829 protein-coding genes, 11 tRNA genes, 3 rRNA genes, 1 other RNA gene, 6 pseudogenes and 3 riboswitches (2 of these 853 running past the window's edge) are annotated in these 904,284 nt (G+C 72.9%); of the genes and pseudogenes, 507 read left to right on the top strand and 343 right to left on the bottom strand.

Features of this window, described 5'->3' with window-relative positions; all coding sequences use genetic code 11:
* The 4 genes from O7604_RS10425 to O7604_RS10440 form a co-directional block, all read right to left on the bottom strand.
* Nucleotides 1–130 carry the 5' end (the start) of an EcsC family protein gene (locus O7604_RS10425; RefSeq protein ID WP_269703528.1) on the bottom strand. The gene continues 614 nt to the left of window position 1, outside the view, so only the first 130 of its 744 coding nucleotides appear in the window; the start codon lies at nt 128–130; its stop codon lies beyond the left edge, outside the window.
* A gap of 86 nt (nt 131–216) precedes the next feature.
* The gene (locus tag O7604_RS10430; RefSeq protein ID WP_281579942.1) at nt 217–1,254 is read right to left on the bottom strand and encodes a P1 family peptidase; all 1,038 of its coding nucleotides are present in this window, start codon (nt 1,252–1,254) and stop codon (nt 217–219) included.
* Entirely contained in the window at nt 1,251–1,592 is a 342-nt protein-coding gene (locus tag O7604_RS10435; RefSeq protein WP_281579509.1) for a DUF1330 domain-containing protein, read from the bottom strand. Before O7604_RS10435 ends, O7604_RS10430 begins: the two co-directional genes overlap by 4 nt.
* A gap of 89 nt (nt 1,593–1,681) precedes the next feature.
* The gene (locus tag O7604_RS10440; protein WP_281579510.1) at nt 1,682–2,290 is read right to left on the bottom strand and encodes a class I SAM-dependent methyltransferase; all 609 of its coding nucleotides are present in this window, start codon (nt 2,288–2,290) and stop codon (nt 1,682–1,684) included.
* A gap of 780 nt (nt 2,291–3,070) precedes the next feature.
* Here O7604_RS10440 and O7604_RS10445 point away from each other — a divergent pair.
* Nucleotides 3,071–4,612, top strand: coding sequence for a non-reducing end alpha-L-arabinofuranosidase family hydrolase (locus tag O7604_RS10445; protein WP_281579511.1), 1,542 nt, complete (start codon nt 3,071–3,073; stop codon nt 4,610–4,612).
* 177 nt (nt 4,613–4,789) lie between these two features.
* Nucleotides 4,790–5,083 (top strand): DUF4287 domain-containing protein, encoded by a 294-nt coding sequence (locus O7604_RS10450; protein ID WP_281579512.1) that lies wholly within the window; start codon nt 4,790–4,792, stop codon nt 5,081–5,083.
* Between the two features lie 146 nt (nt 5,084–5,229).
* On the opposite strand, the gene O7604_RS10455 is transcribed toward O7604_RS10450, so the two are convergent.
* The 4 genes from O7604_RS10455 to O7604_RS10470 form a co-directional block, all read right to left on the bottom strand.
* Nucleotides 5,230–5,751, bottom strand: coding sequence for an alpha/beta hydrolase (locus O7604_RS10455; protein WP_281579513.1), 522 nt, complete (start codon nt 5,749–5,751; stop codon nt 5,230–5,232).
* A gap of 70 nt (nt 5,752–5,821) precedes the next feature.
* A complete protein-coding gene (gene argS / locus O7604_RS10460) occupies nt 5,822–7,540 on the bottom strand; it encodes an arginine--tRNA ligase (protein WP_281579514.1) in 1,719 nt (572 codons plus the stop codon).
* A gap of 271 nt (nt 7,541–7,811) precedes the next feature.
* The gene (trpS, locus tag O7604_RS10465; RefSeq protein WP_269703535.1) at nt 7,812–8,870 is read right to left on the bottom strand and encodes a tryptophan--tRNA ligase; all 1,059 of its coding nucleotides are present in this window, start codon (nt 8,868–8,870) and stop codon (nt 7,812–7,814) included.
* Nucleotides 8,871–9,140: 270 nt separating this feature from the next.
* Nucleotides 9,141–9,587, bottom strand: a complete 447-nt coding sequence (locus O7604_RS10470) for a PRC-barrel domain-containing protein (RefSeq protein ID WP_281579515.1) — start codon at nt 9,585–9,587, stop codon at nt 9,141–9,143.
* Nucleotides 9,588–9,709: 122 nt separating this feature from the next.
* Between O7604_RS10470 and O7604_RS10475 the strand changes: the two genes are divergently transcribed.
* From O7604_RS10475 to O7604_RS10495, 5 genes are all read left to right on the top strand, one after another.
* A complete protein-coding gene (locus O7604_RS10475) occupies nt 9,710–9,985 on the top strand; it encodes a hypothetical protein (protein WP_269703537.1) in 276 nt (91 codons plus the stop codon).
* A gap of 701 nt (nt 9,986–10,686) precedes the next feature.
* Nucleotides 10,687–12,201, top strand: a 16S ribosomal RNA gene (locus O7604_RS10480).
* Nucleotides 12,202–12,577: 376 nt separating this feature from the next.
* A 23S ribosomal RNA gene (locus O7604_RS10485) occupies nt 12,578–15,687 on the top strand.
* Nucleotides 15,688–15,762: 75 nt separating this feature from the next.
* A 5S ribosomal RNA gene (rrf, locus tag O7604_RS10490) occupies nt 15,763–15,879 on the top strand.
* Together the 16S, 23S and 5S rRNA genes form the textbook arrangement of a ribosomal RNA operon.
* 210 nt (nt 15,880–16,089) lie before the next feature.
* Complete coding sequence (locus O7604_RS10495) at nt 16,090–16,716, top strand: NAD(P)-binding domain-containing protein (protein ID WP_281579516.1); 627 nt, start codon at nt 16,090–16,092, stop codon at nt 16,714–16,716.
* Between the two features lie 58 nt (nt 16,717–16,774).
* On the opposite strand, the gene O7604_RS10500 is transcribed toward O7604_RS10495, so the two are convergent.
* Nucleotides 16,775–18,595 carry a VanW family protein gene (locus O7604_RS10500; RefSeq protein WP_281579943.1) on the bottom strand — a complete coding sequence of 607 codons (1,821 nt, stop codon included), beginning with the start codon at nt 18,593–18,595 and terminating at the stop codon, nt 16,775–16,777.
* A gap of 186 nt (nt 18,596–18,781) precedes the next feature.
* On the opposite strand from O7604_RS10500, the pseudogene nudC (O7604_RS10505) reads away from it, so the two are divergent.
* Nucleotides 18,782–19,696: pseudogene (gene nudC, locus O7604_RS10505) on the top strand (NAD(+) diphosphatase); the annotation flags it as partial.
* On the opposite strand, the gene O7604_RS10510 reads toward nudC (O7604_RS10505), so the two are convergent.
* A complete protein-coding gene (locus O7604_RS10510; RefSeq protein ID WP_281579517.1) occupies nt 19,596–20,885 on the bottom strand; it encodes a polysaccharide biosynthesis protein in 1,290 nt (429 codons plus the stop codon). The pseudogene nudC (O7604_RS10505) and the gene O7604_RS10510 overlap by 101 nt on opposite strands.
* A complete protein-coding gene (locus tag O7604_RS10515; RefSeq protein WP_281579518.1) occupies nt 20,882–25,531 on the bottom strand; it encodes an alpha-(1->3)-arabinofuranosyltransferase family protein in 4,650 nt (1,549 codons plus the stop codon). Before O7604_RS10515 ends, O7604_RS10510 begins: the two co-directional genes overlap by 4 nt.
* Before the next feature lie 163 nt (nt 25,532–25,694).
* Between O7604_RS10515 and O7604_RS10520 the strand changes: the two genes are divergently transcribed.
* The 3 genes from O7604_RS10520 to O7604_RS10530 are packed head-to-tail and all read left to right on the top strand — an operon-like array spanning nt 25,695 to nt 29,517.
* Nucleotides 25,695–27,578 carry a hypothetical protein gene (locus tag O7604_RS10520; protein WP_269703541.1) on the top strand — a complete coding sequence of 628 codons (1,884 nt, stop codon included), beginning with the start codon at nt 25,695–25,697 and terminating at the stop codon, nt 27,576–27,578.
* Nucleotides 27,578–29,287, top strand: coding sequence for a hypothetical protein (locus tag O7604_RS10525; protein ID WP_281579519.1), 1,710 nt, complete (start codon nt 27,578–27,580; stop codon nt 29,285–29,287). The genes O7604_RS10520 and O7604_RS10525 overlap by 1 nt, the downstream gene beginning before the upstream one ends.
* A 35-nt stretch (nt 29,288–29,322) precedes the next feature.
* A complete protein-coding gene (locus tag O7604_RS10530; RefSeq protein WP_091425994.1) occupies nt 29,323–29,517 on the top strand; it encodes a hypothetical protein in 195 nt (64 codons plus the stop codon).
* On the opposite strand, the gene O7604_RS10535 is transcribed toward O7604_RS10530, so the two are convergent.
* Both O7604_RS10535 and O7604_RS10540 read right to left on the bottom strand, forming a co-directional pair.
* Nucleotides 29,502–30,680: a glycosyltransferase family 4 protein gene (locus tag O7604_RS10535; protein WP_269706972.1), complete on the bottom strand. Its 1,179-nt coding sequence runs from the start codon at nt 30,678–30,680 to the stop codon at nt 29,502–29,504. The genes O7604_RS10530 and O7604_RS10535 overlap by 16 nt on opposite strands.
* Nucleotides 30,681–30,832: 152 nt before the next feature.
* Complete coding sequence (locus O7604_RS10540) at nt 30,833–32,059, bottom strand: acyltransferase (RefSeq protein WP_269703543.1); 1,227 nt, start codon at nt 32,057–32,059, stop codon at nt 30,833–30,835.
* Nucleotides 32,060–32,172: 113 nt separating this feature from the next.
* Between O7604_RS10540 and O7604_RS10545 the strand changes: the two genes are divergently transcribed.
* From O7604_RS10545 to O7604_RS10555, 3 genes are all read left to right on the top strand, one after another.
* Nucleotides 32,173–33,324 carry a DUF3068 domain-containing protein gene (locus O7604_RS10545; protein WP_281579520.1) on the top strand — a complete coding sequence of 384 codons (1,152 nt, stop codon included), beginning with the start codon at nt 32,173–32,175 and terminating at the stop codon, nt 33,322–33,324.
* A gap of 392 nt (nt 33,325–33,716) precedes the next feature.
* On the top strand, nt 33,717–34,340 hold the full coding sequence (locus O7604_RS10550; protein WP_269703545.1) for a DUF6230 family protein: 624 nt from the start codon (nt 33,717–33,719) through the stop codon (nt 34,338–34,340).
* Nucleotides 34,341–34,417: 77 nt separating this feature from the next.
* Nucleotides 34,418–35,959, top strand: coding sequence for a DUF6114 domain-containing protein (locus tag O7604_RS10555; RefSeq protein WP_281579521.1), 1,542 nt, complete (start codon nt 34,418–34,420; stop codon nt 35,957–35,959).
* Between the two features lie 46 nt (nt 35,960–36,005).
* Here the strand turns inward: O7604_RS10555 and O7604_RS10560 are convergent, their stop codons facing one another.
* Nucleotides 36,006–37,676 (bottom strand): DUF885 domain-containing protein, encoded by a 1,671-nt coding sequence (locus tag O7604_RS10560; RefSeq protein WP_269703547.1) that lies wholly within the window; start codon nt 37,674–37,676, stop codon nt 36,006–36,008.
* A gap of 73 nt (nt 37,677–37,749) precedes the next feature.
* On the opposite strand from O7604_RS10560, the gene O7604_RS10565 reads away from it, so the two are divergent.
* Nucleotides 37,750–38,724, top strand: coding sequence for a DMT family transporter (locus tag O7604_RS10565; protein WP_281579522.1), 975 nt, complete (start codon nt 37,750–37,752; stop codon nt 38,722–38,724).
* A gap of 4 nt (nt 38,725–38,728) precedes the next feature.
* Here O7604_RS10565 and O7604_RS10570 read toward each other — a convergent pair whose 3' ends face one another.
* Both O7604_RS10570 and O7604_RS10575 read right to left on the bottom strand, forming a co-directional pair.
* Nucleotides 38,729–39,799: a PHP domain-containing protein gene (locus tag O7604_RS10570; protein ID WP_269703549.1), complete on the bottom strand. Its 1,071-nt coding sequence runs from the start codon at nt 39,797–39,799 to the stop codon at nt 38,729–38,731.
* Between the two features lie 56 nt (nt 39,800–39,855).
* Nucleotides 39,856–40,599 (bottom strand): M23 family metallopeptidase, encoded by a 744-nt coding sequence (locus O7604_RS10575; RefSeq protein WP_281579523.1) that lies wholly within the window; start codon nt 40,597–40,599, stop codon nt 39,856–39,858.
* Nucleotides 40,600–40,767: 168 nt separating this feature from the next.
* On the opposite strand from O7604_RS10575, the gene O7604_RS10580 reads away from it, so the two are divergent.
* From O7604_RS10580 to O7604_RS10595, 4 genes are all read left to right on the top strand, one after another.
* Nucleotides 40,768–41,064 carry a hypothetical protein gene (locus tag O7604_RS10580; RefSeq protein ID WP_269703551.1) on the top strand — a complete coding sequence of 99 codons (297 nt, stop codon included), beginning with the start codon at nt 40,768–40,770 and terminating at the stop codon, nt 41,062–41,064.
* 72 nt (nt 41,065–41,136) lie between these two features.
* The gene (locus O7604_RS10585; protein WP_269703552.1) at nt 41,137–41,307 is read left to right on the top strand and encodes a hypothetical protein; all 171 of its coding nucleotides are present in this window, start codon (nt 41,137–41,139) and stop codon (nt 41,305–41,307) included.
* 122 nt (nt 41,308–41,429) lie between these two features.
* On the top strand, nt 41,430–41,954 hold the full coding sequence (locus O7604_RS10590) for a tRNA adenosine deaminase-associated protein (protein ID WP_269703553.1): 525 nt from the start codon (nt 41,430–41,432) through the stop codon (nt 41,952–41,954).
* A gap of 148 nt (nt 41,955–42,102) precedes the next feature.
* Nucleotides 42,103–42,570 carry a nucleoside deaminase gene (locus O7604_RS10595; protein WP_348651006.1) on the top strand — a complete coding sequence of 156 codons (468 nt, stop codon included), beginning with the start codon at nt 42,103–42,105 and terminating at the stop codon, nt 42,568–42,570.
* Nucleotides 42,571–42,587: 17 nt separating this feature from the next.
* Here the strand turns inward: O7604_RS10595 and O7604_RS10600 are convergent, their stop codons facing one another.
* From O7604_RS10600 to deoD, 3 genes are all read right to left on the bottom strand, one after another.
* On the bottom strand, nt 42,588–43,055 hold the full coding sequence (locus tag O7604_RS10600) for a thioesterase family protein (RefSeq protein ID WP_281579525.1): 468 nt from the start codon (nt 43,053–43,055) through the stop codon (nt 42,588–42,590).
* Nucleotides 43,052–43,690 (bottom strand): TetR/AcrR family transcriptional regulator, encoded by a 639-nt coding sequence (locus O7604_RS10605; protein ID WP_281579526.1) that lies wholly within the window; start codon nt 43,688–43,690, stop codon nt 43,052–43,054. Before O7604_RS10605 ends, O7604_RS10600 begins: the two co-directional genes overlap by 4 nt.
* Before the next feature lie 111 nt (nt 43,691–43,801).
* Nucleotides 43,802–44,509 (bottom strand): purine-nucleoside phosphorylase, encoded by a 708-nt coding sequence (gene deoD, locus O7604_RS10610; RefSeq protein ID WP_043327826.1) that lies wholly within the window; start codon nt 44,507–44,509, stop codon nt 43,802–43,804.
* 75 nt (nt 44,510–44,584) lie between these two features.
* On the opposite strand from deoD, the gene O7604_RS10615 reads away from it, so the two are divergent.
* Nucleotides 44,585–44,671, top strand: a tRNA-Ser gene (locus O7604_RS10615).
* 109 nt (nt 44,672–44,780) lie between these two features.
* Complete coding sequence (locus O7604_RS10620) at nt 44,781–45,860, top strand: hypothetical protein (protein WP_281579527.1); 1,080 nt, start codon at nt 44,781–44,783, stop codon at nt 45,858–45,860.
* A 39-nt stretch (nt 45,861–45,899) separates the two neighbouring features.
* On the opposite strand, the gene O7604_RS10625 is transcribed toward O7604_RS10620, so the two are convergent.
* Nucleotides 45,900–46,421 (bottom strand): hypothetical protein, encoded by a 522-nt coding sequence (locus O7604_RS10625; RefSeq protein WP_281579528.1) that lies wholly within the window; start codon nt 46,419–46,421, stop codon nt 45,900–45,902.
* Nucleotides 46,418–47,032, bottom strand: coding sequence for a hypothetical protein (locus O7604_RS10630; protein ID WP_269703561.1), 615 nt, complete (start codon nt 47,030–47,032; stop codon nt 46,418–46,420). The genes O7604_RS10625 and O7604_RS10630 overlap by 4 nt, the downstream gene beginning before the upstream one ends.
* 233 nt (nt 47,033–47,265) lie before the next feature.
* Here O7604_RS10630 and O7604_RS10635 point away from each other — a divergent pair, with 233 nt between their 5' ends.
* The gene (locus O7604_RS10635; protein WP_281579529.1) at nt 47,266–47,598 is read left to right on the top strand and encodes a YciI family protein; all 333 of its coding nucleotides are present in this window, start codon (nt 47,266–47,268) and stop codon (nt 47,596–47,598) included.
* A complete protein-coding gene (locus O7604_RS10640; protein ID WP_281579530.1) occupies nt 47,595–48,815 on the top strand; it encodes an RNA polymerase sigma factor in 1,221 nt (406 codons plus the stop codon). The genes O7604_RS10635 and O7604_RS10640 overlap by 4 nt, the downstream gene beginning before the upstream one ends.
* Nucleotides 48,816–48,835: 20 nt before the next feature.
* On the opposite strand, the gene O7604_RS10645 is transcribed toward O7604_RS10640, so the two are convergent.
* The 3 genes from O7604_RS10645 to O7604_RS10655 all read right to left on the bottom strand — a co-directional run bounded on the left by O7604_RS10645 (nt 48,836) and on the right by O7604_RS10655 (nt 50,399).
* Nucleotides 48,836–49,549 (bottom strand): hypothetical protein, encoded by a 714-nt coding sequence (locus O7604_RS10645; protein ID WP_281579531.1) that lies wholly within the window; start codon nt 49,547–49,549, stop codon nt 48,836–48,838.
* Between the two features lie 70 nt (nt 49,550–49,619).
* Nucleotides 49,620–50,189 (bottom strand): hypothetical protein, encoded by a 570-nt coding sequence (locus O7604_RS10650; protein ID WP_281579532.1) that lies wholly within the window; start codon nt 50,187–50,189, stop codon nt 49,620–49,622.
* A gap of 125 nt (nt 50,190–50,314) precedes the next feature.
* Nucleotides 50,315–50,399: transfer RNA gene (locus tag O7604_RS10655), tRNA-Ser, on the bottom strand.
* Nucleotides 50,400–50,480: 81 nt separating this feature from the next.
* On the opposite strand from O7604_RS10655, the gene ffs reads away from it, so the two are divergent.
* The 9 genes from ffs to O7604_RS10700 all read left to right on the top strand — a co-directional run bounded on the left by ffs (nt 50,481) and on the right by O7604_RS10700 (nt 61,001).
* An RNA gene (gene ffs / locus O7604_RS10660) (signal recognition particle sRNA small type) lies at nt 50,481–50,570 on the top strand.
* A gap of 107 nt (nt 50,571–50,677) precedes the next feature.
* Nucleotides 50,678–53,722, top strand: coding sequence for a DNA polymerase III subunit gamma and tau (locus tag O7604_RS10665; RefSeq protein ID WP_281579533.1), 3,045 nt, complete (start codon nt 50,678–50,680; stop codon nt 53,720–53,722).
* Between the two features lie 108 nt (nt 53,723–53,830).
* Nucleotides 53,831–54,139 (top strand): YbaB/EbfC family nucleoid-associated protein, encoded by a 309-nt coding sequence (locus O7604_RS10670; RefSeq protein ID WP_064446817.1) that lies wholly within the window; start codon nt 53,831–53,833, stop codon nt 54,137–54,139.
* Nucleotides 54,140–54,147: 8 nt separating this feature from the next.
* On the top strand, nt 54,148–54,741 hold the full coding sequence (recR, locus tag O7604_RS10675) for a recombination mediator RecR (protein WP_269703570.1): 594 nt from the start codon (nt 54,148–54,150) through the stop codon (nt 54,739–54,741).
* 323 nt (nt 54,742–55,064) lie between these two features.
* Entirely contained in the window at nt 55,065–56,726 is a 1,662-nt protein-coding gene (locus O7604_RS10680; RefSeq protein ID WP_281579534.1) for an ABC transporter substrate-binding protein, read from the top strand.
* A 78-nt stretch (nt 56,727–56,804) separates the two neighbouring features.
* Nucleotides 56,805–57,809, top strand: a complete 1,005-nt coding sequence (locus tag O7604_RS10685; protein WP_281579535.1) for an ABC transporter permease — start codon at nt 56,805–56,807, stop codon at nt 57,807–57,809.
* Nucleotides 57,806–58,774 (top strand): ABC transporter permease, encoded by a 969-nt coding sequence (locus O7604_RS10690; RefSeq protein ID WP_269703575.1) that lies wholly within the window; start codon nt 57,806–57,808, stop codon nt 58,772–58,774. Before O7604_RS10685 ends, O7604_RS10690 begins: the two co-directional genes overlap by 4 nt.
* 11 nt (nt 58,775–58,785) lie before the next feature.
* A complete protein-coding gene (locus O7604_RS10695; RefSeq protein WP_269703577.1) occupies nt 58,786–59,901 on the top strand; it encodes an ABC transporter ATP-binding protein in 1,116 nt (371 codons plus the stop codon).
* On the top strand, nt 59,898–61,001 hold the full coding sequence (locus O7604_RS10700) for an oligopeptide/dipeptide ABC transporter ATP-binding protein (protein WP_269703578.1): 1,104 nt from the start codon (nt 59,898–59,900) through the stop codon (nt 60,999–61,001). The genes O7604_RS10695 and O7604_RS10700 overlap by 4 nt, the downstream gene beginning before the upstream one ends.
* A gap of 52 nt (nt 61,002–61,053) precedes the next feature.
* On the opposite strand, the gene O7604_RS10705 is transcribed toward O7604_RS10700, so the two are convergent.
* Both O7604_RS10705 and O7604_RS10710 read right to left on the bottom strand, forming a co-directional pair.
* Nucleotides 61,054–61,506 carry a hypothetical protein gene (locus tag O7604_RS10705; protein WP_281579536.1) on the bottom strand — a complete coding sequence of 151 codons (453 nt, stop codon included), beginning with the start codon at nt 61,504–61,506 and terminating at the stop codon, nt 61,054–61,056.
* Nucleotides 61,488–62,147, bottom strand: coding sequence for an HNH endonuclease family protein (locus O7604_RS10710; RefSeq protein ID WP_281579537.1), 660 nt, complete (start codon nt 62,145–62,147; stop codon nt 61,488–61,490). The genes O7604_RS10705 and O7604_RS10710 overlap by 19 nt, the downstream gene beginning before the upstream one ends.
* 108 nt (nt 62,148–62,255) lie before the next feature.
* Between O7604_RS10710 and O7604_RS10715 the strand changes: the two genes are divergently transcribed.
* Entirely contained in the window at nt 62,256–63,680 is a 1,425-nt protein-coding gene (locus O7604_RS10715; protein ID WP_281579538.1) for an MFS transporter, read from the top strand.
* Between the two features lie 61 nt (nt 63,681–63,741).
* Here O7604_RS10715 and leuA read toward each other — a convergent pair whose 3' ends face one another.
* Both leuA and O7604_RS10725 read right to left on the bottom strand, forming a co-directional pair.
* Complete coding sequence (leuA, locus tag O7604_RS10720; RefSeq protein ID WP_269703582.1) at nt 63,742–65,487, bottom strand: 2-isopropylmalate synthase; 1,746 nt, start codon at nt 65,485–65,487, stop codon at nt 63,742–63,744.
* A 238-nt stretch (nt 65,488–65,725) separates the two neighbouring features.
* Nucleotides 65,726–67,000, bottom strand: coding sequence for an MFS transporter (locus tag O7604_RS10725; RefSeq protein WP_269703583.1), 1,275 nt, complete (start codon nt 66,998–67,000; stop codon nt 65,726–65,728).
* Between the two features lie 117 nt (nt 67,001–67,117).
* Between O7604_RS10725 and O7604_RS10730 the strand changes: the two are divergent.
* Nucleotides 67,118–67,393 (top strand): annotated as a pseudogene (locus O7604_RS10730) (DUF5937 family protein); the annotation flags it as partial.
* A gap of 683 nt (nt 67,394–68,076) precedes the next feature.
* On the opposite strand, the gene O7604_RS10735 reads toward O7604_RS10730, so the two are convergent.
* Nucleotides 68,077–68,832, bottom strand: coding sequence for a hypothetical protein (locus tag O7604_RS10735; protein ID WP_269703585.1), 756 nt, complete (start codon nt 68,830–68,832; stop codon nt 68,077–68,079).
* Between the two features lie 238 nt (nt 68,833–69,070).
* Between O7604_RS10735 and O7604_RS10740 the strand changes: the two genes are divergently transcribed.
* Nucleotides 69,071–70,336 (top strand): aspartate kinase, encoded by a 1,266-nt coding sequence (locus tag O7604_RS10740; RefSeq protein WP_269703586.1) that lies wholly within the window; start codon nt 69,071–69,073, stop codon nt 70,334–70,336.
* A gap of 6 nt (nt 70,337–70,342) precedes the next feature.
* On the top strand, nt 70,343–71,404 hold the full coding sequence (locus tag O7604_RS10745; protein ID WP_269703587.1) for an aspartate-semialdehyde dehydrogenase: 1,062 nt from the start codon (nt 70,343–70,345) through the stop codon (nt 71,402–71,404).
* Between the two features lie 150 nt (nt 71,405–71,554).
* Here O7604_RS10745 and O7604_RS10750 read toward each other — a convergent pair whose 3' ends face one another.
* Nucleotides 71,555–73,012: a diguanylate cyclase gene (locus tag O7604_RS10750; protein WP_281579539.1), complete on the bottom strand. Its 1,458-nt coding sequence runs from the start codon at nt 73,010–73,012 to the stop codon at nt 71,555–71,557.
* Between the two features lie 177 nt (nt 73,013–73,189).
* Between O7604_RS10750 and O7604_RS10755 the strand changes: the two genes are divergently transcribed.
* From O7604_RS10755 to O7604_RS10775, 5 genes are all read left to right on the top strand, one after another.
* Complete coding sequence (locus O7604_RS10755) at nt 73,190–73,969, top strand: phosphodiesterase (RefSeq protein WP_269703589.1); 780 nt, start codon at nt 73,190–73,192, stop codon at nt 73,967–73,969.
* A gap of 12 nt (nt 73,970–73,981) precedes the next feature.
* The gene (locus tag O7604_RS10760) at nt 73,982–74,596 is read left to right on the top strand and encodes a histone deacetylase (RefSeq protein WP_269703590.1); all 615 of its coding nucleotides are present in this window, start codon (nt 73,982–73,984) and stop codon (nt 74,594–74,596) included.
* Nucleotides 74,597–74,680: 84 nt separating this feature from the next.
* Nucleotides 74,681–75,193 carry a SigE family RNA polymerase sigma factor gene (locus tag O7604_RS10765; RefSeq protein ID WP_281579540.1) on the top strand — a complete coding sequence of 171 codons (513 nt, stop codon included), beginning with the start codon at nt 74,681–74,683 and terminating at the stop codon, nt 75,191–75,193.
* A gap of 1 nt (nt 75,194) precedes the next feature.
* Nucleotides 75,195–76,460 carry a hypothetical protein gene (locus tag O7604_RS10770; protein ID WP_281579541.1) on the top strand — a complete coding sequence of 422 codons (1,266 nt, stop codon included), beginning with the start codon at nt 75,195–75,197 and terminating at the stop codon, nt 76,458–76,460.
* A 466-nt stretch (nt 76,461–76,926) separates the two neighbouring features.
* Nucleotides 76,927–78,669 carry a bifunctional metallophosphatase/5'-nucleotidase gene (locus O7604_RS10775; protein WP_281579542.1) on the top strand — a complete coding sequence of 581 codons (1,743 nt, stop codon included), beginning with the start codon at nt 76,927–76,929 and terminating at the stop codon, nt 78,667–78,669.
* An 89-nt stretch (nt 78,670–78,758) separates the two neighbouring features.
* On the opposite strand, the gene O7604_RS10780 is transcribed toward O7604_RS10775, so the two are convergent.
* Complete coding sequence (locus tag O7604_RS10780; protein ID WP_281579543.1) at nt 78,759–80,048, bottom strand: MFS transporter; 1,290 nt, start codon at nt 80,046–80,048, stop codon at nt 78,759–78,761.
* Nucleotides 80,049–80,157: 109 nt separating this feature from the next.
* On the opposite strand from O7604_RS10780, the gene O7604_RS10785 reads away from it, so the two are divergent.
* Nucleotides 80,158–80,631 carry a hypothetical protein gene (locus O7604_RS10785; RefSeq protein ID WP_281579544.1) on the top strand — a complete coding sequence of 158 codons (474 nt, stop codon included), beginning with the start codon at nt 80,158–80,160 and terminating at the stop codon, nt 80,629–80,631.
* 120 nt (nt 80,632–80,751) lie between these two features.
* On the opposite strand, the gene O7604_RS10790 is transcribed toward O7604_RS10785, so the two are convergent.
* From O7604_RS10790 to O7604_RS10810, 5 genes are all read right to left on the bottom strand, one after another.
* On the bottom strand, nt 80,752–81,855 hold the full coding sequence (locus tag O7604_RS10790) for an ionic transporter y4hA (protein ID WP_281579545.1): 1,104 nt from the start codon (nt 81,853–81,855) through the stop codon (nt 80,752–80,754).
* Nucleotides 81,856–81,931: 76 nt separating this feature from the next.
* The gene (locus O7604_RS10795; protein WP_269703598.1) at nt 81,932–82,606 is read right to left on the bottom strand and encodes an HAD family hydrolase; all 675 of its coding nucleotides are present in this window, start codon (nt 82,604–82,606) and stop codon (nt 81,932–81,934) included.
* A gap of 52 nt (nt 82,607–82,658) precedes the next feature.
* Complete coding sequence (locus O7604_RS10800) at nt 82,659–83,234, bottom strand: hypothetical protein (RefSeq protein ID WP_281579546.1); 576 nt, start codon at nt 83,232–83,234, stop codon at nt 82,659–82,661.
* A gap of 41 nt (nt 83,235–83,275) precedes the next feature.
* Nucleotides 83,276–83,352: transfer RNA gene (locus O7604_RS10805), tRNA-Pro, on the bottom strand.
* 131 nt (nt 83,353–83,483) lie between these two features.
* Entirely contained in the window at nt 83,484–84,377 is an 894-nt protein-coding gene (locus O7604_RS10810) for a metallophosphoesterase (protein WP_281579547.1), read from the bottom strand.
* Nucleotides 84,378–84,402: 25 nt separating this feature from the next.
* Here O7604_RS10810 and O7604_RS10815 point away from each other — a divergent pair, with 25 nt between their 5' ends.
* Nucleotides 84,403–84,858 (top strand): GatB/YqeY domain-containing protein, encoded by a 456-nt coding sequence (locus tag O7604_RS10815; protein ID WP_269703601.1) that lies wholly within the window; start codon nt 84,403–84,405, stop codon nt 84,856–84,858.
* A 76-nt stretch (nt 84,859–84,934) separates the two neighbouring features.
* Here the strand turns inward: O7604_RS10815 and O7604_RS10820 are convergent, their stop codons facing one another.
* Nucleotides 84,935–87,370: a transglycosylase domain-containing protein gene (locus O7604_RS10820; protein WP_281579548.1), complete on the bottom strand. Its 2,436-nt coding sequence runs from the start codon at nt 87,368–87,370 to the stop codon at nt 84,935–84,937.
* 404 nt (nt 87,371–87,774) lie between these two features.
* Between O7604_RS10820 and O7604_RS10825 the strand changes: the two genes are divergently transcribed.
* Complete coding sequence (locus tag O7604_RS10825) at nt 87,775–88,095, top strand: WhiB family transcriptional regulator (protein WP_269703603.1); 321 nt, start codon at nt 87,775–87,777, stop codon at nt 88,093–88,095.
* Nucleotides 88,096–88,104: 9 nt separating this feature from the next.
* Here the strand turns inward: O7604_RS10825 and O7604_RS10830 are convergent, their stop codons facing one another.
* From O7604_RS10830 to O7604_RS10840, 3 genes are all read right to left on the bottom strand, one after another.
* Nucleotides 88,105–89,253 (bottom strand): ArsA-related P-loop ATPase, encoded by a 1,149-nt coding sequence (locus O7604_RS10830; protein ID WP_269703604.1) that lies wholly within the window; start codon nt 89,251–89,253, stop codon nt 88,105–88,107.
* A 54-nt stretch (nt 89,254–89,307) separates the two neighbouring features.
* Entirely contained in the window at nt 89,308–90,282 is a 975-nt protein-coding gene (locus O7604_RS10835) for an ArsA-related P-loop ATPase (protein WP_269703606.1), read from the bottom strand.
* Between the two features lie 72 nt (nt 90,283–90,354).
* Nucleotides 90,355–90,936: a hypothetical protein gene (locus tag O7604_RS10840; RefSeq protein WP_281579549.1), complete on the bottom strand. Its 582-nt coding sequence runs from the start codon at nt 90,934–90,936 to the stop codon at nt 90,355–90,357.
* A 335-nt stretch (nt 90,937–91,271) separates the two neighbouring features.
* Between O7604_RS10840 and O7604_RS10845 the strand changes: the two genes are divergently transcribed.
* The 7 genes from O7604_RS10845 (at nt 91,272) to O7604_RS10875 (ending at nt 98,997) form a co-directional block, all read left to right on the top strand.
* On the top strand, nt 91,272–91,712 hold the full coding sequence (locus tag O7604_RS10845) for a hypothetical protein (RefSeq protein WP_281579944.1): 441 nt from the start codon (nt 91,272–91,274) through the stop codon (nt 91,710–91,712).
* 62 nt (nt 91,713–91,774) lie between these two features.
* Nucleotides 91,775–91,930 carry a DUF4177 domain-containing protein gene (locus O7604_RS10850; RefSeq protein WP_013289021.1) on the top strand — a complete coding sequence of 52 codons (156 nt, stop codon included), beginning with the start codon at nt 91,775–91,777 and terminating at the stop codon, nt 91,928–91,930.
* 5 nt (nt 91,931–91,935) lie between these two features.
* Nucleotides 91,936–92,397, top strand: coding sequence for a RidA family protein (locus O7604_RS10855; protein ID WP_269703609.1), 462 nt, complete (start codon nt 91,936–91,938; stop codon nt 92,395–92,397).
* Between the two features lie 139 nt (nt 92,398–92,536).
* The gene (locus O7604_RS10860; RefSeq protein WP_269706974.1) at nt 92,537–93,319 is read left to right on the top strand and encodes an MBL fold metallo-hydrolase; all 783 of its coding nucleotides are present in this window, start codon (nt 92,537–92,539) and stop codon (nt 93,317–93,319) included.
* Nucleotides 93,316–96,897, top strand: a complete 3,582-nt coding sequence (locus O7604_RS10865; protein WP_281579550.1) for an adenylate/guanylate cyclase domain-containing protein — start codon at nt 93,316–93,318, stop codon at nt 96,895–96,897. Before O7604_RS10860 ends, O7604_RS10865 begins: the two co-directional genes overlap by 4 nt.
* A 135-nt stretch (nt 96,898–97,032) precedes the next feature.
* A complete protein-coding gene (locus O7604_RS10870) occupies nt 97,033–97,491 on the top strand; it encodes a hypothetical protein (protein WP_281579551.1) in 459 nt (152 codons plus the stop codon).
* Nucleotides 97,492–97,521: 30 nt separating this feature from the next.
* Complete coding sequence (locus O7604_RS10875) at nt 97,522–98,997, top strand: serine/threonine-protein kinase (protein ID WP_281579552.1); 1,476 nt, start codon at nt 97,522–97,524, stop codon at nt 98,995–98,997.
* On the opposite strand, the gene O7604_RS10880 is transcribed toward O7604_RS10875, so the two are convergent.
* Nucleotides 98,984–99,451: a hypothetical protein gene (locus tag O7604_RS10880; RefSeq protein ID WP_269703614.1), complete on the bottom strand. Its 468-nt coding sequence runs from the start codon at nt 99,449–99,451 to the stop codon at nt 98,984–98,986. The genes O7604_RS10875 and O7604_RS10880 overlap by 14 nt on opposite strands.
* Nucleotides 99,452–99,706: 255 nt before the next feature.
* Here O7604_RS10880 and O7604_RS10885 point away from each other — a divergent pair, with 255 nt between their 5' ends.
* On the top strand, nt 99,707–100,144 hold the full coding sequence (locus O7604_RS10885) for a transporter substrate-binding domain-containing protein (protein WP_281579553.1): 438 nt from the start codon (nt 99,707–99,709) through the stop codon (nt 100,142–100,144).
* A 24-nt stretch (nt 100,145–100,168) separates the two neighbouring features.
* Here the strand turns inward: O7604_RS10885 and O7604_RS10890 are convergent, their stop codons facing one another.
* The 9 genes from O7604_RS10890 to O7604_RS10930 all read right to left on the bottom strand — a co-directional run bounded on the left by O7604_RS10890 (nt 100,169) and on the right by O7604_RS10930 (nt 110,852).
* Entirely contained in the window at nt 100,169–101,332 is a 1,164-nt protein-coding gene (locus O7604_RS10890; protein WP_269703617.1) for an acyl-CoA dehydrogenase, read from the bottom strand.
* Nucleotides 101,329–103,344, bottom strand: a complete 2,016-nt coding sequence (locus O7604_RS10895) for a biotin carboxylase N-terminal domain-containing protein (RefSeq protein ID WP_281579554.1) — start codon at nt 103,342–103,344, stop codon at nt 101,329–101,331. The genes O7604_RS10890 and O7604_RS10895 overlap by 4 nt, the downstream gene beginning before the upstream one ends.
* A gap of 14 nt (nt 103,345–103,358) precedes the next feature.
* On the bottom strand, nt 103,359–104,966 hold the full coding sequence (locus O7604_RS10900; RefSeq protein WP_281579555.1) for a carboxyl transferase domain-containing protein: 1,608 nt from the start codon (nt 104,964–104,966) through the stop codon (nt 103,359–103,361).
* Entirely contained in the window at nt 104,963–106,102 is a 1,140-nt protein-coding gene (locus tag O7604_RS10905) for an acyl-CoA dehydrogenase family protein (protein ID WP_269703620.1), read from the bottom strand. Before O7604_RS10905 ends, O7604_RS10900 begins: the two co-directional genes overlap by 4 nt.
* On the bottom strand, nt 106,099–107,775 hold the full coding sequence (locus tag O7604_RS10910) for an acyclic terpene utilization AtuA family protein (RefSeq protein ID WP_281579556.1): 1,677 nt from the start codon (nt 107,773–107,775) through the stop codon (nt 106,099–106,101). Before O7604_RS10910 ends, O7604_RS10905 begins: the two co-directional genes overlap by 4 nt.
* A complete protein-coding gene (locus tag O7604_RS10915; RefSeq protein WP_281579557.1) occupies nt 107,772–108,569 on the bottom strand; it encodes a TIGR03084 family metal-binding protein in 798 nt (265 codons plus the stop codon). Before O7604_RS10915 ends, O7604_RS10910 begins: the two co-directional genes overlap by 4 nt.
* A 29-nt stretch (nt 108,570–108,598) precedes the next feature.
* Nucleotides 108,599–109,210 (bottom strand): TetR/AcrR family transcriptional regulator, encoded by a 612-nt coding sequence (locus O7604_RS10920; RefSeq protein ID WP_269703623.1) that lies wholly within the window; start codon nt 109,208–109,210, stop codon nt 108,599–108,601.
* 105 nt (nt 109,211–109,315) lie between these two features.
* Nucleotides 109,316–110,059 carry a metallophosphoesterase family protein gene (locus O7604_RS10925; protein WP_269703624.1) on the bottom strand — a complete coding sequence of 248 codons (744 nt, stop codon included), beginning with the start codon at nt 110,057–110,059 and terminating at the stop codon, nt 109,316–109,318.
* Between the two features lie 115 nt (nt 110,060–110,174).
* The gene (locus O7604_RS10930) at nt 110,175–110,852 is read right to left on the bottom strand and encodes a Crp/Fnr family transcriptional regulator (RefSeq protein WP_007466162.1); all 678 of its coding nucleotides are present in this window, start codon (nt 110,850–110,852) and stop codon (nt 110,175–110,177) included.
* Between the two features lie 219 nt (nt 110,853–111,071).
* Here O7604_RS10930 and O7604_RS10935 point away from each other — a divergent pair, with 219 nt between their 5' ends.
* The 6 genes from O7604_RS10935 (at nt 111,072) to O7604_RS10960 (ending at nt 116,497) form a co-directional block, all read left to right on the top strand.
* Nucleotides 111,072–111,791, top strand: a complete 720-nt coding sequence (locus tag O7604_RS10935; protein ID WP_269703625.1) for an adenosylcobinamide amidohydrolase — start codon at nt 111,072–111,074, stop codon at nt 111,789–111,791.
* Nucleotides 111,792–111,897: 106 nt separating this feature from the next.
* Nucleotides 111,898–113,109, top strand: a complete 1,212-nt coding sequence (locus O7604_RS10940; RefSeq protein ID WP_269703626.1) for a CapA family protein — start codon at nt 111,898–111,900, stop codon at nt 113,107–113,109.
* A 59-nt stretch (nt 113,110–113,168) separates the two neighbouring features.
* Nucleotides 113,169–113,948 (top strand): endonuclease III, encoded by a 780-nt coding sequence (gene nth, locus O7604_RS10945; protein ID WP_269703627.1) that lies wholly within the window; start codon nt 113,169–113,171, stop codon nt 113,946–113,948.
* On the top strand, nt 113,948–114,550 hold the full coding sequence (locus O7604_RS10950) for a TlpA disulfide reductase family protein (RefSeq protein WP_269703628.1): 603 nt from the start codon (nt 113,948–113,950) through the stop codon (nt 114,548–114,550). Before nth ends, O7604_RS10950 begins: the two co-directional genes overlap by 1 nt.
* A complete protein-coding gene (locus O7604_RS10955; RefSeq protein ID WP_269703629.1) occupies nt 114,547–115,242 on the top strand; it encodes a CoA pyrophosphatase in 696 nt (231 codons plus the stop codon). Before O7604_RS10950 ends, O7604_RS10955 begins: the two co-directional genes overlap by 4 nt.
* A gap of 76 nt (nt 115,243–115,318) precedes the next feature.
* Nucleotides 115,319–116,497 carry a MarP family serine protease gene (locus O7604_RS10960; RefSeq protein ID WP_269703630.1) on the top strand — a complete coding sequence of 393 codons (1,179 nt, stop codon included), beginning with the start codon at nt 115,319–115,321 and terminating at the stop codon, nt 116,495–116,497.
* Between the two features lie 15 nt (nt 116,498–116,512).
* Here the strand turns inward: O7604_RS10960 and O7604_RS10965 are convergent, their stop codons facing one another.
* The 4 genes from O7604_RS10965 to eccCa form a co-directional block, all read right to left on the bottom strand.
* Nucleotides 116,513–117,238, bottom strand: a complete 726-nt coding sequence (locus tag O7604_RS10965) for a phosphatase PAP2 family protein (protein ID WP_269703631.1) — start codon at nt 117,236–117,238, stop codon at nt 116,513–116,515.
* 30 nt (nt 117,239–117,268) lie between these two features.
* Nucleotides 117,269–118,063 carry a phosphatase PAP2 family protein gene (locus tag O7604_RS10970; protein ID WP_281579558.1) on the bottom strand — a complete coding sequence of 265 codons (795 nt, stop codon included), beginning with the start codon at nt 118,061–118,063 and terminating at the stop codon, nt 117,269–117,271.
* 40 nt (nt 118,064–118,103) lie between these two features.
* Nucleotides 118,104–119,417 (bottom strand): type VII secretion-associated serine protease mycosin, encoded by a 1,314-nt coding sequence (mycP, locus tag O7604_RS10975; protein ID WP_281579559.1) that lies wholly within the window; start codon nt 119,415–119,417, stop codon nt 118,104–118,106.
* Nucleotides 119,418–119,505: 88 nt separating this feature from the next.
* Nucleotides 119,506–123,444 carry a type VII secretion protein EccCa gene (gene eccCa / locus O7604_RS10980; protein ID WP_281579560.1) on the bottom strand — a complete coding sequence of 1,313 codons (3,939 nt, stop codon included), beginning with the start codon at nt 123,442–123,444 and terminating at the stop codon, nt 119,506–119,508.
* A gap of 106 nt (nt 123,445–123,550) precedes the next feature.
* Here eccCa and eccD point away from each other — a divergent pair, with 106 nt between their 5' ends.
* Entirely contained in the window at nt 123,551–124,933 is a 1,383-nt protein-coding gene (gene eccD / locus O7604_RS10985) for a type VII secretion integral membrane protein EccD (protein ID WP_281579561.1), read from the top strand.
* 55 nt (nt 124,934–124,988) lie between these two features.
* Here the strand turns inward: eccD and O7604_RS10990 are convergent, their stop codons facing one another.
* Nucleotides 124,989–125,495 (bottom strand): inorganic diphosphatase, encoded by a 507-nt coding sequence (locus O7604_RS10990; RefSeq protein ID WP_013288994.1) that lies wholly within the window; start codon nt 125,493–125,495, stop codon nt 124,989–124,991.
* Nucleotides 125,496–125,907: 412 nt separating this feature from the next.
* On the opposite strand from O7604_RS10990, the gene dacB reads away from it, so the two are divergent.
* The 3 genes from dacB (at nt 125,908) to tilS (ending at nt 129,568) form a co-directional block, all read left to right on the top strand.
* Complete coding sequence (gene dacB, locus O7604_RS10995; protein ID WP_281579945.1) at nt 125,908–127,386, top strand: D-alanyl-D-alanine carboxypeptidase/D-alanyl-D-alanine-endopeptidase; 1,479 nt, start codon at nt 125,908–125,910, stop codon at nt 127,384–127,386.
* Nucleotides 127,387–127,452: 66 nt separating this feature from the next.
* Nucleotides 127,453–128,520, top strand: coding sequence for a zinc-dependent metalloprotease (locus O7604_RS11000; protein WP_281579562.1), 1,068 nt, complete (start codon nt 127,453–127,455; stop codon nt 128,518–128,520).
* 118 nt (nt 128,521–128,638) lie between these two features.
* Complete coding sequence (gene tilS, locus O7604_RS11005; RefSeq protein WP_281579946.1) at nt 128,639–129,568, top strand: tRNA lysidine(34) synthetase TilS; 930 nt, start codon at nt 128,639–128,641, stop codon at nt 129,566–129,568.
* 279 nt (nt 129,569–129,847) lie between these two features.
* On the opposite strand, the pseudogene O7604_RS11010 reads toward tilS, so the two are convergent.
* Nucleotides 129,848–130,804: pseudogene (locus O7604_RS11010) on the bottom strand (helix-turn-helix domain-containing protein); the annotation flags it as partial.
* A gap of 150 nt (nt 130,805–130,954) precedes the next feature.
* On the opposite strand from O7604_RS11010, the gene O7604_RS11015 reads away from it, so the two are divergent.
* The 4 genes from O7604_RS11015 to folE all read left to right on the top strand — a co-directional run bounded on the left by O7604_RS11015 (nt 130,955) and on the right by folE (nt 134,915).
* The gene (locus tag O7604_RS11015) at nt 130,955–131,092 is read left to right on the top strand and encodes a hypothetical protein (RefSeq protein ID WP_281579563.1); all 138 of its coding nucleotides are present in this window, start codon (nt 130,955–130,957) and stop codon (nt 131,090–131,092) included.
* Nucleotides 131,093–131,191: 99 nt separating this feature from the next.
* Nucleotides 131,192–131,767, top strand: a complete 576-nt coding sequence (hpt, locus tag O7604_RS11020) for a hypoxanthine phosphoribosyltransferase (RefSeq protein WP_013288988.1) — start codon at nt 131,192–131,194, stop codon at nt 131,765–131,767.
* A 431-nt stretch (nt 131,768–132,198) separates the two neighbouring features.
* Nucleotides 132,199–134,211 (top strand): ATP-dependent zinc metalloprotease FtsH, encoded by a 2,013-nt coding sequence (gene ftsH / locus O7604_RS11025; protein WP_269703640.1) that lies wholly within the window; start codon nt 132,199–132,201, stop codon nt 134,209–134,211.
* 86 nt (nt 134,212–134,297) lie between these two features.
* On the top strand, nt 134,298–134,915 hold the full coding sequence (folE, locus tag O7604_RS11030; protein ID WP_121683718.1) for a GTP cyclohydrolase I FolE: 618 nt from the start codon (nt 134,298–134,300) through the stop codon (nt 134,913–134,915).
* Nucleotides 134,916–134,967: 52 nt separating this feature from the next.
* Here the strand turns inward: folE and O7604_RS11035 are convergent, their stop codons facing one another.
* Both O7604_RS11035 and O7604_RS11040 read right to left on the bottom strand, forming a co-directional pair.
* On the bottom strand, nt 134,968–135,669 hold the full coding sequence (locus O7604_RS11035; RefSeq protein ID WP_281579564.1) for a hypothetical protein: 702 nt from the start codon (nt 135,667–135,669) through the stop codon (nt 134,968–134,970).
* Complete coding sequence (locus O7604_RS11040) at nt 135,666–138,248, bottom strand: FtsK/SpoIIIE domain-containing protein (RefSeq protein ID WP_281579947.1); 2,583 nt, start codon at nt 138,246–138,248, stop codon at nt 135,666–135,668. Before O7604_RS11040 ends, O7604_RS11035 begins: the two co-directional genes overlap by 4 nt.
* Before the next feature lie 213 nt (nt 138,249–138,461).
* Between O7604_RS11040 and O7604_RS11045 the strand changes: the two genes are divergently transcribed.
* Nucleotides 138,462–139,019 carry a hypothetical protein gene (locus O7604_RS11045; RefSeq protein ID WP_281579948.1) on the top strand — a complete coding sequence of 186 codons (558 nt, stop codon included), beginning with the start codon at nt 138,462–138,464 and terminating at the stop codon, nt 139,017–139,019.
* Nucleotides 139,020–139,024: 5 nt separating this feature from the next.
* On the opposite strand, the gene O7604_RS11050 is transcribed toward O7604_RS11045, so the two are convergent.
* The 7 genes from O7604_RS11050 to O7604_RS11080 are packed head-to-tail and all read right to left on the bottom strand — an operon-like array spanning nt 139,025 to nt 147,415.
* Nucleotides 139,025–139,624, bottom strand: coding sequence for a hypothetical protein (locus O7604_RS11050; RefSeq protein WP_269703643.1), 600 nt, complete (start codon nt 139,622–139,624; stop codon nt 139,025–139,027).
* 10 nt (nt 139,625–139,634) lie between these two features.
* Complete coding sequence (locus O7604_RS11055) at nt 139,635–140,810, bottom strand: M23 family metallopeptidase (RefSeq protein ID WP_281579565.1); 1,176 nt, start codon at nt 140,808–140,810, stop codon at nt 139,635–139,637.
* Complete coding sequence (locus O7604_RS11060) at nt 140,807–141,367, bottom strand: hypothetical protein (RefSeq protein WP_281579566.1); 561 nt, start codon at nt 141,365–141,367, stop codon at nt 140,807–140,809. Before O7604_RS11060 ends, O7604_RS11055 begins: the two co-directional genes overlap by 4 nt.
* A complete protein-coding gene (locus tag O7604_RS11065) occupies nt 141,364–143,307 on the bottom strand; it encodes an MFS transporter (RefSeq protein WP_281579567.1) in 1,944 nt (647 codons plus the stop codon). The genes O7604_RS11060 and O7604_RS11065 overlap by 4 nt, the downstream gene beginning before the upstream one ends.
* A gap of 1 nt (nt 143,308) precedes the next feature.
* Nucleotides 143,309–146,674 (bottom strand): ATP-binding protein, encoded by a 3,366-nt coding sequence (locus O7604_RS11070; RefSeq protein ID WP_281579568.1) that lies wholly within the window; start codon nt 146,672–146,674, stop codon nt 143,309–143,311.
* A 49-nt stretch (nt 146,675–146,723) separates the two neighbouring features.
* Nucleotides 146,724–147,086 (bottom strand): hypothetical protein, encoded by a 363-nt coding sequence (locus O7604_RS11075; protein ID WP_013288977.1) that lies wholly within the window; start codon nt 147,084–147,086, stop codon nt 146,724–146,726.
* 14 nt (nt 147,087–147,100) lie between these two features.
* Nucleotides 147,101–147,415, bottom strand: a complete 315-nt coding sequence (locus O7604_RS11080; RefSeq protein ID WP_013288976.1) for a hypothetical protein — start codon at nt 147,413–147,415, stop codon at nt 147,101–147,103.
* Between the two features lie 358 nt (nt 147,416–147,773).
* Here O7604_RS11080 and folP point away from each other — a divergent pair, with 358 nt between their 5' ends.
* The 7 genes from folP (at nt 147,774) to O7604_RS11115 (ending at nt 152,453) form a co-directional block, all read left to right on the top strand.
* A complete protein-coding gene (folP, locus tag O7604_RS11085) occupies nt 147,774–148,715 on the top strand; it encodes a dihydropteroate synthase (RefSeq protein WP_281579569.1) in 942 nt (313 codons plus the stop codon).
* Nucleotides 148,712–149,071 carry a dihydroneopterin aldolase gene (gene folB / locus O7604_RS11090; RefSeq protein WP_281579570.1) on the top strand — a complete coding sequence of 120 codons (360 nt, stop codon included), beginning with the start codon at nt 148,712–148,714 and terminating at the stop codon, nt 149,069–149,071. Before folP ends, folB begins: the two co-directional genes overlap by 4 nt.
* Entirely contained in the window at nt 149,068–149,595 is a 528-nt protein-coding gene (gene folK / locus O7604_RS11095; protein ID WP_281579571.1) for a 2-amino-4-hydroxy-6-hydroxymethyldihydropteridine diphosphokinase, read from the top strand. Before folB ends, folK begins: the two co-directional genes overlap by 4 nt.
* Nucleotides 149,596–149,680: 85 nt before the next feature.
* Nucleotides 149,681–150,169: a DUF3180 domain-containing protein gene (locus O7604_RS11100; RefSeq protein ID WP_252448447.1), complete on the top strand. Its 489-nt coding sequence runs from the start codon at nt 149,681–149,683 to the stop codon at nt 150,167–150,169.
* 112 nt (nt 150,170–150,281) lie between these two features.
* On the top strand, nt 150,282–151,514 hold the full coding sequence (locus O7604_RS11105) for an ABC transporter permease (protein WP_281579572.1): 1,233 nt from the start codon (nt 150,282–150,284) through the stop codon (nt 151,512–151,514).
* A 61-nt stretch (nt 151,515–151,575) separates the two neighbouring features.
* The gene (locus tag O7604_RS11110; RefSeq protein WP_269703652.1) at nt 151,576–151,878 is read left to right on the top strand and encodes a hypothetical protein; all 303 of its coding nucleotides are present in this window, start codon (nt 151,576–151,578) and stop codon (nt 151,876–151,878) included.
* An 83-nt stretch (nt 151,879–151,961) separates the two neighbouring features.
* Nucleotides 151,962–152,453 carry a hypothetical protein gene (locus O7604_RS11115; RefSeq protein WP_269703653.1) on the top strand — a complete coding sequence of 164 codons (492 nt, stop codon included), beginning with the start codon at nt 151,962–151,964 and terminating at the stop codon, nt 152,451–152,453.
* A 2-nt stretch (nt 152,454–152,455) separates the two neighbouring features.
* Here the strand turns inward: O7604_RS11115 and O7604_RS11120 are convergent, their stop codons facing one another.
* Nucleotides 152,456–153,448, bottom strand: a complete 993-nt coding sequence (locus O7604_RS11120) for an ATP-binding cassette domain-containing protein (protein ID WP_281579573.1) — start codon at nt 153,446–153,448, stop codon at nt 152,456–152,458.
* A 2-nt stretch (nt 153,449–153,450) separates the two neighbouring features.
* Between O7604_RS11120 and O7604_RS11125 the strand changes: the two genes are divergently transcribed.
* From O7604_RS11125 to O7604_RS11140, 4 genes are all read left to right on the top strand, one after another.
* Nucleotides 153,451–154,140, top strand: coding sequence for an ABC transporter permease (locus O7604_RS11125; protein ID WP_281579574.1), 690 nt, complete (start codon nt 153,451–153,453; stop codon nt 154,138–154,140).
* Complete coding sequence (locus O7604_RS11130; protein WP_269703656.1) at nt 154,137–154,859, top strand: ABC transporter permease subunit; 723 nt, start codon at nt 154,137–154,139, stop codon at nt 154,857–154,859. Before O7604_RS11125 ends, O7604_RS11130 begins: the two co-directional genes overlap by 4 nt.
* Before the next feature lie 153 nt (nt 154,860–155,012).
* A complete protein-coding gene (locus O7604_RS11135) occupies nt 155,013–156,017 on the top strand; it encodes a glycine betaine ABC transporter substrate-binding protein (protein ID WP_091425701.1) in 1,005 nt (334 codons plus the stop codon).
* A gap of 124 nt (nt 156,018–156,141) precedes the next feature.
* Complete coding sequence (locus O7604_RS11140; RefSeq protein ID WP_281579575.1) at nt 156,142–158,103, top strand: hypothetical protein; 1,962 nt, start codon at nt 156,142–156,144, stop codon at nt 158,101–158,103.
* 46 nt (nt 158,104–158,149) lie between these two features.
* Here the strand turns inward: O7604_RS11140 and O7604_RS11145 are convergent, their stop codons facing one another.
* A complete protein-coding gene (locus O7604_RS11145; RefSeq protein WP_176722867.1) occupies nt 158,150–159,319 on the bottom strand; it encodes an NADH-quinone oxidoreductase subunit D in 1,170 nt (389 codons plus the stop codon).
* Nucleotides 159,316–160,383 (bottom strand): SAM-dependent methyltransferase, encoded by a 1,068-nt coding sequence (locus O7604_RS11150; RefSeq protein WP_281579949.1) that lies wholly within the window; start codon nt 160,381–160,383, stop codon nt 159,316–159,318. Before O7604_RS11150 ends, O7604_RS11145 begins: the two co-directional genes overlap by 4 nt.
* A gap of 193 nt (nt 160,384–160,576) precedes the next feature.
* On the opposite strand from O7604_RS11150, the gene O7604_RS11155 reads away from it, so the two are divergent.
* From O7604_RS11155 to O7604_RS11185, 7 genes are all read left to right on the top strand, one after another.
* The gene (locus O7604_RS11155) at nt 160,577–161,506 is read left to right on the top strand and encodes a DUF2520 domain-containing protein (RefSeq protein WP_269703658.1); all 930 of its coding nucleotides are present in this window, start codon (nt 160,577–160,579) and stop codon (nt 161,504–161,506) included.
* Nucleotides 161,506–162,348, top strand: a complete 843-nt coding sequence (panC, locus tag O7604_RS11160) for a pantoate--beta-alanine ligase (protein WP_269703659.1) — start codon at nt 161,506–161,508, stop codon at nt 162,346–162,348. The genes O7604_RS11155 and panC overlap by 1 nt, the downstream gene beginning before the upstream one ends.
* 30 nt (nt 162,349–162,378) lie before the next feature.
* Complete coding sequence (gene panD, locus O7604_RS11165; RefSeq protein ID WP_269703660.1) at nt 162,379–162,804, top strand: aspartate 1-decarboxylase; 426 nt, start codon at nt 162,379–162,381, stop codon at nt 162,802–162,804.
* 228 nt (nt 162,805–163,032) lie between these two features.
* On the top strand, nt 163,033–163,926 hold the full coding sequence (locus O7604_RS11170; RefSeq protein ID WP_281579576.1) for a septum formation family protein: 894 nt from the start codon (nt 163,033–163,035) through the stop codon (nt 163,924–163,926).
* Nucleotides 163,927–163,987: 61 nt separating this feature from the next.
* Nucleotides 163,988–165,679 (top strand): L-aspartate oxidase, encoded by a 1,692-nt coding sequence (locus O7604_RS11175; RefSeq protein WP_281579577.1) that lies wholly within the window; start codon nt 163,988–163,990, stop codon nt 165,677–165,679.
* A complete protein-coding gene (gene nadC, locus O7604_RS11180; RefSeq protein ID WP_281579578.1) occupies nt 165,676–166,572 on the top strand; it encodes a carboxylating nicotinate-nucleotide diphosphorylase in 897 nt (298 codons plus the stop codon). The genes O7604_RS11175 and nadC overlap by 4 nt, the downstream gene beginning before the upstream one ends.
* Before the next feature lie 9 nt (nt 166,573–166,581).
* Nucleotides 166,582–167,340: a type III pantothenate kinase gene (locus O7604_RS11185; RefSeq protein ID WP_013288955.1), complete on the top strand. Its 759-nt coding sequence runs from the start codon at nt 166,582–166,584 to the stop codon at nt 167,338–167,340.
* A gap of 52 nt (nt 167,341–167,392) precedes the next feature.
* Here O7604_RS11185 and O7604_RS11190 read toward each other — a convergent pair whose 3' ends face one another.
* Nucleotides 167,393–168,139 carry a class I SAM-dependent methyltransferase gene (locus tag O7604_RS11190; RefSeq protein ID WP_281579579.1) on the bottom strand — a complete coding sequence of 249 codons (747 nt, stop codon included), beginning with the start codon at nt 168,137–168,139 and terminating at the stop codon, nt 167,393–167,395.
* 93 nt (nt 168,140–168,232) lie between these two features.
* Here O7604_RS11190 and lysS point away from each other — a divergent pair, with 93 nt between their 5' ends.
* The 3 genes from lysS to O7604_RS11205 all read left to right on the top strand — a co-directional run bounded on the left by lysS (nt 168,233) and on the right by O7604_RS11205 (nt 173,245).
* The gene (gene lysS / locus O7604_RS11195) at nt 168,233–169,741 is read left to right on the top strand and encodes a lysine--tRNA ligase (RefSeq protein WP_281579580.1); all 1,509 of its coding nucleotides are present in this window, start codon (nt 168,233–168,235) and stop codon (nt 169,739–169,741) included.
* Between the two features lie 120 nt (nt 169,742–169,861).
* The gene (locus tag O7604_RS11200) at nt 169,862–170,212 is read left to right on the top strand and encodes an Lsr2 family protein (RefSeq protein ID WP_332367310.1); all 351 of its coding nucleotides are present in this window, start codon (nt 169,862–169,864) and stop codon (nt 170,210–170,212) included.
* A gap of 495 nt (nt 170,213–170,707) precedes the next feature.
* Entirely contained in the window at nt 170,708–173,245 is a 2,538-nt protein-coding gene (locus O7604_RS11205) for an ATP-dependent Clp protease ATP-binding subunit (protein WP_124779086.1), read from the top strand.
* 202 nt (nt 173,246–173,447) lie between these two features.
* On the opposite strand, the gene O7604_RS11210 is transcribed toward O7604_RS11205, so the two are convergent.
* Nucleotides 173,448–174,347, bottom strand: a complete 900-nt coding sequence (locus O7604_RS11210; RefSeq protein ID WP_281579581.1) for an A/G-specific adenine glycosylase — start codon at nt 174,345–174,347, stop codon at nt 173,448–173,450.
* A 96-nt stretch (nt 174,348–174,443) separates the two neighbouring features.
* Between O7604_RS11210 and O7604_RS11215 the strand changes: the two genes are divergently transcribed.
* The 3 genes from O7604_RS11215 (at nt 174,444) to O7604_RS11225 (ending at nt 176,395) form a co-directional block, all read left to right on the top strand.
* Nucleotides 174,444–174,956, top strand: coding sequence for an ACT domain-containing protein (locus O7604_RS11215; protein ID WP_013288949.1), 513 nt, complete (start codon nt 174,444–174,446; stop codon nt 174,954–174,956).
* Nucleotides 174,953–175,516 (top strand): peptide deformylase, encoded by a 564-nt coding sequence (locus O7604_RS11220; protein ID WP_269703668.1) that lies wholly within the window; start codon nt 174,953–174,955, stop codon nt 175,514–175,516. The genes O7604_RS11215 and O7604_RS11220 overlap by 4 nt, the downstream gene beginning before the upstream one ends.
* Nucleotides 175,517–175,621: 105 nt before the next feature.
* Nucleotides 175,622–176,395, top strand: a complete 774-nt coding sequence (locus tag O7604_RS11225; protein WP_269703669.1) for a hypothetical protein — start codon at nt 175,622–175,624, stop codon at nt 176,393–176,395.
* Nucleotides 176,396–176,403: 8 nt separating this feature from the next.
* Here the strand turns inward: O7604_RS11225 and disA are convergent, their stop codons facing one another.
* From disA to O7604_RS11245, 4 genes are all read right to left on the bottom strand, one after another.
* Complete coding sequence (gene disA, locus O7604_RS11230) at nt 176,404–177,594, bottom strand: DNA integrity scanning diadenylate cyclase DisA (RefSeq protein WP_013288946.1); 1,191 nt, start codon at nt 177,592–177,594, stop codon at nt 176,404–176,406.
* 129 nt (nt 177,595–177,723) lie between these two features.
* Entirely contained in the window at nt 177,724–179,172 is a 1,449-nt protein-coding gene (gene radA / locus O7604_RS11235) for a DNA repair protein RadA (protein WP_030272015.1), read from the bottom strand.
* A gap of 104 nt (nt 179,173–179,276) precedes the next feature.
* The gene (locus tag O7604_RS11240; RefSeq protein ID WP_269703671.1) at nt 179,277–180,017 is read right to left on the bottom strand and encodes a hypothetical protein; all 741 of its coding nucleotides are present in this window, start codon (nt 180,015–180,017) and stop codon (nt 179,277–179,279) included.
* A 141-nt stretch (nt 180,018–180,158) separates the two neighbouring features.
* Complete coding sequence (locus O7604_RS11245) at nt 180,159–180,989, bottom strand: UbiA family prenyltransferase (protein ID WP_269703672.1); 831 nt, start codon at nt 180,987–180,989, stop codon at nt 180,159–180,161.
* Between the two features lie 45 nt (nt 180,990–181,034).
* On the opposite strand from O7604_RS11245, the gene O7604_RS11250 reads away from it, so the two are divergent.
* The 4 genes from O7604_RS11250 (at nt 181,035) to O7604_RS11265 (ending at nt 184,855) form a co-directional block, all read left to right on the top strand.
* Nucleotides 181,035–181,793: a methyltransferase domain-containing protein gene (locus tag O7604_RS11250; RefSeq protein ID WP_269703673.1), complete on the top strand. Its 759-nt coding sequence runs from the start codon at nt 181,035–181,037 to the stop codon at nt 181,791–181,793.
* Between the two features lie 41 nt (nt 181,794–181,834).
* Nucleotides 181,835–183,001, top strand: a complete 1,167-nt coding sequence (locus O7604_RS11255; protein WP_281579582.1) for an acyl-CoA dehydrogenase family protein — start codon at nt 181,835–181,837, stop codon at nt 182,999–183,001.
* Nucleotides 183,002–183,148: 147 nt separating this feature from the next.
* Complete coding sequence (locus tag O7604_RS11260) at nt 183,149–184,210, top strand: type III polyketide synthase (protein WP_269703675.1); 1,062 nt, start codon at nt 183,149–183,151, stop codon at nt 184,208–184,210.
* A gap of 39 nt (nt 184,211–184,249) precedes the next feature.
* Nucleotides 184,250–184,855 carry a hypothetical protein gene (locus O7604_RS11265; protein WP_281579583.1) on the top strand — a complete coding sequence of 202 codons (606 nt, stop codon included), beginning with the start codon at nt 184,250–184,252 and terminating at the stop codon, nt 184,853–184,855.
* Nucleotides 184,856–184,897: 42 nt separating this feature from the next.
* On the opposite strand, the gene O7604_RS11270 is transcribed toward O7604_RS11265, so the two are convergent.
* A complete protein-coding gene (locus O7604_RS11270; RefSeq protein ID WP_281579584.1) occupies nt 184,898–185,590 on the bottom strand; it encodes a hypothetical protein in 693 nt (230 codons plus the stop codon).
* Nucleotides 185,591–185,918: 328 nt separating this feature from the next.
* Between O7604_RS11270 and O7604_RS11275 the strand changes: the two genes are divergently transcribed.
* From O7604_RS11275 to ispF, 3 genes are read left to right on the top strand one after another with little or no spacing between them, the layout of a single operon-like run.
* On the top strand, nt 185,919–186,404 hold the full coding sequence (locus O7604_RS11275) for a CarD family transcriptional regulator (protein WP_013288937.1): 486 nt from the start codon (nt 185,919–185,921) through the stop codon (nt 186,402–186,404).
* Between the two features lie 53 nt (nt 186,405–186,457).
* Nucleotides 186,458–187,153 carry a 2-C-methyl-D-erythritol 4-phosphate cytidylyltransferase gene (gene ispD, locus O7604_RS11280; protein WP_269703679.1) on the top strand — a complete coding sequence of 232 codons (696 nt, stop codon included), beginning with the start codon at nt 186,458–186,460 and terminating at the stop codon, nt 187,151–187,153.
* Between the two features lie 50 nt (nt 187,154–187,203).
* A complete protein-coding gene (gene ispF, locus O7604_RS11285; protein ID WP_269703681.1) occupies nt 187,204–187,686 on the top strand; it encodes a 2-C-methyl-D-erythritol 2,4-cyclodiphosphate synthase in 483 nt (160 codons plus the stop codon).
* 37 nt (nt 187,687–187,723) lie between these two features.
* Here ispF and O7604_RS11290 read toward each other — a convergent pair whose 3' ends face one another.
* Nucleotides 187,724–188,254: a hypothetical protein gene (locus O7604_RS11290; protein WP_269703683.1), complete on the bottom strand. Its 531-nt coding sequence runs from the start codon at nt 188,252–188,254 to the stop codon at nt 187,724–187,726.
* A 174-nt stretch (nt 188,255–188,428) separates the two neighbouring features.
* Between O7604_RS11290 and O7604_RS11295 the strand changes: the two genes are divergently transcribed.
* From O7604_RS11295 to O7604_RS11305, 3 genes are read left to right on the top strand one after another with little or no spacing between them, the layout of a single operon-like run.
* Complete coding sequence (locus O7604_RS11295) at nt 188,429–189,781, top strand: BTAD domain-containing putative transcriptional regulator (RefSeq protein ID WP_281579585.1); 1,353 nt, start codon at nt 188,429–188,431, stop codon at nt 189,779–189,781.
* Between the two features lie 50 nt (nt 189,782–189,831).
* The gene (locus O7604_RS11300; protein WP_281579586.1) at nt 189,832–190,839 is read left to right on the top strand and encodes a tetratricopeptide repeat protein; all 1,008 of its coding nucleotides are present in this window, start codon (nt 189,832–189,834) and stop codon (nt 190,837–190,839) included.
* Between the two features lie 45 nt (nt 190,840–190,884).
* On the top strand, nt 190,885–191,925 hold the full coding sequence (locus O7604_RS11305) for an NAD(P)-dependent alcohol dehydrogenase (RefSeq protein WP_281579587.1): 1,041 nt from the start codon (nt 190,885–190,887) through the stop codon (nt 191,923–191,925).
* 54 nt (nt 191,926–191,979) lie between these two features.
* Here the strand turns inward: O7604_RS11305 and O7604_RS11310 are convergent, their stop codons facing one another.
* Nucleotides 191,980–193,176, bottom strand: coding sequence for a homogentisate 1,2-dioxygenase domain-containing protein (locus O7604_RS11310; RefSeq protein WP_281579588.1), 1,197 nt, complete (start codon nt 193,174–193,176; stop codon nt 191,980–191,982).
* Between the two features lie 94 nt (nt 193,177–193,270).
* Here O7604_RS11310 and O7604_RS11315 point away from each other — a divergent pair, with 94 nt between their 5' ends.
* The 5 genes from O7604_RS11315 to O7604_RS11335 all read left to right on the top strand — a co-directional run bounded on the left by O7604_RS11315 (nt 193,271) and on the right by O7604_RS11335 (nt 197,629).
* Nucleotides 193,271–194,137: a hypothetical protein gene (locus tag O7604_RS11315; protein ID WP_281579589.1), complete on the top strand. Its 867-nt coding sequence runs from the start codon at nt 193,271–193,273 to the stop codon at nt 194,135–194,137.
* A complete protein-coding gene (fahA, locus tag O7604_RS11320) occupies nt 194,134–195,333 on the top strand; it encodes a fumarylacetoacetase (RefSeq protein WP_269703691.1) in 1,200 nt (399 codons plus the stop codon). Before O7604_RS11315 ends, fahA begins: the two co-directional genes overlap by 4 nt.
* 174 nt (nt 195,334–195,507) lie before the next feature.
* Nucleotides 195,508–195,717, top strand: a complete 210-nt coding sequence (locus tag O7604_RS11325) for a DUF397 domain-containing protein (protein ID WP_281579590.1) — start codon at nt 195,508–195,510, stop codon at nt 195,715–195,717.
* A gap of 111 nt (nt 195,718–195,828) precedes the next feature.
* Nucleotides 195,829–196,311 (top strand): SRPBCC family protein, encoded by a 483-nt coding sequence (locus O7604_RS11330; RefSeq protein WP_281579591.1) that lies wholly within the window; start codon nt 195,829–195,831, stop codon nt 196,309–196,311.
* A gap of 67 nt (nt 196,312–196,378) precedes the next feature.
* The gene (locus O7604_RS11335; protein ID WP_281579592.1) at nt 196,379–197,629 is read left to right on the top strand and encodes a PQQ-binding-like beta-propeller repeat protein; all 1,251 of its coding nucleotides are present in this window, start codon (nt 196,379–196,381) and stop codon (nt 197,627–197,629) included.
* Nucleotides 197,630–197,686: 57 nt separating this feature from the next.
* On the opposite strand, the gene hisC is transcribed toward O7604_RS11335, so the two are convergent.
* Genes hisC through hppD form a run of 4 tightly spaced genes read right to left on the bottom strand, consistent with a single transcriptional unit; the run spans nt 197,687 to nt 201,767 of the window.
* Entirely contained in the window at nt 197,687–198,790 is a 1,104-nt protein-coding gene (hisC, locus tag O7604_RS11340; RefSeq protein WP_269703698.1) for a histidinol-phosphate transaminase, read from the bottom strand.
* On the bottom strand, nt 198,787–199,791 hold the full coding sequence (locus O7604_RS11345) for an RDD family protein (RefSeq protein WP_281579593.1): 1,005 nt from the start codon (nt 199,789–199,791) through the stop codon (nt 198,787–198,789). Before O7604_RS11345 ends, hisC begins: the two co-directional genes overlap by 4 nt.
* Before the next feature lie 55 nt (nt 199,792–199,846).
* Nucleotides 199,847–200,551 carry an RDD family protein gene (locus O7604_RS11350; protein ID WP_281579594.1) on the bottom strand — a complete coding sequence of 235 codons (705 nt, stop codon included), beginning with the start codon at nt 200,549–200,551 and terminating at the stop codon, nt 199,847–199,849.
* 10 nt (nt 200,552–200,561) lie between these two features.
* Entirely contained in the window at nt 200,562–201,767 is a 1,206-nt protein-coding gene (gene hppD, locus O7604_RS11355; protein WP_013288921.1) for a 4-hydroxyphenylpyruvate dioxygenase, read from the bottom strand.
* 140 nt (nt 201,768–201,907) lie between these two features.
* Between hppD and O7604_RS11360 the strand changes: the two genes are divergently transcribed.
* From O7604_RS11360 to O7604_RS11385, 6 genes are all read left to right on the top strand, one after another.
* Nucleotides 201,908–202,396, top strand: coding sequence for an Lrp/AsnC family transcriptional regulator (locus tag O7604_RS11360; RefSeq protein WP_013288920.1), 489 nt, complete (start codon nt 201,908–201,910; stop codon nt 202,394–202,396).
* Between the two features lie 121 nt (nt 202,397–202,517).
* On the top strand, nt 202,518–203,954 hold the full coding sequence (locus tag O7604_RS11365; RefSeq protein WP_281579950.1) for a PQQ-binding-like beta-propeller repeat protein: 1,437 nt from the start codon (nt 202,518–202,520) through the stop codon (nt 203,952–203,954).
* Between the two features lie 76 nt (nt 203,955–204,030).
* Nucleotides 204,031–205,698 carry a fumarate hydratase gene (locus O7604_RS11370; RefSeq protein ID WP_269703707.1) on the top strand — a complete coding sequence of 556 codons (1,668 nt, stop codon included), beginning with the start codon at nt 204,031–204,033 and terminating at the stop codon, nt 205,696–205,698.
* Between the two features lie 247 nt (nt 205,699–205,945).
* Nucleotides 205,946–208,918, top strand: a complete 2,973-nt coding sequence (locus O7604_RS11375; protein WP_281579595.1) for an AfsR/SARP family transcriptional regulator — start codon at nt 205,946–205,948, stop codon at nt 208,916–208,918.
* Nucleotides 208,919–208,962: 44 nt separating this feature from the next.
* On the top strand, nt 208,963–210,372 hold the full coding sequence (locus tag O7604_RS11380; RefSeq protein ID WP_269703711.1) for a class II fumarate hydratase: 1,410 nt from the start codon (nt 208,963–208,965) through the stop codon (nt 210,370–210,372).
* Between the two features lie 55 nt (nt 210,373–210,427).
* The gene (locus tag O7604_RS11385; RefSeq protein ID WP_269703714.1) at nt 210,428–211,027 is read left to right on the top strand and encodes a GNAT family N-acetyltransferase; all 600 of its coding nucleotides are present in this window, start codon (nt 210,428–210,430) and stop codon (nt 211,025–211,027) included.
* Here O7604_RS11385 and O7604_RS11390 read toward each other — a convergent pair.
* Nucleotides 210,991–211,539 carry a CGNR zinc finger domain-containing protein gene (locus tag O7604_RS11390; RefSeq protein ID WP_269703716.1) on the bottom strand — a complete coding sequence of 183 codons (549 nt, stop codon included), beginning with the start codon at nt 211,537–211,539 and terminating at the stop codon, nt 210,991–210,993. The genes O7604_RS11385 and O7604_RS11390 overlap by 37 nt on opposite strands.
* A 72-nt stretch (nt 211,540–211,611) precedes the next feature.
* On the opposite strand from O7604_RS11390, the gene O7604_RS11395 reads away from it, so the two are divergent.
* The 3 genes from O7604_RS11395 to O7604_RS11405 all read left to right on the top strand — a co-directional run bounded on the left by O7604_RS11395 (nt 211,612) and on the right by O7604_RS11405 (nt 215,040).
* A complete protein-coding gene (locus O7604_RS11395; protein ID WP_281579596.1) occupies nt 211,612–212,568 on the top strand; it encodes an EamA family transporter in 957 nt (318 codons plus the stop codon).
* A complete protein-coding gene (locus O7604_RS11400) occupies nt 212,565–213,263 on the top strand; it encodes an HAD family hydrolase (RefSeq protein ID WP_269703720.1) in 699 nt (232 codons plus the stop codon). Before O7604_RS11395 ends, O7604_RS11400 begins: the two co-directional genes overlap by 4 nt.
* 88 nt (nt 213,264–213,351) lie before the next feature.
* Nucleotides 213,352–215,040: a S8 family serine peptidase gene (locus tag O7604_RS11405; RefSeq protein ID WP_281579597.1), complete on the top strand. Its 1,689-nt coding sequence runs from the start codon at nt 213,352–213,354 to the stop codon at nt 215,038–215,040.
* A gap of 67 nt (nt 215,041–215,107) precedes the next feature.
* On the opposite strand, the gene O7604_RS11410 is transcribed toward O7604_RS11405, so the two are convergent.
* Together O7604_RS11410 and O7604_RS11415 are read right to left on the bottom strand one after the other, a co-directional pair.
* Entirely contained in the window at nt 215,108–216,127 is a 1,020-nt protein-coding gene (locus tag O7604_RS11410) for a hypothetical protein (RefSeq protein WP_269703723.1), read from the bottom strand.
* A gap of 210 nt (nt 216,128–216,337) precedes the next feature.
* Complete coding sequence (locus O7604_RS11415; RefSeq protein ID WP_269703724.1) at nt 216,338–216,985, bottom strand: helix-turn-helix domain-containing protein; 648 nt, start codon at nt 216,983–216,985, stop codon at nt 216,338–216,340.
* A gap of 63 nt (nt 216,986–217,048) precedes the next feature.
* Here O7604_RS11415 and cysS point away from each other — a divergent pair, with 63 nt between their 5' ends.
* On the top strand, nt 217,049–218,464 hold the full coding sequence (cysS, locus tag O7604_RS11420; RefSeq protein WP_281579598.1) for a cysteine--tRNA ligase: 1,416 nt from the start codon (nt 217,049–217,051) through the stop codon (nt 218,462–218,464).
* On the top strand, nt 218,464–219,585 hold the full coding sequence (gene rlmB, locus O7604_RS11425) for a 23S rRNA (guanosine(2251)-2'-O)-methyltransferase RlmB (protein ID WP_281579599.1): 1,122 nt from the start codon (nt 218,464–218,466) through the stop codon (nt 219,583–219,585). The genes cysS and rlmB overlap by 1 nt, the downstream gene beginning before the upstream one ends.
* A 60-nt stretch (nt 219,586–219,645) precedes the next feature.
* Here rlmB and ugpC read toward each other — a convergent pair whose 3' ends face one another.
* The gene (ugpC, locus tag O7604_RS11430; protein WP_043327950.1) at nt 219,646–220,737 is read right to left on the bottom strand and encodes a sn-glycerol-3-phosphate ABC transporter ATP-binding protein UgpC; all 1,092 of its coding nucleotides are present in this window, start codon (nt 220,735–220,737) and stop codon (nt 219,646–219,648) included.
* 364 nt (nt 220,738–221,101) lie between these two features.
* Between ugpC and O7604_RS11435 the strand changes: the two genes are divergently transcribed.
* The 3 genes from O7604_RS11435 to O7604_RS11445 all read left to right on the top strand — a co-directional run bounded on the left by O7604_RS11435 (nt 221,102) and on the right by O7604_RS11445 (nt 223,230).
* Nucleotides 221,102–221,178: transfer RNA gene (locus O7604_RS11435), tRNA-Thr, on the top strand.
* 97 nt (nt 221,179–221,275) lie between these two features.
* On the top strand, nt 221,276–222,103 hold the full coding sequence (locus tag O7604_RS11440; RefSeq protein WP_281579600.1) for a hypothetical protein: 828 nt from the start codon (nt 221,276–221,278) through the stop codon (nt 222,101–222,103).
* A 455-nt stretch (nt 222,104–222,558) separates the two neighbouring features.
* Nucleotides 222,559–223,230 carry an HNH endonuclease family protein gene (locus O7604_RS11445; protein ID WP_281579601.1) on the top strand — a complete coding sequence of 224 codons (672 nt, stop codon included), beginning with the start codon at nt 222,559–222,561 and terminating at the stop codon, nt 223,228–223,230.
* A 110-nt stretch (nt 223,231–223,340) separates the two neighbouring features.
* Here O7604_RS11445 and O7604_RS11450 read toward each other — a convergent pair whose 3' ends face one another.
* Nucleotides 223,341–224,255 (bottom strand): hypothetical protein, encoded by a 915-nt coding sequence (locus O7604_RS11450; protein ID WP_281579602.1) that lies wholly within the window; start codon nt 224,253–224,255, stop codon nt 223,341–223,343.
* Between the two features lie 225 nt (nt 224,256–224,480).
* Here O7604_RS11450 and O7604_RS11455 point away from each other — a divergent pair, with 225 nt between their 5' ends.
* Genes O7604_RS11455 through O7604_RS11465 form a run of 3 tightly spaced genes read left to right on the top strand, consistent with a single transcriptional unit; the run spans nt 224,481 to nt 225,998 of the window.
* Nucleotides 224,481–224,882, top strand: coding sequence for an AraC family transcriptional regulator (locus tag O7604_RS11455; protein ID WP_187693841.1), 402 nt, complete (start codon nt 224,481–224,483; stop codon nt 224,880–224,882).
* 35 nt (nt 224,883–224,917) lie between these two features.
* A complete protein-coding gene (locus O7604_RS11460) occupies nt 224,918–225,337 on the top strand; it encodes a VOC family protein (protein WP_281579603.1) in 420 nt (139 codons plus the stop codon).
* 49 nt (nt 225,338–225,386) lie between these two features.
* Nucleotides 225,387–225,998, top strand: a complete 612-nt coding sequence (locus O7604_RS11465; RefSeq protein WP_281579604.1) for a histidine phosphatase family protein — start codon at nt 225,387–225,389, stop codon at nt 225,996–225,998.
* A 7-nt stretch (nt 225,999–226,005) separates the two neighbouring features.
* On the opposite strand, the gene O7604_RS11470 is transcribed toward O7604_RS11465, so the two are convergent.
* The gene (locus tag O7604_RS11470) at nt 226,006–226,662 is read right to left on the bottom strand and encodes a type 1 glutamine amidotransferase domain-containing protein (protein ID WP_281579605.1); all 657 of its coding nucleotides are present in this window, start codon (nt 226,660–226,662) and stop codon (nt 226,006–226,008) included.
* Between the two features lie 76 nt (nt 226,663–226,738).
* Entirely contained in the window at nt 226,739–227,191 is a 453-nt protein-coding gene (locus O7604_RS11475; protein ID WP_281579606.1) for a protealysin inhibitor emfourin, read from the bottom strand.
* A 171-nt stretch (nt 227,192–227,362) separates the two neighbouring features.
* Here O7604_RS11475 and O7604_RS11480 point away from each other — a divergent pair, with 171 nt between their 5' ends.
* Together O7604_RS11480 and O7604_RS11485 are read left to right on the top strand one after the other, a co-directional pair.
* Nucleotides 227,363–229,762, top strand: coding sequence for a M4 family metallopeptidase (locus tag O7604_RS11480; RefSeq protein ID WP_281579607.1), 2,400 nt, complete (start codon nt 227,363–227,365; stop codon nt 229,760–229,762).
* 75 nt (nt 229,763–229,837) lie between these two features.
* A complete protein-coding gene (locus O7604_RS11485; protein ID WP_281579608.1) occupies nt 229,838–230,602 on the top strand; it encodes an enoyl-CoA hydratase/isomerase family protein in 765 nt (254 codons plus the stop codon).
* Between the two features lie 34 nt (nt 230,603–230,636).
* Here the strand turns inward: O7604_RS11485 and O7604_RS11490 are convergent, their stop codons facing one another.
* Nucleotides 230,637–231,188 carry a peroxiredoxin-like family protein gene (locus O7604_RS11490; RefSeq protein ID WP_281579609.1) on the bottom strand — a complete coding sequence of 184 codons (552 nt, stop codon included), beginning with the start codon at nt 231,186–231,188 and terminating at the stop codon, nt 230,637–230,639.
* 69 nt (nt 231,189–231,257) lie between these two features.
* Here O7604_RS11490 and O7604_RS11495 point away from each other — a divergent pair, with 69 nt between their 5' ends.
* A complete protein-coding gene (locus O7604_RS11495; protein WP_281579610.1) occupies nt 231,258–231,881 on the top strand; it encodes a TetR/AcrR family transcriptional regulator C-terminal domain-containing protein in 624 nt (207 codons plus the stop codon).
* A 67-nt stretch (nt 231,882–231,948) separates the two neighbouring features.
* Here the strand turns inward: O7604_RS11495 and O7604_RS11500 are convergent, their stop codons facing one another.
* The 4 genes from O7604_RS11500 to O7604_RS11515 all read right to left on the bottom strand — a co-directional run bounded on the left by O7604_RS11500 (nt 231,949) and on the right by O7604_RS11515 (nt 236,014).
* On the bottom strand, nt 231,949–232,389 hold the full coding sequence (locus tag O7604_RS11500) for an HNH endonuclease (RefSeq protein ID WP_269703752.1): 441 nt from the start codon (nt 232,387–232,389) through the stop codon (nt 231,949–231,951).
* 215 nt (nt 232,390–232,604) lie between these two features.
* Complete coding sequence (locus O7604_RS11505) at nt 232,605–233,738, bottom strand: hypothetical protein (protein WP_281579611.1); 1,134 nt, start codon at nt 233,736–233,738, stop codon at nt 232,605–232,607.
* Between the two features lie 54 nt (nt 233,739–233,792).
* Complete coding sequence (locus O7604_RS11510; RefSeq protein WP_281579612.1) at nt 233,793–235,337, bottom strand: FAD-dependent oxidoreductase; 1,545 nt, start codon at nt 235,335–235,337, stop codon at nt 233,793–233,795.
* 197 nt (nt 235,338–235,534) lie between these two features.
* The gene (locus tag O7604_RS11515; RefSeq protein ID WP_269703755.1) at nt 235,535–236,014 is read right to left on the bottom strand and encodes an MSMEG_6728 family protein; all 480 of its coding nucleotides are present in this window, start codon (nt 236,012–236,014) and stop codon (nt 235,535–235,537) included.
* A 141-nt stretch (nt 236,015–236,155) separates the two neighbouring features.
* Here O7604_RS11515 and O7604_RS11520 point away from each other — a divergent pair, with 141 nt between their 5' ends.
* A complete protein-coding gene (locus O7604_RS11520; protein ID WP_281579951.1) occupies nt 236,156–237,874 on the top strand; it encodes a potassium channel protein in 1,719 nt (572 codons plus the stop codon).
* A 9-nt stretch (nt 237,875–237,883) separates the two neighbouring features.
* Here O7604_RS11520 and O7604_RS11525 read toward each other — a convergent pair whose 3' ends face one another.
* Together O7604_RS11525 and O7604_RS11530 are read right to left on the bottom strand one after the other, a co-directional pair.
* On the bottom strand, nt 237,884–239,125 hold the full coding sequence (locus O7604_RS11525; RefSeq protein WP_281579613.1) for an APC family permease: 1,242 nt from the start codon (nt 239,123–239,125) through the stop codon (nt 237,884–237,886).
* 47 nt (nt 239,126–239,172) lie between these two features.
* Entirely contained in the window at nt 239,173–239,916 is a 744-nt protein-coding gene (locus tag O7604_RS11530; protein WP_281579952.1) for a phosphatase PAP2 family protein, read from the bottom strand.
* 141 nt (nt 239,917–240,057) lie between these two features.
* Here O7604_RS11530 and O7604_RS11535 point away from each other — a divergent pair, with 141 nt between their 5' ends.
* Nucleotides 240,058–241,266 carry a DUF4032 domain-containing protein gene (locus O7604_RS11535; protein WP_281579614.1) on the top strand — a complete coding sequence of 403 codons (1,209 nt, stop codon included), beginning with the start codon at nt 240,058–240,060 and terminating at the stop codon, nt 241,264–241,266.
* Nucleotides 241,267–241,278: 12 nt separating this feature from the next.
* On the opposite strand, the gene nagA is transcribed toward O7604_RS11535, so the two are convergent.
* The 3 genes from nagA to O7604_RS11550 are packed head-to-tail and all read right to left on the bottom strand — an operon-like array spanning nt 241,279 to nt 244,243.
* Nucleotides 241,279–242,388 (bottom strand): N-acetylglucosamine-6-phosphate deacetylase, encoded by a 1,110-nt coding sequence (gene nagA, locus O7604_RS11540; protein WP_281579615.1) that lies wholly within the window; start codon nt 242,386–242,388, stop codon nt 241,279–241,281.
* Complete coding sequence (locus O7604_RS11545) at nt 242,385–243,317, bottom strand: ROK family protein (RefSeq protein WP_281579616.1); 933 nt, start codon at nt 243,315–243,317, stop codon at nt 242,385–242,387. The genes nagA and O7604_RS11545 overlap by 4 nt, the downstream gene beginning before the upstream one ends.
* A complete protein-coding gene (locus O7604_RS11550; protein WP_281579617.1) occupies nt 243,314–244,243 on the bottom strand; it encodes a sugar isomerase in 930 nt (309 codons plus the stop codon). The genes O7604_RS11545 and O7604_RS11550 overlap by 4 nt, the downstream gene beginning before the upstream one ends.
* Nucleotides 244,244–244,442: 199 nt before the next feature.
* Here O7604_RS11550 and O7604_RS11555 point away from each other — a divergent pair, with 199 nt between their 5' ends.
* The 4 genes from O7604_RS11555 to O7604_RS11570 all read left to right on the top strand — a co-directional run bounded on the left by O7604_RS11555 (nt 244,443) and on the right by O7604_RS11570 (nt 247,990).
* Complete coding sequence (locus O7604_RS11555; RefSeq protein ID WP_281579618.1) at nt 244,443–245,228, top strand: DeoR/GlpR family DNA-binding transcription regulator; 786 nt, start codon at nt 244,443–244,445, stop codon at nt 245,226–245,228.
* Between the two features lie 152 nt (nt 245,229–245,380).
* A complete protein-coding gene (locus tag O7604_RS11560; protein WP_281579619.1) occupies nt 245,381–246,379 on the top strand; it encodes an ATP-binding cassette domain-containing protein in 999 nt (332 codons plus the stop codon).
* Nucleotides 246,376–247,389 carry an ABC transporter permease subunit gene (locus O7604_RS11565; RefSeq protein ID WP_281579620.1) on the top strand — a complete coding sequence of 338 codons (1,014 nt, stop codon included), beginning with the start codon at nt 246,376–246,378 and terminating at the stop codon, nt 247,387–247,389. Before O7604_RS11560 ends, O7604_RS11565 begins: the two co-directional genes overlap by 4 nt.
* A 136-nt stretch (nt 247,390–247,525) precedes the next feature.
* Entirely contained in the window at nt 247,526–247,990 is a 465-nt protein-coding gene (locus O7604_RS11570; protein ID WP_281579621.1) for a DUF3263 domain-containing protein, read from the top strand.
* 6 nt (nt 247,991–247,996) lie between these two features.
* On the opposite strand, the gene O7604_RS11575 is transcribed toward O7604_RS11570, so the two are convergent.
* Nucleotides 247,997–248,209, bottom strand: coding sequence for a hypothetical protein (locus tag O7604_RS11575; RefSeq protein ID WP_013288875.1), 213 nt, complete (start codon nt 248,207–248,209; stop codon nt 247,997–247,999).
* Nucleotides 248,210–248,361: 152 nt separating this feature from the next.
* Between O7604_RS11575 and O7604_RS11580 the strand changes: the two genes are divergently transcribed.
* The 4 genes from O7604_RS11580 (at nt 248,362) to O7604_RS11595 (ending at nt 251,537) form a co-directional block, all read left to right on the top strand.
* Nucleotides 248,362–249,264 (top strand): hypothetical protein, encoded by a 903-nt coding sequence (locus O7604_RS11580; RefSeq protein WP_281579622.1) that lies wholly within the window; start codon nt 248,362–248,364, stop codon nt 249,262–249,264.
* Between the two features lie 150 nt (nt 249,265–249,414).
* Complete coding sequence (locus tag O7604_RS11585) at nt 249,415–249,924, top strand: GNAT family N-acetyltransferase (RefSeq protein ID WP_194801874.1); 510 nt, start codon at nt 249,415–249,417, stop codon at nt 249,922–249,924.
* A 164-nt stretch (nt 249,925–250,088) separates the two neighbouring features.
* The gene (locus O7604_RS11590; protein WP_269703766.1) at nt 250,089–250,502 is read left to right on the top strand and encodes a hypothetical protein; all 414 of its coding nucleotides are present in this window, start codon (nt 250,089–250,091) and stop codon (nt 250,500–250,502) included.
* A 3-nt stretch (nt 250,503–250,505) separates the two neighbouring features.
* Nucleotides 250,506–251,537, top strand: a complete 1,032-nt coding sequence (locus O7604_RS11595; RefSeq protein WP_281579623.1) for an SRPBCC family protein — start codon at nt 250,506–250,508, stop codon at nt 251,535–251,537.
* Between the two features lie 37 nt (nt 251,538–251,574).
* Here O7604_RS11595 and O7604_RS11600 read toward each other — a convergent pair whose 3' ends face one another.
* Genes O7604_RS11600 through O7604_RS11630 form a run of 7 tightly spaced genes read right to left on the bottom strand, consistent with a single transcriptional unit; the run spans nt 251,575 to nt 259,989 of the window.
* Nucleotides 251,575–253,818 carry an AAA family ATPase gene (locus O7604_RS11600; RefSeq protein WP_281579624.1) on the bottom strand — a complete coding sequence of 748 codons (2,244 nt, stop codon included), beginning with the start codon at nt 253,816–253,818 and terminating at the stop codon, nt 251,575–251,577.
* Between the two features lie 37 nt (nt 253,819–253,855).
* A complete protein-coding gene (locus tag O7604_RS11605) occupies nt 253,856–254,350 on the bottom strand; it encodes a hypothetical protein (RefSeq protein ID WP_281579625.1) in 495 nt (164 codons plus the stop codon).
* Between the two features lie 47 nt (nt 254,351–254,397).
* Nucleotides 254,398–255,159 carry an ATP/GTP-binding protein gene (locus O7604_RS11610; protein WP_269703771.1) on the bottom strand — a complete coding sequence of 254 codons (762 nt, stop codon included), beginning with the start codon at nt 255,157–255,159 and terminating at the stop codon, nt 254,398–254,400.
* Nucleotides 255,137–255,586, bottom strand: a complete 450-nt coding sequence (locus O7604_RS11615; protein ID WP_269703772.1) for a DUF742 domain-containing protein — start codon at nt 255,584–255,586, stop codon at nt 255,137–255,139. The genes O7604_RS11610 and O7604_RS11615 overlap by 23 nt, the downstream gene beginning before the upstream one ends.
* Nucleotides 255,583–256,047 carry a roadblock/LC7 domain-containing protein gene (locus O7604_RS11620; RefSeq protein ID WP_013288866.1) on the bottom strand — a complete coding sequence of 155 codons (465 nt, stop codon included), beginning with the start codon at nt 256,045–256,047 and terminating at the stop codon, nt 255,583–255,585. The genes O7604_RS11615 and O7604_RS11620 overlap by 4 nt, the downstream gene beginning before the upstream one ends.
* Nucleotides 256,044–258,821 (bottom strand): nitrate- and nitrite sensing domain-containing protein, encoded by a 2,778-nt coding sequence (locus tag O7604_RS11625; RefSeq protein WP_281579626.1) that lies wholly within the window; start codon nt 258,819–258,821, stop codon nt 256,044–256,046. The genes O7604_RS11620 and O7604_RS11625 overlap by 4 nt, the downstream gene beginning before the upstream one ends.
* Nucleotides 258,808–259,989, bottom strand: coding sequence for a hypothetical protein (locus O7604_RS11630; RefSeq protein ID WP_281579627.1), 1,182 nt, complete (start codon nt 259,987–259,989; stop codon nt 258,808–258,810). Before O7604_RS11630 ends, O7604_RS11625 begins: the two co-directional genes overlap by 14 nt.
* A gap of 372 nt (nt 259,990–260,361) precedes the next feature.
* Here O7604_RS11630 and O7604_RS11635 point away from each other — a divergent pair, with 372 nt between their 5' ends.
* From O7604_RS11635 to O7604_RS11645, 3 genes are all read left to right on the top strand, one after another.
* Nucleotides 260,362–263,226 carry an alpha/beta fold hydrolase gene (locus O7604_RS11635; protein WP_281579628.1) on the top strand — a complete coding sequence of 955 codons (2,865 nt, stop codon included), beginning with the start codon at nt 260,362–260,364 and terminating at the stop codon, nt 263,224–263,226.
* Nucleotides 263,226–264,143 carry an ABC transporter permease subunit gene (locus tag O7604_RS11640; protein ID WP_269703777.1) on the top strand — a complete coding sequence of 306 codons (918 nt, stop codon included), beginning with the start codon at nt 263,226–263,228 and terminating at the stop codon, nt 264,141–264,143. Before O7604_RS11635 ends, O7604_RS11640 begins: the two co-directional genes overlap by 1 nt.
* A gap of 152 nt (nt 264,144–264,295) precedes the next feature.
* Nucleotides 264,296–264,742 (top strand): DoxX family protein, encoded by a 447-nt coding sequence (locus O7604_RS11645; protein ID WP_281579629.1) that lies wholly within the window; start codon nt 264,296–264,298, stop codon nt 264,740–264,742.
* 57 nt (nt 264,743–264,799) lie between these two features.
* Here O7604_RS11645 and O7604_RS11650 read toward each other — a convergent pair whose 3' ends face one another.
* Together O7604_RS11650 and O7604_RS11655 are read right to left on the bottom strand one after the other, a co-directional pair.
* The gene (locus tag O7604_RS11650) at nt 264,800–265,450 is read right to left on the bottom strand and encodes a DUF4232 domain-containing protein (protein WP_281579630.1); all 651 of its coding nucleotides are present in this window, start codon (nt 265,448–265,450) and stop codon (nt 264,800–264,802) included.
* A gap of 7 nt (nt 265,451–265,457) precedes the next feature.
* Entirely contained in the window at nt 265,458–265,766 is a 309-nt protein-coding gene (locus tag O7604_RS11655) for a metalloregulator ArsR/SmtB family transcription factor (protein ID WP_269703783.1), read from the bottom strand.
* An 89-nt stretch (nt 265,767–265,855) separates the two neighbouring features.
* Between O7604_RS11655 and O7604_RS11660 the strand changes: the two genes are divergently transcribed.
* From O7604_RS11660 to paaN, 4 genes are all read left to right on the top strand, one after another.
* On the top strand, nt 265,856–266,875 hold the full coding sequence (locus O7604_RS11660) for a DMT family transporter (protein WP_281579631.1): 1,020 nt from the start codon (nt 265,856–265,858) through the stop codon (nt 266,873–266,875).
* A 20-nt stretch (nt 266,876–266,895) separates the two neighbouring features.
* Nucleotides 266,896–267,028, top strand: a riboswitch (SAM riboswitch).
* Nucleotides 267,029–267,040: 12 nt separating this feature from the next.
* Nucleotides 267,041–268,330, top strand: coding sequence for a threonine synthase (gene thrC / locus O7604_RS11665; RefSeq protein ID WP_269703787.1), 1,290 nt, complete (start codon nt 267,041–267,043; stop codon nt 268,328–268,330).
* A 297-nt stretch (nt 268,331–268,627) separates the two neighbouring features.
* Complete coding sequence (locus tag O7604_RS11670; protein WP_281579632.1) at nt 268,628–269,647, top strand: GNAT family N-acetyltransferase; 1,020 nt, start codon at nt 268,628–268,630, stop codon at nt 269,645–269,647.
* 52 nt (nt 269,648–269,699) lie between these two features.
* Nucleotides 269,700–271,373 (top strand): phenylacetic acid degradation protein PaaN, encoded by a 1,674-nt coding sequence (gene paaN, locus O7604_RS11675; RefSeq protein WP_281579633.1) that lies wholly within the window; start codon nt 269,700–269,702, stop codon nt 271,371–271,373.
* A gap of 73 nt (nt 271,374–271,446) precedes the next feature.
* Here the strand turns inward: paaN and O7604_RS11680 are convergent, their stop codons facing one another.
* Entirely contained in the window at nt 271,447–271,962 is a 516-nt protein-coding gene (locus O7604_RS11680) for a GNAT family N-acetyltransferase (RefSeq protein WP_281579634.1), read from the bottom strand.
* A gap of 218 nt (nt 271,963–272,180) precedes the next feature.
* Between O7604_RS11680 and O7604_RS11685 the strand changes: the two genes are divergently transcribed.
* From O7604_RS11685 to groL (O7604_RS11695), 3 genes are all read left to right on the top strand, one after another.
* Entirely contained in the window at nt 272,181–272,384 is a 204-nt protein-coding gene (locus O7604_RS11685) for a cold-shock protein (RefSeq protein ID WP_013288855.1), read from the top strand.
* Nucleotides 272,385–272,673: 289 nt separating this feature from the next.
* Nucleotides 272,674–273,915, top strand: a complete 1,242-nt coding sequence (locus O7604_RS11690) for a hypothetical protein (protein WP_281579635.1) — start codon at nt 272,674–272,676, stop codon at nt 273,913–273,915.
* 275 nt (nt 273,916–274,190) lie between these two features.
* Nucleotides 274,191–275,813, top strand: coding sequence for a chaperonin GroEL (gene groL / locus O7604_RS11695; RefSeq protein ID WP_018787968.1), 1,623 nt, complete (start codon nt 274,191–274,193; stop codon nt 275,811–275,813).
* Nucleotides 275,814–275,882: 69 nt separating this feature from the next.
* Here the strand turns inward: groL (O7604_RS11695) and O7604_RS11700 are convergent, their stop codons facing one another.
* The 3 genes from O7604_RS11700 to O7604_RS11710 all read right to left on the bottom strand — a co-directional run bounded on the left by O7604_RS11700 (nt 275,883) and on the right by O7604_RS11710 (nt 279,574).
* A complete protein-coding gene (locus O7604_RS11700; RefSeq protein WP_281579636.1) occupies nt 275,883–276,125 on the bottom strand; it encodes a hypothetical protein in 243 nt (80 codons plus the stop codon).
* Between the two features lie 70 nt (nt 276,126–276,195).
* Nucleotides 276,196–277,122 carry a GNAT family N-acetyltransferase gene (locus O7604_RS11705; RefSeq protein WP_281579637.1) on the bottom strand — a complete coding sequence of 309 codons (927 nt, stop codon included), beginning with the start codon at nt 277,120–277,122 and terminating at the stop codon, nt 276,196–276,198.
* 43 nt (nt 277,123–277,165) lie between these two features.
* Nucleotides 277,166–279,574 carry a S8 family serine peptidase gene (locus tag O7604_RS11710; protein ID WP_281579638.1) on the bottom strand — a complete coding sequence of 803 codons (2,409 nt, stop codon included), beginning with the start codon at nt 279,572–279,574 and terminating at the stop codon, nt 277,166–277,168.
* Nucleotides 279,575–279,642: 68 nt separating this feature from the next.
* Here O7604_RS11710 and O7604_RS11715 point away from each other — a divergent pair, with 68 nt between their 5' ends.
* Both O7604_RS11715 and O7604_RS11720 read left to right on the top strand, forming a co-directional pair.
* Nucleotides 279,643–281,460, top strand: a complete 1,818-nt coding sequence (locus O7604_RS11715) for a glycerol-3-phosphate dehydrogenase/oxidase (RefSeq protein WP_281579953.1) — start codon at nt 279,643–279,645, stop codon at nt 281,458–281,460.
* A gap of 66 nt (nt 281,461–281,526) precedes the next feature.
* Nucleotides 281,527–282,024 (top strand): hypothetical protein, encoded by a 498-nt coding sequence (locus O7604_RS11720; RefSeq protein ID WP_281579639.1) that lies wholly within the window; start codon nt 281,527–281,529, stop codon nt 282,022–282,024.
* On the opposite strand, the gene O7604_RS11725 is transcribed toward O7604_RS11720, so the two are convergent.
* The gene (locus O7604_RS11725) at nt 282,021–283,421 is read right to left on the bottom strand and encodes an FAD-linked oxidase C-terminal domain-containing protein (protein ID WP_281579640.1); all 1,401 of its coding nucleotides are present in this window, start codon (nt 283,419–283,421) and stop codon (nt 282,021–282,023) included. The two genes, O7604_RS11720 and O7604_RS11725, sit on opposite strands and share 4 nt — an antisense overlap.
* 33 nt (nt 283,422–283,454) lie before the next feature.
* Here O7604_RS11725 and O7604_RS11730 point away from each other — a divergent pair, with 33 nt between their 5' ends.
* The gene (locus O7604_RS11730) at nt 283,455–283,787 is read left to right on the top strand and encodes a DUF4031 domain-containing protein (protein WP_269703805.1); all 333 of its coding nucleotides are present in this window, start codon (nt 283,455–283,457) and stop codon (nt 283,785–283,787) included.
* Here O7604_RS11730 and O7604_RS11735 read toward each other — a convergent pair.
* Nucleotides 283,713–284,348 carry a metal-dependent phosphohydrolase gene (locus tag O7604_RS11735; RefSeq protein WP_281579641.1) on the bottom strand — a complete coding sequence of 212 codons (636 nt, stop codon included), beginning with the start codon at nt 284,346–284,348 and terminating at the stop codon, nt 283,713–283,715. The genes O7604_RS11730 and O7604_RS11735 overlap by 75 nt on opposite strands.
* 69 nt (nt 284,349–284,417) lie before the next feature.
* Here O7604_RS11735 and O7604_RS11740 point away from each other — a divergent pair, with 69 nt between their 5' ends.
* Nucleotides 284,418–285,671, top strand: a complete 1,254-nt coding sequence (locus tag O7604_RS11740) for an FUSC family protein (protein ID WP_281579954.1) — start codon at nt 284,418–284,420, stop codon at nt 285,669–285,671.
* A 136-nt stretch (nt 285,672–285,807) separates the two neighbouring features.
* On the opposite strand, the gene O7604_RS11745 is transcribed toward O7604_RS11740, so the two are convergent.
* A complete protein-coding gene (locus tag O7604_RS11745) occupies nt 285,808–287,070 on the bottom strand; it encodes an aminotransferase class V-fold PLP-dependent enzyme (protein ID WP_281579642.1) in 1,263 nt (420 codons plus the stop codon).
* A 45-nt stretch (nt 287,071–287,115) separates the two neighbouring features.
* Nucleotides 287,116–287,238, bottom strand: a riboswitch (SAM riboswitch).
* Nucleotides 287,239–287,261: 23 nt separating this feature from the next.
* Here O7604_RS11745 and O7604_RS11750 point away from each other — a divergent pair.
* Nucleotides 287,262–288,731 (top strand): PrsW family intramembrane metalloprotease, encoded by a 1,470-nt coding sequence (locus O7604_RS11750; protein WP_281579643.1) that lies wholly within the window; start codon nt 287,262–287,264, stop codon nt 288,729–288,731.
* Nucleotides 288,732–288,749: 18 nt separating this feature from the next.
* Here O7604_RS11750 and O7604_RS11755 read toward each other — a convergent pair whose 3' ends face one another.
* Together O7604_RS11755 and O7604_RS11760 are read right to left on the bottom strand one after the other, a co-directional pair.
* The gene (locus tag O7604_RS11755) at nt 288,750–288,917 is read right to left on the bottom strand and encodes a hypothetical protein (protein ID WP_013288841.1); all 168 of its coding nucleotides are present in this window, start codon (nt 288,915–288,917) and stop codon (nt 288,750–288,752) included.
* 95 nt (nt 288,918–289,012) lie between these two features.
* On the bottom strand, nt 289,013–289,360 hold the full coding sequence (locus O7604_RS11760) for a co-chaperone GroES (RefSeq protein WP_013288840.1): 348 nt from the start codon (nt 289,358–289,360) through the stop codon (nt 289,013–289,015).
* A 127-nt stretch (nt 289,361–289,487) separates the two neighbouring features.
* Here O7604_RS11760 and O7604_RS11765 point away from each other — a divergent pair, with 127 nt between their 5' ends.
* Nucleotides 289,488–290,816, top strand: a complete 1,329-nt coding sequence (locus tag O7604_RS11765; RefSeq protein WP_269703814.1) for an AI-2E family transporter — start codon at nt 289,488–289,490, stop codon at nt 290,814–290,816.
* 52 nt (nt 290,817–290,868) lie between these two features.
* Here the strand turns inward: O7604_RS11765 and O7604_RS11770 are convergent, their stop codons facing one another.
* Complete coding sequence (locus O7604_RS11770) at nt 290,869–293,013, bottom strand: ATP-dependent DNA helicase (RefSeq protein WP_281579644.1); 2,145 nt, start codon at nt 293,011–293,013, stop codon at nt 290,869–290,871.
* 124 nt (nt 293,014–293,137) lie between these two features.
* Here O7604_RS11770 and O7604_RS11775 point away from each other — a divergent pair, with 124 nt between their 5' ends.
* Nucleotides 293,138–293,644, top strand: coding sequence for a DUF402 domain-containing protein (locus O7604_RS11775; RefSeq protein WP_269703816.1), 507 nt, complete (start codon nt 293,138–293,140; stop codon nt 293,642–293,644).
* A 6-nt stretch (nt 293,645–293,650) separates the two neighbouring features.
* Here O7604_RS11775 and sigJ read toward each other — a convergent pair whose 3' ends face one another.
* A complete protein-coding gene (gene sigJ / locus O7604_RS11780; RefSeq protein ID WP_269703817.1) occupies nt 293,651–294,604 on the bottom strand; it encodes an RNA polymerase sigma factor SigJ in 954 nt (317 codons plus the stop codon).
* A gap of 189 nt (nt 294,605–294,793) precedes the next feature.
* Between sigJ and O7604_RS11785 the strand changes: the two genes are divergently transcribed.
* The 3 genes from O7604_RS11785 (at nt 294,794) to O7604_RS11795 (ending at nt 297,529) form a co-directional block, all read left to right on the top strand.
* Nucleotides 294,794–295,744: a PPK2 family polyphosphate kinase gene (locus tag O7604_RS11785; protein ID WP_281579645.1), complete on the top strand. Its 951-nt coding sequence runs from the start codon at nt 294,794–294,796 to the stop codon at nt 295,742–295,744.
* Nucleotides 295,745–295,893: 149 nt separating this feature from the next.
* Nucleotides 295,894–296,520 (top strand): DUF47 family protein, encoded by a 627-nt coding sequence (locus O7604_RS11790; RefSeq protein ID WP_030504473.1) that lies wholly within the window; start codon nt 295,894–295,896, stop codon nt 296,518–296,520.
* A gap of 4 nt (nt 296,521–296,524) precedes the next feature.
* Entirely contained in the window at nt 296,525–297,529 is a 1,005-nt protein-coding gene (locus O7604_RS11795; RefSeq protein WP_269703819.1) for an inorganic phosphate transporter, read from the top strand.
* A 60-nt stretch (nt 297,530–297,589) separates the two neighbouring features.
* Here the strand turns inward: O7604_RS11795 and O7604_RS11800 are convergent, their stop codons facing one another.
* From O7604_RS11800 to O7604_RS11810, 3 genes are all read right to left on the bottom strand, one after another.
* Nucleotides 297,590–298,558, bottom strand: a complete 969-nt coding sequence (locus tag O7604_RS11800) for a Gfo/Idh/MocA family oxidoreductase (protein ID WP_269703820.1) — start codon at nt 298,556–298,558, stop codon at nt 297,590–297,592.
* Nucleotides 298,559–298,619: 61 nt separating this feature from the next.
* Nucleotides 298,620–299,207 (bottom strand): DinB family protein, encoded by a 588-nt coding sequence (locus O7604_RS11805; RefSeq protein ID WP_269703821.1) that lies wholly within the window; start codon nt 299,205–299,207, stop codon nt 298,620–298,622.
* Between the two features lie 502 nt (nt 299,208–299,709).
* Nucleotides 299,710–300,399: a class I SAM-dependent methyltransferase gene (locus O7604_RS11810; RefSeq protein WP_281579646.1), complete on the bottom strand. Its 690-nt coding sequence runs from the start codon at nt 300,397–300,399 to the stop codon at nt 299,710–299,712.
* 82 nt (nt 300,400–300,481) lie between these two features.
* Here O7604_RS11810 and O7604_RS11815 point away from each other — a divergent pair, with 82 nt between their 5' ends.
* The gene (locus O7604_RS11815) at nt 300,482–301,321 is read left to right on the top strand and encodes an NUDIX domain-containing protein (RefSeq protein ID WP_281579647.1); all 840 of its coding nucleotides are present in this window, start codon (nt 300,482–300,484) and stop codon (nt 301,319–301,321) included.
* Here the strand turns inward: O7604_RS11815 and pstB are convergent.
* From pstB to O7604_RS11850, 7 genes are all read right to left on the bottom strand, one after another.
* Nucleotides 301,302–302,078 (bottom strand): phosphate ABC transporter ATP-binding protein PstB, encoded by a 777-nt coding sequence (pstB, locus tag O7604_RS11820; RefSeq protein WP_269703824.1) that lies wholly within the window; start codon nt 302,076–302,078, stop codon nt 301,302–301,304. The genes O7604_RS11815 and pstB overlap by 20 nt on opposite strands.
* 20 nt (nt 302,079–302,098) lie before the next feature.
* The gene (pstA, locus tag O7604_RS11825) at nt 302,099–303,187 is read right to left on the bottom strand and encodes a phosphate ABC transporter permease PstA (RefSeq protein ID WP_269703825.1); all 1,089 of its coding nucleotides are present in this window, start codon (nt 303,185–303,187) and stop codon (nt 302,099–302,101) included.
* Nucleotides 303,184–304,269 carry a phosphate ABC transporter permease subunit PstC gene (gene pstC / locus O7604_RS11830; protein ID WP_281579648.1) on the bottom strand — a complete coding sequence of 362 codons (1,086 nt, stop codon included), beginning with the start codon at nt 304,267–304,269 and terminating at the stop codon, nt 303,184–303,186. The genes pstA and pstC overlap by 4 nt, the downstream gene beginning before the upstream one ends.
* 41 nt (nt 304,270–304,310) lie before the next feature.
* The gene (pstS, locus tag O7604_RS11835; RefSeq protein ID WP_269703827.1) at nt 304,311–305,408 is read right to left on the bottom strand and encodes a phosphate ABC transporter substrate-binding protein PstS; all 1,098 of its coding nucleotides are present in this window, start codon (nt 305,406–305,408) and stop codon (nt 304,311–304,313) included.
* Between the two features lie 233 nt (nt 305,409–305,641).
* On the bottom strand, nt 305,642–306,574 hold the full coding sequence (gene mshD / locus O7604_RS11840) for a mycothiol synthase (protein WP_281579649.1): 933 nt from the start codon (nt 306,572–306,574) through the stop codon (nt 305,642–305,644).
* A gap of 67 nt (nt 306,575–306,641) precedes the next feature.
* Nucleotides 306,642–307,496, bottom strand: a complete 855-nt coding sequence (locus O7604_RS11845; RefSeq protein ID WP_281579955.1) for a polysaccharide deacetylase family protein — start codon at nt 307,494–307,496, stop codon at nt 306,642–306,644.
* Between the two features lie 150 nt (nt 307,497–307,646).
* The gene (locus tag O7604_RS11850) at nt 307,647–308,366 is read right to left on the bottom strand and encodes a response regulator transcription factor (protein WP_176722767.1); all 720 of its coding nucleotides are present in this window, start codon (nt 308,364–308,366) and stop codon (nt 307,647–307,649) included.
* 245 nt (nt 308,367–308,611) lie between these two features.
* Here O7604_RS11850 and O7604_RS11855 point away from each other — a divergent pair, with 245 nt between their 5' ends.
* The 6 genes from O7604_RS11855 to O7604_RS11875 all read left to right on the top strand — a co-directional run bounded on the left by O7604_RS11855 (nt 308,612) and on the right by O7604_RS11875 (nt 313,054).
* Nucleotides 308,612–309,661 (top strand): hypothetical protein, encoded by a 1,050-nt coding sequence (locus tag O7604_RS11855; protein ID WP_269703829.1) that lies wholly within the window; start codon nt 308,612–308,614, stop codon nt 309,659–309,661.
* 79 nt (nt 309,662–309,740) lie between these two features.
* Nucleotides 309,741–310,523 (top strand): DUF2993 domain-containing protein, encoded by a 783-nt coding sequence (locus O7604_RS11860; protein ID WP_269703830.1) that lies wholly within the window; start codon nt 309,741–309,743, stop codon nt 310,521–310,523.
* 95 nt (nt 310,524–310,618) lie between these two features.
* A complete protein-coding gene (locus O7604_RS29585) occupies nt 310,619–310,696 on the top strand; it encodes an Ms5788A family Cys-rich leader peptide (protein WP_311202345.1) in 78 nt (25 codons plus the stop codon).
* Between the two features lie 206 nt (nt 310,697–310,902).
* On the top strand, nt 310,903–311,751 hold the full coding sequence (locus O7604_RS11865) for a sulfurtransferase (RefSeq protein WP_269703831.1): 849 nt from the start codon (nt 310,903–310,905) through the stop codon (nt 311,749–311,751).
* Nucleotides 311,751–312,089: a DUF1416 domain-containing protein gene (locus O7604_RS11870; protein ID WP_269703832.1), complete on the top strand. Its 339-nt coding sequence runs from the start codon at nt 311,751–311,753 to the stop codon at nt 312,087–312,089. Before O7604_RS11865 ends, O7604_RS11870 begins: the two co-directional genes overlap by 1 nt.
* Nucleotides 312,090–312,202: 113 nt before the next feature.
* Nucleotides 312,203–313,054 (top strand): hypothetical protein, encoded by an 852-nt coding sequence (locus O7604_RS11875; RefSeq protein ID WP_281579650.1) that lies wholly within the window; start codon nt 312,203–312,205, stop codon nt 313,052–313,054.
* A 2-nt stretch (nt 313,055–313,056) separates the two neighbouring features.
* Here O7604_RS11875 and O7604_RS11880 read toward each other — a convergent pair whose 3' ends face one another.
* From O7604_RS11880 to O7604_RS11890, 3 genes are all read right to left on the bottom strand, one after another.
* Nucleotides 313,057–315,135, bottom strand: a complete 2,079-nt coding sequence (locus O7604_RS11880; protein ID WP_281579651.1) for a glycogen debranching N-terminal domain-containing protein — start codon at nt 315,133–315,135, stop codon at nt 313,057–313,059.
* Complete coding sequence (locus tag O7604_RS11885; protein WP_269703835.1) at nt 315,132–315,521, bottom strand: SCP2 sterol-binding domain-containing protein; 390 nt, start codon at nt 315,519–315,521, stop codon at nt 315,132–315,134. Before O7604_RS11885 ends, O7604_RS11880 begins: the two co-directional genes overlap by 4 nt.
* Nucleotides 315,522–315,594: 73 nt before the next feature.
* Complete coding sequence (locus O7604_RS11890; protein ID WP_121686554.1) at nt 315,595–315,957, bottom strand: DsrE family protein; 363 nt, start codon at nt 315,955–315,957, stop codon at nt 315,595–315,597.
* Between the two features lie 23 nt (nt 315,958–315,980).
* On the opposite strand from O7604_RS11890, the gene mtfM reads away from it, so the two are divergent.
* Both mtfM and O7604_RS11900 read left to right on the top strand, forming a co-directional pair.
* Complete coding sequence (gene mtfM, locus O7604_RS11895; protein ID WP_013288813.1) at nt 315,981–316,085, top strand: small membrane protein MtfM; 105 nt, start codon at nt 315,981–315,983, stop codon at nt 316,083–316,085.
* Between the two features lie 55 nt (nt 316,086–316,140).
* A complete protein-coding gene (locus tag O7604_RS11900) occupies nt 316,141–316,731 on the top strand; it encodes an FABP family protein (protein ID WP_281579652.1) in 591 nt (196 codons plus the stop codon).
* Nucleotides 316,732–316,807: 76 nt separating this feature from the next.
* Here O7604_RS11900 and O7604_RS11905 read toward each other — a convergent pair whose 3' ends face one another.
* Nucleotides 316,808–317,671 (bottom strand): aminotransferase class IV, encoded by an 864-nt coding sequence (locus O7604_RS11905; protein WP_281579653.1) that lies wholly within the window; start codon nt 317,669–317,671, stop codon nt 316,808–316,810.
* A gap of 91 nt (nt 317,672–317,762) precedes the next feature.
* Between O7604_RS11905 and O7604_RS11910 the strand changes: the two genes are divergently transcribed.
* The 4 genes from O7604_RS11910 to O7604_RS11925 all read left to right on the top strand — a co-directional run bounded on the left by O7604_RS11910 (nt 317,763) and on the right by O7604_RS11925 (nt 321,284).
* Nucleotides 317,763–318,170 (top strand): Fur family transcriptional regulator, encoded by a 408-nt coding sequence (locus O7604_RS11910; protein ID WP_269706987.1) that lies wholly within the window; start codon nt 317,763–317,765, stop codon nt 318,168–318,170.
* Complete coding sequence (locus tag O7604_RS11915) at nt 318,167–319,276, top strand: folate-binding protein (RefSeq protein ID WP_269703837.1); 1,110 nt, start codon at nt 318,167–318,169, stop codon at nt 319,274–319,276. The genes O7604_RS11910 and O7604_RS11915 overlap by 4 nt, the downstream gene beginning before the upstream one ends.
* Before the next feature lie 111 nt (nt 319,277–319,387).
* Nucleotides 319,388–320,230: a 3-keto-5-aminohexanoate cleavage protein gene (locus tag O7604_RS11920; protein WP_269703838.1), complete on the top strand. Its 843-nt coding sequence runs from the start codon at nt 319,388–319,390 to the stop codon at nt 320,228–320,230.
* Nucleotides 320,231–320,324: 94 nt separating this feature from the next.
* Complete coding sequence (locus O7604_RS11925) at nt 320,325–321,284, top strand: asparaginase (RefSeq protein ID WP_269703839.1); 960 nt, start codon at nt 320,325–320,327, stop codon at nt 321,282–321,284.
* A 155-nt stretch (nt 321,285–321,439) separates the two neighbouring features.
* Here O7604_RS11925 and O7604_RS11930 read toward each other — a convergent pair whose 3' ends face one another.
* On the bottom strand, nt 321,440–322,237 hold the full coding sequence (locus O7604_RS11930; RefSeq protein WP_269703840.1) for an alpha/beta hydrolase: 798 nt from the start codon (nt 322,235–322,237) through the stop codon (nt 321,440–321,442).
* A 114-nt stretch (nt 322,238–322,351) separates the two neighbouring features.
* Here O7604_RS11930 and O7604_RS11935 point away from each other — a divergent pair, with 114 nt between their 5' ends.
* From O7604_RS11935 to O7604_RS11955, 5 genes are all read left to right on the top strand, one after another.
* Entirely contained in the window at nt 322,352–322,960 is a 609-nt protein-coding gene (locus O7604_RS11935) for a helix-turn-helix transcriptional regulator (protein ID WP_269703841.1), read from the top strand.
* Complete coding sequence (locus tag O7604_RS11940) at nt 322,957–323,772, top strand: hypothetical protein (RefSeq protein ID WP_269703842.1); 816 nt, start codon at nt 322,957–322,959, stop codon at nt 323,770–323,772. Before O7604_RS11935 ends, O7604_RS11940 begins: the two co-directional genes overlap by 4 nt.
* A 72-nt stretch (nt 323,773–323,844) precedes the next feature.
* The gene (locus O7604_RS11945) at nt 323,845–324,159 is read left to right on the top strand and encodes a DUF2516 family protein (RefSeq protein ID WP_262013214.1); all 315 of its coding nucleotides are present in this window, start codon (nt 323,845–323,847) and stop codon (nt 324,157–324,159) included.
* On the top strand, nt 324,156–325,043 hold the full coding sequence (locus O7604_RS11950; RefSeq protein ID WP_281579654.1) for an alpha/beta hydrolase: 888 nt from the start codon (nt 324,156–324,158) through the stop codon (nt 325,041–325,043). Before O7604_RS11945 ends, O7604_RS11950 begins: the two co-directional genes overlap by 4 nt.
* A gap of 11 nt (nt 325,044–325,054) precedes the next feature.
* On the top strand, nt 325,055–325,792 hold the full coding sequence (locus tag O7604_RS11955; protein ID WP_281579655.1) for an alanyl-tRNA editing protein: 738 nt from the start codon (nt 325,055–325,057) through the stop codon (nt 325,790–325,792).
* 9 nt (nt 325,793–325,801) lie between these two features.
* Here the strand turns inward: O7604_RS11955 and O7604_RS11960 are convergent, their stop codons facing one another.
* The gene (locus O7604_RS11960; protein ID WP_281579656.1) at nt 325,802–326,473 is read right to left on the bottom strand and encodes a nucleotidyltransferase domain-containing protein; all 672 of its coding nucleotides are present in this window, start codon (nt 326,471–326,473) and stop codon (nt 325,802–325,804) included.
* 76 nt (nt 326,474–326,549) lie between these two features.
* On the opposite strand from O7604_RS11960, the gene O7604_RS11965 reads away from it, so the two are divergent.
* The gene (locus tag O7604_RS11965; protein ID WP_281579657.1) at nt 326,550–327,464 is read left to right on the top strand and encodes an SDR family oxidoreductase; all 915 of its coding nucleotides are present in this window, start codon (nt 326,550–326,552) and stop codon (nt 327,462–327,464) included.
* Here O7604_RS11965 and O7604_RS11970 read toward each other — a convergent pair.
* A complete protein-coding gene (locus O7604_RS11970; protein WP_281579658.1) occupies nt 327,455–328,447 on the bottom strand; it encodes a WYL domain-containing protein in 993 nt (330 codons plus the stop codon). The genes O7604_RS11965 and O7604_RS11970 overlap by 10 nt on opposite strands.
* Before the next feature lie 40 nt (nt 328,448–328,487).
* Between O7604_RS11970 and O7604_RS11975 the strand changes: the two genes are divergently transcribed.
* The gene (locus O7604_RS11975) at nt 328,488–329,279 is read left to right on the top strand and encodes an EI24 domain-containing protein (protein ID WP_281579659.1); all 792 of its coding nucleotides are present in this window, start codon (nt 328,488–328,490) and stop codon (nt 329,277–329,279) included.
* A 1-nt stretch (nt 329,280) separates the two neighbouring features.
* A complete protein-coding gene (locus O7604_RS11980; RefSeq protein ID WP_281579660.1) occupies nt 329,281–329,799 on the top strand; it encodes an O-acetyl-ADP-ribose deacetylase in 519 nt (172 codons plus the stop codon).
* Here O7604_RS11980 and O7604_RS11985 read toward each other — a convergent pair.
* The 7 genes from O7604_RS11985 to O7604_RS12015 all read right to left on the bottom strand — a co-directional run bounded on the left by O7604_RS11985 (nt 329,792) and on the right by O7604_RS12015 (nt 337,323).
* Nucleotides 329,792–330,697 (bottom strand): GNAT family N-acetyltransferase, encoded by a 906-nt coding sequence (locus O7604_RS11985; RefSeq protein WP_281579661.1) that lies wholly within the window; start codon nt 330,695–330,697, stop codon nt 329,792–329,794. The two genes, O7604_RS11980 and O7604_RS11985, sit on opposite strands and share 8 nt — an antisense overlap.
* A 108-nt stretch (nt 330,698–330,805) precedes the next feature.
* Nucleotides 330,806–331,813, bottom strand: coding sequence for a LacI family DNA-binding transcriptional regulator (locus O7604_RS11990; RefSeq protein WP_269703851.1), 1,008 nt, complete (start codon nt 331,811–331,813; stop codon nt 330,806–330,808).
* A gap of 19 nt (nt 331,814–331,832) precedes the next feature.
* Nucleotides 331,833–333,200, bottom strand: a complete 1,368-nt coding sequence (locus O7604_RS11995; RefSeq protein ID WP_281579662.1) for a GH1 family beta-glucosidase — start codon at nt 333,198–333,200, stop codon at nt 331,833–331,835.
* Complete coding sequence (locus tag O7604_RS12000) at nt 333,197–334,030, bottom strand: carbohydrate ABC transporter permease (protein WP_281579663.1); 834 nt, start codon at nt 334,028–334,030, stop codon at nt 333,197–333,199. Before O7604_RS12000 ends, O7604_RS11995 begins: the two co-directional genes overlap by 4 nt.
* A complete protein-coding gene (locus tag O7604_RS12005) occupies nt 334,027–335,016 on the bottom strand; it encodes a sugar ABC transporter permease (RefSeq protein WP_269703854.1) in 990 nt (329 codons plus the stop codon). Before O7604_RS12005 ends, O7604_RS12000 begins: the two co-directional genes overlap by 4 nt.
* Nucleotides 335,017–335,086: 70 nt before the next feature.
* Nucleotides 335,087–336,394, bottom strand: a complete 1,308-nt coding sequence (locus O7604_RS12010) for an extracellular solute-binding protein (protein ID WP_043328052.1) — start codon at nt 336,392–336,394, stop codon at nt 335,087–335,089.
* A 173-nt stretch (nt 336,395–336,567) separates the two neighbouring features.
* A complete protein-coding gene (locus O7604_RS12015; RefSeq protein WP_269703856.1) occupies nt 336,568–337,323 on the bottom strand; it encodes a maleylpyruvate isomerase family mycothiol-dependent enzyme in 756 nt (251 codons plus the stop codon).
* A gap of 70 nt (nt 337,324–337,393) precedes the next feature.
* Between O7604_RS12015 and O7604_RS12020 the strand changes: the two genes are divergently transcribed.
* On the top strand, nt 337,394–338,485 hold the full coding sequence (locus O7604_RS12020; RefSeq protein ID WP_269703857.1) for a UDP-N-acetylmuramate dehydrogenase: 1,092 nt from the start codon (nt 337,394–337,396) through the stop codon (nt 338,483–338,485).
* 241 nt (nt 338,486–338,726) lie between these two features.
* Here the strand turns inward: O7604_RS12020 and O7604_RS12025 are convergent, their stop codons facing one another.
* The gene (locus tag O7604_RS12025) at nt 338,727–339,509 is read right to left on the bottom strand and encodes a class I SAM-dependent methyltransferase (RefSeq protein ID WP_281579664.1); all 783 of its coding nucleotides are present in this window, start codon (nt 339,507–339,509) and stop codon (nt 338,727–338,729) included.
* Between the two features lie 56 nt (nt 339,510–339,565).
* Nucleotides 339,566–340,330 (bottom strand): SDR family oxidoreductase, encoded by a 765-nt coding sequence (locus O7604_RS12030; protein ID WP_269703859.1) that lies wholly within the window; start codon nt 340,328–340,330, stop codon nt 339,566–339,568.
* A gap of 171 nt (nt 340,331–340,501) precedes the next feature.
* Here O7604_RS12030 and mshA point away from each other — a divergent pair, with 171 nt between their 5' ends.
* The 3 genes from mshA (at nt 340,502) to O7604_RS29590 (ending at nt 343,575) form a co-directional block, all read left to right on the top strand.
* Complete coding sequence (gene mshA, locus O7604_RS12035) at nt 340,502–341,863, top strand: D-inositol-3-phosphate glycosyltransferase (RefSeq protein WP_281579665.1); 1,362 nt, start codon at nt 340,502–340,504, stop codon at nt 341,861–341,863.
* 51 nt (nt 341,864–341,914) lie between these two features.
* The gene (locus O7604_RS12040; protein WP_269703862.1) at nt 341,915–342,448 is read left to right on the top strand and encodes a YbjN domain-containing protein; all 534 of its coding nucleotides are present in this window, start codon (nt 341,915–341,917) and stop codon (nt 342,446–342,448) included.
* Between the two features lie 188 nt (nt 342,449–342,636).
* Nucleotides 342,637–343,575, top strand: coding sequence for a hypothetical protein (locus O7604_RS29590; protein WP_348651007.1), 939 nt, complete (start codon nt 342,637–342,639; stop codon nt 343,573–343,575).
* 394 nt (nt 343,576–343,969) lie between these two features.
* On the opposite strand, the gene O7604_RS12055 is transcribed toward O7604_RS29590, so the two are convergent.
* Both O7604_RS12055 and O7604_RS12060 read right to left on the bottom strand, forming a co-directional pair.
* Nucleotides 343,970–345,217: an MFS transporter gene (locus tag O7604_RS12055; protein WP_281579667.1), complete on the bottom strand. Its 1,248-nt coding sequence runs from the start codon at nt 345,215–345,217 to the stop codon at nt 343,970–343,972.
* A gap of 80 nt (nt 345,218–345,297) precedes the next feature.
* Nucleotides 345,298–346,623, bottom strand: coding sequence for an MFS transporter (locus O7604_RS12060; protein WP_281579668.1), 1,326 nt, complete (start codon nt 346,621–346,623; stop codon nt 345,298–345,300).
* A 150-nt stretch (nt 346,624–346,773) separates the two neighbouring features.
* On the opposite strand from O7604_RS12060, the gene O7604_RS12065 reads away from it, so the two are divergent.
* Entirely contained in the window at nt 346,774–347,541 is a 768-nt protein-coding gene (locus tag O7604_RS12065; protein WP_281579669.1) for a phosphoglyceromutase, read from the top strand.
* A gap of 46 nt (nt 347,542–347,587) precedes the next feature.
* Here the strand turns inward: O7604_RS12065 and phoU are convergent, their stop codons facing one another.
* Nucleotides 347,588–348,232 (bottom strand): phosphate signaling complex protein PhoU, encoded by a 645-nt coding sequence (phoU, locus tag O7604_RS12070; RefSeq protein WP_281579670.1) that lies wholly within the window; start codon nt 348,230–348,232, stop codon nt 347,588–347,590.
* A 201-nt stretch (nt 348,233–348,433) separates the two neighbouring features.
* On the opposite strand from phoU, the gene O7604_RS12075 reads away from it, so the two are divergent.
* The 3 genes from O7604_RS12075 to O7604_RS12085 all read left to right on the top strand — a co-directional run bounded on the left by O7604_RS12075 (nt 348,434) and on the right by O7604_RS12085 (nt 352,047).
* Complete coding sequence (locus tag O7604_RS12075; RefSeq protein ID WP_281579671.1) at nt 348,434–349,726, top strand: ATP-binding protein; 1,293 nt, start codon at nt 348,434–348,436, stop codon at nt 349,724–349,726.
* A 21-nt stretch (nt 349,727–349,747) separates the two neighbouring features.
* The gene (locus O7604_RS12080) at nt 349,748–350,431 is read left to right on the top strand and encodes a response regulator transcription factor (protein ID WP_269703870.1); all 684 of its coding nucleotides are present in this window, start codon (nt 349,748–349,750) and stop codon (nt 350,429–350,431) included.
* Between the two features lie 1,040 nt (nt 350,432–351,471).
* Nucleotides 351,472–352,047, top strand: a complete 576-nt coding sequence (locus tag O7604_RS12085) for a hypothetical protein (protein WP_281579672.1) — start codon at nt 351,472–351,474, stop codon at nt 352,045–352,047.
* Between the two features lie 45 nt (nt 352,048–352,092).
* On the opposite strand, the gene O7604_RS12090 is transcribed toward O7604_RS12085, so the two are convergent.
* Nucleotides 352,093–352,899, bottom strand: a complete 807-nt coding sequence (locus O7604_RS12090; protein WP_281579673.1) for a hypothetical protein — start codon at nt 352,897–352,899, stop codon at nt 352,093–352,095.
* Nucleotides 352,900–352,973: 74 nt separating this feature from the next.
* Between O7604_RS12090 and O7604_RS12095 the strand changes: the two genes are divergently transcribed.
* Nucleotides 352,974–353,918 carry a Ppx/GppA phosphatase family protein gene (locus tag O7604_RS12095; RefSeq protein ID WP_281579674.1) on the top strand — a complete coding sequence of 315 codons (945 nt, stop codon included), beginning with the start codon at nt 352,974–352,976 and terminating at the stop codon, nt 353,916–353,918.
* 75 nt (nt 353,919–353,993) lie between these two features.
* Complete coding sequence (locus O7604_RS12100; protein WP_013288771.1) at nt 353,994–354,800, top strand: sugar phosphate isomerase/epimerase; 807 nt, start codon at nt 353,994–353,996, stop codon at nt 354,798–354,800.
* A gap of 80 nt (nt 354,801–354,880) precedes the next feature.
* On the opposite strand, the gene O7604_RS12105 is transcribed toward O7604_RS12100, so the two are convergent.
* From O7604_RS12105 to O7604_RS12115, 3 genes are read right to left on the bottom strand one after another with little or no spacing between them, the layout of a single operon-like run.
* The gene (locus O7604_RS12105) at nt 354,881–355,447 is read right to left on the bottom strand and encodes a CGNR zinc finger domain-containing protein (RefSeq protein ID WP_018787720.1); all 567 of its coding nucleotides are present in this window, start codon (nt 355,445–355,447) and stop codon (nt 354,881–354,883) included.
* Between the two features lie 19 nt (nt 355,448–355,466).
* Nucleotides 355,467–356,633, bottom strand: coding sequence for a glutathionylspermidine synthase family protein (locus tag O7604_RS12110; RefSeq protein ID WP_269703875.1), 1,167 nt, complete (start codon nt 356,631–356,633; stop codon nt 355,467–355,469).
* Nucleotide 356,634: 1 nt separating this feature from the next.
* Complete coding sequence (locus tag O7604_RS12115) at nt 356,635–356,910, bottom strand: hypothetical protein (protein ID WP_269703876.1); 276 nt, start codon at nt 356,908–356,910, stop codon at nt 356,635–356,637.
* A 119-nt stretch (nt 356,911–357,029) separates the two neighbouring features.
* Here O7604_RS12115 and O7604_RS12120 point away from each other — a divergent pair, with 119 nt between their 5' ends.
* Entirely contained in the window at nt 357,030–357,950 is a 921-nt protein-coding gene (locus O7604_RS12120; protein WP_281579675.1) for a proline dehydrogenase family protein, read from the top strand.
* Nucleotide 357,951: 1 nt separating this feature from the next.
* On the opposite strand, the gene O7604_RS12125 is transcribed toward O7604_RS12120, so the two are convergent.
* On the bottom strand, nt 357,952–358,356 hold the full coding sequence (locus tag O7604_RS12125; RefSeq protein ID WP_269703878.1) for a VOC family protein: 405 nt from the start codon (nt 358,354–358,356) through the stop codon (nt 357,952–357,954).
* Between the two features lie 75 nt (nt 358,357–358,431).
* Here O7604_RS12125 and O7604_RS12130 point away from each other — a divergent pair, with 75 nt between their 5' ends.
* From O7604_RS12130 to O7604_RS12180, 11 genes are all read left to right on the top strand, one after another.
* Complete coding sequence (locus O7604_RS12130) at nt 358,432–359,226, top strand: alpha/beta hydrolase (protein WP_281579676.1); 795 nt, start codon at nt 358,432–358,434, stop codon at nt 359,224–359,226.
* Complete coding sequence (locus O7604_RS12135; RefSeq protein ID WP_269703880.1) at nt 359,219–359,788, top strand: TetR-like C-terminal domain-containing protein; 570 nt, start codon at nt 359,219–359,221, stop codon at nt 359,786–359,788. The genes O7604_RS12130 and O7604_RS12135 overlap by 8 nt, the downstream gene beginning before the upstream one ends.
* A gap of 99 nt (nt 359,789–359,887) precedes the next feature.
* Complete coding sequence (locus tag O7604_RS12140) at nt 359,888–360,121, top strand: YrdB family protein (protein ID WP_281579956.1); 234 nt, start codon at nt 359,888–359,890, stop codon at nt 360,119–360,121.
* Between the two features lie 115 nt (nt 360,122–360,236).
* A complete protein-coding gene (locus tag O7604_RS12145) occupies nt 360,237–361,832 on the top strand; it encodes a hypothetical protein (RefSeq protein WP_281579677.1) in 1,596 nt (531 codons plus the stop codon).
* Nucleotides 361,833–361,860: 28 nt separating this feature from the next.
* Nucleotides 361,861–363,258: an efflux RND transporter periplasmic adaptor subunit gene (locus O7604_RS12150; protein WP_281579678.1), complete on the top strand. Its 1,398-nt coding sequence runs from the start codon at nt 361,861–361,863 to the stop codon at nt 363,256–363,258.
* Nucleotides 363,255–364,133 (top strand): ABC transporter ATP-binding protein, encoded by an 879-nt coding sequence (locus tag O7604_RS12155; RefSeq protein WP_281579679.1) that lies wholly within the window; start codon nt 363,255–363,257, stop codon nt 364,131–364,133. Before O7604_RS12150 ends, O7604_RS12155 begins: the two co-directional genes overlap by 4 nt.
* On the top strand, nt 364,130–365,314 hold the full coding sequence (locus tag O7604_RS12160; RefSeq protein WP_269703885.1) for an ABC transporter permease: 1,185 nt from the start codon (nt 364,130–364,132) through the stop codon (nt 365,312–365,314). Before O7604_RS12155 ends, O7604_RS12160 begins: the two co-directional genes overlap by 4 nt.
* 250 nt (nt 365,315–365,564) lie before the next feature.
* A complete protein-coding gene (locus O7604_RS12165; protein ID WP_013288759.1) occupies nt 365,565–365,774 on the top strand; it encodes a helix-turn-helix domain-containing protein in 210 nt (69 codons plus the stop codon).
* Between the two features lie 221 nt (nt 365,775–365,995).
* Entirely contained in the window at nt 365,996–366,097 is a 102-nt protein-coding gene (locus O7604_RS12170) for an AURKAIP1/COX24 domain-containing protein (RefSeq protein ID WP_007465623.1), read from the top strand.
* Nucleotides 366,098–366,217: 120 nt separating this feature from the next.
* Entirely contained in the window at nt 366,218–367,291 is a 1,074-nt protein-coding gene (locus O7604_RS12175) for an NAD-dependent epimerase/dehydratase family protein (protein WP_281579680.1), read from the top strand.
* A gap of 308 nt (nt 367,292–367,599) precedes the next feature.
* On the top strand, nt 367,600–368,520 hold the full coding sequence (locus O7604_RS12180; protein WP_281579957.1) for a lysophospholipid acyltransferase family protein: 921 nt from the start codon (nt 367,600–367,602) through the stop codon (nt 368,518–368,520).
* Between the two features lie 6 nt (nt 368,521–368,526).
* Here the strand turns inward: O7604_RS12180 and O7604_RS12185 are convergent, their stop codons facing one another.
* The 3 genes from O7604_RS12185 to O7604_RS12195 all read right to left on the bottom strand — a co-directional run bounded on the left by O7604_RS12185 (nt 368,527) and on the right by O7604_RS12195 (nt 371,635).
* Complete coding sequence (locus tag O7604_RS12185) at nt 368,527–369,405, bottom strand: HAD-IB family hydrolase (protein ID WP_269703887.1); 879 nt, start codon at nt 369,403–369,405, stop codon at nt 368,527–368,529.
* A gap of 112 nt (nt 369,406–369,517) precedes the next feature.
* Nucleotides 369,518–370,378 (bottom strand): DUF5667 domain-containing protein, encoded by an 861-nt coding sequence (locus O7604_RS12190; protein WP_269703888.1) that lies wholly within the window; start codon nt 370,376–370,378, stop codon nt 369,518–369,520.
* Between the two features lie 285 nt (nt 370,379–370,663).
* On the bottom strand, nt 370,664–371,635 hold the full coding sequence (locus O7604_RS12195; protein WP_269703889.1) for an ECF subfamily RNA polymerase sigma factor, BldN family: 972 nt from the start codon (nt 371,633–371,635) through the stop codon (nt 370,664–370,666).
* Between the two features lie 513 nt (nt 371,636–372,148).
* Here O7604_RS12195 and O7604_RS12200 point away from each other — a divergent pair.
* From O7604_RS12200 to O7604_RS12210, 3 genes are read left to right on the top strand one after another with little or no spacing between them, the layout of a single operon-like run.
* Complete coding sequence (locus O7604_RS12200) at nt 372,149–373,822, top strand: AMP-binding protein (RefSeq protein ID WP_269703890.1); 1,674 nt, start codon at nt 372,149–372,151, stop codon at nt 373,820–373,822.
* A complete protein-coding gene (locus tag O7604_RS12205) occupies nt 373,812–374,066 on the top strand; it encodes a glutaredoxin family protein (protein WP_269703891.1) in 255 nt (84 codons plus the stop codon). The genes O7604_RS12200 and O7604_RS12205 overlap by 11 nt, the downstream gene beginning before the upstream one ends.
* Before the next feature lie 24 nt (nt 374,067–374,090).
* A complete protein-coding gene (locus O7604_RS12210) occupies nt 374,091–374,732 on the top strand; it encodes an HAD hydrolase-like protein (protein WP_174536489.1) in 642 nt (213 codons plus the stop codon).
* 9 nt (nt 374,733–374,741) lie between these two features.
* On the opposite strand, the gene O7604_RS12215 is transcribed toward O7604_RS12210, so the two are convergent.
* A complete protein-coding gene (locus tag O7604_RS12215) occupies nt 374,742–375,398 on the bottom strand; it encodes a response regulator transcription factor (protein ID WP_269703892.1) in 657 nt (218 codons plus the stop codon).
* 102 nt (nt 375,399–375,500) lie between these two features.
* The gene (locus tag O7604_RS12220; protein WP_281579681.1) at nt 375,501–376,805 is read right to left on the bottom strand and encodes a sensor histidine kinase; all 1,305 of its coding nucleotides are present in this window, start codon (nt 376,803–376,805) and stop codon (nt 375,501–375,503) included.
* 390 nt (nt 376,806–377,195) lie between these two features.
* Here O7604_RS12220 and O7604_RS12225 point away from each other — a divergent pair, with 390 nt between their 5' ends.
* The 6 genes from O7604_RS12225 (at nt 377,196) to O7604_RS12250 (ending at nt 383,959) form a co-directional block, all read left to right on the top strand.
* Nucleotides 377,196–377,966 (top strand): redox-sensing transcriptional repressor Rex, encoded by a 771-nt coding sequence (locus O7604_RS12225; protein ID WP_269703894.1) that lies wholly within the window; start codon nt 377,196–377,198, stop codon nt 377,964–377,966.
* Nucleotides 377,963–379,336, top strand: a complete 1,374-nt coding sequence (locus O7604_RS12230) for a glutamyl-tRNA reductase (RefSeq protein WP_269703895.1) — start codon at nt 377,963–377,965, stop codon at nt 379,334–379,336. Before O7604_RS12225 ends, O7604_RS12230 begins: the two co-directional genes overlap by 4 nt.
* On the top strand, nt 379,333–380,319 hold the full coding sequence (gene hemC / locus O7604_RS12235; protein WP_269703896.1) for a hydroxymethylbilane synthase: 987 nt from the start codon (nt 379,333–379,335) through the stop codon (nt 380,317–380,319). The genes O7604_RS12230 and hemC overlap by 4 nt, the downstream gene beginning before the upstream one ends.
* Complete coding sequence (locus tag O7604_RS12240; protein WP_281579682.1) at nt 380,316–381,896, top strand: uroporphyrinogen-III synthase; 1,581 nt, start codon at nt 380,316–380,318, stop codon at nt 381,894–381,896. Before hemC ends, O7604_RS12240 begins: the two co-directional genes overlap by 4 nt.
* A gap of 13 nt (nt 381,897–381,909) precedes the next feature.
* The gene (gene hemB, locus O7604_RS12245; RefSeq protein WP_269703898.1) at nt 381,910–382,893 is read left to right on the top strand and encodes a porphobilinogen synthase; all 984 of its coding nucleotides are present in this window, start codon (nt 381,910–381,912) and stop codon (nt 382,891–382,893) included.
* A 460-nt stretch (nt 382,894–383,353) separates the two neighbouring features.
* Nucleotides 383,354–383,959 (top strand): helix-turn-helix transcriptional regulator, encoded by a 606-nt coding sequence (locus O7604_RS12250; protein WP_281579683.1) that lies wholly within the window; start codon nt 383,354–383,356, stop codon nt 383,957–383,959.
* 32 nt (nt 383,960–383,991) lie between these two features.
* Here O7604_RS12250 and O7604_RS12255 read toward each other — a convergent pair whose 3' ends face one another.
* From O7604_RS12255 to O7604_RS12265, 3 genes are all read right to left on the bottom strand, one after another.
* The gene (locus O7604_RS12255) at nt 383,992–387,264 is read right to left on the bottom strand and encodes a lamin tail domain-containing protein (protein WP_281579684.1); all 3,273 of its coding nucleotides are present in this window, start codon (nt 387,262–387,264) and stop codon (nt 383,992–383,994) included.
* 91 nt (nt 387,265–387,355) lie between these two features.
* On the bottom strand, nt 387,356–388,372 hold the full coding sequence (locus O7604_RS12260; protein WP_269706989.1) for a GNAT family N-acetyltransferase: 1,017 nt from the start codon (nt 388,370–388,372) through the stop codon (nt 387,356–387,358).
* Between the two features lie 67 nt (nt 388,373–388,439).
* Nucleotides 388,440–389,636, bottom strand: a complete 1,197-nt coding sequence (locus O7604_RS12265) for a murein transglycosylase (protein WP_281579685.1) — start codon at nt 389,634–389,636, stop codon at nt 388,440–388,442.
* A 38-nt stretch (nt 389,637–389,674) separates the two neighbouring features.
* Between O7604_RS12265 and O7604_RS12270 the strand changes: the two genes are divergently transcribed.
* Together O7604_RS12270 and O7604_RS12275 are read left to right on the top strand one after the other, a co-directional pair.
* Nucleotides 389,675–389,890, top strand: a complete 216-nt coding sequence (locus tag O7604_RS12270) for a zinc ribbon domain-containing protein (protein ID WP_269703902.1) — start codon at nt 389,675–389,677, stop codon at nt 389,888–389,890.
* 154 nt (nt 389,891–390,044) lie between these two features.
* Nucleotides 390,045–392,804 (top strand): annotated as a pseudogene (locus O7604_RS12275) (adenylate/guanylate cyclase domain-containing protein); the annotation flags it as partial.
* Nucleotides 392,805–392,956: 152 nt separating this feature from the next.
* Here the strand turns inward: O7604_RS12275 and O7604_RS12280 are convergent.
* Both O7604_RS12280 and O7604_RS12285 read right to left on the bottom strand, forming a co-directional pair.
* Nucleotides 392,957–393,496, bottom strand: coding sequence for a phospholipase (locus O7604_RS12280; protein WP_281579686.1), 540 nt, complete (start codon nt 393,494–393,496; stop codon nt 392,957–392,959).
* Between the two features lie 163 nt (nt 393,497–393,659).
* A complete protein-coding gene (locus O7604_RS12285; protein WP_281579687.1) occupies nt 393,660–395,324 on the bottom strand; it encodes a family 10 glycosylhydrolase in 1,665 nt (554 codons plus the stop codon).
* 275 nt (nt 395,325–395,599) lie between these two features.
* Between O7604_RS12285 and O7604_RS12290 the strand changes: the two genes are divergently transcribed.
* The gene (locus O7604_RS12290) at nt 395,600–397,093 is read left to right on the top strand and encodes an amino acid permease (protein ID WP_269703906.1); all 1,494 of its coding nucleotides are present in this window, start codon (nt 395,600–395,602) and stop codon (nt 397,091–397,093) included.
* 96 nt (nt 397,094–397,189) lie between these two features.
* On the opposite strand, the gene O7604_RS12295 is transcribed toward O7604_RS12290, so the two are convergent.
* From O7604_RS12295 to O7604_RS12310, 4 genes are read right to left on the bottom strand one after another with little or no spacing between them, the layout of a single operon-like run.
* On the bottom strand, nt 397,190–398,014 hold the full coding sequence (locus O7604_RS12295; protein ID WP_269703907.1) for a carbohydrate ABC transporter permease: 825 nt from the start codon (nt 398,012–398,014) through the stop codon (nt 397,190–397,192).
* Between the two features lie 10 nt (nt 398,015–398,024).
* Nucleotides 398,025–398,987: a sugar ABC transporter permease gene (locus O7604_RS12300; protein WP_281579688.1), complete on the bottom strand. Its 963-nt coding sequence runs from the start codon at nt 398,985–398,987 to the stop codon at nt 398,025–398,027.
* Nucleotides 398,988–398,993: 6 nt separating this feature from the next.
* Complete coding sequence (locus O7604_RS12305; protein ID WP_269703909.1) at nt 398,994–400,325, bottom strand: ABC transporter substrate-binding protein; 1,332 nt, start codon at nt 400,323–400,325, stop codon at nt 398,994–398,996.
* A gap of 37 nt (nt 400,326–400,362) precedes the next feature.
* Nucleotides 400,363–401,874: an alpha-N-arabinofuranosidase gene (locus O7604_RS12310; RefSeq protein WP_281579689.1), complete on the bottom strand. Its 1,512-nt coding sequence runs from the start codon at nt 401,872–401,874 to the stop codon at nt 400,363–400,365.
* Nucleotides 401,875–402,024: 150 nt separating this feature from the next.
* Here O7604_RS12310 and O7604_RS12315 point away from each other — a divergent pair, with 150 nt between their 5' ends.
* Nucleotides 402,025–403,023: a LacI family DNA-binding transcriptional regulator gene (locus O7604_RS12315; RefSeq protein WP_269703911.1), complete on the top strand. Its 999-nt coding sequence runs from the start codon at nt 402,025–402,027 to the stop codon at nt 403,021–403,023.
* 154 nt (nt 403,024–403,177) lie between these two features.
* On the opposite strand, the gene O7604_RS12320 is transcribed toward O7604_RS12315, so the two are convergent.
* From O7604_RS12320 to O7604_RS12330, 3 genes are all read right to left on the bottom strand, one after another.
* Nucleotides 403,178–403,903, bottom strand: coding sequence for a methyltransferase domain-containing protein (locus tag O7604_RS12320; protein WP_281579690.1), 726 nt, complete (start codon nt 403,901–403,903; stop codon nt 403,178–403,180).
* A gap of 792 nt (nt 403,904–404,695) precedes the next feature.
* On the bottom strand, nt 404,696–405,013 hold the full coding sequence (locus O7604_RS12325) for a hypothetical protein (protein WP_281579691.1): 318 nt from the start codon (nt 405,011–405,013) through the stop codon (nt 404,696–404,698).
* A 38-nt stretch (nt 405,014–405,051) separates the two neighbouring features.
* Nucleotides 405,052–406,689, bottom strand: a complete 1,638-nt coding sequence (locus O7604_RS12330; RefSeq protein WP_281579692.1) for an ABC-F family ATP-binding cassette domain-containing protein — start codon at nt 406,687–406,689, stop codon at nt 405,052–405,054.
* A gap of 85 nt (nt 406,690–406,774) precedes the next feature.
* Between O7604_RS12330 and O7604_RS12335 the strand changes: the two genes are divergently transcribed.
* The 3 genes from O7604_RS12335 (at nt 406,775) to O7604_RS12345 (ending at nt 408,311) form a co-directional block, all read left to right on the top strand.
* Nucleotides 406,775–407,545 (top strand): ROK family protein, encoded by a 771-nt coding sequence (locus O7604_RS12335; protein WP_269703915.1) that lies wholly within the window; start codon nt 406,775–406,777, stop codon nt 407,543–407,545.
* Between the two features lie 89 nt (nt 407,546–407,634).
* The gene (locus tag O7604_RS12340) at nt 407,635–407,997 is read left to right on the top strand and encodes a tetratricopeptide repeat protein (RefSeq protein WP_018787684.1); all 363 of its coding nucleotides are present in this window, start codon (nt 407,635–407,637) and stop codon (nt 407,995–407,997) included.
* Nucleotides 407,998–408,056: 59 nt separating this feature from the next.
* Complete coding sequence (locus O7604_RS12345) at nt 408,057–408,311, top strand: Smr/MutS family protein (RefSeq protein ID WP_013288724.1); 255 nt, start codon at nt 408,057–408,059, stop codon at nt 408,309–408,311.
* Nucleotides 408,312–408,315: 4 nt separating this feature from the next.
* On the opposite strand, the gene O7604_RS12350 is transcribed toward O7604_RS12345, so the two are convergent.
* A complete protein-coding gene (locus O7604_RS12350; protein WP_281579693.1) occupies nt 408,316–408,864 on the bottom strand; it encodes a YciI family protein in 549 nt (182 codons plus the stop codon).
* Nucleotides 408,865–408,973: 109 nt separating this feature from the next.
* Entirely contained in the window at nt 408,974–409,324 is a 351-nt protein-coding gene (locus tag O7604_RS12355; RefSeq protein WP_013475175.1) for a helix-turn-helix domain-containing protein, read from the bottom strand.
* A gap of 29 nt (nt 409,325–409,353) precedes the next feature.
* Here O7604_RS12355 and O7604_RS12360 point away from each other — a divergent pair, with 29 nt between their 5' ends.
* Nucleotides 409,354–410,238: an NAD(P)-binding domain-containing protein gene (locus O7604_RS12360; protein WP_281579694.1), complete on the top strand. Its 885-nt coding sequence runs from the start codon at nt 409,354–409,356 to the stop codon at nt 410,236–410,238.
* Between the two features lie 99 nt (nt 410,239–410,337).
* Here the strand turns inward: O7604_RS12360 and O7604_RS12365 are convergent, their stop codons facing one another.
* Entirely contained in the window at nt 410,338–412,716 is a 2,379-nt protein-coding gene (locus tag O7604_RS12365; protein ID WP_281579695.1) for a M28 family peptidase, read from the bottom strand.
* A gap of 311 nt (nt 412,717–413,027) precedes the next feature.
* Here O7604_RS12365 and O7604_RS12370 point away from each other — a divergent pair, with 311 nt between their 5' ends.
* From O7604_RS12370 to O7604_RS12400, 7 genes are all read left to right on the top strand, one after another.
* On the top strand, nt 413,028–414,221 hold the full coding sequence (locus O7604_RS12370; protein WP_269703919.1) for a fused response regulator/phosphatase: 1,194 nt from the start codon (nt 413,028–413,030) through the stop codon (nt 414,219–414,221).
* A 32-nt stretch (nt 414,222–414,253) separates the two neighbouring features.
* Nucleotides 414,254–416,005, top strand: coding sequence for a sensor histidine kinase (locus tag O7604_RS12375; protein WP_281579696.1), 1,752 nt, complete (start codon nt 414,254–414,256; stop codon nt 416,003–416,005).
* Nucleotides 416,002–416,454 carry a response regulator gene (locus O7604_RS12380; protein ID WP_091569521.1) on the top strand — a complete coding sequence of 151 codons (453 nt, stop codon included), beginning with the start codon at nt 416,002–416,004 and terminating at the stop codon, nt 416,452–416,454. Before O7604_RS12375 ends, O7604_RS12380 begins: the two co-directional genes overlap by 4 nt.
* Complete coding sequence (locus tag O7604_RS12385; RefSeq protein ID WP_269703922.1) at nt 416,447–417,256, top strand: inositol monophosphatase family protein; 810 nt, start codon at nt 416,447–416,449, stop codon at nt 417,254–417,256. Before O7604_RS12380 ends, O7604_RS12385 begins: the two co-directional genes overlap by 8 nt.
* A gap of 184 nt (nt 417,257–417,440) precedes the next feature.
* Complete coding sequence (locus O7604_RS12390) at nt 417,441–418,478, top strand: hypothetical protein (protein WP_269703924.1); 1,038 nt, start codon at nt 417,441–417,443, stop codon at nt 418,476–418,478.
* A 60-nt stretch (nt 418,479–418,538) separates the two neighbouring features.
* Nucleotides 418,539–420,071 carry a fused MFS/spermidine synthase gene (locus O7604_RS12395; RefSeq protein WP_281579958.1) on the top strand — a complete coding sequence of 511 codons (1,533 nt, stop codon included), beginning with the start codon at nt 418,539–418,541 and terminating at the stop codon, nt 420,069–420,071.
* Between the two features lie 71 nt (nt 420,072–420,142).
* Nucleotides 420,143–421,762, top strand: coding sequence for a serine/threonine-protein kinase (locus O7604_RS12400; RefSeq protein WP_269703926.1), 1,620 nt, complete (start codon nt 420,143–420,145; stop codon nt 421,760–421,762).
* Between the two features lie 80 nt (nt 421,763–421,842).
* Here the strand turns inward: O7604_RS12400 and O7604_RS12405 are convergent, their stop codons facing one another.
* Together O7604_RS12405 and O7604_RS12410 are read right to left on the bottom strand one after the other, a co-directional pair.
* Complete coding sequence (locus O7604_RS12405; RefSeq protein ID WP_281579697.1) at nt 421,843–422,511, bottom strand: TrkA family potassium uptake protein; 669 nt, start codon at nt 422,509–422,511, stop codon at nt 421,843–421,845.
* Nucleotides 422,501–423,835 (bottom strand): potassium transporter TrkG, encoded by a 1,335-nt coding sequence (locus tag O7604_RS12410; protein WP_281579698.1) that lies wholly within the window; start codon nt 423,833–423,835, stop codon nt 422,501–422,503. The genes O7604_RS12405 and O7604_RS12410 overlap by 11 nt, the downstream gene beginning before the upstream one ends.
* Nucleotides 423,836–423,941: 106 nt before the next feature.
* Between O7604_RS12410 and O7604_RS12415 the strand changes: the two genes are divergently transcribed.
* Complete coding sequence (locus O7604_RS12415; RefSeq protein ID WP_281579699.1) at nt 423,942–425,063, top strand: glycerophosphodiester phosphodiesterase; 1,122 nt, start codon at nt 423,942–423,944, stop codon at nt 425,061–425,063.
* Nucleotides 425,064–425,520: 457 nt separating this feature from the next.
* Here the strand turns inward: O7604_RS12415 and O7604_RS12420 are convergent, their stop codons facing one another.
* Entirely contained in the window at nt 425,521–425,748 is a 228-nt protein-coding gene (locus O7604_RS12420) for a winged helix-turn-helix domain-containing protein (protein WP_064446847.1), read from the bottom strand.
* Nucleotides 425,749–426,025: 277 nt separating this feature from the next.
* Between O7604_RS12420 and O7604_RS12425 the strand changes: the two genes are divergently transcribed.
* The 8 genes from O7604_RS12425 to O7604_RS12460 all read left to right on the top strand — a co-directional run bounded on the left by O7604_RS12425 (nt 426,026) and on the right by O7604_RS12460 (nt 432,347).
* Nucleotides 426,026–426,328, top strand: a complete 303-nt coding sequence (locus tag O7604_RS12425) for a DivIVA domain-containing protein (protein ID WP_269703934.1) — start codon at nt 426,026–426,028, stop codon at nt 426,326–426,328.
* Nucleotides 426,325–426,570, top strand: a complete 246-nt coding sequence (locus O7604_RS12430) for a hypothetical protein (protein WP_047894639.1) — start codon at nt 426,325–426,327, stop codon at nt 426,568–426,570. Before O7604_RS12425 ends, O7604_RS12430 begins: the two co-directional genes overlap by 4 nt.
* A gap of 216 nt (nt 426,571–426,786) precedes the next feature.
* Complete coding sequence (locus tag O7604_RS12435) at nt 426,787–427,989, top strand: substrate-binding domain-containing protein (RefSeq protein ID WP_281579700.1); 1,203 nt, start codon at nt 426,787–426,789, stop codon at nt 427,987–427,989.
* A 3-nt stretch (nt 427,990–427,992) separates the two neighbouring features.
* Entirely contained in the window at nt 427,993–428,736 is a 744-nt protein-coding gene (locus tag O7604_RS12440) for an ABC transporter ATP-binding protein (protein ID WP_269703935.1), read from the top strand.
* A complete protein-coding gene (locus tag O7604_RS12445) occupies nt 428,737–429,468 on the top strand; it encodes an ABC transporter ATP-binding protein (RefSeq protein ID WP_269703937.1) in 732 nt (243 codons plus the stop codon). It abuts the gene before it with no gap.
* Entirely contained in the window at nt 429,465–430,355 is an 891-nt protein-coding gene (locus O7604_RS12450) for a branched-chain amino acid ABC transporter permease (RefSeq protein ID WP_091426567.1), read from the top strand. Before O7604_RS12445 ends, O7604_RS12450 begins: the two co-directional genes overlap by 4 nt.
* Complete coding sequence (locus tag O7604_RS12455; RefSeq protein ID WP_281579701.1) at nt 430,352–431,461, top strand: branched-chain amino acid ABC transporter permease; 1,110 nt, start codon at nt 430,352–430,354, stop codon at nt 431,459–431,461. Before O7604_RS12450 ends, O7604_RS12455 begins: the two co-directional genes overlap by 4 nt.
* Nucleotides 431,462–431,591: 130 nt before the next feature.
* A complete protein-coding gene (locus O7604_RS12460; protein ID WP_281579702.1) occupies nt 431,592–432,347 on the top strand; it encodes an SDR family oxidoreductase in 756 nt (251 codons plus the stop codon).
* Between the two features lie 57 nt (nt 432,348–432,404).
* Here O7604_RS12460 and O7604_RS12465 read toward each other — a convergent pair whose 3' ends face one another.
* On the bottom strand, nt 432,405–433,223 hold the full coding sequence (locus O7604_RS12465) for a hypothetical protein (RefSeq protein WP_269703941.1): 819 nt from the start codon (nt 433,221–433,223) through the stop codon (nt 432,405–432,407).
* Between the two features lie 141 nt (nt 433,224–433,364).
* Between O7604_RS12465 and O7604_RS12470 the strand changes: the two genes are divergently transcribed.
* The 4 genes from O7604_RS12470 to O7604_RS12485 all read left to right on the top strand — a co-directional run bounded on the left by O7604_RS12470 (nt 433,365) and on the right by O7604_RS12485 (nt 438,594).
* The gene (locus O7604_RS12470; RefSeq protein WP_281579703.1) at nt 433,365–435,095 is read left to right on the top strand and encodes a BTAD domain-containing putative transcriptional regulator; all 1,731 of its coding nucleotides are present in this window, start codon (nt 433,365–433,367) and stop codon (nt 435,093–435,095) included.
* The gene (locus tag O7604_RS12475; protein WP_281579704.1) at nt 435,092–437,212 is read left to right on the top strand and encodes a DEAD/DEAH box helicase; all 2,121 of its coding nucleotides are present in this window, start codon (nt 435,092–435,094) and stop codon (nt 437,210–437,212) included. Before O7604_RS12470 ends, O7604_RS12475 begins: the two co-directional genes overlap by 4 nt.
* Nucleotides 437,213–437,318: 106 nt before the next feature.
* Nucleotides 437,319–437,549 carry a heavy-metal-associated domain-containing protein gene (locus tag O7604_RS12480; protein ID WP_269703944.1) on the top strand — a complete coding sequence of 77 codons (231 nt, stop codon included), beginning with the start codon at nt 437,319–437,321 and terminating at the stop codon, nt 437,547–437,549.
* Nucleotides 437,542–438,594 carry a hypothetical protein gene (locus tag O7604_RS12485; protein ID WP_281579705.1) on the top strand — a complete coding sequence of 351 codons (1,053 nt, stop codon included), beginning with the start codon at nt 437,542–437,544 and terminating at the stop codon, nt 438,592–438,594. The genes O7604_RS12480 and O7604_RS12485 overlap by 8 nt, the downstream gene beginning before the upstream one ends.
* Before the next feature lie 20 nt (nt 438,595–438,614).
* Here the strand turns inward: O7604_RS12485 and O7604_RS12490 are convergent, their stop codons facing one another.
* Nucleotides 438,615–439,034, bottom strand: a complete 420-nt coding sequence (locus O7604_RS12490) for a helix-turn-helix transcriptional regulator (protein WP_026268433.1) — start codon at nt 439,032–439,034, stop codon at nt 438,615–438,617.
* 189 nt (nt 439,035–439,223) lie between these two features.
* On the opposite strand from O7604_RS12490, the gene O7604_RS12495 reads away from it, so the two are divergent.
* Nucleotides 439,224–439,655: a hypothetical protein gene (locus O7604_RS12495; protein ID WP_281579706.1), complete on the top strand. Its 432-nt coding sequence runs from the start codon at nt 439,224–439,226 to the stop codon at nt 439,653–439,655.
* Between the two features lie 20 nt (nt 439,656–439,675).
* Here the strand turns inward: O7604_RS12495 and O7604_RS12500 are convergent, their stop codons facing one another.
* Both O7604_RS12500 and O7604_RS12505 read right to left on the bottom strand, forming a co-directional pair.
* Nucleotides 439,676–440,824 carry an SAM-dependent methyltransferase gene (locus O7604_RS12500; RefSeq protein WP_281579707.1) on the bottom strand — a complete coding sequence of 383 codons (1,149 nt, stop codon included), beginning with the start codon at nt 440,822–440,824 and terminating at the stop codon, nt 439,676–439,678.
* Between the two features lie 183 nt (nt 440,825–441,007).
* The gene (locus tag O7604_RS12505; RefSeq protein WP_281579708.1) at nt 441,008–442,672 is read right to left on the bottom strand and encodes a DEAD/DEAH box helicase; all 1,665 of its coding nucleotides are present in this window, start codon (nt 442,670–442,672) and stop codon (nt 441,008–441,010) included.
* Nucleotides 442,673–442,954: 282 nt separating this feature from the next.
* Between O7604_RS12505 and O7604_RS12510 the strand changes: the two genes are divergently transcribed.
* The gene (locus tag O7604_RS12510) at nt 442,955–443,620 is read left to right on the top strand and encodes a ferritin-like fold-containing protein (protein ID WP_281579709.1); all 666 of its coding nucleotides are present in this window, start codon (nt 442,955–442,957) and stop codon (nt 443,618–443,620) included.
* Nucleotides 443,621–443,666: 46 nt separating this feature from the next.
* Here the strand turns inward: O7604_RS12510 and O7604_RS12515 are convergent, their stop codons facing one another.
* Nucleotides 443,667–443,894, bottom strand: a complete 228-nt coding sequence (locus tag O7604_RS12515; RefSeq protein WP_013288692.1) for a DUF3107 domain-containing protein — start codon at nt 443,892–443,894, stop codon at nt 443,667–443,669.
* A 65-nt stretch (nt 443,895–443,959) separates the two neighbouring features.
* On the bottom strand, nt 443,960–444,598 hold the full coding sequence (locus O7604_RS12520; protein ID WP_013288691.1) for a TetR/AcrR family transcriptional regulator: 639 nt from the start codon (nt 444,596–444,598) through the stop codon (nt 443,960–443,962).
* Nucleotides 444,599–444,747: 149 nt separating this feature from the next.
* Here O7604_RS12520 and O7604_RS12525 point away from each other — a divergent pair, with 149 nt between their 5' ends.
* The 6 genes and pseudogenes from O7604_RS12525 to O7604_RS12550 all read left to right on the top strand — a co-directional run.
* Entirely contained in the window at nt 444,748–447,648 is a 2,901-nt protein-coding gene (locus tag O7604_RS12525; protein ID WP_348651004.1) for a hypothetical protein, read from the top strand.
* A gap of 44 nt (nt 447,649–447,692) precedes the next feature.
* Nucleotides 447,693–448,691 carry an alpha/beta hydrolase gene (locus tag O7604_RS12530; RefSeq protein ID WP_281579710.1) on the top strand — a complete coding sequence of 333 codons (999 nt, stop codon included), beginning with the start codon at nt 447,693–447,695 and terminating at the stop codon, nt 448,689–448,691.
* A 5-nt stretch (nt 448,692–448,696) separates the two neighbouring features.
* Nucleotides 448,697–449,560, top strand: coding sequence for a DUF3152 domain-containing protein (locus O7604_RS12535; protein WP_281579711.1), 864 nt, complete (start codon nt 448,697–448,699; stop codon nt 449,558–449,560).
* A gap of 78 nt (nt 449,561–449,638) precedes the next feature.
* On the top strand, nt 449,639–450,463 hold the full coding sequence (locus O7604_RS12540; protein ID WP_281579712.1) for a DUF3152 domain-containing protein: 825 nt from the start codon (nt 449,639–449,641) through the stop codon (nt 450,461–450,463).
* Between the two features lie 41 nt (nt 450,464–450,504).
* Nucleotides 450,505–451,752 (top strand): adenylyltransferase/sulfurtransferase MoeZ, encoded by a 1,248-nt coding sequence (gene moeZ, locus O7604_RS12545; protein WP_269703954.1) that lies wholly within the window; start codon nt 450,505–450,507, stop codon nt 451,750–451,752.
* A gap of 91 nt (nt 451,753–451,843) precedes the next feature.
* A pseudogene (locus tag O7604_RS12550) lies at nt 451,844–452,728 on the top strand (hypothetical protein); the annotation flags it as partial.
* A gap of 310 nt (nt 452,729–453,038) precedes the next feature.
* On the opposite strand, the gene O7604_RS12555 reads toward O7604_RS12550, so the two are convergent.
* Together O7604_RS12555 and proB are read right to left on the bottom strand one after the other, a co-directional pair.
* The gene (locus tag O7604_RS12555) at nt 453,039–454,280 is read right to left on the bottom strand and encodes a glutamate-5-semialdehyde dehydrogenase (RefSeq protein WP_269703956.1); all 1,242 of its coding nucleotides are present in this window, start codon (nt 454,278–454,280) and stop codon (nt 453,039–453,041) included.
* Nucleotides 454,281–454,324: 44 nt separating this feature from the next.
* Nucleotides 454,325–455,434 carry a glutamate 5-kinase gene (gene proB, locus O7604_RS12560; RefSeq protein ID WP_269703957.1) on the bottom strand — a complete coding sequence of 370 codons (1,110 nt, stop codon included), beginning with the start codon at nt 455,432–455,434 and terminating at the stop codon, nt 454,325–454,327.
* Nucleotides 455,435–455,627: 193 nt separating this feature from the next.
* Here proB and O7604_RS12565 point away from each other — a divergent pair, with 193 nt between their 5' ends.
* Entirely contained in the window at nt 455,628–457,070 is a 1,443-nt protein-coding gene (locus O7604_RS12565) for a D-glucuronyl C5-epimerase family protein (protein ID WP_281579714.1), read from the top strand.
* A 21-nt stretch (nt 457,071–457,091) separates the two neighbouring features.
* Nucleotides 457,092–457,403: an MGMT family protein gene (locus O7604_RS12570; protein WP_269703959.1), complete on the top strand. Its 312-nt coding sequence runs from the start codon at nt 457,092–457,094 to the stop codon at nt 457,401–457,403.
* Nucleotides 457,404–457,460: 57 nt separating this feature from the next.
* Here the strand turns inward: O7604_RS12570 and O7604_RS12575 are convergent, their stop codons facing one another.
* Both O7604_RS12575 and O7604_RS12580 read right to left on the bottom strand, forming a co-directional pair.
* Entirely contained in the window at nt 457,461–458,117 is a 657-nt protein-coding gene (locus tag O7604_RS12575; protein WP_281579715.1) for a nucleotidyl transferase AbiEii/AbiGii toxin family protein, read from the bottom strand.
* Nucleotides 458,117–458,473: a hypothetical protein gene (locus tag O7604_RS12580; RefSeq protein ID WP_269703961.1), complete on the bottom strand. Its 357-nt coding sequence runs from the start codon at nt 458,471–458,473 to the stop codon at nt 458,117–458,119. Before O7604_RS12580 ends, O7604_RS12575 begins: the two co-directional genes overlap by 1 nt.
* A gap of 124 nt (nt 458,474–458,597) precedes the next feature.
* Between O7604_RS12580 and O7604_RS12585 the strand changes: the two genes are divergently transcribed.
* The 3 genes from O7604_RS12585 to O7604_RS12595 all read left to right on the top strand — a co-directional run bounded on the left by O7604_RS12585 (nt 458,598) and on the right by O7604_RS12595 (nt 463,158).
* A complete protein-coding gene (locus O7604_RS12585; RefSeq protein ID WP_281579716.1) occupies nt 458,598–459,965 on the top strand; it encodes an MFS transporter in 1,368 nt (455 codons plus the stop codon).
* A gap of 31 nt (nt 459,966–459,996) precedes the next feature.
* The gene (locus O7604_RS12590; protein WP_281579717.1) at nt 459,997–461,475 is read left to right on the top strand and encodes an aminotransferase class V-fold PLP-dependent enzyme; all 1,479 of its coding nucleotides are present in this window, start codon (nt 459,997–459,999) and stop codon (nt 461,473–461,475) included.
* Between the two features lie 105 nt (nt 461,476–461,580).
* Entirely contained in the window at nt 461,581–463,158 is a 1,578-nt protein-coding gene (locus O7604_RS12595) for a D-glucuronyl C5-epimerase family protein (protein ID WP_269703964.1), read from the top strand.
* Nucleotides 463,159–463,208: 50 nt separating this feature from the next.
* Here O7604_RS12595 and O7604_RS12600 read toward each other — a convergent pair whose 3' ends face one another.
* Nucleotides 463,209–464,129: a hypothetical protein gene (locus O7604_RS12600; protein WP_281579718.1), complete on the bottom strand. Its 921-nt coding sequence runs from the start codon at nt 464,127–464,129 to the stop codon at nt 463,209–463,211.
* A 165-nt stretch (nt 464,130–464,294) separates the two neighbouring features.
* On the opposite strand from O7604_RS12600, the gene O7604_RS12605 reads away from it, so the two are divergent.
* Nucleotides 464,295–464,855, top strand: coding sequence for an NADH-quinone oxidoreductase subunit B (locus O7604_RS12605; protein WP_269703966.1), 561 nt, complete (start codon nt 464,295–464,297; stop codon nt 464,853–464,855).
* Nucleotides 464,856–464,891: 36 nt separating this feature from the next.
* Nucleotides 464,892–466,208: a DUF2252 domain-containing protein gene (locus O7604_RS12610; RefSeq protein WP_269703967.1), complete on the top strand. Its 1,317-nt coding sequence runs from the start codon at nt 464,892–464,894 to the stop codon at nt 466,206–466,208.
* 30 nt (nt 466,209–466,238) lie between these two features.
* On the opposite strand, the gene O7604_RS12615 is transcribed toward O7604_RS12610, so the two are convergent.
* Nucleotides 466,239–467,285, bottom strand: coding sequence for a glucose 1-dehydrogenase (locus O7604_RS12615; protein ID WP_281579719.1), 1,047 nt, complete (start codon nt 467,283–467,285; stop codon nt 466,239–466,241).
* 103 nt (nt 467,286–467,388) lie between these two features.
* On the opposite strand from O7604_RS12615, the gene O7604_RS12620 reads away from it, so the two are divergent.
* The gene (locus O7604_RS12620) at nt 467,389–468,216 is read left to right on the top strand and encodes an NADH-quinone oxidoreductase subunit C (protein WP_281579720.1); all 828 of its coding nucleotides are present in this window, start codon (nt 467,389–467,391) and stop codon (nt 468,214–468,216) included.
* A complete protein-coding gene (gene nuoH / locus O7604_RS12625) occupies nt 468,216–469,178 on the top strand; it encodes an NADH-quinone oxidoreductase subunit NuoH (protein ID WP_281579721.1) in 963 nt (320 codons plus the stop codon). Before O7604_RS12620 ends, nuoH begins: the two co-directional genes overlap by 1 nt.
* Before the next feature lie 163 nt (nt 469,179–469,341).
* On the opposite strand, the gene O7604_RS12630 is transcribed toward nuoH, so the two are convergent.
* Complete coding sequence (locus O7604_RS12630; RefSeq protein ID WP_281579722.1) at nt 469,342–470,385, bottom strand: glutathione S-transferase C-terminal domain-containing protein; 1,044 nt, start codon at nt 470,383–470,385, stop codon at nt 469,342–469,344.
* Between the two features lie 118 nt (nt 470,386–470,503).
* Between O7604_RS12630 and O7604_RS12635 the strand changes: the two genes are divergently transcribed.
* From O7604_RS12635 to htpX, 8 genes are all read left to right on the top strand, one after another.
* Nucleotides 470,504–470,926, top strand: coding sequence for an ester cyclase (locus O7604_RS12635; RefSeq protein WP_281579723.1), 423 nt, complete (start codon nt 470,504–470,506; stop codon nt 470,924–470,926).
* A gap of 74 nt (nt 470,927–471,000) precedes the next feature.
* Nucleotides 471,001–471,591 (top strand): NADH-quinone oxidoreductase subunit I, encoded by a 591-nt coding sequence (locus tag O7604_RS12640; protein ID WP_269703973.1) that lies wholly within the window; start codon nt 471,001–471,003, stop codon nt 471,589–471,591.
* The gene (locus tag O7604_RS12645; protein ID WP_269703974.1) at nt 471,588–472,175 is read left to right on the top strand and encodes an NADH-quinone oxidoreductase subunit J; all 588 of its coding nucleotides are present in this window, start codon (nt 471,588–471,590) and stop codon (nt 472,173–472,175) included. Before O7604_RS12640 ends, O7604_RS12645 begins: the two co-directional genes overlap by 4 nt.
* Nucleotides 472,172–472,552 carry an NADH-quinone oxidoreductase subunit NuoK gene (nuoK, locus tag O7604_RS12650; RefSeq protein WP_269703975.1) on the top strand — a complete coding sequence of 127 codons (381 nt, stop codon included), beginning with the start codon at nt 472,172–472,174 and terminating at the stop codon, nt 472,550–472,552. The genes O7604_RS12645 and nuoK overlap by 4 nt, the downstream gene beginning before the upstream one ends.
* Entirely contained in the window at nt 472,549–474,474 is a 1,926-nt protein-coding gene (locus O7604_RS12655; protein ID WP_269703976.1) for an NADH-quinone oxidoreductase subunit L, read from the top strand. Before nuoK ends, O7604_RS12655 begins: the two co-directional genes overlap by 4 nt.
* Nucleotides 474,471–475,976, top strand: a complete 1,506-nt coding sequence (locus O7604_RS12660) for an NADH-quinone oxidoreductase subunit M (RefSeq protein ID WP_269703977.1) — start codon at nt 474,471–474,473, stop codon at nt 475,974–475,976. The genes O7604_RS12655 and O7604_RS12660 overlap by 4 nt, the downstream gene beginning before the upstream one ends.
* The gene (locus tag O7604_RS12665; RefSeq protein WP_281579724.1) at nt 475,973–477,439 is read left to right on the top strand and encodes an NADH-quinone oxidoreductase subunit N; all 1,467 of its coding nucleotides are present in this window, start codon (nt 475,973–475,975) and stop codon (nt 477,437–477,439) included. Before O7604_RS12660 ends, O7604_RS12665 begins: the two co-directional genes overlap by 4 nt.
* A gap of 149 nt (nt 477,440–477,588) precedes the next feature.
* Nucleotides 477,589–478,467 (top strand): zinc metalloprotease HtpX, encoded by an 879-nt coding sequence (gene htpX, locus O7604_RS12670; protein WP_269703979.1) that lies wholly within the window; start codon nt 477,589–477,591, stop codon nt 478,465–478,467.
* A 103-nt stretch (nt 478,468–478,570) separates the two neighbouring features.
* Here the strand turns inward: htpX and O7604_RS12675 are convergent, their stop codons facing one another.
* The gene (locus O7604_RS12675; protein WP_281579725.1) at nt 478,571–479,761 is read right to left on the bottom strand and encodes an MFS transporter; all 1,191 of its coding nucleotides are present in this window, start codon (nt 479,759–479,761) and stop codon (nt 478,571–478,573) included.
* Nucleotides 479,758–480,603: a DUF6065 family protein gene (locus tag O7604_RS12680; RefSeq protein WP_281579726.1), complete on the bottom strand. Its 846-nt coding sequence runs from the start codon at nt 480,601–480,603 to the stop codon at nt 479,758–479,760. Before O7604_RS12680 ends, O7604_RS12675 begins: the two co-directional genes overlap by 4 nt.
* 193 nt (nt 480,604–480,796) lie before the next feature.
* Here O7604_RS12680 and O7604_RS12685 point away from each other — a divergent pair, with 193 nt between their 5' ends.
* Nucleotides 480,797–482,056, top strand: a complete 1,260-nt coding sequence (locus O7604_RS12685; RefSeq protein ID WP_281579727.1) for an MFS transporter — start codon at nt 480,797–480,799, stop codon at nt 482,054–482,056.
* A 4-nt stretch (nt 482,057–482,060) separates the two neighbouring features.
* Here O7604_RS12685 and O7604_RS12690 read toward each other — a convergent pair whose 3' ends face one another.
* From O7604_RS12690 to O7604_RS12705, 4 genes are all read right to left on the bottom strand, one after another.
* On the bottom strand, nt 482,061–482,576 hold the full coding sequence (locus tag O7604_RS12690; protein ID WP_281579728.1) for a hypothetical protein: 516 nt from the start codon (nt 482,574–482,576) through the stop codon (nt 482,061–482,063).
* Entirely contained in the window at nt 482,557–483,063 is a 507-nt protein-coding gene (locus O7604_RS12695; RefSeq protein ID WP_269703984.1) for a SigE family RNA polymerase sigma factor, read from the bottom strand. The genes O7604_RS12690 and O7604_RS12695 overlap by 20 nt, the downstream gene beginning before the upstream one ends.
* Before the next feature lie 19 nt (nt 483,064–483,082).
* A complete protein-coding gene (locus O7604_RS12700) occupies nt 483,083–484,585 on the bottom strand; it encodes an MFS transporter (protein ID WP_281579729.1) in 1,503 nt (500 codons plus the stop codon).
* Between the two features lie 177 nt (nt 484,586–484,762).
* The gene (locus O7604_RS12705) at nt 484,763–485,257 is read right to left on the bottom strand and encodes a YajQ family cyclic di-GMP-binding protein (protein ID WP_013473720.1); all 495 of its coding nucleotides are present in this window, start codon (nt 485,255–485,257) and stop codon (nt 484,763–484,765) included.
* Between the two features lie 147 nt (nt 485,258–485,404).
* Here O7604_RS12705 and O7604_RS12710 point away from each other — a divergent pair.
* The 57 genes from O7604_RS12710 to truA all read left to right on the top strand — a co-directional run bounded on the left by O7604_RS12710 (nt 485,405) and on the right by truA (nt 529,101).
* Nucleotides 485,405–485,488 (top strand) — tRNA-Tyr (locus O7604_RS12710).
* 780 nt (nt 485,489–486,268) lie between these two features.
* Entirely contained in the window at nt 486,269–488,797 is a 2,529-nt protein-coding gene (locus tag O7604_RS12715; RefSeq protein WP_269703989.1) for a bifunctional diguanylate cyclase/phosphodiesterase, read from the top strand.
* A 96-nt stretch (nt 488,798–488,893) separates the two neighbouring features.
* Nucleotides 488,894–488,966 (top strand) — tRNA-Thr (locus tag O7604_RS12720).
* A gap of 25 nt (nt 488,967–488,991) precedes the next feature.
* Nucleotides 488,992–489,064 (top strand) — tRNA-Met (locus O7604_RS12725).
* 129 nt (nt 489,065–489,193) lie between these two features.
* Nucleotides 489,194–489,361 carry a 50S ribosomal protein L33 gene (gene rpmG, locus O7604_RS12730; RefSeq protein ID WP_013288652.1) on the top strand — a complete coding sequence of 56 codons (168 nt, stop codon included), beginning with the start codon at nt 489,194–489,196 and terminating at the stop codon, nt 489,359–489,361.
* Between the two features lie 119 nt (nt 489,362–489,480).
* Nucleotides 489,481–489,927 carry a MaoC family dehydratase N-terminal domain-containing protein gene (locus O7604_RS12735; protein WP_281579730.1) on the top strand — a complete coding sequence of 149 codons (447 nt, stop codon included), beginning with the start codon at nt 489,481–489,483 and terminating at the stop codon, nt 489,925–489,927.
* Between the two features lie 4 nt (nt 489,928–489,931).
* Entirely contained in the window at nt 489,932–490,324 is a 393-nt protein-coding gene (locus O7604_RS12740; RefSeq protein ID WP_269703991.1) for a MaoC family dehydratase, read from the top strand.
* Between the two features lie 127 nt (nt 490,325–490,451).
* A tRNA-Trp gene (locus O7604_RS12745) sits at nt 490,452–490,524 on the top strand.
* 214 nt (nt 490,525–490,738) lie between these two features.
* Nucleotides 490,739–491,146, top strand: coding sequence for a preprotein translocase subunit SecE (secE, locus tag O7604_RS12750; protein WP_269703992.1), 408 nt, complete (start codon nt 490,739–490,741; stop codon nt 491,144–491,146).
* A gap of 35 nt (nt 491,147–491,181) precedes the next feature.
* Nucleotides 491,182–491,904, top strand: coding sequence for a transcription termination/antitermination protein NusG (nusG, locus tag O7604_RS12755; RefSeq protein ID WP_194801430.1), 723 nt, complete (start codon nt 491,182–491,184; stop codon nt 491,902–491,904).
* Between the two features lie 185 nt (nt 491,905–492,089).
* Entirely contained in the window at nt 492,090–492,521 is a 432-nt protein-coding gene (rplK, locus tag O7604_RS12760) for a 50S ribosomal protein L11 (RefSeq protein WP_013288647.1), read from the top strand.
* A gap of 83 nt (nt 492,522–492,604) precedes the next feature.
* Nucleotides 492,605–493,321 carry a 50S ribosomal protein L1 gene (gene rplA, locus O7604_RS12765; protein ID WP_269703993.1) on the top strand — a complete coding sequence of 239 codons (717 nt, stop codon included), beginning with the start codon at nt 492,605–492,607 and terminating at the stop codon, nt 493,319–493,321.
* A gap of 82 nt (nt 493,322–493,403) precedes the next feature.
* On the top strand, nt 493,404–494,279 hold the full coding sequence (locus O7604_RS12770; protein WP_281579731.1) for an ATP-binding cassette domain-containing protein: 876 nt from the start codon (nt 493,404–493,406) through the stop codon (nt 494,277–494,279).
* Nucleotides 494,276–494,965, top strand: coding sequence for a hypothetical protein (locus tag O7604_RS12775; protein ID WP_281579732.1), 690 nt, complete (start codon nt 494,276–494,278; stop codon nt 494,963–494,965). The genes O7604_RS12770 and O7604_RS12775 overlap by 4 nt, the downstream gene beginning before the upstream one ends.
* 316 nt (nt 494,966–495,281) lie before the next feature.
* Nucleotides 495,282–495,830 carry a 50S ribosomal protein L10 gene (rplJ, locus tag O7604_RS12780; RefSeq protein ID WP_269703996.1) on the top strand — a complete coding sequence of 183 codons (549 nt, stop codon included), beginning with the start codon at nt 495,282–495,284 and terminating at the stop codon, nt 495,828–495,830.
* Between the two features lie 54 nt (nt 495,831–495,884).
* Nucleotides 495,885–496,274, top strand: a complete 390-nt coding sequence (gene rplL, locus O7604_RS12785) for a 50S ribosomal protein L7/L12 (protein WP_269703998.1) — start codon at nt 495,885–495,887, stop codon at nt 496,272–496,274.
* Nucleotides 496,275–496,847: 573 nt separating this feature from the next.
* Nucleotides 496,848–500,279, top strand: coding sequence for a DNA-directed RNA polymerase subunit beta (locus tag O7604_RS12790; RefSeq protein WP_073828954.1), 3,432 nt, complete (start codon nt 496,848–496,850; stop codon nt 500,277–500,279).
* A gap of 80 nt (nt 500,280–500,359) precedes the next feature.
* The gene (locus O7604_RS12795; RefSeq protein ID WP_269704000.1) at nt 500,360–504,247 is read left to right on the top strand and encodes a DNA-directed RNA polymerase subunit beta'; all 3,888 of its coding nucleotides are present in this window, start codon (nt 500,360–500,362) and stop codon (nt 504,245–504,247) included.
* Between the two features lie 96 nt (nt 504,248–504,343).
* Nucleotides 504,344–504,712, top strand: coding sequence for a hypothetical protein (locus O7604_RS12800; protein ID WP_269704001.1), 369 nt, complete (start codon nt 504,344–504,346; stop codon nt 504,710–504,712).
* Between the two features lie 347 nt (nt 504,713–505,059).
* Entirely contained in the window at nt 505,060–505,431 is a 372-nt protein-coding gene (locus tag O7604_RS12805) for a hypothetical protein (RefSeq protein ID WP_269706991.1), read from the top strand.
* A 502-nt stretch (nt 505,432–505,933) separates the two neighbouring features.
* A complete protein-coding gene (gene rpsL / locus O7604_RS12810) occupies nt 505,934–506,308 on the top strand; it encodes a 30S ribosomal protein S12 (RefSeq protein ID WP_007465318.1) in 375 nt (124 codons plus the stop codon).
* A 1-nt stretch (nt 506,309) separates the two neighbouring features.
* Nucleotides 506,310–506,780, top strand: a complete 471-nt coding sequence (gene rpsG, locus O7604_RS12815) for a 30S ribosomal protein S7 (protein ID WP_013288637.1) — start codon at nt 506,310–506,312, stop codon at nt 506,778–506,780.
* A 75-nt stretch (nt 506,781–506,855) separates the two neighbouring features.
* Nucleotides 506,856–508,952, top strand: coding sequence for an elongation factor G (fusA, locus tag O7604_RS12820; protein WP_269704002.1), 2,097 nt, complete (start codon nt 506,856–506,858; stop codon nt 508,950–508,952).
* Nucleotides 508,953–509,174: 222 nt separating this feature from the next.
* A complete protein-coding gene (tuf, locus tag O7604_RS12825; protein ID WP_269704003.1) occupies nt 509,175–510,368 on the top strand; it encodes an elongation factor Tu in 1,194 nt (397 codons plus the stop codon).
* Between the two features lie 356 nt (nt 510,369–510,724).
* Complete coding sequence (rpsJ, locus tag O7604_RS12830; RefSeq protein WP_007073037.1) at nt 510,725–511,033, top strand: 30S ribosomal protein S10; 309 nt, start codon at nt 510,725–510,727, stop codon at nt 511,031–511,033.
* A gap of 11 nt (nt 511,034–511,044) precedes the next feature.
* Nucleotides 511,045–511,710 carry a 50S ribosomal protein L3 gene (gene rplC / locus O7604_RS12835; RefSeq protein WP_073828947.1) on the top strand — a complete coding sequence of 222 codons (666 nt, stop codon included), beginning with the start codon at nt 511,045–511,047 and terminating at the stop codon, nt 511,708–511,710.
* Entirely contained in the window at nt 511,707–512,372 is a 666-nt protein-coding gene (gene rplD / locus O7604_RS12840; protein WP_174536579.1) for a 50S ribosomal protein L4, read from the top strand. Before rplC ends, rplD begins: the two co-directional genes overlap by 4 nt.
* A complete protein-coding gene (gene rplW / locus O7604_RS12845; protein ID WP_013288632.1) occupies nt 512,369–512,671 on the top strand; it encodes a 50S ribosomal protein L23 in 303 nt (100 codons plus the stop codon). Before rplD ends, rplW begins: the two co-directional genes overlap by 4 nt.
* 12 nt (nt 512,672–512,683) lie before the next feature.
* Nucleotides 512,684–513,523 carry a 50S ribosomal protein L2 gene (rplB, locus tag O7604_RS12850; protein ID WP_013288631.1) on the top strand — a complete coding sequence of 280 codons (840 nt, stop codon included), beginning with the start codon at nt 512,684–512,686 and terminating at the stop codon, nt 513,521–513,523.
* A 12-nt stretch (nt 513,524–513,535) separates the two neighbouring features.
* A complete protein-coding gene (rpsS, locus tag O7604_RS12855) occupies nt 513,536–513,817 on the top strand; it encodes a 30S ribosomal protein S19 (RefSeq protein ID WP_007073032.1) in 282 nt (93 codons plus the stop codon).
* 40 nt (nt 513,818–513,857) lie between these two features.
* A complete protein-coding gene (rplV, locus tag O7604_RS12860) occupies nt 513,858–514,307 on the top strand; it encodes a 50S ribosomal protein L22 (protein WP_018784552.1) in 450 nt (149 codons plus the stop codon).
* Nucleotides 514,307–515,179 (top strand): 30S ribosomal protein S3, encoded by an 873-nt coding sequence (rpsC, locus tag O7604_RS12865; protein ID WP_194801424.1) that lies wholly within the window; start codon nt 514,307–514,309, stop codon nt 515,177–515,179. Before rplV ends, rpsC begins: the two co-directional genes overlap by 1 nt.
* A 3-nt stretch (nt 515,180–515,182) precedes the next feature.
* The gene (gene rplP, locus O7604_RS12870) at nt 515,183–515,608 is read left to right on the top strand and encodes a 50S ribosomal protein L16 (protein ID WP_007465292.1); all 426 of its coding nucleotides are present in this window, start codon (nt 515,183–515,185) and stop codon (nt 515,606–515,608) included.
* Nucleotides 515,608–515,844 (top strand): 50S ribosomal protein L29, encoded by a 237-nt coding sequence (gene rpmC / locus O7604_RS12875; protein ID WP_013288628.1) that lies wholly within the window; start codon nt 515,608–515,610, stop codon nt 515,842–515,844. Before rplP ends, rpmC begins: the two co-directional genes overlap by 1 nt.
* On the top strand, nt 515,841–516,116 hold the full coding sequence (gene rpsQ / locus O7604_RS12880) for a 30S ribosomal protein S17 (RefSeq protein ID WP_013288627.1): 276 nt from the start codon (nt 515,841–515,843) through the stop codon (nt 516,114–516,116). The genes rpmC and rpsQ overlap by 4 nt, the downstream gene beginning before the upstream one ends.
* Before the next feature lie 98 nt (nt 516,117–516,214).
* The gene (rplN, locus tag O7604_RS12885) at nt 516,215–516,583 is read left to right on the top strand and encodes a 50S ribosomal protein L14 (RefSeq protein WP_007073026.1); all 369 of its coding nucleotides are present in this window, start codon (nt 516,215–516,217) and stop codon (nt 516,581–516,583) included.
* Complete coding sequence (gene rplX / locus O7604_RS12890; RefSeq protein ID WP_013288626.1) at nt 516,580–516,900, top strand: 50S ribosomal protein L24; 321 nt, start codon at nt 516,580–516,582, stop codon at nt 516,898–516,900. The genes rplN and rplX overlap by 4 nt, the downstream gene beginning before the upstream one ends.
* Nucleotides 516,900–517,469: a 50S ribosomal protein L5 gene (gene rplE / locus O7604_RS12895; protein WP_018784556.1), complete on the top strand. Its 570-nt coding sequence runs from the start codon at nt 516,900–516,902 to the stop codon at nt 517,467–517,469. The genes rplX and rplE overlap by 1 nt, the downstream gene beginning before the upstream one ends.
* A 1-nt stretch (nt 517,470) precedes the next feature.
* A complete protein-coding gene (locus tag O7604_RS12900; RefSeq protein WP_007073023.1) occupies nt 517,471–517,656 on the top strand; it encodes a type Z 30S ribosomal protein S14 in 186 nt (61 codons plus the stop codon).
* Between the two features lie 98 nt (nt 517,657–517,754).
* Nucleotides 517,755–518,162 (top strand): 30S ribosomal protein S8, encoded by a 408-nt coding sequence (gene rpsH, locus O7604_RS12905; RefSeq protein ID WP_013288624.1) that lies wholly within the window; start codon nt 517,755–517,757, stop codon nt 518,160–518,162.
* Between the two features lie 16 nt (nt 518,163–518,178).
* Nucleotides 518,179–518,721, top strand: a complete 543-nt coding sequence (gene rplF / locus O7604_RS12910; protein ID WP_018784558.1) for a 50S ribosomal protein L6 — start codon at nt 518,179–518,181, stop codon at nt 518,719–518,721.
* Entirely contained in the window at nt 518,718–519,107 is a 390-nt protein-coding gene (gene rplR, locus O7604_RS12915; RefSeq protein ID WP_030501605.1) for a 50S ribosomal protein L18, read from the top strand. The genes rplF and rplR overlap by 4 nt, the downstream gene beginning before the upstream one ends.
* 33 nt (nt 519,108–519,140) lie before the next feature.
* Nucleotides 519,141–519,755, top strand: a complete 615-nt coding sequence (rpsE, locus tag O7604_RS12920) for a 30S ribosomal protein S5 (RefSeq protein ID WP_013288621.1) — start codon at nt 519,141–519,143, stop codon at nt 519,753–519,755.
* Complete coding sequence (gene rpmD / locus O7604_RS12925; protein WP_013473693.1) at nt 519,755–519,937, top strand: 50S ribosomal protein L30; 183 nt, start codon at nt 519,755–519,757, stop codon at nt 519,935–519,937. Before rpsE ends, rpmD begins: the two co-directional genes overlap by 1 nt.
* Nucleotides 519,937–520,380, top strand: a complete 444-nt coding sequence (rplO, locus tag O7604_RS12930; RefSeq protein ID WP_018784561.1) for a 50S ribosomal protein L15 — start codon at nt 519,937–519,939, stop codon at nt 520,378–520,380. The genes rpmD and rplO overlap by 1 nt, the downstream gene beginning before the upstream one ends.
* Nucleotides 520,381–520,619: 239 nt before the next feature.
* Entirely contained in the window at nt 520,620–521,948 is a 1,329-nt protein-coding gene (gene secY / locus O7604_RS12935; RefSeq protein ID WP_073828939.1) for a preprotein translocase subunit SecY, read from the top strand.
* Nucleotides 521,949–522,602 carry an adenylate kinase gene (locus O7604_RS12940; protein WP_269704004.1) on the top strand — a complete coding sequence of 218 codons (654 nt, stop codon included), beginning with the start codon at nt 521,949–521,951 and terminating at the stop codon, nt 522,600–522,602. It begins immediately after the preceding gene.
* Between the two features lie 96 nt (nt 522,603–522,698).
* A complete protein-coding gene (gene map / locus O7604_RS12945) occupies nt 522,699–523,553 on the top strand; it encodes a type I methionyl aminopeptidase (protein ID WP_281579733.1) in 855 nt (284 codons plus the stop codon).
* 90 nt (nt 523,554–523,643) lie between these two features.
* The gene (locus O7604_RS12950; RefSeq protein WP_269706992.1) at nt 523,644–524,168 is read left to right on the top strand and encodes a DUF1707 domain-containing protein; all 525 of its coding nucleotides are present in this window, start codon (nt 523,644–523,646) and stop codon (nt 524,166–524,168) included.
* A gap of 232 nt (nt 524,169–524,400) precedes the next feature.
* The gene (gene infA / locus O7604_RS12955) at nt 524,401–524,622 is read left to right on the top strand and encodes a translation initiation factor IF-1 (protein ID WP_007073013.1); all 222 of its coding nucleotides are present in this window, start codon (nt 524,401–524,403) and stop codon (nt 524,620–524,622) included.
* A gap of 92 nt (nt 524,623–524,714) precedes the next feature.
* The gene (gene rpmJ, locus O7604_RS12960) at nt 524,715–524,828 is read left to right on the top strand and encodes a 50S ribosomal protein L36 (RefSeq protein WP_012184307.1); all 114 of its coding nucleotides are present in this window, start codon (nt 524,715–524,717) and stop codon (nt 524,826–524,828) included.
* 208 nt (nt 524,829–525,036) lie between these two features.
* On the top strand, nt 525,037–525,417 hold the full coding sequence (gene rpsM, locus O7604_RS12965; RefSeq protein ID WP_013288614.1) for a 30S ribosomal protein S13: 381 nt from the start codon (nt 525,037–525,039) through the stop codon (nt 525,415–525,417).
* 18 nt (nt 525,418–525,435) lie between these two features.
* Nucleotides 525,436–525,843: a 30S ribosomal protein S11 gene (gene rpsK / locus O7604_RS12970; RefSeq protein ID WP_013288613.1), complete on the top strand. Its 408-nt coding sequence runs from the start codon at nt 525,436–525,438 to the stop codon at nt 525,841–525,843.
* Between the two features lie 14 nt (nt 525,844–525,857).
* Nucleotides 525,858–526,484: a 30S ribosomal protein S4 gene (gene rpsD / locus O7604_RS12975; protein ID WP_018784565.1), complete on the top strand. Its 627-nt coding sequence runs from the start codon at nt 525,858–525,860 to the stop codon at nt 526,482–526,484.
* A gap of 95 nt (nt 526,485–526,579) precedes the next feature.
* A complete protein-coding gene (locus tag O7604_RS12980; protein ID WP_007073009.1) occupies nt 526,580–527,602 on the top strand; it encodes a DNA-directed RNA polymerase subunit alpha in 1,023 nt (340 codons plus the stop codon).
* Nucleotides 527,603–527,636: 34 nt separating this feature from the next.
* Nucleotides 527,637–528,197: a 50S ribosomal protein L17 gene (gene rplQ / locus O7604_RS12985; protein ID WP_269704006.1), complete on the top strand. Its 561-nt coding sequence runs from the start codon at nt 527,637–527,639 to the stop codon at nt 528,195–528,197.
* 70 nt (nt 528,198–528,267) lie between these two features.
* Entirely contained in the window at nt 528,268–529,101 is an 834-nt protein-coding gene (truA, locus tag O7604_RS12990; protein ID WP_281579734.1) for a tRNA pseudouridine(38-40) synthase TruA, read from the top strand.
* 7 nt (nt 529,102–529,108) lie between these two features.
* Here the strand turns inward: truA and O7604_RS12995 are convergent, their stop codons facing one another.
* Nucleotides 529,109–530,317 carry a hypothetical protein gene (locus O7604_RS12995; RefSeq protein ID WP_269704010.1) on the bottom strand — a complete coding sequence of 403 codons (1,209 nt, stop codon included), beginning with the start codon at nt 530,315–530,317 and terminating at the stop codon, nt 529,109–529,111.
* Nucleotides 530,318–530,442: 125 nt separating this feature from the next.
* On the opposite strand from O7604_RS12995, the gene O7604_RS13000 reads away from it, so the two are divergent.
* Genes O7604_RS13000 through O7604_RS13015 form a run of 4 tightly spaced genes read left to right on the top strand, consistent with a single transcriptional unit; the run spans nt 530,443 to nt 534,556 of the window.
* Nucleotides 530,443–531,048: a methyltransferase gene (locus O7604_RS13000; RefSeq protein WP_269704012.1), complete on the top strand. Its 606-nt coding sequence runs from the start codon at nt 530,443–530,445 to the stop codon at nt 531,046–531,048.
* Between the two features lie 41 nt (nt 531,049–531,089).
* Entirely contained in the window at nt 531,090–532,769 is a 1,680-nt protein-coding gene (locus O7604_RS13005; RefSeq protein WP_269704013.1) for an ATP-binding cassette domain-containing protein, read from the top strand.
* Nucleotides 532,766–533,572: a nucleotidyltransferase domain-containing protein gene (locus tag O7604_RS13010; protein ID WP_281579735.1), complete on the top strand. Its 807-nt coding sequence runs from the start codon at nt 532,766–532,768 to the stop codon at nt 533,570–533,572. The genes O7604_RS13005 and O7604_RS13010 overlap by 4 nt, the downstream gene beginning before the upstream one ends.
* 21 nt (nt 533,573–533,593) lie before the next feature.
* Complete coding sequence (locus O7604_RS13015) at nt 533,594–534,556, top strand: aldo/keto reductase (protein ID WP_281579736.1); 963 nt, start codon at nt 533,594–533,596, stop codon at nt 534,554–534,556.
* A gap of 991 nt (nt 534,557–535,547) precedes the next feature.
* Here the strand turns inward: O7604_RS13015 and O7604_RS13020 are convergent.
* Nucleotides 535,548–536,459 carry a DUF559 domain-containing protein gene (locus tag O7604_RS13020; protein WP_281579737.1) on the bottom strand — a complete coding sequence of 304 codons (912 nt, stop codon included), beginning with the start codon at nt 536,457–536,459 and terminating at the stop codon, nt 535,548–535,550.
* Between the two features lie 118 nt (nt 536,460–536,577).
* A riboswitch (TPP riboswitch) is annotated at nt 536,578–536,689 on the top strand.
* Here O7604_RS13020 and thiE point away from each other — a divergent pair.
* The 7 genes from thiE (at nt 536,684) to thiC (ending at nt 542,603) form a co-directional block, all read left to right on the top strand.
* Nucleotides 536,684–537,310, top strand: coding sequence for a thiamine phosphate synthase (gene thiE, locus O7604_RS13025; protein ID WP_281579738.1), 627 nt, complete (start codon nt 536,684–536,686; stop codon nt 537,308–537,310). Its footprint overlaps the riboswitch before it by 6 nt.
* Nucleotides 537,304–538,434, top strand: coding sequence for a glycine oxidase ThiO (thiO, locus tag O7604_RS13030; protein ID WP_281579739.1), 1,131 nt, complete (start codon nt 537,304–537,306; stop codon nt 538,432–538,434). Before thiE ends, thiO begins: the two co-directional genes overlap by 7 nt.
* Nucleotides 538,425–538,625 (top strand): sulfur carrier protein ThiS, encoded by a 201-nt coding sequence (gene thiS / locus O7604_RS13035; protein ID WP_281579740.1) that lies wholly within the window; start codon nt 538,425–538,427, stop codon nt 538,623–538,625. The genes thiO and thiS overlap by 10 nt, the downstream gene beginning before the upstream one ends.
* 4 nt (nt 538,626–538,629) lie before the next feature.
* On the top strand, nt 538,630–539,403 hold the full coding sequence (locus O7604_RS13040) for a thiazole synthase (RefSeq protein WP_281579741.1): 774 nt from the start codon (nt 538,630–538,632) through the stop codon (nt 539,401–539,403).
* A 107-nt stretch (nt 539,404–539,510) separates the two neighbouring features.
* Nucleotides 539,511–540,131: a thiamine phosphate synthase gene (locus O7604_RS13045; RefSeq protein ID WP_281579960.1), complete on the top strand. Its 621-nt coding sequence runs from the start codon at nt 539,511–539,513 to the stop codon at nt 540,129–540,131.
* An 82-nt stretch (nt 540,132–540,213) separates the two neighbouring features.
* Nucleotides 540,214–541,002 carry a bifunctional hydroxymethylpyrimidine kinase/phosphomethylpyrimidine kinase gene (gene thiD, locus O7604_RS13050; RefSeq protein WP_281579742.1) on the top strand — a complete coding sequence of 263 codons (789 nt, stop codon included), beginning with the start codon at nt 540,214–540,216 and terminating at the stop codon, nt 541,000–541,002.
* A 17-nt stretch (nt 541,003–541,019) separates the two neighbouring features.
* Nucleotides 541,020–542,603, top strand: coding sequence for a phosphomethylpyrimidine synthase ThiC (gene thiC / locus O7604_RS13055; protein ID WP_269704022.1), 1,584 nt, complete (start codon nt 541,020–541,022; stop codon nt 542,601–542,603).
* A gap of 42 nt (nt 542,604–542,645) precedes the next feature.
* Here thiC and O7604_RS13060 read toward each other — a convergent pair whose 3' ends face one another.
* The 4 genes from O7604_RS13060 to O7604_RS13075 form a co-directional block, all read right to left on the bottom strand.
* Entirely contained in the window at nt 542,646–545,294 is a 2,649-nt protein-coding gene (locus O7604_RS13060; protein WP_281579743.1) for a hypothetical protein, read from the bottom strand.
* A gap of 74 nt (nt 545,295–545,368) precedes the next feature.
* A complete protein-coding gene (locus O7604_RS13065; protein ID WP_269704024.1) occupies nt 545,369–545,677 on the bottom strand; it encodes a cupin in 309 nt (102 codons plus the stop codon).
* Nucleotides 545,674–546,624, bottom strand: coding sequence for an LLM class F420-dependent oxidoreductase (locus O7604_RS13070; protein ID WP_281579744.1), 951 nt, complete (start codon nt 546,622–546,624; stop codon nt 545,674–545,676). Before O7604_RS13070 ends, O7604_RS13065 begins: the two co-directional genes overlap by 4 nt.
* A 1-nt stretch (nt 546,625) precedes the next feature.
* Nucleotides 546,626–547,408: an ABC transporter ATP-binding protein gene (locus O7604_RS13075; protein ID WP_269704026.1), complete on the bottom strand. Its 783-nt coding sequence runs from the start codon at nt 547,406–547,408 to the stop codon at nt 546,626–546,628.
* 288 nt (nt 547,409–547,696) lie between these two features.
* On the opposite strand from O7604_RS13075, the gene O7604_RS13080 reads away from it, so the two are divergent.
* On the top strand, nt 547,697–548,725 hold the full coding sequence (locus O7604_RS13080; RefSeq protein ID WP_269704027.1) for an ABC transporter substrate-binding protein: 1,029 nt from the start codon (nt 547,697–547,699) through the stop codon (nt 548,723–548,725).
* Nucleotides 548,726–548,888: 163 nt separating this feature from the next.
* The gene (locus O7604_RS13085; RefSeq protein WP_269706994.1) at nt 548,889–549,659 is read left to right on the top strand and encodes an ABC transporter permease; all 771 of its coding nucleotides are present in this window, start codon (nt 548,889–548,891) and stop codon (nt 549,657–549,659) included.
* Nucleotides 549,660–549,819: 160 nt separating this feature from the next.
* Here O7604_RS13085 and O7604_RS13090 read toward each other — a convergent pair whose 3' ends face one another.
* Nucleotides 549,820–551,001 carry an ABC transporter substrate-binding protein gene (locus tag O7604_RS13090; RefSeq protein ID WP_269704028.1) on the bottom strand — a complete coding sequence of 394 codons (1,182 nt, stop codon included), beginning with the start codon at nt 550,999–551,001 and terminating at the stop codon, nt 549,820–549,822.
* Nucleotides 551,002–551,448: 447 nt separating this feature from the next.
* Between O7604_RS13090 and O7604_RS13095 the strand changes: the two genes are divergently transcribed.
* From O7604_RS13095 to O7604_RS13110, 4 genes are all read left to right on the top strand, one after another.
* The gene (locus O7604_RS13095) at nt 551,449–554,496 is read left to right on the top strand and encodes a sensor histidine kinase (RefSeq protein WP_281579745.1); all 3,048 of its coding nucleotides are present in this window, start codon (nt 551,449–551,451) and stop codon (nt 554,494–554,496) included.
* The gene (locus tag O7604_RS13100; RefSeq protein WP_013288588.1) at nt 554,493–554,900 is read left to right on the top strand and encodes a roadblock/LC7 domain-containing protein; all 408 of its coding nucleotides are present in this window, start codon (nt 554,493–554,495) and stop codon (nt 554,898–554,900) included. The genes O7604_RS13095 and O7604_RS13100 overlap by 4 nt, the downstream gene beginning before the upstream one ends.
* Before the next feature lie 62 nt (nt 554,901–554,962).
* Nucleotides 554,963–555,325, top strand: a complete 363-nt coding sequence (locus tag O7604_RS13105) for a DUF742 domain-containing protein (RefSeq protein ID WP_030501578.1) — start codon at nt 554,963–554,965, stop codon at nt 555,323–555,325.
* Nucleotides 555,306–555,923 carry an ATP/GTP-binding protein gene (locus O7604_RS13110; RefSeq protein ID WP_269704030.1) on the top strand — a complete coding sequence of 206 codons (618 nt, stop codon included), beginning with the start codon at nt 555,306–555,308 and terminating at the stop codon, nt 555,921–555,923. Before O7604_RS13105 ends, O7604_RS13110 begins: the two co-directional genes overlap by 20 nt.
* An 11-nt stretch (nt 555,924–555,934) precedes the next feature.
* Here O7604_RS13110 and O7604_RS13115 read toward each other — a convergent pair whose 3' ends face one another.
* The 5 genes from O7604_RS13115 to O7604_RS13135 are packed head-to-tail and all read right to left on the bottom strand — an operon-like array spanning nt 555,935 to nt 563,472.
* Nucleotides 555,935–557,023 carry a uroporphyrinogen-III synthase gene (locus tag O7604_RS13115; protein ID WP_269704031.1) on the bottom strand — a complete coding sequence of 363 codons (1,089 nt, stop codon included), beginning with the start codon at nt 557,021–557,023 and terminating at the stop codon, nt 555,935–555,937.
* Entirely contained in the window at nt 557,023–557,370 is a 348-nt protein-coding gene (nirD, locus tag O7604_RS13120) for a nitrite reductase small subunit NirD (protein WP_269704032.1), read from the bottom strand. Before nirD ends, O7604_RS13115 begins: the two co-directional genes overlap by 1 nt.
* Nucleotides 557,367–559,895 carry a nitrite reductase large subunit NirB gene (gene nirB, locus O7604_RS13125; RefSeq protein WP_281579746.1) on the bottom strand — a complete coding sequence of 843 codons (2,529 nt, stop codon included), beginning with the start codon at nt 559,893–559,895 and terminating at the stop codon, nt 557,367–557,369. Before nirB ends, nirD begins: the two co-directional genes overlap by 4 nt.
* Nucleotides 559,892–561,364, bottom strand: a complete 1,473-nt coding sequence (locus O7604_RS13130) for an FAD-dependent oxidoreductase (RefSeq protein ID WP_269704034.1) — start codon at nt 561,362–561,364, stop codon at nt 559,892–559,894. The genes nirB and O7604_RS13130 overlap by 4 nt, the downstream gene beginning before the upstream one ends.
* Nucleotides 561,361–563,472: a molybdopterin oxidoreductase family protein gene (locus O7604_RS13135; protein WP_281579747.1), complete on the bottom strand. Its 2,112-nt coding sequence runs from the start codon at nt 563,470–563,472 to the stop codon at nt 561,361–561,363. Before O7604_RS13135 ends, O7604_RS13130 begins: the two co-directional genes overlap by 4 nt.
* 146 nt (nt 563,473–563,618) lie before the next feature.
* On the opposite strand from O7604_RS13135, the gene O7604_RS13140 reads away from it, so the two are divergent.
* The 7 genes from O7604_RS13140 to glmM all read left to right on the top strand — a co-directional run bounded on the left by O7604_RS13140 (nt 563,619) and on the right by glmM (nt 569,028).
* Complete coding sequence (locus O7604_RS13140) at nt 563,619–564,314, top strand: class I SAM-dependent methyltransferase (RefSeq protein ID WP_281579748.1); 696 nt, start codon at nt 563,619–563,621, stop codon at nt 564,312–564,314.
* A gap of 72 nt (nt 564,315–564,386) precedes the next feature.
* Entirely contained in the window at nt 564,387–564,644 is a 258-nt protein-coding gene (locus O7604_RS13145; protein WP_181726592.1) for a DUF6364 family protein, read from the top strand.
* Nucleotides 564,634–564,927 carry a type II toxin-antitoxin system PemK/MazF family toxin gene (locus tag O7604_RS13150; RefSeq protein WP_187693959.1) on the top strand — a complete coding sequence of 98 codons (294 nt, stop codon included), beginning with the start codon at nt 564,634–564,636 and terminating at the stop codon, nt 564,925–564,927. Before O7604_RS13145 ends, O7604_RS13150 begins: the two co-directional genes overlap by 11 nt.
* Before the next feature lie 122 nt (nt 564,928–565,049).
* Nucleotides 565,050–566,417, top strand: coding sequence for a nitrate/nitrite transporter (locus O7604_RS13155; protein WP_269704037.1), 1,368 nt, complete (start codon nt 565,050–565,052; stop codon nt 566,415–566,417).
* 209 nt (nt 566,418–566,626) lie between these two features.
* Complete coding sequence (rplM, locus tag O7604_RS13160; protein ID WP_013288574.1) at nt 566,627–567,070, top strand: 50S ribosomal protein L13; 444 nt, start codon at nt 566,627–566,629, stop codon at nt 567,068–567,070.
* A 20-nt stretch (nt 567,071–567,090) separates the two neighbouring features.
* A complete protein-coding gene (gene rpsI / locus O7604_RS13165) occupies nt 567,091–567,555 on the top strand; it encodes a 30S ribosomal protein S9 (RefSeq protein WP_018784602.1) in 465 nt (154 codons plus the stop codon).
* A gap of 117 nt (nt 567,556–567,672) precedes the next feature.
* Nucleotides 567,673–569,028, top strand: a complete 1,356-nt coding sequence (gene glmM, locus O7604_RS13170; protein WP_073828911.1) for a phosphoglucosamine mutase — start codon at nt 567,673–567,675, stop codon at nt 569,026–569,028.
* 56 nt (nt 569,029–569,084) lie between these two features.
* On the opposite strand, the gene O7604_RS13175 is transcribed toward glmM, so the two are convergent.
* Genes O7604_RS13175 through O7604_RS13185 form a run of 3 tightly spaced genes read right to left on the bottom strand, consistent with a single transcriptional unit; the run spans nt 569,085 to nt 572,549 of the window.
* The gene (locus O7604_RS13175; RefSeq protein WP_281579749.1) at nt 569,085–570,362 is read right to left on the bottom strand and encodes a beta-eliminating lyase-related protein; all 1,278 of its coding nucleotides are present in this window, start codon (nt 570,360–570,362) and stop codon (nt 569,085–569,087) included.
* Complete coding sequence (locus O7604_RS13180) at nt 570,359–571,546, bottom strand: pyridoxal phosphate-dependent aminotransferase (protein ID WP_281579750.1); 1,188 nt, start codon at nt 571,544–571,546, stop codon at nt 570,359–570,361. Before O7604_RS13180 ends, O7604_RS13175 begins: the two co-directional genes overlap by 4 nt.
* A 31-nt stretch (nt 571,547–571,577) precedes the next feature.
* Nucleotides 571,578–572,549: an MmpS family transport accessory protein gene (locus O7604_RS13185; protein ID WP_281579751.1), complete on the bottom strand. Its 972-nt coding sequence runs from the start codon at nt 572,547–572,549 to the stop codon at nt 571,578–571,580.
* Between the two features lie 272 nt (nt 572,550–572,821).
* On the opposite strand from O7604_RS13185, the gene glmS reads away from it, so the two are divergent.
* Nucleotides 572,822–574,735: a glutamine--fructose-6-phosphate transaminase (isomerizing) gene (gene glmS, locus O7604_RS13190; RefSeq protein ID WP_269704041.1), complete on the top strand. Its 1,914-nt coding sequence runs from the start codon at nt 572,822–572,824 to the stop codon at nt 574,733–574,735.
* 65 nt (nt 574,736–574,800) lie between these two features.
* On the opposite strand, the gene O7604_RS13195 is transcribed toward glmS, so the two are convergent.
* A complete protein-coding gene (locus tag O7604_RS13195; protein WP_281579752.1) occupies nt 574,801–576,423 on the bottom strand; it encodes an alpha/beta hydrolase in 1,623 nt (540 codons plus the stop codon).
* Complete coding sequence (locus O7604_RS13200; RefSeq protein WP_281579753.1) at nt 576,420–576,722, bottom strand: type VII secretion target; 303 nt, start codon at nt 576,720–576,722, stop codon at nt 576,420–576,422. The genes O7604_RS13195 and O7604_RS13200 overlap by 4 nt, the downstream gene beginning before the upstream one ends.
* A 217-nt stretch (nt 576,723–576,939) precedes the next feature.
* Here O7604_RS13200 and O7604_RS13205 point away from each other — a divergent pair, with 217 nt between their 5' ends.
* From O7604_RS13205 to tsaE, 4 genes are all read left to right on the top strand, one after another.
* Complete coding sequence (locus O7604_RS13205) at nt 576,940–578,409, top strand: NAD(P)H-hydrate dehydratase (protein WP_281579754.1); 1,470 nt, start codon at nt 576,940–576,942, stop codon at nt 578,407–578,409.
* Nucleotides 578,410–578,493: 84 nt separating this feature from the next.
* Nucleotides 578,494–579,612: an alanine racemase gene (gene alr, locus O7604_RS13210; protein WP_281579755.1), complete on the top strand. Its 1,119-nt coding sequence runs from the start codon at nt 578,494–578,496 to the stop codon at nt 579,610–579,612.
* Complete coding sequence (locus tag O7604_RS13215) at nt 579,609–580,694, top strand: alpha/beta hydrolase (RefSeq protein WP_269704046.1); 1,086 nt, start codon at nt 579,609–579,611, stop codon at nt 580,692–580,694. Before alr ends, O7604_RS13215 begins: the two co-directional genes overlap by 4 nt.
* Nucleotides 580,691–581,173 (top strand): tRNA (adenosine(37)-N6)-threonylcarbamoyltransferase complex ATPase subunit type 1 TsaE, encoded by a 483-nt coding sequence (gene tsaE / locus O7604_RS13220; RefSeq protein ID WP_281579756.1) that lies wholly within the window; start codon nt 580,691–580,693, stop codon nt 581,171–581,173. Before O7604_RS13215 ends, tsaE begins: the two co-directional genes overlap by 4 nt.
* Before the next feature lies 1 nt (nt 581,174).
* Here the strand turns inward: tsaE and O7604_RS13225 are convergent, their stop codons facing one another.
* The gene (locus tag O7604_RS13225) at nt 581,175–582,557 is read right to left on the bottom strand and encodes a lipase family protein (protein WP_281579757.1); all 1,383 of its coding nucleotides are present in this window, start codon (nt 582,555–582,557) and stop codon (nt 581,175–581,177) included.
* Between the two features lie 182 nt (nt 582,558–582,739).
* Here O7604_RS13225 and ung point away from each other — a divergent pair, with 182 nt between their 5' ends.
* Nucleotides 582,740–583,438 carry a uracil-DNA glycosylase gene (gene ung, locus O7604_RS13230; RefSeq protein ID WP_194801536.1) on the top strand — a complete coding sequence of 233 codons (699 nt, stop codon included), beginning with the start codon at nt 582,740–582,742 and terminating at the stop codon, nt 583,436–583,438.
* On the opposite strand, the gene O7604_RS13235 is transcribed toward ung, so the two are convergent.
* Nucleotides 583,427–584,155: a helix-turn-helix transcriptional regulator gene (locus O7604_RS13235; protein WP_281579758.1), complete on the bottom strand. Its 729-nt coding sequence runs from the start codon at nt 584,153–584,155 to the stop codon at nt 583,427–583,429. The genes ung and O7604_RS13235 overlap by 12 nt on opposite strands.
* A 171-nt stretch (nt 584,156–584,326) precedes the next feature.
* On the opposite strand from O7604_RS13235, the gene tsaB reads away from it, so the two are divergent.
* The 6 genes from tsaB to O7604_RS13265 all read left to right on the top strand — a co-directional run bounded on the left by tsaB (nt 584,327) and on the right by O7604_RS13265 (nt 590,302).
* Nucleotides 584,327–585,004 (top strand): tRNA (adenosine(37)-N6)-threonylcarbamoyltransferase complex dimerization subunit type 1 TsaB, encoded by a 678-nt coding sequence (tsaB, locus tag O7604_RS13240; protein ID WP_281579759.1) that lies wholly within the window; start codon nt 584,327–584,329, stop codon nt 585,002–585,004.
* Complete coding sequence (gene rimI / locus O7604_RS13245; RefSeq protein ID WP_281579760.1) at nt 585,001–585,444, top strand: ribosomal protein S18-alanine N-acetyltransferase; 444 nt, start codon at nt 585,001–585,003, stop codon at nt 585,442–585,444. The genes tsaB and rimI overlap by 4 nt, the downstream gene beginning before the upstream one ends.
* A 5-nt stretch (nt 585,445–585,449) precedes the next feature.
* A complete protein-coding gene (gene tsaD, locus O7604_RS13250) occupies nt 585,450–586,496 on the top strand; it encodes a tRNA (adenosine(37)-N6)-threonylcarbamoyltransferase complex transferase subunit TsaD (protein WP_281579761.1) in 1,047 nt (348 codons plus the stop codon).
* A gap of 17 nt (nt 586,497–586,513) precedes the next feature.
* Nucleotides 586,514–586,768 carry a hypothetical protein gene (locus tag O7604_RS13255; protein ID WP_269704054.1) on the top strand — a complete coding sequence of 85 codons (255 nt, stop codon included), beginning with the start codon at nt 586,514–586,516 and terminating at the stop codon, nt 586,766–586,768.
* Nucleotides 586,769–586,838: 70 nt separating this feature from the next.
* On the top strand, nt 586,839–588,545 hold the full coding sequence (locus tag O7604_RS13260; protein ID WP_281579762.1) for an ABC transporter ATP-binding protein: 1,707 nt from the start codon (nt 586,839–586,841) through the stop codon (nt 588,543–588,545).
* Nucleotides 588,542–590,302 carry an ABC transporter ATP-binding protein gene (locus O7604_RS13265; RefSeq protein WP_281579763.1) on the top strand — a complete coding sequence of 587 codons (1,761 nt, stop codon included), beginning with the start codon at nt 588,542–588,544 and terminating at the stop codon, nt 590,300–590,302. Before O7604_RS13260 ends, O7604_RS13265 begins: the two co-directional genes overlap by 4 nt.
* Nucleotides 590,303–590,356: 54 nt before the next feature.
* Here the strand turns inward: O7604_RS13265 and O7604_RS13270 are convergent, their stop codons facing one another.
* The 7 genes from O7604_RS13270 to O7604_RS13300 form a co-directional block, all read right to left on the bottom strand.
* Nucleotides 590,357–591,094 carry a DUF4142 domain-containing protein gene (locus O7604_RS13270; RefSeq protein WP_269704057.1) on the bottom strand — a complete coding sequence of 246 codons (738 nt, stop codon included), beginning with the start codon at nt 591,092–591,094 and terminating at the stop codon, nt 590,357–590,359.
* Between the two features lie 100 nt (nt 591,095–591,194).
* Nucleotides 591,195–592,370 (bottom strand): ROK family protein, encoded by a 1,176-nt coding sequence (locus O7604_RS13275; protein ID WP_262013264.1) that lies wholly within the window; start codon nt 592,368–592,370, stop codon nt 591,195–591,197.
* Between the two features lie 29 nt (nt 592,371–592,399).
* Entirely contained in the window at nt 592,400–593,659 is a 1,260-nt protein-coding gene (locus tag O7604_RS13280; RefSeq protein ID WP_269704058.1) for an ABC transporter permease, read from the bottom strand.
* Complete coding sequence (locus O7604_RS13285; protein WP_269704059.1) at nt 593,656–594,465, bottom strand: ATP-binding cassette domain-containing protein; 810 nt, start codon at nt 594,463–594,465, stop codon at nt 593,656–593,658. Before O7604_RS13285 ends, O7604_RS13280 begins: the two co-directional genes overlap by 4 nt.
* Before the next feature lie 103 nt (nt 594,466–594,568).
* Nucleotides 594,569–595,672, bottom strand: coding sequence for a substrate-binding domain-containing protein (locus O7604_RS13290; protein ID WP_269704060.1), 1,104 nt, complete (start codon nt 595,670–595,672; stop codon nt 594,569–594,571).
* Between the two features lie 203 nt (nt 595,673–595,875).
* Nucleotides 595,876–596,355 (bottom strand): Cys-tRNA(Pro) deacylase, encoded by a 480-nt coding sequence (gene ybaK, locus O7604_RS13295; protein ID WP_281579764.1) that lies wholly within the window; start codon nt 596,353–596,355, stop codon nt 595,876–595,878.
* Between the two features lie 56 nt (nt 596,356–596,411).
* Entirely contained in the window at nt 596,412–597,644 is a 1,233-nt protein-coding gene (locus O7604_RS13300; protein ID WP_281579765.1) for a methyltransferase domain-containing protein, read from the bottom strand.
* A gap of 254 nt (nt 597,645–597,898) precedes the next feature.
* Between O7604_RS13300 and groES the strand changes: the two genes are divergently transcribed.
* From groES to O7604_RS13315, 3 genes are all read left to right on the top strand, one after another.
* Complete coding sequence (groES, locus tag O7604_RS13305) at nt 597,899–598,213, top strand: co-chaperone GroES (RefSeq protein WP_018222648.1); 315 nt, start codon at nt 597,899–597,901, stop codon at nt 598,211–598,213.
* A gap of 70 nt (nt 598,214–598,283) precedes the next feature.
* Complete coding sequence (gene groL / locus O7604_RS13310) at nt 598,284–599,927, top strand: chaperonin GroEL (protein WP_269704063.1); 1,644 nt, start codon at nt 598,284–598,286, stop codon at nt 599,925–599,927.
* 123 nt (nt 599,928–600,050) lie between these two features.
* Nucleotides 600,051–601,769, top strand: a complete 1,719-nt coding sequence (locus O7604_RS13315) for a sulfite oxidase (protein WP_281579766.1) — start codon at nt 600,051–600,053, stop codon at nt 601,767–601,769.
* A gap of 237 nt (nt 601,770–602,006) precedes the next feature.
* Here the strand turns inward: O7604_RS13315 and O7604_RS13320 are convergent, their stop codons facing one another.
* The gene (locus tag O7604_RS13320; RefSeq protein WP_269704065.1) at nt 602,007–602,390 is read right to left on the bottom strand and encodes a WhiB family transcriptional regulator; all 384 of its coding nucleotides are present in this window, start codon (nt 602,388–602,390) and stop codon (nt 602,007–602,009) included.
* Nucleotides 602,391–602,642: 252 nt separating this feature from the next.
* Between O7604_RS13320 and O7604_RS13325 the strand changes: the two genes are divergently transcribed.
* Nucleotides 602,643–603,455 carry a response regulator transcription factor gene (locus O7604_RS13325; RefSeq protein WP_269704066.1) on the top strand — a complete coding sequence of 271 codons (813 nt, stop codon included), beginning with the start codon at nt 602,643–602,645 and terminating at the stop codon, nt 603,453–603,455.
* Between the two features lie 12 nt (nt 603,456–603,467).
* Here O7604_RS13325 and O7604_RS13330 read toward each other — a convergent pair whose 3' ends face one another.
* Nucleotides 603,468–603,872 carry a DUF5319 domain-containing protein gene (locus O7604_RS13330; protein ID WP_269704067.1) on the bottom strand — a complete coding sequence of 135 codons (405 nt, stop codon included), beginning with the start codon at nt 603,870–603,872 and terminating at the stop codon, nt 603,468–603,470.
* A 197-nt stretch (nt 603,873–604,069) separates the two neighbouring features.
* Between O7604_RS13330 and guaB the strand changes: the two genes are divergently transcribed.
* The 4 genes from guaB to O7604_RS13350 all read left to right on the top strand — a co-directional run bounded on the left by guaB (nt 604,070) and on the right by O7604_RS13350 (nt 609,812).
* Nucleotides 604,070–605,632 carry an IMP dehydrogenase gene (gene guaB / locus O7604_RS13335; protein ID WP_269704068.1) on the top strand — a complete coding sequence of 521 codons (1,563 nt, stop codon included), beginning with the start codon at nt 604,070–604,072 and terminating at the stop codon, nt 605,630–605,632.
* Between the two features lie 30 nt (nt 605,633–605,662).
* Nucleotides 605,663–606,781, top strand: a complete 1,119-nt coding sequence (locus tag O7604_RS13340; protein WP_013288539.1) for a GuaB3 family IMP dehydrogenase-related protein — start codon at nt 605,663–605,665, stop codon at nt 606,779–606,781.
* A gap of 88 nt (nt 606,782–606,869) precedes the next feature.
* Nucleotides 606,870–608,267, top strand: a complete 1,398-nt coding sequence (locus O7604_RS13345; protein WP_281579767.1) for a M1 family metallopeptidase — start codon at nt 606,870–606,872, stop codon at nt 608,265–608,267.
* A gap of 87 nt (nt 608,268–608,354) precedes the next feature.
* A complete protein-coding gene (locus tag O7604_RS13350; RefSeq protein WP_281579768.1) occupies nt 608,355–609,812 on the top strand; it encodes a M1 family metallopeptidase in 1,458 nt (485 codons plus the stop codon).
* Nucleotides 609,813–609,815: 3 nt separating this feature from the next.
* Here the strand turns inward: O7604_RS13350 and O7604_RS13355 are convergent, their stop codons facing one another.
* Entirely contained in the window at nt 609,816–610,916 is a 1,101-nt protein-coding gene (locus O7604_RS13355; RefSeq protein WP_269704071.1) for an LCP family protein, read from the bottom strand.
* Between the two features lie 141 nt (nt 610,917–611,057).
* On the opposite strand from O7604_RS13355, the gene O7604_RS13360 reads away from it, so the two are divergent.
* Complete coding sequence (locus tag O7604_RS13360; protein ID WP_281579769.1) at nt 611,058–612,740, top strand: GMC family oxidoreductase; 1,683 nt, start codon at nt 611,058–611,060, stop codon at nt 612,738–612,740.
* A gap of 119 nt (nt 612,741–612,859) precedes the next feature.
* Nucleotides 612,860–614,416 carry a glutamine-hydrolyzing GMP synthase gene (guaA, locus tag O7604_RS13365; protein WP_281579770.1) on the top strand — a complete coding sequence of 519 codons (1,557 nt, stop codon included), beginning with the start codon at nt 612,860–612,862 and terminating at the stop codon, nt 614,414–614,416.
* Between the two features lie 6 nt (nt 614,417–614,422).
* Here guaA and O7604_RS13370 read toward each other — a convergent pair whose 3' ends face one another.
* Nucleotides 614,423–614,764 carry a PspC domain-containing protein gene (locus tag O7604_RS13370; RefSeq protein ID WP_269704074.1) on the bottom strand — a complete coding sequence of 114 codons (342 nt, stop codon included), beginning with the start codon at nt 614,762–614,764 and terminating at the stop codon, nt 614,423–614,425.
* A gap of 144 nt (nt 614,765–614,908) precedes the next feature.
* Here O7604_RS13370 and O7604_RS13375 point away from each other — a divergent pair, with 144 nt between their 5' ends.
* From O7604_RS13375 to O7604_RS13385, 3 genes are all read left to right on the top strand, one after another.
* A complete protein-coding gene (locus O7604_RS13375) occupies nt 614,909–615,856 on the top strand; it encodes an NUDIX domain-containing protein (RefSeq protein ID WP_281579771.1) in 948 nt (315 codons plus the stop codon).
* A 120-nt stretch (nt 615,857–615,976) separates the two neighbouring features.
* Nucleotides 615,977–616,888, top strand: a complete 912-nt coding sequence (locus tag O7604_RS13380) for an NUDIX domain-containing protein (RefSeq protein ID WP_281579772.1) — start codon at nt 615,977–615,979, stop codon at nt 616,886–616,888.
* Nucleotides 616,889–617,233: 345 nt separating this feature from the next.
* On the top strand, nt 617,234–618,148 hold the full coding sequence (locus O7604_RS13385) for a CDP-alcohol phosphatidyltransferase family protein (RefSeq protein ID WP_281579773.1): 915 nt from the start codon (nt 617,234–617,236) through the stop codon (nt 618,146–618,148).
* 60 nt (nt 618,149–618,208) lie between these two features.
* On the opposite strand, the gene O7604_RS13390 is transcribed toward O7604_RS13385, so the two are convergent.
* The 3 genes from O7604_RS13390 to O7604_RS13400 all read right to left on the bottom strand — a co-directional run bounded on the left by O7604_RS13390 (nt 618,209) and on the right by O7604_RS13400 (nt 621,879).
* A complete protein-coding gene (locus O7604_RS13390) occupies nt 618,209–619,456 on the bottom strand; it encodes a phosphatidylserine decarboxylase (protein WP_269704078.1) in 1,248 nt (415 codons plus the stop codon).
* A gap of 156 nt (nt 619,457–619,612) precedes the next feature.
* Nucleotides 619,613–620,038, bottom strand: coding sequence for a hypothetical protein (locus O7604_RS13395; protein WP_269704079.1), 426 nt, complete (start codon nt 620,036–620,038; stop codon nt 619,613–619,615).
* A complete protein-coding gene (locus O7604_RS13400) occupies nt 620,035–621,879 on the bottom strand; it encodes a PspC domain-containing protein (protein ID WP_281579774.1) in 1,845 nt (614 codons plus the stop codon). The genes O7604_RS13395 and O7604_RS13400 overlap by 4 nt, the downstream gene beginning before the upstream one ends.
* Nucleotides 621,880–622,055: 176 nt before the next feature.
* Between O7604_RS13400 and O7604_RS13405 the strand changes: the two genes are divergently transcribed.
* The 7 genes from O7604_RS13405 to O7604_RS13435 all read left to right on the top strand — a co-directional run bounded on the left by O7604_RS13405 (nt 622,056) and on the right by O7604_RS13435 (nt 630,410).
* Nucleotides 622,056–623,306, top strand: a complete 1,251-nt coding sequence (locus O7604_RS13405) for an ATP-binding protein (protein ID WP_269706995.1) — start codon at nt 622,056–622,058, stop codon at nt 623,304–623,306.
* A gap of 1 nt (nt 623,307) precedes the next feature.
* A complete protein-coding gene (locus O7604_RS13410) occupies nt 623,308–623,985 on the top strand; it encodes a response regulator transcription factor (protein WP_030501521.1) in 678 nt (225 codons plus the stop codon).
* A 586-nt stretch (nt 623,986–624,571) separates the two neighbouring features.
* Nucleotides 624,572–626,215, top strand: a complete 1,644-nt coding sequence (locus O7604_RS13415; protein ID WP_269704081.1) for an ABC transporter substrate-binding protein — start codon at nt 624,572–624,574, stop codon at nt 626,213–626,215.
* A gap of 146 nt (nt 626,216–626,361) precedes the next feature.
* Nucleotides 626,362–627,288 carry an ABC transporter permease gene (locus O7604_RS13420; protein WP_121685977.1) on the top strand — a complete coding sequence of 309 codons (927 nt, stop codon included), beginning with the start codon at nt 626,362–626,364 and terminating at the stop codon, nt 627,286–627,288.
* A 75-nt stretch (nt 627,289–627,363) separates the two neighbouring features.
* On the top strand, nt 627,364–628,347 hold the full coding sequence (locus tag O7604_RS13425) for an ABC transporter permease (RefSeq protein WP_281579775.1): 984 nt from the start codon (nt 627,364–627,366) through the stop codon (nt 628,345–628,347).
* Nucleotides 628,348–628,372: 25 nt separating this feature from the next.
* Complete coding sequence (locus tag O7604_RS13430) at nt 628,373–629,401, top strand: ABC transporter ATP-binding protein (RefSeq protein WP_269706996.1); 1,029 nt, start codon at nt 628,373–628,375, stop codon at nt 629,399–629,401.
* On the top strand, nt 629,394–630,410 hold the full coding sequence (locus O7604_RS13435) for a dipeptide ABC transporter ATP-binding protein (RefSeq protein ID WP_281579776.1): 1,017 nt from the start codon (nt 629,394–629,396) through the stop codon (nt 630,408–630,410). Before O7604_RS13430 ends, O7604_RS13435 begins: the two co-directional genes overlap by 8 nt.
* An 85-nt stretch (nt 630,411–630,495) precedes the next feature.
* Here the strand turns inward: O7604_RS13435 and O7604_RS13440 are convergent, their stop codons facing one another.
* A complete protein-coding gene (locus tag O7604_RS13440) occupies nt 630,496–630,849 on the bottom strand; it encodes a chorismate mutase (RefSeq protein WP_281579777.1) in 354 nt (117 codons plus the stop codon).
* A gap of 288 nt (nt 630,850–631,137) precedes the next feature.
* On the opposite strand from O7604_RS13440, the gene pcrA reads away from it, so the two are divergent.
* Nucleotides 631,138–633,585: a DNA helicase PcrA gene (gene pcrA / locus O7604_RS13445; protein ID WP_281579778.1), complete on the top strand. Its 2,448-nt coding sequence runs from the start codon at nt 631,138–631,140 to the stop codon at nt 633,583–633,585.
* Between the two features lie 61 nt (nt 633,586–633,646).
* Here the strand turns inward: pcrA and O7604_RS13450 are convergent, their stop codons facing one another.
* Together O7604_RS13450 and O7604_RS13455 are read right to left on the bottom strand one after the other, a co-directional pair.
* The gene (locus O7604_RS13450; RefSeq protein WP_269704085.1) at nt 633,647–634,420 is read right to left on the bottom strand and encodes a M23 family metallopeptidase; all 774 of its coding nucleotides are present in this window, start codon (nt 634,418–634,420) and stop codon (nt 633,647–633,649) included.
* A gap of 250 nt (nt 634,421–634,670) precedes the next feature.
* Nucleotides 634,671–635,381 (bottom strand): M23 family metallopeptidase, encoded by a 711-nt coding sequence (locus tag O7604_RS13455; protein ID WP_269704086.1) that lies wholly within the window; start codon nt 635,379–635,381, stop codon nt 634,671–634,673.
* 402 nt (nt 635,382–635,783) lie between these two features.
* Between O7604_RS13455 and O7604_RS13460 the strand changes: the two genes are divergently transcribed.
* The 3 genes from O7604_RS13460 to sucD all read left to right on the top strand — a co-directional run bounded on the left by O7604_RS13460 (nt 635,784) and on the right by sucD (nt 638,678).
* A complete protein-coding gene (locus tag O7604_RS13460) occupies nt 635,784–636,188 on the top strand; it encodes a cobalamin B12-binding domain-containing protein (protein ID WP_269704087.1) in 405 nt (134 codons plus the stop codon).
* 421 nt (nt 636,189–636,609) lie between these two features.
* Entirely contained in the window at nt 636,610–637,788 is a 1,179-nt protein-coding gene (gene sucC, locus O7604_RS13465) for an ADP-forming succinate--CoA ligase subunit beta (protein ID WP_281579779.1), read from the top strand.
* 2 nt (nt 637,789–637,790) lie between these two features.
* Nucleotides 637,791–638,678: a succinate--CoA ligase subunit alpha gene (sucD, locus tag O7604_RS13470; protein ID WP_269704089.1), complete on the top strand. Its 888-nt coding sequence runs from the start codon at nt 637,791–637,793 to the stop codon at nt 638,676–638,678.
* Between the two features lie 56 nt (nt 638,679–638,734).
* Here the strand turns inward: sucD and O7604_RS13475 are convergent, their stop codons facing one another.
* The gene (locus O7604_RS13475; RefSeq protein ID WP_269704090.1) at nt 638,735–639,004 is read right to left on the bottom strand and encodes a DUF4190 domain-containing protein; all 270 of its coding nucleotides are present in this window, start codon (nt 639,002–639,004) and stop codon (nt 638,735–638,737) included.
* 159 nt (nt 639,005–639,163) lie between these two features.
* Here O7604_RS13475 and O7604_RS13480 point away from each other — a divergent pair, with 159 nt between their 5' ends.
* Entirely contained in the window at nt 639,164–640,450 is a 1,287-nt protein-coding gene (locus tag O7604_RS13480) for a DUF6350 family protein (RefSeq protein WP_269704091.1), read from the top strand.
* A 73-nt stretch (nt 640,451–640,523) separates the two neighbouring features.
* Here O7604_RS13480 and O7604_RS13485 read toward each other — a convergent pair whose 3' ends face one another.
* Together O7604_RS13485 and O7604_RS13490 are read right to left on the bottom strand one after the other, a co-directional pair.
* Nucleotides 640,524–641,096 (bottom strand): DUF4190 domain-containing protein, encoded by a 573-nt coding sequence (locus O7604_RS13485; protein ID WP_269704092.1) that lies wholly within the window; start codon nt 641,094–641,096, stop codon nt 640,524–640,526.
* 35 nt (nt 641,097–641,131) lie between these two features.
* A complete protein-coding gene (locus O7604_RS13490) occupies nt 641,132–641,428 on the bottom strand; it encodes a CD225/dispanin family protein (RefSeq protein ID WP_269704093.1) in 297 nt (98 codons plus the stop codon).
* Between the two features lie 178 nt (nt 641,429–641,606).
* Between O7604_RS13490 and purN the strand changes: the two genes are divergently transcribed.
* The 3 genes from purN (at nt 641,607) to O7604_RS13505 (ending at nt 644,350) form a co-directional block, all read left to right on the top strand.
* Nucleotides 641,607–642,227: a phosphoribosylglycinamide formyltransferase gene (gene purN, locus O7604_RS13495; protein WP_269704094.1), complete on the top strand. Its 621-nt coding sequence runs from the start codon at nt 641,607–641,609 to the stop codon at nt 642,225–642,227.
* Nucleotides 642,224–643,798, top strand: a complete 1,575-nt coding sequence (purH, locus tag O7604_RS13500) for a bifunctional phosphoribosylaminoimidazolecarboxamide formyltransferase/IMP cyclohydrolase (protein WP_269704095.1) — start codon at nt 642,224–642,226, stop codon at nt 643,796–643,798. Before purN ends, purH begins: the two co-directional genes overlap by 4 nt.
* A gap of 156 nt (nt 643,799–643,954) precedes the next feature.
* On the top strand, nt 643,955–644,350 hold the full coding sequence (locus O7604_RS13505; protein WP_269704096.1) for a hypothetical protein: 396 nt from the start codon (nt 643,955–643,957) through the stop codon (nt 644,348–644,350).
* Nucleotides 644,351–644,547: 197 nt separating this feature from the next.
* On the opposite strand, the gene O7604_RS13510 is transcribed toward O7604_RS13505, so the two are convergent.
* From O7604_RS13510 to O7604_RS13530, 5 genes are all read right to left on the bottom strand, one after another.
* Entirely contained in the window at nt 644,548–645,576 is a 1,029-nt protein-coding gene (locus tag O7604_RS13510; RefSeq protein ID WP_269704097.1) for a dipeptide ABC transporter ATP-binding protein, read from the bottom strand.
* Nucleotides 645,560–646,597 carry an ABC transporter ATP-binding protein gene (locus tag O7604_RS13515; protein ID WP_269704098.1) on the bottom strand — a complete coding sequence of 346 codons (1,038 nt, stop codon included), beginning with the start codon at nt 646,595–646,597 and terminating at the stop codon, nt 645,560–645,562. The genes O7604_RS13510 and O7604_RS13515 overlap by 17 nt, the downstream gene beginning before the upstream one ends.
* A 6-nt stretch (nt 646,598–646,603) precedes the next feature.
* Nucleotides 646,604–647,560: an ABC transporter permease gene (locus O7604_RS13520; protein WP_269704099.1), complete on the bottom strand. Its 957-nt coding sequence runs from the start codon at nt 647,558–647,560 to the stop codon at nt 646,604–646,606.
* Between the two features lie 18 nt (nt 647,561–647,578).
* Entirely contained in the window at nt 647,579–648,517 is a 939-nt protein-coding gene (locus O7604_RS13525) for an ABC transporter permease (RefSeq protein ID WP_269704100.1), read from the bottom strand.
* Nucleotides 648,518–648,606: 89 nt separating this feature from the next.
* Nucleotides 648,607–650,205: an ABC transporter substrate-binding protein gene (locus tag O7604_RS13530; RefSeq protein WP_269704101.1), complete on the bottom strand. Its 1,599-nt coding sequence runs from the start codon at nt 650,203–650,205 to the stop codon at nt 648,607–648,609.
* A 391-nt stretch (nt 650,206–650,596) separates the two neighbouring features.
* On the opposite strand from O7604_RS13530, the gene O7604_RS13535 reads away from it, so the two are divergent.
* Together O7604_RS13535 and mdh are read left to right on the top strand one after the other, a co-directional pair.
* The gene (locus tag O7604_RS13535) at nt 650,597–651,460 is read left to right on the top strand and encodes a bifunctional methylenetetrahydrofolate dehydrogenase/methenyltetrahydrofolate cyclohydrolase (protein WP_269704102.1); all 864 of its coding nucleotides are present in this window, start codon (nt 650,597–650,599) and stop codon (nt 651,458–651,460) included.
* Nucleotides 651,461–651,558: 98 nt separating this feature from the next.
* Entirely contained in the window at nt 651,559–652,509 is a 951-nt protein-coding gene (mdh, locus tag O7604_RS13540) for a malate dehydrogenase (protein WP_120573187.1), read from the top strand.
* A 121-nt stretch (nt 652,510–652,630) separates the two neighbouring features.
* Here mdh and O7604_RS13545 read toward each other — a convergent pair whose 3' ends face one another.
* On the bottom strand, nt 652,631–653,464 hold the full coding sequence (locus O7604_RS13545) for an MBL fold metallo-hydrolase (protein WP_281579780.1): 834 nt from the start codon (nt 653,462–653,464) through the stop codon (nt 652,631–652,633).
* A 139-nt stretch (nt 653,465–653,603) separates the two neighbouring features.
* On the opposite strand from O7604_RS13545, the gene O7604_RS13550 reads away from it, so the two are divergent.
* The gene (locus O7604_RS13550; RefSeq protein WP_120573189.1) at nt 653,604–654,821 is read left to right on the top strand and encodes an NADP-dependent isocitrate dehydrogenase; all 1,218 of its coding nucleotides are present in this window, start codon (nt 653,604–653,606) and stop codon (nt 654,819–654,821) included.
* 313 nt (nt 654,822–655,134) lie between these two features.
* Here O7604_RS13550 and galT read toward each other — a convergent pair whose 3' ends face one another.
* The 4 genes from galT to O7604_RS13570 form a co-directional block, all read right to left on the bottom strand.
* Nucleotides 655,135–656,208: a galactose-1-phosphate uridylyltransferase gene (gene galT / locus O7604_RS13555; protein WP_281579781.1), complete on the bottom strand. Its 1,074-nt coding sequence runs from the start codon at nt 656,206–656,208 to the stop codon at nt 655,135–655,137.
* Complete coding sequence (locus O7604_RS13560) at nt 656,205–656,993, bottom strand: DeoR/GlpR family DNA-binding transcription regulator (RefSeq protein WP_281579782.1); 789 nt, start codon at nt 656,991–656,993, stop codon at nt 656,205–656,207. Before O7604_RS13560 ends, galT begins: the two co-directional genes overlap by 4 nt.
* Nucleotides 656,994–657,169: 176 nt before the next feature.
* Nucleotides 657,170–658,699, bottom strand: a complete 1,530-nt coding sequence (cysC, locus tag O7604_RS13565) for an adenylyl-sulfate kinase (RefSeq protein ID WP_281579783.1) — start codon at nt 658,697–658,699, stop codon at nt 657,170–657,172.
* A gap of 128 nt (nt 658,700–658,827) precedes the next feature.
* Nucleotides 658,828–660,375 carry a glycosyltransferase gene (locus tag O7604_RS13570; RefSeq protein WP_281579784.1) on the bottom strand — a complete coding sequence of 516 codons (1,548 nt, stop codon included), beginning with the start codon at nt 660,373–660,375 and terminating at the stop codon, nt 658,828–658,830.
* 197 nt (nt 660,376–660,572) lie between these two features.
* Here O7604_RS13570 and O7604_RS13575 point away from each other — a divergent pair, with 197 nt between their 5' ends.
* From O7604_RS13575 to O7604_RS13595, 5 genes are all read left to right on the top strand, one after another.
* Nucleotides 660,573–661,487, top strand: coding sequence for an ABC transporter ATP-binding protein (locus O7604_RS13575; RefSeq protein ID WP_013288493.1), 915 nt, complete (start codon nt 660,573–660,575; stop codon nt 661,485–661,487).
* On the top strand, nt 661,480–662,358 hold the full coding sequence (locus O7604_RS13580; protein WP_281579785.1) for an ABC transporter permease subunit: 879 nt from the start codon (nt 661,480–661,482) through the stop codon (nt 662,356–662,358). Before O7604_RS13575 ends, O7604_RS13580 begins: the two co-directional genes overlap by 8 nt.
* Nucleotides 662,355–663,314 (top strand): ABC transporter ATP-binding protein, encoded by a 960-nt coding sequence (locus O7604_RS13585; RefSeq protein WP_269704109.1) that lies wholly within the window; start codon nt 662,355–662,357, stop codon nt 663,312–663,314. The genes O7604_RS13580 and O7604_RS13585 overlap by 4 nt, the downstream gene beginning before the upstream one ends.
* On the top strand, nt 663,314–664,024 hold the full coding sequence (locus O7604_RS13590; protein ID WP_269704110.1) for an ABC transporter permease: 711 nt from the start codon (nt 663,314–663,316) through the stop codon (nt 664,022–664,024). The genes O7604_RS13585 and O7604_RS13590 overlap by 1 nt, the downstream gene beginning before the upstream one ends.
* 151 nt (nt 664,025–664,175) lie before the next feature.
* Nucleotides 664,176–664,613 (top strand): hypothetical protein, encoded by a 438-nt coding sequence (locus O7604_RS13595; RefSeq protein WP_332367330.1) that lies wholly within the window; start codon nt 664,176–664,178, stop codon nt 664,611–664,613.
* 89 nt (nt 664,614–664,702) lie between these two features.
* Here the strand turns inward: O7604_RS13595 and valS are convergent, their stop codons facing one another.
* The 5 genes from valS to O7604_RS13620 all read right to left on the bottom strand — a co-directional run bounded on the left by valS (nt 664,703) and on the right by O7604_RS13620 (nt 673,075).
* Nucleotides 664,703–667,267, bottom strand: coding sequence for a valine--tRNA ligase (gene valS, locus O7604_RS13600; RefSeq protein WP_281579786.1), 2,565 nt, complete (start codon nt 667,265–667,267; stop codon nt 664,703–664,705).
* 70 nt (nt 667,268–667,337) lie between these two features.
* Nucleotides 667,338–669,170 carry an ABC transporter ATP-binding protein gene (locus O7604_RS13605; protein ID WP_281579961.1) on the bottom strand — a complete coding sequence of 611 codons (1,833 nt, stop codon included), beginning with the start codon at nt 669,168–669,170 and terminating at the stop codon, nt 667,338–667,340.
* 86 nt (nt 669,171–669,256) lie between these two features.
* The gene (locus O7604_RS13610) at nt 669,257–671,077 is read right to left on the bottom strand and encodes an ABC transporter ATP-binding protein (protein ID WP_281579787.1); all 1,821 of its coding nucleotides are present in this window, start codon (nt 671,075–671,077) and stop codon (nt 669,257–669,259) included.
* 37 nt (nt 671,078–671,114) lie between these two features.
* Entirely contained in the window at nt 671,115–671,627 is a 513-nt protein-coding gene (locus tag O7604_RS13615) for a methylated-DNA--[protein]-cysteine S-methyltransferase (protein WP_281579788.1), read from the bottom strand.
* Nucleotides 671,624–673,075 carry an AlkA N-terminal domain-containing protein gene (locus O7604_RS13620; protein WP_269704115.1) on the bottom strand — a complete coding sequence of 484 codons (1,452 nt, stop codon included), beginning with the start codon at nt 673,073–673,075 and terminating at the stop codon, nt 671,624–671,626. The genes O7604_RS13615 and O7604_RS13620 overlap by 4 nt, the downstream gene beginning before the upstream one ends.
* A gap of 242 nt (nt 673,076–673,317) precedes the next feature.
* Between O7604_RS13620 and O7604_RS13625 the strand changes: the two genes are divergently transcribed.
* Complete coding sequence (locus O7604_RS13625; RefSeq protein WP_269704116.1) at nt 673,318–673,782, top strand: hypothetical protein; 465 nt, start codon at nt 673,318–673,320, stop codon at nt 673,780–673,782.
* 50 nt (nt 673,783–673,832) lie between these two features.
* Here the strand turns inward: O7604_RS13625 and O7604_RS13630 are convergent.
* Nucleotides 673,833–674,654, bottom strand: a pseudogene (locus O7604_RS13630) (EamA family transporter); the annotation flags it as partial.
* A 93-nt stretch (nt 674,655–674,747) separates the two neighbouring features.
* Here O7604_RS13630 and O7604_RS13635 point away from each other — a divergent pair.
* The 5 genes from O7604_RS13635 (at nt 674,748) to O7604_RS13655 (ending at nt 678,373) form a co-directional block, all read left to right on the top strand.
* Entirely contained in the window at nt 674,748–675,260 is a 513-nt protein-coding gene (locus O7604_RS13635) for a MarR family transcriptional regulator (protein WP_269704117.1), read from the top strand.
* Between the two features lie 30 nt (nt 675,261–675,290).
* On the top strand, nt 675,291–676,037 hold the full coding sequence (locus O7604_RS13640; protein WP_269704118.1) for a peptidase E: 747 nt from the start codon (nt 675,291–675,293) through the stop codon (nt 676,035–676,037).
* A 58-nt stretch (nt 676,038–676,095) separates the two neighbouring features.
* Nucleotides 676,096–677,181, top strand: a complete 1,086-nt coding sequence (ychF, locus tag O7604_RS13645; RefSeq protein WP_281579789.1) for a redox-regulated ATPase YchF — start codon at nt 676,096–676,098, stop codon at nt 677,179–677,181.
* Nucleotides 677,182–677,251: 70 nt separating this feature from the next.
* Complete coding sequence (locus O7604_RS13650; RefSeq protein ID WP_269704120.1) at nt 677,252–677,626, top strand: DUF6193 family natural product biosynthesis protein; 375 nt, start codon at nt 677,252–677,254, stop codon at nt 677,624–677,626.
* 183 nt (nt 677,627–677,809) lie between these two features.
* The gene (locus tag O7604_RS13655) at nt 677,810–678,373 is read left to right on the top strand and encodes a dihydrofolate reductase family protein (RefSeq protein WP_269704121.1); all 564 of its coding nucleotides are present in this window, start codon (nt 677,810–677,812) and stop codon (nt 678,371–678,373) included.
* A 27-nt stretch (nt 678,374–678,400) separates the two neighbouring features.
* Here O7604_RS13655 and O7604_RS13660 read toward each other — a convergent pair whose 3' ends face one another.
* From O7604_RS13660 to O7604_RS13700, 9 genes are all read right to left on the bottom strand, one after another.
* The gene (locus O7604_RS13660; RefSeq protein WP_281579790.1) at nt 678,401–679,120 is read right to left on the bottom strand and encodes a DinB family protein; all 720 of its coding nucleotides are present in this window, start codon (nt 679,118–679,120) and stop codon (nt 678,401–678,403) included.
* 154 nt (nt 679,121–679,274) lie between these two features.
* On the bottom strand, nt 679,275–679,970 hold the full coding sequence (locus O7604_RS13665; protein WP_281579791.1) for an ABC transporter permease: 696 nt from the start codon (nt 679,968–679,970) through the stop codon (nt 679,275–679,277).
* Nucleotides 679,967–680,845 (bottom strand): ABC transporter ATP-binding protein, encoded by an 879-nt coding sequence (locus tag O7604_RS13670; protein WP_281579792.1) that lies wholly within the window; start codon nt 680,843–680,845, stop codon nt 679,967–679,969. Before O7604_RS13670 ends, O7604_RS13665 begins: the two co-directional genes overlap by 4 nt.
* Nucleotides 680,842–681,201 (bottom strand): GntR family transcriptional regulator, encoded by a 360-nt coding sequence (locus tag O7604_RS13675; protein WP_128137275.1) that lies wholly within the window; start codon nt 681,199–681,201, stop codon nt 680,842–680,844. Before O7604_RS13675 ends, O7604_RS13670 begins: the two co-directional genes overlap by 4 nt.
* A gap of 177 nt (nt 681,202–681,378) precedes the next feature.
* On the bottom strand, nt 681,379–681,873 hold the full coding sequence (locus O7604_RS13680; protein ID WP_269704126.1) for a GNAT family N-acetyltransferase: 495 nt from the start codon (nt 681,871–681,873) through the stop codon (nt 681,379–681,381).
* Nucleotides 681,874–681,969: 96 nt separating this feature from the next.
* Complete coding sequence (locus tag O7604_RS13685; RefSeq protein WP_269704127.1) at nt 681,970–682,701, bottom strand: class I SAM-dependent methyltransferase; 732 nt, start codon at nt 682,699–682,701, stop codon at nt 681,970–681,972.
* 206 nt (nt 682,702–682,907) lie between these two features.
* Entirely contained in the window at nt 682,908–683,621 is a 714-nt protein-coding gene (locus O7604_RS13690; RefSeq protein ID WP_269704128.1) for an ElyC/SanA/YdcF family protein, read from the bottom strand.
* A 23-nt stretch (nt 683,622–683,644) separates the two neighbouring features.
* Nucleotides 683,645–684,007, bottom strand: a complete 363-nt coding sequence (locus O7604_RS13695; protein ID WP_013288454.1) for a PH domain-containing protein — start codon at nt 684,005–684,007, stop codon at nt 683,645–683,647.
* Between the two features lie 32 nt (nt 684,008–684,039).
* Nucleotides 684,040–684,348: a 4a-hydroxytetrahydrobiopterin dehydratase gene (locus O7604_RS13700; protein WP_018784696.1), complete on the bottom strand. Its 309-nt coding sequence runs from the start codon at nt 684,346–684,348 to the stop codon at nt 684,040–684,042.
* 184 nt (nt 684,349–684,532) lie between these two features.
* Here O7604_RS13700 and O7604_RS13705 point away from each other — a divergent pair, with 184 nt between their 5' ends.
* A complete protein-coding gene (locus O7604_RS13705; RefSeq protein ID WP_281579793.1) occupies nt 684,533–684,973 on the top strand; it encodes a (deoxy)nucleoside triphosphate pyrophosphohydrolase in 441 nt (146 codons plus the stop codon).
* A 104-nt stretch (nt 684,974–685,077) separates the two neighbouring features.
* Here O7604_RS13705 and O7604_RS13710 read toward each other — a convergent pair whose 3' ends face one another.
* The 6 genes from O7604_RS13710 to O7604_RS13735 form a co-directional block, all read right to left on the bottom strand.
* The gene (locus tag O7604_RS13710; RefSeq protein WP_281579794.1) at nt 685,078–686,184 is read right to left on the bottom strand and encodes a succinate dehydrogenase/fumarate reductase iron-sulfur subunit; all 1,107 of its coding nucleotides are present in this window, start codon (nt 686,182–686,184) and stop codon (nt 685,078–685,080) included.
* Nucleotides 686,184–688,097 (bottom strand): fumarate reductase/succinate dehydrogenase flavoprotein subunit, encoded by a 1,914-nt coding sequence (locus tag O7604_RS13715; protein ID WP_269704133.1) that lies wholly within the window; start codon nt 688,095–688,097, stop codon nt 686,184–686,186. The genes O7604_RS13710 and O7604_RS13715 overlap by 1 nt, the downstream gene beginning before the upstream one ends.
* 10 nt (nt 688,098–688,107) lie before the next feature.
* Nucleotides 688,108–688,929 carry a hypothetical protein gene (locus tag O7604_RS13720; protein ID WP_269704134.1) on the bottom strand — a complete coding sequence of 274 codons (822 nt, stop codon included), beginning with the start codon at nt 688,927–688,929 and terminating at the stop codon, nt 688,108–688,110.
* 227 nt (nt 688,930–689,156) lie between these two features.
* Nucleotides 689,157–690,575: a metallopeptidase TldD-related protein gene (locus tag O7604_RS13725; protein ID WP_281579795.1), complete on the bottom strand. Its 1,419-nt coding sequence runs from the start codon at nt 690,573–690,575 to the stop codon at nt 689,157–689,159.
* The gene (locus tag O7604_RS13730; protein ID WP_281579796.1) at nt 690,572–692,008 is read right to left on the bottom strand and encodes a TldD/PmbA family protein; all 1,437 of its coding nucleotides are present in this window, start codon (nt 692,006–692,008) and stop codon (nt 690,572–690,574) included. Before O7604_RS13730 ends, O7604_RS13725 begins: the two co-directional genes overlap by 4 nt.
* Nucleotides 692,009–692,075: 67 nt before the next feature.
* Nucleotides 692,076–692,624: a Uma2 family endonuclease gene (locus tag O7604_RS13735; RefSeq protein WP_281579797.1), complete on the bottom strand. Its 549-nt coding sequence runs from the start codon at nt 692,622–692,624 to the stop codon at nt 692,076–692,078.
* A gap of 240 nt (nt 692,625–692,864) precedes the next feature.
* On the opposite strand from O7604_RS13735, the gene O7604_RS13740 reads away from it, so the two are divergent.
* From O7604_RS13740 to O7604_RS13760, 5 genes are all read left to right on the top strand, one after another.
* The gene (locus tag O7604_RS13740) at nt 692,865–693,968 is read left to right on the top strand and encodes an ABC transporter ATP-binding protein (protein ID WP_281579798.1); all 1,104 of its coding nucleotides are present in this window, start codon (nt 692,865–692,867) and stop codon (nt 693,966–693,968) included.
* Nucleotides 693,965–694,987 (top strand): dipeptide ABC transporter ATP-binding protein, encoded by a 1,023-nt coding sequence (locus tag O7604_RS13745; RefSeq protein ID WP_281579799.1) that lies wholly within the window; start codon nt 693,965–693,967, stop codon nt 694,985–694,987. Before O7604_RS13740 ends, O7604_RS13745 begins: the two co-directional genes overlap by 4 nt.
* The gene (locus O7604_RS13750) at nt 694,984–695,991 is read left to right on the top strand and encodes an ABC transporter permease (protein WP_269704141.1); all 1,008 of its coding nucleotides are present in this window, start codon (nt 694,984–694,986) and stop codon (nt 695,989–695,991) included. The genes O7604_RS13745 and O7604_RS13750 overlap by 4 nt, the downstream gene beginning before the upstream one ends.
* Before the next feature lie 11 nt (nt 695,992–696,002).
* Nucleotides 696,003–696,989 carry an ABC transporter permease gene (locus tag O7604_RS13755; protein ID WP_269704143.1) on the top strand — a complete coding sequence of 329 codons (987 nt, stop codon included), beginning with the start codon at nt 696,003–696,005 and terminating at the stop codon, nt 696,987–696,989.
* Between the two features lie 108 nt (nt 696,990–697,097).
* On the top strand, nt 697,098–698,840 hold the full coding sequence (locus tag O7604_RS13760; RefSeq protein ID WP_269704144.1) for an ABC transporter substrate-binding protein: 1,743 nt from the start codon (nt 697,098–697,100) through the stop codon (nt 698,838–698,840).
* Nucleotides 698,841–698,927: 87 nt separating this feature from the next.
* Here O7604_RS13760 and O7604_RS13765 read toward each other — a convergent pair whose 3' ends face one another.
* On the bottom strand, nt 698,928–701,072 hold the full coding sequence (locus tag O7604_RS13765; protein ID WP_281579800.1) for a prolyl oligopeptidase family serine peptidase: 2,145 nt from the start codon (nt 701,070–701,072) through the stop codon (nt 698,928–698,930).
* Nucleotides 701,073–701,157: 85 nt separating this feature from the next.
* Between O7604_RS13765 and mshB the strand changes: the two genes are divergently transcribed.
* The 3 genes from mshB to O7604_RS13780 all read left to right on the top strand — a co-directional run bounded on the left by mshB (nt 701,158) and on the right by O7604_RS13780 (nt 703,122).
* Complete coding sequence (mshB, locus tag O7604_RS13770; protein WP_281579801.1) at nt 701,158–702,081, top strand: N-acetyl-1-D-myo-inositol-2-amino-2-deoxy-alpha-D-glucopyranoside deacetylase; 924 nt, start codon at nt 701,158–701,160, stop codon at nt 702,079–702,081.
* 17 nt (nt 702,082–702,098) lie between these two features.
* Nucleotides 702,099–702,572: a hypothetical protein gene (locus tag O7604_RS13775; RefSeq protein WP_281579802.1), complete on the top strand. Its 474-nt coding sequence runs from the start codon at nt 702,099–702,101 to the stop codon at nt 702,570–702,572.
* A gap of 85 nt (nt 702,573–702,657) precedes the next feature.
* Nucleotides 702,658–703,122 (top strand): hypothetical protein, encoded by a 465-nt coding sequence (locus O7604_RS13780; protein ID WP_281579803.1) that lies wholly within the window; start codon nt 702,658–702,660, stop codon nt 703,120–703,122.
* A 12-nt stretch (nt 703,123–703,134) separates the two neighbouring features.
* Here the strand turns inward: O7604_RS13780 and O7604_RS13785 are convergent, their stop codons facing one another.
* A complete protein-coding gene (locus O7604_RS13785; RefSeq protein ID WP_281579804.1) occupies nt 703,135–704,127 on the bottom strand; it encodes a GNAT family N-acetyltransferase in 993 nt (330 codons plus the stop codon).
* A gap of 78 nt (nt 704,128–704,205) precedes the next feature.
* Here O7604_RS13785 and fdxA point away from each other — a divergent pair, with 78 nt between their 5' ends.
* From fdxA to O7604_RS13810, 5 genes are read left to right on the top strand one after another with little or no spacing between them, the layout of a single operon-like run.
* Nucleotides 704,206–704,532 carry a ferredoxin gene (gene fdxA, locus O7604_RS13790; protein WP_007464872.1) on the top strand — a complete coding sequence of 109 codons (327 nt, stop codon included), beginning with the start codon at nt 704,206–704,208 and terminating at the stop codon, nt 704,530–704,532.
* Complete coding sequence (gene dapC / locus O7604_RS13795) at nt 704,529–705,638, top strand: succinyldiaminopimelate transaminase (protein ID WP_281579962.1); 1,110 nt, start codon at nt 704,529–704,531, stop codon at nt 705,636–705,638. The genes fdxA and dapC overlap by 4 nt, the downstream gene beginning before the upstream one ends.
* A gap of 1 nt (nt 705,639) precedes the next feature.
* On the top strand, nt 705,640–706,656 hold the full coding sequence (locus O7604_RS13800; protein ID WP_281579805.1) for a prephenate dehydrogenase/arogenate dehydrogenase family protein: 1,017 nt from the start codon (nt 705,640–705,642) through the stop codon (nt 706,654–706,656).
* 5 nt (nt 706,657–706,661) lie between these two features.
* Nucleotides 706,662–707,312, top strand: a complete 651-nt coding sequence (locus O7604_RS13805; protein ID WP_281579806.1) for an SIMPL domain-containing protein — start codon at nt 706,662–706,664, stop codon at nt 707,310–707,312.
* A complete protein-coding gene (locus O7604_RS13810; RefSeq protein WP_281579807.1) occupies nt 707,312–707,959 on the top strand; it encodes a nucleoside/nucleotide kinase family protein in 648 nt (215 codons plus the stop codon). Before O7604_RS13805 ends, O7604_RS13810 begins: the two co-directional genes overlap by 1 nt.
* 7 nt (nt 707,960–707,966) lie before the next feature.
* Here O7604_RS13810 and O7604_RS13815 read toward each other — a convergent pair whose 3' ends face one another.
* Both O7604_RS13815 and O7604_RS13820 read right to left on the bottom strand, forming a co-directional pair.
* Nucleotides 707,967–710,546 carry a hypothetical protein gene (locus tag O7604_RS13815; RefSeq protein WP_281579808.1) on the bottom strand — a complete coding sequence of 860 codons (2,580 nt, stop codon included), beginning with the start codon at nt 710,544–710,546 and terminating at the stop codon, nt 707,967–707,969.
* 83 nt (nt 710,547–710,629) lie between these two features.
* On the bottom strand, nt 710,630–711,196 hold the full coding sequence (locus O7604_RS13820; protein WP_281579809.1) for a sugar O-acetyltransferase: 567 nt from the start codon (nt 711,194–711,196) through the stop codon (nt 710,630–710,632).
* Nucleotides 711,197–711,336: 140 nt separating this feature from the next.
* Between O7604_RS13820 and O7604_RS13825 the strand changes: the two genes are divergently transcribed.
* Nucleotides 711,337–714,678 (top strand): S8 family serine peptidase, encoded by a 3,342-nt coding sequence (locus tag O7604_RS13825; protein WP_281579810.1) that lies wholly within the window; start codon nt 711,337–711,339, stop codon nt 714,676–714,678.
* A 51-nt stretch (nt 714,679–714,729) separates the two neighbouring features.
* On the opposite strand, the gene dapD is transcribed toward O7604_RS13825, so the two are convergent.
* The gene (gene dapD / locus O7604_RS13830) at nt 714,730–715,689 is read right to left on the bottom strand and encodes a 2,3,4,5-tetrahydropyridine-2,6-dicarboxylate N-succinyltransferase (protein ID WP_194800455.1); all 960 of its coding nucleotides are present in this window, start codon (nt 715,687–715,689) and stop codon (nt 714,730–714,732) included.
* A gap of 103 nt (nt 715,690–715,792) precedes the next feature.
* Here dapD and dapE point away from each other — a divergent pair, with 103 nt between their 5' ends.
* Nucleotides 715,793–716,866 carry a succinyl-diaminopimelate desuccinylase gene (gene dapE / locus O7604_RS13835; RefSeq protein WP_269704157.1) on the top strand — a complete coding sequence of 358 codons (1,074 nt, stop codon included), beginning with the start codon at nt 715,793–715,795 and terminating at the stop codon, nt 716,864–716,866.
* A gap of 48 nt (nt 716,867–716,914) precedes the next feature.
* Here the strand turns inward: dapE and O7604_RS13840 are convergent, their stop codons facing one another.
* Nucleotides 716,915–717,076: a hypothetical protein gene (locus O7604_RS13840; RefSeq protein WP_181726661.1), complete on the bottom strand. Its 162-nt coding sequence runs from the start codon at nt 717,074–717,076 to the stop codon at nt 716,915–716,917.
* A gap of 173 nt (nt 717,077–717,249) precedes the next feature.
* Here O7604_RS13840 and O7604_RS13845 point away from each other — a divergent pair, with 173 nt between their 5' ends.
* From O7604_RS13845 to O7604_RS13880, 8 genes are all read left to right on the top strand, one after another.
* Complete coding sequence (locus O7604_RS13845; protein WP_269706999.1) at nt 717,250–718,113, top strand: TIGR00730 family Rossman fold protein; 864 nt, start codon at nt 717,250–717,252, stop codon at nt 718,111–718,113.
* Nucleotides 718,114–718,116: 3 nt separating this feature from the next.
* Nucleotides 718,117–718,662 (top strand): TIGR00730 family Rossman fold protein, encoded by a 546-nt coding sequence (locus O7604_RS13850; protein ID WP_281579811.1) that lies wholly within the window; start codon nt 718,117–718,119, stop codon nt 718,660–718,662.
* A gap of 154 nt (nt 718,663–718,816) precedes the next feature.
* Nucleotides 718,817–722,422: an ATP-dependent DNA helicase gene (locus O7604_RS13855; protein ID WP_281579963.1), complete on the top strand. Its 3,606-nt coding sequence runs from the start codon at nt 718,817–718,819 to the stop codon at nt 722,420–722,422.
* Between the two features lie 55 nt (nt 722,423–722,477).
* Nucleotides 722,478–725,876 (top strand): UvrD-helicase domain-containing protein, encoded by a 3,399-nt coding sequence (locus tag O7604_RS13860; protein WP_281579812.1) that lies wholly within the window; start codon nt 722,478–722,480, stop codon nt 725,874–725,876.
* Between the two features lie 204 nt (nt 725,877–726,080).
* Nucleotides 726,081–726,284 carry a cold-shock protein gene (locus tag O7604_RS13865; protein WP_013288421.1) on the top strand — a complete coding sequence of 68 codons (204 nt, stop codon included), beginning with the start codon at nt 726,081–726,083 and terminating at the stop codon, nt 726,282–726,284.
* 178 nt (nt 726,285–726,462) lie between these two features.
* Nucleotides 726,463–727,716: a DEAD/DEAH box helicase gene (locus O7604_RS13870; RefSeq protein WP_269704160.1), complete on the top strand. Its 1,254-nt coding sequence runs from the start codon at nt 726,463–726,465 to the stop codon at nt 727,714–727,716.
* A 234-nt stretch (nt 727,717–727,950) separates the two neighbouring features.
* Nucleotides 727,951–728,136: a hypothetical protein gene (locus O7604_RS13875; RefSeq protein WP_281579813.1), complete on the top strand. Its 186-nt coding sequence runs from the start codon at nt 727,951–727,953 to the stop codon at nt 728,134–728,136.
* 52 nt (nt 728,137–728,188) lie between these two features.
* Nucleotides 728,189–728,701: a GNAT family N-acetyltransferase gene (locus tag O7604_RS13880; RefSeq protein ID WP_281579814.1), complete on the top strand. Its 513-nt coding sequence runs from the start codon at nt 728,189–728,191 to the stop codon at nt 728,699–728,701.
* A gap of 10 nt (nt 728,702–728,711) precedes the next feature.
* Here O7604_RS13880 and O7604_RS13885 read toward each other — a convergent pair whose 3' ends face one another.
* Genes O7604_RS13885 through O7604_RS13900 form a run of 4 tightly spaced genes read right to left on the bottom strand, consistent with a single transcriptional unit; the run spans nt 728,712 to nt 731,868 of the window.
* Entirely contained in the window at nt 728,712–729,152 is a 441-nt protein-coding gene (locus O7604_RS13885) for an Rrf2 family transcriptional regulator (protein ID WP_281579815.1), read from the bottom strand.
* Between the two features lie 4 nt (nt 729,153–729,156).
* Complete coding sequence (locus O7604_RS13890) at nt 729,157–730,041, bottom strand: ABC transporter permease (protein ID WP_281579816.1); 885 nt, start codon at nt 730,039–730,041, stop codon at nt 729,157–729,159.
* The gene (locus O7604_RS13895; protein ID WP_174533937.1) at nt 730,031–730,810 is read right to left on the bottom strand and encodes an ABC transporter ATP-binding protein; all 780 of its coding nucleotides are present in this window, start codon (nt 730,808–730,810) and stop codon (nt 730,031–730,033) included. Before O7604_RS13895 ends, O7604_RS13890 begins: the two co-directional genes overlap by 11 nt.
* On the bottom strand, nt 730,807–731,868 hold the full coding sequence (locus O7604_RS13900) for an ABC transporter substrate-binding protein (protein ID WP_269704165.1): 1,062 nt from the start codon (nt 731,866–731,868) through the stop codon (nt 730,807–730,809). Before O7604_RS13900 ends, O7604_RS13895 begins: the two co-directional genes overlap by 4 nt.
* A gap of 147 nt (nt 731,869–732,015) precedes the next feature.
* Here O7604_RS13900 and O7604_RS13905 point away from each other — a divergent pair, with 147 nt between their 5' ends.
* Genes O7604_RS13905 through nudC (O7604_RS13915) form a run of 3 tightly spaced genes read left to right on the top strand, consistent with a single transcriptional unit; the run spans nt 732,016 to nt 735,595 of the window.
* On the top strand, nt 732,016–733,326 hold the full coding sequence (locus O7604_RS13905) for a pitrilysin family protein (RefSeq protein WP_269704166.1): 1,311 nt from the start codon (nt 732,016–732,018) through the stop codon (nt 733,324–733,326).
* On the top strand, nt 733,323–734,651 hold the full coding sequence (locus O7604_RS13910) for a pitrilysin family protein (RefSeq protein ID WP_281579817.1): 1,329 nt from the start codon (nt 733,323–733,325) through the stop codon (nt 734,649–734,651). The genes O7604_RS13905 and O7604_RS13910 overlap by 4 nt, the downstream gene beginning before the upstream one ends.
* A complete protein-coding gene (nudC, locus tag O7604_RS13915; RefSeq protein WP_281579818.1) occupies nt 734,648–735,595 on the top strand; it encodes an NAD(+) diphosphatase in 948 nt (315 codons plus the stop codon). Before O7604_RS13910 ends, nudC (O7604_RS13915) begins: the two co-directional genes overlap by 4 nt.
* Nucleotides 735,596–735,752: 157 nt before the next feature.
* On the opposite strand, the gene O7604_RS13920 is transcribed toward nudC (O7604_RS13915), so the two are convergent.
* From O7604_RS13920 to O7604_RS13930, 3 genes are all read right to left on the bottom strand, one after another.
* A complete protein-coding gene (locus O7604_RS13920; RefSeq protein WP_269704169.1) occupies nt 735,753–736,022 on the bottom strand; it encodes a hypothetical protein in 270 nt (89 codons plus the stop codon).
* 197 nt (nt 736,023–736,219) lie between these two features.
* Nucleotides 736,220–736,459, bottom strand: a complete 240-nt coding sequence (locus O7604_RS13925) for a DUF397 domain-containing protein (RefSeq protein WP_269704170.1) — start codon at nt 736,457–736,459, stop codon at nt 736,220–736,222.
* 71 nt (nt 736,460–736,530) lie between these two features.
* Nucleotides 736,531–737,511, bottom strand: a complete 981-nt coding sequence (locus tag O7604_RS13930) for a helix-turn-helix transcriptional regulator (RefSeq protein ID WP_281579819.1) — start codon at nt 737,509–737,511, stop codon at nt 736,531–736,533.
* Nucleotides 737,512–737,715: 204 nt separating this feature from the next.
* Between O7604_RS13930 and O7604_RS13935 the strand changes: the two genes are divergently transcribed.
* The gene (locus tag O7604_RS13935) at nt 737,716–738,969 is read left to right on the top strand and encodes an MFS transporter (protein ID WP_281579820.1); all 1,254 of its coding nucleotides are present in this window, start codon (nt 737,716–737,718) and stop codon (nt 738,967–738,969) included.
* Between the two features lie 57 nt (nt 738,970–739,026).
* Here the strand turns inward: O7604_RS13935 and O7604_RS13940 are convergent, their stop codons facing one another.
* A complete protein-coding gene (locus tag O7604_RS13940) occupies nt 739,027–739,269 on the bottom strand; it encodes a mycoredoxin (RefSeq protein ID WP_018784736.1) in 243 nt (80 codons plus the stop codon).
* Between the two features lie 91 nt (nt 739,270–739,360).
* Between O7604_RS13940 and O7604_RS13945 the strand changes: the two genes are divergently transcribed.
* From O7604_RS13945 to O7604_RS13955, 3 genes are all read left to right on the top strand, one after another.
* Nucleotides 739,361–741,484 carry an ATP-dependent DNA helicase UvrD2 gene (locus tag O7604_RS13945; RefSeq protein ID WP_281579821.1) on the top strand — a complete coding sequence of 708 codons (2,124 nt, stop codon included), beginning with the start codon at nt 739,361–739,363 and terminating at the stop codon, nt 741,482–741,484.
* A 129-nt stretch (nt 741,485–741,613) separates the two neighbouring features.
* The gene (locus O7604_RS13950; RefSeq protein WP_082931090.1) at nt 741,614–741,868 is read left to right on the top strand and encodes a hypothetical protein; all 255 of its coding nucleotides are present in this window, start codon (nt 741,614–741,616) and stop codon (nt 741,866–741,868) included.
* Between the two features lie 130 nt (nt 741,869–741,998).
* Nucleotides 741,999–742,364 carry a WhiB family transcriptional regulator gene (locus tag O7604_RS13955; protein ID WP_091262418.1) on the top strand — a complete coding sequence of 122 codons (366 nt, stop codon included), beginning with the start codon at nt 741,999–742,001 and terminating at the stop codon, nt 742,362–742,364.
* Between the two features lie 339 nt (nt 742,365–742,703).
* Here the strand turns inward: O7604_RS13955 and O7604_RS13960 are convergent, their stop codons facing one another.
* The 3 genes from O7604_RS13960 to O7604_RS13970 all read right to left on the bottom strand — a co-directional run bounded on the left by O7604_RS13960 (nt 742,704) and on the right by O7604_RS13970 (nt 745,520).
* Nucleotides 742,704–744,050: an AarF/ABC1/UbiB kinase family protein gene (locus tag O7604_RS13960; protein WP_120573255.1), complete on the bottom strand. Its 1,347-nt coding sequence runs from the start codon at nt 744,048–744,050 to the stop codon at nt 742,704–742,706.
* Nucleotides 744,047–745,174 carry a TOMM precursor leader peptide-binding protein gene (locus tag O7604_RS13965; protein WP_281579822.1) on the bottom strand — a complete coding sequence of 376 codons (1,128 nt, stop codon included), beginning with the start codon at nt 745,172–745,174 and terminating at the stop codon, nt 744,047–744,049. The genes O7604_RS13960 and O7604_RS13965 overlap by 4 nt, the downstream gene beginning before the upstream one ends.
* Nucleotides 745,175–745,352: 178 nt before the next feature.
* Nucleotides 745,353–745,520, bottom strand: a complete 168-nt coding sequence (locus O7604_RS13970; RefSeq protein WP_007464795.1) for a DUF5679 domain-containing protein — start codon at nt 745,518–745,520, stop codon at nt 745,353–745,355.
* A 475-nt stretch (nt 745,521–745,995) separates the two neighbouring features.
* Here O7604_RS13970 and O7604_RS13975 point away from each other — a divergent pair, with 475 nt between their 5' ends.
* Both O7604_RS13975 and O7604_RS13980 read left to right on the top strand, forming a co-directional pair.
* Entirely contained in the window at nt 745,996–746,517 is a 522-nt protein-coding gene (locus O7604_RS13975) for a M48 family metallopeptidase (protein ID WP_269704175.1), read from the top strand.
* 159 nt (nt 746,518–746,676) lie between these two features.
* Nucleotides 746,677–747,348 carry a hypothetical protein gene (locus O7604_RS13980; RefSeq protein WP_281579823.1) on the top strand — a complete coding sequence of 224 codons (672 nt, stop codon included), beginning with the start codon at nt 746,677–746,679 and terminating at the stop codon, nt 747,346–747,348.
* Nucleotides 747,349–747,665: 317 nt separating this feature from the next.
* On the opposite strand, the gene O7604_RS13985 is transcribed toward O7604_RS13980, so the two are convergent.
* Nucleotides 747,666–748,937, bottom strand: coding sequence for a zinc-dependent metalloprotease (locus O7604_RS13985; RefSeq protein ID WP_281579824.1), 1,272 nt, complete (start codon nt 748,935–748,937; stop codon nt 747,666–747,668).
* Nucleotides 748,938–749,052: 115 nt separating this feature from the next.
* On the opposite strand from O7604_RS13985, the gene O7604_RS13990 reads away from it, so the two are divergent.
* From O7604_RS13990 to O7604_RS14015, 6 genes are all read left to right on the top strand, one after another.
* Nucleotides 749,053–750,066: a PDZ domain-containing protein gene (locus O7604_RS13990; RefSeq protein ID WP_269704178.1), complete on the top strand. Its 1,014-nt coding sequence runs from the start codon at nt 749,053–749,055 to the stop codon at nt 750,064–750,066.
* 127 nt (nt 750,067–750,193) lie between these two features.
* Nucleotides 750,194–753,193: a UPF0182 family protein gene (locus O7604_RS13995; protein ID WP_269704179.1), complete on the top strand. Its 3,000-nt coding sequence runs from the start codon at nt 750,194–750,196 to the stop codon at nt 753,191–753,193.
* A gap of 66 nt (nt 753,194–753,259) precedes the next feature.
* Nucleotides 753,260–753,502: a hypothetical protein gene (locus O7604_RS14000; RefSeq protein WP_269704180.1), complete on the top strand. Its 243-nt coding sequence runs from the start codon at nt 753,260–753,262 to the stop codon at nt 753,500–753,502.
* Nucleotides 753,503–753,595: 93 nt separating this feature from the next.
* A tRNA-Met gene (locus O7604_RS14005) sits at nt 753,596–753,669 on the top strand.
* A gap of 292 nt (nt 753,670–753,961) precedes the next feature.
* Nucleotides 753,962–754,035: transfer RNA gene (locus O7604_RS14010), tRNA-Met, on the top strand.
* A gap of 104 nt (nt 754,036–754,139) precedes the next feature.
* Nucleotides 754,140–754,388: a hypothetical protein gene (locus O7604_RS14015; RefSeq protein ID WP_269704182.1), complete on the top strand. Its 249-nt coding sequence runs from the start codon at nt 754,140–754,142 to the stop codon at nt 754,386–754,388.
* 36 nt (nt 754,389–754,424) lie between these two features.
* On the opposite strand, the gene O7604_RS14020 is transcribed toward O7604_RS14015, so the two are convergent.
* Nucleotides 754,425–755,750: an extracellular solute-binding protein gene (locus O7604_RS14020; protein WP_269704183.1), complete on the bottom strand. Its 1,326-nt coding sequence runs from the start codon at nt 755,748–755,750 to the stop codon at nt 754,425–754,427.
* Between the two features lie 122 nt (nt 755,751–755,872).
* On the opposite strand from O7604_RS14020, the gene O7604_RS14025 reads away from it, so the two are divergent.
* Nucleotides 755,873–756,706, top strand: coding sequence for a phosphoribosylaminoimidazolesuccinocarboxamide synthase (locus O7604_RS14025; RefSeq protein ID WP_269704184.1), 834 nt, complete (start codon nt 755,873–755,875; stop codon nt 756,704–756,706).
* Between the two features lie 3 nt (nt 756,707–756,709).
* On the opposite strand, the gene glpK is transcribed toward O7604_RS14025, so the two are convergent.
* Entirely contained in the window at nt 756,710–758,194 is a 1,485-nt protein-coding gene (gene glpK / locus O7604_RS14030) for a glycerol kinase GlpK (RefSeq protein WP_269704185.1), read from the bottom strand.
* A 64-nt stretch (nt 758,195–758,258) separates the two neighbouring features.
* On the opposite strand from glpK, the gene O7604_RS14035 reads away from it, so the two are divergent.
* Nucleotides 758,259–759,197 (top strand): ribose-phosphate pyrophosphokinase, encoded by a 939-nt coding sequence (locus O7604_RS14035; protein ID WP_269704186.1) that lies wholly within the window; start codon nt 758,259–758,261, stop codon nt 759,195–759,197.
* Between the two features lie 10 nt (nt 759,198–759,207).
* Here O7604_RS14035 and O7604_RS14040 read toward each other — a convergent pair whose 3' ends face one another.
* Nucleotides 759,208–759,675, bottom strand: a complete 468-nt coding sequence (locus O7604_RS14040) for an ATP-binding protein (RefSeq protein WP_269704187.1) — start codon at nt 759,673–759,675, stop codon at nt 759,208–759,210.
* Nucleotides 759,676–759,790: 115 nt separating this feature from the next.
* Between O7604_RS14040 and O7604_RS14045 the strand changes: the two genes are divergently transcribed.
* Together O7604_RS14045 and O7604_RS14050 are read left to right on the top strand one after the other, a co-directional pair.
* Entirely contained in the window at nt 759,791–760,912 is a 1,122-nt protein-coding gene (locus O7604_RS14045; RefSeq protein WP_269704188.1) for a DUF5931 domain-containing protein, read from the top strand.
* Nucleotides 760,909–761,556, top strand: a complete 648-nt coding sequence (locus O7604_RS14050) for a response regulator transcription factor (protein WP_269704189.1) — start codon at nt 760,909–760,911, stop codon at nt 761,554–761,556. Before O7604_RS14045 ends, O7604_RS14050 begins: the two co-directional genes overlap by 4 nt.
* 4 nt (nt 761,557–761,560) lie before the next feature.
* Here O7604_RS14050 and O7604_RS14055 read toward each other — a convergent pair whose 3' ends face one another.
* The 3 genes from O7604_RS14055 to O7604_RS14065 form a co-directional block, all read right to left on the bottom strand.
* Complete coding sequence (locus O7604_RS14055; protein ID WP_269704190.1) at nt 761,561–762,133, bottom strand: DUF5709 domain-containing protein; 573 nt, start codon at nt 762,131–762,133, stop codon at nt 761,561–761,563.
* Between the two features lie 80 nt (nt 762,134–762,213).
* Complete coding sequence (locus O7604_RS14060; protein ID WP_269704191.1) at nt 762,214–762,885, bottom strand: ATP-binding protein; 672 nt, start codon at nt 762,883–762,885, stop codon at nt 762,214–762,216.
* A gap of 56 nt (nt 762,886–762,941) precedes the next feature.
* Nucleotides 762,942–763,940, bottom strand: coding sequence for an SDR family oxidoreductase (locus O7604_RS14065; protein ID WP_269704193.1), 999 nt, complete (start codon nt 763,938–763,940; stop codon nt 762,942–762,944).
* 192 nt (nt 763,941–764,132) lie between these two features.
* Between O7604_RS14065 and O7604_RS14070 the strand changes: the two genes are divergently transcribed.
* A complete protein-coding gene (locus O7604_RS14070; protein ID WP_269704194.1) occupies nt 764,133–765,401 on the top strand; it encodes a glycosyltransferase in 1,269 nt (422 codons plus the stop codon).
* Here O7604_RS14070 and O7604_RS14075 read toward each other — a convergent pair.
* The 4 genes from O7604_RS14075 to aroA all read right to left on the bottom strand — a co-directional run bounded on the left by O7604_RS14075 (nt 765,284) and on the right by aroA (nt 769,594).
* Nucleotides 765,284–766,255: a hypothetical protein gene (locus O7604_RS14075; protein WP_269707001.1), complete on the bottom strand. Its 972-nt coding sequence runs from the start codon at nt 766,253–766,255 to the stop codon at nt 765,284–765,286. The two genes, O7604_RS14070 and O7604_RS14075, sit on opposite strands and share 118 nt — an antisense overlap.
* A gap of 60 nt (nt 766,256–766,315) precedes the next feature.
* A complete protein-coding gene (gene hisN / locus O7604_RS14080; RefSeq protein WP_269704195.1) occupies nt 766,316–767,134 on the bottom strand; it encodes a histidinol-phosphatase in 819 nt (272 codons plus the stop codon).
* Nucleotides 767,135–767,194: 60 nt separating this feature from the next.
* Nucleotides 767,195–768,130, bottom strand: coding sequence for a ribosome small subunit-dependent GTPase A (gene rsgA / locus O7604_RS14085; protein WP_269704196.1), 936 nt, complete (start codon nt 768,128–768,130; stop codon nt 767,195–767,197).
* A 162-nt stretch (nt 768,131–768,292) separates the two neighbouring features.
* The gene (gene aroA, locus O7604_RS14090; protein ID WP_269704197.1) at nt 768,293–769,594 is read right to left on the bottom strand and encodes a 3-phosphoshikimate 1-carboxyvinyltransferase; all 1,302 of its coding nucleotides are present in this window, start codon (nt 769,592–769,594) and stop codon (nt 768,293–768,295) included.
* A 102-nt stretch (nt 769,595–769,696) separates the two neighbouring features.
* On the opposite strand from aroA, the gene O7604_RS14095 reads away from it, so the two are divergent.
* The 7 genes from O7604_RS14095 to O7604_RS14125 all read left to right on the top strand — a co-directional run bounded on the left by O7604_RS14095 (nt 769,697) and on the right by O7604_RS14125 (nt 774,174).
* Entirely contained in the window at nt 769,697–770,404 is a 708-nt protein-coding gene (locus O7604_RS14095) for an SOS response-associated peptidase (protein WP_269704198.1), read from the top strand.
* Between the two features lie 213 nt (nt 770,405–770,617).
* Complete coding sequence (locus O7604_RS14100) at nt 770,618–771,010, top strand: WhiB family transcriptional regulator (RefSeq protein ID WP_013288375.1); 393 nt, start codon at nt 770,618–770,620, stop codon at nt 771,008–771,010.
* A 99-nt stretch (nt 771,011–771,109) separates the two neighbouring features.
* The gene (locus O7604_RS14105; protein WP_281579825.1) at nt 771,110–771,721 is read left to right on the top strand and encodes an alpha/beta family hydrolase; all 612 of its coding nucleotides are present in this window, start codon (nt 771,110–771,112) and stop codon (nt 771,719–771,721) included.
* Nucleotides 771,722–771,949: 228 nt separating this feature from the next.
* Nucleotides 771,950–772,759 (top strand): sigma-70 family RNA polymerase sigma factor, encoded by an 810-nt coding sequence (locus O7604_RS14110; protein WP_120573278.1) that lies wholly within the window; start codon nt 771,950–771,952, stop codon nt 772,757–772,759.
* 2 nt (nt 772,760–772,761) lie between these two features.
* Nucleotides 772,762–773,049, top strand: coding sequence for a mycothiol system anti-sigma-R factor (gene rsrA, locus O7604_RS14115; RefSeq protein WP_135241896.1), 288 nt, complete (start codon nt 772,762–772,764; stop codon nt 773,047–773,049).
* Nucleotides 773,050–773,449: 400 nt separating this feature from the next.
* On the top strand, nt 773,450–773,665 hold the full coding sequence (locus tag O7604_RS14120; protein ID WP_269704202.1) for a biotin/lipoyl-binding carrier protein: 216 nt from the start codon (nt 773,450–773,452) through the stop codon (nt 773,663–773,665).
* Nucleotides 773,662–774,174: a GNAT family N-acetyltransferase gene (locus O7604_RS14125; protein WP_269704203.1), complete on the top strand. Its 513-nt coding sequence runs from the start codon at nt 773,662–773,664 to the stop codon at nt 774,172–774,174. Before O7604_RS14120 ends, O7604_RS14125 begins: the two co-directional genes overlap by 4 nt.
* Before the next feature lie 6 nt (nt 774,175–774,180).
* On the opposite strand, the gene O7604_RS14130 is transcribed toward O7604_RS14125, so the two are convergent.
* The gene (locus O7604_RS14130) at nt 774,181–774,756 is read right to left on the bottom strand and encodes a TetR/AcrR family transcriptional regulator (protein ID WP_269704204.1); all 576 of its coding nucleotides are present in this window, start codon (nt 774,754–774,756) and stop codon (nt 774,181–774,183) included.
* Nucleotides 774,757–774,875: 119 nt separating this feature from the next.
* On the opposite strand from O7604_RS14130, the gene O7604_RS14135 reads away from it, so the two are divergent.
* The gene (locus O7604_RS14135; RefSeq protein ID WP_281579826.1) at nt 774,876–776,465 is read left to right on the top strand and encodes an MDR family MFS transporter; all 1,590 of its coding nucleotides are present in this window, start codon (nt 774,876–774,878) and stop codon (nt 776,463–776,465) included.
* Nucleotides 776,466–776,526: 61 nt separating this feature from the next.
* Here O7604_RS14135 and O7604_RS14140 read toward each other — a convergent pair whose 3' ends face one another.
* Nucleotides 776,527–778,128 carry a tetratricopeptide repeat protein gene (locus O7604_RS14140; RefSeq protein WP_281579827.1) on the bottom strand — a complete coding sequence of 534 codons (1,602 nt, stop codon included), beginning with the start codon at nt 778,126–778,128 and terminating at the stop codon, nt 776,527–776,529.
* A 188-nt stretch (nt 778,129–778,316) separates the two neighbouring features.
* Between O7604_RS14140 and O7604_RS14145 the strand changes: the two genes are divergently transcribed.
* Nucleotides 778,317–779,345: an SIS domain-containing protein gene (locus tag O7604_RS14145; protein WP_269707002.1), complete on the top strand. Its 1,029-nt coding sequence runs from the start codon at nt 778,317–778,319 to the stop codon at nt 779,343–779,345.
* A 25-nt stretch (nt 779,346–779,370) separates the two neighbouring features.
* On the top strand, nt 779,371–780,975 hold the full coding sequence (locus O7604_RS14150; protein ID WP_281579828.1) for a PAS domain-containing sensor histidine kinase: 1,605 nt from the start codon (nt 779,371–779,373) through the stop codon (nt 780,973–780,975).
* Here O7604_RS14150 and O7604_RS14155 read toward each other — a convergent pair.
* On the bottom strand, nt 780,950–782,680 hold the full coding sequence (locus O7604_RS14155; protein WP_348651005.1) for a glycosyltransferase family 39 protein: 1,731 nt from the start codon (nt 782,678–782,680) through the stop codon (nt 780,950–780,952). The two genes, O7604_RS14150 and O7604_RS14155, sit on opposite strands and share 26 nt — an antisense overlap.
* A 503-nt stretch (nt 782,681–783,183) precedes the next feature.
* Here O7604_RS14155 and O7604_RS14160 point away from each other — a divergent pair.
* Genes O7604_RS14160 through O7604_RS14175 form a run of 4 tightly spaced genes read left to right on the top strand, consistent with a single transcriptional unit; the run spans nt 783,184 to nt 786,525 of the window.
* Nucleotides 783,184–784,893, top strand: coding sequence for a nitrite/sulfite reductase (locus tag O7604_RS14160; RefSeq protein ID WP_281579830.1), 1,710 nt, complete (start codon nt 783,184–783,186; stop codon nt 784,891–784,893).
* A complete protein-coding gene (locus tag O7604_RS14165; RefSeq protein WP_013288361.1) occupies nt 784,890–785,048 on the top strand; it encodes a hypothetical protein in 159 nt (52 codons plus the stop codon). Before O7604_RS14160 ends, O7604_RS14165 begins: the two co-directional genes overlap by 4 nt.
* Nucleotides 785,045–785,794 (top strand): phosphoadenylyl-sulfate reductase, encoded by a 750-nt coding sequence (locus O7604_RS14170; protein WP_269704211.1) that lies wholly within the window; start codon nt 785,045–785,047, stop codon nt 785,792–785,794. Before O7604_RS14165 ends, O7604_RS14170 begins: the two co-directional genes overlap by 4 nt.
* On the top strand, nt 785,776–786,525 hold the full coding sequence (locus tag O7604_RS14175; protein WP_269704212.1) for a CbiX/SirB N-terminal domain-containing protein: 750 nt from the start codon (nt 785,776–785,778) through the stop codon (nt 786,523–786,525). The genes O7604_RS14170 and O7604_RS14175 overlap by 19 nt, the downstream gene beginning before the upstream one ends.
* A 63-nt stretch (nt 786,526–786,588) precedes the next feature.
* On the opposite strand, the gene O7604_RS14180 is transcribed toward O7604_RS14175, so the two are convergent.
* Entirely contained in the window at nt 786,589–786,846 is a 258-nt protein-coding gene (locus O7604_RS14180) for a WhiB family transcriptional regulator (RefSeq protein ID WP_013288358.1), read from the bottom strand.
* Nucleotides 786,847–787,292: 446 nt separating this feature from the next.
* Nucleotides 787,293–788,243 (bottom strand): diacylglycerol kinase family protein, encoded by a 951-nt coding sequence (locus tag O7604_RS14185; protein WP_281579831.1) that lies wholly within the window; start codon nt 788,241–788,243, stop codon nt 787,293–787,295.
* A 43-nt stretch (nt 788,244–788,286) separates the two neighbouring features.
* Between O7604_RS14185 and O7604_RS14190 the strand changes: the two genes are divergently transcribed.
* Complete coding sequence (locus O7604_RS14190) at nt 788,287–788,688, top strand: hypothetical protein (protein WP_269704214.1); 402 nt, start codon at nt 788,287–788,289, stop codon at nt 788,686–788,688.
* 38 nt (nt 788,689–788,726) lie between these two features.
* Here the strand turns inward: O7604_RS14190 and O7604_RS14195 are convergent, their stop codons facing one another.
* Genes O7604_RS14195 through sodN form a run of 3 tightly spaced genes read right to left on the bottom strand, consistent with a single transcriptional unit; the run spans nt 788,727 to nt 790,092 of the window.
* Complete coding sequence (locus tag O7604_RS14195) at nt 788,727–789,134, bottom strand: ATP-binding protein (protein ID WP_281579832.1); 408 nt, start codon at nt 789,132–789,134, stop codon at nt 788,727–788,729.
* A 32-nt stretch (nt 789,135–789,166) separates the two neighbouring features.
* Nucleotides 789,167–789,691, bottom strand: coding sequence for a GNAT family N-acetyltransferase (locus tag O7604_RS14200; RefSeq protein ID WP_269704216.1), 525 nt, complete (start codon nt 789,689–789,691; stop codon nt 789,167–789,169).
* A complete protein-coding gene (gene sodN, locus O7604_RS14205; RefSeq protein WP_013288353.1) occupies nt 789,688–790,092 on the bottom strand; it encodes a superoxide dismutase, Ni in 405 nt (134 codons plus the stop codon). Before sodN ends, O7604_RS14200 begins: the two co-directional genes overlap by 4 nt.
* Nucleotides 790,093–790,170: 78 nt before the next feature.
* Between sodN and O7604_RS14210 the strand changes: the two genes are divergently transcribed.
* From O7604_RS14210 to O7604_RS14220, 3 genes are all read left to right on the top strand, one after another.
* Nucleotides 790,171–790,509 (top strand): S24/S26 family peptidase, encoded by a 339-nt coding sequence (locus O7604_RS14210; protein WP_269704217.1) that lies wholly within the window; start codon nt 790,171–790,173, stop codon nt 790,507–790,509.
* Between the two features lie 157 nt (nt 790,510–790,666).
* Entirely contained in the window at nt 790,667–791,842 is a 1,176-nt protein-coding gene (locus tag O7604_RS14215) for an NADP-dependent malic enzyme (protein WP_281579833.1), read from the top strand.
* A gap of 76 nt (nt 791,843–791,918) precedes the next feature.
* Nucleotides 791,919–792,881, top strand: a complete 963-nt coding sequence (locus O7604_RS14220; RefSeq protein WP_269704220.1) for a zinc-binding dehydrogenase — start codon at nt 791,919–791,921, stop codon at nt 792,879–792,881.
* 69 nt (nt 792,882–792,950) lie between these two features.
* Here O7604_RS14220 and O7604_RS14225 read toward each other — a convergent pair whose 3' ends face one another.
* From O7604_RS14225 to O7604_RS14240, 4 genes are all read right to left on the bottom strand, one after another.
* Entirely contained in the window at nt 792,951–793,859 is a 909-nt protein-coding gene (locus tag O7604_RS14225; protein WP_281579359.1) for an IS5 family transposase, read from the bottom strand.
* 157 nt (nt 793,860–794,016) lie between these two features.
* On the bottom strand, nt 794,017–794,982 hold the full coding sequence (locus O7604_RS14230; protein WP_281579834.1) for a chlorophyllase: 966 nt from the start codon (nt 794,980–794,982) through the stop codon (nt 794,017–794,019).
* Between the two features lie 40 nt (nt 794,983–795,022).
* Complete coding sequence (locus O7604_RS14235) at nt 795,023–795,289, bottom strand: hypothetical protein (protein WP_269704222.1); 267 nt, start codon at nt 795,287–795,289, stop codon at nt 795,023–795,025.
* Between the two features lie 119 nt (nt 795,290–795,408).
* Complete coding sequence (locus O7604_RS14240) at nt 795,409–796,578, bottom strand: alpha/beta hydrolase (RefSeq protein ID WP_281579835.1); 1,170 nt, start codon at nt 796,576–796,578, stop codon at nt 795,409–795,411.
* A 181-nt stretch (nt 796,579–796,759) separates the two neighbouring features.
* Here O7604_RS14240 and O7604_RS14245 point away from each other — a divergent pair, with 181 nt between their 5' ends.
* Nucleotides 796,760–796,933, top strand: a complete 174-nt coding sequence (locus O7604_RS14245) for a hypothetical protein (RefSeq protein ID WP_281579836.1) — start codon at nt 796,760–796,762, stop codon at nt 796,931–796,933.
* Between the two features lie 81 nt (nt 796,934–797,014).
* On the opposite strand, the gene O7604_RS14250 is transcribed toward O7604_RS14245, so the two are convergent.
* Together O7604_RS14250 and pta are read right to left on the bottom strand one after the other, a co-directional pair.
* The gene (locus O7604_RS14250; RefSeq protein ID WP_281579837.1) at nt 797,015–798,127 is read right to left on the bottom strand and encodes an acetate kinase; all 1,113 of its coding nucleotides are present in this window, start codon (nt 798,125–798,127) and stop codon (nt 797,015–797,017) included.
* Nucleotides 798,124–800,199, bottom strand: a complete 2,076-nt coding sequence (gene pta, locus O7604_RS14255) for a phosphate acetyltransferase (protein WP_281579838.1) — start codon at nt 800,197–800,199, stop codon at nt 798,124–798,126. The genes O7604_RS14250 and pta overlap by 4 nt, the downstream gene beginning before the upstream one ends.
* A gap of 214 nt (nt 800,200–800,413) precedes the next feature.
* On the opposite strand from pta, the gene O7604_RS14260 reads away from it, so the two are divergent.
* Both O7604_RS14260 and O7604_RS14265 read left to right on the top strand, forming a co-directional pair.
* Nucleotides 800,414–800,818, top strand: a complete 405-nt coding sequence (locus O7604_RS14260; protein ID WP_281579839.1) for a hypothetical protein — start codon at nt 800,414–800,416, stop codon at nt 800,816–800,818.
* On the top strand, nt 800,811–803,147 hold the full coding sequence (locus O7604_RS14265; RefSeq protein ID WP_281579840.1) for a bifunctional polysaccharide deacetylase/glycosyltransferase family 2 protein: 2,337 nt from the start codon (nt 800,811–800,813) through the stop codon (nt 803,145–803,147). Before O7604_RS14260 ends, O7604_RS14265 begins: the two co-directional genes overlap by 8 nt.
* A 6-nt stretch (nt 803,148–803,153) precedes the next feature.
* On the opposite strand, the gene O7604_RS14270 is transcribed toward O7604_RS14265, so the two are convergent.
* From O7604_RS14270 to O7604_RS14290, 5 genes are all read right to left on the bottom strand, one after another.
* Nucleotides 803,154–803,333 (bottom strand): DUF6104 family protein, encoded by a 180-nt coding sequence (locus tag O7604_RS14270; RefSeq protein WP_194800518.1) that lies wholly within the window; start codon nt 803,331–803,333, stop codon nt 803,154–803,156.
* 66 nt (nt 803,334–803,399) lie between these two features.
* Complete coding sequence (locus O7604_RS14275) at nt 803,400–807,152, bottom strand: multifunctional oxoglutarate decarboxylase/oxoglutarate dehydrogenase thiamine pyrophosphate-binding subunit/dihydrolipoyllysine-residue succinyltransferase subunit (RefSeq protein ID WP_281579841.1); 3,753 nt, start codon at nt 807,150–807,152, stop codon at nt 803,400–803,402.
* Nucleotides 807,153–807,410: 258 nt separating this feature from the next.
* Nucleotides 807,411–808,238, bottom strand: coding sequence for an ABC transporter permease (locus O7604_RS14280; RefSeq protein WP_194800520.1), 828 nt, complete (start codon nt 808,236–808,238; stop codon nt 807,411–807,413).
* Nucleotides 808,235–809,173 (bottom strand): ABC transporter ATP-binding protein, encoded by a 939-nt coding sequence (locus O7604_RS14285; RefSeq protein WP_194800521.1) that lies wholly within the window; start codon nt 809,171–809,173, stop codon nt 808,235–808,237. Before O7604_RS14285 ends, O7604_RS14280 begins: the two co-directional genes overlap by 4 nt.
* 140 nt (nt 809,174–809,313) lie before the next feature.
* Nucleotides 809,314–809,970: a hypothetical protein gene (locus O7604_RS14290; protein WP_269698157.1), complete on the bottom strand. Its 657-nt coding sequence runs from the start codon at nt 809,968–809,970 to the stop codon at nt 809,314–809,316.
* Between the two features lie 172 nt (nt 809,971–810,142).
* On the opposite strand from O7604_RS14290, the gene O7604_RS14295 reads away from it, so the two are divergent.
* The 9 genes from O7604_RS14295 to O7604_RS14335 all read left to right on the top strand — a co-directional run bounded on the left by O7604_RS14295 (nt 810,143) and on the right by O7604_RS14335 (nt 819,211).
* Nucleotides 810,143–810,919 carry a GNAT family N-acyltransferase gene (locus O7604_RS14295; protein ID WP_269697601.1) on the top strand — a complete coding sequence of 259 codons (777 nt, stop codon included), beginning with the start codon at nt 810,143–810,145 and terminating at the stop codon, nt 810,917–810,919.
* The gene (locus O7604_RS14300) at nt 810,916–811,791 is read left to right on the top strand and encodes a lysophospholipid acyltransferase family protein (RefSeq protein WP_281579842.1); all 876 of its coding nucleotides are present in this window, start codon (nt 810,916–810,918) and stop codon (nt 811,789–811,791) included. Before O7604_RS14295 ends, O7604_RS14300 begins: the two co-directional genes overlap by 4 nt.
* 131 nt (nt 811,792–811,922) lie before the next feature.
* The gene (locus tag O7604_RS14305; protein ID WP_281579843.1) at nt 811,923–812,753 is read left to right on the top strand and encodes a DUF4097 family beta strand repeat-containing protein; all 831 of its coding nucleotides are present in this window, start codon (nt 811,923–811,925) and stop codon (nt 812,751–812,753) included.
* Nucleotides 812,750–813,367, top strand: a complete 618-nt coding sequence (locus O7604_RS14310; RefSeq protein WP_281579844.1) for a PadR family transcriptional regulator — start codon at nt 812,750–812,752, stop codon at nt 813,365–813,367. Before O7604_RS14305 ends, O7604_RS14310 begins: the two co-directional genes overlap by 4 nt.
* A 64-nt stretch (nt 813,368–813,431) precedes the next feature.
* Nucleotides 813,432–814,133, top strand: coding sequence for a response regulator transcription factor (locus O7604_RS14315; protein ID WP_043328553.1), 702 nt, complete (start codon nt 813,432–813,434; stop codon nt 814,131–814,133).
* Nucleotides 814,130–815,686: a HAMP domain-containing sensor histidine kinase gene (locus O7604_RS14320; protein WP_281579845.1), complete on the top strand. Its 1,557-nt coding sequence runs from the start codon at nt 814,130–814,132 to the stop codon at nt 815,684–815,686. The genes O7604_RS14315 and O7604_RS14320 overlap by 4 nt, the downstream gene beginning before the upstream one ends.
* A 62-nt stretch (nt 815,687–815,748) precedes the next feature.
* On the top strand, nt 815,749–817,209 hold the full coding sequence (locus O7604_RS14325) for a trypsin-like peptidase domain-containing protein (protein ID WP_281579846.1): 1,461 nt from the start codon (nt 815,749–815,751) through the stop codon (nt 817,207–817,209).
* Between the two features lie 136 nt (nt 817,210–817,345).
* A complete protein-coding gene (locus tag O7604_RS14330) occupies nt 817,346–818,017 on the top strand; it encodes a BON domain-containing protein (protein ID WP_281579847.1) in 672 nt (223 codons plus the stop codon).
* Nucleotides 818,018–818,149: 132 nt separating this feature from the next.
* Nucleotides 818,150–819,211 (top strand): glycosyltransferase family 4 protein, encoded by a 1,062-nt coding sequence (locus O7604_RS14335; protein ID WP_281579964.1) that lies wholly within the window; start codon nt 818,150–818,152, stop codon nt 819,209–819,211.
* A gap of 4 nt (nt 819,212–819,215) precedes the next feature.
* Here the strand turns inward: O7604_RS14335 and O7604_RS14340 are convergent, their stop codons facing one another.
* Nucleotides 819,216–820,703 (bottom strand): serine/threonine-protein kinase, encoded by a 1,488-nt coding sequence (locus O7604_RS14340; RefSeq protein WP_281579848.1) that lies wholly within the window; start codon nt 820,701–820,703, stop codon nt 819,216–819,218.
* A 176-nt stretch (nt 820,704–820,879) separates the two neighbouring features.
* Between O7604_RS14340 and O7604_RS14345 the strand changes: the two genes are divergently transcribed.
* The 5 genes from O7604_RS14345 (at nt 820,880) to O7604_RS14365 (ending at nt 835,475) form a co-directional block, all read left to right on the top strand.
* Nucleotides 820,880–821,713, top strand: coding sequence for a patatin-like phospholipase family protein (locus O7604_RS14345; RefSeq protein ID WP_269704252.1), 834 nt, complete (start codon nt 820,880–820,882; stop codon nt 821,711–821,713).
* Complete coding sequence (locus tag O7604_RS14350) at nt 821,714–822,739, top strand: 1-acyl-sn-glycerol-3-phosphate acyltransferase (protein WP_269704254.1); 1,026 nt, start codon at nt 821,714–821,716, stop codon at nt 822,737–822,739.
* A 56-nt stretch (nt 822,740–822,795) separates the two neighbouring features.
* Complete coding sequence (cutA, locus tag O7604_RS14355; RefSeq protein WP_269704256.1) at nt 822,796–823,116, top strand: divalent-cation tolerance protein CutA; 321 nt, start codon at nt 822,796–822,798, stop codon at nt 823,114–823,116.
* A gap of 47 nt (nt 823,117–823,163) precedes the next feature.
* Nucleotides 823,164–826,550 carry a hypothetical protein gene (locus O7604_RS14360; RefSeq protein ID WP_281579849.1) on the top strand — a complete coding sequence of 1,129 codons (3,387 nt, stop codon included), beginning with the start codon at nt 823,164–823,166 and terminating at the stop codon, nt 826,548–826,550.
* Nucleotides 826,551–826,820: 270 nt separating this feature from the next.
* Nucleotides 826,821–835,475 carry a DNRLRE domain-containing protein gene (locus O7604_RS14365; protein ID WP_281579850.1) on the top strand — a complete coding sequence of 2,885 codons (8,655 nt, stop codon included), beginning with the start codon at nt 826,821–826,823 and terminating at the stop codon, nt 835,473–835,475.
* Between the two features lie 476 nt (nt 835,476–835,951).
* On the opposite strand, the gene O7604_RS14370 is transcribed toward O7604_RS14365, so the two are convergent.
* Nucleotides 835,952–836,731: a glucose 1-dehydrogenase gene (locus O7604_RS14370; protein ID WP_281579851.1), complete on the bottom strand. Its 780-nt coding sequence runs from the start codon at nt 836,729–836,731 to the stop codon at nt 835,952–835,954.
* Nucleotides 836,732–837,016: 285 nt separating this feature from the next.
* Here O7604_RS14370 and O7604_RS14375 point away from each other — a divergent pair, with 285 nt between their 5' ends.
* Nucleotides 837,017–838,069: an acyl-CoA desaturase gene (locus O7604_RS14375; protein ID WP_281579852.1), complete on the top strand. Its 1,053-nt coding sequence runs from the start codon at nt 837,017–837,019 to the stop codon at nt 838,067–838,069.
* Nucleotides 838,070–838,120: 51 nt separating this feature from the next.
* Here the strand turns inward: O7604_RS14375 and O7604_RS14380 are convergent, their stop codons facing one another.
* Nucleotides 838,121–838,885, bottom strand: coding sequence for a hypothetical protein (locus O7604_RS14380; protein ID WP_281579853.1), 765 nt, complete (start codon nt 838,883–838,885; stop codon nt 838,121–838,123).
* Between the two features lie 227 nt (nt 838,886–839,112).
* On the opposite strand from O7604_RS14380, the gene O7604_RS14385 reads away from it, so the two are divergent.
* Nucleotides 839,113–840,255 (top strand): FHA domain-containing protein, encoded by a 1,143-nt coding sequence (locus tag O7604_RS14385; RefSeq protein ID WP_281579854.1) that lies wholly within the window; start codon nt 839,113–839,115, stop codon nt 840,253–840,255.
* A gap of 79 nt (nt 840,256–840,334) precedes the next feature.
* On the opposite strand, the gene rocD is transcribed toward O7604_RS14385, so the two are convergent.
* The 5 genes from rocD to O7604_RS14410 form a co-directional block, all read right to left on the bottom strand.
* Nucleotides 840,335–841,549 (bottom strand): ornithine--oxo-acid transaminase, encoded by a 1,215-nt coding sequence (gene rocD / locus O7604_RS14390; RefSeq protein ID WP_281579965.1) that lies wholly within the window; start codon nt 841,547–841,549, stop codon nt 840,335–840,337.
* Entirely contained in the window at nt 841,549–842,364 is an 816-nt protein-coding gene (ddaH, locus tag O7604_RS14395; RefSeq protein WP_281579966.1) for a dimethylargininase, read from the bottom strand. The genes rocD and ddaH overlap by 1 nt, the downstream gene beginning before the upstream one ends.
* A 286-nt stretch (nt 842,365–842,650) precedes the next feature.
* Nucleotides 842,651–843,547 (bottom strand): DMT family transporter, encoded by an 897-nt coding sequence (locus O7604_RS14400; RefSeq protein WP_281579855.1) that lies wholly within the window; start codon nt 843,545–843,547, stop codon nt 842,651–842,653.
* 113 nt (nt 843,548–843,660) lie between these two features.
* Nucleotides 843,661–845,115, bottom strand: coding sequence for an RICIN domain-containing protein (locus O7604_RS14405; RefSeq protein ID WP_269704273.1), 1,455 nt, complete (start codon nt 845,113–845,115; stop codon nt 843,661–843,663).
* A gap of 5 nt (nt 845,116–845,120) precedes the next feature.
* The gene (locus tag O7604_RS14410) at nt 845,121–845,870 is read right to left on the bottom strand and encodes a cellulose binding domain-containing protein (protein WP_281579856.1); all 750 of its coding nucleotides are present in this window, start codon (nt 845,868–845,870) and stop codon (nt 845,121–845,123) included.
* 276 nt (nt 845,871–846,146) lie between these two features.
* On the opposite strand from O7604_RS14410, the gene O7604_RS14415 reads away from it, so the two are divergent.
* On the top strand, nt 846,147–846,956 hold the full coding sequence (locus tag O7604_RS14415) for a DNA-formamidopyrimidine glycosylase family protein (protein WP_281579857.1): 810 nt from the start codon (nt 846,147–846,149) through the stop codon (nt 846,954–846,956).
* Nucleotide 846,957: 1 nt separating this feature from the next.
* Here O7604_RS14415 and O7604_RS14420 read toward each other — a convergent pair whose 3' ends face one another.
* From O7604_RS14420 to O7604_RS14435, 4 genes are all read right to left on the bottom strand, one after another.
* On the bottom strand, nt 846,958–847,830 hold the full coding sequence (locus O7604_RS14420; RefSeq protein ID WP_281579858.1) for an aminoglycoside phosphotransferase family protein: 873 nt from the start codon (nt 847,828–847,830) through the stop codon (nt 846,958–846,960).
* A gap of 124 nt (nt 847,831–847,954) precedes the next feature.
* Complete coding sequence (locus tag O7604_RS14425; protein WP_281579859.1) at nt 847,955–849,376, bottom strand: WGR domain-containing protein; 1,422 nt, start codon at nt 849,374–849,376, stop codon at nt 847,955–847,957.
* Nucleotides 849,377–849,507: 131 nt separating this feature from the next.
* Nucleotides 849,508–850,881 (bottom strand): FAD-dependent oxidoreductase, encoded by a 1,374-nt coding sequence (locus tag O7604_RS14430; protein WP_281579860.1) that lies wholly within the window; start codon nt 850,879–850,881, stop codon nt 849,508–849,510.
* A 41-nt stretch (nt 850,882–850,922) separates the two neighbouring features.
* Nucleotides 850,923–852,071: a glutamate--cysteine ligase gene (locus tag O7604_RS14435; RefSeq protein ID WP_281579967.1), complete on the bottom strand. Its 1,149-nt coding sequence runs from the start codon at nt 852,069–852,071 to the stop codon at nt 850,923–850,925.
* Nucleotides 852,072–852,277: 206 nt separating this feature from the next.
* On the opposite strand from O7604_RS14435, the gene O7604_RS14440 reads away from it, so the two are divergent.
* The 4 genes from O7604_RS14440 (at nt 852,278) to O7604_RS14455 (ending at nt 856,639) form a co-directional block, all read left to right on the top strand.
* On the top strand, nt 852,278–852,553 hold the full coding sequence (locus O7604_RS14440; protein ID WP_269707008.1) for a DUF6412 domain-containing protein: 276 nt from the start codon (nt 852,278–852,280) through the stop codon (nt 852,551–852,553).
* 132 nt (nt 852,554–852,685) lie between these two features.
* A complete protein-coding gene (gene yidC, locus O7604_RS14445; RefSeq protein WP_281579861.1) occupies nt 852,686–853,432 on the top strand; it encodes a membrane protein insertase YidC in 747 nt (248 codons plus the stop codon).
* Nucleotides 853,433–853,509: 77 nt separating this feature from the next.
* Nucleotides 853,510–854,934, top strand: coding sequence for a carbohydrate-binding protein (locus tag O7604_RS14450; protein ID WP_281579862.1), 1,425 nt, complete (start codon nt 853,510–853,512; stop codon nt 854,932–854,934).
* A 142-nt stretch (nt 854,935–855,076) separates the two neighbouring features.
* Nucleotides 855,077–856,639 carry a cellulose binding domain-containing protein gene (locus O7604_RS14455; protein WP_281579863.1) on the top strand — a complete coding sequence of 521 codons (1,563 nt, stop codon included), beginning with the start codon at nt 855,077–855,079 and terminating at the stop codon, nt 856,637–856,639.
* Between the two features lie 13 nt (nt 856,640–856,652).
* Here O7604_RS14455 and O7604_RS14460 read toward each other — a convergent pair whose 3' ends face one another.
* Together O7604_RS14460 and O7604_RS14465 are read right to left on the bottom strand one after the other, a co-directional pair.
* Nucleotides 856,653–857,315 carry a DedA family protein gene (locus O7604_RS14460; protein WP_269704294.1) on the bottom strand — a complete coding sequence of 221 codons (663 nt, stop codon included), beginning with the start codon at nt 857,313–857,315 and terminating at the stop codon, nt 856,653–856,655.
* Between the two features lie 70 nt (nt 857,316–857,385).
* Entirely contained in the window at nt 857,386–857,979 is a 594-nt protein-coding gene (locus O7604_RS14465; RefSeq protein WP_269704296.1) for a DUF1349 domain-containing protein, read from the bottom strand.
* 53 nt (nt 857,980–858,032) lie between these two features.
* Between O7604_RS14465 and O7604_RS14470 the strand changes: the two genes are divergently transcribed.
* Both O7604_RS14470 and fabG read left to right on the top strand, forming a co-directional pair.
* Nucleotides 858,033–859,685: an alpha-amylase family protein gene (locus tag O7604_RS14470; protein WP_269704298.1), complete on the top strand. Its 1,653-nt coding sequence runs from the start codon at nt 858,033–858,035 to the stop codon at nt 859,683–859,685.
* Nucleotides 859,686–859,746: 61 nt separating this feature from the next.
* The gene (gene fabG, locus O7604_RS14475) at nt 859,747–860,505 is read left to right on the top strand and encodes a 3-oxoacyl-ACP reductase FabG (RefSeq protein ID WP_013288301.1); all 759 of its coding nucleotides are present in this window, start codon (nt 859,747–859,749) and stop codon (nt 860,503–860,505) included.
* A gap of 25 nt (nt 860,506–860,530) precedes the next feature.
* Here fabG and O7604_RS14480 read toward each other — a convergent pair whose 3' ends face one another.
* Together O7604_RS14480 and O7604_RS14485 are read right to left on the bottom strand one after the other, a co-directional pair.
* Nucleotides 860,531–860,947 (bottom strand): hypothetical protein, encoded by a 417-nt coding sequence (locus tag O7604_RS14480; protein WP_269704300.1) that lies wholly within the window; start codon nt 860,945–860,947, stop codon nt 860,531–860,533.
* The gene (locus tag O7604_RS14485) at nt 860,940–861,356 is read right to left on the bottom strand and encodes a hypothetical protein (RefSeq protein ID WP_281579864.1); all 417 of its coding nucleotides are present in this window, start codon (nt 861,354–861,356) and stop codon (nt 860,940–860,942) included. The genes O7604_RS14480 and O7604_RS14485 overlap by 8 nt, the downstream gene beginning before the upstream one ends.
* A gap of 125 nt (nt 861,357–861,481) precedes the next feature.
* Here O7604_RS14485 and O7604_RS14490 point away from each other — a divergent pair, with 125 nt between their 5' ends.
* Nucleotides 861,482–862,378: a Gfo/Idh/MocA family oxidoreductase gene (locus O7604_RS14490; RefSeq protein ID WP_281579865.1), complete on the top strand. Its 897-nt coding sequence runs from the start codon at nt 861,482–861,484 to the stop codon at nt 862,376–862,378.
* Between the two features lie 70 nt (nt 862,379–862,448).
* Here O7604_RS14490 and O7604_RS14495 read toward each other — a convergent pair whose 3' ends face one another.
* On the bottom strand, nt 862,449–862,646 hold the full coding sequence (locus tag O7604_RS14495; RefSeq protein WP_043328589.1) for a DUF2795 domain-containing protein: 198 nt from the start codon (nt 862,644–862,646) through the stop codon (nt 862,449–862,451).
* 117 nt (nt 862,647–862,763) lie between these two features.
* Between O7604_RS14495 and O7604_RS14500 the strand changes: the two genes are divergently transcribed.
* Nucleotides 862,764–864,020, top strand: a complete 1,257-nt coding sequence (locus tag O7604_RS14500) for an erythromycin esterase family protein (RefSeq protein WP_269704304.1) — start codon at nt 862,764–862,766, stop codon at nt 864,018–864,020.
* Between the two features lie 35 nt (nt 864,021–864,055).
* Here O7604_RS14500 and O7604_RS14505 read toward each other — a convergent pair whose 3' ends face one another.
* From O7604_RS14505 to O7604_RS14515, 3 genes are all read right to left on the bottom strand, one after another.
* Nucleotides 864,056–866,236 carry an MMPL family transporter gene (locus tag O7604_RS14505; protein WP_269704306.1) on the bottom strand — a complete coding sequence of 727 codons (2,181 nt, stop codon included), beginning with the start codon at nt 866,234–866,236 and terminating at the stop codon, nt 864,056–864,058.
* 28 nt (nt 866,237–866,264) lie between these two features.
* Nucleotides 866,265–866,810, bottom strand: coding sequence for a TetR/AcrR family transcriptional regulator (locus tag O7604_RS14510; RefSeq protein WP_281579866.1), 546 nt, complete (start codon nt 866,808–866,810; stop codon nt 866,265–866,267).
* 91 nt (nt 866,811–866,901) lie between these two features.
* The gene (locus O7604_RS14515) at nt 866,902–867,492 is read right to left on the bottom strand and encodes a PadR family transcriptional regulator (protein WP_269704310.1); all 591 of its coding nucleotides are present in this window, start codon (nt 867,490–867,492) and stop codon (nt 866,902–866,904) included.
* 56 nt (nt 867,493–867,548) lie between these two features.
* On the opposite strand from O7604_RS14515, the gene O7604_RS14520 reads away from it, so the two are divergent.
* A complete protein-coding gene (locus tag O7604_RS14520) occupies nt 867,549–868,727 on the top strand; it encodes an NAD(P)/FAD-dependent oxidoreductase (RefSeq protein ID WP_281579867.1) in 1,179 nt (392 codons plus the stop codon).
* 1 nt (nt 868,728) lies between these two features.
* Here the strand turns inward: O7604_RS14520 and O7604_RS14525 are convergent, their stop codons facing one another.
* The gene (locus O7604_RS14525) at nt 868,729–869,130 is read right to left on the bottom strand and encodes a helix-turn-helix domain-containing protein (protein WP_281579868.1); all 402 of its coding nucleotides are present in this window, start codon (nt 869,128–869,130) and stop codon (nt 868,729–868,731) included.
* An 89-nt stretch (nt 869,131–869,219) separates the two neighbouring features.
* Between O7604_RS14525 and ligD the strand changes: the two genes are divergently transcribed.
* Nucleotides 869,220–870,179 (top strand): non-homologous end-joining DNA ligase, encoded by a 960-nt coding sequence (gene ligD / locus O7604_RS14530; protein ID WP_281579869.1) that lies wholly within the window; start codon nt 869,220–869,222, stop codon nt 870,177–870,179.
* A 12-nt stretch (nt 870,180–870,191) separates the two neighbouring features.
* On the opposite strand, the gene O7604_RS14535 is transcribed toward ligD, so the two are convergent.
* Nucleotides 870,192–870,923, bottom strand: coding sequence for a DUF1275 family protein (locus O7604_RS14535; protein ID WP_281579870.1), 732 nt, complete (start codon nt 870,921–870,923; stop codon nt 870,192–870,194).
* Between O7604_RS14535 and O7604_RS14540 the strand changes: the two genes are divergently transcribed.
* Nucleotides 870,916–871,356, top strand: coding sequence for a hypothetical protein (locus O7604_RS14540; RefSeq protein ID WP_269704318.1), 441 nt, complete (start codon nt 870,916–870,918; stop codon nt 871,354–871,356). The two genes, O7604_RS14535 and O7604_RS14540, sit on opposite strands and share 8 nt — an antisense overlap.
* Nucleotides 871,340–872,491 (top strand): cupin domain-containing protein, encoded by a 1,152-nt coding sequence (locus tag O7604_RS14545; RefSeq protein WP_269704320.1) that lies wholly within the window; start codon nt 871,340–871,342, stop codon nt 872,489–872,491. The genes O7604_RS14540 and O7604_RS14545 overlap by 17 nt, the downstream gene beginning before the upstream one ends.
* Nucleotides 872,492–872,531: 40 nt before the next feature.
* On the opposite strand, the gene O7604_RS14550 is transcribed toward O7604_RS14545, so the two are convergent.
* From O7604_RS14550 to O7604_RS14585, 8 genes are all read right to left on the bottom strand, one after another.
* Nucleotides 872,532–874,529 (bottom strand): helix-turn-helix transcriptional regulator, encoded by a 1,998-nt coding sequence (locus O7604_RS14550; RefSeq protein WP_281579871.1) that lies wholly within the window; start codon nt 874,527–874,529, stop codon nt 872,532–872,534.
* Nucleotides 874,530–874,629: 100 nt separating this feature from the next.
* Nucleotides 874,630–875,607 (bottom strand): ABC transporter permease subunit, encoded by a 978-nt coding sequence (locus O7604_RS14555; RefSeq protein WP_269704324.1) that lies wholly within the window; start codon nt 875,605–875,607, stop codon nt 874,630–874,632.
* On the bottom strand, nt 875,604–876,503 hold the full coding sequence (locus tag O7604_RS14560) for an ABC transporter ATP-binding protein (RefSeq protein WP_269704326.1): 900 nt from the start codon (nt 876,501–876,503) through the stop codon (nt 875,604–875,606). The genes O7604_RS14555 and O7604_RS14560 overlap by 4 nt, the downstream gene beginning before the upstream one ends.
* Nucleotides 876,500–876,895 carry a GntR family transcriptional regulator gene (locus tag O7604_RS14565; protein WP_269707009.1) on the bottom strand — a complete coding sequence of 132 codons (396 nt, stop codon included), beginning with the start codon at nt 876,893–876,895 and terminating at the stop codon, nt 876,500–876,502. Before O7604_RS14565 ends, O7604_RS14560 begins: the two co-directional genes overlap by 4 nt.
* Nucleotides 876,896–877,026: 131 nt before the next feature.
* Nucleotides 877,027–877,098 (bottom strand) — tRNA-Arg (locus O7604_RS14570).
* A gap of 76 nt (nt 877,099–877,174) precedes the next feature.
* Nucleotides 877,175–877,870 (bottom strand): winged helix-turn-helix domain-containing protein, encoded by a 696-nt coding sequence (locus tag O7604_RS14575; RefSeq protein WP_269704328.1) that lies wholly within the window; start codon nt 877,868–877,870, stop codon nt 877,175–877,177.
* Between the two features lie 386 nt (nt 877,871–878,256).
* Nucleotides 878,257–878,931, bottom strand: coding sequence for a DUF305 domain-containing protein (locus tag O7604_RS14580; protein WP_281579872.1), 675 nt, complete (start codon nt 878,929–878,931; stop codon nt 878,257–878,259).
* Between the two features lie 10 nt (nt 878,932–878,941).
* Nucleotides 878,942–879,778: a DUF3105 domain-containing protein gene (locus O7604_RS14585; RefSeq protein WP_269704332.1), complete on the bottom strand. Its 837-nt coding sequence runs from the start codon at nt 879,776–879,778 to the stop codon at nt 878,942–878,944.
* Between the two features lie 97 nt (nt 879,779–879,875).
* On the opposite strand from O7604_RS14585, the gene argS (O7604_RS14590) reads away from it, so the two are divergent.
* From argS (O7604_RS14590) to prfA, 12 genes are all read left to right on the top strand, one after another.
* Nucleotides 879,876–881,543 (top strand): arginine--tRNA ligase, encoded by a 1,668-nt coding sequence (gene argS / locus O7604_RS14590; protein ID WP_269704334.1) that lies wholly within the window; start codon nt 879,876–879,878, stop codon nt 881,541–881,543.
* A gap of 60 nt (nt 881,544–881,603) precedes the next feature.
* On the top strand, nt 881,604–882,989 hold the full coding sequence (gene lysA, locus O7604_RS14595) for a diaminopimelate decarboxylase (RefSeq protein ID WP_281579873.1): 1,386 nt from the start codon (nt 881,604–881,606) through the stop codon (nt 882,987–882,989).
* On the top strand, nt 882,986–884,290 hold the full coding sequence (locus tag O7604_RS14600; protein ID WP_128136665.1) for a homoserine dehydrogenase: 1,305 nt from the start codon (nt 882,986–882,988) through the stop codon (nt 884,288–884,290). The genes lysA and O7604_RS14600 overlap by 4 nt, the downstream gene beginning before the upstream one ends.
* A 112-nt stretch (nt 884,291–884,402) precedes the next feature.
* Nucleotides 884,403–885,452, top strand: a complete 1,050-nt coding sequence (thrC, locus tag O7604_RS14605) for a threonine synthase (protein ID WP_269704338.1) — start codon at nt 884,403–884,405, stop codon at nt 885,450–885,452.
* Nucleotides 885,453–885,567: 115 nt separating this feature from the next.
* Nucleotides 885,568–888,810 (top strand): efflux RND transporter permease subunit, encoded by a 3,243-nt coding sequence (locus tag O7604_RS14610; RefSeq protein ID WP_281579874.1) that lies wholly within the window; start codon nt 885,568–885,570, stop codon nt 888,808–888,810.
* A 117-nt stretch (nt 888,811–888,927) separates the two neighbouring features.
* A complete protein-coding gene (locus O7604_RS14615; protein WP_269704341.1) occupies nt 888,928–889,749 on the top strand; it encodes a polysaccharide deacetylase family protein in 822 nt (273 codons plus the stop codon).
* Between the two features lie 9 nt (nt 889,750–889,758).
* Nucleotides 889,759–891,003: an MFS transporter gene (locus tag O7604_RS14620; RefSeq protein WP_281579875.1), complete on the top strand. Its 1,245-nt coding sequence runs from the start codon at nt 889,759–889,761 to the stop codon at nt 891,001–891,003.
* A gap of 64 nt (nt 891,004–891,067) precedes the next feature.
* Nucleotides 891,068–891,970: a homoserine kinase gene (thrB, locus tag O7604_RS14625; protein ID WP_281579876.1), complete on the top strand. Its 903-nt coding sequence runs from the start codon at nt 891,068–891,070 to the stop codon at nt 891,968–891,970.
* Nucleotides 891,971–892,307: 337 nt separating this feature from the next.
* A complete protein-coding gene (gene rho, locus O7604_RS14630) occupies nt 892,308–894,392 on the top strand; it encodes a transcription termination factor Rho (protein WP_281579877.1) in 2,085 nt (694 codons plus the stop codon).
* Between the two features lie 144 nt (nt 894,393–894,536).
* On the top strand, nt 894,537–897,986 hold the full coding sequence (locus tag O7604_RS14635; RefSeq protein WP_281579878.1) for a phosphodiester glycosidase family protein: 3,450 nt from the start codon (nt 894,537–894,539) through the stop codon (nt 897,984–897,986).
* Between the two features lie 678 nt (nt 897,987–898,664).
* On the top strand, nt 898,665–898,889 hold the full coding sequence (rpmE, locus tag O7604_RS14640; protein ID WP_013288272.1) for a 50S ribosomal protein L31: 225 nt from the start codon (nt 898,665–898,667) through the stop codon (nt 898,887–898,889).
* 88 nt (nt 898,890–898,977) lie between these two features.
* Nucleotides 898,978–900,066 carry a peptide chain release factor 1 gene (prfA, locus tag O7604_RS14645; RefSeq protein ID WP_194800575.1) on the top strand — a complete coding sequence of 363 codons (1,089 nt, stop codon included), beginning with the start codon at nt 898,978–898,980 and terminating at the stop codon, nt 900,064–900,066.
* A 67-nt stretch (nt 900,067–900,133) separates the two neighbouring features.
* Here prfA and O7604_RS14650 read toward each other — a convergent pair whose 3' ends face one another.
* Nucleotides 900,134–901,687: a GGDEF domain-containing protein gene (locus O7604_RS14650; protein WP_269704349.1), complete on the bottom strand. Its 1,554-nt coding sequence runs from the start codon at nt 901,685–901,687 to the stop codon at nt 900,134–900,136.
* Nucleotides 901,688–901,760: 73 nt separating this feature from the next.
* Between O7604_RS14650 and prmC the strand changes: the two genes are divergently transcribed.
* The 4 genes from prmC to O7604_RS14670 form a co-directional block, all read left to right on the top strand.
* The gene (gene prmC / locus O7604_RS14655; RefSeq protein ID WP_281579879.1) at nt 901,761–902,708 is read left to right on the top strand and encodes a peptide chain release factor N(5)-glutamine methyltransferase; all 948 of its coding nucleotides are present in this window, start codon (nt 901,761–901,763) and stop codon (nt 902,706–902,708) included.
* Nucleotides 902,708–903,352, top strand: a complete 645-nt coding sequence (locus O7604_RS14660) for an L-threonylcarbamoyladenylate synthase (protein WP_116511660.1) — start codon at nt 902,708–902,710, stop codon at nt 903,350–903,352. Before prmC ends, O7604_RS14660 begins: the two co-directional genes overlap by 1 nt.
* On the top strand, nt 903,353–903,964 hold the full coding sequence (locus O7604_RS14665) for a phosphotyrosine protein phosphatase (protein WP_269704351.1): 612 nt from the start codon (nt 903,353–903,355) through the stop codon (nt 903,962–903,964).
* 116 nt (nt 903,965–904,080) lie between these two features.
* Nucleotides 904,081–904,284: the 5' portion of a transglycosylase domain-containing protein gene (locus O7604_RS14670; RefSeq protein WP_281579880.1), read on the top strand. The gene runs 1,905 nt beyond the window's last position; the window shows 204 of its 2,109 coding nt (coding positions 1–204); it begins with the start codon at nt 904,081–904,083; its stop codon lies off the right edge, out of view.

Consider the following 904,284-nt stretch of genomic DNA (forward strand, 5'->3'; position numbering starts at 1 on the left):
CGACGCCGTTGCGCACCACCTTGTTGACGGTGTTGACCAGCGCCAACGCGGTACGGCTCGTCTTCTCGTCGTCGTGGTCCCCGGGCGTGGGCTGCTCACTGTCGAGCCGCGATTCGGCGGTGTCGTCCATGGCGAACCACTCCAGTCGTATCGATCACCGCTGTCAACACGACTGTCGTCCGTCAGTCACGGCCGTACGTCGACTGTGGATCAGGCTTACGGCCGGATCGTCAGTCGTTCCGCCGCCGCCAGCCGCTCGACGGCGGCCCGGTGCGGAACCGCGTGACTGGTACGGCCGCCCACGCCGGTCGTGGTGACGGCGGTGAACAACGAGTTGAGCAGCGCCTCCTCCACCGCGTCCAGCACGCCGGCGAACACCGGGTCGATCGCGGCGTCCGGGATCGGCTGCTGATCCGACGTGGTGAACGCGATCGCGTAGTCCCCGCTCGTGGTGCTGAACGACGCGCCCACCCGGGCCATCGCGAACACGGCCCGCCGGGCGAGCCGCCGGAGCTGGCGCGCGTCCAGGGGTACGTCCGTCGCCACCACGATCATGCACGAGTTGCCGGGCGGCTCGGTCCGGTCGGCGGCCGGGACCAGCTCGTCGACGGGTAGCGGCACGCCGAGCGCGGTGAGGACGCCGCCGAAGTTGGACTGGACCAGCGCGCCGACCGTCCGTGTGCGGTCGGCGGCCTGCACCGTGCGGGACGAGGTGCCGATGCCCGCCTTGTAACCGAGGGCGGTGGTGCCGGTGCCGGCGCCGACGCAGCCTTCGGCGGGGAGCCCGCCGCTCGCCCCGGCGACAGCGGCCAGGACGTGGGCCTCGGTGATCGGGCGGCGGCGGATGTCCGACAGGTGCCCGTCGTTCGTCTCACCGACCAGCGGGTTGAACGACAGCCCGTCCGGTCGGCGCGCCATCAGGTGCCCGAGCAGCGCGTCCGCCGCCCGGAACACCGACAGCGTGGCGGTCAGGACCACCGGAGATTCGAGTACGCCGAGTTCGTCGACCTGGGTCGAGCCGACGAGCTTCCCGTGGCCGTTGCCGGCGTACACCGCGGCGGGCAGCGTCCACCGGCCGGGCCCGAGCCCGCTCGGCACGATCGCGGTGACGCCGGTGTGCAGGTCGGCGCCGTCGTCGACGGTGGTGTGACCGACCAGCACGTCGGGGACGTCGGTGATCGCGTTGTGCGGCCCGGTGGGCAGCGACCCGACGACGATCCCCAGGTCGCGGGCGCGCCGGCCGGACCGGCTCAGGACGCCGCCGACCGGATCGCCTGCACGATGCCGGTCGGGGAGTAGTCGTCGGGGACGCCCTCGACCAGGATGATGTCGCCCTCGATGTGCCGCGAGCGCAGCGGCGCGATCTCCTGGTAGGCGGGCGAGTCCCACCAGGCCCGCGCCTCGGCGATGCCGGGGAAGCCGAGCACCACGACGGCGCCGGGCCAGGCGCCCTCCTTCACCTCGTGCGGCGTGGCGTGGACGAGGAAACGGCCGCCGTACGGGGCGAGGGTGGCCGGGAGCCGCTCGATGTACTCGGCGACGTCCCGGTGCGGTGCGGCGTCCTGGAGGTGGGCGATGGCGTACGCGGGCATGGTGTCCTTCCGGCCGTCGAACTCCGAACGCCGATCCTGGCACAGCGGTCAGCAGTCGTTCTCGCCCATTTCCGTGAACTCGTCGGCGTTCAGGTTCCGGACGCGACGGCCGCGACGGCGGCGTGCGAGCGGTGGTTGTCGTCGTCGAGGCGTGGCAGGCGCTCGACCTCGGCGAACCCGGCTCGGCGCAGCCGCGCGGAGAACTCGTCCACCGGCCAGCGGTACGCGGTGGCGACCTTGTGGTCGAACGCGTCCACCTCGTCACCGATGAAGATGCCAACCACGAGCGGCCCGCCCGGCACGATCGCGCGCCGGAACCCGGCCAGCACGCGGTCGAGATCCGGTGGCGGGAGGTGGATCAGCGAGTACCAGGCGAGGATGCCCGCGACCGAGTGGTCGGCAACGGCGAGGTCGTCCAGCGACCCGAGCCGGTACGTGCCGTCCGGGTGGGTCGCCCGCGCGTGCGCGACGAACTCGGGAACCAAGTCGATCCCGGTGGCGTCGACGCCCAGCGCGCGGAGGTGGTCGGTGAGGTGACCCGGTCCGCACCCCAGGTCGAGCACCGGGCCGGTCCGCCCGGCCAGGTGGCGCTCGATCAGGGCGAGGTCGTCCGCGTGCACCGTAGCGGTGGTGCCGAACAGGTCGATGTAGAGCGTCGCGACCGCCCCGTACGCCTGTCGTATCCGATTGTCGTCCATGTGGCGACCATACGGAGGCGCCGGCGAAGCCGTAGCGAGTGAGCTGAGCATGTCACCGAGGCGGCCGACCGACCACTACCGACCGACGTCCTGGCGCTGCCGAACGGCCAGCACGACCAGCAGTGATGGCACCAGTACCCACAACTGCGCAGCCGTGTAGTGCCGCAGTTCGGCCGGAACGTCCATGCGCTCGACTTCCGATTCGAGCGCCCCTGGACGGATGAGTGTCATCGCGTGCCAGGCCGGCGCCGAACACCCCGACGAGGAACTCGGCCAGGATCACCCATCGCCGCCACCGGACACCGGCGGATCCCCACATGTCGATGGCGGCGAGCCTGCGCACGTCGAGTCCGAGGGGCATACCGGCATGGTGTCACTGACCATCGCGGCGGGCCAGCGGTTCCCATCGACACGGAAACCTACTGCTCCAAGCGGTCGTCCCACGCACTCGTCCGGCCATGCCCGATCGGAGAGCGGGCTATGTGTACGCGTCGATGTTAGCGCCACCATCATCCGTCCTCCGGGTGCTGACGAGCGTCGGCCCGGGGTGCGGCAACCCGCGCGAGCCTGACGCGACGTCGTCGTTGAATGATTCGGGGAGGTTACGCCTTGACGAACGCCGAGTTATCGCCCACATTCGATGTTCAAGGACGAGGCTGCAACTATCGGGCGGGGCTGCCTTGTCGAGACCAGACGCGTGCCTCGCGGTGCGCGCGCTCTTGTTAGCGCTAACACCTGGGCGGGTGTGCCGCTCGGGTATCCGGCCAGTCGAGGAGGATCATGTTCGCCTTTGGTAGGTCTCCGTCGATCTCCCCGCCGCGTCCGCGGCGAAGCTGGTTGCCGCGGGTCGTCGCGGCCGGGGCGGCAGCCCTGTTGGCAGGTGCCGGCGCGGTGGCTGTGACGTCGGCGCCCGCAGCCGCGGCCACCGTGGACACCAGCGCGTGGTACGTCCTGGTGAACCGCAACAGCGGCAAGGCGCTCGACGTCTACAACCTCGCCACGAACGACGGCGCGCGGATCGTGCAGTGGTCGCGCAACAACGGCAACCAGCAGCAGTGGCAGTTCGTCGACTCCGGTGGCGGTTACTACCGGCTGAAGTCCCGGCTGTCCGGCAAGGTGCTCGACGTCTACAACTGGTCGACCGCCAACGGCGGCAGCATCGTGCAGTGGTCCGACACGAACGGGACCAACCAGCAGTTCCGGCTGGCCGACTCCGACAGCGGTTACGTCCGGCTGATCAACCGCAACAGCAACAAGGTGGTGGAGGTGCAGGGCGCCTCGACCGCCGACGGCGGAAACATCGTCCAGTACGACGACTGGAACGGCGCCAACCAGCAGTGGCAGCTCGTCCGGGTGGACGGTGGCGGCGGCAACCCCACCACGCCGCCTCCCACCACGCCCCCGCCGGGTGGTACGTGCAATCTGCCGTCGTCGTACCGCTGGTCGTCGACCGGTGTGCTGGCGCAGCCGCGCTCGGGCTGGGTGTCGTTGAAGGACTTCACGGTGGTGCCCTACAACGGTCAGCACCTGGTGTACGCCACCACGCACGACACCGGGTCGTCGTGGGGGTCGATGAACTTCGGGCTGTTCTCGAACTGGTCGCAGATGGCCTCCGCCAGCCAGAACGCGATGTCGTCGGGGACCGTGGCGCCGACGTTGTTCTACTTCGCGCCGCGCAACATCTGGGTTCTGGCCTACCAGTGGGGCCCGACCGCGTTCTCGTACCGGACCTCGACTAATCCGACGAACCCGAACGGATGGTCGTCGGCGCAGCCGCTGTTCACCGGCAGCATCTCCGGTTCCGGCACCGGCCCGATCGACCAGACGCTGATCGCCGACGACCAGAACATGTACCTGTTCTTCGCCGGTGACAACGGCAAGATCTACCGCTCCAGCATGCCGATCGGGAACTTCCCCGGCAGCTTCGGCTCGAACTACACCACGATCATGTCGGACTCCACGAACAACCTGTTCGAGGCCGTGCAGGTCTACAAGCTGCAGGGCCAGACCCGCTACCTGATGATCGTCGAGGCCATCGGCTCCCAGGGCCGCTACTTCCGGTCCTTCACCGCCACCAGCCTCAACGGCTCGTGGACGCCGCAGGCCGCCACCGAGTCCAACCCGTTCGCCGGCAAGGTCAACAGCGGCGCGACCTGGACCAACGACATCAGCCACGGTGAACTGATCCGCACCACCGCCGACCAGACCTTCACCGTCGACCCCTGCAACCTCCAACTGCTCTACCAGGGCCGCTCCCCCAACTCCGGCGGCGACTACGGCCTCCTGCCCTACCGACCCGGACTGCTCACCCTCCAGCGCTGAGCGCGTACCCCGGATCCGGAGAGCCCGGCCCGCGTGATCGCGGGCCGGGCTCTCCGGCGTCTCGCCCGGCGATCGTTGACCCTGAGGCAACGACGGTGGCTCGGTCCGTCGTTGATCGGAACCACGCCGCCCGGGAGGGTGGAGTGGTCACCACCTCCCGGACGAAGGGTTGAGCAGATGTCCTTCCAGGCGTACCTCGACGCGATCGAGGACAAGACCGGCAAGACCCCGCGCGTCCTGGTCGACGAGGCCAGGGAGCGCGGCTACGACGCCGCCGACGTCAAGGCCGGCGTGATCGTGGGCTGGCTGAAGGACGAGTACGGCCTCGGCCGGGGACACGCGATGGCCCTGGTCCACGTGATCAGGAACGGGCCGAAGATCAGCGCCAAGCACGTCGGCTCCACCGGCACCCACCGCGACGACAGCGACACGCTGTGGCTGGACGGAAAGGCCGCCCGGGCCACCGGGTAGCGGGGCGTGGACAGCGACGCCTATCGTTCGCGGCATGGGAGCGATCAAGCCGTGGCACCTGTCCGTCCTGATGCTCTGCTGTCTCCTGCCGCTCGTCGCGGCGGGGGTGGCGGTGGTGTGGGCGCGGCGGGGCCGCCGCTGACCCGTCAGTGGCCGGCGACGAACTCCTCCACCGCCGTGCAGACCCGCCCCAGCGCCTCGGCCGAGGCCGCCAACGGTCCGGGCACCATCATCGAGTGGTCGGCGTCGGCGACCTCCACCACGTACGGGGTGAGCCGGCGCGCCACCGCACCGTCCCAGACCTGGTCGGCGGTGCCGCCGGCCAGCAGGAACGGCGCGGTGGCCCGGCCCAGCGGCTCCCGTACCGCGGGGTCGGTCAGCAGCGGCGTCAGCCAGACCGCCGGGATGCCCCGGTCGGCGGCGAGCGGCGCGGCGAAACTGCCGAGCGACTTGCCCACGAGCAGGTCAACCCCGGCGTCGAGGACCGGGTCCAGCTGCTCGGCGACCCACTCCGGCGCGTTGCCGGGACGCAGGTCGCCCAGCGACCGCCAGGTCACCTCGTGCACCTCGAAACCGAGCCGGCGCAACGCCTCGCCGATGTAGACGAAAAGCGGCCCCCGGGTGTCGTAGCCCCGTCCCGGAGCGAGTACCGCGCGTCGATCCGCCATGGCCGCCTCCCTCTCGTTCGGTCGATGCGTCACGCTAGCCGCTGCACGGTTTTCCGGTGACCCCTCGGCCTCAGAGCCGTTCCGGGGTACGGATGCCGAGCAGGTCCAGGCCCTGCCGCAGCACCCGCCCGGTCAGCCCGCACAGCACGAGCCGGCTCTCCCGCAGCGGTCCCTCCGCCCGCAGCACCGGGCACCGCTCGTAGAACGCGCTGAACGCGACCGCCAGCCGGTGCAGGTAGGCGGTCAGCCGGTGGAACTCCAGGGTGCCCGCCACCTCCCCGACCACCGCGGCGAAGCCGACCAGCTCGATGGCGAGCGCCCGCTCGGCCGGCTCGGCGAGCGAGACGTCCGCGTCCGGCCGCGCCGCCGCGCCGGCCCGCCGGAAGATCGACCGGACCCGGGAGTACGCGTACTGGAGGTACGGCGCGGTGTTCCCGTCCAGCGACAGCATCCGCTCCCAGTCCAGCACGTAGTCCTTGTGCCGGTCGCCGGACAGGTCGGCGTACTTGATCGCGCCGATGCCCACCGCGCGCCCCACAGCGGCGGCCTCCGCCTCGCCCAGCTCCGGATTCCGTTCCCGGGCCAGCGCGGTGGCCCGCTGGACCGCCTCGGTGAGCAGCCCGACCAGCTTCACCGACCCGCCGGCCCGGCTGCGCAGCATCCGCCCGTCCGGACCGAGGATCGAACCGAACCCGACGTGCTCGGCCCGCACCGGCGCGGCCAGCCAGCCGGCCTGCGCGCCGACCGCGAACACCATCTCGAAGTGCCGCCGCTGCGGCAGCCCCACCACGTAGAGCAGCCGGGTGGCGCCGAGCGCGCCGGTCCGGTGCCGCAGCGCGGCCAGATCGGTGGCCGGGTAGCCGTACCCGCCGTCGGACTTGCGCACGATCAGCGGCAACGGCTCGCCGTCACGGCCCACCGAACCGGGCGGGAACACGCAGTCCGCGCCGTCGCTGCGCCGCAGCAGCCTGAGCCGGTCCAGCTCGTCGACGGTCGGCGCGAGCTGGTCGTGGTAGCTGCTCTCGCCCCGGAAGTCCTCGCCGGTCAGCGTCACGTCGAGCAGGTCGTACACGGTCAGGAAGTAGCTCTCCGACTGCGTCACCAGCAGCCGCCACAGCCGCAGTGTCGCCGGGTCGCCGCCCTGCAACGCCACCACCCGCCGCCGCGACCGTTCCTGGAACGCCGGGTCGTCGTCGAACTTCGCCCGCGCCGCCTTGTAGAACCCGTCCAGGTCACCCATCGACAGCTCCTGCGCCGCCCCGGCCTCGCCCAGGTCGAGCAGGTGCTCGATCAGCATGCCGAACGGTGTGCCCCAGTCGCCGAGGTGGTTGGCGCGCAGCACCCGGTGCCCGAGCCACTCCAGCGTCCGCGCCGCCGCGTCCCCGATCACCGTCGACCGCAGGTGCCCGACGTGCATCTCCTTCGCCACGTTCGGCGCCGAGTAGTCGACCACCACCGTCTCCGGCTCGGCCACCGGCGGCACGCCGAGCCGCGGGTCGGCGGCCAGCGCGGACACCAGCCCGCCGAGCGCGTGGCCGGCCACCGTGAGGTTCAGGAAACCCGGACCGGACACCTCGACCGCCGAGCAGACGTCGGCCAGCGACGCGCGCTCCCGTACCTCCGCGGCGATCTCCCGCGGCGGACGGCCGAGCCGCCGGGCCAGCCCCAGCGCCGCGTCCGACTGGAAGTCCGCGTGCTGCGAGCGCCGCACGGCCGGGTCCACCGGCATGCCGGCCACCGCCGCGAACGCGGGCGCCAGCCGGTCGGCAAGCAACCTTTCAAGATCCATGAGTACGCCGATCTCGCTGTGGATCCGCCGCGCGGATCACCTGACGGGAACGCGACGGCGGAGCGAGGACGATCGATGACGACCGGCGGCTCGATCCGCCGGTCGCAGGAGGGGAAGGCTCAGCGCAGGCGGTCGCGGGACCGCCGGCGTCGCAGCGCGCCGAGCCGGACGTCGGAGGACGTCATCGGGTACGCGTGCGAGCTGGCCATGCCGTCAGCGTAACCGGCCGGTCCGGGGCCGGCGCAAGCGCGTACCCCGGACCGGCTCGGCGTCAGGCCGAGGTGGCGACGGCCTTGCGGTAGCGCTCGGCCCGGCGCCGCACCTGGGTGTACGCGCTGCTCAAACCCATCGCCCGGCGCACCTCGACGAGCGTGCGACGCACCTCGACGCGGGTCCGCTCGGTGCCGGTGACGATCAGCTCGTCGACCAGGCCGGGCTGCGCCTCGAAGCGGGCCCGGCGCTCCCGGACCGGGTCCAGGAACCGGTTGAGCGCCGTCACCAGCGCCTCCTTGACCTCGACGTCACCGACCCGGCCCGCCCGGTAGCGGTCCTTGAACTCCGCCACCTGTGCCCGGTCCGGGTTGAAGACGTCGTGGTACTCGAAGACCGGATTCCCCTCGACCGTGCCGGGCACGTCGGCGCGGACCCGGTTCGGGTCGGTGTACATCCCCATCACCTTGCGACGCACCGTCGCCGCGTCGTCGGAGAGCGCGATCGCGTTCCCCTTGCTCTTGCTCATCTTCCCGGCTCCGTCGGTGCCGACCAGCGTCGGTGTCTCCGACATCAGCATGTCGGGCACCGGGAAGACCTCGCCGTAGAGGTGGTTGAACCGCCGGGCGATCTCCCGGGTCACCTCGACGTGCGCCGCGTTGTCCTTCCCGACCGGCACCACCTGCCCCTTCACGCAGAGGATGTCGGCGGCCTGGAGGACCGGGTAGCCGAGCAGGCCGTACGGCATCTCGTCCTTGCCGGCGTCGCGGGTCATCTCCTTCAGCGACGGCACCCGTTCCAGCCGGGGCACCGTGATCAGGTTCTGGAACAGCGTGTTCAGGTCGCCGACCTCGGGGATCGCCGACTGGAGATAGAACGTGGCCCGCTCCGGCTCCACCCCGGCGGCCAGGATGTCGGTGACCATCTCGCGGGCGTTGTGCGCCACCTGCTCGATGTCCGCGCGGCTGTTGCGGGTGGTGAGCATGTGCAGGTCGGCGATGATGAAGAAGCTCTCGTAGCGCTGGTGCAGCCGTACCCGGTTGGCGATGCTGCCCACGTAGTGGCCGAGGTGCAGCCGCCCGGTCGGGCGGTCGCCGGTGAGCATGCGTGCAGAGGACATGGTCGTACGCCTTTCGTGCCGTTCGATGGCGGGGAGACGCGACCCGGGTGTCACCCGGGTCGGTAAAGCGGGCTCGTCAGAACGAGCGCCGCCATCGCCCGCCGGCGCGGAACCGAAGTCCGCCGGCACGGAGTACGTCGAGGATCTGCTCCCGGCCGTCCACAGCGTGGCCCCGGAGACCGTCACGGGTCTCCGGGAGGCAGCTGCGCGGCCGGACCATGCCTGACACGGTAGCCGCTCACCGGCCGGCGCCGCTGCCTCCTGCCGCGCTTACTGCTGTCGATAGCTTTCGGTGTAGTAGCTGCCGACCCGCTCCCGGTACTCCGGGTGCGCGAAGTGGTCGCTGTCGAACGCGGGCGACTCCTTCACCTGCTCCCGGGTGCGGTCCACGTGCACCACGCGCTCCAGGTGGTCGACCTGGGCCACCGTCCCGGCCGGCAGCAGCACCTTCTTGCCGAAGATCCACGGGCCGGTGTCCACCACCAGGTACCGCGCGTCGGCGTCGTCGCTAGCCTCGTCGATGGAGCCGATCCGGCCGTCAGTCGCCTCCACCCGGTAGCCGGTCAGGTCGATCGGCGTACCCGGACCGGGGGCGTCCAGCCGATCGTCGGCGTTTGAGGCGTCGCGCTGCTGCGGCACGTCTCCCGGCCGGGTCTGGTCGTACCCACCGGCCAGGGCGGACGGATCCCGCCAGGTCCACGGGTTGAACGGCTGCATCGGTGGCACCTCCGTCGAATCGGCTCGACAGAACAGTGCCCCGGGGGCGGAAACGGAAACGCGCGCCGCGTCGCCCGCCGGCCCGACCTGGGCGTACGGCCCCGCTGGCATACTGGCCGACCATGGTCCTGTCACGGGGTTGGTCGCTGTTCCTGGTCGCCGTCGGTGTCTGGACGTGGGCGATCTGGCCGAGGTTCGCCGTCGCCATCTGGAACGACGAGCGCGCCTGGTCGGCCGGGGTCGTGGGCGAAGGCAGCCCGACGAGCTTCCTGTGGGTGCACGCCCTGCTCATCGGCGCCTCCCTGGCGATCGGCACGACGGTGGGAGTCCTGGGCGTTCGCGCCTACCGGGCCTCTCGCCGCCCGTCCCCCTCCTCGCTCTCGGGCCAGCCCCGATGATCAAGGAGTTTGTGTCCGCCGGGACCGCGGATCAGGACGCGAACTCCTTGATCGTGAGTGCGGCGCACGGGTGTGACGCGCGCCGCTACCCCTGGATTTGACGTTCAAACCCGCAGACGCGTAACTTTCTCTCTGCCAGCGCGGAACGGGGCAAACGGGACGAAAGCCCGGGAGCGTCGAACCAGGCTGGTGCCGGGCTCGACCGAGGCTTAACGCCTTGCGAGGGCGCGGCCCGGGCGAGGCCCGCCGAAACGCCGCAGGGCGGATTTGGCGGAGCGGAACCGACCGGGTAAGGTTGTCGACCGGCAGGGAAACGGACGAGCTCGCGGGAAACCGCAGCGGCCGGCCTGCCAAATCCGATGATCATCGCAGCGGGTGACTGCTGCGCGTGCTCAGCGGCGCCGACCCGTACGAAGCATGACAGACCGGGACACACGGTTTGACACGGCAGAGACGGTGAGGTAACGTAGTAAAAGTGCCCGGCGCGAGCGCGCCGGGTGAACGAACGAAATACCCCGGTCGGGGTTCCGCTGGTGCGGTGCTTCTGGTTGGTGTGTGGTTGTTCTTTGAGAACTCAACAGGGTGCTTGTAAAGCCAGTGCCAATTGTTTTATACCCCGGACTGGTCAGGCTGTTGTCTGATTTGGTTGGGATTCCTTTGGCAACACTTTTGTTGCCAGGACATTGTGTCCGACAGAGTTTTTGTTGGAGAGTTTGATCCTGGCTCAGGACGAACGCTGGCGGCGTGCTTAACACATGCAAGTCGAGCGGAAAGGCCCTTCGGGGTACTCGAGCGGCGAACGGGTGAGTAACACGTGAGCAACCTGCCCCAGGCTTTGGGATAACCCCGGGAAACCGGGGCTAATACCGAATATGACCTCCGATCGCATGGTTGGTGGTGGAAAGTTTTTCGGCTTGGGATGGGCTCGCGGCCTATCAGCTTGTTGGTGGGGTGATGGCCTACCAAGGCGACGACGGGTAGCCGGCCTGAGAGGGCGACCGGCCACACTGGGACTGAGACACGGCCCAGACTCCTACGGGAGGCAGCAGTGGGGAATATTGCACAATGGGCGGAAGCCTGATGCAGCGACGCCGCGTGAGGGATGACGGCCTTCGGGTTGTAAACCTCTTTCAGCAGGGACGAAGCGTAAGTGACGGTACCTGCAGAAGAAGCGCCGGCCAACTACGTGCCAGCAGCCGCGGTAAGACGTAGGGCGCGAGCGTTGTCCGGATTTATTGGGCGTAAAGAGCTCGTAGGCGGCTTGTCGCGTCGACTGTGAAAACCCGCAGCTCAACTGCGGGCCTGCAGTCGATACGGGCAGGCTAGAGTTCGGTAGGGGAGACTGGAATTCCTGGTGTAGCGGTGAAATGCGCAGATATCAGGAGGAACACCGGTGGCGAAGGCGGGTCTCTGGGCCGATACTGACGCTGAGGAGCGAAAGCGTGGGGAGCGAACAGGATTAGATACCCTGGTAGTCCACGCTGTAAACGTTGGGCGCTAGGTGTGGGGGGCCTCTCCGGTTCCCTGTGCCGCAGCTAACGCATTAAGCGCCCCGCCTGGGGAGTACGGCCGCAAGGCTAAAACTCAAAGGAATTGACGGGGGCCCGCACAAGCGGCGGAGCATGCGGATTAATTCGATGCAACGCGAAGAACCTTACCTGGGTTTGACATGGCCGCAAAACTGTCAGAGATGGCAGGTCCTTCGGGGGCGGTCACAGGTGGTGCATGGCTGTCGTCAGCTCGTGTCGTGAGATGTTGGGTTAAGTCCCGCAACGAGCGCAACCCTCGTTCGATGTTGCCAGCGCGTTATGGCGGGGACTCATCGAAGACTGCCGGGGTCAACTCGGAGGAAGGTGGGGATGACGTCAAGTCATCATGCCCCTTATGTCCAGGGCTTCACGCATGCTACAATGGCCGGTACAATGGGCTGCGATACCGTGAGGTGGAGCGAATCCCAAAAAGCCGGTCTCAGTTCGGATCGGGGTCTGCAACTCGACCCCGTGAAGTCGGAGTCGCTAGTAATCGCAGATCAGCAACGCTGCGGTGAATACGTTCCCGGGCCTTGTACACACCGCCCGTCACGTCACGAAAGTCGGCAACACCCGAAGCCGGTGGCCCAACCCTTGTGGAGGGAGCCGTCGAAGGTGGGGCTGGCGATTGGGACGAAGTCGTAACAAGGTAGCCGTACCGGAAGGTGCGGCTGGATCACCTCCTTTCTAAGGAGCACCATCCACCGAAAGGTGGCATGGAGCCCGCGGCCCGCGGATGTCGGGTCGGGGTGCTCAGATGGCGGAGACACTGGCAAGTCTGCTGCCGGCAACGGCCAGAAATTTTCCTAGTACAGCTGCTCCTCGGAGCGGTGGGAACGGGGTTCTGGTGCGGCTGGTGGCGGATGTAAGCACCCTGTTGGGTCCTGAAAGAACAACCCGAGCGGTTGTCTTTCAGAGCCGAAGTCCGAGGTGATGCCTCGGGATGGCGCCAGGCGCGGCCTGGTCTCGCAAACCGTAACCATGTGGTGGTTGTAGGTGTGGGGCTGTGGGTTGTGGGTTGGTTGTTTGTTGAGAATTGCACAGTGGACGCGAGCATCTTTGTGGTCAAGTTGTCAAGGGCGAACGGTGGATGCCTTGGCACCAGGAGCCGATGAAGGACGTGGGAGGCCGCGATAGGCCTGGGGGAGCTGTCAACCAAGCTGTGATCCCAGGGTGTCCGAATGGGGAAACCCGGCATCAGTCATGTGATGTCACCCGCACCTGAACACATAGGGTGTGTGGGGGGAACGCGGGGAAGTGAAACATCTCAGTACCCGTAGGAAGAGAAAACAAATTAGTGATTCCGTGAGTAGTGGCGAGCGAAAGCGGATTGAGGCTAAACCGGCGGCGTGTGATACCTGTCAGGGGTTGCGTGGTCGGGGTTGTGGGACCCTGCTCAACAGACTGACATCTGTTGGAGAAGTTACAAAGCCAGTGGCTAGTCGAACAGTCTGGAATGGCTGACCGTAGACGGTGATAGTCCGGTAGGTGAAAGTTGCTGGTCTTCTGTGGGTGTTCCCGAGTAGCGGCGGACTCCTGAAATCTGCCGTGAATCTGCCAGGACCACCTGGTAAGCCTAAATACTTCCTGGTGACCGATAGCGGACGAGTACCGTGAGGGAATGGTGAAAAGTACCCCGGGAGGGGAGTGAAATAGTACCTGAAACCGTTCGCCTACAATCCGTCGGAGCCTTGCGGGGTGACGGCGTGCCTTTTGAAGAATGAGCCTGCGAGTTAGTGGCATGTGGCGAGGTTAACCCGTGTGGGGGAGCCGTAGCGAAAGCGAGTCTGAATAGGGCGTTTTTAGTCGCATGCTCTAGACCCGAAGCGGAGTGATCTAGCCATGGGCAGGCTGAAGCGCGGGTAAGACCGCGTGGAGGGCCGAACCCACCAACGTTGAAAAGTTGGGGGATGACCTGTGGTTAGGGGTGAAAGGCCAATCAAACTCCGTGATAGCTGGTTCTCCCCGAAATGCATTTAGGTGCAGCGTCGCGTGTTTCTTGCCGGAGGTAGAGCACTGGATGGTCTAGGGGGCCCACAAGCTTACCGAAATCAGCCAAACTCCGAATGCCGGTAAGTGAGAGCGCGGCAGTGAGACTGCGGGGGATAAGCTTCGTAGTCGAGAGGGAAACAGCCCAGATCACCAGCTAAGGCCCCTAAGCGTGTGCTAAGTGGAAAAGGATGTGGGGTCGCATAGACAACCAGGAGGTTGGCTTAGAAGCAGCCACCCTTTAAAGAGTGCGTAATAGCTCACTGGTCAAGTGGTTCCGCGCCGACAATGTAGCGGGGCTCAAGCACACCGCCGAAGCTGTGGCATTCACATTTCAACTTCGTGCCTCCTTGATGGGGTATGCAGGTGTGTGGATGGGTAGGGGAGCGTCGTGCCGGGGGTGAAGCAGCGGGGTGACCCAGTTGTGGACGCGGCACGAGTGAGAATGCAGGCATGAGTAGCGAAAGAAGGGTGAGAAACCCTTCCGCCGGATGACCAAGGGTTCCAGGGCCAGGCTAATCCGCCCTGGGTGAGTCGGGACCTAAGGCGAGGCCGAGAGGCGTAGTCGATGGACAACGGGTTGATATTCCCGTACCCGCGAAAGAGCGACCCTGACGAACCTCGTTGTGCTAACCACCCGAACCGCCGGTGGTCTTCGGACCAATGGTGGGGAGCGTGGGAACCTGGCGGGTAGTAGTCAAGCGATGGGGTGACGCAGGAAGGTAGCTGAGCCCGGCCGGTGGTTGTGCCGGGGTAAGCGTGTAGGCCGGTGTGTAGGCAAATCCGCACACCATCAGGGCTGAGACGTGATGCCGAGCCGATTCAGGTGAAGTCAGTGATCCTATGCTGCCGAGAAAAGCCTCTAGCGAGTTCTTAGCGGCCCGTACCCCAAACCGACACAGGTGGTCAGGTAGAGAATACCGAGGCGATCGGGCGAACTGTGGTTAAGGAACTCGGCAAATTGCCCCCGTAACTTAGGGAGAAGGGGGGCCGGAGACGTGAAGCCCCGCGCGGGTGGAGCGTTGTATGGCCGCAGAGAGCAGGGGGAAGCGACTGTTTACTAAAAACACAGGTCCATGCGAAGAAGTAATTCGATGTATATGGACTGACGCCTGCCCGGTGCTGGAACGTTAAGGGGACCTGTTAGCTCTTCGGGGCGAAGCGGAGAACTTAAGCGCCAGTAAACGGCGGTGGTAACTATAACCATCCTAAGGTAGCGAAATTCCTTGTCGGGTAAGTTCCGACCTGCACGAATGGCGTAACGACTTCCCCACTGTCTCAACCACAGGCCCGGCGAAATTGCATTACGAGTAAAGATGCTCGTTACGCGCGGCAGGACGGAAAGACCCCGGGACCTTTACTATAGCTTGACATTGGTATCTGAATTAGCTTGTGTAGGATAGGTGGGAGCCGGTGAAGTCCATACGCCAGTATGGGTGGAGGCAATCTTGAAATACCACTCTGGTTGATTTGGGTATCTAACTTCGGACCGTTATCCGGTTCAGGGACAGTGTCTGGTGGGTAGTTTAACTGGGGCGGTTGCCTCCTAAAGGGTAACGGAGGCGCCCAAAGGTTCCCTCAGCCTGGTTGGCAATCAGGTGTTGAGTGCAAGTGCACAAGGGAGCTTGACTGTGAGACTGACAGGTCGAGCAGGGACGAAAGTCGGGACTAGTGATCCGGCACTGGCATGTGGAAGCGGTGTCGCTCAACGGATAAAAGGTACCCCGGGGATAACAGGCTGATCTTCCCCAAGAGTCCATATCGACGGGATGGTTTGGCACCTCGATGTCGGCTCGTCGCATCCTGGGGCTGTAGCAGGTCCCAAGGGTTGGGCTGTTCGCCCATTAAAGCGGTACGCGAGCTGGGTTTAGAACGTCGTGAGACAGTTCGGTCCCTATCCGCCGTGCGCGTAGGATACTTGAGAAGGGCTGTCCCTAGTACGAGAGGACCGGGACGGACGAACCTCTGGTGTGCCAGTTGTCCCGCCAGGGGCACGGCTGGTTAGCTACGTTCGGAAGGGATAACCGCTGAAAGCATCTAAGCGGGAAGCTCGCTTCAAGATGAGGTATCCCACCCACATTGTGGGGTAAGGCCCCCAGCTAGACGACTGGGTTGATAGGCCGGAAATGTAAGCCCGGTAACGGGTTCAGTTGACCGGTACTAATAGGCCGAGGACTTGACTACCAAGCTGCTACGCGTCCACTGTGCAACTCTGAACAAACCACCACCCACCAGGGTTGGTTGACATGTTCATAGAGTTACGGCGGTCATGGCGGAGGGGAAACGCCCGGTAACATTCCGAACCCGGAAGCTAAGCCCTCCAGCGCCGATGGTACTGCACTCGGGAGGGTGTGGGAGAGTAGGACACCGCCGGACAATCTTTCAAATTCAGGGCCACCCCCAAACGGGGGTGGCCCTGAATTGCGTTTCCCACCGGAATTGCCACGACGGGCCGCCTCGGTCTCGTACCGTCGAGCCGGGACCCGTCGACACACGCGCGCCCGCCGGCCTCGGTGGCGCGAAAACGTGACGTGCCGTACGCCGGTTCCACGATCGGGGCCGACCACACGGGGTACAGGAGTGGGCATGGAGATCGGAATCATCGGATCAGGGCACATCGGGGGCACGCTCACCCGTCGTCTGCGTTCACTCGGTCACGACGTCGCGGTGGCCAACTCCCGCGGGCCGGAGAGCCTGTCCGACCTCGCCGCCGAGACCGGCGCCCGGGCGGTGTCGGTGGAGGAGGCCGTGCGGGGCGCCGAGCTGGTGGTCGTCGCGATCCCGCTGAAGGCGGTGCCGCAGCTGCCGGCGCCGCTGTTCGACGGCAAGCTCGTGGTGGACGCCAACAACTACTACCCCCAGCGGGACGGCGACATCGCCGAGCTGCTTGACCGCAGCCTCAGCTCCAGCCGCTGGACCGCCGATCACCTCAAGGGCGCGCGCGTGGTGAAGGTCTTCAACAACGTCCAGGCCGCGCACCTGATGGACGAGGGCAAGCCGGCGGGTACGGCCGGCCGGATCGCACTGCCGGTGGCCGGTGACGACGCCGACGCCAAGCGGATCGTCATGGGCCTGGTGGACGACCTGGGCTTCGACCCGGTCGACGCAGGCACCCTGGACGAGAGCTGGCGGCAGCAGCCGGACACGCCCGTCTACGGCACCGACCGGGACGCCGACGGCGTACGCGAAGGACTGGCTGCGGCGCGGCCGTGAGAAGCAGGAGAAAGGCTCCGCCGGACGCGTCCGGCGGGGCCTTTCGGCGTTTCGTGGATCAGTCGTCGCCGCCCGGCTTCGGGGCGCAGATGAAGCGCGGCTCGGCGTCGTAGCGCCAGCTGAACTTCTCCCGCTTGACCACCTTGCCGTCCTTCTTGATGACCCGGTACGCGTCCTGGGCGAACCCGATGCTGCCGGCTGCGGCGATGCAGGTCGGGCCGGGCGTCAGGTAGACCGTCTTCGGCTGGGTGATGTTGCGGCGAGGGCCGTACTCGGTCTTCACGCTGTCGTAGAGCTTGGTGCTCCAGATCGACACGGTGATCGAGCTGGAGGTGTACGACGTGTCGATCAGTACGCCGTAGGGCGTGTTGTTGCGGAACTTGAAGTCGAGCTGCGGCCAGTAGATGGTCGACTCGATCACCGCCGGGTAGCGGCTGAAGTAGAACGAGTGCGGCTTGTGCTCGACGTCCTCCAGCCCGGCGTAGTAGGTCGCGTTGAACAGCGTGGTGGTGAACTGGGAGACGCCACCGCCGACGCCCGGCACCAGCTTGCCGCCGACGATCGTCGGCGCGTCCTTGTATCCCTGGTCGTAGCCGCGTTCGCCGGTGTGCCCGTTGAGCGAGAACGTCTCGCCCGGCTTCACCAGTGCGCCGTCCACGTCCTTCGCGGCGCGGACGATGTTCTGGCTGCGCGGCGACGAGAGGCCGCCGGTGAAGTGGGTGGTGAAGCTCGACACCCGCTCCTTGATGCCGAGCTTCGCCAGCTCCGCCTCGGTCAGCTCGGGGGCGGCCGGCTTCAGCGCGGCGGTCACCGTACGGCCCTCGGTCTTCGGCAGCACCGCGAGCAGCGCCGGGCCGAGCGCGGCGGCGTCGACCTGGCGCCCGGGCTTGCTGGGCACCACCTTCGGCTTGCCGCCGCTGATGGTCAGCCCGGCGTCCCGCGGCTCGACCTCGAGCTTCGTGAGCCGGTCACCGAGCGCGGTACGCAGCCGCTTGACGTCGACCTTCGGAGTGAGCGTGCCCGCGTCGTCGGCGGAGAAGCGCAGCGACCGGGCGATGGCGGCGGGCGGGATGGTGACCGAGCCGCCGTCGGTGGTGAGCGTGACCGGTGCGGCCACCGCGGGCCGGGCCAGCTCGGAGACGAGGCGGTCCACCTCCTCGCGGGTGGTGGCCGGCCACTTCTCGACGAGCGGCACGGTGACCGGCTCGGCCGCCAGCCAGCCGGCCTTCACCACGGCGGTGGCGCCGTCCGTGTCGATCGTCAGCGCCGGCTTCGGGTAGACCGGCTTCGGTGTGGTGCCGGTCCAGACGATCGCCGGCATGGTCATCTCGCGTCCCTGCGCGCCCATCACCTTGCGCAGGGCCGCCCCCAGCTTGGCCTGGTCGACGGTGACCACCGGCTCGACCGTACGGGAGCCGACGAGCCGGCTCACCGCGTGCGCGTCGGCCTCGGCCGCAGCCGCCACCGTCGCTTCCACATCGATGGCGAGCCCCACCTCGGACGGCTTCAGCTCGGCCTTGTTCTCGCCGACGGCGACCGCGAGCGGGGCGTTCAGCGTGTCGGCCCGGCGTTCCAGCTCGGCGCGGAGCGCCTGGGCCGCCTCCGCGCGGCTCCGCCCGCCCAGCTCGGTGCCGAGCACCGTGGTGCCACGGGGTACGTCACCGGCGTACGCGTAGGCGCCCAGGCCGATACCACCGGCGAGCACGGCCGCGACGATCCCCCCGGCCAGCAGCAGCCGGGCCCGCCGCGAGCGGCTCGGCTCGGGCGCGTCGCCTCCGGGCGGTGTGGCGACCGGCTCCATCTCGACGCCGGGCCAGCTCACCGCCGCCACCTTGATGGTGGGACGGTCGTCGGCAGCCGGCATCTTCTCGCCGTACATCGTCACTGCAACCTCGATCGGAAGTACACGCGGGGACCGCTTCCCCCGCGGGAGACACCTACGGTAACCAACGCTCGGGCCCATCGGGAGGGTCCGGCCCGGCGCTCGTGTCGGGCGACCGCCGGTGTCGTACCGATCACCCGTTTCGGGGCCGTGCCACGGTGTGGATCGTGGCACGGTGAGCTGGTGCGGACACAGGATCGGGTGCCGGCGTACGGCGGTGGGTGGCTGGACCGGGCGGCGGCGCGGCGCGCCGACGCGGACTGGCTGGCCGAGCGGCTGGCCGATCCGGCGAGCGTCGTGCTGCCGCTGTGGCGGGACCGCTGCCTGGTCGACGACGACGGCCCGGTCCGGCTCACCGCGCAGCGCGCGTCGGCCGTCCGGGCCACCGCGGGCGAGACCGTCTTCCTCGGGCTCGACGGGGACGCCGCGGTGTTCGCCGTCGACCTGTCCGCGCTCGGCGAGCGGGCGGCCGTGGAGGCGACAGCCGCGACCGGCGTGGTCGACCTGCGGGCGCTCGCGGGCCGGCTCGACCCGGCCGGAGCGGCGATCCAGGCGTACGCCCGGGGGTTGTTGTTGTGGCACCGGCAGCAGCGATACTGCGGCGCGTGTGGCGCGGCGGCCGTGGCCGGTGGCGGTGGACACGTCCGGACCTGCGCCGACGCGGAGTGCGGGCGGCTGCTATTCCCCCGGATCGAGCCGGCCGTCATCATGCTCGTCGAGGCGCCCGGCCCGCCGGGGCGCTGTCTGCTGGCCCGGCACGCGGGCGCGGCCGAGGGGGCCTGGTCGACGCTCGCCGGCTTCGTCGAGGTCGGTGAGAGCCTGGAGGACGCGGTCCGCCGGGAGTTGGCGGAGGAGGCGGGGGTGACAGTCACCGACGTGACCTCCCAGGGGTCGCAGGCGTGGCCGTTCCCCGCCGGCCTGATGGTGGCTTTCCGGGCCGTCGCCACGTCCGAGCAGGTCCGCGTCGACGGGGAGGAACTGCTGGAGGCGCGCTGGTTCAGCCGGGCGGAGCTGCGGGAGCGGACCGCGTCCGGGCGGTCGCTGGGCCGGGTGGACTCGATCGATCACCTGCTGCTGGGTGACTGGCTGAGCGCCGACGCGCCGGCACGGCCATCAGCAGTGTCGTGACCACGGCCGTCGCGAGGGCCGCGGCGACGAGACCGCCGACGGTACGCGGGCGCAGAATCGCGGCCACCGTCACCAGTGCGCCGGTGCCCAGCCACAGCGGTGCCGCCGCCCACCTGACGCCCCCGGCGAGACGGTCGTTGAGCAGCACGAACGTCACCGCGTAGAGCGCGCCGACGGCGGCGAACAGCGGCGCGTACCGGCCGAGCGCCGTGTAGTCGGGTCCGCCGACGAGCCGGAAGGCCAGCCCGCCGGCGACCGCCGACGCGCCCACCAGGACCAGACCGCACGCGCCCGTCACCGCGAGCGCCACGGTACGGCTCCGGCGGTCGCCGCGAGCCAGGCGCGGCAGGGCGAGGACGGCGGCGACCTGCGGCGCCCAGAGCGCGCCCTTGGTCAGGACGGTCCCCACCGAGTACGCCCCGGAGCCCGACGGTGGCAGCAGTTGCCGGGCCAGGAGCAGGTCGGCGTAGGAGACGACGAGCATCGCCAGCGTCGCCCCGCATCCGGCGGTCACCTGGGCGACGGTCAGGCGCGGGGCGGCCGACGGACGCCGGGGCGTACCGGTGAGCCGGGCCAGCGCCGGGGGCGCCAGCGCGGCGGTGAGCGCCCCGATCCCCAGCGCGCCGGTCAGGCCCGCGCCGAGCAGCAGCCCCACGATCACCCCGCCGTAGCGGGCGGCGGCCAGCAGCGCCATCGCGGTGGCGAGCCGCAGGAAGCGCTGACCGCCCTGCAACTCGCCGAGCGAGCGCGACGAGAGCACCACCGAGGCGGTGGTGACCGCCAGCAGCGCGGGCACCACCGCGGGCAGGTCCAGCGCGGCGACCAGCACCGGCGTCGCCACCAGCAACGCCCCCGCGCACACGGCCGCGGTCAGCACGGTGAGCCGCCGGGTGTCGGACGGGCCGTGCCGGGCGTGGTGCACGGCGACTGCCAGTTGCAGGCCGAGCCCCGGCACACCGGCGATGGCCACCAGGCCGAGGGCGGTGGCGAGCGCGCCGAGGTCGTCCGCGTCCAGCTTCCGGGCGGCGAGCACCGGCACCAGGTAGGCCAGGCCGTTGACCAGGACACCGGCGAGCGTGACGGCAACGCCCGCCGCGCCCAGCCCGGTTCTCCGGCCGTCCGCCGCCTCCGGCTCGGGGCCCGGCCGTACCTCGCTCACGTGATCTCCGAGACGCGGGCCGCCGGGCCGCCGTCCGAGCCCGGCACGGCCTCCGGTGCCGGCCGCCCGTCCGGACCCGGCTCGGCGCGACCGTCCAGGTCCGGACCCGGCTCGGGGTCGCGGTCCGGGCCTCGGTCCGCGGCCGGCTCGACGTCGCGGTCCGCGGCCGGCTCGGCCTCCCGGTTCGCGGCCGGCTCGGCCTCATGGTCCGCAACCGGCCCGGTCTCGCGGTCCGGTCCGACGCCCGCAACGGGACCCGGACCGGCGAGTGCGGCTGGGACGGCAGGACCGGCGAGGGTGGCGGGAGCGGCGACGGCAGCGGCGGCGAGGGCGGGGACGGGCGTCGGCTGCCCGTCCGGCTCCGGCGCCCGGGGCGCCGGCACGGCCGGGGCCGCCGCCGGGGCCGGCCTGATCCGGCGTACGGGCCGTCGGCGGGCGGTCGTGGGAAGCCAGAGCGCGCCCAGGGCGGCGACCGTCAGAAGTTGCGGCAGCGCGTCGGTGTGCTGGTCGACCGATTCCAGGTAGACCCACCCGGCCAGCGCCACCAGCGCGCCGGGAAGCCACGTCTCGGCCGCCCGGGCGATCCGCCTGACCCGCCGGGGGTCACCGGTCCAGGGCAGGCGGCGCGGCCCGGGTACGGCGAGCATGAAGCCCGCCGCGACCAGCAGGGCGCCGAGCAGACCGCTGTGGAGCACGAGCGCGGCGGCGCCGACTGCGAGCAGCGGCAGCGAGCGGGTGAGCCGTCGCCGGGCCGCCGGTACGACGGCGACCGCGCGATCCCCGGCCGGCCGGCGGTCCGGCAGCACCGCGAGCAGGACCACCACCGCCAGCAGGACGCCGCCGAGCAGCAGACCCATCCGGTACGGAGTGTCCGGCGTGAAGCGCAGCACCACGTCCCCGGCGACACCGGCGGGCAGGATCCAGCCCTGCTGCCAGCCGTCCACCACGAGCGGGGTGAGCGTCTTCCCGCCGATGGTCGCCTGCCAGCCGGTGTTGGTGTTCTCCCGGACCGCGAGCACCCGGTCGACGGAGTGTTCGGACACCCGTACCCGACGCTCGGTGGCCGACCAGGAACCCACCTCGATATCGCCGGCGGCGGCCGCCGCGGCGGGCGTGGCGGTGCGCGGCGCCAGCGCGACCCGGGTGGCGACGGCGAGCGTGCCCGCCGTGGTGATGACGCGGTGCTCGCCGCTGGCCAGGTCGAGCTGCCGGGGTGTGTTCCGGCCGCAGGCGGTGACCGGCATCTCGCGCATCTCCAGCAGGTCGCGCACCGTGCCGGTGAGCGTGGTGGTGATGCGGGACGAGCCGACCTGGAGCGTCGGGCCCGATCCGCAGGCCAGCTTCAGCGGCGTCTCCGGGCGGGGTGCGACGGTGGTCCCGAGGGGCAGCACCGTCACCTCACCGACCGCGATGGGCAGCGGCTCGGGCAGGCGCAGGCCGTACGGGTCGATGCTCGTGACGGACGGCTTGTCGAGGAACTGGATGGTGATCGAGTCGGTTCGCATCGGCGGGTCGAGCGTGAGCACACCGTCGTTGGTGAGCAGGTTGCTGCGGAAACCGTCGTTGCCCACCACCCGGACGCTGCCGAGCCGGGTGGCGGCGGTCCCGTCCTCGACGGTGAACCGGATCCGGCTGATGACCTGCGGTTCGAGCCAGGTGAGGCGCAGGATCGGCGCCTCGTCGTTCAGCGCCGGTGACCAGCTCGTGGCCGGGTCGCCGTCGAGGACCGCGCCGGGCCGGCCGGCCGGGTCGGGCACCGCCGTCGAGGACGCGGTGACCTGCGGCGCGAGGCGTAACGGCTGGGCTTCGGCGACAAGCTTGTCCAGGGCGGCGTTCAGCTCCGGGCCGGGCGTCGGCCGCGCCCACATCCTCGTGTCGTACGTCCCGGCCACCGGCAGCGTGAAGGTGCGGTCGATGGTGGAGCCGTCCTCCGAGCCGCGGATCGCGTCGGTGGAGCAGCGCGGGCGGCCGTCGACGGTGAAGCAGGCAGGCGTGGACGGCGCCGCCGACACGACGACGCCGGCCGGCTGATCGGTGGCGGGGGCGGCGGGCAACTGGAGCGTCCGGCCGGTCTCGACGCCAGGAATCTTGATCTCGCTGATGCCGACCGACTTGTCGCCGAACGGGCGCAGGTCGAACGCGGCGTCGACGGCGACCTCGACCTTGCGGGTGGCGTGGACGCCGGCCAGCTCGAAGACCATGTGGTCACCGAACTGCTCGACGGTGCGGCTCTCGTACCCGGCGGTCACGGTGACTGTGGTGGGCAGGGCGTCGGCCTTCAGGTCGAACCACACCTCGACCCGGGTGACCCGGGTCGGGTTCGCCAGGTTCACCTCGATCCACTGCTTGTCGCTGTCCGAGTGCGGCGCCGACCGCCAGGACGTGGCGGTGTCGCCGTCCATCGCCGCGTACGGCTGGTACTCCGGCCGGGCGCCGCCGGTGGCGTCGATCTGGGAGCGGGCGGTCGAGGCACGGATGCCGCTGATGCCCTCGAAGCGGGCGACGGTCGACCACTCCGGCCCCCAGTCGGGCAGGTAGTCGTGCGCGGGCGCGGTCACCGCGAAGGTGTCGTCGGCGGTGAGCGTCTGGGAGGAGTTGTCGCGCAGCCGGCCGAACGAGACGTCGCGTCGTCGCAACCCGTCGGTCAGCACGACCGGCCCCGTGGTCTCGCCGGCCTTCGCGTCGCCGGCCAGGACCGTGGGCGCGGCGCCGAGCTGGCCCGAGGCGGCCAGGTCGAGCAGCGACTCGGGACCGCCGACGACAGTGGTCACGTCGTCGCGGTCGTACGCGACCACCGGCTGGACGGGCCGGTCCACCCGGTACACCTCGAGTGCCCGTCCGGGCACGTCGAGGCCCTGGTCGCGGAACTCGTCCGGGGAGTCGGAGCCGCCGCGTACCGGGCCGAAGGACACGACGCGGGTCAGCCCGGGTGAGCGTTCCAGCGCCTGCCGGACGACCGCCGGGCGGGCCGTGTCCGAGCGGCCGTGGTCGAGGTCGGCGCGGAACAGGACGTGGCTGATCCCGGAGCGGGCGAGCAGGTCGGCCAGGCCGGCCGAGCCGGCGCCGGTGGCGAGCGTCGACTCGATCGCGTCCAGCAGCCGGATCGTGGCGGGCGGGGTGAACGGGATGGCGTTGCGCACCGCCCACCGGCTGTCCAGCAGCGGCTGGGCGATCTCGTCGGTGGTGCTGCCCCAGTCGTACGCGGGGAAGCGCGCGCCGGGGACCACGAGCACGCGTCCGCGTCCGGTGTTGGCGTCCAGCCAGTCGGTGGCCTCGTGCCAGTAGCCGGGCACGTCCTTGACCGCGCCCGGCGTGGCGAGGCCACCGGCGAGCGCCGGTGAGGCGACGCCCGCGACCGCCACCATCGCGGTGCCGGCGGTGAGCCAGGCCCGGGCCGTGGCGCGGCCGCGGCGCTGCTCGGGTGCGGTCCGGGCGGCGCGTACGGCGAGGCTGACCAGGTGCGCCAGGCCGAGCGCCAGCGGCAGGCGGAGCAGCACGTCGAACTTGTGCACGTTGCGCAGCGGGGCGCCGATGCCGTCGAGGAACTGCTGCTGCGGCCCGGCGAGGATGTTGGGCAGATCGCCGGTGTGCCCGAGCCCGACGAGCGCGACGCCGAGCAGCAGACCGGTGATGAGGAACCGGCGGTGCGGCATCCCCCGCCGGGACAGGCCGAGCACGCCGAGCGCGGCGACCGCCAGGGTGGCCACGACGAGCAGCGTCTCGTTGGCCAGCCGCGCGCCGGCCGGGATGGTCGCGCCGAACGGGGAGGCCAGGTAGGCGACCCAGTAGGAGGCGCCGCGCAGCGTCGTCACCGCGTCGGTGACGCTCGTGGTGTTGCGGGCGGTCTCGATGTAGTCCAGGAACGGCGGGCTGTACCGGCCGAGGACCAGCAGCGGGATCAGCCACCACGCGGTGGCCAGGGCGACCGCCCCGCACCAGGCCGCGAGGGCGGTGACGCGGCGGCGCAGCGGCTGGAGCGTGACGAGCCAGAGCAGGGCGAGCGGCACCACGGCGGCGACGGCTGTGGCGTTGACGCCGCCCGCGCAGGCGACGGCGATCGCCGACCCGGCGACCGCGCGTCGCAGCCGGGCGCCCCGGGCGAGTCCCACGAGCGGGATGAGCACCCACGGCGCGACGGCGCTGGGCCAGGACTCCACCGACGACCAGCCGAGCTGGGTCAGGATGCGCGGGGACAGCGCGAACGCGACGCCGGCGATCATCCGGCCGGCGGGACTGCCGATGCCGAGCCGGCCCGCCAGCCGCACCACACCGAGGTACGCGACGCAGAACAGCAGCGCCCACCACAACCGCTGGACGATCCACGGCGCGATGCCGAGTTCCGTCCCGAGCAGGAAGAACGGGCCCATCGGCCACAGATATCCGTACGCCTGGTTCTGGAGCTGGCCGAACGTGCCGGTGGGGTCCCACAGGTGCAGCGAGCGCAGCAGCCACCCGGCCGGATTCACGTTCAGGTCGACCTTGGTGTCCGGTACGACCTGCCCGGGTGCCTGCTGGAAGGCGAGGGCGGTGAGCGCGAGACAGATCGTCAGGTGCCGGAACCGTCGCGCCGTCTGCCGGGCACGGCCGGTCTCCCGGGCGGGGAGATCCGTCCCCGTCGGCGACGTTGTCGTCCCGTCCGCACGCATTTTCGGCTCCCGTCTCCGCCGGCCGTACGCGTACCTGCAACATGACGCGTGTCGCGCGACGTTATCCGGAGCGGACGCGCAGCGGCGACCTGGGGGCGCTGCGCGGCTTTATCAGGAGAACGGCCGTCCCCACGGCGTGTAAGCGTGTGGCAGGCTGCCGACCATGTCAATGCCACAAGCAGCGGCCGAGACGCATCCGGCAGCCGTCGGCGCGGAGGACGACGGACCCGGACCCATCGGTCGCTGGATAGCCGCCGACCGCGTGCGCGCGGTCGCGATCGCCCTCATCGTCGTGTCCGTCGCGTCGCGCGCCGGGCTGGCCGCCCGTGGCTGGTTCTCGCAGGACGAGTTCGTCATCGCCGCGCAGGTGCTCGACACCCGGCTGGACCCGGACTACCTGCTGGGCACGTTCAACAACCACCTCATGCCGGCCGGGCTGGCGGTCGCGTGGCTGATGGTCCGGGCGGCCGGTTTCGCCGGCTGGCCGTGGATCCTGCTGCTGGCGGCCGGGCAGGCGGCGGTGGGCATCGCCCTCTACCGGCTGCTCCGTGACCTGCTGCGCCCCGGGTGGGGGCTGCTCGTCCCGCTGAGCCTGTTCCTGTTCAGCCCGCTGACGCTCGAGGTGTCGTCGCTGTGGCTGGTCGGGCTGCTCGTGCTGCCGCCGCAGCTCGCGCTGGTCCTGGCGGTGGCGGCCCAGGTCCGGTACGTGCGCACCGGCCGGAAGCGGCACCTCGTCCTGGTCGCGTTCTGGCTGGTGTTCGGCCTGCTCTTCGACACCAAGGCGCTGCTGATCGTGCCGCTGCTGTTCCTGCTGACCGCGTTCCTGTTCACCAAGGGCCGCGCGTGGCGCAGCCTGGTGACCACCGTCGTGCGGTTCTGGCCGGCGTGGCTGATGCTCACCGTGCTGTCCGGGGCGTACCTGGCGTACTACCTGACCCGCCCGGCCCGGGTGCTGGACGAGCCCACCGCGGTCGGGCAGGTCTTCACCTTCCTCGGCGACCTGATCGGCGACACGGTGGTGCCGGGCCTGCTCGGCGGGCCGTGGCGCTGGACGTACGCCGGTGACGGGCCGCCGCTGTCCGACCCGTACGACATCGCCAAGTGGCTGTCCTGGGCGGTGCTCGCGGCGCTGATCGTGGTCACCGTGCGGCGGCGGCCGTCCGCCGGGCGGGCCTGGCTGCTGCTCGCCTGCTACCTCGGCCTGGTCGCGGCGCTGTTCGCGGTGACCCGGCTCGGCGGACCGCTGGGGCCGCTGGTCGGCGTCGTGCCCCGCTACGTCGCGGACGTGGTGCTGGTGGCCGCGATCTGCGTCGGGGTGGCGCTGCTCGGAATGAAGGACCACGACGAGGACGACGTCTCCGCGTGGCCGCTGCCGACCGTGCTGCGGGAGCCGGGCGCCTTCGCGGTCGGTCTGGTCTCAATGGTGGTGCTGCTGGCGACCATCGGCGTGGGCACGCTGTGGAGCACCGCGCGGTTCGGCGACAACTGGAGCACCAAGCACGGGCGGGACTACCTGGCCACGACGCAGGCCGAGCTGGCCGCCGCGCCGCCGGGCACCGTCTTCTTCGACACGACCGTCCCGGACCGGGTCGTGGCCGGGTACTTCTGGCCGGACAACCTCCAGTCCCACTTCTTCCGTCCGGCCGAGCGCCGGCCGACGTTCGTGACGATGAGCGAGAAGCCGTCGACGTTCGACGAGAACGGCCGGATCCGGCCGGTCGTGGTCGAGGGGCGCAAGGTCGCGCCCGGCACCGTGGAGGGCTGCGGGCACCTGGCCGAGGGCGGCCGGACCGCCCGCATCCCGATGGACGGCTACCTGGTGGAGTGGCCGTACGTGGTGCACTTCGGCTATGTCAGCTCCGGTGAGTCGACGGCGGTGTTCACGCTCGGCGAGGCGACCCGCGAGATCACGCTGAAGGAAGGGCTGAACGACGTGTTCTTCATGCTCGAGGGCGCCGGGAGTGCCGTCGAGCTGACCGTGAACACGCCCGGAGTCAGGTTGTGCACCAACCTGATCACCATCGGCCGGGCGGTGCCGAAGCCGTAATGACCGGACGTCCCGCCGAGGGCGGCGGCCCCGCGGTCCGGCGGTGGCGGGAGACGCTGCCGCTGTACCTCGTGGCGGTCGTCGTCACCGCGTTGATCCTGGCGCCGCTCGTGGCGCCGGGCTACGCGCTGCGGTACGACATGGTGTTCGTCCCCCGGCAGCCGCTGAGCTGGGATCTGGTGGCCCCGGCGCAGAGCCTGCCCCGGGCGGTGCCGATGGACGCGCTGGTATCCCTGGTGACCCAGCTCGTGCCAGGCTGGGTGGTGCAGCGGGTGGCGCTGGCCGGGGCGGTCCTGTTCGCCGCGGTGGGCGCGGGACGGCTGGTGCCGACGCAGCGGCGTGCCGTGCAACTGGTCGCCGCGGTGGCGTACGCGTGGACGCCGTACCTGGCCGAGCGGCTGCTGATCGGGCAGTGGGGGCTGCTGCTGGCGTACGCCGCACTGCCCTGGCTGGTGCGGGCGGCGCTGGACCTGCGGGCGGGCCGCGACGGCGCGCTCGCCCGGGTGGTGCTGCTCGCCGCGCCCGCCGCGATCACCCCGACCGGCGGCCTGATCGCGCTGGCGACGGTGCTGGGGCTGGCGGCGGACCGGGCCCGGCTCCGGCTGTCCGCGGTCGCGGCGGGCGGTGTCGCGCTGCTCAACGCCCCGTGGATCGTGGCGGCCCTGGTCACGGGGGCGGGCGGCACATCCGACCCGGCCGGCGTGGCGGCGTTCGCGGCGCGCGCCGAGAACTGGGCGGGCCCGCTGGTGGCGCTCGCGGGCACCGGCGGCATCTGGAACGTGCAGGCCACTCCGGCCAGCCGGTCCGCCGCGCTGGCCCCGCTGGCGACACTGCTGCTCGTGGTGCTGGCCGCTGTCGGCGCCGGCCTGTTGCGGCGCCGGCTGCCGGCGGGCGCGGCGGTACGGCTGGGCGTGCTGGCCGGCGGCGCGTACCTGCTGGCCGCTCTCGCCGTGCTCCCCGGCGGGAACGCGGCGCTGAGCTGGGCGGTGGCGCACGTGCCGGGGGCGGGACTGCTCCGCGACGGGCAGAAGTTCCTCGCGCCGTACGCCCTCGTGCTGGTGGTGTGCGCGGCGCTGGGCGCCGAACGGCTGGTGGCCCGGATCGACCGCGAGGTCGGCGGGATCGTGCTGGCCGGGCTGCTGCTCCTGCCGGTGGCCGCGATGCCGGACCTGGCGTTCGGCGGAGCCGGGCGGATCAGCCCGGTGCGCTACCCGGCGGACTGGCGGGCGGTCGCCGAGCGCCTGCCCGACGACCCCGGTGAGATTCTCGCCCTGCCGCTGACCACCTACCGGGCCTATCCGTGGAACCCGGGCCGGGTGGTGCTGGACCCGGCTCCCCGCTATCTGCCGGGAACCGTGCTCACCGACGACACGCTCGTGGTCGACGACGTCGCGGTGGCCGGGGAGAATCCGCGCCTGCGCGAGGTGCGCCGGGTGCTCGCCGAGGGGCGGCCGGTCTCGGCCACCGGCGTGCCCTGGGTGGTGGTGCAGCACGGTACGCCGAGCACAGTGGACCCGGCCGTTCTGGCCGGTCTCGACCTCCGGTACGAGGGGGAGTCGCTGAGCCTCTACCGGAACCCGGCCGCCTCGGGTTCGCCGCCGCGGACCGGAGCGAGCCGCTGGCTGGTCGTGTTCGCGTGCGGAACTGCCGTTCTGGCGGTCATGGCTGCCGCCTTTTCGACCCTACGCCGGCGAGCTACTGCGTGGTAACGTCCGCTCGCACGTCTCACCATCGGAGGAATGGCATGCGTAGAGCTTTGACCCTTGTCGTGTCCGGCCTGGTGGCGGCGTTGCTCGGGGTCCTGGCCCTCGGCGGGCTCTCGGCCGCCGCGACCGCCACGGCCGAGGAGGCCGCGACCGAGGCGCGTAACGCCACGGAGGCGGCCAAGCGGGCCGGGAAGCAGGACCCGTACGCCCCCGAGGTCTACGGCAACAGGTAGGACGGGTCGCCCCGCCGCTGGACCGGGCGGGGCGAGTCCGCAGTCTCCAGCAGGGTCGCGAAGCGTTCCCCCGCCACCGGCCAGGTGAAGTTCGCCGCGTGCCGCCGGGCCTGGGTGCCCATCTCCTGACGCATCTCGTCGTCGTGCAGCAGTGCGCGCACCTTCGCCAGGTAGTCGTCGATGTCGTCGGCCAGCAGGCCGGTACGCCCGTCGACCACCGCCTCCGCGACGCCACCCGCCTCCCGGAACGCCACCGTCGGCGTACCCGCCGCGCCGGCCTCCACGATCGTCAGCCCCCAGCCCTCCTTGAGCGACGGCGTCAGGGCGACCCAGGCCGAGGCGAGCAGCGCGGCCTTCTCCTCCTCCGTCACGAAGCCCCGGAAGTCCACCCGGTCGGCGATGTCCAGCTCGTCGGCGACCTCGCGCAGGTGCGACTCCCACCAGCCCTGCCCGGCGACCACCAGCCGGAGCTGCGGCAGCTCGTCGGCGAGCGCCGCGACCGCGCGCAGCGCCACCTCCACCCGCTTGTGCGGCACCAGGCGGTTGAGCGTCACGAGCAGCGGGAACGGGGCGCGTTCGACGTCGGTGCGGGGCAGCTCCGGCGTGCCGTTGTAGACCACCGAGACCTGCTCCGGCGGTACGCCGAGGGTGGCGAGTTCGCGCCGCGTCGCCTCGGACACGGTGACGTACCGGCACCGCCGGTAGACGCGTACCGCCAGCGACGACTCGACCCACCAGCCGAACCGGGCGGCCCACTGCGGCAGGACCACCGGCCACTGCTCGCGGTGCACGTGGTGGATCAGCTTGACCACCGGGCGCCGGGCCCAGAGCGGGGAGAGGAACGGCAGGCCGTTGCAGACGTCGACGAGGATGTCCGGCCGGCCGCCCCGGCGCGCGGCGAGCGGGCCGAGGCCGAACGCCCCGGCGAGGTAGCAGAGCGCGGCCCAGAGGTAGACGGTGTGCCGGCCGCCGCGCCGGACGAATCGGATGCCCTCGGCGTTGACCTCGTCGGCGGGGGCCTCGCGGTGCGCGGCGCAGAACAGGGTGGCGCGGAATCCGCGCGCCACCAGCTCGGCGGCGATCCGTTCCACGTACACCTCGGAACCGCCGCCCTCGGGGTTGCGAGTGTCTCGCCAATTGAGGAACAGCACGTGTCCGGGCATGCCGAAGCGACGCTCCACGCGAACCCTACTCTCAAGTAATTTAGCGGTGCGCGTCACATTAAGGGCTGGGCCTGCGCCCCGGCAATGCCCCGACCGGCGGCGGTGGGCCGCGGGCCGTCGTCGGGTAACCGGAGGTGAGCGGTGCGTGACAGCTAGGCGGGCGCCGCGACGTCCGGTGTGGTGGCCGGGACGGCGGAGGTCCCGGATGCCGGTCCGCGGCCGGTCGGCCGACGGCTCTGCGTGCCGAGCGCCTGGAGGGGGCGCTCGACGCCGTAGTAGCTGACCGCGGCGTACGCCAGGCCGAAGACCATGGTCAGGGCGAAGACGTTGACGAAGTCGCCGGTGAACAGCGGCCGGTCCTCGAGCAGATAGATCAGCTCGATGACCAGCGGGTGCCACAGGAACAGTCCGTACGACACGTGGCCCATCCACCGTGCCCACCCGGTGCTGAAGGCCTCCTTGGCCCGGGTCCGCCCGCCGAACGCCACCGGGATCGTGATCAGGACGGCGATCAGGAGGTAGAGCGCCAGCTTGATGCCGAACTCGGTGGCGGTCGGGCTGGTCAGGTCGCGCGGGCCGGCGATCGGCGTCGTGGCGATCGCCATCACCGCGACCGCTGCCGCCCAGCAGGCGAGCGGCGCCGAGGCGAGGTCGTCGAGCACGCGGAAGGCGGCCGGCGCGGTGCCGGTACGCAGGGCCACGTGCGCCGCGGCGAGCGCCATGCCGCCGCCGAACCAGGCGCCGTACGAGGGGAACCACATCGTGTGCAGCGCGCCGTCGAGCCAGCCGGCGCCCATCATGGCGACCCACGCGAGGGTCAGCAGCGCCCCGGAGGAGGCGAGCAGCACGGTGCGGACGGGACGCCAGGTCCGTCCCACGGCGAGCACGGCGAGCAGCGGCAGGAGCAGATAGAAGACGACCTCGGTGGCGAGGCTCCAGGTCTGGCTGAGCCCGTGCCCGAGCTGGCCGGCTTCGTAGATCTGGGTGAGCGTGAGGTGGCGCAGCCAGTCACCTGCCGACGCCGGGTGGTTGCCGGGCAGGACGACGAAACAGACCACCACCGCCAGCCAGTACGCGGGCAGGATCCGCAGCGCCCGGCGCCAGAAGTACCGCTTGGTGCGGGGCCGCGGCCGTCCGGTCGCGATGCTGAGCGCCCACGGGCGGAACAGCAGGAAGCCGGACAGCACGAAGAAGATCGCCACGCCCACGTCCAGGCGCGCCAACCAGCCGCCCCACGTGGTGTTCATGGTGACGGCGGTCTGGAAGCCGACGTGGTGACCGACGACCGCCACCGCGCCGATCGCTCGCAGCGCGTCCAGGGCGGGAAGACGGCCCGTTACCGATGGCTCCGGGATTGTTGGCGTGGTGGCTGTGGACATCTGGACATCCAGGGGGTCGCTTTTGAAGGTGACTGGGGAGTAACCTCCCGCCAATGCTAAGGATCGGGTGCCCCGGACGACAGACCGTAGGGCGGCAGGTTACAGGAGGATGAGTGAAGCTTCGCGTGGGCGCCGCGCTCTTCGGGCTAGGTGTCTTGTTGCTGGTCTTCGCGGCCGGGCTGCCGTTCTACGTGGCCCCCGCCGTGACCAAGCTGCCCTATGACCTGGAACCAACGACGTCCGTCGCCGAGGCGAAGGGCGCGAAGTTCCTACAGATCAAGTCCGAAGGCGGCGCGGTCAGCATCGACGTGCCGCAGGCCGATCTCGTGTCGAGCGTCGAGGTCATCCCGCAGCCGGAGGACACCAAGGACCGCGTACCCAAGGAGCTGAAGGGTGACGCGGTCATCTGGAACGTCTTCCAGACGGTCAAGCGCAGCGACAACCAGGATGTGATCAGCCAGTACAGCACCGAGCTGGCGCTTTACCGGATCTCCGGCGCGGCGGCGCCGTGGGACGAGCAGTGGCTCAACGAGTCCGGCGCGGAGCAGACCCCGGTCGGCAACGTGCGCTACTCCGGCCAGATCTACAAGTTCCCGTTCGGCACCGGCAAGCGTGACTACCAGGTGTTCGACCGTGACCTGAAGAAGACGTTCCCGGCGCGGTTCACCGGCACCGAGAAGATCAAGGGCGTCGAGACGTACCGCTTCGAGCAGCGGATCGAGAACGAGGTGCTGAACACCCCGGCGGACAGCATCAAGACGCTGCTGGGCAAGTTCACGCCGACCGCGACCAGCGGCCAGGTCGTCTACAGCAACACCCGTACGCTCTGGGTGGACCCGGTGACCGGCGCCTACATCAAAGTGCGCGAGCAGCAGTACAAGGAGCTGCGTCCGGACACCGGCGCCCCGACGGTGGTGCTGGACGCGGACTTCAACTACAACGACGACACGATCAGCCGCAGCGTCGAGACGGTGAAGGAGAACCGTTTCAAGATCGGCATGATCAGTGTCTGGGGCCCGATCATCGCCGGTGTGCTCGGCCTGATCGCCCTGATCGCGGGCGTGTGGCTGGTGACCCGGCCCAAGGGTGACGGCAACGCCCGGCACCGGGCGGACGCGCCGACCTCCGACCCGACGTCGACCCGTGTCGACCAGGAGCCCGTCGGTGGCCCGCTCGACGACGAGATCCCGCCGGCGTCGACGAACTGGCGGTCCGACGAGGTGCCGGCGCAGCGCTCGGGCGCCGGCGAGGTGGAGCGCCGCTGACCGGTACGCCGGAAGCACGACGGAGGGGTGGCCGCACTGCGGTCCACCCCTCCGTCGTGCAGATCTTCCACGCGGGCGACCGTACTTTACATTCGTTACTCGATTGTAACGGCAAGATGTCCGGTGACTTTCCGTCGTGCTCATCACCATCAATGCCCGGTTTGGCCCGACATTTCGCCCTCCACGCCCTGGCCGGGCAGGGGTTTCGTGACGCGTGGTCACCTCCCCGTCCCGCCTCGGTGTTACCCCTGGGTAATCAGGGGGTTGTGAGCTGCACCTCATCGGGTGCACGATCAGGCTCGATCGTTACCCGTCGGTAACAGGGGACGGGCCCGGCGCGGGCCGCCGGTGCGGAATCCGGCCGCCGCGCACATTCGTTCGAGGAGGAACCCGTGCAGAATCGGCTCGACAACCAGGGTCGTACCCGGTGGCGGCGCTTCGCCGCCATGATCGTGCCCACCACGGCCGCCGCCGGTGCCATCCTGTTCGGCATGTCGACCGGCGCCATCGCCTCCGACATCACCGTGTCCGGGCAGACGTTCAAGATCGGGGCCGACCGCCTGGAGGGCGAGGGCTTCAAGCAGTACGGCGGCATCGTCCGGGAGAAGGGCGAGAACGGCAAGGCCGGCGCGACGCGCCCGGTCGCGATGGCCGAGATCAGCAGCGCCGACCTCTACAACCTGTGCCAGTCCGTCCGTGCCGACCTGCCCGGCCTGCCGGTGGTGCTCACCATCAACGCCGGAGAGGGCAAGGACCCCGCCCGGGCCAAGGACCTCGTGATCGCGATGGACTCGCTCGAGGGCAACGCGACCTTCACCAACATCCAGATCGGCCGCGACGCCAGCGACCTCAACCCCACGGCACAGCGGGGCTCGTTCGGCCAGAACTCCGACCGGGTGACCATCCGGGACCTGAAGCAGGTGTCCCGCTACACCACTTCCTCGACGTTCAACCTGGTCGGGCTCCGGCTCAAGGTCAACGTGGGTGACGACGCGAAGGGCAAGGAGTGCTTCTGAGCTGAGCACGGCCCGCGGTGGACGACCACCGCGGGCCGGCTCCACCGTCCCCGTCCCCGCTCCGCCAGGAGGAGTACGTGACAACCGTCGAACCGTCCCACGCCCGGCTCGGTACCGCGACCCGGGCATGGCGGAGCTTCCGCCGCTGGCAGCGGGGCCGGCCGTTCTGGGGCGGCCTGTTGATCATCCTGGCCGGGGTGGAGATGCTCGCCTCCACCCGGTTGACGCTCAACGGCCTGAGCTTCAGCAGCGGCGCCACCGGCCTGCTCGCCCTGCTGATCCCGGCCATCCTGGTGACCTGCGGGGTGCTGCTCTGGCTCAGTCCGCCGCAGCGGCTGTTCTACTCGATCGTCGCGGCGATCACCACCGTCTACTCCCTGATCGGGCTCAACCTCGGCGGCTTCTTCCTCGGCCTGCTGCTCGGCATCGTGGGCAGCGCGCTCGCGTTCGCCTGGGTGCCGACCCGCCCGGCCGATCCGGCCGACCCGGCCGATGACGAGCACGGCAGCGAGGCGGGCGACGAGCCCGACACCGTCGTGGACGGGCAGCCCGTGAGCGCGCAGCCCGTGGATGAGCAGGCCGTGGACGAGCAGCCCGTGGACGAGCGGCCGACCGTCGAGGTGCCCGCCGCGGTGCGGCCGGCCGTCGAGCAGCCGACTGCCGAGCGGCCGGGCGGGGAGCGGCCGGTCCCTCGGCAGTCGGTGAACGGGCAGCCGGCCGGATCCGACGGCGGTCCGCCGGAGTGGTCGGGCCGTTCGGCGGACCCGCGCGCCTTCGGCATCGTCCTGCTGGTGCTCGGCCTCGCCACCGCCGGCCTGGCCGTTCAGCCGGGAGCGGTGCAGGCCGCCTCGAGCAGGCCCACCGCGAGTGCCTGTCCGTCGAAGCCCGCCACGCCGTCGAAGGCGCCCTCCGCGACGCCCACCCCGACGCCGAGCGCGAGCCCGACGCGGGAAGGCAACATCATCACCGATTTCTTCGAGGGGATCGGTGACCTGTTCAAGGGCAGTAAGAAGAGCGCGACGCCCTCGCCCACACCGACCGCGAGCGGATCGGCGGCCCCGACGAGCAAGCCGACGACCCGCCCCGGCTCGACCGACTGCCCGGCGCCGGACAAGCCCGGCAAGGTGGACCCGGCGAAACCCGACAAGGTGGAACCCGGCAAGCCCCTGCCGCGTATCGCCGCCGACCCGAGCCTGCCGAAGGTGGCCAAGCAGCCGTCGAAGCTCACCGGCTCCAAGGTGACCATGACCGGGCTGCGGTTCGAGGGGATCACCGACCTCCAGACCGAGCAGGGCGCGCTCAAGGTGCTGAAGTTCAGCATGAAGGAGGCGGTGACCGACGACTTCCTGCTGGTCGCCGATGGTCCCCGGGGCCGCACCCAGCGGTACGCGACCGATCGCCTCACGGTCCGCGACGACGTCGCGTTCTACTGCACCCGGTTCGTCGGCAAGCTCGCCGGCATCAAGCTGACGCTGACCCCGGACCTGCCGTTCCCGGACGGTCTGCCGGTCACGCTGCCCATCCCGGTGACGTTCACCGACCCGGTCATCGACCTGGCGTACGTCACCAGCAACACGCTCACCGGCCGGCCGACGCTGCGGCTGACGCTCGGCGCCTGACCGGACGGGTGCCGGCGGTACGCACCGCCGGCACCCGGAAGCCGGCTCAGAGCCGGGCCAGCGCCTTGCGCAGCGGGTCCAGCCCGAGCGAGCCCAGGTCGAGCGCCTGGCGGTGGAACTCCTTGAGGTCGAAGTCGGCGCCCTTGCGGGCCTTCGCGTCCTCCCGGGCCTGCAACCAGATCCGCTCGCCCACCTTGTACGACGGGGCCTGCCCGGGCCAGCCCAGGTAACGGTTCAGCTCGAAGCGCAGGTTCTCGTCCGGCACCCGGCAGTGCGCCCGCATGAACTCCCAGCCCAGCTCCGGCGTCCACCGCTCGCCCGGGTGGAAGCCGAACGGGTTGTCCTTCGGGATCTCCAGCTCCAGGTGCATGCCGATGTCCACGATGACCCGGGCCGCGCGCAGCGCCTGCCCGTCGAGCATGCCGAGCCGGTCACCGGGGTCGCCGAGGTAGCCCAGCTCGTCCATCAGCCGCTCGGAGTAGAGCGCCCAGCCCTCGCCGTGCCCGGAGACCCAGCACAGCAGCCGCTGCCAGCGGTTGAGCAGGTCGGCCCGGACGGCGGTCTGGGCGACCTGGAGGTGGTGACCCGGCACGCCCTCGTGGTAGACGGTGGTCACCTCGCGCCAGGTGGAGAAGTCGGTGATGCCCTGCGGCACCGCCCACCACATCCGCCCCGGCCGGGAGAAGTCCTCGCTCGGGCCGGTGTAGTAGATGGCGCCGTCGCTCGTCGGCGCGAGGCAGCACTCGATCCGGCGTACCTGCTCGGGGATGTCGAAGTGGGTGCCGTTCAGCTCGGTGATCGCCTTGTCGGCGAGCGCCTGCATCCAGTCCCGGAACGCCTCCTTGCCGCGTACCGTCCGCGCCGGATCGGCGTCGAGCACGCGTACCGCGTCGTCGACCGAGGCGCCGCGCCCGGCGATCCGCGCGGCCACCGCCCGCATCTCGGCCTCCAGCCGGGCCAGCTCCGCGAAACCCCAGGCGTACGTCTCGTCCAGATCGACCTTGGCGCCGAGGAAGTACTGCGAGGCCAGTTCGTAGCGCTCCCGCCCGGCGGCCTGCTTCTCCCGCCCCACCGGCGCCAGTTCGGTGCGCAGGAACTGCCCGAACTCGGCGGTCGCGGCGGTGGCGGCGGCGGCTCCCTTGCGCAGCTCCGCGCCGAGCGTGCCGTCGGCGTCGATCCGCTCGACCAGCCCGTGGAAGAAGTTGTCGCCCTCCGGGTCGACCCAGATGTCGCACTGCTTGGCGACCTCGACGAGCTGCACCTGCGAGCTGACCCGTCCCGCGGCGGCGGCCTCGCGCAGCGTGCGCTTGTAGCCGTCCAGCGCGGACGCGAAGCGGTTGAGCCGGGCGGACACGTTCGCCCGGGCTTCCTCACCGTCGGTCGGCATGAGGTCGAAGACCATCCGGATCTCGTGCAGGCCGCTGGAGATGACGTTGACCTCGCTGCCGGTCTCGCCGGCGTCGTGGCGGGCCAGCTCCAGGCCGAGGCGCTCCTGCATGGCCTCCTTGGCGGTCCGCTCCGCCTCGGTCTCCGGCTCGGTCACGTCGAGTTCGCCGAGCGTGCGGCGGGCCAGGTCGGCGCGCGCCGCGTAGCCCTCGGGCGACAGGTCGTCGAGCTGGTCGTCGTAGCCGGCGATGCCGACGTAGGTGGCGCCGGTCGGGCTCAGCGGGGCCCACTCGGCCACGTACCGGTTGGCGAGGTCATCGATTCGTCCCACCAGGCGACCCTACGTGACCACGCATCCGGAATACCGCGCGACTTCGTCGTACCTCTGCGGCAGAGTGTCAGGGGTGAACGTCGAGATCACTCCTGACCGGGCGCCGGTACGCAGCTGGCTGCCCGGGTTCGTCGCGCTCGCCGCCATCTGGGGTTCCAGTTTCCTGTTCATCAAGGTCGGCGTCACCGAGCTGCACCCCGTGCACCTCACCCTCTACCGCGTGGCCACCGGCGCGCTGACGCTGCTCGTGGTGCTCGCGGTGCTGCGCGACCGGCTGCCCCGCGACCTGCGGGTCTGGGCGCACATGCTCGTCGTGGCCGCGCTCGGCGTCGCGGTGCCGTTCACCCTGTTCGGCTACGGCGAGCAGCGCGTCGAGTCGATGCTCGCCGGCATCTGGAACGCCACCACGCCGCTGATCGTGCTGCCCCTGGCGGTGCTGGTGTTCCGCACCGAGCGGCTGACCGCCCGGCGGGCGGTCGGGCTGGGGCTGGGCTTCGTCGGCGTCCTCGTGGTGCTCGGCGTCTGGGAGGGCGTCGGTGGCGCCCACTTCGTCGGCCAGCTCATGTGCTTCGGTGCGGCGGCCTGCTACGGCCTGGCCATTCCGTACCAGAAGAAGTTCGTCGCGGGCAGCGCGTACTCCGGCCTGTCGCTGTCGGCGGCCCAGCTGCTGGTGGCGACCGCGCAGCTCGCGGTGGTCGCGCCGTTCGTCGGCACGCCGCCGTCGCCGCTCGGCCTCTCCCCGCGCGTGGCGGCGAGCGTGCTGGCGCTCGGCGCGCTCGGCACCGGGCTCGCCTTCGTCATCAACATGCGCAACATCCGGCTGGCCGGGGCCAGCACGGCGTCCACAGTGACGTACCTGATCCCGGTGTTCGCGGTGCTCGTCGGCGCGGTGGTGCTGGGCGAGCGGATGAACTGGCACCAGCCCGTCGGCGCGTTCGTGGTGCTCGTCGGCGTGGCGGTCGCCCAGGGCCTGTTCGGGCGGCGCCGCCGGCGCCCGGACGCGGTGGCACCCACCTCCCGTCCGGTCGAAGCGGCCACCAGGGGCTGACCCGTCAGCCGCGCCCGGCCGTCCACTTCACCAGGCGGTCGGCCGTCCAGGTGTTCACCACACGCTTCGCCGGTACGCCGCACAGCGCGGCCCGCTCGCAGCCGAACCGCTGCCAGTCGAGCTGGCCGGGGGCGTGCGCGTCGGTGTCGATGGCGAACCGGCACCCGGCCTCCAGCGCGAGGCGGATCAGCCGCTTCGGCGGGTCCTGCCGCTCCGGCCGGGAGTTGATCTCGACGGCCACGTCGTGCTCCGCGCAGGCGGCGAAGACGGCGTCCGCGTCGAACTCGCTCTCCTTGCGGGTACGCGCCCGGTGCCCCTTGTCGCCCGGCCCGGTCACCCCGGCGGGCCGGGAGGAGACCATCCGGCCGGTGCAGTGACCGAGGATGTCCAGGTGCGGGTTCGCGATCGCGGTCAGCATCCGGCGCGTCATTTTGGCCCGGTCGTCGTTCAGGCCGCTGTGCACCGAGCCGACCACTACGTCCAGGCGGGCCAGCAGCTTCTCGTCCTGGTCGAGCGAGCCGTCGGCGAGGATGTCCACCTCGATGCCGGTGAGGATCCGGAAGCCCTTCGGCAGCGCCTCGTTGACGGCGGCGACGTGGTCGAGCTGCTTGCGCAGCCGCTCCGCGGTCAGGCCCCGGGCCACCGTGAGTCGCGGCGAGTGGTCGGTGAGCACCAGGTACTCGTGGCCCAGCTCGACCGCTGCCAGCGCCATCTCCTCGATCGGTGAGCCGCCGTCGGACCAGTCCGAGTGGGTGTGGCAGTCGCCGCGCAGCGCGTCCCGCAGCTTCGCCGCTGCCTCGTCCAGGTCGGTGCCCTCGGTGGCCAGCAGCCGGCGCAGGTAGACGGGTTCCTCGCCGGCCAGCGACTCGGCCACGCAGCGGGCGGTGACGTCACCGACGCCGGACAGCTCGGTCAGCTTGCCGGTGCGGGCCCGCTCGGCCACCTCGGCGGCGGGCAGCGCGCCGAGCGTCTTCGCCGCCGACCGGAACGCGCGCACCCGATAGGTGGCCTCGTTCGCCCGTTCCAGCAGGAACGCGATCCGGCGCAGGTCGGCGAGGGGATCCCGGGCACTCATGTCCTGGAACCTACGCGCTCACGCCGTCCGCCGCGTGGCCCCGCACCGCGCGTCGGTCAGCCGCTGCGGGTGGACCGGCCGGGCGCGGCCGGGCAGCCGTGCTTGCGCTGCCAGGCGGTGACCTCGGCGACCGGCGAGCGGTTGCCGCCCTTGCGCCAGGAGTTCAGGTACGGCGCCGGCCAGACCACGCCCCGGCGGATCCACCAGTCGTCGGCGCCGGTGCACTTCGGGGAGAGACCGAAGTGCAGGTGGCAGACGTTGTTGGCGTTGCCCGTACGGCCGACCTTGCCGAGCTGCTGCCCGGCACGCACCCGTACGCCCTCATCGACGCCGGCCGCGATCGCGCTCAGGTGCGAGCCGTAGTAGCGCACCCCGTCGTCGCCGAGCAGCGAGACGGAGAGCCCGCCGTTGTTCGGGCCCAGCTGCCCGCGCTTGTCGAACCGGTCGACGCGGCTCACCTCCAGCACCACGCCGTCGGTGACCGCCACCACCGGCTCGCCGCAGTCGGCGAACACGTCGGTGCCGGGGTAGCCGCCGTGCGTCGGGTGGTAGTCGACGTTGCCCGCCCGCACCGGGAAGACCCGCTTCACGTCCGTGCGGGCCGGCGACGGCGGGGAGGCGGTCGGCGGTGCCGGGCTCGCCGGGTCGGCGGGCTGCGCGGCCGTCGTCATCGGGCTCGGCTCCTGCCACCTGTCGGCGCGCCCGGTGGTGGCGCCGCAGCCGCCGGCGGCGAGTGCCGCGACGAGCAGCAGGATCGGGTACGCCGGCCGCGTGCGGCGTCCGATCGATGGCGAGCGCATCCGGTCATCCTGACAGACCACTACCGTAGGGACGAAAGCCGAACGCGGGACGGATGGTCGGGAGAGGGGGCGGCGGTGACGCACGGGTGGCACGGCGGACCCGAGGGGACCGGTCCGGGAACGTTCCCGCCGCGTACGCCCTCGGGGCTCTTCCCGTCGAGCACGTCGATGCGGCCCAGCTACCGCGAGCCGTACCCGGTCACCGGAGCCGGTGTCGCGGTCGGCGCGCTGGTCGCGTTCGCCTGGTTGCTGTTGTTCGGGCTGCTCGGCCGCGGCGTGGCCGGTTACGCCTGGTGGACGCTGCTGGCCGGCGGCCTGGCCTGGCTGGCCGCCGCGGTGCTGGTCCGCCACGGGGACCGGGGGGTCGCGACGGGGGTCGCGATCGTCACCGCGGGTGGCTGGAGCATCGCCGCGGCGATCGTCGCGACGCGCTGGGCGCAGACCGGGGACTGGCCGCTCTGGTGACCTTCGGTGCCGGTTTCGCTGCGTAGCGAAGGCCACCTTGACGTACGCGTGAGGACGGTCCACGCTCGCGGTATGGCCTGGACCACATCGCCGCGGCTCGACCCCGACCGGAGCCGCCGTCGCCTGCAACTCCTCGCCGAGTTGGCCGGTGCGCGTGCGGTACAGCAGCGCCAACGGCCGCAGCGGGCCCGCACCGAACGGCTGCGCCAACTCATCGCCACCCGCCGGCGCGTCGTCGGCTGACCGGCTTTCTCCCGAGGAACGGCCGGCCCATACGGGGCGTTGACCGCTCGCCTGCCGACCCGACCGGTTAACGTGCATCGCGTGACGTGTCGGCGTGCTGCCGAGGCCAATTTGGGGGGACCGTGTCGTACTTCGCTGCTGCCGTGGCGCGCGTCGACGGCGGCTGGACCGCCGGCGAGGTGAGCCTGCGAGGCGTCACCGACATCGAGGAGGTGGCCGACCGGCTGCGCGACGTCGAGCCGGACGCCGACCTCTCGCTGCTGTTCGTCGAGGCCGACGACACGTACCTGGTCGTCATGCGCCTGGACGAGGGGGAGGACCTGCGGGTCTTCGGCTCGGACTCGGCGTACGCGGAGGAGTCCCGGCTGGGTGCGCTGCTCGTCGGCGACCTGAAGACCTCGGTGACCGGGCTGGAGGATGTCGACGAGCCGCGTGCCTCCGCCGGCGACGACGACACCGAGCAGCCTGCTGTGGACCCGGAGGCAGACCCGGTCGGCGACGCGGACCTGCTGACCGACCTGGGGATCCCGGCGCAGAAGCTGCTGGCGCTCTGCGCGCACGAGGGCTCCATGCCGGCCGACGTGACAGCCGAGATCTGCCAGGTGCTGGGCTGCGTGGACGAGGTCGAGGAGCTGCGTGAGGTCTGAGTCCGGGGAGTCCCTGACGCCCGGCGCCGCCGAACCGGCCGACGCGACCGATCCGTCGCTGGAGACCGTACGCCCGGGGCAGCCCACCCCCGGGCGGGCCGCACGCGTCGGTCCCGGCGCGGACGAGGCACTCGCCGACTCGGGCGCGGTGGGCCGCCGGCAGCGGCACGAGCTGTGGATGCGCCGGGCCCTCGAGGTCGCGGCGACCGGCCCGGACGGTGCGACCCCCGACGCCGACGACGTGCCGGTCGGCGCGGTGCTCTACGGCCCCGACGGGACCGAACTGGCGATCGGCCGCAACGAGCGGGAGCTGACCGGCGACCCGACCGCGCACGCCGAGGTGCTGGCGTTGCGCCGGGCCGCGCAGCGGCTGGGCCGCTGGCGGCTGGACGACTGCACGCTCGTGGTGACGCTGGAACCGTGCACCATGTGCGCCGGGGCGATCGCGCTGGCGCGCGTCCCGACAGTGGTGTTCGGCGCGTGGGAACCGAAGACCGGCGCCGTCGGGTCACTCTGGGACGTGCTGCGCGACCGCCGCGTCACGCACCGCCCCGAGGTGTACGGCGGCGTGCTGGAACGCGAGAGCGCTGCGCTGTTGCGCGCGTTCTTCCGCTGAGGAGTTCTGGTCCTGTCTCAGGCTCCGGCCGGCGCGGGGCGCAGCAGCGTCGCGGCGATCGCGCGGCCGACCTCGGTCCAGGCGGTCGGACGCAGCGTGGCCGGGTCGAGCCGAACGATCGACCGGGTGCCGGTGGCGTGCACGGTGGCGCCGTCAACCGAGCGGAACTCGAAGGCGTACTGGGCGCTGCTGGTGCCGAAATGCTCCAGCCAGAAGTGCACCGCCACCGTGCCGACGCCGACGACCGGCGCCCGGTAGGTGATGGTGAACTCGCGGACCGCGTGGAACACGTCCGGTGCGGCGTGCACGTCGCCCCGGAAGGCGACGCCGCGTTCGGCCCAGTACGGCGTCAGGGCGCGTTCCAGCAGCACCGCGTAGCGGGCGTTGTGCAGGATGCCCATCGCGTCGAGGTCGTCGAAGTGCACCGGCACGTGCTCGACGTGCCCGAACTCGGCGACCGGCAGGTCGGTGGTGGCGTGGCTCATGACTGGCCTTCCGGTAGCAGGGTCGGATCCGGGCAGAGCGCCCGCAGCCGGGTCAGCAGACCCTGGCGGGCGTGCCGGTAGCTGGCGTCCGGGTCGAGCAGCCGGGACCGCATCACCGCGCTGATCCCCAGCGCGTCGATCTCGTACGCGAGCAGCGGCACGTCCAGATCGGCGGGCAGCTCGCCGAGGTCGACGGCCTCCTGGACGAGGCGTTCCAGCAGCGCGGTCCAGCGGGCGAACGCCTCGGCGAGCCGGTCCCGGACCGGGCCGGGACGGGCGTTGTACTCGAACTCGGTGTTGGCGAAGAAGCAGCCGCCGGGCAGCACCCGGGCGGCGTAGAAGTCGATCCGGGCGTCGTGCAGCGCACGCAGCCGGCGTACGCCCCGGGGGGCGAGCAGGGCGGGCGCGACGATCCGCTCCTGCCACTGCGCCACGGCCCGGTCGACGGTGGCGAGTTGCAGTGCCTCCTTGGAGCGCCAGTGCGCGAAGAGGCCGGACTTGCTGACCTCCAGCCGGTCGGCGAGCTGGGCCAGGGAGAGGCCGTGCAGGCCGACCTCGGTCGCCAGCGCCACCGCGGTGTCGAGCACCGCGGTGCGGGTGCGGTCGCCACGGGCGACGCGGCCGTCGGAGTTCATGCGATCAGCGTAGGGGAAACAAGCACGACCGGTCGTATTTATTTTTGTGACGACGGTAACGCGGAACCGCCCCGCCACCGAGCGGTGGCGGGGCGGTCCGGGTCGGTCCGGTCAGGCGATGATGGTGTCCAGCGCGATCTCGACCATCTGGCCGAACGTCTGCTCGCGCTCCTGCGACGTGGTCTTCTCGCCGGTCTTGATGTGATCGCTGACGGTCAGGATGGTCAGCGCGCGGGCCTTGAAGCGCGCCGCGATCGTGTAGAGCGCCGCCGACTCCATCTCCACCGCCAGCACGCCGTAGTCGGCGAGCGTGTCGTACAGGTCCGGCCGGTCCGTGTAGAAGGCGTCCGCCGCCAGGATCGGCCCGACCCGCATGCTGATGCCGCGCCGCTCGGCCACCTCGACCGAGGTACGCAGCAGCCCGAAGTCGGCCACCGGGGCGTAGTCGATCAGCCCGTCGAAGCGCATCCGGTTCATGTTCGAGTCGGTGGACGAACCGATGGCCGCCACCACGTCCCGCAGCTGCAGATCCTCGGTCAGCGCGCCGCAGGAGCCGACCCGGATCAGCGACTTCACGCCGTACTCGTTGACCAGCTCGTGCGCGTAGATCGAGGCGGACGGCATGCCCATGCCGGAGCCCTGGACGGACACGTCGACACCGTTCCACTTCCCGGTGAAGCCCAGCATGCCGCGCACCGTCGTGTAGCAGCGGGCCCCTTCCAGGTAGGTCTCCGCGATCCACTTGGCCCGCAGCGGGTCGCCCGGCATCAGGACCCGCTCGGCGATCTCTCCCGGCTCAGCGCCGATGTGCGTACTCATGGCAAAGATCCTGCCAGGCCGGGCCGAGGGATACCGGTTCGGCGTCCAAGCCGGCGGTCCTGTACCCTCGTCGGCGGTGGCGTGTCCGAGTGGCCTAAGGAGCACGCCTCGAAAGCGTGTGAGGGTTTACGCCCTCCGCGGGTTCAAATCCCGCCGCCACCGCTCGTGAACAGCGAGAACGCCCGGTCGATCCGCGAGGATCGCACCGGGCGTTCCGCTTGTGCCCCTCGGCAAGCCGGTTGTGTGACGAGGGTCGATGCGCCTATAACTGTTGTCGGCTCCCGCCGGCAGTCGGCGGGCTCTGCACGGGGGACAAATGAAGATCAGATCGGTCCTTGCTGCCGGCGTTCTCGCCGCTGTCCTGTTGGCCTTCGGCTCGCCGGCCCCGGCCCAGGCCGCCGACGTCCTGCAGGTCAACTCTGCCTACAACGACTCGTCGGACGACCTCGGAAGACTGTACGTCTCCGTCACCTCGTCCCAGCCGGTTGCCGAGATCCGCGCGGAACTCGTCGACGAGGAGACCGGGGCGCTGGTCGCGCGCGCCACGGACTTCGTGCTCCACTCGGAGGCTCCGGAGAAGACCGTCTTCCGCACTTCGGCGCCCCTGATTCTCGACGCGCTCGGCGACTACCTCGTGCACGTCGCGGTGACCGACGTTGCGGGCAACCACGTACGGCAGGAGCGTGCCGGGTGGATCCTCTACCGGGTCGTCACCTTCCTGGAGGATGTGACGATCAACCCCACCACCGTCGACTACGACAACCGCCAGGTGGCTGTCCGGGGGGTGCTCAAGGGCCGCTGGCCGGGCACCGGCGAGGTTCGGCCGCTCGCCGACTTCCCGGTCCAGGTCAACAGCAGCTTCGACCCGACTCCGGCCATCACTGCGTCCGACGGCTCATTCGGCAAGACGGTCACCATCTACGCCATCAGCCCGGAAGTCGACATCTCCTACTCCTACTCCCTGGGCCGGCCGTACTTCGAGTACATTCCCCAGCAGATTTTCCCGATCACGATCGATCCGCGGGAGACCCGGATCACGGCAAAGGTGAATCGCACCCGGGTGGCAGCGGGCCAGAGCGTCCGGCTCACCGGACAGCTGTCGTGGCTCACCGCCTCCGGGTGGGCCCCGCATGCCAACCAGGTCCACGACATCTACCTGGACCTGTGCGACGACAACCGCTGTTACGCCACCTACGGTCCGCTCGACACCGACGGCAAGGGCCAGTTCGCAGCAGACGTGGTCCCTCTTCACAGCGGATACTTCATCATCGGCTACTCACCGTCGGACCGGTTCGTGGCCGGCAGTTCGGGTCGGACGAAGGCTGTCACCGTAGTGGCGGCTCAGCGGTAGCGGAGCGCTGTTCGGCCCCTGCCGACTCCTGCCCTATGGTCAGCAGGGGCCGTAGCCCTCGTCGAAGAGGCGGCGGGCCCAGTCCGCGTACCCGGCGATGATCTCGCGGACGGTGACCCCGTCGTGCAGGAACAGGTACGCGCGGTCTCCGTCGCGGGCGAGCAGCCCGGCGAAGCGGTGACTGCCGGGCGGCGCCGGCAGGTCGACGGCGCCAGGGTACGCGGCGCGGACCTCGCCCACCGGCGTGCCGGCGCTGATGCCCTCCGGTGTGCTCATCGGGTCGTCGAGCCAGAGCAGGACGAGCCGGTCGTCGACGAAGATCGGGCTGACCGCACCGTGTCCGACCAGCGCGGGCCCGCATGCCTCCTCGTCGGCGCGCAGCACGCCGCGCCGGGTCAGGTCCGCCTCGGTGTCACCGAACTCCGCGTCGCGCAGGCCGTCCAGGCTGACCACCTGCGTGACGCCGACCGGTTCGGCCGGCCACTGTGGATGAACGCCGCTGCCGGCTGCGGACGCGGCAGCAAGCAGTGCGGCAATAAAGCCGAATTGTCGTAGTTTCATGCAATCCCCCAGTCACCAACGGGACCGGGGCGATGAGGTTGCTGCTGCGGGTCGGATTGGCGTAGTTCCCACTCTTCGGCCAACTCGTCCCAGTAGTCGGCGGACAGTCCGCGCCGGCCGTGCGCCAGCCAGCCGTCCGTGTCGCGTTCCAGGTGCAGGCCCAGCTCGGCGAACGGGTCGATCCACGCGCCCGGCTCCGCGCCCAGCCGGGCCAGCGCGGTGTTGATCGGCCACTCGGTCCGCGGCCGGTCCAGCGCGGCGTCGTACCGCGGGCCCCAACTCACCTCGCCGCCCAGCCAGACCACCGCCGACTGGTGGCCCAGGCCACCCGCGAACTCCGCTTCCAGGTACGCCACCGGGCCGCTGGTCGACCAGCGGGCCAGCACGTCGGCCAGGGGCGGCGAGAGCACCAGCCGGAACGGGCGCTCGGCGTGCGGCTCGTCGGTGGCGTAGTCCGGCAGGCCGCCGGTCAGTTCCTGCACCAGTTGCGGGGTGACAGGCAGCAGCGCGAAGTCCTGGCGGAGCGCGGCGAGCACCGCGTGGTCGAGGTCGGCGGTCTGCTCGCGAAGCAACTCGACGTCGGCGACCACGGCGCTGAGCTGGTAACTCATCCGGTCCTCTCGGCGTCCACAGGCTGTGGATGGAACATGTGTACGACCGGTCGTCGGGTGCCTCGGCGCGCTCGGCGCGTGACGCGGCCGATGCCCAACGTACGGGCGCGGCAGCGCTGCCGCATCATCACGCCCGATACTTGCTCCGCACGGTTGTCGGATCGGGGCGGCGGCGTTCGTAGCCGGGGTGACGGCAGCCCGGCCGGCGGCCGACGACGGCGAAAGAGGAACCGATGGCGCAGTACCTGATCTCCGTACTCGACGACACGACCGGCTCGGCCACCGAGGAGGAGATGGCCGCGATCGGTGAGTTCAACGAACGGTTGCGCTCCGGCGGGCACTGGGTCTTCGCCGGTGGGCTCGCCGCACCGGAGACGGCCACAGTCGTGGATGCGCGGGGCGGAAGTTCGCTGCTCACCGACGGACCCTACGTGGAGACGAAGGAGTACGTCGGCGGGTTCTGGATCATCGAGGCGCCGGACTTCGACGTGGCGCTGCCGCTCGCCGCGCTGGCGTCGCAGCGGTGCAACAGGCGGGTCGAGCTGCGGCCGTTCCTGGTCGCGTGACAGACGTCGGCGAGGCGCTCACCCGGGTCCACCGCGAGGAATGGGCCCGGGTGGTGGCCACGCTCGCCCGGCGCATCGGCGACCTCGACGTCGCGGAGGAGATGACCGCCGAGGCGTTCGCCGCCGCCGTCGAGCGGTGGTCGGCCGACGGCGTACCGCCGAACCCCGGCGCGTGGCTCACCACCACCGCGTACCGGCGGGCCGTCGACCGGATCCGGCGCGAGAGCCGGCGGGACGACAAGCACCGGGAGGCGCTGATGCTGGCCGACGTGCCGGAACCGCTCGGTGTCATCGACGACGACCGGCTCCGCCTGATCTTCACCTGCTGTCACCCGGCGCTGGCCATGGAGGCGCGGGTGGCGCTGACGCTGCGCCTTGTCGGCGGGCTCACCGTGCCGGAGATCGCCCGCGCGTACCTGATCCAGGAGCCCGCCATGGGCAGGCGGATCACCCGGGCCAAGACGAAGATCAAGGCAGCCGGCATCCCGTACCGGGTGCCGTCCCGCGAGGACCTGCCGGCCCGGGTCGCCGGCGTGCTCGCCGTCCTCTACCTGATCTTCAACGAGGGCTACCTCGCCTCGAATCCGGGCAAGGAGGCGGTCCGCGCCAACCTGACCGCCGAGGCGATCCGGCTCACCCGGCTGGTCCGTACGCTGCTGCCCGACGACCACGAGGCCGCCGGGCTGCTGGCGCTGATGCTGCTCACCGAGGCCCGCCGCCCCGCCCGGGTCTCCGCGACAGGGGAACTCGTCGTCCTCGCCGAGCAGGACCGCAGCGCCTGGGACCGGGAGCTGATCGCCGAGGGACACGCCTTGGTCCGCGCGTGCATCGCCGCCGGACGGCCGCCGGGCCGCTACCAGATCCTCGCCGCGATAAACGCCGTCCACACCGACGCCCGCGACGCGCGGGACACCGACTGGGCGCAGATCGCCGCGCTCTACGACCATTTGGTACGCGTCGACCCGTCGCCGATCGTGCGGCTCAACCGGGCGGTGGCGGTCGCCGAGCTGGACGGGCCGCAGGTCGCGCTCGCCGAGGTGGAGGCGTTGCCGCTGGAGGGCTACCACGCGTACCACGCGACGCGCGCCGAGTTGTTGCGGCGGATGGGGCGGGGCGGGGAGGCGCGGGCGGCGTACGACCGGGCGATCGAGTTGGCGGGAAACAGCGCGGAGACGGCGTATCTGAAGCGGCGGCGAGACCAGTTGGGCGGCAGATGAACGCCCGCGCGAACGGGCTTCTAGCCGAGTTCTCTGGCGCATGGTGAGTCGTGCGCGCCCCACCATGCGTCAATGCGCACACCGTGCCCGAGGCCGGCATCCACGGTGTGGTGCAGGCCGAGGTCGACGATGCGATCGTCGTACGGGCTGAACGGATGCGCGGGGTCCGCCCCCAACACCGGGCCGAAGGAGTCGAGCAACGGCTTCCAGAGGTTGGTCCACGTGCGACCGGGGCCGGTGGTGAGACTTACCTGCATCCACACCGGGCCGGGGTCAGCCGGAAGCACATGCGCCGCCAGCAATCGTCCCCGTAGCTCCTCTTTCCATGCCTTGTGTTCGTATGACCCGACCATGTGAGTGGTGAACTGCGGGACCGGGGCGACCGCCTGCGGCACTGCGGGCCCCACGGCCAGTGACGACCGAGCCGCCTGAACTTTTCGACCGAACACCGCAGCGAGGCGGCCCGCGTCGATTCGTTGTGCCACCGGGTAGAGGAAGTTGTCCAGGTCGCGTCCACCCGCATCGAGCGTCATGTTCTCCGGGAGGCCGACAACCATCTCGATCGCCAGCGGGCCGTCGACGCCCGCTCCCGCCGGCTCGGCCAACGTTGAGACGTGATCAAGGAACTGGGACAACCTCACCTGGCTCGGATGCCCGGCGCGCTCCCAGCTCGCCAGTTCCGGCTTGATTTGCAGCGTCATCGGCTGGCCCGGACGCTGATACAGCTGCCCCACTCGCCTGATCCTCCGACCACTCGCCCGGGGCCGCAAGGCTGTCGTGTGACCCCATGGCCGCCGATCTCGTTCAACCTTCGCCGGGTGCCCGCACGGTGAAGAGCTTGGCTTGAATTCGATCCTTGAGGATGTCGAAGGGCCCGACGGACTCTTGGACGTCGAGAGCGATGTTCTCGTCCGCGCGCCGGTAGTCGTCGTAGTAATGCGAGTAATGCTTCCCCGGAGGGCCCGCAACGACAGGGTCGGCGTAGGCGAGAACGATGTACTTGGACAGCCCCGGGACCGACTTGCGATCGTGGAGTTGCTGAACGCACCTCTGGAACTCGTGCAGGTTCTGAGGGCTGGGGCCACCCTTGAAGCCGGACGAGACGCCTGTATAGGGATCAAATCGCTGCGGGTGTACGTAGAACTTGAACTCGACGAACGCCTTCTCCTCGCCGCGATGCAGGACGAGGTCGATCCGTTCGCACTCCACGAACTGCTGCACGCCTTCGTCGACGTCATGCAGCTGCCGGCAGAAGAAGTGGCGAAAGACCGACTCGTTCCAGCTGGCCAGCGGCGCTCGTCGGAGCTCACCGGGCATGAACTCGATGGTGCGGAGGAAGGTTGATCGGACAACCGCATCCAGGCTCTGCCCCATCGACGGAACGTATCAGCCCGGCGGCTGGAAACGTTGAGGACAGAACGGCGAGCCGGTGGCCGCGGAGACGACGAAGGGCCGGTCCCCGATGGGGCCGGCCCTCGCGTTCGTGCTGCTCAAGAGAGCGGAGGATACGAGATTCGAACTCGTGAGGGTGTGAACCCAACACGCTTTCCAAGCGTGCGCCCTAGGCCTCTAGGCGAATCCTCCGCGAGCCAGGATACAGGTCTCCCGACGGCGGGCCACCCCACCCTCCCGGAAGATCCACAACCCTTCGGGTAGGCTTGGCGTCACCTCCCGTGCGGCGGTACCTCGTGAACCTCCCCAGGGCCGGAAGGCAGCAAGGATAAGCGAGCTCTGCCGGGTGCACGGGAGGCCTTTCTGTCTCCCGGGCCGGGTAACGTCGCTGCGGGTCGGGTCACGGGGTGGTGGGTGGTCACCCGGGGCCGACCGGCGCAGAATGGCTCGGTCGAGAGGAGGCGGGACGGGTGGCACTGGCCCTTTACCGCAAGTACCGGCCGCGGACGTTCGCCGAGATGATCGGCCAGGAGCAGGTCACCGAGCCGCTGTCGCAGGCGCTGCGCAGCGGGCGGCTCAACCACGCCTACCTCTTCTCCGGTCCGCGGGGCTGCGGCAAGACCTCCAGCGCCCGGATCCTGGCCCGCTCCCTCAACTGTGAGCAGGGCCCCACCCCCGAGCCGTGCGGGCAGTGCGACTCGTGCCGCGGCCTGGCTCCCGACGGCGGCGGCTCGATCGACGTCATCGAGATCGACGCGGCCAGCCACGGTGGTGTCGACGACGCCCGTGAGCTGCGCGAGAAGGCGTTCTTCGCCCCGGCCCGCAGCCGCTTCAAGATCTACATCATCGACGAGGCGCACATGGTCTCGTCGGCCGGCTTCAACGCCCTGCTCAAGCTGGTCGAGGAGCCCCCGGAGTACGTCAAGTTCATCTTCGCCACCACCGAACCGGAGAAGGTCCTCGGCACTATCAAGTCGAGGACCCACCACTACCCGTTCCGGCTGTTCCCGCCGAAGGTGGTCCGCCCCTACCTCGAGCAGCTCTGCGAGGCGGAGGGCGTCAAGGTCGAGCCGGCGGTCTTCCCGCTGGTGGTGCGTGCCGGCGGCGGCAGCATGCGCGACAGCCTCTCCGTACTCGACCAGCTCATCGCGGGCGCCGGCCCGGAGGGCGTCGACTACGCCCGGGCCGCCGCGCTGCTCGGCGTCACCGACACCGCGCTGATCGACGAGATGTGCGACGCGCTCGCCGCCGGTGACGGCGCCGCCGCGTACGCCACCGTCGACCGGGTCGCCGAGGCCGGGCACGACTCGCGCCGCTTCGCCTCCGACCTGCTGGAACGCCTCCGCGACCTGATCGTCCTGCAGCAGGTGCCCGACGCCGCCGCCCGGGGCCTCATCGACGGGCCGGCCGACCAGATCGAGCGGATGGCCGCCCAGGCCCAGCGCCTCGGCCCGGCCACGCTGTCCCGCTGCGCCGACATCGTGCACAACGGCCTGGTCGAGATGCGCGGCACCACAGCGCCCCGGCTGCTGCTGGAGCTGATCTGCGCGCGCATGCTCCTGCCCGGCGCGGACGACTCCTCGGCCGGCCTGCTCCAGCGCCTGGAGCGGATGGAGCGCCGGCTGACGCTGGGCGGCGCCGAGCTGCCGTCGGCCGCCGCCGACTCCGCGCACCCCGACCACACCCCTGGGGTACGCCCGGCGGCTCCCGCCCCGGGGGCGGCTGCCGCCGCGGTCCACCCGGATTCCGCCGGCAGGCCGGCGGCTGCCGGTGCCCCGACCGGGGCCGCCGCCGCACGTGCCGCTGCCGCCGCTGCGGCAGGCGCCCGGAGCGCCACACCCGGCTCCCGTCCGGTCGGCCCCGCCACCGGCACCCGTCCGGCCCCGAACGGTGCGGGCATCGATTCCCGCCCCGCGGCCGGTGCCGTTCCCGAGTCCGGTCCGGCATCTGCCGAGTCCGGCCCGCGTCCCGCCTCGGTGGGGACCGAAGCGGCCGCGGCTGCCGGGGTCCACCCGGCCACGGACGCCGGGTTCGCTGCGCTGGCCGCCGCCGAGCGGGCCGCCGCCGGCTCGACGACGTCCGGTCAGGCAGCCGCCCGACGCCCGGTACCGCCGTCCGCGGTGATGCCCGACCCGGCCACGCCCGAGCCGCCCCGCCCCGGCGCGGCGAATCCCGGCGCGCTCGACGCGGTAGCGGTGCGCCGCGTCTGGCCCGAGGTGGTCGGCAAGGTCAACCGGAGCAACAAGCGGATCGCCGCGCTGATGCGGGACGCGGTGGTACGCGACCTGGACGGCGACACGCTCGTGCTGACCGTGAAGTCGACGGTGCTGGCCAAGATGATGGCCGACCACGCCGCCGTGCTGACCGACGCGCTCTACGAGGAGCTGGGCGGCCGTTGGCAGATCCGCTGCGAGGTGGCCGGCGAGCGCGGTGCGGCCTCACTCGGTGGCCCGTCCCGCCCGTCCGGGGCGAGCCGTGCCCAGGCCGACGCCGCGCCGGGCCGCACCCCGTCCGACAGCGCTCCGGCCCGCCCGGCGTCCGACGCCAGGTCCGGTGGGCCGGATTCCGGGGCGGCAGGTGCTGCTCACGGCCGTCCGGACGCTGACGCCGGGTACCGCGACGTAGCCGACGCGGGAGCGAGCCGTCCCGGCTCCGACGCCGGTCCGAGCCGTCCCGGCTCCGAGGCGGGATCGGGCCGCCCGGGTTCAGCCCACTCCGGTCCGGGCCGTCCGGATTCCGCTGCCGTCGGGCACCCGGCGTCCGGTGGCGCGCCGGCACAGCCGGTGTCCGGCTCGGGCGGCACCACGGGCAGCCGACCCACTGGTAACCCGGCCACCGGCAGCCAAGGCGCGGGAAGCCAGGCCGGAGGACCGGCGGGCCGACCCGGCGCGGGTTCGGCCGACGCCTCGCACCGGACGGCGGCGACCGCTGCCGGTGACCAGGCCGGCGAGGAGGACTGGCCGGAGCCGGCCCGACCCGGTGGCGCGGCCACCGCCTCGGCCACCGGTACCGCCTCGACGACCGGCACCGCCTCGGCGGCGAGCACCGGGGGTGCGGAGGACTGGCCGGCGGCTGCCCGTCCGGGCGGGGGGACGGCGACCGCTACCGCGCCTGTCGTCGTACCCAAGCCGGCTGGACCTGCGACGGCGCCTGCCGGTGGGGCGAGGCCGGCGGGGCCGAAGAACAGCGCGATCGCGGCGGCGCGTGCGGCCGCGGCGGCTGCCGCCGCGGGCGGTGGTGCCGGCAAGGGGCCGCGCGCGGCGCAGCCGGCGCGGAAGACGGCCGATGCCGAGTGGGCGGGCGAGCCGCCCTACGACCCGGACTTCGACGGCCCGGTGCGGGGCGGGGGCGCGCCCGCGGCGGCGCCCGCCTACGAGGGGTTCGATCCGGGCGACGAGCCGCTCGACGAGGTGATCGACGAGCGGACCGCCCGGCAGTCGAGCGAGGAGCAGGCGGTGCAGCTGCTGCGCGAGACGTTCGGGGCGGAGAAGATCGACGAGGTGGACGCGCGCTGAGCGCGCGTCGACCGCGATTCAGCGGTGCCGTGGCCCGACTAGGCTGGGCGCGGCCGACCAGACGAGTGGAAGAAGGAGCGGTCCGTGCGCCCAGGTGGACAGCCGAACATGCAGCAGATGCTGAAGCAGGCGCAGAAGATGCAGCAGCAGATCGCCAAGGCCCAGGCCGAGCTGGCCGAGGCGGAGCTGACCGGCACCGCCGGTGGGGGCCTGGTCACCGCGACCGTCGCCGGTACCGGTGAGCTGAAGGCGATCAAGATCGACCCGAAGGCGGTCGACCCGGAGGACGTCGAGACGCTCGAGGACCTGGTCGTCGCGGCCGTGCACAACGCCGCCGAGGCGGCCCGCGAGCTGACCGAGAAGAAGATGGGCCCGCTCGCGGGCGGCATGGGCGGCCTCGGCCTGCCCGGGTTCTGAGCCGGCAGATGTACGAGGGTGCCATCCAGGATCTGATCGACGAGCTGGGCCGGTTGCCGGGCGTGGGCCCGAAGAGTGCCCAGCGGATCGCGTTCCACGTGCTGTCGGCGGATCCGGCCGACGTCAACCGGCTGGCCGGCGCGCTGCGCAAGGTGAAGGACCTGGTCCGGTTCTGCACGACCTGCTACAACGTGGCCGAGTCGGAGCAGTGCCGGATCTGCCGCGACCCACGGCGTACCGACGAGGTGCTCTGCGTGGTCGAGGAGCCGAAGGACGTGGTGGCGATCGAGCGGACCGGCGAGTTCCGCGGGCGCTACCACGTGCTCGGCGGCGCGATCAATCCGCTGGAGGGCATCGGCCCGGACAACCTGCGGATCCGTGAGCTGATGACCCGCCTGGGCAGCGGCGAGGTCCGCGAGCTGATCCTCGCCACCGACCCCAACACCGAGGGCGAGGCGACGGCCACCTATCTGGCTCTGATGGTCAAGCCGATGGGGATCGCCGTGACCCGGCTCGCGAGTGGACTGCCGGTCGGCGGCGACCTCGAGTACGCCGACGAGATCACGCTGGGCCGGGCCTTCGAGGGCCGCCGGGCCGTCTGAGTTCTGTCGTACCGCCTCCGGCGGGTGCCCCTCGGGGTGCCCGCCGGACGTGTCTCCGGGCCGGGCCGGGACACCCGTCGATCTGACAGGAGCGTGCGTCCGGGACCGGATCGACGTAATAAATTCGCCCTTCAAACCGACGAAACGTCGGTGGCCTAAGGGATTCTCCTTCGATTCGCATGCCTCGTTGCGGAACAGACACGATTCGATACCAACCCACCCCCCGCCGGTTTCCGGGCCGTCCGCGCGAGGGCTAAGGTCTGCGCACATCGGTGACCCTGTCACCACGTTGTCCGTACCCCCAAGGACGAGGTGAAAGCACCATGCGTGCATCGAGGCCGAAGGTCGCAATCGCGGCCGTCGCGGTCGCGGCCCTCGCGGTTGCAGGCTGCGCCGAGAGCGACCGTGAGAGTGGCTCCGGAGATAGCAAGAAGGACACCCTCGTCTTCGGCGTCGCCGGAGACCCGAAGGTGCTCGACCCCAGCTTCGCCAGCGACGGTGAGTCGCTGCGCGTGGCGCGCCAGGTCTTCGAGACCCTGGTCCGTCCGGAGGAGGGCGGCACCAAGGTGACGCCGGGCCTCGCCGAGTCCTGGACGCCGGACGCGGCGGGCACCACCTGGACGTTCAAGCTCCGCTCGGGAGTCAAGTTCCACGACGGCACCGACTTCAACGCCGAAGCCGTCTGCGCCAACTTCGACCGCTGGTACAACGCCAAGGGCCTCATGCAGAGCCCGGACGTGACCGCCTACTGGCAGGACGTCATGGGCGGGTTCGCCAAGAACGAGGACCCGGAGCTGGGGCCGAGCCTCTTCAAGTCCTGCACCGCCAAGGACGCCACCACTGTGGACCTCGCGTTCACCCGGGTCTCCAGCAAGATCCCGGCCGCGCTGATGCTGCCGTCGTTCTCGATCCAGAGCCCCAAGGCGATGGAGCAGTACGACGCGAGCAACGTGACCGGCACCGCCGAGGACATCAAGTACCCGGCGTACGCGATGGAGCACCCGACCGGCACCGGTCCGTTCAAGTTCAAGGCGTGGGACATCGCGAACAAGACGCTCACCATCGAGCGCAACGACGACTACCACGGCGACAAGGCCAAGCTGAAGACCATCATCTTCAAGACGATCTCGGACGAGAACGCCCGCAAGCAGGCGCTCCGCTCGGGTGACATCCAGGGCTACGACCTGGTCGGCCCGGCGGACGTGGAGCCGCTGAAGAAGGAGGGCTTCAACGTCCTCACCCGGCCCGCCTTCAACATCCTCTACCTGGCGATCAACCAGAAGGGGAACCCGAAGCTGGCCGACCTGAAGGTCCGGCAGGCCATCGCGCACGCGCTGAACCGGCAGGCCCTGGTCGACTCGAAGCTGCCCCCGGGCGCCAAGGTCGCGATGAACTTCTTCCCGGACACCGTCGAGGGCTGGAACGGCGACGTCACCAAGTACGACTACGACCCCGCCAAGGCCAAGGCCCTGCTGGCCGAGGCCGGCGCGTCGAACCTGACGCTGAAGTTCCACTACCCGACCGAGGTCACCCGGCCGTACATGCCGAACCCGAAGGACATCTTCGAGCTGCTCTCGGCGGACCTCAAGGCGGTCGGCATCAACGTCCAGGCCATTCCGCTGAAGTGGAGCCCGGACTACCTCAACGCCACCACCTCCGGCAGCAAGCACGACCTGCACTTCCTCGGCTGGACCGGTGACTACGGCGACGCGTACAACTTCATCGGTACCTTCTTCGACCGCCAGAAGGACGAGTGGGGCTTCAACAACCCCGCGCTCTTCGCGCAGTTCAAGGACGCCGACACCACCGCCGACGCGGCGGCCCGGACGGAGAAGTACAAGGCGCTGAACAAGACGATCATGGACTTCCTGCCGGGTGTGCCGATCTCGCACTCCCCGCCGGCGATCGTGTTCGGCAAGGACGTGACCGGGGTCAAGGCGAGCCCGCTCACCGACGAGCGGTACGCGACCGCAGAGTTCAAGTGATCTGAAGGCACCGTACGCGGGCGGGCGCTGTGACCACAGCGCCCGCCCGCACCCCTCCGCACCCCCTCCGAGGCGCCCGTGTTCCGGTTCATCGTCAGACGCCTGCTACAGCTGATACCCACGCTGTTCGGGCTCTCCGTCCTGCTGTTCATCTGGCTCCGCCGACTTCCCGGCGGGCCCGAGACCGCGATCCTCGGTGAACGGGGCACGCCCGAGTCACGCGCCGCCATCCGGCGCAACCTCGGCCTCGACGAGCCGATCCTGGTCCAGTACGCCCGCTTCCTGCGGCGGATGATCCGGCTCGACCTGGGCACCTCGACCGGTACGAAGCGGGCCGTCACCACGGAGTTCGTGGAGCGGTTCCCCGGCACCGTCGAGCTGACGCTCATGGCCATGATCCTCGCGGTCGGCATCGGCATCCCGCTGGGCTACCTGGCCGCCCGCCGCCGGGGCCGGTTCCTCGACCACGCCTCGGTCGGCGGATCGCTCATCGGCATCTGCATCCCGGTCTTCTTCCTGGCGTACGTGCTCAAGGCGATCTTCGCGGAGAACCTGGGCTGGTTCCCCTCCAGCGGCCGGCAGGACCCGACCATCGGGGCGACCCGGGTCACCAACTTCTTCGTCCTCGACGGGCTCATGACCCGCGAGTGGGACGCCGCCGCCGACGCGCTCTGGCACCTCGTGCTGCCGGGCATCGCGCTCGCCAGCATCCCGCTCGCGATCATCGTCCGGATCACCCGGGCCAGCGTGCTGGAGGTGCTCAACGAGGACTTCGTCCGGACCGCCGAGGCCAAGGGCCTGACCGAGCGGACCGTACGCCGCCGGCACGTGCTGCGTAACGCCATGCTGCCGGTGGCCACCTCGATCGGTCTGCAGACCGGTCTCCTGCTCTCCGGCGCGGTGCTCACCGAGACCGTGTTCGCCTTCAGCGGCATCGGCGCGTTCGTCGCCGAGTCGATCAGCCAGCGTGACTATCCGGTGCTGATGGGCTTCATCATGATCATTGCGGTGGTGTACGTGCTGGTGAATCTCCTGGTCGACCTCTCCTACAGCGTGATCGACCCGAGGGTGAGGGTGCGATGACCATCACCGGAGGAAAGAAGCGCGAGAAGATCGACCGGCTCGCCGAGCTGTCCGCCCGCGAGGACGAGCAGGGGGTGAGCCTCTGGAAGGAGGCGTTCCGCCGCCTGCGGCGCAACCCGGCGGCCATCATCGGCGTGGTCATCCTGGCCGTCTTCGTCCTGGTCGCGGTCATCGGGCCGTTCTTCGTCCCGTACAGCCCGACGGACTCCGTCGGCATCCGGGAAGGGCTGGTCAAGTCCGGCCAGGGCATCATCCCCGGCGCCTCCGCCGACCACTGGCTCGGCTTCGACCACCAGGGCCGGGACGAGTTCAGCCGGCTCATCGTCGGCGCGCGGCAGACGCTGCTCGTCGGCGTGGTCTCCACCCTGATCGGTCTCGCGGTCGGCGCGCTGATCGGCGGCGTCGCCGGTGCGGCGGCCGGGCTCGGCGGCCGCTGGGGCCGCTGGATCGACACCACCCTGATGCGCTTCATCGACATGCTGCTGGCCATGCCGAGCCTGCTGCTCGCGGTGAGCATCGCGGCGCTGCTCGGTGCCAGCCTCACCACCGTGATGATCGCCGTCGGTGTGGTGTCGGTGCCGATCTTCGCCCGGCTGCTGCGCGGCTCGATGATCGCCCAGTCCAACAGCGACTACGTGCTGGCCGCGACGGCGCTCGGTGTGAAGCGGTCCAAGATCGCCCTCACCCACGTGGTGCCGAACTCGATCGCGCCGGTCATCGTCCAGGCCACGCTGACGCTGGCCACCGCGATCATCGAGGCGGCCGCGCTGTCCTTCCTCGGCCTCGGCAACCCCGACTCGGCCATCCCGGAGTGGGGCGTCATGCTCGCCGACGCGCAGCCGTACCTGGGCATCCGGCCCGGTCTGGCGATCTACCCGGCGCTCGGCATCATCATCACCGCACTCGGGTTCACCCTGCTCGGTGAGGCGATGCGCGAGGCCCTCGATCCAAAGCTGCGGAAGTAGGTCAGTCAGTCATGGCACTGCTCGAAGTGGACGACCTCTCCGTCACGTTCGCCCGTCGTGGGCAGCGCACCGTGCACGCGGTGGACGGGGTGTCCTTCTCGGTCGACGCCGGCGAGGTGGTCGGCCTGGTCGGCGAGTCCGGCTGCGGCAAGAGCGTCACGTCGCTGGCCATCATGGGTCTGCTGCCCAAGCAGCCGGGCCTGCGGGTCGGCGGCAAGGCGGTCTTCGACGGCACCGACCTGCTCCAGCTCGACGACCGGGCCCGCCGCGACATCCGCGGCCGGGACGTCGCGATGATCTTCCAGGATCCGCTCTCCTCGCTGAACCCGGTCATTCCGATCGGGCTCCAGGTGACCGAAGTGCTGACCCGGCACCGGGGCATGAAGGGCGAGGCGGCCACCAAGGAGGCGGCCGAGCTGCTCGACCGGGTGGGCATACCGGACCCGCGCCGCCGGCTCAAGGAGTACCCGCACCAGCTCTCCGGCGGCATGCGGCAGCGGGCGCTGATCGCCATGGCGGTCGCCTGCCAGCCCCGGCTGCTGATCGCCGACGAGCCGACCACCGCGCTCGACGTCACCATCCAGGCGCAGATCCTGGAACTGCTGAAGGACCTGGTCCGGGACTCCGGCACCGCGCTCGTCATGATCACCCACGACCTCGGTGTGGTCGCCGGCATGTGCGACACCATCAACGTGCTCTACGCCGGCCGGGTGGTGGAGACGGCCACCCGCCGCCCGCTGTTCCGCCAGCCCCGGCACCCGTACACCGAGGGGTTGCTCGGCTCGGTGCCCCGCCTGGACGCCGGCCGCGGCGAACGGCTCAACCCCATCCCCGGCTCGGTGCGCGACGTGCTGCCCTGGCCGGACGGCTGCGCGTTCGCCCCGCGCTGCGCCCGCCGCGTCGACGCGTGCGTGGGCGAGCCGCCGGAGCTGGTGCTCACCCACGACGCGCGCAGCTACCGCTGCGTCAACCCGGTGCCGGTTCCCGGCCTGACCCCGGAGGCGGGCGCCCGGACGACCGCGCCGACGACCACCGAGCCGGGTGCGGTGCCGGCCCAGGCCGAGCCGGCCGACCCGCCCGCCGTGCCCGGCTTCGGGCCGGCTCCGCGCGAGGAGGAGACCCCATGAGCGACAACGACATCCTCGTCGAGGTCCGCGACCTGAAGGTGCACTTCCCGATCCGCCGGGGCGTGCTCTTCGACCGGACCGTCGGGCACGTCAAGGCGGTCGACGGGGTCGACCTGAGCATCCCGCGCGGCAAGACGTACGGGCTGGTGGGCGAGTCGGGCTGCGGCAAGTCCACGCTCGGCCGGGCGCTGCTCCAGCTCAACCCGCCGACCAGCGGAGAGGTGAAGTTCGACGGCGTCGAGCTGACCACGCTGCCGGCCGGCAAGCTGCGCACGATGCGCCGCCGGATGCAGATGATCTTCCAGGACCCGATGTCCAGCCTGGACCCGCGGCAGAACGTCGAGTCGATCCTCACCGAGGGCCTCCAGACCCACGGCATCGGCGCCAACCGGGACGACCGGCGGCGGATCATCGGGGAGACGCTCGACGCGGTGGGGCTGCCCAAGTGGGCGCTGTCCCGCTACCCGCACGAGTTCTCCGGCGGCCAGCGCCAGCGCATCGGCATCGCCCGCGCACTGGTGCTCGGCCCGGAGCTGATCGTCGCCGACGAGCCCGTCTCCGCGCTGGACGTGTCGATCCAGGCGCAGGTGGTCAACCTGCTCGACGAACTCCAGGACAGCCTCGGCCTGACCTACCTGGTCATCGCGCACGACCTGGCCGTGGTGCGGCACATCTCCGACATCGTCGGCGTGATGTACCTGGGCGCGCTCGTGGAGGAGGCGCCGAGCGACCGGCTCTACACCGAGCCGCTGCACCCGTACACCAGGGCGCTGATGTCGGCGGTGCCGGTGCCGGACCCGGACGTGGAGGACCGGCGCGAGCGCATCCTGCTCGCCGGTGACCTGCCCTCGCCGGCGAACCCGCCGTCGGGCTGCCGGTTTCACACCCGCTGCCCGTGGGCGCAGCCGACCCGCTGCGCCGACGAGCGGCCGGAACTGCGCCAGATCGGCGCCAGCCGGGTGGCCTGCCACTGGGCCGAGCAGATCGCCGCCGGTGAGCTGCGCCCGCACGAGGTGACCGCGAAGATCACCCGGCCGGAGGGCGAGGGCGAGGAGCCCGGCGTGGTTTCCGCGCCCAGCGAGCCCGGCTCGTACGTCTGACACGACGAAGCGCGTCCCCACCCGGCCCGGGTGGGGACGCGCTTTTCGTCTGTCAGCCCTCGGGGCGGTTGAGCAGGCCCACCGCGATCGTGTGCACGGCGTCCAGCGCGGCCGGGTCGGCCAGCGGCGCGGAACCCCCGGTCACCGCGTACCACTCGTCGGCGTCCTTGTACTGCACTCGCAGCGTCACCCGGCCGTCGGCGTGCTCGGTGCGCAGCGTCAGCTCGCCGGTCACCACGCCCACCTCGTCCGTCATGACCCCGCCCGGGCCGGGGACGATGTCGGTGGTCCGCTCTGCCGGTCCGGCCGGCGCTCCGCCGGCCGGAGCACCGGGCACCGCGTCGGCGGTCATGCCCGCCCCGGCGACGTCGGCGGGCTCCGGCTGCCGGCCGTCCGCCGTCATCCCGGCCGACGCCGGGCCGGCCGACGCGGCCTCCGGGGCCGGTGCGGCGCCTGCCTCCGGGGCCGGTGTGGCGTCCGGCCCGGTCACGGTTTGCTCGCCCATGTGCAGCCCTCCAGCATGTCGGTGAGAGCGGCCTTCTCGGCACTTGTCACAGTCAGCCGCCAGTAGTGCTTCACCGTCACCCAGTCCGCCGCGTACTGACACCAGGACGACCGGTTCGGCGGCTTCCACTGGGACGGATCCTGGTCACCCTTTGCCCGGTTGGACCGCGCCGAAACCGCGATGAGCTGCGGCCGGGTCAGGTCGTTGGCGAAGTCGCCACGCTTCGAGTCGTCCCACTCGGCCGCGCCCGAACGCCACGCGGCGGCCAGCGGGACGGTGTGGTCGATGTCCACGTCCGACGGATCGTTCAGCACCACACCGTCGTAGGCGCTCTCCCACCGGCCGCCCACCACGTTGCAGCCGGACAGCTTGATGCCCTCGCCGTCGCGTTGCAGCACGCTGTCGCGGACGTCGCAGTTCTTGCCGGTGCCCCGCCAGTGCGGGAAGCGGGAGCGACTGTAGCCCTTCATCGGCTCGGCGGTGGCCACTGTGAGCTCACCGAGCTGCTTGTTGACGTTCCCGGAGGCGCTCGGCGGCGCCTCCGGCTCGGTGACCGACACGTCGCAGCCGGCCACGCCGAGGGCGAGCACCGCGCTCAGCGCGGCGGCCAGCCCGGCTCGGGCTCCTGATCTCGTACGCACAGACGACACCTCTCCAGCTTGCGTGCTCCGGGCGAGTCCGCACAGTACCCGGCGGCGGTTTCCGCGATTCGTGGCGTCGAGGGTGGGCGGCGGGCAGAGTGGTGAGACGTGACCGCACCCGCTCCCGCGCTGCGTACCGGCTCCGCCGCCGGTCGTGGCACGCTGCTCGCCGCGATCCTCGCCTCCGGCATGGTGTTCCTCGACAGCACAGTCGTGAACGTCGCGTTGCCGCGCCTCGGCGCCGAACTCGACGCCACCGTCGCCGGTCTGCAGTGGACCGTGAACGGCTACCTGCTCATGCTCGCCGCGTTCGTGCTGCTCGGCGGCGCGCTCGGCGACCGGTTCGGCCGGCGGCGCATCTTCCTGCTCGGCGTGGTCTGGTTCGCGGTGGCGTCGGTGCTCTGCGGGCTGGCCCAGGACACCGGCTGGCTCGTCGCCGCCCGCTTCCTCCAGGGGGCGGGCGGGGCGCTGCTCACCCCCGGCTCGCTGTCGGTGCTCCAGGCCAGCTTCCACCCGGACGACAGGGGCCGGGCCATCGGCACCTGGTCCGGGCTGTCCGGCGTGTCCACAGCGCTCGGACCGCTGCTCGGCGGCTGGCTCATCGACACGCTCTCCTGGCGGTGGATCTTCTTCGTCAACCTGCCGCTCGCAGTCGGCGTGGTGCTCGCCGCGCTGCGCTGGGTGCCGGAGAGCCGGGACGAGGAGGCGTCGCGTACCGGGGAGGGGCGGCGGTTCGACGTGGCCGGCGCGTTGCTCGGGGCGCTCGCGCTCGGCGGCGTCACGTACGCGCTGATCGACGCCCCGGCGCAGGGCGCCTCCCCGGCGGTGCTGGCCGCGGCGGTGCTCGGGGTGGTCGCCGTGGTGGTGTTCGTGCTCCTCGAACGGCGGCGCGGCGACACCGCGATGCTGCCCACCGGGCTGTTCTCCAGCCGGCTGTTCTCCGTGCTGAACGTCTTCACGGTGGTCGTGTACGCGGCGCTCGGCGGGTTCACCTTCTTCCTCGCCGTCTACCTGCAGAACGTGGTCGGCTGGTCGGCGCTGCTCACCGGCCTGGCCACAGTGCCGATGACGGTGCTGCTGCTGGTCGGCTCGCCGCGCGCCGGCGCGCTGTCGGCCCGCATCGGGCCTCGGCTGCCGCTCACCGTCGGGCCGGTGATCGCCGCCGTGGGTCTGCTGCTGCTGCGCCGGGTCGGGCCGGGCGCGTCGTACTGGGTGGACGTGCTGCCGGGCGTGGCACTGTTCGGTGCCGGGCTCACGCTTGTCGTCGCGCCGCTGACCACGTCGGTGCTCGGTGCCGTCTCGGACCGGTTCGCCGGAGTGGCGAGCGGCTTCAACAACGCCGCCTCCCGGGCCGGTGGCCTGCTCGCGGTGGCCGCGCTGCCGCTGCTGGTCGGGCTGTCGGGCACCGGGTACGAGCAGAAGGGCGCGCTCGCCGACGCGTACCGGGGGGCGTTGGCCTGGTGCGCGGGGCTGCTGCTCGCCGGCGCGGTGCTCGCCGCCGTGCTGATCTACCGCCCCCGGCGCGGGCGTTAAGAAGGGCCCCTTCCTATGCGGAATGCGTTAAGAAGGGGCCCTTCCTTACACCTCAAGCAGCTCAGGCGCGGGTGCGGTTCACCGCGCTCGTGACCGCCTTGATCGAGGCGGTCACGATGTTCGCGTCCACCCCGACGCCCCACACCGTACGGCCGTCCACCTCGCACTCCACGTACGCGGCGGCCTGCGCGTCCCCACCGGAGGACAGCGCGTGCTCGTGGTAGTCGAGCACCCGTACCGCCACGCCCAGGGACTGCAACGCGTTGACGTACGCGTCGATCGGGCCGTTGCCGACGGCGGTGAGCGCGCGGGTCTCGCCGCCGAAGCCGACGCGGGCGTCGATCTCGACCTTGCCGTCGACGGTGCCGATGGTGTAGTCGGCCAGCTTGACGGCCGGGTCGACCTGGTGGTCGACCAGGTAGTTGCGGGCGAAGATCTCCCACATGGCGCCCGGCTCGACCTCGCCACCGTCGTGGTCGGTGACCTGCTGCACGACGCCGGAGAACTCGATCTGGAGGCGGCGCGGCAGGTCGAGCTGGTGCTCGGTCTTCATGATGTACGCGACGCCGCCCTTGCCGGACTGCGAGTTGACCCGGATGACCGCCTCGTAGGTGCGGCCCAGGTCCTTCGGGTCGATCGGCAGGTAGGGCACGGCCCAGGTGAAGTCGTCGACCGGCACCCCGGCCGCCGTCGCGTCGGCGTGCAGCGCGGCGAAGCCCTTGTTGATCGCGTCCTGGTGGGAGCCGGAGAACGCGGTGTAGACCAGGTCGCCCGCGTACGGGTGGCGCTCGTGCACCGGCAGTTGGTTGCAGTACTCGACGGCGCGCTTGATCTCGTCGATGTTGGAGAAGTCGATCATCGGGTCGATGCCCTGGGAGAACATGTTCAGGCCCAGCGTCACCAGGTCGACGTTGCCGGTGCGCTCACCGTTGCCGAACAGGCAGCCCTCGATCCGGTCGGCGCCGGCCAGCAGGCCCAGCTCGGCGGCGGCCACGCCGGTGCCCCGGTCGTTGTGCGGGTGCAGGCTCAGCACCAGGCTGTCCCGCCGGGGCAGGCGCCGGTGCATCCACTCGATCGAGTCGGCGTAGACGTTGGGCATCGCCATCTCGACGGTGGCCGGCAGGTTGATGATCAGCTTCCGGTCCGGCGTCGGGTCGATCACCTCGATGACCGCCGAGCAGACCTCCAGCGCGTACTCCAGCTCGGTGCCCGTGTAGGACTCCGGCGAGTACTCGTAGTGGATGTCGGTGTCCGGGGTGTGGATCTCCGCGTACTTCTGGCACAGCCGCGCGCCCTGGGTGGCGATGTCGGTGATGCCGTCGCGGTCCAGGCCGAAGACCACCCGGCGCTGCAGCGTCGAGGTGGAGTTGTAGAAGTGCACGATCGCCCGGCGGGCGCCGCGCAGCGACTCGAAGGTCCGCTCGATCAGATGCTCCCGGCACTGGGTCAGCACCTGGATGGTGACGTCCTCCGGGATCAGGTCCTGCTCGATCAGCTGCCGTACGAAGTCGTAGTCGGTCTGGCTCGCCGACGGGAAGCCGACCTCGATCTCCTTGTAGCCCATCTGCACCAGGAGCTGGAACATCCGCCGCTTGCGCTCGGGTGACATCGGGTCGATCAGCGCCTGGTTGCCGTCGCGGAGGTCGACGGCGCACCAGCGGGGCGCGGCCTCGACGCGGCGGGTCGGCCAGGAGCGGTCCGGCAGGTCGACGCCGAACTCACGGTGGTACGGGACGTAGCGGTGGACCGGCATCCGGCTGGGGCGCTGGCCGGCGAACGGATCGGTGGCGGTGACAGGTTGAGCCATCTCGGAGTGCTCCCTGGAACATGTGGCGTCAGCAGATCGGAAAGGTGTCGGCGGACTGCCGGGCGACGGTGCGCGGCGGTGCCGAGAAGAAGATCGGATGTGCTGGACGGCGCGTAGCGACTCCGCGACGAGGTGCCGGCCGGTCAGGCCTCGTCGCGGCAGCCAAGGAGAAGGTACGCGCGCCACATGACAAGGTCACCCTACGTGGTGGGACGGGCGGTGGGAAGGCTGGTCCGGACTATGGGACCAGTGTCACTGAACCGGTGGATCTCGCGACTGTCGGTAGCCGGGGTGTCCGTTCCACCCGGGCGACAGCGGGCACGATCACCAGTCCGACCAGGGTGAAGATCGCCGCAGCCGGGTACCAGCCCCAGCCGCCGGTGCTCACGCCGAGCGCGGTCAGCCCGGCCGGCGCGATCAGGAACTGCACCTGGGAGCCGAGCCCGAACGCGCCGACGTACGCGCCGCGCTGGGCGGCGGGCGGCAGCGTGGCGGTGAGCCCCCAGGTACCCGCCGACTCGATCATCTCGGCCAGGATGAGCACCGTCGCGGCGGCCACCAGCACCGCCACGGTGAGCGGTCCCCGGGTCGCGCCGGAGACCGGCAGCACCAGGCAGAACAGGGCGATCAGCACCGCACCCCGGCGGGACGCCCGGGCCGCGCCCGGCGCGGTGTCCGCGCCCCGGCTGGCCCGCACCTGGAACAGCACGACCAGCACGGTGTTGAGCAGCACCAGCGCGGCGATGATCGTCTTCGGCGCGTCGGTACGGGTGAGGATCCACAGCGGCATCACCGTCAGGTAGAGCGTCTGGTGCGCGGTGAGCAGCCCGGACAGCAGCGCGACGGTCATGAAGGGCCGGTCCCGCAGCACCGCCAGCCGGCTCGTCGGCTCGGCCGTGCGGGTCACCTCCGGCAGCCGGGGCAGCCGGCGCACGAAGCCGGCGGTCACCAGGAAGACCACTGTGATGAACCAGACCATCCCGCGGTACGCCCAGATCGTGTCGACGGCCAGCACCAGGCCGCTGATCAGCGCGCCGAGCCCGAAGCCGACGTTCAGCGAGGAGCGCTGGTAGGCCATCGCGGTGACCCGTTCCTCCGGGCGCAGCACGTTTATCGAGTAGACCTGGCGGGCCACGCCGGTCGCCGCGCCCGTCACGGCCAGCGCGATCACCACGGCGAGGAACCCGGCGAAGCCGCCGACGAACGGGTACGCGGCGAACAGCGCCGCGTCCAGCAGCAGGCAGACGATCCACACCCGCTGCGGCCCGTACCGGTCGGTGAGCCCGCCCAGCGGCACGGTGCCGAGCAGGGACGCCCCGGCGGCGAGGGAGAGGCCGAGACCCACCTGGGCCGGACTCAGCCCGAGCGCCCGGGTGAAGAAGACGGCGCTGCCGGCCTGGAACAGGCCGTGACCGACGGCGAACACCATGGCCTGCACGGCCAGGGCGCGGGTCAGACCGGCCGGCGGTACGACGTGACGGACGGCGGTGCGGATGCTCTCTCTGGCCCCCATGACCGGTGAGCAAACCGTGCCCCCCGCGCTCCGGTCGAACCTTTTAGTCTGGGCCGAATCCGGCGTCCGGGGGTGCGCGTGTCCGAGTTGCGGTTCAACCTGGCCGACGTGGCGGGCGTGCGGTTCGCGGTGTCGCCGGCCAACGAGACCGTGATGAGCATGTGGGCGCTGGCCGAGCCGGTCCGCTACGCGGTGCACCTGCCGTGGATCGACCGCGCCCGGGCGACGCTGCGCCGCCCCGAGGTGGCCGATCGGGTCCGCCCGTTGACGGACCTGGCCCGGCCGCGCCGCTGGCTACCGGACTTCCTGACCCCGGCCGCCCGCCCGGACGCGGACATGGCGGACCAGCTCGACCAGATCGCGGAGACGCCGCCCGACGTGGTGGTGCAGGACCTGCTGGCCACCGTTCCGAGCCGTCCGCTGAGCCCGTACGGGCAGGCGTTGCTCGCCGACCCGGCCGGGCTGCTGCCGCAGCTCGTCGAGGCGCTCCGGGTCTGGTACGAGGAGGCGATCGCCCCCGACTGGCCGCGCATGCGGGCGCTGCTGGACGCCGACGTGGCGTACCGGGCGGCCCAACTCGCCGAGGGTGGCGCCGGCCGGTTGTTCGAGCAGTTGCACCCGAGCCTGCGCTGGCTCGGCGACCGCGTAGTGAGCGACGATCCGTTCGAGCGGGACTTCGATCTGCGAGGGCGTGGGCTGGCACTGAATCCGAGTGTGTTCACCGACCGGCGGGTGCTGTGGAACCTGCTGGAGGACTCGATGCCCGCCGGGGCGTACCCGGTGCGGGCGGTCGGGACGCTGTGGGAACGCGGACCCGAACCGGCCGGCGACGCGCTCGCCCGGGTGGTGGGTGCCGGCCGGGGCCGCGTTGCTGCACCTGCTCGACGCGGCGACGACCACCACGGACCTCGCCCGGCTCACCGGGCTGTCCGCCGGTGCCGTGTCCCAGCACCTCTCCGCGCTGCACGCCGCCGGTCTCGTCACCCGGTCCCGGGCCGGGCGGCACGTGCTCTACCGCAACACCGAGGTCGGTGCCGCGTTGCTCCGCGCGGCGCGGGGCGGCTGAGCGTGCGGCGTCACGACGTCGCCGGCGCGTCCTGCCCCACCGGTTCGCCCTCGGTCACCGCGCCCGCGAGTTCGACGCTGCCGGGCGCCGCACCGGGCTCGCCGGTCAGCGTCAGCGTGCCGAAGCCGGCCCGTACCGCGGCCGGTGTGCCGTCCTCCCGAAAGCAGTAGATGCCCACGTCCAGTGGCGCGTTCAGCGACGCCGAGGTGCTGTCGACCGTGTAGCAGGGGCCGTCGACGCCGGGCAGCGGCTCGGCGGGGGAGACCGCGAGCGGCGCACGCCTGTCGGTCAGCACCTCCAGCCAGTCGGTGAACGGGTGCTGCACCCGGGGGTCGAGCCGGCGCGGCACCGCGTCGTCGGCGTCGCCGAGGCGGACGCAGGTCGCCGCCTGTGCCCAGCCGGCCGAGGGCAGCGCGCACTGAAACAGCCCGTCGGAGGTGGCGGCGAGCGAGACGTCCACCGTGCCGGCGTGCCCCCAGCCGGGCACGTCGACCCGCCAGCTGCCGTCGTTGGCGCTGGTGAACGCCACGGTGCGGGGCGTGCCCTCGGCGGGCGCGAAGGCGTACGTGGCGGTGAGGTGCCGGTCCTGCGCGGCGGCGGCCAGCCCGGCCAGTTCCTCTCGGGCGGCGTCGACCTGCACCGGGACCGGGTCGGCGGTGCCGGTGGGCGCCGCGTCGGGGTGGTCGCCGGTACAGGCGGCCAGCAATGCCGGCAGGGTGAGCGCGAGCACGCCGGTCAGGCGGGCCGCACGTCGATGAGCGTGCACGGGCTCATTCTGCGTCGTGGGGACGGTCGCGGACAGCCCACCGTACGGCTGTACCGCTTGGCGTGTCGCGTATTGCCGGGCTGGTGAGCCGCCCCACGCCGGGGCCGGATGGTGGGATCACCCGACCCGGCGTCGCGGCCCGCCCGATAGGCTGAGGCGGTCTGACACGCGCCGCCGGACCGAGAAACCCGGCGGCGTCGGCACGCTCAGGGTCGTCGCTGGGAGGGAGTGCACCGTCGTGGCACTCGTGGTGCAGAAGTACGGCGGGTCCTCCGTCGCCAACGCCGAGCGGATCAAGCGGGTGGCCGAGCGCATCGTGGCCGCGCGCAAGGCCGGCGACGACGTGGTGGTGGTGGTGTCCGCGATGGGCGACACCACCGACGAGCTGCTCGACCTGGCCAACCAGGTCAGCCCGCTGCCGCCGGGCCGCGAGCTGGACATGCTGCTCACCGCCGGGGAGCGGATCTCCATGGCGCTGCTCGCCATGGCCATCCACAACCTGGGGTACGAAGCCCGCTCGTTCACCGGTTCGCAGGCCGGCGTGATCACCACCTCGGTGCACGGCCGGGCCCGGATCATCGACGTGACCCCGGGGCGGCTCAAGGGCGCGCTGGACGAGGGTGCGGTGGTCATCGTCGCCGGCTTCCAGGGCGTCTCGCAGGACACCAAGGACGTCACCACCCTCGGCCGTGGCGGCTCGGACACCACCGCCGTGGCGCTCGCCGCCGCGCTCGAGGCGGACGTCTGCGAGATCTACACCGACGTGGACGGCATCTTCACCGCCGATCCGCGCATCGTGCCGAACGCCCGGCACATCAAGCAGATCACCTACGAGGAGATGCTGGAGCTGGCCGCCTGCGGCGCGAAGGTGCTGCACCTGCGCAGCGTCGAGTACGCGCGGCGCGCGGGCTTGCCGATCCACGTCCGTTCGTCATACTCGACCAACACCGGCACGATGGTCACCGGATCGATGGAGGACCTTCCTGTGGAACAGGCACTGATCACCGGGGTCGCCCACGACCGCAGCGAAGCGAAGATCACGATCGTCGGCGTGCCCGACGAGCCCGGCGCCGCCGCGCGGATCTTCGACACCGTGGCCGGGGCCGAGATCAACATCGACATGATCGTGCAGAACGTGTCCACCGAGGGCACCGGCCGCACCGACATCTCGTTCACGCTGCCCAAGGCCGACGGCCCGACCGCGATGGCCGCGCTCAGCAAGATCCAGGAGACGGTCAAGTTCAAGGGCCTGCTCTACGACGACCACGTCGGCAAGGTCTCGCTGATCGGCGCGGGCATGCGCTCGCACCCGGGCGTGGCCGCCGGCTTCTTCGCCGCCCTCGGCGCGGCCGGCGTGAACATCGAGATGATCTCCACGTCGGAGATCCGGGTCTCCGTGGTCTGCCGCGACACCGACCTGGACAAGGCGGTCAAGGCCATCCACGACGCCTTCGAGCTGGGTGGTGACACCGAAGCCGTCGTCTACGCCGGCACCGGGCGGTAACGCGCCGTGGCGTCGCTGCCCACCCTCGCCGTGGTCGGGGCGACAGGTGCCGTCGGCACGGTGATGTGCCAGATCCTCTCCTCGCGGCGCAACGTGTGGGGCGAGATCCGGCTGCTCGCCTCCGAGCGGTCGGCCGGCCGGCGCGTGCAGTGCCGGGGCGAGGAGTTGACCGTCCAGGCGCTCACCGCCGACGCGCTCGACGGCGTCGACGTGGCGATGTTCGACGTGCCGGACGACGTCTCGGCGGAGTGGGCCCCGGTCGCCGCCGCGCGCGGCGTGGTCGTGGTGGACAACTCCGGCGCGTTCCGGATGGACCGCGACGTGCCGCTGGTGGTCACCGAGATCAACCCCGAGCAGGTACGCAACCGGCCCAAGGGCATCATTGCCAACGCCAACTGCACCACGATGGCGATGATCGTGGCGGTCGCGCCGCTGCACCGCGAGTACGGCCTGCGCGAGCTGGTGCTCGCGTCGTACCAGGCGGTCTCCGGGGCGGGGCAGGCCGGCGTGGACGCGCTGCACCTCCAGCTCGGCAAGATCGCCGGCGACCGGGTGCTCGGCTCCCGCGCCGGTGACGTGCGCCAGGCCGTCGGCGACGAGCTGGGCCCGTTCCCGGCACCGCTGGCGCTCAACGTCGTACCGTGGGCGGGCTCGCTCGCCGACGGCGGCTGGTCGTCGGAGGAGATGAAGCTGCGCAACGAGTCGCGCAAGATCCTCGGGCTGCCCGATCTCAAGGTGTCCGCCACCTGCGTACGGGTGCCGGTGGTGACCGGCCACTCGGTCGCCGTGCACGCGGTCTTCGCCACCGAGGTGGACGCCGAGGGCGCCCGCGAGGTGCTGCGCAACGCGCCGGGCGTGATCCTGGTCGACGACCCGGCGTCCGGGGAGTTCCCGATGCCGATCGACGCGGTCGGCACCGACCCCTCGTGGGTGGGCCGGATCCGCCGCGCGGTGGACGACCCCCGCGCCCTGGACCTCTTCGTAACGGGCGACAACCTTCGCAAGGGCGCCGCCCTGAACACGGCCCAGATCGCCGAACTCCTCGCCAAGGAGCTGACCCGCCCCTAAGCCCCGCCCCCGCGCCGCGCCCGCGCCGCGCCCGCCCAGAGTCCGTCGATCATGAAGTTGACGGCAATCGCCGCCCGATTTGTCGCCGCCAACTTCATGATCGACGGGCTGGGAGACGGGGGCGGGGGGAGGCGGGGAGAGGGGGGCGGGTCAGGCTGCCGAGAGGTGGACTCCGTCTCGGCCGTGGCGCTTCACGGCGTACAGGGCCTGGTCGGCTCGGTGCAGGGTGCGCTCGGGGGACTCGCCGGGTCGCGGCAGGGCCACGCCGACGCTGATCGTCCGGCCCGTACGGCGGGCCGCCTCGGTGAGCCGTTCGGCGATCCGGACCGCCTCCTCCGGGCGGCTGACCTCGATCACCGCCACGAACTCGTCGCCGCCGGTCCGGTACAGCTCGTCGCCTTGGCGCAGCGCACCTTCGAGGGCCCGGGCCAGACCCACCAGCAGCCGGTCGCCGGCCTGGTGACCGTACGTGTCGTTGACGTCCTTGAACCCGTCCACGTCGATCGCCAGCAGCGCGGTACGCCCCGGCGTGGCAGTGGCGATCCGCTGCCCGAACGGGCCGGTGTGCCGCAGTCCGGTGAGCGGGTCGGAGCTGGCCTGCTCGCGGAGCCGGGCGAGCGTACGCAGCCGGTCCAGGCAGGTCCACGCCTGCCCGGCGAGCAGCTCGATCAGGTTGACTGTGGTCGGGTCGGGGCGCAGGCGTTGCTCGTCGGCGACCAGCAGCACGCCGCCGGACGCCGGTGCGCCGACCGGCACCGCCACCAGCGTGCGCGCGCCGGCCCGGGTCAGCGGCAGGTACTCCTCGGTGGGCGGGTGGCCCGCCTCGCCCAGCGTGTACGCCGAGCCGTACCGGTGGGCCCGGTCGATCATGCGGTCGAGCGCTGCCGGTCCGGCGTCGGCCAGTTCGGCCCGGATCCGCGCCTCCAGCTCGCCCGGCGTGTCGGTGGGCGCGCCGAGGCGCGGGCCGCGCCGGCCGGTGAGCACCAGCACGGCGGCGGAGAGCGCCGACACGTCCCGGGCCGCGGCGAGCGCGGCGGTCATCAGGTCCCAGTCGGTCGGCGCGGCCGTGAACGCGGCGGCGTGCCGGAGCAGCTTCTCGCTGCGGCTCTCGGCCGGCGGCCCGCCGAGCGCGGCGATCCGGCCGCCGAGACGGTCGGCCACCAGCTCGGCGGTCTCCCGCCACGCGGCGAGCACGACCTGTTCGCTCCACTGCAGGTCGAGCACGCCGATCGGGTGGCCGTCCGGGTCGCGTACCGGCACGCAGAGTTCCGCGGTGACGTCCGGGCGGACCTCGAGGTAGTCGGGGTCGGCGCCGACGTCGGGGACCGCGGCGGTGACGCCGGAGGCGTAGACCCGTCGCACCACCGAGGGTTCGGGCCGGTGGCGGCCCGGCGGGGCGCCGTCGGCGGTGGCCGGTACGTGCGAGAACACCTGCCAGGCGCCGGTGGCGGCGACGCAGCGCAGACGGTCGTGGACGCGGAGCAGGACGGTGGCGGTCGCCGGGGTGTGCCGGGCGAGCGCGGCGACGGTCCACTGGCATGCCTCCGGGACGGTGGACGCCGTGGGGAGGCGCACCGTGACGTCGCGGAGGACTCGCTCGTGATCCACGTCGTTCCTGCTCGGAGGGGGTCGGGTCGCGATCAAGCGTACTCAGCGCAACCGCTGCCGACCTTCGTACACATGTGCTATCCACAGGCTGTGGACGCCGCCTGTGGGCGGAATCGGGCCTGCGCGAGGAGGGCGCGCGGCGATAGCGTGAGGGCCCGGGACCCGAGGAGGCCGCCGATGCTCATCGCCCAGCTCAGCGACCCGCACGTGACCACCGGCCCGCTCGCGGCCGCCCCGGCGTCCGGGCTGCACCGGGCGCTCGGCACGGTGCTCGCGCTGCGTCCCCGGCCCGACTGCGTGGTGATCACCGGTGACCTGACCGCCAACGGCCGCCCGGACGAATACCTCGCCCTGCGCGAGATCGTCGGCGCGTTCCCGCTGCCGGTGCACCTGGTGACCGGCAACCACGACGACCGCGAGTCGCTGCTCGACACGTTCGGCGGCACCCCCTACCTGGCGGGTGGCTTCTCGGCGCACTACCACGTCGACCTGCCGGACGCGACACTCGTGGTGCTCGACTCGCTCACCCCCGGCAGTCCCGGCGGACGCCTCGGCGACGAGCAGCTCGCCTGGCTCGACGGGGTGCTCGCCGGGCGTACCGACGCGCCCGCCGTCGTGTGCCTGCACCATCCGCCGGTCGCGGTGGGCGCACCCGTCATGGACGCCATGGGCCTCGCCGACGCCGACGCGCTCGCCGCCGTGATCGGCCGCCACCCCCATGTCGTACGCGTCGCCGCGGGTCACCTGCACCGTCAGGTCACGAGCGCGTTCGCCGGTACGGTGCTGACCACCGCGCCGAGCACCTGGATCCAGGTGGGCCTGGCCATGACCGACGACGAGGAGCCGGGGTTCCTCGCCGAGCCGACCGCCTTCCTGCTGCACCTGATCGCCGACGGCGGCTGCGTGACGCACACCGTCCAGGTCAGCCACGCCGCCGGGCGCACCTGCTGGTTCTGAGCCGCGCCGCCGATGCTCTGGTACGTCGCGTACGGCTCGAACCTGTACGCCGCGCGGCTCGACTGGTACCTCCGTGGCGGGTGTCCACCGGGCGGGCTGCGCACGTACCCCGGCTGCCGGGACCGCCGGCCACCGCGCCGGACGGCTCCGGTGCTGATCGACGGCGGCGTCTACTTCGCCGGGGAGTCGCGGGCCTGGACCGGCGGCATGGCGTTCTACGACCCGCTGCTGCCGGGCCGGGCGGCAGCGCGCGGCTACCTGGTGACAGTCGAGCAGTTCGCGGACATCGCCGCGCAGGAGATGTACCGGCCGCCCGGGGCCGACCTGGCCGGGATCCGCACGGCTGTCGAGACCGGGCGGGCGACGCTCGGGCCGGGCCGGTACGAGACGCTGCTGCGCGTCGGCGTCCACGAGGGCCTGCCGATGCTCACGTTCACCGCGCCGCACCGGGCGGTGGAGGTGCAGTGGACCCGGCCCGCGCCGATCTACCTCGGGATGTTGGCGCGCGGGCTGCGCGAGGCACACGGCTGGGACGCCGCGCAGACCGTCGGCTACCTGGCGGGCCGGCCGGGGGTCGCCGGGCGGTGGACCCGGTCCGCGTTGCGGAGGCTGGTCGGCGCCGGCTGAGGGTGGCGGTGGCGATTTGTCCTGATGCAACCGCCGTCGCCGCCGGGCCCGTCTTGCAGCCGTAGGGTCCCGGGAAGGAGCGGTATGCGGGCCGAGGACGAGACCGAGTACGTGGCGTACGTGCGGGCACGGCTGCCCGTGCTGCACCGCACCGCGTACCTGATCTGCGGTGACGCGCACCTGGCGGACGACATCGTGCAGACGACGCTCACCAAGCTCTACCGGTACTGGCGGCGGGCGGCCGCGGCGGACGACACCGACGCGTACGTCCGGCGGATTCTGATCCACACCTATCTGGACGAACGCCGGCGCGGGTGGTTCCGGATCCGGCTGCTGCCGCAGGCGCCGGATCGACCGGCCGCCGCGCCGCCGGACGTCGAGGAACGCGACGGCGTCGAGGATCTGCTGGCCGGCCTGCCACCGGCCCAGCGGGCCGTGCTGACCCTGCGCTTCCTCTGCGACCTTCCCGTCGCCGAGGTGGCGAGCCTGCTCAACTGCTCGACCGGCAACGTCAAGAGCCACACCTCTCGTGGGCTCGCGAAGCTGCGCAAGCGGCTCGATCTGGAGACCTGCACCGACAACCGAGCGGGAGGCTGACATGACCTGGGACGAGGATCGGGCGGGTGCGGTCGTCCGCCGGGTGCTGGCCCGGGTCGACGTGCCGCCGAGCCGGGTCGATCCGGCGGCGGTGGTGGTCGCCGCGCGCAGGGCCGAACAGCGGCGTCGTCGGCTCACCGTCACCCTCGCGGCGGCGACGGTGCTCGCGATCGGGCTCGGGTCGGCGGTGGCGCTGGGCCGGGAGGGCAGCGGCCGAGGCATGGACGAGGTCATCGACCGGCCGTCCCCGGGCCCGACCGAGACCCGCGCCGTGCCCACCGTGGACCAGGTGCGGGTACGGGTGAGCGCGAGTCCGGCCGAGTGCACCTCCGAGCAGTACGACACGCCTGACGACGCGTACTTCCCGAGCCTGGGCGCGGTGGACCCCAGCGGCCGGTTCCTCGCGGGGACCTCCCCGGTGGGGGACTGGCGGAAGAAGGGTTTCCGCACCTACCTGGTGATCTGGGACCGGGGGAAGGCGAACCTCGTGGAGTTGTCACGTGCCTTCCAGGCCACCGTGACCGCGATCAACTCCGCGGGTGTGGCCGTCGGCAACCGCTGGGACGGCGAGAACCGGCCCGACGTGCCCTGGGTCTACCGCGACGGGCAGGTGCGGAACCTTCCCCTGCCCGAGGGCTACCGGGACGTCCAGCCGGTCTCGGTCGACGCCGCCGGGGAGATCCTGGGAGTCGCCGTCGGTAGCGACGACCAGGCGGTCCTGGTCCGGTGGGACGCCGCGGCGCAGACTCCGCCACGGGTCGTCGCGGACCACGTCGGCAACTTCCTCGGCCGGGCGTCCGACGGCACGGTCATCGACACCGTGAGGCTCGCCCGGGAAGCGGGGGGCATCCGGATCTCCCGGCCGGGCGGCGGCACCGTGGTGCAGCCCGCTGCGCCCGATTGGCACTTCCGACGGGACGCTCCGGTGCAGGGCGACTGGCTGGCCGGAACCGTCTGGGGCGTCGGCGCCGAGAAGTCGTCACCGGCGCAGTGGAACGTCCGGACGGGCCGGCTCACGGTGTTCCTCGGCCTGGACACCTACCGGGTCGACACCGTCGTCACCGACCGGAACGGGCGGCTGGTCGTCTCGACGCCTCGGCAGGGCTGGTTCCTGGTCGGACCGGACGGGACGGCGCGGCCGATACCGAGGAGCCTGACGGGCGAGCGCCAGTTGTGGAGGATCCTTTTCGACGACGCGGGACGCATCTACGGCGCAGCGTTCGACGAGAGCGGGCGGCAGTGGCCGGTGGTCTGGCAGTGCCGGTGACCGGCACGCGCGGCAGTGAGTCGAGTTCGGACAGTTCGCTCGATGTACCGGGCCGTCGGATGTGAACGACCGTTCGGTCGACGATGGGTGACCGGCAGGGGGTGATTCCGGCAGGGACGGTTGCCAGCGCAAGGAAATGCGCGTGACATGAGCGTCGGCGCCGGCTCCCTGTCCCTGGGGGCCGGCGCCATCGACGGCGGCAGGCATCGAGAGCCTGCGCCGCGCGGAATTTCACCTGACCGTCATGTCCGACTCGTCCGGCAGACCGGTACGGGCCGCCCGAGACAACGACGATTCCTGATGCCGCCCCGTTCGACCTGGCGGCCGGTGGATGAGAAGCTACCCCGGCGGGGCGGCGTTCCCCCGAGTACCGCCCTCCGCGATCGACACCTGTCACGGCACGGACCAGGGTCGCCGGGCGCACCATCGCCCGGACGCCACATACCGGCATCTCACGAGGAGTTCCATGTCCGTCACCGGGATGCGACGCCGGGCCGCCGTCGGCCTGGCCGCACTCGCCGCGACCGCGTTCACCGCGGTCGCCGTCACCCCCGACCAGGCCGAGGCCCGCCCGAAGCCGGTCGACGTCCAGTTGCTCGCGATCAACGACTTCCACGGCAACCTGGAGCCGCCGAGCGGGTCCAGCGGCACCATCGAGGGCCAGCCGGCCGGTGGCGCGGAATACCTGGCCAGCCACCTGAAGAAGATGCGCGCCGAGGCCAAGAAGCAGGGCAAGGGCACCGTCACCGTCGCCGCCGGTGACCTCATCGGCGCCTCGCCGCTGCTGTCCGCCGCGTTCCACGACGAGCCCACCATCGAGGAGATGAACCTCGCCGGGCTGGAGTTCGCGAGCGTCGGCAACCACGAGTTCGACGAGGGCGCGGCCGAGCTGCTGCGCATGCAGCGTGGCGGCTGCCACCCGGTGGACGGCTGCGCCGACGGCACCCCCTTCAAGGGCGCCAAGTTCTCGTACCTCTCGGCGAACGCCTTCAAGACCTCCACCGGCCTGCCGCTGATGCAGCCGTTCGGCATCAAGATCGTCAAGGGTGTGCCGATCGGCTTCATCGGGATGACCCTGGAGGGCACCCCGAACATCGTCAGCCAGCAGGGCGTCGCCGGCCTGCGGTTCACCGACGAGGCCGACACCGCCAACAAGTACGCCAAGATCCTGCGCCTGCTCGGCGTCAAGAGCATCGTCGTGCTGCTGCACGAGGGCGGCGTGCAGAACGGCGGCGGCATCAACGACTGCACCGGGTTCAGCGGCCCGATCGTCGACATCGCCAACCGGATGGACCCGTCCATCGACGTGATCGTCAGCGGGCACACCCACGCCGCGTACAACTGCAACATCAACAACAAGCTGGTCACCAGCGCCAGCTCGTTCGGCCGCCTGGTCACCCAGATCGACCTGAAGATCGACCCGCGTACCCGCGACGTGGTGAGCGCGTCCGCCAACAACGTGGTCGTCACCCGGGACGTCGAGCCGGACCGGCCCTCGACCGATCTGATCAACCGGTACAAGACCGCGCTCGGCCCGGTGGCCGACCGGGTGGTCGGCGAGACCACCGCCGCGATCACCAAGACGCAGGAGAACCTGTACCAGACCGGGGTCGACGTCAACGGCAAGCCGACGTACCAGACCGGTGAGTCGCCGCTGGGCAACCTGATCGCCGACGCGCAGCTCGCCGCGACCGACACCGAGCAGAACGCGGTGGCCGCGTTCATGAACCCCGGTGGCGTACGCGCCGACCTCGACGCCGGCCCGGTCACCTACGCCGAGGCGTTCACCGTGCAGCCGTTCGCCAACAACCTGGTGACGCTCGACCTGACCGGCGCGCAGCTCTACTGCATGCTGGAGCAGCAGTTCACTGTGGCGCGTGTGCTCTACGCGTCCTCGACCGTCAACTACGTCGTGGACGTCAACGGCACCACCGCGCCGGCCGGTACGCCGTGCGCCGGCACCCGCGTGGTCCGGGGCAGCCTCACCATCAACGGCACCCCGGTGACGGACACCGCCACCTACCGGGTCACCGTGAACAACTTCCTCGCCGGTGGCGGCGACGGCTTCAGCGTCCTGACCGGCGGCACCAACGCGGTGACCGGCCAGATCGACCTGGACGCCTTCACCGCGTACCTGACCGAGAAGTCGCCGGTCTCCCCGCCGGCGCTGGACCGGATCCGCACCACCACCGAGGTCGCGGCCGGCTGACCGCCGACCGCATCGCCGACGGGCCCCGGAGCGCAGCTCCGGGGCCCGTTCGCGTCCGGCGGCCCGCTTCGTCGCAGGCCGCCGGCTTGTCAGGTCGCCCGCGCGGGCTCGGGCGCCGGCGTCGCGGCGACCGTCGACCGGCCGTCCTGCGCGGCGGTGAGCAGCGGACGCAGCGACAGCGCGAGCAGGGAGGCGGCCAGGCAGCCGCCCACCACGACCGCCACCCACACCCGGCCGTTCGCCGCGCCGATCAGCGGGCCGGCGGTGACCGGGCCGACCACGCCGCTGATCCCGAAGATCATCGAGCTCATCGCGTTGTACCGGCCGCGCAGCTCGTCGGTGGCGAGCGCGTTGGTCAGGGCGGGCATGACCGGCGACAGCATCGTCTCGCCGAACCCGAAGATCGCCGAGCAGGCCACCACGCCGAGCGCCGCGAGCACCGCGTTGCCGCTGCCCACCACGCCCGCCGCGCCGAGCACCAGCCACGCGCCGGCGAAGACCGCGCCGACGGTGGCCAGAGCGCGGGTACGGCTGCGCCCCTCCAGCCGCCGGATCACCAGCAGCTGCGAGAGCACGATCATCACGGTGTTCGCGGCCAGCGCCCACGCCACCACCCGGGGCGTCACCTCGACCACCCGCACCGAGTACGCCGCGAAGCCCACCTCGATCTGCGCGTACCCGCAGGTGGTGAGCACCAGGCCGAAGATGACGAGGCGGCGGAACGGCCGGTCCTGCAGCACCGTGAGGTAGCCGCCGGTCCTCCGGTCGGCGGCCTTCGCGCCGACTGCCACGGCCGGCCGGCGCCCGACGTGCGGCAGGCTCAGCAGGATCAGGGCCGGGGTCAGGTAGCTCACCGCGTCCAGCAGGTAGATCACCTCGAAGGTGATCGGACGGGCCACGTCGACCACCGCGCCGGAGATCAGGCCACCGGTGCCGATACCGAGGTTGAGCAGCGCGAAGTTGAGCCCGAAGACGCGCTGCCGCTCGCCGTCGTCGGTGAGCGAGGCGAGGATCGTGTTCTGCCCGGCCCAGATCGCCGAGCTGCCGACCGCGACCAGCGTCATCACGCCGAACGCCGAGGCGGTCGAGTCGACGAGCGCCAGCGAGCCGGTGCCGATCGCCTCGATCACCAGGCACGGCAGCACCACCCGGCGCGCGCCGAACCGGTCGATGAACGTTCCGGCAAGCGGCGAGAGAGCCAGCGTGACCGCGCCGAACCAGCCGATCACCAGCCCGGCCCGGGTGTCGGTCAGGCCGCGTACGTCGGTGAGGTAGATGAACAGGAACGGCAGGGTGAGGCCGCGCCCGACGGCGGAGAACAACGTGCCGAGCAGGATCCGGCGGGCTTCGGGACGGGCGGGCAGGGCGCGGCGCAGCATGCTGGGATTCTGTTCGGCGGGTACGACGACCGCGACCCGTTTACCCCTTACGCCAACGGTCGCCGGGCCGGAAGGTGAGCGAGCACACGTGCTCTGCCATGCTGACCCGGTGACGACGACCTGGCGGCACCTGCCCGCACCGGCCCGCGAGATCGCCGAGACGGCCACCGACGCGGTGCGCGCCGCGCAGGCCCGCGACGCCGAGGCGTACGCCCCGGCTGTCGAGCGGCTGGCCGCCGCCGACCGGTCCGGGCTGGTGCTCGGCGGCGTGGTCCGGCTGCTGCTGGAGGAGGGGCACCCGGACGGACTCGACGGCGACGACGTACGGCAGGTGCTCGAACAGTGCGTCCGGTCGGCCGCGACCTGGTGGCCCGACGTCGACCCGCACGTACTGCTGGTGCTGCTGGCCGGCGCGCTCGGCGTCTACGACCCGGGCGACGACGAGAACCCGCCCGATCCGGCGGCGGTCGCCCGGCACGCCCCGCTGCTGGTGGCCGACCTGCTGGCGGTTACCGGACGACCGTTCGCCGAGTACCTGACCGCCGCGTTCGCCGAGGTGGCGCGCACGGAGACGCAGGACTGACGGTTCTGCCGGCCGTCCGGCCCGCGCGCCCACGTCCCGGCCGCGAGCCGGTGGCCGGCGTGGCGGCTCACGGGCCGGCGGCCGGCGTGGCGGCTCACGGGCCGGCGGCGGGTCGGCGGCTCACGGGCTGGCGGCCAGGAAGACGAACGCGGCGAGCAGCACCAGGTGCACGCCGCCCTGGAGCACAGTCGCCCGGCCCGGCACCACGGTGAGCACCGCCGTCACCGCGGTCAGCGCCAGCAGCGTCATCTGGGTGCCGCCCAGGCCCAGCACCAGCGGCCCGTCCAGCCAGATCGAGGCGATCGCGATGGCCGGGATGGTCAGGCCGATGCTTGCCATGGCCGAGCCGAGCGCGAGGTTGAGGCTGATCTGCACCCGGTCCCGCCGGGCCGCCCGAGCCGCGGCGAGCGTCTCCGGCAGCAGCACCAGCAGCGCGATGACCACGCCGACGAAGGCCTGCGGCAGGTTGGCGGCGCCGACCGCCGTCTCGATCGCCGGGGAGATCGTCTTCGCGTCGCCCACCACCGCGACCAGCGCCACCACGAGCAGAGCCAGGCTGGCCAGGGCAGTACGCGTGGACGGCGGCTCGGCGTGCCCGTCGCCGGTCTTGTCCTCGGCGAGGATGCTGCCCTCCTGTGTGACCGGGAGGAAGTAGTCGCGGTGCCGGCCGGTCTGCACCATGACGAACAGCAGGTAGAGGGCCAGCGAGGCGACCGCCGCGAAGGCGAGCTGGGCCGGGGAGAACTCCGGACCCGGCCGGCTCGTGGTGAACGTCGGCACCACCATGCTGAGCGTGGCGAGCGTGGCCACCGTCGCCAGCGCCCCGCCGGTGCCCTCCGGGTTGAACACCGCCACCTGCCGGCGCAGCGCGCCGAGCAGCAGCGACAGGCCGAGAATGCCGTTACAGGTGATCATGACGGCGGCGAAGACCGTGTCCCGTGCCAGCGCCTGCGTCTTGTCGCCGCCGCTGATCATCAGCGTGACGATCAGACCGACTTCGATCACGGTGACCGCCACCGCGAGCACGAGTGACCCGTACGGTTCACCGACCTTGTGCGCGACCACCTCGGCGTGGTGGACGGCCGCCAGCACAGCCGCCGCGAGCAGGGCCGCGACCACGGCGATGAGAGGGCCGGGCAGCTCCCGTCCCCAGGTCATCACGAGCACGAGCACGGCGACCAGGGGCGCGACGGTGGTCCAATCGGTCAGGCGGGATCGGATCATCGGCGGCATGCGCACACTTTGCCAGGAGGCAGGGGCAACCGCGCGTGGCGGGGTGGCTTCGGGCAGTCCTGTCGATCTATTCGATCGAGGCCGGCTGCTCCACGTGGGCGAGCACCTGACCGAGGTTCGCGATTACGGTTCCGATCCAGCCGGGCTCGGTGTCCTGGTGTTCGGTCGTCCGGAGCACCGTCATGCCGACCGCCGCCGCACCAGCCAGTTCGCCGTCCGCGCCGTCGCCCACGTACACGCAGTCGCCCGGTGCGACGCCCAGCCGCTGCGCGGCGGTGCGGTAGATCGCCGGGTCCGGCTTGGCCAGTCCGACCTCGCAGGAGAAGACCGCGACGTCGAACCGCCGGGCGAGTGGGCCGGCCGCCCACGCCTCGGCGGTCTCGGAGGTGGCATTGCTGATCAGGGCCAGCCGGTGCCCGCGCTCCCGCAGCGCGTCGAGCACGTCCAGGGTTCCGGCCGAGACGCGGCCCAGCACCCGGCGGGCGAGCGCCAGCCGGTGCGCGGCGGCGCGGGCCACCTGCTCATCTGTCGCCGCGCCGCCGAGGCGCCCGGCGAGGATGCGGACGGTCTCCTCCGCGTTCCAGCGGACGAGGCGGTCCCGCCAGGTCGCGTGGTACGCGTCGACGAGCGCCGCCGGCTCCACGCCGACGATGAGCGCCATCTCGCCGACCACCCGGTCCCGCTCGTCGTCGGCGCCGTGGACCAGGGTGTGGAAGAGGTCGAAGACGACCGGCCGTGGCATGGCGGGATCCTACTGCGACGGTGCTCGTCGTCCGGGAACGACAGAGGGCACGTCAGATGCTCGGATCTGGCCCCTTGCCCCTGGTCGGTGTGGCCGGAGTCGTGCGAGCTGTCCATGTAGCAAGCCCTGGCCCAGCAAGCAGCATGACGATCACCCCGGCCCCGATCAGCGGGTACGGGGCGTGAGTTTGCACGCTGCTGGTCACATAGCCGTCCCTGGTCGAGACGAGCCGCGGGTCGTTCTGCGACACATAGATGGTGACGTCCTCACCCCGCCAGTAGCCGGGCCCGTTACCCCAGGCACTTTCCAAGGGGACGTTCCAGGTTCGGCCGTGAATCACATACCTGGCATGATCGCCGAACTTGGATCCCTCCGTCACCGCCTGGACCTGTTCGCCGGTCGCCACGAGTTGGCGGATACGGACGTCAGTACGGTGTGCTTGAAGGATTCCCCCGGCGACAAGACCGGCACCAGTCAGGCAGAACAGGACGACGCGCAGCCGGGACCGGGCGATCCAGTCGAACAGCGGCCCAGGGCTGACAGTCGCATGATGCCGACCAGTCATCGCGCCGCCTTCGTCGTGGAAGCTTTGAACCCAGACGACAGACCTGCCCTCCTGGGAATGCACAAGAGGGCACATCCGATCGATCGGATGTGCCCTCTTACCTCTGGTCGGGGTGGCCGGATTCGAACCGACGACCTCTTCGTCCCGAACGAAGCGCGCTACCAAGCTGCGCCACACCCCGAGGCGTGCCGACAAATAGTAGCCCACCCGCCCGCTCGGTCAAACTCGGTACCCCCCGCCCCGCGCACCCGGCAGATCTTGGTACGAAACGGCCCTCCGAGGGGCGGCCGCGTACCAAGATCTGCCGGGAGGTCAGCGGGGGATCAGGGTCAGGATGCTCGCCTCGGGCGGGCAGGCGAAGCGGATCGGGGCGGTGGGATGGGTGCCGAGGCCGGCGGAGACGTGCAGCCAGGAATCCGAGCCGGGCCACCGGTGCAGCCCGCGCGCCATCGACCGGGGCAGGCCGCAGTTGGTGACCAGCGCGCCGTACCCGGGCACGCAGACCTGGCCGCCGTGGGTGTGCCCGGCCAGCATCAGGCCGAAGCCGTCGGCGGCCATCCGGTCCAGCACCACGGGCTCGGGGGAGTGGGACACCGCGATCGACAGCGCCGCGTCGGCGCTGACCGGGCCGGCCACGGCGTCGTAGTCGTCCCGTTCGATGTGCGGGTCGTCCACGCCGACCAGCTCGATCTCCCGCCCACCGGCCTTGAGCGTGGTGCGGGCGTTGTTCAGGTCGGCCCAGCCGGCCCCGGTGAGGATGTCGCGCAGTTCCTCGTACGGCAGCGGCACGCCGTCGGTGTACTCCCGGTCGGGCAGGAAGTAGGTGAAGGGGTTCTTGAAGACCGGCCCGGTGTAGTCGTTGGAGCCGAAGACGAACGCGCCGGGCAGGTCGAGCAGTGGTTGCAGGGCGCGCAGCACGCCCGGCACCGACTCCGGGTGCGCCATGTTGTCCCCGGTGACCACGACCAGGTCGGGGTCGAGCGCGGCCAGCGAGGCCACCCAGTCCTGCTTGCGTCGCTGGTCGGGCATCATGTGCAGGTCGGTCAGGTGCAGCACCCGCAGCGGTTCGGCGTCGGTCGGGAGCACCGGTACGTCGTACCGGCGGAGTGTGAACATGTTGCGCTCGATGAGCGACGCGTACGCCAGGGTGGCCGCGCCGACGGCGACGGTTCCGGCCGCGAGCCGGAATAGTGTGCGCTTTCGCATGGCGTTCAGGGTAGTTTCACCGTCCATGAGCACGCTGAAGGACCGTCTCACCGCCGACATGCGCGCCGCACTCAAGGCGCGCGACGAGCTGACCACCTCCACGCTGCGGATGGCCCTGGCCGCCGTGGGCACCGCCGAGGTCGCCGGCCGGGAAAAGCGCGAGCTCAGCGACGACGAGGTGCTCGCCGTGCTGACCAAGGAGGCCAAGAAGCGCCGCGAGGCGGCAGTGGCGTTCGCCGACGCCGGGCGCGCCGAGCAGGCCGGCAAGGAGACCGCCGAGGGCGAGGTGCTGGAGCGCTACCTGCCCAAGCAGCTCTCCGACGACGAGCTGGCCGAGCTGGTCTCGGGGGCGCTGGCCGCGGGCGGCTTCACCGGCAAGGCGCAGATGGGCCCGGCCATGAAGGCGGCCCAGGCCGCGGTGGCCGGCCGGGCCGAGGGTGGCCGGGTGGCCGCCGAGGTACGCCGGCAGCTCGGTCTCTGACCGGCGCCTTCCGTAGCGCGGAGACAACGACGGCCACCTCCCGTGGGAGGTGGCCGTCGCTGTCTGCTGTCCGGGGTCAGTTCCCCGGTCGTCCCGGTCTGCCGTTACCCCCGCCCGGCCCACCCGGCCGGTCCGGTGTCGCGGTGCCGCCCTGCTCCGGGGTGCCCTGGCCGGAGCTGACCTCGATCATCACCACGCCACCCTTGATGGTGCGCCCGTTCGGGCTGGTGCCGGCGGCGGTACCCGCCGGGCACTCCGACGGCACCTTGTTGCTGGAGACCACCGGGTCGAAGCCGGCACCCTTCAGCCGGGACTTCGCGCTCTCGACGGACGCGCACTTCACATCCGGGATGGACCGCTGGTCACCCATGACGATCTTGCCGCTGGGTGGCGTGAAGTTCTTCCGGTCCTTGCCCTTCATGGCGTCCCGCAGCGTCTCGTAGACCGCCGGGTTGATGCCGGTGGGGGTGTCGTGACCCATCTTCTGGGTGGTCTGCGGCCAGTCCGGGTCGGCCATGATGCCGGCCACCGCGTACTGCTTGGTCATCGCGACCAGCGAGGAGGTCTTCTCCGAGTCGGTGGTGCCGGACTTGCCGGCCACCGGCGCGTCCACGATGCCGCGGACGTTGCCGGCGGTGGCGGTGCCGCACTTCGAGGTGGAGGAGCGGTCACCCACCGGGCAGCGGGCGGCGTCCACGGCGGCCCGGGCCACCTCGGTGCTGACCCGCTGCTCGCAGCGCGGGTTGGCGACGTCGAGCTTCTCGCCCTCCGGGCCACGGATCTCCTGCACCGGGATCGGCTCGCAGTACTTGCCGTCGGCGCCGAGCGTCGCGTACGCGTTCGCCAGCTCCAGCGGCGTGGTCTGCGAGACGCCGAGGCTGAACGCGCCCCACTGGTGCGGGTTGGCGGCGAGCTGCGCGTCGCCCGACGAGCGGAACGAGATGCCGAGCTTCTGCGCCGCCTTCACCACGTTCTCCGCGCCGACCCGCTGCTGGAGGTCGATGAAGAACGTGTTGACCGAGAAGCCGAAGCCGCTCCACATGGTGTGCGGGCCGGCCATCGAGGCGTTGGCGTTCTTCGGGCAGTACTTGTTGGTGCCCGGGCAGGCCGCAGGCGAGTTGAACTCGACCGGGTAGTCCGACTTGAAGACCGGCTGCGCGTTGATGCTGTAGCTGAGCGGGTAGCCCTTCTCCAGCGCGGCCACCAGCGTGAAGATCTTGAAGGTCGAGCCGGCCTGGTAGCCGGCGATGCCGGGGCCACCGGTGATCAGCGGGTTCACCGTGTTGGGGTAGTTGCCCCGGATCTTCTTCTGGGCCTTCTTCGGGTCGCTGGAAATCTTGTTCTGCGGGTCGTCCGGGTCGTCGAGCTTGAAGTTGCGGTTCACCGCGACGGCGCGGACCCGGCCGGTGCCGGGCTCGACCGCGGCCACCATCCGGGCCGCCTTGCTCTTCTCGCCCAGGTTCTTGCGGACGGCCTTGTCGGCGGCCTTCTGCGCCTGCACGTCGAGCGTGGAGACGATGGTGTAGCCGCCGCTCTTGAGCCGCCGCTCACGGTCGTACGAGGTGGCGCCGAACGTCTCCTGCTGCAGCCACCAGCGGTAGAGGTAGTCGCAGAAGAAGCCCCACGAGCGGGTGGTGGTCTGGGTGCAGCCGTTCGGGGTGCGCTTGCCCTGGACGACGAGCTTGATCTTCTTGGCGGCGTCCGCCTCCTGCTGGGTGATCGCGCCGATCTGCACCATGTTGCCGATGACGTAGTCGCGCCGGCCGACCGCCTCGGGGTAGCCCGCGGGGGTGGTCGGGTCGAACGCGGTGGGGGCCTTCACCATGCCGGCGAGCATCGCCGACTCCTGGATGTCGAGCTTGCTCGGCGGCTTGTTGAAGTAGACCTGGCTGGCCGCCCAGATGCCGTACGCGCCGTTGCCGAACGCGGCGATGTTCAGGTAGCGCTCCAGGATCTCGTCCTTGGAGAGCTCCTTGTCGATCTGGAGCGCCAGGCTCATCTCGCGCAGCTTGCGGGCGCTGGTGTCCTCGGTGGCGGCGACCACGTCGGCCGGGTGGGTGGCCGAGTAGGAGATGGCCAGCCGGACGTACTGCATGGTGAGTGTCGACGCGCCCTGCCGGGAGGAGCCGGCGGCCTGGTTGTTGACGAACGCCCGGGCGACACCGTTGAGGTCCACGCCGTTGTGCTTGTAGAAGTCGTGGTCCTCGGCCGCGATGATGGCCTTCTGCATGTACTGCGAGATGTCCTTGAGCTTGACGTCCTTGCGGTTCTCGTCGTACATCGTGGCCAGCACGGTCTTGCCGTCGGCCGCGAGCAGCCTGGTGATCTGCGGAGACCGGGCGACTGTCAACTCCTTGGGCAGCGCGCCGAATGTCTCCGAGCCGGCCTTCGCGGCCAGTCCGGTCATCGCCACCGCGGGGAAGGCCGCCGCAGCGACCACCACTCCGGCCAACAGGCCGCAGATCAGTAGCGATGCGGCGTTGGTCAGCACGTTGTGGTCACGTTTCCGCATCCAGGTCACCTCGACAGGGTACGCGAGTAGGGAACGGCGGGCGCGCGGGGAACTTTCCCCATTTCCTGCACGCGCCGGCCTCGTTGTGCTAAACGCACGAGCCCTGGTCCGAGGTTGCGTGAGATCCGGCGGAAGTCTGGCCGAAACTCCGGGAGCGGCGCAGCGTTTTCACGTACACGGGCGGGGTAGTCGCGGGGCGAAAGCCCGGGAAGCCGGGAGTGTCCGGAATGATGGATTTCGCCGACAACGTTGCGTAATCGGGCGACTACACAGCATGATGGTGGCGGCGACCGCAGCCATGTGTCGTTCGTGCCGCCCTGGGGAGGCCGGCACGAACGACCGGGGGGATGTACGAGGGCTGCTCGCGCGAAGTCGGTAGGTACTGCAAGGGGGGACGTGTACAGATGGGCATGATCACTGACTGGCCGTCACTGGCGGCGTGTCAGAACGGAGACCCGGACGCGTTGTTCGTACAGGGCGCCGAACAGAACGTGGCGAAGAGGATCTGCCGGAGCTGCCCAGTTCGGTACGAGTGCCTGGCCGACGCGCTCGACAACCGGATCGAGTTCGGCGTGTGGGGTGGCATGACCGAGCGCGAGCGCCGGGCGTTGCTGCGCCGTCACCCGCAGGTCACCAGCTGGCGCAAGATGTTCGAGGCGGCCATGAAGAAGAACGCCAAGGAGAAGTCCGGCAAGGACAAGATCCTGGTCACCACGGCCACCTGACCGCTCCGGTCAGTTCCGGCTGATCGCCTCGCCGATCGTCCGCAGCCCGTCGACGTCGTGCACGTCGGCGGGCTGCGCCGTCACCGACACCGACGGCACCGCCGGGAACGCCTCGGTGAACCGGGCCGCCACCTGCTCCTCGCGTACCGCCTGCTGGGCCAGCGCGGCGTGCGCCCGCAACACCTCGACGGTGCCCTCGTGCCCACCCTCGCCGGCCAGCCGCTCCGCGGCGGCCAGGCTCTCCGCCGCGGACAGGCCCGCCGCCGGCCGGTGCACCCGGTTGAGCACCAGCCCGGCCAGCGGCATCCGCTCCTCACGCAGCCGGCCCGCGAAGTAGGCGGCCTCCCGGACCGCGTCCGGCTCCGGCGTCGCGACCAGCAGGAACGCCGTCTCCCGGGCCTGGAGGATCCGGTACGTCTGCTCGGCGCGCTGCCGGAACCCGCCGAACATCGAGTCGAGGGCGGCGACGAAGCCGGACAGGTCGGTGAGCAGCTGGGCGCCGATCACCTTCTGCACCACCTTGGAGAACATCCCGAAACTCGCCGTGACCAGGCTGAACATGCTCCGGCCGCCGCTGCGTGCCGGAGCCAGCAGCAGTCGCAGCATCCGGCCGTCGAGGAACCGGGACAGCCGGGCCGGCGCGTCCAGGAAGTCGAGCGCAGACCGCGACGGCGGCGTGTCCACCACGATCAGGTCCCACTCGCCCCGGGCGTGCAGCTGGCCCAGCTTCTCCATCGCCATGTATTCCTGCGTGCCGGCGAAGGTGGAACTCATGGCCTGGTAGAAGGGGTTGGCGAAGATCTCCGCGGCCTTCGCCGGGTCGGTGTGCTGGAGCACCACGTCGTCGAACGTGCGCTTCATGTCGAGCATCATGGCGTGCAGTTCGCCGCCGCCGGCCTCGACGTCGATGCCCTTGACCTGGCGGGGTGTGTTGTCCAGCTCGGTCAGGCCGAGCGACTGGGCCAGCCGGCGGGCCGGGTCGATGGTGAGCACCACCGTCCGCCGGCCGTGCCGCTCGGCCGCCCGCAACGCCAGCGCCGCGGCGGTGGTCGTCTTGCCCACGCCGCCCGCCCCGCAGCAGACCACGATCCGTACGCCGTCGTCGGCGAGGATCTGGTCGACGTCAAGCGGAGGCGCCGCGTCTTCGGAAGGCACCAATCGAGCGTATCGGTCCCGAGGGCCTCTCTGCTCCGTGCCGGCCGCAGGTGTGAGTCAATCCGCCCGGACGAGGGCGTCGGCGAGCGTCTCCAGCCCGGCCCGGTCGACGCCCTCGGGCAGCAGCGGCAGCTCGACCAGGGGCAGGCCCAGGTCCACCAGGTCACCCCGCAGGGAGTCCTCCAGCTCACGGCGTACCTGCTGGTCGCGGGCCTCCTCGACGAGCCCGGCCACGGTCGGGCCGTCGGTCGGCAGGCCGGCGGCGGCCAGCCCGCGCTTCAGCTCGGCCGCCGTCACCGCGCGGCCCGCCGGCACCGGTGGGCGGACGCCGTTGACGATCACGCGGCCGACCGGGAAGCCGAGCTGGGTCAGCTCCGCGACCGCGTCGAGCGTCTCCTGGACCGGCATCTCCTCCAGCAGCGTGACCACGTGCACGGCGGTCATCGGCGACCGGAGCAGCGCGGAGACGCCCTCGCTCTGGGTCTTGATCGGGCCGACCTTCGCCAGTCGGGCGGTCTCCGCCGTGACGTTGAGGAAGCGGCCGATCCGCCCGGTCGGCGGCGCGTCCAGCACCACCGCGTCGTACGTCCGGCGTGACCCGCTGGTCCGGGTGGTCGCCTCCTTGACCTTGCCGGTGAGCAGCACGTCGCGCAGGCCCGGCGCGATCGTGGTGGCGAAGTCGATCGCGCCGAGCTTGCGCAGTGCCCGGCCGGCCGCGCCGAGCTTGTAGAACATGTCCAGGTATTCGAGGAGGGCCTCCTCGGCGTCCACCGCCAGTGCCCGCACCTCACCGCCGCCGGGCGCGTCGGCGAGGTGGCGCTCCTCGTACGGCAGCGGGTCGGTGCCGAAGAGCTGGGCGATGCCCTGCCGGCCCTCGACCTCGACCAGCAGGGTGCGCCGGCCCCCGGCGGCCAGGCCGAGGGCCAGCGCGGCGGCCACGCTCGTCTTTCCCGTGCCGCCCTTGCCGGTCACCACATGCAGGCGGGCCGGCCATCTGCCGGCGAACTCGGCCGGCTGCTCACTCGCTGCCACCCGTCGAGCCTAACCAGCCGTTGGGACCAGCCCTGTCCGGCCGGTGGGATCAGCCCTGTCCGGCCGGTGGGATCAGCCGACCTCGCAGACCCACCAACCCGTCTTCCGCACCACGGTGAAGCGCAGCGCCTGCTCGGCGACCTTCTCGTCGGCGGTGGTCATGGTCACCCGGGCGGAGACGGTGGCCCGGTCCCCGGTCTGGTTGTCGACGGTCGGTGTGGGCCAGCGGAACCGGGGGTTCTGGTACTGCCCGACGTACTTCTGCACCTCGGCGACCTTGGTGGCGATCTTCTCGTCGTCGCGGGCCGCGGAGCAGACGAACGTGGCCGCCTTACCGGGGTCGCGCTCCTGGTAGACGGCCTTGAGGAAGCCGTCCACAGCTACCTGCGGCTCCTTCGCGCCCTGGCCGTCCTCGCTGTCGCGCAGCGCGAGGAAGGCGGCCGTGCCCCCACCGCCGCAGAGCAGGACCGCGGCGGCCAGGACCAGCGAGGCGATCAGGACCGCCGGTCGCTTGCGCGGCGGTGTGTCGGACGGATACGCCGGCGGACCGGCTGCGGGTGCGGGTCCCGGCGGCACGCCGCCCGTGGGCGGTGGTGGTTGCGGATTCGGGTCGCCGGACGTGCCGGTGTCCCCACCGGCGGGCGGTTGGGTCATCTGTCTCCCCCGGGTTGCGGATCCCGTCGCCGCCCCAGGCGACGGGCACGGGTCGAGGTGTGCGGGCGCGCGTCGGCACGCGTCCAGTCCGGAAGGGTATCGGTCGGCGGGGCGCTTGCCAGCCCCGCGTACGCGCCCCGCCGGACGGAGGCGGCCACCGCGTTCCCGACCGGGGTTGTGTCGCAAATGTGACTGGACGTGATGAGGCGTGCGCGTCCCGTTGCCGGGACTTGCCGCAGCACCTACGTTCGTCCCCGACGCGGAGAGCCGGGCCGGGGACGGCTCCGAGCCGGATGGCGGTGTTGGTGAACAGGTACGACGCCCGGAGGCGACGGATGCGCGACGCGGAGAACAGTCCTCGAGCCCAGTTCCCCGGTGACCGGGTCGGACGACCGGGCGAGGCCGAGAGCCCGGGGGCGCCGTTCAACGAGCGGTCCTACGGCCCTCCGGCCGAGGTGGTCCGGACGCTTCCCCGTTCCGGCGGGACGGGCCGGGACGAGGACGAACCCGGCTACGTCATCCACCTCCAGGTCCGGGTGCCCGACCTGGCGGCGGCCACCGCGCTCGCCGGCACCGTGGCCACCTCGCTGGGCTTCCTGGTGGAGCTGGACGCGGGCGAGACGACCGTCTCCACCGCCGACGACCAGAACAACAGGCACCGGGTCTTCTGCGACCTGCTGCTGCCCGACCGCAGCCGGTGTCCGCAGCGCTTCGAGCACGAGGGGCCCTGCGGCGAGCCGCCGCCGGCGCCGGAGCCGCGTCCCGCGTCCTGGTGACGGCGGCGGACCGTAGGCTGTGCCTGACCGAAGTCCAAGTCAGGCAAGGGAGCCCTCCTCCGATGCAGAAGTGGGAATACGCCACGGTGCCGCTGCTGGTCCACGCGACCAAGCAGATCCTCGACAACTGGGGCGAGGACGGCTGGGAACTGGTCTCCGTGGTCCCCGGCCCGAACCCGGAGCAGCTCGTCGCGTACCTGAAGCGTCCGAAGGGCTGACCCGGATGAGCAACGGACCCCACGCGAAGCTCGCCGAACTCGGCCTCGACCTGCCCGAGGTGGTGCCGCCGGTGGCAAGCTACGTGCCGGCCGTCCAGTCCGGGCAGCACGTCTACGTCTCCGGCCAGCTGCCGATGGCCGAGGGCAAGCTGCTCGCCACCGGGAAGGTCGGCAACGGCGTCTCGGCCGAGCAGGCGAAGGACCTGGCGCAGCGGTGCGCGCTCAACGCGCTCGCCGCGATCGACGCGCTGGTCGGGTTGGAGAACGTGGTCAAGGTCGTGAAGCTGACCGGCTTCGTGGCCAGCGCACCCGGCTTCACCGGCCAGCCCGGCGTGATCAACGGTGCCTCCGACCTGTTCGGCGCCGTGTTCGGCGAGGCCGGCCGCCACGCCCGCAGCGCCGTAGGCGTGGCGGAGCTTCCCCTGGACGCCCCGGTAGAGGTAGAGGTCATCGTCGAGGTCGCGTGACCCTCGCCCGCCGCTGAGCCCGCGATCTTGCGGTTGCGGCCCCGGCAGAAGCCCCAGACGGGGACAAAGCTCGGGCCGGAACTGCAAGATCGCGGGGAGTGGCGGGCGGAGTCGTACGATCGCAGCCATGGGTGGGCGTATGGCCGGTGCCGCGGGGGCGCTTGCGGACGAGTTGCCGGCGTGGGTGACGTTGCTTCGTGCGCCGAACCCGGGACCGATGACGCTCGACGGGACGAACACGTGGGTGCTGCGGGCCGGCCCGGACGCGCCCGCCGTCGTGGTCGACCCGGGGCCCGCCGACGAGGGGCACCTGGCCGCGATCGCGGCGCAGGGGAGCATCGGGTGCGTGCTGATCACGCACGGGCACGCCGACCACACCGAGGGCGCGCCCCGGCTGCGCGAGCTGCTCGACGGCGTACCGGTGCTCGCCGCCGACCCGGCGCACACCGCCGGAGGAGCACCGCTCACCGCCCACACCACCTTCGATGTGGGGCTCGACCTGCGGCTGCTGCCCACCCCCGGGCACACCGCCGACTCCGTCTGCCTCGTCGCCGCGCACGGCGGTGAGCGCGTCGTGCTGACCGGTGACACCATCCTCGGCCGGGGCACCACAGTGGTCGCCCACCCGGACGGGCACCTCGGCGACTACCTGTCGAGCCTGGAGCTGCTCTCCACGTACCGGGGGATCCCGGCGCTGCCGGGCCACGGCCCGGCGCTCGCCGACTGCGGCGTGGCGGCCGACTTCTACCTGGCCCACCGGCGGGCCCGGCTGGACCAGGTGCGCGCCGCCGTCGCCGCGGGCGCCACCACCGCCGCCGAGGTGGTCGCCGTGGTCTACGCAGACGTCGACAGGTCGCTGTGGTGGGCCGCCGAGTGGTCGGTCCGGGCCCAGCTCGAACACCTCGGAGTGGAGCAGCCGTGACCTGCCCGGTGTGCGGAACCGTAGCCGTGCCCGGGGCGCGGTTCTGCCACAACTGCGGGGCGGCGCTGCCGGCTGCCGCCACGCTGCCCGCCGCCGAGCGCCGCGTGGTGACTGTGCTCTTCGGCGACCTGTCCGACTTCACCTCCTGGTCGGAGGACCTGGACCCGGAACGGGTCGGCGCGGTCACCGACCGGGTGCTCGCCGCCCTCGCGGGCGCGGTCAAGACGTTCGGCGGGCATGTCGACAAGCTCACCGGCGACGGGATCATGGCGGTCTTCGGCGCGCCCGTGGCGCACGAGGACGACGCCGAGCGGGCGGTCCGCGCCGCGCTGTCCATGCAGCGCGCGGTGCGGCGGGTGCTCGACGACGAGCGCGGCGGCGGCGCGCCGCTGGGCCTGCGCGTCGGCCTCAACACCGGCGACGTGATCGCCGGCATCCAGGCGGCGATCGAGTACACGGTCATCGGCGACACGGTGAACACCGCCGCCCGGCTGGCCGACGCCGCCGCCGTCGGCGCGGTCTACGCCGGTGCGCGCACCTCCGCCGCCACGCGGCACGTCGCCTCCTGGCGGGCGCTGCGCCCGCTGCGGCTCAAGGGCAAGCGTGAGCCGGTCGAGGCGTACGAGCTGCTGGGCCTGCTCGACGCGCCCGGCACCCGGTCCGGCCTCGGCGACGAGGCGCCGTTCGTGGGCCGGGAGACCGAGATCGGCCGGGTGGCCGGCCGGCTCGCCGAGGTGATCGACAGGGGTGAGCCCCGGGTGCTGCTGATGACCGCCGAGGCGGGGATCGGCAAGTCCCGGTTCGCGGCCGAGGTGGAACGCCTCGCGGCCGGCTACGACGTCGGCGCCGGGCGGTACGCGGCGCACACCGGCGCCCGCGTGCTGTCGGTGCGCTGCGCGGCGTTCGGTGAACGCCGCCGGCTGGCCCCGCTGGCCGACCTGGTCCGGGCCGCCGTCGGCCTGCCCGGCGACGCGGCCACCGCCGTCACCCGGCCGGCCGTCGAGGAGCGGCTCCGCCGCCTCGGCCAGCGCCTGTCCCGGCTGCCCGGCGACCCGCCGCCGATCGCCGTGGACCAGCTCCTGGCCCTGCTCGGGTACGCCGAACTCCCGCCCGCCACCGAGAACGGCGAGTGGAACGCGGCCGGGCCGCCGCCGGACGACGAGGCGGTGCCGACCGCCGTGGCCGACCTGTTGAGCGCGCTCGCCGGCGAGGCGCCGCTGGTGATCGTGGTGGACGACCTGCACGACGCCACCGCCGAGACGCTCAAGGCGCTGGCGCTGACCCTCAACCGGCTCAGCGGACCGGTGCTGGTGCTGCTGCTCGGCCGCCCCGAGCTGGTACGGACCGCCGGCGCGCTGACCCGCGTCGCGGACGCCGAGGTGCACGCGCTGCCGCCGCTGCGCGGCGCGGACGCGTCCCGGCTGCTCACCAGCTACCTGTCCGGTGGCCGCATGCCCCAGGCCGACGCGGACCGGCTGCTCGCCACCGCGCAGGGCAACCCGTTCTATCTGGCCGAGCTGGTCACGCTGCTGATGGAGCGCGGGGCGCTCACCGCCGGCCCGGGCCGGGGTGCCGATGTCGGCTGGCGGCTCGCCCCCGGCTCGCTCGGCAGCCGGCTGCTCTCCCGGGACCTGGCCGCGGTGCTCGCGGCGCGTATCGACGCGCTGCCGCCCAACGCCCGCTCGGCGCTGCGTGACGCCGCGGTGGTGGGCGACACCGTGCCGGCCGGTGCGCTGGAGGCGCTGCGGGAGCAGCGGGTCGGACAGGACGGCCGGCCCGCCGCGGTGGCCGCCGTCGAGCTGGACCGGGCGGTGGAGGAACTGCTGCAACGGCGCATGCTGCACCGCACCCGCAGCGGGTTCGCCTTCGCCACCCCGCTGATGCGGGAGGCCGCGTACGCCGGGGTGAGCAAGGCCGAGCTGGCCGAGCGGCACGCGGCACTGGCCCGCTGGGCCGCGCCGGAGAGCGTCGACGACACCGGCGGCGCGCCGGGTGGCGCGTTCACCGAGGCCGCCCGGGACGACTTCGTCGCCGAGCACGTGGAGCGGGCCACCGCGCTCGCCGACGCGGTCAAGCTGCGCCCGGACGCGCCGGCCCGGGCGGTCACCCCGCTGGGCGTGGCCGCGCTGGGCCGGGCCGCCCGCCGGTCGCTGCGGTCGGGGGAGCCGGCGCTGGCGGTCGAGTACGCCGAACGCGCGGCCGAGCTGGCCCGCGACGGGGTGCCACCGGCCGACCGGGTGGTGCACGCGCGGGCGCTGCTCCAGATCGGCCGCCCGGCCGACGCGCTGGCGTTCGCCGAGAAGATCGCCGCGAACACCGGCGACCCGGCCACCCGGACCGCCGCACTGCTGCTCGCCGGGCAGGCCCAGCAGACACTCGGTGACGGCGAGCGGGCCGAGTGCAACTGGCAGGAGGCGTTGCAGGTGGCCACCGACGCCGACCTGCCCACGCTGCGGGCCTCGGCGATGCGGCGGCTCGGCATGGCCGACTTCATCGCCGGCCGGCTCGGGCAGGCGAGCAGCCGGCTGGCCGCGTCCTATCAGGTCAGTCTCGCCGCCCGGGATCCGCGCGGGCAGGCGTGGTCGTTGCAGAACCTGGCCTGGGTGACCACCACCCGGGGTGACTTCGCCGGGACCGACGCGGTGCTCGGCCGGGCCGCCCGGCTGTTCGCCGAGCTGAAGGACCCGTACGGGCGGGCCTGGCTGCGCGGCACCACCGCGTTCGCCCGGCTGCTGGCCGGTCGGCTGCGCGAGGCGTGCCGGATGGCCCGGGTGTTCCTGCCGTTCGGGGAGCGGGTCGGCGAGGCGTGGGCGGTGGGGACACTGCGCGCGGTCGAGGCGTACGCCACCGCCGAGCTGGGCGACCTGGCCGAGGCGGACCGGGCCGCGCGGCGCGCGTACCGGGACTTCGCCGAGGTGGGCGACGACTGGGGGCAGGGCTTCGCGCTCGTGGTGCGCGGGGTGGTGGCGCGCGGGCTGGGCGAGCCGGAACACGCGGCCGACCTGTTCACCGAGGCGCTCGAATACGCCGACCGGACCACCCACCCGCTGCTCACCGGCATGGCCGGCACGCTGCGCGGATTCGTGGCGCTGGACATGGGCGACCACGAGACCGCCGAGCGGGAGGCACGGTCGGTGCTGACCCGGGTCGAGCCGCACAACCCGCAGGCGCCGGCCCAGGTCGCGCCGCGGGTGCTGCTCGCCATGGCCCGTCTCGCCGCCGGTGACCCGGGCACCGCCGTGGGGCTGCTCGCCCCGGTGGCGACCGGCGCGGCGAACGCGCCCTCGCTGCTGTTCTCCCGGCGGCAGACGATGGCCCGGTACGCGGCCGCGCTGCTCGCCCACGGCCAGCGCGAGCAGGCGCTCGACTGGGCGCAGCGGTCGATCACCGCGCCGGCTGAGGACGTACGCAGCCAGGTGGTGGCGCTGCTGGTGCTGGCCGAGGCGCTCGACGCGTGCGGGCGCCGGGCCGAGGCGCTGACGCACGCGGAGGAGGCGGTACGCCTCGCGTACGCCACCGAGCAGCGCAGTGAGCGGATCGTCGCGGACGCGTTGCGGGTGCGCCTCTCCGGCGGCTGATCGCCGCTTGTTCTGCCGGTTCCGGGGATGTGTTAGTCGGTGGAGCCGGTTAGCGTGGTGCGGCGACAGTCGTGGGTCGACTGTCGTCTCCCGGTGCGCGCCTGCGTGACCGGCGGACCACGCTGGGGAGGGACGATGAGGCTGCCGCGCTCGGGCGCCGGCTGGACGATCGCGGTCTTCGGGCTCCTCGCGCTGCTGCTCGGCGCGCTCGGTCTGATCTGGCCGGAGACGCAGCTGCGCCTGCTCGGCTTCGAGGTGCCGGCCGAGCGCGCTCCGGGCGACTACACCGGCACGTTCCTCACCGCGTCCTCGATGGCCTCGTTCAACATGGGGGTCTACTACCTGCTCGCCGTCGCCACCGAGTGGCGGCCGTTCTACCGGTTCACCGTCTGGTTCCGCCTGGTCACCTTCACGGTGTTCACCATCGCGGTGCTCTCCGACGTCGCGCCGGACCGCTTCTTCGCGGTCGCCGCGTGGGAAGGGCTGGGCGCTGTTGCGACGGCCGTCGGCCTGTGGTGGGACGCCCGCCGGGCGGGGGTCGCCACTGACGACTCCGCCCCGGAACCGGTGCCGGCCGCTGACGCGGCGCGCTGACGGGTCCGGATCGTTGGGTATTTTCGAGTCGTGACCGAGATCCCGCCCGGCGCCCTGCGGCTGCCCATCGTGCCCGGTCTGACCGATCTGCAGGTGTTCGCCCGGGGCGGCTACGCCACCATCTACCGGGCCACGCAGATCTCGGTGGGACGCGAGGTCGCGGTCAAGATCGAGAACCGTACGCTCGACAGTGAGCGCGACCAGGCCCGCTTCCTGCGTGAGGCCCGTGCCGCCGGGCGGATGTCGTCGCACCCGCACGTGGTGGACCTGTTCGACGTCGGGGTCACCGTCGACCAGCACCCCTACCTCATCATGGAACTGTGCGACGGCTCGTACGCCGAGCGGATGCGCACCTCGCCGCTGGGCGCGGCCGAGACCCGCGACCTCGGCGTGAAGATCGCCGACGCGCTGGCCCACTCGCATGCGGCAGGCGTCCTGCACCGCGATGTCAAGCCGGCGAACATCCTGCACTCGGAGTTCAACTCGGCGGTCCTGGCCGACTTCGGCCTGGCGGTGCTCGCCGAGTTCCGCGACTCCTCGGTCATGCTGGAGGCGCTCACCCCGGCGTACGCGCCGCCGGAGACGTTCAACCACAGCCCGCCCACGCCCGCCGTCGACGTCTACTCGCTGTGCGCCACCCTCTACGCGGTGACGTACGGCCGCCCGCCGCGCTGGCAGTCCGAGCGCAACCCGAGCCTGGTCACCGTGCTGGAGATGTTCCAGCAGCCGATCCCGGGCCTGCCCGGCGTGCCCGGTGAGCTGATCGACGTACTCCGGTTGGGTATGTCGAACGACCCGGGCGCGCGGCCCTCCGCGGTCGAGCTGCGCGGCCTGCTCGCCTCGCTGCCGCTGGACGGCGCCCCGGCGACCGGCGGGCCGTACGACGGTGCCGGCAGCGACCGGTTCCACCGCACCGGCGGGCCGAACCCGCGACCGCCCGCCGACGACGACCACCCGACGGTGGCCTCGCGTGGCCGGCGCTGGCCCAGGCGTTGGTTCCTCGGTGGCGCCGGCGTGCTCGCGCTCGCCGCCTCGGCCGGCGGCGGCTGGGTGGCCGCCGGGCACGCGCCGGCCGCCGCGCCGACGCCGACGCCCAGCGGCGTGGCCGGGGTGGCGCCGGTGCCCGGCTGCGCGTCAGCCGACGTGCGGCTGCCCGCCGGGGCCCGCTGCGCGACGGAGCTGGAGTGCTTCGGTCCGGTACGGCTGCGCCGCGACCGGGCCGAGGCGAGCCGGGTGCCGTGCGACGGCCAGCACACCTGGGAGACCTACGCCGCCGGTGACCTGCCGGACGGTCTCGCCGGTGCCCGGCACGAGACGGTGGCGGCCGACCCGGCCGTCGCGCGGGTCTGCAACGTCGACACGTTCCGGCTGGTCAGCAGGGGCAAGTCGGCGACCGGGTGGAACCTGGAGGTGTTGCCGCCGGAGGCCGAGGCGGACCGCACCTACCGCTGTCTGGCCGGCCGTGGCGTGAACGCGCTGGCCGGTCCGACGCTCACCGGTCGCTGAGCCCGTTCACGGTCCGGCTCTGCCGGACCGACCGCGGGTCGAGCGTCTCCAGCGTGTCGGCGTCCACCGCTGTGGTCGCCCGCATGCCGCGTACGACCCGGGGGTCGAGCGTCTCCAGCGTGTCCGCGTCGATCGGCTGGCCCGCCGGGGTGCGCAGGTTCCGCACCGCACGCGGGTCGATCGCCTCCAGCGTGTCGGCGTCCACGCCGTACCCCTGGTGGGGGACGACCGGCCAGTTGTCGGTCTGCGGGGCGGATCCGCCGGTGGCGCCGGGCTGGCGGGCGGCGGTGATCGTCACTCCGGTGATCATGGCGAGCAGGACGCAGACCAGGGCCAGCACGACCGACAGGATGCCGGGCGGACGCCACACGGCGAGGGACACCACCGCCGCCACCGTCGCCATGCACGCGACGACGGCCTTCGCCCGCGCATCGGGCTTCGGGAACGATCTCACCCGACAAGCATGGCCCAGCGCGTCCACCTGTCAACCGGCGGGATGAGACGGCTTCCCGTCAGCGACGCTCCACTGTCGAGAAAGCACCGTGACCACGCCTGGTCGTTTGCCGTATCGATCCACATTTGGGGGCCGCGACCGTGAGCGTCGATCCCTGCCGGCTGCCTCGATGGCGACGCCGCAAGGGTCATAGCCGACTGTGTGTCTGCCGCTACCCTGGGTGCTCAGTCGCCGCGTAGTGAGCGAGGTAGCCCGATGCCCGAGGTTTCTGCCCGCCACCGCTTCCGTACCCTCGCCACCACCCTGGCGGTGGCGCTGACCCTGACGCTGGCCGCCGCGGCCGGCTGCGACAACCGCCGGGAGCCGCCACTGCCGTCGGTGCTCGACAAGCTGCGCGAGTCGCACATCGACGGCCAGGCGAAGATCAAGATAGGGGTCGCCACCACCGAGCCCCTGATGGGTGAGCTGCGCAACGGCGCGCACGTCGGCTTCGACGTCGAGATCGCCCGCTACATCGCCGCGTCGCTCGGCTTCGAGGGCGACCAGCGGATCGAATGGGTGTCGCTGGCCACCGAGGACCGCATTCCCGCCCTCCAGGGCGGCACCGTCGACCTGGTGGTGTTGAGCTTCTCCATGACCGACTGCCCCGGCGGCAGCTGCGGGCGAGGGTGGGTGGAACATCGACACCTATGACGTTCCACCCACCGCAGCCGTTCGTCAGTAGGACTTGTCCTGGCCGAGGACGTGCTGAGCGACGAAGTTGAGGATCATCTCCCGGCTGACCGGGGCGATCCGTCCGGCGCGTACCGCGCCGAGCAGCGTCGACACGCCGTACTCGGTGGTCATGCCGGCCCCGCCGAGCGCCTGGACGGCCGTGTCGACGGCGAGCGCGGCGGCCTCGCCGGCCGCGTACTTGGCCATGTTGCCGGAGATGCCGGCCTCCAGGTCGCGGCCCGCGTCGTAGAGCGTCGCCGCCTTGTGGATCATCAGCCGGGCCAGCTCGACCTGCACTGCCGCGTGCGCCAGCGGGTGCGACACCCCCTGGTGCGAGCCGATCGAGCGCCCGCCCCACACCTTGCGGGTGGACGTGTAGTCGCTGGCCCTCTCGATCGCGTACCGGCCGGTGCCGGCGCCCATCGCGGCCACCGTGATGCGCTCCGGGTTGAGCCCGGCGAACAGCGCGGGCAGCCCGGCGTCGAGCGACTCGCCGACGAGCGCGTCGGCGGGCAGCCGGACGTCGTCGAGGAAGAGCAGGAACTGGTTCTCCGGCGACAGGATCTCCATGTCCAGCTTGGACTTCTCCAGGCCGGGCGCGTCGGTCGGCACGATGAACAGCGCCGGCTTCAACTTCCCGGTGGACGCGTCCTCGGTACGAGCGACCACGAGCACGTGCCCGGCCTCGTCCACCCCGGAGATGTAGATCTTCCGGCCGCTGAGCAGCCAGTCGTCGCCGTCGCGGCGGGCCACCGTGGCGAGGCGGTGGAAGTTCGAGCCGGCATCCGGCTCGGTGATCGCGAAGACGATCTTCTGGGAGCCGTCGGCGAGGCCGGGGAGGTGCTTCTTGCGCTGCTCCTCCGTACCGTGCTTGTGGATGATCGTGGCGGCGATGGCGGGGGAGACCACCAGGAGCAGCAGCGGGCAGCCCGTCGCGGCCAGTTCCTCGCACACCAGCGCCAGCTCGGTGATGCCGCCGCCCCCGCCGCCGTACTCGGTGGGGATGTTCACGCCCAGGTAGCCCAGCCGGCCGGCCTCGTGCCACAGCTCGTCGGTGTGCCCGCCGGACTTGGCCTTCTCGACGAAGTAGGAGTGGCCGTACTTGCGGCCCAACGCCCGGACGGCGTCGCGGAGCTGGTCCTGCTCGGGGGTCAGGTCGAAGTTCACTGCGGGTCCTCCTCGGGGTCCACCACGGCAAGTACGGCACCCGTCTCGACCTGGCCGCCTGCCGGAACCGGCAGTTCCGTCACCACGCCGTCGGCGGGGGCGAGCACGGGATGTTCGAGCTTCATCGCTTCCAGCGTCAGCAGCAGGTCACCGGCGGCGACCCGCTGACCGACCTCGACGTGCACCCGGGTCACCGCGCCGGGCAGCGGCGCGAGCAGCGACCCGGCCGCCAGCTCCGCGGTGGGCAGGGGCAGGCGGGGCAGCTCGGTGAGGCTCGCCGCCCCGTCCGGGCCGTCCACGAAGACCGACGACCCCGCCCGGTGTACGCGGAAGGCCCGCCGTACCCCGTCGACGTCGAGCACCACCCGGTCCGGGGTGGCAGTCACGAGCTCGACCACCGGCAGGGCGCTGTTAACAGGGGGCCCTTCCTCTACCGAATCCGTTAAGAGGGGGCCCTTCCTTCCCCACTCGGCGAGGGCGCCGGTGCGGTCCAGGCGGTACTGGACCTCGATCTCCTCGTCACCCGGGCCGGTGAAGCGGGTGACCTGCGGGACGGACGGCACGTTGCGCCAGCCCGACGGCAGCCCGGCCAGCACCGGGGCGGCGGCCCGGCGCGCGGCGGCACCGGCCAGCGCGGCGGCCAGTGCCGCCACCGGAAGCTGCTCGGCCGGCAGCAGCGGCTCGAACACCTCCGGGTGCCGGTCCAGGAAGCCGGTGTCCACGTCCACGGCGGCGAACTCCGGGCTGCGCAGTACGCGGACCAGCAGGTCCCGGTTGGTGGCCACACCGTGCAGTTCGGCGCGGGCCAGCGCGCCGGCCAGGGCGCGGGCCGCCTCGGTGCGGGTGGGCGCCCAGGCGACGAGCTTCGCCAGCATCGAGTCGTAGTGCACGCTCACCGTCGAGCCGTCCACCACGCCCGAGTCCAGGCGCAGACCACGGGCCGGACCGAACTCGGCGGCGACCCCGGGGATCGCGAACCGGTGCAGCGTGCCGGTGGCCGGACGGAAACCCTGGGCCGGGTCCTCGGCGCACAGCCGTACCTCGATGGCGTGGCCGTCGGCCGGCGGCGTGGAGGTGACCGGCAGCGGCTCGCCCTCGGCGACGAGCAGTTGCAGCCGCACCAGGTCCAGCCCGGTGGTCAGCTCGGTGACCGGGTGCTCCACCTGGAGGCGGGTGTTCATCTCCAGGAAGTGCACCTGACCGTCCGGCGCGAGCAGGAACTCCACGGTGCCCGCGCCGACGTAGTCGACAGCCCGACCGGCCGCCACCGCCGCCTCGTGCAGCGCCGCGCGCACGTCGTCGGGCAGCACACCGGGTGCCTCCTCGACGATCTTCTGGTGCCGGCGCTGGATCGAGCAGTCGCGTACTCCGAGCGCCACGACCGTGCCGTGGGTGTCGCCGAAGATCTGCACCTCGACGTGGCGGCCGCGTTCCACGTACCGCTCGATGAAGACGGTGCCGTCGCCGAACGCCGCCGCCGCCTCGCGGCGCGCGCCAGCGACGGCCTCGGCCAGCCCGTCGGCGTCGCGGACGATCCGCATGCCCCGGCCGCCGCCGCCCGCCGAGGCCTTGACCAGCACCGGGAAGGCGGTCACCTCGGCCGGGTCGGTCCAGGTGGGCAGCATCGGCACGCCCGCGTCGGCGAGCAGCGCCTTGGCGGCCATCTTGTCGCCCATCGCGGCGATCGCCTTGGCCGACGGACCGACCCAGGTCAGGCCCGCGTCGGTCACCGCCGCCGCGAACTCCGCGTTCTCGGCCAGGAACCCGTAACCGGGGTGGACGGCGTCGGCGCCGGAACGCCGGGCCGCGTCCAGGACGGCGCCGATGCGCAGGTACGTCTCGGCCGGCGTGTTACCCGGCAGCCGTACGGCCTGGTCGGCGTCGGCGACGAACGGCGCGTCGGCGTCCGCGTCGGAGTGCACGGCGACGGTGGCCACGCCGAGGGTGCGGCAGGTGGCGAAGACCCGGCGGGCGATTTCGCCCCGGTTCGCAACCAGAAGCTTGGTGATCATTTTGAGCACGCCCCCTACATCCGGAAGACGCCGAAACCGTCGGCGCCCTTCACCGGTCCGTTGTGGATCGCCGACAGGCACAGCCCGAGGACGGTACGGGTGTCCCGGGGGTCGATCACCCCGTCGTCGTAGAGCCGCCCGGACAGGAACAGCGCTCCGGACTGCGACTCGATCTGCTGCTCGACCATCATCCGCATGGCGGCGTCGGTGTCCTCGTCGTACTCGCGTCCCCGCGCGGCGGCGGCCTGCCGGGCCACGATGGACAGCACCCCGGCGAGCTGCGCCGGGCCCATCACCGCCGACTTCGCGTTCGGCCAGGTGAACAGGAACCGGGGCTCGTACGCCCGGCCGCACATGCCGTAGTTGCCGGCGCCGTAGGAGGCGCCCAGATTGACGGTCAGGTGCGGCACCTTCGAGTTCGACACCGCGTTGATCATGAAGGCGCCGTGCTTGATGATGCCGCGCTGCTCGTACTCGGTGCCGACCATGTAGCCGGTGGTGTTCTGCAGGAAGACCAGCGGTGTGTCCGCCGCGTTGGCGAGCTGGATGAACTGGGCCGCCTTCTGCGCCTCCTCGCTGAACAGCACGCCCCGGGCGTTCGCCAGCACGCCGACCGGGTAGCCGTGCAGCTCACCCCAGCCGGTCACCAGCGCGGTGCCGTAGCCGGGCTTGAACTCGTCGAACGCGCTGTCGTCGAGCACCCGGGCCAGCACCTCGCGCGGGTCGAACGGCACCTTCAGGTCGGCGCTGGCGATGCCGAGCAGCTCCTCCGGGTCGTACCGGGGTGGCAGCGGGTGCGGGTTGCGCGGCGCCGGGCCGTGCTTGCGCCAGTTGAGCCGGCGGACGCACTGCCGGGCCAGCCGGATGCCGTCGCGTTCGTCCTCGGCGAGGAAGTCGGCCAGGCCGGACGTGGTGGCGTGCATCGCCGCGCCGCCGAGCGACTCGTCGTCGGTGACCTCGCCGGTGGCCATCTTCACCAGCGGCGGCCCGGCCAGGTAGACCTGCGACCGGTCCCGGATCATGATGGTGAAGTCCGACATGCCCGGCACGTACGCGCCACCGGCGGTGGCGTTGCCGAAGACCACGCTCACGGTCGGGATCCGCTGCGCGGACAGCCGGGTCAGGTCACGGAACACCCGGCCGCCGGGGATGAAGATCTCCGCCTGGGTGGGCAGGTCCGCGCCGGCCGACTCGACCAGGTTCACCATCGGCAGCCGGTTGGCCGCCGCGATCTCACCGGCCCGCCGGGTCTTCGCCAGCGACCACGGGTTGATCGCGCCGCCACGTACCGTCGGGTCGTTCGCCACGATCAGGCACTCGACGCCCTCGACCACGCCGATGCCGGTCACGGTGCTGGCGCCGACCGGGAAGTCGGTGCCGTACGCGGCCACCGACGACAACTCCAGGAACGGGCTGTCCGGGTCGAGCAGCAGCTCGATCCGCTCCCGGGGGAGCAGCTTGCCGCGACCGTGGTGGCGGGTCACGTACTTCTCGCCGCCACCGCCCCGGGCCTGGTCGAGCGCCTCCTCCAGCTCGGCCAGGCGTTCCAGCAGCGCCTCCCGGTTCGCGATGAAGGCGGGCGCGGACGGGTCGATGGTGCTCTGCAGGACAGTCGTGCTCATAGGCCCATGCCCTTCGCGATGATCTCGTTCATGATCTCGGTGGTGCCGCCGCCGATGCCGAGCAGACGGGCGTCCCGGTAGTGCCGCTCCACCTCGGCGTCGCGCATGTAGCCGAAGCCGCCGTGCAGTTGCAGCGCCGCGTCGACCACCCAGTCGCAGGTGGCCACCGCGACGTTCTTCGCCATCGCCACCTCGGTCACCACCGGCTGCCCGGCGGCCACCCGCTCGGCGACGTCGTGCACGTACGCCCGGGCCGCGTCGGTGCGGCTGTGCATCTCGGCCAGCTTGTGCCGGACGACCTGGCGCCCGACGAGCGGACGGCCGAACGTGGAGCGGTCCCGGCACCACTGCACCGACAGGTCCACGCAGCGCTGCGCGGTCGCGTACGCCTGGGTGGCGAGCGACAGCCGCTCGTTGGCGAACTGCTGCATGATGGCGAGGAATCCGGTGTCCTCCGGGCCGACCCGGTTCGTCACCGGCACGCGCACGTCGACGAAGGACAGCTCGGCCGTGTCGGAGCAGTGCCAGCCCAGCTTCTCCAACCGCCGGCCCACCGTGAATCCGGGCGTGCCCTTGTCGATCACCAGCAGGCTCACCGAGCCCGAGCCGGGGAAGTCGGTGCAGACCGCTGTGGTGACGAAGTCGGCGCGGACCCCGCTGGTGATGTACGTCTTGGCGCCGTTGACGACGTAGTGGTCGCCGTCGCGGACCGCGCACGTGCGGATGCCCGCCACGTCCGAGCCGCCGTCCGGTTCGGTGATCGCCAGGGCGCCGATCATCGTCCCGGCCAGCGCGGGCCGGACGTACTTGTCGATCAGCCCTTCGTCCTGGGTCTCGACCATGTGCGGCAGCGCGATCCCGTGCGTGAACAACGCGGCGACCAGCCCGGACGACCCACCCGAGCGGATGATCTCCTCGGTGACCACCATCGAGTCGAGCAGGTCACCACCGCTGCCGCCGACCGACTCCGGGAAGCCGATGCCGAGCAGGCCGATCTTCGCGGCGGTCTCGTGCAGCGACCGGGGAACCTCACCCGCCCGCTCCCAGTCGGACAGGTGCGGCAGCACCTCCCGGGTGACGAACGAGCGGGTCAGCTCGCGCAGTTGCCGGCGTTCCGGCGTGTCCACGATGGTCATGCGCGTGCCTCCGTCGGTAGGTCGACCACCCGGGAGCGCAGCAACTCGCCGAGCGCCTTGGCCTGGGGGTCGAACCGGGTGGACGCGGCCACGCCCTGCCCGAGCAGCCCTCGGATCACGAAGTTGACGGCGCGCAGGTTCGGCAGCTCGTACCGCTCGACGGTGAGCGCCGCCGTCTCCGGCAGCAGCTCGGCCAGCCGCTCCACCGTCAGCCAGTCGCGCAGCCACGGCCAGGTCGCGTCGGTGCGCGCCCAGACGCCCAGGTTGGCGTCGCCGCCCTTGTCGCCGGACCGCGCGCCGACCAGCTCGCCGAGCGGCCCCCGCCGGGTTGCGGGTAAGGAAGGGCCCCCTGTTAACGCCTCGTGTTGTACCGGGGCCCCCTGCAAACCGCCCGTCACCGTCGGCGGAGGGATCGGCACCCGCTCGCCGGACGGCAGCACCGCGACGTGCTCGACCGCGTCCTGCGCGATCGTGTCGGCGGTGAACACCCCGTACGGCGTCGCGTCGCCGGGCAGCGTGGTGAGCGTGCAACCCGGGTACGAGGCCAGCGCCAGCTCCACCGCCGCCGCCGAGAACGCCCGCCCGGCCCGCGACTTGTCGCCGTCGCGCAGGTGTACGTGCAGCAGCGCGCTCGCCGCCTCGGTGTCGCCGGTGTCCGGGTGGTCGGTACGAGCCAGCGTGAACTCCAGCCCTTCCGTGCCGACCGACTCCTCGATCTGGGCGCGGACCAGTGCCGCCTTGGCCGGGATGTCCAGCCCGCACAGCACGAACGTCATCGAGTTGCGGAAGCCGCCCAGGTTGTTGACGCCCACCTTGAGCGTGTCCGGCGGCGGCGTGCCGCGTACCCCGGAGACGCGTACCCGGTCCGGGCCCTCCTGCTCCAGCCGCACCGTGTCCAGCCGGGTCACCACGTCCGGCCCGAGGTAGTCCGGCCCGCCCACCTCGTACAGCAGCTGGGCGGTGACCGTCTCCACGGTGACCGCGCCGCCGGTGCCGGGGTGCTTGGTGAGCACCGACGAGCCGTCCGGGTGCAGCTCGGCGATCGGGAAGCCGGGGCGGTGCCCGCCGTCCGGCAGTTCGGTGAAGAAGCTGAAGTTGCCGCCGGTGACCTGCGCGCCGCACTCGATCAGGTGACCGGCCACCGTCGCGCCGGCCAGCGCGTCGAGGTCGTCGCGGGTCCACCCGAAGCGGGCGATGGCCGGGCCGACCGCCAGCGAGGCGTCGGTGACCCGCCCGGTGACCACCACGTCCGCGCCCGCGTCGAGGCAGGCCGCGATGCCGAACGCACCCAGGTACGCGTTCGCGGTCAGCGCGTCCGGCCGCTGGATCGCGTCGCCCTCGACGTACCCGACCCGGACCTGGAGGCCGAGCCGGTCGCCGAGCGACCGGATCGCGTCGGCCAGCCCGGCCGGGTTGAGGCCGCCCGCGTTGGTGACGAGCGTGACGCCGCGTTCCAGCGCGGTGCCGAGCACGCCCTCCGCCTGGCGCAGGAAGGTTTTCGCGTAGCCCAGCGACGGGTCGCGCATCCGGTCCCGGCCGAGGATGAGCATGGTCAGCTCGGCCAGGTAGTCACCGGTCAGCACGTCCAGCTCGCCGCCGTCGAGCATCTCCCGCCAGGCGGCGAAGCGGTCGCCGTAGAAGCCCGACGCGTTCCCGATCCGCAGCACGCTCATGAGGGAACTCCGCTCGCGGCGGGTTCCCGCCCGTCGCCGGGCGGGCCGGCGAACGCCTGGGCCACGTCCAGCCACTCGTCGGCCACCGGTCCGGTGGCGGTCAGGGCCAGGTCCGCGCGGTGCCGCCGCTGCGTGACGAGCAGGCAGAAGTCGAGCGCCGGGCCGGTCACCCGGTCGGCCGCCTCCGCCGGCCCGAACTCCCACACGTCACCGCCCGTGGGCGCGGTCAGCTCGACCCGCACCGGCACCGTGGGCACCTCGCGGCCGTGGGCGGCGAAGCCGTGCCCGAGGGTACGGAAGCCGAGGTGCGCGATGTGCCGCAGGCGCTGCGTCGGGGCACGGCTGACGCCGAGCGCGTCTGCTACGTCCTCGCCGTGCGCCCACGTCTCCATGAGCCGGGCCGTCACCATCGACGTCGGCGACATGCTGGTGCCGTACCAGGGGATCTTCTGCCCGGCCGGGACGGCGGCGACCGCTCCGGCGAGCGCCGACCGGCCGGAACGCCAGCGGGCCAGCAGCGCGGCCGGGGGCGCGAGGAAGGACTCGGCACCGTCCTCGACCAGGCGCGACGGGTCCGGCGCGGCCATCACCGAGGCGAAGAACGCGGACTCGTCGGTGGCCGCCAGGTACGCGACGTGGTCGGTCCAGGCCAGGTGCGCGATCTGGTGTGCGACGGTCCAGCCCGGGGCTGGCGTCGGCCGCTCCCATCCTTCCGGCGGCAGGTCCGCGACGAGCGCGTCGAGCTGTTCGGACTCGGCGGCCAGATCCGCGAGCAGGGCTGTCAGGTCGACCATTGTGCCTCCGGGCGGGGGTGGGCAGGGGATCAGTGCCGCTCGCTCTCGGGGGTGAGCAGCGCGGCGAGCTGGCGTTTCCAGGTGTGCAGCAGGGCGGCGCGGCGCGGCGAGTCGTCGCTGAGCAGGTTGGCCACGCCGAGGCCGCGCAGCAGGTCGAGCGTGGCCTGCACCGACTCGCGTACGCCTGGCTTGCGCTCGTCCACACCGAGCAGTTCGACGGTGAGCCGGTGCATCTCGCGACCGATCCGCGCCTCCAGCGGCACCAGCGCGGCCCGCAGCTCGGCGTCGGTACGGGCGGCCACCCACAGCTCCAGCGCGGCCACGAACAGCGGGCCGGTGAACGAGGCGGCGAGCAGGTCGACCACCCCGTCGAGCCGCTTCGAGCCGACCGGCAGGTGCGCCGCCTCGGCGCGCAGCTCGGCCGCCCGGCGCTCGGTCAGGTGGGTGACGGCGGCGGTCACCAGCGCGGCCCGGGTGGGGTAGTGGTGCAGCTGGGCGCCCCGGGAGACGCCGGCGCGGGCGGCCACCACAGTCGTCGTGGTGCCGGACCAGCCGTGCTCCACCAGGCACTCGACAGTCGCCTCCAGCAGCCGGGCCTGGGTGGCACGGCTGCGCTCCTGCTGCGGAACCCGGCTCGACACGCAGACAGCGTGCCCCGCCCAAAACAAACAGTCAAGCCTGACTTTTTTGAAAGGAGGGGGCCCTTGTTAACGCCTGCGGTAGGGGAAGGGCCCCCTATTAACGCCTCAGCGGCCGTCGCGCGGCGCGAAGACCGTGAGCGCGTCGGCGTCGGAGTGACGGGAGCGGACGTACTCGTCGGCCCAGGCCGCCGCATCCGGGAACGTGGACTCGGCGGCGATCCGGGCGCAGGCGGCGTCCACGTCGAAGCGCGTCCGGCGCAACTGCACGCCCGGGCCGAGCAGCGCCCACCAGGCGCCCGCGCCCCCGTACGGCATGCCGACGCTGCCCGGGTTCACCACCAGGCGACGGTCGGCCAGCCGGGTGAACGGCATGTGCGTGTGCCCGCAGACCACCGTGCCCACCTCGGCCGACAGGCCGGCGAAGACCTCGGCCCAGCGGTCGAGCCGCGAGTCGACGAGCACGACCTCCTCGTCGTCGCGCGGGGTGGCGTGGCAGAACAGCACGTCGCCCAGGCCGGTGACCGGCAGCGTGACGGACGGCGGCAGCGCGGCCAGCCGGGCCACCTGGTCGTCGCGGAGCTGCCCCGCGGCCCAGTTGGAGACCTCGATCGCCGACGGCCTGCCGGCCCGCGCCTGCACCAGCTCCCGGTCGGCGTTCCCGCCGACCCAGCAGGCCCGGTCACCGAGCGCGGCCAGCCGGTCCAGCACCTCGACCGGCTGCGGACCGGCCGCCAGGTCACCGGTGAGGACGATCAGGTCGGCGGCGGCCACGTCCGGCTCGGCCAGGACCGCTTCCAGCGCGGGCAGCACACCGTGGATGTCGGAGAGGACGGCGACGCGATCGGGCATCGTCCCAGCCTGGCGACACCGGCGCGGGAGGACCAAGCGATTCTGCGGTGGGCAGAGACGGCACCGGCCCGGCTCCGCGCGGTGGCGGGCCGGGCCGGGAAGCCGGTACGGAGGATCAGACCCGCGCGCGGCGGGCCAGGCGCTCCGGGTCGAGGATGATGATGCTCTTGCCGTCCAGTCGCAGCCAGCCGCGCGAGGCGAAGTCGGCCAGCGCCTTGTTGACGGTCTCCCGGGAGGCGCCGACGAGCTGGGCGATCTCCTCCTGGGTGAGGTCGTGCGTCACGCGCAGCACGCCGCCGTCGCGGGTGCCGAACCGGCCGGCCATCTGGAGCAGGTTCTTGGCGACCCGGCCCGGTACGTCGGTGAAGATCAGGTCGGCGAGCGAGTCGTTGGTCCGGCGGAGCCGGCGGGCGAGCACCCGCAGCAGCTGCTCGGCGATCTCGGGCCGGTTGTTCAGCCACGGCCGCAACGCCTGCTTGCGCAGCCGGACCAGGCGGGTGTCGGTGACCGCGGTGGCCGTCGCCGTACGCGGACCGGGGTCGAAGAGCGACAGCTCACCGACCATGTCCGACGGGCCCATCACGGCGATCAGGTTCTGTCGGCCGTCGGCCGCGCGGCGACCCACCTTGATCTTGCCGGACAGGAGGATGTAGAGACTGTCGCCGGGCTCGCCCTCGTTGAACACGATCTCGCCCTTGCGGACCTCGATCGTCTCCATCTCCTTGGCGAGCGCCTCGGCAGCCTCCGGGTCGACACCCTGGAAGATCCCGCTGCGGGCCAGTACCTCGTCCATCGCGCACCTCCACCTGCGCGTGCCGTCCGTCGGCCGGGTCTGCCGTCCGCTGATCCCTCGCGCGCCGCCAGTCTAGGCGCACATGAGCAGGAATCAGAGGTGCACCCCTGGAATCTTGATCGTTGGGCGTAACCCGCCCGACCTGGGGAGCGGCTAAGATCCCGCCTCCGGCCCGGGCCGGCGCCACCCGTTCCCACCTGTGATCGTAGGGTGACCGGCGTGCTGTGTGAGCCGTTCCTGACCAGCCGGCCCGAATCCGGGTGGGACATCCCGCTGCTGGCCTGGCGGGCCGAGTCGCCGCTGCTCGCGGTCGGCTCCGCGCCGCTGGGCGGGGGGATCGGCGTCCGCCGGTGGGTGCTGAACGCGACGGTCCCGATGTCGTACGACCGGGACGACCCCGCCGCGCACCTGGCCGAGCTGGCGCACGGCCTCGGCCTGGACGGCCCCGGGGTCGGGCTGCTGACCGGCGTGGACGTGAGCGAGGTGGTCCGCCGTACCGACGGCGGCGTCCGGGTCTGGGCGACTGTCGGCCTGGGCACGCCGGTGTGGGCCGCCGCCCCCGAGCCGGCCGCCGCCGCACCCGCGCCGGACCCGCACGCCGCGCCCGCGCCCGCGAGCGAGCAGCCGCGGCCCGCGCAGCGCGTCGGCACCGTCAACATCGTCGCGTACGTGCCGGTGCGGCTCGGCGACGCCGCCCTGGTGAACGCCGTGGCCACCGCCACTGAGGCGAAGGCGCAGGCGATCTGGGAACTGGGACTTCCCGCCACCGGCACCCCCACCGACGCGGTGACGGTGCTCTGCCCTGCTGACGGCGATCCGGCCCCGTACGGCGGTCCCCGGTCGGCCTGGGGCGCACCGCTGGCCCGCGCCGTGCACGCTGCCGTCCGCTCCGGCGGCGCCGGGACCGTCGTGCCCTGGTCCGACCGGCGGGCGGGCTGACGTGGGCCCGTCACACGCGACACGTCGGGTTTTCCGACCGATCGGCCCTCGTCGCGGCGTTCCGGGGACGGTAGCGTCGCCGACGATGTACGCTCCCGCCCGCTCTGTGCCCCGTACCCTCCGCGCCGCCGTCGCCGGACCGCCCGCTGCCGCTCCCGGCCCGCGCCGCGCGGTGCTCGGCCGGCGCCTGGCCGCGCTCGCCGCGCTGTTCGCCGTCCTGTTCGTCGCCGGCTGCGGCGGCGACGCCGACGGGTCCGGTGGCGACCCCCGATGGCAGGCGGGACAGGGCGGTGGCGCGACCGGACCGGCCACCGGCGAGCAGCCCGCCGCGTCGGACCCGGCGAAGGAGCCGTCGATCTCGCTCACCGCGACCGGTGACGTGATCATGGGCAACGCGCCGGACCGGCTGCCCCCGAACGGCGGCAAGGGCTTCTTCGACGACGTCAAGTCGGCGCTCAAGGGCGACCTGGTGATGGGCAACCTGGAGGAGCCGCTCACCGACGACACCGGCGCCGGCAAGTGCGGCCCGCAGCCGAAGAACTGCTACCAGTTCCGGGCACCGCCCGGCTATGCCGCGCACCTGCGCTCGGCCGGGTTCCAGCTGCTCAACCAGGCCAACAACCACGGCTACGACTACGGTCGCCAGGGCTACGAGAACACCCAGTCGGCGCTGGAGGCGCACGGGCTCAAGCACACCGGCGCGCCGGGCGAGATCACCGTGGTGGACGTCAAGGGCATCAAGGTCGCCGTCGTCGGCTTCTCGTCGTACCCCTGGTCGAACAGCCTGGTCGACCTGAACGCCGCCAAGCAGGTGATCGAGATGGCCAAGGAGCAGGCCCAGATCGTGGTGGTGCAGGTGCACATGGGCGCCGAGGGGTCGGACAAGACCCGGGTGAAGCCGGGCACCGAGATGTTCTTCGGCGAGAACCGCGGCGACCCGATCCGCTTCTCCCGCACCGTCATCGACGCGGGCGCCGACCTGGTCATCGGGCACGGCCCGCACGTGTTGCGCGGGATGGAGTTCTACAAGGGGCGGCTGATCGCGTACAGCCTCGGCAACTTCGCCGGTGGCGGGAAGTCGCTGAACAGCTCGGGCCGGCTCGGCTGGGGCGGGGTGCTCAAGGTGTCGCTCACCGCAGACGGGACGTTCGTCGGCGGCACGTTCACCTCCACCGTGATGAACGGCGTGGGCCGTCCGTCGGTGGACCGGCAGAACCGCGGCCTCGGGCTGGTCCGCGAGCTGAACCGGGCCGACTTCCCGGACACCGGCGCCAAACTCGACGGGACCGGCAAGATCACCGCACCGGCGGGTGGCTGAGCGCACGGCCGCCGCGCCGAGCCGCCGGAGCGTCGGCCCCGCGACGTAGGCTGGCCGACGTGACCACGCGCTCCCCCGAGACCGACCTCGGTCGTACGCGCCGCGCCCGGCGCATCGGCCGGGTGCTGACCGAGACGCATCCTGACGCGCACTGTGAACTCGACCACTCAGGCGCGCTGGAGCTGGCGGTGGCGACGATCCTGTCCGCCCAGTGCACCGACAAGAAGGTCAACGAGGTCACGCCGAAGCTGTTCGCCCGCTACCGCTCCGCCGCCGACTACGCGGGCGCGGACCGCGCCGAGCTGGAGGAGCTGATCCGGCCCACCGGGTTCTACCGCAACAAGACCAGCTCCCTGATCAACCTCGGGCGGGCGCTCTGCGAGCGGTACGACGGCGAGGTGCCCGGCCGGCTCGACGATCTGGTGACGCTGCCGGGGATCGGCCGCAAGACCGCCAACGTCATCCTCGGCAACGCCTTCGGTGTCCCCGGCATCACCGTCGACACCCACTTCCAGCGGCTGGTGCAGCGGTGGCAGCTCACCACCGAGACCGACCCGGTGAAGATCGAGCACGCGATCGGCGCGCTCTACCCGAAGCGCGACTGGACGATGCTGTCGCACCGGGTGATCTTCCACGGCCGCCGGGTCTGCCACGCCCGCAAGCCCGCCTGCGGCGCGTGCACGTTGGCGAAGCTCTGTCCCGCGTACGGCACCGGGCCGACCGAGCCGGCCGCCGCGGCCAAGCTGCTCAAGGGCCCCCGCGCCCGTGACCTGGCGGTGGCCGTCGGCCTCGACCCCGACCTGGTGCCGCAGCAGGCCGCCGCGGCGGACGTGCCGTGATGCGCCGGTTCGCCTACCTGCTCGTCCCGCTGCTGCTGGCGGCGGCGGGCTGCACCGCCACCACCGAGGAACCGGAACGTCCGGCGCCGGCAACCCGGGCCGAGCGTCCTTCGCCGTTCGCCGACTGCGCCCCGCTGACCGTCGCGCCCGCCGCCGCGTCCCCGGCGCCCACCGGGAAGGCCGAGGGCCGGCTGCCCGATCTGACACTGAACTGCTTCACCGGTGGGGCGCCGGTGAACCTGCGCGACGTCAAGGGCCCGGCGGTGATCAACGTGTGGGCCTCCTGGTGCCCGCCGTGCCGCAAGGAGCTGCCCGCCTTCCAGCGGCTCAGCGAGCGGGCCGACGGCCGGTTCCAGGTGATCGGCGTGAACAGCCGCGACAGCCGCGGCGGCGCGCAGTCCATCGGCGAGGACTACGGCGTCGACTTCCCGATGCTGCTCGACCAGGGTGACGCGTTCCAGCGCGCGCTGGAACGCAACGCGTTCCCGCTCACCGTGCTCGTCGACGCCGACGGGCGGATCCGGCACACCGACGCGACCGGCGCGCTCGACGACGCCCGCCTCGCCGCGCTTCTCGAGCGCCACCTCGGGGTGCGGGTATGACCCGACGGCCGCCGCCGGGGTGGTTCGACCCGCTGCTGGGCCGGCTCGGCACCGCGCGGGCGGAGGACTTCACCCGCATCGTCACGCCGGAAAGCGGCGGCCGGGAGAGCGCTGTGCTGGTGCTGCTCGGCGAGGAGCCCGGCGCGGGGCCGGACGTACTCGTCCTCCAGCGCGCCGCGACGCTGCGCAACCACGCCGGTCAGCCGGCCTTCCCGGGCGGTGCGGCCGACCCGGAGGACGCCGACGCCCGCGCCACCGCGCTGCGCGAGGCGAACGAGGAGGTCGGTCTCGACCCCGGCAGCGTCACGGTGCTGGCCGAGCTGCCCCGGCTCTGGATCCCGGTCAGCGACTTCGTGGTCACCCCGGTCCTCGCCTGGTGGCACGACCCGCACCCGGTGCACCCGCGCGAGCCGGCCGAGGTCGCCCACGTGGCCCGGCTGCCGGTCACCGAGCTGGTCGACCCGGACAACCGCATGCGGGTCCGCCACCCGAGCGGCTGGATCGGCCCGGCCTTCTCGGTGCGCGGCATGCTCGTCTGGGGTTTCACCGCGGGCGTGATCGACCGGCTGCTGGAGATGGGCGGCTGGTCCCGGCCCTGGCCGCACTCGCGTGTGGTGGACCTGCCGCCGGTCGGCGCCACGCCCGCGCCGTCGGCGGGCACCGAGGCCGCCGACGAGAGCCCGGTGCGGTGATCACCCGTACGCATCCTCGGGTCACGTTCAGCGAGCGCTGAGCCGAGCACGGGCCCGGTGCCCGTACCCTTGGGGCGTGTCCGCCGTGGATCTCGTCCTTCTCCTGCTCATGCTCGTGTTCGCGATCAGCGGATACCGCCAGGGTTTCGTCATCGGGGCCCTGTCGTTCTCCGGCTTCTTCCTCGGAGCGCTGCTCGGCCTCCAGGTCGGGCCGCTGATCGCGCAGCAGTTCGCGGCGAGCGGCACACGCGTACTGATCTCCCTGGTGGCGATCTTCGGGCTGGCGGTGCTGGGGCAGGCGCTGGCCGGGTGGCTCGGCTCCAACCTGCGGGCCGCCATCACCGGTCCGGCCGGCCGGAAGATCGACGACGTCGGCGGCGCGTTCATCTCGGTCGTCGCGGTCATGCTCGTGGCGTGGCTGGTCGCCGTGCCGCTCGGCTCCTCCTCGGTGCCGTGGCTGGCGTCCTCGGTGCGCAACAGCGCGCTGCTCACCGTCGTCGACCAGGTGCTGCCGGACAAGGCGCAGGACCTGTCCACCGCGCTGCGCGACACGGTCGACACCAACGGCTTCCCGGACGTGTTCGGCGACCTCGCGCCGACCCGGGCCCGGCAGGTCGCACCGCCCGACCCGGCGCTGGCCAACTCCCAGGTGGTGCAGAACAGCAGGCGGTCGGTGGTGAAGGTGCTCGGCTCCGCGCCGAGCTGCTCGCGCCGCATCGAGGGCTCCGGCTTCGTGTACGCCGACGACCGGGTGATGACGAACGCGCACGTGGTGGCCGGCACCCGCTCGGTGGCGGTGGAGTTGCGCGGTGAGCGGTACGACGGCGAGGTCGTCGTCTACGACCCGGACCGGGATCTGGCGGTGCTCCACGTACCGGGGCTGCCCGGGCCGTCGCTGCGCTTCGCCGCCGGACCGGCCGCCACCGGCGCCGACGCGATCGTGCTCGGCTTCCCGCTCGACGGCCCGTACGACGCCCGCCCGGCCCGGATCCGGGACGTCGACCGGATCACCGGCCCGGACATCTACTCGGCCGGTGACGTCAACCGGGAGATCTACACGATCCGGGCGCTGGTACGCAGCGGCAACTCCGGCGGCCCACTGATCTCCTCGAACGGTCTGGTGCTCGGTGTGATCTTCGCGGCGGCGGCGGACGACCCGAACACCGGCTTCGCGGTGACCGCGGCCGAGGCGCGACCGGTGGCGCTGGCGGGCGCGGAGCGTACCCGGGGAGTGGCGACCGGCGACTGCACCTGAGCCGGCCGGCGGCGCTCAGCCACCCGCCGGTGCTCCCGCCGGTGCGGCCTCGTCGCCGGAGCGGGACAGCGGCAGCCGGGCTCGGCCCCACGTGAGCGTGCGGTCGAGGACCGCCCGCGCCATGATCGCCACGCAGGCGCCGCCGTTGAGGAACGAGGCGACCACGTCGCTGGGGTGGTGCATGCCCCGGTACATCCGGGTGAGCGCCACGCCGATCGGCACCAGCACCAGCAGCGTCCACCAGCCGACCTTGGCCGGGGTGCTGCGCGCCCGCAGCGCCAGCAGCACCGCGAGACCGACGTAGAGCGCGGTGGCCGCCGAGGTGTGCCCGGACGGGAAGCTGGACGTGGGCGGGGAGGCGTCCATGTGCGCGACGGCCGGGCGGTTCCGGTCGATGACCATCGTGGTGAACAGGAAGATCAGCGCCTGCGCGGTCACCGCCGCGCACAGGAACAGCGGCTCCCGCCAGCGGTGCAGCACCAGCCGCAGCACCAGCGCCGCCAGCACCGTCACCACGACGATCATCTGGGTGCTGGCGAGCGTGCTGAACACCAGCGAGACGTCGTTCCAGCCCGGCGTCCGGTCACCGGCCAGCTCCCGGTTGACCGTGTCCTCCACGGTGAACGGCCAGGTGCGGGCCAGCACCCGCGTCACCAGCAGGCCCAGGCCCACCATCAGTGCGAAGAGCACGGCCAGCGGCAGCAGGACACGCCGGGTGACTCGGATCACGACATCGGACATGAGCTCGCCTGTACCCCGGCGCGGGTCCGGCTACGCCCGGTCGCCCTCCGGCCGCTGGTCGGCCAGCTCCGGCTCGACCCCCTCGCGGAGCGGACGGGCGGAGGACCGCCCGGATCCGCCGCGCCAGGTGGCGAACGCGGCCGCTGTCGCGGCCACCACGGCGGCCCCGAGCACCCAGCCGCCCACCACGTCGCTCGTCCAGTGCACGCCCAGCGCGATCCGGCTGAGCCCGGTCACCACGGTGACCAGCAGCGCCGCCGTCCAGAGCGCGACCCGGCCCCGGCGGCTGTCCCGGACGAACGGCAGGAACACCAGCAGCAGCACACCCGCCGCCAGCGTGGCGTTGAGCGCGTGACCGGACGGGAAGGAGTAGCCGGCGGCCCGGGCCACCGGGTCCAGCAGATCCGGCCGGTCCCGCCCCACGAGCAGCTTGAGCAGCGCGCCGAGAAGCCCGCCGGCGACCATGGTGACGACCACCCAGATCCCCAGCCGGGGCGCGCCGCGCCGGACCAGCCAGACCACCAGCACGACCGCTGCCACCCGCAGCGGGCCGGGCCCGAACACGTGCGTCCAGACCGTCATCACACCGACCCAGGCGGGATGGTCCTGCGCGTACCCGTGGAACGCGTCGGCGATCGAGGCGTCCAGCCGCAGCAGGGGCGGCCAGGCGCCGAGCACCAGCAGCGCGATCAGGGCGAACGGCACCAGCACCAGGAACGCCGCGACAACGGTCAGGGTGAGCCGCAGGCCCAGCGAGTGATCGCGGTCGAGGCGGCGGCTCCGCCACGACCGGTGCGCGACAGTCGCCCCGGTGGTGGTGTCCATGGAGCTTCCCCTACCCACCGGAGGGCAGGATCAGACCGGTTCAGCGACGGGCCTGCCGGAACCGGCGAACCATCAACGCGGTGCCGGTGACGAGCGCGACGAACAGGGCCAGGCCGGTCCAGAGCCGCTCCGGGGCGGAGGCGTCCGTCTGCCCGGCCGGCCGGGCGGTCCAGCCGTCCGAGGAATGCCCGAGCGGGTCGCCGCCCCGCCCCGCCGCGGCGGCCCGGGTGTCCCGCCCGTCGCCGGGTGCCGGCCCGAAGCCCACCACGCCCGGGGAGGCATTGTCGTCGAGCGGGTTGTGGCCCACCGCCGGCACATCGCCGGTGAGCGCGGCCACCGGGTCGACCAGGCCGTAGCCGAACCGGTCGTCACGGCCGGTCGGGCCCAGATCCCGGGCGGTAATGATCAGTCGGTTCACCACGTCCCCGGCCGGCATCTTCGGATACCGCGCGCGGACCAGGGCCGCGGTCGCGGCGACGAGCGGCGCGGCGAAGCTCGTGCCCTGCACCCGCCAGTAGCCTCCCGGCCGGGCGCCGTAGAGCCCGGTGGCCGGAGCGCTGAGCACCGTCTCGTGACCCGTGATCGAGCCGGACCAGAGGTTCTCGCTGGTCCGCTCCAGCCCGGCGACCGCCAGCACACCCGGCTCGCGGGCCGGGTACCAGACCTCGGTGGTCGTCGAGGTGGCCAGGTTGCCGGTGCAGGCGACCACCACCACGTCCCGGGCGAACGCGTAGTCGAGCGCCGCGGCCAGGGACGGGTTGTCGCTGCTGCCGCCGAGCGACAGGTTGACCACGCGGGCACCGTTGTCGACCGCCCAGCGCACCGCCTTCGCGATGATCAGCGCGTCGTCGTAGCGGTTCTCGGCGTCGAGGACCCGGACCGGCAGGATCTTGGCGTCCGGCGCGAGCCCCACCACGCCCCGGTCGTCGTCGTTGCGCCCGGCGATCAACCCGGCGACGGTGGTGCCGTGCCCCACCGGGTCCGGGCCGTCCGAGCCGTCCGGCGTCACCAGGTCCAGGCCCGGAAGCACCTGGCCGACGAGGTCGGGGTGGGTGCCGTCCACACCGGAGTCGATCACCGCGACCACCACGCCGCGCCCGGTCGAGGTGCGCCACGCGGTCTTCGCCCGCAACTCCTCCAGTTGCCACTGCTCGTCGCGTACCTGACCGGTGCGCGGCAGAAGGTCGGGGGCCACCCAGGGACGCGCCACTGTGGCCGGGGCGGCGGGCGCGGCGTGTGCGGGCGGCGCCAACGGACCGGCCACGGTGACGAGTGCCGACACGGCGGCCAGCAGCGCGCGTCCGGCGAGACGCCGGGGCGGCCCTCCGGGCGGTCCCTGCCGATCCCCTGTCACATTCCCCAGCCGTTCGGTCGCGTCAGACACATGCTGCACGGAGATTACCGGTTGTCCCGACCGTCACGGGGCAACTCCGCGAGGCGGATCACCCGGGCGGGAGATGCGCCAGCTGCACCAGGCGCACCCCCTCCCGGCGCGTCACCAGACGCGCCCGGCCCGGGGGCAGCGGCCCGGCCTTCACCTGACCGACGAGCGCGCCCTCCTCCGGACCGCCCGACATCACCAGGCCGGCGGTGGACAGCTCGCGCAGTCGTTGCACGACCGGCTCGTACGCGGTCCGCCCGGCACCGCCGGTCCGCCGTGCCAGCACCAGGTGCAGCCCGACGTCCCGCGCGTGCGGAAGGTGCTCCTCCAGCGCCCGCAACGGGTTCGTCGGCCCGCCCGCCACCAGGTCGTAGTCGTCCACGAGCACGAACAGCTCCGGTCCCTTCCACCACGACCTGCTGCGCAGCTGCGCCGGGGTCACCTCCGGCCCCGGCTGCCGCCCCTGGAGGTAGCCGGCGGCCGACTCGATCAGCTCGGCGGTGTGCGGTGCGGCAGTGCCGTACCCGATCAGGTGCGGGGTCTCGATCACGCCCATCAGGCTGCGCCGGTAGTCGACGAGCATCACCCGGGCCTGCTCCGGCGTGAACCGGTTGACGATCGAGGTGGCGAGTGCGCGCAGGAACGACGACTTGCCGCACTCGGCGTCGCCGAAGACCAGGAAGTTCGGCTCGGTGGCGAAGTCCAGCACCACCTGGGACAGGTCCGCCTCGGCGACGCCGATCGGGAACGCCAGCCCGCTCGTCGCGTGCTGGTCCAGTTCGGCGTACGGCAGCACCGGTGGGAGCAGCCGCACCCGGGGTGCCGGCGGGCCGGTCCACGCGCCCGCGACCGCCTTGACCAGATCGGTGGTCTCCGCGCCCAGCGCCTCGACGCGGGGTTCGGCGGTGAGGAAGTGCAGTCCGCCCGCGGTGATGCCCCGGCCCGGACGCTCCTCCGGTACCGTCGCCGCCAGCGCGCGCTTGACCACCACCGAGTCGGCCGGGTCACCCAGGCGCAACTCCAGGCGGGAGCCGAACAGGTCGCGGATCGCCGGGCGGAAGTCCGACCAGCGCAGCGCGGTCGCCACCACGTGCACCCCGTACGCCAGACCCCGGGTGGCGAGCTCGGTGACCAGCGGTTCCAGGTCCTCGTATTCACCCCGCAGCGTGTTCCAGCCGTCCACCACGAGGAACACGTCCCCGAACGGGTCGGGTGCGCCCGCCGCCCGCCGTCGTCGCCACGCGGCCATCGACTCCACACCGGCCTCGGCGAAACGCCGCTCCCGCTCGGCCAGCAGCCCGGCGACCTCGCCGACGGTACGGCGCACGGCGGTGCCGTCGGTCCGTCCGCTGACCCCGCCCACGTGCGGCAGGTCGCGCAGCGTGCCGAGCGTCCCGCTGCCGAAGTCGAGGCAGTAGACCTGCACCTCGGCCGGGGTGTGGGTGAGCGCGAGCGCGCAGACCAGCGTGCGCAGCAGGCTGGACCGGCCGCTGCGGGTGGTACCGACCACCGCGACGTGCCCGGCCGCGCCGTCCAGCGCCAGCCAGAGCAGGTCGCGCCGCTGCTCGAACGGCTTGTCCACCACTGCCACCGGCACCTGCAGCGACCCGTGCAGCTCCGGATTGGCCACCGTCAGCCCGCGTACCGGGTCGGTGCCGACCGGGCCGAGCAGCTCGTCCAGGGCGGGGGAGGCGTCCAGCGGCGGCAGCCACACCTGGTGGGCGGGCGGGCCCTGCCCGGCCAGCCGGTCCACGAGCAGGTCGAGCAGCGTCTCCCCGTTGTCGTCCTCGGCCGGCGGGGCGACCGGCGTCGGCGGCTCCGGCACCGGGACCAGGTGGGTGGAGAACGCGAGCACGCGTGCCTCCCCGGTGCCGGACGCGCCCGCCGCGCCGCCGCGGCGGCGGACCGCGCCGGAGACGTACGCGGCCTTGAACCGGACCAGCGGGTCGGTGCCCGAGCGCAGGTAGCCGTGCCCCGGGCTGCGCGGCAGTTCGTGCGCGTCCGGCACGCCCAGCACCGTCCGGGACTCCAGCGCCGAGAACGTCCGCAACCCGATCCGGTACGACAGGTGCGTGTCCAGCCCGCGCAGCCGCCCCTCCTCCAGCCGCTGGCTCGCCAGCAGCAGGTGCACCCCGAGCGACCGGCCCAGCCGGCCGATCTGCACGAACAGGTCGATGAAGTCGGGCTTGGCGGACAGCAGCTCGGAGAACTCGTCGCAGATCAGCAGCAGCGACGGCAGCGGGGCCAGCGGCGAGCCGGCCGCCCGGGCCCGCTCGTAGTCGCGCACGCTCGCGAAGTTGCCCGCCCGGCGCAGCAACTCCTGCCGGCGCATCAGCTCGCCGTTTATCGCGTCCACCATCCGGTCCACCAGCGGCAACGCGTCGGCCAGGTTGGTGATCACGGCGGCGGTGTGCGGCAGCCGCTCGAACGGCGCGAACGTGGCGCCGCCCTTGAAGTCGACGAGCACGAAGTTGAGCTGCTCCGAGCTGTGCGTGGCGGCCAGCCCGAGCACGAGCGTGCGCAGCAGCTCCGACTTGCCCGAGCCGGTCGCGCCGATCAGCAGGCCGTGCGGGCCCATGCCGTCCTGCGCCGACTCCTTCAGGTCGAGGTCGATCGCCCCGCCGTCGGCGCCCACCCCGATCGGCACCCGCAGCCGGTCCCGCGCGGCCCGGGGCGCCCAGCCCTGCTCGGCGGTGAAGCTCTCCGGGTCGCCGAGACCGAGCAGCTCGGGCAGGCCCAGCTCGGCGCCGGGCACCGCGTCCGGTCCGCGTACCGTGCCGGCCAGCCGCAGCGGCGCGAGCCGCCGGGCCACCGCCTCGGCGTCGGCGGGCGCCAGCGCGTCGGCGGCGCCCACCTCGGCGTGCCCCTGGACGGAGTGCGAGTGCAGCCTGCCGTCGACGAGGTCGAGCAGGAGCGCGTACCGGTCGAGCAGCCGGGGCGGCGGGGTGTCCAGGTCGAGCACGGTGACCGCGTCGATGCCGCCGTCACCCGCCAGGTCGGTCGCGCCGGCCAGGTCGCCGCCGTCGAGCACCACCACGACGTGCGGCCCGTCCGTCGCGGTGCCGTGCGGGCTGAACCGGGACCGCGTGCCGAGCACGTCGTCGAGCAGCCGTTCCAGGTCGGCGGCGGAACTGGTGACCAGCCGCACCGGACCCAGCGCGTCGGTACGCGCCGGATGGTGGGCGTGCGGCAGCCACTTCACCCACTCCCACGCGCTCCGGCGTTCCGGCCCGGCGCAGACCGCGATCAGCAGCTCGTCCGGTGCGTGGAAGACGGCGAGCTGGGTGAGTACCGCCCGGGCCAGCGCCTGCGCGGCGGGCGACCCGGCGCCGCGTACCGGGCCGGCCGGGCCGCGCACGAAGACCCGGGCGAAGCTGCGCAGCGACAGCGCCACCGGCAGGTCCGGCACCACCGAGTACGCGTCCAGGAAACGCCGCAGCGCCCCGGCCGTCATCGGTTCCAGCTCCTCCAGCGGGCGGGTCACCGGCGGGACCAGCGGGGTGGCCAGCGTCTGCGGCCCGACACCGACCCGGACCACGGCGAAGTCCGGGTCGCCCGGCCGGCGTTCCCAGACCCGGTGACTGTCGACAGTCGACCAGAGCCGCCCCGGCTCGGGATGGCGGTAGGACAGCCCGGCCCGCTGGGCGCCGGCGGTCTCCCGCACCCGGCGCCGGAGCGTGGCCAGGTGGCGCAGGTACTCCCGGCGGGCGGCCATCAGCTCGGACTTCTTCGGCCCGGCGCTGCCCCAGGTGGTCACCAGCATCGCCAGCGAGGAGAGGCCGAACATGCCGCCCACCACGTACGAGTAGGCCCCGCCGCCGCGGCCGAACATCATCGCCATGGCCACCGTCCCGCCGAGCATCGGCAGCACCATCAGCGCCTGCTGCCAGCGCCCACCCGCAGCGGCGGGGATCTCCGGCGGCGCCTCGACGGGCAGCTCACCGACCGGGATCTCCGGTGCCGGGCGGCGTGGCGGCCGCTTGATGACGACAGTGGACACTCGACCCCTCCCGAAAGTGGCTCTGGGTAACCCGAGCCTGGCTCATCGTAGGTAAAGTCCTCTCGTCCGTCAGCCCACTGTTCCCGCTCGATATGGAGATGCCTCGATGACAAGCGGGCTCGCCCGGGTCACCATCAGCGCGCCCAGGCGGCGGGTCGACGTGGCCCTGCCGGAGCAGGTGCCCCTGGCCGAACTGCTGCCCGAGGTGCTCCGGCACGCCGGTGAGGGACTGGCCGACGACGGGGAACGGCACGGCGGGTGGGTGCTGCGCCGCACCGACGGCGCGGTGCTGGCCACCGCCCAGGCGCTGCTGCCGCAGGGCGTCCGTGACGGCGAGGTGCTGCACCTGGTGCCGGCCCGCGCGCAGTGGCCCGAGTTGGAGTACGACGACGTGGTCGAGGCGATCGTGGACGGCGCCCGGCGACGAGGTGCCGCCTGGTCCGGCCAGGCCACCCGAGCCGCCGCGCTCGCCGGCGCCGCCGTACCCCTGGCCGTCGGGCTGGTCGCCGTGGTCGCGGCCGGGCCGAGCGCGCGCGGCTGGCCGGTCGCCGCGGCGGTCGCCCTGATCCTGGTGCTCGCCGCCACCGCGGCGTCCCGGGCGTACGGGGACGGCCCGGTGGGCGCCACCCTCGGCGGGTACGCGCTGCCCTGGGCCGCGGTGGCCGGTGCCCTGGCTGTCGCCTCCGGCGATCCGGTCGGCCCGATCCCCGGCCTGCGCTGGGTGGGTGCCCCCGAACTCCTGGTCGGCTCGGTGGCGCTGCTGCTGGTGGCGGTGCTCGGCCTGCTCGGCGTGGCCAGCCGGTCCCGCGTCTTCGTGGCCGGGGTGACCGTCGGCGTGGCAGGCGTGGCGGCAGCGCTCGGCGGGCTGGTGCTCGACCCGGACGGCACCGCCGCCGTCCTGCTCGCCGTGCTGGTGTTCGCGCTCGGCGGGCTGCCGCTGCTGGCCATCCGGGTCGGCAAGCTGCCGCTGCCGCCGCTCACCCTGCCCAGCCCGGCGGGCACCCGGGACCTGCCGGACCGGGGCCGGGTGCACGCGGCGGTGGCCCGCGCCGAGGAGGTGCTCACCGGGATGCTGCTCGGCCACGCGGTGCTCGCCGTCGGCGCGGTCGCGGTGCTCGTCTGTATCGGCCGGACCGCCGGGCTGCTGCTCGCCGCCGTCGCCGGCGGGGTGTTGCTGCTGCGTTCCCGGCTGTTCGTGGCGGTACGGCACCGGGTGCCGGCGATCGTCGCCGGGCTGGCCGCGTTCGCCCTGCTCGGCGTGGTGCTGGCCGAGCGCGCCGGTCCGGTTGCCCGGCTCGCGTTGACAGTCGGCGGGCTGGCCCTGGCCCTGACGGCGGTCACCGCCGGGGCCACGTACGCCCGGCGGCCGGTCTCCCCGTACCTCGGCCGGCTCGCCGACCTGACCGACACCGCGCTGGTGGTCGCGGTCGTGCCGGTGGCCTGCGCGGTCCTCGACCTCTACGACCGGGCCCGCGACCTGCTGGCCTGAACACGCGGAGGCCCGGGTCGCGAAGCGCGACCCGGGCCCCCGGCAGGTGTCAGCGTCAGTGCAGCGTCTCGCCGCGCTCCTCGGCCTCCTTGGCACGCCGGTACGAGGCGGCGATCTCCGCCTCGGCCTCGACCCGGCCGACCCAGGTCGCGCCCTCGACCGACTTGCCCGGCTCCAGGTCCTTGTAGACCTCGAAGAAGTGCTGGATCTCCAGCCGGTCGAACTCGCCCAGGTGGTGGATGTCGCGCAGGTGCTCCTGACGCGGGTCCTCGTAGGGCACGCAGAGGACCTTGTCGTCGCCGCCCTTCTCGTCGGTCATCCGGAACATGCCGATGGTGCGGCAGCGGATCAGGCAGCCCGGGAACGTCGGCTCGGGCACCAGCACCAGCGCGTCCAGCGGGTCGCCGTCCTCACCCAGGGTGCCCTCGATGAACCCGTAGTCGGCCGGGTACTGCGTGGAGGTGAAGAGGGTGCGGTCCAGCCGGATGCGGCCGGTCGCGTGGTCTACCTCGTACTTGTTGCGGTGACCCTTGGGGATCTCAACCGTGACGTCGAAATCCATCTTCCACGCTCCCTCGTTTGCCCACGCTGGCTAACGGAAACCAGCGGCTCACCCCCGGCGCGGGGTGAACGCCCCCCGTCGGCTCCGGCCGCCGCATAGTGTTCGGACCGAAGTAGTGTCGCCCAAGGCGATTTCGAGCGGGGAGGAGGGGGCCGTGGGGAGGGAAGATTCACACTACCGCCCCGACAGGGTTGACGGGCGCGGGTCCGCGGGTTCCGGTTCCGGCGGGGCCACCGGACGGGTGTCCGTCCCGGGGGCGAACGTGCCTCATCGTCCCTCTCCGGCCACCGGGTCCGCCCGCGTCGGCCCGCCGCACCACGGCTCCGCCGCACCGCACCACGGCTCCGGTCCGGCGAGCGGCTCGGCCCGCCCGCCGCACGACCTGACGGCCCCGATCCCGGTCAGCCCGCCGGTGCCACCGGCCGGCGCCGCGCCGCCCCCGGGCCGGCCGCGACGCGGCCGACGGCTGGTCGCCGCGCTCGCCTGCGTGCTCGTGCTGGCCCTGGCGGTGGCCGGGCTCGCCGTGCTGCGTCCCGGCCCGGTCGCCGGCTGGCTGGGCGACGACGACGGTACGGGTACGGCGGTCGCCGCGCCGCCCGAGCCCTCCCCGCAGGCCGTGTTGGCCGGGCCGGACGGCAACGCCCCGCTGCCCACCGAGGCCGGCATCCGCGCCGCCCTGGACCCGCTGGTCCGCGCTGCCGCGCTCGGTGACCGGGTGCACGTGTCGGTGGCCGACGTGAGCACCGGCCAGGCGCTCTACGGCAGCGGCCAGGACACCCCCACCGTGCCCGCCTCGGTGACGAAGCTGGCGACCGGCGTGGCGGTGCTCGCCGCCCGGGGCCCGGCCCACCGGATCCCGACCCGGGCGGTGGCCGGAGCGAACCCGGGCGAGGTGGTCCTGGTCGGCGGCGGTGACCCCACGCTCGCCGTGGACAAGAACGGCTTCTACCCCGGCGCGGCCCGGCTGGACGACCTCGCCGCGCAGGTGCGCGACGCGCTCGGCGGCACCGCCCCGACCAAGGTGATCGTCGACTCTTCGCTGTTCAGCGGCCCCGTCTTCGAGCCCGGCTGGGACTCCGACATCCCCACCGGCGGCTTCGGCGCGGCGATCACCGCGCTGATGACCGACGGCGCCCGCAAGGACCCGGCGGAGGCGCGGCGCACCGCCGAGGAGACGAACCACGCCGCCGAGCGGGTGCCGCAGCCCGACCTGACCGCCGGCCGGCAGTTCGCCAAGCTGCTCGGCCTGACCGGCGGCGCCGCCCAGGTCACCCGGGGCACGGCGCCGGCCGCGTCCGGCGCCTCGGGTACGGCCCCCGGCGCCGAGCTGGGGAAGGTCGAGTCCCTGCCGATGATCCGGCTGGTCGACATCATGATCAGCGACAGCGACAACGTGATCGCCGAGGCGATGGCCCGCCAGGTGGCGCTCGCCAAGGGCAAGCCCGGCTCGTTCGCCGGCGGCGCGGCGGCCACCGACCAGGTCCTCGGCGAGCTGGGCCTGCCGGCCGGTGAGATCAGCCTGGCCGACGGCAGCGGGCTGTCCCGCACCAACCGGATCAGCCCTTCGCTGCTCACCGACCTGATCACGCTCGCCGGCAACGGCAGCCACCCCGAACTCGCGGCGATCTTCGGCGGCCTGCCGGTCGGCGGCTGGTCCGGCACGCTCGACGAGCGCTACCGGGCGGCGGCGACCCGCGCCGGAGCGGGCGTCGTCCGGGCCAAGACCGGCACGCTGAGCGGCGTCAACGCGATCGCCGGCACGGTGACCACCGCCGACGGACGGCTGCTCACGTTCGCCGTGCTCACCGACCGGACGCAGGGCTCGCTGGACGACACCCGGGCGGCGCTGGACCGGATCAGCTCCGCGCTGGCCGGGTGCGGCTGCCGCTGACCGACGACCGTCGATCGGTCGGCGCGAGCCCGGGTAGGGGTGTTCCGGCGCGGGTACGGTGGGTTCATGGCGCAGTTCGTGGACTGGGATCTGGCCGCCGCGACAGCGGGGGCGCTGAGCAAGTCGGGCCCTCGGGTGTCGTACGCCGAGGCCACCGACGTGGTCGGCGACCTGCGCCGGCTGACCGACGAGGCGGCGGGTCACGTCGCCGACTACACCGGCCTGCGTGCGCAGGTCGCCCACCCGCCGGTACGCGTGGTCGACCGCCGGGACTGGGCGGCGGCGAACATCGCCGGGCTGCGTGAGGTGGTCTCCCCGCTGGTCGAGCGTCTCTCCGGCGACAAGCGGCCCGGCGCGCTCACCGAGGCGATCGGCTCGCGGGTCACCGGTGTGCAGGCCGGCACCGTGCTGGCGTACCTCTCCGGCCGCGTGCTCGGCCAGTACGAGGTCTTCGCCGGCGACCCCGGCCAGCTGCTGCTGGTGGCGCCGAACATCCTCGAGGTCGAGCGGAAGCTCGGAGCCGACTCGCGTGACTTCCGGCTCTGGGTGTGCCTGCACGAGGTCACCCACCGCACCCAGTTCACCGCCGTGCCGTGGATGCGCGCGTACTTCCTCGGCGAGGTGCAGGCGTTCGTGGACGCCTCCCAGGGTGGCGAGCACCTGCTGGAGCGGCTCCGCCGCGGCGTCGCCACGCTCTCCGACGCGGTCAAGGACCCGGAGAGCCGGGCCAGCGTGCTGGACATCGTGCAGACCCCGGCCCAGCGCGCCGTGCTGGACCGGCTGACCGCGCTCATGACGCTGCTCGAGGGCCACGCCGAGTTCGTGATGGACGGCGTCGGCCCGCAGGTCATCCCCAGCGTCGAGTCGATCCGGGCGGCGTTCAACCGCCGCCGCGAGTCCGGCAACCCGCTGGAGAAGGCCATCCGCCGGCTGCTCGGCATCGAGGTCAAGATGCGCCAGTACGCCGAGGGCCGCAAGTTCGTGCACGGCGTGGTCGACCGGGTGGGGATGACGGGCTTCAACAAGATCTTCTCGTCCCCGCTGACGCTGCCCCGCCTGGACGAGCTGGGCGACCCGGATGCCTGGGTGTCCCGCGTACACGGGCCCGCCGGTGCCACCCCGCCCGTCGGCTGATCCGGCTGGTTCGGTCGTGCGGGGCGGTCCCGTCGGCCCGGCTGATTCCGGCGCTCGGTCGCGTCGCTCGCCGTCGCCCGCTCCCGCCGTCGCCGCCGTGCGGCTCGCCGTCCGCCGGATGCTGCCCGGCCTGCCCGGCGGCGGCCCGGTGCTGGTGGCCTGCTCCGGCGGTGCCGACTCGCTCGCGCTCGCCGCCGCCGCCGCGTTCGTGGCACCCCGGCTCGGGCGCCCGGCCGGCCTGGTGACAGTCGACCACGGCCTGCAACCCGGGTCCGCCGACCGGGCCGAGGCGGTCGCCGGTTGGGCCCGTGCCGAAGGGCTCGACCCGGTCGAGGTGCTTCCGGTACGGGTGGACGGCCGGCCCGGCGGCCCCGAGGCGGCCGCCCGCGAGGCCCGGTACGAGGCGCTGATCGCGGCCGCCCACCGGTACGACGCAGCCGGGGTGCTGCTCGGGCACACGCGCGACGACCAGGCCGAGACCGTCCTGCTGGCGCTGGCCCGAGGTGCCGGACCGCGCGGGCTGTCCGGAATGCCGGAACGGCGCGACGTTGACGGGGTGCCCCTGCTGCGTCCGCTGCTCGAGGTCCCACGCGCCGACACCCGGGCCGCCTGCGCCGCGCTCGGACTCGACCCGTGGGCGGACCCGCACAACGCCGATCCGGCGTACGCCCGCGCCCGGGTCCGGGCCGACGCGCTGCCCGCACTCGTCGAGGCGCTGGGGCCGGGGGTGGTGGCCAACCTCGCGCGTACCGCCGGACTGCTCGCCGCCGACAACGCCGCGCTCGACGCGCTCGCCGACGCCGCGCTCGCCGACGTCCGGGCCGATGGCGGCGGGCTCTGCGTCGCCGGGCTCGCCGGGTTGCCGGCCGCCGTGCGTACCCGGGTGCTGCACGCCTGGGCCCGCGAGCTGGGCGCGGCGCCGGCCGCGCTGTCCCACAGTCACGTGGCAGCGCTGGACGCCCTGGTCACGGCCTGGCACGGACAGGGCCCGGTGCATCTGCCCGGCGGCCACCAGGTGAGCCGTCGCGCCAACCACCTGACCCCCTGACCGGTGATCCAACCGGTTCGCGCCGCCACGTCGGGGAGGTGGCGGCATCAACCACGCCCTGATGCCACCACTCCCGCCCCGCCTCGCCCACCCCGCCCGACCCGGCGGTGATCAAGGACTTTGTGTCCACTTCACACCGCCGGCAGCCCACAAACCCCTTGATCACGGGTGCGGCGCGGGGAGCGGGCCCACCCGGGAGCGGTGATCATGAGGTTGGCGGGGAGGAAACGGACGAAAATCGCGGTCAACTTCATGATCGCCCGGGGCGGGCCGGGGGTGGGGGGTCTGGCGGTCTCGGAAAGTGGTGCGGTAGGCCAGGGGGGTGGTGCCGACCCGGCGGGTGAAGTGGTGTCGCAGCGCCGCCGCGTCGCCGAAGCCGGCCTGCTCGGCGACGCCCTCCACGCTCAGCGTGGTGTCCTCCAGCAGCTGCCGGGCCAGCAGCACCCGCTGGTTGGTCAGCCAGTCGTGCGGGGTGGTGCCGGTCTCGGCGCGGAACCGGCGCGCGAACGTCCGCGGGGCCATCCCGGCGCGCGCGGCAAGCTCGTCCACTGTCAGCGGCCGGCGCAGGTGCCCCATCAGCCACTCCAGCACCGGTTCCAGGGTGGCGGCCTCGGGCGCCTTGGGGATCGGCGCCTCGACGTACTGCGACTGCCCGCCGTCGCGGTGCGGCGGAACCACCATCCGGCGGGCCAGCCGGGTCGCCACCGCGGAGCCGTGCTCCTGGCGTACCAGATGCAGGCAGGCGTCGATGCCGGCGGCGGTCCCGGCGCTGGTGAGCAGCCGGTCGTCCTGTACGTAGAGCGAGTCGCACTGGACCCGGGCGGCCGGGAAGCGCCGCTGCAGTTCGTCGGTGTACCGCCAGTGGGTGGTGCAGTCCCGCCCGTCGAGGACGCCCGCCTCGCCGAGGACGAACGCGCCGGCGCAGACGCTGAGCAGCCAGGCGCCCCGGTCGGCGGCGCGGCGCAGGGCGGCGAGCACCGGTTCGGGTACCGGGGTGCCGTCGGCGTGCGCGGGTACCGCCACCAGGTCGGCGTCCCCGACCGGGCCGAGGTCGGCGGTGGGGGTGAGCAGGAACCCGGACCGGCTGCGGACCGCGCTGCCGTCGGCGGTGCACACGTCGAACCGGTATTCGGGGAAGCCGTCGGCGGTGCGGTCGGTGCCGAAGACCTCGGCGAGCACGCCGAGTTCAAACGCGGCGACCTCGTCCATGGCGATGACGGCGACCGTACGGAGCATGTGACGAGGGTAACCCGACAGGTGGCAGTAAATCGATGCCCGATGACTTTCCTGCCACTGTCCGCATCGGTCGGTGGCCCGCAGAATCAATGGTGTCCGGTGCGCACCGGCGGCGAAAACAGTCTCGACCACGCGAAAGTGAGCGCCGCCATGACCGTTCTGCTGCTCCTGCTCTTCCTGCTCCTCCTCGTCGGTGCCAGCGCCTTCGGGCTCACCGCCGACACCCGCGACTCGGCCGACTGGAAGCCGAGTGACGACGGGCAGCGCTGGCGCTCCCGTACCTGCTGAGGTGATTTATTCAGTTCGCGCCGAAAATCCCCGGCGGGACCGCGCCAAAAGGGGCGGCCCCGCCGACGGCGGCGTGGGGGCGTACGGCAGGCTAGGAGCATGGCTGACGGCTCCTGGTACGACGCCGACATCGACCACGTGATCATCTCGGAGGCGCAGATCCGCGACAAGACCGCGGAGCTGGCCAAGCAGGTCTCGGCGGACTACGCCCACGTCGAGGACGGCCTGCTGCTCGTGTGTGTGCTCAAGGGAGCGGTCATGTTCATGGCCGACTTCGCCCGCGCGCTGGGCCGCCAGGGCCCGCCCGCCGAGCTGGAGTTCATGGCCGTCTCGTCCTACGGCCAGGGCACCACCTCGTCCGGCGTGGTCCGCATCCTCAAGGACCTGGACCGGGACATCGCCGGCCGCCACGTGGTGGTTGTCGAGGACATCGTCGACTCCGGCCTGACGCTGTCCTGGCTGCTGCGCTACCTCGAGTCGCGCTCCGCGGCGAGCGTCGAGGTGGTGGCGCTGTTCCGCAAGCCGGACGCGGTCAAGGTGCAGGTCCCGGTCAAGTACGTCGGGTTCGACATCCCGACCGAGTTCGTCGTGGGCTACGGGCTCGACTTCGGTGAGCGGTACCGCGAGGTGCCCTACGTCGGGGTGCTCAAGCCCGAGGTGTACGCGCGGGCCTGACGTTGCCGAGCCCTTCGTCAGCTGACGTTCAGCGGGCTCTCAGCCTTCCGGTCTACGGTAGGGACCGGTGACGTGGAGGCACCCTCCACGCCCGGCCCCTCGAACCGCGTGACCGTGCGGTGTGGGCGGGCCGGGTGGGAGCTCCCCGCCACGCCGGCTCAAACCCGGGTTCGCCCTACGCGTAAGTGCCGGGCTGGCAAGCTCACGCATCGCGCGCGCCGAGGTTCCGAATGTGCGCGACTGCGGGGCTCGCAAGCTCACTCCTCGCGCGCACGGTGTACCGTCGAATGACCGTGGTGCGGCAGTTTGCGTGCCCCGGGGGTCGGGCCGGCCCGCACGGCGGCCCCGGCCGCCGCTCAAGGCGGCGACACCATTCAGACGGTCAGGACGTCGATCAGGAGGATGCGGGCGCCTCGGCACCCGACTACAGCATGGAACGTACGCGTTTCTTCCGCCGACCGGTGGTCTGGATCATCCTGGTCATCCTCGGCGCCGTTGTGCTCAGTCAACTGTTCACCGCTGGTCCCAGCTACCACCGGGTGGACACGTCCGTCGCGCTCGACCAGCTCAACAAGGGTGGCATCGAGAAGGTCGTCTTCCAGGACAAGGAGCAGACGCTCCAGCTCGACCTGAAGGACAAGGCCAAGTTCGACGGCGACACCACCACTGACAAGATCGAGGCGCAGTTCCCGTACGAGGTCGGCGGCCAGGTCTGGAACCAGGTACGCGAGGCCGAGGCGGCGGACCGCATCACCGGCCCGGTCGACACCAAGGTGTCGTCGGACAGCATCTGGGTCAGCCTGCTGGTCAACCTGCTTCCCATCGCGCTGCTCGTGCTCCTGCTGCTGTTCTTCATGTCGCAGATGCAGGGCGGCGGCTCCCGGGTGCTCAACTTCGGCAAGTCCAAGGCGAAGATGATCACCAAGGACACGCCGAAGACCACCTTCGCGGACGTCGCGGGTGCCGAAGAGGCCGTCGAGGAACTGCACGAGATCAAGGACTTCCTGCAGAACCCGGCGAAGTACCAGGCCCTGGGCGCCAAGATCCCGAAGGGCGTGCTGCTGTTCGGCCCGCCCGGTACCGGTAAGACGCTGCTGGCCCGCGCGGTCGCCGGCGAGGCCGGGGTGCCCTTCTACTCCATCTCCGGCTCCGACTTCGTCGAGATGTTCGTCGGTGTCGGCGCGAGCCGCGTCCGCGACCTGTTCGAGCAGGCCAAGTCGAACGCCCCGGCGATCGTCTTCGTCGACGAGATCGACGCCGTCGGCCGCCACCGCGGCGCCGGCATGGGCGGCGGTCACGACGAGCGGGAGCAGACGCTCAACCAGCTGCTGGTCGAGATGGACGGCTTCGACACCAAGGGCGGCGTCATCCTGATCGCCGCCACCAACCGGCCGGACATCCTCGACCCGGCGCTGCTGCGCCCGGGCCGGTTCGACAGGCAGATCCCGGTCGACGCCCCCGACATGGAGGGCCGCAAGGCCATCCTGCGGGTGCACGCCAAGGGCAAGCCGTTCACGCCCGACGTCGACCTCGACGCGGTCGCCCGGCGTACCCCCGGCTTCAGCGGCGCCGACCTGGCCAACGTGATCAACGAGGCCGCGCTGCTCACCGCCCGTAAGGAGCAGCGGGCGATCACCAACGACTCCCTGGAGGAGTCGATCGACCGGGTGATCGCCGGCCCGCAGCGCCGGACCCGGGTGATGAGCGACCAGGAGAAGAAGATCACCGCGTACCACGAGGGTGGGCACGCGCTGGTCGCCTGGGCGCTGCCGCACGCCGCGCCGGTGCACAAGGTGACAATCCTGTCCCGGGGCCGCTCGCTGGGTCACACGCTCGTCCTCCCGACGGAGGACAAGTACACCCAGACGCGGGCCGAGATGATCGACACCCTGGCGTACGCGCTGGGTGGCCGGGCGGCCGAGGAACTGGTCTTCCACGAGCCGACCACCGGCGCCGGCAACGACATCGAGAAGGCCACCCAGCTGGCCCGCGCGATGATCACGCAGTACGGCATGAGCTCCAAGCTCGGTGCGATCAAGTACGGCACCAGCGGCGACGAGCCGTTCCTCGGCCGCAACATGGGCCACGAGCGGGACTACTCCGACGCGGTGGCGGCCGAGATCGACGGCGAGATGCGCGCGCTGATCGAGCTGGCCCACGACGAGGCCTGGGAGATCCTGGTGGAATACCGGGACGTCCTGGACACCATGGTCCTGGAGCTGATGGAGAAGGAAACCCTCTCCACCGCCGACATGGCTCGCATCTGCGCCCGGGTGGTCAAGCGCCCGCCGATGGCCCCGTACCACGGCTTCGGCAAGCGTCAGCCCTCCACCGAGCCGCCGGTGCTCACCCCGGCCGAGAAGGAAGCGCTGGCCGCACAGGCCCGCGCCGACGCCGCCGCCTCCATCGGTGGTTCCAGCAACAACTCGGACGGTACGCACTGAACAGCGATCCGACGACGGCCGGCTCCCCGCACAGGGAGTCGGCCGTCTCCGCGACCGAGCCCGACGGGGACGACGCGCTCGACTACGTGGCCGCGCGTCTGATCAGCGGCAAGCTCACCGGGGGCCCGGTGGAGGACACGGTCGACCTCGCCCGGATCGAGAAGGCGGTCCGCGAGATCCTCATCGCGGTCGGCGAGGACCCGGACCGTGACGGCCTCCAGCAGACGCCGGCCCGGGTGGCCCGCGCGTACGCCGAACTCTTCGCCGGCCTGCGGGTCGACCCGGCGCAGGTGCTCCGCACCACGTTCGAGGCCAACCACGAGGAACTGGTGCTCGTGCGGGACATCGACGTGATGAGCCTCTGCGAGCATCACCTGCTGCCGTTCCGGGGCAGCGCGCACATCGGCTACATCCCCGGCCCGGACGGCCGGATCACCGGCCTGTCGAAGCTGGCCCGGCTGGTCGAGGTGTTCGCCCGCCGGCCGCAGGTGCAGGAGCGGCTCACCTCGCAGATCGCCGACCTGCTGATGTCCAGCCTCGCCCCGCGCGGCGTGATCGTCGTGCTGGAGTGCGAGCACATGTGCATGGCGATGCGCGGCATCCAGAAGTCCGGCGCGAAGACCATCACGTCCGCCGTGCGCGGCGGCCTCCAGAACGACGCCAAGTCGCGGGCCGAGGCGATGGCACTGATCATGGCCCGCTGACCCCGACCACCACCGACGGCCGCGTCCTCCCGCCCGGGAGACGCGGCCGTCGTCAGTCCGGCAGCATGGCCAGCAGCAGCCCGGCGGCGGTGAGCACCGCCGGGACCAGGCAGACCAGCGCGCCGAAGCGGGGCGTCCGGTCCACCCGATCGGTCGGACGCGGGCGGAAGACGCGCCCCACCGCGAGCCAGCCCAGCATGAACGCCACGGCCGGCAGCGGCAGCCCCACGAGCAGGGCCAGCACCGTGACCGGCCCCGGACCGGCGACCGCGTACAGCACGAGCTGGAGCAGCGGCACCACGAGCGCCAGCGGCCCGTACACGAGCAGGTTGCGCGGACGGGCCGGCCACCGGGCCAGCCGCGGCAGGCCGCGCGCGCTCAACGTGTCGTCCGCCGCGTCCGCCCAGTCCCCGGCCGCGCGCAGCGCCGCCAGCACCGCCGACGGCCCACCCGCCATCGACCGGGCCGCCTCGGTCACCTCCGGCGGTGTCGGGACCAGCGACATCGCCGGTACGCCCAGCTCACGCAGCCGGGACTGCTGCGGCGCCAGCCGTTCCCGTACCGCTGTCAGTTCCTCGCGGGCCGCGGCCACCGACCGCGCCTGCTCCCCGGCGGCGGTCGCCGCCGCCCGGCGTACGCCGTCGAGCGCCCGCGCTGCCGCGACGTACTCCGCCCAGGCCGACTCGGCGGGGTCCGCCACAGTGGTCGGGCCACCCGAGCGGGGTCCCGGTACGGACGTGCCGGTCTCGCTCATGCGCCCCCCTCCCCGGTGCGGCCCGCCGCCTGCGGGTCCGGCTCGATCGACGCGCTCGCCGTGACCGCGGTGCCGAACGGTACGAAGACGGTGCCCTGCTCGTCCGGGCCGTCCCACAGCATCGCGCGACCCGGCCGGGGCCGCCACCAGACCGGACGGTCGAACAGCTGCTCCAACCGGCCGCCCGGCACGTCGGTGACCGCCACGGCGGTGAGCTTGTCCACCTCGCCCTCCGGGCCGAGCAGCCCGGCGAGCGGCGCCGGTGTCCGCCACCAGCCGAGCAGGTGCCGGCCGGCCGGCGGGCCCTCCAGCAGCAGCGTCCGCAGCAGGTCGGGCGGCAGCTCGCCGGCGTCCGGCACGTCCAGCCCGAACACCACCAGGTAACCCGGCTCGTCCGACTCCATGGCGGCCCGCAGGCCGGCCGCGTCGACGGTCTCCACCCGGTGGCGCCCGGACAACTCGGCGGCGAGTACCCCGGCCGGCTCGGCCGACCCGTTCGCCAGGGGCGCCAGCACGAACCGGGCCGCGCCCGGTTGCGCCGCCGCCGCGCTGCGCACCGCCGTGACCAGCAGGCGCTCGGCCTCCTCGTCCCGGCCCAGGACTGCCAGGTTCCGTCCCGCGCCCGGCCCCAGCGGCACCGTCACCGTGGACCGCCGTACGTCCACCGCCCGGCCCAGCAACGCGGCGGGCGCGTGGGCCCGGCCGGCCAGGGCGGCCCGGTGCCGGGGATCGTTTGTGAGCAGCGGGCGCGCGTACCCGGCGAAGACCACCGGCGGTGTCACCGACTCGCCCCGCGCCTCCCAGAGCCGTCGTCGCAGGCCGGCCAGGACCTCCGGATCCTCGTACGGGTCGGGGAAGCGGATCATCCGCTCGTGTCCCCGGGTCGCGCCGCGCGGGCCGCCCAGGCCACCCGCCGTGTTCACCACCGCGCTGCCCACCGGCAGGCCGGCCGCCGAGTCGTTCGCCGGTTCCAGCACCGCCGAGCCGCCGGGCAGCGCCACCCGCACCGGGAACTGGCCGAGCAGCGGGTCACGCGGACCGCCTATGCCCAGGTCACCCTCGCCGGCCAGCACCAGGTGGATCCCGTACGACCGGCCGGCGCGGGCGAGCGCGTCCAGCCGGGCCAGCAGGTCGGCGGCGAGCCGGTCCCGCTCGCGCAACGCCAGCGGGAAGTTGTCGACCACGCAGACGATCCGGGGCAGCGGCTGGTGCTGGCGCAGCTCGGTGTAGCGCTGCCCGCCGGCCCGCCGGGACGCGTCCTCGCGGCGGCGCAGCTCCGCCTCCAGCTCACCGAACAGGTCGGCCACGTACTCCCGGTCGGCAGCCATCCCGGCGGCGCGTACCTGCGGCACCCAGGAGCGGTCCCGTTCGGTCTGGAGGAACTCCACGAAGGACTCGCCGTCGGCCAGGTCGGCCAGGTAGAGCGCCAGGTCGTCCGGGCCGTACCGGGCGGCGAGCCCGAACAACGCGTCGGTCAGGAACGCCGACCGGCCCGCCTGGCCCCGGCCGCTGACCAGCCAGTGCGGCGTCAGCTCGGTGAAGCCGAGGCTGACCGGGCGCCCCGCGGCGTCACCCACTGTGGTGCTCAGGCCGTCGGCCGAGCCGGCCGTCCAGAAACCGTCCGCCGGCAGCAGGTCACGCAGGGAGAGGCGGGAGCCGTCCTCGATCTGCCGGGCCAGCCGCGCGCACACCGCCGCGACCAGGTCGGCGGGCGGATCGTCGTCGAGGAACACCGGCGAGTTCAACCCGCCCGGCGGCTCCGCGCCGGGACTGCTGAAGCCGGCCCCGGGCGGGTCGCCGACCAGCGCGTACGCGGTGCGGACAGTGACCGCTGTGGCGTGCGGCAACGGGATGCCGTCCGGCCAGCCGGCGAGCACCAGATGCAGCCCGGCGCGTGGCCCGCCCTCGGCCAGTCCGGCGAGCCGGTCCAGGTCGGCGGTGCTCGTACCGTCCGGCAGCGCGGCAACCACGAGCAGCAGCGTCCGGTCGTGCCCACGCTGGCGGGCCGTTCCGGCGGCCACCCACTGCTCCGCCTCGGCCAGCACCGCCCGCATCCCGGCGAGGTCGGTGGCGGGCGGGGGCAGCAGGCCGGCGTCGGCGAGCGGTGCGTACCCGGCGAGCGTCGTACCGGAACCGCCGTCGACGCCGCGGGCCAGCAGCGCGCCCGCCGGCGTCGCGGCGAACACCCGCAGCAGCAGCGCGCGGAGAAGCCCGGCCACCCGGGCGTCCGAGGCGTCGGCGTCGAGGCACAGATGACCGCTGCCGAGCAACGGCACCAGCGCGGGGAAGCGGGCGTCGTCGAGCGGCGACGCGGTGCCGACCCGGACCAGCGGCGGCAGACCGTCACCCGGTGGAGTCGTCGCGGTCAGCGCGTCCAGTGGCGCGCCGGCCCAGCCGGGCGCCGCCAGCTCCGCCGCCGCCCGCAGGCGCTCGGCCAGCTCGTACTGCCGATGGTGGTCGGCCGGCGCGGGCCGGATCTCGTCGAGGATGCCCGCCGCCGCCGTCGCGGCGGCCTCGGCCCGGCGGTGCAGCGCGGCGGCCCGACCGGCGCGCGCCTTCGGAGTCGCCACCGCGTCCACCTCTCTTTCCGAGGCCGACATGTCCTCCCCGAGGAGTGACCGTAACCCAGGCGGCGGCTGTGCACCGGGATGTCGGTCGGCGCGGTGAGCTGGCCGGCGGTGAGCAGCCTCACCCCGCCGCCGGGCGGCGTCCGCCCGGCGGTTCGCCACGATCCGCCGCTTCCAGGCATTGGGTACGCGAGGCGCAGCCGATAGCCTCAGGAGGTGGAATCAGTGCAGCCCCCCGCCGGTTCCCAGGTGTCCCGAGTACCGGCGCAGCGAACCCCGCCGGAGCAGTTGGCGCCCCCCGCCCCCGCTCCCGCCCCGGTACGCCCCAAGCGCCCGGTGCGCACTGTGCTCGCTGTCGTCGCGGGGGTGGTGGCGCTGCTGTGCACTGTCGGCGGAGTGGTCGGGTTCGTGCTGTACGACCGCGCAACCGCCCCCGACCGAGGCTCTCCCGAGGTTGTCGTCGCGAGTTTCATTCAGTACTCAGTCGACCAGCGCAACGACGTCAAGGCTGCGGAGTTCGAGTGCCGCAACGACGTCGACCTCGATGACCTGCGATCCCTCCGCGATGACCTCGTGGCACGCGAGGAACGGTTCAACACGACGATCTCTGTGAGTTGGGAGAACCTCAGCGTCGAGCAGGCGGGGAATGAAGCTCAGGTGCGGGTGGATCTGGTGATGTCAGCGGTTGTGGATGAGATTCGCCAAAGTGATCGCCAGACTTGGGTTTTTGAGACGAGGAACCAAGACGGCTGGGGCGTCTGCTCGGCCCAACGTGCTGCTTGACGCGGCTACTCCAGCCAGAGCAGGTGCACCGGCACCTCCAACGTGGTCGGTGCCTGGCCGCGCCAGGCCCACCGGTACCACTCCAGCTCCGGGGCCACCCGCACGCAGATGTCGCCGTCCGCGCCGGAGTAGGTCTCGGTGACGGCACGCAGGTCGCGCCGTTCCACGCCGTTGTCCACGTGCACCACGCGCCGCCCGGTCACCGCGTCGGCCTCGAAGACCGGGGTGGGCGGCCGTCGTTCCGGCACGTCCAGCGAGACCAGCCGCAGTCCCGGGGCGGTCGCCCCGGTCGGCGTGCGTCGCTCGCCGATGGTCTCCACCCAGACCCGTTCCACGGGCACCAGCGGGGCGAAGACCTCGACCTGCTCGGCCTCGGCCCGGTACCACTCGTGTTCCGGGATCACCGGCACGTAGGTGCGGCTGCCCTGCACCACCCGCTCGTCGGCCCGCAGGTCGCCGCGCCAGCCGAGGCCGGGCAGACCGACGAGCACGCGGCGGCCGCGCAGGTCGGTCCCGCCCGTGGCGGGCACGGTCTCCACCGGCCTCGGCGGCAGCGGCGCCCAGTCCGGCCGGTCCGCGAAGGGGTCGGGGAGGGGATTGCTCATCCGCCCGGCCTTACCCGGTCTCGCCGAGGGGCGCGCCCCGCTTGCGCATGAAGGGCACCGGGTTGTCCGCGCCGTTGCTGGACCGGTCGCCGTTGCGGTGCACCTCGAAGTGCAGGTGCGGGCCGGACGAGTTGCCGCTGCTGCCGGAGAGCCCGATGACCTCGCCCGCCGCGACCGATTGGCCCGGCACCACCCTCGGTCTTTCGACCATGTGGCAGTAGCGGGTGATGAACCCGCCGGCGTGCAGGATGTCCACGAACCACCCGCAGCCACCCTTGTCCGGCCACCCGTCCCGGTCGCAGTCGCGCCGACCGGAGCGGTCGGGGTCGCAGCGGGCCACCAGCACCCGGCCCGCCGAGGCGGCGTGGATCGGGGTGCCCTTGTCGGCGGCCAGGTCCACGCCGTGGTGGCTGGGACGGGCGGTGGTGCGGAAGCCGGAGACCACGCCGCCGGGCAGCGGCGCGGTCCAGCCGGAGGCGGCGATCCGGTCTCCGGCCGCGGCGTCGCACACCGCCTTGCCGGCGATCTCCACGGTCCGGGCGGCGCCGCCGGCGAGCGCGTCGACGATGCGCCCGGCCAGCTCCTCGTGCTTGGCGTAGGCGTCGGGGTAGGCGCTGACCTGGACCTTCTGGGCGACCACCGTGAGCGGACGCTGCTGCCAGTTCGGCACCTTCTCCATCTTCTGGTAGAACTTGCGGGCCGCGTACGAGGGCGTCATCCGCTGCTCGACGCTGCCCCATCCGGGCCGCTGCTGGAACAGACCGAGCGAGTCGTGGTCGGCGCCCACGCCCTCGTGGGGGAGCGCGAGCGACGCCGGGACGGTGCTGTTGGCGAGGTTGCGCAGCGCTGATTCCTGCATCGCGGTGGCCAGCGCGATCACCCAGCCGCGAGCGGGGAGCTTCATGTCCTGGCCGACCTTGATGATGACCGCGGCGTTGCGCAGCTGACGCTCGCCGTACTCGGCGAAGCGCGGCATGTCGCCGGTCAGGTTCACCTGGTAGGCCGGGTCGCAGTTCAGGGCCGCGAGCTTCGGGTCGTCCTCGTCGCCGCCCAGTTCGGTGAGGAGGAAGGCACCGGCGCCGCCGACACAGCAAAGCAGGGCGAGCACGCTCGTGACGGCGGTGGCGACCACGCCCAGGCGCAGCTTCCGGCGGACCTGCCCGGCGACGGCCGGGCCGGCGGTCACGACCGCTCCCAGTCGATCGCGTCCACCAGCCAGGGCCCGTCCGGCGCGACGAGCTCGAGCCGGAGTGTGCCGTTGTCCAGCGGAACCACCGCCTCCACGAAGGACTCGGTACGGGGCCGGAGCGTCGGAGCGCCTGTGGTCCTCCGTGCGGGCACGGTCTCCGGGTCGGCGCCGGTCATCTTCTCGGCCAGCGCCGGGGTGGAGAGCGGTCGCAGGCGGGCCTGCCAGGCGTCGCCGCTGCTGCCCGGCCCGCTCAGCCATGCGGCGGTGAACCGTCCGGCGACCTGCTCCGGCGTGTCCTCGCCCGGCCGGGTCTTCGGCGCGACTGCGGTCGGCGGACTGGCCAGCACGCCGTCGTCACCGGCCTCCGGGTCCGCGGTGCTGATCGGCTGGGTGGGTCGGCTGGTCAGGCCGAGGCCCGGATCGCCGGGTCCGGCGACGAGACGGGCCGCGCCGATCACCCCGAAGACCAGCACGGCGATCATCAGGGCGACGCCGATCCGGGACCGGAGGACCCGGGTGAAGAGGAATTCCAGCGCGCGTCGCACCGGACTCACCGAGCCTCGGAGCGGATGCGCGGCGCCGGCCGGGCCGGGGCGGTGCCGCGGCCCGCCGAGTCCGGCCGGTAGACGGCGTAGGAGGGCGACTCCTCCGGCACGTCCGGCTCGGTCCAGGTCGACGGCGCGCGCCGGGGCCGGGGCGTGACGGCGGGACTCCCACCCGGCCGCTCGGGTGTGGGCACCTCCGCCGGCCGTTCCCGCCCGTCCGGCCGCTCCCGGTCGGCGGGTGTGGCGCTGTGCGCCGGGTCCTCGTGCCGAGCCTCCGGCCGGAGCCTGCGCTGGTCGGCCGTGACGGCGCGGCGCTTGCCGATCGCCGGTTCGTTGGTGCCGCCGGGCTCGGCCACGTCCAGCCGGGCGGCGATCCGCATGTCCCGGAAGAACCGGCGGTGCCAGGAGCCGGCCGAGCTGACCGCCTCGCTGCTGTCCTTCCCGCCGAGCTGGGTGATCCGGCGGTACGGCCGCAGCAGCAACCAGCCGACCACCCCGCAGAGCCAGACCAGGACCACCTGGAGCCAGCCGGGCAGCGTGGCGGTGTTCATGATCAGGTCGACGGCGAAGAGGTAGATGGCCGCGCCGGTGCCGAAGATGGCGATGTTGAAGACCGCGGCGACCACCGCGTTCGCCAGCCGCCGGAGGCCGGCGCTGGCCGGGCGCATCAGGCCGACGGTGCCGAGGATCGGTGCGGCGATCACCGCCCACCGGAAGATCAGGAAGCCGAGCAGCACCAGCAGTGACGCGGTGAGGTCGAACATGGCGAACAGCACCGAGGCCAGCACCGCGATGAACCCGGCGCCGATCCGATCCATGTCCCGGGTGCCCTGGAGGTACTCGTACGCCTCCGGGTCCTCGGTCTTGATCTGTTCGGCGACCTTGGCCCACTGCTGCTGCTTGGCCTTGATGACGACGTCGCGAGTGGCGGGCTTGGACCGGATGGCTTCCGCCTCGCCCCACGTCAGGGACTTGGCGTCGTACAGGGCGGGGCCGTACTTCTTCGCGGTCTCGCTGTCCGCCGAGCCGAGCACACCGCGCAGCCAGTTCCGGTAGAGCATCGTCTCGGTCGCCGTGTCACTGGCACGGACGGCGGGTGGCCGCTTGTCGACGCAGGCGCTCGGGTTCGGCAGCGCGCACTTGTCCGGCGGCACGGTCTTGGAGGAGGGGCCGACCGCGTCGTGTACCACGCCCAGCGTGGTGATCAGCGTGTTGTCGGCGATGTTCGCGGACTTCACCGGCCAGGCGGCCAGCGCGGTCACCGCCACCATCACCAGCAGCGCCCAGCCCGCGGTGGTCATCGCGTTGCTCATGTCCGACTGGCGGGACCGCCAGAGCAGGTAGAGGCCGACCACGCAGACGGTGATGATGCCGAAGACGCTGAACACCTTCTGGTAGACGGCCTTCGTGGCCTGCTCCACCAGCGGGTCGGCCCAGCTCCACATCGTCCGCGGATCCCAGGCGCGCTCGCGCAGCGCGTTCGAGGCGCCGATCACGGCGTTGGCGAACATGAACTCGCCGTTGGCGACCATTGTGGTGAACCGGTAGTCCGGATGCAGCACCGAGGAGGCGCAGCCGCCGTCGACGTCGTACGTGTTGTAGCTGTATCCGGCGTACCCGTAGTCGCTGTAGAGGCCCTTCGGGCCGGGCTCCTTCGCGGAGTCGGGCCGGGACGCGAACCAGCCGGCCAAGCCCGAGTCCGGCGCGGCGGGCACCGGTGCGTTGCGGCACTCGACCTGGTCCTCGCTGACCGCCTTGAGCTTGCCGACGCAGGACCGGAAGTCGGCCTGCCACTCCTTGGTGGTGCACAGCTCGGCGCGCGCCTGGGTGACCGGCGCGGCGGCGTACGCGGGTGTGGCCGCCCCGATCACCGGCCAGGAGATCGTGGCCCCGGCGAGTACGCCGAGCGCGAGGAGGAGCGCCGCAATCCGTGCCCGGGCCCTCGCCATGTCACGCCTCCAGATCAGCCAGGACGGTCGGCAGTATCCCGGCGGCCTGGGCGACCGCGGCGGGGGTGGTGTCCAGGTGCTCCAGCAGCCCGTCGACGTACGACACGTCGACCCGGACCTTCTGCACGCGCCCGTCGACGTCGCGCATGACGAACTCGCGGAAGCCGAGCCGGTTGGCCGATCCGCTGTCCGCCTGGGAGAGCGAGGCGAGTGTCGCTTCGTACCCGTCGTCGACGGGCACCCGCAGCAGGCGCAGCGCCTCGGAGGCGATCTCGCTGTCCTCGGCGATCCGGCCGACGAAGACGGTGGAGACGAGGTTCTGCACGTCGAGGCCGAGGATGTCCTTCGGGTTCTGCGAGGCGACGAGCGCGGCGAGGTTCCACTTGCGGGAGTCGCGGGCGAGCCGGACCAGGAACGAGCGCCCGGACCGCCAGCCCTCCATGAAGTGCGCCTCGTCGAGGCCGACGAGTTTCCGGGAGGACATCGAGCCGCCGTAGCAGCGGCGTACGGCGAGCCGGTGCGCGGTGTGCAGCATCGGCAGCGCGAGCGCCTCCTCGGCCGACCAGTACTCCCGCTCGATCTTGAGGTCGGGGAGCCGCAGGCCGGCCATGGTGATGACGGTGAGCGCGGCGTCGGCGCCGAGCAGCCCTTCCGGCGGCCGGCCGAAGAAGAGCATGGCCAGCGGCATCTCGGCGGTGTCGAGCAGCAGGTGGGCCAGCTCGCGGCCGGCGTCGTCGTCGAGCCCCTGGAGACAGGTCACCACGTCGTCGAGCGTGGAGGTCTCCTCGGCGGGCACCTGGCGTACGGCGTGCCGGAACAGCGTGGCGGTGGACGCCTCCCGGGCCACCTGCGGCGGCACCAGCATCATGCAGATGTCCTGCACCAGCATCCGGCGCTCGGCGCGGGCGTTCGACACGGCGATCTCGAACTCCCGGTCGCCCGGCGCACCGGCGCCGAACTCGCTGCGCAGCGGCGTCGGGATCAGCGCGTACGGCGCCAGCGTGCCCTGTTCCGAGCCGGTCAGGTTGAGCACCCGGGAGTACGGGGCCAGCTCGGGCATGGCGCAGAGCCGGGCCAGCGGCCCGGACGGGTCGAGCAGTGTCACCTGCACGCCGCGCCGCGCGGCCAGGTAGCCGAGCGCGCCGAGCAGCGTCGACTTGCCACCGCCGGGCTCGGCGACGAAGACGGCGAGGCCGGAGCGCTCGCGTACCTCCATCGGGAAGTGCAGGTCGAGGAAGACCGGCCGGCGGCAGGTGCCGGCGGTACGCCCGATCAGGTCGCCGCGCCGGTCACCGACTGTGGACGCGGCCTGCGGCAGCGCGGCGGCGAGCAGGTTGACGGGCATGCGCCGGACGTAGCCGGTGTTGGCGATGGGCTCGCCGGGGATGAACTCGCGGGCCAGCCAGTCCTGGTTCTTCGGGTGCTGGAGCGAGATCCGCAGCTCCCGGGAGTAGAGCTGGATGAGCCGCCGGGCCCGTTCCAGGCACTCCTCCCGGGTACGGCCGCCGACCGCGATCCGGTGCCAGCCGTGTGCCCGGGCCGAGTCGACGGGCAGACCGGTGGTCATCTCGTCGCCGATCACCAGCGCGCGCTTGGCCAGTCGTTCCAGCTCCGGCGGCGCGTCGATGCCGTGCTCGGCGTAGTCGAGCTGCTGGGAGCGGATCATCCGGAGCCGGTGTTCGAGGTTCCGGAACGAGTCGTTGGGGCCGAGGATGTCGACCCGGGTGGACAGCTCCATCGGCCACGGCAGCCGCTCGTGGAAGTGCAGCCAGGGCTCGTGCCGCTCGGGGATCTCCAGCGGCTCCATCCGGCCGACCGCGAGCACGGCGACGTGGCGCTCCTCGCCGGTCATCCGGTTGACCAGCTTCACGGTCGAGCCGTACGGGGTGCGGTAGCGCTCGACCTGCTCGGTGAGGGCCAGCAGGTCGCCGCGTTCCCACCGGCCGTTCGTGATCGGGGACAGGACGCCGGGCGGCGCCATGCACAGCGCCACCGAGCGGTAGAGCAGCCATTCCAGTTCGGGCGCGGTGACCCGCCGCCCGCGCATGCCGAACGCACCGAGGACCTCGTCGAACTGCTCGACGGTACGGCTCAGCCGGCGCCGCTCGCCGTCGGCGGTGCCCCGGCCGAACGTGCGCAGCAGGCGCTCGGTGAGCGAGTCGCCGAGCGACCGGCGGGCGAACGTGACACCGAGGTACGTCTGGCCCTCGGCGTGGTTGACCGCCATCAGGTGCCGCTGGGCGGCGACCAGGTGATCGGCCCAGCCGGTGGTGCCCGGCACGTCGGGCAGCGGGGCGGCGGTGTGCGCGTCGATGGTGCGGGCCCACTCGTCGGCCGGGAAGGGCCGGGTGGTGCGGCGCAGGTGCAGCCGGAACCCGGCCAGTCCGGCGTACTGCTCGGAGATCGCCGAGAGCAGCGCTTCCCGTTCGGCGTCGGGCCGGAACGCCCACCGCACCTCGGGCAGCCAGTACCAGGCGGTGACCGTGTTCGGGGTGAAGGTGAGGTGGCCGGCGATCTCGGTGATGGCCAGCTCGACCGACGGGTCCCGGTCGCCGAACTTGATCTTCGGGGCGCGGACCCGGACCGGCTTGGTCGGCCGGTTGCGGCGCTCCGGCGTGCGCTGCCGGGGCGGCGCCACCTCGCGCTGGGTGGCGCGGCCGACCTCACGGGACGGTGCCGCGCCGGTCGCGATCGGCTCCGCGGGAGTGACATCCGGTTCCCGGTGGTCGGCGGGAGCGGGTACGGGTGCGGGGATCGGTGGTGGCGGCGGAAGCACCGGCTCGGGCTCGGCCGGGGGACGGACCGCGGGCAGCCGGTCGCCGGCCTGCTGCGGCACCCGGCTCCGGGAGGGCGGCGGCGGGGCGAGCGCGGCCGGCGGGTCGGGCAGGGCCGGCTCGACCGGCAGCGGTGCGGGCTCGGGCCGGGGACGGCCGACCGCGCGTACCCCTGGGGCCTGCTCGCGGACCGGTGGGTCCGGTTGGGGCCGGGGTGCCGGCTCGATCGGCACGGCGGGCTGGTGCGGGATCGGCAGGGGCTCGCGGCCGACGCCGCGGCGCGGCGGCGCCACCACCGGCTCGACCGGCGGGGGCGGCGTGGCGGCGGGTCGCCGCCGGGGCTGCGCGCCGCCGAACAGGTCGAGGAAGGGCGAGTCGATGTCGCCGTCGGGGCGTACCGGCTCGCGCGGGGTGATCGGTCGCGGCGGCTGGAAGACGCCGACGCGGCTGTGCCCGGGGCTGGTCACGAGCGCGCTGTCGAGGACGACTTCGTCCAGATCCTCGTCCGGTGGGTAGTCGAACGATCGCGCACGGTTACCGTTGGGCCCGGCCGGGCGCCCGGCCGGGGAACCCGGCGTGGAAGAGCGACTCATGCGACCGCCTCACCCGCGTCGTTCGTCTGCACGGTTGTCGTACGCCCGGTCATGCCAGTTCCTCCCGGATCCTGATCCGGCTCGCGACGAGCCGCGGGTCCCGCTGCTCGGTGGCCGGTTCCCGGGTGCGTCGCCAGTCGGTCAGCGCGGTCCGGATCACCATGCGCGCGGGCCGGTCCGGGTCGACGTACCGGAAGATGAACGAGGTCGTCACGATCGCCAGCGAGATCTCCCAGGCGGGGAACAGTTCGACCTGGAGCGTGAACAACCAGTGGATGAACATGTAGAGGGGTACGAGCAGCATGAACAGGCCGTACTGGGCGTACGGCAGGTGGACGGGAAGGGTGTACCCGGGCGGCCCCAGATAGACGAGGCGTGCCCGGTAGATGTCGTCGTCGGTGCGCAGCCGCATCGTCGCCCAACGCCCTACTCGAAGATCAGGTTGATCAGGTAGTCGCCGACGAAGAAGAGTGTGGCCGCACCGGCGATGAAGGCCAGGCCGATGATGGCGATGGCCGAGCTGGTCAGCACCTTCGAGATCTCACCACGGCTGGCACGGCCGATGAAGATCACGCCGAGGACCGCGAGCAGGATCGGCGCGATCTTGCTGGCGAAGAAGGTGACGACGTTGTCGGTGTCGATGCCCTTCGGGGCCGGCTCGGCGAGTGGAGTCGACGCCAGGGTGTGGAGCGCGTGGTCGACGGCACTGGACGCCGTAGCCATGAGCTCGATGGCGATCACTGGAAACCTCCCCAAGGTCGCGGCCGGCGGCGCCGCGTTGGTGCAAGTAGGCAAGCCTGGCGGGATGGTGCTCGTCAGAGACAGCGCCGTCAACGCTGAGTCCGTCACCCACCACGCAGAGTGGTGAGTTTTGGGGGGATTCTTCCCGCTTCGGCCCTCCCTCCAGGCTTCGCCATCTCGATGCTGGGCAATTCCAAAGCGTACGGCCCGGCCACCTTTGCGACAAGCCGCGAAGAGTGGACCTCCGATGACCCGGATGACCGATCGTACACCTGTTCCAATGCGCACGTCAGGGGTGCCGCGTCACGCGCTCGCCCGGCGGCCGGAAGCCCTGCCGGCGAACGGTACTGTCGGGTCCGTGACCGATCTGGTACGGGCGGAGACCCCGGTGGTGATGGGCGTCCTCAACGTCACGCCCGACTCCTTCTCCGACGGCGGCAGATACGCCGATCTGGACGCGGCCGTCGCACACGGGGTGCGACTGCGCGGAGAGGGTGCGGACCTGATCGACGTGGGTGGCGAGTCCACCCGGCCCGGCGCCGACCGGGTCGACGCGGAGACGGAGACCGCCCGCGTGCTGCCGGTGGTCCGCGAGCTGAGCGCCGCCGGCATCCCGGTCAGCATCGACACCAGCCGGGCCCGGGTCGCCGAGGCCGTGCTCGCCGCCGGGGCGTACGTGGTCAACGACGTCTCCGGCGGCCTCGCCGACCCGGACATGGCCCGGGTGGTCCGCGACGCCGGCTGCCCCTGGGTGCTCATGCACTGGCGGGGGCACTCCCGGGGGATGCGCGAGCTGGCCACGTACACCGACGTGGTGACCGAGGTCCGGGACGAGCTGAGCCGGCGGGTCGACGTCGCGCTCGCCGCCGGGGTGGCCGCCGACCGGATCATCGTGGACCCGGGCCTGGGCTTCGCGAAGACCGCCGCGCACAACTGGGCGCTCAGCGCCCGCCTGACCGAGCTGGTCGACCTGGGCTTCCCGGTGCTGTTCGGGGCCAGCCGCAAGTCCTACCTGGGCCGGTTGCTCGCCGACCCGGCCGGCGAACCCCGGCCCACCGCGGGGAGGGAGGCCGCGACCGTCGCGACGAGCGTCCTCGCCGTCGCGGCCGGCGCCTGGGGGGTACGCGTGCACGACGTCCGTGCCACCGCCGACGCGCTCGCCGTCTGGCGCGCCACCGGCAGCCCGCGGCTCGCCGGCTCGACCGGCGCACGGCGTACGACAGCGCCGCCCACGGAAGCGGCCACCGGCGGCGCACGGCCGGCGGAAGCGACCACCGGCACGAGCGGAGACGACAGATGACCGACCGGATCGAACTGACCGGCCTGCGCGCGCACGGCCGCCACGGCGTCTACGACTTCGAGCGCGCCCAGGGACAGGAGTTCGTGGTCGACGCGGTGCTCGAACTCGACCTCGGCCCGGCCGCGCGCTCGGACGAGGTGAGCGACACCGTGCACTACGGCGAACTGGCCGAACGTCTGGTCGCGGTGATCACCGGCGAGCCGGTGAACCTGATCGAGACGCTCGCCGGCCGGCTGCTCGCGGTCTGCCTGGCCGAGCCGCTGGTGGCCGCCGCCACGGTGACCGTGCACAAGCCGGAGGCCCCGATCCCGCACGCCTTCCGGGACGTGGCGGTCACGATGCGGCGTACCCGATGACCCGGGCCGTGCTGTCGATCGGCAGTAACCTGGGCGACCGCCTCGGCCACCTGCGTGCCGCGGTCGCCGCCCTCGGCGACCGGGTGCTGCTGGTCTCCGGCGTCTACGAGACTCCACCGTGGGGGGACGCCGACCAGCCCGCGTACCTGAACGCGGTGGTGATGGCCGCGGACCCGGCGGCGGCGCCGGAGGACTGGCTGGCCCACGCCCGCGCCGCGGAGGCGGCGGCCGGGCGCGCCCGCGACCCGGAGCGGCGGTACGGGCCGCGCACGCTGGACGTGGACGTGATCGCCGTCTGGGACGACGCCGGCGAGCCGGTGCTGCGCGACGATCCCGAGCTGACGGTGCCGCACCCCCGGGCCCACCTGCGCGCCTTCGTGCTGCGCCCGTGGATCGACATCGAGCCGCACGGCCGGCTGCCCGGGCACGGCTGGCTGACCGACCTGCTCAACGCCGAGCCGTTGGCGGGGGACGCCCTGGAACTGAGCCCGCGACCCGATCTGACGCTAGAGTCGGAGACATGACCCGCTGGAGCGCGGCCGCGCAGTCGCGAGCTGAGGACCTGCGGTGAGCACCGCCCGCTCCCCGCAGGAGCCCGACCGCTTCCGGATGGGTCCGACCCGGGCCTCCACGCTGGTGGTGGCCGGCCTGGCCGCCGCCGCGGTGGCCTGGCTGCTGATCAGCGGCTTCTACTACGACTTCGCGCCCGACCTGCCCTGGCTGCCGGTGATCACGCTGGCTGGGCTCGCCGTGCTGGAGGGCTACGCGGCGGTGAACACCCGGGGCCGGATCGAGCGGCGGCCCGGCCGGGAGCCGGTCAACCCGCTGCTCGTCGCCCGGTTCGTGGTGCTGGCCAAGGCGTCCGCGCTGGCCGGGGCCATCTTCGCCGGCTTCTACGCCGGCCTGACCGGCTGGCTGTTCGTGGAGCGCACGAACGCGGCGGAGGGCGACCGGCCCGCCGCGCTCGGCGGCCTCATCGCCGCGCTGGCGCTGGTCGCGGCCGCGCTCTGGCTGGAACGCTCCTGCCGGGTCCCGGAGCAGGAGGACGACGAAGACCGCGAGCCGGGCGACCGGGAGACGCCCCGCGGGCGTCTCTGAGGGTTCCCCCCACCCCGGCCCGGCGGTACCGTCCCTGGCGACCGGAGAGCGACGGCTGCCACGGTCCGCCCGCCCGTGGGCCGGACGCGGCCACCTGGGGAGGCGCGAGCCAATGGCGTACGACGATGCGGGCCGGACAGCGCCGCCGGAGACGTCGTCCGGAGTGCCCGCTGCCGTCCTGGAGAACGTCTTCGACGACCCGGCGCACGGCGAACCCGGCCGGGACCGGATCGCGGTGCACGTGGTCTGGGAGTTCGTGCTGCTGGCCGGTCTGGTCGCGATGGCCTGGCTGCTCTGGCGGGAGGACGCGGACGCGCTGCGCGGCGGTGCTCTGAAGACGCTGCTCGTCGACGTGGCGGCGCTCGGCCTGCTCACCCTCGCCGCCGGCCTGAGCCTGCGGGCCGGCGCGGTGAACCTGGCGATCGGTCCGGTGGCGCTGGCCGCCGCGCTGCACTTCGCCGAGCAGGGCGACCGGGGCATGCGGGAGGCACTGCTGCCGGCGCTGGCGCTGGCGGCGGCGGCCGGGCTGGCGCTCGCCCTGGCCGTGGTGGTGCTGCACGTGCCCGGATGGGCGGCGAGCCTGGCCGGCGCCGCCGGGGTGATCGTCTACCTGGAGCGCCGGAGCGTGTCGGTGGCGGTCCAGAGCGACTACGACCCCCGCCGCAACGCGCTGTACTTCTTCGTCGGCTTCGCCGCGGTCGCCGTCCTCGGTGGTCTGTTCGCCGCGATGAAACCGGTACGCCGGCTGATCGGCCGGTTCCGCCCGGTCGCCGACCCGGCCCGGCGGCGCGGCGCGGTGGCCGCCACGGTGACCGCGTTGGCGCTCGTCGGGTCGACGGTGCTGGCGATGCTCGGCGGCGTGCTGATCGCGGCGAACGGGGACGGTGAGGTCACGCCCGGCACCGGGCTGGACTGGACCGTGCTGGCGGTCGGCACGGTGATGCTCGCCGGCACCAGCGCGTACGGGCGGCGCGGCGGCATCTTCGGCACCCTGTTCGCGGTCTGCCTGGTGGTGGTGTTCCTGGCCTGGACCGTCCCGCAGGGCTGGTCGGTCGGCCGGTGGGCGCTGGGCGGCGCGGTGCTCGGCGCCGGGCTGCTCGTCACCCGGCTGGTGGAGACGTTCGGCCGCCCCCGCCCGGCGCCCCCGGCGGCCGTGGCACCGGGCCCGGTCCGCCCGCTCCGCGACGGCGTGACGAGCGGCGGCTGGGGGATGACCCCGGCGCCCGAACCGGCCGACGCCTGGCCGTCGGTGCTGCCGGTACGCCAGCACGACACCCCGGTGGAGGCGTGGGAGGCGCCGCGCTGGGACAGCGAGCCCCGGCGCTGGGACTCCGACGACCGCTGACCCCGCCGATGGCCGTGCGTCCGGCGCGCCCGGGCTGATCTCTCCGGTTAGGCTCGGCGGCATGACCGATACTCCTGCCCCCGGCGGCCGCACCTTCGACGAGCTCGACAAGCTCTCCACCGAGGAGCTGCGCGAGCAGGCGTTCAACCTGGCGCGCGAGCGCCGCGACGTGGGCTTCTTCTGGTCGGTCCTGCGGCACCTGCCCAACGCCGACGAGGCCGCCGCGCTGGACGGCGCGCCGAACTCGATCGGCCCGACCATCGACGAGGCGAACGCGCTCTGGCGTGAGCTGACCGGGCACGGCTACGACGAGTCCGCGCCACTGCTGCGCGCCGCCTTCATCGACTACCTGATGAAGCACTGAGGTCGATGACCGCCCGTCGGCCGACGGCGGCCGACCGGTTGCGCAGGTTTGCCCGGCGGGACCGGCCGGGAACTGACCGCCGCATGGCTCTGAGCAACCGCCCCCGCACCGTCTCCCGGTACGGCTCGGCCGCCGGCACCGGCACGCTCGCCGCGTTCCTGCTCGTCGCCGTCGGCGGCAGTCCGATGTACGTGGACTGGGCGCAGCGCGGCACCGACCCGACCGGCGCCGGTGGCTGGTTCCTGCGGCTGCTCGCCTGGCCGTCCTGGCGGTGGCAGGCCGACGAGGGCGTGTTCGCCACCAACCTGCGGGCGATTCTGCTGCTCGTGCTGGCGGCGGCGCTGCTGTACCTGCTGCCCGGGCCGCAGACCGACCGGGTGACGTCCTCGGGCAGCCAGTTCCTGTCCGGCTGGGGTGCGTACGCGCTCGCGGGTGGGCTCAGTGCCCTGCTCGCCACGCTCCTCGGCCCGCACGGCTCGCTGTTCGCCGCGTTCCAGGCCGCCAGCACCGGCGTGACGTACGGCTTCTTCGCGGGCTGGATCGTCGGGCTGGCCAGCCTCGGCGGACGGGCCTGAGCTCAGTCCACGGCGCCCAGCGTCAGCACCCGGCTCCGGGCGAGCAGCCCCACCGCGCGGCCCTCCTCGGTCACCACCGCGTGTTCGGCGCCGGAGGTGAGCAGCGCGCCGAGCGCGTCGTACGCCGAGTCGCCGAGCGCCACAGTGGGCAGGCCGGTGCCGCCGTCGGCCGGGAGCGGGTCGAGCACCGCGTGGGTCACCGGGGTGACGGCGAGCCGCCGGATGCCCCGGTCGGCGCCGACGAACTCCCGGACGAAGTCCGAGGCGGGCGCGCCGAGCAGCGCGGCGGGCGTGTCGTACTGCTCCAGCCGGCCGCCCTCGGACAGCACCGCGATCCGGTCGCCCAGCCGGACCGCCTCGTCGAGGTCGTGGGTGACCAGCACGATCGTCTTGCGCACCTCGGCCTGCAGCCGCAGGAACTCCTCCTGCAGGCGGGTCCGGACGATCGGGTCCACCGCCGAGAACGGCTCGTCCATCAGCAGCACCACCGGGTCGGCGGCGAGCGCGCGGGCCACGCCGACCCGCTGCCGCTGCCCGCCGGACAGCTCGTGCGGGTATCGCCTGCCGAACTGCGCCGGGTCCAGACCGACGAGTTCCAGCAACTCGCCGACCCGGTCCCGGGTCCGCTGCTTCGACCAGCCCAGCAGACCCGGCACCGTAGCCACGTTCGCGGCGACGGTCTGGTGCGGGAACAGGCCGACGTTCTGGATGACGTATCCGATGCGGCGGCGCAACGCCACCGGGTCGACCCGGGTGACGTCGTCGTCGCCGAGCAGGATCCGCCCGTCGGTCGGCTCGATCAGCCGGTTGATCATCCGCAGGACCGTCGACTTGCCGCAGCCCGACGGGCCGATCAGCACCACCAGCTCGCCGGCCGCGACCTCCAGGCTCAGCTCGCGTACCGCCTCGGTGCCGTCCGGGTAGCGCTTGCGGATGCGCTCCAGGGTGATCGACGCCGCGCCGCCTCCGGCGGTGCTCCCCGGGGTACCGTCCACGTGTGTTCCTCCACCTGAGCTACCGGGCCGACCCGGGTAATCCGTGGTTCTCCTGGCAGTACGTGCGGGACAACTCTGACACGATCCTCGCCGCGCTGCGGGAGCACACCTGGCTGACCGCCCGGGCCGTGGTGATCGCCGCGCTGGTGGCGCTGCCGCTCGCGGTGCTCGCGTACTGGTTCCGGTCACTGTCGGCACCCATCCTGGCGGTGACCGGGGTGCTCTACACCGTCCCGTCGCTGGCCCTGTTCGCGTTCCTGGCGCCGTACCTGGGCATCGGCGCGATCACCGTGCTGACCGTGGTCGCGCTGTACGCGTTGCTGGTCATCGTGCGGAACGCGCTGGCCGGGCTGAACCAGGTGCCGCCGGAGGTGCGCGAGGCCGCCGAGGGCATGGGGTACGGCAGGTGGGGGCGGCTGTTCCGGATCGAGTTGCCGCTGGCGCTGCCCGGCATCCTCACCGGCGTACGGCTGGCGACCGTGTCCACAGTCGCGCTCGTGACCGTCGGCGTGGTGGTCGGCCGGGGCGGGCTCGGCCAGCTCATCTTCGCCGGCTTCCAGAACAACTTCTACAAGGCGCAGATCATGGCCGGCACGGTGCTGTGCGTGCTGCTGGCGCTGGTCCTCGATCTGGTGCTCGCCGGCGTGGGCCGCCTGCTCACTCCCTGGCTGCGCGGGAGGTCCGCCCGGTGAACCCCGTCGAGCAGGCAGTGGTCTGGCTGAACGACCCACTGAACTGGACGAATCCCGGCGGCGTGCTGGACCGCCTCGGTGAACACCTGAGCATGTCCGCGCTGGCGGTGCTGCTGGGCTGCCTGGTGGCCTGGCCGATCGGGCTCTGGCTCGGGCACAGCGGCCGGGGCGGCGGGCTGGTCCTGCTGGTGTCCAACGTCACGCTGGCGATCCCGACGCTGGCGCTGCTGACCATCCTGCCGCTGACGTTCCTCGGCTTCGGCCGGCCGGCCGTGGTGGTGGCGCTCGCGGTCTTCGCGGTTCCGCCACTGCTTGCCAACGCGTACACCGGGGTGCGGCAGGCCGACCCGGAGGCCCGGGACGCGGCCCGGGGGATGGGTCTGTCCGGCGGGCAGGTGCTGCGCCGGGTGGAGCTGCCGCTCGCCGTGCCCTACCTGGCGGCCGGCTTCCGGACCGCGGCGGTGCAGGTGGTGGCCACCGCCGCGCTCGCCTCCTTCGTCAACGGCGGCGGGCTGGGCCAGATCATCAGGGCGGGGTTCGGGCTCGACATCGCCGCCGGCGGCGGCCAGATCATCGCGGGCGGGGTGCTGGTGGCCGGGTTGGCGCTGCTCGTCGAGGGGCTGCTCGCGATCGTGGAGCGGATGGTCACGCCCCGTCCGCTGCGCCGGGTCCGCCGCCGGGCGAGCCGTCGCGCGACGGCGGCGACGACCGGCGGTTGAGCCCCCGGTGACGATCGGGTGACGAAAACCGCTCCGAGTTTGTCGGTCGGGTCCGGAAGATATTGGCTGGAGTCGCGGGTGGCCGTCCGGATCGCCCGTCGGACACGCGGCCGGCCCGAGGGGGTCGCGCCGGGACACGGAAGGCGGGCACTGATGCGCGCGCGTACGACACTGGCCGCGGGGGCGCTCGGCGCACTCACCGCGGCTGTTCTCCTCACCGGCTGCGGCGACGCCGGCTCGTCCGGCACCGACGCGCCCGAGCAGGGCGCCTCGGGGGCGGGCTGCGCTCCGGTGGCGGGCGACCAGCTCGTCGTCCTGACCGACGACAAGAAGCTCCAGAACACCGACAACGTCATCCCCGCGATCAACGCGAAGGCGGCCACGCCGCAGCTCGTCGCCGCGCTGGACAAGGTCTCCGCGAAGCTCGACACCCCGAAGCTGATCCAGCTCAACCGGGCGGTCGACGTCGACCGCAAGACGCCGCAGGTCGCGGCGCAGGAGTTCGCCTCCGCCAACGGCGTGACCGACGGGATCGAGAAGGGTCCGGGCGGGCAGATCACCGTCGGCGCCGGCAACTTCAGCGAGAGCCAGACCATCGCCGAGCTATACAAGATCGCGCTCACCGCGGCCGGCTACCAGGTCAAGGTGCAGACCATCGGCAACCGGGAGCTCTACGAGCCGGCCCTGGAGAAGGGGCAGATCCAGGTCGTCCCGGAGTACGCCGCCACCATGGCGGAGTTCCTCAACACCAAGGCCAACGGCAAGGACGCCCAGCCCGTCTCGTCGCCGGAGCTGGACAAGACGGTCGCGGCGCTGAAGACCGAGGGTGACAAGGCCGGCCTGGTCTTCGGCCAGCCCTCCCAGGCGCAGGACCAGAACGCGTTCGCGGTCACCAAGGCGTTCGCCGACAAGTACGGCGTGTCCACGCTCTCCGAGCTGGCCGCCAAGTGCTCCGGGCAGGCCACCGTGCTGGCCGGGCCGCCGGAGTGCCCGCAGCGGCCGAAGTGCCAGGCCGGTCTGGTCGAGGTCTACGACTTCAAGGCCGGCTCGTTCAGCTCGCTGGATGCGGGCGGCCCGCAGACCAAGAACGCACTGAAGACCGGCTCGGCGAGCGTCGGCCTGGTCTTCTCCTCCGACGCCGCTCTGGCCACGAGCTGACGCGCCACCGCCGGCCGGCACGACGTGTGCCGGCCGGCGGCAGGGCGGCCCTGTTCGGCGGGCCGCGCATCGAATGGTGCCGACCCGTTCCCATCAGGGGGAACTCTCGGTAATCTGCTCAGCCATGCCCGCCCCGGTCGCGCCCGCCGACAAGAGCACGCCCGCCCTGCTCACCGTCCTGTTCTGGGTCGGTGTGGGGCTGGCGCCCCTGGCGGCGCTCATCCTGCTGATCGCCGACGGCAACGGCTCGCTCCGGTTCGGCGCCGTCCTGGCGATCCTCGCCGTCGTGCTGATCGGCCTGTCCATCGCGCTGCGACCGGAGAGCGGTTCCGGGGGCGCCGCCTCCGAGGAACTGCGCGAGGAGCTGGCGCAGCTCCGGCGGGAGTTGCGAGCCGAGATCGTGGCGGCGGCCCAGCGTGGCAACCAGGCGCTCGACCAGGCACGGCGTGCCGAGGAGGCGGCCGGCGCGGTCCGGCACCGGCTCGACGCGGCCGCCGCCGGACTGGCCTCCGCGCCCGTGTCCGCGTCCGCTGCGCCGGAGCGTCCGAGCGGTGCGGCCCGGGTGCCGGTCGCCGGCACGGCCGCCGCGGGGCGGGCGCACCCAGCCGGCCGGGACGAGGACGAACCGGCCCGGGCCGCGTACTCCGGCGGCCGCTACGGAACCGACCACGACGTCGACCTGCCCCGCGCGGGCGGCTACGACTCCGAGGTGTCCCGGTCGGGCCGTCACGACATCGATCCGCCCCGGACCGGCCGCTACGACGCCGAGCCCTCCCGAGCGGGTCGCTACGACGCCGACCCGCCTCAGGCGGGCCGCTACGACCTCGACCCGCCGCGAGCCGACCACGTCGACGCCGAGCTGCCCCGGGCCGGCCACTACGACGCGGACCCGGCACGGACCGGCCGGCACGACGCCGAGCCGGCGCGGGCCACCGTGCGTCCGGAGCGGCCCGCGAGCGGGGTGTACGGCGCGGCGCGGGTGTCCGAGCCGGTGGCCCGGCCGGAGACCCGGCCGGTGGGCGTGGTCCACCACACCGAGACGGTGCACGTCACCACCCGGCACACGATCGTCGGTGGCGGTGAGCCGGCCGGAACCCGGTACGGCGGATTCCCCGGTGGCTGGTCGGACGAGGACCGGTCCCGGGGCGCGGACCCGGCCGACCAGTGGCGCGCGGGACACCGTGAACCGGGCGACCGGCCGGGCCGTCGCGCCGCCTCGGACGACGGTGGCTGGGGCACCGGGCCGGGCGACGACGGGCACTCGTGGACCGACGCCGGGCGTCCGGGCACCGAACATCCGTGGGCGGGTGTCGCCCGGACCGCCGACGGCGAACAGGGCTGGTCCGGGCGTACCGCGGGCGCACCGGGCTGGTCCGGGCGTACCTCCGGGGGTGGCTGGTCGGGCGACCGGAGCCGGACGGCGGCGGAGGAGCAGCGGCAGTGGCCCGGCGGCGGGGACGACCGGGCAGGCCGGTCGGCGAGCACCTGGCCGGCGGCGGGCGCACCGGACACCCCGGGAGGCCGGGCGGGCACCGACGGCGACCAGTGGTCCGAGATGCGTGCCGGCAACCGGTGGGCGGCGGTCCGCGACGACGGTGACGGCCGGGAGGTCCGGCTCGGGGAACGGCGGGCCGCGGTGCACGCCGACGGCGGCGGCACCGAGTACCGGGTCGAGGACCGGTGGGCATCGGTGCGCGCCGGTCGGCCGGACGCGAGCGCGCCGGACGGAACCGCCGACCGCTGGTCCGGGGAGAGCCACGCGGCGCTGCCGGCCGGCGGGGTGCCGGTGCCGGACGAGTGGCGGCCGCCGACGCAGCGCAGCGGCCAGCCGGAGTGGCGCCAACCGCCCCCGGAATGGCGTCAGCCCGAACCCGAGTGGCGACAGCCGGAACCGGAGTGGCATCGATCGGAACCGGATCGGCATCAGGCCGAGCCCCACTGGAGTCAGCCGGAGACGCGGCAGACCGAGTCGCAGTGGCGTCGGCCCGAGCCGGAATGGCGGCCGGCGGAGCCGGAGTGGCGCAGCCCGGAGCAGGGCGGACACGGCCGGCCGCACCGGGACACCGCCGCCGACCGGTGGCGTTGACCGCGCCCGTTCACCGCCGTCGGCCGCCCCGAGGGGACGGCCCCGATCACTTGTCGATGTCGCCGACCACGAAGAACATCGACCCGAGAATGGCGATCAGGTCGGGCACCAGGCAGCCGGGCAGCAGCGACGACAGCGCCTGCACGTTCGCGTACGAGGCGGTGCGCAGCTTCATCCGCCACGGCGTCTTCTCGCCCCGGGACACCAGGTAGTAGCCGTTGATGCCGAGCGGGTTCTCGGTCCAGGCGTACGTGTGCCCCTCCGGTGCCTTCAACACCTTCGGCAGGCGGGTGTTCACCGGCCCGCTGATCCGGTCCACCCGGTCCAGGCACTGCTCGGCGAGGTCGAGCGAGACGTACACCTGGTCGAGCAGCACCTCGAAGCGGGCGTGACAGTCACCGGCGGTTTTCGTCACCACCGGCACGTCGAGCTGGTCGTAGGCCAGGTAGGGCTCGTCGCGGCGCAGGTCGAGGTCGAGCCCGGAGGCGCGGGCGACCGGACCGGACGCGCCGAACGCGGCGGCGTCGGCGGCGGACAGCACGCCGACCCCGACGGTACGGGCCAGGAAGATGTCGTTGCGCCGGATCAGGTTGTCGAGGTCCGGCATCCGGCGGCGTACCTCGGCGATGGCGGCGCGGGCGCGCCCGGTCCAGCCGGACGGCACCTCCTCCTTCAGGCCGCCGACCCGGTTGAACATGTAGTGGATCCGGCCGCCGGAGACCTCCTCCATCACGGCCTGGATGGTCTCCCGTTCCCGGAACGCGTAGAACATCGGCGTGATCGCGCCGATCTCCAGCGGGTACGAGCCGAGGAACATCAGGTGGTTGAGCACCCGGTTCAGCTCGGCCAGCGCCATCCGCAGCCAGGTGGCGCGCTCCGGCACCTCCATGCCCATCAGCCGTTCGACGGCGAGCACCACGCCCAGCTCGTTGGAGAACGCGGACAGCCAGTCGTGCCGGTTCGCCAGCACGATGATCTGCCGGTAGTCGCGTACCTCGAAGAGCTTCTCCGCCCCCCGGTGCATGTAGCCGACGATCGGTTCGGCGGCCACCACCCGCTCCCCGTCGAGCACCAGCTTCAGCCGCAGCACACCGTGCGTCGAGGGGTGTTGCGGCCCGATGTTCAGCACCATGTCGGTGCCGAGCTGCTCACCCCCGGCGCCGGTACCGACTGTCAGCTCGCGGAGGTCGGCGGCGTCCGTGGTCATGCCCGTCATCGTGCCACGACCGCGTCGAGCGCGACGCCGACCGGCTGCCGCAGCCACAGGTGCCCGCCGAGCCCGGCCGGGTCGGTCAGCTCGGCCGCCGCCGACGCCGCTGCCAACGCCCGCAGGTAGCCGGCCGGGTCGCGGCCGGCCAGGCTCAGCGGCGGTCGCCCGCCGTCGGCCCCGAGCGCCCGCAGCGCCTCCCGCTGGGAGACCAGGGAGTACGCGCACCGCGCGACCCGCTCACCGGCGGAGGCGACCGAGTCCATGGCGACGTGCGCCGTCACGTCGCACGACCCGTCCGGAACCGGCGGCACCTGCCGCCCACCCCGGTACCCGGTGAGTGTCCCGTCCAGGGGACGCGAGTCCCGCAGATGCCCGTAGTCCACCGCGAGCGCCAGCCCGCGCGCGACCTTCCCGACGGCCTCCGCCCAGGCGAGATCCCGTCCCACCCCGATCTCCCCCCGCCCACCGGCCGCGCCCGCGCCCCCGACCTCGCCGACGGCGTTGATCAAGGAGTTTGTGTCCTGATCCGGGCCCTCCGCCGCCACAAACTCCTTGATCACCGGGGTGGGAGCCGGGGGCCACCAGGCGGTCAGCCAGGTGGTGTCGGTGGGGGACGGGGCCGGGCCCACCGTCTCCTCGCCGGTTTTCGGGTCCACCAGGAGGAGGCGCCAGCCTGCCGGGGTCTGGACCGCCACGTCGAGGGGGACGTTGTCCAGCCACTCGGTGGCCAGGAGCAGGCCGGTGATGCTGTCGGGGATGTCGGGGCGCCAGTCGATCTCCGGGGGCAGGTCCGGCGGGCGGGTGGCCCGCTCCACAGCTACCGGCCTGATCCGGGCGGCCAGTTCGGGTGCGGCCTGGGTCAGCAGGGCCCGGAGCAGCTCGCCCTGCCCCGCGCCCACGTCCACCACGTCCAGCCGGGCCGGGTGCCCCAGCGCCGCGTCCACCATCTCGAGCTGCCGCGCCAGGCAGGCGGTGAAGACGGGTGAGGCGTGCACACTCGTGCGGAAGTGCGCGGCAGGCCCGGCGCCGGAGACGAAGAAGCCGTCCGGCCCGTACAGCGCCCGCTCCATCGCGTCGCGCCAGCGCAGCGGGGTGGTCACCGTGCCGACCCTACGGGACGTACCCGAAAGGGCGGTTTGCCCGCCACCGGGGCGACCGCTTCGGGCGGTCGGTGAAGGTTTTCACACCTTCTTGTTTCCGCTCTGTCACCCGGGCGCATACTTGCCATCGACCGGTACCCCCTTCGAGGACTGGATCGCTGCCATGAGCGCACCGCTGCGCCCCCGGGCCACCGCTGCCCCGCTCGTCTTCCCGCGTACCCTCGCCGTCGGCGTCCTCGGCGCCGGCCGGGTCGGCGCCGTGCTGGGCGCGGCCCTCGCCGCCGCCGGCCACCGGGTGGTCGCCGCGTCCGGCGCCTCGGGCGCGACAGGGGCCCGGCTGGCGCTGCTGCTGCCGCAGACCCCGCACCGCACCGCGTCCGAGGTGGCGCGTGCCGCCGCCGATCTGCTGATCGTCGCGGTCCCGGACGACGCACTGGCGGGCGTGGTCGCGGACCTGGCCGCGACCGGCGCGCTGCGTCCCGGCCAGGTGGTGGCGCACACCTCCGGCGCGCACGGGCTCGCCGCGCTGGCCCCGGCCGTCGAGGCGGGCGCCCGGCCGCTCGCGCTGCACCCGGCGATGACCTTCACCGGTACGCCGGACGACCTGTCCCGCCTGCCCGGCATCTCCTACGGGGTGACCGCCCCGGCTGAGCTGCGCCCGTTCGCGGCCCGGCTGGTGGCCGACCTGGGCGGCGTACCGGAGTGGGTCGGGGAGAACGACCGGCCGCTCTACCACGCGGCGCTGGCACACGGCGCGAACCACCTGGTCACGCTCGTCAACGAGGCGGCCGACCGGCTGCGCGACGCCGGGGTGGAGCGGCCGGAGAAGGTGCTCGCCCCGCTGCTGCGGGCGGCGCTGGAGAACGCGCTGCGGCTGGGCGACGACGCGCTGACCGGCCCGGTGTCGCGGGGTGACGCGGGCACCGTACGCCGGCATCTGGACCGGCTGGCGCGGACCGCGCCGGAATCCGTACCCGCGTATCTGGCGTTGGCACGACGGACGGCTGATCGTGCCGTCGCGGTCGGCCGCCTTCGCCCGGCGGACGCCGCCGTGCTGCGGAATGTGCTCGACGGAATCGAGGTGGCGGCCTGATGGCCGAGGTGCTGCACACGCGCAAGGAGCTGGCGGCGGCCCGGGAGGCGATGGCCGGCCGGGTCGGCGTGGTGATGACCATGGGCGCGCTGCACGCCGGGCACGAGGCGCTGCTGCGCGCCGCCCGCGAGCGCGCCGGCCACGTGATCGTCACGATCTTCGTGAACCCGCTGCAGTTCGGCCCGAACGAGGACTTCGACCGCTACCCGCGCACGCTCGACACCGACCTGGAGATCTGCCGCCGGGCCGGGGTGGACGTGGTGTTCGCGCCCTCGGTGACCGAGATGTACCCGGAGGGCCGCCCGACGGTACGGCTCGACCCGGGGCCGCTCGGCGAGGACCTGGAGGGCCTGAGCCGCCCCGGTTTCTTCCACGGGGTGCTCACCGTGGTCATGAAGCTGCTCCAGCTCACCCGCCCCGACCTGGCCTTCTTCGGCGAGAAGGACTACCAGCAGCTCACCCTGGTCCGCCGGATGGTCCGCGACCTCGACGTGCCGACCGAGATCGTCGGCGTGCCGACCGTCCGGGAGCCGGACGGGCTGGCCATGTCGAGCCGCAACCGCTACCTGTCGGCGCCCGAGCGGCAGACCGCGCTGAGCCTGTCCGCCGCGTTGCGGGCCGGTGCGGCGGCGGCCGAGCGGGGCGAGGACGCGGGTGCGGTGCTGGCCGCCGCGCACCGGGCCTTCGACGCGCCGGACGCCCGCCTGGACTACCTGGTGCTCACCGACACCGAGCTGGAACCCGGTCCGGTCGCCGGTCCGGCCCGGCTGCTGGTCGCGGCCTGGGTCGGCGCCACCCGCCTGATCGACAACACGGCGATCCACCTCGCGCCGCGTCCCTGAACCCCACCACGAATGCGGAAAGGCACCCCGATGTTCCGGACCATGCTCAAGTCGAAGATCCACCGCGCCACCGTGACCCAGGCCGACCTGCACTACGTCGGCTCGGTGACGGTGGACGAGGATCTGCTCGACGCGGCGGACCTGCTCCCCGGCGAGCAGGTGGCGATCGTGGACATCACCAACGGCGCCCGGCTGGAGACGTACGTGATCCCGGGGCGGCGGGGAAGCGGCGTGATCGGCATCAACGGCGCCGCCGCGCACCTGGTGCACCCGGGTGACCTGGTCATCCTGATCTCGTACGGGCAGATGGACGACGCCGAGGCCCGCGCGTACCGCCCGAAGGTGGTCCACGTCGACGCGGAGAACAAGGTCGTAGACCTCACCACGGACCCGACCACGGCCGCCCCCGGCACCGCAGGCGCCCCCATCCCCAACCCCCTCGCCGCCGCGCGCTGACCCTCCCGGCCGCCGCCGCCCCCCTCTCGCCGTTGATCTTGCGCTTTCGGCCCTCGGCACGGGCGGTTCGCCCCTTTCGCCGGGGCAGCAAGTGCAAGATCGGCGGGGCGAGAGGGGGCCGCGGGCGGGGCGGACGGGCGGGGAACGCGGTCTGTCACCGGAAGGTCATTTTCGGCTACCCTGAGCGGACCGTCGGGGATCGACGGTCGTCGGCTGGGGGAGGCCGCGATGCGCCGTGCGATGAGCTTCCTGGTCGCCGCGATGATCGCGAGCGCCACCCTGACCGGCTGCGCCGGCACCGGCGGGCTGGACGGCGACCTCACCGACGACTGGTCCGTGATGTCCGCTCCCGAGCCGTTCACCCCGGCTGCCGGGGTCTGCCAGGTCGCCGACTTCACCGCGAGCGTCGGCCTGGCCGCGTACGCGCCGGTCGGCTGCGAGCTGCCGCACCGGGTGGAGACCGTGCACGTCGGTGCGTTCACCGCCGACCGGCCTGCCCCGCCACCGCTCGCCTCACCCGAGCTGCGTGCCGCGTTCGCCGACTGCGACAAGCGGGCCACCGGGTACGTGGGTGACGACTGGCGTGCCGGGCGGCTCCGGCTGGCGGTGGCGGTGCCGACCGGCCTCGGCTGGACGGCCGGCTCCCGCTGGTACCGGTGCGACCTCACCGAGCTGACCACCGTCGAGGCGGCGGCCACCGTGGTCACCCGGACGGGCAGCCTGCGCGACGCGCTCAAGACGCCCTCCCCGCTACGGCTGGGCTGCCAGCGCACCACGCGGGACGCGGGCCGGGTGCAGCGGCTCACCCCGGTCGACTGCACTGTCGCGCACGACGCCGAGTTCGTCGGCGTGTGGGCCGCGCCGGACCGCCCGTACCCGAAGAAGCCGGAGGACTGGGTTCCCCTCTACGACGGCTGCTTCGGCGTGATCGCCCGCTACGCGGGGGTGCCCGCCGACGCGTTCCTGCGCTACCGCAGCGACGTGGTGGTCCGGCCGCCCGCCGCCGGTCGCTGGGCGGTCGGCGACCGGGGCGTGCGCTGCTACCTGTGGCTCAGCGACCGTACGGTGACCACCTCCCTGAAGGGCGCCGGACCGACCGCCCTCCCGCGCCGGACGAGGTAGCCGAGCGCACTCGTCACGCCCCCCGCGCCCGAGCCGAGTTCGCTTCGGGTTGACTGTGCTCATGGACGTACCGACCGTCGACCTGCCGGCGCTGCCCCGTCTGCTCGCCGCGCCCGCCCCCGGCTGGGTGGAGACGACAGACGTGATCGTGGTCGGCTCCGGCGTGGCCGGGCTGACCGCCGCGCTGCACCTGCGCGAGGCCGGCCTGCACGTCACGGTGGTCACCAAGGTCGACATGGACGAGGGCTCCACCCGCTGGGCGCAGGGCGGCATCGCCGCCGTACTGGACCCGGCGGACACGCCGGACGCGCACGCGTACGACACGGAGGTCGCCGGCGTCGGCCTGTGCGACCCGGCGGCGGTCCGCGCGCTCGTGGCCGAGGGACCGACCCGGCTGCGCGAGCTGATGCGGATCGGGGCGGAGTTCGACCGCCACCCGGACGGCTCGCTGATGCTGACCCGCGAGGGCGGCCACCGCGCCGACCGGATCGTGCACGCGGGCGGCGACGCCACCGGCGCGGAGGTGCAGCGGGCGCTGCACGACGCGGTCCGCCGCGACCCGTGGATCCGGCTGGTCGAGCACGCCCTGGTGCTGGACCTGCTGCGTGCCCCCGGCGACGGGCCGGGCGGGCTCGGCCCGGCCTGCGGCATCACGCTGCACGTGCTCGGCGAGGGCAGCGAGGACGGCGTCGGCGCGATCCTCGGCCGCGCGGTGGTGCTGGCCACCGGCGGGATGGGGCAGATCTTCGCCGCCACCACGAACCCGGCGGTCTCCACCGGCGACGGGGTGGCGCTGGCGTTGCGCGCGGGCGCGGCGGTCACCGACGTGGAGTTCGTCCAGTTCCACCCGACCGCGCTGATCGTGCCGGCCGGCGGTCCGGGCGCGGGGCTGGCCCAGCAGCCGCTGGTCTCCGAGGCACTGCGCGGCGAGGGCGCGCACCTGGTCGACGGCGACGGCAAGCGGTTCATGGTCGGTCAGCACGAACTGGCCGAGCTGGCGCCCCGGGACGTGGTCGCCAAGGGCATCCACCGGGTGCTGCTCGCGTCCGGCGCGGACCACGTGTTCCTGGACGCCCGGCACCTGGGCGGCGACTTCCTGGCCCGGCGGTTCCCCACCATCGTGGCGTCCTGCCTGGCCATCGGCGTGGACCCGGCGACCGACCTGATCCCGGTCGCGCCGGCCGCGCACTACGCCTCCGGCGGCGTCCGGACCGACCTGCGCGGCCGTACCTCCATCCCCGGCCTGTACGCGTGCGGCGAGGTCGCCTGCACCGGCGTGCACGGCGCGAACCGACTGGCCAGCAACTCGCTGCTGGAAGGGCTGGTCTTCTCCCGCCGGATCGCCGAGGACATCGCCGCCGGACTGCCCGAGCAGGCCCGGCCGGCGGAGTCCGGCGCCTGGGTGGGCGGGCCGGGCGCGCTGGTGCCGGCGGCCGGTACGGCGGAGCTGCAACGGGCGATGACGCGGGGCGCGGGCGTGCTCCGGTCGGCACGGACGCTGGAGGCCACCGCTGCGGCGCTCACCGCGCTGGGCGCGGGGCGGGGTGTGCCGCGTACCGCCGACTGGGAGGCGACGAACCTGCTGACGGTGGCGTCGACGCTGGTCGCCGCCGCGTACGCGCGCCAGGAGACGCGGGGCTGCCACTGGCGGGAGGACTTCCCGACCGCCGACGAGCGGTGGCTGGGTCACCTGGTGGCCGAGGTGGGCACGGACGGCATCGTGGCGGAGCGCTGGGAGGAGATCAACCGATGAGGGAGTCGACGGAGCGGGCGTTGCGGGACGGCGGTCTGGACCCGGAGCGGGTCCGGCACGTCATCGTCGACACGCTGCACGAGGATCTCGGGCCCGACTTCCTCGACGTCACGAGCGTCGCCACCATACCGGACGAGCAGCGGGACACGGCCGATCTGGTCGCGCGCGCCGACGGCGTGGTGGCCGGACTGCCCGTCGCCGCCGCCGTGTTCGAGCTGGTCGGCGAGGTCACCGGCGCGGGCCGTACGGTCGAGGTGTCGCTGGTCGCAGGCGACGGGCAGCGGGTGGCGCGCGGCGACGTGCTGGCCACCGTGTCCGGGCCGACCCGGCTGCTGCTGACCGCCGAGCGGACGGCGCTGAACCTGCTGTCCCGCATGTCCGGGGTGGCGACGCACACGCGGGCCTGGGCCGACGCCCTGGCCGGCACGAAGGCGATGGTGCTGGACACCCGCAAGACCACGCCGGGCCTGCGGGCACTGGAGAAGTACGCGGTCCGGGCCGGTGGCGGCACCAACAAGCGGATGGGCCTGTACGACGTCGCCATGATCAAGGACAACCACAAGGTCGCGGCGGGCGGGATCGCTGCCGCGTTCCGGCGGGTCCGGGAGGCGTTCCCCGACGTCGCGGTGCAGGTCGAGGTGGACACGCCGGCCGAGGCGGTGGAGGCGGTCGAGGCAGGGGCCCGGTTCCTGCTGCTGGACAACATGACCCCGGCGCAGCTGCGCGAGGTGGTGGCGTCGGTGGGCGACCGGGCGGAGCTGGAGGCCACCGGCGGGCTGACGTTGCCGATGGCGGCCGAGTACGGCGCGACGGGGGTCGACTTCCTCTCCGTCGGCGCGCTCACCCACTCCTCGCCGATCCTGGACATCGCCCTCGACCTGCGCGACGTCTAGGCTGCCGCTGTGCTGCTCTGCATCGACATCGGAAACACGAACACCGTGCTGGCGACCTTCGACGGCGACAAGCTGGTGCATTCGTGGCGGATCAAGACCGACGCCCGCTCCACAGCGGACGAGCTGGGTCTGATGTTCCGGGGACTGCTCGCCGGGGACGCCGTGGAGATCACCGGCGTGGCCGCCTGCTCGACAGTGCCGGCCGCGCTGCGCTCGCTGCGCACCATGCTCGACAGGTACTACGCCGACCTGCCCAGCGTGATCGTCGAGCCGGGCGTGCGGACCGGCGTGCAGCTCGCCATCGACAACCCGAAGGAGGTGGGCGCGGACCGGGTGGTGAACACGCTGGCCGCGTACACGCTCTACGGCGGGCCGTCGATCGTCGTGGACTTCGGCACCACCACCAACTTCGACCTGGTCAGCAGCCGGGGGGAGTTCCTCGGCGGTGCGTTCGCCCCCGGCATCGAGATCTCCTTCGACGCGCTGGCCGCCCGCGCGGCGCAGTTGCGCAAGGTGGAGGCGACCCGGCCGCGCTCGGTGATCGGCAAGAACACCGTCGAGTGCCTCCAGGCCGGGCTCTACTTCGGCTTCGCCGGGCAGGTGGACCGGATCGTCGAGCGGATGTCCGAGGAGCTGGGCGGCGTGAAGGCGGTCATCGCCACCGGCGGCCTGGCCTCGCTGGTGCTCGGCGAGTGCCACACCATCACCCACCACGAGCCGATGATCACGCTGATCGGCCTGCGGATGGTCTACGACCGCAACGTCTGAGGTGCAAGGAAGGGCCCCCTGTTAACGCCTCCGGTAGAGGAGGGGCCCCTTCTTAACGCCGCCGCGCCCGGAGCACCATCGTGCGGTACGGCAGCTCGACCGTCTCCCGGCCGGCCAGGTCGGGATGGGTCGCGAACAGTTCGGCCAGCTCCGCGTCGACCCGTCGCCGCTCGTCCGCGTCGGCGGTCAGCCAGAACGAGCGGGTGTGCAGCATGATCACCACCCCGTCCGGCGTCAGCGTGGTGGCGTGCGCGAACTCGCCCACCTCGACCTCGGTGAAGGCGGCGCCGAAGTCCGCGTACCGCTGCGTCACGTCGCCCGCGTTGTCGCCGAGGTGGGCGATCCGGGTCAGCTCCGCTACCCAGCCGACCCGCTCGTCCCTGATGTTCCAGACCGGCGCGAACGTGCCGCCCGGGCGCAGCACGCGGGCCACCTCGGCGTGCGCCCGCTCCCTGTCGAACCAGTGGTAGGCCTGCCCGACCAGCACCGCGTCCGCCGACCCGTCCGGCAGCGGCACCGCCTCGGCGCTGCCGGCGAGCGCCGTCGTGCCCGGCGTCGCGTCGGCCAGTTGCGCGCGCATCCCCGGGTCGGGTTCCACGGGTACGACCTGAGCCACCGGCCCGGTCAGCGCCAGGAGCCCGCGGGTGAGGATGCCGGTGCCGGCGCCGAGATCCACCACCCGGGCGTCGTGCAGCCCGTCCAGCGCCCAGCGCAGCGCGGCCTCCGGATAGCGGGGACGGAACCGGTCGTAATCGGCCGCGGCGGCGCCGAACGACAGGGCCGCAGTGGGGTCGGTCATGGCGGGCAGGTTATCCCGTAACGGCCGCCACGGCGCTTGAGTACGCTCATGTGCTGACCCCGCCGATGTTCCCAAGGCCTGAGGAAGCGTGCCGTGACCGAGCAGAACGCCCTGCCAACAGACCCCGCCGACGACCTTCCCGAGCAGATGAAGGTCCGCCGGGAGAAGCGGGACCGGATGCTCGCCGAGGGCGTCGAGCCGTACCCGGTGGGTTTCCCGCGGACCACCACGCTCGCGCGGCTGCGGGAGCGCTACGCCGACCTGCCCACCGACACCGCCACCGGCGACCGGGTCTCGGTCACCGGCCGGGTGATCTTCATTCGCAACACCGGCAAGCTCTGCTTCGCGACGCTGCGCGACGGTGACGGCACCGAGGTCCAGGCGATGCTCTCGCTGGATCGGGTCGGCGCCGAGCGGCTGGCGGACTGGAAGCGCCTGGTCGACCTCGGTGACCACGTCGGCGTGACCGGCGAGGTGATCACCAGCCGGCGCGGCGAGCTGTCCGTTCTCGCCGAGGAGTGGGCGGTCACCGCGAAGGCGCTGCGCCCGCTGCCGGTGGCGCACAAGCCGCTCAGCGAGGAGTCCCGGGTCCGGCAGCGCTACGTGGACCTGGTGGTCCGGCCGCAGGCCCGCCAGATGGTACGCACCCGGGCCACCGCCGTCCGCAGTCTGCGCGACACCCTGCACGGGCAGGACTTCATCGAGGTCGAGACGCCGATGCTGCAACTGCTGCACGGCGGCGCGGCGGCGCGCCCATTCGTGACCCACAGCAATGCGCTCGACACGGATCTGTATCTGCGAATCGCGCCGGAACTGTTTCTCAAGCGCGCGGTGGTCGGTGGCGTGGACCGGGTCTTCGAGATCAACCGCAACTTCCGTAATGAGGGGATCGACTCTTCGCACTCGCCCGAGTTCGCGATGCTGGAGGCGTACCAGGCGTACGGCGACTACCACACGATGGCGGAGCTGACCCGAAATCTCGTACAGCAGGCCGCAGTGGCGGTCGCCGGCTCGACGGTGGTGACCCACGCGGACGGGCGTGAGTTCGATCTGGGCGGCGAGTGGCGGTCGGTGTCGCTGTTCGGTGTTCTTTCCGAAGCGCTCGGTGAGGAGGTCACCGTCCGCACCGAAAGGGCACGCCTGGTCGAGTACGCGGACAAGGTCGGCCTCTCCGTCGACCCGAAGTGGGGACCGGGCAAGCTGGCCGAGGAGCTGTTCGAGGAACTGGTCGTGCCGTCGCTTCAGGCGCCCACGTTCGTCATGGACTACCCGGAGGAGACCAGCCCTCTCACCCGGGCCCACCGCAGTGAGCCGGGCCTGGCCGAGAAGTGGGATCTCTACGTGCTCGGATTCGAGCTGGGCACCGCGTACTCGGAACTGGTCGACCCGGTCGTCCAGCGCGAGCGGCTGGTGGCCCAGGCGCAGCTCGCGGCGCGTGGCGACGACGAGGCGATGCGACTGGACGAGGATTTTCTCCGAGCGATGGAGTATGGAATGCCGCCGTCCGGTGGCATGGGAATGGGAATCGACCGGCTGCTGATGGCACTGACCGGGCTCGGAATTCGGGAAACCATCCTGTTCCCGTTGGTCCGGCCCGAGTAGGCGCTCCCCGCAAGCCTTCTCCGGCTCGTTACCCGGTCCTATTGACGGAACAAGCGCCGGACGGGTTATTGTGCTCGGTGTATTGCAGGTGTACAACCCTGCTCGAAAGGAATGTGGGACGTGGCCAAGCAGATCATTCACAAGCTGGTCGATGACCTGGACGGCGGGGACGCTGACGAGACCGTCAAGTTCGCGCTCGACGGGGTGCAGTACGAGATCGACCTCTCCGCATCCAACGCCGGGAAATTGCGCGACGTATTCGCGCCGTACATCGCGAGCGGAACGAAGGTCGGTCGCGGCGGCGTGGTCGTGGGTGGCCGGGCCGCTCGGGGCCGGGGCGGCGCGACCGCCGACCGCGAGCAGAACCGGGCCATCCGCGAGTGGGCCAAGAAGGCCGGCAAGGACATCTCCGACCGGGGCCGCATCCCGCAGGAGATCGTGGACGAGTACCACGCGAAGGCGGGGCACTGACCCGACCCCCGACACGGGCGACGCGACGCCGGACCGGAGTGCCATTCCGGGCCGGCGTCGCCGTATCCGCTCCGCCGTCCTGAGCGTGCCCGGCCGTGCCAGATGTCCGGTCCGGCCCACTCGGCGCGAGGGCCGCGGCAGTCGGGAAGAAATCCCCGCCCACGGCGGTTGTCCACAGGCGGTGGAGATTTCATCCACAGGCTGTGGACGACCCGGCGGACGCCTCGGTGCCGCCCTCCGGTCCACTCGACCGGCCGTTCGGGTGCCGGTCGAATTTCGCTCTGCGCGTACAGGCAGGGGCCCCGGAACACCTCCTGAGCGTGGACGGTTGTCAGAAACGACGTCGGAACGGTCATTCGCGGGGGCACACGACCTCAGCAGAGACGGTCCGCGGCGATAGAGTAAGGAGGCACGGACGCCCGTCCCGGACGTCCGCGCACCGGCCCCGCCGAGATCTGACCATCAAGGCGCACGGCACGTGAGGAGCACGAGGGCATGTTCGAGCGGTTCACCGACCGAGCGCGACGGGTTGTCGTCCTGGCCCAAGAAGAGGCCCGGATGCTCAACCACAACTACATCGGTACGGAACACATCCTGCTGGGCCTGATCCACGAGGGTGAGGGTGTCGCGGCAAAGGCCCTGGAGAGCCTCGGCATCTCCCTGGAGGGCGTGCGTCAGCAGGTCGAGGAGATCATCGGCCAGGGCCAGCAGGCGCCGAGCGGGCACATCCCGTTCACGCCGCGGGCCAAGAAGGTGCTGGAGCTGTCCCTGCGCGAGGCGCTGCAGCTCGGCCACAACTACATCGGCACCGAGCACATCCTGCTCGGCCTGATCCGCGAGGGCGAGGGCGTCGCCGCCCAGGTCCTGGTGAAGCTGGGCGCCGACCTGAACCGGGTCCGCCAGCAGGTCATCCAGCTGCTCTCCGGCTACCAGGGCAAGGAGCCGGCCGCCGCCGGTGCCGCACCGGGTGAGGCCGCGCCGTCGACCAGCCTCGTGCTGGACCAGTTCGGCCGCAACCTGACCCAGGCCGCCCGCGAGGGCAAGCTCGACCCGGTCATCGGGCGCGAGAAGGAGATCGAGCGGGTCATGCAGGTGCTGTCCCGCCGCACCAAGAACAACCCGGTGCTGATCGGCGAGCCCGGCGTCGGCAAGACCGCCGTGGTGGAGGGCCTGTCCCAGAAGATCATCAAGGGCGAGGTGCCCGAGACGCTGAAGGACAAGCAGCTCTACACGCTCGACCTCGGTGCCCTGGTCGCCGGTTCCCGCTACCGCGGTGACTTCGAGGAGCGCCTGAAGAAGGTGCTCAAGGAGATCCGCACCCGCGGCGACATCATCCTGTTCATCGACGAGATCCACACGCTCGTCGGTGCGGGCGCGGCCGAGGGCGCGATCGACGCCGCCAGCATCCTCAAGCCGATGCTGGCCCGTGGCGAGCTCCAGACCATCGGCGCCACCACGCTCGACGAGTACCGCAAGCACCTGGAGAAGGACGCCGCTCTGGAGCGTCGTTTCCAGCCGATCCAGGTGGGTGAGCCGTCGCTGGCCCACACCATCGAGATCCTCAAGGGCCTGCGGGACCGGTACGAGGCGCACCACCGCGTCTCCATCACCGACGCCGCACTGGTCGCCGCCGCGACGCTGGCCGACCGGTACATCTCCGACCGGTTCCTGCCGGACAAGGCGATCGACCTGATCGACGAGGCCGGCGCCCGGATGCGGATCCGCCGGATGACCGCGCCGCCGGACCTGCGCGACTTCGACGAGCGCATCGCCCAGGTGCGCCGCGACAAGGAGTCCGCGATCGACGCGCAGGACTTCGAGCGGGCCGCCCAGCTGCGCGACACCGAGAAGCAGCTACTGGGCCAGAAGGCGCAGCGGGAGAAGGAGTGGAAGGCCGGTGACCTGGACGTCGTCAGCGAGGTCGACGACGAGCAGATCGCCGAGGTGCTCGGCAACTGGACCGGCATCCCGGTCTACAAGCTGACCGAGGAGGAGACCTCGCGCCTGCTGCGCATGGAGGACGAGCTGCACAAGCGCGTCATCGGCCAGGAGGACGCGGTCAAGGCGGTCTCGAAGGCGATCCGGCGTACCCGGGCCGGCCTGAAGGACCCGAAGCGCCCGTCCGGCTCGTTCATCTTCGCCGGCCCGTCTGGCGTCGGTAAGACCGAGCTGTCCAAGGCGCTCGCCGAGTTCCTGTTCGGCAGCGAGGACGCCCTCATCCAGCTCGACATGTCGGAGTTCCACGACCGGTACACGGTGTCCCGGCTCGTCGGTGCCCCTCCCGGCTACGTCGGCTACGACGAGGGCGGGCAGCTGACCGAGAAGGTGCGTCGCCGGCCGTTCTCGGTGGTCCTCTTCGACGAGATCGAGAAGGCCCACCCGGACGTGTTCAACACGCTCCTCCAGATCCTGGAGGACGGGCGCCTCACCGACGGCCAGGGCCGGATCGTGGACTTCAAGAACACGGTCATCATCCTGACCACCAACCTCGGTACGCGTGACGTCGCCAAGGCGGTGTCGCTGGGCTTCCAGGCCTCTGAGGACTCCGAGTCGAACTACGACCGGATGAAGCAGAAGGTCAACGACGAGCTCAAGCAGCACTTCCGGCCCGAGTTCCTGAACCGGATCGACGACACCATCGTCTTCCACCAGCTGCGTCAGAACGAGATCCTGTCGATCGTCGACATCATGATCGCCCGGATCGAGACCCAGCTGCGGAACAAGGACATGGGTCTGGAGCTGACCGACAACGCGAAGAAGTACCTCGCGAAGAAGGGCTTCGACCCGGTGCTGGGCGCGCGGCCGCTGCGTCGCACGATCCAGCGCGACATCGAGGACAACCTGTCCGAGCGGATCCTGTTCAACGAGCTGACCCCGGGGCAGATCGTGGTCGTGGACTGCGAGGGCGACCCGGAGGACATCGACAAGTCCAAGCTCGTCTTCCGGGGCGCGGACCGGCCGGACGCCGTGCCGGACGCGGTCCCGGCGGACCTCGGCGGCACCGCCGCCACCGGCGCGGACGACGCCGCGTAACTCCGCACAGTTCGAGGGCGACGGCCCCGGTAGGCGAAAGCCGCCGGGGTCGTCGCCTTTCCGTGCCCGCCGCCCCGGCCCTTGCCCCCGTTGATCATGAAGTTGACCGCACTTGGCGCCCCATTTGTCGCCGCTAACTTCATGATCAGCGGGGCGGGGCGGGGTGGGCGGGGGTGGGGCGGAGACGGGGGGCGGGGCGCGGTCAGGGGAGGGGGACGGCGGGGCCGTCGCCGGCCAGGCGGAAGGACTCCTCGCCCACCGGTTCCACCAGGCCGTCGGTGACCAGGCCGGCCAGCGCACGGGCCCGCTGCACGTCGTCGTGCCATACCTGGTCCAGCCGCTGGTGCGGCACCGGGCCGGTGGACTCCCGCAGCACCGCGAGCAGCAGTCCGCGTACCTGCCGGTCGGTGCCGGCGTAGCGCTGCGGCCGTCGGGTCGGCCCCACCGGGGCGGCCTGCCCGGAAGCCCGCCAGGCGCAGCTCGACTCGACCGGGCAGATCGCGCAGCGCGGCGCGCGGGCGGTGCAGACGACGGCGCCGAGTTCCATGAACGCGGCGCTGGCAAGCGCGGCGGCGGCCGGCTCGATCGGCAGCAGTTCCTCGGTGGCGACCAGGTCGGCGGGGCGGGTGGTGGGGCCGGCGTCGGGTTCACCGGCGATCGCCCGGCACACCACGCGCCGGACGTTCGTGTCGACCACGGGGTGTCGCTGCCCGTACGCGAACGCGGCGACCGCGCGGGCCGTGTACGTGCCGACACCGGGCAGCGCCAGCAACTGGTCGAGCCGGTCGGGCACCACGCCGCCGTGGCGCTCCACGATCGCCGTCGCGCACTCGCGCAGGCGTACCGCCCGGCGGGGGTAGCCGAGCCGTCCCCACATCCGGATCGCCTCGGCCGGGGTGTCCTCGGCGAGCGCGCGCGGGTCGGGCCAGCGGGCCAGCCACGCCTCCCACGCGGGCACCACCCGGACCACGGGGGTCTGCTGGAGCATGACCTCACTGACCAGGATCGCCCAGGCGCCGATGCCGGGCTTGCGCCAGGGCAGGTCGCGGGCGTTGCGCTCGTACCACCGGCTGACCTGGGTGGCGAATGTGGGCTCGGACATCGCGTCGCCGATCATGTCACGGCCGTCTTTCCCGCAGGATGGGCGGGCCGGGTGGCCGGGCGCGATCGATCATGGGCGACGGGGCAGAATGTCCGAATGAACGAGCTCGCGATCACCGTCATCGGCCGGGACCGGCCGGGCATCGTGGCCGACGTCGCGGAGGTCCTCGCCCGGCTCGGCGCGAACCTCACCGACTCCACGATGACCCGGCTTCGTGGACACTTCGCGATGACCCTGATCTGTGTGGGCCCGGCCGCCGCCGACGTGGAGGCCGCGCTGGCCCCGCTGGCCGCCGACGGGCACCTGCTGGCCACCGTACGCGCGGTCACGCCCGACGGCGGCAGCGAGCCGACGGGGGAGCCGTACGTGCTGGCGGTGCACGGCGCCGACCGGATGGGCATCGTCGCGGCCATGACCCGGGTGCTGACCGACGCGGGCGGGAACGTGACCGACCTGAGCACCCGGCTCACCGGTTCGCTCTACGTGGTGGTCGCCGAGGTCGAGCTGCCGCCGGGCGTGTCGGACGAGGTGGCCGGCCGGCTCACCCGCGTCGCCGCGGAGCTGGGTGTGGGGGTCAGCCTCCGCCCGGCGGACACGGATCTGCTGTGACCGGGCCGGAGTACGCGGGCCTGGGCGGCTGGACCCCGGAGAAGCTCGGCGTTCCCGGTGCGGTACGCCCGGTGGTCACCGCCCCGGAGCCGGTGCTGAGCCAGCCTGGTCCGGAGGTCGACCCCACGTCTGCCGAGGTGGTGCGGCTCGCCGCCGACCTGGTGGCCACGATGCGCGTCTCGCCCGGTTGCGTGGGCCTGGCGGCGCCGCAGGTCGGGGTGAGCGCGCAGGTGTTCGCGGTGGACGTGACGGGCCATCCGAAGGCGGTCACCGTGCACGGCACGTTCGTGCTCTGCAACGCTCGCGTGGTGGAGGCGTCCCGGTGGAAGGCCGGGCGGGAGGGCTGCATGTCGGTGCCGGACCTGACCGGTGACGTGAAGCGGGCCAGCCGCCTGGTGGTCGAGGGCGCGCTGCCCGGCAGCGGCGAGCCGGTCCGGCTGGTGACCGACGGCTTCGAGGCGCGGGCGCTCCAGCACGAGATCGACCACTGCGCCGGGCTGCTCTTCCTCGACCGGGTGGCCGGTGCGCACGCGATCTACCAGCGCAAGGTCTACCTCTGACGGTGGCGGCCGTTATCCAGTGTGGACGTCTGCGGCCGTACGGCGGCGGGTTCCCGGCGCGTCGGACCGGCGAGCCGTGCGCCGCGCGGCTACGGTAGGCGCATCATGCGTCTGACGGTCGGCCCCCTGCCCCCTGCCGTGTACTGGCGGCGTCGTGCCGTCGTGCTCGGAGCAGGGCTGCTCTTCCTGATTGTCCTGTTGTATTCCTGCACCGGCACGGACCGCAACACCGGCGCTCCGGGCACGGACCCGTCCCCGAGCGGCTCCGCCGGCGCTCAGCCGGACCCGTCCGGCTCGGTGCTGACCCCGCAGTCGGGCAGCCCGTCACCGACACCGGGTGAGGCCGGCGGCGGTGGCGCGAACAACGGCGGCGGAAACACCGGCGGCGACGCCACCGGCGACGGCGGGAACACCGGCGGGGGCGCGAACAACGGGGGCGGCACCGGCAACGGCGGCGCCACCGGTCAGCCGGTCTCCGACGACGGCACCTGCACCGACTCCGAGCTGCTGGTGACGCCGGTCGCGGTGCCGCCCACCGCCCAGCGGGGCACAGTGGTCACGCTGCGCCTCAAGGTCAAAAACGTGTCGAACCGTACGTGCAGCCGGGACGTCGGCGCCGACCTGCAGGAGCTGTACGTCAAGTCGGGCGCGGAGAAGATCTGGTCGTCGGACACCTGCGGCACCGGCAAGGGCTCGGACGTGCAGTCGTTCACGCCGAACTTCGAGCGCTCCTACGAGCTGGGCTGGAACGGCAAGCTGGACAACAAGTGCGCGAGCGGGCTGGCGAACGGCGACTTCGCGGCGATCGGCGCGTACCAGGTGTTCGCCCGGGTCGGCACCAAGATCAGTGAGCCGGTGAAGCTGACCATCACCGGCTGAGCCGTCGCTCAGACGTACCGTTCGAGGATGCTCGCCTCGGCGAGCCGGGACAGGCCCTCGCGGACGCCACGGGCACGGGCGTCGCCCACACCCTCGACCGCCTGGAGGTCTTCCACCGTCGCGCCGAGCAGCCGCTGGAGGCTGCCGAAGTGCACCACCAGCCGGTCGACCACGGCGACCGGCAGCCGGGGCACCTTGGCCAGCAGGCGGAACCCGCGCGGGCTGACCGCCGCGTCGAGCGCGTCGGAGGCGGACGGGTAGCCGATCGCCTTCGCCACCGCCACGAGGTCGATGAGCTCGGTGGCGCTGAGCAGGTCGAGCTCCACGAGCGCCTCGTCGAGCGTGCGCGACTTGCGGCCGGTCGGCAGGTAGTCGCGGATGACCAGGGTGCGGTCGGCGTCCACGCCGGCCATCAGCTCGTCGAGCTGCAGCGCCAGCAGGCGGCCGTCGGTGCCCAGCTCCACCACGTAGCCGGCGATCTCGTCGGCGATCCGCCGGACCATCTCCAGCCGCTGCACCACAGCGACCGCGTCGCGGACGGTGACCAGATCCTCGATCTCCAGCGCGGAGAGCGTGCCCGAGACCTCGTCCAGCCGCAGCTTGTAGCGCTCCAGCGTGGCGAGCGCCTGGTTGGCGCGGGACAGGATGGCCGCCGAGTCGTCCAGCACGTGCCGCTGGCCGTTGACGTAGAGGCTGATGATCCGCATCGACTGGCTGACCGAGATGACCGGGTAGCCGGTCTGCCGGGCCACCCGCTCGGCGGTGCGGTGCCGGGTGCCGGACTCCTCCGTCGGGATGGACGGGTCGGGCATCAGGTGCGCGCCGGCCTGCACGATGCGGGTGCCGTCGCTGGAGAGCACCACCGCGCCGTCCATCTTGCACAGCTCGCGAACCCGGGTGGCGGAGAACTCCACGTCCATCGGGAAGCCGCCCGTGCAGATCTGCTCGACCACCTTGTCGTAGCCCAACACGATCAGCGCACCGGTGCGGCCGCGCAGGATCCGCTCCAGGCCGTCGCGCAGGGCGGTGCCGGGAGCCATCAGGGCGAGGTTGGCGCGCAGCGGATCGGCACCGGCCCCGCCGCCGACGCTTCCGTTGACGCTCACGCTGATGGCACGAGCGGGGTTGCCGCTCACGGCGCCGGTACGGGCGTGCGGCGTCGCCGTTGCGGGCTTGGTGGCATCGCGGTCGATCGGCACGGGCACAGTCTACGGACTGCCATGCGGTGGGTGCTCTCGTGGTTACTGTGATGTGTCACGATGCCCGGCTCGGGAGGCCGATTGCGCCCTGCGTGGCCTGCCCCGAAACGCCCGGAGCCTCCCACCGTGTCACTCCGCCGACGCGCGGGCGGCCGCCTGGAGGGCGGCACGCACATCAGTGACCTCGATCACGCGCATGTTCTCCGGCCCGGCGCCGCTGCTCTCCGGCCCGCAGCCGGGCGGCACGAGGGCCAGCCGGAAACCGAGCCGGGCGGCCTCGGCCAGCCGCCGGGGCACCGCACCGACCCGGCGGACCTCGCCGGTGAGCCCCACCTCGCCGATGGCCACCAGATGCGGGTTGAGTGCCAGGTTGAGCCCGCCGGAGGCGACCGCGAGTGCCACCGCCAGGTCGGCCGCCGGCTCCACCACCCGGATGCCGCCGACAGTGGCGGCGAAGACCTCCCGGTCGTGCAGCGTGAGCCGCTCGGTGCGGCGCTGGAGCACGGCGAGGACCATCGCGAGCCGGGCGCTGTCGAGGCCGGAGACGGTACGCCGCGGTGAACCGGCCACCGTGGCCCCGATCAGCGCCTGCACCTCGGTGACCAGCGCCCGGCGCCCCTCCATCGCCACCGTCACGCAGGTGCCCGGCACCGGTTCGGAGTAGCGGGTCAGGAACAGGCCGGACGGGTCGGCCAGGCTGCTGATGCCGCCCTCGTGCATCTCGAAGCAGCCCACCTCGTCGGCCGCGCCGAAGCGGTTCTTCACGCCGCGCACCATGCGCAGAGAGGAGTGCTTGTCGCCCTCGAAGTGCAGCACCACGTCGACCAGGTGCTCCAGCACCCGGGGACCGGCCACCTGGCCGTCCTTGGTGACGTGCCCGACCAGCACGGTGGCGATGCCGCGTTCCTTGGCGACGGCGACCAGGGCGGCGGTGACCGCGCGGACCTGGGTGACGCCGCCCGGCACGCCCTCGGTGCCGGTGGTCGAGATGGTCTGCACCGAGTCGAGCACCAGCAGCCCCGGCTTGACCGCGTCGAGGTGGCCGAGCACCGCCGACAGGTCGCTCTCGGCGGCCAGGTAGAGCTGGTCGTGCAGGGTGCCCATCCGCTCGGCGCGCAGCCGCACCTGGCTGACCGACTCCTCGCCGCTGACCACCAGCGACGGGCTGCCGGCACCGGCCGCCCACTGCTGGGCCACGTCGAGCAGCAGCGTCGACTTGCCCACGCCGGGCTCACCGGCGAGCAGCACCACCGCGCCGGGGACCAGCCCGCCGCCGAGCACCCGGTCGAGTTCGCTGACGCCGGTAGGACGCGCACGGGCGGGCGCGGCGCTGATCGTGGCGATCGGCCGGGCCGGCTCGGCCGGCATCCGCGAGCTGACCACCCGGCCGGAGACCATCGGGCCGGTGACCGTGCACTCGACCACCGAGCCCCACTCGCCGCACTCGGGGCACCGGCCCACCCACTTCGGGGGCTGGTGGCCACAGGCGTCGCACTCGTAGGCCGGGCGGGGTTCGCGGGTGGCGGCGCGACCGCGGCCGGCGCCGGCACGGGAGGGAGTCGATCGGGGCGTGGTCACCACCGGACGCTAACCGGCCCGTACGACGAAAGCCCACCCGGAACGGCGACACCGCCGGCGTGGCGCTGGCCACGACGGCGGTGCCGACGGAAGAAGGGGAGAGGTCAGTGGCCGCCCTCGACGCCGCTGTCCTCACCGACGTGCCGCGGCTCCACGATCTTCGACGGCGTGGCCTCCGGGGTCAGCGGGATGCCGATCGGCGCCGGGGTCGTGACGACCTTGCCGTTGCCGAAGTCGAAGGTCAGGTTGACCTGCTGGCCCACGAGCAGCTTCTGGTTCAGGCCGATGAGCTGCAGGAACCGCGGGTTACCGGCGTTGAGCTGCGCGTAGCTGAGCGCCGGGATCTCGATCCGGGCCGGCTGGCCGGCGGGCGCGGACTCGCTCGGCGACGGGCTGGCCGACGGCGACTCGGACGTCTCCAGCGACTGGCTCGGCGACGCGCTCGGGTCGGTGGCGGTCGGCGAGGCGGTGGCCGGCTCGGTGGGCGAACCGGTCGGGGTGGCCGCGCCGCTCTCGCCCGCGCCGGAACCGGTGAGCACGATCTCCCGGGCGCTGTCGGTGGTGACCGTCACGGTCACCGGCTTCTCGCTGTCGTTGTAGATCACCACGTTGACCGGCGCGTTCGACCCGGCCTCGTAGCCCTTCGGGCCCGGGAACTGCACGTAGAGCCCGCGCACCTTGTAGAGGTTGTCGGAGGTCTGGACGTTGACGCCCTGTACCGACGGGATCTTGTTGGCGGTCTCGGAAATCTGCCCGGCGCCGCACCCGGACAGCAGCAGGCTCGCCGCCGCCGTGCCGGCCAGCAGCAGGGCCGGCCCCCGGGAACCCCTGATCGAGCGCGTCACGTCGGTCCTCCTCGTCACGATCCCCGCCCGGTCGACCCCCGGGCACGGGGTGGCCATACCCGCGCAGACCGCGCTCCAGGGTAGTTGGAGCTGATCGAGGCCCGCACGCGGACCCGGCAATACCACCTCGGGAGGGACTGCTCAGACCACCCGGCCGCTCGTCACCAGCAGCACCACATCGATCAGCGCCACCACCAGCACCGCCCGGAAGGCGGTCGCCGAGCGTCCGGCGGTCGCGCGTCCCGCGTACCAGCCGACGGCCGGCACGGCGACGGCGGCCGCGACGGCCGACAGGCCGGTCCACGACGGCGGCCCGGGCGGGCCGAGGACCAGCGCGACGGTGGCCGCGAGCAGCAGCCCGGCGGCGGCCAGCCGGCTGCCCGCCGGCCCGAGGCGGTGCGGCAGGCCGCGCACCCCGGTCCGGGCGTCGTCGGCCAGGTCGGGCAGCACGTTGGCGAAGTGCGCCCCGGCGCCGAGCAGCGCGGCGGCGGCCACCAGCCAGGCCGGGGGCACGGGTGAGCCGGGCAGGGCGAGCACCACGAACGCGGGCAGCGCGCCGAACGAGACCGCGTAGGGCAGCACCGACACCGGCGTCGACTTCAGCGGCCGGTTGTAGAGCAGCGCGGAGACCAGGCCCAGCGTCGCGCAGGCCGCCGCGGCCGGGCCGCCGGCCAGCGCCAGCACCGGCACGGCGACGGCGGCGACCACGGTGGCGCGGGCCAGCGTCGGCCGGGCGACCTCGCCGGTGGTCACCGGTTTGTCGGTACGCCCCACCGCCGCGTCCCGGTCGGCGTCGATCAGGTCGTTGCTCCACCCGACCGCGAGCTGGCTGGCCAGCACCGTCAGCGCCACCGCCACGACACCGGTCGCGGAGTGCCCGGCACCGGCGGCGAGCAGCGCGGCGACCACTGTGACCGCCGCTGCGGGTTCCGGATGGCTCGCCCTGACCAGCCCTAACACCCGTGTCGACATAAGGGAAGTCTGGTCGTTACCGGGCAGTCGTGCCACGCTCGACGCATGCCCGACGCGTCGCCGGTGTCCACTCCGTACCGGGTGCTGCCGCCGAACGACCCGCGGCAGTACGACGACCTGGCCGGCGAGTGGTGGCGGCCGGACGGCGCGTTCGCGATGCTGCACTGGCTGGCGAGGGCCCGGGCGGCGCTCGTGCCGGCGGCGTCCACGCCCGACGACCTGCTGGTCGATCTGGGCTGCGGGGCCGGGCTGCTGGCGCCGCACCTGGCCGGCAAGGGCTACCGCCACGTCGGGGTGGACCTGACGCGCTCCGCGCTCGACCAGGCCGCCGCGCACGGTGTGACAGTGGTCCAGGCCGACGCCACGGCGGTGCCGCTGGCCGACGGCTGCGCGGCGGTCGTCTCCGCCGGTGAGCTGCTGGAGCACGTGCCGGACTGGCGGCGGGCGGTCGCCGAGGCGTGCCGGCTGCTGCGTCCGGGCGGCCTGCTGGTGCTGGACACGCTCAACGACACGCTGCTGGCCCGGCTGGTGGCGGTGGAGGTGGGCGAGCGGCTGCCCACGGTGCCGCGCGGCATCCACGACCCGCGGCTGTTCGTCGACGCCCGCGCCCTGGTCGCCGAGTGTGCCCGGCACGGCGTGTCGCTGACGGTGCGCGGGGTCCGGCCGGAGCTGGGCGGCACGCTGGCCTGGCTGCTGCGCCGCGTGCGCGGTGGCGCCGACCGTCCGGGCAGGACCGAACCACGCATCGTGCCGACCCGGTCGACGGCGGTGCTGTACCAGGGCTGGGGGCGCCGGGGCGGGTAGCCGGGGCGGCCCGGGGTAAAGGACGCCGAGAAGGGGGCGACATGACTGTGCACGCGCTGGAGGCGGCCCGCCGGTTGGCGCCGCGACTGGCCGCCCGCGCGGCCGAGTACGACCGCGACGGTTCGTTCCCCGTGGACGACTTCGCGGACCTGCGGGCAGCCGGGCTGTTCGGCCTGATGGTGCCCCCCGAGCTGGGCGGTACGGGTGCGAGTTTCGCCGAGTACGCCGCGGTCGCCACCGAACTGGCCCGGGGCAACGGCGCCACCGCGCTGGTGTTCAACATGCACGCCTCGGTCACCGGCGCCCTGGGCGCGGTCACCGAGGAACTGGCCGAGGCGCTCGGCGTACCGGAGGAGGCGCTGGCGGCGCGGGACCGCCTGCTGCGCGCGGCCGCCGACGGCGCCTGGTACGCGGTCGCGATGAGCGAACGCGGCGCCGGCGCCCGGTTGTCCAAGCTCAGCACCGTCTACGAGCCGGTCGAGGGCGGCTGGCACATCAAGGGCAGCAAGACGTTCTGCTCCGGCGCCGGCCACCCGGACGGTTACCTGGTGGCCGCCCGCAGCGCCGCCGACCAGTCGGTGGTGTCGCAGTTCCTGGTCCCGGCCGGGGACGGGATCACCGTCGAGCCCACCTGGGACTCGCTCGGCATGCGAGCCACGTCCTCGCACGACGTGCACCTGGACGTGACGGTGCCGGCCGACCGGCTGCTCGGCGGCGTCGAAGGGCTGGCCCTGGTGGTCGCCCAGCTCATGCCGCACTGGCTTGTGGCGAGCTACGCGGCGGTCTACGTCGGCGTGGCCCGGGCCGCCATCGACGCCGCAGCCGAGCACCTGAACGCCCGCAACCTCGCCGGCCTGCCCGCGGTACGGGCCCGCCTGGGCCGGGCCGACGCGGCCACCGCCGCCGCCGAACTGGTGGTCGCCGAGGCGGCCCGCCGGGTCGACGAGGCGCCCGGCGACGCCGAGACGAACCGCTGGGTGTGGCGGGCCAAGCTGCTCGCCGGCACCACCGCCGCCGAGGTGGCGGCCTCCATGTTGGAGGCGGCGGGCACGTCGGCGACCCGGCGCGGGCATCCGCTGGAGCGGCTCTACCGGGACGCCCGCTGCGGCTCGCTGCATCCGGCCACGTCCGACGTGTGCGCCGATTGGCTCGGCATCGCCGCACTTGGCGGCGACCCGGACCGGGACAGCGCGCTCCCTCGTTGGTGAGCGCGAGGAGTGAGCCGGTTTTGCGAGCCCCGCAGTCGCGAACGAAGAGCGGCACTGTGAGCGCGAGGAGTGAGCCGGTTTTGCGAGCCCCGCAGTCGCTAACGGAAGGCGGCACGGTGAGCGCGAGGTGCGAGTGAAGGGCGAGGGGTGGGGGACGTGGGCACACCGGTGATCGCGGGTCTGGGTACGGCGCAACCGCCGGCCGCGATGCAGGACGAACTGTGGACGGGCTTCTTCGCGGGGCACTTCCAGGGGAACACCAGGGCGCTGGCCGAGCGGATCTTCGCCAACTCGGGCGTGACCCGGCGGCAGGCGGCGGTCAATCCGCTGCTGGAGGACGTCTCGGAGTGGCCGACCGAGCGCCGGATGCGCCGCTACCAGGTCGAGGCGCTGCCGCTGGGCAAGGAGGCGGTCAGCCGGGCACTCACCGCCGCCGGCCTGGACGCCGCCGACATCGGCCTGTTCATCGTCTGCTCGTGCACCGGGTACGCGACCCCGGGGCTGGACATCATGCTGGCCCGGGACCTGGGCATGTCCCCGAGCACCCAGCGCATGTTCGTGGGGCACATGGGCTGCTACGCGGCCCTGCCCGGGCTGGGTGCGGCGAGCGACTTCGTCACCGCCCGCGGGCGGCCCGCGCTGCTGCTCTGCGCGGAACTGACAAGCCTGCACATCCAGCCGCCGGGTGCCCGGGTGGACACCCAGCAGATCGTCTCCCACGCGCTGTTCTCGGACGCCGCGGTCGCCGCCGTGGTCGTCCCCGGCGGCCGGGGGTACGCGCTGCGCGAGGTCACCTCGGTCACCGACACCTCCACCGCCGACCACATGACCTGGGACGTCACCGACACCGGTTTCCGGATGGGACTGTCGCCGAAGGTGCCGCAGGTGCTCTCCCGGCACGTGCAGACCCTGGTCGACGAGCTGCTGGCGCGGCACGGGTGCGCGCGTTCCGACGTGGACGGCTGGGCGGTGCACCCGGGCGGGCCGCGCATCCTCAACGTCGTGGAGCGTGAGCTGGCCCTGCCGCCGGACGGGCTCGCCGCGTCCCGGGGGACGCTCGCCGACCACGGCAACTGCTCGTCGCCGACCGTGCTGCTGATCCTGGACCGGTTGTGGCGTACGGAGCCGTCGCCGCCGCGCTGGGTGGTGATGCTCGCGTTCGGGCCGGGCCTGACGCTCTACGCGACGTTGCTGGAACGGGTGGGCTGACGGCTCGCCCCGCCCGTGCCGCGCGGATACGCTGCCGTCATGGCCTCCGACGAGCGGGACGGGCGGGTACCGCTGGCCGTCCTGACCGTTCTGGCGTTGACGGCCGGCGCGGCCTGGTGGCGGTGGGCGGCACCGGAGCCGGGTGCGGTCACCGCAGTGTCGGCGCCGCCGCCCGCGAGCGCCGAACCGATCGCCCGCACCTGGCGGGTCGACCCGTCGACCGGGGACGCCTGGCTGTCCCGCCCGGGGGGCGACCCCACGCTCCGGGCGCGCCGCGCACCGGCCACCGACCCGGACCGGTCGGTGATGGTGCGGGTGGAGCCGGACGGCACCTCGCGTGTGCTCCAGGTGTCGCACGTGGTGTGGCGGGAGACGTCGGACCTGACGCCGGACGGGCCGGCCGTCATCCGGCAGGTGAACCCCTCGCGGGGTGACGAATACCGGCTGTCGGTGAGCTGCTCCGGGGACGGGTCGATCGCCGTGCAGCTGTCCGGCGCCGGGACCGGCGACGCGCGGCGGCTGCTCCGGTGCGGCGGGCGACTGGAGCTGCCCTTGCTGGGCGGCACCGGCGCGCCGGTGCTGGTGCGGTTCAGCGGTGTACGCGGCCGGGCCGAGCTGAACGCCCGGCTCGAAGCGCTCTACTGACCACCGCTGTGGGCGCCCCGCTCGCGTCCTCGGCCCGGCGGCTCAGCCGCCCAGCCGGGCCAGGTCGGCGCCGTAGTCCGACAGCGGGCCCAGCTCCGGCACCACCCGGACCAGCGAGCCCTGCCGGTCCACGAGCACTGCGGCGGCGGTGCCGGGGTGGGCGGACAGGTGCAGGTAGGAGCGCAGCCCGCCGGCTGGGTCGCCGAGCGGGCGTACCCCGGGGACGCTCGCGGGCCCGGCGCTGCGGCCCTCGGTCACGGTGACCACCGTGACGCCGGGCGGCGCGGCGCGCGCGGCGATGCCGACCTGCTCGGCGCAGGCGCAGGCGTCCACCAGGATGATCATGGCGGGCAGCAGGCTGCGCAGGGGTACCGGTGTGTCGTCGGCGCCGACCAGGTCCAGCGCGGGCAGCGGGCCGACCGGTTGCGGTGCGGCGGTGGAGCGGGGCAGCACAGTCGGCGCGCCGGAGCGGGTGGTGCGCGGCCAGGTGACTGCGGCCAGCCCGGCGAGCGTGACCAGTACCGACACGAGCAGGATCAGCACCGGCAGCCCGAGGCGGGCCGGAACGCCAGGCCGGCCGGAGCCCTGCCGCGTGCGGCGCAGCTCCCGGCGGACCTGCCGGGCCTCGTCGGCGAGCGCCGAGGCGTCGTCCGGGACGACCACCCGGCCCCACTCCGGGGGCAGGCCGGGCAGCCCGTCCGGCGGCCCCTGGCCGTCAGCGTCAGGCACGCCCATCGGACCCCCAGGAACGTCTCGGTGAGCGGACGTCACGTCCCTCACCAGCGTCCCGCACCGGCCGCCGTAACGCCACACCTGGGCGCGGACGGTCTTGCGGAGCTACCATGGAAGGAGCGCATCGCCCTAGATCTGGACGCTCCCGTCACCCCTTACCGGGTTGTCACGTGTTCCTCACGGAGCGTGTCGAAAGCATCGGTTTGACCGCCTGTCAAGCTGAAGAAATACCTCTCACAGGGCCCCTGAGCTGCGCCAACGATCAGGACAGCGGTGAGACATCGGTGCCTGAGCGTGTTACCCTAGACACAGCGAAAGGGGTTTCGAACCTATGGTTTTCAGTGTCGGCGAGACCGTTGTTTACCCCCACCACGGGGCCGCACTCATCGAGGCAATCGAGACTCGGGTCATCAAGGGCGAGCCCAGGGAATACCTCGTCCTGAGGGTCGCACAGGGTGACCTGACGGTCCGGGTGCCCGCCGAGAACGCCGAGATCGTGGGTGTGCGCGAAGTGGTTGGCGAAGAGGGCCTGGGCAAGGTCTTCGACGTGCTCCGTGCACCGCACACCGAGGAGCCGACCAACTGGTCGCGGCGTTACAAGGCGAATCTGGAGAAGCTGGCCTCCGGTAACCCGCTGAAGGTGGCCGAGGTCGTCCGCGACCTGTGGCGCCGGGAGCGGGAGCGGGGCCTGTCGGCGGGCGAGAAGCGGATGCTCGCCAAGGCCCGTGACATCCTCGTCGGCGAGGTCGCGCTGGCGGAGAAGAGCACGAAGGACGAGGCCGAGACGCTGCTCGACAAGGTGCTGACCGAGGCCTGATCCACGCCTCTGCCTCTACCCACCCCGCAGCGAACGAATCCGAGGACCGCGACGTGACCGCGCAGCTCAATCCGCGCGGTGACGTCGCGGTCCTCGTTCCTGCGGCAGGTGCCGGAGTACGCCTCGGACCCGGCGCCCCCAAGGCACTCCGGTTGCTCGCCGGCGAGCCGCTGCTGGTGCACGCGGTCCGCCGGCTCGCCGCCGCGCCCTCGGTGCACACGATCGTGGTGGCCGCACCGGCGACCGAGGTCGAGGCGGTACGCGCGATGCTCGCCCCCGTCGCCCCGGTGACGGTGGTTCCCGGTGGCGCCGAACGCCAGGAGTCGGTGGCAGCGGCCCTCGCTGCCGTTCCCGCCGGTCCGGAGATCGTCCTGGTGCACGACGCGGCCCGTGCGCTCACCCCGCCCCACCTGGTCGAGTCGGTGGCGGCGGCGGTCCGCGACGGGCACGACGCGGTGATCCCGGTGCTGCCGGTGGTCGACACGATCAAGGAGGTCGACGCGGCCGAGCGTGTGCTCGGCACCGTCGACAGGTCGGCGCTGCGGGCGGTCCAGACGCCGCAGGGCTTCCGCCGCTCGGTGCTGCTCACGGCCCACCGGTCGGCGGGCGACGCGCTCACCGACGACGCCGGGCTGATCGAGAAGCAGGGCGGCGCGGTCATGTGCGTGCCCGGCTCCGAGCTGGCCCTGAAGATCACCCGCCCGTTCGACATGGCCCTCGCCGAACACCTCCTGACCACAGGCGCCTGACGGCCGTCGTCCACCCGGCTCCCGGGATCCGCGGCGCGTACCCTCTGGTCATGATCGTTCCTCGGGTGGCTGTCGGCACCGACGTGCACGCGTTCGCGGCCGGGCGGCCCTGCTGGGTCGCGGGCCTGCACTGGCCGGACCAGGACGGCCTGGCCGGTCACTCGGACGCCGACGTGGCGGCGCACGCCGCCTGCAACGCCCTGCTCTCCGCCGCCGGTCTCGGTGACCTGGGCGCGAACTTCGGCGTGGACCAGCCGGAGTGGGCCGGCGCGCCCGGGGTGGCGCTGCTGACCGAGAGCGCGCGCCGGGTACGGGCGGCGGGCTTCCGGATCGGCAACGTGTCCGTGCAGGTCGTCGGCAACCGCCCGAAGATCGGGCCGCGCCGGGAGGAGGCGCAGCGGGTGCTCTCCGAGGCGGTGGGCGCGCCGGTGACCGTCTCCGCGGCCACCACCGACGGCCTGGGCTTCACCGGGCGCGGAGAGGGGCTGGCCGGGATCGCGGTTGCCCTGGTCTACGAGGCTCCGGCCGACTGACGCGGTGACCGGGGACGCCGGCCACCGCGTCACCCGATCAGTCGACGTCGGTGCAGACGTTGTGAGTCGTGCCGTGGAGCATCGTGATGGTCTTGTCGTAGGTGGGGGAGAACTCCACCCGGAACTGACCGTCGACGATCCACAGCCCCTTCGGCAGCGTGCCGGCGTTCTCCCGGAAGCCGAGCAGCACCGGCCCGGTCACGTACCAGGTCATCGAGCCGTCGGGGCGGTAGACGACGAGCGAGGTGCCGCTCGCGTCCGCCGTCGAGGTGGCACCGGTCTCCAGGTTCGTCACCCGGTTGATCAGAGCGCCGGTGAACAACTCCCGCTTCGGCGCGCCGTCCGGATAGGTCTCGATCGTCAGTTTCCGCACCTCGTCCACGATCGGCTCGACCCGTACCGCGAACTCGCACCGCGCGCCCGCCGGCATCTCGAACGGCTCCTGGGGTGCGGGTTCCCAGGCCCCGGGGGCGGGATGCCGCTCCGGCGCAGCGGACGCCGAGCCTGGTAGGGCCGCGACCACCGCCACCACGACGCTCGCCACCGCGATACTCATCCTGAACCGCATGTTCCACTCCATCCCTCGCTGGTCCGGGCGGCGAGCATCGCCGGGCCCGCTCACCACCGGCTCACCGCGCCGCGCGGCAGGCGTCGGGCGAACGGACCCGGCCGGCCGGGTTCCTCACCACGCGATCACCGTCGGGCGACAACCCCGGGCCGGTACCGGGTCGTCCTGTTCGGTATGGAGTTCCGCCTGCTCGGGCCGTTCGAGGCCCGCCACGACGGCCGGCCGGTCGAGGTCGGCAGCCGCCGCCAGGAGCGTTGCCTGCTCGGGGTGCTGCTGCTCGACGTGGGCCGGGTGGTGCCGACCGACCGCCTCATCGACCTGCTCTGGAACGGCCGGCCGCCGGCCACGGCGCGCAGTGCGGTGCAGACGTACATCGGGCGGCTGCGGGGCTCGCTCCATCCGTACGGGGTGCTGATCAGCACCCGGGGCGAGGGCTACGCGGTGGAGGAGGACGGGCACCGGGTCGACGTCGACGAGTTCGCCGAGTTGGTCCGGGCGGCCGGCCGGACCACCGATCCCGCCGAGCGGGTGCGGTCGCTCGACCGGGCGCTCGCCCTCTGGCGCGGGCCGTTGCTCGCCGACGCGGCGGACGACGAACTGCGGGACCGGCTGCACGGCACGGTCGAGGAACTTCGCCTCGTCGCCGTGGAACTACGGGCCGAGGCCCAGCTCGCGCTGGGCCGGCACACGCGGGCGATCGCGGACCTGATGCCGCTGGCCGCCCAGCACCCGACGCGGGAGCATCTCGTGGCGGTCCTGATGACCGCCCTGTACCGGGGCGCCCGGCGGGCCGACGCGCTGCGCCTCTACCGCGCCACCCGGGACGTGCTCGCGGCCGACTTCGGCGTCGAGCCGGGGCCCCGCCTCCGGGAGGTGCAGCGCCGGGTGCTCGCGGGCGACGACCGGCTGGACCGGGCCGCCCGGCCGATGCACGAGATCCGGGTCGGCGACGAGAGCCTGCCGTGGAGCGTGGGCGGCCATCCGGCCCTGGACTTCTGCAACACCCTCGCCGGGTGGGGGCACGAGCCTCCGTTGCCCGGCGCCGAGTGGCTGCGCGGCTACCGCACCCTTGCCGTCTGGGCCGGCCACGTCGGGCTGGTGGACGAGGTCTCGACGAACCGCCTGCTGCACCTCGCGCGCCGTGACCCGGGAGCGGCGGAGACGGTGCTCGACGAGGCCCGTACGCTTCGCGCGGCGCTCTACGCCAGCCTGGTCGACCCGGACGACGGCCCGGCCTTCGAGACGGTCGCGCGGGCCGCCGAGGCCGCCGCCCGTACGCTCGTCTTCCGGCGTGAGACCGACGGACGCGGCCGCTGGTGGCCGGACCTTGCCGCCGGGCTGCGGCTGCCGGTGCACGCCGCCGCGTTCAGTGGTGCGCAACTTCTCGCCGATCCGGCCCGGTTCACGGTGCGGGTCTGCCCGGACCGGCGGTGCGGGTGGCTGTTCCTGGACGAGAGCGGACTGCGCCGGTGGTGCAGTCTGGGGACGTGCGGCGGCCGGGCGGGCGCGTCCTGCCGGAGTGCCTGACGGCGGGCACCCTCGGCGCGCGGTGGGGCCGGGCGGATACGCTCGCCGGGATGCCGAGTGACGCCGCTCCCGACCAGTCCGCCGCCGACGGCTACCTGCAACGTGCCCACCTGCTCGCCGAGCTGGGGCGCTACGACGAGGGGATCGGCGAACTCACCGCGCTGATCGCGACCGAGCCGGCGCACGTGCCCGCGTTGACCATGCTGGCCCGGATGCACCTGGCCGCCGACCGGCCGGCCGAGGCGCTCGCCGTCGCCGAAACCGCAGTCGAGAAGGCAACCGCCGGCCCCGAGGCGGTGCCGCTGCTCGTGGCGCGCGGGTTCGCGCTGCTCGACCTCGAACGCTGGAAGCCCGCCGCCGCGACCGCCGACGAGATCCTGGCGCGCGCGCCGGGCGACGCGTACGCGCAGCGCAGTGCCGCCGCCCTGCTCTCCGCGTCGCGCAACGGGCAGGCGGCGCTGGACGCGGCGTGGCGGGGTGTCGAGCTGTCGTCGGACGAGCCGGAGGCGCACCTGGTGCTCGGCCTGGTCGCGGTGCGGCTGCAACTGTTCGACCTGGCCGAGCGGGCCTACCGGGAGGCGCTGCGGCTGGACCCGGAGCTGGGTGAGGCGGGGCAGGACGTGGGCGTGGCCCGGCTGGAACGCCGCCGGTACGCCGAGACGCTGGAACACCTGACCGCGATGGCGGACCTGCCCGTGGCGCGCCCCGACCCGGCACGGACCGTGGACGACGGCATCCGGCGGCTCCTGCTGTCGGTGGCCGGTTTGTCCCTGGTCGCGAGCGTGCTGGTCGGCGCCCTGGCCCCGGCTTCGCCGGGCGCGTCCCGGCTGTTCGCGGTGCTGGCGGTGGGCGGGGTGGCGGTGCTGCTGCGGCGCCCGGCGACGTGGCGGCCCGGCCTGCGGGAGGCGATGGCGCGCGGCCTGGTCGTGCCGGTCTACGCGGCTGCCGCCGCGGTGGTGCTGCTGCTCGCGTACGCGCTGGTCGGCGGCCCGTGGCCGCTGGTCGGGGCGATCACCGCGTCGGTGGTGGCCGGATTCACCGCTTTCGCTCGCCGGTGAGAGGGTAGGAGGACCGGAAACACCGGCTGAAGGAAGCGGGACTCAGTGCTCACCGTCAACGCCTACGCGGCGACGTCCGCGACCGAACCGCTCGCTCCGACCACCATCGAGCGGCGGGATCTCGGACCGGACGACGTTCTCATCGACATCAAGTTCTCCGGCATCTGCCACTCCGACATCCACACCGCGCGCAGCGAGTGGGGCCCGACGCGCTACCCGATCGTGGTGGGTCACGAGATCGCGGGCGTGGTGCGGGAGGTCGGCTCCGCGGTCACGAAGTTCGCCGTCGGCGACCGGGTCGGCGTCGGCTGCCTGGTCGACTCCTGCCGGGAGTGCGACAGCTGCCGCAAGGGGCTGGAGCAGTACTGCCTCAAGGGCAGCACCGGCACGTACGGCGGGGTGGGCCGGGACGGCGAGCCGACTCAGGGCGGCTACTCGCAGGCCATCGTGGTCACCGAGGACTTCGTGCTGCGCATCCCGGACGGCATCGAGCTGGACGCCGCCGCGCCGCTGCTCTGCGCCGGCATCACCACGTACTCGCCGCTGCGGCACTGGAACGCCGGGCCCGGCCGCCGGGTGGCGGTGATCGGCATGGGCGGTCTCGGCCACATGGCCGTGAAGCTGGCCCACGCGATGGGCGCCGAGGTGACGGTGCTGTCGCAGTCGCTGAAGAAGCGGGAGGACGGGCTGCGGCTCGGCGCCGACCACTACTACGCGACCTCGGACGAGGAGACGTTCCGCGAGCTGGCCGGCTCGTTCGACCTGATCATCAACACGGTGAGCGCGACCCTCGACATGGACGCGTACCTGCGGCTGCTGGCGGTGGACGGGACGCTCGTCAACGTGGGCGCCCCGGAGAAGCCGCTGTCGGTGCACGCGTTCTCGCTGATCCCGGGCCGGCGGTCGTTCGCCGGGTCGAGCATCGGCGGCATCGCGGAGACCCAGGAGATGCTCGACTTCTGCGCCGAGCACGGGCTGGGCGCCGAGATCGAGGTGATCGGCGCCGACAAGATCAACGAGGCGTACGAGCGGGTGCTCGCCTCCGACGTGCGCTACCGCTTCGTCATCGACGCGTCCACGTTCTGACGACCACGTGCGAAGGGGCCGCGTCCGTGCCGGGCGCGGCCCCTTTCGCGTACGTCAGGACTTGCGCGCCCAGGTCCAGGCGTAGCCGTCGTCCTCGCAGGCGGCGGCCGCGTCGCAGAGGTCCAGCGGGCGGAACGTGTCCACCATGACCGCCAGCTCGTCGAAGAACTCCGCCCCGATCGACCGCTCGGCCGCGCCCGGCTGCGGGCCGTGGGTGAACCCGGACGGGTGCAGCGAGATCGAGCCCTGCTCGATGCCGGAGCCGCGCCGGGCCTCGTAGTTGCCGCCGGTGTAGAACAGCATCTCGTCCGAGTCGACGTTGTGGTGGTTGTACGGCACCGGGATGGCGGCCGGGTGGTAGTCCACCTTGCGCGGCACGAACGAGCAGATCACGAAGTTCGGGCCCTGGAATGTCTGGTGCACGGGCGGCGGCTGGTGGATCCGCCCGGTGATCGGCTCGAAGTCGTGGATGGAGAACGCCCACGGGTACATGTGCCCGTCCCAGCCGACCACGTCGAACGGGTGGTTCGCATAAACATGACGCGTCCAGGCTGTGCCGCTGCCACCCGGGCCTGCGGCCCGAGACCGGTGCTTCACCAGCACCTCGACCTCCTCGCCGTCGACGAGCAGCGGGGTGTCCGGTCCGCGGACGTCGCGCTCGCAGTAGGGCGCGTGCTCGAGGAACTGCCCGCGTACGGAGAGGTAGCGCTTGGGTGGCCCGATGTGGCCGGACGCCTCGACGGCGAGCAGCCGGGTCGGTTCGTCACCGGTGGGCACCAGGCGGTGGATGGTCGAGGTGGGGATGACGACGTAGTCGCCGGCGACCGCGTCGAGCACGCCGAACGGCGACTCGACCCGCATCGACCCGGCCTCCAGGTAGAGGCAGTGGTCGCCGGTGGCGTCGCGGAACAGCGGCGACGGCCGGTCGGCGAGCACGTACGCGATCCGCACGTCGTCGTTGGCGAGCAGGTACTGCCGGCCGAGCACCGGGTCCGCGCCGGTGCCGTCGAGCTTGTGCGTGCGCAGGTGGCGCGGCTTGAGCGGCAGGTTCGGCAGGCGGGTGACGGTGGGCGGGGCGTACTCCTGCGCGGCGAGGATCGCGGTCGGCGCGTGCCGGTGGTAGAGCAGCGACGAGTCGGAGGAGAAGCCCTCCTGGCCGACCAGTTCCTCGGCGTAGAGCGTGCCGTCGGGCTGGCGGAACTGGGTGTGGCGCTTGCGCGGCACGTCGCCGACGCTGCGGTAGTACGGCATCTCGCCTCCCGATATGTCCCGTTCTCCGGCCGGTGGCGTCCGATAATCGGACGCGGTTGTCCGTTCCTCGTAGCGTCCCGTACATTCTTGTCTCGTGTCAACGCAGGTGCCCCGCCTCCTCTCCGGCCTGGTGGACGACGCCGCGGTCTTCCCGCCCGGCAACGCCCCGCTGCCCGACGCGGTGACCGCGCACCGCACCCACCGCACCGCCTGGTACGCCGACATGGTCGGGCCGCTGCTGCTGCCCGCCTCGGAGATTCAGCGCGGGTCGCTGAGCGGCCTGGTGGACGCGACCGAGGGCCTGGTCATCGGCCTGATCGGCGACACCGGCCTGGACCAGCTCCCGCAGGCGCTGGAAGCGCTCGCGCCCGACGGGGTGACCGCCCGGCAGATCGAGGCGCCGGTGGCCAAGCGCGGCGAGGACCCGCAACCCGGGCTGGCCGAGCTGATGACACTCGCCGGCCGGCTGGACGGCACCGGCGTGTACGCGGAGATCCCGCTGACCTTCGGGCTGATGGGCGCGCTCGACGCGCTCGCCGAGGCACGCGCCGGCGGGCTGCCGGTGGCGGCCAAGTTCCGTACCGGCGGGCTCGCCGCCGAGCTGTTCCCCACCCCGGTCGAGCTGGCCGCGGTGATCTGCGCCTGCCGCGACCGGAAGCTGCCGTTCAAGCTCACCGCCGGCCTGCACCACGCGATCCGGCACCGCGACCCGGAGACCGGCTTCACCCACCACGGTTTCGTCAACGTGCTGGGCGCGACGCTCGCCGCCGTCGGGGGCGCCGAGGTGGACGGCGTGGCCGAGCTGCTCGCCGCCACCGACCCGGTACGCGTGGTCGAGCCGGCCCGGGCGCACCGCGACGCCGAGCGCCCGCTCTGGGTGGGGTACGGCTCGTGCAGCATCTCCGAACCACTGAGCGATCTGATCCGGCTGGGGCTGGTGAACGGAGGCTATGAGGCATGACCTGGGTACCAGGAGCGGCGGGGTCGCCGTACGGGGTGACGAACCTGCCGTACGGCGTGTTCCGGCACGGCGAGGGTGAGCCGCGCATCGGCGTCCGCATCGGCGACGTCGCGCTGGACCTGGCCGGCGCGGAGGCGGCCGGTCTGGTGCTGGCCGGCGGCGCGCTGGGTGAGCCGACGCTCAACGCCTTCATGGCGCTCGGCCGCCCGCAGTGGACGGCGGTCCGGCAGCGGGTCGTCGAGCTGCTCACCGACCCGGAGCACCGGCCGGCGGTCGAGCCGCTGCTGGTGCCGCTGCGTGAGGTCGAGATGGCGCTGCCGTTCGAGGTGGCCGACTACGTCGACTTCTACTCCTCGGAGCACCACGCCTCGAACGTCGGGCAGATCTTCCGGCCCGGGCAGCCGCCGCTGCTGCCGAACTGGAAGCACGTGCCGATCGGCTACCACGGCCGGGCCGGCACCGTGGTCGTCTCCGGCACCCCTGTGGTACGCCCGACGGGCCAGCGGGCCAGCGCGCAGGGCCCCACCACGGGCGCCTCGGTCCGGCTGGACATCGAGGCCGAGGTGGGCTTCGTGGTGGGTGTGCCGAGCCGGCTCGGCGACCGGGTGGCGGTGGCCGACTTCGCCGACCACGTGTTCGGCGTGGTGCTCGTCAACGACTGGTCGGCCCGGGACATCCAGGCGTGGGAGTACCAGCCGCTCGGACCGTTCCTCGGCAAGTCGTTCGCCACCTCCGTCTCGGCCTGGGTGACGCCGCTGGAGGCGCTGGCCGACGCGTTCGTACCGGCGCCCGACCAGGACCCGCCGGTGCAGGACTACCTGCGCGCCACCCCGCACCTCGGGCTGGACCTGACGCTGTCGGTGCAGTGGAACGGTGAGCGGGTCGCCGAGCCGCCGTTCGCCGGCATGTACTGGACCCCGGCCCAGCAGCTCGCGCACCTCACCGTCAACGGCGCGTCGCTGCGTACCGGCGACCTCTACGCCTCCGGCACCGTCTCCGGTCCGGAGCGCGGCCAGGTCGGGTCGTTCCTGGAGCTGACCTGGGGCGGGTCCGAGCCGGTCAAGTTCGCCGACGGCAGCGAGCGGACGTTCCTGGAGGACGGCGACACGGTGACGATCACCGCCACCGCGCCCGGCCCGGACGGCACCACTGTCGCGTTGGGCGAGGTCACCGGGACCATCCTGCCGGCCCGCTGACATCCGGCCTTCCGATGGCCCCGGTCGCACCCGTAGTGCGACCGGGGCCGTTTCCTTCGGCGTTGATCGCTCCGGATCACGTACGCCCCGGGCGGCGCCTCCAGGTCGAGCTGGAGTGCTGTCGGCACCGGGTCGGGGGGCGTACCGGGGCAAGCCGAACAGGAAGGACCGAGCATGACCGAGTTGACCGGTGCCGTCTGGCGTACCAGTAGCCGCTCGAACGATCAGGGCCTCTGCGTCGAGGTGGCGACGAACGTGGTCGCCGCGCACGGCGTGGTGGGCGTACGCGACTCGAAGGACCCGGACGGCCCCGCGCTCACGGTGAGCCCGCCGGGCTGGGCGGCGTTCGTCACCGCGCTGCGGAGCGGCACGATCGGCGGCTGACCGCTCGTGCGCCACACCGGTGCCCCGGCCGGGGCACCGGTAGTGGAAATGTCACAGGGAGGCTCCCCGTTTCCCGTCACGGCCCGTACCGTGTACGACACGGGAGGTGCCATGTCGACGGTGACCGTTTCCGCATTCATCGAAGCGCAGGACGCCGACCTGTGGCGGCTCCTCACCGACCTCCCGTCCCGCGCCGACTGGCTCTCGGCGGTGGACGCGGTCGAGGTCGCCGGCCCCGGTGGGTTCGGGCCGGGCAGCGTGTGGCGGGAGATCCGCGTCCGGCCGGACGGCGGCACCGAACCCGAGGAGTTCGAGGTGATCGAGGCGGTCGCACCCGGCCGCCTGGTGCTCGGGTCGCGCGGCGCGGGCGCCGACTACCGGATCACCTGGACGCTGCGCACCGTCGAGCGACGGCGGCGCGGCTGCACCGAGGTCACCGTCGAGCACGAGGCGGTGCCGACCCGGGCGTACGGGCGGGTGCTGGCCCTGATCCTCGGCGGCCTGGCCGCCCGCGCGGTCGAGGGCGCGCTCCGGCGTGACCTGGCCGACCTGGCGCTGGCCGCCGGTACCGCCCGATCCACCGAGGCCGCCTGAGCCGACCCGGCCGCTCCCCGTACCCGGTCCGCACGCGGCCGGTAGGGTGCCGGGGCGGAGGTGACGGATGGCGAAGGCCGCGAGGCGGCGGGCCGTGGTGGCGCTGGTGGCGGTACTCGCCGTCGCGGCGTCGGTCGCCGTGGTCGTCCGGGTGCTGGCGCCCGCCGAGGTCGACACCCCGGCCCGGAAGCCGTACCCGGCGGCGCCCGCGCCGACCGCCGGGGTGCTCGCGCGGCTGCCGGTGGCGCCGCTCGTCGTGGACGGCCGGCTCCGCGTCTACGCGGGCGCCCGCCAGGTGTACGCGGACCAGCCGGCCACCGGTCGGCACCGGGTCACCCCGTTCTGGTCGTATCGTCGCTGGCCGGCGACGCTGGTCGGCGTGCTCGCCGAGGGGACCACTGTGGTCAGCCGCTGGTCCGACGGCAGGCTGGTGGCGCTCGACGCGCGTACCGGTCGGGTGGCCTGGCGGGCCGACGGCCCGGAGCCTCGGTCGGTGCCGGAGCCGAGACGGACCTACGCCGGCACGGTCTGGGACCCGGCCGGGCTGCACGTGGCGCGTTCCGCCGGCCGGTCCGTGCTGGTCTCGGCGGGTCCCGGCGGGCTCGGCGGGTACGACCTCGCCGACGGCCGCCGGCTCTGGCGCGCCGACCTGCCCCGCGACTGCCGGACCGACGTGGGTACGACAGCCAGCGGCGAACTGGTCGGGGTGGACCGCTGCGACGGGCCGGCCGTGGTCGAGCTGCGGGACGCGGCGACCGGTACGGTGCGGACCCGCTGGCGGCCGCCGGACGCGCCGGAGCAGCTCGTGGTCACGCCGGTGGGCTGCCCGTACGGGCACTCCGGCTGTCGCGGGCTGCGTACCGCCGGGCCGGACGGCGCGGGCAGCCGGGGCTGGCTGGTGACCGACCCGGGCGAGCCGGCCGCCGCGCCGGGCCTGGACCACCCGGACACGGTGCTGGACGGCGAGCGGGCGGTGGACACGTCCGGCCCGGTGGTGGTCGGGCGCTCGGCGCGTACCGGCGAGGAGCTGTGGCGCCGGGCGGACATCCATCCGGCCCGGGTGCTCGCGACCGAGCCGGGGCGGGTGCATCTGCTGACCGACCGGCGGGAACTGGTCACCGTGGACCCGCTGACCGGCACCACCCGGTCCAGTTTCGTGCTCGACCTGGGACGGGATGGGATCGGCTGGAAGCCGGGCCGGGCGTACGCGGTGGACGGCTACGTCGCGGTGGAGCGGCTGCGGGAGACCGCCGCGCCGGAGGACGACGACCAGGGCTACTTCCTGATGGCCGAGCCGGTGCTGCTCGCGGTGACCTGATCCGGACGTCCGGCGCCGGTCCGTAGGGGGTTGACGGACCGGGCCGGGCGCGCCCGGTCAGGCCAGCGCGGCCTCGGCGGCGGCCAGGAACGCGTCGTTCTCGGCCGGGGTACCGATGGTGACCCGTACCCCGTCGCCCGGGAACGGCCGGACGATCACGCCACGCGCCTCGCACGCCCGGCCGAACTCCACCGCCCGCTCGCCCAGCGGCAGCCAGACGAAGTTGGCCTGGCTGTCCGGCACGTCCGGCACGAACTTGCGCAGCGCCTCGGTGACCCGGTCCCGCTCGGCCACGACCAGCGCGCAGCGCCGCTCCACCTCGTCGGCCTGCGCCAGCGCGGCCAGCGCACCGGCCTGGGCGGCCATGCTGGTGGAGAACGGGGTGACCACCTTGCGTACCGCGGCGGCCACCTCCGGCGCCGCGACCAGCCAGCCGATCCGCAGGCCGGCCAGGCCCCACGCCTTGGACAGCGTGCGCAGCACCGCCACGTTCGGCCGGTCCAGGTAGGTCAGGCCGTCCGGCACCTCGGGGTCGGTGACGAACTCCCGGTACGCCTCGTCGATCACCACGAGCACGTCGTCCGGCATCGCGTCGAGGAAACGGTCCAGCTCGGCCCGGCGCACCGCCGTACCGGTCGGGTTGTTCGGGTTGCAGACCAGGACCATCCGGGTCCGGTCGGTCACCGCCGCCGCCATCGCGTCCAGGTCGTGGCCGTGGCCGGCGTCGTTCGGCACCCGCACGCTCGTCGCGCCGCTGGTCGCCGCGATGATCGGGTACGCCTCGAAGGAGCGCCACGAGTAGAGCAGCTCGTCACCGGGCAGGCAGGTGGCGCGCACCAGGTGCTCGGCCAGCGCCACCGAACCGCAGCCGGTGGCGATCCGGTCGGCGTCCACGCCGTACCGCTCGGCGAGCGCCTGACGCAGCGCCACCACGCCCATGTCCGGGTAGCGGTGCGAACCGGCCACCGCCTCGGCGACCGCCTCGACCACGCCCGGCAGCGGGCCGTACGGCACCTCGTTGCTGGCCAGCTTGATCGCCTCCGCCAGGCCCAGCTCGCGGGCCAGGTCGGCCGGGCTGCGGCCGGGCACGTAGTTCGGCAGCGCGTCCAGGTCGGCGCGGGTGAGCCGCAGCGCGGGCTGCTGGCGTCCGGTCTCGGTCATGGGGTGTCTCCCGGGGTGTCGGCGCTCTCGGGCGGGGCGGTACGGGGGTCACGCTTGCGGGGAAGCTGGACCACCACCGTCTGCGCCCGCTTGTCGTGCAGGGCCTGGCGCAGGGGGTGGTCGAACAGGGGCGATACCGCGTCGATGAGCTGGAGCACCAGGCCCAGCCCGCAGCAGTACCAGAGCAGCGTCGGCAGGCCGAGCGTGCTCCAGCGCCGGGTGGCCCGGCCGAAGCCGAGCGGCTGGTCCGCCTCGACCGGCAGCGCGCGAATGCCCATCAGCCGCTTGCCGAAGGTCTGACCGCGCGCCGCCATCGACGGCACCTCGTACGCGTACCAGAGCGCGGTGGCGATCACCAGGATGGCGATCTGGAGGCCGCCGGCCTGCTCGTCGATCTGGGGCAGCCCGTCCGTGGACGTGTCACCGTTGAGCGCCCGGCGCACCGATTCGCGCAGGTACGGGGAGACCGCCTCGACGTAGCGCCAGACGAACCAGCCGTTGACCACGGCGTTGAGCAGGAACACCACGCCGAAGTCGATCAGGCGCGCGACCAGCCGGGCGCCGTACGACGCCAGCGGCAGCCCGTGCGGGCGCGGGATCGGCTGCGCACCGGGCCAGTGCGGGTACGGCCAGCCCGGCGGCGGTCCCTGCGTGCCCGGCTGACCCGGCTGGCCCGGCCACGGGTTCGCCGGACCCGGCTGCCCCGGCTGTCCCGGCCACGGTCCTGCCTGACCCGGCTGACCCGGCTGGCCCGGCCACGGGCTCGGTCCGCCCGGCGTGCCGGACGTCGGCGTCGCGTCGGGACGGCCGCCGGTACGCGCGGCCTGGTGGTCGGCGGCGGGCGTCGCGGTGGCCGGCGCGGGCTCGGGTTCGGCGGGCGGCGGGCCGTCGGGCGGGGTGACGTCGACCGGGATCGGCGCGCCGATCCACCCCTCGCCGTCCCACCAGCGGCGGGTCTCCGGATCGGCGGGGTCGACGTACCAGCCAGGTTCCAAACTCACGATGCCGTCCTTGTTCCCGACTGCGGGGCTCGCAGACCCGGCTCACTCCTCGCGCTCACGGGCCAACCTTAACGACGACGGTTCCGGCGAACTTGTCGTGGAGGCACTGCTGCCAGGGCTTGTCCCAGAGTTGCCAGAAACCGTCGAGGTAGCTGAGGAACGGTACGAACATCCCGCCGGCGAACTCGACGACCCAGCGCTTGCCGAGCATCCCCCGGGTCAGGGCGGCGTCCGGCTGCAGCGGCACGATCCGCAGCTTCATCACCTTCTTGCCCAGCGTCTGCCCGGTCCGGCGGGCGTACTCGACGTGGTAGAGCCAGTAGAAGGCGAGCATCAGCAGCAGGACCCCGAGCTCGGCGGCGAACAGCGGCAGGAGCAAGCCCGTCCAGAGTTCGCCCGGGTCGGGGCCGTTCGGGCCGGCCTGCTCGATCTCGTCGATCATCCGGAAGACGACGAGGAAGAAGACGGGCACGAACAGCACCAGCGTCACCGCCATGGCGACGGCGGTGTCGATCAGGTAGGCGAGCAGCCGGTCACCGAAGCCCGCCAGCGGCTGCCCGTTCGGCGCCACCGGAGGCGGGAGGGGCATCGGGGCGTACCCGGGCGGGGGGTAACCGGGCGGCGGGTAGCCGGGCGGGCCGGCGTACCCCTGCGGCATGTGCTGTGCGGGCACCGCCGGTCCGCCGGGCGGCGCGAAGCCGCCGCCCGCGGGTGGATGTCTGGCGGGCGGCGGCGTCGGGTTCGGAGCAGGCTGGGTCACGCGGACAGTGTTACAGGTTCCCGCGCTTCTCCTGCTCGCGCTCGATCGCCTCGAACAGGGCCTTGAAGTTGCCCTTGCCGAAGCCGAGCGAGCCGTGCCGCTCGATCAGCTCGAAGAAGACGGTGGGGCGGTCCTGCACCGGCTTGGTGAAGATCTGGAGCAGGTAGCCGTCCTCGTCCCGGTCGACCAGGATCTTGCGGGACTGGAGCTCCTCGATCGGCACCCGGACGTTGCCGATGCGGGCGCGCAGCTCCGGGTCCTCGTAGTACGAGTCCGGGGTGTCCAGGAACTCGACGCCCGCCGCCCGCATGGCGTCCACGCTGGCCAGGATGTCGTTGGTGGCCACCGCGATGTGCTGGGCGCCGGGGCCCTGGTAGAACTCCAGGTACTCGTCGATCTGCGACTTCTTGCGGGCCACCGCCGGCTCGTTCAGCGGGAACTTCACCTTGCGGGTGCCGTTGGCGACGACCTTGCTCATCAGCGCCGAGTAGTCGGTGGCGATGTCGTCGCCGATGAACTCGGCCATGTTCGAGAAGCCCATGACCCGCTTGTAGAACTCGACCCACTCGTCCATCCGGCCCAGCTCCACGTTGCCGACCACGTGGTCGACCGCCTGGAAGAACCGCTTCGGCTGGAGGCCGGCGTCGATCATCGGCTGGCGGTCCACGATCGGGCCGCGAGCGACGAAGCCGGGCAGGAACGGGCCGGTGTAGCGGGACCGGTCGACCAGGCTGTGCCGGGTGTCGCCGTACGCGGCGATGGACGCCATCCGCACGGTGCCGTGCTCGTCGCTCACGTCGTGCGGCTCGACCAGGCCGGTCGCGCCCTGCGCCACGGCGTGCGCGTACGCGGCGTCCACGTCCGGCACCTCCAGCGCGATGTCGGAGACACCGTCGCTGTGCTTCGCCACGTGCTCGGCGCCGTCGGCGTCCGGGCGGACCGCGCCGGTCAGCACGAAACGGGCCGAACCGCTGGTGAGCACGTACTGCGCGTGGTCGCGGTAGCCCTGCTCCGGCCCCCGGTACGCCACGCAGGTCATGCCGAACGCGGTGGAGTAGTAGTGCGCGGCCTGCTTGGCGTTGCCCACCAGGAAGTGGACGTGGTCCATGCCCTTTACCGGGAACGGGTCGCGGGTGATGTCGTGGTCGACTGCGCCGACGAGAGCGTCGACGTCGACCTCCTCGGTCGACTGGGGTCGGTCGATCGCCTGGGTCATGGTGGCCTCCCTCGCGTACCGGCCGGCCTCGTAGGCCGCCGTGGATGTGCTCTTCCGGCGAGGATCTACGGACCGCGGTGAGTTGGGCAACAGTTGGCGTTATTCCTGGTCAGGTTGTGCATTCGGTACCGTCGGACACCATGAACACTGGTCAGGATGTACAGCTCGACGAACTGGACGCCCGCTTGATCGAACTGCTCGCGGAGGAGCCCCGGATCGGCGTGCTGGAGTGCTCCCGGCGCCTCGGCGTCGCCCGGGGCACGGTCCAGGCCCGGCTCGACAAGCTCGTCGGCCGGGGCGTGGTCACCGGGTTCGGGCCGGACATCACGCCCGCCGCGATCGGCTTCGGCGTGACCAGCTTCGTCACGCTGGAGATCAGCCAGCGGCACGGCCACGACCAGGTCACCGCGCACCTGGCCGCGATCCCCGAGGTGCTGGAGGCGCACACCATCACCGGCTCCAGCGACCTGCTCTGCCGGATCGTCGCCCGGTCGAACACCGACCTCCAGCGGGTCATCGACCAGATCGTCGCCTCCGAGGGCATCCGGCGCGCGTCCACCATCATCGCGCTGGCCGAGCAGATCCCGTACCGCACGCTCCCGCTGGTCCGCTCCGCCGCCCGCGGGTAAGGAAGGGCCCCCTGTTAACGCATTCGGAGGTGGAAGGGCCCCTTATTAACACCCCGGACCATGCAAGAAGCGCCGCGACACGCACCGCACGCGGCACGAGGGACCGGTGATCGTCGCTACCGTGTGCGGTGTGAAGGGCCTAGGGATACGCGGCTGGTTGCTGCTCGGGCTCGTCACCGTGGTCGTCCTCGCCGCGACAGGCGTCTGGAACCCGTTCCCGGCGCTCTGGGACTGGGTCGACCGCAGCAAGCCGATAAGCGAGCCGGACGTGGTCTGGCAGCAGCGCGTCGGCGGCACGCCGCGCAGCGTCACCATCGCTGGCGACACCGTGATCGTCGAGCAGCGCACCCGCATCGAGGCGCGCAACCTCGCCGACGGCGGCCAGCTGTGGGAGCGCAAGGCCGACTGGTCGGCGGTCGCGGGCAACGGCCGGGAGTCGGTCGTCGCCGTGGGCAAGCTGCTCGACAAGGGGTACGAGGTGCTCGACCCGGTCAGCGGCGTGACCCGTCGCCGCGACGACCGCGCGATTGCCGTCTGGACCTACCGGAACCTGCTGCTCGACGCGTACTGCGTGCAGGCCACCGACTGCACGCTGCGCGCCTGGGACCCGCGCGGCACCGCTCCGCTGTGGAGCGCGTTCCTGCCCGGCGTGCACAGCGGCGTACTCGCCGACAACCCGGAACTCCTCGGCACCCGGCGGCTCGGCGCCACCCGGATCGACGGCGGGGTGGCCGGGCCGGAGTCCGTCCCGCCGCTGCTCGGCTTCCCGGTCGACGGCCGGGTGCACGTGGTGGACACCGCCACCGGGCGGGTGCTCCAGAACGTCCAGCCGGGCCGGGAGGAGCGGCTCGCCGTGGTCGGCGGGCGGCTGCTGCGGATCGCGGCCACCTCCCGCGACGGGAGCTGCTCCTACGCGGTCACCGCGGTGGACCCGGCGACCGGCCAGCAGGTGTGGCGGCGTACCGGGATCAACCTGCGCACCGCCGACTACGCCGGCTGCGTGCAGCGGGAGGATCCGCAGGGCGGTCGCAACGTGATCATCGGGGTCGCCCCGGACGGGCGGGAGGCGGTGCTCGACGGGTACGACGGCCGGCTGCTGCAGGTCGGCGCGGACGGCGAGAAGCTGCTCGCCGTGGACGACCGCTACGCGGTGGTGCGCAGCGCCGACAAGGACTCGCTGCTGGGCCGGGAACTGTCGGCCGACCGGACCCGCTGGACCCGGCCGGCGGGTGGCAAGAGCGGTGCGGCACTCACCCCGTACGCGGCGGTGATCAGCGAGGAGAAGCCGTCCCGGCTGATCGCGGTCGAGCCGCGGGAGGGCCGGGTGCTGGTCGAGCTGCGGACCTCGGCGAACGCGCTGGCGGTCGGCCCGAACGGCATGATCATCGGCGAGGGGCGGGAGATCGGGTACGTCCGCTGGGGCGCCGGCACGGGCGAGGCGCCGGGGCCGGGCCAGGACGGCGCTCCGGTGGCGCCGGACCCGGACGGAAGCTGGCGGCCGCCGAGCGACCAGGGCAGTTGCGGGCCGAAACGGGAACTCTGCGCTGACGGCAAGTGACACCGGGTGAGAGCGTCGTCCCACGACCCACCTGCGGGTGTCACCGATCGACGGCTCTGCCCTAGGCTTTTCGGTCATGAGCAGTGCCGCCGCCTTCTCGTACGCACCCCTGCTGCCGACCGGTCCCGACCTGACGGAATACCGCCTGGTCACCGACGAGGGCGTGGACGTCGTCAACGGCCCGGGAGGCCGCCGGTTCCTGACCGTGGATCCGGGCGCGCTGACCGCGCTGACGGCCGAGGCGATGCACGACATCGCCCACTTCCTGCGCCCGGCCCACCTGGCTCAGCTCCGCTCGATCATCGACGACCCGGCGGCCTCGCCGAACGACCGCTTCGTCGCGCTCGACCTGCTGCGCAACGCCAACATCGCGGCCGGTGGCGTGCTGCCCATGTGCCAGGACACCGGCACCGCGATCGTGATGGGCAAGCGCGGCCGGCACGTGCTCACCGACGGCACCGACGCGGAGGCGATCTCGCGCGGCGTCTACCAGGCGTACACCCGGCTCAACCTGCGCTACTCCCAGCTCGCCCCGCTGACCATGTGGGACGAGCGGAACACCGGCAGCAACCTGCCCGCCCAGGTGGAGCTGTACGCCGAGGACCCGGACGGCCACGCCGACGCGTACAAGTTCCTGTTCATGGCCAAGGGCGGCGGCTCGGCCAACAAGTCCTACCTCTACCAGGAGACCAAGGCGCTGCTGAACCCGACGCGGATGATGCAGTTCCTGGAGGAGAAGCTGCGGCTCATCGGCACCGCTGCCTGCCCGCCGTACCACCTGGCCATCGTCATCGGCGGCACCTCCGCCGAGTACGCGCTGAAGACCGCGAAGTACGCCTCCGCGAAGTACCTGGACGCGCTGCCCACTGAGGGCTCGATGAGCGCGCACGGCTTCCGTGACCTGGAGCTGGAGGCCGAGGTGCTGGAGCTGACCCGCAACTTCGGCATCGGCGCGCAGTTCGGCGGGCGCTACTTCTGCCACGACGTACGGGTGGTCCGGCTGCCCCGGCACGGCGCCTCCTGTCCGGTGGCGATCGCGGTGTCCTGCTCCGCGGACCGGCAGGCGGTGGCGAAGATCACCCCGTCGGGCGTCTGGCTGGAGCGCCTCGAGACCGACCCGGCCCGCTTCCTGCCCGACGTGACAGACGAGACGCTGGACACCGAGGAGGTGGTCCGCGTCGACCTGAACCGGCCGATGGCCGAGATCCGCGCCGAACTGTCGAAGTACCCGGTGAAGACCCGGCTGTCCCTGACCGGCCCGCTGGTCGTGGCCCGGGACATCGCCCACGCGAAGATCGCCGAGCGGCTGGACGCGGGCGAGCCGATGCCGCAATATCTGCGCGACCACGCGGTCTACTACGCCGGCCCGGCCAAGACCCCCGAGGGCTACGCCTCCGGCTCGTTCGGTCCCACCACCGCGGGCCGGATGGACGCGTACGTGGAGAAGTTCCAGGCGGCCGGCGGCTCGATGGTGATGCTCGCGAAGGGCAACCGGTCCGCCCAGGTCACCCGCTCCTGCCAGGCCCACGGCGGCTTCTACCTCGGCTCGATCGGCGGCCCGGCCGCCCGGCTGGCGCAGGACTGCATCAAGCACGTCGAGGTGCTCGAATACGCCGAGCTGGGCATGGAGGCGGTCTGGAAGATCGAGGTGGAGGACTTCCCCGCCTTCATCGTCGTCGACGACAAGGGCAACGACTTCTTCGCCGAGGTCACCAAGCCGGTGCTCACCGTCGGCCGGCGCTGAGTTCGGACGTACGCGAGGGGCGCCCGGGAGTGAACCCGGGCGCCCCTCGGCGTGTCCGTCGTGCATCGACATCGGTGCGCCTGCCGACCGAGCGGCCGACAGGCGCACCGCCCCCGTCGGATGTCGTCACCGACAACCCGCGACGAGTCTGGGTGCCGTCGCTATCGGATCGCTATCGCCTCGACGAGGCGTTCGGTGACCGTAGGGCTACGCTGCTGGAAGTTGCATGCGGCGGGCGGGGGCGCGGGTGCGGTTCGGGATCTTGGGACCCTTACGGCTTGGCGGTGGCGAAGCCACAGTTACCGCGGGCCGGGACCGGACCGTGCTCGCCATGCTGTTGCTGCGCCCGGGCCGTGTGGTGCCGGTGGAGGACCTGGTCGACGCCGTCTGGGAGGAACGCCCTCCGGCCACCGCGCGGACCCAGCTCCAGATCTGTGTGTCGCGACTGCGGCAGCGGTTCGCGGCGCTCGGGCTGCCGGCTGACACGATCGTCACCGACCCGGCCGGCTACGGCTTGCGGGTGGGGCCGGACGACCTCGACGCGGAGACGTTCGCCCGTACCGTCGAGGCGGCCCGAGCCGAGGCCGCCACCGGCCGGCTGACCGACGCGCGGCACCGCTTCCGGGCCGCCCTGGATCTCTGGCGCGGCCCGGCGCTGGCGGGCATACCCGCCCAGAGTGTGCGGCGGCGAGCCCAGGCGCTCGACGAGCAGCGGCTCGCCGTGCTGGAGGAGTGCGTCGACGTCGAGCTGCGGCTACGCCGAGCGGCGGAGCTGGTCGACGAGCTGACCGAGGCGGTCGACCGCAACCCGCTGCGGGAACGGCTCCGGGGGCAGCTCATGCTGGCCCTCTCGACGGTCGGCCGCCACGCGGACGCGCTTGCCGTCTACCGGGAGGGCCGGCGGATCTACGCCGAGGAACTGGGCATCGAGCCCGGCGCGGCGTTGCAGGAACTGCACCAGCGGCTGCTCGCCGGTGACCTGGCGCTGGGCGGGCCGGAGAGCCGGACCGGCGCCCCGGTGCGGGCGCTGCCACGGGCGATCGGCGACTTCACCGGACGGCGGCAGACCGTGGCCCGGCTGGTGAAGGAGATCGAGGAGGAGGCAATCCGCGTCCAGCTCATCGACGGCATGGCGGGCAGTGGCAAGACGACGCTCGCCGTCCAGGTGGCCGGCGCGGTCGCCGACCGGTTTCCCGACGCGCAACTCTTCATCGACCTGCACGGGCACAGCGAACGCAGCCCGGTGGCCACGACCGCGGCCGTGGCCACCCTGCTCCGGCAGCTCGGCGTACCCCCCGAGCGGGTGCCGGTCGACCTGGCGGACCGGCTGGCGACGTGGCGTTCGGAGCTGGCCGGCCGGCGGGCCGTGGTGGTGCTCGACAACGCCGCCGACGCCGGCCAGGTCGCGCCGTTGCTGCCCAACGGGCCGGACTGCCTGGTGCTGATCACCAGCCGCCGCCGGCTGGTCGGCCTGGACGCGGGCCGGCCGTCCTCGCTGCCGGTGCTCGACAGCGACGAGGCGGTCGAGCTGCTGGCTCGGGTGGCCGGCGTGGAGCGGGTCACCGCCGAGCCCGAGGCGGCGGCGGAGGTGGCCCGGCGCTGCGGTCATCTGCCGCTCGCCCTGCGGCTGGCCGGGGCCCGGCTCGCGCACCGGCCGCGCTGGCGGGTGGCCGATCTGGCCGAGCGGCTGGCCGGGGCGTCCGACCCGCTGGCCGAGCTGGTCGCCGGCGAACGCTCGGTGGCCCGGGCCTTCGCGCTGTCGTACGAGCAGGTGTCACCGGTCGCGCAGCGGGTCTTCCGGCTGCTCGGGCTGCACCCGGGCGTCCACGCCGACAACCGGGTGCCGGCGGTGCTCGCGGAGCTGCCGCTGCCGGCGGCCCAGGACGCGCTCGACGAGCTGGTCGACGCGCACCTCGTCGAGGAGACGGAACCGGGCCGCTACCGGCTGCACGACCTGATCCGGGAGTACGCCCGGATGCTCGGCGCGCAACGCGAGTCGCCCGAGGAGCGGAGGGCGGCGACGGCCCGGCTCCTCGACTTTCACCTGCACGTCGCCGCGATCCTCGTGAAGTCGCTGGAGCCGGTCGTCCTGCACCCCCTGCCGGAACCGGCGCGGCCCGACCTGGTGGCGGCGGCCACCGGCCTCGGCCGTCAGTGGCTGGAGGAGAACAGGCCGACCATGACGGCGCTCGTCCGGTTGGCCGAGAACGAGGGTTTCCTCCGGCAGTGCTGGCAGCTCGCCCGGGTCGGCTGGGCGATGAACTTCTACGGCGGTCATCTCGACGATCTGGTGGAGACACACCAGATCGGACTGCGTGCCGCCGAGCGTCTGGGTGACGACGAGGCCGTGGCGACGATGCTCAACTATCTGGCTTCGGCGGACTACCGCCGGGGGCGGTTCGCCGAAGCCGTCCGGCGGATGGAGGTGGCGGTCGGCATCTACCGGCGGCTCGGCCGCCCGGACGAGTTGAGCAGGGCGCTCGGCAACCTCGGCACGGCGTACGGAGTCGACGGGCATCCTCGGCTGGCCATCGAGGTGTTCGAGTCGTTGGCGGTGCTCACCCGCCGGCTGGCGGACCCGACCGCGCTGATCAACTGGCTCAACAACCTGTCGTTCACCCTGATCGGGATCGGCCGCTACGACGAGGCCGCGCGGATATGCCGCAACCAGATGGCCCTGGCTCGGCAACGCGGCGACCTGCGGCAGCTCGGCAATGCGATCGGCCACCTCGGCATGGCGCGGCACCGGCGTGGGGAGTGCGGCCCCGCGCTCCGGCTCCTGCGTGCCGCCCTGGGACTCAAGCGCCGGGTGGGCAACCGCTACGGCGAGGGTGAGCTGCTCAACGAGCTGGGCGCGCTGGAGCGCGAGGAGGGCCGGCCGGAGTCGGCCGCCCGGCTGCACTGGGAGGGGCTCGTCGCCATGACCGACGCGGGGGATCTGGTCGGGCAGTGCGCGTCCCGGAACCTGCTGGCCCGGGCGATCCTCGACCAGGGCGACGTCGCCAGCGCGCTGGACCTGCACCGTCGGGTGCTCAGCGACGCCACCCGGCTCAGCGCCCGCTACGAGCAGGCCCGCGCGCTCGACGGCATGGCCCGCTGCATGGGGCACACCGACGCCGACCAGGCCCGCCGGTACGCCGGCCGCGCGCTGGCGCTGTTCCGCCAGGTCGAGTCGCCGGACGGGCGGGAGACCGAGGAGCTGCTGGCGGAGCTGGGCTGAGGGCCGCGCCACTTTCCCTGCACACCGCCGGGAGGCGCGGCAGGATGGTAGGCGTGACGACTCCAGAGGCGACCGGCTACCGGATCGAACGCGACTCGATGGGCGAGGTGGAGGTGCCCGCCGAGGCGCTGTGGCGGGCGCAGACCCAGCGCGCGGTGCAGAACTTCCCGATCTCGGGGCGCGGGCTGGAACCGGCCCAGATCAAGGCCCTGGCGCAGATCAAGGGGGCGGCGGCCCTGGTCAACGGGGAGCTGGGGGTGATCGACGCGGACGTGGCGCAGGCGATCGCCACCGCCGCCGCGCACGTGGCCGAGGGCGGCTACGACGACCAGTTCCCGGTGGACGTGTTCCAGACCGGCTCCGGCACCTCGTCCAACATGAACACCAACGAGGTGATCGCCACCCTGGCGAGCCGCGAGCTGGGCCGGGACGTGCACCCGAACGACCACGTCAACGCGTCGCAGTCCAGCAACGACGTCTTCCCCACCTCGATCCACCTGGCCGCCACCCAGTTCGTGGTGGAGGATCTGATCCCGTCGCTGAAGCAGCTCGCGGGCGCGCTGGAGGAGAAGGCGGCCGAGTTCGAGACGGTGGTCAAGGCCGGGCGTACCCACCTGATGGACGCCACGCCGGTCACGCTCGGGCAGGAGTTCGGCGGCTACGCCGCGCAGGTCCGCTACGGCGTCGAGCGGCTGGAGTCGGCGCTGCCCCGGCTGGCCGAGCTGCCGCTGGGCGGCACCGCCGTCGGCACCGGCATCAACACGCCGCTGGGGTTCGCCGACCGGGTGATCGGCAAGCTGCGGGAGTCGACCGGTCTGCCGCTGACCGAGGCGCGCAACCACTTCGAGGCGCAGGGTGCCCGGGACGCGCTGGTGGAGACGTCCGGCCAGCTCCGTACCATCGCGGTCGGCCTCTACAAGATCGCCAACGACGTGCGCTGGATGGGCTCCGGGCCGCGCGCCGGGCTGCGTGAACTGCGCATCCCCGACCTCCAGCCGGGGTCGTCGATCATGCCGGGCAAGGTGAACCCGGTGGTGGCCGAGGCGATGCGGCAGGTCTGCGCCCAGGTGGTCGGCAACGACGCGGCGGTGGCGTTCGCCGGGTCGCAGGGCGACTTCGAGCTGAACGTGATGCTCCCGGTGATGGGCCGCAACCTGCTGGAGTCGATCAAGCTGATCGCCGCGTCCAGCCGGCTGTTCGCCGAGCGGCTGGTGGCCGGCCTGGTCGCGGACGCCGAGGTCTGCCTGGCGTACGCGGAGGGCTCGCCGTCGATCGTCACCCCGCTCAACCGCCACCTCGGGTACGACGAGGCCGCCTCGATCGCCAAGGAGGCGCTGGCCAAGCAGGTGTCCATCCGCGAGGTGGTGATCTCGCGGGGTCACGTCGACTCGGGCACGCTCACCGAGACCCAGCTGGACGAGGCGCTGGACCTGCTCCGGATGACCCACCCCTGAGGGCGGCGCCGGTAATTGCCTCGACCCGTCACCGTGCGCGCGGCATGATCCGACCGTGCGTGACGACGGTGGCGTGTTGCTGGAGACCGCGCGGCTGACGCTGCGCCGGTTCACGACGGACGATGTGGACCGGCTGGTGGCGCTGGACGCCGACCCGGAGGTCATGCGCTTCCTGACGGGCGGCGTGCCGACCCCGGCCGGGACGTTCCGGGACGAGGTGCTGCCCCGGGTGCTCGCGCAGTACGACAGGTTCCCCGGGCTCGGCCGCTGGGCGACGCTCGACCGGTTCACCGGCGAGTTCCTCGGCTGGCACTCGCTCGACCCGTCCGACGACGGCGCCGAGGCGGAACTGGGCTACCGGCTGCGCCGCGCGACGTGGGGGCACGGGCTGGCCACCGAGGGCGCGCGGGCGCTGGTGCGCCACGCGTTCGACACGGTCGGCGTCCGCCGGGTGTGGGCGCAGACGATGGCGGTGAACGACCGTTCCCGTGCGGTCATGGCCCGCGCGGGGTTGCGCTACGTCCGCACGTTCCACCTGGCCTTCGACGACCCGATCCCGGGTACGGAGCACGGCGAGGTGGAGTACGAACTGCGCCGCGACGCCTGGCCCGCGATCCGTCAGGAGTGGGACGCGGCGGCCCTGCGGGCCCGGTAGGCGCTCACCGCAGCCCGGTTGCCGCAACCGGCGTCGCAGAACCGGCGGGACCGGTTCCGGGACAGGTCGACCAGCACGTTGTCGCAGTCGGGGTGGTCGCAGTGCCGCAGCCGGCTCAGTTCGCCCATCCGGACCAGGTCGGCCATCGCCATCGCGGCTTCGACAGCCATCCGGGTCGCCAGCGGTGCGTCCTGTGGTACGGCGTGCACGTGGTACGGCTCGTCGTCGTGCCGGACGAGTTGCGGCAGCGCGTGCGACTCGCGCAGCAGTCCGTTGACGATCGCCACCACCTCGTCGATGTCGGCGTACCAGATGCGGCGCAGCCGGGGCCGCAGCGCGCGGACCTGACGCAGTTCGGTCTCGGAGTGCTCGTGTCGGCCGCTCCACCCGTGCATGGTGAAGAAGCCGTCGAGGGCGGTCACGTCGGGCAGCCCCTCCCGGCCGTTGCCGGCGGTGTTCACCAGCGCGGCGGCGGCGACGAGCGCGCATTCGGTGTCATGAGCAAAAAGCAACTTGACTCCTGTCAGGGGCTCCGCCTAGCGTCATCAGCATAACCTTCCTTCACTCATGACCGGGAGATGCCGATGCGGGAACGGTCAAGCGTCGGGCTCAGCCTGGCACTGCTGTCCGCGATCACGTTCGCCACCTCGGGCACCTTTGCCCGTCCGCTGATCACCGGTGAGTGGTCGGCGGTCGCTGTGGTGATCGCCCGGGTCGGCATCGCCGCCCTGGTGCTCGCCGTCCCCGCGGTGCTGGCACTGCGCGGCAGGTGGGCGGTGCTGCGCCGCAACGCGGGCACCGTCGTGCTGTTCGGGCTGCTCGGCGTGGCCACGGCGCAGGCGTGCTTCTTCAACGCGGTCCGCTACCTCCCGGTCGGCGTGGCGCTGCTGCTGGAATACCTCGGCATCGTGCTCGTGGTCGGATGGATGTGGCTGGTCCACGGGCAGCGCCCCCGGCTGCTCACCGTGGCCGGCTCGGTCACCGCCCTGTGTGGACTGGGACTCGTCCTCGACCTCACCGGCGCCGCGCGACTGGACCCGGTGGGCGTGCTGTGGGGCCTGGGTGCGGGCGTCGGGCTGGCCGGTTACTTCGTCATCGCCGGCCGGATCGACGCGGGCCTGCCCTCGGTGGTGATGGCCAGCGGCGGCATGGCCGTCGGCGCGCTGGTGCTGCTCCTGCTCGGCGGCCTGGGAGCGCTGCCGCTCGCGGCCGGCACCGCCGACGTCACCTTCGGCGGGCACCGGGTGAGCTGGCTGGTGCCGATCGCCGGGCTGTCGCTCATCGCCGCAGTGGTCGCGTACCTTTCCGGGGTCGCCGGCACCCGGCTGCTCGGTGCGCGGCTGTCCTCCTTCGTGGGGCTGACCGAGGTGATGTTCGCGGTGCTGATCGCCTGGCTGGTGCTCGACGAACTGCCCAGCCTGATCCAGCTGGCCGGCGGCGTGCTGATCCTCGGCGGCGTCGCGCTGGTCCGGGCGGACGAACTGCGGGGCACACCGTCGGCGCCTTCGCCAGCCGAGCCGGTGCTGGCAGGCGACCGATGAGCGAGCCGCGTGGCGCTGTCGTCTTCGACGCGGACGAGACACTCGTCGACCTGCGCCCGGCGGTCACCGGTGCCCTCGTCGCCGTACTGGAGGAGATGCGGCGGCGGACGCCGGCGGCGGCCGGGGTGGTGCTCGCGGACCTGGAGGGGGACTGGGGTGCCGTCTTCGGCGCGCTCAGCGCCGCCCCGGTGCAGGAGATCCGGCGGGCCGCGCTGGCCCGCTCGCTGGCCCGGGCCGGGCTGGAGGCGGACCTGGACGAGTTCGCGGCGTTGTTCTTCGCCCGCCGGTACGCGCTGAGCCGGCCCTTCCCCGACGCGCTGCCCGCGCTGGCGGCGCTGCGCCCGCACCACCTGCTGGGCTTCGCCACGAACGGCAACAGCCGCGCCGAACGCTGCGGCCTCGCCGGGCAGTTCGCCTTCGAGCTGTACGCGCACGAGGGTGGCCTGCCCAAGAAACCGGCGCCGGAGTTCTTCGCGGCGGTGGTGGCGGCGACCGGGCTGCCCGCCGCGCGCATCGTCCACGTGGGCGACTCGCCGGCACACGACGTGGCCGCCGCCCAGCGGGCCGGGCTGCGCGCGGTCTGGCTCAACCGGGCCGGGCTGCCCCGCCCGCGCGGCCTCGAACCGGATGCCGAGGTGTCCACCCTGGCCGGACTGTCCACGGTGCTCGACACCTTGACAAACGCGAATGCCTAGTTGAGGCCGATAACGGACGTCGATCTGGCGGAACCGGCTCCCGTGATGTGGGATGACACCACGTCCCTCAACGAGAGGATCTGATGTGGTGAGCAAGCGCTTCACCGTCGGCGCGGTCGCGGCTGCGGCCTCGCTGGCACTCACGGTGACCGGCCTGAGCATCCCGGCGAACGCCGCGCCGTCGGAGTTCCGGACCTTCACCGTGCTGGCCGAGAGCGGCGTCTCCAGCGACGCCGCGGTCGCCGCGATCACCGCCGCCGGCGGCAAGGTCGTCGCCCGCACCGACGACGTCGGCCTGTTCCAGGTCACCAGCGACCGGGCGGACTTCGCCAGCCGGGCCACCGCAGCGGGCGCGCTCGTCGGCGCGGCCGAGGAGAAGGCGATCGGCCGCAAGCCGAAGCTGGACCGGGTCGAGCAGGAGCACCTGCTGGCCGCCGCGGCGACCAAGGGCAAGGCCGCCAAGGGCAACGGCAAGAAGATGGACCCGCTCGACGACAAGCTCTGGGGTCTGGACATGATCCGGGCCGACAAGGCCCGCAAGATCGAGCCGGGCGACCGCCGGGTCACCGTCGGCATCCTGGACACCGGCGTCGACGCCAGCCAGCCCGACCTTGCGCCGAACTTCAACTGGGCGCTGTCGCGCAACTTCGCCCCGGACATCCCCGAGGTCGACGGCCCGTGCGAGGTGGCGAGCTGCCTCGACCCGGTCGGCACCGACGACGGCGGACACGGCACGCACGTGGCCGGCACCATCGGCGCCGCCGCGAACGGCTTCGGCCTCTCCGGCGTGGCCCCGAACGTCTCCCTGGTCGAGCTGAAGGGTGGCCAGGACAGCGGCTACTTCTTCCTCAACCCGGTGGTGAACGCCCTGGTGCACGCGGGCCGGTCCGGGCTGGACGTGGTGAACATGTCCTTCTACGTCGACCCGTGGCTCTACAACTGCACCGCCAACCCGGCCGACTCGCCGGAGGCGCAGGCCGAGCAGCGCACCGTCATCGAGGCCATGAAGCGGGCGCTCAACTTCGCGCACCGCAAGGGCGTCACGCTCGTCGGCTCGCTCGGCAACAACCACGAGGACCTGGGCGCGCCGCGCACCGACGTGAGCAGCCCGGACTACGGCGCGGACCCGTACCCGCGCCCGATCGACAACGCGACCTGCTGGGACCTGCCGGTCGAGGGTCCGCACGTGATCGGCGTGTCGGCGGTCGGCCCGTCCGGCAAGAAGTCCGACTACTCGAACTACGGCACCGAGCAGATCTCGGTGGCGGCGCCGGGTGGCTGGTTCCGCGACGGCTTCGGCACCGACACGTACCGCACCGACGCCAACATGATCCTCTCCACGTACCCGAAGAAGGTGCTGCAGGAGGAGGGGTCGGTCGACGAGAACGGCAACATCGTCGCCGGCTTCGAGAACTCGGTGTTCAAGCAGTGCACCGCCAAGGGTGAGTGTGGCTACTACACCTACCTGCAGGGCACCTCGATGGCATCGCCGCACGTCTCGGGCGTGGCGGCGCTGATCGTCAGCAAGCACGGCAAGAAGGAGGGCCGCAACGGCTACGGCATGGCGCCGAACCTGGTCGAGCAGCACCTCTACCGGACGGCGGCCGAGCACGCCTGCCCGGAGCCGCGGCTGCAGAGCTACACCAACGAGGGCCGGGACGCCGAGTTCGACGCGTACTGCGCGGGCTCGCTGAACTTCAACGGCTTCTACGGCTACGGCATCGTCGACGCCTACGCCGCCGTGAAGACCCCGGTCAAGCCGAACATCCGGCCGTAACGAGCGTTTCTCCGAGGTGGCGGTGTCCGGTGGTCCCGACGCCGCCACCTCGGCGTTCCGGCCCGCTTCACGGCCGCCACCCCCGGGCCACCAGTGCGGCGCGGATCTCCCGGACCAGGACGGGGAACTCCTTGCGCAGACGGCGGCCGGTCACGTGCAGCACCAGCCAGCCGGCCGCGACGAGCTGGTTGAGCCGCCGCCGGTCGAGGTGCGTCCGGTCCGCGTCGGCGTGCCATTGACCGTCGTACTCGACGGCGACCCGGAACTCCGGCCAGGCCAGGTCGGGGTGCAGGATCAGCCCGGTCGACACCCGCACCGGATACTGGGCCACCGCGCGAGGCAGGCCGGCGAGGACGAGACGGACCCGCAGGTGGGACTCGGGCGGGGACTGGGCCAGCCCGTCGGTCAGGCCGAACACCCAGGCCGCCCGCCGCCCACCGGGGCGGGATGCGTTCCGGGCCGCCTCGCTCGCCAGCGCCGACCGGTTCACCGAGCCGGTACGCAGCAGCCCGTCGATGATGCCGACCGCCTCCACCGGATCGGCCCAGACCGCAGTCTCCCAGGCGCAGGCGGCCGGCTCGGTGCGTGGCGGAGGCCCGGTCAGGATCATCGCCGCGCCGGGAGGCGACTCCGCGAACGGGTTCGATGCGGCGGCGGAAGCCGCCGAGACGGTCCGGCCGTGCGGTCCGGGCCCCCTCGCGGCGCTGCCGACGGGGACCAGAAGACCGCTGCGTGTGCTCGACATCGGGGCGTGGTGCACCCGGACACCCGGCTGCGAGTCGGCCCGGACCGTGGCCGGCAGGAGCACGTGCACGTCGTCGGTGAAGCCCGCGGCGTGCTCGACCCCGTGCAGGTAGGCAGCCGACGGACCGGCTATGGCCGCGCCGGGTGGCAGGCGCAGCAGCGCCGCGCGGCAGGCGAGCGCGTGGTCGCGGTCCAGTCGCGCGTCGGCGTAGACGTCCTGCCGGAGCCGGATCCAGGAGGCGCCGCGTAGATGATGCCGGGACAGCAGCCCGCGCCGGATCGCTTCCGAGCCCCGGAAGACCTGCCAGGCCAACTCCGGCGGTCGATGAGGATGAGGTGGCATGGGATGAGCGTGGCGGCGCACGGGTCGAGATCGGTACCCCTGTGGACAGCCGCCACCGTGCCGTCCTCCGCGCCCTGTGGACAACCCCCGCACGGCCCTGTCCGCGTGCTATAGACCCTCGGCCTGTCCATGATCGGCTCCAGCTCGGGGAGGTGGTGGTGTCCGGGGCGTGTTGATGCAGCCACTTCGCCGAGCTGACGTCGGGGCCGGTCAGGAGAGCGCGGCGGCAACCGCCTCGGCGGCTGCGGTGACCTGGGCGCCGACGTCCGCCACGTCGAGCGGGGTCAGCGACACCACCCCGACGCTGCCCTCCAGACCCGGTACGCCGAGCACCGGCGCCGCCACCCCGTACGCGCCCGACTGAAGCTCACCGCTGGTGCTCACCGGCCCCGGATCACCGGCCCGCCCGGCGAGCACCGCCCGGCCGGCGGCCCCGCGTTCCAGCGGATGCCGGGTCCCCGTCCGATACGCCACGTGGAAGGACGTCCAGCTCGGCTCGACCACAGCGAGCGCGACACCCTCGCCGCCCTCGACCACCGTCAGGTGGGCGGTCGCACCGGTGCCCTCGGCGAGCCGGCGCAGCGCCGGCAGCGCACCCTCGGCCAGCAGCGGCTGGGCGCGGCGGGCCAGGTGCAGCACGCCCACGCCGATGCGCAGGCGGCCCTCACCGTCGCGCCGCAGCATCCCGTGGCCGGTCAGCGCGCCGACCAGCCGGTAGACGGCCGCCCGGCCGATGCCCAGCCGGTGCGCCGCCTCGGTGACCGTCAGCCCGCCCGGCGCGTCCGCGACCAGGTGCAGCAGCCGCAGGCCCCGGTCCAGGGTCTGTGCCGTCTCTCCCGCGCGCGCCGCCGTGTCCACAGCACGCAGCGTACGACCCGGCTCCGGCCAACCCGGAAATGTGCGGACGGCTACCCTTGGGAGGTGACGCTACGCCTGTATGACACCGCCACCCGATCGGTGCGGGACTTCGTCCCGCGGGAAGCCGGCAAGGTGGGGGTCTACCTGTGTGGTCTCACGCTCCAGGCTCCGCCGCACATCGGCCACCTTCGCTCCGGCGTCAACTACGACGTGCTGCGGCGCTGGCTGCTCGACAAGGGCTTCGAGGTCACGTTCATCCGCAACCTGACCGACATCGACGACAAGGTCCTGGCCAAGGCGATGGAGCAGGACCGGCCGTTCTGGTCGATCGCGTACACGAACGAGCAGATCCTCGCCGCCTCCTACCGGGCGCTCAATGTGCTCCCGCCGACGTACGAGCCGCGGGCCACCGGGCACATCCCGGAGATGCACGAGCTGATCGCCCGGTTGATCGAGACCGGTCACGCCTACCCGGCCACCGACGGCTCCGGCGACGTCTACTTCGACGTGGCCTCCTGGCCGGCGTACGGCTCGCTGTCCGGCCAGTCCCCGGCGGACATGCAACCGGCCGGTGACGCCCCCGACCGGGGCAAGCGGGACCCGCGCGACTTCGCGCTGTGGAAGGGCGTCAAGCCGGGCGAGCCCGCCGACGCCTCCTGGCCGTCGCCGTGGGGTCGTGGCCGGCCCGGCTGGCACATCGAGTGCTCGGCCATGTGCTGGCGCTACCTGGGCCCCGAGTTCGACATCCACGGCGGCGGGCTCGACCTGACGTTCCCGCACCACGAGAACGAGATCGCCCAGTCGCAGGCCGCCGACCTGCCGTTCGCGCGCTACTGGGTGCACCACGGCCTGCTCGGCATCGGCGGCACCAAGATGGGCAAGTCGCTCGGCAACACGCTCGACCTCGACTACGTGGCGTCGCTCGGGGTCCGCCCGGTGGAGCTGCGCTACTACTACGTCGCCGCGCACTACCGGTCCCGCATCGACTACTCGGAGGACGCGCTGCGCGAGGCCGCCGTGGCGTACCGGCGGATCGAGGGCTTCGTGCAGCGGGCGGCCGAGCGGGTCGGCGGCGGCCGGCCCGGCGGCCTGCCGGCCGGTTTCACCACCGCGATGGACGACGACCTCAACACCTCGGCGGCGCTCGCGGCGCTGCACGAGGTGGTCCGTGACGGCAACACCGCGCTGACCGCCGGGGACGATGTGACCGTCCGCACGGCGCTGGCCGCCACCCGGGCGATGCTGGATATCCTCGGCGTCGACCCCCTGGATCCGGCCTGGACCGGCGGCGGCCGCACGGACGACCTGCGCGGCGTGGTGGACTCCCTGATCGCGCTGGCCCTGGAGCAGCGCGCGCAGGCCCGCGGCCGCAAGGACTGGGCTGCCGCCGACGCCGTACGCGACCAGCTCAAGCAGGCAGGCGTGGTCGTCGAGGACACCCCCCAGGGCCCGCGTTGGACTATTGGAGAGCAGGACTGATGGCCGGCAACTCGCAGCGCCGTGGCCGGCGACTGACGCCGAAGGCGGGTGCCCCCAAGGGCACCGGTGGCAAGAACAAGGACTCGCTCGCCGGGCGGGGCCGCACGCTGCCCGCCGACGAGCGGCCGTGGCACAAGGCGTACTCGGGCACGGAGAAGCTGCCCCAGCGCACCGCCTGGAAGCAGGACAAGGAGCGCCGCGCCGCCGCCGAGGAGGGCCGCGCGCCCAAGATCGGCCAGCCCGGCACGAAGGACACCACCTGGGGCAAGGGCGGTGGCCGGGGCACGCCCACGACCAAGGGCCGGGGCGGCAAGCCGGCCGCCGGCCGGGGCGGTCCCCGGGTCGCGCCGGGCCGCAAGGCCAACCCGGCGAAGGACAGCCCGGAACTGCTTGTCGGACGCAACCCGGTGCTGGAGGCGTTGCGCACCCAGGTGCCCGCGACCGCGCTCTACACCGCGCACGGCATCGACATCGACGACCGGGTCAAGGAGATCGTCCGCACCGCCGCCGACCGGGGGATCGCGATCCTCGAGGTCAGCCGCGCCGAGCTGGACCGGATGACCGGCGGCGTGCTGCACCAGGGCGTCGGTCTCCAGGTGCCGCCGTTCGCCTACGAGCCCTTCGACGACCTGGTCGCCGCCGCGCTGGAACAGGCCGCCCCGCTGCTCGTCGCGCTGGACGGCGTCACCGACCCGCGCAACCTCGGCGCGGTCATCCGGTCGGCCGCCGCGTTCGGCGCGCAGGGTGTCTTCGTACCCGAACGGCGTGCCGCCGGGATCACCGCGACCGCCTGGCGCACCAGCGCCGGCGCGGCCGCGCGCGTGCCCGTCGCCCAGGTCACCAACCTGACCCGGTCGCTGAAGGCGTGCAAGGAGGCCGGCTTCGTCGTGGTCGGCCTGGACGCCGACGGGCAGACCGATCTGTACGACCTGGAAGCAGCCGTCGGCCCGCTCGTCGTGGTGGTCGGCTCGGAGGGGCGCGGGCTGTCCCGCCTGGTCGGGGAGACCTGCGACCTGACCGTCAGCATCCCGATGGTCTCCGACGTGGAGTCGCTCAACGCCAGCGTCGCCGCCGCGGTCACGCTCGCCGAGGTCGCCCGCCGCCGGTCCGTCGAGGGCTGATCGAGAGCAACGAGAAGGGGCGGTCCGCCGTGGCGGGCCGCCCCTTTTCGCGTACGTACGTCAGATCCGCTGGCCGGTGGCGGAGTGGAAGACGTGGCTGCGGCCGGTACGCGGCTTGACGAACACGGTGTCACCCATGTTCGGCATGCTGCGCCGGTCGGTACGGACCACGAACCGCTCGTTGTGGCCCTCCAGCGCGGCGTGGCCGTAGACGTTGGCGTCCGAGCCGAGGTCCTCGACCAGTTCGACCACGACCGGCATGCCGCCCTCGGACGGGCTGACCAGGTCGCAGTCCTCCGGCCGGAAGCCGACGGTGACCTTGCCGTCGCCGCCCTCGGCGCTGGCCGCCTGGACCTGCTCGCGGGTCAGCGGCACGATCATCTCGGCGAACGCGCCGCCCTGCTCGGTCAGCTTCACCGTCTTGATGTTCATGGCGGGGGAGCCCATGAAGCCGGCGACGAAGACGTTGGCCGGGGTGTCGTAGAGCGCCCGCGGGGTGTCCACCTGCTGGAGCACGCCGTCGAGCATGACCGCCACCCGGTGACCCATGGTCATGGCCTCGACCTGGTCGTGCGTGACGTAGACGGTGGTGACGCCCAGCTTCGCCTGCAGCGAGGCGATCTGGGTACGGGTCTGCACACGGAGCTTGGCGTCGAGGTTCGACAGCGGCTCGTCCATGAGGAAGACCTGCGGCTCACGGACGATCGCGCGGCCCATGGCGACACGCTGGCGCTGACCACCGGAGAGCGCCTTCGGCTTGCGGCTGAGGAACTCCTCCAGCTGGAGCAGCCCGGCCGCCTCCTTGACCCGCCGGTCGATCTCCGACTTCGAGGTCTTGCGCAGCTTGAGCGCGAACGCCATGTTCTCGTACACCGTCATGTGCGGGTAGAGGGCGTAGTTCTGGAAGACCATCGCGATGTCGCGGGCCTTCGGGGGGAGGTGCGTGACGTCGCGGTCGTCGATGTAGATCGCGCCGTCGTCGACGTCCTCCAGGCCGGCGAGCATCCGGAGGCTGGTGGACTTGCCGCAGCCGGACGGACCGACCAGGACGAGGAACTCCCCGTCACCGATCTGGAGGTCGAGCTGGTTGACGGCGGGGCGCTCGGTGCCCGGGTAGATCCGGGACGCCTTCGCGTAGGTGACCGTAGCCATGATGGAGCGCTTCCTTTCACCGGCAGGAACGTGCCGGACGATCCGAGTGAAGGAGCGACCGGCGCCCAAGGCACCGGCCAACGGGGTCGTCGCTCAGGCAGCCGAGGCCGGCCGGAGTGTCGTCCGTGTCACTGCACGGTAAACGGCTTTCGCGATCGTGCCAAGACGTGGCGCTCGGGATGGGATGGACGGCATACACATAACGGTCAGTCGGGCACTGCGAGGCATCAATCTCCCGGTTGGGAGCGTGACCAGGTGATGATCCATCGGCCGCGCCGGTCGGGATGCCGACGTTTTCCGTGCTCGGGAGCCCTGCGAGGCGGGATTTCCGGGGGCAAGTCGCTATGCTGAGCGCGACGCACGCGCCCCTGTAGCTCAGCTGGCCAGAGCACTCGCCTTGTAAGCGAGATGTCGCCGGTTCGATCCCGGCCGGGGGCTCCAATTCCATCAGGCGTTTCGCGGCGGCAGCCGCTGCGATCCGGCCGGATGACAGCAACGAGGGTCACGACCGCCCGTCACAGGCCCTAGCCTGACGGCCATGACTCTTGATCTCATCCTGCTACCCGAGCCCGTCGGACAGCCCTCGCTGAAGGCGTCGGACGGCGAACGGAAGGGTGCGGGTGAGCCGTCCGACTCGCAGGCATGGGACGCCATCGTTTCCGGCGTACGGGACGTCGTCGGCGAGGTGGTTCTGGGCGAGGACGGCCCGAGCCGCACGCTGACGCACCAGCCCAGCGGCATTACGGTGCGCTACCGGTCCGGTGAGACGGCCATCAATCTGCCGTTCTGGCACAGTGGCAGTGACGTGGATGCTGAAGGGCTCGTCCGGACCATGTACCGGATCGGGCACGTGGTGGCGGACGCGACGGGCCTGGTCGCCCATGTTTCGCAACTGGGTGTGCCGCTGACCGAAGCTGAGTCCAGGATCGACGCTGCGGTCGATCTGCTGTTGGACGATCCCGTTTCGTCTCACCTCTGGCCGCGCGATGGGTTCCGGGTCTACTTCACCGGGTCCGTCACCCTTGCCGACGCCGTGCAGCGCCTGAAGTCGATGGTGGTGGCCGAGGAGAGCGACCGATTCATCGTCCAATGGTCCGATGGTCCCCAGCTGGAGGTGACCTTCGACGCGGGGCCACGGATTGTCGCTGAGGCCGCTGAGGTCGCCGAGGACTATGGCATCCCCGAGATGGCTACCTACGACCGCCGGTTCCAGGTCACGTTCGACGATCTCGACGAGGTGCTCCAGGAAGTCAACACCCTGATCGAGGTCAACCTACAGCTCCAGGACCTCACCGGAGGTTACGTGAAACGTTCCTGGAACGACGAGGTGTCGCCGCCGTACGACGACCCGGTGGACGGCAGCTAACGGACCTGCGGGCGATCGAAGCCTCGCCACACTGCTCGCCCTCCGGACAGGCGCCGACAGCACCGCAGGTCAGCTGACGGATCACAACCTGCCGCTCTGGTCCGTGAGGAACATGCCGGTCACGCCCACCACGGCCAGGGCCACGGCGACCGCGCGCCTACTGCAACAGGTCGACGGCCTTCCGGTAGTCCTCCGCCGCGGCGGCGCGTTCCTCCGCGCTGACCTGCTTCCGCCTCCTGCGGCCACCGGCGCCCCGACCCCCGCTCACGCCGCAGAAGATACAACTACCGTCACGCCGCCGCTGCCCTGAGTGACGCGGGCGGAGTCGGCGCGTCGGCGGTGCGGGGCGGCTCGGTGCTCGACAACCGGACAGCTGTTCTTTACAGGGACGCCGATCGATGGACATGATCGTCAGGGAAGGTTGCTGTCACTTTCCTCGACGAAGGGTCGCCGTCATGCCGATCACGTCCGTCACCCTCACCCCGCGTGCCTGGCGCCGTGCCGCCGCGATCACTGTCGCCGCCCTCGCAGCCGCCGTTCTCGCCGCCGTGAACGCGCAGCCGGCCTCGGCCACCCCTCCCGGCATCCCCTCCCGGGCAACGGCGCAGTCGCAGCTCAACGCGCTGACAGTGGCAGCACAGGGCTCGATGGCCGGCTACTCGCGGGACCTGTTTCCCCACTGGATCACCATCACCGGCGCCTGCAACACCCGCGAGCAGGTCCTCAAGCGTGACGGCACGTCCGTCGTGGTCGACAGCTCCTGTGCCGCTACGTCCGGCCGCTGGTACAGCCCCTACGACGGTGCGACCTGGTACGCCGCCTCCGACGTCGACATCGACCACGTCGTGCCCCTGGCGGAGGCGTGGCGGTCCGGAGCCAACTCCTGGACGACGAGCCGTCGGCAGAGCTTCGCCAACGACCTGACCCGCCCGCAGTTGATCGCGGTCACCGACAACGTCAACCAGGCCAAGGGCGACCAGGACCCCTCGACGTGGCAGCCGCCGCTGACGTCGTACCGCTGCACCTACAGCAAGATGTGGATCACCGTGAAGTACAACTGGGGCCTGACGCTCCAATCATCCGAGAAGTCCGCGCTGCAGAGCATGCTCGGCACCTGCGCCTCGTGACCGCAGGAGCCGTCGCTCGGGCCGGATGACAGCAGCGCGCACACCAGGGGCCGCCCCCGCCCCGGTGGGAAACCACCGGGGCGGGGGCGGCCGAAAACGGGTGGTGCGGGTCAGGGCGCCTCGACCGTGCTGACGGTGAACGTGATGCGGTTGTCCGCCGGGTCGACGTCCGGAGCGATCGCCCGGAACAGGTGGAACTGGATGTCGACCAGGCCCAGTTCCCCGACCGGGGTGTCGGCGGGCGCGTTGACGATCAGCGTGAGCGAGCGCTCCTCGCCGGTCATGAACGCGCCGCCCTCGACACAGTTGATCCCGCAGCCCTCGGTCCAGGGCTCCCCGACGCCGTCCGGCAGGCGTTCCACGGAGTACCAGACGGAATCGTGCGGCGCGTCTCCGGCGTACCGCAGGGTGACCGGCAACCGGCCCTCGAACATGCCGTCGGGCTGCCGTACCAGGGTGACCGCGTCGGGGGCGGTCACGCGCAGGTCGGGCTGCCGGTCACGCACGTAGGGCCGGGGGTCGGCGAGTGAGCCGGTCGTCGAGCGGAAGCGGGTGGAGAAGGTCTCGTCGGTAACGGTCCTGCCGCCGACGATGACGGCGAGGCGGCCCGCCCCGGCCTTCATCGCGTAGGGGCGCGTCGGGGTGAGGACCACGAAGTCGATGGTGAAGCTGCGCCGTTCCCCAGGGGTCAGCTCACCTCCGGGTACGTCGCACTCGACCCGGGTCCGCCCGTCGGGGAGGACGTCTCCGCTGCTGTAGCAGCTGATGCCCCACTCCACGTTCTCGTAGGAGCCGGGAATCGGCTCGGTGATCACGTAACTGGCCCGGCCGGGCTCGGCGGCCCGATAGGTCAGGTCGACAGTGAGCGAGCCGCGGTAGCCCCGCTCGGTCGGCTCCAGCACGAGCCGGTCGGCCACCGAGGCGGTCGACGGCCGCGCGGCCGCCGAGGCAGGTGCCGCCGCGACGGGCAGTGCCGCGACCAGGCCGACCAGTCCGGCCAGGGCGGTGAGTCTTCTGATGCGCATCAAGAACCCCCGTTCTTCGATCCACGGCAGGCGATCCGCCGCGAACGGATTGATGCTCGCACCTGCCGTCGGCGTGCGTGGTCCCGCGATGACATCGGGTAACCGACACGTCTTCGCTGCAACCGCACGGCGACTGGCGCGTAGGCCCAGGTGGACAGCGGTGGTCCGGCATCGGGGGCCGTGTTCGGGGTCGCTTCTCGGTAGGCTGGCCGGCGGGGGGACGGCGTGAGCAGAGCGGTCGAGGAGTCCAATCGGGCGATGCTGCGGGCCCGCGACGCGATGGACCGGGCGTACGCGCAGCCGCTGGACATCGCCGCGCTGGCCCGGATCGCCCACGTGTCCGAGGCGCACTTCATCCGTACCTTCCGGGCCACCTTCGGCGAGACCCCGCACCGCTACCTGCAACGCCGCCGGGTCGAGCGGGCCATGGCCCTGCTGCTGGAGACCGACCGCGACGTCACCGACATCTGCCTCGCCGTCGGCTTCAACAGCCTCGGCACGTTCAGCCGGACGTTCCACGGCATCGTCGGTGCGTCGCCCTCGGCCTTCCGGCGTCGCCGGGCCGCGCCGCCGGACGTGCCGAGCTGCTTCGCCAAGTCCTGGACCAGACCGAGCAGTTTTGGATAAGCAGCAGGTCAGGCCGCTGCTCTAGCGTCGTCGGCATGACGATGACTTCGACTTCCCGCTCGCAGATCTACGTGCTCGACCAGGACGAGGCGCTCGACTTCTACGTCGGGAAGCTGGGCCTGGAGGTCAGCACCGACCAGGACCTCGGCTTCATGCGCTGGCTCACCGTGAACGTGCCGGGGGACCCGGGCCGGGAGATCCTGCTGGAGAAGCCGGGCCCGCCGGCCCTGGACCCGAAGACCGCCGAGCAGGTCCGGGAACTGCTCACCAAGGGCGCCGCGGGCGGTTTCCTGTTCTTCACCACCGACGACGCGCACAAGACGTACGCGGACCTGGTCGCGAAGGGCGTCGAGGTGACCGACGAGCCGACCGACCGGCCGTACGGGATCGACTTCGGCATCCGCGACCCGTTCGGCAACCGCATCCGGATCGGGCAGATGCACCAGGGGCAGTGAACGGCGCGGCGGCGGGCTAGTCTCGCGGTCCCCGACCGTGGAGGCGCCGATGCCCAGCCGCCTGCTCTACCTGGTCCGCCACGGCGAGCAGGACCGCGCGGACCAGGAGGCCGACACCGGCCTGTCCGAGCGCGGCCGGCGGCAGGCGACGCTGCTGGGTGAACGGCTGCGCGGCACGCGCTTCGCCGCCGTACACCATGGGTCGGCCCGCCGGGCCGCGGAGACCGCCGCGCTGGTCGCGGCGTCGCTGCCGGGTGTTCCGGTACGCGAGGACGACCGGGCCGGCGACCACGTGCCGCACGACACAGACCCGGCCGACCTGCCGGAGTCGTACGCGGCGTTCCTGGCCGGCTTCACCGAGCGGGAGCGGCGCGACGGGCCGCGCGTGACAGCGGAGGCGGTGGCCCGGTTCGCCGCCGCCCCCGCGGAGGGTGACGTACGCGAGCTGGTCGTCACCCACAACTTCCTGGTCGCCTGGCTGGTGCTGAACGCGCTGGAGGCGCCGCCGCACCGGTGGATCGGGCTCAACCAGCAGAACTGCGGGCTCACCGTGATCCGCTACAGCTCGGGCGGCCCGCCGACGCTCGTCGCGCACAACGACGTCGCCCACCTGCCGCCCGAGCTGCGTGCCACCAGCCTGCCCGACGACTACCGGTTCTGACCGGCGCTCAGGGGATCAGCTTCACCACGGCGTCGGCGACGGCGCGGGCGGACTGCGGGTTCTGGCCGGTGACCAGGCGCCCGTCGACCACGACGTGCTCGGTGAAGTCAGGTGCCGGCACGTGCTGCGCGCCCGCCTCGCCGAGCTTGTCGGCGAGCAGGAAGGGCACCTCGTCGGTGAGCCCGACGGCCGCCTCCTCGCTGTTGGTGAACCCGGCCACCCGCTTGCCGGCGACGAGCCGGGAGCCGTCTGTGAGGGTGAGGTTCACCAGCGCCGACGGGCCGTGGCAGACGGCGGCCACCACGCCGCCGCGCTCGTAGACCGAGCGGGCGATCCGGGCCAGGTCGGGGTCGTCGGGGAAGTCCCACATGGTGCCGTGGCCGCCGGCGAAGAGGATCACGTCGTACCCGGCCGGGTCGACGTCGGCGGCCTTCGGGGTGTCCGTGACGCCGGCGGTGGCGAGGAAGTCGTTCTGGGTGCTGTCGTTCTCGTCCCGCCCGTCGACGGGCGGCTCCCCGCCGGCCACGGAGACCAGGTCGACGTCGTACCCGGCGGCCCGGAACACCTCCCACGGCTCGGCGGCCTCGCCGACGTAGTAGCCGGTCGAGCGGCCGGTGCGGCCCAGCTCGGAGTGACTGGTCAGAGCGATGAGTGCACGAGTCATGCCTTCCATGCTGGCCTCGTCGCCCGTCCGCCGGCCATAGGTCGATGTCACAGCGACAGCGGGTTTGAGAGCCGGGTCAGCCGGTGGCGCGGGTGAGCAGCTCGACCACCTCGGCGGTGACGGCCGGCGGCCGGGCGGCGGGCCCGCAGTCCACGTACCCGCTCTCGGCCGGGCCGACGGTGAGCCGGTAGGTGAACCCGTCGGCGCAGTTGTCCGGGCCCTTGGTCTCGGTGGCCTCGGCGGCCAGCCGGGGGTCGGTGGCGAGCTGTCGCAGCCGGGCGGCGTCCGCCTCGGCGAGCCGGCCCTCCTGGGAGGCGCCGGTCCGGTCGGTCTTCGTCCAGTGGCCGTCCGGCCGCACGGTGACGGTGTCCTTCACTCCGGCGATGCCGCCCGACTTCACGAGCACGACCTCGGTAGCGGGCAGCGGCGAGGGCCCGTCCGTGAGGACGGGCGGGGCGTCGGTGCGGGCGCAGCCGGCGAGCGGGACGAGAAGGGCGGCGGCGGCCGCCGCGGCGAGGGCAGCTCTCATACCGGATCGGACGCGCGACGGGACCACCCGGTTCCTGCCCACCGGCTCCTCCTCATCCGTTCGGTCAATGTCTCCGGCGGGATCTCGCCAGCCTCTTTCACGTTCTTCGATGTATCGCTATATCTACATCAGTGACTACCCCCGTCACAACTTCGCCTTCCAGGAGGGCCCGTGAAAAGATCCGTCGCCGCCGTCAGCGCAGCGCTGCTCACCAGCGGCGTGCTGGCCTGCGTCACCACCTCGGCGCAAGCGGCAGCGCCAAGCGCCCCCAGCCCCGAGACCTCGGCCGCAGCCCAGGCCGCGAGCCTGCTGCGCGCCAACCCCGGCGTCGTCCAGGGCGCCAACGGTGAGGCCTATCAGGCCGTCCGCACCAAGGTCGACCCCTCCGGGGCGGCGCACACCCGGTACAGCCGGACCTACCAGGGTCTGCGGGTGTACGGCGGTGACTTCGTCATCCACACCGCCCCGAACGGCACCATGACCAGCGCGTCGGTCAGCCTGTCCGCCCCGCTGACCCTGAGCACCAACGCCAAGGTCGGCGCGGACGCGGCGAAGGCCAGCGCCCGCAAGACGTTCTCCGGCTCCCTCACCTCGGTCGGCACCCCGGAGCTGTTCGTCGACGCCAGCAGCGGCAAGGGCCGCCTCGCCTGGGAGACCGTCGCGACCGGCTGGAAGGCGGACAAGCAGACGCCGTCGAAGCTGCACGTCATCACCGACGCCACCACCGGCAAGGTGATCGGCTCGTACGACGAGATCGAGACGGTGGCCGGCACCGGCCAGGGCATCTACACCGGCTCGGTCACCATCGACACGACGCTCTCCGGCAGCACGTACCAGATGATCGACCCGGTACGCGGCAACGGCCGTACCTGCGACATGAACAACGGGACCTCCACCTGCACCACGTTCACCGACGCGGACAACGCGTGGGGCAACGGCGCCACCTCGAACCGGCAGTCGGCCGCCGTGGACGCCCACTTCGGCGCCGCCAAGACGTTCGACTACTTCAAGAACGTGCACGGCCGCAACGGCATCTTCGGCAACGGCCAGGGTGTGCCGAGCCGGGTGCACTACGGCAACAACTACGTCAACGCGTTCTGGGACGGCTCCCAGATGACCTACGGCGACGGCTCGGGCAACTCCCGTCCGCTGGTCTCGCTGGACGTGGCCGGGCACGAGATGAGCCACGGCGTCACCGAGGCGCTGGCCGGGCTGGTCTACTCCGGTGAGTCCGGTGGCCTCAACGAGTCCACCAGCGACATCTTCGGCAACATGGTGGAGTTCTACGCCGCCGCGCCGAGCGACCCGGGTGACTACCAGGTCGGTGAGAAGATCAACATCAACGGCAACGGTACGCCGCTGCGCTACATGTACAACCCGTCGCTGGACGGCTCGTCCGACTCCTGCTGGTCCACCAGCACGAAGAACAAGGACGTGCACTACTCCTCCGGCGTCGGCAACCACTTCTTCTTCAACCTCGCCGAGGGCACCGGCGCCACCGCGTACGGCACCTCGCCGGTCTGCGGCTCGGCCCCGGCGGTCACCGGCATCGGCCGCGCCAAGGCGGAGAAGATCTGGTACCGGGCGCTCGACGTGTACTTCACCTCGAACACCTCGTACGTCAACACCAGCAACCCGGCCAACACCGCCCGCGCGTACACCCTGCGGGCCGCGACCGACCTGTACGGCAACTGCTCCACCGAGTACAAGACCGTCCAGGCCGCGTGGACCGCGGTGAACGTGGCCGGCAACGACGCGCCGTGCAGCTCGACCGGCAACGACTTCTCCGTCTCGCTCTCGCCGACCGCCGGTTCGGTGACCGCGGGTGGTTCGGTCTCCGCCACCGTCGCCACGTCCACCACCAGCGGGACCGCGCAGACCGTGACGTTCTCCGCGTCCGGCCTGCCGACCGGCGCCACCGCGTCGTTCAGCCCCTCCTCGGTGACCTCGGGCGGCTCGTCCACGCTCACCATCTCCACCAGCTCCAGCACCCCGAGCGGCACCTACTCGGTGACCGTCAACGGCAGCGCGGCGTCCGGCGCGAAGACCGCCACGTACTCGCTGACCGTGAGCAGCGTCGGCGGCGGCTGCACCGGCGCCGGCCAGAAGCTCGGCAACCCCGGCTTCGAGTCCGGCAACACGGTCTGGGCCACCACCTCCGGCGTCATCGGCCAGTACGGCTCGCAGGGCCAGCCGACCCGCACCGGTACGTGGAACGCGTGGCTGAACGGCTACGGCAGCACCCGCACCGACACGCTGTCGCAGTCGGTGAGCCTGCCGAGCGGCTGCTCCGCGTACTCCCTCTCGTTCTGGCTGCACATCGACTCGGCCGAGAGCACCAGCAGCGTCCAGTACGACAAGCTGAACGTGCAGGTGCTCAACTCGTCCGGCTCGGTGCTGGCCACGCTGGCGACCTACTCGAACCTGAACAAGGCCAGCGGCTACAGCCAGAAGTCGTTCAACCTGGCCGCGTACGCCGGGCAGACCGTCACGCTGAAGTTCACCGGCACCGAGGACAGCTCGCTGCAGACCTCGTTCGTGATCGACGACACCGCGCTCAACGTCTCCTGACCTGACCGCCCGACCCCGGGGCCCGGCGGCCACCCACGCGGGTGGTCGCCGGGCCCCGCCCGTTACGGTCGGCCCATGTCCGACGCGGAACTGACTGTCACCCTGGACGGCCCGGTGGCCACTGTCGTCATCCACAACCCGGCCCGGCGCAACGCCATGACCCCGGCCATGTGGCGGCAGCTCCCGGTGCTGCTCGACGGACTGGAGGCCGACCCTGCGGTACGGGTGCTGGTGCTCACCGGAGCAGGCGGCACGTTCTGCGCCGGTGCCGACCTGGGCGACCTGGACGAGCTGCTGGCCGCCGGTGACGGCAGCATCGCGGTGGCCGCCGAGGAACGGCTCGCCGCGTTCGGCCGCCCCACTGTGGCCGCGATCGAGGGCGCCTGCGTGGGCGGCGGCTGCCAGCTCGCCGTCGCCTGCGACCTGCGGCTGGCCTCGGCCGGCGCCCGGTTCGGCGTACCCCCGGCCCGGCTCGGCCTGGTCTACCCGGCGCCGACCACGCGGCGGCTGGCCGCGCTGGTCGGGCCGTCCGCCGCCAAGCACCTGCTGTTCACCAGCGAGCTGGTCGACGCCGAGCGGGCACTGCGGATCGGTCTGGTGGACGAGGTGCTGCCGGCCGGCGATCTGGCCGGGCGGGTGGCGGCGCTGACCGCCAGCATCGCCGAGCGCTCCCGGCTCACCGTGACCGCCGCGAAGGAGATCGTGGACGGGCGCGCCGACGCCGACCGGCTGGCCTGGTGGCACGGCCAGGTGCGGGACAGCGGCGAGGCCCGCGAGGGGGTGGCGGCGATCAACGAGCGCCGGCCACCGCACTTCGGCTGGATTCCGCCCGCCGTCTGACCGGACCGCCCGCGCCCGCCATGCCGGTCAGCGGTCACCGCGCCGACCGGCTCTGACTCACCTGGGCCAGCAACTCGTCCACCGACCACTGGTCGGAGGCGTGTTCACCGTGCTTCGCGGCGAGCACCCGCCCGTCCGGCGCGATCAGGAAGTCGGCCGGCAGCCCGAGCCGCCCGCCGTGCGGCGAGGTGGACGGCAGCTTCTCCCGGCCGCGCAGCACATGCCAGGTGCCGGTCACCACTGCTCGCAGGATCGGCAGCCAGGCGCGCGGGTCGAGCAGCGACCGCCGCGCCGACTCCACACCGAACTCCCGGTAGAGCCGCCGGTCCGGATCGGCCACCACGGCGAACGGCAGGTCGGTGACGTGCTCGCGCAGTTCGTCGGCGGGGGAGTGGAAGAGCACCACCTCGCGTACGCCCGCCGCCTCGATCTCGGCGTGCCGGCGGACGATCGAGCGCAGGTGGAGGTTGCAGACCGGGCAGCCGGCGAATCGCCGGAACTGGAGGTGGACCAGGCGGTCCGGATCCGGCAGGTCGATTCCGGTGCCGGTCACGCTGGTCAGGTGGCGGGGGGTGACGACGTCCATGCGCGCTCCCGTTGTAGGCGTACGACGTACTCCTACAACCGTAGGCGTATCTTGTACGCTGTCAAGGCCATGCCCCGTCCCCGTTCCCTGACCCCGGCCCAGCTCGCCGACGCGGCGCTCGCGGTGCTCGACCGGGACGGCCTCACCGGCCTCACCATGCGCGCGGTCGGCGCGCAGCTCGGCACCAGCACGATGGGCCTCTACCGCTACGTCGCCGACCGCGACGAGTTGGAGGCGCTCGTCGTCGAGCGGGTCCTCGAACCGGTCGACACCCGCCCGCCGCCCGACGTCCCGTGGGCGGACGGCATCCGCGACCTGGCCGAGCGGGTACGCCGCGCGGTCGGCGTCCACCCGGCAGTGGTGCCGTTGCTCCCCGCGTACCGGCACCGCTCGCCGACGATCCTGCGCTGGGGCGAGGCGGTGCTCGCGGTGCTGACCGGGGCCGGCTTCACCGGCACCGGACGGGTGATCGCGTTCCGCGCCCTGCTCGGCTACGTGATCGGCGCGATCCAGATGGAACACCTCGGCGCGCTCGCCGGCCCCGGCACGGCTGTCATCGCGGCGCTGCCCCGCGACGAGTTCCCCCTGCTCGCCGAAACCGCGCGCGTGGCCGGCGCGGTCGCACCGGAGGACGAGTTCGGTGGCGGGCTGGACCTCCTGCTCGACGGCCTGGCCCGGCGTCTCGGCAGCTAGACGGGACCGGCGGGCGCGGCGCCGGGGCGTACCCCCGACACCGCCCCCTGTGCCCGCCGGCCGTCGGTCACCGCGCCAGCGCGGCCCAGCTCGGCGTCACCGGCTCCCGCCGCAGCGGCATGCCCGCCTCGGCCGGGGTCCGGTCACCCTTGCGCTGGTTGCACGCGTAGCAGGCGGCGGTGGTGTTCCCCCAGGTGTTCCGGCCACCGCGCGAGCGGGGCAGGATGTGGTCGATCGTGCTCGCCGTGCCGTCGCAGTAGGCGCACCGCCGCCGGTCGCGCGCCAGCACCCCGGCCCGGGACCAGGCCGGGCCGGCGCTGAACCGCCAGCGGGTCACCACGTACCGGACGAGGCGGACCACCCGCGGCAGCGGGAAGACGCCGATCACCCGGTCGGGCTCGGCCTCGTGGATCTCGGCGACCCGGCGGCAGAGCATCCGGATCGCGTGTTTGACGGTGACCCGGTGCAGCGGGCCGAGGTCGGCGTTTATGACGAGGACGGCGTCCACCGGGCTCTCCCTTCACGATCGGCGGTACGGCGACGAAAAAGCCGCCCGGTCCACGGGACCGGGCGGCGACGACGGGACGCGCGACGCGCGTCAGTCGTGCCCTCCGGGCCAGGGACCGTGTTCCCGGCAGCCGTCGCCGAGCAGCCACGACGTCATCGTGGTGGCGTATCGCAGCGACATCGACGGCTCCTGGAACGGTGGTTGACCTTGCGCGCTCACGGTAGATCGATCCGGGAGTCGTGGCCAACGTATTTCGATCCGTCGTCGGGCCGCCGCTGCCGTCCGGCCCGCCCGGCACGTCTCGCGGCGGTGAGCGGCCGGTCGATCCGGGCGGTCATCTGCACCACCAGCTCGCTGTCCAGCAGCGGGCGGTTCACCTCGGACGCCACCGACAGCGTGGGCGTGGAGATCGACCGCCAGATCGCGGTGAGCCCGGCGCCGAGGCCGACGAGCGCCACCGCAGCCCGGGTGGTGGGGGAGCCGGCCGCCGCGGCGGCGCTGACCCCCACGACCGCGAGCAGCACCACCAGCAGGGGTGCCAGCACCGGCCAGAAGATGCCCCGGGCCGCCTGCGCCACCAGCTTCCGGTCCCGGATGACGACGTTGCGGGCGATCACCGCCCAGTTCTCCTCGTCCAGCAGGTCGCGCGGGTGCAGGCCGCCGGTCAGCACGTCCTGCCACAGGTCGCCCTGGTTGCGCAGCTCGCGGGCCAGCTCGGCGAGCCCGGCCTCGCCCGGGTCACCCACCGTGGCCCGGCCGACAGCCGTGGCCCAGGCGGCGAGCGAGCGGCGCACCACGGCTGCCGAATACGGCGGCAGCACGCTCGCCAGCTCGTCCAGCCACCTGCTGATCTGGAGGTGCCGGCCACCGAAGCGCGCGGCCAGTTGGTCGGCGTCGCCACGTCGCACGGTGTCGGCGAGCGAGCGCCCCAGCCGGTACGCCACGCCCACCCGGTGGTTCGTCGCCATCGTCCAGCGCAGCACGTCGATGTTGAGGTCGTCGAGCGCGCGCAGCAGCGGCTCCCGGTCGGCGCCGGTGGCGCGGCGGGCGGCGGCGGTGGACGGCACCGTACGGCCCGCCGGGGTCAGTGGCGCGATCTGCGCCAGCGCCACGTCCACGCCGTCCAGATACATGCCGAGCCGGTGCCATCCGGCCAGCTCGGTCAGGTTCGACAGCTTCGGCGGCGCGGCCACCGGCCGGTTCCCGCCGTCGGTCAGGTCGGCGGTCTGCGCGTGGTGGTAGGCGTCCGCCATCGACCAGCCGAGTCGCAGCGCGGTGACCACCGCGGTCCGTTCGTCCCGCGGTGTCCCGTGCTCCTCGTCGCGCCGCTCCCGTGTCGCGGTGCTCACCGCCCGACCTCCCGTGTCACCGGATCAGTCGAGCGTAGAGCCGTTTTCGACCGCCTAAGGGCGTTTTGTAGGGGTGCGACCGGCCAGCAGGCCGCGCGGACGGATCGACCGGACCGGCTCGGCCGCCGCCCCCTCGGCCCGCAGGATGTGGTTCGCCGCGACGATCCCGGTGGCCGCCGACCGTTCCATCAACGCACTCGGGAACTCCGTGCGGATGCCGTCCCCGGCCAGGTAGAGGCCCGGCGCGTCGGTCTCCACCCCGGGACGCCAGGCATGGCTACCCGGCGTGAACGCCGGCGCCTGCGCCTCCACCCGGGCGCGCAGTTCGCGTACCCGCAGGCCGGCCACCTCCGGCCAGAGCGCGGTCAGCTCCCGCAGCATCCGCGCGGCCAGCTCGTCGGCGGGCACGTCCGGCTCGCAGGCGTACGCGTGCAGCTCCACCACCGAGCCGCCGGTCCGCTCGGCCCAGCGGCGCGGTTCGTCCTCCAGCCGGTGGTAGAGCGTCACCGAGTCCAGCGTGGGCTGCCGGGAGACGCCGCTGAACACGGCACGGTCCGCCCGGACGTCCCCGTCCATCCAGTAGCGCGCCACCGCGTACGGCGGCCCGGGCGTGCCGAACGCGGGCATCCGCGCCACCAGCTCGGGTGCCGCCGCGACCAGGCCGGGCGAGGCGCCGACCAGCGCGGCGAGTGCGGGCGGATCCACCGCGAGCACCACGTGCGGCGCCTCCCAGACGTCACCGTCGGCGCCGGTCACCCGCCACCCCGCCGGGGTACGGTCCAGCCGGGCCGCCGCCGCGCCGGTCGTCACCCGGCCGCCGTGCTTCTCCACGTACCGGGTCAGCGGCTCCCAGATCGCCGTGCCGTAGTCCCGATCAGGGCAGTCGAACGCCAGCCCCTCCGGATTGCCGAGCAGGTAGAAGTGGAACTGCGCGATCATCTCGGCGGCCGACATCTCCGCCTCGTGGTTGAAGAACGAGTGGGAGAAGACCTCGAACAGCATGGCCCGCGCCCGGTCCGGCAGCCGCAGCGAGGCGAGCAGTTCGTCAGCCGTGCGCTCGTCGAACTCCTCGTAGGTGCGTACCGGGTCGTAGGTGAGCAACGGCAGCGCGGCGTCCCGGTCCATCGTGCGCAGGTCCGCCAGGCGCAGGCTCGGGCTGCGCAGCAGCAGCGCCAGCAGGTTCGCCGGCGGCGCCGGCGGCAGCTTGCCGAACTCCTCCGTCGGCCACTGCTCGGACAGGATCGGGTAGCCCGGGATCGGCTTGAGGAAACCCAGTTCCGGGTCGACCCGGCGCAGGATCGACCGCCAGTTCCAGTACTGCCGGAAGAACGCGTGGAAGCCGTGCTCGTTGCGCTGGACGCCGTCGGGCAGCTCCTCCGGCCACGCGCCGAGCCGCCCGCCGAGGTGCGGCGCCGCCTCCAGCACCGTCACCGCCACGCCGCGCTCGGCCAGCACCACAGCCGCCGACATGCCGGCGATGCCGCCGCCCACCACCAGCGCCGGGACCGGTCGCGGCACGCGGTCCGCGCCACCGCCGCCCGGGTCAACCACGTGCTCGCGTACGCCGATCAGGCGACCTACCACTTGCGACAGACTCACGGGGGCATCCTTCAGTCGGTGGTCCCCCCAGTCTGCCCGAGGTGAAAGGAAGGGGCCCTTTTTAACGCATACGGATGTGCGGGGGCCCTTCTTAACGCCGGGCGGCCCGCGCGCTGCCTGCGCAGGGTGGGGGTGGAGGCCAGGTGTTAACAAGGGGCCCTTCCTCTACCGGAGGCGTTAACAAGGGGCCCTTCCTTTCACGGCAGGCAGCGGCGGGGGCGGTCGGACGGGGGCCAGACGTACTCCAGGTCGGGGGAGACGTCGGTGAACAACCGTGCATAGTGGGCGGGGTCCTTGCGCAGCAACGAGGATCGGTGGCTGCGGTGCAGGTCGTCGCGGCCCAGCCAGGGCGGCAGCTCACCGGCGGCGGCCAGCTCGTCCTGGGTGCGGATCAGCGAGATGCCGCAGGCGGCGGCGAGGTCGGTGGCGAGCGTGCCGGCACAGGTGTCGGCCCGGCCCGGCTCGCACCACACCGCGCACATGTCCAGCCCGTACCGGGTCAGCGCCTCCTCGTACCCGGCCCACATCTTCACCGCCGGGTGGTTGCGCCAGCCGTAGTCCGGCCGGGTCAGCCCGCGCAGCACCTGGATCGTCTCCACGCGCTGTTTGCCCAGCCGCTTCTGGTCCAGCGTGCGCGCGCTGGCCAGGAAGTCCGGATACGGCAGGAACGTCTGCATGCCGGTGCTCTACCCGTACCCGGCCCCACCATGCGTTCATGATCGCCGGGGCTGCGCGGATCGCGAGCGGCTGACTACGATCCGGGCATGGCCGAGCCTCTGCGCGACCGCGCGCGCCGCGCGACCGGCTGGCGGCTCCGGATGAACGGTGACGAACGCCCCCACTACGTCGTCTGCGGCTCGGACCCGCTCGCCTACTGGGTGGTCCGGTCGCTGCTCGCCACCGACAACGCCGACGGCCGGGTGCGGGTCACGCTCGTGGTGCCGGGCCGCCGCCGGTCCGAGGGCCCCGACGGCCGGGACGTGCCGGGGGTACGGGTGGTCACGGCGGAACGTCTCGACGAGGCCGCGTTCCGCCGGGCCGGGCTGGCCGGCGCGGCCGGGCTGGCCCTGTTGCACCAGGACGACGTGGGCAACATGCACGCCGCGCTCTGCGCCCAGGAGGTCGAGTCGCGGCTGCGCCTGGTGGTGCGGATGTTCAACACCAACCTGGCGGACGGGCTGCGGCAGCTCTTTCCCGACTCGGCGGTGCTCTCCGACGCCTCGATGGCCGCGCCCGCCTTCGTGGCCGCCGCGCTGGGCGAGGTGGCGCCGACGCACTTCCGGCACGCGGGGCGCACGCTCTACGTGGCCCGCCGCGACGACGTACGCCCGCAGGACGTGGTCTGCGGCCTGGCCGTGACCACGGATCCGGACCTGGTCCGGGTGCTGCCCGCGGACGAGGCGACGGCCGACGTGGTGCTGGCCGAGGCGACCGGGCGACCGGCGGGCACCGAGGTCGCCGCGCGGCGGCTGGTACGGGCGCGACGGCGCCGGCAGCCGATGGCCGTGCTGCTGCGCGCGGTCCGCCACTTCGCCACCCGCAAGATCGGTATCGCGGTGCTGGTGCTGCTCGGGGTGATCGCGGCGCTGGGCTGGCTCAACGCCCGGGCCGCGGACGTGAGCTGGAGCGAGGCGGTCTACCTGACGCTGGTCACCACGCTCACCGGGCAGGACCCGGACGTCAACAAGCCGGTCGCCGCGCAGGTGATGCAGGTCGTGCTCAATCTGGCCGGGCTGGCGCTGATCCCGCTGATCACGGCCGCCGTGGTCGACGGCGTCGTGAACGCGCGGCTGGCGTTGCACGCCGGCCGGGTCCAGCCGGACCGCTCCGGGCACGTGGTGATGGTCGGTCTGGGCAACATCGGCACCCGGGTGATGGCGCAGCTGCACGACTTCGGCGTCGAGGTGGTGGCGATCGACAAGAACCCGGACGCGCGCGGCGCCGCGCTGGCGCGCCGGCTGGGCGTGCCGGTGATCGTGGGCGACGCGGGCCGGGAGGAGACGCTCCGGTCCGCCTCGGTGGACACCTGCCAGGCGCTCGTCGTGGTGTCCACCGACGACGGGACGAACCTGCGGGCCGCGCTGATCGCCCGGTCCCTCGACCGGGATCTGCGGGTGGTGCTGCGACTGTTCGACGGCGACTTCGCCGAGCGGATCCAGCAGGCGTTCGGCATCGGCATCTCGCGCAGCGTGTCCTATCTGGCCGCGCCGGCGTTCGCGGTGGCCCTGCTGGACCGCGCGGTGATCGCCACCATCCCGGTCGACAGGCACGCGCTGCTGGTCACCGAGGTGCCGGTGGTGGCCGGTTCGCCGCTGGACGGGCGTCCGCTGAGCGCGGTGGCCCGGCCGGGCGAGGTGCGCCTGCTCGCGCACGCCCGGCCGAACCAGAAGGCCGACTGGTCGGCCGACCCGCGCATGGTGATCCAGGCCGGTGACCGGCTGACCGTGGTGGCCCGGCGGTCCGGGCTGACCGCGCTGCTCCGGGAGACCACGCCGGCGCCCGCCGGTCCACCCGCCGCGCGCCGCCCACAGGAGTGACCGGCTGCGTCAGGCAGGTCGACGACGGCGGCGGATCGCGTACCCGAGTGCGCCGAGGGCGAGCACGCCGAACCCGGCGAGCACGCTCGGCAGCGGCAGGTTGACCGCCAGCACCAGGCAGCCGACGAGCCCGAGCGCGGCGAGCAGCCGTACCGGGACGCGTCGGGCCGGTTCCGGGCCGAGGGTCAGCGCGGACGCGTTGGTGATCGCGTAGTAGACCAGCACGGTGCAGCTGGAGAAGCCGATCGCGCCCCGGACGTCGCCGACGGTCACGACGGCGATCACCACGGCGGCCACCGCCAGTTCGGCGCGGTGCGGCACCCGGTGGCGCGGATGGACCGCCGCGAGCACACCGGGTAGGTCCCGGCGGCGGGCCATCGCCAGTGTGGTCCGGCCGACGCCCGCCAGCAGCGACAGCAGCACCCCGGTCACCGCGACGGCGGCACCGGCCCGGACCAGCCAGGCCAGCCCCGGGTGCCCGGCGGCGGTCACCACCTCGACCAGCGGCGCGTCGGTGGCGGCCAGCCGGTCGGCGCCGAGCACGCCGAGCGCGACCACCGCGAGCGCCAGGTAGATTGCCAGCACCGCGCCGAGCGCCAGCGGCACCGCCCGGGGGATGGTGCGCTCCGGGTCGCGTACCTCCTCGCCCAGCGTGGCGATCCGCGCGTACCCGGCGAAGGCGAAGAACAGCAGCCCGGCGGCGGTGAGCACACCGCGTACCCCGAGGTCGGCGGGGGCGGTGAGCCGGTCGGCGGCCACCTGCGGCGCGCCGGTCACCGCCACCACGGCGAGCACGGTGAGCACCACCGCGACGAGGACCCGGGTGGCGGCGGCGGTCTTGCCGATGCCGCGCAGGTTCACCGCCGTCACCGCCACCACCGCGAGGACTGCGACGAGCCGCGCCCGCCCCGGCCACAGGTACGCCCCGACGGTCAGCGCCATGGCCGCGCAGCTCGCGGTCTTGCCGACCACGAAGCCCCAGCCGGCCAGGAATCCCGCGAACGGGTGCAGCCGTTCCCGGCCGTAGACGTAGGTGCCGCCGGACTCGGGGTAGCGGGCGGCGAGCCGGGCCGAGCTGGTCGCGTTGCAGTAGGCGATGAACCCGGCGACCGCCAGCGCGACCAGCAGGCCGAGGCCGCCGGCTGCCGCGGCGGCGGGGGCGAAGACCACGAAGACGCCCGCGCCGAGCATCGAGCCGAGACCGATGACGACCGCGTCGGGTACGCCGAGGCGCCGCGCCAGCTGTTCCACACCGGAAGCCTAGGAGCCCGGGGTGAACAGCGGGTGCCGTCGTCCGCTCAGCGCGGCGCGGACCAGGCGACCGGGCGGCCCCAGTGGCCGAGGCGGCGGGGCAGCGGCAGGTCGTCCCAGGGCACCCGGTGCAGCAGGCGGTCCAGCAGCAGGCCGAGCAGCAGCCCGGCGACCGAGTCGGTCAGCCAGTGCCAGCCCAGGTAGACGGTGGTGCAGAAGACCACCGCCGGGGGCACCACCCGGACCACAGTGACCAGCCGGGGCGGGACGGTACGGCCGAAGGACCGTACGAGCGGGGCCAGCAGCAGAGCCAGTACGCCGTACCAGACGATCGCGTTGGCGACGTGGCCGGACGGGTACGACTGCGCGAAACGCACCGGCAGGTCGTGCTGGAACAGCGGCAGCGTCTGCTCGGGCGACAGGAACGGCTCCTTGACCGAGGCGCTCGGCGCCGGACGGGCCGTCCACACCTTCAGCGGGCCGATCGTGAAGAACGTGAGCACGAACCCGACCACCGGCGGCAGCAGCGGCCGTACCGAGCGCAGCCGCAGCGCCAGCAGCACGCCCAGCCCGGCCGCGAGCAGCGTCAGCGGGGTGCCCTGGCCGAGCAGGTTCAGCGTGATCGCCACCCAGCGGGCGGCGGCCGGGCGGTTGTCGTCGGACCAGTCGGCCACCGCCCGGTCGAGCCCGAACAGGTGACCGGAGGCGAGTGCCACGGTGATCGCCACCACGGACGCGAGCAGCAGCCCGTCGAACCACCACCCGGCCGGCCGGACCGGCCGCAGCCGCAGGTCACCGCGTACCCCTGAGGTCTGACGCACGCGACCACGCTACCGGCCGCCGGCGGTGGCCGGGCGGCGCGGGCATCGGCGGCTGTGTGCCCAGCCACGAAGGGAAGCGCGGCGCGGGGGTCAGCGGTCACACTGGTTGCCGTGCGGATCACCTCGGCCCTCGTCGACCCGGCGCTGCTCGACCTCCCCTGGTCGACACCGCTGGAGCAGTGGCCTGCCGAGCACCTGGTGGCGCTGCCCCAGGGCATCTCGCGGCACATCGTGCGGTTCGTCCGGCTCGGCGGGTACGTCTACGCGGTGAAGGAGACCGGCGAGCGGGTCGCCGAGCGCGAGTACGACCTGCTGCGGGCGCTGGAGCGGATCGACTTCCCGTCGGTCGAGGCCATCGCGATCGTGGCCGACCGGCAGACCGACGACGGCGAGCCGCTGGACCCGGTGCTGATCACCCGGCACCTGCAGTTCTCGCTGCCCTACCGGGCGTTGTTCTCCAACACGCTGCGCCCGGAGACGATGAACCGGCTGCTGGACGCGCTGGCCGCGCTCATCGTGCGGATGCACCTGACCGGGTTCTTCTGGGGCGACTGCTCGCTGTCGAACACCCTGTTCCGGCGGGACGCGGGCGCGTTCGCCGCCTACCTGGTCGACGCCGAGACCGGCGCGCTGCACCCGTCGCTGTCGAACGGCCAGCGCGGCGAGGACCTGGAGATCGCCCGGGTCAACATCTTCGGCGAGGCGCTCGACCTCCAGGCCGCCGGCCTGCTGCACGAGTCGATCGACCCGGAGGTAGTCTGCGAGGAGGTCGTGCAGCGCTACGAGCGGCTCTGGCACGAGATCACCTACGAGCAGCAGGTGGAGCGCGCCGCCCGGCACGACATCGAGCGCCGCATCCGCCGCCTCAACGAGCTGGGCTTCGACGTGGCCGAGGTGGCCATGTCGACTGTCGACAACGGGCGCTACCTGGTCCGGCCGAAGGTGGTCGACGCCGGCTACCACACCCGGCGGCTGCTGCGCCTGACCGGCCTGGACGCCGAGGAGAACCAGGCCCGCCGGCTCCTCAACGACCTGGACGCCTACCGGCTGGAGAGCGACCTGACCGACGAGCAGCAGGCGGCGCACCGCTGGCTGACCGAGGTCTTCGAGCCGGTGGTCCGGGCGGTGCCCGGGCACCTGCGCCGCAAGCTGGAGCCGCAGGAACTGTTCGCCCAGATCATCGAGCACAAGTGGCTGCTCTCCGAGCAGGCCGGGCGGGACGTCGGAATGCGCCGGGCGGTGCAGTCGTACCTGGCCGACGTGCTGGTGCACCGGCCGGACGAGCAGGCCGTGCTCGGCGTCGAGGTGCCCACCAGCTGACGGCCGGGCGGGTCACTCCACCCAGTCGCCGCCGCGCATCACCCGTACCACGTTCAGGTCGTCGTCCAGCATCACCAGATCGGCGCGCAGGCCGGTGCGCAGCGCGCCCACCCGGTCGCCGAGGCCGATCGCGCGGGCCGGGGTGGTGGCGACCATCCGGCAGGCGTCCGGCAGGGCCACGCCCGCGCCGACCGCGTGCCGCAGCGCCGCGTCCATGGTGAGGGTGCTGCCGGCGATCGCGCCGTCGCGGCTCAGCCGGGCCACCCCGTCGGCCACTGTGACCGCCTGGCCGCCCAGCTCGTACTCGCCGTCCGGCATCCCGGCGGCGGCCATCGCGTCGGTGATCAGCGCGGCCCGGTCCGGGCCCGCCACCGAGGTGGCGAAACCGAGCATGCCGTCGTGCAGGTGCACCCCGTCGGCGACCAGCTCGCACACCACGTTCGGGGCCTCCAGCAGCGCCACCACCGGGCCGGGCTCGCGGTGGTGCACCGGGCGCATCCCGTTGAACAGGTGGGTGCCGACGGTCGCGCCCGCAGCCACCGCCGCCCGGGTCTGCTCCCAGGTGGCGTCGGTGTGCCCGATCGCCGCCACCACGCCGCTCGCCACCAGCAGCTCGATCGCCTTGGTGGCGCCGTCCCGCTCGGGCGCGAGCGTCACCATGCGTACGGCGCCGCCGCCCAGCTCGATCAGCTCGGTCAGCTCGGCGGTGGACGGGTCGCGCAGGAACTCCGGGTTCTGCGCGCCGCAGCGGTCGCCGGACAGGTACGGGCCCTCGTAGTGGACGCCGGCCAGCACGCCGGACTCCACCAGCGGGCGGAAGGCGGCGGTGGCGTCGCGCATCAGCTCGAACGGGGAACTGACCAGGCTCGCCAGGAGCGTGGTGGTGCCGTGAGCGAGGTGGAACGCGGCGGCCTGCCGCGCCGACTCCGGGTCGCCCGTGGTGAACGTGTGCCCGCCGCCGCCGTGGGTGTGCATGTCCACGAAGCCCGGCACGATCCAGTGGCCGTCGCGCACCGACGGGTACTCGGCGACAGCGGTGATCCGCCCGTCCGCGATCTCCACGCAACCCTGCCGGATGACGCCGGTCGGGGTCACCACCTTGCCGGTCACGCGCCGGGTCATCGACTCTCCTTCGCCAGGGTGTCCAGGGCCAGCAGGGCGGCGCCCAGGCAGCCGGCCTCGTCACCGAGGTCGGCCGCGACCAGGCGCGGCTCGCGGTGGAACGTCAGCCGCTCGCGCAACGCCGTCCGCAGCGGGTCGAACAGCCGGGGACCGGCCTGGGCCAGCCCGCCGCCGAGCACCACTGTCGACACATCGTAGAGCGCCTGCCCGGTGGCGAGTCCGTCGGCGAGCGCCTCGACCGCGTCCTGCCACACCTCGACGGCGAGCGGTTCACCGGAGGCGGCCCGGTCGGCCACCTCGGCGGCGGTGGTGGGCGCGCCGGACAGCTCCGCGTACCGGCGCCCGATCGCCGAGGCCGACGACACCGCCTCCAGGCAGCCGGCCCGCCCGCACCCGCAGCGCGGGCCGCCGGGGCGTACCAGGATGTGGCCGATCTCCCCGGCGGCGCCGTGCGCGCCGGTGGCGGCCGACCCGTCGACCACGTGGGCGGCGGCGATGCCGGTGCCGATCGCGACGAAGAGCACGTGCCCGGCGTCCCGCCCGGCGCCGAGCCGCGCCTCGGCCAGGCCGCCGGCACGCACGTCGTGGCCGAGCGCCGCGGGCAGTCCCAGCCGCGTGCCCGCCAGCTCCCGCAGGGGTACGTCCCGGAAGCCCACGTTCGCCGACCAGACCGCCACGCCACGCGCCTCGTCGACCACACCGGGTACGGCGATGCCGCAGGCCACCGGGGTACGACCGTCGGCGCGGGCCTTGCCGGCCAGCCCTTCGGCCACGTCGAGGATGGTGCCGACCACCGCCTCCGGGCCGCGCTGCGCGCCGGTGGCGTGCCGTTCGGTGTGCACAGTCGTGCCGTCCGGCCGGACCAGGGCGCACTTCATCCCGGTGCCGCCCACGTCCAGCGCGACGACGACCTCGTCGCCGCGGCTCATGCCAGAACCACGGACCGGGTGAGATGGCGCGGCGCGTCCGGGTCGAGGCCCCGGGTGGTGGCGAGCGCGACCGCGAAGCGCTGGGCCAGGATCAGGTCGGCCATCGGGTCGACCGGGTTGCGGCCTGCGGACCAGCTCGTCAGCACCGTACGCCAGCCGTGCGTGCGGCTGTGCACGAACGCGGCGCCGGTGGCGGCCACGTCCTCGGGCAGGCCGTCCGGGATCTCGCCGAGCGCCCAGACCAGGCGGCTGGGCGCGGCGACCGAGATCGGGCCGTGGCGGTAGTCCATGGCCGGGTACGCCTCGGCCCAGAACGTGGCCGCCTCGCGGCACTTCAGCGCCGCCTCCTGGGCCAGCCCGACGGTCCAGCCGCGACCGAGGAAGGTGACCTGCTCGATGCCGGCCGGGTCGATCGGCAGCGGGGCCCGTACGGCCACCTCGGCGTCGGCGGCCAGCCGCCCGAGGTCCTCCCCGAGGTGGGCGCGCAGCAGCGCGAGCGCGGTGGTGGCGAAGCGGGTCTGCACCACCGCCCGCTCGTCGGCGAAGGGCAGCGCGACGGTGGCGTCGGCGAGCGTCACGGCGGCCGAGTCCGGGTCGCCGACCAGGACCGTGGTGGGGATCTCCCCGCGCAGCGCGGTGAGCAGGTCGAGCACCTCGGTGGTGGTGCCGGAGCGGGTGATCGCGATCAGCCGGTCGTAGCGGCGGCCGGCCGGGAACTCGCTGGCCTGGAAGGCGTCGGTCTCGCCCTGGCCGGCGGCCTCGCGCAGCCCGGCGTACGCCATGGCCATGAACCACGACGTGCCGCAACCGACCACGGCGACCCGCTCGCCGGGGCGCGGCAGGTGCGTCGCGACGGTCGGGGCGAGTCGCGCCGCCTCCCGCCAGCAGTCGGGCTGGCTCGCGATCTCCGCGTGCACGTACGCCATGACAACTCCTCGCCGGGGAAACCCTTGCGCAATACGGCGCGATACTGCCGTCTTTCGCGCGTCATTCTGCGCGAAGCGGCGTGGTTGTGGCAACTGTCTCCAAGTTCGCGCAGCGAAGGCTTTTGCGCGGACCGAGTTTCGCGCACTAGTGTGCACGCAACCGATCACCGTTCACGCACAGTCAGGGGAGGGCCCCGCGGTGGACCGCTACGCGCGCTGGAACGCGCTGCTGGAGATGCTGACCGACAGCGGCCGGGTCAGCGTCGAGGAGGCGGCCGGGCGGCTCGAGGTCTCCCAGGCCACCATCCGGCGCGACTTCGACCAGCTCGCCCAGCAGCAGATGATCACCCGTACCCGGGGTGGCGCGGTCGCCAACGGTGTCTCCTACGACCTGCCGCTGCGCTACAAGACGGCGAAGCACTCGGCCGAGAAGCAGCGGATCGGCGCCGCCGCCGCCGCGCTGGTGTCGCCGGGCACCGTGGTCGGCCTCAACGGCGGCACCACGAGCACCGAGGTGGCGCGGGCGCTCGCCGTCCGCCCGGACCTCAACACCAGCGCCGAAGGCGCCCAGCTCACCGTGGTCACCAACGCGCTGAACATCGCCAACGAGCTGCTGGTGCGCTCGCGGATGAAGGTGGTGGTGGCCGGCGGCGTGGTCCGGCCCAAGTCGTTCGAGCTGGTCGGCCCGCTCGGCGGGGCGCTGCTGCGCGAGGTCACGCTCGACGTCGCGCTGCTCGGCGTGGACGCGATCGACCCGCAGCTCGGCGCCGCCGCGCACCACGAGGGCGAGGCGGCCATGAACAGCCTCATGGTGGCCCGGGCCAAGCGGGTCGTGGTGATAGCCGATTCGTCGAAGCTCGGTGGGCACGCGTTCGCCCGGATCTGCCCGGTGGACCGGATCGAGACGCTGGTGACCGACTCCGGCGCGTCGCCGGACGTGGTGGCGGCGTTCCGTGACGCCGGAGTGCACGTCGTCTGCGCCTGACGTGCAAGGAAGGGCCCCTTCTTAACGCCTGCGGTAGAGGCGGGGCCCCCTTTTAACACGCCTTGACACGCCGACACTGCATACCGGGTATTGCCTTCCGGTGCATACCGCGTATGGTGTCGCTGACGCCTACTTATCGGGGGAGGTCAGCTGTGTCGGCTGTCCTGGAGATCGAAGGTCTCCGCAAGACGTACCGGAGCCGGAAGCGCGGGGTTCGCCACGCGCTCGACGGCTTCGACATGCGAGTGGAAGCCGGCCAGGTGCACGGCTTCCTCGGCCCGAACGGTTCGGGCAAGACCACCACGCTGCGTACGCTGCTCGGCCTGATCAAGCCGAACGGCGGCCGGATGGCGATCCTCGGTCAGGAGCTGCCGCACGCGCTGCCGGCCGTCGCCGGGCAGGTCGGTGCCATCGTGGAGAGTCCGCAGTTCTTCCCGCACTTCAGCGCGCGGGACACGCTGGGCCTGCTCGCCCAGGCGGGTGAGCTGCCCAAGCAGCGCGTGGACGAGGTGCTGGAGCTGGTCGGGCTGCGCGACCGGGCGGGTGAGCGGGTCAAGACCTACTCGCTCGGCATGAAGCAGCGCCTCGCGGTCGCGTCCGCGCTGCTCAAGAACCCCAAGCTGCTGATCCTCGACGAGCCGGCGAACGGCCTCGACCCGGGCGGCATCCGGGAGATGCGCGGGCTGATGCGGGAGCTGTCCGAGGCCGGGATGACTGTGGTGCTCTCCAGCCACATCCTGGGCGAGATCCAGCTCATCTGTGACTCGGTCACCATCATCTCGCTCGGCCGCCGGGTCGCGTTCGGCCCGGTCGACCAGGTGCTCGCGGCCCACTCCCAGGGCGCCGTGCGGGTACGCCTGGAGGCGGTCGACGATCTGCCCCAGGCCGCCGACGCGCTCAGCCGTGCCGGGGTCCGCGTGACCGCCGAGCCGGACCACCTGATGCTGTCCGGCGTGGACAAGCCGGCCACCGTCAGCCGGCTGCTCGCCGAGCAGGGCCTGTACGTCAGCGAGCTCACCCCGGTCGCCGTCGACCTGGAGAGCGTCTTCCTCGAACTGACCGCCACCGCGCCGGTCCCCGGCCAGCACCGTCAGGTCGATCAGTCCGCCAAGGTCGACCAGACCGGCACCGCAGGAGGTTGGGGCGCATGAGCCTGTTCGTCACCGAGCTGCGCCGGCTCGGCAAGCGCCGGGTGACCCGGCTGATGCTCGTGCTGCTGGTGCTCGGCCTGGCCACCGTCGCGACCGCGTTCAGTTTCTCCAGCGAGAAGCTCTCGCCCGTGGTGGTGGCCGAGGCCGAGGCCAAGGCGAACAACGACTACCAGTCCGCGATGACGGACTGGAAGCGTAACGTCGCGGAGTGCGAGGCGGCCCAGGCGCGCGGCGAGAAGACCGAGGAGCGGTACGGCCCGAACTGCGGCAAGGACTACCAGCCGCAGCCCGACATGTTCGAGGCGAAGTGGTACCTGCCGTACCAGTTCGACTTCCGGGCCGAGTTCCCCATGTTCATCGCCGTGTTCGCCGCCTCCGTGGCGCTGTTCGGCTTCATCGTCGGCGCCTCCTTCGTGGGCGCCGAGTGGAACACCGGCGGGATGATGAACCTGCTGCTGTGGCGACCGAAGCGGCTGACCGTGCTGGGCACGAAGCTGGCCGCCCTGCTGACCACGGTGTTCGGCCTGACCGTGGTGCTCGGCGCGCTCTGGACGGCGGCGTTCTGGCTGATCGCCGGCCAGCGGGGCAGCACCGCGAAGATGACCGCCGGGGTGTGGCAGTCGATCGGGCTGGACGGGCTGCGCGCGCTGGGCATGACGCTCCTCGTGGCGGCGGTCGGGTTCGCGCTGGCCTCGCTGGGCCGGCACACGGCGATGGCGCTCGGCGCGGCGGTGGGCATCTTCGCGGTGAGTGAGATCGGCATCCGGATCGCGGTCGCCGTGCTCGGGGTGCAGTTCGGCGACCGGTACGTGCTCTCCACGTACGCCCAGTCGTGGTTCCTGAAGCAGGCGGAACTGTTCGACTACGACACCTGTCAGTTCTCCCAGGGCGCCTGCGAGCCGGCCACGTACGTGGTCACCTGGCAGCAGTCGGCTGTGGTGTTCGGCGTGGCCCTGGTGGGCGCGGTCGTGGCCGCGTTCGGGACGATGCGGCGGCGGGACATCGCCTGACCTGGTCCGCGCCGCCGGCTCCCCCCGGCGGCGCGGACCCCGCGTCCGATGCGGCCGGGGGCGGCCCTGGTTACGCTGGGGCTCCCCCGGCCGGCGCGCTCCGCGTGCCGGTCACCCGCCGTCGGAGAGGAGCGCCATGTCCGCCGACGCCTCGCAGCGGGCCGCCGTCGACCCGTCCGGCCCGGCAGCGGGTACGCGCCACGCGGGCGGGACGGTTCCGCCACCGCGCACCGCTCCGCCCGTCGAGTCCACCGCACCGTCGGAGCCGTCGGAGTCCGTTCGGCCCGGGTCGCCGCCTGTCGAGTCCACCGCGCCGGTCGAGCAGCCCGGTGCGGAAGCGGCGGATACGGGCGCCGCGAGCACGACGCCGGCCGGCCTCACCGAGCGGGAGCAGCGGATCCTCGCCTTCGAGGCGCAGTGGTGGAAGCACGCCGGCGCCAAGGAACAGGCCATCCGGGACACGTTCGGGCTCTCCGCGACCCGCTACTACCAGCTGCTCAATGCTCTGCTCGACCACCCGGCCGCGCTCGCCGCCGAGCCGGTGCTGATCGGCCGGCTGCGCCGGCTGCGCTCGTCGCGTGCCCGTAACCGGCGACGCTGACCGGCCTCACTTCTCGTACGTGCGCAGCCCGTTGCCGATGGCGAAGAACGTCGGCGCCCACTCGCCGATGAAGATGCCCCAGCGGTCCGCCCGCGCCACCCCGGCGCGCTCCATGTGCTTGGAGAGGAACCAGCTGGTGACCGAGAGGCCGATGCTGACGAATCCGGCGAGGTAGGCGTGCTCCGCCCGGATGCCACCTTCGTGCAACCGCTCCAACATGTCGTACCCCCTGTCACCGGGACCGACCCGGTCGCATCCGACGCTACCGAAGGTCCGGAGAGGATGACGCACGGTTACCACGATCGGGGTCGGCGGCGGATGACCGGGCGCGGTCCGGGTAGGCGGCCGGCGACGACGAACGGAGGCCGACGATGGGGGCACCAGACCGCCGGTACGCGATCGGCAGCAGCCCGGCGCGCCCGGCTGCGGAGGCACCGGTGATGCGGGTGCGTTCCGCGTCCGACCCGGCGCCCGGTCGTCCGGAGAACGAGGACGTCGTCTTCCGGTTCGGCCCGCTCGTCGGCGTCCTCGACGGGGCCACCGTGCCCGAGGGATTCGACACCGGCTGCGTGCACGGTCCCGCCTGGTACGTCCGGCACCTGGCCGCCCGGATCGGCCTGGCGGTCGCGGCCCGCCCCGCGGCCACGCTGATGAGCAGCCTCGCGGCGGCGATCCTCGCGGTACGGGCCGACCACGGCGGGATGTGCGACCTCGATCATCCGGGCACCCCGTCGTCCACCGTCTGCCTGCTCCGGCACAGCGGCGACCGGGTCGACCACCTGGTGCTCTGCGACAGCCCGCTGGTGCTCGACACCGACCGGGGGATCGAGGTGGTCACCGACGACCGGCTCGCGGACGCGGTGGCGGACCTGCGCCGCAGCGCCGCCGCGCTGCCCGACGGCGACACCGACCCGGCCACCCGGTTCCGGCGCGCCACGACCGTGCAGCGCACCCGGATGAACCGCACCCACGGCTACTGGGCGGCGGCGAGCGATCCGGACGCCGCGTACCACGCGCTCACCGGGACGCTTCCGCTGCGCGGTCCGGGAGCGCTGCGCCGGGCCGCGCTGCTCAGCGACGGGGCGTCCTGCGCGGTCGACCAGTTCGGCCTGTTCGACTGGGCCGGGCTGCTGGAGGTGCTGGCGGTGGAAGGTCCGGAAGGGCTGATCGACCGGGTCCGCGTGGCCGAGCGGGACCACCCGGACCGGCTGCGCCGGCGCAAGCGCACCGATGACGCCTCGGTGGTGCTCTGCGAGTTCGGCCCGTCGACGTGACCACACTCACCCCGGAACGACCGGTCGGATGACAACGCAGCGTGAGGCGGGAACACCCCGGGGGTACGACCGGACGAGGCGATCGGCCATAGCGGCAATCCCTCCCCAAAGCGGTGGACGACCCGGACGACGGGCGGCAGACTGCGCGACGTGACGGGTGCGGTACGGCTGGAGCCGGTAGACGAACGGAACCTGGAACCGTTGCTCTCCGTAGCGGCGGCTGAGGCGGAACCGGAGGACGTCATGCCTCCGGTGGACGCCCCGGCGGGCTGGTCGCTGGCCCGCCGTGACGCGTTCCGCGAGTTCCACCGCGCCAGCCTCGGCGGGCTCAACGGCCCGACCGGCACGGCCATGTACGCGATCGTCTCCGGCGGTGAGGTGGTCGGCATGGTGCGGATGACCCGCCGGGACGAGCCGGGCACCGTGGAGACCGGCATGTGGCTCGGCCGGTCCGCGCGAGGCCGGGGCCTGGGTGCCGCCGCGCTGCGGCAGTTGCTGCACGCCGCCGCCGCGGCCGGGATGCACACGGTGGTCGCGGACACCACGCCGGACAACGCGGGCGCGATCTCGGTGCTGCGCAAATGCGGCGCGGAATTACGCGAGGAAGACGGAAAACTGCACGCCCGAATGTCGCTGGATTCCGCCCTGCCGATCCGCTGACCCGCTTCTCTCCGCATTCACCCCGGCTGCTTTTCTCCTGCTCAGAGCCGCCTTGCTGGGCGATTTCGCGCTCCTGCGGAAATGTTTTCTCCATGGGATGACGGGTACTGCCCGCCTCTCCGGGAGCGCGACGCCCGCCTCCCGGGGAGTGCGAAGGAGTCCGGATGAAAAGCGGAGCACGAGTGGCGTTGGCGGTGGGGTTCGGCTACCTGCTGGGTCGCCGCAGGAAGATGCGTACCGCGCTGACGCTCGCCGCGGCGGTCGCCGCCGGGCGGGCCAGCCAGCGCCCGGGGGGCCTCAAGCAGCTCGGCGCGAACCTGGTCGCCGCGAACCCGCAACTACGTAACCTCGGCGGGCTGGGCCCGCCGCTGGTGGCCGCCGGGCGGGCTGCCGCGACCGCCGCTGCCGGCAACGGCATCGACGCCATCGGCGGACGCCTGCGCGGGGGTGCCGACGCGTTGCGCCGCAGGAGCGGCACGGGGAGGCCGGACGCCGAGCGTTCCGCGCCCGACGAGGAGCCGGAGCTGGACGACCAGCCCGACGCGCCGGTGCCCGCCCGAGCCGATCGGGGGCGGTGAGTCGTGGCGACGAGCAACCTCACCGACCGGGTACGCGACGAGATCGGCGGCGAGCTGCGCAACCTCGCCACGGCCCTCGGTGAACGCGCCGTGCAGGCGGTCACCGATCGGGTCACCGATGCCACCGGGCGGCTCAGCGAGTACGCGAAGCAGGGCGGCGACCCGGGCCTGGTCGCCGCGGCCACCGGCGCGCAGCGGCTCGCCGGTGGCGCCTCCCCGGTGAAGGCCATGTTCCATGCCGGCGTGGCCGGCGGTAAGGAGAAGCTGATGGCGGCGTTCGGTCGCAAGGGTGGCCGGGACGGCGGCAAGACGCTCAAGGTCACCAACATCGTCGAGACAATCGAGGTCGGCGTGCCGGTCCGGGTCGCCTACAACCAGTGGACGACGTTCGGTGACTTCCCGAGCTTCATGAAGAAGGTCGAGCAGGCCGACTGCGACGCCGACGAGAAGATGACCTGGAAGGCGCAGGTGCTCTGGTCGCACCGGACCTGGGAGTCGACGATCGTCCGGCAGATCCCGGACCGGCTGATCCACTGGCGGTCCAAGGGCGAGAAGGGCTCGGTCGACGGCACGGTGAGCTTCCACGAGGTCGCCCCGGAGCTGACCCGGATCCTGGTCGTGCTGGAGTACCACCCGCAGGGCTTCTTCGAGCACACCGGCAACCTGTGGCGCGCCCAGGGCCGCCGGGTCCGGCTGGAGCTGAAGCACTTCGTCCGGCACGTGATGACCCGGACCGTGCTCGACCCGGACGCGGTCGAGGGCTGGCGCGGCGAGATCGAGGACTCGCAGGTCGTCAAGGACCACGAGACCGCGCTGCGGGAGGAGCGGGGCGACGCCGGGGCGGCCGACGACGAGTACGCCGCCTACGACGAGGGCGAGGACTTCGACGACGACGAGTACGCCGACGAGCCGGTCCTCACCGCGCCGGAGCGTGCCCGCAGCAGGCCGGTACGCGCACAGCGTGAATCCGAGCGCCGCCGCCGCGTCCCGGAGCGGCCCCGCCGCCCCGCCGCCCGCCGCCGCGACGAGAGCTGACCGCCGCCGCGACGAGAGCTGACCGCCGGGCGGCCCGTCAGGACCGGCCGGCGGCGTACGACTCGAGGTGCGCGAGTTGCACCGGGTCCAGCGAGGGCCGGACACGGTTCCGGGCCGCCTCGACGTGCGCGGCGGTCACCGTGCTCGCCTCCAGCGACTCCCGCATGGCGGCCAGCGCCGCCTCCCGGATCAGCGCGGCGCAGTCGGCGGCGGAGAAGCCGTCCAGCTCGGTGCCGAGCGCGTCGAGGTCCACGTCCGGGGCGAGCGGGACGTCCCGGGCGGAGGCGCGGAGGATCTCCGTGCGGGCCGGGCCGTCCGGTGGCGGCACGTAGACGAGGCGTTCCAGCCGGCCGGGGCGCAGCAGCGCCGGGTCGACCAGCTCCGGCCGGTTGGTCGCGCCGACCACCACCACGTTGCGCAGCGCCTCCACGCCGTCCAGTTCGGTGAGCAGCGCCGCCACCACCCGGTCGGTCGTGCCGCCGTCGGTGGCCTGCCCGCGTACCGGGGCCAGCGCGTCCACCTCGTCGAGGAAGACGAGCGTGGGCGCGGCCTGGCGGGCGCGGCGGAACAGCTCCCGGACCGCCCGTTCGCTCTCACCCACCCACTTCGAGAGCAGCTCCGCGCCCTTCACCGACAGCACGTTGGCCCGCCCGGACCCGGCCAGCGCGGTCACCAGGTAGGTCTTGCCGCAGCCGGGCGGGCCGTAGAGCAGCACCCCACGCGGCGGCGTCACGCCCAGCCGGGCGAACGTGTCCGGATAGGTCAGCGGCCAGAGCACCGACTCGGTGAGCGTCTGCTTGACCTCGTGCAGCCCGCCCACGTCGTCCAGCGTCACCGACGCCAGCTCCAGCGTGGACGCCGACATCGTGGTCGGGCGGACCACTTCCAGCGCGGCGGTGAAGTCGGCCATCGCCACCGTCGGCGTCTCCGCCGTCTTCTGCCGCAGCGCCGCGCGGACCCCGGCCTCGCGCACCAGCGCCGCCAGGTCCGCCGCGACGAACCCGGGCGTACGGGCGGCCACCTCGTCCAGCCGGACGTCACCGGCGAGCGGCACCTCACGGGTCAACACCGTCAGCTGTTCCCGGCGCAACGCCGCGTCGGGCAGCGGCACGGTGATCCGCAGCGCGAGCAGGTCCGGGCCGCGCAGCGCCGGGTCCACCGCCTCGGGGCGCCCGCTGGTGCACACCACTGCGGCGCCGGCCCGCAGCGTCTCGGCCACCACCTGGCGGAACACCGTGGCCAGCGGACCCGGCTCGTCGGCCGGGGCGATCGACTCCACGTCGGTGACCAGCAGCACGGCGGGACCACCGGCGCGTACGGCCGAGGCCGCCTCGCGCAGCCGGCGGGCCGCCGCGTCGTTGCTGAGCGCTGCCAGTTCCGGTGCCCAGAGCGGCCGGACGCCCGCACCGACCTTTGCGGCGACGGCACGCACGAGCGCGGACTTGCCCGAGCCGGCCGGGCCCTCCACCAGCACGCCGAGCGAGACGGTGGTGCCGAGCCGGCCCAGCACCTCGCGGTGGTGGAAGCCCAGGTCCAGCAGTTCGGTCAGCTCCTCGGCCTGGGCGCGCAGGCCGGGCAGCTCGTCCACGTCGGGCGCGTCCTCCGGGCCGAGCAGGTCCCCGGCGGCTCCCGTTCCGCCCGACGCGATGGAGGGGGCGGCGTCCCGCGCGGTGGAGGCCGAGGTCGCCGGGCCGGAGCCGCGGGTGGCGGGGCCGTGTTCCCAGCCCACCACCGTGTCCATGGTGACGAGTGCGCCGACCGCCGGTTCGGCCGACACGACGGTGAGCAGCGTGCTGGTCCAGGCGTACCCGACGGAACTGGCGAGACTGCGCCGCGCGGCCTCGATCAGGCCGCGCACGGCGGCGTCCGGCAACACGTCCTGCGGCAGCAGCGAGACGTCGTCCCCGGCGGTGACCATCTTGCCGAGCAGCGCGAGCCGCAGCATCTCCGGCGGGACCGCGGCGACCACCGCAGCCGGGCCGGACAGGGTGAGCCGGCGTGCCGGGGTCGCCGGTAGCGGGCTCACCGTGACCTGGCCGCCGGCCCGCAGGCCGAGGTTGCCCAGGAGCAGGTCGTCGGCGTGCAGCAGGGCGCCGCTGGTGCTCGCCTCGGCGGCGGCCGCGATGCCGGCGGTGACGCGCCGGCCGGTGAGGCGTACCGGGTCGCCGGGGCGCAGCGCCAGCGCGGTGAGCACCTCGGGGTGCAGGCGCACCACGCCGCGACGGGCGTCGAGCGCGGCCGGCCGCAGCGTCGCGGTCAGGGTCAGGTCGGGTTCGGCCACCCGCCGACAGTAGCCGCCCCGATCATCGGGTGCCGGGTCAGCGCGGGCCCGGGTCGTCCAGCAGCGAGGGGTCGCGGCGGATCATCTCGGCCAGCCGGGCCGCCGGGTCGGTCTCCAGCGGGTCGTGGCCGGGTGCGGGCACCGTCTTCACCGACATGGGCCACGCGGGCGGCGGCGCGGGCGGTGCCGCCGCGCCCACCGTCACGGCCGCGCCGGACCAGGAGACCCGCAGCGGGTACGCCTGCTCGCCCAGTTCCACGCGCAGCGTCACGGCGAGCCCGGGGTGGTCGGCCACCACCCGCCGGACCGCCTCGGCGACCTCCTCGACCGGGTCGCGCCGCACCGGCGCCTCACCACCGCGCAGCCGGTACGCGCCGTGCCCCGCCCGCCCGTCGGCCGGCTCGTCCGCCGCCTCCGCGGGCACGTCCCGCTCGGGCGTCCCGCCCGGCTCGCCGGGCATCGGCGCCCGGCGGCGCAGCGCCTCCTCGCGCCGTGCCATCCGGGCCAGTGTCTCGTCCAGATCACCTCTCATGGCGTCCACCCCTTCGCCAGACAACGGATCGAAACGACTGCCAGTTCTCAGCCTGCCCGGGATCGGGTGGCCCGGTCCAGCGCGCGGTCCAGGACGACGAGCAGGGCGTCCCGCACCGAGAGGCGGTCCCGGGCGTCGAACTGCACCAGCGGTACGTGCTCGGCGATCGCCAGCGCCCAGCGGATCGACGGCAGGTCCAGGGCCAGCCGGCCGTCGAAGGCGTTGACGCCCACCGCGAACGGCAGCCCGGACCGCTCGAAGAAGTCGATCGCCGGGTAGCAGTCGTCGAGCCGGGCGCTGTCCACCACCACGAGCGCGCCGAGCGCGCCCCGGGCCAGGTCGTCCCACATGAACCCGAAGCGCGCCTGGCCCGGCGTACCGAAGAGGTAGAGCTTCAGGCTGCGGTCGATGGTCACGCAGCCGAAGTCCATGGCCACGGTGGTGGTGGTCTTCCCGTCGACCCCGCCCGGGTCGTCGATGCCGATGCCGGCGGTGGTCATCTCCGCCTCGGTGGTCAGCGGCGCGATCTCGGAGATCGCGCCGACGGTGGTGGTCTTGCCGACCCCGAAGCCGCCGGCGATGAGGATCTTGACCGGGATCGGCGGCCGGGGCGCCGGCACCCGGCTGACGATCGGAGCCGGTTCGGCCGGCGGCGCGCCGGGCGGCAGGTACGGCAGCGGCGGGGTGGGCGGGGGCGGCGTGGCCCGGCCGATGAGCGGCGCCGGGCCGCCGTAGCGGCTCGGGGCGCTGTTCGCGGCCGGACCGCCCGTGGCGGCCGCCGGCCATTCAGGAGATCGCACGAAGTCCATCAATCACTCGCAGGATGATGTCGGGATCGAGGGCGTCGTCGACGTCCGCGACGTGCACGTCGAGATGGCCGGCGGCCCGGAGGTCGCCGACCAGCACCCGGGTCACCCCGAAGTGCATCCGGGTCCGGGCGGAGATCTCGGCCACCGAGACAGGCTCGGCGCAGATCGCGACGATCGCCGCCAGTTCCGGGGCCAACCGGGCGGTCACCGCCCACGATGTGCTGCCCGGACGAGCGGTGACCTGGGTCTCCAGGCCGATCGCCGGGTCGCCGTCCACCCGTCCGGAGGTCAGCACGAAGGGGCGTGGGCCGGTCGGCTCCCCGTCGCCCGCGTCCGGCTCCGGCGCCGGAGCGGACGCGTTCAGGAAGGGGCGGATCCGGACGCCGGGCTCCGGCTCCGGGTCCGCGCCGGCGGCCCCTGGGATCATTGCTGTACGGCGTTCTTCAGTTCGGCTATCAGGCGCGGACTCAGGGCACCGCCGGCGCGGCCGGCGAACAGCGTCATCTCGTACGCCACGGTGCCCAGGTTCGCCGTGCGGTCGGCGACGACGCCGAGTACCGAGCCGCTGCTGATCGCGCTGATCAGCAGGTATCCCTCGGCCATGTCGACGATCACCCGGTTGAGCGCGCCTAGTGCGTACCAGCTCGCGGCACCGCCGGCGAGGCTCGTCATGCCGGAGACCACCGCGGCGAGTCGTTCCGCGTTGGACCGGTCCTTGATCGCGGACATGGCCATCAGCAGCCCGTCCGAGGAGACCGCGATCGCCTCCATCACCCCGGCGGTGCTGGAGGTGAACGAGTCGAGCAGCCAGTTGAAGGTGCGTGCCTCGGGACTGAGGTCCCCTGTGGTGCTCTGTTCGACGTTCTCGTGGAGGAAGGGGCTGGTCACCGTGATGGGTCCTCTTCGTAGCGGCGGTCGGTACTGACTTCGCGCAGAGCACGGGCGACGCCCGCCTCGAACTCGCTGATCCGGTTGCGGACCTCGACGGGGTCGCCGGGGTCGGAACTGGTGGGTGGCACGGACTGGGTCGGTGCCACGGACAGGTTCGCGCCCGGCACTCGGCGGCTGAGCCGGGGCCGTTCCGCCGCCGGGGGCGTGGGATCGACCGCGCCCTCGGCCCGTCGTACGCCGTCCTGGAACGCCTCGACCAGTGCTCGGACGCTCGACGGATCCGCCGGTACGCCGATCAGCGGCCCGCCGGTGGCCGGTCCGGCCGGACCGGCGGGTGGGGCAGGTGGAGCAGGTGGGGCGGCCGGCAGGTTCGCGCCGGGTACCCGTTGCCGGATCGGCGACCGGGTACCGGGCCGGCCGGCGGGCGGGCCGACCGGGTTGGGTCCGGTCGGCGCCGGCACGGCGGCCGGCCCGGCCGGTGCGGGCGGGCGGGCGGCACCGGGCGGCGGCGCGAGCGCCGGACGGTGCTGCGGCGCGACCCCCGGACCGTGCTGCGGTGCGAGCGCCGGACGGGTGGCCGGCGGTGACAGGGTCGGGCCGGTCGCCGGCCCGGCGGCCGGGGGAGCGGCCGGGGCCGGGCCGGCGACCGGGGTCGGCGGGGCGAGGTGCGCGGGACGCGCCGGCGGTACGGCCGACGGCGGCCAGGCCGGCGGCGGACCGCCCGCGCTCGGGCCGTGGTCCTCGGCGGGCTCCGCGGTGTCGGCCTGGTTGCCGAAGGCGTTCCACGGGTCGCCGCTGGACATGCTGCGGGTGGCCCGGCTGAGCAGTTCGGCGTCGAAGCCGGTCGGCGCCTCGGCGGCCGGTGGCTCCGGGGCGTGGGTGCCGGGCACGGCGGCCCGGCCGGCGCCGACGCCGACCGGCTCGGGCCGGCGGATCACGAGCGAGGCGCCCGGGATCTCCAGGGCCGCGGTGACGCCGCCACCAGGGGTGTGGCTGAGCCGGACGCTCCAGCCGTGCCGGCGGGCCAGCCGGCCGACCACGAACAGGCCGAGTACCTCGGTCGGGGCGAGGTCGAGGCGTTCCCGCCGGGTGAACCGGGCGTTCTCCTCGGCCATCCGGTCCCCGGTCAGGCCGATGCCGTGGTCGACCACGACCAGCCGGGCTCCGCCGTCGGTCAGCTCACCGGTCACCACCACGCGAGTGTGCGGCGGCGAGAACGAGGTGGCGTTCTCCATCAGCTCGGCGAGCGTCAGCACCAGGTCGCCGGCGATGGCGGGGGCCGCCGCCACGCCGGGCGGGACCTCCACGTCGACGCGGGTGTAGTCCTCGATCTCACCGAGCGCGAGCCGGACCACGTCGGCCAGCGGGACCGGCGCCACGTGACCGTCCGAGCCGGTGGCGCCGGAGAGCACCACCAGGCTGCCCGCGTTGCGGCGCAACCGGCTGGAGATGTGGTCCAGCCGGTAGAGGTGCTCCAGGCGGCCCGGGTCGGTCTCCTGCCGTTCCAGCCGGTCGATGAGCGCGATCTGGCGGCCGACCAGGTTCTGCGTACGCCGGCCGACGTGGCCGAACATCTGCGCCACGTTGCGCCGCCCGGCGACCTGCCGCTCGACCAGGCGGGCGGCGGTGTGCTGCACCCGGTCGAACGCGCGGGCCAGCTCGCCGATCTCGTCCCGGGCGCTGACCTCCACCGGGTCGAGGCGTACCGGGGGGACCGTTTCGGACTCGTCGTCGGCGACCCGGGTCAGCTCGGCCTCGGTGACCCGGGCGACCCGCTCGGCGGAGCGGGTCAGCCGGCTCAGCGGCCGGGCGACCGTCCGCGCCACAGTCATGCTCAGCAGCACCACGACGAGCAGGATGGCCGCCGCCGCCAGGCTGACCAGCCAGGCCGCGGTCAGGGCCTCCCGTTCCCGGGCGCGGGTCTCCGCGATGACGTCCGCGACGACCTTCTTCTCCACGAACTGGCCCAGCGTGATCATCGACCGGGCCGAGGGGAACAGCACGTCCAGCGGCACCGGCGCGATCGCTCCGACCGGGTCCCGGAGGCTGTCCACCAGGAACGTCGGGCTGGTCCGGGCGGCCACCGCCGCGTCGTCCAGCTCGGCCACCTTCAGCTGCTCGGGCGTGATCAGCTTGCGGAACCGCCGGTTGTCGACGTTGAGCCCCGCCATGCACGCCACGAACGACCGCGCCACCAGCGGATCGCCCGTCGCCTTGACCAGCACGATCTGGGTGGTGCACGAGCTCAGTGCCTCGTCGACGCGCAGCAGCGCGTCCAGGGCGAGCACCTGCCGTCCGGCCGCGGTGTCGGTGTCCACCTGGAAGGGCAGCCGCAACGCGTCGATCAGGGCGGTGTCGACCTCGCCGAACACGGTCAGGATCTGCTGCGGCGTGGCCCGGCCGGCGAGCGTGGCGTTCCGGACGTCCTCCAGCCGGCGTACCCCGTCGAGGCTCTCCCGGACCGGCGCGGGCAGCGACTCGGCGCGTAGGTCGGCGACCCGGTCGTCGACGGTGGCCGACTTCTGGATCAGCTCGGTGCGGCTCACCCGCCCGAGCAGCAGACCGACCGAGAGCAGGCGTTCCTGCTGCATGTCCTGGACCAGGCTGCCGACCCGGCTGGCGATGCGGACGGTCTCGGCGGTGTCGGCGGCCCGCTGGGCCGTGGACACCCGGTCGATGACGACCGGTACGGCCAGCCCGACCATGCTGAGCAGGGGGATGATCACCAGCAGGGCGAGCTTGCCCCGGATGCGTAACTTACCGAGCAGCATCGAACGGCCTCCACCGATCGGCGTCGCCACCGTGTCCCACCGCGACCGGCTGGCGGTCGGCGTCGGACGCGGCGGGCGGCGGGGCGGCGTGGACGGTCGGCGCCGGTCCGGCAGCGGCCGGCTCCCGTCCGGTCGGTGCGGTGCCCCGGGACCGGTCCCGGCGCGCCGCGACCACATGCAGCGCCACGATCCCGGCGATCAGCGCCACCGCCGCCCCGGCGGCGATCCGGCCGAGCAGCCGGTCCCGCTCGAGGGCCTCGAGCCGTTCTCTCAGCAGCTTGTCGAGCTGGTCGAGGATGACGGTGCGGAGCTGCTTGGCGGCGTTCTGCGCGCTGAGCCCGGCGCGGGTGAGCTGGTCGGTGCCCGGGGCGGACCGGCCGGCGCCGGGCGCCGAGTAGACCGAGAACGTCTCGAGTGAACGCTGGTAGGTGTCCAGCGGGGTGAGCACGTTGGCGCCCAGTTCGGTGCTCTCCGAGTTGTCCACCGCCGACCGCAGGTCCGCGACCAGGTCGGTGGCGGGGCCGAGCGCGGCGACCCGCAGTTCGGCCAGCTCCGCGCCCGTCCGCGCGCGGTCGGCGGCGGGGCGCTTGGCGGACAGCCGGGCCAGGTCGACGAGGCGGCCGGCCAGCACCGTCGCGGTGGGCAGGTCCCCACCGATGCCGTCCTGGAGGAAGAACGAGTCGGAGCGGGGGTCGCGGATCAGGCCGGAACTCTCCCGCACCTTGCGGTAGAGCGCCAGGAGCAGGTCGGACGCCTCGCCGTAGGCCCGGTACGCCGACTCGGCGTCACCGAACCCGCGGTCCGGCAGCGCCTCCAGCTTGGCCCGCAGCCCGGCCCAGCGCTCGTGGGTGCGCAGTTCGTCGCCGACGGCGCTGTCCACCGCCGCGACGCCCTCGATGGCGGTGGCGAGCGAGGCCCGGGAGACGGCCCCCTCGGCGACGGCGATGGCCTGGGCCTCCACCAGGGAGTCGGTGATCGGCCCGAGGGCCCGCAGGTAGCGGACGCCGAGGCGTTCCCGGCTCACCAGGTCGTGGTCGTCGGCGTAGTCGCGTTCGGCCTGGACGAAGATCAGCCCGAGCGGGGCCAGCAACGCCAGCACCAGAACCAGGGCGAGCGTACGGCCCGGTACGGCGGGCCGCCGACGGACCCGCGGCGCGGGGACTGTCATGGTGTGTCTCCTCCGGCGACGGCGGGGCGATCGGTGCCCCGGGAGGTCGCCGTACGCAGTCCCGTGCACCGGACCGGAAAAGTAGCCGAACCGGACGCGGGTGAGACCTCGGCCGATGAGTCGGCTTCACGTCAGTCCATTTTGGGTGACCGTGTGTCAGGGCGAAAGGTACGTAGCGTGTGATCGTGTTGCCGAGAAATGACATCGACGATGGTTTGCGCCCTAGATGTGAATTCACATGATCCGAATTCGCCGCGCTGGGATGCTCTGGACCTTTGGCGGATGACGCACGCTACGCGACGAACGGTGCAACCGGACAGACGTACGGCGGATCTCAGCGAATGCTCAGCCGCCGGCCCGTACCGTGTGCGCATGAGATCAACCGCCGCGCGGCTCCGGCGCGCCCTGGCCGGCCGTCCGCGCCGCACCGTCGCCGCCGTGGTGGTGGTCGTCCTCGTCGCCGCCGCGCTGGTCTGGGCGGCCCGGCCGCAGGGCTCGGACTTCCGGACCGAGTCGGCGCTGGTGACCGTACGCTCCGGCCCTTCCGGGGACGAGCCGGTGGACCTGGACACCACGCTCTACCTGCCGGAGGGCGCCTCGTCGTCGAACCGGGTGCCGGCGGTGCTGCTGGCGCACGGCTTCGGCGGGACCAAGGACTCGGTCCGCTCCGACGCCGAGGACCTGGTGGCCCGCGGGTACGCGGTGCTCACCTGGACCGCCCGCGGCTTCGGGCGCAGCGGCGGCCAGATCCACCTGGACAACCCCGACTACGAGGTGCGGGACGCGCAGCGCCTGCTCGACCGGCTGGCGCAGCGGCCGGACATCCGCCTCGACGCGGCCGGCGACCCTCGGGTCGGTGTGGTCGGTGGCTCGTACGGCGGCGGCCTGGCGCTGCTGCTGGCCGCGCGGGACCAGCGGGTCGACGCGATCGTCCCGATGATCACCTGGAACGACCTGTCCCGCGCCTTCCTGCCGGAGAGCACCGGCCGGCAGCCCACCGACGGCGTGTTCAAGAAGGGCTGGGCCGGCATCTTCTTCGGTGGCGGCGGCAACGCCGGCTCCGGTCCGGCCGGGCTCTCCGGGGCCACCGCCGCCGCGCCGGAGGGCGCGCCCGAGTCCGCCGGTCCGCCGAGCCCGCAGCCGGGCGCCGGCCCGGGCACCGGCTCCGGTCGCGCGCCGGCCGGCGCCGCCGACCCGTCCTGCGGCCGCTTCGCCGCCGACGTCTGCGCCGCGTACCTGCGCATCGCCACCACCGGCCGGGCCGACGCGGCGGCGGTCGAACTGCTGCGCCGGTCGTCGCCGGCCGGAGTGCTGGACCGGATCAAGTCCCCGACGCTGCTGGTCCAGGGCGAGGCGGACACGCTGTTCCCGCTGGCCGAGGCGGACGCCAACGCCCGGGGCATCGCCGCGGCCGGCACGCCGGTGCGGGTCGCCTGGTTCACCGGCGGCCACGACGGTGGCTCCGGGCCCACCTCCGACTCGGACCGGGTGAAGTTCCTGACCGCGCAGTGGCTGGACCACTACGTCAAGGGCGACGGGGCGGCCCCCGGCGACACGTTCACGTTCTCCCGGATCGCCGGTTTCGACGCGCTCGACCGGGGCCTGGTGGCGACCGGCTTCCGCATCGCCGACTACCCCGGCCTGGCCGGGCAGGAGCGCCGCGAGGTGACGCTCGCCGGGCCGCCCCAGCCGGTCGCCGTACCGCCGAACGGCAACCCGGCGGCGATCTCCTCGGTGCCGTTCGCGGGCGCGCTCGGCTCGCTGCTCGACGGCGTGGCGGGGGACATCCCCGGCCAGCACGCGCGCTTCGAGTCGGCGCCGCTGGACGAGCCGGTCGACGTGGTGGGCGCGCCCACGGTGCGGATCAGGGCGGCCTCACCGACCGGTGAGGCGGTGCTGTTCGTGAAGCTCTACGACGTGGACCCGCAGGGCGCGTCCACGCTGCCGTCCGGCCTGGTCGCGCCGGTGCGCCTGACCGGCCTGCCGGCCACCGTCGAGGCGGCCACGCCGGTCACCGTCACGCTGCCGGGGATCGTCCGGCGGGTCGAGGCCGGGCACCGGCTGCGGCTCGTGGTGGCGACGTCGGACCAGGCGTACGCCTCGCCGGCCGAACCGGCGGTGCTCACCGTGGCGCTCGCGGACGGACCGCTCGCGCTGCCCACCGTCGACGCCACGCCGATCCCCACCACCGCCACGATCTGGCGCTGGGCGCTGGCCGGCCTGCTCGCCGTGATCGTGGCCGGGCTCGTCGTGGTCGTGCTGCTCACCCGCCGCCGGCACCGCCGCCAGGACGACTCCGTGCACCCGGAGTACGCGGGCGTCCCGCTCGCCGTGCGCAACCTGCGCAAGGAGTACGCGGACGGGTTCGTCGCGGTCTCCGACGTGGACTTCGAGGTGCACCCCGGTCAGGTGGTCGGCCTGCTCGGGCCCAACGGCGCGGGCAAGACGACCACGCTGCGGGTGCTGATGGGGCTGACCCAGCCCACCGCCGGGGAGATCTACGTCTTCGGTCACCGGCTGGTGCCGGGCTCACCGGTGCTGTCCCGGATCGGCGCGCTGGTCGAGGGGCCGGGCTTCCTGCCCCACCTGTCCGGCCTGGACAACCTGAAGGCGTACTGGCGGGCGACCGGGCGGCCGTGGGAGGACGCGCACTTCGACGAGGCGCTGGAGATCGCCGGCCTGGGTGACTCGGTGCACCGGCGGACGAAGAAGTACAGCCACGGCATGCGGCAGCGGCTGGCCATCGCCCAGGCCATGCTGGGCCTGCCCGAGCTGCTCGTGCTGGACGAGCCGACGGACGGGCTGGACCCGCCGCAGATCGCCGAGATGCGCCGGGTGCTCCAGCGCTACGCCACCGACGGCCGGGCGGTGCTGGTCTCCAGCCACCTGCTGGCCGAGGTGGAGCAGACCTGCACGCACGCGGTGGTGGTGAACAAGGGGCGGATCGTGGCGTCCGGCCCGGTGGAGGACATCGTCGGCGAGTCGCCGAGCGTGCTGTTCGAGGTGAGCGACCCGGACGCGGCGCGTACGGTGCTCGACCGGCTCGACGGCGTACGGGTGTTGCCCGACACCGAGGGCGGGCTGGTGGTCGACACGAACGGCACCGCCCGCAGCGAGGTGGTGGCCGAACTGGTCCGGGCCGGCATCGGGGTGGACCGGGTGGTGCCCCGGCGCCGCCTGGAGGACGCGTTCCTCGCCCTGGTGGGCCAGAACTCTCGGGGAAGCGGGGACCGGTGATGGCGGGTTCGTCTGTGGCATCGTCGCCTGGTGGCGGCACGTCCGGTACGGCGGCGCCGGGCCCCGGCGGCGCGGCGGCCGGTTACCGGCCCTCGGCCACGCTCCCGTTCGCGGCGGAGTTCCGGCGGCAGGCGTCGCGCCGGCGTACCCAGCTCGCGCTGGGCTTCATGGTGCTGCTGCCGCTGATCATCCTGGTGGCGTTCCAGTTCGACGCCGGGGACGACGACGGCGGCGGGCGGGGCGAGTTCTCCAGCCTGGCCGACCTGGCCACCTCGGGCGGGCTCAACTTTACCCTGTTCTCGATCCTGGTGTCCGCGTCGTTCCTGCTGGTCGTGGTGGTGGCGCTGTTCTGCGGCGACACGGTGGCGAGCGAGGCGAGCTGGGGCAGCCTGCGCTACCTGCTGGCGGTGCCGGTGCCCCGGGCCCGGCTGCTCGCGGTGAAGCTGGTCGTCGCGCTCGCGTACTCCGGACTGGCCCTGCTGTTGCTCGCCGGCACCGCGCTGCTCGCCGGCACGCTCCGGTACGGCTGGAAGCCGCTGAGCAGCCAGGTGTCGGCGGAGCTGGCCCCGGCCGACGGGTTGCTACGGCTGCTCGGCGTGCTCGGCTACCTGGCGGTCGTGCTGCTGGTGGTGGCCGGGCTGGCGTTCCTGCTGTCGGTGACCACCGATGCCGCGCTGGGCGCGGTCGGCGGGGCGGTGCTGCTCTGGATCCTGTCCAGCATCCTGGACCAGATCACCGCGTTGGGCGGGCTGCGGAACCTGCTGCCGACCCACTACAGCAGCGCCTGGCTGGGGTTGCTGTCGACGCCGATGCAGACCGACGACGTGGTCAAGGGCGCGTTCTCGGCGGTCGTCTACGCCACGTTGTTCTGGGGCGTGGCCTTCTGGCGTTTCACCCGTAAGGACGTCACGAGCTGAGGTGACCCGGGAGGGGGTCGCGTCAGCGGCGGCCCGGCCCATATCATGGGAGCGTTCCCATGCAATTGTCCCGCCTGCAAAGAAATCGATTAACATCGATACGTGTGATCGCCATCCTGGAGCCGTCAAACACTCGTCCCAGGAGGTCACACATGATCCCGACCCAGCTCAGCGGCCCTGTCCTGTCCCTGTTCCGCGTGGTGGTGGGGTTGCTGTTCCTATGCCACGGCGCGGCGTCGATATTCGGCGTCCTCGGCGGCAACCGAGGCTCCGGCGAGGCCGTCCCGTTCGCCACCTGGCCCGGCTGGTGGGCGGCGCTGATCCAGCTCGTGTGCGGCGCGCTGGTGCTCGTCGGCCTGTTCACCCGGCCGGCAGCGCTGCTCGCCTCCGGCTCGATGGCGTACGCGTACTTCGTGGTGCACCAGCCGCACCACCTGATGCCGATGCAGAACGGCGGCGAACTGGCCGCGCTCTTCTGCTGGTCGTTCCTGCTGGTCGCGGTGCTCGGCCCGGGGAACTGGGCGCTCGACGCGCTGCTGAACCGCCGGCGGGCCACCACGGCGGAGCCCACCGTGGCCCCGGCCTCGGTCCCGGTCTGAGTCGTCGCCCGCGCACCAGATCCCGGCCGGGACGCGCTCCCGTGCCGGGCTCTGGTGCTACAGCGGATTGACCGGCGGAGTCGTGGGCGACGGCGGGGCGGCCGGCGTGGGCGCGTCGGCGGACGGCTTGCTGCGCTTCCACGCGCTGACACCCAGCCGGCCGGTGTTGCCGAGGTCGATCGGCCCGCTCAGGGCGACCGGGTACGCCGGCCGGCCGCCGATCGGGGCGACGTCGAGTTCGGTGCCGTTCGTCGCCGGCACCGTCGCGTCGGTGACCAGGTTCCGCCAGATCAGTGCCGCGCCGGCCCGCTCGCCGGGGGCCAGCACGATCCGGGTGGGCGGGGCGTCGAAACCGGAGGTGATCGGCTTGGCGCCCGGGAGGATCCGCACCGTGACCGGGTCGCCGTCGGCGTCCCGGAGCGCGACCGCCGGATAGCCGCGCAGTTCGTACGGCCGGTCGCCGCAGTTGACCAGCTCCAGGCCCATCGCCCGCAGCCCCATCGCGGCGCTGACCCCGCGTTCGGTGATCGCGATGCCCTCCGGGGAGCAGGTGGCGGCGGGAGTCGGCTCGGCGGTGAGGGGGGCCGGTCGCGGCGGCGCCGTGGAAAGCGCGTCGGGCGGTCCGTCGGCAGGTCTCTGGGCGGGGGCGCAGGCGGCCATCAGCGTCACGCCGCTGAGGGCGCCGATCAGGAGCGCCGTTCTCCGCATCCGGCGATCATGCCACCCGGCCGCGCTCGGCGAGGACCGCGTCGAGCAGGCCCGGGTAGAGGCGGTCCAGCTCCTCGCGGCGCAGCCGTACGTAGCGGGTGGTGCCGGCGACCCGGGTGCGGGTCAGGCCGGCCTCCCGCAACACCTTGAGGTGGTGGCTGCGGGTGGCCTTGGAGACGCCGAACTCGAACGACCCGCAGGCGTGTTCCCCGCCCGGCGCGAGTGCGCGCACGATCTGCAGCCGGACGTCGTCGGCCAGCGCCGCCAGGACGGCGGTGACCGGCACCTCGCGCAGCTCGGGCTCGTGCAGCTCCATGTGACAACGATAACCCATGTTCGACAATCGTCGAACAAGTTCCTAGAGTCGGGGCGTTGGTTCGACGGTACTCGAACATAGGAGCTGCGATGCGTTCCCGTCACGCCACCCTCCCGATCTTCGCCGCGGTCAGCTGGGGCGTCATGTTCCCGGTGCTCGCCAGCGCGCTCACCCGCGTGGACGCGCTCAACCTGACCGCCGCCCGGTACGTGCTCGCCACCGCCGTGCTGCTCGCCCTCCTGCTGGCCCGCGAGGGGGTGGCCGCCCTGGCCACCCGGCGGCGCGGCCTCGAGGTGGTGCTCCTCGGCGCGCTCGGCTTCGCCGGGTTCAACACGCTGATGAACCTCGCCCTCGGCCACGCCGCGCCGCAGCAGATCGCGCTGTTCGCGGCCACCGTGCCGCTGGTCACCCAGTTCGTCCGCTGGGCGCGCGACGGCGTCCGCCCGCGTCCGGCGCTGCTCGGCATCTCCCTCGTCGCCCTGGCCGGTGTCGGCCTGGTGATCACCCGCGGCCGGCTCGACGGGCTGGGCCAGTTCGGCTGGGGCGGGCTGCTCATGATCGGCGCGGTGCTCGGCTGGGCGTTCTACACCCACGGCGCGAGCCGGTTCCCCGAGTGGTCCGCGCTGCGCTACACCACGCTGACCGCCGTCGCGGGCATGGTCGCGATGATCGGCGCCAGCGCCGTCGCCGACCTCACCGGACTCCAGCACGCGCCGTCCGCCGCCGACCTCGCCGCTGTCGCTCCCCAGCTCACGTACGCGGTGCTGATCGCCGCCGCCCTCGCGGTGCTGGCGTGGAACACCGGCGTCCGGCGGCTCGGCCCGGCCAACGCCGCGCTGTTCATGAACCTGGTGCCGGTGGCCACGTTCGCGGTGCAGATCGTGCGCGGGTACCGGCCGGTCGCGGTGGAGCTGGTGGGTGCCGGGCTGACCGTCGCCGCCCTGGTGGCGGCGAACCTCGTCACCCGTACCCCCTCGGCAGCGGTGACCACGACGGCGCCGGACCCGGTCGCGGCCGGCCCGCGGTGGTGGACCCGGTCGCGGTGGTCGGACGTTGAGCCGGCCCACACCGTGGGATCCCGAGGTGGCGCGGCCGTGAGCAGCGCATAGACTCGGCGGCACAACTGAATACCTCATCCAGAGGGGCTGAGGGATACGGCCCGACGACGCCCCGGCAACCACCCGCACGCTCGACGACGAGCGACAGCGGGCAGGTGCCAATTCCGTCCCCGCCGCACCCGGCGATGCGGGGAAAGATGAGAGGAACTCCTCGACATGACGTCGACGCTTCCCGTCGCCACCGGTATCGACACCACCCTCAGCCCGGCCCGCGCCCTGGTCTGCCGTGCCTGTTCGGCGCGCTACCCGCTGGCCGCCCAGCACGCCTGCTACGAGTGTTTTGGGCCGCTGGAGGTGGACTACGACACCGCCGCCCTGGCCACCGTCACCCGTGAGCAGATCGAGGCCGGTCCGGCGAACATCTGGCGGTACGCCGCACTGCTGCCCGCCGGTCAGGACCCGGCCACCCGCGTCACGCTCGACCCGGGGCTGACCCCGCTCGTCGCCGCCCCGAACCTCGCGGCCGAGCTGGGGCTGAGCGCGCCGCTCTGGGTCAAGGACGACAGCGCGAACCCCACCCACTCGTTCAAGGACCGGGTGGTCTCGGTCGCGCTCACGGCGGCCCGGGCGCTCGGCTTCAGCCGCTACGCCTGCGCCTCCACCGGCAACCTCGCCAACTCCGTCGCCGCGCACGCCGCCCGGGCCGGCGTGCCGTCGATCGTCTTCATCCCCGGCGACCTGGAGCAGGGCAAGGTCGTCACCACCGCCGTCTACGGCGGTGACCTGGTCGCCATCGACGGCTCGTACGACGACGTGAACCGGCTCTGCGGCGAGTTGGTGGAGACCGACGAGTTCGAGGACACCGCGTTCGTCAACGTCAACGTGCGGCCCTACTACGCGGAGGGCTCCAAGACGCTCGGCTACGAGGTGGCCGAGCAGCTCGGCTGGCGGATCCCGGCCCAGGTGGTCATCCCGATGGCCAGTGGCGAGCTGCTCACCAAGATCGACAAGGCGTTCACCGAGCTGGTCGAGATCGGGCTGGTCGAGGCGCCGGCCGGTGGCTGGAAGGTGTTCGGCGCGCAGTCGGCCGGCTGCAACCCGATCGCCACCGCGCTGCACGGCGACACCGACACGATCACGCCGGTCAAGCCGACCGGCATCGCCAAGTCGCTGAACATCGGCGACCCGGCCGCCGGGCTGTACGCGCTGGAGGCGGTGCGCCGCACCGGCGGCTGGATGGACTACGCCGACGACGACGAGATCCGCGAGGGCATCCGGCTGCTCGCCCGTACCACCGGGGTGTTCGCCGAGACGGCGGGCGGCGTGACGGTGGCGGTCCTGCGCAAGCTGCTGAAGTCCGGCCGGCTCGACCCGTCCGCCGAGACGGTCGTGTTCAACACCGGCGAGGGCCTGAAGACGCTGGACGCGGTGGCCACCCAGGTCGGGCCGACCCACCGCATCAAGCCTTCCCTCCGCGCCGCCCGGGACGCCGGCCTGCTGTCCTGACCCGGAGCCGGCACCTCGGCCGGGTGGAGGAGGCGGGCTCGCCCGGGTGGGGGATCGGGCGGGACCGGTGGGTAACCGGTGATGTGCGGTGAGTGCCAGAAAACCACCCTCAAGGACTTGACGGCAGGAACCGGACGGCGCAAGATGCTTCGTGCGGGAGGGCATCCGCCGGAGACTTTTCAAGTTCTTGCGACCCAACGCCGGAGGCGTTGTGCGGACGTCCCTCCCGACCAACGTCCGAAGAGGCCAGCGGAAAACCGCTGGCCTCTTCGCTGTGTCCGGCGCACCCTCGGTGACATGACGCTGACCGTGACGCCGCTGGACCCCACCGACCGGCAGACGCTCGACGCGGTGTACGGCATCGCGTGCGCCGCGCAGGCCGTCGACGAGCCCGACCTGCCCGACCCCTGCCGCCGGCGGTTCGAGGCGCTGCTGTCGCACCCGATGCCCGGCATCGAGGGACGCTGGCTCGTCGCCCGCCTCGACGGGACGCCGGTCGGCTGGCTCCGGCTGCACCTGCACACGATCGAGAACACCGAGAACGCGACCGTCGAACTGACCGTCGACCCGGCGTACCGGCGGCGCGGCATCGGCCGCGTGCTGCACGAGCACGGCGTGCGGCTGCTCCGCGAGCACGGCGGCAAACGCCTTGTCGGCTCGACCACCGCCGCCCTGCCCGGCGAGGAGGATCGGGTCTTCCCCGGCGCCGCGTTCGCCGCCGCCATGGGCGCCAAACCGGCGCTGGCCGACGTCCGCCGTCGCCTCGACGTGGCCGGACTCGACCGTGACCGACTCGCCGCGCTGCTGGCCGAGGCCCGCGCCGCGGCGACCGGATACCGGCCGGTGCGGTGGCGCGACCACACCCCCGAGGAGTACGTCGCGGACGTCGCCCGCCTCCAGGGCCGGCTGCTGCTCGACGCGCCCATGGGTGAGCTGGACTGGGAGCCGGAGCAGGTGGACGCGGCGCGGGTGCGGGACGCGGAGCGGGCGCTCGATGCCCGGGGCGTACGCCGCTACAACACCGGGGTGGTGCACGAGGCGTCCGGCCGGCTGGTCGGCTGGACCCAGCTCGCCCTGGACGCGGGCAGCACCGGCCACGCCTGGCAGGAGATCACCATCGTCGACCCCGGCCACCGCGGCCACCGGCTCGGCCTGCTCTGCAAGGCCGAGAACCTGGAGTACGCGCTGGCGCACGAACCGGCGTTGTGGGCCGTCGACACCTGGAACGCTGTTGCGAACCGGCACATGGTCGCGATCAACGAGCAACTCGGGTTCCGCCCGGCCGCCGGGTCCGTCGACTGGCAGTTGACGATCTGAGTTGTGACACGCCCCTACTGATCTGGTGCCTTTCTGTTGCATGATGGCGGGCATGACGGAGACCCCGCACCCCCTGTACGACAGGCACCGCGAGACCCTCGACCGGGCGCTGACCGCCATCGCGGAGCGCGGGTACTGGTCGGCCTACCCCGAGTCGCCCAGCCCTCGGGTGTACGGCGAGACCGCCGCCGCCGACGGCAAGGCCACCTTCGAGGCGTACCTGGGCGGGGACTTCCCGCTCGACCAGGCCGGTGACGGCGCCACCGTGGCCACCGAGGTCAGCCCGTTCGGGGTGACGCTGGACGTGCGCTACCCGCACGCGGGCGCCGACCAGTTGGTGTCCGCCGCGAGCACGGCGCTGCCCGCCTGGCGGGACGCCGGCCCGCAGACCCGGGTCGGTGTCTGCCTGGAGATCCTGGACCGGCTGCACAAGAACATCTTCGAGCTGGCGAACGCGGTGCAGTTCACCAGCGGTCAGGCGTTCGTGATGGCGTTCCAGGCCGGTGGCGCGCACGCGCTGGACCGCGCGCTGGAGGCGGTCGCCTACGCGTACGCCGAGATGAGCCGCCACCCGGGGACCGCCGGGTGGGAGAAGGCCGCCGGCAAGGGCGACCCGCTGCGGATGACCAAGACGTTCCACGTGGTGCCGCGCGGGGTCGCGCTGGTCATCGGCTGCAACACGTTCCCGACCTGGAACTCGTACCCCGGTCTGTTCGCCTCGCTGGCCACCGGCAACCCGGTGGTGGTGAAGCCGCACCCGCGCGCGGTGCTGCCGCTGGCGATCACGGTGAAGTACGCCCGTCAGGTGCTCGCCGAGGCCGGGTTCGACCCGAACCTGGTGCAGCTCGCCCCAGAGACCGACGGCGAGAAGCTGGCCACCACGCTGGCCCTGCACCCGGCCGTCAAGATCGTCGACTTCACCGGCTCCACCGAGTACGGCGACTGGCTGGAGGCGAACGCCCGGCAGGCCGCCGTCTACACCGAGAAGGCCGGCCTGAACACGGTGGTGATCGACTCCACCGACGACTTCGCCGGGCTCTGCCGCAACCTCGGCTTCACGCTGACGCTGTACAGCGGGCAGATGTGCACCACCTCGCAGAACCTGCTCATCCCGCGCGACGGCATCTCGACCGACCAGGGGCACAAGAGCTTCGACGAGGTGGCCGCCGGGATCGCCGGCGCGGTCGCCAAGCTGACCGCCGACCCGGCTCGGGGCGTCGAGCTGACCGGCGCGATCGTCAACGACGGCGTGCTGGAGCGGCTGGACGAGGTCACCAAGGTCGGCGAGCCGGTGCTGGAGTCGCGCACCGTCGAGCACCCGTCGTTCCCCGGCGCGGTGGTGCGTACGCCGACGGTGGTGAAGCTGGACGCCTCCGACACCGCCACGTACTCGCGGGAGTGGTTCGGGCCGATCTCGTTCGCCATCGCCACCGACTCGACCGAGCACAGCCTGCGCATCCTGCGCGAGACGGTGGGGGAGAAGGGCGCGCTCACAGCGGGCGTCTACTCCACCGACGAGGCGGTGCTGGACGAGGCCGAGAAGGCGGCGATCGACGCCGGCGTGCACCTGTCCTGCAACCTGACCGGCGGTGTCTTCGTCAACCAGTCGGCCGCGTTCTCCGACTTCCACGGCTCCGGCGCGAACGCGGCGGCCAACTCGGCGCTGACCGACGGCGCGTACGTGGCCAACCGGTTCCGGATCGTGCAGAGCCGCCGCCACGCCTGAAAGGAGGGGCCCCTTCTTAACGCCTCCGGTAGAGGAGGGGCCCCTTCTTAACGCCGCTCAACGCCGCGCCGGCTCAGGCGGACCGGCGCATCTGGAGTTCGTGCAGGCCGGTGATCCGGGGGTGCGGCACCCGTACGCCGGTGTCCACGAAGCCCAGCTTCTGATACGCCCGGTAGGCGCGTTCGTTGCCGACCACGACCTCCATCATCAGCTCGGGCCGTCCGCAGGCGCGCGACCAGGCGGCCACCTCGTCGACGAGCGCCGCCAGCAGGCCGGTGCCCCGCCGGGCCGGGGTCACGTAGACCGCGTAGACGAGCGTCAGGCCCGGCTCGTTCGGTGCGGCGATGCCGCCGGCGTGGCCCACCAGACGGCCGCCCGGGTCGGCCACGAACTGCGCGGTGTGGTCGCCCCGGGAGACGGCCGCGACCCGGGCCGCGTACTCCGCGTGCGGCAGGGCGGCGGCCTCGGCCACCGTCTCCAGGAACGCCAGCGGGGAGTCGGCCAGCATCTCCAGCCGGAGCGCCCGCATCCGGGCGGCGTCCGCCGGCCGGACCCGGCGGACGGTGGTCGTGGTGGTCGCGCTGGTCATGCCGCATGCATACCGGACGGCCCGCCGAGGGTGTGCGACAGGCCCGGGTACGCCCCGGAATATGCCCGATTTGTGGTCGTGCGCCGCCGTCACGCCTCGTGTAGCGTGCGATTTCGGTCACTGAATTCAGCGTCACCTATCGCTGAACCGGTGCGCCGCCGGTGCCGGTCCGCCGGTCTCCGGGTGTTGGAACGCCGCGCAGAGTGAGGAAGTGCACCGTGGCACAGGGCACCGTGAAGTGGTTCAACGCCGAAAAGGGCTACGGCTTCATCGCCGTCGACGGCGGGCAGGACGTCTTCGTCCACTTCTCCGCGATCGAGATGGACGGCTACAAGGCGCTGGACGACGGCCAGCGGGTCGAGTTCGAGATCGCGCAGGGGCAGAAGGGTCCGCAGGCCGAGCGGGTCCGCGTCATCGCCTGACCCGCGGCGGGCGGTGCTCCCGCGGCCGGACCCGGACCGGGGGCTGCGGTGCGGTCCACCACCATGGAAGATCATGAGCCGTTCCAGCCGTAGTCGCTGAGGAGGGCCCATGTCCGATCTGCCCCCGTCGGGTGCCACCGAGCCGGCGGCGTCCGGCCCTCCGGCCGACCCGACCGCACCCCCGCCTCCTGCCGCCGATCCGGCATCAGGGCCGTCGGGGACCACCGGAGGGGCCACGCCCGGCTCCGGCGCGTCCGGCGTTGACCCGTGGGCCGGTCACACCGGCCCCGTGCCGATCGTGCCTGCCCAGCCGGGGTACGACAGCCCGCAGCCCGGCGCCCCGACCGCGGCCGGCCAACCCGCCTGGGGCGCCCCGCCCGGCTCGCACGCGCCGGGCCCCCCACCGCACGGCTCGAACGCCCCGGGCACGCCAGCACAGGGCTGGACCGCGCCCGGTACTCCGCCGCAGGGCTGGACCGCGCCGGGCACCCCACCGCACGGCTCGAGCGCGCCGGGTACTCCGCCGCACGGCTGGAACACGCCGGGAACCCCACCGCAGGGCTGGAATGCGCCGCCGGGCACCCCGCCCCCGGGCTGGGGCGGCCCCGCGTACCCGGGCTACCCGATTCCTGGCGCGGCGTACCCGATGCAGGCCGGTCCCGGCGCGTACGCCGGCTGGTTCCCCGGCATCGACCCGCAGGATCCGCTCGTCAACCCGCCGCACGCGGGCATCGGTCCCTGGTTCGCCCGCTGTACCGCCGCGCTGCGGCGCGGCTGGCGGCAGCTGCTGCCGATCGTGCTGCTCACCCAGGTGCTCCCGGCTTCGGTGATCGGAGTCCTCACGCTCGTCTTCAGCCCCGAGGGCGAGCTGGCGACCGCACCGGACGGCGCACCGGCGCTGCCGGCCGGCTTCTGGGGGCAGATGTTCGCCTTCTACGGCGTGCTCCTGGCCGCCGGGCTGGTCTTCGGCCTGCTCCAGGCGACGGGCTGGGCCGCCGGCACCTGGGTGGTCGCCCGTCAGGCGGCCGGTGAGCCGACCGGACTCGGCGCCGCCTTCCGGTACGGGATGCGCCGTGCCCTCGGCCTGTGGGGCTGGACCCTCCTGGTCTCGCTGCTGGCCATGCTCGGCACCTGTTTGTGCCTGCTGCCCGGCATCTACGTCACGTTCGCGCTGGCCCTGTTCGGCCCGGTCTACCTGTTCGAGCGGCGGGAGCCCATCGGGCGGGCGTGGCGGATGTTCCACAACCGTTTCGGCATGGTGCTGGGCCGGGTCGCGCTGGTGATCGCGGTGCTCCTCGCGGCGACGGTGCTCGACGCCGTGGTGGGCGCTATCAGCGGGGCGGCGTTCGGTGTCGAGCCGATGAACGCCGTCGGCACCGCGATCGGCGCCGTGGTGCTGGCCGTGTTCGGCGCCCTGCTGGCCACTCCGGCCTACCTGGCACAGCAGGTCGGGCTGGTCGTCACGTACGCCGAACAGCGTGCTCAGGAAGGCCCGGTGAACGCGGCCCGGCTGGCGGCGGAACTCGGCTGAGCGGGGCTGTCGTGCTTGCACTCGGATAGGGAGAGTGCTAAACAAGTCATTGGCACTCGCGTACGGTGAGTGCCAGAAGGTCGGGGCGGTAGGGCCACGGCCGCGCCGGTGTCCGAAGGGACGCCGGAGCGGTACGAGGCCGGTCGTCGCGGGCTGTCCGGCCCGACCGAGGAGACGTCGTCGTCGCCAGGTGGCGACGTCCCCAAGGTGCGTACACCAGACGGCCCATCCGGGCATCCCGGGTGGCCCGTGAGTGTCCAGGAGGACAACGCCGTATGGCCAAGATGATCGCATTCGACGAAGAGGCGCGCCGCGGCCTCGAGCGGGGCATGAACCAGCTCGCCGACGCCGTGAAGGTGACCCTCGGCCCCAAGGGCCGCAACGTCGTGCTCGAGAAGAAGTGGGGTGCCCCCACCATCACCAACGATGGTGTGAGCATCGCCAAGGAGATCGAGCTCGAGGACCCGTACGAGAAGATCGGCGCCGAGCTGGTCAAGGAGGTCGCGAAGAAGACCGACGACGTCGCCGGTGACGGCACGACGACGGCGACCGTCCTGGCCCAGGCCCTGGTTCGTGAGGGTCTGCGCAACGTGGCCGCCGGCGCCAACCCGATGGCCCTGAAGCGGGGCATCGAGGCGGCCGTGGCCAACGTCTCGGAGGAGCTGCTCAAGCTCGCCAAGGACGTGGAGACCAAGGAGCAGATCGCCTCCACCGCCTCCATCTCCGCCGCCGACCCCAGCGTCGGCGAGATCATCGCCGAGGCGATGGACAAGGTGGGCAAGGAAGGTGTCATCACCGTCGAGGAGAGCAACACCTTCGGCCTGGAGCTCGAGCTCACCGAGGGCATGCGCTTCGACAAGGGCTACATCTCCGCCTACTTCATGACCGACCCGGAGCGTATGGAGGCCGTCTTCGACGACCCGTACATCCTGATCGTCAACAGCAAGATCTCGTCGGTGAAGGACCTGCTCCCGATCCTGGAGAAGGTCATGCAGTCGGGCAAGCCGCTGCTGATCATCGCCGAGGACCTGGAGGGCGAGGCCCTGGCCACCCTGGTGGTCAACAAGGTCCGTGGCACCTTCAAGTCGGTCGCCGTCAAGGCGCCGGGCTTCGGTGACCGCCGCAAGGCCATGCTGACCGACATCGCCATCCTCACCGGTGGCCAGGTCATCAGCGAGGAGGTCGGCCTCAAGCTGGACGCGACCGGCCTCGAGATGCTGGGCCGCGCCCGCAAGGTCGTCGTGACCAAGGACGAGACCACCATCGTCGACGGTGCCGGTGACGCCGAGCAGATCCAGGGCCGGGTGAACCAGATCCGGGCCGAGATCGACAAGAGCGACTCCGACTACGACCGGGAGAAGCTGCAGGAGCGTCTGGCCAAGCTGGCCGGCGGTGTTGCGGTGATCAAGGTCGGCGCGGCCACCGAGGTCGAGCTGAAGGAGCGCAAGCACCGCATCGAGGACGCCGTCCGCAACGCGAAGGCCGCCGTCGAGGAGGGCATCGTCCCGGGTGGTGGCGTCGCGCTGGTGCAGGCCGGCAAGACCGCCTTCGACAAGCTGGACCTGGCCGGTGACGAGGCGACCGGCGCGCAGATCGTCAAGATCGCGCTGGACGCCCCGCTGCGGCAGATCGCCGTCAACGCCGGCATGGAGGGTGGCGTCGTCGTCGAGCGGGTCCGCAACCTCGACCCGGGTCACGGCCTCAACGCCGCGACCGGCGAGTACGTGGACCTGCTGGCCGCGGGCATCATCGACCCGGCCAAGGTGACGCGTTCCGCGCTGCAGAACGCCGCCTCGATCGCCGCGCTGTTCCTCACCACCGAGGCCGTCGTGGCGGACAAGCCGGAGAAGACCCCGGCCGCCCCGGCGGGCCCGGGTGGCGGGGAGATGGACTTCTGAGTCCAGCTCCATCCAGTACGCCGAAGGGGGCGGGCCGCGTCAGCGGTCCGCCCCCTTTCCGCGTACGCGTCAGGTGGGCAGCGGGCGCTGGTTGCGCCGCTTGTGCGCCCTGTCGTACGGCGGTGGCAGCCGCCTCGGCTCGTCCACCGGTTGCCGTGGCTCCTCCACCGGTGGCCCGTCGCCGCCGGTCAGCTCGGCGAGCTGTTCGGCGTCGCCGATGTCGAGCCGGTCGAACGGGAGCTGGCCGGGAAGCTCGTCGGCCGGGCGCCGGCCCGCCGTGGGATCCTCGGCCCGTTCGTCATTCGTGGTCATGCACCGCCTCCTCTGCTCCGACCGTAGAGCCCGGTCGATGGCGAAGGAGGCCGAATGGCGCTATTGACGTCTATGCCCTGTTAATGGCTTTCCGGTAGAGGAAGAACACCCGCTCGATCCGGGCCCCCGCCGCGTTCGAGTAGAACGGCACCGGCCCCACCCAGCCGATCTGCGCCGCGGTGATCCCGGCGGCCGCCTGGTCGCGCAGGCAGCGGCGCAACAGCACGCCGCCGATCCCGGAGCCCTCCGCCGCCGGTGCGGTGCCCATCGGCCCGAACCAGCTCGGCCGCGCCGACCCGTACGCGGCGAACCCGAGGATCTCGCCGTCCCGCTCGGCGACGTGCACTCCCGCGTCCGGCCGCCCCACCGAACCGGCCAGCTCACCGTCCCAGGTGCCGCCGAACGTGGACCTGGCGAACGCGGCCAGGGCCGGCAGGTCGTCGGAGCCGGCTCGGCGTACCGTCACGCCCCGCCCGGCCAGCCGCTGCTCGGCGGCCTCGGTGGAGCGCAGCGCCGCCGACCCCTCGGACAGGTCGGCGGTCATGTTCCAGGCGGTACGGTCCTGCCGGTAGCCGAGCCGCTGGGCGGCGCAGACCGCCGGGGTGTAGCGCACGTCGATGCCGGGCCAGGCGTAGTGCGGCGGGTTTCCGGCGAGCAGCACCTCGTCCGCCCCGAGCGCGCCGAGCCGGCTCTCCGCCTCGGTCAGCAGCGCCCCGCCCACGCCCTGGCGGCGCTCCGTCGGCGCGACCGCGACCAGGTCGACGTGGCCGAGGCGCGGATCGGCCGCCGACAGCGACCCGATCAGGACGCCGACCAGCGCGCCGTCGCGTACCGCGCCGAGGCGCAGCACCGGGCGGTCGGCCCCGGCCCGCTCGGCCACCGTGACCACCACGGCCGACGCCTCGGCCGCGTCCTCCGGCAGGTCGAGCGACAGCCGGCACAGCTCGACCACCTCGGGCAGCCGGTCCCGGCCCAGCTCGATGATCTCCACGTCCATGGACGCCGACAGTAGGGCATCGGCAGACCAATGGACAGGGTTGTTAACCGGTGGCCCCGGACCGGGCGGCGCGCACCGCCGCGTACGCGTTCACCAGCCCGGCGCCGGAGACGTCCTGCGGTCCGCCGCAGGTGTCGGCGGGCGACGCGACCGGCTGCGCGGTGTCGCGCAGGATGGCCCGGGTCCGTTCCAGGTCACCGATCAGCGCCGGGTTCGCCGACCACATCAGCGCCACCACGCCCGCCACCTGCGGGGTGGCCATCGAGGTGCCGTCCAGGGTGGCGTACCCGCCGCCGGGCATCGCGGAGAGCACCGCGGCACCCGGGGCGACCAGGTCGGGCTTGGCCTGACCGTCCGGCGCCGGGCCGCGGCTGGAGAACTGCGTGACGCGGCGCTGCCGGTCCACCGCCCCGACGGTCAGCACGTCCGGGTACGGCGCGGGCGGGTCCGCGATCGAGCCGCACGACGGGCCGGTGTTCCCGGCCGCGGCCACCACCAGGATGCCGGCCGCGGTCAGCGCGGCGGTCGCCGGTCGCAGTGCCCCCGGATCGCACCCCTCCACCGGCGGGCAGCCCCACGAGTTGGTGAGCACGTCCGGGGCGCGCGCGGGACGGCCGTCGGTCAGCGGGTTACCGCCCGGCGGGAACGGGGCCAGCATGAACTGGAGGCAGTCGAGGTAGCGGGCCGGGCTGCCCATGTTGCGGTCGAGGTTGACGCAGCCGACCCAACTCGCACCCGGCGCCACGCCGATCCCGTCCCGGCCCACCGCGCTGCCCAGCGTGTGGGTGCCGTGGCCACCCCGGTCGGCCGGGGTGCGGCGGCCCTCCCACGGGTCGTACCAGGAGTCCTCGCCGCCCCGGAAGCCGTCCGCGAGCGCCGGGTGCCGGCCGTCCACCCCGGAGTCGGAGCTGCCCACCACCACGCCGGACCCGGTGACCCCCAGCTCCGACCAGACCCGGTCCGCGCCGATCAGGGAGACGTTCCAGGCCGGGCCGCCCGGCGCCGGCTGGTCGCCCCGCGCCTCCGGTGCGAGTGCGGGCAGCGGGCGCACCCGTTGGCTCACCAGAACCCGGGCCACCTCGGGACGGCTGGACAGCCAGGCCCGTACCGCCGGGCCGCCGTCCGTCTCGATGGCGTTGACCAGGTAGTACGGCGTCGGGTTCAGCCGCATCCGGGTCAGCGTGCCGCGCAGGTCGCCCTGCGTGCGGTCGGCGGTGGCCACCAGCCGCCGGTAGACCTCCGTCGCCCGGGCGTCGCGCCCGGCCCGGCCCGGCGTCCCGGCCGGCAGGCCGGTCAGGTCGGCCTGTTCGCGCAGCACCACGAGGAGCCGCTCGCCGTACAGCCCGGGCTGGCCGGGGACGACGTACACCACGGCGACGGCGGCGAGCAGCGCGGCGGCGGCCAGCGCGGCCGGACCGCGCCGGGGCGCGCGGGCGCGGGACCGGGCGAGCAGCATGCCGTACCCGACGGCGAGGACGACCGCGACGGCGAACGCCACGCCGGTGCCCACCGCCACCCAGAACGGCGCGTCGCGGGTGGCTGCGAGCAGGAGGCTGATCTCCTCCGGGTCGGTGAAGGCGAGCGGCCCCAGCAGGGCGAGCCCGACCAGCAGGCGCACCGGTGCGGGCCCGGCCGGCCGGCCCCCGTGCCGCGCCGCCGCCTCCAGGGCGGCCAGCACGAAACCGAGCGGCGGCAGCAGGACCAGCGCCGGCAACTGCACGCCCGACTGCCCGGCGCCGGCTGCGAGCGGCGTCAGCGCGACGCCCGCGACCAGGCCGCCGACGAGCACCAGCCGGGCCGGTCCGGGCCCGAAGGCGGCCCAGAAACCGGTGCCGAGCAGCGCCCCGGCGAGCGCGCCCAGCGCGGCGGCGGCAAGGCCGGCGAGCAGCGTCTCCAGCGCTCCGCCCAGCGCCCCCACCCACGCCCAGGGCAGCAGCACCGCCAGGCCGGCCGCGATCGCCAGCAGCGACACCGTCCCGAACCGGCCGCCCGGGACCGCGTCCACGACGACCGGCGGCCGGACGCGGCCGAGACGGACGGCGACGAGCGCCAGCACCGCGCCGGTCAGCGCGAGCGCGGCCAGGTACGCCTCGTGGTGCACCGGCGGCACCGTTCGCAGCAGCGTGGTAGCGCCGAGCGCGACCACGGCGGCGGTCCAGGCCCGGCCGGTGACCCGCAGCGCGGGGGACCGGGGCGCGAGCGCGAGCGCCAGCGCCGGGGCACCGGCCAGCAGGACGGTGGCCACCGCGACCACCGGCCAGGCCGCCACCGGGCGGTCCGCGCCGATGACCAGCGCCACCTGGTCGACCAGCCAGCCGGTGACCTGGCCGGGCACGGTGAGAAGCACGATCCACACCCCGGTCGCCACCGCCGCGACGACCGGCCACGGCCCGGTCCCGCGCGGTGGCGACGGCGGTACGGGGGCGGGCGGCGGACCGGTCAGCATGGTCATCACGGTACGGGCGGGCCGTGTCGCCGCGCGTCCAGGACGGTTACCGTGGACTGGTGCGTGACCCGAGTGTGTCCCGATCCACCGCAGGCCAGCTCTCCGCCGAGCGCCGCGCCGACGACCTGCGCCGCCTCCGGGCCGAGCGGTTCGACGTGCTGGTCATCGGCGGTGGCGTGACCGGAGCGGGCGCGGCGCTCGACGCCGCCTCCCGTGGGCTCAAGGTCGCCCTGGTCGAGGCGCGTGACTACGCCGCCGGCACGTCCAGCCGGTCCAGCAAGCTGATCCACGGCGGCCTGCGCTACCTGGAGCAGTTGGAGTTCCACCTGGTCCACGAGGCGCTGACCGAGCGGGGCCTGCTCGCCACCCGGCTCGCGCCGCATCTCGTCCGGCCGGTGCCGATCCTGGTGCCGCTGCCCGCCGAGGGCGGCGCGCGTGACCTGCCCCGGCGGATCTTCCGCCGCTCCTACTACGGCCTCGGCGTGGCCGCGTACGACGCGTTCGCCGGGATCTTCGGCGGCGGGCGTGGCATGCCGCTGCACCGGCACCTCACCCGCGAGGGCACCCGCCGGATCTTCCCCAGCCTTCGGCCGGACAAGCTGGCCGGCGCGATCCGCTACTACGACGGCCAGGTCGACGACGCCCGCCTGGTGGTGACGCTGGCGCGTACCGCGGCGAGCCTCGGCGCGACGGTGGTGACCAGCGCCCGCGCGGTCGGCCTGACCCGGCAGGCCCGGGAGGTCACCGGCGTGCGGGTCCGCGACCTGGAGGCGCCCGCCGGCTCGCCGGACGCCGAGTTCGAGGTACGCGCCCGCACCGTGATCGCCGCCACCGGGGTGTGGAGCGACGACATGTCGCGGATGCTCAACGACGTCGGGCTGCGCCCGAAGCTGCGGGTCCGGGCCTCCAAGGGGGTGCACCTGGTGGTGCCCCGCTCGGCGATCGTGGGCGAGACCGGCCTGATCCTGCGTACCGCGACGAGCGTGCTGTTCGTGATCCCCTGGGGCGGGCACTGGATCATCGGCACCACCGATACGGACTGGCAACTCGACAGGTCCCACCCGGCCGCCACCGCGAGCGACATCGACTACCTGCTGTCGCAGGTCAACACGGTGCTGGACCGGCCGCTGACCACCGCCGACATCGAGGGCGTCTACGCCGGGCTGCGTCCGCTGCTCGCCGGCGAGGCGGACTCCACCTCCAAGCTCTCCCGCGAGCACGCGGTGGTGGAGCCGATGCTCGGCCTGCTGCTGGTGGCGGGCGGGAAATACACCACCTACCGGGTGATGGCCTCCGACGTGGTCGACCGCGCGATGCACCGGCTCGGCCGGACCCGCCCCTCGCGTACCGCCGACCTGCCGCTGCTCGGCGCCGACGGGTACGCGGCCATGTGGCGGGACCGGGCCGACCTGGCCCGCCGGCACGGGGTGGCGGTCGGGGTGGTCGAGCACCTGCTGGAGCGCTACGGCACCCTCACCCTGGACCTGCTCGCCCTGGTCGACGCCGATCCACTGCTCGGCTCGCCGCTCGCCGGCGCACCGGAGTACCTGGCCGCCGAGGTGACGTACGCGGCCCGCGCCGAGGGCGCGCTGCACCTGGAGGACGTGCTCACCCGGCGTACCCGGATCTCGATCGAGACCAGCCACCGCGGCCTGGAGTCGGCGGAGCACGCCGCCGAGCTGATGGGCGCGGTGCTCGGCTGGGACGAGGCGACCCGGGACCGGGAGGTCGCCCACTACCGGGCGCGGGTGCTGGCCGAGCGGGAGTCGCAGCTCATGCCGGACGACATCGCGGCCGACGCGGCCCGCCTCGGCGCGCCCGATGTGCGTGGATTCGCAGCAGACCGTGGGACCGACGGCCCGGGCGTTGAACTTCCGGCCTCCCCCAGGTAGTGGATCCCCGACCCGGGCCACTCGGCCGGTAGTGCGCGCTACCTACGGAAGTGTAGGTTTCCCCGCGTGGTTCGCCCGTCCTGGTTGCGCGTCCCCGCTCTGTCCGTCGTCGTCCTGCTGGCGCTGACCGGCTGTTCCTTCGGCCGGGCCGAGGGTGCCACCACGCCCGGAGCGGCTGGCGCGGCCGGCCCGACACCTGCGGGTAAGCGCGTCTCCCTGGTGCAGCGGCTCGGCGACGGCCCGGTCCGCAACCTCGACGTCGACCCGTCCGGCCGCTGGCAGTGCCGCGACTGCGCCGGTGACGGCGTGGACGCCACCGGCACGCTGACCCCGGAGCAGACGAAGCGGCTCCAGCGGATGCTCGCGGACCCGGCGATCGCGAAGGAGACCGACCAGGCCCGCAGCTACAAACAGGGCTGCATCGGTGTGCTGACGTCGACGCTGCTCGTGCCTCCGGACCTCACAGTCACGATCCAGGACTGCCCGGGCGAGCCCAAGCCGAAGGTGGCCTACGACGTGCTGCTGCTCGTCACCCAGGCCACACCGGCGGTGGACAAGAGCTAGAACACCTTGCCGGGGTTGAGCAGCCCGGCCGGGTCCAGCGCCGCCTTGATCGCCTGGTGCACGCGTACGCCCACCGGGCCGATCTCGCGGGCCAGCCAGTCCCGCTTGAGCAGCCCGACGCCGTGCTCCCCGGTGCAGGTGCCGCCCAGGTCCAGCCCCAGCCGCATGATCTCGTCGAAGGCCCGCCGCCCCCGGGCCAGGCTCGCCGGATCGGCCCGGTCGACCACGATGTTCGGGTGCATGTTGCCGTCGCCCGCGTGGCCGACCACTCCGATCGGCACCTGGCACGCCTCGGCGATCCGGGCCACCCCGTCGAGCAGCTCCGCCAGCCGGCCGCGCGGCACGGCCACGTCGTCGATGACCAGGCCGCCGTTGCCACCCGGGAACGTCTCGGCCGCGAACCGCTCCATCGCCGGGTGGGCCAGCCGCCGCGCCTGGAGCAGGGCCGCGGCCTCGGTCGCGTCGGTCGCCGCGTAGACCTCGTCGGCGCCCGCCGCGGTGCACACCTCGGCCAGCCGGGCCAGGTCGTCGGCGGCCCGGGCGCCGGTGTCCACCGCCGCGAGCAGCAGCGCCTCGGCGTCGGTACGCAGACCCATCGGCCGGTACGCCTCGATCGCGCGCAGATGGGTCCGATCCAGCAGTTCCAGCAGGCTCGGGGTGAGCCCGCGCTCGGCGATCCCGGCCACCGCGCCGCCGGCCGTCGCCACGGTGGGGAAGACCGCTACCAGCGTCAGGGACTCCTCCGGGGCCGGGCGCAACGCCACGGTCACCTCGGTGATCACGCCGAGCGTGCCCTCCGAGCCCACGAACAGGCGGGTCAGGTCGTACCCGGCGACGCCCTTGGCGGTGCGCCGCCCGGTGCGCAGCACCTCGCCGGAGGCGAGCACCACCTCCAGGCCCAGTACGTACTCGCTGGTCACGCCGTACTTCACGCAGCACATGCCACCGGCGTTCGTGGCCACGTTGCCGCCGATCGTGGACGACTCCCAGGAGCCGGGGTCCGGCGGATACCAGAGGCCGTGCTCCCGTACCGCGCGGGCGAGCGCCGCGTTCACCACGCCCGGCTGCACCACAGCGATCCGGCCGACCGGGTCGATCTCCCGGACCGCGTCCATCGCCACGGTGCTCACCACCACCGCACCGGCGACCGCGTTCGCCGCGCCGGCCAGCCCGGTCCGTGCGCCCTGCGGCACCACCGGTACGCCGTGCCGCCCGGCCGCCCGGACCACCGCCACCACCTCGTCGGTGTCGCGGGGACGCACCACCGCCAGCGGGGTGCCGGAGTCGCACAGGTCGGCCTCGTCGCGCTCGTGCCCGGCCAGCAGGTCCGGGTCGGTCAGCACGGCGGCGTCACCGAGCGCGGCCCGCAGGTCGTCGAGGAGGGGATGGGCGGCCATGCCGGGAAGGCTACCGGCGTAGCGTCTGTTGCCGTGCTCTACCTGGACCCACCCGCCGTGCCCTGGCGCGGCCGGCTCTGGTCGCACCTGATCAGCGACGTCTCGTACGCCGAGCTGCACGCGTTCGCCGAGATGCTCGGCGCGCCCCGGCGCGGCTTCGACCGGGACCACTACGACGTGCCCGCCGAGCGGTTCCGGACGGCGGTCTGGCTCGGCGCTACGGTCGTGCCCTCGCGGGAGATCGTCCGGCTGCTGCGGGACGCCGGTCTGCGCCGCCCGAAGCACCGCGTCTCAGCCGAGACCGGCCAGCTCCCGGGACAGGTTGGCCCGGGCCGGAGCCTCCCAGCGGGCGTGCGGCTCGGGTAGGCGGTAGAGCGCCGGCAGGGCGAGCAGGTGCCGCAGCACCGCGGCCCGCCCGGCACGGAAGTCCGGTTCGGGCACGTGCGCGTACTCGGCGCGGATCGCGTCGGCGTACCTGTCGTAGCGCTCCGCCGGGGCGGCCAGCACCGACAGGTCCGCGTCGCAGAGCAACGCGCCGTCCGGGTCGTCCGGCCCGACCACGTGACCGGCGGTGAGCAGCACCAGGCGGCGTACCCCGGTCACCGTCGCGGCCGGGAGCCCGGCGGCGGCCAGCAGCTCGCCGGCCAGGTCGGCGCTGGCCCGCTCGTTGGCGTCGCCCGCGGCGCGCGGGTCGTAGACCGCGTCGTGGCACCACGCCGCCAGCCGGACCAGGCCGGGGTCGCGGGCCAGACCGGCGTACGCGTCGACCACGTCGAGCACCGCCCGCAGGTGCGCCTCGTCGTGGTAGCGCCGGTGCGGCTCCCGCCAGCCCGCCAGCAACCGGGCGCCGGCCCGGTCGACTCCCGCCGGATCGGTCGCGCCCGCCGCCCGCGCCGTCTCCCGCCACCGTGCCGTCAGATCGTCCACCGGGTGCAGTCTGCCCCACTCCGGCCCGGGCGCAGGGATTCAGCCGGGGTGGTACGGGTAGTACCGGCCATGGGCCGGGACGGACGTCTGCAGTTCTTGCGTCGTGGAAAGCTGCGTGACGGGGAGGCCGACCGTGACGGGCAGCGGATCGCCTCCGCGATGGAGGAGCTGCGGCACCGGGGCAAGGCGACCCTGCACGACCGGCTGCACCGGGTCCGGACCGCGTTCGGCCTGGCGGTGCAGGCCGGGCTCGCCGCCGGCCTGGCGTACCTGGTCTCGCACCGGCTGCTGAAGAACCCGCAGCCGGTCTTCGCCCCGATCTCCGCTGTCGGCACGCTGGCCGCCTCGGTGGGGCAGCGGTTCCGCCGCACCGTCGAGCTGATCGCGGGCGTGGCCGTCGGCGTGCTCGTCGGTGACGCGCTCATCTACTTCGTCGGCACCGGCGCGTGGCAGCTCGCGCTCGTGGTGACCTCGGCGATCCTGCTGAGCATCTTCGCCGGGGCGAGCGTGGCCATCGTCATCCAGGCGGCGGCCACGGCGGTGCTGATCGTGACGCTCAGCCCGTCCACCGAGAACCTGGAGTTCCCCCGCTTCATCGACGCGCTCCTCGGCGGCGGCATCGCGCTGCTGGTCACCGCCGTCCTGCTGCCGCTCAACCCGCTACGGGTGATCAACCGGGCCGCCCGGCCCGCACTCGACCTGCTCGCCGACCAGCTCGACGCGGGCGCCGAGGCGCTGCGCAACCGGGACCGGGGCGCGGCCCAGCGGGCCCTGTTCCGGCTGCGCGAGAACAAGGAGGAACTGGCCGCGCTCTCCGAGGCGATCGAAGGTGCCAAGGAGACGAGCACGCTCTCCCCGGCCCGCTGGCACCGGCGCGGCGAGCTGACCCACTACGCCGAGGCCGCCGAACCGATCGACCGGGCCATGCGCAACAGCGGCACGCTGATCCGCCGCGCCGTCACCATGATCGAGGACGACGAGCCGGTCCCCGAGCCGATGCCGGACGCGGTCGGTCACCTGGCCGAGTCGGTACGCCTGCTCCGGCAGGAGTTCGCCGCCGGGCAGGAGCCGGAACAGGCCCGGGAACGGTCGCTGCGCGCGGTGAGTGAGGCCGGCCGGGCGTACGCCGAGGGGGTGGGCTTCTCCGGGAGCGTGGTGATCGCCCAGGTACGGACCACGGCGAGCGACCTGTTGGTGGCCTCCGGGATCGAGCAGGACGAGGCGAACCGGCTGGTGCGGCAGGCGTTCGGCGAGAACCGTCAGGGCGAACCCGCCGCCCAGAACCCCGCCGCCCACCCACCCACCGCCCCACCCGTCGGCTGACCCACGCTGTCGCCCCCTTCCGGGCCTCTGTGTGGTGATCATGAGGTTGGCTGGCGGGAGAGCGTTCTCCGAGACGGTCAACTTCATGATCGACGGGGCGGGCGGTGCGGGCGCGGCGAGATTAGGGGGCGGAGGGCTAGGGGAGGGTGGTCAGGGCCGCCAGGAGGGTGTCCACCTCGGCCTCTGTGGTGCCCAGGCCCAGGCTGGCTCGCAGGGCGGTCGGCGGCAGGTCGGTGCGGCCGGTACGGGCGGCGGCCTCGGCCAGCAGGCGCCGGGTCAGCGGGTGGGCGCAGAACAGCCCGTCCCATACGCCGATCCGGTGCCGGCTCGCCAGGTGGGCGGCCACCTCGGCGGAGTCCCGTCCGGCGACCACGAAGCTGACGATGCCCACCCGGGGTGCTTCGGGGGAGAACATGCGCAGCTCCACCACGTCCGGCAGCGCGGCCAGCCCGGTACGCAGCCGGGCCAGCAGCGCCTGCTCCCGGGCGTGCAGCGCGTCCCGGTCGGCCGCGCCGAGGGCCTCGCAGACCGCGGCGAGCGCCACCGCGCCGAGCAGGTTGGGGGTGCCGGCCTCGTGCCGTGCCGGGCCGGTCGTCCAGCGCACGTCGTGCGTCGCGGCGCCGACGTGGCTGGTGGCGCCGCCGCCGGCCAGGTACGGCGTACCGGCGTCCAGCCAGTCCGCGCGCCCGGCCAGCACGCCCGCGCCGAACGGGGCGTACAGCTTGTGCCCGGACACTGCCACGTAGTCCACGTCCAGCGCGGTCAGGTCGACCAGTGCGTGCGGGGCGAGCTGCGCGGCGTCGACCAGGATGCGGGCGCCGTACCGGTGGGCCACCCGGGCCAGGTCGGCGACCGGCAGGCACTCGCCCGTGACGTTGCCGGCGCCGGTGACCGCGACCAGCACGGGCAGGCCGGGGCGGGCGTCGCGGGCGAGTTCGCCGAGCGCCGCCGCGAGGGACCGGACCGCGCCGGCCGGGCTGTCCGGCACCGGCAGCCGTACCGAGCCGCGCGGCCAGGGCAGCAGGTTGGCGTGGTGCTCGCCGCCGAACGTGATCACCGTGGTGCCGGCCGGCAACGCCCGGGCCAGCAGGTTCAGCGCGTCGGTGGTGTTCCGGGTGAAGATCACATGGTCGTCGGGGCGGGCGCCGAGGAAGTCGCCGACCGTCTGCCGGGCCCACTCGTAGGCCAGCGTGCACCGCCGCGACAGCGCGCCCGCGCCGCGATGCACGCTCGCGTACCAGGGAAGAAGCCCAGCCACCGCGTCGGCCGCGGCTCGCGCGCACGGCGCGCTTGCGGCGTGGTCCAGGTTGATCTCCCCCGGTACGCCGAGCACGCCGAGCGGGTCGGGGCGCACCGGCGCGGGCAGCACGGACAGCGGGGGTACGAGGGTGAGGGTCATGCCGGAGCCTCCCGGGTCACAGGGGACCCCGGGGTGCCGGGACGGGGTCCGCGCTTGCCCGGAGCGCGGAGCGGCACCGGGCCCGGTCATCACCCGGGGCACCCCACCGCGAACCTCGACGAGGGTTGCCGGCCAGCAAGCCGGGGCTTGACGCTGGCGCTCGTGACCTGTTCGGGAGCATAACGGCCTCGATGCGACCGGACCAGTGGGTCGTGGGTGACTACGCTGACCGCATGGCCGACACCCCGCCCGGCGCAGCGCCGCCGCCACCGCACGCGCCGTTCGCCCCGCACGCGGGGGCGCCGACGCCCGGGATGCCGCGGCGCCGGATCGGCTGGCGGCGGGTGCTGGTGCTGGCCGGGGTGGTGCTGCTGATCGCGGCCGGGGCGCTGTTCATGGTCTTCACGCTGGGCGAGAGCCTGGGCGCGGAGGCGCTGCTGGTGGGCCTGGTCGCGGCGATCCTGCCGGTGCCGGTGCTGGTCGCCTGCTTCCTGTGGCTCGACCGCTACGAGCCCGAGCCGCTGAAATACCTGATCTTCTGTTTCGCCTGGGGTGCCTTCGTCTCCACCGCGATCTCGCTGCTGGTGAACACGACGGGCGCGCGGCTGTTCGACGACTGGGGGCTGCCGGCGGCGCTCACCGCGGTGCTCGTCGCCCCGTTCATCGAGGAGCTGACAAAGGCGGCCGGCCCGCTCCTGGTGCTGATCTTCCGGCGCCGGGAGTTCTCCGGGATCACCGACGGCCTGGTCTACTGCGGGCTCTCCGCGGTCGGCTTCGCCATGGTCGAGAACATCCTCTACCTGGGCGGGTACGGCTACCGCACCGGCGTGGAGCAGTACGGTCCGGCGACCGGCGCGCAGCAGGTGATCGCGATCTTCATCGTCCGGATCCTGCTGTTCGGCTTCGCCCACCCGCTGTTCACCTCGATGACCGGCGTCGGGCTTGGTGTCGCAGCGCGTACCGCCGACCGCCGGGTGCGGGTGCTCGCGCCGCTCGCCGGGCTGCTGCTGGCGATGATCCTGCACGGCACCTGGAACCTGCTGCCCTCGCTGGCCCAGGCCACCGGACAGACGGTGATCGTGCTGTACGGCTACATCGGCGTGATGGTGCCGATCTTCTTCGCCATGGTGGGGCTGGCGATCTGGCTGCGCGCCTGGGAGGGCCGGCTCACCGAGCGCACACTGCCCGACTACGTCCGCGCGGGCTGGCTCACCCCGCCCGAGGTGGCGGCGCTGGGCAGCCTGGGCCGCCGGCACGCAGCGCGTACCTGGGCCCGGCGGGTCGCCGGTGACGGGGGAGTACGCGCGATGCGCGGCTACCAGTTCGCCGCGACCCGGCTGGCGCTGCTGCGCGACGGCATGCGGCGAGGGCTCGACCGCAAGCCCGCCGAGCGGGAGCGGACGGCACGGGAGGAACGGGAGCTGCTGGACGCGATCACCGCGTATCGGTCGTTCTTCGTCGGTCGTGACCCGCAGGCGCCGGTCGGGGTGTGGGACGGTCAGCGCTACCACCTGCGGTTCCCGGACGGTTCGCAGCGGCCGGTCGAGGCGCCGGACGACCCGGTGGTGCCGATCCCGGTGGTGCTGGCCCCGCCGCCCGCCTTCCCGCCGAGCGGCTACGGCCCGGGCGGCTGGCCCGGTCCGGGCGCGCCCTGGCGCTGAGAGCAGGTCCGGGGCCGGTCAGCTCATCAGACCGGTCAGGAAGTCGCCGAGACCCTGGGCGATGGCCATCAGCGCGCCGCCGATGCCCTTGAACACCTGCGCCGCCCCGTCCGGCCGGAACGCCATGAAGTAGATCAGGAACGCGAGGAATCCCCAGGCGAGGATCTTCTTGATCACTACCGGCATGGTGTCCCTCCCCAGGGCGCGCTGAGGTGCCTGGGCTTCCCGCCGGGCAGCGCCGCAAACGGCGCCGCCGGAGAGCTACCGGTGCCGCCGCGCGGCTACAGGTAGAGACCGGTGGAACCGGCGGCGGTGCTCTCCACCCGCTCGGCCGCCACGGCGTGCACGTCCCGCTCGCGCAGCAGCACGTATGCCCGGCCGTGCAACTCGACCTCGGAGCGGTCGTCCGGGTCGAACAGCACCCGGTCACCGGCCACTATCGCGCGGACGTTCGGCCCGACGCCGACCGCTGTGGCCCAGGCCAGGCGCTTGCCCACGGCTGCCGTCGCGGGGATCACGATGCCGGCGGTCGAACGGCGTTCCCCCTCCGCGCCCTCGGTACGCACCAGCACGCGGTCGTGCAGCAGGCGGATCGGCAGCCCGGCGTCGAGACTCTGGTCGGCGGTCACGCGAAGACGCTACCGCGTGGCCGACTGTCGATCCCGGCGTGGTTGGCGCGAGTGCCGGGCGGGCAATGTGTGGCCGAGTCGCCCTAGGGTGGGGCGTACGGACGTATCCTGTGCCCCCTGCGACCTGATGGGGCCGACTTTGCCGGAGGTGCGCTTGAGCCGCATGGAGCGGATGCGCGGACGGCTCCGCCGTGCGTACGAGTCGGGCCGGGAGGCGACGCGAACCCGGCGGGCCGCGGCGGAGGCGGCGGAGGCGGCGGACGGGGGCGTGGCCACGCCGGCAACCCCGGGGCCGCCCGCCGCGCCGGAAGCGACGGTGGTGGGCGCCCAGCCGCCGGCGGCGATGCACTCCTCGACGGTGAGCCGGGACGACACGGAGGTGCCGCACGCGCTGCGCATCGCCGCCGCGTGGTGCTGGCGCCTGATCGTGATCGGCATCGTCACCTGGGCCCTGCTCAAGATAATCGGCACGATCAGCATCGTGATCATCCCGCTGACCGTCGCGCTGCTGCTCTCCGCGCTGCTCGCACCGGCGGTCGGCTGGCTGCTCCGGGCCCGGCTGCCCCGCTCGCTGGCCACAGCGGTGGTGCTGGTCGGTGGCCTGGCCGCCGTCGTCGGCACGCTGACGCTCGTGGTGAACGAGTTCATCAAGGGCGTACCGGAGCTGAGCCAGAAGTCCTCCGAGGGCGTCCGGCAGATCCAGGACTGGTTCAAGACCGGGCCGCTGCACCTGTCCGACAGCCAGCTCGACCGCTACATCAACGAGGCGCAGAACTGGATCAACGGCAACACCGAGCGGTTCACCAGCGGTGCGCTCAGCACCGCCGCCACGCTCGCCGAGGTGCTCACCGGCACCGTCCTGGTCCTGTTCGCCACGTTCTTCTTCCTGCGCGACGGCAACAACATCTGGCGGTTCCTGGTCCGGCTGCTCCCGGTGGCCGCCCGCTGGAAGGTCGACGACGCCGGTCGCGCGTCCTGGGCGACGCTCGGTGCCTACGTGCGGGCCACAGTCCTCGTGGCCTTCATCGACGCGGTCGGCATCGGCATCTTCCTGGTGCTGTTCGACATCCCGTTCGCGTTCCCGCTGGCCGCACTGGTCTTCCTGGGCGCGTTCATCCCGATCGTCGGTGCGTTCCTGTCCGGCGTGGTGGCCGTGCTGGTGGCGCTGGTCGACAGCGGCCCGGTGACCGCCCTGATCATCCTGGGCGCGGTGATCGGCGTACAGCAGGTCGAGGGCCACGTGCTCCAGCCGCTGATCATGGGCCGCGCGGTGGCCATCCACCCGCTCGCCGTGATCATCGGCATCGCCGCCGGAGTGGTGCTCGCCGGCATCGCCGGCGCGCTGGTCGCGGTGCCGCTGATCGCCGTCCTGAACACCGCGGTGCGGCGGCTCGCCGCGCGTACTGTGCCGGACACCCCGCCGGACGCGGTGGTGGTCGCCTCCCAGGCGCCCTGACCCGCCGGCACCCCTTGACGCCCGCGTCACCCCATCCGGGGAGGCGCGGGCGTCAGCTCTTGGCGAGCCGTTCCAGCGCGCCCCGGGCCACCTCGGGACGGGTGGTGTACCAGAACGGCGGCAGCGAGCGGCGCAGGAACGGGCCGTACCCGCGAGCCGTCTCCAGCCGCGAGTCGAGCACCGCCACCACGCCCCGGTCGCCGGTGGCCCGGATCAGCCGGCCGACGCCCTGGGCCAGCCGCACCGCCGCGATCGGCACGCTCACCGCCGCGAAACCCGAGCCGCCACCGGCGTCCACCGCCGCCGCCCGCGCTGCCGCGAGCGGCTCGTCCGGGCGGGGGAACGGCAACCTGTCGATCACCACGAGCTGGCAGGCGTCGCCCGGCACGTCCACCCCCTGCCAGAGCGACATTACCCCGAACAGGCAGCTCTCCCGCACCTCGCGGAACCGGCGTACCAGCAGCGGCAGTGCCTCCTCGCCCTGGAGCAGCACCGGCAGGTCGGTCCGCGCGCGGACCAGCTCCGCCGCTTGCTGCGCGGCCCGTCGCGACGAGAAGAGCCCGAGGGTACGACCACCGAGCGCCTCGACCAGCGCCAGCAACTCCTCACCTGCCGGGCCGGGCAGCCCGGAGACGCTGGGGCGGGGTAGGTGCGCGGCGACGTACAGGATGCCCTGCCGGGCGTAGTCGAACGGCGAGCCGACGTCGAGCGAACTCCAGCCCGGCCCCTCGGTGGCCGGTACGGTGCCGATCGACGCCCGGCTGCCCTCGGTGGCGGCCACCGGCGGCGTGACCGGGGACCGGCCCGCGGCGGCGGCTGTCGCCAGCGCGGCGGCGGCCGGGGACGGCGGTGCGGGCGGCGGCGCGTCCAGCCCCAGCGCCCGGGCCACCGTGTCGAAACGCCCGCCCAGCGCCAGCGTCGCCGAGGTGGCGACCACTGTGCGCTCGTCGTACAGGTGGGTGGCGAGCGTGCCCGCCACCGACAGCGGCGCGACGACGAGCGCCCGGCGGCTGCCGTTGTCCGGCTTCTCGACCCAGGCGACGTCGTGGTCGGCCTCCTCCAGCAGCCGCTGGGCGGTGGTGGACAGCTCGTCCAGCACGGCCTTGGCCTGCTGCTTGCGGACCGGGTCGGGGTCGTCGGACTTCACGTCGCCGATCGCCTCCAGCGCGGCCCGGGTCGCCGAGTCCAGCAGCGTGCACGCCTCGCGCAGCGCCGGCGGCAGACCGGCGGTGAGCCGCCCGGCCGGTGCCTCGGCCAGCCCCACCGCCAGCGCGTCACCGGCCTCGGTGAGCCGTTCGGCCACGTCCGGGCGCAGCAGCGGCCGGGCCCGCCGGGTGGACCTGTCGATCAACTCCGGCACCAGCTCGGCCTGGGCGGCCGACGAGACCCGGTCGGCCAGCTCGTGCGCCTCGTCGACCACGAGCAGCTTGTGCGGCGGCACGATGTGGCGCCCGGCGAGCATGTCGACGGCGAGCAGGCTGTGGTTGGTGACCACGATGTCGGCCTCGCGGGCGCGCGCCCGGGACGCCTCCGCGAAGCACTCCTGCCCGAACGGGCAGCGGCTCGCGCCGACGCACTCCCGGGCCGGCATGGAGACGCTGCGCCACACCTGGTCGTCCACGCCCGGGTCCAGCTCGTCCCGGTCGCCGGTGGCGGTCTCCTCGGCCCAGTCCCGCAGCCGCTGCACCTGCTTGCCCAGGCGGCCCGCCTCACCGAGCCACTTGGTGCCGCCGTTGCCGGGGCGTGGGGCGTCGAACAGCGCGTCGTCCGGTTCGTCCTCGACCGAGCTGTCCAGCCGGGCCAGGCACAGGTAGTGGTGGCGCCCCTTCAGCACGGCGAACGTGGGGCGGCGGCCCAGCACCGGCTCGACCGCGTCCGCCAGCCGGGGCAGGTCGTGCTCGACGAGCTGGGACTGCAACGCCAGCGTGGCGGTGGAGACCACCACCGGCCCGTCCACGGTCAGCGCCGGAGCGAGGTAGGCCAGGGACTTGCCGGTGCCGGTGCCGGCCTGCACGAGAAGGTGCTCGCCGGAGACGATGCTCTGCTCGATCGCCTCGGCCATCTGCTGCTGACCCGGCCGGGTCGCGCCGCCGGGAACCGCGCCGACCGCGGCGGCCAGAAGCTCCCCGGCACCGGCGCGGCCACCTCGGCGCTTCTTCGGGACGGCCGGGCCGGTGGCGGTGCGGGACGGGGTCACCGTGCGACCGTACCCGCCGCCCCCGACGGGGGTCCGGCCACTCCGGCGGCGTGGCGGGACGGCGGGTCGCGTCCGGTTACCTCCCGATCGCGTGGCGTGGCCGGAATCGGTTAGGGTGCCAGGCATGCCGAGCGATGTGGTCCGCGTGATCTACCGCAAGTACGACGGCAGCGCCCACCGCGACTACCCGGCCCGCCGGCTCGCCGAGGACGACCTCGGCGTCTGGCTCGGCGTGCCCGCCGGCACCGAGTCCGTCTACCACGGCCGCCCGTCCGTCGAGCAGATCCCGTTCGTCCTGCTGGTGCCCCACCACGGCTGGTGGACCGGCATGTTCAACCCGCCGCCGCGCACCAGCGAGGTCTACTGCGACATCGCCACCCCGGCCCGCTGGGAGGGCGGGGAGACCGTCCACCTGATCGACCTCGACCTGGACGTGGTGCGCCGCCGCGAGACCGGCCTGGTCGAGCTGCGCGACGAGGACGAGTTCGCCGTGCACCGGGCCCGCTGGGGCTACCCGGACGACGTGGTCACCGAGGCCGAGGCCGCGTCCCGCTGGCTGCTCGGCGCGCTCGGCGACGGCACCGAGCCGTTCGCCACGTCGTACCGGAAGTGGCTGGCGCTGGTGGTCTGAGCCGGCTCACCAGCGCGGCGGCCAAACGGCGTCCGGCCCCAGCGGCGGCAGCTCGCTGACCTTGGCCGGGTTGAGCTGGTTGAACACGCCGGTGACCCGCCCCTCGTGGACGGCGAACGAGGTGACCATCCGGATGGGCCGCCCGTCCCGGTGGAAGAACTCCGACTGCCAGCCGAGCGTCCCGTCCACCAGCACCGGCCGCCCGCGCAGGCCACCCCGCTGCCGGGCCTGGCCGTACAGGCCGAGGAGCAGGCGGGCGACCGAGTCGACACCGACCACCGGCCGGCGCCCGGCCGGGAAGTGACCGCCGGCGTCGCCGATCGACACCACGTCCGGGGCGAGCACGCGGACCAGCTGCTCCAGCTCACCCGACTCCACCGCGGCGGCGAAAGCGGCGAGCACGCGCCGCTGCTCGGCGAGGTCGGCGCTGTGCCGGGGCACGTCCGGCCCGTGCACCGCCCGCCGGGCGCGCGACGCCAGCTGACGGGCCGCCTCCGGCGTCACCGCGAGCACGTCCGCCACGTCGGCGAATGGCACCGCGAACACGTCGTGCAGCACGAACGCCACCCGCTGCTCCGGCGTCAGCCGTTCCAGTACCACCAGCAGCGCGGTGCCGAGCTGATCGGCCCGCACGGCCCGCTCGGCCGGGTCGGGCGCGAACCCGTCCGCCGCCGGCACCGCTGTGACCACCGGCTCGGGGAGCCACACTCCCGGGTACGCCTCCCGGCGCACCCGGGCGGAGCGGAGCACGTCCAGGCAGATCCGGGAGCAGGTGGTGACGAGCCAGCCGCGCAGGTCGCGTACGTGGGCGCGCTCCTCCGGGTCGCTCAGCGCGCCGGAGAAGCGCAGCCAGGTCTCCTGCACCGCGTCCTCGGCCTCGCTGCGGCTCCCCAGCATCCGCTGGGCGACCGCCAGCAGGCGCCCTCGTTCCGCCTCGAACTCCCCCGCAAGCTCCTCCACACCCCCATTCTCCCGCCCCACCCCCCACCCCACCGCCCCCGCGCCCTTACCTGGGCTCGCTGATCTTGCACTTGCTGCCCCGACAAAGGGTGCTTTCCGGGCGTGCAGGCGGCCGCAACTGCAAGATCAACGGGCCGGGGCAGGGGCGCGGGGCGAGCGGGGAAGGGCGCTGGGGGTGAGGATCGGGGGATGAGTGAGGTGGTGGGGCCCGAGGGCGGGCGGATGCGGGAACTGCTTCGGGTGGGGCCGGGAGCGGTGGACCTGACGGCGATCGACCCACGATCGACGCCGGGGCTGCCGGTGGCGGCCGGGCGCGGGCCGGCGCGCAAGGAGTGGGCGCGGGCCCAGGTCGAGCTGGTCGGCGCGGAACTGGGCCGGCAACAGGAGATGCTGTACGCCTCGGCGCAGGGCGCCGCCGGACCGGGCAGCGCCACCAGTGCGCCGGCCCAGGCGGACGCCCGGCTGGACGGCGACCGGCCGCGCCGGGTGCTGCTGGTGCTCCAGGCGATGGACTGCGGCGGCAAGGACGGCACCGTCAAGCGGGTGGCGGGCGCGATGAACCCGCTCGGGCTGCACCTCCGCTCGTTCGGGCCGCCGACCGAGGAGGAGTTGCGGCACGACTTCCTGTGGCGGGTACGCCGGGCGCTGCCGCCGCCCGGGTACGTGGGCGTGTTCAACCGCTCGCACTACGAGGACGTGCTCATCGCCCGGGTCGAAGGGCTGGTCGACGAGGCGACCTGGCGGTCCCGGTACGCGATCATCAACGACTTCGAGCGGGAACTGACCGAGCAGGCGGTCACAGTGGTGAAGGTCATGCTGCACATCTCGTACGCCGAGCAGGGCGAGCGGCTGATGGAGCGGCTCACCGACCCGGCGAAGTTCTGGAAGTTCAACCCGAGTGATCTGGACACTCGGGCACGTTGGGACGATTATCAGGCCGCGTACGCCGAGGCCCTGGAGCGTTGTGGCACGGACGCCGCGCCGTGGTTCGTGGTGCCGGCGGACCGCAAGTGGTACCGGGACTGGGCGGTCGCCCACCTGATGCGGGAGACGTTCGACGGCTTGGATCTGGGGTATCCGCCTGCCGATTTCGACGTCGAACGGGAGCGTGACCGGTTACGGAACCAACTCAGCCGGTGATCAGGTGAACAGAAGGTGAACGAGCGGTGAATCGGGCCTGACCAGGGGTGGGCCGATCGAAAGTGGGTTCGGCGCGGTCCCTAGCATGCGCAGAGCAGACGCCCGGGCGGCGACGGCCACCCTTCCACCGACACGACGAGGTCCGTGCTGTGAAGTTTTCCTTCCGTCCCACCGAGGGCGCCTTCTACGAGCTCTTCACCAGGGCTGCGCAGAACCTGGTGAAGGGGACCGACCTGCTCAACGAGCTGGGTCTGCCCGGTGCCGACGTGCAGTCGATCAGCGAGCGGCTGACTGACATCGAGCACGACAGCGACCAGATCACGCACGAGCTGTACAAGAAGATCAACTCCACGTTCATCACGCCGTTCGACCGCGAGGACATCTACCGGCTGGGCTCGCTGCTCGACGACGTGATGGACCACCTGGAGGCGGTCGGCAACCTCCTCTACCTGTACGGCCTGACCAAGCTCCCGTCGCTTCCGCGCGAGCTGCACGAGCTGGTGAACGTGCTCGACCTGCAGGCCAAGCTCACCGCCGAGGCGATGCCCCGGCTGAAGTCGATGAAGGATCTCGAGGACTACTGGATCGAGTGCAACCGGCTCGAGAACGACGGCGACCAGGCGTACCGGATGCTGCTGGTACGCCTCTTCTCCGGTGAGTACGACGCGCTCACGGTGCTGAAGATGAAGGAGGTGGCCGACGAGCTGGAGGCCGCCTGCGACGCCTTCGAGCACGTCGCGAACACCGTCGAGACCATCGCGGTCAAGGAGTCCTGATCCAGTGAGTCCCGAACTCATCGCCGTGCTGGCGGTGATCGCGGTCGCCATGGCGTTCGACTACACGAACGGCTTCCATGACGCGGCCAACGCGATCGCCACCAGCATCTCGACCCGGGCGCTGACCCCCCGGATCGCGCTCGCGCTGGCCGCCGTCGGCAACTTCGTCGGCGCGCACTTCGGTGCCGGCGTGGCCAAGACGGTCGGCGACGGCCTGGTCACGTTGCCGACCGGGGTGGAGAGCCTCGGCGTGGTCTTCGCCGGCGTTCTCGGCGCGATCATCTGGAACCTGATCACCTGGTACTTCGGCCTGCCCTCGTCCTCCTCGCACGCCCTCTTCGGCGGACTGGTCGGCGCCACCCTGTTCGCCGCCGACGGCATCGTCCAGTGGGCCACCATCATCGAGAAGGTCCTCATCCCGATGGTGCTGTCGCCGGTGGTCGGCCTGGTGCTCGGCTTCCTGGTGATGCTGGCGATCATGTGGCTGTTCCGCAAGGGGCAGCCCGGCAAGCTCAGCCGCGGCTTCCGCTGGGCGCAGACCGCGTCCGCCGCCGCCATGTCGGTCGGCCACGGCATGCAGGACGCCGCCAAGACCATGGGCATCATCGTGCTGGCGCTCTACACCGGTGGCTTCCAGGAGAGCAAGACCCACATCCCGGGCTGGGTCTTCTGGACCTCGGCCGCGATGCTGGCGGCCGGCACGTACGCGGGTGGCTGGCGGATCATCCGGACGCTCGGCCGGAAGATCATCGACCTGGGCCCGGCGGAGGGCTTCGCGGCCGAGACCGTCGCCAGCGCGGTGCTCTACTTCAACGCGCTGGTGCTGAAGGCGCCGATCTCGACCACGCACACGATCACCTCGGCGATCATGGGTGTGGGCGCGACGAAACGGCTGTCCGCGGTGCGCTGGAACGTGGCGGGCAACATCGTGATCGCCTGGATCATCACGTTCCCGGCCGCCGCCGCGATCGCCTGCCTCGCGTACCTGCTGGTCCGGCCGCTGTTCTGAGCTCCGGTCCGCGCTCCGCGCGACGACGTCGAAGGGTTCCCCGCCGTGGCGGGGGACCCTTCACGCGTAGGAGACGCCGATCCGGGCCTTGATGTCGTCGATGAGGCCCATCACCTCGAGCGTGGCGGCGTGCGGCACCAGCGGGCTCTCGGTCAGCCCGGCGGCCAGGCAGCGCTGCACCTCGATCGCCTCGTACTGGTAGCCGCCGCCGGTCAGGTCCGCCGGGATCGTCTCCGGTTCGGCGCCGGCCCGGTGCAGCACTGCGTGCGCCGGCCGGAAGAACAGCTCGGGCAGGTCGATCCGGCCGGTGGTGCCGGTGATCGACGCGGTGATCGCTGTCGCGCCGACCATGCCGCAGCTGAGCGTCGCCACCGCGCCGGAGTCCCAGCCGAGCACCATGCCGGTGTTCTCGTCCACCGCCTCCGGGGTCAGCTTGGCCCACGCCTGCACGTGCTGCGGCACGCCGAGCACCAGGTGGGCCAGGCTCAGCGGGTAGACGCCGAGGTCGAGCAGCGCGCCGCCGCCGAGCGTGCGGGCCCGCATCCGGTGCTCCGGCGGGAACGGCCCGGCCACGCCGAAGTCGGCCCGTACGTGCGTCACCTCACCGATCGCGCCGTCGCGGATCAGCTCCAGCACGCGCAGGATCAGCGGGTTGGTCCGCATCCACATGGCCTCCATGAGGAACAGACCCCGGGCGCGGGCCGTCTCCACCAGGTCGGTGGTGGTCGGCAGGTCCAGCGTGCAGGGCTTCTCCACCAGCACGGCCTTGCCGCCGGCCAGGCACGCCAGCGCCGCCTCGTGGTGCGCGGCGTGCGGGGTGGCCACGTAGATCGCGTCCACGTCCGGGTCCGCGGCCAGTTCCGCCCATGAGGCGTACGCACGCGGCACGTCGTGCCGGCGCGCGAACAGTTCGGCGCTCTCCCGGGTACGCGAGCCGACCGCCACCAGTTCGGCGTCCGGCACCAGCCGCAGATCCTCGGCGAAGCGAGCGGCGATGTTTCCGGTGGCCAGGATTCCCCAACGCGTCATGCCCGGCACGCTATCCCGTACCGCTCGGAGGCCGGGAGGGTGATCCACCGGTCGGGACGGCTCAGCCATGGGCGTCGGCGGCGGCCCGGGCGGCCCGTTCGATCATCGCCCGCCGCGTCGCCAGCGTCGGCGGTTCGGGTTCCAGGTGCGCGTACGCGGCCCACGCCCCGATCGAGCCGTCGAGCTGCTCGCGCAGGATGTCGGCGTGCCCCGCGTGCCGGTTGGTCTCGGCCACCACGTGGACCAGGATGTTGAACAACTTGACGTCCGGGCGGGGCCACCACGGCACGTGGCCGGGAGCGTCGATGGCGAGGGCGTCGATCGTCGCGTCCGCGTGCTCGGCCACCCGCCGGTAGCGGCCGAGCACCTCCTCGCGGCTCTCGTGCTCGGTCGCCCACATGTCGGCGCCGTCCGGATCCGGGTCGTCCCACCGGGGCAGCGGCTCCGGGGAGGGTCTGCCGAACACCTCGCCGAAGTATCGAGCCTCCGTGAACGACAGGTGCTTGACCAGGCCGAGCAGGTTGGTGCCGGAGGCGGTCAGAGGGCGGCGTACGTCGTACTCGGACAGCCCGTCGAGCTTCCACAACAGCACCTCGCGGATCTGGCGCAGGTCGTTGTGCAGGTACTGCTTCGCGAAGTCGTCGATCACAGGTCACCACCCTGCCAGGCGTGGCCGGCCGCCGTAGCCCCGTGCCGGCGGCCCGCTGGGCCGCCCGGAGGTGCGCGACGGTCTCTGTCGCTGAGCCCTCGAACCGTCCATCTGAACGTCGGACCGGCAACACGGAGCGTGCAGATTGCACAGCGTCACGGCGGTTGTCTGTCACTCGTCAGGGCCGAGTGTCCAGAAGGGACTTACCGGGCATAAACCCACCTGGCTCCCAGCTCGGTGAAGGTCCTCCCGGCCCCTTTGCTCTGCAGCCTTTTGCGCACCGCTCGCGGAGGGTCACCGTTGCGGATTCGGCTGCAGAGCAAAGGCGGGGGAGGAGCGTGCCAGTGGCTGGGCGAAAACTACCCAGTGTGATTGGGGCGCCGGTGTGTGGAGCGCGGGTTCCGCGGGTGCCGGCGAGCACGGCCGGACTGTCCACCGCGTCATGCCCGGCACGCCACCGCCTCGTGCTCCGGGACCGGCGGGTGATCCACCCGTCGGGACGTCAGGCGTCGCCCGTGCCATCGCGCCCGGCCCTGGATGCTCCGGGCTGCGGCGTGGACACCAACCGCTGGCTCGCCCGGGCCGGACGGCCGTTCATCGTCTCCACCGCGACCTCGCGGCTGGCGACGAGATGGAAATCGCCGAACAGATGGTCCAGCCAGTCGGTGGTGTGGTGCCGGAACACCGCCCCGTCGTCGGTCTCGAAGATCCCGTAGGTGCCGTACTTGGCTGCGAATCGTTCGTACCGGGAACGGTTACGGTGATCCTCCTGCAGGCACAGGTCACTGACATAGATGAGCCCGCCCGGCCGTAGCACCCGACGCAGCTCGGTCACCAGCTCCCGCTGTCCGGCGTCGTCGGGTATGCACGTCAACACCGCGAACAGCAGCACCAGGTCGACGCTGTCCGCCTGCTGGTCGAGCTGCGGAGGATTGGTGAGAACCGTGAATCGCGCGCCGGGCTGCTCCTTCTTGGCCCGGCTGACGAGACGGGGCGCGACATCCACCCCCTCGACATTCTCGAAGCCCTGCTGCACGAGCAGCCCTGCCAGCCGGCCGTAACCGCACCCGTAGTCGAGAACGCGTGCCCGCCGATCGATGCCGTTCAGCCACGAAAGTGCGACCGGGTGGCCGAAAGTCTTCGCGGCACCCTTGGAGTTCCAATACCCCGCCTGGTTGTTGAGATCCGTCATCCGAGGAGTATCGGCGCAATCGGAGGAGGGCGGCGTCGGGCGGCGGGGCGGCGTCGCCCGTTACGGCACTAGGCTCGGGCGCATGACGATCGACGGCTTCGCCGCACCCCCCGCCCTGGTGGAGCACGCCCGCCGATTCCGGGCCGAGGGTGCCGTGCCGGCCGTGCCCCGGGTCGCCGCCACCGTGCTGCTGCTCCGGCCGGCCGGCGACGGATTCGAGGTCTACATGATCCGCCGGGTGGCGGCGATGACGTTCGGCGGCATGTACGCCTTTCCCGGCGGCGGGGTGGACCGCTCCGACTCGGAGGCGCACCTCGGCTGGGCCGGCCCGGAGCCGGCGGTCTGGGGGGAGCGGCTCCGGCTCGATCCGGCCGCCGCGCAGGCGGTGGTGTGCGCCGCCGCCCGCGAGGTCTTCGAGGAGGCGGGTGTGCTGCTCGCCGGGCCGGACCCGGACAACGTGGTCGGCGACGTGAGCGGCGACGACTGGGAGGCAGCCCGGCAGGATCTGGAGGGACGGCGGGTCGGCTTCGCGGACCTGCTGGCCGGGTGCGGCCTGACGCTCCGGTCCGACCTGCTGCTGCCGTGGAGCCGCTGGATCACTCCGGAGTTCGAGCCGCGCCGCTTCGACACGTACTTCTTCGTCGCCCTGCTGCCCGAGGGGCAGCGGACCCGGGACGTGTCCGGCGAGGCCGACCACACGCTGTGGCTGCGCCCGGCGGACGCGCTGACCCGGGCGGAGGCCGGCGAGCTGACCATGCTGCCGCCGACCATGGCCACGCTCGCCGAGGTCGTCGCCGCGGGCGACCTCGACGGCGTGGCCCGCGCCGCCGCGGAGCGCGATCCGGGTACGCCGATCCTCCCGTACATCGAGGGACTGGACGGCGCCGAGCCCAGCTTCCGCCTCAGCCGAAGCGGCCGGTGATGTAGTCCTCGGTCTTCTTCTGGCTCGGGTTGCTGAAGATCTTCTGGGTGTTGTCGTACTCGATCAGGCGGCCCGGGTCGCCGGTCTTCTCGATCGAGAAGAAGGCGGTCCGGTCCGACACCCGCGCGGCCTGCTGCATGTTGTGCGTGACGATGATGATGGTGAACTTGTCCTTGAGCTGGAACATCAGGTCCTCGATGGCCAGCGTGGAGATCGGGTCCAGCGCCGAGCAGGGCTCGTCCATCAGCACGACCTGCGGCTCGACAGCGATGGTGCGGGCGATGCAGAGCCGCTGCTGCTGACCGCCGGACAGGCCCGCGCCGGGCTTGGCGAGGCGGTCCTTCACCTCGTCCCACAGGTTCGCCGAGCGGAGCGCCCGTTCGGCCGCCTCCTCCAGGATCGACTTGCGCCGTACGCCGTTGAGCCGCAGGCCCGCCACCACGTTCTCGAAGATGCTCATGGTGGGGAACGGGTTCGGCCGCTGGAAGACCATGCCGATCATCCGACGGACCGCGGTGACGTCCACGTCGCGGTCGTAGATGTCCTGGTCGTCGATGGTGAGGTTGCCCTCGACCCGGGCACCGGGCAGCACCTCGTGCATCCGGTTGATCGACCGCAGGAAGGTGGACTTGCCGCAGCCGGACGGGCCGATCAGGGCGGTGACCGTCTTCGGCTCGACGGTCAGGTTGATGTTCTCGATCGCCTTGAACCCGCCGTAGTAGGCGGTCACGTTCGTGGCTTCGATGCGCTTGGCCATGGTGGCGGTACCTCCGGGGTTCATCGGCCGAGCCGGTTGCGACGGGACAGCAGCTTCGCCGCCACGGTGAGGACGAGGACGAGGGCGACCAGGGTCAGCGCCGCGGTCCACGCCCGTGCCGGCGAGTACCTCGACGCCTCACCGGCCTGCTGGTAGACGAAGAGGGCCAGCGACGACTGGTTGTTCTCGAACGGGTTGAAGTTGATCGCCGCGCCGCCGCCGGCGACGAGCAGCACCGGCGCCGTCTCACCGGCGGCCCGCGCGATGGCGAGCATGATGCCGGTGACGATGCCGGGCAGCGCGGTCGGCAGCACGACCCGCAGGATGGTCTTCCACTTCGGTACGCCCAGGGCGTACGCGCCCTCGCGCAGCGGCGCCGGCACCAGCCGGAGCATCTCCTCGGTGGAACGGACCACAGTGGGCAGCATCAGCACGCTCAGCGCCAGCGCGGCGGCGAAGCCGGAGAAGCCCGGCCGGCCGTCGTTGAACCACGGCGAGACGATCAGCACCCAGAAGGCCAGCACGAACAGGCCGGTGACGATCGACGGGATGCCGGTCATCACGTCCACGAAGAAGCGGATGGTGAACGCGAACCGGCCCCGGCCGTACTCGACGATGTAGATCGCGCAGAGTACGCCCAGCGGCACCGTGATCAGCGTGGCGATGCCGACCTGCTGCAACGTGCCGACGATCGCGTGGTACGCGCCGCCGTTGGCGTCCCGCGACCCGATGTTGTTCATCGAGGTGCCGAAGAAGTTCGCGTCCAGTCGCTCGGAGCCCTTGCTGACAAGCGTCCAGACCACCGACGCCAGCGGCAGCACCGCCAGCACGAACGCCGAGTGGATCAGCGCGCTCCAGGTGCGGTTGCGGGCCGACCGGCGGCCCTCCACCGCGTTCGCCGCGACGAACAGGCCGGCCAGGTAGAGCAGCGCGCCGACCACCACGACCAGGACCGGGCCGCCGATGCCGGCGCCGTACACGATGCCCGTCGCGAGCAGCAGCGCCGCGACGGCGACGGCCGGAGCAGCGTACGCGGGAAGACGCTTCGCCCGCAGCGTGGCCGGCTGGGCCGGCGGGCGCGGGCGGCGGGGGGTGAGGGTGGTGGTCATGCGGCCGACTCCGTGAACTCGCGCCGCCGGTAGATGATCGCCCGCGCGGTGATGTTGACGATCAACGTGATCGCGAACAGCACCAGGCCGGAGGCGATCAGCGCGCCCCGGCCGGTGTCGTTCGCCTCGGCGAACCGGTTGGCGATGTTCGCGGCGATCGAGTTGCCGCCGCTGGCCAGGATGTTGAACGAGATGGCGTACGTGGATCCGAGCGTGAGCGCCAGCGCGATGGTCTCGCCCAGCGCCCGGCCCAGGCCCAGCATCACCGCGGCGATGACGCCCGGACGGCCGTACGGCAGGACCGCGGTGCGGATCATCTCCCAGCGGGTGGCGCCGAGCGCGAGCGCCGCCTCCTCGTTCGCGGTCGGGGTCTGCCGGAACACCTCGCGGGACAGCGAGGTGACGATCGGCAGCACCATGATGGCGAGCACCACCGAGCCGAGCAGGATCGAGTTGCCGTACGGGCCGTCGCCGAAGATCGGGATCCAGCCGAAGTACCTGTTCAGCCACGCGGACACGTCGGCGACCGGCTGGGCGAAGTAGTCCCGCCCCCAGAGGCCGAAGACCACGCTCGGCACGGCTGCGAGCAGGTCGATCAGGAAGCCCAGGGCGTTGCCGAGCCGCCGGGGCGCGTAGTGCGACAGGTAGAGGGCGATGCCCAGCGCGACCGGCACCGCCATGAGCAGCGCCAGCAGCGAGCTCAGGACGGTGCCGAAGGCGAGCGCGCCGATGCCGAACTGCGGCGGGTTGTCGTTCGGGAACCAGCCCTCGAACGTCCAGAACGACTCGGTGTTCGCCCGCAGCGCGGGGACGGCCTTGGCGACCAGGAAGATCGCGATGGCCGCGATGACCACCAGGACGGTGGTGCCGGCGGCCAGGGTCAGGCCGCGGAACGCCCGTTCCGCGCCGAAGGCGCGGGCCCGGGGGAGGGCGCCGCCGCCGCCGAGGCCGCCGTCCGGGCGGCCCGGGTTACCGGGGCGCTCGGCCACACGCGCCGAGGCACCGGCGGGTCCCTCGTGGCTCGTGGCCACGGGAGTCCCGCCGGTGCCGGCGTGGGCCGAGCGCTGAGGGGTGTCACCCATCTGCTCGCTCGCTTCGTGTTGAGGAGGTGTCGGCCGGAGCGTCAGGAGAGGCTCTGGACCGCGGCCTCGACCTTGGTGCGGACGGTCTCGGGCAGCGGCGCGTAGCCGAGCTCGACCAGCTCCTTCTGCCCCTCGGCGCTGGCGGCGTGGCCGAGCAGGCCCTTGACCAGCGGCAGCTTGTCGGCGGCGAGGCCCTTGCTGCAGACGATCTCGTAGGTCGCCAGGACGATCGGGTACGCCCCGGCCTCCTTGGTGTTGTAGTCGATCGACATCTTCAGGTCGTTGCCCTGACCCTCGAACTTGGCGCCCGCGATGGTCTTGCCGGCCGAGTCGCCGGTCAGCTCGACGAACTCGCCGTTGCCGTTCTTGATCTTCGCCATCTTCAGGTCGGAGTTCTCGGCGTACGACCACTCGACGTAGCTGATGGTGCCGTCGGTGCTCTTGACCTTGCTGGCCACACCGTCGGACTTGGCCGCGCCGACGCCGCCCGGGGCCTTCCACGCCTTGGAGTTGCCGAGCGTCCAGTCCGCCTCGGCGGTCTTGGAGAGGTACTTGGTGAAGTTGTCGGTGGTGCCCGACTCGTCCGAGCGGTGCACCGCCTGGATCGCGGTCGACGGCAGCTTGGCGTCCGGGTTGTCGGCCTTGATGGCCGCGTCGTCCCACTTGGTCACCTTGCCGGCGAAGATCTTCGCCAGGGTGGCCGGGCTGAACTGGAGGTTGTCCGCGCCGCTGACGTTGTAGACCACGGCGACCGGGCCGATGACCATCGGCAGGTTGAGCGCCTGGCCGCCGACGCACTTGGCGTCGGCCTGCGGCTGCTCCTCCGGCTTGAGCGGGGAGTCCGAACCGGCGAAGTCGGCGGTGCCGGCGATGAAGGCCTGGATGCCGGCGCCCGAGCCGCTCGGCTCGTAGTTGATCGTGGTGCCGGCGCACTTCTGCTGGTACGCCTTGATCCACTCGGCCATGGCGTTCTTCTGGGCCGAGGAGCCCTGTGCGTTCAGCGTGCCCTTCGCGCAGTCCACCGCGGCGGTGGAACCGGAGGCGCTGGCCGGCTCGTTGTTGTCCGAGCCGCAGGCGCTGAGACCGAGAACCGCGGTAAGAGCGAGACAGGCGATGGCGCCGTGCCGCTGGAGCTTCACTTCAGGGGTTTCCCTTCACGTCTTTGGTCAGGTCGCCCGGAGTGCCGGGGGCCGGCGCTGACCGGCTGACACGAAAGGTAGGAGGGCCAGGTGGACGGTTCGCCGGACGCAAGTGAACGCGCGGTGAACACGTTCAGCCGACGAGATGGCCGTACGCTGAGGAAGGGTTGTCCATTTCGTGAACTAGCAGCCTGGTATCGCCTTTGTGGCGACTTTCCGGGGCCGGAGAGCGCTCAGCCGAGCTGGTAGTTGACGTGCGCGGACCAGCGCGCGAAGCCGAGGCGCTCGTAGAGTGCTACAGCGGCGGTGTTGCTCTCGTCCACGTAGAGCATCACCCGGTCCAGCCCGCGCTCCTCGCGCAGGTGGGTCAGGCCGGCGGCGGTGAGCACGCGGCCCAGCCCGCCCCGGTGCGCGGACGGGTCGACGCCGAGCACGTACACCTCGCCGATGCGCGCCGAGCCCGGCTGCTCGTGCACCTTGGTCCAGTGGAAGCCGAGCAGCCGCCCGGTGGCGGAGTCGACGGCGAGCAGGAATCCGGCGGGGTCGAACCACGGCTCGGCGATGCGGACGCGCAGGTCGTCGAGCGTCCACCTGCCCTGCTCGGGGTGCTGGGCGAAGGCCGCGTTGTTCACCGCCAGCCAGGTCTCGTCGTCCTCGCCGGGACGGAACGCGCGCAGCGTCACGCCGTCCGGCACCACCGGCGGCGGCAACTCGGCGGTCAGCGGGCGGCGCATCTGCCAGAGCACGCGCGCCCGGGAGAAGCCCAGGTCGACAGCGAGCGCGGCGGCCGACGGGTGGTCGCCGTGCGCCCAGGCGCGCAGCGGTCCGGACGCGGCATCCACCACGCCACGGGCAAGTGCCCGGCCGGAACCCCGCCGCCGGTACGCCGGGTGCACGACCATCTCCACGCCGACACCCTCGGCCGGGGCGGTGGTGTCGAGGTGCGCGTACCCGGAGAGGGTGCCGTCGGTGGTCCGGGCGGTGAGGTGCACGGCGGGCGCCTCGGGGTCGCGCAGCCGCAGCAGCACGTGCTCGTCGAGCGGGTCGGCGCCGTCGGCGTCCCCGGCGGCGCGGGCCAGCGCCAGCACCTCGGCGACCTCGTCCGGCGTCAGGCGGTCCGCCCGTCCGATCCGGTCGGCCGCGGTCGTCGGCTCGGTGCTGCTCATCTGAGTCACGGTAGCGGCAGGCGGGCCGGGGTTCGCGCCGGACGACGACCGGGATCGGTGGCGCTCGTCACGGGTTGCCGACGGGCAGCGGCTCCAGTTCGAACCGGCTCACCATCTCGGGCAGGAGTTGCTGCAACGCCGTGACGGTGCCGGAGCGGTCCCCGCCCGCGTCGTGCATGAGCACGATCGCGCCCGGGCCCATCTGCGTGCGGATGGTCGCCTCGATCGCTCCGGGTCCCGGTGCCTTCCAGTCCGACGGGTCCACGCTCCAGTGCACCGGGGTGAGGCCCAGGTCGGCGCAGGCCGCCATGACCGAGGGCGTCCAGGCCCCGCCCGGCTGGCGGTAGTACGTGATCCGCGCGTCGGGCGCGGCGGCCAGGATCGCGTCGTTGGTGCGCAGCAGGTCGGCCCGGATCGTCGCCGGGGAACGCTTGCCCAGGTTGACGTCGTGCTTCCAGGAGTGGTTGCACAGGGTGTGGCCCTCGGCCACTATCGACCGGACCAGATCCGGGTGGGTCTCGACGTTCTCGCCGACGACACAGAAGGTCGCCCGTACGCCGTACTGGGCCAGCAGCGCGAGCACCTGCGGGGTCCAGCGGGGATCGGGGCCGTCGTCGAAGGTCAGCGCCACCCGGGCGGAGCCGGTGGCGAGCATGGCGCCGTACGGGCCGTCGCCGTCCGGTGGAACGGGTGCGGCGTCCGGCTCGGCGTCGGGGCTGGGCCGAGGGCCGGCCGTGCCGCCCGGGAAGTCGGTGCTCGGTGGCTGGTCGCCGTAGCGCGGCCCGGTGAGCGACGTGGCGACTCCGGCGGCCGACGGATGCGGGTCCGGCACCAGGCTGCGGCCCAGCGCGAACGCCGAGCCGAGCAGGCCGGCCAGGACGACGGTCACGAGCCCGGCGGCGCGCAGCGTCGAGCCCCGCATCAGCGGCACCGGCCGTTCGTCGCCCCCGTGTTCACCGCACGCACCGTCGCCCCCTTAGCCCGACAATTCCGGCAGCCAGGATATGGCTGACTGATCGGGCAAAAAGGGCATACGCGAAAAGTGCCCTCTAGCGGGGTGGCGCGTGGGCGGTCAGACCGGCAGCGGGGCGGGCTCCGACTCCGGCAGCGAGCGCGACGGCGGGACGACGAACTTGTAGCCCACCTGGCGGACGGTGCCGATCATCGACTCGTACTCCGAGCCGAGCTTGGCGCGCAGCCGCCGCACGTGCACGTCCACCGTCCGGGTGCCGCCGAAGTAGTCGTAACCCCAGACCTCGCGCAGCAGCTGGTCCCGGGTGAAGACCCGCCCCGGGTGCTGGGCCAGGAACTTCAACAGCTCGAACTCCTTGTACGTGAGGTCGAGCGGCCGGCCCTTCAGCTTGGCGGCGTACGTGTCCGGGTCGATGTTCAGCTCGCCGGCCCGGATCGAGCCGCCGGCGCCGGCGGTGGCGTTGCTGAGCCGGCCGACAGCGAGCCGCAGCCGGGCCTCCACCTCGGCCGGCCCGGCACCGGCCAGGATCACGTCGTCGACGCCCCAGTCCGCGTTGAGCGCGATCAGCCCCGCCTCGGTGACGACAGCGACGAGCGGCACGCCGAGCCCGGTGGCGTGCAGCATCCGGCAGGTGGCCCGCGCCTCGCTCAGCTCGGAGCGGGCGTCCACCAGGACGGCGTCCGGCGTGGGGCCGGAGACCAGCGTGCGGACGTCACGGGGTGCGGTGCGAACCGAGTGCGGCAGCAGGTCGAGTGCCGGCAACACCGCCGACGGCTCGCCGGCCCGCGCGGTCACGAGCAGCAGGAGCTCCACGATCACCTCCGTCCCGGCGGCCCTTCGGCCGCGCGCGACCAGCGACACGCCCGGGTGGGGGCGGCACTGTGAACTTGCGTGGGTCCCGGCGTCGTCGACGGGCGGGTAACGGCCTGAGCGTAACCGATGGACCGGGCGTCACCTTCGCGCGATTTACCGTTTGCCCTTTCTGCCCTCGATCGCGGTGCAGGTTTTAACGTCGCCGAAACCGGGACCTCCGCCGAGCCGCCCGGGTCTGGCACGATCGGGGCGTGTTTCCCTCCACCTCGCGCGACACCGGCCGTGACCCGTGGACCGACGAGCCGCCTACCGGCGCGTCCGCCCCCGCTCGTGGCTACCCGCCCGCCCCGCGCACCGGTCCCGCTCAGGAGGAGGGCGACCGGCCGGAACGCAAGGGCCCACGCCGGCTGCGCAAGGGCGGGCCCAGCCGGCGTCCCGACGACGAGTCCGACGAGGAACCCGAGGAGGAGGTGCCGCCGGTCCCGGTCCGCCGCCCGTTGGCGCTCACCGTCGCCGGCTTCGCCGCGCTGCTCGGCGTCGGCCTGGTGCTCGGCGCGCAGACCTCCGGTCCGGGGCACCGGCTGCCGTTCGCCGCGATCATCTTCGGGGTCCAGCTGCTGTTCGTCCTGGCCTGGACGATGGCCATGCGACCGCCCGCGCTGCTCGTCGTCGCGCTTGTCAGCGCCGCGACGGCGGCGATCGCCGACGTCTCCGCCGTGCAGTCGGACATCGCAGGCCTGGCCCCGCTCGGCTACGCCGCGGCCGCCGGGCTCCTGCTCGCCGTGCTGGGGCAGCTCGTGCGGCGGGTGGACCGGGTCCGGGTGACCGACTCGCTCGGCGGCACCCTGCTCATCGTGGTGGGCGTGGTCGCCTTCGCCACGCTCATCGTGCTCAGCCGGATCCCCAAGGGCACCCAGGCGATCACGGTCTGCCTCACCGCCGCCGGTGTGGCGTTGCTCGTCGCCCGGCTCACCGACGCGATCGCGCCGTGGCCGCGGCTCGCCCCGCAGGTGCCACGCGGCGCGGCCGGCGTGGTCGTCGGCGCCATGCTCGGCACGCTCACCAGCGCCGTGCTCGGCAGCTACCTGGTCGGCTTCACCCCGACCAGCGCCGCCCTGGTCGGGGTGGTCAGCGCGGCCACCGCCGTTCTGGCCGACCTCGCCGTCGGGTACGCCGAGGCGGGCCGGCTGATGGCCGGTGAGCCGCCGACGATGTGGGTGGCCCGGCACATGCAGGGACCGCTGGGCGGGTTCGCGCTGGCCGCGCCCGCCGCGTACGCCATGTGCGTGCTGTTCCTCTGACGCGGTTGGGGAAGATTCGCCTCGGGTAAGTACGGTTGCGCCGCGAGGCGCGGTGACGGCGGCGAGGACGGGAGGCGGCGTGGCAGAGGCGTATCCGGCGGAGGGCCGACCCCGGCGACGGGGCCGGAAGGTGCTGATCGGCTTCCTCGTCCTGCTGCTGGTGCTGGCCGGGCTGCTCGTCGTCGCCGACCGGGTCGCCGCCGGAGTGGCCGAGCGGGCCATCGCCGACCAGGTCCGGCAGGAGATCGCCAAGCAGGACGCCCAGTCCGCCGCGCCGCAGGTCGAGGTGGGTGGCTTCCCGTTCCTCACCCAGGTGCTCGACGGCCGGTACGAGCGCATCTCGATCCAGCTCACCGACGTGCGCGGCGACGTGCAGGGCGACGCCGTCGAGGTGCCGAAGCTCGACGTGGACGCGCGCAACGTGACCGCCTCGCTGGACACGCTGCGCTCCGGCCGGGGCGACGTGGTGGCCGAGAGCGTGGACGGGCGGGGCACCGTCACCTACGAGAGCCTGGCCAAGCTGCTGGACCGTCCCGGGCTGACGCTGGGCGAGCGCAACGGCAAGCTCGCCGTGACTGCCCCGGTGGACATCCTCGGCATCAAGCTCACCGTCAACGGCACCGCCGACGTCACGGTGGCCGGCAACAAGGTGGCGCTGCGCTTCAACGACCTCAGCGCCGACGGCCTGCCGAACGTGCCGCTGGCGCGGGCCGCGCTGACCCGGTACGCCCAAGGCATCTCGATCGACGTGCCGCTGCCGGAGCTGCCGTTCCAGCTCAACCTGCGCAAGGTGGAGCCGACGCCGGAGGGCTTGGTCGTGACCGCGGACGCGGCGAACGTGCCGATCAACTCCGCCGGCTGAAAGCCGCACGCGGCCGGCCCGGGGAGCGGGCCGGCCGTCCCGGATGCTGGTCGGCCTGGTGGCAGCTGTTGCCCGGGCTGGTAATCTCCCTGCCCATGGGGACCCTCCTCACCAAACGGCGCGCGGTCGACCTGTGCCGCGTGGCCACCTGCCTGTGTCGCCCCGTCATCTGACGGCGGGGCTGTCTCCGGCCGCCTGAACGGCGGCCACCCAGGGTCCACGAACCTTCCCCGGTTCCCCCTCCTCAACGCCCGGCAGCGGCGCCGTCGCACGTACCCGTGATCCGTTCCTAGCTCAGGGTCCGCGTGTGGTGCGACAACCATCGGCATCGATCTCCACGCGCAGACTCACCAAACCATCCTCACCAGGGAGTGATCTGATGAGTCGCGACACCGCACTCGTCTCGGCCGAGTGGGCCGAGAAGAACCTCGGCGCCCCGGGCGTCGTCTTCGTCGAGGTCGACGAGGACACCTCGGCCTACGACACCGGGCACATCGCCGGTGCCGTCAAGCTCGACTGGCGTACCGACCTGCAGGACCAGGTCCGCCGGGACTTCGTCAACAAGAGCCAGTTCGAGGCGCTGCTGTCCGACCGGGGCATCGCCAACGACGACACCGTGATCCTGTACGGCGGCAACAACAACTGGTTCGCCGCGTACGCGTACTGGTACTTCAAGCTCTACGGCCACGGCGACGTCAAGCTGCTCGACGGCGGCCGCAAGAAGTGGGAGCTGGACGCCCGTCCGCTCGTCACCGACACGGTGGAGCGGCCGAAGACGCAGTACGTCGCGCAGGAGCCGGACACCTCGATCCGCGCGTTCCGCGATGAGGTGGTCGCCGCGATCGGCACCAAGAACCTGGTCGACGTGCGCAGCCCCGACGAGTTCGCGGGCCGGCTGCTCGCCCCCGCCCACCTGCCGCAGGAGCAGGCGCAGCGGGCCGGCCACATCCCGACCGCGATCAGCGTCCCGTGGTCCAAGGCGGCCAACGAGGACGGCACGTTCAAGTCCGACGACGAGCTGCGCAAGATCTACGCCGACGCCGGGCTGGACGACAGCAAGGAGACGATCGCGTACTGCCGGATCGGCGAGCGCTCCTCGCACAGCTGGTTCGTGCTCCAGGAGCTGCTCGGGCACCGCAACGTGAAGAACTACGACGGTTCCTGGACCGAGTACGGCTCGCTCGTCGGCGTGCCGGTGGCGCTCGGCGACGAGCCGGGGGAGGCCTGATGACCGCCGCTTCCGCCGCCTCGACGGCTGCCGCCGGCTGCGCCGCGCCGGACCAGTCCGCCCCCCTCCCGGCGAGCCTGGACCTGGAGAAGGAGACCGTCATCACCGGCCGCGTGCTGGCCGAGTCCGGTGAGGTCGTGCCGGGCGCGTACGTGCGCCTGCTCGACTCGACCGGCGAGTTCACCGCCGAGGTGGTGACGTCGCCGGCCGGGCAGTTCCGGTTCTTCGCCGCGCCGGGCTCGTGGACGCTGCGTGCGTTGTCCCGCCACGGCAACGGCGACACCGCCGTGGCCGCGGCCCGCGGGATCAACGAGGTGACCGTCTCGGTCGCCGCCTGACCCACGCTGGAGATCGTGGCCCGCCGCCCTCCCGGGTGGCGGGCCACGAGCCGTTGCGGGCAGGTGGCCGAGGTGCGGCCGGGCACCTCGCGGACGCGTGACACCATGGCCGGGTGACTGCCGTCGAGACGGGCTACGCCCCGCCCACCCCGCCCGGCCGGCCCCGCCCCGGTGGCCGACGCGGGCTGCGCCGGCTGGTGGCCGCCACTGTGGCGTGGGCCGTGCTGCTCGCCGGCCTGACCTGGTGGTCGGTGCGTACCGACCCGCCGACGGTCAAGGAGCAGCGTTCGCTGGACCAGGCCGGCCCAGTGGTGGACCGGGCGATCGGCGAGCTGACCGCCGCCGTCGGCGTCGCGGGCGTACCGGCGCTCCTGCCGGACCGGCTCGAGCGTGGCTGCCGGATCACGCCCATGGACGACGGCGTGACGCTGGAGCGCGGCGTGGAGGTGGCGGTCGGCGGCGGCGACGTACGCGAGGTGCTGCGCGGCATCGCCGACCGGTTGCCGGCGGGCTGGCGGGCCGGCGTGTCGACGCTCGACGGCGAGCCGCTGCTGCGCGCCGACGCGGGCGAGTTCGTCGCGGTCGAGGGCCGGGCCGGTGGTCCGGGCCGGGTGCTGCTCACCGCCGCGACCGGCTGCCGCCCGACGGGCTCCGGCTACCGGGCCCCGTCCGCCGACGCCGCCGCCGAGTCGGCGGTGCTGGCGTCGGCGCTGGGCCGGTGGGGTGGCGCGACCGGGCCGGTGCGGGTGCTCGCCGCGCCCTGCCCCGGTGGCGGGACCGTCCGCACGGCCCGGGCCGAGGCGACCGTGCCGGCCGATCAGCCGCTGGCCGCCGCGTTCGGCGCCGGCGCCGCCCCGGTGGTGGACTCGGCCGACGCGTACGCCCGCCCGGGCGACCCGGCGGTGCTGGCGCAGCGGGCCGGCGAGCGGGTCCGGGTCGCGGCGACCACGCCCTGCCCCGCCTGACGTCAACCGCCGGGCAGGGTGAGCGCCGGTGGTGACGGCTGTTCGGAGTGCGGCTCCCGGCTGCGGCCCAGCGCGTCCACCCGGCCCCAGCGGCCCGGGATGTCGAGCAGTTCCACCCGGCCCATCCCGGGCGGCACCGCCGGGTCGATGATCAGGTGCTCGCCCTGCGGTTCCAGGCCCAGGATCACCCGGAGCAGCAGCAGCGGGGTGCCGGCGGACCACGCCTGCGGGCTGCACGCGGTGGGGTACTCCACCGGGTAGTCGGTGAGGCCGCGCTCGTAGCCGGCGAACACCTCGGGCAGTCGTCCGTCGAAGTAGTGCGACGCGCTGAGCAGGGCGTCGCAGATCCGGCCGGCCTCCTGCCGGAAGCCGTACCGCCACAGGCCCCAGGCGATGATCGAGTTGTCGAACGGCCACACCGTGCCGACGTGGTAGCCGACCGGGTTGTACCGGCCCTGGTCGTCGGCGAGCGTGCGGACGCCCCACCCGGAGAACAGGCGCGGGCCGAGCAGGTGGGCGGCGACGGCCGGGGCCCGTGACTCGTCGACGATGCCGCTCCACAGCAGGTGGCCGATGTTGGACGTGAGCGCGTCCACCTGGCGGCCCCGCGGGTCGAGCGCCAGCGCGTAGTACTCCCGGTCCGGGATCCAGAAGTCACGGTTGAACCGTTCCTTCAGCGCCGCCGCCTCGTGTTCCAGCCGGTCGGCGTACGTCGGGTCGTTCCAGTAGGTGCGGGCCAGCCGGGCGCCGCGCAGTTTCGCGTCGTACGCGTACCCCTGAAGTTCGCACGTGGCCCGGGGGAACTCGGGCATCTGCCCGTCGGCGTAGGAGATCGCGTCCGGAGAGTCCTTCCAGCACTGGTTCGGCAGGCCGGTCTCGGGGTTGCGGGACATGTACCAGACGTAGCCGGTGCCGAGCAGGTCGCCGTACGTGTCCAGCCAGGTCAGCGCCGCCCGCGTCTCGTGCTCCAGCTTGCGCACGAGGTCGGCGTCCCCGGTCCACCGCTCGTACTCGTCGAGCAGGATCACGAACAGCGCCGTGGTGTCGGCCGCCCCGTAGTACGGCGAGTGCGGCTGCTCCTCGAAGCCGGCGGTCTCGCCGTAGCGCAGCTCGTGCAGGATCTTGCCGGGCTCCTCGTCCCGGAAGTCGTCGACCCGGCTGCCCTGAAGGCCGGCGAGCATGACGATGGTGGGCTTGACCATCTCGGGCAGGAACGGCAGCACCTGCAGCGAGGTGAAGATGCTGTCCCGGCCGAACAGCGTCATGAACCAGGGCAGGCCGGCGGCGAGCAGCCGGACGCCGAGCGTGATCGACTCGTACCGGAGGGCGGCGAGGTCGTTGAGGCTGCGCCGGTACGCCCCGGCCAGCGGCTCGCAGTCGCAGCCGAGCTTCGGCGCGCGACTGATCAGGGCGCTCTGTTCCGTTTCGATGTCGGCCGCCGTGCGTTGACCGCCCAGCGGCAGGATGGCGCGGATGTCCTCGCCCCGCGCGCCGTAGATGACCGTGTCGATGTGCAGCCGGGTGGTCCACTCGCCGTGCGGGCCGACCCGGATCCGGAACGTCATTCCGCTCTCGTCGACCTCGGCCGGCGCGCTGCTGGTCACCAGCGTCTCGCGGTGGAACGCCTGCCGGCGGTAGGTCAGCCGCAGCGCGTTCGTCTCCACCGTCGGCGTGGTGCGGCCCTTCTTGTCCCGCTGGTGCTTGATCTCGAACAGGTCGGCGAAGTCGGAGCCGATCTCCAGCCGGAGGTGGAACTCCATCTCCTGCTCGGAGTGGTTGAGCAGGGTCAGTTCCTCGTCCAGGCTGCCGCCGATCGCACGGCTGCGGATCACCGAGACCTTCGCGTCGAGGTAGTGCGTCGGCTCGCCGGGGACCAGGAAGTACCGCGTCTTGTACGACAGCGAGTCGTCGATGGAGAGGGCGTGCAGGGGTTGCCCGTCGAGGGTGAGGATCCAGGTGGAGAGGAACCGGGTGTCGAAGGAGAACAGCCCGGTGGGGAAGTCGTACGACGGCCGGATGTTGCCGCGATCGTCGCTGACCAGGAAGGTGTTGCCGTCGAGGATGCTGACCCGGTCCTTCACGCCAGCCGCCGGACGTGTTCACGGGCGGCGTCGCGCGGATCCCGTACGTCGGGCCGGGCCGGCAGGAACCGGCGGAACGCCAGGAACAGCACGACGTGCCCGCTGAACGTGGCCTCGTTGCGCAGCACCGCGGCCATGCCGGCCTCCCGGCCGGTGACCAGCTTCTCGAACAGTTCGGTGGAGAGGGTGAGCACGCCGTCGGCCGGCCGTTGCTCCTCCCGGCTCACCTGGGCCGATCCGGGGGCCAGCGTCACGTACCAGTGTTCGGTGCGGTTGCCGTCGGCCAGGTCGATCTGGAGCGTGCCGCCGATCGGGCTGTTCAGCACTGACGCGGCGCGCGCCGGCAACGACGCGAAGAACTGTTGGATCGCCTCACTCACGTTCACATAGTAGGCGCAATCCGGACATGTCGGGTCAGGATCGGCTCACCGGTCAGAGTGGACGAACCGAGTGGGTCGCTCAGTAGACGAGCGCCTGCGCGCCCTCGGCCATCGCTTCCTCGACGAACACCGCGGCGCCCGCGATGCGCACTCCGGGGATGACGTCGTCCGGGCCGATGTCCCGCCGCGCCGCGCACTGGGTGCAGGCGGTCACCCGGCCCGTGGTCAGGACCACGTGCAGCAGCTCGCCCAGCGGCGCGGAGTGCGGCAGCTCGAACGTCTCCGCCCGCCCGGGGAGCGCGAACCAGGTGGATTCACCGGTGAGCCAGAGCGACACGTCCACCCCGGCCGCGGCTGCGGTCGAGGCGACTGTGAACGCCTGGGCGCAGCGTTCCGGGGAGTCCGCGCCGGCGGTGGCCTTGACGACGAGAGTGCGCGCCATGCCGCCAGCATAGGATGGTCCGGATGGTTACCGAGATCGGGTTCGTCAGCCTGCTGGTCGCCGGCTTGGGCGCGCTCGCCGGTGGCCTGGTGTACGTCGCGGTCCGCATAGCTAGAGGTAAATGGTGAGCGCGAGGAGTGAGCCGGTTTTGCGAGCCCCGCAGTCGCGAACGAAGGTGGCGCTGTGAATAGTGAGAATCCGCTTCAGCCGCCGTGGTTGAACGCGCCGCCGGTCGAGGAGTACCCGTACCAGGAGAGCCACGACCTGCGCGTCGGCCCGAAGCTGCACCCGAGCCTGGACGGCCTGCTGCCGTACATCGGGGTGTGGCGTGGCCGGGGCCGGGGTGGGTTCCCGACGATCGAGGACTTCGACTACGCGCAGGAGATCCGGATCAGCCACGACGGCCGGCCGTTCCTGTTCTACGAGTCGCGGGCGTGGATCCTGGACGAGCAGAGCCGCCCGGTGCGTCCCGCCGGCCGCGAGGTGGGCTGGTGGCGTCCGGTGCTCGACGGCGAGCGGGTGACCGACGAGCTGGAGGCGCTGATGACCACGCCGACCGGCGTGATGGAGCTGCACATCGGCAAGCGCAAGGGCACGCAGATCGAGTTCGCCACCGACGCCGTCGTGCGTACCGCCACGGCGAAGGAGGTCACCGCCGGTGCCCGGCTGTTCGGCATCGTCGAGGGCGCCCTGCTGTACGCCCAGGAGATGGCCGCGGTGGGCCAGCCCCTGAGCCCCCACCTCTCCGCCCGCCTAACCCGGGTAGCCGGCTGACGCCCCGCCCCCTTGTTCTCGTCGATCATGAAGTTGGCGGCGACAAATCGGTCACCCGACGCCGCCAACCTCATGGTCAACGGGGTGGGGGCGGGGGTGGGGGGAAGTTCAGGAGGGCCTGGATGCGGGGGGTCAGGGGGGAACTCGGACGGGGGGTTCCGTTCAGGGCTGTGACCTCGGCTACGCCACGTAGGGAGCTGGTCAGCCAGATCGCCTCGGCGTCGTGCAGGTCCGCCACGGTGGGCAGGTGTTCGGCGGGGGTCAGATCCAGCTCCGCCGCCCGTTCCAGCAGGTGGTTCGCGGTCACGCCGGGCAGGATTCCGGTCTGTGCCGCCGGGACCGTGGCGAGGGTGCCGTCGCGCAGCCACACCACGTTGGCGGTGGGCCCCTCCAGCACGTAGCCGTCCGTCGAGACCCAGAGCACGTCGTCCACGCCGGTCCGCTGCGCCCACCGCCGGGCGGCGGTGCTCAGCGCGTACGAGGTGGACTTCACACCGCTGGGCAGCCACCCCAGCTCGGGGCGGGACCGGGCGGCCACCCCGAGCGGCAGCGTGGCCACGGTCACCCCGTCGCGCCGGGCCAGCCGGGCGGACGCGGGCACCTCGCCGAGCGTCGCGTACACCGTGGGCGGCCCACCGCCCTCCGGCCCTCGCGTGCAGACCAGCCGCAGCGCGCCCTCGGTCCGCGCGGGCCAGCCGGCGCAGACCGTGTCCAGCAGCTCGACGAGCGCGGCGTCCGGCGGCAGCGGCAGGTCGATCGCCGCCGCACCGGCCCGCAAACGGGTCAGGTGGGCCTCGCGCAGCCAGGGACGGCCGTCACGCAGGTGCAGGGTCTCGAACAGGCCGTCGCCGTGCAGGACGCCCCGGTCGTCGCCGCGCAGCACCGGCTCACCCGCCGGTACGAGCCCTCGGCCGAGTACCGCCACCCGTGTCGTACCCACTGGCGCAGCGTAGTGGCGTACCCCGGCGGCGGACCGCGTGGTGCGGCGGCCGAACTATGATCGAAGGGTGTCCGAATCCTCCCTCGCGGAAATGCTCCGCTCGCGCGGGCTGCGGCTGACGGCGCAGCGGCAGCTGGTGCTCCAGGCCGTCCTCGACCTGGGGCACGCCACCCCGGAGCAGGTGCACACGGCGGTGCGCGAGGTGGCGGCCGGCGTCAACATCACCACCATCTACCGCACGCTCGAGCTGCTGGAACGGCTCGGCCTGGTGACGCACACGCACCTGTCGCACGGCTCGCCGACCTACCACGCGGCCGGCGAGCACCAGCATGTGCACCTGGTGTGCCGGGAGTGCGGGGCGATCGACGAGATCTCACCCGAGATGCTCCGCCCGCTCGCCGACCAGCTGGCCGAACAGCGGGGGTTCACAGTCGACATCGGGCATGTCGCGCTCTTCGGGGTCTGCGGCCGCTGCGCACAGAACGGGGAACGCACATGATCGACATCGCGGGCGCGGTGACCACCGACGCCATCGACGAGCAGACCCGGGACCAGCCGGAACCGGCCCACCGGGCGGCGGGCGTCGGCCCGGTGGCCGCCCACTACGGCGACCCGATGCGCGAGCAACGGCTCCTGGCCACCGGCGTGGGCCTGGTGGACCGCTCGCACCGGGGCGTGATCGCGGTACCCGGCGAGGAGCGGATCAGCTGGCTGCACACCCTCACCAGCCAGCACCTGGCCGCGCTGGCGCCGTGGCAGGGCACCGAGCTGCTGGTGCTCTCCCCGCACGGGCACGTCGAGCAGCACGCGATGGTCGCCGACGACGGCGAGACCACCTGGCTGGACACCGAGCCGGGAATGACCGAGGGCCTGCTGTCGTACCTGGAGAAGATGCGGTTCTTCAGCAAGGTCGACCCGCGCGACGCCACCGCCGACCACGCGCTGCTGTCGCTGGTCGGGCCGGAGACGCCCGGCGCGCTCGACACGCTCGGCGTCACCGGGCTGGCCGCCCCCGACGTGGCAGCGGTGCCGGGTCCGAAGTTCCGTTCCGGTGAGCTGCCCGCGCGGCCCTCGGTGGTGTACGACGTCAAGCCGCTGCCGGCCGGCGGATGGGCGCGGCGGGTGGCGCTCGGCGTCGACCTGCTGGTGCCCCGCGCGGCCATGGACGGGGTGGTGGCGGAGCTGCGGGGCGCCGGAGTGCCGGTGGCGGGGCTGTGGGCGTACGAGGCGATCCGGGTGGCTGCCAAGCGGGCCCGGGCCGGGGTGGACACCGACCACCGGACGATCCCGGCCGAGGTGGACCTGATCGCCCCGGCCGTGCACCTGGACAAGGGTTGCTACCGGGGGCAGGAGACGGTGGCCCGGGTGCACAACCTGGGCAAACCCCCTCGCCGGCTGGTCCTGCTGCACCTCGACGGCGTGGCGAGCGACCAGCCGCCGGTGGCCGGTACGCCGGTGACGCTCGACGGGCGGACCGTCGGCTTCGTGGGCACCGCCGTGCAGCACTTCGAGCTGGGTCAGGTGGCGCTGGCCGTGCTGAAGCGCAACACGCCCGACGACGCGCGTCTGCTGGTGGGTGAGAGCGCCGCCGCCATTGACGTGTAAGGAAGGGGCCCCTATTAACGCCTCCGGTAGAGGAAGGGCCCCTTCTTAACGCCGCTCGCACCGGAAATCCTCCGGTCGACCCGGCGTCGGGCGCCGGTCTAGGATCCGGGCATGACGACAGGGACGTTGATCACGGTTGCCCCCACCGGCGCGGAGTCGGCGAAGGCGGAGGTGCCGGCGCTGCCGGTGACGCTCGACGAGCTGCTGCTGACCGCCAAGGAGTGCGAGGCGCTCGGCGCCGCCGTGATCCACGTCCACATCCGCGACGACGACGCGCGGCCCACGCTCGACCAGGGGCGGCTGCGCGACACGGTGGCGGCGCTGCGGGAGGGCACCGACCTGATCGTGCAGCTCTCCTCCGGCGGCGCGGTGACCGACCCGGAGTCGGCCCGGCTGGCGGTGCTCGACGCCGCGCCCGACATGGCCTCCTGCACCATGGGCACCGTCAACTTCGGCGACGACGTGTTCCTCAACCGGTGGGAGTTCATCGTCGACCTGCACACCCGGATGCAGGAGCGGGGCGTCGTCCCCGAGTACGAGATCTTCGACCTGGGTCACCTCACCGCGTTGCAGCGGCTGCTCGGCAAGTACGGCCTGCCGCACGGCGGGCACGTGCACGTCGACTTCGTGATGGGCGTACCGGGTGGCATGCCCGGCACCACGGCGACCCTGGTCGCCGCCCAGCAGATGCTGCGTGACCTGCCCGAGGGCACCACGTTCTCGGCCACCGGAATCGGGCGCAGCACCATCCCGGTGATGCTGGCCTCGCTGTCGACCGGCGGTCACCTGCGTGTCGGCATGGAGGACACGGTCACGTACGCCAAGGGACGCCCGGTGGAGTCCAACATGCAGCTCGTCGCGCGGGCGGTGGGCTTCGCCCAGCTCGCCCAGCGCCCCCCGCTGACCACCGCCGAGGCCCGTACGCTGCTCGGCGTCCCGGCTACCGCCCGGTAAGCGGCGCACCCGGCTCCGACCCCGTACCGGCCCGGTCGACGTCGCAGGTCACCCCGCCGCCGACCGGGCCCGTCCCCTCGGTACCGTCCATACCGTGGGAAAAACGTACGAGGGCGGCGTGCCGCTCGCCGAGGTGGTCCGGTCCGGCTTCGTGGAGGGCGTCCACCGGGGTTCCGTGGTGGTGCTCGACGCCGCCGGTGAGCCGGTCGCCGGGGCCGGCGACGTCACCTCGCCGATCTTCCCCCGCTCGTCGAACAAGCCGATGCAGGCGGTCGGGATGCTCCGGGCCGGGTTGCCGCTGACCGACCCGGCCGACATCGCGCTGGTCGCGGCGAGCCACGCGGGCGAGGAGTTCCACGTCGAACGGGTCACGGCGCTGCTGCGGGACGCCGGCCTGACCGAGGAGGCGTTGCACTGCCCGCCGGACCTGCCGTTCGGTGAGGCCGCCCGGGAGGCGGTGCTGCGGGCCGGCGGCGGTCCGGCACGGGTGCTGATGAACTGCTCCGGCAAGCACGCCGGCATGGTGCGTACCTGCCTGGCCGCGGGCTGGCCGTTGGACGGCTACTGGCGGCCCGAGCACCCGCTCCAGGAGTGCCTCACCGCCACGATCGAGGAGATCACCGGTGAGCGGGCGGCGGCGGTCGGGGTGGACGGCTGCGGCGCGCCGGTGCTGGCCGTCTCGCTGACCGGGTTGGCGCGGGCGTTCCTGCGGCTGGTCGACGCCGAGCCCGGCACCGTCGAGCGGACCGTGGCGGACGCGATGCGCACGTACCCGGAGTTGGTCGGCGGCACCCAGGCGGAGGACACCCGGCTGATGCGGGGCGTACCCGGTCTGCTCGCCAAGATCGGCGCGGAGGGTGTGATCGCGGCGGCGATCCCGGAGGTCGGCGCCGTCGCCCTGAAGATCGACGACGGCGCGGCCAGGGCTCGCATGCCGGTGCTGGCGTCGGCCCTGACCCGCCTGGACGTGCGCGCCCCCATCCTCACCGAGTACGCCGAGCCACCCCTGCTGGGCGGCGGCCTTCCGGTAGGCGCCATCCGCCCGCTCTGGTGACCCCGGCCCCGCCCGCCGGCCCCGCCTGCCTAGCCTCGCCGATCTTGCACATTCGGCCCTCGGCCTGCCGGTGATGCCCGGTTTGCCGGGGCAGCAAGTGCAAGATCGCGCGAGCCGAGCCGAGCCCGAGGCGAGGCCGGCGGGCGGGCGGGGGATCAGGGGAGGAAGGACTGGAGGGCGGCGTTCGTCTCGGTGGGGCGCTCCAGGGGGAGCAGGTGGGCCGCGTTCGGCACGTCGGGCATGCGTACGCCCTGGGGGGCCTCGTCGGCGATGCGGTCGGCCAGGCGGCGGATGTCGGCCAGGTCGTCGGCGCCGGTGCCGACCAGCACCGGTACGCGCAACTCGCCCAGCCGGTCGATCGCCGGTGGGTCCAGCTCGCCCACCTCGATCGCGCTCAGCGCCTGCTCGGCGGCGAGCGCGCGGCGGTCCATCTCCTCGGCGAACCGGATCAGCTCCGGGTCGACGTCCTCCGGGCGGCGGGTCGGGCCGACCACCCAGAACCGCACCTCGCCGGCGGCGGTGGCGGCGAAGTCCTCCGGGTCCACGTCGCCGACCAGTTCCTCCCAGAGCTGCTCGGTCTCCTCGGACCACTCGTTGCCGGAGACCGGGGCGCCGAACAGCGCCAGCGCCGAGACCCGCTCCGGGCGGGCCAGTGCGGTGTCCACCGAGACCCGGCCCCCGAACGAGCAGCCGACGAGCGCGGCCCGCTCGATGCCCAGCGCGTCGAGCAGCCCGATCACGTCGTCGTGGTGGGCGAACGGCGTGGGCGGCAGCTCCGACTCGCCGTAGCCGCGCAGGTCCAGCGCGATCACCCGGTGCCGCTGGGCGAGTGCCGGGACCTGCCCGCGCCACATCCGCCGGTCGGCGATGCCGGCGTGCAGCAGCACCACGGCGGTACCGGTGCCGCTCTCGTCGTACGCGAGCTGGGCGCCGTTGATATCGATCTTGGTCACGGGAGGGAACGGTACGGACCGGACATGCCCCTCCGCAACCCGTCTTCGGTGACCCCGCTAACTCTGGCTAGCGTTTTGCTTGCAGGAGTTAGCGGCCCGAGCTAGCGTTGAGTCATGGCCACCAGCAAGGACCTTCCCGATGTCGGCGGGTTCATTCGCGACCTGCGGCGCAACGCGAAGATCTCGCTGCGTCAGCTCGCCGAGCAGGCGGGCGTCAGCAATCCCTACCTGAGCCAGATCGAGCGCGGGCTGCGCAAGCCGAGTGCCGAGGTGCTCCAGCAGCTCGCCAGCGCGCTTCGGGTCTCCACCCCGGCGATGTACCTGCGTGCCGGGCTGCTGGACGACAAGGAGGGCCAGGGCGTGCTCGCGGCGATCGCCGTCGACCCCGAACTGACCATGGCCCAGAAGCAGTCGCTCACCCAGATCTACGAGACGTTCCGGCGCGAGAACGCCCGCCTGGCCGAGGCGACCGAGGCGGCCACGACGGCGGACGCGGCCACCACGACCGAGACGGCCACCGCGCCGGAGGCCCCGGCGACCGTGGCGGCTGCCGCGACCGGTCCGGTCACGCCGGAGGGCACCCCGACCGAGGCGGTCCTCGAATCGGTAGCCGTCACCGAAGCGGGTGCCGCGCCCGCGCCGACCACCGCCGCCCCTGAGCACACGACCGCCCGCCGGGCGGCCCGGAAGGCCGCCGGTGCGGCCGAGGAGGAACAGTCATGACCACCCAGCCGAAGACCAACCGCATCCCCGCACCCCTCTACGCCGCCGCCGGCGCCGGTGAGCTGGCCCTGGAGCAGCTGCGCAAGCTGCCCACCGTGGTCAGCGGCCTCGGCACCCGGGTCGTGACCGACCTCGGCGGCAAGGCCGTCGTCACCGGCTTCGAGCTGCGCCAGAAGGCCACCGAGACGCTGAAGACCGCCAACCAGACCGCCACCGGGCTGCGTGAGCGGGCCGTCGCCACCGACCTCGACCAGCTCCGCGAGGCCGCCAACCTGGAGAAGCTGCGCGAGGCCGCCAACCTGGAGAAGCTGCGCGAGGCCGCCAACCTGGAGAAGCTGCGCGAGGCCGCCAACCTGGACAAGCTGCGCGAGGCCGCCACCCGCAACGCCGCCGTCGTGGTGGCCGGGGCGCACGCCGCGCAGGAGCGCGCGCTGGCCGCGTACGCCGAGCTGGTCGCCCGCGGTGAGCGCGTCGTCGGCGCCGGCGTGCTGGAGGCCGCCGACACGGTGAACGCCGACATCGCGGCCACCGAGGCCACCGGCGTCGACGTGGCCCCGAAGACCGACGAGACCCCGAAGCCCGAGGTGGCCGCGAAGCCGGACACCGCCGCCGCGACGACCGAGGTGCCCAGCCCGGCCGAGGTGGCCGAGGCGGTGGCCGCCAAGCCGGCCGCGGTGAAGCGGACCCGCGCTACCAAGGCGACCGCGACCAAGGTCGCCGGCAAGACGACCGCCGCCAAGGCCGCGAAGCCGGCCACCCCGTCGGCGAAGCTGCCGAAGACCACGAAGCGGACCCGCCCGGCCGCCGAATGATCTGATGCTCCACCGGGACCCCGGACAACGTCCTGTCGGACGTTTCCGGGGTCTCGGCATAAGCTTGCTCCCATGGCCACCGCCGCGCCGATCTTCGCGTTCGCAGTCCAAAGCGTGATCCAGCTGATCCTGCTCGTCTTCGCCCTGGTCGTTCAGGGCGTGGCGCTGGTGCACGCGGTCACCCAGCGCGGCGACGGGTTCGCCGCGATCGGCACGCTGCCCAAGGGTGGCTGGATCGCCATCCTGGCGGTCTGCCTGGCGCTCACCCTGCTCGGCTTCGGCCCGATCAGCCTGTTCGGACTGATCGGCATCGCGGCCGGTCTCATCTACCTGCTCGACGTGCGGCCCGGCCTGCGTGACCTGCACGACGGCCGAGGGTCCTGGTGAGAGGTTTCCGCTGGCCTCCGCCGCCGGACGGCGGTCCCCGCACCTGGGGGCCCGGCCCCGGCGCGCCCCGGACCGGACGGCCCGCGCTGCCCGAGCCGGAGACGGAACTGGTCGCCACCCCGCACGGCGTGAGCCTGGAACGGCTGGTCACCGGCGCCGGTGATCCGGTGACCGTGTTCGCGCACGGGCTGGGCAGCGGCATCGCCACCACCCGCCCGTTCGGCAGCGGCGTCACCGGGCGGCGCGTCTTCTTCCAGTTCCGCGGGCACGGCCGCTCCGACTCCCCGCCCGGGCCGTGGAGCTACCTGGACCTCGCCCGCGACCTGCGCGCCGTCGCCGACCTGAGCGGCGCCACCCGGGCGTTCGGCGCCAGCCTCGGCGCGGGCGCGCTGTGCCGGCTGCTCGCCGAGAGCCCGGAACGCTTCGAGAAACTCGTCTTCTTCCTGCCCGCCGTGCTGGACACGCCGCGCGGCGAGGCGGCCCGCGCCCGGCTCACCGGCCTGCTCGACGCGGTGGCGGACGGCGACGCCTCGGCGCTGGCCGACGCGGTGTCGCTGGAGTTGCCGCCGTCGGTGCGCAACACCCCGGCCGGCTGGGCGTACCTGCGGCAGCGGCTCGACCAGCTGCTGCGCGACGGGCTCGCGCCGGGGCTGGCCGACCTGCCCGCCCAGGCCCCGCTCGACGACGCCGGGTCACTCGCCGCGGTCACCGCGCCGGCCCTGGTCATCGCCGCCGCCGAGGACGACCTGCATCCGGTCGCCGTCGCCGAACAGCTCGCCGCCGCGCTCCCGAACGCCACCCTGCACGTGTACGACCGCCCCGGCGTGCTCTGGACCGAACGCGCCGACCTGCGGGGGCGCGTCTCGGAGTTCCTGAACGGGTAACGTCGCCCACCATGGGCGTCACACACCACGGCCGTACGCACCGGCTCGACCTCGCCGACCCGACCCTGCGCGAGTGGACCTGCCGGGTGCTGGCGGCCGATCCGGAGCAGGGCATCGTGCTGGACCGGTCCGCGTTCTACCCGGGCGGTGGCGGCCAGCCGCCGGATCACGGGGTGCTGCTCTGGCAGGGCGTACAGACCCGGATCGTCGGCACCCGCAAGGGCGACGACCTGTGGCTGATCCCGGCCGAGGGTGACCCGCTGCCGTCGGTCGGCACCGAGGTGGCCGGCGCGGTGGAGGACGCCCGCCGGACCATGCTGATGCGTACCCACTCCGGGCTGCACGTGCTCTGCGGCGTGGTGTTCCGCGACTTCGGCGCGCTCGTGACCGGCGGCAACATGGAGCCGGGCGAGGCGCGGATGGACTTCAACCTGCCCGAGGTGCCGCCGGACTTCAAGGCGCGCATCGAGGAGCTGGTGAACGCCGAGGTGGCGGCCGACCGGTCGGTGGCGGTGCGGGTGCTGCCGCGCGCCGAGGCGCTCGCGCTGCCGGACATCATCCGTACCCAGTCGAACCTGATCCCGCCGGAGGAGCAGGAGGTGCGGATCGTCGACATCGTCGGGCTGGACGTGCAGGCCGACGGCGGCACGCACGTCGCCTCCACCGCCCAGATCGGCAAGGTCCAAGTGGTCAAGGTGGAGAGCAAGGGGCGGGCCAACCGCCGGGTACGCGTACGCCTGGCGGACTGACCCGTCCGGTCAGCGCGGCAGGTGGGCCGCTCGGACGGCGAGCAGCCAGCGTTCGGCGGTCTCCTCGTCCGGGCGCTCCGGGAGCGGCGAGCGGACCCTGTCGAACTCCGCCTCGGCGGCCGCCACCAGGGCCTGCGCCTCGTCCAGCGCGCCACCGGCGACCCGCTCGCCGAACGCGCGGAACCACTCCGGGTCGGCGAGGCGGATCTCCAGCACGCCTGTCGCGTACAGCACCCGACCCTGGTGGAGCAGCCGGGCCAGGTGCCGGGCGTGCTTCGCCGAGCGCCGCCGCCCACCGGCGTCGGCGGGCCGGCCGGCGAGCTTGCGGAACTGCTGCGAGGCGTACCCGAGGTAGGCGTCGCGGACCCGGGGCGCGCTGAGGAACGCCGACCGGATCGCGATCAGCTCCTCGCCGAACTCGGTGCGTGTCTCGTAGCAGTCGGCGGGCAGCCACATCAGCTCGGTGGCGGTCGGGTTGCCGCTCAGCGCCAGCAGCGCGTACTTGCGGGCCTCGTGCAGCGTGACGTCCGGGTCGGTGGTGACCACCGACTCGCGGGGCGGGCGCAGGCCGTGGAACGCGACTGTGGGCGCGGCGAACACGCCGATCCGGTCGGTGTCCGAGCCGGGTCCGGCCAGCCCGTACGCGACTGAGCCGACGATCCCGGACAGCAGCAGGTGCATACCGGTGATGATCGCCCATCCGGTTCGTTCGGGAAACCGGACTTCCGTTGTCAGGTATCGCTGACACGGTGGTCCCATGAACTCACCACTGACCGGAACTGTCGCGCTCGTCGCGGGCGCGACCCGGGGCGCCGGCCGGCAGATCGCCGTGCAGCTCGGCGCCGCCGGGGCCACCGTCTACGCCACCGGCCGCACCACCCGCGAGCGCCGCTCCGAGATGGACCGGCCGGAGACCATCGAGGAGACCGCCGAGCTGGTCACCGCCGCCGGGGGAACCGGGATCGCCGTCGCTGTCGACCACCTCGACCCCGAGCAGGTACGCGCCCTGGTCGAGCGGATCGACGCCGAGCAGGGCCGCCTCGACGTGCTCGTCAACGACGTCTGGGGCGCGGACCCGCTGATCACGTGGGAGAAGCCGGTCTGGGAGCAGCCGCTCGACGCCGGTTTCCGCACGCTGCGGCTGGCTGTCGACACGCACATCATCACCAGCCACTTCGCGCTGCCGCTGCTGATCCGCAACCCGGGCGGGCTGGTCGTCGAGGTCGGCGACGGCACCAAGGAGCACAACGACACCGAGTACCGCCTGTCGGTCTTCTACGACCTGGCGAAGGTGTCGGTGAACCGGCTCGGCTTCAGCCAGGCGCACGAGCTGGCCCCGCACGGCTGCACCGCCGTCGCGCTCACGCCGGGCTGGCTGCGTTCGGAGGCGATGCTCGAACACTACGGCGTCACCGAGGCCACCTGGCGCGACGCCGCGGCTACCGAGCCGCACTTCGTCATGTCGGAGACGCCGGCGTTCGTCGGGCGCGCGGTCGCGGCCCTGGCCGCCGACCCGGACCGGGCCCGCTGGAACGGCAAGTCGCTGGACAGCGGCGGCCTGGCCCAGGTGTACGGCTTCACCGACGTCGACGGCAGCCGCCCGCACTGGGCCCGCTACTACGAGGAGGTGGTCAAGCCGGGCAAGCCAGCCGACCCGGCCGGCTACCGCTGACTGTCTGACGGCGGATCGGTGTAGAGCGCCGCCGCGCGGCGGGTCGCCTCGGCGAAGCGGGCCCGCAGCCGCGGCGGCGCCAGCACCTCCACCTCCGGGCCGAGCGCCAGCAACTGGGTGTACGCCACGTCGATCGACTCGACCGGCAGCCGCAGCACCAGCCGGCCCTGCTCGTCCGGCGGCCCGGCCGCGTCCACCGCCTCGGTGTAGACGAACGGCGCGTCCACCAGGTGCCGCAGCGCCCGCAACCCCGTCGGGCCGAGCCGCACGGTGACCCGCTCCCGCAGCAGCTCGCGCAGGAACGCGCCGGCCTGCTCCCGCCAGTACGCCCCGAGGTCGAAGTCCTCGTCCCGCTCGAAGCCGTCGGCGCTCACGTCGACCGCCACCACCCGGTCCACCCGGTACGTCCGCCAGCCGTCACCGACCCGGCCGACCAGGTACCAGACCCCGTTCTTCAGCACCAGCCCGTACGGCGCCAGCACGCGGGTCACCTCCCGGTCCCCGCGCCGGTAGCGCAGCTCCACCATCAGGTCCCGCCAGACCGCCCGGGCCAGCTCGGCGAGCGTCGGCGGCGCCGGGGTCTCCCGGAACCAGCCGGGCACGTCCAGGTGGAACCGCTGCCCGGTACGCGCGGGCGCGTCCCGCAGGCTCGGCGGCAACGCGGCCAGCACCTTCAGTTCGGCGGCGGCCACCGCGTCTGCCAGTCCCATGTCCCCGGCCGGTCCGGGCAGCCCGGCCAGGAACAGCGCCTCGGCCTCGTCCCGGCTCAACCCGGTCAGCCGGGTCCGGTAGCCGCCCAGCAGCCGGTAGCCGCCCGCCCGGCCCCGGTCCGCGTACACCGGGACACCGGCTGCGGAGAGCGCCAGCACGTCCCGGTAGACGGTCCGCTCGGACACCTCCAGCTCGCGGGCCAGCTCGGCGGCGGTCATCGTCTCCCGGGACTGGAGCAGCAGCACAAGCGAGATCAGCCGGGACGCACGCACCGGCCCATTGTGGTGCACCGGCCCACTAGGCTGTGCCGTCGTGAACGCCTCCCGTACGATCGCGCCGGTCACCGGCGTGGCCACCCGCTTCCTCGGCGGCGCCGGGCTGCTGCTGCGCGGCTTCGGCATGTACGTCCGCAGCCCGAAGCTGATGCTGCTCGGCGTGATCCCGGCGCTGATCACCGGAGCGCTCTACGTGGCCCTGTTCGCCACGCTGCTCTACTTCGTGGACGACCTGGCGGGCTGGCTCACCCCGTTCGCCGACGACTGGTCGTCGACCTGGCGCGGGCTGCTGCGCGTCGTCGCCGGGCTGGCGGTCGTCGGGGTCGCCGGGCTGGTCGGCGTGCTCACGTTCACCGCCGTCACGCTGGTCATCGGCGACCCGTTCTACGAGGCGATCTCGGAGCGGGTCGAGAACCGCCTCGGCGGCACCCCCGGTGCTGTCGACGTGCCGTTCTGGTCCTCGCTGCGACGCAGCGTCGCCGACTCGCTGCGCCTGGTGGCGCTGTCCGCGCTGATCGGCGTACCCCTGTTCGCCGCCGGTTTCATCCCGGTGGTGGGACAGACGGTGGTCCCGGTGGTCGGCGCCCTGGTGGGTGGCTGGTTCCTGGCGCTGGAGCTGGTCGGCGCGCCGTTCTACCGGCGCGGGATGCGGCTGCCGGACCGGCGGGCGCGGCTGCGGGCCGACCGCCCGACCGCGCTCGGTTTCGGGGTGGCGGTCTTCCTGTGCTTCCTGATCCCGCTCGGCGCGGTGCTGGTCATGCCGGCCGCCGTCGCCGGGGCCGCGCTGCTGGCCCGCCGCTCGCTGGGCCAGCCCGTCGAGGAGAGCTGAGATGGACACCGTCCTGATCGAGGGGGACATCACCGCGCAGCAGGTCGACGCGATAGTCAACGCCGCCAACTCGTCGCTGCTCGGCGGCGGGGGAGTCGACGGCGCGATCCACGCCCGGGGCGGGCCGGCGATCCTGGAGGAGTGCGAGGCGCTGCGCGCCTCCCGCTACCCGCGCGGGCTGCCCACCGGCCAGGCCGTCGCCACCACCGCCGGCAACCTGCCGGCCCGCTGGGTGGTGCACACCGTCGGGCCGGTCTTCTCGCCGCGCGAGGACCGCTCGGCGCTGCTGCGCGACTGCTACGCCAACAGCCTGCGCGTCGCCGACGGGCTGGGCGCGACCCGGGTGGCGTTCCCGCTGATCTCCGCCGGGATCTACGGCTGGCCGGTCGACGACGCAGTGGCGCAGGCGCTCACCGTGCTGCACGCGGCCACCCCGGAGCACGTCACCGAGGCGCGGCTGGTGCTGTTCGGCGCCGACACGTACGCGACAGCGGTGCGGGTGGCCGCCGGGCTCAGCTGAGCGTGCGCCGGCACGACCACTGGCTGTCCACCGGCCGGTAGCCGAGCCGCTCGTTCACGGCCAGCATCGGCGCGTTCGCCTCGTCGTTCGAGGTGTACGCGGTCCGTACCCCGCGCGCGGCGGCGGCGTGCAGCGCGGCCTGCTTGGTGAGCCGGGCCAAGCCCCGGCCCCGGTACGCGGGCAGCGTGCCGGTGAAGTCCGACCACATCCGGTCGCCGTCCCGCTTGACCAGGCTCAGCGCGACGAGTTCCCCGTCCACCTCGGCGAGCGTGCTCGCCTCCCGGTCCAGCCCCGGGTTGTCCCAGCACTCGTGCCGCCACAGGTCGAAGCCGAGCGCATCAGTCGGCACGTCCCCCGGCTCGTCCCGGGACGACTCGGCGTCGACCCGGTGCACCATGCGCGGGTCGAGCCCGGCGGCGGACACCAGCCGTACGCCCGCCGGCACCTGCGGCATCGGCGGGGCGGTGGTCAGGTCGAGCGCCGAGTAGCGCAACTCCCGGCTGGGTGTGAAGCCGTGCCGCTGCGCGAACGGCAGCGACTCGGTACGCGCGTGGGTGAGCACCCGGGTGGTCCCGAGCGTCCGCAGGTGACCGAGCGCGGTGTCGAACAGCGAGGTGCCGGCGCCTTGGCGGCGGTGCTCCGGATGCACGTGCAGCAGGGCGATCTCGCCCACGCCCGGTGTCGAGGTCTGCGTGTTGCGGAACGCCGACACCCAGCCGACGATCTGCCCGTCCGCCTCGGCGACCCAGCCGGCCCAGCCCTCACCGGGCGGCGGCTCGGCGATCATGCGGCGGGTCGACTCGACGCCGCGCACCAGGTAGGGGTAGACGAGCGCGCGCAACGCCACCACGGCGGGCGCGTCGTCGGGACGGGCGGGACGGATCTCGGCTGCACTCATCGGGCGGACCCTAGACCCGCCGCCACCCGCCCCGCGACCGGTTAACGCGGAGCGGGCTGTTAATAAGGGCCCCCTCCTCTACCTGAGGCGTTAAGAGGGGGCCCTTCCTTACGCGGACTCGCGCAGCACCAGCTCCGTGGGGAGCATCAGCGCCTGCTCGACCGTCTCGCCCGCCGCGATGCGCAGCAACTGCCGGGTCATCGACCGGCCCAGCTCCACTATCGGCTGCCGCACTGTGGTCAGCGGCGGCTCGGTGTAGGCGGCCGTCTCGATGTCGTCGAACCCGATCACCGCCACGTCCTCGGGCACCCGCCGCCCGGCCTCCCGCAGCGTGCGCAGGGCGGCGTGCGCCATCAGGTCGGAGGCGGCGAACACGGCGTCCAGTTCCGGGTCGGCGGCGAGCAGCTCCCGCATCGCGGCGGTGCCGGACTCCCGGGTGAAGTCGCCGTACGCGACCAGCTCCGGCAGCCCGGCCTCGGTGATCGCGCTGCGGTAGCCGATCAGCCGCTCGATCCCGGCCACCATGTCCTGCGGCCCGGCGATGGTGGCGATCCGCCGCCGCCCGCTCGCGATCAGGTGCTGGACCGCCGTGCTCACGCCGCCTTCGTGGTCGACGTCCACGTACGGCACGTCGGCGCCGTCCAGTGGCCGTCCGCTGCACACCACCGGAATGCCGAGGCGGGCGAGCCGGCCGGGCAGCGGGTCCTCGCCGTGCAGCGAGGCGAACAGCACCCCGTCGACGTGCCGCCCGGTGGTGTACCGCTCGACCCGTTCGTGCCCGGCCGGTGAGCCGGCGAGCATCAGCACGAGCTGCTTGTCCGCCGCCTCCAGTTCCTGCGCGGCGCCCCGGATGATGCCCGGGAACACCTGGTCGTCGGAGAAGACCCGGGTGGCCGCCTCGGGCAGTACCAGCGCCACCGAGTCGGTCCGCTGGGTGACCAGGCTGCGGGCGGCGAGGTTCGGGACGTACCCGAGTTCCTCGACCGCCCGGCGTACCGCCTGCCGGATCGGCTCGGCGACTGTGGTCGAGCCGTTCACCACCCGGGAGACGGTGGCCCGGGACACGCCGGCCAGCCGGGCCACCGCCTCCAGGGTCGGTCGCTGTGCCGTCGTCATCCCCGTAACCACCACCTCGTCACAGCCCGTTCCGGGCGATCACCTCCTGGTACCAGCGGGCGCTGCGCTTGGGTGTGCGCCGCTGGGTCAGGTAGTCGACGTGGACGATCCCGAACCGCTTCCGGTAACCCTCGGCCCATTCGAAGTTGTCCAGCACCGACCATACGAGATAACCGCGCAGGTCCACGCCGCGGGCGATGGCTTCGTGCGCGGCGCGCAGGTGCCCGTCGAGGTAGGCGACCCGGTCGGCGTCGGCCACCCCGCCCTGCTCGTCGACGTCGGTGTCCGGAAACGCCCCGCCGTTCTCGGTGATCACCAGGGGCAGGCCGGGATAGTCGGCGGCCACCCGTTCCAGCAGCCGGGTCAGCCCGGCCGGCTCGATCGACCAGCCCATGTCGGTCAGCGGCCCGGCCGGTGGCAGGAATTCGACGGTCCCGGCGGTGCCCGGGTACGCGTCGCCACCGGCGCCGCCGGCCCGCCCGGCCACGTAGGTGGGCGCGTAGTAGTTCAGGCCGAGCAGGTCCAGCGGCGCGGCGATCAGCTTCTCGTCCCCGTCCCGCACGAAGTCCGGCGTGACGATCCGGCTGACGTGGGCCAGCACGTCCGCCGGGTAGCCGGCGCCGGTGAGCGGGTCCAGGAAGATCCGGTTGTGCAGGCCGTCGACGAGCCGGACCGCCTCGGCGTCAGCGGCGCTGTCCGCGTCCGCCGGCTGCACGTCGGCCAGGTTGAGCGTGATCCCGAGCGTCTCCACGCCCGCTGCGCGCAGCGCCCGCGCCGCCAGGCCGTGGCCGAGCAGCAGATGGTGTACGGCCCGGAACGCGTCACCGGCGTCCCGCCGCCCCGGCGCGTGCACCCCGGAGCCGTACCCGAGGTAGGCCGAGCACCACGGCTCGTTCAGCGTGGTCCAGGTGCGGACCCGGTCGCCGAGGCGGCCGTGCACGGCGAGCGCGTACTCGGCGAAGTGCTCGGCGGTCTCCCGGACGGTCCAGCCGCCCCGGTCCTCCAGCGCCTGCGGCAGGTCCCAGTGGTAGAGCGTGACGATCGGGTCGATGCCGGCGGCCAGCAGCGCGTCGGTCAGCCGGTCGTAGAAGTCCAGGCCGCGCGGCTCCACCGGCCCGGTGCCGTCCGGCCGCACCCGGGGCCAGGACACCGAGAACCGGTACGCCCGCAGTCCCAGCTCGGCCATCAGCGCGACGTCCTCGGCGTACCGGTGGTAGTGATCGCAGGCCACGTCGCCGGTGTGGCCCTGGAACACGGCGCCCGGCGTACGGCTGAAGGTGTCCCAGATCGACGGACCGCGACCGTCCTCGCGGGCGGCGCCCTCGATCTGGTACGCGGCGGTGGCCCCGCCCCAGACGAAGCCCTCCGGGAATCGGACGTTGCTCATGCCTTGACCGCACCTTCCATGATGCCGCCGATGATCTGGCGGCCGAAGACGATGAACACCAGCAGCAGCGGCAGCGTGGCGATGGCCGTGCCGGTGAACACCTGCGACATGTCCTGGTAGTACCCGTCGGACAGCGCCCGCAGCGACAGCTGCACCGTCGGGTTCTCCGGGTCGTTCAGCACCGCGTACGGCCACAGGAAGTCGTTCCAGGTGGTCATGAACGTGAGCAGGCCGAGGACGGCGGCGGCCGGGCGCAGCGCGGGCAGCACCACGTTCCAGTAGATCCGTACGGTGTTGCAGCCGTCCATCCGGGCCGCCTCGATCAGCTCGGTGCTCACCGCCTGGCCCGCGTACTGCCGCATCATGAACACGCCGAAGCCGGTGACCAGCGCCGGCACGATCACGGCGGGCAGCCGGTCGTTCCAGTTCAGCTTCGTCATGAGCAGGTAGAGCGGGATCACGCCGAGCTGGGTGGGGACCATCATGGTGGCGACGATGACCAGCAGCAGCGCGTTGCGGCCACGGAAGCGCAGCTTGGCGAACGCGAACCCGGCCAGCGTGGAGAAGAACACCACCGAGACCGTGACGGTGGTGGCCACGATCGCCGAGTTGATCAGGCCGGTCAGGAAGTACGCGTCGGTGTTGTCGAACAGCCGGGCGATGTTGGCGCCGAGGTTGCCGCCGGGGGTGAGCGGCGGCGGCACCTGGCCCATCGTGTCGCTGGTCCGGCTGGCCACCACGAACATCCAGTAGATCGGGAAGATCGACAGGACGGCCGAGAGCGTCAGCGCCAGGTAGGTGAGCCGGCTGGCCGACCAGAGGCGGGTCATCGGGAGACCTCCTTGCGGGAGCCGCCGCCGAGCCGGCGCAGGAGCAGGACGTTTATCGCCGCGACCACGGCGATGAGCGCGAACAGCAGCCAGGCGACGGCGGAGCCGTAGCCGAAGTTGTAGTGCGGCGCGAAGGCGTTCTCGAACATGTACATGGTCACCGTCTGCGACTCGCGCAGCGGCCCGCCGCGGATCGCGTTGGTGCCGGAGTTGAACATCCGGGGCTCGGTGAAGAGCTGGAGGCCGCCGATGGTGGAGATGATGACCGCGAAGATGATCGTCGGCTTGAGCAGCGGCACCGTGATGGACCAGAACTGCCGGGCCCGGCCGGCCCCGTCGATCGCCGCCGACTCGTACAGGTCGCGGGGGATGGCCTGCATGGCGGCCAGGAAGATCAGCGCGTTGTAGCCGGTCCAGCGCCAGTCGACCATGGTGGAGATGGCGACCCAGGCGGCGAACCGGTTCGCCTTCCAGTCGATCGCGTTGATCCCGACGTGGTCGAGCAGCCAGTTGATCATGCCGAACTCGCGGCCGAACAGCACCGCGAACACGATCGCCACGGCGGCGGTCGAGGTGACGTTCGGGATCAGCACCGCCATCCGCCAGGTCGTCCGGGCGCGGAGCTGCCGGTTGAGCAGGTTGGCCAGCCAGAGCGCGGCGAGCAGCTGGGGCACCGTGGAGATCACGAAGATGCCCAGCGTGTTGACCACCGAGTGCCAGAAGTCCGAGTCGGCGAGCAGCTGGGTGTAGTTGTCGAAGCCGATGAAGGGGTGCTCGGCGCCGAGCAGGTCCCAGTCGTGCAGCGAGACCCAGAACGTGTACGCCAGCGGGTACGCCCCGAAGACGCCGAACAGCAGGAAGAACGGGGCGATGAACAGGTACGGCGAGTACTTCGTGTCGAGTCGGCTGAGCCGGTTGCCCAGGCCGGGACGGGTGGGGCGGGGTGCCGGTGCGACCGGCGGGCGGGCGTCGAGCTGGACGGCCATGACCCGGGACTCCTTTCCGCCGTGCGGGCGGCCCCCGTGGCCGGGTGGCCGCCCGCACGCGCTGCTCGGGTTACTTGGCGGCGGCCTTCTCGGCGTTGGCTACCGCGTCGGTCCAGCCCTGCTCCGGTGAGCGCTTGCCCAGCTCCACGCTGCGGACGGCGTTCTCGACCTCGGTGCGTACGGCCTGGTTCTTCGGTCCCATGTAGACCGGCTTCAGGCTCTTGGCGCCCTCGGCGAAGATCTTGCCGACCGGCGCCTCGGAGAAGTAGGCGTTCTTCGAGTCGATGATCGCCGGGTCCTCGAGCGCCTGCGGCGAAGAGGGCAGGGGACCCTTCGCCTTGAACGCGCCGATCTGACCCTTGGCGCTGGTCAGGAACTTGGCCAGCTCGATCGCCTCGGCCTGGTGCTTGCTCTGCTTCGGCACGGCGAGGAACGACCCGCCCCAGTTGCCGCCGTTGCCGGGGATCTGGGCGATGTCCCACTTGCCCTTGGCGCCCGCGCCCGCGTTGCCCTCGATCACGCCGGTCATCCAGGCCGGGCAGGCGATGGTGGCGAACTTCGACTGCTTGAACGCCGACACCCACTCCTCGGACCAGGAGCCGTACTTGCCGGACAGCCCCGAGTCGATGATGTCCATCGTGGTGTCGTAAGCCTGCTTCACCGCCGGGTTGCTGCCGACGACCAGGTTGTTGCTGGTGTCGTAGTAGCTGTAGCCGCTGCTGTTGCCGGCGGTCTGGAGCAGGATCGTGTTGAAGGTGTTCGTCGCGGCGTCCAGGAACGACGCGCCCGTCTTCTTCGCGGTGAACTGCTCGCCGACCTTGATGTAGTCCTGCCAGGTGGGCCAGAGCTTGGACACGGCCTCGCGGTCGGTGGGCAGACCGGCCTTGGCGAACAGGTCGGTGCGGTAGCACATCGCCATGCCGCCGACGTCCGTGCCGAGGCCGATGAGCTGCTTGCCGTCGGCGGTGAGCCCCTGGTTCCACTTCCAGTCGAGGAAGTTGCCCTTCAGGTCGGCCGCGCCGTGGTCGAGCAGATTGACGAAGTTCTGCGGGTTGGCCTTGTACTCGACGAGCAGGCCCTCCTCGATGGCGACCACGTCGCCAGCGCCCTTGCCCGCGGCGAGCCACTGGGTGAGCTTCGGGGAGTACTCGTCGAGGTTGCCGCCCGTGCCCCGCTCGACGATCTTCACGCCGGGGTGACTGGCCATGTACTCCTGGTAGAGGTCGGCGTAGCCGAACTGGCCGAAGACGTCGACGGTGAGCGTTATCGGCCCGTCGGCGGCGGCATCGTCGCCGCCACCGCAGGCGGTGGTGCCGAGCAGCGCGGTGGCGGCGACCACTGCAACCGCCGCCAAGCGGCGGCGCGTGAAGGTGAGCATGCTGTCCCTGACCTCTCGGGTCGTCGAAACGGGTGGTGGAAGGCGGTTCCGGAACAAAGAGAGCGCTCTCACGACAGCGTGGGGGAGGGCCGTGGACCTTGTCAAGAGAGCGCTCTCAGAGCGGTCCGAAAAAGAGAGGGGCGGTGGCCGCCCCTCTCCGCCAGGTGCCCTGGTCAGCCGACCCGCAGGCCGCCCAGCAACGTACGGTCGCCCGCCACGTCCAACGCGTCAAAGCTGATCCGGCCCATCAGCGCCAGCAGCAGATCGCTCGCCGTGCCGGCCACCTGCGCCCGCGCGCGGTGGTCGTCGTGGTCGAGGATCGTCGCGGTGTCCAGCAGCGCGACGCCCTCACCCCGCAACCGCAGGTACCACTCCTGCGCGGCATCCGTCGCGTTCAGCTGCACCACGCCGTGCCACTGCCCGGGCTGCGTCCGCCGGCCCGCCGGCAGCCAGGTGTCCAGCACCTCGCTCACCCCGTCGGCCGCGAGCTTCGCCTCGATCGGATCACCCGCACCGATCGCGAGCTGGGCGTCCCAGCGGTGCACGGCGGTCTCGTGGGCCAGCCGGCGGGGCCAGAAGGCCGCCTTCTTCGGCTGCGGCGCGAAGTTCCACGCCGGCGACTCCGGGTCCGTCGCCTCCAGCAGCGCGCTGATCCGTTCGTACTCCCGGGTGTACCACTGCGCGGGGGTGAGGTCCGCCGGCGGCTCCGGGTCGTGCCGCTCGGGACGGGTCGGGACGCCGGCGGTCAGCACGGTGCCCGCCCAGACGTACGTGCGGGTCAGGTGATGAGCGAGATCGGTGACCGTCCAGCCGGGACAGGACAGCACGGGTGTCTCGGGCGGCGCCTCCGTAACCGCCGCGGCGAAGGCGGGGCCCTCCGTGCGCAGCGCGCCGATCCAGAAGTCCTTCGTGTGGTGCAGTCTGCTCATCGCCATCCTCCCGGGGGTGACCGGGCCACCAGTGGGTGCTCCGGCTACCCCTCAGCCTAGGGTGAAAGGCGTGTCAGACGTCTACGCCGAACCGGCTACTGCCGGTGACCCGACCGACCCGGCCACCCTGGCGCGCTACACCACGCTCCGGCTCGGCGGACCCGCCGGGCGGCTGGAGACCGCCGAGAACGCCGCCCAGATCGTACTAAAAGTGCAGGAAGCGGAAGCCCGAGAGCAGGCCGTGCTGGTGCTGGCGGGCGGCAGCAACGTCGTGATCGGCGACCAGGGCTTCCCCGGCACCGTCGTGCTCGTCCGCTCCCGGGGGTTCCAGGCCGTCGCCGAGGACGGCGACACCGTCACGGTACGTGTCGAAGCCGGCGAGCCGTGGGACGACCTCGTCGCCGCCACCGTCGAGCGCGGCTGGTCCGGGCTGGAGTGCCTCTCCGGCATCCCCGGGTCGGCCGGCGCGACCCCGATTCAGAACGTCGGCGCGTACGGCCAGGAGGTCGCCGAGACGATCGTGGCCGTCGAGGCGTACGACCGGACCCGCCGCGAGGTGGTGCGGATAGCCGCGGCGGACTGCGGATTCGTCTACCGGGGCAGCATCTTCAAGTACAGCGACCGCTGGGTGGTGCTCACCGTCGACTTCCGGCTCACCCGGTCCCCGCTGTCCGGCCCGGTCCGCTACGCCGAACTGGCCCGGGCGCTCGGCGTCGAGGTGGGCGACCGGGTGCCGCTCGCCGACGCCCGCGCCACGGTGCGCAAACTGCGCGCCGGCAAGGGCATGGTGCTCGACCCGGCCGACCCGGACACCTGGTCGGTGGGCTCGTTCTTCACGAACCCGGTGCTCCCGGGCGAGGTCTTCGAGCAGCTGCGGGAACGCGCCGCCGACCTGGGACAGCCGCCGGGCTGGCCGGGCGCCGACGGCACGGTGAAGGTCAGCGCGGCGTGGCTGATCGACAAGGCCGGGTTCGGCAAGGGGTACGCGGGCCCGGAAGGCGTCGCCATCTCCAGCAAGCACACGCTCGCGCTGACGAACCGCTCCGGCACGGCCAGTACGGCCGCGCTGGTGACGCTGGCCCGCGAGATCCGCGACGGCGTGCAGTCCCGCTTCGGCGTAACCCTGCACCCCGAGCCGGTCCTCATCAACTGCACCATCTGACCCACCCCCGCCCGCCTCACCCGCGATCTTGCACTTCCGGCCCTCGTTCCGGGGCGCGTTAACCCGTTTTGCCGAGGCAGGAAGTGCAAGATCAACGCACCGAGGGCCCGGGGAGGGCGGTGGTTTTGCCGATCTTGGAGTTGTGGCACCTCGCGAACTGCGTTTACCGGGCATTCGAGGCGCCACAAGTCCAAGATCGACGGGGGCGGGGCGGGGCGGGGCGGCGGGCTGGGGGCTTGGGTCAGCGGGGAGCTACGGCGGGCCAGGGGAGCGTGAGGTAGCCGTGGCGCCACGTGCGCGGGGTGTCCTGGATCGGCCAGCCTGACTCCTTCACCGCCTCGACGGTGCGCAGCCAGCGCTGACGAGGGCCGAACGGGGCGTACCCGGCGGCCGAGCGCCACGCCTGCTCCAGCGCCTCGATCAGGTCGTGGACGCGTTCACCCGGCACGTTGCGGTGGATCAGGGCCTTCGGCAGCCGCTCGGCGAGCGTGGCCGGGCTCTCCAGCGTGGTGAGCTTCGCCGACAGGGTGAGGGTGCGCGGGCCGGTGGCGTCGAGCAGCACCCAGGAGCCGAGCCGTCCAAGCTCGTCGCAGGTGCCCTCGACCAGCAGCCCGCCTGGCGCGAGCCGTCCGGTGACGGTACGCCAGGCGTCGGCCACCTCGCTCTCGTCGTACTGGCGGAGCACGTTGAACGCCCGTACCAGCGCGGGGCGCAGCCCGGCCAGTTCGAAGCCGCCCCGGGCGAACGTCAGCCCGGGCGGGTCGGCGGCGGGCTGGGCGGCGGCCACGCGTACCGGATCGATCTCCAGGCCGATCACGCGCACGTCGGCGCGGACCCCGGACGCCAGCCGGGCGCGCAGCTCGACCGGGGTGACCGGGGTGGCGCCGTAGCCGAGGTCCACCACCAGCGGATCGGCGGCGGCGCGCAGCGCGTCGCCGCAGGTCTCGACGATCCAGTTGTCCACCCGCCGGAGCCGGTTGGGGTTGGTGGTCCCCCGGGTGGCCACGCCGAGTGGACGCTCCATCAGTGCCTCCGGGTCAGCGACTGCGGGGCTCGCAAGACCGGCTCACTCCTCGCGCCTCAGGACGTCCGGTGCACCTTGTGCTGCGCGGCCTGGGCCAGCGGGCGCACCACGAGCTGGTCGATGTTGACGTGGTGCGGGCGGGTCGCGCACCAGGCGACGCAGTCGGCGACGTCGTCGGCCACCAGTGGTTCGGCGACTCCGGCGTAGACCGCCTCGGCCCGGTCGGCGTCACCGCCGAAGCGGACCAGACCGAACTCCTCGGTCTTCACCATGCCGGGGTCGATCTCGATCACCCGGACGGGCCGGCCGCACAGTTCGAGCCGGAGCGTGCCGGCGATGGCGGTCTGCGCGTGCTTGGCGGCCGTGTAGCCGCCGCCACCCTCGTAGACCACGTGCCCGGCGGTGGAGCTGACGATGATGACGGTGCCGGCGCCGGAGCGCTCCAGCGCCGGGAGCAGCGCCTTGGTGACGCGCAGCGTGCCGAGCACGTTGACGTCGTACATCCATTGCCAGTCGCCCACGTCGGCGGTCTCGACCGGGTCCAGGCCGCGGGCGCCGCCGGCGTTGTTCACCAGCAGCGTGACCGGTCCGGGGGCGGCCTCGGCGGCGGCAGCCAGGCCGGCCACCGAATCGTCCGAGGTCACGTCGCAGGCCACCGCTGTCGCCGCGCCGCCGTCCGCCTCGATCTGGGCGACCAGCGCGGCCAGCCGGTCGGTACGCCGGGCGGCGGCCAGCACGTGGAATCCCTCGGCGGCGAGCCGGCGGGCGGTGGCCGCGCCGATCCCGCTGGACGCCCCGGTGACGATGGCGACTGCAGTCATCCGGCCATTGTCTCCCGTCGCCGGGCCGGTCGGCGGGATGAGGTCCGTCACGCCCGGGACCCGGCGGAAAGCATTTCCGTACCCCGATGGGGAAGATGACATCCGGCACACGGGTTGACCGAGAAGCGCCGGTCGTGCGGGACGGCATCAACCGTGACAGAGGGAGCGGACGTGGCGGAATTGCACACCGGTGTCGGTCGTCAGCGAGGTGCCCTTCCGTGGCCGCGGCCCCGACGTATCGCCACCCTGTCGGTGCACACGTCGCCGCTGCACCAGCCCGGCACGGGCGACGCCGGTGGCATGAACGTCTACATCCTGGAGGTCGCCCGGCGGCTGGCCGAGGCCGACGTCGAGGTGGAGATCTTCACCCGGGCCACCGCCGGTGACCTGCCCCCGGTGGTCGAGGTGGCGCCCGGTGTGTCCGTCCGGCACGTCACCGCCGGGCCGTTGGAAGGGCTGACCAAGGAGGAACTCCCGGGTCAGCTCTGCGCCTTCACCGCCGGGGTGCTGCGGGCCGAGGCCGCCCGCCCGCCGGGGCACTACGACCTGATCCACTCGCACTACTGGCTCTCCGGCCAGGTCGGCTGGCTGGCCAAGGAACGCTGGGGCGTACCGCTGGTGCACACCGCGCACACCCTCGCGAAGGTCAAGAACGCCCGCCTCGCCGCCGGGGACCGCCCCGAGCCGAAGGCCCGCGTGATCGGCGAGGAGCAGGTGGTCACCGAGGCGGACCGGCTGGTCGCCAACACCCGGGTCGAGGCCCGCGACCTGCTCGACCGGTACGCGGCCGAGCCGGACCGGGTGGCGGTCGTGGAGCCCGGTGTCGACCTGGACCGGTTCCGTCCCGCCGCGGGCGACCGGGACGCCGCGACCCGGGCCGCGCGCCGCCGCCTCGGCCTGCCGGTCGACGGGTACGTGGTCGCGTTCGTCGGCCGGATCCAGCCGCTCAAGGCGCCGGACGTGCTGGTCCGGGCCGTCGCCGCGCTTCGCGAGCGGGATCCGGCGCTGGCCGACGAGCTGACCGTGGTGATCTGCGGCGGCCCGAGCGGCAGCGGCCTGGACCGGCCCACCGCCCTGATCGAACTGGCGCACGCGCTCGGTGTGGCCGACCGGGTGCGGTTCCTCCCGCCGCAGACCGGCGCGGACCTGCCCGCCCTCTACCGCGCCGCCGACCTGGTCGCGGTGCCCTCGCACAACGAGTCGTTCGGGCTGGTCGCGCTGGAGGCCCAGGCGTGCGGCACGCCGGTGCTGGCCGCCGCAGTGGGCGGCCTGGTCACGGCGGTACGCGACGGCGTCAGCGGCATGCTCATCGACGGGCACGACCCGGTCGACTGGGCGCGGGCGCTGGCCCGGCTGCTGCCCGACCGGGTACGCCGTGCCGCGCTGGGCCGGGGCGCCGAGCGGCACGCCCGGGACTTCTCCTGGCACCGCACCGCCTCGGGCCTGCTCGCGGTCTACGGGGAGGCGATCACCGAGCACCGGGCCCGGCTGGCGCGGCGGCTCGGCGAACCGGCCGCCCTGTGCTCCTGGTGATCTCCACCGGCCACCGGGCGGCCCCGGTGCACCGGTCGTAGAGTGGGTGCGATGAGCCGCAGGAGTGAGGTCGCCGCGCTGATCGAGTCCGTCTGCGCGGAGCGCGAGCTGGAGTGGGATTCCACCGGCGAGGCGTCGTACGCGGTGACGCTGCCCGGCACGCACAAGCTCAAGACGATCTGCAACCTGATCGTGGGTGAGCACGCGCTGCGGGTCGAGGCGTTCGTGATGCGCCAGCCCGACGAGCGCCGCGAGGAACTGTGGGCCTGGCTGCTCCAGCGCAACGCCCGCATGTACGGCGTCTCGTTCTCCATCGACGCCGTCGGCGACGTCTACCTGACCGGGCGGGTCAACCTGGCCGGCGTCGACGCCGACGAGCTGGACCGGCTGCTCGGTTCCGTGCTGACGTACGCCGACGAGTCGTTCGACAGCATGCTGGAGATCGGCTTCGGCACCGCCATCCGCCGGGAGTGGGAGTGGCGGGTCAAGCGTGGCGAGTCGACGGCGAACCTGGCCGCGTTCGCGCACCTTTTCGAGCCCTCCGCCACTGCCGGATCGTCCGCCGGAGGTTCAGAGCCCTCCTGACGGGTATGCCGCCCCGCGCGGTGCGGAGCACTGGGACCCACCGCGGGCCGAGGACGGACTGTCGAGGAGCGTGTCCCATGGCTCAGCGCAACAGCTCAGGTCGCGGCACGACTGCGACCCGGACCAAGCGGCAAACCGGCAACCAGACGCCGAACACCCCGAGGGTGTCGGAGTCCGAGATCTCCCGGATGAAGGTCGACGACCTCCGCAGCCAGCTCAAGCGGCGCGGGGTCGCCGGGATCTCCGCGCTACGGAAGCCGGAACTGGTGAAGACCCTGGCGCGGACCATGCGCGGGGAGGGCGGCGCCGCCCGGCGGAGCGCCGGCCCGGCCGGCCGGCCGTCGGCGACCCGCAAGAGCACCGCCGCGAAGAAGACCACGGCGGCGAAGCGGACCACGTCGGCCCGCCGGAGTGCCACGTCGCCGGCAAAGGCCGCGCCGGCCGCACGCGCCACCGGTGCCAGGGCCAAGGCCACGGGTACGCGCAAGGCGGCGCCCGCCCGGGCGAAGGCGACCTCGTCGCGGGCGACGACGGCGCGTGCCAAGGCAGCTCCGTCCCGCGCGAAGGCGGCCCCGGCTCGGGCCACTGCCGCGTCCTCCCGTGCGAAGGCCGCGCCCGCTCGGGCGAAGGCGGCCCCGTCGAGGGCCAAGGCGGCTCCTTCGCGCGCCAAGGCGGCTCCTTCGCGTGCCAAGGCTGCTCCGTCGCGTGCCAAGGCGGCGCCGGCGCGGAAGGCGTCGTCCGCCCGGGCGCAGGCGGCGCCGACCCGAGGCCCGGCGTCCAGCCGGTCGATCGGGTCGTCGCAGCTCATCACGTCGCTCGCGGACCGGCCGGAGCGTCCGGGCCGGAGCCTGGTCACCCGTAACCACGAGGTGATCCAGCGCTGGGCGCGGGCGCGGGGTGCGAAACCCGCCACCATCGCCGGCACGGAGCGCGAGGGCCGGGCCGGGGTGCTGACGTTCAACATTCCCGGGTACCGGGAGAGCAGCCGGATCCGGGAGATCACCTGGGACGACTGGTTCCGCACGTTCGACCTGCGGCGGCTGAACCTGATCTACCAGGAGCAGATGCGGGACGGCCGGCAGAGCAACTTCTTCCGGACCGAGAACCCGAATCGCGAGGACGGCTGAGGTTTACGGGAATGGCGGCCGGGAACGCCGTGTTTGCCACTCCAGGGACGACAACAGGGACAGCCGGGTTTCCGACACGGGCGCTGTGACGGGCAAGACAGCGTTCCGGGTTGAATCCGGAATCCGGGCGAACTAACTTTATTGCACCGCGTCACGCTTGTTTACGTTCGGGGGAGCGGCGGATCGATCAGATCCGCGCAGGCGAGACGCGAAGATCGGGTGGAGCACGCCGTTGGGGGACGGTGCCACCCGTGGAACCGGCGGCGCGAGCGGGCGACGCTTACGGGGGTGAGTGTCGCCCGCCGCCGCCGGGCGTACGGTACGAGCGCCCATCTCGACGGGGGTCGGGGTGGGCGCTCTGCCGTTGCCGCTCCTCTGCCGTTGTCGCCGCCCCTCAGCGGACGGACGTGACCGGTTCCGCCGCCGCCCGCAGCGCGGCCACCCGCCGTTCCCGGCGCGGCCCGGCCAGCAGGTGCCCGGCGGCGGCCAGCAGGCCGAGCGCGCCCACCACCAGCCAGTGCCGCTCGCCCAGGTGTTCCAGGCTGAGCCCGCCGAGCGCCGGCGCCACGAACGACGCGGCCGGGAACGTCAGGTAGAACACCGACTGGTAACGGGCGCGCAGTTCGGGCGGCGCGAGGTCCGCGTTGATCTGTGCGTTCGGCGGCGCGGCGAGCATCTGCCCGACCGTCCAGACCACCGCCGCGCCGAGGTAGAGCGGCAGCCCGTCGGCCACCGTCAGCGCGCCGAACCCGAGCGCCATCAGGCCGGTGGAGACGGCCAGCACGCTCGACTTGCGGTACGGCTCGATGAGCCGGGGCACGAACAGCTGCCCGGCCACGATGAGCGCCCCGCCGAGCGCGACCACCAGCCCGTACGCCGACGGGCGCAGACCGTCCTCGCGCATCGCCAGCGGCATGATCGTCGAGGTCTGCATGGTCAGCACGGCCAGCAGGAACGTGAGCCCGACGAACACCAGGAACGTGCGGTCGGTCAGCGCGGTGTGCAGCCCGGGACGGCGTCCCACCACCGCCCGTGGCGTGAGCGCCGGCCGCCGGGTGAGTGTCTCCGGCACCTTCAGCGCGATCACCACCGCCGCCGCCAGCGTGGCTCCGGCGTCGACCAGGAACAGCGCCGTGAAGCTCGCCTCGGCGAGCAGACCGGCCAGCAGCGAGGCCACCGCCATGCCCAGGTTGAACGCCCAGAACTGGAGGTTGAACGCGCGGGAGCGGCGCGCCTCGGGTACCACGTCCACGATGGCGGCCACGAACGCCGGGCTGGGCATCGAGTGCGCCACCCCGACCAGCGTGGCCAGCGCGGCGATCACCGCCAGGTGCGTGGTGAACGCCAGCGCCGCCATCAGTGCGGCGGCGGCCAGGTGGGCGGCGAGCAGCGTGGCCCGGCGTCCCCACCGGTCGGCGAGGACGCCGCCGAGCAGCGTGCCGGCCGCGCCGCCGATCCCGTACGCGCCGACCACCAGCCCGGCCAGCGACGGCGGGGCACCCCGCGCGGCGGTCAGGTACAGCGACAGGAACAGCAGCGCGAACGCGCCCGCCCGGTTGATCAGCAGGCCGGACCAGAGGTACCAGAACGTGGCCGGCAGTCCGCCGGCCGTGTCGTCCCACCAGCGCCGCAGGCCGCGCACCCGTCCTCCAGGAAGGTTTCCTTACCGATTCCGTCCCGTACGGTATCCACAGGCCTCGGGGCGGTCGCGTCGGGGCGTACTCAGGAACCGGCCCGGACCGGCGCGGCGGGTGCGGTCGCCGCGGCCTCGCCCGCCTCGGGCGCCGGGGTCGCGGTGGCGGTGACCGGCGTGACCGGGGTGCCCGCGGTGCGCAGCGCGACCGCGCGGCGCTCGCGGGCCGGGCCGGAGACCAGGTGGGCGACCGCCGCCACGACGCCGATGCCCGCGCAGCCGAGCCAGAGCGCGCTGTTGCCGGCGTGCTCGCGGACCAGGCCGCCGAGGATCGGCGCGGCGGCGCCCGCGAGCTGCCAGGACAGCGAGAAGACGCCCTGGTAGCGGCCGCGCAGCGCGGCCGGGGACAGCTCCGCGATCAGGGTGGCGTTGGACGGGGAGTTCAGCATCTCGCCGAGGGTCCAGATCAGGACGGTCAGGCCGTAGAGCCAGACCGTGTCGGCGAGCGCGGTGAGCCCGAACCCGGCGCCCATCACCAGCGACGCGAGCGCCAGCACGTGCGAGCGGCTGCGGCCCTTGATGAGCCGGGGTACGAACAACTGGCCGACCACGATGAGCACGCCGTTGAGTGCGATCACCGAGCCGTACGTGGCCGGGCTGAGCCCGGAGTCGCCCATGGCGATCGGCAACATCGAGATGTGCTGGAGGAACACCAGCGCGGCGAGCAGGTTGAGCGCGACGAAGCCGAGGAACACCCGGTCGGCGAGGATGGTGCGCAGCGCTCCGGCCGGTGCCGGCATCCCCTTGACCGGGAGCACTGTGACCGGGCCGCGGGTCTCGCCCACCTTGGCGAAGATGATCAGCGCGGTCACCAGCGTGGTGGTCGCGTTCACCAGGAACAACAGCAGGTAGCTGCCCTGGGCGGCGAAGCCGGCGAGCACGGCGGCGCAGGCGAAGCCGAGGTTGATGGCCCAGTAGTTCAGCGAGAAGGCGCGCAGCCGGTCCTTGTCCGGCACCACGTCGACCATCATCGCGCCGAAGGCCGGGCGGGCCGCCTCGGCGAACGCGCCGAGCAGCAGCGCGCCCACCGCCACCGCCCAGAGCGGCCGGGCGAGGCCCAGCGCGATCATCATGCCCGCCGCGCCGACGTGGGCGGCGAGCAGCGTGGGTCGCCGTCCCCAGCGGTCGGTCAGGGTGCCGCCGATGGTGGTGCCGACCGCGCCGCCGGCGCCCCAGAGACCGATCACCAGTCCGGCCTGGGCGGCGGAGAAGCCGCGTTCCTGGGTGAGGTAGATGGCCAGGAAGATCAGGACGAACGAGCCGAGCCGGTTGATCAGCGTGCCGGCCCAGAGGTACCAGAACGTCCGTGGCAGGCCACCCGCCGTGTCCTGGAACCAGCCTCGTACCGTCCGCATCCCGATGCCCCCGTGTGGTAATGACCGATCTGTTTAAAGCGCCTTACAACCTAGTGCCGGGCCGGAGTCGTGGTCATCAGGTTTTCCACGTGGTGGTCGTCACCACCGGTCGCCGCGTGTCCGCTTGCCCGGTACGGCAGGATGATCGGCATGACTGCGAGCGAGGGGCCCACCGTCGGGACGCTGGTCCTGCTGCGGCACGGCGAGAGCGACTGGAACGCGAAGAACCTCTTCACCGGCTGGGTCGACGTCGACCTGACCGCCAAGGGGGAGAACGAGGCGCGGCGCGGCGGCGAGCTGCTGCGCGAGCACGACCTGCTGCCGGACGTGGTGCACACGAGCCTGATGCGCCGGGCCATCCGCACCGCCGAGCTGGCGCTGAACGCCGCCGACCGGCACTGGATCGCGGTACGGCGGTCGTGGCGGCTCAACGAGCGCCACTACGGCGCCCTGCAGGGCAAGGACAAGAAGCAGACCCTCGACGAGTACGGCGAGGAGCAGTTCATGCTCTGGCGCCGCTCGTACGACACGCCGCCGCCGCCGATCGACGACGCCGACGAGTGGTCGCAGGTCGGCGACCCCCGGTACGCGCTGCTGCCGACCGAGCTGATGCCGCGCACCGAGTGCCTGAAGGACGTCGTCGAACGGATGCTGCCCTACTGGTACGACTCGATCGTGCCGGACATCCTGGCCGGCCGGACGGTGCTGGTGGCCGCGCACGGCAACTCGCTGCGCGCCCTGGTCAAGCACCTCGACCAGATCTCCGACGAGGCGATCGCCAAGCTGAACATCCCCACCGGCATCCCGCTGCGCTACGACCTGGACGCCGACCTGCGGCCGCAGGTGCTCGGCGGCACGTACCTCGACCCGGACGCGGCGAAGGCCGCCGCCGCCGCGGTCGCCAACCAGGGCCGCTGACACGGCGCGGGCGGGGCCTCCCCCGAGGCGGCCCCGCCCGCGGTTCTCAGGCGGACGTGGAACCGGTGATCAGGTAGACCACGTGCTCGCCCGCGTTCACCGCGTGGTCGGCGAAACGCTCGTAGAAGCGGCCCAGCAGCGTCGCGTCGATCGCCGTCTCCACCCCGTACGGCCAGTCGTCGCCGAGGAGCACGCCGAACAGGCTCTTGTGCAGGTCGTCCATCGCGTCGTCGTCGCCGTCCAGCTCGGCGGCCACGTCGGCGTCGGGCTTGGCCAGCACCGAGCCGATCTTCTCGGCCATCCGGTCGGCGATCCCGGCCATGTCGGTGAAGACCGGCCGCAGCTCCGCCGGCACCGCCGGGGACGGGTGCCGGCGCAGCGCCGTCTTCGCCACGTGGTCGGCCAGGTCGCCCATCCGCTCCAGATCGGCTGCCACGTGCAACGCGGTGATCATCGCCCGCAGGTCGGAGGCCACCGGCGCCTGCCGGGCCAGCAGGTCACAGACCCGCTCCTCCACGTGCCGGTAGAGGTCGTCGATCTCGGCGTCCCGCGCGATCACCGTCTCGGCGGCCGTCCGGTCGGCGGTGAGCAGCGCCTTGGTGGCCTGCCGCATGGCCGCGCGTACCGCCTCGGCCATGTCCACCAGCAACTGGCTGACAATCTGCAGGTCGGCCCGGAACTCGTCGCGCATCGTCACTTCCTGGGGTCGATGGCCGTCACCCCGACGGGGTACGGCAGGAGCAGGTGCGCGCCCCACGCTAGGCCGAACGGTCGGCACCAGGGTGAACGCGGATGAACGACGCGGGGCCCGTAGGTGAACTTTGCCGAAAGCGAGAGTGATTCGTCCCTTTGTGCCCGATCCCTGGGTTAACAATGACCCTACGATCGCCGGGTGGAATGGGCGGTGGCCATCGTGGTGGCCGGAGCGCTGGTGACCGGGCTGGTCGCCGGGGCGCTGCTGTCCGGACGCGTGGACGAATGGCGGCGCCGCCGGGCGTCGCGGGGCGGCGGGACACCCCGTCGTGACGCAGGGAGGCCGACGATTCCGGACGAAGCGCAGGGTGGCCTATCCGGGCTCGGCCGCAAGACGATCGACTCGCTGCGCGCAGGCGTGGTGGTGCTCGACCCGGACGACGTGCCGGTGCTGGTGAACCCGGCCGCCCGGGCGATGGGTCTGCTCCGTACCGGGGCGACGCCGGGGTCGATCGCGGCGCACCCGTTGATCCGTACCCTCGCCGGGCAGGTCCGCCGCACGGGCGTGCGGCGCGAGATCGAGCTGGACCTGCCCCGGGGCCGCGACGGCGGCGGTGACAACCCGCTCGGCGTGCACCTGCGGGCGATGGGGCTGGGCTCCGGCTACATCTCGATCGAAGCAGTAGACGTCACCGAGTCGCACCGTCTCGCGCGGGTACGCCGGGACTTCGTCGCGAACGTCAGCCACGAGCTGAAGACGCCGATCGGCGCACTGCAACTGCTCGCCGAGGCGCTCGTCGACGCCACCGAACCGGCCGCCGGCGGCGCGCCCGACCTGTCCGAGGACCTGGTCGCCGCGCGGCGGTTCGCCGAGCGGATCCAGCACGAGTCGACCCGCCTCGGCCGCCTCGTGCAGGAGCTGCTGGAACTGACCCGCCTCCAGGGCGCCGAACCGCAGCCCGCCCCCGAGCCGGTCTCGGTGGACTGGGTGCTCGCCGAGGTCGTCGACCGCACCCGCACCGCGGCCACCGCGCGCCGGGTGGAGATCGCCGTCGGCGGGCAGCGGGGCCTGACCGTGTACGGCAGCGACAGCCAACTCGCCACCGCTGTGGCGAACCTGGTGGAGAACGCGATCACCTACTCCGGCGAGGACACCACGGTCCGGGTGACGGTCACCGGCACCGAGGAGCACGTCGAGATCGCCGTGGCCGACCAGGGCATCGGCATCGCCCCGAACGAGGTCGATCGGATCTTCGAACGCTTCTACCGCGCCGACCAGGCCCGCTCCCGGGCGACCGGCGGCACCGGCCTGGGCCTGGCCATCGTCAAGCACATCGCCAGCAACCATGGCGGCCGGGTGGAGGTGTCGAGCACCCTTGGTGGGGGGTCGACGTTCACCCTCCGGTTGCCCGCACGCCCCCCGGACGACCTGGAGACGACACTCGCCTCCGCTGGGATCGAGGCCGGCCCGGCCGAGCTCCGGCAGGTCTGACCACAGGAAAGGAAACACCCGTTGAGCCGCGTACTGGTGGTCGAGGACGAGGAGTCGTTCTCCGACGCCCTGTCCTACATGCTCCGCAAGGAGGGTTTCGAGGTCTCCGTCGCCGCGACGGGCACCGCCGCCCTCACCGAGTTCGACCGGACCGGCGCCGACATCGTGCTGCTCGACCTGATGCTGCCGGAGATGTCCGGCACCGAGGTCTGCCGGCAGCTCCGGCAGCGCTCGCACGTGCCGATCATCATGGTCACCGCGCGGGACAGCGAGATCGACAAGGTGGTCGGGCTGGAGATCGGCGCCGACGACTACGTGACCAAGCCGTACTCGCCGCGTGAACTGGTCGCCCGCATCCGGGCGGTGCTGCGCCGGCAGAGCGCCGAGTCGAACGAGACGGGCGCGCCGACGCTCGCCGCCGGCCCGGTCCGGATGGACATCGAACGGCACGTGGTGACAGTCGGCGGTGCCGGGGTGCAGCTTCCGCTCAAGGAGTTCGAGCTGCTGGAGCTGCTGCTGCGCAACGCCGGGCGGGTGCTCACCCGGGGCCAGTTGATCGACCGGGTGTGGGGCGCCGACTACGTGGGCGACACCAAGACGCTGGACGTGCACGTGAAGCGGCTGCGCTCCAAGATCGAGCCGGAGCCGTCCGCGCCGCGCTACATCGTCACGGTCCGCGGCCTGGGCTACAAGTTCGAGCCCTGATCCGCCGCCCGCGTTGAGCCCTTTGCGGCGATCTTGGAGTTGTGGCGCCCAGGATGCCCGCTTTGGCGCCGTTCGTGAGGTGCCACTACTCCAAGATCGCCGACCCCGGGGTTTCTCGCGCGGGGAGTTCTCGGGCCTCGACCCGCCGAGACTCCTTCGCGCACGCGATCTTGCACTTCGGTGCTCCGTAAACCGCGCAAATGGGACGCCCCGAGGGCGCAAACTGCAAGATCGCGTGGGCCGTCGACGGCCGCTGCGCTCCCCGTCCAGCTCACGCCCTGCCCGGTCGCGTCGATCATGAACTTGGCGGTGCTTGGTGTCCGTTTTGTCGCCGCCAACCTCATGATCAACCCTGTGGAGGGGCGCCCAGGGAGGGCTTGTTCGGGTGATCAAGGAGTTTGTGGGCTCAAGGGGGCCGGATGGTGCCGCTAACTCCTTGATCACGGGGTGCCGGGAGGTGCTCGGCGGTCTCGGTGAGGGTTGGGCGGGTGTGGGGTGGGTGTCCGGGTTGGGGGTGGTGGGCGGCACTCTGGTGGCGGAATCGTGGGCGGGTGCCGGGCGTTGTAACCGGGTGAACGACCGAGCACTGGCCGCGCCGCCGAGCTAGGCGGTGCCGGCTGTGGGCACAGGCCCAGGGCCGCGGTCGTTGAGTACGTCTCCGACGGCGTGAGCCGCATGGAAGCTTCCCGCCCGGCTGGTCGTTGACGATGGTTGCGACGACGCGTCAGGGCCCCGGGAATGATGCCGGCCGGCGGGTCGTTGGACACGGTCCGACGACGCGTGAAGGGCCCGGGAATGACCTGGCCGGCCTGGTCGTTGAACACGGCTCCGACGACGTCAACCCCTCGCACCGCATCCCCGGTGGTGGCGTGAGGCGCCCGGGAATGATGCCGGGCCGCAGTTCGTTGGACATGCTTCCGGCGCCGCACAGTGGCACCCCCGTGCCCCCGCGAGCAGCCGAAACCCCCCGAAGACTTTGAGCGCCTGACGGTGCCCACGCATCCCCCCGGGTGCGTTGCCCCCCGAATGGAGCACTTCTGATGAACACGATTCTGCGTAAGAGCGTTCTGGGTATTGCTGGTCTGGCTTTCACCGGTGGCGTGTTCGCCGGCCCCGTCGCCGCCCACGCGGCCGACACCACCCACGCGGCGAAGCCGGTCACGGCGACGGTGCAGGGTGACAAGCTGATCCCGCACGGTGTGCAGGGCGCCCAGTCGCGCATCGAGCTGAACGACGAGCAGACCGCCAACGTGAAGGCGATCATCGCCGCGACGAAGAAGGCCGGCATGGACGAGCGTGCCGCGGTGGTGTCGATCGCGACGGCGCTGCAGGAGTCGAAGCTGGAGAACCTGGGTCACCTGGGTGACCGTAACGACCACGACTCGCAGGGCCTGTTCCAGCAGCGTCCGTCCAGCGGTTGGGGCACGGTGGAGCAGATCACCGACCCCGAGTACTCCACCACCGCGTTCCTCAAGGGCCTGAAGCAGGTCGACGGCTGGCAGGACATGCCGCTGACCAAGGCCGCCCAGACCGTGCAGGTGTCGGCCTACCCGGACCACTACGCCCAGTGGGAACAGCAGGCCGCCGACCTCGTCGCCGAGCACTGGAACAAGTAAGACACAGCGAAAGGCCGGCACCCCGAACCAACGGGGTGCCGGCCTTCACTCGCTTGCCGGGTGCGGGGCGACCTGACCCTGGCGTTGCCGGGCGGCGCACAGTTCGGCCAGCTTCGCGTACGCGGGCGCGCCGATCAGCGCGGTCAGCTCCGGGCCGTACGAGACGTACATCGGCTCGGCGCCGACGTGCGCGTCGGTGGAGGACGTGCACCACCAGTCGAGGTCGTGCCCGCCGGCGCCCCAGCCGCGCCTGTCGAACTCGGCCAGCGTGGAGATCAGCACCTTGGTGTTGTCGGGCCGTTTGTGCCATTCCTGGTCGCGACGTACCGGCAACTGCCAGCAGACGTCCGGCTTGTACTCCAGCGGGTGCACCCCGTCGCGCAGCGCCTGGGCGTGCAGCGCACAGCCGCCCCCACCGGCGAAGTCGGCGTCGTTGAGGAACACGCAGGGGGCGTCCACGTCGCGGGTGGCGGTACGCCGGGCCGGCGTCTTGCCGTCGACCGTGTCGTTCTCGGTCCAGTTCTTGAACCCGCGCCGGAAGTGCTGCCACGTCTCCGGCGTCAGCCGCTTCACCGCTGCGCGGACCCGCTTCTCGTCGTCGGAGTCGGTGAAGAACGCGCCGTGCGAGCAGCACCCGTCGGCGGCCCGCCCGGCGATGATGCCGTGGCAGCCCTGGCCGAAGATGCACGTCCAGCGGGACAGCAGCCAGGTCAGGTCGGCGCGGACGACGTGCTTCGGGTCGGCCGGGTCGGTGAACTCGATCCACTCCCGTGGGAAGTCCAGCCCGACCTCGCGGCTGCGCGGGTCCTCGGGGTCGTCCACCAGCACATGAAGCTCGATCTGCCCTGTCACTCGGACCAGCGTACGCGCGGTGACCCCGCCCGGCCGTCGAGCCGACGAAACGTGTTGGCCCTAGTGTCTTTCCCATGCGACTGGGTGTCCTCGACGTCGGCTCCAACACGGTGCACCTGCTGGTGGTCGACGCCCACCACGGCGCGCATCCCTGGCCGGCGCACTCGGAGAAGGTGGTGCTGCGGCTGGCCGAGCAGATCGGCCCGGACGGCGCGCTCACCGTCGGCGGCGCGGACGGCCTGGTCAAGGCGGTCGGCATGGCCCGGGCGGCGGCGGACGGGCTGGGCGCCGAGGATCTGCTGGCGTTCGCCACGAGCGCGGTCCGCGACGCCACGAACGCCGCCGACGTGCTGGCCCGTGTCCGCGACGAGACGGGCGTACGCCTGGAGGTGCTCTCCGGCGCGGACGAGGCGCGGATGACGTTCCTGGCGGTGCGGCGGTGGTTCGGCTGGTCGGCGGGCCGGTTGCTCGCGATGGACATCGGCGGCGGCTCGCTGGAGCTGGCCGCCGGCATCGACGAGCACCCGGACGTGGCGATCTCGCTGCCGCTCGGGGCAGGACGGCTGAGCCGGGAGCGGCTCGCCGTCGACCCGGCCGGCGCGGCGCCGCCGTCGGCCGAGGCCGTGGAGGAACTGCGGGCGTACGTGGACGCGCAGCTCGACCCGGTGGTCGAGCAGCTGACAGCGGTGGGCTGGGAGCGTCCGGTCGCCACCTCGAAGACGTTCCGCACGCTGGCCCGGCTGGCGGGCGCCGCGCCCTCCGGTGCGGGACTGTGGGCGCGCCGCAGCCTGACGCGTACCGGGCTGCGGCAGGTGCTCGGGTTCATCAGGCACATCCCGCCGGCTCAGCTGCCCGAGCTGGAGGGGGTCAGCGCGCAGCGGGCGCACCAGCTCCTCGCGGGCGTGGTGGTGGCGGAGGCGGTGATGCGCCGCCTCGACGTCGACTGCGTGGACATCTGCCCGTGGGCGCTGCGGGAGGGCGTCATCCTGCGCCGGCTGGATCAGCTCGCGCCGATGTGACCGTACGAGCGCTCTGGGTTGCTTTGCGGTTGCTCGTCCCGATGCTCGCTGGCGCTTGGGGCTACCCTCGGAACTGTGACTTACCGCGTTCCGGTGCTCCTGTCCACGTCCTCGGTCTTTCCCGAACGGACCGCGGCGGCGTTCCAGCTCGCCGCCGAGCTGGGCTACGACGGCATCGAGGTGATGGTCTGGACCGACCCGGTCAGCCAGGACGCGGGCGCGCTGCGCGGCCTCGCCGAGCACTACGGCGTCCCGGTGCTGTCGGTGCACGCCCCCTGCCTGCTCGTCACCCAGCGGGTGTGGAGCCCCGACCCGTGGGAGCGGCTGCGCAAGGCCGCCGAGCTGGCCGAGACGCTGGAGGCGCCGACCGTCGTGGTGCACCCGCCGTTCACCTGGCAGCGTGACTACGCGCGCACCTTCGCCGACGGCCTCGACACCATCGCCGGGCAGTTCGGCGGCCTGCACTTCGGGGTGGAGAACATGTACCCGGTGCGGATGGCCGGGCGGCAGTTCGTCCCGTACGCGCCGGGCTGGGATCCGACCGAGATCGGGTACGCCTCGTACACGCTCGACCTGTCGCACTGCGCGGCGTCGCACACCGACGCGATGGCGATGGCCGACCGGATGGGTTCCGGGCTGGCGCACGTGCACCTGGGCGACGGCACCGGCGAGGGGCGCGACGAGCACCTGGTGCCGGGTCGCGGCGGGCAGCCCTGCGCGGAGATGCTCCGCTCGCTGGCCGGGCGGGGGTTCACCGGCTCGGTAGCGGTGGAGGTGACGACCCGGGGCGCGAAGAGTCGCGCGGTCCGCGAGGCGGACCTGCGGGAGTCGCTGGAGTTCGCCCGGGCGAACCTGACCGCGCCGTCCCCGGTCGACGTCTGACCGGCACGGGCCACCCCGGCTGCTCGCGCACGGATGCGGCGTCGCTTGCGGCGGCGCGGCGTCGGCCCGAGGGCCGGAGGTCAGCTCACCGGGGACAGCGGCTGCGCCGGGACGGCCTGCTCGCCGACCGCTGCCCGCTTGCGCGCCCGGTGCGCCGCCACGTGGGAGCGGGTGGCGCAGCGCTCGGAGCAGAACCGGCGGCAGCAGTTGGACGAGGTGTCCAGGTAGACGTTGCCGCAGCGGTCGTCGGCGCAGACCCCGAAGCGGGCGCTGCCGTACTCGCACAGCCACACCGACAGGCCCCAGACCGCGCCGGCCAGGTATTCCGACGAGACCGATGCGCCCCGGCTGGTCACGTGCATGTGCCAGTCCGAGGAGTCGTGCCCGGAGATGCGCGGCTGCACCGGGAACGCCTCCAGCAGCGCGTTCAACTCCGCCACCGCTTCGTTGTCCCGGCCCGAGGTGCCGTACTCGAAGACGTCCCGGAGGCGCTTCTGCGCCCGCCGGAAGATCGCCAGGTCCCGTTCCGCGACCTCGTCGCGCATCCAGCCCTGCTCGTCCGAGAAGACGGCCCGCAGGCCGTCCAGGTCGTCCAGCCGGGCGTTGACGAGCTCGACCCCGGTCCGGGCGTACGCGTCGAAGTTCACGACACCAACGGTAGACGACTCAGAGCGGACGCGGTGCGTCGATGTAGTGGGGCAGGAACCGCGCGTAACCGTCAGTGATGAGGCTCTCGCTCTCGCGCACGCCGGCGCCGGCCGACTCGCCGTCCACGATCCAGCTGCCGAGCACCGTCCGGTTGCCCTCGAACTCGGGCAACGCGCGGAACTCCTGGAAGCAGAAGCCCTCGTCGCCGTAGATCCCCGGGTTGGTGATCTCCGTGTCGCCGGTCACGATGCGTACCGAGCCGCCCTCCCGGCCAAGCAGCGGCTTGGCCACGTACTCGGTCATGCCGCGCGGCGAGTCCAGGTACGCGGGCAGCAGGTAGTCGTGCCCCGGGTACATCTCCCAGAGCACGGCCAGCAGCGCCTTGTTCGACAGCAGCAGCTTCCAGGCCGGCTCGATCCAGGTGGTGGGGGTGCCCGGGTCCAGCGCCGGGCGCCCGTACGGCTCGGCGAGCATCCACTCCCAGGGGTAGAGCTTGAAGCAGGTGGTGATCGGCCGGTCGTCGGCGTCGACGAAGCGCCGCCCGTCCCAGCCGACCCGCTGGATCGGCATGAGCGTCACGTCCAGCCCGGCCTGGCGGGCGGTCTCGGCGAGGTAGCCGGCGGTGATCTGGTCCTCGCCCGACTCCTCTTCGGAGGACCACAGCACGTGCGCCCGCGGCTCATGCAGCCCGGCGCCGATCTTGGCCCAGGCGCCCACCAGGCGTTCGTGCAGGCTGTTCCACTGGTCCGCGTCCGGCCGGGTGTGCTCCAGCCAGTACCACTGCACGATGCTCGCCTCGACCAGCGCGGTGGGGGTGTCGGCGTTGTACTCCAGCATCTTCGGCGGCCCGCTGCCGTCGTACCAGAGGTCGAACCGGCCGTAGAGCGTCGGCGGGTTCTCCCGCAGCGAGCGGGCGACCGCCTCGGCGGCCCACTCGGGGATGCCGAACTCGGCGTACCGGCGGCGGGCCACCACGTGCTCGGCGGCGGCCACCGACATCCGGTGCAGCTCCTCCGTCGCCTCCTCCAGCCGGAGCACCTCGTCCAGCGTGAACGAGTACGCCGCGGTCTCGTCCCAGTACGACATGATCTCGCCGTCGGGCAGCTCGGTGTCGACGTACACCAGGCCCTGAGCCCGGATGATCTCGTCCCAGCCGGGGCGCGGCGTGCTCGCCTCGCGGCGCACGTCAGCCGCCGCAGGAGGCGAGGTGGGTGCCGAAGCCGCCGCGCTCGGGCAGCGCGGCGGCCGGGGCCGGCTCGCCGCGTGCGGCGGTGACCGGCGCGGGCACGTGCAGGGCCACGGCGACGACGTCGCCGCCCCCGCCGGCCGGGCCGAGCGCGCAGTCGTCATCGTCGTCGTCGTAACCGTTGTTGCAGCCGGAGAGCGCGAGGGCCAGCGCGGTCAGCGCGCCGAGCTGCACGGAGGCCGAGCGGAGCCGGCGCCGGGGGTGTCGTCGATCCACGTGAACGTTGTAGCTGATCCGCGCCAGCCGGGGGTGCCCGGCCCGGTGCCGTGGGACGGAACCGGGCGGGCCTCGGACGCACCCGGCGAGGGCCCGGTGGTGAGCGTTACGCTCGGCTCATGCTCCGTTCCGTCATCCTCGCCGCCTCCCGATCCACCCAGGTGGAGCGGCTCGTCGCGACGGCCCCGTTCACCCGGGACGTCGTCCGCCGGTTCGTCGCCGGCGCCGCCACCGACGACGCGCTGCGCGCCACCCGCGAGCTGGTCGCCGACGGCCAAGCGGTCACCCTCGACTACCTGGGCGAGGACACCACCACCCCGGAGCAGGCGAACGCCACCCGGGACGAGTACCTCAGGCTGCTGAGCCGCCTCGCCGCCGCCGGGCTCACCCCGGCCGCCGAGGTCAGCGTGAAGCTGTCCGCGCTGGGCCAGATGTTCGACGAGCAGCTCGCGTACGACAACGCGCGGGCGATCTGCGCGGCGGCCGACGCGGCGGGCACCACTGTCACGCTGGACATGGAGGACCACACCACCACCGACTCGACGCTGGACATCCTGGCGAAGCTCCGCAAGGACCACCCGTCGACCGGCGCGGTGCTCCAGGCGTACCTGCGGCGGACCGAGTCGGACTGCCGGGAGCTGGCCTCGGCCGGGTCGCGGGTGCGGCTGTGCAAGGGCGCGTACAAGGAGCCGGAGTCGGTGGCGTACCAGTCCGTCCGCGAGGTGGACAAGTCGTACGTGCGCTGCATGAACGTGCTGATGTCCGGTGACGGCTACCCGATGCTCGCCACGCACGACCCGCGGCTGATCGCGATCGGGGAGGACCGGGCGCGCTGGTTCGACCGCGACCCGGGCCGGTTCGAGTTCCAGATGCTCTACGGCATCCGCCCGGAGGAGCAGCAGCGCCTGGTCGGCGAGGGCTACACGGTGCGGACCTACGTCCCGTACGGCGACCAGTGGTACGGCTACCTGATGCGCCGGCTCGCGGAGCGCCCGGCCAACCTGGCGTTCTTCGGCCGCGCGGTGCTGTCGAAGAAGTGAGTCACTCGTTCGACCAGGCCCGGGTGCACAGCACGAGGCGGTAGCCGTCCGGGTCGGTGAACGTGACACCCCACCTGTCCCAGTACGGGCCGGCGGAGACCCTGGTCCCGCCGGCCCGTTCCAGTCTCCGGACCAGGTCGTCGTCGGGCGGGCCGTCGAGGTAGAGCACGAACAGGTCCTCCCCGGTGGGACGCGGCTCGACCGTGAGCGTCGAGCCGCCGACCAGTTCCAGGTGCCAGCCGGCCCCGGGCAGGCCGAGCATCACCAGGTCGTGCTCGTCCGGGTGGTCGCCCTCGCTCCGGTAGAGCACGTCCAGGCCCAGCCCTTGTGTCCAGAACCGTTCGGCGGCGGCGAGGTCGCGGCTCGGGCGGGCGAGACGTACGTGGGTGTCGGCGGTGATCGGCATGCCGGGATCGTGCGACCTCACCTCGGGTTGAGGTCAAGCTTGACCGGCTTGGCTAATGACGTTAGCTTTAAGGCTATGACAGTTAGCCAGGTGGCGCGGGACGGCGGCACGATTGCCTACGAGGTGCACGGGTCGGGACCGCTCGTGGTCCTCGCGCACGGCATGGGGGAGAACCGGGCGGCCTTCCGGCACCTGACGCCCCGGCTGGTCGCGGCCGGCTACCGGGTGGCAGCTGTCGACGTACGCGGGCACGGCGACTCCAGCCCGCACTGGCCCACGTACGCCCCGGAGCACGTCGGCGGCGACCTGCTCGCCGTGGTGCGGGCGCTCGGCGGTGAGCCGGCCACCCTGGTCGGCAGCTCGTCCAGCGCCGCCGCAATCGTCTTCGCCGCCGCCGAGGCGCCCGACCTGGTCAGCGGCATCGTGCAGGTCAGCCCGTTCGTCGGCACGCCCAAGCCGAACCCGCTGATGCGCGTCGCGCAGGCGGCAGTGCTGCGCAGCCCTCGGCTGTTCGGGCTGTTCCACCGCACGCTGTTCCCCTGCGGGCGCCCGGCGGACGACGCCGCGTACCGCAGGGAGATGGTCGCCAAGCTGCGCGGGCGGATGGCCGCCGTGCGCGGTGTCGTCGCACCGGCCGACCCGCACTGGACCGCGCGGGCGCCCGAGGTGCGCCGCCCGGTGCTGGTGCTGATGGGCACGAACGATCCGGACTTCCCCGACCCGGGCGCCGAGGCGCGTGCCGCCCGCCGGCTGTTCGCCGTCGCCGAGGCGCGGATGGTCGCCGACTCCGGGCACTACCCGCACGCCGACCAGCCCGACGCCACCGCCGCCGACCTGGTCGAGTTCCTGGCGGTGACCGCGCGTGCCTAGGGCCGGCCTGACCCCGGCGACTGTCGTGCGGGAGGCCGCCACGCTCGCCGACGAGGTCGGCTACGAAAAGCTGACCCTGGCCGCGCTCGCCGCCCGCCTCGGCGTCGCGCTACCGAGCCTCTACAAGCACGTGCGGGGCGCGGACGCGCTGCACCAGAAGCTCGCCGTGCTCGCCACCGCCGAGATCGCCGACGTGCTCACGGCCGCCGCCGCGGGCCGGGCCGGTGGCGACGCGTTGCGCGCCGTCGCCGCCGCCTACCGGGCGTACGCGCGGCAGCACCCCGGCCGCTACCCGGCCGCCCAGCGGGCGCCCGACCCGGCCGACCCCGACCACCTGGCCGCCGGAGAGCGCGCGGTCGGCGCGGTCCGGGCCATCCTGCTCGGGTACGGCCTCGACGGCGACGCCGCGACCGACGCCATCCGGATGTTCCGGGCCGCCGTGCACGGCTTCGTCGCGCTGGAGGCGGCGGGCGGATTCGGGCTGCCCCGCGACACCGACCGTTCCTTCGACCAGATGATCGCGGGGCTGGACCGCGCCTACCTCTCCTGGGAGGACAGATGACCGCGCTGCTGCTGGGCGTGATCTTCCTGCTGGAGCTGGCCCCTGCTGGGCTCGGCCGGGTACTGGGGCTTCACGCTCGACGCCGGCTGGCCGCTGCGCCTGCTCGCCGGGCTCGGCGCGCCGCTGGTGATCGCCGTGGTGTGGGGACTGTTCTGCTCACCGCGTGCCGCCGTGACGCTGCCCGACCCGGCCAAGCTTGCCGTCCAGGCCGCCTGCTTCCTCACCGGCGGCGTGCTGCTCGCCCTGGCCGGCCACGCGGTACCCGGAGTGGCACTGGTGGCCCTCTGGGCAGTCGACAAGACGGCGTTGACGCTGACCGGCACGCCGATCTGAGAGATCTTGGTACGAACCGGCCCTTTCGAGGGCGCTTTCGTACCAAGATCTCGGGGCACGGCGGAACACGGCGGGACTCTTTCCCGGAACGCCCGATTGGTCGTACCCTTCGCCGGTGACCGACGGCGACGAGCAGCCTCCCGGCCGGACGACGGACGGCGACGAGCCTCGTCCCACCGTCGACGCCGCCGACGTGAGCGCCGACAAGGCGAGCGCCGCCGACACGAGCACCGTCCACGTCAGCGCCGGCGCCGACCGCGCGGCCGACGCGAGCGCTGCCAACCTCAGCGCCGCCGCCGACGCCCGCGCTGACGACACCCACGCCGAAAGCGCCGCCATCTCCGCCGGCGTGGACGCCGCCGTCGACACCATCGCACCGGCACCGGACGCGGTGTTGCCGTACATCGCCGCTGGTCCGGCGCCGTACCCCGTACCCCTGGCGCAGCCGGACCCGGCGCGGGCGGTGCCGAGACGGCGGCGGTGGCCGCTCTGGACCGCGCTCGGACTCGCGCTCGGCCTGGTGGCGGGCGCCGTGCCCGGCGTACTCCTGCGGGAGTCGGCGCCGGACGCGGCCGGGCGGTCGGCCGCGAAGGACGACCCGGGCACGGCGGCGCAGCGGCGGCTCGGCGAGCGGATGCTCGCGCTGCTGGACCGGCAGGCCGCCGCGCTGGTCGGCGCGGACCGGGCGGGCTTCCTCGCGATCGCCGAGCCGGCGGCCCGGCCGGTGCTGAGCCGCCGGTACGCGTCGCTGCGGTCGCTGCGGGTCACGACCTGGCGCTCGACGGCCGACGGGGTGCCGGCGGCGATCGACGGAAAGCCGGGGGAGTGGCGGCTGGCGGTGACCGTCGGCTACTGCTTCGTGGTGCGGGACTGCGCGCCGAGCACTGTGGAGCTGGGCACGCGCTGGCGGCTGGTGGGGGAGGAACCCCGGCTGACCGCCGTGGAGCCGTCCTCGACGGACCCGGCGGGCGTGCGCCCGTGGCAGGTGAACGACCTCGCCGTGGCGGTCGGCAAGCGGGTCGTGGTGGCCACCACGCCGGCCCAGCGGCGCAAGCTGCCCGGCCTGCTCGCCCAGGCCGAGACCGCCGCCCAGGCCGCGGACCGGTACGCGATCGGCGGCCGGCCGCCGGACCGGTATCTCGTTTACTACGCCGGGAAGGGCGAGTGGCAGCGCTGGTACGGCGGCGGGCGGCCGAAGTGGACCGCCGGGTACGCGGTGGGCGTCGGTGGTGGGCGCCACGACGTGGTGCTCAACGCGCAGATCCTCACCCCGACGGGCATCGACGACCTGCTCCGGCACGAGCTGACCCATGCCGCCTCGCTGCCCGACCGGGGCTACGCCGACCGCGCGGACTGGTGGCTGGTGGAAGGGCTGGCCGAGTACGCCGGTGCCGACGGGCAACCCGTGCACCGCTACGACGGACTGGCCGAGGTGCGGGACCTGCTGCGCGGCGGGTGGTCGGGGCGGCTGGACGCGGTGGCTCCCGCCGACGACGCGAGCGACGACCGGGTCGGCGGTGCCTATGGCGTCGGCTACCTGGCCGTACGCCATCTGGTCGACAGGTACGGCGAGCAGCGGATGCTGGACTTCTACCGGGCCGTGGTGCACGAGCGGCGGTCACCGGAGCAGGCCGCCGACGAGGTGTTCGGCGACCCGTGGTCGATGCTGCACGACGACTGCGTCGCCTACGTCCGGGCCGTCGTCGGCTGAACGTCGACGCCTGTCGACGGGTCGTAGCATGGGCCGGGTGGCCCGCACTCCCTCGCCGCGGCTGCCCGCGGCCCGCCGCCCCCGTCTCGTCACCGCAGTGCTCGCCGTCGTCGCGCTGACCGGCACGACCGCCGCGTCCTGCGGCGACGACGCCCCGGCGGTCACCGTCGCCGAGGTGGGCCGCGCGCCGGTGAGCGAGGTGATCGACGCTCCGGCCACCGTGACCGCGCGCGCCGCGGCCACCCTCACCGCGCCCGCCGACGGCACGCTCGCCCGCCTGCGGGTGCAGCCGGGACAGCGGGTGACCCGGGGGCAGGTGCTCGCGGTGATCGACTCGCCGTCGGCCCGGGACCGCCTGGAGAAGGCGCGGGACGCGTTGCGCGCGGCGAAGCGGGCCGGGCGGGGCGCCGGCACGGGCGACCTGGGCGGCAGCCGCCGCGGCACCGACCGGGCCGCCGACGAGGCGTTCGCCGCCGCCCGCGCCGCCGCCGGCAAGGTCGGCGATCCGCAGGTACGTGCCGCGCTGCTGCTCCAGGTCCAGTCGGCGCAGCGGCAGTACGAGTCCGCCGCGCGCGCCGCCGACCGGGCGGTCGCCCAGGTGCAGCGCGGGGTCGCCGGTCTGAACAGCGCCGTCGGCGCGCTGTCGTCCGCGCAACGACTCCAGGCCCAGCAGGCGTACGACCTGGCGAAGGCGACTGTGGACGCGCTGACGTTGCGCGCGCCGATCGCCGGTGTGGTGCAGCCGGGCGGCACCCGGTCGGCGGCGCCGGCCGACCTGGCCGGGCTGCTGGGTGCGGCGGGTGGCGGGGCGGTGCCCGGTCTCGACCCGTCCGCGCTGGGCGGTGGTGGGCAGGGCGGCCCGCCGCCGGGTGTCGACGACGCGATCCCGGCTGGTGGCCGGGTCACCGCCGGCACGCCGGTGCTCACAGTGGTGGATGTCGGCCGGCTCGGCCTGCTCGCCGAGGTGGACGAGACCGACGTGTTGCTGGTCCGGGCCGGGGTGCCCGCGTCGGTCGAGCTGGACGCGGTGACCGGCGCGACGTACGACGCCACGGTTCGCTCGGTCGACGTGCTGCCCACCAGCTCGGCGCGGGGCGGCGTCACCTACCGGGTCCGGCTCGACCTCGGCGCCGGGCGGATGGGTGAGGCCGAGCCGGCCCCGGCGCCGCGGCCGGGCATGAACGCGGTGGTACGGCTGCGGGTGCGGGAGGCCGCCGACGCGGTGGCGGTGCCGGCGTCGGCGGTGTTCTCCGCCGACGGGCGGGACGCCGTCTGGGTGCTGCGTGACGGCCGGGCCGACCGGGTTCCGGTGACTGTGGGCGTGCAGGGGCAGGACCTGGTGCAGATCGTCGACGGCGTACGAGCCGGTGACCGGGTCGTGGTGCGCGGGGCCGACCAGGTGCGCGACGGCCAGGAACTCCCGTGACCGTACCGGCGGTCGAGGCGGTCGACGTCTGGCGCACGTACGAGCTGGACGGGGTCTCGGTGTCCGCGCTGCGCGGGGTGTCGCTCACCATCGACCAGGGCGAGTACGTGGCGGTGATCGGCCCGTCCGGCTCCGGCAAGTCGACGCTGATGCACCTGCTCGGCGGGCTGGACCGGCCCAGCGGCGGCCGGCTGGTGATCGGCGGGCGGGACGTGACCACGATGACCGCGCCGGAGCTGGCGACGCTGCGCAACGAGACCATCGGCTTCGTGTTCCAGGCGTTCCACCTGCTGGCCCGTACGTCGGCTGTGGACAACGTGGCGTTGCCGCTCGTCTACCGGGGTGTCGGGGCGCGGCAGCGGCGGGAGCGGGCGGCGGCGATGCTGGGCCGGGTCGGGCTCGGCCACCGGCTGCACCACCGGCCCAACCAGCTCTCCGGCGGCGAGCAGCAGCGGGTGGCGATCGCGCGGGCGCTGGTGACCGAACCGGCGGTGCTGCTCGCCGACGAGCCGACCGGCAACCTGGACAGCGCCACCGGCGAGGCGGTGCTGGAACTGCTGGAACAGCTGAACGCCGAGTCGGGGGTGGCGCTGGTGATGGTGACCCACGACCAGGAGGTGGCCGCCCGGGCACACCGGCGCATCGCGGTACGGGACGGGCTGATCCGGTCCGACAGCCTTCATGATCGACCGCCGTCGGACGGTTCCGGCGTACCTGCGACACTGGACCCCGCTCCCAGCGCGGAGCCCCGGTCCGCGTCCGGAAGCGGCCCGGGGCACCCGCCCGGTGGCTCCGGTGGCGCCACCGGAGCCACCGGGCGCCTTCCGCGGGCCGAGGAGCGCCGACTGCCGCAGGACCTCGGGGACGCCGGATGAGGCTGGCCGAGGCGTGGCGGGTGGCGTCGGACGCGCTGCGGGCCAACCGGATGCGCAGCCTGCTGACCATGCTCGGGGTGATCATCGGGGTGGCCTCGGTGGTGATCCTGGTGGCCATCGGCACCGGCACGAAACAGCAGGTCGAGCAGCAGGTCGAAGGGCTCGGCTCGAACCTGCTGCTGGTGGTGCCGGGCCGGATCGAGGTGGGCAACGCGCCGGTGGTCTCGCCGCTGGACCTCAGCGACGCCGACGCCGTCTCCCGGGTGGTCGGCGACCCCGGCCGGGTCGCCGTCACGGTGGCCTCCGGCGCGACCGCCCGGGCCGGCAACCGGTCCGACTTCACCACGGTGCAGGGCGTCCTGGAGACCACCCCGTCGGTGTTCACCAGATCGCTGTCGCGGGGCCGCTACCTGACCGGGGCGGACGTGGACACCAGCCGCCGGGTGGCGGTGCTCGGCGACTCGGTGGCCCGGGCGCTCTTTCCCGACCGTGACCCGCTCGGCCAGCAGGTCACGCTGGCCGGCGTCCGGTTCCGGGTGATCGGCGTCTTCGCCCCGCTCGGGCAGAGCCTCGGCGTGGACCGGGACGACGAGGTGCACGTACCGGTGACAGCGGCGCAACGGCTCTGGGGCACGCAGCGCATCGACGGCATCGCGGTCAAGGCGCCGGACCGGGAGCGGATCGACGAACTCGGCGACCGGATCGTCGCGGAGCTGTCCCGCCGGCACCCGGACACCGAGTTCAGCGCCGTCACCCAGCGGCAGATCCTCGGCGTGCTCGGCGACATCCTGGGCGTGCTCACCGGCGTGCTGGCCGCCATCGCGGGCATCTCGCTGCTGGTCGGCGGCGTCGGCGTCTCCAACATCATGCTCGTCTCGGTACGCGAGCGGACCCGCGAGATCGGGCTGCGCAAGGCGGTCGGTGCCCGCCCCCGCGACATCGGCGTGCAGTTCCTGCTGGAGGCGGTGCTGCTCACCTCGGTCGGCGGCCTGGCCGGGATGGCGCTGGGCGTGGGCACCGCGCTGCTCGTGGACGCGTTCTCGCCGATCCCGGCGGCGATCACCTGGTGGTCGCTGGCGCTGGCGTTCGGCGTCTCCGCGGCGGTCGGCATCGTCTTCGGCGTGGTGCCGGCGCAGCGGGCCGGACGGCTCGACCCGGTGGTGGCGCTGCGCGCCGAGTAGGGGGTGGCGTCGTGTGCTGAGTAGGTGGTGACGCTGCGCGCCGGGCAGCCGGATCGGACGAGACACCCGTCCGGGCGAAAAAGCCCTGGCAGACATCGGGTGAACGGCTGCCTCGCCATGATCAAAGGGTGGAAGGGATCGCGCAGGTCACAGCCGTCCCGCTACCGTACTGGTTACACGCGCGTCGCTCGTCGAGGCGGGAGCACCTGCCCGGTGACACGCGCCGGGCACGGGAATGGGTCGGTGAGCCATGGCCGGGTCGCAGTCCGACGCACGGCTGTCGGATGTCAGGTTCCTGACCGTCGCCGAGGTGGCGACGGTCATGCGGGTCTCCAAGATGACCGTCTACCGCCTCGTGCACAGCGGTGAGCTCACCGCGGTACGGGTCGGCCGGTCGTTCCGGGTGCCCGAGCACGCCGTGCACGAATACCTCCGGGGCGCCTTCCAGGAGTCCGCCTGAGCACTCGTCGGCCCGGTCCGCCGAGTACGACGAAAAGGGGCATCGACGGGGGCGCGTTGGTCCTGCTGACGCACTCCGGTTAGGCTGGACCACGACCGTGACCGCTCTCTGGTGTGCCCTGCCCACCACGCTGGTCCGGTCCGTTGTCCGCAAGCGGTCACGGCGCCACCCGCGGTGGTGCCGTCCGGTCCGCCCCGCACGTTGCATCGAAAGGCTGTCGTATGGGCTCGGTGGTCAAGAAGCGCCGCAAGCGCATGGCTAAGAAGAAGCACCGCAAGCTGCTGCGCAAGACCCGCGTCCAGCGTCGCCGTCTCGGCAAGTGACCGGGGCCGGGCACTGGCCCGGCACCCGGCACCACTTGCCAACTGTCGACCCTCGGAGGCTCAGGTGATCAGGCCGCGGACGTCCCGGCTCGATCTCGCCTGCCGCGCAAGGCGCACGACATGACCCCCGGTGACACCTCCGGTGCCCCGGGGGTCGTCGTCGTCACCGGGGTCGGCCGCTGGCTGGGCGCCCACGTGGCCGCCCGGCTCGCCGCCGACGAGCGGATCGAACGCGTCATCGGGGTCGATCCGGCACCGCCCAACCCCGAGCTGACCGACCTGCTCTTCGACGTCGAACGCATCCGCCTGGACCTCGACTCGCTCGGCGGCCTCCTGCTCGACCTCGACGTCGACACGGTGGTGCACCTGGCGCTCGTCTCCGCCCCCGACCCGCAGCAGGGCGGCCGGGCGGGGATGAAGGAACAGAACGTCATCGGCACCATGCAGCTGCTCGCCGCCGCGCAGCGCGCGCCCCGGCTGCGCAAGCTCGTGGTCCGCTCGTCCACCGCCGCGTACGGGGTGTCGTTCCGCGATCCGGCCGTCTTCACCGAGGAGACCGAGCCGCGCGAGGTGCCGCGCGGCGGTTTCGGCCGCGACATCCTCGACATCGAGGGGTACGTCCGCGGGTTCCGCCGCCGCCGGCCCGACGTCACCGCGACGGTGCTGCGTTTCGCGCCGTTCATCGGGTACGCCGCCGACACCACGCTCACCCGCTACTTCTCCCAGCCGGTCGTGCCCACCGTCTTCGGTCGCGACCCGCGCCTGCAGTTCGTGCACTTCGACGACGCGCTGGAGGTGCTGCACCGGTCGGTCGCCGAGGACCACCCGGGCACCTACAACGTCGCCGGGCCCGGGGTGCTGTCGCTGTCGCAGGCGATCCGCCGGGCCGGCCGGGTGGCGGTGCCGGTGCTCGAACCGGGCCTGGCCGGGGTGGCGGCGGTCGCCCGCAGTCTGGGCTTCGGCCGGTACGGCTTGGACCAGGTGGACCTCTTCGTGCACGGTCGGGTGGTGGACACCAGCCGACTGGAGCGGGAGTACGGCTTCACGCCCCGCTCGACCGCCGCCGCGTTCGAGGACTTCATCCGCGCCCACCACGGCGGCGTCGTGGTCACCCGCGATCAGCTCGCCGCCGCCGAGCAGTTGGTGCTGGAGAGCATCCGGCAGGTCCGCTCGACCGTGCGGGAGCGCTCGTGAGCAGCTCGGAGGAGCGGCGCGACGCGCGCTACGACGTACCGCTGGGTGTGCCGGACCCGGACGCGGAGCCGGCGCGGCGCAACGGGCACCGCCGGGTGACCGCGCCGTCCGCCCGCCCCGCGGCGGCAGCGGACCCGGTCGACGAGCCGGACACCTCCGCCGACGAGCCCGGCGCGGCGGCCGAGCCGGGCGTTCCGGGCCTGGCCACGCCCCACCAGCCGGTCAGGAAGACGGTCGCCAAGAAGGCCGTCGCAAAGAAGGCCGTCACCAAGAAGACGGTCGCCAAGAAGGCCGTCGCCAAGAAGGCGATGGCTGAGCCGACGGCCGGGAGCACGCCGGCCGGCGAGACGCAGAACCCCGCCGGGCCGGCGGTGGCCGACCGGCCGGGGGACCACTGGGACCGCAAGGTGGCCCAGGGGCTGGCGTTCCTGCGGCGTCGGCTCGCCGGTGACTACGAGGTCGACGAGTTCGGTTTCGACCCCGACCTGACCGACGCCGTGGTCCACCCGCTGGTCCGGCTGCTCTATCGGGACTGGTTCCGCACCGAGGTCACCGGCATCGAGCACGTGCCCGACGTGGGGGCCGGTCTCGTCGTCGGCAACCACTCCGGCACCGTGGCGCTCGACGCGCTGATCCTCTCCACCGCGCTGCACGACCGGCACCCGGCGCACCGCTACCTGCGGCTGCTCGGCGCCGACCTGGTCTTCCGGATGCCCGTCGTGTCCGAGATAGCCCGCAAGACCGGCGGCACCGTCGCGTGCAGCCCGGACGCGGAACGGCTGCTGGGCAACGGGGAACTGGTGGGCGTGTTCCCGGAGGGCTTCAAGGGGGTCGGCAAGCTCTACTCCGACCGGTACAAGCTCCAGCGCTTCGGCCGGGGCGGGTTCGTCTCCGCCGCGCTGCGCACCGGTACGCCGATCGTGCCGGTGGCGATCGTCGGCGGCGAGGAGATCTATCCGATGCTCGCCGACATCAAGCCGCTGGCCCGGCTGCTCAAACTGCCGTACTTCCCGGTCACGCCGACGTTCCCCTGGCTCGGGCCGCTGGGCATGGTGCCGCTGCCGAGCAAGTGGCTGATCGAGTTCTGCCCGCCGATCCCGACCGCGCACCTGCGTGACTCCGCGGACGACCCGCTGGTGGTGTTCAACCTCGCCGACCAGGTGCGGGAGACGATCCAGCAGACGCTGCACAAGCTGCTCGAACGCCGCCCCGACCCGTTCGGTCCCTGAGCCGGTTCAGGCGTCGCGGTGGCGGCGCCGGTGCAGCGCCAGGCCGGCGGTGACCGCGCCGGCGAGCAGCCCGGCGGCCGCGGTGGAGGGCACGGCGATGCGCGCGGCCCGGCGCCCGGTGCGGAAGTCGCGCACGTCCCAGCCCCGCTCGCGGGCCTGCCGCAGCAGCGCCGGATCGGGGTTCACGGCCACCGCGCGGCCGACCGCGCACAGCATCGGCAGGTCGTTCGCCGAGTCGCTGTAGGCCGCGCAGCGGGACAGGTCAAGCCCTTCCACGGCGGCGAGCTGGGTGACCGCCTCGGCCTTCGCCGGACCGTGCATCAGGTCGCCGACCAGCCGCCCGGTGTACGCGCCGTCGACCACCTCGGCCACAGTGCCGATCGCACCGGTCAGGCCGAGCCGGGCCGCGATCACCCGGCCGATCTCCACCGGGGCGGCGCTGACCAGCCAGACCCGCTCGCCCGCGTCGAGGTGACGCTGCGCCAGGCGACGGGTGCCGGCCCAGATGCGCGGCGCCATCAGCTCGTCGAAGATCTCGTCGGCCAGGCGTTCCATGTCGTCGACGCGCCAGCCCTGGACGAAGGCGAGCGCGGCCTCCTTGGCCTGCGACATGTCGCCCGCGTGCTCGGTGGCGAGGAGCCGGAACCGCGCCTGCTGCCAGGCGAACCGGGCCAGGTCACCGGTGGTGAAGTACTTCCGGGCGGCCAGCCCGCGGGCGAACCAGTAGATCGAGGCGCCCTGCATCATCGTGTTGTCCACGTCGAAGAACGCAGCGGCGGTGGGATCGGGCGCGACTGTGGTCGCCGGTGCCGACGGGGTCTCCGACCAGCCCGCGGTGTGCCCGTGGGCGTCGGTGCTGACGGTCACCTTCCGGCTTCCGGCCACGGCGACCTCCCTGCCTCGACGACGGCCCACGCACTCCGCGTCGAGCGTATCCGGCACGGTGTGACGGCCGGGTGTCCGCCGGGAGAAGTGTGGTGCGGTACGCGTCCGCCGCTCAGCGGTCGGCCGGGCAGGTGGCCGGAGCCGGCCCGAGCATGTCGCTGGCCTGCGGCGCGGGCAGCCCGCAGGCGATCGCCTCGCGGAGCGCGTCGGCGCGCTTGCCGGCCGCGTCGAGCAGGGCCAGCGAGCGGCGGGTGCGGTCCCGGTCGGCGTGGTCGGGCCGGTCCAGCAGGCCGCTGACCACCCGGCGCTGGCCGGCCAGGAACGTGTCCACCGCGTCCAGCGCCGCCGGGTCGGAGCGCTGCGCGGCGACGGTGGTCAGCAGGCGTACGCCCTGGCGGGTGTCCGCGTCCATGTCGTCGAGGACGGCGCTGAAGCCGAGCCGGTCGTCGCGGACCGAGGCAGCCTCGTCGAGGCGGGTGCGGGCGAAGGCGAGGAAGAGCTGCCCACGGCTGATGTCCGAGCTGGTGAGCGCGAGCTGGGCGCGCTCGGTGGAGCGCTTCATGCCGTACAGGGCGTCACCGGGCAGCGCGTTCTCGCTGGCGGCGGAGATGCCGGAGAGGGCGACCGCACCGGCGGCCACGCCGACCAGGATCGCGCCCCGGGCCCGCGCCCGGCGGCCGGTGATGGCGGGCAGCAGCGCGCCGCGTACCCCGCTCGTCGTGGTGGCCTTGGCCGGCGTCCCGACGCCCTCGCGTTCGGCGGTGGCCACGAGCATCGCCCGCAGGCCGGTACGGAACTCGGCGTCCACCTCGACGTCGGGCCGCTCGGCGGTGAGCCGGCGGCTCACCTCGACGAGCGCGGTGAGTTCACCGTCCGCCTTGGACCGGACGTGGTGCCGGCGTCCGCCGTTGGCCTCGTCGAGGAGTTGCGCGAAGCGCTCGGCTCGCCGACGGGAGAAGAGGTCGCTGTCCACCGCGGGCACCCCCTCTCGCTGGTCACGGCCGGGCGGCCGTCGTCGTCACCAGCGACCGGTGGCAGCGTGTGGCCCAGGGCCGACCGGAGCGGCCGACCTGACCCGCCGGACCGGGTGGCCCGGGGGACGCCGGGACAACCACTGGTCGCACCCGGAGAAACGGACCGCGCCGGTCGCCGGTTACGGCTGGGGCGGCGGCGAAATCACCGGGAGTGAGGGGCGGGCGGGGGTACGTCGGGCATGCGACACCGTCCGGCGTGCGTGCGCCGGCCGGGTCGGGATCGGTCAGGAGTGGAAGCCGTCGGGCAGCAGCCGGGCCAGCGCCCGGACGGCGCGGTACTGCAGAGCCTTGATGGCGCCCTCGTTCTTGCCCATGGCGCGGGCCGTCTCGGCCACCGAGAAGCCCTGGAGGAACCGCAGCACGATGCACTCCTGCTGCTCCGGGTTGAGCTGCTTGACGGCGGTGAGCAGGGCGACGTTCGTGATGTGCTCCACCACCGCCGCCTCGGGGCTGCCCTCCGGCCCGCGGTCCTCCCGGTCGGCGTCCAGGACGTCACCGGTGGTGACCTCCAGCCGGTAGCGCCCGGACTTGAAGTGGTCGGCGACCAGGTTGCGGGCGATGGTGACCAGCCAGGCGCCGAGGTCGCGCCCCTGCCAGGTGAAGCTGCCGATCCGCTTGAGCGCCCGCAGGAACGTGTCGGAGGTGAGGTCCTCGGCGAGCTGGCGGTTGCCGACCCGGAAGTAGACGAACCGGAAGACGGTGTCCACGTACCGGTCGTAGATCAGCCCGAACGCCTCGGACTCGCCGGCCTGCGCGCGCTCGACCAGCGTCCACACCTCGGTGGCCGGGTCGGACGGGTCGGGGCGGCTGGGGAAGCCGGTGGCGGGCGCGGCGGCCGGTACGGCGGGCAGGACGGCGGTGTCGCCGGTGGTCACCGCCGGCAGGATCGCGGTCTCGGCGGCGGACGGCTCACCACCGGTCGCCGTGTCGCCGCGCCGCGCCTGGGCGGGCATGGTCGGGCGGGTCGGGCTGCCCAGTCGGCCGGTCGCGGGCTTCGCGTTGCCCCCGGGAGTCGCGGGGCGGGGCGGCGCCTCGTTCGTGTGGTGCGCGCGGCTGCGTACCCGTCGCCCGTCGCCGCGTACCGCGAGCTGGCCGTCGGTGCCCCGGGTGCCCGGGTCCGCGCGCTCGTTGAGCGGGTTGCGCTGGGTCGGGCCGGTGACGCCGGCCGGTCGTTCGGCGTAACCGAAGGTGGTCACCGCGCCTCCCCGGGCCGGACGGACAGTGACCGCGCCGCGCGCCGTAATGGCGCCGGTGGACCGGGTGGGACCCGGTCGGGCACGGCCGGGTCGGGACGTGCCGACGGGCGGCAGATCCCCTTGAGGTGCTGGTCCAATGCGCTCACGGGCACGGGGGCCTCCTCGGGCTGAGGGGTGTCGACTCACGGCAAATGGGGTGAGCCGACCCGAGTGATGATAGGGCCAACGTCACCCACGCGTGGCAAGTCCGTTACACAGAGCGGAAGTATTTCCCGCCAGGTCGCACACATGGCGGACCGGTTGTCCGTCGCGTGTGGTTGACTTTCGCGCCGGAACCTGTTCCGCAGTGGAAAGTCCTGGTCGGAGCCGATTTTCTTTTCGCTCGGCGTGTCGCGGAGACGGTGCGGCCGAGTCACTTCGGGCTGCCCGCGCGGACACCGGTGGAGATCCTCATCCCGTGGCTAGGAATCCCACCCTACGGCAATTGCAGTCCCGTGCGGCGGACCCGGCGCCGTGTCCGGGCATGGCCCGGCGGACGCCGCTGTGCCAGACTCAGCCACCGTGCAGGACGCCGCCGAAAGCTCCGCGCCGAACCTCGCCGACCGGCTCCGCCACGCCGCCGCGCAGCGGGGCGACCGGGCCGCGCTGCACTGGCGCGACCGGACGCTGACCTGGTCCGAGCTGGACGACGCGGCCACCGCCACCGCCCGCGCGCTGCTCGCCGACGCGCCACCTGCCGACGGCGGCCACCCGCCCCGGGTGGCGATCGCGTTCGGCAACACCCCGGACTTCGTGGTCACCTACCTCGCCGCGCTCCGGGCCGGCCTGGTGGCCGTACCGGTCAACCCGGCGCTGACCGCCCGTGAGCTGCGGCACGTGCTCACCGACTCCGGCGCGACGGTGCTGGTCGGCGCGCCCGAGGTGACCGCCCGGGTGGACCGCGCCGAGCTGCCCGCACTACGCGCCGTGCACACCGCGCCGCCGGTGACCGGCGCCGCCGGGCCGGACGGGTTCCCGGCCCGCGCCGGCGACGACCTCGCCGTCCTGCTCTACACCTCCGGCACCGAGGGGCGGCCCAAGGGCGCGATGCTGTCGCACCGGGCCCTCGCCGCCAACCACGACCAGGTCGACCGCATCGAACCACCCGTGGTCGGCGCCGACGACGTCGTGCTGCTCGCCCTACCGCTGTTCCACGCGTACGGGCTGAACTCCGTGCTCGGCGCCGTCGTGCGGCACGGCGCGACAGGTGTGCTCGTCGACGAGATCGGCCCGGCCGGAGCGCTGGACGAGATCGCCCGGCACCGGGTCACCGTGCTGGTCGGCGTACCGTCGATGTTCCTGACCTGGACCGAGGCGGACCGGGACCCGGCCGCGGCGCTGGCCTCGGTGCGCGTCGCGGTGTGCGGCGCGGCGCCGCTGCCCCTCGCGGCCGGCGCGCGCTTCACCGAGCTGACCGGGCACCCGGTGCACGTCGGCTACGGGCTCACCGAGACCGCGCCGGTGCTCACCTCGACGCTCGTCGGCGGCGAGCCGAAACCCGGGTCGATCGGCCGCCCGCTGCCCGGCGTCGGGCTGCGTCTGGTCGGCTCCGACGGCACCGAGCTGTGGCGCGACGGGGCACCCGCCGACGCCCCCGACGAGGACGAGATGGACCTCTCCGACGATCCGGCCGGCACCGACCCCGGACAGATCGTGGTACGCGGACCGAACCTGTTCGCCGGTTACTGGCCGGACGGGCGGGGCGGGCCGGACCCGGACGGCTGGTGGGGCACCGGCGACGTGGCGTACGCCGACGACGACGGCGACCTGTTCCTGGTCGACCGGCTCGGCGAGCTGATCCTCGTCAACGGCTTCAACGTCTACCCGCACGAGGTGGAGCTGGTGCTCCAGGCGCACCCCGGCGTGGCCGAGTCGGCGGTCCTCGGCGTGCCGCACCCGCGGACCGGCGAGACTGTGCGGGCGTACGTGGTCCGGGCCGCCGGCTCGTCGGTGACGGCGGAGGAGCTGCTCGCCCACTGCGCGCGTAACCTGGCCCGGTTCAAGTGCCCGACCGACGTCGAGTTCGTCGACAGCCTGCCGTACTCGGCGATCGGGAAGGTCCGCAAGACCGAGCTGCGCCCGGCACCCGTGGTGCCGTCGCCGGCGCCGCCGACCGAGATCCGCACGGAGGTACCCGATGTCCAGTGACCCGAGGCTCATCCTGATCACGCGGCCCGGCTGCCACCTGTGCGACGACGCGAAGGCCGCGCTCGACCGGGTGGTGGCGGTCACCGGCGACCGGTGGGTGGAGCGCGACGTCACCGGCGACGTGGAGATGGAGCGCGACTACGGCGACCGGCTGCCGGTCGTCCTGCTCGACGGCAAGGAGCACGGCTACTGGCGGGTCGAGGAGGACCGGCTGCTGCGCGATCTGACCACGCCGCAGCTCTAGCCTTAGAGTGCTCGGGTGACGGGTATGCGACGCCACCTCGTGTGGGACTGGAACGGAACGCTCCTCGACGACCTCGACCTGGTGGTCCAGGCCACGAACGTCGCCTTCGCCAGCGCCGGCGGGCCGGCGGTCACCGCCGCCGAGCACCGGGTCCGCTTCCGGCGGCCGATCGCCGACTACTACGCCGAGATGCTCGGCCGGGCCGTGGACGCCGAGGCGTTCGGGACGCTGGACCGCGTGTTCCACGACGCGTACCGGGCCGGTCTGACCACCTGCGCCCTGGCCGCCGACGCCACCACCGCCATCGAGTCCTGGGAGGGCAGCCAGTCGCTGCTGTCCATGTGGTTCCACGACGAGCTGGTGCCGACCGTGCACACGTACGGGCTGACGCCGCACTTCCGCCGGGTGGACGGGCTGCGCGCCACCGTCGGCGGCGGGCACAAGGCCGAGTGGCTGGAGAAGCACCTGGCCGAGCTGGGGCTGGGCGGGCACGAGGTGGTGCTGATCGGTGACTCGCTCGACGACGCCGACGCGGCCGCCTCGGTCGGCGCCCGCTGCGTCCTCTACACCGGCGGCCTGTCCGACCCGGACCGGCTGCGCGGCAGCGGCCACCCGGCCGCCGACACGCTCACCGAGGCGGTGACGCTGGCCCGCACGCTGCCCTGACCGGCCCGGTCAGGCGCGCAGGTGGGCCAGGACGGCCAGGACGCGACGGTGGTGGGTGGTCGCATCAGGGGGCAGGTCCAGCTTGGTGAAGATGTTGCGGACGTGCTTCTCGACCGCGCCGTCACTGACGACGAGCGCCCGGGCGATGGCGATGTTCGAGCGGCCCTCGGCCATCAGCGCCAGCACCTCGCGCTCGCGCGGGGTCAGCGACGCCAGCGGGTCGTCGCGCCGCCGCCTGACCAGCAACTGGCTGATCACCTCCGGGTCGAGCACGGTGCCGCCGGCGGCCACCCGGGCCAGGCCGTCCAGGAACTCGTCGATCGCGGCGACCCGGTCCTTGAGCAGGTAGCCGATGCCGCCGCCGGCGCCGCCCGCGGTGTCCAGCAGGTCGTCGGCGTACGACACCTCGACGTACTGGGACAGCACCAGGACCGGCGTACCCGGCACCCGGCGGCGGGCCTCCACCGCGGCGCGCAGTCCCTCGTCGGTGTGTGACGGCGGCATCCGCACGTCCACCACCGAGACGTCGGGCCGGTGCGCCACCACCGCCTCGACCAGCGCGTCACCGTCGCCGACGGCCGCCACCACCTCGTGCCCGTACTCGGTCAGCAGCCGGACCAGCCCCTCCCGGAGCAGTACGGCGTCGTCCGCGATCACCACCCGCATGGGTCCGGTGTCTATCACGCCCGGACCCGGCGCCGGCCCGGCGGCCCGGATGCCGGGCACGCCACGCGCTCGCGCGACGGCCCGGAGTCCGGGCGGGCCGGGTCACCGCGGCAGTTCGGCGTGGATCCGGGTCGGCCCGTCGGCCGGGCTGTCCACCTCCAGCGTGCCGCCGGCCGCCCGGACCCGGTCGGCGATGCCGCTGAGCCCGTGGCCCTTGGCCAGGTGCGCGCCGCCGGCGCCGTCGTCGGTGACGGTGATCTCCAGCCGGCCCACCTTCCGGGTGACCTCGACCCGGCAGGTGTTCGCCCGGCTGTGCTTCGAGACGTTCGTCAGCGCCTCGGCCACCACGAAGTACGCAGTGCTCTCCACTCCCGGGTCGAGCCGCCCGGCGGCGGTGCCCAGGTCGTCGTCCACGGCCAGCTCGGTGGGCACCAGGGCGCGGGCGGCGAGTGCGGCGAGCGCGCTGGGCAGACCCCTGTCGACCAGGATCGGCGGCGCGATGCCCCGGGACAGGGCGCGCAGCTCGTCCAGCGTCTCTCGGGTCTGCGCGACCGCCTCGTCCAGCGTCTGCCGGGCCGCCTCCGGGTCGCCGGCGAGCTGGTGGCGGGCCCGGCTCAGGTCCATCGCGAGCCGGACCAGCCGCTGCTGCGGGCCGTCGTGGATGTCGCGCTCCAGCCGGCGCAGCGCTACCGCCTCGGCCGACGCGGCGGCCCGCTTCTGCTCCTCCAGCGTGATGATCCGCTGCCGCATCTCGGCCACGCCGGTGAGCAGCGAGTACGCCAGCCCGGCCTGGAGCCGGGCGCAGCCGCGCGCCACCAGCGGGAGAGTGAACAGCGCGAACAGCCCGATCGCGGTGTTCAGGGCGATCCGCGCGCCGGCCCCGTCGCCCATTCCGAGGAGCTGGCTCAGGTCCTGCTCGCCCGGGCCGCGGGGGATGGCCCAGTCGTAGGTGATGTAGAGCGTGCCGCCCAGCGCAAGCACCCACCAGACCACGAGCAGCACGAACGTGGGCACCGCCACGAGCAGCCGGACGAACGCGTGCAGCAGGTCGAGCCACGACTGCGCGTCCCGGATCGGGGTGAACACCCGCCGCCAGAACCGGGCGCCCGGCTCGGGCGTGCGGTAGACCGGGCGTACCCGGGGCCGGTCCAGCACACCGGCGAGCCGGAGCCGCTCGATGTCGGCCAGTCCCCGCGCCGCGTAGAGGAAGCCGGCGAGGATCGGCAGGCCGAGCGTGGTCACCAGCAGCCCGGCGCTGAGTGCGATCCCCACCACCGCGAGCACGAAGCTGACGATCGCCAGCGGCAGGCCCACGAGCACGTAGGTGGTGTCGCGGGCGAGGCGGCGCAGGAGCCCGCGGACGGGGGACAGCGGAGTGGGCGCGGTGGCCAGTGGTGCTGCGGTCATGATTCGAGGCTATGGGCGCGTGCCCCGCCCACCCATCCCGCACGCAGGCCTCTTCGGGGTGGGGTTCTCCCTACTCGAAAACGTGAGACTCGCCTCGCCACGCCGGTCACGGAGCGCTACGGACCCCGCGCGATTGGTCAGGGAAGTCTGGATTGAGCAATAATCGCCACGCGCCGCCGATAGACGCGGTTGATCGATCTTGCGGGAATGGAGGGGCAGGTGAAGGCGCGTCGCGAGCTTTCAAGATCGCGATTTGTGCACCCCTTCACAAACACCTACTCTGTAGTTCCGACGCGCCCTGCTAGCACAGCCGGCAATCTCGGTCGCCAGCGGGAGTCCCGAAACGACCCGCCCTCGCCGCTGGTCGAGGATCGCACCGCACGGAGTCTCATGAGCCAGCACCGTCAACCAGGCGCGCCCGGTCGCACCGGTGCCGTACCGGCACTACCGGACCTGCCCGAGGCGACCGTGTCCCGGCTCCCGGAATACCTGCGTGCGCTGCACGCGCTCGTCGACGCCGGGCACGAGACGGTGTCCAGCGAGGGCCTGGCGAACGCCGCCGGCGTCAACTCCGCGAAGCTCCGCAAGGACCTCTCCCACCTCGGCTCGTACGGCACCCGGGGCGTCGGCTACGACGTCGCGCTGCTTGTCGACCAGATCTCCTCGGTGCTCGGGCTCACCCAGTGCCGGGCCGTCGCGCTCGTCGGCGTGGGTAATCTCGGTCACGCCCTGGCCGGCTACGACGGCTTCGCCAACCGCGGATTCCGCATCGCCGCGCTGCTCGACGCCGACCGGTCCCGCGTCGGCGAGGAGATCAACGGCCTGGTCGTCCAGCACGTCGACGACCTGCCCCGGATCGTCGCCGAGGAGTCGATCTCGATCGGCGTCATCGCCACCCCCGCCCCGGCCGCCCAGGCGGTCGCCGACCAGTTGGTCGCCGTCGGCGTGACGAGCATCCTCAACTTCGCACCCTGCGTACTCTCGGTTCCGGACGGGGTCGACGTGCGCAAGGTCGACCTCGCCATCGAGCTGCAGATCCTGTCCTTCCACGAGCACCGCAAGGCATCGCTGACCGCGCTCCCCGCCACCGGCGGGTCCGCCCTCACCGCCCTGCCCGGCGGACTCGCGGCAACCGACACCCAGGAGGCGATCGGCACGTGAAACTGCTCGTCGTCGGCGCGTCCTACCGCACCGCCCCGGTCGCCACCCTGGAACAGCTGGCCGTCCCGCCCGCCGACCTCACCCGCACGCTCGACCGCCTGATCGCCCAGCCGTACGTGGCCGAGGCCGTCCTGGTCTCCACCTGCAACCGGGTGGAGGTCTACGCCGCCGTCTCCGGCTTCCACGGCGGACTCGGCGACATCTGCGCGATCCTGGCCGACCAGGCCGGCTGCCAGCCGGCCGCGCTCGCCCCGCACCTCTACGTGCACTACGACGCCGCCGCGGTGGACCACGTCTTCCGGGTGGCCGCCGGGCTCGACTCGATGGTGGTGGGCGAGGCGCAGATCCTCGGCCAGCTCCGCGACGCGTACCACTCCGCCGGTGGCGCCGACTCCGCCGGCCGGCTGCTGCACGAGCTGATGCAGCAGGCGCTGCGGGTCGGCAAGCGCGCGCACGCCGAGACCAACATCGACCGGGCCGGGCAGAGCGTCGTCACCGCCGCGCTCGACCTCGCCGCCGATCTGCTCGACGGCGACCTGGCCGGCCGGCCCGCCATGGTGGTCGGCGCGGGCGCGATGGGCTCGCTGGGCGTCGCCACGCTGTCCCGGCTGGGCGCCGGCCCGCTCACCGTGACCAACCGGGGCGCCGCCCGTGCCGTCCGGCTCGCCGAGTCGTACGGCGCGTCCGCCGTACCGATGGCCGAGCTGATCACCGCGCTCGCCGCCGTCGACGTCGTGGTCGCCGCCACCGCCGCCACCGAGCCGGTGCTCACCCGCGACGTGGTCACCCGGGCGCTGGCCCGCCGGGACGCCGACCGCGGCCCGCTGGTCCTGCTCGACCTGGCCGTCCCGCGTGACGTCGAGCCCGGCGTCGCCGAGCTGCCCGGCGTCGAGGTGATCGACATCGACCGGATGGCCGCCGTCCTCGCCGACGGACCGGCCGCGGCCGACGCCGCCGAGGTGGCCCGGATCGTGGCCGGCGAGGTCGAGGCGTTCCTGAGCTGGCTGCGCGGCGCCGACGTCGCGCCGACGGTGGCCGCCCTGCGTGGCCGGGCCGAGGACGTCGTCACCGCCGAGCTGCGCCGGCTCGGCCAGCGCCGCCCCGACCTCAGCGACGACCAGCGCGCCGAGGTCGCCCGCACGGTGCACCGGGTCGTGCAGCGGCTGCTGCACCAGCCGACCGTACGGGTCCGCCAGCTCGCCGCCGAGCCCGGCGGTGACCAGTACGCGGCGCTGCTGCGCGAACTGTTCGACCTGGACGTTCCGCAGACGTCCCCGGTCGACACCGTTCCCGACGTGGTCGCCACCGACCTCGACGGCCGGCCGTCGTTCGACGCCGCCGACGTCCCGCCCACCGGAGGTGCGCGATGACCGCCCCCCTTCGCCTCGGTACCCGGGGCAGCGCCCTGGCGATGGCCCAGTCCGGCCACGTCGCCGAGGCCCTCACCGCGGCCACCGGCCGCCCGGTCGAGCTGGTCGAGGTGGTGACCGCCGGCGACAAGTCCACCGCCCCGGTGCAGCGGCTCGGCGTCGGCGTGTTCGTGTCCGCGCTGCGCGACGCGCTGACCGCGGGCGAGATCGACTTCGCCGTCCACTCGTACAAGGACCTGCCCACCGCGGCGGCTCCCGGCCTGCACGTCGCGGCCGTGCCGCCCCGGCAGGACCCGCGCGACGCGCTGGTGGCCACGAACGGCCGTACGCTCGCCGAGCTGCCACCCGGCGCCCGCGTCGGCACCGGCGCGCTGCGCCGGATCGCCCAGCTGCACGCGCTGGGCATGCAGTTGGAGGTCGCCCCGATCCGGGGCAACATCGACACCCGGGTGGCCCGGGTGCTCGGCCCGGACGCCGACCTCGACGCCGTCGTGCTGGCCCGCGCCGGGCTCAACCGGATCGGCCGCGCCGACGTCATCACCGAGACGCTCGACCCGATGCTCATGCTGCCCGCGCCCGCTCAGGGTGCGCTGGCCGTCGAGTGCCGGGCCGACGACCAGGACGTGCTCGAGCTGCTCGCGCTGCTCGACCACGAACCGTCCCGTGCCGCGATCACCGCGGAGCGGGCGCTGCTGGCCACCCTGGAAGCAGGGTGCAGCGCACCCGTGGCCGCGTACGCCGTCCTCGCCGAAGGCGAGCCCACCGACGAGGGCGACGTCAATCAGGAGATCTACCTGCGCGGTGCGGTGATCAGCCCGGACGGTACCCGTGACCTCCGGCTGTCCCGCACCGGAACGCCCGCCGACGCGGCGGAGATCGGCAAGGCACTCGCCGCCGAACTCCTCGAACTCGGCGCCGACTCGATCCTCGGCCAGGACGCACAGGCCGGCCCGGGGACCCAGCAACTTGGGAGCACAGAATGACCCGCACCCGTAAGCCCGTAGGCCAGATCGCCTTCGTCGGGGCCGGACCCGGCGACCCGGGCCTGCTGACCCGCCGGGCGCTGGACGCCCTGGTCGACGCCGACCAGGTGGTCTACGACCGGGGCGTACCCGAGTCGCTCCTGGCGCACGTCCGCGCCCAGGCCCGGCCGGACGCCGAGTTCAGCCCCGCCGAGGGTGTACCGGGGGACGTGGCGAAGGTGCTGATCTCCGCGGCCCGGGCCGGGCAGAACGCCGTGCACCTCGTCTCCGGTGACCCGTTCGGCCACGACTCGGTGGTCAAGGAGGTGCAGGCGGTCGCGCGTACCGCCGCGCACTTCGAGGTGGTGCCGGGCGTCGGCCAGGCCGAGGGCGTGGCCACCTACGCGGGTGTCCCGCTGCCGGGCGTGCGGACCGCCGCCGACGTCGAGGACGTCACCGCGCTGGACTTCGAGGCGCTCGCCACCGCCGTCGGGCGGGGTTCGCTGGCGCTCGCCGTGGACGCCGGTGACCTGGCCGCCGTCCGGGACGGCCTGCTGGCCGCCGGGGTCGACGGCACCACCCCGGTCGGGGTGACCGGCGACGGCACCGGCGAGACGCAGTACACCACCACGTCGAGCGTGGACTCCTTCGTCGCGGCGGCGCTCGGCTTCACCGGCCGGGTGGTGCTCACCGTCGGCGCGGCCGTCACCGACCGCGACAAGCTGAGCTGGTGGGAGAACCGCCCGCTGTACGGCTGGAAGGTGCTGGTGCCCCGCACCAAGGAGCAGGCCGGCGTGATGAGTGCGCGGCTGCGCGCGTACGGGGCGATCCCGTGCGAGGTGCCGACCATCGCCGTCGAGCCGCCGCGTACCCCGGCGCAGATGGAGCGGGCGGTGAAGGGCCTGGTCGACGGCCGGTACGCCTGGGTGATCTTCACCTCGGTGAACGCGGTCCGCGCGGTGTGGGAGAAGTTCGCCGAGCACGGTCTCGACGCCCGCCACTTCGGCGGCGTGAAGATCGCCTGCATCGGTGACGCCACCGCCGAGGCCGTTCGCGCCTTCGGCATCCAGCCCGAGCTGATCCCCTCCGGGGAGCAGTCCTCCGAGGGCCTGCTGGCCGAGTTCTCGCCGCACGACGAGATCCTCGACCCGGTCGGCCGGGTGCTGCTGCCGCGCGCCGACATCGCCACCGAGACGCTTGCCGCCGGGCTCACCGAGCGCGGCTGGGAGGTCGACGACGTGACCGCGTACCGGACCGTCCGGGCGGCGCCGCCGCCCGCCGAGATCCGCGACGCGATCAAGTCGGGCGGGTTCGACGCGGTGCTGTTCACCTCGTCGTCCACGGTGCGGAACCTCGTCGGTATCGCCGGGAAGCCGCACGCGCGCACAGTTGTTGCAGTGATCGGGCCCAAGACGGCGGAGACCGCCACCGAGTTCGGCCTGCGTGTCGACGTGCAGCCGCCGCACGCCTCGGTGCCCGACCTGGTGGAGGCGCTCGCCGCCTACGCCGTCGAGCTGCGGGAGAAGCTCGCCGCCATGCCGGCGAAGCAGCGCCGGGGCTCCAAGGTGCAGGGCCCGACCGCCCTGCGGTTCCGCTGACAGGAGGCCCGTCATGTCGTACCCCGAGGTCCGGCCCCGCCGGCTGCGCCGCAACGCGGCCGTGCGGCGGCTGGTCTCCGAGACCCGCGTCGACCCGGCCGAGCTGGTCGTGCCGATGTTCGTCAAGGAGGGGCTGACCGAGCCGCGGGCCATCGCGTCGCTCCCGGGGGTGCTCCAGCACTCCCGGGACTCGCTGCGCAAGGCCGCCGCGGAGGCGGTGCAGGCCGGGGTCGGCGGGATCATGCTGTTCGGGGTGCCGGCGACGCGGGACGAAACCGGTTCCGGTGGCATCGACCCGGCCGGCGTGCTCAACACGGCGATCCGGGACGTGATCGCCGAGGTCGGCGACTCGACTGTGGTGATGAGCGACCTGTGCCTGGACGAGTTCACCTCGCACGGGCACTGCGGCCTGCTCACCCCGGACGGCGGGGTCGACAACGACGCCACGCTCGCCGCGTACGCCGAGATGGCGGTGGCCCAGGCCGCCGCCGGGGTCCACGTGGTCGGGCCGTCCGGGATGATGGACGGCCAGGTCGGCGTCGTCCGCAAGGCGCTGGACGCCGCCGGGCACCAGGACGTCTCGGTGCTCGCGTACGCGGTGAAGTACGCCTCCGCCTTCTTCGGCCCGTTCCGCGACGCCGTCGAGTCGGCGCTGGAGGGGGACCGGCGCGCCTACCAGCAGGACCCGGCGAATCTGCGCGAGTCGCTGCGCGAGGTCGAGCTGGACGTGGCCGAGGGCGCCGACATGGTGATGGTCAAGCCGGCGCTGCCCTACCTCGACGTGGTGTCGGCGGTCCGGGCCGCGGTGAACGTCCCGGTCGCGGCCTACCAGGTCTCCGGCGAGTACGCGATGGTCGAGGCGGCCGCCGCGAACGGCTGGATCGACCGGGAACGGGTGATGCTGGAGACCCTCACCTCGATCCGCCGGGCCGGCGCCCAGATCATCCTCACCTACTGGGCCGTCGAGGCCGCCCGGTTGCTGCGCGAGCGCTACTGACCGGCGGTCGGCGCTCGGCGTCGCGTCGCTCCCTCGCGCCGTCGGCACGCTCACCGAGGATGCGCCCCTTGCGTGTGGTCGTCGTGCGTTGTCCACAGCCCAAGGCGGTCACTCAGCGTGTCTTCCTGGGCGGCAGGGCACCCCATCTCTCCCCGACTTTGCTCTGCAGCCACGGACGCACCTGTCACGAATCGTGAGCGCTGCCTCGGTGGCTGCAGAGCAAAGTCTGCCGAGGGCGTTCTCCTTGCGGCGACGATCTCGGGAGTTCTGGCCGGTTAAGTCCTGTTCGGGGTGGATGGGGATCGCGCGGTTTGATGCACTGCTTGACGCTGAGTGACAATCACCCTCTGTGTCTGTCGGTGGCCCGGTGCCGTGCCGGGTGGACGCCGTATCCCGGGGTTTCCACAAGGGCGGGGAGCGGGGTTGCCGGGCCGGTGCGGGCGGCGGGACCGTGGGCGGCGTGACAGACATCGCCGACACCGAGCCGAAGGCGGCCGCCGCCGCGAGCGCCGGCACCGCCGCGGCGGACGGCGGCCCGGTGGCGGACGGCGGCCCGGCGCTGCTCACCGAGCCGTTCGACGTCCCGTTCCCGGCGCCGGGGATCGTCCGGGCGGTGCGTCGCCGGGCCGACGCCAGCCAACGAGAGCTGGCCCGGTTCGCCCGGGTGCATCCGAGCACCGTCGGGCGGATCGAGGCGGGGACGCTGACGCCGAGCCTGGCCATGCTGTCGCGCATCGTGGGTACGGCCGGCTTCCGGCTCATCGTCGTCGACGAGGCCGGGCGGGTGCTCAAGCCGATGCGTGACCGGGCCGACCTGCGGGACGGCGCGGAGCGGCGGTACCCGTCCCACCTCGACATCGTCACCGACCCGGAGCCGGGGGAGTGGTGGGCCGACCGGTACGGCCTGGCCCGCCCACCGGAGACCTTCTACCGCGATCGGGAGGTCCGGGACTGGCTGCGCCGCCGTAGCCAGTGGGAGGTGCGGGTGGCCAAGTACCGGGGCGTACCGCCTCCGCCCGACCCGCAGCGGTGCGGATACCGCGGCGGCCCGCCGATCCGCCCATGAGCGAATCGACGGGCCGCCGCGCGGAACGCCGCTCAGTCGTCGTTCAGAATCGTCCCGACGCCGGACGGGTCGGCAAGGCGCAGGCCCGGCACCCCTGCCACGTACAGCGTGAGCTTCTCGTCCGCCTCGCGCTTGCGGTCACCGCGCACGGTGACCGGGAACGTCAGCGAGGTCTGGCCCGCAGCGAGCACCCGGCAGCCCACGTACGGGTCATAGTCCGACCCGGCCTGGGCGGTCGTGCCGTAGGTGGTCGCGCAGATCAGGGCCGGCTCGGAGAGCGGGCGCGACACGGTGACGGTGAACGTCATCGCGCGGGTGCCCTTGTCGCCCTCGGCGACCGAGGTGTCCGCGACGCGCAGCGAGGCGCGCGACCGGAACCGGGCCACCTGCGGGTCGTGGTCGCTGGCGCCCCGGTCACCCAGCTCCGGCGCGTCGGTGGGGTAGTCGGCGTTGATGTGCGCCGTCCGTACCTGCACCAGGTCGTCGTGCATCGGGGCGTTCACGAACAGGTTGTCCAGCGTCTGCGCCTGGCCGCTGAAGGTGTACGAGTACGCCGATGCCGGAGCGTCCTTCACCAGGTCGTCCCAGAGGTTGTGCAGCCCGGCCTCGTACAGCGGGGCGAGCTGGTCCGACGGGGTCGGGTTCTGGGCGGTGGCGATCGGGTCGTCCGGGCGGGGGAAGACGTTCAGGTCGCCGCCGTACACCACCCGGGCGTTCGGGTCGCTCGCCTCGACCGCCGCGACGATCGCCGCCCCGTACGCGGCCTGCTCCCGGCGCTGCCCGACCCGGCTGTCCGGCCCGGACGAGAAGTGGTTGGCGACCGCCCAGAGCGTGAACCGCTCGTTCGATCCGGGCGCGGCCTTGACGGTGAACCGGGCCAGCTGCGCCGCACGGGTGTAGACGTTGCTGCCGTCCACCCCGGTCGACCGGTCCACGTCGTCCGGCAGCACCGCGTTGAACGCCTTGGGGTTCTGCACGTCGGCGTTGGACGGCAGCGCCGCCGAGCGGTACCGGACCGTCGGCGCGGAGCCCAGCAGCGGGTCCGCGGCGGTCGCCTCGGCCAGCGTCAGCCGGTCGGTGCGGTAGAGGAACGCCGAGGCGATGCCCCGGGCGTCCGCGCCGGTCCGGTCGTACGCGGCGGCGTAAGCCGGACCGCCGTGCGCGGCGATGGTCAGCGCCAGCTCCTGCACGGTGTCCGGCGCGCCGTCGGCGTTGTTGGTGTCGCCGCAGGCCAGAGCGCCGTCGACCACCGAGCAGATGTCCTGGTCCTCGGCCTCCTGCACCAGGATCAGATCCGGGCTGTGCAGCGACTGGACGATCTGCCGGGCCTGCACGGCCAGCCTGGCGGCGTACGCCTCCGGGCTCGCCGGCACGTAGTCGAACGGCGGGCTGACCCCGGGGCACCCCGTGTTGCCGGCGAAGTCGCAGCCGTCGAACGGGTCGTCCCGGTAGTCGTACAGGTTCTCCACGTTGTAGGTGGCGATCGCGACCTCGCCGCCGCGGTCGGCCGGCTGCGGCGGGTGGTTCGCGGCCGGGTCGGCGCCACCGGTCAGCGTGAGCTGCTCCGGCTGCACGCTGTACTTGCTGAACGCGTACGAGACGGAGCCGTAGGCGTCCTCGGTGAGCGTGTCGAACGTGCGCGCCTCGGGCAGCAGCGCCCGGGAGTCACCGGCTGTCGCCTTCACACCGCCGGCGCCCAGCAGGACGCGCTGGTTGTTGCCGTTGTCGAACAGCGCGCCGGGGATGTCGTCGAGCGGGTGCGCGTCCCGGAACACCCGCCGGGCGTACGGGTCGGACCGCTTCATGATCGGGTCCTCGCGGTCCAGCACGTAGATCTCGGAGTCGGCGGTGGACGAGTAGATGTGCCGGGGCGCGGAAACGCCGCTGCCGGCGCGTACCCGCATCCGCTCGCCCTCGTGCCGCTCCCAGAACAGGTCGGCGGCGGCCGCCTCGGCCGGCGGGACCGCGTCGTCGACCCGGACCGCGGTGTCCACGTCGAGGCCGGAGTCCAGCTTGCGGACCAGCGAGGCGCCGGAGAGCTGGGTCTGGTTGAAGTACTCGGAGACCCGGCCGCGCAGCACGACCTCGTCGCCGACGGTCGGGGCGTACCCGCCGATCAGCGTGGTGAACGAGCCCATGAAGACGAACAGGCCGTCGGAGGTCAGCGGGTCGCCGTCCTCGGTGCCGAGCCGGCTCTGCAGGTAGAAGCCCCACTGGTCGGCCCCGGCCGAGCTGCGGGTCAGCGACATGCCGGTGATGACGCCGCGTACGTCGTACAGCGTGGAACTGGTGCCGTTGCCGCTGGCCGGCGCGAGCGGCGACCGGTCGGTGCGGCCGTCCTCGTCGTCGCCGGTGCGGCCCTGCACCTCGCCGATCGACAGCACGCTCGTGGCCTGCACGGTGAGCGTGCAGGTGGCGCTGTCGCCGTCGGCGTCGGTGGACGTCACGGTGACCGCGTAGCTGCCGGCCGGCAGGCCGGTGGCGGTCAGCGTCGCGGTGGCCGTACCGCCGTCCGCGGTCGCCGGGGTGAACGCGGTACGGCTGATCGAGCCGCTCGCCGGCACCGGCACGACCGAGGTGACCGCCAGGTCGGTGATCGTGTCGTCGGCGTCGGTCGCGGTCACCTCGCGGGTCGCGGTGGCGCCCGCCGACAGCGTCAGCGCGCCGCCGCAGGCCAGGGTGGGCGGCTGGTCGACCGGCCCGCCTCCGCCGACGGTGTGGCTGCCCAGCCCGTCGAACGTGTCGGTGGCGAAGCCGGCCCACTGCGCGGCCGGGTCGAACGGGTCCGCCGGGTCAGTGTCGCCGGCGGTCACCGAGGGCAGGCGGCGCAGCGTGTTGTCCGCCGTGCTGGTGAGCCCGCTGCCCCACTCGCTGCCCGGGTCGACACCGACCTGGCCGAGGGAGTCGACCACCGTGTCACCCTTGCGCAGCACGATCGCGTCGTCGCCGTTGAACAGCGAACCGGAGTACGTCTGGTCGGCCTGGGCGAGGATCGCGGGGGCGGCCGCCGCGGCGGCGAAGACGAACACGTCCCCGGCGGCGACGCTCCCGGTCAGGGCCACGTTCGTCGAGGTGGTGGCGCCGTTGAAGAAGAGCTGGAGCTGGTAGCCGCCGGCAGCCAGGTCGATCGGGGCACCGGTGCCGTTGTACAGCTCGACGGCCTTGTTGTTGGACGACCCCTCGACGTACTCCGAGATGAAGAGGTCGGTGGGCGCGGCGCTGGCCGCGGTGGGTGCGACAGCGATCGCCGTGAGGGTGACGGCGGCGGTGGTCGCGAGCGCGGCGAGGGTGCGGCGCGGGCGCATGGGGCCTCCACGATGGGTGGACAGGAACTAACGAACGTTAAGGCTCTCGTGGGTCCACCGTCCAGCCCATCGATGGCCGGGCGGTGAACGGTCAGCGGTGACTGTCCAGCCGGTGCACCAGCTCGGCGACGTCCACACCGTATTCGCACCAGTCGCGGTCGGGGCGGTAGCCCAGCTCGGCGTTGACCTTCAACATCGACTCGTTGTCCTGCGCGTTCCAGGTCTGCACCTCGGCCACCTCGGGCTCGGCCGAGCGCAGCTCCAGCAGCATCCGTGCCTTGATGGCCCGGTCGATGCCGTAGCCGCGGTGGTCGTGGACGACGATCGTGTCGTACTGGTCGGCCCGGGTCGGGTGCTGCGCCGGCACCACCACCTCGGTCAACCCGGCGACCTCGCCGGTCTGCTCGTGCAGCGCCAGCACGATGTACGGCTTCATGCCGCGCCGGTGCAGCGTCGCGAGGCTGTCGCGCAGGCGGTCCGGGTCGTAGGAGCTGGGCCGCAGCTCCACGTCGTCCACATCGCGCACCTCGGCCTTGGCCCGCGCGTACGCCTCGATCAGCTCGTCCGGCGGGCCGCCCGGCCAGAACTCCACGCGGTAGCCCGCACCGACCCCGGCGGCCATCTCGGAGAGCGCCGGCCAGTCCACCGAGCGCAGGTCGAGCACGCTGCGGGTCTCCACGTAGTCGCGGGTGAAGCCCAGCGACTCGTAGAACCCGACGGCCGGGGTGTCGCCGACCACCTCCACGCCGATCGACTGGAAGCCCTCGTCCCAGACCCGGCGGGCGGCCACCCGCACCAGCTCACGGCCGATCCCGCTGCGCCGGACCGCCGGGTGCACCAGCACCTCGAGCACGCCGATTCCCCCGAGCAGCAGCACGTGCACATGCCCGAGGATCGCTCCGGGCGTGCCGTCCGGGTCGGCGTCGTCCTGCGCTACCCACGAGATTCGCCGCTCGCCGGGCATCACCTCGGACAGATACTCCCGCATGGAGCTCTCCCGCCATGGCGGGTCCTGCGGCAGATCGGCCGCCAGGACCGCGTTCAGCGTGTCCAGCAGGGACGCGATCTCGGCGGACGACGCGGTCCTGGGATCCCACTCGCGCACCATCACCCGTCTAGCTTGCCGTCAACAGCAGCCGGGGGGAAGGGTTGAGTCCGCGAATGTACGCGAGCCGTCACCTCACGTTGCGGCTGATCCTGCCGTACTCGTCGGCCTTGTCGAAGACGGCCTGGGCGTACCGACGCACATCGTTGTAGGAGAGGATGGCCCCCCACCAGTCACCCGGGATGGTCATGTTCCGGCCGCCCTTGCACAGGTAGAGCCCGGCGGCCAGCGCCGCGTCGTCGATGTCGTGCGGGTTCTTCACGCCGTCGCCGTCGGCGTCCGCGCCGATCTCCTGCCAGGTGGTCGGGATGAACTGCATCGGGCCGAGCGCCCGGTCGTGGACGCGGTCGCCGTCGAGCGCGCCCTGGTCGGTGTCGAGGATCCGGGATCGGCCGCCCTGCCCGTCGAGCGGCTCCCCCTTGATCTCCGGCAGCGCCCGGCCGTCGGCTTGCAGCGTGGCGCCGTTCGCCGCGCCGTGGCGCGACTCGACGTAACCGATCGCGGCCAGCGTGGTCCAGCTCAACTGGCAGGCGCGGTTGGTCTGGGCGAGCACCAGTTCGGCGTACGCGTACGCCTGGAGCGCCACCGCGGGGATGCCGGTCACCGCGCCGACCCGCTGCGCCCAGCCGGCGAGCGCGTCCGCCGGTCGCCCGGTGGGCAGCACCGGGGCGGTGGTCGCACCGGGCAGCGGCGTGCCGGTTGGTGCGGCGGTGCCGGGCAACCCGGTCAGCTCCGGCAGCGGAGGCGTGGCGGGCGCCTCGGCGGTCTGCGGCACGGTCGCCGACGGCGTGGCCTCGGCGACCGGTTCCGGCCGGCCGATCGCCGCCGGCACGACCACCGCGCCGGCCGTGGTGGCGGCGGCGACCAGCGCGAGCAGGAACAGCGCGGGCAGCGCGGTGCGCCCGCCGGGCCGCCGGGACCAGGCGCGGGTGGCCCGGGCCGCGCCGACGGCGACCTGCCTGGGGCGCGTCCGGACGGCGTGCGCGAACGGCATCCGCCGACGCCGCCCGCCGCCCTCGGCCGCCGCCTCGACCTTCGTCTCCGGGCCGGAGTCCGTCTGCTCGCGCCCGCCGTCCGCCCCGGGCTCGGCGTCGGTCTTCGCGCCTGGCTCGGTGTCCGCGTCGGCGGGCGGCTTCGGGGGGAGGGAATCGCGCTCGCGGCGGGGCTGCGGGATGGACCGGGCGCCGTCGTCGGGTGGCGCGGCGGGTCGCAGGGGCCGGGCCGTCGCTCGCCGTTCGCCGTCCACCACCCGTCGAGTATCACCCATCCGTGTGACGACGTCAGGCCCGGCCGTACGCTTGGGACATGCCCCGGTACGAGTTCCGTTGCCGCGCCTGCGGTGACACCTTCGAGGTCAACCGCCCGATGGCCGAGGCCGCCCAGCCGGCCACCTGCCCGCAGGGCCACGCCGACACGGTGAAGCTGCTGTCCACGGTGGCGGTCACCGGCCGGGGCGGCGCCGCTCCGAGCGGTGGGATTCCCAGCGGTGGTGGTTGCTGCGGCGGCTCCTGCGGCTGCTGACTTTCCGCCTTCCGTCCCGCGAGTCGATAGGGTCTTGCCGCCGGTGTGATCTTTTGGCACCTTGGGGCGGAATCTGCCCAGCCGTTCTCACGATGCGTGACGGCACGACCATAGGGCAGCATGAACCCGACGTCACCGGGCGGAGGTTCGACGTATGTCGCAAGGACACCACCTCCCCAGCGGGTGGGTGACCTTCGTGTTCACCGACATCGAGGGCTCGACGCGGCTGGCCCGGATGCTCGGCCCGGTCTACCGCCCGGTCCTGCACGAGCACCGGCGGCTGCTGCGCGACACCCTGGCCGGCACCGACGGAGCCGAACTGCTGACCGAGGGCGACTCGTTCTTCCTCGCGTTCCCCGACGCCGCCGCCGCGGTCCGTGCCTGCCTGACCGCGCAGCGCGCGCTCGCCGGGCACGAGTGGCCCAACCCGGACGCCACCCCGCGGGTACGGATGGGGCTGCACACCGGCTACGCCGAGCCCCGCGACGGCGAGTACGCCAGCCCGGAGGTGCACCGGGCCGCCCGGGTGGCCGCCGCCGCGCACGGCGGGCAGGTGCTCTGCTCGGCCGCCACCGCCCGGCACGCCGACCCGCTGCCGGACGGGGTGTCCCTGCTGGACCTCGGGCTGCACCGGCTGCGCGGATTCGACGACCGGGAGCGGCTGTTCCAGCTCGTCGCGCCCGGGCTGGAGCGGCGGTTCCCGCGTCCGCGCACCGCCGACGCGACAGCGCACAACCTGCCGACCCAGGTCACCACGTTCGTCGGCCGGCAGGCCGAGCGCGCCGAGCTGGGGCGGCTGGTCGAGGCGTACCGCCTGGTGACGGTGCTCGGCGCGGGCGGCGCCGGCAAGACCCGGCTGGCGGTGGAGCTGGCCTCCGGAATCGTCGAGGACTACCCGGACGGTGTCTGGTTCGTCGACATCGCCGCGGTGACCGATCCGGGGCTGGTGGCGTTCGAGATCGCCGCCGTGCTCGGCCTCCGCCCGGAGCCCGGCCGGCCGATGGTCGACACCCTCGTCGAGTACGCGGCGCCGCGCCGGATGCTCGTGCTGCTCGACACCTGCGACGCCCAGACCGCGGCGTCGGCCGAGGTGATCAGCCGGCTGCTCGCGGGTGGCCGGGGGGTGCGGGTGCTGGCGACCAGCCGGGAGTCGTTCGGCGTACCCGGCGAGGTGGTGTGGCGGATACCGCCGCTCTCGGTGGACGAGGGACCCGACGGCGGGGGGAGCGACGCGGTGGCGCTGCTCCTGGACCGTACCGCCGTGGCCCGGGGCGGACGGGCGCCGGAGCCGGCCGAGCAGGCCGACCTGCACCGGGTGGTACGCCGCCTGGACGGGCTGCCGCTGGCCATCGAACTGGCCGCCGCCCGGCTGCGGGTGCTCTCCGCCGGGCAACTGGCCGAACGGCTGGACGACATGCTGGGCACGCTCGACGCCGGGCGGGAGACGGCGGAGCCGCCGCCGGTGGAGGCGGGCTGGAGCGGCAACCAGCAGGACACGGTGGACCTGGTGGCCGCCGCGACCGGTGCTGCCCCGCCCACCCCCGCGAGCCGCGCGGTGCAGCGTTCGGCGAGCGAGCGGCACCTGACGATCCAGGCCACTGTGACCTGGTCGTACCGGACGCTCGGTGCGCGCTCGGCCCGGCTGCTGCGCTGGATGGCGGTGTTCGCCGGCCCGGTGGACCTGCCCACCGTGCAGTGGCTGCTCGACGAGGACCCGCTCGACCCGCTCTCGGTGCTGGTGGACAAGTCGATGGTGCTGGCCGAGCCGCACGCCTCCGGCAGCACCTACCGGATGCTCGACCCGATCCGGGCGTACGCGGCCCGCCGGCTGGTCGAGGCGGGTGAGGAGCAGAGCGCCCGGGACCGGCACGTCGCCTGGTGCCGGCACGCGCTGGACCGGGCGCACCTGGGACCGGACGGCCGCCCGGTGACGCTCTCCCTGTACGCGCTCGACCCGCTGGCGAACGAGTTGCGGGCCGCGTTGCGCTGGTGCGCCACCGGTGGCAGCGCCCGCTCGGGCCTGTCGCTCGCAGGCGACCTGGACCAGTGGTGGCGGGAGCGCGGACTGGCCCGCGAGGGGCGGCTCTGGCTGTTCCGGCTCTACGGCCGGCTCGCCGAGACCGGCGAGGTGATGCCGGACGCGGAACTGGCCGCCGCGTACCACATGCATTCGCTGCACGCGGGCGCGGACGGCGAGTTCGGCGAGGAGCTGCGGTACTCGCAGCGGGCCGAGGCGGCCGCCCGGCAGTCCGGTGACCGTGGGCTGCTGGCCCGGGTGCTGGCCGGGCGCGCGGCGCCGCTCGTCGACATGGGACAGTTCGCCGAGGCGGAGCGGGTCTGTCGCGAGGTGATCGACTGGGCACTCGCCCAGGACGTGGTGGGGGACGCGCTGCTGGCCGTCTACAACCTCGCCGAGCTGCTCTGGCGCCGGGGCGCGCTGGACGAGGCGGCCGACCTGCTCGCCGCGGCCCGCCCGGTCGAGGCGTCCCGGCCGGCCGAGCGGGGCGGCCGGTCGGTGGACATGCTGCTCGGGATGGTGGCCCTGGCCCGGGGCGATCTGGTCGCCGCGCACGAGCACCTGCTGGTGGCGCTGCGCTCCCGGATGAGCCACGGCTACCTGGGCCGGGCCTGCGACACGATCAACGCGATAGCGGTGCGGTGCGCGCTGGCCGGGGACGCGCTCTCCGCGGCCCGGCTGTTCGGGGCGGCGCAGGCCACCCGGGCGAACCTTCGGGCCACGCCGGGGATATACGGCCCGTACTGGTCGGCCCGACAGACGGAGCTGCGCCGGGTGCTCGGCGACGAGGCGTTCGACGCCGCCTACGGCGCCGGGGCGGGACTGCGGCTGGACGAGGTGGCGGCACTGGCGCTGCACGTCGAGCACCCGGACCTGGCTGCCGACTCGCCCCGGTTCGGCGCGCGGACGCCGGGTTCCTGGCCGGCGTTCGAGCCGCGCAGCACGGCGGGCTGAGCGGGCCGGCCGCGCGCCGACGTGCGGACGCGGCGGATCGACCGGCCGGGCACGGCGGGGAGCCCGCCGGGCGGCGGACTCCCCGGTGCGGTGCGTCAGGCGAGGGCGGCGCGGCGCTGCGCGTCGGCCTTCATCCGGGCGGCGCGGTCGAGGTCGGCCTGCGATACCGCGGCGACCGAGCCGAAGACGCTCACCGCCTGGTAGTAGGTCCAGGCGAGGCTGTAGCAGGCGGGCCGGACCACCGCGGTGTACGTGGCGCAGACCCGCTTCAGGTCGGCGTAGAAGGCGTTGTCCAGGCGGGACTTGCTGGACGAGAAGACGCCCATCGCCTTGTGGTTGCGGTAGCCGAAGTCGTGCCGGTAGCAGGAGAGCTTGAAGTTGAACCCGATCGGGTTGTCCGGGCTGGACGAGCAGTAGTCGGTGGACCAGTCGAAGCCGTACTCGGTCCAGGGCGCCCGGTTCTGCCGGGCGCTGTTCCAGGCGTTGTAGCTGGACGCGCTGGTCTGCGTCCAACTGGTCAGGACGGACAGCTTCTGCTGGGTGCTCACCGCGGCGGCGGCCGGTGTGGCCAGGCCGAGCAGTGTGAGCAGGGCGAGTGTTCCGGCGGCGAGGGTGGTGGCGAGGCGACGGGACACGGGAACCTCCGCGGGGTGGTGGCCGGGATCTCCGGATGTCGACAAGTGTCGATCAAGCGGGTGAGCTGGGGCGATGCCCCGGGAGGCGGCTCGCTGACATCCGCCCAAACAGACGAATGCCCCCGGGCCGGCGAGGCGGCCCGGGGGCATCCGGCGAATCAGATCAGCGGACGAAGCGCGGCGGGCTCGCCGGGCTCTCGTTCGCCAGCCGGTCCAGCGCGGTCACGTAGTACGTGTACCGGGCGCCGTCGGCCGCCGTCGTGTCCACCCAGGACTGGACGGCGCCGTCGGTGGCTCGGACGGTGCCGACCAGGTGGGAGGCGTCCGCGAAGTCGCAGCGCCCGGCCAGGCCGTGCCCGTCGAACCGGTAGATCGCGTACGACGCGGCGGTGCCGAGCGGGCCCTTGCCGTCGGCCGGCTGCCGCCAGCTCAGGCGTACACCGTCCGCCTCCCGCTGGGCCTTGGTGACCACCGGGAACAGCAGCGGCTTGCGCGGCAGGTGCGTCATCGTGGGCACCAGCGCCGGGCGGGAGTAGTGCTCGGCCGCGTAGATGTCGGTGGCGCCGAGCCGGTTGGCCCGCACCTGCACCGCGGAGAAGTGCACGTTGCCGAGCACCTCCGGGTACGACCGGTTGAGCGTCAGGTGGTTCGACAGCTCCTGCGGGTTCATCCAGAACGACCCGTACGCCGGGTCACCGCTCTTGTAGTCGGCCTGGCCGATGTAGAGCTGCACCCGCGTGCCGCGCACCTGCTCGGCCCACCACGGCACCAGCCGGGCGTAGTCGGCCGCCGGGTACTGGCCGATGTACCAGTAGAGCTGCGGCACGATGTAGTCGATCCACTCCTCCTTGACCCACTTGCGGGAGTCGGCGGAGATGATGTCGTACGACTGCGAGCCGGTGGTGTCCGAGCCGTTCGGGTCGGCCGACGCGTTGCGCCAGATGCCGAACGGGCTGACGCCGAACTTCACGTACGGCTTCACGGCCTTGATCTTGGCGTTCATCTCCTGGATCAGCAGGTTGATGTTGTCCCGCCGCCAGTCGGCCTTGTCGGTGAAGCCCCTGTTGTACGCCGCGAACGTGGCGTCGTCGGGCACCTGGTAGGTGCCGCTCGGGTACGGGTAGAAGTAGTCGTCGAAGTGCACGCCGTCGATGTCGTACCGCTTGACCGCGTCCATCATCGCGGTCTGGACGAACTCGCGGACCTCGGGGATGCCGGGGTTGTAGTAGAGCCGGCTGCCGGCGACGCCGGCGGGCGGGTAGGCGAAGACCCAGTCGGGGTGCTGGCGGGCCGGGCTGTCCGGGGCCAGTTGCGACAGGTCGGCGCCGGCGCCGCCGGGGGCGGGCATCGAGACGCGGTACGGGTTGAACCAGGCGTGGAACTCCAGGTTGCGCTTGTGCGACTCGTCGACCAGGAAGGCCAGCGGGTCCCAGCCCGGGTTCTTGCCGCGTACGCCGGTCAGGTACTCCGACCACGGCTCGTACGGCGAGGGCCAGAACGCGTCGGCGGTCGGGCGGACCTGGACCACGACGGCGTTGTGGTTGAGCTTCTGGGCCAGGTCGAGCCAGGCCAGATATTCGGCCTTCTGCTTGGCCACCTGGTCCGGCGCGGTCCAGGAGTCCTTGCTGGGCCAGTCGATGTTCGTCACCGAGGCGATCCACATGGCCCGGAACTGGCGCTTGGGGGTGGCCGGGTCGGTGACGCAGTCGGTGGAGGGGGAAGTGGTCGTGCCGGTGTCGCCGGGGGCGGCCTGCGCGGGCGTGCCGGCGACCAGCGTGCCGAGCAGCGCCGCGGCCAGCGCGGCGGCTCCGAGCCGAGTTGCCTTCATGCGGTGCGGTCCCTTCGTCGGGTCCGGGGGGACGGTCGGCGGCGAGGGCTCCACGGCAAGATTCGCCGCGCTGCCCAGGCCGCCGGTAGAAAACTTTCATCTATCCGTGCCCGGCGCAAGACCCCGGCCGGTGATCGATGTCCCGCGCCGTCCGACTCGGCCGGATCGTGACGATTCCGAGACCTGCGGTGCGGGATTGGAGCGGAAAACGGCTGGGTAGCTAGCCCGGTCACAGACCGCCACCGTGGCGGCCACACGGCGGGGGAGGTGATCAGATGTCGGTCCTGCGTACCAAGCCGATCCAGGACGTGCTCGCCCAGGGCGACGCCGACGGCGAGGACGGCAAGCCGGGGCTGCGGCGCCGGCTCGGCGCGGTCGACCTGATGGGCTTCGGCATCGGCATCGTGATCGGCACCGGCATCTTCACGCTCACCGGTGTCGAGGCGCGGAACAGCGCCGGGCCGGGCGTGGTGATCTCGTTCGGCATCGCCGGCCTGGTCGCCCTGCTCGCCGCGCTCTGCTACGCCGAACTCGCCAGCAGCGTGCCGACCGCCGGCAGCGCCTACACCTACGCGTACGCGACCATGGGCGAGATCGTCGCCTGGATCATCGGCTGGGACCTGCTGCTGGAGTTCGCGCTCGGCGCGGCCGTGGTGGCCCGGGGCTGGTCCGGCTACCTCGCCGACCTGTTCGGCCTGCCCAGTGCCTGGTTCGCCGAGGAGGGCAGCGTCGTCAACCTCGGCGCCATCGGCATCGTGCTGGTGCTCGGCGTGGTCGCCATCGTCGGCATCCGCGAGTCGGCCCGGGTCACCAACCTGCTCGTGCTGGTCAAGGTGGCGATCTGTGCCTTCGTCATCATCGCCGGGCTGTTCTTCGTCAAGGCGGCCAACCTCACCCCGTTCATCCCGGCCGCCGAGCCGGCCGGGGCCGGGGACGACGGCATCAAACAACCGGTCACCCAGGCCATCTTCGGGCTGGAACCCTCCGTCTTCGGCTTCGTCGGGGTGCTCACCGCCGCCGCCGTCGTGTTCTTCGCGTACACCGGGTTCGAGGCCGTGGCGAACCTGGGTGAGGAGACCCGCAAGCCCAAGCGGGACCTGCCGCTGGGTCTGCTCGGCACGCTGCTCATCTCCACTGTGCTCTACATCGGCGTCTCGCTCGTCGTGGTCGGCATGGTCAAGTACACCGAGATCGACGAGGGCGCGCCGATCGCGTCCGCGTTCCGGGCGGTCGGCGCGGGCTGGGCCGCGGTGCTCGTCTCCATCGCCGCCGTCGCCGGTCTCACCAGCGTGATCCTGGTGGACCTGGTGGCCATGGGCCGGATCGGCTTCGCCATCGCCCGCGACGGGCTCATTCCGCCCGCCATCGCGAAGGTGCATCCGCGCTGGGGCACGCCGTACCGGATCGCCGGGATCATGACGATCGCGGTGGCGCTGCTCGCCGGCTTCCTGCCGCTGTCGGCGCTGGCCGACCTGGTCAGCATCGGCGCGCTCTGCGCGTTCACGCTGGTCGCGATCGCGGTGCCGATCCTGCGTAAGCGCCGCCCCGACCTGGAACGGCCGTTCAAGGTGCCGTTCTCGCCCGTGCTGCCGATCCTCACCGCGCTGGCGTGCCTCTACCTGAGCCTGAACCTGTCGGTGGAGACGTGGCTGCGGTTCCTCGCCTGGATGCTGCTCGGCGCGGTCATCTACTTCGGGTACGGCCACCGCAAGAACCGGCTCGCCCGTCGCGAGCACTCGGACACCCCCGAGCCCGCCCCCACCCCCTGAGGCGGGCCCCCCGAAGGAAGGGCCCCTTCTTAACGCCCGGCGTTAAGAAGGGGCCCTTCCACTACCGGAGGCGTTAACAGGGGGCCCTTCCTTACGTCATCCCTTCAGGCCGCTGCGGGAGACGCCCTGGATGACGTGCCGCTGGGCGAGCACGAACAGGATCAGCACCGGCACGCTCGCCAGCACCGCGCCCGCCATGATGACCGGATAGTCGGTCACGTACGCGCCCTGGAGCAGGCCCAGGCCCGCCGGCAGGGTCAGCCGTTCCGGGCTGAACAGCACGTACACCGGCCAGAGGAAGTCGTTCCAGTTGGTCAGGAACGACAGCACCGCCAGCGTCGCCAGGGCCGGCTTCGACAGCGGCAGCAGCACCCGCCGGAAGATCTGCCAGTGGTTCGCGCCGTCCAGCACCGCCGCCTCCTCCAGCTCGGCCGGGATGGAGAGGAAGAACTGGCGCAGGAAGAACACCCCGAACGCACTGGCCGCACCGGGCACGATCACCACTGTCAGCGTGTCGATCCAGTTCAGCCGCTCGGCGATGATGAAGTTCGGGATGATCAGCGAGGTGGGCGGCAGGAACAGCGTGCCCACGATCAGCGCGAACAGCACCTTCCGGCCGCGGAACCGCATCCGGGCCAGCGCGTACGCGGCCATCGACGCGGTCACCAGCACCAGCAGCGTGTGCAGGGTGGCCGCGAGCATGCTGTTGACGAACCAGCGCAGCACCGGGTTCGCCGTGTTGTCGATGATCTGCTCGTAGCCGTAGGTGGAGAACGGGTTCGGCAGCCAGCCGGGCGGCACCTGCTGCGCGTCGTCGTACGTCTTCACCGACGTCAGCAGCATCCAGACCAGCGGGGTCACGAAGATCGCGGTGATCAGCAGCAGAACGCCGTACCGCGCCACCGCACGCATGTTCCTCATGTCGTACCCCTCAGTCTTCCCGGTAGCGGAACAGCCGGAAGTTGACGACGCTCACCACCGCGAGCATCAGCGCGAAGAACACGCTCATCGCGGCGGCCCGCCCGGCGTCGTAGTCCCGCAACCCCTCGTCGACGATCCGCCAGACCACGGTCCGGGTCTGCTCGCCCGGCGCGCCCTGGGTGATCAGGAACGCCTGCCCGAACACGTTCGCCGAGGCGAGGATCGTGGTGGTGAAGACGAACAGCATCACCGGGCGCAGGCCGGGGATCGTGACGTGGCGGAACCGGTCCCAGGCGCCCGCGCCGTCCACCTTGGCCGCCTCGTACAGCTCGGCCGGGATGTCCTGGAGACCGGCCAGGTAGATCACCGCGTTGAAACCGCAGGTCCACCACACGGTCACGCCGACCAGCGACACCCACGCCCACGGCACGTCGGTCACCCACGGCGTGTCCGAGGGGAGCCCGACCACGCCGAGCAGCCGGTTGACCAGGCCCAGGTTGGCGTCCAGCAGGAACCGCCAGAGCAGGCCGATCACCGCGACGCCCAGCACGTACGGCGCGAAGAACGCGGCCCGGAAGAACGTCCGGCCGGGGAACGAGCGGTTGAGCAGCAGCGCCAGCCCGAGCGGGACGACCACGAGCAGCGGTACGGAGAACAGCGTGAAGATGCCGGTGGCCCGGACGCTCGACCACCAGTCCCCGTAGATCGCCGATTCGCTGGAGAACAGGTCCCGGTAGTTGCCGAGCCCGGTGAACGGCCGGTTGGGCAGTTGCAGATCCCACTGGTGCAGGCTGATCCAGACCCCGAACAGGATCGGCGCCAGGCCGAAGACGCCGAACAGGATCAGGTACGGCGCGAGGAAGAGGTACGGCGTCGTCCGGCTGCCGCGTTCCGTCACGCCCCGGCGGCGGGTGGGCGCCGCCGGGGGCGGCGCGCTGTCACGCGCCGCCCCGGCCTCGATCACGTCCGCCACGGCGGATCAGTTCCCGTACTTCTTGCGGTTGTCCTCGAGCTGCTTGTTCGCCTTGGCCACGCCGTCGTCGAGCGCCTGCTTCGGCGACTTCTTGCCCAGCGCCGCCTCGTTGAAGGCGCTGTAGAAGGTCAGCATGGCCTCGTTGAGGCCCGGCACGGACGGCGGGAACGCCGCGTACTCCAGCTCGGGGGCGAGCGCGTTGACCTCGGTGAGCGCGGTGAACTCGCTGCTCTCGCGGACCGCCTTGCGGGCCGGCACCTGGCCACCCTTGGCCCAGTCCAGCGAGTGCTGGCTCAGCCAGTTGATGAAGACCTTCGCCCCGGCCGTCTTGTTCGCGTTCGCGGAGCGCTGCTTGACGATGGTGAAGTTGTGCGAGTTCGCCCAGGCGGCCTTCTGGCTGCCGATCTGCGGCAGCGGCGCGACGCCCCACTGCACGTTCGGGCTCTTCTTCAGGTCGTTGATCTGCCAGATGCCGTTCCAGGTGAACGCGTTCTTGCCGCTCTTGAACGCCAGGTAGTCGGCGTCCTGGCCGACGTTCGCCGGGGAGTGGCCCTGTTTGGTCATGTCCACCAGCCAGGTGCACGCCTCGACCGCCGGGTCGGAGTTGAACGTCGCCTTCGCCACCTCGGCGTCGAAGAGCGTCCCGCCCCACTGGTGCAGCAGGCTGTAGAACGTCATGCCGCCGGTGAACTGGAACGGGCTGACCCAGAAGCCCTGGACGCCGGACTTCTTCAGTTCGGTCAACGCCGCGGTGTACTCGTCCCGGGTGGTCGGCGGCTTCTCCGGATCGAGGCCGGCCTTCTGCATGACCGCCTTGTTGTAGTAGAAGCCCAGCGGGTGCATGTCCAGCGGGATGCCGTACCGCTTGTCGTTGTAGAGGCCGCCCTTCCAGACCGTCGGGGCGAAGTCGCCCTCGCTCAGCTCCAGGGCCTTGGCCACGTCGTCCAGTTCGGTGATCGTGCCGCGGGCGGCGAACGTGGCGAGCTGGTCCATGTGCATGACCGCGATGTCCGGGCCGTTGCCGCTGGAGACCGCGCCCGGCAGCTTGCTGTAGTAGTCCTCCCACTGGTACGTGATCACGCTGACCGCGATGTTCTGGTGCTCGCCGTTGAACTGCTGGACGAGCGTCTTGAAGATGTCGCCGTCGCCGCCGGTGAAGCCGTTCCACAGCTTCAGGTCCACCTTCGGGCCGGTGTAGTCCTTGCCGCCGTTGCCGGACGCGCCGGAGCTGTCGGAGCTGCTGCCGCCGCCGCAGCCGCTCAGCGTCAGCGTGGCCGCCGCGCCGAGACCGAGGCCGAGCCCGAGCAGGTGCCGCCGGCTCATCTCGTTCTGGATCATGGGTACTCCTTGGGGGACGGGATGGAGTATTGCCTGGTCACAGCGCCGGCACGAAGCGCAGCAGGTTCCAGGAGGTGGCCGGCAGCAGCACGGAGACCCGGCCGCCGTCGACAGTGGGCGTGGTGAGGTCCCGAGGCATGACCCGCTCCGGGTCCGCTTCGGTGTTCGTGGCGTCCGGGTCGGTCCCGGCCGCCACCGTGGTGTGCGCCTCGGCCCGCAGGCCGGGCAGGCCGCGCAGGTCCAGGTCGAGCGGGAGGTCCTGCGGGCTGCGGTTCACCGCGAACACGGCCAGAGCGCCGGTCTCCTCGTCGTGCACGGCGACGGTGTCCAGCGCCGGCACGTCGCCGTACCGGCGGGTCTCGTAGGTCGGGCCGGTGGGCTCGGTCCGCAGCACGGTGCCGCGGGCGTACCGGGCGGTCAGGGCGAACGGGTGGAAGATGCTCTGCCGCCAGGCCGGGCCGCCGTTGCGGGTACGGATCGGGGCGATCACGTTGGCGAGCTGCGCCTGGCAGGCCACACCGATGCGGTCGGCGTGCCGGAGCAGGGTGATCAGCAGGTCGCCCACCACCACCGCGTCGACGGCCGTGTAGTCGTCCTCGATCAGCGCCGGCGCCTCGACCCAGCCGCGCCGGTCCAGGTCGGACTGGAGGCGGGACTGGTACCAGACGTTCCACTCGTCGAAGGAGATCTTCAGCTTGCGCTTCTGCCGCAGCTTGGCGCCCACGTAGTCGGCGGTGGCGACGACCTCGGTGATGAAGGCGTCCATGTCGACGGCGGAGGCGAGCAGGCTGGCCCGGTCGCCGTCGGTGGGGTCGTAGTAGGTGTGGGCGGAGATGTAGTCGACGTGCTCGTAGGTGTGCTCCAGCACCGTCGCCTCCCACGCGGCGAACGTGGGCATGCCCCGGCCGGAGCTGCCGCAGGCGACCAGGCTGATCGAGGGGTCGATCATCTTCATCGCGCGGGCGGTCTCGGCGGCGAGGCGGCCGTACTCGTCGGCGGTCTTGTGCCCGACCTGCCACGGCCCGTCCATCTCGTTGCCGAGGCACCACAGCCGCACCCCGTACGGCTGCTCGGCGCCGTGCTTGCGGCGCAGGTCGGACAGTTGGGTGCCGCCCGGGTGGTTGGTGTACTCCAGCAGGTCGAGCGCCTCGGTCACGCCGCGGGTGCCCAGGTTGACCGCCATCATCGGCTCGACCCCGGCCTCGGCCGCCCAGGTCATGAACTCGTCGAGGCCGAACTCGTTGGTCTCGATGGTCTTCCAGGCCAGGTCGAGCCGGCGCGGGCGGTCGCCGGCCGGGCCGACGCCGTCCTCCCAGCGGTAGCTGGAGACGAAGTTGCCGCCCGGGTACCGGACCACCGACACGCCCAGCTCGCGGGTCAGGTCCAGCACGTCGCGTCGCAGACCCCGCCGGTCGGCGCTCGGATGCCCCGGTTCGTACACCCCGCCGTAGACGCAACGCCCCATGTGCTCGACGAAGGAACCGAAGATCCGGCGGTCCGCCGGCGCGACCCGGAACGCCGGATCGATCGTGAGCTGCGCGTTCGGCACGATGCCAACCTCTTTCTCGCTGCTGTTGCGGGTGACCGCGGTCACCCCGCTGTCACTGGTTTCTACAACGTTGTAAGCGCTCGTGTAAAGAGGTCGTTACGTCGTCGTGACGCGGTACAGTGCGGCCAGCGTTCACCGGAAGGAAGTGCAGTGCGGCACAGGCTCAAGGACGTCGCGGAGCGGGCCGGAGTGTCGGTGAAGACCGTCTCCAACGTCGTCAACGGCTACCAGCACGTGCGCGCCGACACGCGGGCCCGGGTCGAGGAGGCCATCGCCGCGCTGAACTACCGGCCCAACCTGTCGGCCCGCAACCTGCGCAAGGGGCGTACCGGGGTGATCGCCCTGGCCGTGCCCGAGCTGGACATCCCCTACTTCGCCGAACTGGCCCGGCACGTCGTCACCGCCGCCGCCGACCAGGGCTGGACCGTCCTCATCGACCAGACCGGCGGCGGCTCCGAGCAGGAACGCAAGGCCGCCAGCGGCATCGGCGACCACATGATCGACGGCCTGATCCTGAGCCCGCTCGCACTCACCGCCGACGACCTCGCCGCGCTGGCCGGCCTGCCCATGGTGCTGCTGGGCGAGCGGGTCGACCACGGCCCCGCCGACCACGTCATGATCGACAACGTGGCCGCCGCCCGGGAGATCACCGCCCACCTGATCGGGCTCGGCCGCCGCCGGATCGCCGCGATCGGCTCCCAGCGCACCCCCGAGGGCGCCAGCGCCCGGCTCCGCCTGGCCGGCTACACCGCCGCGCTGACCGAGGCCGGCATCGCCTACGACGACCGCCTGGTGGCGCCCGCGCCGGCCTGGCACCGCGCGGACGGCGCCGCCGCCATGCGGCACCTGCTCACCACGGGGGTACGCCCCGACGCCGTCTTCTGCTTCAACGACACGCTCGCGCTCGGCGCGTTGCGTGCCCTGCACGAGATGGGCCTGCGCGTGCCCGAGGACGTCGCGGTGGCCGGCTTCGACGACATCGAGGACGGTCGCTTCTCGATCCCGACGCTGACCACGGTCGCCCCGGACAAGGAACGCATCGCCCGCCTCGCGGTCGAGTTGCTGGCGGGCCGCCTGGGCCCCGACCGCGACGCCCCACCGCGCGAGCTGGTGGCCCCCCACCACCTGGCCCTCCGCGAATCCGCCTAGCTCTCCCTCTGGCCCTCCTTGGCCCCTCCTTGACCCCTCCTTGGCCCGTCGATCATGAAGTTGACGGCGATGTCGATCTCCTGGAGTGCCGCCAACTTCATGATCGACGGGGTGGGTGCGGGGTGGGTCCGGGTGGGTTCGGCCCGGTCGGGGGTCAGTCGAAGAAGCGGGCCAGATGGGACGCGGGTGGGGGTGGCGCGTCCGGGGGCAGGGGAGTGAGGTCGGCGAAGATCGACGCGCCGTCGCAGCCGACGTGCAGCGGATACCAGCGCGGCGTACCCGGTGGACGCTGACCGCAGATGCCCTTGAACGTCTGCACGTCCAGCAGGCGTACGTGGGTAGGGTCGGCCACCGCGTTGACGTGCCGCCACCAGGGGCTCATCACGTGCAGCACGCCGCCCGGACGCAGCACCCGGTGGCACTCGTCGAACAGCGGCAGGAAGTCGATCAGGTGCTCGACGATGTGCACCGCGAAGAAGACGTCCACCGAGTCGTCGCGCAGCGGCAGCGAGCCGGCCAGGTTGGCGACCGCGTTCACCCCCGGCGCCGGATAGATGTCCAGCCCCAGGTTGCCCGGCCACTGCTTGGTGGCACCGCAGCCCAGGTCGACCACCACCGGCGCCCGCCCGGCCACGGTGACCCGGCACCAGACCCCGAGTACGCCGGACAGCCGGCCGATCAGCTCCCGTACCAGCCGTAGCTGATCCGCATCTGCGACCTCACCGGTCAGGTGCGCCACCCCCCGGTCGAAGCGCACCTCGACCGCCGTTCCGCGCAGCCGCTCGTCGTGCCGGACCATGTCGGCCCACGCCTCGGCGAGGAAGTCGTCGGTCTGCCGGAGTCGCTCACCCGAGAGCGCGGTCTGCCCCATCGCCACCATGCGCCACCTCCGGCGGCCCGTTACCCCCATTTCGCCCCAATATGCCCCCGTCAGACCGCCCCCTCCACCGCGCGGGCGCAGGCGCCGCCGACCCGGGGCCCGGCAGCCGCCCTCCCCGCCCAGCCGCCCTCGTCGCCCCCGCCGCCCCTGCCCTCGCTCCGCCCGGTCCGCGCTCCGCCCGACCCGCCCGCGCTCCGCCCGGTCCGCGCTCCGCCCGGTCCGCGCTCCGCCCGACCCGCCCGCGCTCCGCCCGGTCCGCGCTCCGCCCGCCCCCGGCCCGCGCCCGCCCCCGGCCCGCCCGCCCAACCGCGCCCAGCCGTCCGCCCCGCCTGTCGCCGGTGATCAAGGAGTTTCTGTCACCGGACGACCCCTCGATGACACAAACTCCTTGATCACCGGACTGCACCTGAGATCTTGGAAGATTTCGGCCCCTATGGGGGCACTTTCCTTCCAAGATCTCCCGCGGCTCGGGACGCGGCGCTGATCAAGGAGTTGGTGCTGGCACCAGCGGCGTGGATGGACCCAAACTCCTTGATCGGGCGAGGGGCCACCCGGACCCACCTCGTTGATCAAGGAGTTTGTGTCTTTGTGGGCCCCGGATCGGACACAAACTCCTTGATCACGGCCGGTCTCGGGTCGGGTTGTGCGCGGAGATGGCGGGGGCCTGGCTGCGCCCGTCGATCATGGAGTTGTGGCCGGGGCAAAGCTCCCGAAAGGGGCAGGCAAGGGGCCGCAACTGCAAGATCAGCAGGGCGAGGGCGCGGGCGGGAGGAGAAGGGAGGGGGGCGGGAATCAGGGGGAGAGGGTTCGGCGGACTGTGCGGGAGCTCCGCATGCGCTGGCGGGGCTGGGCGGCGGCCGTCTTCGGGCGCTTGAGGTGGTAGCGGTGCAACTCGTTGTTGCCCGGCAGCGACGGGTCCTCGCTCATCGCGACCAGTTCCCAGCCCTGGTCACCGGCCCGGTTCAGGTGGGCCAGCGCGGTGTCGCCGTACGGCGTCACGTCGATCATGGAGCCGTCCGGGCCGTACCAGATGAAAACGACCTCCCACCCGGTGTCGGTGGTGGCGGCCTGGCGGCGGCGGACCAGCAGCGCGTACTCCCACTTGAGCATGCGCTCATTGTGGACCCGCGCGGGCGACTCGGCACGGATCAGTGTTCGGCGATCCGTCCGTCCGCGACGCGCAGCCGCCGGTTCACGCTCACCGCGTCGAGCATCCGCCGGTCGTGGGTCACCAGCAGCAGCGTGCCGGGATAGGTGGCCAGCGCCGATTCGAGCTGCTCGATCGCGGCCAGGTCGAGGTGGTTTGTCGGTTCGTCGAGCACCAGCAGGTTCACGCCGCGCCCCTGGAGCAGCGCCAGCGCGGCCCGGGTCCGCTCGCCGGGGGACAGCGTCGCCGCCGGGCGCAGCACGTGGTCGGCGCGCAGCCCGAACTTCGCCAGCAGCGTCCGCACGTCGGCCGGGGCGAGATCAGGTACGGCGGCGCCGAACGCGTCGAGCAGCGGCTGGTCGCCGAGGAACAGTCCCCGGGCCTGGTCGACCTCGCCGACCACCACACCCGGGCCGAGCGCGGCGTGTCCCTCGTCCAGTGGCAGCCGGCCCAGCAGCGCGGCGAGCAGGGTGCTCTTGCCGGAGCCGTTCGCCCCGGTGATCGCCACCCGGTCGGCCCAGTCGATCTGCAGGTCCACCGGGCCGAGCGTGAAGCCGCCACGGCGTACCACTGCTCCTCGGAGCGAGGCCACGACGGCGCCGGCGCGGGGCGCGGCGGCGATCTCCATCCGCAGCGCCCACTCCTTGCGCGGCTCCTCGACCACCTCCAGCCGCTCGATCAGCCGGGCGGTCTGCTTGGCCTTCGCGGCCTGCTTCTCGGTCGACTCGGCGCGATACTTGCGGCCGATCTTGTCGTTGTCGGTGGCCTTGCGGCGGGCGTTCTTGACGCCCTTCTCCATCCACGCCCGCTGGGTGCGGGCGCGCGCCTCCAGGTCGGCCTTCGTGTCGGCGTACTCCTCGTACTCCTCGCGGGCGTGCCGGCGCGCCACCTCCCGCTCCTCCAGGTAGGCCGCGTAGCCACCGCCGTAGTGGTTGACCTGCCGCTGGTGCAGGTCCAGCTCGATGATGCGGGTGACGGTGCGGGTGAGGAACTCGCGGTCGTGGCTGACCACCACGGTGCCGGCGCGCAGGCCGTTGACGAAGCGTTCCAGCCGGTCCAGCCCGGCCAGGTCCAGGTCGTTGGTGGGCTCGTCGAGCAGGAAGACGTCGTACCGGCTGAGCAGCAGCGACGCCAGCCCGGCGCGGGCGGCCTGGCCGCCGGACAGGCCGGTCATCGGATGGTCCAGGCCGACGTCGAGACCCAGCTCCGCGGCCACCTGCGCGGCCCGTTCGTCCAGATCCGCGCCGCCGAGGTCGAGCCAGCGTTCGAGAGCGTTCGCGTACGCGTCGTCGGCGCCCGCCGCCCCGGCGGTGAGCGCCTCGGTGGCGGCGTCCAGCGCGGCCTGCTCGGCGGTCACCCCGGTGCGCCGGGCCAGGAACTCCCGGACCGTCTCGCCGGGCCGGCGCTCCGGCTCCTGCGGCAGGTAGCCGACGGTCGCCGTGGGCGGGCTCAGCGAGACCGAGCCCTGCTCGCGGGGGACAAGACCGGCGAGGGTACGCAGCAGCGTGGACTTGCCCGCGCCGTTGACCCCGACCAGCCCCACCACGTCGCCGGGCGCGACGACCAGGTCGAGGTCTTCGAAGAGGAGGCGGTCACCGTGGCCGGCGGTGAGGTCCTTGGCGATCAACGTGGCGCTCATCAGGGCACCGAGCCTACCGGCGGGCGCATCCGGATTACCGCGACCCGCGCTTGCGGCGGCACCGATCTGAGGGAGACTCACAGCCGTGGTGACCACACTGGCGATCGACTGCGGTGGCGGCGGGATCAAGGCCTCCGTACTGGATGCCGCCGGAACCATGCGCGCCCGGCCGCTGCGCGTGCCCACGCCGTACCCGCTGCCGCCCGGCCTGTTCGTCAAGACGCTGTTGGATCTCGGCGCCCGCCTGCCCACGGCGGACCGGCTCACCGTCGGCATGCCCGGCATGATCCGGCACGGCGTGGTGGTGGCGACGCCGCACTACGTGACCCGTTCCGGGCCGCGCAGTCGCGTCGACCCCGAGCTGCTGGCCGAGTGGTCCGGCTACGACGCGCGCACCGCGTTGGCCGAGGCGTTCGGCGTGCCGGCGCTGGTGCTCAACGACGCCGAGGTGCACGGCGCGGGCGTGGTCGCCGGGACCGGCTGCGAGCTGGTGCTGACGCTCGGCACCGGGCTGGGCAGCGCGTTGTTCGACGGCGGGACGCTGGCGCCGCACCTGGAGCTGTCGCACGCGCCGGTGCGGTGGAACACCACCTACGACACGTACGTGGGGGAGCCGGAACGGCGGCGCCTCGGCGACGCGTTCTGGTCCCGGCGGATCCGGCAGGTGGTGGACGGCCTGCGGCCGGTGTTCCGCTGGGACCGGCTGTATCTCGGCGGCGGCAACTCCCGGCTGATCCGGCCCGAGCAGGTGGCCCGGATGGGCGACGACGTGGTGATCGTCCCCAACACTGCCGGAATCGTCGGTGGTGTCCGGGCCTGGGACCTGATCGGCGGCCGGTACGACCCGACCACCTGATCTTTCGCCCCGCAGGAACACTCGCGCTCGCGCCGGTGTTGTGCCAGCGTCGGACCAAGGGCCTGGCGCGACACGAGGAGGTGGGTCGAGTGGATCTTCTGGCGGAGTACCGGCGGGCGACCATGTTCTTCGAAGCGGGTGACCCGACCGGAGCGGCCCGGCTGCTCGAACCGATCATCGAGGCCGAGCCGGACAACTCCTCGGTCCGGCAGCTGCTGGCCCGCGCGTACTTCCAGTCGGCCCAGCTCAACCGGGCCGAGGAGCAGTTGCGCGAGCTGGTCGACCGCGACCCGAGCGACCACTACGCGCACCACGTGCTCGGCCGCACGCTGGAGCGGATGAACCGGCCGGTGGACGCGCTGCGGCACCTGCGCATCGCGGCCGCGATGTACTCGACGAACACCGACTACGCCACCGCGCTGCGCCGAGTGGAGGGCAAAGTCGGTCGTTGACCGATGACGCGGAAGGGCAGCCCGGGCGGGCTGCCCTTCCGCGTACCTAGGATGGGACCGTGAAGCTCAAGCTCGACCTCCACGACATCTACAACAAGGGCCACGACATCGATCGTGCGCTGCGCGGGATCATGGACGAGGCGGTGGCGAAGAAGGCCACGCTCGTGGAGATCATCCCGGGCAAGGGGTCGGGCGCGCTGAAGAAGAAGGTGCTGCGCTTCCTCGACCAGAAGGACGTGAAGCAGCTCTACCACCGGGTCGAGAAGGACTCGAAGAACTTCGGCCGCCTGTTCGTCCACTTCCGCTGGAAGTAGCCGGTCACGCTGGGCGTCCCCCGAACATCCAGTTGTGCGACTCCACCTCGGCGTACCGGTCGGCGGCCAGCACGGCGCGCGCCTCGTCCGGGTCGGTCGCCCGTACCAGCGCCGCCGTCCCCACCCACGTCACGCCGTCGTCGGACAGCAGCGGCCCGTACGCGATCAGCTCGTCCTGCCACTGCGGCAGCACCGGACCGGCGCCCTGCTCCGGACCGAGCCCGAGCACCAGGTAGCGGTTGCCACCGGTCCGGCCCCCGGGGAACTCCCACATGGTGCGGCCCAGCATGTTCCGCCACCGCCGCAGCATCACGTCCCGGTACGCGCCGGCCTGGTAGTTGGGCTCGTCGAAGGCGAAAGCCCGGGCGGCCGCGGGGTCGGGCAGGCTCAGGATGTGCACGCTGCCGGTCGGTGAACCGTCGTCGGCGAGGGTCGGGCCGCGCGCGATCATCTGCTCCGCGTGCCGGTCCATGTAGGACCAGTGTTCCTCGATCAGCTTCTGGCGCAGAGGTGCCGAGCCGAGCCGATCGCGGTGGTAGCAGAAGAACTCCATGGCCCGAGTCTCGCCGTCGATCAACAGGCGTAGCCACTTTTTTGTGGGTACTTGTCGGCGTGCGCGACGGCGACGAACCTGGTTGTGGGTGGAGGCGAAAAGGGGCAGGTCAGGAGGCGGTGCGGGCTTCGGCGAGTTTGTCCAGGCGGCGGTGGCCCCAGTCGGAGAGGGGAGCCAGCGCCTCGGCCAGTTCGCGGCCGAAAGTGGTGAGCGAGTACTCGGTCTTCAACGGCAGCACCTCGTACGCCTCCCGGTGCACCAGGCCGTCGCCCTCCATCTCCCGTAACGCCTGAGTCAGCACCTTTTCGGTGAGGCCCGGAAGCTGCCGGCGCAGCTCTCCGGGGCGGCGCGGGCCGGATTCCAGCAGCCAGAGCAGGGCTGTCTTCCACTTGCCGTCGATCACGGCGATCGCGGCCGTCACTCCACAGACGTTCAGATCCTGGGCCCGGCTGCGCGTCATCTGCGTCCCGTTCGACAAGAGGAGTCTGCGTGAACACCAATCCCGACAAGTCTGTCACGGTGCTCGGTCTGGGACCGATGGGTCGTGCGCTGGCCGGCGCCTTCCTGAGCGCCGGAGTGCCCACGACGGTCTGGAACCGCACGCCGGGCAAGGACCGTGAGCTGGTCGAGCGGGGCGCGACAAGCGCACGGACCGCCGAGGAGGCGGTCGCCGCGAGCGAACTGACTGTGGTCTGCGTGGTGAACTACGACGCGTCGGACGCGATCCTGCGACGCGACGCCGTGACCGCCGCGCTCGAAGGGCGAACGGTCGTCAGCCTGACGGCCGACACCCCGGACCGGGTCCGCGACACCGCACGATGGGCGGCCGGACACGGCATCCGGTATCTGGACGGCGCGATCATGACGCCGACCACCACTATCGGCACCCCGGACGCGGTGCTCATCTACAGCGGTCCGGCCGGCCTTTACCAGGAGCACCAGCCGGTGCTCGACGCGCTGGGCGGTACCCACACCCACCTCGGCGAGGAGATCGGGCGCGCGGCGGCGTACGACATCGCGCTGCTCGACATCTTCTGGACCGCGATGGCGGGTTACGCGCACGCGCTGGCGGTGGCGAAGGCGGAAGGCGTGACGGCCCGGGAACTCGCGCCGTTCGCCACTGGCATCGCCGCGATCCTGCCGCCCATCTTCGAGGAGGGCGCGGCGGAGATGGACACGGGCAGCTTCCCCGGAGACGGCAACCCGATCACCTCCGCCGTGTCGTCCATGGCGCACATCGTCCACACGTCCGAGGCGCACGGCATCGACGCCGGAGTGATGCGTGCGGTCGAAGGCATGGCCCGCCGGGCCGTCGGGCTGGGCCACGGCGCGGACGGTTTCCTGCGGGTCGCCGAGGTGCTGGGGCGGCGCTGACCCACAGCCAGTACGCCGAAGTGGCGGCATCCCGGCGTGGGGATACCGCCACTTCGGCGAGGTGGTGTCGATCAAGCGGCTGTGTCGATCAAGCGGCGGTCAGAGCGGGTACGTGCGCGCCACCGCCAGCATCTCCGAACTGTGCGACCCGACCACGCCCACACCCTCCGGCCGGGGCCGGAACCCGGGCACGGAGGACAGCCCGTCACTGGCGTCCATCGCCCGCACCGAAACGGCACCGCCCCGGGGCACGAGCGTCAGCGTGACCTCGACACCCTCCGGCGGCGGGGCGTGGAACACGACCCCGAACCCCCACTTGCCGTCGGCCGGCTCGACCGGCACGTCCCGTCCGGCCACCGATGCGGACCGCACGGTGGCGGTGCTGGTGTCGACGTGCAGCGTGAGCAGGCGTACCTGCCGCTGCGGCACCACCCGGACCCGCAGCACGCGCTGGTCACCGGTGCGGGTGTCGGAGAGCAGCTCCACCTTCGGGGCGGGCAGGGGCGCGGCGGTGGCCGAGCCGCCGCGCAGCTCGGTGGGGCCGAGCCCGGGGAAGTCGTCGGCGATCGAGACCGTGCCGTCGACGTAGCCGTCGGTCCACGGCTGCGGCTTCTCCTCCCGGGTGAGCCAGGCCGCTTTCCCGGTGCCCGCGTCCAGCGCGTACATCAGGTGGGTCGGCACGGGATGTGCGGCGTCGAAGCGGTCCACGGCGAGGCCGACCCCGGCGAGCACCACCGCCGCCAGCGCGGCGGCCGTGGCGGGCAGCGCGCCGAGCCGGCGTGCGCGCAGCGCGAGCAGGCCGCGCTGGCCGCCGGCCCGGGGGTGCAGCAGGTCCACCACCGGGAGTACGGCGAGGCCGAGCAGCACCGCGACGAGCGCGGCAACAGCGCCCATGCCCATGCCCAACGCGGGGAACAGCAGCACCACCGGAGGCAGCAGGATCACCACCGCGACCGCGGCGGCGAGCGTCACCGCGACCACCGGCCACGGTCCGTCGCGCCGGGTGGCGAGCGCCACGAAACCGGCGAGCGCTCCGGCCAACGCGGGCAGTGTCGTCAGGTACGCCCCACCGGGCACCGCCACGGCGAGCAGCACACCGAACACGGCGAGCCAGGCCAGCCCGCCGAACGCCAGCGCGGCCGGGCCGACCCGGCGGCGCAGCAGCGCGTACCAGCAGAACAGCACGGCGGCGGAGAGTGCCACGACGGCGAGCCGGTACCAGCCCGGGCGGTACGGGTCGAGCAGTTCGGCGTACCCGGGTCGGATCGTGGTGATCGCGGCCCAGAGCAGCCACGCGCCCAGCGGGGCCACGACGACCGGCAGCAGGGCCAGGCCGAAGCCGGCGGCGAGCGTGCCGGCGGTGGCCCGGCCCCGGCGGCGCAGGAGCCAGCCGAGCGCGCCGACGGCGAGCAGCGCGACCACCGCGAGCGGCAGCGTCAGCCAGCCGGGGTAGCGCACCAGCCCGCCGAGCACGGGGAAGTAGGTGTCGTCGTGGCCGGCGCGCAGGTCGCCCAGGTCGGTACGGCCGAACTCACGGGCCAGGCCGAGCGCGTTGTCGCCGTGCATCTGGAGGCTGCCCCGGTCGACCCGGGCCGGCACGTCCAGCGGGGTGTGATAGATCGCGCCGCCGTCGATGTAGGCGGAGTTCAGCCCGACGAACTTCCGGTCCAGGAACGCGGTGAAGTCGGTGTCGTTCGGCAGCGCCCGGTAGATCTCCACCGCGAACGACGTGCCCACCGGGTGCGGCGCGGCCCTGCCGAAGATCTCCACCAGCTTCGCGTTGTTCCGGGACGTCTCGAACATGATCACCGGGCCGGTGGAGCCACGCGCCTCCAGGTTGAGCACGACGCCGCCGTCGCGGGCGAGCGGATGGTCGCCGGCGAACCCGGCGGCACCGCACAGGCACGCCTCCTCCGCGTCGGTGAGCACGAAGACGACGTCGTTGCGGGGGCGCGGGCCGGTGGTGAGCGCCCGCGCGACCTCCAGGATCGTGGCGGTGCCGGCGGCGTCGTCGTTGCCACCCGGCCCGGTCTGCACCGAGTCGTAGTGCGAGACCAGGAACACCTTCCCGGTCGGGTCGGTGCCGGGCAGGCGGGCCACCACGTTGCGGACCCGGGCCAGCGTGGCCCCGCCCGCCGCGCCGGACAGCTGCCCGGCCTCGGGCGCCACCGCGTCCTGCACCTCGGTCTCAAGGCCCAGCCCGCGCAGCGTCGTCACCAGGTGCTCGCGTACCCGGTCGTTGGCGGCGCTGCCCGCGACGTGCGGCTCGGCCGCGATCACCTCGACGTTCCGGAAGGCCCGGGCGGCGCTGAACTCGCGCTCGGGCGCGTCCGCCGGACGCGGCGCCGGGGTGGAGAGGCCGGCCAGGACGCTCGCCCCGACGGCGAGCAGCGCGACGAGCGCGGCCAGGGCGGCGATCGGCCGCCGGCGGGGCCGGGTGAACGCGCGGTCGGCGGGGCGGGTGGGGGGTGCGCCCACGGGGACTCCTCGGGGTGGATCTACGGGGTGGGGATCATCCTGCACCCCCGAGGGCTGCGGCGGCAGTCCTCGGTCGGTGCGCTGCGGGCGTGACAGCGCTCCCGGCGTAACATCGTCTGTCGACCGCGCCGCTGTGGAAGTGGATCGGTCACACGCTCCGCCGCGCCGGTGTCGGTCGCGTTGTGTGCGACTGTTGTCTGAGTCAGGATCAGCAGGGCATTCGGAAGGAGCCCGACATCACCAGCGAACTCCCGCGTCTCGCGGCGGTTACCCGACCGCAGCGGGGTTCCGGCGCGTCGGGTGCCGTCCGCGTGCCGTCGGCCGGGGCGGGGCTGCACGGCGGCGTACCGCCGGGCGAGCGGCTGCGGGTGCTGCTGGTCGAGGACGACGAAGGCGACGCCTTCCTGGTCGGCGAGCTGCTCGCCGAGACCAACTCGATGATCGACCTGCTGGTGGCCACCAGCCTCAGCGAGGCCCGGCAGCGGGTGATGGGCGTCGACTGCGTCCTGCTCGACCTGGGCCTGCCCGACGCGCAGGGCCTGGACGGGCTGCGCCGGGTGCTGGAGATGGCCAGCGGTGCGGCGGTCTGCGTACTGACCGGCCGCTCGGACGAGCACCTGGGCATCGTCGCGGTCGCCGAGGGCGCGCAGGACTACCTGGTCAAGGGCCAGGTCGACGGCGTCCTGCTGACCCGGGCACTGCGGTACGCGGTGGAGCGCAAGCGGGCCGACGAGAACGCCCGCCGGCTGCGTGAGGTGGAGCTGCGCCAGGCCGAGTCCGCCCGCCTGGAGCGCGGCCTGCTGCCGCAGCCGCTGATGACCACCGACGAGGTGTCGGTGCACACGTTCTACCGGCCCGGCCGGCACGCCGCGCTGATCGGCGGCGACTTCTACGACGTGGTGCAGACCCGGCCGGACCGGATCGATTTCATCGTCGGCGACGTCTGCGGGCACGGCGTGGACGAGGCGGCGCTCGGCGTCGAACTGCGCGTGGCCTGGCGGGCCCTGGTGCTGGCCGGGGTGCCGGACGACGAGGTGCTGCCCGCGCTGGAGCAGGTGCTGATGAGCGAGCGCCGCCTCCAGGAGATCTTCGCGACGGTGGCCACCACCCGGCTCGACCTGGCCTCGGCACGGGCCACCGTCCGCCTCGCCGGTCACCCGCCGCCGCTGCTGCTCAGCGGCGGGAAGGTCGCGCCGGTACCGGCCAAGGGCGGGTTGCTGCTGGGCGTACGGCCGCGCCGCCCGGTCGCCTTCGACCTGGAGTTCGACACCGACGACTGGTCCCTGCTGATGTACACCGACGGCCTGATCGAGGGCCGGGTGGACGGCGGGGACGAACGCCTCGACGTGCCGGGCCTGACCGGGCTGCTCGACGACCCGGCGAACCGGGCGGTGCCGCTGGCCGAGCTGCCCGCCTGGCTGGTCGGGCGGGCCGAGCAGATAAACGGCGGCCCGCTGGCCGACGACGTGGCGATGTTGCTGGTGACCCGCGGTAGCGGTCGGTGAGCGTGAGCGCGAAAGGCTACGGGGAGGAACCTGTGAAGGCGTACCAGCAGGGGTGGACCCTGCGGCGGCGGGTGGTCGCGCTCCTCGGCGTGGTGGTGGTGCTGCTGCTCGGGCTGGCCGCCGCTGAGGCGGCGGTCGCCGCGAAGAACCGCGAGAACATCGACGCGGTGCTGCTCAAGACCGGCCCGCTGCGCGTCCAGGCGCAGGAACTGATGAGCGTGCTGCTCGACCAGGAGACCTCGGTTCGCGGGTACGCGGTGAACGGTGACCGCCGTGACCTGGAGCCCTACCAGGAGGGCGTGAAGCGCGAGCAGACGCTGGCCGCCTCGATCCGGGACCTGTCGGCCGACTACCCGGACGTGCGCCGGTCGCTGGACGTGGTGGAGCAGCAGACCGCGCAGTGGCGGACCCAGGTGGCCGAGCCGGTGATCACCACTGTCGAGCGGGACGGCGCGGCGGCCGGCCAGGCGCTGATCACCGACGCGACCCGCCAGCAGTTCGACGGCATCCGGACGTCGGTGAACACCCTTCAGGACGAGATCCTCACCGTCCGGCAGGAGACCGCCGACCGGGTCAACTCGACCAGCAACGCGCTGGTCGTGCTGCTGGTCATCGCCGCGCTGGTGGTGACGACTGCCGGTGTGGTGATGCTGCTCTCGCTGGACCGGATCCTGATCCGCCCGCTGGCGGCCCTGGTCACCCAGGTGCGCGAGGTGGCCGACGGCGACTACCGGCACCACATCGAGGGGTCCGGTCCGCCGGAGTTCCGCCGGCTCGCCGAGGACATCGACCAGATGCGGATGAAGATCGCCCGCGAGCTGGACGAGGTACGCGAGGCGCGCGAGCGCATCGAGTGGGTCAACAGCCAGCTCCAGAAGCAGGCCGAGGAGCTGACCCGCTCCAACCGTGACCTGGAGCAGTTCGCGTACGTCGCCTCGCACGACCTCCAGGAGCCGCTGCGCAAGGTGGCGAGCTTCTGCCAGCTCCTGCAGCGGCGCTACGCCGGGCAGCTCGACGAGCGGGCCGACCAGTACATCGCGTTCGCGGTGGACGGCGCGCAGCGCATGCAGCGGCTGATCAACGACCTGCTGGCGTTCTCCCGGATCGGCCGGTTGACCACCGGCTTCACCGAGGTCGACCTGAACAAGGTGATGGGCGACGTCGCGGGGCAGACCGAGGCGGCGTTGCAGTACGCCGACGCGGACCTGACCTGGGGCGAGATGCCGACCATCCGCGGCGAGGAGCCGCTGCTGACCAACCTGCTGGTCAACCTGGTCAGCAACTCGGTGAAGTTCCGCCGGGCGGACGTGCCGCCGAAGGTGCACGTGTCGGCGCGGCTGGTCGGCGACGAGTGGGAGATCAGCTGCCGGGACAACGGCATCGGGATCGAGCCGGAGTTCGCCGACAAGATCTTCGTGATCTTCCAGCGGCTGCACTCGAAGGACGCGTACCCGGGCACCGGCATCGGGCTGGCCATCGTCAAGAAGATCGTGGAGTATCACGGCGGCCGGGTCTGGGTGGACACGGACGCCGACGAGGGCACCACGATCCGGTTCACGCTCCCCGCGCTGGAGGCCGACATCGAGGCCGCCAAGGCGGCGGAGGCGGCGAAGGACGGGGACGCGGCGGACGACGCGGAGCCGGCCGAGGCGCCGGCCGCCGAGGCTGCCGAGGGCGACCCGGCGGGCGTCGGGCGGCAGCCGGACGGCGAGGCACGCGAAGAGCCGCCCGCGGAGGCGGACCGACACGGTACAAACGGTGGCATGAAGGAGACGGTGGGATGACCGCGCCCGCGGACGGCAAGAGCCCGATCGAGGTCCTGCTCGTCGAGGACGACCCCGGCGACGTGCTGATGACCCAGGAGGCGTTCGAGGAGCACAAGCTCCGCAACCGCCTCACCGTCGTCTCCGACGGCGCCGAGGCGCTCGCCTACCTGCGTCGCGAGGGCCAGTACGCGGACGCGGTGACGCCCGACCTGATCCTGCTCGACCTGAACCTGCCCCGGCGGGACGGCCGGGAGGTGCTGGAGGAGATCAAGAAGGACGAGGAACTGCGCCGCATCCCGGTCGTGGTGCTCACCACCTCGCAGGCCGACGAGGACATCCTGCGCAGCTACCAGCTGCACGCCAACGCCTACGTGACCAAGCCGGTGGACTTCGAGCGCTTCATCTCCGTGGTCCGCCAGATCGACGAGTTCTTCGTCAGCGTGGTCAAGCTGCCGCCGCGTGGCTGACCCGCTGCTGGACGACGTCGGCGCGCTGCTGAAGGAGGCAGCGGCCAAGGTCGTCGTGCCGTTGTTCCGCCGGCTCGACGCGTCCGACATCTCCGAGAAGGCTCCCGGCGAGGTGGTCACCGTCGCCGACCGCGAGGCCGAGGTGCTGATCTCCGAGGGCCTGCGGCAGTTGCGTCCCGGCTCGGTGGTGGTCGGCGAGGAGGCCGTCGCCGAGGACCCGGACCTGCTGCGGCACCTGCGCGGCAGCGGCGACGTCTGGCTCGTCGACCCGGTCGACGGCACCTCCAACTTCGCCGCCGGCCGCCGGCCGTTCGCGCTGATGGCGGCGCTGCTCACCGACGGCGTACCGGTGGCCTCCTGGGTGTACGACCCGCTCGACGGCACGATGGCGGCGGGCCGGCTCGGCGCGGGCGCCCGGCTGGACGGGGCGTCGCTGGGCGCGCCGCGGGCCGAGCCGCGGGTGGGCGCGCTGCGCGGCACCGCGGCGACGAAGTTCCTGCCCCCGGACTTCCGCCGCCGGGTCGAGGAGGGCGGCCGCCGCATCGGTGAGCTGCTGCCCGGCCAGCACTGCGCCGGCCGGGAGTACCTGGACATCCTCACCGGCGCGCAGCAGTTCGTGCTGTTCTGGCGCACCCTGCCGTGGGACCACACGCCCGGCACGCTGCTGGTGCGCGAGGCCGGTGGCGTGGCCCGCCGGTTCGACGGCGCCGACTACCACCCGGCCGACGACGGCAAGGGACTGCTCGTGGCCGCCAGCCCGGAGATCTGGGACGAGGTGAGCACCGCCCTGCTGGGCGGTTGAGCGGCGCTGCGCGACGAGCACGGCACGCTGCGTCGACGTCGGACGCCGTACGCCGTCGCCGGCCTGGCGTGTCGCGCGTGGTCCGGTATCGTGACCGGCGGTCTCCGCCAGCAGGCCGCCGTCCGGCGCCGGCGGAGACGCCGCTCGGTGTACGGGGGCCGGCGGTCGACGGAAGGACCAACACGTGCCCAGGACCAGCCCTACCGGCCGGCGCGTCCGGCGGTCGCTGCTCGCCGCGCTCGCCGCGGTGGCCGTGCTGCTCGGCTCCGGCGTGGCCGCCGGGCCGGCCGCCGCCGTACCCAGCCCGAACGCCCCGAACGAGGGCGGCAGCAAGCAGCTGCGGGCGGCGCTCGAGGCGGCGGCGAAGGGCCACATCGAGGCCCAGAACAAGCTGGAGAACTCCAAGCGCCGGCAGAAGGCGCTCGCCGCCCAGCTCACCGAGATCGAGGTACGCCTCGTCGGGCTCAGCGCGCAGGCCGGTGAGGTCGCCGCGCAGTCGTACCGGATGGGCCGGCTGACCGCGACGTCGATGCTGCTCGCGAGCGCCGACCCGAACGACTTCCTCAAGCGCGCCGCCGAGCTGGACGTGATGGCCCAGCGGGACAGCAAGCGGCTGCGGGAACTGGCCGACGCGAAGGCGCAGGCGGCCGAGGCGAAGCTCGCCATCGACGCCGAGGTGCGGGAGCAGGCCAAGCAGGTCGCGGTGCAGGCCCGCAAGAAGAAGGACGCCGAGGTGGCGCTGGCGAAGGTCAGCTCGGGCGCCGGGTCCGGCTTCAACGGCACCTCCTCGTCGGCGCGGCCCGCGCCGCGCAACTCGGACGGCTCGTGGCCGTCGGAGTCCTGCTCGGTGGACGACCCGACGCCCGCCTCCGGCTGCATCACGCCGCGCACGCTGCACATGCTCCAGCAGGCCAAGGCGGCCGGTTACAAGCGGTACGCCTCGTGCCACCGCAGCGGTGGCGGCGGCGAGCACCCCAAGGGTCGGGCCTGCGACTTCTCCGCCGCCAGCGGTGGGTTCGAGGACAAGACCGCCACCGGCGGCGACAAGGCGTACGGCGACAGCCTCGCCGCCTGGGCGAAGAACAACGCGAACCGGCTCGGCATCATGTACGTCATCTGGTATCGGCAGATCTGGATGCCGAACACCGGCTGGCGCGCGTACAGCGGTGGTGGCAGCCCGGCCGCGGACCACACAAACCATGTTCACATCTCGATGTATTGACGCGGCCCGCCGGTGGCGCTGCGTACCATCGCCACGGTGAGCAGCACATCGTCCGACGTCATGGCGGAACCGGCGGCCGACGCCCCGGTTCCGCCGCGGGCCCTCCCCAACGGGCTCGCCGCGTTCCTCGTCTTCTTCTCCAGCGGTGCGGTGCTGGTGCTGGAGACCGTCTCGTTGCGCCTGGTCGGCCCGTACGTCGGGGTGACGCTCCAGGTGACCAGCTCGGTCATCGGCATGGCGCTGGCCGCGATCGCCTACGGGGCGTGGTTCGGCGGGTGGCTCGCCGACCGGCGTGACCCGCGTACCCTTCTCGCCCCGGCGCTGGTGCTGGCCGGCATCGCCACCGCGGTCACGCTGCCGATCGTCAGGTACGCCGGTGAGGCGCTGCGCGGCGGCGCGGCGAGCGCGGTGCTCCTGCTGACCGCGCTGACCGTGGTGGTGCCGGCGGCGCTGCTGTCCGCCATCACCCCGCTCGTGGTGAAGCTCCAACTCGCCGACCTGCGCCGCACCGGCCAGGTGGTGGGCAAGCTGTCCAGCATCGGCACGCTCGGCGGCATCACCGCCACGCTCGGCACCGGCTTCATCCTGGTGGCAGCGCTGCGCAGCTCCGTCATCGTGCTGGGGCTGGCCGCCGCGCTGGGGGTGAGCGGGCTGGCGCTCGGCGTCTGGCTACGTCGGCAGGCGGATGCCGGTGGGCCGTCCACGCCGGGCCGGGTCAAGGCCGCGCTGGCGTTGCTCGGTCTCGCCGCGGCCGGGCTCACCGCCGCCGCGCCGAACCCGTGCGACGTGGAGACCGCGTACCACTGCGCCCGGGTCGAGGTGGACCCGTCGTGGCCGCAGGGCCGCACGCTGTACCTCAACTCGGCCGAGCACTCGTACGTCGACCTGGACGAGCCAAACCACCTCAAGTACGCGTACACGCAGTGGATCGGCCTGGTCGCGGACGTGGCGCGGCCGGCGAAGCAGCCGATGGACGCGCTGCACCTGGGTGGCGGTGGCTTCACCGTGCCGAACTACCTGGCCGCGACCCGGCCCGGCACCGACAACCTGGTGTTCGAGCTGGACGGCGGGCTGGTCGAGCTGGACCGGCGGGAGCTGGGCCTGCGCACCGGCCCGAAGATGCGCGCCGAGGTGGGCGACGCGCGGGTGCTGCTGCGCGACGAGCCGACCGACAGCCGCGACTTCATCGTCGGCGACGCGTTCGGCCACCTGGTGGTGCCGTGGCACCTGGCCACCCGGGAGATGGCCGCTGACATCCGCCGGGTGCTGCGCCCGGACGGGATCTACGTGCAGAACGTCATCGACTACCCGCCGGGCCGGTTCATCCGGGCCGAGCTGGCCACCGTGAAGGCCGAGTTCGCGCACGTCGCGTTGATCGCCCCGCCCGGCGCGATCGACGGGGAGCAGGGCGCCAACTTCGTCATCGTCGCCTCGGACGCGCCGCTGCCGCTCGCCGCGATCCCGCCCGGGCTGAAGCTGCTGCCCGAGCGGGCCGAGCTGATGGACGAGGCGCGGGTGACCGAATGGGTCGGTGACGCGATGGTGCTCACCGACGACTACGCGCCGGTGGACCAACTGCTCGCGACCGCCTGAACGGGTGACTTTTCTGACCGATTCCGACAGCTGAGGTGTACCGGGGTCGACTTCGGGCAACAGGACCGACCATGGGTGGACCGGTCAGGAACGGCGTGCAACTGCTCGGCGAGCGATATCGGCTCGTCGAGCAGTTGGGTGCGGGCGGCATGTCGGTCGTCTGGCGCGGCTACGACGAGGTGCTGGGCCGCCAGGTCGCGGTCAAGGTGCTGGCCTCGCGGCTGGCCAGCGACAAGGCGTTCCGGCACCGGATCCGGGTGGAGGCGCAGGCCGCCGCGCGGCTGTGCCACCCCAACATCACCAACGTGTACGACTACGGCGAGTCCGTGCAGGTCGGCCTGACCGTCCCGTACGTGGTCATGGAACTCGTCGACGGCGGTCCGCTCAGCGGGCGGCTCGGCCGCGACGGGCAGCTTCCCTGGCGGGAGGCCATGACCATCGGCGCGGAGGTCGCCTCGGCGCTCGCCGCCGCGCACGCCCGGGGCGTGGTGCACCGGGACGTGACACCGGGCAACGTCATGCTGACCCCGACCGGGGTGAAGGTCGTCGACTTCGGCATCTCGGCGCTGGTGGGGGAGAGCGACAAGGGGCCGGACGGCGCGCTGCTCGGCACACCGGCCTACCTCGCGCCGGAGCGGCTGGACAACGGGCACGTCTCGCCCGCCACCGACGTGTACGCGGTCGGGCTGCTGCTCTACCGGATGCTCACCGGCCGCCTGCCGTGGCAGGCCAGCACCACCACCGAGATGCTGCGCGCGCACATGTACCGCGACCCGGACCCGATGCCCGCCGTGCCGGGCCTGCCCGAGCCGGTGGCCGCGCTGGTGCAGCGGTGCATGTCCAAGCGGCCCGAGGACCGCCCGGCCACCGCCGAGGTGGCCCGTACGCTCGCCGAAGCGGCGGGTATCGCGGCGATCGTGCCGGTGTCACCGGCGTTCGGCCGGATGGACCCGGCGCTCGCCGAGAACGCGGGCACCACCATCCTGCCGTGGTCGGCGGAGACCGACGCGCTGCCGTTCTCGGCGGTGCGTACCCGCACGAGGCGGGCGGTGGCGCGGCGGCGCAAGGTCGAGGCCGGGGTGGCCGCCGTGGGCCTGGTCGCGGTCACCGCCACGCTCTGGGGGCTGACCTCGCGGAGCCCGGCCAGCGGCGGGGTGGAACCGACCGAGGCGCGGATGAGCCTGCCCGAGCCGATCCCCTGCGCCGTCGACTACTCGCTGCGCCGCGACACCGGCAAGGACTTCTCCGCCGAGCTGACGCTCACCAACACCAGCGACCGGGAACTGCGCGGCTGGACCATGAACTTCACGTTCCCCGGCAAGCAGACCGTGACCACGTCCCAGCCCACCGCGCGTCAGGCGGGGCGTACCGTCTCGATCGCCGCACCGGCGACGGACCCGGCGCTGGCGCCCGGCGCGTCGACGAAGCTGACGCTGGCGGGCCGCTACACCGGGAGCAACACGCTGCCGGTGGAGTTCACCGTCGGCGGCAGCACCTGCGGCGTGCAGGTCTCCGGCATCGCCGGTTCGGCGCCGACCACCGCGCCGCCGGTGAAGACGCCGGTCAAGCCGGCCACCAAGGCCACCGCCAAGAGCGGGCCGGCGAAGGCCAAGCCGGCCCCGGCGAAACCGAAGCCCAAGGCCGCGCCGAAGCCCAAGGGCAAGGAGGGCCCGAAGGGAAAAGCAAAGTAGACCGGCCGAAGGGGGGTGAGCACGGCAAGGGCAAGGGTCCTGGTCCCAAGAAGGGCTGACGGCCAGGTCAGCGGCCCCGGTCAGGTCACCGCGGAGAAGCGCTGCACCTGGGAGATGCCACCCTCCACGATCAGTACGCTGTCCGCCTTCAACACGGTGTCCGGCCCGACGTACCGGAACGGTTCCCCGGCCTGCTTCTCGCCGACCACCATCACGCCGTACCGGTCCTGCGGGGCGATGTCGCGCAGCGACCGCCCGACCAGCGGCGCGGGCACCTTGATCTTGGCGATGGCGAAGTCGTCGTCGAACTCGATGAAGTCGAGCATCCGGCTGACGATCAGGTGCGCCACCCGCTCGCCGGTCTCCTGCTCGGGGAAGACCACGTGGTGCGCGCCCACCGAGTGCAGGATCTTCGCGTGCTTCTCCGACGTGGCCCGCGCCCAGATCTGCTCGATTCCCAGCTCGGCCAGCGCCAGTACGGTGAGCACGCTCGCCTCCAGCGACGCGCCGATGGCCACCACGACCCGGCGGAAGTCCGCCAGCCCGAGCTGGCGCAGCACCGCCTCCTCGGTGGTGTCCGCCTGCACCACCCGGTCCAGGTCGGCCGACCAGTGCTGGACCCGCCCCGCGTCGTGGTCGATCGCCAGCACCTCGTAGCCGAGGCGGGACAGGGAGTCCGCCAGGCGCGAGCCGAACCGGCCCAGGCCGATCACCGCGATGCCGGTCTCCTCCGGATGTCTAGCCGACAATGGGTTGCTCCTCCGGGTAGCGGTACAGCCGTCGACGGGTGTTCAACGCGATGGCCGAGCCGAGGGTGAGCGGCCCGATCCGTCCGATGTACATGAGCGCGGTCAGCACGTACTGGCCCGGTGGCGAGAGCTGCCCGGACACGCCGACGGTCAGGCCGGTGGTGCTGAAGGCGGAGGTGACCTCGAACAACGCGGCCGAGAACGATATGTGCGAGGTCAGCGCGATCAGGCCGACCGTCCCGCCGGCCACGAGCGCCACGCTCAGCAGCGCCACCGTCAGCGCCTGCCGCTGGCTCGCCGTCGCCACCCGGCGGTGCCCGACTGTGGTGTCCGGCTCGCCCCGCAGCTCGGCCCAGATGGCGAAGCCGAGCAGGAAGAACGTGGAGACCTTGATGCCGCCCGCGGTGCTGGCGCTGCCGCCGCCGATGAACATCAGGCCGATCAGCATGGGGTAGCTCTCGTCGGTGAGCCGCCCGACGTTGACGACGTCGAAGCCGCCGGTACGGCTCAACGCGATCTGGGTGAACGACGCCAGCAACTTGCCCGGCACGTCGAAGGTGCCGATCGTGAACGGGTTGCCCCACTCGGCCACCAGCAGGTACGCGACGCCGAAGACGGTCAGCACCACGCTGCCCCAGACGGTCAGCTTCGTGGCGACCGCCCAGCGCGCCGGCTGCCGCCACTCGCGTACCGCCTCGAACAGCGCCGGGAAACCCAGCCCGCCGATGATCGCGCCGACGCTGAGCGGCAGCGCCACCCAGCCGTCCCGGGAGAACGCGATCAGGCCGTCCGAGTAGAGCGCGAACCCGCCGTTGTTGAACGCCTGCACCGAGTGGAACACCGCCGACCAGAGCGCCCGGCCCGGCCGGTAGTCGTACGCCAGGAACAGGCGCGCGGCGATCACCGCCGTCATCAGCGCCTCGGTGACGAAGACGGTCGCCGCGATGCGCAGCAGCAGCCGGCGTACGTCGCCGAGGCCGAACTCGGCGGTCTCCGCCTGCACGAGCAGCCGGTTACGCAGACCGAGCTGGCGGGACACCGCCAGGATCACCAGCGACGCCCCGGTCAGGATGCCCAGACCACCGAGCTGCGTCAGCACGGTGATCATCACGAGCCCGAAGCCGTTCCAGTAGTTCGGCGTGTCGGTCACCGCCATCCCGGTCACCGACACCGCCGAGGTGGAGGTGAACAGCGCGGTGACGAACGGGGTGTACCGCTGCTGGCTCGTCGCCCAGGGCAGCATGAGCAGACCGGTGCCGACCAGGATCACCGCCAGGAACCCCAACGGCACCAGCCGTACGGGCTTCCGGAGCAGGCGGCGCACCCCGTCATCTTCCGTCCGGAGATTCACCGGCAGGTCAGAAACCGACCAACTGGCGGTCAACCACACCCGGTCTGCTGTGCGTACCCATCGACGACAGGAGACGGCGTTGCGACGTACCCTTTCCGCCCTCGGCGTGACCGGCGCGCTGCTCGCGGCGGCCGCAGTGGTGGTGCCGGCCGTGGCCGCCCAGGCCGGCCCGGACCACCGCGCCGCCGAGCAGGCCCGCCCGGCCCAGCGGCCGATCGTGATCGGCCACCGCGGCGCGAGCGGCTACCGCCCCGAGCACACCCTGGAGGCCTACCGGCTCGCCATCCGCCAGGGCGCCGACTTCATCGAACCGGACCTGGTCGCGACCAGGGACGGCGTCCTGGTCGCGCGGCACGAGAACGAGATCTCCGGTACGACGGACGTGGCCGCCCACCCCGAGTTCGCCGCCCGCAAGGCGACGAAGACCATCGACGGGGTGAAGGTCACCGGCTGGTTCACCGAGGACTTCACGCTGGCCGAGCTGAAGACGCTGCGGGCCAAGGAGCGGCTGCCGCAGGTGCGGGTCGCGAACACCGCGTTCGACGGCAGGTTCGAGATCCCGACGTTCCAGGAGGTCATCGACCTGGCGCGGACCGAGTCGAAGGCCCGCGGCCGGACCATCGGCGTCTACCCGGAGACCAAGCACCCGACCTACTTCGCGTCGATCGGCCGTCCACTGGAGGAGCCGCTGGTGGCGGTGCTGCGCCGCAACCGGCTCACCCACCGCGCAGACCCGGTGTTCGTCCAGAGCTTCGAGACCGCCAACCTGCGCAAGCTCGACACGATGATCGACGTACGGCTGGTGCAGCTCATGGACGCGTCCGGCGCGCCCTACGACTTCGTCGCGGGCGGCGACAAGCGGACCTACGCGGACCTGGCCACGCCCGCGGGCCTGGCCTGGATCTCCCGGTACGCCGACGGCGTCGGCCTGAACAAGAACCTGATCGTGCCCCGGGACCCGGCCGGACGACTGCTCGCGCCGACAGCGGTGATCCGGGACGCGCACCGGCGGAAGCTGGTGGTGCACGCGTGGACGTTCCGGGCCGAGAACCAGTTCCTGCCGGTGGACTTCCGGATCGGCACCGACCCGAACGCGCGTGGTGACATCACGTCGGAATACGAGCTGTTCTTCGACCTGGGCCTGGACGGCGTGTTCAGCGACCACCCCGACACGGCGGCGGCCGCCCGAGCCGGCCGCTGACCCTGCTCCTTCGACGGGGTGCCCGCCGCAGCGGCGGGCACCCCGTCCGCTTGCCCAGGTCCGTCCCGGGCCCCCTAGCCGATCTGTGAGTTCTCCCGGCTCCCCCGGCTCCCCAGCTCCGAGAGATCTTGGTATCAAACGGCCCTCATAGGGGCCCTTTCCTACCAAGATCTCCACCGATCCCACCTCGCGGAACGCCAGTCTCGCCCGATGGACGGCGCTCGACGCAGCAACAAGCCGAACGGGGAGCTCCCGCCCGCGCCGCCCCGAAACCTCTGCGATCTTGGAGTTGTGGTGCCTGATAAGTCGGGCTAACCGGGCATCCGAGGCGCCACAACTCCAAGATCGACGGTGGTGGGCGGTGGCGGGCGGGCTTGTCGCGCGGGGCGGGCGCCACTTCGGGGGAGTGGCTGCTTCCGGGCGCGATGATGCCGCCACTTCGGCGTAGTGGAGTTGATCAGGCCGGGGGTTCGGCTACGTAGGTGCCTCGGCCGGGCTGGCCGGTGATCAGCTCGCGATCGTGCAGCAATGACAGGGCGCGGGACGCCGTGTTCATGTGGACGCCATAGGCTTCGGCGAGTTCACGGGTCGAGGGCAACTTGTCGCCGGGCTTCAACTCGCCACTCTTGATCTTTGCGGCGAGTTCGTTGGCGATCTGACGATACGGCGCTTCGGCTGTAGGCATGGTGAGGACTCCGGTCGGTTCGGCACCTCCGATCATGCCGGGCCTACACCAGTAACTGCAACAAGCGGAAAGCCCGATGTGGACGCTCGATCTACACAGGTATTTTGGGTAGGCTGACCGCGTCCGGCTCCGGTTGGTTCGGCAAACCTCGGGAGTCGGACCCGGATTGGGCTCCGGGGTCGTACCGCCGAACGGGCTGCGGTCTCGGGGTCGGCGGCCCGCCCGCGTCCCCTGTCTGCAGGCGGGCCGCCTCCACGGCTCGGTGAGGAGGATCGGCGTGCGTAACGTGCTCAACCTGTTCCAGCCATCCCGGCGACGCGGCAAGGGCGGCTCGCCCAACCAGGGCTGGTACCGATCGGATTCGTGCCGGCCGCTGAGCGTCGGGCAGATCCGCGAGCGGAGGTTCCGCACCGTGCGGCACGGGCTCGACCCGGCGGAGGTGCACGCCTTCCTCTACCGGGTGGCGGGTGACCTGGCGCTGGCCCGGCGAGACGCGTCCCGGTACGCCGAGGAGAACACCCGCATCAAGGCGGCGCTCAGGAGCTGGCAGTCCCGGTTCACACCGGGCGCGCAGCGGTGAGCCGGGAGCGGTTCGTCGTACACCTGCCGGTTCTCGCGGCCGATCTCGACGGCGCGCGGGGGTTCGCGCGGGCCATCTGCCGGGCGCTCGGGTTCCTGGCCGACGTGGAGCGCGCCGGGACGACCGTGTCGCGGGAGGACGAGCAGTCCGTACGCCACTGGGTCTGGTGCGACCGCCCGCGCGACGGTGGCCGGCGATGTGCACGGGCGGCCGACCACGACGGGGACTGCGGCGGGCGGTGACCGACGCGCGATGGCGTGGGGCGACATTCCCGGCGAGGTGCGCGTGGTGGGTGTGGCCATCCCGGGTCGGTGCGGTTACGTGTCGATGTCCGCCGTTGTAACGTGCGGCCATCCCGTCACGGGTACTTGTGTGCGCCGACCACATAGCCCGTGGGTGACGTCACTTCTAGCGTGAGCCGACAACTGACATTCCCCCTGTCCTCACCTGGAGTCGCAATGACGATCCGGCACACGCGACGGGTGTTCCTTACCGCCGCCACCTCGGTGGCGGTCGCTCTGGCCGCCACGGCCTGTGGCAGCCCGCAGGACACCGCATCCGGCGGCGGCGACGCCGCCCCGGTCAAGGTCGGTCTGGTCTACTCCCAGTCCGGGCCGCTCGCCAGCTACGGCAAGCAGTACATCGAGGGTTTCAAGGCGGGCCTCGACTTCGCCACGAAGGGCACCGGCAAGGTCGGTGACCGCACGATCGAGGTGACCGAGGCCGACGACGCGGGCGACCCGGCCAAGGCCGTGTCCGCCGCGAAGGACCTGATCGGCAAGGGTACGAAGATCATCGCCGGGTCCACCTCCTCCGGGGTGGCGCTCCAGGTCGCGCCGATCGCCGCGCAGAACAAGGTGCTGTTCATCTCCGGCCCGGCCGCCACGGACGCGGTGACCGGTGCGAACAAGTACACGTTCCGTTCCGGCCGGCAGTCGTGGCAGGACGTGGTGACCGCCCGGTCGTTCATCGGCGACGCGGGCGGCAAGAAGGTCGTGGTGTTCGCGCAGGACGGCGCGTTCGGTGACGCGAACGAGGCCGCCGTCAAGGCCGTCATCGGCGGCGCCGGTGCGGACGTGAGCAGCGTACGGGCCCCGGCCAGCGCCACCGAGTTCACGCCGTTCGCCAGCCAGATCAAGGCCGCCAAGCCGGACCTGCTCTTCGTCGCCTGGGCCGGCACCACCGCCGGCGCCATGTGGCAGACGCTCGACCAGCAGGGCGTCCTCGCCTCCACCACCGTCGTCACCGGCCTGGACATCCGCGCCTCGTGGCCGACGTTCGGCGCGGCCGGCAGCAAGATCTCGTTCCTGTCGCACTACTTCGACGGCGCCAGCGACACCGAGGCCGCCAAGGCCGCGAAGGCGAAGGTGCCGGGCGGCACGCTCGACCTGTTCCACCCGGACGGGTTCGCCGCCGCGCAGATGGTCGTCCGCGCCGTGCAGGAGGGCGGCGACGACGTGGAGAAGATGGTCACGGCGCTGGAGGGCTGGGAGTTCGAGGGCGTCAAGGGCACCATGAAGATCCGCGCTGAGGACCACGCCCTGCTCCAGCCGATGTACCAGGCGAAGCTCTCCGGCAGCGGCACCGCCTTCACGGCGACCGCGCAGAAGTCGCTCACCGGTGACGAGAGCGCGCCGCCGGTCGCGCAGATGAAGGGCTGACCGATGCTCGCCACCCGCGGTCTGACCTGGCGGATCGGTGAGGTCGCCATCGTCGACTCCGTCTACCTCGATCTGGCGCCGGGGGAGTTCCTCGGCGTGATCGGGCCCAACGGCGCCGGCAAGACCTCCCTGTTCAACCTGATCACCGGCCTGCGCCGGCCCACCGAGGGCACGGTCCTGCTGGACGGCGCGGACATCACCGCGCTTCCGCCGTACCGGCGTGCCCGGCTCGGCCTGGGGCGTACCTTCCAGGCGTCCTCGGTCTTCGGCTCGCTGAGCGTGCGGGAGAACGTCCGGCTCGCCGTACAGGCACACCGGGGTGGCTCGATGAAGCTGTGGCGGCGGGCGGCGGCCGACCGGGAGGTGGCCGCCGCCGCCGACGCGGCGCTCGACCGGGTCGGCCTGCACCACAGGGGTACGGCGCTCGCCGGCACCCTGGCCCACGGCGAGAAGCGCAAGCTGGAGATCGCGCTGCTGCTCGCCGGTGAGCCCCGGGTGATGCTGCTGGACGAGCCGATGGCCGGGGTGAGCGCCGAGGACGTACCCGAGCTGGTCAGCGTGATCAAGTCGTTGACCGGGGACAGCGGCCGGGCGGTGCTCATGGTGGAACACCACATGGACGTGATCCTGGAGCTGGCCGACCGGATCGCCGTGATGCACCACGGCGCGCTGCTGGCCTGCGACACCCCGGACACGGTGATGGCGAACGCCACCGTGCAGGAGGCGTACCTGGGGGAGGCGCTCTAAATGACCGAACCTGTCCTGTCCGTGGCGGACCTGTCCGTGCGGATCGCCGGACTGCACATCCTCCAGGGGGTGTCGTTCGAGGTCGCGCCCACAGGCGTGACGGTGCTGCTCGGGCGCAACGGCGTCGGCAAGACCACCACGCTGCGCGCGATCGTCGGGCTGACGCCGCGCGGCGAGGTGCGCGGAAGCGTCCGCATGGGTGCCCGCAGCCTGCTCGCCCGCCCCACCCACCGGCTGGTCCGCGACGGCCTCGGCTACGTGCCGGAGGACCGCTGCGTCTTCGCCGGGCTCACCGTCGCGGAGAACCTGCGGCTTGCCGAACGGCGGGGCGTCACGCCCGCGTACGACAAGGTCTTCGCGCTCTTCCCGGAGCTGGAGCGGCGCGGACGGCAACGGGCCGGCTCGCTGTCCGGCGGGCAGCAGCAGATGCTCGCGATCGGCCGGGTGCTGCTGAACGACAACCGGCTGCTGCTGGTCGACGAGCCGACGAAAGGGCTGGCGCCGAAGGTGGTGACCGAGGTGGCCGAGGTGCTGGAACGGGTGGCGGAATCCGTGCCGGTGCTGCTGGTCGAGCAGAACCTGGCGGTGGTACGGCGGCTGGCCACAGACGCGGTGGTGCTCTCCGCCGGGAAGGTCGCCTGGACCGGCGACGCCCGCGAGCTGCTGCTGGAGACGGCGCTGACGAAGTCGTTGCTCGGTGTGGGTTCTGGCTCCGGGGAGGTGCACGCGTGAACACAGTGGTCCTGCTGACGCTGACCGGGCTCGGCCTGGCGGCGCTGTACTTCCTCGTGGCCTCCGGCCTGTCCCTCGTGTTCGGCCTCGCCGACGTGCTCAACTTCGCGCACGGGCTGTTCCTCGGCGTCGGCGCGTACGCGACCTGGTGGGCCTCGGGCAACCTGCCCGGCGCCGGACCGGACGGGTTCGGCTTCGTGCTCGCCGTCGTCTTCGGTGTGCTGGCCGGTTCGCTCGTCGCGGTGCTGGTGGAGCTGGTGCTGATCCGGCCGCTCTACTCCCGCACCATCGAGCAGGTGCTCGTCACCGTCGGCCTGTCGCTCGCCGGGGTGGCGCTGCTCCAGGCCACCTGGGGTGCGGACCCGCGGCCGTTCCCGCGCCCGGACTGGAGCCGGGGCGTCACATCGGTGCTCGGCGCCCAGGTGCCGAACGCCGGGCTGCTGCTGATCGTCGCCGCCGCGGTGGTGCTCGGCGCGCTGCTGGCGTTCCTGCGCTGGACCCGGTACGGCCTGATCATCCGGGCCGGCGTGGAGAACCGGGAGATGGTGACGGCGCTCGGCATCGACGTGCGCAAGGCGTTCACGCTGGTCTTCGCGATCGGCGGGGCCGCCGCCGCGCTGGCCGGTGCGCTCGGCGGCGTCTACTTCGGCACCGTGTCGCCGGGACAGGGCGGGTCGCTGCTGATCTTCGCCTTCATCGTGGTGGTGATCGGCGGGATGGGCTCGGTGGTCGGGTCCGCGTACGCGGCGGTCGCGGTGGGGCTGCTGCAACAGTTCGTCAACTACTACGGCACGTCCGGGCTGGGCGACCTGTGCGTGGTCGGTCTGCTCGCCGTGGTGCTGCTGCTGCGTCCGCAGGGCCTGGCCGGAAAGGTGGCTCACGCATGACCAACTCGGTGGTCGACGCGCCTCCGGCGCAGGTGCCCGACGAACTGACTCCCGGGCGTTCCCGCTGGCACGGCCTGCGTCCGTACCTGCCGTTGGTGGCTCTGGTGGTGGCGGCTGTGCTGCCGTACTCGACGCTGAACCTGCCCGGCATCTTCGAGGGGCCGCTGAACTCGCCCGGCACGCTGCAACTGCTCGCCATCTGCCTGGTCTTCGGTGGGCTCGCGGCCGGCTACGACCTGCTGTTCGGGCGTACCGGGATGCTCTCCTTCGGCCACGCCCTCTACTTCGCCGCCGGGGTGTACGGCACCGACATCCTGGTCACCAAGGCCGGGCTGCCACTGTGGCAGGCGGCCGTGCTCACGGTGATCGGCGGAACCACGCTCGCCGCGCTGCTCGGCGCGGTGGCCCTGCGGACCGTCGGCATCGCGTTCGCCATGGTGACGCTGGCGTTCGCGCAGGTCGGGGCGATCCTGGTGGCCCGCGACTTCGGCGGCCTCACCGGCGGCGAGGAGGGCCTGCCGCTGGACGTCTCCGGGCTGCCGTCGGCGCTGGTGGGCGTCACCAACACGGTGAACCTGTACTGGCTGGCGCTGGCGTACCTGGCCATAGTGGTCCTGGTCGTGCACCGGGTCAGCGCCTCGCCGACCGGGCGGGTACTCGCCGGGCTGCGCGACGACGAGCGGCGCATCGGGGTGCTCGGGCTCGACCCGTACCGGTTCAAGTTGGTCGCGTTCACGCTCGCCGGTGGCCTCGCGTCGGCCGGCGGGGTGGTCTACGTGCTGATCGTCGGCGGCGCCAGCCCGCACATCACCTCGTCGGAGCTGACGCTGTCGCTGCTGGTCATGGTGGTGCTCGGCGGCCCCGGTACGCGATGGGGGCCGGTGCTGGGCGGCGTCCTCTACATGTACCTGGACCACCGGCTCACCGCGTTCGGCAGCAGCGAGGCGGTGAACAGCCTGCCCGCGTTCCTCAGCCACCCGCTGAGCCAGCCCCTGTTCGTCCTGGGCACGGTGTTCATCCTGGCCGTCTACTTCTTCCCCGGCGGCCTGGCCAGCCTGCGAACCCGCCTGACCCCCGTCCTGACCGCCCTCCGCCGCACCCGCTGACCCGCTCCCGCCCCGCCCACCTCTGCTCCGGCGATCATGAAGTTAACGCCGCGACACGCCGTGTCCGATGGCGCTAACTTCATGATCGCGCGGGACAGGGCCCGGGCGGGGATGCGGGAAGGGAGACCTCATGGGGGAGCGGGAGCAGCGGCTGGCTGTGGTCAGCGGGGGTGGGACCGGGATCGGGGCTGCGGTGACGCGCGGGCTCGTCGAGGACGGGTTCGACGTTCTCGTGGTGGGGCGGCGGGGGGACGTGCTCGACGCCGCCGCGCGGCGGATCTGTGCCGAGGCCGGGCGGGACGGTGCGGTCAGCGCCGTCGCCGCCGACCTGACCGATCCGGGGCAGGTCGGCGCGGTGGTGGACGCGGTCGGGGACCGTACCGTGGACGCCGTCGTCAACAACGCCGGGGGTTACCTCCACGGGGCGACCGACTCGCTCGGCGGGGTGGCGGACTGGTGGCGGGCCAACCTGGACGCCAACGTGCTCACCGCCGTCCTGCTCACCGAGGCGCTGCTGCCGGCCCTGCGCCGTCCCGGCGGCCGGGTGGTCCTGCTCGGCTCGATCGCCGCGCAGCGCGGCGGCGCCGGGCCGTACTCGGCCGCGAAGGCCGCGTTGCACGGCTGGGCGTACGACCTCGCCGCCCAGCTCGGACCCGACGGGATCACCGTCAACGTGGTCAGCCCCGGCTACGTGGCCGAGACCGAGTTCTTCGGCGACCGGATGACGCCCGAGGGCCACGCCAAGCGGGTCGCCGCCACGCTCGTCGGCCGGGCCGGAGTGCCGGACGACATCGCGGCGGCAGTGCGCTACCTGGTCGGACCGTCCGCCGGGTACGTCACCGGGCAGGTGCTCGGCGTCAACGGCGGTTCCGTGCTCGGCCGCTGACACGCGGAAGGGGCGGCGGCCCCCCGTGTGGCCACCGCCCCTTCGCGTACGTCGTCCTCAGCCGTTGAGCATCTCGTACGCCGACGCCGGCGCCTTCTGCACCTGCGAACCCGTCGGCGCGGTGAGCTTCGGCGCCTTGCCGAAGTCGTAGTACTTGGCGACCAGCTTCATCGCCTTCGTCTTGCCGGCGGCCGGCACGTCCAGGGTCAGCGACGTGAGGTTCCCGTCCGGCCCGACCACGGCCGTGAACGGCACCTTCTTCGCCGCCTCACCCAGCGCGGCCACGTCCACCGTGCTGAAGTTCTCGCGGATGTCGGCGTTGGCGGTCAGGTCGGCGAACCCGCCGTACGTGCCGTTGCCCCGATCCTCGACCGTCTCGGCGGTCCGGATGACAGCGGCCGTGTTGGCCGGGTCGGCGTTCTGGTAGACCGGCACCTCCGAGGCGTCGTCGAGCTTCGTGCGGTCCAGGAGCATCCAGCGCTTCGGCAGCTTCATCGCCTCCTGCAGGCCGGGCATGCCGGTGATCTTGACGCGCACCCAGATGTCGTCCTCGATCACGCGGAAGGTCATTCCCATGGTGAACTCGGGGTCCTTCTCCGACACGGTCAGCTCCACGCCGCGCGCCGCCGGGTCGACCAGCCCGTCGAACTTCTCGGTGCCCTCGATGGTGGAGAACCGGAAGGCCGGGTCCTTCTCGTCCGGCACGGCGGCCAGCAGCGCGGCCTTCGGGTCGGCCGACGGGCTCGGCGCCGGTCCGGCGCCCTCGGAGGCGTCCCCGGTCCCGCACCCCGCGGACAGGACGGTGGTGGCCAGCACGGCCGTCGCGAGAGCCGCGATCCGCCGGAGGTTGCCGGCGGAACCGAATCGCTGCGTCATGGTGTTCGACTCACTTTCCCAGGTGATTGTTGCCGGGTAAGTATCGTCAGACGTCACGGCGGCATCGCTGCCGATATGCTGCCGTCCGACTGCCGTCGGCCACAGTGGGTGCCGGCAGGCGACACGGGGGCGGAAACTCGCATGTCAGAGGCGCTGCGCTTCGAAGTGCTCGGCCCGCAGCGGGCCTGGTACGGCGACCGTCAGCTCGATCTGGGGCCGGCCAAGCAGCGGGCCGTACTGGCCGTGCTGCTGCTCGCCGCCGGCCGTCCCGTGCCGAGCGGGCAGATCGTCGAGGCGGTGTGGCCGGACGAGGCACCGGTGAACGGCCTCAACGTGGTGCAGAAGCACGTCGCCGGTCTGCGCCGGGTGCTGGAACCCGACCGGTCACCGCGTACGCCGGCCCGGGTGCTCACCCTCACCGACGCGGGCTATCTGCTGCGGGTGCCGCCCGAGGCGGTGGACGTGGTGCGCTTCGAGCGCGGCGTACGGCGCGCGCGGTCGGCCCAGGCGGCCGGGCGTACGGAGGAGGCGCTCGCCGAGGTGAGCGCCGCCCTGGAGCTGTGGCAGGGGGAGCCGTTCACCGGGTTCGCCGGGCCGTACTTCGACGCGGCCCGGCACCGGCTGGTGGAGCTGCGCGCGGTCGCCCTGGAGACGCGTGTCGACCTGGAGCTGGCCGACGGCCGGCACGGCGAGCTGGTCGGCCGGCTGGTCGAGCTGGTCGCCGAGTTCCCCGTCCGGGAGCGGCTGCGCCACCAGCTCATGCTGGCGTTGCACCGCAGTGGACGGCAGGCCGAGGCGCTGGCCGCCTACCGCGACTACGCCGGGCTGCTCCGCGACGAGTACGGCATCGAGCCGGGCGGTGCGCTCCAGGATCTGCACCGGCGCATCCTGCGCGCCGACCCGGACCTCCTGGCACCGGCCCAGCCGCCGCCGGCGAACCCGGCCGAGAACCCGCCTCCGCCCACCGCTGCGCCCCGGTCCGCGGTCTCGGCGCAGCTCACCGTTCCGGTCCAGTTCACCGTCTCCGCACAGCCGGGCGGTCCGGTCCGGCCGCCACCGTCCGCCGAGTCGCCGACCGGCGTGCCGGCTTGGGTTCCGTCCCCTGTCGCGCCGCCTTTCGGTGCCGTGCCGCCGACCAGGCGTCCGGCCGGTGTGCCCGGATGGCTCAGCGTCGTCGCGACTGTGGGCGGCGCGCTCACCGCCCTGCTCTCGTTCGGCATGCTCACCTGGCTGGTGGTGCTGCTGTACGGAATCTGGCGACGCGGCCTGGGCAGCGTCGTCGCCGCGGTCTGCTACCTGACCGTGGCCGTGACGTTCGTGGCGGTCCTCGGCAGCAGCGAGTCGGAGGAACCCACCGCGTTCGAGATCGGCCTCCTGATGGTCTGGCTGACCGCCTGGCTGGGTGGCGTCCCGCACGTGGTGCTGCTCAACGGCCGGCTGCACGCCTGGCTGCGTGGCCTCTGGCGTGGGCGGCCGTACGCCAACCGCAACCGGCTGCGCCGGGAGTACGCCCGCTACCTGCTCTACCAGTACCCGTCGGCCCGCAACGACCTGCGCATCGGGCGCCCCGACCTGCCCCGCGCCTACGACGACGGCGGACTGGTGGACGTCAACTCGGTGCCGGACCAGGTGATCGCCGGGCTGCCGGGACTGACCCGGTCGCAGGCGCAGCACGTGGTGGTCGACAGGCGGCTGCGCGGTCCGTACACCTCGATGGAGGAGCTGGCCGCCCGGTGCCTGCTGCCGGCGGCGGCGACCGACTCGCTGCGCGAGCTGCTGGTCTTCCTGCCGCCCGTGGCGCCGCAGCAGCCGCCCGCGCCACCGTCCGGGCCGCCGGAGTCGTCCGCCCTCCCTGGTAAGAATGCCGGATGAGCCAGGATCGGATGGCCGTCCGGGAGCGCGCCGAGGCGGTACTGCGGCGGCTGGCGGGTGACCACGCCCGGCTGCGCGAGGACCAGTGGCGGGCCATCGAGGCGCTGGTGGTCGACCGCCGGCGGGTGCTGTGCGTGCAGCGCACCGGCTGGGGCAAGTCGGCCGTCTACTTCGTGGCCACCGCGCTGCTGCGCGAGGGGAACCGGCACGGGCCGACGGTGATCGTCTCGCCGCTGCTGGCGCTGATGCGCAACCAGGTCGAGGCCGCGGCCCGGGCCGGCATCCGGGCGCGCACCATCAACTCGGCGAACCTGGACGAGTGGGACGAGATCACCGCCGAGATCCACGCCGGTGCCGTCGACGTGCTGCTGATCAGCCCGGAGCGCCTGAACAACCCGGACTTCCGCGACGGCGTCCTGCCGAAGCTCGCCGCCACCACCGGGCTGCTCGTGGTGGACGAGGCGCACTGCGTCTCCGACTGGGGGCACGACTTCCGGCCCGACTACCGGCGGCTGCGCACGTTCCTGGCCAACCTGCCCGAGCGCACGCCGGTGCTCGCCACCACGGCCACCGCCAACGCCCGGGTCACCCAGGACGTGGCCGAGCAGCTCGGCGACGCGCTGGTGCTGCGCGGCACGCTGGACCGCGAGTCGCTGCGTCTCGGCGTCCTCGATCTGCCGAGCCCGGCACACCGCCTGGCCTGGCTGGCCGACCACCTGGACCGGCTCCCCGGCTCGGGCATCGTCTACACGCTCACCGTGGCAGCGGCGACCGAGACGGCGGAGTTCCTGCGCGGGCGGGGCTGGTCGGTCGCGTCGTACACCGGGCAGGCCGAGGACGCCGACCGGCGGGCCGCCGAGCAGGACCTGCTGGACAACAAGATCAAGGCGCTGGTCGCCACGAGCGCGCTCGGCATGGGCTTCGACAAGCCCGACCTCGGCTTCGTCGTGCACCTGGGCGCGCCGCCCTCGCCGATCGCCTACTACCAGCAGGTCGGCCGCGCGGGCCGGGCCGTCGAACACGCCGAGGTGCTGCTGCTGCCCGGCGCGGAGGACGCGGCCATCTGGCGGTACTTCGCCTCGCTCGCCTTCCCGCCCGAGGAACAGGTCCGGGCCGTGCTCGCCGCGCTGGACACCGAACGGCCGATCTCCACCCAGGCCCTCGAACCGGTGGTCGACCTACGCCGGGCCCGGCTGGAGCTGATGCTCAAGGTGCTCGACGTGGACGGCGCGGTCCGCCGGGTGCGCGGCGGCTGGCTCGCCACCGGCGAGCCGTGGGTCTACGACGAGGCCCGGTTGCGGCGCGTCGCCGACGCGCGCTCCGCCGAGCAGCGGGCCATGCGGGAGTACGCCTCGACGTCCGGCTGCCGGATGCGCTACCTGCGGGAAGGGCTGGACGACACCGGGGCGGCCGACTGCGGGCGGTGCGACAACTGCGCCGGCCCGCTGTTCGACGCCGAGGTCTCCGAGGCGGCGCTGACCGCCGCGCAGACGTTCCTCGGGCGCCCCGGCGTGCCGATCCCGCCCAAGAAGCTCTGGCCGACCGGGCTGGAGTCTGTCGGCGTACCCCTGAAGGGCCGCATCCCCCCGGCGGAGCAGGCGCTGCCCGGCCGGGCCGTGGGGCGACTGTCCGACCTGGGGTGGGGCGGGCGGCTGCGCGGGCTGGCCGGGCCGGAGGCGCCGGACGGCCCGGTGCCCGACGACGTGGTGGCCGCCGTGGTCGAGGTGCTGAAGGCGTGGGCGCACGGCGACGACCCGTGGCCCCGGCGGCCGGCGGGTGTGGTCGCCGTCGGCTCCCGGACGCGACCGGTGCTGGTCGGCTCGCTGGCCGAGCGGATCGCCGCCGTGGGCCGGCTGCCGCTGCTCGGCCAGGTCGTCCCGGCCGGTCCGTCCGGCGGTGGCGGGCCGCGCGGCAACAGCGCCCAGCGGGTACGCGCGCTGCACGACGCCTTCCACCTGCCCGACGAACTGGCCGGCGCGCTGCCGGGGCTGAACGGGCCGGTGCTGCTGGTGGACGACCTGGTCGACTCGGGCTGGACGATGGCCATGGCGGCGCGGCTGCTGCGCCGGGCCGGTGCTCCGGACGTGCTGCCGCTGGCGCTCGCGGTGGCCGGCTGACGTTCCCGGCCGGCGCGGAAAGTTCCCGCGCCGGGCGGAATGCGAGCGTCGCCACCGTCGGCGGACCGTCGTCGGGCCGGCACCCGGGCGGCGGTACCGTGGGGTCATGACCGAGCAGCGACCCGTCGTCCAGACGTACACCGTGACCGGGATGACCTGCGAACACTGCGTCAAGGCGGTGACCGAGGAGCTGTCCGCGCTGCCCGGTGTCGACGAGGTCCGGATCGATCTGACCGGAGGCACCGCCACCGTCACCAGCGCGGCGCCGCTGTCTGTCGAGTCCGTGCGTGCCGCCGTGGACGAGGCGGGTTACGAGCTGGTCGGCGGCGGTGCCTGAGTCGTCGTCCGGCACGTCCGGCACCGGCGTCGTCCCCGACGATCCCGAGACCGGCTCCGACGCTCCCGCGGCACGGCCCGGGAACGCTGCGCGGTCCGGTGACGCTGCTCCCGCTGTGGTGGACCGGGAGACGCTGCGGCTGGCCCTGGTGGTGGGCGGCCTGGTGCTCGCCGTCCTGCTCGGCTTCGGCCTCGGGCGGATGAACGCGCCGGCCGGCCCGGCCCGGCCCGCGACGGCAGGCGGGGGCGCCACGGGCGGCGCCGACGGCGGCGCGCACGCCCACTCACCCGGAACCGGCGCGCACACGCACGACGGCGCCACCGTCACCCAGGGCGGCGGCGACGGCGCGACCGGGCTGTCGATCACCTCGGCCGGCTACACGCTGGTGCCGTCGACCGAACTGGTCGCGGACCGCGCCGGTGAGCTGCGCTTCCAGATCCGCGACGACCAGCGCCGGGCGGTCACCCGGTTCGCCGTCGTGCACGACAAGCCGATGCACGTGATCATGGTCCGTCGTGACCTCAGCGGTTACCGGCACCTCCACCCGACGATGGCCGCCGACGGGACCTGGTCGGTGCCGATCGCGTCACCGGAGGCGGGCCCCTGGCGGATGTACGCGGACTTCACCGCCGTCGCCGACGACGGCCGCCAGGTCGCCGTGGTGCTCGGCGCCGACCTGACCGCGTCCGGCGCGTACCGGCCACGGCCGCTGCCCGCCGACGCCACGTCGGCGACAGTCGACGGATTCACCGTCGCGTACGCGGGCACGCCGGAGGTGGGGAAGTCGGTGCCGCTGCGGTTCCGGGTCACCGGCGCGGACGGAGCGGCGGCGTCCCTGGAGCCGTACCTCGGGGCGTACGGGCACCTGGTGGCGTTGCGCGAGGGCGACCTCGGCTACCTGCACGTGCACCCGGAGCCGGTGCGCGACGGCGACGACGTGACGTTCTGGCTGAGCGCGCCGGGGCCTGGTAGCTACCGGATGTTCCTGGACTTCCAGGTCGGCGGCGTGGTGCGGACCGCCGAGTTCACGCTGACGGTGGCCTGAGTCCCGGGCGGGCCGGGCGGTCAGCCGGCCCGGCGCACCGGGCGGCGGGCCAGGTAGCGGAGCAGATCGCGGATGTGGTGCTTCTCCTCCGCGGGCACGTTCGGGTCGGCGAGCCGGTCCAGGATGACCCGCACGTCGGCCTCGACCGGGCCGTCCTCGGCGCCCCGGCGGCGGGGCACCGGCCCGGCGTCGGGCAGGCCCAGCGCGCGGAACGCGGCCGCCACGGGCAGGTCGAGGGCGGCGCAGAAGCCGCGGACCTTCGCGAGTTCGGGGTAGTCCTGCCAGTCGCCGGCCAGCCAGCGGAACACCGTGGAACGGCCGACACCGGTGTGGGTGGCGAGGTCGGTCACCGTCCAGCCGCGCTCCTCGCGCGCGGCGTCGATGGCCCGTCGTACGAAGCGCGCGAAGGCCATCTGAGGCGAAACGTCTGCGGAACCCATCCCTGGTGGATCTGTCCCCTTCCTCCGGTGGCCCGGCTCGCGCATCGAGCCTAGTACGCCGAACCGGAGAAGTAACTGACTGATCGGTCCGGAGGTCTCGTCGGCGGGACTCAACTACGGAAGCCTGCTTCGGGTAATGCACTTCGGGTAATAGGCTGAGGAAACCCTGGGAGTCGATGGAGGAGAAGCATGGCCGAGCCGGACCGTCCCGTACCGCATCGCCCCGGCGCGGTGAGCGTCTTCTTCGTGGCCAAAGCCGCCGTGTTCGCGCTCGGCTTCTGGATCTGGCTGCTGGTGCTGGCGGTACGCGGCAGCGAGGCGACCGGCGTACACCTGATCGCCGCGACCGGCGCGATCTGCACGACGCTGGCCTCGGTGGTGCTCGGTGCGCGCCTGGCGTTGCAGCGCAACGCCGCCGACCGGCACGCGGAGCTGAAGCGGCTGCTCGTGGACATCTCGTGGAACGCCTTCGCCGCCGCCGGGAACGCCGAGCATGCCGGGAAGGTGGTGCCGTTCCCGAGCGCGTCGCACGACGGCGAGCGAGGGCCGAACCGTGGCGGCGGTGAGCGGGTGTCGGTGCTGGACCGGGGCGACCGCAACCGGGGCGACCGGGGGCGGTAGGGCCGCCCCGCTGCCACGGCTCAGCCGGCCTCGGCCAGCAGCGTCTCCAGCCGGGGCGTGACACCCCACTGGCCGACCAGCTCGCGGTACTCGGCCCGCTGCCCGTCGGTCGGCGCGCCGGCCGTGCGCCGCGCCCGGATGAGCAGGTTGCGCGGCGTGTGCCGGGAGTCGACGAACTCCACCACCTCGGCGCGGTAGCCGTGCAGGCGCAGCAACGCGGCCCGAAGCGAGTCGGTGAGCACGTCGGCGAACCGCTCCCGCAGGATGCCCTGCCGGGTCAGCAGCTCGTACGGCGCCGGCGCCTGACCGGCCCGGAGCTGGGCGGCCAGGTCGTGGTGGCAGCAGGGCGCGGCGAGGACCCAGCGGGCGTTCCACCGCACCGCCCGGGCCAGCGCCTCGTCGGTGGCGGTGTCGCAGGCGTGCAGCGCCAGCACCAGGTCGGGCGCCGGTTCGACGGACGCGTCGGCGATGGTGCCGGCCACGAAGCCGACCCGGTCGGCCCAGCCGAGCCGCTCGGCCAGTTCCGTGTTACGGCGGCGCTGGTCCTCGCGGACGTCCACCCCGACGAGCGTCACGTCCAGGCCGCGCTGGACCAGGTAGCGGTAGGCGGCGAAGGTCAGGTACGCGTTGCCGCAGCCCAGGTCCACCACCCGCAACGGGCCGGTGAGGTCGTCGGGCAGCGTTGCCGCGAGCGCGCGCAGGAACGCGTCGACCTGGCGCCGCTTGGCCGCCGATCCGCCGATCTCCCGGAACAGGGGGTCGCCCGGGTCCAGCAGCCACTCCTTGGGCCGGTCGTGCCCGCCCGGCTCGGCAGCCGGACGGCTGGCCGCCGCGCGGTGCACCTGGGCCTCGCCGGACTTGGTCACCCGGAGCTGGAGCGTGGCGTCGGCGGTCTCCACGTGCCAGTTGCCGAACGGCTCGGCGAGCAGTTCGTCGACCGCCGCGCCGGCCTCCGTACCGGGTGCCACGTTGCGGGTGTGCGGCCGTGACCCGTCGGAGACGGCGATCTGCAGGCGAGGACCGGCCTTGAGCGTGACCGGGCGCAGTTCCGCGCGTACCACCGAGGGACGCTGCCCACGACGTCGCCCGGCGGCGACCGCGCGGGTCAGCCCGGGCGCGAGCAGCAACGCCCGCACCTCGGCCAGCGCCGAGTCCAGCGCTTCCGGCATCAGTTCCTACCTTTCCTGGCCGCCCCGCCGCCGCCGTCGACCGCCACCGACTGGTTGATCATGAAGTTGGCGGCCGTGAGCATGGCGTGTCGCGCCGTCAACTTCATGATCGTCGCAATGAGGGGGCGGGATGGGGACGGCCTCCGGGACCGGGGTCCGGGAGGCCGTATCCGTTGGTGTGCGTCAGTCGGCGTTCGTGGCCTCGGCGGGCGCACCGGTGCTGCCGCTGCGGCGCCGGCGACGACGACGGGGCTTGGTGCTCGCGGCGTCGCCCTCCGTGGGCTGCGGTGCGGCGGCGGTCTCGGCCGCGCCCTCGGTGCCGATCACCGCGGTCGGCTCACCGGCCACCGTCTCGCCGGCCCGGCGGCGACGCCGACGACGCGGCGTACGCGAGGTCTCGTCGTCCCCGGTGTCGGCCTGTACGGAGGACGAACCGGCGGACGAACCGCCCTCGCCGCCCCGGCCACGGCCGCGGTCGCGCTCGCCGCGCTCGCGGCCCCGGCTGTCGCCACGCCGCGCGCCCCGGCGCGACCGGCTGCCGCCGCCACCCAGGTCCTCCTCGACCTCGGCGGACAGGCCGGCGCGGGTGCGCTCGGCGGTCGGCAGCGTACCGCTGACGTCCGTCGGGATGCCCAGGTCCGTGTAGAGGTGCGCGGAGGTGTGGTACGTCTCCGGCGGCTCGGGCATGTCCAGCCCGAGCGTCTTGTCGATGATCCGCCAGCGGGGCATGTCGTCCCAGTCGACGAACGTCACGGCGGAACCCGTGGCCCCGGCCCGGCCGGTACGGCCGATGCGGTGGGTGTAGGTGTCCTGGTCCTCGGGGCAGTCGTAGTTGATCACGTGCGTGACGCCCGTGACGTCGATGCCCCGCGCCGCCACGTCGGTGGCGACAAGCGTGTCGATCTTGCCGGCCCGGAACGCCCGCAGTGCCCGCTCGCGCGCGCCCTGCCCGAGGTCGCCGTGCACGGCGGCCACGGCGAAGCCGCGGAAGTCGAGATCCTCGGCGACCCGGTCGGCGGCCCGCTTGGTACGAGTGAAGATCATGGTCAGCCCGCGGCCCTCGGCCTGCAGGATGCGCGCCACGATCTCGACCTTGTTCAGCGAGTGCGTCCGGTACGCGAGCTGCTTGGTCTGCGGCGACGGACCGGTCTCGGCGGTGTGCCCGGCGTGGATGGTCACCGGCCGGCGCAGGAAGCGCCGGGACAGCGCGACGATCGGGTCCGGCATGGTGGCCGAGAACAGCATGGTCTGCCGGTCCTCCGGCAGCATCGACAGGATCTTCTCGACGTCGTCCAGGAAGCCCAGGTCGAGCATGCGGTCGGCCTCGTCGAGGACGAGCGCGCGGACCCGGTCGAGCCGCAGGTGCTTCTGCTTCTGCAGGTCCAGCAGGCGGCCGGGGGTGCCGACCAGGATCTCGACGCCCTTGCGCAGCGCCTCGATCTGCGGCTCGTACGCCACGCCGCCGTAGATCGGCAGCACCCGGACGCCCCGGGTGCGGCCCGCGGCGTCGAGGTCCTTGGCGACCTGGATGCCCAGCTCACGGGTGGGTACGACGACGAGCGCCTGCGGGACGCCGTCGCTGCCCTCGGACGGGGCGAACACCCGCTCCAGCAGCGGGATGCCGAAGCCGAGGGTCTTGCCGGTGCCGGTCGGCGCCTGGCCGATCAGGTCGACGCCGCGCAGCGCGATCGGCAGCGCGTACTCCTGGATGGCGAAGGCGCGGGTGATGCCGGCGGCGGCCAGCGCCTCGACGGTTTCCTGCCGCGCGCCGAGCGCGGCGAACGTGGGTGCCTCCGGGGGGACCGGAGCGGTGGGGGCCAGTGGCTGGCCGGAAATCTGCTCGCTCATATGGATTTGGGGGTGCCCTCTCGTGGTGCGCCCCTCAGGTCCTCAGGGCGCGATCGGTGTGGCGCGGGCCACGCGGTCACTGGCGATTTCGCCGAGCCGGACCGGGCCGCACGCGCGTCGGGGACCGGTCTTGATCAGCAAGTGACCGAATCGGTGCCCACGGCAACTGTCTCATCCTACCTGAACGGCCCCTGAGTCGTCCCGATTCCCAGGTGGTGGCCGTGCGCGCGGGGCGGCTCGCTGTGACTTGAGTCACAGCGGGGCCGCCGGTAGCCTGCGCTGATGTCCGCCCCCGCCGCCTCCGGACCCACCGCCCCCGACCCCGCCGCGATCGACCTGTTCGGGCTCGTCGCCTACGGCGAACTGCTCGCGTTCGACCGCCTCGCCGCCGACGCGCGCCTCGCGCCCGACCTGCGCCGCCGCGCCGCGCTCAGCGAGATGGCCGCCGCCGAGATCGCGCACTACCGGTGGCTCACCGACCGGCTCGGCGCGTGGGGGGTCACGCCGGAGGAGGCGATGGCCCCCTACGTCGAGGCGCTGCGGGCGTACCACGACTCGACCGAGCCGCGGGACTGGGCCGAGGCGGTGACGAAGGCGTACGTGGGGGACGCGATCACCGACGACTTCCTGCGCGGGATCGCCGACGGCCTGACCGGGCCGGACCGGGCGCTGCTGCTCGACGTGCTGCACGACTCGCGGTACGCCGAGTTCGCCGGAGCCGAGATCCGGGCCGCGATCGAGGCCGATCCCCGGGCCGCCGGGCGGCTGTCGATGTGGGCGCGCCGGCTGCTCGGTGAGGCGCTGTCCCAGGCGGGCCGGGTGGCCGCCGCCGACCGGGGCGCGTTCGTCGCGTTGATCGGGCGGACCGGCGGGGACGTACCGGGGCTGCTGCGCCGGCTGACCGAGGCGCACACCGCGCGGATGACTGCGGCCGGGTTGAACAACTGAGCCGCCGTGGCGGGGAGGCCCGCCACGGCGGCCGGTGCCGCGGGACTCAGCGGACGGTGAACCCGACCGCGCGAGGCGACGCCTCGGCGATCTCGACGTAGGCGACCTTGCCGACCGGCACGATCACACGCCGGCCCTTCTCGTCGGTCAGGGAGAGCGTGCCCTCGCTCTTGGCGAAGGCGTCGGTCACGATCTGCTCGATCTCGGCCGGCGACTGCGCGCTCTCCAGGACCAGCTCCCGCGGCGCGTACTGCACGCCGATCTTGACCTCCACTGTGCCTCCTCAACTGGGGCGAAAAAGCCACCGTGGGAAGGCTATCCGATCCGGCGGCCCGATGTTCAGGCTGACTCACCTTGCAGCGGGAAGCTGGCGATGCCGCGCCAGGACAGGGCCGCGACCAGCGCCTCGGCCTCCGCCTTGGGCACCTGGCGGCCACCGGCCAGCCAGAACTGGGCGGCCGTCTCGGCGGCGCCGACCAGGCCCGAGGCGAGCAGCTCGGCGTGCGACCGGCTGACCCCGGTGTCCGAGATGATCGTGTCGGTGATGGCGGCGATGCAGCCCTGCTCGACCCGCTCCACCCGCTGCCGCACCGCCGGGTCGTTGCGCAGGTCCGACTCGAAGACGAGCCGGAACGCCTCGCTCTCGTGGTCGACGAAGTCGAAGTACGCGCGCACCGCGGCCCCGACCCGCTCCTTGTTGTCGTTGGTGCCGCTCATCGCGTCCTGCACGTTGGCCACTATCGCGTCACAGTGCGTGTCCAACAGCGCCAGGTAGAGCTCCATCTTCCCGGGGAAGTGTTGGTAGAGCACCGGCTTGGAGACGCCGGCCCGCTCGGCGATGTCGTCCATCGCGGCGGCGTGGTAGCCCTGCGCGACGAACACCTCCTGAGCGGCGGCGAGCAGCTGCTTACGGCGCGCCGAGCGGGGCAGGCGGGTGGGCCGACCGGCGGTCTGTGCACCGTTCCCCACTGCGGTCATCGGATCCTCCGAGTATCTGCGTACGAGCCGGCACGTATCACCCGAACCGGTCCGGGTTCGTGAACCCGTCGCGGAATTGGCCCGCCGCTGTAACTTATCGCCACTGTCACCACACGGTAGCCTCAGCGGGGGCGACCAAGGAGCGCGCGGTGAGTGAAACAGGGCAACCCGGAGCCGCCACCCCGGGAGAGCACGGCGACGGGACGGGCCAGCAGGACGAACCAGCCCGTACCGGCGGCGGTTGGGCGCCCCCGGCGAACGGCTGGTCCCGCGGCGCTCCGGCGCCCGGCGGCTGGCCCTACGGCGACCTCGGCGGCTGGGCCGCCTCCTCGCCCCGGCACGGCGACCTGCCGGCCCCGCTGCCCGGCCACTCCGCGCCGGAACCGGGCCGCGTCAACGGCCGCCACGTCAACGGCGTGCACCACGCCGGGGAGGAGTCACCAGTGACCCGCCAGGCGCCGGTCAGTGCCCCGCCCGCGGACGAACCGCCCCGGTCCGCCGACGGCGAGCGGCTGGCCGTACCGGCCCCGCGCCCGGCGCCCACGATCGAGCAGCCGAACGACCCGGGGGACGCCCCCGGCTCCCGGCACGCCGCCGACGACCCGTCCGCCCGCGCGCCGCGCTGGGCCGAGAGCGGGCCGACCTCCGCGCCCCCGGCGCTCCAGGTCCCGCCGGTCGGCGCCGCCGCCTCCGGTTTCGAGGTGCCGCCGGGCTTCCACGCCCCGAACACCGAATCCACCCCCTCGCTGTCCCGGGGCTGGGCCGACCGCCCCGCCACCCCGCCACCGGCCACCAGCCGGCCGGAGCACGCGGCGGGCGAGGCGCACCCGCCCGAGGGCCGGGCGGCTGCCGCCGAGCCGCGGGCCGCCGCCGAGTCCCGGGAGCCGGCCGGCGACGACCCGAGGGCCGCCGAGCCGGACTGGTCGGGGCCGTCCTGGAACCGCCCCAGCTGGGGTGACGGCTGGGCCCCGCCCTGGGCCCGCACCGACGAGCCGCCGGCCCGCCGGCCCGAGGAGCCCACGGCCCGGGGGCCGGAGGAGCCACCCGCCCGCCGCGCCGAGGAGCCCGCCGCCGAGCGGCGGGAGTGGGAGGACGACAGCGCCGCCCACCGCACCGCCCGCGACGACCGCGCGGCCGAGTGGGCGCCCGAACCGGTGCGGCCGTACGAGCCGGCCCGCGTCGAGCCGCCCGCCGCCTACGAGCCGCCACGCGCCGAGCCGGTACGGCCGTACGAGCCGCTGCGCGCCGAGGCGGCACCGGGCCCCGAGGCGACGCGGTCGTACCCGCCGCCCGCCGAGTCCGAGGCGTCCCGGCCGTACGAGCCGGGGACCGGGCCCGAGCAGGCCCGCCGTTACGAGCCGCCGGCCGCGCCCGAGCCGACGCCCGAGGCGACCCGGCCGTTCCGGCTGCCCCGGGGCGACGCCGAGCCGCCGCACGGCTACGAGCGGCCCTCCTGGGCCGGGCCGCCGGTGCCGGTCGCCCCGCTGATCACGCCCCCGGGTCCGCCGCCGACGAGTGCCCCGCCCGCGCCCGGTGCGCCGCCGGTGTCCAGTGCCCCGCCCGCGCCGCCCGGCGGATTCCCCCCGGCGCCGCCCGTCGAAGCGGCCGCCCTCGCCCCGCCGACGTCAGGCGTGCCCGCCACGAGCGGCCCGCCGCGCCTCGATCGCCCACCCGCGCCCCACCCGACGAGCGCCCCTCCCTACGCGGCCCGCCGGTCCGCACCGGAACCGGTGCCGGCCGCCGACGCGGTCGCCGAGCCCCGACCGGAGGAACCGTCCCCCGTGCTGCCGCAGCGCGTCCCCTCGGAACCGGACGTGCCCGTCGTGCCGGAGCCACCGGCAGTGGAACCGTCCGCCGAGACCCCCGAACTCGCCCGCATCGCCACCCACCTGCGCCGCGACGACGAACCCGCGCCGCTGCGGGAACGGCCGGAGGGCTTCGACGTCAACGCGATCCTCGACGCGGTCCGCGAGGTGGCGGGCGTCCGCGACGCCGCGCTGCGCCGGACCCCGGCCGGCGCGCACAGCCTCCGGCTCGACCTGGCCGACGGCGCGGACCCGGCCGAGGTGAGCCGCGTGGTGGCCCGGCTGCTCCAGGAACGGATGGGCCTGGCTGCCGCACCGCAGAACCTGCCCGGTGCGCCCGCCGTACCGCCACCGGCACCGCTGCGCCGCCGGTCGACCCGGCTGGACCGCTCCGGCGAGACCCGGGCACCCGGGGCGCAGTCCGCGCCGGGCCTGTCCCGCACCGCACCGGGCGAGGCCCACGCCGCGCCGTCCGAGTCGGGCGACGCGCGTACCCAGGTGCCGGCGGCTCGCGGCGACGAACCCGGCCCGGTCGGCGACGAGACGCCGGCGCGGACCGGTGTGGCGCGCCCGGCCGCGAACCGCTCCGGCGACGCGCGGTTCGGTGCGGACCGCGCCGCGCGCCCGGCCGAGGCGCCGGCCGACGGCGACGAGCCGCCGCGCCGCCGCCGGCAGGCCACCCACCGCGGCCGGGCCACCGTCGACGAGACGTCGCTGGCCGCCGCGCCGACCGGCATGTCCACCGGCAGCCCGGTCACGCTCGGTACGTCGTACTCCGGTGGCCAGATGACCACGACGGAGACCGCGCCGTCGCGACCGCTGGACACCGGCGGCGTGCCGGGGCCCCGGGTGGTGATCGAGCACGTCCTGGTCAGCACGTTCGGCCTGGACGCCACCACCGAGGTCCGCCTGGTCGCGGGCGACCGCACGGCCGAGGGACACGCGACCGGGCCGGCTGTCGACGGGTACGTGCTGCGGCTCTGCGCGGTGGCCGCCGCCGCCGCGGTGGACGAGTTGCTCGGCCGGGGCGTCCCGGCCGGCGAGCGGGGCCGGTGCTTCGTGGAGCACGCCGCCGTGGTGCCGTTCGGCAACTGCGAGGTCGCCACGGTCGTGGTGCTGCTGGTCTGCGACGGCTGGGTGGAGCAGCTGGCCGGCTCGGCCCTGGTGGCCGGGGATCCCCGGCAGGCGGTCGTGCGGGCCACGCTCGCGGCGGTGAACCGGCGGCTGGAGGCGCTGCTCTCCTGAGCGCCGGTGTGCGGTACGGCCCCCGCCCGGGGAAGACTGGAGACATGAAACGCGCCGCACTGTGGCCGGAGCACAGCCTTCCCGCACACCACGTCCCGCCGCCCTGGCCCGGCCGGCACGTACGCCTCGACGGCACGCTCGTGCACGTCCGCGACACCCCGGCCACCGGTCCCGGCGCAGAGCCCGCGCTGTACGTGCACGGCCTCGGCGGGTCCGCGCAGAACTGGACCGACCTGGCCGGGCTGCTCGCGGACCGGCTCGACGGCCAGGCGATCGACCTGCCCGGGTTCGGCCGCAGTGAGCCCGGGCCGCGCTACACGATCCCGGCTTTCGCCGAGCGGGTGATCCGCTGGATCGAGCACAGCGACAGGGGGCCGGTGCACCTGTTCGGCAACTCCCTCGGCGGCGCGATCTCGGTCCGGGTGGCGGCGCTGCGCCCGGACCTGGTCCGCACGCTCACCCTGGTCTCGCCCGCGCTGCCGTTCCTGGACTTCCGGCGCTCGTTGCAGGGGCGAATGCTCCCGCTGCTGGCGATCCCCCGGGGCGAACGGCTGGCCGCCTGGCGGCTGGCCCAGTTCAGCCCGGAGGTGACGGCGCAGCAGGTGATGGAGGCGTGCGTGGCGGACCTGACCCGGATCAGCGAGCAGCGCCGGCAGGAGGCGATCGACGAGATCCGGGTCCGGTACGAGGCGACCCACTACGCCGCCGCGTACGTGCGGACGTTCCGGGGTCTGGTCGGCACCTTCCTGCGGTCGTACCTGCCGGGGGAGGGCGCGCTGTGGCGGCAGGCGGCGGCGGTACGGGCGCCCACGCTCGTGGTGGGCGGGCGGCAGGACCGGCTGGTCGACGTGCGGGTGGCGCCGCAGGCGGCCCGGGTCATCCCGGACAGCCGGCTGTTGATGCTCGACGGTGTCGGGCACGTGGCCCAGCTGGAGGTGCCCCGGACCGTGGCGCGGGCGGTGCTCGGGCTGCTCGCCGAGGCGACACCGTCGTTCAGCACCGGCATGGGGGAGAGCGGAACGGGGCGTGACATGGCAGGCTGAGCCGGATGCCCAGCTCCCGCCGTCCTCGTGCCGCCCGTACCCGTTCCTCGTTTCGTCACTGGCGTACCGCGCTCGTGGTCTGCGCCTTCGTCGCCGCCGCCGCGGTCGGGGTCGGCGTGGCGGTGCAACTGCCGTCGGCGGGCGCGGGGACGCGGGTCACCGACGGGTTCGTCGCCCAGCCGCCGGCGCCCACGCGGGAGCCGTCCACGCCGAGCGTCCCGCCGTCGCCTCCGGTGGTGCCCAGTTCGCCGGCCGCGCCGGTGCTGACGCTGTCCGACCCCGGCCCGGCGAAGGGCCGGGGCAGTTTCGCGTACGACGACCGGACCAGCGGCGTGCTCGGCCGCTCGGGGACGCTGCGCCGCTACCGGGTGGCGGTGGAGAACGGTTCCGGCGAGGAGGTCCGCGCGTTCGGCGAGGCGGTGCAGCGCGCGCTGGCCGGCCCGGGCAGTTGGGTCGACGGCGGCACGCTGCGGTTGCAGCGGGTCGGTCCGGGCGACCGGCACGACTTCACGATCTACCTGGCCACCCGGGACACGGCCGGGCGGCTGTGCGGGGCGGGCGGGATCGACATCCGGGTGGGCGGGGTGCCGTACACGTCGTGCCGGGTGCCGGGCAAGGTGGTGATCAACCTGGCCCGGTGGCGGACCTCGGCGCCGCACCTGGTCGACGCCGGGATGCCGCTGGACGCGTACCGGCTCTACGTGGTCAACCACGAGGTGGGCCACCAGCTCGGGCACCGGCACGAGGGGTGCCCCGGTGCGGGCCGGGCGGCGCCGGTGATGCAGCAGCAGACGCTGTTCCTCAAGGGCTGCCGGCCGAATCCGTGGCCCTACGTGGGCGGGAAGCGGTACACGGGGCCGTCGCTCTGAGCGGCAAATGGTGAAGAAGATTCGCGGCATAGGCGGCAAAAGCAGCTAAATGCCCGAATTGCATGGGACGCTGGAGGCATGACCTCGTCGTCCCCCTACGACAGACCTGCGGCGCCGCCACCCGAGCGTCCCACGCTGCGCCGGATGCGCCGTCGCCGCCGCCGCTCGGTCCTGCTGCTGGCGATGCTGCTCGCGGCGAGCAGCGGCGCGTTCGGCATCACCCGGCTGAACGCGCCGCCGGCCGGACACACGGGGACGCCACTCGCCGCCGAACCGTCGCTGGCGCGCGGCGCCGAGGCCGACGTCCCGGCCGCGGCGCCGACCGGCTACCCCACCGCCGGCCCCGGCACGTTCGCGGTGGCGCAGGGCCGCTCCCCGGTACGCGGACAGGAGGGCCCGCTGCGCCGCTACCGGGTCGAGGTCGAGCACGGTACGGGGCAGGACGCCGACGGGTTCGCCGCCACCGTGGACGCGGTACTCGGCGACCCGCGCAGCTGGATCGCGTCCGGGGACCTGCGGGTGCAGCGGGTGCCCGAGGCCGCTGCCGCCGACTTCACCGTCTACCTCGCCACCCCCGTCACCTCCGAGCGGATGTGCGCCGAGGGGGGCCTGCGCACCGACCGGTACACCTCCTGCCGGTTGCCCGGCCGGGTCGTGCTCAACCTGGCCCGGTGGATGACGGCGGTGCCCGACTACGGCGCCCCGCTGGAGGTCTACCGCACCTACGTGATCAACCACGAGGTCGGGCACGAGTTCGGCGAACTGCACCAGGCGTGTCCCGAGCCCGGCGCGCCCGCCCCGGTGATGCAGCAGCAGACGTACGGGCTGGACGGCTGCCTGCCGAACGCCTGGCCGTACGTCGGCGGGATCCGGTACGAAGGCGAGCCCACGGACGGCGTCTGAGTTATTCCCGGTCCCGCAGTTCGGGCCGAGTGTCCCTCATCATGGCCGATCCCCCTCCCGGCGAGCGACAATGGCGCGGTCACACCGCCGATCCCGGGGAGTCCACCGTGTCGTTGCCCCCGCTCGTCGAACCCGCCGCCGAGCTGACCGTAGACGAGATCCGCCGCTACTCACGCCACCTGATCATCCCGGACGTCGGGGTCGAGGGGCAGAAGCGGCTGAAGAACGCCCGGGTGCTCTGTGTGGGCGCCGGTGGCCTCGGCTCGCCGGCGCTGCTCTACCTCGCCGCGGCCGGTGTCGGCACGCTCGGCATCATCGACTTCGACACCGTCGACGAGTCGAACCTGCAGCGCCAGGTCATCCACGGCGTCTCCGACGTGGGCCGGTCCAAGGCCGAGTCCGCCGCGGCGTCGATCCGCGAGATCAACCCGCTGGTCAACGTGGAGATCCACAACACCGCGCTGGACCGGGAGAACGTCCGGGACATCTTCTCCCGGTACGACCTGATCGTCGACGGCACCGACAACTTCGCCACCCGGTACATGGTCAACGACGCGGCGGTGCTGCTCGGCAAGCCGTACGTCTGGGGTTCGATCTACCGGTTCGACGGCCAGGCGTCGGTGTTCTGGGCCGAGCACGGCCCCTGCTACCGCTGCCTCTACCCGGAGCCCCCGCCGCCCGGCATGGTCCCCTCCTGCGCCGAGGGTGGCGTGCTCGGCGTGCTCTGCGCGTCCATCGGGTCGATCCAGGTCAACGAGGCGATCAAGCTGCTCGCCGGCATCGGTGAGCCGCTCGTCGGCCGCCTGATGGTGTACGACGCCCTGGAGATGAGCTACCGCAAGATCAAGGTCCGCAAGGACCCGAACTGCGTGCTCTGCGGTGAGAACCCGACCCTCACCGACCTGATGGAGGACTACGAGGACTTCTGCGGCGCCGTCTCCGACGAGGCGCAGGAGGCGGTGGTCGACTCGACCATCACCGCGCTGGAGCTGAAGGACTGGCAGGACTCCGGCAAGGACATCTTCCTGGTCGACGTGCGCGAGCCCGCCGAGTACGAGATCGTCCGGATTCCCGGCGCGACGCTCATCCCCAAGGGCGAGATCCTCTCCGGCGAGGCGCTGGCGAAGTTCCCGCAGGACCGGCAGATCGTGCTGCACTGCAAGTCCGGCGTCCGCTCCGCCGAGGCGCTGGCCGCGCTGAAGGCGGCCGGCTTCTCCGACGCGGTGCACCTCCAGGGCGGTGTGCTCTCCTGGGTCAAGCAGGTCGACCCGTCGCTGCCCGCGTACTGAGTCGTGTCGATGGGCCCGCCCGGCGCTCCGGGCGGGCCCATCGTGCTCTCCGGGGCACCTGGCGTGGGCAAACGATCGATCGCGGCGACCGCTGGGCCGGGTGGTCCTGACCGAGCTACCGAGGCGTAACCGCGGCCGCGCCAGTACCGTCAGTGCCGTGGTGGACTTGGACGCGGCGATCGGATTCGTCGTCGCTCACGGTGACGCGGTGGACCGCGCCCGTCTCTCCCGGCTGCGCACCGGCGCTCCGGTGCCGCCCGACGTGCTCGACGCCGCCGAGTCCGGGCAGGCGCCGGGTGGCGGCTGGCCCGCCGTCCTCGACGGCGAGGTCGCCTCGATCGACGCGACCTGCTTCCGCCTGGCCGAGCTGGACGACCTCGGCGCGCTGGGCCGCCCGGCCGCCCGGCACGCGCTGGACTGGCTGGCCGCCCGGCAACTGCCCGACGGTGGCTGGGACGAGGACCCCTCGCTGGCCGGGCTCGCCCCCGAGTGGGCCACCCCCGGCGATCCCGAGGCACGGCTCTACCAGACCGCGAACGCCGGATTCTGGCTCACCGTGGCCGGGCTGGACGCGCGGGCCGCCGGTCCGCTCGACCACCGGGTCGGCGGCGCGTACGCCGGTGTGGTGCAGGCGGCGGCGCAGGCGCTCGCCGCCCAGCTCGCGCCGGACGGCAGCTGGCCGTCCTTCCTGCCCGCCGGCTGGCTCGCCGCCGCGGTGCTGCACCGCCAGCAGATGTACTACGAGTCGGCGCGCATCCAGGCGGTGCTGGCCGACCGGATCCCGCAGATGTCCCCGGCCGACGTGGCCTGGCTGGCCGCCACGCTGCGCCGGGTCGACGTGGGCGAGGAGCAGTGGCTGCTGGTCTCCGCGCGCAGGCGGCTCGCCGAGACCCAGCGCAGCGACGGCGGCTGGGACAGCGACGACGGCCACCAGTTCGACGTGCACACCACGCTGCGGGCGATCCGCGCGTGCCGCCCGAACGCGCCGGAGGCCCCGGTCTCCGGAGCGCCGTTCGTGGTGCCGCAGACCGCCGAGCTGCCCGCGCCGCCGGCCGTACCGATTCCGCGCCGGCCGGCCGCGGCCCCGCCGCCGCCGGCCGGTCCGGACGCCGGGCCCGCGCCGTGGTCGGCCTGGACGGTCCTGCCCGACCTGGGCGTGGACGACGGCTCGTCCGTGCCGGTGTCCCCGGGCCTGCCCCCGCTCGTCGTACCGCCCACGGCGCCGGGTGCCCCGTCCACCTCGGCGGACGGGGACCCACTCCAGCTCACGTAGCCGACCGGGCGGATCAGCGCAGGTGACCGTCCCCGGTGACCACGTACTTGGTGCTGGTCAGCTCCGGCAGACCCATCGGGCCGCGCGCGTGCAGCTTCTGCGTCGAGATGCCGATCTCCGCGCCGAAGCCGAACTCGCCACCGTCGGTGAAACGGGTGGACGCGTTGACCATGACCGCGGCCGAGTCCACCCGGGCCACGAACTCCCGGGCCGCCCGCTGCGAGTCGGTGACGATCGCCTCGGTGTGGCCGGTGCCGTACTGGCGGATGTGCGCGACCGCCGCGTCGAGCGAGTCGACCACGGCGACGGAGATGTCGGCGGAGAGGTACTCGGTGCCGAAGTCCTCCTCGGTGGCCGGCACCACGGCGTCGGAGTGGGCGGCGACCTCGGGCGTGCCGTGCACCGTCACCCCGGCCTCGGCGAACGCGGCCAGCACGGCCGGCAGGAACGCGTCCGCGATGTCACGGTGCACCAGCAGCGACTCGGCAGTGTTGCAGGTGGACAGGCGCTGGGTCTTGGCGTTCAGCGTGACCGCCAGGGCCTTGCCGAGGTCGGCGGCGGCGTCCACGTAGACGTGGCAGTTGCCCACGCCGGTCTCGATCACCGGCACCGTCGACTCCTCGACCACGGCGCGGATCAGCGACGCGCCGCCGCGCGGGATCAGCACGTCGACCAGGCCGCGGGCGCGCATCAGCTCCTTGACCGAGTCGCGCGTGCTGGAGTCGAGCAGCTGCACCGCGTCGGCCGGCAGCCCGGAGCCGGAGACCGCGTCGCGCAGCACCGCGACCAGTGCCGCGTTGGAGCTGGCGGCCGACGAGGAGCCGCGCAGCAGCGCCGCGTTGCCCGACTTCAGGCAGATCCCGGCGGCGTCGACTGTCACGTTGGGCCGGCCCTCGTAGACGATGCCGACCACACCGAACGGCACCCGGATCTGGCGCAGCTCCAGGCCGTTGGGCAGCGTCGAACCGCGTACCACCTCGCCGACCGGGTCGGGCAGCGCGGCCATCTGGCGCAGCGCGTCGGCGATGGCGGCCACCCGGCCCTCGTCGAGCGCGAGCCGGTCCAGCACGGCCGCCGACAGCCCGGCCTCGCGCCCGGCCGCCAGGTCCGCCGCGTTCGCCGTCAGGATCTCCGGGGTACGCGCCACGAGCGCGTCGGCCATCGCGTGCAGCGCGGCGTCCTTGACGGTACGGGTGGCCGTGGCCAGGGCTTCCGCCGCGTCCCGGGCTCGCCGGGCCTGCTCGACGACGCTCATCGTGCGTACTCCTTCGGAGGTGTTTTTTTAGAAGGGGCCCTTGCTTACAGCAGGACCAGGTCGTCGCGGTGGACGACCTCACGTTCGTACGCCGGGCCGAGCGCCGCGGCGAGTTCGGAGGTGGAGCGGCCGAGCAGGCCCGGCAGCTCCACCGCGTCGTAGTTGACCAGCCCTCGGGCCACCGGCGCGCCGGCGGTGTCGACCAGGTCCACCGGGTCCCCGGCGGTGAACGCGCCGTCGACGGCGGTGATGCCGGCGGGCAGCAGCGACTTGCGCCGGCCGACCACCGCCTGCACCGCACCGGGGTCGAGGTGCAGCCGGCCACGGGGGGCGGTGGCGTGCGCCAGCCAGAACAGCCGGGCCGCGGGGCGGCGGCTGCTCGGGTGGAAGTACGTGCCGACCGGCTCACCGGCCAGCGCCGGTGCGGCCAGCGGCGCGGCGGTCAGGACCACCGGAATGCCGAAGCCGGTGGCGATCCGGGCCGCCTCGACCTTCGTCACCATGCCGCCGGTGCCCACCCCGGCCCGACCGGCCCCGCCGACGTCCACGCCCGCGAGGTCGCCCTCGCCGTGCACCTCCGTGATCCGGGTGCTGCCCGTCCGGGCCGGGTCGCCGGTCCAGAGCGCGTCGACGTCGGAGAGCAGCACCAGCAGGTCGGCGTCGACGAGCGCGGCGACGAGCGCGGCCAGGCGGTCGTTGTCGCCGAACCGGATCTCCTCGGTGGCCACCGTGTCGTTCTCGTTGACGATCGGCACGGCGCGCAGGTCGAGCAGCTTGCGCAGCGTCCGGTACGCGTTGCGGTAGTGCGCCCGCCGGGTCACGTCGTCCACGGTGAGCAGCACCTGCCCGACGGTGCGGCCGTGCCGGGCGAACGCCGCGGCGTACCGGCCGATGAGCAGGCCCTGACCGACGCTGGCGGCGGCCTGCTGGGTGGCCAGGTCGCGCGGGCGCCGGGTCAGCCGCAGCGGGGCGAGCCCGGCGGCGATCGCGCCGGAGGAGACAAGCACCACCTCGCGTCCGTCGGCGGCGAGCCCGCCGAGCGTGTCGACGAGCGCGTCGACCCGGGCGTCGTCGAGGCCGCCCGTCGCGGTGGTCAGCGAGGACGAACCGATCTTGACCACGATCCGACGGGCCGAGGTGACTGCTTCGCGCACCCGACCATTCTGCGCGCTGCGGTCCGCGGTGCCGCGGCGCGTTCCCAAATCGTGGCAGCTCGCGGCCGGTGCCCGACGTAACCGATGCGAAAACGGTTGCTCGACGACCGACCAATTTTGATCACCCGGTTGGCGGCACACGCCTGCGGATTCCGCTGCATAACGTCTCGTTCATCACGAACGGGGGTTCACAGTGATAATTCCGAGGGCTCATCGTGCCTGGTGGCTGGCGCTGCTCGTCACCGTCGGCCTGGTCGCCGGGCTGACACCGGTGCTTGCCGGTCTCCGCGACGAGAAGGCGCCGGCCGTCCGGCGGGACGGCTACCGGCCGCACACGGTGCCACTCCCGGCGATTCCGTCGCGCGAGGGAGTCGCGCCGCTGGTGGACGCCGGGCTGCACGATGCCGAGAACGTCCGGATGTTCCGGATGCACGATCAGACCTGGGACCATCCGGTGGCCCAGGCCCAGTGGGGTCTGCAGAATCTGGCCGGCTGGCGGGCCACCCACAAGCGGATCTACCTGGACCGGGCGATCGCGAACGCGCAGCGCAACGTCGACCGCCGGGTCGAGTCGCGCGGTGCCTGGTGGTATCCGTACGACTTCGAGCTCACCAGGTGCAAGAAGCGTCCACTGCTGAAGCCCAAGTGGTACAGCGGCATGTCGCAGGGGCAACTGCTGAGCCTCTTTGTCGGGCTGTACGAGGAGACGCGCGACGAGAGGTGGCGGACCGCCGCGGACCGGACGTTCCAGAGCCTTACCCTGCCCGTCCAGCCCGGCGAGCCGTGGGCCACCTGGACCGACCGCGGCGGCTACCTGTGGCTGGAGGAGTACCCGGAGAACGACGACCCGCGCGGCGAACAGGTGCTCAACGGGCACATCTTCTCCCTGTACGGCGTCTACGACTACTGGCGGCTGACCAGCGACGAGCGGGCGGCGGAGATCTTCGACGCCGCGGCCACCACCGTGCGCCGCTACCTGCCGACCAGGTTCCGGGTGGAGAACTGGGCCAGCCGGTACTCCATGAACTGCCGGCACTTCCACCCGAAGTACCACCAGGTCCACACCCGGCAGACCCTCAAGCTGTACGAGGTGACCCACGCGACGGTCTTCGCCGAGTACGCCGACACGCTGCGGGCGGACTACCCGGTGCCGGATCTGACGGGCACCGTGCAGTTCGAGCCCGGGACGCACGTGGGATACACGTACGACGCCAAGGGCACCGTCACCGCGCAGCGCGCCGTCACCCTGAACCGGACGAGCCGGTTCGCGGCCGACGAACGCATCCGGGTACGCGGTGGCGGCATCCACTACCGGATCACCAAGGGCCCGCTGGCCGGCTACCTGGTGCCCGAGGAACCCGGCCGGCGGGTCCTGCTCGGGGTGGCGGCCGAGCACCGCTACCACCCCGCACGCGTGCTGACCGCCCAGCCCGGCACCTACACCGGCTACACCTTCGACCGCAACGGCGCGGTGCTCGACTCCCGGAAGGTCACCTTCGCCGCCGTGACGGAGCTGACGCTGGGCGGCACCGCCTGGGTCAACGGTGAACTCAGCTACCAGGTGACCGGCGGTGAGCTGGACGGCTACTGGCTGGCGGCCCGGGGCGACCTCGCCATCGGCTCGCCCGCCCGCTGAGGTCCCTTATCGTGGCTTTCCGTGACACCTGACGAGTACGTCGAGGCGGTGCTGTCGCTGGTCGAGCGGATCCCGCCGGGGCGGGTGATGTCGTACGGGGCGGTGGCCGACGCGCTGGCCGAGCGTTCGGGGCGGGCGTCGCCGCGGCTGGTCGGTTCGATCATGGCGCGGCACGGTGGCGGGGTGCCGTGGCACCGGGTGGTGAACGCGGCCGGCCGGATGCCGCCGGGGCACGAGCGCAAGGCCCGGGAACGGCTGCTCGCCGAGGGGTGCCCGCTGCGCGGCGACCGGGTGGACCTGGCGGCGGCGTCCTGGTCGCCGGACGAGGTGTGACCCGGCCGCGTCGGAGGCAGCCAGGCGTTCAGTCGCGGCGGCGCTGGACCCGGCCCGTCATCGCGGCCAGTCCGAGAACGTCTGGCGGAGGTCGCGGATCTCGGCCGGGGTGAGGCGGTAGAGCGTGAAGACGGTGTCGGCCAGGCGGTCGAGGCGCTGTAGCGCGTCCTGGAACTCCTCGTCGGTGAGCGCCGGGTCGGCCCTCCGCGCGAGGCGGACCAGGTCGTCTCTGCTGTAGCGGCCGAGGGCGGCGGCAACGTCGATGTAGTCGCGGGGTTGGGCGCGAGTGACCATCGCCGCGACCTTGGTGCCGATCACGTCGTCGAGGTGCAGCACCGGACCGACGTCGAGCACGATCGGGCTGGTGTTGCGCGCGAAGCGTACGAGCTGCAGCCGCACGGTCCGGTCGTCGCGGCGAACCTCGAACTCGGTCATGTCGTGTTCGAAGCCGTAGAAGACGTCGTCCAGCTCGGTGGGCTCGGCGATGGTGTCGACCTGAAAACCGGCATCGAGCAGGGTGGCGTGTACCAGCTCGGCGGCGGCGGTGACCCCGCCGTCGACATCGGTGAACAGGTCGACGTCCTCGGTGGGACGGGCGCCGATGCCGTGGGCGATGAGGGCTTGGCCGCCGGCGAGGGCGAAGCCGTGCCGACCGGCCACGGCGAGCGCGACACGGGCGACCTCGTGCTGGAACGGGTCCGGCGCCGGTGGCATCAGGCGGCGACGTCCCGGGAGCGCAGCACCGGGTGGCTCTCTTCCCAGGCGCGGCGGACACCGCGGGGCACGTACAGCTCGGGCCACAGCCGGACCAGGGTCGGACCGTGCAGCCACGCGCGCAACTCGTCGGGATGAACGGCTTCGGTGAGCACCGTCTCGTACATCCAGGCGAGCAGACCCGGTACGTCGAGGTCGACGTGCCGGTCGGGTTGCCAGAACAGCCGATGGGGCAGCTCGACCACGCCGGAGACAGGGCCCTGCAACTCGTTCAGGTCGCGAACCACCACCGCACGACGGCCGGGGCGGGCCTCGTACGGTGCCCGCGAGCTGCGGACGGATCGGGCCGGGTCCATGCCCTCCAGGGTAACGGTGCCGGCCTGTGGCTTCCCGCGACTCGCGAGCGCCTGGCGGCATCGCACGAGCAGCGCCGGACGAGGGGATGTGACGCGGGCCATAACGTGAGTAGCATTCGGCTCCATGACAGCTTCGGGCCTGCCCCGCCGGGTGCACCTCGGGTACGCGCTGGGTTCCCTGGTCACCGGCGCGTTCGGCACCGTACCCGGGCTGCTCCTGCTGCCGTACCTCACCGACACGCTCGGCGTCGCCGCCGGGCTGGCCGCGCTGCTGGTGCTGCTGCCGAAGGCGTGGGACGTGCTGGTCAACCCGGTCGCCGGGCGGATCTCCGACCGGACCCGCTCCCGCTGGGGCGCGCGCCGGCCGTACCTGCTCGGTGGCGGGCTGGCGCTCGCGGTGCTGTTCGCCTCGATCTTCGCCGCGCCGTTCGCGAACGGTCCGGCCGCGGCCGCGTACGTGGCACTGGCGTTCCTGGCCACCGCGACCGCGTTCGCGTTCTTCCAGGTGCCCTACGTCGCCATGCCGGCCGAGCTGACCGCCGACCCGGCGGAACGTACCCGGTTGATGACCTGGCGGATCGCGGTGCTGGCGCTGGCCATCCTGGTCTCCGGCGCGGTGGCCCCGGCGGTGGTGAGCGCGGGCGGCGACGGCGTGCCCGGCCACCGGTGGATGGGCCTGTTCGTCGCCGCGCTGATCGTCGCCGGCACCGTCGGCGTCTTCTTCGGCACCCGGTCCGCGCCGACCGGGACGGTGGGGGAGAGCGAGCCGAGCCTGCGGGCGCAGCTCGCCGTCGCCACCGGCAACCGGCCGTTCCGGGTGCTGCTGATCTGCTTCGTGATCCAGTCCGCCGGGGTGGCCACCGTGCTGGCCGGCGTGAAGTACTTCGCCGACCAGGTGCTGCGCGAGCCGGACAGCGGCCCCACGCTGCTGTTCGCCTGCTTCGTCGCGCCCGCGCTGCTGGTCATGCCGCTGTGGTCGCGGGCCGGCGCCCGGCTGGGCAAGCGGACGTCGCTGGTCGCCGCGTCGGTGATCTTCGCGGTGGGCGCGCTGGCCCTGGTCGCCGCGCCCGCGCTGCCCGCCGCCGCGGCCTACGCCGTGGTCGCGGTGATCGGCGTCGGGTACGCGGGACAGCAGGTGTTCGCGCTGGCCATGCTGCCGGACTGCATCGCGTACGACACCGCGCGCACCGGGCGGCGGCAGGCCGGGGTGTTCACCGGGCTGTGGACCGCGGGGGAGACGTTCGGGCTGGCGCTGGGGCCCGGCATCTACGGGCTGGTGCTGCAGCTCTCCGGTTACGTCTCGTCGTCCACCGGGACCGCCGCCGTCCAGTCCGACACGGCCCGCCTCGGTGTGCTGCTCGGGTTCACGGTGCTGCCCGCCCTGCTGGTGGCGATCCCGCTGGTGCTGCTGCGCGGCTACACACTGACCCCGGCCCAGCTGGCCACCGCCGCACCCGAGGCCGACGGCGCCGCCTCGGCCGTGCGGACGTGAGCACCGGCCCGTCCAGGAGAGGAACCACCCGATGACCGACACGGCAGGCGGAGGCGCGCTGCCCGCGCGGGGGATGCCCGCGGCGGACGTACTCGGCGAGATCCGCGCGCTGCGGGCCGCCGACCGGCCGACGCACGGCGGGCGGCTGTTCGCGTACGTCTACGACCCCGGCGTGGCCGGGCTGGACGACCTGGCGCAGGCCGCGTACGCGGAGAGCGCCCACGTCAACGGCCTCGACCCGACCGCGTTCCCGTCGTTGCTGGCGATGGAGAACGCGCTCGTCGGCGCCGCCGCCCGGCTGCTCGGCGGCGGGCCCGGCACCGGCGCGCCGGACGCGGTCGGCAGCGTCACCAGCGGCGGCACCGAGTCGCTGCTGCTCGCCGTCAAGGCGGCCCGGGACGCCCGCCCCGATCTGACCGAGCCGCGGATCGTGGTGCCGGCCACCGCGCACGCCGCGTTCGCCAAGGCGGCGCACTACCTGCGGGTCGCGCTCGACACCGTGCCTGTCGACCCGGTGACGCTGCGGCCGGACGTCGCGGCGGTGGCCGCCGCGATCCGCCCGGAGACCGTGCTGGTGGTGGCGTCCGCGCCGTCGTACGCGCACGGGGTCGTCGACCCGGTGACGGAGATCGCCGCCGTCGCGCGGGCCGCCGGGGTGCGCTGCCACGTGGACGCCTGCTTCGGCGGCTGGGCGCTGCCCTGGCTGCGGCGGCTCGGCGCGCCGGTGCCGCCGTTCGACTTCGCCGTGCCGGGGGTCACCTCGATCTCGGTCGACCTGCACAAGTACGCGTACGCGCCGAAGGGCGTCTCGGTGCTGCTGCACCGCGATCCGGCGCTGCGCGCCCCGCAGTTCTTCGCGTACGCCGACTGGCCCGGGTACACGATGGTCAACCCGGTGATCGCCTCCACCCGCTCCGGTGGGCCGATCGCCGCCGCGTACGCCACGCTTCGTCACCTCGGCGAGGACGGCTACCTGCGGCTGGCCGCCGCAACCCGGGACGCGGTCGCCGGGCTGGCCGACGCGGTACGGGCCACCGGCGGGCTACGGCTGATGGCCGAACCGGAGACCACTGTGGTCTGCCTCACCGCCGACGACCCGGGGCTCGACCTGTTCGTGCTCGTCGACGAGCTGACCGCGCGTGGCTGGCACACCCAGCCCCAGCTCACGTACGCCGATCTGCCGGCCAGCGTGCACCTCACGGTGACCGCGGCGGTGGCGCCCCGGGTGCCCGAGTTCGGTCCGGCGCTGGCCGAGGCGGTCGCGGCGGCCCGCGCCGCCGGACCGGTCGTGCTGCCGCCGGAGCTGCTGGCGCTGGCCGGCAGCCTCACGCCGGAGGCACTCACCCCCGATCTGGTGGCCGGGCTCGCGGGCGGGCTCGGCCTGGCCGGCGGCGCCGGCGTGCCGGACCGGATGGCGGTGGTCAACACGCTGCTCGACGCCGCGCCGGCGCGGTTGCGGGAACGGCTGCTCGCCGAGTTCGTCGGGTTGCTCCAGCGCCCCGCCTGGTGACACCCGAGTTCGTCCGTTCGGCGGAGAAGTCGGGCGTTTCGGTGCCGGACCCGGTGCCCGTCCCTGCCTAGCATCAGGGCACATCGATGACACGGGGAGTGTTGCATGATCACCGCAAAGTCACCACCTGTCCGCCGGTTCGTGGCAGTGGTCGCGGCCGGCGCGATGGTCGGCCTGGCGCCGGCCGGTACCGCCCCCGCCGCGCCACCCGGCCCGGACCGCAGCGCCGACGTCTCCGTCGTGGACCCCGGGTGGGCGCCCGACCCGCTGACCGACGGGGTGCCGCAGCTGCCCTCGCGGGACGTGGCGAAGACCAAGGAACAGCAGCGGCGGGAGCGGGCGAGCGGGGCCACCGCCGCCGCCACGTACGCCCGCGACGGGCACCTGCCGAAGCCGCTGCCGCTGGCCGCCCAGCCCACGAACAGCAACCCGGCGCCGCTCGTCGACAAGGGACTGCACGACGCGCAGGGCGTCCGCATGTTCAGCTTCGCCGGGAAGACCTGGAACCACCCGGTCGGCCAGGCGCAGTGGGGCCTGAGCAACCTGGCCGCCTACCGGATCAGCGGCGACAAGCGGTTCCTCGACCGGGCCGTCGCCAACGCCCAGCGCAACATCGACCGCCGGGTCGAGTCGCGGGGCGCCTGGTGGTATCCGTACGACTTCGACCTGAGCCGCTGCACGGGCCGTCCGCTGCTGCGCGCGCCCTGGTACAGCGGGATGGCGCAGGGCGAGATGCTGAGCCTCTTCGTCGGCCTGGCCGAGATCACCGGCGAGGCCAAGTGGCGGACGGCGGCGGACAACACGTTCCTGAGCCTGACGCTGCCGGTCGTCGCCAACGCGCCCTGGGCGAGTTGGGTCGACCCCAACGGCTACCTGTGGCTGGAGGAGTACCCGGTGACCTTCGGCACCACCGGGGAACGGGTGCTCAACGGGCACACCTTCGCCCTCTACGGCGTGTACGACTACTGGCGGCTCACCGGTGACGAGCGGGCGGTCGCCGTCTTCGACGGCGCGGCGAGCACCGTCCGGCGGTACCTGCCGACCCACTTCCGGGTCACCCGGTGGGCCAGCAACTACTCGATGGGCTGCGCGCAGCCGCACGTGAAGTACCACCAGGTCCACACCGCGCAGAACCTCAAGCTGTACGAGATGACCACGTCGGCCACCTTCGCCACGTACGCGTACCTGCTGCGCTCGGACTACCCGGTGCCCGCCGTCAACGGCGCCGTGTCGTTCGCCGCCGGCACCCACGTCGGCTACACCTTCTCCAGCACCGGGGCCGTCCGGAGCCAGAAGACGCTCAAGCTCGCCCGCGCCTCCGGGGCCCAGGCGAGCCAGCGGGTCCGCGTGTACGGGCGGGGCATCTACTACCTGATCGCCAACGGCGCACTCGCCGGTTACCTCGTCCCCGAGGCGTACGGGCAGCGCGTCCTGCTCGGCAAGGCGGTCGAGCACCGCTACAGCCCGGCCCGGACGCTCTCCTTCCAGCCGGGCACCTACACCGGGTACGCCTACGACGCGGCGGGCAACGTGACCGGCTCCAAGCGGCTCACGTTCTCGGCCGCCTCGATCGCGCCGCTGGGCGCCACCGCGTGGGTCAACGGCCGGCTCAGCTACCAGGTCACCGCCGGGGCGTACGTCGGCTACTGGCTGCCCCACACCACCGGACTGGCCTTCACCTGAGCGACAGAGCGGCCCGCCCGGAGTCCGGGCGGGCCGCTCTGTCAGCTGTCTCAGCCGGTCGCGCTGATGTCGAACGACGTGGTGTTGTCCGCCGGGTCGACGTCCACGACCGGCTCGCTCTCGTAGACGGCCGCCACGGTGAACGAGCCGCTGCCCAGCGCGCCGGCCGGGGTTCCGGCCGGAGCCCGCAGGACGACGTCGAACGTGCGCTCCTCGCCCGGCATGAACCGGCCGCCGGGAACGTCGAACCAGTCCGGGAAGCTGGGCAGGTCCTGCGGGTCGGTGGCCCACACCTCGACCCCGGCGGGCAGGCCCGCCCGCACGTCGAGCCGGAACGACGGGGCGTCGTTGCCGTAGCGCACGGTGACCGGCATCCGGCCCAGCAGAGCCCCGTCGGCCTGGCGGGTGAGCGTCACGTCGCCACCCCTGATGGTCAGGTCCGTCTCGGTGGCCTGCCGGTAGACGCGGGGGTTGCGGACGCTGCCCGAGGTGGACCGGAACACGGTCCGGAAGGAGTCCCGGTCCGACACCCCACCGTCCGGCACCACCGCGACCGAGCCGCCCAGGGCGGTCATCGGGTAGGCGCGCGCAGTCGTCCACACCTGGAAGTCGAGGCGGACGGTCACGCTCGCGCCGGCCGCGACCCGGCCGCCGTAGCTCTCGACGACCCGGCGGTTCTGCTCCATCCCCACGGTGAACCAGGGCGAGCCGTTGTCGAGGCCGGTGAAGGAGCCACCGGCCGGCTCGGTGATGCGCAGGCCGGCGGTGGCGTCCGCCCGGCCCCGGTTGCTGATCGTCGTGGTCAGCGTCCCGACGTACCCCTTGTCGGTCGGCGTCAGCACCAGCGTCCCGGTGTCGACGGTCAGCCGCGCCGTGGTGCCGCCGGCCGCGGCGGCGGGCGCGGCCGGCGCGAACAGCGCCGCCGCCCCGGCGAGCAGCGCGGCGGCCACCCGTGTGGTCCATGTGGTCATGACAGGTCCTCCGTGATCCCCGTGGTGGGCGGCGGTGGTTCCGTCCGCCCGACAGTGGTGACACACGCCGGCACGGCTGACCGTTGCGCGGGTGCCCTGTCGGGGGTACGACACCGGACCGCTGTGGTTGACTGGCACCTCGGGGAACTGCGAGGGAGGCCAGAGATGCAGGTGCCGGCCGTGCTCGGCGAGCCGATCCGGTTCGTGCTGAACTGGGGCCGCCGCTACTCGCTCTGGGTGTTCAACTTCGGCCTGGCCTGCTGCGCCATCGAGTTCATCGCGACCAGCATGGGCCGGCACGACTTCATGCGGCTCGGCGTGATCCCGTTCGCCCACGGGCCCCGGCAGGCCGACCTCATGGTGGTCAGCGGCACCGTCACCGACAAGATGGCCCCGGCGATCAAGCGGCTCTACGACCAGATGCCCGAACCGAAGTACGTGATCTCGTTCGGGGCCTGCTCCAACTGCGGCGGCCCGTACTGGGACTCCTACTCGGTGACGAAGGGCGTCGACCAGCTCATCCCGGTCGACGTGTACGTGCCCGGCTGCCCGCCGCGCCCGGAGGCGCTGCTGCACGGCATCCTCCGCCTCCAGGAGAAGATCGCCGCCGAGCAGTCCGGCGTCGGCGGCGTACCCCGCCCGGACGCGCTCACCTCCCCGGCGGACGCGGTGGCACGGCCCGTCGAGGCGCTGACCGCACCCCCGGTACGTCCGCCGGTCGGCTGAACCGCCAGGTGGCGGCGCGGGGCTAGCCTGCGGGCCATGACCGACCTCGCGGAGAAGCGCTCCGCATTCATCATCGACGTGCTGACCGAGGAGTTCGGCGCGTCCATGGCGATCGACCCGGCGGCGTTCCGCCGCAAGTTCCGCAAGATGGCGGCGTCACCGTTCGCCTTCTACCGGGGCAGTGCCGCGTTGTTCTACGCCGACCAGCGCGGCGACTTCGGCAGCGACCGGTTCCTCGACGACCGGACGAGCCGGGTGTGGATCCACGGCGACCTGCACGCCGAGAACTTCGGCACCTACATGAACGCCTCCGGGCAGCTCGTGTTCAACGTCAACGACTTCGACGAGGCGTACGTCGGGCCGTTCACCTGGGACCTGAAGCGCTTCGCCGCCAGCGTGGCGCTGCTCGGCTACGCCAAGGCGCTCTCCGACCGGGTGATCGGCGAGCTGGTGTCCGGCTTCGCCCGGTCGTACCTGGCGGAACTGCGGGCCATCGCCGCGGGCGGGGACGACGCGATCGGCTCGATCACGCTCGACAACGCCGACGGCGTGCTGCGCCGGGTGCTCCAGCAGGCGCGGCTGAACACCCGGGTGGACCTGCTCGCCGCGCAGACCACCATCGACAACTACGAGCGCCGGTTCTCCCTCGGCGACGGCGTGCACGAGATCGACGACGCCACCCGGGAGAAGGTGTGCGCGGCGTTCGCCGACTACCTGCACACGCTGCCGGACTCGACCGCCCGGACGCGCCCGGTCGCCGCGGGCATCAAGGACGTGGTGCTGCGCAAGGGCGTCGGCATCGGGTCGGCCGGGCTGCCGTCGTACAACCTGCTGCTGGAGGGGCACACCCAGGCGCTGGAGAACGACGTCGTCATCTACATGAAGCAGGCGCAGGTGCCGGCCGTCGCGCGGTACGTCGACGACGAGCGGGTCCGCTCGTACTTCCGGCACCAGGGGCACCGCACCGCCGAGTCGCAGCGCGCGTTGCAGGCGCACGCCGACCCGTGGCTGGGCTTCACCGAGCTGGACGGCGTCGGGCAGCTCGTCGCCGAGGTCTCCCCGTACGCGGCGGACCTGGACTGGGCCGACGTGAACGAGCCGGAGGAACTCGCGGGCGTGCTCGCCGACCTGGGCCGGGCGGTGGCCCGGATGCACTCGGTCGCCGACGACGAGTCCAGCCACGACCTGGTCGACTACTCCACCGAGGAGGCGATCGTCGCCGTGGTCGACGCCGAACCGCAGGCGTTCGTCGACTACCTGGTCGACTTCGGGCACCGGTACGGGATCCGGGCGCGCGAGGACCACCAGCTCTTCGTGGACCTGTTCCGCAACGGCCGGCTGCCCGGCATCTGAGGGCCGGGGCGCCGGATCCGGCGCCCCGCCTCATTGCGTGAAGTCCAGCACCGCCTTGATGTCCTCGCCGGCCGTGGCGTACGCCTCCCGGTAGTTCGACAGCGGCACCCGGCGGGTGATCAGCGACGTCAGCCACGACCGGTCGGCCTGGGCGAGCGCCTCGGCGGCCATCTCCCAGTGCCGCCGCCCGGCGTTCACCGAGCCGAACACCACGTTGTTCTCCAGCACCAGCTCCCGGTTGAGCGCACCGGCGTCGAAGTTGATGGTCCGGCCGCCGCTGGACACGCCGGTCAGGCAGACGATGCCGGTGGGCGCGGCCTTGCACATCGCGTCCAGCACCACGGTGGGTGCGCCGGTGCACTCGATCACCACGTCCGGCTTGACGTCCAGCTCCGGCACGGTCGCCGTGTGGTACGTCGCCCCGAGCGCACGGACCAGGTCCGGCTTCGGGCCGGTGGTGTTGCGGTCCAGCACGTGCACCGACAGTCCTCGCTGGCTGGCCAGCAGCGCGGCCAGCAGCCCGATCGGCCCGGCGCCGGTGACCAGCACCGTCATCGGTTTCCACTCGGCCCGGCGGCCGATCCGCTCGATGTGGTCCCACGCCTTCGCCACCACGCTCGTCGGCTCCAGCAGCACCCCCACGGACTCGAGCGCCGGGTCCAGGCCGACGGCGAACTTGGGCTGCAACCGCCAGCGTTCCCGGGCGAAACCGGGCAGCGCCTTGATGCCGTGCTCGGTGTACCGCCCGTTGCGGCACATGTCCCACTCGTCCACCGCGCAGTTCGCGCACGGCACCGGGTCGGGGTGGCGGACCACGCCGGCGACCAGGTCGCCGGTCTGCAACGTGCCGGTCGGGTCCTCCAGCACGCGGCCCAGCGACTCGTGCCCGAGCACCAGCCGCTCCTGGCCCGGCGGCGCCTCGCCGTACTCGCCCGCCACGATCTCGTGGTCGGTGCCGCAGACACCCACCGCCAGCGCCTCGACCAGGATCGCGCCCTCCTCGGGCGGTGGCTCGGGCCAGTCCTCGGCGAGCCGCAGCGAATCCGGGACACCGGAGGTCACAGTCACAGCGCGCACGGACCTCATCTTTCCGCGCGCTTCCGCCGCCCGTCCGGCAAAGCGGCGATCCCGGCACGGACGGCCCGACCCGGCCGGCAGCCGTCCACCATAGGATCAGCGCATGACTCCGGAAGAGGTCGGCCGGCGAGTGGTCGCGCTGCTCGCGCCCGTCGAGGCCACCGCGTCGGTCTCCGGCGGTCAGGGGTACGCCCGCGCCACCGTCGACGTACCCCCGGCGAGCTGGGCGGACGCGGTGCGTGCGGCACGCGACGACGCCGAACTGGAACTCGACTTCCTGGACTGGCTGTCGGCGGTGGACGAGCTGGCCGACGGCTTCGACGTGGTGCTGCACCTCTGGTCGGTCCGGCACCGGCACGGGCTGCTGCTGCGCACCCGGGTGCCCCGGGACGCGCCCGTCGTCGCGTCGGTGGTCGACCTGTTCCCCGGCGCCGCGTGGCACGAGCGCGAGACGCACGAGATGTTCGGCATCGACTTCGTCGGCCACGGCGAGCTGCGTCCGCTGCTGCTGCCGCCGGAGTTCGAGGGGCACCCGCTGCGCAAGGAGTTCGTTCTCGCCTCCCGGGTCGCCAAGCCGTGGCCCGGCGCGAAGGAGCCGGGCGAGTCGGAGGCGGGCGGCGGCCGCCGGCCGGTCCGGCCGCCGGGCGTGCCCGCGCCGGGTGAGTGGGGCACGACGCCCACGCCGGCGGGTGCGGCCGGCGCGGGTGAGGGCCCCCGAGGGGGTACGCCGGCGCGCCCGGCCCGCGAACGCCCGGCGCGGCCCGCTCCGGGGGAGCGTCCGGCGCGGCCTGCTGCCGGAGAGGCCGGGTCGGGGGCTGGTGCTGCTGCGGCGGCCGACGAGGCGGGGCCGCTCGGTCGGCCGCTGCCAGGGGAACGGCCGACCGGCCCGCCCCGCCAGGAGCCGGAGCCCGACGCGGCGGAGGAGAGCTGATGCCGGACTGGTTGGAGCTGGTCCTGCGGGTGGCGGGGGTGCTCGTCGCGTTCCTCACGCTGCCGCTGATCGTGGGCCAGGCCGAGCACAAGGTGATGGCGCACATGCAGGGCCGGCTGGGCCCGATGTACGCGGGCGGCTTCCACGGCTGGGCGCAACTGGTGGCGGACGGCATCAAGTTCGTGCAGAAGGAGGACGTCACCCCGCGCGACGCGGACCGTCCGGTGTTCCGGCTGGCGCCCGCGGTGGCGCTGGTGCCGTACCTGCTGGTGCTGCTCGTCATCCCGCTCGGGCCGGGTGACCTGGTCGCCCAGCCGCTGGGCATCGGCCTGTTCTTCGTGCTCGCCGTGGTGGGTGTCGGGGTGCTGGCGGTGCTCATGTCGGCGTGGGCGTCGGCGAACAAGTACAGCCTGCTCGGCGGGCTGCGCGGCGCGGCCCAGCTGCTCGGGTACGAGCTGCCGCTGGTGCTGGCCGCCGCCTCGGTGGCGATGGCGGCGGGCACGCTGAGCCTGCCGGGCATCGTGGAGGCGTGGCAGCCGTGGTGGCTGCTGTGGCAGGCGCCGGCCATGGTGATCTTCTTCGTCGCCGGGCTGGCGGAGATCCGCCGCCCGCCGTTCGACATGCCGGTGGCCGACTCCGAGCTGGTCTTCGGCTACATGACCGAGTACACCGGCCTGCGGTTCGCGTTCTTCCTGCTCGCCGAGTACGTGGGCATCGTGGTGATCGCGGCGCTGACCACTGTGCTGTTCCTCGGCGGCTGGCAGGGCCCGTTCGCCGACGCGCAGCTCGGCTGGCTGTGGACGCTGCTCAAGGTCTTCGCCGTCGCCTTCGTGATCATCTGGCTGCGGGTGAGCTACCCGAGGCTGCGCGAGGACCAGCTCCAGCGCCTCTGCTGGCTGGTCCTGGTCCCCCTGGCCCTGGCCCAGCTGGTCCTGACCGCCGCAGTCCGCCTGGCCCTGTAACCCGCCCGCACCCGCCCCACCCTTGTTTCCGGCGATCTTGCACTTTCTGCCTCGGCGAAAGGGGCAAGGCGCCCAGGTTCGGGGCCCAAAGTGCAAGATCGCCGGGGCGGGCGGGGCCGGGCCGGGGTGGGGTGGGCCGGGGTGGGGTGGGGCCGGGCGGGGGTCAGCGCAAGGGGGTGTGGGACGGGTCTACCCGCTCGGACTCGGGTGGGGGCGGGGGTGGGGTGCCGTCGCCGAAGGGGCGGCCGCCCAACTCCTCCCGGCCGTGCGGGGTGAGCCAGTTGCTCAGGTCGGGGCCGAGCGGCACGATCCCGGTCGGGTTGATGTCCCGGTGGACCTCGTAGTAGTGCCGCTTGATGTGGTCGAAGTCGATCGTGTCGCCGAACCCGGGCGTGGTGAACAGGTCCCGGGCGTACGCCCACAGCACCGGCATCTCGCTGAGCTTCTGCCTGTTGCACTTGAAGTGCCCGTGGTAGACCGGGTCGAAGCGGACGAGCGTGGTGAACAGCCGTACGTCCGCCTCGGTGATCGTGTCACCGACCAGGTACCGCTGACCGGCCAGCCGCTCGCTCAGCCAGTCCAGCCGGTCGAACAGCCTGTGGTACGCCTTGTCGTACGCCTCCTGGCTGCCGGCGAAGCCGCACCGGTAGACGCCGTTGTTGACGTCGGCGAAGACGACAGCGTTCACCTCGTCGATCTCGGCGCGCAGCGGTTCCGGGTAGAGGTCCGGCGCGCCCGGCCGGTGGTACGCCGTCCACTCGGTCGTCAGGTCGAGGCTCATCTGCGCGTAGTCGTTCGTCACGACCTGCCCGGTGGGCACGTCGACGAGCGCCGGGACGGTGATGCCGCGCTCGTAGCCGGGGAAGCGGGCGAAGTACGCGTCGGCCAGCCGCTCGATGCCGAGAACCGGGTCCTTGCCGTCCGGGTCGAGGTCGAACGTCCAGCTCCGCTTGTCGTGGGTGGGCCCGGCCACGGCCATCGAGATGGCGTCCTCCAGCCCGAGCAGGCGCCGGACGATGATCAGCCGGTTGGCCCACGGGCAGGCCCGGCTGACCGCCAGCCGGTAGCGGCCCGGCTCCACCGGCCAGCCGTCCCGCTCGTCCGCGGTGATCCGGGTGGCGATGTAGCGCTGGTCGCGGGTGAACTCGCCACCCGGTTCCACGTACTTGCCGCCGGTCCGGTCCAGGACTTCGTCGTCGCTGCCCACGCCCACCTCCGAGTTCGCTTTTCGCTCCCATCATGGTCGCTCCGGCCGCTCCCGGCAGGGCGAGTACCCCGGAGACCGGCAGGGCGAGTGCTCCGGAGAGGGGAATAGGCTGCCCGCCGTGACCGATGTGGAGGCGGCAGCCCGGCGTTTCGTCGCCGACGTGTGGAACGCGGGGCGCGAGGAGAGCGCGTACGAGCTGGTGGCGGCGGACTGCCCGGGGCTCGGCGGCACCGGCCCGGCGGCGACGCTGGCGTGGCACCGGGACCGGCGGGCGTCGTTCCCCGACCTGCGTTACAAGATCGTCGACGTGGTGGCGACAGGTGCGCGGGTGGCGGTGCGCTGGCGGGCCGCCGGCACCCAGGCCGGGCAGTTCGGGCCGGTGCCGCCGACCGGCCGCGTGGTCAGCTACTCCGGTGCCACGTTCCTGCGCTTCGACGACGACGGGCGGATCGTGGACGTGTGGAGCGTCAACGAGCTGTTCCAGCTGCTCCAGCAGCTCGGCGTGGAGATGCTGCCCCCGCTCACACCCGGCGAGGCGTGATCCGGCCGCACGCCGGGGGCCAAAGCGCCGGGTGGTGGTCGCGCGCGCCCGGGCCACAGGGCAGGATGGGCGGCATGAGCGAGCACGGTGGAGTGCCCGGTGCCGGATTGGTGAAGGGCCTGGCGGTCACGTTGAAGACGATGACCCGCCGCTCGACCACCCAGCAGTACCCGGACGTGGCGCCCGAGCTGCCGCCCCGCTCCCGCGGCGTGATCGCGCTGCTGGAGGAGAACTGCACGGTCTGCATGCTCTGCGCCCGCGAGTGCCCGGACTGGTGCATCTACATCGACTCGCACAAGGAGGAGGTGGCGGTGCCCGGCGCCGCCCGCCCTCGCCAGCGCAACGTGCTCGACAAGTTCGACATCGACTTCTCGCTCTGCATGTACTGCGGCATCTGCGTTGAGGTCTGCCCGTTCGACGCGCTCTACTGGTCGCCGGAGTTCGAGTACGCCGAGTACGACATCAAGAACCTGCTGCACGACAAGGACCACCTGGGCGAGTGGATGGCCACCGTGCCGCCGCCGCCGGCTCACGACCCGCTCGGCGACCCCTCCAAGGAGGAGACCACCGCCGCCCGGAAGGCGGCGGGTCCGTCGGCCCGTCCGGCTCCTTCCCGGGTACGCCCCGACGCCGCCACCGATCCGGGCGGAGGCACTGCCTCATGACCGGTGCGGACGTCCTGCTGCTGGCGCTGGGCGCGGTGGCGGTGGGCGCGGGTGCGCTGGTGGTCGCCACCCGTCACCTGGTCCGGGCCGGGCTGTGGCTGGTGGTCTGCCTGGGCGCGCTCGCGGGTGACTACCTGGTGCTGACCGCCGAGCTGGTGGCCTGGGTGCAGGTGCTCATCTACGTGGGCGCGGTGGTGGTGCTGCTGTTGTTCGCGGTGATGCTGACCCGCGCGCCGATCGGCCCGTCGGACGACCTGGACCGGCCGGGCTGGGCCGCCGCGCTGGTCGGCGCCGGCAGCGGCCTCGGCTTGGCGGTGCTGCTGATCGACGCGTTCCGCTGGTCCCGGGTGGACCTGCCCGCCGCGGGCACCGCCGAGCGCCTCGGCGAGCAGATCTTCCGTTCCTGGGTGCTGCCGTTCGAGGTGCTGTCGGTGCTGCTGCTGGCCGCGCTGGTCGGCGCGATCGTGCTGTCCCGCCCCGACATCGGCCGCCCGAAGGCGCCCAGCCCGGCCGACGGCGACCGGCCCGGCGGGGACGCCCCGCTCGGCGCCGCGCGACCCGCCGACGAGGGCGGGCGCCCGTGAGGCCGGTCATCCCGTACGTCACCGCCGCGCTGCTGTTCGGCCTCGGCGTGTACGGCGTGCTGCGCCGCCGCAACGCCGTCCTGGTGCTGATGGCGGTGGAGCTGATGCTGAACGCGGTGAACCTGGTGCTGGTCACCGCCGACACCACAGTCAAGGCCGTGCTGCCGCACTCCGGTCAGGTGTTCGCGCTGTTCGTGATCGTGCTCGCCGCCGCCGAGATCGGTGTCGGGCTGGCGATCGTGCTCCAGCTCTACCGGCTGCGCGCCGGCGTCACAGTCGACGACGTCCCGCTGGCCGAGCCGGCTCCAGCGGTCGCGGCGGCCCCAGGCGGGCTGCCGACGCCGGGGGCACCGGGCACGGAAGGAGCGGTCCGGTGAGCACGCCGACGCTGTGGCTCGCGGCGGTGCTGCCGGCCGCCCCGCTCGTCGCCGGGCTGCTCGGCCTGCTGCTGCCGCCCGCCCCGCACCAGGACCGGGCGTCGGCACGGCGGTCGGCGGTCGCGCTGGGTGTGGCCGGGGCGGCGGTGTCGCTGCTGGCCGCGCTGGCGCTGCTGGTCCGCGTGGACGCCCCGGTCGAGGCGTCCACCACCTGGATCGACCTGGGTGGGCTGCGGGTCACGCTGGGCCTGCGCCTGGACGGCGTGGCGGTGCTCGTCGCCACCGCCGTCGCGGCTGTCGCGCTGGCCGTGCAGGTCTACTCGATCGGCTACCTGCGCCGGGGCCCGCACGACGACGTGGACGTCGACCACCGCTATCCGCCGTACGCGGCGCAGTTGAGCCTCTTCACCGCCGCCATGCTCACGGTGGTGGTGTCCGGTGACCTGATCATGCTGCTGGTCGGCTGGGAGGTGATGGGCATCTGCTCGTACCTGCTCATCGCCCACGACCGGCGGCTGCCCGAGGCGCCCGGCGCGGCGGTGAAGGCGTTCCTGGTCACCCGCGTGGGTGACGTCGGCTTCCTGCTCGGCATCGCGCTGCTCGGCGTGGGCGCGGGCAGCTTCCGGATCGCCGACGTGCTGGCGCACGACTACGGCACCGGCACGCTCACCGCCGCCTGCCTGCTGCTGCTCGCCGGGGTGGCGGGCAAGAGCGCCCAGTTCCCGCTGCACACCTGGTTGCCCGACGCGATGGCCGGCCCGACGCCGGTGTCCGCGCTGATCCACGCCGCCACCATGGTCGCCGCCGGGGTGTACGCGGTGGCCCGACTGTTCCCGCTGTTCGAGCGCGCCCCGGCCGCGCTCGCCGTGCTGGGCGTGATGGCCGCGATCACGATGCTGCTCGGCGCGTTCGCCGCCACCGCCCAGGACGACATCAAGCGGGTGCTCGCCTGGTCCACGGTCTCGCAGATCGGCTACATGACCGGCGCGCTGGCGGTCGGCGCACCCGCTGCCGCGCTGTTCCACCTGCTCACCCACGCCGCGTTCAAGGCGCTGCTGTTCCTCGCCGCCGGTGCGGTGATCCACGCCGTGGGCACCACGCTGATGTCCCGGATGGGCGGCCTGCGTACCGCCATGCCGGTGACGTTCTGGTGCATGGTGGTCGGCCTGGGCGCGCTCGCCGGCGTACCCCCGCTCTCGGGTTTCTGGAGCAAGGACGGCGTGCTCGCGGCCGCAGAGGCGGCCGCGCTCGACGGTGCCGGGCCGAGCGCGGCCTGGGTGGGCTGGCTGGTCTGGCTGGCCGGGCTGGTCGGCGTCGCGGTGACCGCCTGGTACGCGACCCGCCTGCTGCTGCGCACCTTCCTCGGCGCCACCCGCACGCCGCTGCTGCGCCCGCACGACCCGCCCGCGCTGCTGCGCTGGCCGGTGCTGCTGCTCACGGTCCCGGCCGCGCTGCTCGGCCTGGCCGCGTTCGCGCCGTGGTTCGCCGACCGGCTGCGCGTGCCGGGCGACGACACCGGCGAGGCGGTCGAGCTGGTCCATCTCGCGCCGAACCTGATCCTGCCGTTCCTGCTGCTGCTCGTCGGCGCGGGTGTCGCCTGGGCGGGCTGGCGCCGCGACCCGGCCGCCGACCCGGCCCGCTACCTGGGTCCGCTGCGGCCGGTGTTCGCCCGGGCGTTCCGGCTCGACGACGTCCAGCACGCCCTCGTCGTACGCCCGGCGGGCGCGCTCGCGCGGGTCGTGCGTACCGGCGACGAGCTGGGCGTGGACGGCCTGGTCGAGGGCAGCGGCCGGGCGGCGGTCGAGGTGGGCGGCGGCCTGGCCGCGCTGCACCGGGCGGCGCTGCCCCGCGCGGCGGCCGGGGTGCTGGCCGGCGCGTTGCTGATCGGCCTGGCGGTCGCCCTGATCGGAGTCACCTCATGACGTTCGGGCAGGTCCTGCTGGTCGCCGTGGTCGCGGTGCCGGCGCTCGGCGCGCTGGCCGCGGCGGTCGTGCCCGGTGACCGGGCCGGCCGGGTGGTCGGCACCGTCGCCGCCGCGCTGACGCTGCTGGCGACGCTGCCGCTGGTCGGCGGCGACCACGGCTGGTTCGGGTACGGGCCGCGCCCGGCGGTGCAGCCCTGGCACCAGCTCGACCTGCAGTGGGTGCCCGGGCTCGACCTGCGCTTCCACCTGGGCGTGGACGGTATCTCCTGGCCGCTGGTGGTGCTGACCGCGCTGCTCACGCTGCTGTGCTGCGCGTACACGCTGTGGCGGGTGCCGCCCGGCGGCGGCAGCGGGCGGGCGCTGGTGGCGCTGCTGCTGGTGGTCGAGGTGGGCATCCTCGGCACGTTCCTCGCGCTCGACCTGGTGTTGTTCTTCCTGTTCTTCGAGGTCGTCCTGCTGCCGATGTACGCGGTCATCGCCGGCTGGGGTGGTGCGGACCGTCGCCGGGCGGCCCGCAAGTTCGCGCTCTACACGCTGTTCGGCTCGGTGCTGCTGCTCGTCGGCGTCTACGTGGTGGTGGCCGCCGCGGGCACCGCCGACCTGGTCACGCTCACCGGCGGTGCCGGGTTGTCCCGGGGCACCCAGCTCGCCGCGTTCACGCTGCTGGCGCTCGCGTTCGCGGTGAAGAGCCCGCTCTGGCCGCTGCACTCGTGGCTGCCCGACGCGCACACCCAGGCGCCGACTGTCGGCAGCGTGATCCTCGCCGGCGTGCTGCTCAAGATGGGCACGTACGGGCTGATCCGGGTCGCGGTGGGGGTGGCCCCGGAAGGTGCCCGCTGGGCCGCGCCGGTGCTCGGCGTGCTCGCCGTCGCGGCCATCCTGATCGGTGGCCTGGTCTGCCTGGCGCAGGACGACCTGAAGCGGCTGATCGCGTACTCGAGCGTCGGGCACATGGGCTTCGTGCTGCTCGGGGTCGCCACGCTCACCGCCACCGGGATCCAGGCCGCGCTGATCGGCAACATCGCCCACGGTGTCATCACCGCCCTGCTGTTCTTCCTGGCCGGTGCGGTCAAGGACCGCGCCCACACCGGGTCGCTGGCCGAGCTGTCCGGGCTGCGGGAGACCGCGCCCCGGCTGGCCGGGCTGCTCGGCTTCGCGGCGGTGGCCTCGCTGGGGCTGCCCGGCCTGGCCGGGTTCTGGGGGGAGGCGTTCGCCGTGGTGGCCGCGGTGCAGCGGGGCGGGCCGCTCTGGCTGACGCTCGCCGTGCTCGCGGCGCTGGGCGGGGCGCTGACCGCCGCGTACTTCCTGCGGCTGCTGCGCCGGGTCACGCACGGGCGGCCCAGCCCGGCGGTGGCGGGGCTCGCACCCGGGCTGGCGGGGGCGGAACTGACCGCCTGGGCACCGCTGGTGCTGCTCGCGCTCGCGGTCGGCCTGGCTCCCGCGCTCGTGCTGTCGTACGCCTCCGGTCCGGTGGAGGCGCTGCTGGGGGTCGTCCCATGAGCCTGGTACAGAGCGTCGACAACGTGGCGATGCTGCCCGCGTACCTGGCCGCCGGCACGGCCGTGCTGGTGCTCCTGGTCGACCTGCTGGTGGCCCGGCCCGCCGTCACGGTGGCGGTGGCGGCGCTCGGCGCGGCCGGCACCGCGGCCGGCGCGGCACTGGTCGGGGCGGCCGGTGAGCGGCGCACGTTCTGCGTCGGCGACGACTGCTCCTGGGTGTGGGGTGGCCGGGCCGCCCTGGTCGGGGCCGTGATCGCCCTGCTCACGCTCGGCGTGCTGGCGCTGTCCGGTCCGCTGCTGCGCGCCGGGCGTACTCCGGTCGGCGAGTACTGCTTCCTGCTCGCCTGCGCGATGACAGGTGGCGTGGTGCTCGGCGCGGCGGGTGACCTGATCACGCTGATCGTGGCGCTGGAGACGCTGACGCTGCCGCTGTACGTGCTGGTCGGCCTGCGCCGGGGAAGCCTCGCCGGTGCCGAGGCGGCGGTGACGTTCTTCGTGGTGAGCGTGGTCGCGACCACCGTCACGCTGCTCGGCGCGGCGCTGCTCTACGCGGTCACCGGCACGCTGCACCTGGACCGGCTCGGCGCCACCCTGGCCGACCGCACCGACCTGACCGATCTGCCGCTGACCGGCGTCGCGGTGGCGCTCGTGGTGGCCGGGCTGGCGTTCAAGGTCGCCGCCGTGCCGTTCCACGCGTGGGCCCCCGCCACGTACGACGGCGCGCCGCTGCCGGTGGCCGCGTACCTGTCGACCGCCTCGAAGCTCGGTGGCGTGGTGGCGCTGCTGGCGGTGGTGCAGCGCGCGCTGCCCGGTGACATGACCGGCCCGGTGCTGGCGGCGCTGGCGGTGCTGACCATGACCGTCGGCAACCTGGTGGCGCTGCGGCAGCGGCGTACCGTGCGGTTGCTCGCCTGGTCGTCGGTGGCCCAGGCGGGGTACATCCTGGCCCCGCTGGGCGCGCTGGCGCTGACCGCGGGCCGCACCGGCGACGCGCGGACGGCCGCGTACGCGGCAGCCGTGGCGTACGCGATCTTCTTCGTGCTGCTGGAGCTCGCCGCGTTCGCCGCGGTGGTGGCGTTGCGCCCGGCGGACGGCGACGGCGGCACGCTGGCCGACCTGCGCGGCGCGGCGCGGCGGCACCCGTGGGTGGGCGGCGCGTTCGCGCTGGCGCTGATCGGGCTGGCGGGCCTGCCGCCGGGTCTGGCCGGGCTGTTCGCCAAGGTGACAGTGGTACGCGCGCTGCTGGCCGGGCACGCGGGATGGCTGGCGCTGGTGGTGGCCTTGAACGCGGTGATCGGCCTGGCGTACTACCTGCGGGTCACCGCGTCGCTCTACGCGACGCCGACCGGCGCGGCGACGATCCGGCCCGCGCGGACCGTGGTGCTGGCGCTCGGCGTGGCCACCGCCGTGGCGGTGGTGATCGGTTTCGCACCGCAGCTCGTGCTGGACGTCGCGGCGCGCTGACCGGTTCGTGCCCGGATGGGCGACCGCTTCAGCCTCCGCACAGCAACATCCAGCCAACTTTCAGCCATGAGCCGGATGGTTGACGGGTACCGGTGTGTTGAACCGGTCAGCGGGCCTCCCGCAAGGGCCCGTGCACCGAAGGAGAGATCGTGCATCACAACCGTCTCAAGACCGCAGCGCTGCTCGGCCTGTTGACCTCGCTGATCCTCGCGATCGGCTACTGGTTCGGCGGTAGCAGCGGTCTCGTCATCGCCGTCGTCGTCTCGTTGCTGATGAACGGCGTCACCTACTTCTTCTCCGACAAGCTCGCACTGCGCTCGATGAAGGCGCAACCGGTCAGCGAGGCACAGTTCCCCGAGCTCTACCAGATGGTGCGGGAGCTCTCCACGCTGGCCGGCAAGCCGATGCCCCGGCTCTACGTGAGCCCGACCTCGCAGCCCAACGCGTTCGCCACCGGTCGCAACCCGGAGAACGCGGCGGTCTGCGTGACCCAGGGCATCGTGGAGATCCTCGACTACCGGGAGCTGCGTGGCGTGATCGGCCACGAGCTGTCGCACGTCTACAACCGGGACATCCTGATCTCCAGCGTCGCGGCCGGCCTGGCCGGCATCATCACCATGCTGGCGAACCTCGCCTGGTTCATCCCGCTGGGCTCCTCCGACGACGAGGACGGCCCGAACCCGGCCGTGCTGCTGCTCACGCTGATCCTCGGCCCGATCGCCGCCACGGTGATCCAGCTCGCGATCAGCCGGAGCCGGGAGTACCAGGCCGACCAGTCCGGCGCCGAGCTGAGCCGGGACCCACTGGCCCTGGCCAGCGCCCTCCGCAAGATCCACATGGGGACGCAGGCGCGCCCGCTGGCGCCGCAGGGCCAGCTCGCCAGCACCGCGCACCTGATGATCGACAACCCGTTCAAGCGGGGCGGCGGCATCGCCGCGATGTTCGCCACCCACCCGCCGATGGAGCAGCGGGTGGCCCGCCTGGAGCAGATGGCCCGCAACTCCGGGCCGGTGCAGTTCCAGCGCTGACCCGCGTGACCCGAACGCCGCCCGCGTCAACCCGGACGCGGGCGGCGTCGTTGCTGCGCCCTTCCGTCAGGCCCGGCCGGCCCGGGGCAGCTGCGGCCGGGCGTCAGGACGCGGCCGGCTCGGGCAGCCGGTCCGGCCGGGCGGCCAGCACCACGGCGAGCAGCACCACCCCCGCCGCCAGATAGGCGGCGGCCGGGCCGAGCAGCACCGCCACGCCGCCGAGCAGGAAGATCCCGACGCCGGAGAGCACGATGTTGCCGGCCACGATCGTTGCCTCGACCTGCCCCATCCGCTCCCGTGGGGCCAGCCGCGCGAACGTGGCCTGGGCCCCGATCAGCCACCCGCCGCCCGCGCCGACGAGCGCGTTCGCCCCGGCGATCGCCCACGGCGGGGCGTCGAGCGCCACCAGCAGACCGGCCAGCAACAGCGCGGCGGCGAGTGCGCCCGCCGCCACCACCTGACCGGTCACCCGGGCCAGCCAGCCCCGCCGCCCCACGACGAGCACGAACACCGCCCCGCCGAACGACGACGCCGCCAGCACGACCGGCCGCCATCCGCCGGCAGCCAGATCCGGCGCGAGCGTCTCCGGCAGCCCGCCGGACAGGACGGTGGCGAGGGTCAGCAGCGCCACGCCCCGCAACACCGGATGAGCGGCGATGATCCGGATCCCCGCGGTGGCGGGCGGCCGTGGCCCCCGGTGCTCCTGCCGGCGCACCGGCAGGCCGGCGAGAACCACCGCCGCGAGCAGGAACGAGACCAGGTCGATCACGAGCGCCAACCGGGGGCCGAGCGCCACCGTCACGGCGGCCCCGGCGAGCAGACCGACGACCTGGCCGCTCTGGTTGGCGAAGGCGGAGAGCCCGAACAGCGGCAGCCGCAAGGACGGCTCCACCGCCTCGGCCGTGATCGCCACATGCACGCTCGCGTACGCGGCCCGGATCGCGCCGAGCAGCCCGGCCGCCACGATCGCCGGCACCGGCTCGGGCACCGCAGCCGGTACGGCGATGAGCGCCGCACCGGCCAGCGAGAGCCCGACCAGCATGGTGCGCCGGGCCGGCACGTCCAGCCAGCCGCTGAACACCGTCGCGACGAGCAGGGCGGGCACCGTGCGGGCGGCGTACACGGCCGCCGGACCGAGGACCGAGTCGGTCTGGTCGTACGCGAGCAGCAGCAGGGCCGCCAGCCCGACGAAGTCACCCAGCTCGGAGACGCCCCGGGCGACGAGCAGCCGGGCCGCGACCGGATGCCGGAACAGTGCCCGGTAGCCGGGGGCGGGCGTCGTGGTGTCGGTCATCGATCCGACGGGTCCGTCTCCTCGACGCCGACCGGTTCGTAGTCGGCCCGCTCACGTCGCCGGCGGGCCTGCTCCCGCCGGTAGCTGCCGCGGATCTGCGGATCCTGCCGCCGGCGGCGCAGCGCCACGAGGTCCTCCCACAGGTCGTCCGGCCACTCCGCGATGCCCTGCCCGGTGACCAGTTCGGCCTGCCGCGCCGCCGCGAGCGTCGAACGGTGCACCGGCTGGACGCACATCAGGGGAATGTTCCGGTAGAGCCGGACCACATGGCCCGGCTCGGTCAGGCGCAGGATGGTCGGCAGGAACGACGTGTACCAGTCGGTCTCCACCACGCCCTCGTAGAGTTGGAGCCCGCGCTGCGCCGGCCAGTTCGGCACCCCGCGCGCCAGCAGGCACCAGCCGGGGGAGGTGCGGGCCACCACCCCGGTCACCATCTCGATCGTGTGCGGAGCGCGCGGGTCGGCGTCGATGAAGGGCATGGTGCCGCCGTAGCGGTCGAAGATGTCCAGGCCGTCCCGGAACCGCTCCGGCAGGTCCGCCAGCTGCGCCGGCGCCTGCGGCAACGTGCCGTCGTACCCGCCGGCCAGCGACCGCCAGCCGGCCGGCTCGTTCTCCTGGAGCAGACTCCACTCGGTGTCGTGGCCGTCCCAGCGCAGCGCCACGTCCGCGGGCGGATAGACGTACCACCCGAGACCGGAGCCGGCAGCCACCGGTGGGCACTGCTGGACCGCACGAACCGGCAGTGAACCTCGGAGGGTGGCGGACGCGGGCTCGGCGGGCCGGGCGTCGCCGTAGAGCGAGTAGATCTCGACCCGTAGCGGCGCGACAGCCATGCCGCTCATCCGACCTCCGATCATGGCGGCGGCCGACCCGCCGTAGGCATGGACTCCGTTCGATCACCGAACCTACTCGTTTCCGGCGGTTAAGGCAGCCCCGCACCGGTAGGCCGATGTGACCGACTCGACCACCGTCCCGCGCAGTAGGGGCGTTAGGGTCGAAGCCTGACTCACTCGTTACTTCCCGGAGGTGCACACAGTGGCCGCACTGCGCCAGTACCAGGGCGTCTGGCGGATCCCCGGCGCGCCGATGCTGCTGGTCCTCGGCATCATCGGGCGGCTCGGGATCGGCATGACCCCGCTGGCGCTGCTGCTCGTCGTGGAGCAGGTCACCGGCCGGTACTCCCTGGCCGCCGTCGCCGGCGGCATCTACGCGCTCTCCGGTGCCGCGCTCAGCCCCGTCGCCGGCCGGATCGCCGACCGGGCCGGACCCGCCCCCGTCCTGCTGGCCACCGCGCTCGCCCACCCGCTCGCCCTGATCGGGCTGCTCGTCGCCACCCGCTCCGACAGCGGCAACCTCGGGCTGATCTACCTGGGGGCGGGCCTGGCCGGCGCCACGTACCCGCCGCTCACCGCCGCGATCCGGGGCGCGTGGAACGACCTCACCGCTCCCGCCACCGGCCGGGCGCACCTGCGCAACACCGCGCTCGCCGCCGAGACCACCCTCTTCGAGGTCGTGTTCGTGATCGGCCCGCTGCTGGTGGCCGCCTTCGTGCTGTTCGCCGACGCATCCGCCGCGCTCGTCGGCGCCGCGGTGGTCACGCTGGTCGGCACCGGCACGGTCGCGCTCGGCCGGGTCATGCGCGGCTGGCGCCCGCACGCCCGCGAGCACCACGCCCGGGGCCTCGGCCCGCTGCGGCTCGGCGGCTTCCCCGCGCTGCTGCTCTGCGTGGCGAGCCTCGGCATCGCGTTCGGCGCCTCCGGCGTCATCGTCCCGGCCTTCGCCGGCAACTCCGGCGCCGCCGACCCGGAGAGCCTCGCCGGCGTGCTGCTCGCCGTCTGGGGCATCGGCAGCGCCATCGGTGGTTTCTGGTTCGGCGTACGCAAGCCCGCCGCCAACATGACCCGCCAGTTCGCCTGGCTGCTCGGCACCGTCGCGGCCAGCTTCGCCGTCTTCGCGGTGATGCCCGGCCCGGCCGCGCTCGGTGTCGCGCTGGTGCTCGGCGGCGCGGCCATCGCCCCCGCGCTCACCCTGGAGAACACGCTCGTCGGGCGGATCACCCCGGCGGGCATGCTGAACGAGGCGTACACCTGGGTGGTGACCATGTCGGTGGCGGCGAGCGCCGCCGGCGGGTCGATCGCCGGCCTGATCATCGACCACGCCGGCGGCGTCTCCTGGGCGTTCGTCTTCGCCGGGGTGGCGGTCGCCGTCGGGGCCGCGGTCGCCGCGCTGCCGGGCGGCCCGATCACCCGGGCCGAGGCCACAGCGGTACGCGCCGAGCAGTCGCTCGTCGCCTGACCGCTCACCCGCCGGCGGTCACCACCCGCTCCACCCCGGGCAGCTTCTCCACGGCGGCCCGGATCGGCGCCGGGTCCTCGCCGTCCGCCAGCAGCACCGACAGGACGACCCGTCCGTCGGCGTCCGGCCGGGTGGCGGCAGTGGTGCCGCGGCAGCGCAGCCCGATGTCCCCGCGCGCCTGCCCGATCCGGTAGTCGACCTCGCCGAGCTGCGGCGCGGCGGCCCCGGGCCGGAAGACGACGTCCAGCCGTACCGGAGGGTCGGCCCGACACGCGGTCGACGCCGCGGCGGCCGGGGTGGCCGTGCCGCTCGCGGCCGGCATCGGCGCCGCCGGCCCGGACAGCGTCGCCATGGTCGCGGCGCCGCCGGTGACGGTCACCGCGGCCACCCCCGCCAGGACCGCGGCCCGGCGCCGGCTCCGGGCGCGCCCTCGTGCGCGCACCTCGGCCGCCGAGCTGAGCCGCAGCCCGGTCATGTCCTGCTCCAACTCCCGCAGGGCCTCACCAATGCGTGCCGACATCGACTTCCTCCTTGTCGTCGGTCAGTAGGACGGCGAGCGCGGCACGGCCCCGCGACAGGTACGACTTGACCGTCCCCTCCGGCATCCCGGTGGTCCGGGCGATCTCCGCCACCGGCAGGTCGTGGAGGTGGTGCAGGACGACGACCAGCCGCTGTGCGTCGGGCAGCCGGCGTAACGCCGTCAGCAACGCGACCCGGTCCGGGTTGGGCCCGGGATCCGGCGCCTGCCGGCCCAGCCGGGCCCGCGCGGCGAACCAGCGCCGCAGGCCGCGCCACCGGTTCGCGGTCAGCCGCCAGGCCACCGTCCGGACCCAGCCCTCCGGATCGTCGTACGCCCCGACTGTCGACCACCGCTGCCAGGCCCGCGCGTACGCCTCCTGCGTCACGTCCTGGGCCTCGGCCAGGTCGCCGCAGAGGGCGTAGACGTGGTGCACGACCCGCCGCGCGGTCGCCGTGTAGAAGGCGTCGAAGTCCTCGGGGCCGTCCATGCCCACCTCCCGTGTCCGCTCACCACACGACACCCCGGTACGGGTCCGGCGGTTGCACGCGGATCAGGTCGCTCCGGGTCGTACCCGATCCGGCGCCCATCCGGGTGGGCGGGTCGTGCGGTCCGGGCTGGTCGTGCGGGCCCGCCGACCCGGATCGCTCTGTGTTCCGCGCTCCAGGGCTGGGGCGTGCGGCGGCCAGCGCGGCGACCAGACCCAGCGCGAGGATCGTCACCGCGCACGCCAGGAGCGTGGGACGTGCCCCGAGCAGCGCCGTCGCCGGACCGCCGAGCATCGTGCCCAGCGGCACCGCCAGCACGGTGACCGCCCCGTTTGCCGACAGCACGCGGGGCAGGTCCACGGTGCCGGCGCGGCGCTGGAACAACGCCGTCGCGGTCGGCTGGTAGGGCGCCCAGACCAGGCCGGCGAGCGCGAACGCGGGCAGCGACAGGACGACCGGCGCGCCCAGGCCGAGCGGGAGCAGCGCGGCGCCGAACAGCGCGACGATGCCGGCGAGCGTGGTCCGCAGCGGCCATCCGCGCAGGTGGCCGGTGAGCAGCCCGCCGAGCAGCGAGCCGACGCCGAACGCGGTGTAGTAGGCCGCGAGCGTCCCGGCGGAGGCGCGTAGGTCGTCGGTGACGTGCACCGGCATGGCCACGTAGGACGGTCCGAAGAGGAAGAAGAACGCGAAGGTCAGCGACAGCAGGCCGAGCAGCGACCGGTCCCGCGCGATGATCCGGAATCCCGACGTACGCGACGGTCCGGCCGTCGGGTTCTCGCGGCGGTCTCCGCCCTCGCGGTCTCCGTCCTCGTGCTGGTCTCCGGCCTGATGGCGGACGGCTCCACGGCGGGAGGCGCCTTCACGTCGGAGGGTGCCTTCACGGCGGACGGTGCCTCCACGGCGGGCGCTTTCCCGGCGGACCGCCGGGACGACGAGGCGGTAGCTGACGGCCAGCACGGCGAAGCTGGCGGCGTCGACGGCGATCACCCACACCGCGCCCACCCAGGCGATGAGCAGGCCGGCCAGCGGCGGACCGACGATCGTCGCGGCCTGGCCGAAGACCCCGAGCAGCGCGTTCGCGGCCAGGTGGTGCCGCTGCGGCAGCAGCTCGGCCACGAGCGTGAACCGGCCGGCCGACCCCCACGGGTGCAGCAGCGAGGACACCGCGAGCAGTGCGACGTACAGGCCGACGTCCAGCACACCGGCGAGGTGGGCAACGGGGATCGCCCCCAATGCGGCGGCCCGCGCTGTCGCGTCCCAGCCGGCGAGCTGCGCCCCGCTCCGCCCACCCAGCCACCGGCCGAGCAGCACCGTGCCGGCCGCACCCGGCAGGGTGTACGCGGCCACCGCGAACGCGGTCCAGGTGCCGCGCTGCCCGTCGGGTGCGAGTTGCAGGGCCAGCCAGGTCACCGCGACAAGGGCGAGCCCGTCACCGAGAGCGGAGGTCGCGAGCCCGGGCAGTAGCCGGCGCAGCACCGGTTGGCCGAACACCGGGCGATAGGGGCGGAGCATCGCGGGGGTCATGGCTCCTACCCGACCGCACGCCCGGCCCGTACCCCAAGGAAGTTGCCTGACGGCAGAAGGACCCGCAGCTGTTCGAGGCGGAGATGCAGGCGCGCGTTTCGGTCCCTGCCGGATGCCTGATGCCCGCACCGTGGCAGGTGACCGGCTCGGTCACCTGCCGCGGTGCGGTCGTCGTGCCTACCGGTAGTTGGTGAACTGGAGCGCCAGCCCGAAGTCCTCGCCCTTGAGCAGCGCGATGACGGCCTGGAGATCGTCCTTCTTCTTGCCGGTGACGCGGAGCTGGTCGCCCTGGATCTGCGCCTGCACGCCCTTCGGGCCCTCGTCGCGGATCTTCTTGCTGATCGCCTTGGCCTTGTCCGAGTCGATGCCCTGCACCACCTTGGCGTCGATCTTGAAGATCTTGCCCGACTGCCGGGGCTCGCCGGCGTCCAGCGACTTCAGCGAGATGTTCCGCTTGACCAGCTTCTCCTTGAAGACGTCCAGGGCGGCCCGGACCCGCTCCTCGGTCTCCGCCTGGAGGCTGATCGCCTCCTCGCCCGACCAGGAGATCTCCGCGCCGGTGCCGCGGAAGTCGAACCGCGTCGAGAGCTCCTTCTCCGACTGGCGGACGGCGTTGTCGACCTCCTGCCGGTCGACCTTGCTCACGATGTCGAACGACGGGTTCGCTGCCATGCTCATGCTCCTGCTGTCCGGCGGTCTGTCCTGGTCCGTCCCGCGCTGACCAGCGTGGGACCTCCTGACGGTACCCGGTTGCGGCAGTGCCGGGGACAACCGCTATCCTTGCTTCCGCTGCCGCGTTGCGACGCGGTGGGGTGCCCTGGCGGGTTGCCCGAGCGGCCAATGGGAGCGGACTGTAAATCCGTCGCGAAAGCTACAGAGGTTCGAATCCTCTACCCGCCACCAGGTGCAGATGCGGCCCTCGACCAGCAGGAATGCTGATCGAGGGCCGTTGTCGTTCGTCCGGCGCCGTCGTACGCCGTCGCCGTGCGCAGATCATCGACGTAAGGGTCGAGCGGTTGCTCGCGCGGAGGCGGGTTCGCCGGGCACCGGGGATCCCTGACTGATGATTGACTCGGTTCGCGCGACGTGAAACCTTGCCTCAGGCATCGATGATGGTAGAGGCTGTCCCGGGAGTGGGCGGCCGAGGTGGGCAAGTTCGTCCGCGACGGCCGCGAGAGAGCGGCGTCGATTCCTGATGGGGGAATCAGGCGATACGTGAGGTATACGACTGAAGTCGCTGTGCGCGCCTTCCGTGGCGGCGTCAGGGCTGATCGTGACCTCATACTGGGCCGGAGGGCCGGGGGCGGGATGACGAACGGATGATTCCTCTGTTCAGCGCCCCCAGGTGCCGCGCGCACGCCTTTTGTGCGTGCGCGCCGTGTGGCACGATCGTGGAACCTCCAGCATCTCTGAAATTCTCTCGACGGGAGCAATCATGTCTGGTCGAAGGTTGGGCCGGCTGCTTGGCTCGCTTCTCGTGCTCGCCGCGCTCGTGGGCGCCGCCGGCGGTGTCGACTTCGGTATCGATACAGGGGTGCGCACTGCGGACTTCGTGTGGCAGTGACGGGGTAACCCGGTTTCCCGGCCCGCACGCATTCGGCTCGGTCGGTCGGCGCGCCTCGTGCCGGCTGACCGAGAGGTCGCTTCGGTGACGAGGCGACGCGTCCAACCCGGAGGAGCGGGATGACCGGTCGCGACCCGTCCCGGCGGCGTTCGTCGGAGGACGCCTGGATCATCACGGCTCCGTTGGCGTTGATCGCGGTCGCCTGCACGGTGGTGACCGGTCTGGTCGCCGACGACCCGATCGGCAAGTGGCCGCAGGCGGCACTCCTGCTCGTCCTGATGATCCTGGCCGGCCTGCCGCTGCTGAGTCTGGTCGTCCGTCGGCAGTCCGTCGGCGTCACGCTCACCGAGCTGCCCCTCGTGCTGGCGCTGTTCTTCCTGCCCCCGCTGACCGTGGTGCTCATCTACACGCTCGCCACGCTCGTGACGCACATCCGGCACCGGTTCTCGGCGCCGAAGGTCTGGTTCAACGTCGCCCGGGCCGCAGCCGGCACCTCCCTCGCGGTGCTGCTCCTCCAGGCGATGCCGCCGATGACCACGGTGGGCCCGCGCACCTGGCTCAGCATCTTCGCGGCCGTCAGCGCGGTCATGCTGGTCAGCATCGCGAGCGTGATGGCGGTGCACGTCCTGCTGCACGGATGGCAGACCGGGCGGGGCGTGATCCGCAGCGCGGGGACCGCGTTGCTCACCGCGGCGATCAACGTGTCCGTCGGCCTCATCGTGCTGATTCTGGTCCGCAGCACCTGGTGGTCCCTGCTCCTGCTCGCCGTGCTCGGCACGGGGCTGGCGTTCGTCTACCGCTCGTACGCGCTGTTCTTCCGCCAGCACCGCACGCTCACCGACCTGTACGAGCTGACCCGCGCGGTAGTGGAGAGCGGCCAGAGCGGGACGCTCGCCGACGCCCTGCTGGGCCGGGCGCGAGCGTTGATGCAGGCCGAGTACGCCACGCTGTGGCTGCCGGCGCAGGGCCGGCACCCGGAGACGCTCCTCACCGCCCGGGTCGACGACTCCGGTCTGCTGGACGTGGCGCCGACGCCGAACCGGCTGCGGGAGAAGGTGCGGGACAGCCGGCGGACGGTGGCGGTCGGCCACGGCGTCACGACCGACGGCGAGTTCCGGGCCGAGCTGGCGGAGCGCCGGGTCAAGGACGCGGTGGTCGTGCCGCTGCGATCAGGTCCGGTGGTGATCGGCACCCTCGAGGTGGCGAACCGCCTGGGCGACGGCAACCACTTCACCTCCGCCGACATCGCGCTCCTGGAGACGGTGGCGGCGCACGCCGCGGTCGCTCTGGAGAACTCGCGCCTGGTGGACCGGCTGCGGCACGACGCCGACCACGACGCGCTGACGAAGCTGCCCAACCGGCGGCGGCTGACCGCCGCGGTGGCCGAGGCGGTGAAGATCGGCGCGCCGGGTGAGGTGGTCGCGTTGCTGCTCTTCGACGTCGACCGGCTCCGCCAGGTGAACGAGTCGCTGGGCCACGCCGCCGGGGACAAGGTGCTCGTCGAGGTGGCCGAGCGGCTGCGCGCCTGCGCGCCCTCCTCGGCGCTCGTCGGCCGGGCCGGTGGTGACGAGTTCCTGGTGACGCTCCGGTTGGAGAGCACCGAGGCGGCCCTGGAACTGGCGGCCCAGCTCCGGGAGCAGATCCGCGACGAGATGGTCTTCGACGCGCTCACCGTGGACGTGGACACGGTGGTCGGCGTGGCCGTCCACCCGGATCACGGCAGCGACGCGGTGGCGCTGCTGCAACGCGTCGACCTGGCCGCCACCGCGGCCAAGTCGGTGCCGGGCAGCGTGCAGCTCTACAGCCCCGCGCTGGAGTCGCGGTCGCTGCGCCGGCTCGGTCTCGCCGGCGACCTGCAACGGGCGCTGGACGACGGCGAGCTGGAGGTCTACTTCCAGCCCAAGGTGACGCTGCGGGACCGGCGCCTCGTGGGCGTGGAGGGCCTGGCCCGATGGGAGCACCCGGCGCACGGCACCGTCGCGCCGGACGACTTCGTCGCGGTGGCCGAGCACACCGGCCAGCTCGGCCGGCTCACCGAGTTCGTGCTCCGTGAGAGCCTGCGGCGCAGCCGCGACTGGAGCCACGGCGAACAGCCGCTGTCCGTCGCGGTCAACCTCGCCGCGCGTACGCTCACCGACCAGCACTTCCCGGCACTGGTACGCGATCTGCTTGCCGAGTACGGCGTACCGCCGCAGCGGTTGACCCTGGAGGTCACCGAGGCGGGCGTCCTGGACGGCACCGAACGTCCCATCCCCACCCTGCGCAGCCTCCGTGACCTCGGTGTCCGCCTCTCGGTGGACGACTTCGGCACCGGTAACTCGTCCCTGGCGCAACTGCGCCGGCTGCCGGTGCACGAGGTGAAGGTGGACCGGTCGTTCGTGCAGGGCATGGCGACCGATCCGGGCGACCTGGCGATCGTCAACGCGGTGGTGACGCTCTCCCAGCAGTTCGGCCTGGCCGTGGTGGCCGAGGGTGTGGAGAGCGAGCTGACGCTGGAGCTGCTCCAGGACATCGGCTGTGAGATCGGCCAGGGCTTCCTGTTCAGCCGCCCTCTGCCGTACGAAAGGCTGGAGGCCTGGTTCGGTGCCCAGGTCGACCCGGAGACGGTCGTCGCGGGGGAGCTGCCGCGCCTGCGAGTGGTGCCCTGACCAGGGCGGACACGCACCTGGGGGATCCGATTTCACCTCCGCGACGCGGTCGTGTACTGTTTCCCCTGCGCGACACCCCCCGGGGTGATCGGGCAGGCCCCCTTAGCTCAGTCGGCAGAGCGTCTCCATGGTAAGGAGAAGGTCTACGGTTCGATTCCGTAAGGGGGCTCAGAGGGTCCGGCTGGACCCGCCACGGCGGTGTAGCTCAGATGGCAGAGCAAGCGGCTCATAATCGCTGTGTCGCCGGTTCAAGTCCGGCCACCGCTACTCTCGTCCTCCGGGCCCAGCCCGGTGGCCGGTGGGATGGGCGCCACAGGCGCCCACTTTGCATGTCCGCGTCGTCAGCGCGTACGCTGACACGCCGTAGTTATCCGTGAGCGAGGAAGGCACTCCGCCGTGGCGAAGGCGACCGATGTCCGGCCGAAGATCACTTTGGCGTGTGTGGAGTGCAAGGAGCGCAACTACATCACGCGCAAGAACCGTCGTAACGACCCGGACCGCATCGAGCTGAAGAAGTTCTGCCCCCGGGACGGCAAGCACACCGTCCACCGCGAGACCCGCTGATCGCGGCCGGCGCAGCCGGCTCGCAGCAGCTTCTCGAACGCCGATCCACCTGACGGGTGGCCTCCGGGCCGCCCGACCGGGCGGATCGGCGTTCGTGTTCTGCGTGTAGGTTCGGCGGCATGTCCCTGGACCCGTCCTTCGTCGGCCGGACGTACCCGCCGACCGCCCCCTACCACGTGGGCCGAGAAAAGATCCGCGAGTTCGCCACCGCCGTCGGCGCGACCGATCCGGCCCACCACGACCCGGAGGCGGCCCGGGCGCTCGGCCACCCCGACGTGGTGGCGCCGCCGACGTTCCCGGTGGTCGTCACGATGGCGGCGAACCGGCAGATCGTCGAGGACCCGGCGCTCGGCGTCGACTACAGCCGCGTGGTGCACGGCGACCAGCGGTTCGCGTACACCCGGCCGGTGGTGGCCGGGGACGAGCTGGTGTGTGTGAACACCATCGAGGAGGTCACCACCCGGGGCGGGCACGGTTTCCTGACCACCCGCACGGATGTGAGCACCGTGGACGGTGAACCGGTGGTCGCCGTCTGGTCCAAGATCGTCGTACGCGGGGAGGCCTGAGGACATGGAGCTGCCCACCCAGACGTACCGGGTGACCCGCGCGGACCTGGTCCGCTACGCGGGCGCCTCGGGCGACTTCAACCGGATCCACTGGAACGACCGCACCGCCACCGCCGTCGGGCTGCCGGGCGTCATCGCCCACGGCATGTTCACCATGGCCCTGGTCGGCCGCGCGGTGGCCGGCTGGGCCGGCGCGCCGGACGCGGTGGTCGACTTCGGCGTCCGGTTCACCCGCCCGGTGGTCGTCCCGGACACCGACGAGGGCACCGAGATCGAGGTGTCGGCGGTGGTCAAGGAGGTCACCGATGCGGGCCTGACCAGGCTCGACATCACCGCCACCTGCCAGGGTGAGAAGGTGCTGTCACAGGCTCGGGCACTGATCCGTACGACGCGCTGAGGGTCCGCCCGACGCGCGAGGGGCGGACCGGTTGGGAAAGTCGCACGACTACCCGTACACTGGTCCGCCGTGGGGCAAGTGACCCCCGCTCGGCACAGCGTGTCCGGGTGGAGGTGAGTTGCCGCACAGGGGTGTAGCTCAATTGGCAGAGCAGCGGTCTCCAAAACCGCAGGCTGCAGGTTCAAGTCCTGTCACCCCTGCGCCTCAGGCCTGACCGTTCCGTGGGTCGCGCCACCCTCACCGGTGGCGTCCGGCCCGTGGTGGTGGCACCGGTGGGGTGGTTCCGAGGCGTTCGGGCCCTCCCGGCCGGTCCGCCGGCCGCGGCCCGTCGCGGGACGGTTGGTCCGGCCGGCGTGACCAACACGCCGCGCACGCCGCCCGGCGTGCGACCCCATATCCCGCACGGAGGGCGAAGTGGCCAAGAGCAAGCGCCGCGGCGAGGACGACGGCGACGAGCGTCTGAACGACGACGCGACCGTCGACGGCGTGGCCGACGACGACGTGGCCGACGACGACGCCACCGACGCGGACGAGCCGGTCGCCCGGGGTGGCACCGCGACCCGTAAGCGGGCGCAGGCCGAGCCGGCCGAGGGCCGGAAGACCCGCAAGGACACCGAGCGGATCGGGCTGTTCGCCCGCATCGCGCGGTTCTTCCGCGAGGTCGTGGCAGAGCTGCGTAAGGTCATCTGGCCGACCCGCAAGGAGCTGCTGACCTACACGGCCGTGGTGGTCACCTTCGTCGCGGTGATGCTGGCGATCGTGGCCGGCCTGGACTACGGCTTCGCCAAGGCGGTGCTGTGGGTCTTCGGCGAGTCCAGCTGACCTGCGGACAGCGATACTGACGGAAGTGAGCGAGCGTGCCTGAGTACGACGAGACCGCCGGAACCCCGGACGATCAGTCCACGGTGGCGACGGCGGCCAACAACGAGTCGGTCGAGGCCGCCAGCGAGCCGGAGTTCCCGACCACCGAGCCGGCCCCGGACGAGGACTTCGACCCGGTCGCCGAGCTGCGCCAGAAGCTGCGCTACGCGCCCGGCGACTGGTACGTGGTGCACTCGTACGCCGGCTACGAGAACAAGGTCAAGACCAACCTCGAGACCCGGATCACCTCCCTCGACATGGAGGACTTCATCTACCAGGTCGAGGTGCCGACCCGGGAAGAGGTCGAGGTCAAGAACGGCAAGCGGTCGCAGATCCAGGCGAAGGTCTTCCCGGGCTACATCCTGGTCCGGATGGAGCTGACCGCCGAGTCCTACTCCTGCGTCCGGAACACCCCGGGTGTCACCGGCTTCGTGGGCGCGACCGACCGGGCCGACCGGCCGGCGCCGCTGAGCCTCGACGAGGTGCTCAAGTGGCTGGCCCCGGCGGTCGAGACCGAGCAGAAGAAGGCCAAGCCCGAGGTCAAGGTCCTCGACTTCGAGGTCGGCGACTCGGTCACCGTCACCGACGGCGCGTTCGCGTCGCTGCCGGCGACGATCAGCGAGATCAACGCCGACCAGCAGAAGCTCAAGGTGCTGGTGTCGATCTTCGGCCGGGAGACGCCGGTCGAGCTGAACTTCAACCAGGTCGCCAAGATCTGACGTACGTCGGCACCGGCGGTCACCCTGGAAAGGGTGGCCGCCGGTGCGGCGTCTCGACGACCGCCGACCTCTGCGAAAACTCGGTAGAGGTTTGCGCTACCCTAGAACGTCGGCTGTCCGCACCGTGCTGACCGTGCGCGCCCGCGGACCGGCGAGAATCCCAGTTCCAAGCCCCAGGAAGAGACATGCCTCCGAAGAAGAAGCTCGTCAAGACGTTCACGCTTCAGCTGCCGGCGGGCCAGGCCACCCCGGCGCCGCCGGTCGGCCCCGCGCTCGGCCAGCACGGCGTGAACATCATGGAGTTCTGCAAGTCCTACAACGCGCAGACCGAGTCCCAGCGGGGCGACATCGTCCCCGCCGAGATCAGCGTCTACGAGGACCGCACGTTCACCTTCGTGCTGAAGACCCCGCCCGCCGCCCGGCTGCTGATCAAGGCCGCCGGTGTGCAGAAGGGCTCGGGCGTCCCGCACAAGGAGAAGGTCGGCTCGGTCACCCGCGCCCAGCTGCGTGAGATCGCCGAGAAGAAGATGGCTGACCTCAACGCCAACGACATCGACCAGGCCGAGAAGATCATCGCCGGCACCGCCCGGTCGATGGGCCTGACCGTCGCCGACTGATCTCGGCACCCGCTCCACCCGATCTGTTCGTGGGAGGGCCGCGAGTGACGCGTGCCCGCCAGAGACCACAGGAGTCACCAGAAATGCAGCGCAGCAAGAGCTACCGCAAGGCCGCGGACGTCATCGACCGGTCGAAGCTCTACACCCCGGTCGAGGCCGTCAAGCTGGCCAAGGAGACCACCAACGTCAAGTTCGACGCCACGGTCGAGGTCGCCATGCGCCTCGGCGTCGACCCCCGCAAGGCGGACCAGATGGTCCGCGGCACGGTCAACCTGCCGCACGGCACCGGTAAGACCGCCCGCGTGATCGTCTTCGCCGCCGGCGCGAAGGCCGAGGAGGCCGTCGCCGCGGGTGCGGACGAGGTGGGCACCGACGAGCTCGTCGCCCGTATCCAGGGCGGTTGGCTGGACTTCGACGCGGCGATCGCCACGCCCGACCAGATGGCCAAGATCGGCCGGATCGCGCGGATCCTGGGCCCGCGCGGTCTGATGCCGAACCCGAAGACGGGCACCGTGACGATGGACGTCACCAAGGCCGTCGCGGACATCAAGGGCGGCAAGATCACCTTCCGGGTGGACAAGCACTCCAACCTGCACCTGATCATCGGCAAGGCCTCCTTCTCGGAGACCCAGCTGGTGGACAACTACGCCGCGGTGCTGGACGAGGTGCTGCGGGCCAAGCCGTCCGCGGCCAAGGGCACCTACCTCAAGAAGGTCACCCTCACCACCACCATGGGCCCGGGCGTCCCGGTCGACCCGAAGGTCGTGAAGAACTTCCAGGAGGCCTCGGCCGAGGGCTGAGCACGCGTACTCCCGAACGGGGCCCCGCCACCACGCTGTGGCGGGGCCCCGTTCGTGCGTCCGGTGTGGCACTCTCGGGCTCATGCGGCTCGACGGCGTCTGGCTCCGCTACCACAGGCACGGCCCCTGGGTGCTGCGGCAGGTCGACGTCGCGATCGGCCCGGGTGAGGCGGCTGTGGTGCTCGGCCGCAACGGCGCCGGCAAGTCCACGTTGCTCCAGCTCGCCGCCGGGGTGCTGCGCCCGAGCCGGGGCCGGGTCGCCGACCGCCCGCCGGTCGTCGGCTGGGTGCCGGAGCGCTTCCCCGCCGACCAGCCGTTCACCGTCGGGGCCTACCTGTCCGGGATGGGCCGCGTCGCCGGCCTGTCCGGCCCCGCCGCCGACCGGGCGGTGCGCCACTGGGTGGAGCGACTGGGCCTGACCCGCTTCCACGACGTGCGCCTGCCGCGGCTGTCGAAGGGCACCGCGCAGAAGGTCGGCCTGGCGCAGGCGCTGCTGCGCCCGCCCGGCCTGCTGGTGCTCGACGAGCCCTGGGAGAGCCTGGACGCCACCGCCCGCGAGTCGGTCCCCGAGATCATCGGCGAGGTGCTCGCCGACGGCGGCACCGTGCTGGTCAGCGACCACCGGGGTGAGACGGTCCGGCTCCCGGGCGCCCGGCACCTGTCGGTCGCCGACGGCACGGTGACCGAGGAGGCGTCGTCGGGCGGCGCGGCCGTCGCCGTGGTCGAGCTGGCGGTGCCGGCCGCCGCGCTGGCCGCCACCGTCGCCCGCCTGCGCACCGACGGCCACCAGATCCTTCGGGTACGCGAACACGCCGTCCCGCCTCCGGCCACGCACCCGGTGCCGGCCTCCGCCGGCCCGTCGAGCACCGGCGGGCCGGGCGGCGCGTCCGCCGCTGGTTCCCCGGACCGGGCCGGGGAGTCCGGCCGACCCGGGCCGGCGCCGGAGGTGGCCCGGTGATCGCGTTGGTCCGGCTGCGGCTGACCGGCTTCGTGCGTACCGGCCGGGCGCTGGCACCGGTCCTGGCCGGCCTGCTCGTCCTCGGCGTGCTCTACGGCGGTGGCCGGGCCCGGCCGGCGGAGGCCTACGGCGTCTCCGCCGTGGTGCTGTTCCCGGTGCTGGCCTGGCAGACGAAGATCCTGCTGGACGTGGAACCCGACGTGCAGCGCCGGATGGCTCGGGTGGTGGTCGGGCCGGCCCGGGAACGGGCGGCCGGGCTGCTCGCGGCAATGGCGGCGGGGCTCGCCGTGGTGCTCGTCGCGCTGGTGCTGCCGTGGCCGCTCGGTGGGGTGAGCGCCGCCGTCGGGCCGGGGGAGCGCCCGGTCCTCGTCGGGGTGGCGCTCGGGCTCTGGGCCCACCTGCTCGCTCTGCCGGCGGCGGTGGCGCTCGGCGCGCTGGCGAGCCGGGCCGTGACCCGCAGCGCCGGCTACGGGGTGGCCGTGCTGGTCACCGGCGCGGTCGGGGTCGTGGTGCTCGGGCTCTCCGGCTCGATCGCGCCGTGGCTGGTCCCGCCGGTGATGGCGACCGCGCGGGCGGTCACCGAGCCTGTCGCGGCCGGCGCCGGTGTGCTCCTCACCGGCTGGGCGGTGGCCTGGACGGCGGTGGCGCTGAGCGGCTACGCCTGGGCGCGTCGCACCCGGGCCTGAGCCGGGGTGACCGGGAGCACGTCGGGCGATTTGGTGCTGCGGCGCGCGTCGCGTAACCTGGTGCGGTAGTTCCACCCAAAGACCGCTGGTCACCGTGCTCCGGCACGGTCGAAGGTCCCGCGACGACGGGCGACCCGCGCAGGGCGGTAAGCGAAACTCGGTGTCACGCACGGTCCGCCGACTGTGCTCGTGTCCCCGGCCCTCGCCCCGTGCGCCCTGCGCCGGGGCTTTTTCGTTGTCGTGACGCCTCCGCCGCCGTCGTCGAGCCCTGGCTCGCCGCCGGCGTACCAGCTCCGAGTAACGAGAGAGGAGGGACATGGCGGACAAGCCGATCCGGGCCGACAAGGCCACGGCCGTCGCCGAGCTGACCGAGAGCTTCCGCAACGCGGGAGCGACCGTGCTGACCGAGTACCGCGGGCTCACGGTTTCCCAGCTCACCCAGCTGCGGCGCTCGCTCGGCAAGGAGACCAGCTACACGGTCGCGAAGAACACGCTTGCCAAGCGTGCCGCGTCCGATGCGGGCATCTCCGGCCTCGACGAGCTGTTCTCCGGTCCTACCGCGCTGACTTTCGTTTCGGGCGACGTCGTCGAGGCGGCGAAGGGGCTTCGCGACTTCGCGAAGGCCAACCCGAAGCTCGTCATCAAGGGCGGTGTCTTCGAGGGCAAGGCCATTTCCGCGGCCGAGGTCACGAAGCTCGCCGACCTGGAGTCCCGTGAGGTGCTGCTGGCCAAGCTGGCCGGCGCCATGAAGGGCAACCTGAGCAAGGCCGCGGCCCTGTTCCAGGCTCCGCTCTCCAAGGCCGCCCGCGCGGCGGCCGCCCTGGCGGACAAGAAGCGCGAGCAGGAGGGCGCCGAGGCGGCCTGAGGCCCTCCCGGCGCACCACGTTCTTAGTTTTCATTGCGAGAAAGGACGCCAGACATGGCGAAGCTCAGCACCGACGAGCTGCTCGACGCGTTCAAGGAGATGACGCTGATCGAGCTCTCCGAGTTCGTGAAGCAGTTCGAGGAGACCTTCGAGGTCACCGCCGCCGCTCCGGTCGCCGTGGCCGCGGGTGCCCCGGCCGCCGGCGGTGCCGCCGCTCCGGCCGAGGAGGAGAAGGACGAGTTCGACGTCATCCTCGAGGCTGACGGTGGCAAGAAGATCCAGGTCATCAAGGTCGTGCGCGAGCTGACCGGCCTGGGCCTCAAGGAGGCCAAGGACCTGGTCGAGGCCGCGCCGAAGGCCGTCCTGGAGAAGGCCAACAAGGAGACCGCCGAGAAGGCCAAGGCCAAGCTCGAGGGTGAGGGCGCCAAGGTCACCATGAAGTGACCTTGCTCCACCTGACGCGCGTCCGGCTCACGTGAGCCGGGGCACACCGCGTCGCGGCGGGCGGTGATCCGGGAGACCGGGTCACCGCCCGCCGTGTTGGTGTCCCCGCCGGCGGGACGGCGTGAGCAGGGCGTACAGCGGCCTCTCATCGGCCGGTCAGCGACGTCTGTCGGTAGCCCGTCGGTGGGAAAGACACCCCGAGCGGTAACCGGGCCTTGACGCGGCACCGGCCTGCCAGGCACGCTGAACATCAGCAAGACCTTCCGCGCTTGCAACGGCCGCCTCTCGGGTAAGGGCAACGGCAGCACCACGCCGCGGCTCCCGAGCGGACCGGCAGGAGCGTCGCGTTCCGAGCGGCCCGGTCGACCCGGTTTCCGAGGTCCCAGGGCTTGTTCCGCGACGACCTGCGGGGTGGGCTGGACAGCGGTTAGCCTCTCGGCTACACTGCTAGTTTGCGCTGCCTTCCGACTTGACCCCTGCTCGGAAATGTCCGATTGTGGATATTTCTGGTGGGGTCATTGGAGTGCACGCGTACCAGCCGTTCTGCAGCACCGGTCCTCGGAAGGACGCATCTTGGCAGCTTCCCGCCCTGCGAAGACCAGTCGTACGTCGAGCGCATTCGCGCCCCGCCGAGTTTCTTTCGGTCGGATCACCGAACACCTCGAGGTCCCCAACCTCCTCGCCATCCAGAACGAGTCCTTCGACTGGCTCGTCGGCAACGAGGCTTGGCAGGGCCGGTCGGCGGACGACCCGCACGCACGCTCGGGTCTCGCGGAGATCCTCGACGAGATCAGTCCCATTGAGGACTTCTCCGGCACCATGTCGCTCTCCTTCTCGGCTCCGCGCTTCGACGAGGTCAAGGCCTCGATCGAGGAGTGCAAGGAGAAGGACCTGACCTACTGCGCGCCGCTGTTCGTGACCGCGGAGTTCACCAACAACACCACTGGCGAGATCAAGAGCCAGACGGTGTTCATGGGTGACTTCCCGATGATGACGCCGAAGGGCACCTTCATCATCAACGGCACCGAGCGCGTCGTGGTCAGCCAGCTCGTCCGCTCGCCGGGCGTGTACTTCGACAAGCAGCCGGACAAGACCTCCGACCGCGACCTCTCCAGCGTCAAGGTCATCCCGAGCCGGGGTGCCTGGCTGGAGTTCGACATCGACAAGCGCGACACGGTCGGCGTTCGCATCGACCGCAAGCGCCGCCAGGCCGTCACCGTCCTGCTCAAGGCCATCGGGTGGTCCGCCGAGCGCATCCGTGAGAAGTTCGGCTGGTCCGAGCTCATGATGACCACGCTCGAGAAGGACCACATCGCCGGCCAGGACGAGGCCCTGCTCGACATCTACCGGAAGCTCCGCCCTGGCGAGCCGCCGACCCGTGAGAACGCCCAGACCCTGCTCGACAACCTCTTCTTCAACCCGAAGCGGTACGACGTCGCCAAGGTCGGGCGCTACAAGTTCAACAAGAAGCTCGAGCTGGACGTGCCGATCACCACCGGCACGCTCACCGAGGACGACATCGTCGCCACCGTGGAGTACCTCTGCCGGCTGCACGCCGGTGAGGAGGGCTACGAGGCCGACGACATCGACCACTTCGGCAACCGTCGCCTGCGTACCGTGGGCGAGCTGATCCAGAACCAGGTCCGGGTGGGTCTCTCCCGGATGGAGCGGGTCGTCCGCGAGCGGATGACCACCCAGGACGTCGAGGCGATCACGCCGCAGACCCTGATCAACATCCGCCCGGTGGTGGCGGCGATCAAGGAGTTCTTCGGTACGTCGCAGCTGTCCCAGTTCATGGACCAGACCAACCCGCTGGCGGGTCTGACCCACCGGCGCCGGCTGAGCGCGCTCGGCCCGGGTGGTCTGTCCCGTGAGCGGGCCGGCTTCGAGGTCCGGGACGTGCACCCGTCCCACTACGGCCGGATGTGCCCGATCGAGACGCCGGAAGGCCCGAACATCGGCCTGATCGGCGCGCTGTCCACGTTCGCCCGGGTCAACCCGTTCGGCTTCATCGAGACGCCGTACCGGAAGGTCATCGACGGCCGGGTCACCGACCAGATCGACTACCTGACCGCGGACGAGGAGGACCGGTTCGTCAAGGCGCAGGCCAACGCCCCGCTGAAGTCGGACGGCACCTTCGCCGAGGACCGCGTCCTGGTCCGCCGTAAGGGCGGCGAGACCGAGGACGTCCCGCCGGGCGCCGTGGACTACATGGACGTGTCGCCGCGGCAGATGACCTCGGTCGCCACCGCGATGATCCCGTTCCTCGAGCACGACGACGCGAACCGCGCGCTCATGGGCGCGAACATGCAGCGTCAGGCGGTGCCGCTGGTCAAGGCCGAGGCCCCGCTGGTCGGTACGGGCATGGAGTACCGCGCCGCGGTGGACGCCGGTGACGTGGTCGTCGCCGAGGTCGGCGGTGTGGTCGAGGACCTGTGCGCGGACTACATCACCGTTCACCAGGACGACGGCCACCGCCGTACGTACCTGCTGCACAAGTTCCGCCGCTCCAACGCCGGCTCCTGCGTCAACCAGAAGCCGGTCGTCTTCGAGGGCGACCGTGTCGAGGCCGGCCAGGTCATCGCCGACGGTCCGTGCACCGACGAGGGCGAGATGGCGCTCGGGCGCAACCTGCTCGTGGCGTTCATGTGCTGGGAGGGCCACAACTACGAGGACGCGATCATCCTGTCGCAGCGCCTCGTGCAGCAGGACGTGCTCACCTCGATCCACATCGAGGAGCACGAGGTCGACGCCCGGGACACCAAGCTGGGCCCGGAGGAGATCACCCGCGACATCCCGAACGTCAGCGAGGAGATGCTCGCCGACCTCGACGAGCGCGGCATCATCCGGATCGGCGCCGAGGTCGTCCCCGGCGACATCCTGGTCGGCAAGGTCACGCCGAAGGGCGAGACCGAGCTGACCCCCGAGGAGCGGCTGCTCCGCGCGATCTTCGGTGAGAAGGCGCGCGAGGTTCGTGACACCTCGCTGAAGGTGCCGCACGGCGAGACCGGCACGGTCATCGGTGTGCGTACCTTCTCCCGCGAGGACGGCGACGAGCTGCCCCCGGGCGTCAACGAGCTGGTGCGGGTCTACGTGGCCCAGAAGCGCAAGATCCAGGACGGTGACAAGCTCGCGGGCCGCCACGGCAACAAGGGCGTCATCTCCAAGATCCTGCCGATCGAGGACATGCCGTTCCTGGAGGACGGCACCCCGGTCGACATCGTGCTGAACCCGCTCGGTGTGCCGTCCCGGATGAACATCGGCCAGGTCCTGGAGACCCACCTCGGGTGGGTGGCCAAGACCGGCTGGAGCGTGGACGGCGACGACGAGGAGTGGAAGCGTCAGCTCCGTTCGATCGAGGCGCACGAGTCCGAGCCGGACACCAACGTGGCCACTCCGGTCTTCGACGGTGCCCGCGAGGAGGAGATCTCCGGTCTGCTCGCGTCGACCCTGCCCAACCGGGACGGCAAGCAGCTGATCGGTCGCACGGGTAAGGCGCAGCTGTTCGACGGTCGCTCCGGCGAGCCGCTGCCGGACCCGATCGCGGTCGGCTACGTCTACATCCTGAAGCTCAACCACCTGGTCGACGACAAGATCCACGCCCGGTCGACCGGCCCGTACTCGATGATCACGCAGCAGCCGCTGGGTGGTAAGGCGCAGTTCGGTGGCCAGCGCTTCGGTGAGATGGAGTGCTGGGCCATGCAGGCGTACGGCGCCGCCTACGCCCTGCAGGAGCTGCTGACCATCAAGTCCGACGACGTCCTGGGCCGGGTCAAGGTCTACGAGGCGATCGTCAAGGGCGAGAACATCCCCGAGCCGGGCATCCCGGAGTCGTTCAAGGTGCTGCTCAAGGAGCTGCAGTCGCTGTGCCTCAACGTCGAGGTGCTCTCCAGCGACGGTGTGGCCCTGGAGATGCGCGAGACCGACGACGAGGTGTTCCGGGCGGCGGAGGAGCTGGGCATCGACCTGTCCCGGCGCGAGCCGAGCTCGGTCGAAGAGGTCTGAGGTGGTGATCCGGGGCAGGGTCACCCTGCCCCGGATCCCACTCGTTAGCTAGCAGTACAGACGACGACATAGGGGACATAGTGCTCGACGTCAACTTCTTCGACGAGCTGCGCATCGGCCTCGCCACCGCTGACGACATCCGTCAGTGGTCCCACGGCGAGGTCAAGAAGCCCGAGACCATCAACTACCGCACCCTCAAGCCGGAGAAGGACGGGCTCTTCTGCGAGAAGATCTTCGGTCCGCAGCGGGACTGGGAGTGCTACTGCGGTAAGTACAAGCGGGTCCGCTTCAAGGGCATCATCTGCGAGCGCTGCGGCGTCGAGGTGACCCGCTCCAAGGTTCGCCGGGAGCGGATGGGTCACATCGAGCTGGCCGCTCCGGTGACCCACATCTGGTACTTCAAGGGCGTGCCGAGCCGGCTGGGCTACCTGCTGGACCTCGCCCCGAAGGACCTCGAGAAGATCATCTACTTCGCCTCGTACGTCGTGACGAGCGTGGACGCCGAAGCGCGTCACCGCGACCTCTCGACCATCGAGAACGAGATCCTGGCCGAGAAGCGGCAGGCCGAGAACAGCCGCGACTCGGAGATCGAGAAGCGGGCCGCCAAGCTGGAGGCCGACCTGGCCGAGCTGGAGGCCGAGGGCGCGAAGGCGGACGTCCGGCGCAAGGTCAAGGAGGGCGGAGAGCGCGAGATGCGCCAGATCCGCGACCGGGCCCAGCGCGAGATCGACCGCCTCGACGAGGTCCTCGACACCTTCCGCAAGCTGGAGCCGAAGCAGTTGGTCACCGACGAGCTGCTCTACCGCGAGCTGCGCGACCGCTTCGGTGAGTACTTCACCGGCAGCATGGGCGCCGAGGCGATCAAGGCCCTGGTCCAGAACATGGACCTGGAGGCCGAGGCCGAGAACCTCCGCGAGACCATCCGCTCCGGCAAGGGCCAGCGGAAGATCCGGGCGCTCAAGCGGCTCAAGGTCGTCGCGGCGTTCCAGAACACCCGCAACTCGCCGCTCGGCATGGTGCTGGACTGCGTCCCGGTCATCCCGCCGGACCTGCGCCCGATGGTGCAGCTCGACGGTGGCCGCTTCGCGACCTCCGACCTGAACGACCTGTACCGGCGTGTGATCAACCGGAACAACCGCCTCAAGCGGCTGATCGACCTCGGCGCGCCCGAGATCATCGTCAACAACGAGAAGCGGATGCTCCAGGAGGCCGTCGACGCGCTGTTCGACAACGGCCGTCGCGGTCGTCCGGTCACCGGCCCGGGTAACCGGCCGCTGAAGTCGCTGTCCGACATGCTCAAGGGCAAGCAGGGCCGGTTCCGCCAGAACCTGCTGGGCAAGCGCGTCGACTACTCCGGCCGTTCGGTCATCGTGGTCGGCCCGAAGCTCAAGCTGCACCAGTGCGGCCTGCCCAAGCAGATGGCGCTGGAGCTGTTCAAGCCGTTCGTGATGAAGCGGCTGGTCGACCTCAACCACGCGCAGAACATCAAGTCCGCCAAGCGGATGGTCGAGCGGCAGCGGCCGGTCGTGTGGGACGTGCTGGAAGAGGTCATCGGCGAGCACCCGGTTCTGCTGAACCGCGCGCCGACCCTGCACCGTCTGGGCATCCAGGCCTTCGAGCCGCAGCTGGTCGAGGGCAAGGCCATCCAGATCCACCCGCTGGTCTGCACCGCGTTCAACGCCGACTTCGACGGTGACCAGATGGCGGTCCACGTGCCGCTGTCCGCCGAGGCCCAGGCCGAGGCGCGGATCCTGATGCTGTCGTCGAACAACATCCTCAAGCCGGCCGACGGCAAGCCGGTCACCATGCCCACCCAGGACATGGTCATCGGTCTCTACCACCTGACCCACCTCACTCCGGGCGGCAAGGGCGAGGGCCGGGTGTTCAGCTCGGACGCCGAGGCGCGGATGGCGTACGACAACGGCGAGCTGCACCTGCAGGCTCCGGTCCGGATCCGGCTGCGTGACGTGGTCGGTGTGGACAACGGCGCCGGCGCCGAGCCCTGGACCCCCGCCGAGGGCTGGACCGAGGGCGAGCCGGTGACGGTGGAGACCACGCTGGGCCGGGTCCTGTTCAACGAGACGCTGCCCCCGGGCTACCGCTTCGTGAACTACGAGATCCGCAAGGGCCAGCTCTCCGCGATCGTCAACGACCTCGCCGAGCGGTTCCCGAAGGTGGCCCTGGCGGCCACCCTGGACGGGCTCAAGGAGGCCGGCTTCCACTGGGCCACCTGGTCCGGCGTCACCATCGGCATGGAGGACGTCATCGCTCCGCCGCGCAAGCGGGAGATCCTGGAGCGGTACGAGAAGGAAGCCGACCGGATCGACAAGCAGTACCAGCGTGGTCTGATGACCGCCGAGGAGCGTCGCGGCGAGCTCATCGAGATCTGGACCAAGGCGACCAACGAGGTCGCCAAGGAGATGGACACCGCGCTGCCGCAGGAGAACCCGCTGTGGAAGATGATCAACTCGGGTGCCCGCGGTAACCTGCTCCAGCTCCGGCAGATCGCGGCGATCCGTGGTCTGGTGGCCAACCCGAAGGGCGAGATCATCCCGCGGCCGATCAAGGCCTCGTACCGGGAGGGTCTGTCCGTGCTGGAGTACTTCATCTCCACGCACGGTGCCCGCAAGGGTCTCGCGGACACCGCCCTGCGTACCGCCGACTCGGGTTACCTGACCCGGCGTCTGGTGGACGTCTCGCAGGACGTCATCATCCGCGAGGAGGACTGCGGCACCGACCGTGCCATCCCGATGCAGATCGGTGAGCGGATCGACGGCAAGCTGGTCGTGCACGAGCACGCCGAGACCAGCGTGCACGCCCGGACGCTGGCCGACGACATCAAGGGGCCGGACGGCACCGTGGTGGCCCACCGTGGCCAGGACGTCAACTCCATCCTGGTCGACGCGATCGTCGCCGCCGGCACCGAGACGGTGCGGGTGCGCAGCGTGCTCACCTGCGAGTCGAAGCTGGGCGTCTGCGGTGCGTGCTACGGCCGCTCGCTGCCGACCGGCAAGACCGTGGACGTCGGCGAGGCGGTCGGCATCATCGCCGCCCAGTCGATCGGTGAGCCGGGTACGCAGCTGACGATGCGTACCTTCCACACCGGTGGTGTCGCGGGTGAGGACATCACCCAGGGTCTGCCCCGTGTCCAGGAGATCTTCGAGGCCCGGGTGCCGAAGGGTAAGGCGCCCATCGCCGACACCCCGGGTCGCATCCGGATCGAGGACGGCGAGCGGTCCCGCAAGATCGTGGTCATCCCGGACGACGGCAGCGACGAGATCGTCTACGACAAGATCTCGAAGCGGGTCCGGCTCCGGGCGCACGACGGCGACCACGTCGAGGTCGGCGAGAAGCTCACCGAGGGCACCATCGACCCGCACGAGCTGCTGCGCATCCTCGGCCCGCGCGCGGTCCAGGTCCACCTGACCCAGGAGGTCCAGGAGGTCTACCGCTCGCAGGGTGTGCTCATCCACGACAAGCACATCGAGATCATCATCCGCCAGATGCTCAAGCGGGTGACGGTGATCGACTCCGGCTCGACCGAGTTCCTGCCGGGTGTGCTGGTCGACCGGGCGCTGTTCGAGTCGGAGAACCGCCGGCTCGTCGGCGAGGGTGGCGAGCCCGCCGCCGGTCGCCCGGTGCTGATGGGTATCACCAAGGCCTCGCTGGCCACTGACTCCTGGCTGTCGGCGGCCTCCTTCCAGGAGACCACCCGGGTGCTGACGGACGCGGCGATCCACGCCCGCAGCGACTCGCTGATCGGCCTCAAGGAGAACGTGATCATCGGTAAGCTCATCCCGGCCGGTACGGGCATCAGCAAGTACCGCAACGTCCGGGTCGAGCCGACCGAGGAGGCGAAGGCCAAGGTCTACTCGATGACCGGCTACCCGGAGACCGACTACGGCTTCGGGCCGGCCAGCGGCCAGGCGGTTCCGCTGGACGACTTCGACTTCGGGTCGTACCGCTAAGCAGTAGGGAACGACGAGGCCCCCGGCATCCGCCGGGGGCCTCGTCGCGTCCGGAGTGCCGGGACCGGGGGAGCGGATCCGGGGCATGATGGAGGCATGACGACCGTGCCCGGGCAGGCGCCCGTCGTGCCGCAGGCGTACCGCCATCCGCACGACCCGGAGCCGGTCCGCTCCACCAAGGCCCGTGCCGTCTTCGCGCTCGGCCTGATCGGCGCGCTCACCGGTCTGTTCCTCGGCGGGGCGGTGCCGGCCACGATCGCGCTCGTGCTGGCCCGGCAGGCCCGCCGCGAGGCGTACGCGTCGGGTGGATATCTCACCGGCGCGGACTGGCTGCGCCGCGGCGAGCAGCTGGCGCGGACCGGACTGGTGCTGACGGCGACCGCGCTGGTCGCGGCGGTGGTGATCGGCGTGGTACGGCACGCGGACGCCTCGTTCGGCCACGACTTCGCGCCGAACTTCGACTGACCCGGTGGGGGAGCGGGCCCGCGCCCGCACACCCCGGGGTGATCGGCGACGGTAGCCTGGCCGGTGTCCGCCACGCGGCGGGCGCGTGTGGACAGGAGGACCCCGTGACGGAACCGGCCGCGCCGGGAGGCGAACCGCCCCGCCCCGGGCCGTACCCGCCGGGTCCCGCGTCCGTGCCGGTGCATCACCCGGCGTACGGGGCGTACCCGGGGAATCCGCCCGCCCACGGCGGCGGATGGCCGGCACCGGGGAGCGCGCCCGGCCACGGCGGCTGGGGTCCGCACGGCGGGCCGGGGCTCCCGCCGCCGCCGGCCGAGGCGCCGCGGCCGCCGAGGCGGGTCGACGCGGTGCCGGGTACGCCGTTCGGCGTGGTCCACCTCGACGTGCCGCCGGTCACCTCGGGTCTGGCCATCGGGTCGCTCGTCGCCGGCATCGCCGCGATCGGGGTGTCGCTGCTGGTGGTGTGCGTCGGTCTGGCCGCCCGGAACTACGGCGGCGCCTGGGCGGCGGGCGCGTTCACGGTGCTCGGCGCGCTGATCGGCATCGGCGCGGTGGTGGCCGGGCTGCTGGCCCGGCGGCAGATCCGGCGGCAGGCGCCGCCACCGGCGGTCCGGTTCACCGGTGCCCGCCTGGCCGTGGCGGGCATCTCCTGCGGCGCGGCCGGCCTGCTGTTCGGCCTGATCGGGCTCGCCCTGGCCCTCGTGGTGCAGATCACGTGACGGCACCGCTGCGACGTCTGTGGCCGGTGACCTGGCTTGGGGTGTTTGTCCGGGTGCCCGAACGCCGGGCGGTCTCGGGGCCGCCGGGTCGCACGGCGGACGAGCCGGTACACTTGTCACTGTAGGTGCCCATCGTTGGCGCATCGGCGACCCGGAGACCGGGCGGCGGACCGCGGAGCGGTCCCTCCCCGACCCATCCGTTTTGACCGGCGCGGCTGTGGTAGGTACTCTTTCCCCTTGTGCCCGGGCCCGCCCGGGCAATGCGTGCGTGCGCTGGAACCGGTAAGCCGGTGATCGCGCGGTCGCACCACCAAGACCAGAACATCCGGTACGACGCGTCAGCGGCCGGCACCGGGACCGTGACTCGGGCGACACGCCCGACCGCGGGTGCTGGGGTGCCGTCAGGCGGCCCTGGTTGGAATGTAAGAGAGCCGCCCATCCGGGACGGCTGGAGCAGACGGCGCGGTCGCCTCGCAGCGGCCGAAGGGAGCGGAGAAACCCGGTGCCCACCATTCAGCAGTTGGTCCGAAAGGGCCGTCAGGCCAAGACGACCAAGACCAAGACCCCGGCGCTCAAGGGGTCTCCCCAGCGGCGCGGCGTGTGCACCCGTGTGTACACCACCACCCCGAAGAAGCCGAACTCGGCGCTGCGCAAGGTCGCTCGTGTCAAGCTCAGCAGCCAGATCGAGGTGACCGCCTACATCCCGGGCGTCGGCCACAACCTGCAGGAGCACTCGATCGTGCTCGTCCGCGGCGGTCGTGTGAAGGACCTGCCGGGCGTGCGGTACAAGATCGTGCGCGGCTCGCTGGACACCCAGGGTGTCCGCAACCGCAAGCAGGCTCGCAGCCGTTACGGCGCGAAGAAGGAGAAGAGCTGACATGCCGCGTAAGGGACCCGCTCCGCGGAAGCCGCTGGTCGCTGACCCGGTGTACAACTCGCCGCTGGTCACCCAGCTGGTGAACAAGATCCTGCTGCGCGGCAAGCGTCAGCTCGCCGAGCGCATCGTGTACGCCGCCCTGGAGGGCTGCCGCGAGAAGTCCGGCACCGACCCCGTCGTCACGCTCAAGCGCGCGATGGACAACGTCAAGCCGACCCTCGAGGTGCGCAGCCGCCGCGTCGGTGGCGCCACCTACCAGGTTCCGGTCGAGGTCCGGCCGTCCCGCGCGACCACCCTCGGTCTGCGCTGGCTGGTGACCTACTCCCGCGCCCGGCGCGAGAAGACCATGGTCGAGCGGCTGATGAACGAGCTGCTGGACGCGAGCAACGGCCTCGGTGCCGCCGTCAAGCGGCGCGAGGACACGCACAAGATGGCCGAGTCGAACAAGGCCTTCGCGCACTACCGCTGGTAACACCTGAGGTTCCGGCGCCGGCCGGCGCCGGAACCGCCACCAGTTGTGTCGAGACGACGATAAGTAGGGATTGAAGTGGCCGCCGCAGACGCGCTCGCCAACGTACGCAACATCGGCATCATGGCCCACATCGATGCCGGTAAGACCACTACCACCGAGCGAATCCTGTTCTACACCGGCATCACGTACAAGATCGGTGAGGTCCACGAGGGCGCCGCCGTCATGGACTGGATGGAGCAGGAGCAGGAGCGCGGTATCACCATCACTTCCGCCGCCACCAAGTGCGAGTGGAAGGGCCACACGATCCAGATCATCGACACGCCCGGCCACGTCGACTTCACGGTCGAGGTGGAGCGGTCGCTGCGCGTGCTGGACGGTGCGGTCGCGGTCTACGACGGCGTGGCCGGCGTGGAGCCCCAGACGGAGAACGTCTGGCGGCAGGCGGACAAGTACAACGTCCCCCGGATGTGCTTCGTCAACAAGCTCGACCGGACCGGCGCCGACTTCTTCCGCTGCGTGCAGATGATGATCGACCGGCTCAACGCCACCCCGCTGGTCCTCCAGATCCCGATCGGCGCCGAGTCCGACTTCATCGGCGTGGTCGACCTGGTCGAGATGCGCGCGCTCACCTGGCGCGGCGAGACCCAGAAGGGTGAGGACTACGCGGTCGAGGAGATCCCGGCCGACCTCGCCGACTCCGCCGCGGAGTGGCGCGAGAAGCTGATGGAGACCCTCGCCGACGTCGACGACTCGGTGATGGAGAAGTACCTCGAGGGCGAGGAGATCTCGGCCGACGAGATCAAGGCCGCCATCCGCCGGGCCACCATCGCCGGCAAGGCCAACCCGGTCCTCACCGGTACCGCCTTCAAGAACAAGGGCATCCAGCCGATGCTGGACGCGGTCGTCGCGTACCTGCCCTCGCCGCTGGACATCCCGGCGATCGAGGGTACGGCCACCGACGGCGAGACCCCGCTGCAGCGGAAGCCCTCGGTCTCCGAGCCGTTCTCCGGCCTGGCCTTCAAGATCCAGACCGACAAGCACCTCGGCAAGCTGACGTACGTCCGGATCTACTCCGGCACGCTCGAGTCCGGTTCTCAGGTGATCAACTCCACCAAGGACCGCAAGGAGCGGATCGGCAAGATCTACCAGATGCACGCCAACAAGCGGGAGGAGCGCAGCTCCGCCCAGGCCGGCGACATCATCGCGGTGCAGGGTCTGAAGCAGACCACCACCGGTGACACCCTGTGCGACCCGGCGAACCCGGTCATCCTGGAGTCGATGACCTTCCCGGAGCCGGTCATCGAGGTGGCCATCGAGCCGAAGACCAAGGCCGACCAGGAGAAGCTCAGCACCGCCATCCAGCGGCTGGCCGAGGAGGACCCGACCTTCCGCGTCAAGCTGGACGACCAGACCGGTCAGACGGTCATCTCCGGCATGGGCGAGCTGCACCTGGACATCCTGGTCGACCGGATGCGCCGCGAGTTCAACGTCGAGGCGAACATCGGTAAGCCGCAGGTGGCGTACCGCGAGACCATCCGCCGCAAGGTGGAGAAGGTCGAGTACACCCACAAGAAGCAGACCGGTGGTTCCGGCCAGTACGCCCGCGTGATCATCAGCGTGGAGCCGCTGCCGCTCGGTAACGACGCACCGACCTACGAGTTCGCCAACGCCGTGACCGGTGGCCGCATCCCCCGGGAGTTCATCCCCTCGGTGGACGCGGGTGCGCAGGACGCCATGCAGTACGGCATCCTCGCCGGCTTCCCCCTGGTGGGCGTCAAGCTCACCCTGGTGGACGGCCAGTACCACGAGGTCGACTCGTCGGAAATGGCGTTCAAGATCGCCGGCTCGATGGCGATGAAGGAGGCGGCCCGCAAGGCCGACCCCGCTCTCCTCGAGCCGATGATGGCCGTTGAAGTCACCACTCCGGAGGAGAACATGGGTGACGTCATCGGCGACCTCAACTCCCGGCGTGGCATCATCCAGGCGATGGAGGAGCGCAGCGGCGCTCGCGTCGTCCGGGCCCTGGTGCCGCTGTCGGAGATGTTCGGCTACGTCGGCGACCTGCGGTCGAAGACCCAGGGCCGGGCTAGCTACAGCATGCAGTTCGACTCCTACGCCGAGGTTCCGGCCTCGGTGGCCAAGGAGATCATCGCCAAGTCGACGGGTGAGTGACACTCACCCTCGGCTGATCCGATGACGCGAGGGCGGTCGCGGGAGGGTTCTCCCGCCCGCGGCCACCTCGATCGGATTGCGTGAGACCGGGCCTGTAGGCTTCATCGCCGCAGAACCCACAAAAGCTCTCCGGCCTTCCGGCCGGAAAGGCTGTCGACAGAGTCCTAAGCGCCGCACGGCGCGCCGGGCGAACGAACCAAGAAAGTCCACAGGAGGACACCAGTGGCGAAGGCGAAGTTCGAGCGGACTAAGCCGCACGTCAACATCGGCACCATTGGTCACATCGACCACGGTAAGACGACGCTGACGGCGGCCATCACCAAGGTCCTGCACGACCAGTACCCGGACCTGAACCCGTACACGCCGTTCGACGAGATCGACAAGGCGCCGGAGGAGAAGGCCCGCGGCATCACGATCTCCATCGCGCACGTCGAGTACCAGACCGAGGCGCGTCACTACGCGCACGTCGACTGCCCCGGTCACGCCGACTACATCAAGAACATGATCACCGGTGCCGCGCAGATGGACGGCGCGATCCTGGTGGTGGCGGCGACCGACGGCCCGATGCCGCAGACCCGCGAGCACGTGCTGCTGGCCCGTCAGGTCGGTGTGCCGTACATCGTCGTGGCGCTCAACAAGAGCGACATGGTCGACGACGAGGAGCTCCTGGAGCTCGTCGAGCTCGAGGTCCGTGAGCTGCTCTCCTCGCAGGAGTACCCGGGTGACGACCTGCCGGTCGTCCGGGTCTCGGCGCTGAAGGCCCTCGAGGGCGACCCGGAGTGGACCGGGAAGCTCATGGACCTGATGAACGCCGTGGACACCGCGATCCCGCAGCCGGAGCGCGAGACCGAGAAGCCGTTCCTCATGCCCATCGAGGACGTCTTCACCATCACCGGTCGCGGCACCGTGGTCACCGGTCGCGCCGAGCGCGGCATCCTCAAGCCGAACGAGGAGGTGGAGATCGTCGGCATCCGCGAGAAGTCGATGAAGACCACCTGCACCGGCATCGAGATGTTCCGCAAGCTGCTCGACGAGGCCCGCGCGGGCGAGAACGTCGGTCTGCTGCTGCGCGGCATCAAGCGCGAGGACGTCGAGCGCGGCATGGTCGTCATCAAGCCGGGCACCACGACCCCGCACACGGAGTTCGAGGCGACGGTCTACATCCTCTCCAAGGAGGAGGGCGGCCGGCACACCCCGTTCTTCCAGAACTACCGCCCGCAGTTCTACTTCCGGACCACGGACGTCACCGGCGTCGTCACGCTGCCCGAGGGCACCGAGATGGTCATGCCGGGCGACAACACCTCGATGACGGTGAAGCTGATCCAGCCCATCGCCATGGAGGAGAACCTGAAGTTCGCGATCCGCGAGGGTGGTCGTACGGTCGGCGCGGGTCGCGTCACCAAGATCATCAAGTGAGCTGGGTAACCCCGATTAGCGTCGCCGCCGGTCGTGCGGCATACTAGTCAGGTTGCGTAACGACAGTCGGTCGCCTGCGTCCGGTTAACGCTGGACCTCCGGGAGTCAGACTGTCTCGCGTAGGGTGGTTGATCGCCATCGGCGGTCAACCACCCTCGCGCGGCGTCCAGGTCGCGGTTCCCCGCGATCGGCGCCATGACCCACCGCGTGGTCAGAGAATCGCTCCGGAGTCCCGGGGCGGAGCCTGGCCCACGGGCGCGACACGCCCGACCGCGGGGGTCGGCGGAAGTGGGCCTGTGCCAGCCGGTGCAGGCGCCCGCAACACAGCGGCATCGAGAGAAGGAACAGAAGCCACCATGGCGGGACAGAAGATCCGCATCCGGCTCAAGGCCTATGACCACGAGGTCGTCGACTCCTCGGCTCGGAAGATCGTCGAGACGGTGACGCGTACCGGGGCGCAGGTCGCTGGCCCGGTGCCGCTGCCCACGGAGATCAACCGTTTCTGCGTCATCCGCTCGCCGCACAAGTACAAGGACTCGCGCGAGCACTTCGAGATGCGTACGCACAAGCGTCTGATCGACATCATCGACCCGACCCCGAAGACGGTCGACTCGCTCATGCGCCTCGACCTGCCGGCTGGCGTCGACATCGAGATCAAGCTGTAGGGACCGGACAAATGGACAGGCAAGTCAAGGGGATCCTGGGCGCCAAGCTCGGCATGACCCAGGTCTGGGACAACAACAAGGTTGTGCCCGTGACCGTGGTTCAGGCCGGCCCGTGCGTCGTGAGCCAGGTTCGTAGCGCCGACAAGGACGGCTACTCCGCGGTCCAGCTGGCGTACGGGGTCATCGACCCGCGCAAGGTCAAGAAGCCGGTCGCCGGGCACTACGCCAAGGCGGACGTCGCGCCGCGCCGGCACATCGTCGAGCTGCGCACCTCCGACGCCGCGGACTACGCGCCGGGCCAGGAGGTCACGGTCGAGGAGTTCCCGGCCGGCGCCGTGATCGACGTGACCGGCAAGACCAAGGGCAAGGGCTACGCCGGCCCGATGAAGCGGCACGGCTTCCACGGTCTGCGTGCCAGCCACGGTGTCGAGCGCAAGCACCGCTCGCCCGGCTCGATCGGCGCCTGCGCGACCCCGGGTCGCGTCTTCAAGGGCACCCGGATGGCGGGCCGGATGGGTGGCGTGCGCTACACCGTCCAGAACCTGACCGTCCAGGCGGTCGACACCGAGAACAACCTCCTGCTCGTCCGCGGCGCCATTCCCGGCCCGAAGGGCGCGCTGGTCCTGGTCCGTACCGCGGCCAAGGCGAAGGTGAAGAAGGGCGGTGCGGCCAAGTGACCACCGTTGACGTGATCAACGTCGAAGGCGCCAAGAGCGGCTCCGTGGAGCTGCCGGCCGACATCTTCGACGCGCAGGCCAACATCGCCCTGATGCACCAGGTCGTGGTGGCCCAGCTCGCGGCGGCCCGCCAGGGCACGCACAAGACGAAGACCCGCGGCGAGGTCTCCGGTGGAGGCAAGAAGCCGTACAAGCAGAAGGGCACCGGTCGTGCCCGCCAGGGCTCGACCCGCGCGCCGCAGTTCGCCGGCGGTGGCGTGGTCCACGGCCCGCAGCCGCGCGACTACAGCCAGCGCACCCCCAAGAAGATGAAGGCTGCCGCTCTGCGTGGCGCCCTCTCGGACCGGGCCCGCGCCGGCCAGGTGCACGTCGTCGAGGCGTTCGTCTCCGGCGAGAAGCCGTCCACCAAGGCGGCCCTCGCCACGCTGACCAAGCTGACCCAGGCCCGTCGGGTCCTGGTCGTGCTGAGCAGCACCGACGAGCTGAACTGGGTGTCGCTGCGGAACCTGCGCAACGCGCGGGACAGCCGGGTGCACCTGATCGAGGCCGGCCAGCTCAACACCTACGACGTGCTGGTGGCCGACGACGTGGTCTTCACCAAGGAGGCCCTGGACGAGTTCCTGGGCGTTCCCGCCGAGACCACCGAGGAGGATGGCAAGTGAGCACGATCGCCGATCCGCGTGACGTCATCGTCGCGCCGGTCGTCTCGGAGAAGAGCTACAGCGAGCTGAACCGTAACTGGTACACCTTCCTGGTGCACCCGGACGCCAACAAGACCGAGATCAAGATCGCTATCCAGCAGATCTTCAACGTCCGCGTCCTGACGGTCAACACGCTCAACCGCGAGGGCAAGCGCAAGCGGACCCGTACCGGGTTCGGCAAGCGCAAGGACACCAAGCGCGCGATGGTGAAGCTGGCTGACGGTGACCGTATCGAGGCCTTCGGCGGCCCGGTCAGCTGAGGGGTGTAGACAATGGCTATCCGTAAGTACAAGCCGACGACGCCGGGCCGGCGTGGCTCGAGCGTTGCCGACTTCGCCGAGATCACCCGGTCGACGCCGGAGAAGTCGCTGCTGGCTCCGCTGCCGAAGAAGGGCGGACGCAACGCCCACGGCCGGATCACCACGCGGCACCACGGTGGCGGTCACAAGCGCCAGTACCGTCTGATCGACTTCAAGCGGGTCGACAAGGACGGCGTGCCGGCGAAGGTCGCCCACATCGAGTACGACCCGAACCGCACCGCGCGCATCGCGCTGCTGCACTACGCCGACGGCGAGAAGCGCTACATCATCGCGCCGAAGGACCTGAAGCAGGGCGACCGCGTCGAGTCCGGTCCGGGCGCCGACATCAAGCCGGGCAACAACCTGCCGCTGCGCAACATCCCGGTCGGTACCACCATCCACAACGTGGAGCTGCGTCCGGGCGGCGGGGCCAAGCTGGCCCGCTCGGCCGGCGTCGGCATCCAGCTGCTCGGCCGTGAGGGCGCGTACGCGACCCTCCGCATGCCGTCCGGTGAGATCCGGCGCGTGGACGTGCGCTGCCGCGCCAGCATCGGCGAGATCGGCAACGCCGACCAGTCGAACATCAACTGGGGTAAGGCCGGCCGTATGCGGTGGAAGGGCAAGCGCCCGACCGTCCGTGGTGTCGCGATGAACCCGGTCGACCACCCGCACGGTGGTGGTGAGGGTAAGACCTCCGGTGGTCGCCACCCGGTCAACCCGCAGGGTAAGCCCGAGGGCCGCACCCGTCGTAAGGGCCAGCCGAGCGACCGGCTGATCGTCCGCCGCCGCTACGCCACGCGTAAGCGCGGCTGAGGGAGATAAGACATGCCTCGCAGCCTGAAGAAGGGCCCGTTCGTCGACGACCACCTGCTCAAGAAGGTGGAGACGCAGAACGACAAGGGCTCGAAGAACGTCATCAAGACCTGGTCGCGCCGCTCGACGATCATCCCGGAGATGCTGGGTCACACGATCGCCGTGCACGACGGACGTAAGCACGTCCCGGTCTTCGTGACCGAGGCCATGGTCGGGCACAAGCTCGGCGAGTTCGCGCTGACCCGCACGTTCAAGGGTCACGAGAAGGACGACCGGAAGAGCCGCCGGCGCTGACGCCGCGGGCATACGGATAGAGGAACAAGGGGTTACAGCGATGCCAGGAAAGGGCGACGCTCCGGTGCTTCCGGGCGCGCGGGCGGTTGCGCGGCACGTGCGCATCTCGCCGATGAAGGCGCGCCGGGTGGTCAACCTCGTCCGCGGCCTGCCCGCGAAGGAGGCGCTCACGGTGCTGCAGTTCGCGCCGCAGGCTGCGAGCGAGCAGGTGTACAAGGTGCTCGCGAGCGCGATCGCCAACGCGGAGAACAACGAGCGGCTGGACCCCGACGCGCTGCTCGTCAGCGAGGCGTTCGTCGACGAGGGCCCGACCATGAAGCGGTTCCGGCCGCGGGCGCAGGGCCGGGCGTACCGGATCCGCAAGCGCACGTGCCACATCACCGTGGCGGTCGAGGCGGTGGCGCCGGCCGCGCCGAAGAAGTCGGCGAAGAAGGCCGCTCCGGCCAAGCCGGCCGCTGAGGAGCAGAGCACGACGGAGGGTGCCGAGTAATGGGTCAGAAGGTTCACCCGACCGGGTTCCGGCTCGGCATCTCGACCGACTGGAAGTCCCGCTGGTTCGCGGACAAGCTCTACAAGGACTACATCGGCGAGGACGTCAAGATCCGCCGCATGATGTCCAAGGGCCTCGAGCGCGCCGGCATCTCCAAGGTCGACATCGAGCGCACCCGGGACCGGGTCCGCGTCGACATCCACACCGCCCGGCCGGGCATCGTCATCGGCCGTAAGGGTGCGGAGGCCGACCGGATCCGCGGCGAGCTGGAGAAGCTCACCGGCAAGCAGGTCCAGCTGAACATCATCGAGGTGAAGAACCCCGAGTCGGACGCGCAGCTGGTCGCCCAGGGCGTCGCCGAGCAGCTGTCCAGCCGGGTCAGCTTCCGTCGGGCCATGCGCAAGGCGATGCAGTCCGCCATGAAGAACCCCGCCTGCAAGGGCATCCGGGTTCAGGTCTCGGGCCGTCTGGGCGGCGCCGAGATGAGCCGGACCGAGTTCTACCGCGAGGGCCGGGTTCCGCTGCACACGCTGCGGGCCAACATCGAGTACGGCTTCTTCGAGGCCCGTACCACCTTCGGCCGGATCGGCGTGAAGGTCTGGATCTACAAGGGCGACGCCGTCCCGGGCCGCGAGGCCCCGGCCGAGGCCGCCCCGTCGCGCGGCCCGCGCCGTGACCGTGGCGACCGGCCGGACCGGCCGCGCCGTGGCCGCTCGGGCTCGTCCGGTACGACCGCCGGTGGCACCGAGGCCGGCCGCGCTGCCGCGACGACCATCGCGCAGCAGGCGGAGACGCCGGCCGGTGAGCCCGTCGACAGCAGCGCTGTCGCCGCAGCCGCGACCCAGCCGGCAGAACAGCAGCAGGAGGGCTGACAGATGCTGATGCCGCGCAAGCCCCCGAAGGGCTTCCGCAAGCCGCACCACCCGGACCGCAGTGGCGCGTCCAAGGGTGGTAACCGGGTGGTGTTCGGCGAGTTCGGGATCCAGGCTCTCGAGCCGGCGTACGTGACCAACCGCCAGATCGAGTCGGCGCGTATCGCGATGACCCGCCACATCAAGCGTGGCGGCAAGGTCTGGATCACGATCTTCCCGGACCAGGCCCTCACCAAGAAGCCGGCCGAAACCCGGATGGGTTCCGGTAAGGGTTCGCCCGAGTGGTGGGTCGCCAACGTGAAGCCGGGGCGGGTTCTCTTCGAGATGTCCTTCCCCAACGAGCAGATCGCGCGAGAGGCGATGCGTCGCGCGATCCACAAGCTCCCGATGAAGTGCCGCATTGTTACGCGCGAAGTGGGTGAATCCTGATGGCAGCGGGCGTCAAGCCCTCCGAGCTGCGTGAGCTCTCCGAGGAGGAGCTGGTCACGAAGTTGCGCGAGGCTAAGGCGGAGCTGTTCAACCTCCGCGTGCAGGCCGCAACCGGGCAGCTGGACAACAACCGGCGGCTGCAGGTCATCCGTCGGGAGATCGCCCGGATCTACACGATCATGCGTGAGCGTGAGCTGGGTCTCTCGGCCGCGCCGACTGAGGTGACTGCATCATGAGTGAGAACACCACCGCCCCCGCGCGGTCCCGCCGCAAGGTTCGCGAGGGCCTCGTGGTCAGCGACAAGATGGACAAGACCGTCGTGGTCGAGGTCGAGGACCGCGTCAAGCACGCGCTCTACGGCAAGATCATGCGCCGTACGAGCAAGCTGAAGGTGCACGACGAGCAGAACTCGGCCGGCATCGGCGACCGGGTCCTGATCATGGAGACCCGGCCGCTGTCCGCCACCAAGCGCTGGCGGCTCGTGGAGATCCTCGAGAAGGCCAAGTAGCGAAGGCTCGAGCTCGGCCGGGTCTCGGTCGGGCGCAGGTTCCGCCAGGCTCCGGCCGCCCCGAGCGGCCGGAGAACCGGCAGACATAGGAGATAGACGTGATTCAGCAGGAGTCGCGACTGCGCGTCGCCGACAACACGGGTGCCCGGGAGATCCTGTGCATCCGGGTGCTCGGCGGCTCCGGTCGGCGCTACGCGAGCATCGGCGACGTCATCGTGGCGACCGTCAAGGACGCGATCCCCGGTGCCGGTGTGAAGAAGGGCGACGTCGTCAAGGCCGTCGTCGTTCGGACCGCCAAGGAGAAGCGGCGGCCGGACGGGTCGTACATCCGCTTCGACGAGAACGCCGCCGTCATCATCAAGGACGGTGGGGACCCGCGCGGTACCCGCATCTTCGGCCCGGTGGGCCGGGAGCTGCGGGACAAGCGGTTCATGAAGATCATCTCTCTCGCGCCGGAGGTGTTGTGACCGTGAAGGTCAAGAAGGGCGACACGGTCGTCGTCATCGCCGGCAAGGACAAGGGTGCCAAGGGCAAGGTCATCGCGGCCTACCCGCGGCAGGACAAGGTCCTGGTCGAGGGCGTGAACCGGGTCAAGAAGCACACCCGTATCAGCACCACCCAGCGTGGCGCCAAGACCGGTGGCATCGTCACCCAGGAGGCCCCGATCCACGTCTCGAACGTGATGGTCCTGGACTCCGACGGCAAGCCGACCCGCGTCGGCTACCGGATCGACGACAACGGCCAGAAGGTCCGCATCGCGCGTAGCACCGGTAAGGACCTCTGATGACCACGGCTACCGAAACCAAGACCCTGCCGCGCCTCAAGGAGCGGTACCGCAACGAGGTGGTGGCCGAGCTGCAGAAGCAGTTCGAGTTCGCCAACCCGATGCAGGTGCCGCGGCTGGTCAAGATCGTCGTCAACATGGGTGTCGGCGAGGCCGCTCGCGACGCCAAGCTGATCGACGGGGCCGTTCGCGACCTGGCCACCATCACCGGCCAGAAGCCGCAGGTTCGGCGGGCCACCAAGTCCATCGCGCAGTTCAAGCTCCGCGAGGGCATGCCGATCGGCGCGAAGGTCACCCTCCGCGGCGACCGGATGTGGGAGTTCCTGGACCGGCTGCTCTCGATCGCGCTGCCGCGTATCCGTGACTTCCGCGGCCTGGACGGGCGCAAGCTCGACGGGCACGGCAACTACACGTTCGGTCTGACCGAGCAGTCGGTGTTCCACGAGATCGACCAGGACAAGATCGATCGCCAGCGGGGCATGGACATCACGGTGGTCACGACCGCCACGACCGACGACGAGGGCCGGGCGCTGCTCAAGCTCCTGGGCTTCCCGTTCAAGGAGAACTGAGATGGCCAAGAAGGCGCTGATCCTCAAGGCGGCCGCGAAGCCGAAGTTCTCGGTTCGCGCGTACACCCGCTGCCAGCGGTGCGGGCGTCCGAAGGCGGTCTACCGCAAGTTCGGTCTCTGCCGGGTGTGCATCCGGGAGATGGCCCACCGCGGTGAGCTGCCCGGCGTGTCCAAGGCTTCCTGGTAATAGCCCGGCGCGCTCCGGCGCGTCAGCTGAACTGTCTCTTCGCCGTAGGCCCCGGGCCTGGCCCGGGGAACCCCGGCGAGAAAGGTTGACGAGTTTTCATGACGATGACCGACCCGATCGCAGACATGCTCACGCGTCTGCGTAACGCCAACCAGGCGTACCACGACCGGGTGACGATGCCGTACTCGAAGATCAAGGCGAACATCGCCGAGGTCCTCAAGGCCGAGGGTTACATCGCCACCTGGTCGGTCGAGGAGCCCGAGGAGGGCGCCGTCGGCAAGCGACTGGTCGTCGAGCTGAAGTACGGCCAGAACCGCGAGCGGAGCCTGGCCGGCATCAAGCGCGTGTCCAAGCCCGGTCTCCGGGTGTACGCCAAGTCGGACGGGCTCCCGCGGGTGCTCGGCGGGCTGGGCGTGGCGATCATTTCGACGTCCCAGGGGCTGCTCACCGACCGGCAGGCCCGCAAGCGGAGCGTTGGCGGGGAAGTCCTCGCCTTCGTCTGGTAACGGGAGACAGGTAGAAATGTCGCGTATTGGACGTAAGTCGATCCCGGTGCCTGCCGGCGTCGACATCACGATCGACGGCCGGACCGTCAAGGTCAAGGGCCCCAAGGGCGAACTGAGCCACGTGCTGGCCGAGCCGATCACGGCGGAGCGGGGCGAGGACGGCGAGCTGCACGTCAACCGGCCCAACGACGAGCGCAAGGCCAAGGAGCTGCACGGCCTGAGCCGTACGCTGGTGGCCAACATGATCGTCGGTGTGACCGAGGGCTACCGCAAGAGCCTGGAGATCGCCGGTACCGGTTACCGCGTGACCGCCAAGGGCAAGGACCTGGAGTTCGCGCTCGGGTTCTCGCACCCGGTCCTCGTGCCGGCGCCGGACGGCATCACCTTCACGGTCGAGAAGCCGACGCTGTTCCACGTGGCCGGCATCGACAAGCAGCAGGTCGGTGAGGTCGCCGCCAACATCCGGAAGATCCGTCCGCCGGAGCCCTACAAGGGCAAGGGCGTGAAGTACCAGGGCGAGGTCATCCGCCGCAAGGCTGGAAAGGCAGGTAAGAAGTGAGCGCCACGCTGCTCAAGCGCCGCCGCGGCGTCGCCGCCAAGCGTGCCGTCGGGCGTGCGCGTCGGCACTTCCGGGTCCGCAAGAACGTCAGCGGAACCGCCGAGCGTCCCCGCCTCGTCGTCACCCGCTCCCTGCGGCACATGGTGGCCCAGGTCGTGGACGACACCAAGGGTCACACCCTGGCGTCGGCCTCGACCATGGACGCCTCGCTGCGCGGCGCCGAGGGCGACAAGAGCGCCCTGGCCGGCAAGGTCGGCGCCCTGCTCGCCGAGCGTGCCAAGGCCGCCGGCGTCTCGAAGGTCGTCTTCGACCGCGGTGGCAACCGGTACGCGGGGCGTGTCGCCGCGCTTGCCGACGCCGCCCGCGAAGCCGGGCTCGAGTTCTAGAAACCCCGTCACGAGAGAGAAGGAAGGCTGCTGATGCCAGGTCAACAGCGCCGTGGCGGCGGGTCCGGTGGCAACGAGGGTGGTCGCCGCGACAACCGCCGTGAGGGCGGCCGCGGAAACGCGCCCGTCGAGAAGACCCCGCACCTCGAGCGGGTCGTCGCGATCAACCGCGTCGCCAAGGTCGTGAAGGGTGGTCGTCGCTTCAGCTTCACCGCCCTCGTGATCGTGGGCGACGGCGACGGCACCGTCGGTGTGGGCTACGGAAAGGCCAAGGAGGTGCCCGCGGCGATCGCCAAGGGTGTCGAGGAGGCCAAGAAGCACTTCTTCAAGGTGCCGCGGATCGGTCAGTCGATCCCGCACCCGGTCACGGGCGAGGACGCCGCCGGTGTGGTGCTGCTCAAGCCGGCCTCCGCCGGTACGGGTGTCATCGCCGGTGGTCCGGTGCGTGCCGTGCTGGAGTGCGCGGGCATCCACGACGTGCTCTCCAAGAGCCTCGGCTCGTCCAACCCGATCAACATCGTGCATGCCACGGTGGCGGCCCTGAAGGGGCTCGAGTCCCCGGAGCAGGTCGCGGCCCGTCGTGGTCTGCCGGTCGAGGACGTCGCGCCGGCCGCCATGCTGGCGTCGCGGGCGGGGGTGGCGTCCTGATGGCACGCCTGAAGGTCACCCAGGTCCGGTCCGAGATCGGGACCAAGAAGAACCAGCGTGACTCGCTGCGTTCGCTCGGTCTCAAGCGGATCAACGACGTGGTGGTCAAGGAGGACCGGCCGGAGATCCGCGGCATGATCTTCACGGTCAACCACCTCGTGAAGGTCGAGGAGGTCGAGTAATGACGATCAAGGTGCACCACCTGCGTCCGGCTCCGGGTGCCAAGACCGACAAGACCCGCGTGGGTCGCGGTGAGGGCTCGAAGGGCAAGACCGCCGGTCGCGGTACCAAGGGTTCCAAGGCCCGCAAGAACATCTCGCCGGCGTTCGAGGGTGGGCAGATGCCCATCCACATGCGCCTGCCGAAGATGAAGGGCTTCAAGAACAAGTTCAAGGTCGTGTTCCAGGTGGTCAACCTGGACCGGCTGGCCGAGCTGTTCCCGAACGGTGGCCAGGTCGGCCCGGTCGAGCTGGTCGAGGCCGGCGCGGTCCGCAAGGGTCACCCGGTCAAGGTGCTCGGCACCGGCGACCTCGGCGGCGTGTCCCTCCAGGTTTCGGCGCACGCGTTCAGCGCGTCGGCCAAGGAGAAGATCACCGCTGCCGGTGGCTCGGTCACCGAGCTGTAAGACGATGTTCATGGCGCCCGCTCAGTTGTTCGCGACTGGGCGGGCGCCATGGTCTACCGGCGACGTGTGCGCCGGGTAACATCGGATTCGGTTTATGTAGCCGGGCACATCTGCCCGGACCGGGACCGGGCTGTTAGAGTCCGTTCCCAGCCATGGATTCCGGACACTCCGTCCGGCACCACACCCCGCCCCGCCAGGGACTCGTTCACCGGCGGCCCGCGTCGCGCAGGAGGAAGAAGTTGCTGTCCGCCTTTCTCAGTGCGTTCCGTACGCCTGACCTGCGCAAGAAGCTGCTGTTCACAGTAGGCATCATCGCGGTCTACCGGCTGGGCGCCACGCTGCCCAGCCCGGGCGTCTCGTACGGCAACGTGCAGAAGTGCCTCGACACGATCCAGGGTGGCAGCACCGGTGTGCTCAACCTGCTGGATCTCTTCTCCGGTGGCGCGCTGCTCCAGCTCTCGGTCTTCGCGCTGGGCATCATGCCCTACATCACCGCGTCGATCATCCTGCAGCTGCTGACGGTGGTGATCCCGCGCCTGGAGCAGCTCCGCAAGGAGGGCCAGGCCGGGCAGGCCAAGATCACGCAGTACACCCGCTACCTGACGCTGGGCCTGGGTGTCCTCCAGGCCTCGGCGTTCGTGGCGCTCGCCCGCTCCGGGCAGCTGTTCAACAACCAGTGCGACCAGTTCCCGATCGTGCCCCAGGGCACCGGCATCCCGGACTGGCTGACGCTGACCATCCTGGTCATGACCATGACCGCCGGCACCGGCGTCGTGATGTGGCTCGGCGAGCTGATCACCGACCGGGGCGTCGGCAACGGCATGTCCGTGCTGATCTTCACCTCGATCGCGGCCCGCCTCCCCAGCGAGGGCTGGAAGATCAAGACCACCAAGGGCTGGGGGATGTTCCTCCTCGTCATCGCCCTGGTGCTGGTGGTCATCACCGCTGTCACGTTCATCGAGCAGGCGCAGCGCCGCATCCCGGTGCAGTACGCCAAGCGCATGATCGGCCGGCGGATGTACGGCGGCACCTCGACCTACATCCCGCTGAAGGTGAACCAGGCCGGCGTCATCCCGGTCATCTTCGCCTCGTCGCTGCTCTACCTGCCGCAGCTCGCGCTCCAGTTCTTCGATCAGAACGACCCGGGCAAGGTCCAGGCGTGGATCCAGAACCACATCGTGAAGGCGAGCGCGCCGGAGCACATCGCGATCTACTTCCTGCTGATCATCTTCTTCACGTACTTCTACGTGTCGATCACGTTCAACCCGACCGAGGTCGCGGACAACATGAAGAAGTACGGCGGCTTCGTGCCGGGCATCCGCCCCGGCAAGCCGACCGCCGAGTACCTCGACTTCATCCTCAGCCGGATCACCCTGCCGGGCGCGCTCTACCTGGGCATCGTCGCGATCCTGCCGAACTTCTTCTTCATCTGGCTGGACAACCAGCAGTTCCAGAACTTCCCGTTCGGCGGCACCGCTGTGCTGATCATGGTCGGCGTCGGTCTGGAGACCGTGAAGCAGATCGAAAGCCAACTCATGCAGCGGAACTACGAAGGGTTCCTGCGGTAGATGCGACTCGTTCTGGTTGGCCCGCCGGGCGCGGGCAAGGGCACACAGGCGGAGTTCATCGCCGCGCACCTCTCGGTGCCGAAGATCTCGACCGGTGACATCTTCCGGGCGAACGTCTCCCAGGGCACGCCCCTGGGAGTCGAGGCCAAGCGGTACATGGACGCCGGCAAGCTGGTCCCGGACGAGGTCACCATCAACATGGTGCGCGACCGGCTCGCCGAGCCGGACGCGAGCGAGGGCTTCCTGCTCGACGGCTTCCCGCGGACCACTCCGCAGGCCGCCGCGCTGGACAAGCTCCTCGCCGACCTCGGCACCGCGCTGGACCTGGTCCTGGAGCTGGTCGTCGACGACGACGAGGTGATCCGGCGGCTGTCCGGCCGGCGCACCTGCCGGGGCTGCGGCAAGATCTGGCACGTCGAGTTCGACGCGACCAGCCGGGACGGCATCTGCGACCGCTGCGGCGCGGAGCTGTTCCAGCGGGACGACGACAAGCCGGAGACCATCGCCGCCCGGCTGCGGGAATACGCCGAGAAGACCGCGCCGCTGGTCGACTACTACGGCGCCCAGGGCAAGCTGGTGGGCATCGACGCGACCGGCCCGGTGGAGGACGTCACCGTCCGCGCCATCGACGCGCTGCGCTCGTACGGCGGCTGAGGTCCCACCGCCAACCGGCGGATAGAGTGCGAACAGCGGGGTACGTGCGACGTGCCCCGCTGCTCCGCGTACGCGCGACGAAAGGTAAACACCACCATGCGCCGTCCCCAGCTGGACATCCAGCTGAAGACCCCCGAGCAGATCGAGTTGATGCGGGCCGCCGGTCTGGTCGTCGCCCGTGCCCTGCGCCGGATGCGCGAGGCGGTGGCGCCCGGGGTGTCGACGGCCGACCTGGACGCGATCGCCGAGTCGACCATCCGCGAGGCCGGCGCCGTGCCGTCGTTCAAGGGCTACCACGGCTTCCCGGCGTCGATCTGCTCCTCGGTCAACCAGCAGGTGGTGCATGCCATCCCGTCGCCTGAGCAGGTGCTGCGCGAGGGCGACCTGATCTCGATCGACTGCGGCGCGGTGCTGGACGGCTGGCACGGCGACGCGGCGGTCACGGTGCCGGTCGGCGAGGTCGACCCGGCGCTGCTGAGGATGACAGCGGTGGCCGAGGACGCCATGTGGGCCGGGATCGCCGCCGCGGCGCGCGGGGCGGCCTCCGGCAGGGGCCGGCTGACCGACATCTCCCACGCGGTCGAGACCGCGGTCCGTAAGGGCGGCCGGTACGGCATCGTCGACGGCTACGGCGGCCACGGCATCGGCACCGAGATGCACCAGGACCCGCACGTGCTCAATCACGGGCGTCCCGGCAAGGGGCCGCGCCTGGTGCCGGGTCTGGCGCTCGCCATCGAGCCGATGATCACGATGGGCTCGCCGCGTACGGTCGAGCTGGCCGACGGCTGGACCGTGGTGACCCGGGACGGGTCGATGGCGGTGCACGTGGAGCACTCGATGGCGCTGCTCGACGACGGCGTGTGGGTGCTGACCGCGGAGGACGGCGGACGGGCCCGCCTGGGCGATCTGGTGACCGCGCGGCAGACGCCGGTCGACTCCCCGGCCGCCTGATCGCCGGTCCCGGCCGCCGGATGAGCGCCGCACACCGTGCCGTCTTGGCGATCGGGTGCCATGCTGGTTCCCATGGATGAGCGCAACCGGATGCGGGCGGCCGACGCGGACCGGGAGGCCACCGCGGAGCGACTTCGGACGGCGCTGGCCGAGGGACGGCTCGACCTGGGCGAGTACGACGATCGGCTCCGCCAGGCGTACGGGGCCAAGACCTACGGCGAGCTGGACGAACTGCTGACCGACCTGCCCGGCACCGCGCCGGCCGAGCGTTCCCTGCCGGCTCCGCGCGCGACCGGGGAGAGCGGCGTGGCCGCCCGGGAGCGGTCGGGCTTGAGCGCGCGTAACGCCTGGCTGCTGGGGGTCTGGGGGCCCTGGCTGAAGGTGGCCCTGATCCTCACCGCCGTCTGGTTCGTCTCCCAGCTCGGTGAGGGCGAGTTCGAGCTCGACGACTACTGGCCGATCTGGGTGCTCGGGCCGTGGGGCGCCGTGGTGCTCTACCAGACCATGCAGGGGCTGGCCCACGGTGCGCCGGAGAAGGACGCCGAGCGGCGGCGGCGCAAGCAGGTCGAGCGGGAGACCCGCCGGCAGGCGAAGCGGGAGCTGCCGGAGACGTGATCTGCGTCATATCCGTGCCGTCCGGGTGACCGCCGGGCCGGTCGGTTTGGCGAGCGCGCGCGGGTCGGCGTACACTTTCAGATCGGCGCACAGCGTCCACTCCGCCATGCCCACCCAGCGCTTCGGTGGGAGTCGGAGCCGCGGCTGGCGCGGGTTTCCTGATCTTGGTCAGTTCTCCCGTGTAAGACGTTGTGGGCCGTCCGGAGCAACCGACGTCAGGACAGCGGAGTACATGCCGAAAAAAGACGGAGCAATCGAGATCGAGGGTCGGGTCATCGAGCCCCTGCCGAACGCCATGTTCCGGGTGGAGCTCGCGAACGGCCACAAGGTGCTCGCTCACATCAGCGGCAAGATGCGGCAGCACTACATCCGCATCCTGCCGGAGGACCGGGTCGTCGTCGAACTCTCGCCGTACGACCTGACCCGCGGGCGCATCGTCTACCGCTACAAGTAATCCTGACGGCGGCCGGGACGTTCCCGTGTCCGTCTTCGACGTCCGGATCGCGCACCGTCGCGGCTCCGGGCCAGATGGGAAGTAAGGCAACCGTGAAGGTCAAGCCGAGCGTCAAGAGGATCTGCAACAAGTGCCGGGTGATCCGCCGGCACGGCCGGGTCATGGTCATCTGCACCGACCCGCGCCACAAGCAGCGCCAGGGCTGACGCCCCACACATCACCAACTCGTCCCAGCCGCGGTCGGTGCGCCTCGCGTACCCCCTCGTGGTTGACCCCCGGTCGGAGGCCGGGGCCCGCTCGGGCAGCGACCCGTCCCGGTCGCCGGCGTTCGTCGCCGGAAGGACAGGGCCGGTCGCGTAGCGGGGTGGGACGGGTCCACACCTCCGCCACACATCACGAGGAGTACGCCCGCACATGGCACGTCTAGTCGGCGTGGATCTCCCCCGCGAGAAGCGGATGGAGATCGCGCTCACCTACATCTTCGGGGTCGGTCGCACCCGCGCCCTGGAGACGCTCGCCGCGACCGGCATCTCGCCGGACAAGCGCGTTCGGGACCTCACGGACGAGGAGCTCGTCGAGCTCCGGAACCACATCGAGGGCAACTACAAGGTTGAAGGCGACCTGCGCCGCGAGGTCGCCGCTGACATCCGCCGCAAGGTCGAGATCGGCTGCTACGCCGGTATCCGGCACCGTCGCGGTCTGCCCGTGCGTGGCCAGCGCACCAAGACCAACGCGCGGACCCGGAAGGGCCCGAAGCGGACCGTGGCCGGCAAGAAGAAGCCCGGCAAGAAGTAACTAGGAGCGCACAGACTTATGCCACCGAAGGCTCGTGCCGGAGCCGCCGTCAAGAAGGTCCGGCGCAAGGAACGCAAGAACGTCGCCCACGGGCAGGCGCACATCAAGAGCACCTTCAACAACACCATCGTGTCCATCACGGACCCGACCGGTGCGGTCATCTCCTGGGCCTCCTCCGGCCAGGTCGGCTTCAAGGGCTCCCGCAAGTCGACTCCGTTCGCCGCGCAGCTTGCCGCCGAGGCCGCCGCGCGCCGCGCGATGGAGCACGGCATGCGCAAGGTCGACGTGTTCGTCAAGGGCCCCGGCTCCGGCCGGGAGACCGCCATCCGTTCGCTGCAGGCCGTCGGCCTCGAGGTCGGGCAGATCTCCGACGTCACGCCGCAGCCGCACAACGGGTGCCGTCCGCCGAAGCGTCGCCGGGTCTGAGAGGTTAGAGAGAGATGGCTCGTTACACCGGTGCTGACTGCCGCCGTTGCCGGCGGGAGAAGATGAAGCTGTTCCTCAAGGGCAGCAAGTGCGATGGTCCGAAGTGCCCGTTCGAGTCCCGGCCGTTCCCGCCCGGGCAGCACGGCCGCGGCCGCACGAAGGAGACGGAGTACCTGCTCCAGCTCCGTGAGAAGCAGAAGGCCCGTCGTGTCTACGGCGTGCTGGAGAAGCAGTTCCGCGGCTACTACGAAGAGGCCGTGAGCAAGGAGGCCAAGACCGGCGAGGTCCTGCTGCAGATCCTCGAGTCGCGGCTGGACAACGTGGTCTACCGGGCCGGCTACGCCAAGTCCCGGGACATGGCCCGTCAGCTGGTCAAGCACGGCCACTTCACGGTGAACGGCAAGAAGGTCGACATCCCGTCGTACCGCGTCAAGGAGCACGACATCGTCGAGGTGCGTGCCAAGAGCAAGGAGCTCACCCCGTTCCTCGTGGCGCAGGGTGAGGCCGGCTCGCGGACCGTTCCGGCGTGGCTGGAGGCGATTCCGAGCCAGCTGAAGATCCTCGTGCACTCGCTCCCGGCCCGCCAGGTGATCGACACCCAGGTCCAGGAGCAGCTGATCGTCGAGCTCTACTCCAAGTAAGGGCTCGTTGCGGTGGCCCGTCCTCCGGGGCGGGCCACCGGAACAGTTGTGTCGTGGGCGTCAAATAGCGGGCGCCCCGGAAGAGAAGAGAAAAGATGCTCATCAGCCAGCGACCGTCTCTCTCCGAAGAGTCGATCAACGAGACCCGCTCCCGGTTCACCATCGAGCCGCTGGAGCCCGGCTTCGGCTACACGCTGGGCAACTCCCTGCGGCGTACGCTGCTGTCCTCCATTCCCGGTGCGGCGGTCACCTCGATCAAGATCGACGGTGTCCTGCACGAGTTCACCACGATCCCCGGGGTCAAGGAGGACGTGGTCGAGCTCGTCATGAACATCAAGGAGCTGTGCGTCAGCTCCGAGCACGACGAGCCGGTCAGCATGTACCTGCGCAAGCAGGGCCCGGGCGACGTGACCGCCGGTGACATCCAGCCCCCGGCCGGTGTCTCGGTGCACAACCCGGACCTGAAGCTCGCCACCCTCAACGGCAAGGGCCGGCTCGACATGGAGCTGACCGTCGAGCGGGGTCGCGGCTACGTCACGGCGGCGCAGAACAAGCAGGCGGGCGCCGAGATCGGCCGGATCCCGGTCGACTCGATCTACTCGCCGGTGCTCAAGGTGACGTACCGGGTCGAGGCGACCCGTGTCGAGCAGCGGACCGACTTCGACCGGCTGATCATCGACGTCGAGACCAAGCCGTCGATGGGCCCGCGTACGGCGCTGGCCTCGGCCGGCTCGACGCTGGTGGAGCTGTTCGGGCTCGCCCGTGAGCTGGACGAGACCGCTGAGGGCATCGACATCGGCCCGTCGCCGCAGGACGCCCAGCTGGCGGCGGACCTGGCCCTGCCGATCGAGGAGCTGGACCTGACCGTCCGCTCCTACAACTGCCTCAAGCGCGAGGGCATCAACTCCGTTGGTGAGCTCATCGGGCGTACCGAGGCCGACCTTCTCGACATCCGCAACTTCGGCCAGAAGTCGATCGACGAGGTCAAGATGAAGCTCGCCGGGATGGGCCTGGGGCTGAAGGACTCGGCTCCGAACTTCGACCCGGCGCACGTCGTGGACGCCTTCGGTGAGGCGGACTACGACACCGATGACTACCGCGAGACCGAGCAGCTCTAGTCCGCGCTGCCGCCACACCTGAGGAGCACCAAGCATGCCCACGCCCACCAAGGGCCCCCGCCTCGGCGGCAGCCCCGCGCACGAGCGGCTGATGCTGGCCAACCTGGCCACCGCGCTGTTCCAGCACGGCAAGATCCAGACCACCGAGACGAAGGCCCGGCGGCTGCGTCCGCTGGCCGAGCAGCTCATCACCAAGGCCAAGCGCGGCGACCTCGCCGCGCGTCGCCGGGTGCTGGGCGTCGTCAAGGACAAGGACGTGGTCTACGCCCTGTTCGACCAGATCGCGCCCCGGTACGCCAACCGCAACGGTGGCTACACCCGGATCGTGAAGACCGGCCCGCGCAAGGGTGACGCCGCTCCGATGGCGATCATCGAGCTGGTGGAGGAGCTTCAGGTCGCCGAGCCGAAGGCGAACAAGAAGACCGCCGCCCGCAAGGCCGCGCAGCAGGACAAGGTCGAGGCCCTGGCCCCGGCCGAGGAGAAGCCGCGCTCCAGCGAGGGCGACCAGGACGCCGAGGCCCCGGTCTCCGCGTCGGGTGACACCGCCGCCGCCCGTGAGGACAGCGACGAGGCCACCGAGAACGACAAGGCCTGAGATCAGGCTCGACCGGGCCCGGCATCCCTTCGGGGGTGCCGGGCCCGTCGCCGTCGACAGGAGGTACGAGGTGGACGAGCGGACCCGGCTGCGGCTGGACGTCTCGTACGACGGCACCGACTTCTCCGGGTGGGCCCCCCAGCCGACCCGGCGCACCGTGGCGGGTGTGCTCATGCAGACGCTGGATCTGGTGCTCGGCGCGGGCACGGCGACCGGCCTGACAGTGGCCGGCCGTACCGACGCCGGTGTGCACGCCACCGGGCAGGTCTGCCACCTCGACCTCCCGGCTCCGGTGTGGCGGGAGCACGAGGGGCGGTTGCTGCGGCGGCTGGCCCGGCTGCTGCCGCCGGACGTGCGGGTACGCGCGATGACCGAGGTGCCGGCCGACTTCGACGCCCGGTTCTCGGCCACGTTCCGGCGCTACGAGTACCGGGTCACCGACGCACCGTGGGGCGCCGAGCCGCTGCGCCGCGGGGACACCCTGGCCTGGCCGAAGCCGCTGGACCTGGCGGCACTCAACGCCTCCGCCGCCGGGCTGGTGGGCGAGCACGACTTCGCCGCGTACTGCCGGCGCAAGGAGAACGCGACCACGCTGCGCGAGGTGACCCGGCTGGACTGGCGGCGCGACCCGGACGGAATCCTGGTCGCCACCGTGCAGGCCGACGCGTTCTGCCAGAACATGGTGCGCAGCCTGGTCGGGGCGATGCTGGTGGCGGGCGACGGGCGGCGGCCGGTCCAGTGGCCGGCCGGCCTGCTGAGCCGGCGTGAGCGCTCCAGCGAGGTCACAGTGGCACCCGCGCACGGCCTGGCCCTGGTCGAGGTGGGCTACCCGGCCGATCCGGCCGAGTACGCCCGCCGCGCCGATCTGACCCGCCGGTTGCGGGTGCCGGTGGCCGAGGGCTGAGCCGGGCTCAGTCGGTGCCCCGCTGACCGGCGCTGTCCCCGGCCGAGTCCGCGTCGGGCTGACCGGCCGTTCCGGCGGCCGCGCGACGGTCCAGCACGCTCCGGTTGAGGTGCAGCTCGACCAGGTCGTACATGATCTCGCGGGCGGTCGCGTCGTCGCTCCCAATGCGTTCCCCGTCGGCGCGGGTGACCAGGCAGAAGGCGACGTAGTGTCCGCGTACCTGCCAGGCGACCCGGGCTGCGGCCCGCTCCACCGCCTCGGTGTCGTCGCCCGCCGCCATGCCGCGGAACCGTCCCTGGCGCTGGTCGAGCAGCGGCCGGATGCGGTCGCGTACCCGCTGGGCGGTGGCCACGTCGGTGAGGTTGAACAGACCGGCGGTGACCAGGTGGTCGCCGTCGGGGGAGCGCAGCGTGCCCCGCACGACCTGGTTGCAGCCGAGCCGGACCAGCAGGTCGGCGATCTCGCCGGTGGCCGCGACCTGGCACTTCGTGCTGGCCTGGGTCTTCAGCACCCGGTAGGCGGGCTTCCCGTCGGTGAGCACCAGGTCCTTGGTGGGGAAGACCTCCTTGGCGGTGAGCGCCGCCTGGTCGGTGTCCCGGGAGTCCAGGTCGGTGGCGCCGGACGGGGTGCTCGACTCGCTCGGCTGCGGGGTCGGCTGGCCGGCCGGCGGCGTGGCGGTGCGTTCGTCGAGCAGGGCCGCGACGGCGAGCCCGGTGAGCGAGAGCAGCAGAAGTACGGCGGCGCCGCCGACGAGCGTCTGCCAGAACCGGCCGCCGCCGCGGCGTTCGGCGCGCCGGGTCCGGGGCAGCTCGGAGACGTCGGCGGCGCGGGCCGTCGGGCTGGCCGGGATCGGGACCGTCGGCCGGTTCGTCGCCGCCGGTACCGGTGCCGGCATGGGCGGCGCGGGCTGCGGCACCGGTGAGGGCTCGCGTGGTGGCGCGGGCCGCCCGGGCGTCGGCGCCGGGGCAGGTGGTGCCGGAACGGGGGCGCGGGCGTCGTCCGCCGTGGCCTGCCCGTCGGGGTCGGCCTGCTCGGGTGCGCCGGCCGGGGGCAGCGCCGCTTGCGGGCGCGGCGGCGGGGGCAGCGACGGCGTGGGGAAGCGGGAGCGTGACGGGCCCGCGGGCGGGGGCGTCGTGGCTGCGGGCCCGTTCGGGGCCGACCCGGGCTTCGGGTACTCCAGGAAGGCGTCCTCATCGGACTCGTACCGGTACACCATGTGGCATAGAGTAGGACTGATTGTCCCTTTCAGGGGTAATATCGGGAAATTCTGGCGGAGTGGCGTCCGGCTCCGCCCGCGACACCGTCGCCGGAACCGCTCCGGCCCGGTGCGAGAATGCCTGCGTGACCGGCGACCACTACTTCACCGCTGAGCCCTCGACCCCGGCCCGCCCGCGCGAGGTCGAGTTCACAGTCGCCGGACGCGACTACACGCTCGCCTCGGCCGGCGGCGTCTTCTCCGCCGACCGGCTCGACCCGGGCACCGCCGTGCTGCTGCGCAAGGCCGACCTGCCGGCCGCCGACGTCACCGGCGCGCTGCTCGACATCGGCTGCGGCTTCGGCCCGATCACCTGCGTCCTGGCCACCGTCGCGCCGAAGGCCCGCGTCTGGGCCGTGGACGTCAACGAGCGCGCCCGCGCCCTCACCACCGCCAACGCGGCAAGGGTCGGCGCCGCCGACCGGGTCCGCGCCGTCGCGCCCGACGACCTGCCGGACGACGTCACCTTCACCCAGATCTGGTCCAACCCGCCGATCCACATCGGCAAGGCGGAACTGCACGGCCTGCTGCTGCGCTGGCTGCCCCGGCTCGCCCCGGACGGCGTGGCCTGGCTCGTCGTCGCCCGGCACCTCGGCGGCGACTCGCTGCACCGCTGGCTGGTCGAGCAGGGCTGGTCCGTCGAGCGGCACGCCAGCCAGAAGGGCTACCGGGTGCTGCGGGTCACCCGGTAATCCGGTGTCGTCCACCGACCCGGCTCGGGCAGGATGCCCGCGTGGGATACGTGGACGTGGCAGGAGTCGGGCACATCCTCCCGGACGGGCGTGAGCTGTTCAGCGACGTGTCGTTCCGGGTCGGCGAGGGTGCCAAGGTGGCGCTGGTCGGCCCGAACGGCGCCGGCAAGACCACGCTGCTGCGGATGGTCGCCGGTGACCTGCCGGTGAAGACCGGCGCGATCGCCCGCTCCGGTGGGCTGGGCGTGATGCGGCAGTTCATCGGCATGATCGGAGACGAGTCCACGCTCGCCGACCTCGCCCTGTCGCTGGCGCCGCCGGCGCTGCGCGACGCCGGGCGGCGGCTCGCCGAGACCGAGGCGGCCATGCGGGCGGCCGAGGTCCGCGGCAAGTACAGCTCCGCCGCCGCGAAGACCCAGCTCGCGTACGCCGAGGCGCTCGCCGCCTGGGGCGAGACCGGCGGGTACGACGCGGAGGTCCTCTTCGACACCGTCGCCACCATCGTGCTCGACCTGCCGTGGGACAGCGCCCGGGAACGGCCGGTGCGCACGCTGTCGGGCGGCCAGCAGAAGCGTTTCGCGCTGGAACTGCTGCTGCGCGGCCCGGACGAGGTGCTGCTGCTCGACGAGCCGGACAACTTCCTCGACGTACCGGGCAAGCGCTGGCTGGAGGCGCGGCTGCGCGAGTCGGGCAAGTCCGTGCTGTACGTCTCGCACGACCGGGAACTGCTGGCGCAGACCGCCGACCGGGTCGTCGCGGTGGAGGGCGGCAGCGCCTGGGTGCACCCGGGCGGCTTCGCGAGCTGGCACGAAGCCCGGGTGGCCCGCCACGCCCGCCTCGACGAGCTGCGCAAACGCTGGGACGAGGAGCACCAGAAGCTGCGTGAGCTGATGCTGATGTACAAGCAGAAGGCCGCGTACAACGACGGGATGGCCTCCCGCTATCAGGCCGCGCAGACCCGGTTGCGCAAGTTCGAGGAGGCCGGGCCGCCGCCCGTACCCCCGAAAGATCAGGACATCCGGATGCGCCTGACCGGCGGGCGGACCGGCAAGCGCGCGGTCATCGCCGAGCAGCTGGAGCTCGACGGCCTGACGTATCCGTTCGACCTGGAACTCTGGTACGGCGACCGGGTCGCGGTGCTCGGCGCGAACGGCACCGGCAAGTCGCACTTCCTGCGCCTGCTGGCCCGGGGCGGCACCGACCCGGAGCCGGGCAACACCCCCGTCGACGGCGCCGGCGCGCTCGCACCTGTCGCCCACGGTGGCGTGGTCCGGCTCGGCGCACGCGTGCGACCCGGGCACTTCTCGCAGACCCACGACCGGCCGGAACTGATGGCCAAGACACTCGTCGAGGTGCTGTGGCGCGGCGACGACCACCGCGCCGGCATGGACCGGCACGCGGCCATGGCGGCGCTGTCCCGGTACGAGCTGGCCGGTCAGGGCGACCAGCGGTTCGGCACGCTCTCCGGCGGGCAGCAGGCCCGGTTCCTGGTGCTGCTGCTGGAGCTGTCCGGGGCGACCCTGCTGCTGCTCGACGAGCCCACCGACAACCTCGACCTGGCCTCCGCCGAGGCGCTGGAAGCCGGGCTGACCGCGTTCGAGGGGACGGTGGTCGCTGTCACCCACGACAGGTGGTTCACCCGTACCTTCGACCGGTTCGTGTTGTTCCGCGGCGACGGCGACGTGGTGGAGACGCCGGAGCCGGTCTGGGACGTCGGGTGATCGACCGGGACCTGGCCGACCGGCTGTGCGCGGTGGACGGCGTGGTCGCGGTGGCGCTCGGCGGCAGCCGCGCCCGCGGCGACCACCGGCCCGACTCCGACTGGGACCTGGGCCTCTACTACCGGGGTACGCCGGACCTGGCCGGGCTGCGCGCGGTGGCCGCCTCGATCGCCGACGGGCCGGTGGACCTCACCGTCCCGGGCGGCTGGGGACCGTGGGTCGACGGGGGCGGCTGGCTGCGCGTCGGCGGGGTCGCGGTGGACTGGATCTACCGCGACCTGGACCGCGTGCACCGGGTCTGGGCGGACTGCCGGGCCGGCCGCTACACGGTCGAGGTGCAGGCCGGGCACCCGCTCGGCTTCTACTCGCACGCGTACGCCGGGGAGGTGGCGCTCGGACGGGTGCTCGGCGACCCGACCGGCGAGCTGACCGCGCTGCGGGCCGAGACCGTCGACTACCCGCCCGCGCTCGGCGCCGCGCTGGTCGCGGCCGGCTGGGAGACCGGGCTGCTGCTCGACGGCGCCGCGAAGGGCACGGCCGGGGGCGACGCCGGCTATGTGGCCGGCTGCCTGTTCCGGGTGGTCGGGGTGCTGGTCCACGCGCTGCACGGCCGGGCCGGACGGTGGCTTGTCAACGAGAAGGGCATGATCGCCTCCGCCGGGCGTCTGCCGGGTGCGCCGCCGCACTTCGCCGGGCGGGCGCAGGCACTGCTGGGCGCGGTGGGGCGTACCCCGTCCGAGCTGGCGGCGACGATCGCCGCTGCCCGGACGCTGGCCGCCGAGGTGCTCCCGCTGCCCGGGTGACCCCCGGGCAGCGGGCATAGGGTGGATCTCGTGAGTGAGATGACCTATCGCCGGCTGGGCGACTCCGGGCTCGTGGTGTCCGTGGTCGGTATCGGCTGCAACAACTTCGGCCGCAAACTCGACCTCGACGGCACCCGCGCGGTGGTGGACGCCGCGCTCGACGCCGGGATCAACTTCTTCGACACCGCCGACATCTACGGCGAGCCGCAGGGCGCCTCCGAGGAACTGCTCGGCCAGGCGCTCAAGGGCCGCCGCGACGACGTGGTGGTGGCCACCAAGTTCGGCATGGACATGCACGGCGCGAACGGGCCCGACCACGGCGCCCGGGGCGCCCGCCGCTACATCGCCCGCGCCGTCGAGGCGTCGCTGCGCCGGCTCGGCACCGACCACATCGACCTGTACCAGATGCACGAGCCCGACCCGGGCACCCCGATCGACGAGACGCTCGCCGCGCTGGACGACCTGGTGACCGCCGGCAAGGTGCGCTACCTGGGCAACTCCAACTTCGCCGGGTGGCAGATCGCCGACGCCGACTGGACCGCGTCGTCGCAGGGCCGTACCCGGTTCATCTCCGCGCAGAACCACTACTCGCTGGTGGAGCGCGGGGTGGAGGACGAGGTGATCCCGGCCTGCGAGCGGTTCGGCCTCGGCATGCTGCCGTTCTTCCCGCTCGCCAACGGGCTGCTCACCGGCAAGTACAAGCGCGGCGAGGCACCCCCGGAGGGCAGCCGCCTCGCCGGTGGCGGCCGGTACGCCGAGCGGCTGGCTGCCGCGCGCTGGGACGTCATCGAGGCGATCGAGGCGTACGCGGCAGAGCGCGGGATCAGCATGCTCCAGGTGGCCATCGGCGGCCTGGCGGCCCGTCCCGCCGTGACGTCCGTGATCGCCGGCGCGACCACTGCCGAGCAGGTGAAGGCGAACGCCGAAGCGGGGACGTGGCAGCCCAGCGACGAGGACCTGGACGCCTTGGACGCCATCCTCTGACCGTCCCCGCCGGTGCCGACGCGCCCGCCCGCGCGTCGGGTCCGCCCGTGTGCCCGAGCGTTGGGTCCGCTCGCGCTCGGGCCCCGCCCGTGCGTCCGGTCCGCGCGTTGGGTCCGCTCGCGCTCGGGTCCGTCCGCCCGTGCGTCCGGTCCGTGCGTTGGGCCCGCCCGCGCTTAGGTCCGCCCGTGTGCCCGCGCGTTGGGTCCGCCCGCGCTTAGGTCCGCCCGTGCGCTCGCGTTCGGTCCGCCCGCGCGTCGGATCCCGCCCGTGCATCCTGTCCGCGCGTTGGTCCGCTCGCGCTTGGGTCCCGCCCGTGCGTCCCGCCCGTGCGTCGGGCCTGCCCGTGCGTGGGGCCAGCTCGCTCGATCGGCCCGTCCGCGCGGCCCGTCCGCGCGTGGTGTCCGTCCGCGCCTTCGGTCCACAGGTGTTCGGTCCGCCCGCCATCGCAGGTGCGCCCGCTCGTCGGCGTGCAACCGTCGGGGCTTGCTCCGCGCGGCGGGGTGCGCCCACCGGGCCCCGCCCGCGCGCGGAGGCACCCATGGCGTTCCACTCGCAGGCAGCGCTCACGATGGCTGGAACGGTATGGGTGTCAAAAGGGCCTTGAGACACCCATGGCGTTCCACTCGTCGCCAGATTCAGTCGCGAGTGGAACGCCATAGGTGTCTGCGGCGGCCTCCTGACGCCCGTGGTGTCTCGGGCGGCCCGGCTCGGCTCGGCTCGGCTCGGCTCGGCCCGGCTCGGCTCGGCTCGGCCCAGCCTGGCTCGGCTCGGCCAGGTCAGGCACCACGGGTCAGGCGCCGGGTGGCGGTGGCCGGGCCGGCGCGCGGCGGGGCGAGACTCGTAGCTGCGGGCTGCGGGCTGCGGGCTGCGGGCTGCGGGCTGCGGGCTGCGGGCTGCGGGCTGCGGGCGCGGCGGGGGTGCGGACCAGAGGCGTGGCAGGGTGCGGCGGGCGCGGGCGCGGGCGCGGGCGCGGCGGGCGGCGGGGTGCGGGTCAGTGGTTTGCTGCGGTGGCGCGACGTTCGGCCAGGGCCTGGCGTACCAGGGCGACTGTGGCGTCGGGACGGCGCAGCACGTCGTCGGCGGTGAACCGGAGCACGACCCACCCGGCCGCGCGGAGCGCGTTCAGTCGCGCCACGTCCCGCCGGAAGTGAGCCCGTTCCCGGTGGTGGTCGCCGTCGTACTCGACCGCGAGGCGGAGAGCCGGCCAGGCCAGGTCCACCCGGGCCACGAAGCGTCCGCCGGCGCGCACCTCGTGCTGGGCAGTGAGCGGGCCGAGACCGGCGTCGAGGAGGAGCAGCCGCAGTCGCGTCTCCATCGGAGACTCGCTCAACGGCTCGGCCATCGCCAGTACCTCGCGCAGCAGCGGAGCGCCCGGCCAACCCGACCGGTCGGCGGCGTAGGCCCGCAGTGCGGGCAGCTTCACGACCCGGCGACGCAGCAGCGCGTCGACGGCGACCAGCGCCTCGGCGAGTGAGCCCTGCCGGCCCAGGTCGAACGCGGTACGTAGCGGGGTGGTGACCGGCAGCCCGCCGAAGAAGGTGCGGTCCCGCTCCGGCAGGGGCGACCGGACCACCCGCAACCGTGGGTGCGGTCGTAGTCGAGCAGCGGTCGGCAGCAGCACGGTGACCGGCGCGTCGCGGGGGAGCACGTCCGCGCCGAACAACCAGGCGGCGCTGCTTCCTGCCAGCACGGCAACCGGCGGCAGGCGCAACGCCACCGCCTCGCACCACATCCGGTGGTCGTCGGCGCGGTGTCCGTCCCGATGCACGTACACGTCCGGGAGCAGGCGGATCCACGTCGGCCCGCGCAGCATCGTCCAGGTGAGCAGCCCTTCGGACACGGCGCGGCCGCCCCGGAACGGCAGGGTCGCCAGGCGGCGCGGGACACGGGCGGGAACGGACATCCCAGCAGCGTGTCGTGACGAGACGGTCACCCACTGCCCCGATCCGCCGGACGGCTGGTTCCTGGGAAAAACCTCTCCCGGGCTTCCGTACGGGCGGGAGGCGTCGTACGGTAGGCCGCAAGTGACCCACGGGAGCCCGGTGCGGACCGGGCTGAGAGGGGGGCTGGGAGCCCCCGACCGTCGAACCTGATCCGGGTAATGCCGGCGCAGGGAGGAGCGTTGCCGTGCTGTCCCTGGGACGACTGCATCTCATCACCGACACCCGGCCGGGGCGTGACCCGCTCGCCGTGCTGCGCGCCGCCCTGCCGGTAGCCGGCGCCGACCTCGTCGTGCAGGTGCGCGTGGAGGACGACGCGACCGACCGGGAGGCGTACGAGCTGGCCCGGCTGGTGGTCGACGCCTGCCGGGCGTATGGGGCGCGGTGCCTGGTCAACGACCGGTTGCACGTGGCGCTCGCGGTGGGCGCGGCCGGGGGCCATGTCGGCGCCGACGACCTGCCGGTGCCCGCCGCGCGCCGCGTGCTCGGCCCGGACGCCGTGCTCGGCGCGACGGCCCGCGAGCCGGTGACCGCCCGTGCCGCAGTGGACGCCGGGGCCACCTACCTGGGCGTGGGCCCGTGCCACGTCACCACCACCAAGTCCGGCCTGCCGGGACCGATCGGCCCCGAGGGGATACGCGCGGTCGCCGAGGCGGTGTCCGTGCCGGTGATCGCGATCGGCGGGGTGACCGCCGCGACCGTGCCGGCGTTGCGGGCGGCCGGTGCGTACGGGGTGGCGGTGGTCGGCGCGCTCAGCGCGGCCGTCGATCCGGCGCACGCCACCGCCGAGCTGATGCGGGCGCTGACGTGTTAACAAGGGACCCTTCCTCTACCGGAGGCGTTAACAGGGGGCCCTTCCTTACCGAGGTGGCGGTGGTGGGGGGCGGGCCGATCGGGTGGGCGATCGCGTGGCGGTGCGCGCAGCGCGGACTGCGCGTGGTGGTGCACGACGACCGGCCCGGGTCGGGCGCCTCGTCGGTGGCCGCCGGGATGCTGTCGCCGGTCGCCGAGGCGTACTTCGGTGAGCACGAACTCACCGCGCTTCTCGTCGAGTCCGCCGCCCGCTGGCCCGGCTTCGCGGCTGAGCTGACCGAGGCGAGCGGCGTCGACATCGGCTACTCCACCGAGGGCACGCTCGTCGTCGGGCTCACCGCCGACGACCTGGCCGAGGCGAGGCGGCTGTGGTCGTACCAGCAGGGGTTGGGACTGCCGATCACGCCGTTGCGTCCCTCGGAGCTGCGCGGTCGCGAGCCGGCGCTGGCGCCGCGCGTGCGCGGCGGCGCTGTCGCGCCCGGTGACCACCAGGTCGATCCGCGGCGGCTGGTCGTCGCGTTGCGCACGGCCGCCGAACGCGCCGGTGTGGAGCTGCGTCCGGCCCGCGTCGGCGCGTTGTCCGAGGTGGACGCGCGGGTCACGGTGGTCGCGGCGGGCTGCGGCGCGGCGGCGCTGACCGGCCTGCCGGTCCGGCCGGTCAAGGGCCAGGTGCTGCGGCTGCGCGCACCCGGTGACGGTCCGCCGGGCTTCCGGCACGTGATCCGGGGGTACGCGGACAGCGAGTCGGTCTACCTGGTGCCCCGGGACAGCGGTGAGGTCGTGGTCGGGGCGACGGTCGAGGAGCGCGCGGACACCGCTGTCACCGCCGGTGGCGTGCTGACGCTGCTGCGCGCCGCCGCGGAGCTGGTGCCGGAACTGGTCGAGTACGAGCTGGTGGAGGCCGTCGCGGGGCTGCGCCCCGGTACGCCGGACAACGCGCCGATCATCGGGCCGCTGCCGGGGCGGCCGGGCGTGGCCGCGGCGACCGGGCACCACCGGCACGGCATCGTGCTCACCCCGGTCACCGCCGACCTGGTCACCGAGCTGATCGTCACCGGCGAGCCGGATTCCGCGCTCGCCCCCTTCACCCCGGATCGCTTCGGGAAGGAGCGCACGTGGAACTGATCGTCAACGGCACGGGCCGGACGCTGCCCGACGGCGTCACCGTCGCCGAGGTGGTCCGCACCGTCACCGACCGGGAGCGCGGGCTCGCGGTGGCGGTGAACGGCGAGGTGGTGCCGCGCGGCGGCTGGCCGGAGAGCGTGCTGCGCGACGGCGACCGGGTCGAGGTCCTCAGCGCCACCCAGGGCGGGTGAGCAGGTGTCCACGTTGGAGATCGGCGGGGTCACTTTCGGCTCGCGGCTCGTCCTCGGCACCGGCGGCGCGGCCAACCTGCACGTGCTGGAACAGGCGATCCGGGCGTCCGGCACCGAGCTGGTGACGCTGGCGCTGCGTCGGGTGGACACCACCCCCGGCGGGTCGGGTGGCCTGCTCGACCTGGTGGAGCGGTGCGGCGTACGGCTGCTGCCGAACACGGCCGGCTGCCGGACCGCTGTGGAGGCGGTGAAGACGGCGCACCTGGCCCGGGAGGCGTTCGACACCGCCTGGGTGAAGCTGGAGGTGATCGGTGACGAGCGCACACTCCTGCCCGACGGGGTGGAGCTGCTGCGCGCCGCCGAGGAGCTGGTGGCGGACGGGTTCACAGTGCTGCCGTACACGTCGGACGATCCGGTGCTGGCGCGGCGGCTGGCCGACGTGGGCTGCGCGGCGGTGATGCCGGCCGGGTCGCCGATCGGTTCCGGGCTGGGCATCGGCAACCCGCATCACATCCGGCTGATCCGGCAGGCGGTCGACGTGCCGGTGGTGCTCGACGCGGGCATCGGCACCGCCTCGGATGCGGCGCTCGCGATGGAGCTGGGCTGCGACGCGGTGCTGCTGGCGAGCGCCGTGACCCGGGCCGCCGACCCGGTGGCGATGGCCACGGCGATGCGCTACGCGGTCGAGGCCGGGCGTCTGGCGTACGGCGCGGGCCGCATCGCCCGCCGCTTCCACGCCCTCGCGTCCACCCCGGATGAGGGACGGCCCGACCTGTGACCGCCTCACGCCTAGCGGATCTTGGTACGGATGCGCCCTCGGAGGGGCGGCCGCGTACCAAGATCCAGGGTGGGCCGAGCGGCGTCGTGCTGCTGACCGATCGGCGGATGGCTCGACGGGCGCTCGTCGACGTCGTGGCGCGGGCCGTCGGTGGGGGAGTGCGGTGGGTGGTGCTGCGGGAGAAGGATCTGCCGCGCGCCGAGCGCCTCGCGCTCGCCGCCGACCTGCGCGCGATCCTCGCCGAGGCGGGCGGCACGCTGATCGTGGCCGGACCCGATCCGCTCGACGGGGACGCGGTGCACCTGCCCGCCGCAGGCCCGTACCCGCCGCCCGCCGTCGGACTCGTCGGCCGCTCCTGTCACGACACCGCCGAGCTGGCCCGCCTCACCACCGAGCACTACGCCACCCTGTCCCCGGTCTACGAGACAAAGACAAAGCCCGGCTACGGCCCGGCGTTGCGACCGGACGGATTGAGTGAGCTGGCGAAAGCCAGCCCGATTCCGGTACTCGCCCTGGGCGGCATCGAAACCCCGGCCCAGGTCCGCGAGTCCGTAGAGGCAGGCGCAACAGGAGTAGCAGTCCTGGGAGCCATCATGCGCGCCAACGACCCGAGAGAAACCGCCACCACGCTGGGCAGAGCCTTCCAGGAGGCGGCCGCCCGCTTGACGCGCACCCACCCCGCGCGATCCGACGAAGGCCCGCACGAGAAGGGCTGCGGCCGACCGTGACCACGCAGGGATCAAGCCTGACCGCCCGGAGTGGGCACGGTCGGCCGCAGCCCTCAACCGCAACCACCGGTGAAGGAAAGCAGTGACGCCGAAAACAGTTCTCAGCATCGCCGGCTCCGACTCCGGCGCAGGAGCGGGCATCCAGGCCGACCTCAAGACGTTCGCCGCGCTCGGGGCGTACGGCACGACAGTCCTCACCGCCGTCACCGCGCAGAGCACCAGGGGCGTGGACGCCGTCCTGCCGCTGCCCCCACAGACGGTGCGCGACCAGATGGACAGCGTGCTCGGCGACTTCGACGTGCGCGCCGTGAAGAGCGGCATGCTCGGCACCCCCGCCGTCGCCGACGCGGTGGCCGACGCGGCCCGGGCCGGGAGGCTGCCGCACCTGGTCGTCGACCCGGTGCTGGTCGCCACGAGCGGGCACCGGCTCGGCGTGGTGGAGGCGGTCGAGCGGCTGCTGCCGTACGCGGAGGTGGCGACGCCGAACTGCGCGGAGGCCGCGGCCCTCACCGGAGGCCCGGTGGGCACGGTCGAGGAGATGGTCGCGGCTGCCGAGGCGCTCGCGGCGCGCGGACCGGCGTTCGTGGTGGTGACCGGCGGCGACGTGGACGCCGACGGCGAGTCGGTGGACGTGCTCGCGGGCGGCGGAACCACGCGGCTGCTGCGCGCGCCCCGGGTGGACACCCGGCACAACCACGGCACCGGCTGTTCGTTCTCGGCCGCCGTCGCGGTCCGGCTCGCCGCGGGCGACGCGGTGCCGGTCGCGGTGGCGGCCGCCAAGGAGTACGTCACCCGCGCGCTGACCGGCGCGCGGACCTGGGAGCTGGGCGCGGGACGCGGCCCGCTGGACCACTTCGGCTGGTCCGCATGAGCGACAGGGAGGCTGGCATGCAGGCACGTCGCAAGGTGTACGTGGAAGGCTCACGCCCGGACATCCGGGTGCCGTTCGCCGAGGTGACGCTGACCGGGGACAACCCACCGGTACGGCTCTACGACACCTCCGGTCCCGGCTCCGACCCGGAGGTGGGGCTGCCCGCACTGCGCGGGCCGTGGATCGCCGAGCGCGGCGACGTGGCCCCGGTGCGCGGTGCCGGCACGCCGCTGGCCGGAACCCGTCCGACCCAGCTCGCGTACGCCCGGGCCGGGATCGTCACGCCGGAGATGGAGTTCGTGGCGATCCGCGAGTCGGTGTCGCCGGAGTTCGTGCGGGACGAGATCGCGGCCGGCCGGGCCGTGCTGCCGCTGAACGTGAACCACCCGGAGTGCGAGCCGGCCATCATCGGCAAGGCGTTCCTGGTGAAGGTCAACGCCAACATCGGCACCTCGGCTGTCACCTCGTCGGTGGCCGAGGAGGTGGAGAAGCTGACCTGGGCGACCCGGTGGGGCGCGGACACCGTGATGGACCTGTCCACCGGCAAGCGCATCCACGAGACCCGCGAGGCGATCGTGCGGAACGCGCCGGTGCCGATCGGCACGGTGCCGATCTACCAGGCGCTGGAGAAGGTCGGCGGCGACCCGGTGAAGCTGAGCTGGGAGGTGTTCCGCGAGACCGTGATCGAGCAGGCGGAGCAGGGCGTCGACTACATGACCGTGCACGCCGGGGTGCTGCTGCCGTACGTGCCGCTGGCAGTGGACCGGGTGACGGGCATCGTGTCCCGGGGCGGCTCGATCATGGCGGCCTGGTGCCTGGCGCACCACGAGGAGAACTTCCTCTACACGAACTTTCGGGAGCTGTGTTCGCTGCTCGCGAAGTACGACGTGACGTTCTCCCTCGGCGACGGCCTGCGCCCCGGCTCCATCGCCGACGCCAACGACGAGGCGCAGTTCGCCGAGCTGCGCACGCTCGGCGAGCTGACGAAGGTCGCCTGGGAGTACGACGTCCAGGTGATGATCGAGGGCCCCGGGCACGTGCCGATGCACAAGATCAAGGAGAACGTGGACCTCCAGCAGGAGTGGTGCCACGAAGCGCCGTTCTACACGCTCGGGCCGCTGACCACCGACGTCGCGCCCGCGTACGACCACATCACCTCCGCGATCGGCGCGGCGATGATCGGCATGTTCGGCACCGCGATGCTCTGCTACGTCACCCCGAAGGAGCACCTCGGGCTGCCCGACCGCGACGACGTGAAGGCGGGCGTGATCGCGTACAAGATCGCGGCGCATGCGGCCGACCTGGCCAAGGGGCACCCGGGCGCGCAGGCGTGGGACGACGCGCTGTCGAAGGCCCGGTTCGAGTTCCGCTGGGAAGACCAGTTCAACCTGGCGCTCGACCCGGAGACCGCGCGGGCGTACCACGACGCGACACTGCCCGCCGAGCCCGCGAAGACCGCGCACTTCTGCTCGATGTGCGGGCCGAAGTTCTGCTCCATGAAGATCACGCAGGAGCTGAAGGACTACGCGGCGCGAGGCATGCGCGGCAAGTCGGAGGAGTTCGTCGCCTCCGGGTCGCGGGTCTACCTGCCGCTGGCGTGAGCTCGGTCGGGGCGGGCCGATCCGGTCCGCCCCGACCGTCCGTCAGTCCCGGTGGTGCCGCCCGGTACGCAGCGAGCGGGCGTCGTCGGCGTTGTCGTCCGAGGCGAGACCGGCGACCCAGTCCACGTACTCGTCGTCGGCAGCGGTGGTCGGCTCGGCCGTACGCTCGGCCGGCTCCGAGTCGCTCTTGGCCCCCCGGTTGCGGCGGAACAGACCGCGCAGAGGCTTCGACTTCCCGGCGGGCGCGTCGGCGTCGTCCGGCTCGGCGTGCCGGCCGCGCCGGGAGTCCGGCTCGCTCGTCGTCTCCGGCGCCGTGGCGTCCGGCAGCGCGGTGACGGCCTCGGCCGGTACGGCGGTCACCGCCTCGGGACGGGCGACCGGCCCTGCCTCCGGCCGGGCGACCGGTCCGGCGGGACGGGCGTTCGTGGCGAGCGCGTCCCAACCGGCGCTCGCGCCCGGCTCGGGGAGGCCCCGGTGGCGGGGACGCGGCGCCGGCTCGGCCGGGACACTCGTCTCCGCGCCGTCCCGGGCCGGTGCGTCCGGTCCGGCGGTGGCGCGGTGCGGGCGGCCCGCCGGGGTGATCGGCCAGGCCGGGCGTACCTCGCCGGGCGCCGCGTCCTCGAACATCGGGAACCGGGGCCGGGTCGACGGGGCCGGCGCCGGGTCGTCGAAGAAGAAATTGCGTCCGGTACGCGCAGCCGGGTCGACGTCCCCGGCCGGGGAGCCGGTGCGGGAAGCCGGGCTGCCGAGGGAACCGTCCGGCGTGCCGGGGTCCGTGCGGTCCGGTGCCGAGGCGGCGCTCGTGTCGTCCCGGGCCGGGCTGGCGGCCTGCGGTATCGGGGCGGTGTCCGTGGCCGGGCGGGCCCGACGGATGGCCGCCGTCGGCGTGGCGTCGGTTTCGCCGCTCGGTGTCGTGTCGGCCGGGCCGGCGGCGCGCGGGGCCTTCGGAGCGCGGGTACGCCGAGGGCGGGTGGCACGGCCCGTCGCGCTGGTGTCCCCGGCGGCTTCGACCCGAGGCGTGGCGGGGGCGTCGCTGTCCGCGTCGGTCGGCACCGGCCCGGCGGGGGCGCCGCTGTCCGTACGCGGGCCGGGAACGTGGCTGTCGGCGGTGCCGCCGGTGGCCGGTGAGGTGTCCGCGCCGGCGCTCGGGGAGGTGTCGTCCCCTGGGCGGGGTGTGGTGCCGTCGGCGGGTGATGTCGATTTGTCGGCCGTCCGGCTGGCGCGGGTACGGCGCGGCCGGGTCACCCGGGGCGCAGTCGCCGTCGTTTCCGGTTCCGGGGTGGCGTCGTCCGTGCCGGCCGCCGAACCGGTGCCGGAGACGGCCGCGCTGTCCGCCGGGATGCCCGTCGCCTGCCCGGACGTTCCAGGGACGGAACCGGCAACGGCCCGGTCGGGGGTGCCTGTGCGGTCCGTGGTGACCGCCTCGCCGGTGCTGCCCGCGTGGGCCGTGCCGCTTTCCGGACCCGGGGCCGGGTCGGGGCGGCCCGCGGCGAGGACGTCGATGGCCGAGGTCCGGCGGCCCGGGGGCAGCAGACCCGGCATGGGCTGGCCGTGGCTCGTGTCGGCGACGGCCGGGCGGTCGTCCCCCGGCCGTTTCGCAACGGTCGGCTGATCGCCGGCGGGCAGATCCGCGAGGGCCGGCCGGGCGGCGGCGGGAAGGTCGGTACCGGCCGGAGCCGCCGCCGAACCGCCGGGCTCCGGCCAGTTCCAGTGCGCCGGTGCGGCGGCACCGCTCGTCACCGGAGGCTCGGGCGGGGCGGCCGGGACGCCCGGAGCGGACGAGTGCGGCAGCGGGGCGAGGATGTCGGTCGCCTCGACGGCGTCGGGGTCACCGGTGGCGGTGACCGGGCGGGGCAGCATCGTGGTGGCGGTCGAGCCGAGCGCACCGGCGATCACGGCGATCAGCGCGCCGTAGTAGGGCGCGACCTGGTAGCGGTCGGTCGCCGAGCCGGGACCGGCGGTCAGATAGGCGAACGCGACCAGCACCGGGCCGGCCGCCCCGGCCGCGCCGCCGATCAGAGGCGGCCACTCGGCCCGGCGGGCGAGCACCCCGACCGCGCCGCCGGCCAACAGGGCGAGGACCGGCAGCAGCAGCATGGACAGGCGCTGCGCCGCCTCCGGATCCAGCCAGGAGGGTTCGAGGACGCCGAGCCGCACCGTGGCCAGCGGGCGGCTGGAGACGATCGTGGGCGCGACGGAGAGCAGCGCCAGCAGCCAGATGATCCCGGCGGTGATCGCCACTCCCCAGCCGAACGGCGGCTTGAGCAGGACGGCGATCGCGGCGCCCGCGCCGACCACAGCGCCGAGGGCGGCGCAGATGCCGACGGCCCAGACCGGGTCGACGGACCCGCCCAGCTCGGCCGCGCGGGCCGGTTGCATGCACAGCGGGGCGACCACCATCGCGCCCAGCGCGCTGACGCCGGCGATGGAGAGCAGTTCGGTGGTGCCGCCGGGACTGTCGTCGCGGCGGGCGAAGCGCTCGGTGAGGACGGCTCCGGCGACCGTGGCGACCGCGGCGAACCAGCCCACCCAGACGAGCTGGGCGGGCCACCGGTTGACCGAGACGTCCACGAACGCGCCGTCGAGGCGTACGACTCCGAAGCCGTACGCGATGCCCAACTGGCCGGCCCCGGCCAGCACGCTCACCCCGAGCGCCGTGAGCAGCAGCCTGCCCCACGTCCGAAAGGCCATGTCGGGCACGTTACGGCCCGGTGCCCCCGATCGCCACCTTGCCGCCGCGCGGCGCGGCGAACCTGCCGGTGTGGCTACTTCAGCTCGACCAGGCGAGCGAGGTAGGTGGTGTCGCCGACGTTCGTCAGCATGTGCACCGCGCCCGGGTCGCGGTAGACCACGCCGCCGGTCGGCTCGTCGGCGTCGATGGTGGTGCCGTCGATCGTCTGCACCACGTTCTTCGCGCCCTGGATCGCCACCACCAGATACGGGTGGTCGTGGCGGTGCAGCGGCTGCCGCTCACCCGGCTCCAGCCGGATGTGCCAGACGCGTACCCGGTCGTTCTCGTACACGATCTCCTGGCCCACCGGGCCGAGTTCGAGGTCGGCGGAGATGTCGGTCATCGCGGTCCGTCCAGTCGGGGGAGCACCTCGGCGGCGATGAGCTCCACGTGGTCGAGGTCGTCGAAGTCGATCAGGCGCAGGTGGACCCGGGTGGCCCCGATCGCGGCGAACTCGCCGATCCGGTCGACCAGCTGGGCGGGGGAGCCGACCACCGGGTCCTCCGGCGGCAGGGCGCTCGTGACGTGCAGCGGCGCGGCCCGGCGCTGCGCCTCGGCGTCGGTGCGCCCGATCGCCACCACGATGCCGGCGGAGAGCGTCAGCGGGGCCCGGCCGGAGGCGTCCCGGCCGGTGCGGTCGCACGCCTCCCGGACCCGCTCGTACGCGGCGGCGGTCTCGGCCACGCTCTTGAACGGCATGTTGAACTCGTCGGCGTAGCGGGCGGCCAGCTCGGGGGTGCGCTTCGGTCCCCGGCCTCCGACGATCACCGGCGGGCCGGGCTGCTGCACCGGCTTGGGCAACGCCGGGGCGTCGACCAGCCGGTAGTGCTCACCGGTGAAGCTGTACGTCTCGTCCACCGGCGTGCGCCACAGCCCGGTGACGATCTCCAGCTGCTCGGCGAGCCGGTCGAAGCGCTCGGCGACCGGAGGGAACGGGATGCCGTACGCGGTGTGCTCGCGCTCGTACCAGCCGGCGCCGATGCCCAGCTCGACCCGCCCGCCGCTCATCCGGTCGACTTGGGCGACCATGACGGCGAGCGGCCCGGGGAGCCGGAACGTGGCGGACGTGACGAGCGTGCCCAGCCGGATCCGGGAGGTCTCTCGGGCCAGCGCGGCGAGCGTCAGCCAGGCGTCGGTGGGGCCGGGCAGCGCCGGCTCGTCCCCCATGGCCCGGTAGTGGTCGGCCCGGAAGAAGCCCTCGAAGCCGGTCTCCTCGACCAGCCGGGCGAACCGGAGCTGGTCGTCGTAGTCCGCGCCGCGGTGGGGTTCGGTGAACACCGAGACCCGCATGTCACCGTCCTCCCACGGGTACGCCCGGGGCGTCCCGCTCCATCAGCAGTTCGTGCAGCTCGGCGCTGATCCGCGCGACGTCTTCCAGGTGTTCGTGCCGGCCCAGCGTGCGGGGCCGGGGGACGTTCACCTCGACGATCTCGCGGATGCGCCCCGGGCGCGGGCTGAGCACGACGACCCGGTCGGCGAGCAGGACCGCCTCGTCGATCGAGTGGGTGACGAAGACGATCGTCGCCTTCGTCTCCATGTGCACCCGCTGGAGTTCGCCGGAGAGTTCCTCGCGGGTGAGCGCGTCGAGCGCGGAGAACGGCTCGTCCATGAGCATCACCCGGGGCGAGCCGATCAGCGACCGGCACAGCGACACGCGTTGCTGCATGCCGCCGGACAGTTCGTGCGGGAGGCGCTTCTCGAAGCCGCCCAGTCCGGCCATCTCCAGCAACTGGCGGGCCCGGTCACGGTGCTCGGCGCGGCGCCAGCCGAAGATCTCCACCGGCAGCAGCACGTTGTCCAGCACCGAGCGCCAGGGCAGCAGCGCCGGCCGCTGGAACAGCATCGCCACGTCGCGGCGGGGCTTGGTGATCGGCGTACCGTCCACGGTGATCTCACCGCCGGTGACCGGGAGCAGACCGGCGATCATGCGCAGCAGCGTCGACTTGCCGCAGCCGGAGCGGCCGAGAACGGCGACGAACTCGCCTTCGGCGACGTCGAGGTCGATGCCGCGCAGCGCCTCCACCCGCCCCGAGCGGCCGTCGAAGGTGCGGGACACCCCGGACAGTCGGATCATCTCCCGCCGCCTCCCTTCCACGTCGTCTCGAACGCGAGCCGGGCTAGCGTAGCCGGGGGGTGTGCTTATAGCACCGTCCGGGGTGGACGTCAGTCCGCTTTCCGTCACGCAACTTCGTTTCCGTTCCGCAACCGGGACGGCGGCGGCAGGCCATCTGCCTTCTCGTACGCTGTTGCGCGCGAAGAGTCCCCTCACGACGGTCCAGTCGGCCGAACCCACCTGCCGACCCCGTCGGACCCACGACCCGACCGGCGAAGAAGTCCTGGTCGGAAAGGACATGGTGCACTGATGAGAAGGCTGACCCGTACGGTCGCCGCCGCGGCTATGGCCACCGCCCTCGCCCTGGTGGGCGGCTGCAGCAGCGACTCGGACAAGTCCGAGAGCGGCGGCGGCAACGGCGCGGCGCTGGAGAAGGTGACGTACCTCACTTCCTTCGCCAACTTCGGGCGTGACTCGTACGCCTGGGTGGCGAAGGACAAGGGCTTCTTCAAGGAGGCCGGTTTCGAGGTCGACATCAAGCCCGGTCAGGGCACCGGCTCCGTCATCCAGACCATCACCGGCGGCCAGGCCGACTTCGGCCCGATCGACCTGACCGGTGGCATCCTGCAGCTCGGCAACGGCCAGGCGAAGGACTTCGTGGCGGTGGCCGCGATCCAGCAGCGCACCATGGCCGCGATCGTCACGGTCGAGGGCAAGAACATCGCCACCCCGAAGGACCTCGAGGGCAAGAAGCTCGCCGACACCCCGACGTCCGTCGTGCGCAACCTCTTCCCGACGTACGCGCGACTCGCCGGCATCGACGGCAGCAAGGTCACCTGGGTCAACGGTGAGGCGCAGGGCCTGATCGGCATGCTCGGCTCGGGCACCGTGGATGGCATCGGCCAGTTCGTCGTCGGCCAGCCGACGGTGGAGACGGTGACCAAGAAGAAGCCGGTCGTCCTGCCGTACAGCAACGTGATGCAGGACCTCTACGGCAACGCGCTGATCACCTCCACCAAGATCGCCAAGGAGAAGCCGGAGATGGTGAAGAAGTTCACCGCCGCGCTGCTCAAGGGCCTGGAGTACTCCCTGGCGAACCCGGACGAGGCGGCGGAGATCCTGAAGAAGAACGTGCCGGCCACCGTCCCGGCCGCGGCCTCCGCCGAGCTGCAGCTGATGGCCGCGTACGTCCGGTCCAGCAACTCCGGCACCGCGATCGGCACGCTGGACAGTGGCCGGGTGGCCAAGAGCATCGCGCTGCTGCAGGGCGCCGGTGCGCTCAAGCAGAACCTCACCCCGGACCAGATCATCGACTTCAACCTCGCGCCGAAGGCCTGACCGGTCCGCTCGGGCCAACGGGGGTGCGACCCGCCGGACACACCGGTGGGACGCACCCCCTTCGCGTGCCGGTCGCCGCGACCGGCGCAGAGAGGAGGACACGTTGACACAGTCGACCGAGGCCCGGCCGGAGGCGCCGCCGCGCCCGGCGGTCCGGCGCGGTATCGCCGTACGCCCGGCGGCGGTCGGGCTGCCGGCGTTCGGCCTGGTGATCGCGGTGGCGGCCTGGTGGCTGGTCACCTCGGGCCTGAGCCTGGTGCACCCGGCCGCGCTGCCGCCGCCGCAGGCGGTGGGGAAGGCTCTCGCCGGCACCACCGAGGTGCTGCTGCCCGCGTTGGGCATCACCACCTGGATGACGGTGCTCGGCTTCCTGCTCTCGTCGGTCGCCGGGGTGCTGATCGGGATGGCGCTGGCCGCCTCCCGCCGGGTCGAGCGGATGTTCGCGCCGCTGCTGGTGGCGGTGAACGCGGTCCCGAAGATCGCGTTCGGGCCACTGCTGGTGGTAGCCGTGGGCTGGGGGCAGAAACCCATCCTGACCATGGTGTTCCTGCTCTGCTTCTTCCCGATCGTGCTCTCCACCGCGACGGGACTGACCACCACCCCGGCGGACCTGGCGGAGCTGGGCCGGTCGCTGAACGCCTCGTGGTGGCAGTCGTTCCGCAAGGTGCGCTTCCCGGCCGCGTTGCCGCAGATCTTCGTCGGGCTCAAGGTGGCCATGCCGCTCGCCGCGATCGGCGCGGTGATCGGGGAGTTCTACTCGGATCGGCCGGGCCTGGGTTACCAGATCCTGCAGTACAACGGCGTCGGCGACATCGCGACCGCCTGGGCGGCGATCGTGCTGGTGGCCCTGATGAGCATCCTGCTCTACGCCGCGCTGAGCCTGGTCGAGCGCCTGGCGCTGCCCTGGGTGAAGGCCACCACCTCAGCCCGCTGACACCCCGAGACGAAAACCCGACGTCGACCGAGAACCCAGAAGGACACCTCAACCCACGGATGGCGGCCGACCACGACAGTGTGGGCCCCGGCGCAACCGGCGGAGGGATCAAGCCTGACCGCCCGGAGCCGGTTGTGCCGGGGCCCACACCCCACGTTGACTAGCCGGCAAGCCGCCAACGACCACCACGAGCCACGAGCGTCGTCAACGCCTGCGGCATCAGCCCGGAGTGGTTGTCCGGCGTCATCCGGATCGGCCCGGACAGCCCGTCGAGCTGGGAGGTCTCCAGCACGTCGCGCAGCGCGTCCCGGTCGACCTTGCCGGGCTCGCCGCCGGCCCGTAGCTCGGCGTCGGCGATCAGCTGGACCGCGTCCGCGGCGAACGAGGAGAAGCCGTTGTAGCCGCCGAACCGGGCGGTGTAGTCCTGGAACCACTGCCGCCGCGCGGCCTTGGCCGGGGTGGTGGCGATCACGTCGTCGATCACCATGGTCTGGGTGAAGATCAGCGTGGCCTCGTCGGTGGAGCGGGCCGAGGGGCCCAGGAAGAGGTCGCCGGCGGCCGTGGCGTCGAAGAACAGCGACCCGCGGAACTTGCTCTGCCGGGCCGTGGTGGCGGCCAGCATCGCCTGCTCCGGCGTGGTCCACAGGACCAGTGCCTGCGGCTTGCGGGCGACCAGCTGGTTGATCTGCGTGCCGACCTCGGTGTCGGTGACCCGCACCGACTCGTTGGCGACCAGCTTCACGGAGGTCTTGCTCAGCTCGCGGCGCAGGGCGGCGAGCCCTTCCTGGCCGTAACCCTCGGCGCTGTGCAGCAGCGCCACCTTGCGGATCTCGCGCCGCTCCAGTTCCGCGGCGAGTGCGGCGGCGCTGTCGGTGGCGTTCGGGGCGAGCTTGAAGACATATCGGCGCTCGGCCACCGGCTCGGTGACGGCACTCGACGACGCCAGTGCGATCGTCGGAATGCGCTTCTCACCGATCGTGCGGGCCGCGCCGACGGCGCATTCGTTGCAGCCGCCCATGATGACGGCGCTCACCCGCGAGTCACCGCTGAAATCATTGATGTTCCGCAAGGATTCCGCAGCGTCCGAGCGGTTGTCCTTGACCCGCAGATCGATCTTCCGGCCGCCCAGTGCGCCGGACGCGTTCAACTGCTCGACCTTCAGTTGCAGAGCCCGTTGGTACACCTTGCCGACCGGCGCCGACGCGCCGGAGAGTTCCAGGTCGGCGGCGATCACGATGGGGCTTGTGTCCTGCGGGTCCCCGCCGATCCCGCAGCCGGTGAGCGTGGTGGCCAGCACGGCCGATGCGAGCGCCGCGATGCTCGCGGAGCGGATGGGGCTCAACTCAGTCCTCCAGGTGCGGCGCGGGCCGACGCCCGATCACCGCCGCTTGTCCGTCCTCAGTGGAGGAACGGGATTGGTGTGCCGTACGGTGTGCGCGAAGCCTGCAAAACCTTGCCAATGCCGGGGCCTGTGGTCAAGCGGGGATGTCGAGTGCTGTTTCGGGACAGCCATCCCACATGCTGGGGACACGGAACATTAACTGACAATTACTGCACAGAAGCGCGTGACCACTCTGGAGTGACATCCCCTGATCAGGGGGTTGGAGAAAAGAAGGTATTAGGTGATCGGATCACGGGTTGCGGTGACCACGACCGTTTCCTGCCTCACTGCGGCTTCCCAAACAGGATCTCGTCTGATGAAATCGCGGCCGTGCCGCGCGTGGCGCTGGCCGCTGCACCAGGCACGGGTCAGCGGGTCGCGCGTGGAAGAAACGACGGAGGCGATGTCGTGAGCACCGGACCTACGACCCTGCCCGGGAGCCCCAACGCCGAACAGCGGAACCGCCGCCGGCGCCTGCCCAGGCTGCGCGACGCGCGGATCCGCTCCAAGCTTGCCCTCATCCTGGTCGTTCCGGTGGCAGCTGTCATCGCGCTGGCAACTATCCGACTCATCTCGGTCGGTGAGGGCGCGTACGAGGCGGACCGGGTCCGGTCGCTGAGCGCGGTGTCCGTCGACATCTCGGCGCTCACCCAGGACCTGCACAAGGAGCGGATGGCGGCGGCGGTCTTCCTGGCCGACCCGAACCAGAAGCCGGACGCGTACAACCTGCGGGTGCGGCAGACCGACGAGCGCATCGCGGCGTACCAGGACGAGCGGGGCAAGCTCGGCGACCTGCCGGACGCGATCGGCAACCAGCTCAAGGTGATCGACGCCCACCTGTCCACGCTGAACGGCACCCGCCAGGAGGTGCTGGACCGGTTGCAGATGCCGGTGGCCGAGGCGAGTCTGCGCTACGGCATCGTGCTCGACGACCTGGTCGCGTACAGCGACGCGCTGGCCCAGCAGCCGGGCGCGGAGAGCCTGGCCGACGCCCGTCGCGCGGTGGCCGCGTTCGCCCACGCCAAGGCCGAGGTGGCCGAGGAGCAGGCGGTGGCCTTCACCGCCCTCGACGGCAACCGGATCGACGAGGAACAGTTCTCGTCCTTCGTGGCCACGCTCACCGGCCAGCAGGAGGCGCTGCTGACCTTCTCCCGGACCGCGACGCCGAGCCAGCGCGCCCTGGTGGAGCGCACCGTCTCCGGCGACGCCGTGCAGCTAGCCGACCGGGTCGCCAACGACATCTCCCGGTCCGTCGGGCGTCCCGGGCCGGTCACCCGCGACGAGGCGTCCGCCGCCATCGGCGCGGTCGACGACCTGATGCGGTGGGCCGAGATCCAGCTCCTGGACGAGATGCTCGCGGACGCCGACGAGGCCCGCGCCGACGTGATCCGGCAGGCGATCGTGGAGAGCCTGCTCGTGCTGCTCACGCTCGCCGTCGCGGTGACGCTCGCGGTGGTGCTGGCCCGCTCGCTCAACGACTCGCTGCGCCGGCTGCGCGAGGGCGCGCTCGCGGTGGCCAACCACGACCTGCCGGACGCGGTGAGCCGGCTGCAGAACGTCAACGCCATCGGCGACGGCGGCGTGGACGAGATCGTCCAGCAGGTCCGGGACCCGATCAAGCTGAGCAACCGCGACGAGGTCGGTCAGGTCGCGGTGGCCTTCAACGTGGTCCACCGCGAGGCGGTCCGGGTCGCGGCCGAGCAGGCCGCGCTGCGGACGAGCGTCTCGGCGATGTTCCTCAACCTGGCGCGCCGTTCGCAGAGCCTGGTCGACCGGATGATCGGCGAGCTGGACGCGATCGAGCGCTCCGAGGAGGACCCGAAGCGGCTGGCGCAGCTGTTCGAGCTGGACCACCTGGCCACCCGGATGCGCCGCAACGACGAGAACCTGCTGGTGCTGGCCGGCGCCGACTCGGCCGTACCGCGTCGTGACGACGCGCTCCTGGTCGACGTGCTCCGCGCCGCGCAGTCCGAGGTCGAGCTCTACAACCGGATCGAGTTCGGCACCGTCGACACCGACATCTCGGTCGCCGCGCACGCCGTCAACGACGTCGTCCGGCTGGTCGCCGAGCTGCTCGACAACGCCACCCGGTTCTCGCCGCCGAACACCACTGTGGTGGCCGACGGCCGCCGGATCCGCGACTACGTGCTGATCCAGGTCGAGGACCGGGGCCTCGGCCTCACCGACGACCAGCTCGACTCGCTCAACCGGCGTCTGGCCGCCCCGCCGACCGTCGACGTGGCCGCGTTCCGGCTGATGGGTCTGGCCGTGGTGAGCCGGCTCGCCTCCCGCTACGGCATCCGCGTCGAACTGCGCCGCAACGTCGAGGGCGGCACCGTCGCCCAGGTCACGCTGCCGAACTCGACGGTGGTGCTGCCGGCCAACCGGGGCCAGGCCCCGCTGACCCGGCCGCGTCAGCCGCTCGCCGTCGAGCAGTCGCCGCTCAGCCAGGTCGGCGCCGCCGACGCGCTGGCCGGAGCGGGCCGGGGCGCCGCCACCGCGACGCTCGCCGACGGGTGGCGGGGGGCGACCACCGCCCCGCCGTCGCGGTGGCAGACGCCCGCCGAGACGCGCGACACCACGCCCGCCGTACAACTGGGTGGGGCGACCGGCGCGCTGCCCACCGTGGCGGCGCCCGCCCCGGTGGCCGCGGCGCCCGCGACCGCGCCGGCTCCGGTCTCCGGAGCGGGCTGGTCCGCCGGGGGACCGACGGTGGCGTACCCCGCACTCGACCCCCTGCCCAAGCGGACGCCGGGCGTCGATGCCGCGCAACCCGCGACCCAGGCCGCACCTCCGGCCTACCAGCCGCTCGCCGCGGCGCCGGCGGTGGACAGCACCCCGGCGACGCCCGTGGTGGCCCGGCCCGAGCAGCGGGCCGAGGCGCCGATATTCCGGGAGATGGAGGCGGTCTGGTTCCGTTCGCACGGAGAGGACGAGACCACCATCTTCACCCGGCCCACGTTCGACGAGCCGCCCGCGCCGGCCCAGCCCGCCGTGGCGCCCCCCGCGGCGTCGGCACGTCCGAAGCTGCCCACCCGTACCCCCGGCGCCCAGGCGTCGGGACTGACCACCACGCCGCCGGCGTACAGCCCGCCGGAGGTGCCGTCCACGCCGCCGGCGGCCGCGACGCCGCCCCCGGCGCCACCCGCCACGCCCGCGCCCGCTCCGTCGATCGACCCGGAGGCCTGGCGTACGGCGGCCGACGAGGGCTGGTCGCGGGCCAGCCGTGCCGCGGAGCCCACCACCGGCGGCACCACCCGCTCCGGCCTGCCCAAGCGGGTGCCGCAGGCCCAGCTCGTGCCCGGCGGGATAGAGCCGAAGAGCGGCCGGGACCGCAGCCGGCGCACGCCGGACGAGGTACGCGGCCTGCTCTCCGCCTACCACCGTGGCGTCCAGCGGGGCCGTACGGCCGGCGCCGACCTGAACAGCACCTCGACCAAGGAGACGAACCGATGAACAGGCCGGCGGCCATGCAGGACATGGGGTGGCTTCTCACCAACTTCGCCGACAGCGTTGCGGGTATCGCGCACGTGGTGGCGGTGTCCGCGGACGGACTGCTGCTCGCCTCCTCCCGGGACCTGCCCGGGGACCGGGCCGACCAGCTCGCCGCGATCACCTCGGGTGTGGTGAGCCTGACCGAGGGCGCGGCGCGGATGTTCAGCGCCGGCGGGGTGTTGCAGACCGTGATCGAGATGGACAGCGGCTACCTGTTCCTGATGTCCATCAGCGACGGCTCGTCGATGGCGGTGCTCGCGGCGCGCAGCTGCGACGTCGGCCAGGTGGGTTACGAGATGGCGCTGCTGGTGGAGCGGGTCGGCCAGGCGCTGGTCCCGCTGCCGAGAGACGCCGTCCGCTCCTGAACGGACCGGGGAGCTGAGGACCGGAGCCGGTGCGGCTCCGAACGAGGGGAGGTGATCGCGAGATGGAACCGCGACGTGATCCACGTGGCGCGCTGGTACGGCCGTACGCGGTCACCCGGGGCCGCACCGAGCCGTTGCAGAACATCGCGCTCGAGGCGGTGCTGTCGAGCACGCCGACGCAGTCGGCCGAGGCGCGCTTCGCCGGGCACGACAAGTACCGCATCTCCTCGGTCTGTGAAGGCCGGGCGCAGTCGCTGGCGGAAATCGCCGCTTACACCCGGATGCCGCTGGGCGTCACCCGGGTGCTGGTCGCCGACATGGTGGCCGAGGGCCTGCTGACGCTACACACTGCCGCTCCCGCAACGGGTTTCGCGGCGCGAATGAACCTGCTTGGAAGGGTGCTAAGTGGACTTCGCGAACTATGACCCCGACGGGGTGAACCGCGGCCGGGAGATCATCTCCGCGAAGATCGTGATCGCGGGCGGCTTCGGCGTGGGCAAGACCACCCTGGTCGGGGCGATCTCCGAGATCCAGCCGCTGACCACCGAGGCGCTGATGACCGCGGCCGGCGTGGGCATCGACGACGCGTCGAAGGTACCGGGTAAGGAGACCACCACGGTCGCCATGGACTTCGGCCGTATCACCATGGCCGAGGACCTGATCCTCTATCTGTTCGGCACGCCCGGCCAGACCCGGTTCTGGTTCATGTGGGACGAGATCATCCGGGGTGCGGTGGGCGCGGCGGTGCTGGTGGACACCCGCCGGATCACCGACGCGTTCGCGCCGCTGGACTACTTCGAGAACCGCAAGCTGCCGTACGTCGTGGCGTTGAACCGCTTCGAAGACGCGCCGCACTACGAGCTGGAGGAGGTCCGGGAGGCGCTCGCCATCTCCCCGGACGTGCCGATGGTCCTGTGCGACGCCCGGCGGCGGGACTCGGTCAAGCAGGTGCTGGTCACGGTGGTCGAGCACGCGATGCTCCGCCTCCAGGCCGAGCACGGCTACGCGGCCTCGGTGGGCTGACCGCCTGCGGGTCAGTCGACCCGCAGGCGGTACCCCCGCTTGACCACCGTCTGCACCACGCGGGGCGCCTTCAGCCCGGCCCGCAGGCGGGCGACAGCCATCTCCACCGCGTGCTCGTCGGCGCCGCGCGGCAGCGTCCGCAGCAACGCGGTGCGGGACAGCACCTTCCCCGGCGACGCCGCGAGCGCCCGAAGCACCGCCATCGGCGCCGGCGCCAGCTGGCGCAGTTCCCCGTCCACCACCGCGGCGTGCCCGCGCAGCGTCAGCACGTGCCCGGCCGCCTTCACCGAGATCGTGCGCCGGGGCAGTTCCTCGACGATGGTGCGCACCAGCGCGCCCAGGCGGGCCCGGCTCGGCGCGCTCACCGGCACCCCGCGCCGGACCAGCGGCTCGGCGGTGACGGTGCCGACGCACCCGGCCAGCACGTCGCCGCGCAGCGCCTCCAGCACCGTCTCGGTGCGGTCCCCGGCCGCCCGCAGCAGCGCCTCGGCCGCCGGGGCCGACGTGAACGTGACCGCGTCGACGAGTCGCCCGGCCACCAGGTCGATGAGCCGGTGCAGCGGCGCCGGGTCGGCCGGCGGAGCCCACCGGTAGACCGGCACCTCGATCACCGTGGCGCCGGCGGCCACCAGCGCGTCGGCGCACTCGGGCTGCCGCTCGCCGTGCAGCTGCATCGCCACCACCTGGCCGGCCACCCCGCGCCGGACCAGGTGCTCGACCACCTCGTCGCAGCTCTCCGAATCCGGCGACCAGTGCTCGCGCAGCCCGGCGGCGCGGATCGCCCCGGTCGCCTTCGGGCCGCGGGACACCACGTACGCCCCGGCGAGCGTGGCGCGCAGCGGCTCGGCCAGCCCCCAGCCCTCGGCCGCCTCCAGCCAGCCCCGCATGCCGATGCCGGTGTTCGCCATCAGCACGTCCGGCGGGTGTTCCAGGCAGGCCCGGGTGGCCTCACGCAGGTCGGTGTCGTCGGCCAGCGGGACGATCCGCAGCGCCGGAGCGAGCACCACCCGCGCCCCACGCCGCTGGAGCAACGCGGCCAGTTCGTCGCGCCGCCGGTCGGCGGTGACCCCGATGGTGAAGCCGGCCAGCTCGTCCCGCATCATTCCTCCTGCCGTAACCGCACCTCGACCAGGCCGTCCCGGCAGCGCACCGGATGCCGGCGCAGCGTCACGCCGGGCAGGTCCAGGCACCGCCCGGTGGTGAGGTCGTAGACCTGCTTGTGCAGCGGTGAGGCGAGCGTGGGCACCCCGCCCCGGCTGCCCACCAGGCCGCGGGACATGACGTACGCGCCGCCGACCGGGTCGAGGTTGTCCACCGCGTACAGGCCGTTCGCGGTGCGGAAGACCGCTACCTGGACGCCGCCGACGAGCGCGGCCACGCCCCGGTCGGGGTCGAGCCGGTCCAGCGGGCAGACCGGTGTCCAGTCCAGCGTGACGACGGGGCTCATCGGCGCACCTCCGGCAGTCCCAGCACGACGGGCTGGCGGCGGTGTCCGCCGTCCGGGGGCGCGCCCCGGGCCGGCACCGGCTGGCCCCGCTCCTGGGTGAACGTGATGGACGGGTCGGGCACGTCGGGCGCGTTGACGAAGGAGGTGAAGCGGCGCAGTCGGTCCGGGTCCTCCAGCACGTCGCGCCACTCGTCGGAGTAGCTCGTGACGTGCCGGGCCATCGCCGCGTCGAGGTCGGCGCAGAGCCCGAGCGAGTCGTCCACGAGCACCGACCGGAGGTGGTCCAGGCCGCCGTCCATGGCCTCGATCCAGGCGGCGGTGCGCTGCAACCGGTCGGCGGTGCGGATGTAGTACATGAGGAACCTGTCGATCAGCGTGACCAGTTCCGCCGTGCTCAGGTCGGTGGCGAACAGGTCGGCGTGCCGGGGCCGGAAACCGCCGTTGCCGCCGACGTACAGGTTCCAGCCGCTCTCGGTGGCGATGATCCCGAAGTCCTTGCTCCGGGCCTCGGCGCACTCGCGGGCGCAGCCGGAGACCGCCGACTTGAGCTTGTGCGGCGCGCGCAGGCCCCGGTAGCGCAGCTCCAGCGCGACGGCGAGCCCGACCGAGTCCTGCACGCCGTAGCGGCACCAGGTGTCACCCACGCAGGACTTCACGGTGCGCAGCGCCTTGCCGTAGGCGTGACCCGACTCGAAGCCCGCGTCGACGAGCCGCCGCCAGATCTGCGGCAACTGGTCGACCCGCGCGCCGAACAGGTCGATCCGCTGCCCACCGGTGATCTTCGTGTAGAGCCGGAAGTCGCGTGCCACCTCGCCGATCGCGATCAGCTTCTCCGGGGTGATCTCGCCGCCGGGAATCCGGGGCACCACCGAGTAGCTGCCGTCGCGTTGCAGGTTGGCCAGGAAATGGTCGTTCGTGTCCTGGAGCGACGCCTGCTCGCCGTCGAGCACGTGCCCGGTGCCGAGCGAGGCCAGGATGGAGGCCACCACCGGCTTGCAGATGTCGCACCCGCCGCCGCGCCCGTGCTCGGCGACGAGCCGGGAGAACGTGCGGATGCCCCGCACCCGGATCAGGTCGAACAGCTCCTGCCGGCTGTGGTCGAAGTGCTCGCACAGCGCGGTGGACTGACGCACCCCGGCGGCGTCCAGCAACTGCTTCAGCATCGGCACGCACGAACCGCAGCTCGTACCGGCCCGGGTGCACGCCTTCAACGCCGGCACGTCGGTCGCCCCACCGGCGATCGCCGCGTCCAGGTCGGCCCGGGTCACCGCGTTGCACGAGCAGACCTGCGCGCCGGCGGGCAACGCGCCCGCACCGGCACCCGCGCCGCCGGCCGGCGCCAGCAACGCCAGCGGGGGACCGGGCAGCGGCCCGCCGACACTGGCCCGCAACGTCGGGTACGCGCTCGCGTCCCCGACCAGCACGCCACCGAGCAGCGTCCGCGCGTCGTCGGAGAGGACCAGCTTCGCGTACGAGCGGGTGGCCGGATCGGTGTACGTCACGTCGAGGCAGCCGGGGGTGACGCCGTGCGCGTCACCGAACGACGCCACGTCCACGCCGAGCAGCTTGAGTTTCGTGGCGGTGTCCGCGCCGGGGAACGTGGCCGCGCCGCCGAGCAGCCGGTCCGCCACCACCTCGGCGGTGGCGTACCCGGGCGCGACCAGACCGTGGCAGACCCCGTCCACCGCCGCGCACTCGCCGACCGCCCAGATCCGCTCGTCGGCCGTCCGGCAGGACGCATCCACCAGCACGCCGCCGCGCGGGCCCAGCGGCAGCCCGGCCGCGCGGGCCAGCTCGTCACGCGGCCGGATCCCGGCCGCCACCACCACCAGCTCCGCGTCGAGGCTGCGGCCGTCGGCCAGGTCGAGCGCGGCCACCGAGCCGTCCGGCCCGGGACGCAGCGCCGTGGTGGCCACCCCGAGGTACGGCGTGACGCCCAGCTCCTCGACGTACCGCCGGAGCATCGCCCCGCCCGCCTCGTCCACCTGCACCGGCATCAGCCGGGGCGCGAACTCGACCACGCTCGTGGTGAGCCCGAGCAGCCGCAACGCGTTCGCCGCCTCCAGCCCGAGCAGTCCGCCGCCGATCACCGCGCCGGTACGGCGGCCCCGGGCGTGCTCCCGGATCGCGGCCAGGTCGTCCAGCGTCCGGTAGACGAAGACGCCTGGTAGATCGGTGCCGTCGACCGGCGGCACGAACGCGTACGAGCCGGTGGCGAGCACCAGCGCGTCGTACGGGTACGCACCGGCCGCCGTGGTCACCACCCGCCGGGCCCGGTCGACGCCGGTGGCCGGCTCGCCCAGCCGCAGGTCCACCCCGGGGTCGGGGGTGTGCACGGTCAGCTCGTCGGCGTCCACCCCGTCGAAGACGGCCGAGAGGCGCACCCGGTCGTACGCCGGACGCCGCTCCTCGGCCAGCACCGTGACCCGCCACCGCCCGTCGGTGTCCCGGGCTCGCAGCGCCTCGACGAAGCGCTGCCCCACCATGCCGTTCCCGACGACGACAAGCCTGCTTCGCTCGCTCATGACGCCACCTCCACCGTCTCGCGTACCTCGTCGGTTGTGGACGGATCCGCCTCGGCGAGCCACCCGGCGATGCCGGCCACCGCGTCCCGGCAGCTGCCGCAGCCAGTGGCGGCCCGGGTCGCCGCGGACAGCGCCGCCGCCGACCGGGCGCCCGCCCGCCAGCACGCCACCAGCTCGCCCTTGCTCACGTCGTTGCACCGGCACACGGTCGCGGCGTCCGGCATCAGCGCCGGTGACGCGGCCGGTCCGGCCGGTGCCTCGCCGAACGCCCGGCCGAGCAGCAGCGAACGCCGGTCCGCCGGCACCGGCGCGCCCCTGTCGAACAGCTGCACCACGGTGCCGACCGCCGGGTTGTCGCCCAGCAGGATCGCGCCGGTCAGCCGCTCGTCCCGGATGCGCAGCCGGGCGTAGGTGCCCCGGGCCGGATCGGCGAAGGTCAGCTCCTCGACCGGGCCGCCCGGGTCGCCGGTGCCGTCCACGTCGCCCATCGCGGCCAGGTCGATGCCGGCCGCCTTGAGCCGGGTCACCGCCGGGCGGGGCCGGTAGCGGGCCAGCGGATCCGCTCCGGTCAGCACGTCGGCCACCACCCGGGCCTGTGCCCAGGCTGGCGCGACGAGCCCGGTCAGCGTCCCGTCGTGCTGGGCGCAGTCGCCGATCGCCGAGATCCGCCTGTCGCTCGTCCGCATCCGGTCGTCCACCACCACGCCCCGCTCGACGGCGAGCCCGGCCGTTGCGGCGAGCGCGGTGTCGGGGCGTACCCCGCAGCAGAGCACCAGCAGGTCGGCGTCGAGCGGTTCGGCGTCGCCCAGGTGCAGGCGGACGCCGGTGGCGTCCGCGCTCACGGCGGTGGCCGCCACCCCGAGCCGGGACCGGACGCCCAGGCCGGCGAGCGTGCCCGCGAGGACCGCGCCAGCCGGCGGGTCGAGCTGGCGTTCCATCAGGTGCCCGACCGGGTGGACCACTGTCACGTCCAGGCCCCTGGTGGCCAGCCCGCGGGCGGCCTCCAGGCCCAGCAGCCCGCCGCCGAGCACGATCACGCGGCGCGCGCCCTCGGCGGCGGCGAGGATCCGCCGGCAGTCGCCGAGCGTGCGGAACGGGACGACCCGCTCGGGCAGCGACGCGAGGCCGGGCAGCGGCGGCACCACGGCCCGGCTGCCGGTGGCGAGCACCAGGTGGTCGTACCCGTGCCGGTCGCCGTCGGCGGTGACCACCTCCCGGGCGGCGCGGTCCACGGCGGTGACCGCCGCGGCGGTGCGGACCTGGACGCCCGGTCCGACGGTTTCGACAAGCTCCACGTCCGGCTCGCCGATGCGTCCGGCGAGCAGCGTGGAGAGCATGATCCGGTTGTACGCGCGGTGCGGTTCCGCCCCGAGCACGGTGATCCGCCGGTCCCCGCCGCGCGCGTGCAGCTCGGCGGCGAGCCGGGCGCCGGCCATCCCGTAGCCGACGACGACGATGCGGTCGTTCATGCCGGCTCCACCCGGACCGCGCAGATCTTGAACTCGGGCATCCCGGAGACCGGGTCGAGCGCGTCGTTGGTGACCGAGTTGGCGCGTTGCGCGCCGGGCCAGTGGAACGGCGCGAAGACGGTGTCCGGCCGGATCGCCGTACTGAGCCGGGCCGGCGCGCGCAGCTCACCCCGGCGGGAGACCACCCGTACCGGTGCCCCCTCGGCCACGCCGATCCGGCCCGCCAGGTCCGGGTGCAGCTCGACGAAGCCGCCCGGCGCGGCGCGGCGCAGCGCGGCCACCCGCCGGGTCTGCGCGCCGGACTGGTACTGGGCGAGCACCCGGCCGGTGGTGAAGTGCAGCGGGTAGTCGGCGCACACCGGCTCGGCGGCCGGGCGGTGGGTCACGGCGTGGAACCGGGCCCGGCCGTCCGGGGTGGGGAAGCGGTCGGCGAACAGCCGGGGCGTGTCCGGGCCGTCCCGGTCCGGGCAGGGCCAGAACACACCGGTGTCGGCGTCGATCCGGTCCCAGGTGATCCCGGCGTAGTCGGCCGGCCCGCCGGCCGAGGCCCGGCCCAGCTCCGCGAATACCTCGCGCGGGTCGGCCGGCAGCGGCGTCCCGCCCTCGGTCAGCCGTCCGGCGAGCGCGGCGAGGATCTCCAGTTCGGTACGGACGCCGGCGGGTGGCTCACGCAGCGCGCGGCGGCGCAACACCCGGCCCTCCAGATTGGTCATCGTGCCGTCCTCCTCGGCCCACTGGGCGACAGGCAGTACCACGTCGGCCAGCTCGGCCGTCTCGGAGCGGACGAAGTCCGCCACCACGAGCAGGTCCAGGGCGCGCAGCCGGGACTCGACCCGGGCGGCGCGGGGTGCGGACACGACCGGGTTGGAGCCGAACACCAGCAGCGCCCGCGCGCCGGACGGCGTACCGAGCGCGTCGAGGAGCTGGTACGCCGGCACCCCCGCCCCGGGCAGCGTGTCCGGGTCGACGCCCCACACTCCGGCGACGTGCGCGCGGGCCGCCGGGTCGTCGATGCGCCGGTAGCCGGGCAGCTGGTCGGCCTTCTGCCCGTGTTCCCGGCCGCCCTGCCCGTTGCCCTGCCCGGTCAGGCAGCCGTAACCGGAGCCGGGTCGGCCGGGCAGGCCCAGGGCGAGCGCCAGGTTGATGAGGGCGGTGACCGTGTCGACGCCCTTGGCGTGCTGCTCGGCGCCCCGGGCGGTGAGGATGATCGCCCGATCCACAGTGGCCAGGGCGCGGGCGGTCGCGTACAGGTCGGCCACCGGCACGCCGGAGAGCCGTTCCACCTCCGCCGGCCAGTAGCCGGCCACCGTCCGCCGGACCTCGTCGAAGCCGGTGGTCCGCTCTTCGACGTACGCCCGGTCCAGCCAGCCCTCGGTGAGCGCGATGTGCAGCAGCGCGTTCGCCACCGCGAGGTCGGTGCCGGGCAGCGGTTGCAGGTGCAGGTCGGCCTGGCGGGCGGTGGCGGTGGCGCGCGGGTCGACCACGATCAGCCGGCCGCCGCGTTCGCGCAGGTCGGTTACGTGCCGCATCAGCGGCGGCATGGTCTCGGCCGGGTTCGCGCCGACCAGCAGCAGCGTGTCCGCGCGGCCGAGGTCGGCGAGCGGGAACGGCAGCCCACGGTCGATGCCGAACGCCCGGTTGCCGGCCGCGGCGGCCGAGGACATGCACCAGCGCCCGTTGTAGTCGATGTGCCGGGTCCGCAACGTCACCCGGGCGAAGCGGCCCAGCGCGTACGCCTTCTCGTTGGTGAGGCCGCCGCCGCCGAAGACCGCCACCGCGTCCGGGCCGTGCCGGTGCTGCACGTCCCGGACCCCGGCCGCGACCCGGTCGAGCGCCTCGTCCCAGGTGGCCGGGCGCAGGTCGGCACCGGGCCGGTCGCGCAGCAGCGGAGTGGTGAGCCGGTCCGGGTGGTCGAGCAGGTCGGCGGCGGTCCAGCCCTTCTGGCAGAGCCCGCCGCGGTTGGTGGGGAAGTCGCGCGCGCCGACCACGACACCGTCGCCGGTGGCGCGCAGCACCATCCCGCACTGCAAGGCGCAGTACGGGCAGTGCGTGGCGGCCTCGACGGAGCGTGGCTCCGTTCGCGTCGCCGTGCGTGCACCGTCTGTCATGTCGGAAAAGCGTGCCGTCGGGCGGTTTCCGGTCCGGGTCTGCTCTGTTTCGGTCCTGTCACGAGCGCTTCACACCGCACCCGCGTGACGAGACGTTCCGCAGGGCTTAGAATGTGGGACAGAAATCTCATATAACGGGAGGCAGAATGAGCGTGACGGACGCGTTCGACGCGGTGGCCGGCACCTACGACCAGGCCCGACGCCGCCTGGTGCCCTGCTTCGACGCCTTCTACGGCACCGCTGTCGAGGTGGCCGCACCGCCGCTGCGCGCCGCGCTCGCCGCCGGGCGTACCCCCGAGGTGCTGGATCTGGGCGCCGGCACCGGCCTGCTGTCGCTCCTGCTGACCGCGGCCGTCCCGGGCGTGCGCCTGACACTGGTGGACGGCGCCCCCGGCATGCTCGCGGTGGCCGCCGGACACCTGCGGGAGCGTGGCGTGCCGCACCGCACCGTCCACGCCGACCTGGCCGACCCGCTGCCGGCCGGCCGGTACGACGCGGTGGTGTCCGCGCTGGCCATCCACCACCTCGACGACGAGGGCAAACGGGCGCTGTACCGGCGGGCCGCCGACGCGCTGGCGCCCGGCGGGGTGTTCGTCAACGCCGAGCAGGTCGCCGGGCCGACCCCGGCGCTGGACCGCCGCTACGACGAGGTGTGGACCGCGCGGATCACCGAGCTGGGTTCCGACGCCGAGGAGATCGCCGGGGCCCGGGAGCGGATGCGGCACGACCGGCCCGCCACGGTGGCCGACCAGTGCCGGTGGCTGACCGAGGCGGGCCTGGTGGACGTGGACTGCTTCTTCAAGGAGTGGCGGTTCGCGGTCTTCGGCGGGCGGCGTCCCTGAGCCGCTGTCCGTTTCCCCGATCGGTGGGGACGAGGATGACTACTGGTCATACCGCTGGGTAGTCTTCCCGACATGACCGCCAAGGTGACGCTGTCGTTCTCCGACGAGACCATCGAGGAGGCGCGCCGGTTCGCCAAGCGGGAAGGGCTCTCCCTCTCCGCCTGGATGGACCAGGCCGCCCGGGAGAAGGCGCTGCGCGAGGTCTTCACCGCGCACGCCGACGCGGTCGGCCGGGCCGGCCTCGACCTGGAATCCGCCGCCCTGGCCGACGCCCAGGAGGCCGCGCTCGTCGACGACGCCCTGTTCGGCGGGCGTCCGCGTGCTGCGTAGGGGCGAGGTCTGGCGCATCTCCGGCGCCCGGGAACGGTTCGGCCTGGTGATCAGCTCCGACGTCTACAACGCCACCGCGGTACCCATCGTGATCGTGGCCGAGGTGGTCGAGGAGTCGCTGCTACGCGACTCGCCGCTCGCCGTGCCGATGGGCCCGTACGTGGTGATGCCCGACCGGATCTCCTCACCGATGAAGAAGTGGTTCGCCGAGTGCGTGGACGTGGCGGACACCGAGACCATGCAGCGGGTCGGCCGGGCACTGCGGATCCTCCAGGAGCTGTGACCGCCTCACCGACGCCGTCCGGCGGACGTGCGATCTCCGTTGCCGTGCCGACGCGTGCGGGGCACGCCCGGGAAACCACGGGCTGACAGCGTCGCCTCGTCATCGACGAGGAGGAGTGGCCCGTGAGCACGCTCGTTTCCGCACCCACGACGCCGCCTGCCGGCACGGCCGGACGGCTCACCGAATGGCGGCCGGAGGATCCGGCGTTCTGGGCCGCCGGCGGCGCCCGGATCGCCCGGCGCAACCTGTACGTCTCGATCTTCGCCGAGCACGTCGGCTTCTCCGTGTGGAGCCTCTGGTCGGTGACGGTGCTGTTCCTGGGCCCCGAGTACGGCATCGACCCGGCCGGGAAGTTCCTGCTCACCGCCGTGCCGGCGGCGCTGGGCGCGGTGCTGCGGCTGCCGTACACGCTGGCGGTGGCCCGGTTCGGCGGCCGGAACTGGACCATCGTGAGCGCGTTGCTGCTGCTGGTGCCGGCGGTGCCGATGGCGGTGCTGATCGAGCCCGGGGTGTCGTACGCCACGCTGATGGTGCTGGCCTGCCTGTCCGGCGTCGGCGGCGGCAACTTCGCCTCGTCGATGGCGAACATCAACCTGTTCTTCCCGGAGCGGCTCAAGGGCCGGGCGCTGGGGCTCAACGCCGGCGGCGGCAACCTGGGCGTACCGGCCGTGCAACTGGTGGGGCTGGCGGTGCTCGCGACCGCCGGTGCCGCGTACCCCCGGTTGGTGCCGGCGGTCTACCTGCCGCTGATCGTGCTGGCCGCGCTGGCCGCGGCGCGGTGGCTGGACAACGTGCCGGGGGCGCGCAACGAGCCCGGCGCGCTGCGCGCGGCGGCCCGCGACCCGCACACCTGGGTGATGTCGCTGCTCTACGTGGGCACGTTCGGCTCGTTCATCGGCTTCGGCTTCGCCTTCGGTCAGGTGCTCCAGCTCCAGTTCCACGACCGGTTCCCGACGCCCGTCGACGCGGCCTGGCTGACCTTTCTCGGCCCGCTGATCGGCTCGTTGATCCGGCCCGTCGGCGGTCAGCTCGCCGACCGGCTGGGCGGGGCCCGGGTGACGTTCTGGAACTTCGTGGCGATGGCCGCCGGGGCCGGGCTGGTGCTGTACGCGGCCCGGGAGCGGTCCTTCCCGCTCTACCTGGCCGGGTTCCTGGCGCTGTTCGTCTTCTCCGGGATCGGCAACGGCTCGACGTACAAGATGATCCCGGCGATCTTCCGGGCCCGGGCCGTCGCGGAGAGTGAGCTGACCGGCGACCCGGAGGCGGCGCAGCGGCGGGCCCGGCGCCTGTCCGGCGCGGTGATCGGCATCGCCGGGGCGGTCGGCGCCTCGGGCGGGGTGCTGGTGAACGTGGCGTTCCGGCAGTCGTTCCTGGCCTCTGGCACGGCCGACGCGGCCTACCTGGCCTTCATCGGCTGGTACGCGCTCTGTTTCCTGGTGACCTGGGTGGTCTACCTGCGTCCCGGGCCGCGTACGCTGGTCGGCGTGTGACCTGTGCCATGACGAACGCGCAGGCCACGCGCGGCGCGACCCCGTTTTGACCTGCCGCAGGGCGGCCGGGTATCGTTGCCTGCTGTTGTACGACATTCTTAGGCGTGCCGCATCAGGTACGCTTGGTCGTTCGTGCGCGCTGGTCCGGCTGGGAACTCCTGGTCACCTCGGCGCGCGACCCCAGACCGACGACGAGACAAGGTAGACCTGTGCGTACGTACAGCCCGAAGCCGGGTGAGATCGAGCGTCAGTGGCACGTCATCGACGCCTCTGATGTCGTGCTGGGCCGCCTGGCGACCCACGCCGCCACGCTCCTGCGTGGCAAGCACAAGCCGACTTTCGCGCCGCACGTCGACACGGGCGACTTCGTCGTCATCGTGAACGCGGGCAAGGTCGCGCTGACCGGCAACAAGCGCCAGACCAAGGTCGCTTACCGCCACTCCGGTTACCCGGGTGGTCTGAAGCGGGTCGGCTACGACGAGCTGCTGACCAAGCGGCCCGAGCGGGCCATCGAGCTGGCCGTGAAGGGCATGCTCCCGCACAACAAGCTGGGCCGTCAGCTTCTCAAGAAGCTGAAGGTCTACGCCGGTGCCGAGCACCCGCACACCGCGCAGCAGCCGGTGCCGTTCGAGATCAAGCAGATCGCGCAGTGAGCGCGGGCGAAGGAAGCAGCATGACCGACATCACCGCCACCGAGGTCGCCCCCGAGGCCACCGAGGCGCCGGCGCCCGTCGCGCGCGCGCCCCGTGGTGACCGCCCGATCCAGACCGTGGGTCGGCGCAAGGAAGCCATCGTCCGGGTTCGGATCGTTCCGGGCACCGGCAAGATCACCTGCAACGGCCGCGACCTCGAGGCCTACTTCCCGAGCAAGGTGCACCAGCAGCTCATCAAGGACCCGCTGGTCACCGCCGAGAAGCCCGAGGCGTTCGACGTGATCGCCAACCTGCGTGGCGGCGGCACCACCGGCCAGGCCGGCGCGCTGCGGCTCGCCATCGCCCGGGCGCTGATCGTCAGCGAGCCCGACGACCGCCCGGCCCTGAAGAAGGCCGGCTTCCTGACCCGTGACGCCCGGGTCAAGGAGAGCAAGAAGTACGGCCTCAAGAAGGCCCGCAAGGCTCCCCAGTACTCGAAGCGCTGATCACCACAAGCGTCTTGTACTTCTGACGGACGGCCGGTTCGCCTCCCCTTCCGGGAGGCGGACCGGCCGTTCCGCGTTTCTCTCCTCTCATCAGCAGTTCCACGGAGGTTGGCGGGTATGGGCCGGTTGTTCGGCACGGACGGCGTACGCGGGCGGGCGAACGCGGATCTCACCCCGGAGTTGGCGCTGGCGGTCGCGGTGGCCGCTGCCCACACGCTGGCCGAGACCGACAAGAGCCATCCGCCGCTCGCGGTGGTCGGCCGGGACACCCGGGCCAGCGGCGAGATGCTGGAGGCGGCGGTGGTCGCCGGGCTCACCAGCGCCGGCGCCAACGTGGTCCGGGTCGGCGTGCTGCCCACCCCGGCGGTGGCGTTCCTCACCGCCGAGATCAAGGCCGACCTGGGTGTGATGCTCTCCGCCTCGCACAACCCGATGCCGGACAACGGCATCAAGCTGTTCGCCGCCGGCGGGCACAAGCTGCCCGACGAGATCGAGATGCGGATCGAGGAGGCGGTGAAGGCCAACGCCACCACCGCCTGGAAGCGCCCGATCGGCGCCGGCGTGGGCCGGGTCAACGACCTCCTCGACGGCGCCGACCACTACGTGCAGCACCTGGTCGGCACCGTGCCGCACCGCCTCGACGGGATCAAGGTCGTGGTCGACTGCGCCAACGGCGCGGCGGCCGACGTCGCACCGGTCGCCTACCGGGAGGCCGGCGCCGAGGTGATCGCCATCCACGCCGAGCCGGACGGGCTCAACATCAACGACGAGTGCGGCTCCAACCACATCGACGCGTTGCGCGCCGCCGTGGTCGAGCACGGCGCCCACCTGGGCATCGCCCACGACGGCGACGCCGACCGCTGCGTGGCGGTCACCGCCGACGGCGACGAGGTCGACGGCGACCAGGTCATGGCGATCCTCGCGCTGGCCATGCGGGACGCCGGCGAGCTGACCCAGGACACCCTGGTCGCCACCGTGATGAGCAACCTCGGTCTCCGCCTGGCCATGTCCGAGCACGGCATCCGGCTGGTCGAGACCAAGGTCGGCGACCGGTACGTGCTGGAGGAGCTGCGCGCCTCCGGCCTGGCGCTCGGCGGCGAGCAGAGCGGGCACATCGTGCTGCCCGCGTACGCGACCACCGGCGACGGCGTGCTGACCGGCCTGCACCTGATGGCGCGGATGGCCGCGACCGGCACCTCGCTGGCCGAGCTGGCCGCCGTGGTCACCAAGCTGCCCCAGGTGCTGATCAACGTGCCGGTCGGCGACCGTACCGTCGGCGCCGCCGCGCCCGCCGTCCGGGCCGAGGTCGAGCGCGCCGAGGCGGAGCTGGGCGAGACCGGCCGGGTGCTGCTGCGCCCCTCCGGCACCGAGCCGCTGGTGCGGGTCATGGTCGAGGCGGCCACCGAGGACACCGCGCGCGAGGTCGCCGAGCGCATCGCCGAGCAGGTCCGCACCGCCAGCCCGGTCGCCTGACCGACCCGGGGCCGCCTGCTCCCGCCACCCGCCGGTCAGTTCGCCCGGACCGGCGGTCAGCCTGCCTGGACCCGGCGCAGGAAGCGGGCGGCCAGGTCGGCCACCGCGTCGGCGTCCAGCTCCTGGGCCGGCCCGGCCACCGTCACCTCGGCCAACGCCAGCCCGGGCACCTCGGTGTCCCGCCAGCCGCCGGCGAACCACGCGCGTTCCTCCTCGGCCAGCGCCAGGTTCGCCGCGTCCAGCACCGCCGCCGGATACGGCAGCCAGAACCGGAACTGGTGGGTGTGCGGCGGCGTCGGGTGGACCCGAGCGCCGGGCAGGGCGGCCAGCGCCTCGGCGACCACCTTCGCGTGCGCCACGTACCCGGGGAGGCGGGGCAGCTCCCGGGTCAGCCCGGCGAGCGCGGCGAGCGCCGCCGGCCACTGCTGGAACAGCGTGCCGCCGTAGCGGTGCCGCCAGGCACGGGCGTACCGGATCAGCTCCGCGTCGCCGGCCAGCGCCGCCCCGGAGATGCCGCCCAGGGACTTGTAGAACGAGACGTACGTGCTGTCGGCCAGCGCCGCGATCTCGGCCGGCGAGTAGCCGAGGTGGACTGTGGACTCCCAGAGCCGGGCCCCGTCGAAGTGCACCCGGGCGCCGCGGGCGCGTGCCGCCGCGACGACGGCGACCAGCTCGTCCCAGGTCGGCAGCACGAACCCGGCGTCCCGCAGCGGCAACTCCAGGAACAGCGTGCCGATCGGCTCGTCGAGCGCCGCCACCTCGTCCGCCGTCGGGTTGCGCGGCGCACTCGTGGTGCGCACCGCGCGTACGCCGGTGAGCAGCGCGTACGCGTCCCGCTCGTGGGTCAGCGGGTGGCTGAGCGGGTGCAGGCCGACGCCGGCCCGGCCGGTCAGCTCCGCCCCGTGCCGCATCGCCACCTGCTGCGCCATCGTGCCCGACGGGAAGAACGCGGCGGCCTCCGCGCCGAGCAGCTCGGCGACCCGCAGCTCCAGCTCCGCGACCGGTCCGCCCTCGCCGTACAGGTCGGGCAGGTCGTCCCCGGCCGCCGCGCCGAGCGCGGCGAGCTGCTCCGGCACGGAGGCCGGGCGTACGCCGGACAGCATCGTGTCGCAGCCGCGCTGGGCGGCGAACCGGCGCTGCCGCTCGGCTTGCCCGTCGCTCATGCGGTGCCGGCTGGGCATGCGCTCACGGCCCTCGCTGCGCTCGGTGCGTTCGCGCATGCGGTGCCGGCTGGGCATGCGCTCACGGCCCTCGCTGCGCTCGGTGCGTTCGCGCATGCGGTGCCGGCTGGGCATGCGCTCACGGCCCTCGCTGCGCTCGGTGCGTTCGCTCATCCGTCCTCCCGGAGCCGGCGCAGCCGGGTCACCGCCTCGGCCAGCACCTCGGGTCGCTTGCAGAACGCGAACCGGACCAGCCGGCGGCCGGCCTCCACGTCGTCGTAGAACACCTGCGTGGGCACCGCCACCACGCCGCAGCGCTCCGGCAGCGCCCGGCAGAACTCCACCCCGTCCCGGCCGCCGAGCGGCGTGACGTCGGCGGTGACGAAGTAGGTGCCCTCCGGTGCGAGCACGCCGAACCCGGCGTCGGCGAGCCCGGCGGCGAGCTGGTCCCGCCGGCGCTGCATGTCGTCCCGGAAACCGGTGAAGTAGGCGTCCGGCAGCCCGAGCGCCACCGCCACCGCCGGTTGCAGCGGCCCGGCGTTGACGAACGTCAGGAACTGCTTCACCCGCAGCACGGCGGCCACCAGCGGCGCGGGCCCGCTCGCCCAGCCGACCTTCCAGCCGGTGCAGGAGAACGTCTTCCCGGCCGACGAGATGCGCAGCGTCCGCTCCCGCATGCCCGGCAGCGTGGCCAGCGGTACGTGCGGCGCGGCGGCGTCGGTGAACACCAGGTGCTCGTAGACCTCGTCGGTGACCGCGTACACGTCGTGTTCCCGGCACAGCTCGGCGACCACTGCCAGCTCGCCGGCGGTGAAGACCTTGCCGGTCGGGTTGTGCGGCGAGTTCAGCAGCACCATCCGGGTACGCGGCCCGAACGCGGCACGCAGCTCGTCCGGGTCGAACGCGTACCGGCCGTCAGCGCCGGGCCGCAGCGTCACCGGGCGGCGGACCGCACCGGCGAGCGCGATCGAGGCGGCGTACGAGTCGTAGTACGGCTCGAAACAGATCACCTCGTCGCCCGGCTCGCAGAGCGCGAGGATGCTCGCCGCTACTGCCTCGGTGGCGCCGGCCGTCACCACGATCTCGCCGTCCGGGTCGTACTCCAGGCCCCAGAACCGGCGCTGGTGCTCGGCGACGGCGGCCCGCAGCGCGGGGATCCCCGGGCCGGGCGGGTACTGGTTGTGCCCGGTGCGCAGCGCCTCGGCCGCGGCGGCGAGCATCTCCGGCGGGCCGTCGGTGTCCGGGAAGCCCTGCCCGAGATTGACCGCGCCGGTGCGTACTGCGAGCGCGGACATCTCGGCGAAGACGGTGGTGCCGAACGGCCGCATCCGGGCCACCAGGGGATCGGTCGTCGTCACGGCGGCCAGCCTACGGCCCGCCGCCGACTGCTCACCAGCCGAAGCAGGTCGCGCCGTACTGGCCGGAGTCCGTGGAGACGACCTTGCCGTTGACGGTGATCCGGCAGGTCACGTCGCCGGACTCGACCGGGCTGGCGATGATCTGCACCCGCTCGCGGTCGTTCGCCGTGAAGCGCAGCCGCCAGGGGGTGTCCACGGCGCCGGGTTGGTGGAAGTTCGCGTCCGCGTCGTAGAACTGCACCTCCGCCTCACCGTTGGTGGCGGTCACCTCGTACAGCACGGTGAACCTGCCGGGCCCGCCGGACGGGGTGGTGACCGGCCTGGCCGGGGCACGGGTGGGCTCGTCGGCCCACCCGTCGGGCTCGCCGTACACCGGGCCGTCGTACCGCTCGCCGGAGGCCGTCCCCTCGCCCACGGCCCGGCCGAGGAAGGACAGCCCGACGCAGCCGCAGACGATGAGCGCGAGGACGGTGACGATGCCGATGACCAGGCCGGCCACCCAGCCGCCGCCGCTGCGGCGCGGCGGCATGCCCGGATACGCGTACGGCGGCGGGTAGGGCCCGGGCGGGTAGGGGCCGGTCTTGTAGGGCCCTGGTGGATAGGGGCCGGGCGGGTAGGCCGGCTGTGCCGCGACGTCCGGGACGCCGGACGGGGACGGCCACCCGGGCGTACCGGGGACGTACGGGGCGGCGGAGGCGGGTGGGACCGCCGGGCGTGGCGCGGCGGCCGGGTCGGCCGGAGCGGCCCAGCCCGGTTCGCCCACCGGCGGTTCCGCACCGCCCGGTGGCGTGGCCAGACCGGTCCCGGCGGACGCGCTCTCCGGGCCGGGGGCCGCCCACGGGCTCGGAGCCGGCGGCGGCGACCAGGGCTCGGGCGGTGTCCACGGCTGCGGGGCGGCCAGCGGGTCCGGCGGCGTCCAGGTGGAGGGCTGCGGCGTGGCCGGCGCGGCGGTCGGGTCGGCCGGTCCGGAGACCGGCTCGGGGGCGGGGGTCGTCTCGGACATGGGCTCAGCTCACAGGGGTACGGCGCGGACGACCGCGGAACGGTGGGCCCTGGGGACGGCGCCCGGCCTCAATGTAGGCGGTGACGGCCAGCCGTGCGGTACCGGCCGGTGCTCCGCGTCCCGCGTCCCGAACCGGTAGGGACGGGTGGAACGGCCTGGATGGTGCTATGTCCGGTAATGACAACCCCGACGCTCGGTTCGCTCAAATTCAGTGATCGTTAACCGGACTTCCGAGCACGCACGATGAGCGAAACTCGGTTAGGCTGCGGACCATGTGTGGAATCGTGGGTTACGCCGGTGCGCGCCCGGCGCTCGGCATCGTGCTTGACGGACTGCGGCGTCTCGAATACCGCGGCTACGACTCGGCCGGTGTCGCCGTTGTCTGCGAGGACGAGCTGCTGACCGAGAAGAAGGCCGGCAAGCTCGCGAACCTGGAGAAGGTTCTCTCCGAGCGCGCGGCGGACAACCCCGAGGACTGCGCGGCCAGCCCGATCGGCATCGGCGACGGCACCACCGGCATCGGCCACACCCGGTGGGCCACGCACGGCGGCCCGACCGACCGCAACGCCCACCCGCACCTCTCCCCGGACGGCCGCGTCGCGGTGATCCACAACGGCATCATCGAGAACTTCGCGAAGCTCCGCGCCGAGCTGGAGGACGAGGGTGTCGAGTTCGCCAGCGACACCGACACCGAGTGCGCCGCGCACCTGATCGCCCGCGCGCTGGCCGACCTGCGCTCGGCCGGTGAGACCGACAGCCCGGCGCTCCTCGCCGCCGCCATGCGCGTGGTCTGCGGGCGCCTGGAGGGCGCGTTCACACTGCTCGCCGTCGACGCCGGCATCCCCGGCGCGGTGGTCGGCGCCCGGCGCAACTCGCCGCTTGTGGTCGGCCGGGGCGACGGCGAGAACTACCTGGCCAGCGACGTCGCCGCGTTCATCGAGCACACCCGGGACGCGGTCGAGCTGGGCCAGGACCAGATCGTCCTGATCACCCCGGACAGCATCGACATCACCGACTTCCACGGTCAGCCGGCGAGCGGCACGGACTTCCACATCGACTGGGACTCGTCGGCCGCCGAGAAGGGCGGCTACGACTGGTTCATGCTCAAGGAGATCGAGGAGCAGCCGCAGGCCATCGCCGACACGCTGCTGGGCCGGCTCACCGAGACCGGCGAGATCGCCCTCGACGAGGTCCGCCTCAGCGAGCAGGACCTGCGCGACGTCGACAAGATCTTCATCGTCGCCTGCGGCACCTCCTACCACGCCGGCCTGGTCGCCAAGTACGCCATCGAGCACTGGACCCGCATCCCCTGCGAGGTGGAACTGGCCAGCGAGTTCCGCTACCGCGACCCGGTGCTCGACCGCTCCACGCTGATCGTGGTGATCTCGCAGTCCGGCGAGACCATGGACACGCTGATGGCGCTGCGCCACGCCAAGGAGCAGAAGGCCCGCGTCCTGGCCATCTGCAACACCAACGGCTCGACCATCCCGCGTGAGTCCGACGCCGTGCTCTACACCCACGGCGGCCCGGAGATCGCTGTCGCCTCCACCAAGGCGTTCCTCACCCAGGTCGTCGCGTGCTACCTGATCGGCCTGCACCTGGCCCAGGTGCGCGGCATCAAGTTCGCCGACGAGGTGGGCGCGGTGGTGGCCCAGCTCCAGGAGATGCCGGGCAAGCTGCGGGAGCTGCTGGACCGGATCGAGCCGGTGCGCGAGCTGGGGCGCGAGTTGAAGTCCGAGCCGACGGTGCTGTTCATCGGCCGGCACGTGGGCTACCCGGTGGCGCTGGAGGGCGCGCTGAAGCTCAAGGAACTGGCGTACATGCACGCCGAGGGCTTCGCCGCCGGCGAGCTGAAGCACGGCCCGATCTCGCTGATCGACCAGGGCACGCCGGTGATCTGCATCGTGCCGTCGCCGGTCGGCCGGGGCATGCTGCACGACAAGGTCGTCTCCAACATCCAGGAGGTACGCGCCCGCGGCGCCCGCACGATCGTGATCGCCGAGGAGGGCGACCAGGCAGTGGTCCGCTACGCCGATCACCTGATCTATGTGCCGCGTACGCCGACGCTGCTGGCGCCGCTGGTGACCACGGTGCCGTTGCAGGTGCTGGCCGCCGAGATCGCCGCCGCGCGTGGGCACGATGTCGACCAGCCCCGGAACCTGGCCAAGTCGGTCACCGTCGAGTAGCCGATCTCGTCCACGGTCCCTCCACCCGCACGACGGGTGGCGGGACCGTGCCGTCTCCGGCCTGCTCACCGGCCCAGCACGATCCGGGCCATGCCGTCCAGCGCCGGGTTGTCCGGATCCCAGTAGCCGGTGTGGCCGTGCGGAGCGCTCGGGAAGCGCCGCCCGCCGAAGCCCGGCGCGCTCGGGTCGGCGCCGAACCAGAGCCGCTCGCCGTGCGGGTCGAGCGCGGTGAGTGCCGGACCCAGCGGCGTACCCGCGAGCAGCGCACGGCGGGCCAGGTCGTCCGGTGGGCGGGCCAGCCGGATCACGTCGTCCGGCGCGGTCGACGACCAGACCTGGCCGGCCGGCATCCGCAGGTCGGCGGCGTGATCCACCCCGACTCCCGGTGAGCCGACGAAGACCAGCGCGTCCGCGCTCAATCCGTGGTCGCGGGCGGCGGCGCCGACCACGAGCGAGCCGTAGCTGTGCCCGAGCACCGTCTGCCGCGACGGTGGACCCTCGTGCGCGGCCCGCAGCCCGTCCTGGAACCGGTGCAGCGCCGGGCCGGCCTCCTCGGCCTGCCGGGTGCCGGCTGCCTCGGTGAGGAAGTCCGGCGCGTCGTAGTCCAGCCAGAGCACCGCCGCCGCCTCCTCGCCCGGCCCGAGCGCCGTGCACCGCTGCAACACCCGGGCCGCCCGGCCCAGCTCGGCCGGCGCGTCGGCGAGATCCGAGGTCATACCCGGGACGTAGGTGAGCACGGAGGCGGCGCGGTCCGGGTTGCCGAGCGCCACCACCGCCCGGCCGTCCCCGGCCGGATCGAGCCCCAGCAGGTACGCCCGGGGCGTCCCGCCCGCGGCCAGCCGCTCGGTGAGCCCGTCCAGCCCGCGCAGCGCCGCCTCGACAGCGGCGAGCCGGACCCGGCGGGACGCCTCCAACGGCCCGGCCGGAAGCGGGTGCAGCAGCGCGAGCCGCCGGACGAGCAACCGCTCCCGCCGGTCACCGAGCAGCAGCCGGTTCGCCTGGTCCCGGGCGGCGGCCGGAAGCCCGTCGAGGCGACCGATCCGGTCCGGTTCCCGCCCCACCAGCCAGCGCCGCTCGGCCGCGCTCAGGCCGGCCCACCAGCGGCTCACCTCGGCCGGCCCGGCGCCGGGCCCGGGCCGGTACGCGGGCGGCACGCTCACCCAGCCGCGTACCGCAGCGGTGGCCAGTTCCGCCAGCCGGCCCGCCGCCTCCCGATCGGCGGCGCCGGCGAGCGTCAGCGCACCCCGGATCCCGGCCCGCGCGTGCACGACCGCCGGTCCGGCCTGCGCGATCGGCCGGGCCGGGTCGGGCCGGACCGCTCCGGTGCGGCCGACGAGCAGGCCACCGGACTCGGCGCGGGCCACCTCGGCGCCGAGCCGGGCCTTGGCCGCGCCCAGCCGGGCACCGAACTCGGCGAGCACCTGGTCGACCTCGAGCAGGGCGGGGAGCACGTCGGTGAGGTCGGTCCGCAGGTCCCCGATCCGCCGCTGCGCCGCCGCCGAGGCCGCGCCCGACCATCCGGGCCGCAGCGCGCCGATCCGGGCGGTGAGCGCGTCGGCGCGCTGCCGTACCGGCCCGGCGAGGTCTCGCCACCCCGTTCCGGCGGCCGGCCAGGCACCCGGATCGGCCCGCCAGAGCTGTGCGTAACCGACCGGCACGTCGGCGGAGCCGGCCGGACCGCTGCTCACCGCAGCACCCCGGTGAGGCGGCGCGCGGCGCGTTCGTCGACCGCCTCGTAGCCGTCCGCGCCACGGCGCAACGCCTGAGCGGTGTCGGCCACCCGGGCGCCGAGCGCGCCGGACCAGCGCCGCACCGCCGCCTCCAGGTCGGCCAGCGCCGCACCGGATCGCCAGCCCTCCGGTGCCACCACCAGCAACGACTCCGGCGCGGCGCCCGGCCCGCAAGCCAGCCGGTACGCGTCGTCGGCCAGCTCACGCGCCACCGTGCGCAGCAGCTCCGGGTCGACGTCGAACGGTCTCTCCACCACGTGACCTCCCTCGCCCGGCGCCACCGGCCGGCTCCGGTCACCGGGACGCTAGGCGGCAGCCGACGGTGGCCGCCGACCCCTGTGGACAACGTGCCGGGTTGTCCACAGGGCTGGTTCGCCGGCCGGTCGGAGGCGCGTACCGCCGGTAGGGTGAGGCCGTGATCGGGGGAGCCGCGGGCGGAAGCTGAGCCGGGCGCGACGAACGGAGCGGGGTGGCATGAGACGGGTGTGGCGGGTCGCCGACGTTCGCGCGGCGGAAGCGGGCCTGATGGCCACCCTGCCGCCCGGCACGCTGATGCAGCGGGCCGCGGCCGGGCTGGCCCGTCGCTGCGCGTTGTTGCTCGCCGACCGGGGCGGGGTCTACGGCGCGCGGGTGCTGGTGCTCGCCGGGTCCGGCGACAACGGCGGTGACGCCCTGTACGCGGGCGCGCACCTGGCCCGCCGGGGCGCGGCGGTGACCGCGCTGCTGCTCACGTCGGGCCGGGCGCACGCCGAAGGGCTGGCCGCCCTGCGCGCCGCCGGTGGGCGCGTGGCCGACCGGCCGCCCGCGACTGTCGACCTGGTGCTCGACGGCATCGTGGGCATCGGCGGCACCGGTGGGCTGCGCGAGACCGCCGAGCAGCTGGCCGCGAGCCTGACCGGGCAGCGCGGGCGCGACGGCACGCCCGCCACGGTGGTCGCTGTCGACGTGCCGAGCGGCGTCGCTGTCGACACCGGCCACGTCCCGCTCACCGACGCCGGGCGGCCCCGGGCGGTCCGCGCCGACGTGACCGTGGCCTTCGGCGCGCTCAAGCCCGCACTGGTCGTCGGTCCCGCCGCCGAGCTGGCCGGCGAGGTCGAGCTGGTCGACATCGGGCTGACGCCGTGGCTGCGCGGCACCCCGGCGCTCCAGGTGATCGAGCAGACGGACGTGGCCGACTGGTGGCCGGCGCTGGGCGCGTCGTCGGAGAAGTACACCCGGGGCGTAGTAGGCGTGGCCACCGGGTCGGCCACCTACCCCGGCGCCGCGGTGCTCTCCGTCGCCGGGGCGCTCGCCGGCCCCACCGGCCTGGTCCGGTACGCCGGGAGCGCCAAGGACGAGGTGCTGCACCAGCACCCGTCGGTGATCGCCACCGGCCGGGTCGCCGACGCGGGCCGGGTGCAGGCGTGGGTCTGCGGCTCCGGGCTCGGCACCGGCGAGGACTCCGCCGCCGAGCTGCGCGCGGTGCTGGCCGCGCCGGTGCCGGTGGTGCTCGACGCCGACGCGCTGACGCTGCTCGTCGACGGCAAGCTGGCCGACCGGCTGCGCGGCCGGGACGCGCCGATCGTGGTGACGCCGCACGACCGGGAGTACGCCCGGCTCTGCGGCGAGATGCCGGGGGAGGACCGGGTCGCCGCCGCTCTGCGGCTGGCCGCCTGGATGAACGCGGTGGTGCTGCTCAAGGGCGACCGCACGGTCATCGGCACGCCCGACGGCCGCGCGTACGTGAACCCGACCGGCACCCCGGTGCTCGCCACCGGTGGCACCGGCGACGTACTGGCCGGGCTGCTCGGTTCGCTGCTCGCCGCGGGGCTGGCCCCGGAGCGGGCGGCCGCCGCGGCGGCGTACCTGCACGGGCTGGCCGGCCGGGAGGCGGCGCGCGGCGGCCCGGTGACCGCGCCCGACGTGGCGGCGGCGTTGCGTCCGGTACTGGCCCGGCTGGGCTGATCCGGGCGGCGGCGCCCGGTGGCGGCGGGCACCGCCCGCACGGCTCACGGCGCTGATGATCACTGACGGAAGTAGGCTGAGGACATGTGGCAGTCGGAGGTGCGCGTCGACCTGGACGCGATCCGGGAGAACGTGACCCGGCTCAAGGCCGGCACCAGCGCCGAGCTGATGGCGGTGGTCAAGGGCGACGGCTACGGCCACGGCATGGTGCCCGCCGCCCGGGCGGCGCTCGACGCGGGGGCGGACCAGCTCGGCGTCTGCACGCTGGACGAGGCGCTGCGGCTGCGTGAGGCGGGCATCTCCGCGCCGGTTCTGGCCTGGCTGCTCGACCCCGGCCTGCCGCTGCACGACGGGATCACCGTCGGCGTCGACCTCGGCTGCGCCAGCCTCACCCAGCTCGACGAGATGATCGAGGCGAGCCGCCGGGCGGACCGCGCGGCCCGGCTGCACCTCAAGATCGACACCGGGCTGGCCCGGGGCGGCGCCACCGTCGCCGACTGGCCGGCGCTGCTGGAGGCCGCCGCGAAGGCCCAGGCGGACGGCCTGGTCGAGGTGGTCGGCGTGTGGAGCCACTTCGTGTACGCGGACTCGCCCGGCCACCCCACCACCGACCGCCAGCTCGCCGTGTTCCACGAAGGGCTGGAGATGGTGACGCGCGCCGGACTGCGTCCGCGCTACCGGCACCTGGCCAACTCGGCCGCCACGCTGACCCGGCCGGACACCCACTTCGACCTGGTCCGGCCCGGCATCGCCGTCTACGGCCTGTCGCCGGTCGCGGGCGAGCAGTTCGGTCTGCGTCCCGCCATGACCGCCCGTGCCCGGGTGATGCTCACCAAACGTGTCGCGGCCGGCACCGGCGTCTCCTACGGGCACACCTACCTGACCGAGCAGGAGGCGAACCTTGCCGTGGTGCCGCTCGGCTACGCCGACGGGGTGCCCCGGCACGCCTCCAACACCGGCCCGGTGCACCTCGCCGGCAAGCGCCGGACCATCTCCGGGCGCGTCTGCATGGACCAGTTCGTGGTCGACTGCGGCGACGACGAGGTGGCTGCCGGTGACGTGGTGACGCTGTTCGGCAGCGGCGCGGACGGCGAGCCCACCGCCGACGACTGGGCCGAGGCGGTCGGCACCATCAACTACGAGATCGTGACCCGCTTCGGCGGCGTGCGCGTGCCCCGCGTCTACGACGGCGAGCGCGCATGAGTGTCCGGTTGCCGCGACCGCGTACCGCCGCCGGCAAGGTCGCCGGGCTGGTCGGCGCCGCCGTCGGTGTGGCCGCCGCCGGGCTCGCGGCGGGCGTGGTCAGCGAGCGGGTGCTGGTCCGCCGGCTCAAGAACGACCCCACCGACAGGTACGCCGGCGAGGTCTTCGGCGAGCAGCGCTACGACGAGGCGTACCGGTTGGAGATGCCGGACGGCACCGACATCCACGTGGAGGTGGTCGAGCCGACCCGGCCGGTGGCCGGGCACCCGACGGTGGTGCTGGTGCACGGGTTCTGCCTGGACATGGGCACGTTCCACTTCCAGCGCAAGCGGCTCGCCGAGCGCGGCGACTACCGGGTGGTCGCGTACGATCAGCCGGGCCACGGCAGCTCCGGCCGGCTGGAGAGCGGCGAGTACGACCTGACCGCGCTGGGCCACACGCTGCGCCGGGTGCTCGACGAGGTGGCACCGGAGGGTCCGCTGGTGCTGGTCGGGCACTCCATGGGCGGCATGACGATCATGGCGCTGGCCGAGCTGTACCCGGAGATGTTCGGTGACCGCGTGGTCGGCACCGTGCTGATGGCGACCTCCGGCGGGCTGGCGGCGGAGACCAAGCTGGTGGCGCCCGCGCTGCTCGGCCGCGTCGGCTCGCCGGTGCTCTACATGATGAGCAACGCCACCCGGTACGGCGGCACCGTGATCGACAGGGCGCGCCGGTCGACCTCGAACGTGGCCTGGCTGCTGACCCGCAAGTACGGCTTCGGCACGTCGAAGCCGAGCCCGGCCCTGGTGTCGTACGTCGAGATGATGAACTCGCGTACCTCGGCCGACACGGTCACCCGCTACCTGCGGACGATTGCCACCCACTCCCGGTTCCCGGCGCTCGCGGCGCTGGCCGGCACGCCGGTGCTGGTGATCGTGGGGGACAAGGACATGATCACGCCGGTGACGCACTCCGAGGAGATCGTCCGGCGGCTGCCGCACGCCGAGTTCGTGAAGATCAACGACAGCGGGCACGTGGTGATGCTGGAGCACGCCGACGAGGTGAACGCGGCGCTGGAGAGGTTCCTGGATTCGCTATGACAGTGGTCGTGGAGCTGAAGACCGTCGACGACACCCACGAGTTCGGGCGGCGGCTGGCAGGTGTGCTGCGGGCCGGTGACCTGCTGCTGCTCAGCGGCCCGCTCGGCGCCGGCAAGACCGCGCTGACCCAGGGCATCGGCGCCGGCCTCGGCGTACGCGGGGACGTCACGTCGCCCACCTTCGTCATCGCCCGGGTGCACCGGCCGGACCCGGCGCGGGGCAGCCGGGTGACGCTCGTGCACGCCGACGCGTACCGCCTGGGCGAGGCCGCCGACCCGCGCGCGGAGATCGACGACCTCGACCTGGACGCCTCGGTCGACGAGGCGGTCACTGTGGTGGAGTGGGGTGAGGGGATGGTCGAGCAGCTGGTCGACGCGCACCTGCGGGTACGCATCGACCGCCGCGACGACGACACCCGGGCGGTCACGCTGGAACCGGTCGGTGGCGACTGGGCCGCCCGGGTCGCCGGACTGTCCTGAGCTACGGCTGCAGAGGCATCGTCCAGCAGTTGGAGTAGGCGGTGCGCCGGGCGAGCCGGTCGGTCAGCCAGGCCACCGCGTCGCCCTGATCGGTGATGAGCGGCGCCAGGTGGTTGGTGAGGAGCTTGTCGCCGAGGTTGGGCAGGCTGACCGCCTGGTAGGTCACGTTGGCGCCCTTGCGGCACCAGTCGACCGCCAGTTGGCGGGCCTGCCGGTGGGGCACGATGTCGTCCTGGACGCCTGTCGCCACGCGGACCGGGCCGGTGGGCTTGAGCGTGCCGATGCGCTGCCGGTCGAGGACGGCCTGGGCCTCGGGCGAGGCGGCGATGACGGCGGTGAGGGACCGGCCGCCGGTGATCCACCTGCTGCTCTTGGTGAACGCGTACCGGAGGATCGCGTCACCGACGCACATGGTCGAGGTGTCGGAGAGCGCCGCCCGGCCGGCGTCGTTGATGTTCGCCTGGATGACGTCCCGCACCGCCGGGTCGGACTGGGCGAAGCCGTTGAGCGACCAGCCCAGCGCCCCGGCCAGCGCGCTGCCGTCGATGCCCGCGATGACGGCGGTCAGGTCGGCGGGCGGCGCGCCGACGTAGGTTCCGGCCAGCGGCACGTCCGGTGCGTACGTGGGCTGGAGTTCGGCCGCCGCGGCGCTGGCACCGCCGCCCTGGCTGTAACCGTACAGGCCGACGCGGGACTGGGCGGTGACCGATGCTCCCGGCACCGCGCGGGCGGCGCGGGCCGCGTCGAGCAGGGCGCGGCCCTCGTCGAGGCGGTTGACGTACGTGTGCAGCCGGTCGGTCGCGCCCAGCCCGACGTAGTCGGTGACGACGACCGCGGCGCCGGTGGCGAGCAGGCGGTAGATGGCCAGGGCCTCGTAGCCGACGGACAGGGTGTCGCCGGTGAGGGTGAGCGGGTGTTGCAGGGCGTACGAGGGCGCGCACTGGTCGCCCTGCCCCATGGTGCCGGAGGCGACGGCGACCAGCGGGCGCGGTCCGGTGCCCCGCCACGCCGCCGACGGTTCGATGTAGGCGCCGGTCACGCCGACGGCCCGGCCGTTGGAGTCGGTGGACCGGTACATCAGGCGGGTGGCGGTGCCGGGCATCGGGCGGCCGTCGAGCCCGGGGATGCTCAGGCCGAGCGGCAACGGCTCGGTACGGATCAGCGTGCCGTTGGTGGCGGGCAGGTCGGCGGGCGGGTGGTAGAAGGCGGGGATCGTCACGCCGCGGGAGACCACGGGCGTGGTGCTGTCGGCGGCCGCGCCCGCGCCGGAGGCGGCCAGGTAGGTGGCTGCGGCCGCGGCGACGGCCAACATCCGGAGGCCGATCGTGCGGCGGGGGGAGAGGGCGGTGGAGGGCGTGCGGGGACGGGTGTTTCTCCTGCTCACGGGCACTCCTAGCGAGCATCGATGGTGGTGGATGCAAGCTAGCAGTGAGGGTGTGGCGTAAGTAACTTGCCAGTAGGTTACGTCCCGGTAACTTTTCCCGTCCAGTGCCCGGCCCTGCCACCGCCGGGGAGTGTCGGTTGCGGCTGGTATGAAGATGGCGACCCGACGAGGAGAGGTTGCCGATGCCCGACGCCCCCACCCTGGACCTGCCGGCGCTGCTGCCGGAGGCCTGGCGTGCCGTGCTCACCCCCCACCTCGACCCGGCCCGCACCGCCGCGCTGGCCGAGTTCGTCACCCGGGAGTACGCGACCGCCACGGTCTTCCCGCCGCTGGAGGACCTCTTCTCCGCCTACCGGTTGTGCGGGCCGGCCGACACCCGGGTGCTGATCCTCGGGCAGGACCCGTACCACAAGGCGGGCCAGGCGCACGGGCTGAGCTTCAGCGTGCGCGAGGGGGTGGCGGTGCCGCCGTCGCTGCGCAACGTCTTCAAGGAGCTGGGCGAGGACCTGGGCGTGCCGAAGCCGCGCAGCGGCAACCTCGACGGCTGGGCCGCGCAGGGCGTCCTGCTGCTCAACTCGGTGCTGACGGTCCGGCAGGCCACCCCCGGCTCGCACGCGAACAAGGGCTGGGAGGAGTTCACCGACGCCACGATTCGGGCGCTCGACGCGCTCGACCAGCGCGTGGTCTTCCTGCTCTGGGGTGGCTACGCGCGCAAGAAGGCGGCGCTGGTGACCAACCCGCAGCACGTGGTGCTGGAGGCCGGGCATCCGAGCCCGATGAACCCGCGCGGCTTCCTCGGCAGCCGCCCGTTCAGCGCTGCGAACAAGGCGCTGGCCGACGCGGGGCTGCCCACCATCGACTGGGAGCGCTCAGCCGGCTGACCCGCCCGGCGCCTCGCCCGCCGCCTCGGCGAGGCGCCGACGATGGCGGCGCAGCAGTTCGGCCGTACGCCGGTCGGTCACCTCCACCTCGACCAGCGGCTCGACCGGGTACGTGCGGTCACCGAGGCGGACCTCGATGGGCTCGGGCAGTTCGTCGCACATCCGGGCCCGTAGTTCGCCGTAGCGGGTCAGCCAACGGTGCTCGCCCGGCTCCTCGGGCTCCGTGTGGATGCCGCCCCACTCTTGCCATCGGGCGTTCCAGCGCTGCGCGTGGATCCGATCGAGGAGCGCGCTGAACTGCGGCGAGTCCCGCCAGCGCACCGCGATCTCGACCGCGTCCACCGGCAGCGGCGCGCCCTGCAGCAGTGCCGCCATGCCGCCCGACAGCACGTACGGCAGGTCGCCCAACGCGCCCATGAGCCGGTCCAGCCGGAGATCTTCGATCCGCTCGGCAAGCACCGTCCCGGCCATCTCGTCCAGCGCGGCGTCGAGGTGGCTGTCCAGCGGCTCGATCTCGATCCGCAGTTGCCGGCCGAGCGCGGCGAGCAGGCGTTCCGCGGTGGTCAGGCTCGGCAGCCGGTCGCCGCGTTCGATCCGGGCGATGGCGGCCTGACCGAGCCCGGACCGGGCGGCCAGCGCCTGCTGCGTCAGCCCTGCTTGTTCGCGCTCCCGCCGCAGAGTGCGGGCGACCTCTCGAACGAGGCGACTCTCCGTCATCCCCGGAGGATGGCAGTCCTCTCCCACGCCTTATGCCTGTGAGTCATAAATATGACCCAGAGGCATAAGGCGCTCCAGTCTTCTCCTCGGCTCGGACGCTACGCACCGTCACCGGGTCAGCGGCGAGGGCGTGCCGGAGACGGGGAGAGCGGACGGCTAGGCTGGCTTACCGTGCTCGTACTCGTGGTGGACTCCTCGACTCCCGCGGTGACCGCGGCCCTGGCCGAGGTCTCGGCGGACGGCGTCGCGGTCCGCGCGTCCCGGTGCACTGTCGACGCCCGCGCCCACGGCGAGCTGCTCGCACCGCAGGTCGACGCCGTGCTGGCGGACGTCGGCGCGCGCCCCGCCGACCTGGCCGCGATCGTCGCCGGCCTCGGCCCCGGCCCGTTCACCGGGCTGCGGGTCGGGCTGGTCACCGCCGCCGCCATGGGTCAGGTGCTCGGCGTGCCCACGTACGGTGTCTGTTCGCTGGACGGGCTCGGCCACCCGGCGGCCGCCGGCGAGCCGGTGCTGGCGGCGAGCGACGCGCGGCGCCGGGAGATCTACTGGGCCGTCTACGACGGCGCGGGCCAGCGCCTGGTCGGCCCGGAGGTGGCGGCCCCGGCGGTGGTCGCGGAGCGGGCGCGCGACCTGGCGGTCACCGTCGCGGTCGGCGACGGCGCGCACCGGTACGCGGACGTGCTGGGGCTGCCGGTACGCGACGAGCCGCGCTACCCGGACCCGCTGGCGCTGGCCCGTCTCGCCGCGCCACGGATCCGCGCGGGTGCGCCCGGCGAGACGCTCACCCCGCTCTACCTGCGCCGCCCGGACGCGGTCGCGGCCACCGGCCACAAGCCGGTCCTGCCATGAGGCTGGGCCGGTTCCGCTGGTGGCACATCGACGAGGTGCTGCCCATCGAGGCGGACCTGTTCGGCGCCGAGCAGTGGTCGGCGGCGATGTTCTGGAACGAACTCGCCAACGGGCACTTCTACCTGGTCGCCACCGACGACGACGGCGCTGTGCTCGGCTACGCCGGGCTGGCCGTGTCCCCGCCCGACGAGGCGTGGGTGCAGAACGTCGCGGTCCGCCGGGACGCCCAGCGCCGGGGCATCGGCCGGCTGCTGCTGGAGGCGCTGCTCGCCGAGGCGACCCGGCGTGGCGCCCGCAGCACGCTGCTGGAGGTCGCCGCCGACAACGCGCCGGCGCAACGGCTCTACGCCGGCTACGGCTTCGAGCCGATCGGCGTACGGCGCGGCTACTACCAACCGAGCAACACCGACGCGCTGGTCATGCAGCGCAACGAGGACTGACGCGCATGGCTGACGAACCCCTGATCCTCGGCATCGAGACCTCCTGCGACGAGACCGGCGTGGGCATCGTGCGCGGGCACACGCTGCTCGCCGACGCGCTCGCCTCCAGCGTCGAGGAGCACGCCCGGTTCGGTGGCGTGGTGCCCGAGGTGGCCAGCCGCGCCCACCTGGAGGCCATGGTGCCGACCATGGACCGGGCGCTGCGCGAAGCAGGCGTCACCATCGCCGACATCGACGCCATCGCCGTGACCTCCGGGCCGGGCCTGGCCGGCGCGTTGCTCGTCGGGGTCGCCGCCGCCAAGGGGTACGCGGTGGCGGCGGAGAAGCCGGTGTACGGGGTGAACCACCTCGCCGCGCACGTCGCTGTGGACACGCTCGAACACGGTCCGCTGCCCGAGCCCGCGATCGCGCTGCTGGTCTCCGGCGGGCACTCCTCGCTGCTGCGCGTCGACGACCTGGCCCGTGACGTGGTCCCGCTCGGCGCCACCATCGACGACGCGGCCGGTGAGGCGTTCGACAAGGTGGCCCGGCTGCTCGGGCTGCCGTTCCCCGGCGGTCCGTACATCGACCGCGAGGCGCGGGCCGGTGACCCGGCGGCGATCGCCTTCCCGCGCGGGCTGACCGCCGCGAAGGACCTGGCCGGGCACCGGTACGACTTCTCCTTCTCCGGCCTGAAGACGGCGGTGGCCCGCTGGGTGGAGGCGCGGCAGCGGGCCGGTGAGCCGGTGCCGGTCGCCGACGTGGCCGCGTCCTTCCAGGAGGCGGTCTGCGACGTGCTGGTCGGCAAGGCGATCGACGCCTGCCGCACCAGCGGCATCGACACGCTGGTGATCGGCGGCGGGGTGGCCGCCAACTCCCGGCTGCGGGCGATGGCCGAGCAACGGGCCGGCAGGCACGGCATCCGGGTGCGTACGCCCCGGCCGAAGCTCTGCACGGACAACGGCGCGATGGTGGCCGCGCTCGGCTCCCATCTGGTGGCCGCGGGCGTCGCGCCGAGCCGGCTGGACCTGCCGGCCGACTCGGCGATGCCGCTGACAGTGGTCAGTGTGTGAGCGGGGAGGGTACCGACATGATCGTCCGGATGTGGGAGGCCAAGGCCGAGCCGTACGGCTTCGCCGACCTGATCACCTGGGTCTGCGAGACCGCGCTGCCCGAGTTCGAGCACGACCCGATGCACGTCTCCAGCGAGGTGTTCTCCTCCACCGACCACCGGCTCGTGGTCATCTCCAAGTGGCGGAACAATCCCCGGGAACTGCCCGAGCCGCCCGCGCGCCTGATCGCCCGCCCGCCGCACAGCTGGGACTTCGCCCAGGTCGACCGCTGACGCGAGGGTTGTCACGACGGCCGGAATTGGTTGGCGTCCGGGTCGTCCCGGCACCTAGCGTCAGTGGGTCATGCGCTTCTCACCGGCCGGCGACCCCGGTACCCCTGACGCGCGGTCGGCCACCCGGTACCTGGTGTGGCTCGCCGGGCGGCACCCCTTCATCTTCGGCGCCGGTCTTGCGCTCGGCGTGATCTGGATGCTGGCCCAGGCGCTGGTGCCGGCCGTGCTCGGCCGCGCCGTGGAAGCCGGCCTGGCGCAACGCGACCCGGACGCGCTCGTGCGCTGGAGTCTGGCCCTGCTCGGGCTGGGCCTGGTGCAGGCCGTCGCCGGGATCCTGCGTCACCGCTGCGCGGTGCACAACTGGCTCGGCGCCGCCTACCGCACCGTGCAGGTGACGGTGGACGCCACCAACCGGCTCGGCGCCGCGCTGCCCCGGCGCGTCGCGGCCGGCGAGGTGGTGAGCATCGGCACCGCCGACATCGAGCACATCGGCAGCTCCATCGACATCACCGCCCGGGGCGTCGGCTCGGTGGTCGGCATCGTCACCGTCGCGGTGATCCTGCTCAGCGCCTCCCAGCCGCTCGGCCTCGTGGTGGTGTTCGGGGTGCCGCTGCTGATGGCGCTCGTCGCGTTGCTGATCCGCCCGCTGCACCGGCAGCAGGCCGCGTACCGGGACTCGACCGGCCGGCTCACCGCCCGGGCCGCGGACATCGTCTCCGGCCTGCGCGTGCTGCGCGGAGTCGGCGGCGAGCCGGTGCTGTCCGAGCGCTACCGGCAACGGTCGCAGGCGCTGCGCGCGGACGGGCTGCGGGTGGCCCGGGTCGAGTCGCTGTTGCAGGCCGCGCAGATCCTGCTGCCCGGCGTCTTCGTGGTGCTGGTGACCTGGCTCGGCGCCCGGTTCGCGCTGCGCGGCGAGATCAGCGCCGGCGAGCTGGTCTCGTTCTACGGCTACACCGCGTTCCTGGTCAGTCCGCTGCGCAACCTCACCGAGGCGGCCGACAAGCTGACCCGGGGACACGTCGCGGCCCGCCGGGTGGTCCGGCTGCTGCGGCTCGCGCCGGAGTTCACCGACCCGGCCAGCCCGGTGCCGGTGCCGGCCGGTCCGGGCGAGTTGGCGGACGTGCGTTCCGGACTGGTGCTGCGACCGGGCCGGCTCACCGCGCTGGCCAGCGCCGCCCCGCAGGACGCCGTCGAGATCGCCGACCGGCTGGGCCGGTACGCCGACGGGGACGTCACGCTGCACGGCGTACCGCTGCGGGACCTGGCGCTGGCGACGGTGCGGGAGCGGATCCTGGTGGCCGACAACGACGCGCAGCTGTTCAGCGGCGTGCTGCGCACGGAGCTCGACCCGCACGACCGGGCCCGGCCCGGCGCCGTGGAGGCGGCGCTGGCCGCGGCGAGCGCCACCGACATCGTCGAGGCACTGCCCGGCGGCCTGGACGGCGAGGTCGCCGAACGCGGCCGGGAGTTCTCCGGCGGGCAGCGGCAGCGGCTGCGGCTGGCCCGCGCGCTCGTCGCCGACCCGGAGACGTTGATCCTGGTCGAGCCGACCAGCGCGGTGGACGCGCACACCGAGGCGCGCATCGCCGAACGGCTCGGCCCGGCCCGCCGGGGCCGCACCACGCTGGTCTGCACCACCAGCCCGCTGGTGCTCGGCCACGCCGACCACGTGGTCTTCGTGGAGGACGGCAAGGTCGTCGCCGAGGGCCGGCACGAGGAACTGCTCGCCGCCGAGCCGCGCTACGCCGCCACGGTGAGCCGGGAGGAGGACCGATGAGCAACGCGCTGCCCGTCGCCGACGTCGCCCAGGTCCGCCGGTACGTGCGGGAGCTGATCCGCCGCCACCCGCGCGGCCTGGCCGTCGCGCTCGGCCTGCACGCGCTCGCCGCGGGTGCCGGGCTCGTCGCCCCGCGCCTGCTCGGTGACCTCGTGCAGGGGATCTCCCAGGGCATCGCCGCGACGACAGTGGACCGGGTCGTGGCAGCCATCGCCGCGTTCGTGGTGGTGCAGGCGGTGCTGGTCCGCTTCGCGCACCTGGCCTCGGCCCGGCTCGGTGAGCGGGTGCTCGCCGAGCTGAGGGAGGAGTTCGTCGACCGGGTGCTCGCGCTGCCGCTCGCCACTGTCGAGCGGGCCGGCACCGGAGACCTGCTCACGCGCACGTCGCGCGACGTCGCCGCGCTGTCCCGTACCGTCCGGTTCGCCGGGCCGGAGACGCTGATCTCGGCGCTGACCGTGCTGCTGATCCTCGGCGCGCTGCTGCTGACCGGTCCGCTGCTGGCGCTGCCCAGCCTGCTGTCGGTGCCGGTGCTGTGGGCCGGCACGCGCTGGTACCTGCGCCGCGCGCCGCAGGGCTACCTGCGGGAGAACGCCGCCTACTCGGACATCACCGACGGGATCAGCGAGACCGTCGAAGGGGCGCGGACCACCGAGGCGCTGCGTCAGGCGGCCCGCCGCCGGGCTCGCGGCGACGCCGACATCCGCCGGTCGTACGCCGCCGAGCGCTACACGCTCCACCTGCGGACCGTGTTCTGGCCGGTGGCCGAGTTCGGCTACCTGGTGCCGATGGTGGCGACGCTGCTCATCGGCGGCTGGTTCCACCTGAAGGGCTGGGTCAGCCTCGGCCAGGTCACCGCCGCCACGCTCTACGCCCAGCAGCTCACCGACCCGATCGAGCGGCTGCTGGGCTGGCTCGACGAGTTCCAGGTCGGCGGCGCCTCGCTGGCCCGGCTGCTCGGGGTGGCCGCCGAGCCGGACGAGCGAGCCAGGGCATCCGCCACGCCGGACGAGCGCGCCGCCGCCCCGGGCGGTGCGGGCCGGCTCGCCGCGCACGACGTGCGGTACGCGTACCGCCCGGGACACGACGTGCTGCACGGCGTGACGCTGGAACCCCGGCCGGGGGAGCGGCTCGCGATGGTCGGCCCGTCCGGGGCGGGGAAGTCGACGCTGGGCCGGCTGCTGGCCGGCGTGCACGCACCGAGCGCCGGCACGGTGACGGTGGACGGGCGTCCACTCGCCGGAATGCCCCTGGCCGAGCTGCGTACCCATGTCGCGCTCGTCAGTCAGGAGCACCACGTGTTCATCGGCACGCTCGCCGACAACGTGGCGATGGTCCGGCCGGACGCCGACCCGGAGCGGGTACGCGCCGCGCTGGCCGCCGTCGACGCGCTGGACTGGGCGCTGGCCCTGCCGGACGGGCTCGACACGCCGGTCGGCGCGGGCGGCCACCCGCTCACCCCGGCACAGGCGCAGCAGCTCGCGCTGGCCCGGCTGGTGCTCGCCGATCCGCACACCCTGGTGCTGGACGAGGCCACCTCGCTGATCGACCCGCGGGCGGCCCGGGCCCTGGAACGGTCGCTGGCGGCGGTGCTTCAGGGCCGTACCGTCATCGCCATCGCGCACCGGCTCTTCTCCGCGCACGACGCGGACCGCGTGGCGGTGGTAGCCGACGGCCGCATCACCGAGCTGGGATCACACGACGAACTGGTAGCGGCCGGTGGCTCGTACGCCGCGCTGTGGCGGTCCTGGCACGGCTGACAAACGCGCGACGGGCCCCGGCGCACGTGCGCCGGGGCCCGCTCGACGGCCGGGTCACGAGCGGCGGGTCAGCCGCCAGGTCGCGTACCCGCCGGTGCCCAGTGCGATCAGGAACACCGCCCACACCAGTCCGGTGCCGACCTGCAGCCCACCACCACTGCCCACGTTCGCCTGGGCGGCGGCGACGAGCGAGTCGCTCTGCGCGGGGGGCAGCGCGGCCGGCGGCAGCTGCTGCCAGCGCACCAGCCCGGTGCTCTCCAGCATGGTCATGTGGTCGTTGACGAACGTGTTCGCGTCCTCGGCCAGCTTGCGCACGATCGGATCGCGGGTGCTGGCGCGAACCGCGCCGATCACCGGGAAGATCTTGCCGTGGGCGACCCGCAGCCGGGTGACGAAGATCTGGTCGAACCGGGCGCCGGTGGCGTTGCGCATCTCGGTCAGCCAACCCTGCTGCTCGGCCGTCGGATCCGTCGGCAGGGTGGCGCCGAGCTTGTTTGCCGCCTCCACCACCAGCTGATCCAGCTCCGCGTGCTGCTTGGCGATCTCCGCGCCGACCTCGCGTACCCGGGCGGACTGGCCCTTCTCGGCCGCCATCTGCCCGGCCGGCATCTCCCACAGCCCGGCCAGCCGTACCCCGTTGAGCAGCGTCATGTCGGCGGCGTTCATCTGCACGCCGGGGTTGGGCGCGGCCTGCGCCGTCCCGGGAACGACGCCGATCCCCGCGCCCAGCGCGGCGAGCAGCAGTACCACCCGGTGCGCCAGCTTGCGGCGTGCGGATTTCAGCGATGCCATGGTTGCGGTGCCTCCTCGGTCCGGACCGGTACGCGGGGTGTCGTGGACGGCCGCGCAAGCCGGCCGCCCGTCCGCACACTGGTACGGATCGGCGGGCCGATCAGTTCAGCGGGTCGGCGAGGAGTCGTTCGAACGCCAGCTCGGCGGCGCCGATCAGCGCCGCGTCGTCACCGAGCTTCGGGGTACGCAGCCGCACGTGCTCCAGGCACGCGGGCAGCCCGTTGGAGTTGAGCCGGCTGCGTACCTGCGCGGCGGAGGCCAGGTAGAGGTCGCGCATGGTGCCGCCGAAGATGACCATCTCCGGGTTGAAGATGTTCACCAGGTTCGCGACGCCGAAGCCGAGCCAGTCGCCGGCCTGCCGTACCGCGGTCTGCGCGCGGGCGTCGCCCCGGTCGGCGGCGTCGAAGACGGCGAGCAGCGCGTCCCGGCCGCGCGCCTCGGACCGGCCGGCGGCGCGCAGCAGCCCGTGCTCGCCGATCTCGGTCTCCCAGCAGCCGCGCCGGCCGCAGTCGCAGCGCACGCCGTCGCGGACCACCACCATGTGGCCCACCTCGCCGCCGTAGCCGCCGTGGCCCCGCAGCCGCCGGCCCCCGGCGATGATGCCCGCGCCCACACCGACGTCGCCGTAGATGTAGATGACGTTGTCGCAGCCGACCGCCGCGCCCCGGGCGTGCTCGGCGTACGCGGCCACGTCGGCCACGTTGCCCACCGTGATCGGTACGTCTATTCCCAGCTCGACGGCGAGCGCCGCACCGATCGGCTCGTCCACCCAGCCGGTGGTCGGGCTCAGCCGCACCAGCCCGTCCTCGCGGCGGACCATGCCGCACACCGCCACCCCGGCGCCCACGCAGATCGCGTCCGGCGGGACCGACTGGTGCATCTCCTTGACCGCGCCGGCGAGCAGCGGGGCGGCCTCCCCGGCGACCAGGTTGCGCGGCCGGTCCATCTCCCGGCGGTCGAGCACCTCACCGCCGAGCCCGACCCGCGCGGCCCGCAGCCGGTCCACCTCGACGCTGTACGCGTACGCGTAGACCCGCTCCGACTCGGGCCGGACGACGAGTGACGGTCGTCCGGCCCGGCCGGTCTCCTTCGGCGTCCCCTCGCTGACCAGCCCGGCGCCGGCCAGGTCCGCGGTCAGCGCGCCGATGGTGCTGCGGTTGAGTCCGAGCGCGGTGGTCAGCTCGGCGCGGGTGGTGGCCCCGTGAACGTGTACGTAGCGGAGCAATGCGCCCAGGTTCTGCCGACGGATCTCGTCCTGACTGGGGCCCGCGCGCATTGCCACTGCCATGGTGTCGATAACCGGGATCAGCGGGTACCGGTTGCGGCCGAACGTCGCCGGGACAGCGCGTCTACGCCGGCGGCGAGGAGCAGCACCAGGCCGGTGAAGATGAACTTCAGCCCGGAGCTGAGGTCGAGCAGTCCCATACCGTTGATGATGACAGCCACCACCGCGCCGCCCAGCACCGCGTTGATCATGCGGCCTTTGCCCCCGAAGAGGCTGGTGCCGCCGATGACGGCCGCGCCGACCGCGTAGAGGAGCACGTTGCTGCCGCCGGTGTTGGGATCCACCGACCGATCCCGGCTGGCGGCGATGATGCCGCCGACCGCCGCCATGCCCGAGCAGATCACGAAGGCCGAGATCTTGAGCCGGTCCACGTTGATGCCGGCCCGTCGCGCCGCCTCGGCGTTGCCGCCGACCGCGTAGAGGTGACGGCCGTAGGCCGTGCGGTTGAGCACGAACGTCCAGAACACCAGTAGGAGCGCGACGATCGGCACGACCACCGGCATGCCCTTGTTCGAGGTGATCAGCGGGTTGATGCTGCGCTCCTGGTTGAGCACGTAGACCGCGAGCACGATCAGCAGCGCCAGCCCGCCGATCCGGGCGCCCATCACGGCTGCCGGTTCGGTCACCAGGCCCCGGGAGACGCGATTGCGGTGACGCAGCAGCTGGGCGACGGCGTAGCCGAGAATCGCGACGGCGGCGAGCAGCCAGCCGATGGCAGGCGCGATGCGGCCATTCTCGATGCCGACGATCACGTCGTCGCTGATCGAGATGTTGCTGCCCTCCTTCATGAGCAGCAGCACCACGCCCTGGAAGGCGAGGAAGCCGGCCAGGGTCACCACGAAGGACGGGATGCCCACCTTCGCGACCAGGAATCCGAGGATCAGGCCGATCAGCACACCGGTGATCAGGGCCGCGAGGACGGCGACGTACCACGGGTAGCCGAGCACGCTGACCACGTTCGCCAGGATTCCGGCGCAGACGCCGCTGGCGAAGCCGGCAGAGAGGTCGATCTCGCCGAGCAGGAGCACGAAGATCAGCCCCATGGCGATCACGGTGACCGCGGCGCCCTGGGTGAAGAGGTTGGCGAAGTTCCCCGCGGAGAAGAAGACCGGGCGCACGATGGTGAACACCACGCAGAGCACCACGAGGCCGATGACCGCGGGCAGGGCGCCCAGGTCACCGCCGCGTACCCGGGCGAGGTAGTTGCGGACGTGGTCGCCGACGGTGTGTGCGGGCGTGACGGCGGCCGGTCCTTCCTTCTTCACGGCGGTGGCGGTCATCGGAGCGCTCCCGAGGTTGCGTCGGCGGATTCGGTGCCGTTGCCGGGTTCGGTGGAGAGACCGAGGTTGCCGGAACGGCCCGCGGTGATCAGCTCGACCACCTGCGAGTGGGTGATGTCGCTGGTCTTGACCTGGGCGACCATCTGGCCGAGGTAGAGCGCGGCGATCCGGTCGGAGACGGCGAAGACGTCGTTCATGTTGTGCGAGATGAGCACCACGGCCAGGCCGTTGTCCGCCAGCCGGCGCACCAGCTCCAGCACCTGGGCGGTCTGCGCGACGCCGAGCGCGGCGGTCGGCTCGTCCAGGATGACCAGCTTGCTGTTCCAGAGCACGGCCTTGGCGATGGCGACGGTCTGCCGCTGGCCGCCGGAGAGGCTGGCCACGTGCTGGCGCAGCGACTTCACGGTGCGCACGCTCAGGCCGGCGAGCGTCTCGGCGGCCATCTGCTCCATGGTCGGCTCGTCGAGCACGATGCCGCTGCGCTTCTCCCGGCCGAGGAACATGTTCTGCACGATGTCGAGGTTGTCGCAGAGCGCGAGGTCCTGGTAGACGACCTCGATCCCGAGGTCGGCGGCGTCGCGGGGGCTGTTGATGCTGACCGGCTTGCCGTCGAAGAGGAACTCGCCGGCGTCGGTGGGATGGATGCCGCTGATGCACTTGACCAGGGTCGACTTGCCGGCGCCGTTGTCGCCGACGAGCGCGGTCACCTCGCCGGGGTGCGCGGCGAAGGCGACGTCGCGGAGCACCTGGACGGGACCGAAGCTCTTGTCGATCCCGCGTAGCTCCAGCAGGGGGGTTGCGGACACGGGTTCTCCTTTGGGCGGAGGGAGGTCTCGGATCCCGTCCGGCGCGGGCGCCGCCCGGCACGGGGTTCTCCCGTGCCGGGCGGCGCCGCGTGAGGCGGGTGGGTCAGCTCACGCCGGCGTCGGTGCAGAGCTTCGCGAAGGCACCGGTGCAGAGCTCTTCCTTGGTGACGTAGCCGTCGGCCACCACGTCCTTGACGTTGTCCTTGTAGATGGCCTTGGGCTCCAGCAGCACGGACGGCACGTCCCGGCCGCCCTCCGGGTCCTTGACCGTCTGGCCGGTGTCCTTCCGCTCACCCTTGGCGAGCGCGATGGCCAGCTCGGCGGCGGCGTCCGCCTCCTTCTTGACCGCCTTGTAGACGGTCATGCACTGGTCACCGGCGAGGATGTTCTGCAGACCCTGGACGGTGGCGTCCTGGCCCGTCACCGGCACCTTGCCGTTGAGCTGGTTCTTCTTCAGCACCGAGATGGCCGCGTTGCCCAGGCCGTCGTTGGCGGCGAGCACGCCGTCGATCTTGCCCTTCTGCTGGGTGAGCATCTGCTCGAAGATCACACCGGCCTGCGCGTTGTCCCAGTCCGGGACGTTCTGGTCCGGGCCCTTCGTGTAATCACCCGAGTCGAACTTCGGCTTGAGGATCGAGTCGTAGCCGTTCTTGAACAGGGTCGCGTTGTTGTCGGTCTGGGAGCCGTTCAAGTAGGCGACGACCGGCTTCTGCGCGCCCTTGTCGGTCAGGCACTTGCTCAGGCCCTCGCCCTGGAGCTTGCCGACCGCCTCGTTGTCGAAGCTGACGTAGTACTGGGCGGAGCCGCCCAGGGTCAGCCGGTCGTAGTCGATGGTTGCGACGCCCTGCGACTTGGCCTTCTCCAGCACGGCCTTGCCGGTGCCCGAGTCCAGGTTGACGATCATGAGGGCGGTGACGCCGCTGGTCAGCATGCCGTCAGCGATGGTGGAGAAGGCGGACTTGTCGCCCTGGGCGTTCTGGATCGTGTAGTCGACGCCGGCGGCCTTGAACGCCGCCTCCAGGTACTTGCGGTCCGCGCCCTCCCAGCGGGCGGAGGACTTGCTGTCCGGCAGGATCACGCCGATCTTCGGCTTCTTGGCGTTGGAGCCGCCGGCCTCGTCGGAAGAACCGCCGTTGTCACCACAGGCGGCCATGCTGCCGGTCGCGAGAAGACCGACGGCCGCGAAGGTGAGGAAGCCCTTGCGCATGTGCAGGGTCCTTTCGGAGGTGGGGGAGTGGTGATGTTTTGTTGTGTCCGGCAGCGTATTCCCCGTCTCCCATGCGCCGCAAGACTGCCGAGGTCAGAAGTTTGTTGGCGGCGGTAACAATTCAGCAACGCGGTTGTCACCCGCGAGACACCACCCGCGAACGCGGTCCGGGAACGCTCCCACACGGACCGTCACGAGGCCGTTCAGGCGGCCGCGATCGATGCCGTCGTCGCCCCGGTCAGCGCCACCAGATCCGCCGGTGCGAGCTGCACCTGCAGCCCTCGCCGGCCCGCCGAGACGTACACCGTCGGATGCGTCAGCGCGGAGGCGTCGATGACTGTTGGTAGCCGCTTGCGCTGCCCGAGCGGGCTGATGCCGCCGCGGACGTATCCGGTCGCCCGCTCGGCAGTCGTGCGGTCCGCCATCGTCGCCCGCTTGCCCCCGGCCGCCGCGGCGAGCGCCTTCAGGTCCAGCTCGCCGGTCACCGGCACCACCGCCACCGTCAGCCCACCGTCGACCTCGGTGACGAGCGACTTGAACACCCGCTCCGGCGCCACCCCGAGCGCGGTGGCGACGAGCGCGCCGTAGTTCGGCGCGTCCGGCGAGACGTCGTAGGTGTGGGTGCTGTGGGCGATCTTCCGCTTGCTCAGCAACGTGATCGCCGGAGTGCCAGGGCCCGCCATGGGCGTCAAGCTAGCCCGGCCGGCGGCAGGCCGCGAGCCGAAACCGCGCGCCGGGGTCAGCCGCCGGGCGGAACCGGCCGGCAGACGAGCACCGTCGGGTCGCCCGCGACCCGGGTCAGCGCCAGACTCGCCGCCTCGTCGCCGGACAGCCTCAGGTCGCGGCGCAGCTTCTCCGGCTCCAGCGCCGACCCGCGCTTGCGGATCTCCACCCGGCCGACCCGCCGTTGCCGCAGCAGGGCGCGCAGCCGCTTCAGCGAGAACGGCAGCACGTCGGTGATCTCCAGGCAGCGGGCGAACGGGGTGGGCCGGGCCTGGTCGGCGTACAGGTAGGCGATCGACGGGTCGGCGAGCGTGGCGTCGAGGTCGGCGGCCAGCTCGGCGACCAGGTGGGCGCGTACCACCGCCGGGTCCGGGTCGTAGAGGAACCGCCGGACCGGTCCCACCGGCGCCTCGGCCGCGCCGGTGCCGGTGAGGTGATAGGAAGGGACCCTTTTACTACCGGAGGCGTTAAGAAGGGGCCCTTCCTTCTCGCGCAGCACTGTGGCGCGGCGGGGGACCTCGGCCAGCTCGCCGCACCAGAGCGCCGCCTCGACCAGGTCGCCGTCCACGCTCACCCACTCCGCCTCGGCGCCGGGCGGGATCAGCGCGTGGTCGAGCCCGGGCGCCACCTTCACCACCGTCCGCGGCACCCGCGCGGCCAGGCCGGTGACGAAGTCCCACGGCGGGGAGTAGGCGTTCGGGTCGAAGACGCGCCGCCCGGTGCCGGCCCGCCGCCGCGCCGGATCGCAGAACACCGCCTCGACAGGGCTCACGTCGAACTCCGTGGCGTCACCGCAGGAGACCGTCACCAGGTCGGCGAGCCCGGCCGCCTCGGCGTTCACGGCAGCCATCGCGGCGGTCAGCGGGTCGGCCTCCACCGCGTACACCCGGATGCCGGCGCGGGCCGCGGCGAGCGCGTCGGCCCCCAGGCCGCACCCCAGGTCGGCCAGCGTGGTCACGCCCGCGGCGCGCAGCCGTGCCGCGCGCCGGTCGGCGACCGCGCGGCGGGTGGCCTGCTCCAGCCCGGCCCGGGTGAGGAACATCCCGGCCGCCGCCGCGCCGAACTTGCCGCCCGCCCGGCGGCGCAGCTCCGCCTGAGTGAGCGCCGCCGCCGCGAGGTCGCCCGGGATTCCGCCCGAGCGCAGCGCGGCCGCCGCCGCCAGCGGGTCGCCGCCGGCCACCCGCTCGGCCGCGGCGAGCGCCGCCGACCCCTCGGGGGTACGCAGCACGGCGAGCTGGTCGAGATCCACGCGCTCATTCTCCCGGCCCGGTTCCGGCGCGACACGGAGGGCGACGCGTTGGCACTCTCCTTGACGGAGTGCTAGCCGAGGAATAACCTGCGATTAGCACTCTCACCCTGAGGGTGCCAACGCCCGAGCCTCGTGCCCGGGGGTTGAGCGCCAGGCGGACCGGCACCCGCGACGACGGCCCCGCCCGGTGGCATGTGGCAGATTGACGCTGGTCGGCGTGCCGGCCGGCAACGACACCAAGTACCCGGGAGGGTATGCCCGTGACTACCGCGACCAAGGTTGCGATCAAGCCGCTCGAGGACCGCATCGTGGTCCAGGCGAACGAGGCCGAGACCACCACCGCCTCGGGCATCGTGATCCCCGACACCGCCAAGGAGAAGCCGCAGGAGGGCACCGTCCTCGCTGTCGGCCCGGGCCGGATCGACGACAAGGGCAACCGCGTGCCGATCGACGTGAAGGTCGGCGACACCGTCCTCTACTCGAAGTACGGCGGCACCGAGGTCAAGTACGCCGGCGAGGAGTACCTGGTGCTCTCCGCCCGCGACGTCCTCGCGGTCATCGAGAAGTAAGCAACCGATCAGTGTCGTTGCCCCGGTCCGGCTCGCCGGGCCGGGGCAACGTCGCTTCGAAGGGATACTGATGGCGAAGATCCTCAGCTTCTCGGACGACGCCCGGCACCTGCTCGAGCACGGTGTCAACGCCCTCGCGGACGCGGTGAAGGTCACCCTCGGCCCGCGCGGGCGCAACGTCGTCCTGGACAAGAAGTTCGGTGCGCCCACGATCACCAACGACGGCGTGACCATCGCCAAGGAGATCGAGCTCACCAACCCGTACGAGAACCTCGGCGCGCAGCTGGTCAAGGAGGTGGCGACCAAGACCAACGACGTCGCCGGCGACGGGACCACCACCGCCACCGTGCTGGCCCAGGCGATGGTCCGCGAGGGCCTGCGCAACGTGGCCGCCGGCACCAACCCGACCGGCCTGAAGCGGGGCATCGACGCGGCGGCCGCCAAGGTCTCCGAGGCGCTGCTCGGCAAGGCCGTCGAGGTCGCCGGCAAGGAGTCGATCGCGCACGTCGCGACCGTCTCCGCGCAGGACGCCGCCATCGGCGAGCTGATCGCCGAGGCGATGGAGAAGGTCGGCCGCGACGGCGTCATCACCGTCGAGGAGGGCTCCGCGCTCGTCACCGAGCTGGAGGTGACCGAGGGTCTCCAGTTCGACAAGGGCTTCATCTCGCCGAACTTCGTCACCGACCTGGAGGCGCAGGAGGCGGTCCTGGAGGACCCGTACATCCTGATCACCACCCAGAAGATCTCGGCGATCGAGGAGCTGCTGCCGCTGCTGGAGAAGGTTCTCCAGAACAACAAGCCGCTGCTCATCGTCGCCGAGGACGTCGAGGGTCAGGCCCTGTCCACGCTCGTGGTCAACGCACTGCGCAAGACCGTCAAGGTCTGCGCGGTCAAGGCCCCCGGCTTCGGCGACCGCCGCAAGGCGATGCTCCAGGACATGGCGATCCTGACCGGTGCCGAGCTGGTCGCCCCGGAGCTGGGCTACAAGCTCGACCAGGTCGGCCTGGAGGTGCTCGGCACCGCCCGCCGCGTCGTGGTCGACAAGGAGAACACCACCGTCGTCGACGGTGGCGGGCAGGCCGCCGAGGTCGCCGACCGGGTCGCGCAGATCCGCAAGGAGATCGAGGCCTCCGACTCCGACTGGGACCGGGAGAAGCTGGCCGAGCGGCTGGCGAAGCTTTCCGGCGGCATCGCCGTGATCAAGGTCGGCGCGGCCACCGAGGTCGAGATGAAGGAGCGCAAGCACCGCATCGAGGACGCCATCGCCGCGACCAAGGCCGCGGTCGAGGAGGGTACGGTCCCGGGCGGCGGCGCTGCCCTGGCCCAGATCCTGCCGGCGCTCGACGACGACCTGGGCTTCACCGGTGACGAGAAGGTCGGTGTCTCGATCGTGCGCAAGGCGCTCGTCGAGCCGCTGCGCTGGATCGCCCAGAACGCCGGCCACGACGGCTACGTGGTGGTGCAGAAGGTCGTCGGCCAGGACTGGGGCCACGGCCTCGACGCCGCCACCGGCGAGTACGTCGACCTGGCCAAGTCCGGCATCATCGACCCGGTGAAGGTGACCCGCAACGCGGTCAGCAACGCCGCGTCGATCGCCGGCCTGCTGCTCACCACCGAGAGCCTCGTGGTGGAGAAGCCGGCCGAGCCGGAGCCGGCCGCCGGTGGGCACGGCCACTCGCACGGCCACGGCCACCAGCACGGCCCGGGCTTCTGACCCGAGGAGTACGCCCGACGTCAGGGCACACCGCCGACCCGGTGGTGTGCCCTGACGCGTATGTCCTTACGGATCGCTGACGAGATTGGCAGCCGGCCCCGCGGGGCGACCAGACTGGATGCCGTGAGCACCCTTTCCCGCCGCCGCGCGGCGCCGGCCGGTGTCGTCGCCGCCGTGGTGGCACTCGGCACCGCCGAACCCGTGGCGGTCCTGACCGGTCCCCGGTCCGCTCCGCTCGTCGCCGTCGGTGGACTCGTCGTGGACCTGGTGCCCGAGCCGCTCAAGCAGTTCGCCATCGACGTCTTCGGCACGTACGACAAGATCGCCCTGCTGGTCGGTACGGCGCTGCTGCTGGTCGCCTTCGGGGCGCTGCTCGGCCTGGCGGCGGTCCGGCGCCTGGCGATCGGCCTGACCGGCGTCGCCGCGTTCACGGTGCTCGGCGTCGCCGCCGCGCTGACCCGGGCCGGCTCTGACGCGTTCGACGCGCTGCCCTCGCTGGTCGGGGGCGCACTGGGCGCGCTGACGCTGTGGGCGTTCGTGGCCGGTCCGCTGAGCGACGACCCGGCCCGGGGGCGGGCCGGGCGCGACCGGACCGACGCCGTGCGACGCGACCCGGCCGGGGCCGATCCGGCGAAGCACGCCGGGGCGGACCCGGCGGACGGCGAGCCGTCGTCCGCGCCGCCTCCGTCGTCCGCGCCGCCTCCGGCGGTTGCCGCGCTGGCCCGCGAAGGAGACGCGCCGGGCGGGTGGGAGCCGGTCCGGCACGACGACGACGCGGAGTCGCGTCGGCGGTTCCTGCGTGGCGCCGGGCTGCTGGCCGGAACGGCGGCGGTGGCCGGGCTGGGCGGGCACTGGCTGGCCGGAAGGCGTGGCGTGTCGGCGGCCCGGGAGGCGGTGACGCTGCCCGCCCCGGCCGCGCCCGCCCCGCAGGTGCCGGCCGGAGCGGACCTGTCGCTGCCCCGGCTCGCGCCGTACGTGACGCCGAACCGGGAGTTCTACCGGATTGACACGGCGCTTGTGGTGCCGCAGGTGGACCCGGTGACGTGGCGGCTGCGGATCCACGGGCGGGTGCGTAACCCGATCGAGCTGAGCTTCGACGACCTGCTGGCCCGCCCGATGGTCGAGCGGTACGTGACGCTCGCCTGCGTCTCCAACGAGGTGGGCGGCGACCTGATCGGCAACGCGCGCTGGCTCGGCGTACCGATCAAGGAACTGCTCGACGAGGCCGACCCGCTCGACGGCGCGGACCAGGTGGTCGGCCGCGCGGTCGACGGCTGGACCTGCGGCACGCCGACATCGGTGCTGCGCGACGGGCGGGACGCGCTGCTCGCGGTCGGCATGAACGGCGAGCCGCTGCCGATCCAGCACGGCTTCCCGGTGCGGATGGTGGTGCCCGGCCTCTACGGGTACGTGTCGGCCTGCAAGTGGCTCACCGAGTTGGAGCTGACCAGCTTCGCCGACTTCGACGCGTACTGGGTGCCGCGCGGCTGGTCCGCGCAGGGCCCGATCAAGACGCAGTCCCGGATCGACACGCCCCGGCCCCGCAGCCGCCCGTCGGCCGGGCCGGTGACGGTGGCCGGTGTGGCGTGGGCGCAGCATCGCGGCATCAGCCGTGTCGAGGTACGCGTCGACGGCGGCCCCTGGCAGGAGGCGACGCTCGCCCCGGCGGTGTCGGCGGACACCTGGGTGCAGTGGTCCTGGCGGTGGGACGCGACGCCGGGCGAGCACACGCTCCAGGTGCGGGCGACCGACACCACGGGCGAGACGCAGACGGAACAGCGCGCCCCGGTCGCCCCCGACGGCGCAACGGGATGGCACACGGTCAGGGTCACAGTCGCCTGACCCGCAGACCGCACCCTCCTGAGTCGGGCCGTGTCCCCGCTCCTCGGCGCCTCCGCAAGAGATCTTGGTAGGAAACGGCCCCTATAGGGGCGTAAAGCTTCCAAGATCTATGGGTGTCCTAGCGACTGGAACGCTGATCCTGGTATTCGAAACGGATGGCCGGCGGATGCCCCCGGGGCCACGACACGACGCCGCGCCCCGGGGTCCGGGGCGCGGCGTCGAGGATCGTGAACCGGGTCAGGCGACCTTGCGCTGGTCCGGCACGGCGGTGTTGTGCGGCCGGCCGAGGCGGGCCTCCAGCCGGGCAATGTCCACCCGGGTCTGCCGGCGGTCGGCCAGGTCCTCCCAGCCGAGTGCGAGCAGCCGCAGCCGCTCGGACTCGCTGAACCCGCCCCAGACGCCGTACGGCTCGCGCACGGAGAGCGCGTGGGCGGCGCACTCGGCGCGTACCGGGCAGGCGCGGCAGACCGACTTGGCGCTCGTCTCGCGGCGCATCCGGGAGGAGCCGCGCTCGCCGTCGGGGTGGAAGAACTGCGCGCTGTCGCGGCCACGGCAGGCTCCGAGCCGCTGCCAGTCCCAGAGCTCGTCGATCGGTCCAGGCAGCCTACGTACGTTCGACATCAGCACCCCTCCTCCCGCGCGGCACCGCGGAGAATGTTCGTTGCCAGCTACCGGGCGGCGGTCCGCGCGGGATGCCGGTTCCGGATGAACCCCTCGGTACCCGAGCGGTCCGCGCCTCACACATCTGTGATCGAAAACCTCGGACACTCGGCGGCATATGCCCCATCTGTCGGAAAAGTTCGGATGATTGCCCGGAACCCCCTCCCGACCCCACCTCCGCATGGTCTGCTCTGAGTCGGAGAGGAGACCACTGTGCGTAGTGTTCTTGTGTGCGTTCGGACACCATTGGCGGCCCAGCATCTGACCTCCGCGGCGGCGCGGCTCGGGCTGTCCGGCGTCGTCCGGACGGCCGTCTCCGACCCGGAGGTGATGTTGCGGCTCGCCGAGCGTCCGGTGGACGTGGTGCTCGCCGACACCGCGCTGACCCGCCCGGACAGCGCCGGCTTCGTCCGGCGGGTGCTGGCCCGCGCCCCGCAGGCCGCGGTGCTGCTGCTCGGCGCCGAGGAGTCGGAGTCGGCAGCGGCCACCATCAGCGCCGGTGCGCGCGGCCTGATCCAGAACGCCGACCACGACCTGACCAGCGCGGTGGCCAAGGCGCTGCTGCTGCTCTCCGCCCCCGGGCGGAGCAACAGGCACCGGGTGGCGGACACCGCCCGGGACGCGGCGGCGGTGGGCGGACCGACCCGGTCGGCGGGGCGTACCCAGGGTGGGCCCGGCTGGCCGGCGACGGCGCCGGTGGACGCGGCGGGCCTGCCCACAGTGGTGCCGGTGCAGCGGGGTGAGGACCCGGACGACCCGGCGGCGGCCGACGGCGCGGAGGCACCCCGGGCCGGTGCGGCCCAGCGGCCGGCGCGGGCGCCGCGCAGCGCGATCGGGCTGACCGAGCGGGAGCTTCAGGTGCTGCTCGGCATGGCCGAGGGCAAGAGCAACGCGGAGATCGGACGGGAGCTGTTCGTCTCCGAGGACACGGTCAAGACGCACGCCCGGCGGCTGTTCCGCAAGCTCGGCGCGCGCGACCGGGCGCACGCCGTGGCGGCCGGATTCCGGGCCGGCCTGGTGGCCTGACCCGCGCGGGGATCACTCCTGCGCGGTGTCGTCGGTGCCCTCGGTGAGCGTGTCGTGCACGCCGTCGGCGTAGCCGCGGGCGTAGTCCCAGCTCACGTAGTGGTCCGGGTCGGGGTCGTAGGCCGGTTCGTGCACCCGGGGGCGCCCCGAGTTGAGCAGGTGGCGCAGGTTGCCGCGCAGCAGGTCCCAGTCGAAGTAGTGCGGCTCGCGGCAGTCCTCGCACTCGATCACCAGGCCGCGCACGCCGATCGGCTGGAGCAACGCCTGGTAGATCTCCAGATCGGCGAGATCCTCCAGGACGTCCTGACGCTCGACCTCGGTCAGCGGGTCGAGCGCGTCGTCGTCGCCGGGATCGTGCAGGCCGGCAGCCGGATCGGCCGGGTCGCCGTTGAACGGGTCGATGGGCTCGTCGTGCACCCCCTCACCGTAGACCCCGAGCCGCCGGAAAGCCCGCCCCAGCCCGTGCTGTGGCCCGGCCTACCCTCGGGCCCGCCGCTGCCCGGGCGCGGACGGGTAGGTGGGTACGATGAGGCGACGCGCCGTCACCCGGCGCCTGCCGGTGCCCCCGCGCGCCGCCTCGCTGCAGCCCGTTCGACCAGCTCAGGGGAGCAATCGTGGAGAATTCGCCCAGCACCGAGATTCCGGCCGGCGCCGACGGCGGGGAGCTGGGTGGCCATCTGCCCGAGCTGCCGGCCGGTTCGGCCCGCGTGGTGCCGCTCGGGCTGACCTTCGACGACGTGCTGCTCCAGCCGGGCGAGTCGGACGTCGTGCCCAGCCGCGTCAACACCCGCACCCGCCTCACCCGCAACATCGAGCTGACCGTGCCGCTGCTGTCCAGCGCGATGGACACGGTCACCGAGGCGCGGATGGCGATCGCCATGGCCCGCCAGGGCGGCATCGGCGTGCTGCACCGCAACCTCTCCGTCGAGGACCAGGCGCTCCAGGTCGACCTGGTGAAGCGCTCCGAGTCCGGCATGATCACCAACCCGGTGACCGCCAGCCCGGAGGACACGCTGCGCGAGGTCGACGCGCTCTGCGGGCGCTACCGCATCTCCGGCGTCCCGGTCGTGGACGGCCAGGGCCAGCTGGTCGGCATCGTCACCAACCGCGACATGCGGTTCGTCTCCGACCCGGCCACGCCGGTGCGCGAGATCATGACCCGCACCCCGCTGATCACCGCGCCGGTCGGCGTGAGCAAGGACGACGCGCTCGGCCTGCTGCGCCAGCACAAGATCGAGAAGCTGCCGATCGTGGACGCGGGCGGCAAGCTGCGCGGCCTGATCACGGTCAAGGACTTCACCAAGAGCGAGCAGTACCCGAACGCCACCAAGGACGACGCGGGCCGGCTCCGGGTCGCCGCCGCCGTCGGCGTGGGCGAGGACGGCTACAAGCGGGCCCGTGCCCTCGTCGACGCGGGCGTGGACGTCGTCATCGTGGACACCGCGCACGGTCACCAGCGCGCCGTGCTGGAGATGGTCGCCCGGCTCAAGCGGGACGTCACCATCGACATCGTGGGCGGCAACATCGCCACGTACGCGGGCGCGAAGGCGCTCGTCGAGGCCGGCGCGGACGGCGTCAAGGTGGGCGTCGGCCCGGGCGCCATCTGCACCACCCGGATCGTCGCCGGGGTCGGCGTACCGCAGATCACCGCGATCATGGAGGCGACCCGCGCCGCCCGTCCGGCCGGCGTACCGGTGATCGGCGACGGCGGCATCCAATACTCGGGCGACATCGCCAAGGCGCTCGTCGCGGGCGCGGACACGGTGATGCTCGGCAGCCTGCTGGCCGGCTGCGAGGAGAGCCCCGGCGAGCTGATCTTCATCAACGGCAAGCAGTACAAGGCGTACCGGGGGATGGGCTCGCTCGGCGCGATGCAGTCGCGCGGCCAGGGCAAGTCCTACTCCAAGGACCGCTACTTCCAGCAGGACGTGCTCGCCGAGGACAAGCTGGTCCCGGAGGGCGTCGAGGGCCAGGTGCCCTACCGGGGGCCGCTGTCCGCCGTCGCCCACCAGCTCATCGGCGGGCTGCGCGCCGCCATGGGGTACGTGGGCGCGGAGAGCATCCCGGAGCTGCACCGGCGTGGCCAGCTCATCCGGATCACCGCGGCCGGGCTCAAGGAGAGCCACCCGCACGACATCCAGATGACCGTCGAGGCGCCCAACTACCACTCCCGCTGACCCACCACCCCCAACCACCTGGAGTCCCCCATGCGTGACGTGGTCGAGATCGGGCTGGGCAAGACCGCGCAGCGCGGCTACCACCTGGACGACATCGCCATCGTGCCGAGCCGCCGCACCCGGGACGTCGACGACGTCTCCACCGCGTGGCAGCTCGACGCGTACCAGTTCGGCATCCCGTGCGTCGCGCACCCCTCCGACGCGACCATGAGCCCGGCCTCGGCGGTCCGGCTCGGTCAGCTCGGCGGCCTCGGCGTACTCAACGTCGAGGGCCTCTGGACCCGGTACGAGAACCCGGCCAAGATCCTGGAGGAGCTGGCCGGGCTCGGCGAGGACGCGCGGGCGACCAAGCGCCTCCAGGAGGTCTACGCCGAGCCGATCCGTCCCGACCTGATCGCCGAGCGGGTGCGTGAGCTGCGCGAGGGCGGCGGCACGGTGGCGGTGCGGGTCTCCCCGCAGCACACCCTGGCGCTGGCCCCGGTGATCCTGGACGCCGGCGTGGACATCCTGGTCATCCAGGGCACGCTCGTCTCGGCCGAGCATGTCTCCACCACCGACGAGCCGCTGAACCTCAAGGAGTTCATCGCCGACCTGGACCTGCCTGTCGTCGTCGGCGGCTGCACCGACTACAAGACCGCGCTGCACCTGATGCGTACCGGCGCGGCCGGCGTGATCGTGGGCATCGGCGGCGACGACTGGTCGACCACGGAGTCGGTGCTCGGCATCCGGGTGCCGATGGCCACCGCCATCGCCGACGCCGCCGCCGCCCGCCGCGACTACCTCGACGAGACCGGCGGCCGGTACGTGCACCTGATCGCCGACGGCGACATGCAGACCTCCGGCGACATCGCCAAGGCGCTCGGCTGCGGCGCGGACGCGGTGATGCTCGGCGAGCCGCTGTCGCTGTGCGAGGAGGCCCCGGCCGGCGGTGCCTGGTGGCACTCCGCGGCCAGCCACCCGTCGCTGCCCCGGGGTGCGTTCGAGGTGGCCGGCGAGCCGCTCGGCTCGATGGAGAAGCTGCTGTTCGGTCCGGCCGACGAGCCGGACGGCCAGCTCAACCTCTTCGGCGGCCTGCGCCGCGCGATGGCCAAGTGCGGCTACCGCGACCTGAAGGAGTTCCAGAAGGTCGGGCTGGTCCTCGACCGCTGAGCACCGGCTGAGCACCGCGTGACGGCGCGGGCGGCGGCGCGGACGTGTTCCGGCCCCGCCCGCGCCGTCGCGCGTCTAGGCTCGCCGGGTGAGACGGCGGCGGGTCTGGGCGGCAGGGCTGGTGGCGGCGGCGCTCGCGCTGGGCGGCTGCATCGGCGGTGACGACGACAACGGGTTCCGGCCGGGCGCGGCGGACGCCGGTGACCCGTACGTGCCGGGAGCCGGCAACGGCGGCTACGACGTGGGCCACTACGCGCTGGACGTGCGCTACGACCCGGCCGGCGACAAGCTCACCGGCACCGCGACGCTGACCGTCACCGCCACCCGGGCGCTGTCCCGGTTCCATCTCGACCTGGCCGGGCTGGACGTCGAGCGGGTGCGGGTGGACGGGGAGTCGGCGAAGCACCGCCACGACGGCGCCGAGCTGATCGTCACCCCGCCGCGCGGGCTGCCCTCGGGGAAGCGGTTCACCGTCGAGGTGACGTACGGCGGGGTGCCGAAACCGCTGCCCAACGCCGAACTCGGCGACGGCGGCTTCCACGCCACACCGGACGGTGCGATAGCGCTCGGCCAGCCCGAGTCGGCGAGCACGTGGTATCCGGTGAACGACCACCCGTCGGACAAGGCCACCTACGACCTCGCGGTCACCGTGCCGGACGGCCTCGCCGCGCTGTCCAACGGCGTGCCGCGGGGCAAGACGTCCAGCGGCGGCTGGACCACCTGGCGCTGGGCGGAACGCGCGCCGATGGCCAGCTACCTGAGCACGCTGGTGATCGGCGACTACCGGGTCAGCAGCGGCACCCACGCCGGGAAGCCGCTGGTCACCGCCGTCGCCGCGGCGCTGCCGCCGGACGGTCCGGCCGCCGCGTCGGTGGCCCGCACCGGCGAGATCGCCGACTTCCTGGCCGCGCGCTTCGGGCCGTACCCGTTCGAGGCGTACGGCGGTGTCGTGGTCGCCGACGAGCGGATCCGGTACGCGCTGGAGACGCAGAGCCGGCCGGTCTACGGGCCGGGCTTCTTCCGGGGCGACCGGCCGAACACCGAGGTGGTCGCGCACGAGCTGGCCCACCAGTGGTTCGGCGACAGCGTCTCGGTGGCCCGGTGGAGCGACATCTGGCTCAACGAGGGCTTCGCCACGTACGCCGAATGGCTCTGGGCCGAGCACGACGGCGGGCGCACAGTGGCGCAGACCTTCGCGGAGCGCTACGCGGCCACCGACTGGTCCAGGCCCACAGTCGACCCGGGCCGGGCCGGGATGTTCGGCGACGCGGTCTACCAGCGGGGCGCGCTCGCGGTGCACGCGCTGCGCCGCGCCGTGGGCGACGAGACGTTCTACCGCGTGCTGCGCGGCTGGCTGGCGCAGCACCGCGACGGCAACGTCACCACCGCCGACTTCGTCGGGTACGCCGAACGCACGTCGGGCCGCCCGCTGCGGGCGCTGCTGGACGCCTGGCTGGTCGGTGGTACGCCGCCGGGACTGCCGTGACGCACGCGTGACCGCCGCTGGGTAGGCTGCCGCGGTCGGGGCGGCCCATGGGCGGGGCCGCCGAACGGCGCGGGAGGGATCGAGGCGATGACGCGGCGCGGCGCACGACGACGGCTCGGGTTGCTGACCTGCGGCACGCTGCTGGTCGCAGGCTGCGGTTCGGGCGACCCGGACCCCGGCCCCGCGTCACCCACCACGCCCACGCCGGCCGCCTCGCGAACCTTCGCGCCGGGTGCCGCCGGGGCCGGGGATCCGTACTTCCCGAGCTACGGCAACGGCGGGTACGACGTCGCCCACTACACCGTGAAGGTGCGCTACGACCCGGAGACGGACAAGCTCAGCGGCACCACCACGCTGCGGGCCACGGCAACCGCCAATCTGTCCGCGTTCAACCTGGACCTGGCCGGGCTGACCGTCCGCTCGGTCACCGTGGACGGCACCGCCGCCCGGCACAGCCGCACCGACGACGAACTGGTGATCACCCCGGCGATCGGGCTGACCTCCGGCAACGGGTTCACCGCCGAGATCCGGTACGACGGCCGGCCGGAGCCGCTGCGTACCGAGTCGCTGGGCGAGGGCGGCTGGCTGCACACCACCGACGGGGCGATCGCGCTCGGTCAGCCGGAGTCGGCCAGCACCTGGTTCCCGGTCAACGACCACCCGTCGGACAAGGCCACCTACGACATGGAGATCACCGTCCCGAAGGGACTGACGGCGGTCTCCAACGGCGTGCCGAAGGGGAAGACGACAAGCGGCGCCTGGACCACCTGGAAGTGGTCGGAGACCGCCCCGACGGCCAGTTACCTGACCACCGTGGCGATCGGGAAGTTCCGGGTCACCACCGGGGAGCACAAGGGACGACCGGTCTACAACGCGGTCACCACCCAGGTGGCGGAGGGCGCGCCGGACCGGTCCATCGCGCGCACGATCGAGGTCGCCGACTACCTGGAGAGCGTCTTCGGGCCGTACCCGTTCGAGGCGTACGGCGGCGTGGTGATCGACGACGAGCGGATCCGGTACGCGTTGGAGACGCAGAGCCGGCCGGTCTACTCGGCGAGCTTCTTCCGGCAGGGCGACAACACCGGTGTGGTCGCGCACGAACTGGCCCACCAGTGGTACGGCAACAGCGTGTCGATCCAGCGCTGGCAGGACATCTGGCTCAACGAGGGGCTCGCCACGTACGCCGAGTGGCTGTGGGCCGAGCACAGCGGCTCCACCACGGTGCAGCGGACGTTCGAGCAGAAGTACGCCAACGCCGGCGGGCAGGTGTGGCGTACGCCCCCGGGCAAGCCGGGCGTGGCGAACCTGTTCAGCCGCTCGGTCTACGACCGGGGCGGGATGACTGTGCACGCGCTGCGGGTGGCGGTGGGTGACACCGCGTTCTTCACCGTCCTGCGCACCTGGGCGGCGGAGCGGAAGAACGGCAACGCCACCACCGCCGACTTCGTGGCGCTGGCCGAGCGGATCTCCGGCAAGAAGCTGGCGAAGGTCTTCGACCCGTGGCTGTACGGCACCGAGCGCCCGCCCGCCCCCAAGTCGCTGTAGGGGTCAGTTCTTGACGCGCAGCGACGGGTGGGCGGCCAGGAACGCGTCGGCCCGCCCGCCGCGCAGCGCGGTGAGGAAGTCGCGGCCGAGCGGCTTGAGCTGCTCACCCCGGTAGGCGCCGCCGCTGCTCACCCCCGCGCCGGGCAGCACGACGAGGGTGAGCCGGTCGGCCGGGATACCACCCAGGGCGTACGCGAAGTCGATCAACTTCCGGCCGCCCCCGGCGTACACCAGGGTCTTGCCCAGCGCGGCCACCACCTGCTCGACCCGCTGCGGGTCGCGGGCGGTGCCCTGGTCGAGGATCTTGCGGGCCAGTGCCCGGAGCAGTTGCTGCTGGTGCCGCTGCCGGGTGTAGTCGCCGCCGGCGGTGTAGCGCTGCCGCGCGTAGTCCAGCGCCTGCCAGCCGGTCAGGTGCCGGGTGCCCTTCCGGTAGACCATCTGCGGCCCGACGTACCCGCCGCCGGTCAGCGTCCGCATGGTGCCGTCCGGGCGGCGGTGCCGGGAGGCGACCTGCTGGTCGACGTAGAGGTCCACCCCGCCGAGCGTGTCCACCAGCTTGTCGAAACCGCCGAACGTGATCACCGCCCCGGCGTCGATGCGCAGCCCGGTGTAGCGGGAGACGGTGGTGCGCAGCAGTTCGTACCCCTGGGCGGTGCTGGGGTTGGCCTTGTCGCCCGGCACCCGGCTGCCGTAGCTCATCGCGTGGGTGAGCTTGGTCCGGCCGCCCGGGTAGCGGGCCTTCGGGTAGGCGGGGATGTCCACCACCAGGTCGCGGGGGAGTGAGAACAGGTACGCCTTGTCCAGCCCGGCCGGTACGTGCAGCAGCAGCACCGCGTCGGCGTGCGGCTCCCAGCCGGGGATGCTGACCCGGGTGTCCACGCCGACGAGCAGCAGGTTGAGCGGGCCCTTCAGGTCGGCGCCGGGCGGCGGCGTCGGGCTGGCGGTGGTCGGGGCGGGTGTGGGGGAGGCCGGCGGCGCGGTGCTCGGTGCGGCGGCCGGGGCGGACGGGCGCCCGGACACCAGCCGGGTGGTCACCACCGCTCCGGTGGCCACCAGCAGCGCCGCCACCAGTGCGGCCAGGCCCAGCAGGCGTCGTCTCGTCACGTTCGTGCCTCCCCGTGGAATTCGACGCGCCAGGGGATGCCAAAGGTTGCAGCGGCGGGAATCCCGGCGAATCGAGCGCTCTGCATGATCTGCGAAAAACACTCGCTGGCGCCATAGCTACCGGTCGGTAATGATGCGTTCATGCGTTACGACGTGCTCGTCATCGGTTCCGGGTTCGGCGGCAGCGTCACCGCGCTCCGGCTGGCCGAGAAGGGCTATACGGTGGGCGTCCTGGAGGCGGGACGGCGCTTCGCCGACGACGAGTTCCCGCGTACGTCCTGGCGGGCGCGACGGTTCCTCTGGGCGCCCCGGCTCGGCTGCTTCGGGCTCCAGCGGATCACGCTGCTGCGCTCGGCCGACCGCAAGGCCGGCGGCGGCGTGCTCGTGCTCTCCGGCGCCGGGGTGGGCGGCGGCTCGCTGGTCTACGCGAACACGCTCTACGAGCCGCTCGACGCGTTCTACGCCGACCCGCAGTGGCGCGACATCACCGACTGGCGCGACGAACTGGCCCGCCACTACGACCAGGCGAAGCGGATGCTCGGCGTCACCACGTACCCGATCGACACCCGCGCGGACCGGGCCGTCCGCGCGGTGGCCGAGCGGATGGGGGTGGCGCACACCTACCACCCGACGCCGGTCGGCGTGCACATCGGGCGGCCCGGCGAGCGGGTGGCCGACCCGTACTTCGGCGGGGCCGGCCCGGACCGCACCGGGTGCAGCCACTGCGGGTCGTGCATGACCGGCTGCCGGCACGGCGCCAAGAACACGCTCGTGAAGAACTACCTCTGGCTGGCCGAGCGGCTCGGCGTGCAGGTGCACCCGCTGACCACCGTGACCGCCGTCCGCCCCGACCCGGCCGGCGGCTACGCGGTGCACACCGAACGCACCGGCGCCTGGCTGCGCAAGCGGCGCGAGGTGATCCACGCCGACCAGGTGGTCTTCGCGGCCGGCGCGCTCGGCACCCAGCGGCTGCTGCACGAGATGAAGGCGACCGGCGCGCTGCCGGCGCTCTCGCCCCGCCTCGGCGAGCTGACCCGCACCAACTCCGAGGCCATCCTCGGCGCCTCGGTGGCGCCCGGCGCGGCCCGGAAGCGCGGCCTCGACTTCACCGAGGGGGTGGCGATCACCAGCTCGTTCCACCCCGACCCGCAGACCCACATCGAGCCGGTCCGGTACGGCAAGGGCTCCAACGCGATGGGCCTGCTCCAGTCGCTGCTCGTCGACGGCGGTCCCCGCCGCGCCCGGCGCTGGCTGGGCAGCATCGTCCGGCAGCCCCTGCTGGCGGCGCGGATGCTGTCGGTGCGCCGGTGGTCCGAGCGCACCGTTATCGCGCTCGTCATGCAGTCGGTCGACAACTCGCTGACCACCCGCTACCGCCGGGGCCGGCTGGTCTCCGGCCCCGGCCACGGCGCGCCCAACCCGACCTGGATCCCGGCCGGCAACACGGCGGCCCGGCTGCTCGCCGAGGAGATCGGCGGCACCCCGGGTGGTGCGGTCACCGAGCCGTTCAACATTCCGGTGACCGCGCACATCCTCGGCGGCGCGGTCATCGGCGCCACCCCGGACGAGGGCGTGATCGACCCCTGGCACCGGGTGTACGGCCACCCGGGGCTGCACGTGGTGGACGGCGCGGCGGTCTCGGCGAACCTGGGCGTCAACCCGTCGCTGACGATCACCGCGCAGGCCGAGCGGGCCATGTCGTACTGGCCGAACAAGGGCGAGGCGGACCCACGTCCGGCGCTCGGGTCGGCGTACACCCGGGTGGCGCCGGTCCCGCCGCGGCGCCCGGCCGTCCCCCCGCACGCCCCCGCCGCCCTGCGGTGAAAGGAAGGGCCCCTTCTTAACGCCTCCGGTAGAGGAAGGGCCCCTTGTTAACACATTCACCCCGCCACACCGCCGGGGCGCGTCCGGCGGCCCGGTGACTGTCGGTAGGCTTTGCGCACATGAGCACGCCTCGCCCCGTCCTCGTGGTGGACTTCGGAGCCCAGTACGCCCAGCTCATCGCGCGCCGTGTCCGCGAGGCGAAGGTCTACTCGGAGATCGTCCCGCATTCCATGCCGGTGTCCGAGATGCTGGCGAAGAACCCGGCCGCGATCATCCTGTCCGGTGGCCCGTCGAGCGTCTACGCGCCGGGCGCCCCGCAGATCGACGCCGGGATGTTCGAGACCGGCGTACCGGTCTTCGGCATCTGCTACGGCTTCCAGGCCATGGCCCAGGCGCTCGGCGGCACCGTCTCGCGCACCGGCAACCGCGAGTACGGCGGCACCCCGCTGCGCCCGCGCCTGACCGAGCCCGGCGTGCTGCTGCGTGACCTCCCGGCCGACCTGCCGGTCTGGATGAGCCACGGCGACTGCGTCACCGAGGCGCCGGAGGGCTTCACCGTCACCGCCGAGTCGGCGGGCGCCCCGGTGGCCGCCTTCGAGGACCTGCCGGGACGCCGGGCCGGTGTGCAGTTCCACCCCGAGGTCGGGCACACCGCGCACGGCCAGGAGATGCTCACCCGCTTCCTGTACGACATCGCCGGCATCGCACCCACCTGGACGCCGTCGAACATCATCGACGAGCAGGTCGCCCGGATCCGGGAGCAGGTGGGCGACAAGGAGGTCATCTGCGGCCTCTCCGGCGGCGTCGACTCGGCGGTCGCCGCGGCGCTCGTGCACCGTGCCGTCGGTGACCAGCTCACCTGCGTGTTCGTCGACCACGGCCTGCTGCGGGCCGGTGAGGCCGAGCAGGTCGAGAAGGACTACGTGGCGGCGACCGGCATCAAGCTCAAGGTGGTCGACGCCCGGGAGCGGTTCCTCGGCGCGCTGGCCGGGGTGACCGATCCGGAGCAGAAGCGCAAGATCATCGGCCGCGAGTTCATCCGGGTCTTCGAGGCCGCCGCCCGGGAGATCGCCGCGCACGGCGACGTGGAATACCTGGTGCAGGGCACGCTCTACCCGGACGTGGTGGAGTCCGGCGGCGGCACCGGCACCGCCAACATCAAGAGCCACCACAACGTCGGCGGCCTGCCCGAGGACCTCAAGTTCTCCCTGGTCGAGCCGCTGCGCACGCTCTTCAAGGACGAGGTCCGCACGATCGGCCTGGAGCTGGGACTGCCCGAGGCGATGGTCTGGCGGCACCCGTTCCCCGGGCCGGGCCTGGCCATCCGGATCATCGGCGCGGTCGACGAGGAGCGCCTCGCCGTGCTCCGCAAGGCCGACCTGATCGCCCGGCAGGAGCTGACCGCGGCCGGCCTGGACCGGGGTGTCTGGCAGTTCCCGGTGGTGCTGCTGGCCGACGTCCGCAGCGTCGGGGTGCAGGGCGACGGGCGCACCTACGGTCACCCGGTGGTGCTGCGCCCGGTCTCCAGCGAGGACGCGATGACCGCCGACTGGTCCCGGCTGCCCTACGACGTGGTGGCCCGGATCTCCACCCGGATCACCAACGAGGTCGCCGAGGTCAACCGCGTCGTCCTGGACGTGACGAGCAAGCCGCCGGGCACCATCGAGTGGGAGTGACGCCGCTCAGGCCGCGGGCGGCGTCTGCGGTCCGGCCCCGGGCTGCGGGGTAGCCGGCGGGACCGGTGCCGCCGGCGGGACCGGCGGCCACCCGGGCGCGGTGCCCGGCGGGTGCGGCCATGCGGGCGCGCCGGCCGGCTCCTCGGGCATCAGGAACCACATGATCGGGTACGCGAGCGCGGCGAGCCCGCCGGTGAGCACCGTGGCGGTCGCGAAGATCACCCGGATCAGCGTGGGGTCGGCGGCGAAGTAGCGGCCGAGGCCGCTCGCCACACCGGCGATCATGCGGTCGCTGACAGGCCGGCGGAGCTGCTTGTACGGGGCCTGGGAGGGGTTCGGGAAGGTCATGTGTCAACGGTCCCGCGCGCTGCGGCGGTCGACCTCGGTGACCGCCCGGACGGCTACCCTGATCCGTCCCTGAGGCGCCAGCCAAGAGTCAGGAATCCGACTCTTTTCGATGTCGGTAACCCGCTCCGGGGAGAATTTGCTCCCGTGACCACCTCGCTGGAGCCGCTCCGCAGGATCGCGGCATACGCAGTTTGTGCTGATTCAAACGGCCGAGTGTTGCTGGTCCGCGCATCGGAGCGCTCCGGCACCCCCGGCACCTGGTCGCTCCCCGGAGGAGCGGTCGACCACGGTGAGGACCCCAAACACACAGTCGTCCGGGAGACCGCGGCCGAGACCGGGCTCTCGGTGGCGGTCGCCGGCCTCCAGGACGTGCTCGCCGACATGCGGGCGCTACCCGAGCGGCGCATCACGATCCACACCGACCGGCTCCTCTACACCGTGTCGGTCCGTGGTGGGACGCTCACCGAGCGGGTCGACCGGCCGACCGACCTGGCCCGCTGGTTCACCCTCGACGAGGCCCGGGAGCTTCCGCTGCGGTCGTTCACCGCACGCGCCCTGGGCCTGCCCACCTCCACCGACGACATCGTGCCGGAGGAGGTGCCCGAGTTCCCCTCGTTCTACGCCGTCCCCGGCCCGGACGGGCTGCACCGGGCGCAGCGCTTCGCCGCGTACGCGGTGGTGACCGACCCGGACGAGCGCGTCCTGCTGACCCGGGTGTCCGACGGCTACCCGGGCGCCGGCTGCTGGCACCTGCCCGGCGGCGGCACCGACTACGGCGAGCAGCCGGGCGCGGCGCTGATCCGGGAACTGGTCGAGGAGACCGGCCAGACCGGCCGCCTGGTCGAGCTGCTCGGGGTGGCCAGCCACCGGGACGCCGCCTCGCTCGGCCCGGAGGGCTACCCGATCGACTGGCACGGCGTACGCGCCTTCTACCGGGTGGTCGTCGACCAGCCCGCGCCGCCCACCGTGGCCGACGTCGGCGGCTCCACCTGCGAGGCCCGCTGGTTCCGCCGCGACGAACTCGGCGCCCTCCCCACCGACCGCCTCACCGAGGTGACGGCCGAGGCAGTCCAGGCCGCCCACCTTCTCTGACCCGCACCCCCGAGCGCCCCACCCGGCGATCATGAGGTTGACGGCGGGAAATGTCCGCCTCGGTACCGCTAACCTCATGATCGACGGAGTGGGGCGCTCGGGTGCGGGGGAGTGGTGCGGGTGGAACAGCGGCGGCGGGTCGGGGCCTACGGGGTGCTGCGGGACTCCGACGGGCGGGTGCTGCTGGCGCGCGGCTCGGCGAAGTGCCCGTACCCGGGGGTGTGGCAGCTGCCCGGCGGCAGCGTCGCGCACGCGGAGCACCCGGCCGACGCGGTGGTCCGCGAGTTCGCCGAGGAGACCGGGCTGACCGTCGCGCCCGGCGCGATCCGGGCCGCGGTGGCCGACGTGGCCGCGTTCGCCGACCTGGGGATCGCGCTGCACACCGACCGGTTGATCTTCGAGGTCGAGGAGCGGGGCGGGCGGCTGCGGCCCGAGCCGGCCGGCGGCACCGACGAGGTGGGCTGGTTCACCCCGCAGGAGGCCGCGAGTCTCCCGCTGATGCCGTTCACCGCCGAACTGCTCGGCCTGCCGGTGACGCCGCTGCCGGCCGACCTGCCCCGAGGACTGCCCGTCGACCCGGCTGGGCGCTCCGCCGACCGGCGGCAGCGCTTCGCCGCGTACGGGCTGGTCACCGACCCCGCCGACCGGGTGCTGCTCACCATGATCGCCGACGGGTACCCGGGCGCGGGTCGCTGGCACCTGCCCGGCGGTGGCACCGACCACGGCGAGCAGCCGGCCGCCGGGCTGCTGCGCGAGCTGGTCGAGGAGGCCGGACAGCTGGGCCGGGTGGTCGACCTGATCGCCGTGGACAACCTGCACAACCCGGCCGCGCTCGGCCCGGAGGGCCGCCCGCTGGACTGGCACGGCGTCCGGGTGATCTACCGGGTACGCGTGGACGCGCCGACCGACGCGGTGGTGACCGAGCTGGCCGGCGGCTCCACCGCGCGGGCCGCCTGGTTCGCGCCGGAGCAGGTCACGGGCCTGCCGATGACCGACGTCGCCGCCCGCGCCACCGTCCGGCGGGTGAGCTGAATCGCTCGCCGAGCCGCCCTGGTTGACCTCCGGTACAGTCAGGAGTAGGGCCGACCGACGAAAACGGGCGTTGAGCCCCGAGGTGGGAATGAATGGGCGGTTCGCGCGGTTAAGGGAGATATAAGTACCGCCGGCAGCTATCGCCAAGCCCTAGTCCCCTGTGCAATGGTGTACTCCGCAAAAGGGCTGCCGGACCCGAAAGGTCCGGCACGAGACAGCCGGACACCCGCCCCACCGTGGGCGGCAAGCCGATCCGGTGATGGAGGAAACGTGCCGAGAGCCCCATGGCGCCGGCGTCGTACGACTGACAGTCCGCGCCCCGCAGGGCGTCGCTGGGCGGGCAGGTTGCGCCGCAGCAGTACGTTCGCCCGCCAGGTGCTGCTGGTCCGAGTGGGCCGCCGGGACGGCGCGACCGTCTCGGGGACCGACCGGGTCACCCCCGACCACCGTTACGCCGACCGCCAGCGCCTGCGCTACGGCCGGCTCGACACCGACATCGAGACCGTGCGCCCGATCAGCCCGGCGCTCGCACCGGCCGCCCCGGTCGACGACGAGTCTCCGGCGATGGCGATCCCGCTGCTGCCGGGTGAGCGCACCGCCGCCCGCCGGGCCAAGTTCGCGCTCGTCAACGCGTGCACGCTGAGCAGCCTCATGCTCGGCATGCTGGCCATCTTCCTGGCCATGCGCGGTGACGTGCAGATCGCCGCGATCTGCCTGATCGCGTGCGTCGCGTTCGACGGCCTCGACGGCGCGCTGGCCCGCAAGCTCGGTGTGGCCAGCCCGTTCGGCGCGCAGATGGACTCGCTCGCCGACATGTGCTCGTTCGGCCTCGCCGCGCCGGTCGTGGTCTACGCCTCGCTCGCCGGTTCGGTGCCCCCGGCCGCCGCCGCGGTCTCCTGCGCGCTCGTCGCCGCGTGCGCCGCGATCCGGCTCGCCCGGTTCAACGTCTCGCCGAAGGACGGCCGCTTCTTCTGCGGCGTGCCGACCACGATGGCGGCAGCCGTGCTGGCCCTGACCGTGGCCATCGGCGTACCGGTCTCCGGCCTGATCATGGTGGCCGGCGTGGCGCTGCTCGCCTTCGCCATGGTGTCCAGCTTCCCGTACGCGAAGCTGGCCCGGCTGCTGAAGCTGCCGCCGTGGCTCTGGCTGGCCCCGGTGGTCGGCGCGCTCGTCGACATCCGGCTCACCTTCGCCCTCGTGGTGGTGGGCTACCTGGTCAGCGGGCCGCTGCTCTGGCTGCACCAGCGCCGTACCGCCTGACCCGGCAACGACAGAAGGGGCGCCGCTGCAGCGGCGCCCCTTCTGTATGTCCGGCGGCTGTCAGCGCCAGCGGGCGATCACCGTCGCGCCGCCGACCACCTTGTCGCCCGGCCCGACGAGCGGGTCCGCGGCGTCGGCCGGCAGGTAGACGTCGGTACGCGAGCCGAACCGGATCAGGCCGAATCGCTCGCCCCGGGCCAGCAGCGACCCGACGGGTGCCCGCTGCACGATCCGGCGGGCGATCAGCCCGGTGCGCTGCGCCACCACGACGGTGCCGTGGTCGGTGTCCAGCACCGTGTACGCCGCCACGTTGTGCTCGGCGTCCGGCTTCATGGCGTTGACGAACCCGCCGTCGGCGACGAAGTAGTCGACCACCTTGCCGGCCACCGGGGCGCGGTTGACGTGCACGTCCAGCACCGACAGGAAGACCGCGATCCGCAGCCACTCGCCGTCACCGAAGCGCTCGTCCTGGAGGCGCTGTACGGACAGCACCTGACCGTCCGCCGAGGCGACCACCGCCGACGGGTCCTCCGGTACGTCCCGCTCCGGGTCCCGGAAGAACGCGGCCACCGGCGCGGCGGCCAGCGCCGGCAGCAGCCAGAGCTTCGACTTCGGCCGGGCGGCCCGGGCCAGGGCGGCCAGGCCGAGCGTGATGCCGGCCGCGGCCACCCCGTTCGAGTCGATGTGCATGCCCCGGGTCAGCGGCACGCTCGACGGCCGGTACGCCGGGGACAGCGAGGCCGCGAGCGCGACCGGCGCCGGAGCGAACCGCAGGTGGTGCACGCGTACCGGCGGGGTGTTGCGCAGCACCAGATCGCTGCGGACGCCGTGCAGCACGCCCTGCCGGTCCAGCTCGCCGTCGGCGCCCTCGGTGCGGAACAGCGGCGCGGCGACGCTCAGCACCGCACCCTCGGCGAGGTACTTCGCCAGCCCGTCGATCGCGGTGCGCGCCTCGTCCGCGGTGCCGGTGAACGGCTCGGCGACGACCACCACCGCGGCGGCGTCGGCCTCGGCTAGGGTGTCGACCACGCGTACCCGGTCGGCGACCCAGCGGCCCTGTGCGGTCACGTGTTCGCGCAGCGCGGCCGCCGCGGCGCCCTCCGCGGGCACCACGGTGAGCCGGTCGCCGGGCAGCAGCGCCTCGATCGCGGCGGCCAGCACCGCGGACTCCGGGGTCGCGCCGACCAGCAGGCCGGCCTTCGGGTCGTTACGCCGGGCGAATTCGCTGACGAGCGTGCGGGCGGCGCGCTCGCCGATGCGGACCGCACCGGAGGGACCGGTGACGCGCACGGCGGGTGACTGGGTCATGTCGGACGGGCTCCTGACGAGATAGCGAACGGACGGGGCGGCTCCGGCGACCCGACCGGCGGCTCCGGCATGGTCGGGGTGCGCGGGCCGGCCGGCGGAGGCGAGATCTCCGCCGACCAGCATAGGCCGCGTCCGAAGGGCGCCGCAGTGGCGCGGTCAGGCCGGATCCCCCGGCGTACGGCGTTCCGGAGCCGCCTCGCCGGCCGGTGGATCGAGCGCCGGCAGTTCACGGGTGGCCGGCTCCGCGGAGTCGGTGGTGGCCCGGGTGGCCCACTCGTCGGCGCCGTCGGTCGTCTTCGTGTCGGTGACCGCCTCCGCGTCGGCGGGAGTCTCCGCGCCGGCGGCCGGGGAGCCGTACGGTGCCGCGACAGTGACGTCCGGGGCGGGTTGTTCCGGCGCGCGGCCGGAGCGCAGCGCGCCGATCAGTCCGAGCAGGCCGATCAGCACCAGCCCGCCGGCCAGGAACCAGCCGACCGGAGGTACGGAGAGACCCAGGATCCGGGCCAGCAGCCACCAGACGGAGAGGCCGAGGAAGACGAGTCCGAAAGCGAACGACACGATGTCGGTACGGTGTGCCTTCATCGGGTCACCTCCAGCTTGCCGGCGTTCACGTGGACGAAGAGGCGCAGCTTGCCCCCACCGGGACCGTCGGCACCGGCGTCGGTGGTTTCCCACTGGCGACCGCCGAGCCCGCCGCTGCGCCGGCCGAAGACCGTGGCGTCACCGGCGTTCACGTCGGCCACAGTGGTCACGTCGACATTCGGCGGTACGACCACGGTCGCGTTGCCGAGGTTCACGTCGACGGTCACCTGGACGTCCTGCTTGTCGAAGTCGATCCCGCGCAGGTCGAGCGTCGCGTCACCGAGGTTGTTCTCGTACCGGTTCGCCAGGTCGCGCAGGTCGGTCGGGGCCCAGGTGACGTTGCCGTCGATGCCGCGTACCCGGTCGTAGGACTCGGCGACGGTGGCGATGCCGAGCGCCGCGGCGGTCACCAGGCCCAGGGCGATCAGCCAGCGGGCCCGGCCGAACCAGGTGCCGACGAGCAGGCCGAGGCCGATGGTCGCGAGCACCGCGGCGAAGTAGCCGGCGGCACCGACCGGGAAGACGTCGAGCAGGTCGAGCATGGCCACCACGCCGAGCGCCAGGAAGATCAGCGAGAACGTGATCGCGCCGAGCGCCGAGCGCTCCTTGGGCCGCTTCGGTGGCCGGGGCGGCCGGACCGGTGGCGGGACGGGTGGCTTCGCCGCGTAGGGGCCGTGCGGGGCGAACGGCGGCCGGTAACCGCCGGGCGGCAGCGGTGCGCCCACCGGCGTGGGCGGCGGCACGGCGCCCGGCTCGCCCGGCCAGGCCGGGTTCCCGCCGTACGCGGGCCAGGCGGCGGTGTCGGCGGCCGGCCCGGTCACGTGCGGCATCGCGACAGTCGTCGGCTCGGACGGGCCCGGCCGGGTGCCGGACGCGGCCGGCCAGCCCGGCGCCGGCAGCGTCGGGTAGCCGGTACCGGAGGGGCCCGGCTCGCGCTCCGCGTCGGACGTGGCCGGGTACCCCGGCTCGGACCCGGGCACCGGCGGGTAGCCCGGTTCGGCGGCGGACGCCGGGGACACGGACGCCGGGGGGTAGCCCGGCTCGGGGCGGCCGGCCGGCGGGTAGCCGGGCTCCGGGTGGGTGGCGGGCAGGCCGCTGGACGGTGCCGCTCCGGGGGGTACCGGCGTGGCCGGCCCGGCGGGCGTGCCGGTCCACGGCGCCGCGGGGGGAGCCGCGGTCCACGCGCCCGGTGCCGGGGCCTGCGGTGCGGGCCAGGCCACCGGTGGCACCGGACCCGGCGGGGGACCGTGCGGCGGCGCCTGCTGCGGCGGCCGCTGCCCCGGGCCGCGTTGCTCGCGGTTGAGCAGGAGCGCGCCGCCGATGAGGATCACCGCGCCCAGCAGGATCGCCCGGAACCCGTCGGTGACGACGTAGGCGAAGCCGAGCGCCACCACGATGCCGAGCACGATCACCGTGATCGGGGACATGCTGGACCGGCCCCGGCCGAGCATGGCCTCCACCGGCGAGGCGGTGTCGCCCTCGCCGGGGATGATCAGCCAGCCGGCGACGTACACGATGATGCCGATGCCGCCGAAGAAGCCGAGCACGGCCAGCAGCACGCGCCACAGCACCGGGTCGGTGTTCGTGGCCCGGCCGATGGCGGCGCACACCCCGGCCAGGTAGCGGCCCTCGCGGGGGCGTACCAGGCCGTACCGGGTGGTGAAGCCGGCGGCGCCGGGCGGTGGGGCGTACCCACCGGGTGGCGGACCGCCGAACGGCGTGCCGCCGCCGGGCGGCGGGGTCGCCTGGTCGGTGGTGGGCGCCGCTCCCGGCGGGGGCGGCGGCGGGGCGTCCTGTGCTGCCGCCCAGGGGCGGGGCGGACGGGCAGCGTCCTCGTTCATGCCTTCGATACTGCTGCCCCGGCCGCCCGAGCAGCCTCCGGACCCGACCCTGACCCCACCCTGAGATCCGCCGCCGGTGAAACTCCGGGGCGTCCCCGTGGTCCGGGGCCTCGCCGCCGTGTGACGATCTGAGCGTCGGTGCCGCCGGCACAACCGCCTCGACCTGGGAGCCTCCGATCAGCAGCACCCCCGCCCCGCACGCCCCGCGCCTCTACCGGGCCACCGACCACCGGCTGGCCGCCGGGGTGGCCGCGGGCATCGCCGAGCACCTGGGCATCCCGGTGCTGCGGGTACGCGTGGCGTTCATGGTGCTGCTCGGGCTGAGCGGGCTCGGGCTGCTGCTCTACGCCGCCTTCTGGGCGGTGGTCCCGCCCCGCCCCGGCGACACCGCCGTCCCGCCCCGTCGCGACCTCGCCCAGCTGCTGCCGTTCGTGGTGATCGGGCTCGGTGTGCTGCTGCTCCAGGTGGTCGCGTTCAACTCGGTGGGCGCGGCCGGCACCGCCGGCTGGCTGGTGGCGATCATCGCGGTCGGCGCCGGCGTCATCTGGCACCAGTCCGGCCCGGAACGCCGCCGGCAGTGGGGTGACTCGGCGGTGCCCTGGCTGGGCGCGGTGGTGGAGGAGAGCGACAGGCGCGCGTTTGTGCTGCGCTTCATCGGCGGCGGCGTACTCGTCGCGGTGGGCATCATCGGCGTGGCGGCCGTCTACTCGCCGGCGCAGAACTTCGACGCGGTGCTCAACGGCGTGATCTTCGCGCTGGTCGGGCTGGCCGGCGTGGGTGTGGTGACCGGTCCGGTGCTCTGGCGCACCTGGAACCAGCTCCGCTCGGAGCGGGAGGGCCGCATCCGTGAGCAGGAGCGCGCCGAACTGGCCGCGATGGTGCACGACCAGGTGCTGCACACGCTGGCCCTGATCCAGCGCAACGCCAGCGACGTCAAGACCGTCCAGCGGCTGGCCCGGGGTCAGGAGCGTTCGCTGCGCAACTGGCTCTACAAGCCGGCCGCGTCGCCCACGGAGCGCTTCGCCGCGGCCCTGGAGCAGGCCGCCGCCGAGGTCGAGGACACGTTCGCCATCACCGTCGAGGTGGTCGTGGTCGGCGATCGGGAGACCGACGAACGGGTGGGCGCGATCGTGGCCGCAGGCCGGGAGGCCCTGGTCAACGCGGCCCGGCACGCCGGCGTGCAGACCGTGTCGCTGTACGCCGAGGTGGAGCCGGAGCAGGTGAGCGTGTTCGTCCGGGACCGGGGCAAGGGCTTCGACCCGGATACGGTGGAGAATCACCGGCACGGCGTCCGGGGCTCGATCATCGGACGGATGAAACGGCACGGCGGCCGGGCGGAGATCCGGTCCGAGCCTGGGGAAGGGACCGAGGTCCGGCTGATCCTGCCGATCAGCGGCTCCGGATCCACGGCGGAAAGGGACAAGTGACATGTCCGAGCAGGAACCGGTCGAGGGTACGGCGCCGCGCGGGCCGCTGCGGGTGTTCCTCGTCGACGACCACGCGATGTTCCGGGCCGGCGTCCGCGCCGAGCTGGGGGCGCGCGTGGAGGTGGTCGGTGAGGCCAGCTCGGTGGCCGAGGCGGTGACCCGGATCGCCGCCACCGCGCCGGACGTGGTCCTGCTCGACGTGCACATGCCCGACGGCGGTGGCCGCGCGGTGCTGGAGGCGATGCGGCGTACCCACCCGCAGGTGCGGTTCCTGGCGCTGAGCGTCTCCGACGCCGCCGAGGACGTGATCGGCCTGATCCGCGCCGGCGCGCGGGGGTACGTCACGAAGACGATCTCGCCGGAGGAGCTGACCGACGCGATCCGGCGGGTGGCCGACGGCGACGCGGTGTTCAGCCCGCGGCTGGCCGGGTTCGTGCTCGACGCGTTCGCCTCCCGGCCGGACGCGCCGGTGGCCGACCCCGAGCTGGACCAGCTCACCAACCGCGAGCGCGAGGTGCTGCGGCTGCTCGCCCGGGGGTACGCGTACAAGGAGATCGCCAAGGAGCTCTACATCTCGATCAAGACGGTCGAGACGCACGTCTCCAACGTGTTGCGCAAGCTCCAGATGTCGAACCGGTACGAGCTCTCCCGCTGGGCCGCCGACCGCCGCCTGGTCTAGAAATCCCACGTCCGCCCGGGGGCGGGGCCTCGGCGGCCTCGTACCCCCGGGCGCCTCTGTCGCCCGCTCAGTCGGTGTGGCATCATCCGGACGGACAGAAAACGCGACAGTCGCGCGTCCGTGGGAGTCGCCCAGGCCGGCGCGGTGAACGTCACAACCCTCCCTGCCGCAGGGATGCTTGTCGACCTTTCTATGCCCGTCTTGCCTGTTCAGGGCCCTATCGTCCGTACGCTTTGTGATCTTTTCTCAAGTATCGGCAACGTGGCGAGCAACTAACGGCTTGATAACGGCACCTTCACGGAAAGGGCCGGTTGGTGTCACAGTGGCAGCACCTCACCCCCCGGTGTGAGGCATCTCGTCGGGCCTGCCGACCACGTGACGCCGCCATCAGCGCCGCCGCGTGGCCGACGGCCCTGCGCGATGTCTCGTCCAGGGTGTGGCGCCCGGCGGATCGGTACCCCTGGGGTGTCCCGAATTCCTCTGCGGTAAACCGGCTTCCTGCGGCTCGGGTCGCCGGTGGTGTCACCCCCAAAGACGTGCGTGAAACTCACGACGGAACCAGGTTAGAAAGAGGAGGCCCCTCGGAATGAGAGTCTCGAAGCGGGCGAGCGGCGCGCTCGCGGTGGGCGCGGCATTCGCGCTCGTCGCGTCCGGCTGCTCCAGCGGGAACAACGACGGTGGCGACGCCGGCGCCAGCTCGGACGGCGCCATCGTCATCGACGGCACCCAGCCGGAGAACCCCCTGGTTCCGGCGAACACCACCGAGACCGGTGGCGGCGCGATCATCGACTGGATGTGGAGCGGTCTGGTCGAGTACCCCAACAACGGTGGGGCGCCGCAGAACCTTCTCGCCGAGTCGATCGACACGAGCGACTCGAAGGTCTTCAAGATCAAGATCAAGCAGAACACCAAGTTCCACGACGGCACCACCGTCAAGGCCGAGAGCTTCGTCAAGGCCTGGAACTGGGCGGCGTACGGCCCGAACGGCGCGCAGAACGCCTCCTTCTTCTCCGACATCCAGGGCTTCGACGAGGTCTACACCGAGGACCCGGACGGCCCGGAGGGCCCGCAGAAGGCTCCGGAGCCGAAGGCCAAGGAGATGTCCGGCCTGAAGGTCGTCGACGAGTGGAACTTCGAGGTCACGCTCACCGCGCCGACCGCCGTGTTCCCGACCAAGCTCGGCTACAGCGCCTTCGTGCCGCTGCCGGACGCGTTCTTCTCGTCCGACCCGGCGACGTTCGGCAAGAAGCCGATCGGTAACGGCCCGGTCAAGCTCGTCTCCTGGCAGGACGACGTCGAGATCAAGCTGACCCGCTTCGACGACTACAGCCTGCGCGACAAGATGAAGATCAAGGACGTCACCGTCAAGATCTACCAGGACGACACGGCGGCGTACAACGACCTGCTCGCCGGCAACCTGGACTTCCAGCAGCAGGTTCCGGTCTCCGCGCTGGCCGGTGAGAAGTGGAAGACCGACCTGGGCGAGCGGGCCATGGCCTCGACCACCCCGTCGACCGGCATCATCGCCTTCCCGATCTACGACAAGCGCTTCCAGAACCCGAAGCTGCGCAAGGCGATCTCGCTGTCCATCGACCGGCAGTCGATCACCGACAAGATCTTCTTCGGTACCCGCAAGCCGGCCGACAGCTGGGCCAACCCGCTGACCCCGGGCGCCGAGCCGGGCAACTGCACCGCCTGCAAGTTCGACGTGGAAGAGGCCAAGAAGCTCCTCGCCGAGGCCGGTGGCTTCCAGGGCAAGCTGACCCTGTCGTACAACGCGGACGCCAGCCACAAGGAGTGGATGGAGGCCGTCGCCCAGCAGATCAAGACCAACCTGGGCATCGACGCGGTCGCCGTCGGCGTGCCGACCTTCGCGGTCTTCCGCGCCAACATCAACGCCTACAAGATGACCGGCGCGTACCGGGCCGGCTGGCAGCAGGACTACCCGGACGTCGAGAACTGGATCAACCCGCTCTACGTCACCGGTGGTTCCTCGAACGACGGCAAGTACAGCAACTCGCAGGTGGACGCCCTCGCCAAGGAGGCCACCGCGGCCCCCAGCATCGAGGAGGCCCACAAGAAGTTCGCTGAGGCCGTCAAGATCATCGACCAGGAAGTCCCGTCGATGCCGATCTACTTCGGTGGCCAGCAGTCCGGCCACTCGGAGAAGATCAAGAAGCTCGAGCTGACCAACGTCGGCGAGCTCGACATCACCTCGGTCGAGCTCTGATCCGAACGCTCTGACCCCGGGTCGGGCTCGCCTACCGGTGAGCCCGACCCGGGGCCGTTCCGCGAGGGGGTGTACAACGAACCCCTCGCAACGTTGTCGCCGCCGCGCCGGCCCGCCCCGGCGCTCCCTGTCTGGAGGACCACCCCATGGGCCGTTATCTCTTGAGACGGCTGCTGCAACTCGTACCGGTGTTCATCGGCACGACGTTCCTGATCTACTGGCTCGTCTGGTCCGTGCCCGGTGACCCCTTCGCCGGCAAGTGCGGCGACCGCGGTTGCCCGCCCAACTACCGGGCCATGATGACCGAGAAGTACAACCTCGACGAGTCGATCTGGGTGCAGTACGCGAGCTACATGAAGAACCTTCTGCAGGGTGACTTCGGTATCACGTTCGGCGGTCGCGAGATCAGCGACATCATCGCCACGTCGTACCCGAACACCCTGAAGCTGGCGGTGGTCGCCCTCGCCATCGAGGCGGTGATCGGTCTCGGCGCCGGCATTCTCACCGGCCTGCGGCGCAACGGATTCCTGGACAATCTGGTCCTGGTCTCCACCCTCTTCCTGATCGCCCTTCCGGTCTTCGTCATCGGCTTCGTGCTGCAGTGGCTGCTCGGCGTCAAGTGGGGCATCATCAACCCGACCGTGTCCAACGAGATGCGGTTCAGTGAACTGATCGTGCCGGGCTTCGTGCTCGGAAGCGCATCGATGGCGTACATCGCCCGGGTGGCGCGTACGAGCATCGCCGAGAACCGGCGTGCCGACTACGTCCGTACCGCGATCGCCAAGGGCCTCCCGATGCGCCGCGTGGTCGGCGTGCACCTGCTCCGCAACTCGCTCATCCCGGTGGTCACCCTGCTCGGTACCGACCTCGGCGCGCTGATGGGTGGCGCGATCGTGACGGAGGGCATCTTCGGCATCAACGGCATCGGCCGGCAGGTGCTCCGCTCGATCGTCACCAAGGAGAGCGCTACCGTTGTCGGCATCGTGGTGGTGCTGGTGCTCGTCTATCTCGTGATGAACCTGGTGGTCGACCTGCTCTACGCCGCCCTCGACCCGAGGATCCGCTATGAGTGACCGCCGCAGCGAACGAATCGTCCCAGCAGTCTGCGCGGGCAACCACGCCCGCGCCGAGCGCAACGAGGTGCGGGCATGAGTGACCCGAATACCGCGTCGATCGTGACGACGCCGCCCGCGACCATGCCCACCCAGGCCGGTTCGGGCGCTCCCACCAACGCCGGCCTGCCGGAGAGCGCGAAGCAGCAGAAGCCGCGTGGTCTGCTCGGCGACGCCTGGATCGACCTGCGCCGCAAGCCCTTGTTCTGGATCTCGGCGACGATCATCGTGGTGTTCCTCGTGATGGCGGCCTTCCCCTGGCTGTTCACCTCCGGCGACGCGGTCAACGGCACGCTGGAGCGCAGCCGGGTCGAGCCGTCCTCCTCCGCGTGGTTCGGCTACGACGTGCAGGGCCGCGACGTCTACGCCCGGGTCATCTACGGCGCCCGCGCCTCGATCGTGGTCGCGGTGGTCTCCACCTTCCTGACGCTGCTGGTCGGCGGCACGATGGGCATCATCGCCGGCTACCGCGGCGGCTGGGTGGACGCGCTGCTCTCCCGCATCGCGGACATCTTCTTCGGCCTGCCGTTCGTGCTCGGCTCGATCGTCATCCTGACCACGTTCAACGGGTCCGGCACCGACAACGGCGAGTGGACGATCATGGGGCTGGTCATCCTGTCCCTGAGCGTGCTGAGCTGGCCGGTCGTGATGCGGCTGATGCGCTCCTCGGTGCTCGCCACCAAGGAGGCCGACTACATCGTGGCGGCCCGCGCGCTCGGCGCCGGCACCGGCCGGATCATCCTCAAGCACCTGCTGCCGAACTGCCTGGCCCCGCTGCTGGTCTACGGCACGATCATGGTCGGTTCGTTCATCGGCGCGGAGGCCACGCTCTCGTTCCTGGGCATCGGCCTGAAGAGCCCGGTCGTCTCCTGGGGCATCATGATCAGCGAGGCGCAGAACTACATCCGGGTCTCGCCGTACCTGCTGTTCTTCCCCGCCGCGTTCCTCGTCGCCGCCGTGCTGAGCTTCGTCATGCTCGGTGAGGCGGTCCGCGAGGCCCTCGACCCGAAGCTCCGTTAGGGGAACTGAGTTGTCCGACATTCTCGTGTCCGAGCAGTCCGCCCCGGGCGCCGACGGATCCGGCCGCCCCTCGGGCCGCCTGCTCGAGGTCGACGACCTTCGGGTGGAGTTCCGCACCCGGGACGGCGTCGCCAAGGTCATCAACGGGGTCACGTACCACGTCGACGCGGGGGAGACCCTCGCCGTGCTCGGCGAGTCCGGCTCCGGCAAGAGCGTCACCGCGCAGACCATCATGGGCATCCTGGACACCCCGCCCGGGTTCGTCACCGGCGGGCAGGTCCGCTTCCACGGCAAGGACATGCTCACCATGTCCGCGGAGCAGCGGCGGCGGATCCGGGGCGAGGGCATCGCCATGATCTTCCAGGACTCGCTCTCCGCCCTCAACCCGGTTTTCACAGTCGGCTTCCAGATCGCCGAGCAGTTCCGCGTCCGGCGCGGCATGAGCCGCTCGGACGCCAAGAAGCGCGCGATCGAGATGCTCGACCAGGTGAAGATCCCCAACGCCAAGGGGCGGTTCAGCAACTACCCGCACCAGTTCTCCGGCGGTATGCGGCAGCGCGCCATGATCGCCATGTCGCTGGCGCTGGACCCCGAGGTGCTGATCGCAGACGAGCCGACCACCGCGCTGGACGTGACCGTGCAGGCCCAGATCATGGACCTGCTCGGCGAACTCCAGCGGGAGCGGCAGATGGGCATGATCCTGATCACCCACGACCTCGGCGTGGTCGCCGACGTCGCGGACCGGATCGCGGTCATGTACGCCGGCCGGATCGTCGAGGAAGCCGACGTCTACGACCTGTACCGCAAGCCGGGGCACCCGTACACGCTCGGCCTGCTCAACTCGATCCCGCGGATGGACGAGAAGGGGCAGGAGCTCCGCACCATCAAGGGCCTCCCGCCGAACCTGATGAACATCCCGCCGGGCTGCGCGTTCAACCCGCGGTGCCCGATGGCGCAGCCGGTCTGCCGGGAGAAGGTCCCGCCGCTGCTGCAACTGGGCAACGGCCGGGCCAGCGCCTGCCACTTCGCCGAGGAGCTGGTGAACCGTGACTGAGAACATCATCGAGGTCCGTGAGCTGGTCAAGCACTACCCCGTGACCCGGGGTGTGGTGTTCAAGAAGACCATCGGCCAGGTCAAGGCGGTCGACGGCGTCTCCTTCGACCTCAAGGCCGGCGAGACGCTCGGCGTGGTCGGCGAGTCCGGCTGCGGCAAGTCGACGCTCGCCCGGGTGCTGATGAACCTGGAGAAGCCGACCGGCGGCCAGGTGCTCTACAAGGGCCAGGACATCTCCAAGCTCTCCGGTGGCGCGCTGCGGCGGTTGCGCCGGCAGATCCAGCTGGTGATGCAGGACCCGTACACCTCGCTGAACCCCCGGATGACGGTGGGCGACCTGATCGGCGAGCCGTTCGAGATCCACCCCGAGGTGGCCCCGCGCGGCAGCCGGCGCAGCAAGGTCAAGGAGCTGCTCGACCTGGTCGGCCTCAACCCGGAGCACATCAACCGGTACCCGCACCAGTTCTCCGGCGGTCAGCGGCAGCGCATCGGCATCGCCCGGGCGCTGGCGCTGCGGCCCGAGGTGATCGTCTGCGACGAGCCGGTGTCGGCCCTGGACGTCTCGATCCAGGCCCAGGTGATGAACCTGCTGGAGAAGCTCCAGGCCGAGTTCGGGCTGTCGTACGTCTTCATCGCCCACGACCTGTCCGTGGTGCGGCACCTCTCCGACCGGGTCGCCGTGATGTACCTGGGCAAGATGGTGGAGATCGGCACCGAGGACGAGATCTACGAGCGGCCGACCCACCCGTACACCCAGGCACTGCTGTCGGCGGTGCCGGTGCCGGACCCGACCGTGCGGGAGAGCAAGGCGATCATCCGGCTCCAGGGCGACGTGCCCTCGCCGGTCAGCCCGCCCTCGGGCTGCCGGTTCCGCACCCGGTGCTGGAAGGCGCAGGACGTCTGCGCCCAGGAGGTGCCGCTGCTCCAGATCCGGCCGGGCTCGGACCACCCGAGCGCCTGCCACTTCGCGGAGAAGCGGGAGATCGTCGTCACCCACGAGGTGGCCTGATCCGTTCCGGACCGCCTGCCGGCGTCAGCTCGACGCCGGCAGGCGGTTCGTCGTCTCCGGGGGCGTCACGGCGTCGGCGCGGACGTCACAGCGGGCCGCGACCGGCGCGCAGCAGCAGAAGCGCCAGCTGGGTGCCGTCGGCGCCGAGTTCGCCGCGGAACCGCTCCAGGATCTCCCGCTCGCGGGAGAGCACGAGCCGGGTCCCGCCGGAGGCCATCCGGGTCGCGCCGACCTCCTGGGAGAGCGCGGCCCGCTCCTGCCAGAGCGCGATGAGGGTGCGGTCGATCTCGTCGATCCGCCGCCGGATCTCACCGATCCGCTCCGCCGCCGCCACGTCGTCGGTGCCGGTCCGGGCCGCCGCGGCGCCGGTCGGGTCGCCGCCGGCCGGCCGGCCGTTGCGCGCCGGGCTGCCGCTGGACTCCACCACGTCAGTCATCATCGTCGTCCCTCTCGGGGCTCGGGCCCGGTACCCGGATCCCGGAACGAAAACGCCCCGGGCTCTGGGGAGCCCGGGGCGTTTCGTAGGTCTGTGATCAGGCGCGACCCACGGCTGCCGGACTCCCGGTGCCGTAGTAAAAGTAGAAGCGCTGATCGAACACGTCGTCGAGTATGCCGACCACCCGGGCGGCCGCGCAAGAAGACGCACCAACAGGTGAGACGTCCGGCGCGCGCCGAGCGGTGGCGCGGGCGGGGAAGTGTCCGCCCGGCGGCATAGACTCGGGCTGCGATGCATCCTCTCTTCGACATCCCCACATCCCCGTCCGCGCCGGAGTCCCCGCCCGCGCCGGAGTCCCGGCCGACCCCGCCGCGCCGCCCCGGGGCCGCCGGGTCGGACCCGCGGGCCCTCCTCGACGGCCTGAACGGCCCCCAGCGGGACGCGGTGACCCACGCCGGCTCCCCGCTGCTGATCGTGGCCGGTGCCGGGTCCGGCAAGACCCGGGTGCTGACCAACCGGATCGCCTACCTGCTCGCCGCCCGCGACGTGCACCCCGGCGAGATCATCGCGATCACGTTCACCAACAAGGCCGCCGGCGAGATGAAGGAGCGGGTGGCCGCGCTGGTCGGCCCGCGCGCCCGGCTCATGTGGGTCTCGACGTTCCACTCCGCCTGCGTACGCATCCTGCGCGCCGAGCACGAGCACGCCGGCCTGAAGTCGACGTTCTCGATCTACGACGCGGACGACTCGCGCCGGTTGATGCAGATGGTCGCCCGCGAGCTGGACCTGGACCCGAAGCGCTACCCGGCCCGGGGCCTGGCCGCCCAGGTGTCGAACCTGAAGAACGAGCTGGTCGACCCGGAGGAGTTCGCCGGCCGGGCCAAGGGGCCGAACGAGCGGGCGCTGGCCGAGGCGTACACGCTCTACCAGCGGCGGCTGCGCGAGGCGCACGCGCTGGACTTCGACGACCTGATCATGACGACCGTGCACCTGCTCCAGTCGCACCCGCACGTGGCGGAGAGCTACCGGCGGCGGTTCCGGCACGTGCTCGTCGACGAATACCAGGACACCAACCACGCCCAGTACGTGCTGATCAAGGAGCTGGTCTCCGGCACCGAGGGGATCCCGCCGGCCGAGCTGTGCGTGGTCGGTGACGCCGACCAGTCGATCTACGCGTTCCGCGGCGCCACCATCCGCAACATCCTGGAGTTCGAGCGGGACTTCACCGACGCCCGCACGATCCTGCTGGAGCAGAACTACCGCTCGACCCAGACCATCCTCAACGCGGCGAACGCGGTCATCGACCGCAACACCTCCCGCAAGCCGAAGCGGCTGTGGAGCGACGCCGGGTCCGGCGAGCAGATCGTCGGGTACGTCGCCGACACCGAGCACGCCGAGGCCGACTGGGTGGCCCGGGAGATCGACCGGCTGGTCGACGACGGCGACACCCGCCCGGGCGACGTCGCGGTGTTCTACCGCACCAACGCCATGTCCCGCGTGTTCGAGGAGGTGTTCATCCGGGTCGGCCTGCCCTACAAGGTGGTCGGCGGGGTGCGCTTCTACGAGCGCAAGGAGGTCCGCGACGCGCTCGCGTACCTGCGCGCGGTGGTGAACGACGACGACACGGTCAGCCTGCGCCGCATCCTCAACACCCCGCGCCGGGGCATCGGCGAGCGGGCCGAGGCGTGCGTGGAGGCGCTGGCCGCGCGGGACCGCATCTCCTTCGGCGCCGCGCTGCGCCGGGCCAAGGACGCACCGGGCATCTCGACCCGGGCGGCGAACGGCATCGCCGAGTTCGTCGCGCTGCTCGACGCGGCCCGGGAGCTGGCCGACACCGGCACGCCGGAGGAGGTGCTGGAGGCGGTGCTGACCCGCTCCGGCTACCTGGCCGAGCTGGAGGAGAGCCTCGACCCGCAGGACGCCGGCCGGGTGGACAACCTCCAGGAACTGGTGAGCGTCGCCCGGGAGTACACCGAGCGGATCGAGGCGCTCGGCGCCGACGACGAGCGGGCCACGCTCGCGGGGTTCCTGGAGCAGGTGGCGCTCGTCGCCGACGCCGACCAGATCCCTGCGTCACCGGGCTCGGCGCCTGACGGCGCCGAGGCAGACGACGCCACGCCTCATCAGGGCGTGGTCACCCTCATGACGCTGCACACGGCGAAGGGCCTGGAGTTCCCGGTGGTCTTCCTGACCGGCCTGGAGGACGGCGTCTTCCCGCACCTGCGCTCGCTCGGCGACACCCGCGAGCTGGAGGAGGAGCGGCGGCTGGCGTACGTGGGCATCACCCGGGCCCGCCAGCGCCTCTACCTGTCCCGCGCGGTGACCCGCTCGGCGTGGGGCGCGCCCGCCTACAACCCGCCGTCGCGGTTCCTGGAGGAGTTGCCGCCGGAGCTGGTCCGCTGGGAGCGCACCGAGGGGTCGTACACCTCGTGGGGTGGCGGGGGCGGCGGCGTCGGCGGCCGGGCGGACCGCGTGGGCCGCGGTGGCTTCGCCGGCGGCACGCCGAAGGCGACCGAGCTGGCGAAGCGGCTGGGCGTGGACGCCAGCCGGCTGTCCACCGCGAGCGAGCTGAAGCAGGCCCCGAAGGTCTCGGCCGGCGACCGGGTCAACCACCAGCGGTACGGCCTGGGCCGGGTGCTGGCGGTGGAGGGTGCCGGGCCGGGTGCCCGGGCGCAGATCGACTTCGGCGACCAGACCATGTGGCTGGTGCTGCGGCACGCCCCGATCGACAAGCTCTGAGCGCCGAGCGGGCCCGGTCCGGCTTGTGGCCGGGCCGGGCCCTCCTCGTTTCGTGGTGCTGTCAGCAGGCCACGTCGATGCCCCGGGCGCGCAGGAACGGCGCCGGGTCGATCTGGTTCCACATCGCGCCCTGGTGCACCTCGAAGTGCAGGTGCGGGCCGGTGGAGTCGCCGGTGGAGCCCTCGTAGCCGATGACCTGACCGGCCTTGACCGTGTCGCCCACGGCGACGGCGAGCCGGCTCTGGTGGGCGTAGTGGGTCAGGTAGCCGTTGTGGTGGTCGATGAAGACCGAGATGCCGTAGCCGTCGCCCACGTCACCGGCCTTGACCACGGTGCCCGCCGCGGCGGCGTGGATCGGTGTGCCGGCCGGCATGGCGAAGTCGATGCCGGCGTGCTGGGTGCCCCAGCGGGGCCCGTAGCAGGACGTGATGCCGGCGCCCTTCATCGGGATGACCCAGGTCGGCTTCTTCGCGACCGTCTTCTTCTTCGGCTTGGGCTTGGGCTTCGCGGTCGCCGTCTTCTTCGGTGCCGGGGTGGTCGTGGTCGCGCTCGGGCTCGGCGACGGGCTGGCCGGTACGGGCGACGGGGTGAGCGGCTCGCGGGCCGAGCGGTCGGCGCGGGCGGCGTCGTCGGCGCGGGCCGCGGCACCGAGGTCGACGGCGGCCGGTGTGGGGTCGGCCGGGGCGGTGGTGACGACGACGCCACCGATGCCGAGGCCGAGCAGGGCCACCGCGCCGGTGACCACGTAAACGGTGCGCCGGGCGCGGCGAGGACGCCGGTGCCGGGCGGGAGCGTTGTCCGGGGTGGGGCTGCTGTGCTGCACGGGATCCTTCATCGGTTCGAGGGGCACGTGACCTCGAAATACTGGTGTCGGTGCAGGTCGCAGCGGGTATCGGGGGTGCGGAGGCGGTGGCCTGCCCGGTCACCGCGCGTCCGGTTGTGGACCGGGCGTCCGGCTCGGTCGAAGAGACGATCATCGACTGGCGTGTTCCCGCTCACACTCGCCGGTGTGACGTGGCAGACATCGGCACAGAGGAAACCGCCCGGACCATACGATCCGGGCGGTGACGGGGCGGTACGGAGCGTCAGGACGCGGCTACGTCGCTGTAGAACTCCTCGAGCTCGAGCTGGATGTTCACGCCGCGGTCCTTCAGGAACGCCACCGGGTCCTGCGGCTGGCCCTTGACATGGATCTCCAGGTGCAGGTGGGAGCCGTAGGAGTGGCCGGTGTTGCCGACCAGGCCGAGCTGGTCACCGGCCTTCACCTCCTGGCCCTCCTTGACCGTCACCGCGGAGGAGTGGCCGTAGATGGCCTCGCTGCCGTCGGAGTGCTTGACGATGACGGCGTAGCCGTAGCCGCCGAACCAGCCGGCCTTGGTGACGGTGCCGGCGTGGACCGCCTTGTAGGGCGTGCCCTCCGGGGCGACCAGGTCGACGCCGGTGTGCAGCTTGCCCCAGCGCATGCCGTACGGGGACTTGAAGTCGTAGCCGTGCAGCGGCAGGAGCCATGGGTCCTGCTCGGTGGCCTTGCTGTCGGAGCGGTCGGAACGGGAGGCGGTGTCCGCGCTCTTGCCACGGTCGGCGGCGTCCTGGCTGGCGACCGAGGCCTGCCGGAGCTCGTCGAGGACCGACGGGTTGACGCTCTTGGCGTCGGGGAGGGCGTTCGCGCCGATGGCGACGATGCCGGCGCCGACGAACGCGGTGGTGACCACCGCGGCGTAGCGGCTCCGCGGGGGCGTGGGTACGCGGCGGCGGCCGCGATAGCGATCGGGCTCAGACGACAGGCGCTGGCGCACGCACACCCTCCGTTGTCGGGGATCCGATGCGACTCCGGACCGTTCGGTGAAGCTCTGTCGAACCTCCGGTGTCGCGTCGTCACCCGTCCGTGGACCTGATGACAACCGTGGACACGTTAGCCAACCGCCACTCCTGTCACAAGCCGAAGCGCCGAAATGCTGATTCGTTATGTCCAATTCCATCCGACCTTGTCATATCTCGTGCCGCCGGTCGGGTGGCTTGTCGACTGCCCATTCGTCGCGGACAGTGACCGAACGGCGGAGGTGTCCGGCTTTCCGCGTACCCGGGTGGGCGGTAGGGGCCTGGCTCGAATGTGGGAAGGTCCGGCCCGGCTTCCCGCCTCCCGTCCGGCCGGGTTACCGTTCGTTCAGGTCAGGAGTGCCGGTGAAAGGTGTGCGCAGATGAGCTCTCGTATCCGGGTCGTCGTCGCGAAGCCCGGCCTGGACGGCCACGACCGGGGGGCGAAGGTGGTCGCCCGCGCCCTGCGCGACGCGGGCATGGAGGTCATCTACACCGGCCTGCACCAGACGCCCGAGCAGATCGTCGAGACCGCCATCCAGGAGGACGCGGACGCGGTCGGCCTGTCGGTGCTCTCCGGCGCGCACATGACGTTGTTCAAGCGGGTCGTCGAACTGCTGACCGAGCGCGAGGCCACCGACATCGTGGTGTTCGGCGGCGGCATCATCCCCGAGGCCGACATCCCGGAGCTGGAGCGGCTCGGCGTCGCGAAGATCTTCACCCCGGGTGCCACCACCGGGTCGATCGTCGAGTGGGTACGGGAGAACGTGGCCCAGCCGGTCGGCTGACCGCCGCGTTCCGGCCCCGGGCACGGGGGAGGGGCCGGACGCACCCCTCACACGTCCGGCCCCTCTATGCACGATGCCCCGCCGCCACCCCTCGACCGACAGGGCATCGGCCGCTCCCGTCGTCGCGCTTGACCAGCGCGCCGACATCACACTCAACGACGCCCCCGACGGGCGGTTACGCCCCGGCCCGGACATCCCCCGGACGGCTGACGCCCGCGCGTGCCGGCGCGGTCGCGACCGGCCCGGCCGGGTCCGGCCTGTGCATTACCGCACACACCGCACCCGCTCGGTTGCCGCCGGTTCCCATCTCGTTAGGCTGCGGCAAATGGCCTGTCTGTTCTGATGACAGGCGTCAAACTGATTTTCCGAAGCTGGTGGCGGCGCGACGGCGCGCCGCGGAGACGGGACGGGACGCGCAAACGTGGACCTGTACGAGTACCAGGGGCGGGACCTGTTCGAGCGGCACGGCTTGCCCGTGCTCGCCGGCGGCGTCGCCACGACCCCGGAGGAGGCCCGCGCGATCGCCGAACGCCTCGGCGGCCGGGTGGTCGTCAAGGCGCAGGTGAAGGTCGGTGGCCGCGGTAAGGCCGGCGGCGTGAAGCTGGCCGAGGGCGCGGAGGAGACGGTGGCCCGGGCCACCGACATCCTCGGCATGGACATCAAGGGTCACACCGTCCACAAGGTCATGATCACCGTGACCGCGGACGTGGCCGAGGAGTACTACTTCTCATACCTGCTCGACCGGGCGAACCGCACGTTCCTCTGCATCGCCAGCGTCGCCGGCGGCATGGACATCGAGCAGGTCGCGGCCGAGACGCCGGACCGGGTCGTGAAGGCACCGATCGACGCCAACACCGGCGTGGACGAGGCGAAGGCGCGCGAGATCGTCAGCGCGGCCGGATTCCCGGCCGAGATCGCCGACCAGGTGGTCGAGGTCGCGGTCAAGCTGTGGCAGGCGTTCGTGGCCGAGGACGCCACGCTCGTCGAGGTGAACCCGCTGGCCACCACCAAGGACGGCAAGCTGCTGCTCCTGGACGCCAAGGTCACCCTGGACGAGAACGCCGGGTTCCGGCACCCGGACCACGAGGCCCTGGTCGACCAGGCGTCGGTGGACCCGCTGGAGCAGGCCGCGAAGGCCAAGGACCTCAACTACGTCAAGCTCGACGGCGAGGTCGGCATCATCGGCAACGGCGCGGGCCTGGTCATGTCCACGCTCGACGTGGTCGCGTACGCGGGCGAGCGGCACGGCGGCGTCAAGCCGGCCAACTTCCTCGACATCGGCGGCGGCGCGAGCGCCGAGGTGATGGCGAACGGCCTGGAGATCGTCCTGTCCGACCCGTCGGTCAAGAGCGTCTTCGTCAACGTCTTCGGCGGCATCACCGCCTGCGACGCGGTCGCCAACGGCATCGTGCAGGCGCTGGCGCTGCTGGAGCAGCGCGGCGAGAAGGCCACCAAGCCGCTCGTCGTGCGCCTCGACGGCAACAACGCCGAGGCCGGTCGGGCGATCCTCGACGACGCGGCCAACCCGCTGATCCAGCGGGTCGACACCATGGACGGCGCGGCCGAGCGGGCCGCCGAGCTGGCAGCTGCGGGGGTCTGACAATGGCTATCTGGCTGACCAAGGACTCCAAGGTCATCGTGCAGGGGATGACCGGTTCCGAGGGTTCCAAGCACACCCGGCGGATGCTCGCCGCCGGCACCAACGTGGTCGGCGGTGTCAACCCGCGCAAGGCCGGCACCACTGTCGACTTCGACGGCACCGAGCTGCCCGTCTTCGCCTCCGTCGCGGACGCGATGAAGGAGACCGGCGCGGACGTCACTGTCATCTTCGTACCGCCGCAGTTCACCAAGGCCGCGGTCGTCGAGGCGATCGACGCCGGCATCGACCTGGCCGTGGTGATCACCGAGGGCGTGCCGGTGCACGACACCGCCGCGTTCTGGGCGTACAACCAGTCCAAGGGCGAGCGCACCCGGATCATCGGCCCGAACTGCCCGGGCATCGCCTCGCCGGGCGCCTCGAACGCCGGCATCATCCCGGCCGACATCACCGGCTCCGGCCGCATCGGCCTGGTCAGCAAGAGCGGCACGCTGACCTACCAGATGATGTACGAGCTGCGCGACATCGGCTTCTCCACCTGCGTCGGCATCGGCGGTGACCCGATCATCGGCACCACCCACATCGACGCCCTGGCCGCCTTCGAGGCGGACCCGGAGACCGACGCGATCGTCATGATCGGTGAGATCGGCGGCGACGCCGAGGAGCGGGCGGCCGAGTTCATCAAGGCCAACGTCACCAAGCCGGTGGTCGGCTACATCGCCGGCTTCACCGCCCCGCCCGGCAAGACCATGGGTCACGCCGGCGCGATCATCTCGGGCTCGGCGGGCACCGCCGACGCCAAGAAGGCAGCGCTGGAGGCGGTGGGCGTCAAGGTCGGCAAGACCCCGACCGAGACCGCCAACCTGATGCGGGAGCTCATGTCCGGCCGCTGAGCGGTCGTGCGAGACGCCGAGAGGGCCGACCGGGGAACCGGTCGGCCCTCTCGCGTTCAGCGATACCAGTACGGGTAGTACGAGTTGCCCCGGGCGCGCACGATGGCGCTGGCGACGATGTTGATCACACCGAACGCGATGCCCAGCCAGCCGAGCAGCTGCGACTTGCCGTTGCGCCGGGCGTCGCGGATCGACAGCGCGCCGAAGACGATGCCGAGGACGCCGCAGCAGAACAGGCCGAAGACTATGCCGAGGACGCCCCAGAGCGTGGTCCGGTCCCGGCCGACGGCCGGTGGCGGCGGGGGCGGCGGATACGGAGCGTGCACGGCTTCCTCCGAGCGGTCGGCGCCGCGACGGAAACGGACGCGTCTGAGGCCGAGGCTAGACCGGATCACCGCCGCGGGGCCGGGGTTCGCGCGAACTCGCCACGCTGCCGACCCGGTATCGGACTGCCGTCCTTCCCGCGGCGTGCCAGAGTAGACACGATGTCACGCGTCACCCCTGACCAGCCCCGCCGTCCGGCCACCGGTCCCCCCGCCGGCTCCCGGCCGCCCGGCCGTGCCCGCCCGGCCGCGCGGGTGCCCGCGCCCCGACCGGGTGAGGAGCCCCGCAGCCGGGCTCCCCTACCGGTCGCCGCCGGGGTGGCCGCGCTCTGGGCGGCGCTGACCTCCTGGCTGCCGGTCTCCGTCGTGCTGGGCCTCGCCCAGCTCAGCGAGGACGCCGGCTCGTTCGGCGGCGCGCTGCGCGCCGGCCTGGCCGGCTGGCTGCTCGGCCACGGGGTGCCGCTGGGCACCACCGCCGGGCCGCTCGGCCTGGCGCCGCTCGCACTCAGCGTGCTCGCCGTCTGGCGGCTCACCCGCGCCGGGGTGCACGTCAGCCGGGCCGTCGGGGCGCGCGGTGGGGGCTCGCCCCGCCAGGCGCTCACCGTCGCGGTCGCCGTCGGCATCGGGTACGCGCTGCTCGGCGCGCTCGCCGCGTTCGCCGTCGACGTGGGCGGCCTGCGGGTCTCCCCGGTGACCGCCGCGTTCACGTTCGCCGCGTTCGGTGTACCGGCCGCTCTGGTCGGCGCGCTGCGCACCACCGGTGTGTGGGCGCTGCTGGCCGCGCGCTGCCCGCCGCCGGTGCGCGACGGCCTGCGTACCGGACTGGTCGCGGCGCTGCTGTTGTGCGGCGCGGGCGCCGGCGCGGCCGGGCTGGCCGTGGCCACCGGCGGCGGCGACGCGGCCGACATGATCGGGGCGTACCGGACCGGGGTGGCCGGCCAGGCGGGCATCACGCTTGTCAGCCTCGCCTACGCGCCGAACGCGACCGCCTGGTCGGCGAGCTACCTGCTCGGTCCCGGGTTCGCGGTCGGCACCGACACCGCCGTCCGGACGAGCGAGGTGTCCGTGGGCGCGCTGCCGGCCGTACCGCTGCTGGCCGGCCTGCCGCGTGGCCCGATGGACGGGCTGGGCGGCGCGCTGCTCGCAGTGCCGGTGCTGGCCGCGATGGCGGCCGGCTGGCTGCTGGCCCGGCGGCTGCTGCGCGCGGCCGCCGAGGAACGGGCCGAGGTCCGCTGGCCGGCGCTGCTGCTGCCGGCTGTGCTCGCCGGGCCGGTCGCCGGCGCGCTGCTGGGGCTGTTCGCGGCGGCCTCCGGGGGATCGCTCGGCGGTGGCCGGCTGGCGGAGGTCGGGCCCTCACCGTGGGCGGTGGCCGTGGTGGCCACGCTGGTGATCGGGGTGGGCGCGGTGCTCGGCGCCGCCGCCACCCGCACGCTGACCCGCACCCGCTGACGCGCCGCCTCCGGGGGCGGGATACGCGTCAGGGGCGCCCACCGGTCGGTGGACGCCCCTGGACGGCGGACGATCAGGGCTGGGCCGGCAGGCTGAGGTTGGCGAAGATGCCCAGGATGATCAGGACGATGCCCAGGCCGGCGCCGATCGCGCCGCAGATCAGACCGGTCTTGGCCTGACCGTCGTTGTTGGCGAGCCCCTGCGCGGCCTTCTGGCGGCCCAGGTAGCCGGTGACGGCCGCCGCGATACCGAGCGGGATGCCGAGGTAGAAGCAGCAGACCATCGGGATCGAGGCGATACCGAGGATCATGGACACGAGGCCCAGCGTGTTGTTCGGGGCCTGGCCCGGACCGGCCGGGTAGCCGGCGCCCGGATACTGCGGCGCGGCGCCGTACGGCTGCTGCTGCGCGTACGGGTCCTGGCCGTAGGCGGGCTGACCCGAGGTGGGCTGGCCGTACGGCTGGCCCGAGGTCGGCTGCTGGCCGTACTGCGGCTGCTGCCCGTACTGGGGCTGCTGGCCGTACTGGGGCTGCTGGCCGTACTGCGGGGCCTGCGGCGGCGGGGCGTACGGGTCGTGCGGCTGAGCGGTCGGGTCCTGGTTCGGCTGCTGGCCGTACGGGTCCTGTCCGGGGTAACCGGGCTGCATGTCTGGGTGCTCCTCAGATCGGTTCGGGTTGTCGGTCAGTTGCTGCCGCTGTTGCCGGCGAGACCAGCCAGGCCGCCGAGGAGGCAACATCCCACCACGATGACGCCGATCCAGATCAGACCGACGATGAGGGCCCACTTGGACCACTTCTTGGACTCGGCTGCGGCGGCCTGGGCGCCGGCGTAGTCACCCTGCTGGATCAGCGGGTTGACCTTCGACGCGTTGATGATGGCCGGGATCGCGAGCGGCCAGAACAGGAAGATCGCGACGATGGACATCGTCATGTTGTTGTCGATCTGCTGCGGCTGCTGTGGGGGGTATCCGGGCTGCATGGGACGTACTCCTCGGTCCGGCGGCACGCGGCGTGCCGGGTTCACTGGGGGTGCGGGCCGGGCACGGGGCCGGACACCGGGCGACCGGCAGCGTACCGCGACCACGCCATCCGAGAGGTCACCCGATGAGCCGCCGCCCCGCGGCCGAGCCGCCTGACCTGCCCGATAGGGTTGCCCGGTGACCGAGCCCGCGTCCGTCGCCCGCCTCGTCGTCCTCGTCTCCGGTTCCGGCAGCAACCTCCAGGCGCTGCTGGACGCCACCGCCGACCCCGCCTACGGCGCCCGGGTGGTCGCCGTCGGCGCCGACCGGGACGGTATCGCCGGCCTGGACCGGGCCGCCGCAGTTGGCGTGCCGTCCTTCGTCGAGCGCGTCAAGGACCACCCCACCCGCGACGACTGGGACAAGGCGCTCACCGCGCGGGTCGCCGAGCACCGGCCCGACCTGGTCATCAGCGCCGGCTTCCTCAAGCTCGTCGGCCCGGAGTTCCTGGCCGCGTTCGGCGACCGCTACCTCAACACGCACAACACGCTGCTGCCGGCGTTCCCCGGCATCCACGGCCCCCGCGACGCGCTGGCGTACGGCGTGAAGGTCACCGGGGCCACGCTGTTCTTCGTCGACGCCGGGATGGACACCGGGCCGATCGTGGCCCAGGTCGCCGTGCCGGTGCTCGACGACGACGACGAGGACACGCTCACCGAGCGCATCAAGTCCGCCGAGCGGCGCCAGCTCGTCGAGCAGGTCGGCCGCCTGGTCCGTGAAGGCTGGACGATCACCGGAAGAAAGGTCACCATCCCGTGAACGCCACTGAGGACGCCGGTCGCCGCCCGATCCGGCGCGCGCTGGTCAGCGTCTACGACAAGACCGGCCTGGTCGAGCTGGCCCGCGCCCTGCACGAGGCCGGAGTCGAGATCGTGTCGACCGGGAGCACCGCGTCGACGATCGCCGGCGCCGGGGTGCCGGTGACGCCGGTCGAGCAGGTCACCGGCTTCCCGGAGATCCTCGACGGGCGGGTCAAGACGCTGCACCCGAAGATCCACGGTGGCCTCCTGGCCGACCTCCGCAAGGACGCGCACGCCGCGCAGCTCGACGAGCACGGGATCGCCGGCATCGACCTGCTGGTCTCCAACCTCTACCCGTTCCAGGCCACCGTCGCTTCCGGCGCCGACACCGACGAGTGCGTCGAGCAGATCGACATCGGCGGTCCGGCGATGGTGCGGGCCGCGGCGAAGAACCATGCCTCGGTGGCGGTGGTGACCGACCCGGCCGCGTACCCGGCGGTGGTGGCCGCGCTCGCCGAGGGCGGCTTCACGCCGGCCCGGCGCCGGGCGCTGGCGGCCCGTGCGTTCGCCGACATCGCCGACTACGACGTGGCGGTGGCCGACTGGTTCGCCACCACCGTGGCGCCGGCCGAGGACGGCTGGCCGGAGTTCGCCGGGCTGGCGCTGCGTCGCCAGGCGGTGCTGCGGTACGGCGAGAACCCGCACCAGGCGGCGGCGCTCTACACCGACCCGGGCGCGCCGGCCGGGCTGGCCCAGGCCGAGCAGCTGCACGGCAAGGAGATGTCCTACAACAACTACGTCGACGCGGACGCCGCCTGGCGAGCCGCGAACGACTTCCCGGACCAGCCGGCGGTGGCGATCATCAAGCACGCCAACCCGTGCGGCATCGCTGTGGGCGCGGACGTGGCCGAGGCGCACCGCAAGGCGCACGCCTGCGACCCGGTCTCCGCGTTCGGCGGCGTGATCGCGGTGAACCGGCCGGTCGACGCGGCGCTGGCCGGCCAGGTCGCGGAGATCTTCACCGAGGTGCTGGTGGCGCCCGGCTTCGACGAGGACGCGCTGGATCTGCTGCGGGCCAAGAAGAACCTCCGCCTGCTGCGGGCGCCCGAGTTCGCGGTGCGGCCGGCGGAGTGGCGGCAGGTCAGCGGCGGCGTGCTGGTGCAGTCGCGGGACGCCGTCGACGCGCCGGGCGACGACCCGTCCGGCTGGGCGCTCGCGACCGGCGACCCGGCCGACGAGGCGACGCTGCGCGACCTGGCGTTCGCCTGGCGGGCGGTCCGCGCGGTCAAGAGCAACGCGATCCTGCTGGCCCGCGACGGCGCCACGGTCGGTGTCGGCATGGGACAGGTCAACCGGGTGGACTCGGCGCGGCTGGCGGTCAGCCGGGCCGGTGACGAGCGGGCCCGCGGCTCGGTCTGCGCCTCGGACGCGTTCTTCCCGTTCGCCGACGGCCCGCAGATCCTCATCGACGCCGGGGTGCGGGCGATCGTGCAGCCGGGCGGCTCGATCCGGGACGAGGAGACCATCGCGGCCTGCAAGGCGGCGGGCGTCACCATGTACCTGACCGGGACCCGGCACTTCTTCCACTGACCGGCCCCGCCGGGAAGCCTCGGCCCCGGGTGCGTCCGTCGTTCACGCGACAGGCGCACCCGGGGCCGTGCCGTTGCCCGGCGTCGGAGGCGGTTGCTAGCGTGTGCGCGGCGACGATCGAGCGTCTCCGCTGTCTGTGAGCCCGGCAGGTGTGCCATGCGTGTTCGCGACCGGTTGACCGCCGTCGTCGTCACGCTGGCGCTCGTCCTGGCCGGCCTGGGCGTGGCCGTCGCACCCGCCGCTCCGATCGTCGAAGGCGCTTTCCCCGTCGCGCCGTCCGCTTCCGCCGCTGCCTCGGCGAGCGGAACGAGCCCGGTCGCGCTGCGTGCCGCGTACCCCGAACGGTCCTGGCCGGAGCTCGCCGCCGGGCCGTGGCACGACCACGGCGGCGGCCTCGGCTACGCCGACGGACCGGACGACCTGGCCCCGGCCGCGCTTCCGCGCGCTGCCGGTCCGGTCGTGCCGGAGCCGGTCGTGCCCGCGCCCCGGCCGCCGGTCGTGCCGCTGCCGCCGCGCGGACCGCTCGCCGCGCGCGCCCCGCCGGCCGCCTGAGCCGCACCGAACCCGCAGCCCGCACCGGGACGCGCGCTCGCGCCGGCGGTTCCGCCGCGAGCTGCCGCCCACCGGTACGGCGGCGCGCCTCACGCCGCCGGTCCGGCTCGGGTTCGCCCCGGGTCCGCCGTCCGCACGCGTGCCCGCATCGAAGGCCTCGTCCCCACTTCCTCCGGGGGACGGGGCCTTCGTCGCGCTCACGTCTCGGTGCGGACCTCGGCGAAGTGGCAGGCGCTGGGGTGCGGGTCCGCCGCGCGGGGCACCGCCTGCGGGTCCTGCGTCGCGCAGACCTCCTCGGCCTTCCAGCAGCGGGTCCGGAAGTGGCAGCCGGACGGCGGCTCGGCCGGGCTGGGCACGTCGCCGGTGAGCCGGATGATGGTCCGCCGGTCGCGGGCCTCCGGGTCGGGCACCGGCACCGCGGACAGCAGCGCCTGGGTGTACGGGTGGGTCGCGCGCTGGTAGATCTGCTCCTCGGTGCCGATCTCCACGATCCGGCCCAGGTACATCACCGCGACCCGGTCGGAGATGTGCCGCACCACCGACAGGTCGTGGGCGATGAAGATGTACGACAGCCCCAGCTCGTCCTGGAGCTGTTCCAGCAGGTTGATCACCTGAGCCTGGATGGACACGTCCAGCGCCGACACCGGTTCGTCGCAGACGATGATCTCGGGCCGCAGCGCGAGCGCCCGGGCGATGCCGATGCGCTGGCGTTGGCCGCCGGAGAACTGGTGCGGGTAGCGGTTGACGTGTTCCGGGTTGAGCCCGACCACGTCCAGCAGCTCCTGCACCCGCTGCCGCCGGCTGCGCTTCGGCGCCGCCTCCGGGTGGATCTCGAACGGCTCGCCGATGATGTCGCCGACCGTCATGCGCGGGTTCAGCGAGGTGTACGGGTCCTGCATCACCATCTGCATGTTCCGCCGCAGCCGGCGCAGGTCGGCACCGCCGGCCCGGAGCAGGTCGCGTCCCTCCAGCGTGACCCGCCCGGCGGTGGGCGTCTCCAGGCGCATGAGCAGTCGCGCCAGCGTGGACTTGCCGCAGCCGGACTCGCCGACCACGCCGAGCGTCTCGCCGCGCCGCAGCTCGAACGAGACGCCGTCGACCGCCTTGACCTGGCCGATCGTCTTCTTGAACAGCACGCCCTGGCTGATCGGGAAGTGTTTGACCAGGTGGTCGACGGCGAGGATCGTCTCGCCGCGCACCTTGGCGGGCTCAGCCGTCGCGGTCATCGTGCACCTCCTGGGCGAAGTGACACGCGCTGGTCCGCCCGTCGCCGAGCACCAGGTCGTGCGGCACCTCGTCCACACAGACCGGCTGGACGTACGGGCACCGGGGGTGGAACGGGCAGCCGGACGGGATCGCCATCAGGTTCGGCGGCAGCCCGCGGATGCTGGACAACGCCTGGCCGCGCACGTCCAGGCGCGGGATCGACTCCAGCAACCCCTTGGTGTACGGGTGGGCCGGCGCCCGGTACAACGCGTGCACGTCGGCGTGCTCGACGATCCGGCCCGCGTACATGACCGCGATCCGGTCCGCGACACCGGCGACCACGCCCAGGTCGTGGGTGATGAGGACGAGCGCCATGCCGAGGTCCCGGCGCAGGTCGGCCAGGAGATCCATGATCTGCGCCTGCACGGTGACGTCCAGCGCCGTGGTCGGCTCGTCGGCGATCAGCACCTTCGGGTCGAGCGCCAGCGCCATGGCGATCATGACCCGCTGACGCATGCCGCCGGAGAACTGGTGCGGGTAGTCGCCGAGCCGCTTCGCCGCGGCCGGGATCCGGACCAGGTCCATCAGCTCGACGGTGCGCTTCCGGGCGTCGGCCCGGGACATCCCGGCCCGCTCGCGCAGCGACTCGCCGATCTGCCAGCCGACCGGGAAGACCGGGTTCAACGCCGACAGCGCGTCCTGGAAGATCATCGCGATCTCGGCGCCGCGGATCTGCCGGCGTTCCTCCTCCGGCCGGGTGAGCAGGTCCCGCCCCTGGTAGAGGATCTGCCCGGCGCGCACGTACGCGGGCGGGGTGTCCAGGATGCCCATGATCGCCTGGGCGGTGACGGACTTGCCGGAGCCGGACTCGCCCAGCACCGCGAGCGTCTCACCGGCGTCCAGGTGGTACGTCACCCCGTTGATCACGCGGGCCACGCCCTCGCGGGTGCGGAACTCGACGTGCAGGTCCCGTACCTCCAGCAGGTGCCCGCCGGGCGGGGTGGGTGAGGCCGGCGTGGGCCGGACCGCGTTCTGCGTCATGAGAAGTCACCGGAGCTTCGGGTCGAAGGCGTCGCGGATCGCGTCGCCGAGCATGATGAAGGCGAGCACGGTCAGGGCGAGGAACGTCGACGGCACGATCAGCGGCGTCGCCGACTCCCGCATGTGCACCCGGCCGGCGTCGATGTCGATGCCCCAGGAGATGGTCGGCGCCTTCAGCCCGATGCCGAGGAAGCTCAGCGTCGCCTCGGCCGCGATGAACGACCCGAGCGCGATGGTGAGCACCACGACGGCCGGGGCGAGCGCGTTCGGCAGGATGTGCCGCCACATGATCCGGCCGTTGCCGGCCCCGAGCATCCGGGCGGCGGCCACGTAGTCCTGCTCCCGGGCGGTGATCACCGAGGACCGGACCACCCGGGCCGCCGTGGTCCAGCCGAGCAGCGCCAGGACGAGGATCACCGCGAACAGCCGTACCGTGTCGCCGCTCGTGCTGACCCGCTTGAGCAGCACGATCGCGGCCAGCAGCAGCGGGATGCCGAGCACGATGTCGATCACCCGGGACAGCACCGCGTCGACCCATCCGCCGAAGTAGCCGGCGACCATGCCGACGACGAGCGCGATCACGCCGGTGATCAGCGCCGAGAACGCGCCCACGAGCAGTGAGGCGCGGGCGCCGTAGACCGCCCGGGCGAACGTGTCGCAGCCCTGGAAGTCGTACCCGAAGATCGCCCCGCCGGACGGCCCGGCGTGCTGCCGGGACAGCACGCAGTCGCGCGGGTCGTTCGCGGCGAACAGCCCTGGCGCCACGGCCATCGCGGCGACCAGCACCACCAGGAACAGGCTGATCCAGAAGACCGGGTTGCGGCGCAGGTCCCGCCAGGCGTCACCGGCCAGGCTGCGGGCCCGGTCCGGCCGCCCGGCCCGGCCGGGTGTGCCCGGTTCGCCGGACACGCCGCGCCGCGCGGCCTGGTTCTCCGTCGCCGCCACCGTCTCGAAGTCGCTCACTGCGGCACCTCGCTGCGCTCACTCATAGCGGATCCTCGGGTCGAGGACGGCGTAGAGCACGTCCACCACCAGGTTGGACAGCAGGTAGACCACGACGAGCACGCTGACGATGCCGACCACCAGGGGGCCGTCCTCGGTGCGGATGCCGCGGAACAGGTTGAAGCCGACGCCCGGGACGTTGAACACGCCCTCGGTGATGATCGCGCCGCCCATCAGGTTGCCCAGCTCGACGCCGAGGAAGGTGACCACCGGGATGAGCGAGTTGCGCAGCACGTGCACGCCGACGATCCGTCGCCGCGGCAGGCCCTTGGACCGGGCGGTCCGGACGTAGTCGGCGCGCAGGTTCTCGGTCACCGAGGTACGGGTCAGCCGCAGCGCGGTGGCCAGGGACAGCGAGCCGAGCACGATGCCGGGTAGCAGCAGCGCGTAGAAGGACGGCTGGGCGCCGGCGGTGGGCGGGAAGATCGGCCAGCGTACGCCGAGGAAGTACTGCGCCAGCGGGGCCAGCACGATGGTGGGGATGCCGAGCACCAGCAGTGTGAGTACGAGCGTGGCGTGGTCGAACACGCCGGAGCGCCGGATCGCGGCGATGACGCCCGCGGTGACCCCGAAGATCACGGTCACGGCCATCGCGATCACGGCGAGCTTCAGGGTGACCGGCCAGGCGGCGGCGAGGATGTCGCTGATCTGCCGCCCGGTCAGCGACTGCCCGAGGTCACCCCGGACCAGGCCGCCGAGGTAGTCGAAGTAGCGGTAGAAGAAGCCGCCGACACCTGTCGCGTCCAGGTGGTACTTCTCGGTCAGGTAGGCCCGCTGCGCGGCGGTCACCGGCCGCTCTCCGGCGAGGGCCTGGATCGGGTCTCCCTGCCCCGCGAACATCAGCGCGTACACGATCAGAGTGGTCCCGAAGAAGGCGAGGACCATCTGGAGCAGCCGCCGCAGGATGAACCGGAACATGCTGGCAAGTCTGCCGAAAGCGGCCGAAATGCGTGCCAATGCGAGGGCCGGGCCACCCGGTGGGGGTGGCCCGGCCCGTCAGCGGGGTGTCAGGCGCGTTCGATCTTCAGCAGGTCCACCCGGTCGAAGAGGTCCACGTGGACGTTCTTGACCTTGGTCGAGTGGCCGAAGTTGTTCTGCCCGTACCGGAGCGGGATCACCGGCATGTCCTGCGCGAGCAGGTCCTCCGCCGCCTGGTACTTCTTGATCGCCTCGTCCTCGGTCGCCGCGCGGGCGCCCTCGGCGAGCAGCTTGTCGAACTCCGGGTTGCTGTAGCCGTAGTAGTTCGACGAGCCGGTGCTGCTGTACAGCGGGCCGAGGTAGTTCTCCATGGACGGGTAGTCCATGACCCAGCCCATCCGGAACAGGCCGACCGGCTGCTTCTGCTTCAGCTTGGTCAGCAGGTCCGCGAACTTCGGCTCGGCGGTGCCGACGCACTCCACGTCCAGGTTGGCCTTGAGCTGGTTGCAGGTCGCGTCGATCCAGTCCTTGTGGCCGCCGTCGCCGTTGTAGGACAGCTCGATCTTCTTCGGGCCGCCCGCGGCCTCGTACGCGGCCTTGGCCTTGACCGGGTCGAACGCGCCCGCGGTGCCGATGGTGTTCTCCCGGTAACCGGCCACCACCGGCGAGACGAACGAGCGGGCCGGCTGCTGCGAGTCCTTGAAGATCGACTTGGTGATCTCGTCGCGGTCGATCGCCATCGAGATCGCCTTGCGCACCTCGGGCTTGCTGAACTCCTCCTGGAACGTCGGGAAGGCCAGCACCTGCAGCGACGAGGCGGGGCTCTGCTGGAAGCGGTCGCCCAGGTCGGTCGCGGCGGTGGACAGGTTCTCGGTCGGGATCGTCTTGATCACGTCGAGGTTGTCCGACAGCACGTCCGCGTACGCCGCGGTCGGCTGCTGGTAGATGCGGAACTCGACGCCGCCGACCTTGGGCTGCTGGCCCGGGAACGCGTCGTAGCGCTCCACCTCGACCTTGGCGTCGTGCTGCCAGCTGCCCTTCATCTTGAACGGGCCCTGGCCGATCGGCGCCTGCTCGTAGCCCTCGGCGAGCACGCCCGGCGCCGAGAAGGCCGCCTTGGGCAGCGGGTAGAAGGCGGTGTAGCCGAGCATGGACTTGAAGTCCACGTACGGCTGGCTGAGCGTCACGGTGAAGGTCAGGTCGTCGACCTTCTTCAGGCCGCTCATCGTCGTCGCCTTCGGGTTCTCGCCCTGCAGGTCGTCGTAGCCGGCCACCTTCTCGAAGAAGTAGCTGGAGTTCTGGCCGTTCGGCGCGTACGCGCCGTAGTTCCAGGCGTCGATGTAGTTGTCGGCGGTGACCTTCTCGCCGTTGTGGAAGGTGTAGCCGGGCTTCAGCTTGACCGTCCAGACCTTGTTGTCCGACGTCGTCACCGAGTCCGCCGCCACCTCGTGCGGCTTGTTCGCCTCGTCGTAGTCGACGAGCGGGCTGAACAGGGCCGACAGGACCTGGGAGCCGCTCGTCTCGTTGGTGTTTGTGGGCACCAGGTGCTGCGGCTCGGCGATCTCGATCCGCACGGCCGCGTCGGAGTCGCCGGCACCGCCGCCGCCACCGCCCGAGCCGCAGGCCGTCAGGCCCAGCGTCACCGCGAGCGGGAGCGCGGCCCAGGCCGCGAGCCTACGAACACGCATGGGGGTCTCCTCATCTCCTCACGCTGCGCGGTCGTCCCGACGCTGGGTGACTCTGCGCAACGAGCGGTAACGGTAGGTCGCGATCCGGCCGGTCGACAACATTCGCGTGGTCAATCGATGACGGATCGTGTTCGCCAGCCGTTGCCGCTGCCGGATCTGTCTGCTACGCGTGGACTTCACCAGGCCTTTTCTTCGCCGACGCTGAACCGATCAGAGCGCTACGGGTGGCCCTGGGGCGTCCGTCCCGATCGTCAGGTACCTGCCTCCAAGGGTGCTGACGGCCCGGCGCGTCACCGTGACTGGTCACTCTCGGTGATGTAACGCACGTTGCGCAGCGTGATCGTCAGCCGTCGTCGTCCGGGTCCGTCCGCGGCCGTGAGACGATCACGACGTGACGGCGACGATCCTGGACGGCAAGGCCACCGCGGCGGAGATCAAGGACGAGCTACGAGCCCGGGTCAAGGCGCTCGCGGAACGCGGCATCACCCCCGGCCTCGGCACGGTACTGGTCGGGGAGGATCCCGGCTCCCAGGCGTACGTCAACGGCAAGCACCGCGACTGCGCCGAGGTGGGCATCGCCTCGCTGCGGGTCGCGTTGCCGGCCGACGCCACCCAGGAGCAGCTCGACGCGGCGCTCGCCGAGCTGAACGCCGACCCGGCCTGCCACGGCTACATCGTCCAGCTCCCGCTCCCCGGCCACCTCGACACCCAGCGCGCGCTGGAGTCGATCGACCCGGACAAGGACGCCGACGGGCTGCACCCGGTCAACCTGGGCCGGCTCGTCCTCGGGTACGACGGGCCGCTGCCCTGCACCCCGCGCGGCATCGTGGAGCTGCTGCGCCGGCACGACGTGCCGCTGCGCGGCGCGAACGTGGCAGTCGTCGGCCGGGGCAACACGGTCGGCCGCCCGCTGGGCCTGCTGCTGACCCGGCGCAGCGAGAACGCCACCGTGACGCTCTGCCACACCGGCACGCTCGACCTGGCCGCGCACACCCGCGCCGCCGACGTCGTCATCGTCGCCGCCGGGGTGCCGGGCCTGCTCACCGCCGACATGATCAACCCGGGCGCGACGGTCGTGGACGTCGGCATCACGCGGGTCATCGGCGAGGACGGCAAGGGCCGCTACACCGGCGACGTGGACCCGGAGGTGGCCGAGGTCGTCGGCAAGCTGGTGCCGATGCCCGGCGGTGTCGGCCCGATGACCCGGGCGATGCTGCTGACGAACGTGGTCGAACGGGCCGAGCGGACCGCCTGACGCCCACGCAGGTCATAACCGTCCGCCCCTGGCCCGATCGGTGCCAGGATGGCTGATACGGTCCGGAAAACCGACTGGTATCAGGGAGTGGGACGACCATGGGTAAGAAGGTCACTGTCGTCGGCGCCGGCTTCTACGGCTCGACCACCGCACAGCGCCTGGCCGAGTACGACGTCTTCGACACCGTTGTGATCACCGACATCGTGGAGGGCAAGCCGGCGGGCCTCGCGCTCGACCTCAACCAGTCCCGCGCGGTCGAGGGCTTCGAGACCAAGGTCGTCGGCGTCACCACCGGCCCGAACGGCGAGGGCTACGACGCCATCGAGGGCTCGGACGTCGTCGTCATCACCGCCGGCCTGCCGCGCAAGCCGGGCATGAGCCGGATGGACCTGCTGGAGACCAACGCCAAGATCGTCCGGCAGGTCTCCGAGAACGTCGCCAAGTACGCCCCGAACGCCGTCGTCATCGTGGTGTCCAACCCGCTCGACGAGATGACCGCGCTGGCCCAGCTCGCCACCCAGTTCCCGAAGAACCGGGTGCTCGGCCAGGCCGGCATGCTCGACACCGCCCGCTTCACCAACTTCGTCGCCGAGGCGCTGAGCGTACCGGTGAAGTCGGTACGGACCCTGACGCTCGGCTCGCACGGCGACACCATGGTCCCGGTGCCGTCCAAGAGCACCGTGAACGGCAAGCCGCTGCGTGACGTCATGCCGGCCGAGCAGATCGAGGAGCTGGTCGTCAAGACCCGCAACGGTGGCGCCGAGGTCGTCGCGCTGCTCAAGACCGGTTCCGCGTACTACGCCCCGTCCGCCGCCGCGGCCCGGATGGCGAAGGCCGTGGCCGAGGACTCCGGCGCCGTCATGCCGGTCTGCGCCTGGGTAGACGGCGAGTACGGCATCTCCGGCGTCTACCTGGGCGTCGAGGCCGAGATCGGCGCCGAGGGCGTGAAGCGGGTCGTGGAGACCGACCTGGACGCCGACGAGCTGGCCGCGCTGAAGGAGGCCGCCGAGGCCGTCCGCGCCAAGCAGGGTGACGTCGCCAGCATGTGACGCCCGTCCCATCGCGTCGAAGGCCCGTCGGCTTCGCCGGCGGGCCTTCTGCCGTCCCGCCCGCGCCCGTCCCCCGTCCTCCCCGTCGATCATGAAGTTGACGGCGGAAAAGGAGATCAACTCACCGGCCAACCTCATGATCGACGGCGTGAGGCGCGGGTGTGGGGCGCGGGGTGGGGTGGGTGGTGAAGGGGGCGGTCAGGTGGGGGGTGGCCAGGACGGCGGGGGAGAGGGTTGCCAGCAGGTGCTGCCGGGAGCGGCGGGCCGTGGCCGGGTCCTCCTCGTGGGCGTACGCCAGCGCCGGGTCGACCAACTGGATCGCGTGCACCAGCAGGTCGCCGGTGACCAGGAGGCGCTCGTCGTCCGCCTCGACCAGCACCGACTGGTGACCCGGCGTGTGCCCGGGGGTGTGCAGCAGTCGTACCCCCGGGGTGAGGGGCGTGTCGCCGTCGACCACCCGCAGCCGGCCGGCGGCGCGCAACGGCCCCAGCAGCCGGGCCGGCAGGTCCGGGTGGAACAGCTCCAGCGCGTCCAGCTCGGCGCGCTGGATCAGATGATCCGCGTTCGGGAACAGCGCGCCGGCCCAGCCCACGTGGTCGGTGTGCAGGTGGGTGAGGACCACGGTGCGGACGTCGGCCGGGTCGATCCCGGCGGCGGCCAGCTCGGCCGGGAGCCGGCCCGGGACCGGCGCCCAGCTCGCGGCGAGCGAGCCGGCCGGGCCGATGCCGGCGTCGACAAGCGTGACCGGCCCGTCGCCGGCCCGCACCGCGAACGCGCGGAACCGCAGCCACCACCGGCCGTCGCCGGTGACGGCACCCGGGTCGAGCCGGTCGGCCGCCATCCAGTTCGCCGCCGTGGCGTCGGGAAACGCCTCGCCGCGGGGCTGGAAGAAGGGCCCCTCGCCGTCGGCCAGCGCGGTGACCGTGATAGACCCGAGGGTGCGGCTGTGCGGCATCGGACGATGATGCCAGCGGCCCGAGGCGCGGCGCAGCCCGCTTTTCCGGCGGCCCACCCGGGCCGCCTGGGGACTGCCGGCCAGTTTCCAGTACGCTCGTACTGCTTGAGCACGTGTCCCCCGAGAGGAGCGCCGGCCGATGGCGAAGATCAAGGTAAACAACCCGGTCGTGGAGATCGACGGCGACGAGATGACCCGGATCATCTGGAAGCAGATCCGGGAGCAGCTGATCCTGCCCTACCTCGACGTCGACCTGCACTACTACGACCTGTCGATCCAGCACCGTGACGCCACCGACGACCAGGTCACCGTCGACGCCGCCAACGCCATCAAGGAGCACGGCGTCGGCGTCAAGTGCGCCACCATCACCCCGGACGAGGCCCGGGTGGAGGAGTTCGGCCTGAAGAAGATGTGGCGGTCGCCCAACGGCACCATCCGCAACATCCTCGGCGGCGTGGTCTTCCGCGAGCCGATCATCATGTCGAACGTGCCGCGGCTCGTCCCGGGCTGGACCAAGCCGATCATCATCGGCCGGCACGCGCACGGCGACCAGTACAAGGCCACCGACTTCGTCGTTCCCGGCCCGGGCACGGTGACCATCACCTACACCCCGGCCGACGGCGGCACCCCGATGGAGATGGAGGTCGCCAACTTCCCCGGCGGCGGCATCGCCATGGGCATGTACAACTACGACGAGTCGATCCGGGACTTCGCCCGCGCCTCGTTCCGGTACGGCCTGGACCGCAACTACCCGGTCTACATGTCCACCAAGAACACCATCCTCAAGGCGTACGACGGCCGGTTCAAGGACATCTTCGCCGAGGTGTTCGAGAACGAGTTCAAGGCCGAGTTCGACGCCGCCGGCCTCACCTACGAGCACCGGCTGATCGACGACATGGTCGCCGCCGCGCTCAAGTGGGAGGGCGGGTACGTCTGGGCCTGCAAGAACTACGACGGTGACGTGCAGTCCGACACCGTCGCGCAGGGCTTCGGCTCGCTCGGCCTGATGACCTCCGTGCTGCTCTCCCCGGACGGCCGCACCGTCGAGGCGGAGGCCGCGCACGGCACCGTCACCCGGCACTACCGGCAGTACCAGAAGGGCGAGAAGACCTCGACCAACCCGATCGCCTCGATCTACGCCTGGACCCGGGGCCTGGCCCACCGGGGCAAGCTGGACGGCACCCCGGCGGTCACCGAGTTCGCGAACACGCTGGAGAAGGTCATCGTGGACACCGTCGAGGGCGGCCAGATGACCAAGGACCTCGCGCTGCTCATCTCGCGGGACGCCCCGTGGCTGACCACCGACGAGTTCATGAACGCGCTCGACGAGAACCTGGCGCGCAAGCTCGCCGCCTGAGTGTAAGGAAGGGCCCCTTCTTAACGCCTCGCGTTGTAGAAGGGGCCCTTTTTAACACCTCGGGCCGGTCGGGACGGGCGTGACTTCGCCCGGTGCGCCCTCGTTGACAGAGTGGACGAGATGCCAGTCGCGTCCAGGAAGGTGGGCCGTGGCCGTGCGCCGGCCGGCCGACCTTCGTGGCTGCTCAGCGCAGCCAGCCGTCCCTTCCCTGCGGGGGGTCCTGTCCCGGGCCCCCCGCGCCCCCATGCGCGCGCCGCGGTGGTTAAGAAGGGGCCCTTCCTCTACCGCAGGCGTTAATAAGGGGCCCTTCCTTTCACGCGGTGCGGAGCAGTTCGGCGGCGCGCTCGGGGGCGATGTCGTTGATGAACACGCCCATGCCGGACTCCGACCCGGCCAGGTACTTCAGCTTGTCCTTGGCCCGCCGGATGCTGAACAGCTGCAGGTGCAGGTGGCCCAGCTCCCTGTCGATCCGTACCGGCGCCTGGTGCCAGGCCGCGATGTACGGCATGGGCAGGTCGAACAGCCCGTCGAAGCGGCGCAGCAGGTCCAGGTAGAGCGGCCCGAACGCGTCCCGCTCGGCGTCGTCGAGCGCCGGGATGTCCGGCACCGGCCGGTGCGGCGCCACGTGCACCTCGAACGGCCAGCGGGCCGCCGCCGGTACGTACGCGGTCCAGTGCTCGTTGCTCGTCACCACCCGTTCCCCGGCGGCGCGCTCGGCGGCCAGCACGTCGGCGTAGAGGTTGCCCCCGGTGCGGTCGGCGTGCCGCCGGGCGGCGGCGAGCATGGTCCGGGTGCGCGGCGTGACGAAGGGGTACGCGTAGATCTGCCCGTGCGGGTGGTGCAGCGTCACTCCGATCTCCACGCCGCGGTTCTCGAACGGGAAGACCTGCTCCACGCCGGGCAGCGCGCTCAGCGCCGTGGTGCGGTCGGCGAGCGCGTCCAGCACCGTTCGCACCCGTCGCGGCGAGAGGCGGGCGAAGGAAGCGTTGTGGTCGTCGGTGAAGCAGACCACCTCGCACTTTCCGCGGCCGGGGCGTACCGGGGTGAACGGCGTGATCTCGGCCGGCTCGTCGGCCACCCGCTGGCTCAGCGAGGGGAACCGGTTCTCGAAGACCACCACGTCGTAGTCGGGCGCCGGGATCTCGCTGTGCCGGTCACCGCGGGACGGGCAGAGCGGACACTGGTCGGCCGGGGGCAGGAACGTGCGGGTCTGGCGGTGCACCGCCACCGCCACCCACTCGTCGGTCAGTGGGTCGTACCGCAGCTGCGAGGCGGGCGGGGGAGGGGGCAGGTCCCGCCGGTCCGGCTGGTCGCGGACCGCGTCGTCCCGCTCGTCGAAGTAGATCAGCTCGCGGCCGTCGGCCAGTGCGATCTGCGTACGCTTCACTCCGCCCCCCTCGTCGTGGGCACCGTCACCAGCTCGCCCACCCTGTCCTCGAGTACCCGTCGGGCCTCGGGTGCCAACCGGTCGTCGGTGACCAGCACGTCCGCCGCGTCCAGCGGCACGATCGACGAGATGCCGACGGTGCCCCACTTGGTGTGGTCGGCGAGCACCACCAGGCGGTCCGCCGCGGCCACGAGCGCCCGGTTCGTGTCCGCCTCCATCAGGTTGGGCGTGGTGAAACCGGCCCGTTCGCTGATCCCGTGCACGCCGAGGAAGAGCAGGTCCAGGTGGAGCGCGGCGATCGCGGCCACGGCGAGCGGGCCGACGAGCGCGTCCGACGGGGTGCGGACGCCGCCGGTGAGCACCACCGTCTGGTCCGGCCGGCCACCGACGTGCAGGGCCTCCGCCACCGGAAGCGAGTTCGTGACCACTGTGAGGCCGGGCACGTCGACCAGTCGCCGGGCCAGTTCGGCGGTGGTGGTGCCGGCGGAGAGCGCGATGGCGGCGCCGGGCCGGACCAGTCCCGCGGCGTGCTCGGCGATGGCGGCCTTCTCGGCGGACTGGCGGACGGACTTGGCGTGGAAGCCGGGCTCGTCGGTGGAGCCGGGACCGGCCGGTGTCGCGCCGCCGTGCACCTTGGCGAGCAGGCCCGCCTCGTGCAGCGTGTCCAGGTCGCGCCGGATGGTCATGTCGGAGACGCCGAACTCGGCCGCCAGCTCGGTGACCCGGACGCCACCGGCGCGGCGCAGTCGTTCCAGGATGGCCGTCTGCCGCTGCCGCGCCAGCATCCCCGGCTCACCTCCGCGCCTCACCGACTCACGTGGGCACTCCACGCGGTCGAACGTGTTCCAACAAAGACGAACACTACCGCGCAACGAGGGGTGATGCGAGACCGCCGCCGTCCGGAAGGCCGGACGACGGCGGTCTAGGTGCTCACAGGCCGGACGCGTCCGGCGGCCGGAGGTCAGGCGGGCTGGAGGCGGGGCTCCACCCAGCCGGTCTCGGTGAGGTGCTCCATCACCTTCCCGATGGCCTCCTCGACGCTCAGATCCGAGGTGTCCACCACCAGGTCGGCGTCGGTGGGCTCCTCGTACGGGTCGTCGATGCCGGTCATCCCGGTGATCAGACCGGCCCGGGCGCGGGCGTACAGGCCCTTGCGGTCGCGCTGCTCACAGACCGCCAGCGGCGTCGCCACGTGGACCAGCAGGAACCCCGCCCCGGCCGTCTCGGCCATCTCCCGGGCGGTTGCGCGGGCCGCCGCGTACGGCGCGATCGGGCAGCAGATGCCGACGCCCCGGTGCCGGGCGATCTCCGCGGCCACCCAGCCGATCCGGCGGACGTTGAGGTCCCGGTCGGCCTTGCTGAATCCCAGCCCGGCGGAGAGTTCGCGCCGCACCACGTCGCCGTCGAGCAGCGTGATCGTGCGGTCGCCCTGCTCGCGGAGCACGTCGGCCAGCCCACGGGCGATCGTCGACTTGCCCGAGCCGGACAGCCCGGTCAGGAAGATCACCAGGCCCCGGTGCCGCCGCGGCGGGCGCGCCCGGGTCAGTTCCTTCGCCACCGCCGGCGGCGTGTGCCACTCGGGCAGCGGGAACCCCCGGTCCAGCAGGTCGTCGATCTCCTGCGTGCTCAGCGCCAGCCGCCGGTTGCGGGGCGGGATGTCCTCGCGCCAGCGCCACTGCCCGTCCCGGTTGTCGTAGGCCAGCTCGCGCGGCACCAGCACGCGCAGGCCGGCGCCGGAGAGCATGCCCTCGGTGGAGAGCAGGTGGGTCACCCCGTACGCGGCGGCGACCCGGGCCCGCAGCAACGCGTCGCTGATCTCGTCGCGTCGCCGGGCCAGCGGCACCGCCACGAGCGTGGCCGGGGGCATCCGGTCACGCGCGGCGAACACGCTGCGCACCAGCGCCTCGGCCGGCAGCCCGGCGATCGACTCCTCGCCGATCGGGATCATCACCAGCAGGTGCGCGCCGAGCGTCCGGGCCGCGTGCGCGATCTGCGCGAGCTGGGGCCGGTGCAGCGGGCGGTCGGCGAACACGCCGAGCACCCGGCCCGGCGGCAGCAGTCCGCGTACCTCGTCGGGGCCGCGCCGCAGCCGCTGGAACGGCCCGTGGCCGCCGTCGCCCAGGCGGCGTACCGCGCCGCCGACACCCACCATGCCCTCGCGGCCCGGCCAGACGTCGGTCACGTCCATCGCCGCCACGGGTGCGCCCTCACCGTCGGTGAGCACCACCGCACGGCGGGTCGGGTCGGCCGGGTCCAGCCCGTCGGCGAGCGCCGCCGGCACCTGGAGCGTCACCGGCACCGGCCACGGCGTGCCGTCGGCCAGCCGGCCGCGCCGGTTCAGCGAGGCCAGGTCGGCCCGGCTCATGAAACCGGTGAGCGGTGCGTACGCCCCACTCAGCAACAACTGGAGATCGGCCAGCTCAGCGGGCCTGGGCGCGTACGACGGCGCATCCCGCAGAACGTCCTCGGGCAGCAGCCACCCGTTGCTCATCGAACCCCCAACTCACCGGCCGGCACACAGTTTCGCAGCCCACCGGCGATCGGTCGAGAGCGCCACCCGGCCTCCCGGTGATCGCGTGTCCGGCGGCGGTGCCGAAGGCGAACCGGGGTCATCGAATCCTAACGGCGAGCGGCGGCCGGCCGATCGTGCGAACGGCTGCCGGCGCGCGCCGACCGGCCGAGCGCCCGGTCCCGGATCCGCCGGACCGCGCGACGGAGCCGGGACCGGAGCCGGCGCGGGTCCTCCACCCGGGGCAGGCCGCCGTCGGCCGGGCAGCGCACCACGATCGGCAGGCGGGCGTCCAGCGCCCAGCCGGCCTGGATCACCCGGGCCCGGACCTCCCAGGTGCCCCGGGTCCGGCCACCGTTGAGTGTCGCGAAGTCGACGGTGGCGGTGCTGCGGTGGCGCACCTCGCCGGCCTCGGCCCGCTCGGTGGTGGCGGCCACCGGCAGGAAGAACTCCTCCCGGGTCTCCCGCCGGCGGACGACGACATCGGTCCTCGCCCCGCCCGCCCGCATCACGACCCCGGCCGGTACCGCGTCGGCCACCGGGAGCACCGGCAGCCCCTGGTCGTCGAAGCGCAGCGGCTCGTCACCCGCCCGCAGGCCGGCGGAGACGGCGACCGTCAGCGTCCGCCCGTCGATCCTCCAGCTGTCGACGGCGGCGTGCGGCCGGACGCTCACCTCCCACTCCGCCAGCCGGCGCAGGTCCGCCACCCGGCCCTGCGCGGCGAGGTGCGCGATCACCTGGAACATCGGCGGGAGCCCGGCGACCGCCTCCGGCGGGAAGCGCTCCTCGACGAGCCGGCCCACCTCGCCGGCCACCTGGTCGGCCCACTGCTCCGGCGCGCTCAGCAGGGTCTGCCCGCGCAGCCGGCTCAGCATCTCCTTGCGCAGCCAGCGCCGCTGCAGGCGGAGGCGGGTCGCGGCGGGCGACTGGTTCGCGTCCACGATGTCCAGCGCCTCCCGCAGCGCCGCGTAGTACTCGGCCGGGTCCATCCGGGTGGCGGTGACGTTGCCCGCGTCCGCCCGGCGGACGTGGTGGTAGCAGGGGTGGTCGGCCAGCACGCAGACGCGCCCGGCCAGCAGGTAGGCCGCCGCCATCAGCCGGTGGTCCTCCAGGCGGCGCGGGTGGCCCTCCGGGAACCGCAGCCCGTGCCGGTCCAGGAAGGACCGCCGGAACAGCGCGTGGCAGGTCATGCTGTCGGCCAGTGGCGCGTCCGCCAGCGTGACGCCGAACCGGTTCTCCCGGAACAGCTCCCGCGGTACGCCCCGCCGGTGCCCGACCATCCGCCCGATGACGATGTCCGCGTCGTGATCGCGGGCGCAGGCGTGCAGGCGGGCCAGCGCGTCGTCGCCGAACCAGTCGTCGTCGTCGGCGAAGAAGACGTACTCGCCGCGCGCCTCCTCCAGCCCTCTGTTGCGCGGGTGCGACGGCCAGCCCGAGTGCTCCAGGTGCAGCACCCGTACGTGCGGGTCGGCGGCGGCCAGCTCGTCCAGGCGCTGCGGGGTGCCGTCGGTCGATCCGTCGTCGGCGAAGATCACCTCGTACGAACCGGGCGGCAGCCCCTGCTTCGGCAGCGACGCGACGAGCGGATCGAGGTTCGCGCCGCAGTTGTACGCGGGCACCACCACGCTCACCATCGGCCGGTCCGTATCGTCGGTCATGCCGCCCCCCCGTCGAGTCGCCTCACCCGGTGGCAGCATCCCGGAGCGGTCGCCGCCCCGCTACCCCGTCCCGTCACCAGGAGGCCCGGAGGCCCGGAGGCCCGGACGCCACCTAGGGGCCGCAACGGCCGAGGATCAGGGGATCGCAGGGGTCAGGACGGGCTCCGGCGAGGCATCCGAGTTCTACGCTGAACGGCGTGACACTGCTCGCGACCGAGTCGCTGACCAAGACGTACGGAGGCCGGGTCACCGCGTTGGCCGACCTCACCGTGTCGGTCGAGCCGGGGATCATCGGGCTGGTGGGCGCGAACGGCGCCGGCAAGTCCACTCTGATCAAGATCCTGCTGGGTCTGCTCCCGCCGACCAGCGGCCGGGTACAGGTGCTCGGCCTCGACCCCACCACCGACCCGGCCGCGGTCCGCGCCCGGGTCGGCTACATGCCCGAGCACGACGCCCTCCCGCCCGACCTGTCCGCCGCCGAGCTGGTCACCCACCTGGGCCGGATCAGCGGGCTGCCGCGCACCGTCGCCCGGGAACGGGCCTCCGAGGCGCTGCGCCACGTCGGTCTGCACGAGGAGCGGCACCGGGCCGTCGGTGGCTACTCCACCGGCATGAAGCAGCGGGTCAAGCTCGCCCAGGCGCTCGTACACGATCCCGACCTGCTGTTGCTCGACGAGCCGACGAACGGCCTCGACCCGGCCGGCCGGGACGCCATGCTCGCGCTGATCCACCGGATCGGCACCGAGTTCGGCATCTCGGTGGTGGTCTGCTCGCACCTGCTCGGCGAGGTGGAGCGGATCTGCGACACGCTCGTCGCCATCGACGGCGGGCGGCTGCTGCGCGCCGACCGGGTGTCCGCCATGACCACGGCCACCGACGTGCTCGCCGTCGAGGTGAGCGAGGGCACGGAGGAACTGGCCGCCCGGCTCACCGCGCTCGACCTGCCGGTGACCCGCGACGGGCGGCTGTTGCTCGTCCCGCTCGCCGACGACGCCACCTACGACCAGATCCTCGGCGCGGTCGCCGAGCTGGACCTGCCGCTGCACCGGCTGGACCAGCGACGGCACCGGGTGGCCGAACTCTTCGCCGCGAGGGAGCCCAGCCATGTCTGACGCGACCGGGGTCATCCACGACATCGGCTACCAGCGCTACACCGGCCCGCGGCTCGGCCGCCGGCAGGTCTTCGGCGCGCTCTACCTGCACGGCGTGCGTACCGTCTTCGGGCTGGGCCGCAGCGCCAAGGCCAAGATCTTCCCGTGGCTGGTGGTTTCCGTGGTCACCGTGGTGGCCGCCGGTGTCACAGCGGTGCGCAGCCAGATCGGCGAGGTGGTGATGACGTACGCCCAGTTCGCCGACGCGATGAGCTGGCTGGTCATCTTCTTCGCCGCGGTGGCCGCGCCCGAGCTGGTCTCCCGCGACCTGCGCAGCGGCGTGCTTCCGCTGTACTTCTCCCGGCCGCTGCCGCGCGGCGACTACGCGCTGTCCAAGCTGCTGGCGCTCGTCACCGCGCTCTGGCTGCTGCTCGGCGGCCCGCAGCTGGTGATGTTCCTCGGCGCCGCGTTCACCACGAACCGGGGTATCGGCGGGGTGTGGGACGAACTGCTCGACCTGCTGCCCGGGCTGCTCTACGCCGGGCTCTGGGCGGTGGTGTTCGCCTCGATCGCCCTGCTCGTCGCCTCGCTCACCGGCAAGCGCGCGTTCGCGGCCGGCGGCATCGTGGCGGTCTTCCTGATGACCACGCCGGTGGTCGGCGTGCTGTCCATCCTGCCCTCGCAGACGATCAACGAGCTGGCCTTCGTGGCCTCCCCGCCGACGCTCGTCGGCGGCGTGGGCAACTGGGCGCTCGGCGACCGGCTGACCCAGGGACGCGGCGGCATGCCGATCGGCGACTTCGGACCGGTCTACGCCGTGGCCGCCGTGCTGCTGGTCGCCGCCTGCGTCAGCCTGCTGCTCCTGCGATACCGGAAGGTGGCCGCCCGATGACGGCGATCAGCACCCAGTCGACGGCCGGCGCGCCCGCCGCCGCGACGAGCACGCTCGACCTGGCGGGCGTGTCCCGCTGGTACGGCAACGTGGTGGCGGTGAACGACGTCACCATGCGGCTCGGTCCCGGCGTGACCGGTCTGCTCGGCCCCAACGGCGCCGGCAAGACCACGCTGCTGCACATGATGGCGGGCTTCCTGTCCCCGTCGCGCGGCACCGTCACGCTGGACGGGGAGCCGACCTGGCGCAACCCCGCCGTCTACCGGCGGCTCGGCCTGGTCAGCGAGCGCGAGGCGGTGCACACGTTCCTCAGCGCGTACGAGTTCGTGCTCGCCAGCGCGAAGCTGCACCGGCTGCCCGACCCGGAGGCCGCCACCCGGCGGGCGATCGAACTGGTCGAGATGGAAGACGCGCAGACCCGCCGGATCGGCACCTACTCCAAGGGCATGCGGCAGCGCACCCGGGTCGCCGCCGCGCTCGTGCACGATCCGCAGGTGCTGCTGCTCGACGAGCCGTTCAACGGGATGGACCCGCGCCAGCGGCTGCACATGATGGCGCTGCTGCACCGCCTCGGCGACGCGGGACGGACCATCCTGTTCAGCTCGCACATCCTTGAGGAGGTCGAGCAGGTCTCCGGCACGGTCCAGGTGATGGTGGCCGGCCGGCTCGCCGCTTCCGGCGACTACCGGACCATCCGCCGCCTGATGACCAACCGGCCGCACGTCTTCGCGGTCCGCTCCACCGACGACCGGGCGCTGGCGGTGGCGCTGATGGCCGAGGCGTCGGTCTCCGGCGTCGAGCTGGACCGTACCGGCCTGACGGTCAAGGCCGGCGACTACGGCGCGTTCACCCGGGCACTGCCCCGGATCGCGCTCCGGCACGGCATCCGGGTCCGGCAGCTCCTGCCGGAGGACGAGTCGCTGGAGAGCGTCTTCTCGTATCTGGTGGAGGCATGATGTCGACAGTCACCTGGATCACCGCGCGTGGCCTGTTCGGCCGGAGCCGGTTCCTCATGCTGCTGCCGTTGCCGCTGGTCCTGATCGGCTTGGCGGTGCTGTGCCGGTCGCTCGGCGTCGACCCCGGTGAGTGGGGCCCGCCGGTGCTCGTCGGCCTCGGGCTCGCGGTGGTGCTGCCGGTGGTGGCGCTGATCGTGGGCACCGGCGTGCTCGGCGCGGAGATCGACGACGGCACCGTCGTGCACATTCTCACCAAGCCGCTGCCGCGTTGGCAGATCGTGCTGCCGAAGCTGGCGGTCGCGGCCGGCGTCACAGCGGTCACCGTCGGCATCCCGATCTACGTCGCGGGCGTGCTCGCCGATTCGGTACGCCTCGGACTCGCTCTGGTCGCCGCCTCGGCGGCGGGCGCGCTGGCGTACTCGGCGCTGTTCCTGGCGCTGAGCCTGGTGACCCGGCGGCCGGTGCTGCTCGGCCTGGTCTACGTGCTGATCTGGGAAGGGCTGCTGGGCCGGTTCGTCGGCGGCACCCGGGTGCTGTCGATCCAGCAGTGGGTGATCGCCCTGGCCGACCGGATGGCGCCGACGCCGCTGCTCGGCACCACCGTCTCGGTGCCGGTGGCGGCGGTGCTCACCGCCCTGGTGGCGGTCGGGTTCACCGTGCTGGCGATCGACCGCCTGCGCTCGTTCAGCGTGGCCGGCGAGACGAGCTGAACTGCGGGGCGGAACCCGTTCTCCGGTACGAGCGCCGGAAAACGGGTTCTGCCCCGCCGTGTCCGGTCTGTTAGTTTGCGGCGGCTACGCACACCGACACGGGGAGAACACCTTGCGTTCAGCTCGCCTCGCCCTGCTGGCTCCGGCCGCGGTGGCGATGATCGTCATGTCCGGCTGCGGCGACGACGAGGAGACGCCCTCGGCCGGGTCGGCGGCGCCCTCCGCCCCGGCTGCCACGTCCGTTCCGCCGGTGACGCCGGCCCCGGTGGGCCTCGACGAGGCCACCCGGAAGACCTGCGCGACGGCGGAGAAGGACATCACGGCCGCGCTGAAGGAGGTGGCCGAGGCGGAGAAGATCGGCCCGCCGGCCGGCCACTCGGCGGTCAGCGCCCAGTACTCCGCGGGCGCGGCCACGCTCTACACGCACGCCTTCACCAGCAGCGACGAGGTGAACGCCGCGGTGAAGGGGGTCGCCACGGCCATGACCGACCTCGCCGACACCTGGGCCAAGGCGCCGGGCAAGGCGCCGAGCAAGGCGGATCTGACCACCGCCCGGGACAAGCTCAAGGCGGCCTGCGCGGCCGACTGAGGCACGCACCGCCGCCGGCCTTTCGGGGTGTTGAGAAGGGCCCCTTCAACAACGCGAGGCGTTGACAAGGGGCCCTTCCTTGCACGGGGTCAGAACGCGCAGGCGACGACCAGTTCGGTGGTGCGGTCGGGCAGCAGGTCCAGCTTCGCGATCCGGCCCGCCGCGCGCAGGTCGTCGGCGACCGTGCCGAGCTGCTCCAGCACGGCTGCCGGTCCGAGCGCCTCGGCCAGCGGCACCTCCGCCTTCATCGACAGCTTCCGTTCCGACTTGGCGCGGCGCACCTGACCCAGCGCGTCCGCGGCCAGCCGCAGCAGCTCCGGGTCACCCGGCGCCTCCATCGCGCGGCCCACCTCGTACGTGGTCGGCCACGGCGCGCGGTGCACCGACCCGTACCGCCACCACGACCAGACCTCCTCGGTGACGAACGGCAGCACCGGCGCGAACAGGCGCAACTGCACCGACAGCGCGGTCGCCAGCGCCGCCCGGGCCGAGTCGGCGGCCGGCCCGGTGCCGTAGGCGCGTTCCTTCACCAACTCGATGTAGTCGTCGCAGAACCGCCAGAAGAACGCCTCCGTGGCCATCAGGGCGGCCGTGTGGTCGTACCCGTCGAACGCGGTGGTCGCGGTCGCGACCACGCCGGACAGTTCGGCGAGCATCGCGGTGTCCAGCGGTTGGGTCGCCGCGGCCCGCAGCGCGTCGGCGGCGCCCAGCCCGAGCGCGAACCGCGACGCGTTGAGCAGCTTGGTGGCCAGCCGGCGGCCCACCTTGACCTGGGCCGGGTCGAAGGCGAGGTCCATGCCCGGCTTGCCGTTGGCGGCCCAGTAGCGGACCGCGTCGGACCCGCTGCGCTCCAGCAGCGCCATCGGGGTGACCACGTTGCCCTTGGACTTCGACATCTTCTTGCGATCCGGGTCGAGGATCCAGCCGGAGAGCACAGCGGTGTGCCACGGCAGTGCGCCGTGCTCCAGGTGGGACCGCGCCACGGTGGCGAACAGCCACGTCCGGATGATGTCGTGCCCCTGCGGGCGCAGGTCCATCGGGAAGACCCGGCCGAACAGGTCCGGGTCGGTCTCCCAGCCGCCGACGATCTGCGGGGTCAGCGACGAGGTGGCCCAGGTGTCCAGCACGTCCGGGTCGCCGGTGAAACCGCCCGGCACGCCGCGCTGCGACTCCTCGTATCCGGGTGGCGGTTCGCTCGTCGGGTCGATCGGGAGCGACGCCTCGTCCGGTGTGAGAGGGTGGGACCAGTCCGGCTCGCCAGTGTCGTCGAGCCGGTACCACACCGGCACCGGCACGCCGAAGAACCGCTGCCGGCTGACCAGCCAGTCCCCGGTGAGGCCGCCCACCCAGTGCTCGTAGCGGTGCCGCATGTGCTCCGGCACCCAGCGCAGCTCCCGCCCCCGGGCCAGCAGCTCCTCACGCAGGCCGGCGTCCCGGCCGCCGTTGCGCAGGTACCACTGCCGGGTCGAGACGATCTCCAGCGGCCGGTCGCCGCGCTCGTAGAACTTCACCGGGTGGGTGATCGGGCGCGGCTCGCCGACGAGGTCACCCGCGTCGGCCAGCAGCTCCACCAGCGTCCGCCGGGCGCCGTTCACCGTCTGCCCGGCCAGCGCCGCGTAGGGCTCGGCCGGCACGCCGGCCGGCGGCTCGGGCAGCAGCCGCCCATCCCGGCCGATCACCACGCGGGTGTCCAGCCGCAGCTCACGCCACCAGGTCACGTCGGTGAGGTCACCGAACGTGCAGACCATCGCGATGCCCGTGCCCTTGGCCGGGTCCGCCAGCGGGTGCGCGCGCACCGGCACCTCGACCCCGAATACCGGGGTACGCACGGACGCGTCGACCAGGTCCGCGTACCGCTCGTCGTCGAGGTGGCAGACCAGCGCCACGCAGGCCGGCAGTAGCTCCGGGCGGGTGGTGTCGATGAGCACCTCGCGGCCGTCCGGCCCGGTGAACCGCAGCCGGTGGTACGCGCCCGGCCGCTCCCGGTCCTCCAGTTCCGCCTGCGCGACGGCGGTGCCGTACCCGACGTCCCACAGTGTCGGCGCCTCGGCCTGGTACGCCTCACCCCGGGCCAGGTTGCGCAGGAACGCGCGCTGGCTGGCGGCGCGGGCCGCCGACCCGATCGTGGTGTACGTCAGCGACCAGTCCACTGACAGCCCGAGCCGCCGCCACAGCGCCTCGAACGCCTTCTCGTCCTCCACCGTGAGCAGCTCGCACAGCTCGATGAAGTTGCGCCGGGAGATCGCCGTCGGGTTCTTCCGGGCCGCGTCGTCCACCGGCGCCGTCGGCGGGCGCCAGTCCTCGTCGTACGGCAGCGCCGGATCGGGACGCACGCCGTACACGTTCTGCACCCGGCGTTCGGTGGGCAGCCCGTTGTCGTCCCAGCCCATCGGGTAGAAGACCGTGCGTCCGCGCATCCGCTGGAACCGGGCCACCGTGTCCGTGTGCGTGTACGAGAAGACGTGCCCCATGTGCAGCTCGCCCGACACGGTCGGCGGGGGAGTGTCGATCGCGTATACGTCCGACCGCTCCTTCGTGCGGTCGAACGCGTACGTGCCGTTCTCCTGCCAGCGGCGGGCCCAGGTCTCCTCGAGGCCGTCCAGGCTCGGACGCTCGGGGACGCCGCCGCGGGCGCTCCTCGTCGTGTCGGTCATCAGCCGATGGTAGGCAGCCCGGCTGCGCCGCTCCACGACTTTCCCCACCCCGCGCGTCCCCGCGGGAGAGCTAGAGGAGGGAGTCGCGCCACTGCCGGTGCAGGGCGGCGTAGCGGCCGTCGGCGGCGATCAGCTCGGCCGGTGGGCCGTCCTCCACGATCCGGCCGTCGTCGAGCACCAGGACCCGGTCGGCCGTCTCGACTGTGGAGAGCCGGTGGGCGATGACGAGTGCGGTGCGGTCGCGCAGCACGCTGTGCAGGGCCCGCTGCACCAGGCGTTCGGTCGGCACGTCGAGCGCCGAGGTCGCCTCGTCGAGGATCAGCACCCGGGGGTCGGCGAGGAACGCGCGGGCGAACGCGACGAGCTGACGCTGCCCGGCGGAGAGCCGGCCGCCGCGACGGTGCACGTCGGTGGCGTACCCGTCGGGGAGCGCGGCGATGAAGTCGTGCGCGCCGATGGCCCGCGCGGCGGCGACCACCGCCTCGTCGTCGGCGTCCGGGCGGCCGAACCTGATGTTGTCGGCCACGGAACCGCTGAACAGGTGGGTCTCCTGGGTCACCAGCACCACCGCCCGGCGCAGCTCGGCATCGGCCAGGTCGCGCAGATCCACCCCGTCCAGCCGGACCGCACCCGCGTCCGGGTCGTGGAAGCGGGCGACGAGCTTCGCGACAGTGGACTTGCCGGCGCCGGTCGGCCCGATCAGCGCCACTGTCTGCCCCGGCGGCACGGTCAGGTCGAGGCCGGACAGGATCGGCGTCCGGCGGCGGTAGCCGAAGTCGACGTCGCGGAAGACGATCGCACCGCGCGGTGGCCCGCCGGGCAGCGGCAGCGGCCGGGCCGGTTCGGGCACCGCCGGGTGCTCGTCCAGCACGCCGGCCAGCTTCTCCAGCGCGGCGGTCGCCGACTGCAGCGAGTTGTAGAACTGGCTCAGCTCCTCCATCGGCTCGAAGAACCGGCGCAGGTAGAGCAGGAACGCGGCGAGCACGCCCACCTCGACGCCGCCGCCCAGCACCCGCCAGCCGCCGTACCCGAGCACCACCGCCGCGGTCAGGTTGCCGATCAGCCGGATGCCCGGCGAGTAGATCGCGATCAGCCGGAACGCGCGCAGGCTGGAGCGCCGGTAGTCGTCGTTCACCGCGCCGAAGATGCGGTCGTTGCGGTCCTCCCGCCGGTACGCCTGCACGGCCCGGATCCCGCGCAGGGACTCGACGAAGTGCACGATGACCAGCGCCACCGCCTCCCGGGTGCGCCGGTACGCCCCGGCCGACGCGCGGGCGAACCAGCGGGACAGCACGAACAGGAACGGGAACGCGAGCAGTGTCACCGCCGCCAGCGGCAGGTCCAGCCAGAGCAGGATGCCCGCCACGGACAGTACCGACAGCCCGGCCATCACCAGCTTGTCGATGCCGCCGTCGACCAGCTCGCCGATCGACTCCAGGTCGCTGGTCAGCCGGGACACCATCCGCCCCGACGTGTAGCGCTCGTGGAACCCGACGTCGAGGCGCAGGAAGTGCCCGTACACCCGGCGGCGCAGGTCCAGCAGGACGGCCTGGCCGATCCGGGCGGCGAGGGTGAGGAACGCGCGCCGGGCCGTGTACTCGACAGCGGTGGCGACCACGAACGCGGCGGCGACGACGATCAGCGGGCCGGGGTCGCCGGCCCGCAGCGGACCGATGCCCCTGTCGATGCCGAGCATGACCAGGTACGGCCCGGACATCGCGGCGGCGTTCTGCGCCAGCAGCAACACCACCGCCAGCCCCAGCGCACGCCGGTGCGGGCGGAGCAGCAGCCGCAGCAGCAGCCGGCTGCGGGCGCGCAGCCGGGCCACCGCCTCCGGGGACGAGTCCTCGGCCCGGCTGCGGTCCGCGTCCGGATCGGCGGCCCGCCCCCGCCACCGGGACAGGTCGTCACCGCTGCCACCGCGTGCGCCAGTCGTTCCGGAGCCGTTCGGCGCGTCGCGGGGCCGGGGCACTCGCGGCGCGCGGCCGGTCACGAGCGCACCAGGCCGACGCCGTCGCTCCGTCGCTCCGGCTCGGCGGACAGCACCGCCCGGTAGGCGGGTACCCGGGCCAGCAGCTCCGAGTGGGTGCCGACGGCGACGATCCGGCCGTCGTCGAGCAACGCCACCCGGTCCGCCAGCGCCACCGTCGAGGGACGGTGCGCCACCAGCAGGGTCGTGGTGGCGGTCTCCCGCAGGACCCGGCGCAGGGCCGCCTCGACGAGCGCCTCGGTGTGCACGTCGAGCGCGGAGAGCGGGTCGTCGAGCACCAGGACCGCGGGCCGGCCGAGCACCGCACGCGCCAGCGCGAGGCGCTGCCGCTGCCCGCCGGACAGCGACAGCCCTTGCTCACCGACCCGGGTCGCCAGGCCCCACGGCAGCTCGTACGCGAATTCCGCCTGGGCCAGCGCCAGCGCGGCCCGGACCTCGTCCTCGCTGGCGTCCGGCCGGCCCAGGGTCAGGTTCTCCCAGACCGACATGGAGAACAGCGTCGGCTCCTCGAACGCCACGGCGACCAGCCGGCGCAACGAGTCCAGCCGCAGGTCACGTACGTCGTGGCCGTCGAGCGTGATCCGGCCGCCGGTCACCTCGTGCAGCCGGGGGACCAGCGACAGCAGCGTGCTCTTGCCGCAGCCGGTGACGCCGACCAGCGCCATCGTCTCGCCCGGCTCGACGGTCAGGTCCAGGTCGCGCAGCACCGGGCCGGACGTGCCGGGGTAGCGGAAGCGGACCCCCTCGAAGCGGAGCCGGCCGCGTGCCTCGCCCCGGTCGAGCGACCGGGCGTGCGGGGCGTCCACGATGGTCGGCGGCGTGTCCAGGACCTCCTGGATCCGGTCGGCGGCGGTCGCGGCCTCCTGGCCGTTGGCGATGATCCAGCCCAGCGACTGCACCGGCCAGATCAGCATGAGCTGAAGGCTGACGAACGCGACCAGCTCCCCGATGGACAGCACGCCGTCGGCGACCGCTGCGGCGCCGGCCACCAGGACCGCGCCGAGCGTCAGGTTCGGCACCAGGTCGAACAGCGCGGAGGTACGCGCCAGCAGCCGAGCCTTGCCGATCCCGGTGTCGTGCAGCCGGCGCGCACCGACGGCGAACCGGGCCGCCAGTTCCGGCCCGCGCCCGTACGCCCGCATGGTGCGCAATCCCAGCGCCGTCTCCTCGACCAGCGTGGCGACGTCGCCCTGCTGGTCCTGCATGCGGCGCGACGCCGCGTGGTAGTGCCGGGCGAAGCGGCGGCTGATCAGGAACAGCGGTACGGCGCTGGCCGCCACCAGCAGCCCCAGCCACAGGTGCAGCCGGATCAGCAGCGCCACCACCGCCGCGTAGGTGACCAGGTTGAGCACCAGGAACAGCAGCCCGAAGGAGAGGAACCGCCGGATCACCGAGAGGTCGCTGGTGATCCGGGACAGCAACTGGCCGGACTGCCAGCGGTCGTGGAAGCCGGCCGGAAGCCGCTGCAGGTGGGCGTAGATGTCGGCGCGGATGGCGGCCTCCATGCCCACCGAGGACGACGACTGCGTCCAGCGGCGGATGAAGATGAGGACCGCCTCGGCCACGCCGAGCAGCAGCGCCAGCGCGCCGAGCCGCAGCAGCCCGGCCTCGTCGTGCCGGGCCACCGGCCCGTCGACGACCCGCTGCACCACGAGCGGAACGGTCAGGCTCGCCGCGGTGGCCGCAAGCGCCGCGACCAGCAGCCAGGCGAACTCCGTCGCGTACGGGCGCAGGTAGGGCCGCAGCCGCCAGAGGTTGCGCAGCGGCTGGGACCGGGCGTCGATATGCGCCGCGGGGTTGCCGTCGCTGGACGCGGGCACTACCCGACGGTAGCCGCCGGGGGTGACAGTCTCGCTGTCAGCTAGCCGTCACCCGTCCCTCATGCCCGAGAAGCCACTTCTTCACGTCCAGCCCCCAGCGGTAGCCGCCGAGTGAGCCGTCGGTACGCAGCACCCGGTGGCAGGGGACGAACAACGCGGCGGCGTTGCGCGCGCAGGCAGCCGCGGCGGCCCGGATCGCAGCCGGCCGCCCGGCCAGCGCGGCGAACGCGGTGTAGGTGACCGGGTCGCCGGGCTTGACGTCGCGCAGCACCTGCCAGGCGTGCGTCAGGAAGGGCCCGCCGGTGTGCTGCTCGACGGCGATCGCGTCGATGGCGGCCAGGTCACCGTCCAGGTAGGCCCGGACGGCGGTGGTCACCGGACCGAGGTCGGCCCGTTCCCGCAGGTCGCCGCGCAGTCTCGGGTGGATCAGCGGCAGCAGGGCCGCCGGTTCGGCGGTGAAGCCCGCCGCGCGTACCGCGCCGGCCGGGCCGGTGAGCACGCTCAACGGGCCGGCGGGAGTGTCGATGACGGTGCTGTCCACAGTGTTCATGCTGCTCTCCAGAGTCGGATCGTCGCGTACGACCGCCAGGGACGCCAGCGGTCGGCGTACGCGGTCAGGGTCTTCGGGTCGTCGGACAGGCCGAGCGCGGCTGCGCCGCGGCGTACGCCCAGGTCGGTGGTGAGGGCGACATCGGGGTCGCCGAGTGCGCGCATGGCCAGGTAGCCGGTGGTCCACGGGCCGATGCCGGGCAGCGCGGCCAGTCGCCGGACCGCCTCCTCCCGGTCGCCCCCGGGTTCCAGGTCGAGTTCGCCGTCGGCGACGGCGCGGGCCAGCGCCCGGATCGTCTCCCGGCGTGCCGCCGGCATCCGGAACGCCGCGTCCGGCGCCGCGAGCACCTGCGCCGGGCCGGGGAACGCCACCAGGCCGTCCGCCGGATCGTCGGTGCCCGCACCCCCGGTGGATCGGGTGGCGGCCAGCAGGCGGGTGAGCGTGGTCCGTGCCGAGGTCAGCGAGACCTGCTGGGTGGCGACGGCACGGACGGCCAGCTCGAACCCGTCGACCGCGTGCGGGAGCCGGACGCCCGGCTCGGCCGCGACGGCCGGGGCCAGCGCGGGGTCGTCGGCCAGGGTGGCGTCCACCGCGACCGGGTCGGCGTCCAGGTCGAGCAGGCGGCGGCAGCGGGCCACCGCGGGGGCCAGGTCACGCATGTCGGCCAGCCGCAGCGTGGCGGCCACGTGGCCGTCGGCAGGGGTCAGCGCCACCGTGGCGGGACCGTGCGGCAGGCGCAGCCCGCGGTGGTAGGTGCCGTCGCGGACCACCTCGACGTCGGGCAGCGCGCGCAGCGCGAGGAAGTCCAGCAGCGCGCCCGCGTGCAGCGGGGGCCGGTATGCCAGCCGCAGCGAGAGCGTGCCCGCCCCGGTGGTCGCGGCCGGGCTGCGGCGCCCGACCCGCAGCTCGGACGGGGTGCCGCCGTAGACCTCGCGAACCGTGTCGTTGAACTGCCGGACGCTGCCGAACCCGGCGGCGAAGGCCACCTCGGCGAGGCCGAGACCGGTGGTCTCGATCAGGATCCGGGCGGTCTGCGCGCGCTGGGCGCGGGCCAGCGCCAGCGGGCCGGCGCCCAGCTCGGCCCGGAGCATCCGGTGCAGGTGCCGCTCGGTGTAGCCCAGCCGGGTGGCCAGCCCGGGCACCCCGTCGCGGTCGACCACGCCGTCGGCGATCAGCCGCATGGCGCGGCCGACCAGGTCGGCTCGGACGTCCCACTGGGGCGAGCCGGGCGCCGCGTCCGGCCGGCACCGGCGGCACGCCCGAAGCCCGGCCCCCTGCGCGGCGGCTGCGGACGGGAAGAACCGGACGTTGCGCCGTTTCGGTGTCATCGCCGGACAGGACGGCCGGCAGTAGATCCCGGTCGACGTCACGCCGGTGTAGAACCAGCCGTCGAACCGCGGGTCGCGGCTGTCGACGGCTCGGTAGCACCGCTCGAAGTCCAGTTCCATGCCACGATCCTGCCCTGCAGCTCCGACGCTCGGCTGGCGGGATTCGGACATCACGTGCGGCAGTCGCGCCAGCTCGGGGAAGTGGCGGTGTCAACGGTCCCGGGATGCAGCCACCTCGCCGAGGTGGCGTGGATCATGGACGGCGGACCCGAGAAAGTGTCGTAAGTGGTCGGTACCGTCCCGCCACCAACTCAAGAAAAGGTGCGGGGCATGGTGAGCGTGGCCGGGCGGGGTGTCCGCTGATGCGATCGGGGCGAGCACCGCTTGACGCCGCGGTGGTGGAGGGCTTCTACGAGCGGATGCGGGTGGTGGCGCCGGCCGCCTACGGCGCGATCGAGCGTGACCGGGCCGGTGACCCCGGTCGCCCCTTCGCGGACACCGCTTGCGGCCGGCTGGCCGGCTCCCTCGACCCCGACGGGCTGCGCGCGCTCGGCATGTGGGCCCACCACTGGTGCATGCGCTTCTACGACGACGACACCCGGGTCGGCCTGCGACTGGTCCGCGAGATCGCCGCCCGGTCCGGCCTCGGCTGGACCGCCGACGAGGTGCGGTGGTTGCTCGACCGGTCGTACGCGGCCGGGCCCGCCGCCGCGCACCGGTTCACGCTTCCGCTCGCGGCAGCGGCGCAACTACCGGCCGGTGCGCTGCCCGAGGGCGTCGCCGCCGAGGCGTGGCCGGACGACTGGCGCCGGCTGCGGGCCGGCTGAGCGCCGGGTGGGATCGCTGTCCGGTCCGGCATCTGGGCCAGCACCATCGCCCCCACCGCCACCGCGAAACCGGTGAGCTGGACCGGGTCCAGCGCCTCACCGAGCACCACCCAGCCGAGCGCCGCGGCGGTGAGCGGGCTCAGCGCGCCGAGCACCGACACGCGGGAGACAGGCAGTCGTGCCGCGCCCCGGAACCACAGCACGTACGCCAGGGCGGTGCCGGCCAGCCCGAGCCACGCGTACCCGAGAAGGGCCGGCCCGTCGGGCACTGGTGGCGCGGCCTCGACGGCGGCGGCGACCGGCACGATCATCAGGCCCCCGGCGACGAGCTGCCAGCTCGTCGCGGCCAGGACGCCCACGCCGGGCGGCCGGCCCCAGCGGCGGGTGAGCACCAGCCCGGCGGCCATCGCCACGGCCCCGGCCAGTCCGGCGGCGACGCCGAGCGGGTCGAGGCCGGCGCCCGGGCGCAGCACCACGAGGGCGACGCCGAGCGGGGCGGCCACGGCGGCGGCCAGCGCCGGCCGGGTGGGGCGGTCGCGGAGCAGCGCGACGGTCAGCACCGCCACCAGCAGCGGCTGCGCGGCGCCGAGAACGGCGGCGGTGCCGCCGGGTAGGCGGTACGCGGCGAGGAACAGCAGCGGGAAGAACACCCCGATGTTGAGCGCGCCGAGCACGGCGGCGCGCCCCCACCAGAGGCCGTGTGGTCGCCTGCGGGTCAGGGCGAGCAGCAGCAGGCCGGCCGGCAGGGCGCGGATCGCCCCGGCCCAGAGCGGCCGGTCCGGGGGCAGGAGTTCGGCGGTGACCAGGTACGTGGTGCCCCAGGTGATCGGTGCGGCGGCGGTGAGCGCGACGTCGGTCCAGCGGGGGTTCATGTCGGCCTCTTTCTCAGCCCTAAGTATCTTAGCGCTAAGCTAATCAGGCCCGAGCCAAAAGGGGAAGTGGGACGTGCGGCACAATCGGCAGCCGTGACAGGCGACGAGGTGGACGCGATCGTCGAACAGTGGCGGCGGGAGCGGCCCGGCATGCGGCCCGAGCCGATGGCCGTGTTCGGCCGCATCTACCGGCTGGCCCGGCTGGTCGGCGACAGCCAGGAGAAGGTGTACGCGGGCTGGGGCATCGGCCGGGGCGAGTTCGACGTGCTCGCCGCGCTGCGGCGCTCCGGTTCGCCGTACACGCTGGCGCCGAAGGCGCTCGCCGCCTCCCTGATGCTCACCTCCGGCGGCATGACCGGGCGGCTCGACCGCCTCGAACGGGCGGGCCTGGTACGGCGCTCGCCGGACCCGGCCGACCGGCGGGCGCTGCGGGTCACCCTCACCGACACCGGCCGGCGGGTGGTCGAGGAGTCGGCCGAGGCCGGCCTCGCGGTGCAGCGGCGGATCCTCGACGCGCTGCCCCCAGCCGACCAGGACCGGCTGGCCGATCTGCTGCGCGCGTTGCTCGCGGCGGCCGAGGCCGGGCCCGCGGATCCGGCACAATGATCGGCACCGTCACCGCCCGGGAGGACAATCGTGCCCGCCACCGAACCGACGATCGTCGCCACCAGCATGGGTTTCGCCGGCCGTCGCCGCGGCCCGTGGGACGCCCGGCCCAGCGCCCTGTTCGACCTGATGGCCGACCTGGCCGGGGCCGGTGACGCGCCGCGCGTCTGCTACCTCGGCCAGGCCACCGGCGACCAGCCGACCGGCTTCACCGTCTTCTACGGCGCCTTCGCCGGCACCCGGTTCCGCGCCTCCCACCTGGCGCTCTACCCGATGCCCAACGTCGAGGACATCCGCGCCCACCTGCTCGCGCAGGACATCATCTGGGTCGGCGGCGGCAGCGTGGCGAACCTCTGCGCGGTCTGGCGGGTGCACGGCCTGCCGGAGATCCTGCACGAGTGCTGGCAGGCCGGCGTGGTGCTCGGCGGGGTCTCCGCCGGCTCGATCTGCTGGCACACCGGCGGCGCCACCGACAGCTACGGCCCGACGCTGCGGCCCTTCACCGAAGGGCTGGGCTGGCTCCCGTACGGCAACGGCGTGCACTACGACAGCGAGGAGCAGCGCCGCCCGCTGATGCACCGGCTGGTCGCCGACGGCACGCTGCCCGCGAGCCACTGCACCGACGACGGCGTGGGGCTGATCTACCGGGGCACCCGACTGGCCGAGGCGGTGGCCGACCGACCCGGCGTGGCCGCGTACGAGCTGGTCCGCGCCGAGGACGGCACCGCCCGGGAGACCCGGATCGAGCCGCGCCTGCTGTCCGCCGCGCCGCGGTGACCGGCTTCGCGTACCTGCCTGCCCGGCGGTGGCGGCGAGGCGCGTAAGCTGGTTCGTCGTGAGTCTCACCATCGGCATCGTCGGCCTGCCCAACGTGGGCAAGAGCACCCTGTTCAACGCGCTGACCAAGAACGACGTGCTCGCCGCGAACTACCCGTTCGCCACCATCGAGCCGAACGTCGGCGTGGTCGGGCTGCCCGACGAGCGGCTGGCCAAGCTGGCCGAGATCTTCTCCTCGCAGAAGGTGCTGCCGGCGCCGGTCTCGTTCGTCGACATCGCCGGCCTGGTCCGGGGCGCCTCCAAGGGGCAGGGGCGGGGCAACGCGTTCCTCGCCAACATCCGCGACGCCTCGGCGATCTGCCAGGTGGTGCGCGCCTTCTCCGACCCGAACGTGGTGCACGTCGACGGCAAGGTCTCCCCGGCCGACGACATCGAGACGATCAACACCGAGCTGATCCTGGCCGACATCCAGACGCTGGAGAAGGCGCTGCCCCGGCTGGAGAAGGAGGCCAAGCTCCGCAAGGACCGGGCCGCCGCCGTCGAGGCCGCCAAGAAGGCGGTCAAGGTCCTGGACAACGGCGTGACCCTGTACGCGGGCGCCGCCGCCGCGAAGGTCGAGCTGGAGCACCTGCGTGAGCTGCACCTGCTCACCACCAAGCCGTTCCTCTACGTCTTCAACGTCGACGAGGCCGAGCTGGGCAACGAGGAGTTCCTCGACGAGCTGCGCGGCCTGGTCGCGCCCGCCGAGGCGATCTTCATGGACGCCAAGATCGAGTCCGAGCTGGTCGACCTGCCCGAGGACGAGGCCCGCGAGCTGCTGGAGTCGATCGGGCAGTCCGAGCCCGGCCTGAACCAGCTCGTCCGGGTGGGCTTCCGGACGCTCGGGCTCCAGACGTACCTGACCGCCGGCCCCAAGGAGGCGCGGGCCTGGACCGTCCCGGTCGGCGCGACCGCGCCGGAGGCCGCCGGGGTGATCCACAGCGACTTCCAGCGCGGCTTCATCAAGGCCGAGGTGGTCTCCTACAACGACCTGGTCGAGGCCGGATCGATGGCGGCGGCGAAGGCCGCCGGCAAGGTCCGGATCGAGGGCAAGGAGTACGTCATGCAGGACGGCGACGTGGTGGAGTTCCGCTTCAACGTCTGATTTGATTCTGGACTGAGCGCTGCATCAGCAGGATCATCGAGCAGTTGGCTGCTCGTGCAAGGATGCTCCGATGGAACCGGCGACATCGGCGGACGACGTTTGGCGCGCGCTCATGGAGGACACGCAGGGCTGGTGGGTGGATGATCCGGTCTTCCGGGCAGCCTATGAGCACCCCACGTTGCGCGCCCTCTTCCCCATGGCAACGCACGGGACGATCAAGTTCTTCAGGACCGCTTGGAGCTGGCCCGATACCCCTGCCCACGATCTGCCCCTCATCGCCTGCGGCGGCCCTCCCTACCAGGTCATTTCCGCCGGTTATGAGCGGATCATCGGCTTGGCCGCAACGGCGGAAGAAGCCGCAGAGCTGGTAGTCGAGAACCTGCCGCCGGCCCCGGTGATTCCCGGCTCGACGTGTGCAATGCCGTCAGGCGGCGACCAGCGCTGACCGCCCGCAACGCCCTGCCAGCAGGCCGTGAGTCCTGTTCCCGCTGCTGGCGACCCGTGGCGTCCTTGGTTCCGCTTCGACGTCTGAATCCTGGCGGGTCGGCCCTCGGCGTGGCCTGACCGATGTCTTCCCGGCGCCGTGCTGGTCTGTACGACGAGTACCGACCCACGGAAGGCTGGCACGATGCGCAAACTGACCTTCGCCATGAACGTGAGCCTGGACGGCTACGTCGCCGCGCCCGGTGACGACCTCGGCTGGAGTACGCCGAGCGACGAGTGGTTCCAGTGGTGGTCCGACCGGGTGGCGGCGACCGGCACGGCGCTCTACGGTCGACGACTGTGGGAGGCGATGAGCTTTCACTGGCCGACCGCCGATCAACAGCCGGGCGTCACAGCGGCGCACGCCGAGTTCGCCCGTCGCTGGCGGGACATGCCGAAGGTGGTGTTCTCCTCGACGATTAGGCCGGTCGACTGGAACACCCGCCTGGTCACCGGCGACGCGGTCACCGAGATCAGCCGGCTCAAGGCCGAGGACGGTGGTCCGATGGACATCAGTGGCGCCACCATTGCCGCGGCGGCCATGCGGGCCGGGTTGATCGACGAGTACGTGCTCGTCACTCATCCGGTCTTGATCGGTCGCGGTATGCCGTTCTTCACGGCCCTGGACAACTGGGTGAACCTGGCCCTGCGGGAGACCCGGACGTTCCCGGGCGGCGTGCTCCTCACCAGGTACGAGGCCAGGCACTGACCGCCCCCTCCACATGGAGACGCGGCGTCACTCCTGCGCGTCGAGGTCGCGCACTGCGAAGCGGAGGTGTTCCCACTCCTCGTCGAAGATGACGTGGAGGCAGTGCAGGACCGGTGCCTCGTGTTCGGGTGACCACGCTGACGGTCGAGGCTCGGCGAGCAGCGCCGGAGTGACGCCCGTGAGGAACTCCCGCACCATGGCCTGCCGCTCGGACCGCAGATCGAGCACCTGGGCGAGACTCGGCCGCGCCGCGGAGAAGATCGACATGTCGAGTCCGTCCGTCTCGTACTCGGCGTGTGGCTGCCCGAGCGGATGGAAGGGCTGCGGCAGGCGCAGGATCGCCTTGCCGAGCCAGGCGTCGGTGGCGAACGCGAGGTGGCGCAGGGTCTGCGCGAACGACCACTCACCGTCGATCGAGATGTCGGCGGCGCCGTCGGGCATGGACACGACCCGGTCGACCGCGGCCGCCCAGGCTCGTTCGAGCGCCGCCCACGCCGCGCGCAGGCCATCGGGATCCTCGGCATGCCTCAGCTCGCGCCCGGGGAACCGCCGGTTGAGTTCGGCCTCGACGAGCGGCACGACGTCGACACCGTTGACCAGCAGCGCGCCGTCGATGAGCCACGGCGCGTCGATGTCGAGCCCGCGCACGTCGACGCCGCGCATCACCGCGCCGGCCAGCGTCGACCTGGTGAAGCGCGCGCCTTGCAGGTCCCTGTCCACGAACGTCCTGAGGTCGCTCTGGTCCACGGCGCACCCCTCTCGTCGGCGATCGCGGCAATGCTAGCGAGCGGGTCCGACAACGACTGTCGATGCGACCGGACGAAGTTGTCGGCCGCCGGAACATGGCTGTGGCGGCCGCCGGCCCGCATCGCGGACCGGCGACCGCCACCCGTGCCTGTCGTCAGGCGTTCGCCCGGCGGATGGCCGCCATGCCTCCGAGCGCGGCCACCGCGGCGATCAGGGCGGGCCACCCCACCAGCAGGCTGACCTGGTGCTGGCTGCTCAGCCACTGCCAGATGTCACCGAACCAGCCCTGCCAGGTGATCAACGCGACGAGCAGGCCGGTCACCAGGATCAGGGCCGCGCCGGCCCCGAGCAGGCCGTTCATGCCGAACCGGACGTACCAGACGGCGACGAAGACGGCGAGGAAGTTCAGGAACAGGAACGGGACCGCGTAGACGGCGATCTGCAGCTGCCCGTTGTCCACGTCGATGTACGGGATCCGGAAGAACCGCAGCTGGATCCCGAAGCCGCCGGTGGCGCCCTCGATCAGGTTGAGCAGGTAGAGCAGGACGCCGTAGACGACCGCCTGCACCACGTTGACGAGCACCGTGGCGAGGTAGAACGTGCGCCGGGTGACGCCCATGCCGAGGGCGAACGGGAACACCTGGCTGATCGAGGCGGCGGCGACGATCGAGCAGACGATGTAGAGGCTGGCCAGACCGCCTGTGGTGTTCTTGCCCGGCGCCGCCTCGTCGATCGAGGCGAAGATCAGCAGGTTGACGCCGAGCGAGATGGCCATGATGCCCCACGGCCAGGCCAGCTGGCCGATCCAGGCGATGGTGTGCATCCGGGCGACGTCGAGGATGCGAGTCATCGGGTCTTCGTCCTTTCCGTCGTCAGGCGCACCACTGCCTGCTGGAGCGACACCGGCGCCAGGTCGATGCCGAGCTTCTTGGCGCGCATCCGTTCGGCGTTGTCGAACGACCCGCGCAGCGACGCGCGGACCGCGCCGCCGAGCTGCTCGCGGTGCAGCACCCGGTACGCGGCGGCGAACTCGTCCACCACCGCGGCCGGGCCGGACGCCTCCATCACCTCGCCGCGCAGCTCGTCGCTGGGCGCGTCGAGCAGCAGCTTGCCGCGGTCGAGCAGCAGCACGTGCTCGATCAGGTCGGCCACCTCGTCGATGAGGTGGGTGGAGAGCACGACAGTGCGCGGGTTTTCGGCGTAGTCGGCGAGCAGCCGGTCGTAGAAGAGCTGCCGGGCGACCGCGTCGAGACCGAGGTACGGCTCGTCGAAGAAGGTCAGCGGCGCGCGTGCGGCCAGGCCGATCGTCACGCCCAGCGCGGACAGCATGCCGCGGGACAGCTTGCGCACGTTGCGCTTTCGCGGCAGGTCGAAGTCGTCCACGAGGGACTGTGCGAAGTCCTCGTCCCAGTTGGGGAACAGCCGCTTGGCCAGGCTCAGGACGTGCCGGACCTGGTAGGCGGCCGGGTACGTCTGGCTCTCCTTGATGAAGGCCACCCGCGACAGCACCCGCTCGTTCTCGTACGGGCGCTCGCCGAAGAGTGTGAGGTCGCCGCTGGTGCTGCTGTTCTGGCCGGTGATCAGCTGCATCAGCGTCGTCTTGCCGGCGCCGTTGCGGCCGAGCAGGCCGTAGATCTTGTTTCCGGTCAGCGTGAAGGTGATGTCGTCGAGAGCGGTCACGTCGCCGAACCGCTTCGTGAGGCCGGCTGCCGCCACGACGCTCATCGCTGTTCCTCCCCTGTCTCGATGAGCTTCTTCAGCTCCTCGGTGCCGATGCCCAACTTGCGTGCCTCCTCGATGAGGGGCCGCACGTACTGGTCGGAGAACTCGCGCCGGCGGCGTTCCCGGAGTGTTTCGACGGCCCCCGTTGCCACGAACATTCCGATCCCCCTGCGCTTGTAGAGAAGCCCGTCATCGACCAGGCGGTTGATCCCCTTGGCGGCGGTCGCCGGGTTGATCCGGTGGAACGCCGCCAGTTCGTTGGTGGACGGCACCTGGGTCTCCTCCGCGTACGTCCCGTCGATGATCGAGTTTTCGATCAGCTCCGCGATCTGGACGAAGATCGGCCGGCCGTCATCCATCCCGGTTCTTTGGTTCATTACTCATGTAACTAACCATGGCACCCCGGAGGTTGGGCGTCAAGTGCCACAGGGGACCCCAACCGCCGGCGATCAAGGAGTTCGGGTCACGCCGACCGGCCCGACCGGACACCAACTCCTTGATCATCGGGCGCGGGCAGGGGCAGGGGCGGGGGCGGATCAGGTGACGGCGGGACTGCGGCGTTCGATCAAGGTCACGTCTCGCCAGGTGCCGTGGTGGCGGCCCACCCGCTCGCGGGTGCCGACGACGCGGAAGCCGCACGTCGCGTGCAGCGCGAGGCTGGCGGTGTTCTCCGGGAACACGCCGGACTGGATGGTCCAAATCCCGGCCGCCTCGGTGGAGGCGATCAGCGCGTCCAGCAGTGCCCGACCGACCCCGCGCCCGCGCCCCCGCGGGTGCACGTAGACGGAGTGCTCCACCACACCGGCGTAGACGCATCGGTCGGAGACCGCCGAGCAGGCCACCCAGCCGAGCACGTCGCCGGCCTCGTCGAGCGCCACCCAGCGGTGGCCGGGCAGGCGGGTGGCGGTGAAGCGCGCCCAGTCCGGCGGCGCGGTCTCGAACGTGGCGTTGCCCTCGTCGATGCCGAGGCGGTAGATCTCCAGCACGGCGTCGGCGTGCGAGTCGTCCATGGCGGCGACGGTGACTGTCATCGGTACCTCCCGGCCGGGACGGCGGACACCGGCGCCGTCAGCGTATCGGCGCAGGTCGAGGGCCGGGACGCGAGACCCCGGCCCTCGACGGAAGCGCTACCGCCGCCGGTAGACGGAGATGTGCGAGCGGCTGTCCGCGTCGAACGGCGACCGGTCCCAGTCGGCGTACCGCTCGGTGAGCCGCAACCCGGCCCGCTCCGCCAGTTCGTCGATCTGCTCGGGCCAGGCGTACCGCATGGCGAACGGCTTGAGGTGCACGCCCGAGGCGTCGAACGTGACGGTCTGCCGCACGAACGTCTGCGCCGCCCGGTCGTACCGGTGGACGCGGATGGTGGCCGAGTCCTCGGTCACCTCCCGCACCTGGACCTGCTCGTCCCGGTCGAAGTCCGCCGGGTCGGGCACGAAGGTCTCGATGACGAACGCCCCGCCGGGCGCGAGCACCCGGGCGACGTTGCGGAAGCACGCCGCCTGGCGCTCCTCGGAGACCAGGTTGAACAGCGTGTTGAACACCAGGAAGACCAGACGGTACGGCCCGGCGACCGGGACGTCCGCCATGTCGCCGATGGTGACGGGCATGTCCGCGCCGCCCGGCTTGGCGCGCAGGTGCGCGACCATCTCCGGGGACGCCTCGACGCCCTCCACGGCGATGCCGCGGGCGGCCAGGGGCAGGGCCACCCGGCCGGTGCCGACAGCGAGTTCGAGCACCGGGCCGCCGTCGGCCAGCGGCGCGAGGAAGTCGACGGCCGGGGCCGGGTCGGGATTGCCGGGGCCGTCGTAGGTGGCGGCCCAGAGCCGGCCGAACAGGCCGGGATCGTCGAAGACGGACATCACACGCCCTCCCGCCGGGCGGAAGGGGCAGGACGCGGCGCGAGGTCAGTGACCTGCGCCGGAATGGGGTACGACAACACGAAGCCTCGTTTCGGATGAGGTGACGACGGGTCGGCTGGGCTTCGCAGCGTGTGGCATGGCGGTGCTCCCTCCGGTCGGCTTCGAGGGGTCCAGCAGACCAGCGGCCGCCCGAGGGGACAACCGGATTACGCCCGCAGCGCGTCGTCCACAGCGGTCTCCCGGCGGCCGAGGTGCACCGGATCCCGCCCGGTCAGCACGTCCACGGCGGCCTTGACGCACGCCCCGTACTCCCGGGTGGAGCTGATCCGCCACTGGCCGGCGTACCGGCGGGCGGTGTCGTCGCCGACGCCGACGGTGTCGATGCCCGCGTCCCGGCAGAGTGCCACCGCGCGCGGCAGGTGGAACGACTGGGTGACCACAGTGGCCCGCCGGACCCCGAAGACGCGGTGCGCGCGGACGCACGAGTCGTACGTGTCGAACCCGGCGTGGTCGAGCACCGTCCTGTCCGCCGGGACGCCCCGGTCGACGAGCCAGCGCCGCATCGCGTCCGGCTCGTCGTAGTCCCAGTTCATGTGGTCACCGGAGAGCAGCAGCACCTTGACCTTGCCGGCGGCGTACAACTGGCGGGCGATCTCCAGCCGGGCGGCGAGGAACGGCGCCGGCGTGCCGTCCGGGTTCACCTTGGTGCCCAGCACGAGGGCCACCGGCGTCTCCGGCGCGTCCGCGGCGTCGAACAGGCGGCCCTCGGCGGCGTCGCGGACCCAGACCGCGCTGGCGGCCGTGGCGGCGCCCAGCAGCACCACGGCGGCGGTGGCGAGCACCAGGAGGCGGCGGACCAGGCGTACGGCGCGCGGACGGTCGCCCCGCCAGGCCCGCCATCGCGCCGTGAGCCGTCGCATGGCGGCGATTGTGCCAGGGCGGGTCAGGAGATGTGGTGCAGGATCACGTTGTGCACGTGGTGGCTCTTCTGTGCGCCCCGGAACTCGACCTCGTAGGTGTGCGTGCCGACGTGCACGGCGATCGAACCGGTGGAGAAGAACGAACCACCCCAGGACTTGTTGCTCACCACGCTCACGCTGGTGATCTTCGAGTAGGGGATGCTGGTGATCGCGTACCGCTTGCCGACGAAGGAGCGGTCCTGGATGATCACCCGCCGGTCGGTCAGGCCGATGAAGCCGGTGCCGGTGCCCACCGCGTCGTAGACGGCGATGATCTGCTCACCGGGCAGCAGCCCGCTCTGGATCTGCTGGAACTGTTCCTTGCGGTCGTACGTGGGGCCAGACATGCACCCGAGGGTAGGCGGGGCGTGCCAGTGGGTCAGGGTTCGGTGACCGCGCGGACCGCGTCCTCGATGCGCGCCGCGAGCAGCACCTCACCCTCGGTGAGTGGCTCGCCGTCGCCGTGGCCCAGCCGGATCTGGGTACGATCGGCCCGGCGGCTGATCTCCGGGCGCAGCCGCAGCGCGTCGGCCACGACCGCGACCCGCTCGGTGAGCGCGGCGTGCTGGGTGTCGTCGAGGACGATCGTGCGGCGGATCTGTTCGCCCTCGCGCGTCCATCCCGACAGCAGGGCCAGGGCGTCGCTGAGGTAGTCGTGCTTCGCACGGCCGCTGAACAGCACGCGCATCACCGCACCTCCCAGGCGTCGTTGCCGGCTTGTGGCCAAATCGTCGCCATCCCGTGTCCCAGTCGACGCCCTCTAGTCTCTCGCCACTCAGATGGTGTGTCCACGCCCACACTTCCGTGTTCTGTTGACCTGACGGACGACGCAGCTACCCAAACCGCCGATTGATCTGGCACGCTGGTGGCCCGTGCGGACCGAACGGGTTAGCGGAAGCGGGCAGGCCGACCGGCGGGAGCCGAGGGTGGTCGTCGGGGCGGCGATCATCGAGGGCGGCCGGGTGCTGGCGTGCGAGCGCTCCGCGCCCCCCGAGGTGGCGGGGCGCTGGGAGTTCCCGGGCGGAAAGGTCGAGCCGGGCGAGGCCGAGACCGACGCGCTGGCCCGGGAGTGCGTCGAGGAACTCGGCGTACGGGTGGCGATCGGCGCGCGCGTCGGCCGGGACGTACGGATGGCGCACGGCCGATCCGTGCTGCGCGTCTACGCCGCCCGCCTGCTGCACGGCGACGAGCCGAAGGCCCTGGAGCACGCCGACCTGCGCTGGCTCTCCGCCGCCGACCTGGACAGCGTCGACTGGCTGCCGGCCGACGTGCCGATCGTGGCCGCGCTGCGCCCGCTGCTCGACACCCCCTGAGCGAACGCGGCGCGAGCCGGGCCGTCCGGTGAACCGGACAGCCGGGCAGAAACGGGACGAGGGCCCGCGGCGCGTGCCGCTGGCCCCCGTCGTCGTGCTGCTGTTCAGTGCTTCGGCTCGTCCTGCTGCGGGTGAGCGAAGTTGAGGTGCTCGGGCGGCAGCGGGAACGTCACGTCGTCGCCGAACGGCGACGGCGCGGCGGCCTTGTTGAACGTCAGTTCGGTCAGCGGCAGCTTGCCGTTGGCGTCCACCGCCGGGGCGGTCGGGTGCGGCACCTCGCGGTGCCAGTTGACGCCCTGCTGGGCCTGACGCTCCGCGGCGCTGTCGTGCGAGCCGCCCGCGTGCGAGTGCACCCCGCCGGCGTGCGAACCGCCGCCGTGCGCGTGCGCCCCGCTCTGCGCCCCTCCGGACGTGACGGCACCGCTCGAATGCCCGCTGGTCGCGCTGGTCTGAGGCACCTGACCCCTCCGGAAGATCTTGTTACCGAGCCACACAAGGGGATCGTACCTGCGGTCGACGACCCGTTCCTTCATGGGGATGATTCCGTTGTCGGTGATCTTGATGTGCTCGGGGCAGACCTCGGTGCAGCACTTGGTGATGTTGCAGAATCCGAGTCCCATGTCCGACTGCGCGTACTCCCGGCGGTCGGTGCGCGCGTCGAGCGGATGCATGTCCAGCTCGGCCGCCCGGATGAAGAACCGGGGACCGGAGAACGCCGGCTTGTTCTCGTCGTGGTCACGGATCACGTGGCAGACGTTCTGGCACAGGAAGCACTCAATGCACTTGCGGAACTCCTGCGAGCGCTCGACGTCGACCTGCTGCATCCGGTAGTCGCCGGGCGCCACGTCGGCCGGCGGCGCGAACGCCGGGGTCTCCCGGGCCTTCTCGTAGTTGAACGAGACGTCGGTGACCAGGTCCCGGATCACCGGGAACGTGCGCAGCGGGGTGACCGTGACGGTCTCCGACTCCTCGAACGTCGACATCCGGGTCATGCAGCCCAGCCGCGGCTTGCCGTTGATCTCCATCGAGCAGGAGCCGCACTTGCCGGCCTTGCAGTTCCACCGGCACGCGAGGTCCGGCGCCTCGGTGGCCTGGAGCCGGTGGATCACGTCGAGGACCACCTCGCCCTCGTTCACCTCGACCGTGTAGTCCTTCAGGTCGCCGCCGGTCTCGTCGCCCCGCCAGATGCGGAACTGGCGCTTGTTTCCCATCAGTTGTTCGCCTCCTCGGTGAGGGCGTCGAACTCGGCGAGTTCCTCGTCGGTCAGGTACTTGGCCAGCTCGGCCCGGTCGAACAGCCCGATCAGCTCCGGCCGCATCTTCGGCAGCGGCTTGTGGGTCAGCCGGACCGCGTCCCCGTCCAGCGAGCAGACCAGGTTGACGCTGCGCCACTTCGGGTCCATCGCCGGGTAGTCCTCCCGAGTGTGCCCGCCGCGCGACTCCTGCCGTTCCAGCGCCGCCATCGCGGTGCACTCCGAGACCACGAGCATGTTGCGCAGGTCCAGCGCCAGGTGCCAGCCCGGGTTGTAGCGCCGGCCGCCGACCGCGCTCACCTTCGCCACCCGCTCCCGCAGCTCGGCCAGCCTGCGCATGGCGTCCGCGAGTTCACCCTCGCGCCGGATGATCCCGACCAGGTCGCCCATGACCGCCTGGAGGTCCTGCTGGAGCTGGTACGGGCTCTCACCGGTGTCGCGCTGCAGCGGCGCCAGCGCCGTCTCCACGGCGGCCTCCACCGCCGCCACCGACACCGCCGGGCGGGTGGTGAGCTGATCGGTGTACGTGGCCGCGTGCCCGCCCGCGCGCTTGCCGAACACCAGCAGGTCGGACAGGGAGTTGCCGCCGAGCCGGTTGGAGCCGTGCATGCCGCCGGACACCTCACCGGCGGCGTAGAGCCCGCGTACCGTGCCGTACGCCGCGCCGGAGTCCGGGTCCACCTCGACGCCGCCCATCACGTAGTGACAGGTCGGGCCGACCTCCATCGGCTCCTTGGTGATGTCGACGTCGGCCAGCTCCTTGAACTGGTGGTACATCGACGGGAGGCGGCGGCGGATCTCGTCGGCCGACTTACGGGAGGCGATGTCCAGGTAGACGCCGCCGGCAGGCGTACCCCGGCCTTCCTTGACCTCGCTGTTGATCGCGCGGGCGACCTCGTCGCGGGGCAGCAGCTCCGGCGGACGCCGGTTGTTGTCCGGGTCGGTGTACCAGCGGTCCGCCTCCTCCTCGGTCTCCGCGTACTGCTTGCGGAACACGTCGGGGACGTAGTCGAACATGAACCGCTTGCCCTCGGAGTTCTTCAGCACGCCGCCGTCGCCGCGTACCGACTCGGTGACCAGGATGCCCTTCACCGAGGGCGGCCAGACCATGCCGGTCGGGTGGAACTGGAGGAACTCCATGTTGATCAGGGTGGCCCCGGCGCGCAGCGCCAGCGCGTGGCCGTCGCCGGTGTACTCCCACGAGTTCGAGGTGACCTTGTAGGACCGTCCGACGCCGCCGGTGGCGAGCACCACCGCGGGCGCCTCGAACAGGACGAACTCGCCGGACTCGCGGTAGTAGCCGAACGCACCGGCGACGCGGTCGCCGTCGAGCAGCAGCTCGGTGATCGTGGTCTCGGAGAAGACCCGGATCCGCGCGTCGTAGCTGCCGAACTCCTGCTTGTCCTCCTGCTGGAGCGAGACGATCTTCTGCTGGAGCGTACGGATCAGCTCCAGGCCGGTCCGGTCGCCGACGTGCGCCAGGCGCGGGTACTCGTGGCCACCGAAGTTGCGCTGCGAGATCTTCCCGTCCTTGGTGCGGTCGAACAGCGCGCCGTACGTCTCCAGCTCCCAGATCCGCTGCGGCGCCTCCTTGGCGTGCAGCTCGGCCATCCGGAAGTTGTTGAGGAACTTGCCGCCGCGCATGGTGTCCCGGAAGTGCACCTGCCAGTTGTCGCGCGAGTTCACGTTGCCCATCGCGGCCGCGGCGCCGCCCTCGGCCATCACCGTGTGCGCCTTGCCGAACAGCGACTTCGAGATGATCGCGGTCTTCTTGCCGGCCAGCCGGGCCTCGATCGCCGCGCGCAGGCCGGCGCCACCGGCCCCGATCACGACGACGTCGTAGTGGTGTCGTTCGATTCGCGTCTCAGTCATGTCCAGGCTCTCAGTTGATGAACCGCAGGTCGTTGATCCAGCCGGCGGCGACCGCCATCACGTAGAAGTCGGTGAGCGCCAGGGTGCCCAGGGTGATCCAGGCGAGCTGCATGTGCCGGACGTTCAACCAGGACACCCCGGTCCACGCCTTGTAGCGCATCGGGTGCTTGGAGAAGTGCTTGAGCCGCCCGCCGATGATGTGCCGGCAGGAGTGGCAGGAGATCGTGTACGCCCACAGCATCACCACGTTGCCGAGCAGGATGATGTTGCCCAGGCCGAAGCCGAAGCCCTCGGGGGAGTGGAAGGCCAGGATCGCGTCCCAGGTGTTGATCAGCGAGATGATCGCCGCGGCGTAGAAGAAGTAGCGGTGCAGGTTCTGCCCGAGCAGCGGGAACCGCGTCTCGCCGCTGTACGACTGGTGCCCGTCCGGCACCGCGCAGGCCGGCGGCGACAGCCAGAACGACCGGTAGTACGCCTTGCGGTAGTAGTAGCAGGTCAGGCGGAACAGCAGCAGGAACGGCAGGGTGAGCGCCGCGTCCGGGATGATCCACCAGCCGGGCAGGAACTGGCCGAAGTGCGAGGAGCCCTCGACACAACGGTCGGTGACGCAGGGGGAGTAGAACGGCGTCAGGTAGTGGTACTGCTCCACCCAGTACCACTTGTGCATGAAGACCCGGACTGTCGCGTAGATGACCCAGGCGCTGAGCCCCACCACGGTGATCAGCGGCGCGAGCCACCATCTGTCGGTCCGCAACGTCTTCGCCGCGATGGCGGCGCGTGCCCGCCCTCCCCGCGGCTGCGGTCTCGGCGTCCTGGCCGACGTAGTTGTCATTCGAGTCATCTCCCTGACGTCACTGTCACGTCCTGCGCACGCGCGAGGCCACACCGGCGAACCGGTGCGGCTAAGTGACACACGTTACGCCGATCTTCACGGCCCGGCCGCGCAACGCAGTGTCCCGTGTGTCCCGCAGCTTGGAAAGAGTCAGTTCATGATCAATGTGGCGGGTCGGTCGAACGGTGCGCCGACCGGTTGCCTGACGCGCCGGGCGGCGCGCCGGGTCACCCGGACGCGCCGCCGGTGAAGTGCCAGGAGGACAGACGCAGCGCGGGTGCCTCGTACCAGGAACCGTCGACCCGGCCCGGCTGACGCACCGCCGCCCGGCCCAGGCCGAGCACCCGGCCCGGGCCCAGCGCCCGGGGGTACGACTCGGTGAACCGGAAGTCGCGCACCGCCCGGGTCGGCACGCCGTCCTCGACCAGCCACACCCCGTTGCGGGTCAACCCGGTGACCACGAGCTGCTTCGGGTCCAGCACACGGGTGTACCAGAAGTCGCTCACCAGCAGCCCTCGCCGCATCCCGGCCACCAGCGCGGCGGTGTCCGGGTCGCCGACCGCCCCGGTCACGCCCGCGCTCACCGGCCCGGCGGCCGACTCCACGCCGGCGTCGGCACCTGCCGCCAGCAGGCGGATGTTGTGCGGGATCGGGCCGAACGTCGCGCTGCCCGGCATGCCGTGCCCGGTCGATGGGGTGCCCGCTTCGGCGCCGCCGCGCCTGTCGTACGCCAACGACCCGGTGGTGCCGCCCTCCACCAGCGGCAACGCCCGCCGCGGCGTGCCCTCCAGATCGAACGGCAGCGTACTGGTGTGCAGCGGGTCGTCCACCAGCGTCACAGCCGGGTCGAACTGCGCCGTACCGGGCTCGGCGAAGGACTGCCGCTCGGCGTACCGCTTGCCGTTGAAGCCGTACCAGGCCAGGTTCTGCAGCAGGTCGGCGACGGCTGCCGGTTCGAGCACCACCTCGTAGCGCCCGGGCGGCAGCTCGACCGGGTCGGCCGCGGCGCGCGCCTTCGCCGCCGCGCGGGCACCCAGCGCCGCGCCGTCGAGGTCGGCCAGCCGGTCGGCGCCGAGCCGCGCGACCCCGTCGGCGCCGCCGGCCCGGGCGATGCCGTCCATCGCCGCCTCGGCCGCCCGGCCCACGGCCGTGTGGCCGGCCGAGTTGGCGAACGCCCCCGACCGGTATCCGGTGCGGCAGTAGCCCGCCGCCTCCAGCCCGTCGACCGCGTCCACGAACGCGCGTACCCGCTCGGCCCGCTCGTCGGGCGAGGCGAAGGCGGTCGCCTCGTCGACGGCCGCGCCCGACGGCACGGGCACCGGTGCGGTGAGCCCCGGCCAGGCCGGGTCGGGCGGCGCGAGCCGGGCCGCCGCCCGGGTCCGCTCGACCAGGGCGGCCAGCCCGTCGGCCTCGACCCGGCTGCCGCTGCCGGTCGCGGTCCGCCCGTCCACGTGCAACCGCAGGTGTACGGAGACACCGGTCTCGGACACGTTCTGGTGGATGAACGAGTTGGCGAACCGGGTCAGCGCCAGGTCGGAGCGGGTCACCAGCACCTCGGCCTCGGCACCCGGACCGGCCGTACGCCGGACCAGGTCCACCACCCCGGCGGCGATCTCCAGCTCGGCGCTCACGCTGCGCTCGCTCATGCCCGCACCCCCACCCGGACGCCGCGGAACCGGGCCGGCGCGGCCGGGTGACCGGTGTGCCCGACCTGACCGGGCTGCCCCTTCCCGCAGTTGGGCGTGCCCCAGGCGACCGTCTCCGAGGAGAGCATGTCCATCGAGCGCCAGAAGACCGGCCCGATGCCGGTGTAGGTCGGGTTGCGCAGCATCCGCCCCCGGCGGCCCTTCTTCACCTCCCAGCCGACCTCGCAGCCGAACTGGAAGTTGAGCCGCTTGTCGTCGATCGACCAGGACCGGTTGATGTCCATCAGCACCCCGTCGTCGGTCGCCTCGATGATCTCGTCGAGCGTGTGCGGGCCGGGTTCCAGGCCCACGTTCGTCATCCGCACCATCGGCAGCCGGGCCCAGCCGTCGGCCCGTACGCTGCCGCCGTAGTCCAGGCCGGCGACGGCGGCCGAGTCACGGCCGGCGAGCACCCCGACCCACCGCCCCTCGCGGACCGCGTCCCGGGCGACCGCCGGCGAGCCCTCGTCGTCGTAGCCGAAGCTGCCCAGCGCGCCCGGGATGGTCGGGTCGATTGTGACGTTCATCAGCTCGGAGCCGTAGCGCAGCGAGCCGAGGCGGGCCAGGTCGAGCCAGGACGTGCCGGCGAACGCCGCCTCCCAGCCGAGGATGCGGTCCAGCTCGATGGCGTGCCCGACCGACTCGTGGATCTGCAACGCGAGCTGCTCGCCGCCGAGGATCAGGTCGGTCTCGCCGGCCGGGCAGGGCGGCGCGGTGAGCAGTTCGCGGGACTCCTCGGCGATCCGCGCGGCGTGCGCGGCCAGGTCGAGCGAGGTGACCAGCTCCCAGCCGGTGGTGCCGTACTGCCCGCGGTAGCTCGGGTAGGACCGCCGCTGGGTCTCGCCGGCACCGATCGAGGTGGCCGAGATGCCGCCGCCGCACTCCCGGATGCGCTGGTCGATCCGGTGGCCCTCGCTGGAGACGAACCACTTCGAGGTGTCCCAGATCTGGTAGAGCCCCTCGGCGAGGTCGGCCCCGTGCTCGCGCATCGTCGTGGTGGCGCGGACCAGCAGGTCGCCCTTGTCCGACAGCGGCACCCCGAGCGGGTCGACGACGCAGTCCGAGGCCCAGCTCGCCACCGTCGCCTCGACCGGTACCAGGTCGATCGGCGGGCCGGGGACCCGCGCGCTCGCGGTGGCGATCGCCGCGGCGCGCCGGCCGGCGTCGCGGGCCGCCGCGTCGGACAGATCGGGTACGGCGTGGAAGCCCCACCCCGATCCGACAAGCGCGCGTACGCCCAGCCCGATGCTCTCCTCCTGGCTCAGCTCCTCGATGTCGCCGTTGCGTGCCGACATCGACTCGTAGCGGCGGTGCATGACGCGGGCGTCGGCGTAGCGGGCGCCCGCGTCGAGGGCGGCCTGGACGGCGGCGGTCGCCGCGTCGAACTCGCTCATGCCGGCACTCCGTTGCCCTGCTGACGCTCGCTCATGCGCCGACCCTAGGCCAGTGCACCGAAATCCGTCAGGCGAGCAGACCCTCAGGCCGGATCGTCGCGTGGACCGGATCCGTCAGCTCCAGCACCTCGCCGGCCTTCGTGACGGACCGCTCGACATAGTGCGCTCCTTGCCGCTGGTAAAGGTGCATCGTCAGGGTTTCCTGGTCGACAAGGAGATACCACTCGATGCCGGCGGCAGCGTAGTAGTGCATCTTGAGCACCTTGTCCGTGGCGGCGTTGCTCGGGGAGATGATCTCGCACACCAGCCGGACGCTGCTCGCCTCGATCACGGGAACCCGAAGATCAATGTCGTCGACAATGGCGAGGTCGGGGATCGGAATGCGGCCCGGCCTGAGCCGGACGTTCACCGCTTCCAGTACGCGAAGCCCGGCTTGGCGCACCGGTGCCCGGAGTGCGGCCCGCAGCTCACCGGAGATGTTCTGGTGCAGCGGGGTGGGACCTGGGGTCACGTAGAGGCTCCCGTCGAAGAATTCGACGCGTTCCTGCGTCTCGCCGAGAGCGAGGTACTCCTCTTCGGTCCACGGGCCGTCGTGGCCGAACACCGCCGCGGTCATGGTCACCTCCACCTCGTGCTGGTGAGAATCCTTCCCTGATCGCCACGACCATCGTCGCACGACGGGTGCGACGATGAGGCGACCACGGCCAGTCGCGGATGTGGATGTCCCAGGTGACGGGCGTGCGAGACGGAAACCCAGTCGTTACGCTCAGGCCGCTGACAGGCCGCTCGATGTAGCTTATTTTCGCCTCTGGGGATTTCCTGTAGGTTCTCTTCATCACCGAAGGGGAGGCGGTCAATGGGCAGGTCGGAGGCGGTGCCGTCCGGGGAGCCGGACCGCCCGGAGGTGCCGGAGCAGCGCTCCGGCGACGGGCCCTATCTCCAGGTCAGGGACCTGCGGGTGCGGTTCGACACCGAGGACGGTGTGGTGCGGGCGGTGGACGGGGTGTCGTTCGCTGTCGAGCGGGGTCGCACGCTGGGGATCGTGGGGGAGTCCGGTTCCGGTAAGAGCGTCACGTCGCTGGCGATCCTGGGTTTGCACAACGCGAAGCGCACGGCCATCTCGGGGGAGATCTGGGTGGGTGGGCGTCAGCTGGTGGGGTTGGGTGAGGAGGAGGTGCGGCGGCTGCGGGGCCGGGACATGGCGATGATCTTTCAGGATCCGTTGTCGGCGTTGCATCCGTACTACTCGGTGGGTAGGCAGATCGCGGAGGCGTACCGGGTGCATCACCCGAGGGCCGGGAAGCGGGAGGCCCGCAGCCGGGCGGTGGACATGCTGGGGCGGGTCGGCATCCCGCAGCCGGCGAAGCGGTTCGAGCAGTATCCGCACGAGTTCTCCGGTGGGATGCGGCAGCGCGCGATGATCGCGATGGCGCTTGTGAACGACCCGGATCTGCTGATCGCCGACGAGCCGACCACGGCCTTGGATGTGACGGTGCAGGCGCAGATCCTGGACCTGCTGGCCGATCTGCAGGAGGAGTTCCGGTCGGCGATCGTGTTGATCACCCACGATCTGGGTGTGGTGTCGCAGGTGGCTGATGACGTGTTGGTGATGTATGCGGGTCGGGCGGTGGAGCACGGGAGTGTGCAGCGGGTGTTGCGGGCGCCGCAGCATCCGTACACGTGGGGGTTGTTGTCGAGTGTGCCGTCGTTGCACGGCGACGCCGACGCGGACCTGGTGCCCATTCCGGGTAACCCGCCCAGTCTGATCAACCTGCCGTCGGGGTGCGCGTTTCATCCGCGCTGCCGGTGGGCCGATGTCAACGGCGACCGGTCCCGCACCGAGGTTCCCGAGCTGGGCCCGGCGGGGGCGGCAGGGCACCTGGTGGCCTGCCATCTGTCGGCGGGGGATCGGGAGCGGATCTACCGCGACGAGGTCGCCCAGGTGGGGGTGGCCAGATGAGCACCGAGACCGAGCCGCTGCTGTCGGTGCGCGGTCTGACGAAGCACTTCCCCGTCCGGCAGGGCCTGCGTGCCACGGGTGCGGTGCGGGCGGTGGACGGGCTGGACTTCGACGTGCGCCCGGGCGAGACCCTCGGGCTGGTGGGGGAGTCCGGGTGTGGGAAGACCACGACCGGGCGGATGCTCGTTCGGCTGCTGGAGCCGACCGCCGGGTCGATCGCGTTTGCCGGGCGGGACATCACGCACGCGAAACGTGGTGAGCTGCGCGGGTTGCGGCAGGACCTGCAGATCATCTTCCAGGACCCGTACGCGTCGTTGAACCCCCGACACACGGTCGGGCGGATCGTGGCGATGCCGTTGCAGGTCAACCGGATCACCCCACCCGGCGGCGTCAAACACCGCGTCCAGGAACTCCTCGAACTGGTCGGGTTGAATCCGGAGCACTACAACAGGTACCCGCACGAGTTCTCCGGCGGGCAACGCCAACGCATCGGCATCGCCCGCGCCCTCGCCCTGAAACCGAAACTCATCGTCGCCGACGAACCCGTCTCGGCGCTGGACGTGTCGATCCAGGCGCAGGTCATCAACCTGCTGCGCAGCCTGCAACGCGACCTGGACCTGGCGTTCGTGTTCATCGCCCACGACCTGGCCGTCATCCGGCACTTCTGCCACCGCGTCGCCGTCATGTACCTCGGCAAGATCGTCGAGATCGGCGACCGCGACACCATCTACACCCACCCTCAGCACCCCTACACCAGGGCCCTGCTGTCCGCCATCCCCGACGTCACCACTCTCGGACCCGCCGGCCGCATCCGCCTCACCGGCGACGTCCCGACCCCACTCAACCCGCCATCGGGCTGCCGCTTCCGCACCCGCTGCTGGAAAGCCACCGACCACTGCGCCACCGAAGAACCGGCGCTGACCACGCGGGACGGCGGCGGGCAGCTCACCGCCTGCCACTACCCGGAGAGCGGACCGGTCGGCGTGCCGACCGGCGAACCCGTGGAGGTGTCGAAATGAGCCTGTCGCCGGTCGAGGGCGTCGCGCTCGCCGAGATCGAGTCCCCCGGTGAGGGCGACGAAAGCGGTAAGAAGGAGTTCGTCGGCCGGTCACCCGGCCAGCTCGCCCTCGCGCGGCTCAAGCGGGACCGCACCGCGCTGATCAGCGGCGGTCTGCTGGTGTTCTTCGTCCTTGTCGCGCTCGCGGTGCCGCTCATCGAGGCGCTGTACGGGGTGGGACCGAAGGAGCAGTTCCAGAACCGCCTCGACGGCTACGGCATGCCGCTGGGCTACGCCGGTGGGGTGACCGGGGAGCACTGGTTCGGGCTGGAGCCCGGCCTCGGCCGGGACATCTTCATCCGGATGGTGCACGGGCTGCGGACATCGCTGTTCATCGCGTTCGCCGCCGCCGTGCTGACCGCGGTGATCGGCGTGACGCTCGGAACGCTCGCCGGCTACCTGGGCGGCTGGCTGGACACCGTGATCAACTGGATCACCGACCTGACCCTGGCGATGCCGTTCCTGATCATCGCGCTGGCCCTGATGCCGACCGTCGCGCTGCGCTTCTACGGCCAGCGCGAGGCCGTGCCGGCGTACTTCCAGATCGGTGTGCTCATCGCGATCTTCGCCCTGTTCGGCTGGACCGGGACGGCCCGGCTGGTCCGGGGCCAGATCATCGCGCTGCGGGAGCGCGAGTTCGTGGAGGCGGCGCGGGCCAGCGGCGCCGGTCTCGGGCACATGCTGTTCCGCCAGTTGCTGCCGAACGCCTGGGCGCCGATCCTGGTCGCCTTCTCGCTGGCGGTGCCGCAGTACATCACCAGCGAGGCCGCGTTGTCGTTCATCGGCGTCGGCCTCACCGACGAGACGCCGAGCTTCGGCCGCATGATCTACCGCAGTCTCGACTACCTGCAGACCGACCCGGCGTACGTCTTCTTCCCGGGCATCACCATCTTCGCGCTCGTGTTCGCCTTCAACCTCTTCGGTGACGCGCTGCGCGACGCGCTCGACCCGAAGTCGTCCCGGTAGGAGGCCGGTCCATGACGCGATTCCTCATCCGCCGGCTGCTGTCCGCCGCGCTCACGCTGTTCGCGGTGAGCGTGCTCAGCTTCCTGATGTTCTTCGCGCTGCCGCGCGACCCGGTCACCGGCATGTGCCCGAAGAACTGCAACCCGGAGCGACTGGAGCGGGTCCGCCAGGAGCTGGGCCTGCGTGATCCGCTGATCAGCCAGTACGCCGGCTACATGAAGGGCATCTTCACCGGCCGGGACCTGGGCAGCGCCCAGGGCGGTCGGTGCGACGCCCCCTGCCTCGGCTGGTCGTACGTGTCGAACGAGGCGGTCTCGGACACCATCGCCCGGGTGCTGCCGGTGACGCTGAGCATCGTCATCCCGGCCGCCATCCTGTGGCTGCTGCTCGGCGTCGGACTGGGCATGCTCTCGGCGCTGCGCCGGGGCAGCTGGCTGGACCGGGCCGCGATCGGCTTCTCGCTGACCGGCGCCTCGTTGCAGCTCTACTTCGTCGGCGCGGTGCTGCTCATCGTCTTCGTCTACAACCTGCGCCTGCTGCCGGTGCCGAGCTACACCTCGCTGTTCGAGAACCCGCTGAAATGGACGAGCGGGCTGGTCCTGGCCTGGGTGGCGCTGGCGTTCCTCTTCTCCGCGATCTACGCGCGACTGTCCCGGGCGCAGATGCTGGAGACACTGTCGGAGGACTTCGTCCGGACCGCGCGGGCGAAGGGCCTGGCCAAACGCAAGGTGTACGGCCGGCACGCGCTGCGCGCCGCGATCACACCGGTGGTGACGATCGCCGGTCTGGACGTGGGCGGGGCGCTGGGCGGCACGGTGATCACCGAGACGACCTTCGGTCTGAACGGGATGGGGCGTACCGCTGTCGACGCGGTCCGCTCGGGGGACCTGCCGACGATCATGGCGACCGTGCTGATCGCGGCGGTCTTCGTGGTGCTGGCGAACGTGGTCGTGGACCTGCTCTACGCGGTGATCGACCCGCGGGTACGGCTCGGCTGAACCGCGACGAAATTTATCGACAACTGTTACCCAAGTTGTAGTTTTTCTTCTTTACGATCCTCGGGACGTCGGCGGATGCGCTCGGCGCACGGGTGGAGGAGGTAGGACATGCGACCACGCGCAGCGGCCGCCGCTGGCGGTGCCATCGCACTGGTTGTGGCACTCGGTGCCTGCTCGGAGAACACGGGCGAGGGCACCAAGGTGGACACCAACCGGCAGCAGACAGGGGTCATCGCGACCGACCCGAAGGACTCGCAGGGGCCGGCCGCCGAGATCGACGGCGCGGCCAAGGGCGGGACGTTCACCATCATCCGGGAGACCCCCATCTCCCACCTGGACCCGCAGCGGACGTACTCGTTCGCCGGCCTGATGGCCAACCCGCTCTTCGCCCGCTACCTGACCACCTGGAAGGACGACGGCAAGGGTGGCCTGGTCCTCGTGGGTGACCTGGCCGAGACCCCGGGCAAGAACGTCAACAACGACTGCAAGGTCTGGGAATTCACGATCAAGGACGGGGTGAAGTTCGAGGACGGGAGCCCGATCACCTCCAAGGAGATCGCCTACGGCATCGCCCGCTCCTTCGACCCGGACCTCACCGGCGGCCCCACCTACATCCAGGAGTGGCTGGCCGACACCGCGCAGTACGACACCAAGTGGGACTTCAAGAAGAACAAGACGTCGCTGCCGCCGGGCCTGACCACGCCGGACGACAAGACGCTGCGCTTCGAGTTCGCCAAGCCCCGCTGCGACCTGCCGTTCGCGGTCTCGCTGCCCACCACGGCGCCGCTCAAGCCGGAGAAGGACACCGGGGTCAACCTCGACCAGAAGCCCTTCTCGTCCGGCCCGTACAAGATCGCCAAGAACCAGGTCGGGGTCCAGCTCACGCTCGACCGCAACCCCAACTGGGACGCGAAGACCGACCCGGTGCGGCACCAGTACCCGGACCAGTTCGTGTGGAGCTTCGGGCCGACCGCCGACGCCGCGAACAACCGGGTGATCGCGGACAACGGCGCCGACCAGAGCGCGCTGGCGTTCAACTCGGTGCCCGCCTCGCTCGTGGCCAAGGTGGCCGGTGACCCGGCGCTGAAGTCCCGGACGCTGCTGTCCCCGACCCCGAGCGCCAACCAGCTCGTGATCAACACCCAGCGGGTCAAGGACCTGAAGATCCGCCAGGCGCTGAACTACGCGATCGACCGCGAGGGCCTGGTCAAGGCGCTCGGTGGCCAGACCGTCGCGCAGCCGATCACCACGCTGATGCCGCCGTCGACCATCGGCTACAAGGCGTACGACGCGTACCCGGCGGGCGCCAACGGCAACGTGGAGAAGGCCAAGGAGCTGCTCGGCGGCCAGACGCCGGAGCTGGTGCTCGGTGTCGCCGACAACACGACCGAGCAGGCGGAGGCGGTCCAGCTCAAGGGCAACCTGGAGCGCGCCGGCTTCAAGATCACCGTCCGGAACATCCCGGACGACGCGAAGCTGGACGAGGTCAAGAAGAAGAACAACCCCTGGGACCTGTACATCGGCAACTGGGCGGCGGACTGGCCCAGCGGCGCGTCGATCCTGCCGGTGCTCTACGACGGCCGGACCATCAAGGCCGAGGGCAACAGCAACCAGTCGTACTTCAACGACGACGCGATCAACGCCGAGATGGACCGGATCCTGGCGCTGCCGCCGTCCGAGCAGGGCCCGGAGTGGGGCAAGCTCGATGAGCGGATCATGAAGGAGCACGCGCCGGTGGTGCCGCTCTACGTGGACGTGGCGTACAACGTGCACGGGTCCAAGGCGGGCGGGGTGTTCATCTCCTCCGTGTTCGGCTACCCGAACTTCGTCAACGCGTACGTCAAGCAGTAGCCGTAGGCGAAGGAAGGGCCCCTTGTTAACGCGCGGCGTTAATAGGGGGCCCTTCCTCTACCGCAGGCGTTAATAAGGGGCCCTTCCTTACAAGTAGCGGCGGAGGAAGTCGAGCTCCAGCCGGAGCAGGCGCTCGGACACCCCGCCGGCGGCCAGGTGGCTCGCGCCGGTCAGCGGCAGCACCGCGTGCGGACGCCCGGTGGACAGCAACGCCGCGGACAGCCGCAGCGTGTGCGCGGCCAGCACGTTGTCGTCGGCCAGGCCGTGCACCAGCAGCATCGGCCGGGCCTGCGCCGGGTCGCCGAGCGGCTCGGCGGCCAGCTCGATCAGCGAGTGGTGGGCGTAGATGTCCATCCCGTCATCGGGCATGCCGAGGTAGCGCTCGCTGTACGCGGTGTCGTACAGCGCCCAGTCGGTGACCGGCGCGCCCACGATCGCGCACTTGAACAGCTCCGGGTGACGCAGCACCGCGAGCCCGGCCAGCCAGCCGCCGAACGACCAGCCGCGTACCGCCACCCGTTCCAGGTCCAGATCCGGGTGCTTGTCGGCGAGCGCGGTGAGCGCGTCCACCTGGTCGGTGAGGATCACGTCGGCGACCCGGCGGTGGATCGCCTTCTCGAACGACGGCGCGATGCCCGGGGTGCCCCGGTTGTCGATGGTGACCACCGCGAAGCCCTGCTCGGCCCACCACTGCCGTTCCAGCCAGGCACCGCGGGCCGCCACCACCTCCTGATGGCCGGGCCCGCCGTAGACGTCCAGCAGCACCGGCAGCCGGGTGCCCTTGACGTGCTCGGCCGGGTAGAGCACCGCGCTGGGCAGTCGCCTGTCGGTCACCCGGACCATCGTCGGCCGCGGCGCGTACGAGCTGGTGGCGGCGAACGAGCGCAGCTCACCCGCCTCGCGGTCCCCGTGCCACACCCGCCAGCGGACCCCGGCGTGCTCCAGCGACGCGATGCCCACCGCCAGCGTGGACCCGCCGATCGAGGCGGTGTGCCAGCCGGGGTCGCTGCCCATCCGGCGGGCGTCCATGCCGCCGCCGATGGTGGTCCGCACCCGGTAGAGGTGGCGCTGGCTCGGCTCGCCCTCGCTCGCCTCCACCAGCAGGTCCGCCGCCGCGTTCGGGCCGTTCGGCAGCCGCCCGACGACCCGCCGCACGTACAGCGACGGCGGGGTGAGCAGTGTGCCGTCGGCGAACAGGCAGCGGGCGTCGTACCCGTCGTGGGCCAGTTCGCCGCCGACCAGCACCCGCCCGTCGGGCAGGTGTGCCGGGGTACCGGGGATGGGCTCCACCCAGCGCGGGTCGGCCAGCTCAGCGTGCACCTGCGTCTCCCCGGTGCGCGGGTCCACCGCGAGCACCAGGCCGTGCTGCTGCGAACGGCGCAGCACGGTGATCAGCGGCCCGCCCTCGGTCCAGTCGACGGAACTCAGGTACGGGTAGGTCTCGCGGTCCCAGTGCACGTCGACCCAGCCGCCGTCGAGGTCGAGCAGGTGCAGGCTGACCTCCGCGTTCGGCCCGCCCGCCACGGGGTACGCGAGCGACGTCGGCGGGCTCGCCGGGTCGGCCGGGTCGTGCAGGTACCAGCGTTCCAGGCGGGACTCGTCGACCCGGGCGGCCAGCACGCTGCGCCCGTCCGGCGCCCACCAGTAGCCCCGGTAGCGGTGGAACTCCTCGGCTGCGATGTGCTCGGCCAGCCCCCAGGTGACGCCGCTGTCCTCGCCGGCGAGCAGGTTGTCCGTGCCGTCCGGCTCGACCACCCGCAACTGGCCCCGGCGCACCCCTTCGGCGGCGTCGGTGACGTACGCGAGCCGCTCACCTGCCGGGTCGGGGCGCGGGTCGATCACCGGCCCGACCGCTGTCACCTCGACCACGTCGCCGTGCACCAGGTCGGCCCGGAACAGCCGCCCGGCCAGCGCGAACGCGGCGACCCGGCCGGCCGAGTCCAGCGCGTACGAGCCGATGCCGCCGGAGCTGAGCCGCAACCGCTCGCGCAGCGCCCGCTCGCCGGGGGCGAGACGGGCCGGCTCGGCGTCGGCGCCCAGCAGCACCGCCGGGTCCGCGACCAGTCGTTCCTCGCCGCTGTCGACGTCGAGCAGCCAGAGCGCGTCGGCCGGGTCCTCCGGTCCCGCGGAACGCAGGAAGATCACCCGGGCGCCGTCGCCCGCGACGGTGACGGCACGCGGCGCCCCGTGGCTGAACCGACGGGTACGGGCGGCCAGCTCGGGAAAGTCCACGCCTGCAGCGTAGGCGGGTGCCGGAGGTGATGTGGCCGACCTGGGCGGACGCATCACCGTCGAGCGGGCAGGACCGCCGGTTAGAGTGACGGGCGTGACGACGCTGCCCGACCGACGCCTCCTGCTGGTCCACGCGCATCCCGACGACGAGTCGATCGGCACCGGCGCGACGATGGCGCACTACGCCGCCACCGGCGCCCACGTCACGCTCGTGACCTGCACGCTCGGCGAGGAGGGCGAGATCCACGTCCCGGCGCTGGCCCAGCTCTGCGCGGCCGAGGCGGACCAGCTCGGCGGCTACCGGATCGGCGAGCTGGCGGCCGCCTGCGCCGCGCTCGGCGTGACCGACCACCGGTTCCTCGGCGGCGCGGGCCGCTACCGCGACTCCGGCATGATGGGCATGGCCACGAACGAGCACCCGCGCGCGTTCTGGCAGGCCGACCTGGACGTCGCCGCCGGATATCTGGTGGACGTCATCCGCGAGGTCCGCCCCCAGGTGCTCGTCACGTACGACCCGGACGGCTTCTACGGCCACCCCGACCACATCCAGGCGCACCGGGTGGCGATGCGGGCGGTCGAGCTGGCCGCCGCCGAGGGGATCGCCCCGGCGAAGGTCTACTGGACGGCCATGCCGCGCAGTGTGCTCGACGCCGGCCTGGAGACGTTCACCGAGTCGTCGGACAACCCGTTCGCCGGCATCGAGAGCGCCGACGAGCTGCCGTTCGGCACGCCGGACGCGGAGATCGCCGCCCGGATCGACGGCACCGACCAGCACGCCGCCAAGGAGGCGGCGATGCGCGCCCACGCCACCCAGATCCCGGCGAACTCCTGGCTCTACTCGATCGCCGGCAACTTCGGCGGCGAGTTCATGGGTGTCGAGTACTTCACGCTCGCGGTCGGCGAGAAGGGGCCGGGCCACGGCCCGTACGGCTGGGAGGACGACCTCTTCGCCGGGATCGCCCTGGACACGCCGGAGCGCTCCCCGGTCGCGGCGGCCGGTCTCCGGTGACGCTGCCGGCCGTACCCGTGTCGACACTTGCCGAGCAGCCGCCCGAGGCCGCGCCGCCGAGCCGGGCGGAGCGGGCGCTGGACCGCGCGCTGCGGCTGACCGGCGGCGTGGTGACGGTCTGGGCCGGCGTCCTGCTCGCGCTGCTCGAACTGATCGTCGCGACCTGGGCCTGGAGTGTCGTGCAAGGGCTCTCCGGCGCGGCGCAGGCGCTGGTCGGGATCGGGGCGGCGGTCGTCGGGGTTCCCGCCGTGGTGGCGGCGACGGTGCTGCTGGGCTCGTACGCGCACCGGTCGACAGGAGGCCGGTGGGCGATCGTGCTGGCCGCTCTGCCGTGGTTCGTGGTGATCGTGGCGGGTGGTGTCCGTACCGTCGAGGGTGATCTCGGGCTGGTCGGCGACAACGTGCTCGGCCTCGCGCTGATCGTGACCGGGGCGGTCACGTTCGCGGTGGTGGGCTTCCGGCACCTGGTGACGCCGCCGCCTGGCCGGTGAGGTGCTGACGCCGCACAGGCGGCGATGGTAGACATTCCTGCCAGAGGCCCGCCGAGGGAGCGGGCGGTACGGCGGGAGGCGTGCGATGGGTCAGCGGTGGCGTGCGGTAGCTGTGCTGGCGGCCGCGTTGTTCGGGGTGAACGTGGTGGCCCGGCTGGTCATCAGATTCGCGTTCCCGGGCGACGACACCGCCTCGGGCCGCGTCTCGCTCGCCATGTTCCTGGTCATCGGGCTGATCCTGGCCGGCACCGCCTTCCGGTGGGGCGCCGACCGGCCGCTGGGCCGGTGGGCCGGTGACCTGGCCGCCGCGGTCGCGGTCGCGCTGGCGCTCACCGTGTTCGTCGGCCCGCTGCTGGTCGGGGAGAACCCGTTCGGCGGCGGCGCGGGCCTGTTCTTCGCCCAGATCTGGCTCTATCTCGCTGCGACCGCGGCGGGCGTGCTGGTCGGCTACCTGATCCTCACCGCGCTGGGGCGGGACTACCGGTCCCGCCAGCTCAAGCGGTACGCCGAGATGAAGCGCACCCGGCCCCGCCGGATCGTCCGGCGCTGACCGGAGCGCCGCTCAGGCCGCCGGGGCCACCCGGGTCAGGTAGGTGTGGTGGGTGGTGAAGCCGAGCCTGCGGTAGAGCGCGACGGCGCCGGTGTTGCTCTGCTCGACCTGGAGGAAGGCGTGGCCGGCGCCCTCGGCGGCGCCCCAGCCGGCCAGGGCGCGTACGACAGCGGCGGCGAATCCGCGCCGACGCGCCTCGGGCAGCACTTCGAGCAGGCTGACGCCGAGCCAGCGGCCTTCGCCGGTCACCGTCCCCCGGCCGATGGCGAGCACCCGGCCGTCGACGCGCAGCTCGGCGAAGCGGACCCGCTCGACGGCGGTGAGGACGTGCCGCGCGGCGTCCGGCAGGCCGCCCTTGCGGCTGGCGGAGATGGCCAGCCAGTCGTCGGTGGGCGCGCCGCCCAGAGTCACCGGCGGCGTGCCGTCCGGGCCGGCGAGCGGCGGCGTGTCGGCGAGCCCGGCGTCCGGCGGCGCGGCCAGGGCGCGCAGCGGGACGGTCTGCACGAGCACCGGGGGCCGGGCCGTCCAGCCGCGCGCGTCCAGTTCGGCGCCGACCGGGGCGGCCAGCGGCAGTGGGGTGTTCACCAGGGCGGTGCCGCCGCGCTCGGCGTACCAGCGCTGCACCGCGTCCAGCGCGGCGGGCAGCGGGCGGTCCGGGTCGCCGACCGGTAGCGCGCTGTTCGCCCGGCCGGTCCAGCCGTCGGCCCAGCGCAGCCGCCAGTCGCCGAGCCGTCCGCGTACCGGCGCGGGCCACGCCTCGTCGGCGGCCAGCTCCAGCGCGACCACGGCGGCGGCGGTGGGCCGCCGGGCCGGCGGCACCCGCTTGGCCCGGTGCACCTCGGCCACCGGTACGCGCAGCGGACCGGCGTCGGTGGAGAGGGTGATGTGGGTCTCGCTGAGCTCCACGAGCTCGCCGAGCGCGTCGGAGAACAGCGTGCGGCCCTCGCGAATCCCCACAATCCGGCGGACCACGATCCGGTGTCCCACGTCCTGCTGTCGGAGCACGATCGACCCCCTCCCCGGCGAGATACTAGGCTCTTACCGTTGCGGGTGATCGCGACGAGTCTGCGGAGGAGAAGACCGGTGACCTACATCATCGCCGAGCCGTGCGTGGATGTGCTCGACAAGGCATGCATCGAGGAGTGCCCGGTCGACTGCATCTACGAGGGCAATCGGATGCTCTACATCCACCCCGACGAGTGCGTCGACTGTGGTGCCTGCGAGCCGGTCTGCCCGGTCGAAGCGATCTTCTACGAGGACGACGTCCCGGAGCAGTGGAAGGACTACACCGGGGCCAACTACGAGTTCTTCGAGGACCTGGGCTCGCCCGGTGGCGCCTCGAAGATCGGCAAGGTGGAGAAGGACGCCACCTTCGTCGCCGCGCAGCCGCCGCGCGGCGAGGGCCACTGAACCGGCGCTCGCCGGTCTCGGCACGGCTGCCCGACTTCACCTGGGACACCCTGGACGCCGCGGCCACCACGGCTGCGGCGCATCCGGGCGGTCTCATCAACCTGTCGATGGGCACGCCGGTCGACCCGGTGCCAGAGCTGATCCGCCAGGCCCTGGCCGACGCGTCGAACGCGCCGGGCTACCCGCTGACCGCCGGTACGCCCGCCCTGCGGGACGCGATCGCGGCGTGGGTCGCGCGGGCCTGCGGCGCGGGCGTGGACGGCCTGGGCGTGCTGCCGACGATCGGCTCCAAGGAGCTGGTGGCCTGGCTGCCCACGCTGCTCGGGCTCGGTCCCGGTGACGTGGTGGTGGTGCCGTCGGTCGCCTACCCGACCTACGAGGACGGGGCCCGGCTCGTCGGCGCGACCACGGTACGCACCGACTCACTGACCGCGCTGGGCCCGGATCCCCGGGTCCGCCTGGTCTGGGTCAACTCGCCGGGCAACCCGACCGGCCGGGTGCTGCCCGCCGCCCACCTGCGCAAGGTGGTCGAGTGGGCGCGCGAGCGCGGTGCGGTGGTCGCCAGCGACGAGTGCTACCTGCCGCTGGGCTGGGACGCCGAGCCCGTCTCGGTGCTGTCGCCCGAGGTGTGTGGCGGCTCGTACGACGGTGTGCTGGCGGTCCACTCGCTGTCCAAGCGTTCCAACCTGGCCGGATACCGGGCCGGGTTCGTCGCCGGTGACCCGGCGCTGGTGGCCGAGCTGCTCAAGATCCGCAAGCACGCGGGGCTGATCGTGCCGGCCCCGGTGCAGGCCGCCATGGTGGCCGCGCTCGGCGACCAGGAGCACGCCGACGCCCAGCGGGAGCGCTACCGCGTCCGCCGGGAGAAGCTGCGCGCGGCGTTCACCGGCGCGGGCTTCACCGTCGAGCACTCGGAGGCCGGGCTCTACCTGTGGCTCACCCGGGACGAGGACTGCTGGGAGACCGTCGAGTGGCTGGCCCGCCGGGGCATCCTGGTGGCCGCCGGTGTCTTCTACGGCCCGGCCGGCGCCCGGCACGTCCGGGTGGCGCTCACCGAGTCCGACGAGCGCGTCGACGCGGTGGCCGGGCGGCTCGCCGAGGCCTGACATGGCGGGCGAGCTGGCGCGGGCGGCGGTGGTCGGCACCGGGCTGATCGGCGGCTCGGTGCTGCTGCGGCTGCACGAGGCGGGTGTCGACGTGGCCGGCTGGGATCCCGATCCGGTGGCCCGCCGGCAGGTCCGCGACCGGGGCGTCGAGGCGCCCGGCACGGTCGAGGAGGCAGTCACCGGGCGGGACGTGGTGTTCCTCTGCGGCCCGCTGCCCACGCTGCCGGCGACGCTGGCCCAGGTCGCCGCCGTCACCGACGACGGGTGCGTGCTCACCGACGTGGGCAGCGTCAAGGCCGAGGTGAGCACCGCCGCCACCGTGCTGGGGCTCGGGCACCGGTTCGTGCCGGGCCACCCGATGGCCGGCGCGGACCGGGCCGGAGTTGGCGCCGCCGGCCCGGACCTGCTCGACGGCGCCGCCTGGGTGCTCTGCCCGGGGCCGACCGGCCTGGGCGCGTTCCGGCGGCTGGCGGTGCTGCTGGTGGACGTCTTCCACGCCCGGGTGGTGCCGATGTCCGCCCCGGAGCACGACGGCGCCGCCGCGCTCGCCTCGCACGTACCGCACGTGCTGGCCGGCGCGCTGGCCGGCACCGTGCACCGGTCGGCGTTGCGGGACGCGGTGTTGACGCTCGCCGCCGGCAGCTTCTCCGACGGCACCCGGGTCGCCGGCGGACCACCCGAGCGGACCGCGAACATGCTGCTCGGCAACCGGGACCGCGTCCTCGCCGAACTGGACGCGCTCGGCGCGTTCCTGCACGACCTGACCGAGGCGCTGCGCGGCGGCGACGCGGGTGCGCTGGCGGACCGGTTCGCCGAGGGGCGGGACGTCCGCGCGACGCTGCGGGCCCGGACGTTCACCACGCACCGGCGGGAGTTCCCGGCCGACGACGACCACGCGGGCGAGCTGGCGTACCTGCGGGAGCTGGGCGCGGCGGGCGGCCACCTGAGCGAGGTGCGGGAGGCGGCGGGCGCGGTCACCTACATGGGGCACCTGCCGGCCACCCCGCCGTTAGGCTGAGCGGCATGGCTGACGCACCGGTCGTGGCGGTACGCGGTGAGGCGTACCGGGAGGTGGCTCCCGAGCTGGCCCGGTTCACCGTGACGGCGACGGCGACGGCGCGGGACCGGGACCGGGAGACCACGCTGACCCGGCTGGCCGAACGGGCCGCCGCGGTGCGCGCGCTGCTCGACGCGGCCGGGCCCGTGGTGGAGCGCCGGGAGACCGGCCAGGTCCACGTCTGGCCGGTGACGAAGCGCTCCGGCGAGCGGGTGGTGGCCTACCAGGGCAGCGTGAGCACCACAGTGACGACCACCGACTTCACCGCGCTCGGCGAGCTGATGCTCCGCCTGGCCGACCAGGAGCAGGTCGAGGTGGCCGGGCCGGTGTGGTCGCTGCGTCCGGACAGCCCGGCCTACCGGGAGGCGCGGCAGGCCGCGATCGCCGACGCGCTGGTCCGGGCCCGGGAGTACGCCGAGGCGCTCGGCGCCCGGGTGATCGCGTTGCGGGAGCTGTCCGACACCGGGATGAGCGCCGGGCCGCCGATGATGATGGTCGGGGCGGCGTACTCGCGTTCCGCCGAGCCGGAGCGCGAACTGGAGCTGGACCCGGCGCCGCAGCCGGTGCAGGCGGCGGTCGAGGCGCGGTTCACCATCAGCGAGCCGGTGCTGGGCTGATGCCACCGGCGGAGGTGCTGCCGCTCGACGAGCTGGTCGCCCGAGCGCGGGCGCTGGCCGAGGCGGGTCCGCGTCAGCTGCTCGGCATCGCCGGCGCGCCCGGCGCGGGCAAGTCCACCCTGGCCGAACGGATCGTGGCCGCGCTCGGCCCGGTCGCCCGGCTGGTCCCGATGGACGGCTTCCACCTGGCCGGGTCGGAGCTGGCGCGGCTCGGCCGGGCCGACCGCAAGGGCGCGCCGGACACGTTCGACGTCAACGGCTTCGTCTCCGTGCTGCGCCGGTTGCGCCGGCTGGAACCGACGTCGGTGTGGGCGCCGGAGTTCCGCCGCGACCTGGAGGAGCCGGTCGCCGGGGCGATCGAGGTGCCGCCCGAGGTGCGCCTGGTGGTCACCGAGGGCAACTACCTGCTGCTGCGGGACGACCCGTGGGAGGAGGTGCGCACCCTCGTACACCAGATCTGGTTCCTGGACCTGGACGCGGAGCTGCGGCTGCGCCGGCTCACCGCCCGCCACGAGGCGTACGGGAAGTCGCCGGAGCAGGCCCGCGCCTGGGCGCTGGGCAGCGACGAGGAGAACGCCCGGCGAGTGGCCGGCACGGCCGGGCACGCCGATCTGGTGGTACGCCTGGCCGACCCACCGCAGGCGTGACGCCGGGTCAGCCGGTCCGCTGCCGGGGTGAGGGCACGGTGCGGCGCAGCAGCCGCGCCACCACCGCGCGCTCGCGGGTGAACTCCACCGCCTCCGGGTAGCCGCTGTGGCTGCGGATGGGCGGGTCGGCCACCTCGCCCCCGGACGGGTGCAGCGCCTCCGGGTCGGCCACCGGCACGTCCCGCTGACCGGCGCTGACCTGCCAGCCCAGCGGGTCGGTGTCCCGCCAGAAGTTCGTCCAGGCCACGTGCCCGCCGGGCCAGGTGAGCGCACCGGCCAGCGCCCGCAGTCGTTCCGGCCCGAAGTAGGACGGGAAGACCCGGCCGTAGAGCCGGGTGAGCTGACAGCCGTACGAAAAGAACCAGGTCCGCAGCCGCCACCGGCGGGGCAGTTGCAGCAGCACCGCGGCGCAGATGACGGTGCCCTGGCTGTGCCCGGAGAGGATGATGCCGTCCATCCGGTCGCCGTGGTGCGGCGGCAGCGCCAGCAGGCCCGCCACCCGGGTCTGGAGTTCCGGTACGGCGCGTTCGGCGTAGCTGGGCGGCGCGAGCGGATGGGCGGCCCGGGGCCAGAACGTGCACACGTCCCAGATCACGCCGACCGAGCGGCGTACCGAGTCGGTGCGGTAGACGAGCAGCCCGAGCGCCGCCATCACCACCGGCAGCCAGCCGAGGACGGCGTCGCCGCGTTCGGCGGTCCAGTGGATGGCGGTCTGCCAGCCGGACGGGGACAGCGGGCTGGGCCGTTCGCCGGACAGGGCGGCGGCGCAGCAGAGGGTGACAAGGATCGCGCAGAACGCGGCGTAGCAGCCCACCAGCCGTACCGCCTGCTCGCCGACCAGCCGGTGCAGCGCCCGGTACGTGCTGACGTCGCGGCAGCGCCGCAGGTCGTGCGCGGACAGCCCGGGTGTGTCGGCCAGCCGGGCGTACTCGACCCGGCGCAGGCGGTGCAGCAGGACGACGGCCCGGACCAGCAGCGCGATCAGCGCGGCCAGGCCGACCGCGCAGGCCAGCCCGGCCCAGAAGACGGCGAGCGGCGGCACGACCCGGCTCGGGCCGCTCGGCTCGGCCGACGCGTCGAGCCGGTCGCTGACCCAGTAGAGCAGCCCGGCGCAGTAGGCGACCGCCATCATCCAGCCGAACCCGGCGATGACCGCCGGGGCGCAGCCGCGCCAGGCGAGATCGGTGTACGCGCCGAGCGGCTGGGTCGGCACCGCCGGACGCAGGCGGGGCAGGAACAGCCCGGCGGTGGCCAGCGCGACGGCCGGACCGACCAGCATCCAGGTGTGCAGCTCGTCCGGCGCGGCGGGCAGCGCGGGCAGGCCGCGTTCGATCCAGGTCGCGCCGAGCGGCAGCAGCACCATCCCGGCGGCGGGCCCGGCCAGCGCCCGGCGGCCGGAGCGGTTCGCCGCGGCGATGGCGAGCAGCAACAGCACCTGGTACGCGACGAGCCAGGCGACCGCCGTGTCGTACCCGGGCAGGGACCGGTCGGCGTGGCAACCGGGGGTGTCCGGCTGCGCCGCGCATCCGTCCGGTGGACGGTACGTCGACAGCGGCTGCCCGGCCGCCCCCTCGGGGAGCAGCAGCAGGGCGAACGTGCCGATCAGGCCGAGGGCGGTGAGCGCCGCGACCGCCGCGCTCCACCGGCCGAGCGGGGTGGCGCCCTGACGCCGGCTCAGCCAGGGCCGGGCGACCGCGACCACGGCGATCACCACCACGGCGGCGAGCAGCGTCACTGTGGGCCAGGCGACGGCGGCCCGCACACCGCGCGGCGGGTCCATGATCAGCACCGCGACGACCGGTACGGCGGCGGCGCTGACCGCACCGGTGCACAGGTGCAGCACGGCGGCTCGGCGCAGTTGACCCTCCCCGTTCCAGAACGTCGGGTCCTGGAGCGGGTTCCGTGAGGGCTCACGCGGCGGTTCGACCGGTTCCCCGTCCGCCCGGGCCGGCGCGTGGTGGTGCGGATCGGCGGGCATCTGGGCCTCGTACTGGTAGGTGCGGAAGGCGACGAGCCCGATCGCGGCCAGCACGAGCAGTGGCAGCAGCAGCCCGATCGCGAGAGCGCGGGTGCCCTCGCGCCACCAGGAGCCGCCGAGGAACTCCCACGGGCCGGGGATCTTGCGGAGGCAGTCCGTCTCGACGCACTGCCAGCCGACGAGGTCCACGCCGACGCCGGTCACGGTGAGGACGAGCGTGCAGGTCAGGCTCAGGCAGAACAGGCGGATCAGCCAGGCGGTGATGCCGGACCGGCTGGCCCAGCGTTCCTGGTCCGGGTCCGGCGGGATGCCGTCGCGGGCGTGCAGCGCGACGTTCGCCAGGGCGAAAGGGAGCATCAGCGTCCACAGCGCCCGTTCCACGTCCCGCCGGGTCCGCGCGCCGGAGGTCAACTGCCCCCAGCTGTACGCCTCGACGGTGATCGGGTCGTCCCGGCCCGCCGCGCTGGACCGGAAGAAGCCGGTGGTCTGACCGCCGGCGACCAGCGTTGGTTGCGCACCGTCACCGTTGATGCCGGCGTTCAGACCGAGCAGCTGGTCCGGCGGGGTGTTGGAGACCCCGTGCACCCGCAGTTCGAGGACCCGTTCCATCGTGCCTCCCGGTAAACGTGCTACTACCCAGAGTGCGCGACGGGCCGGGAATCCGCATCCGCTGGAACGGTTGTTCCCGCAGCTCAGGACGGTTGAGCCAGGCTCCTGATCGGACGAGCGGGGTTACCTACCGCGACCACGTTCGCCGGCAGGTCGCGGGTGACCACCGCGCCCGCGCCGACCACCGTGTTCTCGCCGATGGCCACGCCGGCCAGGACGATCACGCCCCCGCCGAGCCAGACGTTGTCACCGATGGTGATGGGTAGGGCCGATTCCCATTTGGCCCGGCGTGCCTCCGGCTCCACCGGGTGCGTGGCGGTGAGCAGTTGCACGTTCGGTCCGATCTGGACGTCGGCGCCGATGGTGATGCGGGCGACGTCGAGGAAGACCGCGTTGAAGTTGACGAACGTCCGCGGGCCGATGTGCGTCTGGTACCCGTAGTCGCAGTACAGCGGTGGCCGGACCCAGGCGTCCTCGCCGAGTGAGCCGAGCAGTTCCCGCAGCGCGGCGAGGCGGCCGGGCGGGTCGTCGGCGGAACTGCGGTTGAACCGCTCGCTGAGCCGGGCCGCGCGCTCCAGGTCGGCGATGATCGCCGGATCGTCGGCGATGTACGGCTCGCCGGCCAGCATCCGGTCCTTCATGGAGGTCATCGTTCGATCGTCCCGGCCGGGCCGGGGACGCGGTGCCGGTTCCGTCGGATCGGCGACTTCCTGTTGCATACGCGGTATGCAATTCTGATACCCGCGTCGATGTGTCCCTCATCGATGAAACGCCCGACGAAGGAGGAAGGTTGCTCCGGAACCGCAGAAAGCTGACGGCGCTCGGCCTCGGCCTGGCGCTGGCGCTCGGCCTGCCGGTGCCCGCGCTGGCCGCCGCGCCGACCGGCCCGTCCGCACCGACCGGCCCGTCCGCCCAGGCCGGCGCCCGCCCGGTCACCGTCACCCTGATCACCGGCGACCGGGTCACCGTCGCCCCCGGCGGCCGTGCCGCGGTACGCCCCGGTGCCGGTCGCGCCGGCATCCAGTTCATGGTCGGACGGGAGCGCGACCGGCTCACCGTGCTGCCGCAGGACGCGCTCCCGCTGGTCCGCGCGGGCAAGCTCGACCGGCGGCTGTTCGACGTGAGCGGGCTGATCGAGGCCGGCTACGACGACGCGCGGCGCGACAGCGTACCGCTGCTCGTGACGTACCGGCCGGGGGCGGCCCGGCGGACGGCGGCCCCGCTCGCCGGCGCGCGGGTGACCCGCGACCTGCCGGCGATCGCCGGCGCGGCGGTCGTCGCCGACAAGGGTGACACCGGCGCGCTCTGGAAGGCGGTGAGCGCCGACCGTTCCGGCGCCCGGCTCGACGCGGCGGGGGGTGTCGACCGGATCTGGCTCGACGGCCGGCGGCGGCTGACACTCGACCACAGCGTGCCGCAGATCGGCGCGCCGACCGCGTGGGCCGCCGGATACACGGGTAAGGGCGTGCGGGTAGCGGTGCTCGACACCGGCGTCGACCTCACCCACCCGGACCTGGCCGGCAAGGTCGCCGAGTCGCGCAACTTCACCGAGGAGGCGGACCCGGACGACATCGTCGGGCACGGCACGCACGTGGCCTCCACCATCGCCGGCAGCGGCGCCGCCTCGGGCGGGAAGTACCGGGGCGTGGCGCCCGACGCCACGCTGCTGTCCGGAAAGGTCTGCGAGGTCTACGGCTGCACCGAGTCGGCCATCCTGGCCGGCATGCAGTGGGCCGCGGCCGAGCAGGACGCCACTGTCGTGAACATGAGCCTCAGCGGTGGCGACACCCCGGAGGTGGACCCGCTGGAGGAGGCGGTCGGGACGCTCACCGAGCAGCACGGGACGCTGTTCGTGATCTCGGCCGGCAACGACGGTGTCGACGGTTCGGTCGGCTCGCCGGCCACCGCCGACGCCGCGCTCGCGGTCGGCGCCGTGGACCGGGACGACGCGCTCGCCGACTTCTCCAGCCGCGGTCCCCGGGTCGGCGACGGGGCGATCAAGCCGGACATCACCGCGCCGGGTGTGGAGATCGTGGCCGCGCGGGCCGCGAACGGCCAGATCGGCGACCCGGTGGGGGACCGGTACGCCTCGCTGTCCGGCACGTCGATGGCCGCCCCGCACGTGGCCGGCGCGGTCGCGCTGCTCGCCCAGCAGCACCCCGGCTGGACGCCCGAGCGCTACAAGGCGACGCTCATGGCCTCGGCGAAGCCGCACCCCGAGCAGACCGCGTTCCAGCAGGGCGCGGGCCGGGTCGACCTCGCCCGCGCGATCACCCAGCAGGTGACGAGCGAACCGGCGTCCGTCTCGTTCGGCGTGGCGACCTGGCCGCACACCGACGACCAGCCGATCAGCCGGACGGTCACCTACCGCAACGGCGGGACCGCCCCGCTCACGCTGGACCTGAGCACCGCGTTCACCGGGCCGGGCGGGCGGGCCGCACCGGCCGGCATGCTCACCCTCAGCGCCTCCCGGCTCACCGTCCCGGCGGGCGGCAGCGCCCAGGTGACGGTCGTGGTGGACACCCGGCTCGGCGGCGCCGACGGCTACTGGACCGGCCGCCTGCTCGCCCGCGCCGGCGACGCGGTGGCGGTGACGCCGCTCGCTGTCGACCGCGAGGTGGAGAGCTACGACCTGACCGTGGCCCACCGCGACCGCTCGGGTGCCCTGACCGACGGCTACTACACCGTTCTGCTCGGGCTCGACGACGGCAGCTACCGCGACGTGTACGACGCCGACGGGGAGGCCCGGCTTCGGGTGCCCAAGGGCAGGTACGGCGTGCAGAGCCTGATCTTCGTCGACGGCGACGAGGGCTGGTCGGAGGTTTCCTTCCTCGCCCAGCCGGAACTGGTGGTGGCCGGGAACCAGCGGCTCACGCTGGACGCCCGGCGGGCGAAGCCGGTACGCACCACGGTGCCGCAGCGCGGCGCGGCGCCGCTGCTGATCGACGTCACAGCGGCCTGGGGATTCGAGGACTACTACGCCAGTTTCGGGCTCTGGACCGACAAGTTCGAGGGCCTCTACTCGGCCCAGATCGGCCGCAGCGTCTCCGACAAGGTGTTCGTCGGCTCGCTCGCCAGCCAGTGGGTCGAGCCGACAGCGCCCGAGCGCAGCCCGTACTTCTACGGACTGAACGAGCTGTTCCCGGGCCGGTTCCCGACCGGCTTCGTCCGGAACTACCGGCCCGCCGACCTGGCCACCGTCGTCAACCGGTTCGCCGCCGGCTACACGGGGATGGACAACGAACTGGTCGTGTACCCGGAGCCCGACTACAACATGGGCGGCTCGGCGATCGTCCTGCCCGTGCAGGTGCCGGGCAAGCGGATCGACCACCTCAGCGTCACCCGCACCCGCTGGAGCGCCGAACTGGCCTTCGGTGAGCGGGGCGAGGACGGCTGGCTCCAGCCGCGGGCGGTGCTGGAGTCCGTGCCCACCCGCTACCGGGCCGGGCACACCTACACCGAGGAATGGAACAAGGCCCCGTTCGGCCCGTCGTTCCCGCAGCCGCAGTGGCCGGAGCAGGGCATCACCCGTACCGGTGACACCCTCGTGGTCTCGCTGCCGGTGCACAGCGACGCGTCCGGGCACCCCGGCGGTTCGTTCAACGACGTCGAGCAGACCCGGCTCCACCGCAACGGCAAGCTGGTCGGCGAATCGCCCTACCCGGGGTACGGCGAGTTCACAGTGCCGCCGGGAGCGGCGAACTACCGGCTGGAGACCGTGGCGAAGCGCGACTTCACCGACCTGAGCACCGAGGTGTCGGCGAGCTGGACGTTCCGTTCCAAGCGGGTTCCGGGTGACGTGCCGGCCCGGCTGCCGGCCATGGCGGTCCGGTTCACCCCGCCGCTGGCGGTGGACAGCTCCGCCCCGGCGGGCCGGACGTTCACCGTGCCGGTGGCGGTGCAGCGCCAGCCCGGCGCGCCGTCCGGCCGGGTCGTCGCGCTCACCGTCGACGTCTCCTACGACGGCGGGAAGACCTGGCGCAAGGCGACACTGAAGAAGCAGGGCGGGGCGTGGACGGCCACCGTCCGGCACCCGGCCGGCCCGGGGTACGCGTCGTTGCGGGCCACCGCCCGGGACGACGCCGGCAACACCGTGACCCAGCGGATCATCCAGGCGTACCGCCTGCGGTGAGCCGTCCGTCCGGGTCCGCGCGGTGAGCGCGGACCCGGACGGGGGTACGGCTCAGTCGTTGGCGTGCAGCGCGGCGTTGAGCGTGATGCCCTGGCCGGTACGCGGCTTCGCCTCCAGCGCGCCGGTCACCGAGTTGCGCCAGAACAGCAGCCCGTCGACGCCGGACAGCTCGCGGGCCTTGACCGTCCGGCCGTCCGGCAGGGTGATCTTCGAGGCGGCAGTGATGTAGCAGCCGGCCTCCACCACGCAGTCGTCGCCCAGCGTGATGCCGACACCGGCGTTCGCGCCGACCAGGCTCCGCTCACCGATGCGCACCTTCTCCGTGCCGCCGCCGGAGAGCGTGCCCATGATCGAGGCGCCACCGCCGATGTCGGAGCCGTCGCCGACCACCACGCCCTGCACGATGCGGCCCTCGACCATCGAGGTGCCCAGCGTGCCGGCGTTGAAGTTGACGAAGCCCTCGTGCATGACGGTGGTGCCGGAGGACAGGTACGCGCCGAGCCGGACGCGGTCCGCGTCGGCGATCCGCACCCCGGACGGCACCACGTAGTCGGTCATCCGGGGGAACTTGTCCACCCCGTACACGGACAGGTGACGGCCGGCGGCCCGCTCGATGACGCGCAGTTCGTCCACCCGCTCCGGCGGGCACGGCCCGGCCGACGTCCAGGCCACGTTCGCCAGCTTGCCGAAGATGCCGTCGAGGTTCAGCTCGTTGGGCCGCACCAGGCGGTGGGAGAGCAGGTGCAACCGCAGGTACGCGTCGGCGGCGTCCTTGATCGGGTCGTCCAGCGAGCCGATCAGCGTGGTCACCTCAACCGTGCGCAACCCGGGCAGCGCCCGCTCGCCGATCGCACCCGGCGGCAGGTCGAGCACGTCGGCCCGGTCCTCGCCGGGCACCAGCGGCAGCTCGCCCAGGCCCAGCTTGCCGGTCGGGTACCAGGTGTCGAGCACCTGGTCCTGCGCGGTGACGGTGGCCAGGCCGATACCCCAGGCGGATGGTGCGGACGTCACGGTGACACCTCTCTGCTCCGGCGGCGGCGTCCGCCGCTGCTCGCGGCCGGGGGCGCGGTACGTGTTCCTCGCGCCCACCGAGGATGACGGTACCGTGCGAGACATGCAGAACCCGTTGACCCCCGAGGTCCTGGCCGATCCGGTGGCGCTGACCCGCGCCCTGGTCGACATCGAGTCGGTGTCCCTCAACGAGAAGGCCATCGCCGACTGCGTCGAGGAGGTGCTGCGCGGTGTGCCGCACCTGACCACCTACCGGCACTCGAACACCGTCATGGCCCGTACCGACCTGGGCCGGGCGCAGCGCGTGGTGCTCGCCGGTCACCTGGACACCGTTCCGCTCAACGGCAACTTCCCCTCGACCATGCGCGGCGACCTGATGTACGGCTGCGGCACCTCCGACATGAAGTCCGGCGTGGCGTTCGCGCTGCACCTGGCGGTGACGCTGCCCGACCCGCGCTACGACGTCACGTACTTCTTCTACGAGGCCGAGGAGATCGAGTCGAGGTACAACGGCCTCACCCTGGTCGCGCAGAGCCACCCCGAGTGGCTGGACGCCGACTTCGCGGTGCTGCTGGAGCCGACGTACGGGATCGTGGAGGCGGGCTGCCAGGGCACCATGCGGGCGGTGGTCACCACGCACGGCGAGCGGGCCCACGCGGCGCGCTCCTGGCACGGCGTGAACGCCATCCACGGCGCGAGCGAGGTGCTGCGGCGGCTGACCACGTACGAGGCGCGCCGGGTGACGATCGAGGGCTGCGACTACCGCGAGGGCCTCAACGCGGTGCGGATCACCGGCGGGGTGGCCGGCAACGTCATCCCCGACCGGTGCGAAATCGAGATCAACTACCGGTACGCCCCGGACCGCGACCCGGCGGGCGCCGAGGCGCACCTGCGCGAGGTCTTCGCCGGCTTCGACCTGGAGGTCACCGACGCGGCCGCCGGTGCTCCGCCCGGGCTGGAGAGCCCGGCGGCGCAGGAGTTCCTGGCGGCGGTCGGTGCCGCGCCGATCGGCAAGCTGGGCTGGACGGACGTGGCGCGGTTCGCGGCGATGGGCATTCCGGCGCTGAACTTCGGCCCCGGGGACCCGAACCTGGCGCACCACAAGGACGAGCACGTCGAACTGACCAAGATCCGGGACGGCGCGGCGACGCTGCACCGCTGGCTGGCCCCCGCCTGACGCGCTGCGATCCCGGGGCCCGCGCCCGCCCCGCGGGCCCCGGGACCGTCAGACGGTCGTCGTCAGGGGTGCGTCCGCCTCGCCGGTCTCGCCGGTCAGGTCGGACCGGTGGGTCTCCATCATCCGGGCGCGGCGGCGCTCGGCCACCACGTCGCGGATCCGTCGCTGCATCTGACGGCGGATCCGGATCATCTCGCTGTTACTGATCAACGCTGGCTCCTCCCCCGAAGGCGCGTCGCCCGGGGTATACCGGGTATGTGAATAGTAAGACGTCCGTGCGACCGAATTAGTTGCCCGGATCCCAAAGATTTCTCCGGCTCCCGGGCCTGCGCGCCGCGTGAGAGCCGCTCCACTACGGTGGCCCCATGGGCGAGAGCAGGGAAATGTCGGCCGAGGGCGGCCGGCGGGGGGAGCGGCACCGGGGAGAACGGCACCGCGGGGCGGTGACGCTGCGCAATCGGGCGATTCCGACGAGTACAGCTGATCAGCGGCTGCTCGACTCCCGGGGCCGCAGCGACTGGAAGACCAAGGACGCCTGGCGCGCGCTGCGGATCCTCTCCGAGTTCGTCGAGGGCTTCGACACCCTCGCGGACCTGCCCCCGGCGGTGAGCGTCTTCGGCTCCGCCCGCAGCAAGCCGGACAGCCCCGAGTGCCGGATGGCCGAGGAACTGGGCGGCGCCCTGGCCCGGGCCGGCTACGCGGTGATCACCGGTGGCGGCCCCGGCGTGATGGAGGCCGCCAACCGGGGCGCCGGTGAGGCCGGCGGCCTCTCCGTCGGGCTCGGCATTGAGCTGCCGTTCGAACAGGGCCTCAACGACTGGGTCGACCTGGCCATCGACTTCCGCTACTTCTTCGCCCGCAAGACCATGTTCGTCAAGTACGCCCAGGCGTTCGTGGTGCTGCCCGGCGGCTTCGGCACCCTGGACGAGCTGTTCGAGGCGCTCACCCTGGTGCAGACCGGCAAGGTGACCCGCTTCCCGGTCGTGCTGATGGGCACCGACTACTGGCGGGGACTGCTCGACTGGCTGCGCGGCACCATGGCCGCCGAGGGCAAGATCGGCCAGGCCGACCTCGACCTGATCCGTCTCACCGACGACGTCAACGAGGCCGTCCGGCACATCGTGGAGGCCGAGGCGGTGCTCTCCGCCGAGCAGGAGGCGGTCCGCGAGGAGGCGGTCGCCCGGCTGGCCGCCGACCAGCGCGCCGCCGCCGAGGCCGCCCCCGAGGGCCCGGCGGGACGGAGCTGACCCGTGGCCAACGTCTGTGTCTTCTGCGCGTCCTCCCGAACCCTCGACGCCCGCTGGCTCGCGCTCGCCACCGAGACCGGTGCGGAACTGGCCCGGCGCGGGCACACGCTCGTCAGCGGCGGCGGCTGCGTCGGGATGATGGGCGCCGTGGTGCAGGGCGCGCGGGCGGCCGGTGGCCGCACCGTCGGTGTCATCCCGCAGTCCCTGGTCGACCTGGAGGTCGCCGACCTGGACTCCGACGAGCTGCTGGTGACCGACAGTCTGGCCAGCCGCAAGACGCTGATGGACGAGAAGTCCGACGCGTTCGTGGCGCTGCCCGGCGGCCTCGGCACGCTCGACGAGCTGTTCGAGGTGTGGACCACCGCCACCCTGGCCCTGCACGCCAAGCCGATGGTGATCGTCGACGTGGACGGCTTCTACCGGCCGTTGCTCGACTGGATCCGCGGGCTCGGCGAACAGCAGTTCCTCAAGCCGGCCGCGCTGGACCTGCTGATGGTCGCCGACAGCGTCCCCGCCGCCCTGGACCTGGTGGACGCCCGCCTGACCTGACCCCCCGCCCCGCCGCGCTGCGCCGGACTTGTCGCCGCCTCCGCGTCCGCCGACCGGAACAGCGGGTGCGGTTGTCGCGTCACCCGGATGAGCTGCGGCGCGCGGGGCGGACGTCGGTTTCCGGGTGTCGTACCGGCGTGGTGGGATGTCGGTGATGCAGGCGTACCGGTTGGTGCGCCGGCCCGGCGGCGCGGAGGCGGGGGTCCCCCACGACGCCGGGGCGGGGCAGGGGGTGGGTCGGCCCGGCGGGCCGGCCGATGCGGAGCCGCGATCCGGGGGGTCGGCGGGCGATGCCGCGCACCCGCAGACCGCCACGCCACCCGGCAACGCCCTGTCGCAGACGGCGACCGGCGTGCCTTCACCCGGGAGCCCTTCGCCGCAGGGCGTGGCCGAGCAGGGCACGAACACCGGGCGCTGGGCCGATCCGGTGCAGGCCGAAGTGGTCGCGCACACCGACGGGCCGATGCTCGTCGTGGGCGGTCCCGGCACCGGCAAGACGACGACGCTCGTCGAGGCGGTGGCCGCCCGGGTGGCCGAGGGCGTCGACCCGGAGCGGATCCTGGTGCTCACCTTCGGCCGGCGCGGTGCCACCGAGCTGCGCCACCGGATCGAGGCGCGGATCGCCGAGGGCGGGCACAGGGTGGTCCGGGAGCCGCTGGTGCGCACGTTCCCGGCGTACGCCTTCGGGTTGCTGCGCCGCGCGGCGGCCGAACGCGGCGAGCCCTCACCCCGGCTGCTCACCGGACCCGAGCAGGATCTGATCATCCGTGAGCTGCTCGACGTGGTGGGTGAGGAGCCCGGCGACGACCCGGTCGGCTGGCCGGAGGATCTGCGCCCCGCGCTGCGTACCCGGGCGTTCGCCCAGCAGCTCCGCGACCTGCTGATGCGTGCCGCGGAGCGCGGCGTCGGCCCGGTCGAGCTGGCGCGGCTGGGCGAGAAGCTCGGCCGCGCCGACTGGCCGGCCGCCGCGCGCTTCCTGCGGGAGTACGTCGCCGTGCTCGCCCTGCGCGACGTGAGCAACCGGGGCTCGGTCGCGTACGACCCGGCGGAACTGGTGCGTGCCGCCACCGGCATGCTGCTCGACGACCCCGAGCTGCTCGCCGCCGAGCGCCGCCGCCTGGCCCACGTGTACGTCGACGAGCTGGCCGACACCGACCCGGCCCAGCTCGACCTGCTCGCCGTGGTGGCCGGAGGCGGCCGGTCCCTCGTCGCGTTCGCCGACCCGGACTCGTCCACGTACGCGTTCCGCGGCGCCGACCCCGCGGGCGTCACCACGTTCCCGCACCGCTTCCGGACCGCCTCCGGTGCGCCGGCGGCGCAGGTCACGCTGACCACCTCCTACCGGGCCGGGCCGGAACTGCTGGCGGCCACCGCCCGGCTGGCCCGGCGGCTGCGCGGCCCGGCGGCGCACCGGCGGCTGCGCCCGCTTCCCGGGGCGCCGGCCGGGACGGTGGAGGTACGCACGTTCCGTTCCGCCACCAGCGAGTCGGCGTGGCTGGCGCACGCGTTGCGCGAAGCGCACCTGCTCGACGGCGTGCCGTGGTCCCGGATGGCGGTGCTGGTCCGTTCCACCGGCCGGCAACTGCCGTCGCTGCGGCGCGCCCTGCACACCGCCGGCGTGCCGACCGTCGTGCACGGCGAGGACCTGCCGCTGCACCTCCAGCCGGCGGTCGCCCCGCTGCTGCTCCTGCTGCGCTGCGCGCTCGAACCCGACCGGCTGGACGAGGAAGCGGCGGTCGCGTTGCTGCACTCGCCGCTGGGCGGCGCCGATCCGCTGGCCGAACGGCGGCTGCGCCAGGGGTTGCGGGCGCTGGCGCTGGCCGGTGGTGACCGCCGCCCGTCCGGCGAGCTGCTGGTGGAGGCGTTGCGCGAACCGGCCGACCTGGCCACCATCGAGCGTCGGTGGGCGGCGCCCGCGCAGGCCGTGGCGCACCTGCTCGCAATCGCCCGGGAGACGGCCGCCCGGCCCGGTGCCACGGTCGAGGACGTGCTCTGGGCGGTGTGGCGGGAGAGCGGGCTGGCCGAACGCTGGGCCGGGGCGATCACCAGAGGGCGGGCGGCGACCGGCGAGCACGAGACCGCCCAGCGCTGGCGGGCCGAGGCGGCCGACCGCGACCTGGACGCCGTACTCGTCCTCTTCGACGCGGCGGCCCGGTTCACCGACCGGTTGCCCGGCGCACGTACCGAGGTGTTCCTCGACCACGTCCTCGGGCAGGAGTTGCCCGCCGACACGCTCGCCGCCGCCGCCGACCGCGGCGACGCGGTACGCCTGCTCACCGCGCACGCCGCCAAGGGCCTGGAGTGGGATCTGGTCGCGGTGGCCGGGGTGCAGGAGGGCGTCTGGCCGGACCTGCGCCTGCGCGGCAGCCTGCTCGGCTCGGAGCGGCTCGTCGACGTGCTCGCCGGTCGCGCCGACGGCGCCGGGCTGCGGGCCAGCCTGGTCGGGCAGACGTCGGCGCTGCTGGACGAGGAGCGGCGGCTGTTCCACGTGGCGATCAGCCGGGCGCGGCGGCGGCTGCTGGTCACCGCTGTCGCGTCCGCCGCTGTCGGCGGGGACGACCACGAGGAACAGCCGAGCCGCTTCCTGCACGAACTCGCCGCCGCCGACCCACCCGCCACCGGCGGAGGCGGCACCGCCCCGAGCGGGAACGGACCGAGCGGGAACGGCGCGAACGGCCCGGCCAGCCGAGGGCAAGTCGCGGACGGGCCGGTGCCGCACGGGGACGAGCATCCGCAGGACGGGCCGCCCGCCGCGCTCCCGGTCACCCTGCCGCCGCGTGGGCTCACGCTGTCCGCGTTGGTGGCGGAGCTGCGTACCGCTGTCACCGACCCGGCGACGCCGATCACCCGGCGGCACGCGGCGGCGGGTGAGCTGGCGCGGCTGGCCGCCGCCGGGGTGCCCGGCGCGCACCCGGACGACTGGTGGGGGTTGCGCGGCCTGTCCGACGACCGGCCGCTGGTCGACGAGGGCGAGCCGGTGCGGGTCACCCCGTCGGCCATGGAGAGCGCGCTGCGGTGCAGCCTGCGCTGGCTGCTGGAACGGCACGGCGGCAGCGCGCCGGCGAGCGCCGCGCAGGGCGTCGGCAACCTGGTGCACGCGGCGGCGATGCTCGCCGAGGACGCCAGCGTCGACCGGGAGGCGTTGCTGGAGTACGTGGCCGCCCGGTTCGACGCGATCGAACTGGCCGCCCGGTGGATGGCCGGCCCGGAGCGGCAGCGCGCCGAGGCGATGGTGGACAAGCTGCTGCGCTGGCTGGCCGGCAACCCGCGCCGGCTGCTCGCGATCGAGCACGAGTTCGCGGTCCGCCTCGACGACCCGTCCCGCCCGATCCAGCTGACCGGCCGGGTCGACCGGCTGGAGGTCGACGCCGAGGGCAGGCTCGTGGTGATCGACCTGAAGACCGGCAAGTCGACGGCGGTCACCGAGCGGGAGGTGGCCGAGCATCCGCAGCTCGGTGCGTATCAGGCGGCGGTCGAGGCGGGCGGGTTCGCCGAGTTCGGCGAGGAACCGGGCGGGGCCGCGCTGGTGCAACTCGGCACCGGCGCGCGGGACGCCAAGGAACAGACGCAGGCCGCCGCCGGGGAGGGGCCGGAGGCCGGGTGGGCCACCGCGCTGGTGCGCCGGACCGCCGACACGATGGCCGCCTCGACGTTCGCCGCCGTGGCCAACTCCAAGTGCCGGGTCTGCCCGGTCCGCACCAGCTGCCCGGTCTCCGGCCAGGGCCGCCAGGTGGTCGAGCCGCCCCCGGAGACCTCGTGAGCGCGAGGAGTGAGCCGGTTTTGCGAGCCCCGCAGTCGCGAACAAGGACGGCACCGTGACCGTTCAGCCGGCGCTGTTCGGCGCCTCCGCCACGCCCGCGCCGCGCACCGCCGACGCCGGGCCCCGTTACACGCCCGTCGAGCTGGCCCGGCTGCTGCGGCTGCCCGCGCCCACCCGGGAGCAGGCCGCGATCATCGCCGCGCCGGTGGAACCGCTGCTGGTGGTCGCGGGCGCCGGCTCGGGCAAGACCGAGACGATGGCCGCGCGGGTGGTCTGGCTGGTCGCCAACTCCTACGTACGCCCCGAGCACATCCTCGGCCTCACCTTCACCCGTAAGGCGGCAGGGGAGCTGGCGCACCGGGTCCGCACGCGGCTCGACCAGCTCATCCGACGGCTCGGCCGACAGGGGCGGGATCCGCACGACGATCCGCTGGCGGGCGAGCCGACCGTGTCGACGTACCACTCGTACGCCGGGCGGATCGTCACCGAGCACGGGCTGCGCGCCGGGTACGAGCCGACCACCCGGCTGCTCACCGAGGCGTCCCGCTGGCAGCTCGTCGACCTGCTGGTGCGCAACTACGACGGCGACATGTCCGAGGTGGACCGGATGCCGTCGACCATCACCGACGCCGTGCTGGCCCTCGCCGGTGAGCTGGACGAACACCTGGTCGACCCGGACGAGCTGGCCGCCTGGACCGGCCGGTTCTTCGCCGACGTGCAGTCCCGGCCCGGCCGCGTCTACGCCGACGTGCGCAAGGCGCTCCAGCTCCAGCGGACCCGGCTGAAGCTGCTGCCGCTGGTCCGCGCGTACGCCCGGCGCAAGGACGACTTCGAGGCGATGGACTTCGCCGACCAGCTCGCCCGCGCGGCCCGGGTGGCCCGCGACCATCCCGGCGTCGGCGTGATCGAGCGGGACCGGTTCCGGGTGGTGCTGCTCGACGAGTACCAGGACACCAGCCACGCCCAGGTGGTGCTGCTCAACGCGCTGTTCGGCGGCGGCCACCCGGTCACCGCCGTCGGCGACCCGTGCCAGTCCATCTACGGCTGGCGCGGGGCCAGCGCCGGCACGCTCGACCGGTTCCCGGCCGAGTTCGCCCGTACCGACGGCAGCCCCGCCGACGTGCTCAGCCTGACGACGAGCTGGCGCAACCGGCCGGAGATCCTCGGCGTCGCCAACACGCTGTCGGTGCCGCTGCGGGCGGCCGGCGCACGGGTGCCGGAACTGCACGCCGCGCTCAGCGTCCGCGACCCGATCCCGCACCGCTCGCCGGGCGGGCAGGGCGGCGGCACCGTGCACAGCGCGCTGCTTGAGACGTACGCCGACGAGGCCGACTGGATCGCGGACAGCGTGCTGGCGGCCTGGCGGGGCGCGGCCGGGATGCCCGGCGCGCTGCCCGAGCACATCCCCGCCGACCGCCGCCCGACCACCGCGGTGCTGGTGCGGTTGCGCAGCCAGATCCCGGCGATCGAGGCGGCGTTGCGCGCCCGCGGGCTACCGGTCGACGTGGTCGGCCTGGGTGGGCTGCTGGACACCCCGGAGGTACGGGACGTGGTGTGCACGCTGCGTGTGCTCGCCGACCCGACCGACGGGGCGGCGCTGCTGCGGCTGCTGACCGGCGCGCGCTGGCGGATCGGCCCGCGTGACCTGGTCGCCCTGCACCGCCGCGCCCGCGCCATCGCCCGCAGCCGCCGGGAACTCACCGGCGACGAGGGCCCGGAGATCACCGTGGACGCGCTGGACGAGGCGACGCTTGTGGAGGCGCTCGCGGATCTGGGGCCGGCGCAGGCGTACTCGGCCGAGGGCTACGCGCGGCTGCGCTCGTACGGGATGGAGCTGGCGCTGCTGCGGTACCGGCTGGACCAGTCGCTGCCGGAACTGATCGCGGACATCGAGCGGACCATCGGCCTCGACGTCGAGGTGGCGGTCCGGGCCGGCCGGGACGGCGCGGGCGACGCCGGGCTGGCCCGCGCCCACCTGGACGCGCTGGGTGACGTGGCGGCCCGGTTCAGCGGCGAGACGCCCGGCGCGACGCTCGCCGGTTTCCTCGCCTACCTGGCTGCGGCCGAGGACGAGGAGCGCGGGCTGGCGCCGGGTGAGGTCGAGGTGGTGGCCGGTGCGGTGCAGGTGCTCACCGCGCACGCCGCGAAGGGCCTGGAGTGGGACGTGGTGGCGGTCGCCGGGATGACCCGGGGCGTCTGGCCGGGGCCGGTCCGCAACTCCGACCACTGGCTGGGCGGGCTGGGCGTGCTGCCGTTCCCGTTGCGCGGCGACGCGGACGGGCTGCCCGAGCTGGCCCTGCCGGAGGCGGAGGACCAGCGCGGCGTGGCCCGGGCGCTCACCGACTTCACCGACGCCTGGCGGGCGCACGACGAGCGGGAGGAGCGCCGGCTGGCGTACGTGGCGGTGACCCGTCCCCGCCGGCTGCTGCTCTGCTCCGGCTACTGGTGGGGGGAGGGGACCAAGCGGTTCCGGGGCCCGTCGGTGTTCCTGCGCGAGGTGCACGACGCCTGCCTGGCCGGCGCGGACGGGCACGTGGTGGACGCCTGGACGCCCGAGCCGGCCGGGGACGCGGTGAACCCGACCACCGAGACGGTGCTGCGGGCCGAGTGGCCGGCCGACCCGCTGGGGGCCCGCCGGCCGGGGCTGACCGAGGCGGCGGCGCTGGTCCGCCGTCACCTGGCCGACCCGGAGACGGCCCGGCGCGAGGCGGCACTGCTCGCCACGACGGCGGACGACGCCGAGGTGACCCGCTGGCGGCGCGAGGCCGAGCTGCTGCTCGCCGAGCGGGCGGAGCTGGCCCGGCAGGCCGAGGCGGTCGAGGTCGAACTGCCCGGCCACCTCTCGGTGACCCAGCTGGTGGCGTTGCGCCGCGACCCGGAGGCACTGGCCCGGACGCTGCGCCGCCCGATGCCGACAGAGCCGAACCCGTACGCCCGGCGCGGCACCGCGTTCCACGCCTGGCTGGAGCAGCGCTTCGGCGCGGACCGGCTGCTCGACGTGGACGAGCTGCCCGGCGCGGCGGACGAGGGCGCGGCCCCGGACGAGGCGCTGGTCGAGTTGCAGGAGCGCTTCCTGGCCGGCGAGTGGGCCGACCGGGTGCCGGTGGAGGTGGAGGTGCCGTTCGCCACCGTCATCGCCGGTGTGGTGGTCAGGGGGCGGATGGACGCCGTGTTCGCCCGCCCGGGCGGGCGCTACGACGTGGTCGACTGGAAGACCGGGCGGCAGCCCACCGGCCGGGAGGCCGACGCGGCGGCGGTGCAGCTGGCGGTCTACCGGCTGGCCTGGGCGGAACTGGCCGGGGTGCCGGTGGAGCGGGTCGGCGCCGCGTTCCACTACGTGCGGGACTCGGCGACCGTCCGCCCGGCCGACCTGCTCGACGCGGACGGGCTGGCCGATCTGGTGGCCGCCCTGCCGGAAATCCCGGGGGATCTCCCGCGGCGCACGAATCCGTGATACGTTGTCCGGGTTGCAGTTTTGGTTTCCAGAGACTCTGTGTGCGCCTGGCGGATTGTGGCCCCAGGCGCTCTTTGTTGTGTCCGGAGTTCTCCGGGCGGGGCGACCAGCAGCGACAGGCACGCCGCGTATTCCACGCGCGGGGTGCTCCTCTCCGGCCCGCAACACGTGCGGGCCGACCGTTCCGTCAAGGAGACGAAACACATGGCAATTGGCACCGTCAAGTGGTTCAACGCTGACAAGGGCTTCGGCTTCATCACCCCGGACGACGGCGGCGCCGACGTCTTCGCCCACTTCTCGGCGATCCAGACCTCCGGCTACCGGAGCCTGGACGAGAACCAGCGGGTCGAGTTCGAGGTGACCCAGGGCCAGAAGGGCCCGCAGGCGGAGAACATCCGCCCGCTCTGATCTTCAGATCAACCGGCACCACCACTGCGCCCTCTCGGGCGCGGTGCACGGGCCGGCCCGCCTCTGCCGGGCCGGCCCGTCCCTTTCGGTTCGTGCTTGTGACCACCGGTGACGCCGGTGACGCGCCGCAGCCCGGCGCCCTTCCTCGACACGTGCCGCCTCGAGGAAGGCTGTCCGCATGACCACGACCCTGCCCACGTTCGCCGCCACCGGCCTGGCCCCGGCGCTCGTCTCCGAGCTGGCCGCCCAGGGCATCTCCGCGCCGTTCCCGATCCAGGCGGCCACGCTGCCGGACTCCCTGGCCGGCCGGGACGTGCTCGGCCGGGGCCGTACCGGCTCCGGCAAGACGCTCGCGTTCGGGCTGCCGCTGCTGCACCGTACGGCCGGTCGCCGGGCCCGCCCGGGCCGTCCGCTCGCGCTGGTGCTCGTACCCACCCGGGAACTCGCAGCGCAGGTCACCGCCGCGCTCACCCCGTACGCGGCCACGCTCGGCCTGCGCTGCGCGACTGTGGTCGGCGGGCTCTCGCTGGGCCGCCAGGCGGCCGCGCTGCGGGCCGGCGCCGAGGTGCTGGTGGCCACCCCGGGCCGGCTGCACGACCTGATCGACCGCGGGGACGCCCGGCTGGACCAGGTGACCATCACCGTGCTGGACGAGGCCGACCAGATGGCCGACATGGGCTTCCTGCCGCAGGTGACGAAGCTGCTGGAGCAGGTCGCGCCGGGTGGGCAGCGGATGCTCTTCTCGGCCACCCTGGACCGGGGCGTGGACCGGCTGGTCCGCCGCTTCCTGACCGACCCGGTGACGCACTCCGTCGACCCGGGCACCGCCACCGTCACCGCGATGACCCACCACGTGCTGCACCTGGAGGCGGACGACAAGCAGGCCGCGCTGGCGCACATCGCCGCCCGCGAGGGCCGCACGATCGTGTTCATCGCCACCAAGCACCGCGCCGACCGGGTGGCCCGGCAGTTGCTCGCCAAGGGCGTACGCGCGGCGGCGCTGCACGGCGGCAAGTCGCAGCCGCAGCGCACCCGCATCCTGGAGCAGTTCCGCACCGGCCAGGTCACCGCGCTGGTGGCCACCGACGTGGCGGCCCGGGGCATCCACGTCGACGGGCTGGATTTGGTGGTCAACGCCGACCCGCCCGCCGAGGCCAAGGACTACCTGCACCGGGGTGGCCGGACCGCGCGGGCCGGCGAGTCGGGCACCGTGGTCACGCTGGTCCTGCCGGACCAGCGCCGCGACGTCGCCCGGCTGATGAGCACCGCGGGCATCAACCCCAAGACCACGCGGGTACGCCCCGGCGACAGCGAGCTGAGCCGGCTCACCGGCGCCCGGGAGCCGTCCGGCGTGCCGGTGACCATCGCCGCGCCCGCCGCCGCGCACCCCGCCCCGGCGACCCGGCCTCGTCGGCGCCCGCGCCGCCGCTGACCGCGTCCCGTCGTCCGACCGGCCGCCCGTCCGGTCGGACTTGTGTTTGTCCGGGGCCGGGCCCGGGCGGCCCGCGCCTGACCGGCCTCGCCTCCGACCGGCCGAGCATTCGCTCCTGAGTCGGGAATCAGTCTCTGTTCGGTCGGCTGCCCGACTGTCCCACCGGAATCCGGCGGCGATGCTGTCGCGTGGGGGACCGGTCGGGGGGTCGACCGGACGCGGAGGGAGCGGTTGATGGCGGGGGAGACCGGATCGGGCGGAGCACGGGAAGTGCTGCTGGTGCTCGCGGTGGCGGGGGCCGGCCTGGCGCTCGCCGCGGTGGCCGCGTTCGGGCCGTGGCAGCCGTCCGACGACAGCCCGCGGGACCGTGGCGCGGCCCGCAGCTTCACGCCCGGGATGAGCGCTCCGCACACTCAGTAGCCGCGCCGAAGAGGGGCGGTGCCGGACCCGGCCGGCCGCCTACGATGCGACGGTGCACCCGCCGCTCACCGTTCGCCCGGCCCGGGCCGAGGACGCCGCCGGTATGGCGCGCGTCCATGTGCGGTGCTGGCAGGAGACGTATCGCGGGCTCATGCCGGACGCGGTGCTCGACGATCCGGGCCTCCCGGCCTTCCGGGAGCGGTTCTGGATCGCCGCGTTGACCGACGAGCGCTACCGCGAGAACCGGGCGGCGGTGGCCGAGCGGGGTGGCGAGCTGGTGGGGATCGCGATGTCGGGCCCCCCGCTCGATGCCGAGGCGGCGTGGGCGCGGCAGTTGTACGTCCTCTACGTGCACGCGGCCGATCACGGCACCGGCGCCGGGCCGGCGTTGTTGCGGGCCGTCCTCGACCCGGCGGAGCCGGCGGCGCTGTGGGTCGCCGACCCCAACCCCCGTGCCCAGGCGTTCTACCGCCGGCACGGCTTCGTCGCCGACGGGACCACGCAGGTCCAGGACGGTGTACGCGAGATCCGCATGGTCCGCGAGGCGCAGCCGCCGGCCCGGTGACGGACGCGCGTCAGGGCGCCGTGGCCCGGTCGCTGAGGAGGTCGGCGAGCGTGGTCCGGTCCACGACCAGGGCGATCGCGCCGTCCACAGCCAGCCACACGTCCCGCAGGCCGGTGGCCACGCCGTGGTAGCCGGCCCGGTCCGCGGGAATGCCCCGGACGCTCGTGATCGCGCCACCGACCGCGCGCAGCACGTCTCCGACGCTGATCTCGTCCGGCGGGCGGGTCAGCGCGTACCCGCCTTCGGTGCCGCGGTGGCTGTGCAGCAGTCCGGCCCGCCGCAGGTCGAGCAGGATGCCCTGAAGGAAGCTGAGCGGGATGTCCTGGTTCTCGGCCAGGCTCGCCGCCTTGACCAGCTCGCCGCCGCCGGAGGCCGGGTCGCCGGTGGTGGCGGCGTCGGCGACGGCGAGCATGGCCCGGAGCGCGTAGTCGGCGCGCGCGGAGATGTACACGACGTCAGTTGCCGGCCTGGTCCAGCACGCCCCAGCGGCGACGGATCGCCTTGTCGGCGGCCCCGAACGCGGTGTCCACGAGCAGGCCCACCACCAGGATGACGATCATGATGGCCATCAGGCGGGGCGCCTCGCTCAGCTCGCGTGCGTACGTGAGTTGAGCGCCGATCGAGGTGCGGGTGGCGATGACCACCAGCAGCTCACCGGCCATCAGGCTGCGCCAGGCGAACGCCCAGCCCTGCTTGAGTCCGGCCACGATGGCGGGTAGCGCGGCCGGCGCGATCACGTACCGGTAGAGGTTGAGCCCGCGTGCGCCGAGGTTGCGGCCGGCGCGGACCAGCAGCGGCGGCACGTAGTCCACGCCGTGGATGACACCGTTGGCGACCGACGGCGCGGCGCCGAGCACCACCACGAAGAAGATCGCCTGCTCGCTGAGCTGGAACAGCAGGATGGCCAGCGGGAACCAGGCGATCGACGGCATGGTCTGCAACGCGGTGATCATCGAGCCGAGCGCGGCCCGGAGCACCTTGACCCGGGCCACCGCCAGGCCGAGCAGCAGGCCGACCGCGACCGCGGCGGCGAAGCCGACGGCCGCCCGCCGGGCGGTGGTGGCCAGGCCCTCCCAGAGCGCCGAGCTGAGCGCGTACTCCCCGAGGTCGCCGAAGACCACTGCCGGGCCGGGCAGCGCCCACGGCTCCTTCCACCCGGACCAGACCACCGCCTGCCAGATCGCGACGGCGAGCGCGAGCGCGGCGAACTTGGGCCAGGTGGCCGACCACAGGCGACGGACCCGGGACGTGCCCTTCTCCCGGCCGGCGATCTCCAGCGCGTCGAGTCCGGAGATCTCCGCGTCGGTACGCGCCGACCCGGACAGGGTGTCACTGGCCATGCCGGCCCACCTCCTTGCGCAGCCGGTCGGTGACCTCGGCGGCGATGGCCGAGACCTCCGGCGAGTCGATCCGCCGGGGGCGCGGCACGGCGACCTCGGTGGAGTAGATGATCCGGCCGGGCCGGCTGGAGAGCAGCACGATGCGGTCGGCGAGCCGGGCCGCCTCCCGCACGTTGTGCGTGACGAACAGGACGGTGAGCTTGCGCTCGGTCCAGATCCGCTCCAGCTCGTCGTGCAGGATGTCGCGGGTCATCGCGTCCAGCGCGCCGAACGGCTCGTCCATCAGCAGCACCGGCGTCTCCAGCGCGAGCGTGCGGGCCAGCGCGACCCGCTGCCGCATGCCGCCGGAGAGCTGGTGCGGCCGCTTGCGGCCGAACTCGGACAGGTGGACCGTGCGCAGCAGCTCGGCCACCCGCTCCTTGCGCTGGTCGCGGGGGAGTCCGCGCAGCTTCAGCGGCACCTCGACGTTGCCCTCGACGGTGAGCCAGGGGAACAGCGCAGGCTCCTGGAACATCAGTCCCGGGTTGACGCCCTCGCCCAGCTCGATCGTGCCGCCGCTGGCCCGGTCCAGCCCGGCGACCAGGTTGAGCAGCGTGCTCTTGCCGCATCCGGACGCGCCGACCATGCAGACGAACTCGCCCGGCGCGACGTCCAGCGACAGCCCGTCCAGGGCCAGGACCGCCTGCTCGCCCTGGCCGTACACCTTCGTCACGCCGCGCAGCGCGACCGAGCCGGTCGCGCTGCGCGGGGTCGTGGTCGTCGACGTCACGGCTGGCTGACCTCGGCCTTGCCCTGCGCCTTGAGCACCTCGTTCAGGTACTTGAGGTCGTAGAGGCCGTTCAGGTCGACCGGCTGGGTCAGCCCGACCGCGACGGCGTGGTCCAGGCCGGTCTTCAGCGAGGCCGGGATCGGGTCGTTGGTGAACTCCAGCGTCGGCCAGGCCTGCTTGATCAGCTTGAGGTCCAGCGGCTTGCCGGTGATCTTGCCGATGTGGTCGGAGATGGCCTGCTGCGCCTCGTCCGGCTTGGTGTTGACGAACTCGTTCGCCGCGACCTGGCCCTCGACCAGCTTCTTCACCACGTCCGGGTGCGCCTTGAGGAACTTGGTGCTGACCAGCAGGTTGGTGATGACGAACTTCTTGTCCGGCCACAGGTCACGCTCGTCGACGAGCACCTTGCCACCGGCGTTGACCAGCCGGGAGACGAACGGCTCGGGCACCCACGCGCCGTCGATGGCGCCGCTGCCGAACGTCTCGATCGTCTGCGCGTTCTCCTGCGGCACGATCTTGACGTCGCCGCCGCCCTCCTTGGTGGTCTCCAGGCCCTTCTCCTTGAGCCAGAAGCGCAGCGCCACGTCCTGGGTGTTGCCGAGCTGCGGGGTGGCGATCTTCTTGCCGCGCAGCTGCTCCACCGAGGTGATGCCGGGCTTGACCACGAGCGCGACGCCGCCGGACGCGGCGCCGGAGATGACCCGGACCGCCTCGCCCTTGGACTTCGAGAAGGCGTTCACCGTCGGGTTCGGGCCGATGTACGTGGCGTCGAGCGCGCCGGAGAAGACGGCCTCGATGGCGGCCGGGCCGGCGTTGAACGTCTTGGTGTCCAGCTCGACGTGGCTGCCGAGCTTCTCCTTGAAGATCCCCTTCTCCACGCCGACCACGGCCGGGGCGTGCGTGATGTTGGGGAAGTAGCCCAGGCGCAGCGTGACCGGGCCGGACGCGGCGCCGGCGTCGCTGTCCTCGCCGCAGGCGGCGGTGGTGCCGAGCGTGGCCGCGCCGACCGCGGCCAGGGTCGCCAGGGTGACCAGGCGGCGCAGGGGAAGCCCTCTCATCGAATGTCCAATCCGCAGTATTCCTATTTAGTTGGTAGGAAGACTGGGGCAAGCGGCCCTCGGCGTCAAGACCCGTCCCGCAACGTCCACCGTTCGGCCAGGGCACACCGGCGGTAGAGCGGGTACCGAGGCGCTAGTGTCGATCTCGTGCCGACGCGGAGAGCGAAGATCCCAGCGACGAAGTACCCGGTCGAACGGTTCACCCTCGACAACGGCCTGCGTGTGGTGCTCACGCCGGACCGCAGCGCCCCGGTCATCGGGGTCGCGGTGGTCTACGACGTCGGCATCCGCTCCGAGCCGGAAGGGCGTACCGGGTTCGCCCACCTCTTCGAGCACCTGATGTTCCAGGGCTCGGAGAACCTCGAGAAGCTGGCCCACTTCCGACACGTCCAGGGCGCCGGCGGGACGTTCAACGGCTCCACCCACCTGGACTACACCGACTACTTCGAGACGCTGCCCGCGAACGCGCTGGAACGGGCGCTGTTCCTCGAGGCCGACCGGATGCGCGGCCCGCGGCTGACCGAGGAGAACCTGCGCAACCAGGTCGACGTGGTCAAGGAGGAGATCCGGGTCAACGTGCTGAACCGGCCGTACGGCGGGTTCCCCTGGCTGACGCTGCCCCCGGTGATGTTCGACACCTTCCCCAACGCGCACGACGGCTACGGCTCCTTCGTCGACCTGGAGTCGGCCACCGTGGCAGACGCCGCCGACTTCTTCCGCCGCTACTACGCCAGCGGCAACGCCGTGCTCGCGGTCAGCGGCGACATCGACGTGGCCGAGGCGACCACGCTCATCGAGCGGCACTTCGGGGACGTGCCGGCCCGGCCCGCGCCGCAGCGGCCCGACTTCGCCGAGCCCGACCTGACCGCCGAGCGGCGCAGCACGTACACCGACGCGCTGGCCCCGCTCCCGGCGGTGGCCGGCGCGTGGCGGGTGCCCGACCCGGTCAGCGACTTCGCCGGCTACCTGCCGTACGTGGTGCTGGCCGAGGTGCTCACCGACGGTGACGCCTCCCGGCTGGTCGAGCGGCTGGTGCAACGCGACCGGTCGGTCACCAGCCTCGGCGGGTACCTCGGTTTCATGGGCGACCCGTTCGACGTCCGCGACCCCACCGCGCTGCTGCTCCAGGCACACCTGCCGCCCGGCGGCGACGTGGACAAGGTGCTGCGCACGATCGACGAGGAACTGGACCGGCTGGCGACCGACGGGCTGACCGAGGGGGAGCTGGCGCGTACCCAGGCCCGGATGGCCACCCACCTGCTGCGCGACACGGACGCGGTGCTCGGCCGCGCGTTGCGGATGGCGGTGCTGGAACAGCAACGCGGCGAGCCCGGCCTGCTCAACGACCTGCCCCGGCTGGTCGGCGAGGTGACCGAGGAGCAGGTCCGCGCCGCCGCCGCCACCCTGCGGCCCGAGCGCCGCGCATCCGTCGAGGTCGTCGCCGGAGGAGCCCGATGACTGCTACCACTGTCCGGCCGCTGCCGGCGCTGCGTCCCAACCGCCGCCTCAAGGTGCCCAAGCAGGCCGAGCGCACGCTCGCCAACGGACTCACCGTGATCGCGGTACGCCGCTCCTCCGTGCCGCTCGTCGAGCTGCGACTGTGGATGCCGTTCGGGCGTACCCACCTGGCCCGCGGCGCGATGCTGGCGCAGACCATGCTCTCCGGCACCGAGGCGCACAGCGCCACCGAGCTGGCGGCCGAGCTGCAGAAGGTCGGCGGCGGGCTGACCGCCGGCCTCGACCCGGATCGGCTGATGCTCTCCGGCGCGGGCCTGGTCACCGGGCTGGACCGGATGCTGGAGCTGCTCGCCGAGGTGCTCACCGGCGCCACCTACCCCGCCGACTGGGTGGAGACCGAACGGGACCGGCTGGTCGACCGCATCCAGGTCGCGCAGAGTCAGCCGTCGCACCTGGCCCGCACCGCGCTGCTCAAGCGGGTGTACGGCCGGCACCCGTACGCGGTGCAGACGCCCGACCCGGACCAGGTCCGGGCGGTCCGCCCGGCCGCGTTGCGCCGGCTGCACGCCGAGCGGGTACACCCGGCCGGCGCGGTGCTGGTGCTCGTCGGTGACGTGGCGCCGGAGCGGGCGCTGGACGCGGCCGAGAAGGCGCTCGCCGGGTGGCGCGGTGACGGCCACGTCGCCGAGTTGCCGCCCGCGCCGCCGCTGGAGCCCGGGCCGCTGCTGCTCGTCGACCGGCCGGGCTCGGTGCAGTCGTCGCTGCGTCTCGCGCTGCCGGCGGTGCCGCGTACCCACCCGGACCACGCCGCGTTGCAGCTCGCCAACCTGATCTTCGGCGGCTACTTCTCGTCCCGCTGGGTGGAGAACATCCGCGAGGACAAGGGCTACACGTACGGGCCGCACTCGCTCGTGGAGCACTCGGTGGCCGGTTCGCTGCTCGTCGCCGGCGCCGAGGTGGCCACCGAGGTGACAGCGGCGGCGCTGGTGGAGACGACCTACGAGCTGGGCCGCCTGGCCACGGTGCCGCCGAAGGCCGACGAACTGGAGCAGGCCCGCCAGTACGCGCTCGGCACGCTCCAGCTCGGCATGTCCACCCAGGCCGGTCTCGCGTCGCTGACCAGCGCGTACGCCGGCAACGGGCTGCGGCTTGACTTCCTCGCCGAGCACGCCGCCCGGCTGGCCGCCGCGACCGTGGACGACGTGACCGAGGTGGCCGCCCGCTACCTGGCCCCGGCCCGCGCGGTCACCGTCGTGCTCGGCGACGCCGAGCGGGTGGCCGACTCGCTGGCCACGCTGACACCGGTGCGTACGGAATCGGCATGAGCGGCGAGTCCGCCCCGCCGCTGGCCCGGTCGACGCTCGACCGGGCCGCGCACCGGCGTACCGATCCGGGCTGGTTGACCGAGGCGTGGGAGCGGGCGCGGGTGCTGGTGCTCGACTCCGCGGCCGAGGGGCGGGCGCTGGTCCGGGGCTCGGCGGCCCCGCCGGAGCTGGTCCTGGTCGGTCCCGGTGAGCTGGCCGAGGTGCCCCGGTCGGTGCCGATGTTCCTCGGCGTCGAGCCGGACGGCGTACCCGTCTTCGCGGTGGACGGGCCGCTGCCGGCGCTGCCGGACACCCGCCCGGCCCACCTGCGCGAGGTCGGCCACCTGATGACCGACCGGGACGCGGGCCTGTTCACCACCGCGCTGGCGCTGCTCAACTGGCACCTGCGGCACGGCTACTCGTCGACGACGGGCAAGCCGACGAGCGCCGACGAGGCCGGCTGGTCGCGGATCGACCCGGACGGCGGCCGGGTCTGGCCGCGTACCGATCCGGCCATGATCGTGCTGGTGCACGACGGGGTGGACGGGCCGGACGGCCGCTGCCTGCTCGGTAACAACGCGGCCTGGCCGCGCACGCCGGGCCTGCGCCGCTACTCCTGCCTGGCCGGATACGTCGAGCCCGGCGAGTCGGCCGAGGCCGCCGTGCTGCGCGAGGTCCGCGAGGAGGTCGGCGTCCCGGTCGAGGAGATCGCGTACGTGGGCAGCCAGTCCTGGCCGTTCCCCGGCTCGCTGATGCTCGGCTTCCTGGCCCGCGCCGACGCGGACGCGCCGATCCGGGTCGACCTGGCCGAGATCGCGCACGCGCGCTGGTTCACCCGCCGGGAGATCGGGGCGGCGCTCGCGGACGAGCCGGTGCCGGTGGGCGGGGGAGACCGGCTGATCCTGCCGCCGCCGTCGTCGATCGCGTTGTTCCTGGTGCACCGCTGGCTCGACGGTCACTGCTGACCAGCTGACCGGCCGCCGCCCACGGGCGGACGCGGCCCCGACCCGGACCGTCGTTGCCGCGACGATCGCGGGCCGGGAACACGTGCCGTCGCGGCCGGGTGAGGCGGGAAAGCGGCGGGGGAGGCCGGTCCCGGCCACGACGGACGTCAGCGTCCGGTCATCCACCGTCCCAGCGGTACGGGTGCCCGGGGGCGGCTTCCTCGATCGGCAGCACCTTGACCCGGTGCCGGCCCGCGCGTACCGCACCGACGGCGGACAGTGCGCGGGCGAGAAGGAGTGCGGCGTCCCGGTCCTCGGCGTGGACGACCTGGCGGCGGGGCTCCGGCGTGCTCGTCTCGTCACGCAGCCGGCCCCCGCCCGCCCAGGCGGCGGCGATGTCGGCGTCGGCGACGGAACGGATCTCGGTGCGGACGATCAGGAACCGCATGGTGTCCCCCGGACAATCGGCGGTTACACGCTGGAACTTCCACGTCACTCCCGCGTCATGTTACGCCGATGTTTACGCCCGGCAAGGGGAACGCGCCAGCTCGACCGATCGGGGGATCCCAGGTCAGCACCGTTGTCGGGGATGGACATGCGCGAGGGGCCGCCGGCTCGCGCCGACGGCCCCCGTGATTCGCCGGATCAGTCCAGATCGAACTGGCCGCTCTTCGTGCCGGCGAGGAAGCCGAGCCAGCCGGCCCGGTCGAACAGCAGGACCGGGCCGCTCGGGTCCTTGCTGTCCCGCAGCGCCACGGTGGCCGGCCCGGAGCCGAGCGGCGCGACCTCCACGCAGTTGGAGGTCTGGCTGCGGGTGCTCTTGCGCCAGGCGGCGCCGGCGAGCCGTCCCGAGAGTGTGGTCGTGCTGGTGCGGATCTCGTTCATGGTGCTTGCTCCTGGTGAGGTGCTCCGATGGGACCGAGCGACGCCGGAGCGCGGGCGGTGTCCGTGCCGGATCACCGTTCCGTGGTGAGGCGCCCCGAGTCCCGGCGACGCTGGGCCGGCGCCGTTGCCGGCCCGTACGCCACCGTGGACTCGACTGCCGTGCCGGTCAGCCGTCCCGTCGCCTCGATCAACCAGGAGAGGGTGTCCGATGCGGAGAGTGCCGACGAGCATAGCCACTCGAACACCACTTTATAGCGATTTAGGGTGTTTATCTCGGTCGACATGACGTCGGTGAACCCACCTTCGATGGCGAGTGTCTCCGGATCGAGGGGATCGGCGAACCGATAGACCGAGAACGCGGTCGGCGGAAGGTACCAGTCACCGACCCGGGTGTCCCGCAGCAGCAGACGCAGCGTCACGTTCGGCAGCAGCGCCATCTCGCACAGGTGGACGAGCTGCTCGTGCAACACCTCCGGCGGCCCGGCCCGGCGGCCGAGCGCCGCCTCCTCCAGCACCGCCGTGTAGCGGGGCACGTCCGGGGAGCGGGTCAGCAGAGACTGCCGGGCCTGCCGCGCGCGTACCTCGGTCTCCGGATCCTCGCCGTCCGGGTCGCCGGCCTCGGCCGCGACCTGCGCGGCGGACATGATCCGGTGCCGTGCGTACCCCGGCGTCTGCAACAGCCCCGGCACCAGCACCGGGTTGTACTCGGAGATCTCCGCGCAGCCCGCCTCCAGCTCGGCGAAGGCGCGCTGCTGCTGGGTCATCACGGGGAAGTTGCGCAGCCAGCCGCGCATGTCGCCGGCCTCGTGGGTGATCCCGGTCAGCTCCGCGCGCTGCTCCTCGTCGGCGCCGTAGAGCGTCAGCAACACGTCCACGTCGTCCGGGTCGGGACGGCTGCGGCCGTTCTCCAGGCGGGACAACTTGGATGCGGAGGCCCAGCCGATCCGCTCGATGACCTGGTCACCGGTCAGACCGGCCTGTTCGCGGAGCCGACGCAGCTCGGTGCCGAGTCGACGACGGCGCAGAATCGGGCCTGGTACGGCAGGAGGCACGGCGTCCTCTTTCCCGTCGACCGCCGCTTGACGCGACGGTAACTGTATGAAATTCGCCCCCCACGGTCAGTATGGACGGCGCGACCGGCGTCGGAGGTTCCGGTACGGGCGTGTCACGAGACAAAAAGAGGACCGTGGAGGGTGACTTTCGCCAGCGCCCGCCCCCGACGCGCCCTGGTGGCGCACCCCCGCCGGAGGGAACCGATGCGCACCGTCCTGCGCCGCCCCGACTTCCGTCTCCTGTTCGCCGCGCTCGTCGCGAGCATGGCGGCGGAGTCGGTCCTGCTGCTCGCCCTGGCCGTCTGGGTCAAGGATCTGACCGGTTCGGACAGCATGGCCGGGGCGACGATCTTCGCGGTCATCGCGCCGATGGTGCTCGCCCCACTCGTCGGCTGGGTGGTCGACCGCTACCGCAGGCGACCCTTCTTCATCGCCGCCAACCTGGTCGCGGCGGTGCTGCTCGGCCCGCTGCTCACCGTCCGGGACCGGTCCGACGTCTGGGTGATCTACGTGGTCGCCGCGTTCTATGGGCTGTCGTACATCACCCTCACCGCCGTACTCAACGGACTGATCCGGCATCTGGTTCCGGCCGAGCTGCTGGCCGACGCGAACGGGCTGCTCCAGACCGTCCGGCAGGGCCTGCGGCTGATCGGGCCGCTGGCCGGGGCGGGCGTCTACGCCGCCGTGGGCGGCTGGCTGCTGGTGCTGCTGGCCATGACCGGTTTCCTGACCGCGGCGGCGGTGGTCGTGCGACTGCGCGTGGAGGAGCGCACACCGTCGCGCCCGGGTCGTCGCGGGCCGTCCGAACTGGGCGCGGGGCTGCGCCACCTGACCAGGGAGCCGGCGCTGCGCCGGGCGCTGCTCGGGTACGGACTCGGTTCGCTGGTGATGGGCTTCACCGAATCGCTGATCTTCGCGTACGTCGATCTGGGCCTGCACCGCGACGCCGCGTTCGTCGGCGTGCTGGTCATGGTGCAGGGCGTCGGCGGGCTGGTCGGCGGCCTGTTGTCGGCCGCCGTGGTCCGCCGGTTCGGCGAGGTCGGCGCGCTCGCCGCGGGCGTGACGTTCTTCGGACCGGCCGCGCTGGCGCTGGCGTACCCCCGGTTGTGGCTCGGGGTGATGGCGCTGCTGCTGGCCGGCTTGTCGCTGCCGCTGACCATGGTGGGGTTGAACACGCTGATCCAGCGGCGGACGCCGCCGCGGCTGCTGGGCCGGGTCACCGCCGCGTCCGAGGCGCTGGTCAGCGGGCCGCAGGCGCTCTCCATCGGCACCGGCGCGCTGCTCGTCGGCGTGTTCGACTACCGGCTGCTGTTCGCCCTGGTGGGGGCCGTCACCACGGCGGCCGGCCTCTACCTGTGGCGGGGCCGCGGGCTGACCACGCCGGTCGCGGCGCCGGTCCGGATCCCGGCGCCCCGGAAACCGGCCGACGACGGGGTGTTCAGCCGCGGCGGGTCCTGAACGACGACGAGCGGCCGCACCCGGATCGGGGACGGCCGCTCGTGGCGTCGCGGGAGATCAGCCGGGCAGCGCCGCGAGGTGCTGCTTGACCTGGGTGATCGAGGGGTTGGTCAGGGCGCTGCCGTCGGCGAAGCGCAGCGTCGGGACGGTCTGGTTGCCGCCGTTGACGCTCATCACGAAGTCCGCGGCCGTCGGGTCCTGCTCGATGTCGACCACCTCGTACGCGATGCCTTCCCGGTCGAGCTGCGACTTCAGCCGGTGGCAGTAGCCGCACCACGGGGTGGAATACATCGTCAGCATGGTCCGATCCTCCAAGGGGTGACTCGCGCCCGGTCCGATCAGGCCAGGCTAACCGCTGCAACGTCACACGATGCTGGGATGATTCCCTGCTGTGGGCGTTCACTCAGCGGCGGAACGGGTGCTGGCCGGGCTGGATCCGGAGCAGCGGTCCGCGGTGACCGCCCCGGCCGGCCCGGTCTGCATCCTGGCCGGCGCCGGCACCGGCAAGACCCGGGCGGTGACCTCGCGGATCGCGTACCGGGCGTTGACCGGCGACATCGCCGGCCGGCATGTGCTGGCGGTCACGTTCACCGCCCGCGCCGCCGCCGAGATGCGCAGCCGGCTCGGCACGCTGGGGGTGCAGGGTGTGCAGGCGCGCACGTTCCACGCCGCGGCGCTGCGCCAGGTCCGCTACTTCGCGCCCCGGCTGCTGGCCGGGCGGGCCATGCCGGAGCTGCTGGACAGCAAGGTGCGGGTGGTCACGCTGGCCGCCGCCAAGGTCGGCCTGCGCGCCGACCGGGCCGCCGCGCGGGACTTGTCCGCCGAGATCGAGTGGGCCAAGTCGTCGCTGGTCGAGCCCGGGGAGTACGTGGTCGCCGCGGCCAAGGCGCTGCGCGAGACGCCGTACGAGCCGGCCCGGGTGGCGGACGTGTTCGACGCGTACGAGCGGCTCAAGCGCGGCAACGGGGTGATCGACTTCGAGGACATGCTGCGCGCCGCCGTCTGGGGCATCGAGGAGCACCCGGACGTCGCCGAGCAGGTGCGCAACCAGTACCGGCACTTCGTGGTCGACGAGTACCAGGACGTCAACCCGCTCCAGCAGCGGCTGCTGGAGGCGTGGCTGGGCGGCCGGGACGACCTCACAGTGGTCGGCGACGCCAGCCAGACGATCTACTCGTTCACCGGTGCCACCTCGTCGTACCTGGTCGACTTCCCCCGGCTGCACCGCGGCGCGACAGTGGTCCGGCTGGTCCGCGACTACCGCTCCACCCCGCAGGTCGTCGGCCTGGCAAACGCGGTGATCTCGCAGGCCCGGGGCGCCGAGGCGCGGCTGCGGCTGGAGCTGCACGGCCAGCGCCGGCCCGGCCCGGAGCCGGACCTGCGGATCTTCACCGACGAGCCGGCCGAGGCGAACGCGGTCGCGGCGCGCTGCCGGGCACTCGTGGCGGGCGGCACGCCGGCCCGGGAGATCGCGGTGCTGTTCCGCACCAACGCGCAGTCCGAGGCGTACGAGAAGGCGCTCTCCGAGGCCGGGGTGCCGTACGTGCTCCAGGGCGCGGAGCGGTTCTTCGAACGGCCCGAGGTGCGCCAGGCGATGATCGCGCTGCGTGCCGCCACCCGGTCGGCCGACGCCGGGACCCCGCTGCAGGCCGCCGTGGTCGAGGCGCTCACCGCCGTCGGCTGGGCCCCCGACGCACCCCCGCCCGGCGGCGCCGCGCGCGAGCGGTGGGAGGCGCTCGCCGCGCTGGTCCAGCTCGCCGAGGAGTACGCGGCGCAGGCCGAGGAGGAGCCCGGCCTGACCGGGTTCACCGAGGAACTCGCCCGGCGGGCCGCCCAGCAGCACGTGCCCACAGTCGAGGGCGTCACGCTCGCGTCGCTGCACTCGGCGAAAGGACTGGAGTGGGACGCCGTGTTCCTGGTCGGGCTGGCCGAGGGCACACTGCCGACCACGTACGCGAAGACCATGGAGCAGGTCGAGGAGGAACGGCGACTGCTCTACGTCGGGATCACCCGGGCCCGGGAGTGGCTCTGGCTGTCGTACGCCACGGCACGCTCGCCGGGTGGCCGGGCCCGACGGCCGTCGCGGTTCCTGCCGCAGCTCGACCGGTCCGGCGGTGGTGAGCGGGCCGGCGGCACCGGCCCGGCGCGGCGGGCCGAGCGGCGGCGGCCGCAGGTGGTCTCCTGCCGGATCTGCGGCGCCACGCTGCTCGCCGGCGCGGACCGCAAACTGGGCCGCTGCCCGACCTGCCCGTCGGACATCGACGAGGAGCTGTACGAGCGGCTGCGCGAGTGGCGGCAGCGGATCGCGGGCGCGCAGAAGGTACCGGCGTACGTGGTCTTCACCGACGCCACGCTCACCGCACTGGCCGAACGGAAGCCCGGCCGCACCGAGGAACTGGTGGCGATCGCCGGGATCGGGCCCCGAAAAGTCGGTCTTTACGGAGATACGGTGCTCGCCCTGGTGGCCGGCGCCACCGTGGACGACGTCTGCCCACAGAAAACTTCTGAAAACTAGCCGTAAATCGTTTGCCCTCGCCCGAGGGCGAGGAATAGCCTCATGACACACCTCGCGAGCGGCGCCGTTCTGGCTGCTCAAGAGGGATGAGTCCACGGTCGGCACGAGGAGAGTAGGGAGGTGGCACCAGTGAAGATCTTCAACTACGAGCGTCTCGCGGCGATGCCGTCTGCCGTCGCTCCGCTGTCGGCCGTCCGGGTGGCCCTCGCTGCTCGACCGTCGGCTCCGCAGGTGCACCAGGTCCAGGTTCAGGCCGAGCTGAACCTGACCGTTGCGCCGATCGCCGGAGTCGAGGGGACCAGTGGCTTCGCGGGCAAGGGCATCGATGGCGCCAAGAAGCGCACGGATGTCCGCGGCGTTCCACCTCGAGGTAGACCAGTCTGATCCATCAGACACCGGCTCACCTCGAGGCCGCGGAACCCGCTACCGGGATCCGCGGCCTCAGTTTTTTGCCCCGCCGAAGTACGTCGGAATGCGATCCACGAGATCGAAGTGAGAGAGAGGTGACCGGAGGATGAGTCTGGCGTTGGCCCCACTCGACGTGAGCGTCGAGGTGGAGGCGAACCTGCCCTGCCGGAAGTTCGACCCCGACCTGTGGTTCTCCGACTCGCCCGCCGAGCTGGAGCTGGCCAAGTCGCTCTGCGGGGACTGCCCGCTGCGCGTCGAGTGCCTCGCCGGTGCGGTCGAGCGAGCCGAGCCCTGGGGCGTCTGGGGCGGCGAGATCTTCGAGCGTGGCGCGGTCGTCCCGCGCAAGCGGCCCCGTGGCCGTCCGCGCAAGGAGGACCTCGCCCGTGACGCGCAGCTCCGGGTCGAGGCGGAGGCGCGACTGGCGGCCAGCGGGCTGTCCGAGTCGCGGAGCTCCGTCCGGCTGGCAGCCTGACACACCTACGTTCCGAGCCCGAACCGATGCCGGTGTCCCTCCACCGGCCGACCTGAGAGAGAAATTCTGATGCTGAACCTGCCGAACGGATTCGAGATGCAACTACTCCACGAAGCGTTGTCCAGGGCCCGAATGCGCCGGCCTCAGGCCGGTCGCACCACCACGAGCACTGAGGCAACCCGTTCCGCCCGTACCGTCGCCATGCGGAGTCGCAGCCAGTCGGCTCGCGACCTGGGCGTCCTGTAGAACGATCGAGCAAGAGAGGGGCGGTGACCTGTCGGTCACCGCCCCTCTCGCTGTGCTCACTCGCTCGCCGGGCCGCTCGTGACCGGCTTGCGCTCAGGCCACCGGCGCGAAGCCGGGCAGCCAGCGTTCCAGGATCGACCGGTAGGACGCCTTCGCCTCCAACTGGCAGAGCACCCCGATCGACCCCAGCGTCACCCGGTGGATCATCAGGTACGACGGGGGCAGGTTGAGCTGCCGGCTGAGCTGGTAGGCGGGGGAGCGAGGGCTGGCCAGCCGGGTCGCCTCGCCGCGCAGCCAGGCCCGGGTGAAGCGGAACTCGTCCGCCGCGATCGGTTCCAGCATCGGCCGGAGGAAGTCGAGCACCGCCGGGGCGTCGATCGACTCCGTGCGGCTGACGAAGCCCTCGGCGCGCAGCCCCTCCACCACCGCGTCGGCGTCCCCGCGCAGCGCCAGCGCCGCGATCCGGCCGATCGGCTCGGGCGTGCCCTGTGGCATCCGGGCCACCGCCCCGAAGTCGATCACGCCGAGCCGGCCGTCCGGGAGCAGCCGGAAGTTGCCCGGGTGCGGGTCGGCGTGCAGCAGCCCGGCCCGCTCCGGCGCGGACAGGTGCAGCTCGGCCATCAGCCGGCCGGCCTCGTCGCGCTGCTCCTCGGTGCCCTCCCGGATGATCTGGGACAGCGGGATACCCTCCACCCACTCGGTGATCAGCACCCGCGGCGCGGCGTCGAGCACCTCCGGGATGAAGATGTCCGGGTCGTCGGCGTACGCGGCGGCGAACGCCCGCTGCGACTCCGCCTCCAGTTCGTAGTCCAGCTCCTCGGTGATGCGCTCACGCAGCTCGGCCAGGAGCGGCTTCACGTCCAGCCCCGGCTGGATGGCCCGGAACATGCCACCGAGCCGGGAGAGCTGCTTGAGGTCGGCGAGCAGCGCGTCACCGGCACCCGGGTACTGGATCTTCACGGCCACGTCCCGGTGCCGGGGGCCGCCCGCCGCTTCGTACCCCGGATCGCGCCACACCGCCCGGTGCACCTGGCCGATGCTTGCCGCGGCGGCCGGGGTGTCGTCGAACTCGACGAACCGGTCGCGCCAGTCCGGGCCGAGCTGCTCGGCGAGCACCTTGTGCACCGTCGCCGCCGGCAGCGGCGGCGCGGCCTCCTGGAGCTTCGTGAGCGCCTGCCGGTAGGGCGCGGCCACCTCCTCGGGCAACGCCGCCTCGAACACCGACAGGGCCTGGCCGAACTTCATCGCCCCGCCCTTGAGCTGCCCGAGCACGCTGAACAGCTGCTCGGCGGTGCGCTGCTGGATCTCGGCGGAGATGACGTCGGACGCGAGGCCGGTCACCCTCTTGCCCATGCCGAGAACGGTTCGACCGGCGAACCCGAGCGGCAGAGCGGCGAGTTTGGCGGTGCGGGACACGGCCCGGCGCGGGATGTCGGTCACCCGGCCATTGTTACCGACGCGGGGCCTCCGCTGCTGCCGTGCGGCGGGTAGCGGCCGGGGGCCGACCGGATCGGGCGACGCCCGCAGCAACCGCAGGAGGGGTGCGGCGGCCACCGTCGGTGACGGACACGGCCCGGCCCGCGGATCTCCACCGCGCCGCCGAGCGTCTCCGGCTGGGCGCCGTCGAGGTGGGCCAGCACCTCGGCCGTCGCGAAGGCCGTCGCGGCGAGCCGCGTGGCGGCGGCGCAGGCCCGCTCGCCCCGGTCGGCGGCGAGCTGGGCGGCGAGCGCGGGCCAGTCCGGATCCCGGTCGCCGCGGTGCAGGTCGAGGCAGCGCAGGCAGGGGCCGACGGGCGGGCGGACCAGCGGACCGACCACCGGTACGCCGCCCCGCAGGTCGAGCAGCAGGTGGGGCCGGCGTCGGCGGGCGTACCCGGTGGCGAGCAGTTCGGCCGGACGGTCGACGCCGAGCTGCACCACCAGATCCGGCCGGGCCGCCCGCAACGGGACGGTGACCGTGCCGGGTGCACACCGCGCCAGCACCGCGCGTACCGCCGGGGCCAGGGGCCGGCCCAGCTCCGCGGCGGTCAGGCCGGTCCCGACCAGGTCACCGGCACCGACCGGGCCGGCCAGATCGGGTACGACGTGCCCGACGCCCGCCTGGGCCAGCGCGACGGCGACCGCCGCGCCGAGCCGTCCGGTGCCGGTGACCAGCACCCGGGCGTCACGGCGGCGGCGCAGCAGCCGGGCCGGTGTGCCGGGCAGGTCGGGTGAGGCGAGCGCCAGCGCGGCGGCCTCGGCGGCCAGCCGGGCCCGGGTCGCACCGGCGAGGTCGCGGGGGAGCAGTGCCTGCGCCGGCACCACCAGCCCGGCGTTCCGGAGCGTGTCGTAGAGGGCGCGTGCCTCGTCGGGCGGGACCCGGGCGGCACGCGCCTCGGCCAGCACGGCGCGCTCGCTGCGGGTGCCGTCGAGCAGGTCGAGCAGGCGGGCCGTCCCCGGCGAGGACATCTCCAGCAGCACCGCGCGGCCGGGTGCCTCGCCGAGCTGGAGCGTGTGCCGGTCGCGCCAGAGACGGGTCAGGCCGGGCAGGAGCACGGGACGGACGAGCGGTGTCGGGTCGGTCACGCCACTGATCGTGACCGTATCCGCGCGCTCCGTCGCTCGTTGTCCACAGGTGCGGCGCGCCGTGGCCAGCGTTGTCCACAGGTTCTCGCCGGTTTTCCACAACCGACGGGTAACTCTGTCGGCTATACGACGGGGGAGGGCGGCCGACGGCCGTCCTCCCCCGTGTCTGTCGTACGGGTCAGACCTTGGCCTTGCCCAGGATGCGGTTCACTGTTGTGCCGCACACCGGGCACTTGCCCTTTGCCATGTTCATGCCGGTCTTCGAGACCTCCACGTGCCCCTCGAAGTCCCGCTTCTCCTTGCACTTCACGCAGTAACCGTTGTAGGTCTGGGCCTGGTCGGCCACGGTAGCCTCCTCGTCTCGTCCGCCGGAGGTGTCCCGGCGGGTATCCCTGCGGCGGCCCACGCGTGGCACCGGCGCCGGGGGGTTCTCCGCGGTCAGTCACCTGACCGTGGTTGGCGGACCCTACCCAGGTACGGGCGGTTCCATGTCAGCTGTGCGCCGACTCTGTGAGCAAGTCGACGTCGAGAGTGTGCCTGCCGAGTAACGTCGTATAAGTCAGTTTCGCGCGGACACGCCGGATGAATGCACCCAGATCCGCTTCGCGCGGCCCCGCCGACTGTTGCTCGTCGTAGATCACTTAACGTGAACAGGGCCGGTCAGGTGATGGTCAGCTACCGTCGCAAAGAATTTTTTCCGGACTCCTGACAATCAACCGCCACTTTCCGGGCGCGTGTCGTCGTGTTGACTCTTGCGGAGTCCTGGTCAGTACGCATTAGCTTTCCATCGTGACAGTCAACCGAGGCTGCGCGGACCGGTAATGGCCGTGACGCGGAAGCCCGTCGTCGAGGTGCGGCGCAGCCAGCGTCGGCGGCGCACGGTGTCCGCGTACCGGGACGGTGAGCGCGTCGTCGTGCTGATCCCCGACCAGTTCTCCCGGGCCGAGGAGAGCGAGTGGGTCGACCGGATGCTCGCCCGGCTCGCCGCCCGCGAGGGGCGGCTGGCCCGCTCGGACGCCGAACTGCTCGCGCGCGCCACCCGCCTGATCGACCTCTACCTGACCGAGCACGGGTCGGCCGCCGCGCCGGCGAGCGTCCGCTGGGTGACCAACCAGAACGGCCGCTGGGGCTCCTGCACGCCCGCCGACCGCACCATCCGGATCTCACACCGGGTCCAGGACATGCCCGACTGGGTGATCGACTACGTGCTGCTGCACGAGCTGGCGCATCTCATCGTGCCCAGCCACAACGCCGAGTTCTGGGCGCTGGTCGCCCGATACCCGAGGTCGGAACGTGCCCGCGGCTATCTGGAGGGCGTCGCCGCCACCGCCGCGATCCCCTGACCACCGCCCGCCCGTCGGTCCGTCCGTCGCGTCCGCCCGTCGCGTCCGTCCGTCCGTCGCGGTCGATCATGAAGTTGACCCGGCGTTCCGTCCGCTTCGTCACCGCCAACCTCATGATCGTGCGCGGACCCGGGGCGGGGTGGGGGTTAAGGTCGGCGAATGTCGCGACGTGTGGTGGTGGCGCTGCTCGGCCCGGTGACCTGGTCGCCGCCCGGTATCGATCCGGCGCGCTGGCGGACCGCGCTCGCCGAGGACGTGGTCGACCTGCTCGCCACGCTGAACGAGGTGGAGACCGCCGTCGCGGTCACCGCCCGGGACCGATGGCTGGCCGACGCGGTGGTCTGGCCCGGCACCCAGGTGTACGAGGTGCCCGAGCCGACGCCGAACGCGGTGTTCGCGGCGCTGGCCGGGGAGTCGTCCGGACAGGAGCCCGCGGCCACTCCGGGCGCGGCGGCGGTCACCGGTGACCGGGCGGCCCGCTACGACCAGGTGGCGGTGGTGGTGGCCGACGCGCCGGACGTGCCCGGGCTGACGCTCGGCAAGCTGCTGCGCCCGCTCACCACCCGGCCGGTGGCGGTGGCCCCGGTCGAGGGGAGCGGCACCGGGCTGCTGGGGGTGGCGGCGCGGCTGCCCGTACCGGCGTGGCTGCCGGCGCTGGACCTGAACACGACAGCGCCGGCCGAGGTGCGGCGGGCGGCACCGAGCCCCGGGGACGTGGCGGTCACCGCCGGCTGGCACCGCATGCGCGGCCCGGCCGACCTGGCCGCGCTCGATCCCGCCGTCGAGGGCTGGGAGGCCACCCGAGCCCTGTTGTCCGGCCGCCCCGTCTGACCCGCCGCCGCCCCGCCCGCGCCCACACCGCTCCACCCCGCCGATTTCGTCGATCTGTGAGTGAGGCTCCCGGCTCCACCGATCCCACCTCGCGGAACGCCAGTCTCGCCCGATGGGCGGCGCCCGACGCAGCAACAAGCTGATCGAGGAACTCCCGCCCGCGCCGCCCCGAAACCTCTGCGATCTTGGAGTTGTGGCGCCCGACAGACGCCGCATTCAGGGCATCCTGGGCGCCGCAACCCCAAGATCGACGGGGCGGGACGGGACGCGGACGGGGCCCGCACGGTGAACCGTGCGGGCCCCGTTCGGCGTGGGTGTCAGCGCTTGTCGTCGTCCTCGCCGGGGGACTTCTCCTCGGGGGCGCCCGGGGCGGAGAAGTCGAAGTTCGCCAGCTCGTCGTCGAGATCGGTGCTCGTCGCGGCGAACGCCTCCGGCGCGGCGAAGTCGTCGTCGGAGGGCAGCAGGTCGGGGTGGCCCCAGACCGCGTCCCGGCCGGCGATGCCCCGGTGCTCGGTCAGCGCCTCCCACAGCACCGTCGCCTCGCGCAGTCGGCGGGGCCGCAGTTCGAGGCCGACCAGCGCGGCGAACGTCTGCTCGGCCGGGCCACCCGCAGCGCGGCGGCGGCGGAACGCCTCGCCGAGGCGTACCACGTTGGGGAGGCGGTCACCTGCGGCGCTGTCGACGACGTGGCAGACCCAGCCCTCGACCAGGGCGAGGACGGTCTCCAGCCGGGCCAGCGACGCCTTCTGCGCGGGCGTGTCCTCGGGCGTGAAGATGCCCTCCAGCGCGATCGCCTGCATCGACTCCGGGTCGGTCGGGTCGACCCGGCCCATCGCCTCCTCGATCGCCTCCCGGTTGACCCGGATGCCCGCGGCGTAGTTCTCCACCGCCGTCAGCACGTGCCCGCGCAGCCACGGCACGTGCTGGAACAACCGCTGATGGGCGGCCTCGCGCAGGGCCACGTAGAGGCGTACCTCGTCCTCGGGCAGCTCCAGGCCCTCGCCGTACGCCTTGATGTTGGCGGGGACGAGCGCGGCGGTGCCGGCGGGGCCGAGCGGCAGGCCGATGTCACCGGCGGAGAGCACCTCGGCGGCGAGCGAGCCGAGCGCCTGGCCGAGCTGGCCGCCGAAGAGGGCGCCGCCCAGCGTGGCGACCATCGACTGCATCGGGCCGAGCTGGGCGCGCGCCTCCGGCGGCACCAGGTCGCCCATCGCGCCGACCATCCGGCTGGCCACCGGGTCGCAGAGCTTGCGCCACACGTCGAGCGTCTTGAAGATCCACTCGTTGCGGTTCCAGGCGACCGAGGTGCGGATGCCGGAGGGCCACGAGGTCGCCGGCTCCAGCCAGAGGTCGGCGATGCGCAGCGCCTCCTCGACCGCGTTGCGTTCGAACGGCGACACCGCCGGGTCGCCGGCGGCGGCGAGCTGGCTGGCGGCTACCTGCCGGGCCAGGTCCCAGTTGACCGGCCCGCTGCCCGGCGCCGAGAGCAGGTGCTGCAACTGCGACATGAACTGCTGCATCGCCGCGGGATCGTTGGGGTCCGGTGGTTGACCACCCGGGAGCGCGAAACCGAACGGAATATCAGGCACGACCTCTACGGTACGCGCGCGCCGCCGCAGGTCGTGCCACTCGGCGTTGCGCTGAGGGCGAAGTCCTCGGGTCACCGCGCCGGGCGGCCGGGTACGGATCGGTACGCTCTGGCCCATGAGACGTCGCGGCGTGACCGTCCTTCTCGGTGCCCTGCTCACCGCCCTGCTCAGCGTCGGCGTGCTGAGCGTGCCGCTGCCGTACGTGGTGCTCGGCCCCGGTCCGACGGTGAACACGCTGGGCAGTGAGGACGGCAAGGAGGTCATCCAGGTGACCGGCCGCGCGACGTCCACCTCCGCCGGTCAGCTCCGTCTCACCACAGTCGGTGTGCAGCCGACAGTGCGGCTGCGTTCGGCGCTGGCCGGGTGGTTCTCCTCGGACGAGGCGGTGGTGCCGCGGGAGCTGGTCTACCCGCCGGGGGAGTCGCAGGAGGAGGTCGAGAAGCGCAACGCGGAGGACTTCCAGAACTCGCAGACCAGCGCCGAGACGGCGGCGCTGCGTGAGCTGGGCTACCCGATCAAGGTCCTGGTCAAGGCGGTCACGGCGGGTGGCCCGTCGGCTGGCGTGCTACGGCCCGACGACGTGCTCACCTCGGTGGACGGGGTCCAGGTGACGAGCGCCGCCAAGCTCACCGAGCTGATCCGCGCGAAGCCGGCGGGCACCGCGCTGACGATCGGCTACACCCGTGGTGAGACCCCTGGTACGGCCACGGTGACCAGCCGCGAGCAGGACGGCCGGCCGCGCATCGGGGTGGAGATCGACCAGCAGCAGCCGCACCCGTTCACCCTGAAGATCGACCTGGGTGACATCGGCGGGCCGAGCGCCGGGCTGATGTTCTCGCTCGGCATCATCGACAAGCTGGAGCCGGCCGACCTGACCGGCGGCAAGATCATCGCCGGTACCGGCACCATCGACGACGAGGGTCGCGTCGGCCCGATCGGCGGCATCGCGCAGAAGCTGGTCGGCGCCAAGGACGCGGGCGCGAAGGCGTTCCTGGTGCCGGCCGACAACTGCGCCGAGGCGGTCCGCAACCCGCAGCCGGGCCTGCCGCTGCTGAAGGTCGCCACGCTGGGTGAGGCATTGAAGGCACTCGAGACGCTGCGCGCCGGGGGACAGCCGACGCGCTGCTGAGGCGGGCCGGGCGCCGACCGGCTGGCGGATCGTGACGTGACCTTGACCCGACGTGCTCAGGAACACCCCGTACTCTTGGTGCCTGGTCGGAGCCGATCACATCGAGCGTGCGGAGCCAACAGTGGTCATGCGTAGCAGTCCCTTACCGAGGATGAGCCGGCGCGGACGCGTCACCATCGGTGTCCTGATCGGGGTGTTCATCTTGTTCACCCTCCTCGGGTGGGGCGTGAACGCGTGGACCGACTGGCTCTGGTTCGACGAGGTCCGCTACACCCAGGTCTTCACCGGCGTGCTCGCCACCCGCCTGCTGTTGTTCCTGGTGATCGGCGCCGGCATGGCGCTGCTCGTCGGCGGCAACCTCTGGCTGGCCTACCGGCTGCGGCCCAAGATGCGCCCGCACTCGGCCGAGCAGGCCACGCTCGAGCGCTACCGGATGCTGCTGAGCCCGCGGCTCGGCACCTGGATCGCGCTCGCCGCCGCCGTCGTCGGCCTGTTCGCCGGCCTCTCCGCGCAGAGCCGCTGGGGTCAGTGGCTGCTGTTCCGCAACGGCGGCGACTTCGGGGTGAAGGACCCGGAGTTCGGCATCGACGTCGGCTTCTACGTCTTCCAGCTGCCGTTCTGGCGCTACCTGCTCGGCGTCGGTTTCACCGCCGTGGTGCTGTCGCTGCTCGGCGCGCTCGCCGTGCACTACATCTTCGGCGGCGTGCGCCTGCAGGGCATCGGCGACCGGATGACGAACGCCGCCCGCGCCCACCTCAGCTCGCTGGTCGCCGTGTTCGTGCTGCTCAAGGCCGTCGCCTACGTGCTGGACCGGCGGGCCATGCTGCTGGAGTACAACGAGGGCGCCAAGCTCTACGGCGCCGGCTACGCGGACGTGAACGCGCTGCTCCCGGCGAAGGAGATCCTCGCCTGGATCTCCGTCCTGGTGGCGCTGGCGATCATCGTGTTCTCCAACGCGGTGATGCGGAACCTGGTCTGGCCGGGCATCTCGCTCGCCCTGCTGGGCGTCTCCGCGGTGGCGATCGGCGGCATCTACCCGTGGGCCGTGCAGACCTTCGAGGTCAAGCCGAGCGCCCGGGACAAGGAGGCGCCGTACATCGAACGCAGCATCAAGGCCACCAGGTCCGCGTTCGGCCTGGAAGGCGCGAAGACCACACCGTACGCGGCCAGCAACCTTGTTCCACCCGCCAGCCTGGCCACCGACACCTCGGTGGTGCAGAACATCCGGCTGCTCGACCCGCAGTTGGTCTCCGAGACGTACACGCAGCTCCAGCAGGTCCGGGGCTTCTACGACTTCGGTTCGAAGCTGGACATCGACAGGTACTCGGTCAACGACAAGACCTCCGACTACGTGGTCGGCGTCCGTGAGATCAACTACGGCGAGCTGACCGACCAGCAGAGCAACTGGATCAACCGCCACACCGTCTACACCCACGGGTACGGCCTGGTGGCCGCCCCGGCGAACCAGGTGGTCTGCGGCGGCCAGCCGTACTTCGTCTCCGGCTACCTCGGCGAGAAGGCGCAGGAGGCGTGCTCCGCGCCGACCGAGGAGATCCCGGCCCAGCAGCCGCGGATCTACTACGGCGAGCGGATGGAGGCGAACGACTACGCGATCGTCGGGCAGACCGGTGACCGCAACGTCGAGTTCGACCGGCCCACCTCCACCGGCGGTGAGCAGTACTACACCTACACCGGCGAAGGCGGCGTCAAGATCGGCTCGTTCCCGCGCCGGCTGCTCTACGCGATCAAGGAGCAGGAGTCGAACTTCCTGCTCTCCGAGGCGGTCAACGAGAACTCGAAGCTGCTGTACGTGCGTAACCCGCGCGACCGGGTGGAGAAGGTCGCGCCGTTCCTCACGCTCGACGGCGACCCGTACCCGGCCGTGGTCAACGGGCGCGTCCTGTGGATCATCGACGGCTACACCACGGCGGCGACCTACCCGTACGCCGAGCGGGTCAACCTCCAGGCCGAGACGACCGACGAGCTGACCGGCCGGGGCACGTTCCAGCTCGCCCGGGAGAACGTCAACTACATCCGCAACTCGGTGAAGGCGACAGTCGACGCGTACGACGGCACGGTCAAGCTCTACTCGTACGACGACACCGACCCGGTGCTCAAGGCGTGGAACAAGGCGTTCGGCGGTGACCTGGTGCTGCCCAAGGGCGACATCCCGCCGGAGCTGGCCGAGCACTTCCGCTACCCGGCCGACCTGTTCAAGGTGCAGCGCAACCTGCTGACCAAGTTCCACGTCACCGACCCCGGCGACTTCTACTCCGGCCAGGACTTCTGGCAGGTGCCGAACGTGCCGGACGCGCCGGACAGCGGGCAGAAGCAGCCGCCGTACTACCTGTTCACGCAGTTCCCCGGGCAGGAGGGACCACGCTTCCAGCTGACCTCGGCGGTCACCCCCAACGGGCGGCAGAACCTCGCCGCGCTGGTCTCCGGGTCGTACGTCGACGGCCAGCCGAGACTGGAGGTGCTGGAGCTGCCCGACCAGACCCGCATCTCCGGGCCGACGCAGGTGCACCAGCAGATGACCAACAACGGTGACATCCGGCAGCAGCTCAACCTGCTCTCCTCCAACCAGGCGCAGGTGCAGTACGGCAACCTGCTCTCCCTGCCGTTCGCCGACGGCATGCTCTACGTCGAGCCGGTGTACGTGAAGAGCAGCAGCACCGACGCGTACCCGCTGTTGCAGAAGGTGCTGCTCTCCTACGGTGACGGCGGCTCGTACGTGGTGCTCGCCAACAACCTCAACGACGGCATCAAGCAACTCGTCGAGCAGGGCAAGCGGGCACCGAACAACAACCCGCCGCCGAGCACCGACGACAACCCGACGCCCGACAATCCCACGCCGTCGCCGACCGCGGGCGACAACAACACGCCGCCGGTGAGCGGGGAACTGGCCCAGGCCGCCGCCCGGGTGCAGACCGCGATCGCCGAGGTCAAGGCCGCGCAGGCGTCCGGCGACTTCGAGCGGTACGGGCGTGCGCTGAAGGCGCTGGACGAGGCGATGAGCGCGTTCCAGCAGGCCCAGGCCGCGGCGAACGGCTCAGGTAACCCCGCGCCGTCGGGCAGCGCCTCGCCACCGGCACCGACGTCACCCGCGCCGACACCGAGCGGCTGACGCCGAGCTGACACCACGAGCCCGTGGTCCGGGACCGCAACGGTCACCCGGACCACGGGCTCTGTCGTGAAGCGGACTCCCCGGCCGCAACCCCCGCAGCACGTCGGGCCGGGCCGTCCGGTACGGCTACGCGGTGGCCGGTCGCTGCCGTACCGCCGGGCCGGTGCGCCCGCGGACGAGGTGCCGTCCGGCAACTACCGGCACAGCATCACGATCTACCGGGCCGGTGCGGCGGCCCCGGCGCTGGCCGAGGTGCGCGTGGCGGTCCGGGCCTGCCCCGAGCAGCCCGCCCGGGGCGGCCGTCGGTGACGGTGCTGTGGGAGCAGGGGCGATCCGGCGGTGGTGGGACTGAGTACCCGTTTTGCGCCTCCCCCGGTCGGTGCGCTACGGTTGTCGAGCCGACGCGGGGTGGAGCAGCTCGGTAGCTCGCTGGGCTCATAACCCAGAGGTCGCAGGTTCAAATCCTGTCCCCGCTACTCGTGGCGAAGGCCCCGGAGTTCTCTCCGGGGCCTTCGCCGTTTCCGCCGGTGTCCCACGCGCATCTGCGGATCGCGCGCCGTGGTCACGGTCCGCGACCGGCTCGGCAGAAGAGAAGTCCCGAGACGCATATGACTGAGAGTCATGATTATGACTCTCAGTCATATCGCCAGAGAGTCTCGTGCTCGACCTCGCCCGGCGGGACTTCGGATCGTCGTGCGGTGCCCGAGGGGGATTCCGGGGGACCCGGCTGATCTCCAGGATCGGAGTGCGATAAGCTGTACGAGCCGACGCGGGGTGGAGCAGCTCGGTAGCTCGCTGGGCTCATAACCCAGAGGTCGCAGGTTCAAATCCTGTCCCCGCTACTCGTGACGAAGGGCCCGGAGTTCGCTCCGGGCCCTTCGCCGTGTCCGGCGACATCCTTTCCGTCCGCCGTGCCCCGGTTGCGGGTCTCGGCGAGGATGGGGGCATGTCTGGATGGAACAAGTGGTGGGGCCGCCTGGGCGCGGTCCTCGGTACGGTCGTGCTCTCGGTCTTCGTGCCGGTCGCGGCCTGGGCGTCGTCGGGCACCGGCGAGATCGTGGTGGAGGCCGCCCGCCGTCGTTCCCGCGGCGGGTTCGGCTTCCTCGGCCTGCTCTGCTGCCTTGTGGTGGTCGGCGGCATCGTGCTGCTGGTGGTGCTGCTCACCCGTAACCGCCGCAACCGCCCCCCGCGCTGAGCCCTCGCCCGCCCTGTCCGCCTCGGGCGGGGCGGGTCACTCGGCCAGGGCGGTGTTCGCCTGAGCCATGAAGCGGGAGGTCGCGGTGCGGGCGCCGGCCTGCTTGCCGCGGATGCTCTCGGCCGCGTCGATCAGCAGCTCGCGCACCTTGGCGTGCCCCTTGGGCGGCGGCGCGGGGGACGGACCGGCCAGATCGTCCAGCTCGGCGCCGAGCGCCGTCATGCGCTTCTCGGCCCGGCCGGTCACCTCCGCGGCGACGAACGAACGCACCTGCTTGCTCGCGTTCAAGCCGCGTTCGACGCCGAGGAGCCGACCGGCCGCCACGTTCGTGGTCAGGAAGTCGAGCACGTTCACCACCGCCTCCGGGTGGCGGGTGCCCCGGAAACCGGCCCAGTACATCGACGCCCGGGGCCACTGGGCGGCGGGCGTACCGGGGAAGGCGACGGCGCCCAGTTCGTCGTCGGCCAGGCGCTGCAACTCGGGCAGCTGGTGCGACCAGGCGAACGAGGCTGCGGTGTGCCCGGTGACCACGAGCTGGCGGGCCAGCTCGCCGCTGTCGGCCTGCTCGACCAGGGCGGCGCTCGGCGTGGCCCGGTCGAAGCGCGCCACCTCCCAGAACTCGAACCAGGCGAGCAGTTCGGCGGAGCTGAAGCCGAGCTGCCGGCCCTGGTACAGCTCGCTGCCCTGGCCGCGCAGCCAGAGCCAGAACGCCCGGTAGTCGCCGGAGGCGTCCATGGTGCCCGCCACCCGGTTGCCGGAGGCGCGGGTGACGCGGGCGGCCCAGCTCACGTACTCCTTCCAGGACATCCCGGTGCGCGGCTCGGGCTGGTCCAGCCGGCGCAGCAGACCGCGGTTGAACACCAGCGCCGCGCTCGTCTGCGCGGCGGGCACGCCGACGGTCCGCTCGTCCACCCGCCCGTAGCGGGCCAGCTGCTCCGGCACCTCACGCAGGTCGAGCCGCTCGTCCGCGGCGTACGGGGTGAGGTCCAGCAGGATGTCCCGGCCGGCGTACTCGGTGAGCAGGGTGTCGTCGATCTGGAACAGGTCCGGCGCGTTGCCGCCGGTGGCCTGGGTGGCGAGGCGGTCGTAGTAGCCGCTCAGCCCCTGCCAGGTGACCCGGAAGCTGACCCGCGGGTTCTGCTGCGAGTACAGCCGCAGCGCCTGTTCGGTGGCCTGGGCGCGGCGGGCGTCGCCCCACCAGAACACGGACAGCTCGACCGGGCCCTCGTCGGCGGCCACCTCCTCCGGGCTGCATCCGGTGAGCAGCGGCAGCGTTCCGGCGGCGAGCGGCAGACCGGCGAGCGCGCCGAGGAACCGTCGCCGGTCGAGCCCGGGACGGGGTACGGACTGCGGAGCGCGCACAGGTCTCTCTCCGAAGGTGGGGTGGACGGATCATTTCACCGGCCCCCGGCCGGGTGTCAACGCCGGACGGGACGCCGGTGGGCGCGCCCGGCGGCCCGCGCTGCTCATGGTGTACTAGCGCCGTGGAACTTCTGCACTCGGGCAAGGTCCGGGACGTCTACGCCGACGGCGAGGACCTGATCCTGGTCGCCACCGACCGCGTCTCCATCTACGACGTGGTGCTGCCGACCCCGATCCCGGACAAGGGCCGCCTGCTCACCGCGCTGTCGCTGTGGTGGTTCGAGCAGCTGTCCGACCTGGTGCCGAACCACGTGATCTCCGCGACGGACGTACCGGAGGAGTTCGCCGGCCGGGCGATCCGCTGCCGGCGGCTGGAGATGGTGCCGGTCGAGTGCGTGGCCCGGGGCTACCTGACCGGCGGCGGCTTCGCCGAGTACCAGCGCACCGGCTCGGTCTCCGGGGTGCCGCTGCCCCGCGGCCTGGTGGAGGCGTCGATCCTGCCCGAGCCGATCTTCACGCCGTCGACCAAGGCGCCGAAGGGCGAGCACGACGAGCCGATCACGTACGAGCAGGTGGTGGACAAGGTCGGGCCGGAGGTCGCCGAGCGGCTGCGGCAGATCACCGTCGACGTCTACCGGCGCGGTGCGGAGATCGCCGCCGAGCGGGGCATCCTGATCGCCGACACGAAGCTGGAGCTGGGCTGGGCGGCGGACGGCACGCTGGTCCTCGGCGACGAGGTGCTCACGTCCGACTCGTCCCGGTTCTGGCCGGCCGAGTCGTACCAGCCGGGCCGCGCGCAGTTCTCCTACGACAAGCAGTACGTGCGGGACTGGGCCACGGCGAGCGGCTGGGACAAGCAGCCGCCCGCGCCGGAGGTGCCGGCCGAGGTGATCGAGGCGACCCGGGCCCGCTACGTCGAGGTGTACGAGAAGCTCACCGGCAACCGCTGGGACTGACGCTCAGTCGACCCAGTCGAGCGTGCGCCGCACCGCCTTGTGCCACTGGCGCAGCTCACGCTCCCGGTGCGCCGGGTCCATCGTCGACTCCCACTGCGCGTCCGAGCGCCACTTCTCGCGCAGCGTGGCCAGGTCGGGCCAGAACCCGACGGCCAGGCCGGCGGCGTAAGCGGCGCCGAGGCACGTCGTCTCGGTGATCCGGGACCGCACGACCGGCACGTCCAGCACGTCCGCGAGGAACTGCATCAGCAGTTCGTTGCCGGTCATCCCGCCGTCGACCCGCAGCCGGCGCAGCGCCACGTCGGAGTCGGCGTTCATCGCGTCCACCACCTCCCGGGTCTGGAAGGCCGACGCCTCCAGCACCGCGCGGGCCAGGTGCCCCTTGGTGATGTAGCCGGTCAGCCCGGCGATCACGCCCCGGGCGTCGCTGCGCCAGTGCGGGGCGAACAGGCCGGAGAAGGCCGGCACCACGTAGCAGCCGCCGTTGTCGTCGACAGTACGGGCCAGCTCCTCGACCTGCGGGGCGGTGGAGATCAGGCCGAGGTTGTCGCGCAGCCACTGCACCAGCGAGCCGGTGACCGCGATGGCGCCCTCCAGCGCGTACACGGCGGGCTGGCCCTCGATCCGGTACGCCACCGTGGTGAGCAGGCCGTGCCGCGACGGCACCGGGCTGGCACCGGTGTTGAGCAGCAGGAAGCTGCCGGTGCCGTAGGTGCACTTGGCCTCGCCGGGCTGGAAGCAGGTCTGCCCGAACAGCGCCGCCTGCTGGTCGCCGAGCGCGCTCGCCACCGGCACCCCGGCCAGCACCCCCCGGGCGGTGCCGTACACCTCGGCCGAGCTGCGGATCTCCGGCAGCACGGCGGCCGGGATCCGCAGCGCGTCGAGCAGCTCCGGGGCCCAGTCGAGCGTCTCCAGGTCCATCAGCATGGTGCGGCTGGCGTTCGTCACGTCGGTGACGTGCCGGCCGGTCAGCTTCCAGATCAGCCAGCTGTCCATGGTGCCGAACAGCACCTCGCCGCGTTCGGCCCGCTCGCGCAGCCCGTCGACGTGGTCGAGCAGCCAGCGCAGCTTCGGGCCGGCGAAGTAGGTGGCCGGGGTCAGGCCGGTGCGGGCCCGCAGCCGCTCCTCGTCGTACGTCCCGGTCAGCTCGCGCAGCAGCGGGCCGGTGCGGGTGTCCTGCCAGACGATCGCGTTCGCCACCGGGCGGCCGGTCTCCCGGTCCCACACCACTGTGGTCTCGCGCTGATTGGTGATGCCCACCCCGGCGAGCATCTCGGTGCCGATGTCCGCGCTCGCCAGCGCCTCGCGCACCACGTGCTCGACGTTCGTCCAGATCTCCTCGGCGTCGTGCTCGACCCAGCCGGGCCGGGGGAAGATCTGCCGGTGCTCGCGCTGGGCCACTGTGACGATCTCACCGGCCCGGTCGAAGACGATGCAGCGCGAGGACGTGGTGCCCTGGTCGATGGCGGCGACGAACTCTGCGGTCACGGCAGCACCGTACCCGCCGCGAGCGTCCACCGTCTCCTCCCCGCGGCCCGTACGATCATCAGACGTGCGTGACATTGCCGTGTTCAGCGGGTCGGCCCATCCCGACCTCGCCGCCGAGATCTGCGCCCACCTCCACGTCCCGTTGCACCCGGTGCGGGTGTCCCGGTTCGCCAACGACTGCCTCGAGGTGCAGTTGCAGGCGAACTGCCGGGAGCGCGACGTCTTCCTCATCCAGCCGCTGGTGCCGCCGGTGCAGGAGCACCTGGTCGAGCTGCTGCTCATGATCGACGCGGCCCGGGGCGCGTCGGCCGCGCGGATCACCGTGGTGCTGCCGCACTACGCGTACGCGCGGTCGGACAAGAAGGACGCGCCGCGCATCTCCATCGGTGGCCGGCTCGTCGCCGACCTGCTGACCTCCGCGGGCGCGCACCGGGTGCTGGCCATGACGCTGCACTCGCCACAGGTGCACGGCTTCTTCAGCGTCCCGGTGGACCACCTGCACGCGCTGCGCGAGCTGGCCACCCACTTCAAGGGGTACGACCTGAGCAACGCGGTGGTGGTCTCGCCGGACCTGGGCAACGCCAAGGAGGCCGCCGCGTTCGCCCGGATGCTGGGCACGCCGGTGGCGGCGGGCGCGAAGCAGCGCTACAGCGACGACCGGGTGCAGATCAGCACGATCATCGGCGACGTGGCGGACCGGGACGTGATCGTGCTGGACGACGAGATCGCCAAGGGCAGCACGGTGATCGAGCTGATCTCGCACCTGCGCGAGCGGCGGGTCCGCTCGATCCGGCTGGCCTGTACGCACGGCCTGTTCTCCAGCGGCGCGCTGGAGCGGCTGAGCGCGCAGGAGGGCGTCCTGGAGATCGTCTGCACCAACACGGTGCCGATCCCGGCGGACAAGCGGGTGCCGAAGCTGGAGGTGCTGTCGGTGGCGCCGGCGCTGGCCGAGGCGATGCGGCGGATCCACAACGGGGAGTCGGTGAGCGCCCTGTTCGCCTGACGGTGGCGGGTCAGCCGTCCAGCGGACCGGTGGCGGGCTGGCGGGTGGCGAGCGCGGCGGTGATCCGGACGACGGTGCCGGCGGCGCCGGTCTCCACCTCCATCGCGTCGCTCAACTCGCGGGCCAGCCAGAGACCCCAGCCGCCGGCGGTGTCCGGCGCGGGCCGTTCGCGGTCGCGCAGCCGCCGTTCGCTGATCCCGGGCCCGTGGTCGGCGACCTCGCAGACCAGTTCGCCGTTCCGCTCCCAGAGCCGCAGCCAGCCCTGCCCGCCGCCGTGGCGGACCGCGTTGGTGATCAGCTCGTTGACCGCCAGCACGAAGTCGTCCAGCCGTTGGCCGGACAGGCCGGAGCCGTGCGCGCAGGAGGTGACCGAGTGCCGCAGCCCGGTCACCTGCGCCTGGTCGAAGGCGGTGGCGAGAAGCAGGGAAGGTTCGATGGGCACAACCGTACGCGGTGCGGGGAGTTCTGCGTCTGTCATGACCCCGTCCCGACGATGGCTCTCGACGACTTTCGCGGCATTTCCACCGTACGTCAGGGTTTCTCGGGCCGCACCGGGCGGGGTGCCCTGGACCGGCTGTGACAGGGTGTCGCACATGCCGTCGTCCTCCGGCCTCGAGGGCCCGTTCTGGCGATCGATAGCGGTGTTCCGCTTCGCCGCGCTCGCGTACGTCGGACTGGTCGTGCTGCGCGACGCGGGCAGCTACGCGCACCCGGTCGCCGCGGGCGGTGTCCTGCTGGCGATGCTGGCGTGGAGCGGCGTGACGGCGGCCGCCTACGGCCGTCCGGCCGGGCGGCGCTGGCCGCTGCTGCTGGCCGACCTCGGTGTGGTGCTGGCGATCATCCTGGTCACGCCGTGGGTGGTCGGCCAGGCGGCGCTCGCCGCCGGAGTGCCGATGCTGACCGCCGCCTGGCTGGCCGGGCCGGTGCTGGCCTGGGCGGTCGCCGGCGGACGCCGCCGTGGCGCGGTGGCGGCGATCGTGCTCGGCGGCGCCGACCTCGCCACCCGCGACCGGATCAGCCCGTCCGCGCTGACCGGGGCGATCCTGATGCTGCTCGCCGGCGTGGTGGTCGGGCACGTGGCGCGGCTGGCGGTGCAGGCGGAGGAGCGGTTGCAGCGGGCGGTGGAGCTGGAGGCGGCCACCCGGGAGCGGGAACGGCTGGCCCGCGACATCCACGACTCGGTGCTCCAGGTGCTCGCGCTGGTCCGGCGGCGCGGCGCGGACCTGGACGGCGAGGCGGCCGAGCTGGCCCGGCTGGCTGGCGAGCAGGAGGAGGCGCTGCGGGCGCTGATCGGCCGGACGGGCGCGCCGCCGGATCGGGCCGGGGACGAGCAGGACCTGCGCGACCTGATCGACAGGTACGCCTCGGCCACCGTCGTGGTGTCCGCGCCCGCCACACCGGTGCCGTTGCCGGCGCGGGCCGCTGGTGAGCTGGGTGCCGCGGTCGGCGCGGCGCTGGACAACGTGGCCCGGCACGCCGGCGGGCGGGCCTGGGTGCTGATCGAGGACGAGGAGGAGACGGTGACCGTCTCGGTACGCGACGAGGGACCGGGGATCCCGGAGGGCCGGCTCGCGGAGGCCGCCGCGCAGGGCCGGCTCGGGGTGGCGCAGTCCATCCGTGGCCGGGTGGCCGACCTGGGCGGCGAGGTGCGGATCGTGTCCGCGCCCGGCGCCGGCACCGAGATCGAGCTGGTCGTGCCGAGGAGCCGCGGATGAGCATCCGGGTGATGGTGGTCGACGACCACCCGATGTGGCGCGAGGGCGTGGCCCGTGACCTCACCGAGGCGGGCCACCAGGTGGTGGCGACGAGCGGTGAGGGGCGGCAGGCGGTACGGGTGGCCGCGGCGGCCCGCCCCGACCTGGTCGTGCTCGACCTTCAGCTGCCGGACATCTCCGGCGTCGAGGTGATCCGGGGTCTCCGCGCCGCACTGCCGGACGTGCGGGTACTCATGCTCTCGGCCAGCGGCGAGGCGCAGGGCGTGCTGGACGCGGTCAAGGCCGGCGCCACCGGCTACCTGATCAAGTCGGCCGCACCGGCGGAATTCCTGGACGCGGTGCGGCGCACGGCGGCCGGCGAGCCGGTGTTCACACCCGGCCTGGCCGGGCTGGTGCTGGGGGAGTACCGGCGGCTGGCCGCGGCGCCGCCCGCCCCGCACGACGACGCACCCCGGCTCACCGAACGGGAGACCGAGGTGCTGCGTCTGGTCGCCAAGGGGTTGTCCTACAAGCAGATCGCCGACCGGTTGAGCCTGTCCCACCGGACGGTGCAGAACCACGTGCAGAACACCCTGGGCAAGCTCCAGTTGCACAACCGGGTCGAACTGACCCGGTACGCCATCGAGCGGGGCCTGGACGAGTGAGCGGTCAGCGCGCGTCCGGCGGCCGCGTCTCGTGGATCGCCAGCTCCTCCGCGCTGGCCCCGCCGCCGGCCGCGCCCGCGTCGTAGGCCACGTTGTCGGTCTCCTGGTCGGTGTGCGCGCCCTCGTCCGGCTCGACCAGCCGGCCCACCTGGTGGTCGGCGACGGTGCCGAGCTGGCCGTGGTCGTACACCGACACCGGGGAGTTCGGGTCCGACACCGGGCCCAGGTCGATCACGTCGGCGTCGAGCTGGGCCTGCGCGGCGGCCTCCTCGCTGTCCGCCTCGGCCGCGATGTCCGGATCGACCGGGCCGGCGAGCGGGTCGTCGGCGGGGCGCTCGTACCGCTCGCGCTGGAGCTTGTAGTCCAGCGACTCGCCGTCGAGCTGCTCCTCCGCCGTGGTGCCGAACTGGTCCACGGCGACCGGCGTACGGTCACCGGGGAGCTGGGCCGGCTCGGGGCCGTCCGCCTCGCGCCCGGTCAGCACGTCGTCGTTGGCGGTGGAGTCGTCGTCGGCGGTGTCGGGCAGGCCCTCCGCCTCGGGATCGGACACGGGGGTGGGGTACTCGTCGTCGCGCATGCCCGGGAACTACCCACTGCGCTCCCCGCCCTAACCGCGACCGGCCGGGTGGATCGGGAGCAACGGTGCGAAAAGGCACCTCAGTTGCGGTACGCCGCTTCGTCCTCGGGGTACAGCACGCACCACACCACCTTGCCGTCCGGCAGTGCCGTGCTGCCCCAGCGCCGGGCCACCGTGTCGATCAGCAGCAGCCCTCGCCCGCCCACCGAGTCCACCGGTGCGGGCCCGCCGTACGCGGGCCGCCCGGTCGAGTGGTCCCGGACCGCCAGGTGCAGCGCGCCGCCGCGCGGGGCCAGCCGGAGCGTCATCGGCGTGACGGCGTGCGCCACCACGTTGTTGACCATCTCGGTGACCGCGATGCAGGCCGGCTCGACCAGCTCCGGCAGACCCCACCTGACGCACCCGCCGGTGACCAGGACCCGCGCCTCACGGGCGGCCTCGACCACCGGGGGTAGTTCGACCTCGATCGGCTCGGGCGGCGCCTCCCGCGGCGGCCCGTCCGGGTCGAGCAGCAGCTCGGCGGCGGGCCAGTCGGCGACCGCCCGGCAGACCTCGTCCAGCGCGTCGCGGGCCAGCGGGTCGGGGATCCGTACCCCGGACAGGTCCACCAGCAGCGCCCCGGGGCGCCGCCACAGCCGGGCGAGCAGCGCGTCCCGTACGGCCTGCACCTCGGACCGGTCGAGCACCCCGGTCAGCCGGACCGTCGGGGACGAATCGTCGGTCTCCACCAGGCAACGCGCATCCGTCGGCATGATCGCCCCATTGTGCACGTCCGCCCGCGTCCGCGCACCGGTCCGGTCGACGGGACTCACGGACGGCCGGCCCGGGACCGGCGGCTGATCGCCTTCACCGTACCGACAGCGGTGCCGGCGGCCAGCCCGACCGCTGCGGTCAGCCGCAGCACCTGACCACGCCGGCCGGACCACCCGTCGGTCCGCTCCGCCGCCGAGCCCGGCGTGAACACGGTCCCGGTGGAGTCGTCGCGTACGCCGGGCCCGAACTGGGTGCGCGCGGTGTACCAGCCCATCACCCGCTCGGCCAGCGCCGGGGCGAGCCGCCACTGCAGCCCGATCAGCCGGGCCGCGCCGCCCGCGTACGCCTCGCGCCGGGGCCGGCGCAGCAGCTTGACGATCGTCTCGGCGACCATCTCCGGCGGGTACACCGGCGGCGGTGGGGTCAGCTCCCGGCCGGAGTGGTTGGCGGCGTGCCGGAAGAACGGCGTGTCGATGGTGGCGGGCAGCACGGTGCAGATCGAGATGTTCCCCCGGCCGGTCACCCGCAGCTCCTGCCGGACCGTGTCGGCCAGCCCGCGGATCGCGTGCTTGGTCGCGTTGTACGCCGACTGGTACGGCATCGCCACCTCGGCCAGCACCGAGGCGTTGTTGACGAGCACCCCGCCGCCGGCCGCGCCCAGCCAGGGCAGCGCGGCCCGCGTCCCGTACACGGCGCCGAGCAGGTTCACGTCCACCACCCGGCGGAACTCGGCCACCGGGATCTCGTCGAACAGCCCCACGGTGCCGACCGCCGCGTTGTTGATCCAGGCGTCGATCCGGCCGAACTCGGCCACCGCCCGCTCCGCCAGCCGACCGACGGCCTCCGGGTCGGTCACGTCGGTGGGTACCACCAGCGCCTGCCCGCCGAGTTCCCGGCAGTACGCCGCGACCCGGCGCAGCGCGGACTCGGTCCGGGCGGCCAGCACCACGTCGCCGCCCCGGCGGGCCAGCGCGTACGCGGTGGCAGCGCCGATCCCGCTGGAGGCACCGGTGATGACGACAGTGGCGTCGGAGAGGCTGCGGGTCAGCGGCATTCTCCGTCGGTACCCCCGGCCCGGGCGGACATGCCGACCGTTTTCGACGGTGATCGGCATCGGTCGGCTGTCCCGTCCGCGGGACGCGGTGGCCGGGTGACCCTGATCTGTCAGGTTTGGGCGCACCGGACCTGGGTTAATGGGACGCTCTGACCGGAGACCCCGCTTGCAGAGAACGCATGGAGGTGCACCATGCGCGTCGGCCTTGTATGCGCGCACGCCGGCTCGTCCACCGACGGTCCCACCGTCGGGACGCAGGAGCACATTGCGCGCGTGGCGGCGGAACTCGCCGCCCGGGGCCATGAGGTCCGCGTCTACGAGCGCCGTGCCGCGTCCGCCCAGCCCGCCCTGACCGAACTCGACGGCTACCGGGTGGAACGTGTCCCGGTCGGCCCGCCCGACGTGCTCTCCACCGCCGAGCTGGTTCCCTTCGTCGCCGAGTACGGCCGCTGGCTGGCCGGGCAGTGGGCCGGGGACTGGACCCCCGACGTGGTGCACGGGCACTACTGGGTCGGCGGGCTCGCCGCCGCCCACGCGGTACGCGCCACCGACATCCCCGTGGTGCAGACGTTCCACTCGCTCGGCGTGGAGCAGTTGCGCCACCTCGGCCGGCAGTACACCGGGCCGGGGGAGCGCATCCCGCTGGAACGGGCCCTGACCCGGGCCGTGGACGTGGCGGTGGCCCAGTGCAACGACGAGGTCGACGAGCTGACCCGGATGGGCCTGCAACGCACGTCGGTGGCGATGGTGCCGACCGGGGTGGACATCGGTCAGTTCCACCCGGACGGCGAGGCGGCGCCCCGCGACCAGCGGTCCCGGATCCTGTCCGTCGGCGGGCTCGCGCCCGGGCACGGCCAGGACGACCTGATCCGGGCGATGCGGCTGGTGGGTGACGCGGAGCTGGTGATCGCCGGTGGTCCGCCGGCCGAGCGGCTGGCCGGGCACGCCGAGGCGCGCCGGCTGCGCGAGCTGGCCGAGCGGGCGGGCGTGGCGGAGCAGGTGAAGCTGGTCGGCGCGGTGCCGCACGACCAGATGGCCACCTGGTACCGCTCCGCCGACGTGGTGGCCTGCACCCCGCACTACGCCTCAGCCGGGCGGGTGTCGCTGGAGGCGATGGCCTGCGGCGTGCCGGTGGTCGGCTACGCCATGGGCGGCATCGCCGACGCGGTGGTGGACGAGGTGACCGGCAAGCTGGTGCCGCCGGGCGACGTGCGCACGCTCGGCGTCACGCTGCGCCGGCTGCTGTCGGACAACGCCGGACGGTTCGCGTACGGGCACGCCGCGGTGGACCGGGTCCGGTGCAGCTACACCTGGGAACGGACCGCCGCCGCGCTGGAGCGCCTCTACGAGCGGGTGATCGGGCGGCGCCGCCCGGCCACGCCGATCGAGCCGACGCCGGTCGAGGCGACGCCAGAGGTCGAGGTGGTCGTCTCCGAACGCGGGCCGGTCGAGGCGGCCTGAACCGGCACCATCCCGGCGCCCACCACCGCCTTCTGGCGGTCGCGGGCGCCGGCGTGGTGGTGCTGCGGTTCGGCGTACCGGGTCAGGCCGACCACCGCCGCGAGCGTCACCAGGAAGCCGAGCCCGGCCAGCCACTCCCGGCCCGGCCAGATCTTGTCGTTGAGCAGCAGCAGGCCGACGATCGCCGCGGGCACCGCCCCGGCGGCGTCCATCGCCGCCACCGCCGCCGTGGTCGACCCGCGCTGCATGGCCAGGCCGAGCAGCAGCTGACCGATCACCGAGTGGACGATCAGCAGGTAGAGCAGCGGGTCGCGGACGAACGCCTCCGCCGAGCCGGCCGAGGCGAGCGGGCGGGCCGCCACCGCCGCGGCGGAGAACGCCATCCCGGCCAGCGAGCCGAGCACCACCGATCCGAGCGCGCCGTGCAGCCGGGCGGCGAAGAATCCGGACCCGGCGATCGCGGCCACCGCCACCGCCAGGCCGACCAGCCCTGCGGTGCCGAGCTGCCGCGACGGCGCGGGCTGGGCCGAGAGCACGAGCGCGGTGATGCCGGCGAACAGCAGCACCAGCAGGACCACCTCGGCGGCGGGCAGCCGCCACTTGAGCACCAGCACGCCCAGGACGGCGGTCACCCCGAGCCCGGCCGCCACGCTGGCCTGGACCAGGAACAACGGCAGGTCACGGCGGGCCAGGAAGGCCAGCACGAAGCCGACCACCTGGCAGGCCAGGCCGATCAGGTACGTCCGGTGCCCGGCCAGGCGCAGCAGCAGCCCGGGGTCGAACGTGTGGTGCACAGTGGTCCGCGCGGCCGCGACCGACTGGAGAAGGTTGGCGAAGCCGTACGCGATGATCATCGCCGCCAGGAAGCACCAACCGGAGGAAACCACCTGGCGAGGATAGAGGCTCTGCCCGGGTCAGCGCTCGGCTGGACGGCCGAGCCGGGCCAGGATGTCGTCGTGGAGCGCTCCGTTGCTGGCCACGGCGCTGATGTCGGCGGAGTCGGTACCGGCCGGCGCGGGCCGCCCGGCCAGATCCGTGATCGTTCCACCCGCCTCGGTGACGATCGGGACCAGCGCGGCGATGTCCCACAGGGACAGCTCCGGCTCCACCATCACGTCCAGTGCCCCCTCGGCCAGCAGCATGTAGCCGTAGAAGTCGCCGTACGCGCGGCTGCGCCAGGTGTCCCGCATGAGCTGGAGCACCGCGTCCAGCCGGCCGGCCTGCTCCCACCCGGTCAGCGACGAGTAGCAGAAGCTCGCGTCGCCCAGCGCGGTGACGCCGGAGACCCGGATCGGCGTGCCGTCCGCCGCGCCGGTGCCGGCGAACGCGCCCGCGCCGAGCGCACCCCACCAGCGGCGGCCCAGCGCCGGGGCGGAGACCAGGCCGAGCACCGGCCGGTCGTGCTCCAGCAGCGCGATCAGCGTGGCCCAGACGGGTACGCCCCGGACGAAGTTCTTCGTGCCGTCGATCGGGTCGATCACCCAGCGCCGCCCGTCCGGGCCGGCCGGCGGCTGCGCGCCGTACTCCTCGCCGAGCAGGCCGTCGCCGGGACGGTGGGCGGCCAGCAGCGCGCGGATCTCCCGCTCCACGGCGGTGTCCGCGTCGGAGACCGGGGTCAGGTCCGGCTTGGACTCGACGCGCAGGTCGAGCGCGCGGAACCGGGCCGAGGAGACGGCGTCCGCGGCGTCGGCGAGCTGGTGGGCGAGGGCGAGGTCGTCGGCGTACCCGGTCATGACCGACACGCTAGCGGCGGCGGCCGGGCCGGCGACGGCGGGTCGCCGCCGGTCCGCCGGTCAGGACCCGGCGAGCGGGTCGCCGGGGTTGCGCTCCGGCTCGCGCGGGTCACCCTCGCCGCTGCGCGAGGCCAGCAACCGGCGGTACGAGGCGAGCCGGCGCGCGTCCGCCTTCCCGGCGGCCACCCAGGCGTCGAGCGCGCAGTCCGCCTCGTCGGCCGTGTGCGGGCAGTTGGCCGGGCAGTCCACCGTCGCCTCGACCAGGTCGGGGAAGCCGTGCAGCAGGCTCTCGGCGGACACGTGGGCCAGCCCGAAGCTGCGGACCCCCGGGGTGTCGACGATCCAGCCGGTGTCGCCGTCGGCGCCGGGCTCGGCGGGCAGGCGCAGCGCCACCGCGCTGGTCGAGGTGTGCCGGCCCCGGCCGATCGCGCTGACCGTGCCCACGGCCCGTTCGGCGTCCGGGACGAGGCGGTTGACCAGCGTCGACTTGCCCACCCCGGAGTGGCCCACCATCACCGAGACCCGGCCGGCGAGCAGTGCCCGCAGCGCGGCCAGGTCGGAGTCCGGCCGGATCAGCACGTACGGCAGCTCCAGCTCGGTGTAGTAGCCGAGCACCGCCTCCGGGCCGTCCAGGTCGGCCTTGGTGAGGCAGAGCAGCGGCTCGATGTCGGCGTCGTACGCGGCCACCAGGCAGCGGTCGATGAACCCGGTGCGCGGCGGCGGGTCGGCCAGCGCGCTGACGATCACCAGCTGGTCGGCGTTGGCGACCACGACCCGTTCCAGCCGCCCCTCGGCGGTGGTCTCGTCGTCGTCGGCGGTACGCCGCAGCACCGAGGTCCGCTCGGCGATGCGCACGATGCGGGCCAGCGCGCCCGCCGCCCCGGAGGTGTCCCCGACCAGCCCCACCCGGTCACCCACCACCACCGACTTGCGCCCCAGCTCGCGGGCGCGCATGGCGGTCACGAGCGGCGCGTCCGGCCCGGCACCGGGGATCACACAGGTGTAGCGGCCCCGGTCGACGGCGATGACGAAGCCGTCGACGGCGTCGTCGTGCCGGGGCCGGGTGCGCGTACGCGGGCGCGACGACCGGCCCGGTCGTACCCGGACGTCGTCCTCGTCGTACTCGCGCCGCTTCGTCGCCAGGACGTCCCCCCGCTGTCAGTTCTTGCCGGTCACCATCCCCGACCATAGTGCCGGGAACTCCGGCATGGTCTTGGAGGTGCACGCCACGTCGTCGACCTCGATGCCGGGGACGGCCAGCCCGGCCACCGCGGCGGCGTGCGCCATCCGGTGGTCGGCGTACGTGCAGAACGTCCCGCCCCGCAGCGGGCGGGGCCGGATGTCCAGCCCGTCACGGGTCTCGGTGATGTCCGCGCCGAGCGCGGTGAACTCCTTGGCGAGCGCGGTGACCCGGTCGGTCTCGTGGCCGCGGATGTGGCCGATGCCGGTGAGCCGGGACGGACCGTCGGCGAGCAGCGTGAGCGCGGTCAGCACCGGGGTCAGCTCGCCGACGTCGGAGAGGTCGGCGTCGATCCCGCGCACCGTGCCGGTGCCCCGCACGGTCAGGCCGTCGGTGCCGAGGCTCACCTCGCCGCCCATCCGGTGCAGCAGGTCCCGGAGCTGCTCGACCGGCTGGAGGCTGCTGCGCGGCCAGCCCTGCAGCGTCACCTCGCCGCCGGTGACCAGCGCGGCGGCGAAGAACGGCGCGGCGCCGGACAGGTCCGGCTCGATCTCCCAGCCGCGCCCGGACAGCGGGCCCGGCTCGACCGTCCAGACGTCGGGCGTGGTGTCGTCGACGGCGGCGCCGGCCGCGCGCAGCATCTGCACCGTCATCCGCACGTGCGGCGCGGACGGCACCGGCGGCCCCTCGTGCCGGACCACGACGCCCCGGTCGAAGCGGGGTGCGGCGAGCAGCAGCCCGGAGACGAGCTGGCTGGACGCGGAGGCGTCGATCACCACGTCGCCGCCGGTCACCCGGCCCGCGCCGAGGACGACGAGCGGCAGGCTGCCGACCGCCGGCGCGTCGATGCGGACGCCGAGCGTGCGCAGCGCGCCGATCAGCGGCCCGAGCGGCCGGGTCCGGGCGTGCGGGTCGCCGTCGAAGGTGACCCGCCCGGCGGCCAGTCCGGCCACCGGGGGCAGGAAGCGCATCACGGTGCCGGCCAGGCCGACGTCGACGTGCGCCGGGCCGGCCAGCGGGTGGGGGCGGACCAGCCAGCGGTCGTCGTCCGAGATCGACATGTGGGCGCCGAGTGCGCGCAGGCCACCGGCCATCAGTTCGGTGTCCCGGGCGCGCAGCGGCCGGGCGAGTGTCGACGGCCCGCCGGCGAGCGCGGCGAGCACCAGGGCCCGGGCGGTCATCGACTTGGAGCCGGGCAGGCGCAGCGTCGCGGCGACCGGGTCGCTCGCGGTCGGCGCGGCCCACTGCTGCTGCGGACGCGTCGCGGTCGGATTGCTCACCGTTACATTCTGCCAAGCTCACGGCCGGGTGGAACCGTCCGGTGCCGCTGCTCCCGTTGGGCGGGACAGCCGGAACGTCCGGATGCGGCTAGCGTGTGCGCCATGTGCGGGAGGTACGCCACGACCCGGAGCGCCGCGGACCTGAGCGCGCTGTTCGAGTCGGCCGACGAGACCGGCGGGGTGACGCCGGACTACAACGTCGCGCCGACCGATCCGGTGCCGCTGGTCCGGCTCGCCCCGGAGGGGCACCGGCTGCTCTCCCTCGGCCGCTGGGGCCTGCTCCCGCAGTGGTCGCGCAGCGCCGCCGGAGCCGCCCGCATGATCAACGCGCGGGCCGAGACGGTCGCCACCAGCCGGGCGTACGCGCCGTCCTTCGCCCGCCGTCGCTGCCTGGTTCCGGCCGACGGGTGGTACGAGTGGGTCCGCCTCGCCGACGGCGGGCGCCAGCCCTACTTCATGACCCCGCGGGACGGTTCGGTGCTGGCCTTCGCCGGCATCTGGTCGGTCTGGGAGTCGGCGGGTACGGCCCGGCTCACGTTCAGCGTGCTCACCACCGCGGCGGTCGGCGAGCTGGCCGAGGTGCACGACCGGATGCCGCTGCTGCTGTCGCCGGAGCGCTGGCCGGGATGGCTGGGCCCGGCCGAGGAGCCGGCGGAGCTGCTCGCGCCACCGGAGCCCGGGCTGCTCGCCGGGCTGGAGATCCGGCCCGTCTCCCGGGCGGTCGGCGACGTCCGCAACGACGGCCCGGAGCTGGTCGCCCCGGTGGTTCCGGCGGGTGTCGAGACGGCCGTCGAGCCGACTCTCTTCTGATCACGCTCTGCCACATTCGCGTGACCTTTTTGTCGGGGTTGCGCCGGAAAAGTCGCCCGGACGTTCAGTCAGTTTCATTGAAGACTCTTGTCCTGACGTATGCGAATGCGATAGAACACAGCGCCGGTGATGGGCGTCTGTTCGCACGGGGCGGATGACACCCATCGATCTTGCGAGAGATCAATGCCGGTTCCCACGGGGGAGGTGGGTGTATTGACACGGGCACGCATGCCCCGCCCGCACGAGGTGGCCGCCGCGCGGCGCGATCCGCGACTGCTGCGGGCGCTGAGCGAACGACGCCAGGACGACGCGTGGCGCACCAGGGGCACCTGTCAGAACGTCGATCCGGAGACGTTCTTTCCGGCACCGAACGAACCGGCCGACGCGGCGGTGGCGCTCTGCCGCACCTGCGACGTCCAGGGCTCCTGTCTGGCCTGGGCGCTGGAGGTGGGCGACTGCCACGGCGTCTGGGGCGGCACCACGCCGCGTGAGCGGCGCGCCATGCTGGTGGCCTGGCGCAGCGAGGTGCAGCCGGACCCGGACGCGCTCGACGACGCCGGTCCGCCGGTGCGCGACCGCCTACTCACGCTGGTTCCGCTGAGCTGATCCCGACATCGTCCGTGGCCCGCTCCGGCAGGCCGCGGGCGACGTCGGCGTTTCCCGCCCGGCCGCCGGCGGGCCGCCCGGTCCGCGCAGAATGAGCCGGTGCGGCACGACGACGAGATCGACACACCACGCGGGCCCGCCCGGCTCCGCTTCGACATGCCCGCCGACGGCGCGGCGGTGCTCGTGCTCGGTCACGGCGCCGGCGGCGACGTGGACGCGCCGGACCTCACCGCGGTACGGGAGGCGGTGCTCGCCGCCGGAGCCGGGGTGGCCCTGGTTACCCAGCCGTACCGGGTCGCCGGCCGACGCGCGCCCGCTCCGGCCGGACACCTCGACGAGGCGTGGACGGCGGTGCTGGCCGAACTGCGCCGGCGTGCCCCACGGGTGCGCCACTGGGTGGTCGGGGGCCGGTCCAGTGGCGCCCGGGTGGCCTGCCGTACCGCAGCCGCCGTCGGGGCGGTCGGCGTGGTGGCGCTGGCGTTCCCGCTGCACCCGCCGGGCCGGCCGGAGCGCTCCCGGGCCGGGGAACTGCTCACCGGGCTGCCCACGCTCGTCGTCAACGGCGACCGGGACCCGTTCGGCGTGCCCGAGCCCGGCCCCGGGATCGAGGTGGTGGTCCGGCCGGGGGAGCGCCACGACCTGCGCCGCGATCCGGCCGGCACGGCCGTCGTGGTGCGGGACTGGCTGCGCGTACACGGGTGGTCGTCCTGACCGGGCGGCGCGCGCCGTGACCGTCCGCCGCGGCGGGTCGTTGCACCGGTTGGTGCCGGCCGCCCGGTTCGGGCGCGCCGGGGCCACCCTCCCAGGCCCTTCCTGGTCCCAGCGTCGGTCGCGGCCGAGGCCGGGACCAGGATCGGGTGGGGCCGGAGGAATGCCACGCCCCGCAACTCGCGTTACCTCCCTTGGACGACGACATTGCCAGCGCGAGGGGGGTGACCGGTGCCGATCGAGACACGGAGCCGGGAACGGGACGAACGGGACGAGCGCCAGCTCCGGCGGCTGCTCGACGCGCCGGAGTGGCCCGCGGCGGCGTCGGTCGTGAGCACCGGCACACACTCCGGAAGTGAATCTGCCGGCAAGTGGGTACGCGTATCCTCGGCGGGAAAGCATCCGACGCGAGGGGATGTGCGGTTGACCACCGAGAAGACGGACGAGCGCAGGGCCCGCTTCGAGCGGGACGCGATGCCCTTCGTCGATCAGCTCTACGCTGCCGGACTGCGGATGACCCGCAACCCGGCGGACGCGGAGGACCTGGTTCAGGAGACGTACCTGAAGGCGTACGCCGCCTTCCACCAGTTCGAGCAGGGCACGAACCTGAAGGCCTGGCTCTACCGGATCCTGACCAACACCTACATCAACACCTACCGCAAGCGGCAGCGCCAGCCCATTCAGGCGCCGACCGAGGAGATCACCGACTGGCAGCTCGCCGAGGCCGAGTCGCACACGTCCAGCGGCCTGCGCTCGGCCGAGACGGAGGCGCTCGACCGGCTGCCGGACAGCGACGTCAAGGAGGCCCTCCAGCAGTTGCCGGAGGAGTTCCGCCTGGCCGTCTACCTGACCGACGTCGAGGGCTTCTCCTACAAGGAGGTCGCCGACATCATGGGCACGCCGATCGGCACCGTGATGTCCCGTCTGCACCGTGGCCGACGTAATCTGCGGAAGCTGCTGGAGCAGTACGCGGCGGAGCGGGGTTTCAGCGCCGCCTCGTCGAAGAAGGGTTCGACCGCCGCCGCCGGCCGGGAGGTGTGACCGTGAGCTGTGGACAACCGCACGAGACGGACTGCCACGAGGTCCTCGCCGAGGTCTACCTCTACCTCGACCTGGAGTGCGCCGAGGAGCGCCGGGTGCTGATCCGGCACCACCTGGACGAGTGCGGGCCGTGCCTGCGCGAGTACGGCATCGAGCAGGAGGTCAAGGCGCTGGTGGCGCGGTGCTGCGGCAACGAGGCGGCGCCGGAGAAGCTGCGTGAACGGCTGCGCCTGCGGCTGACCGAGCTGGTCGTCTTCGAGACCACCGAGTCCCGCGAACTGGCCGACTGAACAAGCGACGGAACGGCCCGGGTCCGATCATTCGGACCCGGGCCGTTCCGCGTGTCAGGCGCAGTGCGCCGCGCTGATCCCGATGATCAGGAGTTGGGGCGCTTGCCGTGGTTGGCGCTGCTCTTCTTCCGGGCCTTCTTCTTCCGGGCCTTCTTCGCCATGCTCTGCCTCCTTGTGCTGGTCACGGTTCCGTCCGCGGCTGGGCGCGGCGGAGGTCGCGGTGCGGCCCTCCGGGCTCGCCGGTGGCCGACCCGCACGATGCTAGTGCCGTCGCCGCCCGCCCGGGCGCGGCGGGGCGCATCGGGCGACCGGTGGTGCGCGGCCCGGCGTGACCGGCGTCATGATTGGATACCGTTCGCAGGATTGTCGGGGAGCTGTCGGACAGAGGGAGGGCCGGAACATGGCCGAGGAGATCCGTGCCGAGATGGTGGCGAACGTCTGGAAGGTCGTCGTGTCGGCCGGCGACACGGTGTCCGAGGGCGACACCCTGGTGATCCTGGAGTCGATGAAGATGGAGATCCCGGTGGTCGCCGAGTCCGACGGCGTGGTGCGGACGCTCGCCGTCAACGAGGGCGACGTGGTGCAGGACGGCGACCTGATCGCGGAGATCGGTTGACCGGCCCGCGGGTACGCCGCGCCGAGCCGGCGGACTTCCCCGCCGTGGCCCGGCTGACCGTCGCCGCGTACGAGGCGGACGGCCAGCTCAAGGACGAGGCCGGGTACGCGCCGGTGCTCGCCGACGTGGCCGGCCGCGCCGAGACCGGCGAGGTGCTGGTGGCCGTCGACGACGCCACCGGTCAGGTGCTCGGGGCGGTGACGTTCGTGCTGGCCGGCACCCCGTACGCCGAACTCGCCGGCCCGGGTGAGGCCGAGTTCCGGATGCTCGCGGTGGATCCGGCCGCCCAGGGCCGGGGCGCGGGGGCGGCGCTCGCCGTCGCGTGCGTGGCGCGCGCGGCCGAGCTGGGCTGTACGGCGGTGGTGATCTGCGTACGCGCCGGGATGGCGGTGAGCGCGCACCACATCTACGAGCGGCTCGGTTTCGTCAGGTACCCGGAGAAGGACTGGAGCCCGGCGCCCGGGATCGACCTGCGCGGCCTGCGGCTGGACCTGAGCGCGGCGGGCTGAACCGGCTCAGCCCTGGCCGGCCTCGCCGATCTTGGCGAGCAGTTCGTCCGCCACCTGGAGCGCGATCCGCTTGCGCTCGTCGTCGGTGATGCCCGGCGCGCGTACCGCGAACCAGCTGCTGTGCACGGCGAACAGCGTGAGCGCGGCGCGGAGCTGGGCGGCGGGTGAGTCGTCGCCCCGGCACAGCTCGTGGGCGAGCCGCATCATCCGCTCCCGCATCTGCTGGCCGGCGACCAGGCTCTTGAGCACCGTCTGGTTCTGCTCGAAGAAGCGCATCACCTGGGGCAGGTCCCCGGCGAACATGCTGTCGGCGTACCGGCCGACGAGGGCGCGCCGGGTCGCCAGCGTGGGGGGCTGGTCGGCGGCCCAGGCGATCAGCTCGTCCATCCGGCGCAGCCGGTCGTCGACCAGGCTGGTGACGATCTCGTCCTTGCTCTTGAAGTGGTAGTAGAGCGCCGCCTTGGTCACGCCCAGCCGCTCGGCGATCTCCCGCAGTGACGTCTTCTCGTAGCCCTGCTCGGTGAAGAGTTCCAAGGCCACGGCCTGAATGCGCTGCCGCGTGCCACCTGTGGTCTCCCTCACCGGCCGACATCCTTTCAATCCGCTTGACGTGCGCCCGCCACCAGCTTACCGTCCGGCTAGTAAGTTAACTAGCCGGGCGGCAAGTAAGTCGATCATCCGATCTGCGGGGGAGCCTACCGATGAGTCAACCAGCCCAGCTGACCACGAAACCAAACGTCCGGGTTGTCCTGTTCGGGCTCATGATCGCGATGATGCTCGCGATGCTCGACAACATGATCGTCAGCACCGCGCTGCCGCGCATCGTCTTCGAGTTCGGCGGTGCCGATCACTTCACCTGGGTGGTCACCGCGTACGTGCTGGGCACCACCGTCTCCACGCCGATCTGGGGAAAGCTCGGCGATCTCTACGGCCGCAAGACGGTCTTCCTCACCGCTGTCGTGGTGTTCCTGGCCGGCTCCGCGCTCTGCGGCATGTCCGGCTCCGGCGTCTTCGGCGGCGCCGACACCGGCATGACCGAGCTGATCGCGTTCCGTGCCGTCCAGGGCCTCGGCGCCGGTGGCCTGATGGTCGGCGTCATGGCGATCATCGGTGACCTGGTCCCGCCGCGCGAGCGGGGCCGCTACCAGGGCATGATCGCCGGCATCATGGCCATCGCCATGGTGGCCGGCCCGCTCGTCGGCGGCTTCATCACCGACAACCTCTCCTGGCGCTGGGCGTTCTACGTCAACCTGCCGCTGGGCGGGCTGGCGCTGCTGGTCCTCGCCACCACCATGCACCTGCCGAAGTACCGCACCGAGCACAAGATCGACTGGCTCGGCGCGGCGCTGCTGTCCGTCGGCATCACCGCGATCGTGCTGGTGACCACGTGGGGCGGCAACGAGTACGACTGGGTCTCGCCGCAGATCCTCGGCCTCGCCGTGCTGGCGGTGCTCGCGCTCGGCGCGTTCGCGCTGGTCGAGCGGCGCGCGCCGGAGCCGATCCTGCCGCTGAGCCTGTTCGCCAACCGCAACTTCGCCCTGATCTCGGTGATCGGGTTCCTGCTCGGCTTCGCCATGTTCGGCGCGATGAACTTCCTGCCGCTCTACCAGCAGACCGTGCAGGGAGCGTCGGCCACGAACAGCGGCCTGCTGCTGCTCCCGCTGATGTTCGGCATGCTCGTGGTGTCGCTCGTGGTCGGCCGGACCATCACCAAGACCGGCCGCTACCGGGCCTTCCCGATCGTCGGCGGCGTGGTGATGGCCGCCGGGATGGGCCTGCTCAGCCTGCTGGACGTCGACACCAGCAAGAGGCAGTCCTCGCTCTACATGATCGTGCTCGGCGTCGGCATGGGCTTCCTCATGCAGACCTCGATGCTCATCGCGCAGAACAGCGTGGAACAGAAGGACCTCGGCGCGGCCAGCGGCGCGGCCACCTTCTTCCGGTCCATCGGCGGTTCGTTCGGCGTCTCCCTCTTCGGCGCGATCTTCGCCAACCGCCTGGCCGACTCGGCCGCCGGTTCCGCGTTCGCGGGCTCCGGCGGCGAAGGCGGCGCGATGGACCTGGAGGCCCTCAAGAAACTCACCGGCCCGATGCGCGAGGCGGTGCTCGGCGGCCTCTCCGACGCCATCTCGCACGTCTTCTTCTGGGCCGTCGTCTTCACCGTGGCCGTACCGGTGCTCGCCTGGTTCATCAAGGAGGTGCCGCTGCGCGCGACGAACGACGTACCGCCGGCCGGCACCACCCCGGAGGACCAGGCCGAGGCCGCGCTCGGCAAGGCCCCCGTCGCCTGAAGCACCGTCGCGGCCCCGCCGCCCCGTCCCGGGGGTACGCGGGGCCGCGGCGCGTCCGCGGTCAGCCCCGGCGGAACAGGGCGGCGAGGCGTCGCCAGAGACGCCGCAGCGGACCGCCCTCGGCGTCGGCGATCAGCCGGTCGGCGGTGGCGCGTGCCGCCGGGTCGAGGGCCGGCGTGGCCCGCGCCAGGTACGCCAGCGACACCGCCACCGGCGTACGCCGGCCGGGTCCGGTCGCCACCTCGGTGACCCGGCCGGCCACCAGCGCGGCCACGTCGGTGCGCGTGTCCGGATCCACCCAGGCGGCGGTGACCAGGGCGAACAGTGCCGCCTCGGCGGCCGGGCCGAGATCACCGGTGGCCAGTTCCCGCAGCACCCGCCGTCGCGCCGACCCGGCCCACGGCTCGTCGGTGCGATGGTGCAGCAGGCCGAGGCAGGCCCAGACCTGCGCGCAGCGCGTCCACAGTGCCGGATCCTGCCCGCCGAGCACCCGGCCCAGCGCGGTCTCCGGCGCCTCCGGCGGGTGTGCCAGCAGGGCCAGCAGGTCGGCGAGGTCCAGTGTGGCCAGCCCGACGGCGGCGTCGTACGCGGCCGGAGGGTGCGCCCAGGCCGGGTGCGCGAGCTGCTGGAGCCGTCGTACCGCTGCCGCCGAGGGGACGGGACCGTCGAGGGCCGTGGCGTCGTCGCCGGCCGGGGTCACCTGCCCGAGCCAGGGGCGGCCCCGGCAGCACTCGGCGAGGTCACCGTGCTCGTGCGTGTCGTCCGGGTGGTCACGGACGAAGTCGGCGAGGGCCACCAGGTGGTCCACGTTCCCGTCGCGCAGGTAGCGCAGCCGGTGCGCGGTGTGCACCGCGCAGTCGAAGGTGGGGTCCTTCGCCAGCGCCCGGTCGATCCAGCCCAGTGCCGCGTCGAGCCGGCCGTTGTCGGCCAGCGTGCCGGCGATGTCCGCGTAGACAGCGAGGTCGTCGGGATCGAGCGCGACAGCGCGTTCCAGTGCGGCGAGCGCCTCGGCGGTCCGGCCGGCGCTGCGGTACGCGTACCCGAGCCACACCTCGCCGAGTTTGGTGGGCTGTGCGCGTACCCCCCGGGTGGCCCAGGTGACGGCGAGGGTGACCTCGCCGAGGCGCCGGGCCAGCGCGGACGCCGCGCCCAGCAGCAGCGGATGGGCCGGGTGGACGGTGATCGCGTTGCGGGCCAGCGTGAGGTACGGCGCGAGCGGCTCGCGCAGCCGGCGCGGCGCGGGGTCCGGCGCCGCCGCGCAGACCTGCATGAGGATCCGGGCGGTGCGCTCCGGGTCGAGGCGTTCCGGCAGCTCGGCGGCGGTAACCCAGGGCACCGCGGCCCAGGGTGCGGCCGGCGCGTAGCCGGTGGCGGCGGCGAGCAGGTCGAGTCCCTCGGCGGGGCGCCCGGCGGCGGCGAGCAGGTGCGCGCGGGCCACCACGGCGCCGACGAACGCCTGCTGGCCGAGCGGGAAGAGGTCCAGGTCGCCGCCGCTGGCCGCGTTCAGCCGGGCGAGCGTCTCGTGCGCCTCGGGCAGCGTGGGGGAGCGGACCAGGGCGGCGGCCACGTGGTCGGCGGCGTGCCGCAGGTCGCCCTCGCCCAGTGCCAGCCGGGCCAGCGCGAGTTCCTCCTCCGCGGAGAGCGCGGCGTCGTCGTCGGGCACGTCGTCCTCTCGCCGGATCGGGTCGGTCGGTCAGCCGGGCAAGCCTAGGGGATCTTCCGTCAATTAGTGATCCACTGCGCACTCCTGCTCGTTGCGTTGATCGGTCCTGCTGAAACGTGCAAGACTGAGCACCGAACGCGCGGGAAACGCGCAGAAGGAGGTCTGGAGTGACGCGTCCAGGGGCCGGAATGGCCGCCGACATCGACGAGCAGCCGGCCGGTTACGAGCGTCTGCTCTCCACCGAGCACGCGGCGGCCATCGCCGAGGTGGCGGCCGTCGTCGCGCAACGCCGCCCCCGGCACGTGGTCTTCACCGCCCGGGGCACCTCCGACCACGCCGCGCTCTACGCGGCCTACCTGACCGAGATCCGCCTCGGCCTGCCCGCCGGGCTGGCCTCACCGAGCGCGATCACCGTCTTCGGCGCCCGGCCCGACCTCTCCGACGCGCTCGTCGTCGGCGTCAGCCAGAGCGGCGGCTCGCCCGACCTGGCCGAGGTGCTGCGGGTCGCCCGCGCCTCCGGGGCGCTCACCCTCGCCGTCACCAACAACCCCGGTTCGCCGCTGGTGGAGACCGCCGAGCTGAGCGTCGACATCGCCGCCGGCCACGAACGCGCGGTCGCCGCCACCAAGACCTACACCGCCGAGCTGCTCGCGCTGCTCATGCTCATCGAGGGGGTACGCGCCGGTGACGGCGTGCTGCCCGCCGACGAGCGCGCCGCCCTGAGCCGCCTGCCCGAGCTGGCCGCGCGGACGCTCGCCGACGACACCCCGGCCCGGCTCGCCCCGCGCTACCGGTTCGCCGCCCAGCTCGTCACCACCGGCCGGGGCTACGCGTACCCGACCGCCCGGGAGGCGGCGCTGAAGCTGATGGAGACCTCGTACCTCCCGGCGCTCGCCTTCTCCGGCGCCGACCTGCTGCACGGCCCGCTCGCCATGACCGACCCGGACGTCCCGGTGCTCGCCGTGGTCGGCTCCGGCCCCGGCGGTACGTCCATGCGCGAGGTGCTGCCCCGGCTCGGCGAGCGCCGCGCCGACGTGGTGGTGGTCGGCTCCGCCGAGGTCGGCGAGACCCGGATGGCGGTGCCCGAGGTCGACGAGCGGTACGCGCCGCTGCTCGACATCCTGCCGCTGCAGCGGCTCGCGCTGTCCCTGGCGCTCGCACGCGGCGAGGACCCGGACGCGCCGCGCGGCTTGAAGAAGGTCACGGCGACGATGTGAGGCCCGGCGTGGCACGCTGTGGGGCGTGTCCACCCTCCGTGACCTCGCCGAGGAGCACACCGCGCTCCGCCCGGCCGACATCGACCACCTGCACCGGATCGCCGGCGACTGGCAGCTGCTGTCCGACCTGTCCTTCGCCGACCTGCTGCTCTGGGTGCCGGTGGACGGCGACGGCACGTACCTCTGCGTGGCCCAGGTCCGTCCCACCACCGCGCCGACCGCCTACCTGGACGACCAGGTCGGGCGCATCGTCGGCGGGGCCGAGGTAGCCCACCTGGAGGTGGCCCACCGGCAGGGGCGAATCTGGCGCGAGGGCGACCCGGTCTGGTACGGCGACGTCCCGGCCCGCCACGAGGCGATCCCGGTCCGGCTGCGCACCGGCGACGGTGAAGCCGGCGAGGTGATCGCCGTGGTGGGCCGGGACACCAACCTGTCCACCGCGCGCACCCCGAGCCAGCTCGAACTGAACTACCTGACCACCGCCGACGACCTCGCCCAGATGATCGCCGACGGCACGTTCCCGCCGCCCCGGCACCCCGGCGAGACCACCTCGGCGCCCCGGGTCGGCGACGGTCTGGTGCGGCTCGACGCCAACGGCAAGGTCACCTACGCCAGCCCGAACGCGCAGTCCGCGTACCGCCGCCTCGGCTACGCCTCCCACCTGGTCGGCGAGGACCTGGCCAAGCTGCACCGCCGGCTCGCCGGCGACCCCCTTGAAGGCACCGACGCGGGCAACGCCGTGCTCGCCGCGCTGCGCGGCGAGGCGCCACCCCGCCGGGAGATCGACGCGCGCGGCGCCACCATGCTCACCCGGGCGCTGCCGCTGATGCCCGCCGGAGTGCCGATCGGCGCGCTGGTGCTGGTCCGCGACATCACCGAGGTACGCCGCCGCGACCGCGCCCTGATCACCAAGGACGCCACCATCCGGGAGATCCACCACCGGGTGAAGAACAACCTCCAGACCGTCGCCGCGCTGCTGCGCCTCCAGGCCCGGCGGGTCGCCATGCCCGAGGCGCGGGTGGCGCTCGAGGAATCGGTACGCCGGGTCGCCTCGATCGCGCTCGTCCACGAGACGCTCTCCATGTCCAGTGACGAGGTGGTCGAGTTCGACGGCATCGTGGACCGGGTCGCCAGCGCCGCCACCGAGGTCGCCGTCACCGAGGTGAGCGTGGGCATGCGCCGCCGTGGCACCTTCGGCGTCCTGCCCGCCGAGATCGCCACCTCGCTGGTGATGGTGCTCAACGAGCTGCTGCTCAACGCCGTGGAACACGGCTTCCCACCGGCCGACGAGGAGACCGCCGCGCCTCCTGCTGTGGAGGCGGCGGTCACCGCGGCCCGGCCCGAGGCGGTGGTCGACGCGGCCCGGCCCGAGGTGGTGGTCACCGCGCACCGGGCCCGCAAGCAACTGCACGTCACAGTGACCGACAACGGCCGGGGACTGCCCGAGCAGTTCGACGCCGAACGCGGCGGCAACCTGGGCCTGCAGATCGTCCGGGCGCTGGTCACCGGCGAGCTGCGCGGCACCATCGACCTGCGCAACGGCGCCGACGGCGGCACCGAGGCGACCATCGTCGTACCGCTGGCCCGCGGCACCACCGACCGCCTCACCGGACGAGCAGGGCCACCGTGATCCCCGGCCGGGGCCAGACCTGCCGCACCGTGTAGCCCGCGCGCAGCGCGTCGCCCTTCGCGCCCGGCACCGCCGCCGTCGGGTCCGCGCGACGGCCGGTGACCACCAGCCAGACCCGGTCCACCCCGGCCAGGCACCGCGCCGGATCGTCGCACTCGACGGCCCAGAGGCTCGCGTCCTGACGCTGGTCGCGGACCACGAGCACGTCGCGCGGCAGCCTCGGCCCCAGGTGGTACGCCATGCCGAGATCCGGGAACAGCCACCCGTCCCGGGGTGAGTAGACGATCGCGTCGCCCGGCCGCTGCTCGGCGCGGATGATCCGGGCGGCGCCCGCGTAGTCGACGGGTGCGCTGCGCGGCCACTCGTGGGTACGGCGCAGGGCCGCCTGATCGGGCAGCCCGAGCAGCCCGGCCAGGACCACCACCGCGAGTCCGGCCGCGAGCGGTTGCCCTGCCTTCTGTGGTGCCGGACCGGTCCGCGTTGTCCCCGCCAGCGCGGCGCCGGCCAGTACGCAGGCGAACGGCACCGTGAAGACCAGGTAGCGGGTCACCCAGAGCGGCACCACGGCTCCGGCGGCGAAGACCAGCAGCACCGGCAGCAGCACGGCGGCGGCGGGCAGCAGCGCCCGTCTGCCCAGCCGGGCGGTGCCGAGCGCCGCGAGCGCGAGCACGAACCCGCCGACGACGCCGCTCTGCGCCAGCGCACCCGGTAGCGCCGCCAGGTCCGGCAGGCGCGCCGGGTCCACCCAGTCGAGTTGCCGTCCGCGCTGTCCCCGGGCGACGAGCGCCAGCGGGGTGACGAGCACGACGACCGGCACCAGCGCCAGCAGCCACCCGGCCAGCACCCGTCGGCCGGGCGCCGACGCCTCCCGAGCCTCGCCGGTCACGTCCTGCGGTTCCGCTTCCGGCGCGTCCGTGCCGTGCTCCCTGCTCCCCCCGGGATGCGGTGACACCGGTGACGTCCCACCGGCGCTCGATCTCGTGGCCGGGTGGAACGCCGTGGGTGTCTGCGGGGCGCCGTGACACCCGTGGCGTTCCACCGGCGCTCGATCTCGTGGCTGGGTGGAACGTCGTGGGTGTCTGCGGCGTGGCCGGCTCGCGTCGGGCATCTCGGCTCGGAACTGGCCGGGCGGATCTACGACCGCCGCGGGGCCACGTGCGGCGGTCAGCAGCACCACCACGGCGTGCGCGGCGAGCAGCGTGAGCGCGAGCAGGTGGAGCAGGCCGAGCGCGGCGACCGCTGCGGCGTACCCCGCCCAGCGCCACCGCCCGGGCCGGCGCAGCGCCTCGACCAGCAGCAGCGTGGCCAGCACGGCGAGCAGCGTCGCGAGGGCGTACGGGCGGGCCTCCTGGCCGTACCGCGAGGTGACCGGCAGGACCGCGAACAGCACTCCGGCCAGCAGCCCGGCGCGACGGCCGACGAGCACCGCGCCGAGGCGGGCGGTGAGCGCGGCGGCCACCGCCATGGCCAGCGCCGACGGCAGCCGCAACGCCGTCGGCGACGTACCGGCCAGCGCCGTCCAGCCGTGCGCGAGCAGGTAGTACGGCCCGGTGGCGGCGTCGATCGTGCGGGTCATCCGGATCAGGTCCGGTAACGGCCGGGTGGCCGCGCTCCAGGTGGCCAGCTCGTCCCGCCACGGCTGGGCGTGCCCGATGCCCGCCAGCGTCACCACGAGCGTGAGCAGTCCGGGAACCACCCACACCACCGGACCCGACCGGCCGCGGGCAGACGCGGGCGCGAACCTCCTCACCCCCGCAGCGTCACACGCCCGCTCCCCTCCACCCGCCCGCTCCCCCGAAACCCACCCACCCGGCCCCACCCGAACCCCACCCGGCCCCGTCGATCATGAGGTTGACGGCATCCACCGTCCCCTTTGTCCCCGCCAACTTCATGATCAGCGGGGTGGGTGCGGGCGGGGTGGGCCCGTGATGTGGGATCACAGTGCGGAGCTGTGGTCGGGCAGGGCGTGATGTGGCAGCATGAGGCACATGACCGCCGCTGTCGTCCGCCGCTTCGTGGCTCGCCGCCACGTCGATTACGGCCGCGTGCGCAGCGCGATCTGTCCGGCCCACTGACGACGCCCGACCTTTCCGTCTCGGGCGCGTACTCGCGCCGGCCGTCATCGACATCGCCGTCCACGGCCCTCTCCAGGGTCGGCCGCCGCGCCCGCGCTCCCAGGCACCGCAGCAGACCATGGAGGACGCCGCGATGGCGGTCAGCAGCACCCCGACCCGTCCCGACACCCCGGCGCCTGCCGCCCGTGCGCCCCGCCGGCCACGCGGCGAGGGGCAGTGGGCGCTCGGACACCGTGAGCCGCTCAACCCCAACGAGCGGATCAAGAAGGACGACGACCCGCTGAACGTGCGGGACCGGATCGAGAACATCTACGCCCACCGCGGTTTCGCCTCGATCGACCCGCAGGACCTGCGCGGCCGGTTCCGCTGGTGGGGCCTCTACACCCAGCGCAAGGCCGGCATCGACGGCGGGCGTACCGCCGTGCTGGAGCCGCACGAGCTGGAGGACGAGTTCTTCATGCTCCGCGTCCGGGTGGACGGCGGCCAGCTCAACCTGGCCCAGCTCCGCGTGATCGCGGACATCTCCCGCGAGTTCGCCCGGGACACCGCCGACATCACCGACCGGCAGAACATCCAGTACCACTGGATCCGGGTCGAGGACATGCCGGAGATCTGGCGCCGGCTGGAGGCGGTGGGCCTGCAGACCACCGAGGCGTGCGGCGACTGCCCCCGGATCGTGCTGGGCAGCCCGGTCGCCGGGGTGGCCCGGGACGAGGTGCTCGACCCGACCCCGGCGATCGACGAGATCGTCCGCCGGTACGTCGGCGACAAGGCGTTCTCCAACCTGCCCCGCAAGTTCAAGACCTCGATCTCCTGGCTGGTCGACACCCCGTACGAGGCGAACGACATCTCGTTCCTCGGCGTGGAGCACCCGGAGCACGGTCCCGGCTTCGACGTCTGGGTGGGTGGCGGGCTGTCCACCAACCCGATGCTGGCCAAGCGGCTCGGCGTCTGGGTGCCGCTCAACGAGGTGCCGGACGTCTGGGCCGGTGTGGTCGGCATCTTCCGCGACTACGGCTACCGCCGGCTGCGCAACCGGGCCCGGCTGAAGTTCCTGGTCGCCGACTGGGGCGTGGAGCGGTTCCGCGAGGTGCTGGAGAAGGAGTACCTGGGCCGCACGCTGCTGGACGGTCCGGCCGCGGAGCTGCCGGCGAAGCCGGTCGACCACATCGGTGTGCACGCCCAGCGTGACGGCGCGAACTACGTCGGCGCGGCCCCGGTGGTGGGCCGCGTCTCCGGCACCCAGCTGGCGCAGCTCGCCGACGTGGTCGAGGCGCACGGCAGCGGCCGGGTGCGGCTCACCCCGTACCAGAAGCTGCTCGTGCTGGACGTGCCGCCGCAGCGGACCGAGGAGCTGGTCGCGGCGCTGCGCGGGATCGGCCTGGAGGCCCGGCCGTCGGCCTGGCGGCGCGGCACGATGGCCTGCACCGGTATCGAGTTCTGCAAGCTGGCGATCGTCGAGACCAAGCGGCGCGGCGAGGAACTGGTCGCGCGCCTGGAGGAGCAGCTGCGCGACTTCGACGCGGACATCTCCATCCACCTCAACGGCTGCCCGAACGCCTGCGCCCGCACCCAGGTCGCCGACATCGGGCTCAAGGGCCAGCTCGTGGTCGGCCCGGACGGCCGGCAGGTCGAGGGCTTCCAGGTGCACCTCGGCGGCGGCCTCGGCATGGCGCAGGGGCAGACCGCCGGTTTCGGCCGCAAGCTGCGCGGTCTGAAGACCACCGCGGAGGAGCTTCCGGCGTACGTGGAACGACTGGCCCGCCGCTACCTGGCCGGCCGGACCGAGGGCGAGACGTTCGCCAACTGGGTGATCAGAGTCGACGAGGAGGAGCTCCGATGAGCGATGCCCGATCCGCGCCTCTCTACTGCCCGTACTGCGGTGAGGAGGACCTGCGGCCGCACGAGGCCGGGCACGGCGCCTGGGAGTGCCACGCCTGCGCGCGGGTCTTCGCGGTGAAGTTCACCGGCCTGCTGAGCCGGGCGGTGACCCGGTGACCGGCCTTGTCTCGGCCGCCGGCCTCGGGCTGATCGGTCCGGCCGCGCCGGCCCGCCGCGACCCGGACGAGCTGCGCGCGCTGGCCGAGGAGGCCGGCCGGGAGCTGGCGGACGCGCCCGCGCTGGAGATCGCGCGGTGGGCGGTGGAGACGTTCGGCGAGCGGTTCTGCGTGACCAGCTCGATGGCCGACGGCGTGCTGGCGCACCTGGTCTCCCGGGTCGCGCCCGGCGTCGACGTGGTGTTCCTGGACACCGGGCTGCACTTCCCGGAGACGTTGAAGGTCCGCGACGAGGTGGCCCGCCGGATGCCGGTGCGGGTGCGCTCGATCCGGCCCCGGATGACCGTGGGGCAGCAGGACGGCCAGTACGGTCCGCGCCTGTTCAACAGGTCCCCGGACGACTGCTGCCAGCTGCGCAAGGTGGAGCCGCTGGAGCGGGCGCTGTCCGGGTACGACGCCTGGGCCGCCGGGCTGCGCCGGGACGAGTCGCCGACCCGGGCGAACACGCCGGTGGTGGGCTTCGACGCGCGGCGCGGCAAGGTCAAGGTGAACCCGATAGCGGCGTGGACGCAGCGGGAGGTGGACGCCTACGTGGCCCGGTACGACATCCCGGTCAACGAGCTGTTCGCCCGCGGCTACGGCTCGATCGGCTGCTGGCCGTGCACCCGGCGGACCCGGGCGGGGGAGGACCCGCGTTCCGGGCGCTGGGCGATGTTCGAGAAGACCGAGTGCGGCCTGCACACCTGAGCGCCGGGCCACCGGTGGTGCTGGTGGCCCACGGCAGCCGTGATCCGCGCGCGGCCGAGGCGACGCGGGCGCTGGCCCGCGCCGTGGCGGACACCTGCCCCGGCCGTCCGGTGCTGCCGAGCTGGCTCGACCACACCGATCCCGGGCCGGCCGAGGTGCTGCGCGGGCTGGCCGCCGACGGCCACTCCCGGGCGGTCCTGGTGCCGCTGCTGCTGACCGCCGCGTACCACCGGAAGGTGGACATCCCGGCGGCGGTCGCGGCGGCCGGCGCGGACATCGAGGTACGGGTGACCGACGTGCTGGGGCCGACCGGCGACGGGGTGGACGGCGGGCTGCTGGGCGGGCTGCGCCGACGCCTGGCGGAGGCGACCGGCGACGGGCCGGGCGGGCTGGACGCGGTGGTGCTGGCGGCGGCGGGCACCCGGGATCCGGCGGCGCGGGCCTCGGTGGGCCGGGTCGCGGCGGCGTTCGGTGCCGGGCTGGGCCTGCCCTGCCGCGTCTCGTACGCCTCGGCGGCGCCTCCGGAGGTCGGCGACGCGGTGGCGCGACTGCGCGCGGCGGGCGCCCGCCGGGTGGCGGTGGCGGCCTACTTCCTGGCCCCGGGCCGGTTCCACGACGGGGTACGCGCGTCGGCCCGGTCGGCCGGCGCGGTGGCGGTGGCCGATCCGCTGACCGACCTGCCGGAGCTGGCGGACCTGGTCCGGCGGCGGGTGGAGGCGGTGGCGGGCTGACCCGGTCCGGGACAGCAGAACGCCCCGGCCGGAATCCCGGCCGGGGCGGTCAGCGTGTACGGGTCAGGCGGAGTGAGCGCGCAGCACCCGGAGACCGCCGCGGCGCTTCACCGCGCGGCGCTCCTCTTCGCTCATCCCACCCCAGACGCCGGCGTCCTGACCGGACTCCAGCGCCCACTGCAGGCACTGGTCGGTCACGGGGCAGCGCCGGCAGACGGCCTTCGCCTGCTCCACCTGCAGGAGGGCCGGACCGGACGTCCCGATCGGGAAGAACAGCTCCGGGTCCTCGTCGCGGCAGACCGAATCGTGGCGCCAGTCCATGGCGGCAACACTCCTCATTCTTAGTGGGTGGCCAGATAACGCTTCGTTGCTTTTTCTATTTGCGTCCGCATTGCCGAATGGTGACGGTCAGCATCCATCAATTCGGCGCTGCGTGAGCAGGCTGCGGGGCCGGGGACCTGCTGGAACAGCTCAACCGAACGAGCATATCCAGGCAATGTCCCGGCAACACGAGTTCGCTTGTGAATACTTTCACGAACTACAGCGATGTCAAGGGTGACGCTCGGAAAAACTCCGAACAGTGAGCGGGCTCACCACCCATTTGTCCGGGTTTGCCAGAGCCCTGGTTACCCGGCGTGCCACAGTCGTTAATCAATGTAGTACGGTCTGCGTGAGGTTGCTGACATTTCCGGCACCCTTCCTCGGCGTGGCGGCCACCGCGCCCGCGCGGCGGGGGGTCCGCGTCAACCGACTGGGATACCCGAGACCTAGCAGATTACTCTCAGTGCGGCCGGTACGGATGTGAATCGGACTTTCTCCCGCTCGCCGAGGTAGTCCCCGTCCAGTTGGAACGGCAACGGACGCTCCGAGACCAGCGTGAACTCGGCCACGTCGTGCAGCCGCAGCACCTGCTTGCCGTGCGGATCCGGTCGTTTCGAGAAGAACTGCGCCGCCGTACGGGCCGTGCTGGCCACCCGCAACCGCCGCAGCGCGAGCACGTCGAGCCCCAGGTCGAACGACGCCTCCGGGTTCGGGTTGATCTCCCGGTCGCCCAGGTACGTCCACGGCGCGGTGTTCTGGATGATCGCGGTGGCCAGATCCGTGTCGGGCGCCTCACCCGGGCGCTCCAGCCTGATCGACGGGTGGCGGCGGTCCGAGCCGACGAAGTACTGACTCGCGGTGGAGCGGAAGTAGAGCGCCGGAGTGGAGACGCGCCCCTTCTTGCGGGCCTGTTCCACCCGGCGGATGACAGCCGCGTCCAGCCCGAAGCCGGCGCAGAACGTGAAATAGCGGTCGTCGGCCCGGCCCAGCCCGATCGTGCGGGACCGGCCCAGCCGCAGCCCCTCCAGGATCATGCTGGTGCCGTCCGGCCACTCCCGGGGCAGCCCGAGCGCGCGGGCGAAGACGTTCGTCGAACCGCCCGGCACGGTGGCCAGCGCGGGCAGCCGCTCGGCCGAGGTCTGTCCGGTGCGGAACGTCGGCGGCTCCGCCGCCATCAGGCCGTTCACCACCTCGTTGACGGTGCCGTCGCCGCCGAGCGTGACGACCAGGTCGACGCCCTCCTGGGCGGCCTCCCGGGCCAGATCCATGGCGTGGCCCCGTCGGCGGGTGTACCGCACCGACAGGTCGACTTCACTGCGCAACGCCCGGACCAGCACGTCCCGGCTGCGCTCGCTGGTGGTGGTGGCCTTCGGATTGACCACCAGGACGGCCCGCATGGGCGGCACTGTACCGCGACTACCCACCGGTATCGTGGCGCCCGTGACGATCGACTCCGACCCGCTCCCCGGCACGCTGCGTGCGGCGGTGCTCCTGCTACGTGTCCAGGCGGTGGCGCTGGGGCTGATCGCGGTGTGGCTCATCTGGTCCGACCTCACCGCCGACACGACGGACCTGACCTCGGCGCTGCTGGTGACCGTCTTCGCGGTCGGCGGCGCGGTGGCGCTCTGGGCGCTCGGCGGCGCGCTGTCCCGCCGCCGCGCCGGGGCCCGCGCGCCGGCCATCGTGCTCCAGCTCATGCTGCTGCCGGTCGGCTGGTTCATGATCGAGGGCGGGATGGGCTGGCTCGGCGTACCGCTGATCGCGCTCGGGATCGGCATGGTCGGGCTGCTGGTGAGCGGTCCGACGAACCGCGCGCTGGGCTTCGGTGAGCCGGCCGGCTGAGAGCCCGCGGGGCCTGGACGCCGCCGGCCGCTTGTTGGTCAGAAGCCGCCGGCGCGGCGGGTGAGCAGCGAGATGGTGGCCCGGCCGCCGGACGCCTGGGCGTTCGCCCCGCTGGTCAGCGCGGTCAGCACCTTCCAGGCGAACGACGACTCGGACGGCAGCGTGGCGCCCCGGACCGTCGGCACCGTCACCTCGACGGTGAGCGCGTCTTCGGTGACCGCGAACCGGCACTCCAGCTCGGCGTCGCGGGTGGCGATGGCGAGCAGCATGGCGCACGCCTCGTCGACGGCGATACGCAGATCCTCGATCTCGTCGAGGGCGAACTGGAGCCGGGCCGCGAGCCCGGCCGTGGCGGTGCGGAGCACGCCGAGGTAGCCACCGTCGGCGGGCACGGTGAGATGGACGACGTCGTCGTCGGTCGCCGGGTGCCCGGTCAGTTGAGTCACGGCTCCTCCCCCCGGTGCGGGACTCTACCCGGTCAGGGGGCCGACCGCGTGGGCGCGGCCGTCGCGTGCGTGGCGAGCTCGCGCAACGCCGGCCCGGCCAGCCGGTACGGGGTCCACTCGTCCATCGGCGTGGCGCCGATCGCGGCGTAGAAGCGGGCCGCCGGGTTCCAGTTGATCATCCACCACTCCAGCCGCTGGTAGCCCCGCTCGACGCAGATCGCGGCGAGGGTGGCCAGTAGCATCCGGCCCGCGCCGGTGCCCCGGGCGTCCGGGCGGACGTAGAGGTCCTCCAGGTAGATGCCGTGCACACCGGCCCAGGTGGAGAAGTTGAGGAACCAGAGCGCGAAGCCGACCGGCTGGTCCGACGCGTCGACGGCGACGTGGCCGAACAGCGCCGGGGACGGGCCGAACAGGGCCGCCTCGAGCTGTGCCGCGGTGAGATGGCACTGCTCGGGCGCGCGCTCGTACTCGGCGAGTTCGTGCACCATGGCGACGACGGCCGGTACGTCCTCGGGACGTACCGGCCGGATCGTCGGAGTGCCGTCGGGCGACGTCACGCCTGCTTGGTCTCCCAGAAGATCTTCGAGATCTCGTCGATCTTCGCCAGCAGCTCGTCGGCCTTGGCCGGGTCGGTGCCACCCTTGGCGCCGGCTGCGCCGGCCAGCTTGGTGGCCTCGTTGAACAGCTGGTGCAGGTGCGGGTACTTCTCGAAGTGCGGCGCCTTGAAGTAGTCGGTCCAGAGCACCCACAGGTGGTGCTTGACCAGCTCGGCCCGCTGCTCCTTGATCAGGATGGCGCGGGTGCGGAACTCCGGGTCGGTGTTGGCCTGGTACTTCTCGCAGATCATTTTGACCGACTCGGCCTCGATCCGGGCCTGGGCCGGGTCGTAGACGCCGCAGGGCAGGTCGCAGTGAGCGCTGGCCGTCACCCGGGGCGTGAGGATGCGGGGAAGGCGCATCAGGGTCCTCCATGGGTTGTTTGCGATGATCCAAGACGACATTACTCCTGGAGACGCCCTCGGGGGCTGGGAGGTGACATGGCGCCCACCGGTGGACTACCGGCCCTGCGCGGCCCGCTGGTGCCGGTGCTGGTGACCGGCCCCTCCATGGCCCCGGCGCTGCGTCACGGCGACGCGGTCCTGGTGCGCACCGGAGGCCGGCCGGTACGCCCCGGTGACGTGGTCGTCGCGGTGTTCCGCAGCCGTCCCGACCTGCTCGTCGTCAAGCGGGCGGTGGAACCGCGCGACGGCGGATGGTGGTTGCGCGGCGACAACGAGTTCGTCACCGACGACTCCCGGGCGTACGGGGTGGCCGACGTCCGCGGCCGGGTGGTGGCCCGCTGGTGGCCGCGCCCGGGACGGGTCAGGAGCAGGTAACGACCGGAGCGGATATGACCCCGCTCACATACTGGGCGCCGGTGCGTGACTATGCTCGAAAAGTGCCCGGGTGACCCCCGCACCGCCGCGCCGCCGGTCGCTGACCACCGCTGACCACGCCGGCCGGTCCGTCTGCTCGACAGATCCTGGAGTCACCATGTCTTCGTCCACCCCGGACCCCGCCGATCCCGTCTTCCGCCTGCACGTCGGCGGCAAGATGGCAGTCGCCTCCACCGTGCCGCTGACCAGCCGTGAGGACCTCTCCCTCGCGTACACCCCGGGGGTCGCCCGGGTGTGTGAGGCGATCGCCGCCGACCCCGCGCTCGCCGACACCTACACCTGGGTGTCGCACACCGTCGCCGTGGTCACCGACGGTTCCGCCGTACTCGGTCTGGGCAACATCGGCCCGCGCGCCGCGCTGCCCGTGATGGAGGGCAAGGCGGTGCTGTTCAAGCAGTTCGCCGGCGTGGACGCGGTACCGGTCTGCCTGGACACGCAGGACGTGGACGAGATCGTCGCGACGGTCAAGGCGCTCGCGCCCTCGTTCGGCGGGATCAACCTGGAGGACATCAGCGCCCCGCGCTGCTTCGAGGTGGAGCGCCGGCTCGACGAGGCGCTGGACATCCCGGTCTTCCACGACGACCAGCACGGCACCGCGATCGTGGTGCTCGCCGCGCTGCGCAACGCCGCGGCGCTGCTCAACCGCAAGCTCGGCGACCTGCGGGTGGCGGTCAGCGGCGCGGGCGCGGCCGGGGTGGCGGTCACCAAGATGCTGATCGCCGGCGGCGTCGACCCGGACCGGGTGGTGGTGTGCGACTCGCGCGGCATCATCGGCCGGCACCGCGAGCTGACCGGCACCAAGGCCGAACTGGCCGAGATGACGAACGCCGACGGGCGGCAGGGCGACATCACCGAGGCGCTGCGCGACGCGGACGTGCTCGTGGGCGTCTCCGGCGGCCAGATCCCGGAGGCGGCGGTGGCCGGCATGGCCCCCGGCGGCATCGTGTTCGCGCTCGCCAACCCCACCCCGGAGGTGCACCCCGAGGTGGCCGCCCGGCACGTGGCGGTCGTCGCCACCGGGCGCAGCGACTACCCGAACCAGATCAACAACGTGCTCGCGTTCCCCGGTGTGTTCCGGGGCGCGCTGGACGCCGGGGCCACCCGGATCACCGACTCGATGAAGGTGGCCGCCGCCGACGCCATCGCCGGGGTGGTGGCCGAGTCGCTGACGGCCGACGCCATCGTGCCGTCGCCGCTGGACCCGCGCGTCGCGCCGGCGGTGGCCGAGGCGGTCGCGGAGGCCGCCCGCCGCGACGGTGTCGCCCGCCGCTGAGATGCAAGGAAGGGGCCCTTCCTAACGCCTCCGGTAGAGGAAGGGCCCCTTCTTAACTGCTGCTCAGCTTGTTACCGTGCCGATCATGCGTGCTGCCTATGCCTCGGCCTTCGACGCCGACAACCCGCTCGCCGCGCTCGCCGTCGGCGACCGTCCCGAGCCGACCCACCCGCAGGACGACTGGGTCACCGTGCAGGTACGGGCCAGCTCGCTCAACCACCACGACCTCTGGTCGCTGCGCGGCGTGGGCCTGACCGCCGGCCAGCTCCCGATGATCCTCGGCTGTGACGCGGTCGGCACCGACCCGGACGGCAACGAGGTGGTCATCTACCCGGTCGTGCCCACCCCCGGTGACCCGCGCGGGGTCTCCATCCTCTCCGAGCACTACCAGGGCACGTTCGCCGAGCTTGTCGCCGTACCCCGGATGAATTTGCTGCCGCTGCCCGACGGCCTGTCGGCGACCGACGCGGCGTGCCTGCCCACGGCCTGGCTCACCGCCTGGCGGATGCTGACCACCAAGGGCCGGGTCGCCGACGGCGAGTCGGTGCTGGTCCAGGGCGCCGGCGGTGGCGTGGCCACCGCGGCTGTCGCACTCGGCGTCGCGCTCGGCAAGCGGGTGTACGCGACCAGCCGCGACGCCGCCAAGCGGGAGCGGATCACCGAACTGGGCGCGACCGCGCTCGAACCGGGCGCGCGGCTGCCGGAGCGGGTCGACGTGGTGATCGAGACGGTCGGCGCGGCCACGTTCGACCACTCGCTGAAGTCGGCCGCCCCGATGGCCCGGATCGTGGTCTCCGGCGCCACCGCCGGGCACGAGCCGAAGATCAACCTGCGCCGGGTCTTCGCCATGCAGCTGGAGATTCTCGGCACCTCGATGGGTACGCCGGACGAGCTGACCGAGCTGCTCGCGTTCTGCGCCGAGCACGAGGTGCGCCCGGTGGTCGACCGGGTGGTGCCGTTCAGCGAGATCTCCGAGGCGTTCGCCCGGCTGCACTCCGGTGAGGTCTTCGGCAAGGTGGTCGTCGACCACACCGCGTGACGCGCGCGGCGCGCGCCGGCCGCGCGGTCGGCGCGGAAGGCTTGTTAAGTGAGTGTTTGAGATTCCGGCTCAGGTGTGGGTTGCCTGGGCCGGTTTCGTGTGTCGGGCCAGGCGGGTGACCATGACGTGGATCATGGCCCAGGTAACGAAGGCGGCGTGGCTGGCCGGTAGGCGTTCGTAGTCGCGGACGCAGCGGCGTTTCTTGCTGATCCAGGCGAAGGTGCGTTCGACGACCCAGCGGCGGGGCAGCACGACGAAGGTGTGTTGTCCGGGGAGTTTGCGGACCAGGTGCACGGTGAGGTCGAGGGCGTGGCGGGCCCAGGTGCTCAGGGTGCCGATGTAGCCGCCGTCTGCCCAGAGCAGGCGTAGGCGGGGGTGGAACAGCCGGGTGCGCCAGAGCAGGTCCCGGGCGATGCTGCGGTCGTTGACGTGCGCGCCGGTGACCATGACGGCCAGGAGTAGGCCCATGGTGTCCACGACGATGTGGCGTTTACGGCCGTTGACCTTCTTCGCCACGTCGAAACCGCGGCTGTGTCGGGGCACGGTGTCCGCGGCGCGCACCGACTGAGAATCGATCGCTCCGGCGCTGGGATGCGCGTGCCGTCCGGCGGCGGTACGGCACTGCTCCCGCAACCGGTCGTGCAGACGCATCAACGTGTGGTCATCGCGCCATCGAGCGAACCACCAGTACACCGTCCCCGGGGGCGGGAACTCCCGCGGCAGGGCCCGCCACGGACAACCGGTGCAGGCCACATACAAGATCGCCGTGACGATCGCCCGCATCGGATGCGACGGCGGCCGCCCCCGCCGACCGACCGACACCGGCGTGACCAGCGGCGCGATCAACGCCCACTGCGCATCGGTCAGATCACCGGGATACCGCCGCCGCACCGCCCGTTCCCGTTCCCGCCGCACCCGCTGCGACGGATAACGGCGGGGCGACGCGGACGGCGTGACAGTGATCGGGTACAACGTCATCAGAAGGCCCTCGGTATGGAAACGGTTGGCTCGACACCACCGGACCTACCGAGGGCCTTCCCTCACCTCAACCCAACACGCCGCCGCACCCCAAATCTCAAACACTCACTAAGAAGGGGCCCCTTCTCTACCGGAGACGTTAAGAAGGGGCCCTTCCTTACAGGCGGTCGTCGAGGGTGGCCAGGTTGCCCCGGGCGGCGTCGGCCGGGAGGCGCTTCTTCGCCGCCGGGTCGCCGTAGAGCGTCCAGCGGAGGAACTCGACTGTGGTGTCGGCGACCACGCCCAGCGCCTTGCCGTCGCCCAGCAGCGCCCGGCCGTGGTCGCCCTTGGGCAGGCTGAGCATCGCCTTCGGCCACGGCACCGCGTCGAAGACGGCCTTGCCCGCCGCGTACGACACCACCTCGTCGGCCTCGCCGTGCACGAACAGCTGCGGCGCGGCGGCACCGGCGAACGCGGTACCCACACCGAGCGCGGTGCCGGCGAAGACGATGCCCGCGTCCAGCCGCTCGTCCCGGCCCGCGGTGAACAGCCCGATCGTGGTCACGCCGCCGGCGCTGTGGCCGGTCGCGGCCACCCGCTCCGGGTCCAGCCGGCCGCGCAGCGGATCGCCCGCCTTCTCGCCGAGGGCGAGCACCTGCGTCAGCACGTACGACACGTCGGCCGGCTGGTTGAGCACGTCCAGCGGGTTGCCGTCGGTGCCCCGGGAGGTGTGCGGGAACCGCGGCGCGGCGACCACGAACCCGGCCGCCACCCAGCGGGTCAGCAGCGCCTGGTAATCCTCCGGCCGGGCACTGAGCCCGTGGCTGAACAGCACCACCGGGAACCGCCCGTCCGCCGCCGGGGCGGAGCGCTCGACCGCGCCACCGGCCGCGCCCGCCGCCGGGTACCAGAGGGTCACCGGCAACGGCCGGTCGCCGTCGCGGTTCAGCTTCACCTGGCGTACGCCGACCGCGAAGCTCTCCGTGGGGGCCTTGCCGGCGGGTACGCGCGGAGCGGATGTGGTGGTCGTCGGTGGGGCGTCGGGGGCGGGCCGCTCGGCGGGGGCACTGGGCTGCTCCGAGCAGCCGGCGAGGGCGGCGCCGAGCACGGCGGCGGTGAGCAGGGCGACGGGACGACGGCGCATGAACTCGATTGTGCCTCGCGATTCCGGCCATCAGGTGCGGTCACCGCGCCGGGTGACCACCCGCTGACGCCCGGAGGCGAGCCAGGTCGGCCGCGTCCTTGGCCCGGCGGGGGCGCTCCGGCATCCAGACCGGGAACATCTCCTTGAACTCGATCTGCGCCGCGACGCTGATCACCGGCGCCGCGAGCGTGCCGATCCGGCCGGGCGGCCCGGCCAGCATGCCGTCCGGCAGGGGCGTGCCCGCCCACGGTCCGGCGCCGACGACTTCCCGGATCGCCCCCAGCTGCCGCCCCTCTGTCCCGTCCACCCCGGCACCGTACCCACCCGCCCCGGGGGGCCGCGTCGATCATGAAGTTGACGGCATCGGCTGCCCGGTTTGTCGCCGCCAACCTCATGATCGTCGGCGACGGAGAGGGCGGGTGGTGGTCAGGTGGGCAGGGAGCGGGTGGTGAAGGTCGTCTGGTCGGGGGCGGTGGCGTCGGCGGGGAGGCGGCGCAGGGCGGCGCGGTCGGCGTAGAGCGTCCAGCGCAGGAAGTCGGTGGTGGTGGCGAGCACCTGGGGGAAACCGGGCCGCCCCGGTGTCAGGTACTCGCCGTGGCCCTGACCGGTGAGGCTCAGGAAGGCGGCCGGGCCGAGACAGCGGGCGTACGCGGCCCGGCCGATCGACTCCGGCACGATCCGGTCGGCGCTCCCGTGCACGAACAGCATCGGCGCGAGCGGCCGGGACAGCCCGGCGACCATCCGGCCACCGGCGATCACGAGTCCGGCGCGCAGCGGGTACGGCTGCCCGGAGGCGAACATGCCGAGCGTGGTGTGACCGCCGGCCGAGTGCCCGGCGGCGGCGAACCTGTCCACCGCCAGGTGCGCGCCGAGCGGATCCCCGGGGCGGGCGCCGAGGCGGACCAGGTGGCGGATCAGTCGCCAGGCGTCGGCGGGCTGGTTGCGGACGTCCTCGCGGGTGAACGGGCGGGCGCGCTGGTTCGTCCGCGGGTAGGTGGGCGCGACCACCACGAACCCGGCGGCGGCCCAGCGGCTGGTCAGCGCCGCGTGCAGGGCGGGCAGGCTACGCAGCCCGTGGCTGTAGAGCACCACCGGGAACCGTCCGGCGGCGAACGGGGCTCCCGGCCGGACGCGCGGGCCGGGGCTCGCCGGTGCGGCGCGGCCGGATCCGGAGGGAGTGGCGACGACGGACGGCAGAGCCGAGACGCGGGGCCCGCGCGGGCTCGACAGCGCCGGCGCGTGATCGGCACCGGCCGAGCCGGAACTATCCGGAAGAGGCCCGGCCGAAGGCGCGTCGGCCGAAAGTGGGTCGGCCGAGCCGGAACCGGCCGAGCCGGGACCAGTCGAGCCGGAACCTGCCGAGCCGGGGCCGGCCGGGTGCGGCGGTGGGGGAGACGGTTGCGCCGGGTACCAGACGGTGACCGGCAGCGGACGCCTGCCGTCCGGGTCGAGCGTGAACTGCCGCATCCCGACCGCGTACGGGCGCTCCGGCGCGGGTCCGACGCTCCCCGGGACCGGGTCGGAGGTGGCCACGGCCGGGCCGCAACCGGCCAGCAGCGCCGTCATCAGCGCGGCGACCAGCCGCTGCCCCCTCACACCTGCACGGTAGGCAGCCGAGCGGTCAGCCCGCGCCCGCCGTCCGGGCCGGTCGGCACCGCCACCCGGTCGGCTCCCGCCTCCACCGGGTGGCCGGGTTTGCCCGATCCCGTCGACCGGATCCGCAGGTGGCGGCCCGGCGGGGCGGACCGGTCCGGTGGGCTTCGCTAGGGTCAGCCGCATGGCTGAGGACTACACCGACCCGAGTGGCAACACCGCGCAGTTCCGCGCATTCGTCGATTCTCCCGAGCCGGCCGCGTCGGCGGCGGCGCCGTCGCGCCTGCCGCTGATCGCCGGTGGGACCGTCGCCGCCGTCGTGGTGATCGCCCTGGTCGCCTGGATCGCCCTGGGCTGACCGGGCCGACCGCCGTCGATCCTGGCCCGTCCGGCCCGAGAGGCCCGTCCGGTCCGCGCCGAAAGGCCGGGGCGCACGCGATCAGACGGCCAGCACCTCGCGGGTCTCGCGGGCGATCTCCCGCTCCTCGTCGGTGCCGACCACGAGCACCGCGACCTCCGCGCCGTCCGGGGAGACGACCCGGTCGCCGTGGCCGTCGTTGCGCGCCGGGTCGACGGCGACGCCCAGCCGCTCCAGCCCGGCCAGCGAGGCAGCCCGGACCGGTGCGGCGTGCTCGCCGACCCCGGCGGTGAACGCGATCGCGTCCACCCGGCCCAGCAGTGCGTAGTACGCGCCCACGTAGCCGGTGATCCGCCGGCAGTAGACGTCGAACGCCAGCGTCGCGTCCGGGTCACCGGCGGCACGCCGGGCCAGCACCTCGCGCATGTCGTTGGCACCGGTCAGCCCGAGCAGGCCGCTGCGGTGGTTGAGCAGGTCGTCGATGTCGTCCACGACCATGCCGCCCTCGCGCCGCAGGTGGAAGATGACTGTCGGGTCGAGGTCGCCGCTGCGGGTGCCCATCACCAGGCCCTCCAGCGGGGACATGCCCATCGAGGTGGCTACACTGCGCCCACCCTGGACGGCACACGCGCTCGCCCCGTTGCCCAGGTGCAGCGTGATCGTGTTGATCTGGTCGTACGGGCGGTCGAGCAGGTCGGCGACGCGACGCGAGACGTACGCGTGCGAGGTGCCGTGGAAGCCGTACCGGCGGACGCCGTAGCGCTCGGCGGTGGCCTTGTCGATCGCGTACGTGGCGGCGGCCTCGGGCAGCGTGTGGTGGAACGCGGTGTCGAAGACGGCCACCTGCGGGGTGTCCGGCAGCGCCTCCAGCGCGACCCGGATGCCGGCGAGGTTGGCCGGGTTGTGCAGCGGGGCCAGCGGCACCAGGTCCTCGATGGCGGCGACGACCGCGTCGTCGATGCGTACCGGCTCGCTGAACTTCCGCCCGCCGTGCACCACCCGGTGGCCGACGCCGGCCAGGCCGGTCAGGTCGAGCCGGCCGATGATCTCCCGGACGGCGCTCTCGTGGTCGGCCGGGCCGCCGCCGGGTTCGCCGATCCGCTCGACGGTGCCCTTGTCCAGGATGTCGTCGCCGTCGTACAGCCGGTACTTGACCGACGATGATCCGCTGTTGAGGACCAGGATGCGGCTCATTCCGACGCCTCCGCGGCGGCCTGGATGGCGGTGATCGCCACCGTGTTGACGATGTCCGGCACGGTGGCCCCCCGGGACAGGTCGTTCACCGGCCGGTTCAGGCCCTGCATGACCGGCCCGACCGCCACCGCGCCGGCCGACCGCTGCACCGCCTTGTACGTGTTGTTGCCGGTGTTGAGGTCTGGGAAGATGAACACCGTGGCCCGCCCGGCGACCGGGCTGTCCGGCAGCTTGGTGGCCGCCACCTGCGGGTCGATCGCCGCGTCGTACTGGATCGGGCCCTCGACGAGCAGGTCGGGCCGGCGTTCCCGGACCAGCTTGGTGGCCGCCGCGACCTTCTCCACGTCGGCGCCCGCGCCGGAGCTGCCGGTGGAGTACGACAGCATCGCCACCCGCGGTTCGATGCCGAACCGGGCCGCCGTGTCGGCCGAGGAGATGGCGATGTCGGCGAGCTGGTCGGCGTCCGGGTCGGGGTTGACGGCGCAGTCGCCGTACACCAGCACCCGGTCGGCGAGCAGCATGAAGAAGACGCTGGAGGCGACGGAGACGCCGGGCACGGTCCGGATGATTTCGAAGGCCGGGCGGATGGTGGCGGCGGTGGTGTGGGTGGCGCCGGAGACCATGCCGTCGGCGTGGCCGGTCTGCACCATCATCGTGCCGAAGTAGTTGGCCTGCGCCACGATGTCGTGCGCCAGCTCGACTGTGACGCCGCGGTGGGCGCGCAACCGCGCGTACGCCTGCGCGAACTCGTCCCGCCACGGGCTGGTCACCGGATCGACGACCTGGGCGTCGCCGAGGTCCACGCCCAGCTCCCGGGTGCGGCGGGCGATCTCGTCCGGGCGGCCGAGCAGGGTGATCTCGGCGACGCCCCGGCGCAGCAGCACCTCGGTCGCGCGCAGGATCCGCTCGTCCGCGCCCTCGGGCAGCACCAGCCGGCGGCGCCGGGCGCGGGCCCTGTCGATCAGGTCGTTCTCGAACATCAGCGGGGTCACCCGCGCGGACCGGCTGACCCGCAGCCGGCGGGCCAGGTCGTCGGTGTCCACGCAGCGCTCGAACGCGCCGAGCGCGGCCTCGACCTTGCGCGGGTTGGCGGTGCTGGGGCGGCCTTCGATGCGGCTGGACGCGGAGACCGTGTCGTAGCTGTCGCTCGGCACCGACAGCACCGGGAGCCCGGTGTTCATCCGCTCGACCAGGCGCATCGCGCGGGGGTCGGGCTGCTCGCCGAGCGTGAGCACCAGCCCGGCCAGCGAGACCTGCCCGGCGACATGCGCGGCGCCGGCGGCCACCAGCAGGTCCGCGCGGTCGCCCGGGGTGATCACCAGAGCGCCGTCGGTGAGGTGGTCCAGCAGGGTCGGCACGTGCGCCGCGCCCACCACGTAGTCGAGCACGTCGCGGTCGAGCGCGGTCTCGTCGCCGGTGAGCACCGTGCCGCGCAGCGCCGCCGCCACCTCGGCCACCGTCGGCGCCGACACGGTCGGCACCTCCGGGATCGCGTACGCGGGCACCGGCAGCTCGGGCAGCGTCATGGGCTCCGGCACGCGGTTGGCCAGCGCCGCGATCACCGTCGCGCCGAGGTCCACCAGATCGTGGTACGCGCCACGCAGCGCCGCCGCGATCGCGTCGGGCGTCTGCCCGAACCCGTCCACCACGGGCACCACGACGCTGCCGAACTCGGTCGCGAGCCGGGCGTTGAAGGCCAGCTCGCGCGGGCCGGTGCCGTCGCCGTAGGCGAAGTCGCTGCCCACCACGACTATCGCCGGGCAGCGCCGTTCGACCTCGCGGTAGCGGGTGACGATCCGGGAGATCAGCTCCTCCCGGCGGCCGTCCGCGACGAGCGCGCTCGCCTCGGCGTATGTGGCGCCGTGCAGCTCGTCGACCGGCAGGTCCATCCGGTAGCGCTCGGTGAGCAGAGCGAGGATCGGGTCGGTGCCGTCACCGGCGACGAGCGGCCGGAACGCGCCGATCCGTTCCACCTGCCGGGACAACAACTCGGCCAGCCCGAGGGCCACCGTCGATTTTCCCCCGCCCGAGCCAACGCCGGTCAGGTACACGCTGCGCGCCACGGCAACCAACCTACAAGATCGAGGTCGGTGCTGTCCGTTCTGCCTGGTCAGCGCGGCTAGCCGGGGGAGAAGGTGGGAATTTTTCGCATCTACACTTGGCCTTGTGGAAGGCCCGACAGCACTGATTCCCGTCGTACCGGAATCGCCCCCCGTCTTCGTAGACCCGAGCGGGCGGCGACGCCGGCGGCTGCGCCGTCTCGCCTACTGCGCGGGTGCGGCGGGTGTGATCTACACGGTCATGGTGGGAGCCAGCTTCGCCGGCGGTCCGATCACCCCGGACAGCGTCATCCCGTTCGTCGAGCCGACCACCGAGCAGCGGCTGCCGTCGCCGAACCCGCCGGCGTCGCCCGCGCCCGCGCCGACCCGTCCCACGCCGGACACGCCCACCGACATCCGTACCGCTCCGGTGCGGGTGCCGGCCACCTCCGTCGCCCCCGCCACCACGGTCCCGCCGAGCCCTCGGTATCCCCGGCCGACCCGGACCGCCCCGACCGAGCCCCGGCCCGTCCGGACGCCGGCCACCACCGCGCCGCCCACCGCCCCCACCGCCGAGGTGCCGCCGCCCGTTGTCGACCCGCCGTCCGTCGTCGACCCGCCCGCCGCGCCGGTCGCGCCCGCCGATGAGTGACCAGGCGCCCGCGCGTCCGAACCCGCCGACAAGCGAGCAGCCCACAGTCACGCTGGACCCCCGCCGGGTGCACGCCGCCCGCCGGCACAGGGCCGGGCTGCGGCCGGACGACGCGCCCACGGTCGTGCCGGCCGTCCGGCAGATCCCCGGAGCGCCGCAGATCCCCGGCCCGCGCCGGTCCCGTGGGCGGCGTCTGCTGCCCCGGCCGAGCTGGGCCCTGGTCGCCATGGTCGTGGTCGTCCTGGCCGGTCTGCTGGTCGTCGAGGCGTACACGAACGCCGCGTTCGTACCGGACAACCGGGTGACGCCCGGCAGTCAGCGGGAGGTTCCCAGCTCGGTGATCGGGGGCGGCCCGATCGTCAACGTCGGCGCGGAGGGCCGCACCCAGTCGCACCGCCTGCCGGAGGGCACCGTCGCGCTCACATTCGACGACGGACCCGACCCCCGGTGGACGCCGGAGGTGCTACGCGTCCTGGACAAGTACCAGGTCAAGGGCACCTTCTTCGTCATCGGCTCGCAGGTGGTCCGCAACCCGGAGGTGACCCGCCGGCTGGTGGCCGAGGGACACGAGCTGGGCGTGCACACGTTCACCCACCCCGACCTCGCCGCGCTGCCGGAGTGGCGGCGGGAGCTGGAGTACGCGCAGACGCAGCTCGCCATCGCCAGCACCACAGGCGTCCGGCCGTCGCTGCTGCGCTTCCCGTACTCGTCCCGCGCGGACGCCTACACCGACCGGGACTGGCCGATGCTGCGGCACGCGGGCGAGCTGGGCTACCTCACCGTCGTCAACGACGTCGACAGCCGGGACTGGGAGCTGCCCCCGGTCGAGGAGATGGTCGCGAACGCCACGCCGGACGGGACGGCCGGCACGATCGCGCTGTGGCACGACGCGGGCGGCGACCGGTCCGGCACCGTGGCCGCGCTGGACCGGTACATCCCGGCGATGCTGGAGCGCGGGTACCGCTTCACCACGGTGAGCGAGGGACTCAACCAGACGTTCGCGGCCGCGGGTGTGTCCGGCCCGGTGGGCGGGCACACGGCGGCCACGCTCGACGAGCGGTTGCGGGGCCACGTCCTGGTCGGCGCGGTACGCGTGGCCGACGGCATGTTCGGGGTGCTCGGCGTCTTCTTCGTGCTCGTCGGGGTGCTCACCGTCGGCCGTACCCTGCTGCTGTTCGTCCTGGCCACCCGGCACGCGCGCCGTCGCCGTCGCCGCGACTGGTCCTGGGGCCCGCCGGTCACCGAACCGGTCTCGGTGATCGTGCCCGCTTACAACGAGCGGGAGGGCATCGCCGCGGCGGTCCGCTCGCTCGCCCTGGGTGACCACCCCGGCGGCATCGAGGTGGTGGTGGTCGACGACGGCTCGACCGACGGCACCGCCGACATCGTCGCGGCGCTGCGCCTGCCGAACGTCCGGGTCGTCCGCAAGCCCAACGGCGGCAAGCCGAGCGCGCTCAACACCGGCGTCGCGCTGGCCCGGCACGACCTGATCGTCATGGTCGACGGCGACACGATCTTCGAGCCGGACTCGGTCCGCCGGCTGGTCCAGCCGTTCGCCGACCCCCGCGTCGGCGTGGTCGCCGGCAACGTCAAGGTCGGCAACCGGCGCGGCCTGATCGCCAAGTGGCAGCACATCGAGTACGTCATCGGCTTCAACCTCGACCGCCGCCTCTACGAGACGCTGCGCTGCATGCCCACCGTCCCCGGCGCGATCGGCGCGTTCCGGCGCCAGGCGCTGGAGCAGGTGGGCGGCCTGACCGACGACACGCTGGCCGAGGACACCGACGTCACCATCGCCATCGGCCGCGCCGGCTGGCACATCGTGTACGAGGAGAGCGCCCGCGCCTGGACCGAGGCGCCGGCCACCATCGGCCAGTTGTGGAAGCAGCGGTACCGGTGGAGCTACGGCACCATGCAGGCGATGTGGAAGCACCGGCGCTCGGTGATCGAGAGCGGCCCGTCGGGCCGGTTCGGCCGCCGGTCCCTGTCGTTCCTGACGCTGTTCGGCGTGCTGCTGCCGCTGGCCGCCCCGGTGATCGACCTGCTCGCGATCTACGGGCTGATCTTCCTGGACCGCAGCGACACGGTGGTGGCCTGGCTGGCGATGCTCGCGCTCCAGTTCCTCACCGCGGTACTGGCCTTCCGGCTGGACCGGGAGAAGCTCGGCGTGCTCTGGGTGCTGCCGTTGCAGCAGTTCGTCTACCGGCAGGTGATGTACCTGGTGCTGCTCCAGGCGGTCGGCACCGCGCTGACCGGCGGCCGGCTGGGCTGGCAGAAGCTGCGGCGCACCGGAGACCTCCGGGTCGCCGGGCGGGGCGCGACCGGCTGACGCCCGTCAGTCCTCGTCCGGGTCGTCGAGACGGGCCAGCCAGGTGGCGAACCGCTCGATCGGGGTCTCGAACTCCGGGTTCAGGTCGACGAAGTCGCGCAGCCGCTCGCCCAGCCACTCCAGGCTGACCTGCTCGTCACCCCGGCGCTCGACCAGTTCCTCGATGCCACGGTCGGTGAAGTACACGGTTTTCCTCTCGTCGTCGTACGGCAGCGGCCCGCCCCGGGTCGGGACGGGCCGCTGCCGGTGGTGTCACGGGCGGGGGAGAGCCGCCTCGATCAGCGCGTTCTGCTCGACCTCGTGCATCTTCGCCGAGCCCACCGCCGGCGCGGCGGCGGCCGGCCGGGAGATGCGGCGCAGCCGGACCTCGGGCAGGTGCTCCAGCAGGTTGAGCGCGACGAACGACCAGGCGCCCTGGTTGGCCGGCTCCTCCTGGACCCAGGCGAAGTCCTCGGCGTTCGGGTACTGCGCGAGCGCGGCCCGGACCTCCTCGACGGGCAGCGGGTAGAGCTGCTCCATCCGGATGATCGCGGTGTCGGTCACGCCCCGCTCCTGCCGGGCCTGGAACAGGTCGTAGTAGACCTTGCCCGAGCAGAGCAGCACCCGCTTCACCTGCTCCGGCGCCGGAGCCGCGGTGTCGGCCAGCACCGGCTGGAACGTCCCGGTGGTGAAGTCCTCCACCGGCGACACGCACAGCTTGTGCCGCAGCAGCGACTTCGGCGTGAACACCACCAGCGGCTTGCGCTTGGGCGACAGGGCCTGGCGGCGCAGCAGGTGGAAGTAGTTCGCCGGGGTGGTCGGGATGGCCACCCGCATGTTGTCCTCGGCGCAGAGCTGCAGGAACCGCTCCGGGCGGCCGGACGTGTGGTCCGGGCCCTGGCCCTCGTGGCCGTGCGGCAGCAGCAGCGTCACCGCCGAGCGCTGGCCCCACTTCACCTCGCCGGACGAGATGAACTCGTCGATCACCGACTGGGCGCCGTTGACGAAGTCACCGAACTGGGCCTCCCAGGCCACCAGCGCGTTGATGTTCTCCACCGAGTAGCCGTACTCGAAGCCCATGGCCGCGTACTCGGAGAGCAGCGAGTCGTGGACGAAGAAGCGCGACCGCTCGCCGTCGGCGGTGAGCGACATCAGCGGCAGGTAGTCCTCGCCGGTCTTGGCGTCGACCACCGAGGCGTGCCGCTGGACGAACGTGCCGCGGCGCGAGTCCTGCCCGGCGAGCCGGACGGTGACGCCGTCGTGCAGCAGCGTGCCGAACGCGATGATCTCGGCGAAGCCCCAGTCGATGCCGCCCTCGACGGACATCTTGCGGCGCCGCTCCAGCAGCTGCTGGATCCGCTTGTGCGGGGTGAAGCCCTCCGGCAGGTTGACGTGCGCCTCGCCGATCGCCTTGACCACCGAGGCGTCGGTGGCGGTGTCGACCTGCGGCTCCGGCTCCTCCTCCCGCGCCGGGCGGCTGAGCTGACGCGGCGTGGTCGCGGCGTCCCGGGTGGCCTTGAAGACCCGCTCCAGCTGCCCCTGGTAGTCACGCAGAAGCTCCTCCGCGTCCTCCACGGTGATGTCGCCGCGCCCGATCAGCTCCTCGGTGTAGAGCTTCCGGACGGACCGCTTCGAGTCGATGATCTTGTACATCTCCGGGTTGGACATCGACGGGTCGTCACCCTCGTTGTGCCCGCGCCGGCGGTAGCAGACCATGTCGATCACGACGTCCTTGTTGAACGCCTGCCGGTACTCGAACGCGAGCCGGGCCACCCGGACCACTGCCTCCGGGTCGTCGCCGTTCACGTGAAAGATCGGCGCCTGGATCATCCGGGCCACGTCGGTGCTGTAGAGGCTGGACCGGCTGTACTCCGGGGCGGTGGTGAAGCCGACCTGGTTGTTGACGACCACGTGCACGGTGCCGCCGGTGCGGTAGCCGCGCAGCTGGGAGAGGTTGAGCGTCTCGGCGACCACGCCCTGGCCGGCGAAGGCAGCGTCACCGTGCACGGCCAGCGGCAGCACGGTGTAGCCCTCCAGCTTGAGGTCGATCCGGTCCTGCTTGGCCCGGACTATGCCCTCCAGCACCGGGTCGACGGCCTCCAGGTGCGACGGGTTCGCCACCACCGACACCTTGACCGCGTGCTCGCCGTCCGGGGTGGTGAACTTGCCGTTCTGGCCGAGGTGGTACTTCACGTCGCCCGAGCCCTGCGTGGACCGCGGGTCGAGGTGTCCCTCGAACTCGGAGAAGATCTTCTCGTACGGCTTGCCGACGATGTTCGCCAGCACGTTGAGCCGGCCGCGGTGCGCCATGCCGATGACGACCTCGTCCAGACCGGCCTCGGCGGAGCACTCCAGCACCTCGCCGAGCAGCGGGATCAGCGACTCGCCGCCCTCCAGCGAGAAGCGCTTCTGGCCGACGTACTTGGTCTGCAGGAACGTCTCGAACGCCTCGGCGGCGTTGAGCCGGTTCAGCACGTGCTTCTGCTCGTCGGAGCTGGGCTTCTCGTACTTGCGCTCGACCCGCTCCTGGATCCAGCGGCGCTCCTCCGGGTCCTGGATGTGCATGTACTCGATGCCGACCCGGCGGCAGTACGAGTCGCGCAGCACGCCGAGGATCGAGCGCAGCTTCATCCGCTGCTGGCCGGCGAAGCCGTTGACCGGGAAGACGCGGTCGAGGTCCCAGAGCGTGAGCCCGTGCTGGAGGACGTCCAGGTCCGGGTGCTTGCGGATCTTGAACTCCAGCGGGTCGGTGTCGGCCATCAGGTGGCCGCGCACCCGGTACGCGTGGATCAGCTCGTGCACCCGAGCGGTCTTGTTGATCTGGCCTTCGCTGTCGACGGCCACGTCGCGCATCCAGCGCACCGGCTCGTACGGGATCCGCAGCGAGGTGAAGATGTCGTCGTAGAAGCCACGCTCGCCGAGCAGCAGCTCGTGCATCACCTTCAGGAACTCGCCGGACTGCGCGCCCTGGATGATCCGGTGGTCGTACGTGCTGGTCAGCGTGATGACCTTGCTGACCGCGTTCTCGGCCAGGGTGGCCTCGCTCATGCCCTGGTAGGGGGCCGGGTATTCCATCGCACCGACGCCGATGATGGCGCTCTGCCCCTGCATCAGACGCGGGATCGAGTGCACCGTGCCGATGCCGCCCGGGTTGGTCAGCGAGATCGTGGTGCCGGAGTAGTCGTCCATGGTCAGCTCGTTGCGGCGGGCGCGCCGGACCACGTCCTCGTACGCCTGCCAGAACTGCCGGAAGTCCATCTGCTCGCAGCCCTTGATGGACGGCACCACCAGGTTGCGCGAGCCGTCCGGCTTGACCAGGTCGATCGCGATGCCCAGGTTGACGTGCTCCGGGCGGACCATCGCCGGCTTGCCGTCGACCTCGGCGAAGGAGTTGTTCATCTCCGGGTGCTCGACGACCGCGCGGACCAGCGCGTACCCGATCAGGTGGGTGAAGCTGACCTTGCCACCGCGACCACGGGTCAGGTGGTTGTTGATCACGATGCGGTTGTCGACGAGCAGCTTGGCCGGGACGGCGCGCACGCTGGTGGCGGTCGGGACCGACAGCGACGCGTCCATGTTCTGCACGATCTTGGCGGCGACGCCGCGAAGCGGCGTGGTGCCCGCGGCGCTCGCGGTCGGCGCCTTGGCGGCCGGCTTGGCCGGGGCGGACTTCTTCGCCGGCTCAGGCGCCTTCGCCGCCGGCTTCGCTGCGGGCTTGGCCGGGGCGGACGCCTTCGGCTCGGCCTTGGGGGCGGCCTTCGGCTCCGCCTTGGCGGGCTGCTCCTTGACGGTGGCCACTGCTTCCTGCTGCTCGGCCGGCTCCGGCTTCGCGGCCGGCTTGGCCTGCCCGTCCGGGCGCGGCGTGGCGGCGCCCGGGGCCGGCCGGTAGTCGGCGAAGAAGTCGTGCCAGGCCGAATCGACGCTCGAGGGGTCGGCGAGGTAACGCTGGTACATCTCCTCGACGATCCACTCGTTCGGGCCGAAACCCGCCAGTGGGTTCTCCTGCGAAGTCTGCTGGGTCGACACGGCCGCTAATCGCCTCTTTCACGCGGTTGTGAATGTCACGGTGGCCCCCGGTGACCCCCGGTTGCCGACGCTGGGTAAACCGATTCCAAGGCTACGCCGTGCGCTGCGCGCAGGCATTCTCGCCTCCGGCTGGTGGTCCGTTTCACAGAAGATGCCAGAAGTTCGGCAAACGCTGCGTGATCCGCCGACTCCTGCTAGACGGCGAAGGCCCCGGCCGGTGACGGGTGTCACCGGCCGGGGCCCGGCCTGACCGCGAGGTCAGGAGATGTCGCGCTTGCGGATCGTGGCCACGCCGATCGCGCCGGCCACCACCGCGTACCCGATCAGCACCAGCGCGCCCGCCCACTGCGGCGGGTTGCCCGGGATGTCGGTGTCGCCGCCCACCATGAGCCCGGAGGCCAGGGACGGGACCAGCAGCTGGAGCTTGTTGATCCAGTCGCCGTACCGCGAGGCGAGCAGGCTCAGCACGATCGCCGCACCGATCGCGCCACCCAGGTAGAACAGGATGCCGGTCACGGTGGCGCCGATCTGGCTGCGGATCAGCACGCCGAGCCCGACGCCGAGCACCGACCAGAGCAGGTAGGCCAGGCCGTTGAGCGCGATCGCCCGCCAGATCGCCCCGCTGCCGAGCTGCGAGCCGACGTCCACCGAGTTGAGGATCAGCGGCGAGATGATCAGGTTCAGCACAGTGGTGACGAGCCAGAACAGCAGCGCCAGCACGCCGGCCGCGGCCAGCTTGGCCAGCATCACCGCGGTGCGGTGCGGTGCGGTGAGGAACGTGGTGGTCACCGTCTGGTGGAAGAACTCGCTGGTCACCACCACGATGCCGAGCAGCAGCACGATGAGCAGGCCGAAGAACTGGCCGTTGGTGTAGAGGTTGGCCGCCAGGTTGTCGGCGGCCGAGATGGCCTGCAACTGGTCGGACTGCTCGGCCGGTACCTCGCCGAAGTCCCCGCCGGCCAGCGCCTCGGTCTGCAACCAGTTGAAGAACAGCGTGAGCGCCCACAGCGCCAGGCTGATCAGCCCGAAGATCCACCAGGTGCTGGTGGTACGGATCTTGAGCAGTTCGGATCGGACCAGCGTCATCGGATCTCCGCCTTTCCGGCCGTCAGCTCCAGGAAGACCCCTTCGAGGTCGGGGCGCTCGGTGGTCAGCTCGTGCAGCTCCACCTTGGCGGCCAGCGCGACCCGGCCCACGGTCGGCGCGTCCACGCCGGTCACCAGCAGCGCGCCGTGCGGGTCGGTGTCGACGGTTGCCGACTGCTCGCGCAGCGCCGCGACCAGCTCGTCGGCCTGCGGGGTGCGCACCCGCACCCGCACGTCGTGCGTCATCGACGCCATCACCTGGTCGACCGGGCCCTGCCGGACCAGCTTGCCGGCCGCGATGATCACCACGTCGTCGGCGAGCAGCTGCATCTCGGAGAGCAGGTGGCTGGAGACCAGCACCGTCCGTCCCTCGGCGGCGAGCCCCTTGAGGAAGCCGCGCATCCAGCGGATGCCCTCCGGGTCCAGGCCGTTCGCCGGCTCGTCCAGGATCAGCACCTGCGGGTTGCCGAGCATCGCTGCGGCGATGCCGAGCCGCTGCTTCATGCCGAGCGAGTAGCCCTTGAACTTGCGCTTGGCGGCGGGCGTGAGCCCGACCAGCGCCAGCGCCTCGTCGGCGCGCTCCTTCGGCAGGCCCGCCGCAGCGCAGATCACCCGCAGGTGGTTGATGCCGGTGCGGCCCTTGTGCGCGCTGGACGCCTCCAGCACCGCGCCGACCGTACGCAGCGGGTCGGGCAGGTCGGCGTACCGGCTGCCACCGATGGTGGCCGTGCCGGCGCTCGGCGTCACCAGGTTGAGCAGCATGCGCAGCGTGGTCGTCTTACCGGCGCCGTTCGGGCCGAGGAAGCCGGTGACCCGGCCCGGCTCGACGGTGAACGACAGGTTGTCCACCGCGCGGACGTTCTTGTATTGCTTGGTCAGGCCGGACACGATGATCTGGCCGGTCCCGGCACTGGGGCGTGGCTGCCCGTCGGACATCATTCTCCTCTCCTGCCCCGGCGGGCTCGTCGCGCGCCGGTGGGGCGCCGTTGCGGGGGCACCCGGCAACAGCCTTCCAACCCGGCGCAAGGGGGTCAATCAGGCGGGACGCGTACGCGCCGTCCTCCTCAGGGAGGAGATCACCGGGCCGGCAGCGCCACCCAGGTCGCCCGGGCACGGCCGAGGAGCGCGCCGTCCGCACCGTACAGGCTGGTGTGCACCTCGGCCCGGCGTCCCTCGGAACCGACCGCGACGCCGGTCACCACGCACTCGTCGCCGGGCCGTGGCAGCGCCGTGACCTGCGCGGCGATCCGCCCCAGCACGTACGGCCGGCCGGGCGCGAGCACCGCCCAGCCGCCCGGGCAGTCCAGCGCCGCCCACACCGTCGCGGGCACCACCTCGGCCGGCGCGCGGAACGGCGCGGCGGTCCGCCCGTCCGGCAGCCGGCCGGGGAAGATCCGCAGCCCGTCCGGGTTCGCCGGGCCGCAGACGTAGCAGCGGGGGAACGGGTGGTCGACCAGACCGGGGTACGCCCGCGCGGCCTGCTCCGCCGTCGCCGGGTCCACCGGCGGCACCACCGCGTCGACCGGCTCGATCCGGCGCACCTGGGCGATCAGGTGACCGTCCGGGTCGCGTACCTCGCCGTCGGCGGCGGTCAGCGGCGTGTCCAGCGGCGGCGGCCGGCGCAGGGTGACCTCCACCGGCCCCCGGTCGTCGATCAGCGCGGCGAAGATGCCGGCGCTCCAGCCGCCGTTGCCGGAGCCGTCCGGCCCCTGGAAGCGGGCCTCGACCAGCATGTGCACCTCCGGGTTCCCTCCGCCGGCGCCGTCGCGGCGGTCCGCCCGGCAGCCTCGCACACGCCGGTCCCGTCCCGGCCGTCCCGGTTCGCACGCCGCCGCCGACCGGCGTTCACCGGATCGACACCCCTCATCCCGTCCGGCGGCAACCCGGGGCACCTACACAGGAGTCATGGCCGTTCTGCACGCCGCTGGCGCACCGCTCACGACCAGCGGTTACACCCTGCTGATCGCCGACGACCCGACACTGGTCGCGGCCGCGCAACGCCTGCGCCACGAGGTGTTCGCCGGCGAACTCGGCGCCACCCTGCCGACCGCCGCCACCGGGCTCGACACCGACGGGTTCGACGCGTACTGCGACCACTTGGTGGTGCTGCGCGAGGGCACCGGCGAGGTCGTCGGCACGTACCGGCTGCTGCCGCCCGGCCGCACCGACCGCCGGTACGCCGACGCCGAGTTCGACCTGAGCCCGCTGGCCCCGCTCCGCGACCACCTGGTCGAGGCGGGCCGCTCCTGCGTCCACCCCGATCACCGCACCGGCGCGGTGATCAACCTGATGTGGGCCGGGATCTGCCGCTACCTGCACCTGCGCGGCGCCCGCTGGCTCGGCGGCTGCGCCTCGGTGCCGGTCGCCGACGGCGGGACCGCCGCCGCGCAGGTGTGGGCCGAGGTCACCGCCCGGCACCTCGCCCCGCCGCTGCTGCGGGTCACCCCGCGCCGGCCCTGGTTCGCCGAGGCGCCGGCCGCCGACCTCGCCGCGCTCAAGCCGGCGCAACGGCGGGCGCTCGTGCCGCCGCTGCTGCGCGGCTACCTGCGGCTGGGCGCCTGGGTGGCCGGCGAGCCCGGGTACGACGCGGACTTCGGCTGCGCCGACTTCTACGTGTTGTTCTCGCTGGACCGGATGAACCCGCGCTACCTGCGGCACTTCCTCGGCGAGGCCGGGTCGTGACCGCCGCCGCCGAGCCGTGGGTGGCCGGTCCGGGTGCCGGGGAGGGCCTGTGGCGGCCCACCTCCGGCTGCGGGCCGGACTGCCTTCCGCCGCTCGCCGCCCCGGACGTGTCGCGGCTGCGCCGGGCGGGACGGCTGCTCGGCGTACTCGGCATGCTGCTGGCCGGGGCGGGCCTGACCGTGCTGCTGCCGCTGCTGTCCGCCGCCCGGGGCCGGGCCGCGTTGCGGGGCTGGGCGCGGTGGACGCTGCGTACCCTCGGGGTCCGGCTGCTGGTCCGCGGCCGGGTGCCGCGCGGGCGTGCGCTGCTGGTCGCCAACCACGTCTCCTGGCTGGACGTCCTGGCGGTGCTCGCCGTGTCGCCGGTCCGGATGGTGGCGAAGCGCGAGGTCCGGAGCTGGCCGCTGGTCGGCGCGCTGGCCGCCGCGGCGGGCACCGTCTTCGTGGACCGGTCCCGGCCGCGTGACCTGCCGGCCACCGTCGCGCGGGTGGCCGGCGCGCTGCGGTCCGGGCGGTCGGTGGCGGTGTTCCCGGAGGGTACGACCTGGTGCGGCGCCGCGACGGACTGCCGCCCGAGCCGCGGCTTCCGCCCGGCGATGTTCCAGGCCGCCGTGGCGGCGGGCGCTCCGGTGGTGCCGCTGCGCATCGGCTACCGGTACGCGGGTGATCCGAGCACCCTGCCCGCCTTCCTCGGTGCGGAGACGCTCTGGGCGTCGGGACGCCGGGTGCTCGCCGCCCGGGACCTGACCGCGTCGGTGACGGTGAGCGCCGCGCTGCACCCGGCCGAGGGCGCGGACCGCAGGTCGCTGGCCCGGATCGCCGAGGCCGCCGTCCATCCGGCCCTCGACCCCTGCTCGCGCCACCGCTCGACCTGACAGCCTGACCTGCGGCCGTCAGGGACGCGACACAGTCGCGATAGTGTCTTGTTCAGTCGCGATGTATCGCGTTATGCTCCTCGCAACACCGGGTGTGCCGTGGGTCGGCACGCCGACGAGGGGAGCGTGTCATGGCCAACTGGACGGTCGAGAGCCCGCAGCGGATCACCGTGGACGAGCCGATCACCCGGCTCGACGCCGAACTGATCAGCGGCCGGCTCAACGTGGTCGGCGCCGACGGTCCGGCCCGGGTGGACGTGACCCGGGTCAGCAGCCGGCCGCTCCTCGTCGAGGTCCGCGACGGGCGGCTGACGATCCGGCACAAGCGCAAGCCCGGCCTGTTCGGCATCTTCTCCTGGTTCGGCAACCGGATCCGGGCCGAGGTGTCGGTAGCGGTTCCGCCGGACGTGCTCGCCACCCTGTCGGTGGTCAGCGGCGCGCTCGTCGCCTCCGGGCTGCGCCGGGAGACCCGGGTCGACGTGACCTCCGGGCAGGTCACGCTGCGCGGGCTGCGGGGACGCACCAGCGCGAAGGTCATCTCCGGGCCGGTCGAGGCGCTCGGCATCGGCGGCGACCTGGACCTGGAGACGGTCTCCGGTGAGCTGATCCTGGCCGACAGCGCGCCCGAGCGGGTCCGCGCCCACGCCGTCTCCGGCTCGATCACCTGCGACCTGGACAACCCGCGCGGCAGCGAGATCCGGCTCAGCGCCATCTCCGGCAGCATCACCGTGCGGGTCCGTGAGGACAGCGACCTCACCGTGCACCTGCACACCACCTCCGGCAAGATCACCAGCGGCTTCCCGCAGGTGGACAGCGGTGGGCGCGGGCTCGGCTCGATCAAGGACAGCCACGGTGTGCTCGGCGGGGGTGCGGGTAGGCTCTGGGCCTCCGCGACCTCCGGCAGCATCGCGCTGCTCGCCCGCCCGGTCGCGCCCGCCGACCATGTGGAGGACGTGCCGTGACCGCGGTGTTCAGCCACGGCCGGCTCCGGCTCTACCTGCTGAAGCTGCTCGACGACGGCCCGAAGCACGGCTACGAGCTGATCCGTCTGCTGGAGGAGCGCTTCCTCGGCCTGTACGCACCAAGCGCCGGCACCATCTACCCCCGCCTGCAGCGGCTGGAGGCGGAAGGGCTGGTCACGCACACCGCAGCGGGCGGACGCAAGGTCTACGAGATCACCGAGGCGGGCCGCGCCGAACTGCGGCAGCGCGCCGACGAGCTGTCGACGCTGGAGAGCGACATCGGCGCCGCCGTCGAGGACCTCTCCGCGTTGGCCGGGGAGATCCGTACCGAGGTGCGCGGATCGGTGCGCGACCTGAAGCGGGAGCTGCGCGAGGTGGCCCGCCAGACCCGGCAGGGCGGCTGGACGGCGTCCACCGCCCGGCCGGCGACCGGCGAGGGCCCGGCCCGTCCGGACGACTCGCCGCTGCTCGCCGACTTCGACAAGCGGCTGGCCGCGTTCACGGTCGAGGTCGGGGCGCTGGTCCGGGCCCGGCGGCTGAGCGACAACCAGCTCCGTACCGCGATCCGGCTGCTCGACGGCGCGCTGGAGGGCCTGCGGCGACTGCTCCGCTGATCTCACAGGTTGTTTCCAGGGAGCACCCAGCGCGGCCGCAGCCGGAGCGCGGATGATGGGTGACATGGCGGCTACCCAGACCGAGGCTCGGCTTCTCGTCGTCGAGGACGACCCCAACATCCTCGAACTGCTCTCCGCGAGCCTGCGCTTCGCGGGCTTCGACGTGGCCACCGCGACCAGCGGCAGTGCCGCGCTGAACGCCGCCAAGGACCACCGGCCCGACCTGGTGGTGCTCGACGTGATGCTGCCCGACCTGGACGGCTTCGAGGTCATCCGGATGCTGCGCGAGGGCGGTACGCGTACCCCGGTGGTCTTCCTGACCGCGCGGGACGCCACCGACGACAAGATCCGTGGGCTCACCCTGGGCGGCGACGACTACGTCACCAAGCCGTTCAGCCTGGAGGAGCTGACCGCCCGGATCCGGGCCGTGCTGCGGCGTACCGCGACCGGCGACCAGACTCCCTCCCGGCTCACCTTCGCCGACCTGGAACTGGACGAGGAGACCCACGAGGTGCACCGGGCCGGCCAGCGCGTACAGCTGTCGCCGACCGAGTTCAAGCTGCTGCGCTACCTGATGCTCAACGCCAACCGGGTGCTCAGCAAGGCGCAGATCCTCGACCACGTCTGGAACTACGACTTCCGGGGTGACGACAACATCGTCGAGTCCTACATCTCGTACCTGCGGCGCAAGGTCGACAACACCCAGCCCCGGCTGATCCACACGCTCCGGGGAGTGGGATACGTGCTCCGCAAGCCGGCGGCGTGAACGTCGTCCACGACGCGAAGGGCAGGCTGCGTAGCGTCCCGCTCCGGCTGAAGCTCGTCGCCGCGGTCCTCGCGCTCGTGGCTGTGGCGCTGGTGGTGATCAGCGGTCTGACGGCGTTCCTGCTGCGGAACTACCTGATCGGGCAGGCGGACGACCAGCTCCGCGGCGGCGCGTACACGGTGGCCAACACGCTCGACAGGGCCGGCGGCGGCCCGATCAAGATCACCATTCCGTCGGACTACGTGGCGTCCACCGTGGCGCCCGGCGAGTTGCCCGATGAGCCGAGGCGCTACGAGGGCCTGCGCGACGAGGAACTGCCCCGGTTCCCCGCCGACTACGCGGGCTACCAGGAGCGGGTGGGCGACCCGTTCACCGTGCGCTCCGAGGACGGCCGCAGCCGGTGGCGGATGCTCTACACCGCCCTGCCCGACGGGCGGATCATCGCGTTCGGGCAGCACCTCACCGGCATCGACTCCGCGGTCGGCCGGCTGGTGTGGATAGACCTCCTGGTCGGTGGCGCGGTGCTGATCTCGCTGGCGTCCGTCGGCGCCGGGATCGTGCGTACCAGCCTGAAGCCGCTGGTGGAGATAGAGCGTACGGCGGCCGCCATCGCCGGCGGTGACCTGACCCGGCGGGTGCCCGACCCGGAGGAGGGGCGGTCGTGCCCGACCTCTGAGCTGGGCCGCCTGTCCCGGGCGCTCAACGCCATGCTGGCCCAGATCGAGGCCGCGTTCACCGCGCGGGCCGCCTCCGAGGCGGCGGCGCGCAGCGCCGAGATGGGCGCGCGGGACGCCGCCGCGTATGCGCAGGCGTCGGAGGCGCGGGCCCGCCGGTCCGAGGAGCGGATGCGGCAGTTCATCGCCGACGCCTCGCACGAGCTGCGCACGCCGCTGACCACCATCCGGGGCTTCGCCGAGCTGTACCGGCAGGGCGCGGCGCGGGCGCCGGAGCAGACCGCCGACCTGCTGCGCCGCATCGAGGACGAGGCGTCCCGGATGGGTCTGCTGGTGGAGGACCTGCTGCTGCTGGCGCGGATGGACCGGGAACGGCCGATCGCGCTGGCCCCGGTCGAGCTGCCGGTGCTGGCCTCGGACGCGGTGGAGGCGGCCCGGGTGGTCGCCCCGGACCGGCGGATCGAGCTGGAGCGGGAGCCGGGCGCCGGCCCGCTGGTGGTGCTCGGCGACGACGCGCGCCTGCGTCAGGTGATCGGCAACCTGATGACGAACGCGCTCACCCACACCCCGCCGGACGCGTCGGTGACGCTGCGGCTGCGGGCGGAGGCGGGCAACCTCGCCGTGGTGGAGGTGGCGGACACCGGTCCCGGGCTCACCCCGGAGCAGGCCGAGCGGGTCTTCGAGCGGTTCTACCGGGTGGACGCCGCGCGTACCCGCCGGGCCGGCGGACCGATCAGCACCGGCCTCGGCCTGGCCATCGTGGCGGCGCTCGTCGCCGCGCACCACGGCACCGTCGAGGTGGCGGAGACGCCGGGCGGCGGGGCGACGTTCCGGGTGAAGCTGCCGCTGCTGCCGGAGGCGCCCGAGCCGGGCGAGTGACATTCAGAAAACTTCCAGGCGGATTCCAGGCTGGTGACAGTGCTACGGGGAAAGCTGGTGACATGACCGACCACGAGACCGATCCGCAGCGGTCGCCGGCCCCCGCCGACGCCGAGCCGTCGCACCACACCGCCGAGCTGCCCCGCGTCGAGAGCGGGACGTCGGACTCCTCCAGCAACCCGGCCGCGGCGTCGGTTCCGGCCGACTCCCCGGCCGCCGGAACCAGCACGCCCGCCGGGCCGTACCCGCCGCAGCCGGCGACGCCGTCCGCGCCGCCGTATCCGGCCTCGGGGCAGCCGCACCCCTGGTACGGGCAGCAGCAGGGCGGCTGGAACCAGCAGGCCACCTCGGGCTACCCGTCCACCCAGCACGGCGGGCCGGTCCCGTCGTACCAGGCTCAGCCGTACCAGACGCAGCAGGGCTACCAGTCGTACCAGCCCGGGCAGCCGATGCCGCAGTGGGGCCAGCAGCAGCCGCCGCGGCCCAGCCGGGCCGGGAAGATCGTCGGCGCGGGCGCGCTGGCACTGGCGCTGATGTTCGGCTCCGGCGTGGCGGGTGGCGCCCTCGCTCTCGGGCTCAACGGGGACGGGCCCACCCGCACCTACTCGGCCGCTCCGGTGATCAACAGCGCCGACCTGCCCAAGATCGCGGCCTCCGTCCAGGACAGCATCGTCACGATCATGACGGGCAGCGGTGAGGGCTCCGGGGTGATCCTCAGCGCCGACGGGTTCGTGCTCACCAACAACCACGTGGTCGCCGGCGGCGGCGACACCGTCCGCGTGGTCTTCGCCAACGGCAAGAGCGCCTCCGCGAAGGTCGTCGGCACCGACCCGAAGACCGACCTGGCGGTGGTCCAGGCCAGCGGCGTCAGCGACCTGAAGGCGGCCAAGTTCGGCGACAGCGACGCCATGCAGGTCGGTGACCAGGTGCTCGCCCTGGGCAGCCCGCTCGGCCTCCAGGGCTCGGTCACCGCCGGCATCCTCAGCGCCCGCGACCGCACCATCCAGGCGGGCGGCGGCCAGCAGCAGAACCCGCAGCAGGGCGCGAGCTCGATCTCCGGCCTCCTGCAGACCGACGCCCCGATCAACCCGGGCAACTCCGGCGGCGCGCTGGTGAACACCCGGGGTGAGGTCATCGGCATCAACACCGCCATCGCCACCGCCGGACAGGGCAGCACCGGGAACATCGGCGTGGGCTTCGCCATCCCGAGCAACAAGGCCAAGGACGTGGCCGAGAAGCTCCAGCGCGGCGAGAAGATCAGCCACCCCTCGCTCGGGGTGAGCGTGAACGGCGCCGAGGACGGCGGAGCGCTCGTCGCCGCCGTCACGCCCGGCAGCCCCGCCGAGAAGGCCGGGCTCCAGCGCGGCGACGTGATCACCAAGTTCGGCGACAAGGTGATCAACGATTCGAACGACCTGGTCGGCGCCGTGCAGGCCGGCAAGGTCGGTGACCGGGTCGAGGTGCAGTACAAGCGAAACGGATCCAGCGAGAGCGCAACCGTGACGCTCGCCGAGACGTCGTAGTCCCGAGGACCTGCCTCCCTCCTGGGCGGCGGGTGACGGAGCCAAGGGGGTTGGCTCCGTCACCCGCCGCCCCTCCTCGTTTTCTCACCCGGTGCGGGTGAGCGCGCCTCACCCGCACCGTGGGCAGGCTCGGGGCATGACGACCACGTCCGCCGTGCGTACCGACCAGGAGATCCAGCGCGACGTCCTCGCCGAACTGGACTGGGACGCGCAGACCCGCGCCACCGAGGTCGGCGTGACGGTCTCGCGGGGCGTCGTCACGCTCACCGGCCAGGTGGACAGCTACGCCCGGCGCTGGGCCGTCGAGCGCTGCGCCCACCGGGTACGCGGCGTCCGGGCGGTCGCCAGTGACCTGGCCGTCGACCTGCCCGCCACGGACCTGCGTACCGACGCGGACATCGCGATCGCGGCAGGCCGGGCGCTGGAGTGGGACAGCTTCGTGCCCGCCGAGCGGCTGGACGTGACGGTGGCCGACGGCTGGGTGATGCTCCGGGGCGAGGTCGAGTTCGGCTTCCAGCGCCGTACCGCCGAGCGGGAACTGCGCCGGCTGCGGGGCGTACGCGGGGTGACGAACCTGGTCGAGGTGCGGCCCCCGGCTCCGCCGAGCGACGAGCAGAGGCGGCTCGACCTGCGCGCCCTGCTGCTGCGGCGCACCGGGACCGATCGGATCGACGCCCGGGTCGACGGGGACACGGTGGTGCTCGACGGCGCGGTGAGCGCCTGGTGGCAGCGGGAGGACGCGGAACGGGCCGCCTGGGCGCTGCCCGGCGTACGGGAGGTGCACGTCGGGATCGTGGTGTCCGGCTGACCGGTGTCGTTTACCGCGGGCCGGGCCGGGAACCCGCGCGCAGCGGGGTACGCCGGGGACCGACGGGGAGGACTCGTGGCCGTGAACCAGCAGTCCCCGGAGCGCGCCCGGGCCGGGCCGCTGCGGATCGCCATGGTGGTGCCGCCGTGGCTGTCGGTGCCGCCGCCCGGCTACGGCGGTCTGGAGACAGTGGTGGCGGGCCTCGTCGACGCGCTCGTCGACAGGGGACACCGCGTCACGCTGTTCGGCGCCGGGACCGAGCACGGCACCGCCGCCGACTTCGTCTCCACCTGCGACGACCTCCAGTACGAGCGGATGGGCGAGTCGCTGCCCGAACTGGCGCATCTCGCTCACGTGGACCGCCTGGTCGACCCGGCCGCCTTCGACCTGATCCACGACCACACCACGATCGGCCCGCTGGTGGCCGGCCGCCGCCGGGTGCCCACCGTGGCCACCGTGCACGGCAACCCGGTCGGGGAGTACGGCACGGTGCTCGGCAACACCGACCGGGGGGTGGGGCTGGTCGCGATCTCGCACACCCAGCGCCGGGCCAACCCGGGTCTGCCCTGGGCCGGCACGGTGCACAACGCGATGCCGCTGCGGGACATCCCCCGCAAGCGCAGCCCCGGCGCGGGCCCGGTGCTCTGGCTGGCCCGGTTCAGCCCGGACAAGGGCCCGGACGTGGCGATCGCGGCCTGCCGCGCGGCCGGGTTGCCGCTCACGCTCGCGGGCAAGAGCAACGAACCGGCCGAGCGCCGCTACCTGGAACAGGTGGTCCGGCCGCTGCTCGGCGACGACGTGACACTCGTGGTGAACGCGGACCGGGCGACGGCGTTGCGGCTGCTGCTGGACGCGCGTTGCCTGATCATGCCGATCCAGTGGGCGGAGCCGTTCGGCATGGTGATGGTGGAGGCGATGGCGACCGGTACACCGGTGGTGGCGCTGGGCCGCGGCGCGGTGCCGGAGCTGGTCCGCGACGGGGTCACCGGTTTCGTCTGCGAGCACCCCGGCGAGCTGCCGGCGGCGTTGCGGGCGGCGGCTGACCTGGACCCGGCGGACTGCGTGGCGCACGTGGGGGAGAACTTCTCGGTGGAGCGGATGGCCGCCGACTACGAGGCTGTCTACCGGGGCTTCCTCGCCGCGCGGGCGCCCGCACGGGCACCCCTGGCGGTGGCGCCGGCCGTCGCCGGGTGAGCCGTCAGGTCTGCCCGGCCACGAGTTCCGCCGCGGCGGCGTCGAGTCGCCGCGCGTACCCGGGGCTGATGCTGCCCTCGCGGCGACGCTCGTCGATCTTGCCGCGGAGCCGGTCCACGGCGGCGGTCACCTCGCCCTCACCGCTCGCGGCGACCGCGTTGCGCAGCAGGTTGCGCAGGTCCACCCCGACGTCCTCGCGGATCTGGCCCTCCGTCAGCCCGTCCTCGATCAGCCCGTCCACCCGTTCGGCGGCGTCGGCCTGACCGGCGCCCGGCGGGCGGGCGCCGCCGGTCGGCGGCACCGACGTCGGCGCGGCCGGCGACGTGGTGGCCGGCGTCTCGGTCACCGGCGGCTCGGCGGGCGTCGGCTGCACCGGCCCGGCGGTCGGCAGCACCCGGGGGTCGGCGGGCCGGTCCGGCGTCAGCGCGGGCGCCAGCAGCGCCGCGGCGGCGACCACTGCCACACCGACGGCCGCCACCGTGAGGGTGCGGCGCCGGCCCGGCCCGGCTGCCGGAACCGGCTGCGCGGCGGGGGCGGGCTCCGGGGGCGGGACCGGCCCCGGCGGCGCGGCTGCGGCGGCCGGTTCCGGGCCGGCCGGCGGCGAGGTCAGAGCGGGCAGCGTCATGGTCGGCGCCAGCATGGTGGCGGCCTGTGGGTCCGCCGGCAGCATCTGGTCGCGCAGCACGGCGGCCACCCGGTGCGCGGTGGGCCGGCGACGCGGGTCGCGGGCCAGGCACCGCAGGCAGATCTCCGCGACCGTCCGGGGCAGCCCCGGTACGTCGTCCAGCGTGGGCTCCGGACTGTCCGCGAGCGCCGCGCTCAGTTGCTCCCAGGTCTCCGCCGGGTACGGCGGCTGCCCGGTCAGCGTCTCGAACAGCAGCACGCCGAGCGAGTACACGTCGGTGGCCGGCTGGGCGGGCGCCCCGTCGAGCCGTTCCGGGGCCACGTACGCCGGGGTGCCGAACGTGCCGCCGTCCTCGTCGTCGTCCGGCGTGCCGATCCGGGTGGCGATGCCGAAGTCGAGCACCTTCGCGCCGGTGCCGGTCATCATGACGTTCGCCGGTGTGACGTCGCGGTGCACGATGCCGAGCCGGTGTGCCGCGGCCAGCGCCTCGGCCACCTGCGCGCCCGTCTCCACCGCCACCGGCCAGGGCAGCGGCCCCTGGGTGAGCCGGTGCTCCAGCTCCTCGCCGCTGAGCAGTTCCATCACCACGAACGAGGTGATCGAGCCGTCCGGGGCCACCGTCTCGCCGTAGTCGTGCACGGCGGTGACATGCGGATGGTCGAGTTGGGCGGCCGAGCGGGCCTCCTCGCGAACCATGTCGCGGAACCGCGCGTCGGCGGCGAGCGAGGGGGCGAGCACCTTCACCGCCACCACCCGGTCGAGCACCTCGTCGCGGGCACGCCAGATCACCGACATGCCACCGGCACCGATCCGGTCGATGAGCCGGTACCGCCGGGCCAGCAGACGGCCGGCCTGGAGTGTCGCCATCAGCTCGCACCTGCCTGTGCTCGGGAGCGCTATCAGGTTCCGTGAATGTGTCTTACGTGTCAACAGTCCGCGCGGCGCCAATCGCGCGGCGCACATCCGCGATGGCTCCCCGTCACCGCCGGGAGCGGCGGGGACGTCCGCCCGGCCGGTTGTGCGCCGCGTGCCAGGATGAACGCATGGCAGCAGGTCCGGTGGCGTTCGTGCTCGGCGGCGGGGGAGTGCTCGGCGCGGTCGAGGTGGGCATGCTGCGTGCGCTGTTCCGCGCCCGGATCACACCCGATCTGGTGCTCGGTACGTCGATCGGCGCGGTCAACGGCGCCCTGGTCGCCGCCGACCCGACCGAGGCGGTCACCGACCGGCTGGTCCGGCTCTGGGCCTCGCCCGAGGCCAGCGAGGTGTACGGCGACTCGGTCGCCCGGCAGTTGCGCCGATTCGCCGCCCGCACCCACCTGCACTCGCCCCGCCCGCTGTACCGCCTGCTGGAGAGCACGCTGGGCGAGGAGACCACCTTCGCCGACCTGGCGGTGCCGTTCCGCTGCTGCGCCGCGAACATCGAGCGTGCCGCCGAGCACTGGTTCCACAGCGGACCACTGGTGCCGGCGGTGCTCGCCTCCGCCTCGGTACCCGGGCTGCTGCCCCCGACCCAGATCGACGGCCAGCACTACATCGACGGCGGGGTGGTCAACTCGATCCCGGTCGGCGAGGCGGTGGCGCTCGGCGCGAAGCAGATCTTCGTGCTCCAGGTGGGCCGGATAGAACGCGAGCTGAGCCCGCCGCGCCGCCCCTGGGAGATCGCCCAGGTGGCGTTCGAGATCGCCCGCCGGCACCGGTTCGCGCGGGAGATGGCGGCGCTGCCCGAGGACGTGGAGGTGCACGTGCTGCCCACCGGCGGGCTGGAGCCGCGCGACGACAGCCCGTGGGCGTACCGGGACACGGCGGCGGTGGGCCGGCGGATCAGTCGCGCGTACACTGCGTCGCGCCGATACCTGGACACCGCGCTGGAGCGCTGAATGCCGCTGCCACCCCGCTGGCTCCGCCGGCTGGTGCTCGCCCCTGGCGTGGTGCTGCTCGCCTTCTTCGTGGTGACCACGCTGCCGGCCTGGGCACTGCTGGCGCTCGCCGCGTCTCCGCTGGTGCCGGGGCGGCTGCGCCCGCTGCGACTGCTCTGGATCGGCACCGTCTACCTGGTCTGGGACGCCGCCGCGCTGCTCGCGCTGTTCCTGCTGTGGCTGGCCTCGGGCTTCGGCGCGTACAAGCGCGCGCCGGCGTTCCAGCGGGCCCACTACGTGCTGGCCGGCTGGTTCCTGCGGATCATGTTCTGGCAGGCCCGGTGGACGCTGCGGCTGAGCATCGACGTGGTCGGCGCCGACCCGGACACCGCCCTGCCGGGCCGCCCCGAGCTGGTGGTCTGCCGGCACGCCGGGCCCGGTGACTCGTTCATCCTGATCCACGCGCTGGTGAACTGGTTCAACCGGGAACCCCGGATCGTGCTCAAGGAGACCCTCCAGTGGGATCCGGCGATCGACGTGCTGCTCAACCGGCTGCCCAACCGGTTCATCGCGGCCGGGCCGGACGGGCGGGAGTCGGTGGTGCGGCAGATCGGCCACCTGGCCACCGGCCTGGACGACGACGACGCCTTCGTGATCTTCCCGGAGGGGGGAAACTTCACCCCGTCCCGGCGGCTGCGCGCGATCGACCGGCTCCGCGGGCTCGGGCTGGAGCGGATGGCGCGGCGGGCCGAGCGGATGCGGCACGTGCTCGCCCCGCAGCCCGGCGGGCTGCTCGCCGCGCTGGACGCCGCGCCGGACGCCGGAGTGATCTTCGTGGCGCACACCGGTCTGGACCAGATGCTCACCGTCGCCGACGTGTGGCGCGAACTGCCGATGGACAAGCGGATCGTGATGCGGTTCTGGTCGGTGCCGCCGGAGGAGATCCCGGCCGGCAAGCAGGAACGCGTCGACTGGCTGTTCGACTGGTGGGCCCGCATCGACACGTGGATCGCCGCCAACCGCAACGGCGCGGCCGACGACGCCTGAGCGGAATCGCCGCGCGTGTTCAGCGCGGTGCCAGGTCCGCCGCGTAGGGTGCGCTGGTGGAGCAGATCTGCGTGGTGACGACGGTGGTGGACGCCCGCGGGGTCGCGGACGTGCTGGCAGCCGCGGCAGTCGCCGGTCGGCTGGCGGCCTGCGCCCAGGTCGGCGGCCCGGTGGACAGCACCTACTGGTGGCAGTCGGCGATCCAGACCACCGTCGAGTGGCAGGTGCGGTTCAAGACCGCGCCGGACCGCGTGGACGCCCTGGTCGACCAGCTCCGGGCCAACCACCCGTACGAGGTGCCGGAGATCCTGGTCAGCCGGGAGGACAGCGGCAACCCCGGCTACACCGCCTGGGTACACGAGCAGACCCGGCCCTAGGTATTCCTACTCTGTCCGTCCGCTCCGTCGCTGACGAAGCTGGTCGGGTGGAGAACACCGGCTACCCCTGCCCCGGATGCGGCGCCCCGGCCGACCTCGTCGCCGGATGTCGCGGCTGCGGCCGTCCGCCCTATCCGCCCGCCGCCGAGGTGGTCCGGCTGGACCGGGAGATCACCGAGCTGGTGCCGCGCGTCGAGGCGGCCCGGCTCGCGTACCAGGACCTGTCCGGCCGGCTGGGCACGGCCCGGCAGCGGCGGGCGGCGCTCGCCGCCCGGATCCGCCAGGAGATCCCCGCGCCGCTCCCGGTGGCCGCGCCGCCGCCGCGCGCGGTCGCGCCCGCCGCCCCGGTACGCCCCGGCGGCGCGGAAACCTCCACCCGGGCGGTGCAGGGCCTGCTGTTCGTCCTCGGTGGACTGCTGCTCGGCACCGCCGCCGTGGTGTTCACCACTGTCGCCTGGGCCACGTTCGGAGTGACTGGCCGGGCGCTGATCCTGCTGGCGGTCACCGCGCTGGCCCTGGCCGCGCCGCTCGTCGCCCGGGCGCGCGGGCTGCGCGGCACCGCCGAGACACTCGCCTCGGTGGCGTTGCTGCTGGTGGTCCTGGACGGGTACGCCGCCTGGTCGGTGGACCTGTTCGGGGTGGCCGGCCTGCCCGGCAGCCGGTACGCGGCGCTCGTCGCGGCCGTCAGTGCTGTGGTGGCGGCCGGATACGCGCTGGTCAGCCGGCTCACCGCTCCCTGGTTCGCGGCGTGGCTGCTGGCGCAGCCGGTGCTGCCGCTGGCCGCTGCGGCGTTCCGGCCCACCGCCGCCGGCTGGGCGCTGGTGCTGACCGCCGTGGCGCTCGGTGATCTCGCCGTGGTGGTCGTGCTGCGCCGTCGTACCTCCGGCAACCCCACCGCCTCGGCGGCCGGGCGGGTGCTGGGCTGGACCGGGCACGGCGTGGCGCTGGTCGTGGCGGCCGGCTGCGCGCTGGTGCCGCTGGCGGTCGGCCACGCGGCGGGCGTGCCGCTGCTGGCCGGTGGCCCGCTGCTGGTGGTGGCGCTGGCGGTGGTCGCCGGCGCGCTCGCGGCCGGCAGCCGGGTCTGGCGTGCAACGACCACCGGGCTGCTGGTGCCGGTGCTCGCCCTCGCACTGATCCGGCCGGTCGGTGAACTGCGCCCGGGGCTGCTGCTGCTCGCCGCCGGTCTCGTGGTGGCGGCGCTCGCCGGTGCGGTCCGGGCGCTGCCCGTGCCGGTCCGGACCGGTCCCCGGGTGGGCGCGCTCGCGGTGGCCGCCGCGCTGGGCCAGGTCGGTGTCGTGCTCACCGGTCTGGTCGGCGCGGCCACCGCGATCGACTCGTTCCCGGCCTGGCAGGGCGGACGGGACGTACCGGCCCCGTCCTGGGGCTGGCAGCTCCCGGTCGCTCTGCTGCTGACCGCCGGCGCGGTCGCGCTGCTGACGCCCCGGGCAGGTCGGCCGCTGGTCGGCGCGATCACCGCCGGGCTGGTCGCGCTCGCCGTGCCGGCCGTGACGGCGACGCCGTGGCCGCTGGTGCTCGTCGTGGACCTCGCGACGGCCGCCGCGCTGCTGCTGGTGGCGGTGGCCCGGCCGCGTGGGGGACGGGTCGTCGTCCCGGTCACCGCGTCGGCCGGTGCGGTCCTGCTCGGGCACGCGCTGCTCGTCGGCTGCGCCGCTCCGGGCGGGGTCGTCGCCGTGCTCGCCGGAACCGCCGTGCTCGGCGTGACGGTGGCCGGGCTGGGCCGGCGCGGGCAGGGCGCGCAGCCGGTCGTCGGCGGCGTCGCGCTCGCGGTGGCGCTGGTCGCCGTACCGGCGGCGGTGGCCGTCGCGCTGCTCGGCCTCGGCGCGCCGCTGTGGTGGCATCTGCGGGGCGCTCTCGCCGCCGTCGTGGTGCCGCTCGTCGTCCACCTCGCCGTCCGTCGCCTGTGGCCCGACCTGAGCGGGTACGCCTCGACGGGGCTCGCCGTGGCGCTCGCCGGGACCGGCCTCGTGCCGCTCGTCGCGCCGGGCGGGGAACCGGTGGCGCTCTACGCGGCGGCCGGAGTCCTGCTGGCGCTCGCCGCCGGGGGCGGCTCCCGGCCGGCGGCCGCCCCGCGCGCGGTGGGCGCCGCGCTGGCCGTGGTGGCGTTGCTGGCCACGGCGCGGACCGTGCTGCTGGTGCTCGCGGACCTGCCGGTGCGCCCCGGGTCCGGAGTGCCCGCCGTCGCGGCGGCGTCCGCCTCGACCGCCCGCGCCGGGCTGGTGCTGCTGCTCCTGGGTGCCGCCGCCGGGGCGTACGCCGCGACGGGTCGCCGCGTCGCGTGGTGGGTCGCCGCGTCGCCGTTCGGCGCGGTGGCGCTGCCGGTGCTGGCGGCGGCGGCCGGTGCGCCCTGGCCGGTGGTGCCGGCGACGGCGTTCGGGATCGGGCTGGCCGCGCTGCTAGCCACCGCGCTCACCGGCGCGTACCGGGCGGTGCTCGTGCCGCTGGCAGTGGTGCTCGCCGTTCCCGGGTTCGGCGGCCTGCTCGCCACCCGGGCCGGGACGCTCACCGCGCTCGGCGTGCTGGTGCTGGCCGGGGCCGTGACCGGGGTGGCCGGGCGGCCGGTGGTGGTCCGGATCGTGGGGTGGCTGGGCGCCGTCGCGGCGGCCACCGGGTTCGCCGTCGTCGCGTCGCTCACGGCCGGGCAGCCGTTGCGTACCGGGGCGTTCGCGGCCCTGGCCGTCGCGGCGGTGACGCTGCACGCGGTGCCGCTGCTGCGCGTGGTCCGAGGGCCGGGAGGCGTCGGCGCGGGGCAGGCCGTCGCGTGGGCGATGGAGGCGGCGGCACAGGCCGTGGCGCTGCTCGCGCTGCTGCTCGCCGGCGGCTCGTTGCGGCACGCGGCGGCGGTCTGCGTGCTCTGGGGCGCGGCCGTCGCGCTCAGGGTGCCGCGCCGGGGCGAGTCGCCGGGCGGGCGTCGCGTGCTGGCCGTGGTGGCCGCCGGCAGCGAGCTGGTCGGCGGGTGGCTGCTGCTGGCAGCGGGCGGTGTGGTCGTGCTGGAGGCGTACACGCTGCCGGCGGCGGCGCTCGCCCTGGGCGCCGGGCTGCTGGCGCTGCGGCGCCGGCCCGGGCTGACCAGCTGGCTGACGCTCGGCCCAGGACTCGGTGCGGCGTTTCTGCCCAGCCTCGTGTCGGTGCTGGCCCTCGGTGAGCCGCAGCCGTGGCGGCGGCTCGCGCTCGGCGCGGCGGCGGTGGCGGTGGTGCTGGGCGGGGCTGCCCGGCGCTGGCAGGCACCGGTGGTGCTGGGCGCGGCCACGCTGGTGCCGCTGGCGCTGCACGAGCTGGCCCGGGGCTGGGAGCTGCTGCCCCGCTGGCCCTTCCTGGGCGTGGGCGGGCTGCTGCTGATCGGGCTGGCCGCCACCTACGAGCGGCGCCGGCGCGACCTGGTCCGCCTGCGCGACGCGGTCGCCCGGCTCGGCTGACCCGCGCGACGAAGCCCTCTCACAGAAAGTGGTGAGAGGGCTTCGTCGCGTCAAAATTGATCGACGACAATTATTGCTCCGCGACATCGAAGGTTGTTAGATTCCTTCCGGCACCCACGGGGGGCGCTGAACCGACTCGCTCACAGAGCTTGGTCGCGGTGTCGGCACACGCATGCGCGTGCGCGGATTCTCCTTCGCGGCAGTACGAACGGCACGTCACGTGCCGGGACTCGTCACGCCCTTTTCGCGCGCTCCGCATGGAGGACACGCATGCGTCAACGTCATGCCCGCCGTCTGCTCGCGGCGGTGATCGGTGCCGTCCTGGTCGTCTCCGGCGCCCCGGCACAGGCCCGGCCACCGGGCCAGGAGAAACCGGAACCGCGCCCCGGCACGGTGCTCCGCCCGCCCGCGGTGAAGGGCCGGGACCTGCCGGCGACCCCGCCCGGGCCGGGCAAGGTGCTTCCGTCGGTGGCCCGGCCGGTACCCGCCGCCCCGATACCCGCGCCCCGGCGGGTCCGCGAACTCACGGACCGCCGTACCGCCACCGGCAAGGTCTTCCAGCTCGCCGACGGCCGGACGCAGGCGGAGGTCAGCCGCGAACCGGTGCACTACCGGGACGGGAACGGCCGCTGGCAGGACATCCGGCCTGCGATCGCGGCCGGCACCACTGCCGGATATCCGTACGCCGCCACCCGCAACGCGTTCGTCTCCCGGTTCGGTGACCGCAGCGACCGGGTGCTGTCCTACTCGACCGGCGCGTACGGGCTGACGCTCGGACTCGCCGGGGACCGGCGTGAGCTGCGGCCCACCGCGAGCGGTACGCGGGTCAGCTACCGGGGTGCGGTCGGCGGAGCGGACCTGGTCTACGAGGTGACCCGCTCGGCGGTCAAGGAACAGATCGTGCTGGCGGCTCCGCCGAGCGGACCGGCGACGTACTCGTTCACGCTGGACACGCGGAAGGTGCGGCCGGTCGCGCACGCCGACGGTTCGGTGTCGTTCTACGCGACCGACCGCGAGGGCCCGCCGCTGTTCACGATGCCGCGGCCGTACATGTACGACAGTGCCGACGACCCGGGCTCGGTGGTCGGCAAGCGGGTCAGCTACCAGGTCACCCAGCGCATCGAGCAGCAGGGCGGCCGCACCGTGGTGACGGTGAGCGCCGACGGTGCCTGGCTGCGCAGCCCGGACCGGAAGTACCCGGTGGTCATCGACCCCACCATCAAGATCCAGCCGACGCTCGGCCAGGCGCAGGACGTCATGCTCGCCTCCGGCGGCCCGACGGAGAACTTCGACAGCACCTGGCGGCTGTCCGCCGGTGCTTCCAGCGGCGGCACCTTCCGGTCGTTGACGAAGTTCGACCTGTCGAAGGTCCCGGCGAACACGGTGCTGGACTCGGCGCAACTCGAGATGTACTTCGACCAGACCCACGGCGGCGCGGACGACTACTCGATGGCGTTCGAGGCGCGCCGGGTGACAGCGGCGTGGAACGAGAGCACCGCGACGTGGGACAGCATGGGCGGCAAGTTCGCCGAGGTCGGCGAGAACCGCGAGCAGGTCGACGAGGCGGACGCCACCAAGGTCACCGCGAGCGGGGAGTGGCCCGGTGCCACCGGCACCGACCGCAGCCAGGCGCTCAACGGCGCCTACCGCTACAACTCCGACTCCACCACGGGGCAGACGTTCACCTGGGTGCCCCGGCTCACCGAGACCGGCCAGTACGAGGTGTTCGTGCACTACGTACCGGGCAGCAACCGGGCGACGAACGCGCCGTACACCGTCCACTACGACGGCGGGTCGGTGGTGAAGACGGTCAACCAGACCACCGGCTCCGGCAACGGCACGTGGGTGTCGATCGGCTCGTACGCGTTCAAGGCCGGCACCACCCACAAGGTGGTCCTCGGCGATGTGGCCGGCAAGACGGTGGTGGCCGACGGGGTGCGCTTCGTCAAGCGCGCCGAGGTGACCAAGCCGGCGCACCAGACGAACGCCTGGCACAGCTACAGCGTCCGCTCGATCGTGCAGGGCTGGCTGGGGGACCCCGCGACCAACCACGGCTTCATGGTCAAGGGCAAGGACGAGTCGAACAAGAACGGCGGCCCGCGCTACGAGTCCGGCGACTTCTCCTACGGTGGCGAGGACGACCACGGCCCGAAGCTGGTGCTCACCTGGGGACGCCCCGGGGTCGCGTTGAACCCGGTGAACACCGTCCGCGCGACCGGCGCCGACCTGTCCTGGTCGACCTACGCCGACCCGTCCTCGTCGCCGGACGACGACCTGCTCGAATACCAGGTGCACGCCAGCCGGACGCAGAACTTCATGCCGAGCGCGGCCACGCTCGTCGCGCCGGTACGGCCGGGTCGCACCAGCTACGCCGACACGCACGCGACGCCGACCCCGGCGAACTCGTCCGGCCAGTTCGGTGACGCCTACTTCTACATGGTCGCGGCCCGGCTGCGCGACGGCACGGTCCTCCCGGCGCAGACGCAGATGGTGCGGCTGCCAAAGGCCGGCCAGGTGATCAAGTTCTTCACCGGCGCCGACGACAACACGCTGACCAGCGCCAAGCCCAACAACAACTGGGACACGCTGGACGCCGGCGGCGAACTCCAGGTCGGCAACAAGGGCTCGATCTACGGCACCAGCCGCGTCGTGCTGAAGTTCCCCAACGTCACGGGCCTGCCCGCCAAGACCAAGGTGATCAACGCCCAGGTCGGGCTCTGGGGCTGGTACAGCGAAGGGACGGGCGTCGGCCAGCAGCAGTTCCAGCTACGCGGTCTGACCCGCGGCTTCAGCGAGACCACCTCGACGTGGAACAGCGCCCAGACCGGCACCGCCTGGACCACGCCGGGCGGTGACGCCGAGTCGACGGTCCAGTCCACGGTGGGCTCCCTGAACGGGGATCCGGGGTGGACGAACTGGGAGGCCGGACCGCTGGTGCAACGCTGGATCGACGACGCCGCCACCAACAAGGGCGTCCTGATCCGGCAGGCCGACGAGGCCGGCGCGGAGCAGCGGGTGCTGTTCCTCTCCGCCGAGGCGGCCGAGCCGTCGCTGCGCCCCCGGCTCCGGGTCATCTTCACCGCGCCGACCAGCGACCGGACCTACTACGCGCCGAACACCCCGGGCCGGATGGTCCCGGGTGACCAGTACCTGGTGCCGGTCACCGTCACGAACACCACGTCGTCGGTGTGGTCGCCGTCGGACTGGGTGCTGTCGTACCGGTGGACCCGGCAGGACGGCACCGCGGTGAGCGCGGACCCGATCGAGACCCCGCTGCCGTCCGCGCAGGCGCCCGGTGGCGTGGTCACCGTCAACGGCACGGTGAAGGCACCGACGTCCGGCAGCGACGGTGACCGCCGGGAACCGTACGTGCTGAAGTGGGAACTGCGGAACAAGACCACGAACCAGTGGCTGTCGCAGACCGCCCAGATCGACCCGCTGGACCAGTCGGTCGCCGTGGAGGACCCGACCTCCGACCAGCTCGGGCTGGAGAAGTTCTACCAGTACGCGGGCGGTGGCACGGGGGCCGGCTCGACGCTGCTGGTCAACCAGTTCTCCGGAAACGCCCTGGTCGGCTACAACCCGATCAACAACCCGAGCCGGGGCGTCACCACGTTCGTCCGGATGACGTACAACAGCCAGGACACGTCCACCTCGTCGGCCGGCCTCGGCTGGTCGTTGTCCACCTCCAGCGCGGTCCGGCTCGGTTCGCCGCTGGAGTTCCGGGGCGGGGACGCCACCTGGCCGCAACAGGTCGCGATGACCGACGGCGACGGCACCACCCACCTGTTCGAGCTGAACAAGAACGGCAGCGGCAACCCGGCCGACTGGCGGTACGTCAAGGCGTCCGGTGTGCACCTGTACCTGCAACGCACAGGCAGCGGCGACCCCGCCGAGGCGTGGACGATGACGCGGCCGGACCGCAGCCAGTTCGTCTTCGACGAGCAGGGCTACCAGATGGCCGTGCGGGACCGCAACGGCAACCAGTTGCGCTTCGCGTACGAGCGCAAGCAGGTCGGCAACCGCAACGCGGCGGTGCTGCGGCACCTCACCGATCCGGACAACCGGCAGACGCTGACGCTCGACTACTACGAGCCGGGCGACGCGTACACGGCCTTCGTCGCCGGCACCCGGCAGTCGCTGACCAACCTCCAGAACCTCCGGATCATCGGTCAGCTCAAGTCGGTCACCGACGTGAGCGGCCGGACGCTCTCCTTCGTCTACAGCGACACCGGCCTGCTCCGGGAGGTCACCGACGGCGCCGGCACGGCGGAGGCCAAGACCTTCGGGTACGCCTACGACGAGTCGCAGGGGGCGCAGAACGCGCGGCTGATCAAGGTCACCGACCCGCGGAACTCGAACACGAAGATCGCCTACAACGATCCCGGGGACGCGTTCCAGCAGGGCAAGGTCAACACGATGACGGACCGGCTCAACCGGTCGACCCTGTTCGAGTACCAGGACCCGGACGGCGGCGCGAGCACGGGCGTGGTCACCACGGTGACCGACCCGAAGGGCCGGGCGACCGAGACGACGATCGACGGCTACGGCCGCAGCACCCGGATCTCGAACGCCAAGGCCGAGGTCACGCTGCTCGGCTGGGACGCGGACAACAACGTGGTCCGCCTCGAGGACGCCAAGAACGCGGTCTCGACCTGGCGTTACGACCAGGCGACCGGCCTGCCGCTGGAGGTCCGGGACGCGGAGGCGGTCAAGAACAACACCCCCGGTATCCGGATGGACTACCGGTTCGGGCTCGGCGGTCACACCGCCGAACTCACCGACAAGTACTCGGCCGAGGGCCGGCACTGGAAGTTCGGCTACGACGCGGTCGGCAACGTCACCTCGGTGACCGACCCGAAGGGCACGGCGACCAGCACCGAGGGTGACTTCACCACCTCGTACACGTACGACGCGGCCGGGCGGATGCTCACCGCCACCGACGCGAACGACGGTGTCACCAAGTACGCGAGCTTCGACGCCAACGGTTTTCCCAGGACGATCACCGACGCGTTGCTCAACGACACCACCTACACCTATTCGGCGATCGGCTCCGTCACCACCATGACGGACGCGAAGCAGCACACGTCGACGTACGGCTACGACATCCTCGGCCGGCCCACCACCAGGAAGATCCCGGTGGACAGTGCGGCGGGTGTCTACGCCACCACCCCGGCACCGGTCTACGACAAGAACGACAACGTCACCCAGCAGACCTCCGCCACCGGTGCGGTGACCACCGCCACCTACGACCTGCTCGACCGGACGAGCACCGTCACCACCGCCAAGGACACCAGCACGTCCGACGCGCCGACGACCAAGTACGACTACGACCCCGTCGGCAACGTCACGAAGATCACCGAGCCACGCGGCATGCTCACTCCGACGGACCCGAACGACTTCGCGACCGTCTACGTCTACGACGAGCTGAACCAGCTGACCGACGTCACCGACGCCGCCAACGGCCGGGTGCACATCGACTACGACCGGGTCGGCAACATGATCAACGTGGCCGACCAGCGGAAGATGGCGACGGCCGACTCCACCGACTACACCGCCAAGTACAACTACGACGCGAACCACCGGGTCATCGAGACCGTGGACGCGAAGGGCAACACCACTGCCGTCTCGTACGACAGGGACGGCAACACGAAGTCCTCAACCGACCAGGACGGCAACAAGACGCTCCTCAGCTACGACGAGCGGTCCGCGCTGATCGAGCAGAAGGTGCCCTACTCCTCGGCCAACGGCACCATCACCTACCGCACCACCCGCTACGGCTACGACGAGGTGGGCAACCGGACCACCCAGGTCAGCCCGCGCGGCGTGGACACCGCCGAGGCCGACGACCCGGACGACTTCACCACAGTCACCCTGTACGACAAGCTCAACCGGGTCCGTGAGGTCCAGCAGCCGTACGACCGCGACGACGAGCGGTTCACCACCCCGGCCACCACGATCTACACCTACGACAAGGTGGGCAACCCGGAGCGGATCTCGGCCCCGCCGTCGCAGGGGGAGAGCACCCGCAACGACACCGTCCAGACGTTCTACGACACCGGCTGGGTGCGGACCTCCGAGGACGTCGGCTGGAACATCAAGACCGCCTACAAGTACGACCTCAACGGCGCGCAGACCTCCCGTACGGTCACCGGCGCCAGCGGCAACCCGCGCGAGATGCTGTGGACGTACCACCCGGACGGCAAGAAGAAGACCCAGGCCGACAACGGTGCCGGCTCCGGCACGGCGCGCAAGGACTTCAGCTACGAGTACGACGTCAACGCCAACCTGACGAAGATGTCGGACGCCAGCACCGGCGCCACGGTCGACACGTACGTGATCTCCTACGACCCGCGTAACCAGGTCGCCAGCGTCGAGGAGAAGAAGTCCGGCACGGTCAAGAACACGACCACGTTCAGCTACGAGCCCAACGGACTGCTCAAGCGCCGGACGCACGACACGCAGATCTCCGAGTACACCTACGAGCCGCAGCGGGACCTGGCGACCGAGATCAAGAACATGACCTCGCCGACCGACCCGAAGCCCAAGTACACCCGGTACACCTACACCAAGCGGGGGCAGACCGACACCGAGACCAAGGGCAACGGCAACGTCGTCACCTACGCCTACTTCCTCAACGGCGCGGTCCAGAGCCAGGCCGAGAAGAAGTCCGCCGGGACGCTGGTCAACCAGCACACCTACGAGTACGCGGCGAACGGGCAGAAGTCCAAGGACGTCTCGCGCAAGCAGAACGCGGACAACCGCACGGCGTACCTGGACACGACGACCACCTGGACGTACGACCCGCAGGACCGGGTCCGCTCGGTCACCAAGACCGGGGCCGGCGCGACGACCGAGAGCTACGTGCACGACGCCAACAGCAACGTCGTCACGCAGACCGTCGGCGATGTCCCCACCTCGTACAACTACACGAAGAACCGGCTGCAGTACGCGACCACGAACGGCGTGCGCGCGACCTACGCCTACGACCCGTACGGCCGGCTCAAGACGGTGACCGCCGCCGAGACCACGCTGGAGAGCTACACCTACGACGGTTTCGACCACGTGGTCACCAACGTCAAGAACCCGGGCAACAAGACGACCACGTACAAGTACGACCCGCTGGACCGGCAGGTCGAGCGGACGTACGGCGGCAAGACCACCACGTACGCCTACCTGGGCCTCAGCTCGGACATCTCCGCCGAGCTGGAGGGCACGAAGGTCGTCAAGTCCTACCAGCGCGGCCCCGGCGGCAGTCTGTTGTCACAGGTCAAGACCAACACCGACAACAGCCAGGAGGACTCGTACGTCGGCTACGACGGCGGCTCGGACGTCGAGCAGATCACCGACGACAAGGGCGACGGCCGGGCGACCTACGGCTACACCGCCTACGGCAAGAACGACTCCGGTCAGTTCACCGGCGTGGACAAGCCGGACGCCGACAACCCCGACAACCCGGATCGGGTGCCCTACAACTCGTACCGCTTCCAGGCCAAGCGGTTCGACCAGTCCACCGGCAAGTACGACATGGGCTTCCGCGACTACGACCCGGGGATCAACCAGTTCCTGTCCCGCGACTCCTACAACGGGGCGCTGAACGACCTGGCGTTGGCGGTCGACCCGTACACCGGCAACCGGTACGCCTTCGCCGGCGGCAACCCGATCTCGAACGTGGAACTGGACGGCCACAGCTGGATCGACAAGACGCTGGACGCCGCCAAGGAGTACGTCGGGACCGTCGCCAGCGGCATCAAGGACACGGTCAAGGGAACGCTGGACACCTACGCCGAGGTGGACGACTGCGCCTCCGGTGACAGCGACGCCGCCTGCGACAGCGTTCGTGGCAAGGCGAAGGCCGCGGCGGACCAGTTCGACAAGGCCGGCGACTGCGGTTACAACAACGACAAGGCCGCCTGCGACTCGGTCAAGCAGTCGGTCGGCTGTGGTGAGGACAAGTCGGGCCCGGAGTGCGCCGGCAACCTCACCGTGGCCGCGTTGGACATGTTCGCCGGCAAGGGTGCCGGCCGAGGTGCCGGCGCGGCACGCGCCGGCAAGGCCAGCGGGGCCTCGCCGGGCAGCCGGGCCTCACAGGGTGGTGGGGCGTCCACCGCCGCGCGGGACTGTTTCTCCAACAGCTTCGTGGCCGGCACGCTGGTGCTGCTCGCGGACGGCACCACGAAGGCGATCGAGGACGTCGACCTCGACGACGAGGTGCTGGCGACCGACCCGGAGACCGGTGAGACCGAGGGCAAGCCGGTGAGTCGCCTGATCCAGGGTCAGGGCCACCGCGACCTGGTCGACGTCACCGTCGACACCGACGGCGACGCCGGGGACGCGACGGCCGACATCGTGGCCACCGACGGCCACCCGTTCTGGGTGGACGACGAGGGCCGGTGGATCGACGCCGGGCAACTCGTGGCCGGTGACCAGGTGGCGACGCCCGACGGCGACACCCTGACTGTGGTGCGGACACGGCACTGGACGCAGGTGACCGCCGTCTACAACCTCACCGTCGAGGACATCCACACGTACTATGTGCTGGCCGGCAGCGCTCCCGTCCTCGTCCACAACTGCAGAGACGCAGCGGTTGCTGCCCGCCACGGCGGTGCCGTGGTGGAAGGCGGATACAAATTCCCTAGTCACCGCTCAGCGCGACAAGCGGCTTCGGAAATGGTTGGAGATATGGGTTCGAATTCGGTTGCGATTCGGGCTAGAGATTTTCGTGGCGGCCCGTACTGGATGAGAGACTCCGATAAGGTCATTGGTCGTAAGAGCGCCGATGGGACGCGCCTCTGGCGGGACGACTTCACCGGACATGTTTTCAAGGACGGTCGGGGGAATGTCGAAAAAATTATCGGCCCGCATCTCAACGTGGAAGCGCCGCATCTTCCGAACGGCGGAAAAGGCCTGCATCTGTTCTACTAGAGGAACGCATGAATATATGGTGGAGACTTCAATGCGATTTGAACCACGAGTGGACGCTCGACCTTCCGGAAGGAGAGGAGATCTCCGGCGACGCGGATCGGTGTCCGGTCGATGGTCTTCCAGCGGTGACGGCTGTGCCGGAGCGCCCGGCTGACCGTGTTTCGGTAACCCTGAGGCCTGCCGCGCGAGTGGTCGACAGGGTAACCGGTCAGGTCGGAAGAGATTCGGAATACTACTTGAGAATCTCGTCGCAAGACGGTCTGGAAAGCAGGCAGAGCGTCAAGATCTTCAGTTGGGACGAGGCTATTCGGAAAGCTGCCATGTTCCAGAAGGTGACATGGGAGCAGGCAGCTCGACGTTGGATCAGAATGGGTCTGGACAAGGTCTGAATGACTGATGAGGGGCGCACCAGGCATGGCTGCGCCCCTCATCATGTCCACACATGCCACCCTGCTTCGGTGACCGCGGCTCGTGTCTCACCTGATCGGCGAACCACCGTCGACCGGGATGGTGTGGCCGTGGATGAAGGACGCGTCGTCGCTGGCGAGGAAGCAGACCGCGCGGGCGATCTCGTGCGGCTCGCCGTACCGGCCGGCGGGCGCCTGCATGGTCAGGTCGTAGAACGGGAAGTCGCTGGTGATCTCCGCGCCCTCGAAGGCGGCGGTCTTGATCACGCCGGGGCCGATGCCGACCGCGCGGATGCCCTGGTGGCCGTAGTCGTAGGCGATCTGCTTGGTGAGCCCGATGACGCCGTGCTTGGCGGTGGTGTACTCCGCGCCGACCTCGCTGGCGACCACGCCGGACGCCGACGACACGTTGATCACGACACCCTTGCCGCGCTCCAGCATGTGCGGCAGCGTCGCCTTCGTCACCAGGAAGACGCCCTTCAGGTCGACCTCCATGACGCGGTCCCACTGCTTGTTCTCGATCTCCAGCAACGGCACGTACGCGCCGAAGACGCCCGCGTTGTTCACCAGCACGTCGATGCGGCCGTACGCGTCGAGGGCGGCACTCACCATGGCGCGCACCGAGTCCTCGTCGGTGACGTCGGCCGCCACCGCCACCGCGTCGCCGCCGGCTTCCTTGACGCGCGTGACTGTCGCCTCGGCGCGCTCCATGGAGAGGTCGGAGACGACGACCTTCGCGCCCTCGGCGGCCAGTTCGACGCACATGGACATGCCGAGTCCGGAGCCCACCTGGTCGGGGCTGAAGCCGCCGCCCGTCACCAGCACCACCTTGTCCGTCAATCCACGCACCGCGCTGTCTCCCGTCTGTCGATGACCGTACGGCCTGCACCCTGGTCGTTCGGATGAGTAGCCCTCGTATTTACGTACAGATTAGCTGGTCAGAGGGGGTGCGCCCACCGGCGAGAGGGGCCGCCGCAGTGTGATGAAGATCGTTTGCGTCGCGCCGGCCCGGAGGGGTAGGGACAGCACCACCCCCGAGCCGGGGGTCTGCGGGATTACCCACGGCGACGATCATCGCCAGAATCGGTGACGGAGAGTCGCGTGCGGAGCGTGGCTCGCGGCATCGGGGGCGACATGACTTCTTCCACGGCGACGGAACCCGCGGCACGGCGGGGCAGCGACTACGCGCGGTTGTCCCGCCGGATCGCCGAGGCGGGGCTGTTCGAGCGGCGGCCCGGCCGGTACGCGCTGCGGATCGCGCTCACGCTCGGCGCGTTCGCGGCCGGCTGGGTCGTGGTGGCACTCGTCGGTGACTCGTGGTGGCAGGTGCCGCTGGCGGTGGTGATGGCGGTGGCGACCACACAGGTGGCGTTCCTCGGCCACGACGCCGGGCACCGGCAGATGTTCCGCCGGCGTGGCCCGAGCGAGGCGGCCGGGCTGGTCGCCGGCAACCTGGCGGTCGGGCTCAGCTACGGCTGGTGGGTCGACAAGCACAACCGGCACCACGCCAACCCGAACCACACCGACGAGGACCCGGACGTCGGGGCGGGCGCGCTGGTCTGGACGTACGAGCAGGCGATGGCCACGCGCGGCCTGAGCCGGTGGATGGCCCGCCGTCAGGCCTGGCTGTTCTTCCCGCTGCTCCTGCTGGAAGGGCTGGCGCTGCACGTGGCGAGCGTGCAGGCGCTCGTCGGTCGGGAGCCGGACGGGCGGTGGCGGGTGCCGATGCGGCACCGGGCGGTGGAGGCGCTCCTGCTCGCCGTGCACGCCGCCGGCTACCTCGGTCTGCTGTTCGCGGTCATGTCCCCGGCCAAGGCGCTGCTGTTCGTCGCCGTGCACCAGGGGCTGTGGGGGCTCTACATGGGCTGCTCGTTCGCCCCGAACCACAAGGGCATGCCGATGCCCACCGCCGACGACGAGCTGGACTACCTGCGCAAGCAGGTGCTGACCTCGCGCAACGTCCGCGGCGGCCGGTTCGTCGACCTGGCGCTGGGCGGGCTCAACTACCAGATCGAGCACCACTTGTTCCCGAACATGCCGCGCGCCAACCTGCGCCGGGCCCGGCCGCTGGTCATGGCGTACTGCGCCGAGCAGGGCGTCCCGTACGCGGAGACCGGGCTGGTCGAGTCGTACCGGCAGGCTCTGGCGCACCTGCACGACGTGGGCCGGCCGCTGCGCGCGGCCTGAGCGCGGCGGGCCGGGCGGGGGCGAGTGGGGGCGCCTCCGCCCGGCGTCAGGTCAGGACCCGGACCCCGAGAAGGCCGCGGCGATTGCCGCAGGTGCCTCCTCCACCGCGCCGGGCGCGGGCGGGCTCAGCTTCACCGGCGTGCCGAACTCGGAGTAGGCGACGGACATCTCGCCGAGCGACGCATCGATGGGAGTCATGTCCATCTTGAACGTGCTGAGGCGCCCCTGCTCGTCGACGGTCGCGGTGAACGGCAGCGCCTTCGCCTTGTCGCCCGCCGCCGTGAGCGCCTTCGCGTTGGCGCCGCTGCGCGTGTAGTCGAGTGTCCCGGCGTACGCGCGGTCACCCGAGCTGCGGACGTCGACCACTGCCGCGAGCAGCTTCTTCACCCCGCCCGGGTCGTCCACCGGCATCACGCCGTCGCCGGTGTCCATGCGCAGCCACTTCCGGGAACCGCCGAGCTGCTCGCCCAGCGCACCGTCGAACTTGACCCAGGTGTCGGTGCCGATGACCAGCATGCGCACCTCACCGAAGGCGGCCATCGTCAGGGTGGTCTGCATGGTGCGAGCCCGCGGGTCGGTCACGCCGTGCGCGGTGAGCATGGCCGAGTCCAGCTCGACCCGCAGCGTCTGCTCGTTGAGCTTCCCGATGGCGGCGGTCAGTTCGTCACGCGGCGTCGTCGCCGGGCTCGCGGAGCCCGCAGCGGCGGCCCGTTCGGCTGGCGCGCCCGTTCCGGTCCGGTCGCCGCATCCGGTCAGACCGAGGCCGAGCACCGCGACGAGCGCGACCCCCGTGGTCGCCAGCCGTCGTTTCGTCATCAGTGATGTTCCTCCGTGAAAAAAGCCCCCACCGGGGCCGGACGATCAATGTAGCGGCACCCGACGGGTGGCGTGCGCCCCTTTTCCGGCGTGCGCGGCGAGGCCGCCGACGGGGGTGGCCGGTAGGGTCGTCGCATGGTGGAGGGCGCGCCGCGGTGGTGGCGCGCGGCGCGGCGGGCCGACCGGCCCCGGCCGCGTCACGGGACGACATCGTGCGGAGCTGCGGCATGAGATTCGAGATCAGCAAGGTGCTCGACGCCATCGAGGGGCGGGTCTGCACCGACCCGTCGCTGGCCCGGGCCGTCGTCGACCTGGCCGAGGTGATCCGCTGGCAGAACCTGGACGGCGGACGCCCGGCCAGCCTGCTGCGGCTCGGCATGGTGATCGACGCGCTGTCCCGGCAGATCGGCGAGGACAGCGTCCCGGTCTACGCGATCGTGCACCGGGCACTGCTGTCCGACGCCGACCTGACCTCCAACGAGCGGATGGTGGTGCGCCGGTGGGCCGACGACGGCCTGGTGGAGGTGCTCGACCAGCCCGGTGACCGGATGCTGGAGGTGGCCGACCTGCTCGGCCTGCCGGTGCTCACCCGGGCGCGGCTCGACGGGGTCGTCGGGCGGTACCCGTGGATCGGGCAGGCGGGCCGCGTGCTCGCCCCGGTGCCCGGCGCCGGCGGGCCGGTCTTCATCGCGCACGTCGGTGGCGGCCAGGACCCGGCCACCGGCAGCCGTTCCCCGGCCGGGGTCAAGCTGCTCACTCGGAAGTGGCGGTGCCCGGAGCCGGGCTGCGCGCTGTTCGGCGGGGGCGGCGGCGCCTTCGCCGACCTGGCCGCGGTGGACCGGGTGCCGGCCGAGCAGCCGCCGCCCACGCTGCGTACCGGTGCGCCCACCTGCCCCCGGCACGGTACGCGGCTCTCCGACGCCGGCCCGCGCCCGCGTACCGAGGTGCTCGCGGTGCGCATCGGCGGGCTGGTCCGCAAGCGGTTCGTGCTCACCGAGACCGAGCCCGTCGCGGTCGGCCGGGCGCCGGACGGGCCGGGCGGGGTGACTCTGGGCCAGTGGCTCAACGACGAGGCCCGGCGCTGGATCAGCCGCAGCCACATCCGCCTGGAGCTGCGGGTGGGCGAGGTGGTGATCACCGACACCAGCACCAACGGCTCCGGCGTACGCCCCGGTGGCTCGATGGCGGAGCACGAGCGGATCGCGCTGGCGCCGCAGCAGTCCCGGGTGCTCGCCGAGGGCGACCTGATCGAGCTGTACCCGGGCGTGCAGGTGGGTCGCGCCGGTGCCATGAGCAGCGACGCCAAGTACACCCCGAACTCGGTGATGGCCGAGGCGCCGACCATGGCGATGCGGCTGCCGCGTCAGTAACGGCCACGTGCGAAGGCGCCGGGACCGTCGTGGTCCCGGCGCCTTCTCGCGTACGGCCTCAGCCGCGTCGCGTACGGCCTCAGCCGGCCAGGACGGCGGCGAGCTGCGCCACCGCGTGGTCGATCTCGTCGGCGGTGATCACCAGCGGCGGGGCGAGCCGGATGGTTGAGCCGTGGGTGTCCTTGGCGAGCACACCCCGCTCCATCAGTCGCTCGCACGCCTGCCGGCCGGTCATCAACGCGGGGTCGATGTCCAGCCCGGCCCACAGCCCGCGACCGCGTACCGCCACCAGGCCCTTGCCGATCAGGCCCCGCAGCCCGGCGTGCAGCCGCTCGCCCAGCTCGGCCGAGCGGCGCTGGAACTCGCCGGTCGCCAGCAGCCGGACCACCTCGGTCGCGACCGCGCAGGCCAGCGGGTTGCCGCCGAACGTCGAGCCGTGCTGGCCCGGCTGGAGCACGCCCAGCACGTCGCGGTTCGCGGCGACCGCCGACACCGGCACGATGCCGCCGCCGAGCGCCTTGCCCAGCAGGTACATGTCGGGCTCGACGCCCTCGTGCTCGCAGGCGAACGTCGCGCCGGTGCGGCCCAGGCCCGACTGGATCTCGTCGGCGACGAACAGCACGTTGCGCTCGGTGCAGACCCGGCGGACACCCGGCAGGTAGCCCTCCGGCGGCACCACGACGCCCTGCTCACCCTGGATCGGCTCCAGCAGCACGGCCACCGTGTTCTCGTCGATCGCCGCGGTCAGCGCGTCCAGGTCGCCGTAGGGGACCACAGTGAAACCCGGGGTGTACGGCCCGAAGTCGGCGCGCGCGTCCTCGTCGGTGGAGAAGCTGACGATCGTGGTCGTACGGCCGTGGAAGTTGCCCTCCGCCACCACGATGTTGGCCTGGCCCGGAGTGACGCCCTTGACCTGGTAGCCCCACTTGCGGGCCACCTTGATGCCGGTCTCCACCGCCTCGGCGCCGGTGTTCATCGGCAGCACCAGGTCCTTGCCGCAGAGCGCGGCCAGTTCGCGGCAGAAGGCGGCGAACTGGTCGTGGATGAACGCGCGGCTGGTCAGCGTGAGCCGGTCGAGCTGCGCGTGGGCGGCCTCGATCAGCTTCGGGTGCCGGTGGCCGAAGTTCAGCGCCGAGTATCCCGCCAGGCAGTCGAGGTAGCGGCGGCCGTCCACGTCGGTCAGCCAGGCGCCCTCGGCCGACGAGATCACCACGGGCAGCGGGTGGTAGTTGTGCGCCGTGTGACGCTCCGCGTCCCGGACGGCGGACGGAGTCCGCAGCATGTCGTCGATGATCACTTGCTCGCCTTTCCCTGACGGAGTCGCAACGTGCAGCACTTCGGTCCGCCGCCGGCCTTGCGCAGCTCGGACAGGTCGATGCCGATGGTCTCGTAGCCCCGGTCGCGCAGCTTCGCGGCCAGGTCGGTGGCCTGCGCCGGCAGCACCACGTGCCGGCCGTCGCTCACCGCGTTCAGGCCCAGCACCTCGGCGTCGGCCATGGTGGCGTGGATCGCGTCCGGGAACAGCCGGCGCAGCACCGCCCGGCTGCCGGGGGAGAACGCCTCCGGCAGGTACGCCACGGTGCGCTCGTCGAGCACCGTCAGCGCGGTGTCCAGGTGGTAGAAGCGGGGGTCCACCAGCTGCATGGTGATCACCGGGTAGCCGAAGGTCTCCTGGAGCTGGGCGTGCGACGCGTGCGCGGTGCGGAACCCGGTGCCGGCGAGCAGGTGGTCACCGGCCAGCAGGACGTCGCCCTCGCCCTCGTTGACGTGCTTCGGGTCGTACATCTCGAAGCCGGCGCTCTCGAACCAGGCCCGGTACGCGGGCGCCTCGTCGGCGCGCTGGGGGTCGCGGAACTGCACCGCCATGGCCTTGCCGTCGATCACGGTGCCGCCGTTCGCGGCGAAGACCATGTCCGGCAGGCCGGCGACCGGCTCGATCAGGTCGACCTCGTGGCCCAGGTCGAGGTACGTCCGGCGAAGTTGCTCCCACTGCCGGATCGCCAGGTCGGCGTCGACCGGGGCGGTGGGGTCCATCCACGGGTTGATCGCGTAGTCGACGGCGAAGTACGTCGGCCGGCACATCAGAAAGCGCTGGCGGATGGCGTCCATCGTCATGTCGTGCTCCCAGGGTCGGGCGCGCCCGGCCACGGTCGGCCCACGGGCTGGCGCCGTGGTCCAACGTTATGCGGCCCGGGTAGACGATATCCACCGCGAGAAGTTGCGTCCGGCAGCGAATCGTTGCGTTGAATCGGTCAGCGGCGGGTGATCCTTGCGCCGACGCCGGACACACTTCGGGGGCGGCGAACCGCCGCCCCCGAAAGAGGTGTTGCCCGGCCGGTGAACCACCAGAACTGATCGGGCTGACCGGCCCTGCCGGCGATCGGGACAGTGCCCGTCAGAACCAGGCGCCAAACTGTGAGTCAAGCCACTCGCGGAAGCGGCCCACCCACTCGCCGTCGGTGGTCGGCCAGTCGAACTGGCCGGTCATCGCCACGATGCCGAGCACCACGGCGGCCAGGCCGACAGCGATGCCGATCAGCGCGTCGGTCTTGCCCGCCACATGCCGGCGGCGGGTGGCGATCAGGCCGAGCACGGCGAGCACCGCGCCGGCCGCGCCGACGCCGATGCCGTACCCGGCGAGCGTGCCGGAGAGCACGAACAGGGCACCGATCACCGAGACGATCAGGCCGAGCGTGGCGAGCAGGCTGGCCCGGGGACGCTTCGTGGTGTACGGCTCGGGCCGGTCCACCCGGCCGTCGCGGTCGGTGTCCGTACCGTCGGGGCGGCCGTCCCGGTCGAGGTCGGCGCGGCCGTCGTGGTCCAGGTCGGTGCGGTCCGGCCGGCCGTCGCGGTCCAGGTCGGCGGTGCGCTCGGCGACGGGCGCCGCGCCGGCGGTCCGCGCGTCGGTCACCGGAACGGTGTCGGCGTCGGTCCGGCGGCCGGTGACCGCACGCGCCGCCGCACCCCGGTCCGCGGCCCGCCGCCGCGCCTCCGCGTCCCGCTTGTCGTCGGCCGTCGCGATTCGGCCGTCGGTCGTCGTTGCCGCCGTCCGGCCGTCGGTGGCCGCCGTCGTGTCGCGGTCGCGGGCGGCCCGGTCGGTCGCCGCGTCCCGGGCGCGCTCGTCGTCGGTCGCGGTGGCGGCGCTGCGGTACGTGGTCCGCTCCTCGTCGCGGTCGGTGACCACGGGCCGGTCGGCCGGCTGCTCGGCGGTCCGGTCGCGTTCGTCGACCACGCCGTCGCCGTTGGTATCGGTACTGGTCGCCGGAGAGTTCCGGCGGGACAGGATCTTCACGATGACACCTCCTGATCCAGGCGCGGAGGCCGCGCATGACATGCAGGAAGTACCCAGGTGTGCCGAAATCGACACCCCTGGGTTCGCTCCGCACGCTCAGGCGTGCCGTCCGGTCACGACACGGTGCGTGACCACTGCTGGTTGGTGCCCGCGCCGCAGGTGTACTGCTGGACGTCCGCTCCGTCGCCGGTGCCGGCGTTCACCACGTCCAGGCACTTGCCGCTGTGCCGGGCCCGCAGTTGGAACCAGCCGTCGCGCGCGGCCCACTGCCACTGCTGGTTGGCGCCGCCGCCGCAGGTGTACTGGATGATGTTGGCGCCGTCGGCGGTGGACGCGTTCGCGACGTCGAGACACTTGCCGCTCGCCGCGTTGACGAGGCGGAACCAGCCGCCGCCGGCGTCCTGGAACTCCCACCTCTGGTTGCCGCCGCCGTTCCAGCCCCACTGCTTGACCTCGGCGTTGTTCGCAGTGGAGCCGTTGATCACGTCGAGCACCCGGCCGCTGTGCCGGGCGGTCACGCGGTGGTACGTGGGCGAGTTCCCGGTGACGGTGCCCGCCGCGGTGTCGACGGTGACGGACGGATACCAGGTCAGGCTCATGCTGGTGGCGGTCGGGAAGGCGATCGGCAGCCACACGTACTGGGAGTCGTTGGCCGGGCCGCCCCAGGCGCCCGCCCACCTGTCACCCAGATAGAGGTAGCTGGTGCCGGAGGTGCCCTGGATCGGCAGCACGAACGCCGGCTGAGAGTTGAACGTGGTGCCGTTGCCCACGTCGGTCCAGCCGCTCCACGGTCCCGAGATGCTCGGCGCGGTGGCGTACCGGGCCTGGTTCGGGCTCCAGCCCGTCGCCCCCGAGGTCAGCAGGAAGTACGTGGAGCCCCGCTTGAACATCGCCGGCGCCTCCCGGTGCGCGCCGTCCCAGAAGTTGCCCACCAGCGTGGCGACGTTGAGGTAGTCCGAGGTGAGCCGGTAGATGTGCAGGTCGTAGTTGTCGTCGGCGGCCGAGATCATGTACGCGGTGCCGTTGTCGTTGTAGAGCGTGATGTCGCGGGACATGTGCTGCCCGAGCGGCCGGAAGCTGCCGTGGTACGTGTAGTTCCCGTCCACCGTGGCCGACGAGGCGACGGCGGCCCGCGCCTCGTTGTAGTCGGACCCGTTCTCCTTGTGCATCCACATCACGAACCGGCCGGTGGAGGCGTTGTAGACGACCTTCGGCCGCTCGATGTTGGCGACACGCAGTTCGGCCGCGGACGACTGGGTGAGCACGTTGTTGCGGAACTCCCAGGTGCGCAGGTCCGTGGAGCGGTAGACGGAGACGGCCCGGAACGTGTTGTCCGGGTTGCGGTTCTCGCCGAACCAGTAGTAGTAGTCGCCGACCTTGAGCACGCCGCCGCCGTGGGCGTGCACCACGGCGCCGCTGGTGTCGGTGAACTGGGTGCCGTTTGTGACCGTCACCGGCGCCGCCAGCGCGGCCGCCGGTCCCATCACCGTCACCGCGACGGCCACCGCGAGCGCCAGCCCGGCCGCCAGGAGGCGGCCGGTGGCGCCGTGCCGTGCCGCCCGTCGCACGCCGGTCACCGCCCGCAGACCGGCGTGATCGTGGCGGGCGTCGCGCTGCTCGCCACGAGCATGCCGAACGTCGTCGACGCGCCGGGTGCCAGCGTCCCGTTCCAGGAGGCGTTACGGACCGTGGCGTCCTGGCCGGTGCCCTCGGCCACCCCGCCCCAGACCGACTGGATGCGCTCGTCACCGGACCAGCGCCACGAGACGAGCCAGCCCGGGACCGGCTCGGTGCCGCCGTTGCGCACCGTCACCGTGGCGACGAAGCCGCCGCCCCACCTGCTGTCGATAGTGGCCGTCGCGGAGCAGAGCGACAGCGTGCGCGCCGGTCCGCCGATCACGTACGGATCCCGCGTGCCCTTGGTGTCGCCGAACCGGAACCAGTACTCGGTGCCCGGGGTCAGGCCGCCGATGGTCACCGTCCCCGACCGTTCCGGCCCGGTGACGGCCTCGGCCACCGGATCGCGCCACCCGGTGGCGTCCTCGCGGCTGGTGAAGAGGCTGATGAGCAGCGGCGGGTCGTAGCCGCAGGGCGGGCTGAGCACCATCCAGTAGGTGATGGTGACGCTGGTGGTGGTGGCGCCCGTCACCTGGCCGGTGACCGGCAGCGCCGGCGGGCAGGCGTACGTGGGCGTCGGGGTGGGCGTCGCCGCGGTGGCGGGCGTGATCGTCGTGGCGGCGGGTGACCGGTCGGAACCGGCCGAGGCGGCCAGGCCGGTCAGGGCGAGGGTGGCGGCCAGCGCCGCGCCGAGGGTACGGAGCATCTGTCTCTCCCGAGCTGGGGGCGCCGGGGGCGGTCGGCGCCGGAGGTGGTGGACCGCGATGTCGCCGCCGCGGCGGCACGGCGGACTTGCCGGAGACGACTGCCCGGCACCGGGGTGGCGCATCACCCCGCGCTTGTCCCTCCGGCGAGATCGAGCTGCTCGCACTGGCTCCCGAGCGCTACCGCCGCCAGTCTTTCAGTCGACGATCGTCGATTCAATGCCGTCCCGGCACCCGACGTCGCCGACGGCGCGGTCTGCTGGCTACGCTTGGCCGTTGTGCCAGAGGGACACAGCATCCACCGCCTCGCCGCCCGGCACGCCGAGCTGTTCGCGGGCGACAAGGTGCACGCCGACAGCCCGCAGGGGCGCTTCGCCGAGGGCGCGGCCCGCCTGAGCGGCACCGTCCTGGACGGCACCGAGGCGTACGGCAAGCACCTGCTGCACCACTACGCGGGCGAGCTGACGCTGCACGTACACCTGGGTCTGTACGGGAAGTTCGCCGACGGGCCGGGGGAGCCGCCGGCCCCGGTCGGGCAGCTGCGGCTGCGTCTGCACAGCGACCGGCACTGGCTGGAGCTGCGCGGCCCGACCGCCTGCGAGCTGCTGACCCCGCCCGAGGTGGCGGCGCTGCGCGACCGGCTCGGGCCGGACCCGCTGCGCGCCGACGCCGACCCGGACCGGGCGTACGCGCGGATCCGCCGCAGCCCCACCCCGCTGGCCGCGCTGCTGCTCGACCAGTCGGTCGTGGCCGGCACCGGCCTGATCTTCGTGACCGAGGCGCTGTTCCGGGCCGGTCTGCCGCCGCTGCTGCCCGGGCGGGAGCTGACGCCGGCCGGCTGGGCCGACCTCTGGGCGGACCTGGTGACGCTGATGACCCTCGCGGTCGAGCGGGGCCGGATCGACACGGTGCGCGACGCGCACCTGCCGGAGGCGACCGGCCGCGCGCCGCGCGTCGACAGGCACGGCGGTGAGGTGTACGTCTACCGCCGCCCCGGCGCGCCCTGCCACGTCTGCGGCACCCCGGTCAGCCGGGGCGCGCTGGCCGGGCGCAACCTCTACTGGTGCCCCGCCTGCCAGGCGGGCTGACTCACATCTCGTCGAGCAGCCAGCGGGCCGCCTCGACGTTGCCGGGGAAGACCTGGTCGCCGCCGATGCTCCAGGCCACCGTCTGGCCGATGGCCCAGCCGCGTACCCGCTCCCGGTCCAGACCCAGCTCGGCGCTGAGCCGGTCGAGCCGGTGCCGGACCGCCGCGGGGGAGTGGCCCAGCTCCGCGCCGCGTACCAGCGGCACCACGGCGAACTCCCGCTCGCCGACGAGGGGCTTCGGGTCGATCACCAGCCACGGCTCGCGCCCGGCCGCCAGGATGTTGCCGGCGTGCAGATCCTGGTTGACCAGCACCTGCTCGCCCTGGCTCGGCGTCAGCTCGGCGAGCAGCCCGAGCGCGGCGTCGAGCAGGCGCCGCTCGTACGGGCGGCCGGCCCGCCGCCAGTTGCCAGGCATCCGCTCCGCCCAGCCGGCCGCCTCCTCGGCCAGCGGCGTGAACGGCGCACCGGCCGGCACCGCGAGCTTTGGCAGCAGCCCGACCGCGACGTCCAGCGCCGCGTCGGCCGCCAGCGAGTGCAGCGGCGTGCCGGGATCGCAGCGCTCGACGAGCAGCGCGCGCCGGCCGGGGTCGTGCCCGAGCAGCCGGATCGCGCCGCGCCCGTCCCAGTGCGCCAGCGCGGTGGCCTCGTGCACGCTGTCGTCGTCCGGATACTGGAGCTTCAACACGGCCCTGGTGCCGTCGGGCAGCGTCGCGGGCAGCGCCAGCGACGCGAACGCGTACGCGAACGGCGGACCGACCGTCAACTCCCACCGCGCGACGCAGTCGGCCAGCCGGCCGGGCAGCTCCGCGAGCCACGCCCGGCCGGTCTCGGTCCGCTCGACCCAGCGCAGCCCTTCGGGAATGTCGCACCGCATCGGCACATCCTGACCGGTGCGGCGAGTCTCCGCTGTCCCCGACGCGGCCCTCCGGCCTCGCCGGGCCCCCTCGTCCCAACCAGGCCGGCGCCGCCTCGCCTGCGGCGGGCCCGCCGAGGGCCTGTCACCGCAGTCGGCGGATGTCCCCGTACGCCCGGTAGAAGCCGCCCCGGCCGGACTCGCGGACCTCGGTGACCAGGTAGCGCGCGCCCGGCTCCCGGATGCCCTTGGGGAACTGCACCGACCAGTCCCGCCGGTAGCCGTCGGCGAGAACGTGCACCCGCAGCCGGCCGCCCTGCTCGACGCACTGCACCAGCACGCCGTCGCGGTCGTCGGTGGTCACCTCGACCGACGTCCAGGCGGCAGTCTCGGGCATCCGGGCCGGCGCCTTGACGTCGACCACGTCGGGCACGCTGCCCGCCTCGGCCGCCCGGATCGCTGCCTCACTCGCGTCGATGCAGGCCAGGTGGCCGCTCGTGGTGACCACGTAGAGCCGGTTGTCGTGGTACTGCATCGAGTACGCCGAGCCGCAGCCGGTGCCGAGCTTCCACAGCCGGTTGCCGGACTGGTCGAAGCAGTAGATCGAGGACGCGCTGTCGCCCGCGAACACGTACCGGCCGCCCTCGGCGGTGGCGCAGGAGAAGACCGCGGAGTCGCAGCGGTAGACCTGCTCGGCCCGGCCGTCCTTGCGCAGGCGCACCACCTCGCGGGTGCCCGTACCGGCGAACACGGCGTCCCGCTCCTGCCAGCCGAACAGCACCGCCCCGGTGCCGGTGTGCCACAGCTCGCGCCCGGTGCGCCAGTCGTAGCCGGTGACCCCCTGCGAGTGGCCGTGGTAGAGCGCGTCGGCGTCGCAGCGCACCATCCACGCCGACCGGCCGCGTCCCGGCCGGCGCCAGAGGAACTCGTCCTCGTGGTCGATCGCCGAGATGCCACCGTCGCGGTCGGACACGCCCAGCACGCCGTCGTGGATGTCCAGCCAGTAGATGTCGATCTCGGGCGCGATCGCGTACGCCGCCCGGGGCACCTTGCCGGACAGGTCGTAGACGTTTCCGTCGTCGCAGCCCGCGTAGACCCAGGCGTCGTCGGCAACGATGCACTTCACCCCGTCGGGCAGCCGGACCTGGTTGACCAGCCGGGCGTCGTGGTCGAGCGTGGTGATCACGCCGTGTTCGTTGCCGACCATGCAGTGCCGGTCGTCGACGAAGATGCCGAAGGCGGGCGCGCCCGAGGCGTACCGCCAGAGGACCGGGGCGGTGCGGGCGGTCGAACGGGTGCTGACGATCTGCCGGCGCGACACGGTGCGCTTCTGGCGTACGCCGCGCACCGCCGGGGCGTACCCCTTGCGGATCTTCTCGCCGATCTTCTTCGCGGCGGCGGCGCGGGCGCGGGCGTTGTCCGGGTAGGTGCTCGTCTTCACCTGGCCCTGGTCGCCGATCCGGCCGTAGCGCACTGTCATCGCGGTGTCGTCGACCACCACCTCGTAGAACTTGTGCGCTCCACCGTCCACTTCGGACAGTTCGAGGTAGGTCGTCTCCTGGGACATGGGGGTTTACCTCCGAGGGGAAGTGCCGGACCGGCAACGCGCACACGCTAACGCCGGGCACCGACAAACCCGGGTGCCGGTGTTAAGAAGGGGCCCTTCCTCTACCGGAGGCGTTAATAGGGGGCCCTTCCTTACACGGCGGCGAGGGCGTCGACGGCCTTTCGGGCCGCGATCAGCACCGGGTCCCACACCGGGGCGTACGGCGGCGCGTAACCCAGGTCGAGCGCCGTCATCTCGTCCACTGTCATGCCGTTCCACAGCGCGACCGCGAGCGCGTCGATCCGCTTGGCCGCCTCGGACCACCCGACGATCTGCGCCCCGAGCAACCGCCCGCTGGGCCGCTCGGCGAGCAGCTTGACCGTCATCGGCCGCGAGCCCGGGTAGTAGCCGGCCCGGTTCGTCGACTGGGCCAGCACGGTGACGAACTCGAAGCCCGCCTCCCGCGCGTCCCGCTCGCGCAGCCCGGTGCGGCCCACCTCCAGCTCGCAGACCTTGGTGACGGCGGTGCCGATGACGCCGGGGAAGGTGGCGTACCCGCCGCCGATGTTGATGCCCGCTACCCGGCCCTGCTTGTTGGCGTGCGTGCCGAGCGGGATGTGCACGGGCATGCCGCTGACCCGGTGCAGGGACTCCACGCAGTCGCCCGCCGCCCAGACGCCCGGTACGCCCGGCACCCGCATCCGGCGGTCGGTCCGGACCGCGCCGGACGGACCGATCGGCAGGCCGGCGGCCTCGGCGAGCCCGATGTTGGGGCGTACCCCGAGGCCCAGCACCACGACGTCGGCCGGCATCGGCCCCTCGTCGGTGACCACCGCGGAGATCCGGCCGTCCCGCTCGTCGAGGCCGGTGACGGTGAGGCCGGTGCGGACGCCGATGCCGGTGCCGCGCATCGCCTCGGCCACCAGCTCGCCCATGTCGGGGTCGACTGTGGACATCGGCTGGTCGGCCTGCTCCACCAGCTGCACCGAGAGCCCGCGTTGCACGAGCGCCTCGGCCATCTCGACGCCGACGTAGCCGCCGCCGACCACCACCGCGTGCCGGGGCCGGGGCTCGCGTTCGAGCCAGTCGATCAGCGCCGCCCCGTCGTCCAGCGTCTGCACGCCGAACACCCCGGCCACGTCGTCGCGTGCCCAGTCCGGCTGCACCGGGGACGCGCCGGTGGCGTACACCAGGGTGTCGAAACCGGCGCGGACCTCGCCGCCGCCGTCCAGGTCGCGTGCGATCACCTCGCGGCGGTCCAGGTCGATGGCAGTGACCTCGTGCCGGGTACGGACCTCGATGCCGAACTCGTCGCGGAAGGTCGCCGGGTCGCGCGCGACCAACTCGTCCCGATCCTCCACCAGGCCGCTCACCCAGTAGGGGATGCCGCAGGCCGAGTAGGAGGTGAAGTGCCCTCGTTCGAATGCGACGATCTCCAGGTCGGACCGGTCGCGGCGGCGCCGCGCCTGCGACGCCGCCGACATGCCGGCGGCGTCGCCGCCGATGACGATCATGCGCTCGGCCACGTCGCCCATCCTGTCACGCCGGGCCACGGCCGCGTGGCCGCTCAGCCACGGGTCTGCCGCGCCACGTCCGCGACCACGTCGACGAGGTTGCCGGTACGTTCGAACACCGCCCGCTGCCGCGCCGCGCCGCTGCCGTGCCGGCGCAGCCCGCCCAGCAGATCGGTCACCCGGTCCAGGTCGCCGTGCCGTTCCAGTTCCGGGCGCAGCCGGTCGACCAGCCGGTCCAGCAGCTCCCACGCCGGGCGCAGCTCACCGTCGGTGAGGTCGACGCCCTCGCCCTCCAGCCCGTCGTGGGCGGCCCGCCAGTGCGCCGCCACGAGCAGGTGGTGGTCGGTGTTGACGGCCGGACGGCCGGCGTCGATGTCGGTGAGCGCTGTCGCGACGAGCGCGCGGACCAGCGCCGCCACCAGCACCGCGTCGTCCACGGAGGGGCAGACGTCGCCGATGCGGATCTCCACCGTGGGGTACTTCGCGGAGAGCCGGGCGTACCAGTAGAGCATCCCCTCGTCCAGCATCACGCCGCTGGCGATGAGCTGCCGGATCAGCCGCTCGTAGTGCTCGTGCGACTCCAGGTACGGGGTGGGCGCGACGGACGGCCAGCGTTCCCACTCCACCGAGCGCCAGCTCGCGTACCCGGTGTCCGCCCCCCGGGAGAACGGGGAGTTGGCGGTGGCCGCGTGCAGGATCGGCAGCCAGGGCCGGACGTGGTTGAGCACCTGCACACCGGTGTCCGGGTCGGGAATGCCGACGTGCACGTGCATGCCGTTGTTCCCGGGGCCGGGCACCAGCAGCCGGAACCGCTCGATCATCCGGTCGAAGCGCGGCTTGTCCACCACCGGCGGCACCGGCCCGTCGACCGGCCCGGTGCCGATCGCGAGCAGCCGTACGCCGGCCCGCTCGGCCGCGTCGGCCAGCTCGGCGCGCAGCATCGACAGCGAGTGCCGGATCGAGGACAGGTCCAGTCCGGGCGGGCTGCCGATCTCGATCTGGCTGGTCTGGAACTCCCGTTCCACCTGACCGCGCAGCTCGGCCGGCACCTGCTCCATCACCAGGTCGACGGCGGGTACGGCGGTCCCGGTGTGCGGGTCGGCGAGCAGGAACTCCTCCTCGACGCCGACCGTCAGCAGGTCGGTTCCGCCCGGTGCGGCGCTCCGCTCCCGCTCCGCCACTGAGCCACTCATCGTCACCACCGTCTCCTCCGGACCGCTCACGGCACCGTGCCGCGGGGTCGAGAGCCTGTTACCCACCGTGTCCGTTTCGGGAAACGTGCCGGTGGGCGTGTCGGTGCCGGTTCGCCCGTTCGGGGTCGCGTGCGGGGCCGGCCGAGCGTCGGATCGGCGTGCGCGCAGGGGCCCCGGTGCGTGACACGGCGGGCTAGGGTGGGCTCGTGGCGGGGATGCTGGCGGTGCTGACGGGGGCGTGGGCGTACGCCCTCACCCTGTTCGCCGACCGGCCGGCCGGGCTGCTCGCCGGTGCGGCGGTCGTCGCCGCGCTGCTGCTCGCGACCCTGCTCGCGCTGCGCGTCCGCGCGCTGCCCACGCCGCCCGGCACCCGGTTCGCCGCCGCACTACGGGCCCGCGCCCGCCGTCGTGGGGTGCCCCGGCAGGTCGACCCGGACGCGCCGGGGCGTCCGCGCCCCCGCGCACCCGGCCTGCGCCCCTCGGCCGCGTAGCCACCTCCTTCCGGCCCGCGCCGGCGGGCCGCCGCTCTCTCCCCGGCTTCGCGGCCGATTCCGTCGTCATCCGTCCCGCCGCGCGCACGTCGCCGCCCGGGACACCCGGAATCGCCATCGAGGGGTCCACCCATGCTCGCCTTCGCACCGTTGCACTCGGCGGCCTCGGCCGCCGCCACCGTCGTCACCTGGCTCGCCGACGTGCTCGCCCCGCTCACCGGCGGCGCCGCCACGGCGGCCGCCATCGTCCTGTTCACCGTCGCCGTCCGGCTGCTGATCTCGCCGCTGACGGTGGCACAGGTCCGCGGGGAGCGGCGTCGCACCGCGCTCGCCCCCGAGGTACGGGAACTCCAGCGCCGGTACGCCGACGACCCGTCCCGCCTGCAGAGCGAGGTGTTCGCGCTCTACCGCAACGCCGGGGCCAGCCCGGTCGCGGGCTGCCTGCCGGCGCTGTTGCAGGCGCCGTTCTTCCTTGTCATGTACCGCCTGTTCGCCACCGGTGACGGCGCGCCGCAGCTGCTGGGGGAGCGGCTGGCCGGCGTACCGCTGGGGTGGCACCTCGGCGACGGGCTGTCCGGTCCGGTGCTGCTCGTGTTCGGGGTGCTGCTGGCCGCGCTGCTCGCGCTGGCCTGGTGGTCGTCGCGGCGGATGCGCCGGGCGGCGGCCGCCACCGGCACGGTGGCCGGTACGCCCACCGAGGGCCCGGGCGCGGCGGTGCTCGGGCGGCTGTTGCCGCTGCTGCCGTACGCCACGGTGCTGGTGGCGCTCGTGGTGCCGCTGGCGGCGGTGCTCTATCTGGTCACCACCACGGCGTGGACCGCGCTGGAGCAGGTGGTGCTGCGCCGGCCGCAGCCGGCGGCGGCCATCGACAAGCGTTGACAAATGCGGGGGCGGGCGCGTAGAAATCGCTCTCAGAGAGCGCTCTCCCGGACCCGTCCCCGCAGAGAGGCACCCCGATGAACCCGATCCCGGCGGCTGCGGCCGCCTCCGCCACCGTGCCCCGACCACGCCGCCGGCTCGCCCTGGCCGCCGGCGTCCTCGCGCTCACCACCGCGCTCGCGGGCGTCTCGATGACCGCCCAGGCTGCGGTGCCCCCGACGCCGTCCGGGTGGAACCTGGTGTGGAGCGACGACTTCACCGGCTCCGCCGGCACGCTGCCCTCGTCCGCCAACTGGATCATCGACACCGGCACCAGCTACCCGGGCGGCCCGGCCAACTGGGGCACCGGCGAGATCCAGACCTACACCTCCAGCACCGCCAACCTGGCCCACGACGGCTCGGGCAACCTGCGCATCACGCCGCTGCGGGACTCCGCCGGCCGCTGGACCTCGGCCCGGATCGAGACGGTGCGTTCGAACTTCAAGCCGCCGACCGGCGGCGTGCTGGCCTTGGAGGGCCGGATCCAGATGCCGAACGTGACGGGGGCGGCGGCGTCCGGGTACTGGCCGGCGTTCTGGGCGCTCGGCTCGCCGTACCGGGGCAACTACCAGAACTGGCCGGGCATCGGCGAGTTCGACGTGATGGAGAACGTCAACGGGATCAACTCGGTCTGGGGCGTGCTGCACTGCGGCGTCGCGCCGGGCGGCCCGTGCGGGGAGTTCAACGGCATCGGCGCGTCCCGGGCCTGTCCGGGCAGCACCTGCCAGTCGGCGTTCCACACCTACCGGTTCGAGTGGGACGCTTCGATCAGCCCGCAGCAACTGCGCTGGTACGTCGACGGTCAGCTCTTCCACACCGTCGGGCAGAACCAGATCGGTGAGCCGTACTGGAGTCAGATGACCAACCACGCCGGCTACTTCCTGCTGCTCAACGTGGCGATGGGCGGCGGCTTCCCGGACGGCGTGGCCGGCTCGGCGACGCCGACCGCGTCGACCGTGCCCGGCCGGTCGATGCTTGTCGACTACGTGGCCGTCTACACCCGCGGTGGCGGGAGTAACCCGTCGCCGACGCCGACCACGCCGCCGCCGGGCGGAGTGCGTGACGCCTACTCGACGATCCAGGCCGAGTCGTTCAACGCGCAGAACGGCGTGCAGGTGGAGACGTGCGCCGAGGGTGGCCAGGACATCGGGTGGCTCGCCAACGGCGACTGGGCCCGCTACGACAACGTCGACTTCGGCTCCACGCCGCCGCGCGACTTCGTGGCCCGGGTCGCCTCCGGCGCGGCGTCCGGGGTGAGCGGGCTGGTGGAGGTCCGGGTGGACAGCCCGACCGCGCCGCCGATCGGCAGTTTCGCGGTCGGCAACACCGGCGGCTGGCAGACCTGGCGCTCGGTGCCCGGCAACGTCAGCGCGGTGACCGGGCGGCGCACCGTCTACCTGACGTTCAGCAGCGGTCAGCCGTCCGACTTCGTCAACGTCAACTGGTTCACCTTCCGCCGCTGAGGCCGGTCGGAACGCGGCCCGGACCCCCGGTCCGGGTCGCGTCGAACCGGTGCTGGACAGAAACAGTTAACACTCCTAATAATAGGCGCGCGTCGACGGTTGTGAATTCCTCTCCACCCCCGCCCGTCCCCTGGAGGACGCCGTGAGACTCCGCCCCCGCCTGGCGACGCTCGCCGCCGCGCTGACCACCGCCGTGGTCGCCGGTGCCCTGCTCGCCGCCCCGCCCGCCTCGGCCGCCACCGCGGCCTTCGTCCGCACCTCCAGCTGGAGCAGCGGGTACGAGGCCCGGTTCACCGTCACCAACGACAGCTCCGCCGCCATCTCCTCGTGGAACGTCCAGTTCGACCTGCCCGCCGGCAGCACGCTCGGCTCGTTCTGGGACGCCCGCCTCACCACCTCCGGCCAGCACGTCACCGCCGTCAACCAGTCCTGGAACGGCGCGCTCGCCCCGGGTGCCAGCACCAGCTTCGGCTTCGTCGTCAGCGGCACCGGCGACCCGGTGAACTGCACCGTCAACGGCGCCTCCTGCACCGGCGGCGGCAACCCCGGCAACCCGGGCGCGCCCACCACCCCCGGCGGACTGCGGGTCACCGGCACCACCGCGTCCTCGGTGTCGCTCGCCTGGAACGCGGTCTCCGGCACCGTCACCGGCTACCGGGTGTACGAGGGCAGCACCGTCAAGGCCACCGTCACCGGCACCTCGGCCACCGTCTCCGGGCTGGCCGCGTGCAGCGGGCACAGCTACACAGTGACCGCGTACAACGGCAGCGGCGAGTCGGCGAAGTCGGCGGCGGTCGCGGCCACCACCAGCGGCTGCACCGGAGGCGGCGGTGCCATGGCCGCCGCGCCCTACCTCTACCCGGGCTGGGGCGACCCGCCCGCGCCGTCCACCGTGATGGGCGCGACCGGGATCAAGTGGTTCACCATCGCGTTCGTGCTCTCCGGCGGCGGCTGCACCCCGGCCTGGGACGGCACCGGCCCGCTGACCGGCGGCACGCACGCCGCCACCATCGCGGCGATCAAGGCGGCCGGCGGCGACGTCATCCCGTCCTTCGGCGGGTGGAGCGGCAACAAGCTCGGCCCGAACTGCTCGACCGCCGCCGCGCTGGCCGGCGCCTACCAGCAGGTCATCAACGCGTACGGGCTGAAGGCGATCGACATCGACATCGAGAACAGCGACGAGTTCGAGAACGAGGTGGTGCAGGACCGCATCCTGGACGCCCTGAAGATCGTCAAGCAGAACAACCCGGGGATCAAGACCATCATCACGTTCGGCACCTCGACCACCGGGCCGTCGTACTACGGCACCCGGCTGATCAACCAGGCGGCGGCCAAGGGCGCCGGGATCGACGTGTTCACCATCATGCCGTTCGACTTCGGCGGCGGCGCGAACATGTACCAGAACACGGTGAACGCGGCCGAGGGCCTGAAGACCGCGCTGCGCAACGCGTTCGGCTGGTCCGACGCCACCGCGTACGCGCACATGGGCCTGTCCGGCATGAACGGCCTCTCCGACCAGCAGGAGCTGACCTCGCCGGCCACCTGGACGCAGATCCGCGACTGGGCCAAGGCGCGCGGCCTGGCCCGGTTCACGTTCTGGTCGGTCAACCGGGACCGGCCCTGCCCGGGCGGGGGCGTGGTCGCCAACTGCTCCGGCATCGCGCAGAACACCTGGGAGTTCACCGGCATCACCGCCGGATTCTGAGCCCGCGCGGCGGTCAGCGCCCGGTGGTCACCGACTGCCGGGCGCGCCGCCGGCGCACCTTCTTCACCGCCCAGCTGACGATCATGAAACCGAAGACGGCGAAGATCGCGTAGTTGAACCACGAGCTGTACCTGTCGACGTCCTCCCACCGCGACCCGAGAGCGAACCCGGCGCCGACGATCAGGGCGTTCCACACGCCGCTGCCGAGCGTGGTGAGCAGGATGAACTCGCCCAGCGGCATCCGGTTGGCGCCGGCCGGGATCGAGACCAGGCTGCGCACCACAGGCACCACCCGGCCGATCAGCACCGCCCACCGGCCGTGCCGCTCGAACCAGCGGTCGGCCTTCTCCAGATCCTCCAGGTCGACCAGCGGAATGTGGTCCAGCCAGCGCTTGAGCCGGTCCTCGCCGAGCGCCGCGCCGAGCCAGTAGAGCACCAGCGCGCCGAGCAGCGAGCCGACTGTCGCGGCGACCACGATCAGCACCACGTTGAACCGGCCCTCGGCGGACAGGTAGCCGGCCATCGCCAGCACGATCTCGCTCGGGATCGGCGGGATGATGCTCTCCAGCGCCACCAGCAGCGCCACACCGACCGCGCCGAACGAGTCGATCACGCTCGCCACCCACCCGGTCAGCCCGGTGAACTGGTTCGGGTCGACGTCCTGGGCCAGGGCCATGGCGGTCCTTCCACGCGAGAGCCGGAGATCCGGAAGTGTTACCCGGACCGGCTGCCGCCACACCTGTGACTCAGCCCTCCGGGTGCAGCGCCGCGTCCGCCGGACCCCGCCGCCAGCCGGTGAAGCGGACCACCAGGCCGCCCCGGCTGGGCGAACAGCAGTACGGCCCGGCCGACGCCTGCGCCGCCGGATCGAGCGGGGCGACGCGGACCAGCCGCCACGGCTCGTCGTCACACCGGGCCCGTACCGTCAGCGCGTCGCCGGCCCGGCTCACCCGGACCGTGACCTCACGGCCCGACCACTGCGGCACCGGCGCGACCGACCAGTCGGAGAACTCGTCGGTGACCACTGCTCCGACCTGCGGGACGCCGTCGCTCACCTCGACCCCGGCCTTGGTCCACCGCCGCTCGTCCACCCGGACCAGCACGCCGGCCTGGTCGAACTGGGCCGCGTAGTCGAGCAGGAACGACACCTCCACGGCGCTGTCCACGCCGAACGGCGCGAGCAGCGCCGAGCCGTCGTCGTGCACGAAGCCGTAGCTGGTGCGCCGCCAGAAGTCGCTGCCGCCGCGCGGCTCGACCAGCAGGCCGCGACCGTCCGGCTCGGCCCGCTCCGGCGGGTTCAGCCAGGTGCCGGCGGACCAGTCGTACGCCTCCTCGCTCATCGGAGCACCGTACCGGGTTTGCCGCCGCGCGCGTTCGGAGAAGTAGTCCTCGCATGGGTGACAGGTGGTATCAGGAGGCGGTCGTCTACTGCCTCGACGTGGACACTTTCGCGGACTCCGACGGCGACGGGGTGGGTGACTTCCAGGGCGTGATCGGGCGCCTGGACTACCTGGCCCGGCTCGGGGTGACGTGCCTCTGGCTGAACCCCATCCATCCCTCGCCGAACGAGGACGACGGGTACGACGCGACCGACTTCTACAACGTCGACCCGCGACTGGGCACCCTCGGCGACTTCGCCGAACTGCTGCACCAGGCGAGCAACAGGGGCATCCGGGTGATCATCGACCTGGTGGTCAACCACACCTCCGACCAGCACCCGTGGTTCCAGTCCGCCCGCTCCTCGCCGGATTCGCCGTACCGGGACTGGTACGTCTGGGCCGACCACGAGCCGGCCGACCGCCACCAGGGCATGGTGTTCCCGGGCGAGCAGCACGAGACGTGGACGTACGACCGGACCGCCAAGGCGTGGTACTACCACCGCTTCTACAAGTTCCAGCCGGACCTGAACATCGAGAACCCCAAGGTCCGCGCGGAGATCAAGAAGATCACCTCGTTCTGGCTCCAGCTCGGCGTCTCCGGCTTCCGGATGGACGCCGTGCCGTTCATCATCGAGCGCACCGAGCCGGGCAACCCGAACTCACCCAAGGACTTCGACTTCCTCACCGACCTGCGCCAGCACGTGCAGTGGCGGCGCGGCGACGCGGTCCTGCTCGCCGAGGCGAACGTCGAGCCGGACGAGCTGCCCGTCTACTTCGGTGACGGCAGCGGCTCGGGCAACCGGATCCACATGCTGTTCGACTTCATGCTCAACGGCCGGCTGATGCTCGCCCTGGCCCGGGAGGACCCGGAGGTGATCATCGAGGCGTTGCGCGACACCCCGAAGCTGCCCACCGGCGGCCAGTGGGCCACGTTCCTGCGCAACCACGACGAGATCGACCTGTCCCGGCTCACCGCCGACCAGCGCAACGACGTGCTGGCGAAGTTCGGCCCGGACGAGAACATGCAGCTCTACGGCCGGGGCATCCGCCGCCGGCTGGCGCCCATGCTCGGCAACGACCGCCGGCACATCGAGCTGGCGTACTCGCTGCAGTTCTCGCTGCGTGGCACCCCCGTGCTGCGCTACGGCGAGGAGATCGGCATGGGGGAGGACCTGTCGCTGGACGGGCGCGACGCGATCCGTACCCCGATGCAGTGGTCGTACGCCGACAACGCCGGCTTCTCCACCGCGGAGCCGGAGAAGCTGGTCCGCCCGGTGATCGACAAGGGCGAGTACGGCTATCAGAAGGTCAACGTCACCGCCCAGCGCAAGGACCCGCGCTCGCTGCTCGGCTGGTTCGAGCGGATGATCCGGACGCTGCGGGAGGCACCGGAGACCGGCTCGGGCAGCACCACGTACATCGATGTGCCGATGCCGTCGGGCGTGCTCGCGCACCGGGCCGACGGGCGTACCGGGACCATGGTCTTCCTGCACAATCTCGGCACCGAGGACGTGGAGGTGGACCTGAGCACGCTGGCGCCGGAGGCGGACCTGCCGATCGACGTGCTCAGCGACCGCAACTACGAGGACGTGGGCAAGCTCGACCGGCTCAAGCTCGGCGGGTACGGCTACCGGTGGATCCGGCTCTGCCGGGGACACGAGCGGTAGGGGGCGGCGTACCGGCGGGTTAAGCTCCTTCGATCGAGCCACAAGTTACCGGGAGGTAAGCATGTCGGAGGAGCCCCGCGTCGCCATCGTCACCGGAGCCGCGCGCGGCATCGGGGCCGCGACCGCCCGCCGGCTGGCGGCCGACGGCATGGCCGTCGCCGTGGTCGACATCGACGAGTCCGCCACCAAGGAGACGGTGGACGCCATCGGCTCGGCCGGCGGCCGGGCGCTGGGTGTCGGCGCCGACGTGTCCGACCGGGCCCAGGTCGAGGCCGCCGTGGAACGGATCGCCGCCGAACTGGGCGCACCGACAGTGCTCGTCAACAACGCGGGCGTGCTGCGTGACAACCTGCTGTTCAAGATGACCGAGGGCGACTGGGACACGGTCATGGGCGTGCACCTGCGCGGGGCGTTCCTGTTCAGCCAGGCCGCGCAGAAGCACATGGTCGAGGCGAAGTGGGGCCGGATCGTCAACCTGTCCAGCACGTCCGCGCTCGGCAACCGGGGCCAGGCCAACTACTCGGCCGCCAAGGCCGGCCTCCAGGGCTTCACCAAGACGCTGGCGATCGAGCTGGGCCCGTTCGGGGTGACAGTCAACGCGGTCGCGCCAGGCTTCATCGTCACCGACATGACCGCTGCCACCGCGGCCCGGATGAAGGTCGACTTCGACGACCTGCAGAAGCACGCCGCCGCCGAGATCCCGGTCCGCCGTCCCGGCCGCCCGGAGGACGTGGCGCACACCATCTCGTTCCTGGCCAGCGAGGGCGCGTCCTTCGTCTCCGGCCAGGTCATCTACGTCGCCGGCGGTCCGAAGGACTGACCGGCCCGACCCGGCGCGGGCCCGCTCAGGCGGGGTCGCGCCGGGTGCGCCACAGCCAGAACAGGCCGAGCACCGGCAGCACCAGCGGCACGTAGCCGTAGCCGCTGCCGAAGTCGGACCAGACCGTCTCGTCCGGGAACAGCTCCTTGTCGGCGATGCTCAGCACACCCACCCCGAGCACCCCGACCAGTTCGACTGTGCAGCAGGCCAGCGCGACCCGGCGGCCGGCGTGCCCGGCCCGGGCCAGCCCGACCGCCGCCACGATGTAGATCAGCGCCGCCACCGCGGAGAGCAGGTACGCCACCGGCGCCTCGTCGAACTTCGTGGCGATCTGCAAGCTCGCCCGCGAGGTCGCGGCGATGGCGAAGACGATGTAGACGGCGATCAGCAGCCGGCCCGGCCCGCGGTTGGTGGCGCGCTGCTCGGTCGTGGACTCAGCCACCGAGGACCTCCCAGGTCTGCTGCAGCCGTACCGCCACGACCGGCGTGACCAGGCAGATCGCGCAGACGATGCCCGAGCCCCAGCGGGTCGGCTCCATCCGGGCCAGCACCCAGGCCAGCGGCGGCAGGCAGACGAGCGTCGCCAGGTAACCGAAGAACGCGCCCGGCTCGCCCGGCCGATCCCCGCCGCCGAGCGCCACGAGGGCCGCCACGGTGAGCGCGAGCAGCGCCACCTCCAGCACGGCCAGGCCGACGAACTGGATCCGGTCCGGCGGCCGGTGGCGTACCGCCGCCACCAGGGCCCAGACGGCGACCGCCAGCGAGATCACGATCGCGACCGTGGCGAGCGGCCCGTCCACCGGAGAGGCGGCTGCCGCGCTGGTCGTCGACACGGTGTCGTTCACCGGCACAGCCTACTAATCCGTGTAGTAGCGGCTCGCCCGCCGGGTCGGGGCGCGCCGGACGGGTCCGGCGACTAGCGTGGATCACGGTCCCGGCGTACGCCGGTGGCGGACGTGGACGGCAGGGGGTCGGGGTGCGGTTCGGGTTGTTCGGCACTGGTTACTGGGCGGCGGAGACGCACGCCGCGGCCATCGAGGCACACCCGCGGGCCCGGCTCGCCGGTGTCTGGGGGCGGAACCCGGCGAAGGCGGAGGAACTGGCCACCCGGCACGGCGTACCGGCCTTCACCGACGTGGACGCGCTGATCGACGCCGCCGACGCGGTCGCGGTGGCGCTCCCGCCGGACGTGCAGGCCGACATCGCCCTCCGGGCCGCCACCGCCGGGCGGCACCTGCTGCTGGACAAGCCGCTGGCGCTCGACCTCGCCGACGCCGACCGGGTGGTCGACGCGGCGCAGGCGTCCGGGGTGGCCTCGGTGGTCTTCTTCACCCAGCGTTTCCACCCGAACGTGATCGGCTTCCTCGCCTCGACCGCGGCGGCCGGCGGCTGGCAGCACGCCCGCGCCACCATGTTCGCGTCGATCTTCCAGCCGGGTAACCCGTACGGCGACTCGACCTGGCGGCGGGAGCGCGGCGCGCTCTGGGACATCGGCCCGCACGCGTTGTCGCTGATCCTGCCGGTGCTCGGCCGGGTCACCCGGGTCGCCGCCATGGACGGCCCGAGCGGCCTGGTGCACCTGCTGCTCACCCACGACGGCGGCGCGACCAGTTCGCTGTCGCTGACCCTGGACGCGCCGTCCGAGGCGGTCACCCGGGACTTCGTCTTCTTCGGCGAGAACGGCACCGAGACCGTCCCGCCCGGCGACGGCAGCGCGCTCCAGGCGTTCGGCGCCGCGCTCGACCAGTTGCTGGAGGAGGTCGACGCCGGCACCCGCGACCACCGCTGCGACGTGCGGTTCGGGCGCGAGGTGGTGGCCGTGCTGGACGCCGCGCAGACCGCCCGCGCCCAGGCCCGCACCGTCGAACTGTAAGGAAGGGCCCCTTATTAACGCCTCCGGTAGAGGAAGGGGCCCCTCTTAACACCCGCAGGTCAGGCGCAGATCAGGCGCCGGCCAGCGTGACGATCGCCTCGCCCAGTTCGGTGGGGGACTGGAACTCCTCGGCCGGTAGGGATCGCAACGCCTGGAGCGCCTCGGTGCTCGCGCCGTTCTCCTGGCCCCAGCGGACCAGGTCCTCCCGGGAGACCGGGTAGTCCAGCCCGGCCAGGAACTCCTGCAACTGCGCGCCGGTGACGGTCATGCCGCCCGGCTACCCGCTGAGCCCGGCGGCATTCCCGCCGCCGGCCCGGAGCCGGCGGCGGGAATGCCGCTCCCGGCCCCGGCGGTTTGCCCCGGCGGGCCCCGGGTAGCCGCGGACATGCTGGTACAGCGGCTCGGCGCGCCGAGCGACTTCGACCCCTTGCTGGACCGCGTACGGGACGCCCGGGTGGTGATGATCGGCGAGGCGACGCACGGCAGCTACGACTACTACCGGCTGCGGGAACAGCTGACCCGGCGGCTCATCGCCGAGCAGGGCTTCGACTTCGTGGCGGTGGAGGGGGACTGGCCGGACTGCGACCGGGTGCACCGATCGGTGGTGGGAGCGCCCGGCGGTCTGGCCGATCCGCTCGTCGCGCTGGAACGGTTCGAACGCTGGCCGACCTGGATGTGGGCGAACGCCGAGGTGGCCCGCTTCTGCCGCTGGCTGCGGGCGTGGAACCTGGAATGCCCCGAGGGGGAGCGGGCCGGTTTCCACGGCCTGGACGTGTATTCCCTCTGGGAGTCGATGCAGGCCATCTTCGACTACCTCGGTGAGGAGGACCCGGCCTCGCTGGAGGCGGCCCAGGAGGCGTACCGCTGCTTCGAGCCGTACGGCAAACGGGTCGAGGAGTACGGGATGGCCAGCCGGTTCGTCTCCGCACGGTGCGAGGAGGAGGTGGTACGGCTGCTGGCGCGTACCCGGGAACAGGCCGCCGCGGACGGCCCGGACCGCTTCTCGGCCTGGCAGAACGCGGAGGTGGTGGCCGGCGCGGAACGGTACTACCGGTCCATGGTCGGCGGCGGCCCCGAGTCGTGGAACGTCCGCGACGTCCACATGGCCGACACGCTCGACCGGCTGCTGGACCGGTACGGGCCGGGCTCGCGGGGGATCGTGTGGGCGCACAACACGCACGTCGGCGACGCCCGGGCCACCGACATGGCGGCGGACGGCATGGTCAACATCGGGCAGCTCGGCCGGGAACGGCACGGCCGGGACGCGGTGGCACTGATCGGCTTCGGCAGCTGGCACGGCAGCGTGGTCGCCGCGCCGCGCTGGGGCTCACCGGCCGAGACGATGGTGGTGCCGCCGGCCCGGGAGGGTTCGGTGGAGCACCGGCTGCACGAGCTGATGCCGGACCGGGCGGTGCTCGTGTTCGGCGGCGACGACCAGCCGGAATGGGTGACCGGCGAGGCGGACCACCGGGCGATCGGGGTGGTGTACGACCCGAGCTTCGAGTCCTGGGGCAACTACGTGCCGACCCGGCTGGGTGAGCGCTACGACGCGTTCATCTGGTGCGACGAGACGACGGCGCTGCACCCGCTGCCGGCGCGCGTGACGCCGGGCGAGATGGAGACGTACCCGGCGGGGGTGTGACCGGGTGGGGCCCCGCGGGGCCCCACCCGTGCGGCTCACACGTTCGCGTGCTGCTTCTCGGCGAGGTGGGCCCGCAGGCCCTCGCCCTCGACGTCCACGTTGGGCAGGATCTTGTTCAGCCAGCGCGGCAGCCACCAGGCGGCGTTGTTCAGCAACGACATCACCGCCGGCACGATCGTCATCCGGACCACGAACGCGTCGATGGCGACACCGATCGCGAGCGCGAAGCCCATCGACTTGATGATCGGGTCCTCCAGGAAGACGAAGCCGCCGAACACCGAGATCATGATGAGCGCGGCGGCGGTGACCACCCGGGCGCCGTGCCCCATGCCGTTGATGGTGGCCTGCTGAGCCGTGTCGCCGTGCACGAAGTCCTCGCGCATCCGGGAGACCAGGAAGACCTCGTAGTCCATGGCCAGGCCGAACAGGATGCCGATGAGCAGGATAGGCAGGAAGCTGACCAGCGGGGCCGGGGTGTCCAGGCCGACCAGGTCGGCCAGGTGGCCCTGCTGGAACACCGCCACGGTGATGCCGAATGTGGCCGCCACGGTGAGCAGAAAGCCCAGCGCCGCCTTGACCGGCACCAGGATCGACCGGAACACCAGCATCAGCAGCAGGATCGACAGGCCCACCACCAGCAGCAGGTAGACCGGCAGCGCGTCGGAGAGCTTCTCCGACACGTCGATGCCGACCGCGGTGACGCCGGTGAGCAGCACGTCGGCGTTCTGGATGCCGGAGACCTGCTTACGGATGTCGTGCACCACCGTCTCGGTGGCCTCGTCGGTCGGGCCGGACTTCGGGATCACCCCGATCAGCGCGGTACGCCCCGACGGGTCGACCTGCGGCGGGGCCACCGCCAGCACCCCGTCGGTCTTCTGGACCAGCGCGGTCACCTGCGGGATGGCGGCCTGGGTGTCCTGCGGCGAGTCGGCGGTCACCACGACCGCGAGCCGGCCGGTGAAGCCGGGGCCGAAGCCCTCGCGGATCAGGTCGCTGCTGACCCGGGCCGGGGTGCCCTCGGCGGCGGCGGACGCGTCCGGCAGCGCCAGGCGCATGTCCTGCGCCGGGATCGCGAGCAGGCCGAGGCCGAGCAGGCCGACCAGGATCACCGGGATGCGGAACCGGGTCACCCACCGCGCCCAGCGGAAGCCGAAGCCGGAGCGGTCCTCCGAGCCGGTGGCCGGGTCCTCGACCGCCTTGCGGTCACGCAGCTTGCGCGGCAGCACCTTGTGGCCGGCGAAGCCGAGCAGCGCCGGAGCCAGCGTGATCGCCACCAGCACGGCCACGGTGACGGTGCCGGCGGCGGCCAGGCCCATCACGGTGAGGAACGGGATGCCCACCACGGCCAGGCCGGCGAGCGCCACCACGACGGTCGCGCCGGCGAAGACCACAGCGGAACCGGCGGTGCCGACCGCGCGGCCGACCGCCTCCTCCGGGGAGAGTCCGTCGAGGAGGTTCTGCCGGTGCCGGGAGGTGATGAACAGCGAGTAGTCGATGCCGACCGCGAGGCCGAGCATCAGCGCCAGAATCGGCGCGGTGCTGGTCAGTTCGACCGCGCCGCTGAGCGCGAACAGACCGGCCATGCCGACGCCGACACCGATCAGCGCGTTCAGCATGGTCATCCCGGCCGCCACGAGCGAGCCGAACGTGATCACCAGGACGATCGCCGCGACCAGCACGCCGATCGCCTCGGTCGAGCCGACCTCCGGCTCACCGTTGAGCACCTCGCCGCCGGGCGCGATCTGCCAGCCCTGCGTCTCGGCCTGGGCGCCGACCTTCTCGTACGCCTCGCGCTGCTCGTCGGTGACCTCGTCCGCGCCGCCGGCGAACTGCACCTGGATCAGCGCGTACCGGCCGTCCGGGGTGAGGGCCTGGGCCTGGTACGGGTCGACCGCGCCGACCACGCCCGGGAGCGTGGCCGCCTCCTCCGTGACCTGCTTGACCACGGCCTGTCCGGCGGGCGTGGTCAGCGCGCCGTCCTGTGGCGCCTTGATCGCGATGGTGCCGGTGGCGCCGCTGGCCGCCGGGAAGCGGTCGGCGAGCAGGTCGATCGCCTTCTGCGACTCGGTGCCCGGCATGGTGAAGTTGCTCGCCGTCGGGCCTCGCAGCGTGGCCGCGGCCAGGCCGAGGCCGACGAGTACGACGAGCCAGACGACGGCGACGAGTCGCCGCCGGCGCAGGGATGCCCGGCCGAGCCGGTACAGCAGGGTCGCCATGGACCTTCCTTGTCCTCGCAGAAACGGATCAGGTGGTGACTTCGAGCGCGCGGTACGCCACGGCGAGCAGCGCGGGTCGCAGCTGGTCGTCGGGGATGTCCAGGAACTCGCCGCAGGTCTCGGCGATCCCGGCGAGCACGACGAGCGCCGCGACGCGTGCCTCCGGGCGATCGGAGAAGCCGGCGAACGCGGCGACCAGTTGTTCGGAGATCTGCTGGATGTGGGCGAACGCGGGCTGCTGGAGCAGGTCGGGGAACTCTCCCCGCAGCAGCGCGATCTCCCGGCGGAAGCGGACCGCCAGGTCGACGAAGCCGTCGGCGGCGACGCGCTGGGCCTCGGCGCCGGTGTGTGCGGCGATCCGGGCGTCCAGCTCCTCCAGCATGGTGATGGCCGGGGCCATCAGCTCGCAGAGCAGGGCTTCCTTGCTGGCGAAGTGGTAGAGCACCGTCGCCTTGGAGCAGCCGACGTCGCGGGCGATGTCCTGCAGTGAGGTGCCCTTGTATCCGGTGACGGCGAACCGGCGAGCGGCAGCGGCCAGCAGCTCGTCGTGGGTGGCGGGGGTGGGTCGCGCCATGTCCTCCAGCATGCCTGACCGATCGGTCAGGTGCTGACCGATCGGTCAGATCCGCCGCGTGGCGTTCGCCACAACGGCACGTTCCCGCAGGTCAGGCCGGTGTCCCGGTCCAGTCGGCGAGCCATTCCCCGGACCAGGTGAGCGCGCCGGAGCGCAGGTCGGCGACGAGCGCGCGTACCCAGTCCAGTTCGGCGCGGAGCAGCGTCAGTTGGTATTCGTCCTCGACCAGGAAGAGCCGGGGGAGCTGTACCCCGGCCAGCGCCGCCTCACGCTCACGCAACCGTGCCTCGATGGCGCCGGCCCGCTGGTCGAGCCGCCGGGCCGCCTCCTCGGGCGGCAGGATCGGCAGGAACGACAGCGCGGCGGGGAACTCCGGGAACTCCCGGGCGGGGGTGGCGAGCGCGTCGGCGAGCCACCCGTCGAGCGTGCTCCGGCCGGCCGGTGTGAGCGCGTACACGATGCGCTCCGGCCGCCCCTCCTCGCGCCTGGTCTCGGCCACCCGGATCAGCTCGTCGCGGCGCAGCCGCTCGATGGTCTGGTAGATGCTGTTGCGCTGCGCGACGTTCACCACGTCGTGCTTCTCCCGCTCCCGGATGAGCTGCTGCATCCGGTACGCGTGCATCGGCTCCTCGACCAGGAGGGCCAGCACCATCATCGCCAGCGGCGAGCGACGAACCGTCATGGCCCCACCCTAGGTGCCCCCTGTCGCGCCATAGTCATTTTATGTATAGTCATTGCATGACTAAAGCTGTCGTCGTCGGTGCCGGACTGGCCGGCCCGGTCGCCGCCATGGCGCTGCGGCGCGCAGGCATCGACGCCTCGGTGTACGAGGCGTACCCGCGGGACGCGGTCGGAGTGGGCGCCTTCCTGACGCTCTCGGCAAACGGGCTCGACGCGCTGCGCGCGATCGACCTCGACGACCTGGTGGCCGGGCTCGGACACCCGACACCCCGGATGCTCATGCACAACCATCGCGGGCGCCGGCTCGCCGAGTTCGGCGCCCCGGGCAGCCGTACCGTCGGCCGGTCTGACCTCTACCGCGCGCTGCGCGACGAGGCGCTGCGCCGGGGCCTCGAGTTCGTCCACGGCGCGCGCCTGACCGGCGCCGACTCGACCGGCGGCGGTGTGACCGCCCGGTTCGCCGACGGCCGCACCGCCCACGGCGACCTGCTCGTCGGCGCCGACGGGCTGCGCTCCCGGGTCCGCGCGCTGATCGACCCGGCCGCCCCCGCGCCCCGCTACGTGCCGCTGCTGAACGCCGGCGGCTTCGCCCACGGGCTGCGCCTGCCCGACGAGCGCGGCGTGATGCAGATGATGTTCGGCCGGCGCTGCTTCTTCTGCTGGATCGTGGTGGGGGAGGACGAGGTCTGGTGGTTCGCCAACCCGCCGCAGCCGGACGAGCCGAGCCGGGAACACCTCGCCGCGATCGGCCCGGACGAGGCCCGGTCCCGGCTGCGCGCGTTGCTCGCCGGCGATCCGGGACCGGCGACGACGATCCTCGACCACACCGCGCGGATCGAGTACGGCTGGCCCACGTACGACCTGCCCTCGGTGCCGGTCTGGCACCGCGACCGCATGATCGTGATCGGCGACGCGGCGCACACCGCCGCCCCCTCCTCCGGGCAGGGCGCGGCGATGGCCTTCGAGGACGCCGTCCAGCTCGCCCGCTGCCTGCGCGACCTGCCGGACGTGCCGGCCGCGTTCCGGGCCTACGAGCGGCTGCGCCGCGACCGGGTGGAGCGGGTGGTCGCGCAGGGGCGGCGGACCAGCACCACGAAGGTCGCCGGCCCGGTCGGGCGGTTGGTCCGGGACCTGGGCATGCCGCTCGCCGCCCGCTACCTGGCGCGTAACGGCGGCGCCGCCCAGGCCTGGCTGTTCGACCACCACATCGACTGGGCGCAGCGGGTGGAGGGCTGAGTCAGACCGGCGGGTGGCCGTGCCTGCGGTCGTACGCGGCCCGGGCCGCGCTGATCGCCTCCCGGTGCCGTTCGGCCCAACTGGTCAGCGCCACCAGCGAGTCGTACAGCTCCCGGGCCATCGGGGTGGCCGTGTACTCGACCTTCGGCGGCACGCAGGGGTGGACGTGCCGGTTCAGCAGCCCGTCCCGCTCCAGGTTGCGCAGCGTCAGTGTGAGCATCCGGCGGCTGATCCCCTCCACCCGGCGCTCCAGCTCGGTGAAGCGGACCGGGCCGGCCGAGGCGGCGATCAGGATGCCGATGGCCCACTTACCGCCCACCCGGTCCAGCGCCTCCCGCACGGTGCAGGCGTTCGCCTGCTCCGCCGGGCCGGACCCGCACCGGTTCGCCTCCTGCTCGCCCACGCCTCGATCGTCGCAGGTGCCGGCCACCGGAGCGCGCCGGGCACCGTGTCGGGGTTGCCGAGCCGGGCCCGGCCCGGGAAGGTGGTCCGATGGGTGCCGCCGACGAGACCCGGGCCGGAGTGTCGCTGACCAACCTCGACCAGCCGCTGTTCGACGGCGCCGGGGCGACGAAACGCGACCTGGTCGACTACCTCGACGCGATGGCTGACCGGATCCTGCCGGAACTGCGGGACCGGCCGCTGTCGGTGCTGCGGGTGCGGCCCGGCCAGGACCCGTTCATGCAGAAGAACCTGCCGAAGTACACGCCCGACTGGGTACGCCGCACCGAGGTGTGGGCGGAGGCGTCGCACCGGCGGATCTCGTACGCCCTCTGCGACGACCGCCGCACGCTGCTCTGGTTCGCCAACCAGCGCGCCGTGGAGTACCACCCGACGCTCGCCCCCGCCGGGCAGGCCGAGCACCCGACCCACCTGGTGCTCGACCTCGATCCCCCGGAGGGGGACGCGTTCGGCGCCGTGGTGCGGGTCGCGCTGCTGGTGCGGCAGGCGCTCGCCGACGCCGGGCTGGCCGGCGCGGTGAAGACGAGCGGCGCCAAGGGGCTGCACGTGATCGTGCCCGTGGACCCGGCCACCACGGCGGAGGAGGCCGCCGCCGCGACCCGGGCGCTCGCCGCCCGTACCGAACGGCTCGATCCGGCGGCCGCGACCACCGCGTTCATCGTCGCCGACCGCGGCGGCCGCGTCTTCGTCGACTCCACCCGGGCGTACGGGGCGACTGTGGTGGCTGCCTACAGCCCTCGGATCCGGCCCGGCGCCCCGGTGTCGTACCCGGTGGGCTGGACCGACCTGGAGTCGGCGAGCCCGGGCGACTTCACCGTGCGGACCGTGCCCGCTCTGCTGGGCGACCGGGATCCCTGGGCGGAGGCGCTGCCCGCGCCGCAGCGCCTGCCGGCGGACCTGGTCGAGCAGGGGCGGACCATCCCGGTGGCCCGGGTGCAGGCGATGCACGAGGGAAAGCGCCGCGCCAAGGCCCGCCGCGAAGCCGGCTGAGGTCGGTCCCCGTCAGCGCCGCCGGGTCACCACCGCCGGCGGGTGCTTGCCCCAGGTGGACGCGACGAGCACCACGGCCAGGGCCCAGGTGACGATCATCGTCCAGATCGGGCGGGTCTCGGTGGCCGCGCCCACGAACCCGCCGATCGCGTAGCTGACCAGGCAGAGCAGGCCGGTCGCGGCGAGCCGCCCGGCCGCGGCCCGGCCCTCCGGCTCGAACACCCAGTCGGCGATGCCCTTCGTCGTCCGCAGCACGGTTCCGGTCTGGTACGACGTGGCGGTCTGCACGCCGAACGTGCGGACGATCAACCCGCCGAGGATGCCGACCGGGAACGCCAGCAGCGCGGTCAGGATCGTGCGCTCGGTCATCGAGTCGCGCCCCGAGTCGAGCGACCGGTCCACCAGCCCCCAGAGCACGAGCAGCGCCAGCATGGCGAGCAGTTCCATGCCCGGCGGGGTGAGCGGACCGGCCGGACGGAGGCGGCGGATACCGGCGCCGAGCAGACCGCCGAGACCGAACGCGCCAAGCGACGCCACCGCGGCCGGCCAGGGCGGAAAGTGATCGGCGGCCCCCATTCCGACGAACGCCACGTTGCCGGTCTGAATACCCACGAACACCTTGTACCTGAGGAACGAGAAAGCGTCGACAACGCCGGCGAGGCCGGTGGCGAGCGCAAGTGCCAGAAGCGGTACGTGGAAGTCGTATTCCCCTACCCGCCAGCGATCCTCAGCGTCGTTGGGCATCGCCCTCCCTACCCCCGGCTGCGCCCGTGAAACCGTGGGGGCACGCGATGCGGGAAAGTGCCGGGAAAAGTGTTTCCTGTCGTTTCCGGTGAATGGCGCGATCGCGTTATTCACCATCGGCATCCGGTTCGGCAGCATCGCAATTGCGTCTCGACGGCGAGACTCGAAGCCGAAGGAGGCCGAGCGCATGTTCGTGCTCCCCGTCGCCAGAATCCGCGTCACGTTCTATTCGATCGCGGCCCTGGCCGTCGCCGGAGTCGCCACTGATGCTCCGTTCTGGAGCATCGCGGCGTCGCTGTTCCTCTGTGTCGCGATTCCGCTCGCGGTGGCCGTTCAGAGCCCGGAGCACCTGCGGGCGTTGTTCGTCCCGTCCCGGGCCACCGAGCCGGCGGCCCTCACCCGGAAGGACATCCGTCATGCCCAGATCCACTGACTCCGTCGGCAAGGGATCGGCGAAGGACCACTCGATGGTCGGCACCGTTCCGCGCAACCCGGCGATCGACGACACCCACCCGGACCTGGTGAACCCGCCGTCGACCGACCACGGCCTCATGCCGAACCTGGTGTTCCCGTTCTCGCTGGCCCACACCCGCCGGGAGAGCGGCGGCTGGACCCGGGAGGTCACGAACCGCCTGCTGCCGATCGCCCACGACCTGGCGATCGTGAACATGAAGCTCGACCCCGGCGCCTACCGGGAACTGCACTGGCACATCCAGTCCGAATGGGCCTTCATCCTGTCCGGCAGTTGCCGGATCGCCGCTGTGGACCAGGAGGGGCGCAACTTCCTGGAGGACGTCAAGGCCGGGGACCTCTGGTATTTTCCGGCCGGCATCCCGCACCACATCCAGGCCCACGACGAGGGCGTGGAGTTCCTGCTCGTCTTCGACGACGGCTGCTACTCCGAGGACGGAACGTTCCAGGTCACGGACTTCTTCGCGCATGTGCCGAGGGAGGTCATCGCCAAGAACTTCGGCTGGACGATGCAGCAGATGGCCAACTTCCCGCCCGAGTCGGAACGCTACATCTTCCCGGGTCAGAGCCCGCCACCGCTGGCCGAGGACCGGGTGTTCAGCCCCACCGGCGACGTGCCCCGGACGTTCAAGCACAGCCTCCTCGCGCAGACGCCGGAGAAGTTCGAGGGCGGCAGCGTACGAATCGCCGACTCGAGCAACTTCGCCGCGGCGATCACCACCACCGCCGCGCTGGTGGAGATCGAGCCCGGCGCGATGCGGGAGCTGCACTGGCACCCGAACGGCGCGGAGATGCAGTACGTGATCTCGGGCAAGGGACGCATGGGCGTCTTCGCCAACCACGCCACCGCGCGCACCTTCAACATGGAGACCGGCGACGTCGGCTACGTACCGATCTCGATGGGCCACTACATCGAGAACATCGGCGACAAGCCCTTCGTCTACCTGGAGCTGTTCCGGACCGCGAAGTTCGAGGACGTGTCGCTCGCGCAGTGGCTGGCGAACATCCCGCCGGAGGTGGTCGCCGACACGATCAACGTGCCACGCGAGCTGGTCGAGGCGCTTCCGAAGACGAAGAGCCCGCTGCAACGGCACTGAGAACGACGGCTGAGCGCGGACGCCACAGGGTCGTCCGCGCTCAGCCGTCCTCCCGGGACTCCCATACCAGCGCCAGCTCCACCCGGTTGCGGACACCGAGCTTCGCGTAGATCGAGCGCAGGTGGGTGTCGACGGTGTGGAACGAGACGAACAGGTCCCGGGCCGCCTCCTGCTTCGTCATGCCGACCGCGAGCAGTTCGGCCACCCGTACCTCGGCGGGCGTCAGCGCGGCCACGGCCGGACGGCGGGCCTCGTCGCCCGCCGGGCCGTCGTGCTCCCGTGTCCCGCCGGCACCCATCCGGGTGTACATCGCGTCGGCCTCGGCCAGCAGGTCGAACGTCTCGGCCGGCGGCAGCCCGGGCGAGCGCGCCAGGTCGTACAGCGCGTCGGCCAGGGCCGGCCGGGCGGAGGTGGTGCGCAGCAGCCGTACCGCCGCGCGCAGCGCCGCCGGATCGCCGGTCAGCAGCCCGTCGACCTGGTGCGCCACCCCGCGCCAGAGCGCGTTGTTCGTCGTCCCGGCGGCCCGCTTCAGGTGGTCGGCGAGGGTCTCGGCCCGCTGCCGGTCACCGAGCGCCAGGGCCGCGCGCACCAGTCGCGGGCCGTGGTGCGGCACCAGCAGCAGGGGAGCCACCGAGCGGTCCGGCACGGCGAAGGCGGCGCCCAGCAGCGCGGCGTGCCGGCCCGGTTCCGGGTCGCTGGCGGCGGCGCAGCCGAGCCGAAACCACTGCATCTCGTCCGGCCAGCCCACGGCGGGGCGTTCCCCGGCGAGCAGCTCCCGGGCCGCGGCCACCTCACCCCGGCGCAGCAGCACCTCCACGACCGTGGCGAGCAGGTCCACCCGGGCCTGCGCCGGCAGGGCGCCACCGCGTTCGGTAAGCGCGAGACGGGCCCGGACCTCGGCCTCGGCCAGCTCACCTGTGGTCAGCCGCAGGACGCAGTCCAGCGCGGTCACCAGCGGCTGCGCCACCGCACCGAGCGTGTCGATCTCCGTGGCCACGCTGTCGAGCGCGGTCGCCGCGTCGACGTACCGGCCGAGCGCGATCTGGTTCACCACCCGGTCGACGCGCAGGAAGATCGCCTGGGCGCGGGCGACGGGCTCGCCCGCGTCCACCTCCCGCAGGATCCGCGCGGCGCGGGGCAGGTCGCCGGTGGCGGTGGCCCGGGACGCATGCGCCAGGGCCAGCCGGATACCGCCGCCGGGGGAGGGGCTGCGCTCGTGGGCCCGCTCCGCCGCCGCCACCAGCTCGGCGGCGTCGGGGTGCCCGAACCGGGTCGCCTGCGACGCCAGCATGGTGAGCGTCCAGCTCCGCCCGGCGGCGTCCAGCTCCTGGTTGAGCGCCTGCCCGAGGTACGTCAGGGACAGCGAGGGACGCTGCGTCGCGTAGTAGGCGCCGAGCCGCCCGAGCAGCATCGCCCGCTGGCGTGGCCCGTACCTGTCGACCGCGACCTCCCGGTGCAGCATGCGCAGCGTCTCGTCCACCCGGCCGGCCAGGTAGAGGTTGTCGGCGACGTCGACCAGCCAGGCCAGGCGCTCGTCGGCCGGGCCGGGCGGGGGTGTGGCGAGCAGCAGATCCGCGGCGAGGCTCGGACCGACCGCCGCGTCGGCCGCCAGCCGGGCGGCCAGCGCCCGGGCGGACCGGCTCACCGCCGGGAGCACCAGGAGGAGCTGCCGGGCGGCCTGGGCGGGACGCCCGGCGTCGGCGAGCACCTCGGCTGCCGCTTCGCGCAGGCCCTGGCGCACCGAGGGCGGCGTGTCCCGCAGGACCTCGTCGCGCAGCGCGATCGAGGCCAGCCGCAGGCCGGCGGCGGTGTCGACGAGGAACCCGCGGGAGATCAGCTCCTCCACCGTCGCGCCGGCCGGCTCGTCCGGCGTGGTGCCGGTGCGGGTGGCCACCGCTTCGAGGAACCACAGACCGCAGGGGGCGTCCGCGACGGCGACGCCGCGCAGGACCCACCGCTGCGCGGTGGTCAGCGAGGAGGGTACGCCCGTGTGCATCTTGGGGCGGTTGGTCAACGGCGTCTCGGGCAACTGGCTCACCTTCGCAGGTGCTGAGGTTCGACCCGTTCACCGCGAGGTTAGCCAGGTCACGACCTGCCCATCCCCGAATCGGGGGACAAAGGTGAAAGCCGCCCGGTACCTAGATCATCCGGCGTCGGACCCGCCACACCACCACACCGATCAGGATCGCCGCGACGGCGAGGAACAGGGCCGCCTCGACGATCTGGAACGTCCAGAACCGGTCGGCCGGGTGGTAGACGCCGAACTGCTGGATGCCCCGTGCGTGCAGGAACTGGTTGAGGTTGGTGCCGGCCCGGTCGGCGGCGATCTCCAGCTCGGAGAACTCGGTGCCGCTCAGCCTGCGGCCGGCGGCGTCGGCGTAGCCGCGTTCGATGACCCAGTCGGCGACGCCGGGCGCGGGCCCGTGCCCCGCCCGGTCCGTCGAGCCGCCGACGGGCACCGGCCCCATGGTGGTGAGCGGCGTGGCGTACGCGGGCCGGGCCAGCAGCGCCACAGTCATCCGGGCGGCGAGGAACGCCCCGAACGCGACGCCGAACGCGGGCAGGCTGCGCCGCAGGATCGCCCCCGCGGCGGTGGCGACGCCGAACGCGAACAACGCGTACGCCACCGGAACGAGCCCTTCCAGGTCGAAGGCGTCGTACTGGAACCGCCCTTCCCACGCGTCGAACGGCTGACGGAACCAGGTGAGCACCGCGGTGAACATCCCGGTGAGCGCGACGGTGACGCCGGCCAGTGCCGCGAGCTTGGCCGCCAGCCAGCGCATCCGCGGTACGGCCTGCGTCCACGCGAGCTGCCAGGTGCCGTCCTCCAGTTCGCGCGCCAGCAGCGGCGCGCCGAGGAACGCGCCGATGACGACGGGAACCAGGTAGAAGGCCGCCAGGAGGTTCTCGACGTACCCGTACTCCTCGTCGAGCCGGCGGAAGGAGGCGGCGCAGGCCTCGTCGACACCGGCTCCTCCGGCACACCGGGCGGGACCGCCGGGGAACAGGTCGTGGGCCTGCGTCCCGAGTACGAGCAGGGCGGCGCCGAACAGTCCGACGAGCAGAGCCAGGACGCAGACCTCGGCCCGGTGCTGGCGCCAGATCACCCACGTCATGCCGCCACCTCCGACGTGACCGCGGCGCCGGGTTCGGACGGCCGCCGCAGGTACGCCAGCACCAGGTCCTCCAGCGCCACCGGCTGGGCCTGCCACCCGGGCGCGGCCGGGAGCCCGCCGTCGCGTACCAGCAGGGTCGTGTGCCGGTCGCTGTGGACGGCCTCCACGACCGCGCCGGCCCGGTCGAGGTCGTTCGTCGTTCGCGGGCCAACGAGCAGCCGGTGCTCGGCGAGGAGGGTGTCGATGTCACCGGTGAGCGTGACCCGGCCCTGGTTGAGCACGACGAGGTGGTCGCAGACGCGCTCCAGCTCGTGCACGACGTGGGAGGAGAACAGGACTGTCACCCCGCCCTCGGCCACCGCCCCCATGAGGACCTGCAGGAACTCGTGCCGGGCCAACGGGTCGAGGCTGGCCACCGGCTCGTCGAGGACGAGCAGGTCCGGCCGCTTCGCCAGGGCCAGGGCCAACGCGACCTGGGCCTGCTGGCCGCCGGAGAGCGTGCCGGCCCTGCGGTCGAGCGGGATGCCCAGCTTGGCCAACCGGCGTTCGGCCAGCCGCTGGTCGAACCGCCTGTTGCAGGCCCGGCCGAAGCGGAGCATCTCGGCGACGGTGAAGCGCTTGTACAGCGGGTGGTCCTGGGCCAGGAACCCGACCCGGGACAGCGTCTGCGGGGTGCTCGCGGTGACGTCCTGGCCGAGGACCTCCACCGTGCCGGTGCTGGGTGCCAGCAACCCGACGGCCAGGCGCAGCAGCGTGGTCTTGCCCGCGCCGTTCGGTCCGACCAGGGCGATCACCCCGCCCGTCGGCAGGGCCAGGGTGCAGTCGCGCAGCGCCCAGCCCTTCCGGTACCGCTTGCCCACACCGTCGGTGCGCAGCGCGAACCCGGTAGCTGTCACGCCACGTCCTCGTTTCTCGTCTGCCGGCGGACGGAGGTGAAGAGCGCGTCGACCGCCTGCTCGTCGAGGCCGGCCGCGTAGGCGCGGCGCAACCAGCTCTCCAGGCCGCGGCGCAGCGACGTGTACGTCGACGCCGACATCACGGCCGACTGCTGCGCGGTGACGAACGTGCCCTGGCCGGGCCGGCCGGTGACCAGGTTCTCCTGCTCCATCTGCCGGTACGCCTTGGCGACGGTGTTCGGGTTGATCGCCAGGTCCTCGACCACCTCGCGGATGAGCGGGAGGCGGTCACCGGGCTGGAGGAAGCCCAGCAGCACCGCTTGGCGGACCTGCTGGACGAGCTGTAGGTACGGCGGCACGCCGGAGTGGGTGTCGAGCCGGAAGACGAACACGGTGCTCCTCACTGCTTTACTAGTAACGTAGTAAAGCAGTGGGTCGGTGGTCAAGGACGCCGGCTCGCCCGGAAACGGAACGAGCCCGGCAGCCAAGGCGGCTGTCGGGCTCGTGAAGGTCTTCTGTGAGGTGCCCCCGGCAGGATTCGAACCTGCGCTCCCGCCTCCGGAGGGCGGTGCTCTATCCCCTGAGCTACGGGGGCTCAGCGACCCGAGAAGAGTAGCAAACCCCCTCCCGGATCACCGAATCGGTACCCCCGCGAGTCGATCTTCGTCGGATCAGGCCGCGACGACGGCGCGACCGCAGCTCGGCAGCGGGTGCAGCACGACCCGGCGGGGCAGCCGGCGGGGCCATTCGTTGCGCGGCCACGAGCCGTCCACGATCAGGTGCACGGTGCGTTCCTCGGCGCCGCTGAGCCGCAACACGAAGTCCCGGGGCAGCGGCGGGTCCACCGACGGCGTGGTCACCATGAACCGCACCCGTCCCCGGGAGGAGACCGCCGAGACCACGTCCGCGGCGGGCATCGTGCCGCGCAGGCGTACCCGGCCGATCCAGTAGACCTCCGCGGCGTGCTCCTGGGCCGCCCGCGTGATCGCCGGATACTCGCTGCGTACCCAGCGCTCGACCGCGCCGACGCACAGGCCGCAGGCCCGCTCGCGCGGCTCGCGCGGCCCCAGACCCCAGGCCCGGAGGTACGCCCCGACGGTGCCGGCCTCCATCGCCAGGCCGAACCGGCGCTCGATGAGGGCGGTCAGGCTCTGCCGTGTCCAGAGCTCCTCGTCGAGGCCGAACTCGTCGGGGTGGACCCCGCGGAGCACGTCGATGAGTTCGAGTTCCTGTTCGCGGCTGAGCGTTCCCGGCTCGCCCTGCCGCAGTCCGCGACGGACGGCTGCCACCGCTCCGTCACCGCCGATGGTGTGGCGTCGGCACCAGCTGGTCACCGACCGCCCTGCGTCTCTGAGTGCAACCCCCACGTCTTGGGCAACGAGCCCGAATCGCAACTGGTCACGATATGTGGGTAGAAAACTCTCCAACCCCCACAATGACCCGTTAACCCCAAACCGTTACAAACGCCCATACCGAACATTACGGACAGCCCGAAGCTTCCCCGCCCGAGATCTTGGTACGAAACCGCCCTCCCGAGGGCCCTTCCGTACCAAGATCCCCGAGCGCACGATCTCGCACCCGCGATCTTGCACTTTCAGCCCTCCCGTAACGGGGCGAATCCGGCATCCGGGGGGCCGCAAGTGCAAGATCGCCGGGCCGGGCCGGGGCGGGGCGGGGCCGGGGGGAGAGACGGTGAGGCCCGGTGCCCCTGGGAGGGGGACCGGGCCTCGGGGGTGAGCGGGGGCGGGGGGTGTTACGGGGTGCCGCCCAGGCGCTTCAGCGCCGCGCTCAGGTTGGTCAGGTCGTTCTGCTGGGTGTTCTTCATGATCTGTGCGACCGCCAGCACGTCGTCGTCGCGCCCCTCGTCGAGGATGCCGTCGATCATGTGCACCCCGCCGATGTGGTGGCGGATCATCATCTGAAGGAACAGCACGTCGAACTCGCGACCGCTCGCCGCGCGCAGCTTCGCCATCTCCTCCGGCGTCGCCATGCCCGGCATCAGGCCGTCCTTGATCAGCCCGCCGCCGTCCTTCATCCACGCCATCGGCGCCTGCTCGCCGGTCGGGTCCAGCTTCCAGGACCGCAGCCAGGTCTGCATGGTGCCGATCTCGCCCTGCTGGCCGGTGGCGATGTCCACGCCGACCTGGCGTACCTCAGAGTCCTGGCCCTGGTTGAACGCCAGCAGGCCCATCGCCACGGCCTGGTTGTGGTGGGCGGTCATGTCCCGGGCGAACCCGGCCTCCGCCGAGTTCTCACCCGGACGGGTGAGCGTCGGGGTGAGCAGGCCGCCCGCGTACCCGAGGACCAGCCCGACCACGAGCGCGGCGGCCACCGCCAGCAGGCCGTAGCGGCGCAGCGCGCCCCGGCCGCCCTGGTCGGCGGCCGGAGCCTCGTCCAGTTCGCTGTCGGTGGTCACCGGAGCGGTCATCGCGGCGTCCTCACTGAGTGGGCTGCTGGGGCATGTTGTTCTGCAGGTTGTCGCGCGGGGCGGTGCCGGTGGCGGTGACGCCCTGGTCGCAGAGCGCGTTCGGGCCCTCGATCGAGGCGTTCACCCGCAGGGTCTTGATGAAGTCGTCGATCCGGCCGTCGTCGGCGTTGTCGACCTTGAGCTGGTAGCCCCAGGCCTGGAGCGAGATCGGCTTGTCCAGCCCCTCGAACGGGCTGAGCATGAGCTTCTCCTTGCCCTGCACCTTGCTCTTGAGCTTCTCCACCTGGTCGGCGGGCAGGTCCGGGCGGTAGGTGATCCACACCGTGCCGTGCTCCAGGCTGTGCACCGCGTGCTCGTTGGCGATCGGGGCGTCGTAGACGTCACCCATGCAGTTCTGCCAGGCCTGGTTGTGCGGGCCACCGACCGGCGGGAGGACGTCGTACTTGATCGCGCCGGGCTGGTGGTTGCCGCCCTTGACCAGGTCCTTGTCCTTCGCACGGTAGTCGACGATGCCGTCGATCGCCTCGGCCCGCTTCTGCCACGGCTGGCCGCCCTGGTAGACCGCCCAGGCGCCGACGCCGATGATGCCCACGGCCAGGACGCCGACGGCGACGAAGAGGGCGATCGGGCCCCACGAACGGCCCTGGCTCACCTTCACCGGGGCGACCGGCTTGCGGCCCTTGCCCCCGGCGCCCTGCCGTGGCGTGCCCTTGCCGCCCCCGGCCTTGCCGGAGCCGGCCTTCGCGGCGGGCTTGTCGGCAGCCGCGGGCCGGCCGGCGGCCGGCTTCTTGCCGGTGCTGACCACGGTGGGACGGCGTTCCGGGCCGCCCGGGGTGCTGATGCTCATCGTGCCTCGTCAGGTCGGTCGGTCAGGGGGCGCGGGGCCGGTTCACATGCTGGGTCGCCTCCGCGGTGCCCGAGTCTACCCCCGATAACATGGATCAGTGACTCCCGCAGAACTCGCCGAGGTCGTCCTCGCCGCAGCCCACGCCGTCTTCGACGAGCGGGGACTGGACCGCGCCGCGCTGCCCGCGCAGACCACCGTCGAGCGACCCCGTAATCCCGATCACGGTGACTACGCCTCGACGCTGGCGCTCCAGCTCAGCAAGAAGGTCGGCGTACCCCCACGGGAGCTCGCGACAGCGCTGGCCGACGAACTGGCCAAGGCGCCCGGGATCAAGTCGGTGGAGATCGCCGGTCCCGGCTTCCTGAACGTCCGCCTGGACGCGGCCGCCGCCGGTCAGCTCGCCAAGGTCATCGTCGAGGCCGGTCCGGCGTACGGGCGCAGCGACACCCTCGCCGGCCAGCGGATCAACCTGGAGTTCGTCTCGGCGAACCCGACCGGCCCGGTGCACATCGGCGGGGTCCGCTGGGCGGCCGTCGGCGACGCGCTGAGCCGTCTGCTCCGCGCCACGGGCGCCGAGGTGGGCACGGAGTACTACTTCAACGACGCCGGCTCCCAGATCGACCGGTTCGCCCGCTCGCTGCTGGCCGCCGCGAAGGGCGAGCCCGCGCCGGAGGACGGCTACGGCGGCGCGTACATCGCGGAGATCGCCGCCGAGGTGGTCCGCCTGCGGCCGGATGTGCTGGACCTCACCGAGGACGCCGCCGAGGAGGTGTTCCGGACCGAGGGCGTCCAGCTGATGTTCGCCGAGATCAAGTCCTCGCTGCGCGACTTCGGTGTGGAGTTCGACACCTACTTCAACGAGAAGGACCTGCACGACCAGGGCGCGCTGGAGGCGGCGCTGGACCGGCTGCGGGAGCAGGGGCACGTCTTCGAGTCCGAGGGCGCGACCTGGCTGCGCACCACCGAGTTCGGCGACGACAAGGACCGGGTGCTGCGCAAGTCCAACGGCGAGTGGACGTACTTCGCCGCCGACTGCGCCTACTACCTGAACAAGCGGGAGCGCGGCTTCGACCGGGTCGTGATCATGCTCGGCGCGGACCACCACGGCTACATCGGCCGGATGAAGGCGATGTCCGCGTGCTTCGGCGACGACCCGGCGCGCAACCTGGAGATCCTCATCGGCCAGCTGGTCAACCTGGTCCGCGACGGCGCCCCGGTGCGGATGAGCAAGCGGGCCGGCACCGTGGTCACGCTGGAGGACCTGGTCGACGCGATCGGCGTCGACGCCGCCCGGTACGCGCTGGCCCGCTACTCGGCCGACTCGCCCATCGACATCGACGTGGAGCTGTGGACCCGGGCCAAGAACGACAACCCGGTCTACTACGTGCAGTACGTCGCGGCCCGTACCGCCGGGGTGGCCCGCAACGCGGCCGAGATCGGGCTGACCCGTGGCGACGCCGCCGCGTTCCAGCCGGAACTGCTCGGCCACGAGAAGGAGAACGAGCTGCTCAAGGCGCTCGCGGAGTTCCCCGCGGTGGTGGCCACGGCCGCCGAGCTGCGCGAGCCGCACCGGGTGGCGCGCTACCTGGAGGAGAGCGTCGCGCAGGCGTACCACCGGTTCTACGACAACTGCCGGATCGCCCCGCAGGGCGACGAGAAGATCACCGACACCCACCGGGCCCGGCTCTGGCTCAACGACGCCACCCGGGTGGTCATCGCCAACGGCCTGCACCTGCTCGGGGTGTCCGCGCCGGAGCGGATGTAGCGTGCGAGCGCGAGGAGTGAGCTTGCGAGCCCCGCAGTCGCGAAGCGGAGACGAGTAGAGATGCGGGCTCACGAGGCAGGCGCACTGCACGGCGAGATCGGCACCCGGGGGCCCGCGTGGCTCCGTACCCCGGTCGACGTCAACGCCCTGGTGCCGCAACTGTGGCCGCGCAACGTGGCGCGCGGCCCCGGCGGCGCGCTCACCGTCGCGGGCCTGGACGTCCGCGACCTGGCCGCCGAGTACGGCACCCCGGCGTACGTGCTGGACGAGGACGACCTGCGCGAGCGCTGCCGGGAGTTCCGGGCGGCCTTCCCGGACGCGGACGTCTACTACGCCGGCAAGGCGTTCCTGTGCCGCGCCGTGGTCCGGATGATCGCCGAGGAGGGCATGTTCCTCGACGTCTGCACCGGCGGTGAGCTGGCCACCGCGCTGTCGGCGGGGATGCCGCCGGAGCGGATCGGCTTCCACGGCAACAACAAGTCGGTGGCGGAGCTGACCCGGGCGGTCGACGCCGGCGTGGGCCGGATCATCGTCGACTCGTTCACCGAGATCGACCGGCTCTCGGAGCTGGCCCGCGAGCGCGGGGTACGCCCGAAGGTGCTGGTCCGGGTCACCGTCGGCGTGGAGGCGCACACCCACGAGTTCATCGCCACCGCCCACGAGGACCAGAAGTTCGGCTTCTCGCTCGCGGGCGGCGCCGCCGCGGCGGCCGCGTTCAAGATCCTCGACGAGGACGTGCTGGAGCTGCGCGGCCTGCACTCGCACATCGGCTCGCAGATCTTCGACGCCAGCGGCTTCGAGGTGTCCGCCCGCCGGGTGCTCGCCCTGCAGTCGCAGATCCGCGACGCGCGGGGCGTGGAGCTGCCCGAGCTGGACCTGGGCGGCGGTTTCGGCATCGCGTACACCACGCAGGACGACCCGGCGTCGCCGCACGACCTGGCGAAGCGCCTGCGCAAGATCGTCGACGGGGAGTGCGCGGCGGAGAACCTCGCCGTGCCGCACCTGTCGGTCGAGCCGGGCCGCGCGATCGTCGGCCCGGCCGTGTTCACGCTCTACGGCGTCGGGACCGTGAAAGACGTGGACGGCTTGCGGACGTACGTGAGCGTGGACGGGGGGATGAGCGACAACATCCGTACCGCGCTCTACGACGCGTCTTACTCGGCCACGCTGGCGAACCGCACGTCAACCGCACAGCCGATGCTCGCCCGCGTGGTGGGAAAGCATTGTGAGTCGGGGGACATCGTGGTGAAGGATGAATTCCTGCCCGCTGACGTGCAGCCCGGAGATCTTGTCGCGGTGCCCGGCACGGGGGCCTACTGCCGGAGCATGGCGAGCAACTACAACCATGTCCCGCGGCCCCCGGTCGTCGCCGTCCGCGAAGGTCGGGCGCGGCTGATCGTCCGCCGGGAGACCGAAGACGACCTGCTGGCATTGGATGTGGGATGACCTCACCGGTTCGCTTGGCGCTGCTCGGCTGCGGCACTGTCGGCAGCGACGTGGTCCGGCTGCTGCACGAGCAGTCGGCCGACCTCGCCGCCCGGATCGGCGCCCCGCTGGAGATCGCCGGGATCGCCGTACGCCGGATCGGCCGTGACCGCGGCGACCTGCCCGTCGACCCGGCGCTGTTCACCACCGACGCGCTCGGGCTGATCAAGCGCGACGACGTGGACGTGGTGGTCGAGGTGGTCGGCGGCATCGAGCCGGCCCGGGGCTGGCTGGTCGAGGCGCTGCGCGCGGGCAAGAGCGTGGTGACCGCCAACAAGGCGCTGCTCGCCGAGGACGGCGCCACACTGCACGACGCCGCCGCCGAGGGTGGCGCCGACCTCTACTACGAGGCGAGCGTCGCCGGGGCCATCCCGCTGCTGCGCCCGCTGCGCGAGTCGCTGCACGGCGACCGGATCACCCGGGTCACCGGCATCGTGAACGGCACCACGAACTTCATCCTCTCCGCGATGGACGCCACCGGCGCCGGGTTCGCCGAGGCGCTGGAGGAGGCCACCGAGCTGGGGTACGCCGAGGCCGACCCGACGGCCGACGTGGAGGGCTTCGACGCGGCGGCCAAGGCCGCCATCCTCGCCTCGCTGGCGTTCCACACCCGGGTGACCGCCGCCGACGTGCACCGGGAGGGCATCACCGAGGTGACCGCCGCCGACGTGGCCAGCGCCAAGGCCATGGGCTGCACGATCAAACTGCTCTGCATCGCGGCCCGGGGCGCCGACCCGGACGGCCGGGAGACGGTGAACGTCCGGGTGCACCCGGCGATGATCCCGCTGACGCACCCGCTCGCGAGCGTCGGCGACGCGTTCAACGCGGTGTTCGTCGAGGCCGACGCGGCCGGGCAGCTCATGTTCTACGGCCGGGGCGCCGGTGGCGCGCCGACCGCGAGCGCGGTGCTCGGCGACGTGGTGGCGGTGGCCCGCAACCGTCTCGCCGGGGTGCGCGCGGCGAGCGAGTCGGCGTACGCGGACCTGTCGGTGCGGCCGATGGGCGAGGCGCTCACCCGCTACCACATCAGCCTCGACGTGGCCGACCGGCCGGGTGTGCTGGCCGGGGTGGCGGGCGTCTTCGCCCGGCACGAGGTGTCCATCGCCACCGTCCGTCAGGGCCCGGCCGGCGGTGACGCGGAACTCGTCATCGTCACCCACGTCGCGCCCGACGCCGCGCTCGCGGCCACCGTTCGTGAGCTGCGCGGACTCGACATCGTCAGGTCGGTGACGAGTGTGCTGCGGGTGGAGGGCGGCGCGTAACCCACGCGTCCCGCCTGATGGTTAGGACAGGGTGTGCCGGTGGCCGGCCGGGCAGGCTGGTCCACGCTGTTGGCAGGCCCCGGAGCGGGGCGACAGAGGCGAGGAGCACGACATGTGGCGGGGACTGATCGAGGCGTACCGGGATCGGCTGCCGGTCACCGAGGCGACTCCCGTCGTCACCCTGCACGAGGGCAACACGCCGCTGCTGCCGGCGCCGGTGCTCTCCGCCCGGGTCGGCGCGGACGTGTGGCTCAAGGTCGAGGGCGCCAACCCGACCGGCTCGTTCAAGGACCGGGGCATGACGGTCGCCGTCTCCAAGGCCGTCGAGGCCGGCGACAAGGCGATCATCTGCGCCTCCACGGGCAACACCAGCGCCTCCGCCGCCGCGTACGCGGCCCGCGCCGGGATCACCTGCGCGGTGCTGGTGCCGCAGGGCAAGATCGCGCTGGGCAAGCTGGCCCAGGCGCTCGTGCACGGCGCGAAGCTGCTCCAGGTGCAGGGCAACTTCGACGACTGCCTCGGGCTGGCCGGCAAGCTCGCCCAGGACTACCCGGTCGCGCTGGTCAACTCCGTCAACATCGACCGGCTGCACGGGCAGAAGACCGCCGCCTTCGAGATCGTCGAGGCGCTCGGCGACGCGCCCGACATCCACTGCCTGCCGGTCGGCAACGCCGGCAACATCACCGCGTACTGGATGGGCTACTCCGAGGACCTGCGCGACGGCAACGCCACGAAGGCCCCCCGGATGTACGGCTTCCAGGCGGCCGGCGCGGCCCCGATCGTCACCGGTCAGGTGGTGCCGGAGCCGTCGACGATCGCCACCGCCATCCGGATCGGCAACCCGGCGAGCTGGACGAAGGCCCTTGACGCGCGGGACGCCTCCGGCGGCCTGATCTCGGCGGTCACCGACCGGGAGATCCTGTCGGCGTACCGGCTGCTGGCCCGCGAGGTGGGCGTCTTCGTCGAGCTGGGCAGCGCGGCGAGCGTCGCCGGTCTGCTCCAGCAGGCCGCCGCCGGCAAGGTGCCGGCCGGGTCGCGGGTGGTGTGCACGGTCACGGGGCACGGCCTGAAGGACCCGGAGTGGGCCATCTCGACCGCGCCGGCGCCGGTGACCATCGCCAACGACGCGCTGGCCGCCGCCCGCTCCCTCGACCTCGTCTGAGGGTTCCCGCTTCGTCGGCAGTGTCATCGGCTGGGGCGGATGCCGGGAGTGTCGGGGCGTGGGGCAGACTCAGACACCCCCCGCCGGACACCTCTCCCAGGAGTGAGTAACGCCGATGTCGCTGCTCGCCAGATTCAGCCTCGCCAACCGTGGGCTGATCGCCCTCGTCGCGTTGGTGACGACGGCCTTCGGCCTGTTCGCCGTGCCGTCGCTGAAGCAGCAGCTCCTGCCGTCGCTGGAGTTTCCCGCCGCGTTCATCGTGGCGACGTACCCGGGCGCCGCGCCGGAGATCGTGGAATCCCAGGTCACCGAACCGATCGAGAACAGCCTCAAGGGCATCCCGGGCCTCGACGAGGTCACCTCGACCTCGCGCGAGGGCGCCGCCACGATCCAGGTGCAGTACGAGTTCGGTACCGACCTGGACGACGTCGTCAACGAGATGGAGACCGCGCTCAACCGGATCGACTCCCAGCTCCCCGAGGGCGTCGACCCGCAGGTGATCGCCGGTAGCACCGACGACCTGCCCGCCGTGGTGGTCGCCGCGACCGGTGACGGCGACGAGCGGGCGCTGGCGGAGAAGCTGCGCAGCGCCGTCGTACCGGAGCTGGAGGCGCTGGACGGCGTCCGCTCGGTGGACGTCACCGGCGCCCGGAACCAGATCGTGACCGTCACACCGGACCCGGTGAAGCTGGCCGCCGCCAAGGTGGCGCCCACCGCCATCGCGTCGGCGCTCAAGAGCAACGGCGTGGCGGTGCCGGCCGGTGCGCTCGCCGAGGGAGACCGGTCGCTGCCGGTTCAGGTGGGCACGCCGATCCGGACGCTCGACGACCTGCGCGGCATCGTGCTCACCACGGCTCCCGCCGCCCCGGTACGCCTGGGCGACGTGGCAGCGGTGGAGCAGCAGCTCGCCCCGGCGACCTCGCTGACCCGTACCAACGGCAAGCCCAGCCTGGGCATCGCGGTGACGGCCGCCCCGGACGGCAACGCGGTGGAGATCTCGCACGAGATCCGGGACCGGCTGGACGAGCTGGGCGACGCCGCGGGCGCCGAGCTGACTGTGGTGTTCGACCAGGCCCCGTTCGTCGAGAAGTCCATCGAGAGCCTGACCACCGAGGGCCTGCTGGGCCTGGTCATGGCGGTCGTGGTGATCCTGGTGTTCCTGCTGTCGGTGCGCTCCACGGTGGTCACCGCGGTGTCCATCCCGCTGTCCGTGCTGGTCGCGCTGATCGTGCTCTGGTCCGGCGACTACTCGCTGAACCTGCTCACCCTCGGCGCGCTGACCATCGCGGTCGGGCGGGTGGTGGACGACTCCATCGTGGTGCTGGAGAACATCAAACGCCATCTGGAGTACGGCGAACCGAAGCGTGACGCGATCCTCACCGCGGTCCGCGAGGTGGCCGGCGCGGTGACCGCGTCCACGCTCACCACAGTCGCCGTGTTCGCCCCGATCGCCCTGGTGGGCGGCTTCGTCGGGCAGCTGTTCGCCCCGTTCGCGATCACCGTGACGGTGGCGCTGCTCGCCTCGCTGCTGGTGTCGCTCACAGTCATCCCGGTGCTGGCGTACTGGTTCCTGCGGCCGCGCGGCGCCGCCGGCGACGCCGCCGCCCGGCGCGCCGCCGAGGAGAAGGAGCTGCGCAACCCGCTGCAGCGGGCGTACCTGCCGGTGATCGACTTCGCCACCCGCTCGCGGAAGACCCGCTGGGCCACCGTGGGTCTCGGCCTGCTCGTGCTGCTCGGCACGTTCGGCCTGGCGCAGAAGCTGGAGACGAACTTCCTGGACGACTCCGGCCAGGACACGCTCGCCATCCGGCAGGAGATGCCGGCCGGCACCTCGCTCGCCGGCACCGACCGGGCCGCCGCCCGGGTCGAGGAGGTGCTGCGGCGTACGCCGGGGGTGGAGACCTACCAGGTCAGCGCCGGTGGCGGGGACAACCCGTTCGCCGGCGGCGGAAGCGACCGGGCCACCTGGTCGCTGTCGCTCTCCGACGACACCGACGCCGCGACGGTACGGCAGGGCCTGCGCAAGGAGTTCGACGCGCTCGGCCCGGAGGTGGGCGAGCTGACGTTCGGCGGCGGGCAGAACACCTCGGCCAACGAGGTCGAGGTGGTCGTGCAGGCCACCGACCAGGAGACGCTGGTCCGGGCGGCCGAGGCGGTACGCGGCGCGATGGCGGGCACGCCGGGCGTGGAGGACGTCACCAGCAGCCTGGCCACGCAGGTGCCGCGCGTCGAGGTGACTGTGGACCGGCTGGCCGCGGCCCGTGCGGGTCTCACCGAGGCGGCCGTCGGGCAGCTCGTCGCGCAGACGTACCGGGGAGCGCCGCTCGGGCAGGTGACGCTCGACGGCACGGCGCAGAACGTGGTGCTGAGCAGCGGCGCCCAGCCGCCGCTGACCGTGGCGGAGCTGCGGGCGCTGCGCGTGGGCGCGGTGCCGCTGGACGCGATCGCCGAGGTCGAGCAGGTGGACGGCCCGCAGCAGGTGACCCGGATCGACGGGGAGCGCAGCGTCTCGGTGACCGGCACGGCGACCGGCTCGAACCTCGGCGCCACCACGCAGGAGCTGCAGGAGCGGCTGGACGCGCTGGACGTGCCGGGTGCCACGTACGTGATCGGCGGCGTGAGCGCCGACCAGGCGGACGCGTTCGCGGACCTCGGTCTCGCGGTGCTGGCCGCCATCGCGATCGTCTTCCTGATCATGGTGGCCACGTTCCGCAGTCTGACCCAGGCGCTGATCCTGCTGATCTCGGTGCCGTTCGCCGCGACCGGCGCGATCGGGTTGCTGCTGGTCACCGGCACGCCGCTGGGCGTGCCGGCGCTGATCGGTGTGCTCATGCTCGTCGGCATCGTGGTGACGAACGCGATCGTGCTGATGGACCTGATCAACCAGTACCGGGCCCAGGGCATGGACGTGACCGAGGCGGTGGTCGAGGGCGGCCGGCGCCGGCTGCGGCCGATCCTGATGACCGCCGTGGCGACCATCTTCGCGTTGCTGCCGATGGCGCTCGGCCTGACCGGCGAGGGCGGCTTCATCTCCAAGCCGCTGGCGATCGTGGTGATCGGCGGCCTGCTCAGCTCGACGCTGCTGACGCTGGTGCTGGTGCCGACGCTCTACACCATGGTCGAGCACACCAAGGGCTCGTTCCGGAACCGGCGCCGGGGCGCTGCGGAGCCGGTCGAGCCGCAGCCGGAGCCGGACCCGGTGCCGGTGCCGGTCGGCGGCGGGGACCGCGCCGAGGAGCGGGCCGAGGTCGCGCCGCCGCCGGCCCGCCCGTCGGGCGCGCTCGTCGACGGCACCGACCAGTTCGAGGTGCTGCGCCTGCCCAAGAGCCGCCAGTCGCCGATTCCGCCCGCCGAGTGATGGTGCCGGGAGGGGCCCGCCCGGGCCCCTCCCGGCACCTCGGCACGCGGGACACACCAGAACCGCACCGAACGGTACGCTCAGTGAGCTGCTGCCTACTTTCGGTTCGGAGGCGTGATGGCGGGGGGTGCGGGCCGGTGGGATCGGCGTACCGTGCTGCGCCGCTCCGCGCTGCTGCTCGGCGGGGCCGTGGCGGGCTCCGTCGCGACAGTCGAGAGCACCTGGGTGGCCGACCGCAGACTCCCCATCTCCGGCGGGCCGGCCAGCGCGACGCTCGGCAGCCGCCACCAGGACGTCGGCACCGGCGGGGTGCAGGTCGTCTGGGGCGTACGCACCGAGGAACCCCTGGTGGCGCTCACCTTCGACGACGGCCCCCGCCCACAGTGGACCCCGATGGTGCTCGACACGCTCGCCGAGCACCGGGTGCCGGCCACCTTCTTCCTGGTCGGTGAGCGGGCCCGCGAACACGCCGCGCTGGTCCGGGGCCGGATGGCCGCCCACGAGGTCGGCAACCACAGCTGGGCGCACCGCGACCTGGCCCGGATGGACGCCGCGACGGTCTACGACGACCTGCGCCGCAGCCACGACGCGATCACCGCGGCCACCGGTTCGGCGCCCCGGCTGCTCCGCCCGCCCTGGGGGCACCTCGGCGGCTCGGTGCTGTACGCGTCGGCCCGGCTCGGCTACCGCCTGGTGCTCTGGACGCTCCAGATGGTCGAGGGCGAGTTCCCGCACGACCCGGCCGGGCACGCCCGGCGGATCGTCGCCGACGTGCGCCCCGGAACGATAGTGCTCGGCCACGACGTCGGCACCGGCCGCCGGCTCGTCGCGCTCCGCGGCCTGCCCGACATGATCAATGGGCTGCGGGCCCGGGGCTACACCTTCGTGACGGTCTCCGACCTGCTGCGCCGCGCTGCCGCCACCGGAGCGGCCGGATAAGGTGCCCGCGTGTCACCCACCCTCTCGGTCCTGGTCCGCAACCGCGACTTCCGTCATCTGTTCCTCGCCGAGCTGGTGGTCTTCGGCGCGGACTGGTTCGTCATGGTGCCGCTGCTGGTGCTGCTGCCCGACCTGACCGGCAGCGGCGTGTGGGGCGCGCTGGTGCTGGCGGTGGACACCGGGACGACCGCGTTGCTGCTGCCGTACGCCGGAACGATCGCCGACCGGTTCGACCGCCGCACGGTGATGATGGTGGCCAACGTGGGCGCGCTCGCGGGGGTACTGCTGCTGCTTGGCGTGCGCAGCGCCGGTACGGCCTGGCTGGCGCTGGCGGCGATCGCGGTGGTGGCGGTGGCGAAGGCGTTCTACTCGCCGGCCGCCCAGGCCGCGCTGCCCAACGTGGTGGACCCGGAGGACCTGGCCGCCGGCAACGCGGTCGCCGGCTCGGCCTGGGGCACGATGACCGTGGTCGGCGCCTCGCTCGGCGGCATCCTGAGCGCCGTCGCCGGCCCGTACGCCAGCTTCTGGGTGGCCGCCGTCGGCCTGGTCGCCGCCGCGGGCCTGGCCGCGCTGATCCGCCGCCCGTTGCAGGCGCCGCGCGACCCGGCGGCGCCGGTGCCCCGCACCTGGGCGGCGATCCGGGAGGCGTTGCGCTACATCGCCCACCGCCCGCGCGTGCTGGCGCTGGTGACGGTCAAGTCGGCGGTCGGCCTGGGCAACGGTGTGCTGACCGTCTTCCCGCTCCTGGCCGGCGTGTACGGGGTCGGCGCGGTCGGCGCCGGACTGCTCTTCGCCGCCCGCGGCGCCGGGGCCCTGGTCGGCCCGATCATGATGCGCCGGGTGCTCAGCAACCGGGCCTGGCTGCTCACCGGCCTGGCGCTGTCCATGTCGACGTACGGCCTGGCCTACCTGGGCGCCTCGATGGTGACCTGGTTCCCGCTGGTGCTGGTCCTGGTGTTCCTGGCCCACCTGGGCGGCGGCAGCAACTGGGTGCTGTCCAACTACGCCCTGCAGGGCGAGGTGCCGGACCGCCTCCGCGGCCGGGTCTTCGCCACCGACATGATGCTGGCGACGCTCGCCATCGCGGTGAGCCAGCTGGTGGTGGCGCTCGTGGTGGACCGGGTGGACGAGCGCACCGTGCTGGCCGGCTGCGGCCTGGTCACCGTCGTGTACGCGATCGGCTGGCGGTTCGCCACCCGCCGGCTCTCGCTCACCGACCCGGTCGACACGCCGACCCCGGAGCGCACCGGCTGACACGCCGGTCCCACGCACCGGGCGGTCCGGCCGGGCTGTCGGTGCAACGTCCTAGCATGAGCCGGTGCCGACCACTTTCACCCCCGGCCCGGTGCGGGTCCGGGTGCCCGCGACCAGCGCCAACCTGGGTCCCGGCTTCGACGCGCTCGGGCTGGCCCTGGGCCGCCACGACGACGTCACGGCCGAGGTGACGGACGGCGGCGTACGGGTGTCGGTCACCGGCGAGGGCGCCGGGGAGCTGCCGTCGGACGAGCGGCACCTGATCGTCACCGCCATGCGGGCCACCTTCGACGCGCTCGGCGCGCAGCCGACCGGCCTGGCGCTGGAGTGCGTCAACCGCATCCCGCAGGCCCGCGGGCTCGGCTCGTCGTCGGCGGCGATCGTGGCCGGGGTGCTGGCGGCCCGCGCGCTGGTTGCAGGCGGCGACCGGCGGATGGACGACGACGCCGCGCTGCGCCTGGCAGCCGAGCTGGAGGGGCATCCGGACAACGTCGCGCCCTGTCTGCTCGGCGGCTTCACCATCGCCTGGACGGAGCCGGGCGGCGCGCGGGCGGTCTCGCTGCCGGTGGCGCCGGCCGTGCGCCCGACCGTCTTCGTGCCCGCCGAGCGAGGCCTGACCTCGGTGGCCCGGGCGGCGCTGCCGGCCACCGTGCCGCACGCCGACGCGGCGCTCAACGCGGGCCGGGCGGCCCTGCTGGTGCACGCGCTGACCGCCGATCCCGCGCTGCTGCTGCCCGCCACCGTCGACCGACTGCACCAGGACCAGCGGGCCCCGGGGATGCCGGCCACGGCGGGGCTGGTCGGTGCGCTGCGCGAGGTGGGTGTGGCGGCTGTGGTAAGTGGGGCGGGTCCGACGGTGCTGGCGCTCTCCGAGGTCCCGGCGGAATTCGAGGTGGGAACAGATTGGCGCCGGTGGGAGTTGCCGATAGATGTCAGCGGTGCCCGGGTCATCCGGGGTAGACTTTGACACGCCGAGCGGGGCCCTGTTGCCGCAGGTCGGACGAGGCGATTACGCTCTAGACCTAGCACAGCCGCGAAGCATGCGATCTTCCTGCGGTTCGGCGCACCCCCGAAGCTCTCGGCGGTAGCCCGTCACCCCTGCTCAAGGCCCACGCCGCACCGCAGTTTCCACAGGTCGCCGCAGACGGCGAGACCTGCTCACCGATGGTGGTGAGTCGGGAAACCACCGGCTGCTGTGTCACAGACTCCCGCGACGCGTCCATGCGAGGCGGGTGCACCGAGGCCGCCCGGCCACCTGGTTCCACGACTCCGGGCAGTCCCGGCCTATCGAGGGAAGGAATCCATTGAGCGACACCACCGACGTGACGTCGGATGTTTCCAACGTCGCTGGCGATGCCACCACCGCCGCCCCCACGCGCCGCCGGCGGAGCGGCACCGGTCTGTCGGCGATGCTGCTGCCGGAGCTCCAGAGCCTGGCCGCGTCGCTCGGCATCTCTGGTACCGCTCGCATGCGCAAGGGCGAGCTGATCAGTGCCATCACCGAGCGGCAGCAGGGCGGCGCCGCGGCCGGAACCCCTCGACCGCGAGCCGAGGTAGCGGCCGCTGCTGCTCCCGCCCGTGAGGAGGTGCACGCGGAGGTCCGTGAGGAGCGGGCCGAGGCGCGCCCCGCCGAGCAGGCGCCGGCCGCGGAGGCGACCGAGGGCCGTACCCGTGGTCGCCGCACCCGGGCCGCCGCCGCGACCACCGAGGCGCGACCGGCCGAGGCGCCGGCGGCCGAGGCGCGGCCGGCCGAGTCGGCGCGCGTCGAGGCGGCGCCCGCCGAGACCGGCGAGCGGGCCGAGCGTGGCGGTGACCGGGCCGAGCGCGGCGAGCGCACCGAGGGCCGGGGCCGTGAGCGGACCGAGCGGGCCGACCGTGGCGAGCGCGGCGGCGAGCGGGCCGACCGTGGCGGCGAGCGGGCCGAGCGCGGTGAGCGCAACGACCGTGGTGACCGTGCCGAGCGTGGCGAGCGGGCCGAGCGTGGCGACCGCAACGAGCGGGGCGAGCGCGCCGAGCGCAACGACCGCAACGAGCGCGGTGACCGGAGCGGCGACCGCAACGACCGAGGTGACCGCAACGACCGGGGTGACCGCAACGACCGTGGTCAGCGCGCCGAGCGGGACAACGACGGCGACGACGACGGCGAGGGCGGCGGCCGGCGGGGCCGGCGCAGCCGGTTCCGGGACCGCCGTCGCGGCCGTGGCGAGCGGGGCGAGGGCGACAGCGGTGGCGGCCGCGAGCCGCAGGTCGGCGAGGACGACGTGCTCGTCCCGGTCGCCGGCATCATCGACGTGCTCGACAACTACGCCTTCGTCCGGACCACCGGCTACCTGGCCGGTCCGAACGACGTGTACGTCTCGATGTCCCAGATCAAGAAGTACGGCCTGCGCCGCGGTGACGCGATCACCGGCGCCGTGCGGGCCGCGCGGGACGGCGAGCAGCGGCGCGACAAGTACAACCCGCTGGTCCGGCTGGACACCATCAACGGGATGGAGCCGGACGAGGCGAAGCGCCGGCCGGAGTTCTACAAGCTCACGCCGCTCTACCCGCAGGAGCGCCTGCGGCTGGAGACCGAGCCGCACATCCTCACCACCCGGGTGATCGACCTGGTCATGCCGATCGGCAAGGGCCAGCGGGCGCTCATCGTGTCGCCGCCGAAGGCCGGCAAGACGATGGTGCTGCAGGCGATCGCGAACGCGATCACCCGCAACAACCCGGAGTGCCACCTGATGGTGGTGCTGGTCGACGAGCGGCCCGAAGAGGTCACCGACATGCAGCGATCGGTGAAGGGCGAGGTCATCGCGGCCACGTTCGACCGTCCGCCGCAGGACCACACCACTGTCGCGGAGCTGGCGATCGAGCGGGCGAAGCGCCTGGTCGAGCTGGGCCACGACGTGGTCGTGCTGCTCGACTCGGTGACCCGGCTCGGGCGGTCGTACAACCTGGCGGCGCCGGCCAGCGGCCGGATCATGTCGGGTGGTATCGACTCCACCGCGCTCTACCCGCCCAAGCGCTTCCTCGGCGCGGCGCGCAACATCGAGAACGGCGGCTCGCTGACCATTCTCGCCACCGCGCTGGTGGAGACCGGTTCCATGGCGGACACGGTCATCTTCGAGGAGTTCAAGGGCACGGGTAACGCCGAGCTGAAGCTGGACCGGAAGATCGCCGACAAGCGGGTCTTCCCGGCGATCGACATCAACCCCTCCGGCACCCGCAAGGAGGAGGTCCTGCTCGCGCCGGAGGAGCTGGCGATCATCCACAAGCTCCGCAAGGTGCTGCATTCGCTGGACTCGCAGGCGGCGCTCGACCTCCTGCTGGACCGGCTCAAGCAGTCCCGCACCAACATCGAGTTCCTGATGCAGATCGCGAAGTCCACGCCGGGCGAGTGACCTGACGGATCCGACGAGCGAGGGGCACGGCCGAACGCGGCCGTGCCCCTCGTCGCGTCCGTGGCACCGTCCATCGTGAAGTTTTTCTACGGTTCAGCCGCTAGGTATTGAAACTTCTGTTCATCGTCGGGTTGACTGTCGTCCATGCGAACCCGCAGTCGACCCGCCCGCCTCGCCGGCGTCCTGCTGCTGACGCCGTTGCTGACACTCACCGCGCCGGCGCCGTCCGCCGCCACTGCCGCGCCACCGGCCGTCGCGCCGCCGGGCGCCACCGCCGCCGAGGACGCGCCACGCGCCTCGTCCCGTCCCGACTCGGCCGTCGCGCTGGCCGGTGTGGAACCGGCCGGCGGCCTGGAGACCGCCAAGACCACCCGGCCGGTCGCGCCCGGCCTCGACCTGACCTCCTTCGACAGGTACGACGCGGCCGGCTGGCTGCGCGCCGACGCCCTCACCGCCGACCTGGCCGGCGGGCTCACTGTCGACTACGTGAACTCCGGTGAGGTCACCAAGGACGAGCCGCTGCGCGCCGCGGTGGACCGCTCCCGTGCCGTCGCGGCGGTGAACGGCGACTTCTTCGACATCAACAACTCCGGTGCCGCCCAGGGCGTCGGCATCCGCTCCGGCGAACTGGTGCAGTCGCCCGTCGCCGGGCACCCCAACGCGGTCGGCATCAGCGCCCAGGGCATCGGGCGGGTCGTCGAGGTCGGCTTCGAGGGCACCGCGACGCTGCCCGCCGGGCCGGTGCCGCTCACCCAGTTCAACAACCTGGTGCAGCGCGACGGCGTGGGCGTGTTCACGCCGCTCTGGGGGTCGTACACCCGCACGCGGGCGGTGGAGGGCGCGGCCCGGACGGTCGAGGTGACGGTGACCGGCGGCCGGGTGGCGAGCGTCGCCACCACGGCGGGCGAGGGGCCGATCCCGGCCGGCAGCACCGTGCTGCTCGGTCGCGAGACCGGCGCCGACGCGCTCGCCGCGCTGCGTCCCGGCGACGCGGTGGACCTGACCTGGCGGCCGCGGGCCTCCGACGGCGGTGACTTGCGCGCCGCCGTGGGCGGCGGCAACGTGCTGGTCCGCGACGGCGTGGTGCAGAGCATCGCCGACGCGTCGCTGGCCCCGCGTACCGCCGTCGGCTTCTCCGCCGACGGCCGCAAGATGATCATGCTGACGGTGGACGGGCGGCAGGTGGACAGCCGGGGCGTCACCCAGACCGAGATGGGCCGCATGATGGCCGAGCTGGGCGCCGCGAACGCGCTCAACCTCGACGGCGGCGGCTCCTCCACGCTGCTCGCCCGGGAGCCGGGCGCGGCCACGGTCCAGGTGGAGAACAGCCCGTCCGACGGCAGCGAGCGGCCGGTGCCGAACGGGCTGGCCGTCTACGCCCCGAAGGGCAGCGGCCGGCTCACCGGCTACTGGCTCGAGACCGCCAGCGACCCGACCGCCGCACCCGGTGTCGCACCCGTGCGCGGCGGCCGGCCGGACCGGGTCTTCCCGGGCCTCACCCGCCGGCTCACCGCCGCCGGATACGACGAGACGTACGGCCCGGCCGCGGGCGATCCGCGCTGGCACGCCACCCACGGCCGGGTGGACGGCGACGGCGTGTTCCGGGCCGCCGTCCCCGGTCGCAGCACCGTCACCGCCGCGCGCGGCCGGGCCCGGGGCACGATCGAGCTGACGGTGCTCGGCCCGCTGCAGCGCATCGACGGCACCGTCGACCGGGTCGGCCTGGACCGGGCCGGTGACAGCGGCCTGTTCGGCGTCATCGGCTACGACGCCGAGGGCAACACCGCGCCGATCGAGCCGGCCGACCTGACGTTGGAGTACGACAGCGACCTGCTCTCGGTCACCCCCACCGCCGACGGCAACCTGGCCGTCACGGCGCTCGCCGCGACCGGCTCGGCGCTGATCACCGCGCGGGTCGGCAACCGGAGCACGGTCCTGCCGGTGACCGTCGGGCTCACCGACGTGCCGGTGGCCGGGTTCGACGACGCCGCGTCCTGGAAGTTCAGCCAGGCCCGCGCCGCCGGGGCGGTCGCACCGGCCGAGGGGCACACCGGCGGCGGGCTGCGGATGTCGTACGACTTCAGCCAGTCCACCGGCACCCGGGCCGCGTACGCCGACCCGCCCGCCTGGATCGACGTACCGGGCCAGCCGCAGGCGTTCGGCATGTGGATCAAGGCGAACGGCACCGGCGAGTGGCCCAGCCTGCACCTGCACGACGCGCAGGACACCCAGTTCGTGCTGCGCGGCCCGTACCTGGACTGGACCGGCTGGAAGTACGTCGAGTTCGCCGTACCGCCGGGGGTGCAGTACCCGGTGCGGGTGCGCCGGTTCTACGTGGCCGAGACCGACCCGGCGAAGCAGTACCGCAGCGAGGTGGTGATCGACGACCTGGTGGCCCGGGTACCGCCGGACGTGCAGGCGCCGCCGGAGCCGAACCGCACCGACCGGGTGGTGCTGCGCGACGGCACGGTGGACGGCGCGCCGTGGCGCTTCGCGGTGCTCTCCGACGCCCAGTTCGTCGCCGCCGACCCGGACAGCGACCTGGTCGCCCAGGCCCGCCGTACGCTGCGCGAGGTCCGCGCCGCCCGGCCGGACTTCCTGATCATCAACGGCGACTTCGTGGACACCGCCTACCCGGCGGACTTCGCGCTGGCCAAGCGCCTCCTGGACGAGGAACTGGGCGGCGAGGTGCCGTACCACTACGTGCCGGGTAACCACGAGATCATGGGCGCCCCGATCGACAACTTCCGGAGCGTCTTCGGGGACACCTCGCGCGTCTTCGACCACCGGGGCACCCGGTTCCTCACGCTCAGCACCGCCACCGGGTCGTTGCGCGGCGGCGGGTTCGACCAGGTGGAGCTGCTGCGCCGGACGCTCGACCAGGCGGCCGCCGACCGCTCGGTCGGCTCGGTGGCGGTGTTCTTCCACCACCCGCCGCGCGACCCGAGCCCGGCCAAGGCCAGCCAGCTCGGCGATCGCAAGGAGGCGGCACTGGTCGAGCAGTGGCTGGCCGACTTCCAGCACCGCACCGGCAAGGGCGCCCTGATGGTGAACGGCCACGTCGGCACGTTCCACGCCGACCGGGTGGACGGCGTGCCGTACGTGATCAACGGCAACTCGGGCAAGGGCCCGTCCACCCCGGCGGCGCTCGGCGGGTTCACCGGCTGGACCGAGTTCGGGGTGGACCCGGTGACGCCGGGGGAGGCCGAGCGGGCCCGCCGCGACCCGCTGGCCGAAGGGCCGACGTGGGTGAGCGCGGAGATGCACGCGCACACCGACCGGCTCGCGCTGGCCGCGCCCGCGCAGGTGCGCCGGGGAGCGCCGGTGGACGTCACGGCCACCCTCACGCAGCCCGGCGGCCGGCAGGTGCCGGTGGCCGTGCCGGTCAGCGCCGACTGGGCCGGTTCGCCAAACCTGCACGTCGGGGGCGCCACGGGGGTACGTCCGTGGCACGCCGCCTGGTTCGACCCGGCCACGGGCAAGCTCACCGCGTTGCGCCCCGGCGCGCAGATCCTGCTCACGGTGACCGTGAACGGCGTCAAGGCCGAGGCGACGGTGACCACGGCCGCGGCGGTCCTCGCTCCGGCGGCCTGATCCGGGACCGGGGCTCCTCATCCTGGGGGAGGAGCCCCGGCCCACCTCAGCTGGCTCGTTCGCGTCAGCAGGCCCGTCCGCCTCAGCCCGGCTCCCCGCCCGAGTGGAGCGCCATGGGTGTCAAAACGGCCCGATGGCACCCACTGCGTTCCACTCGCCCACGAATCTGCGCGCGCCCTACGCCCAGTCTGATTGACCATGAAGTTAGCCCGGGACAAAGCGGGCAGAAAGTGCCGCCAACCTCATGATCGCCGGAGCCGGAGCCGGAGCCAGAGCCGGAGCCGGAGCCGGAGCCGGAGCCGGAGCCGGAGCCGGAGCCGGAGCCGCGGCCCGGGCCCGGGCCCGGAGGCCGGCCGAGCCGAGCGTGAGCCGAGCCAGCTCTAGCCCCAGCGCCAGGGCCAGCCCAGCGTCGCCAGGGCCAGCCCCAGGGCCTAGGTGGGGGCTGGGGCCGGGAGCGAGGGCCGAAGGCGGGGGTGGGCGGGAGGAGTGGGTGGGGTGGCTGTGGGAATGCGGAGGAGCGGGCCGGCGTTGGGGGTGGCGGACCTCCTGTGCCGGGTGGAAGACACCCGTGGCAGACTGGTCAATCGGCCACCGGTTCCGGTTCACGCCCGAGCCCGTCGTGACGACGGGGCGCACCGACGGCGACCCGGCGACCACCGACGAAAGGACCGAGGCGACATGAAGCCCAACATCCACCCGGAGTACGTGACCACCGAGGTCCGCTGCTCCTGCGGCAACACCTTCACGACCCGCAGCACCGCCAAGGGCGGCGCCATCAGCGTCGAGACCTGCAGCGCCTGCCACCCGTTCTACACCGGTAAGCAGCGCGTGCTGGACACCGCCGGCCGGGTCGCGAAGTTCCAGCAGAAGTACGCCAAGGTTCAGGCCAAGAAGGCCAAGTAGCTCCGTCGACGACGCCCGTGTCCGGCTCCTGCCGGGCACGGGCGTTCGTCCGTTTGTGCCGGTTCCATCCCCAAGGAGCATCCGCAGCATGAGCAGTGAGCGCCTGGCCGCCCTCCTCGACGAGTACGCCGAGCTGGAGCGGCGGCTGGCCGACCCGGCCATCCACGCCGACCAGGGCACCGCCCGGCGGGTCGGCCGTCGGTACGCCGAGCTGGTCCCGCTGCACAAGGCCGCCGGTGAGCTGGAGCAGGCCCGCGCCGACCTGGCAGCGGCCCGTGAGCTGGCTGCCGAGGACCCGACGTTCGGCGCCGAGGCGGACGCCATCGCGGCCTCGCTGCCGGCGCTGGAGGAGCGGCTCGCGGAACTGCTCATCCCGCGCGATCCGCACGACGCCAAGGACGTGATCGTCGAGATCAAGGCCGGCGAGGGCGGCGAGGAGTCCGCACTGTTCGCCGGTGACCTGCTGCGGATGTACACCAGGTACGCCGAGCGGCACGGCTGGGCCACCGAGGTGATCGACGCGCAGGACTCCGACCTGGGCGGCGTCAAGGACGTCTCGCTGGCGATCAAGAGCAAGGGCGTACCGGAGGGCGGCAACGGCGTCTGGTCCCGGCTCAAGTGGGAGGGCGGCGTGCACCGGGTGCAGCGCGTCCCGGTCACCGAGTCGCAGGGCCGCATCCACACCAGCGCCGCCGGTGTGCTGGTGCTGCCCGAGGCGGAGGACGTCGACGTCACCATCGACCCGAACGAGCTGCGTATCGACGTGTTCCGCTCGTCCGGCCCCGGTGGGCAGTCGGTGAACACCACCGACTCGGCGGTCCGGATCACCCACGTACCGACCGGCATCGTGGTCTCCTGCCAGAACGAGAAGTCGCAGCTGCAGAACCGGGAGCAGGCCATGCGCATCCTGCGCGCCCGGCTGCTCGCCGCCGCCCAGGAGCAGGCGGACGCGGCGGCCTCGGACGCCCGCAAGGCGCAGGTCCGCACCGTGGACCGGTCCGAGCGGATCCGCACCTACAACTTCCCGCAGAACCGAATCACCGACCACCGCATCGGCTACACGGCGTACAACCTGGACCTGGCCCTGGCCGGCGAGCTGGACGGGGTGCTCGACGCGCTGACCGAGGCGGACCGCGCGGCCCGGCTGGCCGGCGAGACGGAGCTGTCCCGCCGCTGACCGCCGGGGTGTTAAGCGGGGGCCCTTCCTCTACCGGAGGCGTTAACAGGGGGCCCTTCCTTACCGCTCAGCTCGCCCGCAACCGCGCCTTGGCCCGCAGCATCTCCCGGTCGGCCAGCTCGAACGCGGTGCCGAGCGCCTCCCGGACGCTCACCGTGGTGCTGCCGTCGACCTCGGCGAAGCCGATCGTCACCCCGACCGGCGTGCCGGGGACCAGGGACTCCCAGTCCTCGGTGCGGACGGCCGCCTCGATCCGGCGGGCCACCTCGACCGCCTCCGGCATGCCGGTGTCGGGCAGCACCACGACGAACTCGTCGCCGCCGTAGCGGGCCACGAAGTCACCTCGTCGCATCACCCGGTTGATCACGCCGGCCACCCGTTGCAGCACCAGGTCGCCGGAGTGGTGGCCGTGGCGGGTGTTCACCGCCTTGAACCCGTCGAGGTCGCAGACGCCGATCACGACCCGTTCGCCCCGGGACACCACTGCGCCCAGGTAGCGCTCCAGCCGGCGCCGGTTCGGCAGGCCGGTGAGCGGGTCGGTGAGTGCCTCGCCCTCGTACCGGGCGGCCTCGCGGCGCATCTCCTCGTGGTCGATCCGGGCGGCGATGCCGTCGATGTAGACGTCCCGCAGCCGGTCGCTGCGCCGTGCCGCCAGCCGGAACGCGTGCCGGTCGGCCCGGTGCGCGCCCGCGTGGTCACCGGCCCGGGCCAGCGCGACGCTGCGCAGCCGGGGCGGCTCGGCGGCGCCGAGCGTCTCGTCGGAGACGCGCAGCGAGTCCAGCCGGGTGACCGCCTCGATCGGGCGCCCGGCGGCCACCGCCAGGCAGACCTGGCCGAGCTGGCGCAGGTCGCGGGCACGGGCGCTGTCACCGCCGTGGCCGAGCAGCCGGTTCGGGTCGGCGTCTCCGGCGGACTCCACCCGGTCGCCGAGCGCGGCCCGGCGGGCGGCGGCGTAGCCGTACGCGGCCAGGCTGCTCGGGCGCAGGTTGCCGGCGCGCCCGCCGCGCAGGAACCGGGCCAGGTCACCGGCGACGTCGCGCAGCACCCGCAGGCAGCCGTCGCTGTCGCCGTTGTGGTCGAGCGCCACCGCGTTGCGCAGCCGGATGCCGGGCGCGGCGAACGTCTCCTCGGGGATGCCGACGCTGAGCCCGACCTCGCGGGCGCGCTCGATCGCGCCCAGCGCGTGACCGTGGAAGCTCAGGTACGAGTACGCCATCGCCAGGTCGTGCCAGCCCCAGGCGGTGTCCCGGTCGGGGTCGTCGTCGGCGCCGAGCGCGCGGGCGGCCCGGACCAGGTGCATCACGCAGCGGTCCAGCGCGCCCTGGTGGTGGGCGGCGAGCGCGGCCAGCGCGTTGAGGTGCCCGTGCAGGTAGGGCTCGGCCAGGTCGCGGACGGCGGCGGAGGCGTCCTCGACGGCCCTGGTGAACTCGGCGGTCCGGCCGAGGTTGATCAGCGCGGACAGGCGTTGCACGAGCGCGTCGGCGCGGGCGTACGGGTCGTCGGTGGTGCGGATGACGCGGTCGAGCAGGGCGCACGCCTCCGCGGACCGGCTGGCCTCCTGGAGGGACCGAGCGCGGCGGAGAGCGTCAACCTGGTCCTCGACCTGGTCGAGCCAGCCCACTCGCGACCTCCCTGCGGTGTGCGCCCGGACGCACCCGCTCGTGAGGTGAGCCGCGACGCCTCATGATTATTGCGTGACCGCACTCCCGCAACACCCGTCCGAAGGGACAGAACGCGAACGCCCCTCGCTGGTGATCAACCGGGTGGCGCGCGCGCTCGCGGCGGCGGGCGTCGAGGCGCCCCGCGCCGAGGCCGAGCAGCTCGCCGCGTACGTCCTCCAGGTGCCGCGGGGCCGCCTGGCGCTCGCCGACGGCTTCACCCCGGCGCAGCGTGACCGCCTGGACGCGCTCGTCGGCCGGCGGGTGACCCGGGAGCCGTTGCAGCACCTGATCGGCTCGGCCGGATTCCGGCACCTGGAGCTGGCCGTCGGGCCGGGCGTGTTCGTGCCCCGGCCGGAGACGGAGCTGCTGGCCGGCTGGGGGATCGAGCGGGCGAGGGAGCACGCCGCGCCGCTCGTGGTCGACCTGTGCAGCGGGTCGGGCGCGATCGCCCTGGCGGTGGCGCAGGAGGTGCCCGCGGCCCGGGTGGTCGCGGTGGAGCGGTCCCCGGCGGCGCTGGCGTGGCTGCGGCGCAACGCGGCCGGCCGGGCCGACGCCGGGGACCGGCCGGTCGAGGTGGTGGCCGCCGACGTGACCGATCCGGAGCTGCTGGCCGACCTGGCCGGGCGGGTCGACGTGCTGCTGTGCAACCCGCCGTACGTGCCGAGGTCGGTGACGGTGCCGCCGGAGGTGGCCGGGCACGACCCGGATGAGGCGGTGTTCGGCGGCGCGGACGGACTCGACGTGATCCGGCCGGTGATCGGCCGGGCCGCCGTGCTGCTGCGCCCGGGTGGTGCGATCGGCATCGAGCACGACGACACCCATGCGGCGGCGGTGCCCGGGCTGCTGCGCGGCGACGGCCGCTACGACCGGGTCGAGGAGCACCGGGACCTCGCCGGGCGGCCCCGCTGGGCGAGCGCGTCCCGGCGGGCGGACGGCACCCACGCCGACCCGGCCCCGGCGTGGCAGACTGACTCCTCGTGATGCTCTACGACTGTCGGTCGCCCGCCGACCGGGACCGCGGCATCGCCGCTGCCATCGAGGCGGTCAAGAACGGGGAACTCGTCGTCCTGCCGACCGACACGGTCTACGGCATCGGGGCGGACGCCTTCACCCCGTACGCGGTGAAGGCCCTGGCGGACACCAAGGGTGGCGCCCGGCAGGCGCCGCCGGTGCTCATCGGTTCCCGGCACACGCTCGACGGCCTGGTCTTCTCGCTGCCCGGCGCGGCTCGCGACCTGGTCGAGGCGTTCTGGCCCGGTGCGCTGACCATCGTGGTGGAGCACTCGCCGAGCCTGGCGTGGGACCTGGGCGACAGCAGCGGCACGGTGGCGGTGCGGATGCCGCTGCACCCGGTCGCGCTGGAGGTGCTGCGGGAGACCGGCCCGATGGCCGTCGCCTCGGCCAACAAGGTCGGTCAGCCCGCCGCGCTCACCGCCGAGGAGGCGCGCGACCAGCTCGGCTACGGCGTCCGGGCCTACCTGGAGGCCGGGCCGGCGGTGGACCCGGTGCCGAGCACCATCGTCGACCTGACCGGCGAGGTGCCGCGGGTGCTGCGCGAGGGCGCGGTGACGCTGGCGAAGCTGCGCGAGGTCGTGCCGGACATCCTCGACGAGCGGGGGGTCTGAGTGCCGCCCTTCACCGTTCTGCACGTCTGCATGGGCAACATCTGCCGGTCGCCGATGGCCGAGCGGCTGCTGCTGCTCGCGGTCCGGGAGCGGCTGGCCCGCCTCGACGTCGACCCGGCCGGGTCGGACGCGCTCGTGCACAGCCACAGCGCCGGCACCGGCGGCTGGCACGCGGGGGAGGAGATGAACCCGCCCGCCGCCCGGCAGGTGATCTCGCGCGGCGGTGACACCGAGGGGTTCGCCGCCCGCCGGCTGCGCTCCGACCTGATCGACGCCGCCGACCTGGTGCTCACCGCGACCGCCGACCAGCAGGAGTACGTGGTGGCGCTGCGGCCGGACGCCGCCGCGCGCACGTTCGTGCTGGGTGAGTTCGGCCGCCTGCTCGGCGGGCTGGACCGGTCCGCCCTGCCGCCGGCGGAGCCGACGCCGGACGCCGTGTACGCGCGCGGCGTCGCCCTGGTGGCGGCCGCCGACGCGGCCCGGCAGAACGCCTCCGCGCTGCCCACGGACGATCTGGACGACCCGTGGGGGCGGGGCGACCAGTGCTTCAGCCGGGTCGCCGACGAGATCGAGGAGACGGTGCAGCCGCTGGCTGCCGTCCTGCTCCCCTGATCGCGGTTCATCCTTCCTCGCGAACTTCCTGCGCATTTCGCGGAAGATGGCGGCGAAAGCGGCCAATCCGGTCATTCTGAACGGGTCCGTACGGCCGGCTCCTGCGGGGAGAGCTGATGAACCGGGCCTATCTCGACAAGCTGTTCACCGTTGTGCTCGCCGGCGTGCTCGCCGGACTGGCCCTGGCCGCCGCCGCGCTGCCGGCCGCGCTGGTCTTCGGGCTGGGCGTGAAGAACCTGATGCCGTACACCGCGCTGCCGGAGGCGCTCAAGACGCCGCAGCCGGCGCAGCGCTCCAACCTGTACGCCAACGACGGGCGG

The sequence above is a fragment of the Micromonospora sp. WMMA1947 genome, assembly GCF_027497355.1.
Classification (GTDB): Bacteria; Actinomycetota; Actinomycetes; order Mycobacteriales; family Micromonosporaceae; genus Micromonospora.

What these genes read in the sequence shown, in the direction of transcription:
- O7604_RS10435 (WP_281579509.1), bottom strand. Translation starts at nt 1,592, where the DNA reads ATGCCCGCGTACGCCATCGCCCACCTCCAGGACGCCGCACCGCACCGG.
- O7604_RS10440 (WP_281579510.1), bottom strand. Translation starts at nt 2,290, where the DNA reads ATGGACGACAATCGGATACGACAGGCGTACGGGGCGGTCGCGACGCTC.
- O7604_RS10445 (WP_281579511.1), top strand. Translation starts at nt 3,071, where the DNA reads ATGTTCGCCTTTGGTAGGTCTCCGTCGATCTCCCCGCCGCGTCCGCGG.
- O7604_RS10450 (WP_281579512.1), top strand. Translation starts at nt 4,790, where the DNA reads ATGTCCTTCCAGGCGTACCTCGACGCGATCGAGGACAAGACCGGCAAG.
- O7604_RS10455 (WP_281579513.1), bottom strand. Translation starts at nt 5,751, where the DNA reads ATGGCGGATCGACGCGCGGTACTCGCTCCGGGACGGGGCTACGACACC.
- argS (WP_281579514.1), bottom strand. Translation starts at nt 7,540, where the DNA reads ATGGATCTTGAAAGGTTGCTTGCCGACCGGCTGGCGCCCGCGTTCGCG.
- trpS (WP_269703535.1), bottom strand. Translation starts at nt 8,870, where the DNA reads ATGTCCTCTGCACGCATGCTCACCGGCGACCGCCCGACCGGGCGGCTG.
- O7604_RS10470 (WP_281579515.1), bottom strand. Translation starts at nt 9,587, where the DNA reads ATGCAGCCGTTCAACCCGTGGACCTGGCGGGATCCGTCCGCCCTGGCC.
- O7604_RS10475 (WP_269703537.1), top strand. Translation starts at nt 9,710, where the DNA reads ATGGTCCTGTCACGGGGTTGGTCGCTGTTCCTGGTCGCCGTCGGTGTC.
- O7604_RS10495 (WP_281579516.1), top strand. Translation starts at nt 16,090, where the DNA reads ATGGAGATCGGAATCATCGGATCAGGGCACATCGGGGGCACGCTCACC.
- O7604_RS10500 (WP_281579943.1), bottom strand. Translation starts at nt 18,595, where the DNA reads ATGTACGGCGAGAAGATGCCGGCTGCCGACGACCGTCCCACCATCAAG.
- O7604_RS10515 (WP_281579518.1), bottom strand. Translation starts at nt 25,531, where the DNA reads ATGCGTGCGGACGGGACGACAACGTCGCCGACGGGGACGGATCTCCCC.
- O7604_RS10520 (WP_269703541.1), top strand. Translation starts at nt 25,695, where the DNA reads ATGTCAATGCCACAAGCAGCGGCCGAGACGCATCCGGCAGCCGTCGGC.
- O7604_RS10525 (WP_281579519.1), top strand. Translation starts at nt 27,578, where the DNA reads ATGACCGGACGTCCCGCCGAGGGCGGCGGCCCCGCGGTCCGGCGGTGG.
- O7604_RS10530 (WP_091425994.1), top strand. Translation starts at nt 29,323, where the DNA reads ATGCGTAGAGCTTTGACCCTTGTCGTGTCCGGCCTGGTGGCGGCGTTG.
- O7604_RS10535 (WP_269706972.1), bottom strand. Translation starts at nt 30,680, where the DNA reads ATGCCCGGACACGTGCTGTTCCTCAATTGGCGAGACACTCGCAACCCC.
- O7604_RS10540 (WP_269703543.1), bottom strand. Translation starts at nt 32,059, where the DNA reads ATGTCCACAGCCACCACGCCAACAATCCCGGAGCCATCGGTAACGGGC.
- O7604_RS10570 (WP_269703549.1), bottom strand. Translation starts at nt 39,799, where the DNA reads ATGAGTGCCCGGGATCCCCTCGCCGACCTGCGCCGGATCGCGTTCCTG.
- O7604_RS10575 (WP_281579523.1), bottom strand. Translation starts at nt 40,599, where the DNA reads ATGCGCTCGCCATCGATCGGACGCCGCACGCGGCCGGCGTACCCGATC.
- O7604_RS10580 (WP_269703551.1), top strand. Translation starts at nt 40,768, where the DNA reads ATGCGGCCCAGCTACCGCGAGCCGTACCCGGTCACCGGAGCCGGTGTC.
- O7604_RS10585 (WP_269703552.1), top strand. Translation starts at nt 41,137, where the DNA reads ATGGCCTGGACCACATCGCCGCGGCTCGACCCCGACCGGAGCCGCCGT.
- O7604_RS10600 (WP_281579525.1), bottom strand. Translation starts at nt 43,055, where the DNA reads ATGAGCCACGCCACCACCGACCTGCCGGTCGCCGAGTTCGGGCACGTC.
- O7604_RS10605 (WP_281579526.1), bottom strand. Translation starts at nt 43,690, where the DNA reads ATGAACTCCGACGGCCGCGTCGCCCGTGGCGACCGCACCCGCACCGCG.
- deoD (WP_043327826.1), bottom strand. Translation starts at nt 44,509, where the DNA reads ATGAGTACGCACATCGGCGCTGAGCCGGGAGAGATCGCCGAGCGGGTC.
- O7604_RS10625 (WP_281579528.1), bottom strand. Translation starts at nt 46,421, where the DNA reads ATGAAACTACGACAATTCGGCTTTATTGCCGCACTGCTTGCTGCCGCG.
- O7604_RS10630 (WP_269703561.1), bottom strand. Translation starts at nt 47,032, where the DNA reads ATGAGTTACCAGCTCAGCGCCGTGGTCGCCGACGTCGAGTTGCTTCGC.
- O7604_RS10635 (WP_281579529.1), top strand. Translation starts at nt 47,266, where the DNA reads ATGGCGCAGTACCTGATCTCCGTACTCGACGACACGACCGGCTCGGCC.
- O7604_RS10650 (WP_281579532.1), bottom strand. Translation starts at nt 50,189, where the DNA reads ATGGGGCAGAGCCTGGATGCGGTTGTCCGATCAACCTTCCTCCGCACC.
- O7604_RS10670 (WP_064446817.1), top strand. Translation starts at nt 53,831, where the DNA reads ATGCAGCAGATGCTGAAGCAGGCGCAGAAGATGCAGCAGCAGATCGCC.
- recR (WP_269703570.1), top strand. Translation starts at nt 54,148, where the DNA reads ATGTACGAGGGTGCCATCCAGGATCTGATCGACGAGCTGGGCCGGTTG.
- O7604_RS10680 (WP_281579534.1), top strand. Translation starts at nt 55,065, where the DNA reads ATGCGTGCATCGAGGCCGAAGGTCGCAATCGCGGCCGTCGCGGTCGCG.
- O7604_RS10690 (WP_269703575.1), top strand. Translation starts at nt 57,806, where the DNA reads ATGACCATCACCGGAGGAAAGAAGCGCGAGAAGATCGACCGGCTCGCC.
- O7604_RS10695 (WP_269703577.1), top strand. Translation starts at nt 58,786, where the DNA reads ATGGCACTGCTCGAAGTGGACGACCTCTCCGTCACGTTCGCCCGTCGT.
- O7604_RS10700 (WP_269703578.1), top strand. Translation starts at nt 59,898, where the DNA reads ATGAGCGACAACGACATCCTCGTCGAGGTCCGCGACCTGAAGGTGCAC.
- O7604_RS10705 (WP_281579536.1), bottom strand. Translation starts at nt 61,506, where the DNA reads ATGGGCGAGCAAACCGTGACCGGGCCGGACGCCACACCGGCCCCGGAG.
- leuA (WP_269703582.1), bottom strand. Translation starts at nt 65,487, where the DNA reads ATGGCTCAACCTGTCACCGCCACCGATCCGTTCGCCGGCCAGCGCCCC.
- O7604_RS10725 (WP_269703583.1), bottom strand. Translation starts at nt 67,000, where the DNA reads ATGGGGGCCAGAGAGAGCATCCGCACCGCCGTCCGTCACGTCGTACCG.
- O7604_RS10755 (WP_269703589.1), top strand. Translation starts at nt 73,190, where the DNA reads ATGCTCATCGCCCAGCTCAGCGACCCGCACGTGACCACCGGCCCGCTC.
- O7604_RS10760 (WP_269703590.1), top strand. Translation starts at nt 73,982, where the DNA reads ATGCTCTGGTACGTCGCGTACGGCTCGAACCTGTACGCCGCGCGGCTC.
- O7604_RS10765 (WP_281579540.1), top strand. Translation starts at nt 74,681, where the DNA reads ATGCGGGCCGAGGACGAGACCGAGTACGTGGCGTACGTGCGGGCACGG.
- O7604_RS10770 (WP_281579541.1), top strand. Translation starts at nt 75,195, where the DNA reads ATGACCTGGGACGAGGATCGGGCGGGTGCGGTCGTCCGCCGGGTGCTG.
- O7604_RS10775 (WP_281579542.1), top strand. Translation starts at nt 76,927, where the DNA reads ATGTCCGTCACCGGGATGCGACGCCGGGCCGCCGTCGGCCTGGCCGCA.
- O7604_RS10780 (WP_281579543.1), bottom strand. Translation starts at nt 80,048, where the DNA reads ATGCTGCGCCGCGCCCTGCCCGCCCGTCCCGAAGCCCGCCGGATCCTG.
- O7604_RS10790 (WP_281579545.1), bottom strand. Translation starts at nt 81,855, where the DNA reads ATGATCCGATCCCGCCTGACCGATTGGACCACCGTCGCGCCCCTGGTC.
- O7604_RS10795 (WP_269703598.1), bottom strand. Translation starts at nt 82,606, where the DNA reads ATGCCACGGCCGGTCGTCTTCGACCTCTTCCACACCCTGGTCCACGGC.
- O7604_RS10810 (WP_281579547.1), bottom strand. Translation starts at nt 84,377, where the DNA reads ATGCGAAAGCGCACACTATTCCGGCTCGCGGCCGGAACCGTCGCCGTC.
- O7604_RS10815 (WP_269703601.1), top strand. Translation starts at nt 84,403, where the DNA reads ATGAGCACGCTGAAGGACCGTCTCACCGCCGACATGCGCGCCGCACTC.
- O7604_RS10820 (WP_281579548.1), bottom strand. Translation starts at nt 87,370, where the DNA reads ATGCGGAAACGTGACCACAACGTGCTGACCAACGCCGCATCGCTACTG.
- O7604_RS10825 (WP_269703603.1), top strand. Translation starts at nt 87,775, where the DNA reads ATGGGCATGATCACTGACTGGCCGTCACTGGCGGCGTGTCAGAACGGA.
- O7604_RS10840 (WP_281579549.1), bottom strand. Translation starts at nt 90,936, where the DNA reads ATGACCCAACCGCCCGCCGGTGGGGACACCGGCACGTCCGGCGACCCG.
- O7604_RS10845 (WP_281579944.1), top strand. Translation starts at nt 91,272, where the DNA reads ATGCGCGACGCGGAGAACAGTCCTCGAGCCCAGTTCCCCGGTGACCGG.
- O7604_RS10850 (WP_013289021.1), top strand. Translation starts at nt 91,775, where the DNA reads ATGCAGAAGTGGGAATACGCCACGGTGCCGCTGCTGGTCCACGCGACC.
- O7604_RS10855 (WP_269703609.1), top strand. Translation starts at nt 91,936, where the DNA reads ATGAGCAACGGACCCCACGCGAAGCTCGCCGAACTCGGCCTCGACCTG.
- O7604_RS10860 (WP_269706974.1), top strand. Translation starts at nt 92,537, where the DNA reads ATGGCCGGTGCCGCGGGGGCGCTTGCGGACGAGTTGCCGGCGTGGGTG.
- O7604_RS10870 (WP_281579551.1), top strand. Translation starts at nt 97,033, where the DNA reads ATGAGGCTGCCGCGCTCGGGCGCCGGCTGGACGATCGCGGTCTTCGGG.
- O7604_RS10885 (WP_281579553.1), top strand. Translation starts at nt 99,707, where the DNA reads ATGCCCGAGGTTTCTGCCCGCCACCGCTTCCGTACCCTCGCCACCACC.
- O7604_RS10895 (WP_281579554.1), bottom strand. Translation starts at nt 103,344, where the DNA reads ATGATCACCAAGCTTCTGGTTGCGAACCGGGGCGAAATCGCCCGCCGG.
- O7604_RS10900 (WP_281579555.1), bottom strand. Translation starts at nt 104,966, where the DNA reads ATGAGCACGACTGTCCTGCAGAGCACCATCGACCCGTCCGCGCCCGCC.
- O7604_RS10905 (WP_269703620.1), bottom strand. Translation starts at nt 106,102, where the DNA reads ATGACCATCGTGGACACGCCGGAACGCCGGCAACTGCGCGAGCTGACC.
- O7604_RS10910 (WP_281579556.1), bottom strand. Translation starts at nt 107,775, where the DNA reads ATGAGCGTGCTGCGGATCGGGAACGCGTCGGGCTTCTACGGCGACCGC.
- O7604_RS10915 (WP_281579557.1), bottom strand. Translation starts at nt 108,569, where the DNA reads ATGGTCGACCTGACAGCCCTGCTCGCGGATCTGGCCGCCGAGTCCGAA.
- O7604_RS10925 (WP_269703624.1), bottom strand. Translation starts at nt 110,059, where the DNA reads ATGCCCGATCGCGTCGCCGTCCTCTCCGACATCCACGGTGTGCTGCCC.
- O7604_RS10930 (WP_007466162.1), bottom strand. Translation starts at nt 110,852, where the DNA reads ATGGACGAGGTACTGGCCCGCAGCGGGATCTTCCAGGGTGTCGACCCG.
- O7604_RS10950 (WP_269703628.1), top strand. Translation starts at nt 113,948, where the DNA reads ATGCGCCGGTTCGCCTACCTGCTCGTCCCGCTGCTGCTGGCGGCGGCG.
- O7604_RS10955 (WP_269703629.1), top strand. Translation starts at nt 114,547, where the DNA reads ATGACCCGACGGCCGCCGCCGGGGTGGTTCGACCCGCTGCTGGGCCGG.
- O7604_RS10965 (WP_269703631.1), bottom strand. Translation starts at nt 117,238, where the DNA reads ATGTCCGATGTCGTGATCCGAGTCACCCGGCGTGTCCTGCTGCCGCTG.
- O7604_RS10970 (WP_281579558.1), bottom strand. Translation starts at nt 118,063, where the DNA reads ATGGACACCACCACCGGGGCGACTGTCGCGCACCGGTCGTGGCGGAGC.
- eccD (WP_281579561.1), top strand. Translation starts at nt 123,551, where the DNA reads ATGACAAGCGGGCTCGCCCGGGTCACCATCAGCGCGCCCAGGCGGCGG.
- O7604_RS10990 (WP_013288994.1), bottom strand. Translation starts at nt 125,495, where the DNA reads ATGGATTTCGACGTCACGGTTGAGATCCCCAAGGGTCACCGCAACAAG.
- O7604_RS11000 (WP_281579562.1), top strand. Translation starts at nt 127,453, where the DNA reads ATGGCGCAGTTCGTGGACTGGGATCTGGCCGCCGCGACAGCGGGGGCG.
- tilS (WP_281579946.1), top strand. Translation starts at nt 128,639, where the DNA reads ATGCTGCCCGGCCTGCCCGGCGGCGGCCCGGTGCTGGTGGCCTGCTCC.
- O7604_RS11015 (WP_281579563.1), top strand. Translation starts at nt 130,955, where the DNA reads ATGACCGTTCTGCTGCTCCTGCTCTTCCTGCTCCTCCTCGTCGGTGCC.
- hpt (WP_013288988.1), top strand. Translation starts at nt 131,192, where the DNA reads ATGGCTGACGGCTCCTGGTACGACGCCGACATCGACCACGTGATCATC.
- ftsH (WP_269703640.1), top strand. Translation starts at nt 132,199, where the DNA reads ATGGAACGTACGCGTTTCTTCCGCCGACCGGTGGTCTGGATCATCCTG.
- O7604_RS11035 (WP_281579564.1), bottom strand. Translation starts at nt 135,669, where the DNA reads ATGAGCGAGACCGGCACGTCCGTACCGGGACCCCGCTCGGGTGGCCCG.
- O7604_RS11050 (WP_269703643.1), bottom strand. Translation starts at nt 139,624, where the DNA reads ATGAGCAATCCCCTCCCCGACCCCTTCGCGGACCGGCCGGACTGGGCG.
- O7604_RS11065 (WP_281579567.1), bottom strand. Translation starts at nt 143,307, where the DNA reads ATGGCGAGGGCCCGGGCACGGATTGCGGCGCTCCTCCTCGCGCTCGGC.
- O7604_RS11070 (WP_281579568.1), bottom strand. Translation starts at nt 146,674, where the DNA reads ATGAGTCGCTCTTCCACGCCGGGTTCCCCGGCCGGGCGCCCGGCCGGG.
- O7604_RS11075 (WP_013288977.1), bottom strand. Translation starts at nt 147,086, where the DNA reads ATGCGGCTGCGCACCGACGACGACATCTACCGGGCACGCCTCGTCTAT.
- folB (WP_281579570.1), top strand. Translation starts at nt 148,712, where the DNA reads ATGACCGACCGGATCGAACTGACCGGCCTGCGCGCGCACGGCCGCCAC.
- folK (WP_281579571.1), top strand. Translation starts at nt 149,068, where the DNA reads ATGACCCGGGCCGTGCTGTCGATCGGCAGTAACCTGGGCGACCGCCTC.
- O7604_RS11100 (WP_252448447.1), top strand. Translation starts at nt 149,681, where the DNA reads ATGGGTCCGACCCGGGCCTCCACGCTGGTGGTGGCCGGCCTGGCCGCC.
- O7604_RS11105 (WP_281579572.1), top strand. Translation starts at nt 150,282, where the DNA reads ATGGCGTACGACGATGCGGGCCGGACAGCGCCGCCGGAGACGTCGTCC.
- O7604_RS11110 (WP_269703652.1), top strand. Translation starts at nt 151,576, where the DNA reads ATGACCGATACTCCTGCCCCCGGCGGCCGCACCTTCGACGAGCTCGAC.
- O7604_RS11115 (WP_269703653.1), top strand. Translation starts at nt 151,962, where the DNA reads ATGGCTCTGAGCAACCGCCCCCGCACCGTCTCCCGGTACGGCTCGGCC.
- O7604_RS11135 (WP_091425701.1), top strand. Translation starts at nt 155,013, where the DNA reads ATGCGCGCGCGTACGACACTGGCCGCGGGGGCGCTCGGCGCACTCACC.
- O7604_RS11140 (WP_281579575.1), top strand. Translation starts at nt 156,142, where the DNA reads ATGCCCGCCCCGGTCGCGCCCGCCGACAAGAGCACGCCCGCCCTGCTC.
- O7604_RS11145 (WP_176722867.1), bottom strand. Translation starts at nt 159,319, where the DNA reads ATGACGGGCATGACCACGGACGCCGCCGACCTCCGCGAGCTGACAGTC.
- O7604_RS11150 (WP_281579949.1), bottom strand. Translation starts at nt 160,383, where the DNA reads ATGGAGCGGGCGCTGTACGGGCCGGACGGCTTCTTCGTCTCCGGCGCC.
- O7604_RS11155 (WP_269703658.1), top strand. Translation starts at nt 160,577, where the DNA reads ATGAGCGCACCGCTGCGCCCCCGGGCCACCGCTGCCCCGCTCGTCTTC.
- panC (WP_269703659.1), top strand. Translation starts at nt 161,506, where the DNA reads ATGGCCGAGGTGCTGCACACGCGCAAGGAGCTGGCGGCGGCCCGGGAG.
- panD (WP_269703660.1), top strand. Translation starts at nt 162,379, where the DNA reads ATGTTCCGGACCATGCTCAAGTCGAAGATCCACCGCGCCACCGTGACC.
- O7604_RS11170 (WP_281579576.1), top strand. Translation starts at nt 163,033, where the DNA reads ATGCGCCGTGCGATGAGCTTCCTGGTCGCCGCGATGATCGCGAGCGCC.
- O7604_RS11175 (WP_281579577.1), top strand. Translation starts at nt 163,988, where the DNA reads ATGGACGTACCGACCGTCGACCTGCCGGCGCTGCCCCGTCTGCTCGCC.
- nadC (WP_281579578.1), top strand. Translation starts at nt 165,676, where the DNA reads ATGAGGGAGTCGACGGAGCGGGCGTTGCGGGACGGCGGTCTGGACCCG.
- O7604_RS11190 (WP_281579579.1), bottom strand. Translation starts at nt 168,139, where the DNA reads ATGACCGACCCCACTGCGGCCCTGTCGTTCGGCGCCGCCGCGGCCGAT.
- O7604_RS11205 (WP_124779086.1), top strand. Translation starts at nt 170,708, where the DNA reads ATGTTCGAGCGGTTCACCGACCGAGCGCGACGGGTTGTCGTCCTGGCC.
- O7604_RS11210 (WP_281579581.1), bottom strand. Translation starts at nt 174,347, where the DNA reads ATGTCCGAGCCCACATTCGCCACCCAGGTCAGCCGGTGGTACGAGCGC.
- O7604_RS11215 (WP_013288949.1), top strand. Translation starts at nt 174,444, where the DNA reads ATGAACGAGCTCGCGATCACCGTCATCGGCCGGGACCGGCCGGGCATC.
- O7604_RS11225 (WP_269703669.1), top strand. Translation starts at nt 175,622, where the DNA reads ATGCGTCTGACGGTCGGCCCCCTGCCCCCTGCCGTGTACTGGCGGCGT.
- O7604_RS11245 (WP_269703672.1), bottom strand. Translation starts at nt 180,989, where the DNA reads ATGTCGACACGGGTGTTAGGGCTGGTCAGGGCGAGCCATCCGGAACCC.
- O7604_RS11250 (WP_269703673.1), top strand. Translation starts at nt 181,035, where the DNA reads ATGCCCGACGCGTCGCCGGTGTCCACTCCGTACCGGGTGCTGCCGCCG.
- O7604_RS11255 (WP_281579582.1), top strand. Translation starts at nt 181,835, where the DNA reads ATGACTGTGCACGCGCTGGAGGCGGCCCGCCGGTTGGCGCCGCGACTG.
- O7604_RS11265 (WP_281579583.1), top strand. Translation starts at nt 184,250, where the DNA reads ATGGCCTCCGACGAGCGGGACGGGCGGGTACCGCTGGCCGTCCTGACC.
- O7604_RS11270 (WP_281579584.1), bottom strand. Translation starts at nt 185,590, where the DNA reads ATGGGCGTGCCTGACGCTGACGGCCAGGGGCCGCCGGACGGGCTGCCC.
- O7604_RS11275 (WP_013288937.1), top strand. Translation starts at nt 185,919, where the DNA reads ATGGTTTTCAGTGTCGGCGAGACCGTTGTTTACCCCCACCACGGGGCC.
- ispF (WP_269703681.1), top strand. Translation starts at nt 187,204, where the DNA reads ATGATCGTTCCTCGGGTGGCTGTCGGCACCGACGTGCACGCGTTCGCG.
- O7604_RS11290 (WP_269703683.1), bottom strand. Translation starts at nt 188,254, where the DNA reads ATGCGGTTCAGGATGAGTATCGCGGTGGCGAGCGTCGTGGTGGCGGTG.
- O7604_RS11295 (WP_281579585.1), top strand. Translation starts at nt 188,429, where the DNA reads ATGGAGTTCCGCCTGCTCGGGCCGTTCGAGGCCCGCCACGACGGCCGG.
- O7604_RS11300 (WP_281579586.1), top strand. Translation starts at nt 189,832, where the DNA reads ATGCCGAGTGACGCCGCTCCCGACCAGTCCGCCGCCGACGGCTACCTG.
- O7604_RS11310 (WP_281579588.1), bottom strand. Translation starts at nt 193,176, where the DNA reads ATGCCGTACTACCGCAGCGTCGGCGACGTGCCGCGCAAGCGCCACACC.
- fahA (WP_269703691.1), top strand. Translation starts at nt 194,134, where the DNA reads ATGACCTGGGTACCAGGAGCGGCGGGGTCGCCGTACGGGGTGACGAAC.
- O7604_RS11325 (WP_281579590.1), top strand. Translation starts at nt 195,508, where the DNA reads ATGACCGAGTTGACCGGTGCCGTCTGGCGTACCAGTAGCCGCTCGAAC.
- O7604_RS11330 (WP_281579591.1), top strand. Translation starts at nt 195,829, where the DNA reads ATGTCGACGGTGACCGTTTCCGCATTCATCGAAGCGCAGGACGCCGAC.
- O7604_RS11335 (WP_281579592.1), top strand. Translation starts at nt 196,379, where the DNA reads ATGGCGAAGGCCGCGAGGCGGCGGGCCGTGGTGGCGCTGGTGGCGGTA.
- hisC (WP_269703698.1), bottom strand. Translation starts at nt 198,790, where the DNA reads ATGACCGAGACCGGACGCCAGCAGCCCGCGCTGCGGCTCACCCGCGCC.
- hppD (WP_013288921.1), bottom strand. Translation starts at nt 201,767, where the DNA reads ATGACCCAGGCGATCGACCGACCCCAGTCGACCGAGGAGGTCGACGTC.
- O7604_RS11360 (WP_013288920.1), top strand. Translation starts at nt 201,908, where the DNA reads ATGAACACTGGTCAGGATGTACAGCTCGACGAACTGGACGCCCGCTTG.
- O7604_RS11370 (WP_269703707.1), top strand. Translation starts at nt 204,031, where the DNA reads ATGAGCAGTGCCGCCGCCTTCTCGTACGCACCCCTGCTGCCGACCGGT.
- O7604_RS11380 (WP_269703711.1), top strand. Translation starts at nt 208,963, where the DNA reads ATGGTAGGCGTGACGACTCCAGAGGCGACCGGCTACCGGATCGAACGC.
- O7604_RS11395 (WP_281579596.1), top strand. Translation starts at nt 211,612, where the DNA reads ATGCGGGAACGGTCAAGCGTCGGGCTCAGCCTGGCACTGCTGTCCGCG.
- O7604_RS11400 (WP_269703720.1), top strand. Translation starts at nt 212,565, where the DNA reads ATGAGCGAGCCGCGTGGCGCTGTCGTCTTCGACGCGGACGAGACACTC.
- O7604_RS11410 (WP_269703723.1), bottom strand. Translation starts at nt 216,127, where the DNA reads ATGCCACCTCATCCTCATCGACCGCCGGAGTTGGCCTGGCAGGTCTTC.
- rlmB (WP_281579599.1), top strand. Translation starts at nt 218,464, where the DNA reads ATGGCCGGCAACTCGCAGCGCCGTGGCCGGCGACTGACGCCGAAGGCG.
- ugpC (WP_043327950.1), bottom strand. Translation starts at nt 220,737, where the DNA reads ATGGCTACGGTCACCTACGCGAAGGCGTCCCGGATCTACCCGGGCACC.
- O7604_RS11440 (WP_281579600.1), top strand. Translation starts at nt 221,276, where the DNA reads ATGACTCTTGATCTCATCCTGCTACCCGAGCCCGTCGGACAGCCCTCG.
- O7604_RS11445 (WP_281579601.1), top strand. Translation starts at nt 222,559, where the DNA reads ATGCCGATCACGTCCGTCACCCTCACCCCGCGTGCCTGGCGCCGTGCC.
- O7604_RS11450 (WP_281579602.1), bottom strand. Translation starts at nt 224,255, where the DNA reads ATGCGCATCAGAAGACTCACCGCCCTGGCCGGACTGGTCGGCCTGGTC.
- O7604_RS11460 (WP_281579603.1), top strand. Translation starts at nt 224,918, where the DNA reads ATGACGATGACTTCGACTTCCCGCTCGCAGATCTACGTGCTCGACCAG.
- O7604_RS11465 (WP_281579604.1), top strand. Translation starts at nt 225,387, where the DNA reads ATGCCCAGCCGCCTGCTCTACCTGGTCCGCCACGGCGAGCAGGACCGC.
- O7604_RS11470 (WP_281579605.1), bottom strand. Translation starts at nt 226,662, where the DNA reads ATGACTCGTGCACTCATCGCTCTGACCAGTCACTCCGAGCTGGGCCGC.
- O7604_RS11475 (WP_281579606.1), bottom strand. Translation starts at nt 227,191, where the DNA reads ATGAGAGCTGCCCTCGCCGCGGCGGCCGCCGCCGCCCTTCTCGTCCCG.
- O7604_RS11485 (WP_281579608.1), top strand. Translation starts at nt 229,838, where the DNA reads ATGTCCGACGCGGAACTGACTGTCACCCTGGACGGCCCGGTGGCCACT.
- O7604_RS11490 (WP_281579609.1), bottom strand. Translation starts at nt 231,188, where the DNA reads ATGGACGTCGTCACCCCCCGCCACCTGACCAGCGTGACCGGCACCGGA.
- O7604_RS11495 (WP_281579610.1), top strand. Translation starts at nt 231,258, where the DNA reads ATGCCCCGTCCCCGTTCCCTGACCCCGGCCCAGCTCGCCGACGCGGCG.
- O7604_RS11515 (WP_269703755.1), bottom strand. Translation starts at nt 236,014, where the DNA reads ATGCAGACGTTCCTGCCGTATCCGGACTTCCTGGCCAGCGCGCGCACG.
- O7604_RS11520 (WP_281579951.1), top strand. Translation starts at nt 236,156, where the DNA reads ATGAACGGTGACGAACGCCCCCACTACGTCGTCTGCGGCTCGGACCCG.
- nagA (WP_281579615.1), bottom strand. Translation starts at nt 242,388, where the DNA reads ATGACCCGGCGCGTGACCGGCAAGGTGGTGACCCCGACCGGCGTCATC.
- O7604_RS11545 (WP_281579616.1), bottom strand. Translation starts at nt 243,317, where the DNA reads ATGAGCCGCGGCGACGAGGTCGTCGTCGCGCTGGACGTGGGCGGCACC.
- O7604_RS11550 (WP_281579617.1), bottom strand. Translation starts at nt 244,243, where the DNA reads ATGGCGTACGTGCACGCGGAGATCGCGAGCCAGCCCGACTGCTGGCGG.
- O7604_RS11565 (WP_281579620.1), top strand. Translation starts at nt 246,376, where the DNA reads ATGAGCCTGTTCGTCACCGAGCTGCGCCGGCTCGGCAAGCGCCGGGTG.
- O7604_RS11570 (WP_281579621.1), top strand. Translation starts at nt 247,526, where the DNA reads ATGTCCGCCGACGCCTCGCAGCGGGCCGCCGTCGACCCGTCCGGCCCG.
- O7604_RS11575 (WP_013288875.1), bottom strand. Translation starts at nt 248,209, where the DNA reads ATGTTGGAGCGGTTGCACGAAGGTGGCATCCGGGCGGAGCACGCCTAC.
- O7604_RS11580 (WP_281579622.1), top strand. Translation starts at nt 248,362, where the DNA reads ATGGGGGCACCAGACCGCCGGTACGCGATCGGCAGCAGCCCGGCGCGC.
- O7604_RS11590 (WP_269703766.1), top strand. Translation starts at nt 250,089, where the DNA reads ATGAAAAGCGGAGCACGAGTGGCGTTGGCGGTGGGGTTCGGCTACCTG.
- O7604_RS11605 (WP_281579625.1), bottom strand. Translation starts at nt 254,350, where the DNA reads ATGAGAGGTGATCTGGACGAGACACTGGCCCGGATGGCACGGCGCGAG.
- O7604_RS11610 (WP_269703771.1), bottom strand. Translation starts at nt 255,159, where the DNA reads ATGGACTTCGTGCGATCTCCTGAATGGCCGGCGGCCGCCACGGGCGGT.
- O7604_RS11615 (WP_269703772.1), bottom strand. Translation starts at nt 255,586, where the DNA reads ATGATCCCAGGGGCCGCCGGCGCGGACCCGGAGCCGGAGCCCGGCGTC.
- O7604_RS11625 (WP_281579626.1), bottom strand. Translation starts at nt 258,821, where the DNA reads ATGCTGCTCGGTAAGTTACGCATCCGGGGCAAGCTCGCCCTGCTGGTG.
- O7604_RS11630 (WP_281579627.1), bottom strand. Translation starts at nt 259,989, where the DNA reads ATGACAGTCCCCGCGCCGCGGGTCCGTCGGCGGCCCGCCGTACCGGGC.
- O7604_RS11635 (WP_281579628.1), top strand. Translation starts at nt 260,362, where the DNA reads ATGAGATCAACCGCCGCGCGGCTCCGGCGCGCCCTGGCCGGCCGTCCG.
- O7604_RS11640 (WP_269703777.1), top strand. Translation starts at nt 263,226, where the DNA reads ATGGCGGGTTCGTCTGTGGCATCGTCGCCTGGTGGCGGCACGTCCGGT.
- O7604_RS11645 (WP_281579629.1), top strand. Translation starts at nt 264,296, where the DNA reads ATGATCCCGACCCAGCTCAGCGGCCCTGTCCTGTCCCTGTTCCGCGTG.
- O7604_RS11650 (WP_281579630.1), bottom strand. Translation starts at nt 265,450, where the DNA reads ATGCGGAGAACGGCGCTCCTGATCGGCGCCCTCAGCGGCGTGACGCTG.
- O7604_RS11655 (WP_269703783.1), bottom strand. Translation starts at nt 265,766, where the DNA reads ATGGAGCTGCACGAGCCCGAGCTGCGCGAGGTGCCGGTCACCGCCGTC.
- O7604_RS11660 (WP_281579631.1), top strand. Translation starts at nt 265,856, where the DNA reads ATGCGTTCCCGTCACGCCACCCTCCCGATCTTCGCCGCGGTCAGCTGG.
- thrC (WP_269703787.1), top strand. Translation starts at nt 267,041, where the DNA reads ATGACGTCGACGCTTCCCGTCGCCACCGGTATCGACACCACCCTCAGC.
- O7604_RS11670 (WP_281579632.1), top strand. Translation starts at nt 268,628, where the DNA reads ATGACGCTGACCGTGACGCCGCTGGACCCCACCGACCGGCAGACGCTC.
- paaN (WP_281579633.1), top strand. Translation starts at nt 269,700, where the DNA reads ATGACGGAGACCCCGCACCCCCTGTACGACAGGCACCGCGAGACCCTC.
- O7604_RS11680 (WP_281579634.1), bottom strand. Translation starts at nt 271,962, where the DNA reads ATGACCAGCGCGACCACCACGACCACCGTCCGCCGGGTCCGGCCGGCG.
- groL (WP_018787968.1), top strand. Translation starts at nt 274,191, where the DNA reads ATGGCCAAGATGATCGCATTCGACGAAGAGGCGCGCCGCGGCCTCGAG.
- O7604_RS11700 (WP_281579636.1), bottom strand. Translation starts at nt 276,125, where the DNA reads ATGACCACGAATGACGAACGGGCCGAGGATCCCACGGCGGGCCGGCGC.
- O7604_RS11705 (WP_281579637.1), bottom strand. Translation starts at nt 277,122, where the DNA reads ATGGACGTGGAGATCATCGAGCTGGGCCGGGACCGGCTGCCCGAGGTG.
- O7604_RS11710 (WP_281579638.1), bottom strand. Translation starts at nt 279,574, where the DNA reads ATGACCATGCTGACCGGTCCGCCGCCCGCCCCCGTACCGCCGTCGCCA.
- O7604_RS11725 (WP_281579640.1), bottom strand. Translation starts at nt 283,421, where the DNA reads ATGGCCGCCCATCCCCTCCTCGACGACCTGCGGGCCGCGCTCGGTGAC.
- O7604_RS11740 (WP_281579954.1), top strand. Translation starts at nt 284,418, where the DNA reads ATGGGCCGGGACGGACGTCTGCAGTTCTTGCGTCGTGGAAAGCTGCGT.
- O7604_RS11745 (WP_281579642.1), bottom strand. Translation starts at nt 287,070, where the DNA reads ATGACCCTCACCCTCGTACCCCCGCTGTCCGTGCTGCCCGCGCCGGTG.
- O7604_RS11750 (WP_281579643.1), top strand. Translation starts at nt 287,262, where the DNA reads ATGCGACCGGACCAGTGGGTCGTGGGTGACTACGCTGACCGCATGGCC.
- O7604_RS11755 (WP_013288841.1), bottom strand. Translation starts at nt 288,917, where the DNA reads ATGCCGGTAGTGATCAAGAAGATCCTCGCCTGGGGATTCCTCGCGTTC.
- O7604_RS11765 (WP_269703814.1), top strand. Translation starts at nt 289,488, where the DNA reads ATGGGGCCGACTTTGCCGGAGGTGCGCTTGAGCCGCATGGAGCGGATG.
- O7604_RS11775 (WP_269703816.1), top strand. Translation starts at nt 293,138, where the DNA reads ATGCCGAGCGATGTGGTCCGCGTGATCTACCGCAAGTACGACGGCAGC.
- O7604_RS11785 (WP_281579645.1), top strand. Translation starts at nt 294,794, where the DNA reads ATGAGTGAGGTGGTGGGGCCCGAGGGCGGGCGGATGCGGGAACTGCTT.
- O7604_RS11800 (WP_269703820.1), bottom strand. Translation starts at nt 298,558, where the DNA reads ATGACGCGTTGGGGAATCCTGGCCACCGGAAACATCGCCGCTCGCTTC.
- O7604_RS11810 (WP_281579646.1), bottom strand. Translation starts at nt 300,399, where the DNA reads ATGACGGATCTCAACAACCAGGCGGGGTATTGGAACTCCAAGGGTGCC.
- O7604_RS11815 (WP_281579647.1), top strand. Translation starts at nt 300,482, where the DNA reads ATGACGATCGACGGCTTCGCCGCACCCCCCGCCCTGGTGGAGCACGCC.
- pstB (WP_269703824.1), bottom strand. Translation starts at nt 302,078, where the DNA reads ATGGCCAAGCGCATCGAAGCCACGAACGTGACCGCCTACTACGGCGGG.
- pstA (WP_269703825.1), bottom strand. Translation starts at nt 303,187, where the DNA reads ATGACCACCACCCTCACCCCCCGCCGCCCGCGCCCGCCGGCCCAGCCG.
- pstC (WP_281579648.1), bottom strand. Translation starts at nt 304,269, where the DNA reads ATGGGTGACACCCCTCAGCGCTCGGCCCACGCCGGCACCGGCGGGACT.
- mshD (WP_281579649.1), bottom strand. Translation starts at nt 306,574, where the DNA reads ATGAGCAGCACCGAGCCGACGACCGCGGCCGACCGGATCGGACGGGCG.
- O7604_RS11845 (WP_281579955.1), bottom strand. Translation starts at nt 307,496, where the DNA reads ATGCGGGGCTCGACGCTGCGCGCCGCCGGGCTCGTGACCGTCGTCCTG.
- O7604_RS29585 (WP_311202345.1), top strand. Translation starts at nt 310,619, where the DNA reads ATGGGGACCCTCCTCACCAAACGGCGCGCGGTCGACCTGTGCCGCGTG.
- O7604_RS11865 (WP_269703831.1), top strand. Translation starts at nt 310,903, where the DNA reads ATGAGTCGCGACACCGCACTCGTCTCGGCCGAGTGGGCCGAGAAGAAC.
- O7604_RS11870 (WP_269703832.1), top strand. Translation starts at nt 311,751, where the DNA reads ATGACCGCCGCTTCCGCCGCCTCGACGGCTGCCGCCGGCTGCGCCGCG.
- O7604_RS11890 (WP_121686554.1), bottom strand. Translation starts at nt 315,957, where the DNA reads ATGGCGCGCACTCTCGTCGTCAAGGCCACCGCCGGCGCGGACTCCCCG.
- mtfM (WP_013288813.1), top strand. Translation starts at nt 315,981, where the DNA reads ATGGTTACCGAGATCGGGTTCGTCAGCCTGCTGGTCGCCGGCTTGGGC.
- O7604_RS11910 (WP_269706987.1), top strand. Translation starts at nt 317,763, where the DNA reads ATGCTCCGCTCGCGCGGGCTGCGGCTGACGGCGCAGCGGCAGCTGGTG.
- O7604_RS11915 (WP_269703837.1), top strand. Translation starts at nt 318,167, where the DNA reads ATGATCGACATCGCGGGCGCGGTGACCACCGACGCCATCGACGAGCAG.
- O7604_RS11920 (WP_269703838.1), top strand. Translation starts at nt 319,388, where the DNA reads ATGACGACAGGGACGTTGATCACGGTTGCCCCCACCGGCGCGGAGTCG.
- O7604_RS11935 (WP_269703841.1), top strand. Translation starts at nt 322,352, where the DNA reads ATGGCCACCAGCAAGGACCTTCCCGATGTCGGCGGGTTCATTCGCGAC.
- O7604_RS11940 (WP_269703842.1), top strand. Translation starts at nt 322,957, where the DNA reads ATGACCACCCAGCCGAAGACCAACCGCATCCCCGCACCCCTCTACGCC.
- O7604_RS11945 (WP_262013214.1), top strand. Translation starts at nt 323,845, where the DNA reads ATGGCCACCGCCGCGCCGATCTTCGCGTTCGCAGTCCAAAGCGTGATC.
- O7604_RS11955 (WP_281579655.1), top strand. Translation starts at nt 325,055, where the DNA reads ATGGGCGTCACACACCACGGCCGTACGCACCGGCTCGACCTCGCCGAC.
- O7604_RS11960 (WP_281579656.1), bottom strand. Translation starts at nt 326,473, where the DNA reads ATGCACCTGCTGCTGTCCGGGATCGTCGGCTCAGTCGCGTACGGGCTG.
- O7604_RS11965 (WP_281579657.1), top strand. Translation starts at nt 326,550, where the DNA reads ATGAACTCACCACTGACCGGAACTGTCGCGCTCGTCGCGGGCGCGACC.
- O7604_RS11980 (WP_281579660.1), top strand. Translation starts at nt 329,281, where the DNA reads ATGGACACCGTCCTGATCGAGGGGGACATCACCGCGCAGCAGGTCGAC.
- O7604_RS11985 (WP_281579661.1), bottom strand. Translation starts at nt 330,697, where the DNA reads ATGAGTGCAGCCGAGATCCGTCCCGCCCGTCCCGACGACGCGCCCGCC.
- O7604_RS11990 (WP_269703851.1), bottom strand. Translation starts at nt 331,813, where the DNA reads ATGACGACGGCACAGCGACCGACCCTGGAGGCGGTGGCCCGGCTGGCC.
- O7604_RS11995 (WP_281579662.1), bottom strand. Translation starts at nt 333,200, where the DNA reads ATGAGCAACGTCCGATTCCCGGAGGGCTTCGTCTGGGGCGGGGCCACC.
- O7604_RS12000 (WP_281579663.1), bottom strand. Translation starts at nt 334,030, where the DNA reads ATGACCCGCCTCTGGTCGGCCAGCCGGCTCACCTACCTGGCGCTGACG.
- O7604_RS12005 (WP_269703854.1), bottom strand. Translation starts at nt 335,016, where the DNA reads ATGGCCGTCCAGCTCGACGCCCGCCCGCCGGTCGCACCGGCACCCCGC.
- O7604_RS12010 (WP_043328052.1), bottom strand. Translation starts at nt 336,394, where the DNA reads ATGCTCACCTTCACGCGCCGCCGCTTGGCGGCGGTTGCAGTGGTCGCC.
- O7604_RS12015 (WP_269703856.1), bottom strand. Translation starts at nt 337,323, where the DNA reads ATGAGCAGACTGCACCACACGAAGGACTTCTGGATCGGCGCGCTGCGC.
- O7604_RS12025 (WP_281579664.1), bottom strand. Translation starts at nt 339,509, where the DNA reads ATGGAGCGTCCACTCGGCGTGGCCACCCGGGGGACCACCAACCCCAAC.
- O7604_RS12030 (WP_269703859.1), bottom strand. Translation starts at nt 340,330, where the DNA reads ATGACTGCAGTCGCCATCGTCACCGGGGCGTCCAGCGGGATCGGCGCG.
- O7604_RS12040 (WP_269703862.1), top strand. Translation starts at nt 341,915, where the DNA reads ATGAGCCGCAGGAGTGAGGTCGCCGCGCTGATCGAGTCCGTCTGCGCG.
- O7604_RS29590 (WP_348651007.1), top strand. Translation starts at nt 342,637, where the DNA reads ATGAAGGTCGACGACCTCCGCAGCCAGCTCAAGCGGCGCGGGGTCGCC.
- O7604_RS12060 (WP_281579668.1), bottom strand. Translation starts at nt 346,623, where the DNA reads ATGCGGACGGTACGAGGCTGGTTCCAGGACACGGCGGGTGGCCTGCCA.
- O7604_RS12065 (WP_281579669.1), top strand. Translation starts at nt 346,774, where the DNA reads ATGACTGCGAGCGAGGGGCCCACCGTCGGGACGCTGGTCCTGCTGCGG.
- phoU (WP_281579670.1), bottom strand. Translation starts at nt 348,232, where the DNA reads ATGCGCGACGAGTTCCGGGCCGACCTGCAGATTGTCAGCCAGTTGCTG.
- O7604_RS12085 (WP_281579672.1), top strand. Translation starts at nt 351,472, where the DNA reads ATGAACACGATTCTGCGTAAGAGCGTTCTGGGTATTGCTGGTCTGGCT.
- O7604_RS12095 (WP_281579674.1), top strand. Translation starts at nt 352,974, where the DNA reads ATGCGACTGGGTGTCCTCGACGTCGGCTCCAACACGGTGCACCTGCTG.
- O7604_RS12120 (WP_281579675.1), top strand. Translation starts at nt 357,030, where the DNA reads ATGCTCCGTTCCGTCATCCTCGCCGCCTCCCGATCCACCCAGGTGGAG.
- O7604_RS12125 (WP_269703878.1), bottom strand. Translation starts at nt 358,356, where the DNA reads ATGCCGATCACCGCCGACACCCACGTACGTCTCGCCCGCCCGAGCCGC.
- O7604_RS12130 (WP_281579676.1), top strand. Translation starts at nt 358,432, where the DNA reads ATGACAGTTAGCCAGGTGGCGCGGGACGGCGGCACGATTGCCTACGAG.
- O7604_RS12150 (WP_281579678.1), top strand. Translation starts at nt 361,861, where the DNA reads ATGGGCCGGGTGGCCCGCACTCCCTCGCCGCGGCTGCCCGCGGCCCGC.
- O7604_RS12160 (WP_269703885.1), top strand. Translation starts at nt 364,130, where the DNA reads ATGAGGCTGGCCGAGGCGTGGCGGGTGGCGTCGGACGCGCTGCGGGCC.
- O7604_RS12165 (WP_013288759.1), top strand. Translation starts at nt 365,565, where the DNA reads ATGGCCGGGTCGCAGTCCGACGCACGGCTGTCGGATGTCAGGTTCCTG.
- O7604_RS12170 (WP_007465623.1), top strand. Translation starts at nt 365,996, where the DNA reads ATGGGCTCGGTGGTCAAGAAGCGCCGCAAGCGCATGGCTAAGAAGAAG.
- O7604_RS12175 (WP_281579680.1), top strand. Translation starts at nt 366,218, where the DNA reads ATGACCCCCGGTGACACCTCCGGTGCCCCGGGGGTCGTCGTCGTCACC.
- O7604_RS12180 (WP_281579957.1), top strand. Translation starts at nt 367,600, where the DNA reads ATGGCTGAGCCGACGGCCGGGAGCACGCCGGCCGGCGAGACGCAGAAC.
- O7604_RS12205 (WP_269703891.1), top strand. Translation starts at nt 373,812, where the DNA reads ATGTCCAGTGACCCGAGGCTCATCCTGATCACGCGGCCCGGCTGCCAC.
- O7604_RS12210 (WP_174536489.1), top strand. Translation starts at nt 374,091, where the DNA reads ATGCGACGCCACCTCGTGTGGGACTGGAACGGAACGCTCCTCGACGAC.
- O7604_RS12215 (WP_269703892.1), bottom strand. Translation starts at nt 375,398, where the DNA reads ATGCGGGTGGTGATCGCGGACGACGCCGTACTGCTCCGGGAGGGGCTG.
- O7604_RS12220 (WP_281579681.1), bottom strand. Translation starts at nt 376,805, where the DNA reads ATGACCGCAGCACCACTGGCCACCGCGCCCACTCCGCTGTCCCCCGTC.
- O7604_RS12225 (WP_269703894.1), top strand. Translation starts at nt 377,196, where the DNA reads ATGAGCCAGCACCGTCAACCAGGCGCGCCCGGTCGCACCGGTGCCGTA.
- hemC (WP_269703896.1), top strand. Translation starts at nt 379,333, where the DNA reads ATGACCGCCCCCCTTCGCCTCGGTACCCGGGGCAGCGCCCTGGCGATG.
- O7604_RS12240 (WP_281579682.1), top strand. Translation starts at nt 380,316, where the DNA reads ATGACCCGCACCCGTAAGCCCGTAGGCCAGATCGCCTTCGTCGGGGCC.
- hemB (WP_269703898.1), top strand. Translation starts at nt 381,910, where the DNA reads ATGTCGTACCCCGAGGTCCGGCCCCGCCGGCTGCGCCGCAACGCGGCC.
- O7604_RS12255 (WP_281579684.1), bottom strand. Translation starts at nt 387,264, where the DNA reads ATGCGCCCGCGCCGCACCCTCGCCGCGCTCGCGACCACCGCCGCCGTC.
- O7604_RS12260 (WP_269706989.1), bottom strand. Translation starts at nt 388,372, where the DNA reads ATGGTGCGCGAGTGGGATCCCAGGACCGCGTCGTCCGCCGAGATCGCG.
- O7604_RS12265 (WP_281579685.1), bottom strand. Translation starts at nt 389,636, where the DNA reads ATGGGTGATACTCGACGGGTGGTGGACGGCGAACGGCGAGCGACGGCC.
- O7604_RS12270 (WP_269703902.1), top strand. Translation starts at nt 389,675, where the DNA reads ATGCCCCGGTACGAGTTCCGTTGCCGCGCCTGCGGTGACACCTTCGAG.
- O7604_RS12285 (WP_281579687.1), bottom strand. Translation starts at nt 395,324, where the DNA reads ATGAAGGCAACTCGGCTCGGAGCCGCCGCGCTGGCCGCGGCGCTGCTC.
- O7604_RS12290 (WP_269703906.1), top strand. Translation starts at nt 395,600, where the DNA reads ATGTCGGTCCTGCGTACCAAGCCGATCCAGGACGTGCTCGCCCAGGGC.
- O7604_RS12295 (WP_269703907.1), bottom strand. Translation starts at nt 398,014, where the DNA reads ATGAGGAACATGCGTGCGGTGGCGCGGTACGGCGTTCTGCTGCTGATC.
- O7604_RS12305 (WP_269703909.1), bottom strand. Translation starts at nt 400,325, where the DNA reads ATGATCCAGAACGAGATGAGCCGGCGGCACCTGCTCGGGCTCGGCCTC.
- O7604_RS12320 (WP_281579690.1), bottom strand. Translation starts at nt 403,903, where the DNA reads ATGGTGGCGATGGGGCAGACCGCGCTCTCGGGTGAGCGACTCCGGCAG.
- O7604_RS12325 (WP_281579691.1), bottom strand. Translation starts at nt 405,013, where the DNA reads ATGCTCAAGTGGGAGTACGCGCTGCTGGTCCGCCGCCGCCAGGCCGCC.
- O7604_RS12330 (WP_281579692.1), bottom strand. Translation starts at nt 406,689, where the DNA reads ATGAGCGCCACGTTGATCGCCAAGGACCTCACCGCCGGCCACGGTGAC.
- O7604_RS12350 (WP_281579693.1), bottom strand. Translation starts at nt 408,864, where the DNA reads ATGGAGTTCTTCTGCTACCACCGCGATCGGCTCGGCTCGGCACCTCTG.
- O7604_RS12355 (WP_013475175.1), bottom strand. Translation starts at nt 409,324, where the DNA reads ATGACGCGCAGCCGGGCCCAGGATCTGAACGTCTGTGGAGTGACGGCC.
- O7604_RS12380 (WP_091569521.1), top strand. Translation starts at nt 416,002, where the DNA reads ATGACCGCGCCCGCGGACGGCAAGAGCCCGATCGAGGTCCTGCTCGTC.
- O7604_RS12395 (WP_281579958.1), top strand. Translation starts at nt 418,539, where the DNA reads ATGGCGGAACCGGCGGCCGACGCCCCGGTTCCGCCGCGGGCCCTCCCC.
- O7604_RS12400 (WP_269703926.1), top strand. Translation starts at nt 420,143, where the DNA reads ATGGGTGGACCGGTCAGGAACGGCGTGCAACTGCTCGGCGAGCGATAT.
- O7604_RS12420 (WP_064446847.1), bottom strand. Translation starts at nt 425,748, where the DNA reads ATGCCTACAGCCGAAGCGCCGTATCGTCAGATCGCCAACGAACTCGCC.
- O7604_RS12435 (WP_281579700.1), top strand. Translation starts at nt 426,787, where the DNA reads ATGACGATCCGGCACACGCGACGGGTGTTCCTTACCGCCGCCACCTCG.
- O7604_RS12440 (WP_269703935.1), top strand. Translation starts at nt 427,993, where the DNA reads ATGCTCGCCACCCGCGGTCTGACCTGGCGGATCGGTGAGGTCGCCATC.
- O7604_RS12445 (WP_269703937.1), top strand. Translation starts at nt 428,737, where the DNA reads ATGACCGAACCTGTCCTGTCCGTGGCGGACCTGTCCGTGCGGATCGCC.
- O7604_RS12455 (WP_281579701.1), top strand. Translation starts at nt 430,352, where the DNA reads ATGACCAACTCGGTGGTCGACGCGCCTCCGGCGCAGGTGCCCGACGAA.
- O7604_RS12460 (WP_281579702.1), top strand. Translation starts at nt 431,592, where the DNA reads ATGGGGGAGCGGGAGCAGCGGCTGGCTGTGGTCAGCGGGGGTGGGACC.
- O7604_RS12465 (WP_269703941.1), bottom strand. Translation starts at nt 433,223, where the DNA reads ATGACGCAGCGATTCGGTTCCGCCGGCAACCTCCGGCGGATCGCGGCT.
- O7604_RS12470 (WP_281579703.1), top strand. Translation starts at nt 433,365, where the DNA reads ATGTCAGAGGCGCTGCGCTTCGAAGTGCTCGGCCCGCAGCGGGCCTGG.
- O7604_RS12475 (WP_281579704.1), top strand. Translation starts at nt 435,092, where the DNA reads ATGAGCCAGGATCGGATGGCCGTCCGGGAGCGCGCCGAGGCGGTACTG.
- O7604_RS12480 (WP_269703944.1), top strand. Translation starts at nt 437,319, where the DNA reads ATGACCGAGCAGCGACCCGTCGTCCAGACGTACACCGTGACCGGGATG.
- O7604_RS12490 (WP_026268433.1), bottom strand. Translation starts at nt 439,034, where the DNA reads ATGGGTTCCGCAGACGTTTCGCCTCAGATGGCCTTCGCGCGCTTCGTA.
- O7604_RS12495 (WP_281579706.1), top strand. Translation starts at nt 439,224, where the DNA reads ATGGCCGAGCCGGACCGTCCCGTACCGCATCGCCCCGGCGCGGTGAGC.
- O7604_RS12500 (WP_281579707.1), bottom strand. Translation starts at nt 440,824, where the DNA reads ATGCCGGAAGCGCTGGACTCGGCGCTGGCCGAGGTGCGGGCGTTGCTG.
- O7604_RS12505 (WP_281579708.1), bottom strand. Translation starts at nt 442,672, where the DNA reads ATGAGCGAGCAGATTTCCGGCCAGCCACTGGCCCCCACCGCTCCGGTC.
- O7604_RS12510 (WP_281579709.1), top strand. Translation starts at nt 442,955, where the DNA reads ATGTCCGCCCCCGCCGCCTCCGGACCCACCGCCCCCGACCCCGCCGCG.
- O7604_RS12520 (WP_013288691.1), bottom strand. Translation starts at nt 444,598, where the DNA reads ATGACCGCAGTGGGGAACGGTGCACAGACCGCCGGTCGGCCCACCCGC.
- O7604_RS12530 (WP_281579710.1), top strand. Translation starts at nt 447,693, where the DNA reads ATGAAACGCGCCGCACTGTGGCCGGAGCACAGCCTTCCCGCACACCAC.
- O7604_RS12535 (WP_281579711.1), top strand. Translation starts at nt 448,697, where the DNA reads ATGCCCAGCTCCCGCCGTCCTCGTGCCGCCCGTACCCGTTCCTCGTTT.
- O7604_RS12540 (WP_281579712.1), top strand. Translation starts at nt 449,639, where the DNA reads ATGACCTCGTCGTCCCCCTACGACAGACCTGCGGCGCCGCCACCCGAG.
- moeZ (WP_269703954.1), top strand. Translation starts at nt 450,505, where the DNA reads ATGGCCGATCCCCCTCCCGGCGAGCGACAATGGCGCGGTCACACCGCC.
- O7604_RS12555 (WP_269703956.1), bottom strand. Translation starts at nt 454,280, where the DNA reads ATGAGCGTCGTCGAGCAGGCCCGGCGAGCCCGGGACGCGGCGGAAGCC.
- O7604_RS12575 (WP_281579715.1), bottom strand. Translation starts at nt 458,117, where the DNA reads ATGCCACCGGCGCCGGACCCGTTCCAGCACGAGGTCGCCCGTGTCGCG.
- O7604_RS12580 (WP_269703961.1), bottom strand. Translation starts at nt 458,473, where the DNA reads ATGGACCCGGCCCGATCCGTCCGCAGCTCGCGGGCACCGTACGAGGCC.
- O7604_RS12585 (WP_281579716.1), top strand. Translation starts at nt 458,598, where the DNA reads ATGACAGCTTCGGGCCTGCCCCGCCGGGTGCACCTCGGGTACGCGCTG.
- O7604_RS12590 (WP_281579717.1), top strand. Translation starts at nt 459,997, where the DNA reads ATGACCGACACGGCAGGCGGAGGCGCGCTGCCCGCGCGGGGGATGCCC.
- O7604_RS12595 (WP_269703964.1), top strand. Translation starts at nt 461,581, where the DNA reads ATGATCACCGCAAAGTCACCACCTGTCCGCCGGTTCGTGGCAGTGGTC.
- O7604_RS12600 (WP_281579718.1), bottom strand. Translation starts at nt 464,129, where the DNA reads ATGACCACATGGACCACACGGGTGGCCGCCGCGCTGCTCGCCGGGGCG.
- O7604_RS12605 (WP_269703966.1), top strand. Translation starts at nt 464,295, where the DNA reads ATGCAGGTGCCGGCCGTGCTCGGCGAGCCGATCCGGTTCGTGCTGAAC.
- O7604_RS12610 (WP_269703967.1), top strand. Translation starts at nt 464,892, where the DNA reads ATGACCGACCTCGCGGAGAAGCGCTCCGCATTCATCATCGACGTGCTG.
- O7604_RS12620 (WP_281579720.1), top strand. Translation starts at nt 467,389, where the DNA reads ATGACTCCGGAAGAGGTCGGCCGGCGAGTGGTCGCGCTGCTCGCGCCC.
- nuoH (WP_281579721.1), top strand. Translation starts at nt 468,216, where the DNA reads ATGCCGGACTGGTTGGAGCTGGTCCTGCGGGTGGCGGGGGTGCTCGTC.
- O7604_RS12640 (WP_269703973.1), top strand. Translation starts at nt 471,001, where the DNA reads ATGAGCGAGCACGGTGGAGTGCCCGGTGCCGGATTGGTGAAGGGCCTG.
- O7604_RS12645 (WP_269703974.1), top strand. Translation starts at nt 471,588, where the DNA reads ATGACCGGTGCGGACGTCCTGCTGCTGGCGCTGGGCGCGGTGGCGGTG.
- O7604_RS12660 (WP_269703977.1), top strand. Translation starts at nt 474,471, where the DNA reads ATGACGTTCGGGCAGGTCCTGCTGGTCGCCGTGGTCGCGGTGCCGGCG.
- O7604_RS12665 (WP_281579724.1), top strand. Translation starts at nt 475,973, where the DNA reads ATGAGCCTGGTACAGAGCGTCGACAACGTGGCGATGCTGCCCGCGTAC.
- O7604_RS12675 (WP_281579725.1), bottom strand. Translation starts at nt 479,761, where the DNA reads ATGACCGACACCACGACGCCCGCCCCCGGCTACCGGGCACTGTTCCGG.
- O7604_RS12680 (WP_281579726.1), bottom strand. Translation starts at nt 480,603, where the DNA reads ATGAGCGGCATGGCTGTCGCGCCGCTACGGGTCGAGATCTACTCGCTC.
- O7604_RS12690 (WP_281579728.1), bottom strand. Translation starts at nt 482,576, where the DNA reads ATGTCGGCACGCATTGGTGAGGCCCTGCGGGAGTTGGAGCAGGACATG.
- O7604_RS12695 (WP_269703984.1), bottom strand. Translation starts at nt 483,063, where the DNA reads ATGGACGGCCCCGAGGACTTCGACGCCTTCTACACGGCGACCGCGCGG.
- O7604_RS12700 (WP_281579729.1), bottom strand. Translation starts at nt 484,585, where the DNA reads ATGACCCCCGCGATGCTCCGCCCCTATCGCCCGGTGTTCGGCCAACCG.
- O7604_RS12705 (WP_013473720.1), bottom strand. Translation starts at nt 485,257, where the DNA reads ATGGCAGCGAACCCGTCGTTCGACATCGTGAGCAAGGTCGACCGGCAG.
- O7604_RS12715 (WP_269703989.1), top strand. Translation starts at nt 486,269, where the DNA reads ATGACCGGTCGCGACCCGTCCCGGCGGCGTTCGTCGGAGGACGCCTGG.
- O7604_RS12735 (WP_281579730.1), top strand. Translation starts at nt 489,481, where the DNA reads ATGTCCCTGGACCCGTCCTTCGTCGGCCGGACGTACCCGCCGACCGCC.
- O7604_RS12740 (WP_269703991.1), top strand. Translation starts at nt 489,932, where the DNA reads ATGGAGCTGCCCACCCAGACGTACCGGGTGACCCGCGCGGACCTGGTC.
- rplK (WP_013288647.1), top strand. Translation starts at nt 492,090, where the DNA reads ATGCCTCCGAAGAAGAAGCTCGTCAAGACGTTCACGCTTCAGCTGCCG.
- rplA (WP_269703993.1), top strand. Translation starts at nt 492,605, where the DNA reads ATGCAGCGCAGCAAGAGCTACCGCAAGGCCGCGGACGTCATCGACCGG.
- O7604_RS12770 (WP_281579731.1), top strand. Translation starts at nt 493,404, where the DNA reads ATGCGGCTCGACGGCGTCTGGCTCCGCTACCACAGGCACGGCCCCTGG.
- rplJ (WP_269703996.1), top strand. Translation starts at nt 495,282, where the DNA reads ATGGCGGACAAGCCGATCCGGGCCGACAAGGCCACGGCCGTCGCCGAG.
- rplL (WP_269703998.1), top strand. Translation starts at nt 495,885, where the DNA reads ATGGCGAAGCTCAGCACCGACGAGCTGCTCGACGCGTTCAAGGAGATG.
- O7604_RS12800 (WP_269704001.1), top strand. Translation starts at nt 504,344, where the DNA reads ATGACGACCGTGCCCGGGCAGGCGCCCGTCGTGCCGCAGGCGTACCGC.
- rpsG (WP_013288637.1), top strand. Translation starts at nt 506,310, where the DNA reads ATGCCGCGTAAGGGACCCGCTCCGCGGAAGCCGCTGGTCGCTGACCCG.
- rpsJ (WP_007073037.1), top strand. Translation starts at nt 510,725, where the DNA reads ATGGCGGGACAGAAGATCCGCATCCGGCTCAAGGCCTATGACCACGAG.
- rplC (WP_073828947.1), top strand. Translation starts at nt 511,045, where the DNA reads ATGGACAGGCAAGTCAAGGGGATCCTGGGCGCCAAGCTCGGCATGACC.
- rplB (WP_013288631.1), top strand. Translation starts at nt 512,684, where the DNA reads ATGGCTATCCGTAAGTACAAGCCGACGACGCCGGGCCGGCGTGGCTCG.
- rpsS (WP_007073032.1), top strand. Translation starts at nt 513,536, where the DNA reads ATGCCTCGCAGCCTGAAGAAGGGCCCGTTCGTCGACGACCACCTGCTC.
- rplV (WP_018784552.1), top strand. Translation starts at nt 513,858, where the DNA reads ATGCCAGGAAAGGGCGACGCTCCGGTGCTTCCGGGCGCGCGGGCGGTT.
- rpsC (WP_194801424.1), top strand. Translation starts at nt 514,307, where the DNA reads ATGGGTCAGAAGGTTCACCCGACCGGGTTCCGGCTCGGCATCTCGACC.
- rplP (WP_007465292.1), top strand. Translation starts at nt 515,183, where the DNA reads ATGCTGATGCCGCGCAAGCCCCCGAAGGGCTTCCGCAAGCCGCACCAC.
- rpmC (WP_013288628.1), top strand. Translation starts at nt 515,608, where the DNA reads ATGGCAGCGGGCGTCAAGCCCTCCGAGCTGCGTGAGCTCTCCGAGGAG.
- rpsQ (WP_013288627.1), top strand. Translation starts at nt 515,841, where the DNA reads ATGAGTGAGAACACCACCGCCCCCGCGCGGTCCCGCCGCAAGGTTCGC.
- rplE (WP_018784556.1), top strand. Translation starts at nt 516,900, where the DNA reads ATGACCACGGCTACCGAAACCAAGACCCTGCCGCGCCTCAAGGAGCGG.
- O7604_RS12900 (WP_007073023.1), top strand. Translation starts at nt 517,471, where the DNA reads ATGGCCAAGAAGGCGCTGATCCTCAAGGCGGCCGCGAAGCCGAAGTTC.
- rpsH (WP_013288624.1), top strand. Translation starts at nt 517,755, where the DNA reads ATGACGATGACCGACCCGATCGCAGACATGCTCACGCGTCTGCGTAAC.
- rplF (WP_018784558.1), top strand. Translation starts at nt 518,179, where the DNA reads ATGTCGCGTATTGGACGTAAGTCGATCCCGGTGCCTGCCGGCGTCGAC.
- rpsE (WP_013288621.1), top strand. Translation starts at nt 519,141, where the DNA reads ATGCCAGGTCAACAGCGCCGTGGCGGCGGGTCCGGTGGCAACGAGGGT.
- rpmD (WP_013473693.1), top strand. Translation starts at nt 519,755, where the DNA reads ATGGCACGCCTGAAGGTCACCCAGGTCCGGTCCGAGATCGGGACCAAG.
- rplO (WP_018784561.1), top strand. Translation starts at nt 519,937, where the DNA reads ATGACGATCAAGGTGCACCACCTGCGTCCGGCTCCGGGTGCCAAGACC.
- O7604_RS12940 (WP_269704004.1), top strand. Translation starts at nt 521,949, where the DNA reads ATGCGACTCGTTCTGGTTGGCCCGCCGGGCGCGGGCAAGGGCACACAG.
- map (WP_281579733.1), top strand. Translation starts at nt 522,699, where the DNA reads ATGCGCCGTCCCCAGCTGGACATCCAGCTGAAGACCCCCGAGCAGATC.
- O7604_RS12950 (WP_269706992.1), top strand. Translation starts at nt 523,644, where the DNA reads ATGCGGGCGGCCGACGCGGACCGGGAGGCCACCGCGGAGCGACTTCGG.
- infA (WP_007073013.1), top strand. Translation starts at nt 524,401, where the DNA reads ATGCCGAAAAAAGACGGAGCAATCGAGATCGAGGGTCGGGTCATCGAG.
- rpsM (WP_013288614.1), top strand. Translation starts at nt 525,037, where the DNA reads ATGGCACGTCTAGTCGGCGTGGATCTCCCCCGCGAGAAGCGGATGGAG.
- rpsK (WP_013288613.1), top strand. Translation starts at nt 525,436, where the DNA reads ATGCCACCGAAGGCTCGTGCCGGAGCCGCCGTCAAGAAGGTCCGGCGC.
- rpsD (WP_018784565.1), top strand. Translation starts at nt 525,858, where the DNA reads ATGGCTCGTTACACCGGTGCTGACTGCCGCCGTTGCCGGCGGGAGAAG.
- O7604_RS12980 (WP_007073009.1), top strand. Translation starts at nt 526,580, where the DNA reads ATGCTCATCAGCCAGCGACCGTCTCTCTCCGAAGAGTCGATCAACGAG.
- rplQ (WP_269704006.1), top strand. Translation starts at nt 527,637, where the DNA reads ATGCCCACGCCCACCAAGGGCCCCCGCCTCGGCGGCAGCCCCGCGCAC.
- O7604_RS12995 (WP_269704010.1), bottom strand. Translation starts at nt 530,317, where the DNA reads ATGGTGTACCGGTACGAGTCCGATGAGGACGCCTTCCTGGAGTACCCG.
- O7604_RS13020 (WP_281579737.1), bottom strand. Translation starts at nt 536,459, where the DNA reads ATGTCCGTTCCCGCCCGTGTCCCGCGCCGCCTGGCGACCCTGCCGTTC.
- O7604_RS13045 (WP_281579960.1), top strand. Translation starts at nt 539,511, where the DNA reads ATGGCTCGACGGGCGCTCGTCGACGTCGTGGCGCGGGCCGTCGGTGGG.
- thiC (WP_269704022.1), top strand. Translation starts at nt 541,020, where the DNA reads ATGCAGGCACGTCGCAAGGTGTACGTGGAAGGCTCACGCCCGGACATC.
- O7604_RS13060 (WP_281579743.1), bottom strand. Translation starts at nt 545,294, where the DNA reads ATGGCCTTTCGGACGTGGGGCAGGCTGCTGCTCACGGCGCTCGGGGTG.
- O7604_RS13065 (WP_269704024.1), bottom strand. Translation starts at nt 545,677, where the DNA reads ATGACCGACATCTCCGCCGACCTCGAACTCGGCCCGGTGGGCCAGGAG.
- O7604_RS13070 (WP_281579744.1), bottom strand. Translation starts at nt 546,624, where the DNA reads ATGCGGGTCTCGGTGTTCACCGAACCCCACCGCGGCGCGGACTACGAC.
- O7604_RS13075 (WP_269704026.1), bottom strand. Translation starts at nt 547,408, where the DNA reads ATGATCCGACTGTCCGGGGTGTCCCGCACCTTCGACGGCCGCTCGGGG.
- O7604_RS13080 (WP_269704027.1), top strand. Translation starts at nt 547,697, where the DNA reads ATGAGAAGGCTGACCCGTACGGTCGCCGCCGCGGCTATGGCCACCGCC.
- O7604_RS13100 (WP_013288588.1), top strand. Translation starts at nt 554,493, where the DNA reads ATGAACAGGCCGGCGGCCATGCAGGACATGGGGTGGCTTCTCACCAAC.
- O7604_RS13105 (WP_030501578.1), top strand. Translation starts at nt 554,963, where the DNA reads ATGGAACCGCGACGTGATCCACGTGGCGCGCTGGTACGGCCGTACGCG.
- O7604_RS13115 (WP_269704031.1), bottom strand. Translation starts at nt 557,023, where the DNA reads ATGCGGGACGAGCTGGCCGGCTTCACCATCGGGGTCACCGCCGACCGG.
- nirD (WP_269704032.1), bottom strand. Translation starts at nt 557,370, where the DNA reads ATGAGCCCCGTCGTCACGCTGGACTGGACACCGGTCTGCCCGCTGGAC.
- nirB (WP_281579746.1), bottom strand. Translation starts at nt 559,895, where the DNA reads ATGAGCGAGCGAAGCAGGCTTGTCGTCGTCGGGAACGGCATGGTGGGG.
- O7604_RS13130 (WP_269704034.1), bottom strand. Translation starts at nt 561,364, where the DNA reads ATGAACGACCGCATCGTCGTCGTCGGCTACGGGATGGCCGGCGCCCGG.
- O7604_RS13135 (WP_281579747.1), bottom strand. Translation starts at nt 563,472, where the DNA reads ATGACAGACGGTGCACGCACGGCGACGCGAACGGAGCCACGCTCCGTC.
- O7604_RS13140 (WP_281579748.1), top strand. Translation starts at nt 563,619, where the DNA reads ATGAGCGTGACGGACGCGTTCGACGCGGTGGCCGGCACCTACGACCAG.
- O7604_RS13145 (WP_181726592.1), top strand. Translation starts at nt 564,387, where the DNA reads ATGACCGCCAAGGTGACGCTGTCGTTCTCCGACGAGACCATCGAGGAG.
- rpsI (WP_018784602.1), top strand. Translation starts at nt 567,091, where the DNA reads ATGACCGACATCACCGCCACCGAGGTCGCCCCCGAGGCCACCGAGGCG.
- glmM (WP_073828911.1), top strand. Translation starts at nt 567,673, where the DNA reads ATGGGCCGGTTGTTCGGCACGGACGGCGTACGCGGGCGGGCGAACGCG.
- O7604_RS13175 (WP_281579749.1), bottom strand. Translation starts at nt 570,362, where the DNA reads ATGAGCGAACGCACCGAGCGCAGCGAGGGCCGTGAGCGCATGCCCAGC.
- O7604_RS13185 (WP_281579751.1), bottom strand. Translation starts at nt 572,549, where the DNA reads ATGTCCGAGACGACCCCCGCCCCCGAGCCGGTCTCCGGACCGGCCGAC.
- glmS (WP_269704041.1), top strand. Translation starts at nt 572,822, where the DNA reads ATGTGTGGAATCGTGGGTTACGCCGGTGCGCGCCCGGCGCTCGGCATC.
- O7604_RS13205 (WP_281579754.1), top strand. Translation starts at nt 576,940, where the DNA reads ATGAGACGGGTGTGGCGGGTCGCCGACGTTCGCGCGGCGGAAGCGGGC.
- alr (WP_281579755.1), top strand. Translation starts at nt 578,494, where the DNA reads ATGTGGCAGTCGGAGGTGCGCGTCGACCTGGACGCGATCCGGGAGAAC.
- O7604_RS13215 (WP_269704046.1), top strand. Translation starts at nt 579,609, where the DNA reads ATGAGTGTCCGGTTGCCGCGACCGCGTACCGCCGCCGGCAAGGTCGCC.
- tsaE (WP_281579756.1), top strand. Translation starts at nt 580,691, where the DNA reads ATGACAGTGGTCGTGGAGCTGAAGACCGTCGACGACACCCACGAGTTC.
- ung (WP_194801536.1), top strand. Translation starts at nt 582,740, where the DNA reads ATGCCCGACGCCCCCACCCTGGACCTGCCGGCGCTGCTGCCGGAGGCC.
- O7604_RS13235 (WP_281579758.1), bottom strand. Translation starts at nt 584,155, where the DNA reads ATGACGGAGAGTCGCCTCGTTCGAGAGGTCGCCCGCACTCTGCGGCGG.
- rimI (WP_281579760.1), top strand. Translation starts at nt 585,001, where the DNA reads ATGAGGCTGGGCCGGTTCCGCTGGTGGCACATCGACGAGGTGCTGCCC.
- tsaD (WP_281579761.1), top strand. Translation starts at nt 585,450, where the DNA reads ATGGCTGACGAACCCCTGATCCTCGGCATCGAGACCTCCTGCGACGAG.
- O7604_RS13255 (WP_269704054.1), top strand. Translation starts at nt 586,514, where the DNA reads ATGATCGTCCGGATGTGGGAGGCCAAGGCCGAGCCGTACGGCTTCGCC.
- O7604_RS13260 (WP_281579762.1), top strand. Translation starts at nt 586,839, where the DNA reads ATGCGCTTCTCACCGGCCGGCGACCCCGGTACCCCTGACGCGCGGTCG.
- O7604_RS13265 (WP_281579763.1), top strand. Translation starts at nt 588,542, where the DNA reads ATGAGCAACGCGCTGCCCGTCGCCGACGTCGCCCAGGTCCGCCGGTAC.
- O7604_RS13270 (WP_269704057.1), bottom strand. Translation starts at nt 591,094, where the DNA reads ATGGCATCGCTGAAATCCGCACGCCGCAAGCTGGCGCACCGGGTGGTA.
- O7604_RS13275 (WP_262013264.1), bottom strand. Translation starts at nt 592,370, where the DNA reads ATGCGCGCGGGCCCCAGTCAGGACGAGATCCGTCGGCAGAACCTGGGC.
- O7604_RS13280 (WP_269704058.1), bottom strand. Translation starts at nt 593,659, where the DNA reads ATGACCGCCACCGCCGTGAAGAAGGAAGGACCGGCCGCCGTCACGCCC.
- O7604_RS13290 (WP_269704060.1), bottom strand. Translation starts at nt 595,672, where the DNA reads ATGCGCAAGGGCTTCCTCACCTTCGCGGCCGTCGGTCTTCTCGCGACC.
- ybaK (WP_281579764.1), bottom strand. Translation starts at nt 596,355, where the DNA reads ATGGCGGGCCCTGGCACTCCGGCGATCACGTTGCTGAGCAAGCGGAAG.
- groES (WP_018222648.1), top strand. Translation starts at nt 597,899, where the DNA reads ATGCCCGTGACTACCGCGACCAAGGTTGCGATCAAGCCGCTCGAGGAC.
- groL (WP_269704063.1), top strand. Translation starts at nt 598,284, where the DNA reads ATGGCGAAGATCCTCAGCTTCTCGGACGACGCCCGGCACCTGCTCGAG.
- O7604_RS13320 (WP_269704065.1), bottom strand. Translation starts at nt 602,390, where the DNA reads ATGTCGAACGTACGTAGGCTGCCTGGACCGATCGACGAGCTCTGGGAC.
- O7604_RS13340 (WP_013288539.1), top strand. Translation starts at nt 605,663, where the DNA reads ATGCGTGACGTGGTCGAGATCGGGCTGGGCAAGACCGCGCAGCGCGGC.
- O7604_RS13350 (WP_281579768.1), top strand. Translation starts at nt 608,355, where the DNA reads ATGACGCGGCGCGGCGCACGACGACGGCTCGGGTTGCTGACCTGCGGC.
- O7604_RS13360 (WP_281579769.1), top strand. Translation starts at nt 611,058, where the DNA reads ATGCGTTACGACGTGCTCGTCATCGGTTCCGGGTTCGGCGGCAGCGTC.
- guaA (WP_281579770.1), top strand. Translation starts at nt 612,860, where the DNA reads ATGAGCACGCCTCGCCCCGTCCTCGTGGTGGACTTCGGAGCCCAGTAC.
- O7604_RS13370 (WP_269704074.1), bottom strand. Translation starts at nt 614,764, where the DNA reads ATGACCTTCCCGAACCCCTCCCAGGCCCCGTACAAGCAGCTCCGCCGG.
- O7604_RS13390 (WP_269704078.1), bottom strand. Translation starts at nt 619,456, where the DNA reads ATGACCCAGTCACCCGCCGTGCGCGTCACCGGTCCCTCCGGTGCGGTC.
- O7604_RS13395 (WP_269704079.1), bottom strand. Translation starts at nt 620,038, where the DNA reads ATGAAGGCACACCGTACCGACATCGTGTCGTTCGCTTTCGGACTCGTC.
- O7604_RS13400 (WP_281579774.1), bottom strand. Translation starts at nt 621,879, where the DNA reads ATGAACGAGGACGCTGCCCGTCCGCCCCGCCCCTGGGCGGCAGCACAG.
- O7604_RS13410 (WP_030501521.1), top strand. Translation starts at nt 623,308, where the DNA reads ATGTCCGAGCAGGAACCGGTCGAGGGTACGGCGCCGCGCGGGCCGCTG.
- O7604_RS13415 (WP_269704081.1), top strand. Translation starts at nt 624,572, where the DNA reads ATGAGAGTCTCGAAGCGGGCGAGCGGCGCGCTCGCGGTGGGCGCGGCA.
- O7604_RS13420 (WP_121685977.1), top strand. Translation starts at nt 626,362, where the DNA reads ATGGGCCGTTATCTCTTGAGACGGCTGCTGCAACTCGTACCGGTGTTC.
- O7604_RS13425 (WP_281579775.1), top strand. Translation starts at nt 627,364, where the DNA reads ATGAGTGACCCGAATACCGCGTCGATCGTGACGACGCCGCCCGCGACC.
- O7604_RS13440 (WP_281579777.1), bottom strand. Translation starts at nt 630,849, where the DNA reads ATGATGACTGACGTGGTGGAGTCCAGCGGCAGCCCGGCGCGCAACGGC.
- pcrA (WP_281579778.1), top strand. Translation starts at nt 631,138, where the DNA reads ATGCATCCTCTCTTCGACATCCCCACATCCCCGTCCGCGCCGGAGTCC.
- O7604_RS13450 (WP_269704085.1), bottom strand. Translation starts at nt 634,420, where the DNA reads ATGAAGGATCCCGTGCAGCACAGCAGCCCCACCCCGGACAACGCTCCC.
- O7604_RS13460 (WP_269704087.1), top strand. Translation starts at nt 635,784, where the DNA reads ATGAGCTCTCGTATCCGGGTCGTCGTCGCGAAGCCCGGCCTGGACGGC.
- sucD (WP_269704089.1), top strand. Translation starts at nt 637,791, where the DNA reads ATGGCTATCTGGCTGACCAAGGACTCCAAGGTCATCGTGCAGGGGATG.
- O7604_RS13480 (WP_269704091.1), top strand. Translation starts at nt 639,164, where the DNA reads ATGTCACGCGTCACCCCTGACCAGCCCCGCCGTCCGGCCACCGGTCCC.
- O7604_RS13485 (WP_269704092.1), bottom strand. Translation starts at nt 641,096, where the DNA reads ATGCAGCCCGGTTACCCCGGACAGGACCCGTACGGCCAGCAGCCGAAC.
- O7604_RS13490 (WP_269704093.1), bottom strand. Translation starts at nt 641,428, where the DNA reads ATGCAGCCCGGATACCCCCCACAGCAGCCGCAGCAGATCGACAACAAC.
- O7604_RS13505 (WP_269704096.1), top strand. Translation starts at nt 643,955, where the DNA reads ATGCGTGTTCGCGACCGGTTGACCGCCGTCGTCGTCACGCTGGCGCTC.
- O7604_RS13510 (WP_269704097.1), bottom strand. Translation starts at nt 645,576, where the DNA reads ATGACCGCGACGGCTGAGCCCGCCAAGGTGCGCGGCGAGACGATCCTC.
- O7604_RS13515 (WP_269704098.1), bottom strand. Translation starts at nt 646,597, where the DNA reads ATGACGCAGAACGCGGTCCGGCCCACGCCGGCCTCACCCACCCCGCCC.
- O7604_RS13525 (WP_269704100.1), bottom strand. Translation starts at nt 648,517, where the DNA reads ATGTTCCGGTTCATCCTGCGGCGGCTGCTCCAGATGGTCCTCGCCTTC.
- O7604_RS13530 (WP_269704101.1), bottom strand. Translation starts at nt 650,205, where the DNA reads ATGCGTGTTCGTAGGCTCGCGGCCTGGGCCGCGCTCCCGCTCGCGGTG.
- mdh (WP_120573187.1), top strand. Translation starts at nt 651,559, where the DNA reads ATGGGTAAGAAGGTCACTGTCGTCGGCGCCGGCTTCTACGGCTCGACC.
- O7604_RS13545 (WP_281579780.1), bottom strand. Translation starts at nt 653,464, where the DNA reads ATGCCGCACAGCCGCACCCTCGGGTCTATCACGGTCACCGCGCTGGCC.
- O7604_RS13550 (WP_120573189.1), top strand. Translation starts at nt 653,604, where the DNA reads ATGGCGAAGATCAAGGTAAACAACCCGGTCGTGGAGATCGACGGCGAC.
- O7604_RS13560 (WP_281579782.1), bottom strand. Translation starts at nt 656,993, where the DNA reads ATGCTGGCGCGGCAGCGGCAGACGGCCATCCTGGAACGACTGCGCCGC.
- cysC (WP_281579783.1), bottom strand. Translation starts at nt 658,699, where the DNA reads ATGAGCAACGGGTGGCTGCTGCCCGAGGACGTTCTGCGGGATGCGCCG.
- O7604_RS13570 (WP_281579784.1), bottom strand. Translation starts at nt 660,375, where the DNA reads ATGACCGACGATACGGACCGGCCGATGGTGAGCGTGGTGGTGCCCGCG.
- O7604_RS13580 (WP_281579785.1), top strand. Translation starts at nt 661,480, where the DNA reads ATGTCTGACGCGACCGGGGTCATCCACGACATCGGCTACCAGCGCTAC.
- O7604_RS13585 (WP_269704109.1), top strand. Translation starts at nt 662,355, where the DNA reads ATGACGGCGATCAGCACCCAGTCGACGGCCGGCGCGCCCGCCGCCGCG.
- O7604_RS13590 (WP_269704110.1), top strand. Translation starts at nt 663,314, where the DNA reads ATGTCGACAGTCACCTGGATCACCGCGCGTGGCCTGTTCGGCCGGAGC.
- valS (WP_281579786.1), bottom strand. Translation starts at nt 667,267, where the DNA reads ATGACCGACACGACGAGGAGCGCCCGCGGCGGCGTCCCCGAGCGTCCG.
- O7604_RS13615 (WP_281579788.1), bottom strand. Translation starts at nt 671,627, where the DNA reads ATGAACACTGTGGACAGCACCGTCATCGACACTCCCGCCGGCCCGTTG.
- O7604_RS13620 (WP_269704115.1), bottom strand. Translation starts at nt 673,075, where the DNA reads ATGGAACTGGACTTCGAGCGGTGCTACCGAGCCGTCGACAGCCGCGAC.
- O7604_RS13625 (WP_269704116.1), top strand. Translation starts at nt 673,318, where the DNA reads ATGCGATCGGGGCGAGCACCGCTTGACGCCGCGGTGGTGGAGGGCTTC.
- O7604_RS13650 (WP_269704120.1), top strand. Translation starts at nt 677,252, where the DNA reads ATGGAACCGGCGACATCGGCGGACGACGTTTGGCGCGCGCTCATGGAG.
- O7604_RS13655 (WP_269704121.1), top strand. Translation starts at nt 677,810, where the DNA reads ATGCGCAAACTGACCTTCGCCATGAACGTGAGCCTGGACGGCTACGTC.
- O7604_RS13665 (WP_281579791.1), bottom strand. Translation starts at nt 679,970, where the DNA reads ATGACTCGCATCCTCGACGTCGCCCGGATGCACACCATCGCCTGGATC.
- O7604_RS13670 (WP_281579792.1), bottom strand. Translation starts at nt 680,845, where the DNA reads ATGAGCGTCGTGGCGGCAGCCGGCCTCACGAAGCGGTTCGGCGACGTG.
- O7604_RS13675 (WP_128137275.1), bottom strand. Translation starts at nt 681,201, where the DNA reads ATGGATGACGGCCGGCCGATCTTCGTCCAGATCGCGGAGCTGATCGAA.
- O7604_RS13680 (WP_269704126.1), bottom strand. Translation starts at nt 681,873, where the DNA reads ATGACAGTCACCGTCGCCGCCATGGACGACTCGCACGCCGACGCCGTG.
- O7604_RS13685 (WP_269704127.1), bottom strand. Translation starts at nt 682,701, where the DNA reads ATGTCCGTCTTCGACGATCCCGGCCTGTTCGGCCGGCTCTGGGCCGCC.
- O7604_RS13690 (WP_269704128.1), bottom strand. Translation starts at nt 683,621, where the DNA reads ATGCGACGGCTCACGGCGCGATGGCGGGCCTGGCGGGGCGACCGTCCG.
- O7604_RS13695 (WP_013288454.1), bottom strand. Translation starts at nt 684,007, where the DNA reads ATGTCTGGCCCCACGTACGACCGCAAGGAACAGTTCCAGCAGATCCAG.
- O7604_RS13700 (WP_018784696.1), bottom strand. Translation starts at nt 684,348, where the DNA reads ATGCGCGTGCTGTTCAGCGGCCGTGCGAAGCACGACTACCTCAGCGAC.
- O7604_RS13710 (WP_281579794.1), bottom strand. Translation starts at nt 686,184, where the DNA reads ATGGGAAACAAGCGCCAGTTCCGCATCTGGCGGGGCGACGAGACCGGC.
- O7604_RS13715 (WP_269704133.1), bottom strand. Translation starts at nt 688,097, where the DNA reads ATGACTGAGACGCGAATCGAACGACACCACTACGACGTCGTCGTGATC.
- O7604_RS13720 (WP_269704134.1), bottom strand. Translation starts at nt 688,929, where the DNA reads ATGACAACTACGTCGGCCAGGACGCCGAGACCGCAGCCGCGGGGAGGG.
- O7604_RS13725 (WP_281579795.1), bottom strand. Translation starts at nt 690,575, where the DNA reads ATGAGCGAGCGCAGCGTGAGCGCCGAGCTGGAGATCGCCGCCGGGGTG.
- O7604_RS13730 (WP_281579796.1), bottom strand. Translation starts at nt 692,008, where the DNA reads ATGAGCGAGTTCGACGCGGCGACCGCCGCCGTCCAGGCCGCCCTCGAC.
- O7604_RS13735 (WP_281579797.1), bottom strand. Translation starts at nt 692,624, where the DNA reads ATGACCGCGGCGGTGTTCGGCCACGACGGCCCGTGGACCGAAGAGGAG.
- O7604_RS13740 (WP_281579798.1), top strand. Translation starts at nt 692,865, where the DNA reads ATGGGCAGGTCGGAGGCGGTGCCGTCCGGGGAGCCGGACCGCCCGGAG.
- O7604_RS13745 (WP_281579799.1), top strand. Translation starts at nt 693,965, where the DNA reads ATGAGCACCGAGACCGAGCCGCTGCTGTCGGTGCGCGGTCTGACGAAG.
- O7604_RS13750 (WP_269704141.1), top strand. Translation starts at nt 694,984, where the DNA reads ATGAGCCTGTCGCCGGTCGAGGGCGTCGCGCTCGCCGAGATCGAGTCC.
- O7604_RS13755 (WP_269704143.1), top strand. Translation starts at nt 696,003, where the DNA reads ATGACGCGATTCCTCATCCGCCGGCTGCTGTCCGCCGCGCTCACGCTG.
- O7604_RS13760 (WP_269704144.1), top strand. Translation starts at nt 697,098, where the DNA reads ATGCGACCACGCGCAGCGGCCGCCGCTGGCGGTGCCATCGCACTGGTT.
- O7604_RS13780 (WP_281579803.1), top strand. Translation starts at nt 702,658, where the DNA reads ATGGGTCAGCGGTGGCGTGCGGTAGCTGTGCTGGCGGCCGCGTTGTTC.
- O7604_RS13800 (WP_281579805.1), top strand. Translation starts at nt 705,640, where the DNA reads ATGGCGGGCGAGCTGGCGCGGGCGGCGGTGGTCGGCACCGGGCTGATC.
- O7604_RS13805 (WP_281579806.1), top strand. Translation starts at nt 706,662, where the DNA reads ATGGCTGACGCACCGGTCGTGGCGGTACGCGGTGAGGCGTACCGGGAG.
- O7604_RS13810 (WP_281579807.1), top strand. Translation starts at nt 707,312, where the DNA reads ATGCCACCGGCGGAGGTGCTGCCGCTCGACGAGCTGGTCGCCCGAGCG.
- O7604_RS13815 (WP_281579808.1), bottom strand. Translation starts at nt 710,546, where the DNA reads ATGGAACGGGTCCTCGAACTGCGGGTGCACGGGGTCTCCAACACCCCG.
- O7604_RS13820 (WP_281579809.1), bottom strand. Translation starts at nt 711,196, where the DNA reads ATGACCTCCATGAAGGACCGGATGCTGGCCGGCGAGCCGTACATCGCC.
- dapE (WP_269704157.1), top strand. Translation starts at nt 715,793, where the DNA reads ATGCAGAACCCGTTGACCCCCGAGGTCCTGGCCGATCCGGTGGCGCTG.
- O7604_RS13845 (WP_269706999.1), top strand. Translation starts at nt 717,250, where the DNA reads ATGTCGGCCGAGGGCGGCCGGCGGGGGGAGCGGCACCGGGGAGAACGG.
- O7604_RS13855 (WP_281579963.1), top strand. Translation starts at nt 718,817, where the DNA reads ATGCAGGCGTACCGGTTGGTGCGCCGGCCCGGCGGCGCGGAGGCGGGG.
- O7604_RS13865 (WP_013288421.1), top strand. Translation starts at nt 726,081, where the DNA reads ATGGCAATTGGCACCGTCAAGTGGTTCAACGCTGACAAGGGCTTCGGC.
- O7604_RS13870 (WP_269704160.1), top strand. Translation starts at nt 726,463, where the DNA reads ATGACCACGACCCTGCCCACGTTCGCCGCCACCGGCCTGGCCCCGGCG.
- O7604_RS13875 (WP_281579813.1), top strand. Translation starts at nt 727,951, where the DNA reads ATGGCGGGGGAGACCGGATCGGGCGGAGCACGGGAAGTGCTGCTGGTG.
- O7604_RS13890 (WP_281579816.1), bottom strand. Translation starts at nt 730,041, where the DNA reads ATGGCCAGTGACACCCTGTCCGGGTCGGCGCGTACCGACGCGGAGATC.
- O7604_RS13900 (WP_269704165.1), bottom strand. Translation starts at nt 731,868, where the DNA reads ATGAGAGGGCTTCCCCTGCGCCGCCTGGTCACCCTGGCGACCCTGGCC.
- O7604_RS13910 (WP_281579817.1), top strand. Translation starts at nt 733,323, where the DNA reads ATGACTGCTACCACTGTCCGGCCGCTGCCGGCGCTGCGTCCCAACCGC.
- nudC (WP_281579818.1), top strand. Translation starts at nt 734,648, where the DNA reads ATGAGCGGCGAGTCCGCCCCGCCGCTGGCCCGGTCGACGCTCGACCGG.
- O7604_RS13920 (WP_269704169.1), bottom strand. Translation starts at nt 736,022, where the DNA reads ATGCGGTTCCTGATCGTCCGCACCGAGATCCGTTCCGTCGCCGACGCC.
- O7604_RS13925 (WP_269704170.1), bottom strand. Translation starts at nt 736,459, where the DNA reads ATGAACGAGATCCGCACCAGCACGACCACACTCTCGGGACGGCTCGCC.
- O7604_RS13935 (WP_281579820.1), top strand. Translation starts at nt 737,716, where the DNA reads ATGCGCACCGTCCTGCGCCGCCCCGACTTCCGTCTCCTGTTCGCCGCG.
- O7604_RS13940 (WP_018784736.1), bottom strand. Translation starts at nt 739,269, where the DNA reads ATGCTGACGATGTATTCCACCCCGTGGTGCGGCTACTGCCACCGGCTG.
- O7604_RS13955 (WP_091262418.1), top strand. Translation starts at nt 741,999, where the DNA reads ATGAGTCTGGCGTTGGCCCCACTCGACGTGAGCGTCGAGGTGGAGGCG.
- O7604_RS13975 (WP_269704175.1), top strand. Translation starts at nt 745,996, where the DNA reads ATGGCCGTGACGCGGAAGCCCGTCGTCGAGGTGCGGCGCAGCCAGCGT.
- O7604_RS13980 (WP_281579823.1), top strand. Translation starts at nt 746,677, where the DNA reads ATGTCGCGACGTGTGGTGGTGGCGCTGCTCGGCCCGGTGACCTGGTCG.
- O7604_RS13990 (WP_269704178.1), top strand. Translation starts at nt 749,053, where the DNA reads ATGAGACGTCGCGGCGTGACCGTCCTTCTCGGTGCCCTGCTCACCGCC.
- O7604_RS13995 (WP_269704179.1), top strand. Translation starts at nt 750,194, where the DNA reads ATGCGTAGCAGTCCCTTACCGAGGATGAGCCGGCGCGGACGCGTCACC.
- O7604_RS14015 (WP_269704182.1), top strand. Translation starts at nt 754,140, where the DNA reads ATGTCTGGATGGAACAAGTGGTGGGGCCGCCTGGGCGCGGTCCTCGGT.
- O7604_RS14040 (WP_269704187.1), bottom strand. Translation starts at nt 759,675, where the DNA reads ATGACAGACGCAGAACTCCCCGCACCGCGTACGGTTGTGCCCATCGAA.
- O7604_RS14045 (WP_269704188.1), top strand. Translation starts at nt 759,791, where the DNA reads ATGCCGTCGTCCTCCGGCCTCGAGGGCCCGTTCTGGCGATCGATAGCG.
- O7604_RS14050 (WP_269704189.1), top strand. Translation starts at nt 760,909, where the DNA reads ATGAGCATCCGGGTGATGGTGGTCGACGACCACCCGATGTGGCGCGAG.
- O7604_RS14055 (WP_269704190.1), bottom strand. Translation starts at nt 762,133, where the DNA reads ATGCGCGACGACGAGTACCCCACCCCCGTGTCCGATCCCGAGGCGGAG.
- O7604_RS14060 (WP_269704191.1), bottom strand. Translation starts at nt 762,885, where the DNA reads ATGCCGACGGATGCGCGTTGCCTGGTGGAGACCGACGATTCGTCCCCG.
- O7604_RS14065 (WP_269704193.1), bottom strand. Translation starts at nt 763,940, where the DNA reads ATGCCGCTGACCCGCAGCCTCTCCGACGCCACTGTCGTCATCACCGGT.
- O7604_RS14070 (WP_269704194.1), top strand. Translation starts at nt 764,133, where the DNA reads ATGCGCGTCGGCCTTGTATGCGCGCACGCCGGCTCGTCCACCGACGGT.
- O7604_RS14075 (WP_269707001.1), bottom strand. Translation starts at nt 766,255, where the DNA reads ATGATCATCGCGTACGGCTTCGCCAACCTTCTCCAGTCGGTCGCGGCC.
- hisN (WP_269704195.1), bottom strand. Translation starts at nt 767,134, where the DNA reads ATGACCGGGTACGCCGACGACCTCGCCCTCGCCCACCAGCTCGCCGAC.
- O7604_RS14095 (WP_269704198.1), top strand. Translation starts at nt 769,697, where the DNA reads ATGTGCGGGAGGTACGCCACGACCCGGAGCGCCGCGGACCTGAGCGCG.
- O7604_RS14120 (WP_269704202.1), top strand. Translation starts at nt 773,450, where the DNA reads ATGGCCGAGGAGATCCGTGCCGAGATGGTGGCGAACGTCTGGAAGGTC.
- O7604_RS14135 (WP_281579826.1), top strand. Translation starts at nt 774,876, where the DNA reads ATGAGTCAACCAGCCCAGCTGACCACGAAACCAAACGTCCGGGTTGTC.
- O7604_RS14145 (WP_269707002.1), top strand. Translation starts at nt 778,317, where the DNA reads ATGGCCGCCGACATCGACGAGCAGCCGGCCGGTTACGAGCGTCTGCTC.
- O7604_RS14160 (WP_281579830.1), top strand. Translation starts at nt 783,184, where the DNA reads ATGGCGGTCAGCAGCACCCCGACCCGTCCCGACACCCCGGCGCCTGCC.
- O7604_RS14165 (WP_013288361.1), top strand. Translation starts at nt 784,890, where the DNA reads ATGAGCGATGCCCGATCCGCGCCTCTCTACTGCCCGTACTGCGGTGAG.
- O7604_RS14180 (WP_013288358.1), bottom strand. Translation starts at nt 786,846, where the DNA reads ATGGACTGGCGCCACGATTCGGTCTGCCGCGACGAGGACCCGGAGCTG.
- O7604_RS14185 (WP_281579831.1), bottom strand. Translation starts at nt 788,243, where the DNA reads ATGCGGGCCGTCCTGGTGGTCAATCCGAAGGCCACCACCACCAGCGAG.
- sodN (WP_013288353.1), bottom strand. Translation starts at nt 790,092, where the DNA reads ATGCGCCTTCCCCGCATCCTCACGCCCCGGGTGACGGCCAGCGCTCAC.
- O7604_RS14210 (WP_269704217.1), top strand. Translation starts at nt 790,171, where the DNA reads ATGGCGCCCACCGGTGGACTACCGGCCCTGCGCGGCCCGCTGGTGCCG.
- O7604_RS14215 (WP_281579833.1), top strand. Translation starts at nt 790,667, where the DNA reads ATGTCTTCGTCCACCCCGGACCCCGCCGATCCCGTCTTCCGCCTGCAC.
- O7604_RS14225 (WP_281579359.1), bottom strand. Translation starts at nt 793,859, where the DNA reads ATGACGTTGTACCCGATCACTGTCACGCCGTCCGCGTCGCCCCGCCGT.
- O7604_RS14230 (WP_281579834.1), bottom strand. Translation starts at nt 794,982, where the DNA reads ATGCGCCGTCGTCCCGTCGCCCTGCTCACCGCCGCCGTGCTCGGCGCC.
- O7604_RS14245 (WP_281579836.1), top strand. Translation starts at nt 796,760, where the DNA reads ATGGCTGAGGACTACACCGACCCGAGTGGCAACACCGCGCAGTTCCGC.
- O7604_RS14250 (WP_281579837.1), bottom strand. Translation starts at nt 798,127, where the DNA reads ATGAGCCGCATCCTGGTCCTCAACAGCGGATCATCGTCGGTCAAGTAC.
- O7604_RS14265 (WP_281579840.1), top strand. Translation starts at nt 800,811, where the DNA reads ATGAGTGACCAGGCGCCCGCGCGTCCGAACCCGCCGACAAGCGAGCAG.
- O7604_RS14280 (WP_194800520.1), bottom strand. Translation starts at nt 808,238, where the DNA reads ATGACGCTGGTCCGATCCGAACTGCTCAAGATCCGTACCACCAGCACC.
- O7604_RS14285 (WP_194800521.1), bottom strand. Translation starts at nt 809,173, where the DNA reads ATGTCCGACGGGCAGCCACGCCCCAGTGCCGGGACCGGCCAGATCATC.
- O7604_RS14290 (WP_269698157.1), bottom strand. Translation starts at nt 809,970, where the DNA reads ATGCTGGTCGAGGCCCGCTTCCAGGGGCCGGACGGCTCCGGCAACGGC.
- O7604_RS14295 (WP_269697601.1), top strand. Translation starts at nt 810,143, where the DNA reads ATGGCCGTTCTGCACGCCGCTGGCGCACCGCTCACGACCAGCGGTTAC.
- O7604_RS14305 (WP_281579843.1), top strand. Translation starts at nt 811,923, where the DNA reads ATGGCCAACTGGACGGTCGAGAGCCCGCAGCGGATCACCGTGGACGAG.
- O7604_RS14315 (WP_043328553.1), top strand. Translation starts at nt 813,432, where the DNA reads ATGGCGGCTACCCAGACCGAGGCTCGGCTTCTCGTCGTCGAGGACGAC.
- O7604_RS14325 (WP_281579846.1), top strand. Translation starts at nt 815,749, where the DNA reads ATGACCGACCACGAGACCGATCCGCAGCGGTCGCCGGCCCCCGCCGAC.
- O7604_RS14330 (WP_281579847.1), top strand. Translation starts at nt 817,346, where the DNA reads ATGACGACCACGTCCGCCGTGCGTACCGACCAGGAGATCCAGCGCGAC.
- O7604_RS14335 (WP_281579964.1), top strand. Translation starts at nt 818,150, where the DNA reads ATGGTGGTGCCGCCGTGGCTGTCGGTGCCGCCGCCCGGCTACGGCGGT.
- O7604_RS14340 (WP_281579848.1), bottom strand. Translation starts at nt 820,703, where the DNA reads ATGGCGACACTCCAGGCCGGCCGTCTGCTGGCCCGGCGGTACCGGCTC.
- O7604_RS14345 (WP_269704252.1), top strand. Translation starts at nt 820,880, where the DNA reads ATGGCAGCAGGTCCGGTGGCGTTCGTGCTCGGCGGCGGGGGAGTGCTC.
- O7604_RS14350 (WP_269704254.1), top strand. Translation starts at nt 821,714, where the DNA reads ATGCCGCTGCCACCCCGCTGGCTCCGCCGGCTGGTGCTCGCCCCTGGC.
- O7604_RS14365 (WP_281579850.1), top strand. Translation starts at nt 826,821, where the DNA reads ATGCGTCAACGTCATGCCCGCCGTCTGCTCGCGGCGGTGATCGGTGCC.
- O7604_RS14375 (WP_281579852.1), top strand. Translation starts at nt 837,017, where the DNA reads ATGACTTCTTCCACGGCGACGGAACCCGCGGCACGGCGGGGCAGCGAC.
- O7604_RS14380 (WP_281579853.1), bottom strand. Translation starts at nt 838,885, where the DNA reads ATGACGAAACGACGGCTGGCGACCACGGGGGTCGCGCTCGTCGCGGTG.
- O7604_RS14385 (WP_281579854.1), top strand. Translation starts at nt 839,113, where the DNA reads ATGAGATTCGAGATCAGCAAGGTGCTCGACGCCATCGAGGGGCGGGTC.
- ddaH (WP_281579966.1), bottom strand. Translation starts at nt 842,364, where the DNA reads ATGGACGCCATCCGCCAGCGCTTTCTGATGTGCCGGCCGACGTACTTC.
- O7604_RS14410 (WP_281579856.1), bottom strand. Translation starts at nt 845,870, where the DNA reads ATGCTCCGTACCCTCGGCGCGGCGCTGGCCGCCACCCTCGCCCTGACC.
- O7604_RS14420 (WP_281579858.1), bottom strand. Translation starts at nt 847,830, where the DNA reads ATGCGGTGCGACATTCCCGAAGGGCTGCGCTGGGTCGAGCGGACCGAG.
- O7604_RS14425 (WP_281579859.1), bottom strand. Translation starts at nt 849,376, where the DNA reads ATGTCCCAGGAGACGACCTACCTCGAACTGTCCGAAGTGGACGGTGGA.
- O7604_RS14440 (WP_269707008.1), top strand. Translation starts at nt 852,278, where the DNA reads ATGCTGGCGGTGCTGACGGGGGCGTGGGCGTACGCCCTCACCCTGTTC.
- yidC (WP_281579861.1), top strand. Translation starts at nt 852,686, where the DNA reads ATGCTCGCCTTCGCACCGTTGCACTCGGCGGCCTCGGCCGCCGCCACC.
- O7604_RS14450 (WP_281579862.1), top strand. Translation starts at nt 853,510, where the DNA reads ATGAACCCGATCCCGGCGGCTGCGGCCGCCTCCGCCACCGTGCCCCGA.
- O7604_RS14460 (WP_269704294.1), bottom strand. Translation starts at nt 857,315, where the DNA reads ATGGCCCTGGCCCAGGACGTCGACCCGAACCAGTTCACCGGGCTGACC.
- O7604_RS14465 (WP_269704296.1), bottom strand. Translation starts at nt 857,979, where the DNA reads ATGAGCGAGGAGGCGTACGACTGGTCCGCCGGCACCTGGCTGAACCCG.
- O7604_RS14470 (WP_269704298.1), top strand. Translation starts at nt 858,033, where the DNA reads ATGGGTGACAGGTGGTATCAGGAGGCGGTCGTCTACTGCCTCGACGTG.
- fabG (WP_013288301.1), top strand. Translation starts at nt 859,747, where the DNA reads ATGTCGGAGGAGCCCCGCGTCGCCATCGTCACCGGAGCCGCGCGCGGC.
- O7604_RS14495 (WP_043328589.1), bottom strand. Translation starts at nt 862,646, where the DNA reads ATGACCGTCACCGGCGCGCAGTTGCAGGAGTTCCTGGCCGGGCTGGAC.
- O7604_RS14500 (WP_269704304.1), top strand. Translation starts at nt 862,764, where the DNA reads ATGCTGGTACAGCGGCTCGGCGCGCCGAGCGACTTCGACCCCTTGCTG.
- O7604_RS14505 (WP_269704306.1), bottom strand. Translation starts at nt 866,236, where the DNA reads ATGGCGACCCTGCTGTACCGGCTCGGCCGGGCATCCCTGCGCCGGCGG.
- O7604_RS14510 (WP_281579866.1), bottom strand. Translation starts at nt 866,810, where the DNA reads ATGGCGCGACCCACCCCCGCCACCCACGACGAGCTGCTGGCCGCTGCC.
- O7604_RS14515 (WP_269704310.1), bottom strand. Translation starts at nt 867,492, where the DNA reads ATGACGGTTCGTCGCTCGCCGCTGGCGATGATGGTGCTGGCCCTCCTG.
- O7604_RS14520 (WP_281579867.1), top strand. Translation starts at nt 867,549, where the DNA reads ATGACTAAAGCTGTCGTCGTCGGTGCCGGACTGGCCGGCCCGGTCGCC.
- ligD (WP_281579869.1), top strand. Translation starts at nt 869,220, where the DNA reads ATGGGTGCCGCCGACGAGACCCGGGCCGGAGTGTCGCTGACCAACCTC.
- O7604_RS14535 (WP_281579870.1), bottom strand. Translation starts at nt 870,923, where the DNA reads ATGCCCAACGACGCTGAGGATCGCTGGCGGGTAGGGGAATACGACTTC.
- O7604_RS14545 (WP_269704320.1), top strand. Translation starts at nt 871,340, where the DNA reads ATGCCCAGATCCACTGACTCCGTCGGCAAGGGATCGGCGAAGGACCAC.
- O7604_RS14555 (WP_269704324.1), bottom strand. Translation starts at nt 875,607, where the DNA reads ATGACGTGGGTGATCTGGCGCCAGCACCGGGCCGAGGTCTGCGTCCTG.
- O7604_RS14580 (WP_281579872.1), bottom strand. Translation starts at nt 878,931, where the DNA reads ATGACCGCTCCGGTGACCACCGACAGCGAACTGGACGAGGCTCCGGCC.
- O7604_RS14585 (WP_269704332.1), bottom strand. Translation starts at nt 879,778, where the DNA reads ATGAGCATCAGCACCCCGGGCGGCCCGGAACGCCGTCCCACCGTGGTC.
- lysA (WP_281579873.1), top strand. Translation starts at nt 881,604, where the DNA reads ATGCGGGCTCACGAGGCAGGCGCACTGCACGGCGAGATCGGCACCCGG.
- O7604_RS14600 (WP_128136665.1), top strand. Translation starts at nt 882,986, where the DNA reads ATGACCTCACCGGTTCGCTTGGCGCTGCTCGGCTGCGGCACTGTCGGC.
- thrC (WP_269704338.1), top strand. Translation starts at nt 884,403, where the DNA reads ATGTGGCGGGGACTGATCGAGGCGTACCGGGATCGGCTGCCGGTCACC.
- O7604_RS14610 (WP_281579874.1), top strand. Translation starts at nt 885,568, where the DNA reads ATGTCGCTGCTCGCCAGATTCAGCCTCGCCAACCGTGGGCTGATCGCC.
- O7604_RS14615 (WP_269704341.1), top strand. Translation starts at nt 888,928, where the DNA reads ATGGCGGGGGGTGCGGGCCGGTGGGATCGGCGTACCGTGCTGCGCCGC.
- O7604_RS14635 (WP_281579878.1), top strand. Translation starts at nt 894,537, where the DNA reads ATGCGAACCCGCAGTCGACCCGCCCGCCTCGCCGGCGTCCTGCTGCTG.
- rpmE (WP_013288272.1), top strand. Translation starts at nt 898,665, where the DNA reads ATGAAGCCCAACATCCACCCGGAGTACGTGACCACCGAGGTCCGCTGC.
- prfA (WP_194800575.1), top strand. Translation starts at nt 898,978, where the DNA reads ATGAGCAGTGAGCGCCTGGCCGCCCTCCTCGACGAGTACGCCGAGCTG.
- O7604_RS14660 (WP_116511660.1), top strand. Translation starts at nt 902,708, where the DNA reads ATGCTCTACGACTGTCGGTCGCCCGCCGACCGGGACCGCGGCATCGCC.